This window comes from Sphingobium sp. YBL2 (assembly GCF_000943805.1).
GTDB lineage: Bacteria > Pseudomonadota > Alphaproteobacteria > Sphingomonadales > Sphingomonadaceae > Sphingobium > Sphingobium fuliginis.
This window is the reverse complement of record NZ_CP010954.1, coordinates 3,267,002-4,182,859: the sequence shown is the minus strand read 5'-3', so window position 1 is coordinate 4,182,859 and position 915,858 is coordinate 3,267,002. Positions and strand designations below refer to the sequence as shown.

At 64.5% G+C, this 915,858-nt stretch carries 826 protein-coding genes, 15 tRNA genes, 2 other RNA genes and 4 pseudogenes (2 of these 847 only partly in view); 390 read left to right on the top strand and 457 right to left on the bottom strand.

Translation table 11 applies throughout. From position 1 onward, the window contains the following. A protein-coding gene (locus TZ53_RS19225; RefSeq protein WP_044662379.1) for a potassium transporter Kup crosses the window boundary here: on the top strand, positions 1 to 1,726 show its 3' portion. 203 nt of this gene lie to the left of the window's left edge; the window shows 1,726 of its 1,929 coding nt (coding positions 204–1,929); its start codon lies beyond the left edge, outside the window; the stop codon is at positions 1,724 to 1,726. 54 nt (positions 1,727 to 1,780) lie between these two features. On the opposite strand, the gene TZ53_RS19220 is transcribed toward TZ53_RS19225, so the two are convergent. Then, positions 1,781 to 2,245, bottom strand: coding sequence for an Hsp20 family protein (locus tag TZ53_RS19220; protein WP_007685769.1), 465 nt, complete (start codon positions 2,243 to 2,245; stop codon positions 1,781 to 1,783). Between the two features lie 538 nt (positions 2,246 to 2,783). On the opposite strand from TZ53_RS19220, the gene TZ53_RS19215 reads away from it, so the two are divergent. Beyond that, a complete protein-coding gene (locus TZ53_RS19215) occupies positions 2,784 to 4,034 on the top strand; it encodes a lipoprotein-releasing ABC transporter permease subunit (RefSeq protein WP_044662378.1) in 1,251 nt (416 codons plus the stop codon). Then, positions 4,027 to 4,716, top strand: coding sequence for an ABC transporter ATP-binding protein (locus TZ53_RS19210; RefSeq protein WP_025547415.1), 690 nt, complete (start codon positions 4,027 to 4,029; stop codon positions 4,714 to 4,716). Before TZ53_RS19215 ends, TZ53_RS19210 begins: the two co-directional genes overlap by 8 nt. Here TZ53_RS19210 and TZ53_RS19205 read toward each other — a convergent pair. Further along, a complete protein-coding gene (locus TZ53_RS19205; RefSeq protein WP_044662377.1) occupies positions 4,702 to 6,510 on the bottom strand; it encodes a diguanylate cyclase in 1,809 nt (602 codons plus the stop codon). The two genes, TZ53_RS19210 and TZ53_RS19205, sit on opposite strands and share 15 nt — an antisense overlap. Positions 6,511 to 6,638: 128 nt before the next feature. Here TZ53_RS19205 and dnaE point away from each other — a divergent pair, with 128 nt between their 5' ends. Further along, positions 6,639 to 10,175, top strand: coding sequence for a DNA polymerase III subunit alpha (gene dnaE, locus TZ53_RS19200; RefSeq protein WP_044662376.1), 3,537 nt, complete (start codon positions 6,639 to 6,641; stop codon positions 10,173 to 10,175). An 85-nt stretch (positions 10,176 to 10,260) separates the two neighbouring features. On the opposite strand, the gene TZ53_RS19195 is transcribed toward dnaE, so the two are convergent. Next, a complete protein-coding gene (locus TZ53_RS19195) occupies positions 10,261 to 11,328 on the bottom strand; it encodes a PA0069 family radical SAM protein (protein ID WP_044662375.1) in 1,068 nt (355 codons plus the stop codon). Positions 11,329 to 11,411: 83 nt separating this feature from the next. On the opposite strand from TZ53_RS19195, the gene TZ53_RS19190 reads away from it, so the two are divergent. Then, a complete protein-coding gene (locus tag TZ53_RS19190) occupies positions 11,412 to 11,921 on the top strand; it encodes a YbjN domain-containing protein (RefSeq protein WP_044662374.1) in 510 nt (169 codons plus the stop codon). 22 nt (positions 11,922 to 11,943) lie between these two features. Here the strand turns inward: TZ53_RS19190 and moaB are convergent, their stop codons facing one another. The 3 genes from moaB to TZ53_RS19175 are packed head-to-tail and all read right to left on the bottom strand — an operon-like array spanning position 11,944 to position 14,983. Beyond that, on the bottom strand, positions 11,944 to 12,471 hold the full coding sequence (gene moaB, locus TZ53_RS19185) for a molybdenum cofactor biosynthesis protein B (protein WP_044662373.1): 528 nt from the start codon (positions 12,469 to 12,471) through the stop codon (positions 11,944 to 11,946). Further along, complete coding sequence (locus TZ53_RS19180; protein WP_044662372.1) at positions 12,471 to 14,270, bottom strand: lytic transglycosylase domain-containing protein; 1,800 nt, start codon at positions 14,268 to 14,270, stop codon at positions 12,471 to 12,473. Before TZ53_RS19180 ends, moaB begins: the two co-directional genes overlap by 1 nt. After that, positions 14,267 to 14,983 (bottom strand): uracil-DNA glycosylase family protein, encoded by a 717-nt coding sequence (locus tag TZ53_RS19175; protein WP_044662371.1) that lies wholly within the window; start codon positions 14,981 to 14,983, stop codon positions 14,267 to 14,269. Before TZ53_RS19175 ends, TZ53_RS19180 begins: the two co-directional genes overlap by 4 nt. Before the next feature lie 128 nt (positions 14,984 to 15,111). On the opposite strand from TZ53_RS19175, the gene TZ53_RS19170 reads away from it, so the two are divergent. From TZ53_RS19170 to TZ53_RS19140, 7 genes are read left to right on the top strand one after another with little or no spacing between them, the layout of a single operon-like run. After that, positions 15,112 to 16,764: an electron transfer flavoprotein-ubiquinone oxidoreductase gene (locus TZ53_RS19170; RefSeq protein WP_044662370.1), complete on the top strand. Its 1,653-nt coding sequence runs from the start codon at positions 15,112 to 15,114 to the stop codon at positions 16,762 to 16,764. A gap of 31 nt (positions 16,765 to 16,795) precedes the next feature. Then, positions 16,796 to 18,418 (top strand): tetratricopeptide repeat protein, encoded by a 1,623-nt coding sequence (locus tag TZ53_RS19165; protein WP_044662369.1) that lies wholly within the window; start codon positions 16,796 to 16,798, stop codon positions 18,416 to 18,418. Continuing rightward, a complete protein-coding gene (locus TZ53_RS19160; RefSeq protein ID WP_044662368.1) occupies positions 18,405 to 19,304 on the top strand; it encodes a 4-(cytidine 5'-diphospho)-2-C-methyl-D-erythritol kinase in 900 nt (299 codons plus the stop codon). The genes TZ53_RS19165 and TZ53_RS19160 overlap by 14 nt, the downstream gene beginning before the upstream one ends. Then, on the top strand, positions 19,301 to 20,017 hold the full coding sequence (locus TZ53_RS19155; RefSeq protein WP_044662367.1) for an N-formylglutamate amidohydrolase: 717 nt from the start codon (positions 19,301 to 19,303) through the stop codon (positions 20,015 to 20,017). Before TZ53_RS19160 ends, TZ53_RS19155 begins: the two co-directional genes overlap by 4 nt. Positions 20,018 to 20,036: 19 nt before the next feature. Continuing rightward, positions 20,037 to 20,396, top strand: coding sequence for a hypothetical protein (locus TZ53_RS19150; RefSeq protein ID WP_044663160.1), 360 nt, complete (start codon positions 20,037 to 20,039; stop codon positions 20,394 to 20,396). Next, positions 20,396 to 21,790 carry an NAD(P)H-hydrate dehydratase gene (locus TZ53_RS19145; RefSeq protein WP_084694385.1) on the top strand — a complete coding sequence of 465 codons (1,395 nt, stop codon included), beginning with the start codon at positions 20,396 to 20,398 and terminating at the stop codon, positions 21,788 to 21,790. Before TZ53_RS19150 ends, TZ53_RS19145 begins: the two co-directional genes overlap by 1 nt. Then, on the top strand, positions 21,787 to 22,992 hold the full coding sequence (locus TZ53_RS19140; protein ID WP_044662366.1) for a class I SAM-dependent RNA methyltransferase: 1,206 nt from the start codon (positions 21,787 to 21,789) through the stop codon (positions 22,990 to 22,992). Before TZ53_RS19145 ends, TZ53_RS19140 begins: the two co-directional genes overlap by 4 nt. A gap of 74 nt (positions 22,993 to 23,066) precedes the next feature. On the opposite strand, the gene TZ53_RS19135 is transcribed toward TZ53_RS19140, so the two are convergent. From TZ53_RS19135 to TZ53_RS19110, 6 genes are all read right to left on the bottom strand, one after another. Continuing rightward, a complete protein-coding gene (locus tag TZ53_RS19135) occupies positions 23,067 to 24,260 on the bottom strand; it encodes a type III PLP-dependent enzyme (protein WP_044662365.1) in 1,194 nt (397 codons plus the stop codon). Between the two features lie 148 nt (positions 24,261 to 24,408). Further along, positions 24,409 to 25,581 (bottom strand): carboxynorspermidine decarboxylase, encoded by a 1,173-nt coding sequence (locus tag TZ53_RS19130; protein WP_044662364.1) that lies wholly within the window; start codon positions 25,579 to 25,581, stop codon positions 24,409 to 24,411. 118 nt (positions 25,582 to 25,699) lie between these two features. Continuing rightward, positions 25,700 to 26,905, bottom strand: coding sequence for a saccharopine dehydrogenase family protein (locus TZ53_RS19125; RefSeq protein WP_025547389.1), 1,206 nt, complete (start codon positions 26,903 to 26,905; stop codon positions 25,700 to 25,702). A gap of 142 nt (positions 26,906 to 27,047) precedes the next feature. After that, positions 27,048 to 27,398 (bottom strand): GFA family protein, encoded by a 351-nt coding sequence (locus TZ53_RS19120; RefSeq protein WP_025547387.1) that lies wholly within the window; start codon positions 27,396 to 27,398, stop codon positions 27,048 to 27,050. Between the two features lie 112 nt (positions 27,399 to 27,510). After that, the gene (locus tag TZ53_RS19115) at positions 27,511 to 29,094 is read right to left on the bottom strand and encodes a cisplatin damage response ATP-dependent DNA ligase (RefSeq protein WP_025547386.1); all 1,584 of its coding nucleotides are present in this window, start codon (positions 29,092 to 29,094) and stop codon (positions 27,511 to 27,513) included. Beyond that, a complete protein-coding gene (locus tag TZ53_RS19110) occupies positions 29,094 to 30,086 on the bottom strand; it encodes a ligase-associated DNA damage response exonuclease (protein WP_044662363.1) in 993 nt (330 codons plus the stop codon). The genes TZ53_RS19115 and TZ53_RS19110 overlap by 1 nt, the downstream gene beginning before the upstream one ends. 133 nt (positions 30,087 to 30,219) lie before the next feature. Between TZ53_RS19110 and TZ53_RS19105 the strand changes: the two genes are divergently transcribed. Then, positions 30,220 to 31,437 carry a DUF3419 family protein gene (locus tag TZ53_RS19105; protein ID WP_044663158.1) on the top strand — a complete coding sequence of 406 codons (1,218 nt, stop codon included), beginning with the start codon at positions 30,220 to 30,222 and terminating at the stop codon, positions 31,435 to 31,437. After that, positions 31,437 to 32,084, top strand: a complete 648-nt coding sequence (locus TZ53_RS19100; protein WP_044662362.1) for a class I SAM-dependent methyltransferase — start codon at positions 31,437 to 31,439, stop codon at positions 32,082 to 32,084. The genes TZ53_RS19105 and TZ53_RS19100 overlap by 1 nt, the downstream gene beginning before the upstream one ends. 146 nt (positions 32,085 to 32,230) lie before the next feature. On the opposite strand, the gene hemA is transcribed toward TZ53_RS19100, so the two are convergent. Both hemA and murI read right to left on the bottom strand, forming a co-directional pair. Further along, complete coding sequence (gene hemA, locus TZ53_RS19095) at positions 32,231 to 33,451, bottom strand: 5-aminolevulinate synthase (protein WP_044662361.1); 1,221 nt, start codon at positions 33,449 to 33,451, stop codon at positions 32,231 to 32,233. A gap of 152 nt (positions 33,452 to 33,603) precedes the next feature. Further along, positions 33,604 to 34,407: a glutamate racemase gene (murI, locus tag TZ53_RS19090; protein WP_025547377.1), complete on the bottom strand. Its 804-nt coding sequence runs from the start codon at positions 34,405 to 34,407 to the stop codon at positions 33,604 to 33,606. Positions 34,408 to 34,590: 183 nt separating this feature from the next. Between murI and plsY the strand changes: the two genes are divergently transcribed. From plsY to topA, 3 genes are all read left to right on the top strand, one after another. Further along, positions 34,591 to 35,205, top strand: a complete 615-nt coding sequence (gene plsY / locus TZ53_RS19085) for a glycerol-3-phosphate 1-O-acyltransferase PlsY (RefSeq protein ID WP_037481602.1) — start codon at positions 34,591 to 34,593, stop codon at positions 35,203 to 35,205. Continuing rightward, complete coding sequence (dprA, locus tag TZ53_RS19080) at positions 35,202 to 36,284, top strand: DNA-processing protein DprA (RefSeq protein ID WP_044662360.1); 1,083 nt, start codon at positions 35,202 to 35,204, stop codon at positions 36,282 to 36,284. Before plsY ends, dprA begins: the two co-directional genes overlap by 4 nt. A 113-nt stretch (positions 36,285 to 36,397) precedes the next feature. Continuing rightward, positions 36,398 to 38,950: a type I DNA topoisomerase gene (gene topA / locus TZ53_RS19075; RefSeq protein WP_044662359.1), complete on the top strand. Its 2,553-nt coding sequence runs from the start codon at positions 36,398 to 36,400 to the stop codon at positions 38,948 to 38,950. Between the two features lie 118 nt (positions 38,951 to 39,068). Here topA and era read toward each other — a convergent pair whose 3' ends face one another. The 4 genes from era to lepB all read right to left on the bottom strand — a co-directional run bounded on the left by era (position 39,069) and on the right by lepB (position 41,876). After that, complete coding sequence (gene era, locus TZ53_RS19070) at positions 39,069 to 39,977, bottom strand: GTPase Era (protein WP_044662358.1); 909 nt, start codon at positions 39,975 to 39,977, stop codon at positions 39,069 to 39,071. A 4-nt stretch (positions 39,978 to 39,981) separates the two neighbouring features. Continuing rightward, entirely contained in the window at positions 39,982 to 40,302 is a 321-nt protein-coding gene (locus TZ53_RS19065) for a GIY-YIG nuclease family protein (RefSeq protein ID WP_044662357.1), read from the bottom strand. An 84-nt stretch (positions 40,303 to 40,386) separates the two neighbouring features. Continuing rightward, positions 40,387 to 41,100 (bottom strand): ribonuclease III, encoded by a 714-nt coding sequence (gene rnc / locus TZ53_RS19060; RefSeq protein WP_044662356.1) that lies wholly within the window; start codon positions 41,098 to 41,100, stop codon positions 40,387 to 40,389. Then, positions 41,055 to 41,876 carry a signal peptidase I gene (gene lepB / locus TZ53_RS19055; protein WP_025547367.1) on the bottom strand — a complete coding sequence of 274 codons (822 nt, stop codon included), beginning with the start codon at positions 41,874 to 41,876 and terminating at the stop codon, positions 41,055 to 41,057. Before lepB ends, rnc begins: the two co-directional genes overlap by 46 nt. Before the next feature lie 234 nt (positions 41,877 to 42,110). Between lepB and pgi the strand changes: the two genes are divergently transcribed. Further along, entirely contained in the window at positions 42,111 to 43,616 is a 1,506-nt protein-coding gene (gene pgi / locus TZ53_RS19050; protein WP_044662355.1) for a glucose-6-phosphate isomerase, read from the top strand. Between the two features lie 164 nt (positions 43,617 to 43,780). After that, positions 43,781 to 45,127 carry a glutathione-disulfide reductase gene (gene gor / locus TZ53_RS19045; RefSeq protein WP_025547364.1) on the top strand — a complete coding sequence of 449 codons (1,347 nt, stop codon included), beginning with the start codon at positions 43,781 to 43,783 and terminating at the stop codon, positions 45,125 to 45,127. A 3-nt stretch (positions 45,128 to 45,130) separates the two neighbouring features. Here the strand turns inward: gor and TZ53_RS19040 are convergent, their stop codons facing one another. Beyond that, positions 45,131 to 45,838 (bottom strand): 2OG-Fe dioxygenase family protein, encoded by a 708-nt coding sequence (locus tag TZ53_RS19040; RefSeq protein ID WP_044662354.1) that lies wholly within the window; start codon positions 45,836 to 45,838, stop codon positions 45,131 to 45,133. An 89-nt stretch (positions 45,839 to 45,927) separates the two neighbouring features. Beyond that, positions 45,928 to 46,713: an SDR family NAD(P)-dependent oxidoreductase gene (locus TZ53_RS19035; RefSeq protein WP_044662353.1), complete on the bottom strand. Its 786-nt coding sequence runs from the start codon at positions 46,711 to 46,713 to the stop codon at positions 45,928 to 45,930. A gap of 108 nt (positions 46,714 to 46,821) precedes the next feature. Here TZ53_RS19035 and TZ53_RS19030 point away from each other — a divergent pair, with 108 nt between their 5' ends. Continuing rightward, positions 46,822 to 47,718 (top strand): LysR family transcriptional regulator, encoded by an 897-nt coding sequence (locus TZ53_RS19030; protein ID WP_025547359.1) that lies wholly within the window; start codon positions 46,822 to 46,824, stop codon positions 47,716 to 47,718. Between the two features lie 37 nt (positions 47,719 to 47,755). Here the strand turns inward: TZ53_RS19030 and TZ53_RS19025 are convergent, their stop codons facing one another. Beyond that, positions 47,756 to 49,171, bottom strand: coding sequence for a helix-turn-helix domain-containing protein (locus tag TZ53_RS19025; protein WP_025547357.1), 1,416 nt, complete (start codon positions 49,169 to 49,171; stop codon positions 47,756 to 47,758). 121 nt (positions 49,172 to 49,292) lie between these two features. On the opposite strand from TZ53_RS19025, the gene TZ53_RS19020 reads away from it, so the two are divergent. The 8 genes from TZ53_RS19020 to alr all read left to right on the top strand — a co-directional run bounded on the left by TZ53_RS19020 (position 49,293) and on the right by alr (position 60,298). Continuing rightward, a complete protein-coding gene (locus tag TZ53_RS19020) occupies positions 49,293 to 50,825 on the top strand; it encodes an acyl-CoA carboxylase subunit beta (RefSeq protein WP_025547356.1) in 1,533 nt (510 codons plus the stop codon). A gap of 114 nt (positions 50,826 to 50,939) precedes the next feature. Further along, positions 50,940 to 51,380, top strand: coding sequence for a methylmalonyl-CoA epimerase (gene mce, locus TZ53_RS19015; RefSeq protein WP_025547355.1), 441 nt, complete (start codon positions 50,940 to 50,942; stop codon positions 51,378 to 51,380). Position 51,381: 1 nt separating this feature from the next. After that, a complete protein-coding gene (gene scpA / locus TZ53_RS19010; RefSeq protein WP_044662352.1) occupies positions 51,382 to 53,547 on the top strand; it encodes a methylmalonyl-CoA mutase in 2,166 nt (721 codons plus the stop codon). Then, a complete protein-coding gene (gene bioB / locus TZ53_RS19005; protein ID WP_044662351.1) occupies positions 53,547 to 54,545 on the top strand; it encodes a biotin synthase BioB in 999 nt (332 codons plus the stop codon). Before scpA ends, bioB begins: the two co-directional genes overlap by 1 nt. Before the next feature lie 230 nt (positions 54,546 to 54,775). Beyond that, positions 54,776 to 56,776 carry an acetyl-CoA carboxylase biotin carboxylase subunit gene (locus tag TZ53_RS19000; RefSeq protein ID WP_044662350.1) on the top strand — a complete coding sequence of 667 codons (2,001 nt, stop codon included), beginning with the start codon at positions 54,776 to 54,778 and terminating at the stop codon, positions 56,774 to 56,776. Positions 56,777 to 56,997: 221 nt separating this feature from the next. Then, complete coding sequence (locus TZ53_RS18995) at positions 56,998 to 57,369, top strand: tRNA-binding protein (RefSeq protein WP_044662349.1); 372 nt, start codon at positions 56,998 to 57,000, stop codon at positions 57,367 to 57,369. Between the two features lie 249 nt (positions 57,370 to 57,618). Further along, on the top strand, positions 57,619 to 59,211 hold the full coding sequence (locus TZ53_RS18990) for an MFS transporter (protein WP_044662348.1): 1,593 nt from the start codon (positions 57,619 to 57,621) through the stop codon (positions 59,209 to 59,211). Positions 59,212 to 59,251: 40 nt separating this feature from the next. Further along, positions 59,252 to 60,298 (top strand): alanine racemase, encoded by a 1,047-nt coding sequence (gene alr / locus TZ53_RS18985; protein WP_044662347.1) that lies wholly within the window; start codon positions 59,252 to 59,254, stop codon positions 60,296 to 60,298. A 59-nt stretch (positions 60,299 to 60,357) separates the two neighbouring features. Here the strand turns inward: alr and TZ53_RS18980 are convergent, their stop codons facing one another. Together TZ53_RS18980 and TZ53_RS18975 are read right to left on the bottom strand one after the other, a co-directional pair. After that, entirely contained in the window at positions 60,358 to 61,530 is a 1,173-nt protein-coding gene (locus TZ53_RS18980) for an acetyl-CoA C-acetyltransferase (protein WP_044663157.1), read from the bottom strand. A 50-nt stretch (positions 61,531 to 61,580) separates the two neighbouring features. Further along, positions 61,581 to 62,669, bottom strand: a complete 1,089-nt coding sequence (locus tag TZ53_RS18975) for an alpha/beta hydrolase (RefSeq protein WP_083198869.1) — start codon at positions 62,667 to 62,669, stop codon at positions 61,581 to 61,583. Between TZ53_RS18975 and phaR the strand changes: the two genes are divergently transcribed. Together phaR and TZ53_RS18965 are read left to right on the top strand one after the other, a co-directional pair. Further along, on the top strand, positions 62,668 to 63,255 hold the full coding sequence (phaR, locus tag TZ53_RS18970) for a polyhydroxyalkanoate synthesis repressor PhaR (RefSeq protein WP_044662346.1): 588 nt from the start codon (positions 62,668 to 62,670) through the stop codon (positions 63,253 to 63,255). The genes TZ53_RS18975 and phaR overlap by 2 nt on opposite strands. 209 nt (positions 63,256 to 63,464) lie before the next feature. After that, positions 63,465 to 64,991 carry an aminoacyl--tRNA ligase-related protein gene (locus TZ53_RS18965; protein ID WP_044663155.1) on the top strand — a complete coding sequence of 509 codons (1,527 nt, stop codon included), beginning with the start codon at positions 63,465 to 63,467 and terminating at the stop codon, positions 64,989 to 64,991. Between the two features lie 337 nt (positions 64,992 to 65,328). Here TZ53_RS18965 and hslU read toward each other — a convergent pair whose 3' ends face one another. Beyond that, on the bottom strand, positions 65,329 to 66,630 hold the full coding sequence (gene hslU / locus TZ53_RS18960; protein ID WP_044662345.1) for an ATP-dependent protease ATPase subunit HslU: 1,302 nt from the start codon (positions 66,628 to 66,630) through the stop codon (positions 65,329 to 65,331). Between the two features lie 117 nt (positions 66,631 to 66,747). Further along, positions 66,748 to 67,314, bottom strand: coding sequence for an ATP-dependent protease subunit HslV (hslV, locus tag TZ53_RS18955; protein ID WP_025550868.1), 567 nt, complete (start codon positions 67,312 to 67,314; stop codon positions 66,748 to 66,750). Between the two features lie 171 nt (positions 67,315 to 67,485). On the opposite strand from hslV, the gene TZ53_RS18950 reads away from it, so the two are divergent. Next, positions 67,486 to 67,674, top strand: a complete 189-nt coding sequence (locus TZ53_RS18950; RefSeq protein WP_025550870.1) for a hypothetical protein — start codon at positions 67,486 to 67,488, stop codon at positions 67,672 to 67,674. Between the two features lie 17 nt (positions 67,675 to 67,691). Here TZ53_RS18950 and TZ53_RS18945 read toward each other — a convergent pair whose 3' ends face one another. After that, positions 67,692 to 67,820, bottom strand: coding sequence for an entericidin A/B family lipoprotein (locus TZ53_RS18945; protein ID WP_007685859.1), 129 nt, complete (start codon positions 67,818 to 67,820; stop codon positions 67,692 to 67,694). Between the two features lie 134 nt (positions 67,821 to 67,954). Here TZ53_RS18945 and TZ53_RS18940 point away from each other — a divergent pair. The 5 genes from TZ53_RS18940 to TZ53_RS18920 all read left to right on the top strand — a co-directional run bounded on the left by TZ53_RS18940 (position 67,955) and on the right by TZ53_RS18920 (position 73,100). Beyond that, a tRNA-Val gene (locus TZ53_RS18940) sits at positions 67,955 to 68,029 on the top strand. 118 nt (positions 68,030 to 68,147) lie between these two features. Further along, complete coding sequence (locus TZ53_RS18935; RefSeq protein ID WP_044662344.1) at positions 68,148 to 70,367, top strand: S9 family peptidase; 2,220 nt, start codon at positions 68,148 to 68,150, stop codon at positions 70,365 to 70,367. 235 nt (positions 70,368 to 70,602) lie between these two features. Next, entirely contained in the window at positions 70,603 to 71,628 is a 1,026-nt protein-coding gene (locus TZ53_RS18930) for an aspartate-semialdehyde dehydrogenase (RefSeq protein WP_025550873.1), read from the top strand. A gap of 10 nt (positions 71,629 to 71,638) precedes the next feature. Beyond that, complete coding sequence (locus TZ53_RS18925; RefSeq protein ID WP_025550875.1) at positions 71,639 to 72,319, top strand: DUF2238 domain-containing protein; 681 nt, start codon at positions 71,639 to 71,641, stop codon at positions 72,317 to 72,319. A 7-nt stretch (positions 72,320 to 72,326) separates the two neighbouring features. After that, entirely contained in the window at positions 72,327 to 73,100 is a 774-nt protein-coding gene (locus TZ53_RS18920; protein ID WP_044662343.1) for an alpha/beta fold hydrolase, read from the top strand. A gap of 41 nt (positions 73,101 to 73,141) precedes the next feature. Here TZ53_RS18920 and TZ53_RS18915 read toward each other — a convergent pair whose 3' ends face one another. Further along, the gene (locus tag TZ53_RS18915) at positions 73,142 to 74,596 is read right to left on the bottom strand and encodes an AMP nucleosidase (protein ID WP_044662342.1); all 1,455 of its coding nucleotides are present in this window, start codon (positions 74,594 to 74,596) and stop codon (positions 73,142 to 73,144) included. A 73-nt stretch (positions 74,597 to 74,669) separates the two neighbouring features. Further along, positions 74,670 to 75,152, bottom strand: coding sequence for a peroxiredoxin (locus tag TZ53_RS18910; RefSeq protein WP_025550880.1), 483 nt, complete (start codon positions 75,150 to 75,152; stop codon positions 74,670 to 74,672). A gap of 146 nt (positions 75,153 to 75,298) precedes the next feature. Here TZ53_RS18910 and TZ53_RS18905 point away from each other — a divergent pair, with 146 nt between their 5' ends. The 3 genes from TZ53_RS18905 to ahcY all read left to right on the top strand — a co-directional run bounded on the left by TZ53_RS18905 (position 75,299) and on the right by ahcY (position 78,105). Beyond that, positions 75,299 to 75,859, top strand: a complete 561-nt coding sequence (locus TZ53_RS18905; RefSeq protein WP_025550882.1) for a YqgE/AlgH family protein — start codon at positions 75,299 to 75,301, stop codon at positions 75,857 to 75,859. A 163-nt stretch (positions 75,860 to 76,022) separates the two neighbouring features. Beyond that, positions 76,023 to 76,574, top strand: a complete 552-nt coding sequence (locus tag TZ53_RS18900; RefSeq protein ID WP_044662341.1) for a hypothetical protein — start codon at positions 76,023 to 76,025, stop codon at positions 76,572 to 76,574. Positions 76,575 to 76,695: 121 nt separating this feature from the next. Further along, the gene (ahcY, locus tag TZ53_RS18895) at positions 76,696 to 78,105 is read left to right on the top strand and encodes an adenosylhomocysteinase (RefSeq protein ID WP_044662340.1); all 1,410 of its coding nucleotides are present in this window, start codon (positions 76,696 to 76,698) and stop codon (positions 78,103 to 78,105) included. A 339-nt stretch (positions 78,106 to 78,444) separates the two neighbouring features. On the opposite strand, the gene alaS is transcribed toward ahcY, so the two are convergent. From alaS to TZ53_RS18875, 4 genes are all read right to left on the bottom strand, one after another. Continuing rightward, on the bottom strand, positions 78,445 to 81,099 hold the full coding sequence (gene alaS / locus TZ53_RS18890; protein WP_044662339.1) for an alanine--tRNA ligase: 2,655 nt from the start codon (positions 81,097 to 81,099) through the stop codon (positions 78,445 to 78,447). A gap of 175 nt (positions 81,100 to 81,274) precedes the next feature. Beyond that, positions 81,275 to 81,556: an acylphosphatase gene (locus TZ53_RS18885; RefSeq protein ID WP_044662338.1), complete on the bottom strand. Its 282-nt coding sequence runs from the start codon at positions 81,554 to 81,556 to the stop codon at positions 81,275 to 81,277. After that, on the bottom strand, positions 81,556 to 82,290 hold the full coding sequence (locus tag TZ53_RS18880) for an NYN domain-containing protein (protein WP_044662337.1): 735 nt from the start codon (positions 82,288 to 82,290) through the stop codon (positions 81,556 to 81,558). The genes TZ53_RS18885 and TZ53_RS18880 overlap by 1 nt, the downstream gene beginning before the upstream one ends. Beyond that, on the bottom strand, positions 82,290 to 82,940 hold the full coding sequence (locus TZ53_RS18875) for a carbonic anhydrase (protein WP_044662336.1): 651 nt from the start codon (positions 82,938 to 82,940) through the stop codon (positions 82,290 to 82,292). Before TZ53_RS18875 ends, TZ53_RS18880 begins: the two co-directional genes overlap by 1 nt. 20 nt (positions 82,941 to 82,960) lie before the next feature. On the opposite strand from TZ53_RS18875, the gene lipA reads away from it, so the two are divergent. Beyond that, positions 82,961 to 83,944, top strand: a complete 984-nt coding sequence (gene lipA, locus TZ53_RS18870) for a lipoyl synthase (protein WP_044662335.1) — start codon at positions 82,961 to 82,963, stop codon at positions 83,942 to 83,944. Between the two features lie 4 nt (positions 83,945 to 83,948). Continuing rightward, complete coding sequence (locus TZ53_RS18865; RefSeq protein ID WP_025548914.1) at positions 83,949 to 84,425, top strand: type II toxin-antitoxin system RatA family toxin; 477 nt, start codon at positions 83,949 to 83,951, stop codon at positions 84,423 to 84,425. On the opposite strand, the gene TZ53_RS18860 is transcribed toward TZ53_RS18865, so the two are convergent. Together TZ53_RS18860 and TZ53_RS18855 are read right to left on the bottom strand one after the other, a co-directional pair. Beyond that, positions 84,371 to 84,889, bottom strand: coding sequence for a CinA family protein (locus TZ53_RS18860; protein WP_025548915.1), 519 nt, complete (start codon positions 84,887 to 84,889; stop codon positions 84,371 to 84,373). The two genes, TZ53_RS18865 and TZ53_RS18860, sit on opposite strands and share 55 nt — an antisense overlap. A 5-nt stretch (positions 84,890 to 84,894) precedes the next feature. After that, entirely contained in the window at positions 84,895 to 86,076 is a 1,182-nt protein-coding gene (locus TZ53_RS18855; RefSeq protein ID WP_044662334.1) for a bifunctional 2-C-methyl-D-erythritol 4-phosphate cytidylyltransferase/2-C-methyl-D-erythritol 2,4-cyclodiphosphate synthase, read from the bottom strand. A gap of 106 nt (positions 86,077 to 86,182) precedes the next feature. Between TZ53_RS18855 and dusB the strand changes: the two genes are divergently transcribed. From dusB to hflX, 7 genes are all read left to right on the top strand, one after another. Continuing rightward, a complete protein-coding gene (dusB, locus tag TZ53_RS18850) occupies positions 86,183 to 87,202 on the top strand; it encodes a tRNA dihydrouridine synthase DusB (protein ID WP_044663154.1) in 1,020 nt (339 codons plus the stop codon). Continuing rightward, a complete protein-coding gene (locus TZ53_RS18845; RefSeq protein ID WP_025548920.1) occupies positions 87,199 to 88,308 on the top strand; it encodes a two-component system sensor histidine kinase NtrB in 1,110 nt (369 codons plus the stop codon). Before dusB ends, TZ53_RS18845 begins: the two co-directional genes overlap by 4 nt. 13 nt (positions 88,309 to 88,321) lie before the next feature. Further along, positions 88,322 to 89,767 (top strand): nitrogen regulation protein NR(I), encoded by a 1,446-nt coding sequence (ntrC, locus tag TZ53_RS18840; protein WP_044663153.1) that lies wholly within the window; start codon positions 88,322 to 88,324, stop codon positions 89,765 to 89,767. A gap of 151 nt (positions 89,768 to 89,918) precedes the next feature. Beyond that, complete coding sequence (locus tag TZ53_RS18835; protein WP_044662333.1) at positions 89,919 to 92,183, top strand: HAMP domain-containing histidine kinase; 2,265 nt, start codon at positions 89,919 to 89,921, stop codon at positions 92,181 to 92,183. Then, complete coding sequence (gene ntrX, locus TZ53_RS18830) at positions 92,173 to 93,546, top strand: nitrogen assimilation response regulator NtrX (RefSeq protein ID WP_044662332.1); 1,374 nt, start codon at positions 92,173 to 92,175, stop codon at positions 93,544 to 93,546. Before TZ53_RS18835 ends, ntrX begins: the two co-directional genes overlap by 11 nt. Before the next feature lie 155 nt (positions 93,547 to 93,701). Continuing rightward, the gene (gene hfq, locus TZ53_RS18825) at positions 93,702 to 94,184 is read left to right on the top strand and encodes an RNA chaperone Hfq (protein ID WP_025548924.1); all 483 of its coding nucleotides are present in this window, start codon (positions 93,702 to 93,704) and stop codon (positions 94,182 to 94,184) included. A 65-nt stretch (positions 94,185 to 94,249) separates the two neighbouring features. Continuing rightward, positions 94,250 to 95,581: a GTPase HflX gene (gene hflX / locus TZ53_RS18820; protein ID WP_044662331.1), complete on the top strand. Its 1,332-nt coding sequence runs from the start codon at positions 94,250 to 94,252 to the stop codon at positions 95,579 to 95,581. Positions 95,582 to 95,638: 57 nt separating this feature from the next. Here hflX and mazG read toward each other — a convergent pair whose 3' ends face one another. The 10 genes from mazG to TZ53_RS18770 form a co-directional block, all read right to left on the bottom strand. After that, a complete protein-coding gene (gene mazG / locus TZ53_RS18815; protein ID WP_044662330.1) occupies positions 95,639 to 96,427 on the bottom strand; it encodes a nucleoside triphosphate pyrophosphohydrolase in 789 nt (262 codons plus the stop codon). Positions 96,428 to 96,559: 132 nt separating this feature from the next. Continuing rightward, the gene (locus tag TZ53_RS18810; RefSeq protein ID WP_044662329.1) at positions 96,560 to 97,855 is read right to left on the bottom strand and encodes an MFS transporter; all 1,296 of its coding nucleotides are present in this window, start codon (positions 97,853 to 97,855) and stop codon (positions 96,560 to 96,562) included. Then, on the bottom strand, positions 97,852 to 98,487 hold the full coding sequence (locus TZ53_RS18805) for a retropepsin-like aspartic protease family protein (protein WP_044662328.1): 636 nt from the start codon (positions 98,485 to 98,487) through the stop codon (positions 97,852 to 97,854). Before TZ53_RS18805 ends, TZ53_RS18810 begins: the two co-directional genes overlap by 4 nt. Before the next feature lie 14 nt (positions 98,488 to 98,501). Beyond that, on the bottom strand, positions 98,502 to 99,281 hold the full coding sequence (locus TZ53_RS18800) for an MBL fold metallo-hydrolase (RefSeq protein ID WP_044662327.1): 780 nt from the start codon (positions 99,279 to 99,281) through the stop codon (positions 98,502 to 98,504). Next, on the bottom strand, positions 99,278 to 100,051 hold the full coding sequence (locus TZ53_RS18795; RefSeq protein WP_044662326.1) for a TatD family hydrolase: 774 nt from the start codon (positions 100,049 to 100,051) through the stop codon (positions 99,278 to 99,280). Before TZ53_RS18795 ends, TZ53_RS18800 begins: the two co-directional genes overlap by 4 nt. Before the next feature lie 3 nt (positions 100,052 to 100,054). Next, entirely contained in the window at positions 100,055 to 101,623 is a 1,569-nt protein-coding gene (gene metG / locus TZ53_RS18790) for a methionine--tRNA ligase (protein ID WP_044662325.1), read from the bottom strand. A 43-nt stretch (positions 101,624 to 101,666) separates the two neighbouring features. Continuing rightward, positions 101,667 to 102,629, bottom strand: a complete 963-nt coding sequence (locus TZ53_RS18785; RefSeq protein WP_044662324.1) for an AAA family ATPase — start codon at positions 102,627 to 102,629, stop codon at positions 101,667 to 101,669. Beyond that, positions 102,626 to 103,267: a dTMP kinase gene (gene tmk / locus TZ53_RS18780; RefSeq protein ID WP_044662323.1), complete on the bottom strand. Its 642-nt coding sequence runs from the start codon at positions 103,265 to 103,267 to the stop codon at positions 102,626 to 102,628. Before tmk ends, TZ53_RS18785 begins: the two co-directional genes overlap by 4 nt. Further along, positions 103,264 to 104,427 (bottom strand): D-alanyl-D-alanine carboxypeptidase family protein, encoded by a 1,164-nt coding sequence (locus TZ53_RS18775; protein ID WP_044662322.1) that lies wholly within the window; start codon positions 104,425 to 104,427, stop codon positions 103,264 to 103,266. The genes tmk and TZ53_RS18775 overlap by 4 nt, the downstream gene beginning before the upstream one ends. 80 nt (positions 104,428 to 104,507) lie before the next feature. Continuing rightward, positions 104,508 to 105,545 (bottom strand): lytic murein transglycosylase, encoded by a 1,038-nt coding sequence (locus tag TZ53_RS18770; RefSeq protein ID WP_044662321.1) that lies wholly within the window; start codon positions 105,543 to 105,545, stop codon positions 104,508 to 104,510. 241 nt (positions 105,546 to 105,786) lie between these two features. On the opposite strand from TZ53_RS18770, the gene TZ53_RS18765 reads away from it, so the two are divergent. The 3 genes from TZ53_RS18765 (at position 105,787) to TZ53_RS18755 (ending at position 106,914) form a co-directional block, all read left to right on the top strand. Next, positions 105,787 to 105,876: transfer RNA gene (locus tag TZ53_RS18765), tRNA-Ser, on the top strand. Positions 105,877 to 105,949: 73 nt separating this feature from the next. After that, entirely contained in the window at positions 105,950 to 106,150 is a 201-nt protein-coding gene (locus TZ53_RS18760) for a hypothetical protein (RefSeq protein WP_044662320.1), read from the top strand. 311 nt (positions 106,151 to 106,461) lie between these two features. Further along, complete coding sequence (locus tag TZ53_RS18755) at positions 106,462 to 106,914, top strand: DUF983 domain-containing protein (protein WP_443216140.1); 453 nt, start codon at positions 106,462 to 106,464, stop codon at positions 106,912 to 106,914. Between the two features lie 222 nt (positions 106,915 to 107,136). Here the strand turns inward: TZ53_RS18755 and secA are convergent, their stop codons facing one another. Next, a complete protein-coding gene (gene secA, locus TZ53_RS18750) occupies positions 107,137 to 109,866 on the bottom strand; it encodes a preprotein translocase subunit SecA (protein WP_044662318.1) in 2,730 nt (909 codons plus the stop codon). A gap of 238 nt (positions 109,867 to 110,104) precedes the next feature. Between secA and TZ53_RS18745 the strand changes: the two genes are divergently transcribed. From TZ53_RS18745 to TZ53_RS18730, 4 genes are read left to right on the top strand one after another with little or no spacing between them, the layout of a single operon-like run. After that, the gene (locus TZ53_RS18745; RefSeq protein ID WP_044662317.1) at positions 110,105 to 111,616 is read left to right on the top strand and encodes an ArnT family glycosyltransferase; all 1,512 of its coding nucleotides are present in this window, start codon (positions 110,105 to 110,107) and stop codon (positions 111,614 to 111,616) included. Positions 111,617 to 111,646: 30 nt separating this feature from the next. Further along, positions 111,647 to 112,873 carry a bifunctional glutamate N-acetyltransferase/amino-acid acetyltransferase ArgJ gene (gene argJ / locus TZ53_RS18740; RefSeq protein WP_044662316.1) on the top strand — a complete coding sequence of 409 codons (1,227 nt, stop codon included), beginning with the start codon at positions 111,647 to 111,649 and terminating at the stop codon, positions 112,871 to 112,873. 16 nt (positions 112,874 to 112,889) lie between these two features. Beyond that, entirely contained in the window at positions 112,890 to 113,687 is a 798-nt protein-coding gene (locus tag TZ53_RS18735; RefSeq protein WP_044662315.1) for an inositol monophosphatase family protein, read from the top strand. A 17-nt stretch (positions 113,688 to 113,704) separates the two neighbouring features. Beyond that, positions 113,705 to 114,316: a glutathione S-transferase family protein gene (locus TZ53_RS18730; protein WP_044662314.1), complete on the top strand. Its 612-nt coding sequence runs from the start codon at positions 113,705 to 113,707 to the stop codon at positions 114,314 to 114,316. Between the two features lie 45 nt (positions 114,317 to 114,361). On the opposite strand, the gene trxA is transcribed toward TZ53_RS18730, so the two are convergent. The 8 genes from trxA to ettA form a co-directional block, all read right to left on the bottom strand. Next, positions 114,362 to 114,682, bottom strand: a complete 321-nt coding sequence (trxA, locus tag TZ53_RS18725; protein ID WP_044662313.1) for a thioredoxin TrxA — start codon at positions 114,680 to 114,682, stop codon at positions 114,362 to 114,364. A gap of 29 nt (positions 114,683 to 114,711) precedes the next feature. Beyond that, the gene (gene addA / locus TZ53_RS18720; RefSeq protein ID WP_044662312.1) at positions 114,712 to 118,155 is read right to left on the bottom strand and encodes a double-strand break repair helicase AddA; all 3,444 of its coding nucleotides are present in this window, start codon (positions 118,153 to 118,155) and stop codon (positions 114,712 to 114,714) included. Next, the gene (addB, locus tag TZ53_RS18715; RefSeq protein WP_044662311.1) at positions 118,136 to 121,111 is read right to left on the bottom strand and encodes a double-strand break repair protein AddB; all 2,976 of its coding nucleotides are present in this window, start codon (positions 121,109 to 121,111) and stop codon (positions 118,136 to 118,138) included. The genes addA and addB overlap by 20 nt, the downstream gene beginning before the upstream one ends. After that, positions 121,104 to 121,814, bottom strand: coding sequence for a nucleotidyltransferase family protein (locus TZ53_RS18710; RefSeq protein ID WP_025548951.1), 711 nt, complete (start codon positions 121,812 to 121,814; stop codon positions 121,104 to 121,106). The genes addB and TZ53_RS18710 overlap by 8 nt, the downstream gene beginning before the upstream one ends. Next, positions 121,811 to 122,797 (bottom strand): aminoglycoside phosphotransferase family protein, encoded by a 987-nt coding sequence (locus TZ53_RS18705; protein ID WP_044662310.1) that lies wholly within the window; start codon positions 122,795 to 122,797, stop codon positions 121,811 to 121,813. The genes TZ53_RS18710 and TZ53_RS18705 overlap by 4 nt, the downstream gene beginning before the upstream one ends. Beyond that, complete coding sequence (gene tsaE / locus TZ53_RS18700) at positions 122,794 to 123,252, bottom strand: tRNA (adenosine(37)-N6)-threonylcarbamoyltransferase complex ATPase subunit type 1 TsaE (RefSeq protein ID WP_044662309.1); 459 nt, start codon at positions 123,250 to 123,252, stop codon at positions 122,794 to 122,796. Before tsaE ends, TZ53_RS18705 begins: the two co-directional genes overlap by 4 nt. Next, positions 123,245 to 125,590 carry a sensor histidine kinase gene (locus tag TZ53_RS18695; RefSeq protein ID WP_044662308.1) on the bottom strand — a complete coding sequence of 782 codons (2,346 nt, stop codon included), beginning with the start codon at positions 125,588 to 125,590 and terminating at the stop codon, positions 123,245 to 123,247. The genes tsaE and TZ53_RS18695 overlap by 8 nt, the downstream gene beginning before the upstream one ends. Positions 125,591 to 125,964: 374 nt before the next feature. Then, positions 125,965 to 127,650 (bottom strand): energy-dependent translational throttle protein EttA, encoded by a 1,686-nt coding sequence (gene ettA, locus TZ53_RS18690; protein ID WP_044662307.1) that lies wholly within the window; start codon positions 127,648 to 127,650, stop codon positions 125,965 to 125,967. Positions 127,651 to 127,752: 102 nt separating this feature from the next. Here ettA and TZ53_RS18685 point away from each other — a divergent pair, with 102 nt between their 5' ends. The 3 genes from TZ53_RS18685 (at position 127,753) to TZ53_RS18675 (ending at position 129,705) form a co-directional block, all read left to right on the top strand. Continuing rightward, on the top strand, positions 127,753 to 129,129 hold the full coding sequence (locus tag TZ53_RS18685; RefSeq protein WP_044662306.1) for a M28 family peptidase: 1,377 nt from the start codon (positions 127,753 to 127,755) through the stop codon (positions 129,127 to 129,129). 155 nt (positions 129,130 to 129,284) lie between these two features. Beyond that, positions 129,285 to 129,497: a hypothetical protein gene (locus TZ53_RS18680; protein WP_007689093.1), complete on the top strand. Its 213-nt coding sequence runs from the start codon at positions 129,285 to 129,287 to the stop codon at positions 129,495 to 129,497. A gap of 131 nt (positions 129,498 to 129,628) precedes the next feature. After that, positions 129,629 to 129,705 (top strand) — tRNA-Pro (locus tag TZ53_RS18675). 341 nt (positions 129,706 to 130,046) lie between these two features. Here the strand turns inward: TZ53_RS18675 and TZ53_RS18665 are convergent. From TZ53_RS18665 to TZ53_RS18635, 7 genes are all read right to left on the bottom strand, one after another. After that, positions 130,047 to 131,330, bottom strand: coding sequence for an alginate export family protein (locus tag TZ53_RS18665; RefSeq protein ID WP_044662304.1), 1,284 nt, complete (start codon positions 131,328 to 131,330; stop codon positions 130,047 to 130,049). A gap of 68 nt (positions 131,331 to 131,398) precedes the next feature. Continuing rightward, positions 131,399 to 132,202, bottom strand: a complete 804-nt coding sequence (locus tag TZ53_RS18660; RefSeq protein ID WP_044662303.1) for an ABC transporter ATP-binding protein — start codon at positions 132,200 to 132,202, stop codon at positions 131,399 to 131,401. 17 nt (positions 132,203 to 132,219) lie between these two features. Further along, positions 132,220 to 133,176 (bottom strand): nitrate ABC transporter permease, encoded by a 957-nt coding sequence (gene ntrB / locus TZ53_RS18655; RefSeq protein ID WP_053085683.1) that lies wholly within the window; start codon positions 133,174 to 133,176, stop codon positions 132,220 to 132,222. Positions 133,177 to 133,190: 14 nt separating this feature from the next. Beyond that, positions 133,191 to 134,471, bottom strand: coding sequence for a CmpA/NrtA family ABC transporter substrate-binding protein (locus TZ53_RS18650; RefSeq protein WP_044662301.1), 1,281 nt, complete (start codon positions 134,469 to 134,471; stop codon positions 133,191 to 133,193). 664 nt (positions 134,472 to 135,135) lie between these two features. Further along, positions 135,136 to 135,774: a TetR/AcrR family transcriptional regulator gene (locus tag TZ53_RS26260; RefSeq protein WP_076605698.1), complete on the bottom strand. Its 639-nt coding sequence runs from the start codon at positions 135,772 to 135,774 to the stop codon at positions 135,136 to 135,138. Between the two features lie 125 nt (positions 135,775 to 135,899). Beyond that, entirely contained in the window at positions 135,900 to 136,742 is an 843-nt protein-coding gene (locus tag TZ53_RS18640) for an NAD(P)-dependent oxidoreductase (RefSeq protein ID WP_044662299.1), read from the bottom strand. A 128-nt stretch (positions 136,743 to 136,870) separates the two neighbouring features. Further along, positions 136,871 to 139,333, bottom strand: coding sequence for a TonB-dependent receptor (locus tag TZ53_RS18635; protein ID WP_158298495.1), 2,463 nt, complete (start codon positions 139,331 to 139,333; stop codon positions 136,871 to 136,873). A 392-nt stretch (positions 139,334 to 139,725) separates the two neighbouring features. Here TZ53_RS18635 and TZ53_RS25750 point away from each other — a divergent pair, with 392 nt between their 5' ends. Next, positions 139,726 to 140,550: a helix-turn-helix domain-containing protein gene (locus TZ53_RS25750; protein ID WP_238320076.1), complete on the top strand. Its 825-nt coding sequence runs from the start codon at positions 139,726 to 139,728 to the stop codon at positions 140,548 to 140,550. 99 nt (positions 140,551 to 140,649) lie between these two features. Here the strand turns inward: TZ53_RS25750 and TZ53_RS18625 are convergent, their stop codons facing one another. Then, the gene (locus TZ53_RS18625) at positions 140,650 to 141,873 is read right to left on the bottom strand and encodes a cytochrome P450 (RefSeq protein WP_044662298.1); all 1,224 of its coding nucleotides are present in this window, start codon (positions 141,871 to 141,873) and stop codon (positions 140,650 to 140,652) included. Positions 141,874 to 141,989: 116 nt separating this feature from the next. Between TZ53_RS18625 and TZ53_RS18620 the strand changes: the two genes are divergently transcribed. Beyond that, entirely contained in the window at positions 141,990 to 142,355 is a 366-nt protein-coding gene (locus TZ53_RS18620) for a nuclear transport factor 2 family protein (RefSeq protein ID WP_044662297.1), read from the top strand. Between the two features lie 36 nt (positions 142,356 to 142,391). Here the strand turns inward: TZ53_RS18620 and TZ53_RS18615 are convergent, their stop codons facing one another. The 3 genes from TZ53_RS18615 to TZ53_RS18605 form a co-directional block, all read right to left on the bottom strand. Continuing rightward, positions 142,392 to 143,195: an SDR family NAD(P)-dependent oxidoreductase gene (locus tag TZ53_RS18615; protein WP_082718591.1), complete on the bottom strand. Its 804-nt coding sequence runs from the start codon at positions 143,193 to 143,195 to the stop codon at positions 142,392 to 142,394. Positions 143,196 to 143,268: 73 nt separating this feature from the next. Continuing rightward, on the bottom strand, positions 143,269 to 145,665 hold the full coding sequence (locus tag TZ53_RS18610; RefSeq protein ID WP_044662296.1) for a TonB-dependent receptor: 2,397 nt from the start codon (positions 145,663 to 145,665) through the stop codon (positions 143,269 to 143,271). 147 nt (positions 145,666 to 145,812) lie between these two features. Continuing rightward, complete coding sequence (locus TZ53_RS18605; protein ID WP_044662295.1) at positions 145,813 to 146,691, bottom strand: AraC family transcriptional regulator; 879 nt, start codon at positions 146,689 to 146,691, stop codon at positions 145,813 to 145,815. A gap of 234 nt (positions 146,692 to 146,925) precedes the next feature. Here TZ53_RS18605 and TZ53_RS18600 point away from each other — a divergent pair, with 234 nt between their 5' ends. After that, entirely contained in the window at positions 146,926 to 148,212 is a 1,287-nt protein-coding gene (locus tag TZ53_RS18600) for an MFS transporter (protein WP_044663149.1), read from the top strand. A 53-nt stretch (positions 148,213 to 148,265) separates the two neighbouring features. On the opposite strand, the gene TZ53_RS18595 is transcribed toward TZ53_RS18600, so the two are convergent. From TZ53_RS18595 to TZ53_RS18585, 4 genes and pseudogenes are all read right to left on the bottom strand, one after another. Then, on the bottom strand, positions 148,266 to 148,658 hold the full coding sequence (locus TZ53_RS18595) for a carboxymuconolactone decarboxylase family protein (protein ID WP_009823703.1): 393 nt from the start codon (positions 148,656 to 148,658) through the stop codon (positions 148,266 to 148,268). Further along, a complete protein-coding gene (locus TZ53_RS27860; protein ID WP_306812574.1) occupies positions 148,655 to 149,008 on the bottom strand; it encodes an NAD-binding protein in 354 nt (117 codons plus the stop codon). The genes TZ53_RS18595 and TZ53_RS27860 overlap by 4 nt, the downstream gene beginning before the upstream one ends. Before the next feature lie 27 nt (positions 149,009 to 149,035). Then, positions 149,036 to 149,515 (bottom strand): annotated as a pseudogene (locus TZ53_RS27855) (NAD(P)-binding domain-containing protein); the annotation flags it as partial. A 115-nt stretch (positions 149,516 to 149,630) separates the two neighbouring features. Further along, positions 149,631 to 150,959 carry a spinster family MFS transporter gene (locus TZ53_RS18585; RefSeq protein WP_044663148.1) on the bottom strand — a complete coding sequence of 443 codons (1,329 nt, stop codon included), beginning with the start codon at positions 150,957 to 150,959 and terminating at the stop codon, positions 149,631 to 149,633. A gap of 145 nt (positions 150,960 to 151,104) precedes the next feature. On the opposite strand from TZ53_RS18585, the gene TZ53_RS18580 reads away from it, so the two are divergent. Beyond that, a complete protein-coding gene (locus TZ53_RS18580; RefSeq protein ID WP_044662293.1) occupies positions 151,105 to 151,377 on the top strand; it encodes a PRC-barrel domain-containing protein in 273 nt (90 codons plus the stop codon). 70 nt (positions 151,378 to 151,447) lie between these two features. After that, positions 151,448 to 152,077: a TetR family transcriptional regulator gene (locus TZ53_RS18575; protein WP_044662292.1), complete on the top strand. Its 630-nt coding sequence runs from the start codon at positions 151,448 to 151,450 to the stop codon at positions 152,075 to 152,077. Between the two features lie 15 nt (positions 152,078 to 152,092). On the opposite strand, the gene TZ53_RS18570 is transcribed toward TZ53_RS18575, so the two are convergent. The 12 genes from TZ53_RS18570 to TZ53_RS18515 form a co-directional block, all read right to left on the bottom strand. Beyond that, a complete protein-coding gene (locus TZ53_RS18570) occupies positions 152,093 to 152,626 on the bottom strand; it encodes a VOC family protein (RefSeq protein WP_044662291.1) in 534 nt (177 codons plus the stop codon). Beyond that, positions 152,623 to 153,891, bottom strand: coding sequence for a hypothetical protein (locus tag TZ53_RS18565; protein WP_044662290.1), 1,269 nt, complete (start codon positions 153,889 to 153,891; stop codon positions 152,623 to 152,625). Before TZ53_RS18565 ends, TZ53_RS18570 begins: the two co-directional genes overlap by 4 nt. Next, complete coding sequence (locus TZ53_RS18560) at positions 153,888 to 154,664, bottom strand: SDR family NAD(P)-dependent oxidoreductase (RefSeq protein WP_044662289.1); 777 nt, start codon at positions 154,662 to 154,664, stop codon at positions 153,888 to 153,890. Before TZ53_RS18560 ends, TZ53_RS18565 begins: the two co-directional genes overlap by 4 nt. A gap of 24 nt (positions 154,665 to 154,688) precedes the next feature. Beyond that, on the bottom strand, positions 154,689 to 155,876 hold the full coding sequence (locus TZ53_RS18555) for a sulfotransferase family protein (protein ID WP_044662288.1): 1,188 nt from the start codon (positions 155,874 to 155,876) through the stop codon (positions 154,689 to 154,691). A gap of 124 nt (positions 155,877 to 156,000) precedes the next feature. Then, positions 156,001 to 157,131, bottom strand: coding sequence for a phosphotransferase family protein (locus TZ53_RS18550; protein WP_044662287.1), 1,131 nt, complete (start codon positions 157,129 to 157,131; stop codon positions 156,001 to 156,003). A 2-nt stretch (positions 157,132 to 157,133) separates the two neighbouring features. Further along, a complete protein-coding gene (locus TZ53_RS18545) occupies positions 157,134 to 158,216 on the bottom strand; it encodes a TIGR03857 family LLM class F420-dependent oxidoreductase (protein WP_044662286.1) in 1,083 nt (360 codons plus the stop codon). 60 nt (positions 158,217 to 158,276) lie between these two features. Next, positions 158,277 to 158,732: a nuclear transport factor 2 family protein gene (locus TZ53_RS18540; protein ID WP_044662285.1), complete on the bottom strand. Its 456-nt coding sequence runs from the start codon at positions 158,730 to 158,732 to the stop codon at positions 158,277 to 158,279. An 11-nt stretch (positions 158,733 to 158,743) separates the two neighbouring features. After that, entirely contained in the window at positions 158,744 to 160,024 is a 1,281-nt protein-coding gene (locus TZ53_RS18535) for a DUF1214 domain-containing protein (RefSeq protein WP_238320075.1), read from the bottom strand. Between the two features lie 19 nt (positions 160,025 to 160,043). Further along, positions 160,044 to 160,808 carry a tyrosine-protein phosphatase gene (locus tag TZ53_RS18530; RefSeq protein ID WP_044662284.1) on the bottom strand — a complete coding sequence of 255 codons (765 nt, stop codon included), beginning with the start codon at positions 160,806 to 160,808 and terminating at the stop codon, positions 160,044 to 160,046. Continuing rightward, on the bottom strand, positions 160,805 to 161,326 hold the full coding sequence (locus TZ53_RS18525) for a VOC family protein (RefSeq protein ID WP_044662283.1): 522 nt from the start codon (positions 161,324 to 161,326) through the stop codon (positions 160,805 to 160,807). Before TZ53_RS18525 ends, TZ53_RS18530 begins: the two co-directional genes overlap by 4 nt. 63 nt (positions 161,327 to 161,389) lie before the next feature. Further along, entirely contained in the window at positions 161,390 to 162,181 is a 792-nt protein-coding gene (locus TZ53_RS18520) for an SDR family NAD(P)-dependent oxidoreductase (protein WP_044662282.1), read from the bottom strand. Positions 162,182 to 162,302: 121 nt separating this feature from the next. Next, positions 162,303 to 163,181 (bottom strand): helix-turn-helix domain-containing protein, encoded by an 879-nt coding sequence (locus tag TZ53_RS18515; protein WP_044662281.1) that lies wholly within the window; start codon positions 163,179 to 163,181, stop codon positions 162,303 to 162,305. 124 nt (positions 163,182 to 163,305) lie between these two features. On the opposite strand from TZ53_RS18515, the gene TZ53_RS18510 reads away from it, so the two are divergent. The 3 genes from TZ53_RS18510 (at position 163,306) to TZ53_RS18500 (ending at position 165,571) form a co-directional block, all read left to right on the top strand. Beyond that, entirely contained in the window at positions 163,306 to 164,622 is a 1,317-nt protein-coding gene (locus tag TZ53_RS18510; protein WP_235600749.1) for a sulfotransferase family protein, read from the top strand. Between the two features lie 89 nt (positions 164,623 to 164,711). Further along, positions 164,712 to 165,029: a 2Fe-2S iron-sulfur cluster-binding protein gene (locus tag TZ53_RS18505; RefSeq protein WP_044662279.1), complete on the top strand. Its 318-nt coding sequence runs from the start codon at positions 164,712 to 164,714 to the stop codon at positions 165,027 to 165,029. A 38-nt stretch (positions 165,030 to 165,067) separates the two neighbouring features. Beyond that, the gene (locus tag TZ53_RS18500; protein WP_009823722.1) at positions 165,068 to 165,571 is read left to right on the top strand and encodes an ester cyclase; all 504 of its coding nucleotides are present in this window, start codon (positions 165,068 to 165,070) and stop codon (positions 165,569 to 165,571) included. Between the two features lie 32 nt (positions 165,572 to 165,603). Here the strand turns inward: TZ53_RS18500 and TZ53_RS18495 are convergent, their stop codons facing one another. Next, positions 165,604 to 166,257 (bottom strand): TetR/AcrR family transcriptional regulator, encoded by a 654-nt coding sequence (locus tag TZ53_RS18495; protein ID WP_235600748.1) that lies wholly within the window; start codon positions 166,255 to 166,257, stop codon positions 165,604 to 165,606. Between the two features lie 78 nt (positions 166,258 to 166,335). Here TZ53_RS18495 and TZ53_RS18490 point away from each other — a divergent pair, with 78 nt between their 5' ends. From TZ53_RS18490 to TZ53_RS18480, 3 genes are read left to right on the top strand one after another with little or no spacing between them, the layout of a single operon-like run. Then, positions 166,336 to 167,274 carry a Rieske (2Fe-2S) protein gene (locus tag TZ53_RS18490; protein ID WP_044662277.1) on the top strand — a complete coding sequence of 313 codons (939 nt, stop codon included), beginning with the start codon at positions 166,336 to 166,338 and terminating at the stop codon, positions 167,272 to 167,274. Between the two features lie 14 nt (positions 167,275 to 167,288). Further along, positions 167,289 to 168,362: an aromatic ring-hydroxylating dioxygenase subunit alpha gene (locus TZ53_RS18485; protein ID WP_044662276.1), complete on the top strand. Its 1,074-nt coding sequence runs from the start codon at positions 167,289 to 167,291 to the stop codon at positions 168,360 to 168,362. Between the two features lie 59 nt (positions 168,363 to 168,421). Next, entirely contained in the window at positions 168,422 to 169,498 is a 1,077-nt protein-coding gene (locus TZ53_RS18480) for an LLM class flavin-dependent oxidoreductase (RefSeq protein WP_044663146.1), read from the top strand. 94 nt (positions 169,499 to 169,592) lie between these two features. Here the strand turns inward: TZ53_RS18480 and TZ53_RS18475 are convergent, their stop codons facing one another. The 11 genes from TZ53_RS18475 to TZ53_RS18430 form a co-directional block, all read right to left on the bottom strand. Further along, the gene (locus TZ53_RS18475) at positions 169,593 to 171,248 is read right to left on the bottom strand and encodes an FAD-dependent oxidoreductase (RefSeq protein WP_044662275.1); all 1,656 of its coding nucleotides are present in this window, start codon (positions 171,246 to 171,248) and stop codon (positions 169,593 to 169,595) included. Positions 171,249 to 171,322: 74 nt separating this feature from the next. Further along, complete coding sequence (locus TZ53_RS18470; RefSeq protein ID WP_044662274.1) at positions 171,323 to 172,243, bottom strand: TIGR03619 family F420-dependent LLM class oxidoreductase; 921 nt, start codon at positions 172,241 to 172,243, stop codon at positions 171,323 to 171,325. Positions 172,244 to 172,636: 393 nt separating this feature from the next. After that, entirely contained in the window at positions 172,637 to 173,023 is a 387-nt protein-coding gene (locus TZ53_RS27605; protein WP_235600747.1) for a 2-phospho-L-lactate transferase CofD family protein, read from the bottom strand. Between the two features lie 286 nt (positions 173,024 to 173,309). After that, positions 173,310 to 173,462, bottom strand: coding sequence for a coenzyme F420-0:L-glutamate ligase (locus TZ53_RS27600; RefSeq protein ID WP_235600746.1), 153 nt, complete (start codon positions 173,460 to 173,462; stop codon positions 173,310 to 173,312). 10 nt (positions 173,463 to 173,472) lie between these two features. Continuing rightward, a complete protein-coding gene (gene npdG / locus TZ53_RS18460; protein WP_044662273.1) occupies positions 173,473 to 174,129 on the bottom strand; it encodes an NADPH-dependent F420 reductase in 657 nt (218 codons plus the stop codon). 43 nt (positions 174,130 to 174,172) lie between these two features. Beyond that, positions 174,173 to 176,512, bottom strand: coding sequence for a 5-amino-6-(D-ribitylamino)uracil--L-tyrosine 4-hydroxyphenyl transferase CofH (gene cofH / locus TZ53_RS18455; protein WP_044662272.1), 2,340 nt, complete (start codon positions 176,510 to 176,512; stop codon positions 174,173 to 174,175). After that, positions 176,509 to 177,516 carry an LLM class flavin-dependent oxidoreductase gene (locus tag TZ53_RS18450; protein ID WP_044662271.1) on the bottom strand — a complete coding sequence of 336 codons (1,008 nt, stop codon included), beginning with the start codon at positions 177,514 to 177,516 and terminating at the stop codon, positions 176,509 to 176,511. Before TZ53_RS18450 ends, cofH (TZ53_RS18455) begins: the two co-directional genes overlap by 4 nt. A gap of 100 nt (positions 177,517 to 177,616) precedes the next feature. Further along, entirely contained in the window at positions 177,617 to 179,998 is a 2,382-nt protein-coding gene (locus tag TZ53_RS18445; protein WP_044662270.1) for a TonB-dependent receptor, read from the bottom strand. A 288-nt stretch (positions 179,999 to 180,286) separates the two neighbouring features. Continuing rightward, positions 180,287 to 181,381 carry a CaiB/BaiF CoA transferase family protein gene (locus TZ53_RS18440; protein WP_044662269.1) on the bottom strand — a complete coding sequence of 365 codons (1,095 nt, stop codon included), beginning with the start codon at positions 181,379 to 181,381 and terminating at the stop codon, positions 180,287 to 180,289. After that, positions 181,381 to 182,310 carry a 3-keto-5-aminohexanoate cleavage protein gene (locus tag TZ53_RS18435; protein WP_044662268.1) on the bottom strand — a complete coding sequence of 310 codons (930 nt, stop codon included), beginning with the start codon at positions 182,308 to 182,310 and terminating at the stop codon, positions 181,381 to 181,383. The genes TZ53_RS18440 and TZ53_RS18435 overlap by 1 nt, the downstream gene beginning before the upstream one ends. Positions 182,311 to 182,393: 83 nt before the next feature. Then, entirely contained in the window at positions 182,394 to 185,075 is a 2,682-nt protein-coding gene (locus TZ53_RS18430; protein ID WP_235600745.1) for a LuxR C-terminal-related transcriptional regulator, read from the bottom strand. Between the two features lie 215 nt (positions 185,076 to 185,290). On the opposite strand from TZ53_RS18430, the gene TZ53_RS18425 reads away from it, so the two are divergent. Genes TZ53_RS18425 through TZ53_RS18415 form a run of 3 tightly spaced genes read left to right on the top strand, consistent with a single transcriptional unit; the run spans position 185,291 to position 187,615 of the window. Beyond that, positions 185,291 to 186,292: a quinone oxidoreductase family protein gene (locus TZ53_RS18425; protein WP_044662266.1), complete on the top strand. Its 1,002-nt coding sequence runs from the start codon at positions 185,291 to 185,293 to the stop codon at positions 186,290 to 186,292. Next, complete coding sequence (locus TZ53_RS18420; RefSeq protein WP_044662265.1) at positions 186,289 to 187,065, top strand: SDR family oxidoreductase; 777 nt, start codon at positions 186,289 to 186,291, stop codon at positions 187,063 to 187,065. Before TZ53_RS18425 ends, TZ53_RS18420 begins: the two co-directional genes overlap by 4 nt. A gap of 43 nt (positions 187,066 to 187,108) precedes the next feature. After that, positions 187,109 to 187,615 (top strand): nuclear transport factor 2 family protein, encoded by a 507-nt coding sequence (locus TZ53_RS18415; RefSeq protein ID WP_044662264.1) that lies wholly within the window; start codon positions 187,109 to 187,111, stop codon positions 187,613 to 187,615. A gap of 35 nt (positions 187,616 to 187,650) precedes the next feature. Here TZ53_RS18415 and TZ53_RS18410 read toward each other — a convergent pair whose 3' ends face one another. Genes TZ53_RS18410 through TZ53_RS18390 form a run of 5 tightly spaced genes read right to left on the bottom strand, consistent with a single transcriptional unit; the run spans position 187,651 to position 193,935 of the window. Next, positions 187,651 to 188,478, bottom strand: a complete 828-nt coding sequence (locus tag TZ53_RS18410) for an SDR family NAD(P)-dependent oxidoreductase (protein WP_044662263.1) — start codon at positions 188,476 to 188,478, stop codon at positions 187,651 to 187,653. Continuing rightward, entirely contained in the window at positions 188,475 to 189,353 is an 879-nt protein-coding gene (locus TZ53_RS18405; RefSeq protein ID WP_044662262.1) for a MaoC/PaaZ C-terminal domain-containing protein, read from the bottom strand. Before TZ53_RS18405 ends, TZ53_RS18410 begins: the two co-directional genes overlap by 4 nt. A 23-nt stretch (positions 189,354 to 189,376) precedes the next feature. Further along, entirely contained in the window at positions 189,377 to 190,534 is a 1,158-nt protein-coding gene (locus TZ53_RS18400) for an acyl-CoA dehydrogenase family protein (RefSeq protein ID WP_044662261.1), read from the bottom strand. After that, the gene (locus TZ53_RS18395) at positions 190,531 to 192,699 is read right to left on the bottom strand and encodes a 3-hydroxyacyl-CoA dehydrogenase NAD-binding domain-containing protein (RefSeq protein WP_044662260.1); all 2,169 of its coding nucleotides are present in this window, start codon (positions 192,697 to 192,699) and stop codon (positions 190,531 to 190,533) included. Before TZ53_RS18395 ends, TZ53_RS18400 begins: the two co-directional genes overlap by 4 nt. A 33-nt stretch (positions 192,700 to 192,732) precedes the next feature. Then, the gene (locus TZ53_RS18390) at positions 192,733 to 193,935 is read right to left on the bottom strand and encodes an acetyl-CoA C-acetyltransferase (RefSeq protein WP_044662259.1); all 1,203 of its coding nucleotides are present in this window, start codon (positions 193,933 to 193,935) and stop codon (positions 192,733 to 192,735) included. A gap of 254 nt (positions 193,936 to 194,189) precedes the next feature. Between TZ53_RS18390 and TZ53_RS18385 the strand changes: the two genes are divergently transcribed. Next, positions 194,190 to 195,758 (top strand): class I adenylate-forming enzyme family protein, encoded by a 1,569-nt coding sequence (locus TZ53_RS18385; RefSeq protein ID WP_235600744.1) that lies wholly within the window; start codon positions 194,190 to 194,192, stop codon positions 195,756 to 195,758. 41 nt (positions 195,759 to 195,799) lie between these two features. Further along, positions 195,800 to 196,582, top strand: coding sequence for an SDR family NAD(P)-dependent oxidoreductase (locus TZ53_RS18380; protein WP_044662257.1), 783 nt, complete (start codon positions 195,800 to 195,802; stop codon positions 196,580 to 196,582). A gap of 7 nt (positions 196,583 to 196,589) precedes the next feature. Here TZ53_RS18380 and TZ53_RS18375 read toward each other — a convergent pair whose 3' ends face one another. Beyond that, entirely contained in the window at positions 196,590 to 197,300 is a 711-nt protein-coding gene (locus TZ53_RS18375; RefSeq protein WP_235600743.1) for a GntR family transcriptional regulator, read from the bottom strand. A 128-nt stretch (positions 197,301 to 197,428) separates the two neighbouring features. Between TZ53_RS18375 and TZ53_RS18370 the strand changes: the two genes are divergently transcribed. From TZ53_RS18370 to TZ53_RS18320, 11 genes are all read left to right on the top strand, one after another. Beyond that, a complete protein-coding gene (locus TZ53_RS18370; RefSeq protein ID WP_044662255.1) occupies positions 197,429 to 198,280 on the top strand; it encodes a fumarylacetoacetate hydrolase family protein in 852 nt (283 codons plus the stop codon). A gap of 52 nt (positions 198,281 to 198,332) precedes the next feature. Next, the gene (locus tag TZ53_RS18365) at positions 198,333 to 199,289 is read left to right on the top strand and encodes a VOC family protein (RefSeq protein ID WP_044662254.1); all 957 of its coding nucleotides are present in this window, start codon (positions 198,333 to 198,335) and stop codon (positions 199,287 to 199,289) included. A 5-nt stretch (positions 199,290 to 199,294) separates the two neighbouring features. Then, entirely contained in the window at positions 199,295 to 200,035 is a 741-nt protein-coding gene (locus TZ53_RS18360) for an alpha/beta fold hydrolase (protein ID WP_076605697.1), read from the top strand. Continuing rightward, positions 200,032 to 200,808, top strand: a complete 777-nt coding sequence (locus TZ53_RS18355) for an SDR family oxidoreductase (protein ID WP_044662252.1) — start codon at positions 200,032 to 200,034, stop codon at positions 200,806 to 200,808. Before TZ53_RS18360 ends, TZ53_RS18355 begins: the two co-directional genes overlap by 4 nt. Before the next feature lies 1 nt (position 200,809). Next, positions 200,810 to 201,364, top strand: a complete 555-nt coding sequence (locus TZ53_RS18350; RefSeq protein WP_044662251.1) for an NADPH-dependent FMN reductase — start codon at positions 200,810 to 200,812, stop codon at positions 201,362 to 201,364. Between the two features lie 62 nt (positions 201,365 to 201,426). Next, a complete protein-coding gene (locus tag TZ53_RS18345; RefSeq protein ID WP_044662250.1) occupies positions 201,427 to 202,590 on the top strand; it encodes an acyl-CoA dehydrogenase family protein in 1,164 nt (387 codons plus the stop codon). A 9-nt stretch (positions 202,591 to 202,599) separates the two neighbouring features. Further along, positions 202,600 to 203,058, top strand: coding sequence for a hypothetical protein (locus tag TZ53_RS18340; protein ID WP_044662249.1), 459 nt, complete (start codon positions 202,600 to 202,602; stop codon positions 203,056 to 203,058). After that, positions 203,055 to 203,444 carry a MaoC family dehydratase gene (locus tag TZ53_RS18335; RefSeq protein ID WP_044662248.1) on the top strand — a complete coding sequence of 130 codons (390 nt, stop codon included), beginning with the start codon at positions 203,055 to 203,057 and terminating at the stop codon, positions 203,442 to 203,444. The genes TZ53_RS18340 and TZ53_RS18335 overlap by 4 nt, the downstream gene beginning before the upstream one ends. A gap of 20 nt (positions 203,445 to 203,464) precedes the next feature. Further along, positions 203,465 to 204,019: a VOC family protein gene (locus tag TZ53_RS18330; protein WP_235600742.1), complete on the top strand. Its 555-nt coding sequence runs from the start codon at positions 203,465 to 203,467 to the stop codon at positions 204,017 to 204,019. Between the two features lie 14 nt (positions 204,020 to 204,033). Next, complete coding sequence (locus tag TZ53_RS18325; RefSeq protein ID WP_235600741.1) at positions 204,034 to 204,873, top strand: alpha/beta fold hydrolase; 840 nt, start codon at positions 204,034 to 204,036, stop codon at positions 204,871 to 204,873. Beyond that, a complete protein-coding gene (locus TZ53_RS18320; protein WP_044662245.1) occupies positions 204,870 to 205,625 on the top strand; it encodes an SDR family NAD(P)-dependent oxidoreductase in 756 nt (251 codons plus the stop codon). The genes TZ53_RS18325 and TZ53_RS18320 overlap by 4 nt, the downstream gene beginning before the upstream one ends. A gap of 15 nt (positions 205,626 to 205,640) precedes the next feature. Here the strand turns inward: TZ53_RS18320 and TZ53_RS18315 are convergent, their stop codons facing one another. Together TZ53_RS18315 and TZ53_RS18310 are read right to left on the bottom strand one after the other, a co-directional pair. Then, positions 205,641 to 206,699: a hypothetical protein gene (locus tag TZ53_RS18315; protein WP_235600740.1), complete on the bottom strand. Its 1,059-nt coding sequence runs from the start codon at positions 206,697 to 206,699 to the stop codon at positions 205,641 to 205,643. Between the two features lie 85 nt (positions 206,700 to 206,784). Next, positions 206,785 to 207,309, bottom strand: coding sequence for an ester cyclase (locus tag TZ53_RS18310; RefSeq protein WP_017180908.1), 525 nt, complete (start codon positions 207,307 to 207,309; stop codon positions 206,785 to 206,787). A gap of 160 nt (positions 207,310 to 207,469) precedes the next feature. Here TZ53_RS18310 and TZ53_RS18305 point away from each other — a divergent pair, with 160 nt between their 5' ends. The 5 genes from TZ53_RS18305 to TZ53_RS18285 all read left to right on the top strand — a co-directional run bounded on the left by TZ53_RS18305 (position 207,470) and on the right by TZ53_RS18285 (position 212,626). Further along, positions 207,470 to 207,925, top strand: a complete 456-nt coding sequence (locus tag TZ53_RS18305) for a nuclear transport factor 2 family protein (RefSeq protein WP_044662243.1) — start codon at positions 207,470 to 207,472, stop codon at positions 207,923 to 207,925. Between the two features lie 37 nt (positions 207,926 to 207,962). Next, positions 207,963 to 210,299, top strand: a complete 2,337-nt coding sequence (locus TZ53_RS18300; RefSeq protein ID WP_044662242.1) for a membrane-bound PQQ-dependent dehydrogenase, glucose/quinate/shikimate family — start codon at positions 207,963 to 207,965, stop codon at positions 210,297 to 210,299. A gap of 141 nt (positions 210,300 to 210,440) precedes the next feature. After that, complete coding sequence (locus TZ53_RS18295) at positions 210,441 to 210,884, top strand: nuclear transport factor 2 family protein (protein WP_044662241.1); 444 nt, start codon at positions 210,441 to 210,443, stop codon at positions 210,882 to 210,884. Next, positions 210,877 to 211,878, top strand: coding sequence for an NADP-dependent oxidoreductase (locus TZ53_RS18290; RefSeq protein WP_044662240.1), 1,002 nt, complete (start codon positions 210,877 to 210,879; stop codon positions 211,876 to 211,878). The genes TZ53_RS18295 and TZ53_RS18290 overlap by 8 nt, the downstream gene beginning before the upstream one ends. Before the next feature lie 22 nt (positions 211,879 to 211,900). Beyond that, positions 211,901 to 212,626, top strand: a complete 726-nt coding sequence (locus TZ53_RS18285; RefSeq protein ID WP_044662239.1) for an SDR family oxidoreductase — start codon at positions 211,901 to 211,903, stop codon at positions 212,624 to 212,626. Positions 212,627 to 212,656: 30 nt separating this feature from the next. Here TZ53_RS18285 and TZ53_RS18280 read toward each other — a convergent pair whose 3' ends face one another. Then, positions 212,657 to 213,805, bottom strand: coding sequence for an NADH:flavin oxidoreductase (locus tag TZ53_RS18280; RefSeq protein ID WP_076605696.1), 1,149 nt, complete (start codon positions 213,803 to 213,805; stop codon positions 212,657 to 212,659). A gap of 113 nt (positions 213,806 to 213,918) precedes the next feature. After that, positions 213,919 to 214,125, bottom strand: coding sequence for a ferredoxin (locus TZ53_RS18275; RefSeq protein ID WP_044662237.1), 207 nt, complete (start codon positions 214,123 to 214,125; stop codon positions 213,919 to 213,921). A 98-nt stretch (positions 214,126 to 214,223) separates the two neighbouring features. Here TZ53_RS18275 and TZ53_RS18270 point away from each other — a divergent pair, with 98 nt between their 5' ends. From TZ53_RS18270 to TZ53_RS18230, 9 genes are all read left to right on the top strand, one after another. Beyond that, complete coding sequence (locus TZ53_RS18270) at positions 214,224 to 215,609, top strand: aromatic ring-hydroxylating dioxygenase subunit alpha (RefSeq protein ID WP_044662236.1); 1,386 nt, start codon at positions 214,224 to 214,226, stop codon at positions 215,607 to 215,609. 28 nt (positions 215,610 to 215,637) lie between these two features. After that, positions 215,638 to 216,213 carry an aromatic-ring-hydroxylating dioxygenase subunit beta gene (locus TZ53_RS18265; RefSeq protein ID WP_044662235.1) on the top strand — a complete coding sequence of 192 codons (576 nt, stop codon included), beginning with the start codon at positions 215,638 to 215,640 and terminating at the stop codon, positions 216,211 to 216,213. Between the two features lie 14 nt (positions 216,214 to 216,227). After that, the gene (locus TZ53_RS18260) at positions 216,228 to 217,397 is read left to right on the top strand and encodes an NAD(P)/FAD-dependent oxidoreductase (RefSeq protein ID WP_044662234.1); all 1,170 of its coding nucleotides are present in this window, start codon (positions 216,228 to 216,230) and stop codon (positions 217,395 to 217,397) included. Then, positions 217,394 to 218,206, top strand: coding sequence for an SDR family NAD(P)-dependent oxidoreductase (locus TZ53_RS18255; RefSeq protein ID WP_044662233.1), 813 nt, complete (start codon positions 217,394 to 217,396; stop codon positions 218,204 to 218,206). The genes TZ53_RS18260 and TZ53_RS18255 overlap by 4 nt, the downstream gene beginning before the upstream one ends. After that, a complete protein-coding gene (locus tag TZ53_RS18250; RefSeq protein WP_044662232.1) occupies positions 218,203 to 218,835 on the top strand; it encodes a TetR/AcrR family transcriptional regulator in 633 nt (210 codons plus the stop codon). The genes TZ53_RS18255 and TZ53_RS18250 overlap by 4 nt, the downstream gene beginning before the upstream one ends. A 4-nt stretch (positions 218,836 to 218,839) precedes the next feature. Beyond that, positions 218,840 to 220,066 (top strand): acyl-CoA dehydrogenase family protein, encoded by a 1,227-nt coding sequence (locus TZ53_RS18245; RefSeq protein WP_235600739.1) that lies wholly within the window; start codon positions 218,840 to 218,842, stop codon positions 220,064 to 220,066. An 88-nt stretch (positions 220,067 to 220,154) separates the two neighbouring features. After that, positions 220,155 to 221,075 carry a quinone oxidoreductase family protein gene (locus TZ53_RS18240; RefSeq protein WP_044662230.1) on the top strand — a complete coding sequence of 307 codons (921 nt, stop codon included), beginning with the start codon at positions 220,155 to 220,157 and terminating at the stop codon, positions 221,073 to 221,075. A gap of 4 nt (positions 221,076 to 221,079) precedes the next feature. Then, the gene (locus tag TZ53_RS18235; RefSeq protein ID WP_044662229.1) at positions 221,080 to 221,661 is read left to right on the top strand and encodes a gamma carbonic anhydrase family protein; all 582 of its coding nucleotides are present in this window, start codon (positions 221,080 to 221,082) and stop codon (positions 221,659 to 221,661) included. Positions 221,662 to 221,671: 10 nt separating this feature from the next. Continuing rightward, the gene (locus TZ53_RS18230; RefSeq protein ID WP_044662228.1) at positions 221,672 to 222,271 is read left to right on the top strand and encodes a malonic semialdehyde reductase; all 600 of its coding nucleotides are present in this window, start codon (positions 221,672 to 221,674) and stop codon (positions 222,269 to 222,271) included. A 43-nt stretch (positions 222,272 to 222,314) separates the two neighbouring features. Here the strand turns inward: TZ53_RS18230 and TZ53_RS18225 are convergent, their stop codons facing one another. The 3 genes from TZ53_RS18225 to TZ53_RS18215 form a co-directional block, all read right to left on the bottom strand. Further along, positions 222,315 to 223,538, bottom strand: a complete 1,224-nt coding sequence (locus tag TZ53_RS18225; protein WP_044662227.1) for a cytochrome P450 — start codon at positions 223,536 to 223,538, stop codon at positions 222,315 to 222,317. Between the two features lie 80 nt (positions 223,539 to 223,618). Beyond that, positions 223,619 to 224,782 carry an acyl-CoA dehydrogenase family protein gene (locus TZ53_RS18220; RefSeq protein WP_044662226.1) on the bottom strand — a complete coding sequence of 388 codons (1,164 nt, stop codon included), beginning with the start codon at positions 224,780 to 224,782 and terminating at the stop codon, positions 223,619 to 223,621. A 2-nt stretch (positions 224,783 to 224,784) separates the two neighbouring features. Further along, positions 224,785 to 225,504: a GntR family transcriptional regulator gene (locus TZ53_RS18215; protein WP_235600738.1), complete on the bottom strand. Its 720-nt coding sequence runs from the start codon at positions 225,502 to 225,504 to the stop codon at positions 224,785 to 224,787. A 223-nt stretch (positions 225,505 to 225,727) separates the two neighbouring features. Between TZ53_RS18215 and TZ53_RS18210 the strand changes: the two genes are divergently transcribed. Further along, entirely contained in the window at positions 225,728 to 226,057 is a 330-nt protein-coding gene (locus tag TZ53_RS18210; protein WP_238320074.1) for a hypothetical protein, read from the top strand. A gap of 54 nt (positions 226,058 to 226,111) precedes the next feature. Here TZ53_RS18210 and TZ53_RS18205 read toward each other — a convergent pair whose 3' ends face one another. Genes TZ53_RS18205 through TZ53_RS18195 form a run of 3 tightly spaced genes read right to left on the bottom strand, consistent with a single transcriptional unit; the run spans position 226,112 to position 228,460 of the window. After that, positions 226,112 to 226,819: a TetR/AcrR family transcriptional regulator gene (locus tag TZ53_RS18205; protein ID WP_044662224.1), complete on the bottom strand. Its 708-nt coding sequence runs from the start codon at positions 226,817 to 226,819 to the stop codon at positions 226,112 to 226,114. 7 nt (positions 226,820 to 226,826) lie between these two features. After that, a complete protein-coding gene (locus TZ53_RS18200; RefSeq protein WP_009823784.1) occupies positions 226,827 to 227,192 on the bottom strand; it encodes a hypothetical protein in 366 nt (121 codons plus the stop codon). Between the two features lie 17 nt (positions 227,193 to 227,209). Further along, a complete protein-coding gene (locus tag TZ53_RS18195) occupies positions 227,210 to 228,460 on the bottom strand; it encodes an acyl-CoA dehydrogenase family protein (protein WP_235600736.1) in 1,251 nt (416 codons plus the stop codon). A 223-nt stretch (positions 228,461 to 228,683) separates the two neighbouring features. On the opposite strand from TZ53_RS18195, the gene TZ53_RS18190 reads away from it, so the two are divergent. From TZ53_RS18190 to TZ53_RS18170, 5 genes are all read left to right on the top strand, one after another. Then, the gene (locus tag TZ53_RS18190) at positions 228,684 to 229,520 is read left to right on the top strand and encodes an SDR family NAD(P)-dependent oxidoreductase (protein WP_044662222.1); all 837 of its coding nucleotides are present in this window, start codon (positions 228,684 to 228,686) and stop codon (positions 229,518 to 229,520) included. 26 nt (positions 229,521 to 229,546) lie between these two features. Beyond that, on the top strand, positions 229,547 to 231,124 hold the full coding sequence (locus tag TZ53_RS18185; protein WP_044662221.1) for a phytoene desaturase family protein: 1,578 nt from the start codon (positions 229,547 to 229,549) through the stop codon (positions 231,122 to 231,124). A 3-nt stretch (positions 231,125 to 231,127) separates the two neighbouring features. Continuing rightward, positions 231,128 to 232,222 (top strand): phosphotransferase, encoded by a 1,095-nt coding sequence (locus TZ53_RS18180; protein ID WP_044662220.1) that lies wholly within the window; start codon positions 231,128 to 231,130, stop codon positions 232,220 to 232,222. Positions 232,223 to 232,237: 15 nt separating this feature from the next. After that, the gene (locus TZ53_RS18175) at positions 232,238 to 233,380 is read left to right on the top strand and encodes an epoxide hydrolase family protein (RefSeq protein ID WP_044662219.1); all 1,143 of its coding nucleotides are present in this window, start codon (positions 232,238 to 232,240) and stop codon (positions 233,378 to 233,380) included. A gap of 139 nt (positions 233,381 to 233,519) precedes the next feature. Continuing rightward, positions 233,520 to 234,668 carry a phosphotransferase gene (locus tag TZ53_RS18170; protein WP_044662218.1) on the top strand — a complete coding sequence of 383 codons (1,149 nt, stop codon included), beginning with the start codon at positions 233,520 to 233,522 and terminating at the stop codon, positions 234,666 to 234,668. Positions 234,669 to 234,735: 67 nt separating this feature from the next. Here the strand turns inward: TZ53_RS18170 and TZ53_RS18165 are convergent, their stop codons facing one another. Further along, the gene (locus TZ53_RS18165; protein WP_044662217.1) at positions 234,736 to 235,950 is read right to left on the bottom strand and encodes an aromatic ring-hydroxylating oxygenase subunit alpha; all 1,215 of its coding nucleotides are present in this window, start codon (positions 235,948 to 235,950) and stop codon (positions 234,736 to 234,738) included. Between the two features lie 139 nt (positions 235,951 to 236,089). Between TZ53_RS18165 and TZ53_RS18160 the strand changes: the two genes are divergently transcribed. Further along, positions 236,090 to 237,184 (top strand): phosphotransferase, encoded by a 1,095-nt coding sequence (locus tag TZ53_RS18160; protein ID WP_044662216.1) that lies wholly within the window; start codon positions 236,090 to 236,092, stop codon positions 237,182 to 237,184. Between the two features lie 15 nt (positions 237,185 to 237,199). Here the strand turns inward: TZ53_RS18160 and TZ53_RS18155 are convergent, their stop codons facing one another. From TZ53_RS18155 to TZ53_RS18145, 3 genes are read right to left on the bottom strand one after another with little or no spacing between them, the layout of a single operon-like run. After that, positions 237,200 to 238,027, bottom strand: coding sequence for an SDR family NAD(P)-dependent oxidoreductase (locus TZ53_RS18155; RefSeq protein WP_044662215.1), 828 nt, complete (start codon positions 238,025 to 238,027; stop codon positions 237,200 to 237,202). 58 nt (positions 238,028 to 238,085) lie between these two features. Beyond that, positions 238,086 to 238,466 (bottom strand): VOC family protein, encoded by a 381-nt coding sequence (locus TZ53_RS18150; RefSeq protein WP_044662214.1) that lies wholly within the window; start codon positions 238,464 to 238,466, stop codon positions 238,086 to 238,088. A gap of 16 nt (positions 238,467 to 238,482) precedes the next feature. After that, a complete protein-coding gene (locus tag TZ53_RS18145; protein WP_235600735.1) occupies positions 238,483 to 239,295 on the bottom strand; it encodes an SDR family NAD(P)-dependent oxidoreductase in 813 nt (270 codons plus the stop codon). A 159-nt stretch (positions 239,296 to 239,454) separates the two neighbouring features. On the opposite strand from TZ53_RS18145, the gene TZ53_RS18140 reads away from it, so the two are divergent. Continuing rightward, entirely contained in the window at positions 239,455 to 240,087 is a 633-nt protein-coding gene (locus tag TZ53_RS18140) for a glutathione S-transferase family protein (RefSeq protein ID WP_044662212.1), read from the top strand. 4 nt (positions 240,088 to 240,091) lie between these two features. Here the strand turns inward: TZ53_RS18140 and TZ53_RS18135 are convergent, their stop codons facing one another. The 4 genes from TZ53_RS18135 to TZ53_RS18120 form a co-directional block, all read right to left on the bottom strand. After that, entirely contained in the window at positions 240,092 to 240,874 is a 783-nt protein-coding gene (locus TZ53_RS18135) for a hypothetical protein (RefSeq protein WP_044662211.1), read from the bottom strand. Between the two features lie 34 nt (positions 240,875 to 240,908). Further along, positions 240,909 to 241,751: a dehydrogenase/reductase SDR family member 1 gene (locus tag TZ53_RS18130; RefSeq protein ID WP_044662210.1), complete on the bottom strand. Its 843-nt coding sequence runs from the start codon at positions 241,749 to 241,751 to the stop codon at positions 240,909 to 240,911. Between the two features lie 80 nt (positions 241,752 to 241,831). Continuing rightward, the gene (locus tag TZ53_RS18125; RefSeq protein ID WP_044662209.1) at positions 241,832 to 243,205 is read right to left on the bottom strand and encodes a phosphotransferase; all 1,374 of its coding nucleotides are present in this window, start codon (positions 243,203 to 243,205) and stop codon (positions 241,832 to 241,834) included. Continuing rightward, complete coding sequence (locus TZ53_RS18120; protein ID WP_044662208.1) at positions 243,202 to 243,594, bottom strand: nuclear transport factor 2 family protein; 393 nt, start codon at positions 243,592 to 243,594, stop codon at positions 243,202 to 243,204. The genes TZ53_RS18125 and TZ53_RS18120 overlap by 4 nt, the downstream gene beginning before the upstream one ends. 165 nt (positions 243,595 to 243,759) lie before the next feature. Here TZ53_RS18120 and TZ53_RS18115 point away from each other — a divergent pair, with 165 nt between their 5' ends. Genes TZ53_RS18115 through TZ53_RS18105 form a run of 3 tightly spaced genes read left to right on the top strand, consistent with a single transcriptional unit; the run spans position 243,760 to position 245,312 of the window. Then, positions 243,760 to 244,461: a hypothetical protein gene (locus tag TZ53_RS18115; RefSeq protein WP_044662207.1), complete on the top strand. Its 702-nt coding sequence runs from the start codon at positions 243,760 to 243,762 to the stop codon at positions 244,459 to 244,461. Then, complete coding sequence (locus TZ53_RS18110; RefSeq protein WP_044662206.1) at positions 244,461 to 245,042, top strand: cytochrome c oxidase subunit 3; 582 nt, start codon at positions 244,461 to 244,463, stop codon at positions 245,040 to 245,042. The genes TZ53_RS18115 and TZ53_RS18110 overlap by 1 nt, the downstream gene beginning before the upstream one ends. Positions 245,043 to 245,054: 12 nt before the next feature. Next, entirely contained in the window at positions 245,055 to 245,312 is a 258-nt protein-coding gene (locus TZ53_RS18105; RefSeq protein ID WP_017183047.1) for a cytochrome C oxidase subunit IV family protein, read from the top strand. Positions 245,313 to 245,317: 5 nt separating this feature from the next. Here the strand turns inward: TZ53_RS18105 and TZ53_RS18100 are convergent, their stop codons facing one another. From TZ53_RS18100 to TZ53_RS18080, 5 genes are read right to left on the bottom strand one after another with little or no spacing between them, the layout of a single operon-like run. After that, positions 245,318 to 245,758 (bottom strand): nuclear transport factor 2 family protein, encoded by a 441-nt coding sequence (locus TZ53_RS18100; protein WP_082718608.1) that lies wholly within the window; start codon positions 245,756 to 245,758, stop codon positions 245,318 to 245,320. A 40-nt stretch (positions 245,759 to 245,798) separates the two neighbouring features. Continuing rightward, positions 245,799 to 246,605 carry an SDR family NAD(P)-dependent oxidoreductase gene (locus TZ53_RS18095; RefSeq protein ID WP_044662204.1) on the bottom strand — a complete coding sequence of 269 codons (807 nt, stop codon included), beginning with the start codon at positions 246,603 to 246,605 and terminating at the stop codon, positions 245,799 to 245,801. A gap of 52 nt (positions 246,606 to 246,657) precedes the next feature. Continuing rightward, complete coding sequence (locus TZ53_RS18090; protein ID WP_044662203.1) at positions 246,658 to 247,716, bottom strand: hypothetical protein; 1,059 nt, start codon at positions 247,714 to 247,716, stop codon at positions 246,658 to 246,660. After that, positions 247,709 to 248,731, bottom strand: a complete 1,023-nt coding sequence (locus tag TZ53_RS18085; RefSeq protein ID WP_044662202.1) for an LLM class flavin-dependent oxidoreductase — start codon at positions 248,729 to 248,731, stop codon at positions 247,709 to 247,711. The genes TZ53_RS18090 and TZ53_RS18085 overlap by 8 nt, the downstream gene beginning before the upstream one ends. A gap of 12 nt (positions 248,732 to 248,743) precedes the next feature. Next, positions 248,744 to 249,118, bottom strand: coding sequence for a limonene-1,2-epoxide hydrolase family protein (locus tag TZ53_RS18080; protein WP_044662201.1), 375 nt, complete (start codon positions 249,116 to 249,118; stop codon positions 248,744 to 248,746). A gap of 219 nt (positions 249,119 to 249,337) precedes the next feature. Here TZ53_RS18080 and TZ53_RS18075 point away from each other — a divergent pair, with 219 nt between their 5' ends. The 3 genes from TZ53_RS18075 to TZ53_RS18065 are packed head-to-tail and all read left to right on the top strand — an operon-like array spanning position 249,338 to position 253,219. Continuing rightward, positions 249,338 to 250,714 carry a hypothetical protein gene (locus TZ53_RS18075; protein ID WP_044662200.1) on the top strand — a complete coding sequence of 459 codons (1,377 nt, stop codon included), beginning with the start codon at positions 249,338 to 249,340 and terminating at the stop codon, positions 250,712 to 250,714. A 16-nt stretch (positions 250,715 to 250,730) separates the two neighbouring features. Next, on the top strand, positions 250,731 to 252,143 hold the full coding sequence (locus TZ53_RS18070) for an acyl-CoA reductase (protein WP_044662199.1): 1,413 nt from the start codon (positions 250,731 to 250,733) through the stop codon (positions 252,141 to 252,143). Beyond that, the gene (locus TZ53_RS18065; RefSeq protein WP_044662198.1) at positions 252,140 to 253,219 is read left to right on the top strand and encodes an aldo/keto reductase; all 1,080 of its coding nucleotides are present in this window, start codon (positions 252,140 to 252,142) and stop codon (positions 253,217 to 253,219) included. Before TZ53_RS18070 ends, TZ53_RS18065 begins: the two co-directional genes overlap by 4 nt. Here the strand turns inward: TZ53_RS18065 and TZ53_RS18060 are convergent, their stop codons facing one another. The 9 genes from TZ53_RS18060 to TZ53_RS18020 all read right to left on the bottom strand — a co-directional run bounded on the left by TZ53_RS18060 (position 253,220) and on the right by TZ53_RS18020 (position 266,310). Further along, positions 253,220 to 254,932, bottom strand: coding sequence for an N-acyl-D-amino-acid deacylase family protein (locus TZ53_RS18060; protein ID WP_044663144.1), 1,713 nt, complete (start codon positions 254,930 to 254,932; stop codon positions 253,220 to 253,222). It abuts the gene before it with no gap. 14 nt (positions 254,933 to 254,946) lie between these two features. Beyond that, positions 254,947 to 256,404, bottom strand: coding sequence for an acyl-CoA reductase (locus TZ53_RS18055; protein WP_044662197.1), 1,458 nt, complete (start codon positions 256,402 to 256,404; stop codon positions 254,947 to 254,949). Positions 256,405 to 256,412: 8 nt separating this feature from the next. Next, positions 256,413 to 257,828 (bottom strand): hypothetical protein, encoded by a 1,416-nt coding sequence (locus TZ53_RS18050; protein WP_044662196.1) that lies wholly within the window; start codon positions 257,826 to 257,828, stop codon positions 256,413 to 256,415. A 157-nt stretch (positions 257,829 to 257,985) separates the two neighbouring features. Next, on the bottom strand, positions 257,986 to 258,873 hold the full coding sequence (locus tag TZ53_RS18045) for a helix-turn-helix domain-containing protein (protein WP_044662195.1): 888 nt from the start codon (positions 258,871 to 258,873) through the stop codon (positions 257,986 to 257,988). 84 nt (positions 258,874 to 258,957) lie between these two features. After that, complete coding sequence (locus tag TZ53_RS18040; RefSeq protein WP_235600733.1) at positions 258,958 to 260,337, bottom strand: spinster family MFS transporter; 1,380 nt, start codon at positions 260,335 to 260,337, stop codon at positions 258,958 to 258,960. Positions 260,338 to 260,618: 281 nt separating this feature from the next. Further along, positions 260,619 to 260,897, bottom strand: a complete 279-nt coding sequence (locus TZ53_RS18035; RefSeq protein WP_425281104.1) for a hypothetical protein — start codon at positions 260,895 to 260,897, stop codon at positions 260,619 to 260,621. 134 nt (positions 260,898 to 261,031) lie between these two features. After that, positions 261,032 to 263,464, bottom strand: a complete 2,433-nt coding sequence (locus tag TZ53_RS18030; RefSeq protein WP_044662193.1) for a TonB-dependent receptor — start codon at positions 263,462 to 263,464, stop codon at positions 261,032 to 261,034. Positions 263,465 to 263,760: 296 nt separating this feature from the next. Next, the gene (locus tag TZ53_RS18025) at positions 263,761 to 265,155 is read right to left on the bottom strand and encodes a phosphotransferase (protein ID WP_044662192.1); all 1,395 of its coding nucleotides are present in this window, start codon (positions 265,153 to 265,155) and stop codon (positions 263,761 to 263,763) included. A gap of 117 nt (positions 265,156 to 265,272) precedes the next feature. Continuing rightward, positions 265,273 to 266,310 (bottom strand): TonB-dependent receptor domain-containing protein, encoded by a 1,038-nt coding sequence (locus tag TZ53_RS18020; protein WP_238320174.1) that lies wholly within the window; start codon positions 266,308 to 266,310, stop codon positions 265,273 to 265,275. A gap of 104 nt (positions 266,311 to 266,414) precedes the next feature. Between TZ53_RS18020 and TZ53_RS26255 the strand changes: the two genes are divergently transcribed. Beyond that, the gene (locus TZ53_RS26255) at positions 266,415 to 267,425 is read left to right on the top strand and encodes an IS30 family transposase (RefSeq protein WP_046194488.1); all 1,011 of its coding nucleotides are present in this window, start codon (positions 266,415 to 266,417) and stop codon (positions 267,423 to 267,425) included. On the opposite strand, the gene TZ53_RS18015 is transcribed toward TZ53_RS26255, so the two are convergent. Beyond that, the gene (locus tag TZ53_RS18015) at positions 267,324 to 268,715 is read right to left on the bottom strand and encodes a TonB-dependent receptor (protein ID WP_238320073.1); all 1,392 of its coding nucleotides are present in this window, start codon (positions 268,713 to 268,715) and stop codon (positions 267,324 to 267,326) included. The genes TZ53_RS26255 and TZ53_RS18015 overlap by 102 nt on opposite strands. A 375-nt stretch (positions 268,716 to 269,090) precedes the next feature. On the opposite strand from TZ53_RS18015, the gene TZ53_RS18010 reads away from it, so the two are divergent. The 4 genes from TZ53_RS18010 to TZ53_RS18000 all read left to right on the top strand — a co-directional run bounded on the left by TZ53_RS18010 (position 269,091) and on the right by TZ53_RS18000 (position 273,178). Continuing rightward, on the top strand, positions 269,091 to 269,975 hold the full coding sequence (locus TZ53_RS18010; RefSeq protein WP_238320072.1) for an SMP-30/gluconolactonase/LRE family protein: 885 nt from the start codon (positions 269,091 to 269,093) through the stop codon (positions 269,973 to 269,975). Positions 269,976 to 270,069: 94 nt separating this feature from the next. Continuing rightward, positions 270,070 to 270,684, top strand: coding sequence for a GMC family oxidoreductase (locus TZ53_RS27595; protein ID WP_238320071.1), 615 nt, complete (start codon positions 270,070 to 270,072; stop codon positions 270,682 to 270,684). A 5-nt stretch (positions 270,685 to 270,689) separates the two neighbouring features. Next, positions 270,690 to 271,691: a GMC family oxidoreductase gene (locus TZ53_RS27975; RefSeq protein WP_410483108.1), complete on the top strand. Its 1,002-nt coding sequence runs from the start codon at positions 270,690 to 270,692 to the stop codon at positions 271,689 to 271,691. Beyond that, positions 271,688 to 273,178 carry an aldehyde dehydrogenase family protein gene (locus tag TZ53_RS18000; RefSeq protein WP_044662190.1) on the top strand — a complete coding sequence of 497 codons (1,491 nt, stop codon included), beginning with the start codon at positions 271,688 to 271,690 and terminating at the stop codon, positions 273,176 to 273,178. Before TZ53_RS27975 ends, TZ53_RS18000 begins: the two co-directional genes overlap by 4 nt. A 9-nt stretch (positions 273,179 to 273,187) precedes the next feature. Here the strand turns inward: TZ53_RS18000 and TZ53_RS17995 are convergent, their stop codons facing one another. From TZ53_RS17995 to TZ53_RS27580, 4 genes are all read right to left on the bottom strand, one after another. Further along, entirely contained in the window at positions 273,188 to 273,937 is a 750-nt protein-coding gene (locus TZ53_RS17995) for an SDR family NAD(P)-dependent oxidoreductase (protein WP_044662189.1), read from the bottom strand. Between the two features lie 112 nt (positions 273,938 to 274,049). Continuing rightward, positions 274,050 to 275,228, bottom strand: a complete 1,179-nt coding sequence (locus TZ53_RS17990) for a hypothetical protein (protein ID WP_235600732.1) — start codon at positions 275,226 to 275,228, stop codon at positions 274,050 to 274,052. Next, positions 275,215 to 276,360, bottom strand: coding sequence for a sulfotransferase family protein (locus tag TZ53_RS17985; protein ID WP_235600731.1), 1,146 nt, complete (start codon positions 276,358 to 276,360; stop codon positions 275,215 to 275,217). Before TZ53_RS17985 ends, TZ53_RS17990 begins: the two co-directional genes overlap by 14 nt. A 136-nt stretch (positions 276,361 to 276,496) precedes the next feature. Next, on the bottom strand, positions 276,497 to 277,390 hold the full coding sequence (locus tag TZ53_RS27580) for an AraC family transcriptional regulator (RefSeq protein WP_235600730.1): 894 nt from the start codon (positions 277,388 to 277,390) through the stop codon (positions 276,497 to 276,499). Positions 277,391 to 278,098: 708 nt separating this feature from the next. Between TZ53_RS27580 and TZ53_RS27210 the strand changes: the two genes are divergently transcribed. Continuing rightward, on the top strand, positions 278,099 to 278,272 hold the full coding sequence (locus tag TZ53_RS27210; RefSeq protein ID WP_171010022.1) for a hypothetical protein: 174 nt from the start codon (positions 278,099 to 278,101) through the stop codon (positions 278,270 to 278,272). Positions 278,273 to 278,402: 130 nt separating this feature from the next. Here the strand turns inward: TZ53_RS27210 and TZ53_RS17975 are convergent, their stop codons facing one another. The 5 genes from TZ53_RS17975 to TZ53_RS17955 form a co-directional block, all read right to left on the bottom strand. Continuing rightward, on the bottom strand, positions 278,403 to 278,939 hold the full coding sequence (locus TZ53_RS17975) for a lytic transglycosylase domain-containing protein (protein ID WP_373886320.1): 537 nt from the start codon (positions 278,937 to 278,939) through the stop codon (positions 278,403 to 278,405). Next, on the bottom strand, positions 278,923 to 281,868 hold the full coding sequence (gene mobF, locus TZ53_RS17970) for a MobF family relaxase (RefSeq protein WP_044662185.1): 2,946 nt from the start codon (positions 281,866 to 281,868) through the stop codon (positions 278,923 to 278,925). The genes TZ53_RS17975 and mobF overlap by 17 nt, the downstream gene beginning before the upstream one ends. Further along, positions 281,865 to 283,871, bottom strand: a complete 2,007-nt coding sequence (locus TZ53_RS17965) for a type IV secretion system DNA-binding domain-containing protein (RefSeq protein WP_044662184.1) — start codon at positions 283,869 to 283,871, stop codon at positions 281,865 to 281,867. Before TZ53_RS17965 ends, mobF begins: the two co-directional genes overlap by 4 nt. Continuing rightward, a complete protein-coding gene (locus tag TZ53_RS17960) occupies positions 283,868 to 284,170 on the bottom strand; it encodes a hypothetical protein (RefSeq protein ID WP_044662183.1) in 303 nt (100 codons plus the stop codon). Before TZ53_RS17960 ends, TZ53_RS17965 begins: the two co-directional genes overlap by 4 nt. Positions 284,171 to 284,593: 423 nt before the next feature. Beyond that, positions 284,594 to 284,824, bottom strand: coding sequence for a hypothetical protein (locus TZ53_RS17955; RefSeq protein WP_044662182.1), 231 nt, complete (start codon positions 284,822 to 284,824; stop codon positions 284,594 to 284,596). 382 nt (positions 284,825 to 285,206) lie between these two features. On the opposite strand from TZ53_RS17955, the gene TZ53_RS26890 reads away from it, so the two are divergent. Both TZ53_RS26890 and TZ53_RS17950 read left to right on the top strand, forming a co-directional pair. Beyond that, entirely contained in the window at positions 285,207 to 285,350 is a 144-nt protein-coding gene (locus TZ53_RS26890; protein ID WP_157009832.1) for a hypothetical protein, read from the top strand. 155 nt (positions 285,351 to 285,505) lie between these two features. Continuing rightward, positions 285,506 to 286,717 carry an IS256 family transposase gene (locus TZ53_RS17950; protein WP_011950834.1) on the top strand — a complete coding sequence of 404 codons (1,212 nt, stop codon included), beginning with the start codon at positions 285,506 to 285,508 and terminating at the stop codon, positions 286,715 to 286,717. Between the two features lie 401 nt (positions 286,718 to 287,118). Here TZ53_RS17950 and TZ53_RS17945 read toward each other — a convergent pair whose 3' ends face one another. The 6 genes from TZ53_RS17945 to TZ53_RS17920 all read right to left on the bottom strand — a co-directional run bounded on the left by TZ53_RS17945 (position 287,119) and on the right by TZ53_RS17920 (position 292,088). After that, a complete protein-coding gene (locus tag TZ53_RS17945; RefSeq protein WP_373886319.1) occupies positions 287,119 to 288,057 on the bottom strand; it encodes a DUF2493 domain-containing protein in 939 nt (312 codons plus the stop codon). Positions 288,058 to 288,473: 416 nt separating this feature from the next. After that, positions 288,474 to 288,689: a DUF6117 family protein gene (locus TZ53_RS17940; protein WP_037543859.1), complete on the bottom strand. Its 216-nt coding sequence runs from the start codon at positions 288,687 to 288,689 to the stop codon at positions 288,474 to 288,476. Continuing rightward, positions 288,661 to 289,713 carry a DUF2493 domain-containing protein gene (locus tag TZ53_RS17935; RefSeq protein ID WP_044662181.1) on the bottom strand — a complete coding sequence of 351 codons (1,053 nt, stop codon included), beginning with the start codon at positions 289,711 to 289,713 and terminating at the stop codon, positions 288,661 to 288,663. The genes TZ53_RS17940 and TZ53_RS17935 overlap by 29 nt, the downstream gene beginning before the upstream one ends. A gap of 95 nt (positions 289,714 to 289,808) precedes the next feature. Further along, the gene (locus TZ53_RS17930) at positions 289,809 to 290,270 is read right to left on the bottom strand and encodes a DUF736 domain-containing protein (protein ID WP_037544061.1); all 462 of its coding nucleotides are present in this window, start codon (positions 290,268 to 290,270) and stop codon (positions 289,809 to 289,811) included. Between the two features lie 321 nt (positions 290,271 to 290,591). Then, complete coding sequence (locus tag TZ53_RS17925) at positions 290,592 to 290,804, bottom strand: hypothetical protein (protein WP_044663138.1); 213 nt, start codon at positions 290,802 to 290,804, stop codon at positions 290,592 to 290,594. Between the two features lie 120 nt (positions 290,805 to 290,924). Next, a complete protein-coding gene (locus TZ53_RS17920) occupies positions 290,925 to 292,088 on the bottom strand; it encodes a winged helix-turn-helix domain-containing protein (RefSeq protein ID WP_044662180.1) in 1,164 nt (387 codons plus the stop codon). Between the two features lie 115 nt (positions 292,089 to 292,203). Between TZ53_RS17920 and TZ53_RS17915 the strand changes: the two genes are divergently transcribed. The 3 genes from TZ53_RS17915 (at position 292,204) to TZ53_RS17905 (ending at position 293,473) form a co-directional block, all read left to right on the top strand. Beyond that, positions 292,204 to 292,596 (top strand): HIRAN domain-containing protein, encoded by a 393-nt coding sequence (locus TZ53_RS17915; RefSeq protein WP_101756454.1) that lies wholly within the window; start codon positions 292,204 to 292,206, stop codon positions 292,594 to 292,596. A gap of 91 nt (positions 292,597 to 292,687) precedes the next feature. Continuing rightward, positions 292,688 to 292,963: an HU family DNA-binding protein gene (locus tag TZ53_RS17910; RefSeq protein ID WP_044662178.1), complete on the top strand. Its 276-nt coding sequence runs from the start codon at positions 292,688 to 292,690 to the stop codon at positions 292,961 to 292,963. A gap of 120 nt (positions 292,964 to 293,083) precedes the next feature. After that, entirely contained in the window at positions 293,084 to 293,473 is a 390-nt protein-coding gene (locus TZ53_RS17905; protein ID WP_235600729.1) for a DUF4186 domain-containing protein, read from the top strand. A gap of 174 nt (positions 293,474 to 293,647) precedes the next feature. Here the strand turns inward: TZ53_RS17905 and TZ53_RS17900 are convergent, their stop codons facing one another. The 15 genes and pseudogenes from TZ53_RS17900 to TZ53_RS27955 form a co-directional block, all read right to left on the bottom strand. Next, positions 293,648 to 293,959 carry a type II toxin-antitoxin system RelE/ParE family toxin gene (locus TZ53_RS17900; protein ID WP_044662177.1) on the bottom strand — a complete coding sequence of 104 codons (312 nt, stop codon included), beginning with the start codon at positions 293,957 to 293,959 and terminating at the stop codon, positions 293,648 to 293,650. Further along, positions 293,956 to 294,210: an antitoxin gene (locus TZ53_RS17895; protein WP_044662176.1), complete on the bottom strand. Its 255-nt coding sequence runs from the start codon at positions 294,208 to 294,210 to the stop codon at positions 293,956 to 293,958. Before TZ53_RS17895 ends, TZ53_RS17900 begins: the two co-directional genes overlap by 4 nt. A gap of 60 nt (positions 294,211 to 294,270) precedes the next feature. Further along, entirely contained in the window at positions 294,271 to 295,113 is an 843-nt protein-coding gene (locus TZ53_RS17890) for a hypothetical protein (RefSeq protein WP_044662175.1), read from the bottom strand. Between the two features lie 21 nt (positions 295,114 to 295,134). Further along, the gene (locus TZ53_RS17885; protein WP_235600727.1) at positions 295,135 to 295,437 is read right to left on the bottom strand and encodes a hypothetical protein; all 303 of its coding nucleotides are present in this window, start codon (positions 295,435 to 295,437) and stop codon (positions 295,135 to 295,137) included. A 62-nt stretch (positions 295,438 to 295,499) separates the two neighbouring features. Then, entirely contained in the window at positions 295,500 to 296,084 is a 585-nt protein-coding gene (locus TZ53_RS17880; protein ID WP_044662174.1) for a hypothetical protein, read from the bottom strand. 58 nt (positions 296,085 to 296,142) lie between these two features. After that, positions 296,143 to 297,333, bottom strand: a complete 1,191-nt coding sequence (locus TZ53_RS17875) for a hypothetical protein (protein WP_044662173.1) — start codon at positions 297,331 to 297,333, stop codon at positions 296,143 to 296,145. Positions 297,334 to 297,441: 108 nt separating this feature from the next. After that, the gene (locus tag TZ53_RS25745; RefSeq protein WP_052628231.1) at positions 297,442 to 298,404 is read right to left on the bottom strand and encodes a hypothetical protein; all 963 of its coding nucleotides are present in this window, start codon (positions 298,402 to 298,404) and stop codon (positions 297,442 to 297,444) included. Then, on the bottom strand, positions 298,385 to 299,101 hold the full coding sequence (locus TZ53_RS25740; protein ID WP_052628230.1) for an ATP-binding protein: 717 nt from the start codon (positions 299,099 to 299,101) through the stop codon (positions 298,385 to 298,387). Before TZ53_RS25740 ends, TZ53_RS25745 begins: the two co-directional genes overlap by 20 nt. Before the next feature lie 123 nt (positions 299,102 to 299,224). Further along, on the bottom strand, positions 299,225 to 299,689 hold the full coding sequence (locus TZ53_RS17865) for a hypothetical protein (protein ID WP_044662172.1): 465 nt from the start codon (positions 299,687 to 299,689) through the stop codon (positions 299,225 to 299,227). Between the two features lie 64 nt (positions 299,690 to 299,753). Further along, positions 299,754 to 300,068 (bottom strand): hypothetical protein, encoded by a 315-nt coding sequence (locus TZ53_RS27380; RefSeq protein WP_197565229.1) that lies wholly within the window; start codon positions 300,066 to 300,068, stop codon positions 299,754 to 299,756. Between the two features lie 73 nt (positions 300,069 to 300,141). Next, positions 300,142 to 301,812, bottom strand: a complete 1,671-nt coding sequence (locus tag TZ53_RS27970) for a strawberry notch C-terminal domain-containing protein (protein ID WP_410483112.1) — start codon at positions 301,810 to 301,812, stop codon at positions 300,142 to 300,144. A 540-nt stretch (positions 301,813 to 302,352) separates the two neighbouring features. Then, a pseudogene (locus TZ53_RS27965) lies at positions 302,353 to 303,213 on the bottom strand (strawberry notch family protein); the annotation flags it as partial. A gap of 1,399 nt (positions 303,214 to 304,612) precedes the next feature. Continuing rightward, positions 304,613 to 306,628 carry a ParB/RepB/Spo0J family partition protein gene (locus tag TZ53_RS17850; RefSeq protein WP_044662170.1) on the bottom strand — a complete coding sequence of 672 codons (2,016 nt, stop codon included), beginning with the start codon at positions 306,626 to 306,628 and terminating at the stop codon, positions 304,613 to 304,615. Between the two features lie 33 nt (positions 306,629 to 306,661). Beyond that, positions 306,662 to 307,471, bottom strand: a complete 810-nt coding sequence (locus TZ53_RS27960; RefSeq protein WP_084694384.1) for a DUF7146 domain-containing protein — start codon at positions 307,469 to 307,471, stop codon at positions 306,662 to 306,664. Positions 307,472 to 307,542: 71 nt separating this feature from the next. Continuing rightward, a complete protein-coding gene (locus TZ53_RS27955) occupies positions 307,543 to 307,704 on the bottom strand; it encodes a sigma factor-like helix-turn-helix DNA-binding protein (RefSeq protein WP_443216148.1) in 162 nt (53 codons plus the stop codon). A gap of 616 nt (positions 307,705 to 308,320) precedes the next feature. Between TZ53_RS27955 and TZ53_RS17840 the strand changes: the two genes are divergently transcribed. The 3 genes from TZ53_RS17840 to TZ53_RS17830 all read left to right on the top strand — a co-directional run bounded on the left by TZ53_RS17840 (position 308,321) and on the right by TZ53_RS17830 (position 309,756). Further along, entirely contained in the window at positions 308,321 to 308,848 is a 528-nt protein-coding gene (locus TZ53_RS17840; RefSeq protein WP_044662168.1) for a helix-turn-helix domain-containing protein, read from the top strand. 63 nt (positions 308,849 to 308,911) lie between these two features. After that, on the top strand, positions 308,912 to 309,256 hold the full coding sequence (locus TZ53_RS17835) for a hypothetical protein (protein WP_044662167.1): 345 nt from the start codon (positions 308,912 to 308,914) through the stop codon (positions 309,254 to 309,256). 89 nt (positions 309,257 to 309,345) lie between these two features. Continuing rightward, the gene (locus tag TZ53_RS17830; RefSeq protein WP_238320069.1) at positions 309,346 to 309,756 is read left to right on the top strand and encodes a hypothetical protein; all 411 of its coding nucleotides are present in this window, start codon (positions 309,346 to 309,348) and stop codon (positions 309,754 to 309,756) included. 652 nt (positions 309,757 to 310,408) lie between these two features. Here the strand turns inward: TZ53_RS17830 and TZ53_RS26885 are convergent. Further along, positions 310,409 to 310,885 carry a hypothetical protein gene (locus TZ53_RS26885; protein ID WP_137709741.1) on the bottom strand — a complete coding sequence of 159 codons (477 nt, stop codon included), beginning with the start codon at positions 310,883 to 310,885 and terminating at the stop codon, positions 310,409 to 310,411. Positions 310,886 to 311,111: 226 nt separating this feature from the next. Here TZ53_RS26885 and TZ53_RS17820 point away from each other — a divergent pair, with 226 nt between their 5' ends. Both TZ53_RS17820 and TZ53_RS17815 read left to right on the top strand, forming a co-directional pair. Continuing rightward, positions 311,112 to 311,936, top strand: a complete 825-nt coding sequence (locus tag TZ53_RS17820; protein ID WP_044662165.1) for a MucR family transcriptional regulator — start codon at positions 311,112 to 311,114, stop codon at positions 311,934 to 311,936. Positions 311,937 to 312,090: 154 nt separating this feature from the next. After that, positions 312,091 to 312,759 (top strand): alpha/beta hydrolase family protein, encoded by a 669-nt coding sequence (locus tag TZ53_RS17815; RefSeq protein ID WP_044662164.1) that lies wholly within the window; start codon positions 312,091 to 312,093, stop codon positions 312,757 to 312,759. A 35-nt stretch (positions 312,760 to 312,794) separates the two neighbouring features. Here TZ53_RS17815 and TZ53_RS26245 read toward each other — a convergent pair whose 3' ends face one another. Next, a complete protein-coding gene (locus tag TZ53_RS26245; protein WP_076605733.1) occupies positions 312,795 to 312,995 on the bottom strand; it encodes a hypothetical protein in 201 nt (66 codons plus the stop codon). Positions 312,996 to 313,219: 224 nt separating this feature from the next. On the opposite strand from TZ53_RS26245, the gene TZ53_RS17810 reads away from it, so the two are divergent. Continuing rightward, positions 313,220 to 313,930, top strand: a complete 711-nt coding sequence (locus tag TZ53_RS17810; protein WP_044662163.1) for a hypothetical protein — start codon at positions 313,220 to 313,222, stop codon at positions 313,928 to 313,930. A 127-nt stretch (positions 313,931 to 314,057) separates the two neighbouring features. Here the strand turns inward: TZ53_RS17810 and TZ53_RS17805 are convergent, their stop codons facing one another. Next, positions 314,058 to 314,318, bottom strand: coding sequence for a hypothetical protein (locus TZ53_RS17805; protein ID WP_044662162.1), 261 nt, complete (start codon positions 314,316 to 314,318; stop codon positions 314,058 to 314,060). Between the two features lie 231 nt (positions 314,319 to 314,549). Here TZ53_RS17805 and TZ53_RS17800 point away from each other — a divergent pair, with 231 nt between their 5' ends. The 9 genes from TZ53_RS17800 (at position 314,550) to TZ53_RS17755 (ending at position 324,194) form a co-directional block, all read left to right on the top strand. Beyond that, the gene (locus tag TZ53_RS17800; protein WP_044662161.1) at positions 314,550 to 314,879 is read left to right on the top strand and encodes an ArsR/SmtB family transcription factor; all 330 of its coding nucleotides are present in this window, start codon (positions 314,550 to 314,552) and stop codon (positions 314,877 to 314,879) included. 74 nt (positions 314,880 to 314,953) lie between these two features. Further along, positions 314,954 to 315,385, top strand: a complete 432-nt coding sequence (gene arsC / locus TZ53_RS17795; RefSeq protein WP_044662160.1) for an arsenate reductase (glutaredoxin) — start codon at positions 314,954 to 314,956, stop codon at positions 315,383 to 315,385. Between the two features lie 47 nt (positions 315,386 to 315,432). Further along, the gene (locus TZ53_RS17790) at positions 315,433 to 316,110 is read left to right on the top strand and encodes an aquaporin (RefSeq protein WP_044662159.1); all 678 of its coding nucleotides are present in this window, start codon (positions 315,433 to 315,435) and stop codon (positions 316,108 to 316,110) included. Beyond that, positions 316,085 to 316,822 carry an arsenical resistance protein ArsH gene (arsH, locus tag TZ53_RS17785; RefSeq protein WP_044662158.1) on the top strand — a complete coding sequence of 246 codons (738 nt, stop codon included), beginning with the start codon at positions 316,085 to 316,087 and terminating at the stop codon, positions 316,820 to 316,822. Before TZ53_RS17790 ends, arsH begins: the two co-directional genes overlap by 26 nt. Positions 316,823 to 317,087: 265 nt before the next feature. Further along, positions 317,088 to 317,450, top strand: coding sequence for a hypothetical protein (locus TZ53_RS17780; protein ID WP_044662157.1), 363 nt, complete (start codon positions 317,088 to 317,090; stop codon positions 317,448 to 317,450). Between the two features lie 486 nt (positions 317,451 to 317,936). Then, complete coding sequence (locus tag TZ53_RS17770; RefSeq protein ID WP_044662156.1) at positions 317,937 to 319,169, top strand: TolC family protein; 1,233 nt, start codon at positions 317,937 to 317,939, stop codon at positions 319,167 to 319,169. Then, positions 319,166 to 320,653, top strand: coding sequence for an efflux RND transporter periplasmic adaptor subunit (locus TZ53_RS17765; RefSeq protein WP_044662155.1), 1,488 nt, complete (start codon positions 319,166 to 319,168; stop codon positions 320,651 to 320,653). The genes TZ53_RS17770 and TZ53_RS17765 overlap by 4 nt, the downstream gene beginning before the upstream one ends. Beyond that, entirely contained in the window at positions 320,650 to 323,793 is a 3,144-nt protein-coding gene (locus TZ53_RS17760) for an efflux RND transporter permease subunit (RefSeq protein WP_044662154.1), read from the top strand. The genes TZ53_RS17765 and TZ53_RS17760 overlap by 4 nt, the downstream gene beginning before the upstream one ends. An 11-nt stretch (positions 323,794 to 323,804) precedes the next feature. Then, complete coding sequence (locus TZ53_RS17755) at positions 323,805 to 324,194, top strand: copper-binding protein (RefSeq protein WP_171010023.1); 390 nt, start codon at positions 323,805 to 323,807, stop codon at positions 324,192 to 324,194. 36 nt (positions 324,195 to 324,230) lie between these two features. On the opposite strand, the gene TZ53_RS17750 is transcribed toward TZ53_RS17755, so the two are convergent. Continuing rightward, positions 324,231 to 324,629, bottom strand: coding sequence for a MerR family transcriptional regulator (locus TZ53_RS17750; RefSeq protein ID WP_044662152.1), 399 nt, complete (start codon positions 324,627 to 324,629; stop codon positions 324,231 to 324,233). Between the two features lie 77 nt (positions 324,630 to 324,706). Here TZ53_RS17750 and TZ53_RS17745 point away from each other — a divergent pair, with 77 nt between their 5' ends. Further along, a complete protein-coding gene (locus TZ53_RS17745; RefSeq protein ID WP_044662151.1) occupies positions 324,707 to 325,366 on the top strand; it encodes a cation transporter in 660 nt (219 codons plus the stop codon). 98 nt (positions 325,367 to 325,464) lie between these two features. On the opposite strand, the gene TZ53_RS17740 is transcribed toward TZ53_RS17745, so the two are convergent. Further along, on the bottom strand, positions 325,465 to 326,094 hold the full coding sequence (locus tag TZ53_RS17740; protein WP_044662150.1) for a tyrosine-type recombinase/integrase: 630 nt from the start codon (positions 326,092 to 326,094) through the stop codon (positions 325,465 to 325,467). 309 nt (positions 326,095 to 326,403) lie between these two features. Here TZ53_RS17740 and TZ53_RS17735 point away from each other — a divergent pair, with 309 nt between their 5' ends. Further along, complete coding sequence (locus tag TZ53_RS17735) at positions 326,404 to 329,064, top strand: AAA family ATPase (RefSeq protein WP_044662149.1); 2,661 nt, start codon at positions 326,404 to 326,406, stop codon at positions 329,062 to 329,064. Here the strand turns inward: TZ53_RS17735 and TZ53_RS17730 are convergent. Together TZ53_RS17730 and TZ53_RS17725 are read right to left on the bottom strand one after the other, a co-directional pair. After that, positions 329,061 to 332,504, bottom strand: coding sequence for an ATP-binding protein (locus TZ53_RS17730; RefSeq protein ID WP_044662148.1), 3,444 nt, complete (start codon positions 332,502 to 332,504; stop codon positions 329,061 to 329,063). The two genes, TZ53_RS17735 and TZ53_RS17730, sit on opposite strands and share 4 nt — an antisense overlap. Next, on the bottom strand, positions 332,504 to 333,628 hold the full coding sequence (locus TZ53_RS17725) for a metallophosphoesterase family protein (RefSeq protein WP_272947354.1): 1,125 nt from the start codon (positions 333,626 to 333,628) through the stop codon (positions 332,504 to 332,506). Before TZ53_RS17725 ends, TZ53_RS17730 begins: the two co-directional genes overlap by 1 nt. Positions 333,629 to 333,696: 68 nt before the next feature. Here TZ53_RS17725 and TZ53_RS17720 point away from each other — a divergent pair, with 68 nt between their 5' ends. After that, positions 333,697 to 334,920 (top strand): IS256 family transposase, encoded by a 1,224-nt coding sequence (locus tag TZ53_RS17720; RefSeq protein WP_044660505.1) that lies wholly within the window; start codon positions 333,697 to 333,699, stop codon positions 334,918 to 334,920. Positions 334,921 to 334,961: 41 nt separating this feature from the next. On the opposite strand, the pseudogene TZ53_RS27950 reads toward TZ53_RS17720, so the two are convergent. The 5 genes and pseudogenes from TZ53_RS27950 to zorA form a co-directional block, all read right to left on the bottom strand. Further along, a pseudogene (locus tag TZ53_RS27950) lies at positions 334,962 to 335,087 on the bottom strand (metallophosphoesterase family protein); the annotation flags it as partial. Between the two features lie 64 nt (positions 335,088 to 335,151). After that, a complete protein-coding gene (locus TZ53_RS17710; RefSeq protein ID WP_044662146.1) occupies positions 335,152 to 338,373 on the bottom strand; it encodes a DEAD/DEAH box helicase in 3,222 nt (1,073 codons plus the stop codon). Further along, complete coding sequence (locus TZ53_RS17705; RefSeq protein ID WP_061934581.1) at positions 338,370 to 340,022, bottom strand: EH signature domain-containing protein; 1,653 nt, start codon at positions 340,020 to 340,022, stop codon at positions 338,370 to 338,372. Before TZ53_RS17705 ends, TZ53_RS17710 begins: the two co-directional genes overlap by 4 nt. 8 nt (positions 340,023 to 340,030) lie before the next feature. Then, positions 340,031 to 340,741: an OmpA/MotB family protein gene (locus tag TZ53_RS17700; RefSeq protein WP_044662144.1), complete on the bottom strand. Its 711-nt coding sequence runs from the start codon at positions 340,739 to 340,741 to the stop codon at positions 340,031 to 340,033. Positions 340,742 to 340,746: 5 nt separating this feature from the next. Further along, on the bottom strand, positions 340,747 to 342,720 hold the full coding sequence (gene zorA, locus TZ53_RS17695) for an anti-phage ZorAB system protein ZorA (RefSeq protein ID WP_044662143.1): 1,974 nt from the start codon (positions 342,718 to 342,720) through the stop codon (positions 340,747 to 340,749). Between the two features lie 603 nt (positions 342,721 to 343,323). Between zorA and TZ53_RS17690 the strand changes: the two genes are divergently transcribed. From TZ53_RS17690 to TZ53_RS17680, 3 genes are read left to right on the top strand one after another with little or no spacing between them, the layout of a single operon-like run. Beyond that, entirely contained in the window at positions 343,324 to 345,303 is a 1,980-nt protein-coding gene (locus TZ53_RS17690) for a tellurite resistance TerB family protein (RefSeq protein WP_235600724.1), read from the top strand. Then, positions 345,300 to 346,583: an ATP-binding protein gene (locus tag TZ53_RS17685; protein ID WP_044662142.1), complete on the top strand. Its 1,284-nt coding sequence runs from the start codon at positions 345,300 to 345,302 to the stop codon at positions 346,581 to 346,583. The genes TZ53_RS17690 and TZ53_RS17685 overlap by 4 nt, the downstream gene beginning before the upstream one ends. Next, the gene (locus TZ53_RS17680; protein ID WP_044662141.1) at positions 346,564 to 348,783 is read left to right on the top strand and encodes a DEAD/DEAH box helicase; all 2,220 of its coding nucleotides are present in this window, start codon (positions 346,564 to 346,566) and stop codon (positions 348,781 to 348,783) included. The genes TZ53_RS17685 and TZ53_RS17680 overlap by 20 nt, the downstream gene beginning before the upstream one ends. Here the strand turns inward: TZ53_RS17680 and TZ53_RS27795 are convergent. Continuing rightward, positions 348,773 to 348,895, bottom strand: a complete 123-nt coding sequence (locus TZ53_RS27795; RefSeq protein ID WP_262857254.1) for a hypothetical protein — start codon at positions 348,893 to 348,895, stop codon at positions 348,773 to 348,775. The genes TZ53_RS17680 and TZ53_RS27795 overlap by 11 nt on opposite strands. 431 nt (positions 348,896 to 349,326) lie before the next feature. Between TZ53_RS27795 and TZ53_RS17675 the strand changes: the two genes are divergently transcribed. The 6 genes from TZ53_RS17675 (at position 349,327) to parT (ending at position 356,670) form a co-directional block, all read left to right on the top strand. After that, positions 349,327 to 349,893, top strand: a complete 567-nt coding sequence (locus TZ53_RS17675) for an RNA polymerase sigma factor (RefSeq protein WP_044662140.1) — start codon at positions 349,327 to 349,329, stop codon at positions 349,891 to 349,893. Then, a complete protein-coding gene (locus TZ53_RS25735; protein WP_052628226.1) occupies positions 349,886 to 350,884 on the top strand; it encodes a FecR family protein in 999 nt (332 codons plus the stop codon). Before TZ53_RS17675 ends, TZ53_RS25735 begins: the two co-directional genes overlap by 8 nt. A gap of 85 nt (positions 350,885 to 350,969) precedes the next feature. Further along, entirely contained in the window at positions 350,970 to 353,540 is a 2,571-nt protein-coding gene (locus tag TZ53_RS17665; RefSeq protein ID WP_044662139.1) for a TonB-dependent receptor, read from the top strand. After that, positions 353,540 to 355,621, top strand: coding sequence for an Atxe2 family lasso peptide isopeptidase (locus tag TZ53_RS17660; protein WP_044662138.1), 2,082 nt, complete (start codon positions 353,540 to 353,542; stop codon positions 355,619 to 355,621). Before TZ53_RS17665 ends, TZ53_RS17660 begins: the two co-directional genes overlap by 1 nt. A gap of 87 nt (positions 355,622 to 355,708) precedes the next feature. Beyond that, on the top strand, positions 355,709 to 356,188 hold the full coding sequence (gene parS, locus TZ53_RS17655) for a type II toxin-antitoxin system Prs ADP-ribosylating antitoxin ParS (RefSeq protein ID WP_044662137.1): 480 nt from the start codon (positions 355,709 to 355,711) through the stop codon (positions 356,186 to 356,188). After that, entirely contained in the window at positions 356,185 to 356,670 is a 486-nt protein-coding gene (gene parT / locus TZ53_RS17650) for a type II toxin-antitoxin system Prs ADP-ribosylating toxin ParT (RefSeq protein ID WP_044662136.1), read from the top strand. Before parS ends, parT begins: the two co-directional genes overlap by 4 nt. 76 nt (positions 356,671 to 356,746) lie before the next feature. Here the strand turns inward: parT and TZ53_RS17645 are convergent, their stop codons facing one another. The 6 genes from TZ53_RS17645 to TZ53_RS17625 all read right to left on the bottom strand — a co-directional run bounded on the left by TZ53_RS17645 (position 356,747) and on the right by TZ53_RS17625 (position 361,202). Next, complete coding sequence (locus tag TZ53_RS17645) at positions 356,747 to 358,504, bottom strand: asparagine synthase-related protein (protein ID WP_044662135.1); 1,758 nt, start codon at positions 358,502 to 358,504, stop codon at positions 356,747 to 356,749. Next, positions 358,504 to 359,160, bottom strand: a complete 657-nt coding sequence (locus tag TZ53_RS17640) for a lasso peptide biosynthesis B2 protein (RefSeq protein ID WP_082718614.1) — start codon at positions 359,158 to 359,160, stop codon at positions 358,504 to 358,506. The genes TZ53_RS17645 and TZ53_RS17640 overlap by 1 nt, the downstream gene beginning before the upstream one ends. 65 nt (positions 359,161 to 359,225) lie before the next feature. Beyond that, a complete protein-coding gene (locus TZ53_RS26880; RefSeq protein WP_137709742.1) occupies positions 359,226 to 359,360 on the bottom strand; it encodes a benenodin family lasso peptide in 135 nt (44 codons plus the stop codon). A gap of 123 nt (positions 359,361 to 359,483) precedes the next feature. Next, positions 359,484 to 360,116, bottom strand: coding sequence for a GntR family transcriptional regulator (locus TZ53_RS17635; RefSeq protein WP_044662133.1), 633 nt, complete (start codon positions 360,114 to 360,116; stop codon positions 359,484 to 359,486). A 9-nt stretch (positions 360,117 to 360,125) separates the two neighbouring features. Then, a complete protein-coding gene (locus TZ53_RS17630) occupies positions 360,126 to 360,545 on the bottom strand; it encodes a helix-turn-helix domain-containing protein (RefSeq protein ID WP_044662132.1) in 420 nt (139 codons plus the stop codon). A gap of 237 nt (positions 360,546 to 360,782) precedes the next feature. Further along, entirely contained in the window at positions 360,783 to 361,202 is a 420-nt protein-coding gene (locus TZ53_RS17625; protein WP_044662131.1) for a hypothetical protein, read from the bottom strand. 588 nt (positions 361,203 to 361,790) lie between these two features. Between TZ53_RS17625 and TZ53_RS17615 the strand changes: the two genes are divergently transcribed. The 11 genes from TZ53_RS17615 (at position 361,791) to TZ53_RS17565 (ending at position 370,641) form a co-directional block, all read left to right on the top strand. After that, a complete protein-coding gene (locus tag TZ53_RS17615; RefSeq protein ID WP_044662129.1) occupies positions 361,791 to 362,573 on the top strand; it encodes a DsbC family protein in 783 nt (260 codons plus the stop codon). A gap of 227 nt (positions 362,574 to 362,800) precedes the next feature. Beyond that, positions 362,801 to 363,103 (top strand): hypothetical protein, encoded by a 303-nt coding sequence (locus TZ53_RS17610; protein WP_373886337.1) that lies wholly within the window; start codon positions 362,801 to 362,803, stop codon positions 363,101 to 363,103. Between the two features lie 126 nt (positions 363,104 to 363,229). Beyond that, positions 363,230 to 363,496 (top strand): type IV conjugative transfer system protein TraL, encoded by a 267-nt coding sequence (locus TZ53_RS17605; RefSeq protein ID WP_044662127.1) that lies wholly within the window; start codon positions 363,230 to 363,232, stop codon positions 363,494 to 363,496. An 8-nt stretch (positions 363,497 to 363,504) separates the two neighbouring features. Next, positions 363,505 to 364,140: a TraE/TraK family type IV conjugative transfer system protein gene (locus tag TZ53_RS17600; protein ID WP_044662126.1), complete on the top strand. Its 636-nt coding sequence runs from the start codon at positions 363,505 to 363,507 to the stop codon at positions 364,138 to 364,140. Continuing rightward, complete coding sequence (locus TZ53_RS17595) at positions 364,124 to 364,891, top strand: type-F conjugative transfer system secretin TraK (RefSeq protein ID WP_044662125.1); 768 nt, start codon at positions 364,124 to 364,126, stop codon at positions 364,889 to 364,891. The genes TZ53_RS17600 and TZ53_RS17595 overlap by 17 nt, the downstream gene beginning before the upstream one ends. After that, entirely contained in the window at positions 364,888 to 366,270 is a 1,383-nt protein-coding gene (locus TZ53_RS17590; RefSeq protein ID WP_373886318.1) for a TraB/VirB10 family protein, read from the top strand. The genes TZ53_RS17595 and TZ53_RS17590 overlap by 4 nt, the downstream gene beginning before the upstream one ends. Positions 366,271 to 366,302: 32 nt before the next feature. Then, the gene (locus tag TZ53_RS17585) at positions 366,303 to 366,938 is read left to right on the top strand and encodes a TraV family lipoprotein (protein ID WP_044662123.1); all 636 of its coding nucleotides are present in this window, start codon (positions 366,303 to 366,305) and stop codon (positions 366,936 to 366,938) included. Continuing rightward, positions 366,935 to 369,454, top strand: coding sequence for a TraC family protein (locus TZ53_RS17580; RefSeq protein WP_044662122.1), 2,520 nt, complete (start codon positions 366,935 to 366,937; stop codon positions 369,452 to 369,454). The genes TZ53_RS17585 and TZ53_RS17580 overlap by 4 nt, the downstream gene beginning before the upstream one ends. Then, positions 369,454 to 369,783, top strand: a complete 330-nt coding sequence (locus TZ53_RS17575) for a hypothetical protein (protein ID WP_044662121.1) — start codon at positions 369,454 to 369,456, stop codon at positions 369,781 to 369,783. Before TZ53_RS17580 ends, TZ53_RS17575 begins: the two co-directional genes overlap by 1 nt. Next, positions 369,780 to 370,016, top strand: a complete 237-nt coding sequence (locus TZ53_RS17570; RefSeq protein WP_044662120.1) for a hypothetical protein — start codon at positions 369,780 to 369,782, stop codon at positions 370,014 to 370,016. The genes TZ53_RS17575 and TZ53_RS17570 overlap by 4 nt, the downstream gene beginning before the upstream one ends. Next, positions 370,006 to 370,641, top strand: a complete 636-nt coding sequence (locus tag TZ53_RS17565) for a conjugal transfer protein TraW (protein WP_044662119.1) — start codon at positions 370,006 to 370,008, stop codon at positions 370,639 to 370,641. The genes TZ53_RS17570 and TZ53_RS17565 overlap by 11 nt, the downstream gene beginning before the upstream one ends. Before the next feature lie 29 nt (positions 370,642 to 370,670). Here TZ53_RS17565 and TZ53_RS17560 read toward each other — a convergent pair whose 3' ends face one another. Both TZ53_RS17560 and TZ53_RS17555 read right to left on the bottom strand, forming a co-directional pair. Next, positions 370,671 to 371,195 (bottom strand): GNAT family N-acetyltransferase, encoded by a 525-nt coding sequence (locus tag TZ53_RS17560; RefSeq protein WP_044662118.1) that lies wholly within the window; start codon positions 371,193 to 371,195, stop codon positions 370,671 to 370,673. Between the two features lie 27 nt (positions 371,196 to 371,222). Beyond that, complete coding sequence (locus tag TZ53_RS17555; protein ID WP_044663129.1) at positions 371,223 to 371,531, bottom strand: type II toxin-antitoxin system TacA family antitoxin; 309 nt, start codon at positions 371,529 to 371,531, stop codon at positions 371,223 to 371,225. A 96-nt stretch (positions 371,532 to 371,627) separates the two neighbouring features. Here TZ53_RS17555 and TZ53_RS17550 point away from each other — a divergent pair, with 96 nt between their 5' ends. The 7 genes from TZ53_RS17550 to TZ53_RS17520 all read left to right on the top strand — a co-directional run bounded on the left by TZ53_RS17550 (position 371,628) and on the right by TZ53_RS17520 (position 378,857). Continuing rightward, positions 371,628 to 372,635: a TraU family protein gene (locus TZ53_RS17550; RefSeq protein ID WP_044663128.1), complete on the top strand. Its 1,008-nt coding sequence runs from the start codon at positions 371,628 to 371,630 to the stop codon at positions 372,633 to 372,635. Between the two features lie 367 nt (positions 372,636 to 373,002). Next, the gene (locus tag TZ53_RS17545; RefSeq protein WP_044662117.1) at positions 373,003 to 374,934 is read left to right on the top strand and encodes a hypothetical protein; all 1,932 of its coding nucleotides are present in this window, start codon (positions 373,003 to 373,005) and stop codon (positions 374,932 to 374,934) included. 59 nt (positions 374,935 to 374,993) lie between these two features. Further along, positions 374,994 to 376,028, top strand: coding sequence for a conjugal transfer protein TraN (traN, locus tag TZ53_RS17540; protein WP_044663127.1), 1,035 nt, complete (start codon positions 374,994 to 374,996; stop codon positions 376,026 to 376,028). Then, complete coding sequence (locus tag TZ53_RS17535; protein WP_235600723.1) at positions 376,000 to 376,848, top strand: type-F conjugative transfer system pilin assembly protein TrbC; 849 nt, start codon at positions 376,000 to 376,002, stop codon at positions 376,846 to 376,848. Before traN ends, TZ53_RS17535 begins: the two co-directional genes overlap by 29 nt. Further along, positions 376,820 to 377,419: a S26 family signal peptidase gene (locus TZ53_RS17530; RefSeq protein ID WP_044662116.1), complete on the top strand. Its 600-nt coding sequence runs from the start codon at positions 376,820 to 376,822 to the stop codon at positions 377,417 to 377,419. The genes TZ53_RS17535 and TZ53_RS17530 overlap by 29 nt, the downstream gene beginning before the upstream one ends. Next, positions 377,416 to 378,264 carry a conjugal transfer protein TraF gene (locus TZ53_RS17525; protein ID WP_044662115.1) on the top strand — a complete coding sequence of 283 codons (849 nt, stop codon included), beginning with the start codon at positions 377,416 to 377,418 and terminating at the stop codon, positions 378,262 to 378,264. The genes TZ53_RS17530 and TZ53_RS17525 overlap by 4 nt, the downstream gene beginning before the upstream one ends. Next, a complete protein-coding gene (locus TZ53_RS17520; protein ID WP_044662114.1) occupies positions 378,261 to 378,857 on the top strand; it encodes a hypothetical protein in 597 nt (198 codons plus the stop codon). Before TZ53_RS17525 ends, TZ53_RS17520 begins: the two co-directional genes overlap by 4 nt. A gap of 32 nt (positions 378,858 to 378,889) precedes the next feature. Here the strand turns inward: TZ53_RS17520 and TZ53_RS17515 are convergent, their stop codons facing one another. Then, the gene (locus TZ53_RS17515; RefSeq protein WP_044662113.1) at positions 378,890 to 380,056 is read right to left on the bottom strand and encodes an ATP-binding protein; all 1,167 of its coding nucleotides are present in this window, start codon (positions 380,054 to 380,056) and stop codon (positions 378,890 to 378,892) included. A gap of 127 nt (positions 380,057 to 380,183) precedes the next feature. Between TZ53_RS17515 and TZ53_RS17510 the strand changes: the two genes are divergently transcribed. Beyond that, entirely contained in the window at positions 380,184 to 381,605 is a 1,422-nt protein-coding gene (locus TZ53_RS17510; RefSeq protein ID WP_044662112.1) for a conjugal transfer protein TraH, read from the top strand. A gap of 13 nt (positions 381,606 to 381,618) precedes the next feature. Then, positions 381,619 to 385,347, top strand: a complete 3,729-nt coding sequence (locus TZ53_RS17505) for a conjugal transfer protein TraG N-terminal domain-containing protein (protein WP_044663125.1) — start codon at positions 381,619 to 381,621, stop codon at positions 385,345 to 385,347. Here TZ53_RS17505 and TZ53_RS26240 read toward each other — a convergent pair. Then, on the bottom strand, positions 385,331 to 385,771 hold the full coding sequence (locus TZ53_RS26240; RefSeq protein ID WP_235600722.1) for a hypothetical protein: 441 nt from the start codon (positions 385,769 to 385,771) through the stop codon (positions 385,331 to 385,333). The two genes, TZ53_RS17505 and TZ53_RS26240, sit on opposite strands and share 17 nt — an antisense overlap. 106 nt (positions 385,772 to 385,877) lie before the next feature. Then, positions 385,878 to 386,054 carry a hypothetical protein gene (locus tag TZ53_RS26875; protein ID WP_157009830.1) on the bottom strand — a complete coding sequence of 59 codons (177 nt, stop codon included), beginning with the start codon at positions 386,052 to 386,054 and terminating at the stop codon, positions 385,878 to 385,880. An 11-nt stretch (positions 386,055 to 386,065) separates the two neighbouring features. Here TZ53_RS26875 and TZ53_RS17500 point away from each other — a divergent pair, with 11 nt between their 5' ends. The 4 genes from TZ53_RS17500 (at position 386,066) to TZ53_RS17485 (ending at position 388,022) form a co-directional block, all read left to right on the top strand. Further along, positions 386,066 to 386,347: a helix-turn-helix transcriptional regulator gene (locus TZ53_RS17500; protein ID WP_082718616.1), complete on the top strand. Its 282-nt coding sequence runs from the start codon at positions 386,066 to 386,068 to the stop codon at positions 386,345 to 386,347. 174 nt (positions 386,348 to 386,521) lie between these two features. Next, positions 386,522 to 386,830, top strand: coding sequence for a type II toxin-antitoxin system TacA family antitoxin (locus tag TZ53_RS17495; protein ID WP_044662111.1), 309 nt, complete (start codon positions 386,522 to 386,524; stop codon positions 386,828 to 386,830). A gap of 177 nt (positions 386,831 to 387,007) precedes the next feature. Next, complete coding sequence (locus TZ53_RS17490) at positions 387,008 to 387,313, top strand: hypothetical protein (RefSeq protein WP_235600721.1); 306 nt, start codon at positions 387,008 to 387,010, stop codon at positions 387,311 to 387,313. Between the two features lie 4 nt (positions 387,314 to 387,317). Continuing rightward, positions 387,318 to 388,022, top strand: coding sequence for a nucleotidyl transferase AbiEii/AbiGii toxin family protein (locus TZ53_RS17485; protein ID WP_044662110.1), 705 nt, complete (start codon positions 387,318 to 387,320; stop codon positions 388,020 to 388,022). A gap of 40 nt (positions 388,023 to 388,062) precedes the next feature. Here TZ53_RS17485 and TZ53_RS17480 read toward each other — a convergent pair whose 3' ends face one another. The 4 genes from TZ53_RS17480 to TZ53_RS17465 all read right to left on the bottom strand — a co-directional run bounded on the left by TZ53_RS17480 (position 388,063) and on the right by TZ53_RS17465 (position 392,485). Next, entirely contained in the window at positions 388,063 to 389,391 is a 1,329-nt protein-coding gene (locus TZ53_RS17480; protein WP_064232637.1) for a tyrosine-type recombinase/integrase, read from the bottom strand. 212 nt (positions 389,392 to 389,603) lie between these two features. Then, positions 389,604 to 389,679: transfer RNA gene (locus TZ53_RS17475), tRNA-Ile, on the bottom strand. A gap of 25 nt (positions 389,680 to 389,704) precedes the next feature. Beyond that, positions 389,705 to 390,742: a polysaccharide deacetylase family protein gene (locus tag TZ53_RS17470; RefSeq protein WP_044662109.1), complete on the bottom strand. Its 1,038-nt coding sequence runs from the start codon at positions 390,740 to 390,742 to the stop codon at positions 389,705 to 389,707. A gap of 51 nt (positions 390,743 to 390,793) precedes the next feature. Then, positions 390,794 to 392,485 carry a sensor histidine kinase gene (locus TZ53_RS17465; RefSeq protein WP_082166370.1) on the bottom strand — a complete coding sequence of 564 codons (1,692 nt, stop codon included), beginning with the start codon at positions 392,483 to 392,485 and terminating at the stop codon, positions 390,794 to 390,796. Between the two features lie 222 nt (positions 392,486 to 392,707). Between TZ53_RS17465 and TZ53_RS17460 the strand changes: the two genes are divergently transcribed. After that, positions 392,708 to 393,181 carry an Lrp/AsnC family transcriptional regulator gene (locus tag TZ53_RS17460; RefSeq protein WP_025551551.1) on the top strand — a complete coding sequence of 158 codons (474 nt, stop codon included), beginning with the start codon at positions 392,708 to 392,710 and terminating at the stop codon, positions 393,179 to 393,181. A 208-nt stretch (positions 393,182 to 393,389) separates the two neighbouring features. Here the strand turns inward: TZ53_RS17460 and TZ53_RS17455 are convergent, their stop codons facing one another. Both TZ53_RS17455 and TZ53_RS17450 read right to left on the bottom strand, forming a co-directional pair. Continuing rightward, entirely contained in the window at positions 393,390 to 394,658 is a 1,269-nt protein-coding gene (locus TZ53_RS17455; RefSeq protein ID WP_044663121.1) for a hypothetical protein, read from the bottom strand. A gap of 106 nt (positions 394,659 to 394,764) precedes the next feature. Beyond that, positions 394,765 to 396,045 carry a hypothetical protein gene (locus tag TZ53_RS17450; protein WP_025552082.1) on the bottom strand — a complete coding sequence of 427 codons (1,281 nt, stop codon included), beginning with the start codon at positions 396,043 to 396,045 and terminating at the stop codon, positions 394,765 to 394,767. Between the two features lie 274 nt (positions 396,046 to 396,319). Between TZ53_RS17450 and gyrA the strand changes: the two genes are divergently transcribed. Continuing rightward, a complete protein-coding gene (gene gyrA, locus TZ53_RS17445; RefSeq protein WP_025552080.1) occupies positions 396,320 to 399,055 on the top strand; it encodes a DNA gyrase subunit A in 2,736 nt (911 codons plus the stop codon). After that, positions 399,052 to 399,399, top strand: a complete 348-nt coding sequence (locus TZ53_RS17440; protein WP_025552078.1) for a DUF952 domain-containing protein — start codon at positions 399,052 to 399,054, stop codon at positions 399,397 to 399,399. The genes gyrA and TZ53_RS17440 overlap by 4 nt, the downstream gene beginning before the upstream one ends. Here the strand turns inward: TZ53_RS17440 and TZ53_RS25730 are convergent, their stop codons facing one another. The 3 genes from TZ53_RS25730 to TZ53_RS17425 form a co-directional block, all read right to left on the bottom strand. Then, positions 399,400 to 400,518, bottom strand: a complete 1,119-nt coding sequence (locus TZ53_RS25730) for an acyltransferase family protein (RefSeq protein ID WP_052628224.1) — start codon at positions 400,516 to 400,518, stop codon at positions 399,400 to 399,402. Positions 400,519 to 400,703: 185 nt separating this feature from the next. Next, complete coding sequence (locus TZ53_RS17430) at positions 400,704 to 401,231, bottom strand: TPM domain-containing protein (RefSeq protein WP_053085665.1); 528 nt, start codon at positions 401,229 to 401,231, stop codon at positions 400,704 to 400,706. Further along, positions 401,228 to 402,346 carry a glycosyltransferase gene (locus tag TZ53_RS17425; protein WP_044662106.1) on the bottom strand — a complete coding sequence of 373 codons (1,119 nt, stop codon included), beginning with the start codon at positions 402,344 to 402,346 and terminating at the stop codon, positions 401,228 to 401,230. The genes TZ53_RS17430 and TZ53_RS17425 overlap by 4 nt, the downstream gene beginning before the upstream one ends. A gap of 53 nt (positions 402,347 to 402,399) precedes the next feature. On the opposite strand from TZ53_RS17425, the gene TZ53_RS17420 reads away from it, so the two are divergent. The 7 genes from TZ53_RS17420 to TZ53_RS17390 all read left to right on the top strand — a co-directional run bounded on the left by TZ53_RS17420 (position 402,400) and on the right by TZ53_RS17390 (position 408,974). Then, a complete protein-coding gene (locus tag TZ53_RS17420) occupies positions 402,400 to 403,293 on the top strand; it encodes a lysophospholipid acyltransferase family protein (RefSeq protein WP_025550515.1) in 894 nt (297 codons plus the stop codon). 41 nt (positions 403,294 to 403,334) lie between these two features. Beyond that, positions 403,335 to 403,979 (top strand): phosphoribosylanthranilate isomerase, encoded by a 645-nt coding sequence (locus TZ53_RS17415; RefSeq protein WP_044662105.1) that lies wholly within the window; start codon positions 403,335 to 403,337, stop codon positions 403,977 to 403,979. Positions 403,980 to 404,069: 90 nt separating this feature from the next. Further along, positions 404,070 to 405,311, top strand: coding sequence for a tryptophan synthase subunit beta (trpB, locus tag TZ53_RS17410; RefSeq protein WP_044662104.1), 1,242 nt, complete (start codon positions 404,070 to 404,072; stop codon positions 405,309 to 405,311). Between the two features lie 129 nt (positions 405,312 to 405,440). Beyond that, a complete protein-coding gene (gene trpA, locus TZ53_RS17405; RefSeq protein WP_044662103.1) occupies positions 405,441 to 406,271 on the top strand; it encodes a tryptophan synthase subunit alpha in 831 nt (276 codons plus the stop codon). Then, complete coding sequence (gene accD / locus TZ53_RS17400; protein ID WP_044662102.1) at positions 406,268 to 407,119, top strand: acetyl-CoA carboxylase, carboxyltransferase subunit beta; 852 nt, start codon at positions 406,268 to 406,270, stop codon at positions 407,117 to 407,119. The genes trpA and accD overlap by 4 nt, the downstream gene beginning before the upstream one ends. A gap of 23 nt (positions 407,120 to 407,142) precedes the next feature. After that, positions 407,143 to 408,465, top strand: a complete 1,323-nt coding sequence (locus TZ53_RS17395; RefSeq protein ID WP_044662101.1) for a bifunctional folylpolyglutamate synthase/dihydrofolate synthase — start codon at positions 407,143 to 407,145, stop codon at positions 408,463 to 408,465. Between the two features lie 68 nt (positions 408,466 to 408,533). Then, positions 408,534 to 408,974, top strand: a complete 441-nt coding sequence (locus TZ53_RS17390) for a DUF6628 family protein (RefSeq protein WP_044662100.1) — start codon at positions 408,534 to 408,536, stop codon at positions 408,972 to 408,974. On the opposite strand, the gene TZ53_RS17385 is transcribed toward TZ53_RS17390, so the two are convergent. After that, the gene (locus TZ53_RS17385; RefSeq protein WP_044662099.1) at positions 408,959 to 410,275 is read right to left on the bottom strand and encodes an AmpG family muropeptide MFS transporter; all 1,317 of its coding nucleotides are present in this window, start codon (positions 410,273 to 410,275) and stop codon (positions 408,959 to 408,961) included. The two genes, TZ53_RS17390 and TZ53_RS17385, sit on opposite strands and share 16 nt — an antisense overlap. A 93-nt stretch (positions 410,276 to 410,368) precedes the next feature. Then, a complete protein-coding gene (locus TZ53_RS17380; RefSeq protein WP_025550502.1) occupies positions 410,369 to 410,827 on the bottom strand; it encodes a response regulator in 459 nt (152 codons plus the stop codon). A 161-nt stretch (positions 410,828 to 410,988) separates the two neighbouring features. Between TZ53_RS17380 and TZ53_RS17375 the strand changes: the two genes are divergently transcribed. After that, on the top strand, positions 410,989 to 411,900 hold the full coding sequence (locus tag TZ53_RS17375) for a pseudouridine synthase (RefSeq protein WP_044662098.1): 912 nt from the start codon (positions 410,989 to 410,991) through the stop codon (positions 411,898 to 411,900). Between the two features lie 59 nt (positions 411,901 to 411,959). After that, on the top strand, positions 411,960 to 412,508 hold the full coding sequence (gene rsmD, locus TZ53_RS17370; protein WP_044662097.1) for a 16S rRNA (guanine(966)-N(2))-methyltransferase RsmD: 549 nt from the start codon (positions 411,960 to 411,962) through the stop codon (positions 412,506 to 412,508). Positions 412,509 to 412,715: 207 nt separating this feature from the next. Here the strand turns inward: rsmD and TZ53_RS17365 are convergent, their stop codons facing one another. After that, a complete protein-coding gene (locus tag TZ53_RS17365; protein WP_044662096.1) occupies positions 412,716 to 413,189 on the bottom strand; it encodes a hypothetical protein in 474 nt (157 codons plus the stop codon). 136 nt (positions 413,190 to 413,325) lie between these two features. After that, on the bottom strand, positions 413,326 to 413,721 hold the full coding sequence (locus TZ53_RS17360; protein WP_025550496.1) for a GFA family protein: 396 nt from the start codon (positions 413,719 to 413,721) through the stop codon (positions 413,326 to 413,328). A 106-nt stretch (positions 413,722 to 413,827) separates the two neighbouring features. Here TZ53_RS17360 and TZ53_RS17355 point away from each other — a divergent pair, with 106 nt between their 5' ends. Further along, complete coding sequence (locus tag TZ53_RS17355) at positions 413,828 to 416,104, top strand: ATP-dependent helicase (RefSeq protein WP_044662095.1); 2,277 nt, start codon at positions 413,828 to 413,830, stop codon at positions 416,102 to 416,104. Between the two features lie 86 nt (positions 416,105 to 416,190). Further along, complete coding sequence (locus TZ53_RS26235; protein WP_238320067.1) at positions 416,191 to 416,742, top strand: hypothetical protein; 552 nt, start codon at positions 416,191 to 416,193, stop codon at positions 416,740 to 416,742. A 69-nt stretch (positions 416,743 to 416,811) separates the two neighbouring features. On the opposite strand, the gene TZ53_RS17350 is transcribed toward TZ53_RS26235, so the two are convergent. From TZ53_RS17350 to TZ53_RS17335, 4 genes are all read right to left on the bottom strand, one after another. Continuing rightward, the gene (locus tag TZ53_RS17350; RefSeq protein WP_044662094.1) at positions 416,812 to 417,498 is read right to left on the bottom strand and encodes a phytanoyl-CoA dioxygenase family protein; all 687 of its coding nucleotides are present in this window, start codon (positions 417,496 to 417,498) and stop codon (positions 416,812 to 416,814) included. Between the two features lie 427 nt (positions 417,499 to 417,925). Beyond that, positions 417,926 to 418,001 (bottom strand) — tRNA-Ala (locus tag TZ53_RS17345). A gap of 195 nt (positions 418,002 to 418,196) precedes the next feature. Beyond that, positions 418,197 to 418,272, bottom strand: a tRNA-Ala gene (locus tag TZ53_RS17340). Between the two features lie 88 nt (positions 418,273 to 418,360). Further along, positions 418,361 to 418,696, bottom strand: a complete 336-nt coding sequence (locus TZ53_RS17335; RefSeq protein ID WP_007688826.1) for a TIGR02300 family protein — start codon at positions 418,694 to 418,696, stop codon at positions 418,361 to 418,363. Positions 418,697 to 418,845: 149 nt separating this feature from the next. On the opposite strand from TZ53_RS17335, the gene aroA reads away from it, so the two are divergent. The 7 genes from aroA (at position 418,846) to TZ53_RS17300 (ending at position 425,412) form a co-directional block, all read left to right on the top strand. After that, positions 418,846 to 420,186, top strand: a complete 1,341-nt coding sequence (aroA, locus tag TZ53_RS17330; protein ID WP_044662093.1) for a 3-phosphoshikimate 1-carboxyvinyltransferase — start codon at positions 418,846 to 418,848, stop codon at positions 420,184 to 420,186. Further along, entirely contained in the window at positions 420,183 to 420,434 is a 252-nt protein-coding gene (locus TZ53_RS17325; protein ID WP_007688823.1) for a CBU_0592 family membrane protein, read from the top strand. Before aroA ends, TZ53_RS17325 begins: the two co-directional genes overlap by 4 nt. Then, complete coding sequence (gene cmk / locus TZ53_RS17320) at positions 420,431 to 421,066, top strand: (d)CMP kinase (protein WP_025550487.1); 636 nt, start codon at positions 420,431 to 420,433, stop codon at positions 421,064 to 421,066. The genes TZ53_RS17325 and cmk overlap by 4 nt, the downstream gene beginning before the upstream one ends. 172 nt (positions 421,067 to 421,238) lie before the next feature. Then, complete coding sequence (gene rpsA / locus TZ53_RS17315; protein WP_044662092.1) at positions 421,239 to 422,951, top strand: 30S ribosomal protein S1; 1,713 nt, start codon at positions 421,239 to 421,241, stop codon at positions 422,949 to 422,951. A 168-nt stretch (positions 422,952 to 423,119) separates the two neighbouring features. Continuing rightward, positions 423,120 to 423,410: an integration host factor subunit beta gene (locus TZ53_RS17310; RefSeq protein WP_025549821.1), complete on the top strand. Its 291-nt coding sequence runs from the start codon at positions 423,120 to 423,122 to the stop codon at positions 423,408 to 423,410. Positions 423,411 to 423,465: 55 nt separating this feature from the next. Next, positions 423,466 to 423,551 (top strand) — tRNA-Leu (locus TZ53_RS17305). 76 nt (positions 423,552 to 423,627) lie between these two features. Continuing rightward, the gene (locus tag TZ53_RS17300; protein WP_044662091.1) at positions 423,628 to 425,412 is read left to right on the top strand and encodes a cation:proton antiporter domain-containing protein; all 1,785 of its coding nucleotides are present in this window, start codon (positions 423,628 to 423,630) and stop codon (positions 425,410 to 425,412) included. Here the strand turns inward: TZ53_RS17300 and TZ53_RS17295 are convergent. Both TZ53_RS17295 and TZ53_RS17290 read right to left on the bottom strand, forming a co-directional pair. Next, entirely contained in the window at positions 425,409 to 426,347 is a 939-nt protein-coding gene (locus tag TZ53_RS17295) for a glutaminase (RefSeq protein ID WP_044663120.1), read from the bottom strand. The genes TZ53_RS17300 and TZ53_RS17295 overlap by 4 nt on opposite strands. Before the next feature lie 159 nt (positions 426,348 to 426,506). Further along, a complete protein-coding gene (locus tag TZ53_RS17290; RefSeq protein WP_044662090.1) occupies positions 426,507 to 428,603 on the bottom strand; it encodes a malate synthase G in 2,097 nt (698 codons plus the stop codon). Positions 428,604 to 428,694: 91 nt separating this feature from the next. Between TZ53_RS17290 and TZ53_RS17285 the strand changes: the two genes are divergently transcribed. The 4 genes from TZ53_RS17285 (at position 428,695) to TZ53_RS17270 (ending at position 433,980) form a co-directional block, all read left to right on the top strand. Next, on the top strand, positions 428,695 to 429,618 hold the full coding sequence (locus TZ53_RS17285) for a LysR family transcriptional regulator (RefSeq protein WP_025549823.1): 924 nt from the start codon (positions 428,695 to 428,697) through the stop codon (positions 429,616 to 429,618). A 10-nt stretch (positions 429,619 to 429,628) separates the two neighbouring features. Beyond that, positions 429,629 to 431,896: an NADP-dependent malic enzyme gene (locus TZ53_RS17280; protein ID WP_025549824.1), complete on the top strand. Its 2,268-nt coding sequence runs from the start codon at positions 429,629 to 429,631 to the stop codon at positions 431,894 to 431,896. 93 nt (positions 431,897 to 431,989) lie between these two features. Next, on the top strand, positions 431,990 to 432,667 hold the full coding sequence (locus TZ53_RS17275; RefSeq protein WP_044662089.1) for a L,D-transpeptidase family protein: 678 nt from the start codon (positions 431,990 to 431,992) through the stop codon (positions 432,665 to 432,667). 116 nt (positions 432,668 to 432,783) lie between these two features. Then, positions 432,784 to 433,980, top strand: a complete 1,197-nt coding sequence (locus TZ53_RS17270) for an MFS transporter (protein WP_025549826.1) — start codon at positions 432,784 to 432,786, stop codon at positions 433,978 to 433,980. Between the two features lie 56 nt (positions 433,981 to 434,036). Here TZ53_RS17270 and TZ53_RS17265 read toward each other — a convergent pair whose 3' ends face one another. From TZ53_RS17265 to TZ53_RS17215, 12 genes are all read right to left on the bottom strand, one after another. Continuing rightward, positions 434,037 to 434,570, bottom strand: coding sequence for a hypothetical protein (locus tag TZ53_RS17265; protein ID WP_044662088.1), 534 nt, complete (start codon positions 434,568 to 434,570; stop codon positions 434,037 to 434,039). Beyond that, complete coding sequence (hisI, locus tag TZ53_RS17260; protein WP_044662087.1) at positions 434,557 to 434,928, bottom strand: phosphoribosyl-AMP cyclohydrolase; 372 nt, start codon at positions 434,926 to 434,928, stop codon at positions 434,557 to 434,559. Before hisI ends, TZ53_RS17265 begins: the two co-directional genes overlap by 14 nt. A 158-nt stretch (positions 434,929 to 435,086) precedes the next feature. Next, a tRNA-His gene (locus tag TZ53_RS17255) sits at positions 435,087 to 435,163 on the bottom strand. 287 nt (positions 435,164 to 435,450) lie between these two features. Beyond that, positions 435,451 to 435,723 carry an HU family DNA-binding protein gene (locus tag TZ53_RS17250; protein ID WP_007688799.1) on the bottom strand — a complete coding sequence of 91 codons (273 nt, stop codon included), beginning with the start codon at positions 435,721 to 435,723 and terminating at the stop codon, positions 435,451 to 435,453. A gap of 176 nt (positions 435,724 to 435,899) precedes the next feature. Further along, positions 435,900 to 438,296, bottom strand: coding sequence for an endopeptidase La (gene lon / locus TZ53_RS17245; RefSeq protein ID WP_044662086.1), 2,397 nt, complete (start codon positions 438,294 to 438,296; stop codon positions 435,900 to 435,902). 130 nt (positions 438,297 to 438,426) lie between these two features. Further along, positions 438,427 to 438,750 (bottom strand): YbaB/EbfC family nucleoid-associated protein, encoded by a 324-nt coding sequence (locus tag TZ53_RS17240; RefSeq protein WP_025549830.1) that lies wholly within the window; start codon positions 438,748 to 438,750, stop codon positions 438,427 to 438,429. Further along, positions 438,747 to 440,357, bottom strand: a complete 1,611-nt coding sequence (locus tag TZ53_RS17235) for a DNA polymerase III subunit gamma/tau (protein ID WP_044662085.1) — start codon at positions 440,355 to 440,357, stop codon at positions 438,747 to 438,749. The genes TZ53_RS17240 and TZ53_RS17235 overlap by 4 nt, the downstream gene beginning before the upstream one ends. Positions 440,358 to 440,471: 114 nt before the next feature. After that, positions 440,472 to 440,569: signal recognition particle sRNA small type (ffs, locus tag TZ53_RS26230), an RNA gene on the bottom strand. An 89-nt stretch (positions 440,570 to 440,658) separates the two neighbouring features. After that, positions 440,659 to 441,576, bottom strand: coding sequence for an SGM family class A beta-lactamase (blaSGM, locus tag TZ53_RS17230; RefSeq protein ID WP_371873085.1), 918 nt, complete (start codon positions 441,574 to 441,576; stop codon positions 440,659 to 440,661). A 14-nt stretch (positions 441,577 to 441,590) separates the two neighbouring features. Beyond that, complete coding sequence (locus TZ53_RS17225; RefSeq protein ID WP_025549833.1) at positions 441,591 to 441,926, bottom strand: 2Fe-2S iron-sulfur cluster-binding protein; 336 nt, start codon at positions 441,924 to 441,926, stop codon at positions 441,591 to 441,593. A gap of 69 nt (positions 441,927 to 441,995) precedes the next feature. Beyond that, entirely contained in the window at positions 441,996 to 443,084 is a 1,089-nt protein-coding gene (locus TZ53_RS17220) for a cysteine desulfurase family protein (protein ID WP_229742533.1), read from the bottom strand. After that, the gene (locus tag TZ53_RS17215) at positions 443,081 to 444,127 is read right to left on the bottom strand and encodes a cysteine desulfurase family protein (protein ID WP_044662082.1); all 1,047 of its coding nucleotides are present in this window, start codon (positions 444,125 to 444,127) and stop codon (positions 443,081 to 443,083) included. The genes TZ53_RS17220 and TZ53_RS17215 overlap by 4 nt, the downstream gene beginning before the upstream one ends. Before the next feature lie 147 nt (positions 444,128 to 444,274). Between TZ53_RS17215 and TZ53_RS17210 the strand changes: the two genes are divergently transcribed. Together TZ53_RS17210 and TZ53_RS17205 are read left to right on the top strand one after the other, a co-directional pair. After that, entirely contained in the window at positions 444,275 to 444,931 is a 657-nt protein-coding gene (locus TZ53_RS17210; RefSeq protein WP_013040443.1) for an alpha/beta hydrolase, read from the top strand. Between the two features lie 160 nt (positions 444,932 to 445,091). Beyond that, complete coding sequence (locus TZ53_RS17205; protein ID WP_044662081.1) at positions 445,092 to 446,177, top strand: HPP family protein; 1,086 nt, start codon at positions 445,092 to 445,094, stop codon at positions 446,175 to 446,177. Here TZ53_RS17205 and TZ53_RS17200 read toward each other — a convergent pair. Beyond that, positions 446,174 to 446,368 carry a hypothetical protein gene (locus tag TZ53_RS17200; protein ID WP_044663119.1) on the bottom strand — a complete coding sequence of 65 codons (195 nt, stop codon included), beginning with the start codon at positions 446,366 to 446,368 and terminating at the stop codon, positions 446,174 to 446,176. The genes TZ53_RS17205 and TZ53_RS17200 overlap by 4 nt on opposite strands. A 102-nt stretch (positions 446,369 to 446,470) precedes the next feature. On the opposite strand from TZ53_RS17200, the gene rpiB reads away from it, so the two are divergent. The 4 genes from rpiB (at position 446,471) to TZ53_RS17180 (ending at position 449,845) form a co-directional block, all read left to right on the top strand. Continuing rightward, the gene (gene rpiB / locus TZ53_RS17195) at positions 446,471 to 446,908 is read left to right on the top strand and encodes a ribose 5-phosphate isomerase B (RefSeq protein ID WP_044663118.1); all 438 of its coding nucleotides are present in this window, start codon (positions 446,471 to 446,473) and stop codon (positions 446,906 to 446,908) included. A 12-nt stretch (positions 446,909 to 446,920) separates the two neighbouring features. After that, on the top strand, positions 446,921 to 448,240 hold the full coding sequence (gene glyA, locus TZ53_RS17190) for a serine hydroxymethyltransferase (RefSeq protein WP_044662080.1): 1,320 nt from the start codon (positions 446,921 to 446,923) through the stop codon (positions 448,238 to 448,240). A 6-nt stretch (positions 448,241 to 448,246) separates the two neighbouring features. Continuing rightward, positions 448,247 to 448,708 (top strand): transcriptional regulator NrdR, encoded by a 462-nt coding sequence (gene nrdR / locus TZ53_RS17185; protein ID WP_013040447.1) that lies wholly within the window; start codon positions 448,247 to 448,249, stop codon positions 448,706 to 448,708. A gap of 81 nt (positions 448,709 to 448,789) precedes the next feature. Beyond that, complete coding sequence (locus TZ53_RS17180; RefSeq protein WP_082166355.1) at positions 448,790 to 449,845, top strand: TrmH family RNA methyltransferase; 1,056 nt, start codon at positions 448,790 to 448,792, stop codon at positions 449,843 to 449,845. Positions 449,846 to 449,889: 44 nt separating this feature from the next. Here the strand turns inward: TZ53_RS17180 and TZ53_RS17175 are convergent, their stop codons facing one another. Continuing rightward, the gene (locus TZ53_RS17175) at positions 449,890 to 450,186 is read right to left on the bottom strand and encodes a chorismate mutase (protein WP_044662079.1); all 297 of its coding nucleotides are present in this window, start codon (positions 450,184 to 450,186) and stop codon (positions 449,890 to 449,892) included. A gap of 182 nt (positions 450,187 to 450,368) precedes the next feature. Between TZ53_RS17175 and rpsD the strand changes: the two genes are divergently transcribed. From rpsD to aguB, 5 genes are all read left to right on the top strand, one after another. After that, positions 450,369 to 450,983, top strand: a complete 615-nt coding sequence (gene rpsD, locus TZ53_RS17170; RefSeq protein WP_025549841.1) for a 30S ribosomal protein S4 — start codon at positions 450,369 to 450,371, stop codon at positions 450,981 to 450,983. 135 nt (positions 450,984 to 451,118) lie between these two features. Further along, positions 451,119 to 452,765 carry a M28 family peptidase gene (locus TZ53_RS17165; protein ID WP_044662078.1) on the top strand — a complete coding sequence of 549 codons (1,647 nt, stop codon included), beginning with the start codon at positions 451,119 to 451,121 and terminating at the stop codon, positions 452,763 to 452,765. An 814-nt stretch (positions 452,766 to 453,579) separates the two neighbouring features. Further along, positions 453,580 to 454,563: an agmatine deiminase family protein gene (locus TZ53_RS17155; RefSeq protein ID WP_044662076.1), complete on the top strand. Its 984-nt coding sequence runs from the start codon at positions 453,580 to 453,582 to the stop codon at positions 454,561 to 454,563. 9 nt (positions 454,564 to 454,572) lie between these two features. Next, positions 454,573 to 454,917, top strand: coding sequence for a DUF3147 family protein (locus tag TZ53_RS17150; protein ID WP_371873086.1), 345 nt, complete (start codon positions 454,573 to 454,575; stop codon positions 454,915 to 454,917). Between the two features lie 10 nt (positions 454,918 to 454,927). Next, positions 454,928 to 455,776 (top strand): N-carbamoylputrescine amidase, encoded by an 849-nt coding sequence (gene aguB / locus TZ53_RS17145; RefSeq protein ID WP_044662074.1) that lies wholly within the window; start codon positions 454,928 to 454,930, stop codon positions 455,774 to 455,776. An 84-nt stretch (positions 455,777 to 455,860) separates the two neighbouring features. Here aguB and TZ53_RS17140 read toward each other — a convergent pair whose 3' ends face one another. Further along, the gene (locus tag TZ53_RS17140; RefSeq protein ID WP_044662073.1) at positions 455,861 to 456,517 is read right to left on the bottom strand and encodes a uracil-DNA glycosylase; all 657 of its coding nucleotides are present in this window, start codon (positions 456,515 to 456,517) and stop codon (positions 455,861 to 455,863) included. Positions 456,518 to 456,540: 23 nt separating this feature from the next. Between TZ53_RS17140 and folK the strand changes: the two genes are divergently transcribed. Further along, the gene (gene folK / locus TZ53_RS17135) at positions 456,541 to 457,041 is read left to right on the top strand and encodes a 2-amino-4-hydroxy-6-hydroxymethyldihydropteridine diphosphokinase (RefSeq protein ID WP_044662072.1); all 501 of its coding nucleotides are present in this window, start codon (positions 456,541 to 456,543) and stop codon (positions 457,039 to 457,041) included. 45 nt (positions 457,042 to 457,086) lie between these two features. Next, positions 457,087 to 457,162, top strand: a tRNA-Lys gene (locus tag TZ53_RS17130). A gap of 319 nt (positions 457,163 to 457,481) precedes the next feature. On the opposite strand, the gene TZ53_RS17125 is transcribed toward TZ53_RS17130, so the two are convergent. Genes TZ53_RS17125 through TZ53_RS17110 form a run of 4 tightly spaced genes read right to left on the bottom strand, consistent with a single transcriptional unit; the run spans position 457,482 to position 462,470 of the window. Beyond that, on the bottom strand, positions 457,482 to 458,654 hold the full coding sequence (locus tag TZ53_RS17125; RefSeq protein WP_044662071.1) for an acetyl-CoA C-acetyltransferase: 1,173 nt from the start codon (positions 458,652 to 458,654) through the stop codon (positions 457,482 to 457,484). 14 nt (positions 458,655 to 458,668) lie between these two features. Next, positions 458,669 to 459,334 (bottom strand): NADPH-dependent F420 reductase, encoded by a 666-nt coding sequence (gene npdG / locus TZ53_RS17120; RefSeq protein WP_044662070.1) that lies wholly within the window; start codon positions 459,332 to 459,334, stop codon positions 458,669 to 458,671. After that, positions 459,324 to 461,720, bottom strand: a complete 2,397-nt coding sequence (cofH, locus tag TZ53_RS17115; RefSeq protein WP_443216137.1) for a 5-amino-6-(D-ribitylamino)uracil--L-tyrosine 4-hydroxyphenyl transferase CofH — start codon at positions 461,718 to 461,720, stop codon at positions 459,324 to 459,326. The genes npdG (TZ53_RS17120) and cofH (TZ53_RS17115) overlap by 11 nt, the downstream gene beginning before the upstream one ends. A gap of 30 nt (positions 461,721 to 461,750) precedes the next feature. Next, positions 461,751 to 462,470 carry a TetR/AcrR family transcriptional regulator gene (locus TZ53_RS17110; protein WP_025548123.1) on the bottom strand — a complete coding sequence of 240 codons (720 nt, stop codon included), beginning with the start codon at positions 462,468 to 462,470 and terminating at the stop codon, positions 461,751 to 461,753. A 109-nt stretch (positions 462,471 to 462,579) separates the two neighbouring features. Here TZ53_RS17110 and TZ53_RS17105 point away from each other — a divergent pair, with 109 nt between their 5' ends. The 10 genes from TZ53_RS17105 to TZ53_RS17060 all read left to right on the top strand — a co-directional run bounded on the left by TZ53_RS17105 (position 462,580) and on the right by TZ53_RS17060 (position 475,421). Continuing rightward, a complete protein-coding gene (locus tag TZ53_RS17105; protein WP_044662068.1) occupies positions 462,580 to 463,614 on the top strand; it encodes a phosphotransferase family protein in 1,035 nt (344 codons plus the stop codon). A 22-nt stretch (positions 463,615 to 463,636) separates the two neighbouring features. Beyond that, complete coding sequence (locus tag TZ53_RS17100) at positions 463,637 to 464,377, top strand: SDR family NAD(P)-dependent oxidoreductase (RefSeq protein WP_044663116.1); 741 nt, start codon at positions 463,637 to 463,639, stop codon at positions 464,375 to 464,377. 23 nt (positions 464,378 to 464,400) lie between these two features. Further along, the gene (locus TZ53_RS17095) at positions 464,401 to 465,627 is read left to right on the top strand and encodes an acyl-CoA dehydrogenase family protein (RefSeq protein ID WP_044662067.1); all 1,227 of its coding nucleotides are present in this window, start codon (positions 464,401 to 464,403) and stop codon (positions 465,625 to 465,627) included. 32 nt (positions 465,628 to 465,659) lie between these two features. Then, positions 465,660 to 466,991 carry an MFS transporter gene (locus TZ53_RS17090; protein WP_130029949.1) on the top strand — a complete coding sequence of 444 codons (1,332 nt, stop codon included), beginning with the start codon at positions 465,660 to 465,662 and terminating at the stop codon, positions 466,989 to 466,991. Then, positions 466,991 to 468,526 carry an AMP-binding protein gene (locus TZ53_RS17085; protein WP_044662065.1) on the top strand — a complete coding sequence of 512 codons (1,536 nt, stop codon included), beginning with the start codon at positions 466,991 to 466,993 and terminating at the stop codon, positions 468,524 to 468,526. The genes TZ53_RS17090 and TZ53_RS17085 overlap by 1 nt, the downstream gene beginning before the upstream one ends. A 5-nt stretch (positions 468,527 to 468,531) precedes the next feature. After that, a complete protein-coding gene (locus TZ53_RS17080) occupies positions 468,532 to 470,610 on the top strand; it encodes a PQQ-dependent dehydrogenase, methanol/ethanol family (RefSeq protein ID WP_044662064.1) in 2,079 nt (692 codons plus the stop codon). After that, complete coding sequence (locus TZ53_RS17075) at positions 470,597 to 472,672, top strand: 3-hydroxyacyl-CoA dehydrogenase NAD-binding domain-containing protein (protein WP_044662063.1); 2,076 nt, start codon at positions 470,597 to 470,599, stop codon at positions 472,670 to 472,672. Before TZ53_RS17080 ends, TZ53_RS17075 begins: the two co-directional genes overlap by 14 nt. Continuing rightward, a complete protein-coding gene (locus tag TZ53_RS17070) occupies positions 472,669 to 473,820 on the top strand; it encodes a thiolase family protein (RefSeq protein WP_229742537.1) in 1,152 nt (383 codons plus the stop codon). Before TZ53_RS17075 ends, TZ53_RS17070 begins: the two co-directional genes overlap by 4 nt. Positions 473,821 to 473,823: 3 nt before the next feature. Continuing rightward, positions 473,824 to 474,252 (top strand): Zn-ribbon domain-containing OB-fold protein, encoded by a 429-nt coding sequence (locus TZ53_RS17065; protein ID WP_044662062.1) that lies wholly within the window; start codon positions 473,824 to 473,826, stop codon positions 474,250 to 474,252. Positions 474,253 to 474,407: 155 nt separating this feature from the next. Beyond that, the gene (locus TZ53_RS17060) at positions 474,408 to 475,421 is read left to right on the top strand and encodes an SMP-30/gluconolactonase/LRE family protein (RefSeq protein WP_229742539.1); all 1,014 of its coding nucleotides are present in this window, start codon (positions 474,408 to 474,410) and stop codon (positions 475,419 to 475,421) included. 48 nt (positions 475,422 to 475,469) lie between these two features. On the opposite strand, the gene TZ53_RS17055 is transcribed toward TZ53_RS17060, so the two are convergent. The 8 genes from TZ53_RS17055 to TZ53_RS17020 form a co-directional block, all read right to left on the bottom strand. Continuing rightward, on the bottom strand, positions 475,470 to 476,450 hold the full coding sequence (locus TZ53_RS17055; RefSeq protein WP_044662061.1) for an NADPH:quinone oxidoreductase family protein: 981 nt from the start codon (positions 476,448 to 476,450) through the stop codon (positions 475,470 to 475,472). A 3-nt stretch (positions 476,451 to 476,453) separates the two neighbouring features. Then, on the bottom strand, positions 476,454 to 477,092 hold the full coding sequence (locus TZ53_RS17050) for a nuclear transport factor 2 family protein (protein ID WP_044662060.1): 639 nt from the start codon (positions 477,090 to 477,092) through the stop codon (positions 476,454 to 476,456). A 2-nt stretch (positions 477,093 to 477,094) separates the two neighbouring features. Beyond that, complete coding sequence (locus TZ53_RS17045) at positions 477,095 to 478,102, bottom strand: LLM class flavin-dependent oxidoreductase (protein WP_025548101.1); 1,008 nt, start codon at positions 478,100 to 478,102, stop codon at positions 477,095 to 477,097. Positions 478,103 to 478,127: 25 nt separating this feature from the next. Next, on the bottom strand, positions 478,128 to 480,524 hold the full coding sequence (locus TZ53_RS17040) for a CaiB/BaiF CoA-transferase family protein (RefSeq protein WP_044662059.1): 2,397 nt from the start codon (positions 480,522 to 480,524) through the stop codon (positions 478,128 to 478,130). A 152-nt stretch (positions 480,525 to 480,676) separates the two neighbouring features. Continuing rightward, a complete protein-coding gene (locus TZ53_RS17035) occupies positions 480,677 to 481,327 on the bottom strand; it encodes a flavin reductase family protein (protein ID WP_044662058.1) in 651 nt (216 codons plus the stop codon). A 15-nt stretch (positions 481,328 to 481,342) separates the two neighbouring features. Beyond that, positions 481,343 to 482,152 carry an enoyl-CoA hydratase/isomerase family protein gene (locus TZ53_RS17030; RefSeq protein ID WP_044662057.1) on the bottom strand — a complete coding sequence of 270 codons (810 nt, stop codon included), beginning with the start codon at positions 482,150 to 482,152 and terminating at the stop codon, positions 481,343 to 481,345. A gap of 96 nt (positions 482,153 to 482,248) precedes the next feature. Next, on the bottom strand, positions 482,249 to 482,980 hold the full coding sequence (locus TZ53_RS17025) for a TetR/AcrR family transcriptional regulator (protein ID WP_025548094.1): 732 nt from the start codon (positions 482,978 to 482,980) through the stop codon (positions 482,249 to 482,251). A gap of 164 nt (positions 482,981 to 483,144) precedes the next feature. Continuing rightward, positions 483,145 to 485,196, bottom strand: a complete 2,052-nt coding sequence (locus TZ53_RS17020) for a PQQ-dependent dehydrogenase, methanol/ethanol family (protein ID WP_371873084.1) — start codon at positions 485,194 to 485,196, stop codon at positions 483,145 to 483,147. Between the two features lie 169 nt (positions 485,197 to 485,365). Here TZ53_RS17020 and TZ53_RS17015 point away from each other — a divergent pair, with 169 nt between their 5' ends. Genes TZ53_RS17015 through TZ53_RS17005 form a run of 3 tightly spaced genes read left to right on the top strand, consistent with a single transcriptional unit; the run spans position 485,366 to position 487,757 of the window. After that, positions 485,366 to 486,136, top strand: a complete 771-nt coding sequence (locus tag TZ53_RS17015; RefSeq protein ID WP_044662055.1) for an enoyl-CoA hydratase/isomerase family protein — start codon at positions 485,366 to 485,368, stop codon at positions 486,134 to 486,136. Next, positions 486,133 to 486,567: a Zn-ribbon domain-containing OB-fold protein gene (locus tag TZ53_RS17010; protein ID WP_044662054.1), complete on the top strand. Its 435-nt coding sequence runs from the start codon at positions 486,133 to 486,135 to the stop codon at positions 486,565 to 486,567. The genes TZ53_RS17015 and TZ53_RS17010 overlap by 4 nt, the downstream gene beginning before the upstream one ends. A 2-nt stretch (positions 486,568 to 486,569) precedes the next feature. After that, entirely contained in the window at positions 486,570 to 487,757 is a 1,188-nt protein-coding gene (locus tag TZ53_RS17005) for a thiolase family protein (protein ID WP_044662053.1), read from the top strand. Here the strand turns inward: TZ53_RS17005 and glgX are convergent. The 6 genes from glgX to TZ53_RS16975 form a co-directional block, all read right to left on the bottom strand. Next, positions 487,737 to 489,605, bottom strand: a complete 1,869-nt coding sequence (glgX, locus tag TZ53_RS17000) for a glycogen debranching protein GlgX (protein ID WP_044662052.1) — start codon at positions 489,603 to 489,605, stop codon at positions 487,737 to 487,739. The two genes, TZ53_RS17005 and glgX, sit on opposite strands and share 21 nt — an antisense overlap. Continuing rightward, positions 489,602 to 491,050, bottom strand: a complete 1,449-nt coding sequence (gene glgA, locus TZ53_RS16995) for a glycogen synthase GlgA (RefSeq protein WP_044662051.1) — start codon at positions 491,048 to 491,050, stop codon at positions 489,602 to 489,604. The genes glgX and glgA overlap by 4 nt, the downstream gene beginning before the upstream one ends. Positions 491,051 to 491,065: 15 nt before the next feature. Further along, on the bottom strand, positions 491,066 to 492,325 hold the full coding sequence (glgC, locus tag TZ53_RS16990; RefSeq protein ID WP_025548086.1) for a glucose-1-phosphate adenylyltransferase: 1,260 nt from the start codon (positions 492,323 to 492,325) through the stop codon (positions 491,066 to 491,068). A 50-nt stretch (positions 492,326 to 492,375) separates the two neighbouring features. After that, positions 492,376 to 494,538 carry a 1,4-alpha-glucan branching protein GlgB gene (glgB, locus tag TZ53_RS16985; RefSeq protein ID WP_044662050.1) on the bottom strand — a complete coding sequence of 721 codons (2,163 nt, stop codon included), beginning with the start codon at positions 494,536 to 494,538 and terminating at the stop codon, positions 492,376 to 492,378. Between the two features lie 18 nt (positions 494,539 to 494,556). Then, positions 494,557 to 497,025 carry a glycogen/starch/alpha-glucan phosphorylase gene (locus TZ53_RS16980; protein ID WP_044662049.1) on the bottom strand — a complete coding sequence of 823 codons (2,469 nt, stop codon included), beginning with the start codon at positions 497,023 to 497,025 and terminating at the stop codon, positions 494,557 to 494,559. A gap of 88 nt (positions 497,026 to 497,113) precedes the next feature. After that, positions 497,114 to 498,319: a serine hydrolase domain-containing protein gene (locus tag TZ53_RS16975; RefSeq protein ID WP_044662048.1), complete on the bottom strand. Its 1,206-nt coding sequence runs from the start codon at positions 498,317 to 498,319 to the stop codon at positions 497,114 to 497,116. A 236-nt stretch (positions 498,320 to 498,555) separates the two neighbouring features. On the opposite strand from TZ53_RS16975, the gene TZ53_RS16970 reads away from it, so the two are divergent. The 4 genes from TZ53_RS16970 to TZ53_RS16955 all read left to right on the top strand — a co-directional run bounded on the left by TZ53_RS16970 (position 498,556) and on the right by TZ53_RS16955 (position 505,799). Next, positions 498,556 to 499,068 (top strand): RNA polymerase sigma factor, encoded by a 513-nt coding sequence (locus tag TZ53_RS16970; protein ID WP_044662047.1) that lies wholly within the window; start codon positions 498,556 to 498,558, stop codon positions 499,066 to 499,068. A 55-nt stretch (positions 499,069 to 499,123) separates the two neighbouring features. Then, the gene (locus TZ53_RS16965; protein ID WP_044663113.1) at positions 499,124 to 500,056 is read left to right on the top strand and encodes a FecR family protein; all 933 of its coding nucleotides are present in this window, start codon (positions 499,124 to 499,126) and stop codon (positions 500,054 to 500,056) included. Further along, positions 500,040 to 502,487: a TonB-dependent receptor domain-containing protein gene (locus tag TZ53_RS16960; protein WP_044662046.1), complete on the top strand. Its 2,448-nt coding sequence runs from the start codon at positions 500,040 to 500,042 to the stop codon at positions 502,485 to 502,487. Before TZ53_RS16965 ends, TZ53_RS16960 begins: the two co-directional genes overlap by 17 nt. Positions 502,488 to 502,589: 102 nt before the next feature. Then, a complete protein-coding gene (locus TZ53_RS16955; RefSeq protein ID WP_044662045.1) occupies positions 502,590 to 505,799 on the top strand; it encodes an autotransporter outer membrane beta-barrel domain-containing protein in 3,210 nt (1,069 codons plus the stop codon). Positions 505,800 to 505,947: 148 nt separating this feature from the next. Here the strand turns inward: TZ53_RS16955 and TZ53_RS16950 are convergent, their stop codons facing one another. The 6 genes from TZ53_RS16950 to gatC all read right to left on the bottom strand — a co-directional run bounded on the left by TZ53_RS16950 (position 505,948) and on the right by gatC (position 512,101). Then, positions 505,948 to 506,568, bottom strand: a complete 621-nt coding sequence (locus TZ53_RS16950; protein WP_044662044.1) for a hypothetical protein — start codon at positions 506,566 to 506,568, stop codon at positions 505,948 to 505,950. Positions 506,569 to 506,576: 8 nt separating this feature from the next. Beyond that, on the bottom strand, positions 506,577 to 507,737 hold the full coding sequence (locus TZ53_RS16945; RefSeq protein WP_044662043.1) for a M48 family metallopeptidase: 1,161 nt from the start codon (positions 507,735 to 507,737) through the stop codon (positions 506,577 to 506,579). Beyond that, positions 507,734 to 508,477, bottom strand: a complete 744-nt coding sequence (locus TZ53_RS16940; RefSeq protein WP_025548071.1) for a hypothetical protein — start codon at positions 508,475 to 508,477, stop codon at positions 507,734 to 507,736. Before TZ53_RS16940 ends, TZ53_RS16945 begins: the two co-directional genes overlap by 4 nt. Positions 508,478 to 508,608: 131 nt before the next feature. Continuing rightward, positions 508,609 to 510,105 carry an Asp-tRNA(Asn)/Glu-tRNA(Gln) amidotransferase subunit GatB gene (gene gatB, locus TZ53_RS16935; RefSeq protein ID WP_044662042.1) on the bottom strand — a complete coding sequence of 499 codons (1,497 nt, stop codon included), beginning with the start codon at positions 510,103 to 510,105 and terminating at the stop codon, positions 508,609 to 508,611. Positions 510,106 to 510,225: 120 nt separating this feature from the next. Continuing rightward, positions 510,226 to 511,710, bottom strand: coding sequence for an Asp-tRNA(Asn)/Glu-tRNA(Gln) amidotransferase subunit GatA (gatA, locus tag TZ53_RS16930; RefSeq protein ID WP_044662041.1), 1,485 nt, complete (start codon positions 511,708 to 511,710; stop codon positions 510,226 to 510,228). Positions 511,711 to 511,813: 103 nt separating this feature from the next. After that, a complete protein-coding gene (gatC, locus tag TZ53_RS16925) occupies positions 511,814 to 512,101 on the bottom strand; it encodes an Asp-tRNA(Asn)/Glu-tRNA(Gln) amidotransferase subunit GatC (protein WP_025548067.1) in 288 nt (95 codons plus the stop codon). Between the two features lie 114 nt (positions 512,102 to 512,215). Between gatC and TZ53_RS16920 the strand changes: the two genes are divergently transcribed. Together TZ53_RS16920 and ruvX are read left to right on the top strand one after the other, a co-directional pair. Continuing rightward, positions 512,216 to 513,334, top strand: coding sequence for a DUF3089 domain-containing protein (locus TZ53_RS16920; protein ID WP_025548065.1), 1,119 nt, complete (start codon positions 512,216 to 512,218; stop codon positions 513,332 to 513,334). 2 nt (positions 513,335 to 513,336) lie between these two features. After that, positions 513,337 to 513,807, top strand: a complete 471-nt coding sequence (ruvX, locus tag TZ53_RS16915; RefSeq protein ID WP_044662040.1) for a Holliday junction resolvase RuvX — start codon at positions 513,337 to 513,339, stop codon at positions 513,805 to 513,807. A gap of 7 nt (positions 513,808 to 513,814) precedes the next feature. Here the strand turns inward: ruvX and TZ53_RS16910 are convergent, their stop codons facing one another. Next, on the bottom strand, positions 513,815 to 514,216 hold the full coding sequence (locus tag TZ53_RS16910) for a MerR family transcriptional regulator (RefSeq protein WP_044662039.1): 402 nt from the start codon (positions 514,214 to 514,216) through the stop codon (positions 513,815 to 513,817). A gap of 70 nt (positions 514,217 to 514,286) precedes the next feature. Between TZ53_RS16910 and TZ53_RS16905 the strand changes: the two genes are divergently transcribed. Together TZ53_RS16905 and TZ53_RS16900 are read left to right on the top strand one after the other, a co-directional pair. Then, positions 514,287 to 515,048: a MauE/DoxX family redox-associated membrane protein gene (locus tag TZ53_RS16905; protein ID WP_044662038.1), complete on the top strand. Its 762-nt coding sequence runs from the start codon at positions 514,287 to 514,289 to the stop codon at positions 515,046 to 515,048. A 208-nt stretch (positions 515,049 to 515,256) separates the two neighbouring features. Next, positions 515,257 to 516,017, top strand: a protein-coding gene (locus TZ53_RS16900) for an IS5 family transposase (protein ID WP_099185988.1) whose coding sequence is annotated in 2 segments (ribosomal slippage) — positions 515,257 to 515,581 and positions 515,581 to 516,017 — 762 coding nt in all. Because the reading frame shifts where the segments join, the coding sequence is not laid out codon by codon here. 18 nt (positions 516,018 to 516,035) lie between these two features. Here the strand turns inward: TZ53_RS16900 and TZ53_RS16895 are convergent. From TZ53_RS16895 to serB, 3 genes are all read right to left on the bottom strand, one after another. Continuing rightward, entirely contained in the window at positions 516,036 to 517,487 is a 1,452-nt protein-coding gene (locus tag TZ53_RS16895) for a L,D-transpeptidase family protein (RefSeq protein WP_229742629.1), read from the bottom strand. 101 nt (positions 517,488 to 517,588) lie between these two features. Further along, positions 517,589 to 517,849 (bottom strand): hypothetical protein, encoded by a 261-nt coding sequence (locus tag TZ53_RS16890; RefSeq protein WP_025552117.1) that lies wholly within the window; start codon positions 517,847 to 517,849, stop codon positions 517,589 to 517,591. Between the two features lie 281 nt (positions 517,850 to 518,130). Further along, on the bottom strand, positions 518,131 to 519,009 hold the full coding sequence (gene serB / locus TZ53_RS16885; protein WP_044662036.1) for a phosphoserine phosphatase SerB: 879 nt from the start codon (positions 519,007 to 519,009) through the stop codon (positions 518,131 to 518,133). Between serB and miaA the strand changes: the two genes are divergently transcribed. The 7 genes from miaA to leuA all read left to right on the top strand — a co-directional run bounded on the left by miaA (position 519,008) and on the right by leuA (position 526,682). After that, complete coding sequence (miaA, locus tag TZ53_RS16880) at positions 519,008 to 519,952, top strand: tRNA (adenosine(37)-N6)-dimethylallyltransferase MiaA (RefSeq protein ID WP_044662035.1); 945 nt, start codon at positions 519,008 to 519,010, stop codon at positions 519,950 to 519,952. The genes serB and miaA overlap by 2 nt on opposite strands. A gap of 100 nt (positions 519,953 to 520,052) precedes the next feature. Further along, a complete protein-coding gene (locus tag TZ53_RS16875) occupies positions 520,053 to 521,801 on the top strand; it encodes an acetolactate synthase 3 large subunit (RefSeq protein ID WP_025552120.1) in 1,749 nt (582 codons plus the stop codon). Positions 521,802 to 521,811: 10 nt separating this feature from the next. Next, positions 521,812 to 522,156, top strand: a complete 345-nt coding sequence (locus TZ53_RS16870; RefSeq protein WP_025552122.1) for a hypothetical protein — start codon at positions 521,812 to 521,814, stop codon at positions 522,154 to 522,156. Continuing rightward, positions 522,156 to 522,671, top strand: a complete 516-nt coding sequence (ilvN, locus tag TZ53_RS16865) for an acetolactate synthase small subunit (RefSeq protein ID WP_044662034.1) — start codon at positions 522,156 to 522,158, stop codon at positions 522,669 to 522,671. Before TZ53_RS16870 ends, ilvN begins: the two co-directional genes overlap by 1 nt. 173 nt (positions 522,672 to 522,844) lie before the next feature. After that, complete coding sequence (gene ilvC, locus TZ53_RS16860) at positions 522,845 to 523,864, top strand: ketol-acid reductoisomerase (protein ID WP_044662033.1); 1,020 nt, start codon at positions 522,845 to 522,847, stop codon at positions 523,862 to 523,864. 138 nt (positions 523,865 to 524,002) lie between these two features. Continuing rightward, positions 524,003 to 524,626: a YceI family protein gene (locus TZ53_RS16855; RefSeq protein WP_044662032.1), complete on the top strand. Its 624-nt coding sequence runs from the start codon at positions 524,003 to 524,005 to the stop codon at positions 524,624 to 524,626. Between the two features lie 382 nt (positions 524,627 to 525,008). After that, a complete protein-coding gene (leuA, locus tag TZ53_RS16850; protein ID WP_044662031.1) occupies positions 525,009 to 526,682 on the top strand; it encodes a 2-isopropylmalate synthase in 1,674 nt (557 codons plus the stop codon). 55 nt (positions 526,683 to 526,737) lie between these two features. Here the strand turns inward: leuA and TZ53_RS16845 are convergent, their stop codons facing one another. Next, positions 526,738 to 528,063, bottom strand: a complete 1,326-nt coding sequence (locus TZ53_RS16845; RefSeq protein WP_044663112.1) for a M20/M25/M40 family metallo-hydrolase — start codon at positions 528,061 to 528,063, stop codon at positions 526,738 to 526,740. Between the two features lie 237 nt (positions 528,064 to 528,300). Here TZ53_RS16845 and TZ53_RS16840 point away from each other — a divergent pair, with 237 nt between their 5' ends. Then, positions 528,301 to 529,620 carry a dicarboxylate/amino acid:cation symporter gene (locus tag TZ53_RS16840; RefSeq protein ID WP_044662030.1) on the top strand — a complete coding sequence of 440 codons (1,320 nt, stop codon included), beginning with the start codon at positions 528,301 to 528,303 and terminating at the stop codon, positions 529,618 to 529,620. On the opposite strand, the gene TZ53_RS16835 is transcribed toward TZ53_RS16840, so the two are convergent. Next, positions 529,572 to 529,994, bottom strand: coding sequence for a VOC family protein (locus TZ53_RS16835; RefSeq protein WP_044662029.1), 423 nt, complete (start codon positions 529,992 to 529,994; stop codon positions 529,572 to 529,574). The genes TZ53_RS16840 and TZ53_RS16835 overlap by 49 nt on opposite strands. Before the next feature lie 62 nt (positions 529,995 to 530,056). Between TZ53_RS16835 and trmFO the strand changes: the two genes are divergently transcribed. Further along, on the top strand, positions 530,057 to 531,409 hold the full coding sequence (gene trmFO / locus TZ53_RS16830) for a methylenetetrahydrofolate--tRNA-(uracil(54)-C(5))-methyltransferase (FADH(2)-oxidizing) TrmFO (protein WP_170825589.1): 1,353 nt from the start codon (positions 530,057 to 530,059) through the stop codon (positions 531,407 to 531,409). A 4-nt stretch (positions 531,410 to 531,413) separates the two neighbouring features. Here the strand turns inward: trmFO and TZ53_RS16825 are convergent, their stop codons facing one another. Together TZ53_RS16825 and TZ53_RS16820 are read right to left on the bottom strand one after the other, a co-directional pair. Continuing rightward, positions 531,414 to 531,878: an EF-hand domain-containing protein gene (locus TZ53_RS16825; protein WP_025549075.1), complete on the bottom strand. Its 465-nt coding sequence runs from the start codon at positions 531,876 to 531,878 to the stop codon at positions 531,414 to 531,416. A gap of 10 nt (positions 531,879 to 531,888) precedes the next feature. Continuing rightward, the gene (locus TZ53_RS16820; protein WP_044662028.1) at positions 531,889 to 532,530 is read right to left on the bottom strand and encodes a hypothetical protein; all 642 of its coding nucleotides are present in this window, start codon (positions 532,528 to 532,530) and stop codon (positions 531,889 to 531,891) included. A 147-nt stretch (positions 532,531 to 532,677) separates the two neighbouring features. Here TZ53_RS16820 and TZ53_RS16815 point away from each other — a divergent pair, with 147 nt between their 5' ends. From TZ53_RS16815 to TZ53_RS16805, 3 genes are read left to right on the top strand one after another with little or no spacing between them, the layout of a single operon-like run. Further along, positions 532,678 to 534,717, top strand: coding sequence for a Tad domain-containing protein (locus TZ53_RS16815; protein WP_044662027.1), 2,040 nt, complete (start codon positions 532,678 to 532,680; stop codon positions 534,715 to 534,717). After that, the gene (locus TZ53_RS16810; protein ID WP_044662026.1) at positions 534,717 to 535,328 is read left to right on the top strand and encodes a TadE/TadG family type IV pilus assembly protein; all 612 of its coding nucleotides are present in this window, start codon (positions 534,717 to 534,719) and stop codon (positions 535,326 to 535,328) included. The genes TZ53_RS16815 and TZ53_RS16810 overlap by 1 nt, the downstream gene beginning before the upstream one ends. Beyond that, positions 535,325 to 536,008, top strand: a complete 684-nt coding sequence (locus tag TZ53_RS16805; RefSeq protein ID WP_025549070.1) for a TadE/TadG family type IV pilus assembly protein — start codon at positions 535,325 to 535,327, stop codon at positions 536,006 to 536,008. Before TZ53_RS16810 ends, TZ53_RS16805 begins: the two co-directional genes overlap by 4 nt. Before the next feature lie 34 nt (positions 536,009 to 536,042). Here the strand turns inward: TZ53_RS16805 and TZ53_RS16800 are convergent, their stop codons facing one another. The 4 genes from TZ53_RS16800 to eno form a co-directional block, all read right to left on the bottom strand. Continuing rightward, positions 536,043 to 537,434, bottom strand: a complete 1,392-nt coding sequence (locus TZ53_RS16800) for a pyruvate dehydrogenase complex E1 component subunit beta (RefSeq protein ID WP_044662025.1) — start codon at positions 537,432 to 537,434, stop codon at positions 536,043 to 536,045. Beyond that, on the bottom strand, positions 537,434 to 538,510 hold the full coding sequence (gene pdhA / locus TZ53_RS16795) for a pyruvate dehydrogenase (acetyl-transferring) E1 component subunit alpha (RefSeq protein ID WP_044662024.1): 1,077 nt from the start codon (positions 538,508 to 538,510) through the stop codon (positions 537,434 to 537,436). The genes TZ53_RS16800 and pdhA overlap by 1 nt, the downstream gene beginning before the upstream one ends. Positions 538,511 to 538,636: 126 nt before the next feature. Next, a complete protein-coding gene (locus TZ53_RS16790) occupies positions 538,637 to 538,948 on the bottom strand; it encodes an FtsB family cell division protein (RefSeq protein ID WP_025549066.1) in 312 nt (103 codons plus the stop codon). Positions 538,949 to 539,025: 77 nt separating this feature from the next. Then, on the bottom strand, positions 539,026 to 540,300 hold the full coding sequence (gene eno, locus TZ53_RS16785; RefSeq protein WP_044662023.1) for a phosphopyruvate hydratase: 1,275 nt from the start codon (positions 540,298 to 540,300) through the stop codon (positions 539,026 to 539,028). 223 nt (positions 540,301 to 540,523) lie between these two features. Between eno and TZ53_RS16780 the strand changes: the two genes are divergently transcribed. The 5 genes from TZ53_RS16780 to TZ53_RS16760 all read left to right on the top strand — a co-directional run bounded on the left by TZ53_RS16780 (position 540,524) and on the right by TZ53_RS16760 (position 542,784). Next, the gene (locus tag TZ53_RS16780) at positions 540,524 to 541,144 is read left to right on the top strand and encodes a hypothetical protein (RefSeq protein ID WP_044662022.1); all 621 of its coding nucleotides are present in this window, start codon (positions 540,524 to 540,526) and stop codon (positions 541,142 to 541,144) included. A gap of 98 nt (positions 541,145 to 541,242) precedes the next feature. Further along, entirely contained in the window at positions 541,243 to 541,557 is a 315-nt protein-coding gene (locus tag TZ53_RS16775) for a phage holin family protein (RefSeq protein ID WP_083198974.1), read from the top strand. Continuing rightward, a complete protein-coding gene (locus TZ53_RS16770) occupies positions 541,554 to 541,877 on the top strand; it encodes a hypothetical protein (protein WP_025549060.1) in 324 nt (107 codons plus the stop codon). The genes TZ53_RS16775 and TZ53_RS16770 overlap by 4 nt, the downstream gene beginning before the upstream one ends. Then, positions 541,870 to 542,457 carry a DUF883 family protein gene (locus tag TZ53_RS16765; protein WP_044662020.1) on the top strand — a complete coding sequence of 196 codons (588 nt, stop codon included), beginning with the start codon at positions 541,870 to 541,872 and terminating at the stop codon, positions 542,455 to 542,457. Before TZ53_RS16770 ends, TZ53_RS16765 begins: the two co-directional genes overlap by 8 nt. A gap of 105 nt (positions 542,458 to 542,562) precedes the next feature. Then, positions 542,563 to 542,784, top strand: coding sequence for a DUF4170 domain-containing protein (locus TZ53_RS16760; protein ID WP_025549059.1), 222 nt, complete (start codon positions 542,563 to 542,565; stop codon positions 542,782 to 542,784). 19 nt (positions 542,785 to 542,803) lie between these two features. Here TZ53_RS16760 and TZ53_RS16755 read toward each other — a convergent pair whose 3' ends face one another. The 6 genes from TZ53_RS16755 to carA form a co-directional block, all read right to left on the bottom strand. Beyond that, positions 542,804 to 543,442: a rhomboid family intramembrane serine protease gene (locus TZ53_RS16755; RefSeq protein WP_037482410.1), complete on the bottom strand. Its 639-nt coding sequence runs from the start codon at positions 543,440 to 543,442 to the stop codon at positions 542,804 to 542,806. A gap of 28 nt (positions 543,443 to 543,470) precedes the next feature. Beyond that, positions 543,471 to 543,947: a transcription elongation factor GreA gene (greA, locus tag TZ53_RS16750; RefSeq protein ID WP_025549056.1), complete on the bottom strand. Its 477-nt coding sequence runs from the start codon at positions 543,945 to 543,947 to the stop codon at positions 543,471 to 543,473. 81 nt (positions 543,948 to 544,028) lie between these two features. Further along, positions 544,029 to 547,364: a carbamoyl-phosphate synthase large subunit gene (gene carB, locus TZ53_RS16745; RefSeq protein WP_044662019.1), complete on the bottom strand. Its 3,336-nt coding sequence runs from the start codon at positions 547,362 to 547,364 to the stop codon at positions 544,029 to 544,031. After that, complete coding sequence (locus tag TZ53_RS27945) at positions 547,364 to 547,753, bottom strand: GIY-YIG nuclease family protein (protein WP_158500980.1); 390 nt, start codon at positions 547,751 to 547,753, stop codon at positions 547,364 to 547,366. Before TZ53_RS27945 ends, carB begins: the two co-directional genes overlap by 1 nt. Further along, positions 547,750 to 548,118, bottom strand: coding sequence for a ribonuclease E inhibitor RraB (locus tag TZ53_RS16740; RefSeq protein WP_044662018.1), 369 nt, complete (start codon positions 548,116 to 548,118; stop codon positions 547,750 to 547,752). The genes TZ53_RS27945 and TZ53_RS16740 overlap by 4 nt, the downstream gene beginning before the upstream one ends. Beyond that, entirely contained in the window at positions 548,115 to 549,278 is a 1,164-nt protein-coding gene (gene carA, locus TZ53_RS16735; protein WP_044662017.1) for a glutamine-hydrolyzing carbamoyl-phosphate synthase small subunit, read from the bottom strand. The genes TZ53_RS16740 and carA overlap by 4 nt, the downstream gene beginning before the upstream one ends. A 153-nt stretch (positions 549,279 to 549,431) precedes the next feature. Between carA and TZ53_RS16730 the strand changes: the two genes are divergently transcribed. The 8 genes from TZ53_RS16730 (at position 549,432) to TZ53_RS16695 (ending at position 557,638) form a co-directional block, all read left to right on the top strand. Continuing rightward, positions 549,432 to 549,884 carry a GatB/YqeY domain-containing protein gene (locus tag TZ53_RS16730; protein ID WP_044662016.1) on the top strand — a complete coding sequence of 151 codons (453 nt, stop codon included), beginning with the start codon at positions 549,432 to 549,434 and terminating at the stop codon, positions 549,882 to 549,884. A 69-nt stretch (positions 549,885 to 549,953) separates the two neighbouring features. Continuing rightward, the gene (locus TZ53_RS16725) at positions 549,954 to 550,313 is read left to right on the top strand and encodes a GIY-YIG nuclease family protein (protein WP_308507648.1); all 360 of its coding nucleotides are present in this window, start codon (positions 549,954 to 549,956) and stop codon (positions 550,311 to 550,313) included. After that, positions 550,310 to 552,211, top strand: a complete 1,902-nt coding sequence (gene dnaG / locus TZ53_RS16720) for a DNA primase (protein ID WP_044662015.1) — start codon at positions 550,310 to 550,312, stop codon at positions 552,209 to 552,211. The genes TZ53_RS16725 and dnaG overlap by 4 nt, the downstream gene beginning before the upstream one ends. Before the next feature lie 45 nt (positions 552,212 to 552,256). Then, complete coding sequence (gene rpoD, locus TZ53_RS16715) at positions 552,257 to 554,302, top strand: RNA polymerase sigma factor RpoD (protein WP_025549049.1); 2,046 nt, start codon at positions 552,257 to 552,259, stop codon at positions 554,300 to 554,302. A gap of 156 nt (positions 554,303 to 554,458) precedes the next feature. Further along, positions 554,459 to 555,157, top strand: a complete 699-nt coding sequence (locus tag TZ53_RS16710; protein WP_044662014.1) for a DUF6975 family protein — start codon at positions 554,459 to 554,461, stop codon at positions 555,155 to 555,157. A gap of 66 nt (positions 555,158 to 555,223) precedes the next feature. Next, positions 555,224 to 556,069: an AAA family ATPase gene (locus TZ53_RS16705; protein WP_044662013.1), complete on the top strand. Its 846-nt coding sequence runs from the start codon at positions 555,224 to 555,226 to the stop codon at positions 556,067 to 556,069. A 38-nt stretch (positions 556,070 to 556,107) separates the two neighbouring features. Then, positions 556,108 to 556,521, top strand: a complete 414-nt coding sequence (locus TZ53_RS16700; protein ID WP_025549045.1) for a GFA family protein — start codon at positions 556,108 to 556,110, stop codon at positions 556,519 to 556,521. 94 nt (positions 556,522 to 556,615) lie between these two features. Next, positions 556,616 to 557,638 (top strand): hypothetical protein, encoded by a 1,023-nt coding sequence (locus tag TZ53_RS16695; RefSeq protein ID WP_044662012.1) that lies wholly within the window; start codon positions 556,616 to 556,618, stop codon positions 557,636 to 557,638. A gap of 9 nt (positions 557,639 to 557,647) precedes the next feature. Here the strand turns inward: TZ53_RS16695 and TZ53_RS16690 are convergent, their stop codons facing one another. Further along, positions 557,648 to 559,012 carry a methyl-accepting chemotaxis protein gene (locus TZ53_RS16690; RefSeq protein WP_172668327.1) on the bottom strand — a complete coding sequence of 455 codons (1,365 nt, stop codon included), beginning with the start codon at positions 559,010 to 559,012 and terminating at the stop codon, positions 557,648 to 557,650. Between the two features lie 138 nt (positions 559,013 to 559,150). On the opposite strand from TZ53_RS16690, the gene TZ53_RS16685 reads away from it, so the two are divergent. Continuing rightward, positions 559,151 to 560,326: a vWA domain-containing protein gene (locus TZ53_RS16685; RefSeq protein WP_044662010.1), complete on the top strand. Its 1,176-nt coding sequence runs from the start codon at positions 559,151 to 559,153 to the stop codon at positions 560,324 to 560,326. A gap of 58 nt (positions 560,327 to 560,384) precedes the next feature. Here the strand turns inward: TZ53_RS16685 and TZ53_RS16680 are convergent, their stop codons facing one another. Further along, positions 560,385 to 561,473, bottom strand: coding sequence for an anhydro-N-acetylmuramic acid kinase (locus TZ53_RS16680; RefSeq protein ID WP_044662009.1), 1,089 nt, complete (start codon positions 561,471 to 561,473; stop codon positions 560,385 to 560,387). Between the two features lie 53 nt (positions 561,474 to 561,526). Between TZ53_RS16680 and tyrS the strand changes: the two genes are divergently transcribed. Together tyrS and TZ53_RS16670 are read left to right on the top strand one after the other, a co-directional pair. Next, positions 561,527 to 562,744: a tyrosine--tRNA ligase gene (tyrS, locus tag TZ53_RS16675; RefSeq protein WP_025549038.1), complete on the top strand. Its 1,218-nt coding sequence runs from the start codon at positions 561,527 to 561,529 to the stop codon at positions 562,742 to 562,744. Between the two features lie 76 nt (positions 562,745 to 562,820). Next, positions 562,821 to 563,174, top strand: coding sequence for a PilZ domain-containing protein (locus TZ53_RS16670; RefSeq protein ID WP_044662008.1), 354 nt, complete (start codon positions 562,821 to 562,823; stop codon positions 563,172 to 563,174). On the opposite strand, the gene TZ53_RS16665 is transcribed toward TZ53_RS16670, so the two are convergent. Beyond that, complete coding sequence (locus TZ53_RS16665; RefSeq protein ID WP_025549036.1) at positions 563,146 to 564,237, bottom strand: mechanosensitive ion channel family protein; 1,092 nt, start codon at positions 564,235 to 564,237, stop codon at positions 563,146 to 563,148. The two genes, TZ53_RS16670 and TZ53_RS16665, sit on opposite strands and share 29 nt — an antisense overlap. 147 nt (positions 564,238 to 564,384) lie before the next feature. After that, positions 564,385 to 566,448 carry an ATP-dependent DNA helicase RecG gene (gene recG / locus TZ53_RS16660; protein WP_044662007.1) on the bottom strand — a complete coding sequence of 688 codons (2,064 nt, stop codon included), beginning with the start codon at positions 566,446 to 566,448 and terminating at the stop codon, positions 564,385 to 564,387. A gap of 85 nt (positions 566,449 to 566,533) precedes the next feature. Between recG and TZ53_RS16655 the strand changes: the two genes are divergently transcribed. From TZ53_RS16655 to TZ53_RS16640, 4 genes are all read left to right on the top strand, one after another. Continuing rightward, the gene (locus tag TZ53_RS16655) at positions 566,534 to 566,803 is read left to right on the top strand and encodes an FAD assembly factor SdhE (RefSeq protein WP_044662006.1); all 270 of its coding nucleotides are present in this window, start codon (positions 566,534 to 566,536) and stop codon (positions 566,801 to 566,803) included. 109 nt (positions 566,804 to 566,912) lie between these two features. Continuing rightward, positions 566,913 to 570,377, top strand: a complete 3,465-nt coding sequence (gene mfd / locus TZ53_RS16650; RefSeq protein WP_044662005.1) for a transcription-repair coupling factor — start codon at positions 566,913 to 566,915, stop codon at positions 570,375 to 570,377. A gap of 108 nt (positions 570,378 to 570,485) precedes the next feature. Continuing rightward, positions 570,486 to 570,896 carry a hypothetical protein gene (locus TZ53_RS16645; RefSeq protein ID WP_044662004.1) on the top strand — a complete coding sequence of 137 codons (411 nt, stop codon included), beginning with the start codon at positions 570,486 to 570,488 and terminating at the stop codon, positions 570,894 to 570,896. Beyond that, a complete protein-coding gene (locus TZ53_RS16640) occupies positions 570,883 to 571,629 on the top strand; it encodes a TorF family putative porin (RefSeq protein WP_044662003.1) in 747 nt (248 codons plus the stop codon). Before TZ53_RS16645 ends, TZ53_RS16640 begins: the two co-directional genes overlap by 14 nt. Here TZ53_RS16640 and TZ53_RS16635 read toward each other — a convergent pair. Further along, positions 571,618 to 573,654, bottom strand: a complete 2,037-nt coding sequence (locus TZ53_RS16635; protein WP_044662002.1) for a putative bifunctional diguanylate cyclase/phosphodiesterase — start codon at positions 573,652 to 573,654, stop codon at positions 571,618 to 571,620. The genes TZ53_RS16640 and TZ53_RS16635 overlap by 12 nt on opposite strands. Before the next feature lie 94 nt (positions 573,655 to 573,748). On the opposite strand from TZ53_RS16635, the gene moaA reads away from it, so the two are divergent. The 4 genes from moaA (at position 573,749) to TZ53_RS16615 (ending at position 575,942) form a co-directional block, all read left to right on the top strand. Further along, entirely contained in the window at positions 573,749 to 574,759 is a 1,011-nt protein-coding gene (gene moaA / locus TZ53_RS16630; protein ID WP_044662001.1) for a GTP 3',8-cyclase MoaA, read from the top strand. After that, entirely contained in the window at positions 574,756 to 575,532 is a 777-nt protein-coding gene (locus TZ53_RS16625) for an NAD kinase (protein ID WP_025550952.1), read from the top strand. The genes moaA and TZ53_RS16625 overlap by 4 nt, the downstream gene beginning before the upstream one ends. A gap of 78 nt (positions 575,533 to 575,610) precedes the next feature. Next, positions 575,611 to 575,685 (top strand) — tRNA-Asn (locus tag TZ53_RS16620). A 182-nt stretch (positions 575,686 to 575,867) separates the two neighbouring features. Further along, a tRNA-Asn gene (locus tag TZ53_RS16615) sits at positions 575,868 to 575,942 on the top strand. 100 nt (positions 575,943 to 576,042) lie between these two features. Here TZ53_RS16615 and TZ53_RS16610 read toward each other — a convergent pair. Beyond that, entirely contained in the window at positions 576,043 to 578,247 is a 2,205-nt protein-coding gene (locus TZ53_RS16610; protein ID WP_082166230.1) for a PQQ-dependent dehydrogenase, methanol/ethanol family, read from the bottom strand. 151 nt (positions 578,248 to 578,398) lie between these two features. Here TZ53_RS16610 and TZ53_RS16605 point away from each other — a divergent pair. Beyond that, a pseudogene (locus TZ53_RS16605) lies at positions 578,399 to 580,185 on the top strand (IlvD/Edd family dehydratase). Between the two features lie 17 nt (positions 580,186 to 580,202). Here TZ53_RS16605 and TZ53_RS16600 read toward each other — a convergent pair. The 7 genes from TZ53_RS16600 to TZ53_RS16570 all read right to left on the bottom strand — a co-directional run bounded on the left by TZ53_RS16600 (position 580,203) and on the right by TZ53_RS16570 (position 588,376). After that, positions 580,203 to 580,577 (bottom strand): hypothetical protein, encoded by a 375-nt coding sequence (locus TZ53_RS16600; RefSeq protein WP_044662000.1) that lies wholly within the window; start codon positions 580,575 to 580,577, stop codon positions 580,203 to 580,205. Between the two features lie 89 nt (positions 580,578 to 580,666). Then, the gene (locus tag TZ53_RS16595) at positions 580,667 to 581,680 is read right to left on the bottom strand and encodes an ABC transporter substrate-binding protein (protein WP_130030007.1); all 1,014 of its coding nucleotides are present in this window, start codon (positions 581,678 to 581,680) and stop codon (positions 580,667 to 580,669) included. Further along, positions 581,677 to 582,999, bottom strand: a complete 1,323-nt coding sequence (locus tag TZ53_RS16590; RefSeq protein WP_037483682.1) for an LLM class flavin-dependent oxidoreductase — start codon at positions 582,997 to 582,999, stop codon at positions 581,677 to 581,679. The genes TZ53_RS16595 and TZ53_RS16590 overlap by 4 nt, the downstream gene beginning before the upstream one ends. A gap of 85 nt (positions 583,000 to 583,084) precedes the next feature. After that, positions 583,085 to 585,514 (bottom strand): TonB-dependent receptor, encoded by a 2,430-nt coding sequence (locus tag TZ53_RS16585; RefSeq protein ID WP_052628222.1) that lies wholly within the window; start codon positions 585,512 to 585,514, stop codon positions 583,085 to 583,087. A 268-nt stretch (positions 585,515 to 585,782) separates the two neighbouring features. After that, positions 585,783 to 587,090 carry an SPOR domain-containing protein gene (locus tag TZ53_RS16580; RefSeq protein WP_044661998.1) on the bottom strand — a complete coding sequence of 436 codons (1,308 nt, stop codon included), beginning with the start codon at positions 587,088 to 587,090 and terminating at the stop codon, positions 585,783 to 585,785. A gap of 14 nt (positions 587,091 to 587,104) precedes the next feature. Beyond that, on the bottom strand, positions 587,105 to 587,641 hold the full coding sequence (locus tag TZ53_RS16575; RefSeq protein ID WP_044661997.1) for a hypothetical protein: 537 nt from the start codon (positions 587,639 to 587,641) through the stop codon (positions 587,105 to 587,107). 15 nt (positions 587,642 to 587,656) lie between these two features. Then, complete coding sequence (locus TZ53_RS16570; protein ID WP_044661996.1) at positions 587,657 to 588,376, bottom strand: ParA family protein; 720 nt, start codon at positions 588,374 to 588,376, stop codon at positions 587,657 to 587,659. A gap of 166 nt (positions 588,377 to 588,542) precedes the next feature. On the opposite strand from TZ53_RS16570, the gene TZ53_RS16565 reads away from it, so the two are divergent. The 3 genes from TZ53_RS16565 (at position 588,543) to purU (ending at position 591,575) form a co-directional block, all read left to right on the top strand. Next, on the top strand, positions 588,543 to 589,553 hold the full coding sequence (locus TZ53_RS16565) for an SPOR domain-containing protein (protein WP_044661995.1): 1,011 nt from the start codon (positions 588,543 to 588,545) through the stop codon (positions 589,551 to 589,553). A gap of 65 nt (positions 589,554 to 589,618) precedes the next feature. Further along, positions 589,619 to 590,647 (top strand): 2-oxoadipate dioxygenase/decarboxylase family protein, encoded by a 1,029-nt coding sequence (locus TZ53_RS16560; RefSeq protein WP_044661994.1) that lies wholly within the window; start codon positions 589,619 to 589,621, stop codon positions 590,645 to 590,647. Positions 590,648 to 590,735: 88 nt separating this feature from the next. Continuing rightward, positions 590,736 to 591,575, top strand: coding sequence for a formyltetrahydrofolate deformylase (purU, locus tag TZ53_RS16555; protein WP_371873091.1), 840 nt, complete (start codon positions 590,736 to 590,738; stop codon positions 591,573 to 591,575). A gap of 38 nt (positions 591,576 to 591,613) precedes the next feature. Here purU and TZ53_RS16550 read toward each other — a convergent pair whose 3' ends face one another. Continuing rightward, positions 591,614 to 592,264 (bottom strand): MOSC domain-containing protein, encoded by a 651-nt coding sequence (locus TZ53_RS16550; protein WP_044661993.1) that lies wholly within the window; start codon positions 592,262 to 592,264, stop codon positions 591,614 to 591,616. A gap of 57 nt (positions 592,265 to 592,321) precedes the next feature. Further along, a complete protein-coding gene (locus TZ53_RS16545; RefSeq protein WP_025551239.1) occupies positions 592,322 to 592,540 on the bottom strand; it encodes a DUF2945 domain-containing protein in 219 nt (72 codons plus the stop codon). Positions 592,541 to 592,663: 123 nt separating this feature from the next. Here TZ53_RS16545 and TZ53_RS16540 point away from each other — a divergent pair, with 123 nt between their 5' ends. From TZ53_RS16540 to TZ53_RS16520, 5 genes are all read left to right on the top strand, one after another. Continuing rightward, positions 592,664 to 593,842: a glycosyltransferase family 4 protein gene (locus TZ53_RS16540; RefSeq protein WP_044661992.1), complete on the top strand. Its 1,179-nt coding sequence runs from the start codon at positions 592,664 to 592,666 to the stop codon at positions 593,840 to 593,842. Between the two features lie 28 nt (positions 593,843 to 593,870). After that, on the top strand, positions 593,871 to 595,181 hold the full coding sequence (locus tag TZ53_RS16535) for a replication-associated recombination protein A (protein WP_044661991.1): 1,311 nt from the start codon (positions 593,871 to 593,873) through the stop codon (positions 595,179 to 595,181). Continuing rightward, complete coding sequence (locus TZ53_RS16530; RefSeq protein WP_044661990.1) at positions 595,178 to 596,038, top strand: hypothetical protein; 861 nt, start codon at positions 595,178 to 595,180, stop codon at positions 596,036 to 596,038. Before TZ53_RS16535 ends, TZ53_RS16530 begins: the two co-directional genes overlap by 4 nt. 31 nt (positions 596,039 to 596,069) lie before the next feature. After that, positions 596,070 to 596,144, top strand: a tRNA-Thr gene (locus TZ53_RS16525). Positions 596,145 to 596,266: 122 nt separating this feature from the next. Beyond that, complete coding sequence (locus TZ53_RS16520) at positions 596,267 to 596,659, top strand: YkvA family protein (RefSeq protein WP_025551244.1); 393 nt, start codon at positions 596,267 to 596,269, stop codon at positions 596,657 to 596,659. A gap of 516 nt (positions 596,660 to 597,175) precedes the next feature. Here TZ53_RS16520 and TZ53_RS16515 read toward each other — a convergent pair. After that, positions 597,176 to 597,616 carry a cupin domain-containing protein gene (locus TZ53_RS16515; RefSeq protein WP_044661989.1) on the bottom strand — a complete coding sequence of 147 codons (441 nt, stop codon included), beginning with the start codon at positions 597,614 to 597,616 and terminating at the stop codon, positions 597,176 to 597,178. A 121-nt stretch (positions 597,617 to 597,737) separates the two neighbouring features. On the opposite strand from TZ53_RS16515, the gene TZ53_RS16510 reads away from it, so the two are divergent. Further along, on the top strand, positions 597,738 to 598,040 hold the full coding sequence (locus tag TZ53_RS16510; RefSeq protein ID WP_025551246.1) for a glycine zipper 2TM domain-containing protein: 303 nt from the start codon (positions 597,738 to 597,740) through the stop codon (positions 598,038 to 598,040). Between the two features lie 67 nt (positions 598,041 to 598,107). Here the strand turns inward: TZ53_RS16510 and TZ53_RS16505 are convergent, their stop codons facing one another. Together TZ53_RS16505 and TZ53_RS16500 are read right to left on the bottom strand one after the other, a co-directional pair. Continuing rightward, positions 598,108 to 598,386, bottom strand: coding sequence for a hypothetical protein (locus TZ53_RS16505; protein WP_025551248.1), 279 nt, complete (start codon positions 598,384 to 598,386; stop codon positions 598,108 to 598,110). Positions 598,387 to 598,526: 140 nt separating this feature from the next. Next, on the bottom strand, positions 598,527 to 598,934 hold the full coding sequence (locus TZ53_RS16500; protein WP_044661988.1) for an EVE domain-containing protein: 408 nt from the start codon (positions 598,932 to 598,934) through the stop codon (positions 598,527 to 598,529). A gap of 106 nt (positions 598,935 to 599,040) precedes the next feature. Between TZ53_RS16500 and TZ53_RS16495 the strand changes: the two genes are divergently transcribed. Next, complete coding sequence (locus TZ53_RS16495; protein WP_044661987.1) at positions 599,041 to 599,985, top strand: isopenicillin N synthase family dioxygenase; 945 nt, start codon at positions 599,041 to 599,043, stop codon at positions 599,983 to 599,985. A 98-nt stretch (positions 599,986 to 600,083) separates the two neighbouring features. Here the strand turns inward: TZ53_RS16495 and TZ53_RS16490 are convergent, their stop codons facing one another. Then, the gene (locus TZ53_RS16490; RefSeq protein WP_025551250.1) at positions 600,084 to 600,467 is read right to left on the bottom strand and encodes a dihydroneopterin aldolase; all 384 of its coding nucleotides are present in this window, start codon (positions 600,465 to 600,467) and stop codon (positions 600,084 to 600,086) included. A gap of 151 nt (positions 600,468 to 600,618) precedes the next feature. Between TZ53_RS16490 and TZ53_RS16485 the strand changes: the two genes are divergently transcribed. From TZ53_RS16485 to TZ53_RS16470, 4 genes are read left to right on the top strand one after another with little or no spacing between them, the layout of a single operon-like run. Further along, on the top strand, positions 600,619 to 601,113 hold the full coding sequence (locus TZ53_RS16485; protein WP_170825591.1) for a GNAT family N-acetyltransferase: 495 nt from the start codon (positions 600,619 to 600,621) through the stop codon (positions 601,111 to 601,113). A gap of 45 nt (positions 601,114 to 601,158) precedes the next feature. Next, positions 601,159 to 601,725: a DUF1285 domain-containing protein gene (locus tag TZ53_RS16480; protein WP_044661985.1), complete on the top strand. Its 567-nt coding sequence runs from the start codon at positions 601,159 to 601,161 to the stop codon at positions 601,723 to 601,725. Then, the gene (locus TZ53_RS16475) at positions 601,722 to 602,333 is read left to right on the top strand and encodes a CoA pyrophosphatase (protein ID WP_044661984.1); all 612 of its coding nucleotides are present in this window, start codon (positions 601,722 to 601,724) and stop codon (positions 602,331 to 602,333) included. The genes TZ53_RS16480 and TZ53_RS16475 overlap by 4 nt, the downstream gene beginning before the upstream one ends. After that, positions 602,314 to 603,525, top strand: coding sequence for a CCA tRNA nucleotidyltransferase (locus TZ53_RS16470; protein WP_044661983.1), 1,212 nt, complete (start codon positions 602,314 to 602,316; stop codon positions 603,523 to 603,525). The genes TZ53_RS16475 and TZ53_RS16470 overlap by 20 nt, the downstream gene beginning before the upstream one ends. On the opposite strand, the gene TZ53_RS16465 is transcribed toward TZ53_RS16470, so the two are convergent. From TZ53_RS16465 to TZ53_RS16455, 3 genes are all read right to left on the bottom strand, one after another. Then, positions 603,489 to 605,231: a putative bifunctional diguanylate cyclase/phosphodiesterase gene (locus TZ53_RS16465; RefSeq protein ID WP_371873089.1), complete on the bottom strand. Its 1,743-nt coding sequence runs from the start codon at positions 605,229 to 605,231 to the stop codon at positions 603,489 to 603,491. The two genes, TZ53_RS16470 and TZ53_RS16465, sit on opposite strands and share 37 nt — an antisense overlap. A 93-nt stretch (positions 605,232 to 605,324) precedes the next feature. Continuing rightward, a complete protein-coding gene (gene parC / locus TZ53_RS16460) occupies positions 605,325 to 607,613 on the bottom strand; it encodes a DNA topoisomerase IV subunit A (RefSeq protein WP_044663107.1) in 2,289 nt (762 codons plus the stop codon). Between the two features lie 418 nt (positions 607,614 to 608,031). Further along, complete coding sequence (locus TZ53_RS16455; protein ID WP_025551056.1) at positions 608,032 to 608,952, bottom strand: LysR substrate-binding domain-containing protein; 921 nt, start codon at positions 608,950 to 608,952, stop codon at positions 608,032 to 608,034. Between the two features lie 130 nt (positions 608,953 to 609,082). Here TZ53_RS16455 and TZ53_RS27205 point away from each other — a divergent pair, with 130 nt between their 5' ends. From TZ53_RS27205 to purC, 6 genes are all read left to right on the top strand, one after another. Beyond that, on the top strand, positions 609,083 to 609,229 hold the full coding sequence (locus TZ53_RS27205; RefSeq protein ID WP_165363363.1) for a hypothetical protein: 147 nt from the start codon (positions 609,083 to 609,085) through the stop codon (positions 609,227 to 609,229). A 70-nt stretch (positions 609,230 to 609,299) separates the two neighbouring features. After that, positions 609,300 to 610,064 carry a trehalose-phosphatase gene (otsB, locus tag TZ53_RS16450; protein ID WP_044661981.1) on the top strand — a complete coding sequence of 255 codons (765 nt, stop codon included), beginning with the start codon at positions 609,300 to 609,302 and terminating at the stop codon, positions 610,062 to 610,064. A gap of 153 nt (positions 610,065 to 610,217) precedes the next feature. Then, positions 610,218 to 611,942 carry a glycoside hydrolase family 15 protein gene (locus TZ53_RS16445; protein WP_044661980.1) on the top strand — a complete coding sequence of 575 codons (1,725 nt, stop codon included), beginning with the start codon at positions 610,218 to 610,220 and terminating at the stop codon, positions 611,940 to 611,942. 25 nt (positions 611,943 to 611,967) lie between these two features. Next, positions 611,968 to 613,371, top strand: a complete 1,404-nt coding sequence (gene otsA, locus TZ53_RS16440) for an alpha,alpha-trehalose-phosphate synthase (UDP-forming) (protein ID WP_082166324.1) — start codon at positions 611,968 to 611,970, stop codon at positions 613,369 to 613,371. 31 nt (positions 613,372 to 613,402) lie between these two features. Continuing rightward, positions 613,403 to 613,531 (top strand): hypothetical protein, encoded by a 129-nt coding sequence (locus TZ53_RS27790; RefSeq protein WP_262857224.1) that lies wholly within the window; start codon positions 613,403 to 613,405, stop codon positions 613,529 to 613,531. 143 nt (positions 613,532 to 613,674) lie between these two features. Next, positions 613,675 to 614,457 carry a phosphoribosylaminoimidazolesuccinocarboxamide synthase gene (gene purC / locus TZ53_RS16435; RefSeq protein ID WP_025551063.1) on the top strand — a complete coding sequence of 261 codons (783 nt, stop codon included), beginning with the start codon at positions 613,675 to 613,677 and terminating at the stop codon, positions 614,455 to 614,457. Between the two features lie 20 nt (positions 614,458 to 614,477). Here purC and TZ53_RS16430 read toward each other — a convergent pair whose 3' ends face one another. Then, positions 614,478 to 615,230, bottom strand: coding sequence for a sulfite exporter TauE/SafE family protein (locus TZ53_RS16430; RefSeq protein ID WP_025551065.1), 753 nt, complete (start codon positions 615,228 to 615,230; stop codon positions 614,478 to 614,480). Positions 615,231 to 615,298: 68 nt separating this feature from the next. Then, on the bottom strand, positions 615,299 to 615,448 hold the full coding sequence (locus TZ53_RS27200; RefSeq protein ID WP_165363364.1) for a hypothetical protein: 150 nt from the start codon (positions 615,446 to 615,448) through the stop codon (positions 615,299 to 615,301). Positions 615,449 to 615,647: 199 nt separating this feature from the next. Here TZ53_RS27200 and purS point away from each other — a divergent pair, with 199 nt between their 5' ends. Both purS and purQ read left to right on the top strand, forming a co-directional pair. After that, positions 615,648 to 615,878, top strand: a complete 231-nt coding sequence (gene purS / locus TZ53_RS16425; protein WP_007682101.1) for a phosphoribosylformylglycinamidine synthase subunit PurS — start codon at positions 615,648 to 615,650, stop codon at positions 615,876 to 615,878. A gap of 3 nt (positions 615,879 to 615,881) precedes the next feature. Further along, positions 615,882 to 616,556: a phosphoribosylformylglycinamidine synthase subunit PurQ gene (purQ, locus tag TZ53_RS16420; protein WP_044661978.1), complete on the top strand. Its 675-nt coding sequence runs from the start codon at positions 615,882 to 615,884 to the stop codon at positions 616,554 to 616,556. A 168-nt stretch (positions 616,557 to 616,724) separates the two neighbouring features. Here the strand turns inward: purQ and TZ53_RS16415 are convergent, their stop codons facing one another. The 4 genes from TZ53_RS16415 to wecB form a co-directional block, all read right to left on the bottom strand. Next, positions 616,725 to 618,866, bottom strand: coding sequence for a GumC family protein (locus tag TZ53_RS16415; RefSeq protein ID WP_044661977.1), 2,142 nt, complete (start codon positions 618,864 to 618,866; stop codon positions 616,725 to 616,727). Continuing rightward, a complete protein-coding gene (locus TZ53_RS16410) occupies positions 618,866 to 619,576 on the bottom strand; it encodes a polysaccharide biosynthesis/export family protein (RefSeq protein WP_044661976.1) in 711 nt (236 codons plus the stop codon). Before TZ53_RS16410 ends, TZ53_RS16415 begins: the two co-directional genes overlap by 1 nt. Before the next feature lie 121 nt (positions 619,577 to 619,697). Beyond that, on the bottom strand, positions 619,698 to 621,008 hold the full coding sequence (wecC, locus tag TZ53_RS16405) for a UDP-N-acetyl-D-mannosamine dehydrogenase (RefSeq protein WP_044661975.1): 1,311 nt from the start codon (positions 621,006 to 621,008) through the stop codon (positions 619,698 to 619,700). An 89-nt stretch (positions 621,009 to 621,097) separates the two neighbouring features. Further along, positions 621,098 to 622,240, bottom strand: coding sequence for a non-hydrolyzing UDP-N-acetylglucosamine 2-epimerase (gene wecB, locus TZ53_RS16400; RefSeq protein WP_044661974.1), 1,143 nt, complete (start codon positions 622,238 to 622,240; stop codon positions 621,098 to 621,100). Positions 622,241 to 622,413: 173 nt separating this feature from the next. Between wecB and TZ53_RS16395 the strand changes: the two genes are divergently transcribed. Together TZ53_RS16395 and TZ53_RS27785 are read left to right on the top strand one after the other, a co-directional pair. Next, positions 622,414 to 623,733 (top strand): UDP-glucose dehydrogenase family protein, encoded by a 1,320-nt coding sequence (locus TZ53_RS16395; RefSeq protein WP_044661973.1) that lies wholly within the window; start codon positions 622,414 to 622,416, stop codon positions 623,731 to 623,733. Beyond that, the gene (locus TZ53_RS27785; RefSeq protein ID WP_255308867.1) at positions 623,733 to 623,858 is read left to right on the top strand and encodes a hypothetical protein; all 126 of its coding nucleotides are present in this window, start codon (positions 623,733 to 623,735) and stop codon (positions 623,856 to 623,858) included. Before TZ53_RS16395 ends, TZ53_RS27785 begins: the two co-directional genes overlap by 1 nt. 43 nt (positions 623,859 to 623,901) lie before the next feature. Here the strand turns inward: TZ53_RS27785 and TZ53_RS16390 are convergent, their stop codons facing one another. Beyond that, entirely contained in the window at positions 623,902 to 624,750 is an 849-nt protein-coding gene (locus TZ53_RS16390) for an ABC transporter permease (protein ID WP_044661972.1), read from the bottom strand. 117 nt (positions 624,751 to 624,867) lie between these two features. Between TZ53_RS16390 and TZ53_RS16385 the strand changes: the two genes are divergently transcribed. Then, positions 624,868 to 625,548 carry a GcrA family cell cycle regulator gene (locus tag TZ53_RS16385; RefSeq protein WP_044661971.1) on the top strand — a complete coding sequence of 227 codons (681 nt, stop codon included), beginning with the start codon at positions 624,868 to 624,870 and terminating at the stop codon, positions 625,546 to 625,548. A 71-nt stretch (positions 625,549 to 625,619) separates the two neighbouring features. Here the strand turns inward: TZ53_RS16385 and TZ53_RS16380 are convergent, their stop codons facing one another. Continuing rightward, positions 625,620 to 626,045, bottom strand: coding sequence for an organic hydroperoxide resistance protein (locus tag TZ53_RS16380; protein ID WP_025546570.1), 426 nt, complete (start codon positions 626,043 to 626,045; stop codon positions 625,620 to 625,622). Positions 626,046 to 626,180: 135 nt separating this feature from the next. Between TZ53_RS16380 and TZ53_RS16375 the strand changes: the two genes are divergently transcribed. The 3 genes from TZ53_RS16375 to TZ53_RS16365 all read left to right on the top strand — a co-directional run bounded on the left by TZ53_RS16375 (position 626,181) and on the right by TZ53_RS16365 (position 629,862). After that, a complete protein-coding gene (locus TZ53_RS16375) occupies positions 626,181 to 626,618 on the top strand; it encodes a MarR family winged helix-turn-helix transcriptional regulator (protein WP_044661970.1) in 438 nt (145 codons plus the stop codon). Between the two features lie 47 nt (positions 626,619 to 626,665). Continuing rightward, the gene (gene parE / locus TZ53_RS16370) at positions 626,666 to 628,642 is read left to right on the top strand and encodes a DNA topoisomerase IV subunit B (protein ID WP_044661969.1); all 1,977 of its coding nucleotides are present in this window, start codon (positions 626,666 to 626,668) and stop codon (positions 628,640 to 628,642) included. Positions 628,643 to 628,800: 158 nt separating this feature from the next. Further along, on the top strand, positions 628,801 to 629,862 hold the full coding sequence (locus TZ53_RS16365) for a transglutaminase-like cysteine peptidase (protein ID WP_044661968.1): 1,062 nt from the start codon (positions 628,801 to 628,803) through the stop codon (positions 629,860 to 629,862). Between the two features lie 45 nt (positions 629,863 to 629,907). Here the strand turns inward: TZ53_RS16365 and TZ53_RS16360 are convergent, their stop codons facing one another. The 12 genes from TZ53_RS16360 to recO all read right to left on the bottom strand — a co-directional run bounded on the left by TZ53_RS16360 (position 629,908) and on the right by recO (position 652,215). Further along, positions 629,908 to 631,182: an HlyD family type I secretion periplasmic adaptor subunit gene (locus tag TZ53_RS16360; protein WP_044661967.1), complete on the bottom strand. Its 1,275-nt coding sequence runs from the start codon at positions 631,180 to 631,182 to the stop codon at positions 629,908 to 629,910. Next, positions 631,179 to 632,105, bottom strand: a complete 927-nt coding sequence (locus TZ53_RS16355) for a cell wall hydrolase (protein WP_238320066.1) — start codon at positions 632,103 to 632,105, stop codon at positions 631,179 to 631,181. Before TZ53_RS16355 ends, TZ53_RS16360 begins: the two co-directional genes overlap by 4 nt. Positions 632,106 to 632,182: 77 nt before the next feature. Next, positions 632,183 to 634,342, bottom strand: coding sequence for a type I secretion system permease/ATPase (locus tag TZ53_RS16350; protein WP_044661966.1), 2,160 nt, complete (start codon positions 634,340 to 634,342; stop codon positions 632,183 to 632,185). Positions 634,343 to 634,395: 53 nt separating this feature from the next. Continuing rightward, the gene (locus tag TZ53_RS16345) at positions 634,396 to 635,790 is read right to left on the bottom strand and encodes a TolC family protein (RefSeq protein ID WP_044661965.1); all 1,395 of its coding nucleotides are present in this window, start codon (positions 635,788 to 635,790) and stop codon (positions 634,396 to 634,398) included. A 12-nt stretch (positions 635,791 to 635,802) separates the two neighbouring features. Then, positions 635,803 to 636,462 (bottom strand): OmpA family protein, encoded by a 660-nt coding sequence (locus TZ53_RS16340; RefSeq protein ID WP_238320065.1) that lies wholly within the window; start codon positions 636,460 to 636,462, stop codon positions 635,803 to 635,805. An 88-nt stretch (positions 636,463 to 636,550) separates the two neighbouring features. After that, a complete protein-coding gene (locus TZ53_RS16335; protein WP_084694383.1) occupies positions 636,551 to 646,279 on the bottom strand; it encodes an Ig-like domain-containing protein in 9,729 nt (3,242 codons plus the stop codon). Between the two features lie 757 nt (positions 646,280 to 647,036). Further along, positions 647,037 to 647,741: a tetratricopeptide repeat protein gene (locus tag TZ53_RS16330; protein WP_044663104.1), complete on the bottom strand. Its 705-nt coding sequence runs from the start codon at positions 647,739 to 647,741 to the stop codon at positions 647,037 to 647,039. Positions 647,742 to 647,884: 143 nt separating this feature from the next. Further along, a complete protein-coding gene (locus TZ53_RS16325) occupies positions 647,885 to 648,676 on the bottom strand; it encodes a LysR family transcriptional regulator (protein ID WP_044661964.1) in 792 nt (263 codons plus the stop codon). Further along, positions 648,673 to 649,071: a Co2+/Mg2+ efflux protein ApaG gene (apaG, locus tag TZ53_RS16320; RefSeq protein ID WP_025546552.1), complete on the bottom strand. Its 399-nt coding sequence runs from the start codon at positions 649,069 to 649,071 to the stop codon at positions 648,673 to 648,675. The genes TZ53_RS16325 and apaG overlap by 4 nt, the downstream gene beginning before the upstream one ends. Positions 649,072 to 649,104: 33 nt before the next feature. Then, on the bottom strand, positions 649,105 to 650,313 hold the full coding sequence (metZ, locus tag TZ53_RS16315) for an O-succinylhomoserine sulfhydrylase (RefSeq protein WP_044661963.1): 1,209 nt from the start codon (positions 650,311 to 650,313) through the stop codon (positions 649,105 to 649,107). 10 nt (positions 650,314 to 650,323) lie between these two features. Further along, complete coding sequence (gene leuB, locus TZ53_RS16310) at positions 650,324 to 651,370, bottom strand: 3-isopropylmalate dehydrogenase (RefSeq protein WP_044661962.1); 1,047 nt, start codon at positions 651,368 to 651,370, stop codon at positions 650,324 to 650,326. 110 nt (positions 651,371 to 651,480) lie between these two features. Then, complete coding sequence (gene recO, locus TZ53_RS16305) at positions 651,481 to 652,215, bottom strand: DNA repair protein RecO (protein WP_044661961.1); 735 nt, start codon at positions 652,213 to 652,215, stop codon at positions 651,481 to 651,483. Between the two features lie 210 nt (positions 652,216 to 652,425). On the opposite strand from recO, the gene TZ53_RS16300 reads away from it, so the two are divergent. Together TZ53_RS16300 and TZ53_RS16295 are read left to right on the top strand one after the other, a co-directional pair. Continuing rightward, complete coding sequence (locus TZ53_RS16300) at positions 652,426 to 654,111, top strand: sensor histidine kinase (RefSeq protein WP_229742637.1); 1,686 nt, start codon at positions 652,426 to 652,428, stop codon at positions 654,109 to 654,111. After that, positions 654,108 to 654,767, top strand: a complete 660-nt coding sequence (locus TZ53_RS16295; RefSeq protein ID WP_044661959.1) for a response regulator — start codon at positions 654,108 to 654,110, stop codon at positions 654,765 to 654,767. The genes TZ53_RS16300 and TZ53_RS16295 overlap by 4 nt, the downstream gene beginning before the upstream one ends. Before the next feature lie 306 nt (positions 654,768 to 655,073). Here the strand turns inward: TZ53_RS16295 and TZ53_RS16290 are convergent, their stop codons facing one another. From TZ53_RS16290 to uvrC, 18 genes are all read right to left on the bottom strand, one after another. Then, on the bottom strand, positions 655,074 to 655,595 hold the full coding sequence (locus tag TZ53_RS16290) for an A24 family peptidase (RefSeq protein WP_229742625.1): 522 nt from the start codon (positions 655,593 to 655,595) through the stop codon (positions 655,074 to 655,076). Further along, positions 655,595 to 656,407, bottom strand: a complete 813-nt coding sequence (locus TZ53_RS16285; protein WP_025546540.1) for a tetratricopeptide repeat protein — start codon at positions 656,405 to 656,407, stop codon at positions 655,595 to 655,597. Before TZ53_RS16285 ends, TZ53_RS16290 begins: the two co-directional genes overlap by 1 nt. Next, the gene (locus TZ53_RS16280) at positions 656,404 to 657,165 is read right to left on the bottom strand and encodes a tetratricopeptide repeat protein (protein WP_229742622.1); all 762 of its coding nucleotides are present in this window, start codon (positions 657,163 to 657,165) and stop codon (positions 656,404 to 656,406) included. Before TZ53_RS16280 ends, TZ53_RS16285 begins: the two co-directional genes overlap by 4 nt. A 35-nt stretch (positions 657,166 to 657,200) precedes the next feature. After that, a complete protein-coding gene (locus TZ53_RS16275) occupies positions 657,201 to 658,169 on the bottom strand; it encodes a type II secretion system F family protein (protein ID WP_044661957.1) in 969 nt (322 codons plus the stop codon). 4 nt (positions 658,170 to 658,173) lie between these two features. Further along, positions 658,174 to 659,175 (bottom strand): type II secretion system F family protein, encoded by a 1,002-nt coding sequence (locus TZ53_RS16270; protein WP_044661956.1) that lies wholly within the window; start codon positions 659,173 to 659,175, stop codon positions 658,174 to 658,176. Next, positions 659,175 to 660,530: a CpaF family protein gene (locus TZ53_RS16265; RefSeq protein ID WP_044661955.1), complete on the bottom strand. Its 1,356-nt coding sequence runs from the start codon at positions 660,528 to 660,530 to the stop codon at positions 659,175 to 659,177. Before TZ53_RS16265 ends, TZ53_RS16270 begins: the two co-directional genes overlap by 1 nt. After that, positions 660,530 to 661,765, bottom strand: coding sequence for an AAA family ATPase (locus tag TZ53_RS16260; protein WP_044661954.1), 1,236 nt, complete (start codon positions 661,763 to 661,765; stop codon positions 660,530 to 660,532). Before TZ53_RS16260 ends, TZ53_RS16265 begins: the two co-directional genes overlap by 1 nt. Then, entirely contained in the window at positions 661,762 to 662,379 is a 618-nt protein-coding gene (locus TZ53_RS16255; RefSeq protein WP_044661953.1) for a TadE/TadG family type IV pilus assembly protein, read from the bottom strand. Before TZ53_RS16255 ends, TZ53_RS16260 begins: the two co-directional genes overlap by 4 nt. Then, positions 662,376 to 662,855 carry a TadE family protein gene (locus TZ53_RS16250; protein WP_238320064.1) on the bottom strand — a complete coding sequence of 160 codons (480 nt, stop codon included), beginning with the start codon at positions 662,853 to 662,855 and terminating at the stop codon, positions 662,376 to 662,378. Before TZ53_RS16250 ends, TZ53_RS16255 begins: the two co-directional genes overlap by 4 nt. A 57-nt stretch (positions 662,856 to 662,912) precedes the next feature. Beyond that, entirely contained in the window at positions 662,913 to 664,490 is a 1,578-nt protein-coding gene (locus TZ53_RS26220; RefSeq protein WP_044661952.1) for a pilus assembly protein TadG-related protein, read from the bottom strand. A gap of 21 nt (positions 664,491 to 664,511) precedes the next feature. Beyond that, the gene (locus TZ53_RS16240) at positions 664,512 to 664,793 is read right to left on the bottom strand and encodes a hypothetical protein (RefSeq protein WP_044661951.1); all 282 of its coding nucleotides are present in this window, start codon (positions 664,791 to 664,793) and stop codon (positions 664,512 to 664,514) included. 14 nt (positions 664,794 to 664,807) lie between these two features. Continuing rightward, complete coding sequence (locus tag TZ53_RS16235; RefSeq protein WP_044661950.1) at positions 664,808 to 666,289, bottom strand: type II and III secretion system protein family protein; 1,482 nt, start codon at positions 666,287 to 666,289, stop codon at positions 664,808 to 664,810. Positions 666,290 to 666,299: 10 nt separating this feature from the next. Beyond that, on the bottom strand, positions 666,300 to 667,208 hold the full coding sequence (gene cpaB, locus TZ53_RS16230) for a Flp pilus assembly protein CpaB (RefSeq protein WP_082166285.1): 909 nt from the start codon (positions 667,206 to 667,208) through the stop codon (positions 666,300 to 666,302). A gap of 86 nt (positions 667,209 to 667,294) precedes the next feature. Further along, positions 667,295 to 667,474 (bottom strand): Flp family type IVb pilin, encoded by a 180-nt coding sequence (locus TZ53_RS26215; RefSeq protein WP_082166286.1) that lies wholly within the window; start codon positions 667,472 to 667,474, stop codon positions 667,295 to 667,297. Positions 667,475 to 667,528: 54 nt separating this feature from the next. Next, positions 667,529 to 667,708, bottom strand: a complete 180-nt coding sequence (locus TZ53_RS16225) for a Flp family type IVb pilin (RefSeq protein WP_044661948.1) — start codon at positions 667,706 to 667,708, stop codon at positions 667,529 to 667,531. 655 nt (positions 667,709 to 668,363) lie between these two features. Continuing rightward, a complete protein-coding gene (locus TZ53_RS16220) occupies positions 668,364 to 669,149 on the bottom strand; it encodes a hypothetical protein (RefSeq protein ID WP_044661947.1) in 786 nt (261 codons plus the stop codon). 145 nt (positions 669,150 to 669,294) lie between these two features. Continuing rightward, positions 669,295 to 670,962, bottom strand: coding sequence for a sensor histidine kinase (locus TZ53_RS16215; RefSeq protein WP_229742618.1), 1,668 nt, complete (start codon positions 670,960 to 670,962; stop codon positions 669,295 to 669,297). 166 nt (positions 670,963 to 671,128) lie between these two features. Further along, positions 671,129 to 673,042, bottom strand: coding sequence for an excinuclease ABC subunit UvrC (uvrC, locus tag TZ53_RS16210; RefSeq protein WP_025546512.1), 1,914 nt, complete (start codon positions 673,040 to 673,042; stop codon positions 671,129 to 671,131). Positions 673,043 to 673,220: 178 nt separating this feature from the next. Here uvrC and TZ53_RS16205 point away from each other — a divergent pair, with 178 nt between their 5' ends. Then, the gene (locus tag TZ53_RS16205) at positions 673,221 to 674,276 is read left to right on the top strand and encodes an NAD(P)-dependent alcohol dehydrogenase (RefSeq protein WP_044661945.1); all 1,056 of its coding nucleotides are present in this window, start codon (positions 673,221 to 673,223) and stop codon (positions 674,274 to 674,276) included. 448 nt (positions 674,277 to 674,724) lie between these two features. On the opposite strand, the gene TZ53_RS16200 is transcribed toward TZ53_RS16205, so the two are convergent. The 8 genes from TZ53_RS16200 to TZ53_RS16165 all read right to left on the bottom strand — a co-directional run bounded on the left by TZ53_RS16200 (position 674,725) and on the right by TZ53_RS16165 (position 681,364). Then, positions 674,725 to 675,339, bottom strand: a complete 615-nt coding sequence (locus tag TZ53_RS16200; RefSeq protein ID WP_044661944.1) for a F0F1 ATP synthase subunit B family protein — start codon at positions 675,337 to 675,339, stop codon at positions 674,725 to 674,727. Next, entirely contained in the window at positions 675,332 to 675,826 is a 495-nt protein-coding gene (locus TZ53_RS16195; protein ID WP_044661943.1) for a F0F1 ATP synthase subunit B family protein, read from the bottom strand. Before TZ53_RS16195 ends, TZ53_RS16200 begins: the two co-directional genes overlap by 8 nt. A 90-nt stretch (positions 675,827 to 675,916) precedes the next feature. Further along, positions 675,917 to 676,144: a F0F1 ATP synthase subunit C gene (locus TZ53_RS16190; protein WP_004207392.1), complete on the bottom strand. Its 228-nt coding sequence runs from the start codon at positions 676,142 to 676,144 to the stop codon at positions 675,917 to 675,919. Positions 676,145 to 676,197: 53 nt separating this feature from the next. Then, positions 676,198 to 676,983: a F0F1 ATP synthase subunit A gene (locus TZ53_RS16185; protein ID WP_025546508.1), complete on the bottom strand. Its 786-nt coding sequence runs from the start codon at positions 676,981 to 676,983 to the stop codon at positions 676,198 to 676,200. 48 nt (positions 676,984 to 677,031) lie between these two features. Next, positions 677,032 to 677,355: an AtpZ/AtpI family protein gene (locus TZ53_RS16180; protein WP_025546506.1), complete on the bottom strand. Its 324-nt coding sequence runs from the start codon at positions 677,353 to 677,355 to the stop codon at positions 677,032 to 677,034. A gap of 192 nt (positions 677,356 to 677,547) precedes the next feature. Next, complete coding sequence (locus TZ53_RS16175) at positions 677,548 to 677,949, bottom strand: YdbL family protein (RefSeq protein WP_025546504.1); 402 nt, start codon at positions 677,947 to 677,949, stop codon at positions 677,548 to 677,550. After that, positions 677,946 to 678,134 (bottom strand): YnbE family lipoprotein, encoded by a 189-nt coding sequence (locus TZ53_RS16170; RefSeq protein WP_044661942.1) that lies wholly within the window; start codon positions 678,132 to 678,134, stop codon positions 677,946 to 677,948. Before TZ53_RS16170 ends, TZ53_RS16175 begins: the two co-directional genes overlap by 4 nt. Continuing rightward, the gene (locus TZ53_RS16165) at positions 678,131 to 681,364 is read right to left on the bottom strand and encodes an intermembrane phospholipid transport protein YdbH family protein (RefSeq protein WP_044661941.1); all 3,234 of its coding nucleotides are present in this window, start codon (positions 681,362 to 681,364) and stop codon (positions 678,131 to 678,133) included. Before TZ53_RS16165 ends, TZ53_RS16170 begins: the two co-directional genes overlap by 4 nt. Before the next feature lie 128 nt (positions 681,365 to 681,492). Between TZ53_RS16165 and radC the strand changes: the two genes are divergently transcribed. Further along, positions 681,493 to 682,188 (top strand): RadC family protein, encoded by a 696-nt coding sequence (gene radC, locus TZ53_RS16160; RefSeq protein WP_044661940.1) that lies wholly within the window; start codon positions 681,493 to 681,495, stop codon positions 682,186 to 682,188. 76 nt (positions 682,189 to 682,264) lie between these two features. Here the strand turns inward: radC and TZ53_RS16155 are convergent, their stop codons facing one another. Together TZ53_RS16155 and TZ53_RS16150 are read right to left on the bottom strand one after the other, a co-directional pair. Beyond that, positions 682,265 to 683,614 (bottom strand): DEAD/DEAH box helicase, encoded by a 1,350-nt coding sequence (locus TZ53_RS16155; RefSeq protein WP_044661939.1) that lies wholly within the window; start codon positions 683,612 to 683,614, stop codon positions 682,265 to 682,267. 110 nt (positions 683,615 to 683,724) lie between these two features. Beyond that, positions 683,725 to 684,159, bottom strand: coding sequence for a hypothetical protein (locus tag TZ53_RS16150; protein ID WP_044661938.1), 435 nt, complete (start codon positions 684,157 to 684,159; stop codon positions 683,725 to 683,727). A 78-nt stretch (positions 684,160 to 684,237) separates the two neighbouring features. Between TZ53_RS16150 and TZ53_RS16145 the strand changes: the two genes are divergently transcribed. The 6 genes from TZ53_RS16145 to TZ53_RS26205 all read left to right on the top strand — a co-directional run bounded on the left by TZ53_RS16145 (position 684,238) and on the right by TZ53_RS26205 (position 689,260). Beyond that, a complete protein-coding gene (locus TZ53_RS16145; RefSeq protein ID WP_044661937.1) occupies positions 684,238 to 685,677 on the top strand; it encodes an FAD-binding oxidoreductase in 1,440 nt (479 codons plus the stop codon). Positions 685,678 to 685,817: 140 nt separating this feature from the next. Next, a complete protein-coding gene (locus TZ53_RS16140; protein WP_025546494.1) occupies positions 685,818 to 686,615 on the top strand; it encodes a SapC family protein in 798 nt (265 codons plus the stop codon). Between the two features lie 282 nt (positions 686,616 to 686,897). Further along, positions 686,898 to 686,971: transfer RNA gene (locus TZ53_RS16135), tRNA-Glu, on the top strand. Positions 686,972 to 687,604: 633 nt separating this feature from the next. Next, complete coding sequence (locus tag TZ53_RS16130) at positions 687,605 to 688,339, top strand: hypothetical protein (protein ID WP_130030048.1); 735 nt, start codon at positions 687,605 to 687,607, stop codon at positions 688,337 to 688,339. Positions 688,340 to 688,362: 23 nt separating this feature from the next. Next, positions 688,363 to 688,806, top strand: coding sequence for a hypothetical protein (locus TZ53_RS26870; protein ID WP_130030049.1), 444 nt, complete (start codon positions 688,363 to 688,365; stop codon positions 688,804 to 688,806). Positions 688,807 to 688,813: 7 nt separating this feature from the next. Then, entirely contained in the window at positions 688,814 to 689,260 is a 447-nt protein-coding gene (locus TZ53_RS26205) for a RidA family protein (protein ID WP_044663103.1), read from the top strand. A gap of 848 nt (positions 689,261 to 690,108) precedes the next feature. Here the strand turns inward: TZ53_RS26205 and TZ53_RS16115 are convergent. The 5 genes from TZ53_RS16115 to TZ53_RS26865 all read right to left on the bottom strand — a co-directional run bounded on the left by TZ53_RS16115 (position 690,109) and on the right by TZ53_RS26865 (position 702,070). Continuing rightward, complete coding sequence (locus tag TZ53_RS16115; RefSeq protein ID WP_130030050.1) at positions 690,109 to 691,518, bottom strand: porin; 1,410 nt, start codon at positions 691,516 to 691,518, stop codon at positions 690,109 to 690,111. Between the two features lie 228 nt (positions 691,519 to 691,746). Further along, a complete protein-coding gene (locus tag TZ53_RS16110; RefSeq protein ID WP_082166337.1) occupies positions 691,747 to 692,949 on the bottom strand; it encodes an HlyD family type I secretion periplasmic adaptor subunit in 1,203 nt (400 codons plus the stop codon). Continuing rightward, complete coding sequence (locus tag TZ53_RS16105) at positions 692,946 to 695,105, bottom strand: type I secretion system permease/ATPase (RefSeq protein ID WP_044663101.1); 2,160 nt, start codon at positions 695,103 to 695,105, stop codon at positions 692,946 to 692,948. The genes TZ53_RS16110 and TZ53_RS16105 overlap by 4 nt, the downstream gene beginning before the upstream one ends. Next, the gene (locus TZ53_RS16100; RefSeq protein WP_083198983.1) at positions 695,098 to 696,420 is read right to left on the bottom strand and encodes a TolC family protein; all 1,323 of its coding nucleotides are present in this window, start codon (positions 696,418 to 696,420) and stop codon (positions 695,098 to 695,100) included. The genes TZ53_RS16105 and TZ53_RS16100 overlap by 8 nt, the downstream gene beginning before the upstream one ends. Positions 696,421 to 696,511: 91 nt before the next feature. After that, entirely contained in the window at positions 696,512 to 702,070 is a 5,559-nt protein-coding gene (locus tag TZ53_RS26865) for an Ig-like domain repeat protein (protein ID WP_052628220.1), read from the bottom strand. A 536-nt stretch (positions 702,071 to 702,606) separates the two neighbouring features. On the opposite strand from TZ53_RS26865, the gene TZ53_RS16090 reads away from it, so the two are divergent. Further along, entirely contained in the window at positions 702,607 to 703,449 is an 843-nt protein-coding gene (locus TZ53_RS16090) for a response regulator transcription factor (RefSeq protein ID WP_157009829.1), read from the top strand. Positions 703,450 to 703,679: 230 nt separating this feature from the next. Here the strand turns inward: TZ53_RS16090 and TZ53_RS16085 are convergent, their stop codons facing one another. From TZ53_RS16085 to TZ53_RS16075, 3 genes are all read right to left on the bottom strand, one after another. Further along, a complete protein-coding gene (locus tag TZ53_RS16085; protein WP_044661932.1) occupies positions 703,680 to 704,903 on the bottom strand; it encodes a dipeptidase in 1,224 nt (407 codons plus the stop codon). Beyond that, positions 704,903 to 707,272 carry a TonB-dependent receptor gene (locus tag TZ53_RS16080; RefSeq protein WP_044661931.1) on the bottom strand — a complete coding sequence of 790 codons (2,370 nt, stop codon included), beginning with the start codon at positions 707,270 to 707,272 and terminating at the stop codon, positions 704,903 to 704,905. Before TZ53_RS16080 ends, TZ53_RS16085 begins: the two co-directional genes overlap by 1 nt. 262 nt (positions 707,273 to 707,534) lie before the next feature. Then, the gene (locus TZ53_RS16075; protein WP_083198981.1) at positions 707,535 to 709,832 is read right to left on the bottom strand and encodes a copper-transporting P-type ATPase; all 2,298 of its coding nucleotides are present in this window, start codon (positions 709,830 to 709,832) and stop codon (positions 707,535 to 707,537) included. Between the two features lie 44 nt (positions 709,833 to 709,876). On the opposite strand from TZ53_RS16075, the gene TZ53_RS16070 reads away from it, so the two are divergent. Together TZ53_RS16070 and TZ53_RS16065 are read left to right on the top strand one after the other, a co-directional pair. Continuing rightward, positions 709,877 to 710,878: a zinc-dependent alcohol dehydrogenase family protein gene (locus TZ53_RS16070; RefSeq protein ID WP_349633060.1), complete on the top strand. Its 1,002-nt coding sequence runs from the start codon at positions 709,877 to 709,879 to the stop codon at positions 710,876 to 710,878. A 3-nt stretch (positions 710,879 to 710,881) separates the two neighbouring features. Further along, the gene (locus TZ53_RS16065) at positions 710,882 to 712,126 is read left to right on the top strand and encodes an MgtC/SapB family protein (protein WP_044661930.1); all 1,245 of its coding nucleotides are present in this window, start codon (positions 710,882 to 710,884) and stop codon (positions 712,124 to 712,126) included. 142 nt (positions 712,127 to 712,268) lie between these two features. Here the strand turns inward: TZ53_RS16065 and TZ53_RS16060 are convergent, their stop codons facing one another. Continuing rightward, positions 712,269 to 713,618, bottom strand: a complete 1,350-nt coding sequence (locus TZ53_RS16060) for an alginate export family protein (RefSeq protein WP_044661929.1) — start codon at positions 713,616 to 713,618, stop codon at positions 712,269 to 712,271. A 46-nt stretch (positions 713,619 to 713,664) separates the two neighbouring features. Here TZ53_RS16060 and TZ53_RS16055 point away from each other — a divergent pair, with 46 nt between their 5' ends. From TZ53_RS16055 to TZ53_RS16045, 3 genes are all read left to right on the top strand, one after another. Beyond that, complete coding sequence (locus tag TZ53_RS16055) at positions 713,665 to 714,621, top strand: chromate resistance protein ChrB domain-containing protein (protein ID WP_044661928.1); 957 nt, start codon at positions 713,665 to 713,667, stop codon at positions 714,619 to 714,621. After that, entirely contained in the window at positions 714,618 to 716,006 is a 1,389-nt protein-coding gene (chrA, locus tag TZ53_RS16050) for a chromate efflux transporter (RefSeq protein ID WP_044661927.1), read from the top strand. Before TZ53_RS16055 ends, chrA begins: the two co-directional genes overlap by 4 nt. Positions 716,007 to 716,254: 248 nt before the next feature. After that, positions 716,255 to 718,537, top strand: a complete 2,283-nt coding sequence (locus TZ53_RS16045) for a TonB-dependent receptor (RefSeq protein WP_238320063.1) — start codon at positions 716,255 to 716,257, stop codon at positions 718,535 to 718,537. Between the two features lie 126 nt (positions 718,538 to 718,663). Here TZ53_RS16045 and TZ53_RS16040 read toward each other — a convergent pair whose 3' ends face one another. The 7 genes from TZ53_RS16040 to TZ53_RS16010 are packed head-to-tail and all read right to left on the bottom strand — an operon-like array spanning position 718,664 to position 724,905. Further along, positions 718,664 to 719,821: an LLM class flavin-dependent oxidoreductase gene (locus tag TZ53_RS16040; RefSeq protein ID WP_044661925.1), complete on the bottom strand. Its 1,158-nt coding sequence runs from the start codon at positions 719,819 to 719,821 to the stop codon at positions 718,664 to 718,666. Between the two features lie 13 nt (positions 719,822 to 719,834). Beyond that, positions 719,835 to 720,791 carry an LLM class flavin-dependent oxidoreductase gene (locus tag TZ53_RS16035; protein ID WP_044661924.1) on the bottom strand — a complete coding sequence of 319 codons (957 nt, stop codon included), beginning with the start codon at positions 720,789 to 720,791 and terminating at the stop codon, positions 719,835 to 719,837. Beyond that, complete coding sequence (locus TZ53_RS16030) at positions 720,788 to 721,396, bottom strand: nitroreductase family protein (protein WP_044661923.1); 609 nt, start codon at positions 721,394 to 721,396, stop codon at positions 720,788 to 720,790. The genes TZ53_RS16035 and TZ53_RS16030 overlap by 4 nt, the downstream gene beginning before the upstream one ends. Further along, positions 721,396 to 722,250 (bottom strand): ABC transporter ATP-binding protein, encoded by an 855-nt coding sequence (locus tag TZ53_RS16025; protein ID WP_044661922.1) that lies wholly within the window; start codon positions 722,248 to 722,250, stop codon positions 721,396 to 721,398. The genes TZ53_RS16030 and TZ53_RS16025 overlap by 1 nt, the downstream gene beginning before the upstream one ends. A gap of 14 nt (positions 722,251 to 722,264) precedes the next feature. Continuing rightward, entirely contained in the window at positions 722,265 to 723,035 is a 771-nt protein-coding gene (locus TZ53_RS16020; protein ID WP_044661921.1) for an ABC transporter permease, read from the bottom strand. Further along, positions 723,032 to 723,793 carry an ABC transporter permease gene (locus TZ53_RS16015; RefSeq protein ID WP_044661920.1) on the bottom strand — a complete coding sequence of 254 codons (762 nt, stop codon included), beginning with the start codon at positions 723,791 to 723,793 and terminating at the stop codon, positions 723,032 to 723,034. Before TZ53_RS16015 ends, TZ53_RS16020 begins: the two co-directional genes overlap by 4 nt. Next, positions 723,793 to 724,905, bottom strand: coding sequence for an ABC transporter substrate-binding protein (locus TZ53_RS16010; protein ID WP_229742609.1), 1,113 nt, complete (start codon positions 724,903 to 724,905; stop codon positions 723,793 to 723,795). The genes TZ53_RS16015 and TZ53_RS16010 overlap by 1 nt, the downstream gene beginning before the upstream one ends. Positions 724,906 to 725,175: 270 nt before the next feature. Between TZ53_RS16010 and TZ53_RS16005 the strand changes: the two genes are divergently transcribed. Beyond that, a complete protein-coding gene (locus tag TZ53_RS16005) occupies positions 725,176 to 726,222 on the top strand; it encodes an ABC transporter substrate-binding protein (RefSeq protein WP_044661918.1) in 1,047 nt (348 codons plus the stop codon). 87 nt (positions 726,223 to 726,309) lie between these two features. After that, entirely contained in the window at positions 726,310 to 727,416 is a 1,107-nt protein-coding gene (locus tag TZ53_RS16000) for a sigma-54 interaction domain-containing protein (RefSeq protein WP_082166291.1), read from the top strand. Between the two features lie 164 nt (positions 727,417 to 727,580). Here TZ53_RS16000 and groL read toward each other — a convergent pair whose 3' ends face one another. Then, entirely contained in the window at positions 727,581 to 729,227 is a 1,647-nt protein-coding gene (gene groL / locus TZ53_RS15995; RefSeq protein WP_025549258.1) for a chaperonin GroEL, read from the bottom strand. Positions 729,228 to 729,327: 100 nt separating this feature from the next. Further along, positions 729,328 to 729,615, bottom strand: a complete 288-nt coding sequence (gene groES, locus TZ53_RS15990) for a co-chaperone GroES (RefSeq protein WP_025549259.1) — start codon at positions 729,613 to 729,615, stop codon at positions 729,328 to 729,330. 434 nt (positions 729,616 to 730,049) lie between these two features. Here groES and yghU point away from each other — a divergent pair, with 434 nt between their 5' ends. Then, positions 730,050 to 730,919: a glutathione-dependent disulfide-bond oxidoreductase gene (yghU, locus tag TZ53_RS15985; protein WP_025549260.1), complete on the top strand. Its 870-nt coding sequence runs from the start codon at positions 730,050 to 730,052 to the stop codon at positions 730,917 to 730,919. A gap of 267 nt (positions 730,920 to 731,186) precedes the next feature. Here yghU and ligA read toward each other — a convergent pair whose 3' ends face one another. From ligA to rimP, 15 genes are all read right to left on the bottom strand, one after another. After that, on the bottom strand, positions 731,187 to 733,322 hold the full coding sequence (gene ligA, locus TZ53_RS15980) for an NAD-dependent DNA ligase LigA (RefSeq protein ID WP_044661917.1): 2,136 nt from the start codon (positions 733,320 to 733,322) through the stop codon (positions 731,187 to 731,189). A 340-nt stretch (positions 733,323 to 733,662) separates the two neighbouring features. After that, on the bottom strand, positions 733,663 to 735,327 hold the full coding sequence (recN, locus tag TZ53_RS15975) for a DNA repair protein RecN (protein ID WP_044661916.1): 1,665 nt from the start codon (positions 735,325 to 735,327) through the stop codon (positions 733,663 to 733,665). Between the two features lie 146 nt (positions 735,328 to 735,473). Beyond that, the gene (locus TZ53_RS15970; RefSeq protein WP_044661915.1) at positions 735,474 to 736,259 is read right to left on the bottom strand and encodes an outer membrane protein assembly factor BamD; all 786 of its coding nucleotides are present in this window, start codon (positions 736,257 to 736,259) and stop codon (positions 735,474 to 735,476) included. A 59-nt stretch (positions 736,260 to 736,318) separates the two neighbouring features. Then, on the bottom strand, positions 736,319 to 737,332 hold the full coding sequence (locus TZ53_RS15965; RefSeq protein ID WP_044661914.1) for a sensor histidine kinase: 1,014 nt from the start codon (positions 737,330 to 737,332) through the stop codon (positions 736,319 to 736,321). A 144-nt stretch (positions 737,333 to 737,476) separates the two neighbouring features. Next, complete coding sequence (gene pnp / locus TZ53_RS15960; protein WP_044661913.1) at positions 737,477 to 739,804, bottom strand: polyribonucleotide nucleotidyltransferase; 2,328 nt, start codon at positions 739,802 to 739,804, stop codon at positions 737,477 to 737,479. 272 nt (positions 739,805 to 740,076) lie between these two features. After that, complete coding sequence (gene rpsO, locus TZ53_RS15955; RefSeq protein ID WP_007689051.1) at positions 740,077 to 740,346, bottom strand: 30S ribosomal protein S15; 270 nt, start codon at positions 740,344 to 740,346, stop codon at positions 740,077 to 740,079. 17 nt (positions 740,347 to 740,363) lie between these two features. Next, entirely contained in the window at positions 740,364 to 741,281 is a 918-nt protein-coding gene (gene truB, locus TZ53_RS15950; RefSeq protein ID WP_044661912.1) for a tRNA pseudouridine(55) synthase TruB, read from the bottom strand. 69 nt (positions 741,282 to 741,350) lie between these two features. After that, complete coding sequence (locus TZ53_RS15945) at positions 741,351 to 741,947, bottom strand: thymidine kinase (protein ID WP_025550403.1); 597 nt, start codon at positions 741,945 to 741,947, stop codon at positions 741,351 to 741,353. Between the two features lie 3 nt (positions 741,948 to 741,950). After that, a complete protein-coding gene (locus tag TZ53_RS15940) occupies positions 741,951 to 742,847 on the bottom strand; it encodes an alpha/beta hydrolase family protein (protein ID WP_044661911.1) in 897 nt (298 codons plus the stop codon). Between the two features lie 120 nt (positions 742,848 to 742,967). Next, complete coding sequence (gene rbfA, locus TZ53_RS15935) at positions 742,968 to 743,369, bottom strand: 30S ribosome-binding factor RbfA (protein WP_044661910.1); 402 nt, start codon at positions 743,367 to 743,369, stop codon at positions 742,968 to 742,970. Between the two features lie 123 nt (positions 743,370 to 743,492). Beyond that, positions 743,493 to 746,090, bottom strand: a complete 2,598-nt coding sequence (infB, locus tag TZ53_RS15930) for a translation initiation factor IF-2 (protein ID WP_044661909.1) — start codon at positions 746,088 to 746,090, stop codon at positions 743,493 to 743,495. A 70-nt stretch (positions 746,091 to 746,160) separates the two neighbouring features. Continuing rightward, complete coding sequence (locus tag TZ53_RS15925) at positions 746,161 to 746,817, bottom strand: DUF448 domain-containing protein (protein WP_044661908.1); 657 nt, start codon at positions 746,815 to 746,817, stop codon at positions 746,161 to 746,163. A gap of 141 nt (positions 746,818 to 746,958) precedes the next feature. Further along, the gene (locus TZ53_RS15920) at positions 746,959 to 747,195 is read right to left on the bottom strand and encodes a tautomerase family protein (protein WP_025550395.1); all 237 of its coding nucleotides are present in this window, start codon (positions 747,193 to 747,195) and stop codon (positions 746,959 to 746,961) included. Between the two features lie 6 nt (positions 747,196 to 747,201). Further along, a complete protein-coding gene (nusA, locus tag TZ53_RS15915; RefSeq protein ID WP_025550393.1) occupies positions 747,202 to 748,773 on the bottom strand; it encodes a transcription termination factor NusA in 1,572 nt (523 codons plus the stop codon). Positions 748,774 to 748,785: 12 nt separating this feature from the next. Then, positions 748,786 to 749,310, bottom strand: coding sequence for a ribosome maturation protein RimP (rimP, locus tag TZ53_RS15910; RefSeq protein ID WP_044663095.1), 525 nt, complete (start codon positions 749,308 to 749,310; stop codon positions 748,786 to 748,788). A 198-nt stretch (positions 749,311 to 749,508) separates the two neighbouring features. On the opposite strand from rimP, the gene TZ53_RS15905 reads away from it, so the two are divergent. Then, positions 749,509 to 750,645, top strand: coding sequence for a PQQ-dependent sugar dehydrogenase (locus TZ53_RS15905; RefSeq protein ID WP_044661907.1), 1,137 nt, complete (start codon positions 749,509 to 749,511; stop codon positions 750,643 to 750,645). 34 nt (positions 750,646 to 750,679) lie between these two features. Here the strand turns inward: TZ53_RS15905 and TZ53_RS15900 are convergent, their stop codons facing one another. The 3 genes from TZ53_RS15900 to tpiA all read right to left on the bottom strand — a co-directional run bounded on the left by TZ53_RS15900 (position 750,680) and on the right by tpiA (position 753,650). Then, positions 750,680 to 752,314: a CTP synthase gene (locus tag TZ53_RS15900; protein ID WP_044661906.1), complete on the bottom strand. Its 1,635-nt coding sequence runs from the start codon at positions 752,312 to 752,314 to the stop codon at positions 750,680 to 750,682. Between the two features lie 91 nt (positions 752,315 to 752,405). Further along, the gene (secG, locus tag TZ53_RS15895) at positions 752,406 to 752,786 is read right to left on the bottom strand and encodes a preprotein translocase subunit SecG (protein ID WP_044661905.1); all 381 of its coding nucleotides are present in this window, start codon (positions 752,784 to 752,786) and stop codon (positions 752,406 to 752,408) included. A 123-nt stretch (positions 752,787 to 752,909) separates the two neighbouring features. Further along, on the bottom strand, positions 752,910 to 753,650 hold the full coding sequence (tpiA, locus tag TZ53_RS15890; protein WP_044661904.1) for a triose-phosphate isomerase: 741 nt from the start codon (positions 753,648 to 753,650) through the stop codon (positions 752,910 to 752,912). Between the two features lie 194 nt (positions 753,651 to 753,844). On the opposite strand from tpiA, the gene TZ53_RS15885 reads away from it, so the two are divergent. After that, on the top strand, positions 753,845 to 755,794 hold the full coding sequence (locus tag TZ53_RS15885) for a peptidylprolyl isomerase (protein WP_044661903.1): 1,950 nt from the start codon (positions 753,845 to 753,847) through the stop codon (positions 755,792 to 755,794). Between the two features lie 25 nt (positions 755,795 to 755,819). After that, complete coding sequence (gene trpE, locus TZ53_RS15880; RefSeq protein ID WP_044661902.1) at positions 755,820 to 757,322, top strand: anthranilate synthase component I; 1,503 nt, start codon at positions 755,820 to 755,822, stop codon at positions 757,320 to 757,322. A gap of 215 nt (positions 757,323 to 757,537) precedes the next feature. On the opposite strand, the gene mltG is transcribed toward trpE, so the two are convergent. The 6 genes from mltG to fabD form a co-directional block, all read right to left on the bottom strand. Next, on the bottom strand, positions 757,538 to 758,509 hold the full coding sequence (mltG, locus tag TZ53_RS15875; RefSeq protein WP_044661901.1) for an endolytic transglycosylase MltG: 972 nt from the start codon (positions 758,507 to 758,509) through the stop codon (positions 757,538 to 757,540). Positions 758,510 to 758,519: 10 nt separating this feature from the next. Then, a complete protein-coding gene (gene fabF / locus TZ53_RS15870) occupies positions 758,520 to 759,779 on the bottom strand; it encodes a beta-ketoacyl-ACP synthase II (protein WP_025549369.1) in 1,260 nt (419 codons plus the stop codon). Positions 759,780 to 759,958: 179 nt separating this feature from the next. Beyond that, positions 759,959 to 760,192: an acyl carrier protein gene (locus TZ53_RS15865; protein WP_007689016.1), complete on the bottom strand. Its 234-nt coding sequence runs from the start codon at positions 760,190 to 760,192 to the stop codon at positions 759,959 to 759,961. A 236-nt stretch (positions 760,193 to 760,428) separates the two neighbouring features. After that, on the bottom strand, positions 760,429 to 761,169 hold the full coding sequence (gene fabG / locus TZ53_RS15860) for a 3-oxoacyl-[acyl-carrier-protein] reductase (RefSeq protein ID WP_025549370.1): 741 nt from the start codon (positions 761,167 to 761,169) through the stop codon (positions 760,429 to 760,431). Between the two features lies 1 nt (position 761,170). Next, the gene (locus TZ53_RS15855; protein ID WP_037482652.1) at positions 761,171 to 761,977 is read right to left on the bottom strand and encodes a crotonase/enoyl-CoA hydratase family protein; all 807 of its coding nucleotides are present in this window, start codon (positions 761,975 to 761,977) and stop codon (positions 761,171 to 761,173) included. An 8-nt stretch (positions 761,978 to 761,985) separates the two neighbouring features. After that, a complete protein-coding gene (gene fabD / locus TZ53_RS15850) occupies positions 761,986 to 762,921 on the bottom strand; it encodes an ACP S-malonyltransferase (protein ID WP_044663094.1) in 936 nt (311 codons plus the stop codon). A 128-nt stretch (positions 762,922 to 763,049) separates the two neighbouring features. Here fabD and TZ53_RS15845 point away from each other — a divergent pair, with 128 nt between their 5' ends. From TZ53_RS15845 to TZ53_RS15825, 6 genes are all read left to right on the top strand, one after another. Then, the gene (locus tag TZ53_RS15845; protein ID WP_052628218.1) at positions 763,050 to 764,519 is read left to right on the top strand and encodes an efflux transporter outer membrane subunit; all 1,470 of its coding nucleotides are present in this window, start codon (positions 763,050 to 763,052) and stop codon (positions 764,517 to 764,519) included. Between the two features lie 8 nt (positions 764,520 to 764,527). Further along, complete coding sequence (locus TZ53_RS15840; protein WP_044663092.1) at positions 764,528 to 766,084, top strand: efflux RND transporter periplasmic adaptor subunit; 1,557 nt, start codon at positions 764,528 to 764,530, stop codon at positions 766,082 to 766,084. 5 nt (positions 766,085 to 766,089) lie between these two features. After that, a complete protein-coding gene (locus tag TZ53_RS15835; protein WP_025549375.1) occupies positions 766,090 to 766,791 on the top strand; it encodes an ABC transporter ATP-binding protein in 702 nt (233 codons plus the stop codon). Between the two features lie 70 nt (positions 766,792 to 766,861). Beyond that, positions 766,862 to 768,067: an ABC transporter permease gene (locus tag TZ53_RS15830; protein WP_025549376.1), complete on the top strand. Its 1,206-nt coding sequence runs from the start codon at positions 766,862 to 766,864 to the stop codon at positions 768,065 to 768,067. Between the two features lie 194 nt (positions 768,068 to 768,261). After that, complete coding sequence (locus tag TZ53_RS27195; RefSeq protein ID WP_165363370.1) at positions 768,262 to 768,432, top strand: hypothetical protein; 171 nt, start codon at positions 768,262 to 768,264, stop codon at positions 768,430 to 768,432. A gap of 396 nt (positions 768,433 to 768,828) precedes the next feature. Further along, positions 768,829 to 769,188, top strand: coding sequence for an RcnB family protein (locus TZ53_RS15825; RefSeq protein ID WP_025549377.1), 360 nt, complete (start codon positions 768,829 to 768,831; stop codon positions 769,186 to 769,188). 35 nt (positions 769,189 to 769,223) lie between these two features. On the opposite strand, the gene TZ53_RS15820 is transcribed toward TZ53_RS15825, so the two are convergent. Then, positions 769,224 to 770,627 carry a GntP family permease gene (locus TZ53_RS15820; RefSeq protein ID WP_044661900.1) on the bottom strand — a complete coding sequence of 468 codons (1,404 nt, stop codon included), beginning with the start codon at positions 770,625 to 770,627 and terminating at the stop codon, positions 769,224 to 769,226. Positions 770,628 to 770,916: 289 nt separating this feature from the next. Here TZ53_RS15820 and rpsF point away from each other — a divergent pair, with 289 nt between their 5' ends. From rpsF to rplI, 3 genes are read left to right on the top strand one after another with little or no spacing between them, the layout of a single operon-like run. Continuing rightward, positions 770,917 to 771,339: a 30S ribosomal protein S6 gene (gene rpsF / locus TZ53_RS15815; RefSeq protein WP_025549379.1), complete on the top strand. Its 423-nt coding sequence runs from the start codon at positions 770,917 to 770,919 to the stop codon at positions 771,337 to 771,339. A 13-nt stretch (positions 771,340 to 771,352) separates the two neighbouring features. Next, complete coding sequence (rpsR, locus tag TZ53_RS15810; protein ID WP_004212076.1) at positions 771,353 to 771,577, top strand: 30S ribosomal protein S18; 225 nt, start codon at positions 771,353 to 771,355, stop codon at positions 771,575 to 771,577. 13 nt (positions 771,578 to 771,590) lie between these two features. Further along, positions 771,591 to 772,187 carry a 50S ribosomal protein L9 gene (gene rplI / locus TZ53_RS15805; protein WP_025549380.1) on the top strand — a complete coding sequence of 199 codons (597 nt, stop codon included), beginning with the start codon at positions 771,591 to 771,593 and terminating at the stop codon, positions 772,185 to 772,187. Between the two features lie 153 nt (positions 772,188 to 772,340). Here the strand turns inward: rplI and TZ53_RS15800 are convergent, their stop codons facing one another. Further along, positions 772,341 to 773,234 (bottom strand): DMT family transporter, encoded by an 894-nt coding sequence (locus tag TZ53_RS15800; protein WP_044663091.1) that lies wholly within the window; start codon positions 773,232 to 773,234, stop codon positions 772,341 to 772,343. A gap of 114 nt (positions 773,235 to 773,348) precedes the next feature. Here TZ53_RS15800 and TZ53_RS15795 point away from each other — a divergent pair, with 114 nt between their 5' ends. The 5 genes from TZ53_RS15795 (at position 773,349) to TZ53_RS15775 (ending at position 778,454) form a co-directional block, all read left to right on the top strand. Further along, positions 773,349 to 773,723 (top strand): c-type cytochrome, encoded by a 375-nt coding sequence (locus TZ53_RS15795; protein WP_025549382.1) that lies wholly within the window; start codon positions 773,349 to 773,351, stop codon positions 773,721 to 773,723. Positions 773,724 to 773,864: 141 nt separating this feature from the next. Further along, positions 773,865 to 775,118, top strand: a complete 1,254-nt coding sequence (locus TZ53_RS15790; RefSeq protein WP_044661899.1) for a CaiB/BaiF CoA transferase family protein — start codon at positions 773,865 to 773,867, stop codon at positions 775,116 to 775,118. Continuing rightward, a complete protein-coding gene (locus TZ53_RS15785) occupies positions 775,115 to 775,897 on the top strand; it encodes an SDR family NAD(P)-dependent oxidoreductase (RefSeq protein ID WP_044661898.1) in 783 nt (260 codons plus the stop codon). The genes TZ53_RS15790 and TZ53_RS15785 overlap by 4 nt, the downstream gene beginning before the upstream one ends. Before the next feature lie 11 nt (positions 775,898 to 775,908). Then, entirely contained in the window at positions 775,909 to 776,775 is an 867-nt protein-coding gene (locus TZ53_RS15780; RefSeq protein WP_044661897.1) for an enoyl-CoA hydratase, read from the top strand. Beyond that, positions 776,772 to 778,454 carry an acyl-CoA dehydrogenase family protein gene (locus TZ53_RS15775; protein ID WP_044661896.1) on the top strand — a complete coding sequence of 561 codons (1,683 nt, stop codon included), beginning with the start codon at positions 776,772 to 776,774 and terminating at the stop codon, positions 778,452 to 778,454. The genes TZ53_RS15780 and TZ53_RS15775 overlap by 4 nt, the downstream gene beginning before the upstream one ends. An 85-nt stretch (positions 778,455 to 778,539) precedes the next feature. Here TZ53_RS15775 and TZ53_RS27190 read toward each other — a convergent pair whose 3' ends face one another. The 5 genes from TZ53_RS27190 to TZ53_RS15755 form a co-directional block, all read right to left on the bottom strand. Next, the gene (locus tag TZ53_RS27190) at positions 778,540 to 778,695 is read right to left on the bottom strand and encodes a hypothetical protein (RefSeq protein ID WP_165363371.1); all 156 of its coding nucleotides are present in this window, start codon (positions 778,693 to 778,695) and stop codon (positions 778,540 to 778,542) included. 559 nt (positions 778,696 to 779,254) lie between these two features. Beyond that, positions 779,255 to 779,467, bottom strand: a complete 213-nt coding sequence (locus TZ53_RS15770) for a DUF2093 domain-containing protein (RefSeq protein ID WP_044661895.1) — start codon at positions 779,465 to 779,467, stop codon at positions 779,255 to 779,257. Next, positions 779,467 to 780,870, bottom strand: coding sequence for an NAD(P)H-dependent flavin oxidoreductase (locus TZ53_RS15765; protein WP_025549388.1), 1,404 nt, complete (start codon positions 780,868 to 780,870; stop codon positions 779,467 to 779,469). Before TZ53_RS15765 ends, TZ53_RS15770 begins: the two co-directional genes overlap by 1 nt. A gap of 94 nt (positions 780,871 to 780,964) precedes the next feature. Continuing rightward, positions 780,965 to 782,116 (bottom strand): glycosyltransferase family 4 protein, encoded by a 1,152-nt coding sequence (locus tag TZ53_RS15760; protein ID WP_044661894.1) that lies wholly within the window; start codon positions 782,114 to 782,116, stop codon positions 780,965 to 780,967. A gap of 15 nt (positions 782,117 to 782,131) precedes the next feature. Beyond that, a complete protein-coding gene (locus tag TZ53_RS15755; protein ID WP_025549390.1) occupies positions 782,132 to 783,001 on the bottom strand; it encodes an alpha/beta fold hydrolase in 870 nt (289 codons plus the stop codon). A gap of 40 nt (positions 783,002 to 783,041) precedes the next feature. Between TZ53_RS15755 and TZ53_RS15750 the strand changes: the two genes are divergently transcribed. From TZ53_RS15750 to TZ53_RS15715, 8 genes are all read left to right on the top strand, one after another. Then, complete coding sequence (locus TZ53_RS15750; protein WP_044661893.1) at positions 783,042 to 784,436, top strand: protein adenylyltransferase SelO; 1,395 nt, start codon at positions 783,042 to 783,044, stop codon at positions 784,434 to 784,436. A gap of 145 nt (positions 784,437 to 784,581) precedes the next feature. Next, positions 784,582 to 786,015: a succinylglutamate-semialdehyde dehydrogenase gene (gene astD / locus TZ53_RS15745; protein WP_044661892.1), complete on the top strand. Its 1,434-nt coding sequence runs from the start codon at positions 784,582 to 784,584 to the stop codon at positions 786,013 to 786,015. A 127-nt stretch (positions 786,016 to 786,142) separates the two neighbouring features. After that, positions 786,143 to 786,931, top strand: coding sequence for a uroporphyrinogen-III C-methyltransferase (cobA, locus tag TZ53_RS15740; RefSeq protein WP_044661891.1), 789 nt, complete (start codon positions 786,143 to 786,145; stop codon positions 786,929 to 786,931). Continuing rightward, complete coding sequence (locus TZ53_RS15735; RefSeq protein ID WP_044661890.1) at positions 786,928 to 787,224, top strand: DUF2849 domain-containing protein; 297 nt, start codon at positions 786,928 to 786,930, stop codon at positions 787,222 to 787,224. Before cobA ends, TZ53_RS15735 begins: the two co-directional genes overlap by 4 nt. A 3-nt stretch (positions 787,225 to 787,227) precedes the next feature. Next, positions 787,228 to 788,859, top strand: a complete 1,632-nt coding sequence (locus TZ53_RS15730; RefSeq protein WP_044661889.1) for a nitrite/sulfite reductase — start codon at positions 787,228 to 787,230, stop codon at positions 788,857 to 788,859. After that, positions 788,852 to 789,292 (top strand): DUF934 domain-containing protein, encoded by a 441-nt coding sequence (locus TZ53_RS15725; RefSeq protein WP_044661888.1) that lies wholly within the window; start codon positions 788,852 to 788,854, stop codon positions 789,290 to 789,292. The genes TZ53_RS15730 and TZ53_RS15725 overlap by 8 nt, the downstream gene beginning before the upstream one ends. Beyond that, a complete protein-coding gene (locus TZ53_RS15720; protein WP_044661887.1) occupies positions 789,285 to 790,076 on the top strand; it encodes a phosphoadenylyl-sulfate reductase in 792 nt (263 codons plus the stop codon). Before TZ53_RS15725 ends, TZ53_RS15720 begins: the two co-directional genes overlap by 8 nt. Before the next feature lie 203 nt (positions 790,077 to 790,279). Further along, positions 790,280 to 790,675 (top strand): MAPEG family protein, encoded by a 396-nt coding sequence (locus tag TZ53_RS15715; protein WP_025549398.1) that lies wholly within the window; start codon positions 790,280 to 790,282, stop codon positions 790,673 to 790,675. Between the two features lie 104 nt (positions 790,676 to 790,779). Here TZ53_RS15715 and TZ53_RS15710 read toward each other — a convergent pair whose 3' ends face one another. Next, entirely contained in the window at positions 790,780 to 792,261 is a 1,482-nt protein-coding gene (locus TZ53_RS15710; RefSeq protein ID WP_025549399.1) for a replicative DNA helicase, read from the bottom strand. Positions 792,262 to 792,383: 122 nt separating this feature from the next. Here TZ53_RS15710 and TZ53_RS15705 point away from each other — a divergent pair, with 122 nt between their 5' ends. The 6 genes from TZ53_RS15705 to TZ53_RS15680 all read left to right on the top strand — a co-directional run bounded on the left by TZ53_RS15705 (position 792,384) and on the right by TZ53_RS15680 (position 798,361). Beyond that, a complete protein-coding gene (locus TZ53_RS15705) occupies positions 792,384 to 792,866 on the top strand; it encodes a UPF0262 family protein (protein ID WP_025549400.1) in 483 nt (160 codons plus the stop codon). A 32-nt stretch (positions 792,867 to 792,898) separates the two neighbouring features. Next, positions 792,899 to 793,564 (top strand): glycoside hydrolase family 25 protein, encoded by a 666-nt coding sequence (locus tag TZ53_RS15700; protein WP_044661886.1) that lies wholly within the window; start codon positions 792,899 to 792,901, stop codon positions 793,562 to 793,564. Further along, positions 793,561 to 794,019 carry a cytidine deaminase gene (locus TZ53_RS15695; RefSeq protein ID WP_044661885.1) on the top strand — a complete coding sequence of 153 codons (459 nt, stop codon included), beginning with the start codon at positions 793,561 to 793,563 and terminating at the stop codon, positions 794,017 to 794,019. Before TZ53_RS15700 ends, TZ53_RS15695 begins: the two co-directional genes overlap by 4 nt. A gap of 6 nt (positions 794,020 to 794,025) precedes the next feature. Beyond that, the gene (dcd, locus tag TZ53_RS15690; protein ID WP_044661884.1) at positions 794,026 to 794,580 is read left to right on the top strand and encodes a dCTP deaminase; all 555 of its coding nucleotides are present in this window, start codon (positions 794,026 to 794,028) and stop codon (positions 794,578 to 794,580) included. Positions 794,581 to 794,623: 43 nt separating this feature from the next. Next, positions 794,624 to 795,388 carry a metallophosphoesterase gene (locus TZ53_RS15685; protein WP_044661883.1) on the top strand — a complete coding sequence of 255 codons (765 nt, stop codon included), beginning with the start codon at positions 794,624 to 794,626 and terminating at the stop codon, positions 795,386 to 795,388. A gap of 186 nt (positions 795,389 to 795,574) precedes the next feature. Beyond that, complete coding sequence (locus tag TZ53_RS15680; RefSeq protein WP_044661882.1) at positions 795,575 to 798,361, top strand: TonB-dependent receptor plug domain-containing protein; 2,787 nt, start codon at positions 795,575 to 795,577, stop codon at positions 798,359 to 798,361. 291 nt (positions 798,362 to 798,652) lie between these two features. On the opposite strand, the gene TZ53_RS15675 is transcribed toward TZ53_RS15680, so the two are convergent. Then, positions 798,653 to 799,348 (bottom strand): anti-sigma factor family protein, encoded by a 696-nt coding sequence (locus TZ53_RS15675; protein ID WP_044661881.1) that lies wholly within the window; start codon positions 799,346 to 799,348, stop codon positions 798,653 to 798,655. After that, on the bottom strand, positions 799,345 to 799,833 hold the full coding sequence (locus TZ53_RS15670) for an RNA polymerase sigma factor (protein WP_044663090.1): 489 nt from the start codon (positions 799,831 to 799,833) through the stop codon (positions 799,345 to 799,347). The genes TZ53_RS15675 and TZ53_RS15670 overlap by 4 nt, the downstream gene beginning before the upstream one ends. A 91-nt stretch (positions 799,834 to 799,924) precedes the next feature. Here TZ53_RS15670 and TZ53_RS15665 point away from each other — a divergent pair, with 91 nt between their 5' ends. The 3 genes from TZ53_RS15665 to TZ53_RS15655 all read left to right on the top strand — a co-directional run bounded on the left by TZ53_RS15665 (position 799,925) and on the right by TZ53_RS15655 (position 802,729). Continuing rightward, a complete protein-coding gene (locus tag TZ53_RS15665; protein ID WP_044661880.1) occupies positions 799,925 to 801,247 on the top strand; it encodes a S8 family serine peptidase in 1,323 nt (440 codons plus the stop codon). 100 nt (positions 801,248 to 801,347) lie between these two features. Beyond that, positions 801,348 to 802,031 carry a hypothetical protein gene (locus TZ53_RS15660; RefSeq protein WP_044661879.1) on the top strand — a complete coding sequence of 228 codons (684 nt, stop codon included), beginning with the start codon at positions 801,348 to 801,350 and terminating at the stop codon, positions 802,029 to 802,031. A gap of 281 nt (positions 802,032 to 802,312) precedes the next feature. Then, a complete protein-coding gene (locus TZ53_RS15655; protein WP_044661878.1) occupies positions 802,313 to 802,729 on the top strand; it encodes a hypothetical protein in 417 nt (138 codons plus the stop codon). Between the two features lie 282 nt (positions 802,730 to 803,011). On the opposite strand, the gene ctrA is transcribed toward TZ53_RS15655, so the two are convergent. Both ctrA and TZ53_RS15645 read right to left on the bottom strand, forming a co-directional pair. Continuing rightward, on the bottom strand, positions 803,012 to 803,719 hold the full coding sequence (ctrA, locus tag TZ53_RS15650; protein WP_025549663.1) for a response regulator transcription factor CtrA: 708 nt from the start codon (positions 803,717 to 803,719) through the stop codon (positions 803,012 to 803,014). A gap of 209 nt (positions 803,720 to 803,928) precedes the next feature. After that, positions 803,929 to 804,822, bottom strand: coding sequence for a LysR family transcriptional regulator (locus TZ53_RS15645; RefSeq protein WP_044661877.1), 894 nt, complete (start codon positions 804,820 to 804,822; stop codon positions 803,929 to 803,931). 107 nt (positions 804,823 to 804,929) lie between these two features. On the opposite strand from TZ53_RS15645, the gene TZ53_RS15640 reads away from it, so the two are divergent. Both TZ53_RS15640 and wrbA read left to right on the top strand, forming a co-directional pair. After that, complete coding sequence (locus tag TZ53_RS15640) at positions 804,930 to 805,649, top strand: pirin family protein (RefSeq protein WP_044661876.1); 720 nt, start codon at positions 804,930 to 804,932, stop codon at positions 805,647 to 805,649. A 125-nt stretch (positions 805,650 to 805,774) separates the two neighbouring features. Next, positions 805,775 to 806,374 (top strand): NAD(P)H:quinone oxidoreductase, encoded by a 600-nt coding sequence (gene wrbA, locus TZ53_RS15635; protein ID WP_025549661.1) that lies wholly within the window; start codon positions 805,775 to 805,777, stop codon positions 806,372 to 806,374. Positions 806,375 to 806,743: 369 nt separating this feature from the next. Here wrbA and TZ53_RS15630 read toward each other — a convergent pair whose 3' ends face one another. Next, positions 806,744 to 807,991, bottom strand: coding sequence for a threonine ammonia-lyase (locus TZ53_RS15630; RefSeq protein WP_044661875.1), 1,248 nt, complete (start codon positions 807,989 to 807,991; stop codon positions 806,744 to 806,746). A 97-nt stretch (positions 807,992 to 808,088) separates the two neighbouring features. On the opposite strand from TZ53_RS15630, the gene TZ53_RS15625 reads away from it, so the two are divergent. Together TZ53_RS15625 and TZ53_RS15620 are read left to right on the top strand one after the other, a co-directional pair. Beyond that, positions 808,089 to 808,958, top strand: coding sequence for an NAD(P)-dependent oxidoreductase (locus TZ53_RS15625; RefSeq protein WP_044661874.1), 870 nt, complete (start codon positions 808,089 to 808,091; stop codon positions 808,956 to 808,958). Positions 808,959 to 809,011: 53 nt separating this feature from the next. Further along, entirely contained in the window at positions 809,012 to 810,739 is a 1,728-nt protein-coding gene (locus TZ53_RS15620) for an amidohydrolase (protein WP_044663089.1), read from the top strand. A 63-nt stretch (positions 810,740 to 810,802) separates the two neighbouring features. Here the strand turns inward: TZ53_RS15620 and TZ53_RS15615 are convergent, their stop codons facing one another. The 19 genes from TZ53_RS15615 to TZ53_RS15525 all read right to left on the bottom strand — a co-directional run bounded on the left by TZ53_RS15615 (position 810,803) and on the right by TZ53_RS15525 (position 834,738). Next, positions 810,803 to 812,542, bottom strand: a complete 1,740-nt coding sequence (locus TZ53_RS15615; RefSeq protein WP_044661873.1) for a hypothetical protein — start codon at positions 812,540 to 812,542, stop codon at positions 810,803 to 810,805. Beyond that, positions 812,542 to 813,294: an FkbM family methyltransferase gene (locus TZ53_RS15610; RefSeq protein ID WP_044661872.1), complete on the bottom strand. Its 753-nt coding sequence runs from the start codon at positions 813,292 to 813,294 to the stop codon at positions 812,542 to 812,544. Before TZ53_RS15610 ends, TZ53_RS15615 begins: the two co-directional genes overlap by 1 nt. Beyond that, entirely contained in the window at positions 813,291 to 814,430 is a 1,140-nt protein-coding gene (locus TZ53_RS15605) for a glycosyltransferase family 4 protein (RefSeq protein WP_044661871.1), read from the bottom strand. The genes TZ53_RS15610 and TZ53_RS15605 overlap by 4 nt, the downstream gene beginning before the upstream one ends. Continuing rightward, positions 814,427 to 815,794: a pentapeptide repeat-containing protein gene (locus TZ53_RS15600; RefSeq protein ID WP_229742631.1), complete on the bottom strand. Its 1,368-nt coding sequence runs from the start codon at positions 815,792 to 815,794 to the stop codon at positions 814,427 to 814,429. Before TZ53_RS15600 ends, TZ53_RS15605 begins: the two co-directional genes overlap by 4 nt. A 2-nt stretch (positions 815,795 to 815,796) precedes the next feature. Then, positions 815,797 to 816,549 (bottom strand): class I SAM-dependent methyltransferase, encoded by a 753-nt coding sequence (locus TZ53_RS15595; RefSeq protein WP_044661870.1) that lies wholly within the window; start codon positions 816,547 to 816,549, stop codon positions 815,797 to 815,799. Positions 816,550 to 816,659: 110 nt separating this feature from the next. Then, positions 816,660 to 817,805: a glycosyltransferase family 2 protein gene (locus TZ53_RS15590; protein ID WP_044661869.1), complete on the bottom strand. Its 1,146-nt coding sequence runs from the start codon at positions 817,803 to 817,805 to the stop codon at positions 816,660 to 816,662. Positions 817,806 to 817,808: 3 nt separating this feature from the next. Continuing rightward, positions 817,809 to 819,098: a sugar transferase gene (locus TZ53_RS15585; RefSeq protein WP_371873090.1), complete on the bottom strand. Its 1,290-nt coding sequence runs from the start codon at positions 819,096 to 819,098 to the stop codon at positions 817,809 to 817,811. A 219-nt stretch (positions 819,099 to 819,317) separates the two neighbouring features. After that, positions 819,318 to 821,213, bottom strand: a complete 1,896-nt coding sequence (locus TZ53_RS15580) for an XrtA/PEP-CTERM system amidotransferase (protein ID WP_044661867.1) — start codon at positions 821,211 to 821,213, stop codon at positions 819,318 to 819,320. A 10-nt stretch (positions 821,214 to 821,223) separates the two neighbouring features. After that, on the bottom strand, positions 821,224 to 822,744 hold the full coding sequence (xrtA, locus tag TZ53_RS15575; protein ID WP_044661866.1) for an exosortase A: 1,521 nt from the start codon (positions 822,742 to 822,744) through the stop codon (positions 821,224 to 821,226). Next, complete coding sequence (locus TZ53_RS15570; protein ID WP_044661865.1) at positions 822,744 to 823,973, bottom strand: TIGR03087 family PEP-CTERM/XrtA system glycosyltransferase; 1,230 nt, start codon at positions 823,971 to 823,973, stop codon at positions 822,744 to 822,746. Before TZ53_RS15570 ends, xrtA begins: the two co-directional genes overlap by 1 nt. Then, entirely contained in the window at positions 823,970 to 825,031 is a 1,062-nt protein-coding gene (locus tag TZ53_RS15565) for a FemAB family XrtA/PEP-CTERM system-associated protein (RefSeq protein ID WP_044661864.1), read from the bottom strand. The genes TZ53_RS15570 and TZ53_RS15565 overlap by 4 nt, the downstream gene beginning before the upstream one ends. Further along, a complete protein-coding gene (locus tag TZ53_RS15560) occupies positions 825,028 to 825,873 on the bottom strand; it encodes an XrtA system polysaccharide deacetylase (protein WP_044661863.1) in 846 nt (281 codons plus the stop codon). The genes TZ53_RS15565 and TZ53_RS15560 overlap by 4 nt, the downstream gene beginning before the upstream one ends. Positions 825,874 to 825,880: 7 nt before the next feature. Further along, complete coding sequence (locus tag TZ53_RS15555; protein ID WP_044661862.1) at positions 825,881 to 827,116, bottom strand: XrtA/PEP-CTERM system-associated ATPase; 1,236 nt, start codon at positions 827,114 to 827,116, stop codon at positions 825,881 to 825,883. Positions 827,117 to 827,146: 30 nt separating this feature from the next. Continuing rightward, a complete protein-coding gene (locus TZ53_RS15550) occupies positions 827,147 to 828,733 on the bottom strand; it encodes a hypothetical protein (protein ID WP_044661861.1) in 1,587 nt (528 codons plus the stop codon). Next, positions 828,733 to 829,680, bottom strand: a complete 948-nt coding sequence (locus TZ53_RS15545; protein WP_044661860.1) for a P-loop NTPase — start codon at positions 829,678 to 829,680, stop codon at positions 828,733 to 828,735. Before TZ53_RS15545 ends, TZ53_RS15550 begins: the two co-directional genes overlap by 1 nt. 13 nt (positions 829,681 to 829,693) lie before the next feature. Further along, positions 829,694 to 831,205: an XrtA system polysaccharide chain length determinant gene (locus TZ53_RS15540; RefSeq protein WP_044661859.1), complete on the bottom strand. Its 1,512-nt coding sequence runs from the start codon at positions 831,203 to 831,205 to the stop codon at positions 829,694 to 829,696. 1 nt (position 831,206) lies between these two features. Further along, complete coding sequence (locus TZ53_RS15535; RefSeq protein WP_044661858.1) at positions 831,207 to 831,851, bottom strand: XrtA/PEP-CTERM system exopolysaccharide export protein; 645 nt, start codon at positions 831,849 to 831,851, stop codon at positions 831,207 to 831,209. A gap of 146 nt (positions 831,852 to 831,997) precedes the next feature. Continuing rightward, positions 831,998 to 833,230 (bottom strand): pyridoxal-dependent decarboxylase, exosortase A system-associated, encoded by a 1,233-nt coding sequence (locus TZ53_RS15530; RefSeq protein ID WP_044661857.1) that lies wholly within the window; start codon positions 833,228 to 833,230, stop codon positions 831,998 to 832,000. Then, a complete protein-coding gene (locus TZ53_RS15525) occupies positions 833,227 to 834,738 on the bottom strand; it encodes an acyl-CoA ligase (AMP-forming), exosortase A system-associated (protein WP_044663087.1) in 1,512 nt (503 codons plus the stop codon). Before TZ53_RS15525 ends, TZ53_RS15530 begins: the two co-directional genes overlap by 4 nt. A gap of 88 nt (positions 834,739 to 834,826) precedes the next feature. Between TZ53_RS15525 and TZ53_RS15520 the strand changes: the two genes are divergently transcribed. The 4 genes from TZ53_RS15520 (at position 834,827) to TZ53_RS15505 (ending at position 838,377) form a co-directional block, all read left to right on the top strand. Further along, positions 834,827 to 835,834, top strand: coding sequence for a GNAT family N-acetyltransferase (locus TZ53_RS15520; RefSeq protein WP_044661856.1), 1,008 nt, complete (start codon positions 834,827 to 834,829; stop codon positions 835,832 to 835,834). Between the two features lie 28 nt (positions 835,835 to 835,862). Continuing rightward, positions 835,863 to 836,153, top strand: coding sequence for an acyl carrier protein (locus TZ53_RS15515; protein ID WP_025549642.1), 291 nt, complete (start codon positions 835,863 to 835,865; stop codon positions 836,151 to 836,153). A 264-nt stretch (positions 836,154 to 836,417) separates the two neighbouring features. After that, positions 836,418 to 837,320: a prolipoprotein diacylglyceryl transferase gene (lgt, locus tag TZ53_RS15510; protein ID WP_170825636.1), complete on the top strand. Its 903-nt coding sequence runs from the start codon at positions 836,418 to 836,420 to the stop codon at positions 837,318 to 837,320. Beyond that, on the top strand, positions 837,310 to 838,377 hold the full coding sequence (locus tag TZ53_RS15505; RefSeq protein WP_044661855.1) for a class I SAM-dependent methyltransferase: 1,068 nt from the start codon (positions 837,310 to 837,312) through the stop codon (positions 838,375 to 838,377). Before lgt ends, TZ53_RS15505 begins: the two co-directional genes overlap by 11 nt. A 286-nt stretch (positions 838,378 to 838,663) precedes the next feature. On the opposite strand, the gene gmk is transcribed toward TZ53_RS15505, so the two are convergent. From gmk to TZ53_RS15485, 4 genes are all read right to left on the bottom strand, one after another. Then, positions 838,664 to 839,329 carry a guanylate kinase gene (gene gmk, locus TZ53_RS15500; protein WP_025551753.1) on the bottom strand — a complete coding sequence of 222 codons (666 nt, stop codon included), beginning with the start codon at positions 839,327 to 839,329 and terminating at the stop codon, positions 838,664 to 838,666. Positions 839,330 to 839,380: 51 nt separating this feature from the next. After that, positions 839,381 to 839,722: a hypothetical protein gene (locus TZ53_RS15495; protein ID WP_044661854.1), complete on the bottom strand. Its 342-nt coding sequence runs from the start codon at positions 839,720 to 839,722 to the stop codon at positions 839,381 to 839,383. 49 nt (positions 839,723 to 839,771) lie between these two features. Further along, positions 839,772 to 841,157: a class II fumarate hydratase gene (gene fumC / locus TZ53_RS15490; protein WP_044663085.1), complete on the bottom strand. Its 1,386-nt coding sequence runs from the start codon at positions 841,155 to 841,157 to the stop codon at positions 839,772 to 839,774. A gap of 67 nt (positions 841,158 to 841,224) precedes the next feature. Next, positions 841,225 to 841,701 carry an SspB family protein gene (locus tag TZ53_RS15485; RefSeq protein WP_044661853.1) on the bottom strand — a complete coding sequence of 159 codons (477 nt, stop codon included), beginning with the start codon at positions 841,699 to 841,701 and terminating at the stop codon, positions 841,225 to 841,227. Positions 841,702 to 841,799: 98 nt separating this feature from the next. Between TZ53_RS15485 and hisB the strand changes: the two genes are divergently transcribed. The 7 genes from hisB to TZ53_RS15450 all read left to right on the top strand — a co-directional run bounded on the left by hisB (position 841,800) and on the right by TZ53_RS15450 (position 845,916). Continuing rightward, positions 841,800 to 842,387, top strand: a complete 588-nt coding sequence (gene hisB, locus TZ53_RS15480; protein WP_025551758.1) for an imidazoleglycerol-phosphate dehydratase HisB — start codon at positions 841,800 to 841,802, stop codon at positions 842,385 to 842,387. Then, a complete protein-coding gene (gene hisH, locus TZ53_RS15475; protein ID WP_025551759.1) occupies positions 842,384 to 843,001 on the top strand; it encodes an imidazole glycerol phosphate synthase subunit HisH in 618 nt (205 codons plus the stop codon). Before hisB ends, hisH begins: the two co-directional genes overlap by 4 nt. Further along, on the top strand, positions 842,998 to 843,735 hold the full coding sequence (hisA, locus tag TZ53_RS15470) for a 1-(5-phosphoribosyl)-5-[(5-phosphoribosylamino)methylideneamino]imidazole-4-carboxamide isomerase (protein WP_044661852.1): 738 nt from the start codon (positions 842,998 to 843,000) through the stop codon (positions 843,733 to 843,735). The genes hisH and hisA overlap by 4 nt, the downstream gene beginning before the upstream one ends. After that, positions 843,732 to 844,496 (top strand): imidazole glycerol phosphate synthase subunit HisF, encoded by a 765-nt coding sequence (gene hisF / locus TZ53_RS15465; protein WP_044661851.1) that lies wholly within the window; start codon positions 843,732 to 843,734, stop codon positions 844,494 to 844,496. Before hisA ends, hisF begins: the two co-directional genes overlap by 4 nt. A 161-nt stretch (positions 844,497 to 844,657) precedes the next feature. Continuing rightward, positions 844,658 to 844,894 (top strand): PEP-CTERM sorting domain-containing protein, encoded by a 237-nt coding sequence (locus tag TZ53_RS15460; RefSeq protein WP_025551763.1) that lies wholly within the window; start codon positions 844,658 to 844,660, stop codon positions 844,892 to 844,894. 42 nt (positions 844,895 to 844,936) lie between these two features. Beyond that, on the top strand, positions 844,937 to 845,257 hold the full coding sequence (locus TZ53_RS15455; RefSeq protein ID WP_044661850.1) for a phosphoribosyl-ATP diphosphatase: 321 nt from the start codon (positions 844,937 to 844,939) through the stop codon (positions 845,255 to 845,257). A gap of 77 nt (positions 845,258 to 845,334) precedes the next feature. After that, on the top strand, positions 845,335 to 845,916 hold the full coding sequence (locus tag TZ53_RS15450) for a hypothetical protein (protein WP_044661849.1): 582 nt from the start codon (positions 845,335 to 845,337) through the stop codon (positions 845,914 to 845,916). 96 nt (positions 845,917 to 846,012) lie between these two features. Here TZ53_RS15450 and TZ53_RS15445 read toward each other — a convergent pair whose 3' ends face one another. After that, positions 846,013 to 846,918 carry a histone deacetylase family protein gene (locus TZ53_RS15445; RefSeq protein WP_044663084.1) on the bottom strand — a complete coding sequence of 302 codons (906 nt, stop codon included), beginning with the start codon at positions 846,916 to 846,918 and terminating at the stop codon, positions 846,013 to 846,015. A gap of 58 nt (positions 846,919 to 846,976) precedes the next feature. Here TZ53_RS15445 and TZ53_RS15440 point away from each other — a divergent pair, with 58 nt between their 5' ends. From TZ53_RS15440 to TZ53_RS15425, 4 genes are all read left to right on the top strand, one after another. Further along, positions 846,977 to 848,446 carry a L,D-transpeptidase family protein gene (locus TZ53_RS15440; RefSeq protein WP_037484035.1) on the top strand — a complete coding sequence of 490 codons (1,470 nt, stop codon included), beginning with the start codon at positions 846,977 to 846,979 and terminating at the stop codon, positions 848,444 to 848,446. A gap of 5 nt (positions 848,447 to 848,451) precedes the next feature. Beyond that, the gene (locus TZ53_RS15435) at positions 848,452 to 848,748 is read left to right on the top strand and encodes a hypothetical protein (RefSeq protein ID WP_044661848.1); all 297 of its coding nucleotides are present in this window, start codon (positions 848,452 to 848,454) and stop codon (positions 848,746 to 848,748) included. Between the two features lie 110 nt (positions 848,749 to 848,858). Continuing rightward, on the top strand, positions 848,859 to 849,539 hold the full coding sequence (locus TZ53_RS15430) for a murein L,D-transpeptidase catalytic domain family protein (protein WP_044663083.1): 681 nt from the start codon (positions 848,859 to 848,861) through the stop codon (positions 849,537 to 849,539). A gap of 393 nt (positions 849,540 to 849,932) precedes the next feature. After that, positions 849,933 to 850,874 carry an IS110 family transposase gene (locus TZ53_RS15425; protein WP_044663073.1) on the top strand — a complete coding sequence of 314 codons (942 nt, stop codon included), beginning with the start codon at positions 849,933 to 849,935 and terminating at the stop codon, positions 850,872 to 850,874. 27 nt (positions 850,875 to 850,901) lie between these two features. Here TZ53_RS15425 and TZ53_RS15420 read toward each other — a convergent pair whose 3' ends face one another. From TZ53_RS15420 to crcB, 7 genes are all read right to left on the bottom strand, one after another. Beyond that, positions 850,902 to 851,630 (bottom strand): hypothetical protein, encoded by a 729-nt coding sequence (locus TZ53_RS15420; protein ID WP_044661847.1) that lies wholly within the window; start codon positions 851,628 to 851,630, stop codon positions 850,902 to 850,904. A gap of 92 nt (positions 851,631 to 851,722) precedes the next feature. Next, positions 851,723 to 852,418: an ATP12 family chaperone protein gene (locus tag TZ53_RS15415; protein ID WP_025550166.1), complete on the bottom strand. Its 696-nt coding sequence runs from the start codon at positions 852,416 to 852,418 to the stop codon at positions 851,723 to 851,725. After that, on the bottom strand, positions 852,415 to 852,672 hold the full coding sequence (locus TZ53_RS15410) for a hypothetical protein (RefSeq protein WP_025550167.1): 258 nt from the start codon (positions 852,670 to 852,672) through the stop codon (positions 852,415 to 852,417). Before TZ53_RS15410 ends, TZ53_RS15415 begins: the two co-directional genes overlap by 4 nt. Next, positions 852,669 to 853,358: an HAD-IA family hydrolase gene (locus TZ53_RS15405; protein ID WP_044661846.1), complete on the bottom strand. Its 690-nt coding sequence runs from the start codon at positions 853,356 to 853,358 to the stop codon at positions 852,669 to 852,671. The genes TZ53_RS15410 and TZ53_RS15405 overlap by 4 nt, the downstream gene beginning before the upstream one ends. Further along, on the bottom strand, positions 853,355 to 853,957 hold the full coding sequence (locus tag TZ53_RS15400; protein ID WP_044661845.1) for an FMN-binding negative transcriptional regulator: 603 nt from the start codon (positions 853,955 to 853,957) through the stop codon (positions 853,355 to 853,357). Before TZ53_RS15400 ends, TZ53_RS15405 begins: the two co-directional genes overlap by 4 nt. Next, entirely contained in the window at positions 853,954 to 855,273 is a 1,320-nt protein-coding gene (locus tag TZ53_RS15395) for an RluA family pseudouridine synthase (RefSeq protein ID WP_044661844.1), read from the bottom strand. The genes TZ53_RS15400 and TZ53_RS15395 overlap by 4 nt, the downstream gene beginning before the upstream one ends. After that, positions 855,270 to 855,653: a fluoride efflux transporter CrcB gene (gene crcB / locus TZ53_RS15390; RefSeq protein ID WP_044661843.1), complete on the bottom strand. Its 384-nt coding sequence runs from the start codon at positions 855,651 to 855,653 to the stop codon at positions 855,270 to 855,272. The genes TZ53_RS15395 and crcB overlap by 4 nt, the downstream gene beginning before the upstream one ends. 167 nt (positions 855,654 to 855,820) lie before the next feature. Between crcB and TZ53_RS15385 the strand changes: the two genes are divergently transcribed. From TZ53_RS15385 to TZ53_RS15375, 3 genes are all read left to right on the top strand, one after another. Further along, a protein-coding gene (locus TZ53_RS15385) for an IS5 family transposase (protein WP_099185988.1) occupies positions 855,821 to 856,581 on the top strand; the annotation gives its coding sequence in 2 pieces (ribosomal slippage) (positions 855,821 to 856,145 and positions 856,145 to 856,581; 762 coding nt in all). A gap of 360 nt (positions 856,582 to 856,941) precedes the next feature. After that, on the top strand, positions 856,942 to 857,397 hold the full coding sequence (locus TZ53_RS15380; protein WP_044661842.1) for a carboxymuconolactone decarboxylase family protein: 456 nt from the start codon (positions 856,942 to 856,944) through the stop codon (positions 857,395 to 857,397). Beyond that, the gene (locus TZ53_RS15375) at positions 857,397 to 858,257 is read left to right on the top strand and encodes a sigma-70 family RNA polymerase sigma factor (RefSeq protein WP_025550172.1); all 861 of its coding nucleotides are present in this window, start codon (positions 857,397 to 857,399) and stop codon (positions 858,255 to 858,257) included. Before TZ53_RS15380 ends, TZ53_RS15375 begins: the two co-directional genes overlap by 1 nt. 110 nt (positions 858,258 to 858,367) lie before the next feature. Here TZ53_RS15375 and TZ53_RS15370 read toward each other — a convergent pair whose 3' ends face one another. Next, complete coding sequence (locus tag TZ53_RS15370) at positions 858,368 to 859,330, bottom strand: acyltransferase family protein (RefSeq protein WP_044661841.1); 963 nt, start codon at positions 859,328 to 859,330, stop codon at positions 858,368 to 858,370. Positions 859,331 to 859,398: 68 nt separating this feature from the next. Here TZ53_RS15370 and TZ53_RS15365 point away from each other — a divergent pair, with 68 nt between their 5' ends. The 4 genes from TZ53_RS15365 to TZ53_RS15350 all read left to right on the top strand — a co-directional run bounded on the left by TZ53_RS15365 (position 859,399) and on the right by TZ53_RS15350 (position 862,011). After that, the gene (locus tag TZ53_RS15365) at positions 859,399 to 860,076 is read left to right on the top strand and encodes an RluA family pseudouridine synthase (protein ID WP_044661840.1); all 678 of its coding nucleotides are present in this window, start codon (positions 859,399 to 859,401) and stop codon (positions 860,074 to 860,076) included. Between the two features lie 5 nt (positions 860,077 to 860,081). Then, positions 860,082 to 860,507: an alternative ribosome rescue aminoacyl-tRNA hydrolase ArfB gene (arfB, locus tag TZ53_RS15360; RefSeq protein WP_025550175.1), complete on the top strand. Its 426-nt coding sequence runs from the start codon at positions 860,082 to 860,084 to the stop codon at positions 860,505 to 860,507. A gap of 41 nt (positions 860,508 to 860,548) precedes the next feature. Then, positions 860,549 to 861,034, top strand: coding sequence for a GAF domain-containing protein (locus TZ53_RS15355; RefSeq protein WP_044663082.1), 486 nt, complete (start codon positions 860,549 to 860,551; stop codon positions 861,032 to 861,034). A 173-nt stretch (positions 861,035 to 861,207) separates the two neighbouring features. Continuing rightward, positions 861,208 to 862,011: an RcnB family protein gene (locus TZ53_RS15350; protein ID WP_044663081.1), complete on the top strand. Its 804-nt coding sequence runs from the start codon at positions 861,208 to 861,210 to the stop codon at positions 862,009 to 862,011. A 248-nt stretch (positions 862,012 to 862,259) separates the two neighbouring features. Here the strand turns inward: TZ53_RS15350 and TZ53_RS15345 are convergent, their stop codons facing one another. From TZ53_RS15345 to TZ53_RS15245, 21 genes are all read right to left on the bottom strand, one after another. Beyond that, the gene (locus TZ53_RS15345) at positions 862,260 to 864,782 is read right to left on the bottom strand and encodes a sensor domain-containing protein (protein ID WP_044663080.1); all 2,523 of its coding nucleotides are present in this window, start codon (positions 864,780 to 864,782) and stop codon (positions 862,260 to 862,262) included. Between the two features lie 180 nt (positions 864,783 to 864,962). After that, positions 864,963 to 865,781 (bottom strand): arginyltransferase, encoded by an 819-nt coding sequence (locus TZ53_RS15340; RefSeq protein WP_025550179.1) that lies wholly within the window; start codon positions 865,779 to 865,781, stop codon positions 864,963 to 864,965. 192 nt (positions 865,782 to 865,973) lie between these two features. Further along, entirely contained in the window at positions 865,974 to 866,936 is a 963-nt protein-coding gene (gene trxB / locus TZ53_RS15335) for a thioredoxin-disulfide reductase (RefSeq protein ID WP_044661839.1), read from the bottom strand. Positions 866,937 to 867,056: 120 nt separating this feature from the next. After that, entirely contained in the window at positions 867,057 to 867,794 is a 738-nt protein-coding gene (locus TZ53_RS15330; RefSeq protein WP_025550181.1) for a peptidase, read from the bottom strand. 24 nt (positions 867,795 to 867,818) lie between these two features. Then, the gene (locus TZ53_RS15325) at positions 867,819 to 868,688 is read right to left on the bottom strand and encodes a transglutaminase family protein (RefSeq protein WP_044661838.1); all 870 of its coding nucleotides are present in this window, start codon (positions 868,686 to 868,688) and stop codon (positions 867,819 to 867,821) included. A gap of 13 nt (positions 868,689 to 868,701) precedes the next feature. Continuing rightward, positions 868,702 to 869,634: an alpha-E domain-containing protein gene (locus TZ53_RS15320; protein ID WP_025550183.1), complete on the bottom strand. Its 933-nt coding sequence runs from the start codon at positions 869,632 to 869,634 to the stop codon at positions 868,702 to 868,704. A gap of 160 nt (positions 869,635 to 869,794) precedes the next feature. Then, a complete protein-coding gene (locus TZ53_RS15315) occupies positions 869,795 to 871,204 on the bottom strand; it encodes a circularly permuted type 2 ATP-grasp protein (RefSeq protein WP_044661837.1) in 1,410 nt (469 codons plus the stop codon). Positions 871,205 to 871,317: 113 nt separating this feature from the next. Then, a tRNA-Met gene (locus tag TZ53_RS15310) sits at positions 871,318 to 871,394 on the bottom strand. 107 nt (positions 871,395 to 871,501) lie between these two features. Next, positions 871,502 to 872,263 (bottom strand): prepilin peptidase, encoded by a 762-nt coding sequence (locus TZ53_RS15305; protein WP_044661836.1) that lies wholly within the window; start codon positions 872,261 to 872,263, stop codon positions 871,502 to 871,504. Then, a complete protein-coding gene (gspN, locus tag TZ53_RS15300; protein WP_044661835.1) occupies positions 872,260 to 872,982 on the bottom strand; it encodes a type II secretion system protein N in 723 nt (240 codons plus the stop codon). Before gspN ends, TZ53_RS15305 begins: the two co-directional genes overlap by 4 nt. Then, positions 872,979 to 873,464 (bottom strand): type II secretion system protein GspM, encoded by a 486-nt coding sequence (gene gspM, locus TZ53_RS15295; protein WP_044661834.1) that lies wholly within the window; start codon positions 873,462 to 873,464, stop codon positions 872,979 to 872,981. Before gspM ends, gspN begins: the two co-directional genes overlap by 4 nt. Next, complete coding sequence (gspL, locus tag TZ53_RS15290) at positions 873,461 to 874,573, bottom strand: type II secretion system protein GspL (RefSeq protein ID WP_044663079.1); 1,113 nt, start codon at positions 874,571 to 874,573, stop codon at positions 873,461 to 873,463. Before gspL ends, gspM begins: the two co-directional genes overlap by 4 nt. Further along, positions 874,570 to 875,559 (bottom strand): type II secretion system minor pseudopilin GspK, encoded by a 990-nt coding sequence (gene gspK, locus TZ53_RS15285; RefSeq protein ID WP_025550188.1) that lies wholly within the window; start codon positions 875,557 to 875,559, stop codon positions 874,570 to 874,572. Before gspK ends, gspL begins: the two co-directional genes overlap by 4 nt. Then, complete coding sequence (gspJ, locus tag TZ53_RS15280) at positions 875,552 to 876,217, bottom strand: type II secretion system minor pseudopilin GspJ (RefSeq protein WP_044663078.1); 666 nt, start codon at positions 876,215 to 876,217, stop codon at positions 875,552 to 875,554. The genes gspK and gspJ overlap by 8 nt, the downstream gene beginning before the upstream one ends. Positions 876,218 to 876,285: 68 nt before the next feature. Further along, entirely contained in the window at positions 876,286 to 876,612 is a 327-nt protein-coding gene (gene gspI, locus TZ53_RS15275; protein ID WP_025552309.1) for a type II secretion system minor pseudopilin GspI, read from the bottom strand. A 67-nt stretch (positions 876,613 to 876,679) separates the two neighbouring features. After that, entirely contained in the window at positions 876,680 to 877,249 is a 570-nt protein-coding gene (locus TZ53_RS15270) for a GspH/FimT family pseudopilin (protein WP_083199099.1), read from the bottom strand. Next, positions 877,221 to 877,799 (bottom strand): type II secretion system major pseudopilin GspG, encoded by a 579-nt coding sequence (gene gspG / locus TZ53_RS15265; protein WP_371873106.1) that lies wholly within the window; start codon positions 877,797 to 877,799, stop codon positions 877,221 to 877,223. Before gspG ends, TZ53_RS15270 begins: the two co-directional genes overlap by 29 nt. Before the next feature lie 93 nt (positions 877,800 to 877,892). Beyond that, positions 877,893 to 879,110, bottom strand: a complete 1,218-nt coding sequence (gene gspF, locus TZ53_RS15260; protein ID WP_025551095.1) for a type II secretion system inner membrane protein GspF — start codon at positions 879,108 to 879,110, stop codon at positions 877,893 to 877,895. Next, positions 879,103 to 880,647 carry a type II secretion system ATPase GspE gene (gene gspE, locus TZ53_RS15255; RefSeq protein ID WP_272481264.1) on the bottom strand — a complete coding sequence of 515 codons (1,545 nt, stop codon included), beginning with the start codon at positions 880,645 to 880,647 and terminating at the stop codon, positions 879,103 to 879,105. Before gspE ends, gspF begins: the two co-directional genes overlap by 8 nt. A gap of 111 nt (positions 880,648 to 880,758) precedes the next feature. Beyond that, positions 880,759 to 882,945: a type II secretion system secretin GspD gene (gene gspD, locus TZ53_RS15250; RefSeq protein ID WP_044661832.1), complete on the bottom strand. Its 2,187-nt coding sequence runs from the start codon at positions 882,943 to 882,945 to the stop codon at positions 880,759 to 880,761. Beyond that, on the bottom strand, positions 882,942 to 883,781 hold the full coding sequence (locus TZ53_RS15245; protein WP_044661831.1) for a type II secretion system protein N: 840 nt from the start codon (positions 883,779 to 883,781) through the stop codon (positions 882,942 to 882,944). The genes gspD and TZ53_RS15245 overlap by 4 nt, the downstream gene beginning before the upstream one ends. A gap of 171 nt (positions 883,782 to 883,952) precedes the next feature. On the opposite strand from TZ53_RS15245, the gene TZ53_RS15240 reads away from it, so the two are divergent. Then, a complete protein-coding gene (locus TZ53_RS15240) occupies positions 883,953 to 884,600 on the top strand; it encodes a prolyl hydroxylase family protein (RefSeq protein WP_371873107.1) in 648 nt (215 codons plus the stop codon). A gap of 103 nt (positions 884,601 to 884,703) precedes the next feature. Here TZ53_RS15240 and TZ53_RS15235 read toward each other — a convergent pair whose 3' ends face one another. The 5 genes from TZ53_RS15235 to ssrA all read right to left on the bottom strand — a co-directional run bounded on the left by TZ53_RS15235 (position 884,704) and on the right by ssrA (position 891,989). Continuing rightward, the gene (locus TZ53_RS15235; protein WP_044661830.1) at positions 884,704 to 886,158 is read right to left on the bottom strand and encodes a CYTH and CHAD domain-containing protein; all 1,455 of its coding nucleotides are present in this window, start codon (positions 886,156 to 886,158) and stop codon (positions 884,704 to 884,706) included. Positions 886,159 to 886,319: 161 nt separating this feature from the next. Continuing rightward, complete coding sequence (locus TZ53_RS15230; RefSeq protein WP_044661829.1) at positions 886,320 to 889,007, bottom strand: TonB-dependent receptor domain-containing protein; 2,688 nt, start codon at positions 889,005 to 889,007, stop codon at positions 886,320 to 886,322. A gap of 91 nt (positions 889,008 to 889,098) precedes the next feature. Next, positions 889,099 to 890,694 carry a hypothetical protein gene (locus TZ53_RS15225; RefSeq protein WP_044661828.1) on the bottom strand — a complete coding sequence of 532 codons (1,596 nt, stop codon included), beginning with the start codon at positions 890,692 to 890,694 and terminating at the stop codon, positions 889,099 to 889,101. A 273-nt stretch (positions 890,695 to 890,967) separates the two neighbouring features. Then, positions 890,968 to 891,351 (bottom strand): hypothetical protein, encoded by a 384-nt coding sequence (locus tag TZ53_RS15220; RefSeq protein ID WP_044661827.1) that lies wholly within the window; start codon positions 891,349 to 891,351, stop codon positions 890,968 to 890,970. A gap of 293 nt (positions 891,352 to 891,644) precedes the next feature. Further along, positions 891,645 to 891,989, bottom strand: a transfer-messenger RNA (tmRNA) gene (gene ssrA / locus TZ53_RS26195). 24 nt (positions 891,990 to 892,013) lie between these two features. Between ssrA and TZ53_RS15215 the strand changes: the two genes are divergently transcribed. From TZ53_RS15215 to TZ53_RS15190, 6 genes are all read left to right on the top strand, one after another. Then, entirely contained in the window at positions 892,014 to 892,766 is a 753-nt protein-coding gene (locus TZ53_RS15215) for an NRDE family protein (RefSeq protein WP_025551083.1), read from the top strand. 161 nt (positions 892,767 to 892,927) lie between these two features. Further along, entirely contained in the window at positions 892,928 to 893,518 is a 591-nt protein-coding gene (locus TZ53_RS15210; RefSeq protein ID WP_044661826.1) for an anthranilate synthase component II, read from the top strand. Between the two features lie 426 nt (positions 893,519 to 893,944). Beyond that, positions 893,945 to 894,937, top strand: a complete 993-nt coding sequence (gene trpD / locus TZ53_RS15205) for an anthranilate phosphoribosyltransferase (protein WP_044661825.1) — start codon at positions 893,945 to 893,947, stop codon at positions 894,935 to 894,937. Then, entirely contained in the window at positions 894,934 to 895,725 is a 792-nt protein-coding gene (gene trpC / locus TZ53_RS15200; protein ID WP_044661824.1) for an indole-3-glycerol phosphate synthase TrpC, read from the top strand. Before trpD ends, trpC begins: the two co-directional genes overlap by 4 nt. Next, entirely contained in the window at positions 895,722 to 896,207 is a 486-nt protein-coding gene (gene moaC, locus TZ53_RS15195; protein ID WP_025549266.1) for a cyclic pyranopterin monophosphate synthase MoaC, read from the top strand. Before trpC ends, moaC begins: the two co-directional genes overlap by 4 nt. Next, the gene (locus TZ53_RS15190) at positions 896,204 to 897,385 is read left to right on the top strand and encodes a molybdopterin molybdotransferase MoeA (RefSeq protein ID WP_044661823.1); all 1,182 of its coding nucleotides are present in this window, start codon (positions 896,204 to 896,206) and stop codon (positions 897,383 to 897,385) included. The genes moaC and TZ53_RS15190 overlap by 4 nt, the downstream gene beginning before the upstream one ends. 84 nt (positions 897,386 to 897,469) lie before the next feature. On the opposite strand, the gene TZ53_RS27185 is transcribed toward TZ53_RS15190, so the two are convergent. Continuing rightward, positions 897,470 to 897,628, bottom strand: coding sequence for a hypothetical protein (locus TZ53_RS27185; protein WP_165363390.1), 159 nt, complete (start codon positions 897,626 to 897,628; stop codon positions 897,470 to 897,472). Positions 897,629 to 897,781: 153 nt separating this feature from the next. Here TZ53_RS27185 and lexA point away from each other — a divergent pair, with 153 nt between their 5' ends. Continuing rightward, positions 897,782 to 898,468: a transcriptional repressor LexA gene (gene lexA, locus TZ53_RS15185; RefSeq protein ID WP_044661822.1), complete on the top strand. Its 687-nt coding sequence runs from the start codon at positions 897,782 to 897,784 to the stop codon at positions 898,466 to 898,468. Here lexA and TZ53_RS15180 read toward each other — a convergent pair. Next, complete coding sequence (locus TZ53_RS15180) at positions 898,405 to 900,603, bottom strand: ComEC/Rec2 family competence protein (RefSeq protein WP_044661821.1); 2,199 nt, start codon at positions 900,601 to 900,603, stop codon at positions 898,405 to 898,407. The genes lexA and TZ53_RS15180 overlap by 64 nt on opposite strands. 47 nt (positions 900,604 to 900,650) lie before the next feature. Here TZ53_RS15180 and gltX point away from each other — a divergent pair, with 47 nt between their 5' ends. Together gltX and TZ53_RS15170 are read left to right on the top strand one after the other, a co-directional pair. Beyond that, on the top strand, positions 900,651 to 902,105 hold the full coding sequence (gene gltX, locus TZ53_RS15175) for a glutamate--tRNA ligase (RefSeq protein ID WP_044661820.1): 1,455 nt from the start codon (positions 900,651 to 900,653) through the stop codon (positions 902,103 to 902,105). Between the two features lie 17 nt (positions 902,106 to 902,122). After that, entirely contained in the window at positions 902,123 to 903,409 is a 1,287-nt protein-coding gene (locus tag TZ53_RS15170) for a citrate synthase (protein WP_025549270.1), read from the top strand. 205 nt (positions 903,410 to 903,614) lie between these two features. Here TZ53_RS15170 and TZ53_RS15165 read toward each other — a convergent pair whose 3' ends face one another. The 4 genes from TZ53_RS15165 to TZ53_RS15150 form a co-directional block, all read right to left on the bottom strand. Continuing rightward, on the bottom strand, positions 903,615 to 904,997 hold the full coding sequence (locus TZ53_RS15165; RefSeq protein WP_044661819.1) for a sensor histidine kinase: 1,383 nt from the start codon (positions 904,995 to 904,997) through the stop codon (positions 903,615 to 903,617). Next, positions 904,997 to 906,094, bottom strand: coding sequence for a DUF2336 domain-containing protein (locus TZ53_RS15160; RefSeq protein ID WP_083199100.1), 1,098 nt, complete (start codon positions 906,092 to 906,094; stop codon positions 904,997 to 904,999). Before TZ53_RS15160 ends, TZ53_RS15165 begins: the two co-directional genes overlap by 1 nt. 46 nt (positions 906,095 to 906,140) lie before the next feature. Next, positions 906,141 to 907,307 (bottom strand): hypothetical protein, encoded by a 1,167-nt coding sequence (locus tag TZ53_RS15155; protein ID WP_044661818.1) that lies wholly within the window; start codon positions 907,305 to 907,307, stop codon positions 906,141 to 906,143. A gap of 78 nt (positions 907,308 to 907,385) precedes the next feature. Continuing rightward, entirely contained in the window at positions 907,386 to 907,688 is a 303-nt protein-coding gene (locus tag TZ53_RS15150; protein ID WP_025549274.1) for a hypothetical protein, read from the bottom strand. Between the two features lie 80 nt (positions 907,689 to 907,768). On the opposite strand from TZ53_RS15150, the gene TZ53_RS15145 reads away from it, so the two are divergent. Then, on the top strand, positions 907,769 to 910,441 hold the full coding sequence (locus tag TZ53_RS15145; protein WP_044661817.1) for a hypothetical protein: 2,673 nt from the start codon (positions 907,769 to 907,771) through the stop codon (positions 910,439 to 910,441). A gap of 90 nt (positions 910,442 to 910,531) precedes the next feature. On the opposite strand, the gene TZ53_RS15140 is transcribed toward TZ53_RS15145, so the two are convergent. The 4 genes from TZ53_RS15140 to TZ53_RS15125 all read right to left on the bottom strand — a co-directional run bounded on the left by TZ53_RS15140 (position 910,532) and on the right by TZ53_RS15125 (position 912,627). Further along, positions 910,532 to 910,804 (bottom strand): DUF4242 domain-containing protein, encoded by a 273-nt coding sequence (locus TZ53_RS15140; RefSeq protein ID WP_025549276.1) that lies wholly within the window; start codon positions 910,802 to 910,804, stop codon positions 910,532 to 910,534. Positions 910,805 to 910,987: 183 nt separating this feature from the next. Further along, positions 910,988 to 911,713 carry an extensin-like domain-containing protein gene (locus tag TZ53_RS15135; RefSeq protein WP_044661816.1) on the bottom strand — a complete coding sequence of 242 codons (726 nt, stop codon included), beginning with the start codon at positions 911,711 to 911,713 and terminating at the stop codon, positions 910,988 to 910,990. A gap of 3 nt (positions 911,714 to 911,716) precedes the next feature. Continuing rightward, positions 911,717 to 912,478, bottom strand: a complete 762-nt coding sequence (locus TZ53_RS15130) for an NUDIX domain-containing protein (protein WP_083199106.1) — start codon at positions 912,476 to 912,478, stop codon at positions 911,717 to 911,719. A 73-nt stretch (positions 912,479 to 912,551) separates the two neighbouring features. Beyond that, positions 912,552 to 912,627 (bottom strand) — tRNA-Ala (locus tag TZ53_RS15125). A gap of 230 nt (positions 912,628 to 912,857) precedes the next feature. Between TZ53_RS15125 and TZ53_RS15120 the strand changes: the two genes are divergently transcribed. Further along, entirely contained in the window at positions 912,858 to 913,805 is a 948-nt protein-coding gene (locus TZ53_RS15120) for a DUF2171 domain-containing protein (RefSeq protein ID WP_044661815.1), read from the top strand. 37 nt (positions 913,806 to 913,842) lie between these two features. Here TZ53_RS15120 and TZ53_RS15115 read toward each other — a convergent pair whose 3' ends face one another. The 3 genes in view from TZ53_RS15115 to TZ53_RS15105 are tightly spaced (each overlapping or abutting the next) and all read right to left on the bottom strand, a layout consistent with a single transcriptional unit that may run on beyond the window. Beyond that, a complete protein-coding gene (locus TZ53_RS15115; RefSeq protein ID WP_044661814.1) occupies positions 913,843 to 914,679 on the bottom strand; it encodes an HpcH/HpaI aldolase/citrate lyase family protein in 837 nt (278 codons plus the stop codon). After that, complete coding sequence (locus TZ53_RS15110) at positions 914,676 to 915,128, bottom strand: MaoC family dehydratase (protein ID WP_044661813.1); 453 nt, start codon at positions 915,126 to 915,128, stop codon at positions 914,676 to 914,678. The genes TZ53_RS15115 and TZ53_RS15110 overlap by 4 nt, the downstream gene beginning before the upstream one ends. After that, positions 915,128 to 915,858, bottom strand: partial view of an acetyl/propionyl/methylcrotonyl-CoA carboxylase subunit alpha gene (locus TZ53_RS15105; RefSeq protein WP_044661812.1) — the end only. It continues 1,168 nt past the right edge of the window; 731 of the gene's 1,899 nt are visible here — the last part of the coding sequence; its start codon lies beyond the right edge, outside the window; the stop codon is at positions 915,128 to 915,130. Before TZ53_RS15105 ends, TZ53_RS15110 begins: the two co-directional genes overlap by 1 nt.

The following is a 915,858-nucleotide window of genomic DNA, read 5'->3' as shown; positions in this document are numbered from 1 at the left end:
ATTGGGCGTCATCAGCCTGATGTTCTGGTCGATGATGCTGGTCGTGACGCTGAAATATGTCACCGTCATCATGCGTGCGGACAACAAGGGGGAGGGAGGCAGTCTCGCCCTGCTCGCCCTGATCAACGGCCAGACCAGGACGCAGCGATGGTCGCGCGGCATCGTCCTGCTCGGCGTGTTCGCGACGTCCCTTTTCTACGGCGACTCGATGATCACGCCCGCCGTGTCGGTGCTGTCGGCGGTCGAGGGACTGGCGGTCTACAACAGCAGCCTTGCGCCGCTGATCCTGCCGGCCGCGATCGTCATCCTGCTCGGCCTGTTCTGGATACAGGGACTGGGGACCAACCGGGTCGCATCGCTGTTCGGCCCGATCATGCTGTTCTATTTCCTGACCATCGCGGTTCTGGGCATCATCAGCATCGTCAAGACGCCGGGCATCCTCCACGCCTTCAATCCCTATTGGGCGGTCATGTTCTTCGTCACCGATCCGCTGCCGGCATTCCTCGCCCTGGGCGCGGTCGTGCTGGCCGTGACCGGCGCGGAAGCGCTCTACGCCGATATGGGGCATTTCGGACGCAGTCCGATCCGCGTGTCCTGGCTGACCTTCGTCCTGCCCGCCTTGATGATGAACTATATGGGGCAGGGCGCGCTGCTGTTCCGGGAGGGCGCGGCCGCCCTTCACAGCCCCTTTTATTATCTGGCGCCGCAATGGGCGCAATTGCCGCTGGTCGGGCTGGCCACGCTGGCCGCGATCATCGCCAGCCAGGCGGTGATCTCCGGCGCTTTTTCCGTCACGCAGCAGGCAATCCAGCTCGGCTTCATGCCGCGCCTGCGGATTGCGCATACCAGCGCGTCGACGGCCGGCCAGATCTACATCCCCCTCATCAACTGGGGGCTGATGGTCATGGTGATCCTGTTGGTGCTGGTGTTCCAGACCTCGTCGAACCTCACGGCCGCCTATGGCATCGCCGTCACGGGCGCGATGTTCATCGACAATGTGTTGCTGACGGTGCTGCTCTACCGGCTATGGAAATGGCGCTGGTATTATTCGGCGCCGCTGCTGTCGGTGCTGTTCCTGGTGGACGGCGCCTATCTGGCCGCCAATTTCACCAAGGTGCCCGATGGCGGCTGGTTCCCGCTGCTGATCGGCTTCGTGATCTTCACCCTGCTCACCACCTGGTCGCGCGGGCGCCGTCTGGTTCAGGACCGGCTGCGCGAAGCGGCCATGCCGATTCCCGTCTTCGTCGCGTCCGCCGCGAACAGCGCGGTTCGGGTGCCCGGTACGGCGGTTTTCATGACCTCCACGCCCGATGGCGTTCCCCATGCGCTGCTGCATAATCTCAAGCACAACAAGGTGTTGCATGAGCGCGTCATCCTCTTGACCGTCAAGATCAAGGATGTGCCGGTTGTAGAAGATGACGGGCGCTTCAAGCTGGAGGATCTGGGCCGCGGATTCTTCCGGCTGGTGCTGCAATATGGCTTCATGCAGGAACCGGACGTCCCCGCCGCGCTCAAGAATGTGACTGGCTGCGGTCAGGCGTTCAGGATGATGGACACCAGCTTCTTCCTTGCCCGGCAGACGCTGCTGCCGTCGGCCAAGCCGGGGATGCCGCTGTGGCGCGAGAAGATTTTCGCCTGGATGCTGCGCAATGCGGAAAGTGCAATGGAATTCTTCCGGCTGCCGACCAATCGCGTGGTCGAACTGGGCAGCCAGGTCGAGATCTGATCCATATAAAAGGGCGCGGCAGGACCGCCGCGCCCCATCTTCCATCCAAGCGGATCAGGCCGCGTCGCGATCGGCATTGATCTCGACGAGCTGACCGCCGTTGATCGCGATCTTCTTCGGCTTCATCGCCTCCGGAACCTCACGCACCAGTTCGATCGTCAGCAGACCATCGGCCAGGTCGGCCTTTTCGACCCGCACGAAATCGGCGAGTTCGAAGCGGCGTTCGAAGCTGCGGTTGGCGATGCCGACATGCAGGAAGCGAGAGCGGTCGCCGCCCTGCGATTCTTCCTTGCGCCCGGTGACCTGGAGCAGGTTCTGCTGGGCAGTGATGTCGATCTCGTCCGTCCGGAAGCCCGCGACGGCCAGCGTGACGCGATAGCGATCTTCGGAAATCCGTTCGATGTTGAACGGGGGATAATTGTCGCCTTGCTGCAACCGGGCGTTGTTCTCGATCAGGTCGAAGAGACGATCGAAGCCCACGGTCGAGCGGCGATAGGGGGTAAGGTCAAAACCACGCATTGTCATAATCTCCCAAAGAGCAAAATGAACATGCCGGACCCAGAACAAGGCATCCGGCGGTACCATGCCCAACCCCATATGGCGGCTGGACGGCTTTGATATGGTTCGATGGAAAAGCGTTTCAAGTGGTCTGGCGACGGGATTTTGGATGCGTGGCGGGCGCCATGCGCAGCCTTGTTCACATGCCCGGAGGCGGCCCAATGGCTGGTCGTTCAAGCCCGAAAAGAAAAGTACCCGGGCCGTGTTTCCACGACCCGGGTACTAATGGACGATTGCTCGTCTCCCCCTTGGCCTGCCTCGACCGCTTCTCAGCCCCCTAAGCTCGAAGCGGGATGCAGTATCCCTGAACCACGGCCATTTACCTGTGCTTCGTCGCCTGTGCTATGTATAGAGCAGGCCGCTGTCACGGGCTATTTCCCAGCCTTGTGATTTTCCCCGCGAGGCTGTGGCTCCGGTGCAACAATCCGGCAATGCTTGCCGTCGTTCGATAGCATGCTAGACGGGCTGCCTGTCCAATCGAGAGGCCATTCGCGCCGTCATGATTCTATCCCGATACGAACGCATGATTGCCAAGCGTTACCTGCTGCCCGGCAAGGGGGAGGGGTTCATATTCCTGGTTGCCGGCATCAGCCTGGCCGCCGTGATGCTGGGGGTGGCGGCGCTGATCATCGTGATGAGCGTGATGAACGGCTTTCGCGCCGAACTGTTCGACAAGATCGTGGGCCTTAACGGTCATGCCGTCGTCCAGGGCTATGGCGGACGCCTGCCGGACTGGAAGGCGGTGTTGAGGGAGGCGAAGGCGACGCCCGGCGTGACCAGCGCCACGCCATTGATCGAGCAGCCCCTGCTGGGCAGCTTTCAGGGGCGGGTGGAAGCGGTGCTGGTGCGCGGCATGACGGTGAACGACATCCGCAACAATGCAACGCTGAAGGCGAAGGTCGTGGCCGGCAGCCTGAGCGCGCTGACCCCCAATGGCGGCAAGGTGGCGATAGGGTCGCGGCTGGCGGAAAATCTGGGAATCCAGTTGGGCGACAGCCTTACCATCATCAATCCCGCGGGCCGTTCGACGCCCTTCGGCACGGTGCCGCGGCAGGTATCCTATCAAGTGGCCGCCATTTTCGAGGTCGGCATCTACGATTATGACAAGGCCTTCGTCGTCATGCCGGTGGAGGACGCCCAGACATTGCTGCTGTTGGGCGATGTCGTCAGCATGATCGAGGTGGAGACCGTCAACGCCGACCAGGTGGCCGCCATATTGGAACCCTTGGCCGGCAAGGTCGCGGGCCGCGCGATCGTCACCGACTGGCGGCAGATGAATGCCTCGCTGTTCGAGGCGCTGGCGGTCGAGCGCGTCGCCATGTTCGTCGTGCTGTCGATCATCGTGCTGGTGGCGGTTTTCAACATCCTCTCCTCGCTCATCATGCTGGTGCGCGCGAAGACGCGCGACATCGCCATCCTGCGGACCATGGGTGCGAGCCGGGCCGGGCTGGTGAAGATATTCATGACCGTGGGCGTGACGATCGGCGCGCTGGGCATGGCGGCGGGCATGGTGCTGGGCTTCACCTTCCTGTTCTTCCGTCAGAGCGTGGTGAACGCGATCCAGTTCATGACGGGGCAGAATCTCTGGGACCCGTCGATCCGCTTCCTCACCGAATTACCGGCCAAGCCCGATCCGGTGGAGATCGCCATCATCTGCCTGATGGCGTTGATCTTCAGCTTCCTGGCGACGCTCTATCCCGCGTTCAAGGCCGCCAATACCGATCCTGTGCAGGTGCTGCGTTATGAATGAGATATTGAAGGTCGCAGGCCTCAAGCGCAGCTTCACCCAGGGCGGCGTCACCATAGAGGTGTTGCGCGGTGTCGAGTTGTCGGTGGCGCCGGGAGAAATCGTGGCGTTGCTCGGTCCGTCGGGATCGGGGAAATCGACGCTGCTCCAGGCGGTAGGACTGTTGGAGGGCGGCTTCGACGGATCGATCCGCATCGCGGGCGAGGAAGCGGCGAAGCTCGACAATGACGGACGGACGCGGCTTCGCAGGGATGCGCTGGGCTTCGTCTATCAATTCCACCATCTGCTTCCCGACTTCAATGCGGTGGAGAATGTCATCCTGCCGCAGGTGATCCGCGATGAGGAGATGGCAACGGCCCGCGCTCGCGCCGAATCCCTGCTCGGGTCATTGGGGCTTGGCCATCGGCTGGAACATCGGCCCAGCCAGCTTTCCGGCGGCGAGCAGCAGCGCGTGGCCGTGGCGCGGGCGCTCGCCAACCGGCCTGCGCTGGTCCTTGCGGACGAGCCCACCGGCAATCTGGACGAGCGGACCGCCGACGTCGTGCTGGCCGAATTCCTGCGGCTGGTGCGCGAGGAAGGTTCCGCCGCGCTGGTGGCGACGCATAATGAAAGACTGGCGGAGAAGATGGACCGGGTTGTCCGCCTTCATGAAGGACTGCTGGAGGAAAGTTCAGGCGGAATGTGACGCCGCATCCCGGACCGTCGCGATGACGATCTGGTTCCTTCCCTGATTCTTCGCCCGAAGCAGCGCGGCGTCCGCCGTCCGGACCAGTGTTTCCGCCCTGCCATGGTCGGGGAAGACGGCAAGGCCGAAGGAGGCTGTGATCGGCCCCAGTTCTTCGCCCCGATGCTCGACTCGCAGTTCCTGCAATTTCTGCTGCACCTGAATGGCGCGGTCGATGGCCTGATCCTGCGCGAAGCCGGGCATCAACAGCACGAACTCCTCCCCGCCCAGACGGAAAGCGCAATCCTTTTCCCGCAACGCTTCGTCCAGCACGCCGCCCACGGCGCGCAGCACGGCATCGCCCGCATCATGGCCATGGGCGTCGTTGAACCGCTTGAAATGATCGATGTCGACCATCAGGCAGGCCAGCGGCGTCAGGGCGCTTTCGGCATGGGCCACCTGTTCGTTGAACACCGCATCGAAGCGGCGACGATTGGCCAGCCCGGTCAGCGGATCGGCCATGGCCATCTGCCGCAACGCATCGCGCAGCCGCAGATTGGCAAGAGCCAGGCCGATATTTTCCGCCAGCATCTCCAGATATTTCTCGGTGCGGCCGATCTGGTCGGCGGTACGATCCTCGGGCTGCTCGACATAGAGCAGGCCGATGCTCTCCCCCTGCGCCGTCAGCGGTATGCAGATGGTGCGGACCTGCGCATTTCCCGTCAGATGCTCGCAGGGAATGTCGACCAGATCGCCGGCCGGCTTGTGAATCTGCCCCCGCCGCAGCGCCCAACAGGTGGCGGGCGTAAAATCGCCGCCCGACTGCCGGGGCGACAGCCAGTCGCAGGCCTGCACCATCATGTTGCGGCGCGTGTCGTGAATGTAGAGCCGCCCGGCAAAACCCGGCGCGATCTCAGGCGCGAAACGCCGGACGACCTCGACCAGATCGCTGGTGCTGTCGCATCCCTGCAGGCGTTGCGTCATGCGGGAAAGCTGGTCGCGCGTGATCCGGTCCGCATCGCGTTCCTGCTCCAGCCTTTGCCTTTCCAGGCCGTTTTCCCGGAAAATGCGGATGGCCTGCGCCATGTCGCCAATCTCGTCCACCTGGGGAAAGTCGGGCGGCACAGCGGCGTAGTCCTGCGCGGCAAGGCGCGTCACAACATCGCTCAGCCTCACAACCGGACGCAATATGCGCTGCTTCAGGATGAAGTAGAGCACGCACAGGAACAGCAGGGCGGTAGCACCCAGCATGATTTCCGACATGATGCGCCACTGCCGGGCCGCTTCGGTCGCCTGCTGGACGGTGTTTTCCGCCCGCTGATCCAGCATATACTGGAACTTGCCGATCTGGGCGGCGACGCGATCGAGTTCCCGGCCATATTCGTCCCCGAAGACTATGGTGCGCGCGGTCTCCCGGTCTCCCTTTTCGGCGGCGTTGATGGCGGCTTCCTGCTCATCGGTCAGCGCGTCGGCCCAGTGCAACCCCTGCCGCAACGCCGCCAGTTCGCTGATGCTTGCCCCCCGGTCGCGCAGATGCAGGATACGCTGCTCGACAGAGCGGAGCGCCGCCTTCTCCCGCCGATAGGCGATGATATGCGACGGATCGCCCGTAATCACATAGGCGCGCGCCTGCTCGGTCAGCCGATAGGTGTCTTCCTCCAGCGTGGCGGTCATCTGGTCGAACACGGCCCGCTGCTCGACGGCGGCCCGCTCCTTTTCTTCCGCGCTGGAGGCCATCAGCATGACCGCCCCCGAAGCGAGGGTAAGGGCCACGGTGGCGCCATAGGCATAGTTGGTGATGGTGGATAGACGCATGATCCGCTCAGGCTAGAACTCAATAGTTGGAGATGTGTTAACCATCGGCCAGTGACGGTGCAATTTTACCCACGACTTTCTGCGTCCGGGGGCTGGCGCCGAATCGGTGGGAATGCCTAGATGAGGTCATGCCTCATGCCGGTTTCGTCCCCCTTCGCGTCTTTTCATCCTTCACCATGCTGGAGGGGGCGATCGACCCCAAGAAGATCGCGAAGCAGGCCAGGGCTCTGGGCTTTCCCGCCGCGGCCATCACCGACCGTAACGGCCTGTATGGCTCCATGGCCTTTTCCGACGCCTGCAAGGGGGAGGGGGTGCAGCCGATCATCGGCGCGATGATCGGCATTTCGCGCCCCGACCGCCCGGCCAATGCGGCGCCCGTGCACGACTGGATCGCCCTCTATGCGCAGGATGCGGTCGGCTATGACAATCTCTGTGCGCTGGTATCCATGGCGCATCTCGACCGGCCCGTCGAAGAGGTGCCGCATATCAGCCTAAACATGCTGGAGGGGCGGACCGATGGCCTGATCGCCTTGACCGCCGGAGGGGAAGGCGCGCTGGCGCGGCTCTTCGCCGAGGATCAGCCTGCTGCTGCGCTGGCCTATGCCAGTCGGCTGGAAGCGCTGTTTCCCGGAAGGCTCTATATCGAAATCTGCCGCCGTTTCGACCCCATCGAAGGGAAGGCGGAACCGGAACTGCTCGACCTTGCCTATGCCCGCGACCTGCCTCTGGTGGCGACCAACCCGACCTGCTTTGCCGAGCCGCATTTCCACGAAGCGCATGACGTGATGCTCTGCATTGCCGACAGCGCCTATGTCGAGACGCCCGACCGTCGCACCAGTTCGCCGGACGCCTGGATGAAACCGGCGGCGGAGATGAGGCGGCTGTTCGAGGATTTGCCCGAAGCGCTCGCCAATACGCTGGTGGTCGCCCAGCGCTGCGCCATTGCCGCCCCCAAGCGCAAGCCCATCCTCCCCAGCCTGGCCGGCGACATAGAGGGCGAGGCGAAGATGCTGCGCGAGCAGGCGACGGCAGGGCTGGAAGCCCGGCTGGCCAAGGCCGGCATCACCGACGAGGAAGCGCGAAAGCCCTATTTCGACCGGCTGCGGTTCGAAGCCGACATCATCATCCAGATGGGATTTCCGGGCTACTTCCTGATCGTGGCCGACTTCATCAAATGGGCGAAGGATCATGACATTCCGGTGGGGCCGGGACGTGGTTCGGGCGCTGGATCGGTCGTCGCCTGGGCGCTGACGATCACCGATCTGGACCCGCTGCAACTGGGATTGCTGTTCGAGCGCTTCCTGAACCCGGAACGCGTCTCCATGCCGGACTTCGACATCGACTTCTGTGAAACCCGGCGAGGCGAGGTGATCCGCTACGTCCAGCAGAAATATGGCACGGACCATGTCGCGCAGATCATCACCTTCGGAAAGCTGAAGGCGCGCGCCGTTCTGAAGGACACGGGCCGCGTCCTGCAGATGAGCTATGGGCAGGTCGACCGCCTGGCCAAGCTGGTGCCCAACCATCCGACCGATCCCTGGACGCTGGAACGCTCGCTGAACGGCGTGGCGGAGTTCAGGGCGGAATATGACAATGACGCGCAGGTCAGGCGACTGATCGACTATGCGATGAAGCTGGAGGGCTTTCCGCGCCACAGCTCCACCCATGCGGCGGGCGTGGTGATCGGCGACAGGCCGCTGTCGCAACTGGTGCCGCTCTATCGCGATCCGCGCTCCGACATGCCGGTGACGCAGTTCGACATGAAATATGTCGAGGGCGCGGGGCTGGTGAAGTTCGACTTCCTTGGCCTCAAGACGCTGTCCGTCTTGCAGAAGGCGGTGCAACTGCTTGCGGGCCGGGGGGTGGAGGTCGACCTCAATTCGCTCGGCTGGGACGATCCGGCGGTCTATGAACTGCTCCAGCGGGGCGATACGGTCGGCGTGTTCCAGTTGGAATCGGAGGGCATGCGCAAGACGCTGGCCGCCGTGCGTCCAACCAATTTCGGGGACATCATCGCGCTGGTGTCGCTCTACCGCCCTGGGCCGATGGATAACATCCCGATGTTCGGCCGTCGCAAGAACGGTCAGGAAGAGATTGAATATCCACATATATTGCTGAAACCGATCCTGGAAGAGACCTATGGCATCTTCGTCTATCAGGAACAGGTGATGCAGGCCGCGCAGATATTGGCGGGCTATTCGCTGGGCGATGCCGACCTTCTGCGCCGCGCCATGGGCAAGAAGATCAAGGCGGAGATGGATGCGCAACGCGCCCGCTTCGTCGAGGGGTGCGCGAACAGCGGCATCGCGGCGGGCAAGGCGAACGATCTGTTCGACTTGATCGACAAGTTCGCGGGCTATGGCTTCAACAAGTCGCACGCCGCCGCCTATGCTCTGCTTGCCTATCAGACCGCCTGGCTGAAGGCGCATTATCCGGCGGAATTCTATGCCGCGTCCATGGCCTTCGACATCCACCTGACGGACAAGCTGACCGTGTTCGTGGACGACATGCGGCGCATGGGGCTGAGCTGCCTGGCGCCGGACATCAACCGCAGCCTGGCGGATTTTTCGGTCGAGCCGGTCCAATATGAAGGCGACGACCCGCGCCTGGGCTTTGCCGTGCGCTATGCGCTGGGCGGGCTGAAAGGCGTGGGCGAGAAGGCGATGGAACAGCTTGTGGCCGAGCGGGAGGTTGGCGGCCCGTTCAAGTCGCTGGACGATTTTGCCGACCGGATCGAGCCGCGTCTGCTCAACCGGCGGCAATTGGAAAGCCTGGCGGCGGCTGGCGCCTTCGACGGCGTGCATGCCGACCGGGCCGGCGTCCATGCAGCGGCGGAAACGATCCTCAGCGTCGCCTCCAGCGCTGCGGAGGCAAGGGAAAGCGGTCAGGGCGGTCTGTTCGGAGATGTCGAAACGCCGCATGCGGATGTCCGCATCCCGCCGCACCAGACCTGGTCGACGGCGGACCGCATGGCGCAGGAAAAGGATGCCTTCGGCTTCTATTTCTCCGCGCATCCGGTGGACCGCTACCGCCATCTGGCAGAGGCGCGCGGCGCGAAAAGCTATGGCGCGATTTGCGCCGAACCGGTGGCGGAGGGCGGACGTGCCACCGGCGTGATGGCGGCCATGGTTGAGGATGTGCGCTGGCGTGAAACCAAGCGCGGTGCGCGCTATGCCGCCGCAACATTCTCCGACAGCAGCGGTCAGTTTCAGGCAAGCTGCTTCGATGAGGATGCCTGCAAGGCTATCGAGGATATGGCGCGCGAAGGCGATTGCGCGTTGCTGATGGTTGAACTGGACCGCTTGCCGGGCGAAGAAACGCCGCGGGTGACGGTCCGCGGGGTGGAACCTTTCCGCCAATTGGCCAATAGTTCCCGCATGGAACTGGTGGTCGATGTGAGCGATGCAGCCGCAATCGGGACGTTGGCGCAGCTTCTGGCGCGCGCGAAGGGAGGACGGAGCGAAGTCTTCCTGCGTGCGCCCGTGGGGGGAGGCAAGGCGGCGCGGCTGTTCCTGGGCGACGATTATCTGATCGGTGCGGACCAGGTCGACAGCATCGCGACGATTGCCGGCCTGCGCATTGGGTCGTTCGAACGGATGGAAGCCAAAGCGGACGGCTATCGCGCACGCAATCGGCGTTCGGGCTTGCGCTTGGTGGCTGGTTGAGCTTCCTCCGGTCGAGGACAGCTTGCCCTCACCGTCGCCATGTGCAGGAACCCCAGTTCCGAAGCTCGATCTGGAGCCTGAACCCCTAGAATAGGCTCATCTGGTCACCCTCCGGCCTTCGGAACAGATCGGTGCGCAGAGTCACCCGTTCTCCAGTGAAGCCCGCCCGTTTACGTGCCTTTTGAAAGCGCGTGCGGATCAGGTCGGCCCATACTCCCTGCCCGCGCATCCGGCTGCCGAAATTCGCGTCATTGTCGCGACCGCCCCTTATGTCATGGATGATTGCCATCACCTTGGCCGCGCGGTCGGGATAATGTTCTTCCAGCCAGGCGCGGAACAGCGGGGCGACTTCATGGGGCAGGCGGACGGGAATATAGCTGGCGTCCCGTGCGCCAGCCGATGCGACGCGAGCGACAATATCCTCTATCTCATGATCGGTGATAGCGGGAACTATGGGCGATATGCTGGCGACGACCGGTATGCCCGCATCCGCCAACCGCCGGATCGCCTCCACCCGGCGAAGCGGATGCGGCGCGCGCGGTTCCAGCGTTCTGGCCGTGGCGGGATTCAGCGAGGTCACCGAAATCATCACCGCGACCAGCCTTTCCCGCGCCATGCAGGTCAGCAGGTCGATGTCGCGCAATATCCGGTCGGATTTGGTCGTGATATAGACCGGATGACGGCATTCCCACAATATTTCAAGGCATTGTCTGGTGATCCTCCAGTCCCGTTCGATCGGCTGATAGGGATCGGTATTGGTGCCCATCGCGATCGGGTTGACCTGATGGGATTTCTTGGAAAGCTCCTTGCGAAGCAACGTTGCCGCGTCGGGCTTGGCAAACAGCCGGGTTTCGAAATCCAGGCCGGGCGACAGGTCGTGATAGGCATGGGTCGGACGGGCGAAGCAATAGATGCAGCCATGTTCGCAGCCCCGATAGGCGTTGATCGACTGGCTGAAGGCAATGTCGGGAGAGTTGTTGCGGCTGATGATGGTTCGAGGGCTTTCTACCGTCACCTCCGTACGCCGCCGCGGCGGGACGCCGTCAATGTCGGCCAGGGCATCCAGCCAATCGCCGTCGGACGTTCGTTCGGGCATGTTGAAACGCCGGCTTTCGCCGTTTACCGTCGCACCTCTGCCTTTCTCAACCGCCATCTCGGAATTAGAACATAAAGGGAACATATTGACAAGGCCGTATCCGCCGGTTCATCTGAAGCCCATTCGAAAAGGGGGACATCATGCGGAAGATCATCGCCGTGGCAGGTTTGTGGATGGCGGCTTTGGCAACGCCCGGCCTGGCTGCCGACGCTGGGGCCTGCGGTGCGGGCCTGATATGCGCGAGCGATCCGCAAACCGTGGTGCAGGCGCTTCAGGCCGCCGGATACAAGGCGCTGTTGGGCAAGAGCAAGCAGACCGGCAATCCGAAGATCGAAAGCGCGGCGAGCGGCTATGATTACTCGATCTTCTTCTATGAATGCGAGCAGACGCGGCATTGCGGGTCGCTGCAATTTCAGGTGAGCTTTGAGGATGACGGCGGCAATACGCCGGAGCTTGCCAATAAATGGAACAAGGACAAGAGGTTCGCGCAGATGTCCGTCTGGGACGACGGATCGCTGGCGGTCGCCTATGACGTGACGACCGTCGGCGGGCTTAACCAGAAGAATTTCGCGGATGTGATCGACTGGTGGACGGTCATGCTGGGTGAGGCCAGCAAATTCTTCAAGGAAAACCCTGCGCCGACCAAATGAGGCCGCAAATTGTGGCGATGTCTCAGCGTTCGGTCAGGCGCGGCATGAGTTCCACGAAATTGCAGGGCCGGAAACGATTGTCGAGTTGGCTGACGAGGATGCCGTCCCAGGCATCCTTCACCGCGCCCGTCGATCCAGGCAGCGCGAAGATATAGGTGCCCCGTGCGACGCAGGCGGTCGCCCGCGACTGGATGGTGGACGTGCCGATGCTTTGATAGCTGAGCCAGCGGAACAACTCTCCAAAGCCCGGAATTTCCTTGTCCTGCACCTGCGCCAAAGCCTCCGGGGTGACGTCGCGGCCCGTGACTCCCGTTCCGCCTGTCGTGATGATGCAGTCGATCTGCGGATCGTCGATCCAGCCATGCAGACGCGCGACGATGGCCGAGCGTTCGTCCCGCTCGATATGACGGTCGGCCAGGACATGGCCGGCGGCGGCAATGCGATCCGCCAGAATGTCGCCCGACCTGTCGTCGGCGGCCGTGCGGCTGTCCGACACTGTCAGCAATGCAATCCGAACCGGCAGGAAGGGCCGGCCTTCGTCGATCGGCATCAGTCGGAACCGCCGGCAATACTGGCGGCGATGCTTGCGCTGGCCATCGGCTTCCTGGGAGCCAGGCGCACCAGGCGCGTGCCCTTCGTTCCCGGAAAGGTCGGCCAAAGTCCCTGCGCCATGCCGGCCAGCGATTCCGCACTGCCCTTCGCCTGGATCTGATACATCCAATAGTTGCGCATCACGATGTTCACATAGGCGCGCGTTTCGTAATAGGGCAGGGATTCGATGAACAGCAGCGGGTCGCCATTGTCCTTCACTTCGCTGTTCCAACGCTCGACGGGCATCGGCCCGGCATTATAGGCGGCCATCACCTTGGGCAGCAGCCCGCCGGTCGCGCCCATGTCGCGCAGATTTTCGAGGTAGCGCTGGCCATATTCCATATTGGTCGACGGCACGAACAGTTGATCGGACGCGGAAAGCCCCATCAGGCTGCCCGTGCTGGGCAGCACCTGCATCAGTCCGCGCGCGCCTGCGCTGCTCACGACATCCCGGCGGAAACCGGATTCCTGGAGCGCATGGGCATAGATCAGCGCCGGGTCGACCCGCCATCCACCATCCGGCCGCCAATCGGGCGCGGGGAAGCGCGCGAAACTGCCCGGCTGCTTGCCCGCAGGACCGTTATGAGCGAGCCAGAGCTGGGTTTCCGGCAGGCTCAGCGCGCCCGCCAGCCGGATCAGCGCATCATATTGGCCGGTCCCGCCGATCTTCGCCTGATAGCGCAGGATCTGGTCCGCTCGTGCCGTTTCACCAATGGCTGACAGGGTGACGGCCGCCCGCACATTAGGGCTGTCCTTGAGCTGCTGCCATTCCGTAGCGCCGAAGCGAGGTGCGGCAGGCGCGCCGCCCAAGGGCACGGCCAGCGTTTCGCGGGCGAGCAGGCCGTAGAAGCTCTCTTCCGAGCGCGCAGCGGTCTTCAGCAGGGCTTCGACCCGCTCCGGTTCTCCGCACACCATATAGGCGCGCGCCGCCCAATAGGCGCCTGCTGCGCGCATGTCGCTATTGCCGGCCAGCGTCGCGACATTGCCGAAAGCAGGCGCAGCGGCCCGGCAGTCATTCTGGCGCCAGGCCGCAAGGCCGGTGGTCCAATAGGCCTGAACAGCCCAATCGCCGCCGCTGCGGCCTTCAAGGGCCTTCGCCGCCATGCGCCGGGCGTTGGCGTCGTCGCTTTCGATATAATAGGCCCAGGCGATGCGCTGCCGCACTTCGGTCAGGCCCTCCGGCGTCAGCCCCGCCTCACCGGTGGAAAGCAGGGCTTCGGCGCCGGCCGGATCGTCATTCTTGATGAAGGGCTGGATTTGACCGACCAGTGCCTGAGCCAGCGCATCGGTCTTCACCGCCGACACATATTCGCGGCGGGGCGCGCCACCCAGCCAGACCATCTTCTGCACCTGGGGCAGGGCGGGCAGGATCGTGGCGCCACGCTTCTGCGCCAGCCGGGAAAGCTGATCGGCCTTGTCCAGCCATGGCGCCTTGTTGATGAGGTCGAGCAGTTCGAACAGCTCGACCCTGGGGGAATTCCTTGCGAGGTAGAGTTCGGCCAGGGCGACCGGGCGGAAAGCGTCCTGTGCGTCCAGCGCGCCGATCATCGCCTTCGCATCCATCCATTTCTGGTCCCGCAAGGCGGCGTAAATGGCGCTGTACCGGCCCTTGTCGGCCTCGCTCAGCTGGAGAGGCGATGAGGGCAATTCCCTGGCAATCGCGGGAACAGTAACCGCCGTGTCGGCGTTTGCCGGCATGGCCGTCGCGGCGAAAGCCAGCGCTGCCAGGCATGATGAAAGGGTGGTTGCGCGAATCACTCAGTCATTTCCTCGATCAGACCTTGCAGCACACGCCAACATTCTGCCTTTGCTGCGGGTTGGCCAAGCAGCAAACGCGGGTGAAATGTGGCGAAGGCGGGTAAGGTGCCGCCATCATGGTTAAAATTCCGTAAACCTGTCTCCGGCGTTGGCAGAAGGGTGCGGATCGTCCGGTCGCCCAACAACAATAATCTTCGGGGGGAGGCAAGCATCACATGTGTGCGCATGCGCGCTGCGGCGGCCGCCAGGTCCGACGCCTCCACCATCGCGCCCGGCGGACGCGACAGGAAGAGCGACCCCAGATGGATGTCCTGCCGCTTGAGGCCGATCGTCCGCAACATGGCATCGAACAATTGACCCGCACGCTCGCTGAGCAGGGCTCCTGCCCCGATGTCTGCGGGATCGGGCATGTCGGTGATGACCATGAGAGGTGCGTTGACGGGCCCTGCGGGCATCAGCGCGGCGCCCGGCCAGCGCCGCTCCGGCTGGGCGGCGTCCTCCGCAAGCCAAGTCAGGAAGGAGTCGAAAGACTGGGGCTTCGCCTGGGCGGGAGCATCGTCGGACGCGGCGATCCGCTTTCGCGGCGGCTCCTGAACGGGGCGCAACCAGTTGGTCGGTTCCTCCCCGATGGCGCAATCCACGCCGGCCAGCCTCCACCACGCCATATAGGCATTGGCGGTCTCCGCCAGATTTTCCTGCAATAATCCCCGCATCGATTGTCTTGGGCCAGAGGTTGACGCCGTGGTCAAGTTTCTTCATCGCGCTCAGTGGCAAAACGTTTGGGTAGCGCGGCGACCGGATCAGGAAGGAAAACCGGCGGCGTCGACGAAATGGAGGGAATATGAGCGAACGGGATTCGATGCCCTATGACATCGTCATCGTCGGCGGGGGACCGGCGGGGCTGTCTTCGGCCATCAGGCTGAAGCAACTCGCGAACGAGGCTGGGCAGGAATTGTCGGTTTGCGTGCTGGAAAAGGGCTCGGAAATCGGCGCCCATATCCTGTCGGGCGCGGTGGTCGATCCCAAGGCGCTGGATGAGTTGTTCCCCGAATGGCGCGACATGGGCTGCCCGATGGCCGAAGTGCCGGTGACGGACAATCAGCACTGGTTCCTCAGCAAGGGCGGCAAGATGAGCATGCCGCACATCATGACGCCGGGCTGGATGCACAACAAGGGCACCTATACCGGATCGCTGGGCAATCTCTGCCGCTGGCTGGCCGAACAAGCCGAGGGGCTGGGCGTCGAAATCTTCCCCGGCTTCGCGGCGGCGGAAATCCTCTACAATGAGGACGGGTCGGTGAAGGGCGTCGCGACCGGCGACATGGGTATCGACCGGGAGGGCAATCGCAAGCCTGACTATCAACCTGGGCTGGAACTGCATGCGCGCTACACCTTCTTTGCGGAGGGCGCGCGGGGCCATCTCACCAAGATATTGAAGCGCCAGTTCGCGCTAGATGCCGACAGCGAGCCGCAGGTCTATGGCCTGGGCATGAAGGAATTGTGGGACATCGATCCCGCCAAGCACAAGCCCGGCCTCGTCATCCATACCCAGGGCTGGCCGCTGACCGACGCCTATGGCGGCGGCTTCCTCTACCACCAGGCCAATGGGCAGGTGGCGCTGGGCTTCGTCGTGGGGCTGGGCTATCGCAACCCCTATCTCTACCCGTTCGAGGAATTCCAGCGCTGGAAGCAGCATCCGGAAATCCGCAAATATCTGGAGGGCGGCCGTCGCGTCTCCTATGGCGCGCGGGCGATCAACGAGGGCGGCTGGCAGTCGATCCCCAAGCTCGCCTTCCCGGGCGGCGCGTTGATCGGTTGCTCGGCGGGCTTCGTCAACGTGCCCCGCATCAAGGGTACGCATACCGCGATGAAGTCGGGCATGCTGGCGGCGGAAGCGGCCTTCGCTGCGATCCGGGCCGAACGGTCGAGCGATGTGCTGGACGATTATGAGGCCAATCTGCGGTCGAGCTGGATCGCGACCGAACTGCAACTGGTCAAGAATGCCGAGCCGCTGCTGTCGAAGTTCGGCAACACCATCGGCACGGTGCTGGCGGGCATCGACATGTGGATGCGCACGCTGAAGATCGGCCTGCCCTTCACGATGAAGCACAAGCCCGATGCGGAGAAGCTGTGGCGCAAGGACGTGTCGAGGAAGATCGACTATCCCAAGCCCGATGGCGTGATCAGCTTCGACCGGCTGTCGTCGGTGTTCCTCAGCAACACCAATCATGAGGAGGATCAGCCGGTCCATCTCCAGCTCAAGGACCCGTCCATCCCGATTTCCTACAACCTGCCCCTTTATGACGAGCCGGCGCAACGCTATTGTCCGGCGGGCGTCTATGAAGTGGTCGGGCTGGAAGAAGGCGAACCCCGCTTCCAGATCAATGCGCAGAACTGCGTCCACTGCAAGACGTGCGACATCAAGGACCCGACCCAGAACATCAACTGGGTGGTGCCCGAGGGCGGTGGAGGACCGAACTATCCGAACATGTAGGCGCCTACCTCAACAGGCATTTGCTGCAATCATGCTGGTGCTGCCCGCCGCGGCGGGCGCATCGGTGGACCCCGGCAGCGCATTGCATGCCTATATGCGGGGGCGCCTGGCCGATGACGACGGCGCTCCCGGCCTTGCGCTGACCAGCTACCGGCAAGCGCTGGCGGGCGATCCCGCCAGTCTGGAGGTTGCACGCCGATCCTATTTCCAGGCGGTGATCAGCGGCGATATGGGGCTGGCGCTGCGCTCCGCCGCCGTACTGGAAAGCGACGGAATCCTGCCGCGCGACGGCACTCTGCTCCAGATCGCGGATGCGCTGAACCGGAAGGATTGGGCAGGTGCAAGGCTGATCGTCGACCGCATGGTGGCGGAAGGCAATTTCGCCTTTCTGGCGCCGATCATGCGCAGCTGGATATCGGTGGGGGAGGGGCGCTATGCGGCGCCCGTCATCGATCCCACGGATCGTTTCGCCTCCCTCGCGAAACGTTATCTGGACGAACATCTGGCGCTGCAGGCGCTGCGTAACGGCGACCTTCAGACTGCCCGGCCATCGATCAACCAGGCGCTTGCATTGCGGACCGCGGAGGCGGACGAACTGCGGCTGCTCTTCGCCGGACAATTGGCGGCGCGGGGCGCCAGGGCGGATGCGCTGGCGCTTCTGCCCGAAACCCACGCCAATTTCGCGCAGGCCCGCGAGGATATTGCCAGGGGCAAGGCGCTTTCGTTCCATGGCAAGGCCCTGACGGCGGGGCAGGGGTTCGCCCGGCTGCTTACCCGGCTGGCAGCCGACATATCCTCGGACGGCAGCACGGGGTCGCTGGGGATCAGGCTTGCGCGCATCGCCGCCTTTGCCGATCCTGCCGGGGCCGCGCCCCGCATCGTCGCCGCCGATTTGCTGAGCCGGGGCGGCTATGCGGCCTATGCGGTCGAGGAAGCCCGCAAGGTCCCCGGCGCCGGCTGGTACGGCGCGCTGGGGCAGGCCGAACTGGTCGAGGCATTGGCGGCGGCGGGCCAGCGGCCGGAGGCGATCACCCTTGCCCATGCGCTCGCAGCCGTCCCCAATGCGGAGCCCGAACGCCATGTCCGGCTGGGTCAGTTGCTGATGCAGGAAAAGGATTACCGGGCGGCCGCATCGGCCTTCCGCGCGGCGCAGGCAGGCTATTCGGACGATGCTGTTCCCTGGGCGCTGCTGCTGTTCGAAGGCAGCGCGTTGGAACAGGGCGCGCAATGGGACGAGGCGAGGGCGGTGCTGGAGAGGGCGGCCAGGCTGGCGCCGAACGAACCCGCCATACTCAATTATCTGGGCTATGCGCAGATCGAGCGGCGGCAGAACATGGATGCGGCGCTGGAATTGCTGAAGAAGGCGAGCGCGCTGAAGCCGCAGGATGCATCGATCACCGACTCCCTGGGCTGGGCGCAGTTCGTGACCGGCGACATCGATGCCGCCGTGCCGATATTGGAGCGGGCAGCGGCGGGCGCACCCTCAGACGCGACCATCAACGAACATCTGGGCGATGCGCTCTGGGCAGCCGGACGACGATATGAGGCGCGCTATGCCTGGCGCGCCGCGGCCGTCTTTGCTGAGGGAGAGACGGCGCAGCGACTGGCCGCCAAGACGAAAGAGGGGATGAAGCCGGAATATGCCGCACGTTGAAGCGGAGGATGTCGCCGCCCGCCCCGTGGACGCGGGCGAACTGGTCGAAACCGCCTTTGCCAAGATCAATCTGGCGCTCCATGTCCGGGGCAAGCGGGCAGACGGCTATCATGCGCTGGAGAGCCTGTTCGTCTTCGCCGAGTTGGGCGACCGGCTGACGGGCCGCATCCGCGCGGACGGAGAAATCAGGCTGGAGATGGATGGCCCGTTCGGCCCCTTGCTGGATGGCGGCCCGGACAATCTGGTGGTGAAGGCCGCCCGCGCGTTGCAGGCCCATCTGGGGGGAAGTCCCGGCGCCGATCTGAGGCTGACCAAGATATTGCCTGTCGCCTCGGGCATTGGCGGCGGTTCCGCCGATGCCGCGGCTGCGCTGCGTTTGCTGACCAGGCTCTGGAATGCGCCGATGGCTCCGCAGGCTCTGGAGCGCATCGCCCTGTCATTGGGATCGGACGTTCCCGCCTGCATCGGCAGCATCCCGCAAATGGTGCGTGGACGCGGCGAGCTATTGCAGCCCCAGGCTGTCGAAGGCCTTACCGCCATGCCGATCCTGCTCGTCAATCCCGGCGTCGCCCTGTCGACCGCGGAAGTCTTCGGACTTTGGGATCGACTAGACCGGGGTCCGCTTGCGGCAGAGGGGCTGGAACAGTTGATCAGCGAGGGGCGCAACGACCTGGAGCAGGCCGCCATGGCGGCAGCGCCGGTCGTCGCGGATGTACTGGCGGCGCTGGGAGCCTGCGCCGGATCGCGCCTTGTCCGCATGTCCGGGTCGGGCGCGACCTGCTTCGCCCTCTTCGATACGGATCGGCAGATGGCGGAGGCGGCGGCAGCCTTGCGCGCTGGTTGGAACGGATGGTGGGTCGCGGAAACGAGGATCAGGGCGGCATGAGCGAGGCTTTCACACAGATCGATGGAGGCGACCTCAACATCCTGATCATTGCCGATCATGCCTCGGCGCATGTTCCGGCGGACATTGATCTTGGGATCGATGCCGCCTTGCTGAGCGATCATATCGCCATAGACATCGGCGTGGCGGAGGTCAGCACGCTGCTGGCGCGGCAACTGGGCTGCACGGCGGTGCTCGGCGGCGTTTCGCGCCTCGTCATCGACCTCAACCGGGAAGAGGATGCACCCGGCCTGCTGCCCGTCATGAGCGATGGCCATGCCATTGCGGGAAACCGCCATGCCGACCTCGCCGACCGGATGATGCGGTTCCACCACCCCTATCATCATCATGTCGCGCGGCTGCTGGACGGCATGGCTTCGCCGTTCATCCTGTCCGTCCACAGCTTCACGCCGCGCCTCGCCAGCGATCCCGATCAGAAGCGGCCCTGGGACATCGGCGTGCTCTACAACCAGGATGACAGGGCCGCGCGGATCGCCATTCCCATGTTGGAGGCGGCGGGGCTCAAGGTGGGTGACCAACTGCCCTATTCGGGCAAGGTGCTGAACGCCACGATGAACCGTCATGCGGAGAGGAACGGCATTCCCTATCTGGGCATAGAGATGCGGCAGGATCTGGTCGGCGATGCGGAAGGGCAAAGGCGATTTGCCGCAATATTGGCTCCGGTGGTTCTCGAATGCCGCAGCCGGCTCGCATGACGGGCAGCGGGCAGGAATGATGAAATCCCGCTCGTTGATGCAAGATGCGCTTCTGTGTCTGGCGCTGGCCGGATGCAGCCCTCGCCCGGAGTCCGGCGAACTTGCGGGGAAAGGGCGGGAAATAATTTTCTGCGCAATCGGACCGGGCGCGGAGTGGAGCGAGGATTGTGCGGTCGAGCGGGATGGGAAGATGCTGACGGTGCGCCATGCGGACGGCGGCTTCCGGCGCTTCCGGATAGTCCATGACGGACGCGGAATCGCGCCGGCGGACGGGGCGGAACAGGCCGGTATTCAGGTCGCCGGCAAGGGGGCAATCGCGTTGAGCGTCGGGCAGGACCGCTATCGCCTTCCGGCCCGCTTCTCCGAAGGGAAGAAATGATGCGGATGCATGCGATCCTGACGGCGGCCGAGATGCGGCGGGCGGAGCAGGCCGTGATCGCAGCCGGCATCCCCGAATATATGCTGATGGAGCGCGCGGGGGCCGCCGCTGCGGAGATCATCTGGCGGGCAGGTGGAAAGCGTGATTTGCTGGTCCTCTGCGGTCCCGGCAATAATGGCGGCGACGGCTTCGTGATCGCGCGGCTCCTTCGGGCGCGAGGCGTGCCGGTGCGCGTCGCCGCCCTTGGCGAAAGCCGAACGGATTCTAGCATGAAGGCGCGGGAGGCATGGGGTGGCCCCGTCGAAGCTTTCCTGGACGCGGCGCCGGCGACGCAGATCGTGGACGCGCTGTTCGGGACCGGCCTCTCTCGTGGGCTGGACGGGGCGATCGCGGCGAAGCTGCGCGCCCTTACCGAACAGGCGAGCTTCAGCTATGCCGTGGACCTGCCGAGCGGCGTGCAGACGGATAGGGGCGAACTGCTTTCCGATGTGCCTGACATGGGCGTCTGCATTGCCCTAGGTGCGCTAAAGCCGGCGCATATGTTGCAACCGGCCGCAGGATGCTGGCGGCGGCTGGTTTGTGCCGACATCGGCATTGATGCGTCCGGCGCGAAGATTCACCGGCTGGCGCCGCCGCAATTGCATCCGCCGGCCCCCGAGGCGCATAAATATAGCCGGGGATTGGTTGCCGTGGTGGGCGGCGAAATGGCAGGCGCCGGACTGCTCGCCAGCCAGGCCGCGGCACGCGCGGGATCGGGCATGGTTCGGCATCTGGTGCAGGGTTCGGTGCACTTGGGGCCGGGCGCCATCGTTACGCAGCAGGCCGATAAGGCGGGGGATGTAGCGCGTTCGCTGAACGACGATCGGTTCAGGGCCATATTGGTAGGGCCGGGACTGGGACGTGGGAGCGAGGCTTCGGATCGGTGGAAAGCCGTACTTGCCGCCGGGCATCCGCTCGTTCTGGACGCCGATGCGCTGGTCTTGCTGGGAGAAGAGGGGGTGGACGCCATTCCGCAGGGCTCGGTCCTGACGCCCCATGAAGGCGAATTTGTCCGCCTGTTCGGAAATCTGCCGGGCAGCAAGGTGGAACGGGCGCTGGAGGCGGCGAAGCGGACGCGCGCGACGCTGATCTACAAGGGAAGCGACAGCATTGTCGCCTCGCCGGATGGGCGCGCTGTCCTTTCGCCGCCGGGTTCATCCTGGCTGTCGACGGCGGGGACGGGCGATGTTCTGGCGGGGCTGGTCGCTGCTCGGCTCGCTGTCACGGGGGACGGATTCCAGGCGGCATGTGAAGCGCTGTGGCTGCATGGAGAGGCGGCGAGGCGGGCGGGCGCGGCGTTCATCGCGGACGATTTGCTTGCGGAGCTGCCAGCGGCTATCGCCTCCCGCCTGTGACCGACCCTGATACCGACATCATCGTCCGCATCGCCGCGAAGGGCGATGGCGTGACCGCCCTTGGCCGCCATGTTCCGTTGACCGCGCCTGGAGACAGGATTGCGGCGGACGGCGGCATATTGCAGGGGCCGCATCATGTCGACGCGCCATGCGTTCACTTTCCGACCTGCGGCGGATGCGAGTTGCAGCATATCGACGATGCGAGCTACGCGGAGTTCGTGACGGCGCGCGTTGCAGGAGCCCTGGCAGGGCAGGGCGTGGAACCCGGCATGCTTCTGCCGCCGCATATCTCGCCGCCGAAGGTCCGTCGCCGTGCATCGCTGCGCGCGAGCAGGCAGGGGCGGAAGGTCGTCATCGGCTTTGCCGAATCGGGCAGCCATATGCTGGTCGACCTCGCGATGTGCGAGATCCTCGATCCCCGGCTGTTCGCGCTGGTGGCGCCGCTGAGGAGCCTGTGCGCGGTCATCCTGCCCGAGAAGCGCGCTGCGCATGTCCGCATGTCGCTGACCGATCAGGGCGTCGACCTTTTGCTGGAGGGCGTGCGGATCGAGGGGCTTGCCGCCGACGAGGCGCTTCTAACTTTTGCGCAGGACCATGGGCTGGCTCGCCTGACCATCGATGAAGGGGAGGGTCCGCAGACGCGGTGGGAACCGGAGCCGGTCACGGTCCGCTTCGGCGGCGTGCCGGTTGCCTTTCCGCCCTTCGCATTTCTTCAGGCGACCCCCGATGGCGAAGCCGCGCTGGCGCGGGAAGCGCAGGCCGCCATGCCGGCGGAGGGCGCCGTTGCGGATCTCTTTTGCGGGCTTGGCACATTCGCCCTGGCTTTGGGGGATGAGCGGCCCGTCTATGCGGCGGAGGCGGCGCGTGATCTTGTCCTCTCCCTCCAATCGGCGGCGAATAGGGCGCGGCGGCGCATGGTGGCGGATCATCGCGATCTGTTCAGGCGACCGCTGACGCCTGCGGAGATTGACCGGTTCGCGGGGATTGTCATCGATCCGCCGCGCGCAGGGGCGCGCGAGCAGGCGATGCAGCTCGCCGCATCGCGGGTGCCGGTGATCGCCTATATTTCGTGCAACCCTGCCAGTTTCGCGCGGGATGCCGCGCATCTGATCGCCGGCGGCTATCGGCTGGAGCGGGTTCGGCCGGTGGGGCAGTTCCGCTGGTCCACCCATGTGGAACTGGTCGGCATCTTCCGGCGCTGAAAGATTAGCCCCTCGCCGCGGGGGAGTGCGGCGAGGGGCCTTGCATCCTCTCCTCAAGGGGGAGGCCCAAGCCTCTACCCCAGCTTGATGACAGTTGCGCGACGGCGGACCGGAATCGCATCGACATAGAGGCTAGCCATCGGCTCATCCTCCACCTCCACCACGGCTTCGGATGTGAAGCCGTTGAAGCCGGTGCGCATCGCAGCGCCATAGGCGCCGAGCATCCCGATTTCGATATAGTCGCCCGCCTGCACGTCGTCCGGCAGCATGAAGGGGCCGACCATATGGTCCATGTCGTCGCAGGTGGGGCCATAGAAGGAGAAGCCGGTCAGTTCCGCCTCGCTCTCTTCCTCGCGCAGCAGGGCCACAGGGAAGCGCCAGCCGATATGCGCCGCGTCGAACAGCGCGCCATAGGCGCCGTCGTTGATATAGAGTTCCGTGCCGCGGCGGCGTTCGACGCGCACGACGACCGAACTGTATTCGGCGGAAAGGGCGCGGCCGGGCTCGCACCATAGTTCGGCCGAATAGCTGATCGGCAGGCTCTCGAAACCGCGGTGGATCGCGTCGAAATAATTTTCGAGCGCGACCGGCTCCATGCCGGGATAGATGGACGGGAAGCCGCCGCCGACATCGATGATGTCGACCGTGACAGCCGCGTCGACAATGGCGGCGCGCACGCGTTCGATGGCGTCGCTATAGGCCTGCGGGCTCATCGCCTGGCTGCCGACATGGAAGCAGATGCCCAGCGCATCGGCCGCCTGGCGGGTCGCCATCAGCAGTTCGCGGGTCTCGCCCAGTTCCGCGCCGAATTTGGACGCAAGGCTGAGTTCCGAATGTTCGGAGGAAACGCGCAGGCGCACGCACAGTTCAAGATCGGTCGCATCATTCGTGGCGCGCATGATCTTCGCCAGCTCGTCCAGCGTGTCGAGCGAGAAGGTGCGCACGCCATGGATGTGATAGGCCTCTGCAATCGCTTCCTCGGCCTTGACCGGGTGCATGAAGCAAAGCTTGCCTTCGCCCTGCAGCGTCTCCGCCACCAGGCGCACCTCCGCAATGGACGCCACGTCGAAATGCGTGATGCCGGAAGCGAAGAGGGTGCGGATCAGATCGGGAGACGGATTCGCCTTGACTGCATAGAGCGAGCGCCCCGGAAACTTCTCAGAGAAGAATCGGGCGGCCCGGGCCGCAGCCTGGGGACGGATCAGCGTTACCGGTGCTGCCGGTTTGAGGGCGGTCGCTACCCCCAGCGCGCTATGATGCTTGTGCAACTCAAGGGACCTCCAGGGTAGTCGTTGGCAAAGAAGCTGCCTTGCGGTGGAAGTCCCATGGGGCAGCGGAAGGGCGATATATGCGGCAGGGGTCCCCCTGTAAAGCGCATGCGTAAATTTTGTTGCGCGACCGGCTATGAAATGTGCGTCAGGAGAGACGGGACTTGAAATCCTGGTAGGAAAACTCGCGGATTTGCTTGAGTTCGTCGGTTTCCGAGTTCCACAGCCAGATGGCCGGCAGCGGCACGCCGTTGAATGTGTTGGTCTTTACCATCGAATAATGGGCCTGGTCGAGGAAGGCGATCCGCCGCCCCGGAGTCGCGCCGCCCGGGACTCGATAGTCCCCTATGATGTCCCCGGCGAGGCAGGATGGACCACCGAGTCGGGTGACGGGGCCGTCCGCTTCCTCATGCAGCATGGCCGGGCGGTAGGGCGCCTCGATCACGTCGGGCATGTGGCAGGTGGCGGAGATGTCGGTGATTGCCACGGGCATGCCGTTGTCGATCACGTCGAGGATTTCGCCGACCAATATGCCCGCGTCCAGCGCCATCGCCTCGCCCGGCTCGATATAGAGTTCGAGGCCGGTTTGCGCTTTTATCGCCTGGAGGAAGGCGATCAGGTCGTCGATCTGGTAATCCGCGCGCGTGACATGATGTCCGCCGCCGAAGTTCAGCCATTTGAGGCGGCCGACATGGGGCATGACGCGGGATTCGATGGCGGCCCAGGTACGCTGAAGCGGCAGGAAATCCTGTTCGCACAGATTGTGGATGTGGAGGCCGTCGACGCCCTCCAGATGTTCGGGGCGCAGCTGGTCGATGGGAAAGCCGAGGCGGCTGTGCGGTTGGGACGGGTCATATTTGGGCACCTCCCCCTCCGCATGGAGGGGGTTGAGGCGCAGGCCGATGTCGAAGTTCACACCGTTCATCCGGGCATCGTCGATGACCGGGCGCAGGCGGGCGATCTGGCCGGGGCTGTTGAAGATGACATGGTCCGAAATCCTGAGGATTTCGGCCAGATCTTCAGGCTTGTAGGCGGCGCAATAGGTGGCGACTTCGCCGCGATATTCTTCCCGGCCGAGGCGCGCTTCATATATGCCCGAGGCGCAGACGCCGTCGAGATATTCGCCGATCACGCCCCCAAGCGACCACATGGAGAAGGCCTTGAGCGCACCCAGCACCCTGATCCCCGCGCGGTCGCGGATGTCGCGCAGGACCGACAGGTTGCGGCGCACCGCGGCCTCGTCCACCACGAAGGCGGGCGAAGGGACGCGGCGCAGGTCGAAATGGGCGAAGGCGGCGGGATCGCCGGCTTTGGTTTCCATCGGTTCATCCACGCCGCCCTGAGCCTGTTGAGGTGCGGCTTACTTTGAAGAAAAGTAAGGGGCTTCGACAGGCTCAGCCCGAACGGCGTCAGGAACGAAGCTTTTTTAGAAATCCAGTTTAGAAATCCAGCGGCGCGGGCAGTTCCTTCACCTGCCAGGGCAGGCCGTGCCGGTTCAGCATGTCCATGAAGGGATCGGGATCGAACTGTTCGATGTTGAACACGCCTTCACCCCGCCATGCGCCGGTCAGCATCAGCGCCGCGCCGATCATCGCGGGGACGCCGGTGGTGTAGCTGACCGCCTGGTTGCCGGTTTCGGCATAGGCGTCCTCATGGTCGCAGACATTATAGACATAGACCGTCTTCTGGCTTCCATCCTTGAGGCCGGTGGCGATGTCGCCGATATTGGTCTTGCCCCTGGTGGTCGAACCCAGGCTGGACGGTTCGGGCAGCACGGCCTTCAGGAACTGGAGCGGGATGATTTCCTGCCCATTGTACATCACGGGATCGATGCGGGTCATGCCGACATTCTGGAGCACTTCCAGATGCTTGAGATAAGCGTCGCCAAAGGTCATCCAGAAACGGATGCGCTTGATTTCGGGGTAGAATTTGGCGAGCGATTCCAGTTCCTCATGATACATGAGGTACATGTTCTTCTGCCCCACCTGGTCGAAGTCGAAGACCTGCTTGTGTTTCAGCGCCGGGCCCTCCACCCACTTGCCGCCTTCCCAGTGGCGCGAGGGCGCGGTGACTTCGCGGATGTTGATTTCCGGGTTGAAGTTGGTGGCGAAATGCTGGCCATGGTCGCCGCCATTGCAGTCGAGTATGTCGAGCGTGTCGATCCGGTCGAGCAGATGCTTCCTGATATAGCTGGCGAAGACGCTGGTGACGCCGGGGTCGAAGCCCGAGCCCAGCAGCGCCATGATGCCGGCTTCCTTGAAGCGCTCCTGATAGGCCCACTGCCAGCTATATTCGAACTTCGCCGTGTCGCGCGGTTCGTAATTGGCGGTGTCGAGATAGTCGGTTTTGGTCGCGAGGCAGGCGTCCATGATCGCCAGGTCCTGATAGGGCAGGGCAAGGTTCACGACCAGTTTGGGCTGCACCCTTTCGATGAGGGCGACGGTTTCGGCGACATTGTCGGCGTCGACCTGCGCCACGTCGATGGTGACGCCGGTACGGGCCTTCACCGATTCGGCCACCTTCTCGCAGGAGACGATGCGGCGGCTGGCGAGTGTGATATGGCTGAAAATGTCAGAGTTCATCGCCATTTTGTGAACCGCGACAGACCCGACGCCACCCGCACCAATGACCAGAACCTTGCTCAATTCAACTGCTCCATAGCTGTGCCGCGCGATCCGCGCGAAAGCGCCCATATAGGGAGTTGGCGTTACAGCGCAAAGTCAGTCTGTCGAGAGGGAGCCCGGGCAGCCCCCCTCCCGCACGCCATGGGCTGAATATCGACCGGTCCTAGAAACTCGCCCCATCCACCTTGCTGATCCTGAGCGCGTCGAGATCGACGGAGGGAACGCAGCGCAGATTGATGGCCTGCATGGCCGAGCCATCGGGGCCCTGGCCCTGTGCGAAGGCCTGCGTGCCGCAGTCGGTGCAGAACTGGTGCGTGATCCTGTGCCTGTAGAATTGATAGTCGCTCAGCTTGTCCGCGCCGCTGTCGAGGGTGAACTGGTCCGCGGGGACGAAGGTCAGCATGAAGCCCTTGCGGCGGCAGTGGGAGCAGTTGCAGGTCATCGCCTCGCCGGGCGCATCGGCGGCTACGGTGAAGGTGACGGCGCCGCAATGGCAGCTTCCGGTGTAGGGCATTGGAATCTCCTTTTTTGGAGAGCCTAGAGGCATTGGGACTGGAAGGGAATTGGGGGAATCGGGTGATTTTCCGCCATAGGCCCGTCCTCTTCAGGTTCAGGCGAGGCGCGCGTCAGTTCACCAACCGTCTTAATCCCTCCACCGTATCCGCCTCATGCGCAGGCTTGTCCTTCCGAATGCGCGCGATCCGGGGGAAGCGCATGGCCAGCCCCGATTTATGCCGCTTGCTTTCGTGGATGCTGTCGAAGGCGACCTCCAGCACCAGCGACTTTTCCACCTCCCGCACCGGGCCGAAGCGGTTGACCGTGTTGGTCCGCACGAAGCGGTCGAGCCATTTCAGCTCCTCGTCGGTGAAGCCGCTATAGGCTTTGCCGACGGGCAGCAGTTCGCCATCCGCCGTCCAGCAGCCGAAGGTATAGTCGGAATAGAAGGAGGAGCGTTTGCCATGGCCCCGCTGCGCGTACATCATCACGCAGTCGGCGGTCAGCGGATCGCGTTTCCATTTATACCAGAGCGCGGCCTTGCGCCCCGCGACATAGGGGCTGTCGCGGCGCTTGAGCATCACGCCCTCGATCGCGGCGTCGCGGGCGCCGGCGCGTATTTCCGCCAGGCTGTCGAAATCGGGTGCTTCGATGAGGGCCGAGATGTCGAAGCGGTGCGGGTCCAGCTGGGGCACGGTGGCTTCGAGGCGGAGGCGGCGCTGTTCCCAGGGGAGCGGCCGAAGGTCCTCCTCCGCGTCGAGCAATATGTCGTAGAGGCGGACGAAGGCGGGATAATCGTCCATCATCTTCGCCGTCACCGCCTTGCGGCCGAGGCGTTGCTGGAGGGCGTTGAAGCTGGCAGCCTCTCCGCCCTGAAACTCCCCTTTCACGAGCAGTTCTCCGTCCAGCACCGCATGATGGCGGAAGGCTTCGGCTATGTCGGGGAAGCTGCCGGTGATGTCGTCTCCGGCGCGGCTGTAGAGGCGGGTCTGCGCGCCCGTGCCGACGATCTGGATGCGGATGCCGTCCCATTTCCATTCGGCGGCATAGTCGGAAAGGTCGACGCTTTCGGCCTCCAGCGGATGAGCGAGCATGAAGGGGCGGAAGAAGGGCGTGCCGGCGGGATCCGGGCGGTCCGACCTGCCCTCCGCCCAGGCGAACAGGTCGGCATAGGGTGGGGCCAGTGCGTGCCAGCATTCCTCGACATCGTCGACGTCGAGCCCGAAGGCCTGGGCGAAGCCGGTCTTGGCGAGCCGGGCGGAGATGCCGACGCGCAGGCCGCCGGTCGCGAGCTTCAGCAGGGCGAAGCGGCCGGAGGCGTCGAGATGGTCCATCATCCTGGCCAGGGTCGTCGGGGCGGCGGCGCGGCTGGTGGCGTGGAGGCGGTCGACTATGGCGGATAGGGTGAGGGAGCCGTCGTCCACCTCCGGCGGCTGGTCCTCCGCCTTGGGCCAGAGGAGGGCCACGGTTTCGGCGAGGTCGCCCACATAGTCCCGGCTCATTTCGAAAAGGACCGGATCGACGCGGGCGCGGGTCATTTCCGCTATGGTGGAAGCCTTGACCGCTTTCAGGTCGAGATTGCCGGTGAGGGCGGCGAGCGCCCAGCCCCGGTCCGGGTCGGGGGCGCTGCGCATGTAGCTGGCGATAAGGTCCAGCTTGCCGTTGCGGGAGCGGGTGTAGACGAGGCCGTCGAGAAGCCGGGAGAAGGCGCGCATCAGCCTTCATCCTCGTCTTCGCGGCCCACCAGGGCAAGGGCGCGGGCGCGCATCTGGTGGGTCATGCACCAGTGGAGCAGGGCTTCCTCCCGCCCGTGGGTGATCCAGGTTTCCGACGGGGCCACCTCGCGGATGGTGTCGGTCAGCTCGTCCCAGTCGGCATGGTCGGAAATGATGAGCGGAAGTTCGACATTGCGCTGGCGGGCGCGCTGGCGGACGCGCATCCAGCCCGACGCCATGGCGGTGATCGGGTCGGGCAGGCGGCGGCTCCAGCGGTCGTTGAGGGCGGATGGGGGCGAGACGACGATGCGGCCGCGCATGTCCCCGGCGGGGAGGCCGGTCGCCGGGCGCAGCTCTCCCAGGGCGACGCCGAATTGTTCGTAGAGCGCGCACATCCTCTCCAGCGCGCCATGGATGTGGATGGGGTCGTGATGGCCCCGGGCGCGCAGTTCGCAGATCAGGCGCTGCGCCTTGCCCAGGGCGTAGGCGCCGACCAGGACGCAGCGGTCGGGATGGGCGTGCAGGGCGGCGAGCAGGCGGTCGACCTCGCTGCCCGTGTCGGGATGGCGGAAGACCGGCAGGCCGAATGTGGCTTCGGTGACGAAGATGTCGCAGGGGACGGGTTCGAAGGCTTTGCAGGTGGGATCGGGGCGGCGCTTGTAGTCGCCGGTGACGACCACGCGCTCGCCGGCGTGGGACAGCAGGATCTGGGCGGAACCGAGGACATGGCCGGCGGGCACATAGCTGATCGTGACTCCGTTCATGCGGATTTCTTCGCCATAGGGCACCGCCGTGCCCGACGCGGTGCCGTAGCGCAGGGCCATGATCGCCAGCGTTTCCTCCGTCGCCCAGACATGGCCGTGGCCGCCGCGCGCATGATCGGCATGGCCATGGGTGACGAGCGCGCGTTCCCGCGGGACGGAGGGATCGATCCAGGCATCGGCCGGGCGGACATAGATGCCGGTGGGGTGGGGTTCGATCCAGTGAGGCATTGCTGTGGAAGAAGGTGGAATGCGCCGCTTGGTTCCGCAAGGGCCTTCATATTGCCGTAACCCGATCGTCATGGGTACGACATGCCGTTGCCCTATGCGCCGCCGGACGACCGGCAGCGAGGAGGCGCGGCACATGGCATCTACGGCTCACCAGAATGTTACCCGCGCGGTGCACCGGCATCGGCATCTGTCGAAACAGGGCCTGCTGGAACGGGCCTTCACCTTTGCGTTCCGGGGCCTTGTCTATGCGCAGATCTGGGAAGATCCGGAGGTCGACATGGAAGCGCTGGCGATCGGGCCGGACAGCCATGTCGTCACCATCGCTTCGGGCGGGTGCAATGTGCTGAGCTATCTGACGGCCGATCCGGCGAAGATCACGGCGGTCGACCTCAACACCGCGCATATCGCGCTCAACCGGCTGAAGCTGGCGGCGGCACAGGCATTGCCGGACCATCGGGCCTTCCATCGCTTCTTCGCCAGGGCGGATTGCAGGGAGAATGTGGCGGCCTATCGCACCTTCGTGGCGCCGGTGCTGGACGACGCCACGCGGCGCTATTGGGAGGGGCGGGACTTCATCGGGCGGCGGCGGATCGGCGGCTTTGCGCGGGGGATTTACAGGCATGGGCTGCTGGGGCGCTTCATCGGCGCGGCGCATCTGCTGGCGCGGTTGCATGGCGTCGATCCGCGGCGGATGCTGGATGCGAAATCGCGGGAGGAGCAGCGGGCGATCTTCGAAACGGAGCTGGCGCCGGTGTTCGACAGCGCCTTCATGCGGTGGCTGACGAGCCAGCCGGCTTCGCTCTTCGGCCTGGGCATCCCGCCCGCGCAATATGAGGCGCTGGCCGGGGACGCGCGGATGGACGGCGTGCTGAAGGCGCGGCTGGAAAAGCTGGCCTGCGGCTTCGACCTCAAGGACAATTATTTCGCGGTGCAGGCTTTCGGGCGCGGTTATGCCGGCGGCGAGGGGCCATTGCCGCCCTATTTGCAGGCCGCGAACCATGCGGCCGTGGTGGAACGCGCCGGGCGGGTGGATGTCCGGCATGTGAACTTCACCGACTTCCTGGCGTCGCAGGAGGCGGGGTCCGTCGATCGCTACATCCTGCTCGACGCGCAAGACTGGATGGACGATGCGCAGTTGAACGCGCTCTGGGCCCAGATCACGCGAACGGCGAAACGGGGTGCGCGGGTGCTGTTCCGGACGGCGGGCGAACCGAGCATCCTGCCGGGGCGGGTCGACGATACGCTGCTGTCGCGCTGGGACTATCGGGCGGAGGAATCGCGGGAATATACGGCGCGGGACCGCTCGGCCATTTATGGCGGCGTCCACCTCTATGTGCTGGGGAGCGCGTGATGACGGGCGGGCATGGCGGGCTGATGGACAGCGTCTATCGGCATCAGCGGCACATTTACGACCTGTCGCGGAAATTCTACCTGCTGGGGCGGGATGGGCTTATTGCCGATCTGGCGCCGCCGCGCGGTGGGGCGGTGCTGGAGATCGGCTGCGGCACGGGACGCAATCTGATCGCCGTGGGCAAGGCCTGGCCGGAGGCGCGGCTCTATGGCGTCGATATTTCCGAGGCGATGCTGGGGACGGCGCGCAAAGCCGTGGCGAAGGCGGGCCTGGCGGATCGCGTCGTGCTGGCGCAGGGGGATGCCTGTGCGTTCGATGCAGGGGCGCTGTTCGGGCGCGAACGGTTCGAGCGGGTGTTCATCAGCTATGCGCTGTCCATGATCCCGGACTGGGAAGCGGCTCTGGGGCAGGCGGCGGGTTGCGTCGCGCATGGCGGCAAGCTGGAGATTGTCGACTTCGGGCAGCAGGATGGTCTGCCGGGCTTGTGGAAGCGGGCGCTGTTCGGGTGGCTGGCGCGCTTTCATGTGTCGCCGCGGGCGGAATTCAGGCAGGCGATCGGCAGGGTGGCGGCGGACATGGGGGGCTTTGCGCATAGCCGGAGCCTGTATCGGGGCTATGCAGTCAGGGGTGGGTTGATCCGGCTGTGAGTTTTTGGCCGGTTCCCGGATCGGGGTTGCGAATTCCGGCCTGACCGCTGGAAATTGCCGCTGATTTGCGCCGATCCATCCCAGCCCCCCGCCTGTGGGAGGGGGAATGAGGACAGCGCCTCCAGCGGAATTCGCGCAGGCGCCGGTCAGGCCGCTTTCTTGAATTCCAGTTCGAGCCGGTCCCAGATTTCCACCAGAGCATCGACCAGTTCGCGCATCATTTCTTCGGTATGCGCCGGTCCGGGCGTGAAGCGCAGGCGTTCCGTGCCGCGCGGGACGGTGGGATAGTTGATGGGCTGCACATAGGCGCCATATTCCGCCAGCAATATGTCGCTGATCCGCTTGGCCTTCACCGGGTCGCCCACCATCAGGGGGACGATGTGCGTCACCGACGGCATCACCGGCAGGCCGGCTTCCGCCATCAGGCGCTTCAGGGTCGCGGCGGACGCCTGCTGGCCCTCCCGTTCCTCGCTCGACTGCTTGAGGTGACGGACGCTGGCCAGCACGCCGGCGACCAGCACGGGGGACAGGGAGGTGGTGAAGATGAAGCCGGGCGCATAGCTGCGGATCACGTCGACGATCATCTGGTCGGCGGCGATATAGCCGCCCATCACGCCGAACGCCTTGCCCAGCGTGCCTTCGATGATGGTCACGCGATCGGCCACCTCGTCCCGTTCGGAAATGCCGCCGCCGCGCGCGCCGTACATGCCGACTGCATGAACCTCGTCCAGATAGGTGAGGGCATTATATTCGTCGGCCAGGTCGCAGATCGCGGCGATGGGGGCGATGTCGCCGTCCATCGAATAGACGCTTTCGAAGGCGATCAGCTTGGGCGCTTCCGGGTCTTCGGCGGCCAGCAGTTCGCGCAGATGATCGACGTCATTGTGGCGGAAGACGCGCTTCTCGCAGCCCGAATTGCGGATGCCCGCGATCATCGAGGCATGGTTCAGCTCGTCGGAGAAGATGATGCAGCCGGGCAGGATCTTGGCGAGGGTCGAGAGCGTCGCTTCGTTCGAGACATAGCCCGAGGTGAAGAGCAGCGCGCCTTCCTTGCCGTGCAGGTCGGCCAGTTCGGCCTCCAGATCGACATGATAATGGGTGTTGCCGCCGATATTGCGGGTGCCGCCCGAGCCCGCGCCGACATCGTGCAGCGCCTCTTCCATCGCGGCGACGACCTTGGGATGCTGGCCCATGGCGAGATAGTCGTTGGAGCACCAGACGGTGATGGGCTTGGGCCCGTTATGACCGTGGAAGCAGCGGGCGTTGGGGAAGGCGCCCTTGTTGCGCAGGATGTCGATGAACACGCGATAGCGGCCTTCGCTATGGAGCCGGTCGATCGCCTGCGTGAAGATGTGCTTGTAGTTCACTTGAACGCCCTGTCCCTATTCCCGCATCCCCTCTTTGAGGGGCATTTATCCGCTGTTTTGGCCTATTACCAGTGATAAACGCTCGCAGCCTTAGGGAGAATTACCTATCACACTGATAGAAGGACTTGCGATTGGACCAAAGGTCCACCCCTTCAAAGTCCTTCGATCCGTTGCAAGCCATAGCCTTCCAGCGCTGGGCGGAGTGGCTCCACGCTCTCGTCCAGGCGAGTGAAGACCGCGGTTCCGGGCTGCGGTTCGGACGGCCATGGCTGCCCCTGGGTGAGATAGGCGATGCGGCGCGCAATTCCTTCACCGCCGTGCACGAATCTGAGCGGACGGGGCGAAGCGGCGGCCAGTTCGGCCTCCACCAGCGGAAAATGCGTGCAGGCGAGGACCACTATGTCCATCCGATCGCCGCCCGGCTGGTCGAACAGGCCGGCCAGCGCGTCCCGCGCAATGGCGGGATCGAGCGGTTCGCCGCGCAGTTTCGCCTCGGCAAGCTGGACGAGCGCGGCCGACCCATGGCGCAGGACCGTGCAGTCGGCGCCATGTTCGGCCGCGAGCCTGTCGACATAGGGCTGGCGCACCGTGGCGTCGGTGCCGAGCACGCCGAATACCCGGCTTTGCGAGAGCAGGGCGGCAGGCTTGATTGCCGGTACCGTGCCGACAACGGGGATGTCGAGCGCGGCGCGGACCGCCGGCAGGGCGATGGTGGAGGCGGTGTTGCAGGCGATGACGGCGAGGCGCGGGCGGTAGCGCTCCACCAGCCGCCCGAGCAGGGCGGGCACGCGGGCGGCGATCTCCGCCTCGCTCTTGGTGCCATAGGGGAAGCCCGCGCTGTCCGCGGCATAGACGACCGGCGCGTTGGGCAGGGCGCTTCGTGCCGGGCCAAGGATGGAAAGCCCGCCGACGCCGGAATCGAAGAAAAGAAGGGGGGCATGGGGTGCGACTGTCATCGGGCAGACATGTCGCGGCATGGGGCGGGCCTGTCAACTTCCCTCAAGAGCCCTCCCCTTGAGAGGAAGGGCTTGATGGCGGGAACCCCCATCCCCGATATTCCGACCCATATTTCGTCACCTTCGCCATTGCCCGGTTTGCCGGGAACGCTATGGTCGCGCCGCAACCAATTTGGCGAGATCATGACTCCTCCCTGGCTACTTCCCGCATTCGTCCTGCTGATCGGTTATCTGCTGGGTTCCATCCCGTTCGGGCTGCTGCTGACGCGCCTCACCGGGGCGGGCGACCTGCGCAAGATCGGGTCGGGGAATATCGGCGCGACCAATGTGCTGCGGACGGGGCGAAAGGGGCTGGCGGCGGCGACGCTGCTGCTCGATCTGCTGAAGGGCGCGGCGGCGGTGCTGGTCGGCGCGGCGCTGGTCGATGGTGGCGGGCCGATGGCCGGGGCCATGGCCTTTATCGGACATTGCTATCCGGTCTGGCTGCGCTTTGCCGGGGGCAAGGGCGTGGCGACCATGATGGGCGTGGTGACGGCGCTGTACTGGCCGGCGGGGATCGTCTTCGCGGCCGTGTGGCTGGGGGCGCTGTTCGGGACCAGATGGTCGTCGGTCGGCGGCATGTCCGCGGCGGTCAGCGCGCCTGTCGCCATGTGGTGCTTCGGCCGGATCGAGCTGGTCCCCGTCGCGCTGGCGCTCGCATTGATCGTGCTGTGGCGGCACCGGGAGAATATCGCGCGGCTCGCCAGGGGAACCGAACCGAAGGTGGGCGCTTCGAAAAAGGCGGCGGCCGGGGAATGAGCGAGCAGGAGCGGTTCAACCGCCTGCGCCTGATCCGTTCGCCGCGCATCGGCCCTGTCACCTTCCGCCAGTTGATGGCGCGTTTCGGCACGGCGGGCGAGGCCTTGCGCGCGGTGCCCGATCTGGCGGCGCGCGGCGGCGGCAAGGCCAGCATCGTGGACGCGAAGATCGTCGAGCAGGAGATCGCGCGCAGCCGGGCGGCTGGCGCCCGCTACCTGATCATGGGCGATGCCGATTACCCCTTTCTGCTGGAGCAGATGGAGGGCGCGCCGCCGGCCCTGATCGTGCGCGGGGACGTATCGCTGGCGGCGCGGGATTGCGTGGCGATGGTGGGGGCGCGCAACGCCTCCGCCGCGGCGTGCCGCTTCGCCCGGATGCTGGCGCAGGATCTGGGACAGCATGGGGCGGTCGTGGTGTCGGGGCTGGCGCGGGGGATCGATACGGCCGCGCATCAGGGCGCGCTGGAGAGCGGCACCATCGCCGTCATCGCCTGCGGCATCGACATCGCCTTCCCGCCCGAAAATGCGGAATTGCAGGAGCGGCTGGCCGAGGAAGGGCTGCTGGTCACGGAGCATCCGCCGGGCACGCAGCCGCTGGCCCGGCAGTTCCCGGCGCGCAACAGGATCATCGCCGGGCTGGCGCGGGGGACCGTCGTCGTGGAAGCCGCGCCCCGGTCCGGTTCGCTGATCACGGCGCGGCTGGCGGGGGAGGCGGGACGGGAGGTGATGGCGGTGCCCGGCTCTCCGCTCGATCCCCGCGCCCAGGGGTGCAACCAGTTGATCCGGGAGGGCGCGGTGCTGGTCCAGAGCGCCGCCGACGTGATCGAGGCGATCGGCGCCATCGACCCGCGCATGGTTCGGCAGCCCGGCGGCCACTTCGCGGGCGAGCCGCCGTCCGGCGACGTGGCCGAGCGGGAGCGGGCGTCGGTCGTCGCGCTGCTGGGACCGGCGCCCGTGCCGGTGGATGAACTGATAAGGCTGTCGGGCCTTGGCCCCGCCGTGGTGCAGACCGTGCTGCTGGAACTGGAACTCGCCGCCCGGCTGGAGCGGCATGCGGGTGGGAAGGTCAGCCCGTCGTGACGGGGCGTCCTGACCGTGCGGAATGCGGCCTGCATCGCTGCGGCTTGACGGGGAGCGGAAACAGCTTTCAGACTCGCGCGTGTACGTGAGAGACAATTTGAACCGGGGCATGAATGCAGCTTGTCATCGTTGAATCGCCGGCCAAGGCGAAGACCATCGAAAAATATCTGGGCGGCGATTTCCATGTGCTGGCCAGCTATGGGCATATCCGCGACCTGCCGCCCAAGGACGGGTCGGTGGACCCCGACAACGGCTTTGCCATGAGTTGGGAAAATTATGGCGACAAGGGCAAGCAGCTCAAGGCCATAGCCGACGAAGCCAAGAAGGCGACCCGGCTGATCCTGGCGACCGACCCCGATCGCGAGGGGGAGGCGATAAGCTGGCATGTGCAGGAGGTGCTGCGGGCGAAGAAGGCGCTGCCGCAGAAGGTGGACCGCGTGACCTTCAACGCGATCACCAAGCAGGCGGTGACCGAGGCGATGGCCCAGCCGCGCGCGCTGGACGAGGATCTGATCGACGCCTATCGGGCGCGGCGGGCGCTGGATTATCTGGTGGGCTTCACCCTGTCGCCGGTGCTGTGGCGCAAGCTGCCCGGCGCCAAGTCGGCGGGGCGGGTGCAGTCCGTGGCGTTGCGGCTGGTCGTGGACCGGGAGCGCGAGATCGAAAGCTTCGTGCCGCAGGAATATTGGTCGGTCGCGGCCGAGATGGAGCAGGGCGGACAGGGGTTCGTCGCGCGGCTGGTGCGCTGGCGCGGCGAGAAGATCGAGCGGCTGACCATCGGCAGGGAAGGCGACGCCATGGCCGCGAAGGCGGACGTGGAGGCCGGGCGCTTCACCGTCGAGAAGGTCGAGACCAAGCCGGTTTCGCGCAATCCTCCGCCGCCATTCACGACCTCGACGCTTCAGCAGGAGGCGGCGCGCAAGCTCGGCTTCTCCGCCAGCCATACGATGCGGATCGCGCAGCAGCTTTATGAGGATGGCGCGATCACCTATATGCGGACCGACGGCGTGCAGATGGACGGCAGCGCCATCTCCGCCGCGCGAAAGGCGATCGCGGAGCGCTATGACGGCGGCTATCTGCCCGAAAAGCCGCGCCAGTACCAGACCAAGGCCAAGAATGCGCAGGAAGCGCATGAGGCCATTCGTCCGACCGAGTTTTCGCGCGACAAGGTGGGGTCGGGCGACCATGCGCGGCTGTACGACCTGATCTTCAAGCGGGCGCTGGCGAGCCAGATGGCTTCGGCGCGGCTGGAGCGGACGACCGTCGATCTGGTCGATGCGACCGGGCAGCATGGGCTGCGCGCCACGGGACAGGTGGTGATCTTTCCGGGGTTCCTGGCGCTCTATGAGGAAGGGCGCGACGATGCGGAAGACGATGATTCGAGGCTGTTGCCGCGCTTGGGCGTGGGCGACGCTCCCGCCAAGAAGAGAGTGACGGCGGAGCAGCATTTCACCCAGCCGCCGCCGCGCTATTCGGAAGCGTCGCTGGTCAAGAAGCTGGAGGAACTGGGGATCGGGCGGCCTTCCACCTATGCCTCGACTTTGCAGGTGCTGAAGGACCGCGACTATGTGCGGATCGAGAAGAACCGCTTCTTCGCGGAGGAGAGCGGGCGGCTGGTGACGGCCTTTCTGGAGCGTTTCTTCGAGCGGTATGTGTCCTACGACTTCACGGCGGGGCTGGAGGAGGAGCTGGACGATATTTCCGGCGGGCGGGCCCAGTGGCAGGCGGTGCTGGAAGCGTTCTGGCGCGACTTCAAGCCCAAGACCGCCGAGGTGATGGAGCAGAAGCCTTCCGACATCACGGCCGAGCTGGACAAATTCCTGGAGCCGATGCTGTTCCCGCCCAAGGCGGACGGGTCCAATCCGCGTGCCTGCCCGATGTGCGGCGATGGGCAATTGTCGCTGCGCGGCGGGCGGTTCGGCGCGTTCATCGCCTGCTCCAACTATCCGGAGTGCAAATATACGCGCAAGTTCGGGCAGCCGGGCGGTGACAAGGATGGCGAGGACAAGGGACCGGAGGTGCTGGGCCAGCATCCCGAGACCGGGCAGGACATCGTCCGGAAATCCGGGCGGTTCGGGCCCTATATCGAGATGGGCGAGGGCAAGGAGGCGAAGCGCGGCTCCATTCCCAAGGATCTGCCCGATGGCGAGTTGACGCTGGACTGGGCGGTGAAGCTGCTGAGCCTGCCGCGCGAGATCGGGCTGCATCCTGAAACGGGGAAGCCCATCGTGGCGAATATTGGGCGGTTCGGGCCCTATCTGCTGCATGACGGCAAATATGGGCGGCTGTCCTCCACCGCGGAGATTTTCGAGGTGGGGATGAACAGCGCCGTGGCCAAGCTGGCCGATGCGGCGAACAAGGGCGGGCGTGGCGCTTCGTCGCGGGAGCCGCTGAAGGTGCTGGGCAAGCATCCGCGCACTGAGGCCGAGATCAAGCTGATGGCGGGGCGCTATGGTCCCTATGTGACCGACGGCACGACCAATGCGACGCTGCCCAAGACCATCGAGCAGGATGCCCTGACGCTGGAGGAGGCTGCGCAACTGATCGATGCGCGGGCTGCGGCGGCGCCTGCGAAGAAGGGGAAGAAGGCGCCGGCGAAAAAGGGTGCGGCGAAGAAGCCTGCCGCGAAGAAGGCGTCTGCCAAGAAGAAGGTGGCGGCGGAGTAATTATGCTCGTCATTCCCGCGCAGGCGGGAATCCATCTCCCATAAATTGTGCCTGGCGCAAGGTCAGGCGATGGATTCCCGCCTGCGCGGGAATGACGATGATTGATAAGCGGGTTGGCTTACTCCACCCAATCCAGGCCGATGTCGCGGTAGATGAAGCGGTCGTCTTCCCAATCTTCCTTCACCTTGACGTGGAGGTAGAGATGGACCTTGACCCCAAGCAGGCTGGCCAGTTCGGCGCGGGCCTTTGAGCCGATTTCCTTGAGGCGCTGGCCGCCCTTGCCCAGCACGATGGCGCGCTGGCTGGAGCGGCCGACGAGGATCTGCTGGTGGATTTCGACCGATCCGTCCTCGCGCTCGCTATATTTTTCCGTGTCGACGGCGGCGGCATAGGGGAGTTCGGCGTGGAGCTGGTGATAGAGCTGTTCGCGCGTGATCTCCGCCGCCAGCATGCGGTCGGTGGCGTCGGAGACCTGATCCTCCGGGAAGTGCCAGGGGCCTTCGGGCATGGCCCTGGCGAAGGCGGTCTTGAGTTCGGGAAGGCCGTCGCCGGTCGCCGCGCTGACGAAGAAGGTCTCCGCTATGTCGAGCTGTTCGTAGAGCCGCTGGGTGTGGACCAGCAGCTTTTCCTTGATGGCGATGTCGACCTTGTTGAGGATCAGCCATTTCCTCTCCGGCCGGGCGGCGAGGGCGCTGATGATCGGTTCCATCTTGGCGCCGAGGCCCGCCTTGCCGTCGACGACCAGCGCGATCAGGTCGGCCCCTTGCGCGCCGCCCCATGCGGCCTGCACCATGGCGCGGTCAAGGCGGCGCTTGGGGGCGAAGATGCCGGGGGTGTCGACCAGCACCATCTGCGCGTCACCCTCGATCGCCACGCCCATGACGCGGGTGCGGGTGGTCTGCGCCTTGGGGCTGGTGATCGCCACCTTCTGGCCTACCAGCGCGTTGACCAGCGTGGATTTGCCTGCGTTCGGGGCGCCGACTATGGCGATGACGCCGCAGCGTTGGGATTCAGGATTTAGGCTCAAAAAATCACTCCGTTCGCCCTGAGCTTGTCGAAGGGCTTTCCTTTTCTTGGTTCGAGCGCGCCAAGGTAGAGATGAGTGTCCAATCCTCGCGAATGAGAGCGAGTTTCTTGGCCCGGCTCCAGCCTTTGATTTGGCGCTCTGCTTCAAGCGCCTCCATACGGGTTCCGAACTCCTGCGACCAGACCAGTTTTATAGGGCGGCGGTTTTGGGTGTGGCCGGGGATTGCGCCTGCCTCATGTTGGGCGATGCGAGTTTCGAGATTGTCAGTGTGGCCTGTGTAGAAGCTGCGGTCGGCGCAGTGGAGCATGTAGGTCCAGAAGGGCAATGTCGTTCCAGAAGAAAGAAAAGCCCTTCGACAGGCTCAGGGCGAACGGGGTGGGGTTGTGTGCCAGTTGCGGGCGCGGGGCGGTTAAGCGGTGAGTTGGTCCAGCAATGCCTTTGCCGCCGCGGTTTCGGCTTCCTGTTTGGAGCCGCCGGTGGCACTCGCTTCGCCTGCGCCCTTGATGCTGACCGTTACCGTGAATTTCAGGGCGTGGTGGGGGCCGGAGCGGTCGGTCATCGCATATTCCGGCGGTTTGCGCTTGTTGGCCGCCGCCCATTCCTGGAGCGCGGACTTGGGGTGTTTGGGCGCGCTGGACTGGGTGTCGACGCGGTCGGCCCAGAGACGGCGGACGAGGGTGCGGGCCTCCTCCAGGCCGCCCTCCAGATAGAGCGCGCCGATCAGCGCCTCCATGACGTCGCCCAGCACATTGTCGCTGTCGGCGGCGCCGTCGTCGCGGGCCTGCTTGCCGAGCACCAGATGAGCCGGAACTCCGGCGCTGCGGGCGACTTCGGCGCAGGTCTCGCCGGAAACCAGCGCGTTGAAGCGGCGGGAAAGCTTGCCTTCGGGTTCGCCCGAAAAGCGGTCGTAGAGCCACTCCGCGATCAGCAGGCCGAGGATGCGGTCGCCCAGGAATTCCAGCCGTTCATAATTCACCGCATGGGCGCTGCCATGGGTTAGCGCCTGGTTGAAGGCGGCCGGGTCCTTCGGCGCGCGGCCGATCAGGGCGCTCAGCCAGCCTTCGGTGTCGGGTTTCGTCAAAAGCCTTCCCCGATGCGGCTCCAGCGCGCGGCGGACACCCATGTCCAGGGCAGCAGCCAGTTGGCGCTGCCGTCGGTCGAGAAGACGGAGATCATCGCCTTGCCGACCAGATTTTCCTCAGGAACAAGGCCGATGCCGCCGCCGTCGACCGCCGGGAAGCGGCTGTCGGCGCTGCGGTCGCGATTGTCGCCCATCATGAAGAGATGGCCTTCGGGCACCACCACCGTGTCGCGGTCGTCGGCCGCGCCGTCCGGCACCAGGTCGAGGACATTGTAGCTTTTGCCGCCCGGCAGCGTCTCCCGATATTGGGGGTAGCGGCACTGGCGGCCGCCGGGCACGGCCTCCTCGAACTTCGGGCGGTAGCAGGGGGATGGACTGCCTTCCTTCGCCGCCGCATCCTCCATATTGGGCGTCACGGGTATGACGAGGTCGGCCACCTTCTGCTTCGGAATGGCCTGACCGTTCAGATAGACGGTGCCCCCGCGCACGGAGATCATGTCGCCGGGCAGGCCGATGACGCGCTTGATATAGTCGTTCTTCTGGTTCGGCGGCGCCTTGAACACCACCACGTCGCCGCGCTGCGGCGTCGAGGCGAAGATGCGGCCGGGGATCAGCGGTATGCCGAAGGGCAGCGAATAGCGCGAATAGCCATAGGGCCATTTCGCCACCAGCAGATAATCCCCGATCAGCAGGCGCGGCTGCATCGATTCCGACGGGATGTTGAAGGGCGACACGATGAAGCTGCGAAGGACGAAGACGAACACCGCCAGCTTTGCGAGAAACCAGAGGAAATCCCGCGTTTCGGATTTTGCGCTCATGCTTGGTCGTCTTTTCCTTCAATTCGCCCTGAAAACAGGCCGTCGCGGCTTTTGCGGGTTAGTAAAGCCGCCGTCAAGCGGGCTAGAGACCAACGGGTTGTCACTTCATGCTGCCCCGCAGCCCGATTTTTCCCCTCGAACGGTGCAATAGCGGAACGACTTGGCTAGGATGGGCAAGAATCGACAGGTGCAGCGTCGGTATCGATCAACGGCAAAACAAGAGGATATGTCCCAATGTCCAGCCCTGCACTGGCAGCGCTCGCGGCTCTTCCCCAGGCCGATCTCAAGTCCATCTTCACCACCGATCCCGACCGGCTGAGCAAGTTCACCCTGCGTCAGGGGCCCGTGCGCTTCGACTGGTCGAAAACGCATCTGACCGACGAGCTGTTCGAGGGATTTCTGGCGCTGACCGAGGAAAAGGGCTTTGCCGCGCAGCGGGACGCCCTGTTCGCGGGCGAGGCGGTGAACAACACCGAGGGCCGCGCCGCCGAGCATCCCGCCGAGCGGGGCGAGGGCAATGCCGACAGCGTGGCGCGGGCCAAGATGTTCCATGCGCGGATGCGGGCGTTGATCGACGCCATAGAGGGCGAGGCGCTGGGGCCGATCCGGCATATCCTGCATATCGGCATTGGCGGGTCGGCGCTGGGGCCCGACCTGATCGTCGATGCATTGGGCGGCGACGGAGCGCGCTATGACGTCGCCATCGTGTCCAATGTCGACGGCACGGCGCTGGAGCGGGCGATTTCCCGCTTCGATCCGGAGGCGACTTTGATCGCCGTGGCTTCGAAGACCTTCACCACCACGGAGACCATGCTGAACGCGGCGAGCGCGATCAACTGGATGGTCGAGGCGGGGGTGGAAGACCCCTATGGCCGGGTGATCGCGCTGACCGCATCGCCCGACAAGGCGATCGAGTGGGGCGTGGATGAGACGCGGGTGCTGCCCTTCGCGGAGAGCGTAGGCGGGCGTTATTCGCTCTGGTCCTCCATCGGGTTTCCGGCGGCGCTGGCGCTGGGATGGGATGCGTTCGAGAGCCTGCTGGAAGGCGCGGCGGCGATGGACCGGCATTTCCGGCTGAGCGACCCCAGGCAGAACGCGCCGCTGATCGCCGCCTTTGTCGACCAATATTATGCGCGGGTGCTGGGATGCCAGACGCGGGCGCTGTTCGCCTATGACGAAAGGCTGCGGCTGCTGCCCTCCTATCTCCAGCAACTGGAGATGGAGAGCAACGGCAAGAGCGTGACGCGCGACGGCAAGCCCGTCGATGGACCGACGGCGGCGATCACCTGGGGCGGCGTCGGCACGGACGCGCAGCATGCCGTGTTCCAGCTGCTGCATCAGGGGACGATCCTGACGCCGGTGGAGTTCATCGCCTCCATCGAGCCGGGCCATGCGCTCGATCCGGCGCATCATCGGGCCTTGCTGGTGAACTGCTTCGCGCAGGGCGCGGCTTTGCTGCGGGGCAAGGATAATGAGGCCGATCCGGCGCGGGCCTATCCGGGGAACCGGCCTTCGACCACCATATTGCTGGACGATGTGACGCCGGAGGTTCTGGGGGCGCTGATCGCTTTCTACGAGCATCGGACCTTTGCCAATGCGGTGCTGATGGGGATCAATCCGTTCGATCAGTTCGGTGTCGAGCTGGGCAAGGAAATCGCCAGGTCCATCGAGGCGGAGGGGCCGAAGGGGTTCGATCCTTCGACCATGGCTTTGATCGATCTGGCTTTGGGCGGGGTTTGACGAATGAATCCCTCCCGTTTGTGGGAGGGGGGTGGCGTTGGGAGGCGCGCTTTGCTCGCGCCCACCCCCGGCCCCTCCCGCCTGCGGGAGGGGAGAAAGAAGATTCTGGTTTGTAACTCCGCTGGGGACGCTCCATATGCGGGCGCAATCTAGCGGAGGGATGGATGAGCAATTACGACTTCGACCTTTTCGTCATCGGGGCGGGATCCGGTGGCGTGCGGGCTTCGCGCGTGGCGGCGGCGCATGGCGCGAAGGTGGCGGTGGCCGAGGAATATCGGGTCGGCGGCACCTGCGTCATTCGCGGCTGCGTGCCCAAGAAGCTGCTCATCTATGGCGCGCATTTTGCCGAGGATCTGAAGGATGCGCGGCGCTTCGGCTGGAATGTGCCCGATTGCGGCTTCGAATGGACGACGCTGCGCGACAATGTGCTGGCCGATGTCGACCGGCTGGAGGGCCTCTACAAGAACACGCTGGACAGCCATGAGGTCGAACTGATCCCCGAGCGGGCGACGATCACCGGGCCGCATGGCGTGAAGCTGGCCAGCGGGCGCGAGGTCACGGCCAGATATATCCTGGTTTCGACCGGCGCCTGGCCCATCGTTCCCGACATCGAGGGGGCGGAGCATGGCGTGACGTCCAATGAACTGTTTCACCTGGAGGAATGCCCGAAGCGGATCGTGATTGTCGGCGGCGGCTATATCGCCAATGAATTTGCGGGCATCTTCCACCAGTTCGGCAGCCATGTGACGATCGTCAACCGGTCCAACACCCTGCTGCGCGGCTATGATGAGCAGATCCGCGACCGGCTGCTCCAGATTTCGACGATGAAGGGGATCAATTTCCGCTTCAACGCCGAGATGGAGAAGATCGAGAAGAATGAGGACGGCACGCTGTGCGTCCGGTTCAGGAGCGGCGATCCGATCGCCTGCGACCTGCTGGTCTTCGCGACCGGGCGCAAGCCGCATGTCGATGGGCTGGGGCTGGAGAATGCCGGGGTCGAACTGAGCGACAAGGGCGCGATCAAGGTCGATGAATATAGCCGCACGAGCTGCGAGAGCATCTATGCGGTGGGCGACGTCACCGACCGGATGCAGCTCACCCCGGTCGCGATCCGCGAGGGGCACGCCTTTGCGGATACGGTGTTCGGGGACAATCCGCGCACGGTCGATTATGATTGCGTGCCCTCCGCCGTGTTCAGCCATCCGCCGCTGGCGGGCGTGGGGCTGACCGAGGCGCAGGCGAAGAACAAATATGGGACGGTGAAGGTCTATACCTCCGACTTCCGGCCGATGAAGAATGTGCTGGCCGGGCGGGACGAGCGGGCGCTCTACAAGATGGTGGTGGACGCGACGACCAATCGCGTGGTCGGGCTGCACATGATCGGGCCGGATGCGCCGGAAATCCTTCAGGCGGCCGCGATTGCGGTGAAGGCCGGCCTCACCAAGCAGGAGTTCGACGACACCGTCGCCCTCCATCCCAGCATGGCCGAGGAGCTGGTGCTGTTGAAATAAGGATCAGGCGCCGGCCGCGAAGGTGAGGACGAGAGCGTCGCGCCAGGCGGGTTGCGCCGGGTCGACCGCATGGATTTCGGTGACGCCGTGCATGATGCGGTGGTCGTCGATCAGCACCGCGTCGCCGGGGCGGGCAAGGGTGAATTCGCCCAATGCGCCGCCCTCCGGCGTGCCGATGCGGGTGACGCCTTCGCGGACGTTGCGGCGTTCGACCAGCATGACGAAGACCCAGTCCACGCCGTCGCGGTGCATGCCTTCCGGCGTGGGGCGGCCCAGTTCCCCGGTGCGGGCCTCTATGCGGAACTGGTGGAGTTCGACATGCTGCCGTCCGGCCAGGGGGAAGCTGCGCGCGCAGAAGGCGAAGATCGCCTGCATCGCGCTATTGTCGATGGTGCCTTGCTCGACGGGATCGAACCAGCGCTGCACATCGCCATTCAGGGGATTATAGTCGCGGCTCTGGAAATGCGGCTGGTGCGGTTGGCGCGTGAAGACGCCCTGTTCGCAGGCGAAGGTCGCGTGGCGGCGGCGGCGATAGCGCCCTCCGTCCGCCATATAGAGGTCGGGGCCGAGATCGTCCCAGCTTCGCGCGAGCGCGTTCCAGCCGGCGGAGGGGAGCCGTTCGAACAGGTCTGCCCCGGACAGGCGGGCATAGCCGGCTTCCGCCAGTTCGTGCCGGAGGGGCGTGTCCATGAGAATGTCCGTGTCGCTCATCCGTCCTTCCTATCCGGAGAGACAGACGAGCGACAGGGCCAGTTCCCGCAAGCAGGATATGGATCGGGCGCCCATATCGGGCGCCCCTATCAGGCTATGGTGGGGACGATCCCGCCCTCCGCCCGGATCGCCGCGCCATTGGTGACGGCGGCGAGCGGGCTGGCGAGATAGGCGACCATCGACCCGATCTCGTCCGCCTCGATCAGCCGGCGGACGAGGGAGAGCGGGCGCAGCGTCCGGAAGAATTCCGCCTCGCGTTCGGCCTCCGGCGCGTCCTTGTTTTCGACCACCGACTGGATGAAGTCGACGATCCCCTCCGAACGGGTGGGGCCGGGCAACACCGAATTCACCGTCACGCCGGTGCCGCGCGTCTGTTCGGCCAGTCCGCGGGCGATGGCGAGCTGGGCGGTCTTGGTCATGCCGTAGTGGATCATCTCGCCGGGGATCACCAGCGCGCTTTCGCTGGCGATGAAGATGATGCGGCCCCAGTTCTTCGCGATCATGCGCGGGAAATAATGACGGGCGAGGCGGGCGCCGCTGACGACGTTGACCTCGAAGAAATGATGCCAGTCCTCGTCGGAGATTTCGGTGAAGGGCTTCGCTTCGTAGATGCCGAGATTGTTGACGAGGATGTCGACGTCCGGAGCGGCTTCGATGAGCGTGGCCGCGCCCTGCGCCGTCGCGGGATCGGCCAGGATCGGGCGGACCCTGCCTGACTGGGCAAGCTGCGCGGCCGCATCGTCGAGCTTGGCCTGATTGCGGCCGGTGATCACGACCTCCACACCTTCTTCGGCAAGGCGCCTGGCGATGGCAAAGCCGATCCCGGCGGTCGATCCGGTGACGAGCGCGGTCCTGCCGTTGAGTTTCAGATCCATGGGGCAACTCCTGTTCTGCGTGAGTGAACGCAGAAATAGGAGAAGGGATCATTGATGATTAGAATGATCGTCGTCACTATAGAAGTGATTTCAGATCATGAGCGATGCATGGACAACCGCTTTGGGGATATAGAGACGTTTCTGGCGGTGGCGCAGGAGGGCAGCCTTGCCTCCGCCGCCAGGGCCTTGCGGCTGACGCCGTCCGCCGTCAGCCGCAGCATCGCCCGGCTGGAGCAGCGGCTGGGCGTAACCCTGCTGCGGCGGACCACGCGGTCGCTGGCGCTGACGATGGAAGGGGCCGCCTATCGCGACCGGATGTCGGCGCTGATGGCGGAAATGACCGATGTCGAAAGCAGGCTGGGGCAGGAGGAGCAGGGACCGCGAGGGCTGTTGCGGGTGAATGCCTCCGTATCCTTCGGCATCCACTGCCTGTTGCCGATCCTGCCCCGCTTTCTGGCCCGGCATCCGGCCGTGACGGTCGATCTGGCGTTATCCGATGCGGTGGTGGACCTGGTGGAGGAGAGGGCCGACATCGCCATCCGGATCGGGCCGCTGCGCGATACGCGGCTGCGCGCCAAGAAGCTGGGGCGCAGCCGCATGGTGCTGGTCGCCAGTCCCGCCTATCTGGCTGCGCGGGGCATGCCGCTCAGGCCGGACGATCTGGACGGGCATGACTGCCTGCAGTTCAGCTTTCGTCGATCGGTGGACAGCTGGGCCTTCCGGATCGGCGGGCGGACGGTGCAGCGTCCGGTGCAGGGGCGTTTCTTCGGCAATTCGGGCGAGGTCGTGCGGCAGATGGCGATCGCGGGCGGCGGCATAGCGCGGCACGGGCGCTTTCACGTCGCCGCCGACGTGCGGGAAGGGCGGCTGGTCGAGGTGCTGGGCGATTTCAGCACGGGGGAGGGCGAGGATATTCACGCGCTCTATTCCGCGCAGGACCGGCTGGCGGCGCGGGTGCGGGCTTTTCTCGATTTTCTGGAGGAGGAGCTGGAATTGCCGGATTAGCCCAGCGGTCTGGGCGCAGCGAGGAAAGCGGTGTGCCTTAGCCGATCCAATAGGGCACGATCTGGCGATTGTCGGGATCGACGCGGATCGGGCGGTCCGCGGGCGGGAAGGCGCGTTGGTCGCAGCTCTGGCGGGGGCAGAGGCGGCAGGTGATGCCGATCGGGGTTGCCGCGCCCTCCACCTCCAGTTGCAGGCCGTCGGCATAGACGAAATTGGCGGCATGCGCGATTTCGCAGCCCAGCACGACGGCGAAGCGGCGCGGCGTGCGGCTGTAGCTGCCGGAGGGTTTAACCAGACCCTTCGCCATGGACACATAGCGGACGCCGTCGGGCGTTTCGCCCAGTTGCACGTTGATCCGGTCGGGGACCGCGACCGCTTCATGGACGTTCCATAAGGGGCAGGCGCCGCCGAAGCGGGCGAATTGCAGGCGGGTGGCGCTGTGGCGCTTGGTGATGTTGCCCGCCATGTCGACGCGGCAGAAGAAGAAGGGGATGCCGCGCAGGCCGGGCCTTTGCAGCGTCGAGAGGCGGTGGCAGGCCTGTTCGAAGCTGACGCCGAAGCGGCGCGCGAGACGGTCTATGTCATGGCGGACTTCGCGGGCGGCTTCGCGGAAGGGGGCATAGGGCATCAGCAGCGCCCCCGCCGCATAATTGGCGAGGCCGATGGCGAGCAGCCGGTCCGCGCCGGGCACGGGCAGCGCCGCCCTGTTGACCACGTCCGCGATCACGGCCTGCCCCTCCAGCATCATCAACTGGTGGGCGAGCATGAATTTGCGGCTTTCGGTGGGCAGGGCCGCGTTCACGAACAGGCGCTTTTCGCTGCTGGTATAGGAGCGGAGCGCGGAATCCGGCGTTTCCGCGATCAGCGTTTCGATGCCGTGGCGGCGGGCCAGCGCCTCCACCAGCATGCCTTCGTCCAGCGTCTGGCCGGCGGTGAAGCTGGCGGCCATGTCCTCCGCCAGGCAGTCAAGGACATGGACGTAATTGCCCGCTTCGTGGAACCAGTCGCGCGCCGCTTCCCAGGGCAGGCGGGCCTGCACCGCATGATCGTTGGCAATGGCCTCCTCGATCATGTTGATGCGTTCATTGGCGCGCATATGGGCATTGTAGAGGTCGACATAGCGCGCCGCGAATTCGGGGAAATGCAGGTGCAGCTTCTCGATCCGTTCCGGCTCCATCGGCACGCCGGGCAGTTCGGGATGGGCGAGGGCGAAGGTGAAGGCGCCCAGAAGCTGTTCCTCCTCCCGGCTGTCGAAGCTGGCCCAGTCGGTGGGAAAGGCGCTGGCGACGGCCGCCTTGACCTTGGCCGTCAGGGGGCGGTCGTCATTCTCAAGCTGGCTGAGATAGGATACCGATATGCCAAGGGCCTGGGCCATGGTCGCCTGGTCCATGCGATGGTCGAGACGGAGTTGGCGCAGGCGCGGTCCTGCGAAGATTCGATTGCCACGAGCCATGGATCGTCCATAATTTGCAAAATCGCGATTTGCAAATTGGCAAAATTGCATTTGCGAAAATGCGGAAAGATTGGGAAGGGGCGGACATAGACGTCCGCGACAAGCCGGAGAAAAGCCTGATATGTCGAAGCTCGCCATCATCGAACAGCTCGAAGCCAAGCGGGAGGCCGCGCGTCTGGGCGGCGGACAGCGCCGCATCGACGCGCAGCATGCCAAGGGCAAGCTGACCGCGCGGGAGCGGCTGGACGTGCTGCTGGACGAGGACAGCTTCGAGGAGCTGGACATGTATGTCGAGCACAACTGCATCGACTTCGGCATGGACGGGCAGCATATCCCCGGCGACGGCGTCGTCACCGGATCGGGCACCATCAACGGCCGGCTGGTCTATGTCTTCAGCCAGGACTTCACCGTCTATGGCGGCGCGGTGTCGGAACGGCACGCGATGAAGATCTGCAAGATCATGGACATGGCGCTGAAGGTGGGCGCTCCCGTGATCGGCCTCAATGACTCGGGCGGCGCGCGCATCCAGGAAGGCGTGGCTTCGCTGGCGGGCTATGCCGAGATTTTCCAGCGCAATGTGCTGGCGTCGGGCGTGGTGCCGCAGATCAGCGTGATCATGGGGCCGTGCGCGGGCGGCGCGGTCTATTCGCCGGCGATGACCGACTTCATCTTCATGGTGAAGGATTCGAGCTTCATGTTCGTGACCGGCCCGGACGTGGTGAAGACCGTCACCAACGAGGTCGTGACGCAGGAGGAACTGGGCGGGGCGGTGACGCATACCACCAAATCGGGCGTGGCCGACCTTGCGTTCGAGAACGACATCGAGGCGCTGCTGGCGGTGCGCGATTTCGTGGACTTCCTGCCGGCGTCCAACAAGGAGCCGGTGCCGGAGCGGCCGAGCGCCGATCCGTGGGACCGGATCGAGGACAGCCTGGACACTTTGGTCCCCGCCAATGCGAACCAGCCCTATGACATGCATGAGCTGATCCGCAAGGTGGTGGACGAGGGCGACTTCTTCGAGGTGCAGCCCGCCCATGCGGGCAACATCATCTGCGGCTTCGGCCGGGTCGAGGGCAAGACGGTGGGCGTCATCGCGAACCAGCCGATGGTGCTTGCCGGGGTGCTGGACATCAACTCGTCCAAGAAGGCCGGGCGCTTCGTGCGCTTCTGCGATGCGTTCGAGATTCCGATCGTGACCTTCGTCGACGTGCCCGGCTTCCTTCCCGGGACGGCGCAGGAGCATTCGGGCATCATCAAGCATGGCGCGAAGCTGCTGTTCGCCTATGCGGAGGCGACCGTGCCGAAGATCACCGTGATCACGCGCAAGGCCTATGGCGGGGCCTATGACGTCATGTCCTCCAAGCATCTGCGGGGCGACCTCAACTATGCCTGGCCCACCGCCGAAATCGCGGTGATGGGGGCCAAGGGCGCGGTGGAGATCATCTTCCGCGGCAAGACGCCCGAAGAGATCGCGGAAAAGACCAAGGAATATGAGGACCGCTTCGCCAACCCCTTCGTGGCAGCGGGCAAGGGCTTCATCGACGAGGTGATCCAGCCGCATTCGACCCGGAAGCGGATCGCCCTGGGGCTGCGCAAGCTGCGGAACAAGGCTTTGGAGAACCCCTGGAAGAAGCACGACAATATTCCGCTCTAAGGTGAATCCGTCATCCCCGCGCGGGCGGGGAACCCTCTCCGGACATCATATCCGGGGAGAGGGCGGGAGATGGATTCCCGCCGTCGCGGGAATGACGAAGTTGGGAATGACGTTATGAAACTCGGCCGTCTCAATCATATCGGCGTGGCGACGCCCTCGCTGGAAGCATCGATTGCCTATTATCGCGACGTCATGGGCGCGACCATCGCGCATGAGCCGTTCGACCTTCCGGCGCAGGGGGTGAAGGTCTGCTTCGTGGATACGCCGGGCGAGAACGGCACCGCCGGCACGCAGATCGAGCTGATCGAACCCTTGGGCGAAAACTCGCCCATTCACGGCTTCATCGCCAAGAACCCGGCGGGCGGGCAGCATCATATGTGCTATGAAGTGCCCGACATTCATGAAGCCAAGGCGTGGTTCGAGGGGCTGGGCAAGAAGGTGCTGGGCGAGCCCCGCATCGGGGCGCATGGGACGCTGATCTTCTTCGTCCATCCCAGGGACATGAATGGGGTGCTGACCGAAATCATGGAAACGCCCAAGGAAGGCGCGCATTGATATGACAGAGAAGCCGACGCTGGACCAGTGGGCCGCCGCCGCCGCCAAGGAGGTGAAGGGCAAGGACCTGAACTGGGAAACCCCGGAAGGGATCACGGTCAAGCCGCTCTACACGGCGGAGGATGTCACCCCGGATAAAGTTGGCGATCCGGGCCTGCCCGGCTTCGCGCCGTTCACGCGGGGCGTGCGCGCGTCCATGTATGCGGGGCGTCCCTGGACCATCCGGCAATATGCGGGCTTTTCGACCGCGGAGGAATCCAACGCCTTCTATCGCCGCAATCTGGCGGCGGGACAGAAGGGGCTGAGCGTCGCTTTCGACTTGGCCACCCATCGCGGCTATGACAGCGACCATCCGCGTGTCGTGGGTGACGTCGGCAAGGCGGGCGTCGCCATCGACACCATCGAGGACATGAAGATCCTGTTCGACGGCATTCCGCTCGACCAGATGTCGGTTTCCATGACCATGAACGGCGCGGTGATCCCGATCCTCGCCTTCTTCATCGTCGCGGGCGAGGAGCAGGGGGTTGAGCGCAGGCTGCTCGACGGGACCATCCAGAACGACATTCTGAAGGAGTTCATGGTCCGCAACACCTATATCTACCCGCCCGAACCCTCGATGCGGATCATCAGCGACATTTTCGGCTATACCAGCCGGGAGATGCCCAGGTTCAACAGCATCTCCATCTCCGGCTATCATATGCAGGAAGCCGGGGCGACGCAGGTGCAGGAACTGGCCTTCACCATCGCGGACGGCGCGGAATATGTGCGCTATGGCGTGGCGTCGGGCCTGGACATCGACAAGTTCGCGGGGCGGCTGAGCTTCTTCTTCGCCATCGGCATGAACTTCTTCATGGAGATCGCCAAGCTGCGCGCTGCCCGCGTGCTCTGGCATCGGGTGATGACGAAGCTCGGCGCGAAGGACGAACGCTCCAAGATGCTGCGCACCCATTGCCAGACGTCGGGCGTGTCGCTGACCGAGCAGGACCCCTATAACAATGTCATGCGCACCACCATCGAGGCGATGGCGGCGATGCTGGGCGGCACGCAGTCGCTGCACACCAACGCGCTGGACGAGGCAATCGCGCTCCCAACCGATTTTTCGGCCCGTATCGCGCGCAACACGCAGATCGTCATCCAGGAAGAGACGGGCATGTGCAATGTCGTCGATCCGCTGGGCGGCAGCTATTATATCGAGGCGCTGACCCAGCAACTGGTCGACGCCGCGCAGGAGATCATCGACCGCGTCGAGGCCGAAGGCGGCATGGCCAAGGCGGTGGCCGCCGGCTGGCCCAAGGCGATGATCGAGACCGCCGCCGCCGCCCGTCAGGCGCGGGTCGACCGGGGCGAGGACGTGATCGTCGGCGTGAACAAATATCGTCTGGCGAACGAGGACCTGCTCGAGACGCTGGAAGTCGACAACAGCAAGGTCCGTGAAGCGCAGATCGCCCGCATCAACAAGGTGAAGGCGGAGCGTGACGAGGCCGCCTGTCAGGCCGCGCTGGATGCGCTGCGCCGGGCGGCAGCGGGCGAGCAGTCGATCGAGAACAACCTTCTCGCCCATGCGGTCGAAGCGGCGCGTGCCCGCGCCACGCTGGGCGAAATCTCCTCCGCCATGGAGGACAGCTTCAACCGATACGGCACGGTGCCGACGCCGGTGAAGGGCGTCTATTCCAAGCCCTATTCGCGGGATGCCCGCTGGCAACAGGTTCTTGACGGGGTGCAGGCCGTCGAGCGGCGCCTCGGTCGCAAGCCGAAGATCCTTATCGCCAAGATGGGGCAGGACGGCCACGACCGGGGCGCCAACGTGATCGCGTCCGCGTTCGGGGACATGGGTTTCGACATCGTGTCGGGCCCGCTGTTCCAGACGCCGGAGGAAACGGTGGTGCTGGCGCTCGACAGCGGCGCGGACGTGGTCGGCGCCTCGTCGCTGGCCGCCGGGCACAAGACGCTTATTCCCGAACTCATCAGGCAGCTTCGGGAACAGGGGCGCAACGACGTCAAGGTGGTGGCGGGTGGGGTCATTCCGCCGCAGGATTACGACTTCCTCCGTGACGCAGGCGTCCAAGGGATTTATGGACCGGGCTCCAACGTCGTGGAATGCGCCGCCGATGTGCTGCGCCTCCTCGGCCACAACATGCCCCCGGCGGGGCTGGAGGAAGCCGCATAATGACTAAGACGCCTCGCACTGACTGGACCCGCGACGAAATCGCCGCGCTGTTCGACCTGCCCTTCAACGACTTGATGTTCGAGGCGCAGTCGATCCATCGTGCGAACTTCCCGCGCAATGAGGTGCAGCTTTCGACCCTGCTGTCGATCAAGACGGGCGGTTGTCCGGAGGATTGCGGCTATTGCAGCCAGTCGACCGACGCGGAAAGCGGCCTCAAGGCCACCAAGCTGATGGACGTGCAGGCGGTGCTTCAGGCGGCGGCGCAGGCGAAGGACCATGGTTCGGGCCGTTTCTGCATGGGCGCGGCGTGGCGCAATCCCAAGGAACGGGACATGCCCAAGCTCATCGAAATGGTGAAGGGCGTTCGCCAGATGGGCATGGAAACCTGCATGACGCTGGGCATGCTGTCGGCTGGTCAGGCCAAGCAGTTGGCCGATGCGGGGCTGGATTATTACAACCACAATATCGACACCTCGCCGGAAAATTACGCCAACGTCATCACCACCCGGACCTTCGCGGACCGGATCGAGACGCTGGAAAATGTCCGGGACGCGGGCATCAATGTGTGCTGCGGCGGAATCGTCGGCATGGGGGAGACGCGATCGGATCGCATCGGCTTCCTGCATGCGCTCGCCACCATGCCGCATCCCGAAAGCGTGCCGATCAATGCGCTGGTGCCGGTCGAGGGCACGGTGCTGGGCGATATGCTGAAGGACACGCCGCTCGCGAAGATCGATGAGGTGGAGTTCGTCCGCACGGTCGCCGTGGCGCGGATCGTCATGCCGCGGTCGATGGTGCGGCTTTCCGCCGGGCGCGAGAGCATGAGCGAGGCTTGTCAGGCGCTCTGCTTCATGGCGGGGGCGAACAGCATCTTCACCGGCGACAAACTGCTGACCGCGGCCAATGCCGGGGACGACAAGGATAGCGCGTTGCTCGGGAAGCTCGGGCTGACGCCGATGATGGCTCAGCCGCATGGGCATCTGGAGGCGGCTGAGTGAAATTCGGCCGAAAATGATGACGGTGATAGTCGTTGTGCTGGCCGTGATCTTCTGGGGTTTGTTCTCGTCGGGCGCCTTCATGCACGGCGATTAGCATCAACCACCACCTCCGTTCGCCCTGAGCTTGTCGAAGGGCTGCACTTCTCTTCGAAAGGGAAGGAGGGGGCTTCGACAAGCTCAGCCCGAACGGGGTGAGAGGAACTGAATAAGGACTGGGGCAAGGATAGATAATGGCAATCACCAAGATCCTGATCGCGAACCGTGGCGAAATTGCGTGCCGCGTCATCCGCACCGCGCGGAAGATGGGCATCAAGACCGTTGCGGTCTATTCCGACGCGGATGCGCGCAGCCCCCATGTGCTGATGGCGGACGAGGCCGTGCATCTGGGCCCGCCGCCTGCCGCCCAGTCCTATCTGCTGGCCGACAAGATCATCGAGGCGTGCAGGGCGACCGGCGCCGACGCGGTTCACCCCGGCTACGGCTTTCTCTCCGAGCGGGAGAGCTTCCGCAAGGCGCTGGACGAAGCGGGCATCGTCTTCGTCGGTCCTCCCGCCAACGCAATCGCCGCCATGGGCGACAAGATCGAATCGAAGAAGCTCGCCAAGGCGGCGGGCGTCAATGTGGTCCCCGGCTATGTCGGCGTGATCGAGGATACCGAACATGCCGTCCGCATCTCGAACGAGATCGGCTATCCGGTGATGATGAAGGCATCGGCCGGCGGCGGCGGCAAGGGGATGCGCCTTGCCTATTCCGAGCAGGACGTTCGCGAAGGCTTCGAGGCGACCAAGCGCGAGGGGCTGAACAGCTTCGGCGATGACCGCGTGTTCATCGAGAAGTTCATCGAAAGCCCGCGCCATATCGAAATCCAGATATTGGGCGATCAGCACGGCAACATCGTCTATCTCAATGAGCGCGAATGTTCGATCCAGCGCCGCCACCAGAAGGTGGTGGAGGAAGCGCCGTCGCCCTTCGTATCTCCCGAAATGCGCAGGAAGATGGGCGAGCAGTGCGTCGCCCTGGCGCGGGCGGTCGGCTATTTCAGCGCGGGCACGGTCGAGTTGATCGTGTCGGGCGCGGACAAGACGGGCGACGGTTTCTACTTCCTGGAGATGAACACCCGTTTGCAGGTGGAGCATCCGGTTACGGAAGAGATCACTGGCCTCGATCTGGTCGAGCAGATGATCCGCGTTGCCAATGGCGAGGAACTGGGCTTCGCCCAGGAAGATGTGAAGATCAACGGCTGGGCAATCGAGAACCGCGTCTATGCCGAGGACCCCTATCGTGGCTTCCTGCCCTCCACGGGCCGCCTGATCCGCTACAATCCGCCCGAAACCGGCGCTGATGAAACGGGGGCGCTGGTGCGTGTCGATGACGGCGTGGTCGAGGGCGGCGAGGTCAGCATGTTCTACGACCCGATGATCGCCAAGCTGATCACCTGGGCGCCGACCCGGCTGGAAGCCATAGACAAGCAGATCGCGGCGCTCGACCAGTTCGAGATCGAGGGGCCGGGGCATAATATCGATTTCGTCTCCGCGCTGATGCAGCATGAGCGCTTCCGTTCGGGCAACATCACCACCGGCTTCATCGCGGAGGAATATCCGGAGGGCTTTACCGGCGCGCCGGCTTCGGAGACGCTGCTGAAGCGTCTGTCGGCCATCGGCGCCTTTGCAGCCATGGCGCAGGCGGACCGGGCGCGCCGCATCGACGGGCAGCTTGGCAAGCGCCTCGCTCCGCCGACCGACTGGCAGGTGAAGATCGGCGATGCGGTCCATGATGTCGTGATCAATGGCGATGACGTCACGGTGGATGGCGAAGCCATCGAACTGGCGCTGGAATATACGCCCGGCGACCGGCTGATCGAGGCGGAGTTCGGTGAGGAGCAACTGGCGGTGAAGATCGCGCCGGTGCGTTCGGGCTTCGTGCTGACCGCCCATGGCGCCAGCCACAAGCTGCGCATCCTGCCCGCCCATGCGGCGGTGCATGCCAGGCATATGATCGAGAAGATTCCGCCAGACCTGTCGCGCTTCCTGATCTGCCCGATGCCGGGCCTGCTGGTGGCGCTGAATGTGAAGGAAGGCGACAAGGTCGAGATCGGCCAGCCGCTGGCCGTGATCGAGGCGATGAAGATGGAGAATATCCTGCGCGCGCAGAAGGCGGGCGTGGTGAAGAGCGTGTCCGCCGCGCAAGGGGAAAGCCTGCCGGTCGACGCGATCATTCTGGAACTGGAATAAGCGCTTGCCTGGGGCGAGGTCGGGGAACGGCCTTCCCGACCTTGCCATGGGACCGGTTCTTGAGCGGGCTGCTTTGGAATTGAATCGGATCGCCGTTCCAGATTCCTTGTTTTTCCGTGATTCTTGACCGGCGGTCGGTTCCGATCGCCTGGAAATCGCTCTCGCGTTTTCCGATTCAGCAGATGATTCCATCTGCTTGGAAAACTCTCTAGCATGCCGCCATGCATCTGTATCATGATTCCGCTTCGGCCGCCGCCGACATCATCGGTTTCGACGATTTTCTGAAGGTCGACATTCGCGTCGGCACGATCCTTTCGGCGGAGCCATATCCGGAGGCGCGCAAGCCAGCCTATAAGCTGGTGATCGATTTCGGTCAGGGCATCGGCAAGAAGAGATCGAGCGCGCAGATCACGGAACATTATGCGGTGGAGGACCTGCCGGGCCGACAGGTTGCGGCCGTCGTCAATTTTCCGCCGCGGCAGATCGGGAAGTTCCTGTCCGAGGTGCTGACGCTTGGCTTTGCCGATGAGGCCGGGGCCGTGGTGCTGTTTGCGCCGGATCGGGCGGTGCCGAATGGGGCGCGGCTGTTTTGAAGGGGCTGATCTGGATGAAGGAGGAGCGGGCCTGCGGCCCGCGCGATCCCCTGTGGATCGCAACCCCCTCACCCAGCTACGACTAAGGCAGCAAGCTGCCAAGTCTGCGCAGCCCTCTCCCTTAAGGGAGAGGGATAAAGCGGGTGTCCGCTTCCCACGCATATCGCGTCCATTCGCACGTCGCGCTTGCCGGAGTTCGGCACTTCATTAGAACGTAGGCGAACAATCAGTCAGGCAAGCGGGGGCGGAATGGGTGGAAGTGCGGTCGGCACCGACTATGTGATGGATGCGAAGCGTGACCGGCTGGTCATCACCGCTTCGGCGCTCGGCACATTGTTCGAATGGTATGACTTCTACATCTACGGCGTCCTCGCCCCGATCATCGGGCGTACATTCTTCCCGACGGACAATCCGACCGTGGAACTCCTCTATTCGCTGGCAGGCTTCGCCATCGGTTTCGGGTTCAGGCCGCTCGGCGCGGCGTTGTTCGGCTATCTGGGCGACAGGCTGGGGCGCAAATATACCTTTCTGGCGACCATCGTGCTGATGGGAGCGGCGACGGCGGGCGTCGGGCTGACCCCGTCCGCCGCGAGCATCGGCATCGCCGCGCCGGTCATCCTGATCCTGCTGCGGATCGCGCAGGGACTGGCGCTGGGCGGGGAATATGGCGGGGCGGCGATCTATGTCGCGGAACATGCGCCGCCGGGGCGGAGGGGTTTCTTCACCAGCTTCATCCAGGCGGGGGTGATCGGCGGCTTCATCCTGTCGCTGATCGTCGTGGTCGGCACGCAATGGGTCGTCGGCAAGGCGGTGTGGGACGATTGGGGCTGGCGCCTGCCCTTCATCTTCTCGCTGGCGTTGCTGGCGATTTCGCTCTGGATGCGGCTGATGCTGCGCGAAAGCCCGATCTTCGCGGCGATGAAGGCGGCGGGCGAGCAATCGCGCAACCCGCTGAAGGAGGCGTTCACCTATCCCGGCAACAGGCGGCGGATGCTGGTGGCGATGATCGGCATCGCGGCGGGCTTCACCGTCATCGCTTATACGGTGATGTTCCAGGCGCTCTATTTCCTGCAGAACGGCCTGCATGTCGCGCCGGGCATGGCGCAGTTGCTGGTAGGCGGCAGCGCCTTTGCGGGCGTGGCGGCCTTCATCTTCTTCGGCTGGCTGTCCGACCGGGTGGGGCGGAAGAAGCCCATCGTCATCGGCTATGCGCTGGTGTTGTTGCTGCTCATGCCGCTCTATCAATTCATGGGGAGCGTGGCGAACCCGGCCCTCTACCGGGCGGCGGAGCGCGCGCCGGTGATCGTCAGCGGCCCCGATTGCAGCTTCGATCCCTTCGCCAAGGTGCAGCCGACCGTCTGCGGCAAGCTGCTCGACCATTTTTCCAAGCGCGGCATCGCCTATGAAAAGCGGGAGGCGGCGACGCCTTCGGTCAGCGTCGGTTCCGTGGCGGTCGCGGATCTGAGCGCGGAAGGGCTGGATGCGGCGCTGCATGCGGCCGGATATGAATCGGCCCCCGTCACGCCGGACTGGCCGCGCGCCTTGTTGCTGTTCATGGCGCTGCTGCTGCTCTGGACGCTGTCGGGGGCGACCTATGGTCCCGTTGCGGCGCTGCTGTCGGAATATTTTCCGGCGCGGATACGCTATAGCTCGCTGTCGATCCCCTATCATATCGGGACCGGTTATTTCGGCGGATTCCTGCCGCTGGTCAGCCAATATATCGTGGCGCGGACGGGCGATCCCTATGCGGGGCTGTGGTACACCATCGCGGTGGTGGCGGTTGCGCTGCTGACCTGCATGGTCGCCCTGCCGGAGACGCGCGGGGCCGCGATGGATGCCTGATCCCTCGACGCTTGCGTCGCGGAGCGCTATCGGACAGGCGATGGCTGATTTTTCCGCACCTTTGCGCCTGCGTCTGGATGGAGGCGCTTTGCTCGCCAACTGGCGCTGGTTGAAGCGGCAGGGCGGCGCGGCGGCATGCGGGGCGGCGATCAAGGCCAATGGCTATGGGCTGGGCAGCGGGGAAGTGATGCGGCGCTTGCTGGCTGCGGGATGCCGGGACTTCTTCGTGTCCAACTGGGCCGAGGCGATGGCGCTGGAACCTTTGATCGGCGAGGGCGTGTCGCTTTCCGTGCTGCATGGCGTGCGGGAGGAGGACATGGCGGTGGCGCTCGCCTCCCGCGCAAGGCCGGTGCTGTGCACGGAAGGGCAGATTGCGCGCTGGAAGGAGGCGGGCGGCGGGCTTTGCGACGTCATGGTCGATACCGGCATGAACCGCCTGGGGCTGGATTGGCGGGGCGATGTTTCGGCGCAGGTCGCGGGGCTGGAGGTGGCGACATTGCTCAGCCATCTGGCTTCCGCCGATGAGGATGTGCCGCTGAGCCAGGTGCAGTTGGAACGGTTTTCGGCGCTGCGGGGCGCAGTCAGGGCGGCGCGTTACAGCCTGTCGAACAGCGCTGGGATTTGCCTGGGCGCTGCCTATGCCTTCGACATGACGCGGCCGGGGATCGCGCTTTACGGCGGCGTGCCGCGCACGGAAGCGGCGGGGCGGATCGGGCAGGTCGTCTTTCCGGAGGCGCAGGTGCTGCAACGCCGCCGCGTCCGGGCGGGCGACACCATCGGTTATAATGCGACCCATCGCGCAGCGGCGGACATGGAGATCGCCGTGGTGAATCTGGGCTATGCGGACGGCTATTTGCGCGGCTTTTCCGGGCGGGGGTCCATGACTGTCGGGGACAGGCATCTGCCGGTGGTGGGAAGGGTCTCAATGGATTTGACCGCCGTCGACGTGTCGGGTCTGCCCGAGGTCGCGGAGGGGGATTGGCTGGGCGTCGACTATGCGCTGGCGGAGGCGGCGGCGGTTTCCGGACTGTCGCAATATGAGTTGCTGACAGGGCTGGGCGCGCGTTTCGACCGCATCTGGCGCTGATTGCAGAAGGCCGCCGATCCGGATTGGGTCGGCGGCCTTTTCGTTGCTTTACCGCCGGCTTAGCGCTCGACGCACATGGCGACGCCCATGCCGCCGCCGATGCAGAGGGTCGCGAGGCCCTTCCTGGCGTCGCGCTTCTGCATCTCGTAGAGCAGGGTGGTGAGGACGCGGGCGCCCGAAGCGCCGATCGGATGGCCGATGGCGATCGCGCCGCCGTTCACATTGACCTTCTCCGGGTCCCAGCCCAGTTCCTGACCGACCGCCAGCGCCTGCGCGGCGAAGGCTTCATTGGCTTCGATCAGGTCCAGATCGGCCAGCGACCAGCCCGCCTTGGCCAGCGCCTGACGGCTCGCCGGAGCCGGGCCGATGCCCATGATCGAGGGATCGACGCCGCAGGTGGCGAAGCCGGCGATGCGCGCCAGCACGGTCGCGTTGCGCCTGGCGGCCTCATCGGCGCTCATCAGCACGAGGGCGGCGGCGCCGTCGTTGATGCCGCTAGCATTGGCGGCGGTGACGGTGCCGTCCTTCTTGAAGGCCGGACGCAGGCCCTGCATCGCCTCCAGCGTGGCGCCGGCGCGGATATATTCGTCGGCGTCGACGACGGTGTCGCCCTTGCGGCCCTTGATCGTCACGGGAACGATCTCATCCTTGAAGCGGCCCGATGCGCGGGCGGCTTCGGCCTTGTTCTGGCTGCCGACGGCGAATTCATCCTGCGCCTCTCGGCTGATCTGGTACTTCTCGGCCAGATTTTCCGCCGTGATGCCCATGTGATAATTGTTGAAGGCGTCGGTCAGGCCGTCATGCGTCATCGTGTCGATGAAGGAAATCGGCCCCATCTTCGCGCCGCCGCGCAGATATTGCGCATGGGGCGCCATCGACATGCTTTCCTGACCGCCCGCGACCATGATGCGGGCGTCGCCCGCGCGGATCGCCTGAGCCGCCAGAGCGACCGCGCGCAGGCCAGAGCCGCAAAGCTGGTTGAGGCCGATGGCGGTGCGCTCCACCGGAATGCCGGCGTTGACGGCGGCCTGACGGGCGGGGTTCTGGCCCTGCGCCGCGGTCAGGACCTGACCCAATATGACTTCGTCCACTTCCTCCGGCGCGACGCCGGCCTGGGCGAGAGCGGCGACGATGGCGGTGCGGCCCAGCTCATGCGCGGGGGTCGACCCGAAGGCGCCCATGAAGCTGCCGACGGCGGTACGCTTGGCAGCGGTGATGACGATGTCTGACAAAGCCTTGATCCTCAGTTCCGGGGTGATTGTTTTCGCAGGCGCACATATCATCATCCGCCATGACTGGAAAGCCATTGGGACAAAGGCTCCCACAGCATCGCCCGTCCGTTGCCGCTCACGATCATGCCGACATGGCCAAGGCTCAAGGTCGTGTTCTCGCCCATTTCCGGGGCGGCGGCGGCGGGAACGATGCGGTCAGTTGCGGAACGGATTGAAAGCGTTGGACAAGTCAGCCGGCGGGGATCGACCGTCCGTCCGTCGATATGCCATTCCCCCCGTCCGCTCGCATTTGCGGCATAGAATTGCTCGAAAAGGTCACGCCCCGCAGCATAGCTGAGCGGTGGGCCGCCATTGGCCCAATCCTCCACCGCCAGAAAGGCATGCTCTTCGTCCGAACCCGGCTCCATGCCGACAAAGGCCGCATATTTGCGAATCGTCCGGGCGGGGTCCATCGCCCAGAAGCCCGATTGCAGCACCTCCATCGGGACATAGTCCAACCGTTGGCACATGGGCCTGGAACTGCGCCAGAGCGCGCCGATCTGTTCCCGGTCTGCCGCAGGGAACCCGTCGAAGTTCCAGGGCGCGGCAATCGTCGCCAACGCCCTTGCGGGTTGCAGCGCCGCAGCGCCGATGGCCAGATTTCCGCCGAGGCAATATCCCACCAATATGGGTGGCCGGGGAAGGGCGGCCAGCATCGGCAACAGACGGTCCATCACATGCCGGTCCAGCCCCAGCGCGCCGTCGTCCGCCGCGGGCGTGCCCCAGTCGACCAGATAGGCGTCATGTCCTGCTGCACGCATGTGGCGCAGCATGGACCGGCTGCCGGACAGGTCCAGCACTTGCGGCGGGTTGATCAGCGAAGGCACGAAAACCACGGGATGACGGCCGTTTTCCGTCCCATATCGAAGCAGCCTGGCGCTGCCTTCGCGAGCCACGACGGGAACGGCGGGGGGCGGGGCGGGGCGAATAGCCTCCTGATATTTCCGCAAACCCTGGAACGCCCGTTTGCGCAGTTCGGGATCATCCTCCGTCTCGCGCCATAAAATATTGAGAAAAAGGGGCAGGGGCCGCGGCCCATGTTGCGGCGCGGCATTCCCTTGTGCTAATGCGGAAAATGCAGGTGTGGGAGAGGTATCCATGGCCAAATCTAAGACCGCGAACGAATCCGAACCGGTCGTCATCAAGAAGTACGCTAACAGGCGGCTCTATAACACAGAAACGTCGAGCTACATCACGCTGGATCTTTTGTCGCAGATGACTCGTGAGGGGCGCGAGTTCGTCGTCGTCGATGCGAAGACCGGAGAGGACATCACGCATAATGTCCTGACCCAAATCATCATGGAGGAGGAGCAGCGGGGCAAGAACATGCTGCCCGTCAACTTCCTGCGTCAGTTGATCGCCATGTACGGCGATTCCATGCAGTCCATGGTGCCGCAATATCTGGAAGCGTCGATGGACGCCTTTCGCAAGAACCAGCAGCAGTTCCAGGAAGCCATGAAGGGCGCCTTCGGCGGCGGCCCGCTGGCCGAGATCGCCAAGCGCAACATGCAGATGTTCGAGGCGGCGGCGAGCGCCTTTGGCACGGGGATGCCAGGCATGCCTGGAATGGCGGCGCCGACATCTTCGCCCACGCCGTCCGCTGCCGAAGAGGCGAAGGACGATGAGATCGCGGAACTCAAGGCCCAGCTTGCCGCGCTCAACGCGAAGATCGACAAGCTTTCCTGATTTCCGTCATCCCAGCGTAAGCTGGGATCTCAGGCGGTACGACACAGCCTGGCCTTACGAGATCCCAGCTTTCGCTGGGATGACGATATTGTCGATGTTCGCCCTTTACTTGGGCTGGTTGCTCATTGGGGCGACGGCCCTTTGGGGTCGACAGGGGCGGCGCGCTTGGCCTATGGCGCGCCATCCACTCGAATTTTAAGGTCGATCCCGTGAAGCACGCCCTTTCCGTTACCCGCGAACAGGATTTCGCCGCCTGGTATCAGGCCGTCATTTCCGAAGCCGACATGGCCGAGGAAAGCGGTGTGCGCGGGTGCATGGTCATCCGGCCATGGGGTTACGGCATCTGGGAACGGATGCAGAAATTGCTGGACGAGCGCATCAAGGCGACCGGCCATGAGAATTGCTATTTCCCGCTGTTCATTCCGCTTTCCTATTTCGAGAAGGAGGCGGAGCATGTCGACGGCTTTGCCAAGGAAATGGCGGTCGTCACGCATCACCGGCTGATCCAGAAGGACGGGAAGATGATCCCCGATCCCGAAGCGAAGCTGGAGGAGCCGTTGGTGGTTCGTCCGACGTCGGAGACGGTGATCGGCGCGGCCTTCTCTCGCTGGGTGCAGAGCTGGCGCGACCTGCCGGTGCTGATCAACCAGTGGGCGAATGTCGTGCGTTGGGAAATGCGCACGCGGATGTTCCTGCGCACGGCGGAATTTCTCTGGCAGGAGGGGCATACCGCTCACGCCAGCGTCGATGAGGCGATGGAAGAGACGCTCAAGATGCTGGAAGTCTATCGCGGCTTTGCCGAGGAATGCGTGGCGCTGCCGGTGATCGCGGGTGAGAAGCCCGAGAATGAGCGCTTTCCGGGGGCCGTCGCGACCTATTCCATCGAGGCGATGATGCAGGATGGGAAGGCGTTGCAGGCAGGCACGTCGCATTTCCTGGGGACCACCTTCTCGCAGGCGCAGAATATCAAGTTCCAGAATGCCGAGGGGCAGCAGGAACTGGCGCAGACGACCAGTTGGGGCGTGTCGACGCGGATGATCGGCGGGCTGATCATGGTGCATGGCGATGATGACGGGCTGCGCGTGCCGCCGCGGGTCGCGCCTTATCAGGTGGTCGTCGTGCCGATGCTGCGCGATACGGATGAGGATGCGGCAATCCTGGATTATTGCGGCGAGCTGGTGGCGGAGCTGAACAGGCAGGATGTGTTCCGGGAGCCGGTGCGCGCCTTGCTGGACCGGCGGCCGGCCAAGGCGGCGAACAAGCGCTGGGGCTGGGTCAAGAAGGGGGCGCCGGTCGTGATCGAAGTCGGCGGGCGCGACGTGGCCGGGGGCAATGTGTCCATAATCCGGCGTGATCGGCTTTATCGTGAGGACGGGAAGCTCGATAGCCGGATTGTGGCGAAGGCGGACTTCCTTGGCGCGGCTACGGGGATGCTGGAGGATATTCAGCAGGCTTTGTTTGCGGATGCGCAGGCGCGGCTGCTGGGGAATATCGACAGGTCGGTGACGTCGCTGGATGGGCTGAAGGCTTATTTCGGGGCTAGCAAGAAGCCGGGCTGGGCGCTGGTGCAGTGGGCCAAGCCGACTGGGGCTGCGCTCGACAAGGTGATCGAGTGGTTGAAGGGTGAGAAGCTGACGTTGCGCAATGTGCCGACGGATGCGGAAGCGGCTGATGGGCTGTGCGTGTTCACCGGCGAGAAGGCGGTGGAGCGGGTGTTGGTGGGGCGTTCTTACTGAGCCTCTAAAATTCCCTCCCGTTTACGTTCAAACAAGGCACGTAACTCGTTTGAAGGGTTGGGCTGTATCGACATTCAGTTCGATATGGGAGGTTTCCAACATAATTGACGTCATGCTGAACTTGTTTCAGCATCCATCGTGCCTCCAGGCGCCGTTCTCCTGTGGGGAGAAATGGATGCTGAAACAAGTTCAGCATGACGATTTGGAATGAGGGCTAATGCCTATCGTTCGAAATAGCTGAATGCCGATACAGCGCAGGGGAGGGCATGTCACAGCACTCTCCTCACAATCTCTTCCCCGACCCCTCCCGCAAGCGGAAGGGGAGCTATAAGGGCAATTACAGCACATATTTGCTGAGGTCGGTGTTGCGCGCCACTGCGCTCAACTGCTTCTCCACATAGGCCGCATCGACCACCAGCGTTTCGCCCTGGCGGTCTTCCGCGTCGAAGCTCACATCCTCCAGCAGCTTTTCCATAACCGTCTGGAGGCGGCGGGCGCCGATATTCTCGACCTCGCTGTTCACCTCCGCCGCGATCTTCGCGACGGCGCGGATGCCGTCGGGCGTCAGGTCGATGGTCACGCCCTCGGTCGCCAGCAGCGCGCGATATTGCGCAACAAGGCTCGCCTTGGTGTCGGAGAGGATCGACACGAAATCATCCTCGGTCAGCGCCTTCAGTTCGACGCGGATCGGCAGGCGGCCCTGCAATTCCGGCAGCAGGTCGCTGGGCTTCGCCACATGAAAAGCGCCCGATGCGATGAACAATATATGGTCCGTCTTGAGCGGGCCATATTTGGTCGAGACCGTCGTGCCCTCGATCAGCGGCAGCAGGTCGCGCTGCACGCCTTCGCGGCTGACGGAGCCGCCGCGCACGTCGCTCACCGCGATCTTGTCGATCTCGTCGAGGAAGACGATGCCGTTCTGCTCCGCGCTGGAGATGGCGACGCGGGCGACGTCGTCCTGGTCCAGCCTCTTGTCCTGCTCCTCCTCGACCAGCTTGTCCCAGGCTTCCGCGACGCGCAGCTTGCGGCGCTTCTTCTGCTGTTGACCGAAGGCCTTGGACATCATGTCGCTGAGGTTGATCATGCCGATCTGGCCGCCCATGCCGGGGATTTCCATCGGCATGGAGGGGCTGTCGGTGACTTCCACCTCAACCTCGACATCGTTCATCTGGTTGTTCTCGATCCGCTGGCGGAAGGAGAGGCGGGTCGCCTCGCTCGCTTCCTTGCCGGTGAGGGCGTCGAGCAGGCGGGCCATGGCGGCTTCGGATGCGGCTTCGCGCACGGCTTCGCGGCGGCGGTCGCGTTCCAGGCGGACGGCTTCCTCGACCAGATCGCGGACGATCTGCTCCACGTCGCGGCCGACATAGCCGACTTCGGTGAATTTGGTCGCTTCCACCTTGACGAAGGGCGCGTCGGCCAGCTTGGCGAGACGGCGGCTGATCTCCGTCTTGCCGCAGCCGGTGGGGCCGATCATCAGGATGTTCTTCGGCGTCACCTCGTCGCGCAGGTCGGCGGAGAGGCGTTGACGGCGCCAGCGGTTGCGCAGGGCGACGGCTACGGCGCGCTTGGCGTCGGCCTGGCCGATGATGTGGGCGTCGAGGGCGGAGACGATGGCTTTGGGTGTCAGATTGTCGTTCATGGGATCTCTAAAAATCCGTTCGCCCTGTTTTCATGAGCCGCCTGGCCCATTCAAATGTCAAAGGGCGTTGCTTCTGAAGAAAGGAGGGGGCTTCGACAGGCTCAGCCCGAACGGGGTTCAAGCTACAGATTCCAGCTCTTCGACCACGAGCTGGTCGTTGGTGTAGACGCAGATGTCCGCCGCCACCTTCATCGCCTTGCGGGCCAGGGTTTCGGCATCTTCCTCATATTCCACCAGCGCCCGCGCCGCGGCGAGGGCGAAATTGCCGCCCGAACCGATGGCCGCGACGCCGCCAACCGGTTCCAGCACGTCGCCATTGCCGGTCAGGATCAGCGTCACTTCCCTGTCCGCGACGATCATCATCGCTTCCAGGTTGCGAAGATATTTGTCGGTCCGCCAGTCCTTGGCGAGTTCCACGGCGGCGCGCATCAACTGGCCGTTATGGCGCTCCAGCTTGGCCTCCAGCCGTTCGAACAGGGTGAAGGCGTCCGCCGTGGCGCCGGCGAAGCCGCCGATGACCGATCCGTCGTGGAGACGGCGGACCTTGCGGGCGTTGGGCTTCATCACCGTCTGGCCCATGGAGACCTGGCCGTCGCCGGCCACGATCACCTTCCCGTTCTTGCGTACCGACATGATGGTCGTGCCATGCCAGACCGGCATGGAATGGGAGCGTTGGTCGTTCATGGCCGGCATATGGGAGCGATGGTGACGGCGCGCAAGCATCCGCTGCATAAGCGCCGGATCGTGTCATTTTCTGGACAGATTTATTTCAATTCGTTCAGGAACCAATCTGGCGCAATTGACATTGTGCAACGCAGCAACAATCATTCGGGCATGTTGCAGAGAGGCAGGATCATGACCCTCAAGGCCAGAGCGCAGGAAAAGGTCGAACGTGCGGGAATATCGAACTATTCCTTCGATCAGGACGTACTGGTGATGTGCGGCGTGCGCTATACGATCGCCGCCTGCGATTGTGGCGAGCCGGAATGCGACGGCGTCCGCCTGGAGAAGGATGCGGCCGTTGCGGGCCGCATCCTCCAGTAACCGGCGATCCCGCCGGATCAGTTGATGGCTTTTTCCCCGGCGCGGCCGACGGATTCGATGTCCCGGCCCGCACCCTTCACGGTGTTGCAGGCGGCCAAAGAGGTGAGAAGCAGCCCAGCAATGACCAGGGCGACGGTTTGACGCATGAATATGCACTCCTTCTGAAAGCGTATCGACTATAACGCGGATGAAGCGGATAAGTCCATTTTCGGAAAATAGCTTGTTCGATATGCTTGACAGGCGGCGCGGTGGATGCCAATGGCCGCCTCCTCCTTACAGGGGGCGCGTAGCTCAGCGGTAGAGCACACCCTTCACACGGGTGGGGTCACAGGTTCAATCCCTGTCGCGCCCACCATGATCCGGGCGATCATGGCGGAGAAATATTATTTCCCAACATTGATCTTTTCATCTGCTTGGCGCTAATTCTCTGCGCCATGTGATGCGGAGGTTTCGCCGCGAGGCAAGGGATGAAAATGTCGCCATATCTGAAAAGCGGCGCGGCTGTCGGCGCGCTGTTGCTTTCCGTGATGTCCGCCCAGGCGCAGGAAAAGCTGACCCTGGAGCGGGTGTTCGCCAGTCCGGACCTCTCCGGCCCGCAACCAAGGGCATTGAAGCTGTCGCCCGACGGCAAGCTGGTGACGCTGCTGAAGCCACGGACGGACGAGAAGGAACGGCTCGACCTTTGGGCGGTGGATACGTCCACGGGCGCGGAGCGGATGCTGGTCGATTCGAAGAAGACAGGCAGCGGCGCGGCGCTTTCCGAGGCGGAGAAGATGCAGCGGGAGCGGGATCGTTCCGTCGCGGGCAGCACCGGCATCGTCAGCTATGACTGGGCGCCGGACGGCAAGTCCATCCTCGTGCCGGTCGACGGCGATCTTTATCTGGCCGCGCTGGACGGGAAGGTCACGCGTCTCACCGACACGCCCGATGGCGAGTTGAACGGCGTGGTCAGCCCCAGGGGCGGCTATGTGTCCTTCGTGCGCGGCGGCAATTTCTTCGTTCAGCCGATGGGCGGCGCGGAGAAGCAGTTGACCCAGGGCGCCAGCGACACGGTGAGCTGGGGCGTGGCGGAGTTCGTCGCGCAGGAGGAAATGGACCGGCGCACCGGCTATTGGTGGTCGCCCGACGACAGGCTGATCGCGGTTGCGCGCGTGGACGAAAGCCCGGTCGGCATCGTCACGCGCACGGCCATCGGGGGCGAGGGCACCAAGGTCTATGAGCAGCGCTATCCGGCGGCCGGAACGCCCAATGCGCTGATCGAGCTGTATGTGATGAAGCCGGAGGGCGGGGAGCCCGTCAAGGTCGATCTCGGCACGGAGAAGGATGTTTATCTCGCCCGCGTCGACTGGTCCAAGGATGGCAGAACACTTTACGTCCAGCGCGAGAGCCGGGACCAGAAGACGCTCGACCTGCTGGCCGTCGATCCGGCGACCGGCAAGGCGCGGGTGATCCTGACCGAAAGGGCGAAGAGCTGGATCAACCTCAGCAACAATTTCACGCCGCTCAAGGATGGCAGCTTCCTCTGGTGGTCGGAAAAGACCGGCCATGGACATCTCTACCATGTGCGGGGCGGCCGGCGGACGCCGCTCACCAGCGGTGAATGGGAAGTGCGCGATGTGGTGAGCGTGGATGAGGGCAAGGGCCTTGTCTATTTCACCGGCAACAGGGAAACGCCGCTGGAGCAGCAGCTTTATGCCGCGCCGATCGCCAAGGCGGGGCCGCTGCGGCAGCTGACCTCGGCGGGCTGGTGGAACGACGCCGTGATGGACGGCGCGGCGAGCCGCATCGTGGTCGCGCGCAGCAATAGCGACCAGCCCAGGCAGGTCTATCTGGCCGATAGCGGGGGCAAGCAGTTGAACTGGCTGTCGGAGAATGCGGTTCGGGGCAGCCACCCCTATGCGCCCTATTGGGCCAGCCATGTGAAGACCCGGTTCGGCACGATCAAGGCGGCGGACGGCTCGACGCTCTACACCCGGATCATGACGCCGCCGCTGGAGGCAGGGAAGCGCTATCCGGTCTTCATGCTCCATTATGGCGGGCCCGGCGCCGGACGGCAGGTCACCAATTCATGGGGATCGCCCATCTACCAATATCTGGTGGACAGGGGCTGGATCGTCTTTGCCGTCGACAATCGGGGCACGCCCGATCGCGGCAAGGCGTTCGAGGACCAGATCTACCACGCCATGGGTACGGTCGAGGTGGAGGATCAGCTTGCGGGCGTGAACTGGCTCAAGACCCAGCCCTATGTCGATCCCAAGCGGATCGCGACCTATGGTTGGTCCTATGGCGGCTATATGTCGCTCAAGCTGCTGGAGAAGGCGCCGGGGGTGTTCTCTGCGGCGGTGGCGGGCGCGCCGGTCACGAAATGGGAACTATACGACACCCATTATACCGAGCGCTATCTGGGCCAGCCGCAGGAGAAGCCCAGCGCCTATCCCGGTTCCGGCGCGGTGGATGAGGCGGTGAAGATCAGGGACCCGCTGCTACTGATCCACGGCATGTCGGACGACAATGTGGTGTTCGACAATTCGACGGCGCTGGTGGCGAAGATGCAGGGCGCCGCCGTGCCGTTCGAGATGATGGTCTATCCGGGACAGACCCATCGCGTCGGCGGGCCGGGGATCAGCGTGCATCTGTGGCGGACCATCGAGGATTTCCTGGCGCGGCATGGGACGGGGCCTCAATCTCGATAATTCTGAACCCTGTCCTTCGTTCGCTCCAAGCCTGTCGAAGGGCTTTCTCTGAGAAGAAAGTGAAGGGCTTCGACAGGCTCAGCCCGAACGGAGGGAGGGCGTAAGGGAAGGGGGCAGGGCAAGGTCCGCCATGCAAGCCAAGCTTTGACGCAATAAACGGCTTGTCACTGGACAAACGGCGCAATGCCGCTATGGCGCCCACTCCGCAATTTTGCATGGAGTGGAGTGTTAAGTCATGGGCTACAAGGTCGTCGTCGTTGGTGCCACCGGTAATGTGGGCCGCGAGATGCTGACCATTCTCGCCGAGCGCGAGTTCCCTATTGACGAGATCGCGGCGGTCGCCTCGCCCCGGTCGCAGGGCACCGAAATCGATTTCGGTGACACCGGCAAGACGCTCAAATGCAAGAATATCGAGCATTTCGACTTCACCGGCTGGGACATCGCCCTGTTTGCCGCAGGCTCCGGCCCGACGGCGGAATATGCGCCCAAGGCGGCGGCGGCGGGCTGCGTCGTGATCGACAATTCGTCGCTCTACCGCATGGACCCGGACGTGCCGCTGATCGTGCCGGAAGTGAATCCGGATGCGATTGACGGATACAAGAAGAAGAACATCATCGCGAACCCCAACTGCTCGACCGCGCAGATGGTCGTGGCGCTCAAGCCCTTGCACGATGCCGCGACGATCAAGCGCGTCGTCGTCGCCACCTACCAGTCGGTTTCCGGCGCGGGCAAGGCGGGCATGGACGAGCTGTTCGAGCAGTCGCGCAACATCTTCGTCGGCGATCCGGCCGAACCGAAGAAGTTCACCAAGCAGATCGCCTTCAACGTGATCCCGCATATCGACGTCTTCCTGGACGACGGCTCGACCAAGGAAGAGTGGAAGATGGTCGCGGAAACCAAGAAGATTCTCGATCCCAAGGTGAAGGTCACGGCGACCTGCGTGCGCGTGCCGGTGTTCGTCGGGCATTCCGAGGCGATCAATCTCGAGTTCGAGAATGAGATTTCGGCGGAGCAGGCCCAGAATATCCTGCGTGAAGCGCCCGGCGTGATGCTGGTCGACAAGCGCGAGGACGGCGGTTACGTCACCCCCGTCGAGTGCGTGGGCGACTATGCCACCTTCATCAGCCGCGTGCGTGAGGATTCGACCATCGACAATGGCCTGAACCTCTGGTGCGTCAGCGACAATCTGCGCAAGGGCGCGGCTCTGAACGCGGTGCAGATCGCGGAACTGCTGGGCCGCCGTCACCTGAAGAAGGGCTGAGGCCCTTCCCATGATCTCCGGCGCTGCTGTCTGGAAAGCCGTTCCAGCCGCGCAGCGCCGGATGATCGTTCTGCTGGTCGCGGCCATTGTCGCCGCGAATGTCGATCAGCCCTATCCCGAACTGGCGCCGCTCCAGCATGGGCCGACGGCGCTGCTCATCCTTGTCTCGCCCTGGCTGTTGCGCCGATGGCCGCTGTCTAACGGATCGGTGGCGTGCGTCCTGCTGTTCCTGCTGCTGCATACGCTGGGCGGGCGGTACATCTATTCCTATGTACCTTATGACATCTGGGCGCGGGCGATCAGCGGCCATGATATTTCCGGCACTTTCGGCTTGGCGCGCAACGGCTATGACCGGCTGGTGCATTTCGCCTTCGGCGCCCTCCTGACCGCGCCCTTCGCGGAAGCGGCGCGGCGTCATGGCGTCATGCGGACGGGCTGGAGCCTTGTTTTCGCCTTTGTCTCCGTTGGGTTCGTGGGCGCTGTCTACGAGATTTTCGAATGGCTGCTGAGCGTGGTGGCCGCCGGCCAGACGGCGGACTGGTATAATGGCCAGCAGGGCGACATGTGGGACCCGCAAAAGGACATGGCGGCCGCGCAGATCGGAAGCGTCCTCGCACTTGTCTGGCTTCTCTCTACTCGACAAGGAGAGGGCAAGGCCATATCGCCGCACGCGCATTCATCCAAGGAGTAGCTCGCTCATGTCCGGCCCCACGTCCGACCTGCCCATCGAGAAGCTGGAGATCAAGGGGTTGGGCGGGCTTCCCCTTGCCGTGCATGTGGTGGGGGAGGGCCGCGATCTGGTTCTGATCCATGGCTATTTCTCCAATGCATACACCAACTGGATACGTTACGGCCATGCCGCGAAGCTGGTGGAGGCGGGATTCCGCCTCATCCTGCCCGACCTTCGGGGGCATGGCGAAAGCGGCAAGCCCCATGATGCCGCCGCTTATCCGCCCGACGCGCTGACCGAGGACGGGCTTGCGCTGGTCGAGCAGCTTGGGCTGACCGAGTATGATCTGGGCGGCTATTCGCTGGGGGCGCGGACGACGGTGCGGATGCTGGCGCGGGGCGCGACGCCGCGCAGGGTGATCCTGGCCGGCATGGGGCTGCGCGGTCTGGTCCAGACGCTCGACAATGGCGGCTATTATCGCAATGTCCTCACCAACCTCGGCACGTTCGAGCGGGGGACGTCGGAATGGATGACGGAAGCCTTTCTGAAGACCACCAAGGGCGATCCGGTCGCGATGCTGCACATCCTCAACACCTTCGTCGATACGCCCAGGGAGGTCATCGCCGGGTTCCAGCAGCCCATAGAGGTGATTTGCGGAGCCGATGACCGGGACAATGGCGTCGCGCAGGAACTGGCGGAACTGCTGCCCCACGGCCGCTATGTCGAAGTTCCGGGGAACCACATGAATGCGGTGACGCGGAAGGAGCTGGGGCAGGCGATGGTGGATTTCCTGACGGATTGAGCCATGCGCATGCTCCTGCCCATGCAGGAGCATGGCAAGCTTCAGCGGAACGGCGGCTCGTTGAAGGCGCGCAGTTTGCGGCTGTGGAGCTTCGGCCCCTCCTGCCGCAGCAGTTCGCAGGTCATAAGACCCACGCGCAGGTGCCCCGCAATGGCTTCCTCATAGAAGCGATTGGCCTGTCCCGGCAATTTCAGTTCGCCATGGATCGGCTTGTCCGAAACGCAGAGCAGCGTTCCATAGGGCACGCGGAAGCGATAGCCCTGCGCCGCGATAGTGGCCGACTCCATGTCGATGCCGACGGCGCGCGACAGGCTGAACCGCAGCGCCGAACTGGAATAGCGCAGTTCCCAGTTGCGGTCGTCGGTCGTCACGACCGTGCCCGTGCGCAGGCGGCGCTTGAAATCCTCCCGATCGTCGCCGCCCAGCACGGCCTCCGCCGCCTTCGCCAGCGCCACCTGTACTTCCGCGATGGCGGGAACCGGGATTTCGGGCGGCAGCATTTCATCCAGAACATGATCGTCGCGCAGATAGGCGTGGGCCAGCACATAGTCGCCTATCCGCTGGCTCGGGCGCAGGCCGCCGCAATGGCCGATCATCAGCCAGGCTTCCGGCCGCACGACGGCCAGATGATCGCAGATCGTCTTGGCGTTGGAGGGCCCGACCCCGATGTTGACCAGCGTGATGCCACTGCGGTCCGGAGCGATCAGGTGATAGGCGGGCATCTGATGCTTGCGCCAGGCGCTGTCCGCGATCATCTGCGCCGGGTCGGCGGTTTCCGGCGTTACATAGACCCCACCGGCCCCTGACAGCGCGGTGTAGCGACTGCCCTCCCGCTGCAATTCGGCGCAGGCCCATGCCACGAACTCGTCGACATAGCGGTGATAATTGGTGAACAGGATGTAGCGCTGCACATGCTCTGCCGGGGTGCCGGTATAATGCTTCAGGCGGGCCAGTGAAAAATCGGTGCGAAGCCCGTCGAACAGCGCGAGCGGCCTTTCGCCCTCCGCATCCTGCATGAACAGGCCGTCCGCGATCTCGTCCCCGATTTCCGCCAGTTCGGTGGCCGGGAAGTGGCGGGCCAGTTCGGTCGGCGGGGTGCCATCGAGCGCGCTCATGTCCAGCCCGTCCAGAACATAGGGGAAGGGAATGGGCTGGTCGCTGATGCCGGTTTCCACCATCACGCCATAGTCGCGGACGAGAAGGTCGACCTGTTCGGCCAGATAGTCACCGAACATGGCGGGGCGGGTGACGGTGGTCACATAGCGTCCGGGCTTGGACAGCCGGGCGAAGGAGCGGCCGGGGGGCGGCGCGTCCGACTCGCCATGATGGGTGATCCGCAATTCCGGATAGCAGAAACGCCGGTCCGTCCTGGCTTCCGGTGGCGGTACGCTGCCGTCGCGAGCGTAGGCGCGCATCGCCTCGCGAAGATTTTCGATGGAGTTCCGATAGATGTCGTCGAGTTCAGCGACGATCGCACTTCCGATGCTTCTTGTCATCGAGCCTTGGTAACGCACTTATATGACCGAAGGAAGATGCGCGCCCGGATAGCGGGCGCACATCCCCCGGAAATCAGATCTGGTCGAGCAGATATTCGGCTGACGACACCTTGAAATCACCCGGCGCTTCGACATTCAGCTCCGTAACGACGCCGTCCTTGACGATCATGGAGAAGCGCTGCCCGCGCGTGCCCATGCCGAACTTGCTGCCGTCCATGGTAAGGCCGACGGCCTGCGCGAAGTCGCCATTGCCGTCGGCCAGCATCGTCACCTTGCCGTCGGCGCTGGCGGACTTGCCCCAGGCGCCCATGACGAAGGCGTCGTTGACCGCGGTGCAGGCGATTTCATCCACGCCCTTGCCCTTCAGTTCCTCCGCCTTATCGACGAAGCCGGGCAGATGGCGCGCGGAGCAGGTGGGGGTGAAGGCCCCCGGCACGGAGAAGAGCGCGACGGTGCGGCCCGCGAAGAAATCGTCCGAAGCAACCTGCTCGGGACCGTTTTCGGTCATCTTGACGAAAGTGGTGCTGGGGATGCGTTCGCCCTTCGAAATGGTCATCGTCTGCCTCCTGGCCTTGTTGGGGTTCGCGGCACGTTGGCCCTGCCGCCCTGTCTGTCAAGGGGGAGCCATGGAATATGGCGCGCTGCCCCGCCCAAGCGACGGCCCGCCATTGGCAAAGGCGACAAGGGGCGTATAGTCGCGCCATGACCACAGCACGCTCCTATGCCGGACAGTTCCTGCTTGCCCTGCCGGGAATGGAGGACATGCGGTTCGATCATTCCGTCATCGCCATGTGCGTGCATGACGAGAATGGATCGTTGGGGATCGCGGTCAGCGATGAGATCGACGGGGTCAGCCTGCACGACCTGCTGGAGAGCTTCGACATCGAACCCGGCGACGTTCCGGATTCTCCCGTGCTGCGCGGCGGGCCGGTCGAACCCCGGCGCGGCTTCGTCCTGCATTCCCTGGACTGGAGCGGTCATGACATGGTCGCCGTGGGCGAAGGATGGGGCCTGTCCGGCTCGCTGGAGATACTGAAGGCGATTGCGGAAGGGAAGGGGCCGAGTCGCTATCTGGTCGCGCTTGGCTATGCCGGGTGGGGCGCGGGGCAACTGGATGAGGAAATGAACGGGGAAAGCTGGTTTCCGACCGACTGCACCCCTGAGCTTCTGTTCGACGTGCCGGCGGCGCGGAAATGGTCGGCCGCCTATGCCGCGGCCGGAGTCGATGCCTCCCATCTGGTCAGCGGCGCGGGATCGGCCTGACCGGCCTTTCGGAACGTCACCGTAAGCATGGCTGCATTGGGGGCTTGTTGCCTTGGCGTAACTGAACCCTTTACGGTAAAATCCGGCTAACCTTCGCCGTTGAGAGTCCGGCAACCGGATGAGCGCACCCTGATCCTCGGGCAATTGGACGGGGGTTCAACTCATGAGGATATTGATCGCAGCGGCGCTTGCCGCGACGATGCCGCTTGCGCCGGCCACGGCGGCGACCTGCTGGAAGCAGACCGCCGTGGAAGCAGCGCAAATCCGGGATTTCGAGATGATGCTGATGGTATCTGCGCTGCGGTGCCGGGCGACGGGACATGACTTCCTTGCCAGCTATAACCGCTTCATCCGGGAAAAGCGCGAGACGCTGACGCAGGTGAATGACGAGCTGCGCGAGCATTTCCGCTCGGCCGCCGGGGCGGTTGGCGCGCTGGGGGCTTATGACAATTACGTCACGGGCCTCGCCAATGTCTATGGCGCGGGCGCGGACGGGCTGGACTGCCGCGACCTCCAGTCGATCACGGACGCCGCCAACGCCCTGCCGCCCAGCCGGTCGGCCTTGTTGGAACTGGCCGATGCGGCGGCGATCAGCCCGCATCTGTCCGGCGCGCGGTGCGACATCGTCACGGCGGTGGCGGAGAAGGTGCGGAAAACGGACGGGACCTCATCCGGCGCGCCGGTGAAGGTCGCGGTGCGCGGTCCTGCCGAATAAGACATAAAGAAAACTTTATATTGAGTTGCCTTGGATGGCGGCGATTGGTAAAGCCCAGCCCATCGTCGCCGTTCGTTCAATCGGGCGGCGGCCTCAATCTTAACGATATGGAGACAGGCTCGTGGCCACCGCACCCGCCACCCAGGCGCAGGATTATGTGATCCGCGACATCGGCCTTGCCGCTTTCGGCCGCAAGGAAATCGAAATCGCGGAAACCGAAATGCCGGGCCTGATGGCCCTGCGCGCCGAATTCGGCGCCGCCAAGCCGCTGAAGGGCGCGCGCATCACCGGGTCGCTGCACATGACGATCCAGACCGCCGTGCTGATCGAGACGCTGGCGGAACTGGGCGCCGAAATCCGCTGGGCGTCGTGCAACATCTTCTCGACCCAGGATCATGCCGCCGCCGCCATCGCCGCGCGGGGCATCCCGGTGTTCGCCGTCAAGGGCGAGACGCTGGAGGAATATTGGGACTATGTCATCCGCATCTTCGACTGGGGCGATACGGTCTGCAACATGATCCTGGACGATGGCGGCGACGCCACCATGTTCGCGCTGTGGGGCGCCCGCGTCGAGGCCGGGGAAGAACTGTTCACCCCCGGCAACGAGGAAGAGGAAATCTTCGTCGCGACGCTGAAGCGCTTCCTGGCCGAGCGTCCGGGCTATCTGACCGAGACGGTCAAGGCCATCAAGGGCGTGTCGGAAGAGACCACGACCGGCGTCCACCGCCTTTATGAACTGGCGAAGAAGGGCAAGCTGCCCTTCCCGGCGATCAACGTCAACGACAGCGTCACCAAGTCGAAGTTCGACAATCTCTATGGCTGCAAGGAATCGTTGGTCGACGCCATCCGTCGCGCCACCGACGTCATGCTGGCCGGCAAGGTCGCCGTGGTCGCCGGCTTCGGTGACGTGGGCAAGGGTTCGGCCGCTTCGCTCCGCAATGGCGGTGCGCGCGTGCTGGTGACGGAGATCGATCCGATCTGCGCGTTGCAGGCGGCAATGGAGGGCTATGAAGTCGTCACCATGGAAGAGGCGGCCACCCGCGCCGACATCTTCGTCACCGCGACCGGCAATGAGGACGTCATCACCGTCGACCATATGCGCGCCATGAAGAACATGGCGATCGTGTGCAATATCGGCCATTTCGACAGCGAGATCCAGATCGCGGGCCTCAACAACATGAAGTGGACCGAGATCAAGCCGCAGGTCGACGAGGTCGAGTTCCCCGACGGCAAGAAGATCATCGTGCTGGCGAAGGGCCGGCTGGTGAACCTGGGCTGCGCCACCGGCCATCCGAGCTTTGTCATGTCATCGTCCTTCACCAACCAGGTGCTGGCGCAGATCGAGCTTTGGACCAAGTCGGATGAGTATAAGAACGACGTCTATGTGCTGCCCAAGCATCTGGACGAGAAGGTGGCGGCGCTCCACCTGGAGAAGCTGGGCGTGAAGCTGTCGAAGCTGACGCCCAAGCAGGCCGCCTATATCGGTGTGACCCAGGAAGGGCCATTCAAGCCGGATCATTACCGCTACTGAGCGGGATGGGAAGGGGAGGCATCGAGCCTCCCCTTTTTTTTGGGCTTGGGCGGTACGTGCTTTTGTGCCGGGTCAGGTTGCCGTGAGCCGGTCGTGCAGTTCCATTCCTTCTTGCAGAGAGCCAGGCACTCAGCCCTGTTGCTGTCGGGTCTGGACCGGATCACCCAATATCCGTCTCTTTGGGCTTGCCGTGGAGCGCTTCTCTTCGAGAAAGAAGCGGGGCTTCGACAGGCGCAAGCTGAACGGGTGGGAGAGCGACTCCGTCCTTCCGGGTAGAAGGAGGGCGCCGCTCACCCCGCGGTGCATGGCCTGCGGTCGAATATCGGGCCGGCCGCGCGGTTATGCAGGCCCGCTGGCGAGGGCTGCCCTGACCGCTTCGATCGCCGCCTGCGCTTTGTCGCCTTCCGGACCGCCGCCCTGGGCCATGTCGGGACGGCCTCCGCCGCCCTTGCCGCCCAAGGCTTCGACGCCTGCGCGGACCAGATCCACGGCGCTGATCGTGTTCACAAGGTCGTCGGTGACGCCGACGGCAATGCTGGCGCGGCCATCGACCACCGCCAGGACGGCGGAGACGCCGCTGCCGAGCGTTGCCTTGTTCTGATCGACCAATCCGCGCAGTTCCTTGGGATCGAGCCCCTCGATCACCTGACCGATGAAGTTGACCGAGCCCACCTTCTCCGGACCCGCCGCCTGTGCGGAACCCCCGCCGCCCAGCGCCAGCGCCTTCTTCGCTTCGGCGAGCTCGCGTTCCAGCTTGCGGCTCTGTTCGACCAGCGCGGCGATGCGGGCAGGGACTTCCTCCGGCGTCGTCTTGAGTGCGGCGGCGGACTGGCGCAGCCGGTCTTCGCGGTCGGAGAGCCAGAGGCGCGCAGCTTCGCCGGTCAGCGCTTCGATGCGGCGGACGCCAGACGAAACGGCGCTTTCCGAGATGATCTTGAAGATCGCGATGTCGCCGGTTGCGCGGACATGGGTGCCGCCGCACAATTCGACCGAATAGCTGTTCGCATCGCCCTTGCCCATGGAGAGGACGCGGACCTCGTCCCCATATTTCTCACCGAACAGGGCCATGGCGCCGGCGGCGATGGCGTCGTCCGGCGTCATCAGGCGCGTCGTCACCGCTTCATTGTGGCGGATCTGTTCGTTCACATCGGCTTCGATGGCGGCGATCTGGCTGTGGGTCAGCGCCTCGGGATGGGAGAAGTCGAAGCGCAGACGATCGGGTGCGACGAGGCTGCCCTTCTGCGTGACGTGGGCGCCGAGCTGGTTACGGAGCGCGGCATGAAGCAAATGGGTGGCGCTGTGATTGGCGCGGATGCGGTCGCGGCGGCCGACGTCGACGCTGAGGTGAACCGTGTCGCCCAGCTTGACGCTGCCCGCGCCGACCTTCGCCCGGTGCGCATGGAGGCGGCCCAGCGGCTTCGCGGTGTCCTCGACATCCGCGACCAGGCCGGACTGCGCGCTGATCGTGCCCGCATCGCCCATCTGGCCGCCGCTTTCGCCGTAGAACGGCGTCTGGTTGGTGATGATCGTGACCGTCTCGCCAGCGCTCGCGCTGTCGAAGTTCACACCGTCCTTGACGATCGCCAGCACCTCGCCCTCGCCCTCGGTCGAGCTATAGCCGATGAACTCGGTATTGCCGGCCTTTTCGGCAATGTCGAACCAGATTTCGTCCGAGGCCTTTTCGCCTGAGCCCTTCCACGCGGCGCGGGCGGCGGCCTTCTGTTCGGCCATCGCCTTGTCGAAGCCTTCGCGGTCGACGCTGAGGCCGCGCGAGCGAAGCGCGTCTTCGGTCAGGTCATAGGGGAAGCCATAGGTGTCGTAGAGCTTGAACGCGGTCTCCCCAGGCAGCGTGCCGCCTTCCGACAAGTCGCCGGTCGCTTCGTCGAGCAGCTTCAGTCCCTTTTCCAGCGTCTGGCGGAACCGGGTTTCCTCGCGCAGGAGGGTTTCCTCGATCAGCGGCTGGGCGCGGACCAGTTCCTGATAGGCGCCGCCCATTTCGGAGACGAGGCTGCCGACCAGACGGTGCATCAACGGCTCCTTGGCGCCGATGATATGGGCGTGGCGCATGGCGCGGCGCATGATGCGGCGCAGCACATAGCCGCGGCCTTCATTGGCGGGCAGCACGCCGTCCGCGATCAGGAAGCTGGTGGAGCGGAGATGATCCGCGATGACGCGGTGGCTGGCCTTATACTCGCCATCGGTGGCGGTTTTCGTCAGTGCGCCCGATTCCTCTATCAGCGCCTTGAAGGTATCGGTGTCGTAATTGTCGTGGACGCCTTGCAGGACCGCCGCGATGCGTTCCAGACCCATGCCGGTGTCGATGCTGGGCTTGGGAAGTTCGGAGACGATCTCGTTCGCTTCCTGCTCATATTGCATGAAGACGAGGTTCCAGATCTCGACGAAACGGTCGCCATCTTCCTCCGGGCTTCCGGGAGGACCGCCCCAGATATGGTCGCCATGGTCGTAGAAGATTTCCGAGCAGGGGCCGCAGGGGCCGCTGTCGCCCATGGCCCAGAAATTATCCTTGGTGGGGATGCGGATGATCCGCTCCTCCGGCAGGCCGGCGATCTTCTTCCACAGGTCGAAGGCTTCGTCGTCGGTGTGATAGACCGTCGCCGTCAGCTTTTCGGGCGAAAGGCCCCATTCCTTCGTCAGCAGGGTCCAGGCATGGGTAATCGCCTGTTCCTTGAAATAATCACCGAAGCTGAAATTGCCCAGCATTTCGAAGAAGGTATGGTGGCGCGCGGTATAGCCGACATTGTCGAGGTCGTTATGCTTGCCGCCGGCGCGGACCGACTTCTGGCTGCTCGTCGCCTTGGTGTAGGGGCGGGATTCAAGGCCGGTGAAGACATTCTTGAACGGCACCATGCCCGCATTGACGAACATCAGCGTCGGGTCGTTGTGCGGCACGAGAGGCGCGGACGGAACGATGGTGTGGCCGTTGGCCCCGAAATAGTCGAGGAAGGAGCGGCGAATGTCGTTGGTCGATGTCATGCGGGCGATTTAGTGGGAAGCGCTCCAACGCACAAGCGGGGCTTTTCGTCGTTCATGGGAATATCGGCCGATGGGGTTGCCCGCTGAGACAGGCGGGCCGGAAAAGCGGACGGGGCCGCTCGCCTCGGCCCAAGGACGCGATTTTCCTTTCCGCCCGTCCGCCCGCCCGGCGAAGTCAGGCGGTCGGCCGCTTCTGAAATGATTCATGTCCCCCGACCGCGACATCCTTGGCCTCTATCCGCGCGACCTGCGCGGCGGGCGGGCCTTGTCGCGCCAGCAGGACGAACCGCTCCACCGCATCCCGCGGTCCTTCCACCAGCGCCTCCACGCTGCCGTCCATGCGGTTGCGTACCCAGCCTGTCAGGTTGAGACCCCGGGCCGTTTCGACGGCCCAGTTGCGGTAGAACACGCCCTGCACCCGGCCGAGGATCGTCAGGTGGCGGGCGAGGATGGTCATCAGTGCACCCGCTTGATCCAGGTCTGGCCGTCGCGGCTCTCCACCTTGAAATTATTGATCGAGCGGACAAGGTCGGACAGCCGCTTGAACCCATAGTTGCGCGTGTCGAAACTGGAGCGGTTCCCGGCGAGCTGGCCCACTTCGCTGAGGCGGGCGAAGCCCTGATCGTCGCGTTTGACGGCATTATAGGCGTCGATCAACAGCTTGACGAGATCGGGCGCGACTTCGGGCGCGTCGGGGGAGGCGGGTTCCGCCGCCGACTCCTCCAGTTCGGCGGGCGCCGTTCTTGCGCTGGCGAGCGCCCCGACGTCGATGAAGCGGGTGCAGGCGCTGCGGAAGGCCTGCGGCGTCTTGTCCGTTCCGAAGCCATAGACCGGCAGGCCTTCCTGCCGGATGCGGGTGACGAGCGGCGTGAAATCGCTGTCGCTCGACATCAGGCCGAAGCCGGTGACCCGGCCCGACGCCATCAGGTCCATGGCGTCGATCGTCATCTTCATGTCGGTGGCGTTCTTGCCCCGGGTGAGGTCGAACTGCTGCTGCGTTTCGATGGCCTGCGTCACGGCCTGCCGCGCCCATCCCTTGAGCGCGGGCTTGCTCCAATTGCCATAGGCGCGCCGGATATTGACGGTGCCCAGTTCCGCCAGGACCGTCAGCACCGGGTCGAAATGGTCGGCGGAGACATTGTCGGCATCGATCAGCAGGGCGATATTGCCGCTGGGGATCGGCGCGGTCATCAGGCTTCCAGCGCCGCCGGGCTGAACTGGCCGCTCGCCTCGTCCAGCAGGTGGAGCTGGCCGTCGGCAATGGCGAAGAAGGCGCCGATCAGCCTGATCTCGCCGCTCCGTTCCTTAGTGCGGACGCAGGGGAAGGTGCGCAGATTGGCCAGGCTGACCTTGACGCCTTCCTGCTCCATGGCGCGTTCGGCGTCGCGGCCGTCATCCGCGCCAAAGCGTTGGACCACCTTTTCCCGCGCTTCGTCCAGCAGTTCGATCCAGTTGTGGATGAAGCCGCCCTCGCCGGGAGGCGCGTCTTTCAGCGAATGGCTGAGCGCCGCCTTGCAGCCGCCGCATTTGCCATGGCCCATGACGACGATCTCGCCCACCTTGAGCACCTGGACCGCGAATTCCAGCGCCGCGGAGACGCCGTGGCGGCCGGGATTGGTTTCAAAGGGGGGCACCAGCGCCGCGACATTGCGGACCACGAAGATCTCGCCGGGGCTGGTGTCGAATATCTGTGCGGGATCGACTCGGCTGTCGGAACAGGCGATGACCATGACGCGGGGGCTCTGCCCCTCGCTCAGTTCATCCCATCGCTCCCGCTGCTGGGTCCAACCGGTGTTGCGGAAGCGGCGATAGCCGGCGAGCATATCAGCGAAATCGGTCATGCGCCGGTCTGTGCCGAACAATGATGGGGCTGGCAAGAGCGCTCTCGCATCGCTATCTGGGGCGCATGACCGACATCGTCCCGATCCCCGCGCCCGCCACTCGTCCCGAGCGCGCCCGCAAGCCCGACTGGATTCGCGTGAAGGCGCCGACCAGCCCCGGCTATCACGAGACGCGCAAGCTGATGCGGACCAAGGGGCTGGCGACGGTGTGCGAGGAGGCGGCCTGCCCGAACATCGGGGAGTGCTGGACCAAGAAGCATGCGACCGTGATGATCCTGGGCGATGTCTGTACGCGGGCCTGCGCCTTCTGCAACGTCAAGACCGGCATGCCGCGCAAGGTCGATCCCAACGAGCCGCAGAATCTGGCCGATGCCTGCGCGGAAATGGGGCTGGAGCATATCGTCATCACCTCCGTCGACCGCGACGACCTGCCCGATGGCGGCGCGTCGCAGTTCGTGAAGGTGATCGAGGCGCTGCGCCGCACGACCCCGGACACGACCATCGAAATCCTGACGCCGGACTTCCGCAACAAGCATGAACGCGCCGTCGAGATGATCGTCGCGGCGCGACCGGACGTCTATAACCATAATCTGGAGACGGTGCCGCGCCTCTATCCGACCATTCGCCCGGGCGCGCGCTATTATGCGTCGCTGCGGCTGCTGGAGACGGTGAAGAAGCTCGATCCGTCGATCTTCACCAAGTCGGGCATCATGCTGGGTCTGGGGGAGGAGCGGCTGGAGGTCCATCAGGTGATGGACGACATGCGCTCCGCCGACATCGACTTCCTGACCATGGGGCAATATCTCCAGCCGACGCCCAAGCACGCCAAGGTGATGGAGTTCGTCACTCCGGCGGCGTTCAACGCCTATGCGGCGATTGCGCGGGCCAAGGGCTTCCTGCAGGTGGCGTCGAGCCCGCTGACCCGCTCGAGCTATCATGCGGGCAAGGATTTCGCGGAAATGCGCGCGGCCCGCGAGGCGCAACTGGCGAAGGCCGGCCAATAAGCCGATGCCAAAGCATAACGAAACGAGGCCGCTTCCCTATACGCCCGAACAGATGTTCGACCTGGTGGCGAATGTGGAGGCCTATCCCGAATTCCTGCCCTGGGTCAGCGCGATCCGGGTGCGGTCCGACAGCGATTCGGAAATGGTCGCGGACATGATCGTCGGGTTCAAGGGGATCAAGGAGAGCTTCACGTCCCGCGTGCACAAGCATAGGCCGGATCATGTGCGGGTCGATTATCTGGATGGGCCCTTGAAGCATCTCCACAATGAATGGAGCTTTCGCGACGACGGCAAGGGCGGCGTTCTGGTGGATTTCGAGGTCGAGTTCGAATTCAAGAGCAAGCTGTTCGAGATGCTGGCCGGCCAGGTGTTCGACAAGGCGCTGCGCAAGATGATCGGCGCGTTCGAAACCCGCGCGGCGGAGCTTTATGGCGCGGGCGAGTCGGGCAGCAGCAGTTCGAGCGCGCACAGCGCCGCCTGAAGGCGGACGCCGCCCCGGCCCGTATCCCCGAAATAATGCATGTCGGCCACGATCTTGTCGGGGCTGGCGCCGCGTTCGGCGCGGGCGAAGACGACGGTGCCGACAGGTTTCTGCTCCGATCCGCCGCCGGGGCCGGCTATGCCGGTGATGGCGACGGCGACATTGGCGTGGCTCTTGTTCAGCGCGCCCTGCGCCATGGCCCAGGCGGTGGCGATGGAAACCGCGCCGAAGGTTTCGATGACATCCTGCGATACTTTGAGAAGCTCGCTCTTCATGTCATTGGAATAGGTGACGAAACCAGCTTCGAACACTTCGGACGATCCGGCGATTTCGGTCAGTGCGGCGGAGACAAGGCCGCCGGTGCAGCTTTCCGCCACGGCGATGGTGCGGCCGGCGCGACGGTTGGCGGCGACGACGCGCTCGGCCAGTTCGACAAGCGACGCGGGAAGGATGCTATCGGGCATGGCGATCAGATTAGCGCGGGGAGGGAGAGCGTGGCAACAGCCTGTGCGGCAATACCCTCCCGCCGACCGGCGAAGCCCAGCCGTTCGGTGGTGGTCGCCTTTATGCTGACCCGGTCGGGAGGAAGGTGCAGGATTTCCGCGATCCGGGCGCGCATGGCGTCCCTGTGCGGACCGATTTTCGGCGCCTCGCAGATCAGCGTCAGGTCGACATGCTCGATAAAGCCGTCCCGTTTTGCGACGCGCTCCGCCGCATATTCCAGGAAACGGGAGGAGGCGACTCCCCGCCATTGCTGGTCGGAGGGCGGGAAATGGCTGCCGATGTCGCCCTCCGCCAGTGCGCCCAGCAGCGCATCCACCAGCGCGTGGATCGCCACGTCCGCGTCGCTGTGCCCAGCGAGGCCCCGGTCGTGCGGAACGCGGACCCCGCAGAGCCAGAGCTCCTCATCGGGGGCTAGCCGGTGGACGTCATAACCCATGCCGGTCCGGACGCTGCGGGCAGCGCCCAGCCGAGCTTCGGCGCGGAGGAAATCCTCGGCATAGGTCAATTTTTCCAGCCTTTCATCGCCAGCGACCAGTGTGACGTCATGGCCCGAATGCCGCAATATCTGGGCATCGTCGGTTGCTTCCCGATTGCCGTCCCAGCTTCTGTGCGCGGCCAGCAGGGCATCGAAGCGGAAGGCCTGCGGCGTCTGGACCCGGAACAGGCCATCGCGGTCGACGACGTCCCCGGCCTTGTCATGGTCGCTCTTGTCATGTTCGCTTCTGACCAATGTGTCTGCGACCGGTAAGGCGGGAATGGCGCCGGGCGCACCCTCCAGCGCGGCGAGCAGCCGGTCAATCACCGTCGCGGGGAGAAAGGGACGGGCAGCGTCGTGCACCAATATGCGCGCCGCGCCGCCAGCGGACGCTATATGCTCAAGACCGGCGCGGACGGACCCGCGGCGGCTGTCGGCGCCTTGAACGATGGCGGAGACGGTGCAGCTTTCCAGTGCGGCGCGTGCATCCTCCTCCTGCCCCGCGCCGACGACCAGGACAACAGAACCGATGGCGGGATGTCCGGCCAGCGCGTCGACGGCGTGGGCGAGGACCGGCTTGCCGCCGATGCGCCGGAATTGCTTGGGAATGTCGCCGCCCGCGCGGCTGCCCTGACCTGCTGCGACCAGCAAAGCGACGGTTCTGTCTGTCATGGCCGCGCCTGTATCGCAGTGCCGGGCCAACCGCCAGCCCCGCCTCGCTTGCCGATGATGCGGATTTCCGCTAAGGGCTGCCTGTTTTTTAGGCAGTGTTGGAATGATGCAGAGGCTTTCCCCGATTTCCATAGGTCCGGTGACGATTGACATGCCGGTCGTGCTGGCGCCGATGACGGGCGTGACGGACATGCCGTTCCGGACACTGGTCCGCCGCTATGGCTCCGGCCTCAACGTGACCGAGATGATCGCCACGGCGGCGATGATTCGCGAGACGCGCCAGTCGCTGCAGAAGGCGGCCTGGCATCCGCTGGAGGAGCCCGTATCGATGCAGTTGGCCGGCTGTTCGCCCACGGAAATGGCGGAGGCTGCCAAGCTGAACGCGGATCGCGGCGCGGCGATCATCGACATCAACATGGGCTGCCCGGTTAAAAAGGTCGTGAATGGCGATGCGGGCAGCGCGTTGATGCGCGACCTGCCGCTGGCCGCTTCGCTGATCGAAGCGACGGTGAAGGCCGTCGATGTGCCCGTCACGGTCAAGATGCGCATGGGTTGGGATCATGCCAGCCTGAACGCGCCCGAACTGGCCCGGATCGCGGAGGATCTGGGCGCGAAGCTGATCACCGTTCATGGCCGCACGCGCTGCCAGATGTACAAGGGGTCGGCCGACTGGGCCTTCGTGCGCAGCGTGAAGGATGCGGTGTCGCTGCCCGTCATCGTCAACGGCGACATCTGCTCCATCGACGATGCCGAGACGGCGCTGAAGCAGAGCGGCGCCGACGGCGTGATGATCGGGCGGGGCGCCTATGGGCGGCCCTGGCTGATCGGGCAGGTGATGCACTGGTTCCGCACGGGGGAACGGCTGGCCGATCCTGCGCTGGAGGAACAATATCGCGTGATTACGGAACATTATCGCGCGATGCTGGAGCATTATGACAATCATACCGGCGTCAACATGGCCCGCAAGCATATCGGCTGGTACACCAAGGGGCTGCCGGGTTCGGCCGAGTTCCGCAATGCGGTGAACCAGGAGCCGGACGGCGATGTCGTGCTGGACATGCTGGCGCGCTTCTACGAACCGCTGATCGCCGACGAGGGGCCGGTCGAGACGCGCAAGGCGGCATGACGGCGGCCATGACGACCATCCCGTCGCTTCGACCGCAACAGGATGGGCCTTCGCTTTCCGAACTGATGACGGCGTTGCCGGTCGCGACCCTGGTGGTGCGGCCGGACAACAGCATCGCCGATGCCAATGTCCGCGCCGAAACGCTGCTCAACATGGCGCGATCGGCCATTGTCGGCAGCGACATAGCGCGGACCATCCGCATGGCGGAAATGGGCGCGCGCTTCGACATCTGGCACAGCAACAAGCCGATCGCCGCCTATGACATCCGCGTGCATGCGGGGCGCACGGCGGAAATGGAGGTCGACCTGATGATCGCGCCCATCGTCGATCATGAAGGCTGGCGCGTCGTATCGATCCACACCCAGAGCCAGGCGCGCAAGATCGGCCATCGCGGTACGGCGGGCGGCGCGCGATCGGCCATCGGCGCGGCGGCGATCCTGGCGCATGAGATCAAGAATCCGCTGTCGGGCATCAGGGGCGCGGCCCAGTTGCTGGAATCGGGCAATGACGGACGGGACGCCGCGCTGACGCAACTCATCTGCAATGAGGTGGACAGAATCGCCGCGCTGATCGACCGGATGCAGGACTTCACGACGGACCGGACCCTGGAGTGCCGCAGCGGCAACATCTATCCGCTGATCGACCGGGCGGCGAATATCGCCGCCGCCGGATTCGCAAAGGATATAAGGATCGTAAAGAGTTATGATCCATCCCTGCCATTCGCCAATATCAACGAGGATGCGCTGGTGCAGGTGATGATCAACCTGCTCAAAAATGCCGCCGAGGCGCTGGAGCACAGCAGGAAGCCCCGGATAAGGGTGGAGACGGCGTTTCGCCATGGCGTTTCCGTAGTGGTCGGCAAGGGGAAGGGCAGCGCGGTGCTGCCCATCGAAATCCTGGTGGTCGACAATGGGCCGGGCGTGCCGGAGCATATATTGGATCACCTGTTCAATCCCTTCATCACCGGCAGGCGGGACGGAACGGGGCTGGGGCTGGCGCTGGTGGACAAGCTGGTGCGCGACATGAACGGGTTCGTGCAATATTCGCGCGATCATGAGGCAGGGGAATCGACCTTCCGCATCCTGCTGCCGATGGGAACGGGTTGATGGCGGCGAGATGATGGCGGTGACGGGCTCGATTTTGGTGGTGGACGACGATCCGGCGATCTGCGTGGTCGTGGGGGAAGCGCTGCGGCGGCAGGGATACAGGGTCAAGACGGCTGCATCGATCCGGGAGCGGAGCGCCCTGCTGGAAAGCTTTTCGCCGGACGTCCTGATCACCGACGTCATGCTGCCGGACGGCGACGGGCTGGATGGGGTCGCGGAGATTCTGGAACGGCGCCCGGCGCTCAGCATCATCATCCTGTCGGCGCAGAACACATTGAATACGGCGATCCGCGCCACCGAAAAAGGCGCGTTCGAATATCTGCCCAAGCCCTTCGATCTCAATGAGCTGACGCGGGCCGTGTCGGATGCGCTGGGATCGGGGAAGGGGGCGGACGAGGAAGCGGCCGATGCCGGCCTGCCGCATGACGGATTGCCGCTGGTGGGTCGTTCCCCGGCGATGCAGGAGGTGTATCGGACCATCGCCCGGGTCCTGTCGAACGACCTCAGCATATTGGTGCTGGGCGAATCCGGGACCGGCAAGGAACTGGTGGCAGAGGCGATCCATAGCCTGGGGCAGAGGCGGACCAAGCCGTTCGTGCCGATCAACATGGCCGCCATCCCCCGCGAACTGATCGAGGCGGAACTGTTCGGTTATGAAAAAGGGGCCTTCACCGGCGCCCATGCCCGCACCGCAGGCAAGTTCGAGCAGGCGCAGGGCGGCACGCTGTTCCTGGACGAGATCGGGGACATGCCGATGGAAGCGCAGACGCGGCTGCTGCGCGTCCTTCAGTCCGGAGAGGTCACGACCGTCGGCGGCTCCAAATCGGTCAAGGTGAATGTCCGCATCATCGCGGCCACCAACAAGGATCTGCCCAGGCTGATCGAGGAGAACCGCTTCCGGCAGGACCTCTATTACCGGTTGAACGTGGTCCCCATCGCGCTTCCGGCGCTGCGTGAGCGGCGGGAGGACGTGATCCTGCTCGCCCGGCATTTCCTGGACCGCGCGGCGCAGGAGGGGCTGCCGCGCAAGTCGCTGTCCGACGATGCGGCGCAATTGCTGATGGCCTATCACTGGCCCGGCAATGTGCGCGAACTGCAGAATCTGATGCAGCGGCTGGCGGTTCTGAGCCGTGAGAACATGATCACCGCCGACATGCTGCGCAACAGCCTGCCGCTGGAAGCCGTGCCCGCCGATTATGCCGCCCCCGGCGACCTGCTGGGCCAGGCGGTGCGGGAATGGGCGAAGCGGCAACTGGGCATCGGCCTGACCCAGCCGAACCGCAGCCTGCATGACGACCTGCTGGCGGTGGTGGAGCCGATCCTGTTCCAGGAGACGCTGGCCAGCGTCGACGGAAACCAGATACGCGCCGCGGGACTGTTGGGCATCAACCGCAACACGCTGCGCAAGAAGCTGACCGACTATGGGCTCGATCCCTTGCAGCTTCGGATCGGCGATTAGAATATTCGGCGGGGAAGATCGGCCAAGCCGATGCGTTCGGATCGACCGTTCCGGGCGGCGGCGACGAACCGACCGCTCTTTTCGACCGGAAGCGCCATGCCCATCAATTACTGTGTTTGATCGGGCACATTAATGTTGTAACCAAGCCACTATGGAAGGCGCAGTGACTCTGCCGGCGCGGGGCCGGGCATGGAAAAGGCATTTCCCCCTTTTCCTGCGCCGCCGCCTTGCCGCGGTGGTGGAGGCGGTGACGCTTGTCCTGTTCCTGGGCATGGCGGGCATCACCTATTTCCTGCTGACGGGACAGGGGCAATCCTACACATTGCTGACCCCGCCCATCGTGGCGTTGCTGCTGGTCGCCAATCTGGTGCCGGCGATTGCGCTGCTGGTGCTGCTGGGACGGCGGGTGGCGAAGCGGCGCGCGGCCCAGTCCGCCATAGGGAGCGACGGGCAGTTGCACGTCCGTCTGGTGGCGATATTCTCCATCGTCGCCAGCGTGCCCATGCTGCTGGTGGTGATCTTCGCCTCCCTGCTGTTCCAATATGGCGTGCAGTTCTGGTTTTCCGACAGCGCGCGGGGCATGCTGCAAAATGCGAGCGACCTGGCGCGGGGCTATTATGAGCAGAACCTGCGCGACGTGCGTGACGAAACCGTCACCATGGCGAGCGACCTGCGCGATTATCTGAGCCAGTCGAAAGTCTCCAGCCCGCGCTTTGCCGAAGGTTATATCTATCAGGTCGTCACGCGGAAGCTGAACCGTTCCGCGATCATCGAGATCGGCAAGGACGGCGTGGCGCGCACGGCGGCGACGGTCGATCCGGAAAGCCGGCCGGCGTCGGAGATGCTGACGCCCGACGTGGTGAAGCGGCTGGAAGCCGGCGAGGATGTGGTGGTCGCCGCCAAGCCCAACCAGATCGAGGCGGTGACGCTGCTCTATCCCAACGCGAAAATCTATCTCTACGCCACCCGCGATTCCGGTTCGACGGCGTTCAGCAATGTCGAGCGGGCGCAGAAGGTGTTGTCGGATTACGACATTTTCGCCGCACAGTCCCGCGCCTTGCAGTTGCGCTTCAACATATTGCTGTTCGTGGGATCGCTGCTGCTGGTGGGCGTGGCGGTCTATATCGCGCTGAAGGTCGCCGACTGGATGGTGCGGCCCGTGAACGAACTGGTCATGGCTGCCCGGCGGATCACGGCGGGCGACCTGTCGGCCCGCGTGACCAGCCCCCAGGCGCGGGATGAGATCGGCACATTGGCCGCCGCGTTCAACCGGATGACGCAGAGGCTGGAAGCGCAGACCGGCGCGCTGGTCGCGGCGAACAGCCAGCTCGATGAACGCCGCGCCTTCATCGAGGCGATCCTGTCGGGCGTGTCGGCCGGCGTGCTGTCGGTGGACCGCGACGGCATCATCCTGCTGCTCAACAGTTCGGCGGCCGCCATATTGGTGCGGGAGGGGGACGATCCGGTGGGCTGTCCGCTGACTGAAGTGTCGCCCGAACTGGCGGCGCTGATCGCTTCGGAGGAGGATGCGGGCATCGTCCAGATCCGCGCCCATGGCGACGTGCGGACGCTGGCGGTCAAGGTTTCGGAGGATGCGTCGCGCCACATCCTGACCTTCGACGACATCACGCAGCAGCTTTCCGACCAGCGGCGGGCGGCATGGTCCGACGTGGCGCGGCGGATCGCGCATGAGATCAAGAACCCGCTGACCCCGATCCAGCTTGCCGCCGAGCGGCTGCAACGCCGCTATGCCGAGGAGGTGACGAGCGACAAGGCCACCTTTACGCGCCTGACGGGCACCATCGTGCGGCAGGTGGGCGACCTGCGGCGGATCGTCGACGAATTCTCCTCCTTCGCGCGCATGCCCAAGCCGGTGTTCCGGCGCGAGCGGATCGACGACATCGCCCGCCACGCGCTGTTCCTGCACGAAGTCGCCCATCCCGATATTCGCTTCGAATATCATTCGATGGATGGCGATGCGGAAATGGTCTGCGACCGCCGGCAATTGGGTCAGGCACTCACCAACATCGTCAAGAACGCCGTCGAGGCGATCGAGCCCAAGCCCGCCGCGGAAGGCGACCATTGGCGCGGGCAGGTGTCCATGACGGTGGAGCATGACGGCGGCAACCTGCTGATCGCGGTGCAGGACAATGGCATCGGCCTGCCGCCGGAACGGGAACGCATATTGGAGCCTTATATGACCACCCGGACCAAGGGCACGGGCCTGGGCCTCGCCATCGTGAAGAAGATTGTCGAGGAGCATATGGGCGAAATCCGCTTCGACGACGCCGATGGCGGGGGGGCGCGCGTGACGTTGCGCTTCCCGGTGGCGGCGCTCGAGAAATTGGAAGAGGGGCAGGTCATCGCCTTGCCCCATGGAAAAACGACTGGAAAAGTGACAGCCAATGGCGCTTGATATTCTGATAGTCGACGATGAGGAGGACATTCGCGATCTGGTCGCGGGCGTCCTGGAGGATGAGGGCTTCACCACCCGCACCGCCGCCAACAGCGACAGCGCGATCGAGGCGCTGGACGCCCGGCGGCCTTCGCTGGTGTTGCTGGACGTGTGGTTGCAGGGATCGAAGCTGGACGGGCTGGAACTGCTGGACGAGATCAAGCGGCGGGATGCGACCATTCCGGTGCTCATGATCTCCGGCCATGGCAATATCGATACCGCCGTGGCCGCCATCCGGAAGGGAGCGGCGGACTTCATCGAAAAGCCGTTCGAGGCGGACCGGCTGCTGCATCTGGTTTCCAGGGCGACCGAGACGGAGCGGCTGCGGCGCGAAAATCAGGTGCTGCGCGCCCGTTTCGGGCAGGATGACGAACTGACCGGCACTTCGGCGGCGATCAATGCCGTCCGCGCCACGATCAAGAAGGTGGCGGGGACGGGCAGCCGGGTGCTGATTTCCGGGCCGGCGGGCGTCGGCAAGGAAGTCGCCGCGCGCATGCTGCATAGCTGGAGCGGGCGGGCGGACGCGCCCTTCATCATCGTCGCCGCCGCGCGGATGGACCCGGATCGTGTCGAGGAAGAGCTGTTCGGCGTCGAGGACCCGAGCGGGCTGGTGCGTCCCGGCTATCTGGAGCAGGCGCATGGCGGCACGCTCTATCTCGACGAAATCGCGGACATGCCGCTTACGACGCAGGCGAAGATCCTGCGCGTGCTGACGGATCAGAGCTTCACCCGCGTCGGCGGGCAGCGGCAGGTAAAGGTGGATGTCCGCGTCATTTCCTCGACCGCGCTCAACCTGGCGACGGAGATCGAGGAGCGGCGTTTCCGCGAGGACCTATTCTACCGGCTCAACGTCGTGCCCCTCATCATCCCGCCGCTGGCCGAGCGCCGGGATGACATTCCACCGCTGGTCGAACATTATCTCGCCCGTTTCGCGGCGGAGCGCCGGGTGCCGCCGCCGGAGATCGCCAGTGACGCTATGGCCGCCTTGCAGGCCAATGAATGGCCGGGCAACGTCCGTCAGCTTCGCAACGTCATCGAGCGGACGATGATCCTGGCGCCGGGCGAGCGGATCGGGCGGATCGAGTTGGACATGCTGCCGGCCGAACTGACGAGCAACGGCGGTTCGGAGGGGATGGGGCAGTCAGCGATCATGGGCGCGCCGCTCCGCGAGGCGCGGGAAAGCTTTGAGCGGGAATATCTGCGCATCCAGATCCGCCGCTTTTCGGGCAATATTTCCCGTACCGCCACCTTCATCGGCATGGAGCGTTCGGCCCTGCACCGGAAGTTGAAGCTGCTGGGAATTACGGATGGCAAGGATGGTTGAGGTAAACTGAACGATCTTCAGCCAAACAGGGCATGGACGGCCCTTCGCAATTGCGGTAGGCTTGCCTCGCTTCCGACAGGCGGGGGCGGGCAAGACACTCTGCTTAAGGGTGCGAGAGCGGGTAACGTCCCGCCAATAAAGGACTGGTGAAGACCATGGCCGACAAAGTGAACAACCTTCAAGACATCTTCCTGAACAGCCTGCGCAAGAGCAAGACGCCCGTGACCATGTTCCTGGTCAAGGGTGTGAAGCTGCAGGGCATCATCACCTGGTTCGACAATTTTTCCGTGCTGCTGCGGCGGGACGGACAGTCGCAGCTGGTGTACAAGCATGCGATTTCGACCGTCATGCCCGCGCAATCCATGGATCTGACCGAATTGCGGAAGGCCAGCGACGGCAATGGCAAGTCGAAGCTGCTCCAGGAAATCTTCCTGAGCGCGGTGCGCAAGTCCGGCAGCCCGGTGACGATGTTCCTGGTGAACGGCGTCATGTTGCAGGGCGAAATCGCCGCCTTCGACCTCTTCTGCATGCTGCTGGAGCGGGACGGCATGGTCCAGCTTGTCTACAAGCATGCGATTTCCACCGTGCAGCCGCTGCACGCGCTGGACCTCACCGGCGAGGGTGAGGGCGAGGATTGAACGCTTTTTCTTGTCCCCGCCCGGTTTCCGATGAAGCCGGCGGGGGCCGGAAGCGTTAAGCCACCATGGCTGTCTTCAACCGAGATTCCGATGACGAGGTGTCGCGCGGCGCGCGCGCCATTGTCGTGCGCGCCGATGTCCATGGTCCGGAACGTCGCGACAGCGATGCGCGGCTGGAGGAGGCGAGGGGCCTTGCCCTTGCCATCGGCATCGACGTGCGCGCGGCGCAGGCCTTCCGCGTGCGCGACCGCAAGCCCGCAACCCTGTTCGGCAGCGGTCAGGTGGACCAGATCGCGACGCTGGCGCGGGCCGAAGAGGCGGAACTGGTCATCGTCGACAATGCGCTCAGCCCCGTGCAGCAGAGCAATCTGGAAAAGGCGACCGAAACCAAGGTCATCGACCGGACCGGCCTGATCCTGGAGATATTCGGTGAGCGCGCCGCGACCAATGAGGGGCGCCTGCAGGTCGAACTGGCGCATCTGGATTACCAGGCTGGGCGGCTGGTGCGAAGCTGGACCCACCTTGAGCGGCAGCGCGGCGGCTTCGGTTTCCTGGGCGGTCCCGGCGAAACGCAGATCGAGGCTGACCGGCGGATGATCCGCGACCGGATGGCGAAGATCAGGCGGGAGCTGGATCAGGTGACGAAGACGCGCGGCCTGCACCGGGCGCGGCGGCAGCGGGCACCCTGGCCGGTGATCGCGCTGGTGGGCTATACCAATGCGGGCAAGTCCACGCTGTTCAACCGGCTGACCGGGGCTGACGTCATGGCGGAGGATTTGCTGTTCGCGACGCTCGATCCCACGATGCGGCAGATCGCCTTGCCGGGACTGGACAAGGCCATTCTTTCCGACACCGTCGGGTTCGTTTCGGACCTGCCGACGCAGTTGATCGCGGCGTTCCGCGCGACGTTGGAGGAAGTGCTGTCGGCCGATCTGATCGTCCACGTCCGCGACATAGCGCATCCCGACAGCGACGCCCAGCGCGACGACGTCATGGACGTGCTGGGCGAGCTTGGCGTCGCGGGGGAAGGGGCTCTGGAAGCGGACGAGGGCGATGAACCGCCGCCGATCATCGAAGCGTGGAACAAGCTGGACCTGCTGGACGAGGATGCGGCGACGCTGGCGCGGGAGACGGCGGCGCGGCGGAACGATGTGGTGATCCTGTCCGCCCTGACCGGCGAAGGAGTCGATGACCTCCAGCGCGCGATCAGCACCCGGTTGACCGCCGGGGCGCAGGTCCATCACTTGCATGTGCCGCTGGCGGACGGTGCGGCGATGGCATGGCTGCACGAACATGGCGAGGTGATCGGCAGCAGGGCGGAGGGCGAGGATATGCTGGTGGATGTCCGGCTGTCCGATTCCGCGCTGGCGCGGTTCCTCAAGCGCCGGGGAAATTAACCTTACTGGACGAAATGCTGGAACCGGGTTCCGGCCTGTCCAGGACCATCTCGCCTATCAGGCCTGTCGCAACTGCCGCTTCGCCTGTTGCCACAGGCCTTCCTTCTCATCGAGCGGGAGCGTGGGGAAATCCTCGCCGGCCAGTCCCTCCATGATGCGGAAACGCTTGTCGAACTTGCCATTGGCGGCGCGCAGGGCGACTTCCGGATCGACTTTCAGATGACGGGCGAGGTTGACCACCGCAAAGAGAAGGTCGCCCACTTCCTCCTCCCGTTCGGCCTGGGTAGTCGCCGCCTGCACCTCGTCCAATTCTTCTTCGATCTTGTCGATGACGCCGCCGATGTCGGGCCAGTCGAACCCCGTGCGGGCTGCGCGTTTCTGAAGCTTTTCGGCGCGGAGCAGGGCAGGCAGCGCAATGGCGACACCTGCCAGCGCGCTTGGATCGGGTTCCTTCTCGGCGCGCTCGGCGGCCTTGATGGCTTCCCATTGGGCATGGCCATCCGTGCGCCCGGTTCCTTCGCCAAAGACGTGGGGATGACGGCGGATCATTTTTTCCGTGATGCCGTCGATGACCTCCTGCAATGTGAAATGGCCGGCCTGCTCCGCCATGCGGCTATGGAAGGCGACCTGCAGCAGCAGATCGCCAAGTTCGTCCCGCAGGGCGGCCATATCGTCGCGCTCTATGGCGTCGGCGACTTCATAGGCTTCCTCGATCGTATAGGGCGCGATGCTGGCGAAGTCCTGTTCGACATCCCAGGGGCAACCGGTGTCAGGATCGCGCAGCCGTGCCATGACTTTGGCGAGCGGCATGATGTCGGCGGGACTCGCCTTGCTGTTGGATGACATGCAGGACTCTGGATCAAGTGGGTGGGATTGAAAGGATGATAGGGTACCGGATGGGCCAAGGCCAGCTTTCGGCAATGAATATCTTAGTTCGATAATAAGGATTATGTTAAATATGTGATGATCCTTGCATCCTCAATCTTCCACTATCCGGCTATGCTGCCGCGTATCGGGCATGCGGATATAGACGATCAGGGAGATGCCGATCATCACCGTCACATAGATGTAGAATGCCTGTTCTGTGCCGATCTGCTTGAACCAGAGCGCGACGAATTCCGCGGTGCCGCCGAACAAGGTGTTGGCCAGCGCATAAGGCAAAGCCACTCCCAATGCGCGGATATGGGCGGGAAACAATTCCGCCTTCACCACCGCGTTTATCGAAGTGTAGCCGGTCACGATCACCAGGCCGGCCATTACGAGCAGCCCCGCCGCCCACGGGTCCTTGGTGACGGCCAGCGTCGCGAAGATGGGATAGGTGCACAGGACGCCGAGCAGGCCGAAGCCGATCATCAGCGGCTTGCGCCCGATGCGGTCGGAAAGCGCCCCCGCGACAGGCTGAAGCAGCATGAAAAGAAAAAGCGTTATGCCATTGATTTGCGATGCTGTTTCCCGGCTGAGCCCGCTGGTGTTGACCAGGAATTTCTGCATGTAGATGGAATAGGCGTAAAAGGCGATCGTGCCGCCTGCCGTCAGCAGCATCACCGTCAGCGTCTCGCGCGGATGCCGGGTCACGAGTTCCATGAATCCGGATTTGGGGGCGCCCTCCGCCTTGGCCACGGCAAAGCTCTGGGTTTCGGCCAGGCCGCGCCGCAGCCAGAAGACGATGGTCGCCAGCGCTCCGCCGATCAGGAACGGAATGCGCCAGCCCCAGGCATCCAATTCGGCCTCGGTCAGCATGGCCTGGAGCGCCAGCAGGACGCAGATGGCGACAAGTTGCCCCGCGATCAGGGTCACATATTGGAAGCTGGAGAAAAAGCCGCGGCGGTTGCGCCCCGCCATTTCGGACAGATAGGTCGCGCTGGCGCCATATTCGCCGCCGATCGACAGTCCCTGCATCAGGCGCGCAAGCACCAACAACAAGGGCGCGGCGACGCCGACGCTATCATAGGAGGGCGTGACGGCGATCAGCAAGGAGCCGGCGCACATCAGGGCCACGGACAGCGTCAGGCCGCTTTTCCGGCCATGGCGATCGGCATAGACGCCCATCAGCCAGGCGCCGATGGGTCGCATCAGAAAGCCCACGGCGAAAATGCCCGCGGCACTCAGCAATTGCGCCGTGCGGTCCTCGCTCGGGAAGAAATGCTGGGCGAAATAGAGGGTGAAGGCGGAATAGGCGTACCAGTCATACCATTCGACCAGATTGCCGGTGGAGCCGCCGATAATGGCCTTCAGGCGCTGACGCTGATCGGGTGCCGCGGTCGATGACGTCATGGGGTCAGCACCATCTCTCCATTTTGCACGGACCAGCTTTTCAGGCGCGACAGCATGTTCATGCCGATCACATTGACCTCTCCGAAAGCCGGGGAAACGACGATGTCGAGATCGCTGGCCCGGATCGGGCCGACCACCAGCGTGGCGATGGTCGAGCGCTTGGCGTCGATCTTGCCGTTGGCGGTCATCATGCTGACGCCGGGCGCGTTCAGGTCGAAGTTCAGGCCGGAACTGCGGGCCGCCTCCACCGACAGGGCGGTGACGCTGGCGCCGCTGTCGATCAGAAAGCGCGTCGGGTTCCCGTTGACCATTCCCTCCACCCAATAATGGCCGTCGGGCGCGACCGGGATTCGCAAGGCCTGCCCCTCCACATGCGCGGACGGCAAGGCAGCCGGCGCGGCATTGGTCGACAATGAAGGGGATTCGTCCCCTGCCCCATATATGCGGCTGGAAAACAGACCGAACTTATCGCCAGCCTTGAACAGCCCGAGGAGGACGGCGAAGATGACGATCCAGAGCATGGCCATGCGCATGAGCCCGCCCATCGGGGCGCGCCGGGCAATCAAGGCCGATCCGACCAGGACAAGCGCCAGCACATACCAGAGACTGGACATTGCCTGATCGCCATCCATCCCTGCCCCGCCCCCTATGTCGCGCCCAGTTCGGCCACCAGTCCGTCATAGCCCGGTTCGACGCCTTCGGGGAGTGTCCGGCGGAGCGTCGCATAATCCATGCTCTGGTCCATATGGATCAATATGGCACGGCGGGGCCTTACGGCCTGCACGGCATCCAGGGTAAGCGCCAGATGCGCGTGGGTCGGATGCGGCTTTTCCCGCAGGGCATCGACAACCCAGATGTCCAGCCCATCGTACAGCGCCAGCATGTCGACCGTTATGTCGTGGAAATCAGTCGCATAGCCAATGGAATGACCATCATGTGTGAAGCGGAAGCCGGTGGAGAATATCTCGCCATGGGGCTGATCCGTGCAGGCGATGCCGATGTCCCCGATGCGCAGGCCATCCGGCAGCGCATGGGGTTCGATCGTCGGATGATAACCGTGACGCCCTTCGAAGGCATAGCCGAAGCGTTCCCGGAGCAGGCGGAGCGTCTGGGGGCGCGCATAGCCGGGCACGGGCGTGCCGCGATGATGGTAAAGCTGACGGACATCGTCCAGGCCGTGGCTGTGGTCGGCATGGTCATGCGTCCACAATATGGCGTCGATCTGCACGACATCGGCCGCCAGCAACTGGGCGCGCATATCCGGTGATGTGTCGATCAGCAGCCGGGTCGTGGGGCTTTCGATCAGGATCGATGCCCGGGTGCGGCGGTTCTTCGGCTCCTGCGGGTCGCATGCGCCCCAGTCATTGCCGATCCGGGGAACGCCCGAAGAGGTGCCGCTGCCCAGGATGGTGAGCTTGAGGCTCATGCCGCCTTGCTGAACAGCTTGCGGAAATTGGCTGAGGTCGCCTCGGCCAGCTGCTCGACACTCTCGCCCCGCAAATTCGCCAGGAAACGGGCAGTGTCCGCCACGAACGCCGGTTCGCAGGGCTTGCCGCGATGGGGAACCGGCGCGAGGAACGGGGAGTCGGTCTCGATCAGCAGGCTTTCGAGCGGCAGGCGGGCGGCCGTTTCCTGCAAATCCCTGGCGTTCCTGAAGGTCACGATACCTGAAATGCTGATAAGGAAACCCAGTTCCATCGCCGCATCGGCAAAGGCGCCGCTGGCGGTGAAACAGTGGATGACCCCGCCATAGGCGCCCTTCCCCATTTCATCGCGCATGATCGCGAGCGTGTCCTCCTCCGCATCGCGGGTGTGGACGATCAGCGGCAGGCCGGTTTCGCGGGAAGCGGCGATGTGGGCGCGGAAGCTGCGTTGCTGCCGCTCGCGGTCGCTATGGTCGTAATAATAATCGAGGCCGGTCTCGCCTATGCCGACGATGCGCGGGTGGGAAGCGCGTTCGACGAGCTTCGCCGTATCGACATGCGGATGCTCGTCCGCCTCATGGGGATGAATGCCGACGGTCGCCCAGACATCGGGTTCGCGCAACGCGGTGTCCAGCACATCGTCCCACTCGCTTTCGCGCGTGGCGATGTTGAGCATCAGGCCGATGCCGGCGCCACGCGCCCGTTCGAGCACATTCTGCTGATCCTCGATCAACCCTTTGTAATTCAAGTGGCAATGGCTGTCGATGAACATGGCCTATGCCTCTTCGACGGGCAGTTCGAGCCGCGGGAAAAGCGGCTTCGGCGGCGTGAGCGTAAAGCTTTGTTCCACGAGCGCCTGATACCACTGAGAGCGGAGACCCTGATAGTTGCGGATATTCGGCGGGATACCCAACTGATCAAGTAGCGCGTTCGCACTCGTCGGGATAACTGGCAAAATGGCTACAGCAAGTTCTCCTATAGCTACATAGAGGACAGCTAGAACTGCTTCCATGCGTGCAGGATCAGTCTTGCGCAACGACCAAGGCGCTTGCGCATCTATGTAGGCGTTGCAAGCAAAGACCGCGCGCATCCAAGATTGAATACCGTCCGAAGGAGCAAGACTTGCAAATTCGCTCTCCAGCGAAACGATCTCCCTGCGAACGGTTGAAAGCAGTTCGATATCTTCGCGCGTTTCAGAACTACCGCCCCAAGGCAGACGGCCTTCGAGATTTTTCGCGATGAAGCTCAGTGTCCGCTGGGCGAGATTGCCGAAACTATTGGCGAGGTCGCTGTTCGAACGGGCGACGATCGCCTCCGCGCTGTAGCTGCCGTCATTGCCGAAGGTGACTTCCGACAGCAGGAAATAGCGAAGCTGGTCCACGCCGAAGCGCTCCGCCAGTTCCATCGGATCGGCCACATTGCCGAGCGACTTCGACATCTTCTCCCCCCGGTTGAGGAGGAAGCCGTGGCCGAACACCTGCTTGGGCAAAGGCAGCCTCGCGCTCATCAGGAAGGCCGGCCAGTAAACGGTATGAAAACGCACGATATCCTTGCCGATGATATGCGTGATGTCGCCCCCTTCGGACCAGTAACGGGCCATGCGTTCGGCATCGTCGGGATAGCCGCAGCCGGTGATGTAATTGGTGAGCGCGTCCACCCACACATACATGACATGGCCGTCGCTGCCCGGCACCTTCACGCCCCAGTCGAAGCTGGTGCGTGACACGCTGAGGTCGGACAGTCCCCCCTCGACGAAGCGCATGATCTCATTGCGGCGGCTGTCGGGCTGGATGAAGTCAGGCTGGCTGGCGTAGAGGTCCAGCAGCTTCTGCTGATAGGCGGACAGGCGGAAGAACCAGCTTTCCTCCACCGTCCATTCCACCGGCGTGCCCTGGGGCGAGAGCTTCTGCCCGCCCTCCCCTTCGGTCAGTTCCTTTTCGTCGTAAAAGGCTTCGTCGCGCACCGAATACCAGCCTTCATACCGGCCGAGATAGAGGTCGCCATTGGCCTCCATCGCCTGCCATATGGCCTGGCTGGCGCGATGGTGATCCGGCTCGCTGGTGCGGATGAAACGATCATAGCTGATATTCAGACCGTCGTTCATCGCCTTGAAATATCCGGACATTTCATCAGCAAGCGCGCGTGGCTCCATGTTCCGGCCGCGGGCGGTCTGGGCCATTTTAAGGCCATGTTCGTCCGTGCCGGTCTGGAAGAAGACGTCGCGGCCCATCATCCGCTGGAAACGGGCGATCGCATCGGTGGCGATCACTTCATAGGCGTGGCCGATATGCGGGCGGCCATTGGGGTAGCTGATGGCGGTCGTGATGGTATAGGGCTTGGACATGGGCCCTCCCTAGCGGGTGTTAGCCCTTGCGCAAAGCCGCTTTTCAGCGGGCAAGGGCCGCAACATGCCCCGCCAGTTCGAAAACCACCGCCCCCGGTTCGAGCGACAGGATGATGGCTCCGCCTGCAAGCTGACGGGCGGCTTCCCAATGGTCCAGCGCCTTGCCGAGATCGTCCCCCTGCCGCTGGCGCGCCGCCGCCGCGATGAAGGCCGGGGCACGCTCCAGAAAGGCCTCATAACGGGGCCGTGCGCTCTTTGATGAAAGCATCTTGGCCAGGATCAGCCGATGGCGATTGCCGGGGTCGCCGTCGGCGGCGATCGCCGCCAGCGAATGCTCGATGTCCGCTATGTTGAGGCCGGCATAGCGCAATGCCTTGCCCGGAGACCCCTCGCCTGCGCGGACCAGCGCCGTCAGTTCGTCCGAAGACAGGCCTGCGTCCGCCTTGTGCAGGATGCTCCGCATGGCATCCTCGCCCAAGCTGTCGAAGCGCAGGGTGCGGCAGCGGGAGCGGATGGTCGGCAGCAGGCGGCCGGGCGCATGGCTGACCAGCAGGAACAGCATGTCGGCTGGCGGCTCTTCCAGATTCTTGAGCAGCGCATTGGCCGCGCCGCGCTCCAGATCGTCGGCGCTATCGATGACGACGATCCGCCGCGAGGACATGGAGGGAGCCGACTGGATCAGGCGCTGCAGGCCCCGGACCTGATCGACCGTGATGTTGCGCGCTGTGCCGCTTTCCCTTTCCAGGCAGAAAAGCTCCGCATAGTCGGGGTGGGCGTCGGCCTCGAACAGACGGCGGATCGGGTGGTCGTGCGGCACGTCCAGCCCGTCGGCCGCGATGGCCGGGCCCGCTGCCTCCGCCAGCAGGCGCAGCGCCATGGCGCGGGCGAAGCTTGCCTTGCCGATGCCGCGTGGGCCGGCCAATATCCAGCCATGGTGCAGGCGGCCGCTTCGCGCCGCGCCGATCAGAGTGCGGGCCTGCCCGTCATGGCCGAGCAGCGGCGTCATGGCAGCAGGTCCTGCAAGGCATGCAGCAGCCTTGCCGTCACGGCTTCGGCTTCGCCAGAGGCATCGACGGTCAGGAAGCGCGCCGGTTCCTGCTGCGCGAACCGATGGAAGGCCGTCGAGACGGCCCGGTGAAAGTCCCTGTCACGCCCACCGATCCTGTCCGCAGCATCCCCATCGCGGGATTGGGCGCGAGCGCTCGCCTCCTCCTCCGCCAGGGTGAGGAAGAGCGTCCGGTCGGGCAGGAAACCGTCGCTGCCGATCCGGTGAAGCGCCAATATGTCCGCGTCGGTCAGCGAACCCATGCCCTGATAGGCCCGGCTGCTGTCCAGGAAGCGGTCGGAAAGCACCCATGCGCCGCGCTCCAGCGCCGGGCGGATCGTCTTTTCGACATGATCGGCACGGGCCGCGGCGAACAGCAGCGCTTCGGCGCGAGGGCTCCAGCGGTCAGCGCCGCCGGTCAGCAGGAGGGCGCGAATGGCCTCCGCCCCTTCGCTGCCGCCGGGTTCGCGGGTTTCCACCACTTCCAGGCCGCGCGCGCGCAGGACCGCGGCAAGCGCGCTCAACTGGGTCGACTTGCCCGCGCCCTCCCCGCCTTCCAGAGAGATGAAGCGCCCCCCTGTCGTCCGGGCGTCTGTCACCCGAAGAACGACTTCAGCCCGTTCCACAGGCGGCCGAAAATGCCGGCTTCGGAGACATCCTCGCCGGCGACCAGCGGCAGGATCTGCGGCGGGGTATCGGGGGTGGAAACGATCAGTTGCGCGATCCTCTGCCCCTTGGCGATGGGCGCCTTGATCGGGCCGGTATAGGCGACCTTGACCGAGATGTTGGACGATGCGGCGCGAGGCAGGGTCACGGCCATGTCCTGCGGCGCCACCAGCGGCACGCTGGTCGCGCTGCCCAGCTGCACTTCGGCGGTCTCGACGGTCTGACCCTTCCTGAACAGCGGCTGCGCCTTCCATGCGCGGAAGCCCCAATCCATGAAGCGCACGGATTCAGCAATCCGCTGATTGAAGCTGGTCAGGCCCGCGACGACCATGACCAGACGACGCCCCTCCTGCTCGGCCGATCCGGTGAAGCCGAAACCCGCTTCCTGGGTATGCCCGGTCTTGAGCCCGTCGGCCCCGGCCACCTTGCCCAATATGGGATTGCGGTTGCCCTGCTCGATGTCCGCGCCGCCCATCGTCTTGCCCCAGGTGAAGCTGCGCGTGGCGTAAAATTTCTTGTAGAGGTTGGGCGTTTCCTCGATCGTCGCTTCGGCCAGCGTCGCCAGGTCGGCGGCGGTGACATAGGTGACGCCTTCGTCCGGCCAGCCATTGCTGGTGCCGAAATTGCTGTTCTTGAGGCCCAGACGCTTCGCCTCCTGATTCATCAGCGCGACGAAGGCCTGCTCGGTCCCGGCGATGCCCTCCGCCAGCACGACGCAGGCATCATTGCCGGAAAGGGTGACGATGCCGTGCAGCAGATTTTCCACCGACACCTGCTCGCCCGGCGACAGGAACATGGTCGAACCGGCCTGCGGGCCATGCCATTGCTGCCAGGTTTCCGGGCGGACGGTGAATTTCTGGTCGAGCTTCAGGTCGCCCTTCTGGATCAGGCGGAAGGCGACATGGGCCGTCATCATCTTCGCCATGGAGGCAGGCGGCATCCGCGTGTCGCCACCCTTGTTATAGAGCACCGCGCCTGACGACAGGTCCTTCATATAGGCGATCGGCGCTTCGCTGCTATAGGGGGGCGCGGCGGCGGTCAGCGGCGTGGAGAGCAACCCGACGAACAGGAGGGCGGCGATGGACTTCTTCATGCAGGATTGCCTTCGGACTGGTGGATTCTTCGAGTGCCTAGCGCATTCATTAGCCATGGCAGGACCAATAGCAAAGCGCTCTATTGCTTCACCGCGTCGGCGAGCAGGCCGACCGACAATGCGTAGAAATTCGAACAATTATAGTCGAGGATCGCCCGGTAGTTGCTGGTGAGCAGATAAGCCGTCTTGCCCGGCCCATCGGGTTCCAGCAGCGTCGCCATCACCCGGTCGGCGGGCCAGCCGCCCCCGCTGGGCACGATCCCCATGCGCCGCCATTCGGCCATGCTGAGCCAGCGGCTGTGGCGGTTGAACACGCGCGGGCAGCGGGCGGGGCTGGTGCGGGCGGCAAGGCCGGAGCGGTCGAGGCCGGCGGGCACGGACACCGCAATGCCCCACGGCTGGCCGCGCCGCCATCCGGCATGGACGAAATAATTGGCGATGGAGGCGAGCGCATCGGCTTCGCTGTTCCAGATGTCGACCCGTCCGTCGCCGTCGCCGTCCTTGCCCAACCGCAAATAGACGCTGGGCAGGAACTGGGGATAACCGGTCGCGCCCGCCCAACTGCCCACCAGGCGGCTGCGCGGCACGCCATTGTCCAGCATCTTGAGCGTCGCCAGCAGTTCCGGTTCGAACAATGTCCGGCGGCGCCCCTCATAGGAAAGGGTCGCGAGTGAGCGGATCAGGTCGAAATCGCCGGTATAGGCGCCGTAATTTGTCTCATGGCCGTAAATGGCGACCATGACCTCCTCCGGCACGCCGGTCTCCGCCTCGATCCGGGCGAGCCGGGCGCGGTTGGCGAGATAGGCGGTGCGGCCCCGGCCGATGCGCGCCGCGTCGACATGCTGGCGGCGATATGGCTCGAAATTGGGAATGGGGGCGTAGGCGCCGCCGCCAGGCTGGTTCTGGTCGAGCTGAACCACGCGGGGATTGGGGGTCAGGCCCGGGAAAACGCTGTCCAGCGTCGTATCCCGGATGCCCATGGTCCGCGCCTTCGGGCGGAGCGATTCCAGATAGGCGCGAAAGGCGACATCCTCCTGCGCGTTGACGCTGTCCGCCGTCAGACCGCCCGCCATGACGGCGGCGAGCCCCAGCAACAGCGACATGATCGACGAACGCATTGAAGAATCTCCTTAAGCCCTTTTGTTGCACAGGGATGGCGTGGCGTGAATCCCCTTAATGGCGCACGGCGCCATTCGGGCGATGAAACCGCCTTCCCGCCATTTTTACGCTTGGCAAGGCCGCCGGGTTCGCTAGAGCGGGTTTCGATCTGACTGAATCGGATCGTTGCGCTGTTTTCCGCGATTTCCCGACCAGCGACCGGTTCGATCGGCTGGAAATCGCTCCCGGAAGCGTGGCGACGGACAGGTGGCCGAGTGGTTTAAGGCAGCGGTCTTGAAAACCGCCGTGGGTTCACGCTCACCGTGGGTTCGAATCCCACCCTGTCCGCCATCCAATTTGATCCCCGTTAAAGCGCGGCGGTTTTCTTCATGCTAGAAGCGGTCGACAATCATCGGAGGTGACGATGTCTGCCGATAGCGATGCGCGCTACATGTTCCGGCGCGCAAGAGAAGAAGCCGCGAAAGCCGATGCTGCCGAAAGGCGCCGCGCTTCGTCGCAGGAGGTTGCGGTCCATCGCGAACTTGCGCTGCGCTACAAGGTCAGGGCGCTTGCCATGTCCTGTCCCGATCAGGTCCTTCATGATGCGATGGAGCGGGAGCCCTGATCGGCTTCATGCTCATTATCCGTGGTCTATCGGCCATCAGGCTGCGGGAACTTTTGTCGTCGCAATGAATTGCAAATAAAAAAGCGCTCCCGGGCAAGGGAAAGCCGGGAGCGCGATTTGTTTGCTGTCGGGCATCCAAATCCTCCCCGGATTAGCAGGTGCAGATGTTCTTGGCAATCTACCCAAAGGTAGAGTGTCGCTTTCCGTAGCGTCAATTCGGTGAGCGGGGGCAGGCTGCCCTGGGGCAAAAAGCCCAATTGAAAATCCGCAGGATATGACGACATTTCTGCGACAGGCAGAATGGCATGACGATGAGCGACACGGACAGGATATCAACGATGCAACCGGCGGCGGAAATGGAAGGTCGCTGGAAGCGGCTTTCTCCAATGGAGACCGGCCCCTTCGGCCGTTGTCCCCGATGCGGCGAGGGACATATCTTCCGCGGCTTCCTTACGGTGCGCGATCATTGCGAGATTTGCGGGCTGAATTATGATTTTGCCGATCCGGCGGACGGGCCGGCCGTATTCGTGCAGCTATTCGCCTGCGTTCCGGGCGTGGTCTTCATCATCATGCTGGAGATTTTGGCGCGGCCGGGCCTTTGGGTGCATCTGGCCGTCGGCGTCCCGGTGCTGATCCTGACGACAGTGCTTCCGTTGCGACCGATCAAGGGTTGGCTGATCGCCGCGCAATATGTGAACAAGGCGCAGGAAGCGGGTACAGCCCAATTATGGGCGAAACTGCATGGGGACGGGGCCGGCGATTAGGCTGTATCGGCATTCAGCCATATCGCGCGATTGCCCCAGCGTTATTCCCTTCGTCCTGCTGAAGCCGGTTCAGCATGCCCATTGTTGAAACGACGGGCTTGTTCCGGAGCGCGCTGCGTCAAATCGGGCGCCGGTCGCGCCGCTCCGGGCTTCCTGTTGTCGCATTCTTCCAAGCAGAAAGCCGCCATTTGCCGCCCGCCATGGGCTGAATGCCCACACAGCCTAGCTGAGCGCGCCGTGGCAATGCTTGTATTTCTGGCCCGAGCCGCAGGGGCATGGCGCATTGCGGCTGATGTCCAGATTGGCGAACTCCCCGCCCTGTCCGCCTACCGGCGGACGCGGCAGGGTGGTCGTGATTCCGCTGATCTGCCCGCCGTCGATGTCGCCGCTATTATCCTCGCCCGAAAAGGGGTCGATATGGGTGGTGATGAAGTCGGGCAGCACCGGCAGGTCGAATTCCGGCAGCGGCTCCTCCATGCGGAACTGGACGCGCGCGATGGAGCCGGTCACATCCTCGCGGATATTGCCCAGCATGCGTTCGAACAGGGCAAAGGCTTCCTGCTTATATTCGTTGATCGGAGTCTTTTGCGCATAAGCGCGCAGATGGACGACCTGGCGGAGCGCGTCGAGGGTCGACAGATGCTCCTTCCAGTGATGGTCGAGGCTCTGGAGCAGGATCGACTTCTCGATCATGTGCCAGTTTTCTGGATCGAGTTCCTTGACCTTGTCGGCCACTGCCTCGTCGGCCAGGGCCCTCAGCCGTTCCTCGATCATTTCCGGATCGACATGGTCCTCAGCCAGCCAGCCGTCGAAATCGGGTTCCAGGTTCAGCACTTCGGCCGTGCGGGCCTTCAGCCGCTCCATGTCCCACTGTTCGGGGTAGGTGCCCGGCGGGCAGGACGCGCCGACCAGATCGTTGACCGTCTCATGCCGCATGTCGGTGACGACATCGTCCACCGTCTCCGCGTCCATGATGTCGCTGCGCTGCTCGTAAATGACCTTGCGCTGGTCGTTCATGACGTCGTCATATTCGACGACCTGCTTGCGGATGTCGTAGTTGCGCGCCTCGACCTTCTTCTGCGCGGTCTCGATCGCCTTGCTGAGCCATTTCGAGGGCGGCAGCGCCTCCCCATCCTCCAGGTTGGAGCGGATCATCTTCGCGAACATCGTGTCTGGGCCGAAGATGCGCATCAGGTCGTCGTCGAGGCTCAGATAAAAGCGCGACAGGCCGGGGTCGCCCTGACGGCCTGAGCGGCCGCGAAGCTGATTGTCGATGCGGCGGCTTTCATGGCGTTCCGTACCCAGCACGAACAGGCCGCCGGCGGCGAGCACTTCCTGCTTCTCCGCCTCGATCTCAGCGTCGATGCGGGCGATGGCGGCTTCGCGTTCCGGGCCTTCCGGCATGTCCCGCAGCTCGTCCTCGACGCGGAATTCCAGGTTGCCGCCCAGCTTGATGTCGGTGCCGCGCCCCGCCATGTTGGTGGCGATGGTGACGGCGCCCTTGCGGCCCGCCTGCGCCACGATATGCGCTTCGCTCTCATGGAAGCGGGCATTGAGGACGGCGTGCTTCACCCCCTCCTGCGTCAGGAATTCGGACAGCATTTCCGACTTTTCGATCGACACGGTGCCGACGAGGACCGGCTGGCCCTGCTCCGCATGGACCTTGATGGTCTTGGCGATGCCGCGGAACTTGTCCTCCAGATTCTTGTAGAAGCTGTCTTCCTCATCGACACGCTGCACCGGCCGGTTGGTCGGGATGGTGACGACGTTCATCTTGTAGATTTCGTAGAATTCGGTCGCTTCGGTCGCGGCCGTGCCCGTCATGCCGCCCAGCTTGGGGTACATGCGGAAATAATTCTGGAAGGTGATGGAGGCGAGCGTCTGGTTCTCCGGCTCGATATTCACGCCTTCCTTGGCTTCCACCGCCTGGTGCAGGCCGTCCGACCAGCGGCGGCCGTCCATCATGCGGCCGGTGAATTCATCGATGATGATGACCTTGCCGTCCTTGACGATGTAATCGATGTCGCGGCGGAACATGACGTTCGCGCGCAGCGCCTGGTTGACGTGATGGACGACGGCGGTGTTCTCGAAATCATAGAGGTTGGCGCCTTGCAGCAGCCCGGCCTCCTCCAGCATGCGCTCGATCTTCTCGGTGCCGTCCTCCGTCAGGGTGACGGTGCGCTGCTTCTCGTCCTTCTCATAGTCGCTGTCGTCCAGCCGCTTCACGATGGCGTCGACGGCGACATAGAGTTCCGACTTGTCGTCGGTGGGGCCGGAGATGATCAGCGGCGTGCGCGCTTCGTCGATCAGGATCGAGTCCACCTCGTCGACGATGGCGAAGTTGAACGGCCGCTGCACCATCGATGCGCGGTCATATTTCATGTTGTCGCGCAGATAGTCGAAGCCGAGTTCGTTGTTCGTCGCATAGGTGATGTCGGCGTTATAGGCCTCGCGCCGCTGGTCTTCCGACAGGTTCGGCACGATGACGCCCGTGGTAAGGCCCAGGAAGCGATAGACCTGCCCCATCCATTCGCAGTCGCGGCTGGCCAGATAGTCGTTCACCGTGACGACGTGGACGCCCTTGCCCTCCAGCGCGTTCAGATAGGTGGCGAGCGTCGCGACCAGCGTCTTGCCCTCACCCGTGCGCATTTCCGCGATCTCGCCGCGATGAAGCACGATGCCGCCCACCATCTGCACGTCATAATGGCGCTGGCCCAGCGTCCGCCTGGCGGCCTCGCGCACCGTGGCGAAAGCTTCGGGCAGCAGGTCGTCCAGCGTCTCGCCCTGCGCCAGCCGTTCCCGGAACCGCAGGGTCTGCGCCGTCAGTTCCTCGTCCGTCATGGCCGAGATGGTGGGTTCGAAAGAGGCGATCTGTTCGACGGTCTTGCCCAGCGACTTCACGTAGCGGTCGTTGGAGGAGCCGAAAATAGACTTGGCGAGTGCGCCGAACATGCAAGTTCCTGACAAAAGGGGACGCGCACGCCTTTGGGGCGATGCACGCGGACATGCGCGGCGATTTAGGGCGCGCACGGGCGTTAGTCAATCAGAGCGGGTATGTCGCGAGGGCGTAATAATGAGCGATCAAGCGGATTTTTCCGTGCCGGACATGGGCGGAAGCAGGATATGGGCGGATCGCGGCGTCCAGTGACGGCGCCGGTGCCGAAGCCTGAGGAATGAGAGCGATTTGACGATGATCCCTAGCCCTGCCCGCGTGGAACCGCGCGGCGCGACCTTGCCTGTGGCGGCGACGGCCGCGGCTTTACTGTGGTTCGGGATCACGGCGCTTGCGACGCCGTTCGATCATGACGAGAGCCAATATATAGCAGGCGCATGGTTCAGCTCGCACCTGCTGATCTATCGCGACTTCCTGTACCTGCAACCGCCGCTTCATGCCTGGCTGTTCGCGCCCCTGGCCCTCGGTTTCCCGGGCAGGATGCTGGTCGCCATGCGGCTTGCCACGGCAGCCTGCGCCCTGATCACGCTGCTGCTGCTCCATTTCGCGCAACGGCGCGCGGGCATATCGCGCGCCAGCGCGGCCCTTGCGACTGCCTTCATCGCCGCGACCGCCGCCTTTCAATTCACCGCGAGCGTGACCCGCAACGACATGCTGCCCACCATGCTGGCCACATTGGCGATGCTTCTTTCGGTGATTGCGCTGCAAGCCGGTGGGCGACGCCATTGGTTCGGAGCGGGGCTGTTCTTCGGGCTGGCCGTCGCCGCCAAGCTCAATTTCATCCCATTGGGGGCGGCGATCGGCGGCTTTGCATTGCTGGCCCGTCCGCGCCATGCCGCCTGGCTGGCCCTTGGCGCGCTGGCGGGGCTTGCGCTCATGCTCGTCGCCTGCGCCCTTGCGCCGGCCGCCTTTTTCTATGGAGTCGTCACCTTTGCGGCAAGCGGCCCCTTTGCCTGGTATGCAGCCAATGGCGCGGGCGACGAACTGTCATGGGGCGAGAAGTTCGGGGATCTCGCCAAATATCTTTGGCGGGGGCCGGCGCTGCTCAGCCTGGCAGCCATCATCGCCCATGGATGGGCAAGTCGCGGCCGGGCCGGTCCGCCCGAAAGGCGCCTTGCCTGTTGGATGATCGGCGGCGGACTGATCGGGGCCGCGCTGCCGACGCCGTCCCAGCTTCAATATGTGATGCCGTTGCTGCCGCCGCTGGGCCTGGCGCTCGGCTTCATGCTGGACGACGCACGGGCCTGGCCCCGTCGCGCCCGTCCGGTCCTGATCGCATCGCTCTGCCTGTCCGCCGTGCCGGGGCTGCTGCCGGCGACCCGCCATGTCATCGCCATGGCGGGTCATGGATCGCCGATATTGGCGGCGAGCGACCATGCGCGCTGGGCCGGCGCGCAGGTGCGCAGGCTGACCGGCGACGACGAGATCGTCACCCTTTCGCCCCAGCAACTGGTCGACAGCGGGCTCAACATCGACCGGCGGTTCGCGCCGGGCCCCTTCGTGTACCGGACGGGATGGACGATGGAGGGCGCGGAAGCCCGGCGCATCCATGCCATGATACCGGCGACCCTGGCCGATCTGGACCGCGATCCGCCCGAGGCGATCCTGGTCGGATATGAAATGGGGACTCGCAAACTGCCGCTGCGGCCCGACGACAGCCTGATCGCCTATGCGAAGCGGCGCGCCTACCGGATGCTGGCCATGCCGGACGGCGTCGGAAAGCTCTATATCCGCCCATCTCGCCGTTGACGGGCGGGCATATTGCGCTAAGCGACGGGCATGACTGAACGCTCCCCCCTCGCCCCCGCCGCTTTCCCCGACCTTCCGCCCGTTGCAGGCGTCACGGCTCGCGTATCGCGCGCGCGATACAAGAATTGGGATCGCTGCGACCTCACCTATGTGGAACTGAGCGAAGGCACGGCGGTCGCGGGCGTCACGACGCAGAGCAAATGCCCTTCCCCGGAAGTCGAATGGTGCCGGGACGCCATTCCGCTCGGTTCCGCACGGGCTCTGGTGGTGAATGCCGGCAATGCCAATGCCTTCACCGGGCACCGGGGCCGCGCGGCGGTGGAGGCGATTGCCGCCAAGGTCGCGAACCATCTGGACTGCCAGCCGTCGGACGTCTTCATCTCCTCCACAGGGGTGATCGGCGTTCCGCTGCCGGTGGACAAGGCAGAGGCGGGGCTGGAAGCCGCCTTTGCCGCCGCGCCCTGCGGCTGGGAGGATGCGGCGACCACCATCGGCACGACCGACACCTATGCCAAGGGCGCCCGCGCCTCCGCCATGATCGGCGGCACGCGGGTCGAGCTTGTCGGGATCATCAAGGGGTCCGGCATGATCGCGCCGGACATGGCGACGATGCTGGGCTATATCTTCACCGACGCGGCCATCGATCCCAAGCTGTTGCAGCAGATGCTGTCCGCCGCCAACCGGACGAGCTTTTCCTGCATCACCGTCGACAGCGACACCTCCACCAGCGATACGGTGCTGGCCTTCGCCACCGGCAAGGCGGGCAATGCGCCGCTCGCCTCCATGGAGGATGCCGGGGCGGACGCCTTCGCGGCGGCCTTGGACGATCTCTGCCGCCAGCTTGCGCATCTGGTGGTGCGCGACGGGGAAGGCGCGACGAAATTCGTCGAGATCGCCGTCGAGGGCGCGGAAAGCGACGCCAGCGCGCATCGCATCGCCCTTTCCATCGCCAACTCGCCGCTGGTGAAGACCGCCATTGCGGGCGAGGACGCCAATTGGGGCCGCGTGGTCATGGCGATCGGCAAGGCGGGAGAGCCTGCGGATCGCGACAGGCTTTCCATCCGTTTCGGCGCGACCCAGGTGGCGTCGGGCGGTCTGGCGGTCGAGGGCTATGACGAGGCGCCGGTGGCCGCGCATCTCAAGGGGCAGGACATAGCGATCGGCGTCGATCTGGGGCTGGGCGACGGCCGGGCGACGGTTTGGACCTGCGACCTGACCCATGGCTATATTTCGATCAACGCGGATTATCGCAGTTGAGAAAAGGACGGCCCTGATGCCGACGGAATTGCATGAACCGGTCGTAGCGCTGATGCGCCAGGTGGGGCGGGACGTTGTCATGCCGCGCTACCGCAACCTCGCCAGTCATGAGATCAGCGAGAAGGCGGCCGACGATTTCGTCACCATCGCGGACAGGGAAAGCGAAATCCGGCTGGCGGAAGGATTGGCGGCGATCCTGCCGGAAGCCGGCATCATCGGGGAGGAAGCCTGCGCCGCCGACCCCGCCATATTGGACCGTGCCGGCGAAGGGCTGAACTGGATCATCGACCCGATCGACGGGACCGGGAATTTCGCCGCCGGAAGGCCGCCCTTCGGCATCATGGTCGCGCTGGCGGACGCAGGAACGATCCTGGCCGGGTGGATATTGGACCCACTGACCGGACGCCTGTGCCACGCCATATTGGGCGCCGGCAGCCATATCGACGGGGAGCAGGTCTATGCGCGGGAGAGCGGCGAACCGCTGCCGATCGCGGCGCTTGCCGTCTATTTCATGACGGAGGAGGAGCGCGCCGACGTCAGACGCCGGTCGGAGGCCATTTTCCGGCTGGTGGATATTCCCCGCTGCGCCGCCGAGCAATATCCGCGCCTGGTGCTGGGACAGAATGACCTGTCGGTCTTTGCCCGCACCCTGCCCTGGGATCATGCGGCGGGAACGCTGTTCGTGAACGAAGCGGGCGGCCTGTGCCAGCGGCTGGACGGATCGCCTTATGTCGTGGGCGATTTGCGGCGCGGGCTGCTGGGGGCTTCATCCCCGCGCCTCTGGGATCTGGCGGCGGACCGGTTGTTCCGCTGAAGAAGGGAAGGATGGGCATGCTGACGATCTGGGGACGCCTGAACTCGCATAATGTGAAGAAGGTCGCCTGGTTCGCCGGTGAAATCGGCCTGCCCTATGTCCGGCACGATGTCGGCGGCCAGTTCGGGATGAGCGACGCCTATGTCGCGATGAACCCCAACCGGCTGGTCCCGACGATCCAGGACGGCGACATGGTGCTGTGGGAATCCAATGCGATCCTGCGCTATCTGGCGGCACGCCATGCCCCGGAAGGCATGTGGCCCACCGATCCGGCGATACGGGCCCAGGGCGACAAATGGATGGACTGGCAGTTCAGCTTTGCCGATGCGCAGCGAGGCGCCTTCCTGAACCTCGTCCGCAGGAAAGTGGAAGATCGCGACATGGAGGCAGTGGCTGAGTCGGCGCGGCAATCGGGAGAGGCGATGCTGATCCTCGACCGCGCCCTGGCTGGGCAGCGCTGGCTGTCGGGCGAAAGCTTCGGCGTCGCGGACGTGCCGATGGGCGTCTATGCGCACAGCTTCTTCACGCTGGACATGGAACGGCCGGACGTGCCCCATGTGCGGGACTGGTATGACAGGCTGCGCGAAAGACCCGCCTATGCCGGGACGGTCATGATCCCGCTGACTTGAGGCAAAATGCCCCTGCCTTTGCAGGGGCACCTTGCGGGAAGGCTATCAAAGAACGCTTTCGATCCAGCCCTTGAGCGCGCTCTTGGGCGCGGCGCCGACCTTGGTGGCGGCGGCTTCACCATTTTTGAAGAGGATCATCGTCGGAATGCCGCGCACGCCATAGCGGCCGGGCGCATCGGGATTCTCATCGATATTGATCTTCGCGATGGTGACCTTGTCAGCCAGCTCGTCCGAAATCTCTTCCAGCGCGGGGCCGATCATCTTGCACGGACCGCACCATTCCGCCCAGAAATCGACGAGCACGGGCTTGTCCGCGTTGATGACGTCCTGCTGGAAGCTGAGGTCGGTGACTGCCTTGGTAGCCATTTTGGGTATCTCCTTCGGTTGCCGGATATTTAGGATGGCGACGCATCCGCCTCAACGGTCGGAAGCGGCAAATTCTCCTGCGCGGGCGGAAAGCCGGGCTTGTGCCGCTCCAACAGTTCCGGCGGCAGGGTGATCAGCCTCGGCGCGGATGTGTAGAGCAGGCCGGCCTCTATCCTGCGGCCCGGAAAGATCACCTGGAGCGCGGCTGCATAGGCGGCCATCTGCCGCACATGGGCCAATGGCACCTCCTCCACCACCAGCGGCGATATGCGGCCGGTCTTGAAATCAACCAGTTGCACCACATCGTCACCGATGCGCAGCCGGTCGACCGTGCCGGCGATCACCGCCTCGCCCACCACGGCGGCGATGGGCGCTTCGGCCAGCGCATCGGGGCCGAACAGCGGGGCAAATCGCGGGTCTTCGATCACTCGCAATGCCTGTTCCATGACGTCATGCCGCCGCGCCGGATCGCCAAGGCCCTGTTGCGCCAGCCAGTTGTCGGCGCGGGAGCGGCGGGCATCCGGCGGCACATCGGCCAGCCTTTCGAACAGCCGGTGCAGCCAGCGCCCGCGTTCGGCCGCGTCCCGCATCGCGGGGGTCGGCGGCGGATAGGGCACATCGTCCTCCACCGCAGCGGAGGGCGCCAGAGGACGCGGAGGGCGCGCCTCGGCAGGGGCGCGGCGGCGGAGCCAATCCGGTTCGTCATGCGCCGTCCGGTTTTCCGCAACAGCCGTCTCCAGGGGTCTGGCGGGCAGGATTTCGCTTCCGCGCCAGCTCCGCCGCGCGCCCCAGAGCGGATCGGCCTCCCATTCCGCGTCCAGCGAAATGAGCGCCGCTTCAACGGCGGCATACCAGCTTTCGGGCTTGACCTCGCCCCTGGCGCGGGGACCGAGCGAGCCGGCGACGACCAGCCTTTCCTCCGCCCGGGTGAGGGCGACATAGAGCAGGCGCCAATGTTCGGCGCGCTCGACGGCGCTGGCCTCCTCGGCCACCTGGCCGATTGCCCCCTGCCTCTCCCCCTTGCGCGGCGCGATGATCGGCAAGCCGTTCCACTCCAGCGAATCGGCGCGATTGCCTGCGTCCGGATCGAGGCATGCGTCGGCCAGGATGACGATGGGCGCCTGCAGTCCCTTCGCCCCGTGCACCGTCAGCAGGCGGAGCGAGTCGCCCTGCGCGGCGGCATCGCGCACGATCTCCACCTCGCCCCTGTCGAACCAGTCGATGAAGCGCTGGAGCGAGGGATGATCGTCATTCTCGAAGGCGAGCGCGGCGTTCAGCAATTCCTCTATCGGATCGGCCGCTTCCGACCCCAGACGCTCGATCAGGCGGCGGCGGCCATCCATCGGGCCGGACAATATCGCCTCCAGATAACGATAGGGGGTGGTGAAGTCCGCCTGCGCCAGCAACTGCCGCAAGGGGTGCAGCAGTGCGTCGTCCAACGTCGCTGTCAGATGCTGCCACAACCCCAAGCGGCGGCCGATGAGGCGGGTCATCAGTTCATCCTGCGTCCAGCCGATCAGCGGCGACACCAGCAGCGCTGCCAGGTTCAGGTCATCCTCCGGCTGCACGGCGAAACGCAGTGCCGCGAGCAGGTCGCGCACGGCGAGCGGCGCGTTCAGGCGCAGGCGGTCGATGCCCGCCACAGCCACCTTCTCCTCATAGAGGCGCGCGACGATCAGCCGCGCCAGTTCGGACCGGCGGCGGACCAGGATCATGATGTCGCCCGCCGTCACGGGGCGGCCCCGGCTCTCCAGCATCAGCCCGTCATCGATCCACTGCCTGATCTGGCGCGCGATGCTCTGGGCCAGCACCCGCTCCTGATCGGCGGCCCAATCCTCCTCCCCCTCCGCATCGTCGGACAGGCCGGCGATGACGGGTTTCCAGAGCAGCACTTCTCCCGGAAAGCGGTTGGCGCTGATGTGCCGGACTTCGCCCGGCTCCAGGCCGAAGCGTTCGGCACGCAGGGTCGCTATGGTGCGGTCGACCACATCCAGCACGGCCGGCGTCGAGCGGAAGCTGTGCTGAAGCGAGAGGTCGTGGAATATATGGCTTGCGTCCTCCGCATGGCGTTGGAAGACGATCTGCGCGGCGCGGAAGGCTTCGGGGCTCGTCCCCTGAAATCCGAAGATCGCCTGCTTGAAGTCGCCCACCGTGAAGATGGTGCGCACCCTGTCGCCCTTGGCGCCCTCGCCCGCGAAGAACTCCGCCGCCAGCGCGCCGACGATCTGCCATTGGCTGACATTGGTATCCTGCGCCTCGTCCACCAATATATGGTCGATTTGCTGGTCGAGCTTGTAGCGAATCCAGTCGGCAATGCCCGGCTGGGACAGAAGTTGCGCCGTATTGGCGATCAGGTCGTCGAAATCCACGGCTCCTGCAAGGCGCTTGGCTTCCGCATAGGCCCGCGCATAGACGCGGCCGGCATGCAAAGCCCTGGCGAGCAGGGCGGCATAGGCTGCGCGGGTCCGAAGGCCCAGCAGCCCGGAACAGCATTCGTGCATCCGCGCAATCGCATCGCCATAGCCGTCCACCGAAGGCGCCCAGCCCCGGGCGGTCGAGATCGGCTCGCCGTCCGCCTTTGCCCAGACCGCGTGGAGATCGGCCAGCGCAGCGGCCCGCCCCGCTGGATCGAGAGCCCGCCAGCGCGCGATCCTGTCGCAGCGTTCCAGCGCCCGTCCAGTGCCCCAGTCCGCATTGGCCTGCGCGATCCAGATGAGCGTGCGCATATCGAACAGCTCGTCCGCGCATCGTTCGGCAATATGCGCGTCGATGTCGCCTTCTGGCAGGTCCAGTTCCCGCAGCAGCCAGGGCGCGATGTCCTCCGGCAAGGCGTCCAGCGCGTCCAGCCGGGCCGCGCAGCGCAGCAGGAAATTCTCGGCCCCGCCCTCCCCCAGGCGCAGGCTCAGCGCCTGCAACGCCTCCATCAGGGCCTCGTCCCCCTGCTCCTGCGCGACCACCACCATGTCGGCCAGCGTCTGCCGCGCCAGCGTCGCCTGCTCGCGCTGGTCGAGCGGACGGAAACCGGGGGGCAGGCCGGCCTCCAAAGGGAAGGCCGTCAGCAACTGCTGGCAGAAGCCGTGGATCGTCTGGATGCGCAGCCCGCCGCCGGTTGATTCCAGCACCTCGGCAAAAAGGCGGCGGGCGCGGTCGCGGGCTTCCGGTCCGGACTCCTCGCCCAGCGCATCCAGATCGTGGAAAAGGTCGGCCTCGTCCATCAGCACCCAGGCGGCGAGTCGATCGTGCACGCGATCCGCCATTTCCGCCGCACCCGCCTTGGTGAAGGTGAGGCAGAGGATATTTTCCGGCTGCACCCCCTGAAGCAGCAGGCGGAAGACGCGGGCGGTCAGCACATGGGTCTTGCCCGTGCCCGCCGATGCGGACAGCCACACATGCGCATCGGGCGCGGCGGCCTGCGCCTGCGCGCCCGCCAGCGGTTGCAGAGCGTTGTGCTTTCTAGCCATCGTCCCGGCCATACCATTCCTCCAGCCGCATGAGCTGGTCATAATCGCCATAATTGGCGACTTCCGGGTTCACCTGCGCATCGAAGGGCGCCGATCCGTTGAGCCAGGCGGCGGCGATTTCCTCGAACTGCGCATGAACCTGGGAGGTGAAGTCGGCGGTGACGATCTTATCCCGCTTGCCCAGCGGGTCGACGGGGCTTTCGCGATAGCCGAATGCGTCGCCCTTCTTCGCGAGCGACCAATATTCGAAACTGCCCGCCACGGGTGCGGAATCGGTGCCGGGGAAGCCGCCATGCTCCGCGATCAGGCCCAGCAGGCCGAGTTGCAGCGCATAGCCCGCCTTCACCTGCCGCGCGCTGGGCGGCTTGCCGGTCTTGTAGTCGACTATGCCCAGCCTCCCGTCCGGCAGCAGGTCGATGCGGTCGGCCTTCCCGGTCAGCGTCACCCCGGCAATCTCCGCCCGGCCTTCCGTTTCCACCGAAAGGATCTTCCGCCCGGCGGCAAGATCGCTCGCCACCTCCGCCGCGATCCATCGTATCGCTTCGATAAGGCGCGGTTGCCAGAGCGCCTTGAGCAAGGGATGGACGTCCGGCCGGTCGAACATCGCCCGCGCACGCGCTTCCAGATCGGCCAGATCGCCGTCGCCCTCCTCCGCCCATCGCTGGAGGATCTCATGCACGGCCGTGCCGCGCCAGGCGGGTCCGGCATCGGCGTCCACCGGCTCGAGCCGCGCCAGTCGCAGGATGCGCTTGGCATAGAAGGCGTAGGGATCGGCCTTCAGCCGGTCGACGTCAGTGACCGGAATGACCTTCGGACGCACTGACGAAGGCGGCGCCGGCGCGGGGCGTCGGGCGGGCCTGTGCTCCTCCGCATGGTCGATCGCCTGCGCCAGAGCGGCATAGCGGTCGGCGCTCTTCCATTGCGGCCCCGCCATAGCCTTCAGCCGCAGCCAGAAGCGGGAGGCGACCGCCGGACCGCCAGCCCCGCGCCGGGCGCGCGTGATCAGCACCTGCGGCGCGCCAAGGGCGCTGGCGAAATCATGGGCGGCAAGGCCGATGCGGCTTTCCAGGCCGGGCAGCCCGATCTCCCGCCGAATGCGCGGGGCGAGCCATGGATCGGGCGCGGGCAGGCCCGGCCATGTGCCCTCGTTGAGGCCGCCCAATATCATGAGGTCGGTCTGCACCAGCCGGGCTTCGATCAGGCCGAGAATGCTGATCCGGGGGTGGCCGCCCTGCGGCGGGCGAACCGAAAGGCCGCCCAGAAGATGGTCGAACAGGGCAGGCAGCGCGCGTATGTCGGCCTGACGCGGCCCTTCGCTCGCCGCCTCCTCCATCTCCGCGAAAAGGTCTGCGGCGGCATGACCCTGATGCCCGGCCCAGACCGCATCATGGGAGAGACGGCCGGCATGTTCCCGGATGGCCGCCAACTGCCCGGCAAGGTCCGGCGCAGCCATGAAGGCCTGCTCCAGCGGTTCCAGCAGCGCGCGGGCTTCGCCCCACCACTGCCGCGTGCGGGCGCGCAAGGCGCTTTGCCGGTCTTCGCCCTCCCGTTCGGCCAGCAACAGGTCGATCCCATGGATGCCCGCCCGCGGCCTTGGTCCGCGCAGCAACAGGTCGAGCCCGCGCACGCCCTCCAGCCAGGCAAGCCGCCCTTCCCCCCGCATGACGAGCGGATGCTTGAGCAGGGTCAGCAGCGCGACGGGGGCAAAGCGCTCCGCCAGCGCCTCGGCCATGGCGATCAGCAGCGTTCCGGGCGGCAGGCGCGACAGCGGCTGACCCGCCGAATCGTCCGCCTCCATGCCCCAGCGGCGCAGGTGCGCGGACACGCGGGTCGCCAATTGCCGGTCAGGCGTCACCAGCGCGGCGGTGCGGCCCGGCGTCTCGACCGCTTCGCGCAGGGCGATGGCGATCGCCTGCGCCTCTTCGCCCGGCGTCGCGACTTCCAGCGCCTCCACCCCGGCGAGCGAACGGTCTGCGGTCCTGAGGTCGCGCCAGCGGCTCGTCAGGCGCGGCGGCAGCATGGCGTTGGAGATGTTGCGCCCCCGGACGGCGCGGGCGTCATGCTCGCTGCCCCAGCGCCAGAGCGCCACATCGTCGCGCGTGACGCTCATCCGGTCGAGCAGGCGTTTCAGGGCATATTGGGGATGGGTCTCATGCCCCGCAGGTGCGCGGCCGGTCAGAGGGTCGGCATCGAAGGGGCCGATGGCATCCCAGGCATCGCCGTCCATCTCCTGATCCAGACCGGCAAAGACCACCGCCCCCTGCGGCAGCATCGCGATCCGCCGGAGCAGCATGGCCACTGCCGGCGCCGTGGTGGACATGCCCGCCGCGATGACGAAACCCTCCGGCGGCGCCTTGGTCCAGCGCGCCGTCATGCGGTCCAGCAGGCGATTGCGGCGGTCCGCGAGGTCGATGCACCCCAGCCGCGCCAGCTCCTGCGGCCATTGCGCCAGCAACAGGCCGAACAGCCTTAGCGAGGTCTGCCAATGCTGCGACAGATCGTCCGACAGGCTGAGTTCCGCCAGCGCGCGCATGGGAACGCGCTCCACCTGCATCTGGTCGAGGACCGCGCCCAGCGCCTGGGCGAGCTTCAACGCCTGGCCCGCATCGACGGGGTGCGCCGATGCCTGTTGCACCATGCGCGCCAGGATCATCTGGCGGCGCATCGGCGCGATGGCGGGCGCTATGGGGTCATCCTCCCCCAACGGATCGAGCGCGCCGCCCACCTGTTCGCCCAGATCGGGATCGCCCAGCGCGACGAGGCGCGGCAACAGCAGGCCACCGCCCGACTTGCGGACGAAGGCATCGCTGACCGACCGGATGGCGCGGTTGTTGGGCAGCAGGATCATGCCCTGCGCCAGCCGCATCGGATCATCGCCATGCCGGGCGAGGATGCCCGTTACCAGCGCGTCGGAAAAGGCGCGGTGCGCGGGTATGTTGAACAGCGCCGGGCGGGTGCGTTCACCCATGGGCCAACATCGACTCCACGACCGGAATGGCCTGCGGCGTGCCGACATCGAACCAAAGCCCCTGATGCGAGACGCCGTAGAGACGACCCGTTTCTATCGCCCGGTTCCAGAAGACATTGGTGGAAAAGACATCCGACGGCGGATCGACCAGCAGCGCGGGCGACATGATCTGGACGCCGGTGAAGACGAACGGCGCGACATGGGCGGTCTTGCGCCGTGTCAGCCGTCCGTTCGCGTCCATGTGAAAATCGCCCGGCCCCCGGTGGCAATGGGCGCGTGCGAGCGGCACCAGCAGCAGCAGCGCGTCCATCCGGTCCGGGTTCCAGATCCTGCGCATCATCCCCAGCGTTTCCTGCGGGCCATCGATCCACAGATTGTCGCTATTGGCGCAGAAGAAGGGCGCGTCGCCCAACTGCTCCCTGGCGTGGATCAGCCCGCCGCCCGTTTCCAGCAGCTTCCTGCGTTCGTCCGAAATCGCGATCTGCATGCCTTCATTATGCGCGGCCAGATGCGCCTCGACCGTATCCGCCAGATAGTGGACATTGACGACCACCTTCCGGATGCCGCCAGCCGCCAGCCGGTCCAGCGCATGGTCCATCAGCGGCTTGCCGGCCACCTTGACCAGCGGCTTGGGGCGGGTGGCCGTCAACGGCCGCATGCGCTTGCCCAGTCCAGCCGCCATCAGCATCGCGGTGTCGATCATGCCGGGGCGTAATCCTCTAGCGCGTGGTGCCGCTTCCCGGCAGGGATATTGGCCGCGAACCATGCCGCCACGGGCCCCAGCGCCGGGTGGGCGAGGTCGCGTTCCAGCAAGTCCCACATGCGGGGCAGATAGGAGAGGTAACGCGGCTTTCCGTCGCGCTTCCACAGGCGGGTGAAGATGCCGATGATCTTCGCGTTGCGCTGCGCGCCCAGCACGGCATAGGCGGCGTCGAAGTCAGCCGGGGGATGGGCGATGGCGCGATAATGGTCGAGCATCGCCGCCTCCAGCGCGGGCGGCACGTCCCGGCGCGCATCCTGCAGCAGCGAGACGAGGTCATAGGCCGGATGCCCCGCCAGCGCATCCTGGAAGTCGAGCAGGCCCAGGCCATGCGACGCCGCCCGGTCGATCAGCATGATATTTTCCGCATGATAATCGCGCAGCACCGTGACGACCGGGCTGGACGACCGCTCGACCATCGGCAGCACGGCGTCCCATGCCGCGACATAGCCCGCCTCATCCACCGGCAGGCCAATGGCGGGACAATACCATTCGGTCAGCAATCCCGCTTCCCGCTGATAGACGGCGCGGTCATAGGGCGGCACGTCGGCCGCCGGCAGGCGATGCAGCGCCGCCAGCAGGTCCACGGCGCGGCGATAGACATCCCGTTCGGCTTCGGGCTGCTCCTCGACATGCTCCTTGACGCGCAGATCGCCGAAATCCTCGATCAGGACCAGCCCTTCCTCCAGGTCGCGCGCCAATATCCGGGGCGCGGCAAAGCCATTCTCCGTCAGATGCTCAGCAATGGCGATAAAGGGCCTCGGGTCCTCATGCGGCGGGGGCGCGTCCATCAGCACGGCGCGGCGAGGCCCGTCGATCACCCGGAAATAACGCCGGAAGGATGCATCGCCGGCGAGCGGCACGATGGCGGCCTGCCCCCACCCCGCCTGCGCGAGAAAGGCGGGAGCGGCGGCGGGCGGGATCATATCTGTGACCATCGCTCCGTCCAAGCGTCCGGCACGTCCGCTGTCAAGCGCCGAGCGCCGTCGGGTTCCATCGCGATGTGGAAGCGCAGGGCATCGGGCCATGCGCCCTCGCCCATCCGGTCGGGCCATTCGACGATCAGCAGGCTGTCCGTCAGATAGTCGTCGAGCGCCAGTTCCCCAGCCTCTTCAGGCCCGTCGAGCCGGTAGAGATCGACATGGGCGACGGGCAGCTTCACATCGGGAATGTCATAGGGCTGGACGATGGCGAAGCTGGGGCTTGGCGCTTCCTCCTCAAGCCCCAGTCCTTCCAATATCCCACGGGCAAGCGTCGTCTTGCCCGCGCCCAGCCCGCCTTCCAGCGCAATGACGTCGCCGATGCGGGCCAGCGCGGCCAGCCGATGCCCGAATGCCAGCATGTCGGCCTCCCCGGCCAGCACGATCTCATCCTCAGCCACGGGGCAGCTCGATCACGACCATGGTCCCCTGCCCCGGCTCCGACACCAGTTCCAGCGTCCCGCCATGCGCCTGCGCCAATTGTCTGGCGAGTGGCAGGCCGATGCCTGCCTTGCTGCCGTTGCGCGCCTGCTCGGTCCGGGAAGACGCGTCGAAGATCGTCGCCTGTCGCCTGGCGCTGATGCCCGGGCCATTGTCCGATACGACGAGGCGGGCGAAGTCGCTCGTCCCATCGCCGTGCAGCAGCACCCGGCCGCCCCGGTTGCAATAGCGCACGGCATTTTCCAGCAGATGATCCAGCGCCTGACCGATCCGCCGCTTGTCGCCCTGCACCGTGCCAAGGCTCGATTGGAGCGACATGGCAAGGTCGATCCCCTTGCCCGTCGCGTCCGCCTTGATCCGCGCCACGGCGTCCCGCGCTTCCGCCGCCAGATCGACATCTGCCTTTTCGATGGGCAGCATCCCCGCCTCGCCCTGCGTCAGGTCCAGCACATTGTCGATCAGCATGGAAAGGCGGTTGGTGCTTTGCAGGATGCCGTCGACATATTCCCGGGCGGAAGTGCTCAGTTCGCCCGCATAGCCCGCGCTCATCATCTCCGCGAAACCGGCGATGGTGGTGAGCGGCGTGCGCAGTTCGTAGCTCATATTGGTGACGAAGGCGGTCTTCACCTTGTCGGCCTGCTCCAGCGCGTCGTTGCGGTCGCGCAGCACCTGTTCCACGCGGCGGCTGTCAGTGACGTCGAGCATGGTGAACAGCGCATTGCCGTCGGGCAGCGGGATCGCCGCGAATTCGAAGATGCGTCCGTCCGCAAAGCCGACATGGCCGACGCGCTGCTTGCGCTCCACCGTGGCGGCGCGCACCAGTTCGCGGACGAGGTTCGCCTGCTGCGGCTTGGCGAGGCGCGACTGGACGGCGCGCATCAGTTCGTCGATCCGGGGATGCCTGGCCAGCAAATCCTCCGGCACGTCCCAGATCGACCGGAAACGGCTGTTCCAAAGGTGCAGGCGTCCGTCCGAGGAAAAGACGCCGATCGATTCGAACAGATTGTCGAAGGTCGCGGTACGGACGCGGAGCAGGGTGTCGCGGGCGCTGGACAACTGGACCTGCTCCGTCCGGTCCTCGAAGATCAGCAGCAACCCGCCGTCGGGCAGCGGCTGCGCATAGACGCGCAAATGGGTGCCGTCGGCCAGCAGCCAATTTTCCTCCCGCGGGTCGGGCGAGAGGAACCAGTCGCGCCGTTCCGCGCGCCACGCCGGAAAATCCCTGTTCTCGGGCAATCTGCGTGCTTCACGCATCTGGTCCAGAACCCGCTCGAACGGCGGATTGTCGGCCAGCCGCTCCTGATCCAGCCCGAACAGGCTCATGAAGGGCTGGTTCCAGAAGCGCAGCGCCCGGTCCGACCCGAAACGCGCCACGCCGGCGGACAGGCGATCCAGCAGGTCGCGCTGCGCCGCCTCCAGCCGCCGATGTTCGACGCGCGCCTGTTCCAGCTCATTCTGGTCCATGGCGAAACCGGCGACGCCTGCCCCGCCGAGGGGAACATCGACCACGCGCATGGTCCGCCTCTCGCCGTCGATGGTCGCGGGAACCATGCGCTCCACCGGCGCGCCGTCGGCAAGGGTCTGCGCGGCGGCCGCCTGCGGCGTCAATCCGCCGACCGTCTCGACCAGTTCGGTGCCGTTGGCGATGACCTCTCGAGCGTTCTCTCCGTCCACAGCACGGACATAGGCCGTGTTGACCAGGCTGAGCCGCATGTCCGCCGTGCGGTGCCACATGGGAAAGGGCGCCGCTTCCACCAGGCCTGCCAGCGCTTCCAGCGCTTCCCGAAGCTGTTCCACCCTGCCCTTCAGGGTCTGGATTTCCGACTGGCTGTCGGTCGCGTCGAATATCCAGAGGACAACGCCGCCGCTTTCGGCCAGCACCGGCCCTGCGGGCGCGCCGCGAACCAGCAGCAGGCGAGACGAATCGACGCCCCGCACCGGCAGCGCGAAGCTGCGCCCCGCGCGCTGGGCCGCCTCGATCTCCCGAGCCAGCGCGGCGGCATCATCGGGTTCCAGGCCGCCGTCGGGCGCGGTCAGTTCGGACACGAAAGTCGGCACCCGATCCTTGCCCAGCCATTTGGCGAGGCGGTCTGCCGCCTCCAGCCGCCCGTCGGGATGAATGACGATGGGCGCGGCCGGCGCGGAGGCGAGCAGGACCGACAGCCGGTCGAGCTTTCCCTGCGCCTGCATGCCTTCGCGGCGCCGGCGCTGGCCGCTCGACAGCGCCCAGACCGCCGCACCGAGCCAGAGGGCCAGGACGACGCCCAGTATCACGGCAGCAAGAGGGGTCAACGCCATTAAACCTGCTTCGCCCTCATCGCCGAATGTCTGCCCCCGTCCTTGGTTCTGAGGGGACTAACCCAAGTCAGATGCAGGGTGAAGCACCGAGATGGAAAGAATCATGCTTTGCGGTGAAATCATTGTCGGGGAACATCGCGGAAGGGATCGCGGCGGTGTCGGAAGATCGCCCACATGGGTGAGCAGGCGCCAACAAGGCGCTTTACACCAAAAAAAAGGCCGATCCCGAAGGACCGGCCTGAAAGTTTTAGGAGAGGATGCCTGAAAGGCCCCTCCTATGTGCAGTGCAGCACGTCATTTTGCAAGTGCGAAAAACATGCCCATCGTTGCAATGATTGCAATCCCTTGGGCATTTTCGCGCTGCATCGCCGGGCTCAGCGCGTCAGCTTCTTGTAGGCAAGCCGCGTCGGACGATCCGCCGCATCGCCCAGACGGCGCCGCTTGTCCTCCTCATACATTTCGAAATTGCCCTCGAACCATTCGACATGACTGTCGCCTTCGAACGCCAGAATGTGAGTCGCCAGACGGTCGAGGAAGAAGCGGTCGTGGCTGATGACCACCGCGCATCCCGCGAAATTCTCGATCGCCTCTTCCAGCGCCGCCAACGTTTCGACGTCGAGGTCGTTGGTCGGTTCGTCGAGCAGCAGCACGTTGCCGCCCTTCTTCAGCATCTTGGCGATGTGCACGCGGTTGCGCTCACCGCCGGACAGCTTGCCGACATTTTTCTGCTGGTCCTGCCCCTTGAAGTTGAAGGCGCCCACATAGGCGCGCGTCGACATGTCGTGGCCGTTGACCTTCACATAATCGTGGCCGTCGGAAACCTCTTCCCACACATTCTTCGACGGGTCGAGATGGTCGCGGCTCTGGTCGACATAGCCGAGGCGGACCGTCGAACCGATGTCGATCTCACCCGAATCAGGCTGCTCCTGCCCGGTGATGATCTTGAAAAGGGTCGACTTGCCCGCGCCGTTCGGCCCGATCACGCCGACGATGCCGCCCGGCGGCAGCATGAATGAGAGATTCTCGAACAGCAGCTTGTCGCCATAGGCCTTTGAGATATTCTTCGCCTCGATCACCTTGCCGCCCAGACGCTCGGGCACCTGGATGACGATCTGCGCCTTGCCGGGGGTACGGTTCTCCTGGCTGGCGACCAGTTCCTCGAACTTCTTGATGCGCGCCTTGGACTTGGTCTGGCGGCCCTTCGTGCCGGCCCTGATCCATTCCAGCTCGTCGTTGATCGCCTTCTGACGCCCGGTCGCCTCGCGGTCTTCCTGCTCCAGACGCTTGGACTTCTTCTCCAGATAGGTGGAGTAGTTGCCCTCGTAGGGGAAATATTTCCCGCGATCGAGTTCGAGAATCCAGCCCACCACATTGTCGAGGAAGTAGCGGTCGTGGGTGATCATCAGCACCGCGCCCGCATATTCCTTCAGGTGGTTTTCCAGCCATTCGACGCTCTCGGCATCCAGATGGTTGGTCGGTTCGTCTAGCAGCAGGATGTCCGGCTTCTGGATCAGCAGGCGGGTGAGCGCGATGCGGCGCTTCTCACCGCCCGACAGGCTGTCGACCGGCCAGTCCGAAGGCGGGCAGCGCAGCGCTTCCATCGCGATCTCAAGCTGGTTGTCGAGCGTCCAGCCGTCCACGGCGTCAATCTGCTCCTGCAACGTGCCCATTTCCTCCATCAGCGCGTCGAAATCGACGTCCTCCGGCGGATCGGCCATGATCATGCTGATCTCGTTGAAGCGGTCCAGCTTGTCCGCGATCTCCCGCGCGCCGTCCTTGACGTTTTCCAAGACCGTCTTGTTCGGGTCGAGCTGAGGCTCCTGCGGCAGGTAGCCGACCGAGATATTCTCGCCCGGCCATGCCTCGCCGCTGAAATCCGTGTCGATGCCGGCCATGATCTTCATCAGGGTCGACTTGCCCGCGCCGTTGGGGCCGACGATGCCGATCTTCGCGCCGCGATAGAATTGCAGGTTGATCTGGTTGAGCACCGGCTTGGCGGCGCCGGGAAAGCTCTTGGTCATGCTCTTCATGACGAAGGCGTATTGGGAGGAGGCGGACATGGCTTGAAGCAGCTCCGAAAGGACAATCGTTGGAAATTGGCGCCGGGTTAGCGGAGGCGGAACGCGTTGGCAAATGGGGGATGTCCCGCTAAGCCTTGATCCATGCAGAAAATCCGATCGGGCACGCTTGCCGCCCTTTTCCTCGGCAGCATATCCACCCCTGTCCTTCCTCTTGCCGCGGCGCCGGCCGGGCTGGAGGCGATTCGCGCGTCGGCCCTGACGGACGAGGTCGCGATGGACTTCACCGAAGGCCTGACCACCGAGGTCGGACCCCGCCCCGCCGGCACCCCACAGGAAGCACGGGCCCGCGATTGGGCCGTGGCGAAGCTCAAGGGCCTTGGCTTCTCCAACGTCCGGGCCGAACCCTACACCATGCCCGTATGGCTGCGTGGCCATGACGAGGCCCGCGTGATCGCCCCCTTCCCGCAGACCCTGGTTCTCGCCGCCCTCGGCAACAGCGCCTCCACCCCAGACAAAGGGATCGAGGGAGAGGTCGTCTATTTCCCCACGCTGGCCGATCTGGAGGCCGCGCCCGAAGGCAGCCTGAAGGGCAGGATCGCCTTTGTCAGCCATGCCATGCACGCGACGCAGGACGGCAGTTCCTATGGCTATTTCGGCGCGACCCGCCGCCAGGGTCCCAGCATCGCCTCTAAAAAGGGCGCCATAGCCATCCTGATCCGCTCGATCGGCACCGACAATCATCGCCAGCCCCATACAGGCGTTCAGATGTGGGCGGATGGCGTGAAACCCATTCCCGCCGCCGCGCTCAGCGTGCCCGATGCCGAACAGCTTGTCCGGATTGTCTCCCGCGGGCAGCCGGTGCGGCTTCACCTCACGCTCAGTTCGAAGATGCTGAAGGACCAGCCCTCGGGCAATGTCCTGGCCGAAATCCCCGGCAGCGATCCCAAGGCGGGCGTGGTCGTCGCCGCATGCCATCTCGATAGCTGGGATCAGGGCACGGGGGCGATAGACGATGGCGCAGGCTGCGGCATCGTGGCCGCTGCGGCGCTTCAGGCGGCCAAGGCCGGGCCGCTCCGCCGCACCATCCGCGTGCTGATGGCCGGTGCGGAGGAAGTGGGCGGCAATGGCGGCCGCGCCTATTACGACGCCCATGGCAAGGAAGCACATGCCATGGCGATGGAATCGGACTTCGGGGCAGATCGCGTCTGGCGGGCGGATTTCAAGCTGCCGCAAGGCCATGATGCGCTTGCCCGCCGGGTCGTGGCCGGGCTGGCGCCGCTCGGCATCGGGGCCAGCCGATTGCCCGCGGGCGGAGGTTCCGACATCGAACCGCTGGTGAAGGCCGGCGTTCCGGTGATCGATCTCCAGCAGGACGGCACCCGGTATTTCGACATTCATCACACGCCGGACGACACGCTGGACAAGATCGATCCCACGCAGCTTCGCCAGAATGTCGCCGCCTGGGCAGTTGCACTTTTCGAAATCGCAAATGCGCCGGAATCGCTAGGCGTTAACTGAACTTTTATTGTAGACAACACCCTGTCGCGTGATTCTGTCGCTTCACCGACGCAGAAAAGCATTGATTTGTGCAGCGCACACGTTAATGCGGGTCGCTCGCGTAAGTCACGATTTTGGTGTGACGACGCGGCAAAATGCTATGGGAGCCGTACACAATGAAGAAGATCGCTGTTGTTTTCGCTTCGGCCGGCCTGATGGCCCTCGCCGCTTGCGGTGAGAAGCCGGCCAACGAGACCGCGAACGCTTCGAACGCTGTTGTTGAGAACGTTGTCGAAAACGCCACCAACGCTGCCGACAACGCCGCGAACGCTGCCGACAACGCCGCCAACGCTGCGAACGTCGCCGGCAACGCCGCGAACGCCGAATAATCTTCGCTCCAGCGAGATTTTCGAAAGGGCGGATCGTCTTGGTACGATCCGCCCTTTTTCTATGCGGGCGGGATTGGGGCCAAAAGCGCGATTGACGTGCGGCCTGCTTCGCCGCTAAGGCCCGCGAGCGCCGGGGAGTAGCGCAGTCTGGTAGCGCGCCTGCTTTGGGAGCAGGATGTCGCAGGTTCGAATCCTGTCTCCCCGACCATTACCCTGGATACCGGGCTCTTCCGGCAGGCTGAGCGACGGCCTGTTCAGCGGAACAGCAGCCACAGGATAATGATGATGGGAATGGGCACGCCCAGCAACCACAGCAAAATGCCCTTGCCCATCCTGTCGATCCTCCATCGCCTGCTATTGCTTTCGCAGGCTCAACGAGCAGGGAAGCCAGGAGGTTCCGCCGATGCCGCGCCCTTGCCCATGCGGCCCGGAGCAGCCCGGCAGCGGGCGGTGGCAACAGGCGTTGGCAACAGGTGAAGGCCACCGCCGCCGGTCCCTTGATCCGGCAGCGATGGCCCGCCACGGCGGCCCTGGAGCCGCAGGCAAATGTCAGAGCGCGTAGTCGATCTGCGCCCAGAACTTCCTGGTATCGGCATCGCCGGTGTAGCTGGCGATCCCCTTGCGATCATAATCCGCATATTTGACGAGCGCGCTCAGATGCTTGTTCAGCTTCAGCGTCACCTGCGCATCATATTCGTCGCCATAATGGATCGACAGCCGGTCGCTGCTGAACCGGTGGTAGATGAAGGAAGCGACCAGCGGTCCGGCCTTGCCCACCTTAGGCACGGTATAGGCGACGCCGGCATAATAATCCTGAATGCCGGTGCCGGGCGTGGTCAGGAACTTGTCGGCCCAGCCGTTGAACTTGTGCAGCGTGGCAAAGGGCGTCTGGAAGGCGAAACCGCCCGCGATGCCGGTCGCGCCCGCATCCGACCCCAGCAATTCATAGCCCGCCGTCAACTTGAAGGCGGCAATGTCCAGCCCCAGTTCCGCCGTGACGAAATCCGCCGAATAATCGACAGGATTGGTCGCATGGTCGCTCTGCCGCGCATAGCTGGCGAGGTAGCTGAGCTTCACCTTCTTCGCCAGCGGCTGCGCACCGGTGAAGCGCAGGCCATAGGTCTGGCTGCTGTTGCGCCTCAGCGCGGCCACCGCCTCATCCTCGTCCACCAGATAGGCGAAGCCGGTCAGAGTCCCGAGCTTGGTCTTGTAGGAGATGTTGGCGAAGACATCGTCGCCCTTGATGTCCGTCGGCCGGTTGGCCGAACCGAACTTGCCGCCGTCCATGCCCCAGATCGTCCGCGCCGCTATCGCGTAGCTGAGGTCGACCTTCAGGTTCTTGATCCCCATATATTCGATGCGCACGGCATCGAAGGTCTGCTCATTCTGCCGCCAGGCGACGGAGCCGACGAAGCGCTGGTCGTCCAGGTTGATCCGCTGACGGCCCATGGTCACGACCAGCGGCTTTGTGCGGTACTGGATCTGCACCCGGTTGGCCTCGACTGTCTCCGGATCGGCTACGATGGGATAGAGCGTCTTTCCGTTGACGCCGCTATTATAGTCCTCATCGATCGCCAGCGTGCCTTCGGCTTCGGCCAGGAAGGCCCAGGGACCCTTCGAAACCTCCCCGCCCGCGCGCAGCCGCATCGTCACGGAATGGGCATCGCGGCTGGTGCTGAGCGGCGCCGGGCCCGCCTGATCGACCGTTTCGTACCGCAGGCGGGCCTCCACGATCGGCTTGAAAACGACATCCTGCGCCAGCGCCGGCCCCGCGATCGCGGACAGTCCCATTATTGGGGCCGACGCCGAAAACAGGAAAGAAACCTTCTTCATAAATCCCCCTTCATTTGCTCCCGATGGCCTTTCCGGGCCTGTTCAGGGCGTCCTCTCCAAACCGGATTTCAGGCGGCAAGCGTCGCCGGATTGCGGTAGCGCTCGTGCAGGAAGTGGATGACGGCGGAACGCGCTTCGGCATATTGGGCCGTGTCGACAGCCTCCAGCCGGTTCCGGGGACGGGCCAGCGCCACGGCAAGGTCCTCCCCGATCCGCGCCGCCGGGCCGTTGGTCATCATGACGACCCGGTCAGCCAGCAGCACCGCTTCGTCGACATCATGGGTGATCATCAGCACGGTGTTGTTCAGCCGCGCCTGCAAATCCATGACCACGTCCTGAAGCGCCGCCCGTGTCAGCGCGTCGAGCGCGCCGAAAGGTTCGTCCATCAGCAGGACGCGTGGGTTCATGGCGATGGCGCGGGCGATGCCGACGCGCTGCTTCATGCCGCCCGACAGTTCGCCGGGCCGCCTGCCCGCGGCATGGGCCATCTGGACCAGTTCCAGATTGTGCATGACCCAATCCCTGCGTTCGACCCTGTTCCTGCCGCCCGCCGTCTTGTCGACGGCCAGACGCACATTCTCCTCGACCGTCAGCCAGGGCAGCAGGCTATGGTCCTGAAAGACGACCGCCCGATCCGGCCCCGGCGCGTCGACCAGTTCGCCGTCGAGGAAGATCGCTCCCCGCGTCGGCTCGACCAGCCCGGCGACCGCATTGAGCAGCGTCGACTTGCCGCAGCCGGAATGGCCGATCAGCGCCACGAACTGGCCCTTTTCAACCTCCAGATCGATCCCGTCGAGCGCGCAGAAGCGCCCTGCCCTGGTCGGAAATTCGACGGTGACGCCCTCAAGCGCGAGATAGCTGCGCTGTTTCATGAAAATGCCCTCCCCTGTCAGCCTGCGCGGCCGATGATGCGGCCTGCAAAGGCGACGATGCGGTCCAGCGCGAAGCCCACCATGCCGATCCAGATCAGCGCGACGATGGTGTCGGTCAGCAGCGAACTGTTGTAGCTGTCCCAGATGAAGAAGCCGACGCCGGTGCCGCCCTGCACCATCTCGGCCGCGACGATGGCCAGCCAGCTCATGCCGACGCCGATGCGAAGACCGGTGAACATGTGCGGCACGGTGGCGGGCAGCATGATGCGCACGAAATATTCGATCGGATTGAGCGCCAGCACCTTGGCGACGTTGCGATAGGCGGCCGGAATGGTCTGCACCCCTGCCGCCGTGTTCAATATGATCGGCCAGATCGCGGTGATGAAGATCAGGAAGATGGCGGAGGGCTGCGCCTGCTGGAAGATGGCGAGGCTGATCGGCAGCCATGCCAGCGGCGGCACGGTGCGCAGCACCTGGAACAGCGGGTCGAGCGCGCGGAAGGCGAAGACGCTCTGCCCGATCAGGATGCCCAGCGCCACGCCGATGACCGCCGCGATGCTGTAGCCGATCAGCACGCGGCTGAGGCTGGTCAGCACATGGCCGGCAATGCCGACGTCGCCGCCGTCCTGGATGCTGAAATGGGTAAGGCCGATCTCCACGCCCTTGAACGGATGCATGATGACGTCATGGCTTTCCTGCCAGACGGCGAGCGGACTGGGGAACGTCGCGCTCGGCGATCCGCAGAGCAACTGCCAGAAGGCCAGCAGCCCCGCGATCATCACCATGGTCGGCAGCATGCTGGCCGCCCCGGATCGCGCTGCGCGGATCAGCGGATGCTCGGGCGCTGCCACCGGCTCGAAACTGCGGCGGGCGATGGCTTGCTCGGGATAGGGCAGGATGACACCCAATTCGGTGCTGGACCCGCCGGTCGAAGCCGACGGCCCACTCATCCTGCCGGGCGATGGCGATGCCATGCTGATCTCCTTCATCATACGCGCTTGATCGCCAGGCTGGCGAGATAGGCCTTGGGGTTGGCGGGATCGAAGGTCTTGCCGTCGAAGAATTTCTCGACGCCGCGGCTGTCGCTGGCCGGGCCCTTGCCGCCCAGCATCGCGGCGGCCTTGCGCCAGATGTCGGACCGGTTGACCTTCGCGATCACGCCCTTGCTATCCAACGTCATGGGCAGCTTGCCCCAGCGCTGGTTCTCCGTGAGGAACCAGAGATCGTGGCTCTTGTAGGGGAAGGAGGCGTAACCCGCGAAAAACTTCATCCTGAACGCCGCGTTCGGGAATTTCCGTCCGTCGCCCATGGTGAAATTGCCCTGCAGGCGGTCGGCAATGTCGGTGATCGGGCACTTCAGATAGTCGCGCCCCGCAATCGTCCCGGCCAGTCGCGCGATATTCCCGGGATTGTCCGCCCATCGCTGCGCCTCGATGATCGCCGCCGTGATCGCCAGCGCCGCCCTGGGATATTTCGTCACCCAGTCGGACCGCATGGCGAAGCTCTTTCCGGGGTGGTTCATCCACATCTGGCCGGTCGAAACGGCGGTGTAGCCCAGTTGCTGCGCGACGAGCTGGTCGTTCCACGGCTCGCCCACGCAGAAGGCGTCCATCGTGTCGGCCTTCATGTTCGCCACCATCTGCGGCGGCGGCACGGTGATCAGTTCGACATCCTTGTCCGGATCGATCCCGCCGGCCGCCAGCCAATAGCGCAGCCACATGTCATGCGTGCCGCCGGGGAAAGTCATCGCCATGGAGATCTTCTTGCCGGCCGCCTTGCGCTGGGCGATCACGCCTTTCATCTTTCCGGCGTTGAGGTCCGCCCTGGCCCCCAGATATTCCTTGGATACGGAGATCGCCTGGCCGTTGACATTAAGGCGGGCGAGGATGCTCATCGGCGTCGCCTTGCCGATCGCGCCCAGCGTCAGCAGATAGGGCATGGGCGTCAGGATATGCGCCCCGTCGATGCCGCCGCCCGCGCTTCCCAGCACCAGATTGTCGCGGGTCGCGCCCCAGCTCGCCTGCTTCGCCACCTGCACGTCGGGCATGCCATATTTGGCGAAGAAGCCCAGTTCCCTGGCGATGATCAGCGGCGCCGCATCGGTCAGCGCGATGAAGCCCAGCTTGGCGCCCGTGACTTCCGGTCCTGCCCCGGCTGCGAACGCCCCCGATGGAAATGCCTGCTGCACCGCAGCGAGCAGCGCCGCCGTTCCGCTCCTCTTCAGCAGCCCGCGCCGGCTGACGCCATGCTGATTATCCCCCTCTGCCATTCCCTGATGTCCTTTCCTTGTTGCCCGTGACCGCCGGAAGCAGCGCGCAACCAGCCATCGCCGGAAGCGATCCAGCGCACGAAAATCGATGCCGAAAGCCGCCCGGCAGCATCCATGCCGCCAGCGAAAACCCAATAAAAAAGCCGCCGGAACGAAGGTCATCGGACCTTGTCCAGGCGGCGTCATTGCCATGTCGGTCTTTTCATCAACCGAAGCTGAACCCTGACCGTCATCGGCAGGCCCAACCTATGTGCCGAAGCGCCCCTGCTTCGACGGGAGGGAAGCTGTCACCGATTCATCCGAGTCGCAAGCGAAATTTTTGCGTTGCACAAATTATAACCGCCCTGCGCTTTTCCAGATCGGGCGGCAGGCGTCATGAACCCTGCACGCTTGCGCAAGATATGTCTGGCCAAGCAGATCGACGGTGTGAAGAAATTGGTGGGCCCGGCATCTCCTTAAAATAACAAATAACCATTTAAAACTATTACATATTATTCATCTCCTTGCCGACGGTACCCCAATGGATACCCCTATCACCACGTGACTGGCTTTAATGCTTTTTTTCATTATGCTTCACTCTTCTCCATTCAGTAAGTACAGCATGGCCAACAAATGGACCTTATACAGGAGTGAAGTAATTGAGCATGAGGGTGATGAAGGCCGATTAGTTACGAGCAAAGGCACGGAGGAAAATATCCCGTACCTCATTCACATCGGAATCAATAACTTCAGCGCGATAGATTTCGGTTGCCCCAGACAGCAAGAAATCCTCGACTTTTGATATGCAAAGACCTCTCAATGCCTGGGCTAATCTTAGCGGGTTGCCTTCGCGTAATGAACCACAGCTCATGGCTTTGGCGAAATAATGGGCGAGTATCTTGTTGGTAACTGACTGTACTCGGGCATGATAAATTTGACCAATCTCCGGAAATCGGGCTCCCTCGCCTACGACCAATCGGTATAAGGATAAGGCATCTGCCGACGTTACCGTTTTCAGGAAATTAAAGCAAAAGCGTTCGACCGCCGTGGCGACATCCTCAGAGGGATCAAGTATCAAGCAAAGCCGTTTGTGATACTCGGAGGTTGCTTGGTCCAGGACGGCGGTAAACAGCTCTTCTTTCGAAGGAAAATAACGCCACAAGGTGCTCTTTGAGCCACCGAGCGTTGCAGCTATTCCTGACATGGTAGTCCGGGCATAGCCATCCTGCAGAAAGGATCGGCGAGCCACGGCAATGATGAACTGCCGTCGATCGGACTGACGCTCTTCCCTTCGAGAAGGCACCCCCTTAATCTTGGACGGCATAACCACAACTACAAGTTCGCCCTGGGATCAGAAAGGATAGGTCGCGGGTAGTGGGATAATCAATACAAAATCGCGCCCGTAAAGCTTTGTCCTCGAAACCTTATTTTCTGCGAATTTTTGACAATCTAGCTCTCACAGATTGCGAGCAGCGTTTTCTTGATCAGTGTCTTGGTATGGCTGGTGATTGGCGACGGGGCATCGGCACCAGCCGCCAGCTCTTCGGCCAGCGCAAGGTCCTTTTCGCCGATGCCGGCCTGGCTGGCGAAAAAGGCGCGACGGGCGGCGTCTCCCGGATTATTGCGAAAATCGATGAAACCCGCCATGGGCGGGGTGAGATTGCCGTTGCGCTTCATCACGGTCAGCAGCTTGTCCATCGGCACGCCGGACGCCTCCGCCACATTGGCGACTTCGACACCTAGCATGATACCACACCAAGATACGAGATTGTTGCAGATCTTGAGGGCCATCGCCGATCCGAGCGGGCCGATATGCATCGTGTTCGTCGAAAAGGCGTCCAGTACAATCTGGACGCGCGCGGCGACGGCTTCATCGCCACCCGTCATGCAAAAGACGAACGGGCCGTTCTTGGTCATTTCAGTGCGCGTAACTGGCGCATCGATGACATCGACACCCACGGTGGCAGCTCGTTCGGCTATCTGCTGTGCAGTTTTGGGCTTGATCGTGCTGTGGATGAGCAGGCTCGCCCCCCGCTTCATTACAGGCAGCAGCGCATCAACACATTCCAGCACCTGCGTGTCGTCCCGGACACAAATCCCGACGGCGTCGGCGTCCTCGCCTACCTCCGCTATGGAGGCGGCGAGCTTCGCGCGGCCCTCGAATTTCGCCAGCGCATCGGGAAACACATCGTAAACAGTCAGGTCGAGCGGCAATTTGGCCAACTCCCGCGCCTGATCGCCGCCCATGCTGCCGAGGCCGATGAACCCAATTTTCCTGATACTATCTGTCATGAAATATCCCTCAGGCTTCGTCCAAGTTCGCGAATGAGCTAATCACTCCGAACGTCTTTCGTAAATCCCCGACGGGGTCCGCCTGACCGCCAAACTATTGCGGGAGCGCCAAGGCCGACAGGTCACGCCTAGCTTTTCGGCCCGAAACGAAAGGTGGCGCCGATGCCCCATGTGAAGGGATCGCCAATATAGTCGATCGCCGTGCCCAGTGTCGGCAACTGATCGGCGAATGCGCGGGTCACATATTTCTTGCCGCCGATGTTGCGGCCGAATACCGACAACTCAAGATTGGGATCTTCGATCTGCAGGGCGATACGCCCATTAAAGAGCCCGTATCCCGAAATGGTGTTGATCCGGTTGGCGATGGCGACCGCATCACGATAAGCCTGCGGACGACGCGGATCGGCGGTGAACAGACCGAAATTCTGTCGACCGATATAGGCGTAGTTCGCGTGGATCGAGAGTTCCCCGACCGAAGTGACGAGTTTCTGGGTCACCGAGATGCCGAACTGCTTTTTGGGCATCTGCGGCAGAGCCTCGCCGCTGCGGACGACCGAACAGCGGACTGAACCCACAGCGGTGCCAGCGGCGCAATCGGACACATTGGCGCCGGCGACGGGAACGAACTGCTGCTGCTCAACGAAGGTACCGGCGACATATTTGCCGTCGAGCAAGGCAAGATTGCCGGAGACCAGCATTCCTCCCCAAGGAACAGCGCTTATTTCGAGTTCGCCGCCATAGACACGCGCGTCACCCGAGTTGCGGAGGAATTGCGTGGTTGTACAAGCGAGCGCACCCGGTGGAGTGATGCAGTCGGAAGCATTGCGCTGCACCTCAGACTGCCAGGAATGGAAAGCCGCGGCATTGATACGCAAACGGTTATCCGATGTACTGAACTTGACGCCGAGTTCAACGTCCCTGACCTTCTCCGGCTTGAACGGCGGCGTCGCGGCCGAACCATTACGCATGTTGAAGCCGCCGGCCTTCGATGCGGCGCTCGTTTTCACATAAGCAAACAGGCCGTCGGTGATCTCCACATCGATGCCTGCCGTCCAGGCGGGATAATCATATTTGACCGAACGCGGTAGGCTGCAAGGCGCAATGAAATCCGGATTTGAGAGCAGTTCAGGCGCGCAGCTATTAGCGGCCAGATTCGTTCTGTTCAGCAGAACAACCTCTCGCTTATCCCATGTCCAACGGACGCCTCCTGTAAGACGGATCGTGTCGGTCAGACGGTAATAGCCCTGGCCGAACAGGCCGACCGAGATATTCTTCACTGTGCCGTAATTCAGGCTGAAACCGAAATTGGGTGCCGGGGCTGCGGGGGTAAAGGAGCCGAACGTCTGCGCCACCGACGATTCACGGCCGCTTTCTGTCGAATAATAGCCGCCGAGAATATAACTGAACCGATCGCCAAGCTCTCCGGACAACTGAAGTTCCTGGGAATATTGATCGGACTTGTAGGCACTTTCGGCCGCCAGAATCTGAGCAGGCGTACCATCGAGTTCGTTCAGACCTATTGCGTTGCTGTAGCGATAGGCAGAGATGGATTTCACCGTAACAGAACCGATTTCGCCATCTATCGTGAGATTGCCGCCATAAGCTTCCAGCCTGTTATAGGCACTCCGGCTGCCTGCGGTCAGAAACCCATAATTGGACCCGACCGGCGGATTGGTGCTGAATGGAACGCCATAGGCATTATACCAATGGGCGTTGTTGTGCAGATATGCCGCAAGAGGGGTTGCGGCGTTGATCGCGCCGATTGCCGCGCTGGCGCCCGGATTGACCCCAGCGAGGCCGACGAACTGACCATGATCCTTGATGATATTGTAGTCGCCGCTGAGCGTCGCGGACCAGCTGCTGCCGGCGGGCGCCCAACGCAATTTAGCACGGGCATAATGGCTGTTACGGTCCTTCAATTCGCTGTTCGAGGTCACATTGCGGGCGTAGCCGTCGTGATCCACGAAATCATAGACGAAGCGCGCCGCCAATTCATCGCCCACCAATGGTACGTTGAGCACCGCGTCGATATTGCGATAATCATAGTTGCCGCCTTGAATGCGGAACTGTCCTTCGAAATCGCCCGTAGGATTGACCGTGACGATGTTGAGCGCGCCGCCGGTGGTGTTGCGACCGAACAACGTGCCCTGGGGGCCGCGCAGGACCTCGACCCGCTGGAGGTCGATGAGATCGGCCGAACCCTGCGAAGGACGCGGAATATAGACCCCGTCAACATAGGTCGCGACCGAAGGGTCGTTGGCGACGCCCGGGTTCAATGCCGGCATGCCGCGAATGGAGATATAGACGAAACCCGAACCGCCCGGGGCGCCGGTCGCGATCGACAGGCTGGGCGCGGTGCGCTGCAGACCAGCCACATCGCCGACCTGCGCCTGTTTAATCATTTCAGTCGAAAGAGCGGTGACGGCGACCGGCGTCGTCTGGATATTTTCCTCGGTCCGCCGGGCGGTGACCACGATGTCCTCTATTCCCACAGAACCGGTCTGATCCGCCGCCACCGCCGGCGCAGCGGCCGTGACAAAAACCGACAAGCTCGCCAAGGCGCTTGTCCGAAACCATTTCTCTGAAGCCATATTATCCCCTCCCAGAGCCATTGCATACGGGCAGGACGTTTTTCTATCTCTACCCATCCCCATCGACCGCTAGCATTGGCAAGGAGCCCGGAAAACCGGCTTCCGCGCCATGTCCTGTCTGCGATCAAACCAATGTCCGCTTCGCGATGCTTTGGAATTTTTCGACCGTCGGGTCATGAACATGATGACGGTTTCGCGATGGGATGTCCGGTTTGCGCAATATGATGAGCATCGACCTGTTTTGGATGAGGCCCCATAACATCGCTTATAAAAAGGGTCGACAGTAGGCTTTGAAAAGGGGGAGCGGACAATGGCGATGGCGAGCGAACGATCCAAGATTCAGCCGACTGGCACCATTCTCCCATGCCAACCGCTAACAACCGCCTATTTCCATGTCGAGGACAGCATCATTGCCAACGGCATTCGGGCCGACATCCGACATTTTGCCTGGGATCGCAGTTGTGACGCAATATTCGAGCCGAACAGTCACTATCTCGACTATTCGCTTGGCCCGCGCGCGCGGCTCACGCCTGTTCCCCGACGGGCGTCGTCATGCGCCGCCCTTTGGCGAAGTGTCCTATCTGCCCAAGGGGAGCCAATTTGCGGCGCGCTGCGAACCCAGCGAATATCGCATTTTCTGTTTGACGTTTGAAAGCCACGCAGCAGATCAACTCTTCGAGAATGACACGCTACCTTCCTCATTGCCCCCCTGTTTCGATGTGAAGGCACCGTGGATACTGAACGGTATGTCTCGGCTTGCACACGAGGTGCGCCATCCCGGCTTCGCTCCCGCCATCATGGTCGAGACCATTGCGTTGTCACTGGTCATCGACCTCTGTCGACACCTTCAAATTCCACACAAATCCGATGTTGAAACCGATCAACGCATGGCGGACTGGCACCTGCGCCGTCTTCAGGAACGGATCGAGGCGGAACTGGCGGGACCATTGTCGATCGTCGACCTTGCGACAGAATGCGGTGTCAGCTCACGGCATCTGGCGCGGATCTTCAAGAACACGGTCGGAAAGACGCTCGGCAGCTACATTGCCGATGCGCGGATTGCGCGGGCCAAACGGGAATTGGCGCAGGATGGCGCTCTCATCAAGGTCATCGCGGGCAATTGCGGCTTCCAAAGCGTTGCAGCCTTCAGTGCCGCCTTCCGGAAGGCGACAGGCCTCAGCCCGCGGGCATTCCGGAAGGATATATTATACAGCTAGACAGCACCAGAGCAGGGGCCGACGCTATCGACCCCGCTCCAGATTCCCGTTTCAGGCACTCACTCCCCATATCGGTGAGCGTGAGAGCGTTGGGAATATTCAGCCCCATTGCAGGTGGAGGTCCGGCACATGCAGGATATTGCCTACATAATATGGCACCCGGAAACCGTCCTTGATCCGGAATTCCGGTATGGCCTTGACGAATTCCTCGACCGCGATCTGCAGTTCCAGCCGTGCCAGGTGCATCCCCAGGCATTTGTGGATGCCACTGCCCAGCGACATGTGCGGCGCCTTGCGATCGAAGCGGATCGCCTGGGGATCTTCATAGAAAGCCGGGTCGCGTCCCACCACGGGGGAACTAAACGCCACATAATCGCCGGGCATTATTTTCTGCCCATGAATCTCGATGACCTTGGTTGCGATACGGAAGGCCGTAACCGGCGCGAAGGCGCGCAGGAATTCTTCGACTGCCAGGACGATCAGCGATGGATCAGCGCGCAGCTCGTTCTGTTTGTCCGGGTGCGACGCCAGATAGTTGAAGATGTTGCCGAGCAGGGACGTAACCGTGTCGAGGCCACCAATGTACAGATTGAAGCAATGGCCGAACACCTCGTCATCATTCCACAAACGGCCATCGACCTCGAAGGTCAGCACCTTGCTGATATAGTCGTCGCGCGGCTGCTGGCGGCGTGCCTCAATCTCTTCCAGCAGATAATCCTTCACGCAGCGTACGGCGTTACCGCGCACTTGCCAGTCGTTGGAATGGAGCATTTCCTTTTCCCATTTAAGGAATTGCGTCATTCTTTCCTGCGGAAGGCCCAGCAGATCGAGGACGATGAAGATCGGGAATTTTTCCGAAAACTCATCGATGAAATCGCATTGGCCGCGATCCTTGAAGGCATCGATCAAGGCCTGCGCTCGCTCGCGCACCTGTTCCTTCATCGCGAACATCTTCTGGGGTGCGAAATGACTGTTCAGCGCCTTGCGATAGCCGGTGTGGATTGGCGGGTCGGCCTCGGTCGGAATGACTAGCCAGTTCTCGCCGATATTCTGCGCCCATTTGCCCATGCCATTCTTGGTGAAATTGTCGGCATCGCGCAGCATCGCCTGTACATCCTCGGCATTTTTGAGCAGCCAGCCAGGTTGATCGCCCGGGAAGATGTTGGTGACATAGGTGATCGGCGGCAGCTCCGCATGCATCGCGGGGATCAGCACTTCCTGCGGGTTGTCATAGATCACCGTCCGCGAAAAGAGCGGCAGCGCCATCGCCAGTTCGGGCGGCACGTGATCCGGCAGGGATTGTTGTGCGACTTGGGTCATCATAGTCTCCGAAGCAAAAAGAGATAAATTCCACCCCTGCCAAAGACAGGTGCGATCGTGGCCGTCCGTCTGAGACTGACGAGCATGCGGACGATCCGCAATGACAGGAGACGATGCACATGAGTGAGGCAGACGTGCTGGATCTGGAACAGGCGATCCGGGACAATTACCGGCTGTGGAATGAAGGGAAGCGCGACGAACTCGATCGCCTTTTCCGGGCGTTGGGGCCAGAGGGGTTTACGATCGAATATGTCGGATCGCCCCCCGTGGACGGCGACGCCGCGATGGCCGACATGTGGGCGGAGTATGGCGGAAAATGCACGACAGAACCGCTGGAAGTGATCGTCAACGGATCCGAGGGCGCCGCCTATGTCGCCAACCGCCTGCAAACCAAGGAGGGCATCGTGACGCTGCCAAGCCTCGAAACCTACAAGGTCGCCGACGGCCGGCTGACGATCCGCTATTTTCATCGAACCGCCCATTAACCTTCCATGTTCCGACGTGCAGGCGCTGGACACGGCTCAGTCCTTCGCCTGCATGAAGGCCAGCAGGTCGGCATAATGGGGTTGGTGGACGAGGCCGCCGCCCGAAATCGAGATATTTTCGCCCGTGATGTAGCGCGCTTCGTCAGAAGCCAGGAAGGCGACCAACGCCGCGATATCATCCGGCGTTCCGAATTCCGGCGTCAGTATATGCCGCTGGATGATTTCCTTGAGCCCCGGCACGGTCTTTTCGAGGGCTTCGGTCAGCACGACACCCGGCGCGATGCTGTTGCAGCGGATATTCTGCCGCCCATGCTGGGTCGCCACATATTTGGTGAGTCCGATGATCGCTGCCTTCGACGAACCATAGGCGATCCGCGCCAGATCTCCCGCACTGCCCGAATTGGAGGCAGTGTTGATGATCGAACCGCCGCCGCCCGCGACCATATGCGGGATGGCATATTTGCATCCGAGCAGATAGCCGGTGAGATTGACGTCGAGAATTTCGCGCCAGATGCCGATCGGGATATCGACGGCTGTGGTATCCTGCGGGCTTTTGTCCGGATCGGTCATTGCCGCGTTGTTGTGCAATATGTCCAGCCTGCCGAAATGGTCTACGGTGCGATCGACCATCGCCTTTACCGATTGCGGATCGGCAGCATCGAACTGTACCGGCAGTGCCTTGTCGCCCAGCGGTTCCGCCGCGCGAACGGCGGCAGCTTCGAACAGGTCGGCGATCACGACGCGCGCGCCCTCCGCGACCAGACGTCGGGCGACCGCGGTACCGATACCGCCGCCGCCGCCCGTGACGATCCCTACCCTGTCTACCAACCTCGTCATCATGCGCCCGTCCCCGGTGATGGCTGGCGAGAGAGAGCTGCATGGATTGCAGATTGTCCCGCCAGCCGCTTATCGATCAAAATTTAAACGTTGTTTCAACGCCATAGGTAGCCGGCTGGCCAACATAGGCGGCTGTGATTCCCAATGTCCGATAGAGATCGGGGAAGCGGCGCAGCAGATATTTCTTGTTCGTGATGTTACGGCCATAGACCGCCACTTCGACATTGGGATTTTCAAGCTGGAACGCGATACGCCCGTTGAAAATGCCATAGCCAGGTACGAAGCCGAGGCGGTTTTCCGTCTCGTAGGCCGCCTTTGTCGCCGCCGACGCCTGATCCGCCGCCCGGACCGCATCGAAATGCTGACCCCCGACATAGGAATAGGCGCCAGTGACGGCGAGCGTGCCGCCGCCGACAGGAATCTTCTGCGTGGCGCTGACGTTAAGCTGCTTCTTGGGCAATTGCAGCAGCGGCAAGCCGCTCAGATCGACGACGCAGCCGTTGGCGACCCCGGCGCTGTTGGTGCAGCCGCTGCCGGCCACCACCTGGATTTCGCTGAAGCTGCCCTTCGCATATTTGCCATCCTGCAGCGAGCCGTTGACGCTGAGCGTCATGCCTTCCCAGGGCACGGCGGTGATTTCATTTTCTATGCCCCAGATACGGACCTTGCCGTTGTTCTGGATATATTGGGTAACACCGATACCGGTCACGAAGCTGTTGACGATCGCCTGATTGTCATCCTTCCAGGTATGGAAGACCGCCGAGTTGAAGCGCAAGCGTCGGTCGAAGAGATCGACCTTCAGACCGGCCTCCACATCCTTCACCTTTTCAGGAGAGAAGGCAGGCAGGCCGCCTGCACGCAGGTTCCAGCCGCCAGCCTTGGCCGCGCCGCGGGTCGCGGCATAAAGGAAGAGATTGTCGCTCGCCTGCCAGTCAAGACCCAGGTTCCAGGCCGGATAGTTGAACTTGGCATTCTGCTCCTGATTGCAGGTGGTGGCTGTCACGGGGCTCGTTGGCGTGACGGTGCAGTTGATGCCGGTCGGCGTGCCCGCCACGGCGACGTTATAGGGCAGACCATATACCTGTGCATTGTGCAGCACGCTGTTGCGGGTGTCCCAAGTATAACGGAAGCCGCCGACCGCACGCAGCTTTGGGGTCAGTTCATAGTAGGCCTGCGCGAACAAACCGAAGGTCTTGTTGGTGACGTCGGCGTTGGAATCGCGGATGAGTCCGCCAAAAATCTGCGAGCGACTGAATTCATAGCCGCTTTCCTTGCCGGCATAAGCGCCCGTGATGAAGCTGAGGCTGTCGGTGATATTCCCGGAAAGCTGGAATTCCTGAGAAATATAATAGGATCCAGACCCTGCAAAGGTCGCCAGCAACGGGACGGCCGTACCGTCCGTATCATTCTGGCCATAGTTCATCGAATGGCGATAGCCCGTGATCGACTTGAAGTTCAGCCCGCCCAGTTCGACGTTGAGCGTACCGGAAAACCCATATACTTCCAGCGTATTGAATGGCTTCACACCGTAGAGAGCCTGCGCTTCCGGAGTCAGCGCACCGATCGTGGCCGGGGTCGATGTCCCGGTCGCGGTGTTGCCCCACCAATGATCCTTGGTCAGCAGACCGGCCGTGAGGCCCGGCTGAAAGGCGGCGGGGACGATCGCCGGATTGAAGGCCCAGAGCGCGATCTGCTGACCATGGTTGGACTGGCGGTTCCAGTCGCCCGAAAGCGTCAGGTCCCAGCCATTGCCTTCATATTTAAGCTTGCCGCGTAAGAATTTGCTGTTGTTGTCGGAAAAGTCGCGGTGGGTGGCGAGATTGTCGCCATAGCCGTCCCGCTCGTTGATCGCGCCGCTCAGGCGGATCGCGAGCCCCTCTGCGAGCGGCACATTGATATTGGCCTGCGCACCTAGCGTACTGTAATTGCCAAACTCCGCCTTGAAGGTGCCGCTGAGCTGGTCGTTTGGATCGTTGGTGACGATGTTGATCGCGCCGCCGGTCGTATTGCGGCCGAAGAGCGTACCCTGCGGCCCGCGCAGAACCTCCAGCCGCTGCACGTCCTGAATGTCGGTCATGCCCGTCGAGGGCCGTGGGATGTAGATCCCGTCAATATAAGTGGCGACCGCCGGATCGTTGGCGAGAATGGGCTGGAGATTGCCCTGACCGCGGATGGCGACGAAGACGATGCCGTCGCCGCCCGCGGAACCGCGGCCGATGACCAAGCCCGGCGCGGTGCGCTGAAGATCGACGACATTTTCCACCTTGGCCGTCGTCAAAGCTTCGGGGGTGAGCGCCGTGACAGCGATCGGTGTCGTCTGAAGACTTTCTTCAGTGCGGCGCGCAGTGACGACGATATCCTGAATACCTTCGCTCGCACCCGATTGCGGCTGCTGCGCATAAGCGGGCTGCGCCATGGCGGCGACGAGCGCACCCATGCCGATCGCACCCTGAGTGACGGCCTTCTTGCTCATATCTTCCTCCCCATCATTGTATCTTGCCTCGATTTGCACATATGAGCCCGTCTAGCTTGGAGCCGATCTGCTCCATAGTGGCCGGTCCACGGTTGACTGTGCGGCGATAGAATTTGGCCGCTCATCGACATTTTCCTGCTTGCCCGATCAGTGGACCTGCGCTGATGTTGACCGGAAAGCCTTGGGCGTTTGACCCGTCGCGGATCGGAAAGCGGCGGAAAAGGCCGACGTGCTGTTGAAGCCGCATCGCCAGCTGATTTCCTTGATGCGGGCGCCATCGCTGCGCAGCAGTTCCTTTGCCAGGGCGATCCGGCTGCGCGCGACAAATTCACCCAGGCTGACGCCGGTCCCTTCCTTGAAAACGCGGGCGACATGACGCACGCTCATGTTGCAGTCGCGCGCGATATCGGCGACGCCAAGAGGCGCGGAGAGATTTTCCAACACATAGTCGATAATGTTTTGGACCTGGCGTGGGCTACGCGAATGCTGGCTGCCCCGTTCGCGCGAACCCATGTGCCGGGCCAGTTCGACCGCAAGCCCCATGAGCATCGATTCGACGAGCGTCTGGCTGGCAAATCCGGGCGTCCGCAATTCCGCAGCCAGTCCCGCAAAGAGTCGGCGCATGGAGATATTTTGAATGTCTGCGCACGGCTCTACCTTGTTCAGCGGCTGCTCCCCGTCGAACAATTCCTCCAGAAATTCTTCCCCAAGCGCCACGCAGACGAGATGCCGCTCCTGAAGCGCCGGCTCGCCGAAATATTGGCGGTGCGGCGGCATGTAGAGGATGTCCCCCGACGCGGCGCGCCGGTCCGGGCGGCCCATGCTGACCATGCTGCGCCGCGGCTGACCGTCGAGCGAATAATCCAGATAATGTTTCTCTGGACTAAAGACGCCGCTGCTAGGCTGGACCCAATCGAAATGCCGCACATCCACATGCGCGTCGCGAACTCTCGCCGCCGCTTCGATGTAGAAATTCTGGACGCCAGCTCTACCCTGACCGGTCCAATCGCTCTCCGGACGAAACATCTCTACCTCTGCCAGGTTCTATTCTCTCGATGCCCCGAATAGGCGCACCAATGCGCTTTTACTTCTATCTTCGGATAGGTGGTCAAGGCTCCATGCGCGGGCACATCCCTGCCTGTGCTCGATCGAGGCGCGGCATGGGAACAGGGGCGACAGGTTTCGCCATGCACCCGGTTCGATATTCAAAAACAGGAGGCGCTCAATGTCCATCGCACCGCTCTTGCAGCCGGGGACGTCATGAGAGCGCTGTCGGACAAACCAGCGGCCATCGGCCATTATCCCTGGTATGTGCTAGGTATATTGACGCTGGCGCAGACCTGCCATGGCATTGATCGCGCCATCATCGGGCTGGTGCTGGCGCCGGTCGGGCATGAATTTGCACTCTCGGATGGGCAATTGGGAATATTGGCCGGATTTGCCTATGGCATATTCTTTGCCCTTGCAGCCCTCCCCTTCGGCATAGCCGTAGATAGCTGGAACCGACGCAACCTGATGGCGGCCGCGTTGACGCTGTGGAGCGGTGCGACCGCCCTGTGTAGCCTGGCGACAGGGTTCTGGACATTGCTCATAGGCCGCGCCGCCGTAGGGACCGCCGAAGCGGGCGGATCACCGACCGGCATGTCGCTGCTGAGCGATTATTTCGGCGAAGACCGGCGCGCGACCGCCATCGGTATCTGGTATCTGAGTTCGGGAATCGGCCTCGCCATCGCGTTCATCGTAGGCGGCGCGATCGTGCAGAGCGCCGGATGGCGCTGGGCGTTCGTGGCCGCCGGCGTGCCGGGACTGGTGCTGGCGCCGCTGCTGCTGCTCACGGTAAGGGAACCCGTGCGCGGCGCACATGACGGGCCGGCCCCGCAGCAGGAAGAAACGCTGAGACTGGGGCAACGCATCCGCCTGCTCGCCGCGCAGCCCGGACTGCTGTATTGCATCTTCGCCATCGTCCTGATCGCGGCGGGCATTTACGGCATGAGCACATGGCTCACCACTTTCCTGATCCGGGTCCACGGCATGCCCATTGCGAAGGCGGGCATCCTCATCGCCATCGCCTATGGCGGCCTCGGTTCGCTGGGCGGATTCCTCGCGGGCTGGGTGATCGACCTCGTCAATCGGCGGCGGGGTGGCTTTGATCCGGCAAGGACATCCCTGTTCGGCGCGGTGATACCCTTGCTGACGGCTGTGACCGGGGTCGGTACGGTCCTGTTCCACGACGTCGATCTGATGCTGGCGCTGCTGATGGCTTGCGGCTTCCTCAGTGCGTCCTATAATGGCCCAATTTACGCCGTCATCGTGACAATCGCCGGACCGCGCCTGCGGGGCCTTGCGGTATCGCTGGTGCAGCTGGGCGCGAACCTGATCGGCGTAGGCGCGGGCACTTATCTGATCGGTGCGGTCAGCGACTTTGTCGGAGGCACGGCCGGTGTCGCTTGGGGGATCGGCACTGCAATGCTGTTCACATTCGCTGGGGGCATATTGCTGCTGCTGGCCTCGCGCGCGATCCGGCGTCGGGGTAGCGGCGAAGCATAAGAAAAGGGCGGCCCGGTCTTTCGACCAGACCGCCCTTCATTATGCGCACCCTGTCATTTCGCGGCGTTGCGTTCCTTGCGTCGGGCCTTGGCTGCTTCGATCCCCCGAAACACGGTAGTCGTATTGCCCGCCCCGGCATAGAACAGCACGAACAGCGGCAGGAAATCCAGCTCCTCATCAGTGAATTCCTCATTGATGAGGGCGCCGTTCATCTGGATTTCGACCAGATCTGCGCGGCCCAGCATAGCCGTGGCGCCCAGCACCAGCAGGCGCTTCTCCCGCATCGAGAAGATGTCGCTCGCCCACAGATTGGCGAACTGATTACCGACGATTTCTTGGTTGAAGGATGATTCCCGATACGGGAGGGTCATTTCCGACGATCCCGGTCCGTAGACCTTGTCGAAGACTTCCAGCCCCTTCTGCCACTGCGCTTCGTCGATGCTCATGCCTTTTCTCCCATTACATTTTCCAAGCCCACGACCGTCTGATCGGTTCGGCGCGTCAATTCGACCAAGGGCAGCGCGATGCCGTAGCTGCGCGCCAGATCGATGGCGGCGTCCAGATCCTTGACCATCAGGCTGCGGGTATATTCGCGCACCGCCGCTTCCTGCTCGCTGGACGACGGATCGTCGCGCACCGCCAGCATCAACGGGCCGCCCACGCTGTCCGAACTGGCGTCGATCACATGCGCAAGCTGGCGGACATCCACCCCGGCATTGCGGCACAATACCGACGCTTCATAGCCGGCGCGCAGGCAGCCGAAGACGATGACGTTGCGGGCGATCTTCGCGGCCATGCCCGCGCCTGGGCCACCCATATGCGCCACCAGCTTGGCAAAGCCGTCCAGAACCGGACGCACCTTTGCGATTGTTTCATCCGTACCGCCGACGAGGCAAACGAGGCCATGCTCGCGGGATTTGGGGCCACCCGTCACGCCGCAATCGACCAGTTCCACGCCCGCCGCGTCGGTCAGGACGCGAATGGCGTCCAGATCCTCGATCGAGACGGTCGCGACCAGCACCACGATCATGCCCGGCCGCGCGCGCGCAAGCACGCCGTCGGGGCCTGACAGCACATCGATCGTCTGTTTTGCGTTGACGACGGCGATGATGACGACGTCGGACTGCGCGGCCAGCTCCGCCGGGCTAGCGACGACGGGCGGCACGCCCTCCAGCGCGTCAGCAGCATCGGCGCGAATGTCATAGACCGCAGCCAATTGCTGTGTCCGCGCGAGGCATATGGCGACGCCCGCGCCGATCTGCCCCAGGCCGATAACCCCTGCTCTTCCCATCCTCATCTTCCTTTCTGCCGCTTGCTCGCGGTCCTGTCATAGCCAGGCCGCAAGGATGGCATGGCCGGGGCCGCGGCGTCATCCCATCCGGCGCTTCGTGGCCGAACGTCGACAGCTTTCCCGTCCTTCACGATGCATTTGCCTCCAGCGGCAGATTTTTCGCAGCCAGGCTATAATGGATAACCGCGATCAGGAGCACAGATGCCGACAATTGCATACTCAGTTGCAGGCCGCTTGCCGATGCCGAGAGACAAGCGGCTGGCAGCGATGCCTTGCCCGAGACGAGGCAGTCTGCGGCATAATTGCCCTTATAGAGAAAGACAGCGAGGCGATCGCTGAGATAGCCCAGCACAACCGATCCCAACCCCAGCCCGGCGACGGTCTGGCCGAAGGAGTGAAGCGCGGCGGCGGACGCCCGCATACGGGGTTCAACCAGTGACTGCGTGATGGTCATGATCGCGGGCGTGAACGCATAGAGCAAGGTCGTCGCGACGAAGAGAAAGGCGACCAGCCACCACCAGTCGGATTGATGGATCGCCAGCAGATAGAATGGCAGAGCCAGCCCCACCGCGATCGCGGGCGCCCAGCCGCCCCAGCGTATATCCCGCCGGATCAGCCGGCCGATCAGATAACCGCCGCTGACTTGTCCCACCATCGTCGCGAGACTGAACGACAGCGCGAACACCAGACCCGCCTGCGCCAGCGGGAGATCGAAGCGGCGAACCAACAAGGGAATGAGGAACAGGTTGGTGCCGAACCCCACCAGCCCGACGAAGCCGCTGCCAAAGGTCAGGTGCAGGAAGGAAGGCGAACGGGCGAGCCGCCGAAGCACCATGGCGAAGGGGGGCGTATCCGCACTCTGCCCGGCATCCTTCCGTTCAGGTTCGGGAATGGTCGCAAGCAGTAGCAGCGCCAGCAACAGGCCGGGCGCGCCAACCGCCACGAGCGCAAGCCGCCAACCAAATGCCTGCGCCACCGCGCCGCCCGCAATCGCAGCGATGGCGCCGCCCAGGGGCACCCCCATCGCAATCAGCGAAAAGACCACCGCCCGGCGCCCGGCATCGAACCGATCGGAAATCATCGAAACGAGCGCCGGTGTGAAGCCGGCTTCGCCGACGCCGACGCCCATGCGGCAGAGCAGGAGCTGGACATAGCTTGCCGCCGCACCGGACAACGCCGTCATCAGCGACCAGAGCATCGTCACCATGGCAATGATCCGCACCCGGCTGTAGCGTTCGGCGAGTCGCGCCAGCGGGATACCCAGCACGGCATAGAAGATCGAGAAGGCGAGCCCACCGAGCATACCGAGTTGGAGATCGCTCAGGCGCAGGTCGTGACGAATCGCCTCGCCAACTACGGCGATGATCGTGCGATCGATGAAATTGAACATGTAGATCGCGCCCAGCAGCAGCAGGAACCATTTGTCGTGGAGCCGAAACCCGCCTGCGCCCTTCATTGCCTCTCCCCCCACCATCCGGCAGCTTTCATTTTCCATATGGGACAGATAGAACAGATTCTTTTCGATGTGTATCGATTTTCCCTTGAAACCATCTTGGGACTGCGCCAACAGATCGTCATCTTCGACAAAGGAATCTCAGCATATGAAGACGATCATCATCGCGCTCGCCGCTCTGGGCCTGACCGCACCTGCTTTTGCCCAGGCGCCTGCGGTGGATCGCAACGAGACGATCTACTCCGCAGACGGCACCAAGATCGGCAAGGTCGATCGCGTGCTGACGGCTGCCGACGGCGCCGTATCTGCCATTCGCGTTATCTATCGCGGCAAGTTCATCGCCATCCCCGCCGCCACGCTGAGCGCGGGTGAGAAGGGCGTGACGACCAGCCTGTCGAATGCCGAACTGAAGAAGCTGTAATCTCTTGCTCCACGGTCTTGCGGCACCGTGGGGCATGGACCAGTGCCGTTCCTGCGCTTAAAGCAGACGCATGAGGGCAGACCAGCAACCGCTTGCACGGATTTCGCGGCGCGGCCGACCGCCGCAATGCGAAGGGCCTGCGCTTGACCGCGCGAGGCTGGTCGCAACGTTGCTGGACATGGCCCGGTCGGGCGGGATCGACGCGCTCAATATCCGCCCGGTCGCACAGCGTCTGGGCGTGTCGCCACGCCTGCTCTACCACCATGTCCGCGACAAAGAGGCGATGCTCGCCCTGCTGACCGACGAGATATTGCGCGGCCGGATGCCCGATTTGTCGGCGCCCGACTGGGAAAGCCGCCTGCGCAGCATCGCCCGCGCGGTCCATATGGCCTACAGGGATTTTCCCGGGTCCGCCGCCTTTATCCTGTCGCGCAGCGCCAATCGGCTGGAGTTGCCCAATGCCTTGGCGATCCGGCGCGCCATCTTCACCGCGTTGGAAGAGGCCGGGCTGTCGCGCCGACAAAGCGAAGAGGTGCTCGTGATCTTCTCGGTCATCGTGCTGGGCAATGTCGTCGTGGCGGAAAGCCTGGACGACAATGACGACCGGCTGGCGATGCAGCGCAATGTCGTGGAAGCCGCCCTCACCCGCGCGACCGACATGCTGCTGACCGCGATCCGTGCCATCGCGGAAGCGGCCTGAGCTCCAGCCTCGGATTCAGCCGAGCTCGGCGATGGACCGGATGGGGCGGTCGATCCCGTCCCATGTGCAATGGGCGGCGTGCATCCGGTGGAGCGACGCCTCCATCGCGGGCGAAATCTCCATGAGTTCGACATAGCCGCCATTGCCTGCGCGGGTATCGAACAGCGCGAAACGTTCGCCCGACGGCATCTGGCCGCTGAAGGCCATGGCATAGCCTTCGCTGGACAGCCGCTCCACGCCGTCATCATAGGGGATGCGCAGCATGACATGATGATAGCCCTCGCCATGACGGTCGAGCATTTCGGTGAAGACCGAAGGCCCGTCATTGGTCTGCTGGAGCAGTTCGATCAGCAGTCCGCCGGAAAAGCCGAACGCGACCTTCAGCGCCACCTGCGTCGGCGCGCCGCGATAGATCTGGCCCGGCAGCACGGGCACGTCGAAGACGAAAAACGGCCCCGCGCCCATGACCCGTGTCCAGTGATCCAAGGCGCGCTCCATGTCGCGGACCACCTGACACAATTCCAGTATAGAGCCCTTGGGCTGCATCATGCATCTCCCCAGGTCGCGGCGTGGGTCCGCAGGTCATGCTGACGCGCGCGGTCGCGCAACTGCTGCCCCCGCGCGGCTAGATCGACGCGGGGAACCCTCGCGTCCACCTCGCGGTCGATGGCCGCCAGATCGACGACGCGCACGTCGCGGATGAAGCAGGCAGGATCGGCGCCGTCGGGTACGCCCTGCCAGCGCAGCAGCACCCAGCCTTCTTCGAGGCCTGCCGTATCGATCCAGTTGGCGATGCCCGGATCGACGCCCGCCACCACATAGCTGATCATGCCATCGGCCGCTGGCGTGACCTGAGCGCTGTTGAGGCTGACCAGGCGCAGCATCGGATCGGGGGAGATGGTCCACGGATCGGCAATCTGGATGCCGGTATAATAGCTGCCCGCCGGATCGATCGTCACCAGCAACCCCTGCCCTTCTCCAAGGGCGAAACGCCCGCCAGCCAGATAGCCCCAGCCCCCGTCGCGGCCATTGGGTCCGATGAGCCGGTTGGGTTCGGGATGACCGAGAAAATCATTCTTGAACCCCGACCAGAAGGCGACCCAGGCTGGCAGGTCGGCGACGACGGTCCGGGCGATCTCCTCCTCGTCGCGCGGGCGGTGGCCGGATGGCGGATCGACGCGACGGACGCTGACCTGTGCCGGCACCTGCCGCCAGTCGCGCTGACTGTCGCGGATATAGACCTGAATCCGCGCGCCCGGCTCGGTCCGTAAATGGGTCGCGCCGCCCTCCTGCGGGCCGACCGTCACAGTCACCTGCCCGTCGGCATCGCAGAACGGCAGAAGTTGCTGAAGCGTCAGCGCTCCCAGATTGCGGCCAAGTCCCGCATGATGCGCCGGCTCCACCTCGGCAACGATGCTGAACTGCGGTGGATCGGCGGAAAAGCGGATGTCGACAGCATAGTGCCCATCGCCATCGATCGGAATTTCGCGGTTGAAATTGTCGGGATTGTCTATCGCCACCGCCGCGCCCGGATAGATGTGGCCGAACCAGCGCCGCGGGGCGTTGCTGATATTCCAGACGACCCTGGGATCGGCGGGATCGCCATTGGCTTCGCGCATGGCCAGTCCCAGCACCCACTGATCCAGCGCCCGATCCAGCCCCAGCCGTCCATCGAGCGTGCCCGCGAGCGAGTCGGCGAGCAGCATGAGGCGCGCTTCTTCGCGTGCGGCACGGATGTCGGCCCGTTCGAGGAGGCGCAGCGCCAGCTTTTCCGCCGCTGCCTGATCGTCGGTCCAGAGAGGGTTGACGGTCATGAAATCGTCCCCACCCGGCCGCCTTCGGTGAAGATGGTGCTGCCGGTCGTATAGCTGGAGCCGTCTCCCGCCAGCAATACCGCCGCGCCGACCGCTTCGTCCGCTGCACCGAAGCGCTTGATCGCGTTGCGCTCGGCAAGACCCAGCCCCTTGTGGATGGCGGCCTCCTGCCCGTCCGGGCTCATCGATCCGACGCACAGGCAGTTGATCCTGGTGTGTGGCGCCTGCGTCTTGGCCAGCTCGCGCACCAGGAAAAGCAGCGCCGCCTTCGACACGCCATAGGCGACGGCGGGCGGAATCGGCGTGAAGCCGCCGCAGCTCTGGACCGAAATGATGCTGCCCTTGCCATGCGCCTTCATATCGGCCTCTGTCAGTTCGGTCAGACGCCAGGTCGCCATGACGTTGACGTCCATCGCCGTCTTCCAGACGTCGTCCGTGTTCGCCCAGAGCCCGCCGTCTGCGGCATAGACCACGCCCGCCGCCGCATTGTTGAACACGATATGGATGGGACCGAAGGCGGCGCGCGCGCCCGCCACCAGCCGTTCAAGATCGGCCTTCTCGCCCGCGTCGGCGGCGATGGCGATCGCCCGGCCGCCGTCGGCCGCGTTAATCTCTGCCGCGATACGGTCGAGCCGATCCTGCGAGCGGGCGGAGAGGACCACATTGGCGCCCAATTCAGCATAGGCCTTGGCGATATGTTCGCCCACGCCCGGCCCTACCCCGGTCAGGATGGCGGTGCGCCCATCGAGGCGGAAACGGTCGAGAACACTCATGCTGGATACTCCAGAAGATCGGGGTCAGGCGCGGTCGAACAGATGGCCGTAGCGCGTATAATAGCCGGCGAGCCGCTCGTGCACCTCGTCCGGATCGATGCCGAACTGGCCGGGGCTGTGCCTGTGCTTGCCGAGGCGGCTGGCGGCGGGGTTATCGGCCAGAAAAGCGGCGATGCGCGCGCGATGCGTCTCGGTGAAGGGCAGGCCGAAGCGGTCGTAGATGCGTCCGATTGTCGCCATCGGATCGGCGACGATATCCCGATGGGCGAGGTCGATAATGCGGCCCTCGATCGCGGAATCGCTTGCGCGCGCTTGCGTCGCCCGCGCCATCGCCGCGCACCAGGTGTCGACCACCGACCGGCCGATCGCCTGAAGATCATTGGCGCCGCCCACAGCCGCCAGGAAGCCGGCGATCATGCTCGATAGCGACGAGAGGGTCAGCACCGGATCGCGATGCGTCCACACCAGCATCGCGCCCGGATAGGCCTCCACCAGACCCGGCAGGTCCATGAGATGCTGCGGCGATTTCAGCGTCCAGCGGCCCCTGGGGCCTTTCCACTGGAAATGCTGGAGCATCCGCTTGTGGGTGCGATATTGCCCTTCCGGCACAATGTCCTGCAGCCATCGGGCGAAGGCAGGAACCCCCAGTTCGGCCGGGAAATTTGTGCTGGCGAAATGCAGCATCATGCCATGATTGCACTCGCCCGGCTGGGTGCAGTCCATCCGCTGGATGTCAGCCAGTTGCGGCGCATGTTTCAACCAGTTTTCATAGACGGCCTGCACCTGCGCGATGCGCGGATCGCTGTCGAAACTGGATATTTCCGGGGCCGGCCAGGGGATATACCATTCCCATTCGCGCGGCGCCCGGGCCGCCGGATCGAGGCAAAGCAGATCGTAGGTAATCGTTGTTCCGGTGCGCGGCAGGCCGCAGACGATCAGCGGGTCGCCCACATCCTGCGCGACGATGTCCGGATGCAGCCGTTCGTCTTCGGCGAAGCGCAGCCGGGTCGCGAGCAGGCCGACGATTTTGTGATGCGCGGTCTCGCGCAACTGGGCGGGCGGGTCCATCGCCTCGACTGCATCGACCAGACGGCGAAAGCCGGTCATGAAGGACATATCCGGCCCGAAGTCCGACAGTCCGGTCACGGCGCGCGCTTCCGCGATCAGTGCATCGGCGGAAAGCGGCGCGCGCTCTGCGACAGCGCTTTTCATGAATGCCCTTCGACCGGCCGCTGCCGCATGACTCACCTCTCCATTTTATTATTCCACACTGTATATTTATTGATTGAGGCATCGGTCAAGCGGGCAATTCGCTTTTACACGCAGCGGCCCGGTTTTAGGCCGTCTTGTCTTCCACCGGCGTCAGATTCTTCATGAAGGCTACGAAATCCGGTCCGAGTTCGGGGATAGGCAGCCCCAGCTTTTCAGCCAGATACAGGGTCATGAAATTGTCGTTGAGCGATTTGTTGGTCCCGGGGATATTGCCGATGCCGACCTGCCGGTCGAAGGCGCCCACGGCGACCAGCGCCATACGGAGCGCCGCAACGATGTCATAATAATCGAGATGCCCGGCCTTCTGGCCGCTTGCCGCTTCCCAGATGGCGATCGTCTCGTCCTTGGTCGGCAGGCCTTCCAGCCGGGTGATGCCGAAGCGACGGCCGAACAGATCGTCGAAATAGAGCCACCAGGCGAGGTCAAGCTCGGCAGGTCCCAGCGCCGCGAGTTCCCAGTCGATCAGCGCGTTGACCTGACCATCGGCGGAAAACATCACGTTCGATGGTGTGGGATCGCCCCACAGCACATTCACCCCCGCATCGGCCGGCATGTTGGCGCGCACATAGGCCATGGCTGCATCCACGATGGGCATGGCGCGGCCCCGGCCGGCCGCCTTGTGCCACGCTTCGAGGGCACCGACATATTGATCAAGCCCTGGCTGCCCATTTTCAGGCTGGGCGAGAAATTCAAAGCCATCGCGCCAGTCGATCTTCGCCAGGCTGGCAAAGGCGTTGATGGCGTTCGTGAAGCTTTGCCGTCGCTGCGCGGGGCTCATCTCGACCAGCCAGCCCTCCAGATTATAGTTGGGCTTCTGCTTGGCGCATTCCCCATCGACCTTACCCATCACGAGGAAAGGCAGGCCGAGAATATCCGGATCGAGATGCATGCCGATCCAGGGCGGCACGGGCAGGTCGCCGCGCGCATCGAGCGCCGCCATCATCTTGCCCTGCAGCGCCAGGCTGCTGCCGAACACCACTTCCAGATCCATCGGCTGACGGCGGACCACGAGCGTCTGGCTCTGGGGACCAGCTGGATCGACATAGTCGACGTCGACGAAGAAGATGTCGGCCGAAAAGCCAGCGCCCAGCGTCACATCGAGCGGGCGAACGCGGATGTCGCGCCATTCGGGCTTTTCGCCCGCCAGCCAGTCCTGCAGCTGGACGGTGATTCGATCGGGGGTCAGCAATTCCATGATTACAGCCCCTTCGCTGCCAGGGCGCGCTTCAGTTCGATGGTGAGCGGCCCCATATCCTTGGGCGACGAACCATGGAGCAGAATTTCATCGGCGCCGGCGTCCAGATAGGCCATTAACTGGTCGGCGCACTGGGCTGCGGTCCCCACCGCGGCGCCTTCATCCAGCCATTGCTGCGGAATGAGGCGGCTCACATCGACCAGTTCCTGCCGTGTATAGGCCTGATCCGCCGGCTTGCCGTTGAGGCCGGCGATTTTGGGATGGGCGCGGATATCCTCCAGCACCTTCTTGTCCCATCCATTGATGTCGACGATCAGGTCGCCAAAGCCGGGCAGTTCGAAATAAGTGATGGCGCGGCCGCCGACGACGGCCTCCTCCTCCTCCTTGGGCAGGTCCGGGGCGACGATGATATTGTGATAGATGCGCACGGACATGGGATCACGGCCGGCCTTTTCGGCCGCGTCGCGGACAATCTTCGCGCTGTTCTTCACCCCCTGCGCCGACACGAAGGGATGCAGCAGCACGCCGTCGCAATGTTCGCCGGCAAATTCCAGGCTCTTGGGACCGATCGCGGTAAAGATGATCGGCGGCGGCGTGCCGCCATGACGATCGGTGAGGCTGATGGCGGGGAATTTGCCCAGCACGCCCTCATAATTGATCTTCTCGCCCGCCCAGAGACGCCGACAGATCGAGATCAGATCGGCCAGCCGTTCCATGGTGATCGGCGGCGAACCGAGCATTTTCATATAGGCCGGCACGGCCCGCGCGAACATCAGGCGGAACCGATCCCCGCTCATCGCCTGCATCATGTCGGCAACGCTGGCGGTGACGAGCGGATGGCGCATCGTCGCATACATGGTGCCGGTGATGCGAATCTTCGACGTGGCCTCGGCCACCGCGCCCGCCAGCACCGCCGGCTCCTTGAGCGCATAGCGTTCGGAAATCCACACGCAACCAAGGCCGATGCGCTCCGCTTCCTTCGCTTCGTCGATGCCGCGACGCGGATCGTTCACGCGGCCGGGCAGGATATAGGTGCCGAACTTATCGAAAAGTGCCCGTGCGCCCGGTTCCACCGCTTCCGTCATTCCCTTGTCCTCTCAAATATATGCCACTGCATTGCCGTTGGGAGGAGCATTGGCAACCTGTCAAACGGCAGGTCCGGGATGCACCTCGACATAGAGGCGGGTGAGCTTGAGCGCCGCGATTTTCCACTGTCCGTCCCGACGCACATAGCGTTCGGTATAATGGCCGAAACCGGTGATCGACTGGCCGCCGGGGATAGGGCATTTGCCCGGCGCCCAGACCACCCGGTCCTGCATCGCCGTGATCATGTCCGCCTCATCGCCGCGCAGGTCGATCTCCGACGAGTGGATCTGATGCGCCGACCGCGCATCGATGACCGCAGAGCGCACCTGCTCCAATATGGCGGCATGTCCGCTCATCGGCGGGTTGCCGGTATCCTCCTCGACATCCAGCACCGCATCGGGCGTGAACAGGGAGAGAAAGCCGTCCCAGTCCTTCGTGTCGAGAAAGCGGCAATAGCGCGCCTTCACGTTGCGGATCGCCTCATAGTCGAGCAGCCTGGCCAGATCGTCGCTCATTTAATCCTCCATCACCAGATGATACGCGTGTGCGCGCGGAGCGTACGTTCGCGGATCGCTTGCGCGCGCGCATCCGGTGTCACCAGCACGGTGTCAGCGGGTAGATGGCTGCGCACGTCGGCCAGCTTGACCTTCTTCGTCGTCGGCGTGGGCCGCTCGTCGGTGTTGAACCAGCGCCCCTGCACCGCGCCGCTGGCATAGCCCGACGTGTCGAGCCAGTTGTGGACGCCCGGGTCGCGCGCGGAAATGACGGCGCGGAAATAGCCGTCGCCGTCGAGCACGGCCTGCGCCGCGTTGAGACTGGACTGGTTATGATACCAGTCGGTCGTCTCATAAAGTTCGTTGGTCAGGATCAGCGACCAGTAGTCGACTTCCTTCGGGATCTGCACCTCGGTAATCAGCGCCTCGTCATCAGCCAGCTCGTAGGCGCCCTCATAATAGGACTGCCGGGCAAGACCGGTCATCTGCGAGAAGTCGACGACTTTCAGCATATTGATCAGCCCTTCGTCGCGCAACTTCTGCACCTTGTCGGGAAAGGCCAGAGCGCAGACGGTCGCCGTGGCCGGAATCTCGGCGAAACGGTGCGCCAGTTGCGCCAGCGTGGGGCGCCCCTTGGCGGCGCGATCGGCGTCCAAACGCACGATGCCGAAGCGCGGCTCGCGCTCGACGCCCCAGTCGCAGGCGACGATCCGCACCATCAGCTTCTCGGTCGCGGGTTTCAGTTCCCACCAGTCGCCCTCATAGCCGGTAGGCCGGGTCGGCGAGAGGATGACATCGAAGGTTCCGTCGGCACCGATATGCAGGTCGTTGAAATCATTTGCATCCTGCGCGGGATGATGCTGCCCGGTGCGCAGCGTGTCCGGGCCGAGCTGCGCCAGGATCATCATCCGCGTCGTGCCGCGATCCCCCCGGATGCGATAGGTCCCGCCCTTTTCGATCAACGCCGCCTTGTAGATGGTGTCCGCATTGGGCTGAAAGATATTCTGGCAGATATTGAGTTCGGGCACGAAGATCGGGTGACTGCGATCATGCATGATCGCGTCATTGGTCGTGCGCAGCACGCCCGACAGCAACAGCCGCATCGATTCCTGCATGACGCGGGGATCGCTGCGCAGCCTTTCCGGGATACGATCGCGCATCAACTGGCCCAGTGGACGAAGCTGGTCGAGCAGATCTTCCCATTCGAAAATGCCGTTGTCGCTCATCTCATTCTCCACCATAGTCTTCCGGTTGACGACGGAGGCACCGGCGATCCCGCCCGGCAGCAGAAGCCCGGCGAGGACGGTCGGCACGCCCGCGCAGATTTCCCGCCTAGTCTGTGGCAAGCAATTGCCTCAGCGCAGTACGCCGCTCCGCGTCGACGCCTGCCGCCTCGAAATACCCTTCAATCCCGCCCCATCGCGTCGCGACCATATCGAGCGCGCTCAGAAGGAAATCATCCTGTACGCCGATCAGGATGGCCACCATGTCGTCGGGCGGCACGAAGCCGAAGGTCTTTTGCAGATCGCGCTTGAGATGACCCGACACGCGCAGATTCTGGCCGAATATATCGGATTTGCGATAATCCTCCATGATCACGGGACGCGGCACGGCGAGCAGGTCGAGGAACAGGGCGACGACGACGCCGGTTCGATCCTTGCCGGCGGTACAATGGACCAGCATCGGCGTGTCCTGCGCCAGCAGCGCATCGACCATCCGCGACAGATGCGGCAGAAAGGCCTGCGGCATGAGACCGTAATTATGCGACATAACCTCGATGGCGCGCGCGGCGGTCGGCTCGCGACCGAGCGACAGCCACATGTCCTCCCCCTGCGCGCGCAGGTCGGTGTTCATGTCGAGGTCGAGAATCCGGCAGTCCGGGCCGCACCAGCCATGCGGCGCCGCGTCCCTTTCGATCGTCGATCGGAGGTCCGCCACCGAGCGGAAGCCCAGCTCCGACAGCTCCGCATGATGATCCTCGAAGAAACTCGCCGGCCCTTCGGAGCGGAACAGGATGCCGGACCGGACCTGCCCTCCACCCGCGGTCGGCAGGCCGCCTATGTCGCGGAAATTGAGGCGGGACAGGGCGATGGTCATGCAGTCAGTCCTTCAACGGGCGGATAGGTAGGGATGACGGCACGCATCTGCGCCAGAAGGTCGGGCGCCATCCAGACATGCTCGACATAATGGCCCAGCGTCGCGCGCTCGTCGGTGTAGATATAGCGCAGCGCGTCGCCCAGCGCGCCTTCGAACACGACCGGGTGCCGCATGAGGTCGAGCGAAGCGACATGGGCGTCCCAATGGGCAAGCGGTCCGTCGATCCGGGTCGCGACATGATGAAAGCGAATGGCCAGATCGTCGCCCTCGGGCAGAAAATCGCTGAACAAGGGGGCCGTGTCGCCCACCGGCTCGATCAGTTCGACCTCGACGCCGCCGACCACCGCCAGCGCGATCTTGAGCACCGGCTTGCCGGTCGGATCTTCGCCGGGCTGGATGTTCGATAATTCGAAGAAGCCGGGCGTGCCATAAGCGTCCTTGAGCGCGGCCATCGCCGCGTCGAGATCGTTGGTGACATAGGCGACCTGGCAATGCTGGCTGTTGGGCCGGGCGAACATGCATATCTCCTGCTAATATCGACAGTCAGGCCGTAAAAGCCCGGCGCGGCACCTGCCGTTTGGTCAGTTGGCGGACATCTTGCCGCCGTCCACGACCAGCGTGTCGCCGGTGTGGTAGGCCGCCATATCGCTCGCGAGATAGACGACCGCGCCTTCCAGATCGGACGGCTTGCCCGCCCGCCCGAGCGGGGCCTTCGCTGCGACCACGTCTGCGATCATCCTGCCGACCTCCGGATCGGCAAATGTCATTTCGGTTTCGATGAAACCCGGCGCGATGACGTTGCAGCGCACGCCGATCGGACCGAGTTCGGCCGCCAGCGCCTTGCCAAGGGCGTTGAGCGCGCCCTTGGCGATGCCGTAATGCGCCATGGTCGGCACGCCCTGGAAGATCGAGCCGCTGCCGCAGATGATCAGCGAACCGCCCGGGTCGCCGGCTTCCGCGCGCGCCTTCATGTGCCGCGCACCCTCCCGCAGGGTGAAGACGGCGCCATCGAGATTGACGTCGATCAGCTTGCGATAGGTGGCGACGTCCATGTCGGTGAACGGCACCCGGCTGGCGACGCCGGCATTGGCGACCACCGTGTCGACCCGGCCCATGGCATCGAGCGCGCGGGCGAAGCCGGCGACGATCGCGGGCTCGCTGGACACATCGACGACATCGGCGAAGACCCGCACCCCATGCGCGCGCAATGCGGCCGCCGCCTCTTCATTCTTGTCGGCGCGCCGTCCCCAGAGGACGACGTCGCTGCCGGCACGGGCAAGACCGCGGGCAAAGCCGAAACCCAGCCCCGAATTGGCGCCCGTGATCAGCGCCACCTTGCCGCTCAGATCGAACAGATTTTCCGGCACGTCCATTCTCCCGATGGCCGCTCGAACGGCGGCGGCGCTTTGGCGCAACATTGCTGGCGACCGGGCCGATGAACAAGCGGCCCCAGTTTCGCGATCGTGCCAATGCCATCGCGAAACGGCCCTGGCTTCAATGCATCACGCCCTCTCGGAATTGCCGCGGCGTCAGTCCGGTCGCCTTGCGGAAGGCCGCCGAAAAGGCGGCCGCGCTGTCGAAGCCGCAATCCCAGGCGATGACCTTGATCGCCGGACCGGCCTGACGCAGCAACTGCTTCGCCCGGCCGATCTTGCGGTCGGCGACGTAGCGGGTGAGCGTCTGTCCCGTGGCGATCTTGAACTGGCGGAAGAAATGGCGGGTGGAAAGGCCGCATTCGGCCGCCAGTTCGGCGACGGACGGGGGTTTCCCCGGCTGTTCGACGCGATCCTCGATGCGTTGAAGCTGGGTTCGGGACATGCCGCCTCCTCCCGTTCCGCCATCGCGCGCCGAACCACGCAGATAGCGCTGCAATTCGATCGCAGCCTGAAGCCATATCGCCTGCGTTAGCATCTCGCTGCAAAAGCCGGGTTGCGCAATCTCGCCGGCGATACGCCGCAGCGCCTCGCGCACAGTCGGACTGCGCACGTCGAGCGAAGCCTGCAATGCGTCGCTCGACAGGTCCGGCCCGTCATGATCGAAGCCCATCCCGTCGAAGCCGCAGCATATGGATGTCTGCTCACCCTCGCCCCACTCGGTATGCAGTTCGCTTCGCGCCGGAACGAACAGCACGTCGCCCAGGGCGCTGGCCCTGCCCTGTTCCATCCCGCCATAACCGCCGCAAGGACGACCCGGGCGAGGGGATAGCGCAAGATCGAGAAAGCTGCGCGGCGACGAAAAGACCCCGCCCTGCTGGCCGCGGAAGCGATAATGATGCAATTCCATCACCACGCCGGGCAGCGCGATCCGACCCCGGACCGTGCATTCCATGGCCGGCGTGACGGGCAGATCATAGACGTGGGAAACAGCGTGCATCCAACCTCTCCGAACAGTTTCGCCTGCCGCGACGCCATCGCTGCCTAGCATGGCGCTTTTGCGGAGTATTTGGCGCGGCGGCGATGGCTGCGCACCTTGCGGAAGAAAGGGTCCGCGCTTTTAGATGGCGCATCGAAAAGAGGAGAGCGACATGGGCAGTGCCGGGCAGGAAGAGGCCGCGCGCCGGAACATCATCGACATTACCGACCTGCATCACCCCGTGCTGACCGATGTCCAGAAGCAGGTGATCGCCGGGGCCGAGGCGGCGGCGGACCAGATCGTCCTGAAGCCGGAGGTCATCCTGGCCGCAGCGCAGGCGCAGACCGGGCTGTCGGATTTCGGCGCGGAGGATTTTCGCGAACGGCTGGCCGTCTGGTGCCAGGCGGTGGACGAGGATGCCAACGCCTCTGCGGTCACGCGCGCCAATCTGTTCCAGATGATGATCCGCTTTGCCGCGACGCGCCTGCGAATCGAGGACATAGTGAAGCGCCACCCGGAGATATTGGACATTCAGATCGACCGGCCGATCATCGTCGCGGGCCTTCCCCGATCGGGCACGACGCATCTGCTCGGCCTGCTGTCGGCAGACCGCCGCTTCCGCTCGTTGCCCTGGTGGGAAGCGATCGCGCCGGTTCCCGCCCCGGACGAAACCCCGACGGAAGAGGATAGCAATCCGCGCTGGACCAAGGCCGAACAGGGCTGGCGGATGATGGAATCCATCCTGCCCTATATGGCGATCATGCACGAATTTTCGCCCGATCATATCAGCGAGGATATCGAGCTTCAGGCGGTCGATTTCTCCTCCTATCTGATCGAGTGGCTGGCGCGTGTGCCGCGCTGGCGGGACTATTATCTGAGCCACGACCAGTCGGGCACCTATGCCTATCTGAAGAAGGGCCTCCAGGTCCTGACCTTCCTGAACGGACCGAACCGCTGGGTCATCAAATGCCCCCAGCATATGGAGCAGTTGCCCGCCCTCTATAAGACCTTTCCCGACGCCACCTTCGTCCTGACCCATCGCGATCCGGTCGGGTCGATCCGGTCCCAGCTCACCATGTACAGCTATGCGGCGCGCATGTTCCGCAAGACGATCGATATTCAGGAGCCGCTCGGCTACTGGCCCGACCGCTATGAAAAGCTGCTCCGCGCCTGCGTGCGGGATCGCGACATCCTGCCCCCCGACCAGACGATCGACGTCTATTTTCATGACTGGATCAAAAATCCCGATCCGATTCTGAAAGAGATTTATCGCATTGCCGGCATCCCGCTGACCGATGAGGCTCTGGCCGACCTGCACGACTATCTGGCCGAACATGGCGAGCAGGCCAAGGGCAAGATCGTTTACGATTTGGAGCGCGATTTCCGTGTGACCGGCGAGGAGTTGCGCCGCCCTTTCGCTTTCTATTTCGATCGGTTCCCGGTGCAGGTCGAGGTGAAATAGCCCATCTCACAACCTGCCTTTCGACAGGATGGAAATCCGCGCACCCTGATTAGCAGGGGCATTACTTTCGATTCCACCAGAGGAATGCCATGCCCGAATTGAATGTCATTACCCGTGACGGCGCACAGCAGACGATCAATGCATCCGCCGATACCTCGGTAATGGAAGCCATAAGAGATTCCGGTTTCGATGAGTTGCTGGCGCTGTGTGGCGGCTGCTGTTCCTGCGCGACATGCCATGTCTATGTCGACCCGGCCTTCGCTCAATCCCTGCCCCCGGTATCGGACGACGAAAGCGATCTGCTGGATGGATCGCCGCACCGCAACGACTATTCACGCCTGTCCTGTCAGGTCATGATGACGGAAGCCCTGTCGGGCCTTACGATCACCATCGCTCCTGAAGACTGAGCACAACACCAATCCTGAATGTATGAGAGAGGACTATCGTGGCCTGGAAAGAAGATATTCGTGAACAGCTGGACGTGTCGGATTCGACCGTACTGACCGACAAGCAGAAGCAGATGGTCAAGCATTGGACCGACCTGCAGGAAACCCTGAACGCCGGCGATTTTGACGGCATGGATCGGTTTTTCCATCCCGATTTCCGGTACGGCAACCCCAACCGGCCGGATCTGGGCACCTATGAAGAGTGGAAGACCTCGCCGGTCGCGCTCTACAAGACCTTCTTCCCCGCCGCCTACAAGACCATCGACGCGGTGGGCAAGGGCGACGACGAGATCTGGATCTACGCCACCCACTACTGCAAGCATGTCGGCGGTCCCTATATGGGCGTGCAGCCGACCGGCAACGAGTTTCAGGTTAACTGGTTCTCGATCGTCAAGTTCAAGGACGACAAGATCGTCAGCATCTTCAGCATTTCCGACGTGCTGACCATGCTGAAAGACATCGGCGTGGTGGAAGTCCCCCAGCCGGTCGATCCCTACAAGTAAACGGATGTGCTACTGTTCTTCTTCCGCTCCGGTCAGGCGACCGGCGGAAGGAGGGCAGCGAGCAGGAAGGCGGCCAGCCTGTCCGCATGTTCGGCGGCATGGACATCATCCACTTCCCGCCCAGCCCCCAGCCGTTCCTGCATCGGCACGGCGCAGAAATAATAGCCGACCCCCTGCACCAGCAGCGCCATCAATGCGGCCGTCGACAAGCCATGAACCGGCCGCTGGAGCCGCACCGCGTCGAGCAGGCCGTCGAGCCGTTTCTGGAACGGCAGCACGAAATGTTCGACGATATGATCCAGCCGCCAGGTCGAACGGCAACCTTCCACATTGGTCAGCGACACGATATCGCCATTGTTCGTCGCCCAGAGGCAGAAACGCTGGATCAGATGGCGCAGCCGAACTTCCGGATCGGCCGGTTCGTCAAAGGCGGCTTCGACGAAGGGCGAGGCCTGCGCCATCCGCCAGTCGACCGCGCGTACCCACAAATCTTCCTTCCGGCCAAAACGGACATTCAGGAGATTGTGACTGACCCCCAGCCGCTTCGACAGATCACGCAGCGTCGTACCCTCATAGCCGCGTTCCGCGAAGGTCGCGAAGGCCAGACCCAGTAACTTGTCCTCGTCCACGGCTTGGGCGGCATTGAGCGCGGGGCGACCGCGTGTGCGCTGGGGGCGATCGAGCATCAGCAAATCCATAGCGAAAAGACGTTGACATATAAATTGTCATCCGTCAATTTAATGGAAAGGAGAGTGGATAGCGCTATGAGTCTCGATTCTGATCTTTGGTGGGCTGTCGCACGGTCCGAGGAAGTGACCTCTCAAAAGCCCCTGTCCGTCGACATCGGCGATCAGCCAGTCGTGCTGTGGCGCGACAATCAGGGTATCGCCCGCGCGCTGGAGGATCGCTGCCCGCATCGTCGCGCGCCTCTGTCGCTCGGCTGCATCCGGGACAATGGCCAGATCCAGTGCGGCTATCATGGCTGGAGCTATGACGGCGAGACGGGGCGCCTCAAAGAAATCCCGAACATGAAGGATCAGCAGAAATTCCCGCCGATCTACAAGGCCAATGCCTTTGCGGTGACCGAACAGGCCGGCTTCGTGCGGGTCTGCCTCAATCCCAAGGCGCAGGCACCGCTCAGCGCCGACCCGAAATATACCTATGTCGGCACTGTCAACGTCAGTTGCAGCCATCAGGAATATCTGAACGCTCTCTATGATGACCCCAGCCTGATCCTGTCGATCCGCGGCGTCCGCTTCAGCCCCTATCTGATGTCGGAATTGCACGAGGAAAACGGCCTGCTGGTGATGGAGCGCAACTGCCAATGGCATCCGCTGCACTGGCCGTCCCATTTCGTGGCCGAATTCCCGCTCACCCTGCTGACGCGCACCCATCCGCTGACCGGCGAAACGCAACTGACACTGCGCGACGACCAATTCAACGATCTGCTCCACGCCGTCCTATCGCCCGTGCCCTCGGCGCGGGGGGTGACAGCCGTCCGCTGGCGGGCCGAACTGGGCGTGCGCCGTCCAGGCGTGCGCGGCGCCGTGCTGCGCGGTATCAATCCGCTGTCGGTGCTCGCGTCGGTCGACGGATCGAAATTGCGCGCCACCAAGCCCACCGTCTCGCTGCACGGCGAGGATTTGCGCAAGGTGATGCTGGAAACCACGCCCGCGCCCCACGATCAGACCGTAGCGGCCTGAAGGAGGATTTGAAGATGCTCGAAACCGCCGATCGTCCCGTCTCGCACGACGATATTTCCGCCGCGCCATCGGGTGGCAGCCCGATCGCGCTGAATGCCATCAACCGCTGGGTGCCGCATAATCTGGTGATGCGCGACAGCTGGTTTCCGGTAGCGCATGATTATTCCGTGACCGGCAAGCCCGTCCGTCGCGCCGTCTATTCACACCCCATCTTCCTGTGGCGCGACAATGGCGTCGCCGTGGCGAGCGAGTTCCATCCCAATGAGCGAATCGCCCGCGACAAGAGCGAGTTCACCAACGCCCAGGGCCGCTATCCGGTTATGGAACATTATGGCGTCGTCTGGGTATGGTTCGGCAATCCGCTGGCCGCCGATCCCCGCCATTTGCCCAGCCTGCCCTTCCTCCCGCCCAAGGGGGGGCTGCCGCGCCACATGACCGCGACCGTCCGTTTCGAAAGCTCAGCGCCGATCAGCCTGGAAAATCTGATCGACCTGACCCATGCCGACTTCCTGCACGCCGATGTCGTCGGCGACGAACGGTCGGACAGCGAGACAGTGGAAACCTTCTACGACAGCGAGACCGTCACGATGGTCCGCACCTGCGTCAACAAGTCGGTCGCGCCGGTGATGAAGTTTTTCAGCGGCATCAAGCAGCCGACCCAGAATGTGCGGCAGGTGATCCGCATCTATCTGCGTTCGCACTGCGCCATCGCCTATGGCCGGTTCAGCCCCGGCGACGATGTGCCGCTGTTCCACCCCTGCACGCCTGAAACGCGGGACCGCACGCGGATGGAAATGGTCATGAACACGTCCAACGCGGGACTGATGTTCCGTCATGTCATGCCCAAGGCAGGCTACAAGGTGTCGCGGCAGGACAGCTACATGACGTCCCCGCAAAGCCCGCGCTACATGCGCCATACCGACCGCAAGGACCTGCACAGCAAGTTCGACCAGGCTGGGCAGCGCTATCGCATGGCGATGATGGAGCTTGCGGACCGGCAGGCGAATGGCGATTTCGCCTATCGTGACAATGTCAGCGCCGATTGCAGCGACATCATTGGCCTGCGCAAGGAACTGTTCCAGTTCTGATCTGATCTCTCCCCATGGGCGGACGGCAGCGTCCGCTCTTTTTTCTTTTCGGAGACGCCATGTCCACGCTCGTCAATGCCGTCGGCGGCGAACGCCGCTGGTGGGCCGTCATGCCTACCCTGCCAGCCCCCGCCATGGCGGGTATCGGCCAGCAGATGGAACAGGCGGGTTTCGAGGGCTGCTTTTCGCTGCAGATTTACGGGCCGCCCTTCGTGCCGATGGCCGCCACCGCCGCACTGACAAACAGCCTGAAGGTCGGCACGGGCGTCGCCATCGCGGGAACGCGCAGTCCGGTGGAGACCGCCTATGCGGCGATGGACGTCGATCGCATTTCCAATGGCCGTTTCGTGCTGGGGCTGGGCTCCAGCATCAAGAGCTGCGTCACGGGCATGTATGGGGAGCCGGAACGCAAGCTGCTGTCGCACCTGCGCGAAAGCGTCAAGGTCATCCGCTACGTCATCGCCAACGCGCATAAGGGGCTCGATCCGGTCGCAGGGGAATATTTCTCCGCCGATTTCGAGGAAATGATGCTGACCGCCCCGCCGGTGCGGGAGGAAATCCCGATCTGGATCGCAGCGCTGCAGGACAAGATGACCGCGCTGGCGCTGGAGGTCGGCGACGGCCTGATGGTCCATGCCCTCTGGTCGGCAGCCTATACCAAGAGCCGCCTGCCTTTCATCACCGACACGCTGGCCCAATATGGCCGCAAGCGCGGGGATATCGAAATCAACGCCTGGCCGTGGATCGCGGTCAATGACGACAAGCAGAGGGCGATCGACGACAGCCGCGCCACCGTTGCGGCCTATTCGGGCTACAAGGAATATGAGCCCTTCTTCGAGGCGATCGGCTTCGGCGATCAGGCCCGCGCCTGCCAGCTCAGCCTGGGCGAGCATGGCGATATCGGCAAGGTCATCGGCAATGTTTCCGACGATATGGTCGAAGCCTTCGTGACCTGCGGGCCGGTGGACGAAGTGCTCGAAAAGATCGAGCCGTTCTGGGATGTTGTGGATTCGCTTTGCCCGATGACGCCCTATCGGGACCTGACCATGGAGCAGTTGACCGACTATAATGCGGGCCTGTTCAAGCTGGTGGCGACCGCCCGGACGCGGGCGGGCATGGTTGCCGAACCGGCGTAGCAGCCCACAGCCATCTCAGAAATTGAAACGGCAGAAGCCGGGATCAGGGATAACCCGATCCCGGCTTCTGCCGTTTCGCCTCATTCAAAAAGGGTCAGGCCGGCACCAGTGACTCGGCCATGGCTTTGCCCGCGATGAATCCGGTCACCATGGCCGGGCCGACATTGCAGCCGTGGGCCGGCGACTTGCCGCGCCAAATGGAATTGGCGTCGAGTCCTGCGGCGAACAATCCCTCCACCGGCGCGCCATCGGTGCCGATCACGCGGCACTGCGCGTCGATCTTGAGGCCCACGGTCGTCGACCCGTCGCCCGGATGGATTTTGATGGCATAGAAGGGCGCGGTTTCCACCCGGCCCAGGCACGGGTTGGGCTTGTGCTTGGGATCGCCGATCTCGATGTCGATCTGCGTGTCGCCCTTGCCGAAATCCGGATCCTTGCCGGTCTCGGCATAGCGGTTCATCTTCGCTACCGTCGCCAACAGGCCATCGGCATCGACCCCGATCTTGCCGGCCAGTTCGCGCAGGCTGGGCGCTTCCGTGACATAGCCCGCCGCGATCAGCTTTTTCAGGCCGCCACCGCCGGGATAGACCATGCCCATGCCATATTTCTTGATGAAGGCGGCGTCGCCGATGATGTGGGCGGGCACGGTGCCGCTCTTGTGCATGGCCTCCACGAAATGGACCGAAGCCTCGTTCCCGAACCGCTCGCCCTTGGCATCGACCGCGATGCAGCCGGGCTTCGACATGTCGATCAGATGGGCGTAGCGCGCGACATAGCCGTCTGGCCGCGTCATCTTCGACACGACGGCCCAGACGGCATTGACCAGATTGTCGCCGTCCAGCGAAGCCCCGGCCTCCAGCCCCATATTCATCCCGTCGCCGGTATTTTCATAGGGGAGGATCGAGACATGCTCCTCGGCATATGGAATATACGCCTTGCGCAACTGCTCGCTGGCCGAAAAACCGCCGGACGCCAGAAGAACACCCACCCTTGCGTCAATTTCCTCACCATTGACGCGCACGCCGGTCACCCGGCCGGCCTTCACCAGCAGCCGGTCGACGGCCGCATCCTTGCGGAGCGTGACGCCGGCATCGATCGCCGACCGGATCAGCCGCGCCGCCAGCGCATTGCCCATGGTCAGCCGCGTGCCGCGCGGATAGCGACGAACCTTATCCAGGCCGAATTTCGCGGCCAGCTTGCCGAAATGGAACAGCGACTTGGGTGAGGGCATTTCGGCCAGATAGGGGAGATCGAACAGATCGATCATGAAGCCGCCCGGCGCGTTGAACTCTTCGCGCGCTGGACGAAGATCGGCGAAATGATCGCCCAGCTTCTTGCCGTCATATTCCTGCGGCGAAAGCAGGCGGCCATGATCGGCCGCGCCGGGGACTTCCGGATACCAGTCGCTGCTGGGCGGCGAGAGCAGGAAATGCACCTGGCTGTTCTGGTCCAGCCATTCCACCATCTCCGGACCGGCATCGAGATAAGCGTCGATCAGCGCGGGATCGGCCGTCGGTCCGATGACGTCCAGCACATATTGGCGCGCCACGGCGCGACTGTCTTGGACACCGGCCGCCCTGGCCTGCGGGCTGTCGGGGATCCAGATGCCGCCGCCCGAAACCGATGTCGTACCGCCGAAATGTTCGGCCTTTTCCAGCACGAGAACCGACAGCCCGGCAGACGCGGCCCTGATCGCCGCCGTCATCCCGGCCGCGCCCGATCCGACCACCACAACATCATATTGGACCATCACGTCCTCCCGATCCTTCTTTCGATATCCTGGGGGAAAAAGCGCAGCCGTCCGCGACTTTCCCCCGGCAGGTTTCAGATTTTGGGCATGATTTCCTCGGCCACCCACTGGAGCCGATCGAGATATTCGGTCAGCCCGGATATCCCCGGCGGCAGCGGAACGATGGTTTCATTGACCCCCAACTCCTTCAGCCAGCCCACCTGATCGATGACCTTTTGCGCATCCCGCGTTCCGGGCGCGCGCGGGTCGTCCATGATCTCATGATGGGCGCCGACATTGAGCATTTCCAGCGCAAAGAACAGGTCGATCGGCCGCCCGTCATATTCCGGCTGCGAACGGATGAAATCGAGGCATTCGGGGAATTTTTCCGGTGGAGTGCGGAAGGGCGACCAGCCATCGCCGAATTTCGCAACCCGCCTGAGCACCGGTTCGGCGTCGCCCCCAAGCCAGATCGGCAAGCGCGGCTGCTGCACCGGCTTGGGCGCGAAACCGACATTCCTGAACTGAACGAATTCGCCTTCGAATTCGGGCTTTTCCGACGTCCACAATTCGATGATCGCGGCGATATACTCATCGGCCATGCGTCCGCGCTGGTGGAAATCGACATTCAGCATGTCGAACTCTTCCTTCAGCCAGCCGACCCCGAACAGGGCCGTGGCCCGTCCGCCGCTCAGCCAGTCGAGGGTCGACCAGGCCTTGGCCTGGACGATCGGACTCTGCAGCGGCAGGATCGACACCGAAGAACTTAATTTCATCGTCTTGGTGCGGCCGGCCAGAAAGGAGAGGGCAACCGTGCCATGGACATAATGGTCGCCCGACAGGCCAATATGCTCCTGCGGAATGATGAAATGTTCACCCAACATGCACTTGTTGAAGCCCAGTCGATCGGCCGTCGCCATCGCCTGTCCGATGTCGTCCCCGGTCAGGCTATATTCCCAAGCTTGCGTCATAGCCGCGACATGCATGCTGTTGGGCACGCCCACGTTCAGTTTCATCGACCGATCCTCCCTGATTTCCAGATTGGCTGGCAGAATGGCCGGGATCGTTTCGACCACACCTTCCCTTGGGAAGGATAGCGCAGGTCAAGATTTCAGTCTTGCCCTGCCCAAAACATATTATGAAGCGCGCGCCCTCCAACTCTGGATTAAGGCCTCTGCCGCTGTCGGGCAACCAATGCGACGGCCATTCGGATACTTCCGTCGGCGCAAGAAGATATAAGGAATTGATCGCATTCACATCGGACAGACAGGTCATGCCTCGCGCGGCCATCGCCGACGCCACCGCCATGCGAATCTTGTCACCCTGGGTCGTCATCAGGGTCGTGCAACGCCCAACGACGATGTCCGGGGGCTCGCAACGGTCTCCGCCATCGATCAAGATGGCGGTTATCAGCCCGCATAATGCCGTGCGATGCTATCATTATCGACCGCCATGCTCAATTCCTGCATCAGCTTGGCGGTTGGGCCCTTGACCGCCGTGCCGCCAACGAGCGGAGACACGGCGATGAGGGGTGCCTTCGTCTGTTTGATCGCCGAGCCTATGCCGGGCACCGCGAGCAACGGATCGATACTGAGAAATGGGTTGGATGGAGCGAACAATATCGCGTCGGCCGACTCGATAGCATCAAAGACGCCGGGGGCTGGAACGGCGTGCGTCGCGCCCTCGAACATGATGTGCCGCACGGCCGGCGCGCAACGCTGTTCGACGAAATAGCGTTGAAACTCCAGCCGTCCCTGGGCCGTATCCAATATCGTGGCTACCGCCTGGTCGCTCATGGGCAGTATCCGAGTGGCGATGCCCCATTGGTCGGCAAATCGCGCCGTGATCTGCGACAGACATCGCCCTCCGCGTCACGGCATGGGTCCGCGCCACATGGAGCGCCAAGTCGCCGTCGCCGAGCTGAAACCAGTCCTCCCCGCCTAATTCGCGAAGGGCCGCCATGAAGCTCCAGCTTTCGCCTTATCCAGCACCAGTTGCGCCAACCGCGCATCCTTGCGCGTGATATTGGCCAGGCGCCGCGCCTCTTCACGGGCTCTACGTCAGCCAGGGACATAAACCGCCCTATGCCTTGGACACGATCTTTTGCGTCACGACCAGGAGGTCGCCGGCGCGGGGTTCGACACGGCACCGGTCCAACGCCACATGCAGGATGTCCGCCAGATCATCGCCCGGTTTGACCTTCCCAATTCCGGTCAACGGTACGATTTCGATCATCGAATACACCTCAAGCCTCGGGCGGGATCAAATCTCCTGTGATACGGATGCCCGCGCCGTCAACCTTATAGGTCTTGTTCATGAAAATGAGGATCGACGTGAGTGCTTCAGCGGCCGCCGAGTTTACAAGCGCGCCGCCGTGGAGTCCCCTCAATCCCATGGCATCGGCCAGCGCCACGATGCGACTCCGGGCATCCTTGTCGTCGCCGAAGACCAGCACGTCGCAGCCGACATCGATGTCTTTGGCCAGCTTGTGCGCGGCGACATTGTGGAACGCGGACACGAGTGTCACGCCCTCTCCCAGCACCGCCTGCGCCTTTTGGGCGGCGGAGCCTTCATCGGGCAACTGGACCCGCATCACCTTGGGCGGAACGAGGGGAACGGTCGTATCCACGACCAACTTGCCAACGACATGCGGTGCGATGTCGCGAAGCGTCGCCTCCTGCGCGCCAAAGGGCACCGTCACGATGATGATGTCCGCATTCGCGACGACATCCACATTGGCGCCAGCCCGCAGGCCATGCCCCAATTCCGCGGCGGCCTTTTCCGCGCTTTCGGCGTTGCGCGATCCGATCGTCACGGGATAGCCGGCACGCGCCAGCCGCCAGGCGATCGCAGCGCCCAGATTACCGGTGCCGCCGACGACGGCAATGGCGGGAAGAGTCATATATTGTCCTTCAATGGAACTGGCGAACGATGTGGCAGATCGTTCACGATGGTTCAGCCAAGACGGCGCGACGAGGTCGCACCGGCTCGTAAAGCGTGGTGCGTTGGCGCACAGGTCGCCCGACAGATGCCGCCAGGGCCTGCATTTCCCTGGGGCCGAATTCCTGCCCGTTGACGCCGCCGGCAGCCCTGGTGATCGATTCATCCATCAGCGTACCGCCCATGTCATTGGCGCCCGCCTTCAGAATCGCCGCGGCTCCCTCCGGCCCCATCTTCACCCAGGACACCTGGATATTGGGGATCACCGGATGCAGCACGATGCGCGCCACGGCGTGCATCAGCACCGCTTCGCGATAGCTCGGCCCCGATCGCGCCAGCCCTTTGCGCCATATCGGCGATTCCATATGGACGAAGGGCAGCGGCACGAATTCGGTGAAGCCGCCCGTCTCCTCCTGCAATCCGCGAATGCGCAGCAGATGGCGCGCCCAATGCTTATATTCCTCGACATGGCCGAACATGATCGTGGCCGTGCTGCGCAGGCCCACCCCATGGGCCACGCGCATCACCTCGATCCATTCGTCCGCTGTCACCTTGTCCGGGCAGATGATATCGCGAACTTCGGGGTCCAGTATCTCCGCCGCCGTACCGGGCAGCGTGGACAGCCCCGCTTCCTTAAGCCGCGCCAGATAATCCTCCAGCGGCAGGCCGAGCGTGCGGGCGCCATGCGTCACTTCGAGCGGCGAAAAGGCATGGATATGGATATCCGGCGCGGCCTCGCGCACCGTCTTGAGGACATTGAGATAGGTATGCCCGTCATAATCGGGATGAATCCCGCCCTGCAGGCAGACTTCGGTCGCACCGCGATCCCAGGCTTCGGCCGCACGGCGTCCGACCTCTTCCATATCGAGCCTGTAGGCCGGACCGCGCATGGCCTTGGTGCTGCCCTTGGAAAAGGCGCAGAAGCCGCATTTATAGAGGCAGATATTGGTATAGTTGATGTTGCGGTTGACCGCATAGGTCAGCGTGTCGCCCACGGCCTGCCGCCGCAACCGGTCGGCCCGGTCGACGATGGCGGCGAAATCATCCTGTTCGGCATCGAACAGGGTCACAATGTCCGATTCGCTCAGCCGTTCACCCTCCTCCGCAGCGTCAAGGATGGACAGGATCGATCGGGAGGCGAGAACCGGCTCCATCACCATGATGTCGGGCGCGGGATCGCCATGTCCCGCGGACCATTCGTCCACCTTGGGCAAGCCCCGCCCGTCGATGGCGCGCAGGATCTGGGTGGCGATGGCTGGCGCAGCCCAATTCCGCGCGGCAAGGGCATGACGCGGGCCGATGGCGAGCCGCTGCATCAATATGTGGCCTGCGGCTTTGGTAGCGTCCTCCAATATCTCCAGATGCGGCCAGGGCGCCTCCGGGTTCACATGATCGGGCGTCACGGGGGACACCCCGCCCCAGTCATTGACGCCGGCCCGGATCAGCGGCGTCAGATCGACGCGATCGTGGAGATTGGGCGGCGCCTGGATCGTCATCTCAGGCCCCAGGATGATCCGCGCGGCGGCGATGGCCCAGAGATGATCGTCGAGCGACGGTTCGGCATGATCCGCCATGCGCGTTCCCGGCTTTGCCCGGAAATTCTGGATGATGACTTCCTGAATATGCCCGTAGCGGCGATGCAGATCGCGAATGGCGACCAGCGCCTCCACCTGATCGTCGCGGGTTTCGCCGATACCGATCAGCAGGCCGGTCGTGAACGGCACGCGCGCGCGTCCCGCATCTTCGATGGCAGCCAATCGCAGGGCCGGTTGCTTGTCGGGCGAGCCGAAATGCGGGGCGCCGCGCACGCACAAACGATTCGAGCTGCTTTCCAGCATGATTCCCATGGAGGCGGCATGAGGCCGTAACTGCGCATAGTCCTCGCTGTTCATCAGACCGGGATTGAGATGCGGCAGCAAGCCCGTCTCGCGGAACACCAGTTCCGCCATTTCGGCCAGATAGGACAGGGTCGAGTCATGCCCAAGCCCCGCGAGCGCTTCGCGCGCAGCGGCATAGCGGGCCTCCGGCCGATCGCCGAGCGTGAAGAGGGCTTCCCGGCAACCGGCGCCCGCGCCCGCGCGGGCGATGGCCAGAACCTCGTCTCTGCCAAGATAGGCATCACCCGCGCGGGCCGGCGTGGTGGCGAAGGTGCAATAGTGGCACACGTCGCGGCACAATTTGGTGAGGGGAATGAAAACCTTGCGGGAATAGGTCACGCGATGGCCATGCGCCGCCACCGTCATCGCCTCCGCCGTCGCCATCATGTCGTCAAGCGACCGGGATCGCAGCACCGTCGCTATGCCCGCCGCTTCGTCTTCGCTGAGATGCAGTAGATCCAGTGTCACATCATACTCCGCGCTTGGGCAAGCCCGCGAATGGTTTCTAGCGGCGCGGCGTGCCCGGGCAAGGCCGCGATGAAGGTCGAGACGCCCATCGCCTCCATGCGCCGCAACATGTCCACCGCCGCATCGACCGGTCCCGCCAGCGTATCGAAGTCCGCCAGAAACTCGGTCAAACCCAATTCCTCCATCAGGGCCACATTCCTGCCGCCCACGACCACATGCTCGGTCGGATCATAGCGCGCGTGCAAGGCGTCGATCTTGCCGCGAAACTGCGTCGGGACACGCGCCAGGGTTTCGGGCGTGCGGAAGGCCATGCCGTTGACGACGATGAACGCCTTGAGATCGTCTATGGCCTCGGCCCGGGTGGGGCGGATCGAGGCGAAGGAAACGACCCAGATATCGATCGACAGGGGATCGCGGCCCGCCGCCTGCGCCGCGGCCCGGACGGTGTCGATCCGGTCCTTCAGCGCGTCGAGATGGCGTTCGCCCGCGAACAATATGACGCCGTCGGCCTGTTCGCCCGCCAGCGCCAGCGCCTTGGGACCGAAAGCGGAATAATAGATCGGAATCGGGCGGGCGAAACGAAGCGGCGTGATCTGCGCGCCGTTCATCTGCGTCGGCCGTCCGGCGAACAGGTCCCGCAACACAGCCAGTTCCGTGCGGATCTCTCGCTGCGTCGCGGGCGACCGGCCGATCGCCATGACCGTGCTACCGCCAGTCGCCAGGCCTAGCGCCACGCGCCCGCCAGAGAGATCGTCGATAGTGCTGAGGGCGGAGGCCGTCACCAGCGGATGCCGCATGAAAGGCGAGGTAACCAGCGGCGCCAAAGTCGCCTTCGGCGCGTCAAGCGCAGCGAGCGTCAGCGACACATAGAGTTCGTGCCAACCCGCCGGCGAATCGCCCACGCTGATCAGCTCAAAACCGAGATCGGCGGCAAGACGGACCTCTTCGCGAAATCCGTCCAGCCGGTCCCCCCACATGCTGCATATGCCCAGCTTCATGGTCATCCTCTCCGGAACTTCCTACGCCCTGCCGTCTCGCTGCAAACCTGTCCTTGTAGAGGGGGGAGGCGGCCAGGTCGCTCACCCCTCCCCTCTCACGGGCGCGTCAGAACGTATATTTGGCCGTGATGCCCCACGTCCGCGGATCGCCGGCATAGACCGAACTGGTTGGGAAGGACGGCAGAAGAACGCTGGAAGCCGAGAAATATTTCTCGTTGAAGAGGTTCTTCACATAAATGCCCAGATCAAGGCCCGTGCCGCCTATTCCACGCCAGTCCAGACGCGCGTTGGCGAGTTGGTAACCCGGCAGCTTTTCGCCATTCTGACCGCCAAAATCGTCGGTCATGAACAGGTCGGCGTTGACCACCACATCGCCGTCAGCCGGGCGAATCGGCAGGGTCCAGCTCACGCTGGCCGTGCCGGAGAAACTGGGCGAATATTTGTTGATCTGGCCCTCGCCCAGCACGATGGTCGAAGGCAGTCCTGCGGGAACGGTCAGGCTTTCCACCTTCACATTGGTATAGGCGGCATTGAAACCGACGGTGAGGCTGCGCACGGGGCTGATGGACGCCTCCAGTTCGACGCCCCAGATCCGCAGATCGGCGACATTGGCGGCCAGGGAGCCGTTGGTCGGCGAATCCGGCGCGCCGTTCGGGACAGTCGTCTGCGTATTCAGGAACTGAAGCGCATTCTTATATTTGCTGTAATAGGCGGCCAGATTCAGGCGCCCACGTGCGGACCCGACATGATAGTCATATTTGGAGCCGATCTCCACGTCGGTGATTGTTTCCTCCCCCGTCTTCTGGAAGGGACGAAGGTCTGCGCAGACGCCTCCGGTCGCCACGCAGGCCGGATTCGTGCCGCCCGTGGTAAAGGGCGTTTCGAACAGCGGCGTGTTCACATTGACGCCCCGATAGCCCCGCCGCGACACGATATAGAGTAGCCAGTCCGGGGTCGCCTTATAGTCGAGGCCGATGGTCCAGCTCGGCTCCTCGCCCTTGTTGGATACGGTGCCGACGCCGTCGGCCAGACCCAGGGCGGCCGTGCTGAGGCAGGTGGATTCGTCGACATAGGTCGTGCCGATGGTGCCGCCGCAGGCCGACACCTTGTCCCAGCTGTAGCGCGCGCCGAGATTGAGCTTCAGCTTGTCGGTGAATTCATACCCGATCTGACCATAGACCGCCCAGTTCTTGTTGCGGACGTGGGCTGTCACCGCAGGCGCCGGGACTCCGCCCACCGAAAATGCCGTGAACTGCGATCCACTGGGGCCGTCGGGCTTATCATTATTATAGAAGGCGCCGACGATGAAGTTGAACGAGCCAAAATCGCCCAGCAACTGGGTTTCATTCGTCAGATATTGCCGATCCAGCACGGAAGACGCCGTGAACAGGGTAAACGGCACGGCCGAGGGCGCGGGAGATGGCAGACCCGTGGGAATTTGCAGTTGCGGCAGCCCGCCGGTGTTGATCAACTGATAGCTGTAATTCTTCCGGTAGCCGAAAATGTTGCGTAGCGTCAGATCGCCGAAGCTGAAGGAGGTATCATTGGTGATCGACGTGGTCTTGCGATAGGCCGCGCCGCCGTTGATGCCGCCGTCGAACGACCCGCGGCGATTGGCTTTCTGTGCCTGCAAAGCCGCCTGCACCTGTGGTTCGACGACGCCCAGACCCAGCACCGCAAAGGGGAAATTCTCGCGCAGCAAATAGAGACCGCCAGCGAGTTCGTCGCCTTTGAAATATTCATAGATGGTGGTGCTCTTGAGGCCCTCGAACGGCTCGACCAGCAGCGAGAGACGGTAGGCGTCCTGATGGATATTGTCGAATCCCGGACCGCCGTCGAAGGCGATCGTTCGGGGGTCCTGACGACGGATCTGGCCTGCAGCGCGGAAAGCGACCTTGTCCTCGATGATCGGGATATTCACCGCGCCTTCCAGTTCGCGATAATCGAAGCGTCCATAGGTGCCCTCAACATAGCCTTCGAAGGCGTAGCTCGGCTTCTGGCTGCCGATCACGACCGCGCCGCCCAAAGTGTTGCGGCCGAACAGCGTGCCCTGCGGCCCCTTGAGCACCTGAATGCTGCCAATGTCATAGGTCGGGACGTTCGAGCCGACCGACGGCAAAGGGGTGTCGTTGAGATAGATGACGACGCCGGGCGTCACCTCGCCCAGGGGCAACTGGCCGATGCCGCGCAGGGTCAGCGCGACATTGTCCTTGCCCCCTTCGGACGAGAAGGTGAAGCCGGGCGCGATCGTCTTGACGTCGCTTACCGTCTGGACGGTGCTGCGTTCCAGCGCCTCTGATGAAAAAGCGGAAATGGAAACCGAAACGTCCTGCAGTCGTTCTTCCCGGCGGCGAGCCGTGACAACTATGTCACCGGCATTCGCACCATCCGCCTGCGGCGCGGCCGAAGCGACGGACTGCGCCCATGAGGGAAATGCCACCGCTGCGGCGCTCGCAACCAATGCCAACTTCAGTGCGGTCAATCGCATAAAAATCCTCCCATTTAACCAATTTTTCGGTGCGACCTGCGCGTAACGCAGGCCTGATCGCGTGTGGCAAAATCGACATTGGTCGCGATTTACCACCTATCGCTGGACAGGATTTATATGGATCAGACATAATTGGTCTCGATGTGGCATTTGCGCCGCAGCGGCGCGACAAGCCGCCGCGCACCGGTCTTGCCGTTCGACACGGCAAGCGACCCGGCGAACGCCCCGCCCTGATCCAAGCAAGTTTCCTACGGAGGTGAATGCCGCTGTCCTGGCGCGATCCGCGCCTTAAGACCAAGCCGCGATCAGGTCCGCGGCGGGCGCGACGGACGGCTCGCCAATGACACCCGCGTCGAGGGACAAGCGGGGCGCCGGCGATGGCTGGACCACTCCATGACGCCGTACGAAAGTCCCCCGCGCTTCATTATGCGCGTGCCGGGGCGCTTCCTCCATTGACAGAACCGGCGTCACGCAAGCGTCGCTCGCAGCAAACAGAGCGGCCCACTCATCCCGGCTCCTGGTCAGAAATGCCGCGGCAAATTCAACCTGCATCGCGGACCAGCCTTCACGGTCGTTCTGGTCATAACATTTGTCGGAGAGACCCAATCCGTCCACCATCTGGGCAAAGAATTTCGGTTCCAGACATCCCACCGCGACATGCCGTCCGTCCGCGCATTCATAACAGCGGTAGAAGGGTGCCGCACCGTCCAGCAGATTGGAGCCGGGCGCATCTTCCCACAAACCCTTGGGCTGCCATGCGTAGAACAGGCTCATCAACGACGCGACGCCGTCCGTGATACAGGCGTCGACGACCTGCCCCCGGCCCGTCCGTTGCGCCGCCAGCAATGCGCTCAACAGACCGAAGATCAGGAACATGGCGCCACCGCCATAATCGCCCACCAAATTGAGCGGCACTGGCGGCGTACCCTGTCGCTCTCCCATCGCGTGGAGCGCGCCGGTGATCGACAGATAATTGATGTCATGGCCCGCCCGCAGCGCAAGCGGCCCGGACTGGCCCCAGCCTGTCATTCGTCCGAACACGAACCGCGGATTGCGCGCCAGGCAGACATCGGGACCGACGCCGAGGCGTTCCATGACGCCGGGCCTGTATCCCTCGATCAGCCCGTCCGCCCGCTCGATCAATGCGAGCAACTGTTCGCGATCCGCGTTCTGCTTGAGATCCAGATAGGTCACGACCCGGCTGCGGTGCAGGATGTCCCCACCGACATCATCCCAATCTCCCGCCGCGGCCGATGGCGGCCGGGCGATGCGGACGATCTCGGCGCCCATATCGGCCAACAGCATCGCCGCGAGCGGTACGGGGCCGATCGCGTCGATCTCCAGCAGGCGAATACCGGCCAGCGGCCCGCTTTTTTCCGTCATCAGATATTCGTCCGGTCCGCGCCCTTGAGGTCCAGCATGGCGCGCGCCTCATCGGGCGTGGCGATTTCAAGACCCATGCCTTCAACGATCTGCCGCGCAGTCTTCACCTGCTCCGCATTGGTCTCGGCGAGCCTACCCGGGCCGCCCCACAGCGAATCCTCCAGACCGATACGGACATTACCACCCATGGATGCCGCCATCGCGACAATGCTCATCTGGCGCGCGCCGGCCCCCAGCACGGACCATTCATATTGATCGCCGAACAGCCGGTCGGCCGTCCGCTTCATATGCATGATATCGTCGGGGTGGCTGCCGATGCCGCCCAATATGCCGAAGCAGGTCTGGATGAACAACGGCGCCTTGACGAGGCCGCGATCGAGAAAATATTTCAGATTATAGAGATGGCTGGTGTCATAGCATTCGAATTCGAAGCGCGTGCCCAGCGGCGACAAGGTGGTCAGTAGATGTTCGATGTCGGCATAGGTGTTCTTGAACACCAGGTCGCGCGATGCTTCGAGCGCGGCGGGTTCCCAGTCATGCTTGAACGACTTGTAGCGATCCAGCATCGGGAACAGACCAAAGCCCATAGTCCCCATATTGAGGCTGGCCACTTCCGGCGCGAAAGTCTGGGCGGGACGAATCCGTTCCTGCACCGTCATGGAGGGGTGCCCGCCCGTAGTCAGGTTCAATACGGCGTCGGTACGCTGCCTGATGACCTTAAGGAAAGGTTCGAACAGGTCGGGATTCTGGTCCGGGCGCCCATCGACGGGATTGCGCGCATGGAGATGGATGATAGCGGCGCCCGCCTCCGCCGCGCCGACCGCCGATGCCGCAATCTCCTCCGCCGTCACGGGCAGATAGGGCGACATCGAGGGCGTGTGGATTGCGCCTGTAATCGCGCAGCTGATGATGACCTTGCGTTTTGCCATGATATTTCCTTTCGCGCAGATTGCGCCGGTCGCAGGTTGCGCGAACGGCGCAATCTATCCTTCGATAGGAAGCGGCGCGCGCTTCAGGGCAAGATGCCGAGCTGCCGCGCCCGCAGAACCGCCTGCGGCCGACGGCGCACGCCCAGCTTGTCGTAGATTTGCTGCATATACCATTTGACGGTGCCTTCGGTCAGGCCGAGACGGTCGCCGATTTCCCGGTTGCGCAGGCCTCCGCTCACCATCGTTAAAATGTCGACTTCCCGGTTGGCGAGGCGCCCGGTCAGGCCGAAATCATCCTCCTCTTCTTCATCCGCTTCGATCTGCGGTCCCCGCCGCAGCATCGACACAAGGCGGACGGCGAAGCGATCAGCGGGCGTTTCCAGTTCCGGCCCCTGCGAATAGGCTTCGATGATGAGAGACGCGATGACTTCCCCCTCATCGACGAAGACCCGCACCCAGCCGGCCGGTTCGGCCATCTCTACGGCAGCGCGAACGGCCCTGCGCGCCTCGGACCGGTTGCCCTGAAGCACCGCGATTTCCGCCAGCAGCAATTCGAAGATCACGGCGGACCGGACCGCTCCCGCGCGTTTGACGAATTCCAGCCACCGATAGGCGACCTTGCGCGCTCGGCCCAGCCGATGGCGCTGCATCTCGATCCTGAGCCAGGCGATCGCGATATTCTCATTGCGCCGCGTCGGGTGCAGGGTGGGAATGGGTTCGCCGTCCAGTTGCGGATCGCCCGCCAGGAAATGCTGCTCCGCCTCGTCGATCTGCCCCGCCTTGATCAAAAGCCGCACCTCTTCGGCCACGATGAAGGAGCGCAGACGATCAAGCCCGCATTCGATCGCCACGAGATGGGCATCGTTAAGCGTCGAAAGCGCGCTGGGCAGATCGCCCCTTGCCGCCCGCAGGCGCGCGCTGACCAAATAGCCGGACGCCATCTGATCGGAAAATCCCCATTGCCGCACGACTGGCAGATACTGGTCCGCCAGTTCCGCCGCCTGTTCAAGGTCGCCTGCATCATAAAGAAGTTCGGCCAACGGCAACGCGGGCAGCGCGGCCAGACCGGAACCTGCGCCATGGATTTCAACAGCTAACGCGAAGGCCTCTTCCAGAAAGCGTCGCGCCAAGGGAATCTTGCCCTGCGCCATCATGGTCGGCGCGACCGAGGCCTTCAGGGCGATGGATGCGAAGGCCGAGCCGGGACGCGACAGAGCGCGGCTGGTTTCCGCCTCCAGCTTGAGCATGTCCTGAAAATGATAAAGTTCGCGCCGCGCCGACATGAGCTGCGCCAGCAAGGTGCAGCTGAGATAGGCATGGCTGTCGGCCAGTTCGGCGAGCAGCGGCTCCGAATCGGCCTCGACCCTGACCATGTCGTCTCGCGCCGCCGCAAGCATGACGAAGCGATGGCGGATCAGCAGGTCCAGTTGCTCAATTTCGTGCGCGGGCAGGGACTGGGCCTCGCGCTTCGCTTCATAGGCCTGCCGCGCAGCGGAAATCAGCCTGTCAGCCGATGAAAAGGCCAGTTGGCGGATGCGTCTCCAGGCCAGAGCCAGGAGCAGATTAGGCCGTTCGGCCAGGATCGGCCAGGGCAGTTCCGCGCCGAGTTCGTCGATGCGGTAGAGATAGCCCGAATAGGTCAGCCCCTCGGCCAAGCGATCCAACTGGTCGGCGAGAAACGCCTTGTCCCCGCTCAGCCGCGCATGTTCGATCGCCAGGGCAAGCTGGCCGGCTTCGGCAAAATATTCGCTCGCCCGTCGATGCATGACGGCAGCGCGGTCCGGTGCCCGATCGATCAGCCGGCCCAACACCATTTCGCGGAACAGCCGGTGATAGGCATAGCGGCTATGTTCCTGATCAATCGCGTTCAGAAACAAGCCTTCACGAAAGACATGGTCCAGCATCGCGCGCGCATTTTCGTCGCCGGTTACCGCGGCGCAGGCGGAAGGCGTCAATTCATCGAGGATCGAAGTGTCGACGAGGAAGCGGCGGACGTCGTCCGGTTGCAAACTTAACACTTCATCATGAAAATACTCGGCAAATTCGGGGCGCAGGCCAGTCAGCCGGAGCTTGACCGCGCTGTCGCTGGTGCGGCGATAGAGATCGCAGGCAATAACGATACCGGAAACCCAGCCTTGGGTATCGCCCACAATGTCCTGAAGGTCTCGCGAATCCACCGGCGTCCCGATTGACCGCGTGACCAGTTCCGTCGCTTCCGCCAAGGTGAAGGACAGATCGGCGACGCCCACTTCGACCAGAAATCCGAGCGCACGCATACGCGCCAGCGACAGGCCGACCGTCCCGCGTGCGGCGATGATGATCGTCAATGCGTCGCGCGCGCTCGATGATAGTTGCGCCAGGAATTCCAGAATCGGTTTCGCCAGAAGTTGCGCGTCGTCAACGATGATAACCGGCCTTACACTGCCCATCGTCGCAAGCACGGATAGCCAGCTTGCGTCAGACGCGTTACTGTCCAGTGCATCCCAGGGCATACCGGCCGCAATACCTGCGGCCTTGAGCGCCTGGAGGAATGACCGCTTGCTTTCAATGCCGGCCCTTGCCGCGAGCCACAAAACGGGGCGCCCCTGCGCCCTGAGTTCATCCGCCCAGAACAGCATTGCGGTCGTTTTTCCGCTCCCAGCCGGCGCAGACACCACGGTCATGCGCGACTGCGCCACTCTTTCCGTCAGCGCCACCAATGCAGCACGCCGGATCGGCATATGAGTCGAACGCGGCGGCAAGATAGCTGTGGGCACAACGGTCATGCTCTTCTCTCCTAGCGCGGGTGGCGCGATTCGTTTGTTATGCGAAATATATTCTGCGCGATGAATCTATAACGCAATCCCTTTTTCCTATCGGCAGATAGGTTCCCAATGAGATGGAAAAATGTCCAGCTTTCCACCCAGGAAGCCAAGGTCGTTATGCAGCCAGCGTTGCCATACAGACCGCGGCGCGAGCAGGATTTTAGGAAAGGTTGACCATGAAGGCCCTTTATCTCGAACGGATCGACGGCCCTGAATCCGTCGTGGTGGCGGAAGTCGACACGCCAGTGCCCGGTCCGGGAGAGGTGCGTGTCGCGCTGCGGGCCGCATCCATAAACCATCGCGAACTGTTCATCACCCACGGGCAATATCCCGGCATGACCGTGCCGATCACGCTGGGCTGCGATGGTGCGGGCGTCGTCGACATGATCGGCGAGGGCGTGACCGGCGTCCGCGAGGGCGATGAGGTCGTGCTGTATCCTGCACGCAACTGGGGGCCGAACCGCCACGCGCCGGCCGCCGATTTCGGCCTGCTCGGCATGCCCTTCGCCGGCACGATCGCCGAATATATCTGCGTGCCGGTCGACAATCTGGCGCCCAAGCCGGCCTTCATGAGTTTCGAGGAAGCCGGGGCCATGCCGCTGACGGCGCTGACCTCCTGGCGCGCGCTTATGTTCAAGGGACGGCTGGAAGCGGGAGAAACGCTGCTCATCAGCGGCATAGGCGGCGGCGTGGCCACGTTCGGCCTGGCCTTTGCCGTGGCCAAGGGCGCCAATGTCTATGTCACCGGCGAAAACCAGGGCGTGATCGATCGTGCCGTGGCAATGGGGGCCAAGGGCGGCCTGCTCTACACCGACCCCGACTGGCGCAAGCAGGTCGGCAAACTCACCGGCGGCATCGACGTGGTGCTGGACGGGGCGCCCTCGCCCAGCTTCGCCAATTATGTTCGCGCCGTCAATCCGGGCGCGCGGATCGTCATCTACGGGTCTACCGCCGGCAACGAGATCAAGTTCAACGCCACCGACATCTTCCTCAAGAGCGCCAGCATCGTCGGCAGCCAGGTCGGCGATGCGCAGGACTTCAAGGAAATGCTCGCCTTTGCCGAGCAACATGCAATCAAGCCGGTCATCGAGGCGACCTATCCGCTTGCCCGGGCCAAAGAGGCGCTTCTGCATCTGCGCGACCAGCACAAGTTCGGCAAAGTCGTGGTGACGATGTGAGCGATCTGTTCAGCCTGGCCGGCAAGAAGGCGCTGGTCACCGGCGGCGCGCAAGGTCTGGGCCGCATGATCGCCGAAGGTCTGCTGCGGGCTGGCGCTACAGTCGCGATCACATCCCGCAAGGCCGACATCTGCGAAGAGGCCGCCCGGGAGATGGCCACGCTGGGGTCGTGCATCCCCCTCCCCGCCGACCTGTCGACGCCCGAGGCGGCGGTCGACCTCGTCGCCCGTTATCGCGAAGCGGTCGGCGAATGCCATATATTGGTCAACAATGCGGGTAAGACCTGGGGCGGGCCGATCGACAGCTTCCCCGACAAGGCCTGGCCGGGCGTGATGGCCGTGAATGTCCAGACGCCGTTCACCATGGTCCGGGAACTGCTGCCCGAACTCGGCGCGTCCGGAACGCCCGGCGATCCGGCGCGAGTGATCAACATCGGTTCGGTCGCAGGCATGAAGACAGAGCGGCTCAGCGCGTACAGCTATGCCGCGAGCAAGGCCGCGGTCCATATGATGACACGCGATCTGGCCGGCGATTTGGCGGCGCGTAACATCACCGTCAATGCGGTCATTCCCGGCTTCTTCCCAACCAAGATGACGGCGCATATGCGGGATGAGGATCAGGTCGATCCTGCCCTGCTGGCACATATTCCGCTCCAACGTCTGGGTTCGTCGGACGATATTGCAGGCATCGTCATTTTCCTGTGTTCGCGCGCGGGCGCTTATGTCACCGGCGCACAGATCCCGGTTGACGGCGGGGTCGTTGGCTGCGGCTGAGATAAGCCCCTACCCTCGCGGCCGGTAAAGAAAGGTATTCGCCATGATGATCGACCTCGCCATGCTGGCGGACCGCCTCGCGATCGAGGAATGCCTCTATCGTTACGCCCATCTGGTAGATTCGATGCAGTTTCACCGCATTGCGGAGGAAGTGTTCACGGAAGATGGATCGATCGACTTTGGCGGCGCGCGTTCCGTGGGGCGGGAGGCCATCCATGCCCAGTGCATGGGTTATCAGGGCGCTCTAATGGGCTGTTCGCACAACATCACCAATGTGGTGATAGAGGTGAACGGCGACGAAGCCCGCGCAGCCAGCCGCGTCATGGCCTGGCAGTGGTTCGATATCCCCGGTGCCGATCCGCTGCGCCCGACGGACCTTCTGGCCGTGGGCGGCTATGAGGACAGGCTGCGGCGCACGGCCGAGGGATGGCGGATATATGAACGGCGGGGGATCAATTTCGGCACTGGCATCGGCGCCGGATCCGTACCCGATCCCATGCGTCCTATCTTTCAGGCCATGCAGGGCCGCACGCCTGGCTGGCCCGCCTGATCGAGGGCGGGCGCCAAGGCCCGCCCATCATATCGTCAGAGTTTCCAGCCCCCGCCCGCGACGATCACCTCGCCGGTGATATAATCGGCTTCGGGCAGGCAGAGCAGGTAGACGGCGCCGGCGGCTTCTTCCGGCGTGCCGGCACGGCCCAGCGGAATGCCCTTTTCCATGGCTTCCAATATTTCGTCGCTAACGCCGGCCTTGATGTCCCGGCCCTTGACGCTGATGGTCGAGCTGCCCGCCTCGCCCGCGGTCATGCGCGTCATGATGGCCCCGAAAGCCACGGCATTGACGGTGACATTATATCGCCCCCATTCCTTCATCACCGTCTTGGTGAGACCGACGATCCCCGCCTTGCCCGCCGCATAGCCCGACTGACCGGCATTGCCGCCGAGACCCGCCACGGACGATATATTGATGACTGTCCGGCGTGTGGCCCGACCATGTTCGGCGGTCTCCTTCTTCGCCGCGGCGGCGATCACCGGTTGCGCGGCGCGCAAAATGCGGAAAGGGGCATTGAGATGAACGTCGAGCATGGCCATCCACTGCTCGTCGCTCGTCTTTTGAAGCACCGAATCCCAAGCATAGCCCGCATTGTTCACGATGATGTCGATCGTGCCGAAATGCGCGACCGCCGCTCCCACGAATTTGTCGCCGAAATCGGCATCCGTCACGTCGCCCACGCACACCACGGCATGGACGCCAAGGCTTTCGATTTCACTCGCCGTCGCCTTTGCCACATCCTCGTCCAGGTCGTTCACCACGACATGGGCGCCGGCGCTTGCCAGTTTCAGCGCGATAGCCTTCCCGATGCCCCGTCCGGAGCCGGACACCAGTGCGACCTTGCCATCCAATATATTCACTTCAATATGTCCCGTTCTTTCTTGAAACCACCGACGCGGGCCTCGCCGCCATCGATGACGATGCTATTCCTGTCAGGCACGCTAGCCCGAAACGATACGGTGTCGCCCCTGCGCCAGATTTCCGCCCGAACTGTTTCGCCCGGCCAGACCGGCGCGGTAAAACGTAGCCGCATGTCGGTCAACAAAACGGGATCGCCACCGCAGCACAGATGGATCAACGCGCGACCGACCAGACCCATGGTGGCGAGGCCATGCAGTATCGGCCGATCGAAACCCGCCGCCTGCGCCGTGCCCTGATCGATATGCAGGGGGTTGCGATCGCCGGTCAGACGATAGAGCATCGCCTGATTGGAGGCCGTCGGAAGGTCAAGGCAGGCGTCCGCGGGCGCATCCGGCATGACGACCGGCGCCGGCCCGTCAAGATCACGCGGCCCACCAAAACCGCCCGCTCCTCGCAAGACCCACACTTCCTCCATCTCAGCGATCGGCCGGTCCGTCGGCGTGGTGATCACGCGTTTTGCCCGCACGAGGGCAGGCTTGCCTACCCCCTTGTCGGCGAGACCGACAATCTCGATCCGGCCGTTGACCAGTTGGCCCAGTTCGAGCGGCCGGAACAGTTTCAGCGTCTGCTCGCCATGCAGGATGCGCGGCCAGTCCCAGCCCAGTTCCGGCGCCATCGGCCAGAAGCCGGGTGTTCCCAGAACCAGCGCCATGGTCGGCAACACGGCCTGATCGCGTTCGAAGACCAGATGCCGTTCATCGATCGCGCCCAGCCCGGCGCCGACACCCAGCGCGTAGAGAATAGCGGATCGCGGATCGCAGGCATCCTGTGCTTCCGGCACCCGGAAGCCGCGCAATCGTTCGACGTCAAGCATTCGACTCATCCCCGGTTTTGCGGTCAGGACAGCTTGCGCTCGTCCAGGCCCAGTCCGCGACCGATGATTTCGCGCATGATTTCCGACGTTCCGGCGAAGATGCGGCTGATGCGGGCGTCAGTATACATGCGGCTGATGCGATATTCTTCCATATAGCCCGCGCCGCCATGAAGCTGGACGCATTCGTCCATCACCCTGCCTTCCAGCTCGCTGGTCAGAAGCTTGGCCGCCGACGCGTCCTCGGCGGTCAGCTCGCCCGCGTTGAGCAGCATCACGCACTGGTCGACATAGGTCTGAAGCGCGTCAAGTTCGGCCCGCATCGAAGCCATCTTGAACCGCGTATTCTGGAACGCGCCGATCGGCTTTCCGAAGGCCCGGCGTTCCTTCACATAGTCGAGCGTGATGTCGAAGGCGGTCTGCGCCGTCGCCATGAAGCCGATGGCCGCGACCAGCCGCTCCTGCGCCAGGAAGCGTGCGAGATATTTGAAGCCCTGGGCAGGGTCCCCCAGCACATTCTCTTTGGGCACCTTGACGTCGTTGAAGAAGAGCTCGGCCGTGTCCTGCGCCTTGAGCCCCATCTTCGCCAGCTTGCGCCCGCGTTCGAACCCTTCCATGCCGCGTTCGATGACCATAAGGCCCAGGCCGTGGCGGCTATTGGGGTCGGTCCGCGCCGCAACAACCACCAGATCGCCCAGAATGCCATTGGAAATATAGGTCTTGGCGCCGTTCAGCAGCCAATGGTCGCCCTTGTCCACCGCGCTGGTGCGCATGCCTGCCAGGTCGCTGCCGGTCGAGGGTTCGGTCATCGCAACGGCCAGGATCTTTTCGCCGCTGACGATGCCGGGCATCCACCGATCCTTCTGCTCGTCGGTTCCCAGCTTGGCGATATAGGGCGCGACCAGATCATTATGCAGATTGATGTAGAAGCCTATGTCACCGTGGCGCATATTCTCTTCGATGATGATCTGCTCGAAGCGGAAATCGTCGATCCCCGCCCCGCCATATTTCTCGTCCGCCCAGGTGCAGAGCAGGCCCTGTTCGCCCGCCTTAAGAAACAGTTCACGGTCGACCATGCCCTGTTCGCGAAAGCGTTGGGAATGGGCACCGACTTCCGTCGTCATGAATTTGACGACGGAATCGCGGAACTGCTCATGTTCCGGCTCGAAGATCAGGCGCTTCATGCCGGCATGGGCTCCTTGACCGTGGTTTCGCTCGCAGGCGTGTAGAAATCCTCACCCTTTGCCGCCTTGTCGCGCAGCCATGCGGACGGCAGGAAGCGCGGGCCATAAAGCTGCGCGAGCCGATCGGATTCCTCAACGAACTTCTTAATGCCGATCGTGTCAATGTAGCTGATCGTCCCGCCGGTCCATGCCGGGAAACCCCAGCCGTAGATCGCGCCCAGGTCGGCGTCCTGCGGGGTTTCCAGCACATTTTCCTCCAAACAACGGGCGGTTTCCATCGCCTGCGCGTAGAGATAGCGCTTCTTCAGTTCTTCGACATCCCAGCCCTGCTTGACCGGGAAATGATCGGTCAGGCCCTTCCACAGATGCTTCTTGCCGCCTTCGGGATAGTCGTAGAAGGCGCCGCCCGCCTTGCGGCTGGATCGGCCGATCTCGTCCTTCATCCGACGCATGACGGCAGTGCCGGCAGGCGGCGTATATTTGTCGCCTTCCTCCGCGATCGCCTGGTCGACGATCTTGAGCGGCAGGTCGAGCGTCAGCTCGTCCAGCAGCGCCAGCGGCCCGACCGGCATGCCGACAGCCTTGGCGGCGTTTTCGATCACCGCCGGGGGAACGCCCTCCGCCAGCATCGCCGCGCCTTCGTGGATCAGCATCTGGAACACGCGGCTGGTGTAGAAGCCACGGCTGTCGTTGACGACGATCGGCGTCTTGCGCAGCTGCGCGATGAAGTCGAGGCTCTTGGCCAGCGTTGCCTTGCTGGTCTGCTTGCCCATGATCACCTCGACCAGGCCCATACGGTCGACCGGCGAGAAGAAGTGCAGGCCGATGAACTGATCCGGGCTCCGCGATGCCTGCGCGAGCTGCGAGATCGGCAGGGTCGAGGTGTTGGACGCGAAAATGGCTTGTGCCGGCAGCACCGCTTCGGCCTTCTTCGTGGTTTCGGCCTTGATCGCCGTATCCTCGAACACCGCTTCGACCACCATGTCGCAGCCATCGAGCAGCGCGAAGTCGTCGGTCGGGGTGATGCGGGCGAGGACGGCGTCCGCCTTGTCCTGCGTCAGCTTGCCCTTTTCGACCAGCTTGCCCAGCACCTTGGCCGAATAGTCCTTGCCCTTCTGCGCGGTCGCTGTGTCGCGGTCGATCAGCACGACGTCGATATTTGCATTGGCGGAGACGAACGCGATGCCCGCGCCCATCATGCCCGCGCCCAGCACGCCCACTTTCTTCGCTTCGAACTTCGGGAAGCCTTCGGGACGACGCGCGCCTTTTTCGGCCGCCTGCTTCGAAATGAAGGTGGTACGGATGATGTTGCGCGCAACCGGATCGGTCAGCAGCCTGGCGAAATATTTACCCTCGACCGCGAGCGCCTTGTCGAAGGGCAACTGCAAGCCGTGGAACACCGAGTTCAGGATCGCGGCCGGCGCGGGTTGATTATAACCCACCTTGGCGAGACCGCCCGTATACATCATGTAGGCGGCCGAATCCTCAGGAACGGTCAGGCCCTTCTTCTGCGGCGGCGTCCAACCCTTGACGTCCCAGGGCTTGACCGGATCAGGCCCGGTCGCAAGCCACGCCTTCGCCGCGTCGATCAGCTTGTCCGCCGGGACGACCTCGTCCACGATCTTGAGCTTGAGCGCTTCCTGCGGCCCCACCGAGCGGCCCGACAGCAGCAGGTCGAGCGCGATCTTCATGCCCGCGATAATGCCCAACCGCACCGTGCCGCCCGATCCGGGCAGCAGACCGACATTGACTTCGGGCAAACCCACCTGCGCCTTGGCATCATCCACCAGGATGCGCCGGTGGCAGGCCAGCGCCAGCTCGAAACCGCCGCCCAGCGCCAGGCCGTTGATCGCCGCCACCCAAGGCTTGCCCGATTGTTCGATGGCGCGGTGCATGTCGGTGGCGCGCTTCGAAAAGGCATAGGCTTCCTGCGGCGTCAGCGTGCCGAACCCATTCACGAGCTGCTTGAGGTCCGCACCGGCCATGAACGTCTTCTTGGCGGACGTCAGGATGACGCCCTTGATGCTTTCGTCCGCGGCAATCTGCTTCGCCGCCGCTTCCATGTCAGCGATGAAAGCATCGTTGACGACGTTCATCGAGCCTTCGGCATCGAGGGTCAGGATCGCAAAGCCGTCCTCGGCCTTTTCCAGTCGCATAGTCTTCATGGGATGTCCCGCTCTATAGTTCGGTATGCGCGTTCAAACGCGCTCGATGATGGCAGCCGTGCCCAGGCCGTTGGCCGCGCACAAGGTGATGAGGCCGGTTTCCGCGTTGCGCCGCTCCAGTTCGTCCAGCACGGTGCCCAGGATCATCGCGCCGGTCGCGCCAAGCGGATGACCCATCGCGATCGCCCCGCCATTGACGTTGATCTTGTCGTCGGGAACGTTCAGCTCCCGCTGGAAGCGCATCACCACGCTGGCGAAGGCTTCGTTCAGTTCCCAGAGATCAATGTCCTTCTCGGTCATGCCGGCCGCCTTGAGCGCCTTGCGCGACACCGCCGCCGGCGCCGTCAGCATGATCGTCGGCTCAGACCCGATATTGGCATAGGACCGGATACGACCGCGCGGCTTGAGGCCGGCCTTTTCCCCAAATTCCTTCGACCCGACAAGAACCAGGCCGGCGCCGTCGACGATACCGGAGCTATTGCCGCCATGATGGACATAGTTCAGCTCTTCGATTTCTGGATATTTGGCCTTCGCGACCGCTTCGAACCCGGCCTTGCCGAACCCTTCGAAGGCGGGCTTGAGCTTGGCGAGGCTTTCCAGCGTGGTGTCGGGTCGCATATGCTCATCATGATCTAGCACCACGTCGCCCAGCACATCCTTGATCGGCACGATCGCCTTTTTGAAATAGCCGTTTTCCCAGGCATGGGCGGCCTTGCGCTGGCTCTCGACGGCGAAATTGTCGACATCCTCGCGCGTGTAGCCGTCCAGCGTCGCGATGAGGTCGGCGCCGATGCCCTGCGGCGCGTAATAATTGCTGAAGGCGACCGACGGATCGGACGTCCAGGCGCCCGAGTCATAACCCATTACCGTGCGGCTCATCGACTCGACGCCACCGCCGATGCCGGCCTGGATCATGCCCGAATGGACCTGCGCCGCGATCAGGCTGACAGCGTCCAGCCCGGTGGCGCAGAAGCGATGGATCTGCTGGCCCGCGACCGTCTGGGCATAGCCGGCCTGCAACACCGCCGCGCGCGCCAGCACGCCGCCCTGTTCACCGACGGGCTGGGCCATGCCGATGATCACATCGTCGAGCAGTCCAGTGTCGAGATCATTGCGGCTCTGGAGCGCCTTCAAAAGCTGCGTCGCCATTTCGACAGAGGTGATCTCGTGCAGCGCGCCATCGGGGCGGCCCTTCCCGCGCGGCGTCCGGACATGATCGTAGACATAGGCTTCCATCGTGAATTCCCGACCAGTGATACAAAATCTCTGCCCTTGCTCTTGGACCCGGAAGGCAAGGCTGCACCTATCCAACGAAAGGCGCAGACAGAGGCGATGGCTGCAATCTGATCATCATCGATAGCTGACCGGCATTTTAGGAGCGGACATCCGTGGTCACACCAGGCGAAGATTGCGCCCCATTCCGTATTTCTGCAACCACTCTGGGCGATCTGCTTCTCAAAGGGTGGGACAAGGCATCCGACAAGGAAGCATTGGTATTCCCGGGAGAACGCAAGACATATGACGATGTCGTACAGAGCGTCCTGAAGCGCGCGCGCGGCCTGAAGGCGCTGGGCATCCGGCGCGGCGACCATGTCGGCATCCTGTTGCCGTCCAGCATCGAATTTGTCGAAACCCTGTTCGCCAATGCGATGTGCGGGGCCGTGTCAGTGCTGATGAACGCGCGGTACAAGGCGCCCGAAATGGCCTACGTCGCGCAAAATGCCGATCTGACAGCGATCATCACCAATGATATGGTCAGTGAGCATATCGATTTCGGTCGACGGCTGGAGGAGGCTTTCCCCGACCTGCCCGATGCCGCCGACTCCTCCTCACTCACGCTTGCGGGCGCGCCTCTGCTCAAGCGGATCGTGATGCTGGGCGGCCGTTCTGTCCCCGGTTTCGTCGATCAGGCGACCTTCGACGCGGCGGTGCAGCAGGTGGAGGAAGCGGAGATTCACGCATCCCGTCTGACCGTCAGGGTCCGCGACACCGCGATGATCCTCTATACGTCAGGGACGTCGGCCAATCCCAAAGGGTGCCTGCTCAGCCACGAGGCCGTCACCCGGGAGGCATCGAATCTCGCCCGCTATCGCTGGTCGTTCCAGCCCGACGAGCGCGCTTGGTCGCCGCTGCCTTTATTCCATATCGCCGCGATGCTCTGCATGCTGGGCGCGATCGACGTGGGCGGCACCTTCATCGGCCAGCCGCATTTCGATGCCGGAGAGAGTCTGCGGCAGATCGAGGATGAACGGGTAACGATGATGTTCCTGCCCTTCGTCACTTTCCATCAGGCCATGATCACCCATCCCGACTGGGCCAAGACCGACATGTCGTCGGTGCGCCTGCAAAATAGCTGCTTCGCCTTCATGCCGGATCGCGTAGGCCAGGCCTATCGGGAGAAGGCCCCGAACATGCTCCAGGTGGGCACCATGGGCATGACCGAGGCGACCGGCATCGTCACGACCGGCGGCTATGCGATGGACCCGGAAATGGGCTTCAAGAAGCTCGGCTTCCCCCTGGCCGGCATAGAGATGAAGATCGTCGACCCCGAAACCGGTGCGGAAAAGGGCGTGGACGAACGCGGCGAAATTCTCATTCGCGGCTACAATCTGTTCGACGGCTATTACAAGGATCCTGAGAAGACGGCGCAGGCGCTGGATGCCGACGGCTGGTATCATAGCGCCGACATCGGCTCGATCGACGAACAGGGCCATGTCATGTTCCATGGCCGGTTCAAGGACATGCTGAAGGTGGGAGGAGAGAACGTCGCCGCGGCCGAGGTCGAGGCCGTATTGGCGACCCATCCGGCGGTCCGCCTGGCGCAGGTGGTCGGGCTTCCGGACGAGCGGCTGGCGGAAATCCCCGCCGCCTACATCGAACGCGAAGGCGATGTGGAGGTCGAGGCGGAGGAACTCATCGCCTATACCAGGCAGCGCCTCGCTTCCTTCAAGGTTCCGCGCCATATCCGTTTCATCGACGAATGGCCGATGTCAGCATCGAAAATCCAGAAGTTCAAGCTGCGCGGCGCGTTGATGGACGAACTGGGCCTGAAGGACTGAAACACGGCGCATCGACGCCATGAAAGTGTAGGGAGAGTGACATGCGGGTGATCATCACGGGTGCCGCAAGCGGCATCGGCAGGGCCTGCGCCGAACTTCTGGCGGCCGGGTCGATGATTCCGGGCGAACATCAAATGCTGCTCGCGGATCGCGATGCCGCCAATCTGCAGGTGGTGGCCGATGCGGTCGGCCCCGCCGCCGCGGCCTGCGTGGTCGATCTGGCCGAACCCGATTGCGGCGACCGGATTGTCGCGGCGGCGCTCGCCCACATGCACGGCATCGACGCCGTCATCAGTAATGCCGGCATCATCATGGGCGGCGCGCTGGTCGAACTGCCGATCAGCGATTTCGATCGCATCTTCGCCATCAACACCCGCTCGTCCTGGCTGCTGGGCAAGGCGGCCCATCCTCACCTCAGGGAGAGCAAGGGCGCCTTCGTCGCGACCGCGTCCATGTCGGCCACCCAGCCTACGCCCGGGCTTGGCTTTTATTCCTCCAGCAAGGCCGCCTTGCTGATGATGATACGCCAGCTCAGTATCGAATGGGGTCCGGACGGTATCCGATGCAATACGGTGTCGCCCGGCCCCACCTACACGCCGATGACCGCTGCAGGATATAAGGACCAGTCGCGACGCGACCAGCGGGAAGCCAATATTCCCCTGCGCAAACTCGGCGTGGCCGAGGATGTCGCACAGGCGATCCTGTTTCTGATCAGCCCTCATGCCGGCCACATCAGCGGTGTCGACCTGCTGGTCGATGGCGGCATGAGCAACATGCTGATGCCCGCCAGCGGCGGTGGCACCGGTCAGAACCGGCAGAGCTGACATGAGATCAAAAGGTCCGATCCGCGCCAGCCGCCCATTCGGCGTCGGTTCCGCCCCCCGCATTTTGCGGGTCGATCAGCAGCCGCGCCGTCGCCATCAAATGGTCCGTCAGCAGCGCCTCGGCGCGGTCGGCATCCCGTGCCAACGCGGCGTCGACGATCTGCGCATGTTCGTGAACCAGATTCCGGTCGCCATGGGCCAAGGGCACGGTGAGATAGCGATAGCGTTCCGACTGGGCATAGAGCCAGTCGCGCATCTTGAGCAGCCATGGACTGTCGCACGCTGCGACCAGGGCGTGGTGGAAGGCCGCATGGGCGTCCGCATAATCCTCGTTCAGACGGGCCGCCTCCCGCGGGTCGCGGGTCGGAGTCTTGCTCAACCTATGGGCTGCGCTAACGATCGAGGCTTCCCAGTCCAGGCCTCCCTTCTCGATGGCGCGCCGGAGGCATTGCCCTTCAATATCGCTGCGGACCCTGACCAGATCGGTCAGATCGCCGATCGATATCGGCGTCACCCGAAATCCCCGCGCGTCGTCCTGCGTCACAAAGCCCTCGGACGTGAGCCGCGACAGGGCTTCGCGCACCGCCCCGAGACTGAAGCCCTGCGTTTCCGTGATATCCTTGATGTTGATTTTGGCGCCGGGCACCAGCCGACAGGTCAGGAGATCGTCGCGCAATTGCCGGTAGGCGCGTTCGGTCAGGCTCAGCTTCTTGGTCATCGGAACAACTATATCAGCTCCGCCACCCATGGCAATTCAACAAGATGTATTTTATAGCTTGAAATATATTTCATTCAATTCCATGCCGTCGGTTCAGCGGGTTGGACAGATTCTCAGGAGGTTTGCATATGCGGTTGGCCAAGGTAACGAAGAACGGCGCAGTCGGTCTGGCAGTAGACACGGGCGCGGGCGTCAAGGCGCTGTTCGGCGATGCTGCCCTCTATGATCTGGATGCGCTGATCGCCAGCGGCGGCAGCGCCCTGACGGATGCCGGCGCGAAAGTCAGCGCAGAGGGCGAGGAAGTGCAGGTTGAAGACCTCACTTTCCTCCCGCCCCTCGTCAAGGCGCCCAAGATCCTCTGCCTGGGTCTCAACTACAAGGATCACGCGGCTGAAGGCGGATTCACCGTGCCCGAATTCCCGACGATATTCGGCCGTTTCAATTCGAGCCTCATCGGCCATGGCGCACCGATCATCAAACCGACCTGTTCCGATCAACTCGATTATGAGGCGGAAATGGTCGCGGTCGTCGGCAAGGGCGGCAAGAATATCAGCGAGGACGACGCGCTGTCGCATATCGTCGCCTATTCGGTGTTCAACGACGGTTCGATCCGCGACTATCAGCTCAAGACGCCGCAGTGGACGGTCGGCAAGAATTTCGACGATACTGGCGCCTTCGGCCCCTGGCTGGTAACGGCCGACGAACTGCCTGCGGGCGGTGCCGGCCTCAAGATCGAAACCCGCCTCAACGGCCAGGTGGTGCAGAGCGCGAACACCTCCGACATGGTGTTCGATGTCGTCGACACGGTCGCCCTCCTCTCCACCTGCTTCACGCTGGAAGCGGGCGACGTCCTGGTCATGGGAACCCCGTCGGGCATCGGCCTTGCCCGCAAGCCTCCGCTGTTCATGAAGGATGGCGATGTGTGCGAAGTGGAAATCGAGAAGATCGGCCTGTTGGTGAACCCCATCAAGGCAGCATGATCGAAAGGCCGGGCGCCGTTCTGTCGGCGCCCGGCCAGCCAAGGAGGGAAGGATGAACCAGAACAGCCCGTCGGGACGCCGCGCCAATAGTTTGGGCGTCCATTCCATCGATCATTTCGCGGTCGAAGTGCCCGATCTGGAAGCCGCGCGGACATTCTACACGCTCTTCGGGCTCGACGTCCGCGAGCGGGATGACACGCTGGAATTATATGCGGTCGGCAATCCGCATCGCTGGGCCGTGCTGAGCCAGGGCGGCGACGCCAAGCGGCTGCGCTATCTGAGCTTCGGCATCTATCCGGACGAAGCGGATGCCTTTGCCGCCCATCTCGACGGCTGCGGCGTCACCCGGATCGAAGCCCCCGAAGGCGCGGAAGCCGACGGCATCTGGTTCGCAGGCTTCGATGGCCTGCCGATCAACGTCCGTGTCGCAGACAAGGCGACGCCATCGGAAAAGAGCCATTTCACCTTCGTCAGCGCGGCGCCGGGCCAATCCGGCGCGATCCCTAACAGCAAAGCGCCCAAGGTTCATCCGCGCCGCCTTTCGCATTTCGCGATCTTCACGACCGACGTGAATGCCGCGATCGACTTCTATGAAAAGACGCTCGGCCTGCGCCTGTCCGACAAGAGCGAACCGGCCGTCGCCTTCCTGCACGGCGCCCATGGCAGCGATCATCATCTGCTTGCCCTCGTCCTTTCCGATCGACGGGGCATGCATCACAATAGCTGGGATGTCGGATCGGTAATGGAAGTGGGTCTGGGCGGCGCGACCATGGCCCGGGCGGGCTATGGCCCCAACTGGGGCGTGGGCCAGCATGTGCTGGGCGCCAATTATTTCTATTATGTGCGTGATCCCTGGGGCAGTTTCAGCGAATATTCGGCCGATATCGACTTCATTCCGCATGATGTCGACTGGCCGGCCGCCAACCATGCACCGGAGGACAGCATGTTCCTGTGGGGACCCGATCCGTTCCCCGAATTCATCCAGAACACAGAACCGGCGGAGGCCTGATCGTCATGACCACATTCCTACTTCTCCATGGCGGCGGCATGGGCGGCTGGACCTGGAAATATGTCCGCGAAATTCTGGAGGCCGGGGGCCACAAGGTCTACACTCCGACCTTCACAGGCTTTGGCGAGCGCGAACATCTGATCGGCCGCGACGTGGGCAATGCGACTCATGTGCGCGACATCGTGAATGTCTTCAAATATGAGGATCTGCGCGACGTTGTGCTGGTCGCGCACAGCTATGCGGGCACGGTCGCGCCTGGCGTGATCGCAGAGGTGGGCGACCGCATCGCATCCATCATCTATCTCGACGCCATCGTGCCCCGGTCGGGGGAACGGATCGCGTCCCTCATGGGCTATGTCCACGAAGACCAACTCGCTGCGCTGGATGCGATGCTCGAAGCGGGCGAAGGCCCGGTGGGGTCGGGCGTGCATGAAATGCAGCGCGCGGCGGCCAAGGAGCACCCCCATCTCATGGACCCGGCGCGGGAGAAATGGCTGCTCGACAATTTGTCGGACCAGCCGATGAAGGCGACCGCCTGCGTCATCCCCGTGGGCGCCGAAGTGATCGACCGGCCCGTCGACTATATCGCGGCGGCCGTCACGGTGATGACGGCGATGCACGACCGGGCGCGCGAACTGGGCTGGACCATCCATGACCATCCGGGCGATCACGCCCTGCTGGTGGGCGATCCGGAGGGAACGACCGACCTTATTCTGAAGATTTCCGGCGCGGGAACTCCGGCATGAATGCGGCTGAGCTGTTCTCGGTACAGGACCGCGTCGCCGTCGTCACCGGCGGGTCGACCGGCATCGGCCGCCATATCGCGACCGGTCTGACCGCGGCGGGCGCCACCGTCTATATCTGTGCCCGCACGCAGGCCAAGGTGACGGCGGCCGCGGCGGAGATTTCCGCCACGACCGGCGGTCGCTGCACCGGCCTGGTCGCCGATCTGTCGACGCTCGCGGGGATCGAAACTCTGGTCGCGGCGGTGTCCACCCGGGAACAGGCCGTGCATGTCCTAGTGAACAATGCCGGAACCATGGCCGACGCGCCCATCGACGATTATGGCGAGGACGAATGGGATCCGGTCATCGACCTGAACCTGAAGGCCCCTTTCTTCACGCTTCGGAAATTTCTGCCCCTGCTCCGCGCGGGCGGCACGGCGGAGCGCCCCGCGTCGATCATCAACATCGGTTCGGTCGGCGCGCTCAAGGTCGGGCCCAAGGAAAATTATGCCTATCAAGCCTCGAAAAGCGCCATCCACTGGATGGCGAAAGGCCTCGCCAAGCGGCTGGGCCGCGACAACATCACCGTCAACGTCATAGCGCCCGGTTTCTTCGAATCCGAGATGACCGTCATCACCTCCGACGAGATGCGCACGATGGTGGAATCGATGGTGCCCCGCGGCCGCGTCGGTACGCCGGAGGATCTGGCAGGCGCAGCCATCTATCTCGCCTCGCGCGCGGGCGCCTATGTCACCGGATCGGTCATCCCTGTCGAGGGAGGATTGTCGATCTGATATGACCCAACTTCATTTCGTCGCCATTGGCGGCACAATGCGCGCCTATTCCTCCACCGAGCGGGCGCTTCGCAAGGCGCTTGCCATTGCAGAGGAACGCGGCGCACGCACGACGCTGCTTGCCGGGGCGGATATCGACTTCCCGTCTTACGCGCCCGACAATCCGGATCGTCCGGATGCGGCACGACGCTATGTCGACATCCTGCGGTCGGCGGATGCCGTGATCATCGGATCACCTGGTTATCATGGCGCGATCTCCGGCTTTGTGAAGAATGCGCTCGATTATGTCGAGGATATGAGCCGCGACGAGCGTTGCTATTTCGACGGTCTTCCCGTGGGCTGCGTGGCGACGGCGGCCGGCTGGCAGGCCGCGGTCGCCACGCTCCAGCAACTGCGGGTGATTACCCACGCGCTGCGGGGCTGGCCGACACCGCTGGGCATCGCCATCAACACCATAGGCGGCGAAGGCGATCCGATCGACAACGCGCCTATCCCCGACCAGTTGGGGATGATGGTGGACCAATTGTTCAGTTTCTGCCGACGGCCTGCCCTATAGTTGGATAGGTTCGCAATGCATCTGCCGGGCGCTTAGTCGCAGTGCCACTAACGGGAATGACGATGGATTTTTCACTCACCGAGGAACAGCGGGCGTTCAGGGACATTGTCCGCCGCTGGGTCGATGCGGAAGCGCCCAAGGACTGGATGCGCGCGCTGGAAGCCGACGAAGAAAATTATCCCTATGCGCTGTGGGACAAGATCGCTGAGCAGGGATTTTTCGGGATAGGCATTCCCGAGGAATATGACGGGCTGGGCGGCGACGTCATGATTCAGATGATCTTCGCCCGTGAATTCGCGCGAACGGCCGGCGGCCTGCTGTGGGTCTGGGGCCTCACCTCCTTCGGCGGCGCGAAGACGATCGGTGCGGTCGGCACGGAGGAGCAGAAGAATCGCTGGCTGCGCCCCATGGCGCAGGGCAAGCTGCGCGTCTCGCTGTCGATGACCGAACCCGACGGGGGCACCGACGTCCTGGGCGCGATGAAGACCCATGCCGAAAAGGTCGACGGCGGCTGGAAGCTGAACGGCGCCAAGATGTGGACCACCGGGGCAAAGGCCGCCGACAGGCTGCTCGTACTCGCTCGAACTGATAAGAACGCGGAAAAGAAGCATCATGGCCTCACCATGTTCTTCGTCGACGCCAAATCGCCCGGCATCACCGCTTCCCTCCTGCCCAAGCTCGGCATGCGCGCCATGGGATCGTGCGAGGTTCATTATGAGGACGTCTTCGTTCCCGACGAGGACGTACTGGGTGAGCCTGGACAGGCCTGGTATGCGATGTTGCCCACACTCAATAATGAGCGGATCATGGTCGGCGCGCAATGTCTGGGCGCGATCGACGGGGTGCTGGAAGACGCGCTGGAATATATGCTGCAGCGCAAGGCGTTCGGCGGCATTATCGGCCGCTTCCAGATTTTGCAGCATTATGTCGCAGACATCGCGACATGGCAGAAGCTGACCGAGCTGTTGCTTTACAACGTCGCCTGGATGCAGAGCAACGGCATGCCGTGCGGTACCGAGGCCAATATGCTCAAGATGGTCGCCACGGAGAATGCCGTGAAGGCCGCGGACCTTGGCATCCAGATATTGGGCGGCATGGGCTATTCGGCGGAAACCGACATGCAGCGTTACTGGCGCGACCATCGGATCCTGCGGATGACGCCGATCAGCAACGAAATGGTGCGCAACACGATTGCCGAGAGCCTCGGCCTGCCGCGTTCTTTCTAAGGACCGACCATGAGCGATCTTGACGATCTTCCCCCTGCCCCCGACGCCGCCGGCACATCGCTCGATGGCGACAAGGTCTTCACCATCACGGCGGAAGAGAATGCCGCCCTGTGCCGGTCGACCGGCGTCGAACCAGCCACTGACGGTAGCGCTCATCCCATCTATTATTATATCGCCACCCAGGTCGCGATGGGCAAGACGGTGGCGGGCGTCTGCGAAGCGTGTGAATTCGATGTCGAGGATGGCCCGATGATGGGCAGCAGCGGCGTACGGTTCGATGCGCCGCTGAAGGTGGGCGAAAGCTACAAGGTAACGGGGGAGATACTCAGCCTGGTCCGCAAGCGCAGTCGTAAGCTGGGCGTCATGGACGTGCTGACCTATCGCCTCCGCCTGCACCTGCTCGATGGAACGCGGGTGCTGGAAACCGATAATGTGTGGGTATTGCCCCGCAAGGAGTTCGCCGCATGAGCCATGCCGTCGGAGACACGCTGCCGCCCTTCACGATCGAGAGCGTTAGCCCGCAAGCCATGAAGCAGTGGGCGGGGTTCCTCGCCGATCCCAATCCCATCCATCTCGATGTCGAGGTGGTGAAGGCCAAGGGGTTGGGCGACCGGGTCATCAACCAGGGCCCAATCAACGTCGCCTATATGATGAACATGCTGATGCGCGCCTTCCCGGGCGGACGGATCAAAGCGATGGATTCGCGCTTTCTGGACAATGTCTATGGCGGCGACCGGGCGGTGGTGACGGGCAGGATCGCTGCGATCGAAGGCAATGCCGTGACCTGCGAATTCTCGCTGGATGTCGATGGCCGCGGCACGGTCAATTCCGGCACGGCGACGGTGGAAATCTAAAAGATCAGAGGAGAATAGCAATGCCTAGCGGACCTTTTGCCCATGTGTGCATGGTCGTGCGCGATCTGGACAAGGCGATCGAGGATTGGACCAAAATCCTGCGCGTGCTAGATCCTGCGTCGCTGGAAGAACGCCTCGTCAAATATGACGAATTTTCCAGCGGCGACGACGCCGGCATGAAGTGGGCGACCTTCGTCAACAATGGCGGCACGGAAATCCAGTTCATTCAGCCGGCCCCGGGCACCCCCATGGGCGATCGCCTCGAAAAGGTGGGCGAGCATGTCCATCACCTCTGCTACGCGACCGACGATGTGCCGGGCGCGATGGAAAAGCTGAAGGCGGAGGGGCTGCACCTGCCCGGCGGCGGTCAGACCTTCAACGATCCGGACATGACATGGCAGAAATGGAGCTGGGTTGGCCATAAGAGCACCCATGGCTGCCTGATCGAGGTCGCCTCGCCCTATGAGAGCCGCAACGACGGCAAGTGGCACCATGCACCCGGCAAATTCGCCTATAAGGGCCCCGGTGAGCATCCGTCATTCGCGGAAATCGTCCCGCCGGTCGCCGCCGAGTAATGCAGGCGCCCGGTATGACTGTTCCCACGCGGATAAGCGTGCCGGGTGACGGGCTGGAGATGGTTGCGGACGCCTATGGCGACCCTGCCGCGCCGCCCGTCTGCTTCTTCCATGGCGGCGGCCAGAGCCGCCGTTCCTGGGCCGGGTCTGCCAGGCGGGTGGCGCGGGCCGGCTATTACGGCCTGACCTTCGATCTGCGCGGCCATGGCGACAGCGGATGGGCCGCCGACGGCGACTATCTGCTGGAAGCCTATGGTCGCGATGTCGAGTCCATCATCCAGGCCTTCGACAGGCCGATCGCGCTGGTGGGGGCCTCGCGCGGAGGCCAATCCGCGCTGGTCGGTGGGTCGCGCCATGCCGATCTGGTGCGCCTTATCATGCTCGCCGACGTCGCGCCCTATATGGTGGATGACGGCGTTGATGACATTCGTGGCTTTTTCCGCGCCAGCGACTCCGGTTTCGCATCGCTGGAGGAAGCGGCCGACGCCCTTCACACCCATCTGGGCCAGCCCCGCCTGCCTGACGTTTCCGGTCTCGCCAAATCGATGCGCAAAGCGGATGGGCGGCTGTTCTGGCACTGGGATCCCCGCACGACGGCGCCGGAATTTCTGCATCCCCCGTCGGAAGGGGAAGCGCTCATCGCCGCAGCGCGCCGCGCGCAATCGCCTCTCGTGCTTGTGAAAGCAGAGCTGAGCGAGATCGTCTCGGACGAAAGCGTCCGGCAATTTCGGGCGCTCGCCCCGCAACTTGAGGTTGAGATCGCCCACGGCGTCGGCCATATGTTCACCGGCGACCGCAATGACGCCTTTGCCGATCGCCTGCTCCACCACCTCGCACTTCATCTGCCGCTATGACGAAGGGCGCGGCTTTCGTCGTCGGCGGGACAGGCGGCCTTGGCAGCACGATCTGCCGACGCCTTTCGACCGAATGGGATCAACTCGCCATCGGCTATCGGTCCAGCCGGGAAAAGGCGTCGGCGGTTGCGGCGTCCCTGCCAAACAGCTCATGCGAGACGCTGTCCGTTGCCTGCGATCTTTCCGATCGCGCCTCGATAGAGACCGGCATCCGCGAGACGGTCGAGCAATTCGGCGCCATCGGCACGATGGTCTTCGCCAGCGGGGTCGACATCGCCCAGCCCTTCGTCAGCCAGATCAGCGAGGAGCAATGGCGTGAAGTCATAGAGATCGAACTGGTCGGCTTCACCCGTATCGTGTCCGCCACCCTGCCATATTTCCGCGCTCAGGGCTTCGGCAATTTCGTCACCGTCGTTTCGGTCGCGAATTACTGCTTCCCCCCCGGCGACGCCCTCTCCTCCGTGCCCAAGGCGGGAATGGAAGCGCTGGGCCGCGCCATCGCCAAGGAGGAAGGCCGTTACGGCATCAGGGCGAACATGGTCGCTCCGGGAATCATCGACGCCGGGCTTGGCGCAGAGTTCCTCACATCGCTCTATTCGCCGGAAATCTGGGAAACGCAGCGCAAACGCATTGCCCTGCAACGCTTCGGCAGCGGCGAGGATATTGCCGAGGCCGTAGCCTTCCTGGCTTCGGCCAAGGCGCAATATATGACTGGCCAGACCCTGATCGTCGATGGCGGCTTCAGTCTCTGAAGCCAACGGCCGCGCTCAACCCAGCCGCCGCTGCGCCGCGACGCCATCGCCCCAATTGTGAATGCGCTCCCAGAAGCGGACGCGGGTCGGCGCGAAATTATGCATGTGCGCCATCCGGGGACAAATGAAGAGCTGGATGTCTTCCGCGCTTTTATAGGCCCGGGGCTCGCCCAATGGATCCGGGACAACGTCGCGCTCGCCCACCGCGATCAGCACGGGGACGCGTACGACCGCTGCTTCGAGCGCCACCGCGCCCGGCGCGACCATATATACGCCGCAAGGCGGCGTGGTCGCCGAACGCCATTCGGGCAGCGGATCGACCAGTCCTGCGGACGCCATCATGTCGAGCGTGACGATATCCGCAGGCTCGTCATCATGGTGGAAGGACCATTGGAAAGGATGCTCGCCTGCCCTTGCCGCCGCCTGGAGCGCTTCGGCGTCGCCCAGCTTCACGCCCGGAGCTTGAGCCAGCGCCGCCGCGTTCAGGACATGCGGGGCATCGAGCGATGAACGGCGCGAAATCCAGGGCCACGCGGCGGGCGGCTGGCGCGGCCGGGTCGGCACGACAGTATGGACGCCGCTATAGCCCAGCACGCCGATGCCGTGGAATGTCTGGTGATTGCCCTGCGCGACGACCGTGAAGCATCCGCCCATCGACTGGCCTATGCCAAGGCATGTGGCGTCGACGATCGGGTCCAGTCCATCGACGAGCGTGCCCGCTTCCAGCCGGGCCATGACCTGGCGCACCATCGCGTCGTTGGCCGCCGCCACATTATCGAGATTGAGGGCATTGCCTTCCGGGATGGTGGACTCGCCAAATCCCAGATGATCGCAGGCGACAAAAATCCATCCGCGCTTGCAATGGAAACCCGCTTCCCCGCCGCCCGACCCATCCGGCATGTCGAAGCTGTAATAGCGCCGGCAATAGCCCCCGCCGGGAAAAGCGAAGCAGACGGTCGTGGGATTGGCCAATGCCGTCATATCCGGAAGATGAACCGTGATCGCCACATGGGCGGCAATGCCGAGGGCCGCCGCCTCGCTGACATCGATCTTCAGTTCGACTGAGCGCTTCATGCCCTTGCTCATCCTTCCATTCCAAACACCGACGCCCTCCTTCGCCGGACCGGCGCGCCCTCGCCGCGCCGGTCCGGCCTGTCGGTCACTTATAGGGGTCGACGGGCTGGGGAACGTCGATGACTTCCAGATCCTTCAGCATCGTCAGCACGTCGGAGATCGAATAGATATGATCGATCTTGTCGCCCCGGAAGCGCAGCCACGAGAACCACAGGACGTTGAGGTCGTTGCCGGTGGGTTGAACGCCCATATAGGGACCGCCGGTATGTTTGCCATGATGATGGCACAGTACGCAGATCTCGTCCTCGCCGCGGCCCCAGGCCTTCAGCGTGCGATAGATGCTGGGCGGGAAGGTCTTGTAGAGGCCCTGCGGCGAGGTCTTCCACACATGATAGGTGCCAAGGTCGGGCCGGTTCGGGTTGTCGTAGGTCATCGTGTCGGTATTGAAGAATGCGTCCATTCCGTCCCAATCGCCGCGATTGATGACTTCATGCAGGTCCATCCAGTGATTGACCATGAACGCCTGCCGCTCGGTCAGCCCGGCTGTGATGTCTGCCCGCTTCTCCTTGGACAGGACGAAATCGGCTTCCGTGAACGGGGCGAGGCCCATAATAGTCTCCTTGATCAAAAACGGTCCGCGGGATCGGTCCCGAGGGCTGTGGTTTCTTCCCCATAGCCACCGCGCTCGGCACCTACCTAATGGAAGGCGGCGAACCTCCTCCTCTGTGCCAGCGGAGATTCTATAGAATGAGTGAGACGGAGGAGAGGCCATGACACTGACCCTGCAGGAGATGTCGGACCGGTTCGAAATTCAGGACCTGATCGTAGGCTATTGCTACGCAGTGGATACGCGCGACTGGGACGCGCTGGACCGCTATTTTACCGACGATGCGGTGATCGACTATTCCGAAATGGTGGGCGTGGTCGGAAGCCTTGCGGAAATCAAGGCATTTCTCTCTGCAAGCCTGACGCCGATCCTGGCCTTTCAACATGCCGTGTCCACCACCCAATATCAGATCACGGGCGACCGGGCGAAGACCAAAACCGCCTGCTACAATCCGATGACGGTCAGCAATGGCGAAATGACCGATACTTTGGTCTTCGGTCTCTGGTATCATCATGAATTCGTCCGCACCGCGCAGGGCTGGAAGATCAGCCGCCTCTATGAACAGAAGTGCTACCGGATCAATGTGCCGGACTGGCTCGCGGCCCAATTGCCCGCCTGATTGCTTTCCAAGCCTTTTGGGATTTCGAGGGGAGCCGATGCGCCGCTTTCTGAACATGCTGTTCGTTCTGGTTCTGCTCCTCGCGGGCCTGTCGCTGCTCTGGCTTGGCGGGCAGCTCGCGCTGCTCGGCGGGTCGATCTGGTATTGCGTGTCCGGCCTCGTCATGACGGTCACCGCGTTTCTCGGCTGGCGTCGTTCGCCGCTCTCGATCACCCTCTTTTGGACCTTTCTCGTCGCCAATCTGGGCTGGTCGCTCTGGGAAGTTGGACTGGACGGCTGGGCGCTGGCGCCTCGGTTGGCCATGCCCGTCGCCATGGGCTTCTACATGCTCACCCCCTTTTATCGGCAGCATGTCGGGCTTGGCCGTCCCCTGCCCGCCGCCCGCGCGCTGTGGCCGGCTCTTCTCCTGCTCGTCATAGGCGGCATCGGCAGCGCTTTCTGGGCGGATCGTTCGCCGTCAGCGCCCAGCACGCTCTGGGGCGCCGCACCTGCACGAGCAGCCGATGGCGACTGGGTCGCCTATGGCAACGACCGGGGCGGGTCGCGCTACTCGCCACTTGCGCAGATCACGCCCGCGAATGTCGGCAATCTGGAAAGGGCGTGGACCTACCACACCGGCAAGCTGACAGACGGCAAGCAAGGCACCGCCTTTCAGGCCAATCCGCTCAAAGTGGGCAATCGCCTTTTCCTGTGCGCGGGCAATAATGATGTGATCGCGCTCGACCCCGAAACGGGCCGACAATTATGGCGGCACCAGCCCAAGACCGATCTGGCCGGCGTCTATGGCCTCGTCTGCCGCGGCGTCACTTATTATCGCATCCCGCAAGCCCAGGGCGACTGCGCCGAACGCATCTACACCGCGACACTCGACGCGCGGCTGATCGCACTCGATGCCGCCACCGGCAGGCTATGCCCCGGCTTCGGGCAGGGCGGACAGGTCGATCTGAAAACGGGACTGGGCACGATCGACAAGGGCTATTATTTCGTCACCTCGCCCCCCGCCCTCGTGCGCGGCCGCCTCGTCCTGGGCGGCTGGGTGATGGATGGTCAGAAAATCCGGGAGCCTTCGGGCGTGATCCGGGCGTTCGATGCCGTCACGGGCGATTTTTCCTGGGCCTTCGACATCGGCCGCCCCGACGATCACGGCCCGCCGCCGCCCGGCGGCGTCTTCACGCCGGGCACACCCAATAGCTGGGCGCCGATGAGTTCAGACGACAGGCTGGGCCTCGTCTATGTGCCCACGGGGAACGCTACGCCCGACTATTTCGGGGGACATCGCACCGCCAATGACGATCGCTATTCCAGCGCCGTGCTGGCGCTCGACGCGGAAAGCGGGGCGGTGCGCTGGTCCTTCCAGACGACCCATCATGACCTGTGGGACTATGACGTGCCCGCCCAGCCCACGCTGGTCGACCTCCCGGGCGGCGTGCGCGGCCTGCTCCAGCCGACCAAGCGTGGGGAGATTTTCTTCCTCGACCGGGCGACTGGCAAGCCCATTCTGCCGGTGGAGGAACGCCCCGTCCCGCAGGGCGCCGTTCCCGGCGAACGCCTTTCGAAAACCCAGCCCTATTCGGTCGGCATGCCCAGTTTCGGCGGTCCGCGTCCGACGGAAAAGGGCATGTGGGGCCTGACACCGATCGACCAGGCGATGTGCCGCATCCGCTTCCGCCAGGCCCGCTTCGACGGGGACATGACCCCGCTGTCCACCGAGCATCCAACCCTCACCTGGCCCGGCTATCTGGGCGGCATCGACTGGGGCGGCGTATCGGTCGATCCCGGGCGCGGCCTGATGATCGTCAACAACAATCAGGTCGGCAACTATAACCGCCTGATCCCCCGCGCCGTTGCGGACCGGCAGGGCATCAGGCCGATGACCGCCGCCCATATGAGCGATGTCGGTGGCCCCGTCGCCCAGATGGGCGTGGCCTATGCCGCCCATATCGCGCCCTTCCTCTCCCCCCTCGCCATTCCGTGCCAGCAGCCCCCCTATGGCCGAATCAACGCGGTAGACCTGAAGACCGGCAAGCTGGTGTGGAGCCGACTGTTCGGCACCTCGCGCGACAGCGGCCCGCTGGCCCTGCCGACCTTCGTGCCGATTCCCATGGGTGTGCCCAATATCGGCGGATCGGTGGCGACCGCGAGCGGCCTCACCTTCATCGGTGCGACGCAGGAGCATATGTTCCGCGCCTATGAAACCACGACCGGCCGGTTGCTGTGGAAGGCGCGCTTGCCGGCGGGTGGCAACGCCTCCCCCACCACCTATTGGTCGAATGCCAGCGGACGCCAGTTCGTGGTGATCGCCTCGGGCGGACACGGCGCCATGCTGTCAGGTGCGAGCGATGCGTTGATCGCCTATGCCCTGCCCAAGCAATAGCGGGGAGCGAGAAACGGGCGCCTCAGCACTAGCCAAGTAAACGCGACGAGTCGCGGGAAGATGCCGCCCGATCCTATCCTTTGGCGGGCAAGATTGGCCTAAGGGGCTTTATGTTTCTTCGGGAAACAAGGGGAGGAAAACATGTCTGCACATGGCGGTCTGGTGAGACGCTTGCCCGTCGGCGCCGACGATGAACGCGAGATCAAACATGTGCTGCTGCGTTACGCCACCAGCATCGACACGCGGGACTGGCCGCTTTTCCGGACCTGCTTCGCCCAGGATTGCGAGACCGATTACGGCAGCTTCGGACATTGGCGCGGGCCGCGTGAAATCGCCGAATATATGGCCGATGCGCACCGCCACATGGGGCCGACGCTGCACCGCATCACCAATATCGTGATAGAGAAGCGCGACGACCAGGTGCACGCGCGCAGCTATGTCGACGCAATCCTGCCGGAGGCGGCCCAAGGCGGCGTCACCCATCGCGCGGCCGGCTATTATGACGATTGCCTGGTCCGCACATCGGACGGCTGGAAGATTTCCCGTCGAAAGTTCACCATGGTCAAGGCAGGGCTGGATGACTGATCTCAACCGTCAGGTCCTGTTGACGTCGCGTCCGGCGGGAATCGCGCAGGCGGAAAATTTCGCGATCGGGCATGCGCCGATCCAACAGCCCGCGCCGGGCCAGATACTGGTGCGCAATCATTATCTCTCGATCGAACCCGCCATGCGCGGCTGGATCGCCGATGCGGGCAATTATGCCGTGCCCGTCGCCATCGGCTCGGTCATGCGCAGCCTGGCGTCGGGCGAGGTGGTGGCCTCTGCACATCCCGACTATGCTGTCGGCGAGTATGTGTCCGGCTGGTTCGGCTGGCAGGATTACGCCTGTGTCCCAGCCGATGAGGTCGTGCAGCGCACCACCGCGGCCGAGATGCGGGCGTCGCTAGGCATTCTGGGCATCAACGGCATGACGGCCTATCTCGCGCTCACACTGGTCGGCCAGCCCCGCGCAGGCGAGACCATCGCGGTATCCACGGCGGCCGGTGCCGTCGGTTCGGCCGTCGGCCAGATCGCCCACATCCTTGGTTGCCGCACGATCGGCATCGCGGGCGGGCCGACCAAGGTGCGGCGCTGCGTGGAGGAATATGGCTATGACCGCGCCATCGATTATCGGGCCGGGAACATAAGCGCGGCGATCGCCGAACATGCCCCGGAGGGAATCGACATTTATTTCGACAATGTCGCAGGGGCGATCAGCGACTCGGTTCTGCCGCATCTGGCCCAACGCGGGCGCGTCATAGTGTGCGGAACGGCATCGATCGACCGCTGGGATCCATGGCCTATGGGGCCGCGCGTCGAACGGCATCTGCTGGTCAAGCGCGCCCGCATGGAGGGCTTCGTCATCTTCGACCATCTCGATCGCTATGCCGAAGCGACGGCACAATTGCGGACATGGATCGCGCAGGGCCACCTCACCTGGCGCGAGGACATACTGGAGGGGATCGAGGCCTGCCCCGACGCGCTCGCCGGTCTTTATCGCGGCGAAAATGACGGCAAGCGGCTCATCCGTCTCGTCTGATCTGGGAAGAGGACATAACGTCATGGAGTCTCTGGAAGGGCAAATCGCCATCGTTACCGGCGCATCGTCGGGCATCGGCGCTGCCAGCGCCCGTGCGCTTGCTGAAGCGGGCGCAACCCTGGTGCTGGTCGCCCGCCGCGCCGACCGCCTCACCGCACTGGCCGATGAACTGGGCCGTGGCAGCACGGCCTACGCAGCAGATATGGCGGATCCTGACGCGCCGCAAAGGCTGCATGATTTCGTCTTGGGTCACTTCAGCCGGGCCGACATATTGGTCAACAATGCCGGTATGCTGCATGCTGCGCCGATCGACGCATTCGACCTCGACCAACTCCGCCCTATGATCGCGATCAACTATGAGGCAGTGGTGCGCGCCAGCACCCTTTTCGCGCGGACAATGAAGGCGGCCGGAAGAGGGCAGATCATCAACATATCCAGCATCGGCGCGAACATCACCGCCCCCGGCGTGGGCGTCTATGGCGGCCTCAAGCGCGCGCTGGAGGCCTTTACCGACTGTCTTCGCGTCGAGCTTGCCGGATCGGGCGTCAAGGTAGGGATCGTTGCGCCGGGCACGACCAGCACCGAGATTTTCGAGGATATGAAGGCCAGGGGGCAACCGTCCTGGGACAGCTTCATCCCGCCGATGCAACCCCGCGACATTGCGGAAGCCGTCGCCGTCATCGCGCAACAGTCCGAACGCACCAATATCGCGCGCATCCAGGTCTATGCCGCAGCGGACAGTCATTGACGCCCCGGCCTGTGCCGGAGCGTCCTGTCATCAGTCAAGCGTGGCGTAGGCGTCCAGCCGGAACGGATTGACCGCGCCGCCATCGCGCATCTTCGCCACCCATTGCGCGTCCATCAGGAGGGCGCGGCCGACCGCGATCAGGTCGAATTCGCCCCGCGCCATCCTGTCGGCCACCAGCGCCAGATTGTCGGTCATGACGGTCGGCTGCGCGAAGGAGGATTGCAGATCCTTGCTGAGGCCCACGCCGCCGACCGCTATGGTCGGCTTGCCAGTCAGCTTCCTGATCCAGCCCGCCAGCCCCATGTCGGAACCTTCGAAGGCCGGCGCCGTGAAAATGCGGGTGCTGGCGTCGAATATATCCACCCCCGCCTCAACGAGCGGAGCGAGCATCGCTTCCAGTTCCGCCGGCGTCTCCGCATTGCGCGCGTCATAATCCTGCAGCTTCCACTGGGAGAAGCGGAAGATGACCGGAAAGTCGGGGGCGGTCACGGCCCGGATCGCCCGCATCAGTTCGACCGCGAAGCGCGCGCGCTCAGCGATCCCGCCGCCCCAGCGGTCGTCCCGCACATTGGTATGGCGCCACAGGAAACTGTCGATCAGATAGCCATGCGCGCCATGCAGGGCCACGCCATCAAAGCCCACCGCCTTCGCATTGGCCGCGCTGCGGGCGAAGGCGGCAATCAGGTCGCCGATCTCGCTGTCGGTCAGCGGGGCGGTGGGCGTGCGCACCTGTTCCAGATAGTCGGGAGAGACCATCGCCTTGTCGGTCGGCCCCCAAATGCCCGAGGGTCGCGCCGAGGGCGCATCGGGATGATAGCCCGTGCCCGGCACGCGTATGACGCCCTGATGCCACAGCTGAGGGATGATGAGGCCGCCCGCCGCATGCACGCCGTCCACGATGGTGCGCCAGCGCGCGAGCGCTTCGTCGCCATGCAGGACGGGCGAAGCGCCACCCCCCATGGTTTCACGTCCCACGGCGGCGGGATGGTCCACGCCCACCCCTTCGGTAATGATCAGGCCCACATCGGCTTCGGCCCGTCGTCGATAATAGCCCGCCACACCGTCCGAGGGGATGCCGCCCGGCGAGAAATTGCGCGTCATCGGCGCCATCACGAACCGGTTGCGCAGGTGCAGCGAGCCCATTGTGAACGGTGTGTATAAAATCTCGGCCTGCCCCATCAAAGCGATCCTCTCCTCTGCCTGTCAAAAGACCGTGCATCAGGGGACGGGCGCCGAAAACCTATCCTGTGACAGGACATCCGCACCCAGGACCCGCGCATGCTCGGGTCGACTCAGGCGGCTCCGACGGCAAGGGCGGACTGCGGACAGGCCTCGGCGCCTTCCCGGGCCTGCTCCTCCAGTCCTTCGGGAACGATTTCGTCGTCGACATACACGATGCCATTGGCGTCAAGCTTGTACACTTGGGGGCAAATTTCGGCGCACACGCCATAACCGCAGCATGCCGCCTTATCGATCACCACTTTCAGTTTCTGGCTCATCCAGCCTCTCCTTCTTCTTGGCTCACATTACACCTTGAACAGATTTAGTTCAATATGTATAACACGACTCAATCAAGGAAATTCTCCAGGAGAGCAAGATGCTGCACAATGCCGGGCTGACGCTGAGCGACGGAACGACGCTTGACGATCTCATCAACCGCGACATGAACGAGGTGTCGCTGCGCGTGATGAATGACAAGGAGCTGTATGAGCTGGAGATGGAGCGGGTGTTCGCCCGCACCTGGCTGCTCCTTGGCCATGAATCGGAAATTCCCAAGGCCGGCGACTATGTCATGCGCGACATGGCCGAAGACAATGTGATCGTCTCGCGCGACCGCAGCGGCGAAATCCACGTCATGCTGAACGTCTGCCCCCATCGCGGCATGAAGGTCTGCACGGCCGAAGCGGGCAATGCCCACGCTCATCGCTGCATCTACCATGGCTGGGCCTTCCGCTCGGACGGCAGCTTCATCGGCGCCCCAATCGAAAAGGAGCAGATGCACGGCAACAAGCGCTCCAAGGATGAACTGGGACTCAAAAAGGCCCGGGTCCATCTCTATGGCGGCCTGATCTTCGCCACCTGGAACAAGGATCTGTCGTTCGAGGATTATCTGGGCGATGCCAAATTCTACCTCGATCAGCTTTTCTGCCGGACAGACAATGGTCTTGAGATGCTTGGCCCGCCGCAGCGTTTCGTGCTGCCGTGCAACTGGAAGATTCCCGGCGAACAGTCCGGATCGGACGGCTTCCATACCCTGACCCTGCATCGTTCGCTGATGGAAGGCGGCATCATGGGCGGCACGGCCGAGTCGATCTACGACACCGCGCCGGGCATGTATGGCGTCGACCTTTCGGTGCCGCAGGGTCACACGCTGCGTTGCCTGGAGGCGGCGCAGACCTTCAAGATGTTCGCCGACGTCAGCTTCGAAGGAAAAACGACGGAGGAACGGCTCCATCTGCTGCCGCCACCGGGCATCACCAAGGAATTGATCCCGCAGCTGTTCAAGAATCTGTCGGAGGACCAGGTCAAGCAGTTGGCCAACATCCCGCCCCAGGTCGGCGGCATGTTCCCGAACATTCTGATAGCCTTCATCTTCGCCCCCCGCACGGATGGCGGCGCGTCGGGCGCTCTGTCGTTGCACACCTATGTGCCCAAGGGGCCGGACAAGGTGGAGTTCGTGAACTTCATCTTCGCGGAAAAGGATGCGCCGGAAGATGTGAAGCGCGACATGCTCCAGAACGCCATCTGGTCGACCGGCACGTCGGGCACGATCGAGCAGGACGACGCCGACACCTGGCCGCAGATCATGCGCAACTCGCGTGGTCATATGAGCAAGACCGTCACGCTCAAATATCAGGCGCTGCACGGCCATGAGCGTCCCGAAGGATGGGTCGGCGGGGGCGATCTCTATCCCGGCTTCACCAAGGACGACACGCAATGGGCCTGGTGGATGGCCTATTACAATCTGATGGCCGAAGCCTGAGCCGTCGCGACGAGAGAGGACAGATATCATGGTGAACTACGCGACCGCCGCCATCGACAAGACCAGCGTGCTGCGCGGTCTTGTCTCCACCAAGCGGGTGCCGCTCGGGTCGGAAGTCTATAACCGCCTGCTCGAAACCCTCTATGACGAAGCCGCCGCGCTCGACGAACGCCGGTTCGACGACTGGGTGGCCTATCTGGAACAGGATCTGAGCTACACCGCTCCCCTTCGCCTCACCCGCAACGGCCCGAACAAGGACCGCGACGTGGTGCGCACGATGAAGCATTTCGACGAGAATTACGGTTCGATCCTGATGCGGACCGGTCGCCTGGCGAAGAGCGCCTGGGCCGAAGATCCACCATCCCGCACGCGCCGCTTCGTCACCAATGTCCGCATCGCCGAGAGCGAAACGGCTGGCGAATACGAGGTGGTGAGCTACCTCTATGTCGAGCGCAGCCGCCTGGACAATCCGGAGAACGAGACGATCAGCGCCGAACGCCGCGACATCTGGCGGCTGGTTGACGGCGCGTACAAGCTGGCCAGCCGTGAAATCATCGTCGACCAGTCGACGCTGGGCATGTCCAACTTCGCCATCTTCCTCTGACCGGAGCGGCTTAGGTGACGGGAACCCCGCATATCGTGGTCGTCGGCAGCGGCCTTGCCGGCTATGGCGTTCTGCGTGAGCTTCGCAAGCTTGCGCCGGACGCCCGGCTGACGCTGGTCACGCAGGATGACGGGCATTTCTACTCCAAGCCCGCTTTGTCGACCGCACTCGCCAAGGGCAAGGTGGCCGATACGCTGATCACCACGCCGGCGGAAAAGATGGTCGCGCAGTTGAAGCTCGACCTTCGGGCCGGCCGTATCGTCGAAGCGATCGACCGGCAGGACAAGGCCGTTCTGACGACCGGCGGGCCGATCTTCTACGATCGGCTGGTGCTGGCGTTGGGCGCCGATCCGGTTCGCCCGCCGATCGATGGGGACGCCGCGCACCGCGCGCTCGCGGTCAACAATCTCGACAATTATCGCGAGTTCCGGGAAAAATTGCCGGACGGCGCCCGCGTGCTGGTCATGGGCGGAGGCCTTGTCGGCACCGAATTCGCCAACGATCTGTCGGCCAGCGGATATCGGCCGGTGGTCGTCGACATGCTTGGCCACCCCCTCGCCCAACTCGTGCCGCCGGGCGTCGGCCAGATGATCCGGGACGCGCTGGCCGAAAAGGGCGTGGAATGGCATCTGGGCCGCAAGGTGTTGGCCATCCACAAGGGCGACAGCGGCATCCGGGCCGAACTGGACGACGGCCTGGTGATCGAGGCGGCGGCTGTTCTGTCCGCCGTCGGGTTGCGCCCGCATATCGCGCTTGCGCAGGAGGCCGGGCTGGAGGTCGCGCGCGGCATCAAGGTCGATCAGACCGGCCGCACCAGCGATCCCGCCATTTATGCCATCGGCGATTGCGCCGAATATCCGCAGGGATTGGCGGCCTATGTCACCCCGATCATGGCGGCGGCCCGCGCCATCGCGCCCGGTGCGTTGGGCACGCCGACGGACATCCGCTTCCCGCCGCTGTCGGTCCAGGTCAAGACGACCGCCTATCCTGTCGTCCTGCTGCCCGCGCCTGTCGGCGTGGACGGGCAATGGCAGGAAGTCGCCAATGACGAGCGCGGGCTGAAATATCATTATCACGACGCGGACGGAGCGATCCGCGGCTATGTTTTCACGAAAGACTATTGCCAGGACCGCATGGACATGGACCGTGCCCTGAGCGAGCAGATGACAGGAGTGGCAGCGTGACGGGACTGGTGAAGGACAAGGTCGCGATCGTCACCGGCGGCGCGAAGGGGCTGGGTTACGGGATTTCCCGCTGCCTTGCACAGGCGGGCGCGCATCTCCTGATCACCGGCCGGGATGGCGCCGCCGCTGAAACGGTCGCCGCGGACATCACGCAAAGCTTCGGCGTCCGCGCCGTCGGCATGTCCGCCGACATGGGCGTCAAGACCGAAGTAGAGGCGATGATCGAGCGCGCCGTCAGCGAATTTGGCGGGCTGGACATATTGGTCAACAACGCGTCGCAGCTTTCGCCCAACGTCCTCCTCGAACAGAAGACGGATGAGATGCTCCAGCGGACGCTGGAGATCGGCACCTGGGGCAGCTGGTGGGCCATGCGCGCCGCCTTCCCGCATATGAAGGCGCGCGGTGGAGGTTCAATCATCAACTTCTATTCGATCGACGCTCAGACCGGCGCCTGGCTCCACGCCGACTATAATATGAACAAGGGTGCGATCCTGGGGCTTACCCGGACCGCCGCGGTCGAATGGGGACGCTTCAACATCCGCACCAACGCCATCGCGCCGACCGGTATGGGGCAGGTGTTTGCAGACCTCGCGGAAAACGTCCCCGGCTTCCTTGAGATGGCGACAGCCAGCAACCCGCTCAAACGCGCGGGCGATCCCGAAAAGGACATCGGCCCGGTCGTCCTGTTCCTAGCGTCCGAGATGTCGCGCTTCGTCAATGGCGAGCTGATCAATGTGGATGGCGGTCAGCATCTACCAGGCTATGTCAGCGTTCCGCACAACCTCGCCGAGATGGAAGCCCAGACATGAAATTGATGCCGCACACCGACTGGAGTGAAATCGTCGCGACGGATCAGTCCGGCAGCGTCCAGAAGATCATGGACGGCACGTTGCGCGCGATCAACTCCATCGGCGCGCGGCGCCTGTCGATGAGCGACATCAGCGAAAGCAGCGGCGTTTCGCGCGGCACGCTCTACCGTTATTTCGCGTCCAAGGAAGAAGTGCTGGCGGCCTTCAGCGAATATGTTTGCAGCAGCTTCGAAAAAGGCATTGTCGAATCGGGCGAAGGCATTGCCGAACCAATCGAACGCTTCCGCGCGGTGATGCGCTTTTACAGCCGCTTCACGATCGAGCGTTCGCCCGAAGGCATTTTCGAGGTCGAACCGGCCTTCCATCTCAATTTCCTGCGCAATCATTTCGGCCGGCACAAGGCCGCCGTCCAGCGTGCGCTAGAGCCCGTCTTCGACCATTTCGAAAGCCTGATCGGCCAACGGATCAACCGGGACGCCTTCTGCGACACCATGGTCCGCCTGCAACTGAGCACGCTCATCATTCCCGCCACCCCGGATTGGCTGGCCATCTGGAACAGCGCCCCCGATCGATTGTGCGACTGGGCATTGCAGATCGCCGCACACCATAGCGAACATAAGAAAGGATGAACTGATGGCTACTGCCCCCAAGGTGGATAATGAAATCCAGTGCGGCTTCGCCGAAAAGGCCGTCGCCGACGCGATGGTGGAAAAGGCGCGCAGCTTTCGCGCCTTCCTGCAGGCCGAAGCGCCCGAGGGCGAAAAGCGGCGCAGCCCTACGCCCGCCGTCGACAAGATGCTGAAGGAAGAGGGATTCCTGCGCATGCTGCTGCCGCAACGGCTGGGCGGCATGGGCCTTTCCCCTACGGATTTCTGCCGGGTGCAGATGGAGGTCGCCAAGGGCGATCCCGCGATCAGCTGGGTGATCCAGATCATCAACGGCACAAGCTGGATCACCAGCCTTGCGCCCGATGGCGTGCAGGAGGCTGTGTTCGGCGACGGTCCCCAGGCGGTCTGTGGCGCCTACAACCCGCCCGGCAAGGCCCGCAAGGTCGACGGCGGCTGGATCATCAATGGCACATGGCCCTATATGTCAGGGTCGCGGCAGTCGAACTGGGCGCAGCAGGGCGTCGTGCTTGAGGGCTATGACGGCCCGGTCGTCCCTGGCATCAGCATGTGCTATCTGCCAATGGACAGCATGACCATCCAGGACACCTGGTTCGTTTCCGGCATGCAGGGCACCGGGTCCGACACGGCGGTCGCCAAGGATGTCTTCATTCCCGAAGCCCAGATGGTGCTGATGGATGAACGCGCCGGCCAGATCGACCGGACCAAGCGCCATTTCGGCGCGCCCTCCGATCTGCTGCCCGCCGTCCCGGTCGTCCGCACCACGGGCATCGCGCAACTGATCGGCGCGGTCGAAGCCATGTTGGAGATCGTCACCGCAGAGTCGCCCAAGAAGCCGGTGCTGACGACGATAATCGGCCCCCGCACCAAGTCAGGCGCCTATATGCGCGATCTGGGCGAAGCGGCGGCGATGATCGATACCGCCAAGCTGATCCTGTTCGACCTGACCGCCAAACTGGATCGCGTCGGTCTGGGCGAAGAATTCACCCTTGCGGAAAAGGCGAAGCAGCGCGCAGGCGGCGCGCAGATGATCGAACTGGTTCATGGCGCCAGCGAGTCGCTGATGTTCCAGGCCGGTTCTTCGGGCTTCGCACTGGATAAGCCGATCAACCGCTACTGGCGGGACATTTCGATGGCGCTGCGGCACATCCAGAATATCCCGACCATCGGCTATGAGATCTATGGCCGGAATCTGACCGGCGCCGATCCGATCTCGCCGCCCGGCGCCTATTGAGGTCGAAAGAAGGGTCGCCCCTTTCCCAGCGGGCGACCCTCTCTTTTCCGCCGCCCGGCCGCATTCATCACGACAATAGGGGAATGCCATGCGGGCCGCCCTGATCGACAGCGATGGCGGCTTCGCGCTGGCCGATCATCCCGAACCGACCGCGCAGCCCGGCTATCGCGTCATCGACGTTGCCGCCGCCGGAATTGGGCCCACCGACCTCATGCGCGCGAAGGGCTTTTTCGGTCCCGTCGACGCGCCCTATGTGCCTGGCGGCGAGGGTATCGGGCATCTGGATGATGGAAGCCGCGTCTACTTCGGCCATAGCAGGCCGCCCTTCGGCGCGATCGCGGAACGCACGCTGGTGGCCGAGGAGGAAATCTGGCCTGCTCCGGACGGCCTTTCCGACGACCAGCTGATCGCCCTCGCCATCTCCGGCACCGGCGCGCTGATCCCTCTGGAAGAGGCGCGGATCGCGAAGGGCGAGTCCGTCCTCATTCTCGGCGCGACCGGCCCGGTCGGGCAGATCGGCGCGCAGGTCGCCCGGCTGCTGGGCGCGGGCCGCGTCGTGGCGGCGGCGCGCAGCCGCGAACGGCTGGAGGCCATGCAGGCCGCCGGTCATGCCGATGCGATCGCCCTGTTGGGCGAGGGCGATGACGAGGCGGCGCTGAAAGCGGTCTCGGAACGCGGCTATGACGTCGTGCTCGACATCATCTATGGTCCACCCGCGCAAGCGGCGATGCGCGCCACGCGGCCCGGCGCGCGCATGATGAGCATCGGCGTGCAAGCCGGACCGACGGTCACGCTGTCCCTGCGCGATCTCGTCTTCCGCAGCCATATCGGCGTCGGCACCGGGCAACGCCCCGCCAGCGAGCGCCGCGCCGCCTATGACCGGCTGATCGCCATGGCGATGACGCGGGGCCTGACGGTCGACACAACACGCTATGCCTTTGCCGATGCCGCCGACGCCTGGGCGGCGCAGGCCGGCAGTCCCCATGGCAAGATCGTCATCACCCGCTGATCCCATGGACGCACCTGCCTTTATCGACCCTACCGTCCGCATTTTCGGCGATGTGCGGCTGAGCGACGATTGCAGCCTCTGGCCCTATGCCGTCGTCCGGTCCGAACGGGCGCATGTCTCGATCGGGCGCTGCGCCAGCATACAGGATCATGCGATGGTCCATATCGGCTGGGACGATCCCACGATCATCGGCGATTATTGCACCATCGGCCATCGCGCGGTGGTCCATGGCTGCACCATAGAGCCTGCCTGCCTGATCGGTATCGGCGCGACCATCATGGAGCGCTGCGTCATAGGGCGCGGCTCGATCGTCGCCGGACACAGTTTCCTGCCGCCCGACAGCGTGATTCCACCCCATTCGCTTGTTATCGGCACGCCCGGCCGTGTCGTCCGCCGCATCGACAAGCTGCGCGCGAACATCGTCGACGCGCTGCTCTATCGGGACAATGGACGCGCTTATGCCACAGGCGCCCATCGCATCTGGGAGCATGCCGACATGGCGAAGCTGGGTGACGAAGCCGATGCTATTCTTGCACGCGAAGCTGCAGGCTGGGATGACAGCGGCATAGGCGAGGCCACAGGATAAGAGAGCGACCATGCCGGACACGACCGATATTGCTAGAGACGCCATGCTGGACCTGCTGTTCCGCGACGCTCGCACCCATAATCAATGGAGCGCCCGGCCGCTTTCGGACGAGACCGTCCGACGCCTGTACGATCTCGCCAAATGGGGGCCTACGACGGCAAACAGCAATCCGGGCCGCTTCGTCTTCGTCCGCTCGGAGGCCGCGAAGGCGCGCCTCAAACCCCATCTGAGCGCGGGCAATGTGGACAAGGTGATGCAGGCGCCCTGCACCGTGATCATCGCGGGCGACACGCGGTTCTACGAATTTTACGGCAAGCTTTTCCCAACGCGCGACATGCGCAGCACGTTCGAGGGCAAGAACGCGCTGATCACGGACACTCTGGCGCGTTCTTCGACACTGCAAGGCGCCTATCTGATCATGGCGGCGCGGGTGCTGGGCCTGGATTGCGGCCCCATGTCGGGCTTCGATCAGGCCGGCACCGATGCGGAATTTTTCCCGGACGGCCGGTGGAAGAGCAATTTCCTGTGCAATATCGGCTATGGTGACCCGGCCGGGCTCTTTCCCCGCAACCCTCGGCTCGATTTCGAAGAGGCCTGTCTCGACCTCTGATGCCGAGGGAGGCGGCCGCCACAAAGCGATCGCCTCCCGCCGTTCAGCTTGCGGGCGTCCATACCAGCGGCAGCGCGACCGGCTGGATCATCCCCAGATGGCATTCCACCTGATGGCCGGGCGCGATGCGGAAGTCGGGAATGCGGGCGAGAAACTCCTCCATCGCGATCCGCAGCTCGCGCCGCGCCAGATGCATGCCGACGCAGGTATGGATGCCGAAGCCGAAACCGACATGCCGTGGCCGCCGGTCGAGCCGAACCTCGGCAGGCGCGTCGAACTCGGCCGGATCACGGCCGGCGAGCGTGGTCGACATCGCCACCTTGTCGCCGGGCATGAAGCGGATGCCGGCCACTTCGGTTTCCTTCTTGCAGGTTCTGAAGGTGGTCACCGCGCCATAAGCCCGCATCAGCTCATCTATGGCGTGCGGGATTTCCGACGGATTCGCGCGCAGAAAGGCCTGATCCTGCGGATGGCTGCCCAAATGCCGGAAATGCAGGCCCATATTGGTCGAAACCGTGTCCAGACCGCCGATGAACAGGTTGAACATGAAGCCCAACAGTTCGTCGTCGGTCAGCGCCCGGCCATTGATCTGTCCCTTTACGCCGAAACTGATGAGGTCATCGCGTGGATTGGCCCGCCTGTCCTCGATCTCTCCGCCCAGATAGGCAAGCACGCTACGCGTCGCCTCCGCGATCTTGGACAGATCATGATTGTGGAGCAGGTTCATTTCCCACTCCATGAACTCGCTCATCCGATCGTGCGGCAGGCCCATCAGTTCCATGAACACCTTGATGGGGAATTCAAAGGCAAAATCGCCCATGAACTCGCACTGGCCGCGCGGGGCGAAGGCGTCGATATATTCCACCGCATAGAGCCGGATCTTGTCTTCCAGCGCCGCCATCGCCTTGGGTGTGAAGGCCGGGTTGACCATCTGGCGAAAAGGCCCGTGGGCAGGCGGATCGAGTTCCGCTGGCGAGTTGATCCAGTTCCCCCCCACCAGCTTGGAGAAAGGCGAAAAGTCGGTCGAGGAGAAATGATCGGTGTCGAGATATATCTCGCGCAGATGCGCCATGCGGCGCGGCACCCAGGCGGGCGTGCCCCCCGGATAGGCGTGGGTGGCGTAGATGATGTCAGGCCCCTCATGCACCTGCATCGCCAGATCGTCGAACGGATCCTCTGTCGTCGTCATGCCGAAGATGAAGGGGAAATCCCGGCTCACCAGTTCGGGCGGCACATGATCGGGGATCGGTTGCTCGGGAAACATCATCGCACTGGCTCTCCTTGTCGTCTTTGCCGGAAATTTCGGGCGGACATTGGGCCGCCGCCCAGGCGCCAGGCACCTGTCCTTCAGAAGGATCGCGGCAGCCCCAGGCTTTCCGCGATGCCGTTGCGCACCATTTCGTTGGTGATGGGACCGATGCGCCACAGGCGGCTGTCACGCCAGTAACGCTGCATGTCGGTTTCCGCCGAATAGCCCATGCCCCCCAATATCTGGATGCCCATGTCCGCCGCGGCATTGGCGTTTTCGGACGCCATGAGCTTGAGCATATTGGCCTCGACGCCGACATTCTCGCCCCGGCTCTGCTTGTGCGCGCAATAATGCAGCATCAGTTCGGTCGTCTTCTGCATGGTCGCCATGTCGGCGACATAATGTTGCAGGCTCTGGAAGCGGCCGATGATCCCGCCAAAGGCCCTGCGTTGTTTCATATAGTCCAGCGCGTCTTCCAGCACGCCATCGATGACGCCCAGGCAGAAGGCGCCGACCATGATGCGCTCGTTGTTGAGCGTGGGCAGCAGCATGTACCAGGCCTTGTCGGGTTCACCCAGAACATGCTCGTCCGCGACGAGCGCATTCTCGAAATGAACGGAACAGCTGCCCATCGACCGCATACCCAGCTTGGCCAGTGGCGTGATCGTCACGCCCGGCGTCTTCGTCGGCACCCAGAAGAGGGTCAGGCCCTGATGCTTCTTCTCGACGCCCCTGTCGCTTCGCGCGATCACCAGCAGATAATTGGCGACATGGGCAGAGGAGGACCAGATCTTCTCGCCATTGAGCCTCCACCCGCCATCGACCCGGTCGGCCGTGGTGGCCATCGCGCCGAGCAGGTCCGTGCCGCCGCCCGGCTCGGTGAAGGCGATCGCAGCCTTCAGCTGGCCCGTCGCGATCAGCGGGAGATATTTCGCTTTTTGTTCGGCCGACCCGTAAAGCCCGATGGATTTGGACCCTGCAAAGCTGGTGATGCCCCATATCCATGCCAGGCCGCCCAGCGACCGGGCCAGTTCCCGCGCCAGCAGCATCTGCATGACGACGTCGCCGCCCTGCCCGTCATAATCCTCCGCTATGCCGACGCCGTGGAAACCCGCTTCGGTGAACTTGTCCCACAGCGCGAAGGGATAATGATGCTCGTCCTTTTCCAGCGCGCGCGCCCAGTCCTTGGGCACTTCGCTGTTCACCCAGCGGCGCACCATGTCGCGGAAAGAGCGATATTCTTCGGGCAGTTCGAAATCCATTGTCAGTCCTTTTGGTGTTGGTCCAGACCGCCGCCCGCCATGGCCTCGGCATCGCACAGGGCGATCAGGCGCGCCGCCATCCGGTCGAGGCAGGCCAGCACGCCGTCCTGATCGCCCGCCAGAAAGGCCTGCAGTATCGCCTCATGCTCGCGGAGGCCGCTTTCGCGGAGGGTCGTGATGCCATGCAGAAAAATGAAGCGAGCGATCAGCCCGCGCCGGTCCAGCGTCGACCGCAACAATTCACGGCTCTCCGAGGCCTTGATGAAGATCGTGTGGAAATCGAGCCCGGCCATGATCGCGGCCATATATTCGCCGCTCGGCAATGCCGCGCTATAGCGCGCGATCGCTCGTTTCAGCGTCCGGATCTCCGCAGCGCCGATGCGGGGCATGCCCCAGGCATAACCCAGCCGCCACAGTTCGGCCTGCACGCGGATCAGGTCACGGGTCACGTCAGGGTCGATCGGCGTCGCCCGCTTCAACCGGTGGGTTTCGACTTCGACCAGCCCTTCGGACGCCAGTGTGCCCAGCGCTTCCCTGACCGGCGTCGCGCTGACATTCAGGTCCTGCGCCAGCGCCGTTTCCCGCAGCAGCGCGCCGGGCGGAATGACACCCGCCACGATCCTCGATCGCAACACCGCCGCCACGGCCTGGCGCCGCGTCGCCGGGGATTGCAAAATCTCGGGCGAGTCAAGCCGTTCAAGGGCGGATGTCCAATAGACCATGGATGTATCCTGCGATTCCATATTCTATAGAATGCAGCACCGTGAAACGGTCCGTTCCTCTCCAAGGATAGGGTGTCGGGACAGCGAACCGCTATAGGGCCGCTGCATGAAATGCCCGAAATGCAAAACGCCGCAGAACGGTTATGGCGGGTGGTGCCGCGCTTGCGGCCATGCTGGCGGCAATGTTCGCCGGGCGCTGCTGTGGACGTTGATACCCACATTGATGATCGCGGTCCTGTTGCTCGCCCGGATCGGCTATGCCGAAGTCACGCGGCAGGGCAGCAGCCGCAACAGCTACAGTAACGCCATCGAAACCCAGAATGCGAGCGGCCGCAGCGCTGCCTTTGCCAAGCTCATGCATGATGCAGGGCAGACATGCTCGCGCACGTCCAAATCCCTGTTCAGGGGAGATATCGGCACTAACGCGGCCTGGGCGCTGCGCTGCGAGGATAGCGGCGACTGGCTGGTTCTGATCGCGTCCAACGGCGCGACGCGCATCGCGAGCTGTGGTCCGCTGAACAAGGCCGGGACGCCCTGCTGGACCCAGCTCTAGCGCCTCGGCCTTTTCTGGAGTCGACGCTCTCCGATTGCAGTCCGGGTAGGCCGGTCAGCCGAACCCCTCCCCGCTCCGCCACCAGCCAAGGCCGCGCGCGGCCTGCATCATCATATCCCATGCCTGCGCGCTGGCCGTTGCGATGGCGGCGGGGTCTGCTCCCAGACCGGCGAACGTGCGCTCGATCATCTCGTCGACATAGGCGCGTGGCTCGACCGACCGGAGCATCAGGCGCCGCCGCGCCTCGATCGTCATGCCGACGATCAGATCCACTGCCACCTCGATCGACCGGAACTGCATCTGCCCGCCATCCAGCGCGGCCTTCAGCGCATCGCGCACCAGCAGGTCGAACATGCTCGCCCGCGCGAAATAATCGACATAGTCGACGCGGCAGGTAAAGCCGCCCCAGCGCGGATCATGCCAGGCCCGCGCCATCGCCATCGCCGCGCCGCCGACCGCCCGGACCAGCGGGTCCGCCACATCGTCGAACAGCCTGCGAAAATCGGCGATCAGGTCCGCGGTCATCCGCTCGCCCAATTCATTCACCGCAGCGTCGAGGGACTCGAAATATTTGTAGAAGCTGCCGCGCGATACGCCCGCCGCGCAAATCACGTCATCGATCACCAGACTGCCGCTGCCCTGCCCCGGCTGATACAGGTCGAGCACGGCGTCCAGCAGCCGCTCGCGCATCCGGGCGCGCCTGATCGCAGCCGCCGCCGTGCGCGGATCGACATCAGCGGGAGCAGGCGCGGCGTCGGACATCGCCTCCCTATTGCATCGGGTGGAAATAGCGCGCAAGCAGGCTGCCATCCTCGCCGAATATATAATGTTCGATGCTGTGCACGCAGACAGGATGCCCGTCATATTCACCTTCGTTGCGGACATAGATGACGGCTTCGTTGCCGCTCACCTTCACATCCTCGACGAACAGTTTCCATCCGACATATTGCGCGCACAGGGCCTCCAGCTTGTCCCAGCCCTCCTGCACCGGGCCGGTGGCCGGGTCCTGCACCTTGAATCCGCCCGGCGCGATTGCGCGGAAGGCCGCCATGAAATCGTCGATACGGCCCTCGCTGAACATCTCGGCCTGGGTCTTCAGGAATGTCGCGATTTCCTGTGCGGTCGGTTGTGTCATGATATGTCCTTCTCCTGTCATTTCGGTTCCCCCCAGACCGGGGCCGGCGTGATGTCGGGCAGCAGGGCGATATTGGATCGCAGGCCGGTAATCGCCCGGCCATATAGCTCGATGGAAAGCTGTCCGTTCAACGCATTGTGACGGGTGCCGACGCTCAGGTCGCGCCAGATCCGCTGCAAGGGGCTGGAAAGGGCGAAGGCGCCCGGCCCGGCGATATCCATCAACCGGTTGCCCGCCGCGCGCAACAATTCCATCGCATAGCCGCAATCGGCCTGTATCTGAGCCTTGTCGAAGCCGGTGAGCACGCGGCATTGCGCGGTTTCGTCCAACATCCCGGCGGCACGGCGCACATGCAACCAGGCCGAATCGATCTCCATCGCCGCGCGGCCGGTCATGCCGACCAGAGCCTCCGAACCGCTCTGCCCGGCATAGGTCCAGCCCACTATCTGTCGCCTGGGCATCGCCTGCACCACGCCTTCGAGCAATGCCGTCGCCGCGCCCAGCATCGGCGCGAGCACGCCCAGCGGAAATAGCGGCTCCATCGGCCATCGGTCGCGCGGTTCCAACCCCTCCATCGCCAGGATCGCCTCGGCCGGCGGCGTACGCGACGACCAGAGGATCAGGTCGTCCGGCACGAACAGATCCCGCGCGACGATCATGTTGCTGCCGGAACCGGCCATGCCCGCGACATGCCAATTGTCCTCGATCGAACAAGCAGGGTCGCGCAGATCCAGAAATGCCAGAGCCGGTTCAACACCCCCATCCGTTTCGATCATGACGCCGTTCAGCGCCCAATCGGCGTGCAGGCACCCCGATCCATAACCCCAGCGCCCCGACACGCGATAGCCGCCCGACACCGCAACCGCTTTGCCCGAAGGCGCGGAGGCACTGCAAAACAGTTCCTCGCCGGTCTGGAACAGCCGCTCCGTCATGGCCGGCGGCAGCGCGAACGCCGTTCCGGTAATTCCTGACAGCAGACCATAGGCCCAGGCAGTGCCGACGCAGCCCTTGGCCAGTTCGGCAACTGTCTCGATATGGGTGGTCAGCCTGTGGCCTGGCCCACCGGCGCGTTCGGGCGCCGTGATATGGAACAGGCCGGATGCGCGCAACGCCCCCATCACCGCCGGAACGATCCGCCGCTCGCGTTCGCACGCGGCGGCATGGTTCTCCAGCAAGGGCCGCAGCGACGCGGCGATGCCTACTGGGTCGGCCACGAAGGCCACGGGCCGCTTGTGCGCCGGACGTTCTTCTACCGTTTCAGATCGCATCCGAATCATCGCTCCTCGCCGTTTCCGAATATAATGACGTTATTGTCATTATACGGCAAGCACGTCCGGGCGGTCCTATCCGTCCCACCGTCCTGCGAACCGTTGAATTTTCGTTTCGACGCGCCCTGCCTCCCGATAGGCTGTAGGCGGACGCTCCTCTTCTAGGGTCCGCGCAATCGCCGACAGCGCCGATAAGGCCGGCTCCAAGAGAGGACTTGCACCGATGCGTAAAATCGACCTTCCGCCCTTCGATCGCGCAGCTTTCGCCGACAAATATGGTCCCTGGGCCATCATCGCTGGCGCCTCCGAAGGCACCGGCGCCTGCTATGCGGAACAACTGGCCGCCATGGGCATCCATCTGGTGCTGGTCTCCCGGCGGCAGGAAGCGCTCGATGCACTGGGTCAGCGGTTGGCAACCGAACATGGCATCGAATATCGTGCCATCACCGCCGACCTCACCGAACAGAGCGCGGGAAGCCGACTGGTAGAGGCGACCGCCGATCTGGACATCGGCCTCTATATTTCCAATGCCGGCGCGGACGGCGCGGGCAACAGTTTCTTCGGCGAACCGGTCGATCGTTCGCTTCGGCTGCTCACCATGAACGCGGCCAATGTGCTGGAAGCGGTGCATGGCTTTGGCAATCGCTTCCTGAAGCGCGGCAAGGGTGGGGTCGTCGTCATGTCGTCCGGCGCGGGCCTTGGCGGGCAGCCCTGGCTGGTCATGTATTCCGCGACCAAGGCGTTCGAACTCAACTTCGTCGAATCGCTCTGGGCCGAGCTGGAAGGACAGAATGTCGATATCGTCGGTATCGCGGCCCCCATCATGGATACCCCGACCCTGCGCCGCGCGACCGAGGGGCTGGGAATGGATTATTCCATGGCCTATGATCCGGCCGATGTCTGCGCGCTCGCCCTTGCCAGCCTGGGCAAGGAACCGTTGGTGATCGTTCCCGATGGTCCGGACGAGGAGAAAATCCCGCAGATCCAGGCCGACCGCAAGACCCGCCTCGTAGCGCTGGCCGAATGGGGCAAGGCCTATACCGCCGCGGCGAACGGCTGACCGGGCACAAAAAAGGGGAAGAGGTAATGACGGATCAGGTCGACGTCGTCGTCATCGGCGCAGGACATAATGGCATGGCCGCCGCCGGATATCTGGCAAAGGCCGGCAAGAAGGTCGTCGTGGTCGAGCGTCTGGCCAAGGTCGGCGGCATGACCAGTTCGGGCTATATGATCCCCGAAGCCCCCGACCATCTGGTGACGCCCTGCGCTGTCGAACTGCTGTTCGCCCGTAAATCCGGCATTATCGAGGATTTCGACCTGCCCAAATATGGCCTGCGCACGGTCGATCCCGATCCGACCTACGCCTATCTCCATCCCGACGGCAGCTCGATCGCGCTCTTCTACGACTATCACCGCACGGCGGAGGATATTGCCCGCATCAACCGCAATGACGGCAAGGCCTATCTGGAGTTCATGAAGACGCTGAACGTCATGATGGACATCGGCTTTCCGCTGATGATGGCGGAGCCGGGGCGGCCGGACGTGAAGAACCTGTCGAAGATGATCGGCAGCGCGGTCCGCAATGTCCGCCTGAAGGACGAGCTGATCGCCATGTCGAAGGCGACGGCGGACCAGATCGCCTGCGAACGGTTCGAGCATCCGGCGACGATCGCCCTGCTGCTGGGCATCGCGGCGGGGGCCGGCCCGGTCGATGACGACGGCAATGCCGCCGCCTATATGATCTTCGCCGTCACCCACAAATATGGCACCGGCAAGCCGATCGGCAGCCTGCAATCCTTCGCCGACGCGCTCGCGCGCAGCATCGAGGCGTCGGGCGCGACGATCGAGCTCAATGCGCCGGTCGCCGAGATCATCGTCGATGATGGTGCGGCAAAGGGCGTACGGCTGGAGGACGGCCGCGTCATCCGCGCGAAGATGGTCATCGCGACCTGCGACCCCCGCACGGCCATGCGCCTCACGACGCCCGGCGGCGTTCCGCGGACGCTGACCCAGCGGATCGAACATGCCCCGGCGAACCGCTCGAACGCGGCGCCCTTCCTTGCCAATATCGCCATGTCGGGGCCGCTCCGCCTGAAGAAGCATCAGGATTTGCGGCATGACGACGCCGATCTCGACAAGGCGGTCGGTCTGATCGGCACGCCGGAGGAAGTGCGCGAGTCCTTCGCCATGGCGCGACGCGGCGACATCCCCGATCGGCACGCCATGTCGCTGAGCCCATTGTCCAATTCCGACCCGACGCAGGCGCCTCCCGGCGGCTCGCTCGCCTATGTCTATCTGCCGGGCGTCGCCGTGGACGCGCGGGAGGGCTGGTCGCCCGCGCTCAAGGACCGGACCATGACATCTGTCATCAGTCATCTGGGTGAATTTTACGACGGCCTGGACACGGAAGTCGGCCGCTTCGTCGAAACCGCTCGGGAGCGCGAGAAGCGGCTCAATGTCACCAATGGCTGCGTGACCCATATCGATTTCGGCGCGCTGCGTTCGGGCGTCCATCGCCCGGCCACCGGTTTCGGCGGCCCCAAGCCGCCCTTCCCTGGCTTCCTGATCGGCGGCGCCGGCGCGCATCCGGGCGGGGGCGTGTCCGGCATTGCCGGGCGGATCGCCGCCAACCGCGCGCTGCGCGAACTCAAGAAGATCAAATAAGCGATGTCGAGCAAACCTAATCCTGTCGCAATCCCCGCCCATCTGGACGATGTGACGGCGCAATGGCTGACGCAGATCATGCAACCGCGCTATCCCGGCATCGTGGTCGAGGCGATGGAGGAGGTGTTCCTCCGCAACAGCCATACCACCAAATATCAGGTGAAGCTGACCCTCAACGATGTCGGCAAGGCGGCCGGCATCCCCGACAATGTCTGCCTCAAGGCCAATTGGGCGCAATTCGACAGCCAGGGCATCTGCCGCCTCGAAGCGCGTTTCTATGAGGATTTCCGCCGCCACGTCGCATTCCCCGCCCCGCGCTCCTATTTCGAGGCATGGGATCCGCGCCCCGACAGCGGTCAGGGACTGGTCGTGATGGAGGATCTATCCATCGAGGGCGGTCATTTCGGGATCAGCACCGACCATATGGGCGTGGAGGAAGCGGCGCGCGGCGTCGCCAGCCTGGCGCGCATTCATGGCGCCTTCTGGGACAGTCCGGTCCTTCACGCGGCCGACTGGCTGCCCGTCTCCATGGCGACGCCGGTGGACACGCAGCAGCTGACCATGATGTACGGCTTTGCCGAGCAGAACCATGCCAAGCCGGACTATCAGGCATTCCTGCCGGGCTGGATCAAGGGCGATCTCTCGCGCCTGCATGGCGTCTACAACGCCCTGATCGATTTCGCGCAGAACAAGGAACGGGGTCCATGGTGTCTGGTCCATGGCGACAGCCATCAGGGCAACAGCTATGTCCGCCCCGATGGCGAACGCGTCTGGCTCGACTGGCAGCTCGTCCGCAAGGGACGGCCGATCCGGGACTTCACCTATTTCGTTCTGGGCGCCCTCACGATCGAGGAACGGCGCTCCCATGACCGGGAACTGCTGCGCCACTATCGGAACTGCCTGGTCGAAACGGGGGCGCTGGGCGTGCCGGATGACGACACGCTGTGGGAATATTATCGCCGCTGGCCGCCCTATGCGATGCAGGCGTGGATCGCGAACATGGACGAGTGGGGCCAGAAGGGCATGCACATCGTCGAGCGCATCTTCGTGGCGGGCGAGGATTTGGGCACGGTCGCCGCGCTCGGCGTGCAATTTTGACGTAAGGATGATCGGATGACCGACGCCGTCACGGCCTTCCGCGCCGATGTTCCGCAGGCGGCACTGGACGATCTGCGCCTCAGGTTGCGCCGTACGCGCTGGCCCGAGGCGGAGACGGTCAGCGACTGGAGTCAGGGCGTCCCGCTGGCGGCGCTGCGCGATCTGTGCGCCTATTGGGCGGACGGCTATGACTGGCGGCGGTGCGAAGGGGCGCTCAATGCCCTGCCCCAGTTCACCACCGCGATCGATGGTCTGTCGATCCATTTCATCCATGTTCGCAGTCCCCGGCCCGACGCGCTGCCGCTGATCCTGACCCATGGCTGGCCGGGATCGGTGCTGGAGTTTCTGAAGGTGCTCGGACCGCTAACCGATCCCGCCGCCCATGGCGCGCCGGACGCGCCAGCCTTCCATGTCGTCATCCCCTCGCTGCCAGGCTACGGCTTTTCGGACAAGCCGACGGCCGCAGGCTGGGGCGTCGAGAGGATCGCGCAAAGCTGGATCCAGCTCATGCGCCGCCTCGGTTATGACCGCTTCGCCGCGCAGGGCGGCGACTGGGGGGCGGCGGTCACGACCGCCATCGCCATGGCCGCGCCGCCCGAATGTATCGGCGTCCATTTCAACATGCCGCTGGTATTCCCGGAGGAAAGCGACTTTGCCGACCTGACCCCGGCCGAGGCCAGAACGGTCGAGCGGATGCAATATTATCAGGAGCATGATTCCGGCTACGCCAAGCTACAGGGCACCCGACCGCAGACGATCGGCTATGGGCTGGCGGACTCGCCCGTAGCGCAAGCCGCCTGGATCTACGAGAAGTTCCAGGCGTGGACCGACAATCAGGGCGTGCCGGAGAATGCGCTGACACGGGACGAAATGCTGGACGTGATCAGCCTCTACTGGCTCACCAATAGCGGCGCGTCATCCGCGCGGCTCTATTGGGAAAGCGCCAATGCGTTTCAGGCGCGTCAATTGGACCTGCCGGTCGGCGTCAGCATCTTCGCGCAGGAGATTTTCCGTCCATCACGGCGCTGGGCCGAACGCAGCTACCCGCGCCTCATGCACTGGAATGAGCTGGATGCCGGCGGCCATTTCGCGGCCTTCGAGCGGCCAGCGCTGTTCGTCGCGGAATTGCGGGCCTGCTTCGGCGCGATGCAAGGGTAGCGCCTGCCGCAATCCCCCTACCGCCCGGCAGGCTCGATTCGTCCTCCGTCGATCAAAATTGCCTCCGCATCAGGATCGTGCCGGATGACTGCACCGATGCAGAGCGGCGGCGCAGTCCAAAAAAGAGAGAGGATAATGCATGAGCGAGCCTGCCGTCGCCCCCCTTGCCGTCATCGATCGGCATCTTGTCCCCCGCCCCTATCCCGCCCGCACCGCGCCCCTGCCCCACGGTCGCTTCACGCCCGACGCCGCATGGCTGGGATCGTTGCTGGCCAACAAATATCCGGGCGTCGTCGCGCAATCGATGGAGGTCGTGCAGCTGTTCGACAGCCACACGACCAAATTGCGCATCGTGGTGGACTGGAACGAGGCCGGGCGGGCCGCCGGCTTGCCGCGCAATCTGTGCATCAAATCCAACTGGTCGGGCATGTTCGACGATGTCGACATCCATGCGCTCGAAGCGCGCTTCTATCATTTCCTGACGGACAAACTCACAGCCAATACGGCCACATGCTATTATGCCGACTGGGACGATGACGGCTCGGCGCGCGGCGTCATCGTGCTGGAAGACCTTATCGACCGGGGCGGCACGTTCGGCCACTCGACCCAGCATGCCGGTGTCGACGGGGTCGCGACCGCGCTGGCGGATTTGGCAAAGCTGCATGCGGGCCTGTGGGAAAGCCCGTTGATCACGCCCGAAGCGGCACCCTGGCTGCCGACATCCATGGCGGTGCCGGTCGATTATGACCAGGTCCGCATCATGTGGCACTGGATCGAAGAAAATTTGAAAGACCCCAATTTCCGCGCCATCGCACCCAGACATTATCTGGACGACGCGCGCAGGGTCGAGCGCGCCTATGACCGGCTGGTCGCCTTCGAGCGCGCCTTCGACGCGCCCTATTGCATCATCCTGGGCGACTGCCATCAGGGCAACACTTACATCCTGCCCAATGGCGAGCGCATGTGGGTCGACTGGCAACTGGGCCGGCGCGGGCGGCCATGGCGCGACCTTACCTATTTCACCATCGGATCGCTGACGATCGAGGAGCGTCGCCAAAATCATCGCGACCTGATCGCCCATTACCGCGACTGCCTGATCCGGGAAGGCGCGACCAATGTCATCGACCTCGACACCATCTGGAAGGAACAGGTGCCGCGCTGGGTGATGTACGGCATCCAGGCTTGGGTGGCGAACATGGACTATTGGGGCCAGAACGGCCTGCCGATGAACGAGCGGTTCTTCGCTGCGGGCGAAGATCTGGGCAGCTGGAAATTGTTGGGCGAATGACGATCATGCCCCTGCCGCGCTCGAACCGCGGCAGGGGCATCGATTTAACGGCGGCGTTTAGGCGCGGTCAGGCGCTGCGCGGCGCTATGAAGGACGCAATGCGCGGCTGAACGCGCAAGTCCGCCGGCACATGGTCCGGCCCGATGCGCCGATCGATTTCCTCCTCGAACCAGTAAAGCGCGCGCTCCTGATAGCCGGCCCAGATCGAAGGGATCGTCCCGTTGCGCAGCGATTGCTGGATATTTTCGAACAGGCACAGATCCTCGGACAGGATATGTTCGGTCGCCGCGCGCATCCCCTGCCAGTAGAGCTTGTCCTCTTCGCTGTCGGTCGACCATCCCATCTGGCGCACTTCCATGACAGACCGGTCGGACCCCATCGGCCAGAAGCATTGCAGGTTGAATCCCACCGGATCGAGCGAGAAAAATGTGTTGGGAAAGGTCGGCAGCGCAACCGTATTTTCCAGAAATACCGGCGCGATGTCGTCCGGTTTGACCGGCGGGGTCTTGAACAGCGACTCCCCGCCCTTCTTCCGCGTTCCGAACCGCATATGACCGCCTTCATAAAGCGCGATCACGAAACTGCGCGAATCCAGATGCGGCGCCAGCGTCGTGGGATGGACCGTGTTGACATGATAGATCTCAAGGAAATTATGATAGGCGATTTTCCAGTTGCACGCCATTTCGACGAAGAAATGATCCTTCACCACCATGCGCTCCAGCGGATATCCTTCCGTCAGCGCCACGAATTCCCCCAGGAAATTCTGCAACGGCTCAGCGTCGTCATCGAAATTGATGAAGATGAAGCCGCGATAGGTATCGCACTTCACTTCGATCAGACCGTTTTCCGCCTTGTCGAGACAAGCGAAATCATGCTGGCTGGGAACCGATTTGAGGGTGCCTTCAAGGTCGTAGCCCCAGGCGTGATAGGGGCAGATGAAGCGCATGGCGCGCCCCTGTGGCTCAAGCAGAAGCGGGGAACCGCGGTGCCGGCAGGCATTGTGAAAGGCCCGGATTCGACCGTCCTTGCCGTGGGAGAGAATGACCGAGCGGTCCAGATGCTGGAACAGGCGGTAGGAACCGGGCGCGGGGAGGTCGGACGCAATGCCGGCCAGCAGCCAGGTGCGATTCCAAAGCCTGTCCTTTTCCAGCGCTTCGAAACGCGGGTCGGTGTAGCGGCCGGCTGGAATCGGAGGAAGGGCCGGAAAATCGCTGGGATGCTCGGATCGCTTCAACTGCTCCTCCATTGTCCGGTTGAGCAATTCCAACGCAGCTTCACGCATAGCTCTCTCCTGTAAAAGCCCGCAGGCTCCGTTTCAATCAGACTGGCCACATCACGGTTCAAGGAACCTGCAATTGGATAGGGTCATCACTGTCATAGTCCAGGCAAGCTGATAGCCCTCTGTTCCGATGAGTATGCTTATGGCCTTGAAACATCCCACATCCACGGACGGAATCACCGTCGATTATATCAACCAGCTACTGGCCACGGCGGGCACGGGCGCAACCGTCACCGACATGCGCATCATCGACGCCAAAACCTATGGCGAGCAGATGGTGTCGACGGCGGGGCGCGTGGCGATCGAGGTCGATTATAGCGATGACACGGCCCCTGACCTGCCCAACCGCCTGGTGCTCAAGCTGACCCGGGCGGTCGATGAGATCATGGCCCCCTTCTACGCCAATGAAGTGGCCTTCTACCGGGGCATTCGGCCGGAACTCGCGATCGAAGCGCCGCGCTGTTTCGGTGGCGACTTCAATGCCTCCACCACGCATTTCGGGCTGTTGCTCGAAGATCTGGCCGTGCGCGGCGCGACCTTCCCCAATACGACCATGCGGACCGGCCCGGACGATGTGCGGGCCTTGCTGGATCAGCTGGCCCGGCTGCACGCGCGCTTCTGGGAATCGCCCCGCTTCGGCGCGGATCTTGCCTGGGTCGAAACCCATGTCGAAGGCGCGGTTGCAACGATGATGAACGAACTCGCGCCCGCCTATATTGCGCATGAGGTCGAGACCGAAAATTTCAAACGGGAAATGGTGCAGCGGCTCCGCACCACGCCGGACAAACTGCTTGCGGGGGTGCAAGCGGTTCAGCGACATCAGTCAACCCTGCCCCAGACGCTCTTGCATGGCGACACGCATCTCGGCAACAGCTACCGCCTGCCCGACGGAACGGCAGGCCTGCTCGACTGGCAGCTCATGGTGCGCGGCTACGCGATGCACGACATCAACTATATCGTGACCACCGGCCTTTCCATTGCGGACCGGCGGGCGCATGAGCGCGATCTTCTGGGCTATTATCTGGATCGCCTGGGGCAGGAAGGCGTCGCACGCCCTCCTGCCTTCGACGATGCCTGGGCCGAATATCGGCGAACCCTGATATGGGGCGTCTATATCGGCTGGCTGACGACCCCTGTCGTCAATTATGGCTGGGAGATCAACGTCATGAACCATCTGCGGCTGACCACCGCCTATGAGGATCTCGAAACCGCAAAACTTGTCGACGCGCTGTTTTGACGGCGCGCTGACGGACTACAACTGATTGCTCCCCGATGCGGCGAACAGCCGCTGGAAATCGACCATCGTGGGCTGGTGGGCGGTAAAGCCGCCGTCCACCGGGATCATCGCGCCGTTGATGAAGCGAGACTCGTCCGACGCCAGGAAGGCGACGACATGGGCGATGTCGCGCGGGCTGCCCAACTCCGGGTTGAGATGATGGTCGAGCAGCACATCCTTGACCGCTTGCGGCGTCGTTTCGACGGCCGTCTCGCTGAGGACGAAGCCGATGGCGATCACATTGGAGCGGATGCCCTGCTTGCCATATTGGGTCGCGAGGAAGCGGCTGAGGTTGATGAGCGCCGCCTTGGACGCGCCATAGGCCGTCAGCGTCATTTCCCCCAGCAGGCCGAAACCGGACGCGGAATGGATGAGCGACCCGCCGCCCCCGACGATCATAACCGGCAGCGCATGTTTGCACAGCAGCATCGGCCCTCGCGCATTGACGGCAAAGGCCTTGTCCCAAGCGCCGGTGTCGAGATGGACGACATCGCGATCGAGCCCGCGCTGCTCGGTCGTCTGATAGGCGGCATTATTGTGGAGGATGTCGATCCGCCCGTGCCGGCCGGCGATCCGCGCAACCGCAGCGGAAACGCTGTCCTCGTCGGTCAGGTCGAACGTCTCCGCTTCGGCACGGAGATTCTTGCCGCGCAGCGAATCCGCCGCCGCCTCCACCCGATCCGCCAATATGTCGGAAAGGATCACGGTCGCCCCCCTCTCGGCCAGCACGGTCGCCACCTCCAGGCCGATGCCCTGCGCCGCGCCCGTCACGATCGCTACGCGACCATCCAATGATCCCACCATTTCGCTTCCTTCTATCCACGTGACAAACGCTGAGCGCCAACCAGCGATACCTAACCGCCTAGGGCGGATCGAAACAATAGGCGCAGATCTTGTTGCCGTCGGGGTCCAGCAGATAGGCGCCATAGGCGTGGGGCACGGCGCCGCGGGGCCCCGGCGGCCCGGCATCCTCGCCGCCCGCAGCCAGACCAGCGCGATGAAAATCATCGACCGCGCGGCGATCCGGCGCCTTCAATCCCAAGGTCGCACCATTGCCGCATGTCGCCGGGCCCTGAAGCGGGCGCAGGATCAGCAATTCGGGCACCCGTCGTCCATAGCCGACGCCCTGATCCAGAAACGGACCGAGATTGACGATCCCCAGCGGCGCAAGCACCGCATCGTAGAAACGGGCGGATCTTTCCAGGTCGTTGCTGCCAAGGCAGACATGCGTGAAGATGCCCATCGCGCCCTCTATCCGCTCACTGTGCCCGGCTCATGCCTTCCAGCATATCGGCGACATAGGGCGTGTGATGAACGATCCCGCCATCCACGCCGATCACCTGCCCGGTTATGAAGGCCGCGCCATCCGACGCCAGAAACAGCACCGCACCGGCAATATCCTCCGGCACGCTCTCGCGCGGGAGCAGGACATGCCGCTGGATCATGGCGATCTGATCAGGGGTCATCATCTCCCGGGCCAGCGGGGAGAGCACGAGGCCCGGCGCGACCGCGTTGACCCGGATGTTGAACCGGCCGAACTGCACCGCCGCATTGCGGGTCAGCGCGTTCACGGCCGCCTTGGACGCGGAATAGGACGGATTGTTGATGTCGCCAGTCAGCGCCACCCCGGTCGAGGTGTTGATGATTGAGCCGCCGCCGCCCGCAATCATGTGCGGCGCGACCGCCTTGATCATCAGCATCGTGCCCCGCGCATTGACATGAAAGGCGCGATCCCAGGTCGCGGCGTCGAGATCGAGAAGCGAGCCATCGGCGGCCATCTGCTCCAGCCGCGTGTCGGCCGCATTGTTGTGGAGGATGTCGATGCGCTGATGCTGCCGCATCACATCTGCGACCAGCGCCGTGATGCTGTCCTCCTGCGCGAGGTCGAGCGCCATCCCCTGCGCCCGCCCGCCCGACGCCTGAATAGACCGGGCGACGGCTTCTGCCCGTTCAGCCGCAATATCCGCCAGGATTACCGTCGCACCGGCCTTTGCCAGGGCCCGTGCGCAGGCCTCCCCGATATTGGCCCCCGATCCGGTGACGATAGCGACCCGTCCCGATAAATCCGTCATGGGCATCTTCTCTCCTGTCCGTCATGGGCGCCGCACCATCGGGCTTCCGCCGCAGCGGGACGCTGCCACGGCAGGCGCCCGGCGATACCTAGACAAAGATAGGTTTGGCGGAATTGATAAGCCGCGCATCTATGACGCTCCTCAAGCGGAGAGCCCTTCATGAGCGTCACCATCTTTCAACTCGACCGGTCCCGCTCTGAACGGGCGGTCTGGCTGATGGAGGAAGTGGAGTGTCCCTACGACATTCGCTTCTTTGCGCGGCTGGAAACGCTCGCGGCGGAGCCGGCCTACAAGGCTTTGCATCCGCTGGGTTCTTCGCCAGTGATCGAGGCCGACGGACAACGCATCGCCGAAAGCGGGGCGGTCATGGACTATCTCGCCACGACGCAGGGGAACGGTGCGCTCCGCGCCAATCCCGGCGACCCGGACTATGCTGACTATCTTTTCTGGTTCCATTTCGCCGAATCCTCCCTGATGCCCGCGCTGGTGACGGAGATCATGGCCGAACGGGCAGGCATCGCGCAGGATCATCCCTCCCGCGTCGCAGGTCGGGCTCATTCAGCGCGCCTGCTGAAACTTGTCGACGACCGGCTGACGCATGCCCCCTATATGGCGGGCGACCGGTTCACGGCGGCCGACATCATGATGACCTTTCCCTTCACCACCACGCGATTGTTCATGTCCGTCGACGTGGAAGGACATAAGAACATCGCCGCCTATGTCGGGCGGATGACGGCGCGTCCGGCCTATTGCCGGATGCGCGACATTGTCGACCATCCCCCGATCGCCTGACGGATCAGCGCATAGCCAGCTTTTCCGCGCCGCCCGTGCGTACCCGATCTCCCATATGCGCGCGGGCGCGCTCCTCCTCCGCCAGGCCGACGGCGGTCGGATGCTGAACATCGTCCTTGGTGAGGCGGGGTGTCGCGCGATCCCATTGAGTGATGCGTATCCCATCAGGCTGGAGCAGGCCGCTGGTCGCCAGCAGGGTGTCGGCGCCTCGCCACGCTTCCAGGGCCGCCGCCGGATCGTTGATCCTGTAGATCGCGACATAGCGATGGTCGGGCGTCATCGGGATCATCTGGCCAAAGGTGCGAAAGGTCAGGAAAGCAGCCGATTTGACGCCGGGTCGAACGGCCGCTTCACGAAAATAGCTTTCCGCATAGAATCGTCTGAAATGGTCGCCGCCGTCCGCAGGCGGGTTCAGTTCCTCCAGGATGACGCCGCCGGAATGCCCGACGTCCGGATCATTGTCCTGAAAGAGCAGCGGATAATAATGAAAGTCATAGAGCAGGCTGTCATCGATGGCGTCCGATACCTGCATCCGCGACGTCAGCGCATTGTCCAGATGCTCGCGACTGAAGCGCACCGGATCGAATACGTCGTAGAGGGCGAGATATTGCCAGTCGAAGCCTTCGGGCGGACAGGGTTGCTCCCCGGCAAGCCGGAAACGCTGCGCGGTGACCGATCCCCGGAAACGCAGCGCATCGCGAATATGGATGTTGCTGTACCAATCCTCCATATCGGCCTCCCGGCCCGGAACGGCTTTGGTCAGCACGATCAGCACGGCATCGATCATCGCTTTTGCCTTCCCTCTCCTGATTTCTGTTCTCTCAGCCCTGCCGGACGGGCGGCGCGAAAGGCGTCGGCGCCCCCATCGTCGCCCGATAGGACAGGGGCTGCTTCCCGTCCGTATCCCTGATGCCGTACCGCTCCCCCAGTTCCGCGCCGATCAGCGCCTGGCCCGAAAGGGCGGCAAGGTCCGGGTCCTGCGCCAAGCGATCGAGGACAAGGCCTGAAAATTCCGGCGTTTCCCAGTGGGGCATGGCGGCGCGCAGGTCTTCGGGGATCATGTCGGACGGCATGGCCTTCACGGCGTCGGTCAGGATGAAGCCCGGCCAGAGAGACACGACGGATACACCGTGCGGCGCAAGATCGACAGCCATGTCGGCGGTCATCTTGTCCGTCCCCGCCTTGGCCGCGCCATAAGCCGGCCCGTGGAAATAGGATACCGCGCCATAGAAGGAAATGCTGGCGATCAGACCCCTGCCCGCCGTCACCATCAACGGCGCCGCATGATAGGCCGCGACATAGCTGGAGCGCAGGCCGATGGTGATCATGTCCGCCAACCTGAGCGGCTTTTCCCAGAAGCCGCCCGGCGCGACTAGGTCGAGCCCGTAAACGGCGGCGGCATTGTTGACGAGCAGGTCCAGCCTGCCATCCGTCCGCTCGGCCAGTTGCGCGAACGCTCTTTCGACCGCATCATCATCCCGGTGATCGCATAACAGCGGGATGCCCTTGCCGCCCGACTGTTCGATTTCTTCCACGACCGCGGCAAGCTGCGCCTGATCGCGTCCCGTGATCGCCACCACATGACCGCGTGAAGCCAGGCCCCGCGCCATGCCGCGCCCCAGCCCGCGCGTCGCGCCTGTCACCAGTACTATCTTTTCGCTCATATCCTGCTCCTATCCTTAATATTGACATCGCCACGAGGGACAGGGCCTGACCTGTCCAACGGCAGAGGGGCGACTGCCCTTCAGTCGAAGCGCGTCGCCGGTAGGACGACATGGCGGGCGGCCTCGCCCAGCGCGGTCGGTCCGAACAGTTGCAGCCGCCGACCCTCGATGGTCGCGAGCAGAGCGATGAGCGCGGCGTCCTCCTCCGGTCCCGCTTCGAGGATATACGCTTCCAGCGCCTCGGCGGCGTCGGCCCAGCGGTCGAAGCGGCGGCCGAGCAGGGCGGACACATCGGCGAGGTTGCGCGCCACCATGTCCGCCCCATGATCATCGGCGCGCCGTACCCATTCTATCAGTTCGGCGACCTGCGCCTTGTGCGTTTCCGCCGCCTCTCCCGTCACCGGCAACGCCCCGAGCGTATCGACCAGTTTGGCCAGAAGCGGCGCATTGTCGCCCGTGCGCTGTTCCAGCGGCGACAGTTCGGGCAGCGCATCGCCGGTCAGGTGCGACAGCGCCAGCAAGATGGAGCGGCGCAGCGCGAGATCGAACATGAGATAGACCGAATGCGGATCGCCGGGGCATGGCTTGCCGACCGTCCCTGTGAACTGCATCGTGCCGAGCAGTGAGAATTGCAGGACATGGAAAACCACCGCGTCATGATCGACCGGTTCGCCCGTCGCTTCCTCATAATAGCGCACCAGCTCCGGTAGCGGCGCACCCAGCGGCTCATAGCTGTTGCGCATCCCCATGGTGGCGATGTCGACCAGTGGATCGCCGATCATCGAAAATTCGAAATCATAGAGCTTGGTCATCGCCCCCTGATCGACCAGATATTGGCCCGAATCGAACTGGATGAAGCTGGCGCGATCGCGGTGCCGCGGTACATTGCGGCGCAGCCAGCCGATGACGAATTCCAGCAACGGCTCGGGCCGGCTCTTCGTCCGCCGATAATGCGGCATATAGGCGTCGAGGCCGACCAGCGCGATCGCCTCGGCGCCCTCGGGCCGGTGCACGCCGACGGCCATGAAGGGTTCGACCGGCAACCGATGCATCGCGGCGACTGCCTCCATATAGACGCGGCCGATGGCGCTTTTCGTCGCGGCATTGAGCGCCGAGAAATCGCGCGTCCCTTCGATCGCCTCCATCACGATGCAGGGCGGATCGGAGAGATAGCCGTAAATCTCCGGCACCGGCAGCCCCTGGCCGTGCAGCACGGCGATAACGTCCGCCTCGCGCTTGAGGTCGGGGAAGATCGATACGTCGCCGCCCCGGTCGCCGCGCAGGTGCAGGCGGCGGACCGTCCCTTCCCTTTCTATATCGACGAACCAGGACGGGCGCCAGCGGACGAGGCGTTCAAGCCCGACGACCTTGCCGCCGGTCAGTTGCTCGACAAAGGCGGTGATTCGGCCGACCCCGGCATCGTCATAATTGTTGAGCGGCGCGGCATTCGTCACTGCGCGCCCTCCCCCGCCGAAAAGGCTTCGGCCACGGCGCGGGTGTCCATATATTCCTTGCCGGATACGATCTGCCCGTCCCGGATGATCAGCAGATTATGATAGTCGTTGCGATAGACCCGGTCCGGAAAGACCATCTCGCCCCGGACTTCCACAGCCACCCGATCCCCTTCGGCGGTGATCGCGATCACCTCGGCCGTGCGCTTCTGCGCGCTCAGCAGTCCGCCCTTCACGCTGGCGATGAAGTCGGCCCGGCTCATGTCGCCATGACCCAATATCCACCACTGGCAATCGGGATGCTGAAGCGCTTCGATCGTCTCGACATCGCCCTCTTCCACGGCCCGCATATAGCGGCGGGCCACTGCCTTGTTCGCCTCGATATCGCTCATCACCCTCTCCGATGCTTCTATGCCGCCGAATTCGCCGACGGTCGTGGCGGACTATTGCCCTTGTGCAGGCGCAACCGCCGTCAGGAACCCTATCCATGGGCGGGTGGCCCTCGCGCGATCGCTCCACAATCTTCGCTCGTACAAGAAAGTGGAGGGGGAGAGCGCATGACGACCAAGAGCATGATGATGAAGCTATGCACCTATATGGGCGCAATAGCCGGGACGATGATGTTCGTTGGCATATGGCCGGTCGCGCACATGTTCCCGCCGCTCGACCCGTCCATGCCCGCAGCAGAGGTCGCAGCCTATTATCGCAGCCACCAGACCGGCATATTGGCGGGCGCCATCCTGATCGCCTCTTCTTCCGTGCTGTTTTTCCCCTTCCTCGCCGCGATCGCCACCTTCATGAAGAAGATCGAAGGGCCGATTGCGCCCTTGACCTGGGCTTTCGTGATGGTCGTGGCCTTCGGCTTCGTCACCCTATTCTTCGCCGGGTTGATCTTCACGGCGGCCGCCTATCGGCTCGACCGGCCGGACGCCGTCGTCAGCACGCTGAGCGATATCGCCTTTCTGCTGTTCGTCATGCCGGCCGTACCTGCCTTCGTACAGAATCTGCTGACCGGCTTCGTCATTCTGGGCGATCGCCGCGCGCAACCCATCCTGCCGCGCTGGCTGGGCTATATGAACCTCTGGACCGGCGTGCTGCTGCTGCCCGGACTGGCGATCGGCCTGTTCAAGACCGGACCTTTCGCCTGGAACGGCGCCCTGGCTTTCTGGCTGCCCGCCGTCGTATTCGGCATCTGGTTCAACCTGATGATTGTCGCCATGCTCGGCGCGATCAAGCGCGACGCGCTGGGTGGCGAATAATGGCGGCGTCGCAAGCGGTTGCCTCGTCTCCGCGCGGCCATGTGCCGGGCGAGGAAGGCGTATGGGTGTTCATCGGCGGCGACCTCATCGTCTTTGCCGTCTTCTTCGTCACCTATGCGCTCGCCCGGCAGCAGGAACTGCCGCTGTTCGAAAGCGCGCAGGCGCTGCTCGACCGGCGCCTTGGCCTGCTCAACACGCTGCTGCTGCTGACCAGCAGCCTGTTCGTCGCGCAGGCCGTCGCGGCGGTCCGCCGGGGCGACGACAGGGCGCGCCGGTTGCTGCTGGGGGCGATCCTTCTCGGCAGCGGCTTCGTCATCGTCAAGGCGTTCGAATATTCGGCCAAGATCGCGCAGGGCTTCACGCTCAACAGCAACAGTTTTTCGATCTATTATTATATGTTTACCGGCATCCATCTGGTGCATGTGCTGATCGGGCTGGGCGTGCTGTGCTTCACCTTGTCGCGCTTCGACCGGGCCGGCCAGATGCAGGGGGGCGTCGCCCTGATCGAGGGGAGCGGCGCCTTCTGGCATCTGGTGGACCTGCTCTGGATCATCCTCTTCGCCCTCCTCTACCTGCTCTAGGAAAGCTGTTTCATGGCCATGATCTGGCGTAGCCGCATCACATGGGTCTGGGCGATGCTGATCGCCGCAACCTTTCTGTCATTCGAAACGATGGCATTGGGCAATGCCTTTCTGCTTCGCTCCGTGATCCTCGTCATCGCCTTCACGAAAGTTCTGCTCGTCGGCCGCGAGTTCATGGAGTTGCGGCACGCGCCGCGCTGGCTGCTCTGGGGATTCCAGAGCTGGGCGATCCTGACCTGCCTGGTCCTTATCGCCCTGTTCCGCACCTGACGCGATCAGACCGGCACTTCCGTCCCGCCTGCCGCGGCCTCGTCAATGCCCATCTTGCGCGTGAGGTCAGCCATATCGAGATATTCGCGCCAACGCGAAATCAGCCCGGCGTCGTCAAACTCATAGATGGCGACCATTTGGTGCGGACAGGGCCGTCCCATGATGATGGCGGTATCCGACCGCTCCTGCATCACCATCCGGTCGTTGGAGAGGATGTTCACTTCATTGCACTTGTTGTTCGTGGCGAAGGCCATTTGCCGCTCGATCTCAGCGCGCAATGCCGTCTTGCCCTTCACGACAGGACCGCCGGGAACCCAGAGCTGCCATTCGGCGTCCTCCGCCATCATCGACAGGATCTTTTCGACATCGGGCCTGCTGGCATCGCGGCCGTCGCCCCAGGCATCGCAAAATTCCCGCACCTTCCGTTCCAGTTCCACGCTCATCATCCTCTCCTTTTTCTGATTTCATCCTGCCTGATTTTGCCGTTCATCCCGGGGACAAGGCCCGCGTGACGCTGATGAACGGCACGGTGCAGCTCTGACCGCCATCGACCGGATACAACATGCCGTTGACATAGCGGGATTCGTCGGACGCGAGGAACAGCGCCATGGCGGCAATATCCTCGGGTTCGCCGATGAAGGGCGTGTTGAGCACCTCCAGAAACAGCCGGTCCATCTCGGGCGTGGACCATTGCAGCTTGGCCGGCGTCTGCGTCGGACCGGGTAGGATCGCATTGCTGCGGATGCCCCGTTTGCCATAGGTGGCGGCGATCGCCTGCACGAACCAGTTGAGCGCAGCTTTGGACGATCCATAGCTATAGGCTGTGATATCCCCGCCCATGGAACTGCCCGATGAGGTGGAGATGATCGACCCTGCGCCGCGCTCCAGCATGTGCGGAATGGCGAGCTTGCTCGCCAGAACGGCGCCCAATACATTCACTCTCAGATTGGCGAGGAAGATGTCGGGATCGAAGGCCAGGAAATCCATGTCGCGCATGGCGTGGTCCTGATTGACGTATAGCGCATTGTTGAACAGCACGTCGATGCGGCCGAAATCCGCGACGGTCTGGCCGATCATATGTTCCAGATCGGCCTGCTCGCCAACATCGACGGTCATCGCGCGCGCCGACCCGCCGGCGTCGACGACGGCCTGCGCGGTCATCTCGGCAGCTTCGGCGCGAATATCCGCTACGATCACCGTCGCGCCTTCCCGCGCGAACATCAGCGCGCTGGCGCGTCCGATGCCGCTCCCGCTGCCGGTGATGATGCAAATCTTGTTGGCAAGGCGGGTCATTCTGCTTCCTCTCGCTTTTTAATTCATAACCGGCGGCGGCTGCACGTTGGTATCAGCGCAGATCATACTTCCTGATGGACAGGATCAGTAGGTAGGCACGGCTGCGCTGGGGATCGGCCTCGACACGGGCCGCGACCCGCTGCACCAGACTGGCCATCAGTGCGTCCCGATCACGGGACGCATCGACCCGCGCCAGGAAGTTGGGGCCGTTGGCCGCACCCATCATGGCTGCCCACAGCCGCCCCAGTTCGGCCGCATCGCCGGATCGCTGATAAGCATCCCAATAGGGATCAGGGGACGGGATCGCGGCGAGATGCTCCAGTTCCAGTTCGGGCACCAAGCCGGCATCGAAAGGCGCTTGTATCTGATCGGGCGAACGCCCCGCGGAGGGCGCCGTCATCCTTAGCGTCTCATCGGCGCTGAGCAGTCCTTCACCCTCCATGTCGACGATCGATTGCCAGAAATTTCCGGCCATCCATTCGAAGCCGTGGCTGTCGGGCCCCCTGCCCATGAACTGACAGATCAGGCGTCCTCCCGGCCGCAATTCGACAGCGCGCGCCTTCAGGAAGGCCAGCCAATCCTCCGCCAGCACCGCCTCGACGGCAGCACGCGCCTGCGCGGACCGACTGAAAATCGCCCAGCCATGATCCGCGACGTCGACCGGATTGCGGCTCATCCAGTGCAGCGCGTTGGAGGACCAGCCCAGATCGACGCTGCCGGGCGGCAATATCGCATCGAAATAGGATCGGCCGATCGCGGATGGAAAGACGCCCTGTCGGCCGTTCAGATAGCTGGCCGGATCCCGGTCCAACAGGCCGAACAGCGAGGTGAAATCGTTCGATGGCAGATCCGTATGCACGACCTGCACAGGCCTCCGCGCGTCGTGCGCGCGAACCAGATCGATAGCTGTCGCCATCGGCGCCATCGAATTGCGTCCTTGCGACGCGCCATAATCGACAATGGTGACGGGACCGACAGAACCGTCCGCAATGGCCCGCGCCGCCGCCTCCAGCAGGGCAAGCGCGGATTGCAGATTGGCCTGTTGCAGACCCGAATGGCGGTTGTAGAGCCCGTCCCCCGCCATGGCCGCGACAGCGGCGGGATCAGCCATAAAATGCCTCCGCGATGCGCTGCGTGTAGATCGCGCTTTTTTCGGGCGACAGGCCATAATGGGGGATCACCGGCGTAATCGCGTCGGCCAGGGCGGCGCGCCGCGCGACCCGGCTGCGCACCTCATCAACCGTTCCAACCACGGCGATGCTTTCCACCATTTCGTCGGAGCAGGCCGCCGCCATACCCGCCATGTCGCCCTGCGCGAAGGCGGCCTGGATCGCCGATGCCTCGCGGCCGAAACCGATTTCCTCGAAATAGCGCAGATATTGGGGTGACTGGCTGTAATAGGCCACGGTCCCTCGGCAATCCTCAATCGCCTCGCGCCTGTCGTCGGAAATCGCCGTGAATATCGAAATATTGAGCGAGAAGCCCTTGCGCGCCCGCCCGGCCCGATCCAGCCCGGCCTTGATCTGGGCTGCCACTTCCCGCTCGATCCAGGCATCGTTCCACAGCGGGTGCCCGAGCAGCCCGTCGGCAATTTCCGCCGCCTGCGCGCAGGCCTTCTGAAACACCGCCGGCAGGACGATGGGAATGTCGCTGCGCACCGGCTTGTGCAGCAGGCGGAAGTGCGAAAGGTCGAGACGATGATAGTCGCCCGCCAGTTCGGTGAGTTCGCCCGTATGCCCGCGTGCGACGATGGCGCGGATCATGCCCACGATCTCGCGCATATGGGCGAGCGGCTTGCCATAGGCGCTGCCGAACGATCCCTCGATCTGGCTCTGCGCGCTGGATCCCAGCCCCAGCACCACCCGGCCGTTGCTAATGAGGTCCAGGTCGATGGCGCTGCAAGCGGTTTCCAGCGGACTGCGCACGAACGCCAGCGCGATGCCGGTCCCCAGCTTGATGCGCTGCGTGGCCGGCGCGACGGCGGCCAGCGTCGTAAAGGGCGCGCCGAAAATCTGGGGCGCCCACACCCCTTCCACGCCCGCCGCTTCGTAGCTCTGCGCCAGCGCCGACAGATCGGCGCCCGGCATCGGGACGATCTGCGCCCAGACAGCCTTGCGATCGGTCATCCCCATCCCCCTCTAAAAGCCGCTTGTGTCGAAATAGTCGCGCCAGGCGACGATATGGGGGCCGTCCATTTCCAGCGCGCCCATCAGCCGCAGCGAAAGCATTTCCTGCCCGTCCGGTCCGTAGAAAATATCGCTGCGCTCGGTCAGGACCACATTGCCGGCGGCCGCCGCATGATGGACGACGACCGCGCAGCGTTCGAAAGGAATCCGGCCCAGAAAGCCCTCGACGAACTGCCGCGCCTGATCGATCCCGACAGTCGTCGCCACGCCGACATTTTCCCAACGGGTATCCGCCGTAAACCGGCGCTCCATGGCGGACAGCATGTCGTCGCGCGAGCCGCTGCTTTCCCGAAAAAACGCCAATGCTTCGTCCAGTGGACCGGGCATGTCACCCCCTGCTCCTGTGTTGCGCCGGCATCATGGCGCGGGGCGGCCGCCTTCTACCCTGCCGAAAGATAGCCATTGGATTTTGATGGAGGGATCGGCACGCCATCGGGCGGAAAGGTCATGCTGAGAATAGTATGTCCTCCCCATAACAGCGAATCGAGCGGCCAAATATCGGGCGTTGCCTATACTCCGCGGCAAAGCTGAGAGGAGTTTTCATTGATGAGCGCCGTCGACGAACTGATCACCCTTGCCCGATCACCGGATCCGTTCCGGAATGCCCCGGACAATCTGGCCGAACTGCAACTGGAAGCGGCGCGGGAGCGCTTTGCGGAGCGCCGCCAGCAGATCAGGGTGCTCGACAAGCGGGCGAAGGAAGCCGGTATCGACAGCATCGACAGCCTGGCCGATCTCGTCCCGCTCCTGTTCGCCCACACCAATTATAAGAGCTATCCTGAAGCGTTCGTCGACAATGGCCAGTGGAAGCATATGAACATATGGCTCGGTACGCTGAGCAGCCATGCCACCGACAATATCGACGTTGCGGATGTGCGCGACATCGACGAATGGCTGGATCGCGCCAGGGCGGCGGGCCACCATGTCTTCGCGTCGAGCGGGACGTTGGGCAAATCCTCTTTCCTCAACCAGTCGACGCAGGACCGCGACCTGTCACTCGCCGCTTGTCTGGCAGCGGCCGACCTGTCGACACCGGCCTATGTCCCCGATCATGGCCGCTCGGTCTTCACCATGATGCCGCCGCGCGGCACCCACAAGATGATCGACTTCTGCAACGTCCATTTCCCGCGCTGGGCAGCGCCCGGCGAATTTCATCGCCTGAGCGACTATCCGATGCGCGCCTTCGACGCCATGCGTCCCGCGCAGCTGCGCCGCCTGCTGGCGGCCGGCAAGGTCGGTCCCGGTGAGATCGCCGCCTACGAGGCGGAGGTCGAGGCCCGCCAGCAGGCGCGGGCGGGCGAGTTCGACGCATGGATGGACCTGCTTGTCAGCCGCCGGGATCGCCCGCTCTATATCGGCGTCATGTATGGCGTCGCCTGGCAGATCGTGCAGGCCCTGCGCGCGCGCGGGATCAAGGATGGCGATTTCCATCCCGACACGCTGATGAGCTTTGGCGGAGGCACCAAGGGGGCAGCGGTCCCAGCCGACTATAAGGAACAGATTATGGGCTTTTTCGGCGTCACGCCGGACCGCATCACCAGTTCCTATGCCATGGTCGAAATGAGCGGCTTCTGCGCCAAGATCCAGCCGACCGAATCCTATGCGGTGCCGCCATGGATCATCCCCCTCATCCTCGACAAGCCTGGCGAAACGCTGCTGGGCACGACCAAGGATACGGGCCGGGTGGAAGGCCGCATGGCATTCTTCGACATATTGGCGGACGGCCGGTGGGGCGGCATCATCTCCGGCGACAAGGTGCAGGTGGAATTCGGCTCCGGCCTGGAAGGCGTGAAGACGCCGGTCGTCCATGCCATCGCACGCTACGCCGATCTGGAGGAGGGCGAGGACAAGCTCAGCTGCGCCGGATCGATCGATTCCTACGTGCGCGGATCGATCACCGCGCCCCAGCCGGTCGCGGCCTGAACGACAGGAGGCAGACATGCTGCATGAAATTATCGCTGATAATGATCGGCTGCTCGTTCCCCATGTGATAAAGGGCGTGGTTCAACTCGACGCCGCCGTGGAGCATCGTTCGCGGGCCAGCGGCTCGACGGTCATGACCCCGTCGATCGATCTGGACTCGCTGATCTGGCCACGCAGCCAGCCCGGTCCTGCCTTCGACACGCCGCTTGCGGAGATCGTGGATTTCCTCGTCGAGGTCGGCAAGGCGCTCGATTTTGACCGGAATATCCATCTTCAGGAGGCCGCGGCCTATAATCTGCGCTGTAACAGCCTGGGGGCGCGCATCCTTGAGAATTGCTACCGCGACATCGCCTGGTTCTTCACCCGCGACGCGGTCGAGGCGGAGGCCGAACAGTCGCTGGGATCGCTTGACCTGCTGGATGGATGGGCGCGACGCGACATTCAGGGCACGGCCTTCGACATCCGCGCCTTCCCGCCGCGCATGGTGCATGTTCTCGCCGGCAACGCCCCGATCGTGCCGCCGGTCACGATCGTCCGAGGGGCGATCAGCAAGGGCGTCCACCTGCTGAAAATGCCGTCCAACGACATGTTTACGGCGACCGCCCTGCTGCGGACGATGGCGGATGTCGGCCCCAACCATCCGGTGACGCGGTCCTTTTCCGCCGCTTACTGGCGCGGCGGCGATGCCAGCATCGAAAATCACATCCTGCGCTCGCAATATTTCGACAAGCTCGCCGTCTGGGGCGGCGAGGCGGCGGTGCGCCATGCCATGCAATATGCCGCGCCGGGCTTCGAGATCATGTCCTTCGATCCAAAGGTGTCCATCTCGCTGATCGGTCGCGAAGCCTTTGAGGGCGTCCCCCTCGAGACCATCGGCGAGAGAAGCGCGGCCGACATCATCGCCTTCAACCAGGATGCGTGCAGCTGCGCACGCTTCCAGTTCATCGAGGGATCGGACGATCAGGTCGACCGCTATTGCGAAGCGCTGGTGGAGGCGATGGGCCGGGACATCCGCTACGGCGCGGGGCCCGACGGCCCGCTGCCACCCGCCATGCTGATTGAGGAACTGGACATGCTGGGCAATCTGGAACCCATCTACCGCCTGTTCGGACGTCCCGACGGCCGGGGCATGGTCATCCGCTCCAGCGAACCGGTGTCGTTCAATCCGGGCGGCAAGCTCGTCAATGTCGTCACCGTCGATCGGCTTGCGGACGCGATCCAGTATGTCACCGTCGCGACCCAGTCGGTCGGCGTCTATCCCCCCTCCCGCATTGCCGAGGTGCGCGATGGGCTTTCTTCGGCGGGCGCCCAGCGCATCGTCGGTCTCGGCAACATCAACACCGGAAAATTCGGCGGCCTGCCGCACGATGGGGGATGGCCAGTGCACAAGATGATGCACTGGGTCGTCACCGAAGCAGCGAAAGATTGAACCAGATCATGACACAGACGACTATTCAGGCGCTGTCGCTCGACAGCTATCGCCTGCTCGGCCGCTCGGGCCTACGCGTTTCTCCGCTGGCGCTGGGAACCATGACCTTTGGCGAGGAATGGGGCGCGGGCGAGCAGGAATCCCGCCGGATCTTCGACAGCTATGTCGATCAGGGCGGCAACTTCATCGACACGGCTGGCTATTATGCCGATGGCGCGTCGGAGATATTGACGGGCAAGTTCGCGGAGGCGAAGCGCGAACGGCTGGTTCTTTCCACCAAATATTCGCTGACCCGCTCAGTCGGCGATCCCAATGCCGCTGGCAACAGCCGCCGCAACATGGTGCAGACGGTGGAAACGAGCCTCAAGCGACTGAAGACGGACCGGATCGACCTGTTCTTCCTCCATGTCTGGGACGATATGACGCCTGCGGACGAGATTTTGCGCGCGTTCGACGACTTGGTGAGGCAGGGCAAAATCCTCTATCTTGGCCTGTCGGACACCCCTGCCTGGCAAATGGCCCGGTTGCAGACCATGGCAGAATTGCGTGGCTGGAGCCAGTTGGTGGCTTTGCAATCCGAATATAATCTGGTGGAGCGCACGGCCGAGCGTGACCTTATCCCCGCCGCCAAGGCGCTGGGTATCGGCGTCATGCCCTGGTCGCCGCTGGCGAGCGGCATGTTGTCGGGCAAATATGCGACGGGCGGCAGCGCGCATGCGGGCGAAACGGGCGGCCGTGGCTTCCTGCTCGAAGCAGGGGGCCGCGTCGATGCGCGCGTGGTGGCCATCGCGGATGCGGTGAAGGCCGTCGCCGACGAGATGGGCGTCACTTCGGCGCAAGTGGCGATCGCCTGGACCCTGGCCAATCCGGCGGTCATATCGCCGCTGCTGGGCGCACGGACGATGCGGCAATATACAGATAATGTCGCCGCGCTTGGCGTCACGCTGGAGCCAGCGCAACTGGAACGGCTGGATGCGGTGAGCCGCACGCCGCTCGGCTTTCCGCATGATTTCCTTGCCTCACCCTTCATTCGCCATGGACTGACGGGCGGCACGAATATCCGGCCGCGCGCCTGATCAGGCGGCGCGGATCAGCCTTCCGGGACGCGCGCCGGTGTCGGCGCCGTCCCTCCGGGTTATCACGCCGCTGACCATCGTGGCGCGATAGCCGGTGGCGAGCTGCGCCAGGCGACGCCCGCCGCCGGGCAGGTCATGCACGACATGGGGGGCATGCAGGCGCAGCGCACCATGATCGATCAGGTTGATGTCGGCCTTCAGCCCCGGTTTCAGCCGCCCCCGGTCCCGCAGCCCCAGAAAATCAGCATTGTCCGCGCTCAGAGCCTTGACCGCCGCCGGGATCGTTAGTTGCTCGCCAGCCCGATCGCGGGTCCAGTAGGCCAGCATCGTCGTCGGATAGCTGGCATCGCAGATGATGCCATAATGCGCGCCACCGTCGCCCAGTCCCACGATGCTGTAGGGATCGCGCATCATGGCCAGGGCAGGGTTTAGCGACTTTTCCGCATAGTTGGAAAAGGGCATCAGGATCAGCGCCTGCCCATCCTGCTCCAGCATCAGATCATAGACTAGTTCGACCGGGCTGACGCCCCGCTGTCCGGCCAGCGCGGCGATGCTCTGGTCTGGTGACGGTTCATAATCGGGCTCGGCTCCGAGCCGATAGATATTGTCCCAGGTCCGCAACAAGCGATGCAGCGGCGTCGGCGTCTCGTCCGGCTCCTCCGCGATCAGTCGCTCGCGAAAGGCGGGATCGCGCATGATGGCGACCTTTTCCGCCAACGGCCGGTCCGCGATCGCGCGATAGCTCGCACAATGGCTGAACGCGTTGGCCGATGTCGACAGGCCGCACATTGCGCCCATCGGCCGGGGGAACACCTGCGCCAGCACTGGCGCCGCACCGCTGCGATTATGTTCGGCGAGCGCATCCATGGTGCGCCGCCAACCCTGCGGATCGGTCGACCATTGGGCGAGCGAATAGGTCAGCGGGCGCCCCGACGCGCTGGTCATGCGCTTCATGAGGTCGAGATCGCTGGCCCAGTCGGCGGTATCGAGATTGGGGATCATCTGCAGCACGCCGCGCCCCGCATCACCCACCGATCGGGCGATCGCCACCAGTTCGTCGCTGTCCGCTTGAAAGGACGGGATGAACGCGCCGTCACCGCGCCGGTGTACCAGCGAACGGGATGTGGCGAAACCAAGCGCGCCGGCCGCCATTCCCTCCGCCACCAGTTGCGCCATCCGCGCGACATCCGCTGCGGTCGCCGGCTCACGGTCCAGTCCGCGCTGGCCCATCGCATAGACCCGCAGGGGCGAATGGGGAATATAGGCGCCGACATCGGCGTCCCATGCGCGCGCTTCCAGTGATTTCAGATAGTCTGGGAAGCTCTCCCAGTTCCAGGGCAGGCCCTTGGCCATCACTGCTTCGGGAATGTCCTCCACCCCCTCCATGACATTGACCAGCGCCTCGCGATCCTCCGGCCGGCACGGCGCGAAGCCGACACCGCAATTGCCGATAACGACGGTGGTGACACCATGGTCGGTGGACGGCACCAGACTGTCCGACCATGTGACCTGTCCGTCATAATGGGTATGAACATCGACGAAGCCGGGCGTGACGAGGAGGTCGCGGGCGTCGATCTCCTCTCGCCCCTGCCCGACGTCAGCGCCGATCTTCGCGATACCTCCATCAACGATGGCGATGTCCGCCTCGAACGGATCGCCGCCCTGCCCGTCGACGATCGTACCGCCCCGGATCACCAGATCAGCTTCTATCATGTCCATGGCTCTCCTCAGCCTGCCAGCGCAGCCAGCATCTCGCCCGATGCCTGTTCTTCCGTGACCCACTTCACCATGCGGCGGACCGGCTCGATCGCGTCCTGCCTTTCCATATTATGCTGCATCGTCGCAGCCCCGCCCAGCGATACGATCCGCTGCGCGCCCTGAAAGGCGAGGCGGTCGCGCAGCTCGTCCTTGAGACTTTCGGGAAAGATGCCGATCGTCTGGGTATAGGCGTTGACCGCGCTGACGGCCGTTTCCCGGCTGTCGATGGGCACGATATTGCCCACCCGGCAGGCGAGCGTGCGCGAAAAATCGACCGGATATTCTTCCTGGCTCACGATCACCGCGCCTTCGTTGGTGCGGCCGCCGAAGATGCGATAATCCTCGTCGTTGAGGCGGATGCCGTCGATCTCGGCCTTGAGCGCACCGTCAAACGCCTTGTGCGGCGTGCTCAGATGATCGGGCAGGCGCTGGAGAGCGTCGAAGGTCATCTGCCCCAGCCGATTGGCACGCTCCAGCCCGGCTTCGTCCGTGCCGCATTCGACATAGATGACGCGTGCGGACACGCAGCCTTCCTGATTTTGCGCGCCGATATCGAGCGCCAGACGGCGCGCCACCTGCTCCAGCGTCTCCTCGTCGGCGAAGGCTTCGCGACCGATGATCGTCCCCGACAGCTTGGGGTCCTGGGTGATGAGGTCGATGCCCGGTTGCAGATAGCGCGTGATATGCTTGACCGAATCGAACCCGCCCCAGGCAACGATCTTCTCGACGCCGCGCGGATCGTAGATTGCCGACTCCACCTGATCGTCGCCGCCTTTCCAATAGGCGACGGAGACATGTTTCGACAGCGGATGGTCGGGGTCCATCTCGACCATGGTGCGCACCAGCGCGGCGGCCGTCAGCGGATCGTTGGACGGCAGCTTGATGATCGCGTCGGACCGGGTCAGCGCATTGCGGATCACCGTCAGGATTGACACGATCGGCGCATTGCCGGCAATGACGTGCACGGTCCGCGCACCGAAGGCGCGCGTGCGGGCGGTCAGACCCGGAAATCTGCCAGCCCCCTGATCCACCCAGCCTTCCAGATAGTCGACGCCGCAGGAGCGTTCCATCATCCGCCGCATTTCGGTCCGATCGAAAGCCGCGCCGATATGTTGGAAATGGACACGCAATATGCTCTCCGACAGACCGGAGGTCAGGCAGGACAGGCGAAACGCCTCCTGCAAATGCCGGTTCTGACCGAAATCGAGCCGCTGTCCCAAAGCAACGAGGAAATCGAGTATCTCCTCGAAGCTCAGTGCATAGAGATCGGCCATGGCTGAAGGCGTGCGCAACGGCAATCGCGCGACATGCTTGGCGATGTCGGGCGCCGAAAAGCTGACACCGCCCCGGCGGCCGCCATAGTCGATGTCGGCATCGTCGATAATCTGGCCCCGGATGATCAGGGGCACGCGGAATGGATCAGTCATGGCTCTACTCACATCGACAGTTCGGCAAGAAATTCGAGAGCGCGGTCGTGCGCTTCGGGAGCACCAGCGCAGACGATGCGGTCATCGCCGCCTTCCTTCTCGCTGTAGCGGCGTACCGGCGGAATGACGTGTGGCCCGGTGCGGCCGCAGGCGCAGGGCTTTTCCCAGCCCGCCAGCGTGATCTCATCCCCCGTCACCAGCCCGGCCCAATAGGTGTTTGGCATCAGGTCGAACGAGGCGAAGCGGCCGGTCAGGCCGTCCTTGCGCGGCAAGGGCTTGCCGGTCGCTGGGTCGAGCAGGAACGGGATCTGGATCGGCGGGATGTGATAATGGCCATGCTCGCACATCATCGACAGACCCATCTGTTCGGATGTGGCGTACATTTCATAGATGGTATCGAAACCCAGAAATTCGATCACGCGCTCGCGCCAGTCGTCGGGCAGTTCCTTGCCCTTCTTGCCGCCGCCGGTCAGCAACACGCTGCCCTTGCCGAAGACGTTCTTGAGACCGCGTTTCAGCCCCTCCTCCGCCCAGTCGTAGAGGATGGCCCACATCGCCGTCACATAGACGTCGCGTCCACCGAAGCGCCGCTGCGCCTCGCTGAAGAAATGCTTGAGGTCGTCGGGCCGGCGGCGCTCCAGTTCCAGCAGCGCCTCCCGCCGTTCCAGCAGGACCGGCGGAATGTCGATCATGCCGGCCTCGCCCCGCGCCTCCGCCGCGCGCAGGCGGCCGCCCAGCGAGGCGATGTCTGCACTGAACCGGGCGTCGGGATAGAGGAACAGGGTATTTTCCTCACCCTTGGCATAGAGATCGACCTGGATGCCGTTGCCGCGCTGCATCGCGGCAGCGCCGTAGCGATAGCCCGGAATGATGATCGGCATCCCGTCCTTCACGATGTCCGGACCCCGGTCCGGCCACCAGTCGCGGATGATGACCCCCGAATGGACGATGGTTTCACGCCACTGTTTCTTGGTGCGAGGGACGAAGCTCAGCTTGCCGGTGGTGCCGGACGTATGCTGTACGGTCAAGTCGGTTTGCGCGTCGAGCAGGTCGATCCAGTCGTCGATCGTCTCGATACCGCTGGCATCGACGTGGGAAATGTCGCTGGTCGTCAGGCCCGCGAGCCATTTGGTCAGCTTGTCGAAACGGCTCCGTTCCAGATAGCTGATCGGATAGGATTTGTAGACGGTGTGCGGAAACAGAAGCGGCGCCAGATCGTCGATCGTTTCGATCGCGTCGATGCCCTGCTCACGCGCTAGCTTGTCCAGCACTGACAGGCCGGGCCGCAATTCGGCAAAGCGCTTGCGAGCGCCGTCCAGATGCAGCCGGTCGATCTCCTCGCGACTGAGCGTGAAGGCTTGCGCATAGGGCGCATCGTGAAAACTGGTGGGATCGGCGATCAGTCGATCGAGATAGCTGCTCATAAGAAAATCCGTCCTTCTTGATGGGACGGATTGTGGCGGGGGCGAGGCGTTCGCCGCAATGCCGATGCCTACAGCCGGAACGCCCAAACATCGTCAGGCGGACATGAAGCGCGATGCTTCACATCATATCGGATCGGCGATCCAACGCAGAACTGGTTCAGCGCAATGCGCCACGCTCTTCGCGAAATTCGCGGGGGGTCATGCCGGTCGCCTTCCGGAACGCCGCCGAGAAAGCGGCAGCGCTTTGGAAGCCGCATTTGCCGGCGATCACCTTGATCATCGCCTCGTCACGGATAAGCAGGTCTTGCGCACGCGCGATCCGGCGGCTGGCGATATAGTCGGTCAAAGTGATGCCAGTGGTGGCCCGGAAAGTCCGGATCAAGTGACGCGGGCTGGTGCGGATTTCGGCGGCCAGATCGGCCACCGAAAGCATTTCGGCCAGATCGGCCTCTATTTTATCCTTGATGCGACGCAAGCGCCAGCCGGGCATCTGTCCATGTGCGCTGCGGTCATCATATTGGGCTTGGCGAAAATGCCGGCACAGTTCGACGACGAGCATCAACGCCATGCTTTCGAGCAATATATCCTGTCCAAAGCCTGGATTGCGCAATTCCTCCACCAAACGGGCAAGCCCCTGACGCACCCGACCGATCTGAACATCCTGACATGCAGCCAGATCGGCGACGCTGTCATCCTCGAACAGTTGCATCGCCCGGTCGTTTTCAAATGTCAGACACAGCAGGCTGTGTTCGCCCGGTTCGCTCAGGGTCGCAAATGCACCACCCTTGGGCAGGAAGACGACATCGCCTGGCGGATCTGCCAGTTGGCGTTCGTTGTTGAAGAAACGAGCAGTGGGGCAGCGCGGGCCGATGGAAAAATCCAGATAGTAGGAATCAGGTTGAAAAACCGATCGGCTGCTCTGGGTCCAGCCGAAGTGACGGATATCAGCGAAAATGCCGTTCGTATGGAACCGCCGTTCGACATGGAAATGCGACGCAGTGTGCGGGGCACAGAGCGGCAGACCAAGGTCGGCTTCATGTCGCATCCTCAACCTCCTCGCCATCGATCGAATCTTGGCTCGATCCTAAAGCGCAGGACCATTATTTCCCTGTAGATCGCGAATGGCAAGTCAGTGCCGATCATGATCATGCACATCGGCGACCACCCATCGGCTTGCCAATGCAAACAGGCCGGCGGCCAGGATGAAGAAGCAGGATCCCAGGCTGAGCGACAGGCGCAGCCCCTGTGCGCTTGCCGCCTCGCAGGCCGCGACGGCCTGCTTGGCGCATTCGGCCAGGCTGAGGCCTGCCGACACCCGCGCACTTTCCCCCAATATATCGCTAGCAAGACCGATCAGCGGCGGGCCCAATCCATAGCCCAATATGGAACTGGTAGCGATAATCACGGCGGAGGCCATGGCGCGCATATGCGGCGGCGCCACATCCTGTCCGTGCGCATACATGGCGGGCATGTAGAAATGCTGCCCCATGGATCCGAGCACCATCAACGCCACCGCAAGACCAACCGTCGGAATTTGAAAAGCGGCGGCATATAGCGCGCCGCACCAGAGCAAGCCGAAGGAGGGCAGCCATGCCTTGATTCGCGGGTAGCGACGCGCACCCAGGTCCATCATCGGGCCGCCCAACAGCGTGAAGACGATGCCGACGCCACCGATCACAAGCCCCATCAGCGCTGACGCATTGGCCAGGGACAGGCCGTGCCCGCGCATGAGAAAAGATACCATATATTGTTGATTGGCATAGCTGCCGATCCCGGCCACGCCCCCCGCGACGGCCACCAGAGCAAAGCTGCGCCGGGCCAGCAACTGGCGGACGGTGGCGATGAAAGACGCGGCATGATGCGATCGGGGCTGGCTGCGCGGCGGTTCCGGCACGGTGGCGCGGAACAGCAGAGCCATGACGATGCCGGCCATTCCGCAAATGAGGAAAGCCGTGCGCCAACCATAAGCGGCGATCAAAGCGCCCCCGCCCACCGCTGCGACGATGGCGCCGAAGGGGCCGGCGACCGCGAAGATGGCGATGGCGGTCGTTCGACGTTGCGCGGGGAATGCGTCGGAGATGAGCGAATGCGAGGCCGGCGTGCATCCCGCCTCGCCAATGCTGACGGCGGCTCGCCCGACGAGCATCTGGACGAAATTGGCTGCAATTCCGCAAAAGGCCGTCATGGCGCTCCACAATGTCAGCGAAATGGCGATGATCCCCACCCGGCGACCGCGGTCCGCCGCGCGCGCGATCGGGAAACTGAAGACCGTGTAGAGTATGGCGAATGCGGGTCCACCAATCAGGCCGAGCTGAAAATCGCTGAGATGGAGATCGACCTTGATCATTTCCTGGGCGACCGAGAAGAGCAGTCGATCTATATAATTGAGGCAATTGAGCAGAAACAGCGCGACAATTGTCCACGATAGCAACGATCGCCCGTCGGCGGAAAGCGATGCGTCGTCCGGTATCGGTTGCGGACCTGCATCCACTATTGACGGATTGTGCATCACTCATCCTATTTCATTTTTATCGACTGTGACGAAGGCTATGCCAACAGCGCATCCCATGCCCCCGCCACAACTATCGCCGGGACGACAGATGTCGCGCAGGAGACATATTCCTTCCCCTATGCCTCCCCCGTCTATTCCCCGAATATTGCACAACAAACACAGGCAAAGCGGGCGATTGACGATGATCGCAGCCCCCAGCCCGCTATTTCAGTCTGCGGGCCGCCGTTTGGTAAAATCGCGTAACGCAGCACCCCATCATGACCCTGTCGAGCAGTGTCTTACAGGCAGCGACGCCGTTTCCCGCCATATCGCTTCCCGCAATATTCGCCCAGGTCGCGCATATCCTTCGCTGCTGCCGCAGCCTGCTGTTGATCGCAGGGAAATTCCTTTTCGCGCGCCTCGACGCGCTCGCACAATTCCTCGATATCGCATCGTGAAAGAATGTTCTTTTCACGCAAATAGCAGACCAGGCTCTGCAATATGATCATAGCCTTGTCGCCGCTCTCTACCGATTGACTGATATCCATTTTTCGACCCTGGACCTTGAAATACGGCATAACTGCCCGTCTCTCGACTAGGCAGTTATGCAGCAAATCAGCGACGCAACCCCTGACGAAAGATAGGATCGTTCAAACAGGCCGGGTCAGGCCCATGGGTGAAGTGGACGACGCCACCTCACCCATCCCCTGTGTCAGAAGCGATAGGAAACCGTTGCGCCCCATGTGCGCGGCGCTGCGGTAAAGCCGATCGCGGTGCCGAAGGTGCCATAACCGTTGAATATGGCGTTATAATATTTTGCCTGCGTCAGGTTGCGCCCCCAAAGGGTGAACTCCATTCCGCCGTCGAGCTTGAAATTCAGGCTTCCGTTCAGCACGCCATAGGCCTTGAGCCGACTGAAGCTGTTCTGCGTATCGATGAAGCTGATAGCCGCCGCACGCTCCGCCGCATCGTTCACACCATCGTTGAGCGCCGGTGTCGTCAAATCCGCAGTGGCATAGTCCTGATAAACGGCAGAAGTGTAGGCATAGTCGGCATGCAGCGCAATTTCGCCGCCTTTGACCGGGAAACGCTGCGTCGCGCCGATGTTCCAGGTCCAGCGCGGCGCGCGCGGAACGACCTCACCGCTACGATCTACCGGACCGCCCAGGCCCGCCGCAGTGAATGATCCCGCAGCATATTTCGCCTTAAGCCAGGACAAGGCGCCGCTCAATTCCATGCCCTGCCACGGAATGAGCGTACCTTCAAATTCAAGGCCATAGGCCTTCACATCGCCTGCATTCTGAACGAACTGGGTCAGATTAGCGCCAACCAGGGCATTGACGACATTCTGGGCGCCGTTGCGCCAAATGTAGAATCCAGCAAAATTAGTTCGCAGATGCCGATCGAAAAAGTCGCCCTTGAAGCCGATCTCGGCATCCTTCACCTTTTCCGGCGCAAAGGAACTCGCATCGGGCGGGGTCGGACGCGAATTGAGACCGCCGGCCAGTGCCGCGCCACCCGTCTTTGCATAGATGAGCTTGCCGTCTCCCAGTTCGTAGTCGATGCTGGCAAGCCAGGCGGGATAATCAAATTTGGCCGTCACAGGATCCGTGCAATCCGGACCGGGGGCGACCAGATTTGCATTAGCACCCACGGCGCATAGCCCCGTAGCGGGCAACGTGATCAGTCGGCCGTTGGAGACGAACGAACCGGAAAAGCCCGGAATCCCTCCGATATAGCCCATGCGGTTGATCGAACGCTTGTCCCAGGTATAGCGGAATCCGCCGGTCACGCGCAGCCGTTCGGTCAGGCTGTAGTTGACTTGGACGAACAAGGCCTTCGATTCCGACTTGTATGTGGCCAGGTTGGTATTGGCCGGGGCCAGGTTGAAACCGAAGTCGGTATCCTGGAAGACGAGCGACTGGGACTGCTCATCGCCCGTTTCCTTGAAATAGAAACCGCCGAAAATGAACTCCAGTTTCCCCAGGTTACCGGAGAATTGCAGTTCCTCGCTACGCTGATTTTGCGAATAGTCGCTCGCATAAGATGCGATCTTGGCGGGCGTGCCGTCAAGATCGGTACCATCCCCGGTATCCGCCTCGCGATAGGCCGTTATCGATTTGATCTTAACGTCGCCCAGATCATATTCGATGGTCGCACGGACACCCCACGTCTTGTTATAATTATATGGCGTATCGATGTTGGCATTGCCCGTGTTTGGATCATTATATGTTCTGTAGAATTGGCTCTTGCTCTGGAGGAAGCTGGCAATGTCGAATTGACGGGAATATAGTGCCAGCGCCGGTCCGGTCGGGTTGATACCGCGTAGAGCGACATTATTGTACGTATCCTTGATATTGGCATAGTCGGCCGACAGGGATACGGTCATCGGGATCGCAGACGGCTCCCAGTTCAGCGTGGCACGACCCGCGATGTCGTGATCGATACGGGCCGCATCGACCCCTCTTATCGGGTTGTCGCCAAAACCCTTACCCCTCTCGCCATAGCGGCCAGCCAGGCGCAAGGACAATTCATCGCCCGAAATCGGCAAGGTCAGCGCGGATTCGATGGACCAGCTTTCATAGTTACCGATACGTCCGGTGACATAGCCGCCGAAATTTCCGTCCGGCTGCACAGTTGTCATGTTGAGGGCGCCACCCGTCGTGTTGCGTCCGAACAAGGTTCCCTGGGTTCCGCGCAAGACCTCGACCGAAGCCAGATCGAGAAGCCCGAGATTCCCGGCGATAGGTCGCCCATAATAGACGCCATCGACATAGATGCCGACCGCAGGATCGGAAAATGAGTTAGGGCTATTCTGCGCATTGCCACGGATGGCGAGATATATGAGCGATGCGTTGCCGGTGCCACCGGATTGCACCGACAAACCCGGCGCCGCCCGGCCCACATCCGCCACTTCGACAATCTGCCGTTCAAGCAGCGCAGTCGGATCGAGCGCCGTGACGGCAACGGGAACCGTCTGAAGATTTTCCGACGTGCGGCGAGCCGTCACGATGATGTCGCGCACACCGCTATTGTCATCACCGCTCGCACTTTGCTCGACCGCTTCTGCCGCGTGGCTTACGCCTGCACCACCGACACCCAATACCGTGCCGGCCATCAGGATTGCGCGGAATATTTTAACCATTTCATCCCCTCCACTATTAATATTATTAAATAACGGAATTTAATTACCATATTTATTATTATTTTTATGCATTTATACTAATGGTACTAAGAGAAGAAATATTATATACTTATATTATATCAACGATCTAAGGCCGCGAATATGATCTTGAAAACTAGATCAGTGCGATATTGGGCAGTATATTAAGTACTTTCCTGTTTCGCCGTCGGCGGTTATTCCATCCTCCGAATTTTATCGCTTCATACGCTTAAGACACATACCGTGGGATAGGTATCCTGACCCAGAGGCCCACGCACTTACCCCCGTAGCAAGGGCTCCATGGGCACCAGAACAAGATGATCGGCAGGCGCATCGGGACCTGCGATCACCAGGCATTGTCGCAGCATCCGCCGGTGAAAGAAGCGCGTCAGGGCGGCATGGTCGGCAGGCGTGCTCTTTTCGATGAAGCGCATCAATGCGGCCTCACCCGCGGCGGCATCGGCATAGGCCGTACCCAGCAGCGCCTCGATGTCTTTGCCATCCTCTTCCCGCAGCCAATCGCGATAGCGCAGCTGGTTCCGCAGATAGTGAGGGATCGAGGCAAGGATATTACGTTGCCAGCCCTGTAGCGATCCGCTTTCCGGCAGACGTTCGATCTCCGCCTGCAATTTATGAAGTGCCAGATCATTCTGGTCGACGGCGGCGGGCGGCGGAAGCGCAATGTCGTCGAGCGCCACGCCCAATATCTCGGCCAACGCCTCCATACATCGCCGTCCGATCATCGACACCTGTACCGCTGCCTCGACCCAATCGCCGCCGCGCCCCTTTTCGTGCATCCCGAACAGGGGGCCGTAAATGGCTTCAGCGAGGAAGGACACGGTGTGATAGGCGATCGCGTCAAAATCGAGCGGTACGCCGATCGCCGTTTCATAGTGACGGAACAGAGCGGCGACGTCGCCCATATTCTCGATCGGGTGGCGCCCCCGGAAGCACGCGAGGTCGCGCATGGGATCGCCTAGATGACCGATTTCCACATCCAATATGCCGGTAACCTGGGCACCGTCCGAAAGGAACTGGCCGCAATCGCCCGTGACGAAGGAGATGGATTCCCGATGTCGGGGATAGTTTCGGCGCAGCCATCGCGCGCAAAATTCCAGCAGCGGATCAGTGATGCCCTGCTCGACCGTCATGGCATGAAAGCGTTCGAAATTATGCAGGGCGATCTCGCGCGCACCCTGCGGCAAATGGGCTCCCCCTTCAATGAAAGCCTGACTTGGCAGGCTGTGGATGTCAGCCAATATCTCCATATAGCGTAGCGATGCGGCCCACCGATCCTCGGTCATCACCGACGCGCTTTCGATCGCCTGCTGAACCAGGCCGGGATCCCGGCCGCCTTCTATCCATTCCATCACGATGGTGTTGGGTTGGTCGCACATGCCCAATATGGCGGGGATGGGAATGCCATTTTCATACAGTGCGCGCTGCATGCGCATTTCATACACAAGCGGATAGGGATGGGTCGGCCAGGTGCGGTCGCCCTTGAGCAGAAAGTCGCGCTTCACACCATTTTGCTGCGCGCTGGCGCGCCAGACCGGGCGCCAGCGCCGCTGTTTTTCGAGCACGACTTCAGAACAACCCAGGACATCCTCAAGCCATCGGTTGAGCTGTTCGCGGCTTTCGGCCTGATCCTGATCGGCTTCGGTCTGCGCCATCGACGGTCCTCTCCATAGTCTTTTTCTGTCCATTATGGCCGGTGCGTCATCCGCCTTTATGGGCCGGGCGGCCGTTGCGGAAAGATCGGGCTAACGCACCGTTTTTAATGCCTGCCCTCAATCACCAAACCGATAGCGAACCTCCACGCCATAGGTCCTCGGCGCGCCGTAAAATCCACTGAATATCCCGAGCGCCGCCGATCCGACATTGCTCGACGCCAGATATTTCTTATCGAACAGATTACGCACGAAAAAACTGATGTCGGCATTGCTGCCGCCAACGCCGTTCAGGTCCAGCCGTCCGTTGACCAGGTCATAGGCAGGCAGGACCTGGTCGGAAGAGCGTACCTTGCTGGAATGATAATAGTCCAGGCTGAACACGGTTTCCGCCAGGGATGGCGGCACTGGCAACGTCCAGCGCACGCCAGCCGTGACCGTCGTCTTTGCAACCAGATTGAACGGCACCTTGAGCGCTGCAAGATAGGATTGGAGATTCGCAGGCACCGTCAGCGACCGCGACTTGAGGTCCAGGAAGGTCGCACCGGCGTCGAGGGACAAGGTCGATGTCGGCTGGATGCGGGTCGAAAGGTCGATGCCCGCTACCCGGGTCTTGCCGGCGTTGACCAGCAGCGTCCCGCCGCTTGGATCGTTGCTGGCGTCGCAATCGCCGTCCGGTGATTTTGGCGGATTGGTCCCGCCCGGCGTGATCGTGCTGCAACTCGCCTGGGTGTTGAGGCCCGAAATCGGCACCTGCACATTATTATACCAGCCGACAAAGGGTGATGCGTTGAACTGCAGCTTGACGTCGCCCACGGTGAAGTCGGACCGGATACCGACCTCCACATCCGTCACCTTTTCCGGGGCGAAGGACTGGAAGGGCGCCAGCCGCCCGGCCAGCGTCGGGCTGTTAATGCCACCAGCGCGATAGCCCCGGCGCGTGATCGCATAGAGGAAGATCGCATCCGACGCCTTCCAGTCGACGCCCAGTTGCCAGGTCAGCGCCTTGGACGAGGTCTTGTTGACGCTCGAATTGCGGATCGTTGCCGCGCCGTCCGCGCATTCTTCGGGTGAAACGACAGGCTGATTGCTCAGGCCGCCGCCAACGCAGGCCTCGATCTTGTCCCAGGTGTGACGTACGCCCAGATTGACGTGCAGGCCGTCGGCGATTTCATAATTGACATTGCCGAACAGCGCCCGGCTCTTTTCGCTGGGCGCGCTCTAACCTGAAGTGCAACACCCGAATTTGATAGGGTGTACCGATGGGAAATCACTACAGCCAGTTGAGTATGGACGAACGCAACGAGATTCAACGGAGCCGGAATATGGGATTGAGTTGTCGGGCAATTGCCCGACAACTCAATCGGCCGCCGTCGGCGGTAACGCGTGAGGTTGAGCGAAACACGGTTGGCAAGAGCTATGACGCGGTGCGCGCAGCGCGTGCGACGCTGGCACGCCGGCGGCGTGGGACGGTCAAGCTCAAGGCCGGCTCGTTGCTGCTGAGTCGGGTGCGTGGCTTGATGGCGATGGGGTGGTCGCCGGAACAAGTTGCGGGCAGACTGCGACGGATGAACCCGGATGATCTTGCCAGCCACGTTTCGCACGAGACGATCTATTGCGCCATCTACGCCTTGCCGCGAGGTGAGTTGCGCAGCGAGCTGATTGCTCAGCTGCGCTTTGCCCACAAGGCCAGGATGCCGCGCACGCGGGGACAGGACCGCCGCGGCCAGCTGCAGAACATGACCTCGATCCACCTGCGTCCCATTGAAGTGGCGGCTCGCCTGATCCCGGGCCATTGGGAGGGCGATCTGATTAAGGGTGCCGGAAATCGCAGCGCGGTCGGCACCTTGGTTGAGCGCAAGAGCCGTTATCTGATGATGACCAAACTGCGCGACTGCACCGCTGAAGCCACCTTGGAAGCCTTCACGCGCAAGTTCCGTCATGTCCCGCCGTGCGTGAGAAAGACGCTGACCTACGACCAGGGCAAAGAGATGGCGCGCCACGAGATGCTGGCCAAGCAACTGAAGATCGACGTCTATTTCGCCGATCCGCACAGCCCCTGGCAACGGCCGACCAATGAGAATACCAACGGTCTGATCCGTGAGTACCTGCCCAAAGGTCTGGATTTGGCGCCGATCTCGCAAGGTTACCTCAATGCAATTGCACGACAATTAAACGACCGCCCTCGCAAATGTCTCGGCTTTGAAACGCCTGCCGAGGTCTTCGGTCGCGAAATCATGAACTTGCAACCCAGTGTTGCACTTCAGACTTGAAACCGCCCTGTAAAAACTATAGTTGAAGCGAGCATCGGTAATACCGGGTAGGGTGAAGACCGGAATATAGGTGCCCGACGGCCCGAGCGGCTTGCTGTCCAGGTAGAAAGCCCCGACCAGCCAGTCGAGACGATTGCCGAGTGCCGATCCCTTCAATTGCACTTCGTCGCTGATCTGCCGGACGTCGGATGTCTGGCGCCCACCCACGATCGTCACCGGAAGCCCGGCAGGGATCGCGCCGCTTCCATCAGCGATCAAGGTGGGCAGTCCATCGACACTGGAATAATAATCGATCTTGGTGCGCCGATAACCGAAGATATTGATGAAGGTGATGTCATCGGACAGATCGAACTCCGTCCGGTTGGTAATACCGAAACGCTCGACCTTTTCGAACGCATCGACGTCCGAATTGATCACGCGCGGCCCGCGCGCGCGCTGCAATGCCAACTGCGCCAGAGCCGCCGCCGCCGTGCCCGTCGCCGTCAGTCCATTGGGACCGGGCAGCACATCGGTCAGCACCGATGCGCCGCCGACCGCGTCATTGTGATAATAATCGACAATAAGCGTGTTGCGGAACGCGGCGCTCGGCTCGAACAGGATCGAACCGCGGATCGCGCGCGAATTAAGATCGTCCGGGTCGCCGCCGATGCCGATATTCTTCGTCCAGCCGTCGCGCTTCTGGATCTGACCGGCGATGCGGATGGCCAACGTGTCGGACGTCAGCGGTATATTGACTGCGGCTTCCAGCAACCGGGCGTCGTAATTGCCGTAGGACGCCTTGGCATATCCTCCCAGCTTATAGTCCGGCGCCGCCGGATAATAGAGGATCGCGCCACCGGTCGTGTTGCGGCCGAACAACGTCCCTTGCGGTCCCTTGAGTACTTGAACGGACGAAAGATCATAGGTCGGAATGCTGGACCCGACCGTAGGAGACGGCACTTCCGCGAAATAGCTGATGACGCCGGGCGCGCTGTTGCCGGCCAGCGCCTTGGACTGACCCCGGATGGAGAAATTGGTGTTTTCGCGCCCGCCTGAACCCGCCAGGAACACGCCCGGCGTCTTGACCAGCAAATCCTGCGTATCACGGATATTGGCCTGCCGCAGCGAGTCCGCGCCGAAAGCCACGACCGAAACCGGCGTCTCCTGAATATTCTCAGCGGTGCGGCGCGCCGTCACCACGATGTCGCTGGTAGCACCCTCCTGCGGCGCGGCGTTCGACGACTGCGCCAATGCCATTTGCGATGTCGTCAGCAGCAACCCTATCGGCAGCATGAAACCGGTTATCTTCATTTTTCTTCTCCCTGGCGGTCAAAGGATGACCATTGTCTTTGAAAGCCGGTCTGTCGCCGGCCTGTCCTGTTCATGAGATCAACGATGGATAGCTGACGCCCTGCCCCGCGCGCCAATGCTCGACGATCGCGCTTTTCTGGCAGTTGAATATGCCGATCTGTCTGGACAATATGCCGCCATCCCCTCCGCATTTCCCCGATGGATCGGGTGTGCGGCGGATTAGACGCCAATCCGCGCTTTCAATTACCTGTCGAAAGGTGGGTCCGATGTCCGATCACGCCAATATCCACCAGATATGAGGATAAGGACGGTCCGCAGATACCGTCGGTCATATGGGGAGAGGACGAGATGACCTGCTTTGCAAACGGGCTGTTGATGCCTGAGGGACCGATTGCGCGGCCGGATGGCGGCCTGCTGCTGGTGGAGGTGCTCGGCGGTCGCCTGTCCCGCCTTGGCCCGGACGGTGCGCGCACCACCCTCGCCGATCTGGGCGGCGGTCCCAATGGCGCGGCGATCGGTCCCGACGGGCGGATTTATGTCTGCAACAATGGCGGTTTCGAAAAGATGATCCTGCCGAACGGCGACCTCCTGCCGGCCGAGACGCCTCTCGACACGCCGCCCGGCACAATTCAGGTCGTCGATCCCGCCAGCGGCGCTTTCGAAACCTTATATGCATCGACCGAAGCGACCCCCTTCTGGGGACCGAACGACCTCATCTTTGACGAAACGGGCGGATTTTGGTTCACCGATTTCGGCAGGGATCGCGGCGCGGCGCGAATGCGGGGTGGGCTTTATTATGCCAAGACCGACGGGTCGGAAATTCGGCGCGCCGCCGGACCATTGGACGGGGCGAATGGCGTCGGCCTATCGCCAGATGGACGCACCCTCTACGTCGCCCTCACCTATGAAGCGCATCTGCTGCGCTATCGATTGTCAGCGCCCGGTATGATCGACACGACGGCGTCGCTGACCCCGGACGGGCACAGCATCGTCGGTCGGGCCGGGCCTGGTCAATTTCTCGACAGCCTGGCCGTCGATAGCGCCGGACGTATCTGTTGCGCCTCGCCCGGCCAAGGCGCCATATTGATCTTTCCACCCGAGGGCGGAACGCCTCAGCAGATCGAAACGGGCGATTTCCTCACGACCAATATCTGCTTTGGCGGCAAGGACGGGCGGGTGGCCTTCGTCACGCTGGGCAGTTCCGGCAAGGTCATATGTATCGACTGGGACGTCCCCGGCCTGCCCCTCGCATTCGGCTGAGCTCTCATCGTCAACAGCGCCGCCCTGCCCGCCGACAGGTCAAGCAAGGCAGCCATTGTTGTTCTCTCGCGCCATGCCCCGGAAAAGAGCGACCATGTCAGCTGATTGTTATGACTATATCATCGTCGGGGCGGGGTCTTCCGGCTGCGTGCTGGCCAATCGACTGTCGGCAGACCCGACCGTCAAGGTACTGCTGGTGGAGGCGGGACCGGACGACAGCAGTCCGTTGATCGCCATGCCGCGCGGTATCGGCAAACTGCTGGCGCCGGGCAATCCCCATGTGTGGGATTACGCCGTATCGCCCGGCGGCAACGCACCCCAGGAAATATGGCTGAAGGGCCGCGCGGTTGGCGGGTCCAGTTCGGTCAACGGCATGGTCTATGTGCGGGGCGCTCCGGCCGATTATGATGGCTGGGAAGCGGCAGGCTGCACAGGCTGGGGCTGGCAGAATATAGGCCGATATTTCGTCTCTCTGGAGGACCATGCGCTGGGCGCCAAGGCGTGGCGCGGTGCCGGCGGCCCCCTCAAGGTCAGCGTCCACCCTTCCGGCGACCCGCTGTGCGAAGCCTTCCTGACAGCCGCCGAGCAGGCCGGCACGCAACGGGTGGACGACATGAACGACATGCCGGCCGTGACCCAGGGCGGCATGGGTATCAGCCGACATCCACCTATCGCGGCAAGCGCTTCTCCGCCTCCCGCGCCTTTCTGAAGCCCGTGCGCGGCCGCCCGAATCTGGATGTTTTGCCGCAGACTGACGCCCTGCGTATCCTGTTCGACGGACAGCGAGCGGGCGGTATCCTGCTGCGCAACAAGGATGGCGTGCAGGAGGTCGCCGCCCGGCGGGAGATCATTCTTTCCGCAGGCGCGGTGCAGAGCCCCAAGCTGCTGCAATTGTCGGGCATCGGTCCCCGCGCCTTGCTCGAATCGCTTGGCATCCCGATCGTCGTTGATGCGCCGGGTGTCGGCGGCAACCTTCGCGAACATCGCTATTTGGGCTTTACCTACAGGGTCCGGGGGAACAGCCTAAACCAGAAACTGTCCGGTGTCGGCCTTATCCTGTCGGCTTTGCGCTATGCCTTCGGGTCGAAAGGGCCGCTGACCCATGCAGCGCATGAAGTGGGCGGCTTCGTCAAGACCGATGCCACGCTCGACCGGCCCGACGCGCAGGTCGGCATGGGCCTCTACTCCTTCCACACGGACGACAAGGGCGCGGTGGCGCTCGACCCCTATCCCGGCATGACCGTCGTCGCTTATTATATGCGGCCCGACAGCCAGGGCCATGTCAGGATAAGTTCGGCCGACCCGGATGTCCCGCCGGTCATCGACGCCAATCATCTGGCGACCGATGCCGACAGGAGCCATTTCGTCGCCCTGTTTCGCTGGCTCCGTCGCCTGGCGCAACAGCCCGCGCTCAAGGACTGGATCGTCGAGGAAACGGGCAAGACCGTCGGCATAGAAGCGGACGAGGACATTCTTGCCAACGCCATGGCCCTTGGCGGCACATCCTTTCACATTTGCGGGACATGCCGCATGGGCGCGGATGAAACTTCCGTCGTCGACCCCCAGCTTCGCGTGCGCGGCGTCACCGGCCTGCGCGTCGTCGATACCTCCATCATGCCGACGATCGTATCGGGCAACACCAATGCGCCGGCCATGGCCATCGCGCTCAACGCCGCGGACATGATCCTGCGGCCCAGACAGGAAACCATGCCATGACCGTGCCGTTCACGACGTTCGACAAGCTTTATATCGATGGCGCCTGGGTCGATGGCGGGAGCGAACGCGACGCCATCATCAATCCCGCCACCGAAGCGGTGATCGGCCACGCGCCGGTGGGTAACGCCGCCGCCGTGGACGCTGCGATCACAGCCGCGCGCGATGCGTTCGACACGGGCATCTGGCCACGCATGGCCATGTCCGAACGCGCGACCTGTCTGCGCCGGATGCATGCCGCACTGGATGCGCGCAGGCAGCAGATCGCGGCGCTGATCATCGCGGAAGTCGGCTGTTCACAGGGCATCACCCAAGGCATGCAGGTCGCCAATCCGCTCGACCATCTGCTGGCCGCAGTCGAACATTCGACACGCGACGACAGCGTTCGCCTGCCCATCGACATCACCCCGGATCCCTTCAATCCCGACGGGCCGAAGAAAATAGGCGGGACGACCGTGGTGCGCGAACCGGTGGGCGTCGTCGCGGCCATCACCGGCTATAATTTCCCCTTTCTCATCAATCTGGCGAAGATCGTTCCCGCGCTGCTGGCCGGCAATACGATGGTGCTGAAGCCGTCGCCCTTCACACCTTTTTCCGCGCTGCTGTTCGGGGAGATCGCCGAAGAGATCGGCCTGCCCAAAGGCGTGCTGAACCTCGTTACCGGCGGACCGGAGGTTGGCACGACCCTGACCTGCGATCCGCGCGTCGACCTCGTCACCTTCACCGGATCCGAAGGCGTAGGCGCCGCTATCATGGCGCAGGCCACCCCCACATTGAAGCGCGTGCATCTGGAACTCGGTGGAAAGTCCGCGCTGATCGTCCGCCAGGATGCCGACGTCGCCCGCGCCGCGGGCATGGCCGTTGCCGTGCTCTCGGTCAATGCGGGCCAAGGCTGCGCCCTGCTCACGCGCCTTGTCGTCCATAACAGCATCAGGAAAGCGTTCGTCGAAACCGCCTGCGCCATCGCCAGCCAGTTCAAAATCGGCGATCCTGCCGATCCCACCGTGGCGATGGGGCCGCTGATCCGCGAATCCCAGCGGGAAAAGGTCGAAAGACTGATCGCCATCGGCCGCGACGAGGGCGCGCGGATCGTGCATGGCGGCGGGCGTCCGGCCGGTCTCGACAAGGGCTTTTTCACCGACATCACGATCTTCGACGATGTCGACAACAAGATGACGATCGCCCAGGAAGAGGTGTTCGGTCCGGTCGGCTGCGTCATCGGCTTCGATACCGACGAAGAGGCGATCCGCATCGCCAACGACAGCCGCTATGGCCTGAATGGTGGCATCGAAACCGCAGACGCTGCCAAAGGCTATGAGATGGCGATGCAGATCCGTGCGGGCAGCGTCATGCTCAATGGCGGCACCGGGCGCATGACCTATGCGCCCATCGGCGGCTACAAACGCTCGGGCGTGGGCCGGGAATATGGTCCCGACTGGCTGCACGAATATCAAAACCAGAAGTCGGTCTTCTATCCCATCGGCGGATAGAGAAGCTGCCTAACCGGCGGTAATGCCGCCGTCGACCGCCCAGCAGGCGCCATGCACATGACGCGCCCGATCGGAAGCCAGGAACAGAAGCGGCTCGGCCACATCCTCGGGCAGACAGGGCGGCCGCATGCCGGTGTAGCGCGCGAGGAGCCGGGGATCGGCGAAATCGGGGAAGGACATGCCCTGTGTCATTTCCGTCCGCATCGGGCCGGGCGAGAGGATGTTGATCCGCACGGGACTGTCCATCATCTCCATCGCGAGCGACAACGTCAAACCGACCAGTCCGAATTTGGAGGCGGTATATGGCGCCAGATAGGCCTGCCCCATGAAACCGGCGGTGGAGGCCACGCAGATGATATTCCCGCTGCTCTCGATCAGGTGCGGCATGGCCGCCTGCATGAGAAAGAAGGGGCCGGACAGGTTGGAGGCAATGGTCCGGTGCCATTCCTCCTCCTTGATGTCCGCCAATCGGTGAAACATGACATCGGCGGCGATATTGCACAGCACGTCCAGCCGGCCGAATGCCGTCATCGCCCCTTCGATAACCTCCCTACAGCCACGCGGCTCGCCAAGATCGCAAGCCAGCTCGACACACCGGCCACCCGCGTCGCGGATCAACCGCCCGGTCTCTTCCAGCTTGGCTCGGCTGCGCCCGACAAGGCACAGTGCCGCGCCTTCCCGCGCGAAGGCGAGGCTCGCCGCGCGGCCCAGGCCCGACCCGGCGCCGGTGACCAGTACGACCTTGCCTGCAAAGTCCATCCGCATATCCTCTTCCAAAACGGGCCGTCGGCGGGGTTAGAATGCCACGCTGATGCCTGCCATAAGGGTGATTACGGCGTGGCCAACCTTTCCCCGGATGGGGTTGATCCCCTCACCAGCGCCGTCGCCATTGCGCGCCGCGCCGACGGTTACGGATCATCTCATCCCGCTGCTCCGGCGTGACCAGCAGCGTGTCGGCGGGAAGATGCGAACGGAGTTCCGCAGCCGGCACGATCCTGAGCGTCGGCTCCGGCCCGGAACTCGCGCCGGTCCAGCGCAGCATCAGCGATCCTTCGTTGCGTCCGGCCGGATCAAGCCAGTTGGGCACGCCCGGATCGTCCAGTGCGATGACGGCGCGGAAGCGGCCGTCGCCGTCCAGACGCGCCTGCGCCGCGTTGAGGCTGCTCTGATGGTTCATCCAGTCGATCGTGTTCCACAGCGGATCGTTGAGCTGGACGTTCCAGTAACGCACCTGATCGGGCACCGCCGTGTCGATGATCATCGCCTCCCCCGGCTTCAGCCGGAAGATGCCCTGATAATAATGCTGCCCGGCCACGCCGCCGCGACCGGCCCAGTCATCATATTCCAGCCTGTTGACGAAGCCCTGCGCCCGCTGCCGCTGGCCATAACCCAAGGCAAATGCGGCATAGCGTTCGACGAACGCTGACAGGCGATCGAGCCGATGGACGATCTCGGCTGCGGGCACCAGACCGCCGCCCACGCGCCGGTCGACCCGCTCGATCGCGATGCGTAGATCGCGCCCCACGCCCCAGTCATAATAGGCATGGCGCAGGCCGATCGTGAGCGCGCGCGGGTCTAGCGGAAACCAGTCACCCGCATGATCCTCCGGCCGCTCCCCGCCCAACAGGATGTCGAACGCGCCGTCCGGTCCCAATGTGCAGGCATCCAGATCGATCACGCCCACCGAAGGCCCGAGATCCTCCATCGGTCCCAGACCGCCCGCGACCAGATCAAGGAACACGAAAACCCCGTCCCCCCGCGTGCCCGACAGCCTGTAGATGCCGCTGCCGTCGATCCGCGCCGCGCCATAGATGAAATCGGGATTGACCCCGACGGTGTTGAGGACGCTGCTGACCGACGGCACGAAATCGGGATGATCGGGGTCGGCGAAGGCCGTCTGATAACCGGTGGCGAGGATAGCGAACAACAGGCGGTGCGCCTCGGCCCGGGCCTGTGGATCATCGGGATCGGCCAGCCTGTCCAGCATGCCTTCCGCCCCCGCCATCCGCTCCAGCCAGGCGCGCCACTGGGACGTTTCAGAGATAGGCATGGTAGGTCTCGATATATTCGGCGAACCTGTCGCTCACCTGTTCGGCTGTCAGGCCATAATCGGCCAGCGTGTAGCTGCGCGACCCATGCTTGCCCGCCGGATTCTCCCGCAGCCAGTCCAGAATGCCCTTTTCCGACTCCGGCGTGAAATCCCAGCCGAAATGATCATAGGCGGCCCGGATCGTCGAGACCGGGTCCGCGACCAGATCCTTGTAACGCATATCGTAAATCGGCAGGTCCGGATGCGCCTTGCGATAATCCATGCAGCACTTCACCCCATCCCACCAGAGTTGCAGGAACTCGGCGCCCAGCGCATGCAGATCGAGCTGGTCGTAGGACGGCCCACGAATGACGCTGATCAGTTGGGAGATGGAGGCGATGACGGTGGTCGGGTCGCGATGGGGCTGAATGAAGATCGCATCGGGATAGACGCTACGCAGCGCGGGGAGCTTATACATATGCTCCTGAATCTTGAGCACCCAATGCCTGCCGGGATGCCGCCAACCCAGATGCTGAAGCCACATCTTGTGGACCTCGTAGCGAAAGGTCGCGTCGATGCCCTTGAACCAGTCGTAGAAGCGCGGGAGATGCTGGAACATGCACGGATTGCTGCTCTGAAAGGAGGTCGTCATGAACGATCCGCATTCCTGCGGGATTTTGGCGCCGAGCGGATGGGCTTTGAGCAATTCGTCGGCATCACCGCCCAGTTGCGCGCGCAAATGTTCGTCGAACCGGGAGATGCGCGGGTCCGTGTCGGCGGTTGCCGCTTCGGGAGGGGGCGATGGTTCGGCCACTTCCCACATCAGCGGCGTGCGGATCTGCGGGTCGCCTTCCATCAGGGCGTGCAGGAAACTGGTGCCGCACCGGGGGAGGCCGAGGATGAAAAGCGGCTGCCTGATTTCGACATCGGCAATGTCAGGATAGCGGGCTCGGTCGTCGGCGATAGCCTTCAGCCGGGACAAGTCATCGGCAATGATATGCAGCGCACGCGCATGGCCATTGGCGTTAAGTGCCCGGTCTTCCGCCATCGAGGCAAGCAGTTGTTCCAGCCCCGGCCGCACATTATCGCGTAAATAATGGGGCAGCGGATACTGCGCCAACAGTGCGTCCGCGTCCGGAAATCCAAATGTCATTGCCATCCTCTCTCAAACCGGTCTGACGACCATTTTGGGCAGGATGACTGGTCCGGATACCGATGAAAAGCCCAGGTGCCATCGATGTCGCCTATCGGAAACAGATGTCGAAAATTGCGGCTACATCAGTGGGCGTTCAGTGGATCAAAAGCCGGTCACGGAACTGCCGCGGCGAACACCCTTCTATCTGGCGGAACGCCACACTGAAGCTTGCCGTATTGGCAAAACCACAGCGATAGGCGATCTCCTTGACCAGAAGCGATCGGTCCATCAGCAGGTCCTTCGCCAGAGCGAGCATATGACGGCGACAAAAGGCTGCGGGACTTTCGCCCGTCGCGGTGCGGAACAGGCGTTCGTAATGGCGGACGCTGATGCCACGTTCCGCCGCCAACTGCCCGATCTCGACCCTGCCGGGCTGCTCCCGGATATGTGCAACAAGGCCAGCCAGATAGCGCTGGTCGAACGTCCGGCGACTGTTGAACTCCGGTTGGGTTTCTGGACCGAATTGCTGCACCATTTCAGCTGCGAGGCCGACACTGATCGAATCCAGAATGAGTTGCGAACACAGCCCCGGCGCCACCAGTTCCTGCTGGGCCCTTAGAAGCAGTGCCCTGACATGGGGATTGCGCATGTCTATGGTGTCGCGCAATTGTTGATTGGAAAGTTCCATGGGCAATCCAGTGATCGCGGGAATATCTATTCTGCAAAATAGCGATCTTTGCTCGCGTTCCTGCCAATGCATTTGGAACGGACACGCGGCCGGATAAAAGCGTACCTCGCCCTGCTCGCAAAAGTCGCGAGCAGATGCGAGATATCTGCCCATAGACGGGAAGCGGGTCAATTCGAAATAGCTGCAGGGCGGCGTGAAGACGATCTCGTTTCGTTCTCGCCAGAAAAACCGCCGGACTTCAAAGCGCGCACCAACTGTAGCCCTCGCCGCTTCGAGAGACGTTTCGAATTCCTGCGGGAATATGAAGTCCAGGCTTGTACCCTCAGGATGACGGTCAGAATCATAAGGTCTTGTAAGCATATCAGCTGTTGCTCCCCCTCACTTTCTCCCAGCCGATCGCGAGAATAATATATCGATCATATCGAGAGAAGCTAATTTATTAGTGTCCGATTCAGAAGTTCTTCAACTCGAGCAATATCTTGCGGTTCGGCGCGTGATCATCGGATTGAAGCGATGAAGGGCCAGCGGTGGGTGAGGTGACGGACCTTTCCCAGTCGTTTAACCAAACCGGCGTCAAGAATAATTTTGGTTGCGTTTTTGCGATCTACGAGTGCGACATCGTAGGGTTGGTGCGTCAGTGATCGATTAGCTGCTTCATGACTATTGGCTCACTGAAACGAAATCGACATCTGCGTCATGCTGGTCACGGCAAGAGGACTGAGCGAAAGCTAAGTCAACAATTCTTGGCGCAAGCCTTGAAATGTTAGTTTCCAGGGATAGTCGGCTGCCTAACGCGCAAAAAAACTGAGTGAATACCGAGTGAATAGCAAAAAGGGGCCCAGTGAAACGAGACCTCCTGCTCATGGATATCCAGCGGCACACACTGAGTCAAAAGCTCGGCCGCTGCCAGCGGCCGATCCATACGAAAAGGTGTGCAGATCGGTGAAATGACTGTGCCTGTACGACCCACGCCTTTCCAAAAGCGCCAAAGCACCCCAGCAGCCCCCTCAGAACTAGCAAGCTTTGCTCCATTGCACAGCCGTCGCTCCACCGTCATAGGTTTCGCGGATGGACGAAAAAATGAACGCTACGATCTTAAGAGTTATCGAGCGCACGCCGCAATGGCTGCGTCACGATCTGGGATCCAGGGATGCAGCCGCTCGCGGTCGCGCCGAGGAAACATTGGCGGCGATGATCAGCGACGCGCTTGCCAACGGAACCGCCGCGAATCAGGAGGAATAAGCGGGACACCTCCTTGTCTCATGGGGGCCGCGGACCGTTGAGATTACCGCGCCTGCCTCTCCGCCAACGCACGGTTTCACATTGCGACATTCAGCCTCCGTTCCCAAGGAGGCTCTCCCCAGGAGGCAAATCAGGGAACTGGCCGCGCCAGCGTGACGGCCCGCCTCCCGAACACATTGGTCCCAAACCGCCTTTGCAGATGAACCGCAACCAACGCTGCATACCTGCGTTGGCGAATGCCGTTTGGGCTGTGATAGATGCCCACCGCCTTCCAATAATTGCCGCTCATCTTGAGTGCGTCGAGAAAGATCCAGCGCGCCACCTCGGCGTTGAAACAGGGATCGAATCGCAGCCAGCGCCGGACTTCCCCCTCGCGTCGAGCTATGAGCGCGGCGATCCTCGGCACCCACCAACTGTTGATCTGGAGAGGCCCCAGGTCATGGCTTCCATCCCTGTTCAGAATTTCCGAGCCGATCCAACCGGCTTCCTGATCGCGCAATCCCCAGAGCGTCTTTTCAAGCCATAGCTGCCCACGCGCCGCTTGTCGGATGCAGCGCGCGACCTCGGGTTCTGGTGGCCGTGCCGCTGACGCCGCTTCGCACCATGACAACAGCATCAGGAGAAGCGGGATCAAACAGGCGCAGCGCCGATCAGCGATCCAGGCCACGGCCACCCTCCTGTCCCCGATCGCCTGCTCGCTGCTCGACCGCGTGGACGGCGTCGGCTCTTTCGCTCTCACGGCCTTTCAAAAAGGATTGCAGATGGCGGTCTAACGCCTCGAACGCCTTTTGCGCTCGATCGGCAAGGCGATCGGCCACACCCCTTTCCCTGAAGCCTTGGGCGCGAAGCTGCCGTTCAAGCTGGCGGTCAGCCCGCAAACGCCTTTCCTGTTCCTGGTCTTCCTTGAGCTGCTGGAGATGGCGCATATGACGAGCGGCTAGGCGATCACGATGGTCCCGTTCCAGGCGCCCGAGCCCTTCGAGGCTCGACGTCTTCTCTCCCGATCGCTGTTCAAGCTTCTCGACCAGTTTCTCGGGATTCTCGGTCCAGAGCTTCACGCCGTATTGGGCGCGGGTAATGGCCGTGTAAAAATTCTGCGCATTCACAAGCGGCGATCCGATCGGCGCAAGGACATAGACCCGGTCATAGGTCTTGGACTGTGCCGAATAGACGGTTTCGCTGTAGCCATGATCCCATGTCTTGTGCTTCGACAGATCGACCGTCTGCACCCGCTTGCCGCGATCCCAGCGGATCGTTGCCAAACTCCCCTCGATTTTCTCGACTGTCCCGCGCTCCGCATTTTTGAGCATGAGCTCTCTCGATGCGAGGCGCCACTGGATGCGGTCGCCTTCGCTCAGGTCCCTTTGCTCGTCCACGAACACATTGACCTGCGAGGATTTGGCCATGCGGGGATCCCAGAGATGGGTGCGTCCCCGCTCGTCCACCAGCCGGACGCGTTGCCGCCCCTGCGTGTCCCGCACCACCCCGACAACGCGATATTCGGCATCCCGCTCGAGGCCCGCCCCTGCCTGATCGCGGCTGAAGGTCACCACCTGGCCGCCCGAATAGAAGCGCGCCAGCCGCTTCTCCTGGTCGCTATGCCCGCCCGGCGTCAGGACCGAAAAACGGGTCTCCTCGGCCGCGACGACGCCTTCGCGCTGGAGAACCTCCCGGATCTTGCTGTTGACGATGAGGCGGGACGCATTGTCGAGAACGAGAATGTTGGTCGCGGCGCGGCTCCTGGGGCTGAGACGTGTCCACTCCGCGACCACGCCCTTGGCGAGGTCGGCGGCATCCTCGCCGCTCACCACCTTGTCGAGCCGACCGATCGAGGCGGCATAATTTTCTGCCCGAGCATGCGCGACAGCTTCCCGCATCGCCTCTGTTTGCTGCCTCCGCGACTCGGTAAGCTCGGCAGTCTGCATCCCTAATTTCTGCATGAGCCAGAAGGCCTTTCCCTGTTCGATCGCGCCCGTCTGCTTATTGTCACCCAGGAGAATGAGGCGCGCGCTGGTGGCCCGGCTGATCTCCAGCACTCGCAAGGCCTGGCGGTTTCCGAGCTGCCCTGCTTCATCGAGTACGAGCACATGGTTGCCGCTGATCCCATATCCACCGCCCGCCAGAAGGCTCGCCACGGTGCGGGACTCAACCTGCGCCTTCTCGCCCAATTCCGCCGCCGCGGAGGATGTCGGCGCCAGGGCGATGAAGGTGGTGCCCGGCAGCGCGGCGTCCTTCAGGGAGCGGATGAGCGTCGACTTGCCCGCTCCCGCGACGCCGTGAAGGCCCGTGACCCGGTCCCTCGATGTCGCCATGTCCACCAGCGCACGTTCCTGCTCCGGGGAAAGCCCCGCCTGTTCCAGCACGGGAAGCAGACGATCGGCGCTCGCCACAGGCCGACCATCCCCAACGGCAAGGGCAAGATGCATGGCAAGCGACTGCTCCAGACGCACCGTCCGGCGGCTCGTCCGGCCCCGCGTCAATATCTCGTCCCCTGTCTGTCCGCGGGTCGCGAGGAGCTTGCGCCTTTCCTCATGGGCCTCGATCAGAGGTCGGAGATCCTGAAACCGAACCTCCCCGACATGGGACGCCAGCCCAGTGGTAAAAAGTCGGCCAAGCGCGTTGACCGCCTCCTTTCCCTCAGACTGCTTGATCCCGAACAAGGCGGCACGCGCGGCATCGACCCGGTCGACCGGGACAGCATGTTCGCCCACTTGTTCGGCGCCTTGCCGCACGGCTTCGAGCGGCTTCTCATGGGGGCCCAGACGTCCACGCCATTGGATCAGCAGTTCGTCGATCCCGATCTTCACCTTCGCGCCGCGAGTGGCATAGAAAGACTGGCGGCGTGCCGCTTGCCCGGAAAGGCCATGCTGCTGGGCATGTTCGTTGATCTGTTGGGATCGCTGCGACATCTCCTCAATGAGGGTCTTGGGGACGCCCCTGATTTCGAAAAGACCCCGGCGCGGATCGAAGTCGATCTCATAGCCAAGCTCCCGCAGACCATGGGCGAGTTCATTGCGGTAGATCTGCCCGTTGGTCATCTGCACGGCATACATGGCCCGGGTCTCGAGGCTTGCCATCGGATCGCCCTCTTGCCCGTTCGTCATGTTGAGGACAACGACATGGGTGTGGAGATGGGGATCGAGTTCGCGGCTCGCATGCTCTGTAAACCGCGCCCAGAGCAGCCGGCCGGTCGTCTCATGGACGATCTTGCCCTCCTCCCGTTTCCTCAGCTGGGCATGCTCCTCAAGATAGGCGAGCGTCACATCGACCGCGCGTTCATGGAGCTGGACGATCCGCTCGTCGCCCATGGCCAGCGCCATCACCGAAACGGATTTGGGCGCGCTGATCGCGAAATCCCAGCCGGGATGATGCTCGATCCCCTCGGCCCGATGGCGGCCAAGCTGCTGGCCCGCGACCTTGCCGGCCAGCAGGGACCGAAAGGTTTCAGGATCGACATCGCCCGAAAGGTCGAGTTCGCCCGCCAGGTTGCCGCCCCAGGAGGAATGCTCGGCCTCGCCCTTCGTATAATAGTCCCCGATGGCATAATAGCGGGCGATATTGCCCGGCGAGCCCTTGAGGCGGCGCGGATGCATCATGCCGGCCTCGCATCGTTGCGGTCACCCGATGCGCGGCCATGCTGCCGGAGGCGAAAGCCGCTCGCCCGTCCCAGCAGCTTGGGAAGTCCACTGTCCACGTTTCCAGCGTCACCCTCCACAGGATCGGAAGATGGACCTTGCGGGCCGACCTCGTCCTGCGCGGGCGAGCCACTATCGTCCACTTCAAGAGGGAGTTCGGGCGCTTCCATTTTCTTCGGTCGGCGTCGCTTGGATGGCGATTCAGAAGGCTTGGACGCGGCCTCCCCTTCAGTTTCCGGGTCCAATCGAACGGGCGGCGCAAGCCGCTCGACGAACGCAGCCTGCGGACTGGGCAGAGCGTTGTAGCGATCGGTGAACCGCACCACGGGGAGGTTCCGTCCGAACCGTAGGTAGCCCGCAAGATTGGGAAGATTGGTGACCTCGGTATGCATCACCAGCGGACGGGTCACCTGCATTCGGGAGAGATTGACCCCATCCCGCATGTCGTTGACGCCATAGGACATGCCCTCATTGGCTTCGACCTGCTCGACCTGTCCGAGATTTTCCGAGACATGCTTGGCCGTGGGGGTGTCATTGGCCCTGAGCGCCACCCATGTCGAGCAATAGCCGGTGATCGCAGCGGCATCCTGAATGCCATAGGTTGCCTCGAGTTGCGGGTAGGACTGGAACCCCAAAATTCCACAGCCGCCATATTTGCGCGCGCGGGCGAGGAAGTCGCTCAAAGACGGCAGTTTCTGAAGGGTCGGGAGTTCGTCGATGACGCAATAGAGACGCCGCTTGCGGTCGGGCGGCAGGCTCATGATGGCGCTGATCGCAATGTCGAGCCAGACGGTAACAAGGGGCCGAAGGGAGGGAAGCTGGTCCGCCTTCACGGTGATGAAGAGCCAGCTGTCATCCTCCTCATTGGCGACCCAGTCCCGGATCGAAAAGCCGTCAGCGGTATCATCGAGATAGGAGAAGCTGCGCATGACTGAGGCCAGTTCAGCCCGAATCCCGGCCGACGTCCGGTCGCCTTCCATCGAAATGAAGGCGGCGGCGTCCGTCCCCTCGGCAAAGCTCGCCAGTGTCTTCAAGGGGCTGCGCAACACCGTTTCGAGCAACGCCGACACGAGCGTCCTTTCATACCGGGCAAGCTTGCGCAGGACCGCGACCAGCGTTCCACGCGCGGCTTTCGCCCAGAAGGGATCGCCGCCCTTTTCGGGGATCGTCGATTCCGCGATCTGGTCATAATGATAGTCGCGCGGGACATCGACCCAGGGCGACCAGCAGTCGGCGCGCTCGTCCAGCGGATTGAGCAGAATGTCGTGACCCGGCCGGTAGAATTTCTCGACAAAGGTGCCGGCCGTATCATAGACGATCGCCCGCTTGCCCTGCTTGCGCATGCCATCCAGCATCTTGACGATGATGTTGGTCTTGCCGGTTCCGGGGGCACCGCAGATCAGGATATGTTCGGGCTCGAAGGCATCGGGAACGGGCACGCCGCCGATCGCAAAGCTTCCCTTCCGGCTCCGCCATAACAGCCTCTGTAACTGCCGGGCCGTGCCGAAACGGGCGCCACGGAGGAACTGGTTAGAACCGAGGCCCTTCCCCGTCCGGGTGAAATAGAACCAGGCCCAGGCGAGCATCAGCAGGGCGAAGGCGCCCGCCAGAGCGGCGCCGTAAACCAGATGATGCTCCATCGCCTGCAGGGTCTTCTTGGCGATGCGGGAGCCAAGCAAAGCATCGGACGTCGTCCAATATTGCCGACCCGACGGCGTCCGAAACAGGACCGGCGCACCGCCGGGTACGTCGCTTTTGAGCGTCGCCTCGACGATCTTGACCGCCACAAACCGCTGATAGTCGGTGGACTTCTCCAGCACATACCAGATGGTTCCGCCGACCCAGATGGCGATGCCCGCCAGCAAGGTCTGGAAGAAAACCTGCGTCGTCATGCGGACATTGTGGACGATGGCCTGCCCGCCCCTCGTCCATGAACCGAGCGTGTCGTTCCGGAAGATGCTCATGATTGCATCTCCTCGGGATCGAGAAGGCCCCGTTCCAGGAGCAGGGCGCGGGCATCTTCCATCCCCTTCTCGAGGATATCGGGCCGACGCGCGCCGACGGATGCGGCGAGGATCGCGAAGACCTGGATGAGGGTCGCCTGCACCTCGTCGAAGCGGCCATGATAGCCCGCCGCGTCCATGCCTTCATAGCGGTTGAGGATGTCCCGGACATAGTCGGGGATGGTCGAGCCGGCCGCCTGAGCGCCGAAGACAAGGCGCCCGAAGAGCGCGTCCTTGAACCTTATGGTAATCCTGGGCAAGCGCCAAACTCCTGTTCGTCGCCTGGCCAATCGTGATGAAGCACGGCCCTTATATTCGAATTTCAGCCTGTTCTCAATTGATTACATGTAAGCAGGGCGGCAGCCACACGGTGCCATGGAAGATCAAGCACTTAGCCGAGCGCCCACGCCAAACGGCAGCCAAAGCGCGCCGGGCGGCGTCAATCAGTGCCATCAGGCGACGACGCGTATTCGCCCGGAAAACCGCGCAAATGCTGGCGATTCGCGCCCGCAGCACCCGTGCGTACGGTGCATTACAAAACGGCCTAGTGCCGTGCGTCCTGCCTTCGCTGCGGCTTGCCGCTGCGCCAGCCTCGACCGGGTACGGGCGTGGCTTCCCCGCAAGGGGATTTTCTACCCGGCCGCAAAAGCCGCGACCAGGAAAAAAAAGGGGGGCAAGCCCCCTCAGAACGGTGTCCAGCTCTCGCGTTCGACCAAGGTCTCGAGGCGGTTCTCGAGTTCCCACAGTTCCGTATGTATCTCGAAGCTATACTCCCATCGGTCCCATTCCCGTTCCTGCAGCGTCATCGCGCTCCAGTCGATCATCTCGGCATACATGTCGCGTCTGGCGAGGATCATTTCGAGATGCGAGCAGCGGCGCTCCATTTCCTGGATGGTCATATCGACGATGTTCATCTTGCGGCTCCTTCTTGCAATGAAGGCGCGCGCGGGTGGGCGAAGCAGAGAGGGTCAAGGATCGCGCAGCGACCGCGCAGCGGGCGACGGGGGTGCCGATTTTGTCGACGCCCAAGCGCAGCGCCGGGATCGGCAAAATTGGGGGAACCGTCGATCCTTGAGGCTCTCTGCTTCGTCCGCCATGCTGGGACTCATAAGAGAGAGTTTCCATATCGCGGCAGCAGCCTTCGGGCGCCCTCGATGGGCGCCAGGAGGCTTCCTATGACCGTGCCCCCAAGCGCTGCGCTACGAGATAGAAGCGATCATGGCCCTTGCCTTCCCAGCGTCTTTCGTCGATCATCCTGCCTGGCGGGCAGACCTTCCGAATAGTGAAGGATGACGCATGCCCAAAATGAATGAGCGTGAACGCCTTGCCGATCTCGAAGCAAGGGAACGCAAACTCGCGCAAGAAGTTCTGGATGCCCGCCGCGCTCTGCGCGGCAGATATGCCTCGATGATCGAAGATGTCCCCGTCGAGCAGCGTTAGCGTCCGCGCTCGTGGTGTAATTTCTGGTGTAGATTGAGATGATCGCATGGGGTGGGGCATGCCCCACCCCATGCGATTTCGATCTCGGTGGCCACCGGGCTCATCGGTAAGGTGGAGTTACCACACTTCACACGCCCACCGAGGAGTTGATCCCGATGACCGACGACAGACTACCGCTTGCCGAGCTGATGGCGAAGACTGGAGATGGAGATTTCCTGCGCACGATCGCCGAGAGCGTATTACAGATCATCATGGAGGCCGACGTCGATGGCCTGGTCGGCGCTAGCCGACACGAGCGCTCCGGCGACCGGACGACCTGGCGGAACGGCTACCGCGACCGCAGCCTCGATACCCGGCTCGGCACGCTCAACCTGAGGATTCCCAAGCTACGGACCGGCGCCTACTTCCCTGGCTTCCTGGAACCCAGGAAGACCGTCGAGAAGGCGCTGGTCGCGGTGATCCAGGAGGCGTGGATCGCCGGCGTCAGCACCCGGCGTGTCGACGAGCTGGTGCAGGCCATGGGCATGACCGGCATCTCCAAATCCTCGGTGTCCAAGCTGTGCAAGGATATCGACGAACGTGTCCATGCCTTCCTTAAGCGGCCGCTCACCGGCGACTGGCCCTACCTCTGGCTCGATGCTACCTACCTCAAGGTGCGCGAGGGCGGGCGGATCGTCAGTGTCGCCGCGATAATAGCCGTTGCCGTCAACACCGAGGGCAAGCGCGAAATCGTTGGCCTTCACATTGGACCCTCCGAAGCCGAGCCATTCTGGTCGAGCTTCCTCAAGGACCTCGCACGCCGCGGACTGACCGGCGTGAAGCTGGTCATCTCCGATGCCCACGAGGGCCTCAAGGCAGCGATCACTCGCGTGCTCAGCGCCACCTGGCAGCGGTGCCGCGTCCACTTCATGCGCAATGCCCTGGCCTACGTGCCCAAGGGCCAGAACACCGTCGTCGCCGCTGCCATCCGCCAGGTCTTCCTCCAGCCCGACCATGCCGCCGCGACACAGGTCTGGCGCCAGGTCGCCGACCAGTTGCGTACCCGCTGGCCAAAGCTCGGCGCCTGCATGGACGATGCCGAGCACGACGTGCTGGCCTACATGACCTTCCCCGAGCAGCACCGCGTCAAATTACATTCCACCAATCCACTGGAACGCCTGAACAAGGAAGTGAAGCGCCGCGCCGATGTCGTCGGCATCTTCCCGAACGAGGATAGCATCATCCGCCTCGTCGGCGCCGTCCTGCTGGAGCAGAATGACGAATACCAGCTCCAGCACCGCTACATGCAGATCGAGGGCATGGCCGCCCTTGCTACACCAATGATCGAGGAGGCACAGCCGCTACAGATTACACCCAAGGCCGCCTGAAAATGCAGCCCGCTGGCCACACCCAATTCTACACCACATTGACGGACGCGACCCGAGCAGCTGAGCGAGCGCGCCTTTCGCGATATTTTAGGTCACGCGATTCGCATCGGCGGCGACCGTGCGATGGAAGCCTTGCGCGCGATCGATGCGACCGAACCCGGCAATAAACCCACCGTAAAACCAACCCAAAGGGTTGTCCCGGCAGCGAGCACGGCGGAGCCGCGCGCAGCTGGCCAGGGTCAGCCTGGCTGACCCTGCATCGTTGCGCGACGGGCGCGGACGGAGGTCGCTTGCGGCCTTCGTCCGGGTCCCTGAGCGCGACGACCTTTCCCCCACTCGACAAAAAAAGAGGCGGCGGAGTCGCGCGCTCCACCGCCTCTTTTTCCTTTGCGCGACCTCTCCTATCGGGTTGCGCGATTTTGGTGCTGATCTGCGAGGGCGAAGAAATGCGCCGGAACCCCGAGCCTGCGCACCTCGCGTGCAAGATGGCTCTGCAGCCCCGACCCCTGGCACACTACCGCCTCTACCGGACGGAGCCGGAGCAGCTGTTCGTTCCGCGCGAACCCCGCCCGATTTCCGAGTTTCCGGTCGAGGCTGAAGGGGATGAGATGACACGCGTTACGCGCCGCCCAAGCCGCCGCGATCGCGTCGCACCCCTTATCCTGCCCTGTTGTCGCGAGAACCATCGTTGGCACCCGCTCCTTGATGCTATCGAGCGCCGCATATAGAAGCCGGTGATCCTCCCAGACCTGTCCGCCGGAGAAGATCACGACCGGCCCCTTGGGCGCGCGCGCATCAATGTGCCGCTTGCGTCGCGCCGCCAGGAAGTCGGTCGCCGCCAGCACCGATGCCGTCCGCTTGGAGGAGACCAGCGAAGCGCGCGGGGCTGACCAGGGCCGTCCGGTCTCGGCATGATAGGTCGCGGCGGCATAATCCCGCATGCACGCCAGCGCGTCCTGGGTCTCGTCGAGTGACTGGCAGAGCATCTGTGCCTCTTCCAGCTCGACGCTGCCAATCTCGCTCCCGTCATTCTGTTCGATGAGCCGACGGACGACCATCGCCGCCTTGTCCGCTTCCCCCTCGATCTGGCCAGCGACCTTGTGAAAGCTGTGCACGATCCCCCACGCGATCCGGTCCGCCATGGCTTCCAGCCGGGTATCGCGCAGGACGTCGAACAGGGTCGTGACCAGCAACTCGGTGGCGCGGGCGACCAGTTCGGCGTCGGGCATCGGCGCGCTCGTCACATCGTCCCCGGGCGTGATGCGGTAACCGTCGGTCGTTTCGATAAAGGTGTCGGCGAAGCGATCCAGCGCAGCGTCGCGGTCGGTCATGTCAGTCATCGGAACCTCCTTCATTCGCTCTTCAAGAGGTTTCCTCTTCGACACGGGCTCGCCTCGGCGGGGTCAAGGATCGTGGCGCAGCCACGACCGCGAAGCGGCGATGGGGGTCACGATTTTTTCTTGCGCGCGAGAAGGTGGCACGGGCGTACCGACGCCCGCCCGCGAGAAAAAATGGTGGGGCCCCGTCGTCCTTGAGGCCGCCGGGGTTTCCCGTGTAAACTCATCCCGCTTGTTGAGAGAAGAAGAGAGGCAGCCTCCATGGGGGCTCGATGCCCCCATGGAGGCTGGGTCCAGGCGCAGCATTCGCCCAACAGACCCGTAGCGGGCGGGATGCCCTCTCCCATTGGATAAAAAAAGGGACCGACAGTTGGGGTGCTGCCGATCCCCTGGAGGATATTCGTTTCGACCCGGCCGCGTCAGATCGGCGGGACATAGGCGTCATAAGGATCGCCTTCGGCCAGATGACCGAAGGGGGTCATCACATACTCGGGACCATCCCGGCCGACGGCACAGATAACGAAACGCGGTTCACCCGTTTGCGCATCCTGACATTCCATGAGGGCGAGATTGCCGTCCCCCGCCGCGCGCAGGAGGGTCTGGAAATTAGTGCGCAGATAGTCGGGAATAGCCATGTGCCGCCTCCCCTCGATTGCTCGCCTGACCGCGTTGCCGCGCCAGCACGGGGGTGTCGACAGCTTGGTCCGCGCGGTGGAAGGCGTGGATCGGAACATCAGCCTCCCGCAGCAACTGGTAGAGGTTCGCCTGCACGCCCGATCCTTCGCAAAGCAGCGCCTCGACGGGATTCAGTTCGAGAATTTTCCGGTTCCGTTTGAAAGCCGTTTTCCGCCCCGAGCCATACAGGCCGTAGACCACGACCGGGACGCCTATTTCCGTTCGCGCTGCCCAGGCTGCCGCGATCTGGTCGACACCCCGCCTTTGCCCGGTGGTGATGAGGGTCATGTGCGGGATGCGCGCCTTGATGAGGTCGAGCCGGTCCCAGATGAGTTTCCAGTCGTGCCAGTCGGCAGGGCCGGTCACGACGACGATCGGTCCCTGCGGCATATGCTTCTCGCGCGTGGCGAGGGTCCGTGCACGCAGGAAATCGAGCGCCGCGATCTGGCTCGCGCTTGATGCGGTCGACGCCCTGGTGCCGCGCGCGGGCGACCATGGCCATCCCGACAGGGCACGATACATTTCGGCGGCATAGTCGCGCATGCACTCGATCGCATGGCGCTGTTCCGCGACGGACTGGCAGAGAAGTTGCTTTTCCTCCAGAGAGGTCGTGTACACCTCGCTGACGTCCGGCTGACGGGCCAGGTCACCCACCTCCTCGGCAAGCCGGTCCTCCTGCCGTTCGAGCTTCCCGGCGACGAAGTGGAAGCTGTTGACGATGCCCCAGGCAATTTCCGGGGCAAGCGTCTCGAGCCGGGTATCGCAGAACAGGTCGAAGATGGCGGCGACAATCCCGCCGCATTCGGCCTGCACGGCGATGGGTTCGGGCATCTCATATTCGGCCGGTTCTTCACCCGGCGAGACAATCGAGAGACCAAGCGGGTCGCCAAAGGCTGCCTGGAATTCAGGGGTCGCGGTCATCTGGGCATAGAGGGTCGGCAGATCGGCAAAGCGATCGATGCTGCTGCGCGGGGCACTGGCCATGGCGCTGTCCTTTCACGGTTGAGAGACGGAAACTGGACGCAAAAAAGGCCGGGAAAGCGGATGCTCTCCCGGCCCATATTGGCTTCGCTGGATTCTCAGTAGGGAACCTCGTCGTCGAGATCATTCCTACCCATGAGCGAGCCATCGGCGCCGGCGGTGCTGTCGCCAAAGCCGCCGGACATCCCGCCGCCACTCATTTCGCGACGCGGGCTGCGCTGGCTGCCACCGAAGTCATCGCGGTTCTCCCGCCGGCGCCAGGCGACCCGATAGCCTTCCTGATCCGAACCGAACAGGGCGATCGGCAGCGGTTCGGGGAGGCTCGGATCGTCCAGCGAACCCTGGAGGAAGCTCTCCCCGCTCACATTGGCGGTCGCTTCCCAAAGGGCGCCGATCTGGACCCAGCGCCCGCCCACATTGCGCGCGACGACTTCGAAGACGGGCGCACGCTCATTGGTGCTCTGGACGGGACGCAATCCCAACTTCGGCAAGTCCAGCAGACGGGTCGCGATATGTCCTTCCAGGCGGCCGTTCACGGGCTTGATTTCACCGATATTCATGACTTCAACTCCTTGGATAATGCCGCTCTCGACCATTCGAAAGCGACACCCTCCAAAATCCTCCTCCCCTCTGGTCCCTGCCTGCGCCCCAAGCCCTGCCCTCGCATGAGGGCACGACCTCACCGACGCCGCTCCCTCCCTCACCCCGCGCCTGTACGTGAGGGACGCGCGCCAGGGGCAAACATTTATGAAAGATCTGGAGCAGAAGGCGCGACGCCATGTGGCGCAAAGGCCAACGATTACCGGCGCCGCGTTTTTCAAAGCGCAAGCCAGTCATGGACCGAGCCAGGCGACATCAGCCCGGCAGAGGATATGCGTCCGTCAGTCCGGTCTACCGGTAAGGGCAATATGCGCAGAGCGCATATAGTGATGGAGTTCGACGCCGCCGGGCATCAGGTCGTCCGCCAGAGCCTTCATGTCGGAAAGATCCGACTCGGCCTTGAACGGTCCGTCCTCCTGGCTCTCGATCGTGAGAATACCGATGCACAGGGCCTTCTTGACCAGGTGCAGGTCGCGTCCTTGAAATTCGGCCATCGAGCGCTCCTCTGCCTCAACCGCACCCCACCTCATAAGGCTTTTCACGCCAACTTTCGACGATTTTCAGGCAGCCGCGAACCATCAGTGTGGAGCCGAAAACACGCCTGAAATGCGGGGTCAGATTTCCGGCAAGACGGGCTCCAGTTTGAGCCACTGCGCGAGAAACCGAAGTTCCGCGGCCAGTTCCTCATGCGTCTCTGCCGGGGCACCCAGTTCGAGATGGACGGACTGCACGAGCAGCCTTCCCGTCTTCCTGTCCGCCTTGAGATCGGTCCGCGCCACGATCCGGTCACCGAGCAGAAAAGCGAGATCATAATAGCCATGGGACCGCTTGTGCGCGGGGGTGTAGATGCCGATCCGATAATGGAAATCGAACAGTTTCTCAGTTCGGGATCGCTCCCAGATCAGGGGATCGAAGGGCGAGAGGAGCGCCCGCGCAGCTATCCGGCGTGGTGCCTGGGCATCGCGATGCAGGAACACCGCCTGCGAGATACCGTCCACCAACACAGGAATGAGCGTTCCTTCGTCCTTCAGATCCTGGATGGCATCGCGGGCCTCATCGGGCTTCAGCCGGAAATAGTCCCGCAGGTCGCCGGCGGTGGCGATACCGAGCGCGCGGGCGGATCGCTCGATGAGCGCCCGCTGGGCGTCGCGAGGCTCCGGTGTCGGGATGCCTAGGATGTCTGGCGGAATGACCCGCTCGGTCAGATCATAGACGCGCTCGAAGCTGCCGCGGCGGGTCGCCGTGGTGATGTGTCCGGCCCAGAAGAGCCATTCGAGCATCTGCTTGGCTTCGCCCCATTCCCACCATCCCGATCGATTGCGCGAACCCTCAAAGTCGGAAGCTGCCAGTGGACCGTCGCTCCAGAACCGGGCGAGCAGCGCTTCGGCTTCAATCCGACGTTCGCCGGCAAACAGGCGCAGGCCCTTCCATCCCGTCTCCCCCCGATCGGCGCGCGTCATCCGCCAGCGAAGCAAGGGGTGATAGTCCATCGGGAGAAGCGAAGCTTCATGCGCCCAATATTCAAACAGCCGACGGTCGCGGGCTTTCCCCCAGGCGGCCTGGTCAAGCCAGCCTGGATCATAACCGCCCAGGCGCGAATAGGCCGGCATATAGTGGGCCCGCGCCAAAACATTGACGCTGTCGATCTGGTGGAGCCCAAGGCGTTCGGTCGTCCGCCGCAAATGCGCCTTACCGACGTTCGTGGGCCGGGATCGGCCGAAACCCTGGGCGGCAAGGGCAATGCGCCGGGCCTCGCGAAGCGAAATGCTGTTCGTCATGTTGTCCGTTGCTAAACCAACGATGGAGACAATGACATCAGCGATCGGCAAGGTTGGACAGTGCTTGGCGGGAGGAGATCATCGACCTATCGAAGCTCGCATGAGTCGTCCCGACATGAGCCTCGCCGTCGTCGGCGCCATCCATGAGAATAAGGACCGCAGCAACCGGCTGTTCGAGATCAGGCTCTGTGTGCCGGGCGAAGCTGTCGATCTCGTACCCGAGCCAAAGAACCCGTTCGATCCGTCAGCCATCGCGGTCTGGAGCATGCGCGGCGTTCAGATTGGCTATCTGTCGGCCGAGCGCTGCGGCTGGATTGGGTCGCGCATGGCCCAGGGCGAGGAGATTCGCGCTATCTTCCAGGAAGCGACCAAAGGCGGCGCCATCATCCGCATCAGCTTCTCAGGGATTGATCCGGTCCTGCCCCCTGCGCGCCCGCGCGAACCAGAGCCGTGTCCCCATGATGATGAGACCGGCTTCTACCCAGACTATATCCCGCCTGACGATTAGCGCGCTGGCTGCAGGAATAACCATGAAAATGGTTGTTCCAGCGCTTTTTCCGCCGCTATTGCGGGCGCCTCACTTCTGAGAGGGATATCCAATGAACAATAGCGATCTGGCTGAAGCACTGGCCGCCGAGCATGACGTCACCAAGGCCGATGCCCGCAAGCTGGTCGACGCGGTCTTCGCGAATATCGCCGGCGCAGCAGCGAAGGGCGAAGAGATTTCACTGAACGGTTTCGGCAAGTTCAAAGTCAAGGATCAGCCCGCCCGCGAAGGCCGCAATCCCTCGACCGGCGCAACGATCCAGATTGCGGCGTCGAAGAAGCTTGCCTTCACGCCCGCCAAGGCGGTCAAGGATCAGTTGAACGGCTGATCGATCCGGCGCTCCGCGCGTGAAGCGCGGGGCGCCTCCTCGACGAGAGCGCCTTCGCCACCGCCAACGGCACCATGTCCAGTGCCAGCAAGAAATAGCAGCCCACTGCAGCGAGGAGCGATGCAAGATCGTGGCGGCGCCCTATATGCCATCGGCATGGACGACCTCACTCCGCTCTTCGCTCGCCTTGGCCGATCGGCATTCCGATCGCGTTTCCGGTTGAACGCGAAGGAACAGGCCTATCTAGCCGAGCGGGGCCTCGATACGATCCTCACCCATGCGGAAGAGTTCATCGCCCAGCGGCTGGCTCCCGAGCTACCGCTCAATGACGGCAAACAGACACCGATGCGCGGGCATCCGGTATTCGTCGCCCAGCATGCAACGGCGACCTGCTGCCGAACCTGCCTCTCCAAATGGCATGGTATCGCTGCCGACCAGAGGCTTAGTGCCCAGGACCAGCGCTATATCGTGGCGGTTATCAGGCACTGGCTGAGCGATCGCTATCAGTGACAGAAAAATGGCCCGATCATCGCTGGGATGATCGGGCCAGAAAGAAGCCTCGGTGGCCAGAGCCACGAGCCTTCGGGTCGCAGACATACGATAGGCTCAGGCGCAATCGCTGTCATACCCTGTTGGGGTGATCGCATTGGCAGACCGTCGCGGGAACTCCGCCTCGCAAGCCGCCTAAACCAGCCTGTTTTCCAGCTGCACCATCAAATCCATGCGCTCATGGAAAATGGCGACGATGAGCGCCGGCTCATCTCCCCGGGGCAAGCAGAAGACATAATGATGTTCGCAATGGGACATGCGAAGACCCGGATGGAGATCGCTCATATCCCTGGACGCGCCCTGGCCCGTTGCAAGACGCACGATACCGCGTTCCAGCTTGGTCATATAGGAGCGCACCTGTCCGTCGCCCCATTGCTTTTTTGTGTAACGGACGATCGCGCGCAAATCGTCCGCCGCGGCCGCGGTCAGGACATAGGGAGCGGTCAAGCGTGGCTGGCCTTGCCGAGTTCCTCGTCAACAATCGAACCGAAATCCTTGTCGGATATGCCGCCCGCCAGCCCTTGCGCGATTCGCTCGCCCAGGAGCGCCTTGAGCGCTTGCCAGGGTTCTTCATCACCTGCATCGACAGGGAAGAGGCGCTCGATCGCATATTGCTTGATCGTTTTGCCCTGCAACGCCGCCAGCGCCTTCAGGCTCTGATGCTGCTGCTCGGTAATATCTATCGTCAGGCGACTCATGGGGACCTCGCAATTTTCACCACAAACCCAGATTAGCACAAATGTGGGTTTGTGGTTACCTCACTCTCCGAGATTGGTCAGGCGCACCATATAATGCGGCGAGGGTCCCTGGCCGGGACCGAGGTACGACCGGCAAGCATCGACGATCCGTTCCCAGATGGGCGCGGGCATGTCCGAGTCGCTCCCTTCCCCGCTGAGGCTCGGATCGACCATGACGATCACATCCGACCATTCATCCGGCTCGCCGCCGCGATACCATGTGAATTTGGGCTGGGAGTTGCCGAGCCAGTCCTTGAACGCCGGGTCGCGGAAATATTCCGGCGCATTGATAAGCAGGCTCCGGCCGACCAGCGGCCGATCCGCTGGATCGGCCGCAGGCAGAGCTGCCGGCAAACCTGTCCTGCCGATCGGGCGCTCCAGCGCCACCTTTAAGGCCTCGCCGGTGGACTGGATATCGATCCTGTCGACAAAGATGACGCAGCGGCCGCCGCCGAATTCACCCGGCCGCGCCTGCGAGCAGGTGACCGCCCATTCAAAGCAGATCGGCGCCTTCGCGAGCGAGACCGGGCAGCATCGCCGGACAAGCTCGGCGATGGGCCAGGGCTGGAAATCGACCGTTCCCGATATCATGGGGGTCGAGACGGTCGGCTCCTCGAAACTATTTCCTCCGGTGAGCTCAGCCCCCAGGATCGGAAATTTCGGATCGTCGAATATGCCGAGGAGGCCGCTCCATGGGTCACTGCTCTGCGTCGACGGGAAGGCTTCGAGAAATTCCTTGCTCGGCGCGGGCGGCTCCAGTTCACAGTTCAGATCTTCGGCCGCGTTGAAAGCCTCCTCCAGCAACGCCATTTCGGCGTTGGTGCAGCAGAAGGTGAAGCAGGCGGAAAAATAGGTCTCAGCCATGGCATCTGCCTTTCTTGAGGGTCAGAAATGGGAAGGAGCGGCCGCAGCGCCGATCAAATAGCGCAGCTTCGCCCATGCGGCCTCCTCGCCTGCCCGGACGCCCCGGTTGAGGCCGCGGGCATAGAGGCGGAAGGCGATGGCGGCCATTTCAGGCGACGCCTCGGCCGGGATGAATTCGAGAAAATTCTCCGCGTCATCCCGAAGCTCCAGCATGCCGGTGTGTCCAGCGATGCGCGTGAGGGCCACGCGAGCGGAGGAATTGAGCTGCACGAGCCGCGCATTGAAGCGTTCGACGAGCGGATCGTCGGGAATGGTGATGGTCATGGGATCGCTCCTCATGAAAGTGGGAACGGGCATTGTCCAAGATGGCCAGTCGACCGGCGACATTATCGCGGAGCGCTGTGGTCGGAGGACAGCCATGCGACGGCTGCATCCTCGACCGAATGGGTCAGGAACAGCCCGAAGCAAAATTGCTGGAAGGTCCCATCGCTTCGCAATTCGGGCGTATCGAGTTTGGCGGCGAGGTCGATTTCGAACTGCTCGGGCGGCGTGACCTGTTCGGCTGGAACCCAGGTCGCGAGGTCGTCGCTCTCGGCGCCACAGAGATCGCAGGTGGTGCAATCAAAGATGCTCGTCACCTCCCATTGCTGGCTTTCGATTTCCCAGCGGACCGCGGCGTCCCGAACGATCGAATCCGATCCGCAGTGGGCGCAGACCGGCTTCAGCCGGCCCGCGCGCGGCGCCGGGTCGGGATCGTCCGGGTCGGGCGCGATATATTCGACGGTGAAGCTGAGCTCGGGAATCCGCACATCATGATAGGTGCTGGCCTGCGCGGCGGCATGGACCACAGCCGAGACATCGGCGCCGTCGGGCACTTCGACGTCGATGGTCTCGGTGGCATAGCATTCACCGGCGCTGAAATATTGGATGCGCACCGCAAAAAGGCGCGCGGAAACGGGCGTGGTCGCCATGATCATTCTCCGGAAAAAAATGTGAAAGGGTCCGGCACGGACGTCCGGCCAGACGAGGTCAGCAGGCGCGTTCCATCAGCTTGCGCGCCTTGGATTCGAGGTCGAGGCGGCCATCCTGATGCGGACGGCTGCGGGCGACCGCCGTGATGCCCTGCACAAAATCATAGACGGAAGCCGGAGGATGCCCCTCTTCGGCAAGGACGGTCGCGATGATCTTCCCGGTTTCGGCCTTCGAGAAACCCTCCTTGCGCAGGAAGGTCTCACGGTCCTCATCCTTGCGGGCGACGATCTTCGTGCGAGCGGCCGCGATGCCGTCGATGAAGGAGCGGGGCGAACTCTGGGCGAAATGTTCGAGCGCCGGGGCTGCTTCATGCGCGAAGCGATTGGCCGCGAATTTGGAGTGGCGGATGTTGATTTCCTGGAAATTTTCCACGCCCCAGAGGTTTCGATTCTGACACACGGCGCGAAGATAGAAAGTCGCTATTCCCAATGACTTGGAGCCAACTTCCGAGTTCCAGGTGTAAAATCCGCGAAAGTAGAGATCGGACTCTCCATTGGGCAATCGACCCGCTTCGATGGGGTGGAGATCGTCGACGAGAAAGAGGAAGACGTCACGATCCGATGCGTAGAGGGTCGTCGTGTCATGGGTGATGTCGACCATGGGGTTATAGGTCATCGCGCTCCAATCGAGGACGCCGGGTACCTTCCAGCGCGTGTCGCCCGTGCCGTTGCCCGCGATCTTCATCACCGCCGCGACGAGTTCGTGATCCCAGATCCGACCATAGTCGGGGCCGGTTACCGCGCGCAGTTCGCTGCGGCCATCGCTGGTCTGGAGCAGCTTCACATGTTCGCCCGAATGCGAGATCAGGCCATGCTGCAAATTGATGCCGGCGAGCGCGGCCGGGAGTTGGCGGAGATAGGCTGCCGGCGCGCCGACGAGGCTGCAAAGTTGGCCAAAGGACCAGTTGGTTGGCGCGATGGGCGCGTCATCGCCCGGCATCATCAGCGACAGGCGCTCGGGTTCATCGCTGCGCGCTTCGACCCGGACATTGCGGCTTTCCACGATGCGGGTGGTGGCGCGGTCGGCTCGGGTCCGAACGCTGTGGTACAGATCGCCGAGCGAGAGATAGCGCTCGTCCTGCGGGCGGCTGAACCATTCGGATGAGACGCGGGAGACATTCGTTCCGCGCGAGATATCCACCCGATACGGGCGCACACCCGCACGATCGGTTGCGGTGATGGCAGTCATGGGAACCTCCAGGGCTGGGGGGATGGGCAACACGCGCCGAGCTTCTGCCCTCGCCTATCGCCACTCCTCCCTTCCCCCTTCCCTCCTGACCGCCGTACGAAGCGCGGATCAGCGTTCGTTCGTTTCCACGGCGGGAATGTCGCTGATTTCGATCCTGGTCGGGTCAGCGCCCAGATATATGGTGATCATCCTGCCCTGCGGCACCAGCCACCGCAGATGTTTGGAGACAACCGTGCCGCAGCGGGTGATCAGCGCTTCATCCGCGTCGAGGAGCTGCTCGATGGCCAGTTGCCGCGCGTCGAGCAGAAATTGATCGTGTTGGGTGTCCCAGCTGTCGGCGTCGCCATCCCGATGGGCCTCGAAGCAGATGGCTTCCAGCAGGTCGGTCAGGACATCGACATCGATCGTGCAAGCCCGCATCAGAAAAATCGCGGCGTCCTCGATCTCGAAGTCGAGGCAGCTGTCATAGGAGATGAACAGATCGGCGGCCAAGCGGACGGTCTTTTTCGCGTCATCAGCGGTCGTGATATGCAACAGCGCCGTAATGCTATCCGCGCGTCCAGATTTGAGATCAGGCCGATCATCGGTCTCGTCGAACAGATGCTCCTTGCCATCCTGAACGATCAGGAATTCGCAATCTTCGATTTTTGGCAGGGCGTCATACCAGGCATAGCCTGCGAACCCCGGTTCCGGTTCAACGAGCGGCGTGGAAAATTCGGGGTTGGCTTCAAGCGCGCGCGACAGACACTGGGCAAAGTTGGGACTATGGCAGGGCGTGACGAGCGCGCCCTTCGCGTCAATCAGTCGGGCGGTCCCGGACCGCGTACATTCGCCGGTCATCGGAGACCATTGCCGAAGCCGAGGCCGGGCTTCGGGCAATAGGACGCCGCGCTCCTTCGCCTGCAACCAGTCCTTATGCGAAAGGCAATGGCCGTCGCGTTTCGAGATGGCCTTGAAGATCGCCGTCATGGCGGCGGAGCGCAATGCCTCCAGCCCTGCATTCTCGATGATTTCCTTGCGGGCCGGGAGCACCAGCTGGAGCTGCGGGGCATCAATGATGTCGATCCCCACCGACCATTGGTCCTCGCGCTGACATTCGATCAGGCTGGGCAGCCGGCAGGGGACAGTGACCCCATGGAAGTTGATCCGAGGGACTTGGTCGGAAGCTGTCCTTCCGCGGAACACGCCGATGCGGCACCCAAGGGCAGTTTCGATATGCTCGGCCTCCGCCAGCCAGTCCGTCCGATCGATGGCCTGGCCGGTAATGGCGGGCGGCAGCGGCGACCGAATAGGACAAGGCCTTTTCCCAGGCGGGGCATAGCTCGACGCGTATCTCGGTCCCCGAAGCGATGGCACTGGTGCCCACGGCAATCGGCGCGCTGGCTTCCCAGTCATCGGGGCCGATCACCATCGTCCAGCCGGTGGCATGGCGCGGCGACCAGGATCGGATCTCGACATATCGGCCCGCCAGGCTGAACATGCCCATGCCGGCGGGGTCTTCCCGGCGGGCGACATCGTCGTCCCAGCCGGACTGGCCCAGCGTGATCAAATGGGCCGGATCATCGATTCCGGTGCCGTCATCGGCAACGCACAGGAGCGTCCGGCCGCCCTCCGTCATGGTGCTGATGGAAATCTGCGTGGCCGCTCCGCGTCGTCCGTTCTGGAACAGCTCGTTCAGAACATCGAGTAGCGTCCCATTGAATAGCCTGGTGATCCTGGTGATCGCACCCTGCGAAACGGAAGTGGAAACGGTGGTTGAAAGGGTCATGATGGGTCTCCCAAAGAGCACAGCGATCCATGGCTGCGCTCATCCCCTTCCCCCTCCTCTTCCTGTCACCCGATCACGGTCCCGGCAGGAGCGGTCCGGCGGGCGGCCGTGATATCCATTCCATCACCCCTTCTCGGCGGGAGGCGTGGGATCGATGGTCAGCGGCGGCACGATTCGGTTGGCAAAGACATAATGCGCTTCGATCGCGTCGAGCGATCCCAGCCGCTGAATCTCCTCCATTGAGAAGAGGATCTCGTTATCGTCCGTCGCGAGGAAATGTCTCGGTTCGCTCGTGCCGTCGTAAACGACCCGCTCCGGTCCAAAACTGCTTCGGCAGCTGCCAGACCAGCGGGCGAATGGCAGACCATGAACCCGGCAGAATGTTTCGAGCGCATCGAACATGCCCCAGGCGATTTCATGCCCGCAAAGGAAGAGCACCTCGCCCCCGACGATGTCCTCATCGAGAAACGGGCCGCTGTCCCAGTCGCGGCCCGCTCCGTCGTGCCTGATCGCGGCGAACAATTCGCCGATGAGAAAGGATGGAAGGACGCCACCGATCGATATCGTGACGCTGGCTCGGTCAGCCATGGCAAAGCTCCTGTTGCAAAGGAATGGAAGAGGCCCCGACTGACGCGAGATCACTGCACGATCATCAGGCGGCGGCTGCCCCGATCAGGAACCGTAGCTTCGCCCAGGCAGCGTCTGCGCCAGCTTGGACGCCGGAGGTCACACCCCGGCCGTAGAGGCAATAGGCCAGGGCCACCATCTCGGACGAAACCGCGAGAGGCAGCTCGGTGATGAAACGCCCCTCGTCGGCGATCAGGGCCAGGATTTGCGGGCATCCCCCCTCGCTCGCGACCTTGGCGTCTTCAAGAGCAAAGAGGGCGACATGCGCCGTGCATCCCCGTTCGGCGAGGTCGCGGTTGAACTGGGCGATGGTCGTTTCATCGTTCAGGGGGTCGGTCATGAGGCATCTTTCAAAAAGGCGCCGATGATCCTTTTCACCGGCACCTTCCCTCTCCCCCTCCCTCCCGCTTGGGTCAGGCAGCCCTCGACCCCGACGCGATCAGCACATTCCATTCGGTGCCCGTTCGCACGAGCTGGTCGACGATGGTCGATGCCCGATCCGCGGGGATGAACATCCGCGTCTTGTACTGGATGACCTCGGTGAAGCAGCCGATCGATTTCAGCCAGTCTCGCCGGGCTGGCGGAAAATCGCGCAGTTCCAGGCGGCGGCTGCCGTTAACATGCACCCAGATCAGGCGAGTCGCATCCATTCCGGGCACAGAGACTCCCTCGCTATTGCGCGCGCCGGCGATCATCTCGGCAGGCGAAAGGGTGATCGCCATGTCGACGCCGAAGGACTTGGTGACCTTCTCGACACCGCTCGGCGAGATGATGCGGCCGAGGATCGAGTTGCCCTGGGCGTCCGAGACTCGCCAGACCCGCAGATCATCGTCGGGCAGCCGGTTCCAGACGGGGAGCAGCAGCCCGGTCGCCATATTGATGGTTTCGATGTCGATCCTGGCGCGCGCCTCTTCGACCTCGGCATTCCAGAGCGCTTCAAATTCCTGACCGTCGATTGGCGCCCAATGGCTTTCCTTGAGGGCAACATCCCGGATGCGTTCACGACTTGTTGGTCGGATCAGCTCCCACATGGGAATCGCATTGCCCTCCCCATCCATGATACTCCAGCTCGGCCGCTGCAGCGCGACGCGGCCCGAGCGTCCGTTGCGGAGCCAGGAGACAGGCGCATTGCCATGCTCACGCATGAGCTGGGCAAAGCCGGTGGCGCGCCGCCGATAATGAAGCTCCAGACGGCTAAGCCGCGTCTCCGCCCCGGTCACCGGATCGCGGCACAGCAGTTGCTCATCGAGGAGGACGGTCCGCTCGGTCTGGATCGTCTCCACGCCCACATCGAGCGTACCGGCGTCCCGCGCGGCATCGATCCGCGCCTGGATGAGCGCCATATATTCCTCGAAGATCGCGTTCTGCGTTTCGATGCGCAGCGCGAGCAGCCTGTTCAGCCAGCGCTGGATCGGGGGAAGATCATCGACCAGTCCGCCGCTGTCCTTGTCGATCAGCTTGAGGCCCGTCATGTCGACGAAACCCTTGAAGGAGGTGCTGGTGAGCTTGCCCCGGTAGAGCAGATGATACCATTGGTTGAGCGCATCGCGCGCGTAATCGCTCTCGAGATTGTCGGAGGGATCGAACAGATTTTGTCCGCCGGTCTGCCGCTGCCCACGGGTCAGCGCGCCGAGGCTGTCGAGGCGGCGTGCGATCGTGCTGATGAACCGCCGCTCCCCTCGACAATCGGTGGTGACCGGCCGGAAGACGGGGGCGCTCATCTGGTTCGTGCGGTTTGACCGGCCCAGACCCTGGATGGCGTTGGATGCCCGCCAGCCCGGTTCGAGCAGGAAATGAATGCGGCGGCGGTCCGCCGATTTGGAGTTGCGGTCAGCATGGTAGCTACGACCCGTGCCGCCGGCGTCTGAGAAGACAAGGATCGGCTTGGCGCCCGACATGAACGATTCGGCCTCGACCAGATTGCTCCGGCCGCCCCGGCGCTCGACGCGCTGCCGCCCGGTCGCATCATGGACCAGCCGCCGGGAGCGCCCGGTCACCTCGGCTATCCTGTCCGTCCCGAAATGACGGATGAGTTCGTCCAGCGCCAGGCCGATGGGCGGGAGCGAGCAAAGCTGCTCGATCATCTCGTCGCGAAGCGCCAGGGCCTGCTGACAAAAGACGGGATTGCCATGCTCGTCGATCATCAGTTCGGAGCGTTCGACATCGTCGCTCCCCTTGACGATCTTCATCATGCGAACGGGGAACGCGGTCTTGAGGTAGTCAACCATCGCCGCCGATGGAGATAGCTCAATATCGAGATGCGCCCGCTCGTCCGCCGACAGGCTCGCGAGACGCCGGTCGAGCATCGCCTCGGCCGTTGTCACCAGTTGCACGATCGCATGGTGCCCGGCTTCCACCTCCTGGGTAATCGCCGCTATCAGGCTCGGCACCTTCATGGCGATCAGGAGCTGCGCGAAGAAACGCTGTTTTGCGCTCTCGAACCGAGACAGGGCGGCGCCCTTGGCCCGGGCGTTCAGCGCCTTGTTCTCCATACGATCGACGATGTTGGTGAGGGCCAATACCTCGTCGAGATGGGCGTGGATCACCTGCCAACCGTCCGCGTAAGCGTTGTAGACCTCGATCTGCCCGGGGGTCAGGGGATGTTCGAGCGGATCATATTCGACGCCGCTGAAGGTGAGCGCGCGCGCCGTGTAAAGGCCCAGAGCCTTCAAATCGCGCGCGACGATCTCCATCGCGGCGATCCCGCCCTTCTCGATGCCGCCCATGAAGGCGGCGCGATCGTCAAACGAGGTGCCCGGTCCCCATAGGCCGAGGCGAATAGCGTAGCAGAGATTGGCCGGGTCAGTCGCGCCAGTCGCCGAGACATAGAGGATGCGGGCGCGCGGGCGAAGATTCTGGAGTCGGACCCCGGCAAGCCCCTGCTCCGAGCCTTTCTGGGTGCCGAACTGGGTTTCCGTGCCCGCGGCATTGGCCATCTCATGGGCTTCATCGAAGCAGATGACCCCTTCGAAATCTGCCTCCAGCCAGGCGAGCAACTGGTGCAGGCGTGACGCCTCATCATACCGCTGCGAGCGCAGCGTCGCATAGGTGAGGAAGATGATGCCGCTTTCCATGGCGATCGGGGCACCGAAGGCAAAGGCATCAAGCGGCTGGATATCGATGGGTAGGCCGCCCAGCGCAGCCCAGTCGCGCCGGGCATCCTCGATCAGGGCGGCGCTCTTCGAGATCCAGACCGCCTTGCGCCGCCCGCGCGACCATTGGTCGAGAATGCAGCCGGCAACCTGTTGCCCTTTGCCGACGCCGGTGCCATCGCCGATGAAATAGCCCATGCGATACGCGACGCCATGGGCATCGGGCGTCAGCAACGTACCCGAGCCATTTGGGGCATGAAGGCCCGGAAGGTCGCGTTCGAACGCTTGGCCCGCATAGATGATCGTTTCGAGCTGAGCGTCCGAGAGGGCCGTTACCGCGCAGCGCGGCAGCATCGGGACATAGGTCGGACGCGGCGGGATGATCGACGACATCGCAATGGATTCAACAAGCTGATCGGGATGCGGCTTTGCCTGCGGGATGTCCATCCGCGACAGACGCCAGGGCACGTAGATGCCGATCTGCTCGCCAGCGGGCAGCGGCGTTTCCCGGACGCTGTAGGAGAGTGGTTCGACCATCCCGTCGACGGCAACGACGGGTCGGGGCTTCGGCCGTGGCATCGGCGGGCGCGTGCCCGATGCGAAGAGCGGGCGGACGGTCGGCCGAGCGGCAGGAGCAATGACCCGCGGCCTCGCCTGCTCAGGGGACGGTTCGGGCGGCCCATCATCAAACAGCCGGGGCGGAAGCGCGAGGATATGCGGGAGCAGATCGTCGAGGCTGTTCACGGTCAGCCGGTCGGGCGAGCCGGTCCAGCCCTTGTCGTATATGATCAGGCGAACCGAGATGCTGGTGCCATGTTTCGCGAAGGGGCGCCCCTGAACCGTGATCTCGACGCGGGGCCGCACAAGGGCCGCGACCGCCTCGTATCCACTACGCGCGCTGCCGTCATGGGCGAAGGCCGGCGACATGATGGCGACGCAGCGGCCGCCGGGCGCCAGGCGTGCCAGGGCCGATCGGAGATGGCGTGCCCCGGCATGGCGATCCCTGCCCCGACCTTCGCTGCGCGCGAATGGGGGATTGATGAGGACGACGCTCGGCTGTTCATCCACCGCGAGCAGGTCATCGATGAATTCTGCATCATGGCTGGCGACCTTGCGGTTCAGCGCCTGGGCGAGCACCCCCGCCCGGACCGGATCGCGTTCGTTGAGCAGGAGCGACGCCCCGGCAATCTTTGCGAACACCGCAAGCAGCCCGGTGCCAGCCGATGGCTCCAGCACCATATCGGCTGGCGTGATGGCGGCTGCGAGGTTCGCCAGAAAGGCCAGCGGGACGGGCGTCGAGAATTGCTGCATGTCGATTTGCGGCTCGGACCTGTAGGTCTGGGTCGGCAGGCGACCGAGCAAATCGTTCAAGATCGAAAAGGCCTTGGAAGGCGGGTTCGCCAGTTCGATGCCGCCGTCTAGCAAAGCCAAAACCTGCGCGGTCTCGAGGGCGTCATAGGCCTCGCGGAGCGACCACGCACCGCAGGCGTCACTTGCCCCGAAATGCACTTCCATGAGACGGGAGAGACGCTGGCGGCTGATGGGCTGTCCTGACGAAATCAGATCCACAAGTGCCTTGGCAACGGCGGCCAGCGTCCAGACCTTCTGGTCAAGCGGATTGGAACCGGCCTCGAGGGCCGCGAGAAGGGAACGGGTCATAGGGAAACTCCAGCAAAGGGCGCCGCGATCAGCGCCGACGCACACCCTTCCCCATCTTCCTCCTCGAGGACGGAGAAATGGCGTGCGGCAAGGGGCCGGAACCGCGCGAAGGCAGCCCCGGCCCGGTCGGAGGTCAGGCGGCTTCGGAGAGCCCGCCGGTTTCGTCCGTTGCGCCCTGGTCAGTGATGCCGCTGGCCGAAGGATCGTCATCGCCGTCGATGGCCCGTGCCGGTTCACCATCATGGTGGAACCGCATCGCCTCTGGCACCCAGGCGAGCGCCCTCTCCTTCACGGCGGCTTCGACGATGATCTGCCCGCCGAACAGCTTTTCCGCCGAGAGCGAGAGGTCATGCTTCTTCGACGCGCCATAGCGGCTGCGAAGCTCGACGCCGCCAACCTCCTGGAAATGGTCGAGGATCGTGTTCTTGCTTACCCGGTCGAAATAGCGGCGCGCGGTCGGACGCCACCAGTCCTCTACCTTGATGCCGAGCTTGCGGCCGAGATGATCGAGCATCGCGCTACCCGCGCCGCCGGCCGGCACCGCGTGGAGGGTTCGTGCGATCGCCCAACCGAGCCAGGATGCGCGGGCGTCCTCATCCAGGGCACAGAAAGCTTCGTAGCGATCGGTGATATCGGGCGAGTCTGCCCAACTTCGATCGAGGCCCGCTTTCAGCTCTTCCCATTGTTCCGCTGCTGGCGTGTCGCTCTCGAACCCGGGCACGCGCGAACAGGGCGCCGTCGCGCGCAAATCGCTAGGCAGGTCATGGCGGTAGCCGAGTGTGGCATCGACCATGAAAAAGGTGCCGAGGTCGAGCGCGAAATGTGGATCGCTGGCGACATGGACGCGGAGCAGTTCGGTCTTCATGATCGCCATCTCGTCAGCGAGGCGCTGGCTGATCGGCGATCGCGAACTGGCTTCCTCGACCGGCTCTTCATCCTGCTCCACATCTTCCGAAAGATCACCCTCGCTTTCGTCCGCTTCAGGTTCGGGTTCCGGGATGGCGTAATATTGCTCATAAAGGCGCGGTTTACCGTCCTGGCCGATCACCAGATAGGCAAGCGAGGTTGCCTTCTGATCCTCCGTAAGAACGGGCGGCCGCTCATTGAGCGCGTCATATTCCGCTTCGAGCGTCTGGATGACCTGCTGCTCCTCATCGGAATAGCCGTCTTCATCGGCATTCTCGGCGATCGCCTCGAGTTCCTGCTCGATGGCGCGCTGGCGAACTTCCTCTTCCTGGGTCAGTGGGACGGGCTCTCCCTCGATCTCGTCGAGCCGCATGACGTCCAGATAGGGCACGCGTGGGTGGCAGACGACCCGCAGTTCGCCAAAGCCCTCGCGGGCCTGGATCTCATCGGCCGCTGCCCGCATCCTCTCATCGGCGAGGCGTTCGAGGAGTTCGCTGTCGATCCAGTTCTCATTCGCAGCATCCGAGAAGAGATCGCTGTCGATACGGCCACCTGCCGCGATATAGGCGTCCCGCCCGACCAGCAGGGCCTTGGGATCACTGCCTCGATAGAAGCCGGAAATGAGGCGGCGGCGAATCTCGCCGCAGTTGTTCGCACCCCAGCCATCGCCCAGTTCCTCGAACACGGTGGCCTGCCGACCCGTGTCGCTGATGCTGGCATAGGCCTTGGCGACGTCGAGCGTGATCTCGCCATCGGCCAGCGCCTCGAAGATGACATCGGCAAGCCCAGCGAGCCGGAGCCTGCCGAGTACGAATCGCTCGGTGACGCCAAAGCGCTTGGCGACGTCGGCGGGCGTTTTCTTCTCGATTTCGATGATGGCCTGGAAAGCGCGGCATTCTTCGGCGGGCGTCATATTCAGCCGCCCGACATTCTCAATAAGGCTGATCTCGACCGCGTCATTCTTGTCGGCCAGCACCAGAACGGGCACTGTATATTCCGCGTCGAACTTGCCCTCTGCGATGAGCGCCTGGACCTGCTTGAGGCGACGGCCGCCGGCCGTGATCAGATATTCACCCTTCTTGCGCGGGACCGGCAGGCCAACCAGATTCTGGATGACGCCTTTGGCGAGGATAAGGGCCTTTAGTTCTTCATCGGCAACGGGATCGCTCCGCTTGCGTACGTTGGTCGGTGCAACCGTCAGCTTGGTGGCGGGAACGAAGATGATCTGTGGCTTCTGTGTCATGGACATTCTCCGGTGCGCGCCGCGCCCTGACCATCAAGCCGCAAGCCGCGCCCTCCACCGCTCCACCTCCCCTCCTGCCAACAGCAGTTGGTTCCAGTCATTGAAGGAGCGCGGCGGCCACAGGGTCACCAGGTCGCGATTGTCGGTCGCATAGGCCTCCCGAGCGCGCGCGACCGCACGCTCTCCCGCTGGATCGTTATCGGCGAGAAGAACGAGACGGGTGATGGTTGGCGGAATGATAATGCGGGCGAATCGCTCTGCGCCGAGGGTTGCCCACACCGGAATATCCAGCAGCATCGCGGCCGAAAGCGCATTCTCGACGCCTTCTGCGAGCCCGAGAGTGGCCATTGGCGCGGCGAGTTCCACCGCTCCGCGGCCCAACGTGCCCAGGCTCCGCTTGTTCTTGGACAAGGGAGCCGGCTGCCCGGTCAGCTGAATGAAGTTTCGCTGAATGCCAAGTAGCTTGCGGTCATGCGTGATCGCAGCGAGCATCGCGGGCAGAAACCGCACGTTTCTTCCGGCTCCAAGCGGTGTGGCGGGGTGATAGCGAAGTGCCGGGGACCAGGTCATGATATGGCGGGACGCAAGATAACGCTGTGCGGGTGTGCCTGCGAGAGGTTGAGCCTCGCGCCAGAGCTTCAACGCCAGCTCCCGTCGACAGGGTGATGGATCGACATAGGGCAGGCCGCTCGCCTGACGAGGGACTTGAAACCGCTCGGAACGCAGCGCCTGTAGAATCTCGCCGAAAGTGCAACCTGCGAAGCATTTGAAGAGGAGCGTCGAGGTTCCTCGCCTCACCGACAGGCTTGGCGTTTTGTCCGCATGAGCCGGACATCGGCACATGCCGCCGCCATTGACCCATCGCCCCCCGAGCCGACGCACAATGGCCTCACCTGCATGATCAAGGTCGGCACTCACCGCCCGATCCGATCGCTGCAGATCGCAATCTGCGCAATCGCGCTTCGCAGATGCTGCCTCACCTGCCTGCGGCTGATCGTAAAGCGACGAGAAATCTCCTCAGCAGGCATGTGATGCCGAACGCGCAAGACCAATATGCAGCGTGTCAGTGGTGGCATGCTGGAAAGCGCTGCTAGCGGGAACGATGTTGGCGGGCGCGATCCTGAAGCCAGTGGCTCAGGAACCGATTCGGCCAGAGCGCTACACCGACCGCTTTGCCCGACACCTGCTCTGCCGTTATCAACGGCCAGGAGAACAGGGAATGAGGGGCTCATATTCTCGTCAGTCGAGCGCAGATACTCCCGCATCCGCTCGAGGACGGCAAAAGCCCTTTGCTCGCGTCTGGCCTGAATGACCGCAATCGCAATACGGAAGGGATTGGAAACCCAGAGATTCATGGCGGCTTGTTCCCATGGTGCGAGGTCTCTTGCCTCTGGTGACACCATGCCCCTCCCCCCTCCCCTTCAGCCTGCGCGCCAGCGGCTTGCTGGCAGCCCGAACTGCACCCCGAGCGCGAATAGCTGCGAAGCGGCGGGCTGTGACCAAAATGCAACCACTATGGCCGGACCGGTCCCGGGCGATTGATTTTACATTACGCATTGATGACACTCGTTGCCTATCGCAACGGACTGGCCGTCCGGCTTTTGCACCCGGCGGCCGCCATGGCAGAAGGTCGCATCTCTCGTGCCAGAACAGCCCATTCCTCCAGAACTGGAGGCCTATCGCGCCAAAGTCATGCTGCTCACTGACCGCCAGCGCCAGTGCATGAATCTGGTGGCCGACAATCTCAATTCCAAAAAGATCGGCAAGGAGCTGAGAATATCGCCTTGGACGGTCGACAAGCACATCGAAAAGGCCCGCGCGCAGTTGGGCGACATGGATCGGTTTGACGCAGCAAGGATTGTCCGCGCCTTTGAGGACGCATCGACGGTGTCCGCCCTACCCCCCCAGAATTTAGGTACCCAACCAATGGGTCTGTCGCCGTCGCCGCAAATGGCCCCCTCTGTCCCGGTCGAAGACGATGCGGATACGCACTTGATGCCGGACCGGACAATCGCTTCATCCCAGGGTGATAACATCCTGATGAATGCGATCCACGCTCTGCTTGAACATGTGCCGCTCCGCTCCAACCGGAGGCAGAGCAATGACCTGAACATCTATTACATCTTGATCGCTGTCGCGATGGTTGGGTCTGGCGCTCTATTCACGGCTGGCCAAGCCGCCTCGTTCCTCTCAGCCCTCGACAGCATGGCTCGCCGCTAGGCGAATTTCCCCAGCACCAATTCCCACGACGCGCAGCCGGATGGATTGCGCGAAGGAGACCTTATGCCCAAACAACGTCATATCATTGCGCACTCGGTTGCGCAGCGCCTCTTCGCGGCCGAAGAAGCCCTGGACATCGCCGCTGCCAGGATAGCCGAACTCAATGCCGCACTTCCTCTGGCGCGGCTTGAATGCAGGCTTGCCGCTTCCATCGGACAGGACGCATTTCGATCCTCGGCGGCAGCGGTAGTTCTTGTGGCCAGGACGCGGGAGGAGATCGTGGCAACCCATGCCAGGCTGAAGCAGGCGAGCGATGACATCGGGCTTGGCGAACGAGCCTATGGTGATGTGTTCAAGGTCGCGGCGGACGGTCCGCCTGCCACCGATCGGCACCTGCGGGCAGCATGATTAAATCGCGGTAAATCATTGACTATCCGTAATATTGCCCGCTTCAATAGGTGATGACCAGGCAAATGATCTTCGTGTGCCTTCTGATCATGAGCTCGCTCTATGCCTTTGCAAGGGGTGGTCGACCCGAACAGATCGCGGCGGCCACCCTGGTTCTCGGTGTTCTTGCGAGCATTGCCTTTGTCCAGCCCAGCGCTGCCCGGTTTCGCTTTGTCGAGGCTGGCATATTGGGCGTCGACCTGGCGATGCTGGGCGTGTTCCTCGCGCTCTCGTTCCGCAGCACGAGGTTCTGGCCGATCTGGATCGCGGGAATCCTGGGATCCGAAGTGGTTGTTCATCTAACCCGCGCCATCGTCCCGGACATCGTGCCGGAAGCGTATATGGAGGCCGCCGGTTTCTGGAGCTGGGTTGCGCAGACGATGCTGATCGCCGCCACCTGGCGCCATCGCGGCCGGTTACGCCGCAACGGGTCGGATGATCCCTGGCGAACGGATTGTTGATCCGGGGGCGCCGGAACTCAAGAACCCGTAAGGCGGCGCGCGATCGAAGGCCAAACTGAACGGTCGATCCCGAACCAGCTTTGTCCAGGGCGCTACCGGTCGGGTCCAATATCGCGATACGGGACTGACAAGGTCCAGTTGGGCACCAACGTACGGCGCCCGACAACGGAAGGTCATTTTCGAATTCGGGATGCGCGGGTAGCCGAACACCCTGGAAGCGGCCCGATTGAAGCGGTTCGCCGCTGCCCCCGTGACGAGAACTCAAGCCGAAACGAAACCTCTGTCGTTCAAATGAAGGGAGTCCATCGATGCACGAAATGCCGCACATGCGCGTGGATATTTGCCGGAAACTGATCGCATCCCGCAAGGTTGTGGGGGAATGTCTCGGCTACGGCCTTTGCCCAAATCCGATATGGGACATGGCGCTGCAACTTTTCCTGGCGACACAAGAAGGACGCCCGTCATATCTCTGGTCGCTTTGCATGTTTGCCAATGTTCCGCTTTCCACAGCACTGCGGAAGGTCGACCTGATGGAAGCGCAGGGGGTCGTAGCAAGGGTGGCAGCTCCACGCGATAAAAGAGGGATCGAGGTGAGGCTTACCTCCAATGGGCTGGAGACGATCGAAAAGGCGCTGGACCGGCTTATCCCCATCTACGCGACGGCTCCTGAGGCTACCCTGTTCGCTGCAGCGTTAGTGCCCTTTCCAGTGTCCGCCGCCCGCAGCGCCTGAGCTTCCTCGATTGCTCGCAGCTTTCGCCATGCGGACATGATGTTGCGTGCGGTGTCAGCCTCAACCTGACAAAGGATTACAGCGAGTGTCCGGGGGCCATTTTGAAGCAGCCGAACCATCGCGTCGCGCTCGCCGGGGGTCAGTTGATCGATGCCGGAAATCACGACCAGCCGGGGTTTGTCCTGCGTGAAGAGCTCATGTTGGTCAGGGGTCACGACTTGCTGTAGGTGCAGGCGAATATAATGAACCCCGAGCGCATCGGCAGCTTGTCGGAAGTCGTCACCATGATCCTTCCCTGGCGATACGAGAAAAATGAGTGGTCGTGGCTTTTCCGTCTGGGTTTCCCAGATTCTGGCCAAGCGCGATCTGAGATCAGAACGCGCATTGATGTCGGACATGGGGCTCCTTTGGATGGAATAGGCCGGGCCCATGCAGTCCTGTTCGTGATGCGTCAAGCCGCTGCAATTGAGTGATCAGCTGGACCTCGCGGTTTGCGTTATATCCAAGTTGCTAATTGATAAATGAAGGTAGATAGACCTTTCGAATGAGCGCTCAGGCAATATTTACATTTGACCGTGTAGCACGCAAAAAGCTTCAATTATTGAGTAAGCATGGGATCGCATAATGGCCGACGACAATCAGACTGAAATCACCGCACTTACCGTCCAGCTTTTGAGCGCCTATGTGTCTCGCAATACGGTGCCGAGCGAAGGCCTTGCAGAACTGATCAAGACGACGCGCGCAGCGCTCGTCGAAACGCCGACCGCGCAAGCCGATCTGGCAGTCGAGCCGACGTTCACGCCCGCGGTCACGATCCGCAAAAGTCTCTCTTCTCCTGATCACATTCTGAGCCTGATCGACGGTAGACCCTACAAGACGCTGAAGCGCCACCTGGCGACCAATGGTCTCACGCCCGAGCAGTATCGTGAACGCTACAAACTGCCCAAAGATTACCCACTTGTAGCTGCCAGCTATTCCGAGGCGCGGCGTGCCGTTGCCCAAAAGCTGGGCCTTGGCAAAAAGCCCACCGTTTCCGCGGCTGCTCCAAAGACGGATGCAGCGAAGGCAGCGCCGTCAAATGTCGCACCGACCGTGGATAGCGCAGCGCCCAAGGCGGCGAGCACGACCAAGTCGGCTCCCTCGAAGAAGTCCGCCTCGGCGGCAAAGGCGGAACCGGCTGTGATAGCAAAGAGCGCGCCGAAGGCGGCCGGCGCCAAGGCACCTAAGGCGAAGGCTGACGAGCGGAAACGCCTTTCCATTGCAGGTCCCAAGGATAAGGCTGCAGCTCCCGCCGCCAAGCCTGCACCCGCTGCCGGCGACGCCAAGCCGACGGAAAAGAAGGCGCCAACCAAGGCCAAGTCCGCGACGAAACCCAAATCATTGAAAGCAGCCCTTTCTGCCGCCGGCGCGCATCTGGGCTCAGGCAACAAGTCCGAAACGCCTGCCTGAGTTTCGTGAATGGGGGCGCAATGGCGTCCCCTTTTCCATTCGCCAACGGGTGCAGCCGGAAATGCCGCCGCCGTCATTAGCGCCGGATCCAATGGTTCTCATGCTTAGCGTCCTCGCGGGCAGAAGTTCTCCCGATACCGAAAGGCCATGTCAGATGGGGCCGAAGCCCGTCCGCATCGAGGTTGGAATGGAAGCAGTGTCGGGGCTGATGCTTCGTCCCCCGACTGCAAAGGCGCTTTTTCTCTTTGCCCATGGGGCCGGCGCGGGGATGAACCATCAGGCGATGGCATCGAATGCCGAGGGGCTCGCTGCCCGAGGAATTGCAACGCTGCGCTATCAATTTCTTTACATGGAGAAAGGGTCGAAGCGGCCCGATGGCCCCAAGCTCGCGCATGCTGTCGTCTGCGCGGCCGCAGCGCGAGCGGTCGAACTGGCGCCAGAACTCCCCCTCTTCGCCGGCGGCCGATCCTTTGGCGGGCGCATGACGTCGCAAGCCCAGGCCGAGGAGCCCCTGCCAGCGGTCAAAGGCCTGGCCTTCCTCGGCTTTCCGCTACATCCGGCAGGGAAACCGGGGATCGAACGGGCCGATCACCTCACCTGCATCAAAATACCCATGCTGTTCATTTCCGGCTCGCGCGATGCGCTCGCGGAAATGGATCTGCTACAGCCCGTCATTTCCGACCTCGGCGACCGCGCCAGGCTACATATGGTCGATCAAGCCGACCACAGCTTCAAGGTGGCTAGGAAAAGTGGGAGAAGTTCGGCCGATTCCGAAGCCGAAGCTCTTGATGCGCTGGATGACTGGGTTTCGTCGCTTTTGTAACTGCAAAGGCAAAGGGTCAATGCGCGATAGAACCCTCAGGTTTTGGGGGTAACCCAGACTTCGACAGGGGCAACAAACTTGCCTGGCGCAGGTTTACCGACATTTACGCGATCGGCGGTGACCCGCTCTCCGTTCTCCAGATGAAAAGTAGCCCAAGGCTTTGGCATCCGACCAAAAGTCATCTTTTGTATGGGTTGGCCGGTGGTCGAATTCATGATGGTGGCAACGATGCTCATCGCGTCCGCGTAGAGCGTGATTGCGCTGGATGTCTACACGCATCTGCGTTTTTTCCACAGCTTTCGACCCAGGCACGATCCATTTTCGTCACTCAACGCTCACGATCGCTTCCCTAAAAGTTCACATTCCGCTTGTTCCCGCTCGGCCATCATTTGGCCAGCCTGAGCGCCGCAGAACATCGACGGTTGCCTGCTAGCCTGACAGGTTGCAATCTGCGCACCTCATGATCGAATTCTTTGCCCCTCAGCACGACGACCCGGCACTGCCGAACGCGCACATGCTGCGCGCCGCTCGCCTGATGCTCAAATATATGCTGGACGTCGGCCCCATTGGCCTGACACCGAATAGAGCTTTGAAGCGGACGTTCGTCACATGGGCGGCGGAAGCGTTTGAATGGCCTTACTACACCGCCGAAGACTTATACGCTGTCAACAAGGTCCTCAACGAACCCGACTTCCCGCCCTTGATGCTGCTGCACGACCTGTTGATTAGCGCCAAGCTGGCACGTCACCGGAAGGGCTTCCTGCATATCACGGCAGCCGGGAAGGATTTGCTCGGGCATCCTGGCAATCTTTGGATTGCGCTCGCCCACCATCTGCTGTTCGTCCTCGATCACTCCCGATACACCCTCTATGGCGACCAACTGGATGAGGACTGGCTACTTTTCCTAGGCGTCCTGAACGTTGAGGCTCATGTGGGCGTGACCGATGACCAGTTCGTGAAGGCGGTGTTCGATGCTGATAGCGACAACCATCGGGTCCACGCCGTGGCGTATAGCCATATCCTGCGCCCGCTCTGTTGGTTGGGCCTGCTGGATGAAACACGTTACGGCGAGCCTTACCCGATCCATAAGTTGTTCACGAAAACGAGGCTGTGGTCGACGGTCATCCGCGCCGATACAGACCAATTCCTAATTCCTACCAGCCGCCACTAGCGATGCACGGAGCAAGCGAGATCATGGCAGCTCGCGAACCGTATTGGTTGCACAGCCAAAATTTCCGATCCTCACGTCCTGAGCGTCGACCCGTCGCACGCTGACCACTACGGGCCTGATGGGCGCTCTAGGACGGATCGGTCGGCAGAGAGCTCAATATGGCGGCGATCTTTCCTTCGGCAGTGGTAGCTTCAGCGATGAGCAGGTGCAATGCCTTGGCGGTGTCTTCCAGAAGTCCGTCACCAAGAGGCCGCTCGCCATTGATAAATCGGCGGATGGCGCGCTCGTCTATGCCAAGGCGCCGTGAGAAGGCAGTGGTTCCGCCAAACAGTTGAACGCAATAAGCGAAGTGTTCGCGTCGCTCGTCGATTGAATTTTTCTCGGCCATTATTTACCTTTTTTGTTCGCCGTCGGTAGTCAGCCATTACCTTCCGAATGAAGTAAAATCGGCCCATCCCGGTCGTTCAGCGCAAATATTCACGTTTCAGTTTCCGGAACGGCAGCTATTTCGCGGCGATCAAGTCTCAGGGGTAGCGAGCAGCAGCCCGTGGAGGCAGCCGTGTTATCGGAAATTTCCGATGGATATTGACAGGCCGGTTTCATCGGTTATTTCCGATGCATGAACACTGATAATGCCCTCGTGATTCTGATGGCCCTGGCCCATCCCACCCGGCTCGCCGCCTTCCGCTTGCTGGTTCGACATGAACCCGACGGCTTGTCGACCGGGCAATTGGTCGACGCAAGCGGCCTCACTCAGAGTACCTTTTCCACCCATCTCGCCATCTTGGTGAAGGCGGGACTGGTGACGGCCGAAAAGCGCGGCCGCCAGCAAATCCAGCGTGTGAACATCGATGCTCTACGCGGCCTTATGATCTTTCTCGCCAAAGACTGCTGCGAGGGGCGCGCGGAACTGTGTGAACCATTGCTGGCAGAGCTCGCCTGCTGCTGAACGAAGTCTTATGACCTCGATACATCAGGGAATACGCAAAGTGACGGCGTCACAACGCCGACAGGAGTATCCATATGATCCACGACATCATCATCTATCACAATCCCGCCTGCGGCACATCACGCAACACTCTGGCAATGATCCGCAATGCGGGAATCGAACCGCATGTCATCGAATACCTCAAGACCCCGCCTGCCCGCGCCCTGCTGGTCGAGATGATGGAACGCGCCGGCATGACCCCGCGCGAACTGCTGCGCGAAAAGGGCACGCCTTACGCAGAACTGGGCCTCGAGGACGAAACGCTATCTGACGATCAACTGGTCGATGCCATGATGGCGCATCCCGACCTGATCAACCGGCCTTTGGTTATCTCATCTCTGGGCGTGAAGCTGTGCCGCCCGTCCGAAGAAGTGCTCGACCTTCTGCCGGCGCCCCAGCGCGGTCCTTTTGCGAAGGAAGATGGGGAATTGGTGATCGACGCGGATGGCAACCGCGTGACCGCGTGACCGCGAGCCGACCAGTGACGACAAACAAACATCCCCTGCGAAGGACGATGCTGGCCGAGGCTATCGGCAGCCTGTTCCTGTTCGCGACGGTGATCGGCTCCGGCATTATGGCCGAGAGACTTGCCGGAGGGAACGTCGCCATCGCGCTTCTGGGCAATACGCTGGCGACCGGCGCAATCCTGTTTGTCCTGATCACGGTGCTAGGGGCCATTTCAGGCGCGCATTTCAATCCAGTCGTCACGCTTGTCGCCCGGCTGCGGCGTGAGATCGACACCCGTGCCGCATTGGCGCATGTTTTTGCACAGCTAGCAGGCGGTATTCTCGGCGTCTTGATCGCTCATTTCATGTTCGACCAGCCCATATGGCAGATATCCGGAAAACTCCGGGCCGGCCCGGGACAATGGGCGGGCGAGGCGGTCGCCACCTTTGGCCTCATCTTCACGATATTGGGAACGGTGCGTATGCGCCCGCAGTGGGTTCCGGCAACCGTCGCCCTCTACATTACTGCTGCCTATTGGTTCACCTCCTCGACCAGCTTCGCCAACCCGGCCATCACCATCGCCCGGTCGCTCAGCAACAGCTTTGCGGGCATTGCCCCCTCCAGCGTGCCTGCCTTCATTGTCGCCCAACTGGTCGGCGCACTGGCGGCGAACGCCATGAGCCAGGTGCTATTCTCCCCGTCTTCGCATGAGGCCCGCAATGACCCGGCTCCGCAAACTGTCTGACGTCGATCACCTTCCCGCGCTGCAAAAGGAATATCTGCTGCGTTCCCCGGCACTCGGCCTGGGCGAACTAATCCCGGCGCCCCGCATCCTCCTGCTCTATGGGTCTCTGCGAGAGCGCTCCTTTTCGCGCTTCGCTGTGGAAGAGGCTGCGCGTCTGCTTCAGCTTTTCGGGGCGGAAACGCGGATATTCGATCCCTCCGATCTTCCATTGCCCGACCAGGTGAAGGGCGACGATCATCCGGCGGTTCATGAACTGCGCGAACTGTCCATATGGTCCGAAGGCCAGGTATGGTGCAGCCCGGAGCGGCACGGCGCCATCACTGGCATCATGAAGGCGCAGATCGATCATCTGCCGCTGGAAGTGAAGGGCATGCGGCCCACCCAGGGGCGGACGCTGGCGGTCATGCAGGTGTCCGGCGGTTCACAATCCTTCAATGCGGTCAATACGCTGCGCCTGCTCGGCCGCTGGATGCGGATGTTCACCATCCCCAATCAGTCGTCGGTCGCCATGGCTTATAAGGAGTTCGATGAAGCGGGCCGGATGAAGCCGTCCAGCTATTACGACCGGATTGTCGACGTGATGGAGGAATTGGTACGGCTCACGGTTCTCATGCGCCCCCACGCCGATCAGCTTGTGAGCCGCTATTCCGAACGAAAGGCCGCAGGCATCAAAGAGGCGGAACATCCGTCCATCAAGGCGGTCAGGGGCTGAGATGATGACGGGGGGAACCACAAAGGCCCCCAATTTGGATGGCCATTGGTTCACCGGCTGCTGCTGGTGCCGGTGGCTAGGTTGCCGCGCGCCCGAGCAACAGCGATAAGAATGGGGCTGATCGCCCGTTGAATGCTTCGCCGTTCATTGGGGCCAAGCGGATGACCGGCGGGGAACCACTTCGCCGCCGCCAAGCCGCCCATTTCTGCACGGCACATGTTTGATGATTGTCGCACCGGGTTTGCTGCTGTAGATCGGTACTGTCGTGAAACGTCTGCTCACCGCCCTGCTCCTATTCGGAGCCTTGCTCGGCCTTTTTGGGGCAGAGCTGGCCTATGCGCATGCCATTCCGGCCACAATGGCCGCGCCCGAAGCGATGACGATGGACGCCGACTGCATGGCGATGATGGCCACGCAGCAACCTGCGCCCGCCGAGAAACCGTGTAAGGGCCTCACGCTGGAGTGCATCGCGGCGATGGGATGCGTTGTGCCGCTGATCGCAGAAGACCAGGGCAGCGCGGTTGCGACCCCTCTGCTTTATGACGCGCCCGATTTCTGGTCCACGACCCCCGTGCTGGCCGGCCAAAATCTCGCGCCCGATCCTGAGCCACCCACGATCCTTGGCTGATTGAACGATCGCTCCCTTCGCCCGCCCATCGGCAGGTCGAAGCAGCGATCCCCTGCAATTTTCAGTCGATGGATATTCGTGATGACTTTCAAGATGACAGCTACTGCCCTTGCGGCAGCCCTCAGCCTTGCCGCGCCCGCCTGGGCCGGTGAACGCCACCCAGCACCCCAAGGCCATTGGGAATGGCGAGCCGCGCCGCAATATGGGCCGCGCACAACCGTGCCTTCACAAAAGCGCGTCTGGATTCCCGATCAGGCGCAGATGGCACATTGCGATTGCGACATGATGGCGATGAACACAGCCGACTGCATGAAGTCCATGCATGAGGGCCGTTCGGATCCCTCGGCCGGCTGAAGCAAGCTTCCCGGCCGATAAGCAGAACCATGGCCAGGCGCGTTGCGCCGACGCAACCCTATCCGTTGCGTCGGCGCACGTCGCTGAGCGGTACGGTTCTCAGGCCGGGTGGCTCCCGATCGGGAGACCCCCATGTATCGATTTCTGTTTGCTTTTCCCTTGCTGGCGCTCAGCGCGGCAGCGGCTCATGCCGAGCCTCTGAGCTTCGAAGATGCCCTCGCTCGCGCACAAGGGCAGGCGCCATCCATTCGCGCGCGCCTGCTCGAGGCCGAGGCCCGCAGATCGGCGGCAACGGCCGCCGGGCAGCTGCCCGATCCAAAGCTGGGCGTCGGGCTCGACAATTTCCCCGTCTCCGGTCCGCCCGCAGGCACCTTCGCGGGAGACAGCATGACGATGGGGCGCGTCGGCATCAGCCAGGACGTGCCCAACCTCGCCAAGCGCCATGCCCGTACCGGCCGTGCCGAGGCCGATGTCGCGGCAGCGCAGGCGAGCAATCTCTCCGAGGCACGACGGGTCAGGGTGGCAACCGCGCTCGCCTGGATCAGCCTCGCCTATGCCGAGCGCCGACTTGCGGCGGTCGACGGGGTCAAGGCCGACTTGCAACCAATGGTAGGGGCAACACGCTCAGGGGTCGCCTCGGGCACGGTGCGTCTGGCGCAGGCGCTGGACATCCAACAGGCCCTGGCGGCGCTCGAAGACAAGAGAAGCGAGGTCGCCGCCGATCTGGGACGGGCGAGAGCGACGCTGACGCGCTGGACCGGTGACAGCAGTGTTGAGCTCGCGGGCGATATACCCCAATTCACGGTCGATCCCGCCGCGCTGCGCGCTGCGATCGACCGCCATCCCGATCTCGCCGTTTCCATCACCCGCACACGCCAGGCGGAAGCGGACATCACCGTCGCCCGCGCGGAAAAGCGCCCCGACTGGGGGTTCGATGTTGCCTATCAGCGTCGCGCCGACCGCTATGGCGATATGGTGTCGGCAGGTGTGTCCGTCAGCCTGCCGCTCTTTGCCAGGAAACGCCAGGATCCGATGATCGCCGCCAGCGTCGCGACCGCTGGCGCGGCGATGGCCGAGCAGGAGGACATGCGGCGCAGCCTTACCGCCGACCTCGAAAGCGGGCTTGCCGATCATGTCATGCACCATGAGCAGTGGATGCGCGCGCGAGACACATTGCTGCCACTCGCGCAGCGAAAGACCGATCTCGAGACGGCCAGCTATGGCGCTGGGCGCGCGGGCCTCGTCGATGTGATCCAGTCCCGGTCGATGCTGGCCGATACCAAGTTGCAGACGCTGGATCGCGAGGCGGAAGTGGCGCGCGACGCGGCGCGCCTGGTGCTGACCTATGGGGATGACGACAAATGAGCGACAGGATTTCAGCACGAATGCGGCTCGGTCTTGCCGCCACGGTTATAGCGGTCGTCGCGGGAGGGGCCGGCTATGGCATCGCCACCCTCGGACACGGCGAAGGGGCCGCTCCCAAGGGAGCCGATTCCGGCCGCAAGGTCCTCTACTGGTACGATCCGATGGTGCCGAGCCAGCATTTCGACAAGCCCGGCAAGTCGCCGTTCATGGATATGCAGCTCGTCCCCAAATATGCCGGCGAGGGACCGGCGGAAGCAGGCATCGCCATCGATCCCGCACGGACCCAGAATCTGGGGCTGCGGGTGGTCGCGGCGCAAACCGGCACGATGGGTTCGGCGCTGACCGCGACCGGCAGCATCGATTTCAACCAGCGTGACGTGGCCGTGGTCCAGAGCCGTGCGGCAGGCTTTGTCCAACGCGTCTATGCTCGCGCGCCAGGTGACGTCATCGGCGCAGGTGCGCTACTCGCCGATCTGCTCGTTCCCGAATGGGCCGGCGCCCAGGCCGAATATCTTGCGGTCAGGCGGACGGGTGATGCCAGCCTGACCCGCGCCGCGCGCCAGCGCCTGGCGCTGCTGGGCATGCCAGCGGGCACAATTGCGGCCGTCGAGCGCAGCGGCAGGCCGCATAATGTCGTCACCATCTCCTCGCCAATTGGGGGCACCATCAAGAACCTCGGCGTCCGCCAGGGCATGACCGTCTCCGCCGGCGAGACGCTCGCTGAAGTGAATGGGCTAGGGACGGTCTGGCTCAATGCGGCCGTGCCCGAGGCGATCGCCGGGCAATTGCGCCCGGGCCAGAGCGCGACCGCGACGCTCGCCGCCTATCCGGGTGAGCACTTCGCCGGTAGGGTCGCCGCGATCCTGCCCGCCGTCCAGGCCGACAGCCGAACGCTGACCGTGCGGATCGAGCTTCCTAATCGCGGGGGGCGCTTGAAGCCTGGCATGTTTGCCACTGTCGATTTGGGCGGTAGTGCGCGGTCGGCGCTGCTCGTGCCCTCAGAGGCGGTGATCCAGACCGGCAAGCGGACGCTGGTCATGCTCGCACTTAACAAGGGCCGCTATCAGCCTGCCGAGGTCCAGACGGGCCAGACGAGCGGCGGCCAGACCGAGATCCTCGCGGGCCTCGCTCAAGGAGAAAAAGTCGTCGCCTCGGGCCAGTTCCTGATCGATTCCGAAGCGAGCCTGTCGGGCGTTCAGGCGCGGCCGATCGCGACATCCTCTGCCTCACCTCCTCGAGCGGCGGCGGCAAAAGCCGGCGCTTATGCAACGGTCGGCCGGATCGACAAGATCGAGGCGGCCAGCATCACCTTCAGCCATCAGCCGGTGCCGGCGCTGCAATGGCCGGCGATGACCATGACCTTCCGGCTGGCGACTCCGACCCTAGCCCGTGGTTACGAGGTCGGCGATCGGGTCCGGTTCAGCTTCGACCAGTTGCCATCCGGCCCGACAGTCAGGACCATGGCGCGCGAGGCTGGCCAGTGATCGGGCGGCTGATCCACTGGTCGGTCCAGAACCGCTTCTTCGTCGTTCTCGGCGCGCTTGCGCTGGTGCTCGCTGGGCTCTGGGCGGTTCGTTCGACACCGATCGATGCCTTGCCCGATCTGTCCGACACGCAGGTCATTATCCGCACCTCGCTCCCCGGCCAGGCGCCGCAGATCGTCGAGAACCAGGTCACCTATCCGCTCGCCACCACCATGCTGTCGGTGCCCGGCGCGAAGACAGTGCGCGCCTACAGCTTCTTCGGCGACAGCTTCGTCTACGTGATCTTTGAGGACGGCACCGATCTCTATTGGGCGCGCAGCCGCGTGCTCGAATATCTCAATCAGGTCCAGGGCCGGCTTCCCGATCAGGCGAAAAGCGCCATCGGTCCCGACGCGACAGGGGTTGGCTGGGTCTATGAATATGCGCTGGTCGACCGCACCGGCGGACACGATCTCGCTCAGCTTCGCGGGCTTCAGGACTGGTTCCTCCGCTATGAGCTCAAAAGCCTGCCTGGCGTCGCCGAGGTCGCCAGTATTGGCGGCATGGTCAAGCAGTATCAGGTTGTCCTCGACCCGGTGAAGCTCGCCGCCTTCGGCATCACGCATCAACAGGCGGTGTCGGCCATCAGCCAAGCCAATCAGGAGGCTGGCGGCTCGGTGCTGGAGATGGGCGAGGCCGAATATATGGTCCGCGCATCGGGCTATCTAAAGACGCTCGATGATTTCCGCGCGATCCCGCTGCGGACCGCGGCCGGCGGCGTTCCGGTGACACTGGGCGATGTCGCCACCGTCCAGATTGGCCCCGAAATGCGGCGCGGCATTGCCGAACTCGACGGGGACGGCGAGGTGGCGGGCGGCGTCGTCATCCTGCGCCAGGGCGCGGACGCGCGCAGCACGATCGAGGCGGTCGAGACCAAGCTGGAGGAGCTGAAGAAGAGCCTGCCGCCCGGCGTTGCTGTGGTGCCGACCTATGACCGCTCACAGCTCATCGATCAGGCGGTGGAGAACCTCACCCACAAGCTGATCGAGGAGTTCGTCGTCGTTGCTATCGTCTGCGCCCTGTTCCTCTGGCACGTCCGCTCGGCGCTGGTCGCAATCGTCACTCTGCCGCTGGGCGTGCTCGCCGCCTTCATCGTCATGCACGCGCAGGGGGTGAATGCGAATATCATGTCACTGGGCGGTATCGCGATCGCCATCGGTGCGATGGTCGATGCCGCGATCGTCATGATCGAGAACGCGCACAAGAAGACCGAGCATTGGGAACGCGAGCATCCCGGCGAACATCTTCATGGGGCGCAGCACTGGATCGTCGTGACCGAGGCGGCGATGGAGGTCGGCCCGGCGCTGTTCTTCAGCCTCCTCATCATCACCCTCTCCTTCGTTCCGGTGTTCACGCTCCAGGCGCAGGAAGGCCGCCTGTTCGCGCCGCTCGCTTTCACCAAGACCTATACGATGGCGGCCGCTGCGATCCTGTCGGTGACGCTAGTGCCGGTACTGATGGGCTGGCTGATCCGGGGCAGGATCCCTTCCGAACAGGCCAATCCGATCAACCGGGCGCTCACCAGCGCCTATCGCCCCGCGATCGACTGGGTGCTCGAACAGCCGAAGACCACGCTCGTCATCGCCGCGCTGGTCTTCGCGACCACCGCCTGGCCGCTCTCGCGCCTCGGCGGCGAGTTCCTGCCGGCGATGAACGAGGGCGACCTGCTCTACATGCCTTCGGCCCTGCCGGGCCTCTCGGCCGCCAAGGCGTCGGAACTGCTCCAACAGACCGACCGGATGATCAAGACCGTGCCCGAGGTGCAGAGCGTGTTCGGCAAGGCCGGGCGCGCCGAGACCGCCACCGATCCGGCGCCGCTTGAGATGTTCGAGACGACGATCCGCTTCAAGCCCCGCGATCAGTGGCGACCCGGCATGACACCCGACAAGCTGGTCGATGACTTGGACCGGGCAGTGAAGGTGCCGGGCCTCGCCAATATCTGGGTGCCGCCGATCCGCAACCGGTTCGACATGCTGGCGACCGGCATCAAGAGCCCGATCGGGGTCAAGGTTTCTGGCAGCGCTCTTGCCGAGCTCGACCGCATCGCACGTGCGGTTGAGGGCGTGGCCAAGACCGTGCCCGGCGTCAGCTCGGCGCTGGCCGAACGCCTGACCGGCGGGCGCTATGTCGATGTCGACATCGATCGCGCTACGGCTGCCCGCTACGGACTGAACATCGCCGACGTGCACGCGATCGTCTCGGGGGCAGTCGGTGGCGAAAATGTCGGGCAGACCGTCGAGGGGCTGGCCCGCTATCCGATCAATGTGCGCTATCCGCGCGAAATCCGCGACAGCATCGACGCCCAGCGGGCGCTGCCGGTGCTGACACCGTCGGGCCAGCAGATCACGCTCGGCACGGTCGCGCGCATCGCCGTTGCGGACGGCCCGCCGATGCTCAAGACCGAGAATGGCCGCCCCTCGACCTGGGTCTATGTCGATGTGCGCGGGCGCGATCTTGCTTCGGTGGTCGGCGACCTACGCCACGCCGTGGCGAGCAAGGTTAGGCTCTCGCCCGGCGTCAGCATCGCCTATTCGGGGCAGTTCGAATATCTCCAGCGCGCGGTCGACCGGTTGAAGATCGTCATCCCAGCGACGCTGGTCATCATCTTCGTGCTGTTGTTCCTCATCTTCGGGCGCTTCGACGAAGCGCTGCTGATCATGGGCACGCTACCCTTCGCGCTCACCGGCGGATTCTGGATCCTCTACCTGCTCGGCTACCACCAGTCGGTGGCGACCGGGGTCGGGTTCATCGCGCTTGCCGGCGTCGCCGCCGAGTTCGGCGTCGTGATGCTGATCTACCTGAAAGACGCGCTCGAACAACGAGGAGCCGATCCGCCACCCGATGTCGTCGCTAAGGCCGTGCGCGAGGGCGCGCTACTGCGCGTCCGGCCCAAGGCGATGACGGTGGCGGTGATCATCGCCGGCCTGCTCCCGATCCTGGTTGGGTCGGGCGCGGGCTCGGAAGTGATGAGCCGGATCGCCGCGCCCATGGTCGGCGGCATGCTGACCGCGCCGCTCCTGTCGATGTTCGTTATTCCTGCCGCCTATCTGCTCATGCGGCGGCGACAAGTCTCGTCCACCCCACACACCGTTTTACCCTGAAGGAGAAAACCATGAAGCATGCAAGACTGACCATAGCCCTCGGCCTCGTCGCCCTCACCGCCGCGTGTGGTAAGAAGGCGGAGACGCCCGTCACCGCCGAGACCAATAGCGCAGCACCCGCCGCGGCCACGAACACGATGGATGGCGACATGGGCAACATGGCGATGGCGCCTGGCGCCAAGATGGCGAAGGGAACAGGCAAGGTAACGGCTCTCGACAAGGCCGCGGGCACGATCACGCTCGATCATGGCCCCATCGCAGAGGCAAACTGGCCGGCCATGACAATGGCCTTCAAGGCCGCGCCCGCGCTCATCGACAGCGTGAAGGTTGGAGACGAGGTCAGTTTCGACCTGAAGCTGGAAGGCCGCGGCGGCGAAGTCACCGCGATCAGCAAGAAATGAGTGTCCCGGGCACGGGCCTCTTGAGCCCGTGCCCGCTCAAACCTCGGCGGGCGCGAGGGCGCCGATGATCCGGCAGTCCGCGATCGTACCCTGGTCGCACTGCTCGATCAGGTTCGAGAGCTCCCGCTTCAGCGCCAGCAGGTCAGCGATCTTCTCTTCGACCGCCTTGAGCTGCGCGCGCGCAATCTCGTCGACCGCGCAGCATGACCGGCTGCGATCATCGGCGAGATCGAGCAACGTGCGGACCTGGTCCAGCGAAAAACCAAGATCGCGCGCGCGACGCACAAAGCTCAGCCGGTCGACATCGTCCTGGCCATAGGCGCGATAGTTGCCCGCCGTGCGCTCGGGCGGCGCCAGAAGTCCGATCTTTTCATAGAAGCGGATGGTCTCGATCTTCGTGCCTGTCGCCTTGGCCAGCTTGCCTCGCGTGATCATCTGCCTGCCTCTTGACCCTGTACTTGCTACAGGGTGCATATAGGATATCGACTCGCAGAAAAGAAAGCTCCGCCCTCATGGCCTGTTCCAGCTGCGCGGCCGATAAAGCCGACCATATCAACAGCCCTGCGTGGCGCCGCGCCTTGTGGATCGCGCTGGCGGTGAACTTGCTGATGTTCGCGGTCGAGCTGACCGCCGGCCTTCTCGGCGGCTCGAAGGCCCTGCAGGCGGACGCGCTCGATTTTATGGGCGATGCCGCCAATTATGCGATCAGCCTCGGTGTTGCAGGCTTGGCGCTTGCCTGGCGCGCGCGCGCCGCGATGGTGAAGGGCGTCACGATCTTCAGCTTCGGCCTCTATGTGCTGCTGAGCGCGCTCTGGGCGCTCTCGCGCGGCACGCATCCGCAAGCCGAGGTAATGGGCATTGTCGGCTTTGCAGCGCTCGTCGCCAACGGCGGGGTGGCTCTCATGCTCTATCGCTCCCGGACCGGCGATGCGAACATGCGCTCGGTCTGGATCTGCTCACGTAATGATGCCATCGGAAACCTCGCAGTCCTTTTCGCGGCACTGGGGGTTTTCGGCACCGGCTCCGGCCTCCCAGACATTATCGTCGCGGTCATCATGGCCGGGCTCAGCTTGTGGGGCGGCGAGGAGATAATTCGGCAGGCGGTCGGCGAATGGCGGTCTCTCAACGGAGAAGTTCGGCAACATTTTCGTTTCAGCGGAGACCGCGACTGACCGCTTTCCGTCGGCTTTCCTATTGCCACCAATGACGGTTGCGACTTGCAGATGTGATTTGGGTGCTGGCTCCCCGCAGTGTGAGGAGCCAGCCGATTTCAGATTTCTGTCCCTTCTGCCAAAGTCAGAGCGTCCTCCACATCAACGCCGAGATATCTGACCGTACTTTCGATTTTCGTATGGCCAAGCAGGATCTGCACCGCGCGAAGGTTTCCGGTCGCCTTGTAGATGATTGATGCCTTCGTTCTCCGTAGGGAGTGCGTGCCGTAATCCTCGCTTGGCAGGCCGATCCCTGTGACCCATTCATCCACAAGGCGGGCATATTGCCTGGTGCTCATGTGGGCCGAATGATCGGTGCGGCTCGGGGAGGCATAATCCTCCAGGGAACCGCCGCGCAGTTCCAGCCATCGGAGCAGGCTGGCGCGAGCGTCGTCCAACTCGAACTGGACAGGCCGCCCCGTCTTTTGCTGAACAACGATCGCCCGCGTTCGAATCTTCCGATCACACACGATGTCGCCAATCTTGATCTTTACCAGATCACAACCGCGCAGTTTGCTGTCGATGGCGAGGTCGAACAGCGCCCGGTCGCGGATCCGTCCATGCTGATCAAGGAAGAACCGGATTGCCCAAATCTGGCGGGGCTTCAATGCGCGCTTCGCGCCGACTTTGCGTCCCGAATTCCACGACACTCGTTCGCGTGCAGCGGGATCAAATTCTGATAATCCCATGACACTTCTCCAGTGGCCATCATGGCCACGGCAGAAACGTTCAGACAAGCTGGAGGCAGCAGATCGCGAGCCGTTCTGTCAGGGGCAAAAGTTAGCTTATTTCGATAAACTCATCTAGCCTCCCTATAAATCGCCTCTGTCCTCGACCCAAAGCGGCCGTTCCAGAGGACGCGGAGCGCTTCCGCGAGCTGCCGCTCAATAGACGGGCCGCGCTTAGCTGGACGCGAGAGCGCTTTCCGGCGCAACGGGCGAAACCCCGCTTGCGTCCGTCACGAGAGTTAATCATTCTGGACCGACGGGGGATGGGAAATGGTCAAGAATCTATTGGATTGGGCTGCCGAGCAGCCTAACTGGGTGAAGGACAGCCTGCGGCGGATCGCCGTCGCACCGGATCACTCCCTGGAGCCGGAGGACGCCGACTGCATCCTCGACAACGTGCGTGCCGCGGCCGGCGCCGGCTCTTCACCCCACCCCATAACCGCGATTGACGCTTCGCATCTTGGTGGCGGCTCAGGCGATGCGCGGCGAACCGTGCTCGCGCAGCTCGGTCCCGTGCAGAACATTGACCGCCTCGCCGGTAGCCAGAAGCTGCGCATGGCCGGTGTGGGCATCACGTTGGTTTACGGCGAAAACGGGAGCGGGAAGAGCGGATACACCCGCATCGCCAAGCGACTTTGCCGAAGCCTGACCTCGGACCAGCTGCGGGGGAACGTGTTCGACGCCGGCGGCGGGCCGATGCGGGTGCAGGTGCGCTACCAAGTCGGCGACGACGCGGTGACCGAGATCGATTGGGATCCCGCAACGCCACCTCCCTCGCAGCTCCGTCAGATATCGGTGTTCGACAGCCACAACGCCCGGCTCTACGTCGATAGCGGTAACCGGATCGCCTACCTGCCGCGCGAGCTCGCGATCCTCGAGCACCACGGCGAGTTGTGTCAACGGATGGCCACGAGGTTCTCGGCGGACGAGAAGGCCCTCGCGCCGCGGCTGCGGGTCGCGCTGCCGGCCGGATACACCCCAGGTTGCACGGTCGCGCTGACCCTTGCCAAACTGGATCCCAAGGCGCCCTCGCTGCCTTCCGAGGACGAAATCCGCAGGCTGTCCGACCTGAGCGAGACGGAGCTCGCAGAACTCGCCCGGCTCGAAGCCGAGCTCGCCGCCGATCCGGTGGCGCTTGCGGCTACCCGCCGCCGCGCCATCACCGTGTTGAAGCGCGTGGGCGAGGTGCTGGCCACCCTCCGAGACGGACTCTCGGACAGGGTCGGTGAGACGATCGCGTCGGCTCGGCGCGAGCTGGCCCAGGCGGTGGAGGCGGAGAGGATCGCGGCCGCCGCCAGTTTCGCAGGCGAGCCCGTCGCGGAGGTCGGCGGCGAGGCCTGGCGGATCCTGTTCGAGGCGGCGCGCCGTTTCGTCGCCGCCGGAGTGGAACCCCCGCCCGCGCGTCTGCCTGAGGCAACCGGCGACCTGTGCGTCCTTTGCCTCGAGCCGCTCACCCCGACGGGCTCCGCCCGGCTGGCCCGGTTCAACGACTTCGTCAGTGGCGAGGCCACGAAGCGCGCCGACGGTGCGCGCGACGCCCTCAAGGCGCTCCTGACGCAGGTCGAGCAGGTGAAGGTGCCGGAAGCATCCTTGGTCGAGGAGACCTTGGCCGGATACGGACAGCTCGATGAGACCCGGGCCATGACCGTTGCCGACATCCTCAAGGCGCTGGCCGGGTTCGAGGCGAGGCGCGCCGCACTGCTGGACGACACAGCGACGTCTGCACCGACGCCGGACGTAAGCGCGCTCGCCGAGACGGTCGCGGCGGAACTCAAGCGCCTCGAGGGCGAGGCCGCTTCGCTTCAGCGAAGCGCCTCGCATACCGAGGCGCTGGACGCCAAGCGGACGCGGCTTGCCGAACTCAAGGACCGGGCGAAGCTCGCCAATGACCTGGAGACGGTCTTGCAGCGCCTGCGGGACGTCACGGAGCAACGGTCGCTGACGGGGTGCCAGGCCCAGGTGGCGACACGTTCGATCTCGACGCAGATCACCGCCCTGCGCAAGCAGCTCGTCACCGAGGAGCTTGAACGGAGGATCGCAGAGGAGATCGGCGCGCTCGACCTCACCCATCTTCCTTTCAAGGTCAGCGACTCCAGCTCAGGCGGCAAGAGCCTGTTCTCGGTCGGCCTGCACGGCGCTGGCGCTGTGAAGAACAACCAGGTGCTCTCGGAGGGCGAGCAGCGGGCGCTCGCGCTCGCATGCTTCCTCGCCGAGATCGGAGGCGACGACGCGCGCTACGGAATCATCGTCGACGACCCCGTCTCCTCGCTTGACCACCTGCGCATCCGCAAGGTCGCGCACCGTCTTGTCGCCGAGGCGAAGAAGGGACGGCAGGTGATCATCTTCACGCACAACCTTGTATTCTTCAACGAAGTTGTGTCGGAGGCCGCCAGGGCAGGAGACGCCGCGCCGCTGATCAAGTCACTCGTCGCCAAGACGCAATTTGAGGGCTTCGGCGTGATCCGCGAGAATTGCGAGCCCTGGGTCGCCGACCTCAACGCGCGGATCGAGACGCTGCGGACGCGCGCGAAGGAGCTTAAGGGCGTAACCGACTTTGACACGGACCAATATCGGCGGCAGACGAAGGACTTCTACTCGGACCTGCGCGAATCCTGGGAACGGGCGGTCGAGGAGGTCGTCTTCGCGAAGACGGTCGTAAGGTTCGTGCCGGATGTCATGACAGGCAGGCTCAAGGAGGTGACCGTCACTGACGATGACTATCGGACAATCTTCTTTGCAATGAAGCGAGCCTCGGAACGCTCAGGCCACGACATGTCGGCCGGCCGGGACATCCCGCAGCCGTCCCCTAACGAGATGGAAGCCGACCTGAAGGTGCTCGACGACTTCAGGATAGAGCTCGGCAAGCGGCGGAAGGCGACGTCCGTGGCGCGTTCCGCCCTCGAGAATCCGGTCGGCGCGACGCTCCTCTAGGCGAGCCTGATTTCCGAACATCGCTCCTTGCCAAGCACCTCCTTGGCGATTGCCGCCAAGTGCTCGTGGTGCGTGAAGAACAGGACCTGCGTTGATCGCGACAAGTCCGCTAGCACGCGAAATCCGGCGCGAGAGCGATCGTCGTCGAAGTTGACGAAGAGGTCGTCGGCGAGGAAGGGGAGCCGCACGCCGGCATCCACAGACTGTTCAAGCGCCGCGATGCGCAGCGCCAGGAACAGCTGATCAGTCGTTCCTTCGCTCATCTGTCCCACTTCCACGACCGTCTTGCGATCTTCGCAAAGGCCGATCAGTCTGGGTGTCGAGTCCTGCATGTCGGCATCCAAGCCTTTGTAGCGGCCCAGCGTTAGCGTCTCGAAGATCGTGCTCGCACGGGCGAGCAGCGGGTCCTGGTGCCTCTTGCGATACTTTTCGATCGCCCACCGCAGCATGACGGCCTGGGTGCGCTTCATCAGATAGGCCTCCGCCTGCACCGCCATCTCGGCACGCGCCGCCTCGGCGTCCGCCTGCGCGTCTGCGGCTGAGTGGCCGTCGACGTCGAGGTCCTCGAACCTACGGCGCGTGTCGCCGTAGGTTCTGGCTGCATTGGAGATCGTGTCGTCGAGCGCGTCGACCTCGCTGCTGGCCTGCTCCCTGCGCGACGCGATCTCGTCGGGCGTGGTCTTGGCGAGTGCTTCGATCAGCTGTTCAAGCCCGTATCCGTCACCCTTGGCGACGATCTCCGTCTCCAGTTCACGAACCTTGGCGCGCAAAGCGCGCACCTGCGATGATGCGTCGAGGCGATCCGGGAGGAGGTCGGTGTCCTCGATCGCGAGTTGTTTCACGACTTCCCCGAGGCCGCTTCTGGCCGCTTGTGACTTTGCGTCGGCCTCGCCCTCCTCGGCCGATCGACGCGACACCTCGCCCTTGAGCTCCCAGGCCTGAGCCTCGGAAGCGCGGGCCTTCGCAAGACGACTTTTTAGGACGTCGAGCGGGTCGCTGCCCCCTGGGGCGCAGTCGAGCTTGGCCGCGAGCTCCGCCACGGCGGACTTGAAGCCGTTCGCGTCGCGCTCGATCCCGGCGACACGGATTCGAAGGGTGGCCAGTTCCTCGGAGGCGCTGCGAAGCTCGTCGATGATCTCGAAGCGCAGGTCGGCGCCTTCAACCGGCAGATCGACCCCGGCGCGCTCCGACACGGCCTTCCAGGCCTCTCGGCCTCTCTGCTCCTCCCCCTTGCGGGAGGTCATCGACTTGGTCAGGGCGTCTGCCTCGTTGACGAGCCTCGCGATCTCCTGTTCGAGTTCCCTCCTCGCGAGCGCCTGTTCCTCGCGTGTCGTCCGCGCGGCTTCCGCTGCTGTTAGGATCGGCAAGATTATCGAATTCGTCGGAGCTTCGATGTCCAGAGCCCGACACAGAGCCGCCAACGCGTCCCGCCGGCGGGATTGAGCACGTGCAAGTTCGCCTTCGGCGCCGGCTACGGCTTCGAATACCTCGATCGCTTCGGTGCGAGCCGCTTGCCACGCTGCCATCGCGAGCGGCGCGAGAAGCGGAAGTCCTACGCGCGCGAGACGGTCGTCCCACCCGCGTCTGAAGTCGCTCAGAGCTGCCTCAGCAAGTGTCACGGCGCGGCCGGCTTGTTCTGACTCTAAGGAGAGCCGATCGCGCAGGTCGACCATCTCCGCAAGGCGGCCGGATGCCTCGGCCGACGAGTAGCGCCTATCGGCGAGCGTGTCCGCTTTCTCGACGAGATCGCCGTATGCGGCTGCACGCCGTTGACCGTCCTCAATGACAGTTCCGGCCGTCAGTCCCTCTCGGATGAAATCCCAATCCGCGTCCCGGACCTGCCTGGCAGCTGCGAGCGCCTCCATCGTCACCGCTCCATCCGAGGCGCTTCCGCGCTCGATCTGATGCGATAGGGTCTCGGCCTCGTTCCGAAGCCGTGTGGCAGCGGTGGACGCCTTCTTAAGCTCGGCCTCCAGTTCCGCGAGGCGATCCCGCGCCTGCTGCAGTTCTGCTTCCGACAGAGACGGTAGCCCGAACAGCTCGCCGGCCGAACCGCTCCAAGGCTTCAGTTGGGCGAGCAGAGCATCCCGTCGGGCAGCGGTCCGGTTCAAGGTTTCGGCTGCCGCGTCGCAGCGCTCGTCAAAATCGGCGCCAAGCTGCCGGGCCGCATCGACCGCGGAGACGAGCGTGGTCAGTGCCGCGTCCGCGGGTAGCTCGGTGAGCCTTTGCTCCAGGCGCGCGAGCCTGGAGCGGACGTCCCCAAGATCCGATTCCGCTTGGTCGGCAGCTGCGCGCGCGGATACGATGCCATTGAGAACCTGCCGGAGCTCGGTCACCTGAGTGCGTGTTGGCACGACCGCAATCGCGGATCCGAATTCCTTGTGAAGGTTGCTCACCTGAAGTTCGAGCTGCTCACGCCTCGCGGCAAGTCTCGGCAGATCTTCGGCGGCCTTGGTCTCGGCTCCGCGCCGTTCGAGGAGCCGTTCGATCTGTTCCGAGGCGTCGATGACCGCGTCGTCGAGATCGACGACGCCTATTCGCTCTTCGGCCTCCGACAGGAGCCGCTTCGCCGTTGTGCGGTCGCGTTCCGCCCGTTCGAGTGCGTCAAGGCACTCCCGTGCTTGAGCCTCGATCTGCTCGCCGACGACGACAACGTCCGCGAGTTCACCAAGCTCCAGCAGCGTCCGGGCGCGGGCTTCGACCAGACTGGCGACGCCTCGGAGGCGATCGAGAGAGCGCAGCTCCTGCTTCAGTGCCAGCCGCTCACCCTCGAGCTTCTTCAGTGCCGCGTTAGCCTCTTCTGAGACTGCGCGCGCATCCGACCACGCCTTCGGCTTAAGGCTCGCGTCTCGAACCGTGCGGAGGCTGGCTTCTAGGTTGCGCTCGGCGGCGGTGTAGGTGCGGCTGGCCTTGGCGCGCTTGCCCCAGATGGCGTCAGCATCGTCCTCGAGCGTGGCCAGCACCGAGGCGACAGCCGTCAGGTTTGATCCCGCGGCGAAGAGCGCCTGCCCGGCGTCGTCCTTCGCCTTCACCATCGCTTCGCCGCCTTCGCGCAGTGCGCTCTGATCAAGGCTGAAAGACCGGCCGAAGGTCTCTCTCGTCTGACCGCGCAGCATGCCGAGGAGTGGCGCCTCGTCCATCGGCTTGTCGTCGGCGTCGACCAGCGTCCCGCTGCCGCCCTTCCGTCTGCGGACGGCGGTCTGTCGGTCATCCTCCTCCAACAGGGCGCCAATTCGAAGCAGCGGGTAGTCGAAGCGGAAGTTGTAGGGCGACCGCATGGGAATGCCGAACAGAAGATCCGTCACCGCGGCCATCGACGTGCTCTTGCCGGCCTCGTTTGCGCCGTAGATGAGATGGAGGTCGGAGGCGCCCGATCGAAACTCGAGCACGCGATCCTCGAAGTGGCCATACTTCTCCAGACTGAGCTTGGCGAACCGCATCAGGCGTCTCCCACCAGGCGAGCCCGCAGTGCGGTCGCGCTCGCTTCGAGGATGCGGTCCCAGCTGCCGGCTTCGGCAAGCGCACGCAGTTCGTCCTCGTCGGGTGCTCCGAGAGAAGACCTGGCCGACACGAGGAACGGTTCGAGTTCAGTCCTCAGCTCCGCCATGAGTTCGAGATCCGAATGCGCCTCATCGATGATCTCGGCGAAGTCGAGACCAGCTTCCGGCTCTTGGGCGGCATGCGGCGGGGTCACCTCGCTGACCACCTTCTCGATCCAGAGATCGGGCGAGATGGATGTCGCGATCGCGCGAACCTCATCGCGGAGTTCTGCCCCGCGGTCCTTCAGCGTACCCGCGATCTCCGAAGTTCCGTGAAGCGCCACACGGACGATCAGCGGTCGGCCTGCGCCTTCGGTTGGCAAGGCGGACCCCAGAGCGGAACGGATCAGGTCGGTAACGGAGTTCATCCGGGCTTCTGTGCAGTCCACCTCGATCTTGCTCCAGCGAAGCACGTCCAGCTCAACGGGTACAACGGAAGCCACCTGCCTGTCGGCCACCTCCACGAGCACCGCGCCCTTCGGACCAGTCTCGCGTATGTTCCGCCCCTGAAGGTTGCCGGGGTAGACGACGTGCGGTTCGGTGGAGACGATCTGCTGGGCGTGGACGTGTCCCAGGGCCCAATAGTCGTAGCCCTTCGCTCTCAGGTCGGGAACGTCGCAGGGGGCGTAGGGCGCGTGCCCAAGAGCTCCGGAAAGAGCGGTGTGGAGCACGCCGACGTTGAAGGCGTGCGGGACGGCATCGGGGTATTTCGGCACGAGGTTGTCCGTGACCGCAGGCGTGGCGAAACTCTGGCCATGCACCGCCACGCCGAAATCTTCCAGCAGGTGGGTCTGAGGCTGGCGGCTGCTGAAAAGCCGCACGTTGGCGGGCCACGGTATCTGGCGGGTCATCACCGAGGCCGCGTCGTGATTGCCTGCGAGCAGAAAGACCGGGATGCCTTCTCGGTCCAGTCGGCCCATGGCGTGGGCGAAGTAGAGCCCCGTCCCCATGTGCTTCCAGTCGCCGTCGTATAGGTCTCCGGCGATCACCAGAAAGTCGACATGCTCCCGGAGCGCCAGGTCGATCAGGTTGTCGAGGGACTGTCAGGAATTTCGTGTGTGGCGAGGCATAATGGGTAACAAGGAGACCCAATATGTCACGACGCAAAGAACCCTCGATACCGAACGACATTCTCGATCAGCTGCTTGCCGGCACTGACGCGGCGGCAGCGCTCAGCCAGGGCGGCCTGCTTGATTCCCTGAAGAAGGCTTTTGCCGAACGTGCGCTCAATGCGGAGATGGATCACCATCTTGGCCAGGAGGAGCAAGGGAACAACAGCCGGAACGGCTATGGCCGCAAGACAGTGACGACCGACGGAGGACGGATCGAGATCGAGGTGCCACGCGATCGGGCTGGCAGCTTCGATCCGCAGTTGATTGCCAAATACCAGCGACGCTTCCCCGGCTTCGACGACAAAATCATTTCGATGTACGCGCGCGGCATGAGCACCCGGGAGATCACCGGGCATCTGCGCGAACTGTATGGCATCGAGGCCTCGCCCGACCTGATCAGCACGATCACGGACGCGGTGTTGGAGGAGGTCACAGCCTGGCAGCAACGCCCGCTGGACCCAGCCTATCCGCTGGTTTTCTTCGATGCGATCCGGGTCAAGATCCGCGACGAAGGCATGGTCCGCAACAAGGCGATCCATATTGCCCTGGGCGTCATGGCCGACGGCACCAAGGTGGTCCTGGGGTTATGGCTGGAGCAGAATGAAGGCGCCAAGTTCTGGCTGCGCGTCATGAACGAACTGCGCAACCGCGGTGTCGAGGATATCATGCTGGCCGTCGTCGATGGCCTGAAGGGTTTTCCCGACGCCATCACCGCCGTCTTCCCCGAAGCGATGGTTCAAACATGCATCGTCCATCTGCTGCGGAACTCGATGGATTTCGTGGCATGGAAAGACCGTAAGGCGCTTGGGGCAGCTCTGAAGGCCATCTACCGCGCCGTCGATGCCGTAGCCGCCGAGGAAGCGCTGACGGCCTTCGAAGCGGGCTTCTGGGGGCAACGCTATCCGGCTATCGGCCAGAGCTGGCGCAGGGCGTGGCCCGAAGTCATCCCATTTTTCGCGTTTCCTGAAGAAGTCAGGCGGATCGTCTACACGACAAACTCGATAGAGGCCCTCAATTCAAAGCTCCGCCGCGCCGTTCGTGCGCGAGGTCATTTCCCCAACGATGAGGCCGCCACCAAGCTGCTCTATCTGATCTTGAACCGATCGGAAAAAGAGTGGAAAATGCCGCCGCGCGAGTGGAACATGGCGAAGGCTCAATTTGCCGTTCTCTTCGGCGAACGCTTCATCAGGGCCATGACGGCCTGATGGTCAACCGCCTCGCCGCACACGAAATTCCTGACAGTCCCGTTGTCGAAGGCCGCACGGGTTGCGCCGCGGACGTCTTCAAGCGGAATGCCCTCGTAGCGCGCGAGGCCGTGAAGCGGACTGTCCAAATGCACGTCCGCCGCGTGCAGAAATCGGAAGCTGCCCATTTACCCCCCAAGTCCTTCATTTCTCTGACGAACGTACGCCACGATCCCCAATGCTTGGCTCACATTATTCAACTGGGCGTAGCTCGTCGACGTCGAAGTCGCCGAGGCCGATCTCACCGCTGCCGTTGAGCATGTCGCTCGCCAACGAGCGTTTCCGTTCGAGAAGCTCGTCCAGCTTCACGTCGAACGTCTTGAAGTCTCCTGCAGACACGGAGGGATAGTAAACGAACACATCCTTCGTCTGGCCGATGCGGTATGCCCGGTCGGTCGCCTGATCCTCTTTCGCTGGATTCCAGGTCCTTGTGAAGTGGATGACATGGTTCGCCGCCTGCATGTTGACGCCGAATCCAACAGCTACGGGCGACAGCACAATTACACCGAATCCCGGCTGTTCCTGGAAGGATCGTATCATCTTTTGCCGGCTATCGATGGCGCTCGCCAATGCGGTCGTGTCGCCATTGATGATCTTGACGGGAACGCCGAACTCCTCCTGCACGTAATGCTTGATCAGGCGCTGGATCGCCTTGAACTCGCAGAAGACGATCGCCTTCTCTCCTCGATCACGGATCGCCTTGAGAACCTCGATCAGCCAGTCGAGCTTCGGAGACCGTGCCCGATAGCTATCCACTGGATCATAGGCGCTGCCAGCGCTCTCATCCGGGTCCGAACACAGCAGCCTGAGCTTGTGGAGGAGTGCCAGATGGCTTCCCGGCGCCGCCCCGGCCCGCCTGAAGGCGTCGATCGCGCCGACGTAAAGGCCGCGCTGGAACGGGCTCATATCAAGACTGCGGCTGGACTCGTCCACGACCTTCGCCTTCAGGTCGGTAGCGACTTCTGCCTTCATGCGTCGGAGCAGCTGGGGCGTGATGACACCCCGCAGCTCCTCGACCTTCGCTCTGTCGTCGTCGCTCTTTGCCTCAATCGGGCGACGGTATGTCGCACCGAACTCGTTGAGCGCACCGAGCAGACCAGGCTGCACGAAGTCAAACAGACACCAAAGATCGACCAGGCTGTTCTCGACCGGGGTCCCCGTGCAGGCAATACGGAACTGCGCCTGCTGCTTCTTGGCGGCCCGGGTCATCGCGGCGTTCGGGTTCTTGATCTTCTGCGCTTCGTCGCAGACCATCACAGACCACTTCTCGCGCGCGAACGAGAACTCAAGATCGCGGAGCGTCTCATAGGTCGTGAGGACGAGGTCTGCATCGCCGCGCCAGTCCGGGCGAAGAAACCGCACCAGCCCTTCCCTGCGGAGCTGCTCATCGACCGAGGCCCGATCGACGCGCAGACCAGTGAGGCCTTCGCCATAAGCCGTCAGGATCTTCAGCGTCCCGGGCTCGAGGAACTTCTCCGACTCCTCCTTCCAGTTCTCCAGAAGTGAGAGCGGGGCAACAACCAACGCCGGCGGGGTTTCGGGATTCTCCTCCCGCGCCCGCGCTACGAGGCTGAGTATCTGAAGCGTCTTCCCAAGACCCATGTCGTCGGCCAGCAGAGCGCCCCGGCACTTGTCGGGCGCCAGCGCTAGAAGATGCTGCATCCAGGCAAGTCCTTCGAGCTGGTGGTGCTTCAGCGCGACGCCAGGACGGAGATTGGAGGGAAGCCTGGCAGGAGCCGGCTTCTCCGCGAGCGCCGCAAGCCGCTCCTCCCTGTAGTCCACCTGTCCTATGTTGCTCTTGAGGATCAGTGTGGGCTTCTTCCCGCGACGCGCAGGAGTTTCGGGCTTGAACGTTCCCTTCGCGGCTTGATCCCTGACCTGTCCGAAGGTGGATACGATCGCCTCGGCCTCACGGACCGGGATGGGCGTCGGGCACCCTGTCAGAGGGACTGACGTTGCTCCGGTCGCTTTCGCGGTCTCCAGCCCCTCACGCAGCTCGGCCGACAACTCGTCTGTTAGCGGCAGGATACAGGGTTGGTCGGTTTCCGGATCCGTCCATCCGATCATCGGGACGAGATTTTCAGGGAACCAGCCCTCCCCGTCGTCGCGCTTGGCGATGTGGGGGGAATAGAAGGACTTCTCCTGGCCGATGCCCTCCACGCGTTCCGAGTAGCCTGAGAGGTCGTAGACCTGACCGTGCGTGATGACGCCGTCCTCACTATGGCCAAGCGCCCGACGAAGTGCTTCGCAGTGCAGCCGGCTGTCGCCATCTAGTTCGAACTCATATTCGTCCCAGGCGAACAGCTGAAGGCCGCGATCAAGATTGCGCTCGACGCCGGCGACGAACTCGATGACGTCGGCCTCCTCGAGCATGACCTCACGTGTCTCGATGGCCTCGCCTGCCCCACTGGTGATGAGCAGGCCGAGGGCACCTTCACCATGAGTTTCCGGCGTCACGGCGGCAAACCGTTCGAACACGATGCCCGCCTGCTGCTTCGCTTCCTCGAACTGCTCTTCGTCGACGACCGCAGCCGCGTCCGGTCCCAGCGCTGCGATCGGATTGAGGAGAAAAGCCTCGGCACGCTCGCCGGCGACACGACGACCAGGCATGCGCTTGACCTCGCGCAGCACTGTGCTCACCTCGGGCGAGATCATCACCTGAATGATTCCGTCCGGCGTCGGCAGATCGTATCGGTCACGCACCTGACCCGACCTGTCGAACGCTTCAAGCCAGTCGGCTGGCGCGCCCTCAAACCATGGCTCGACCTCAACCAGCCCCAATCCTTCCGAACGACGCAGTGCCATCTGCAATCGCTCCGGCGTGAGCACCACCGTCCGGTAGAGGAAGTCATCAAGCGAGGCGCCAGCCGCAACCGCCAACTGACGGATCTCTCCCCAGGCGCGACGCTGGTCGGCTTCGTTGCGCTCTTCCTCTGGACGACGTGCAAATCTCCGGACGCGTTCCAGCAAGCTCCAAACGCGCGGAGAAACAAGCTGGAGGCCGGCGTCCGCTTCGAGCGCGCCGCCCCTAAGCCTCGCCCCGGATACGGGGCCGCGGTCAGCGTTGAACCAACCGTCGATCGCGACCGAGAAGTCGCGATCCGTCAGCGAATTTCGGCTCACGATCTTCGGAACCGCCATTGTGGACGGTGGGAGTTGGAGTATTTCAAGCTCCGCCGCTGCCTCCTCGTCCTCAAGGAGAACGAATAGCTGCGTCCACTGCAAAAGGTGGCCACCGTCGACCCGCTCCGCGAGCCCCTCGTCGGCCAGCTGGTCGAGAAGCGCCGCCGCGGCCTTTGACCGGGGGGTCGGCTCGCTGCCGGCAGGCAGGAGAATGCCTCCCTCCTCGACGACTAGCGATGGCGTGGTCGCTTGACGGACTTCCGGCTTGGCCTTCTTCCTACCCCAGATCATGAGCGAAGATACCAGGCGCCGCGGCGCTCCGCCCAGGCGAAGTTCCTACGGGTGAGTTCGTTCGCCGCTGGACCGGAACGCGGTGCGTAAGCCCAGAGCGAACCTCCCTTATCACGCGAATCCGCGGTCTTGATCCCATGCTTGGCGAGAAACGCGAAGAGCTCAGCATCTTTGCCAACGCTTGAACCGGTCGATGATGACCTTGCACTAGGCGGCGGTGATGCGGACGGACGTGCGCCGTAAGACGGCGTCGTATGACTGACCTGGGGGCCCCCTCTTGCGGTTGAGAGGGAAGCGATGAGACGGTCGGCCCTACGCTCCCATCGCTCTCCCGCACCGTTATTGTGGACGATGCGGGCGACATGGCTCGGGTGTTTCAAAGCCGTCTTGTTGCCGGCAACCTGCATTTTCGTAAGGTCGAACGGTAGCTTCGCGGCGTCGAACGCGAACATGGCGTTGCCCTCCTCCCCGAACTCCACATAGACGTGGCCCGCGATGCGCATAATGAAGGCGTTGTTGCTCGAGACGCCTCCGCTCGTCAGACTCATCATACGTCCCTTCATCATCTGGCGAAGGGCCTTGAAGCTCGGTCGCGGATCCCGATACGCGGCGTCGCCGAGCGCGAAGTGCATGTCGCTGATCTGATCGACATGGCGCTTCCAGAACTTGATGCGACGCTGGTCGTTTATTCCGTCGGCAGAAAGCAGGTTGAAGAAGTCCTCGATCAGACGGAGCTTGTGCCAGGACGACACCATCCTTCGCGTGTCCGGACGGACCAGCGTCCAGAGCGTGTCGTTCCGCTCTAGCCACGGATTGCCCCACCGGGTGACGGAGGTCTCACACAGCGCCGGATCGACCTCGATCGACGCGCATTCCGCGTAGCGGTCGAGCACGCGGGACAGGCCCTCGTCGGCGAGCACGTCGTGCTCCTCGATCAGTCCGATGACGCGTGGGAGAACATCACGGAATCTACGGTCGTCGAACCTCACCGCAGCCTCGATCTGCGCCTCGAATATCCGCTGTCCGATCCAAGACGTGTCGCCGGCTGAAAGATCGCGGCGAAGGATCTCGAGAGGATCCCCCTCACCAGTCAGGATCTCGGCGCCGTAGCGGGTGCACGGGTCTTCCGTCAGAAGGTTCGCATGGTCGTCTATCGCTGCGAGCCAGTCAGGCGCCTGCCCGGAGCGCTCCAGCTGCGGAAGGTTGTCGTTCAGATATTCCCGCAGGACACGCCAGTTCCGATCGCCTGCCCCACGCGCACTGCCGGGGTCGTAGTTCACATAGCCGTCCAGAAGCCCGCGCCAGCATCGCCTGTATGGACGGGGCATCGATCGGAATGAGTCTATCTCGCTCAGGAGCGGATCGAACCGCTCACCGTCCTCGATCAGGGCGGGTTGACCCACCGACCGGAGGCGGGTGCCCCAGCTCACCAGGCGTGCAGACCGAACATCATGGAGCTTCCCCGTCTCGCGAAATCTGACGAGCTCCGTCTGGATACGGTCGTTCGACGCGCCAGCGCCCGCCCCTGCTCCGCTGAGCATCGCCTGAAGCGACTGAACATGCCCCTTCAAAGCACGGAGGTCCGGTTCTGGCATGTCCCTGAAAGCCGCAGCGCCGACATCGGTCAGCCGCTGCTGCAGCCTCGCCATCCTAGGGCTCAGAGGGCGCATGTGCCGAACTCGCCTTCGAACGCGTCCACCGGAGTAGCTGCGGGCTCATCAACCCCGAAGAACTCCAAACGAAGCTCGATGCGTCGACTTGCGTCCAGTGACGCCTTCGCGGAGTTTGATGAATAGCCGCCGACGAGGAATAGCCGCCGTATCTCCTCTAGCTCACGACGATCCATGGGCCGCTCGCCTGCCTGCGGCCGGGCCATAAGGGCGCAAAGGACCCGCTGGCTGCGCTGAAGGCTGAGGTTCAGGTTGTAGAGATAGCTACCTCTCCGGTCGGTGAAGCCCTCGACGACGATCCTCTTCAGCCAACGCTGCCCACCCTTGTCCCGGGCGATCGCGAGGACCTCGGGGACGAAGGACCGCAGGAGCTGTTCCTGCTCAAGGCTGAGTGCGTTGCTTGCCGAGTCAAAGCGGGCCCGGTCACCAAAGTCGATGACGGCCCTGTTCCTATCGACGCGGATGCCCTGCTTCTTCGCAGCCCTGTCGATGCGGTCGAGGAGCTTGACGATCTCCGCCTGCCTTTCGGCCTCGAGCTGCTCGCGCTCCGAGATCGTGCGGGTGACCGCGAGGAGCGCCACGCTCATCACCAGCAGGAACAGCACCATCAGGGCGGTCATGAGATCGGCGAACGAGATCCAGAAGGGCTTCTCGCCCTCCTCGCGACCTCGATGCCCCATAGTAACGCGCTGGAACATTCAGATCACGCCGCCTGCCGACCGGTGGACGGGAGGGAGGCCTCCAGCTCCTGGATCGCCTCCTTGAGCATGCCGGTGGCGCGCGAGAGCTGGGTGTGGAACTCGCGGTTCGCCTCGACCACGACGCCGCGCATACCTTCCGAGAACTTCTCGTGCGACTGGCCGATGACATCGGCGACCTCGTCGAGGAAGCCGTCCGCTTCCGACTGCGCCGCGACCAGCTTCTGCGTGGCGCCTTCTATCCGACCGAGGACATCCGCCGTGAGGCTCGCCTCTCGGGACGCATTCTCCACCGTACCGCGGAGATCCTGGACCATCGTGGCGACGGCGTCCCGCGCCGAGCGGTAGTCCGAAATGACGGAATCTAGACCCCTCGCAGCTCCGGCGACGCTGCCCGCTGCCTCCGAAAGACCCGTCGTAACGTTGGCGATCCGGTCGAAGCCCCCGACAACCTCTCGACCCGAGTTCTCCAGCTTGTTGGCGGCCGCAAGGAGTGTGTCGGCCCCGCCGTTGAGCCGCACGAATGCATCTCGGGTCGCGGTTTGGACGCCAGCCGTCATCTCCCGGATAGCCTCGACGAGGCCATCGACGTTCGAGGAGATCGCGCCTACGGATTCACGCATCTGTCCGACATGGCCAGCCGCAGCCTCGGCCCGCTTGCCGTCCTCCTCCGCCTGAAGCCTGGAGCGTTCGGCAGCCTGCCTCTCGATCGCCGAGATTGCCTGCGCCATGCCTTCGCCGAGGGCGGTCAGCATGCCCTGGACGCGGGTTTGGGTAGCCTCCTGCATCTCGCCAGTCGATGATCGGATCTCGTCGATCACGGTGCGGAGCTCCTCCGACATCGCGGCCTGCTTCGCCTCCACCGCCTGCACGACCTCGAGCAGCTTGGTGGACATCGCATCGGAGGCGCGCGTCCCGGCCGCCTCCACGTTGTCGGTGAGGTCCTGCAGCTTCGAAACCGCGGTCTGCATGGCGTCGATCGTGCGCTGCTGCATGTCACCGATGCCCGACAGCTGGGTGCCGAACATGTTCTCGAGGCGATCGCTGAAGCTGGCGAGCACGTCCGTGAGGAGCTTCGTCACCGCGGACGACTGATCCTGGCTGACTTGGCCGACCGCGCCGGCGATCTGGTCGAGCGGCCCCTTGAGCGCATCGGTCAGGGCACCCGCGATGGTCGTCCCGAGTTCGTTGGAGCGCTGGACGGTCGCGTTGATCTGCCGGTCCGAGAGTTCGGTAAGGATTTCCCTCAGGTCGGCGACGAGCGCGTCCTTCAGGATCTTGGTCTGACTGGCCGAGTCCTCCGAGGAGGTCACCAGCCGAGCCAGATACTCCTCGCCGGCGCCGGCCTCGTAGGTCGCGTCGATCTCGTGGGCGAGCTGGGTGACCTTCCGATAGAGGCTGTTCAGACGAAACTTCTCGAGGCCGGTGGTGAACATCGCGAGGATGATCGCGAAGGCCGAGACGATGAAGGCCTCGCTGACGCCATGCAGCAGGGCGGTCAGGCTGTTCCGGACCACGCCGGAGTCGTCCGAGATCTGGAAGGAGCTCAAGCCGGTCAGAAGGCCGGTGAAGGTCCCGATGATGCCGATGCCGGTGAAAATGCCGGGGAGATGCTTGAAGAACTCGGCGTGGACGCGATTGTCCACCACGGCGTGGGGAGAGAGGAACATCTCCGCGGGGACCGTCGAGCGAATGGCGCGCTCGACCATCTCGCCCGTCTGGACGTCCAAGTCCTTCTGGACATGGAGCGTTTCTCGATACTCGTTGAAGATCGCCGCGATCGCGCGGTCAGGTTCAAAGCACTTGGAGAGGTCGTTCAGGCCCTTTGCCCGCGCCGCCTCCACGTTCGCGATGATCTGCTTGAGGTTCGCATCGAGCCGATTCGCAGGGATGAAGAAATACCGGAAGAATGCGATCGCCAGAGCAACGAGAACCACAAACACAAGCACCGGTATCACCGGAATTCCGAACAACGTCATTTCACTCATTCCCCCAACCGCCGAGGACCTCCCGTGATTCCCACGCACGGGCGGCTCGACGCGTCATGCTGCTATATCTGCATCTATTATTCTACGGCTAACATCGACTGATTCACATCAGTCTGCCACTTTTTGGGAAGCGTAAGCCTCTGGCAATCCGCATGACTTTGCGACAGTATCGCTGGGTTGGGGGAAAGAGTGATGGCCCAGTCAGAAGGTTGGCTCTCTAGAGTCGCGCGCCGATTCGGCGAAATAATGTCTGGCGCCCCTGCGCCAGACATAGATCCGCAGGTTGCCCCCCAGCGCCCCGCGCTGGGAGCATCCCCCACATCGTCCACTTCTCAATCGTCAAATTTCGATGCTGTCCCCCAAGGCATAAGCCTCAGCACAAACGGCCGATACCTCTTCGGCGGATACTCGTTCTCGACCCTCGAGCAGGCGTCGGGCTATGCGAGACGGATGACCAAGCCGGCAGCGCCGGCTGTTCCTCCATCTCGGCCTCAGCAGCCAGCAGCCTCGACACCGAAGGGACAACGCGCTCCCTCTTGCTGGGTCAAAGAGGCGACTTCGGTCCTGGTGGGCACGCGGAACGTAACCGTCGACATGGTCTACTATGGCACTCCTGCCCGGCATGACCCCGCCCATGACAAGACCCGGATCGACCCCACTCTTCCGATCGATCCCCGAGGCGATCGCTCGGGCGACACACTCACATACTGGCAGAGCTACGACCGACTAGACCCTCGGGCGCGCTGGACCTACCTCGACTGGCTGGAGGGAGGTCGGAAAGATCCCGCCATCCCGATCGGCTACGTATTCGTATTCTTCTACGGCCTCGAGCAGTGCCTGCTGGTAGATGACGCCAAGGAAGAGGCACCTGCAATCTTCGCGGAACTCCGTCGGCTCCTCTCCATTCACGGAGAGAACTACTCCTTCGCCGCCTATGCCTCGAAGCTGCTGGCGCTCTCGTGCCTCTACGGCGAGAGCAGCGACGAGCCAGTGAGGCAAGCGCCGCCCCACAATTACGAAATGGAGCTGCCGCTCAATGTGCGCGTGCGGCTCGGCAACCGCATCGGGCGAAACGAGCCGTTCGATGCAGATGACTGTCTGCTGTGGGTGCTTTCGCTGCCTGATGTCTATCTCCGCACCCCAGGGCAACGGTGTTTTGAGGAGTTGCTCGACCTCTGGCGCGTGCGCTTCGCCGTCCGCAACCCTGAGGGCCTGCGCGTTCGACGTCCCAAGACCAAGATCCGCTCCCAGTATCAGGCTGCCAGCAACACGTTCTTCCGCTCGATTGAGTTGGATCTTCCTGACATTTCTGGGACGCAGGCTCCGCTCACTGGCCTGCGCACGATCCTCGACGGCTGCATGGAGGATCTATCGACCTACAGTCGGCTCCTCGGTCGCGATCCGGAGGCTCGCGGAAAGCTCCGCGGCGACCTTCTGCTACCTCTCGAATTGCGCCGGGGACGGGCGTCCTTCGCCGAATGCCGAAGCGCTCTTGACCTTTCGACGGTTGACGGTCTCGCGGCAGTCCTCGATGTGGCTCGCGCGCTCGGCCTGGAACTGGAAGCCGGCTCCGAGAAGCTCCCGGCGGCAAGCGTCCGACAGATCGGCGTCGCCCTCGATGCGCTCGACCTCGGGTTCGAGCCCGATCGTCGCTATGGGCCAGCTGCCGCTCTGAGGATGGACGGGCGCATTGCCCTGTTCCCGGCAAGTCTCGGTGGGGCGGTCGATCCCGACCGAGGAGCATATGCCGCTGCCCGCGGAATGGTCGAGGTCGCCATGCTGGCCGCAGTGTCCGACGGAACAGTCGCCTCATCGGAGATGGACGCCATCGAGCGCCGGCTTCGCTCGACACCCGAACTCAAGGACGAGGAGATCACCCGGCTCCTCGCTTGCGGAAGCGCGCTTGCGGCGGATCCACCAAAGGTCCGCGCAGCGCTGAAGAAGCTAACGGACGTCGCGCCGGAGAGCCGGGCGGCGCTTGCAGCCTCAGCGGTCGAGGCGGTGCTGGCGGATGGTCGTGTGCTGCCGGACGAGGTGAGATTTCTCGAGGCGCTCCACGCCGCCCTCGGACTTCCCGCGAGCGCGCTCTATTCGGCGCTGCATCGTAGCGGCGAGGATGTCGGACCGGTGGAAGTGGTATCAGCCATCGACGAGCGCACGGTGCCACTGCCGGATGAGCCGAAGCGATCTGGCGTGTCCATCGACGCCGCGCGGCTTGAGAGGATCAGGGGCGAGACGACCCAGGTGTCCGCCATGCTCGCATCCATCTTCGTCGAGGACGAGCCTGAACCCGCCCCCGCCCCGCCGCCCAAGTCGAGCGTCACCGCATCGGCCTTTGCAGGCCTCGACGTTCCTCATTCCGACCTTCTCGTCCGTCTGCTGACCGGACCTATGTCAAGGATCGCATTCGACGCGCTCGCGACCGAGCTGCGCCTGATGCCGGACGGAGCCATCGAGACGCTCAACGAATGGGGCTTCGACACCCTGGGCGAGCCCATAGTCGAGGACGACGACGACGTTCGCGTGTCCTCCGAAGTCATTGACCAAATTGAACCGATGGGAGTTACCGCTTGAGCACAATCCGACGCAAGGACCGGGATCTTATCATTCAGGCCCTATCGGCTGGCGTCGTTCCGCGGGTGGGTCTCCAGCATATCCAGGTCGGGCGCTCGCAGGAGGTCGGTGCGCTGGTGCGCGACATCGACCGCGTCGCGGACGCCGGATCGGCCGTCCGCTTCGTCATCGGAGAATATGGAGCGGGCAAGACCTTCTTCCTGAACCTGGTTCGCCTCATCGCGCTCGAACGGAAATGCGTGACGATCCATGCAGACCTGGCTCCGGATCGCAGGCTGCACGCGACCGGAGGCCAAGCTCGCGGCCTCTATGCTGAAGCCGTCCGGAACATGGCCACACGCACCAAGCCAGAGGGGGGCGCGCTTCCCAGCATCGTCGAACGCTTCGTCACGGAATGCGTCCGCGAGGCCGAGGACGGCGGTTCGCCCGTCGAGCGCGTCATCGACCGCCGCCTTACACCCCTGCTTGAAATGCTGGGCGGACACGACTTCTCCACCGTGCTCAAGACCTACTGGCGCGCTCATGAGGATGGCGATGACAGCCTCAAGGCGGCGGCCTTGCGCTGGCTCAGGGCGGAGTATCCGACCAAGACGGAGGCGCGGCAGGCCCTTCCGGTCCGCAGCATCATCGACGACGCCGACGTATACGACACGTTCAAACTGCTCTCCGCGTTCGTCCGCATTGCGGGCTATGCCGGCCTCCTCGTGGTCTTTGACGAGATGGTCAACCTCTACAAGCTGCAGAGCTCACAGGCGCGCAACCAGAACTACGAACAGCTTCTCAGGATGCTCAACGACGTGCTTCAGGGTAACGTCGAGGGGCTCGGCTTCGTGTTCGGCGGAACGCCGGAATTTCTTCTCGACAGCCGACGCGGCCTCTACAGCTACAAGGCGCTCCAGTCGCGGCTGGAAGAGAACAGCTTCGCAACTGAGGGGCGGATCGACCTCAGTGGACCCGTGATACGGCTCCAAAGCCTCTCGCCCGAGGATCTCCTCGTGCTTCTCGGGAACATCAGGTCGGTCTTCGCGCTCGGCGACGCGTCGGCCTTCCTTGTGCCCGACGAGGCGAAGACCGCCTTCATGGAGCATTGTAACAAGCGGATCGGAGAAGCCTACTTCCGCACCCCCCGCAACACGATCAAGGCCTTCGTCCAGTTCCTTTCCGTTCTGGAGCAGAACCCCGACACGCAGTGGCATGAACTGATCGGGGCTGTATCGCCGGACAAGGAAGAGCCCGACGAACCAGAGGCGGACGACGAGCTTGTCGACCTCCGCATCTGATATCCCTTCCTATGACCGGCTTCATCCTGAAATCCGCCGCTGGGTGCGCGACGAGGGATGGACCGGCCTGCGTGAGATACAGGACACCGCGATCCGTTCGATCCTGGGGTCGGACAGCGACGTGATCATCATGGCGGGCACGGCGTCGGGCAAGACCGAGGCCGCGTTCCTGCCATTGCTCACCGAAGCGGCAGACATGACGGGGGCCGGCCTTCGCATCCTCTACATCAGTCCCCTCAAGGCACTCGTCAACGACCAGTTCAGGCGCTTGGAACCGCTATGCGAACGTCTTGGCCTTCCGATCACCCGCTGGCACGGGGACGCGCCGCAAGGCCCCAAGACGCGGCTACTCAAGACGCCAGCCGGTGTTGCCCTGATCACGCCTGAGTCCATCGAGGCGCTGCTTCTGCGTCGCCCCGCAGACGCCGCCAAGCTGTTTCGAGGCGTGCATGGGATCGTCGTCGACGAGCTCCATGCCTTCCTCCAGGGACCGCGGGGGCTCCACCTTGCGTCCCTTCTCCGTCGCGTCGATAGGATAACGGCCGGGCGTCCGCGACGGGTTGGACTTTCCGCTACGCTGGGCGACGCCGACGCCGCCTGCCGTTGGATGAACGCAGTGAACCCACAAAGCGTCGACGTGCTTCGCGCGCCGCCGAGCGGACCAGGGGTCAGGTTGCAGATCCGTGGCTATGAGGAACCGCCCGAGGGAGCAGGCATAGACGAGATCGCTGAGAATGGTGCGAGCGATGCGCTCAGTCAGATCGCAGACCATATCTTCTCGAACCTGCGGGGATCGAACAACCTCGCGTTCGCTGCATCGCGCCGCACGGTCGAAGCTCTTGCCGACCGTCTGCGCGAACGGTCGGAGCGCGACAGCGTGCCGGAGGAGTTCTTCCCCCATCACGGCAGCCTGTCGAAGGAGCTGCGAGAAACGCTGGAGACGCGCTTGAAGGCCGGCGACCAGCCAACCACTGCCGTAGCAACGACGACGCTCGAACTCGGCATCGATCTTGGCAGCGTCCAGTCAGTCGCACAGGTCGGGGCGCCCAGATCGCTGTCAGGTCTGAAGCAACGTCTTGGCCGAAGCGGTCGCCGCGGGACCCCGGCAGTGCTTCGGATTTATGTCCGCGAAGATCATCTCGATCCGGATTCCGATCCTCTGGACAAGCTACGTCTCGAAACGGTGAGAGCTGTCGCCTGCGTCCGGCTGCTGCAGGCGAACTGGGTAGAACCCTCAACCGAGGACTCCTCGCTAGCCACCGTGGCGCTGCATCAGACCCTATCGCTCATCGCATCGCAGGGCGGAGTCCGAGCGCCTGCGGCGCACAAGCTCCTGTTCGGGCAGGACAGCTACCTTGCCTTCGCGCCGACAGACTACGCCGATCTCCTGCGCGGGGCCGGCCCCCAGGGCTCTGACCTTCTTGAGCAATCGCCAGACGGCATCCTCATGCTTGGTAAGGCCGGGGAGGAATTGGTCCAAGCGCGTGACTTCTATGCCGTCTTCAAGACCGACGAGGAGTGGCGGCTGGTTTCGAGCGGTCGGACACTTGGAACCGTCCCACTCACCAACGTTCTCGGCATTGGATCACTCGTCGGCTTCGCGGGCCGGAGGTGGCGAGTGGAGACTGTCGACGATCGCGCCAAGGTGCTCGACGTCATTCCGCACCGTTCCGGCAAACTGCCTCGTTTCGACCGGCCTGCGAACGAGCAGCTGCATGATCGGGTCACTGCGACGATGCTGGAGGTGCTGTCCGACCACGAAGTTCCGGCATATCTAGACGCGGGCGGAAAGCAGTTCCTCCTGCAGGGGAGGAACGCCTTCCGCGAACTCGGCCTTGACCGGCGCGCTCTCATCCCAGCCGCGCGCGACACCCACGTCATCACCTGGCGTGGCACGGCGGTAAACTCCGTTCTGTCGATCGTCCTCATGAGCGCCGGACTCGAGGTGGCGGTCCACGACATCGGCGTTACTGCAGTCGATGTGACGCCCGAGCAGCTCGCGACTGTTGTACATCAGGCAAGCGACTGTCCGCCGATGGAGGATCTGTCCAACTTCGTCGCGGGCCTACGAACGGCGAAGCTCGACGACTTCGTCGATGAAGCGCTCCTCCGGCGGATGTGGGCGTCACGACACGAAAGGTATCGTGACGACGTATCCCATGTTCTGGAAAGTCTCAGATCAACCACAACTACGCTTTGACGCCGAATACTGAGCCTGCTTTTCGGAAGGAACCGATGGACGTCACCAGAATGCCGAAAAGACGTCCGGCGCGCGCATAATCGCCGGCAGCTGTCATGACCGCTTCCACCATGAATGTCCGCATTCCTCGGATCATTACCCGGAACCGGACAGTCGCGAATGTCCCCAGGGCCGCGGAAAAGCCGTCCGACGGATACCCATCTCATAGGTAAATTTTTGTCCGGCGAAGGCGACGCGGCGCACTGCGAACCGCCCCCCTCATCGCCCGAGGTGTCATCCTCGCTGAGAAGCAAAAACGTCACAAACCCATTATTTAGGTTGCAGAACTTCGTCGTTCCGGCAAGGTAGCCATTGCTTCCGTAGAAAGAGCGGAAGTGGGGCATAGTAACCCCAGCCATAAGAACTCGGCACCAGACTTCTGGGCCGGGTGGCGTGCGCGCATGTCCAGCCGGCTTGCCGGTAAAGGCGCACGCGCCTGATCTTATGGCCAGGTTACTAACATCCGGCTTTGGCCGTCGCCCCGAGTGGACATAGGTGCGACGAATGGGCCAGGGCGAAAGTGAAGGTCGCCGGATCGACCTTCAGATTGTGAGCAATGATACCGGCGAGCGGTTCAGCTTCTCCGATTTCTATCGACGGGAGAAGCCTCGCCTATTGCGTTTCTTCACCCGCAAGCTCGGCAACCCCGCCGATGCCGACGAATTCAGCCAGGAAACGCTGACCCGCTTCGTGTGCGCCGCCCCGCATCCCTCACTCGGAAGCCCCCGTGCCTATCTGACACGGATTGCGACCAACCTGCTACGCGACCATGCGGAACGCGGCTCCACACGCCTCTCAAGGCAACTGACCCTGCTCGAGGACGGCGTAAATGCGATCTCCAGCCTAGACCCTCATCGTGACGTTCAATCGCGCCAGGAATTGGCTCGCTGGACGGCGATCCTCCAGCAACTGGCCCCCCGCACACTCGAAATTTTCCTTCTCAATCGGGTGGAAGGCTGTAGCTACCGGCAGATCGCATCGGATCTCGGAGAGCCACTTTGGGTCGTACAGAAGCATATGCTCAAGGCCATTCGGCTCATCGACCGTCAGCGGGAGGCGGACAATGACTGAGGACCACAGCGCGACTACGGCGCAGGATCGCCGGGCCGCTCAAAAATGGGTGTTGCAGATGCTCGATGAACCGGAGCGTCACGCGCAGTCGCTCGCCGATTGGATCGAGGAAAAGCCGGCTCGGCGGCAGCTCTATCTTGACCTGATGAACGATGTGCAGGCCGCCGGCCATGCCGGCGGGGTGCTCGATTTGCCCCCTCCCCGGCTTCCGGTGCAAAAGCCCTTGGGGATCAAATCAGTCCCGATCCTGGCGGCTGCGTCTATCCTGGGCCTGCTCATAGCCGCGAGCATCCTGTTCCAGACCATCCGCACTCAATCACCGCAGATGGCGGGCGGAGTGACCCCAGCCCCCTTTGTTACGAAAGTGGGGGAAGTGCGGACCGTCAAGCTCGCCGATGGAAGCCAAGTCGTCCTTGATACCGACACCGCGATCGCCGTTACGATGACGGCGGACCGCCGTGACCTCGTGCTGAAGCGCGGTCGCGCCCGGTTCATCGTTGCCCATGATGCCGAGCGTCCGTTCTTCGTCAGGGCCGGCGGCATGGAGGTGCGTGCGACCGGAACTGTCTTCGATGTGCTATTCCGAAACAATGTGGCGGTGCATCTGATCGAAGGCGGCGTAGAGGTGGAGTTGACCTCTCAGCACACACAGCCTGCCAGAAAAATTCGGCTCCGGCCCGGCCAGATTTTGGCCTTCAGCCATGGACATGAGCCGCAAACCCTTGTCATTCCTGCACGCAGGTCTGACGAGCAATGGGTGAACGGCGTGAAGAGTTTCGACAATGTGCCGATCAGGGAAGTCATCGCCGAAGCAAACAGCTACAGCGATACCAGGATCGAGTTGATGCCCGCGAGCCTGGGCGACCGGGAGATATTCGCGGACATCCACATTCGCGACATTGAGCGCGTGGCGGAAGCGATCAGCGGGTTTCTGGACCTCGACATCGATCGCACCGAAAAGGGCAGATTGATCCTCAGCCCCAGAAAATAATTCAAGCGCCCAGCTTCAAACCTGTCTCGCCCCGTCTTCTGGTTTTGAGCCTCGCAAAGAGGCGGACCAATCAAGGGGGCAGAAAATGGGTATGGGAAAGTTTGCGCTTCTGGGCAGCGCCGCGATCTGCGTCAGCATGGTTGCGCCGCAGGCTGCGGCGCAGGAAGCGAAGAAAAGCTATGATTTGCCGGCCCAGGAACTCGGCGCGGGTTTGCGCGCCATCGCCAGGGCAAATGACTATCAGCTCGTGGCTGATCCCAAGTCGCTCCAGGGACGCCGCTCGCCCGCGCTGACCGGCGAATTCACGGTCGAGGAAGCCGTCACCGCCCTGCTTGCACAATCCGGCCTCAATGCGGACATCAGGGGGCGAACCATTTACCTCCGGGGGCGAGCAACGCCGTCGCGCGAGGAGGTAGAAGGCGCGGCGGACAACCAGCTCTTCGTTACTGGCTCACGCATTCGCGGCGCAAAGCCCATGTCTCCGGTCATCGCTGCTTCCCGAGAGAAGATCGGGGAACTCGGCTATACGGACCTTGGCTCCTTTGTCCGCAGCATTCCGCAGAATTTCAGCGGCGGGCAGAACCCGGGTGTCATCTCCAGCGTGCAGACCGGTTCGGAAAACACCACATCCTCCTCCACCCTCAACCTGCGGGGCCTCGGCGCCGATGCCACGCTCACACTATTGAACGGCCATCGTGTCGCATATGATGCAGTAAGCCAGGGGATTGACATTTCCGCGATCCCCCTGGCAGCCATCGAGCGAGTGGAGATCGTCGCGGACGGTTCATCGGCTCTTTATGGGTCCGACGCGGTGGGCGGCGTCGCCAACATCCTGCTCCGCCGGGACTATGACGGCTTGCTGACGACTGCTCGGTTCGGCGCCGCCACTGACGGCGGCGACGTCCAGCAGCAATATAGCGCCGTGACCGGCCGCCGCTGGGACAGTGGCGGATTCATGATCGCGGGCGACTTCAACAAAGCGACGGACATCACGGCATCGCAGCGCTCCTATATGCGGTCACGCCAGGCCAGCAACACCCTGCTCCCCTCGCAACGGCAAGTCAGCGCGGTCCTGGCCGGTCACCAGTCGCTGGCCGACATTATCGAGTTTGAGATCGACGCTCATTACAACCGGCACAAGTCTGTGGCCGCCCTTCCCTTCACAAACACGGGCGATGTGAAGCAAAGCGGCATTATCAGCCGCCCCGATATCGAGAGCTATTCCATCAGCCCTTCGGTCAAGTTTCGGCTACCCGCGGGTTGGGAAGTCACGGCTCGCGCCACCCGCGCCATCAGCGACAGCAAGATCATCGCGGAAATCTATTCGGGAGGCACCGCCTCGGCCGTGAACCATGTCCGGTACAAGAATGATCTATGGTCGGCCGAATTCAGCGGCGAAGGCCCGCTTTTCGCTCTGCCGGGAGGCGATGCGCGGCTCGCGGTCGGCGCGGGCCTTCGCTCCAACGGCCTCGACGCATCGATCAGGCGCGTCACCGCAACGGCAACCACGTCCCTCCTCAACTATCATGATGGCCAGACGGCAACCTTCGCCTATGGCGAGCTTTTCCTGCCATTGGTCGCCGATCGCAACGCGGTTCCCCTGATCCGATCGCTCCAGTTCTCGGGTGCCGTTCGCTATGAGCGCTATGACGATATTGGTGGGCTTGCGACCCCCAAGATCGGCATCAGCTACCAGCCGATCAGCGACCTGATGCTCAAGGGCGCCTGGGGAAAATCGTTCAAGGCGCCGACGCTGAGCCAACAGAACACGGTCCGGCAGGGTGTGCTCCTGTTCCCGGCCTATTATCTCCCCTCCCCGCCAACCAGCCGGAATGTCCTCCAGATCAGCGGCGGCAGCAAGGATCTCGAACCCGAAAAGGCGACGACCCTGACCCTGACGGCGGAGGCAAAGCCTCAAAGCATCCCCGGCCTGCGGCTTGAAGCCAGCTACTTCGATGTCCGTTACAAAAACCGCGTGGTTCGCCCGATCGCCGACAGCTCCCAGGCCTTCAAAGCTGATTATGCCGACCTCATCCTCCTCAACCCAACCCTGGAACAGGTTCTGGCGGCGACGGCCAATCTCCCTTTGGGCGTCCAGAACCAGACAGGCGGCGCTTACGACCCTGCCAATCTGGCGGCTATCATCTTCAACCAGCTTCAGAACGCCGCCAGGCAGCATATCCGAGGCGTCGATGCCTCCGCCTCCTATGAATTTTCGGCAGGAGAAAATCAGTTCCACCTCGAAGCGAGCGGCAGCTATCTCAAGAGCGATCAGAAATTGAGCGCGAGTCAGCCGACGATCGTGAAGGCCGGCAGGATCTTCAACCCGCCGCGCTGGCGCGGTCGCGCCGGCGGCGGCTGGAAGCGTGGGCCGATCGGGACAAACCTCGCTTATAATTATATCGGCGGTACGGACGACACGCGAACCACGACGACCTACAAGGTCTCGGGCTTCCACTCGATCGACGCCACGATCAGCTGGGGACCCGAGGGGAGCGGCTTGTTGGGCGGATGGTCCTTCCTGCTTTCCGGGCAAAATATCCTCAATGAGAAGCCCTCGGCCATCCGCGCGACGGCAACCAACCCGACCTATGACGCCACCAACTATTCCAGCATCGGGCGCCTCCTGAGCTTCACCGTCTCAAAGGCTTGGTAATGCTCATTTCCCTTGTTCTGAGCATATCCGGGGCAGGTGCGGCCGCAGTCCCGGCCGCACCTGCATCACAAGATTGCGCCCGCATCCTGCAGCCCGACGCACAAGCCGGCAGCCCTCGTCCCATCGCGGATCGCGACCTCATCGAGACGTTGGATCTTGGACCCAATGCCGCGATGGAAGCCGGTTCCTTCTTCACGCTGTCACCGGACAATCGAAGGGTCGCGGTCGGTGTCCGACGCGCAAGCGTGGCAGGGGACAGTTATTGTACCGGCATCACCCTTGTGGATCGCGACGGAAACTCGACGTTGATCGATTCCGGGCCGGGCGTCGCCTTCTTTCGCTTCGAAGATTTCTACGGAACAAATGGCTTCCCATCGGGCATCACCCAACTGATCACGCCGAGATGGTCAGGCGACGGAAAGCGTCTCGCCTATCTCAAATTCATCGACGGGCGGCTGCAGCTCCGCCTGTGGGATGAGAAGCTGAAAGCCCGGACCATCGGCGCCGATCCGCAGGATATCGTCGATTTCCGCTTCAGTCGCGATGGAAGCATGATCATCTACAAGGTCCGCGACGGTTCCGCGCAGGCAACGGCTCTGCGCCGGGAATCCCGTTCGGGGCTGCGCTATGATGATCGCTATTTTCCGTTCGCCTCGGCCTGGCCCTTTCCAGGAGGCCGCCCCGCCTATGTCTACAAGGCGGTACGCATCAGTGACGGTGACATCCGCGCGGCCAGTGATGAAGAGAAAGCGTTGCTGACGGCACCGATCGCGGAATCGCAAGCCGCAAAGGGCGTTCACGCGACAACGGTGCGGGATGACAAAGGGTTCGATCATATCGCCGCTGGTCCGGCAGGGAAGGAAAGCCGCTGCGAAAGCAGCGCCTGTACCGAGGTGGAAGGTGCGCCCTGGTTCTCTTCCAAAGGCGCCGTGCGCTACGTCCGGCGCGAGGGTTGGGCGAAGAATGAGATGGCGATTTATGAATGGAAGGTCGGTTCGGCCGAACCCCACAGGCTCTATGCGACATCAGATCTGCTCATCGACTGCAAGCCGATCGACGATGATGTCCTATGTGGGCGGGAAGGCTCGACCCACCCACGCTATCTCAGTCGTATCGACCTGCGCACCGGGAAATCCGTCCCTCTGTTTGACCCGAACCCGGCCTTTGGGACGCTGAAGCTTGGCAAGGTCGAACGATTGCTCTGGAAGAACGATCAGGGCATCGAATGCTTCGGAGATCTCGTCTATCCGCCCGACTATCAACCCGGACGCCGCTACCCGCTCATCGTCGTGCAATATGAGAGCCGCGGGTTCCTTCGAGGCGGTACGGGCGATGAATATCCCGTCCAGCTCTTCGCCCGCGCCGGATATCTGGTTCTAAACGTCCAGCGGCCGCGCTCCCCGCTTTACGGGCTGGGCCTCCCATCGATAGAGCGACAGCGGCGGCAGAATGACGGCTTCATGGAGCGGCGAAGCATATTGTCCGCCATCGAAACGAAGGTCAGGCAGCTCATTGACGCCGGGGTCGCCGACCCGGAACAGATCGGCATCACCGGGCTCAGCGATGGATCGACGACCGTCCAATATGCGGCGCTGCATAGCAGTCTGTTCAAGGCCGCGGTGGTGAGCGGCTGCTGCTGGGAGCCCTCTCAAACCTGGGTGTTGGGGCCTTCCCTCCAGCGTCACTATGAAAGCCTCGGTTGGCCTGCCTCCCCTGAGGACAAGCCGCAAATGTGGGGAGACATTTCGCTCGCCCGCAACGCCTCGCGGGTCGCCTTTCCGATCCTCATGCAGGCCGCCGACGGCGAATATCTCGTGGCCTTGGAAACAGTCAGGGCTCTGCGGGCCGCGAAACACCCGATCGATCTCTACGTCTTCCCCGATGAGGTCCACATCAAGCGTCACCCCGCTCATCGGGCGGGCATCTACAAGCGGAACCTGCGATGGTTCGATTTCTGGCTGAGGGGTAAGCGTCCCGACCCTTCGGATGACGATGCGCCCGAAGTCGATCGCTGGGCCGAGATGCGGCGGGCGGCACAGGATCAAGCCGCCGTCGGCGAAAACCGGCCGGTCGGCAGCTGATGGGCGACCGATGGCATGGCTGCCTCCACCGCCTTCCTTGCGAATGACGCTCAAAGGAGCTATATAAATGCTCAAAGGAGCATTGCCATGTCCGAACTCGAAACTGGCGCGCGCAAGGCGCAGGGGAAAGGCACGCCCCCCTTTGCCTATAAGGCGCTGTACCGTGCCTCGCCGGTCGATCGAATCGGCGTCATCAAGAAGGGCGTGGCGGCCAGCGACCTGAAGCGCTTCATCGCCGCCTTGCATGTGGACCAGAAGGTCATGTTCGACGCGCTCAATCTCAAGACGGCCACGGTGAACAAGAAGGCGGCGAACAACCAGCCGCTCTCGACGGAAGACAGTGAACGGGTTCTGGGCCTTGCAAAACTGGTCGGCCAGCTCGAAGACATGGTCGAGGAATCGGGCGAGACGGATGGGTTCGATGCGCCCGAATGGCTCTCGTCCTGGCTGCGTCAGCCTCTCCCGGCGCTGGGAGGCGTCAATCCGATCGATCTTCTCGACACGATGGAGGGACAGGCCGTCGTGTCCCGCGCCCTTGCGCAAATCCAGAGCGGCGCCTTTGCGTGACGACAAGCTTTTGGAGAATCGCAACCGACGCCAGGACCTATGAAGCGGACGACCTGTCAGGCGCCGGCGCCAAGATCACCGGGGGCCGGTGGAATGAGGTCGGCGTCGCCATCGTCTATGCGGCGAGCAGCCGGGCACTCGCCTGCCTGGAGACGGTCGTTCATCTGAACTCGGGTGGGTTGCCGCTCAATCGCTACCTCGTCGAAATCGAGGTGCCGGACGAGGTGCTGGCATCAGCGGAGGTCGCGACACCCGGCAATCTCCCGGTCGGCTGGGATGCCGAACCGGCGGGACGGGTCAGCATCTCATTCGGATCGCAATGGGCGCAGAGCCAAAGGACAGCGCTGCTGCTCGTCCCTTCCGTCATTGTGCCAGAGGAGACTAATCTCCTCATCAATCCCGCGCACCCCGATGCCAAGGGGATCAAGGCCCGGAAGGTGCGCAAATGGCTCTATGATCCAAGGATGATCCGCAAGGCGTGATCTTCTCTGGCAGCGTTACCGATCAGTCCGCTTGCGCACTTGACACTCGATGCCCGGACTCCTCGTCATTGGCGGTTCAACCGCCAGCCCCGTTCCAGCGCGCGATCCAGGCCTCCATATCGAGCAGGGTCAGCAGCCGGACATAACTCAATCCCATGGCCGGTCCCCGCGCCAGCGCTGCGTCGATCGCAGCGCCGTTCAGAAGTTTCCGACGCATGAGTTCGCCGTCCAGCAGCCGCTCATGCACTTCATGGTGGTTGCGCTCGATCACCTCCATCGCAAAGCCACTCGGACTTCCCTTACGCCGCCGGTCCCGAACCAGCGGCGGGAGGCGATCATGATAGGCCCTTCGCGCGATGGCACGATCCCGCCCGCCCTCAAGCATTTTCCAGGTCGGAATGGCCAATGCCGCTTCGACCACCGGTTGCGACATGAGGGGGTTGACCATCGGCATCCCATGTTCGCGCAGATAGCCTTCAAGATGGTTCTGGACCCGCAGGAGGAAGGCGATTTGCCCGGATTTACCGGGACGCGAGCGCAGTTGCTCATCGAGCCAAGGGTGCCGCAACGGCTTGGCTTGCAAATCCGCCATCACATCATCGGCGATGGCCTCGCCATTGCGGACCCATTTGTAGGGCCGACGCATATGGGGGATTGCGCGCAGCACTTCCCAGGCCGCTGTCGAAAACGACGTCTCGGTCACCTTCGCGATATTGCGCAGCGTGGCGAAAGCCTCGCCACCGATGCCCCGCGCATGGATGCAATCGAAAAATGGGCGGACCGAACTGCTGTTGTAGAAGATATTGTCGCCGCCATTTCCGGTATGGACGGCATCCGCCCCGCAACCGCGCGCCAGGCGCATGACGAGGGCATGATAGGCCACCTCATGGATCTGCCCGATGGGCTTGGGAAAATGTCTCGCGACCGAACGGGAGAGGTCGATATCGCCATGATCGTAGAAGCCTTCGAGCAATGGCGCACCGACCGACGCGGCCATGGCGCGCGCATAATCCCGCTCGTCGCCGTTGCGATTTTCGGTGACGAGGGTGACGCACTGGAACGGCGTCCCGGCCCTCGACAGGCCAGCCGTGACGATCGAGGAGTCAAGCCCGCCCGAAAGGGTCGAAAGGATCGCGCTGGAGGTCGAGGCCCAGGAAGCGATGCAATGATCAATGGTCCTGCGGAGGCGTTCAGCCGCCGCCTCGCTGTCCCATTGTTCGGCTTCCCTGACATGATCCCAGGGTGACCAGAAGCGCGTCACTTCCTGCTCTCCAGGCTTCAACAGGACGGAGGTGCCGGGCAGCAATTCGTGGAGGCCTTCGATCGCCGTCGCGCTATTCGGCAAGTCCTTCGCGATCAAATATCGCGGGATCTGATCCCAGGCGATGGCGCGCTTCAAAAGGCCGGCTTCGACCAGAAGATCGACATCCGACGACGCGGCCCAGCCCGTCGGCATCTGGAGAAAATAGCTAGGCATCGCACCGCCGGGATCTCGCGCGAGTTCCATCATTCCCTCGCCTTCCGCAGAGAGGATGTAGCCGCCCCAATATCGGTCGCGCAGTGTCGGCAGGACGGCGCCGGTGCGCATCTCCTCCTGCCACTGCTTGTCCTCCATGGTGATCGGGAAGGCCGGGCCATGGCGCGGGAACAGCGTTCCAATCACCCCGCCCGAACCGTCAGGCAGCAGCAAAACAAGGTCGGGCGCGCTTGTCCAGATGATGGCCTGCCCAATGCGCGTGCAATATCGAAGACCCGTGCGCTCCTGAACGAACGCCTGCCTGCGCGGCAGAGCCTCTTCATTCCAGTCGATCAGGATCAGGTAGCGCCCCAGCATCAGATCGCCAGGATCGGCTCGAAGGGCCGGATATTCTCCAGCCGATCGTTGAGGACCATGTCATCGGCCTGCACCCAGCAATGGGCGGAAAAGGGCGATGCGCTGACGCCAATGACCAGCTTTGCGCTGAGGCCCGCGGCGAGCAGGACCTCGAGAAAGGCGATCGAGCGGGGCAGGCACTGGCCCCTTTGCGGCAGCAACCAGTTACTGGCGGCAAACGCTGAAGCCCAGCCTGTCCATTCCAGGTCCGCGCGACCGGCATGGTCGATCTCGACGCAACGCGCGCGCCGCTCGATCTGCGCGATGATGACGCCGAACTCCCGGACGCGAAGGCGAATGATCGCGCTGATCTGCGCTCGGATGAAAGCGAGCCGCTGCCCCATCGATCCCGTCGCGGGATCAAGCGGCACTTCGCGCGACGCGCAGGGAATGGAAACCGGCTGCGGCGGCCAGTCGATTTCCTCGTCTTCAACGAGAATGGCAGAAGCGACCAGATGGCCGAGGTCGGACCCCGGCGCCTCGCCCATGACAAGCCGCCGGAACGCCAGATCCCATTGCGGCTGCAGGCCAAAATAGCGGTCGGCCGCGACATCGAGGAAGATCGCGCGCTGCCCTGTCACGCAGAAGGACAGGCCATTTCTCAACCTGTATCCCATTTCGGCTCTCCGACGCTTGCGGCCATCATGAAAAAGACGCGCGCCCTCCGGCGCGCGCCCCTTGGTCAGTCGTCGGCGATACCGAGCTGGCGGACCTGGCCGCCGATATTGTCGGAATCGTCGAGCGCTGCGCCCTTCGTTTCGACCGATGCGACGCCGAGATCGACGACGCTGTCTTCATGCTCGTTGATGTTGTTCATCTTCATCTCCATCAGTTCACCGCAGTCTTGCGGCAGGACTGATGCTATTGAAGGAAAGCCATATATCCGATCTTATAAGGTGCCATTTTGACAGCTTATAAGCTTGCAAATGGATGGAGAATTTCAGTCCGCAATTGACGCCAGAAGCACAGCGCTCACGATTTGGTCTACACGCGCCAGGCGACGTTTATGATAGTGGGAGATTGCATTTCGGATCGCGCGTCTGTTTCCTTCGCAGACGATGGTCCATAATTCCCGCAATTCCTGAGCCTGCCTGTTCACCACGCTTTCGCACAGCCTCAATGTGTGAAGACGTTCGCCAACGATGCTGACCGCATCAAGATGTTCGTCATTGGGCGAACAGGCGCATATCTGCGTGAAAAGATCGGCGCTGGCAGCGGCAATGCGTACGGGATCGGCTATCTCATCGTCAAGAAAGGCTGGCGGCTGTTCGATTCGTTCGAATTTCACCATGACCTTGAGCGCCGCTTCGACAATGTCTCGGTGCCAACTGTAGAGATTATAGGCTCGCTGCCGGGTCAGGGGCGGCATGGCGAAGCCGCCTCCGCCCTGCATCGCGACCAGTCGCTCACCGACGAGACGATGGAGCGCGTCGCGAACCGGCGCGATGCTGGTCCCGAAGCGCTCCGCGAGGGCCAGCACCACAAGCGGCGCTGCCGGTGGCTGGTCACCGCGCAGAATCAGCAGCTTGAGTTCGCGATAGACGCGATCGGCGATGACGGTTTCCGGCGCCATGCGGACTGCCTATGCCGATGAGCCGGTGCCGGTCGGACCGCGCCCGCCGTCGGCCGGCTTGAGGAAAGTCCGCAGGTTCAGACCGGAGATGAATTCGATACAGAGCTGTTCGAGGTCGCGCATGTCATCGAGAAAGAAATGGCGGGGAAAGTGCATGTGATGCTCCAGAAACATCATGGGGATGAGGAGATGCGCCGCCGACAGTCCGAGGGCATGGGCGCAGGCGATATGGTCATCGAAACGGGACTTCGGGTTGCCCGATTCGATTTCCCTGAGCCACCGCACACCGATCCCGACATCGGCGGCAAGTTGCTCTTGCGTAATGCGATGGCGCCTGCGCCGTTCTTCAATGCGGCGACCTGAGATCGACTTGACCTCGGCCAGTATCGACGCCCCTTCTTCAAAGGCGCCGCTTTGAGATGAGGTCATCAGGTCCTCCCTGATCGCGTCTCAAAGCATCCATGCACATTCCGATGACCCAAGATTTGGGTGAAATATGCCGTCGGTCAAATTTTATCGGTACCATTTTGACAGTTGGCGAGCCGCTTGGGTCCGCAGACAGACGGTCAAATTACCCGAATTGAAGAAGAGATGCCGCGTCGCCACCCTAACTCATGGTGGAGGCCCGCCCTACAAAAGCGGCCTGACGCGCTGTTCGACGCCCGGTCAGCCTTGCCGAAAAGTGTCGGGAAGCCGTCGAAAGGCCCGCGCCAGAGCCCGATCCTCGCTCGCCGCCATGATCGCAATGGCGGCGACATGGAGTTTCGCGACCGTCGGGCGCGCATCGATATGGTCCGAGGCGGCGACGCGTTCGAGAATGGCGCCGGCAAAGGGCTTCAGCTGCGCCGATGCCCCGACATAATGTTCTTCATTCCCCACCAACTTCTTGAGCGAGGGCATGGTAAGTTCCGCGACGAGCTCGTCCGTATCCACGGACCCCATCAGCAGAAGCGCGACCGATAGCGTCGCGCCATAGGGAATGAAGCTCCTGGCGATCCGCGCCAATCGATAGTGGCACGCGAGGAACAGGTCGGTGCCCTCGCTCGACAGGTACAATCTGTAGGTCCTCGATCGGTTGCCGACCATGGCTCAACCCCTTTTGTGATTCGCGCGACCACCCCCATGCTACTGACGGGCATCCGCGAATTTGAAGGCGTTTCCTGATCAAAAAATCGGCACTGAAATGCCGAAATCGGCATTGAGATGCCGATTCCGGTACTTCAGTGCCGGTTTCGGCATCTCAGTGCCCTGCCCATTGCGGATGCCCGCAAGGTTGGCGCACCACCGGCTCATCCCGACATGGGGCGACGAGGCACAGATCCGATTTCCAGTTTGAGCGTCCACCGCCAACCCATGGAGACCCACACGAGGCGCAATGCTTCGTCATGCATTGGAGACGATGATGATGTCGGCCAATCAACCGGCGATCGTGGCTGGACTGTTCCTGTCCGGCCTGATCGCGAACCCATGCGGAGCGGCGCACCCAAGCGCCGGAACTGCGGCAGCGCTCCCGTTGGGGCATCTCGACATAGCGCAGGCGAACGGAGATTTCTTCATTCGCGCAGACGCCACTTCCCCAGTCGAACCGCGTCGTTCGTTGCAGCTGGGCTCCAGGGTCAGGATTGATGCGGACCTGCTGAACTCCCCCGCTTTGCCCCTGAAGGAGATAGCCCGATGAAGAGGCCTTCCCGCAATCTTTCCGCAGTCCTCACCTGCGCCACCTTCCTCCTTCCCGGTGCTGCGATGGCACAGCCGCAACCGGGCGAACCGGCGGACCTTGCCGCGGCAGCCCGCGCCGCCGAACAGAGCCTTCATCAGAGCTTTGCCAATCTTCAGTTCGAGGATTTCGGGCCGGCGCCGGTCAAGGGCCCGCTGTTCCAGGCGAGCGCCGGCGGCCGCATCCTCTATTATGCGCCGCAGAGCGACCATCTGCTGTTCGCCACCATTTACGACAAGAACGGCGTCAATCTGACCGCCCTCGCCCAGGATGCGAGCGCGCAAAAAAAGTTGGGCGCGCTCGAGCCTTCCCAGGCGCTCACCATCGGACCGCCGGGCGCGCCGACCGTCATCGAGTTCACTGATCCCGACTGCCCCTATTGCCGCGCGCTCGATCGCTTCTGGGCGGCGAAGGCCGCCGAAGGAAAGCCGGTACGTCGGCAAATCTATTTCGTGAGCGGCATCCACCCGCAAGCCGCGTCCAAGGCCGAGCATATCCTCTGCTCGAAGGATCAGGCTGGCGCCTTCCGCGCCACTTATGCCGGAGAGGCGCCAAAACCGCTCGCCACCTGCAAGGAGGGCGCGGCACGCGTCGCCGCCAATGCGCAGGCCGTCAAAGCCATGGGCATATCGGGGACGCCGACCCTCATCCTTGATGGCCGCGCCATCTCCGGCTTCCAGCAGGCCGAGATCGAGGCCTGGCTCGATGAGAAGCGGGCGCCAAAAAAGCCACCCAGCTGATTTCCCCCAAATTTGGCGGGCTCACGGCGACGGACGAACAAGCGCCCGTTCCCTGAGCAACAGATGCCGGCGACAGGGCCCCGTTTCCAAGGAGCCACCCATCCCTTCGCTGGCCGTCAACGATTCTCATGTCGGTGCCGGCAGGCATTTTCATGGGGAGGCTCCTTATTGCCTGGAGAAAAGCCATGCTCAAACTTGCCTCACTGCCTGCCCAATCCCGGAACCGGATGCGCAGCCTCTCGTTTGCGTTGGCCGATGCCGTGGGAACCCTGCTTATCGCGATGACCCTGGCATCGGCCGCCCACGCCTTCCAGGCGCCGGCCGCCGGCGACCTTGGCTACGATATCTACGACATCGTGGTGAACCAGGGGGTGAAAGGGCCGCTCGGCTTCGTGGGCGGGGTGGCCGCCTTTCTGTTCGGGGTCAGCCGTCTCTTTTCCAACATCATGATCGGCATCCCGACGATCGTCGCCGCCGTCTGCCTGATCCGGGCGGATTCCATCCTCCAGACCTTCGGCATGATGGTCTGAGAGCCGCCTGAAACAGGGACTGGCGTGGATCTCATGTTCCGGGTCCACGCCGGATACGGGGAGCGGATGGTCGCTCCTTGTAACAATCACGCCTGGTCGAGGCGTGATGAAGCAAGGGAGAAGGACGTGGACGAGAGACTTCCCCAATTTCTGCACAAGCCGGTCCAGATACTCTGGTTCGACGCGCAGGAGTTCATCGTCGTGGTGTCCACCATCTTCGTCGCCGTCATCGTCGGCGGATATGTGGGCTGGTCGCTCCTCGGCGTCCTTCTCCTCTTCATTCCCTGGAAGCGGACCAAGCCGCGCGGCTTCATGCCCCATCTCGCCTGGCGCTGGGGGCTGCTCAAGCTCCCCCGCTACCCCGGCCCGACCCAGACCCGCTTTTGCGAGTGAGGTATCCCATGTTCGGCAGATCATCCGCCCGAGAGCCCAGCGACCCCTTGCTGGATAAGCCCTCCAGCTTCGGCATCCATCGCTATCTCCAGGGCTCATCCAACCTCTTCGAGGAGAACCGCCTCCTCAAATTCTCGATCGCGGGCCTGTTCGGCATCACCGCGGTCCTGGGGATCGCCCTCTATACGACGAGCCAGAACCAGCGCACGATCGTGGTCCCCTTCGGCGCCGGCGGCGATCTCTATGTGACGGGTGGCAAGCCCTCGCCCGCCTATCTACGCACCATGACGCGCAATATCGTGGCGCTTTCGGGCACCTATTCCGCGCTGTCGGCCGACCGGCAATTTCAGGAACTGCTCAGTATCGTCCACCCCACCGCCTATAATGGCATCCGCGACAGCCTGAACGCGATCCTCGACGAGCTCGCCAACAATCCGACGCTCTCGATCGCGACCTATATCCGGCCCGACCAGCCTGTCACCTGGACCGACCGCCAGATCCTGGTGCCGGTCGAAAAGGTGCGCGTCATCGGCGGCGTCATCCGCAAGTTCCGGGGCAATCTGCGCATCCGTTACACAATCGATGCCGGCCGATTCTGGCTCCTGTCTCTAGCCGAGGAAAATTTCGATGCCGAACTTCGGTAAGCGCCTTTGCGCGCCCGCGGCGCTCATCACCGCCTGTCTTCCTGTCCCGACATTCGCGCAAACCATCATGGCTCTGCCCGACCAGACCAGCAGCATCCGCCTCTCCAACCGGGACATCAATCATCTCGTCTGCCAGGGCGGCGAGATTGAGGACGTCAAATTCTCCGCCGAAAAAGCGATCGCGGTCGAGAAGGCCGGGGCCGACGCCTGGGTCAAATTCCTCGTCAAGGAAAGCGATGATGCGGGCCAGGTGACCCGCAGCTATGTGACGGCCCCTTCGGAATTCTTCGTGACCTGCAACGGCGCGAGCTATCCGCTCTATGCCGAGCCCTCGGACATTCCTGCCCAGACCGTGACGCTTGCGCCCGGCGCCAGCCAGCGCGCCCGCGCCAATGGCGAATTGCTGGGGCCGCTGGTCGAGGAAGAGCGCGCCGTCTCCATCACCCTCTCGATGCTCCAGGACCAAGTGCCGGCCAGCTTCACCGAGGTTGCCGTTTCGCCAAGGCTGCTTGCGCTCAGCGCCGCGCCCGCGATCCGCATTACCGAGCGCCGCCGCATCGCAATCGAGGGCACGGGGCTTTCGGCTTCGGAATATTGGATCGAGGCGAGCGCCGATACCGAGATTGACGAGCGGCTGTTCCTTGGCACTGCGATGGGCGCACGCATCTTCAGCGTCACCCTCGATCGCCTGTCTCTCCGCGCCGGCGAGAGCGCACGGCTCATCCTGCTGCGCCGGGGAGAAGCGCTGTGAGTGGCGCCGACGACAAAACCCCCGGCAACACAGGTGCCGGTAGCGGTGATCCCGCTTCGCCTGCGCCCCCCCAGCGGAGACATGCCGGGATGCAGGGCTATTCCCGCCCGCCCAAGAAGGAAGGCCTTGGTGACAACGCAAAGGACGGCGGCGCGCAGAATGGAGGTCGCGGCCCCGCGCTCCTCGACCTGAAAGCCCGCTGGGCGAGTCTGAGCGCCAAGCAGCAGCTGCGCGCCCGGCAGGCCGGCGTCGGCGTGGTGATCGCGATGTTCGGCTACGGCCTCTACACGGCCTCGACGGGATCGAAGGACGAAGCGCCGACAGCACCAGCCGCCTCCCGTCTCGACATGGGCGCGGGCCTTCGCGGTGACAGCCTCGAGACCAAGGTGCGGGGCGATCTCAAGAAAATCCTCGATGGCCAGGCGCTGCTGGGCGACCGGGTCACCGCGATCGAGGAGGGCAAGATCGCCCCGGGCGCGCGCTCCTCGACGGACGCGGCGGAAGGCGACCTGCCGAGCGCCATGCCCGGCGACATCCCGGCCTTCCCGCCAAGCCCCAGCGCGCATGAGCTGGAAAGCGCCGACGGCAGCCTGCCACCGCCACCCGTGCCGTCTGCCCGTCCCGCGCCGCCCGCCCCGCCGGTCGAGCGCCAGGTCGGCTCGATCGGAACGGCAACCGCCGCGCTCACCGCCGACGCGGGCGACAAGGGGGCAACAAGCGTTAAAAAAAAGACCCGGACGATCTATTTGCCGCCTGGTTTCATGAAGGCGCGGCTGCTGACCGGGATCGACGCGCTGGCGAGCCGGGACGCGACCTCGAACCCGGAACCGCTGATCGCCCGTGTCCAGGCGCCCGCCGTGCTGCCCAATGATGTCAAGGCGAACCTTTCTGGCTGCTTCGTCATCGGCAATGCGACCGGCAGCCTCGCCAAGGAGCGGGTCGAGGTCCAGCTCGTCTCCCTCTCCTGCGTCGATTTCGACGAACGCTCGGTGGTCGATCAGCCGATCAAGGGCTTCTTCGTCGACACCGACGGGAAGAAGGGGCTGTCGGGCCGGGTCGTCACCCGCGCCGGGGCCGCGCTCGCCCGCAGCTTCATTGCCGGCACGATCTCAGGCATGAGCCAGAGCGTCGAAAACACCTTTGGCGATACCTCGGTCTCCGCGCTCGGCACCGTCCGGTCGCTCGACGCCAGCGATGCGGCCAAGTCCGGCATCGCCGGCGGCCTTTCCAAGTCCTCCGACAAGCTCACCGACTTCTATCTCGATCTCGCGCGCCAGGCCGGTCCCATCGTCGAGGTGGGCGCCGCCAAGGATGTGGTCGTGGTGATCCAGGAAGGCGTCGCCCTCGAGATCAAACCGACAGCGGGGAGCAAATTCTGATGCGCCCGCGCCTCACACAAGGAGACACGCCCATGCCGCTACTCTCTTTCTCGTCAGCTTCACCCCTGCGCCGCGCCGGCGCCCCGCTGCTGATCCTTGCATCCCTGCCGGCCTGCACCGCCATCGGATCGGTCATGTCGCCCTACCCGGAAAAATTCAGCTGCAAGAATAGCGACCATGGCCAGTGCATCCACCCCGAGCGCGCCTATGAGGATGCGGTCGCCGGCGCGGTGTCGCGGTCCGATCCCAATGTCACGAACGACAAGAAGATCCTGAAAGGCAGCGCTGCTGCCGCGTCCCACGGATCGACGGGACGCGCCCGGGGCAAGGCCGCCACGCCCTATCTTGGCTATCGCGACAGCGTCTATCGCGAGCTTCAGGGCCTGGTCGAGGCGCCGGTGACGCCGATGCTGCGCCCCGGCCGCACGATCCGCACGCTCATCCTCCCCTATGCCGACCGGGAGCGGCCCGACCGTCTCTATATGCCGCGCTATGTCTATTCGATCCTCGACAAGCCCCAATGGGTGGTCGGCGATTATCTGGTGACCCCCGTCAATCCCGCGGCCCGCGTACCCGTTCTCGAACAGGTGAAAGCCAAGCCCGCGCCCATGGAGACGAGCGACCTTCCCGCGTCGCCACAGGAACAGCCACAGGAGTCGGGCCGATGAGGGCGCCCGGCACCCGCCATGGCGGCGGCATGACCTTCGAGCGGCTGCGCCAGAGCGTCTCGCGCGATGCCTATTCCGACTTTCTGCCGATGGTCGCCTGGGTCGAGGAAGAAGAGGCATTTCTCTGCATCGACGATGGCTGGGGCCAGGCCTGGGAACTCATCCCGTCGGCCTATCTTTTCGCCCATGTCCATCAGGCGCTGCTCGGCCTCCTCAATATCCACTTCGCGCCGGGCACCGTCGTCCAGCTTCACTGTTTTGCCGATCCGCTGATCGACGACGCGCTCGACGCCTTCCTGGATCTCAAATCCCGGCCCGATCCGTTGATCCAGGCCTCGGCGCGCCGGACCCGCGATTATCTCCGCGAAGGGACGCAGGGGCTTGATGCCCTCCACGGCATTCCGCTGCACAATTTCCGCCTGCTCCTCTCGATCAAGACGAGGAAGCCGCTCGGGGCCGACCTGCGCCGTCAAATCGAAGAGCAGCTCTCCAAGCTCGGCATCGCCCGCCTCGCGCCCGAAGCGCTGGTCACCTTCTATCGCCGCATCTTCAACGGCGTGTTCTCGGCGGCTCCGGGTGTTTTCGCCCGCGGCAGCGAGGATATGCCCGCGCGCCCGGTGCGCAAACAACTGATCGATGCCGGCCCCGATCTCGTCTTCGATGGCCCCGAACTGTTCCTCGGCGACCAGGTCGCGCGCTGCCTGACACCCAAGTCGCCGGCCCGGCGCGTCACCGCCGAGCGCTGCAACCGCCTCCTGGGCGGAATGCGTGGCGCATCCGAGGACAGTGACCAGATAGGCGGCCCCTTCCTCTACACACTCAACATCCTCTTCGATCATTCGAGCTTCGAGATCCACAAGCGCGCGCAGATCCTCTCCGCGCAAAAGGCCGCCGGCAGTTTCGCGGTCGAGGTGGGCAAGCAGATCGAGGAAATTGGCTGGGTACTCGACGAGGCGGGCAACAGCCGCTTCGTCTCGGTGATCCCGGTCATCTGGGTCTTCGGTCGGGACAGCGCGCAGGCCCGCGAGATGGCGGCGCGCGCCAAGCGCCTCTGGGAAAGCGAACCGCTCCCCTGGATGATGCAGGAGGAGAGCTATCTCAATCCCGTGCTGCTGCCGATGGCCCTGCCCTTCGGCTTCTATCCCGACCGGCGCACGGTCAAGATGCTGGAGCGCGATCTGCCCATGCCCGCCAAGGCGGCGACGCTGCTGGCTCCGGTGCAGACCGACTTTCGCGGCGGGGGCCGCCCCGCCCTCCTCTATGCCGGGCGCAAGGGCCAGCTTATCACGCTCGATCTCTTCGACCCGCGCATCAACAATTATAATTTCATCGTCTCGGCCGAGAGCGGCGCAGGGAAGAGCTTCCTGCTCAATAACCTCTGCCAGCAATATTATGCGCAAGGCGCGCTCATCCGCATCATCGATATCGGCGGAAGCTACGCCAAGCTCTGCACCCTTTGCTCCGGGCGATATATCGACATTGGCGAGGAGCATCTCGTCCTCAATCCCTTCGACATGGGATTCGCGCTCGACGGCGACGATCGCCAGTCGGCCATCTCCATGGCGGTCGCGATCGTCGCGGAAATGGCCAATGCCGCAACTCGCAAGGGCGTCAGCACGTCGGAATGGAACCTGCTCAAGTCCGCGGTCCAGTGGACGATCGACAGCGGACGGGCCGAGGCTGGCATCGATGCGGTCCGTGACTGGCTGGGCGCCTATCCCGCTTATGCAACAAGCGATCTCGACAAAGTCGATCACCTCATCCCTACCGCCCGCGAACTCGCCTTCAACCTGCGCGATTTTGCCAGTTCGGGCGCCTATGGCCATTATTTCAACGGCCCCTCGACCTTCGACATTTCCGCCGACGAGTTCGTCGTGCTTGAGCTTGAGCGCCTCAAGGCCATGCCCGATCTCTTCAACGTGATCGTGATGGTGGTGGTGAACGCGGTCACCCAGGAGCTTTATCTTTCCGCACGCGACCGGCCCCGCTTTGTCCTGTGCGATGAAGCTGCCCAGTTCATGACCCGCACCGACGGGCAGGATCTTTCCCGCCTCGCCGAGGTCTTCGGTCAGGGCTACAGGCGCGCGCGCAAATATCAGGGGAGTTTTGGCGTCGTCCTCCAGTCGATGAACGACCTGCTGCTGTTCGGCGGCACGGGACAGGTGATCCTCGAAAATGCCGCCACCCGCTTCCTCCTCCAGGGGTCGACCTATGACCGGGCCGTCGAGAACAAGATCCTCGATTATTCGGGCTTCGTCCTCGATCTCCTGAAATCGGTCCGCAACAACAAGCCCAATTACTCCGAAGTCTTCATCGACTCGCCGCTGGGTCTGGGCATCGCCCGGCTCGTGGTCGATCCCTTCTCCTATTGGATCAACACCAGCGCGCCGCAGGAGGTGGCGGCGTTCGAGGCGCGGCTGCGTAGCGGAAGATCGCCGCTCGAAGCGATTTGCGACCTGGCAGGCGTCGAAGCGACCGAGATCCTTGGGTCTACCCTCAACGGGGAGGCGCTGTGATGAGCAAGCCCTCCACCGACAGGAGCCATCCCCGGTTCGAGTTTGAACCCGATCCGGCGCTCGAAGCTTTCATCGAGCGGCGCGCCGCCGCCAAGGCCGAAGCGCAGGCGCTCTACTGGCGCTTCCGCCTGATCACGATCGAGACGATGATGCTGGGGCTGCTCGTCGGCGCCGCGGGTCTCGCGCTCCATCAGCCGCCCCTCCTCGTCTTTCGCGCCGCCGTCATGGTCGCCGCCGGCTGCTTTGCGAGCGGCATCCTTCTCATTGGCCTCACCGGCGCGATCGACAAGGGGATCATGCGCTTGCGTGCCTGGTGGCGGGCAAGATGAGAGGCATCCTTGACCCCGCACCTGCGCCCGGACCGATCCGCCTGCTGGTGGGAACGCAGCTCATGCTGCTCGTCCAGACGATGCTGGTGTTCGACGCGGCGGACGGCCTTCCGGCCAGCCTCAAGGCCTATCTGCTCGCGTGCGGCGTCCTTGGCGCCACCGCCCTCATCTGCGCCATCCGCGGCGAGAACGGACAAGGCGAACCCTGGTGGAGGCGGCGCCATGGACATTGAGCCGCGCTATCCCCATCGCGCCCGCCATGCGCTGATCGGCGCGCTGATGCTCGCCCTTGCCTGCCATGAGCCGGCGATGGCCGCGACCTCCACGATCGGCCGAACCTGGCCGATCGCCGAGCCCGACGCCATGGCGGAGATCGAGGCCCGCGCTGCCAGGGCGCCTAGCCTTGCTTCCCGGCTCGGCCCACGCTCGAACTGGTCGGCGCTCCAGGCGGCGCCATTGAGGCAGGCCAGGGTCGACCGCGTCCGCAGCCTCGTCCCTTTCTATACTGTGGAGGAGGATATCCGCCTGCCCGATGGCCGATTGCTTTACCCCAAGGGCTTCACCTTCAACCCGCTCGACTATGTGTCGTTGCCCCAGCGCCTCGTCATCGTCCATCCCCGTGATCTCGGCTGGGCGCTGAAGCAGGCGCGCTTTACCGATTTCATCCTGCTTACCGCGGGCGATGCGCTCGACCTGTCCGAGCGCAGCGGGCGGCCGCTCTTCATTTTGGAGGAACGGGTCAAGGAACGGCTCGGCCTTACTGTCGCGCCGGTGATCGTCGCCCAGCAGGGCAAAAAGCTCGTGCTTTCCGAATATGCTCTCAACAGCCGCCTCGCGCCTGAAGGAGCGGCGAGATGACCCCCATGAACGAAGCGCTCAGCGATAGGCTACGGGATGTCCAACAAGGCGTGAATTCTCGCGACAGGAAGGTGAAGCCGCAGCGGAATGTCGGGCAAGGGCTGGAACCCGTACCGCATGTAGAGTTGCTTGCGCTTCTCGACCTTCGCCGGGTCACCACAGTCAAGAATATCAAGCAGCACGACCGCGATGCCGACGTCCCTGGAGGCACGGCCAATTCTTTTGAGTGCATCGGCGAGGAGAAGGCTTCCAAGGCCCTTTCCCTGATGCCGGGCGTCGATAGCGATCATCGATATGAAAGCTGCCGGTATCTGACCATGGCCCGGCCTGCTGCGCGTGAAGGATGCGGGCAGATGCCCATAATCGACGCTGTGTGCATTGAGGGTGTAGAAGCCGATCAGTTCCCCGTCCGGCGACAACAGCACAAAGGCCCGGACATTATCCGCCCGGGCCAGTTTGCCAGCCGTCTTGCGCAGATAATTGTCGACCTGTTCGATGCCGGACGCAAAAATAGCGCGATCATGCCGCGCAGGATCGAGCGGCTCGATCACCATTCCCTTTTCAATCACGAAAGTGCGCTCTTACCGGCTTTCGATCATCTGGTCGTGACGCGCGAAGGCATCCCGCAAAGCCTCCGAGGGCGGGACAGGATTTTCAAGCGCGTTGAGGATCGCATCATAATCCTTTCGGCTCACGATCGTCCGCTCATGGGTCTGGATGGTTTCCAGCGCCGCCTTATAGGCCGCGTTCATCACGAAGGCGGAGTCATCCACGCCGCACCAGGCGGCGGCCTGCTGGATCGCCTGCTTGATATGAGGCTTGGTCCGAAAATTCATGCGGACCGTGCTGCGTTCGTTGACCGCAGCCGCCACGTCCTCAAACGCTTGCATCGCCAAAACCTCGTCATTCCTGTCTATCGCAATATGTACGCCTTTAAGGCGCACATTTCAAGTTTGATCAAAGGACTTTCTCGACGCCGGGCGAGGCTGATCCTCTTCACGCGCATCGCTCCGCTCGCACTGGCGCTGGCCGCCGGCGGCACCTCCGCGCCCGCCCACGCCTCCAAATGCGAAGCCGGCACCATCTTCAATCCGATCACCAAGGTACGGTGGAACTGTATCTTCCCGATCACCATCGGCGGCGTGCGGGTGGGCAGTTTCGACAAGCTCGACAAGGAGCTAGATGCCCAGTCCGCGTCCAAGCCGCTTTGCGCCTGCCGCAAGGGCGCGACCTTCTGGTTCGGCGTGAAGGTGAGCTTCTGGTCGCCCAACCGGATGATCGACGTCGTGACCGAGCCGGGATGCATGATGGCGATCGGCGCCGATCTCCTCCCCACCGGCGGCAGGCTTCAGGGCAGCCAGTCCTCGATCGCCGACGGCACCAACAGCCAGAAGATGTTCGCGCAGATGCACTATTACATCTCGCCGGTCTGGAAGATGCTCGACATGTTCACCGACCTCCCCTGTATCGAGGATGACGGGTTCGACGTCGCCATGATCACCGAAGTGCTGCCGACCTGGCAATCGGGAACGCTGGGCGCGATCATCCAGCCCGAAGGCATTCTCTTCGGCAATCCCGCCGCGGGTCTTGCCTGCATGGCCGACAGCGCCGCGGCCGCCGCGGGAAAGGTCATCGACCCGCTCTCCTGGTGCATGGGGAGCTGGGGCGCCACCTATCCGGTCGCGGGCGACATCCATTTTGGCGACAGCGTCGAGGCCTGGGCGGGTCTTGCTGCCAGAGGCACGTTCATGATGGGGCGCCTGGGTGCGCTCACCATCAGTTCTGCCGACGGCTGCTCCTTCAAGGCCCAGCCGATCTGGACCAAGAGCCGCTACAAGCTCCAGATCATGGAACCGGTCAAGGGCGGCAAGTGCGTCAATATCGGACGTCCCGGCGCGCTCTGGTCCTCGGCCAAACATGCGCCAGGTAAGGACAATGCCCAGTTCATGTCCTTTGAAAAGGTGATCTGCTGCGCGGGGGTGTCCACCCCATGAGCCAGACCCTTCCCCCCTGTCCCACAGCGGCCCGCCTTCCTGCCCGGTCTGCCCGCCAAGGCCATGTTGGCCCGGTCGGCCGCTACGTGGGCGGAGCGGCACCGTCGCCATCCGGCGCCGCTCCATCATCCGATTCTTCCCGTGCGGCTTTGGAAACGCACGGGGAGAAGGTCAGCACGGCCAGATGTACCCCCGGCGAGCGAGGATACCCCCCTCTGCCTGAATCCTCGCCCGCTTTGGCCGTGCTGACCATCAACGACGGAAAGGCCGCCTTCCAATGCCTGTCGGCACCACCCGACATGGTCGGGCTTTGCCCCCTTTTCCGGCTCCGCGCCGTGAATCGCTCTCGCCCACGTGAGGAAGAAGCATGAGGTGGCCCTTCTCCCCCTCGCTCGCGATACTGGCAGCGCTGAGCGTCCAATCGGCCTTCGCGCAGGACATGGACGCGAGAGCGCGGGCAGCGGCGGCGGCCTCGCGGGCCAAATCCGGCGACAGCGATGCGATCAGCAACAATTATCTGACGCCAGGTCTCGCCAATCAACCTGTCAGCACGGTCGACAATAGCCGCAGTTTCACACCCAATCTCGCCTGTCAGCAGAGCGCCACCATGCTTGAAATGCTGGTTCAGCCCGGCACCACCGGCGACATCACCCATCTCTCCATTTCCCGCGACAAGGATCTCGACGGCGCGTTCGACCAGGTCCTGACCCTCCCGGTCCCAGTGTCGGGAATCTGCGCCAACGGCGTCATCTCCTGTTCGCCCGGAAGCTGGAACCAGTGCCAGAGTTTCAAATGGGATGTCGGCGGTAGCGGCGACCTCAAGCTCAGCCAGGTCGACATGCCCGATCTGTCGGGTTGCTATTGCATCAATGCAAGCTGCGGCGCGAACCTGGTCGCAGGCAATCTCCCCTCGGTCCTGAAGGATCTGGGTGGCGGGGTCATCGGGGCGCTGACGACCGCCGATCCCCGGATCGCGGTGGCGCAGGCCAGTATCGACGGCCCGGCCATCCGCTATGTCGGCGCGCAGACGACCGCCTGCACCTCTTCGCCTGCGGTGTCCGCGACGAGCTATCGCGCCAATCCAACCGCGATCAGCGGCGACGCCTATGCCGCCTCGCAGGCAAATTCGGTCTTCACCGCACTGGCGGCCTCGCCGGCGGGGAACGGCAAGGCGGAGGAAACGCGGTCCTGCACGATCGAGCGCGAGATCAACGTCAAGGCCTGGGATTTCACCGACATCGTCTCGGCCAGTGGCTCGATCACCTCGACCAGCAGTTGCGGCACGGGATGCCTCCGCTTCCAGATCCGGGGTGCGGGGAGCTGCGGCAGCAATCCGCCCGTCTATACCGTCACCTTTAGTCCGTTGCTGCCCAGCCGGATCGTCTCGGCGCGGATCATCGAGATGGGCGCGGACGACTGGGTTCAGGGCCGGATCAATGGTCAGGTCGTGGGCTCGGCGGGCAAGCGCCTCTGGACGGGCGATGGCCTGCCGTCTGGCGACTGCCGGATCAGCGATGATCCCTGGTATAATCGCACGCCCATCGATTTTACCGACAGGCTCAAGTCCGGCGCGACGTCCGTCAGCGCGCGGGTGCGCGGCGGGGGTGGCGGCAATTGGGGCTACGTCACCGTCGAGATCCAGGTCGACACGAGCTGCGAGGTGAGCGAGCGGCTGGTGGATCTCTGCGCGGGCTATGCCAGCGATCCCGCCTGCCGCCTGACCCAGGAAGATATCGACGGCGTGCAAACGGTCCGCAATGGCGTCGTCACGGGCCTTAAACCCCTGCCCCTCACCCGGTTATTCGGCACCGGCAGCTGCACCTTTCAATATGGCCGCGACTTCTTCCTGCGCACGCGCCGCTATGCCTGCGTCGTCGACACAACGGGAACAGCGCAGCCCGATCTCAGCCGGGCAACCTATATCATCGACCATTCGACCGAGACGATGCTCGCCGACCAGACCCGGAGCAGCGATGGCGCCCTCGTCCAGTCGACCCGCGCGTTCGCGCTCCCCGACCGTCCGGCGGTCGCGGCCTGCGAGTCCATCTGCAAGACCCGCGCGGCCAGCGCCAATAGCGGCGTCGCCCCGGCGGGGCTCGTGGCGGAAAAGCAGAATCTGCCCGTTGGCTGGGACAGCCTTTATCATGTCTGTTCGGCCGACAATGTCTGCCCGCTGGGCGACGGCGAAGAGATCGTCTCACCCTGCGGCTGCCTCGATGATTTTCCCGAGGCGGTGGTGATGATGCAGACGGTCCGGCTAGCAGGCTCGGACCTTGCCTGCACGGCGGTGGCGCGATGACCCGCCGGCTCGCCTTCAGCCTGGCGCTCGCTTGCGCGCTGGCGCCGTTTGGCACTGCCATGAGCCCGCCTGCCCAGGCAGCACAGATTTGCGCCGCCGACCTCAATGGCAATGGCGATGCCGCCGATGAGGGAGAGATGGCGCAGTGCCTCACGACTGCGGACGGTGGATCGCTTTGCCCCATCGGCAAGGTCGACTGCGTGGCCGACGTGCAGGGCGGCTATGCCTGTCCGCTGGGGGCAAGCTATGCCTGCAAGACTCCGACGGCAGGGGGCGTGCCGGCCTGCTCGCCCAACAGCTGCATCGATACCGCTGCCACGCCGATCGAGAATGAAGCGGTCGTCGATGATCCGGGCGCGCCGGGTGACGGCCCGGTCGATGCCGACGGCAATTGCCTTGGCACCATCGAGATATTTGGCGGACGGGCGCTGCGCTGCCGGCCGCCTGGCGCCAGCGTCACCTTCCAGAATTGCTGCAAGGACAAGGGCAAGATCGTGAAAGACGGGATGGGCGGCTCGCTGAGCTCCATCACGACCAAGATCGCGATCGCCAAGGGCGTCTTTACCGGCATGAAAGCGGCCTATACCGCGTTCAAGGCGGGCGCGACCGCGAGCGAGGCGGCCTCGGCCGGCGCCCATGCGATCATCGTCGGCATCGATCCCACCTCGATCGCGATCAGCCTTGCCATCAATTACATGATTGAGGTGCTGCTCCAGAGCTGCGACCAACAGGATATGGAGACCGGCATGCTGCGCGGTTCGGGCATGTGCCATGAGGTCGGCACCTATTGCTCGTCCAGTATCTTGGGAATCTGCATCCAGAAGGCGCGGGGCCATTGCTGCTTCAACACCAAGTTGGGTCGCATCATCCAGGAGCAGGGCCGGCCGCAACTCGCCGCCTTCAACAGTCTTGGCTGGGGCACGCCCGAGCATCCCTATTGCCGCGGCTTTTCCGCCGAAGAGTTCCAGGCGCTCGATTTCAGCCGGATGGATCTCAGCGAATATTATTCGGACATCGAGGCCCGCGCCCAATCCGACATCCAGATCGACATGAAGGAGAAGATCGATGCGACGCTCAGCATCATCCATCCCTGACCTTTTGCTGCGCGCCGGCGCCATGGTCGCGCTCTGCGCCGCCGCCCCCGCGCTGGCGCAAGGCGGGCAGACCGTGGGAGAGCCCCAGCCGGCCGAACCAGACAAGCCCGCCCCAGGCAAGCCCGCTATATCTGGCCCGACCGGCATTCCCGAACCATCGCAGGCGATGCGCCGCCGGGCGTTCGAGGCGATGCGACAGAAGGGGCGCTTTCCCGACATCGAAGCGCGGGCGCGCAAGGATCGAGAGGACGCCGCGCAGCGCATGGCGGCCGAGCATGACGCCCTGCAAAGGCGCCTTTACGAGGCCCTGGGGCTGGCTGCGCCGATCGATTCTGCGAAGCCAAAGGACGTGCGCGGAGCGGCTTCAGCAAAGAGCTGGGTGCCGATGCTGTTCGCCTCCTCCTCCATGCCGCTCCAGACCCTGCGCAATTACGCCGCACAGCTTGAGTCCGTGGGCGGGGTTATCGCCTTTCGTGGCGTTCCCGGGGGCATGAGCAAAATCGGCCCTTTGGCGAAACTGACGGCGCAGATTCTGCGCGTCGATCCTGGCTGCGGAGGTCCGGCCTGCACGATGCGCAACGTCCAGCTCATCGTCGACCCGATCCTCTTCCGCCAGCATGGCGTCAATCAGGTCCCTGCCTTCGCCATGGTGCCGGGCGATCCCACCCTTCCCTATTGCGAGCGCGACGACGAGGTCGGCCCAAGCGCCAGCCATATCGTCTATGGCGACGCCGCGCTGTCGGGGCTTCTCGAAGAATATGCCCGCCTTGGCGGCAAACAGGAGGTCCGCGATGCTGCGTCTCGCCTGTCTCGCCGCTAGACGGCTCTGGCCCGCCCTCGAGGCCCTGCCCGCGCAGGCGGCCCGCGCGCTCGGCGGTGCGGTCGGTGACCAGCCTGCCGACAACAGGCGATTGGCCCTGAACCTCGCCGTCATCCTGCCCGTCGCGACCCTCACCTGGCTTGGATTGCCGGGCATCACCCTGGTCATGAGCCCGTCGATCGATGCCTGGGCCGTACGGCGCGCGCCGGGTCTGATCCAAAAGGGCGATCTCGTCGAGTTCATGCTCTTCCACCCCATCGCCGGCCCGAAGCCGGTGAGCGTCACGAAGCGGGCGCTCTGCCTTCCGGGCGAGCGCCTCCGCGAAATCGAGCGGCTCTCGGTCGATGGCCGCGAGGGCACCCGCAGCTGGTATTATTGCGACCGCACCTTCCTTGGCGCGAGCCGGCCCTTCGGCCGTGACGGTCGGCCCCTTCCCCATCTGCGCTGGGGTGATCGACCGATCCCGCAGGGCTTTGTCTATGTCGGCTCCGATCATGCCGGGGGCTTTGACAGCCGCTATTTCGGGCCGGTCCGGCTCGACCGCCTCACCCGCATGGAGCGCATCCTGTGAGGCGCGCGCTTGCCCTGCTGGCAGTGGCTGGCCTGCTGCTCCCGGCGGCAGCCCAAGGAGAGGACACGATCCGCCAAGGTTACTGGTGGTATCGCGCCAAGCCCGATCCCACCGAGACGCCGCACGATGATGTGCCACCAGCCCCGGTCATCCCGCCCATGGCCGAACTCGCGCGATGGAGCCCGCCCAGGATCGCCAAGCTGATCGCAGACCAGCGTGATTATGCGGCGACCGTTCTTACCGTCGAAGCCGTATCCGATTTCTGGCGGCTGGAGGATTTTGCGCGGCGCAAGGCCCGCGCCTTTGCGGGCGTCACACAGCTGGCGATGCTCACCCATCCCGAACTCAGCGCCAAGTCGGCCAATCCGATGATCGGCGATGCGCGCGACGCGCTGGGCGCGCAGAAGGATGCGGTGCGCCGCGCCTATCTGCGCTCTCGCGGCCCAGAATTCGCGCTCGTCATGTTCTCGCGCACCTCCTGCGGCTATTGCCGGGTGCAATGGCCGATCCTCCAGCGCTTTCAGGAGGAAACGGGCTGGCAGATCATCCGCGAGGACCTTGACCGGCGGCCCGAGCTTAGCGCCCGCTTCGGCGTCGAGGTGACGCCCACCACCATGGTCATTCGCCGCAACTCCGCGCAGCGCATGGTTATCGCCAATGGCGTCGAGACATTCCCGACGCTCATCCAGACCGCCTATCAGGCGGTGAAATTGCTATCAGGCGACATCAGGCCCGAACAATTCCTGACGGGCGCGGGCGAAGAGAATGGATTTTTCGACGCGCTCGCCAATGGTCCGGTTGCGGCCGCCGATCCGATGGCAAACCCAGGCGGTGTCCGCCCATGAGAGCCCTCCACCTTCGAGCATCGATCGCGCTGCTGGGCGCGCTGCCGCTCCCGGTTCAGGCGCAGGCGGAACGACGCGCGCCTGACCGAACCCAGGCGGCCCGCGCCGCGATCCATCCGGTGTCCACCGCCAGCGAAATGCAGAGCTGGCTCGCCCGCGTTCCTCGAACGGTCGATTATCCGCCGGATTTCGAGGCGGCTTTGAAGGGCCAGGGACCCGCGTTCGTCATTGAGATGAGCACGGCGCCCGGTTGCCTCCCCTGTGGCGATCTCTGGACCAAGCTCCTCGCCCTCAAGACACGTTATGGCCTGGCGGTCCGCCCGATCGGCAGGGAGGAGGCGATGCTCCGCTCGGGACGGCTTGGCCTCCCCTGGATCGGCCATCCCGTTGCCTGGCTCCGCCCCGCCTCCGACGAGGCGCGCATCCTGCCGATCGCGATCGGGACGGATCATCCAGCCAATCTCGCCCGCAACATCTATCTCGGACTCAAGATGCAGACCGGCGTGCGGGCCGCGGTCGGCGTGCGCGCCATGGCGAAGTTCACCGGCATTGTCGCAGCCGGTACCGCCTCAAAAGAGCGGAATCGGAACTGATCATGCAGGGAGCCTCAATCATCGACATTCCGTCAATGCAGAGACAGGAGCCATCGGCCCGCCTCGGCTATCGCGCAAACCTCGATATTCTCGGCGAGCTTGTAGGTCTCTTCTCCAGGATAGATGACGATCCGGCGCACCGGATCGAGATCAGCGCAGGCGTGGTGGAAGCCCCGCTCGACCTTGGGCGAAAGACTGCGCTTGATCTCGAACGCCCACAGACCGTGGCCGGGGATGGTGAGAAGAAGATCGATCTCGGCGCCAGCCGATGTTCTGTAGAAATTTGCCTGCGTGCCCTCAGGCGCTGCCGAGATCAGCGTTTCGATCGCAAACCCCTCCCAGCTCGCACCAGCGACGGGATGTCCCAGCACATCTTCGCGGGAGCCCAGACCCAGCAATGTGTGAACGATGCCGCTATCGCGCACATAGACTCGCGGGGATTTGACGAGCCGCTTGCCGCTATTGCTGTGCCAGGGTTCCAAACGGCGGACGAGAAGCAGGTCGACCAGAAGATCGAGATAGGAGGCGATGGTCTTGGAATCGACGCCAAGACTGCGCCCCAGTTCCGAGGCATTCAACAGGCCCGATTGATGGTGGGCGAGCATCGTCCAGAAACGCCTCAGCGTTTCGGCAGGAATACGCGGACCCAGCATGGGAATGTCACGTTCGAGATAGGTTCGGATGAAGTCCTGCCTCCAACGCCGGCTCGCGGCATCGCTGGTGGCGAGATAGCTGTCGGGAAAGCCGCCGCGAATCCAAAGCCGATCAACATCACCGTCGCCCACCTCCAGGGCGTCGAGCGGACGCATTTCCAGATAGGCGATGCGCCCGGCAAGACTTTCGCCCGATTGAGCCAGCAAGTCGATCGAAGCCGAGCCCAGCAGCAAAAATCGGCCCGTCCGCAATCCCTTCCGACGACCCCGATCGATCAGGCCCCGCAAAAGCTGGAACAGGTCCGGCAGCCGATGAACCTCATCGAGTATGACCAGCTTGTCTTCATGGTTTTCGAGATAGAGTTCGGGATCCGTAAGCTTTGCTCGATCCCGATCCGATTCAAGATCGAGGTAGATGGATGGCCGCTCATCGGCCATCTCATGCGCGAGTGTCGTCTTGCCGACCTGGCGTGGCCCGAGCAAGGCGACTGCGGGGCTTTCATCCAGTCGGGCGACAAGTTCGCTTTTGATACGGCGTTCAATCATCCTTGCATATTTGGATCGATATTACGAATTTGCAAGGTTAATTGTCTAGAGATTTTGCAAGCAATACCAAAGGGCGCGCATATGGCGGGTGGGCCCTTTCCTTACTCCTCAAGACAAGGAAGCCGCCATGCCCCATCTCAAATATAGCGCGACCCTAGCTGTTCTGGCTCTGCTTGCAACCTGCGGAACAGCTATGCCCGCGCACGCCCAGAGCTGGGCCGAACATTGGTTCGACAATGTGACCTATACCAGCCCCGGCAGCTTCGAGGACCAGACTCGCGGCTATGTAACGGCGGGCGGCATGTCGGGCCGGATCGATGTCCATAGCGATTATCTCATGTCGCTCACCATGCCCAAGGTGAAGGCGGGCTGCGGCGGCATCGACATGTTTCTGGGCGGTATGTCCTTCCTTGACCCGGACTATCTCGTCCAGAAGCTCGAGAGCATCCTCCAGGCCGCGCCCGCCGTCGCTTTCCAATATCTGCTCGAAACCCTCGACGAGAAGATGGGGAACATCATTTCAAAGATGGAGGCGGCCACCAATTTCCTCAACTCCATCCAGGTGAATGACTGCCGCCTTGCTAACCGGATGGTCCAGATCGCCAAGGGCGATGATAACATGTCGGGGATCATTGAGGAGATGACCGGCTACAAGTCGGTGAAGGAAGGTTACGCCAAAAGCTATCAGCAAAGCCGAGAGAAAATCCAGGCAAACGGGAATAGCCCCACCGAGGATCTGAAGGACGCGCTCGCCAATTGCCCGGCCGAGGTCACCGACATCTTCCGCACCGGCTCGCTGCTGGCTCATGCGGCGGCCCGCGTCGGCGCCGCCGATTGGGCGGGCGTCATGCGCGCCCGGGTGGGCGACGTCTATATGCGCTGGGACGCCAACGACAAGGTGCCGCTCTTCTCGGCCATCCCCGCCTGCGCTGGGCAGGATACCGAGTCGTCCGATGATTTCCTGAGCGGCCGGGTCATGCGCCGCGCGCTCAACATGCCCGCCACCGCCGCCGATTGCACGCAGGACGGGACCAAGGGCGCGCTGGCGCTCACCCGTGAGCGCATGACCTCGATCGCCGAGAAGATCAGGACGCGCGCAGCGCTGACGGCCGAGGAGCGTCAGTTCGTCGCCAATGTGCGGACCCTGCCGGTCTACCGGATGCTTGAATGGGGCGTGCGACAGGATGTGGTCGACTCGGTGATTGGCGATACCGACGAGCTGGTCGCCCTGACGCTCGCCTATCAGATGTTGAACGACCTCACCCGCAGCATCGATTTTGCCATCTCCAATGCCGAGCGCGGGACCAGCGCGGCGGGCGCCGCCGATAGAACCAGCGCCAATATCTGCCAGACCCGCATCCTCACCAAGGGCATCGAACAGCTGCGCGACCTGCGCGAAGAGGTGCTGCGCCAGCGCGCGCAGATGCGGCAATCCTATATGGCGGCGCTCTCCCAGGCGAACCTCTCGACGGGCTATGCCGGCCTCATCCGCCAGCGCGATCGGGACGCGCGCGACGCCGCCGGCACCGCCGCCAGCCGCAACCGCTGAAGGATCGGACACCATGCGCCTCATCTCCCGCTTGCCCGCGCTGCTGTGCGGTCTCGCCAGCCTGTTCATCGCCTCCCCTGCCCTCGCTCTGGAGACGAGCTTTCACACCTATGACGGCTTTGCCGAGACGGTGGATGCGTTCCGGCTCGTCTCGATGATCTTCGCCGATCCGCGTTACGAAACGCTGGTGCTGATCGTCGCGGTCGTCGGGATGGCGCTCGGCGCCGTGCTCGCCATGATCCGCGGCACCGGCATGGGCCTTGTCGCCTTCGGTCTTCAGATGCTGGTCGGCATCGGCCTGTTCGTCGGCCTTGTCGCAACGACCGGCACCGTCCATGTCTATGATCGGGTCAGGAACGCATATCAGCCGGTCGGCGACGTCCCCAATCTCATCGTTCTGGTGGCGGGCGTCACCAACATGATGGAGCGGGCGCTGGCCGAAACGATCGACGACAATACACTCGACCCGCATGCCAAGCTCGAATTCGGTGCGGGCGGCCATGCCTTCGACCTGTTCCTCAATGCCGTCAGTCCGCGAGGGCCGATGACCGATGCCTTTCTCGACGCGACGATCAAGGATTATGTCCGCCAATGCTATCCGGTCGCCCGCGTCTCGCCGGCCTATGGGATCGACGACGACCAGCTCTTTCGCACCAGCACCGACCTTCCTGCGTCCTTCGCCGCCATGGCGGGGCCTTCGACCTTCAGCACCATCTTCACAGCCTCGGACAAGGGCGGCACGACGGTCAGCTGCAACGAGGCCTGGACCCATATCGCGGATCGGCTCTCCGACCCGGCGATCTTCGAGGATTATTCCTCCCAGGTCTGCCAGCGCACCGGCTATGACATCGCCAAGGCCGACCAGCTCGCGCGCTGCCGCAGCAATCTCTCCGAAATGAGCGACATGATGCTGGGAACGCCGCTCACCGCCCAGGCCTTCTTCACCAACATCCTGCTTGGAAACAGCGTGGGCGATGTTCTCTTCGAAGACAGCCCGGCGACAGCCGCCCGCGTCATGGCCAATCGCGCGGTGGTGGCGGGAGGCCTTGCCACCATGTCGACCGCCAATGAATGGATGCCGACGATCCGGGCGACAGTGTTCGGGATCATGCTGTTCATGATGCCGATTGCGCTGCTGTTCATCCTCACGCCGATCAACCTGCGGGTCGCGAGCTTCGCGCTGGGGCTCTTCGTCTTCGTGGCGCTGTGGGGCGTGATCGACGCCGGCATCTATCAGTTGACCCTTGGCCGCGCGATGGCGGTGCTGGCCGAGATGCGCTCCAATCATGTGGCCGCCACGACCTGGATGCTTGCCCCCTCCTCGGCGATGAAGGCGCTCGCCATCTTCGGCAGTTTCCGCACAGCAGCGGCGGGCCTAGCTGGAGCGTTCGTGTTCACGGTGTTCCGCTTCTCGGGCAACGTCTTCTCATCCTTCACCGGCGGTTCGCTTGGCGTCCAGGCCCAGGGATCGGCCGCGGCTGCCGGGGTCTCGACCTCCGAAGGCTTTGCTACGGCCCTTGAAGCGCAGGCCTCGGCCATGGGCACGGGCTCACGCCGGTCGGCCGCTTCCGGCTTCGGTGACTTCGGGGAGCGCTCAACCTTCGGCACCAACCGGAGTTTCGGTGCAGCAGGCGCTGTTGGTGCGGCCCATGGCGGCGGGGCGCCCGGCAGCGCGGCCATGGCCCTCGGAAGCACGGACGCCGCACGAGAACTGGGCGGCCTTGCGCCTGCACTCCACGGCCGAGACCTCAATGATCCGGCGACGGCGAGCGCTGTGCGCGCGGCGGCGGCAACCGGCGCGATCCACAACTTTGCCGAAAAGGACGCACTGCGAAGCCTTGGCACCAGCTATTTCGGGTCGGGCGAAGCGGGCGAGAAGGCATTCGGGGCCTTCACCCAAGGCTTGGTCCAATGGCGGGCGTTCGGCGACACTCGCGCTTATGGCATGATGATGCAGGCGGCGACGCGGCATTTTGAGCGCGGGGGTTATTCACCGCAGGACGCGGCGCTGAAGGCGAGCGGGGTCATCGCCGAGGCGAGCGCCGATCCGACCTTCGCCAAGCTCATCGCCAACAGCTACGCGCAGGAGGAAATGCTGCGCAACGATCTGACCTCCGCCCAGGTGCAGGTCGGCACCATGGAGGGACGCCGGGATTACGCCGGTGACCGGGTGTCTCAGGTGGAACGAGGCAATGTTGCGACCGAGCAGGCCTATCGCACCGGCGGGAACCAGGGCCACCGCAACGCCGCCACCATGCTCGGCCTCCCCGTTGATGAGATGAGCCGCCGCATCGCCTTCATCAATGCCCTCTCCGGTGAAGCGCGCTCCTCCGCCATCACGCAACTCTCCCGCGCCACTGGCCGGAATGAGGCCCAGGTAACCAAGGCTCTCGAAACCTATCGGGCGGCGACCGATCTTGGGACGGCGGACGGGGCGACAGCCGAAGCGGCGCGCGAAGGAACCAGCGTCTATGGCCGGACCCGCGAAGCTGCCGGTTACGACTTCGCCGAGCGGTCGGGGAAACTCGACGCGCAGAAGGAGGTCGGACACGATGGAACACGCAGCGCCGCCCGGATCGGTGAGCAACGCCGACAGTCGGATAATTTTGGTTTTGCGCAAGGCGCCGAGGCCGCCAGCATGTCCACGCGCGAGGCAGCTCGTCTCGACAGCTTCATTCGGACGCTGGCGGATGCGAGTGGCAACCAGCTCGACATGTCGGAAGGCGGTGCCGACCGCATCGCTGATCGGGCGCGAAACGCGCGGATGACCAGTATCGTAGAGCGCGAGCGTCTGTCCCGCATGCAGGGGCTGCTGCGGGCCAACGGCATCGAGATGAGCAAGCGCCAGATCGCCATGGACCAGAATGGCGATTTCAGGATGAACCTCACCCCGGCGACGGCCGCCCAGATGTGGCAGGCTGGCCTCCTTAACGAGAGCCAGCTCGGTGCGGTCGCCAATGGCGGCCATGCCCGCTTCAGCCTCGCTCATAATGACCTGCTCGTCTCTAGTAGCGCAGGGTTCGAGAAATCGGCGCGCAATGACACCAGCACGCGGTTCGAGGCCGGCAAGCAGGCCGGTCCCGACACGATCGAGCATTTCATGGGCGGCGGTGCCGAAGGTCGCGCCGCCATGGCCAACTGGCTCAAGGGCGGATTCGAAATGGACCGAAAGGGCAATTGGCGTCTCAAGCCGCAGATCGCTGACACGCTCCAACGGGATGTGCAGGCGATCATGGCTCAGACCGGTTGGGAACGGTCGATTACGAGAGCAGCGCAAGACCAGTCTGCCTTTAGCACTTCTGTCCAAGCGGAGATCAGTGGTGGATCAACGAGTCGTGGAAGCAAAGGCAGCCGCGCAGGAGCGGCGGCTGGGTTTGGTCAGTTTGCCGGGTCACTCGGTGCGTCCTCGCAGGAAAGCGGAACAACCAGCGAAGCGGCCAATGCCCAGCTCAACATAGTCAATTTCGAAGTACGCCAGGCAATCGCAAACTCTGAGCGTGCGGCGTCCAAATCGCTCAATCCGGCATCTTCATTCGCCAACCACCTTTCGGCTGAAATTCTTGGACGCGATGGACTGCGAAATCGATATCTCGAAGATGCCGATAGTGGCCGAGGTACAGTCGATGTAAATGCTCCGGTGACATCCTGGGAGCAGTCATCCCTGCTAAGCGGGGGGCGCTTCTCCACAGATCTTGCCAATGGACCATTTGATGGCGATCCTCATTTCAAGAAACGCGATTGATATTGCTGGGATTGAGCGGGTTTAAAGGATTGCCAATCCAGAATGCGCCAGATCGCGGATCTAGAGGATCAAACTGCCACGGCATCCCCGATGGGCCGTATTTCCTGCGATCCCTAAAATAGTCCTCATCAAACTCACCGTCTGTCGCAGCTGGCAATGATCCCAACCAGCGTCGAATGAATCCGAAAGAGAGAACTAGCGCCACAATGGGCGGAAAGAAGAAGATATTCAGATATCCACCGGCAGCCGAATGATAAACTTCTGTCAAAGCATCCAGCTTGAGGGCAGCAAGCATGCCCAGCCAATAGACTGGCACGCCACTCCACCAGAGCTTCGCGTACCAGGGTCGCGAAAGCCAATCCCTGAGACGAAGTTCGTCGGGGTTCCGATCCGCGTCATTGGGTTCAATGGTTGCAGCCATCATCAATTCCTCTTCGCCGAACCTACCATCTTGGAGCCGCGCGGAAAATAGCTAACCCTCCGAAATCAGGAAGTTTCGTCCTCCTGTCACCTGGTTTACCAAGATCCGATCACTCCAGCCCCCTGCTACCCATCGCGCCCTCCCCCTTCCCTTCGTCGATGCCCCCATTTCGGGTCCAGTTTTCGCTCTCACAAAATGCCGTCGCCACCAGATAAATCGAGCAAATCCATTGATTTTCCTGCGATTCGGCGGCATCATTTTGTTTGGCCGGGCAGACCTCATTCATGAGGTTGATTGATGCCTAAAAATGTTTCGGCGCCGCCGGATGCGGCAAAGCAGTTCGTCATACCTGCTGCGAAGGATCGTCGTACCGACTCCTTGTGGCGCATTGCCATGGTTGCTCAGCGGACGGGTCTCTCCCGCGCGACCATCTACAGGCTTGAGGCTGCGGGCCACTTCCCCAACCGACAGCAGATCAGCCCACGATGCGTTGGATGGTACGGAAGCGACATTGAGGATTTCATCGCAAATCCAAAGGCCTTCATTCAGACGGTGAAAAGGCGATCCGCGCGGCGATAAGGTCAGGCGGGGGCCCAACAATCTACCGTCTTAAGCCAGACGAACCAGTGCGGCACCCCGACGGTTTTCGCCAGCGGCCCCTTCTGAGCACCGCGCATCGACCGCCACCAAAAATATATTGGCATCGTCATTAGAAGAAAGGCATGCCGGGAATCTAAGGGAAGGCTCGCAAAAATGGCGCGGACGGTACAACCGAATTCGAACCGGCGCTCATCAGCGCCCAAGGATGATGTCATCCAGATTAGGGCATCGGCAAGCATGAAGGCCGTCCTCACCCGTGCAGCCGCTTTGCGCGGCCAGAAACTCTCCGAGTTCATGCTCGATTGCGCGCGCCGTGAAGCCGAGGATGCCATTCTCGACCAACGCACCTTCTTGCTCGACGCTGAGCAGCATGAGCGGTTCCTGGCAATGCTCGATTCTCCGCCCGCACCTTCAGAGCCGTTGCAGGAGCTATTTCGGCGCAAACCGGCTTGGGAATGCTGAAGTCCGGTCGACTGCAGACCGATGCCGAATTGGGCGAACTGATTATGCTGCTACCTATCGAAGCCGCCATGTCGCTCCTGAATGACGGAATGGTCGATCAGGCCAATTTTTCGCATAGATGTTTGAAAGTTAATGGTAATTTCTGCCATTCTTGTTTTGATAACATAAGATCGATATATGGTAGTGATCGATCCGACGGAGATCGTTCGAGGTAGTTCGATGAGTAGCGTAACGGTACAGGTTCTGACGACAGTGAACGCTCCCTACGGGGCGGACCTTTCTGCGCATCAACTGGCCGAGCTTCTCACCGATCTGGAAAGTGCGGTCACCTTCAACGCTATGGCCTTTTCTTTCTTCTCCGAGGTTCCTGCTGACATTCAACAGGATTTTCTCAAGGAGATGGGCGTGAGTGCCGCAGCGGCCAGCAAGGTAGCATGCCAGTTTTCGGAGCTTTCCGGCTACGCGTTGCCTCTGGCGGCTTAAACGGGTGCCGAACAACCAAGCGAGCCAGTGGCCAATCCTGTTCGATCTGGCGGGCAACATCTTCGATCATTTTCAGTCGACCAACGGCTTCATTCCAGATTGGACCTTCGGCGGCGGCACGGCACTCATGCTGCAAATCGATCATCGCGAAAGCCATGACATCGATCTGTTTTTGGATGATCCGCAAATCATACCCTATCTCAATCCTGAAACACAGGGAATTTCTCTCAACAGACGGCCTGATAGCTACGTCGCGGACGGAAATGGGGTTTTGAAGCTTGCCTATAAGGATATAGGCGAGATCGATTTTATTTGCTGCGAAAGCATAACCGATGACCCTACTCAGAGAGCTGTCATCAGGAATCGCGATGTTAATCTTGAAACTCCTGCCGAGATCATCGCGAAGAAGGTGTATTACCGTGGATGGAATTTCCAGCCGCGTGACATGTTTGATCTCGCAGCCGTGGGCGATCAGCACGGTATCGATTACGTCGTCTCGGCACTGCGACAATGTGGCCTGGGCCACTGCGAAAAGGCGCTGGAAATCATCAAGAACGCCAAGCCAGAATTCGTTCGGTCGATCATTGGCCAATTGATGTTCAGGCCAGGGACGGCCTATCTCGTTGATACGGCGCAGGCTATGAGCCGCGAATATCTCACCGAAACGATTTCAAGTCTGCGTGCCGCTAGCGCGGCACGCAATCCCTGAACCCAGCGCCCTTCGATCTCGCAAGATCAAACTGGCTGGCCTAACGCCTGGCCGGCCTGAACTGGATGACGTTCGGACCCGTCGGCGCGCTTTCCCAGCGTGAAAGCAGCCTGCCCTTGGCCATCCGAACATTCACCAGAGCGAACGGGCTTTCGAGCCCGTCCCCGATCAGATCAGCCCAGGCCTGCAGCATCTCCCGCCGCGGCTTGAAGTAGCGCGCGCGGTTATAGGCCCATTCCGACGCCGATATGCCTTTGGGCACATGCGACAGAACAAGATCGATGATCATGCGATCGCCGTCACGCTCGAGTTCCGCAGCCCGCTCGTTCATCACCGTAGAGAATGCCGAACGCCAGCCGTGCGGCACCATCTTCCCCTTATAGGCACCATCCCCGATCCGCTTGTACAAGGTGCTGACAGCCGCGTCGCTCATCGGCAAACGCCAGGACCGGCTACTCGGGAAGACGAGGCTGAACTTTCCGGTGAGTACCCGTATGGCGCGCAGCGTTTCGACAGCCTGCCAGGAAAGCGGGACGTCGTGGCCGAAAGCGGCATTGCTCTTGTCCTCGACGGCCAGCTTCATCCGCCCGGCGGGTATCCGCCAGATCGCCCCCGGCGCAGGCTTGTCGGGATCTTCCCAGTCGATGCCCTCAAACTCGTCCCACAACGCGGTTCGAAGGACGCCAACGCGGACGGCGGTCAGAGCGAGCAGCCGGGAGGCCAGCTTGCTCAACGGGCCACCGGTAGAGAGATCGACGCGTCTCTGAAATTCGATAAGCTGGGACACGCGCGTGAGCGCTGGTTGCTTGATCCCCGGAGGCGAGCGTTTCAGCGCATCCGCGACGATCTCGACGCTGACGATCGTTTCAGTGGTCACCAGCCCTTCGCCGCGAGCGCGCTTGAGAACACCCAGGATGTAGCCGCGGACCCGCTTCGCAGTCTCGATCGCGCCTCTCCGTTCGATCTTGCGAAGGGCGATGAGGACCATTTCGCTGGTGACCTGACTGACCGGGAGCTTCCCGAACTCAGGATAGATGTCCTTCTCGATCCTCGATCGAACCCTGAAGGCGTTGGCGGCAGACCACCAAGGCTCGTTTTCCGTAAGCCATTCTTCGGCTTTGGTACGAAAACTGGCGTCCGCCTGAACTACGGCCTGCGCCTTCCGTCGGACAAACTCCACCGCAGGGTCGATGCCCTGCCGGAGCAGTTCGCGCGCCTCTTTTTGCCTTTCCCGCGCTTCGGCAAGCCCGACCTCGGGGAACAGCCCGAAAGTGACAAGCTTCTCGCGCTCGGCAAAATGATATCTGAACCGCCACGACTTCGCGCCGGCCTTTGTGACATAGAGATAGAGACCGGCAGAATCGGTCATCTTGTAATTCCGCCCGGTGGCGGCGGCGTTTTTCGCTTCAGCGTATGTAAGAGTCATCGATACCCCAAAAATTGGTTTCGATACCCCCACCGATACCCCACGATTCGTGAGATACCCCGAGACATCCTGAGACATTATGGATGAACAACGGCTCACAAACCCCTGATTTATAGGGATTTATGATATCACATAATGCTCATGAAATCGAGTGTTGGTGGGCCCGGCAGGACTCGAACCCGCAACCTAGCCGTTATGAGCGGCCAGCTCTAACCATTGAGCTACAGGCCCCACCTTGTTGCCCGGATAGGCAGCATCAGGCCGCTTGGCAAGCCTGTCCTCGCGGCTGGACTGCGTTAAGGAACGCATCCAGCGTCGCGGGGCGAACATTTCGCCTGTCCAGATGATCAAGCACTGCGTCCCACCAGCCATAGAAGGCGGTCCTGTCCGCCTCGTCGCGAACATAGGGCGTATGCCCGGGCTCCAGCGTCGGGGAGTGGAAGCTGAAATTCAGCACCGGCACGCCCTCCCCCAACAGGGCGTCGATTGCGGCGATCGCCTCCTGCGCGTCGATCCCTTCGGGCGTCAGCGGTATGCGGCTCAACATCCCGGTGCGCGCCAATGCGCCAGCCATCGGTCCCATGAGTTGCGCCACGCGGTACAGACGCTCGCCACCGCCGCGCAGCAGACCGGCAAAGGCCGTGGACAGCGGCAGCTCCACCAGGCGCCGTCCGGGTCCCGCCCAATAGGGATATTGCGGCAAGCCCCGGAAGTCCGGACCATATTGCCCGCCATAATCGAAGCGGCTGCGGACCGAACTGTCCAGCCGGAAGCCCGCCTCCTCCAGCAGGCGGGCGCTATTGGGCCCGACACCGTAGCGGCCGGCCCGGTAAGCGATGGGGCGAGCGCCGAAACGTTCCGCAATCCGCTGGCATAGCGCTTCCAGCTTCGCCCGCTCCACCGCCTCCGGCAGAAAGCCGACATAGCTGTTGGCGGCCGTCACCTCCTCGACATGCGGCGGATTGACCCAGGGATGCAGATGCGCGCCGATGTCGGCCGCGCCATCGGCCAGCCAGCGTCCCATCAGTTCCGCCGCTGCGTCGCTGTCGACCACGGGATAGTCGGTCACATAGACGGGTTTCACCCCGGCCGCCGAGAAATAGGCCTGGCCACGCGCCATTCCGTCGAGCGCCGTCACGCCATGCCCCGTCCGGCGGAAGGGGGCGTTCCAGTCGAACTCCTCCTCCGTATCCACGAACAGCATGAAGCGCGTGCCGAAGTCCGGATCGAGCGTGACCCTGTCCTCCGCCGCCGGCGCGCGGAGCAGGTTGCCGTCATGGAAAAGCGTCGTCATCCCGCCACCGCTACCCGGATTTGGTTGCGATAGGGTTTCCCTCGGCGCAGGTCAGGCGCTGCCGACGGCATCCTCCGTCTCCGCCATGGCCGGCACGGCGAGCAGGAAACGGCCGGGTTCGACGTCCAGCGCCCCGCCGCACCCCGTCGCCAGGCTGCGGATCAGGCGCAGGGAAAAGCCAAGGCCCAGCAGCGGGCCGTCCGCCCAATTGCCGTCCGGCATATAGCCTGGATCGAGCAGCCGGTCCTCTTCCATCCCCGCCAGCGTCGATGGCCGGTCGATGGCCAGTATGACGCGCCCTTCCGCCCCGTCCGGCTGATACCAGCAGGCGCCGGTCAGCGCTTCCCCGGCCGGTGCAACGGATATGAGCGTACGCAGCAGATGCTGGATCATGCGCTCGCCCTGCACCGGATCGATCTGCACCATCGGCAGGCCCCGCGCCATGGCGATGTCGATCTGCGCGCTGTCCCCCTGCTCGCGGAAGCGCGCCGAAACCTGCGTCACCAGCAGCGCGGGGTCGATGGCGCGCGGCGCCTCGTTCCCGCCCTCGCCCCGCGACACGCGCGCTGCAAGGTCCAGATCGTCGAAGGCCGTCAGCAGATGCCGCGCATCCACGGCGATCTTGCCCGCCATATCGCGATATTCGGGACCTGCAGGACCGAACAGTTCCTGTTCGATGATCTCGGCAAAGCCCAATATCGCATTCAGCGGCGTGCGGAGTTCATGCACCAGTTGCCGGATCGAATCGGCGGACAGGCCGGCGATGGACACAGGCTCGGCGCGGGGTTCGGCGGCGACTTCGTGGAGATAGGGCCGCCGGGCCTGCCCGCGATAGCCCTGGAAGCGGCCGGAGCGCGGATCGAAAAAGGGTGTGGCCGACAGCCGCCACTCGCCCGCCATCGTGCCGCCGACGATCGTATAGCGGCCGTTCTGAAAACCGCTGCGCCGCATGAAGGCGCCCGCGACATGGCCATCCGGGCCGCTGCCGCCTTCCAGCGCCGTCTCGTTGAGCGCGAGGCCGATCAGCGCCGCCCGCGGTCCCTGGTCGATCCAGACGATCGTTCCGGACGCATCCGTTTCGAAGGCGAAGGCGCGGGGTCCGGTGATGGCGGGGCGCTGCGGCGCTTCGTCCGCGTCGCCTGCTCGCCGGGCGCTGGTGAAGCGTGCGATCCGGTCAACCAGATTGCGGATCTGGCTGCGATCCTCCTCCGCCTCCTCGACCGGCTCGGCCTGCGGCCGGTCGATTTTCGGATCGGCGGGAACGATCATCGCCTCGGTCAGCAGCATGTCTTCCTGCTCGACCGCGACATCGCTGGTCAGCACCAGGTCGGTCGCACCGAACGCCTCCAGCCCCTGCAGCGTCGCCGGGCCAAGGTCGCGCCGCGACCGCAGCACGCCACGCGCCGTCGGCGTCAGGCGCGGCAACATCTCGACCCAGGCCGCGTCGGAAAGGCGCGCACGGGACATGGCGGCGGCGACAATCGCCGGGCGGTCATTGGCGAAGAATTCGACCAGCGTGGGCGACCGCAACCGACCGCCCAACTCCACGACCGTCGCGATCCGCTGCGTTTCCGACAGTTTCGGCAGCAGTCCGGTCAACCGTTCCAGCAGCGCCGCCCGCTCCGCATCGGACATGATCGATCGGTCGTGCCGGTCGTTTTGCGCCAGCAGATCCACGCATTGCCGCCAAAGCGTGACGGCCCCGATGCCGCTGCGTCCTTCCGCGGCGAGAACCGTCTGCATGAGATCGTTGAAGCGCACCCGAATTCCCCAAATTCCAGCCCCGGCGCAGCGCTGAAAAACTTTCCGCCGGAGAGATCGTTACACAGGAATAATGCTTCGCGCCGCAAAGGGGAAGGGCCGCGGACGGGTTCTTATGCGAACGTCGCATAGTGGGACAATTGCATTGTCCTGAAATATTATTATGGTAACGCCTTATTAACTGGCAAGGAAATAAGCGGAATAATGGCCGGCCCCAATATTGACGACATCGACCTCCAGATCCTTGGCGAATTGCAGGGTGACGGCAGGATGACCAATGTGGAGCTGGCCCGCAAGGTGGGCCTGACGGCTCCCCCGTGCCTGCGCCGCGTCCGCGCCCTTGAGGAAAGCGGGGCCATCAGTTCCTACCATGCCGTGGTCAACCCATCGATGCTGGGCTACACCATCACGGTCTTCGCGATGGTCAGCCTGAAGAGTCAGGCCGAAGCCGACCTGAAGGCATTTGAGGACCACATCGCCACCCTGCCCGAGGTGCGCGAATGCTATATGCTGAACGGCGAAATCGACTTCATCCTGAAGGTGGTGGCGAAGGACCTGCAAAGCTTCCAGCAATTCCTGACGTCGAAACTGACGCCCGCCCCGAATGTGGTCAGCGTGAAGACCTCGCTCACCATAAGGACATCCAAGAACCTGCCGGGCGTGCCGCTGCCCGTTTGAAGGGTAACGATCAGGGGTGGATTACGGACATTCCCCCTCCCGCAGGCGGGAGGGGGCTAGGGGGTGGGCTGGCGCGGCATCTGCGCTGTTTTGCAACGGCTAAGTCAGAAGCTCGCTACGCTCGCGCCCACCCCTAACCCCTCCCGTTTACGGGAGGGGAATGTCTTGGATTGGCCAATTCCGGCCAATAAGCAGCCCGGCTTCTCCCTCAGCTCGCAGGCGCCACCGTCGGCATGGAGGCCGTCTTCCTGCTCTGCTGATCCACCCAGACGGACCAGAAGCCAGCGACATTCGCCCAGTTGCCCGTCGTCACCTGTCCCAGTGCGGCCTTCGCCCCGGCCAGATCGCCCGACCGCGCCAGCGCCACGCCAAGCCGTGCATTGGCCCTGCCGGCATCGACGCCTCCCTTGCTCAGGGCAAGGCGATATTGCTCGACCGCCTGCGGGAACTGGCCGAGCGAGAAATAGGTGTCGCCCACGGCCATGGCTGCCGACCCGTCCTTTGCCGCCGAAGCCTTCTTCGCCGCGGCGGGCAGGCCCGCGATTTCCTTCGCAGCCTTGGGCGTTGCGCTCTTCAGCAATTGCGCCGTCGCCGCCTGTGTCGGCGTCAGCTTGCCAGCCGAGCGACCGGCCTCGATGATCGCCTTGGTCTCCGCGCTATAGCCCGTCTTGTCGGCCAGTTGCGCATAGGCCTGGTAGTCGCGCTCGCTCGCCATGGCGCCATTGGCCGCCTGCAGGCGATAGAGGTCGAGCTGCACCTGCGCATCCATGCCGGGCGCCGTCAGGTAATTGGCGAGAGCGGACCGCCATTCCCCTGCCGAATCATAATGGGCAAGGCGCTCCCGATACAACGCCCCCAACTCCGTCCAGTCCCCTGCCTGATAGGCCATGGAGATCGCCCGGTCGTACCAGGCGGCCGGTATCGGCTGCCCGGCCGTCCGCTGCCGCGCCAGCGCCTCCTGCACGAAGCCTCGCGCATCCTTGGGCTTGTTGCGCCGGATGGCGATGTCCGCGCGCAGCATGGTGGCGTCGATCGGATCGTAACCGAGCGTCCGGGCGTAATCGAGCTGCGCCGTCGCATCGTCGTAATTGCCGACGATATAGGACAGATAGCCCGCGATATAGCGCAGGCGCGGCATATCGCCCTTGGGCACCGAGGAGGTCTTGAACATGTCGTTCAATGCCACCCGCTGCGCCTGCCGGTCGACCTTCAGCACCGCCAGCTGGAACCGCAGGCCAGCCGCCACATAGGCCTCGAAATCGCTGACCGGCATCAGGCCCGAAATCTGGGCCTGCGCGGTCGAGACATCCCCGGCCTTGATCGCGCTGTCCGCCGCCTGCGTCGCGGCGCGGAAACTGTCCGACATCTGGATCGCGGGGCCGACGGCCGGCTTCTTCGCAACGGCGGGCGCGGCCGCCATCAGGGCGGCGCCGGCCAGCAGCCCGCAGGTCAGATTCGAATGTCTCATCATGGCCATGTCAGCCATCCCCCTTGTCGCCTGGCTCCAGCCAGACCGTCATCATGTTCGAAGATGAAAAAGGCGCACCGCCCGGACCGGGCAGCGCGCCTCCATCAGGCAAAGATCAGGCCTTGGTGGCCAGATAGGCCAGCCACAGATCGGCGATCTGCTTGCGCGAACCGGCCTGCACCGACTGGAAAGCCGCCTTGGCCGAAGCATTGTCGCCGCCCAGCGCCTTGGCGATGCCCATGCGGGTGTTGATCTCGTCCGCGTCGACGCCGCCCTTCTGCTTGGCGAGTTCGAACATCGCCGCCGCCTTGGCATAGTCGCCATAGCCCAGATAGGCGTCGGCCGTGGCCGCCGCGATCTTGCCATTAGCCGCCTTGCGCGCATCGGCCTCGGCCGTGCCCAGCGAGCCCTTGTCGCCCGCGATCTTGGACACGGCAGGCTGGTACAGGTCACCGCCCTGGCTGGCGTTCAGCACGCCCTTGCCGCGGCCCGCGTCGATCGCGGACTTCACTTCGCCATAGATGCCGGTCTTCGACGCCATTTCGGCATATTCCAGATAATCCTGCGCCACGACCAGGCCGCCGGAGGTCGCCATCAGGCGCAGCACGTCCAGATTCTCGCGGTTTGAGATATTGGGATTGGCCTGCTGGAACAGACGGATCAGCGTGCGCAGATTTTCGCCGCTGGGCGCAGCCTGATAGGCCATCTTGGCCCATTCGGTGACTTCAGGCAGCTTCGCCGTCGCCGCGCGGCTGACGCCGATCTGGTACCATTGCGCCGGCACCTGGCCGCCCGAGGCCCTGGTGGCGTCCGCCGCGGCCTTGAGCGCGGCCAGACCCTGCTGGTTCAGGCCACGCTGCGGCTCGACCGAAGCGTTGGCGGTGCCGGCCTTGCCGAAATAGGCCTGCGCCAGCGTCACATTCACCGCTTCGGGCTTGTAACCGGCCTGCGCCGCGGCCTGGGCGCGGGTGATGGCAAGATCGTAATTCTTCGCCTGCAGCGCCTGGTCGGCGGCGACGGCGTTGAACTGGCCGGCCTGTTCCGGCGGGGTGAGGCCGCTGTCCAGCATCTGGGTCAGCGCCTCGCTCTGCATCGCCGCATCCTTGCCGGCGATGGAGGTGTTCAGCTTGATGGCGCCGATCTGATATTTGTCGTCGTTCGACTTGGCCTTGCTGTCGGCGTCGGCCAGCGCGGCCTTGGCCGCTGCGAAATCCTGCTTCTCGGCGGCTTGCTGCGCGGTCTGCAGCGCCTTGACCACGTCGGGCGAGACGTTCAGCTTGGGCGCGCCGCCCTTCTTTTCTTCCTTCTTGGCCGCGAATGCCGGAACCGAAACGGCGCCGCCAGCCAGCGCGAGAGTCAGCGCGAGCGCCACGGGGGTAACAAAACGCATGTTCATCTTCTCCTCTGCGCCCGGGGGACAGGCGGCCTTTGTTTACGCCGATTAGGGGTCGGCGCGTGAATAACGTTTGAACGACCTATATGCACCAGTTAACCGCCTGTCAGCCCCAAGGAACGGATCGCGCGAAACAATCTGGCGCGCCGATCGCGCGGCTCATGGTCCATACCGCTCATTCCCGTCGCGTGCGCGCGTGCGCGCGAGGGGTGACAATATTGTTTCGCTCCGCTAGTGCAGCAGCAACGAACCATATCCATCCAAAAAGAGAATCGCATTGACCGACGAGACTGCCCTCGCCGACCCTTCGGACATCAGCCCCATCTCCATCGTGGAGGAGATGAAGGCGAGCTATCTCGACTATGCCATGTCGGTGATCGTCGCCCGCGCCCTGCCGGACGTGCGCGACGGCCTGAAGCCGGTGCATCGCCGCATTCTCTTTTCCGCCCATGAATCGGGCTTCACCTACAACAAGCCCTATCGCAAGTCGGCCCGCATCGTCGGCGACGTGATCGGTAAATATCACCCCCATGGCGACACGGCGATCTACGACGCATTGGCGCGCATGACCCAGGACTGGTCGATGCGCGTGCCGCTGATCGACGGGCAGGGAAACTTCGGCTCCATGGACCCCGACCCGCCGGCGGCCATGCGCTATACCGAAGCGCGGCTCGCCAAGGTGACGAACGCCCTGCTGGACGATCTCGACAAGGACACCGTCGATTTCCAGCCGAACTACGACGCTTCGGAAAGCGAGCCGCAGGTCCTGCCCGCGCGCTTCCCCAACCTGCTGGTCAACGGCGCGGGCGGCATCGCGGTCGGCATGGCGACCAACATCCCGCCGCATAACCTTGGCGAAGTGATCCGCGCCTGCCTGGCCTATATCGACAACACCGGCATCACCGTGGACGAACTGATCCAGATCGTCCCCGGCCCCGACTTCCCGACCGCGCCGCTCATCCTCGGCCAGTCCGGCGCCCGCAGCGCCTATCATACCGGCCGCGGCTCGATCATGATGCGCGCCCGGCACGAAATCGAGGAAGGGCGCGGCGACCGCCGTTCCATCGTCCTTACCGCCATTCCCTATCAGGTCGGCAAGAACGGCCTGGTCGAAAAGATCGCCGAAGCCGCCAAGGACAAGCGGATCGAGGGGATCAGCGACATTCGCGACGAATCGAGCCGCGAAGGCGTGCGGATCGTCATGGACCTGAAGCGCGACGCCACGCCCGAAGTCGTGCTGAACCAGCTCTGGCGCAACACCCCCGCCCAGTCGAGCTTTCCGGCCAACATGCTCGCCATTCGCGGCGGCCGCCCGGAACTGCTCAACATCCGCGACATCATAGAGGCGTTTGTCCGCTTCCGCGAAGAGGTCATCACCCGCCGCACCAAATATGAACTCAACAAGGCCCGTGACCGCGCGCATATCTTGCTGGGCCTCGTCATCGCGGTCACGAACCTCGACGAAGTCGTCCGCATCATCCGGGGCTCGGCCAGCCCTGCCGAAGCCCGCGAAACCCTGCTCGCTCGCGACTGGCCGGTGGCGGAGATCGCGCCCTATCTGCGGCTGGTCGAAGCGATCGAAACGGAAGTCAGCGGCGACAGCTACCGCCTGTCGGACACGCAGGTCCGCGCGATCCTTGACCTGCGCCTGCATCGCCTGACCGCGCTCGGCCGGGATGAGATCGGCAATGAACTGGCGGAACTCGCCGCCGCCATTGCCGAATATCTCGCCATTCTCGGCGACCGCGTGAAGCTCTACGCCGTGATGCGCGAGGAGTTCGAGGCGATCGAGCGCGACTTCGCCACCCCGCGCCTGTCGGAGATCACCGCCGCCGCCGACGGCATAGACGACGAAGACCTGATCGAGCGGGAGGAAATGGTCGTCACCGTCACCGTGCAGGGCTATATCAAGCGCACCCCGCTGGAGAGTTTCCGCGCCCAGGCGCGCGGCGGCAAGGGCCGTTCCGGCATGGCGACCAAGGATGAGGACGCGATCACCGAATTGTTCGTGACCTCCACCCATACGCCGGTCCTGTTCTTCTCGACGGCGGGCAAGGTCTATCGCCTCAAGGTCTGGCGCCTGCCCGAAGGCGGCCCGGCGACGCGCGGGCGGCCGATGGTGAACCTGCTGCCGCTCGGCCCCGGCGAGACGATCCAGACCGTGCTGCCGCTGCCCGAGGATGAGGAGAGCTGGAAGGATCTGCACGTCATGTTCGCCACCGCGAACGGTACGGTGCGCCGCAACAGCATGGACGCCTTCGCCAACATCCCGTCGAATGGCAAGATCGCGATGCGCTTCGACGATGAAAGCAGCGACCGCCTGATCGGCGTGGCGCTGCTCACCGAAGAGGATGACGTGCTGCTCGCCACCCGCCAGGGCAAGGCGATCCGTTTCCAGGCGACGGACGTGCGCGAATTCCAGAGCCGCACCTCCACCGGCGTGCGCGGCATGACGCTGAAGAAGGACGATGAGGTCATCTCGCTCTCCATCCTTCATCGCGCCGGCATCAAGGATCAGGAAGAACGCGACGACTATCTCCGCTTCGCCCCCTGGAAGGCGGAGAAGGAAGGCTCGCCGCAGATGAGCGCGGAACGCTTTGCCGAACTGGCGGCCAAGGAACAGTTCATCCTCACCGTCTGCGCGAACGGCTATGGCAAGCTGTCCTCGGCCTATGACTATCGCCGCACCGGACGCGGTGGGCAGGGCATCACCAATATCGACAATATCGGCCGCAACGGCCCTGTCGTCGCCAGCTTCCCGGCGCGGCACGGCGACCATCTGATGCTCGTCACCGACCAGGCCAAGCTGATCCGCATGGGCCTTGAATCCCTCCGCGTCATCGGTCGCAGCTCGGCGGGCGTGCGCCTCTTCAACGTGTCCGACGACGAGCATGTCGTCAGCGCGGCGAAGATCGAGGAAAGCGACGAGGAGACGGAGGTGAGCACCCCCGCCGGCCTGGAAGTCAGCCCGGACGTCAGCCCCGAAGCCGATCCGGACCTGGCCGAAGAGTGACAGACCTCTTCGCCTACAAGATCCTGACCGGCGATCAGTATGACCAGTTGAAGGCGGACGGCGTGTTCAAGGGCGCGCCGGTCGATCTTGCGGATGGCTATATCCACATGTCGACCCGCGAACAGGCCGCCGAAACCGCCGCCAGGCATTTTGCGGGGCAGGACCATCTGGTGATGCTGATGGTCGACCTGGCGCCTTTCGGGGACGCGCTGAAATGGGAAGAGTCGCGCGGCGGCGCCCTCTTCCCGCACCTCTATGGCGACCTGCCGCTCAGCGCTGTTGCAGGCAAGGTGGTCCTGCGCCTGGACGAGCAGGGCAGGCATCTCTTTCCGGCGGGTTTCTGATCACCGGCCTCTGGCGCGGCGCGCCCGCGCGGCAGGCCGCGGCGCCGTCATGACCCCCTGCGCCCTGACAGCCATGGCAGGATGATGCGATAGTCCGTCGATCCTGCGCACCCATGCCGGTGGCGGGACCGGCCGGCGCAGTCCCAGCAGGCCCAGCCGAATGATTGGCGAGCTTCTTTCGAGCAGCAGATAGAACAGGACCGGGACCGCCAGCGCCACCACGATGCGCACGGAGGCGGGCCACCATGGCTGCGTCTCGATCAGCACCATCCTGTGCATGAAGAGGATCACGAGGGACGCCCGTCCCAGCAGGGCGAATTTGCGGCCGATGCCAAGCGGCGTCAGCGGCCCCGATGCCAGCCACCGGCTCAGCCACACGATCATGTGCGACCATCCGATCGCCCCTGCGACGCTGGTCAGGGCCGAGCCATAATGGCCGAACTTCATGTCCATCGGCAGGATGAAGGGCGTCAGCAACAGCGTCACGATGGCGATCAGCAGGTGCACCGGACCTTCGAACACCGGCTCGCCTCCCAGCAGGAAGGTCGATGCCCAAAGGCTGCCGATGCCGAGGAAGAATATCGCCATGGGCAGCACCGCCATATTCCACGCCAGCGAATAGCCGCCCAGCGGATAGGCGATGACCAGCATCAGCAGGAGCAGCGGGATCAACCGCACCCCGCACCCCTCCCCCATGCGCCGGGCCATGGCGTTGAAGGCGACCTGCGCCCCGAAAAGGACGGTGATGAACCAGGCCGTTCCGAACCAGCCGGTAAGCTGCCGCCCGCCGAACAGCATGCGCCGGGCCAGCAGCAGGTCGGAATGGAAGATCGCGGACCAGCTTTTCCCATCCAGCATCATGCCGGCGTCCTGCATGCCCGTCAGCAATGTGAGGAAGCAGCCATAAGGCAGCAACAGGGAAAAGACGCGCTTGTAGATCAACTGCGCGGACGGTTCGGAATGATAGGCTATGCCCGACAGGATGAAGAACAGCGGCATGTGGAACAGGTAGATCCAGTCATGCAGCCGCCCCGTGACCGCATGGCCCACCACGACAGTGACGATGCCAATTCCCTTGGCACAGTCCAGCCACTCCCAACGTTGTGTCGCGCATTGCATCGATGACGCCTTTCGCTCGCTCATCGTGCGCCCGATTTTTCTTTGCTGGATAGGCGTTTCCGGCGTCGAAAGCCATTAAGGGCGATCGCCTAGAGCCAATTCGCAAGCGACGGAATAGCCACTGGCCAGGAAAGAGAGGAGAAATACGGGAACAGAGCGGCTGTCCCTGGCGGAATGGAGGGCGCTCAATCCAGCCGCTCGATCAACGCGTCGACACCGGCGTTCACGCCGCCGTAAAGATCGCCCTTTCGGAAATGGGGGATCATCTTTTTGTCGATGACGCCCTGGCAATAGGCGTCCGTCAACACGCTTTCCAGCCCGAAGCCCACGGCTATGCGGACCAGTTGCTCGTTCGGGGCGACCAGCAGGACCACGCCATCGTCATGGCCCTTGCGCCCGATGCCCCACTGATTCGCCAGATCGGTGGTGAACGATCCGATCTCCGCCCCGTCAAGGGACGCCACGGTGGCGACAACCATCTGGTGCCTGGTCGATCGCTCCAGCTTTTCGAGCTTCCGGGACAGCGCTTCCTCCTGCCCGACACTGAAAATACCGGCTGCATCGGTCACCCGCCCAGCCAGCGCCACGGCCGGTTCGGCCCGCCCGGCTGTTTCCTGAGACGCCGTTTCCTGAGGCGCCGTTTGCGCTTTCAGGCCGGGGATCGCCAGCGCAGCGGCGCAGAGCAGCAGAAGGCGGACCGGCATCGCCCTCATCCCACCTTCTCCATCCGCGCGACCTTTCCATTCCTCATCCAATAATCATAGCCGCCCCATCTGATCCGGTTGGAGCAGGCCGCCGCCAACTGAATTCCCCAATGCGCCCAGCACACGGCAAATGGCGCCAGCACGTCCCAACGGAGCGACCGCCGCGCCGTCCGCGCCTCGCCGGGTTCCAGCACGCCCGCGACGATCCGCCGCCGCGCCAGCGCCCGGCCGAGAGCCGCTGCATAACCCACCGCCACGGCGCTCCAGCCGCCCCATCCCACCGCCCAGACCCAGCCCAGCGCCTGCACGCCCGCCACGGCGCAGGCGATCCGCCACATGCCCGGACTGTTGGTCAGGACATGGCGATACTGCCGCACGGCAAAAGCCAGCGCCCCTTGCCGCGCCAGCGGACTGGCGACCAGCAGATCGCGCACCGGCCGCAACCGCAGCTTCGCCCGCCATCCGGCCAGCCCGATCGCCATGTCGTCGGACAGCCGCCCCGCCAGCGCGGCATCCAGTTCCAGCCGCTCCGCCGTCTCCCGCGTCAGCGCCATGGCCCCGCCCCAGGGCATGGTCGCGCTCGCGGCTCTGGGCAGAGTCGCCAGTTGCATTTCAACCGCGCCCACCAGCGCAGCCGCCACGCCCGCTTCCGGCAACAACAGCCGGTATCCCGTGACGATGTCGGCCTTTCCCCGCACCAGGGGAAAGAGCAGCCGGCCCACCAGCCGCGGCGGCGGCATGATGTCCGCATCCACGAAAACCAGATAGCGATCAGCCTCCCGCAGGGAGCGCAGGGCCGCGCGCAGCTTGTGAACCTTCTGCCCCTCGTCCCCGGCGACGCCGGCACGAACGAGCTGCACCCAATCCCCCTCGCGCGCAGCCATCGCCTCCGCCGCCGCGCATGCGCCGGAGGTGGCGACCACCAGCCGGAACCGGGCCGTCTGCGCCTTAAGCCGCGCGATGAGACCGGGGCTCCCATCCCAATCGTCCCGCACCGACAGCAGCATGGCGACGCCCTCCGGCGCCTCCTCCTGCCGGTCCGTCGGCAGATGCCGCCAATAGTTGAGCACGCCGATCACGCTCAGCCCCTGCAGGATCACCCAAAGCCCCAAGGCCCAACTCATCGCAAATCCAAGCCCTTTACCGCCCCGACCGCTGCTGTATGACGGCAGGCGCGATGCTCTCCAACCCCTTTCTCTTCACCCTCCTCCGTATCCTTCCGGCATCCCTCGCCTCCTGGCTGGGAGGCTGGCTGTCGGCCAATGTCGCGCGCAGGTCCATGAAATTGCGGGATGAACGAGCCCGCAGGAACCTTGCCGTCCTGCGCCCCGAACTGGACCAGGCAACCCAGGAGAGGATGCTCACCCGCCGCTGGTTCAATCTGGGCCGCACCATGGCCGAACTCGCCAATGTCGACCGGCTGGTGAACGACCGGCACGTGACCATTGCTGACGAGGCAGCCTATCGAGAAGCGCTGGCTTCGCCACGGCCGATGATTTTCCTGACGACCCATATCGGCAATTGGGACCTGCTCGCCGCTCATCTCAAGGCGTCGACCGACCGCCCCGGCCTGGGCGTCTACGATCCGCCGGACAATGCGGCGCAGGCCGCGATGCTGAAGCGGGCGCGGGAAAGCTATATGGGGGAAGCGATCACAGGCAGCAGCGGCGCGGCCCGCGCCATCCTGCGGCACCTTTCTGAAAAGGAGCGCCCGATGCTCTATATCCTCGTGGACGAAAGGCGCGACCGGCAGGTCTGGTTTCCCCGTTTCGGCCGCGACCTCGAACCGTCGGGCAATCTTTCCATCGCCCTGCGTCTCGCTCGGCGCAGCAATGCCCGCTTCCTGCCCTTCACCCTCGCCCGGACGAAGGGCGCGCACTTCCATCTCGACTGGCACCCGCCGCTCGACCCCAAGGCCATGGAGGAGGCGGAACTGCTCGACGCCATCGACGCCTATCTGGGCAAGGCATGCATCGACCATGCGGACCAATGGCTGGCGTTGCACGATATGGACCTCGCGGCTGCTTCCCCCGCCCTTGTGGCTTCCCGGAGCGAACAGGTGGCGGGATGAAAGCGGTTCTCACGCCCTGCCGCACCCGCTAAAGCGCCCCCATGTCCCGACTCGCCATCAAGATCTGCGGTCTTTCGACGCCTGACACGGTCGGCGCCGCCATGCGCGCGGGCGCCACCCATCTGGGATTCGTACATTTCCCCAAAAGCCCCCGTCATGTAGAAGCGGACCGATTGCGCGCCCTGGCAGCGCCCGTCCCGTCCCATGTCGGGCGCGTCGCCGTGCTGGTCGATCCAACCGACGAGACACTGGCCGATCTCAGCGCCACGGGCGCCCTCACCGCCCTTCAGCTACATGGGAAGGAAATTCCCGAACGCGTGGCGGCCATTCGTCAGCGCTTCGGCATTCCCGTCTGGAAAGCCATTCCGGTGAAGACCCGCGCCGACATCGACGCCGCGGGCGCCTATGCGGGCGCTGCCGATTTCATCCTGTTCGACGCCAAGACGCCTGAAGGCGCGGCTCTCCCCGGCGGAATGGGCCTGCGCTTCGACTGGACGCTGCTGCGCGGCGCTTCCCTGTCGTTGCCCTGGGGTCTTTCCGGCGGCCTTGGCATCGACAATGTGGCCGAAGCCGTCCGCATCACGGGCGCGCCGCTGGTCGATGTTTCGTCCGGCGTCGAAAGCGCGCCCGGCATCAAGAGTGTGGACAAGATCATGGCCTTCTGCAATGCGGCGTCGGCATGTTGACGCAGAGCATCCTTTTAGAACGCATCGGCCTTCGATGGCGTTGATCACTTGCCCAGGTGATCCAACCCCATGACTGAAGAGATAGAAGCGATGACCGACAGCATTACCCTGCCCAACAGCCTGCGTTCACAGCCCGACGCCTCCGGCCATTTCGGTTCCTTTGGCGGCCGTTATGTGGCCGAAACCCTCATGCCGCTCATTCTGGAGCTGGAGAAGGTCTACAGGGACGCCAGGCAGGACCCGGCGTTCGACGCCGAATTCACCGAATTGCTGCGCAGCTATGTCGGCCGCCCGAACCCGCTTTACTATGCCGGGCGCCTGACCGAAGCGCTGCGCGCCGAAGCCGCACCGGGCAAGGGCGCGAAAATCTATCTGAAGCGCGAGGAACTGAACCACACCGGCGCGCACAAGATCAACAATTGCATCGGCCAGGCGCTGCTCGCCCGGCGCATGGGCAAGAAGAAGGTCATTGCCGAAACCGGCGCGGGCCAGCACGGTGTCGCCACGGCGACCGTCGCCGCCCTGTTCGGCATGGAATGCAAGATCTTCATGGGCGCGAAGGATGTGGAGCGGCAGAAGCCCAACGTCTTCCGCATGAAGCTGCTGGGCGCGGAGGTTATCCCCGTGGTTTCGGGATCGCAGACGCTGAAGGACGCGATGAACGATGCGCTGCGCCATTGGGTGTCGAACGTGCACGACACTTTCTACATCATCGGCACGGCGGCCGGGCCGCACCCCTATCCGGAGCTGGTGCGCGACTTCCAGTCCGTCATCGGCCGGGAAGCGCGCGAGCAGATACTGGAACTGGAAGGCCGACTGCCCGACATGCTGATCGCGCCGGTCGGCGGCGGTTCCAACGCCATCGGCCTGTTCCATCCCTTCCTCGACGATGCGGAGGTCAGGATGATCGGCGTCGAAGCGGCGGGCGAAGGCCTGGCCGGCAAGCATGCGGCGAGCCTGGCCGGCGGCAAGTCGGGCATATTGCACGGCAACCGCACCTATCTGCTCCAGGACGAAGACGGGCAGATCACCGAAGCGCACAGCATCTCCGCCGGTCTCGACTATCCCGGCATTGGGCCTGAACATAGCTGGCTGCATGAAATCGGCCGTGTCGAATATATGCCCATCACAGACGACGAAGCGCTCGCCAGCTTCCAGAAGCTCTCCGCGCTGGAAGGCATCATCCCCGCGCTCGAATCCGCCCATGCGATCGCCATCGCGGAAAAGGTCGCGCCTACGCTCGACGCCGACCGGATCATCGTCGTCAACCTGTCCGGCCGCGGCGACAAGGACATCTTCACCGTGGCGAGCGCCCTGGGGGTGGAGATATGACCTCGCCCGCCATATGTCTTGCTCCTGCGAAGGCAGCAACCCCGTTCAACCGTCACCTGTTCACGCGACCCGTGGACCGGGCTGCCGCCTTCGCGGGAGCGCGTTGCGTGTCGGGTTTGGGAATTCGATATGACCGTTGACCGCCTCTCCGCCCGCTTTGCCGCCTGCAAATCGCAGGGCCGCGCCGCGCTCGTCACCTTCGTGACGGCGGGCGACCCCAGCGTGGCCGACACCCCCGCGATCCTCGATGCACTGGTCGAGGGCGGCGCCGACATCATCGAACTCGGCATGCCCTTCACCGATCCGATGGCGGACGGCCCCGCCATCGAACTGGCGAACCTGCGCAGCCTCGGCTCCGGAACGAAGACGAAGGATATTTTCGCCCTCGCCAGCGCCTTCCGCGCCAGGCACCCTGAAACCCCGCTGGTCCTGATGGGCTATGCCAATCCGATGCTCGTGCGCGGCCCGCAATGGTTCGCCGACCAGTGCAGCGCCGCAGGCGTCGACGGCGTGGTCTGCGTCGACGTGCCGCCGGAGGAAGACGCCGAAATCGGTCCCGCCCTGCGCGCCGCCGGCATCCACCTGATCCGCCTCGCCACGCCGACGACCGACGCGGCCCGCCTGCCGGCCGTGCTGAACGGCGCCAGCGGCTTCCTCTATCATGTCGCCGTCGCAGGCATCACCGGCAAGCAGCAGGCCGCCCAGGCTGCCGTCGAACAGGCGGTGGCCCGGCTGAAGACCGCCACCGACCTTCCCATCGCGGTGGGATTCGGCGTGCGTTCCGCCGAACAGGCTGCCGCCATTGGCCGCGTGGCCGACGGCGTGGTGGTGGGGTCCGCCATCGTCGACATCATCGGCTCGCACGGCGACGCCGCCGCCCCCTTCGTCAAGGAGTTCGTCGCTGCCCTTCGCGGCGCGCTGAACGCCAACAGCCCTCATTTCCGGGAGACCGCCGCATGAGCTGGATCAACCGCGTCCGCAACGCCCTGCCCTTCATGGCGAAGAAGGAAACCACCGCCGAAACGCTGTGGCACAAATGCCCCTCCTGCGCCGAGATGATCTTCATCAAGGAGTGGGAGGACAATCTTTCCGTCTGCCCGCGCTGCGACCATCATGGCCGCATCGGACCTGCGGAGCGGTTCGAACAGATACTCGATGCCGGTTTCATCCTGCTGCCGACCCCGCAGGTGCAGGAAGACCCGCTGAAATTCCGTGATTCCAAGCGCTATCCGGACCGCATCAGGGCCGCACGCGCCGCGACGGGCGACCAGGACGCGCTGATCAACGCGCGGGGCGCCATCGATGACGTGCCGCTTGTCATGGGCGTGCAGAATTTCGCCTATATGGGCGGTTCCATGGGCATGGGCGTCGGCGCCGCCTTCATCCAGGGCGTCAACGAAGCCATTGCCCATAAATGCCCCTATGTGATCTTCACCGCAGCGGGCGGCGCGCGCATGCAGGAGGGCATACTTTCCCTCATGCAGATGCCGCGCTCCACCGTGGCCATCCAGAAGCTTCACGCGGCGGGCCTGCCCTATATCGTGGTGCTGACCGATCCGACGACCGGCGGCGTCACGGCCAGCTACGCCATGCTGGGCGACATCCAGATCGCGGAGCCCAATGCGCTCATCGGATTTGCGGGCCAGCGCGTCATCGAAAGCACGATCCGCGAAAAGCTGCCCGACGGCTTCCAACGCGCGGAATATCTGCTGGAGCACGGCATGCTGGACATGGTCGTCCATCGCAGCGAACTGCGCGACACGCTGGCCCGGGTGATCGGCTACCTCGCCCCTCGCGCCGCGGCCTGAGGTTATCGGGGAGACCAGCGCCGATGGCCGACCACGCCGTCTCCGACGATCCCGCCGTCCAGGCCCAGCTCGACCGCCTCGCAACGCTGTCGCCGGGCGCCGACATATTGGGTTTGGACCGCATCGCCCGCCTGCTTGACCGCATCGGCAACCCCCATCGCGCCCTGCCCCCCGTCTTCCACGTTGCGGGCACCAATGGCAAGGGCTCGACCTGCGCCTTCCTGCGCGCCGCGCTGGAGGCGGACGGGAAGACGGTCCATGTCTTCACCTCTCCTCATCTGGTCCGCTTCAACGAGCGCATCCGCATCAGCGGCAAGCTGATCTCCGACGAGGCGCTGGCTCATTACCTCTCGCGCGTGCTCGACGTTGCGGAAGGGATCGGCGCCAGCTTCTTCGAAGTCACCACAGCCGCCGCTTTCCTTGCCTTTTCCGAACATCCAGCCGACGCCTGCATCGTGGAAGTGGGCCTTGGCGGCCGCCTTGACGCCACCAACATCATCGAAAAACCCGTGATCTGCGGTATCGCGCAGCTTGGTCTCGACCATCAAAGCTTCCTCGGCACCACGCTCAGGGAAATCGCCGCCGAAAAGGCCGGCATCGCCAAGCCCGGGGCGCCGCTGGTGACGCAGCGCTATGCCGACGCGCTTTTCCCCGTGATGCTGGAGGCCGCCGCCCGCAACCGGACCCATTGGTTCGCCATGGGCGAGAGCTGGGATGCGGCGGCCTACCGGGACCGCCTCCACTATCGCGACGATCAGGGGCGGCTCGACACGCCCTTGCCGCGCCTGCCCGGCGCACACCAGATCCATAATGCCGCCCTCGCCTTCGCCATGCTGCGGCACCAGAATGTCGTGCCCGTCAGCGAAGCCGCGTTGAAGGCCGCTCCGCTCTGGGCGCATTGGCCGGCCCGCCTGCAAAGGCTGGACCATGGTCCCTTGCTCGCGCCTCTTCCCAAAGGGACCGAGGCCTGGCTGGACGGCGGCCACAATGCCGGCGCGGGCGAGGCGATCAGCGCCTTTTTCAGCAGCGAGCGGCTTGAGGGGCATAAGCTCGAACTGATGATCGGCATGCTGTCGAACAAGGAACTGGACGCCTATCTCCATCCCTTTGCCGGCCGGATCGCGCATATCCACGCCCTGCCGGTGCCAGGTCACGATCATCATCCGCCCGAACGCTTCGCCGCCGTCGCCGATCGGTGGGGCATTGCCTGCACCGCGCATGCGGGCCCCGAAGACGCCATTGCCGCCGTCGCCGCTCAGCCGGGCCGTGAACCCAAGCTGCTGATTTCCGGCTCGCTCTATTTGGCCGGGGAAATTTTGCGACTTAACGGTCAATATCCCGACTGAATTTACTTGCGATTGACTCGCAATAGCGTACTCTTGCCTTCCGACGACAAGGCAGAAGGTACGAACGTATGGCCCATGGAGAGTCCCCCTCCCTCGATCAGCCCCGTCCGCTTCCCGGCGGCTACGGCACCCGCCTGTTCCTCTATGTGATGCGCCGCATGGCGACGGCGGGGGTCAACGATGCCCATGCCGCCAATGCGATGCTGGGCGCCTTCGGCCGCAGCTATCGCCGCCCGCTCGTGCTGATGCGGGCGATGATGCTGGAACTGGCGCGGACATCCAGCCGCAGGATATTGATCGCACCCTGCTGTTGTTCGCGCATGACGAGCGACGAGGCGCTGATGATTCAGGCGATCGGCAGCGCGCTGCGCAGGCCCCGCTCGGCTTATGACGATGTCGCCGCGCTACTGGGCAATGACCATGCCTTGGGCGCGCTCACCTGCCTGCAAGCGGTCGCCCAGGCGCATCGCGACCTCGGTCGGCCACTTGACCTTTACGCCGGGGGCTGAGGGGCTGCCGCGCTCCCGACACTGGCGTCGATCAATCCTGCGCGCATCATCAGCCAGAACAGGACGATGCCCGGCACCGCCAGCGCCGTGGTCAGCAGGTAGAAATCGACATAGCCGAACCGTTCGATCATCGCGCCCGCCGTCGTTCCCGTCAGGAACCGTCCGACGATGCTCGCAGCCGCCGAAATCAGCGCATATTGCGCGGCGGTGAAGCGCAGGTCGCAGAGCGCGGAGAAATAGGCGACCACCGTCACCCCGCCGATGCCGCTCGCGAAATTTTCGAAGCCGATCGCGCCGGCCATGCCCCAGTTGCTCTTGCCCAGCGCCGCCAGCAGCGCGAAGCTGAAGTTGGAGACGCCCATCAGCAACAGGCTGACCAGCACCGACCGCTTCATTCCCATGCGCGCATACAGCACGCCGCCGACGAAAATTCCGATCAGATAGGCCCAGAAGCCGATCCCGACGTCGTAGATGGCGATTTCGTCATTGGTGTAGCCCATGTCGTCGAACAGCAGGCGGAAGGTGAGGTTGGCCAGCGTATCCCCGATCTTGTGCAGCAGGATGAACAGCAGCACCAGCCAGGCGCCGCGCCGGCGGAAGAATTCCACCAGCGGCCCCGCGATCGAGTCCCAGACTTCGCCCAGACCCCGCCGCGCCGTGGGTTCGCGGTGCCGCTCCGGCTCGCCCAGCACCAGCCCGGTCAGCATCGCGGGAAGCGCGAATATGGCGCAGGCCAGATAGGCGCCATGCCAGCCGATCCGGGCCGCCAGCACCAGCGCCAGCGCACCCGCCGCGACCGATCCGATGCGCCAGCCATATTGCGACATGCCCGACCCGACGCCCAATTGCTCCGGCCGCAATGTCTCGATCCGGTAGGCGTCGATCACGATGTCGAAAGTGGCGCCCGCGACGCCGACCAGGATCGCCGCATAGGCCGTCTGCAAAAGGCCGGTGGTGGGATCGACCAGCGCCAGATTGGCGACCGCCGCCATCACGAACACCCCCGCGACCAGCAGCCAGCTCACCCGCTGCCCCAGCCGGCCGATGACCGGCAACCGAACGCCGTCGACGACCCAGGCCCACAGCCATTTGAGATTATAGACCAGGAAGGCAAGGGTGAAGGCCGTCACGGCCTTCTTGTCGATGCCGTCCTGCGCCAGCCGGGTGGTCAGCGTGGCACCGATCATCGCATAGGGAAAGCCCGACGATATGCCGAGAAAAAATGCCCCCAAAGGCGCCTTCTGCACATAGGGCTTCACCGCATCCAGCCAGTTGGCCGAGCCCTTCGCGATGTCGGTCATAAATTGGTGCGCCCCCCGGGAATGATTATCCGGCCACCATATGGGCAAATGCGGTGGAGGCAAGCCGTCCGGCAATCTTATATCGGGCCCGGATCAGGCGGCGTCCTCGAACAGGTGAAGACCGTCGGGAAAACGGGGCAATGCCTTTCCCCGAAGCAGGGCATCCACGACATCGATCGCCGCCAGCAGATCGCGCGGCGCATAGGGCTTGGCCAGGCATCCCAGGGCCATTTCCCGCGCGTCGACAGGGCAGGCCCCCGTCACGAACAATACCGCCACGCCTCTGCCCGCCGCAAAGCGCGCAAGATCGATGCCGGTCTTCTCCCCATGCAGGGTCACGTCCGCGATCACCAGATCGACGCTTTCCTCCTGCATGATGGTGACTGCATGGGCATATTCGTCGACGGTAGCGGCCACGCGATAGCCGGCCATTTCCAGCACATGCTCATTGTCGAAGGCGACCAGCGGCTCATCCTCGACCACCAGCACGCTGCGTATGGCCTTGCGCCGCCCCCGCGCTTCGGCTTCCCCTTTTACCAGCCCGAAAAACATTTGCCGATCCGCCCCATTTGCGCCATTCACCCGACCAACGTGCAAGGCCCCGAAGGGGTTTCCCGTCGTCCCGGCGCATGGGCGCAAGGACAGCACCATTCGTCAATTTCCCGGCCTTCCGGATATGGGAAGGCCACCCTGTTTTGAAAAGGAACTCTTCCGTGGAACCGCCGAAAAAATCTGGGCCGCCCCGTCGGCCGGGCTCCGGTGGTCCCAGGCGTCCGACGGGCGCCAAACCGGCGCCGGCATCACGCCCGGCCCGCCCGCCCGTCAAGAAGGCTAGGACGGCGCCCGCAAAGCCCGCCAATCCCCATCCTGCCCGCGCTGCCGCCGCCGCCAGCGGCAAGAACGAACCGCAACGCATCGCCAAATTGCTCGCCCGCGCAGGCGTCGCCTCCCGGCGGGAGATCGAGCGGATGATCGAGGAGGGACGGATCACGCTCGACGGCGAAGCGGTTTCGACCCCCGCCACCCTCCTCACTTCGCTGCACGGCGTCGCGGTCGACGGGAATCCGGTCGCCGCACCGGCACCTGCGCGCCTGTTCCTCTTCCACAAACCGGCGGGTTTCCTGACGACCGAACGCGACCCCCGCGGCCGTCCGACCATTTATGACAAGCTGCCCGCCGACCTGCCGCGCGTCATGCCGATCGGCCGGCTCGACATGACGACCGAAGGCCTGCTGCTGCTCACCACCGATGGGGAGTTCAAGCGGCAGATGGAGCTGCCCTCCACCGGCGTCCCGCGCACCTACCGCGCCCGCGCCTTCGGTGAAGTCAGTCAGAACCAGCTGGAGGACCTGTTCGACGGGCTGGAGATAGACGGCATACGCTATGGCCGGATCGAGGCCAATCTGGAACGCCGCACCGGCCGCAACCAGTGGATCGAAATGACGCTGACCGAAGGCAAGAACCGCGAAGTCCGCCGCGTGCTCGAACATCTGGGGCTTCAGGTGAACCGGTTGATCCGCACCAGCTACGGCCCCTTCCATCTGGGCGAGCTGGCATCCGGCGCGGTCGAGGAAGTGCGGCAGCACGATCTGGTCGTCTTCCGCAAGAGCCTTGGGAAACCCTGACCCCCTCCGTTCGCCCTGAGCCTGTCGAGGGGCCCTTCTTTTCTGGAACGAGCCAGCCCATGAGAATAATTGCAGGCCAATGGCGGGGTCGCCCCCTTACCGCCCCCAAGGGCGACGCAACACGCCCTACGGCGGACCGCACCCGGGAAACCCTGTTTTCCATGCTGCTGAGCCGGATCGGCTCCTTCGAGGGGCTGAGCGTCGGCGATTTCTTCGCGGGCTCGGGCGCTCTGGGGTTCGAAGCGCTCTCGCGCGGCGCGGCAAGCTGCATCTTCGTGGAACAGGACCGCGCGGCGCTGGACGCGATCCGGGCCAATGGCGACAAGCTGGGCATCCGCCCCGACATCCGCCAGAGCAGCGTCCTGTCGCTGGGTCCGGCAAGCGAGCCGCTCGACCTCATCTTCATGGATCCGCCCTATCAGAGCGGCGCTGGCATGGTGGCGCTGGACAAGCTGAGCCGCCTGGGCTGGACCGGCCCCGCAAGCTGGATCAGCATCGAAACCGACCGGCGCGAGGATGTGGCCGTAAAGGGCTTTACCGTGGAGACGACCCGTGACGTTGGAAAGGCCCGACTGACGCTGCTGCGCGCAACGGAGCGCGCCGAATAGTGCGGCGGGGATTGGGCAAAGTGATGGCGCGACGGACATGACCATGGGCCATCTCCGCGGCTGCGCATTGCACCCAGGCTGCGACCGGAATATCGGGACCAGCCCCGGCGACCTTGCTGACGGTGCTCGACCGGCACAGCCTGACCGGCGGCGCGACCGGACCGGGCATGGCGACCATGATCGCCGCCATGCCCGGCCTGGCAAGCATCAACGCCGCTTGCGCATGGACTTGGGCGCTTCGCTCCGGTTGATGCAGCTATCCTGCACGGTCCTGCTGCACAGCGGATAATCCTTCTGCTCGGTCGGCGGCGGCGTCATATTGCCACCCACGGTCGCGGGATTGGCTGAGGTTCCGACAGGAGCGGAGGGATCACGCGGAACGCCGGCAGGAGCCGGTTGCATGCCCGTGTCCGGCGGCACGGCTCCGGTCGGCTGCCCCGCATTGGGATCGGCGGCTGGGGGCGGTGTCGCGGGCGTCGCCGGAGTGGCCGGGCTGGCTGGCGTCGCTCCCGGTTCGGCGGGGGTCGCCGGCGTCGCAGGCGTCGCGCCCTGGTCGGGCGGAGGCGGCGTATCGGCGGCGGGCGGCTGCGCCGAAGCCGGCATGTCCTGCGCGATCGCAATGCCGGTAACGCCGGTGCCGAAGGCCAATATGGCCGCACCTGCCAACAGGATCGATTTCATCGGGATCATCCTTTCCTTTGTTCTCGCCCCGTTCTGCCGTTTGGGCTGAACAAAGAACCGGATGCGCGATGCCTGCGTTCCGGCCCGGGCGACGAGCCGTTGCGGATGCGCCGCCAGACGATCCTGCCCGTCGGCCTCAGGCCTCGGGGTAGCGCTGGAACTTGGGCAGTTGATGCGCGCCCTCCATCCATGGCGCAGCCTCGGCAAATTGGACGTGGATGGCTGGCGGCAGGTTCGACTGGTCGTCCAGCGTTCCGGTCTGGATGTCGATCATGCCGGGGAAAACGGCGGCATTGCGGTAGAAAAGGCCCGTACCGCAGGTTCCGCAAAATTCCCGCGTCACATTGTCGGAGGACCGGTATGCCACCGGCCGACCCGTCACCGTCACCTGTTCTTCAGGGAACAGGGCCCAGCCCACCATCGGCGCGCCCGCGCTTTTCCGGCAATCCGAACAATGGCACAGCGCGCTATAGGCCGGCTCGCCCTGCGCTTCGTAATGGATCGCCCCGCATTGGCACCGCCCCGAGAACATGGCCTTTACTCCTTGCATGATTCGCCTTTTGTTCTCATAGAAGGAGCAACGGTGCAAGGGCCGCCCGCCCTTGCCGCTTCCCGCCCGGCATCCTAGTTGATAGCGCATGACTCTGCCCGCTCCCTCCCCCGACGATCCCCCCTATCTCCAGGGGCTGAACGAACCCCAGCGGGAGGCCGTGCTCACGACCGAGGGGCCGGTGCTGGTGCTTGCAGGCGCCGGCACGGGCAAGACGGCAGCGCTCACCGCTCGCCTCGCCCATCTGATCGCCACCCGTCGGGCCTATCCTTCGGAAATCCTCGCAGTCACCTTCACCAACAAGGCGGCGCGCGAAATGCGGGAACGCGTCGGTCGGATGATCGGCCCCGCCGTCGAAGGCATGCCCTGGCTGGGCACCTTCCACGCCATCGCCGCGAAGATGCTGCGCCGCCATGCCGAACTGGTGGGGCTGCAATCCAATTTCACCATCCTCGACACGGACGATCAGCTTCGCCTGATGAAGCAGCTCATCCAGGCGGAGGGAATCGACGAGAAGCGCTGGCCCGCACGCCAGCTCGCCGGCCTCATCGACCAGTGGAAGAACAAGGGGCTGACGCCGGAGGAAATCGGCGCCGGCGAGAGCGAGGGCTATGCCAACGGAAAGGGGCAGAAGCTCTACGCCGCCTATCAGGCGCGTCTTCGGGACGTGAATGCCTGCGATTTCGGGGACTTGCTGCTGCATGTTCTGACGATTCTGAAACGCCATCGGGACGTGCTGGAAAGCTATCAGCAGCGCTTCCGCTATATCATGGTGGACGAATATCAGGACACCAACAGCAGCCAGTATCTGTGGCTGCGCCTGCTCGCCCAGCAGCGCAAGAACATCTGCTGTGTGGGAGACGACGACCAGTCTATCTATTCATGGCGGGGGGCGGAAGTCGCCAATATCCTGCGGTTCGAAAAGGATTTTCCCGGCGCGAAGATCGTCCGGCTGGAACAGAATTATCGCTCGACACCCCATATATTGGGCGCTGCGTCAGGAGTGATCGCGGAAAATGGCAATCGCCTGGGCAAGACGCTCTGGACCGACATCGACGTGGGCGAGAAGGTCCGCATCATCGGCGTCTGGGACGGGCCGGAGGAAGCGCGGCGCGTGGGCGACGAGATCGAATCGATCGAACGCAGCGGCCAATCGCTGGAGGGGGTCGCCATCCTCGTCCGGGCCCAGCACCAGACGCGCGAGTTCGAAGACCGCTTCATCCAGATCGGCCTGCCCTATCGCATCGTGGGCGGCTTCCGCTTCTATGAACGCGCCGAGATCCGGGACGCGCTCGCCTATCTTCGCCTGGTCAATCAGCCCGCCGATGACCTGGCGTTCGAACGGATCGTCAACGTCCCCAAGCGCGGCCTGGGCGACAAGGCCGTGGAAAAGCTGCATCGGCTTGCCCGGGCGGAGGGCGTTCCGCTTGCCCTCGCCGCCGCGCGAATCCTCGACACGGACGAGATGACGCCGCAGGCCCGCCGCAGCCTTGGCGCCTTCATCGGCGATCTCGCCCGCTGGCGGGACCGCGCGGTGCAACTTCCCCATGCCGAACTGGCCCGACAGATATTGGACGAAAGCGGCTACACCGCCATGCTCCAGGCCGAACGCACCGCCGAAAGCGCGGGAAGGCTGGAGAACCTCAACGAACTGACCCGCGCCATGGAGGAATATGAGACGCTGGGCGCATTCCTGGAGCATGTAAGCCTCGTCATGGACAATGAGGCGCAACAGGACGAGCGCAAGGTCACGATCATGACCATCCACGCCGCCAAGGGGCTGGAGTTCGACACGGTCTTCCTCGCGGGGTGGGAAGAAGGCATCTTCCCCTCCCAGCGCGCGCTCGACGAAGGCGGCCTCAACAGCCTGGAGGAGGAACGCCGCCTCGCCTATGTCGCGATCACGCGGGCGAGGAAGTCCTGCGTCATCCTGCACGCCGCCAACCGCCGCATCTATGGCCAGTGGACCAGCTCCATCCCTTCGCGCTTCGTCGGGGAATTGCCTCCCGAACATGTGGAGGAGGAAAGCAGCATGTCCGGCGGCGCCTCGCTCTGGCGCGCCAACTGGTCGGAGCGGGCCGATCCCTTCGCCAATGTCCAGCGCGGCACCGGTCGCGGCCCCGGGTGGCAGCGCGCCCAACAGAGCGGACAGTTCACCCGCGAACCCGCAAGGATCGTGGAGGCGCGCGCATCAGCGGTCTCGCTCGGCAACAAGGGGCGGGATGACATGAGCGTCGGCCTGCGCGTCTTCCACCAGAAATTCGGCTACGGCACGGTGGCGGAGATCGAAGGCAACAAGCTGGAGATCGATTTCGAAACGGCGGGTCGGAAGCGGGTGATGGACAGCTTCGTCCAGCCTGCCTAGCCGTCAATCGAGCCTTTTCTCAAGACCGCCGTCCAATACGTAGATACCGGATGAAATAGCGGTGGCAGGTACCGTTTTGTATGGGAATGATAAAGATGGGTGGATTCAGGGACCTTCCGCTATCGGATGGTAAAGCGTTATACCGGACATCCGGATTTACCAAAGAGGCCGGCGCGAGAACAATAATCGCAGCAATGATGGGATTGTTGGCATCAGTCACTGGTTCAGCGAACGCCAGCAGCATTGTGGGGCCAGGACGGTTTTGCGGCTATTCACCGATTATCGACCTGCGAGATGGTGAGAAGGTCACGACTTTGGAAGGCGGGATACACGGAGGCAGCTTCCGCTGGGAAGGTGCTTTCGGGACCCTCGAAGTGCATGGAGTAGGATGGGCCAGTCGTCCGAAGGGTCGGATTGTTAAGGCCCACTCTTCCAACAGTCCTGCACGATTTGCACAAAAGCGAGCGGAAGGCCTTTACCAAATAGCAATCTGGAATGGCGAACACGGCGCTGCCTATTTCACATCGCCAAAATCGTTCACCCGTCCTCAATTGGATGCAATTGATCGGGTAGAACTATTTGAGGAAGGTCAGTCGCCATCCAACTGCAAATTGCGTACCATCTTCTCTTGGGAGTAGCCAAAGTCGGGCAGGTTTTGGTCGCGGTTTCATCCGATACGAACGACCGGCAATGGTCGCTTGCCGCTATTACACGCCCAGCCACTCCAGCCCGCCCGCAAGCTCATCTGCCGAATAATCGATCTGCAAGACTCGACGGTGGCCCATGACGCTCGCCGCCTCCGAGGCGTGTAGGATGGGAGTTGAATACACCCACACGTCGCCAGTCTTGGCGAGGCAGGTGTAAATGCCGGATTGAGCAACAACATCATCATATTGTTCGACCGGTACGCGCCCACCGACATGAGAGCCTGGAGCAATCAACAGCGGCGAATTTTGAGCGGGCACGTCGTCCAGATGAACCCGAAGGGTCAACATCCGGGCCAGCAGTTCAAACGGCGGCGCGACATGCTGCATTCCGCCTTTGATCGTCCATGGCCCATAACCCTCGACATCGATCCGCCGCTTCACGCAGATTGTGCGGTCCTGATGCCATCCCAACGACCAGTCCGTTGCAGCGGTTTTGTCAAACAGGATTGCACGAACGGGGCGGCATCGCGATCCAAGAAATTCTGCTGCAACGGAGCCTATTGCGCCATTTGCAGCCAGAAAAGGCCGGAGGCCTTGGATGCCGTGGATACGAACGCCTGCCTGCTCATGAGGAAGTTCACGCAACGCCGCACATATGTCTGGAAGCAGCGGCAATACAGCAGCGGGAATGTGCTGTGCCCCGTCTTTGGCGAGAGTAAGGTTCTCGAGGTGCGCCGCTTGCTTCATCGCACCATGTAAAGCACTGACCTACGCCGCAGCAATGTCTGGTTTCGGATCGCTTGCACGGAGGTGCGAGCAGCAAGAAACGGTCGATTCCAGACGCTTCTTTCACCGGTCAGATTCTGCACTTAAACTAGCAACTGAGGATCAGCCATAGTAACCCAACGGCAACAACATACGCAAAAAGCATCCTATTTTCCCCACAGGCGGCCATTCCACCTGTCCTATCCCGCCCCGGCCAGCCTACCAGGCTCCGTCTTTGAAACGTCTGATATATTGGGTTCCTACGCATATGCGTGCGCGGGCGCACGCGCGCATACACTATGAACTTCGGCGGAAAGCGGCAGAAATCAGCCGCAAAACATCAGCCTACAATCCTGATCGGATCGAGAAGCTGGCCCATGGCGAGCTACTTCAGATGATAGGGGAAAGTTGGTGGAGCCTAGCGGGATCGAACCGCTGACCTCCTGCATGCCATGCAGGCGCTCTCCCAGCTGAGCTAAGGCCCCATCGTTGCGCGGCATCATACCGCATCCCAATGGATCAGGCCATGTCCGGCATAAAGCCGTCGGCCAAATATAGAACACTCCTTGCGTGGCTTTGGAGTGTTAATCGAGGTCACTTGCAACCTCGCCACACTCCTCGCTTGCGCTCGGGAGTTTTTCGGGAAAATGTCCCCCGGACATTTTCTTTTCCCGAAAAACTGGTGGAGCCTAGCGGGATCGAACCGCTGACCTCCTGCATGCCATGCAGGCGCTCTCCCAGCTGAGCTAAGGCCCCGTTTTCCAGTGTCGGCGCCGTTGGGGCGGCGCCTCGGAGGCCGCTGCCATTAGGTGGCGGCGAACTCCTTGGCAAGCACAAAATTCAATTAATTGTCGTCGTCGCCATCGTCCCCGCCGGCGTCGACGCCCAGATCGTCGTCGCCGCCCAGATCGACGTCATTGTCCGGCGAATCGCCGTCATCATCCACGTCCAGATCCAGGTCCAGATCGTCGTCCGCCGTCTCGATCTCGCCATCGGCGGTTTCGATGACCTTCTTGGGCGCTTCCTCATAGGGCAGCGGCTGCTTCGACTTCAGCACCGGTTCCGGTTCCCAGGCCGTGCCGCAGTTGATGCAGGTGACCGGGTCATCCTTGCCCAGGTCGTAGAAGCGCGTGGCGCATTTCGGGCAGGTACGCTTCGTGCCCCATTCAGCCTTGACCATGTCCGGCCTTGTCCTTCTCTTGCGAGTGCTCAAAACAGAAATTACGCGGCACGACAGGGTCGCCCGCGAAGAGACGGCGCCTTGCCATAGCGAAACCGCGCTGTCAAAAGCCGGGCGCATTTTTTCAAGTTTTGCAGACGGATTGACCCGTGACCGCTTCTTCCGACCAGCCCATGTCCATGACCTTCACCGCCGCCCCGGCCCTTTCCGGCTCGATCGCCGTGCCGGGCGACAAGAGCATTTCGCACCGCTCGCTGATGCTCTCCGCGCTGGCCGTGGGCGAGAGTCGGGTCGAAGGGCTGCTGGAGGGTGAGGACGTCCTCGCCACCGCCGCCGCCATGCGGGCGATGGGCGCGGACATCCGCAGGGATGCGGACGGCATCTGGCACATCCATGGGGTGGGCGTCGGCGGCCTGCTCCAGCCGGAAAGCGCGCTCGACATGGGCAATAGCGGCACCTCCACCCGCCTGCTGATGGGACTGGTCGCAAGCCACGCCATCACCGCCACCTTCGTGGGCGACGCCTCCCTCAGCAAGCGCCCCATGGCCCGCGTCACCGATCCGCTGTCGCGCATGGGCGCCAGCTTCACCACCAGTCCCGGAGACCGCCTGCCCCTTACCATGCGCGGCGCCTGCCCGGCCGTGCCGCTGGACTATCGCCTTCCCGTGGCATCGGCGCAGGTCAAGTCGGCCATCCTGCTCGCCGGCCTCAACACTCCCGGCATCACCCGCGTGGTCGAACCGATCCCCACCCGCGACCACAGCGAACGCATGCTCAAGGGCTTCGGCGCGGACCTCAACGTGGAGGTCGAAGCCGACGGCACCCGCATCATCACGCTCAAGGGCGAAGCCGAACTCCACCCGCAATCGATCATCGTTCCCGGCGACCCCTCCTCCGCCGCTTTCCCGATGGTTGCAGCCCTGCTGGTTCCGGGATCGAACGTGACCATCGCCAATGTCGGCCTCAACGCGACGCGCGCCGGGCTGGTCGATCTGCTGCGCGAGATGGGCGGCGACATCCTCATCGAAAACCCGCGCGAAGTCGGCGGCGAGCCGGTGGGCGATCTCGTCATCACGGCCTCGACGCTGAGGGGCGTCGAGCCCGATCCGGCCCGCGCCCCGTCGATGATCGACGAATATCCCGTCGCCTTCATCGCCGCCGCCTTGGCGCAAGGGCGCAGCATCTTCCGCGGCCTGGAAGAATTGCGCGTCAAGGAATCGGACCGCATCGCCACCATGGCGGCAGGCTTGCGCGCCATCGGCGTGCAGGTCGAGGAACTGGAGGACGGCATCGTCATAGAGGGCAGCGGTGGCGCGCCCCTCCCCGGCGGCGGCCCCGTCGCGACGAAGCTGGACCACCGCATCGCCATGAGCTTCGCGGTCGCAGGCCTCGTGTCCAGCAATGGCGTCACCATCGACGACATGCGCCCCGTCGCGACCAGCTTCCCGGGTTTCACCGCTTTGCTGCAATCGCTCGGCGCACTTGCATGACGTTCGACCTTGCCAATATCCTGGGACTGATCGGCAGCGGCCTGATGGTCATTGCCTATGCCTATAGCAACATGGCGAAGGTGCTGAGCTTCACCCTCTTCAACCTGCTTAACCTGGTCGGCGCGGTGCTGCTGATCTACTCGCTGACGGTTCATTTCAACGTCGCGTCGATGGCGCTGGAAGTCATATGGGCCTTCATCGCCCTGATCGGCCTCGCCAAGGCGCTGCGGAAAGGCAAAGCATCATGATCATCGCCGTCGACGGCCCCGCCGCATCGGGCAAGGGCACCATCGCCAGGGCGCTGGGCCGGCATTACGGCCTGCCCGTGCTCGATACCGGCCTGCTCTATCGCGCCGTGGGCCTTGCCGTGCTCAAGGCCAGCGGCGACCCGGACCATGAAGCCGATGCGCTCGCCGCCTGCGACTTCGACGACGCCATGCTGAAAGATCCCGCGCTGCGCAGCGAAGCCGTCGGCTCGCTCGCCTCCCGCGTATCGATCCACCAAAGCGTCCGGCAGGCCCTCGTCAGGCGCCAGCGCGACTTCGCCACCCAACCCGGCGGCGCGATCCTGGACGGGCGCGACATCGCCACCGTTATCGCCCCCGATGCCGACGCCAAGATCTTCGTCACCGCCAGCGTCCATGTCCGCGCCCAGCGCCGCTATCAGGACGCGCTCGACCATGGCGGCCATCCCGACATGGACAGCCTGATCGCGGACATCCAGGCCCGCGACACCCGCGACATGAGCCGCGATCATGCGCCGTTGCGCATGGCCGATGGAGCGGACTTGCTCGACACCAGCAATTTGACTATAGACGCCGCCGTCCAGCAGGCCATTGCACTGGTGGACGCCCAGTTGGAACGTCGGCAACAGGCCTGACGCGATGCCGGGTGCCGGGGATTCCCAGGCGCCCTTTTCGCTTGTCCACAGGGCGTCGACTCGACATGGCCGAACGGATGTTCGCATGGGTATCCGGCCCTGCGGGCGCTTTGGCCTGAAAGACCACCGGACACAACCGGTAGGCCAGCAATGACGAGTGAAGGACTTACCTATGGCCTCTACGGCATTCCCCTCGCGCGACGATTTCGCCGCGCTTCTCAATGATTCTCTCGGTGGCGAGGATGGCGGCTTCGAAGGCCGCGTCGTCAAGGGCACCGTTACCGGCATCGAAAACGACATGGCGCTGATCGACGTCGGCCTGAAGTCGGAAGGCCGCGTGCCGCTGCGCGAATTCGCCGCGCCGGGCCAGAAGGCCGACCTGAAGGTCGGTGACGAAGTCGAAGTCTATGTCGACCGCGTCGAAAACGCCCATGGCGAAGCCATGCTGTCGCGCGACCGCGCCCGCCGCGAAGCCGCCTGGGACAAGCTGGAAGCCGAGTTCACCGAGAACGCCCGCGTCGAAGGCGTCATCTTCGGCCGCGTCAAGGGCGGCTTCACCGTCGACCTGGACGGCGCCGTTGCGTTCCTGCCCGGCAGCCAGGTCGATATTCGTCCGGTTCGCGACGTCACCCCGCTGATGGACATCCCGCAGCCCTTCCAGATCCTGAAGATGGATCGCCGCCGCGGCAACATCGTCGTGTCGCGCCGCGCCATCCTGGAAGAAACCCGCGCCGAACAGCGCTCGGGCCTCATCCAGACGCTGGCCGAAGGCCAGATCATCGAGGGCGTCGTCAAGAACATCACCGACTATGGTGCGTTCGTTGACCTGGGCGGCATCGACGGCCTGCTGCACGTCACCGACCTCAGCTACAAGCGCATCAACCACCCGAACGAGATGATCAACATCGGCGACACCGTCCGCGTCCAGATCATCCGCATCAACCGCGACACCCAGCGCATCAGCCTTGGCATGAAGCAGCTGGAAAGCGATCCGTGGGAAGGCGCCGCCGCCAAATATCCGGTCGGTGCGAAGCTGTCGGGCCGCGTCACGAACATCACCGAATATGGTGCGTTCGTCGAGCTGGAGCCGGGCATCGAAGGTCTGGTCCACGTTTCGGAAATGTCCTGGACGAAAAAGAACGTCCACCCCGGCAAGATCGTTTCGACCAGCCAGGAAGTCGACGTCATCGTCCTGGAAGTCGATCCGGAAAAGCGCCGCATCTCGCTCGGCCTCAAGCAGGCCCAGAACAACCCCTGGGACAGCTTCGCCGAACGTCACCCGATCGGTTCGACCGTCGAGGGCGAAGTCAAGAATGCCACCGAGTTCGGCCTGTTCATCGGCCTGGACGGCGACGTGGACGGCATGGTCCACATGTCGGACATCGCATGGGGCATTTCGGGCGAGGACGCGCTGGCCCTGCACCGCAAGGGCGAGACGGTTCAGGCCGTCGTTCTCGACATCGACGTCGAGAAGGAGCGCATCAGCCTTGGCATGAAGCAGCTTGAGCGTGGCGGCCCGGCCGCTGGCGGCACCACCGCCGCTGCCGCTGGCCTCAACAAGAACCAGACGGTCACCGTCACGGTTCTGGAAGTCCGCGACGGCGGCCTGGAAGTCCAGGCCGGCGAAGATGGCGCCACCGGCTTCATCAAGCGCAGCGACCTTGGCCGCGACCGCGACGAACAGCGTCCGGAACGCTTCCAGATCGGCCAGAAGTTCGACGCCATGGTCACCGGTTTCGACCGCGCCAAGAAGCCGACCTTCTCTGTCAAGGCCCTTCAGATCGCTGAAGAGAAGCAGGCTGTGGCGCAATATGGTTCGTCCGACAGCGGCGCCTCGCTGGGCGACATCCTGGGCGAAGCACTCAAGGCCAAGAGCGAGGGCTAAGCCCTCCTTCGGTATCTAACTTAAGTAATATGGCCCGCCGGAACTTAACTCCGGCGGGCTTTTTCTATTCCCAAAATGAGAATGACATACCGATATTGGCTGATTGTCACAGCCATGAGGATTCATTATAAATAAACAGGGAACCAGAAGGGGGAGTCTGGAGGACCAATGATACGCTCGGAACTGATTCAGAAATTGGCTGAGGAAAATCCAAACCTCAACCTCCAGGAAGTGGAAAGGATCGTCGATCTTTTCTTCAAGGAAATAGTCGACCGCCTCTCCAGCGGCGGGCGAGTGGAACTTCGGGGCTTCGGCGCCTTTACGACACGGGCGCGCGACGCGCGTACCGGCCGCAATCCGCGCACCGGTGAACAGGTGCCGGTGGACGCCAAGCGGGTTCCCTATTTCAAACCCGGAAAGGAAATGCGGGAACGGCTGAATGGCAAAGCTGCCCACTGATCCAACCACATCCTTGACCTGTGCGTCGTTAGCCTTCAGGGGGTAACGGCCTCAAGCGGACGTGGCGAAATCGGTAGACGCAGCGGACTTAAAATCCGCCTCCCCCTGGGAATGCGGGTTCAAGTCCCGCCGTCCGCACCACAGCCTTTCACGGCATCTTTTCCGGTTTCCAGTGCTTATCGCTGGATATCCGCTGCATTTGTGGCGATGATCGGTCATGGCCGGCGCGATCAACCCACAGAGCTTCAGCGATTCCCTCGTCATCCTGGGGGCCGCGGGGCTCGTCATCCCCGGCTTCGCGCGGCTGCGGATCAGCCCGGTCATCGGCTTCATCCTCGTCGGGCTGGCGGTGGGGCCGTCGGGATTGGGCGCTTTGGTGGGCCAATATCCCTGGCTCTATCATGTCACCATTTCCAACAGGGCGGCGATAGAGCCTTTTGCCGAACTGGGCGTCATCCTGCTGCTTTTTTCCATCGGACTCGAACTCAGTTTTCGTCGTCTCTGGACCATGCGGACACAAGTATTCGGCGTCGGCGCGGCAGAATTGATCGGCGGCGGTACGCTGATTGCACTTGGCCTTTACTTGCTGGGCCAGCCACCGGCAGGCGCTTTCGGCCTGGGCCTCGCGCTGGCGCTGTCGTCCACGGCCGTGGTGCTGCCGATGGTGGGCACGCAAAGCGCCGTCGGCCGCGCGGCCTTTTCCATGCTGCTTTTCGAGGATCTGGCCCTCGTCCCCATCATCTTCATGCTGGGCGCGCTTGCTCCCTCGGTCGCTGCCAGTCCGGACGGCCCGTGGGGCGAACTGGCCGACACGCTGATCAAGAGCGGGATCACCATCGCCATCATGCTGGTCCTTGGCCGCCTCTGCCTGCCGCATATCTTCAGCCAGGCCGCCCGCACCAAGAGCCCGGAGGTGTTCCTGGCCGCCAGCCTGCTGGTCGTCATCATATCCAGCATGGCGACCTCGATCGCCGGCCTGTCTCCGATCGTCGGCGCGCTCCTTGCCGGGCTGCTGATCGCGGAAACCGATTATCATGGCGAGGTCGAGGTCATGACCGCGCCGTTCAAGGGACTGGCGCTAGGGGTCTTCCTCATCACCGTCGGCATGGGCCTTGACGTGCGCGTCATCCTGGCTAACTGGCCTACGCTCATTTTGGCGATGGTGGGCGTGGTCCTTGCCAAGACCATCGTCACCGCGGCCCTGCTCTACCTGTCGGGCGCGAGGAAGGGCGTGGCGCTGGAAGTCGGCGTGCTGATGTCCAGCCCTTCGGAAACCACATTGATCGTATTGTCCGCTGCCGCTGCGGCCCAGTTGATCCTTCCTTCCACCGCAGCCTTCTGGCAGATCGTGACCGCTATCGGCCTTACCATCACGCCGCTGCTCGCACGGCTGGGACATGACATTGCGCGGCGGCTGGAAATGGCGCTGGGCGAAGAGGCGCCGGAAATCAACGAAGACCATGCCGAGGCGGCCGCCGTCGTAATCGGCTTCGGGCGCGTGGGGCGCATGATCTGCGACCTGCTCAACCTGCACAAGCAGCGTTTCATCGTCGTGGAATCCGACCCGGACGTCGTTGCGGAAGCTCGGCGCGGAGGGTATCCCATATTGTTCGGCGACGTGTCCCGCACCGAAATGCTCGACAAGCTTCGTCTCGGCCATGCACGGGCCCTGATCCTGACGATGGACGATCCTGTCCTGTCGGTTCGGGTGACGAAGCGTGTGCGGGGATGGGTGCCCGATCTGCCGATTATCGCGCGCGCACGGGACACCGATCATGCGGCCCAGCTCTATCGCGCCGGGGCCAGCGATGCGGTTCCGGAGACGCTCGAAAGTTCGCTCCAACTGGCGGAGACCGCGCTGGTCGACCTGGGCGTGGCGATGGGACCGGTGATCGCCTCCATCCACCAGACGCGGGAGGATTTGCGCATGGGCATCAAGGATGCCGCGCAGCTCGAAACCGCGCCCAAGCTGCGGCGGCTGCGGGCCGATGAGGTGCCTTAGGACGGACCTTGCGGTGGGCTGAAAACCGACCAGCCGGTGCGATGGGCCAGTTCTTCAAGCGCCAGCGTGCCAAGCTGGCTATTGCCATTTTCGTTCAGGCCAGGCGACCAGACGGCAATGGACGCGCGACCCGGCACGATCGCCAATATGCCGCCGCCTACCCCCGACTTGCCCGGAATGCCGACGCGGAAGGCGAAATCGCCCGAAGCGTCATAATGGCCGCAGGTCAACATCAAGGCGTTGATCCGCTTGGCCCGGCTGGACGAGACGACCCGTCCGCCCTCGGGATGCCGGCCATCGAGCATCAAATAGCGGCCCGCAAGTGCGAGTTGACGGCAACTCATCTCGATCGCGCATTGGTGAAAATAGGTGCCAAGCACCAGATCGACCGGATGATGGATATTGCCGAAGGCGCGCATGTAATTGGCCAGCGCCATATTGCGAAAGCCGGTCGCCGTTTCCGACGCCGCGACGGTTTCATTGATGGCGATGCCGTCGTCGCCCGCCAGATAGCGGACGAAGCGCAGCATTTCTCCAATCGCGACGCGGGGTTGATGACCGCCCAGATTGACGTCCGCGACGACGACGGCGCCCGCGTTGATGAAGGGATTTCGCGGTATGCCCTGTTCCTGCTCCAGCTGAACGATGGAATTGAAGGCGTTGCCGGACGGTTCCCGCCCTACCCGCTGCCAAAGCTGATCGCCTATCTTGCCGAGCGCGAGCGTCAGGGCGAACACCTTGGAGATGGACTGGATCGAAAAGCCGGTGGCGCAGTCCCCTCCCTCGATCAACCGGCCATCGGCGGTCGCGACAGCGATGCCGAACTGGCCGGGATCGACCTTGGCCAGTTCCGGAATATAGCTGGCGACCGTGCCGCGATCTTCCCGGCTCGCAGCATGAGCGACGATGTCAGCAATGATCGCGGGCAAGTCCATGAGCAGATCGGCGTCCCACCAGGCAGGGTTGGATGAAAATGACTTGATAGAACGCCGCCGGCTCCTGCCCAACATAGCTGGGCAGGAAATTCTGAAAAGGGCTATGTGCTGCTGGCAGGACAGGCGGCACGATGAGCCATCCGCCTCAATCCCACAGCCTCAAGCCGTCGCCTTGGCCAGTGCCCGATATTTGTGGAGCAGCGGTTCGGTATAGCCGTTGGGCTGCGCCACGCCCTCGAAGACCAGGGCGCGGGCCGCCTGCCAGGCAAGGCTGTCCGGGTTGCCGCTCATCGGCCGGTAGAGCGGGTCGCCCGCATTCTGGGCATCGACCTTGGCGGCCATGCGGGTGAAGGCGGCGTCGACCTGCTCCTTCGTGCAGACGCCGTGAAGCAGCCAGTTCGCCATATGCTGCGAGGAGATGCGCAGCGTGGCGCGGTCTTCCATCAGGCCGATGTCATGAATGTCGGGAACCTTGGAGCAGCCGACGCCCTGATCGATCCAGCGGACGACATAGCCAAGGATGCCTTGCGCGTTATTGTCCAGTTCCTGGGCGATTTCCTCTTCCGACCAGTTGCGGCCCGGCTGCGCGACCGGAATGGCCAGCAGCTTGTCGAGGGGTGCGATGGCTTCGGCCTTGCGTTCCGCCTGGCGGGCGAAGACGTCGATGCGGTGATAATGAGTCGCGTGCAGCGTCGCCGCCGTGGGGGACGGAACCCAGGCCGTGTTGGCGCCGCTCCTGGGATGGCCGACCTTCTGGTCCAGCATGTCGGCCATGCGATCCGGCGCGGCCCACATGCCCTTGCCGATCTGGGCGCGGCCCGACAGGCCGCAGGCGAGGCCGATCTGGACGTTGCGGTCCTCGTAAGCCGTGATCCAGTCGCTGGTCTTCATCTCGCCCTTGCGGATCATCGGGCCGGCGCGCATCGATGTGTGCATCTCGTCCCCGGTGCGGTCCAGGAAGCCGGTGTTGATGAAGACGATGCGGTTCCTCACCGCCTCGATGCAGGCGGCCAGATTGGCGGAGGTGCGGCGCTCCTCATCCATGACGCCGACCTTCAGGGTGTGGCGGTTGAGGCCCAGAAGGTCTTCGATGGCGTCGAACAGGCGGTTGGTGAAGCCGACTTCTTCGGGGCCGTGCATCTTCGGCTTGACGATATAGACGCTGCCGGTGCGGCTGTTGCCGCCTTCACGCTTCAGATCATGCAGGGCGATCAGCGTGGTGACGATGCCGTCGAGAATGCCTTCGGGCGCTTCCTGCCCGTTGGCGAGCAGGACGGCGGGCGTGGTCATCAGATGGCCGACATTGCGGACGAACAGCAGGCTGCGGCCCGGCAGGGTGAAGGTGCTGCCGTCGGGCGCGGTATAGCCGCGGTCGGGGTTGAGGGCGCGGGTCATCATGGCGCCGTTCTTCTCGAACGTGTCGGTGAGGTCGCCCTGCATCAGGCCGAGCCAATTGGAATAGGCGGCGACCTTGTCCTCCGCGTCGACGGCGGCGACGGAGTCCTCGAGATCGCAGATGGTGGTGAGCGCGGATTCGAGGATGACGTCGGCTATGCCCGCCGGATCGTCCTTGCCGATGGGGTGCGCGCGATCGAAGACGACTTCGATGTGCAGGCCATTATGGCGGAAGAGTCGGCCCTTCTCGCTCCGTCCGAGATATTGGCCGTGATCGGCAAGCTGGATGTCGTCGCTGGCGAGCTTGGCCCAGGAGCCGTTGGCGAGCGGTATCGCTTCGTCCAGGAAGGCCTTCGCCCAGGCGATGACCTGCGCGCCGCGCTGCGCGTCATAGCCCTTGCCGGCCGCCGCGCCGGGAATCGCGTCGGTGCCGTAGAGCGCGTCGTAGAGGCTGCCCCAGCGCGCATTGGCGGCGTTCAGCAGGAAACGGGCGTTGAGGATGGGAACGACCAGCTGCGGTCCGGCGAGGCGCCCTATTTCCTCATCGACATTTTCGCTGCCGATCTGAAACGGCGCAGGTTCGGGGACGAGATAGCCGATGTCGCGCAGGAATGCCTGATAGGCGGCAGCGTCAACAGGCTGGCCCGCCCTTTCCCGATGCCAGCCGTCGATCTGCGCCTGAATCGCGTCGCGCTTGGCCAGCAGCGCCGCATTTTCCGGCGCGAATTGCGCGAAGATCCCGGCGGCGCCACGCCAGAAAGCACCGGCATCGATGCCCGTGCCGGGAAGCGCGCGCTCCTCGATGAAGGTGGCGAGTTGCTGCGCGACCTTGAGGCCCGCGCGATCGGTCATGCTGGTCATGGATGGTCTCCTTTGAACGGGACCATAGACGGGGTGCATTATGCGCGGTAGATGATATTATTCGAATTCAGATTTTCCTCTGGTGAAACAAATGATGGACCCGGATTATGATCTTTTCGCGACGATCGTCGACGAAGGCGGCATGGCGGCGGCGGGACGAAGATTGCATGTCTCGCCCGCCATGGTGTCGAAGCGGCTGGTCCGGCTGGAGGATCGGCTGGGCACCCGGCTGATCCACCGGACGACGCGGCGGCTGGCGCTGACTCCGGCCGGCGAACGGCTGCATGAAGACCTGCGCGCGATCATGGCCGCGCTGGACGCGGCGGAGCGGCGCGTCTCCGGCGCTTCGGCGGAGGCGACAGGGACGCTACGGGTATCCGCGCCGACATCCTTCGGGCGCATGCACGTCGCACCCTATCTGGGCCGGTTTCTGGAGGCGCACCCCAAGGTCCGGATGCAGATAGATTTGTCGGACGACTATGCCGACCTGCTGGCGACCCGCGCGGACCTGGCCATCCGCATCACGGCCGATCCAGGCCAGGGCCTTGCCGCTCATCGGCTGGCGACCAACCGGCGCGTGCTATGCGCTGCCCCCGATTATCTGACGCGCTTCGGCATGCCGCAGACCGCCGCCGATCTTCGCAAGCACCGCCTGCTGGCGGCGGAGGGACAATTGCCCTGGCGCCTGCTCGGACCCAGGGGCCCGGTCCTGATCGAGGGCGACAGCCATGTCCGCACCAATAGCAGCGAAATGGTCCGGGAACTGGCGCTTTCCGGGGTGGGCGTCGCCCTGCGCTCGCTCTGGGACGTGAGCGACGCCCTGGAGCGGGGCGATATTCGGCAGATCATGCCGGATCATGAGGGATCGGCGGATGTCGGCCTCTATGCCGTTCATCTGCCACAGAATAATCCGCCACTCGCCATCACCGCCTTCATTGATTTTCTTGTCGGACTATATGCCCCCAGCCCGCCATGGGAGCGGTCGGGCATTGCCCGCGCGGAAAAGCGGCTTTAAGGGCCATTTCATGGACGAAAACACCCGGCGCGCCGCCCTAGACTATCACCGCTATCCGCAACCCGGAAAGCTGAGGATCGAACCGACCAAGCGCATGGTCAACCAGCGCGACCTGGCGCTGGCCTATTCGCCCGGCGTCGCCGCGCCCTGCGTCGACATTGCCGCAGATCCCGAAAAGGCGATGGACTATACCGCGCGGGGCAATCTGGTCGCGGTGATCTCCAACGGAACGGCAGTGCTGGGCCTGGGCTCCATCGGTGCGCTGGCCTCCAAGCCGGTGATGGAGGGCAAGGCCGTCCTCTTCAAGAAATTCGCAGACATCGACGTATTCGACATCGAAGTCGACACCACCGATCCCGAGAAATTCGTAGACGCCGTCGCCCTGCTGGAACCGACCTTCGGCGGCATCAATCTGGAGGACATCAAGGCGCCGGAATGCTTCGCCATAGAGGCGGAGTTGAAGAAGCGGATGAACATTCCGGTCTTCCACGACGACCAGCATGGCACCGCCATCGTGGTAGCGGCGGCGGTGCGCAATGCACTGGTGTTGCAGGGCAAGACGCTGGCGGATGCCAAGCTCGTCACCTCCGGCGCGGGCGCGGCGGCGCTGGCCTGCGTCGACCTGCTGGTGTCGATGGGCCTCCGACAAGAAAATGTCACGCTGACCGACAAGGACGGCGTCATCCATTCGGAGCGCGAGGGCATGTTGCCGAACATGGCCCGCTATGCCCGCACCACCAATGCGCGGACCCTGCCCGACGTGCTGCCGGGGGCGAACCTGTTCCTGGGCCTTTCCGCGCCCGGCGTGCTGAAGCCCGAATGGCTGCCGCTGATGGCCCCCAATCCGCTGATCTTCGCGCTCGCCAATCCGGAGCCGGAAATCCGCCCCGAAGTGGCGCGGGAGGCGCGGCCCGACGCGATCATCGCCACTGGGCGGTCGGACTATCCCAATCAGGTCAACAACGTCCTGTGCTTCCCCTATATCTTCCGGGGCGCGCTGGATGCGCGGGCGACCGAGATCAACGAGGCGATGAAGGTCGCCGCCGCCGACGCCATCGCCAATCTCGCCCGCATGCCGGCCCATGACAGCGTCGCCCAGGCCTATGGCGGGCGCAAGCTGGTGTTCGGGCCGGACTATATCATCCCCACCCCCTTCGACCCGCGCCTGATCGCGGAGATCGCCTGCGCCGTGGCCAAGGCGGCCATGGACAGCGGCGTCGCCAAGCGGCAGCTCGACCTGGAAGCCTATAAGCGACAGCTCACGCAGCAGAATACGCGGTCGGCCCAGTTGATGCTGCCGGTGTTCGAGGCAGCGCGGGGAACGCAGCGGCGCATCGCCTATGGCGAGGGCGAGGATGAGCGCGTGCTGCGCGCCATTCAGGATGCGCTGGACGAAGGCATCGTCCGCCCGATCATCGTGGCGCGCCGGCGCATATTGAACCAGAAACTGCCCGACCTCGGCCTCAGCTTCGCGCTGGATCGCGATGTCGAGGTGGTCGATCCCGAAACGGACCATCTGCTGATGGGCGAACTGGTCGAGGCGTATCGCGCCGTCGCCGCGCGGCGCGGCGTTTCCTCGGCAGAGGTCGTGCGCCATGTCTACCGCCGGCCCAGCGTCACCGCGGCCATGCTGCTGCGCACCGGACGGGTCGATGCGGCGCTGGTGGGCGGCAACAGCGAATATTGGGGCGAGGTCGAGCATGTGCTGCGCATCATCGACCGCACCCCGGGCAACAGCCGGGTCTATGCGCTTTCCGGCCTTATCCTGGACGCGGGCGCGCTGTTCATCACCGACACCCATATGGTGCCCGATCCCACGCCCGACCAGATTGCGGAAATGGCGCTGCTCGGCGCGACTGAACTCAAGCATTTCGGGCTGACGCCGCGCGTGGCGCTGCTGTCGCATTCCAATTTCGGCGCGTCCCATTCCCCCAGCGCCCGCAAGATGCGGGAGGCGCTCAAGCTGGTGAAGAAGGCCGCGCCGGAACTGATGGTCGATGGCGAGATGCATGCCGATGCAGCGCTCAGCCAGGGATTGCGCGAGCGGCTGATCCCGGATTCGCGGTTCGAGGGGCCGGCCAACCTGCTGGTCATGCCCAATCTCGACGCGGCGAACATCACGCTGACGGCGTTGTCGGCTTCCTCCAGTTCGCCCACGGTCGGGCCGATGCTGGTCGGTCTGGCGCAGCCGATCCATGTGCTGACGCCCGGCGTGACGGCGCGCGGCATCCTGAACCTTACCGCCATAGCCGCGGCGGAGGTGGAACGGGAAGGCTGAAGCCTTAACCTTTTTCTGCAATGGCTTGGGCTGCTACTGGTCGTCATCCCCGCCTCCGCGCGGATGACGACGATCTGGGGTAACGGACGGTTCATGGCGGGACGGGTTTCGACGCGGGTGAAGCTGGCGATCGGCGGCGGTGCGGCGGCGGTGATGCTGTTGCTGGGCCTGTCGTTCGGCCGCGGGCGCGATCTCCCTCCGCAGGACAGGACAAGCGCTCAAAGGAGTGAAGCGCCGGAGCCGGCCAGGTCATCCCCACCGGTCGAGCGCACCCGCGCCCAGCCCCTCGCGGTCGATCCGCACGCCCTGATGGTCAGGCGGGTGCTCCCCATCGAAGGCCCCTTCCGCCATGGCGATTATGTCTGGGACGAAAGCGGCGCGCCGGCGACCGGACGGGTCATCATCACCGTTGACCTCAAGGCGCAGACATTGTCGGTATTCCGCGCCGGTTATGAGATCGGATCGGCGGTCATCCTCTATGGCGCGGACGACAAGCCCAGTCCGCTTGGCGCGTTCCCGATCACGGAAAAGGACGCCGATCATTATTCGCGGACTTACAACAACGCGCCCATGCCCTACACGCTGCGCCTGACCAGCGACGGCGTGGCGATCCACGGCAGCGACGTCCAGTGGGGCAATGCCACCCATGGCTGCATCGGCGTGCCAAAGCCGTTCGCGAGAAAGCTGTTCGGCGTGGCCAAGGTGGGCGACCTGGTCGTCATCACCAATGGCAGGATGCTGGACACCAGCCAGGCCCGACAGGCCATGTGAGTTGCGCAACTTATTGGCGTAATTGCAATAAAGTCATGTGATCATAACTTGATTTCAATCCGCAACTCTATCATGTGCGGACGGCATTCCTATCGCATCGCAACATGGAGCAACCGATGGCGCAGGCCAGCCGCGCGGTTCACCCCGCTCTCGTCATTCTCGCGCTCTCCATGGGCGCCTTCGCCATCGGCACGACCGAATTCGCGGCGATGAGCCTGCTGCCCTTTTTCGCGGGCGATCTGCGTATCAGCGAACCCATGGCGGGCCATGCCATCAGCGCCTATGCGTTGGGCGTGGTGGTGGGCGCACCGCTGATCGCCGTGCTGGGCGCGCGGCTGCCCCGGCGGAAGCTGCTGATCGGGCTGATGGCATGGTTCGCGATAGGCAATGCGCTCAGCGCCCTGTCGCCCGACTATACGACCATGCTGTTGTTCCGCTTCCTGAGCGGTCTGCCCCATGGCGCCTATTTCGGCGTCGCGGCGCTGGTGGCGGCGTCCCTGGTGCCGAATGACCGGCGCGCGCTGGCGGTGGCGCAGGTGATGACGGGCCTGACGGTCGCCACCGTCGTCGGCGTGCCGGTGGCGAACTGGACGGGGCAGGCGCTGGGGTGGCGCTGGGGCTTTGGCATCGTGGCGTTGCTGGCGGTGATCACGGTGACGCTGGTGGCGATCTATGCGCCGCGCGACGCCGGCGATCCGGAAGCCAGCCCGATGCGCGAACTGGGCGCGTTGCGCGAACCGCAGGTGCTGCTGACGCTGCTGACCGGCGCTATTGGCTTCGGCGGCCTGTTCGCGGTTTACACCTATGTCGCCTCGACGATGATTTCCGTGACCCATGTGTCCGAGGAGTTGGTGCCGGTGGTGCTGGCGATCTTCGGCATAGGCCTGACGATCGGCAATCTGGTTGCGGCATCGGCGGCGGATCGGGCGCCGAATCGGACCGCTATCGGCGTGCTGCTGTGGAGCGCGGCGTCGCTGGCGTTGTTCCCGCTGATGGCTGGCAATATCTGGAGCCTGTCGCTGGTGATCTTCCTGATCGGCTGCGGCGGGGGCCTGGGTAGCGTGTTGCAGACCCGGCTGATGGACGTGGCGGGCGATGCGCAGACGCTGGCGGCGGCGGCGCATAACGGCGCCTTCAATGTCGCCAATGCGCTGGGACCATGGCTTGGCGGGCTCGCGATCTCGGCCGGCTACGGCCTGACATCGACCGGGTGGATCGGCGCGGGATTAGCCTTGGGGGGCTTGGCGGTCTTCCTGCTGGCCTTGAACCTGCGCCAAAGGTCATTGCGCTTGGCGGCGGTAGCCTGCGAGTAAGTCCTTCAACATCCCGCGTTCCGCCGTTCGCCGGAGCATGACAGGGTCCGAAGCGTCTAGTCCGACTCGCATAGCAGCCCGCCACCACTGTCGCGGGCCTGGAAAGCCGATGCGGCGTCGCTCGCCACGCGGGGGAAGCTGACGCCTTCGAGGGAGCCCCTTCCCTTGCAGACACTCGCGCAGTTCATGTCGACAACGCCCGGCAGCGATAGTTGATCGCCGTCATATTGGGCCACCACAATGCAATGATCGCTATGGGAGAAGCTGAGGATCAGCTTGTCGCCCGCTGGCCGCGCGGAGCCCCTGCCTGCACAGCTCTGATCCTCCCCGAAGGTCGCCTCCAGGCCGAAGCGATAGTCGCCATTTTTGGCCGGGACTACGCAAAGCGCATCGCGACCGGCTTCATGATTGCGCTGGTAGAGGCCGATGGCAGGCACCTTGGCCGCATCAGCGATCACGCCGGTTTCGATCGCTGCACGTTCGAGGCCGGAACTGGTCTGTATGCCGGTTTCGCGCGGCCCCTGTGCGGGCGCAGCCTCACGCTGGCACGCCGCGAGCAACAGCAATGCGGCAAGGCTAGTCGGCCGCATCGACAGCTGTCAGGCCTTCCGGGCCGATGCGGCGGAAGAAGCAGGAGCGCGCGCCGGTGTGACAGGTGGGACCTGCGGGTAGGGCCTTCACCCAGACAGCGTCCTGGTCGCAATCGATGCGAAGATCGCGCACCTGCAACATATGGCCGGACGTCTCGCCCTTCTTCCAAAGTGACTGGCGGCTGCGCGACCAGAAATGCGCAAGGCCGGTATCGCGGGTAAGCTGAAGCGCCTCCGCATTCATATGCGCGACCATCAGCAGTTCCCCGCTGTCCACATCGGTCACGACGGCCGTGATCAGGCCGTCCTTGTCATATTTGGGATTGAGGGTCAGTCCCCGGTCACGTGCTTCGTCCATGAAGGCGGCTATAGAGGGCGGTGGCCCTCGTGCGAAGCCCTGAATGATGAAGAGCCGTCGCGGGAAAGAAGGAGAGCAGTTTCGACTGGCTGAGCGTGAACCAGGGACGAAGGCGACCGGGCGCCCCTCACGCAAATTCATCCAGCGAAGAAGGAAAATGGGGCGATCGACGGGATCCGAACCCGCGACCTCCGGTACCACAAACCGGCGCTCTAACCAACTGAGCTACGATCGCCACAGGGGCTGTGCCCCTTGAGAGAAGGGCCACATATGCGGCCCTTCCCGCGCCGTCAAGCGGCCTGATGCGGAAAAAGCCGCAATGCCGAAATAAAAAGAAAAGGGGTGAGAAGCGTGATGCTCCCACCCCTTTTCATGCCCGGGAAGATCAGCGCGCATGAGAGCCCCGCTCCCTGCTGCCGCGCTCAAATCCGGCAGTCTCTCTCCGATAAAAATTCCGCCAACCGCGATGCCGGCTCGAAAACGGACCGAGGCGCTCCGCCGGGGAGCGCCCCTTGAAAATCCTTAGTTGACCGAGTCCTTCAGGCCCTTGCCGGCCTTGAACTTGGGCTGAGCCGAAGCCTTGATCGTCATCGTCTCGCCCGTGCGCGGGTTGCGGCCGGTCGAGGCCTTGCGCTGCGAAACGGAGAAAGTGCCGAAACCGACCAGACGAACTTCATCCCCCTTCTTCAGGGCTCCGGTGATGGCGTCGAAAACACCCTCGACGGCCTTGCTGGCGTCGCTCTTGGAAAGGCCGCTGCTTTCAGCGACTGCGCTGATAAGATCCTGCTTGTTCATGCCTTGGGAACCCCCTTCTAGCTGTTTGGATAGTTTAGGAATCGCGGCGTAGGCGGCGCAATAAGGCCCAGCTTTCGGGCCTTGTCAAAGGGAAAGCGGCGTCGGCGGCCGGTCAAGCAAGATTTTATGGTAAAAGCTTGCTGAATAGCCGTGCGACGCCGCTTTCCTTAGTCAGCTCAGTGACGAATGGACGCTTCCCCGTCCCGCCCCTGCGCCGGGTTCGGCTGGGCGGCAAGGTCATCCTCCTCGGTCCACGCGATCGCTTCCGGCTTGCTCATCAGTGCGCGGGCCAGCACCTCATCGACATGGGACACGGGAACGATCTCCAGCCCTTCCTTGATATTGGCCGGAATCTCCGCCAGATCCTTCTCGTTTTCCGCGGGGATCAACACCGTCTTGATGCCGCCCCGCAACGCTGCGAGCAGCTTTTCCTTGAGGCCGCCGATAGGAAGGACGCGGCCCCGCAGCGTGACTTCACCGGTCATCGCCACATCCTTGTGCACCGGAATGCCGGTCAGGGTCGACACGATGGTCGTCACCATGCCTATGCCTGCCGAGGGGCCATCCTTGGGCACCGCGCCTTCGGGAAGGTGGATGTGGATATCCTTGCGGGTAAAAATGCTGGGCTTGATCCCATAGCCGGGCGAGCGCGCCTTCACATAGGAGAAGGCGGCCTGGACCGACTCGTTCATGACCTCGCCCAGCTTGCCGGTGGTCTTGATCGCGCCCTTGCCGGGCACGGTCACCGCTTCGATGGTCAGCAGTTCGCCGCCCACCTCGGTCCACGCCAAGCCCGTCACCGCGCCGATCTGATGCTCTTCCTCACCCACGCCGTGGCGGAATTTACGCACGCCGGCATAGTCGGCCAGATTGTCCGGCGTGATCGTCACCTTGTCATAGGCGCCTTCGAGGATCTTGCGCAGCGCCTTGCGGGCGAGGCGCGCCACTTCGCGCTCCAGCGTGCGGACGCCGGCTTCGCGGGTGTAGTAGCGGATCAGATCGCGAACCGCCTCCTCCGTGACGTCGAGTTCGCCTTCCTTGAGGCCGTGGGCGTCGATCTGCTTGGGCAGCAGATGCCGCTGGGCGATCTCGACCTTTTCATCCTCCGTATAGCCTTCGAGCCGGATGATCTCCATGCGGTCGAGCAAAGGTTGCGGCAGATTCAGGGAGTTGGCGGTGGTCACGAACATGACGTCTGAAAGGTCGACGTCGATCTCCAGATAATGATCCTGGAACTTGCTGTTCTGTTCGGGGTCCAGCACCTCCAGCAGCGCGGAGGCTGGGTCGCCGCGAAAATCCTGTCCCAGCTTGTCGATTTCGTCCAGCAGGAAGAGCGGGTTCATCGTCCCGGCCTTCTTGAGGTTGGTCACGATCTTGCCCGGCAACGAACCGATATAGGTGCGGCGGTGCCCACGGATTTCCGCTTCGTCGCGCACGCCGCCCAGCGACTGGCGCACGAACTCCCGCCCGGTCGCCTTGGCGATCGAACGGCCGAGCGAGGTCTTGCCGACGCCCGGAGGGCCGACGAGGCACAGGATGGGGCCCTTCAGCTTGTTGGTGCGCGCCTGCACCGCGAGATATTCGATGATCCGGTCCTTGACCTTCTCCAGCGCGAAATGATCCTCATCGAGGATCGCCTGCGCCTTTTTGAGGTCGGTCTTGACCTTGCCCTTCTTGCCCCAGGGCAGGCCCAGCAGCACGTCGAGATAGTTGCGCACCACCGTGGCTTCGGCGGACATGGGCTGCATGCCCTTGAGCTTCTTCAGCTCCGCCGTCGCCTTGGCGCGGGCTTCCTTGCTCAGCTTGGCCTTCGCGATCTTCTCGGTGAGTTCAGCGAGTTCGTCGCCTTCTTCGCCATCGCCATTGCCCAGTTCGCGCTGGATCGCCTTCAACTGCTCATTGAGATAATATTCGCGCTGGGTCTTCTCCATCTGCCGCTTCACGCGGCCGCGAATCTTCTTCTCCACCTGGAGCACGCCCAATTCGCCCTCCATGAAGGCGAAGACCATTTCGAGGCGCTTGACCGGGTCGGCTTCGACCAGCAGCGACTGCTTGTCGGCGACCTTGACGTTGATGTTGGCGGCGACGGCATCGGCCAGACGCCCCGCATCCTCGATCTCGCGCAACTGCACGGGGGTTTCCGCCGGCAGCTTCTTGTTGAGCTTGGCGTAATTTTCGAACTGCTCCGCCACCGAACGCATCAGCGCGGCGGCCTCCGGCCCTTCGGCGTCGATTTCCTCGACCGCCGTCACATCCGCGACCATATGGCCGTCGGCCTGTCCGATGCCGTCCAGCCGGGCGCGCTGCTTGCCCTCCACCAGCACGCGAACGGTGCCGTCGGGCAGCTTCAGCAATTGCAGCACCACGGCGATGACGCCGGTGTCGTAGAGCGAATCCTGGCCCGGATCATCCTCCGCCGGGTCGAGCTGCGACACGAGGAAGATTTCCTTGTCGCCTTCCATCGCCGATTCGAGCGCGGCCACGCTCTTGTCGCGGCCCACGAACAGCGGCACGATCATCTGCGGGAAGACGACGATGTCGCGCAGAGGAAGCAGGGGATATTGCGTAGTCATTCACTCTCCGGGGTGACATTCCACCCAGTCATGCGGTTCATCGCCTTTATGGGGATGGTCGCCGCATGGTTCAATCATGCGTTATGGGATCGCAATGATGAATAAAGGCTGATCCCCGGCACGCTCACGATCAGAAAGGCAGCTTGAAGCCGGGCGGCAGCGGCAGGCCGGCGGTCATCTTGCCCATTTCGGCGCTGGACACTTCATCCGCCTTCTTGCGCGCATCGTTGAACGCGGCGGTGATAAGGTCCTCCAGCATCTGCTTTTCCGACACGGCGAGCAGGCTGTCGTCGATGGCGACACCCAATATGCGCCCCTTGGCCGAGGCGCGGACCTTGACCAGTCCGCCGCCTGCGCTGCCCTCCACCTCCAGCTTGTCGAGATTTTCCTGGGCGCGTTGCAGTTCCTCCTGCACGCGGCTCGCCATGCCCAATATTTCGTTCAGATCCTTCATCGCTCTGCACTCCATTGTTCGAGCTCGTCGCCAAGCTCGGCATCGGGGAAAGCAGCCAACGCCGCCTTGACCACCGGGGTTTCCATGATTTCCGCACGGGCATCCGCCGCCTTGCGCATTTCCTGTTCCAGCAGGGTCGGCGCGGCAGGACCGTCGACGGCGCTGACGCGCCAGGCCGTGCCGGTCACCTCGCGCAGCGCCGGGTTCAGGCGGGCAAGGAAATCGGACGACAGGGAAGACGTCGGGGCATAGTCCAGCTCCGGCGCGGCATAGCGGACAAGGCCGATGCAATCATGCATTTCCTGCGCAAGTTGCCCCTTCCCGCGCTGCCAGAAGGCTTCGATCAGCTCTTCGAAGCTGGCCGGAAGTTTCGCGGCAGGTGATCCGGAGGGTATGGCGGCGGGCGCCTGCCCCGGAGCGGCGGCCGCAGGCGCGCCTTCGCGCAGCAGGCGGGCGATCTCGCCGGGGTCGGGCATGGTCGCGGCGTGCATCACGCGCAGCAGCGCCATTTCGCAGCTTTCGATCGGCAATGCCGCGCTGGCAACCTCTTCATGGCCCTTCAGCAGCAATTGCCATAGCCGGTGCAGCGGCGCGAAGCCGAGTTGCAAGGCCCAATCCGCCAGAGCCTCGCGCTCCTCCGCCGACTGGCCGGGATTGGCGATGTCGCGGCCCGCCTTCACTAGCGCCACCGCATGGACCAGTTCCAGCAGGCCACGCATCAGCGAGAGCGGCTCCACGCCAAGCGCATATTGATCGCGCACCGCGCCAAGCAGCGCGCCGGTGTCGCCTTCGAGCAGCAGGCCCAGCAGGCGGCGTGTGGCGCCCCTGTCGGAGAGGCCCAGCATGTCGCGAACCTGCATGGCGGTGACGAGCGGGGCGCCTTCGCCCATTTCCGCATGCGCTATGGCCTGGTCCAAGATGGACAGGCCGTCGCGCGCCGAACCCTCGGCCGCCTGGGCGATCAGCGCCAGCGCATCGGGTTCGGCCGCGACCGATTCCGCCTCCACAACATGGGCGAAATGGGCGGCGAGCAGTTCGGCGGGGATGCGGCGCAGGTCGAAGCGCTGGCAGCGCGACAGCACCGTCACCGGCACCTTGTTCACTTCCGTCGTGGCGAAGAGGAATTTCACATGCGCCGGCGGCTCCTCCAGCGTCTTCAGAAGCGCGTTGAAGGCGTTCTTGGACAGCATGTGAACTTCGTCGATGATATAGATCTTGTAGCGGGCCGAAACGGCGGCGTAGCGCACCGCCTCTATGATTTCCCGCACATCGTCGACGCCGGTATGGCTGGCGGCGTCCATTTCGACCACGTCGATATGGCGTCCCTCGGCAATGGCCATGCAGGGTTCGCAGACGCCGCAGGGATCGATGGTGGGACCGCCCTGCCCGTCCGGGCCGATGCAGTTCAGCGCCTTGGCGATGAGGCGCGCGGTGGAGGTTTTCCCCACGCCGCGCACGCCGGTCATCAGGAAGGCATGGGCCAGGCGTCCCCGGCGGATCGCATTGCCCAGCGTCTGGACCATCGCGTCCTGCCCGATCAGTTCCCGGAAATTGCGCGGGCGATATTTGCGCGCGAGCACGCGATAGGGCTGGGGGGAATCGGACATGCGAATCTTCTAGCCGTTCGTACGGGGCTTGGCGACCCGAAGGGCAGCCTTCATCGTTCCAACATCGAAAGAAGAAGTGGACGCCGTCAGGCCCGGTCCGAACGGATGCTGTTTGGAGGTGGGAGCCGGAACGACCCGCAGCGAAATCACTGTGGCTGCTTCCGTCAGGACCTGACCAGGTTCGCGACGACTACGTCCGCCCGACTCCCGGCGCGGCATATGGCGAAAGGTGGCGGTTATGGCAAGGGGCCAAGGAAAGGGATCGCCAGAAGAGCGCCGTATTCCTTGCAAGGTCGCGGCGTTATTCCAGCCCCGTCTTCTGCGCCTTCCCGACGAAATCCAGCGCCGCGCGGGCGGTTTCGGCTATGGCGGCTTCGGCGGCCCTGGCGTCGATGGTCGGGCGGTCGAGATAGATGGCGAGGATATATTCCTCGCCTGACGGGGCCTTTACAAGCGCCACGTCATTATAGGCGGTGCCGCAGCTTCCGGTCTTGCTGCCCGATGTCCAGCCCTTGGGCAGGCCCGCCTTGATCCGGTTGGCGCCGGTTGTGCTGGCATTGAGCCAGCCGCGCAGCTTTTCGGCGCTTTCCGGCGCGAGGTCGCGGAAGATCAGGCGGCCCATCAGTCCGGCCATGGCGGCGGGGCTGGTGGTGTCGCGCTCGTCGCCCTCGACATTCTCGTTGAGCGAGGGCTCATTGCGGTCGAGCCGCGTCACCATGTCGCCATGGGCGCGGATGAAGCGGGTCAGGCCCTCCGGCCCGCCGACCATCGGCAGCAGCAGGTTGGCGGCGCTGTTGTCGCTGACCTCCACGGCTGCCGCCGCCAGTTCCTCCATCGACATGCGGCCGCGCTTCACATTCTTCCTGACGACCGGGGCATAGTCCAGGAGATCGGACTTGGTGAAGCTGATCTGCCCCTCCAACCCGAACTTGCCGCCTTCCGCGCCGGTCAGCACGGCGGCGGCGAGCGGGGCCTTGAAGGTCGAACACATGGCGAAGCGCTCGTCCCGGTTGAAGCCCAGCATTAAAGCGCCCTTGCTGTCGACCAGCGCGACGCCCAGCCGGCCGCCGGTCGCGCTCTCTATCTCCTTGGGATTGCGCACGGATGCCAAAGCGGATTCGCTCACCATGTAGCGGGGCGCTGGCGGCAGGAGCGAAGGTCGCGGCGCCTCCTGCTGCGCGAAAGCCGGCGCGGCGAGCAGCAGGGCCGCAAGGATCAGGCGCTTCGACAAGCCTACATCCCCTGCATATTATAGGATTCGCCCGGAATGCGGACCGTCAGGCTGTCCAGCTTTTCGTCCAGCACGATCTGGCAGGACAGGCGGCTGGTTCGGGTCGCGGCGGCGGCAAGGTCCAGCATGTCCTCCTCATCCTCGCTCGCCCGCTTCAGCTTCGGGAAGTCGGCGGCATCGACGATGACATGGCAGGTGGAGCAGGCCATCTGCCCCTCGCAGGTTCCCTCGAGCGGCTGGCCCGCTGCCTGCGCGACCTCCAGCAACACGGCGCCCGTCGGCGCTTCGACCTCCTGCTTATGCTCTCCATCGGCGCTGATGAAGACGACCCTGGTCATGATATGCGTTCCCCGCTCTCTGTTGCCGCATGATGCGAAAAACGGTTTTCCGCTCTTTCGCACGACGCTTCATGGCGCCCATATTTGGGCTGCCCTGTTCATTGCCTCCGCCGCATCCCCCAATTCGGCCAGTGTCGTGTACCGGCCGAAGCCGATCCGCACCGATCCGCGCGCGTCCGCGTCTGAAAGGCCGAGTGCGCGCAGCACATGGCTAGGCCGCCCGGACCCACTTGCGCAAGCGCTGCCGAGCGAAAAAGCGACATCGCGGCATTCCGACAACAACCGCGCGCCGTCGACTCCTGCCCTTCGGAGGTTCAGATTGCCATGATAGCGCAAATCCTCGCTGCCGTTGACCGTCCATTGGGAGAAGAGGCCATGGGCGGCGCTCCAGAGCGCTTCCACATGCAGGCGGTCGCTTTCCGCCCGTTCGCGCATCAGCCGGGCGGCGGCCCCGAAACCCGCGCACAGGGCCGGCGAAAGGGTGCCCGAACGCAGGCCGCCCTCCTGGCCGCCGCCGTGGATGATCGGCGTGAGAGTCACGTCCTCGCGCAGCCAGAGCGCCCCGATGCCTTTCGGCCCATGGATCTTGTGGGCGCTGATCGCGATCATGTCGCAGCGGGGCGCGATGGGCACGCGGCCATAGCCCTGCACGGCGTCGCAGAGGAACAGCGCGCCTGCGCTGTGCGCAAGATCGGCCAGCTCCGCAACAGGCTGGATGACGCCGATCTCGTTATTGACCAGCATGGCCGCGACGAGCGCCGTGCCGGGACGGATCGCCCTGGCGGCTTCCTCAAGGTCGACGATCCCGTCGGGACCGACCGGCAGGATCGTGACGTCCCGGCCCGCCCGGCGCAGTGCGTCGACCGTGTCGAGGACGGCGGCATGTTCGGTGGCGATGGTGACGATGCCGCCCGGCGGAGCGCCCTGGATCGCCATGTTGAGCGCCTCGGTCGCGCCGGAGGTGAAGATCAGGCGGCCGCCATCGGGCAGCAGCTTCAGGATTTCCGCGCGGGCAAGATCGACCTGCGCGGTGGCGGCGCGGCCCAGCCTGTGGGCGCTGTGCGGATTGGCGAACTGGTCGCGGAGCAGGGAGACCATCGCATCGAAGGCTTCGGGCGCAAGAGGCGTCGTCGCCTGATAATCGAGATAGATCGTCACCGGGCCCGCCCCGCCATCCGGGTCCAGGCTGCGGCGAAGCGATCCAGATCCTTCTCGCTCGTATCCGGGCCGAAGCTGACCCGGACGACTTCGCCCGCCCGCGCATCGTCCCAGCCCATGGCATGGAGGACATGGCTGGTCTTGAGCGAACCCGAAGAACAGGCGCTGCCGGCCGAAACGGAAATGCCGGCGAGGTCGAACTGGATAAGCTGGGCGCGGGCGGAAAGGCCGGGCATGCGATAGCTGGCGATGGTCGGGATGCGCGGGGCATTGCGGGCGACGATCTCTCCGCCGGCCGCTTCGATGGCGGCGTCGAGCCGCGCGCGAAGGATCGCGGCTTTGGAAAGCCAGTCCGTGCGCGCGTCGAGCGCCGCCGCCATGGCGAGGATGGCGGGCAGGTTTTCGGTGCCGGGGCGATAGCCCTGCTCCTGGCCGCCGCTCGGGCGGATCAGCGCAAGATCCTTGATCAGAAGCGCGCCCGTGCCCGGAGGACCGCCGAATTTATGCGCGCTGATCGCGATCATGTCGGCATCCGGGAGGGGGAGTTTGCCTGCACTCTGGGCGCAGTCCGCGAAAAGGACGGCGCCCTTGCGGTCTATCGCGTCGAGAGGCTGGATGACCCCGGTTTCGTTGTTGACATGCTGGATGGCAAGGATGGTCTCATGCCCCTCCTCCTCGCAACGGCGGGAAGGACCAGGGAGAAGGCCATTTGCGTCCACCTGAAGCCGCTCGGCCTGGGGCGTGACGCGCAGGACCGAATCATGTTCGACGGGAGAGGTCAGGATGCGGTCAAAGCTGGCGCGGCCCAGCGCGATGGCGATGGCTTCGCTCGCGCCGGAGGTGAAGATGATCTGCCCGCCCCATCCCAGCGCCGCGCCGATGCGCCGCCGGGCATCCTCCAGCAGGGCGCGGGCGGCGCGGCCGTCGCCATGGGGGCTGGACGGGTTGGACCAGTTCTCCATCGCCTCGACCATCGCTGCCCTTGCCTGGGGCAGGATCGGCGTGGTGGCGGCGTGATCCAGATAGAGACGGTCGGAAGCCACGGATTTGGGAAGACTCATTGATTGCGGAAATGGTGGCGACTTCTATATAGGCGGTCTGTCGCGCAGCGCCAGCACTGGCTGCTGCGCCCTCTCCATTCGCGGCTCGCCCGGTTTCGGGTTGGGCCGCCCAGAACCATAACAGGTGCCATGCCCGACGTTATTTTCCCCGGACCCGAAGGTCGCCTCGAAGGCCGCTTCAGCCCGCCGCCCCGCCCCCGCGCACCCGTCGCGATGATCCTGCATCCGCACCCGCAGGGCGGCGGCACGATGAACGACCGCATCACCCAGGCGCTCTACAAGACCTTCGTGCGGCGCGGCTTCGCCACCTTGCGCTTCAACTTCCGGGGCGTCGGGCGCAGCCAGGGCACGTTCGACAACGGCATTGGCGAACTGTCGGATGCCGCCGCCGCGCTCGACTGGGTGCAGAGCTTCCATCCGGAGGCGCAGACGACCTGGATCGCCGGCTTCTCCTTCGGTGCGTGGATCGGCATGCAGCTTTTGATGCGCCGTCCGGAAATCCGGGGCTTCATCTCGGTAGCGCCGCCGGCTAACATGTATGACTTCTCCTTCCTGGCGCCCTGCCCCTCCTCCGGCATCATCGTGCAGGGGACGGCGGACGAGGTCGTGACGGCAAGCGCCGTGCAGAAGCTGGTGGACAAGCTGCGCACGCAGAAGGGCATCACCATCCACCATGACGAAATCCGTGGCGCGAACCATTTTTTCGAGCATGAACTGGACCAGCTCATGAAGTCGGTCGACAATTATCTCGACATGCGCCTGTCGCCGGATTCTCCGATCCGATAAGGCGATTGCCGCTGTTCGAGGTGGAGGGGCTGCTGCGGCGGCCCCTTTTCTTTTGGCCCATCGTACATGGTCTCCCGCAAGGGAATGGAAGCTGCGGTTGAGGCGGCTGAGGAATTTTGCGCTTGGCCCGTCGACATGCGGGCTTTAGCGGCAGCGCCCCATGACCGATCCGAAGAACGACGTCCGCCTGATCTGGAGCCGCTATTACAGCGCCTTCGTCCCCGCTCCCGCCGGTCCCGGCTTCCTGGACCGGCTGAAGGCGGCGAGCGGCGCCATTGGCGGCATCGCCGTTACCGGGCTGCTCTGCGGACTGATGCTGGGAAACGGGATCGCCCATCCACTGCTGGTCGCACCCATGGGCGCATCGGCGGTGTTGCTTTTTGCCGTGCCCGCCAGTCCACTGGCCCAGCCCTGGCCGGTATTGGGCGGCAATATCATATCGGCACTGGTCGGAGTCATGGTGGTCCGGCTGATCCCCGATCCCACCATCGCCGCCGCGCTGGCGGTAGGCTGCGCGATCGGCGCCATGTCGCTGCTGCGCTGCCTCCACCCGCCCGGAGGCGCCGTCGCCCTCTCCGCCGTATTGGGCGCGACGCATGGCGCGCCGAGCTATATGTTCGCGATCGTGCCTGTCGGCGTGAACACGGCGCTGCTCGTGACCGTCGCAATCCTCTTCCACCGGCTGGCCGGGCACAGCTATCCCCATGTCGCAGCCAAGGCGGCGACCACCCATGGCACCAGCGACCCCGCGCCGATCCTGCGCACGCCGTCCGAACAGGACGTGGAGGAAGCGCTGAACGCCTATGGCGACAGGCTGGACGTGAATGCGGCCGACTTGCAGGCGGTGCTGCACGATGCGGAAATGCGGGCGGCCGAGCGGGCGCATGGCAGGCTGACGTGCGGCGAGATCATGTCGCGCGATGTCGTCACCGTGCGGGCGGGCCAGCCGGTGGTCGCGGCGCGGCAATTGCTGCACGAGCGGCGGCTGCTGTCGCTTCCCGTGCTGGACGATGCCGGCCGGGTTCAGGGCGTGGTGGGCCCGCTGGATCTGGTGAGAGAGGGCGGGCGGGTGCAGGACATCGCATCCGAGCCCTATATCGTGCATGCGGACACGCCGGTGGCGGCTCTGCTGCGGCCATTGACCAGCGGTGCCCGACGCGAGGCGATCGTGGTCGATGACGATCGGCGGCTATGCGGACTGGTTACACAGACCGACCTGCTGACGGCGATGGCCTTTCGCGCCTAGCGGGCGTTTTCCAGCACCGGCAGGTCCGGCCCGGGAATCGCGGAGATGGCGACATTGCCGAACATCACCAGTCCGGCGAGGATCATCAGCATGCCCCGTTTGCGGTCGCCCTTCTTCACGATGGCGTAGGCGCCGCCGCCGGTCAGCGCCATGCCTGCGAGCATCAATATGGATAAAATCGTGCCAGCCATGAAGCAGGCCATAGGTCGGCCGGTGGACTGTGGCAATATCGCGGCGCTGCCCCTATGAGGCGCGGGAACGAATCACCTTTTGCGTGAGTGGACAACCTTATCGTGAAAATCGCCATCGCTTCCGACCATGCCGCCATCGATCTGAAGGCGGAACTTGCCGACTGGCTGCGCGGCGAAGGGCATGAGGTCGACGATCTGGGTCCAGCGACTGCCGACCGCGTGGATTATCCCGATTTCGGTTACAAGCTGGCGAAGGCGGTGGCGTCCGGCGCCGCCGAACGCGGCATTGCGCTCTGCGGATCGGGCATCGGCATTTCCATCGCCGTGAACCGCAACCCCGCCTGCCGCTGCGCTCTGGTGTCGGAGCCGTTGTCGGCCGCGCTCAGCCGCGAGCATAATGATACCAATGTCCTCGCCATGGGCGCGCGCCTGACCGGCGTCGACATGGCCAAGGCCTGCGTCTCCGCCTTCCTTTCCACCGATTTCGGCGGTGGCCGCCATGCCGGCCGCGTTGAAAAGCTCTCCCATCCCGCGCTTTAAGGAGCCTGCCCTATGAGCACCGCTACCCTCACCCAGCCCGACCTGTCGGACATCCGCTCCGAAGGCTATTTCACGCGCAGCCTGGCCGATGCCGATCCGGCGGTGTTCGCGGGCGTCACCAGGGAATTGAAGCGCGAGCAGAACCAGATCGAGCTGATCGCTTCGGAAAATATCGTATCCAAGGCGGTGCTGGAGGCGCAGGGTTCGGTCTTCACCAACAAATATGCCGAAGGCTATCCCGGCAAGCGCTATTATCAGGGCTGCGCCCCGTCGGACGAGGTCGAGCAGCTGGCCATCGACCGCGCGAAGGAAATCTTCAACTGCGGCTTCGTCAATGTGCAGCCCCATTCGGGCGCGCAGGCGAACGGCGCGGTGATGCTGGCGCTGACCAAGCCGGGCGACACCATCATGGGCCTGTCGCTCGACGCCGGCGGTCACCTGACACATGGCGCGAAGCCCGCGCTGTCGGGCAAATGGTATAATGCCGTGCAATATGGCGTGCGCGAGGATACGCACCTCATCGATTATGACGCGCTGGAGGCGCAGGCGATCGAAGCAAAGCCCACGCTGATCATCGCGGGCGGTTCGGCCTATCCCCGCCACCTCGACTTCGCCCGCTTCCGCGCGATCGCGGACAAGGTCGGCGCGCTGCTGATGGTGGACATGGCGCATTTTGCCGGGCTGGTGGCTGGCGGGGCGCATCCGACGCCCTTTGGCCATGCCCATGTCGTGACCACCACCACGCACAAGACCCTGCGCGGTCCGCGTGGCGGCATGATCCTGACCGATGACGAGGCCATTGCGAAGAAGATCAATTCGGCGGTGTTCCCCGGCCTTCAGGGCGGGCCGCTGATGCATGTGATCGCGGCGAAGGCGGTTGCCTTCGGCGAGGCGCTGCGTCCTGAATTCAGGACTTATGCGCAGGCGATCGTCACCAATGCAAAGGCGCTGGCTTCGAAGCTGGAGCAGCGCGGCCTCGCGGTGGTTTCCGGCGGCACCGACACGCATCTCGCCCTGATCGACCTGCGCCCCTACGGCATTTCGGGCAAGGATGCGGACGAGGCGCTGGAACGCAGCTTCATCACCTGCAACAAGAATGGCGTGCCGGGCGATCCGCTGCCGCCGACCAAGACCAGCGGTATTCGGGTTGGTTCCCCTGCGGGAACGACGCGCGGGTTCGGCGTTGCGGAGTTCGAGGCCATTGGCGACATGATCGCGGATGTTCTGGAGGGGCTGCGCGATCATGGCGAGCATGGCGACGCAGCCGTGGAAGCCAATGTGCGCGACCGCGTCTCCGCCCTCTGCGCCCGTTTCCCGATCTACGAAGGGTAAGCGCCCTTGCGTTGCCCCTTCTGCGCCCATGACGACAGCCAGGTGAAGGACAGCCGCCCGACGGAGGATGGCGCAGCCATCCGCCGCCGGCGTCAGTGCGAAGCCTGCGGCGCGCGCTTCACCACCTTCGAACGGATACAGCTCCGCGACATCTGGGTGGTGAAGAGCGAGGGGCGCAAGGAAGCCTTCGACCGGGACAAGCTGGCGCGCTCCATCGGCATCGCCTGCCGGAAGCGGCCGATCGATCCCAGTCGGCTGGAGAAGCTGATCTCCGGCATCCAGCGGCAGTTGGAGACGTCAGGCGACGGCGAAGTTCCAGCGCGGGCGATTGGGGAAATGGTGATGGAAGGGCTGAAACGCCTCGACAGCGTTGCCTATATCCGCTTCGCCAGCGTGTACAAGGACTTCACCGATGCTCGGGATTTCGAGGATTTCGCCTCCACGGTGAAGGAGGTCGGGAGTGATTGAGGGCTCTCATGCCTCCCTCAACCTCCGTTCGTCCTGAGTAGCCATTGAGCCTGTCGAAATGGCGTATCGAAGGACCTTGCCATGACATTCCACGCCTATATGCTGCGTTGTTCGGACGGCAGCTATTATCTGGGGCACGCGGATAATCTGGAAAGCCGCATCGCTCAGCATCAAGCTGGCGAAATTGCAGGATATACGCAAAACCGACGGCCAGTGTCTCTGGTCTGGCAACAGGATTTCGGAACTCGCGAAGAAGCACTGTCCGCTGAGCAGCAGGTCAAAGGCTGGTCGCGGAAGAAAAAGGAAGCGCTGATCGCTGGCGACTGGGACATGATCAGTCTGCTCGCGCGCAAGTCCTTCGATACGGGGCTTCGACAAGCTCAGCCCCTACCCAGGACGAACGGTAACATGGAAAAAATTACGCCCCTCACCCCCGTTATCGTCCTCGTCCGCCCGCAATTGGGCGAGAATATCGGCAAGGCGGCGCGGGCGATGCTGAATTTCGGGTTGGTCGAGATGCGGCTTGTCAGCCCGCGCGACGGCTGGCCCAATCCGGATGCGGGGCCGTCAGCGGCCGGCGCCGATGTGGTGCTGGACAAGGCGGAGGTGTTCGAGACGCTGGCCGACGCCGTGGCCGATTGCGCGCATGTCTATGCGACGACCGTGCGCAAGCGCGGCGTGACCAAGCCGGTGGTGACGCCCGAAGAGGCGGCGCGGGAGGTCCACGCTGCTGCCGGGCGCTCCGCCTATGTGTTCGGGCCTGAGCGGTCGGGACTGGAGACAGAGGATGTGGCGCTGGCGCGGAAAATCCTGACGGTGCCGATCAATCCGGAATTCGGATCGCTCAATCTGGCGCAGGCGGTGATCCTGTGCGCCTATGAATGGTCGAAGCAGGCCTCCCTGGAGCAGCCGACGGTGGTCGATCTGGGCGAACCGGCGCCGCAGTCGGAACTGGAAGGAATGATCGCGCAGTTCGAGAATCTGCTGGAAGGCGCAGGCTATTTCTTCCCGCCGGACCGAGCGCCCGCAACCAAGCGGACCTTGCGGAACCTGCTGACCAAGCCGGGCTGGAACCATCTGGAGGTGCGGACTTTGCGCGGAGTGTTGTCCGCATTGGGCAATCCACGGTCGCGCTGAAGGCTGGGCGCAGCCCGTTCCTGCCAAGGCAGGCGCAGGTCACATCAAGCGTTTCGTCGATCGAACTCAGTCATCTCATACGCGATCGAGGCTTCGACCAACTGATCCCACAGCTTCGCGATCGCTTCCCCGGGCAGGCCCAGCCGTTCCGCTTCGGCGCGTGCATTTGCAATGACTTCCGCCTTGCGCGTTTCGTCACGGACCGCGCCACGCTCCGGCTTGATGCGGGCGGCGGCGCGCATATGGGCGAAACGCTGGGCGAGGATGGCGACAAGCTGGCGGTCGAGTTCGTCCACGCCTGCGCGGACTTCGGCCATGGTCGTGTAGCTTTCGGGGTTCATGGCCCGCTCACCTAAGCCGGGAACACCGGCCTGTCGAGGGTTGACATGCCCCGCGCCCTTCGTCATAGGCGCCGCTTCGCGATTGGCTCCGCATCCCGGTGAAGCGGTGGCCCTGCCCCTGAAATATGGATCGCAGGCGATACCGGGGACAACGTTATAAGCAATTGTCTTAGGAATATATCATGTCGAAGCGTTCAAGCGCCAAGTACAAACTCGACCGCCGCATGGGCGAGAACATCTGGGGCCGCCCGAAGAGCCCGGTCAACAAGCGTGAATATGGCCCCGGCCAGCATGGCCAGCGCCGCAAGGGCAAGATGTCTGACTATGGCATTCAGCTCCGCGCCAAGCAGAAGCTGAAGGGCTATTATGGCGACGTCACCGAAAAGCAGTTCAAGAAGGCCTATATCGAAGCCGCCCGTCTGAAGGGCGACACCGGCCAGAACCTGATCGGCCTGCTGGAGCGCCGCCTTGACGCCGTCGTCTATCGCGCCAAGTTCGCTCCGACCATCTGGTCGGCCCGTCAGCTCGTGTCGCATGGCCACATCTATGTGAACGGCGTGAAGTGCAACATCGCGTCGCGTCTGGTGAAGCCGGGCGATGAGATCACGCTGGGCAAGAAGGCGCAGGAAATGGCGCTCGTCCTGGAGGCTCAGGGCCTGCCCGAGCGCGACATTCCCGACTATGTCGTCGCGGACGGCGCTGCCAAGGTCACCTATGTCCGCGTGCCGACGCTGGACGAAGTGCCCTATCCGGTGAAGATGGAACCCAATCTGGTCGTCGAATTCTATTCGCGCTGATCCGGTTTCGCTTCCGGCGAGACATTCAGGAAGGCGGTCCTTCGGGGCCGCCTTTTTTGTTTGTCCGCTCGGCTTGTTTGACGCCCGGCCAACTGGCATCAACGGAGCATTCGCAGTCTTTTCAAAGGCCTTGCCATGCGCGTGCTTTTCCTGACCTCTCTCATCGCCCTCGCCAGCGGCGGCGCGGCGATCGCCGCTTCGACCGACGGCGGTCCTTCGATCGATACGATGAAGGAGGTCGTGAAGGAGATTTCCTCGGACGCCTATGAAGGACGCGCGCCCGGGACGGCGGGGGAGGAGAAGACCCTTGCCTATCTGGTGCAGCGTTTCGAGGCGCTGGGGCTGAAGCCCGGCAACAAGGGAAGCTGGTTCCAGGACGTGCCACTGGTCGAGATCGACGCGAAGAATGTGTCGCCGCTCCGCTTCACCGGCGGCAAGACGGCGGTTTCGGCCAGTTACGGCCCTGAGATGGTGATCGCCACCTACCGCACCGGCCAGCCGCATATCGAGGTGAAGGACAGTCCGGTCGTCTTTGTCGGCTATGGCATCCACGCGCCGGAGAAAAAGTGGAACGACTATGCCGGCGTCGATGTGAAGGGCAAGACGGTCCTCATCCTGGTGAACGATCCGGATTACCAGACGCCCACGCTCCGTGGCCCGTTCAATGGGCGGGCAATGACCTATTATGGCCGCTGGACCTACAAGTTCGAGGAAGCGGCGCGGCAGGGCGCGGCGGCGGCGATCATCGTGCACGACACGGTGCCGGCCGCCTATGGCTGGAACGTCGTGCAGTCGAGCTGGACCGGCGCGCAACATGTCGCGGACAGCGCCAATGGTAATGCGGACCAGTCGGCGGCCATCGGCTGGATGCAGAAGGACAAGGCCGCGGCGCTGGTGGCAAGTGCGGGCCTCAATCTCGACGCGCTGACGGCGGCGGCGAAGAAGCGCGGGTTCAAGGCGGTCCCGCTGAAGGGCGTGAAGGCCAGCGTCTCCTTCGACAACGCCATTCGCAAGCATAGTTCGAAAAATGTCGTCGCCCTCCTTCCCGGCAGGACGCGGCCTGACGAATATGTGCTCTATGCCGCGCATTGGGACCATCTGGGCCATTGCGAGGCGGCCCCAGACGGCGACGACATCTGCAACGGCGCGATCGACAATGCCACGGGAACGGCGGCGCTGGTCGCGCTGGCGGAGGCGAATGTGAAAGCTGGGGCGACGGATCGCAGCCAGGTCTTTCTCGCGGTGACGGCGGAGGAATCGGGCCTGCTGGGATCGGCCTATTATGGCAACCATCCCGTCTTTCCGCTCAGCCGGACCGTGGGCGGCGTCAACATGGACGCACTCAGCATGGCGGGCCCTGCGAAGAATGTCGTGGTGATCGGCAAGGGCAAGTCGCAGCTTGACGCCTATCTCGACCGCGCGCTGGCGGCGCAGAAGCGGGTCGCCAGCCTGGAGCCGACGCCGGAGAAAGGCTTTTACTACCGCTCAGACCATTTCAGCTTCGCCAAGCATGGCGTGCCGATGCTCTATTTCGAAGGGGGGCAGAATCTGGTGAAGGGCGGGCCCGCCGCGGGGGCAAAGGCGGCCAAGGACTATGAAGAGCATCGCTATCACGGCCCCAAGGATGAATATGATCCCAAATGGGACTGGAGTGGAGTGAAGGTGGACCTGAAGCTCTATTATGATGTGGGGCGGGCGCTGGCGAACACGACCGACTGGCCGAATTGGATGCCGGGCGACGAGTTCCGGGCGATCCGCGACAGGAGCCGGGCGATGAAATGACGGGTTTCCGCCATTTCGGGCAAAATCCTGCGCCGAAGTTCACACCATATGCGCGCGCGTGCCTGCGCGCGCGTAGGCGTCGCGAAGCGATTGGCAGGACGTTTCAAAGAGCGGTGCGGAGATAGGCCGGGCGGCGCGGAATAGGACAGACCCGAATTGCCTTCATCAAGAAATAGGATGCTTTTGGAATCAATTGTTGCCGATTGGACACGCACCGCGTGAGGTGTCCCGTTCGATCGTCTTGGGGTGGAGGCGACCAAACTCGCCGCTCAAACGGCTTGCCCTATAGCTCAAAAGCCAACACAGTTTACCGATGATAAAAGTTTCGAGCCTGATAGACCGGTTCCCAACGGTGTCGTTGATGTGCGGTCTTCTATTATTCGCGGGGGGCGGCGTCACCGCTTACTATTCCATCTTGGCAGTAGGGGTGAGCGATGGTCCCGGCCTGATCACTGCACGCTTGATGCTCGCGGGCTGCATGATTTTTCTAGCCGGTGTATTATTTCTAGTTTGGCGCTCGACTTTGACTTTAATCCACCGCCTATAGTGCTTCGGTTGAAATTGGCCAATTCAGAACCTTCCCCTCCCGTAAACGGGAGGGGTTAGGGGTGGGCGCGAGCGTAGCGAGCTTCCAGCTTAGCCGTTGCAAAACAGCGCAGATGTCGCGCCAGCCCACCCCCTAGCCCCCTCCCGCCTGCGGGAGGGGGAATCTCCACAATCCACCCAAATCGGTCCACCGTCATAATGCCTCTGGAATGCGCAACCCGATCCTGTAGAGGGCGCTGAGGACACCACTCGATCAGGAGCCAAGCCCATGACTTTCCGTATGCCCGCCGAATGGGCGCCGCACGAATGGACATGGATCGGCTTTCCGACCGCTGCCGAGGAGTGGCCCGGCGCGTTCGAAGATGCGCGGCGGCAGATCGCGCAGTTCGCGAGCGCGCTGCATGCCGGCGGCAAGGGCGAGGAAGTGCGGCTGGTCTGCGCCAGCGAGGGCGATGCGGACGTCGCCCGGGCGCTGGTTGCGCCGGGAGTCACCATCCTCGTGCAGAAGCTGGGCGATGTCTGGCTGCGCGATACGGCGCCGCTCGCGGTGATGCGGGGCAGGGAAAGGGCGCTGGTGGATTTCGGCTTCAACGGCTGGGGCGGCAAATATCGGATGCCGGGCGACGAGGACATAGGTGCGCGGCTGGCGGCGACGACGGGACTGCCGACATCGACCCAGAACTGGGTGTTCGAAGGGGGAGCGGTCGACACCGACGGCACCGGCCTGTTCGTGACGACGGAGCAATGCCTGCTCAATCCCAATCGCAACCCCGAACTGGACCGGGGGAAGATCGAAACATTGCTGGCGGGATCGCTGGGGCTTTCCGACATGTTGTGGCTGGGCGATGGCCTGCTCAACGATCATACGGACGGGCATGTCGACAATCTGGCCCGCTTCGTGGCGCCGGGCGTTCTGGCGCTGCCGGAGGCGAGCACGGACGATGATCCCAATGCGGCCGTCTATGCCGACGCACGGGAGCGGGCCAGGGCGTTCGGGGTCGAGGTCGCGTCCATCCCCTCCCCCGGCCACGTGGTCGTGGATGGAGAGGTCATTCCGGCGAGCTACATGAATTTCGCCATCGGGAATGCCGCTGTCATCGTGCCCGTCTATGGCCAGCCCAATGATCAGGCGGCTCTGGATGCGCTCAAGCCATTCTTCCCCGGCCGGGAGATCGTCGGGCTGCGCAGCGACGCGATCCTGTCTGGCGGCGGCAGCTTCCATTGTTGCAGCCAGCAGATGCCGTCCGCCTGAATGAGCGCGATGCTGGCGTTCCGGGCGCTGATCTCCGGGATCATCATTGCCATCGTGTCGGTGGTGTCGCGGCGGTATCCGGGGCTGGGCGCGCTGATCGCGTCATTGCCGCTGATTTCGGTGCTGGGAATGATCTGGCTGTGGAACGACAGGCCGGATGCGGAGAACATGGCGCGCCACGCGGAGGCGACATTCTATTATGTCATCCCCTCCCTGCCCATGTTCCTGCTGATCCCCATATTGTTGCGCCGTGGGGTTTCCTTCGCGCCGGCGCTGATCGCGGGTTGCGCGGTCACGATCCTGCTCTATCTCCTCACCGTCGCCATTGCCGCCCGCATGGGCATTCGTCTTTAGGGTGTTATCGATGACCAAAGTTACCGTCGCCGCGCTCCAGCTCGCCTTTTCCGACGATCGGGCGGACAATATCGAAATGGTCGCCGGCCATGTGGTGAAGGCGGCGGCGCGCGGCGCGAAGATCGTCCTGCCGCCCGAGCTGTTCGAGGGCCCCTATTTCTGCAAGGTCGAGGAGGAGGAGCTCTTCGCCAACGCCCTGCCCCTGGACGAGCATCCCGCCGTGCAGGAAATGCGCAAGGTGGCGAAGGCCGAGGGCGTCTATATCCCGACCAGCTTCTTCGAGCGCGACGGCCATCATCATTACAACTCGCTCGCCATGATCGACGATGAGGGCGAGATCATGGGCGTCTATCGCAAGAGCCACATTCCCGATGGGCCGGGATATGAGGAGAAATATTATTTCCGCCCCGGCAATAGCGGGTTCAAGGTGTGGAAGACGAAATATGGCACCATCGGCGTCGGCATATGCTGGGACCAATGGTATCCGGAAACGGCGCGGGTGATGGCGCTGATGGGCGCGGAGATGCTCTTCTATCCGACCGCCATCGGGTCCGAGCCCTATGACGCGGACCTCGACACCAGCCGCATGTGGCGCCGGGCGATGATCGGCCATGCCGTCAGCAACTGCATGCCCGTGATCGCCGCCAACCGCATCGGCGAGGAGGACGGCCAGAAATTCTACGGCCACAGCTTCATCACCGATGAGTGGGGCGATTTCGCCGCGGAGGCCGACGGCAAGGACAATGGCGCGCTGGTGGCGACGCTGGATTTGGATCAGGCGAGGATGCACCGGGCGGGCATGGGCTTCTTCCGCGACCGGCGGCCGGAGCTTTATGCACGGATCGCGCAGGACATCTAGAGCGCGCGACCTGCGATTTGGCGCAGCGCGCTTCAGGCTGGTGTTCAGTCCGAAAGCTGCAGACGCGACCAGCCTGTGAGCCGGCTAAAGCGTCGCCAGTTCCACCGCCCTCTCGAACACCGCTTCGAACATCCCGGCGGTGAGCCGGCCGGTGTTCTGATTGTAGCGCGAGCAGTGATAGCTATCGATGACCATCTGGCCGCTGGGCATGCGATGCTCCGCCAGATGGGCGAAGCGCGCCTTGGGAAGCTTGCCGCCCAGCACCTTCACCGCCGACTGATGCGCGATCTGGCCCAGCGCGACGAAGACCTGCGCATGGGGCAAGGCTGCGACTGCAGGTTTCAGGAAGGCGCGGCAATTGTGGATCTCCTCCGGCAGCGGCTTGTTCTGCGGCGGCAGGCATTTGACCGCGTTGAGGATGATGACGTTGCGCAGCATGAGCCCGTCGTCGGGCCGCGCCTCATAGACGCCCTGGGTCAGGCCGAATTTGGCGAGCGTGGCGAACAGCAGATCGCCCGCATAATCCCCGGTGAAGGGCCGGCCCGTGCGGTTCGCGCCCGTCTTGCCCGGCGCAAGGCCGACGATCGCGATTCGGCCCAGCTGATCACCGAAAACCGGAACCGGCGCATTCCACCAGCCGGGATGTTCCGCGCGATTCTGCTTACGAAAAGCGGCCAGACGCGGGCAGAGCGGACAATCATGCGGCGCTTCGCTGTGCGGGATAGGACTTTGCAGCGTCATGGCGACGGGATAGGCGCTGTCCGATGGTCAAGACAAGCACCCGTCATGTTTACGCCCTTGCCCTGGGATCGAACCGGCCGCTGTCGGCGCGGATGACCCCGGCATGCCTGTTGAGCGGCGCGGTTCGCATGATCGCGGAACTGGGCCCGGTTCTCAGCGTCGCTCCCGTCATGCAGACCCGGCCTATCGGGCCGTCGCGGCGCATCTTCGTCAATAGCGCGGTGCTGATGGAGAGTTCCCTGCCGCCCGAAGAGATGCTTTCCGGCTTGCAGGCGATAGAGCGCGCTCTGGGCCGCCAGCGGTTCAGGCGCTGGGGGCCGAGGCGGCTGGACATCGACATCATCCTGTGGTCCGGGGGTCGCTGGAACAGCCGCTCGCTGCGCATTCCGCACCCGGCTTTTCGCGAGCGGGACTTCGTACTGACGCCGCTGCTTGCCATTGCGCCGGGCTGGCGCGACCCCGTGTCCCGACTTTCGATCCGCCATTTGCGTTTCCGCCTGCGAAAAGCGGTTTCTGGAGGTTGACCAGCCGCATCGCCGCCTCTAGTGCGTGCGGACCTCAGGACATGAGGGCCCTTAGCTCAGTCGGTAGAGCAACTGACTTTTAATCAGTAGGTCGCTGGTTCGAATCCAGCAGGGCTCACCACCACCTTAGTGGGGATCGCCGCTTCAATCCGGCCTCACTCGACCGCCTTGATCACGAGCGCGGCGAAGCACCATATTTCGATTGAAACCAACAGGCCGAACAAAATGCCGAACATGGCATCAGGCTTCAGAGCGTCGTCCATCTGCCCTCTCCATTTCTTTCTGGAAGATGAACGGCTTAACCGTGCGTCTGGTTCCCGGAGCGTTTCGACGCACAGCCTCGGTTCACCGCATTGGCGATTATCGCCATGCGGGGCCTTTCTCTCGCGGTTCAGCATTTTGGGTGCGGGAGGGCGCCCGCACTCCGTCGTTCCGTCTCGTCAGAGCCTTTCCACTATGGTCACATTGGCCATGCCGCCTGCTTCGCACATGGTTTGCAGCCCATAGCGGGCGCGCCGGTCGTGGAGAGCGCTGACCAGCGTCGCCATCAGCTTGGCGCCCGATCCGCCCAGCGGATGGCCAAGCGCGATCGCGCCGCCATGGACATTGAGCCGGGCGGGATTGGCGTCCAGCACTTGCGTCCAGGCGAGCGGCACCGGGGCGAAGGCTTCGTTGACCTCATAAAGATCGATGTCGGAAAGCTTCATCCCCGCCCGGGCAAGCGCCTTTTCGGTCGCGGGAATAGGCGCTTCCAGCATGATGACGGGATCGTGGCCGAGCACCGTCATCTGGTGCACGCGGGCCAGCGGGGTCAGGCCGTGCGCCTTCAGGCCCGCTTCGTTGACCACGAGCAGCGCGGCGGCGCCGTCGCAGATCTGGCTGGCGCTGGCGGCGGAGATTACGCCGCCTTCGGCCAGCAGCTTGACGCTGGCGATCCTGTCCAGGCTGGCGTCGAAGCGTATGCCTTCGTCGACCTTGTGGACGACCGTTTCGCCTTCCGGGGTGACGACTTCGAGGGGAATGATCTCTGCATCGAACTTGCCCGCCTGCGTCGCGGCGGCGGCGCGGCGATGGCTTTCGAGCGAATAGGCGTCCAGCACATCGCGGGTCAGGCCATATTTCTTCGCCAGCATCTCCGCGCCGCCGAACTGGCTGAAGGGCTGGTTCGGGTAGCGCGCCTCGATGCCGGGGCTGCGATAGGAGCCGAAGCCGTGCTTGGCGGGCAGCGTCCAGGGCAGGCCCATGGGCACGCGGGTCATGCTTTCGACGCCGGCGGCGATCACCACATCCTGCACGCCGGACATCACCGTCGCGGCGGCGAAGTGCAGCGCCTGTTGCGAGGAACCGCATTGGCGGTCGACATGGGTGCCGGGGACGGATTCGGGCAGGCCTGACGCAAGGACAGCGTTGCGGGCTATATTCGCGCCCTGCTCGCCGCCGGGGCAGGCGCAGCCCATGATGACATCTTCTACGGCGGAGGGATCGATGCCGGATCGTTCGACAAGGCCTGCAAGGACTTTGCCCGCGAGATCGGCGGGGTGGACGGCGGCGAGGCGGCCGCCCCGCTTGCCGCCGGCGCTGCGGGCGACGGCGGCGATATAGGCTTCTGCCATCAATCTTCTCCTGTTTAGACGCCGGTGATGCGGATGCCGGAGCCGGGGACTTTATATTTGCGGTTGAGGGCGATCAGGACGGAGGTCAGCCCCTCCGCCACGACCGAATTGCACAGCGGGCCTGCATTCCAGGCGCGCAGGCCGATTTCCTGCGCCAGCGCGACCACCGTGTCGGCGGCTTCGCTGTCGTCGGCGCAGACCAGGACGTCGCATTCGATTTCCTCGTCCAGCCTGGTCAGGTGATGGGCGCTGATATTCTGGAAGGCGGAGACGACGCGGACCCCCTCGCCCAGCATTTTCTGCACGGCTTCGACGGCGGAGCCGCCTTCGGGCAGTTGCACGCGGCTGACTTTGGGCGGGACCAGAGGTACGGTCACGTCGATCAATATCTTGCCCGCCAGCGCCGGTTCGACGTCCTTCACCGTCGATTGCTGCGCAGCATAGGGAACCGCGAGGACGACGATGTCGGCCTGCGCGGCGGCGTCCGGGTTGGCGGCGCCGGTGATGGCGCCCTCGCCCAGAACTTCGTTCATCTGGGCGGCGGCTTCCTGCGCGCGTTCGGCGGTGCGGCTGCCGATGATCACTTTATGGCCCTTATGCGCCCAGCGGAGGGCGAGGCCGCCGCCTTCCTTGCCGGTGCCGCCGAGGACGGCGATGCTCGCCAGAGCTTCATTCTGCATAGGCTAAACTCTCCTGTTCTTTTTGACGCCTGCGCGGAGGCGTGAGGATCATGGGCGTGAGTTCCGCGGCATCCATGCCGCGGTCGTGAATAGGCTGCGCGACCGCGCCATAGGCGGTGCTGCGCTGGCGCGGGGTGCGGCCGAGCGAGCGGATCAGCGCCTCCATTGCGGCGGGGGGCATTTCCTGGCCATGCTGCGTTCCTGCTGCGCGGGAGATGCTCTCGTTCATCAGCGTGCCGCCAAGGTCATTCGCGCCGGAAGTGAGACAGGCCTTCACCCCCTCCTCGCCCAGCTTGACCCAGCTTGTCTGGATCGAGCGGATATGCGGGTGCAGCGCGAGGCGGGCGACGGCGTGCATCAGCCGGACTTCGCGGAAGGTCGGGCCGTGGCGCGCCTCGCCACGCAGGCCCATGGGCGCTTCCATATGGACGAAGGGCAGCGGCACGAATTCGGTGAAGCCGCCGGTGCGGCGTTGCAGGTCGCGGATGCGGATCAGATGGCGCGCCCAGTGGCGGGGCGTGTCGACATGGCCGAACATGATGGTGGCGGTGGTGCGAAAACCGACTTTGTGCGCGGTTTCGATGACGTCCAGCCATTGATCGGTGTCGAGCTTGTCGGGGCAGATGATGGCGCGGACCTCATCGTCCAATATCTCCGCCGCCGTGCCGGGGAGCGTGTCGAGACCCGCCTCCTTCAAGCGGGTGAGGAATTGTTCGACCGTCAGGCCCAATGTCGCCGCGCCTTGCGATACCTCCAGCGGCGAGAAGGCGTGGATGTGCATCTCCGGCACGGCGGCGCGGACGGCTTTGGCGAGGCCCAGATAGGTCTCGCCGGTATAATGGGGGTGGATGCCGCCTTGCAGGCAGACTTCCGTGCCGCCGCGATCCCATGCCTCCCGGGTGCGGCGGAGGACTTCCTCAAGATCGAGATCATAGGGCTTGCCGCGCAGTTGCTCCGCCTTGTCGCCCTTGGAGAAGGCGCAGAAGCTGCATTTATAAAGGCAGATATTGGTATAGTTGATGTTGCGGTTCACGACATAGGTGATGGCGTCGCCCATCACCTGTTCGCGCAAGGCATCGGCGCTGTCGCAAATATGTTCAAGGTCGGTTTCGCGGGCGGAGAAGAGGGTCGCGATCTCCTCTTCATCCAGCAGGGCGCCCGCCATGGCGCGGTCGACGATGGCGGCGATCCTGGGATCGACCGGCAGGGTCGAGGGACGCGTGATGCGGGGCTCCAGCGCTATGCCGGGGGACCATCTGTCCTCGCGAGCGAAGCCCTCCGCATCGGCATGGGCGAGGATGTGGCGCACCATCGCCTTGTCCTGCCAGCGCGCATTGTCCTGCGCATAGGCGGGATAGACCGGCAGGCGGGCGACGAGCATCCGCCCCTCCCCTTCGGTCGCCATGCGTAGGCGTTCGACTTCCGGCCAGGGCGCTTCGGGGTTCACATGGTCGGGCGTGACCGGCGAGACCCCGCCCCAATCGTTGATCCCCGCCGACAGCAGGCGCGGGAAATCGGCGGCCGACAGGTTCGGCGGCGCCTGGATGTTCATCTGCGGCCCCAGGATCAGGCGGGCGGCGGCGATGGTCCAGAGCAGTTCGTCCATGTCCGGTTCGGGCGCATGGGCCATCACCGTGCGTTCCTTGGCGCGGAAATTCTGGACGATGACTTCCTGGATATGGCCGTAGCGCTGGTGCAGGTCGCGGATCGCTTCCAGCGCTTCGATCCGCTCCGCGCGGGTTTCACCGATGCCGATCAATATGCCGGTGGTGAAGGGAATGTGCAGTTCGCCCGCCAAGCGGATCGTCTCCAGCCGCGCCGCCGGTTCCTTGTCGGGCGAGCGATAATGCGCGCCGCCTTTCCGGCAGAGGCGGTCGGAAACGGACTCCAGCATCAGGCCTTGCGACACGGATACGCGGCGGAGCGCAGCCATTTCCTCGCGGGTCATCACCCCGGCATTGATATGCGGGAGCAGGCCGGTTTCATCCCGCACCAGCGCGGCCATTTCGATGAGATAGGAAATGGTGCTCGCATGCCCCAGCCGCACCAGTTCCTCCCCCGCCGGGGCGAAGCGCAACTCCGGCTTGTCGCCCAGCGTGAACAGCGCCTCGGTGCAGCCCGCCGCCCTGCCCGCGCGGGCGACGGCCAGCACTTGCTCGCGGGTCATATAGACGTTCTCGCCGGGCCGGGGCGGCTGGGAGAAGGTGCAATAATGGCAAAGATTGCGGCAAAGCTGGGTCAGCGGAATGAAAACCTTGCGCGACCAGCTCTGCACCCGGCCATGGCCCTCATCGCGCAGCGCGGAGGCGGCGGCGAGCAGGTCGGCCAAGGGCATGTCCAGCAATGCCGCCGCCTGTCCGCTCATCCCGTCCCTGCCTGTCATCATCCTCTCCATCATCTTGTCCTTGCGCCCTTCTCAGCCGACCGGCCCCGGCGGCTCCGGGATCGCGGCCCCTGCTCCACCGATCCGTGCCAGCATGTCCTTCGGAAGGTCGGCCGGCGCGTCCAGCAGGGCGACCAGCGACTGCATGAAATGTTCGAGGCTGGATTCGCTGCCCCACATGGGATGCGCGCGGCTGCGGTCGGCCAGGGCGCGCTGCCGCGCGGAAAGCACGGCGCTGATATAGGCGCCCATGAAGACGAAGCGCTGGTTCTGAAGCGCGGGCGGCAGATGGGGCATCAGTCGGCGCAGATGGTCGAGACAGCGGCCATAGGCGCGGTTCCACGCCGGATCGATCGCGTCCAGCATCATGTCCCTGTGCGTCATGGCGAAGATCACGATGAACTGGACATAATGATCGTCCGACAGGCCCAGCACCGGCTCTATCAGGATGTTCACCACCTGCCGGATGGTGCGGGGGCCGCCCTGCTCCTCCAGCAAGTCCAGCGCGGCATTGCGTTCGCGATCCAGCGCCACCGCGCCGTCCATGACGATGGCGCGGACCAAGGCTTCCTTCGACCCGAAATAATAGCCGACCGCGCCGTGATTCTTCTGCCCCGCCGCCGCTGCGATCTCCCGCACGGTGACGCCGTCGACGCCCCGTTCCGCGAACAGGCGCAACGCGACTTTCTTGATCTGCCCGGCAGCGGCGCTGCGAGCGGCATCATCGGCCCTGGCGAGTTGAAGTCTGACCATGTGTGCATTTTTCTCATTGCCAAGAGCGTTCGTCAAGTGCATTATCCAATTGATCTAATCGACGGTCGAACAGTCGAGAAAAGCGAGGGATGCCCTAGTGAAATCGTCCGTGGAATCAGCATCGGGACCTACGGTCGACATCGAGTCGCTGACGGCGTGGATGACGGACCGGGGACTTGGCTCCGGCCCGCTGACGGACGTGACGCCGCTCGCGGGAGGGACGCAGAATATCCTGCTGCGCTTCAGCCGCGACGGGCGCGACTATGTGTTCCGCCGCCCCCCTGCGCATCCCCGCCCGAACAGCAATGAGACGATGCGGCGGGAGGCGCGGCTGCTGCGCGCTTTGGCCGGGACGAACGTGCCGCATCCGGGGCTGATCGCGGATTGCGGCGATGAGAGCGTGATGGGCGTCGCCTTTTACCTGATGGAGCCGGTGGACGGTTTCAATCCGGTCGGGCAATTGCCGGAACCGCATGCCGGTTCGCCCGCGATGCGCCATGCCATGGGGCTGGCGCTGGTGGACGGCATCGCGGCGCTGGGCGCGCAGGATCATCAGGCGCTGGGATTGAGCGATTTCGGAAAGCCGGAGAATTTCCTCGGGCGGCAGGTGGATCGCTGGCGGTCGCAACTTGCGGGCTATGGCGAGTTTGACGGGTGGACGGGGCCGCAAGCGCTGCCTTCGGTCGGCGCGGTCGGGGACTGGCTGGAGCGGCATAGGCCGGACCGGTTCACGCCCGGCATCATGCATGGCGACTATCATCTGGCCAATGTGATGTATCGCAAGGATGGGCCGGAACTGGCGGCGATCATCGACTGGGAACTGGCGACCATTGGCGATCCGCTGCTGGACCTGGGTTGGGTGCTGGCCACTTGGCCGGACGGGAAGTCGGAAAGCACCGTATCGGTCAGGCCGTGGGACGGTTTTCCGAGCGCCGGGGAACTGGTGACGCGCTATGCCGAAGGGTCGGCGCGCGATCTGTCTGCGGTCGACTGGTATCATGTGCTGGCCTGCTACAAGCTCGGCATATTGCTGGAGGGCACCCATGCCCGCGCCTGCGCCGGGAAGGCGCCGCGCGAGACCGGCGACAGGCTGCATAGCCGCGCCATCCATCTGTTCGAACGCGCTGAGGCGCTGATCCGCTGACATGCATGAGAGGGAATTTCCTTTGACCAACGAACTCGACTTCACCGGGAAGACGGTGCTGGTGGTCGGCGGATCGAGCGGCATCGGCAACGGCATGGCGCAGGCCTTCCGCCAGCGGGGCGCGCAGGTCCATGTCTGGGGCACGCGGGCGAGCGCGGCGGACTATGCGGGCGAGGAAGGGTCGGACCTTGAAGGCGTCGGCTATACGCAGGTCGACGTCAGCGATGCGGCGGCGATTGCGGCGACGCCGGTGCCTTTCGACAGGCTGGACGTGCTGATCCATTCGCAGGGCACGGTCCTCTACCGGCGGCAGGAATTCCAGGCCGAGGGCTGGAACAAGGTGATGGCGGTCAATCTCGACTCCATCCTGCATATTTCCAACCTCTGCCGGGAGGCGCTGGCCGCCGCCAAAGGGACGATCATCGTCGTCAGCTCCATCGGCGCGTTCAAGGCGACGTTCGGCAATCCGGCCTATGCGGCGTCGAAGGCGGGCGCGGTCAATCTGGCGCGGGCGCTGGCGATTGCCTGGGCGGGCGACGGCATCCGCGTCAACGGCATCGCGCCCAGCCTGGTCGACACCAAGATGACCAAGGTGACGATGGACAATGACGAGCGGCGGGAGCGCGCCCTGGCCCGGATACCCATGGGCCGCTTTGGATCGGTGGAGGAAATGGCGGGAGTGGCGCTTTTCCTCGCCTCCCCCCTTGCCGGTTACATTTGCGGGCAGACGCTGGTCGTGGACGGCGGCCTCACCCTTAGCTGAATTTATCCGAGAAGGATCGAGCGATGGATTTCGAATATTCCGACAAGGTGAAGGCGCTGCGGGAGCGGCTCATCGATTTCATGGACGCCCATGTCTATCCGATCGAGAAGGAGCGCGACCATTTCCACCATGACCCCGCGAACCTGTGGAAGCGCTGGCCGGGGACGGAGGAGATCAAGGCGAAGGCGAAGGAAGCGGGCCTGTGGAACCTGTTCCTGCCGCATGAATATGGCGAATGGAGTCCCGGCCTCACCAATCTGGAATATGCGCCGCTGGCCGAGATCATGGGCCGGGTGATCGGGTCTTCGGAATATTTCAACTGCTCCGCGCCGGACACGGGCAATATGGAGGTGTTGGCGCGCTATGGCACGCCGGAGCAGCAGGAGAAGTGGCTGAAGCCGCTGCTGGATGGCACGATCCGCTCCTCCTATGTGATGACGGAGCCGGAGGTGGCTTCTTCGGACGCCACCAATGTCGCCACCACCGTCATCGCGGACGGCGACGATTATGTCATCAATGGCCGCAAATGGTGGATTTCGGGGGCGCTCGATCCCCATACGAAGATATTCATCCTGCTGGGCAAGACGCCCAATGACGGGCCGCGCCACAGGCAGCATTCGCAGATTCTGATTCCCGCCGGCACGCCCGGCATCGAGATCGTCCGTCCGCTCGACGTCATGAATGCGGTTCATTCGCCCGGCGGCCATGCGGAGATGGTCTTCAAGGATGTGCGCGTGCCCAAGGCCAATCTGATCCTGGGCGAAGGGCGCGGGTTCGAGATCGCGCAGGGTCGCCTGGGGCCGGGGCGCATCCATCACTGCATGCGCCTGATCGGGCAGGCGCAGCGGGCGCTGGAATATATGGCGCGACGGGTGGAGAACCGCGTCGCCTTCGGGCGGAAGCTGGCCGATCAGGGCAGCATCCGGCAGGACATCGCCCTCTCCTTCTGCGAGATCGAGCAGGCGCGGTTGCTGACGCTGAAGGCCGCCGATGCGATGGACCGCTATGGCAACAAGGTCGCCAAGGACCTGATCGCCGCCATCAAGATCGTCGCGCCGCGCATGACCCAGACGGTGGCGGATCGCGCGATGCAGGTGTTCGGCGGCATCGGCATGTCGAGCGATTTCCCGCCCGCCGCCGCCTTCATGAATGCACGCTACCTGCGCTTCGCGGACGGTCCGGACGAGGTGCATATGGCGCAGCTTGGCAAGCTCAAGATCGCTGAACTGAACGAACTGCCGGTGCGCTGAAGATTTTGAGCGGAAAGGCGAGGATCATGCTGATGAGCGCCCGGAACCAGAATGACAGCCGGACCAATCCGGGCCTTGGCAGCGCCTGGTGGATGGTGGCGGTTCTGTTCGGGCTCTATGTGCTGAGCTGGGTCGACCGGCTGATCGTGTCGATGCTGGTGACGCCGATCAAGGCGCATCTGCTGCTGTCCGATGTGCAGATCAGCATGATCACCTCGACCTCCTTCGCGATCTTCTATGCGATTTTCGGCCTACCCTTGGGTTGGGCTTCGGATCGGTTTTCCCGGCGCTGGATCATCTTCGGCGGCGTGGTGATATGGGGGGTCGCGACCACGGCCTGCGGCTTTGCGCAAAGCTATGAGGCGCTGCTGATCGGGCGCATCTTCGTCGGGATCGGGGAGGCGGCATTGCTGCCCGCCGCCTATTCGCTGATTGCCGACGCCTTTCCTTCGCACCTGCTGACGCGGGCGACGTCGACCTTCCAGACGGCGGGCAAGGTGGGATCGGCCACGGCCTTTGCGCTGGGCGGCGTCGCCATCGCCTTTGCGACGGCGCATAGCGGCATCCATATTCCCTTCCATGGCCCTGCCCAGCCCTGGCAGTTGGTCATGATGATGGTCGGCGTGCCGGGCATATTGCTCGCCCTGCTGCTGTTCACCTTCCCCGATCCGGGCCGCCGCCGTACGCCCGGTACCGCCGCGAACGGGGAGCAGAAGGGACTGATCAAAGCCTTCGTCACGCAGAACTGGAAGCTGCTGGCGCTGATGCTGGTGGGCACGTCCGCCCTCGCCATGTGCGGCTATTCCATGACCAACTGGGTTCCCGCCTATATCGAGCGGCATTTCGGGTGGAAGCCGGTGCAATATGGCTTTGCGCTGAGCCTGATGAACATCGTGTCCGCCGTGTCGCTGGTGGTGAACGGGTGGATCGTGGACAAGCTGTTCGCGCGGGGCATGAAGGACGCGCATCTGCGCTTCTACGGCTGGCTGATCCTGGGTTTCCTGCCGGTGATCGCCTACATGTTCTTCGCGACGAACCCCTATGTCTTCCTCGCCTGCTATTGCGTGGCGCAGTTCATCACCGTGCCTTTCATGGTCTATGTTTCCTCGGTCATGGGGCTGATCGCGCCAGCGACGATCCGGTCGCGGATGCTGGCGTCCTTCCTGTTCGTCTTCACCATATTGGGCCAAGGCGCGGGGCCCGCCATCGTCGCAGCGCTGACCCAATATGTGTTCCATGACGAGGGCGCGCTGGGCCGGTCGCTGGCGGTCGTGGTCACGGTCAGTTCCATCCTTGCCCTCATCTCCTTCCGCATGGCGCTGAGATACCTCGCGCCGGCCATTGCTTCCCGAAAGGACGTCTGATGTCTTTGACCATCGGCGGGGTCGATCCCGCGCGCCGCGACCAGCTTGCTCTTGCCGACGAGCGGGTGACCTATGACTGGCACCAGTTGGACGAACGGCTCAACCGGGCGGCCAATGCGCTGAACGGGCTGGACCTCACCGAACGGCGCGTGGCGGTGTTCGCGCCCAATAGCGCGGAGACGGTGATCGCCTATGTCGCCTGCCTGGAAGCGGGCATTTCGAGCGTGCCGGTGAGCTTTCACCTGACGCCTTCGGAGGCGGCCTATATTTTGAAGGACAGCGGCGCGGTGGCGCTGCTCGTCGGGCCGGAGACGATGGAGGCGGGACTTGCCGCCGCGGGGGAAGCGGGCGTCGGGACCGTGATCGGCTGGCGCTGCCCGGATCGGGAAGGCGTCATCCATTGGGAGGAGTGGCTGGCGGCGGCTTCGGCGCAAGAGCCGGACCATGATGTGCCGCCGCTGCCGCATCTCCACTATACTTCCGGCACGACCGGACGGCCCAAGGCGACCGAGACGCCGCCGCAATATTTCCCTCGCGTCGCGACCGTGAAGGCCCTGGCCGAAGCGATCCGGCCGAAGATCACGCCCTCGCCGGGCATTGCCGTGGGGCCGCTTTATCATACCGGGCCGCTGGGCATGGCGCGCAATGTCTTCGGCGGGATGAGCCTTATCACCGTCGAGCATTTCGATGCGGAAAGGACGCTGGCGCTGATCGAGAAATATAAGGTCAAAGGCTCCGTGATGGTGCCGACCCATTTCCAGCGGATGCTGGCATTGCCGGAAGAGGTGCGGGCGAAATATGACGTGTCGAGCATCCAGCGGCTTGCCCATACCGGGGCGGCCTGTCCACGTGCGGTGAAGCAGGCGATGATCGACTGGTTCGGGCCGGTGCTGGTGGAGGCCTATGGCGGGACCGAGGCAGGGTCGACCACCTTCATCACCTCGCAGGAATGGCTGGAGCGGCCGGGCTCCGTCGGCAGGGCGCTCGCGCCGTTCGAGACGGTTATTTATGGCGAGGATGGGCGGATACTCGGTCCCAATGAGGTCGGTCAGGTCTATTTCCGCGACACGAGCGGTTACGGCATCGTCTATCGCGGCGATCCGGAGAAGACCGCCGCTGCGCATATCGCGCCGGGCGTCTTCACGCTGGGTGAGATGGGCTATGTCGATGAGGAGGGCTATCTCTTCATCACCGACCGGGTGTCCGACATGATCGTGAGCGGTGGGGTGAATATTTACCCCGCTGAATCCGAGCATGTGCTGCTGCGCCATCCCAAGGTCGCGGACGTCGCCGTGGTGGCCGCGCCCAATGCCGAAATGGGCGAGGAAGCGCGGGCGCTGGTCATTCCCAAGGACGCGGGCGATCCGCCTACGGCTGAGGAACTCAACGCCTTCTGCCGGGCGAATCTGGCCGGGTATAAATGCCCGCGCGGCTATGAGATGGTCGACGACATCGGCCGCACCATCATGGGCAAGGTCAACAAGAAGGCGCTGCGCCAGCGCTTCTGGCCTTCTGATCGCACCATCGGAGGGTGAGTTTCATGCGTTGTGTTCTGCCCCTGCTGCTGTTGCTCGCCGCCTGCGCGCCTTCGGGTGAGGCGAGGCGTGATGGGAGCGATTGGCCGGGCTATGGTGGGATCGATGAGAACCACTATAGTCCGCTTACCGAGATCAACGACGGCAATGTCGGCAAGCTGAAGCTCGCCTGGTATCATGACATCAGCGGCGGCGGGTCGAGCCTTTCCGCGCCCATCGCGGTGAACGGCATCCTCTATTACGCCTCGGGCTATAGCGTCATCCATGCGCTGGATGCCTCGACCGGGCGGGAACTGTGGACCTACGACCCGCAAAGCTGGAAGGTCGCCGGGCAGAAGATGCGCGCCGCCTGGGGCATTCGCGGCATCGCCTATGATAATGGCATGGTCTTCACCGGGACCATCGACGGGCGGCTGATCGCGATCAACGCCCGATCCGGCCATCCCGTCTGGACCGCGCAGACCATCGGCAAGGATGACGAGCGCTACGTCACCGGCGCGCCCTGGGTGTTCAAGGGGAAGGTCATCATCGGCCATGGCGGCGCGGACTTCGCGCCGATCCGGGGCTATGTGACCGCCTATGACCAGAAGACGGGGAAGCAGCTCTGGCGCTTCCATACCGTGCCGGGCGATCCCAAGCTGGGGTTCGAGAACAAGGCGATGGCGATGGCTGCCCGGACGTGGACCGGCCAGTGGTGGAAATATGGCGGTGGCGGGACGGCATGGAACGCCATGGCCTACGACCCCAAATATAACCGCATCTATATCGGGGTCGGCAATGGTTCTCCGTGGAATCAGAAGATCCGCTCGCCGGGTGGCGGGGATAATCTCTTCCTCTGCTCCATCGTCGCGCTGGACGCGGATACCGGCGAATATGTCTGGCACTATCAGACCAATCCCGGCGAGACATGGGACTTCAACAGCGCGATGGACATCGAGCTGGCCCGGCTCAAGATCGGCGGGAAAGAGCGCGACGTGCTAATGCACGCGCCGAAAAACGGCTTCTTCTATGTGATCGACCGGGAGACGGGGAAGCTGATCTCCGCCCGCAATATCGTGCCGGTCAATTGGGCCAGCGGCATCGACGTCAAGAGCGGGCGGCCCGTCGAGAATCCGGCGGCGCGCTATCCGGGCGGCAAGGCGGCGATCGTCTACCCCTCCCCCTTCGGCGCGCATAATATCGAGGCGATGTCGTTCAATCCGGGGACGGGGCTGGTCTACATCCCGACCATGGATCAGGGGCGGGTCTATATCGATCCGGCCGAGCCGTTGCAGGGCTGGAAGCATCTGGACGGCCAGCGGATCAGCGTCGGCACGGGCGCGCCGCCTGCGGGCGTGGCGCCGGACCGGCCCGCGACCAGCTTCCTGCTGGCCTGGAATCCGGTGACGCAGAGCGAGGCATGGCGCGTGCCCATGCCCGGCATCAGAGGCGGCGGCGGCACGGCGACCACGGCGGGCAATCTGCTGTTCCAGGGCAATGCGGCTGGCAGGTTCATGGCCTATGCGGCGAACAGCGGCAGGCCGCTCTGGTCCTTCGACGCGCAGACGGCGGTGATGGCGCAGCCGATCACCTACAGAGCGCGTGGGCGGCAATATGTGACGGTGATCGCCGGTTCCCGCTTCCCCAGCGCCACCGGCATGGGGCGGGAATGGAATTATCGCACGCAGCAATGGCGCGTCCTCACCTTCTCGCTCGATGGCAAGGCCAGCCTGCCGCCCGTCCAGCCCGTGGAAACGCCGGTGATCGACATGCCGGATTTCGCCGTCGATCCTGCCAAGGCCGCCATCGGCGCGGGCGTGTTCGGTCAGCGTTGTTCCATCTGCCACGGCGCCAATGCCGTGTCGGGCGGCGCAGCCCCTGACCTGCTGCAATCGGGCGTGCCGGTCGACAAGGCCAGTTTCGAGCAGGTGCTGCACAAGGGCATTTTGCGCGAGCGGGGCATGCCGCGCTTCGAAGAACTGACCGACGCAGAGATCGAAGGTCTTCAACATTATTTCCGCCAACGCGCTCGTGAAGTGCTGGCTGCGCAAGCCGCAGGCAAGCCGGGCGCCCAGACACATAGAGGCTTGAATGAAGGTCAATGACGTCGTCACCTATGAGGTGGACGGTCCCATCGCGGTCATCACGGTCAATTCGCCGCCGGTGAACGCGCTCTCCAACGCCGTGCGGCAGGGCGTCGCGGGCGCGGTGCAGACAGCCATCGGGGATAACGGCGTGGGCGCCATGGTGCTGATCTGCGAGGGGCGCACCTTCTTCGCCGGGGCGGACATCACCGAATTCGGCAAGCCGCAGGTCGAACCCTCGCTGCGCAACCTGCAACTGATCGTGGAGAATGCGACCAAACCGGTGATCGCCGCGATCCATGGCACGGCGCTGGGCGGCGGGCTGGAGCTGGCGCTGGTGGCGCATTATCGCATCGCCGTGCCTTCGGCCAAATGCGGGTTGCCGGAGGTCAATCTGGGCCTGCTGCCCGGTGCTGGCGGCACGCAGCGTCTGCCGCGCATTGTCGGGGTGGAAAAGGCGCTCGACCTCATCACGTCCGGCGCGCCGGTCGGCGCGAGGGCCGCGAAGGAGATGGGGCTGGTCGATGAACTGGCGGCGGAAGGCAATCTGCGCGCTGACGCCATCGGCTTCGCCCAGCGCCTTCTGGACGAGGGGCGCCCGCTGCTCAAGGTCCGGGACCGTAGCGAGAAACTGGACGAAGCGCGCGGCAAGCCGGAAATCTTCGCGGACTTCCGCAAGGCCAATGCGAAGAAATTCCGGGGCTTCAAGGCGCCGGAGCATATCATCCGCTGCATCGAGGCCGCGCTGGAGAAGCCCTTTGACGAAGGCATGGCCTATGAGCGCGAACTGTTCAATGAGCTTCAGGCCGACAGCCAGTCCGCCGCCCAGCGCCATGTCTTTTTCGCGGAGCGGCAGGCGGCCAAGATCGTGGGGCTTGCCGCCGACACGCCGACCCTGCCCATCGCCAAGGTGGGGGTGATCGGCGCGGGCACCATGGGCGGCGGCATTGCGATGAACTTCGCCAATGTCGGCATCCCCGTGACCATCGTCGAGGCGAAGCAGGAAACGCTCGACCGCGGCCTCAAGATCATTCGCGGCAATTATGAAACCACCGCGAAGAAGGGCAGGATGAAGCCCGAGGATGTCGAAACCCGCATGGGCCTGCTGACCGGATCGGTGGCGATGGAGGATTTGGCCGACTGCGACCTGATCATCGAGGCGGTGTTCGAAAATCTCGACGTGAAGCGGGAGGTTTTCGGCAAGCTCGACAGGATCGCCAGGCCCGGCGCGATCCTGGCTACCAACACCAGCTATCTCGACATTGACGACATCGCCGCCGCTACGTCCCGGCCGGAAAGCGTGGTCGGGCTGCACTTCTTCTCGCCCGCCAATGTGATGAAGCTGCTGGAGGTGGTGCGCACCAAGGACACCAGGCCCGAGATCATCGTGACCGCGATGAAGCTCGCCAAGACCATCGGCAAGATCGGCGTGCTGGTGGGCAATGGCTTCGGCTTTGTCGGGAACCGCATCCTTGCGGCGCGGAATGCACAGGCGGACCGACTGGTGCTGGAGGGCGCGACACCCTGGGCGGTGGACAAGGTGCTGTATGACTTCGGCTTTGCCATGGGGCATTTCCAGATGCGCGATCTGGTGGGGCTGGATGTCGGCTGGAACCGCGAGGCGACCAGTTCCGCCAATGTGCGGGAAATCCTCAACGAGATGGGCCGCCATGGGCAGAAGACGAAGGGCGGCTATTATGATTATGACGAGAACCGCAGGCAAACGCCCTCCACCGTCGCCATGCAGGTCATCGAGGACTTCGCCGCAAAACAGGGCATTGCCCGGCGCGCGGTGAGCGACGAGGAAATCCACGACCGCATCCTGTTCGCCATGGTGAATGAGGGGGCGCGGATTCTGGACGAAGGCATCGCATCGCGGGCGTCGGACATCGATATTGTCTGGATCACGGGTTATGGCTGGCCGAAATATCGTGGCGGGCCGATGTTCTGGGCTGATTTGCAGGGTCTGCCGGTCGTTCTCGAAAAACTGAAGGCGCTGGAGGCCGCGCATGGCGAGGCGTTCAGCTCCTCCCCGTTGATCGAGCGGCTGGTGGCTGAGGGCAAGGGGTTCAAGGACGCATGATCAGAGGAGACCGCATCGCCATCACCGGAGTCGGTGAAACCCCCTTCCTGCGCAAGGGCGAGGAGGGCGTCATGAAGATGATGACCCGCGCCAGTCTGGCGGCGATTGCCGATGCGGGCCTGACGCCCAAGGACATAGACGGCTATATCTCCAACAAATATGCGGGGCATGGGTCGGACGAGGTCGCCTTTGCCATCGGCGCAGGGGAGAAGCGTTTCTGCGCCACCACCGACAGCGTGGGCGGCACGGCGACGTCGGGGCAGGCGCTGCAACTGGCGCAGATGGCGATCGAGGCGGGTCTGGCCCGGCATGTGCTGGTGCCCTATGCGATCCAGTCGACCAAGCCGGGCGGCGTCTATGGCTTCCATGCGCGCGAACCGCAAAAGGCGGGGATCGAAATGCCGGTCGGCTTCTTCGGCCAGCCCACCTATTTCGCGACCATGGCTAACCGCTATGCCCATGAATATGGCATGACGGAGGAGGAGCAGGCATCCATCCCCATGACCTATCGCGCCTGGGCGGTGCTGACGCCGGGCGCGCAGCGGCGCGATCCGATGGACCTCGAAGCCTATCGCCAGTCGCCCATGATCTCGACGCCTTTGCGGGCGGCGGATTGCTGCCTCACCACCGATGGCGGCGGCGCCTATGTGGTGAGCGCCATTGAGGAAGCGCGGGATATGCCGCATCCGGTTGTGAGCGTGCAGGGGCTGGGGCTGGGCTTCAACAACTGGCCGCAGGGGGTGCTGTTCACCCAGACGCCCTGCACCTACGACTTTCCCGGCGAGGTTTCCGCGAAGCTCGCCTATGCCATGGCGGGCTGCGATCCCAAGGATCTGGACCTCGCGCAGATTTATGACGGCTTCACCATCTCCGCGCTGGTGCAGACGGAGATGCTGGGCCTGTGCGAGCGGGGCGAAGGGCCGCGCTTCTATGCGGCGGGACATGGGATGCCGGGCGGGCGGATGCCGATCAACACCAGCGGCGGGCACATGTCGGGCGGCTATGTGCCGGGCATGAACCTGCTGATCGAGGCCGTTCGGCAGTTGCGCGGGCAAGAGGGCGAACGGCAGGTGCCGGACGCGAAGCTCTGCGCCGTCGCAGGGCTTGGCGGCAACAATCATTCCACCACCATATTGGCGCGGAGCTGATCCATGGGCATTCCTATTTATCCCCCCAAGATCGAAGATCCGCTGTTCCAGGGCTATTATGACGGGCTGGAAGCGGGCGAACTGCGCATCACCGCCGACGCCGGGACGGGGGAATGGATATGGTATCCGCCCGAGGTCATTCCCGGAAAGCCCGACGCCGTGCTGGAATGGCGGCCGGTTTCGCCGGAGGGCAGCGCTTACACCTTCACCACCGTGATCCGCAGCCTGCTGCCCGGGGATCATAAGGCGGAGGTGCCCTTCACCGTCGTTCTGTTCGAGCCGGACGATGCGCCGGGCGTGCGGGTGCCGGGGCTGCTGGTTGGCGCTGAAGGCGTGGAACCGCGCTGCGGGATGCGGTTGAGGTTCCAGCCCGTGCAGGCGGGGGATCACAAGATCGCCGGCTTTGCGCCTGTGGGGGTGATGAAGGAATGACGAAACGATTCTCCGACCTCTCCCCCGTTCGCCCTGAGCTTGTCGAAGGGCTTCACTTCTCTTCACGAAAGAAAGGGGCTTCGACAGGCTCAGCCCGAACGGGGAGAGGTGGTGATAAATTATCCAAACTCTCTCTGACACGGCGGGAAATTCTATTGGGCGGGGCAAGCATCACTCTCGCCAGTTGCGCGCCATCCGCTGGGATAGGACGCGCCACACCGCCAAAGCCCTTCACCCTCACCGATTTCACCCTCGTCCGAGATGGCCTCGATGCTCCCGAAGGCATAGCGAGCAGCCCCGATGGCCGCCTGTTCATCTCCAATGGCGGTGGCGCCATCGGCGTGCTGGAGCGGGATGGCGCATTGCGGCAGATCGGTCAGGCTCTCGCGCCCAATGGCGTGGCGGTCGACCGGGAGGGCCGCGTCATCGTCGCCAATATGGGCCTGCTCAACAAGGGGCCGGGGCCATTGCAGCGGATCGATGTCGCGACGGGAACGGTCGAGACGCTGGTGTCGGAACTGGAGGGGCGGCAGTTGGTCGCCTCCAACGGTCCGGCGACGGCGCGCAATGGCGACATTTACTGCACGCACAGCAGTTGGGGGCCTATCGGCAATATCGGCACGACCACGCCCGCCGGCTTCATCTACAGGGTCGCGCCCGATGGCAAGGCCGCCATCGTCGCGCGCGCTCTGCGGGGGGTGAACGGTCTCTGCCTCGATCGTGAGGAGCGCTTTGTTTATGCATCGCTGACCGCTGAAGGGCGCATAAGGCGCTGGCGGCGGCAGGCGGACGGATCGCTCATCGATCCGCAGGATTATGGGCCGCAATTGGGTGTCGTGATCGCGGACCATCAGGCGAAGGACATTCGCGCTATGGCGGCGGCTGAGCGCGCGGATCTGGGTTATTGCGACGGCATCGCTTTCGATGCGGCGGGCAATCTTTGGGTGACGCTGCCCTTCGCCAATCGGATCGTTGCGATCACGCCGGATGGGCGGAAGGTGGATATTGTCCATGATCCCGAAGGCAGAATGCTCTCCAGCCCGACCAATCTTTGCTGGGGCGGAGCGGATTTGCGCGACCTTTACGTCGTCTCGCGGGCAAGCGGCGTGGTGGTGAAGGCGCGGACGGATATTGCGGGCCTGCCGTTGGCGAACTGGCCTGCGGCTTAAAGCGACATACTTCCGCAAAGGCAGGAGCACGTCGCTCTGTCGGGAAGCTTAGCTCGCCAGCTCGATCACGATCTTGCCCTGCACCTTCCGGTCCATCATCCAGCGGATCGCCTCACAGCTTTCCTCGAAGGAGAAGCGCTTGCTGACTTCGGGGCGCAGGCCGCCCTCCTCATACCAGCGATAGAGCTGCGCCATATTTTCCGCATGGATGTCCGGTTCGACGCGACTGTGCACTCCCCAGGTCACGCCGATGATGGCCGCCGTCTTCACCAGCGGCAGGTTGAGCGGGATTGCCGGGATCGTCCCCGCCGCGAAGCCCACGACCAGATAGCGCCCGTCCCAGCCCATGGTGCGAAAGGCGGGTTCCGCCAGCGCGCCGCCGACCGGATCGAAGATCACATCGACGCCGCGTTCGCCCGTCAGGGCCTTCACCGCCTGCTTGAGATCGTCCTGCGCATAGTTAACCGTCTCGTCAGCGCCATGGGCGCGGGCAAGGGCGAGCTTCTCCTCCGTCGAGGCGGCGGCGATCACATGCGCGCCCATCCGCTTGCCGACCTCGACCGCCGCGAGGCCGACGCCGCCCGCAGCGCCCAGCACCAGCAGCGTCTCGCCCGGCTGCAACCGGCCGCGCTGGCGCAAGCCGTGGAGCGCCGTCGCATAGACCATGGTGAAGCCCGCCGCCACGTCGAACCCCATCCCCTCCGGGATCATGGCGGTACGGAAAGCAGGCGCTATCGCAAATTCAGCGAAGGCGCCTTCGAAGGGGATGGTCGCCACCCTGTCCCCGATGCGAAAGCCGGTGACGCCCTCCCCCAATGCATCGATGATGCCCGCCGCCTCGCTGCCCGGAATGAAGGGCAAAGGGGGCTGCCTCTGGTACAGGTTCTGGATCATCAGCGCGTCGGGGAAATTGACGCTGGCGGCCTTCACCCGGAAGCGGATTTCGCCCGCCTTCGGTTCCGGAACGGGCACATCCGCGAAATGCAGTTCTTCCGGCGGCCCATGATGTTCGCACAGCAGCGCCCGCATCGGTCAGTTCCCCAGGAACTGTTGGCGCATCTTGTAATAATCGTCGCTCGGATATTTCTCGCTATGCTGCCCCGCCGGCCATTGCGCATAGGGGATTTCCGACGGGAAAGCGGGCGAGGTGTAATCCGACAGGCCGCGGCGGCGGATGATCTTCCACACACCGTTGCGCCGTTCCAGATCGTCGAGATAGCGGCCCTGGAAGAAGACATCCTCCTCGCCCATGCCATCCTTCCGGTCGCGGCGATGCTGCGCGAAATAATAGCATTCGGAGAAGGCCTTATCCCCCTTCACCTCGACCGAGACGTTCGAGATATGGTGGCAGGCATATTTGAGCCCCGAGATGATCTTGAAGGCGAAACCCACGAAATCGGAGGATTTGCCTTCGAACTTCCCATGTTTATGCGTCGATTCCGGCCAGAAGAGCGAGCGCAGCAAGGCCTCGTCCGCCCGGTCGTTGGATCGGGCATAGGCATGGAGCAATTCAGTGATCGCATGCCTGGATTCGATCACATCCAGACGCTCGGCCATGCTCATCGGCTTGCCTTTCCCTTTTGCGGGTGCGGCCGAAGCCTGACCCACCGCGGCCAGTCCGAAAGGAACGGCCAGCATGGCGGCCAGCGTGCCGCGACGGTTCTGCTCCATGCTCATTCTCCCGGAATTTCCAGCAGGCCCGGCTCCGCCTTGAGCCGGGGCAGCACTTCCTTCTCGAACAGGCGCAGGCTGCGCCAGGAGACTTCGGGGTCCAGCCCGCCCAGCAGCGCGTGGAACGTGACCGCCGTGCCGCGTCCCAGATCCTTGAGATAAGCGAAACATTCGTCCGGCGTCAGCAGCTTGATATTGGGCATGGCCTTCAGCCCTTCGATCGTTTCGGCCGCGCTGTAGCGGGTCTGGCCGGTGCCGCGTTCCTGCGCCCACTGCGCATAGGTGTTGGTCGCATAGGCGACATGCGGCGCCACCAGCGGCCAGTCGCGGTCCGGATCGTCCGAGACGTAGAGGAAGCTGGCGGCGGGCTTGCGCAGCTCCTCCGGCGGTCCGAAGCCGGCCTTTGCCCGCTCCTCCTTGTAGAGCGTGAAGAGGTCCGGATGGCCGGGGAAATATTGATAGCCGCCCTTGGCCGCACGGATGGCGGACTTGTCGGTCGAGCCGCCCATGTAGATTTTCGGGCCGCCCGGCGTGGCGGGCGCGGGCGTCACGCGGACGGTGCGGCCGCGAAATTCGAAGGGCTCGCCGGTCCAGGCGTTCTTCAGCGTCGCCATCGCCTCATTCATGATGGCGAGCCGCTTGCCGATGTCGCGGTCGAACATCTCGAATTCATGCGGGCGATAGCCCATGCCCGCCGTGAGCCAGATGCGGCCCGGCGCGATATTGTCGAGCACGGCGAGGTCTTCGGCCAGGCGCAGCGGATCGTGCATCGTCACCACCAGGGCGGAAAGATGCGCGACGATATTCTGTGTAGCGCCAAGGATCGAAGCGGCCTGGATCATGGAGGACGGGCAATAGCCGCCCTCCGCGCCATGATGTTCGGCCAGGAAGACCTGGGTGAAGCCAAGCCCGTCGGCCCATTGCGCCTGCTCGATCGCGGTGCGGTACAGCAGCGGATGCGGCGCGCCGAAATCCGGGCGGTTCATGTCGTAGCGAAGGTTGAGTTGCACCTTGGCGATTCCTCTCTTTATCGTGTCAGGCGGCGGAGACGCGGGACTGGATGCGGCCCTTCACATCCGCAGCCTGCATCGCCCTGCCGCTGTCGATCAGCGCGTCGATCTCGGCATCCGAATAGCCGATCTCGCCCAATATCTGCCGCGTATGTTCGCCGAGGCGCGGGGCGGAGCCTTTGGCAAGGCCCGGCGTGCGGCTGAAATGCATGAAGCTGCCGAACTGGCGGACATGGCCATACATGGAGTCGAAATTCTCGATCACGCGGTTGCTGGCCGTCGCCCACTCCTGCCAGAGTGCCTCCCGGACCCAGCTCGTTTCGCGGGCGATCTCGCTCGGCGCGCCGGCCGCTTCCAGCAGGGCGTGGGCGTCTGCGCTGCTCTTGTCCGCGAAAAAGGGCTTCAGCGCGTCCAGCAGCGCCGCGTCGTTGGCGGACCGGTCGCGGGGCGTGGCGAAGCGGGGATCGGCAAGCCATTGCTCCTGCCCCACGGCCTTGGCGAGCGCGGCGAAACGTTCGTCCGAACGGCAGGAGATGCAGAGCCAGCCGTCAGCGGTCCGGTAAATCCGGTCGAGCGCGTTGAAGCCCGCCTGTTCCTTGTCCAGCCGGAAGCCGTAGACGACCTTCCTGTCGGCATCGAGGAAATGTTCGGACGTGGTCCACAGGCTGGAATGAAGCTGCGGGATTTCCATATAATCGCCCCGGCCGGTGACGGCGCGATGTTCAAGGCCCATCAAAATGCCCGCCGCGCCGAGGAAACCGTTATTATAATCCTCATTGCCGAACACGGCGCGGGTCGGCGGATTGCCTTCGCCGCCGCCCTCATAGAGCAGGCCGGTCCAGCCCGACACCAGCGGCGCAAAGCTCTTGAGCAGCGACTTCGGCCCCCGGGAGCCGTAGCCGGGCAGATAGACGTAGAGCAGGCGCGGGTTGAGCTTCGACAGCGCCTCATAGCCGATGCCGAGCTTGTCCGCCTTGCCGGGGCGAAGGTTGTGCGTGACGACATCGGCCGTCGCCACCAGCTTCAATGCCGCTTCGAGCGCTTCGGGATGTTTGAGGTTGAGCACGATGTCGCGCTTGCCGCGTTGGGCGGCGTCGAAACAGTCGGGCAGCGGGCGCATCTGGTCGCCGCCGGGGGTCTCCACCTTGATGACGTCGGCGCCAAGGTCGGACAGCAGACGACCGCCATAGCCGACCGCGAAGAAGGAGGAGAAGTCGACCACCTTGATGCCTTCCAGCGGCCGGTCGAGCGGCTTGCCGTCGGCGGCGAGCGCGGTGCGGCGGCGGGCGATCAGGTCCGTCAGCGCTTCATTGTCCGCGCCCACTTCCGGCGCGGGACGGGGCGCGGCGGCGGGGGCATTGGCCATGCGCACGGCGGGCGCAGCCTGGTAGATGGTGCCGAAATCCTTGTCCGGCATCGATATGCGCTGGCCGACAAACTCCACCTGTTCGTCCAGCAGCACTTCGGCGGGCTCCAGCACCGGCAGCGCCGCCACGTCCGCCGCCTGGAACATGGTGATCCATTCGGCGCGCGGCCGGGTCTTGAAGGCGTCGAAAATCTCGACGCGGGCGATATGATATTCCTCGTCGGTCAGCGGCACCGACATTTCCGGCGCGGTCACGGTCTGGATACGGTCGCCAAAGCCCAGCACGTCCATCGCCGCCTTGAAGCCGCCCTGCCCGCCGGTATGCATCTGGAGATAAAGGCCGTCCGCACATTCGAACATGCCCGTCACCAGCCGGGTCTTGCCGAAACGGTCCACCGCGCCGGAATCGCCCGCCTTGATGTAGCTGATCCCCTCTTCCTGCCACCAGTTGTTCATCGGTGACTGGGCCAGCATGGCGTCGAGCAGGGATGCCTCCACCTGCTGCCCCTTGCCGATATGGCGGCGGGCGCGGATGGCCGACAGCGCGCCGATCACGCCGAGGAAGGCCTGCCCATAATGCAGCGCCGGATGGCCGAGATAGACCGGGCCGGGGCGGAAGCTGCTGGAGCGGTCGATCATCGTCCCGAGCAGCGCGGCAGCGAGGGATTCGCCATGGGGCCGATCGGCAAAGGGCGTGTCCGAACCATAAGCGGTGAGCGCGCAGACCACCAGTTCGGGGAAATCGCGTCCCAGGCTTTCACTGTCGAGGCCGAGGGCGGCCGCATCCTTCTCTTCCAGCGCGTGGATGAAGATGTCCGCGCCTTGCAGCAGGCCGCGCAACGCCTGGAGGCCGCCGGCTTCCCGCACATCCAGTTCGACGCTGCGCTTCGACCGGTCCCAGGCCTTGCGGCTGAGGTCGTGGGCGAAGAAGGCGCCGCCTTTCGGCTCCACCTTCAAAACGTCGGCGCCATGGTCCGCCAGCAGCATGGCGGCAATGGCGACAGGCATTTGGTCCGCCAGTTCAATGACGGTCAGATGATCCAGGGGACCGGGCATCTCATCACTCCTATGGCGGGCGCGGCCCGCTGCCTTTTTTTGCGGAATTATCTTATGGCTTCACATCGTCCGACGGATCGAAAAATGATCTTTGATGCAGAAAACACCAGTTCGGCCCCAAGCGCAAGTAATTTTGCACCATGGGTTCAAATTCATTCCGCCGCCCTGTCCTTCGCCATGCGCGACGGGTCGTAGCGGGGCCGGTCCATCTGGAAACTGTCGCCATTGCGGACATACCAGCCGCTGCCATGGGTCCGGCCGATCAGCTTCATCGCGGGCGTGTCGAAATAGACCCGTTCCCGGTCGGTGATGAACTCGTCGCGGATATGGGCCATCAGGATTTCGCCGATGACCACCGTCTGCATCGCGCCGATGTCCATCGCGGCGACCTTGCGGCATTCGAAGCTGACCGGGCTGGTGGCGATGCGCGGCGACGCGACCAGCTCCGACGGCGCGGTCTGGATGCCGGCATAGTCGATCTCGCTGACGTCGGCGGGCGCGTCGACGCTGCAGAGGTTCATCCTTTCGGCGTCCGCCTCGCAGACGAGGTTCACGACGAACTCGCCCGTCGCGATGATGTTGGACGCGGTGTTCTTCAGCCCCCGGGACACCGGTTCCTTCAGCAGCCCCAGCGCAACCAGCGGCGGCTCGGTGCCTACGCAGTTGAAGAAGCTGTAGGGTGCGGCATTCACGATGCCTTCGGCGGATTGGCTGGTGATCCAGGCGATCGGGCGCGGCGTGATGGTCGAATTGACGATCTTGTACCGCGTGACCATCGGAAGGGCGCGCATGTCGAACTGCATGGGTCGGACCCTCCGTTATTCCGCGGCCCTGGCGGCGGCTTTCGCGGCGGCGCGCGCCTTGAAGCGTTCGCGGGCGCGGGGCACTTCCTCGCCCGCCTGGCAGATGTGGCAATAGGCCAGTTCCAGCGCGTGGGCCGTCGCCAGATCGCCGCTTTCCGCCTGCTGGAGCAGCCGCTTGGTCAGTTCGACGGCATGGCGATTGCCGTCACCGATCGTCCGGCCGAGCGCCAGAGCCTCCTCCACCGCGCTGCCCGGCTTCACCACGCGGCTGACGAGGCCGAGCGACAGCGCCTCCGCCGCATCCAGCGTCCGCCCCGAAAAGACGATCTCCGCCGCCCGGGCCCGGCCCAGTTGCCTGGTCAGGAACCAGGCCGCGCCGCCATCGGGAACGAGGCCGAATTCCAGGAAGGGCGCGCCGAAACGGGCATTGTCCGCCGCGAAGATCATGTCGCAGGCCATGGCGAGGCTCCACGACACGCCGAACGCGCCGCCCTCCACCGCCGCGACCGTTGGAATGGGCAGCGCTCGCAAGCGGCCGATGATCCGCTGTCCCATTTCCAGCCGCGCCGCCAGCGCCAGCGCGCCTTCCCCCCTTGCGGGCGGCAGCTTCACGTCGCCGCCATTGCTGAAATAATCCTCCGCCCCGCTGATGATGAGCAAACGCGCGGGCGTCGCATTCTCAAGCGCGTCGAGCGCGGCGGAAAACTGCTCCCACATGGCGAAGGACACGGTGTTCTTCGCGCGGGGCCGGTTGAGGACGATATGCGCGATCCCCTGATCCTCAGACAAGAGCAGCAATTCGGGGGTTTCGCTCACCGCGTTCATCTCTCTCGCTCTCCATTCCCGCCCTTTCGCCAGGGGCAGGAACTGACTAGCCGACAGCGCGCGACTCTTCAAGTAAATTTGCATCCATGTGCAAATTCATGCCGCCACCTTGGGACGCTGGGGCATCGGCAGGGCGTCCATGCCGCGGTCGGATATGTCCTTGATCAGCGCCTCCACATCCTTGCGGGCCGCGCCCTTCAGCGCGCCCAGCAAGGATGTCAGATAGCTTCCGACCAGCCGCACGATGATCTGGTCGTCGGGAATCCGCCCCTGCGCCCAGTCGTTGATCGTCGCATATTCGAATCGCACCAGATCCTCGACCAGCTTGTCGACCTCGACCCAGGGCTGGAGCTGCTTCTTCGCCTCCAGCACCTCGATCCACTGGCGGTTATGGTGGACCGCGGGCGAATGCATCGCCGCCCAGATGTCATGGTCGACATCGGAACTGAAATAGAGCGCCATGATCGCCTTGATATAATTGCGGATCTTCCGGTTCCGCTGCACGACGGAGATCATGCGCTCCAGATTGTGCTGCATCGTGCCGGGTTCGCTGGAATAGGCGATGCGGCTCACATATTCGTCGAAATATTCCTGAATCGCCGACGCGATCATCCGTTCGCGAGTCTGGAAGGCGTTGTAGAGGGTTCGCTTGGCAACGCCGGCGCGCTGGCCGATCTCATTCATGCTGAGCGCGGCAATGCCCTGTTCAGCGATAACCTTCCGGGTTTCCTCCAAAATCCGGCGGCGGCGCTCGATAATCGCCGGACTGGAATAGGTCTGCGGCCGCTCTCCGCCTTCCTTCAATTCTTCGTTCGCTTTACTCGCCAAGATCGCTCGCCTTCATTGCCCAACACTCATCCCAAGTGCCGGGATCATAGCGGGATTGGATGATGGTGCAAATTCATCGTCTTCATGACGCATGAACCCCGCCCCGCCCGAAGGCGAAGCGGGGCTGCCATGCGCCCGTAAAGCGGGTGGGGCCTGCATCCGCGTCACTTGCCCTTGGGCGCGGTTTCGCGCGCGCGCTGACGGATATAGTGCCGTAGCCCCTCCAGTTCCGCGTCGCTCAACTGCGCGAAGGACCCCATGCCCCGCGACATCAGGGCACCGTCATGCACCACCGACCTGAAGGTTTCAGCGTCCAGCGGCACGCCCGACTTGCGCAGGTCCGGCGCCGCGCCGCCCGCGACCATGCCCGAGCCATGGCAGATGATGCAGCTGCTGTTGTAGATGCCCGCCCCCACTTTCGCCTTGTCGGCGTCCACCACGAAGGCTGGATCGTCCTGGATCGGTTCGTCCACGGGATCGACCCTGGGCAGCTTCCGGGCCCCGCCGATGGTGAAGGTCAGCAATCGCCGCTGCTGCTGGCGATAATCCCAATTGGGCGAATTGGCGAAGCTGCTGCGGAAGCCGGTGATGACGCTGACATATTGCCGGCCGCCGACCGAATAGCTGATCGGCGCGGAAAGTATGCCGTTCTGCGCCGGCCAGGACCAGAGCTTGCGCCCCGTCGTCGCGGAAAAGGCGTTGAACATGCCGTCATTGGTGCCCTGGAACACCAGATTGCCCGCCGTCGCCAGCGTGCCGCCGTTGAACACGCCCGGCTGGGGCACGGACCAGGCGATCCTGTTGTTGGCGACGTCATAGGCGACCAGCTTGCTCGTCGCGGCGGGCGGGACGAGGTTGGCGGGCGGAGCCCCCAGGCCGGTATTCACCATCATGCCGGGCTTGTACGTCCAGCCCTTCACATTGGCCGGATCGACGAAGACCCGGCCGCCCTCCATCACCGGGATATAGCTGTAGCCCGTCTTCGGGCTGAACGACATGGCCTGTATGCCGTGCGCGCCATTGGGGAAGGGGTACATCATGAACGGCTTGCCGTCGGGATATTGCGCCTCCGGGTTGATCTCCGGCCGCCCCGTCACGGGATCGATGCGCTTGGCCCAATTCTGCCTGGCGAACTCGCCCGCCTGGATGAACTTGCCGGTTTCGCGGTCGATGGCATAGAAGAAGCCGTTCTTCGGCGCGTGCAGCAGCACGGACCGCATCCGGCCGCCGATCATGACATCGGCCAGTTCGATGTCCATGGCGTCGTTCCAGTCATGGCTGTTTTCAGGATTGACCTGATAGTGCCAGACATATTCGCCGGTCTTCACGTCCAGCGCGACGATGGAGGAGAGGTAGAGATTGTCGCCGCCGCCGGGGCTGCGGATCTTGATGTTCCACGGAAAGCCGTTGCCGGTGCCGATATAGATGCGGTCATATTTTGCGTCATAGGCCATGGCGTGCCAGACGGAGCCGCCCCCGCCCCATTTCCACCATTCGCCACTCCAGGTCTTGGCGGCTGCCTCCATCGCCTTGTTCTCGAAACCCTTGGCCGGATCGCCGGGCACGACATACCAGCGCCAGGCTTTCTTGCCGGTCTTGATGTCATAGGCGGTGACATAGCCACGCGTCGGACTGTAGTCCGCGCCCCCGAAGCCGATCACCACCTTGTCGCCGGCGACCCATGGCGGGCCGGTGATATAGCCGCCCTCCGCCTCGTCCAGCGTCTTGACCGACCAGCGCGGCTTGCCCGTCCCGGCGTCTATCGCGATCAGGCGGCCTTCGCGGGTGGCGGTGAAGACGGTGCCGTCCTTATAGGCGATGCCCCGCGTGCCCCATCCCGCGCGCATCCGCCATTTGGCTTCCGGTTGACTGGCGACGTCGGGATCATATTGCCATAGCAGCTTGCCGGTTCGCGCATCGACCGCGTGAACGACGCTGAGTCCTACCGCGAAATAGATGACGCCATTGACGGCCAGAGGCTGGGTATAGCTGTCGAAACTGTCGACATCATAGGACCAGGCAAGGCCGAGCTTTCCGACATTCTGCTCCCGGATCTGCGCGAGCGGGCTGTAATGCTGTTCCTTGTCGTCGCCGCCGAAGCTGGACCAGTTGGCCCCGGCCGGAGACGCGCTCTCCGCCGAGCGGGAAACCACCCCCGTGGAGAGCGCGAGCAGCGCGGCGCCCGCCGCCATGACCGTAAAACCTGCCTTCCTCATCGATCTCCCATCCTCCGTCGGGGCGCCCAAATGCCGCCTTTTATTGCACCATCGTGCAATATTGTGCCGTTGTCAACGCGACTCAGCGATTGACAGGACGGAATTTCCCCATTTAATATTGCACCAAAGATCATATTTAGGAGAAGGACGTGCGCCGCAGCGCCCCGTCATGACCGTCCGGATCGCAAGCCAGGGCCGCGTCGGCATCGTGACGCTCGATCAGCCCGGACGGGCGAACGCCTTCACCATGGCCATGCGGGAGGAAATCTGGCGCGCCTTCGACGATCTGGCGGAGGATGAGGATGTCCGCGCCGTCATCCTGACGGGCGCGAACGGGCAATATTGCTCCGGCGCGGATACCGGCGACATGGGCCATCAGGGCACGGCCGCCTTCCTGCGCCGGATGCGCTGGCTGCACCGGATGGTGAAGGCGGTCGCCGGCATCCGCAAGCCGGTGATCGCGGCGGTGGACGGCGCCTGCGTAGGCGCCGGCTGGAGCCTGGCGCTGGCCTGCGACATCGTCATCGCCACGCCGCAAGCGCGCTTCTGCCAGAGCTTTGCGCGGATCGGATATGTGCCGGACGCAGGCGCCGTGTGGCAGCTCAGCCGGTTGGTCGGGCCGATGCGCGCCAAGGAAATCGTCTATTCCGCCCGCATGGTCGACGCGCAGGAGGCTTTGCGGCTGGGGCTGGTGCTGGAACTGGTGGAAAGCGAAGCGCTGATGGCGCGTGCGCTGGAACTGGGGGCATCCCTGGCCGAGGGGCCTACGCTGGCGATCGGCATGGCGAAGCGGCAGTTCGAGGCCGCGCCGGGCCTGTCGCTGGATCAATATCTGGAACTGGAATTCGCCATGCAGCCGCTGATGGCGACGACGCAGGACCATTGGGAAGGCTTGGCGGCTGCGCGGGAGAAACGGCCGCCGCATTTCGGGGGCTCATGAAACCGATGCCGCAAGCCGCCTGCCCGCAACGGCCGCTTCCCCTTCCCGATCCGCTTTCGGAACCCTTCTGGGCTGCGGCGCGGCGGCACGAGCTGCATATGCAGAAATGCGACGCCTGCGGCTGGATGGCCTATCCGCCGGAGGTCGCCTGCCGGAACTGCGGCGGCGCCGGTTTGGGCTTCACGCCGCTATCGGGACGCGCGACGCTGCATAGCTGGACCGTGCTGCACGACCCGCCCTCGCCCGGCTTTCGCGACCGGCTGCCCGTCATCCTGGCGGTGGTCGAACTGGAGGAGCAGGCGCGCCTGTTGATGAGCGGCAACCTTGTGGACATCGCCGCCGATGCGCTGCGCATCGGCCTCCCCCTCGAAGCGCGGTTCGAGGATGTGACCAAGGACTGCACGCTGGTGCAGTTCGGCCCGGCGCGCTGACCATGTGGGACCATCGGGACGAGGTGGCCGTCGCCGGGCTGGGCTATAGCAGGCTGGAACGCCGGTCGGACCGGAGCCTGGCCGCGCTGACGCTGGAGGCGTGCGACGCCGCGCTGGCCGATGCCGGATTGCGGCGCGGCGATCTGGACGGCATCGCCACATCCCCCGCCATGCCGCGCTATGGCGGGCGCAAGGGCGTGGACGAAGGGATCGACGTCGTGACGCCCTGGTATCTGGCGGGATTGCTGGGGGTCGCTCCGGCCATCCGGTGGATCGGCTCCACCAACGGCATGGTGACGCAGAGCGTCATCGACGGCGCGCTCGCCATATCAGGCGGGCTTTGCGACCATGTGCTGGTCTATCGCGCGCTGCATGTGCCCGACGGGCGCTATGTGAATTTCGAATCGGCCCATGCGGTGGGAGGCGACCAGTATCTGGCGCCCTATGGCTTCAGCATGCCGCCGGCCTGGGCCGCCGTGGCGCTGCGCCGCTATTTTGCGCTTCATGGTTATGACCGGGCGGATTTCGCGCCTTATATCGCCCGGAACCGCGCCAATGCGCAACGCAACCCCAATGCCTATTGGCGAGGCAAGACGATCACGATGGAGGATTATCTCGCCGCCCGGATGATCGCCGATCCCATATCCATCCTCGATTGCGACATTCCGGTCGATGGCTGCTGCGCGATGATCCTGACCTCCACCCAACGGGCGCGGCATTTGCGCCGGCCGCCTGCCTTGCTCACCGGCTTCGCGGCCTCCGCCCATCAGGGCGCGGGAGGCACGCCGATGAACCTTGAGGATATGTGGGACGGCGCGAAGGATGTGGCGCGCCGGCTGTGGGAGGCGACCGGCCTGTCCCCGGCGGATGTGGACAATGCGCAGCTTTATGACGGTTTCAGCGTGCTGGTGCTGACCTGGCTGGAGGGCATGGGCTTCTGCCGCGACGGCGAAGGACTGGCCTTCCTGCGCGAGGGGCATGGCGATCCGGACGGGCGCCTGCCGATCAATACGGGCGGCGGAGCGCTGGGCGAAGGGCGGCTGCACGGCATGACCCAGCTTGCCGAGGCGGTCGCGCAGGTCACGGACCGTGCGGGCGAGCGGCAGGTGCCGGGGGCCTCGCGGGCGTTGGCGACGATCTCCAACGGCCTCGCCAAATCGACCGCCTTCCTATTCAGCCGGGATGGGTAGGACCGTTCGGGCGGGAATGTGCACCCCGCCGAAGTCATGCGGCCAGTCGCCGCCATTGATGAAGACGGTGAAGCCCGATCGCCGGAAGCGCATGGCCAGGCAGCGGCGATCCGGATCTTCCCATTGCGCGACGGTCATCGGCTGTCCCCGCTCGTCGAGCCACTCGACATCCGTTTCCGAGAGCCAGCCCGCGTCGCTGAAGTCCGGCGTCGACGCCCGCATGTCGGCAAGCGCGAACGCATGCGCCTCTATGTCCCGGTCGCGGCCCTGCCAGTCGACCCAGCCGATTGCATTATCCTGCGCATAGGCGTTGTTGTTGCCCTGCTGCGTCCGGCCGAACTCGTCGCCTGCGGTGAGCATGATCGCGCCGCGCGAACAGAATAGCGTGCCGAGCAGCGCCTTGATGTCGCGCCGCCGCGCTGCCCGAATGGCCTGATCGGCGGTCGCGCCCTCGATGCCGTTGTTCCAGCTGAAATTTTCGCCATGGCCGTCGCGGTTCTGCTCGCCATTGGCTTCGTTGTGGCGATGGTCATAGGCGGTCACATCCGCCAGCGTGAAGCCGTCATGGGCGGCCAGAAAATTGACGGTGCGCGTTGCCGGATCGGCATGGAAAATGTCGGACGATCCCGCGATGCGGGTCGCGAGCGCGCCGGTCATACCGCGATCCCCGCGCCAGAAGCGGCGCATATCGTCGCGATAGCGGTCGTTCCATTCCAGCCAGCGCGCCCCGAAACGGCCGAGCTGATAACCGCCGGGGCCGATGTCCCACGGTTCCGCGATCAGGATGCGGTCGGACAGCAGCGGATCGTCGCGCATGGCCCTCAGCAATGGCGCCTCGCTGTCGAAACCCGTCGGCAGGCGCCCCAGCGCGGGAGCGAGGTCGAAGCGGAAGCCGTCGACTCCCGCTAAGCCGACGAAATGGCGCAGCGACGCCAGGATCAGCCGCTGCGCGACGGGATGGTTGCAGTCGATGCTGTTGCCCGTGCCCGTATCGTTGATCAGGCGGCCATCGGGTTCATGCCGGAAATAGCTGCGCGCATCCAGGCCGCGGAGCGACAGGGTCGGGCCCTCGCGGTCGCTTTCCCCGTCATGATTATAGACCATGTCGAGGATCACGCCGATCCCGGCCGCATGCAGCGCATCCACCGCGCCACGCAGTTCCGCCATGCCGCCCGGCGCCAGCCGGGGATCGAGCGCGAAATAGCTGACCGGATTATAACCCCAGGCATTGCGCAGTCCCAGCGGCGCCAGATGCCGTTCGTCGATCCAGGCGTTGATCGGCATCAGTTCGATGGCGGAGACGTGCAGGCGGCGCAGATGTTCGATCACGGCGGGGTGCCCAAGGGCCGCGATGGTGCCGCGCTGCGCCTCCGGAATGTCGGGATGCAGCATGGTGAAGCCGCGGACCTGCACCTCATAGATCAGCCCGCCGGACCGGAAGATCGGCGGTTCCGGGGGCACCAAGGGAAACGGCGCGGACACCACCCCCTTGGGCATCAAGCCTGCCGTGTCGCTGCCTTTGCCGCGCGGTGCGGCCAGCATCGGATCATAGGCGAACGGCCGGTCGATGGCAGGCGCATAGGGATCGAGCAGCAGCTTGTCCGGATCGAACCACAGCCCCGCATCCGGATCAAAGGGACCGTCGGCGCGCAGGCCATAGCGGGCGCCCTCCCCCACGCCGGGCGCATTGACGGACCAGATGTCCTCGCCCTCCCTTGCCATGGTCAGGCGCGTTTCGCGATCCCGGGCATCGAACAGGCACAGCCAGAGCCGGTCCGCGTCGGGCGCATGGACCCGGAAACGGGTTCCGCGGCCGTGCATGCCCGGACCCAGCGGCTGCGGGCTCATGCGGTGGTCCGGACCAGTGCGCGGAACAGTTCCGCATAGCGCGCCGCGCTGTGGGTCCAGGAGAAATCGGCGCGCATGCCGGCGCGCTGCATCGCCTGCCATGTCGGCCGATGCGCATGAAGCCGGATGGTGCGCGCAATCGCTCCATGCAGCGCCAGCGGATCGGACGGCGGGAAGACGATGCCGGTCGCCACGCCCGCGCCGACGGCAGCCTCATTGGCGTCGATCACCGTGTCCGCCAGCCCGCCGACCCGCGCCACCACCGGCACGCAGCCATAGCGAAGGCCGTAAAGCTGGGTCAGGCCGCAAGGTTCGAAGCGGGAAGGGATCAATATGGCGTCGGCCCCCGCCTGCATCAGGTGCGACAGCGGCTCGTCATAGCCGATCCGAGCGCCCACCCGCCCGCGATGCCGGTCCGCCGCCGCCAGGAACGCGCCCTCCAGCGGATGGTCGCCCGACCCCAGAAGGGCAAGCTTGCCGCCCAGCCCCACCAGATGGTCGATGGCGTCCATCACCATGTCCATGCCCTTCTGCCAGGTGAGGCGGCTGACGATGATGAAGATCGGCGCGTCGTCGCGGTCGAGGCCGAACTGCGTTTCGAGGACGCGGCGGCTGGCGCCGCGCCCGCCCAGCGCCCGCGCGCTGAAGGGTTTGGCGATCAGGGGATCGGCGGCGGGGTCCCATATGGCGGTATCGACGCCGTTCAATATGCCGTGCAGCCTGTCGGACCGGCCGTTGATCAGGCCGTCCAGCCCCATGCCATGCATCGGGGAGCGGATTTCGTCGGCATAGGTGGGGCTGACGGTGGTGATGGCATCGGCCGAGACAAGCCCTGCCTTCAGATAGCCCGTGCCGCCATAATATTCGACCCCGTCCACGCCCCAGGCTTCGGGCGGCAGGCCGAGCTGGGGAAAGACATCCGCGCCGAAACGTCCCTGGAAGGCAAGGTTGTGGATCGTCACCACCCTGGGCACGGCGTGAGCCGGCCCGAAGCGCATATAGGCGGCGGTCATCGCCGCCTGCCAGTCATGCGCATGGACCAGGTCGGGCCGCCAGCCCTTCACCCCTTCGGCCGCCATGTCCGCCCCGGCACGCGACAGGGCGGCGAAGCGTTTCCAGTTATCGGGCCATTCGCCGCCGCCCGCATCGCCATAGGGGCCGCCTTCCCGCGCGAAGAAGTCCGGGGCATCCAGCACCAGCAGGTCGAGGTCGCCCAGCTTCGCCGCCAGCACCGCCGCCGGCGCGCCGAACAGCGCGTCATAACGGCGCAGCAGCTTCGCCTTGCCCAGGCGCGAAAGAACCGCCGGATAGCCCGGCACCAGCGTCCTGACCCCAATGCCATGCCCCGCCAGCGCGCCCGGCAAGGCACCCGCCACATCGGCCAGCCCCCCGGTCTTCACCAGCGGATAGATTTCGGACGTGACCGAAAGCACCCGCATCGCCATTCCCCCGCCCAAGTTTCAGTCCGCCAGCCGCTCGATCATATATTGGGTGATCAGCGTCACGCCGCTTTCGGTCCGTCGGAAACGCTGCGCGTCATGCTCCGGATGTTCTCCGACGATCAGGCCGGGCGGGATGATCACGCCTGAATCCAGCACGCATTTGTGCAGCCGCGCACCGCGCCCGATCACGCAGTCGGGCATGATGACGCTTTCCGTCACGGACGAGAAGCTGTGCGTGCGCACCCCGGTGAACAACAGGCTGCGGTGGAGCGACGATCCCGACACGATGCACCCGCCCGCGATCAGGGAGGATGTGGCGGAACCGCGCCGTCCCTCCTCATTGTGCACGAATTTCGCCGGCGGGGTGACTTCGGAATAGGTCCAGAGCGGCCAGCTCCGGTCGTAGAGGTCGAGCGAGGGCACCACGTCGGTCAGGTCGATATTGGCCTGCCAATAGGCGTCGATGGTGCCGACGTCGCGCCAATAGGGCACAGGTTCGCTCTCTGCGCGGACGCAACTGCTGGAGAAGCGGTGAGCGACGGCTTTGCCATGCTTGACGATGTGCGGGATGATGTCGCCCCCGAAATCGCGCTTGCTGTCCGGATCGTCCGCATCGCGCCGCAGTTCCTCGATCAAAAGGGCGGTGCGGAAGACATAGATGCCCATGGACGCCAGCGCCATGCCCGGGCTGCCGGGAATGTGCGGCGGGTTCTTCGGCTTCTCGACAAAGGCGGTGATCACGTCCTGCTCGTCCACATGCATGACGCCGAAGCCGCTGGCTTCCTTCACCGGCACCTCCATGCAGCCGACGGTGACGTCCGCGCCGCTGTCGACATGCTGCTGGAGCATCAGCTCATAGTCCATCTTGTACACATGGTCGCCCGCCAGGATGACCATATATTCCGGCGCATAGCTTTCGATGATGTCGATATTCTGGAACACCGCATCGGCCGTGCCCTCATACCATTGGCTTTCCGACACGCGCTGGCTGGCGGGCAGGATGTCGAAGCTCTCGTTACGCTCCGTCCGGAAGAAGTTCCAGCCGCGCTGCAGATGCCGGATCAGCGAATGCGCCTTATATTGCGTCGCGACGCCGATGCGCCTGATGCCGCTGTTGAGCGCGTTGGAAAGGGCGAAGTCGATGATCCGCGCCTTGCCCCCGAAATGCACCGCGGGCTTGGCGCGCCGGTCGGTCAACTCGGCCAGGCGACTGCCCCTGCCGCCGGCCAGAACATAGGCCATGGCGTCACGGGCGATCGGCTGGTGTCTTGGCTGCATCGCCCTCTTCTCCTTCATGCTCGCGAGCGCTCGGTTTCCGCCCGTCGGTTTCAATAGTCCAGTTCCAGCATCAACGTTCCAAGCGGCGGAATGGTGACATTGGCCCATCCTTCCTCATCCGCGACGACAATTCCCATATTTCCCGCGCCGCTGCCGCCATAATCCGCCGCATCGCTGTTGATGATCTCGCGCCAGCGGCCGCCGGAGGGCAGGCGCATCCTGTAGCCGTGGCGCAAGGTCGGCGTGAAATGGCTGATGACGACGATGGGCGATACGCCGGGCGCGCGACGGACCCAGGCGAAGACCGAATCCGCCGCCGCGTCGACCAGCACCCATTCGAAACCCTCCGGCTCGCAATCGCGGGCATGCAGCGCCGGGCGAGAACGATAGAGGCGGTTGAGGTCGCTCACCAGCAACTGCACGCCCCGATGCGGCGCGTGATCGAGCAGGTGCCTGTCGAGCGCCCGCGCCTCGCTCCATTCGGCCCGCTGCGCGAATTCCTGCCCCATGAACAGCAGCTTCTTGCCCGGATAGCCCCACATCATGGCGTAATAGGCGCGCAGGGTCGCGAATTTCTGCCAGTCGTCGCCCGGCATCTTGTGCAGCAGGGACGCCTTGCCATGCACCACCTCGTCATGGCTGAGCGCCAGCACGAAATTCTCCGTAAAGGCGTAGAGCAGGCCGAAGGTGATGTCGTCATGATGATGGGCGCGGTGCACCGGATCGCGCGCCAGATAACGCAGCGTGTCGTGCATGAAGCCCATATTCCATTTGAAACCGAAGCCCAGGCCCCCTTCATGGACGGGGTGGGACACTTTCGGCCAGCTCGTCGACTCCTCGGCAATGGTCATGACGCCGGCATGGGTGCCGTAGAGCGCCTTGTTCATCTGCCGCAGGAAATCGACCGCCTCCACATTTTCCCGCCCGCCCTGGCTGTTGGGAATCCACTCCCCTTCCTTGCGGCTGTAATCGAGGTAGAGCATCGAGGCGACGGCATCGACGCGAAGCCCGTCGACATGGTAGCGCTCCGCCCAGAAGAGGGCGTTGTTGACCAGATATTGCGCCACCTCCCGCCGGCCGAAATTGTAGATCGCCGTGTTCCAGTCGGGATGGAAGCCCTTGCGCGGATCGGCATGTTCATAAAGGGCGGTGCCGTCGAAATGGGCCAGCCCGTGGGCGTCGGTCGGGAAATGGGCGGGCACCCAGTCGAGGATCACGCCCACTCCCGCCCGGTGCGCGCCGTCGACGAAGCGGGCAAAGCCTTCCGGATCGCCAAAGCGCGCGGTCGGCGCGTAAAGGCCCGTGGTCTGATAGCCCCAGCTAGGATCATAGGGAAATTCGCTGATCGGCAGGAATTCGATATGGGTGAAGCCCATGCCGACCACATAGGGGATCAGCCGGTGGGCAAGGTCATCCCAACTCAGGAAATTTCCATCATCGTCGCGCTGCCATGAACCGGCGTGCACCTCATAGACGGAAATGGGTTCGCGGCGCGGATCGGCCCTTTGCCAATAGTCGCGGTGGCGCTCATCGCCCCAGTCATGGTCGGGCACCGCCGCCACGATGGAGGCCGTGGCGGGCCGCAGTTCGGAGCGGAAGGCGAAGGGATCGGCCTTCAGCGGCAGGACCGTCCCGTCAGGCCCGACAATCTCATATTTATAGGCGCTGCCCACCCCCACTTCGGGCAGGAAGATTTCCCATATTCCCGCATCCTGCCGCCGCCGCATCGGCGCCCGGCGTCCGTCCCAGCGGTTGAAGTCGCCCACCACCGACACCCGCTGCGCATTGGGCGCCCAGACCGCGAAATGCGTGCCCCCCACCCCTTCATGGGTGATGAGGTGCGCGCCCATCTTGTCGAACAGCCGGGCATGAGACCCTTCGGCAAAATAATAATCGTCCATCGGCCCCAGCACCGGGCCGAAGCTGTAGGGATCGATCAGCGTATATTCGCCGCCATCGGCATAGGTCGCCCGATAGCGCAGGGGCTGGCGCTTGCGCAGGGCAACCTTGCCGAAGAACAGCCCTGCCGGATGGACCCGGTCCAGCGCGCCTGCGGCCTTGCCGTCCAGCCTATAGGCATCGACCCTCACCGCATCGGGCAGGAAGACGCAGGCGGTGAAGCCCTTTTCCGCCGGATGGACGCCAAGCGTCGCGAACGGATCGTCCTCCCGCCCCTCCAGCAGGCGGGCGATCTGTTCCGGGGTCAAGCCCACGCTAGTTCCGGCCTCGCGTCAAACCGGCACCTTCCAGATGTCCGTCGCATATTCCCTGATCGTGCGGTCGGACGAAAACCAGCCCATGCGCGCGACATTGTGGATCGCCTTGCGCGCCCACAGCGTCTGGTCCTGCCATATCCCGTCAACCCTGCGCTGCGCGGCCGAATAGCTGTCGAAATCGGCCGCGACCATGAACCAGTCATGATCGTAGATGCCCTGCACCAGATCCCTGTACCGTCCCGGATCGTCGGGGGAAAAGACGCCGCTCGCGATCGCATCCAGCGCCTGGCCCAGCTCGCGGCTCTGGCCGATCACCTCGCGCGGGTCGTAGCCATGGGCGCGCCGTTCGTTCACCTGGGCGGCGGTGAGGCCGAAGATCACGATATTCTCCTCCCCCACATGGTCGCGCATCTCCACATTGGCGCCGTCGAGCGTGCCGATGGTGAGCGCGCCGTTGACCGCGAACTTCATGTTGCCGGTGCCCGACGCTTCCATGCCAGCGGTCGAAATCTGTTCGGACAGGTCGGCGGCCGGGATCATCATTTCCGCCAGCGACACATTGTAATTGGGCACGAACTGCACCTTCAGCAGGCCCTGCACCGCCGGGTCGTGATTGACCGCCCGCGCCACGTCGCCCGCCAGCTTGATGATCAGCTTGGCATTGTGATAGCTGGGCGCCGCCTTGCCGCCGAACAGCTTGACGCGGGGCACCCAATCCTTTTCCGGATGCGACCTTATCTGGTCGTAGAGCGACACCGCCTCGATGATGTTGAGCAACTGCCGCTTATATTCGTGGATGCGCTTGATCTGGATGTCGAACAGGGCCGAAGGATCGATCCGGGCGTTGACCCGCTGGCGCAGCAGATCGGCCAGAGCGACCTTGTTGGCGCGTTTGACGGCCAGGAATTTTTGCTGGAACGCACTGTCGTCGGCGAAACGATCCAGTTCCCGCAGCGCTTCGGGATCGTCCATGAAGCGGTCCCCGATCGCTTCCCTGATCAACTCGAACAGCCCGTGATTGCACTGCATCAGCCAGCGGCGGAAGGTGACGCCATTGGTCTTGTTGTTGATCCGCGCCGGGTAGAGCCGGTGGAAGTCGGCGAACACCGTTTCCTTCATCAATTCGGTGTGCAGCGCCGACACGCCGTTGACGCTGTGCGATCCGGCAAAGGCCAGATTGCCCATGCGCACCCGCCGCTCTCCCCCCTCGTCGATCAGGGAGATGGTGCCGATGGCCCGGTCGTCGAACTGGCCGGATCGCCGCGCCTCCCCCAACAGGCGGCTGTTCACCGCATAGACGATCTGCATATGCCGGGGCAGCAGCCGTTCGAACAGCGGCACGGGCCAGCTTTCCAGCGCTTCGGGCAGCAGCGTGTGATTGGTGTAGCTGAACGTCCGGCGGGTGATGTCCCACGCCTCGTCAAAATCGACGCCGTGATTGTCGAGGAGTATCCGCATCAACTCCGCCACGGCGACGGCCGGATGGGTGTCGTTGAGCTGGATCGCCGCCTTTTCCGGCAGGGTGCGGATGTCGCCGAAATATTGGATATGCCGCCGGACGACGTCCTGCAGCGACGCGGAGGAGAAGAAATATTCCTGCCGCAGCCGCAATTCCTGCCCCGCGGGCGAACTGTCGGCGGGGTAAAGGACGCGCGTGAGCGCCTCCGCCCGATTGCTCTCCGTCAGCGCGCCCAGATGGTCGCCCGCATTGAAGCGGTCGAGCAGGATCGGGTCGATCGGCTGCGCTTCCCACAGGCGCAGCGTATTGACGCGCTTCCCGCGCCAACCCGCAATGGGGGTGTCATAAGGCGTGGCGATGACGCGCTCGGCCGGCCGCCAGCGCATCTGGTGCGGGCTGGCGTCCTCATTTTCCGACGGGTCGACCCGGCCGCCAAAGCCGATCTCGTAGCTCGCCTCGCGCCGTTCGAATTCCCAGGGATTGCCGTGGGTCAGCCAGGTTTCAGGCAATTCCACCTGCCAGCCGTCCGAAATCTCCTGCCGGAACATGCCGTTCACATAGCGTATGCCATAGCCATAGGCGGGCACGTCCACCGTCGCCATGCTCTCCATGAAGCAGGCCGCCAGCCGCCCCAGGCCGCCATTGCCCAGCGCGGCATCCGGCTCCAGCGCGGCGATGATGTCGATGTCGACGCCCAGCGAACTCAATGCCGCCTGCATGTCGTCCAGCATCTCCATGTTGGACGCCGCGTCGCGCATCAACCGCCCGATCAGGAACTCCAGGCTCAGATAATAGACCCGCCGTCCCTGCTCCTCATAGGTTTTCTCCGTCGAGGCGATCCATGCATCGATCACCCGGTCGCGAATGGCGAGGATCACCGCATGCAGCCAGTCGTGCGGCTTCGCGGCGGTGGCGTTCTTGCCGATCCGGTAGGTCAGCCGCTCTACGATCTCATGGGCAAGGACCTCCGGATCGACCTGCCGGGGAGCGGGCTTCGGGAGGGTGGGTTGGCCTTTCAGGTTCATAAACGTGCCCCTTTTCGCCTTCGAGTCCGGGCGCGATGATGGCACGCCGTCCCGAGGCTCGCCAACAGCAAATTTTGCAGCGCAGCAATTAATCGGCGCGGCTCTCGATGATGGCATGGCGAACACCCTGCCTCAACTCGCGACGGACCGGATGGATGCTTGAGGGAAAATGCTGGGTCATGAAAATGCCGATCAGCCGCTCCACCGGATCGATGAAGAAGAATGTCGAGAACACGCCGCCCCAATAATATTCCTGCGTCCTGAGATCGGTCGCGAAGCCGAGGCCGAAGCCCACGCCCGCATAATCCGCCTCGCTGAACATGGAGGAGGACAGGCTGGCGAGATCGCCCCCGCCCGGCAGATGATTGGCATGCATCGCCGCGACCGTTTCCGGCTTCAGCAGCCGCACGCCGTCCAGTTCGCCGCCGCGCAGCAACATGCGGGCGAAGCGATGATAATCCGCCGTGCAGGAGATGAGGCCCCCGCCCCCCGAACGCAGCTTGAGCGGCCGGCGCCACCCGCTGCGTTCGCCCCGGTCGTAGAGCGACAGCGTGCCGTCCTGCGCCCATTGCCAGGCGTCCGTCATCCGCCCGGCGCGATCCTCCGGCAATTCGAAGAATGTGTCCGGCATGCCCAGCGGATCGAAGATGCGCTCGCGGAAAAATCGCTCCAGGTCGAGGCCGCTCAGCCGCTCCACCACGACGCCCAGCACATCGGTGGACACCGAATAATTCCACCGCTCACCCGGCGAGAATTCCAGCGGCAGCGCGGCCAGCGCGGCGATGAATTCGTCGGAACTGCGTTTCTGCTGGAACTCGTCGAGGCCGAGTTCACGGTAACGCGCGTCGATGGCCGTCTGCCGCTGCAAACCATAAGTGAGGCCCGATGTGTGCCGCAGCAGGTCGATCATCAGCATCGGGCGGCGCATCCGATCCGCCCCATCGGCCCCGACGGCGAGATCGGCGAATTCCGGCAATATCTTCGTCACCGGATCGTCCAGCGCCACCAGCCCCTGCTCCACCAGCATCATGAAGGCGACCGAGGTCACCGGCTTGGTCATGGAGGCGATGCGGTAAAGGGCGTTATCCCCAAGCGGCTCGCCGGTCGCGCGTGCGGCACCGCTGCGGACCGAGACGATGGGTCGTTCGTCACGCGAAAGGAGCCATTGCATATGGGGCAGCTTGCCCGGGACGACATAGCGTTCATGAACGAAGGCGGCCTGCGCCTGCAATTTCCCGGCATCCATGCCGGATGCCCGCGCCGCCTCCACATCCACCTGCCCGATAAGCTGCATCGATCCTCCTGCCGGCCTGCCCGCTGCCCCTAGAGCAATTTCACCATGAGGGAAAATGCTCTTGTCTTTCGATGCCGCATTTTCCGAGCCGCCGACCTCAAACGGTCAATCCGGAAATGCTCCCGATCAGGCATGGCCGGAGGTAAATGGCAATATCCCATGGGCCGCTTGCCCGTTGCAACGCCTTCATCGGCCCATTATGGCAACCGCCTGATCCCACTGGACGCAAGCTCTTCATGGCTACCGGCCTATCCGCCATCTTCCTGAACAACCGGCCCGCCCTGCTGCGGTTCCTGCGCGCGCGCGGCGCGGGCGACGAGTCCGAGGATCTGTTGCAGGACATGTGGATGAAGCTGGAGGAGAAGGATCTGGGGCCGATTGCCGATCCCCTGCCCTATCTCTACCGCATGGCGAACAACCTGATGCTGGACCGCTATCGTTCCGCCACCCGCCGCGAACGGCGCGAGCAGGATTGGGCGGAGGGTGCGGGCGGCGTGATGGCCGACCCGTCGGAGGACATCGCCGTGGACGAACGGCTGATCCTGAACGAACGGCTGGAGGAGGCGCGCGCCGTGCTGCAATCCCTGGGGCCGCGCGTCGAGCTGGTGTTCCGGCGCTTCCGCCTGGAGGGCGTCGGGCAAAGGCTGATCGCGGAGGAACTGGGCGTCAGCCTCACCACCGTGGAGAAGGATCTGCAAAAGGCCTATCGCGCCATGATCGCCCTCAAGCAGAAAATGGATACGGAATGAGGAAGGCGGCGGCGTCTGGCTCAGATGAGGGGCTGACATGAACAGGGCTGAAGCCATGATGAACGAGGAGGCGCTCGGATGGGTCATCCGCACGCGCGATCCCGAATTTGCCGATTGGGAAGCCTTCACCGCATGGCTGGAGGCCGATCCCGTGCATGCGCCCGCCTATGATGCATTGATGGCGGCGGATGCCGATCTGGCAGAGATCGTTCCAACGGAGCCCGTGACCATGGCCGCTCCGGCCAATGATGCGGGCGAGCGCGGCTGGCGCTGGTCCCGATCGCTGATCGGCGGCGGGGCGGTGGCGGCGGCGCTGGTGGCGGCCATATCGGTCGGTATGTGGAACCGCAGCGACATCTACACCGTCACGACCAGGCCCGGCGAAACCCGCACCGTCGCGCTGGACGAGGGCACCCGCGTCGAACTGAACGGCGGCACGACCATGCGCTTCGACCGGCATGACGCGCGCTTCGCGGCGCTCGACAGCGGCGAGGCCGCCTTCACCGTCCGGCATGACGCCGCCAATCCCTTCCGCGTCACCGTGGGCGACGCGCTGTTCGAGGATGCGGGCACCGTCTTCAACATCGTCCGCGCCGGCAATGCGACCCGCATCGGCGTGTCGGAGGGCGAGGTCATCTACAATCCGAAGGCGGAAGCCATCGCCCTGCCCGCCGGCCGCGCGCTGATGGAGGATGAGAACGGCCTGCGCGTCATGGACGTCGCCACCGACGCCGTCGCAAGCTGGCGTCAGGGCCGCCTCACCTATGCGAACGCCCCGGTGACGCAGATCAGCGCCGACATCGCCCGCTCACTGGGCGTCCGGCTCACCGCCACCCCCGGCGCGGGGACGATGCGCTTCACCGGAACGATCCGCCTGCACCGCGACCCGGCGCGCTTCTTTGGCCAGGCAGCGCCGCTGATGGGCCTCAGCGCCGTCAGGCAGGGCGACGGCTGGCTGTTGAGGGAGGGGGATGGCCCGCCACGCTGACGTCCTGTTCGTCACCGCCCTCGCCATGATGGCCGCTTCGCCTGGGCAAGCGGCGGAAAGACAGCAGATCAGCATCGCCCCCGGACGGCTGGGCGAGGCGGTGATAGCGCTCGGCCGCCAGACCGGGGCCAGCATCGGCATGTCGGACCAGTCGCTGGCGGGCGTGGCCACTCCCGCCGTGGAGGGACGCCTGTCGGTGGAAGCCGCGCTCAAGCGGCTGGTCAAGGGCAGCGGCGCCAGCATCCGGCGTATCGACGCGACCACCTGGCGGATCGTCCGGACGCCGGCGGTGGTGCGCGAGCAGCCCCGCGCCCGCATCGCCCAACCCGCTCCGCAAGCCGCGCCCGAACCGGCCGAGATCATCGTCACCGCATCCAAGCGCGACACCCCGCTTCCCCGCTATGCCGGGATGGTCGATGTGGTGGGCGACGACGCCTTCACCGCCGGGGAGGCGGCCGGCGGCACCGCCAGCCTGATCTTCCGCGTGGCGAGCCTCAGCTCCACCCATGCGGGCACGGGCCGCAACAAGCTGTTCATCCGCGCCATCGCGGACTCCGGCGTTGCCGGACCGACCCAGGCGACGACGGGACAATATCTGGGCGACATGCGCCTCAACTACGCCGCGCCGGACCCGGACCTCCGGCTCTACGACATGCAGGGCGTGGAGGTGCTGGAAGGGCCGCAAGGCACGCTATATGGCGCGGGATCGCTGGGCGGCATCGTGCGCATGATCCCCAATGCGCCCAACCTGGTGCGCGCCGGCGGGCAGGTCTCCGCCGGGCTCAGCGCGACGCAGCATGGCGATCCGGGCGGCGACCTGGCCGCGACGATCAACCTGCCGGTCGTGACGGAGAAGATCGCGCTGCGCATCGTCGGCTATGGCGTGCAGGACGGCGGCTATATCGACGATGTCCTGCGCGACAGGCATGACGTCAACCGCATCCGCACCTATGGCGGCCGCGCCGCGCTCCGTTTCGCGCCGGACGAGAACTGGACCATCGACCTCACCGGGGTCTTCCAGCGGATCGAGGGCGACGATGCGCAATATGCCGCGAAGGCGATAGGCGACCTCAAGCGCGCTTCCGCCGTCGCCCAGCCCTATTCGTCCGACTATGCGCTCGCCAATCTGCGGGTGGAGCGGCAATGGGACGATCTGCGCTTCGTCTCCTCCACCGGCTTCGTGCGCAACATATTGACGGAAAGCTATGATGCGACGCCTTATGAGATGGCCGGGGCGGACGCGCCCGCCGCCCTGTTCCGGCAAAGGAACAAGGTCGACATCTTCTCGACCGAAAACCGCATCGTCCGCGACCTGGACAATGGCCTGGGCTGGATATTGGGCGCATCCTATCTGGAAAGCACGTCGGATATTCAGCGTTCGCTGACCTCCTATGGAACGGCCCTGATGCAGCCGCAGGTCATTCCCGGCGTGCCGATGTACGGGCGGGGCATGGCCGCGACCTCGACCGGCGTGCACAACCGCATCCGCGAGGCGACGCTCTTCGGCGAAGCGTCGTTCGAACCCATGCGCGGCCTGATCGCCACGGTGGGCGGCCGACTGACCAACAGCCGCCTGACCGGCGAGGTGCTGGACCCCATCGCCCTCTTGTCCCTTGCCGCCATCGCACGCGCGGAGGCGCAGGCGAACCGGAGCGAGACGATCTTCCTCCCCTCCTTCTCCCTGCTGACCGACGCCTTGCCCGGGACGACCGTCTATGCCCGGTTCCAGCAGGGTTTCCGTCCCGGCGGGCTGGCTGTCGACGACCAGCATATCCAGCGGTTCCGCAACGACCGCGCCTCCACGGTGGAACTGGGCTTCCGCAGGGGCATTCCGGGCATCGATCCGGTCGCGGTCACGGGCAATGTCGCCTATACCAGATGGCGGGACATCCAGGCCGACGTCACCGACCGGATCGGCATTCCCACCACCGCCAATATCGGGGACGGGCGCATCTATACGGTGGAGGGGCGCGTCGCCGTCCGCCCCGCGTCGCGGCTGACGCTGGACGGCAGCATCATCTACAATGACAGCCGCCTCAGCCGCCCGGCGCAATTCCTGCGCTTGCTCTCCTATGAGGGGCAGTCCTTGAGCCTGCCCAATGTCGCCAATTGGGGCGGCCGCGTCGGCTTCGACTATCGCGCGCCGATGGGAGGGGACATGCGGCTCCAACTCAGCGGATCGGCCCGCTATGTCGGCAAGTCGCGCCTGGGCGTGGGGCCGATATTGGGCCGGGAACAGGGCGACTATGTGGACACGGCGCTCAGCGCGGCGCTGACCCATGGGACGGTGCAATGGTCGCTCTCCCTCACCAACCTGCTCGACAGCAGCGGCAACCGCTTCTCGCTGGGCACGCCCTTCGACCTTAGCGGGGATTATGTGACGCCGCTGCGTCCGCGCACTGTCCGGCTTGGCCTGGATTTCGCCTTCTGATCCTGCATCGCATTATTTTTAACTGACGGGACAGGCGTTCCCGCGCCGTCTTCGCCGCATGCGCGCTCATCGGAAAGAGGCGCGGCACGCAGAGGAGACATCATGCGCAATCTACTGGCCTGCACGGCCATCGCTCCCGTTCTGGCCGCCCTGACGGTGGCCGATGCGGCGGCGGAAACCACCATCGGTTCTTCCACCACCACCGCCGTCCGCACCTCCACCGTCGCCAATGGCGCCGCGGATGACGTCACGGTCAGTTCCGCTGGATCGATCACGCTGACCGGCGGCACCGCCATCACCCAGGACAGCAACAACAAGGTCAGCAATGCCGGCACGCTCAAGATTTCCGGCGCGGACGGCGCGACCGGCATTCGCGCGGCGGCGGGCACCAGCGGCAACATCACCCATAGCGGCACGATCACGCTGGACGAGGACTATACCCCCACCGACGACGACAAGGACGGCGACCTGGACGGCCCCTTCGCCAAGGGTTCGAACCGCAATGGCATCTGGGTCCAGCCGGGCGCGGCGCATATGGGCAATATCGACAGCAGCGGCACCATCACCATCGAAGGCAATCAGTCCGCCGGCATCCGCATCGACGCGTCGCTGACCGGCAATCTGTCGACCAGCGGCTCCACCAGCGTAGTGGGCGACAATGGCTATGGCGTGCTGGCCAATGCGGTCACCGGCAATGTCACCATCCGCGGAACGACAGCCGTCACGGGCGCCAACAGCACCGGCCTTGCCCTGCAAGGGGACGTGACCGGAGCGGTCAAGATCCAGGGCACGATCACCAGCACCGGTTATCGTTATACTTCGCGTCCGAGCGACGCTTCCAAGCTGGATGCGGACGATCTGCTCCAGGGCGGATCGGCCGTGACGATCGCCGGCAATGTCACGGGCGGCGTCATCTTCGACATTCCACCGACGCTGGACAGCACCAAGCCGGATGTCGACAATGACGGGCTGACCGACGCCAGCGAAGGGTCCGCCGCGATCATCACCTATGGCTCCGCCGCTGCCGTGCGGATCGGTTCGGCCACGGCGGCCACGACCATCGGTCCGGTGGCTGCGGACAGTTCGGGCTATGGCCTGATCGTCAAGGGATCGATTGCCGGATATGGCGTCTATGACGGCGTCAGCGCCAGCGGCCTCGCCATTGGCGGGCTGGGCGGCAATGTCACCCTGACCAAGGGCCTGCTGGTGTCGGGATCGGTCGGCGCCACATCCTATGACAGTAATGCGACGGCCATTCGTTTGGGCAGCGGCGCCACGGCCGACACCCTCCAGATCGGCGGGGCGGTGAGCGCGACCGGCTCCAGCATCGCCGGCACGTCGGCACGCGCGCTGGTGATCGACGCAGGCGCGACGGGCCGCGCCATCGTGAACAGCGGCGCCATTTCCGCCACGGCGCTCAGCAGCAAGGATGGCGCTGCCATCGCCATCCTCGATTCTTCCGGCACGGTGTCGTCCCTGTCCAACACCGGCACCATCTCTGCGACTGGAGGCAAGAGCGGATCGAACGTCGCCATCGATATGACCGCCAATGGCAACGGCGTCGCCCTGACCCAGTCGCTTGCCTCCGCCACGGCAAGCGCGCCGAAGATCACGGGCGACGTGCGGCTGGGATCGGGCAATGACGTCGTGACGATCTCCGCCGGCAGCATTGCGGGCAATGTCGACCTGGGCGGCGGCAGCAACCGCCTGGCGCTGTCCGGCTCCTCCACCCTGACGGGTAATGTGGCGCTGGGCGGGAACGGTTCCAGCCTTGGCCTGGCGGAAAGCGCGCAGATCAATGGCGGCGTGGATTTCGGCGGCGGCGCCTCGACGCTGACCCTTTCCGGCACCGCCACTCTCAACGGCGCGATCAGCAATGCCGGCAATACCGCCGTCGTGATGAATGGCGGCACCCTCAACGCCGGCAACAAGGGCACGGTCGCGCTCGCCTCGCTGTCAGTGGGCGGGTCCTCCGTCATCGGCGTGACGGTCGACACGGCCAATGGCACCAACACGCTCTACAATGTCGCGGGGGCCGCAAGCTTCGCCAGCGGATCGCAGGTCAAGGCGACCCTGACCAGCGTGGCCGGTTCGGAGGGCGATTATGTCATCGTCCGCGCCGGATCGTTGAGCGGCACGCCCGCCCTCTCCAGCACGACGCTGATCCCCTATATGTTCAAGGGCGCCATCGCCAGCAACGCCGCGACGGGGGAAGTGACGCTGTCGATCGCGGCCAAGACCGTATCCGAACTCGGCCTTACCGGGTCGCAGGCGCGAGCCTATGACGCGATCTTCAACGCGCTGGACAAGGACAGCGCCGTTGCGGGCAGCTATCTTGCCATCACCGACGGCGACACGCTGAAGGCCAATCTGCAACAGATGCTGCCCGACCATGCCGGCGGCACGTTCGAGGCGGTGACCGCCGGTTCGCGCGCGACCGCCCGCATCCTTGGCGATCCGGGCGGCATCTACCGCACGGCTGACGGGCGTCTGGGCTTCTGGCTGCAACAGGTGGCGTTCGGCAGTTCCAAGAGCGTGGGCGACACCGCATCCTACGACATCAACGGCTGGGGGGCGAGCTTCGGCGCCGAATATCTGACTGGGATCGGCGCCCTGGGCGCATCCTTCGCCTATATCCATGGCAGCGACTCTTCGGGCAGCACCGACAATGCGGTGGATTCCGACCAGTTCGAACTGGCGGCGCACTGGCGGGGCGATTTCGGCCCGCTCCAGACCTATGCCCGCTTGTCGGCGGCCCATGTGGATTTCCGGGGCAGCCGCCATTTCGAATCCGGCGATGTCGTGCGCACGGCGGATGGCGACTGGTCGGGCAAGCTTTACTCCGCAACGGCGGGTGGCTCCTATGAGATGCGCTTCAACCGCTTCACCCTGCGTCCGGCGGCAAGCATCGATTATTACCGCCTGAAGGAAGACGGCTATGGCGAGACGGGCGGCGGCGCTGCCTTTGACCTGATCGTCGACGGCCGCACCAGCGACGAATTGACCGCCAGCGGCAATGTCACCGTCGGTTACGATTTCGGCAGCCTCAATCGGGAGGATGGCTGGATGCGGTTCGAGCTGGAGGGTGGACGGCGCCAGATCATCGGCGGATCACTGGGCGACACCACCGCCCATTTCGCCGGTGGCGAGGACTTCACCCTGGTCTCGGACAAGCGCACCAGCGGGTGGACCGGCCGCGCCCGGCTGATCGGCGGCACCGAAACTTTCCGCGTCGGCGGCGAATTCGGGGCGGAGGAACAACAAAATCATGTCGCCCTCTCCCTCCGGGCGACGGTTAACTTCATCCTGTGACGTCCTAGCAGTGAATTGGCGGGCCACACCCCACAGACCCTCCCGGCCCGCCGATCCGCCATGACATGAGCCGGTTCCCAACGGTGTCATGGCTGTAAAGGAAGGGGCGCTGCCTTCCCCCGGCAGCGCCCCTTTTCGCTATCCCCCGTCAGCGCCGCGCAAGAGCGGGAGGGGTTTCGAGGCGGGCCGAGGACCATATCTGTCGAAAGGCTGGAACGTCCCGATCGAAATAGAGAATGGCCGGCGCATCGAACGTCACCAGGTACAGCCTGCCCTTGACGATGGCGCCCACCGCTTCGCCGCTGCGCGACACATCCTCCATCTGCTTTCGGAAACTGTAGGAAAAGCGCACGCCCTTTTCGCCCAGAAATGTCGCAGGCTCGATGGCGGTCATCGAAAAGAGCGTCGTCCCAAGCGCGATGCGATAACTATTTTCCAGCAGCGCAGGAATATCGGTCAGCAACATGGTCGAGGAAAAGCGCGGCAGCGGCCTGGTCTTCCTGCTCACCTCCCGAAACAAGGTCCGCCCGGTTTCGATACTGTAGAAATTGACGCCGTTCAGATCGTCACCGTCCAGCGTCCATGTCTCCGAATTGCGGCCCGGACGGGCGGACAGGCGGTTCCACTCCCGGTCCGGCGTGACGGTCAGGGTCGATTTGGCCACGGCAACGGACGTCCCCGCCGGCATCAGGGCATTGCCGGCCATCAGCGGCTGCGCCGCCAGAACCGTGCAGATCACGGCCAGAAAAGATGAAATTCGTTTCGCCATGAGAAATCCTATTCGCCGGTCATCGTCTGGAGCATGGGAATATCGGCCGCCTGGGGACGCAGCCGGATGTAATTCTTGAGCGCATCCGCGCCTTCGGTCCGCTGACGGTTGCGCATCAGGCACAGACCCAATCCGCGCCAGCCCTCCGCCAGGCCGGGGTCCGCCGCGAGCGCCGATCGGTAGAAATCGGCCGCCGCCGCCAGATCGCGCGGATTGCCGCGCTGGCGGTACAGTTCGGCCCGCGCGAACAGCAGGGGCGCGGTCCAATGCTCCCCCGCCAGCGACGACAACAGATATTCCGTACCGCCGAAATCGTTGAGCTTCATCTGGTCGGACAGAAAATCCGGCAGCCATTTGGCAAGCGCCGCCGAATAGCTTTCCGCGCCCTCCGGCTTGGCCGCGACATCGGCGGACAGCGCCGCGAGATAGGTCGCGCGATCGAGATTGGTCGGATGGGTGGAGAAGAAGGCGACACGATCATAGCGTTGGCTGCGCTGTTTGCGCCCCAGCGCGGTCGCATCCGCCTCATCCATGAGCCGCTGCCAGACATGCGCCGCCGCCTGCGCCGAATAAGGGGACTGGATCGCATATTTGAGCGAGAGCAGGTCGGCCTGTTTTTCCTGATCGCGGTTGAACTGGAAGAATGAGCCGACCGCCGCCTGCTGCACGGTCGCGCCATATTGACCCAGAAAGGCCGCCCAGGCGGCGATGTCGGTCGCTGAACGTTGCCTCCGGAAGCCTGAAAGGCTGTGTCGCAGCTCGAAATGAGCGAACTCATGGCCAAGTACCGCCGCCAGTTCCGCCTCGCTTCGAACCCGCAGCAGGAGCCCGCTCCAGACCTGCATCGTGCCGTTGGGGGCCATATTGGCGTTGAAGGATGCGACCCGGACCAGATAGATGCGCACGCCCCGACATCGGTCCTGACCCACAGCCCGGCACAGGACGCCAGCCACATAGGCCTGCAGGGCCGGATCGTCGATGAGGAATTTGGAGTCGCGCAGTTCCCGCTCATCCTCATCGGCCAGCATCCACAGGCCACGCTCGTCCGTCCCTTGCGGCTGATAGGCCTGGCCGTAGGGCGGGAGATCGGCGGGCCCGCGGGCCGCCGCCGCCGCCACCGGCAGAGTCAAGGCCAGCAGCGCCATTGCCCTCAGCAACGCGCCCGTCATTGGGCGGCAGCGGCAAGGCTGGGGGTGCTGCCGGGGAAATCCTCCAGCAACTGCGTTACGCGGCGGCGGGCGCCCTCCATGGTCCGGACATCGCCGCCCATCTGCAGGTCCGCATTGAGCCAGAGCAGGTCCCCGCTCGCAAGGTCCACCAGACCTGCAAAGCCCTTATGCTGGCCGGAGGTGATGCCGACGCCGCCCATGGCCGCGAACAGCTGGAAAATCTTCCGTCCGGTCGATCCGAACTGGTCCTCCGTAAAGATGAACAGCCCATAGCGCGCGCCCGAGCGGGCGGCGAGCGCGGATACGCCGGGCCCCAGCGTCCAGTCGAACGCCGCGCCTTCGCGCTTCTTCGTTGGCAATCGATTGCCGGGGAAGAACTGAAATTCGATCACCGATTGCGCGACGATGCCGAAGAGCGACTGATATTCGGCCAAGCTTTCGGCCTGCTGTCCCACAGGATCGGCCGAACCGACAATCTCATTGCCCAGACGCTGCTGCGCTTCCGCCAGGGCCAGATCCAGATTGTCCCGCGCCTGTTGCGTCCAGTCGGCATTGGGTTCGAACATGCCCGCGGTCGACTGGCTCCCAACGGTCACCCTGGGCCTGAACAACAGGATTTTGGTCGAATTCGGATCGAGCAGGAAGCCCTGCCGTACGGCGGACTTTTCCTGCGCCATGACGGCCGGCGACAGGCAGCCGAGCAAAAGGCACAAAATGGCGTGGCCGAACGCAAATCGCATGAATGTTCCCCCTGCACACAGCCAAGTCCCCCGACTCATGGCGGCTGTTGCTCAAGGGCTTAGCAAAGAGAACATCTTAGGTACAGATCGAACGATGTCTGCTGGAACAGACATCGTTCATAATGGACCAATCAGGCCAGCGCCTTCCTGATCAACTCATTCACCACCTGCGGATTGGCCTTGCCCTGCATGGCCTTCATCGTCTGACCGACGAAGAAGCCGAACAGCGCCTCCTTGCCCGCCTTATACTGTTCGACCTTGTCCGCATTGTCGGCCAGCACCTTGGCGACCGCGGCCTCGATGGCGCCGGTGTCGCTGGTCTGCTTCAGCCCCTTTTCCTCAACGATCCTGGGCGCGCTGTCGCCGGTTTCGAGCATGATCTCGAACACCTGCTTGGCGATGGTGCCGCTGATCGTGCCGTCGGCAATGAGGGCCAGCAGTTCCGCGCCCTCTTCGGGGCTGACGGGGCTTTCCTCCAGCGTCTTGCCCAGGCGGTTGAGCGCGCCGTAAAGCTCCGACAGCAGCCAGTTGGCGGACGCCTTTGCGACTTCGCCCTCGCTCTTCTTCTGGATGCGCGCGCCTTCGGCCAGCAGCGCCTCGAACCAGCGCGCCGTGTCGGCGTCGGCAGTCAGCGTCGCGGCATTATAGGCGGAAAGGCCAAGCGCCTGCTCATAGCGCTGGCGCTTGGCGTCAGGCAATTCAGGCAGCGACTGGCGGCATTCCTCCAGGAAGGCGTCGTCCAGTTCCAGCGGCAGCAGGTCGGGATCGGGGAAATAGCGATAGTCATGCGCGTCTTCCTTCGACCGCATGGAGCGCGTTTCATTCTTGTCCGGGTCGTAGAGCCGGGTTTCCTGCACCACCTTGCCGCCGGCCTCCAGCACGTCCACCTGACGGCTGGCCTCATGTTCCACCACGGCCATGACGAAGCGGACGGAATTGACATTCTTCGTTTCGGTGCGAGTGCCGAACGGCTCGCCCGGCTTGCGGACCGAGACGTTGACGTCCGCGCGCATCGAGCCCTGATCCATATTGCCGTCGCAGGACCCCACATAGCGCAGGATCGTCCGCAGCTTCGACAGATAGGCGCCAGCCTCCGCAGGCGAGCGCATGTCCGGCTTCGACACGATTTCCATCAGCGCCACGCCCGAACGGTTCAGGTCGACATAGGACCGCGTCGGATGCTGGTCGTGCATCAGCTTGCCTGCGTCCTGCTCGACATGGATGCGCTCGATGCCGATCGTCTTGACCTGCGCATCGGGGTTCTTCTCGTCCAGGCTGATCTCGATCGCGCCCTCGCCCACCAGCGGATGGTAGAGCTGGCTGATCTGGTAGCCCTGCGGCAGGTCCGCGTAGAAATAGTTCTTCCGGTCGAAACGCGACCATTTGTTGATCTGCGCCTTGATCGCCATGCCGGTGCGCACCGCCTGGCGGATGCACTCGCGGTTGGGCACGGGCAGCATGCCGGGCATGGCCGCGTCGACCAGGCTCACCTGCGTGTTCGGCTCCGCGCCGAAAGCGGTGGCCGCGCCGGAAAAGAGCTTCGCCTGGCTCGTCACCTGCGCATGGACTTCCAGGCCGATCACGACCTCCCACTCGCCGGTTGCGCCCTGGATGCGATATTCACTCATGTTTCTTTTTCCGTTCGGGCTGAGCCTGTCGAAGCCCAGTCCTTTCTTGAAGAGAAGTGAGGCCCTTCGACATTGCAAGGAGACAAGCGGCTCCTTTCAACAGGGCGAACGGTGTTTGCTTTACCACCATTTCTCCGGCCGCGCCGCAAAGCCCGCGCGTTCCTCGATCGCGAGGCCCGCGTTCAGCACGGTCTGCTCGTCCAGCGCCTTGCCGATGATCTGGAGACCCAGCGGCAGACCTTGCGCGTCCAGCCCGCCCGGCACCGCTATCGCCGGCAGTCCCGCCAGCGAAGCCGGCACGGTGAAGACGTCGTTCAGATACATGGCCAGCGGATCGGCCTGCTTCTCGCCCAGCGCGAAGGAGGCGCTCGGCGCGGTCGGCGTCAGCAGCAGGTCGCATTTCTCGAAGGCCTGGTCGAAATCGCGGGCGATCAGCGCCCGAACCTTCTGCGCCTGCGTATAATAGGCGTCGTAGAAGCCCGCCGACAGCACATAGGTGCCGATCATGATGCGGCGCTTGACCTCCGGCCCGAAACCGGCGGCGCGGGTCGCGGCATACATATCCTGGAGGCCCGCCCCATCGGGCAGGTCGCGCTGGCCGTAACGCACGCCGTCATAGCGGGCGAGGTTCGATGACGCCTCCGCCGGCGCGATGATATAATAGGTCGGCAGCGCGTACTTCGTATGCGGCAGCGACACTTCGACAACCTCGGCGCCCGCATCCTTCAGCCATTCGATGCCGCGGTCCCACAGCGCCGCAATTTCGGCGTTCAGGCCATCGGGGCGATACTCCCTGGGAATGCCGACCTTCTTGCCCCGAAGGTCGCTCGACAGGCTGGCTTCCCACTGCGGCACGGCCAGATCGAGCGACGTCGAATCCTTGGGATCGAAGCCCGCCATGCTTTCCAGCAGGATCGCATTGTCGCGCACCGTCCGCGCCATCGGCCCGGCCTGATCCAGCGAAGAAGCGAAGGCGACGATGCCCCAGCGGGAGCAGCGGCCATAGGTCGGCTTGATGCCGGAAATGCCGGTGAAGGCAGCAGGCTGGCGGATCGAGCCGCCCGTATCGGTGCCGGTCGCCGCCGGGCAGAGCCGCGCCGAAATCGCCGCCGAAGAACCGCCCGAGGAACCGCCGGGCGCCAGCGCGGCATTGTCGCCGCCGCCCCGCCGCCAGGGCGAGATCACATTGCCGTAATAGCTGGTCTCGTTCGAAGAGCCCATGGCGAACTGGTCGAGGTTGAGCTTGCCCAGCATGCCCGCGCCCGCGTCCCACAGCTTCTTCGAAACCGTGGATTCATAGGTGGGCTTGAAGCCTTCGAGCATGTGGCTCGCGGCGGTCGTCTGCACGCCTTCGGTGCAGAACAGATCCTTCATGCCGATCGGCACGCCCGAAAGCGGCTTCAACGCCTCGCCCGCAGCCCTCGCCCTGTCGGCGGCGTCGGCGGCTTCCAGCGCCTTTTCCGGCGTTTCCACGATGAAGGCGTTCAGCGCCTTGGCGGCGGCGACATTGGCATTGAACGCCGCCGCCACTTCGCGCGCCGAAAAGTCGCCCGCGCGGAAGCCGTCGCGGATTTCCGCGACCGTCAGATCAGTAAGGTTGGTCATACCCAAATTTCCGTTCGCCCTGAGCCTGTCGAAGGGCCGCACTTCTCTTCAAGAAAGGACTGGGCTTCGACAAGCTCAGCCCGAACGGGTGAAAGATTCCCACTCATTCGATAACTTTGGGAACCGCGAAGAAGCCATGTTCGGCCTGCGGCGCATTGGCCAGCACCTTGTCGCGAACATTGCCGTCGGTGACGACATCGTCGCGCAGGCGCAGATGATTGGGGATGACAGCGGTCATCGGCTCCACGCCGGTCACGTCCACCTCGCCCAATTGCTCCACCCAGCCCAGGATGTTGTTGAGTTCGGGCACCATCGCCTCCGCTTCGGCGTCGGTCACCGAAATGCGCGAAAGGCTGGCGATCTTTTTCACGGTCTGAAGGTCTATCGACATGGCCCCGCCGCTACCACCCGGCCACGCCCGCTTCAAGTCCCGATCCTCCGAGACCTTGCGCACGCTCGCGGCTTACGCCAGACAGAAACAGTCCATCACTAGGGAGAGCAATCCTTGGCCCGCAAGTTCCTCTATGTCGTAACCGGCCTGATCGTGCTGGTGATCGCGGCATTGCTGGCCTATCGCATCTGGGGGATGCAGATGATCCGCGCGGTCATGGTCCCTCGGGAAGCCTTCGCGCAAATCGAACCGCTCCCCGCCAACGCCTATGACGATCCGAAGATGTGGATCGCCCGGCCCGACATCGTGAAGGACAACCCCGCCCTGTGGACTCCCGAAGGCGTGAAGGACGCGCCGTCGGCGGAAAAGGCGACGGTCTTCTTCATTCACCCGACCTCCTACATCACCACGCTGGGCGACGCGCATTGGAACATGCGGCTGGATGACCAGGAATCCCTCGCCACCGCGCGGCGCTTCGTGCAGAATCAGGCGAGCGCCTTCAACGCGGCGGGTTCCGTCTGGGCGCCTCGCTACCGCCAGGCCAATTACGGGGCGTTCCTGACCGACAAGCCGGCTGGCGAGCAATCCCTCGCCGCAGCCTATCGCGATGTTGCGCAAGCCTTTGCCGCATTCCTGAAAGCCAATCCCGAAGGTCCGCTGATCCTCGCGGCCCATAGCCAGGGGTCGCTCCATCTGCTCAAACTGTTGCGGGAGCAGGTCGCCGGCAAGCCGGTCGCCGACCGCATCGCCGCCGTCTATGCCGTGGGCTGGCCGATTTCGGTAGAGGCCGACCTGCCCGCGCTTGGACTTCCCGCCTGCGCGCGGCGGCAGCAGTCGCATTGCATCGTGAGCTGGCAAAGCTATGCCGAACCGGCCGATCCGTCAGCGGTGATCGAAAATTTCGAACGCAAGCCGAGCTTCACCGGCAGGCCGCACAAGGGCACGCACATGCTCTGCACCAATCCCATCACCGGCGCCTTCAACGGGGCCGCGCCCGCCAGCGCCAATCGCGGCACGCTGGACGCGCGGGATGCCGACAAGCCGACCCGGCTGGTTCCCGGCATCGTCCCCGCCCGCTGCGACACCAGCGGCGTGCTGATGATCGGCGAGCCGGTGGACATGGGGCCCTTCACCTTGCCGGGCAATAATTATCACGTCTATGACTATGCGCTGTTCTGGGCCGATGTGCGCGAGGATGCGAAACAGCGGCTGGCCGCCTTTCTGAAGAAATAGACATGTCCATTCTTACCGCCGACCGCGCGGTTTTCCGCGAAGCCCTGCCCCATGGCGGCCGCCTGATCGGGCTGGACGTGGGCACCAAGACGATCGGCCTTGCGCTGTGCGATGCGGGATGGTCGATCGCCAGCCCGGCCCATACCGTCAGCCGCGGCAAGTTCACCAAGGACAAGGTCGCGCTGGCGGCGTTCATGGAACAGCAATTGGTGAAGGGCGTGGTGATCGGCCTGCCGCTCAACCTGGACGGCAGCGAATCCCCGCGCAGCCAGGCAAGCCGCGCCTTCGCCCGGAACATCGCCGACCTCGGCCTGCCGATCCTGCTGTGGGACGAGCGCTGGTCGACGCAGGCGGTGACGCGGACGCTGCTGGAGGCGGATGCCAGCCGCGCGCGGCGAGGTGAACTGGTGGACAAGCTCGCCGCGAGTTACATCCTGCAGGGCGCGATCGACGGGCTGATGGCCGGCTTCTGAGGTCCCCCTACTCCTCAAAGGCGGAGATGATCGGGCAAGGGCCTTCCTGCGAGGCATGGCATGCGCTGGCAAGTCGCCGCAGGCTGTCCCGTGCAGTCTCCAGCTCCGCGATCTTCAGGTCCAGCGCCGCCAGCCGCTCCGCCGCCAGTTCACGCGCCCGCGCGCGGTCCTGTCCCGCATCCAGCCGCAGCAACTCCCCGATCTGGTCCAGCGTGAATCCGGCCGCCTGCGCCGAACGGATGAACCTCAGACGCCGTGCATCCTCCTCGCCATAGCGCCGCACGCCGCCCGCAAGACCGGCGCCTTCCGGCCGGTCGGGCGTATCCAGCAGGCCGCGCCGCTGATAGAAGCGTATGGTCTCGACGCCGACGCCGCCCGCGCGCGCCAGACCGGAAATCGTCATCGTCATGCTTGACTCCGGACCGTGGTACGGACCCCATATGGGGTGCGAAGCGAACCTCTCAAGAGAAAGCGATGCGATGACCACAGTGGCCGCCTCCACCCCAGTTCCCGGCAAAGCCGTCCTTTACCGCATGGTGATGCCTGGCCACATCTGCCCCTTCGGACTCAAGGCCAGATGGCTGCTGAAGCGCAAGGGTTATGAGGTCGAGGATCACTGGCTTACCAGCCGCGACGAAACCGACGCCTTCAAGGCCGCGCACAATGTCGGAACGACGCCGCAGATCTTCATCGACGGGCAAAGGATCGGCGGCCATGACGATCTTCGCCGCCTTTTCGGCCTGACGGTCGCCGATCCGCAGGCGAAAAGCTACAGGCCGGTCCTTGCCGTCTTCGCGGTCGCGGCCCTGCTTGCCTTGGCGACCAACTGGCTGACGGAGATGCCGCTCATCGGCATCATGACGGCGGAGCGCTTCATCGCGATCTCCATGATGCTGCTCGCCATGCTGAAATTGCAGGATGTGGACCGCTTTGCGACCATGTTCCTGAACTACGACCTGCTCGCCCGCCGTCTTGTCCCCTATGGATATGTCTATCCCTTCCTTGAACTCGGTGCAGGCGTGCTGATGCTGGCGGGTGCGCTCGAATGGCTGTCGATCCCCGTGGCGCTCTTCATCGGCGGGATCGGTGCGGTTTCGGTTTTCAAGGCCGTCTATCTCGAAAAGCGCGAACTCAAATGCGCCTGCGTCGGCGGCAGCGGCAACGTGCCGCTCGGTTTCGTCTCCCTGACGGAGAATGTCATGATGGTCGCCATGGCGCTGTGGATGCTGGCCGCGCATTGACCGAATCGGCTGGAGCGCGCCGCGTCAGGTCGGACGCCGGTCGCGCGCTCCAGATTTCTGATGCCGCATCCTTTCAGGCAGAAACCGGTTCCCACCCTTCGACAGATGCAGGACAGGCTTTTCCGCACGATGCTCTAGGCAGTAGTGACATTTTAGGGATTCACGACGGTTTGGATTTGTGATTCAAGGCTGGCTTTTGGAGGCTGGCGTGGAAGGCGAAGTGCTGCGGGATGATCAGTGGGAGCGGCTGCGGGAGTTCGTTCCGGGCGGGCGCAAGGGCAAGCGCGGTCCTCGCAGTGACGGACGGTTGTTTCTTGACGCCTTGCTCTGGCTGGCGCGTTCAGGGGGACGCTGGCGCGATCTACCGGAGAAGTTCGGTCCCTATCAGACCGCCAAGCGGCGTTATTATCGCTGGGTCGAGCAAGGCGTGATCGACCGGATCTTCGAGGCTGTGTCGGATGATCCCGACATCGAATGGCTGGCGATCGATGCGACGGTGATCCGCGCCCAGGCCCAGGCGGCTGGGGCACGGGTAAAAAGGGGGGCGCTCAAGCCCAGGCTCTCGGACGATCGAGAGGCGGGTTCGGCACCAAGATCCATGCCGTAGTCGATGCCTTGGGCTTGCCGATCCGCTTCATCCTCGGCCCCGGACAGCAAAACGACATGGCGCCCGCCTGCGATCTGATCCGCGGCATCCCGGCTGGCAAGGTTCTGGCTGATCGGGCCTATGACGCCGACAGTTTGCACGATCTCATCTACGAGCAAGGCGGCGAGCCGGTCATCCCACCTCGCCGCCATCGCAAATATCAGCACCACTATGATCGCATCGCCTACAAACAGCGTTGGGGCATCGAGGGCTTCTTCGCCAAGCTCAAGCAGTGGCGCCGTATCGCAACACGCTATGACAAACTCGCCGCAAACTTCCTCGGCTTCGTCAAACTCGCCAGCATCATGCTATGGCTCAAATGATTAAATCGTCACTACGGCCTAGATGCCGTCGCGTCCATAGACGTCGGGCATGAACTGCACCCCGCCCGCGGTGGGCACGGCGGTCAGATAGGTCAGATAGACCGGCACGGGCTGGGGCAGAGGCACATGCTGTTCCGGCTTGTCGCTGTCGGGCTTCAGCGGCTTGCCGAAGAACCAGCGGCCCAGCCTTTGCGCATCCTCCAGCCGCACGCAGCCATTGCTGAACTGCCGCGCCGGCTTTGCCAGAAGGTCGCGCGATGGCGTGTCGTGCAGGTAGATGCCAAGATCGTTGGGAAACATGAACTTGACCTTCCCCATGGCATTGTCGCCGCCGGGAAGCTGGCGCACGCGCAATTCGGTGCGCCCGTCGGCCACCGCGCGCCAGTCGATCGCGGCCGGCTCCAGCTTTTGCGCATTGGCGCTCCAGTCGGAAAGCGCTTCATAGCGCAGCTTCGTCAGCGAGGCGCCGTTCAGCATTCGCGGCGCGAGTTTCCGCTCGACCAGATCGGACGGCACGTTCCAATAGGGATTGAGCGTCGCATAGCGCACCATGCCCGCCATCATCGGCGTCTGGCTTTCCTTCGCGCCGACGACCACCTTCATCGTGCCGTCCTGCACGCCCTTGCTGAAATACCAGAGGCGGGCGGAGGCCGCATCGACCACCACATGCCGCACCTGCGGACCGGGCAGCAGCCGCGTTCGTTCCAGATTGAGCGCGATCAGCCGGTCATAATAATCATCGCCCCGGTTCAGCGCGGCGATGGTCGCAGCGCCCGCGACACCGTCCGGCTTCAGGCCATGATCGCCCTGATACGCCTTCACCCTTGCGACAAGCGCCTTGTCATAGGCGGTTCCGCCCTCCAACCCCAGGCGGCGGCGAAGCGCCACGGCGCCAGCCTTCATGCCGGGGCGCAGCTTCCCATCGGTCGGCACCGACACTTGCGGCAGTCCGCCCCAACGCCTTGCGAAAGTCGCCCGGGCGTCGCGCAGCTTCACGTAAAAGGGGCTCATCCAGCCGGACGAACGCACATAGTCGACAAAGGACGGCGCGACTGCGGCGGCGCGCAGAATCTCCTTCGGTTCCTCATCCTTCGGCTCCACCTCCGGATCGAGATAGCGCACCTTCACCTTGCGCGAGGGTTTGCGCATGTCGCTCACCAGCGCGGCGAAGGCCTTGGACAAGGCGATGTCCGCCCGCGCCAGCAGCCGGGGATCGCCGTTCGCATCGGCCTCCTTCATCAGGGACTTGAGTTCGCGCGGTTCATAATCCCTGGGTTTCAACCCATCCGCATCGGCCCCCTCGATCAATGCGATCAGGGCATCGGCTTGCGGCCCGACCCTGCCCTTTTCGATCCAGAGCGGCCAATAGCCGCGCGGGGCGTAGAAATCCCTCAGCTTGCCGCCCACGGACGAGCGGATTTCCGCCGCCACGCTGGTGCGCTGGGAGTCCGCAACCGCGCCGGGCTGCACAATGGCGTGTCCGGGCCAGGCCGTCAGCAGAAGCGCGGGAAGCAGGGCGGCACGGAGGAAAGGGGCGCGGCAAAGGCGCCGCGCCCGGACAACTGCGTTTATCAGCCGCGTTCTCCGCGACGGGAGGGCGGCGGAGGCGGCGGGGGCGGCGGACAGGGCGGTCCCTGAATCTCATGATACATGCCGTCGGGCGAATAATAGCCATCGACGATGCCGTCGCCATTGCGGTCTGCCGCGACAGTGCCGCTGATCGCGCCCGGGCCGACCGGCGGCGCGGGGGCGATGGGTTCGTCCCTCGTCGACGCGCATGCGCTCAATGCGAGCGCCGTGCCGCCGAGAAGTGCCAATAGCCTGATTTTCATACCCTCTCCCTTGGCGCTGCGAGGACCGTGCGCCGGTTAGAATGTGGACGCTGCGGGTTGCAGCGCGAGTGTAACGACCGGCGGTCGGATTCGATTCCATTACCGCTGCGCAATGACGACGAGCCGTGCCCAGGCAACGGTTAACCGAGCCGGGCTGCGATGCTCCCGCCGTCCCGAGCCCGCCATGCTCCTGCGCAGGCAGGAACCCGGCTCAGGCGGCAGGACGGGCTCGAACCACTCGCCTCACCGGTTCCCCTCAACAAGAGCAGGTCGCGCCGGGATCAAATCCCGACCCACTCCGCCGAAGCAATACCCTGCGCATAGAGCAGCACGGACAGATCGCCATGCACGATCTCCGCCGCCGCCGCTTCGCGCGTCTTGGGCTTGGCGTGATAGGCGACCCCCAGCCCGGCCCCCTGGATCATCGGAATGTCGTTCGCCCCATCGCCCACGGCCAGGGTCAGCGCGCGGTCGATCCCGCCCTCTATCGCCGCCTCCAGTTCCGCCCGCTTGCGCGCCGCATCGACGATCGGCACCGTCACCGTACCCAGCAAGGCCCCGTCCGCGATCTCCAGCACATTGGCGACGGCGGCATCGAAGCCGATCTCCTCCGCCACCGGTCCGGTGAAGCGCGTGAAGCCGCCCGACACGAGCAGCGTCCTCGCTCCCCTCGCCTTCATCGTGCGCACCAGGGCACGGGCGCCGGGCATGATCTTCACCCGCTCGGCCCTGCACTGGTCGATGGCCGCGTCCGCCAGCCCCTTGAGCAAGGCCACCCGTTCGTGCAGCGCGCCGGCGAAGTCGAGTTCGCCCCGCATCGCCCGCTCGGTGATTTCCGCGATCTGGGCCTTGATCCCGGCATAGTCGGCCAGTTCATCGATGCATTCGACCGTGATCATGGTGGAGTCCATGTCGGCGATCAGCAGCTTCTTCTCCCGCCCCCCGACCGGTTGGACGATCACATCCACGCGGTCGCCAATGCCGGTCAGCGCGGCGCGCGCGGCAATCCGATCAAGCCCAAAGAAAATATCCGCCGCCTTGCCCTCGTCCAGCCACTTGCTATCCACCGGCGTGCAACCCGCCGTGGCGAGCCGGCCGGCAGCCTCGGCAATATTGTCCTGACTCAAGGCGCCACTTGCCACTAAGGTCGCAACGAACATGGAAACTCCTGACACTTCACAGGGCGAATCCCGCCCGCGCGTGGCGCTTATTGCCGGGCCCACCGCCAGCGGCAAGAGCGCGCTTGCGGTTCGCCTGGCCCGCGCGGCGAACGGCATCGTCATCAACGCCGATGCGAGCCAGGTCTATGCCGACCTCCATATCCTCTCGGCCCGCCCCAGCGAGGAGGAAATGGCCGGTATCCCGCACCGCCTGTTCGGTCATATCGACGGCGCGGAAGCCTGCACCGCCGCCCGCTGGGCCGCCGAAGCCCGCGATGAAATCGGCAAGGCGCATGAGGCCGGACGGCTCCCCATATTGGTCGGCGGCACCGGGCTCTACCTGCGCACCCTGCTGGACGGCATCGCCCCGGTCCCGGACATCGACCCCGCCGTCCGCGCTGCCGTCCGCGCCATGCCAGTGGCGGAGGCCCATGCCGCGCTGGCGAGGGAAGACCCCGCCGCCGCCGCCCGCCTCGCCCCCGCCGACACCAGCCGCGTCGCCCGCGCTCTGGAGGTGGTCCGCTCGACCGGCCAGCCCCTGTCCGAATGGCAGCGGCGCAAAAGCGGGGGCATAGGCCCGCACATCGCCCTTTCGCCCATGATCCTGCTGCCTCCGCGCGACTGGCTGATCGCGCGCTGCGACCTGCGCTTCGGGCAGATGGTGGACGGCGGCGCCGTAGCGGAAGTCGAGGCGCTGCTCGCCCGCGACCTCTCCCCCGACCTGCCGGTGATGCGCGCCATCGGCGTACCGGAAATCGCCGCCTGGATGGCAGGGGAAATCGACCGGGAGACCATGATGGAACGCGGCCGGATCGCCACTCGCCAATATGCGAAACGGCAATATACCTGGTTTTCGCGCCAGCCTCCGCCGGAATGGCCCCGAGAGGCGCGACAGATTAATATGGAAATTGTCGATGAATTGGCAATAAAATTACAACAATAACTATTGACTTGCCATTTTATGTCCAATAGACGCAGCCGCCTTGCCATCCTTCCGCTTCTGGAGCAGAGGGCGCAGCAATTATCGAATGGAAGGAGCCATCGTGGCCGAAAAGAGCGGCGCGGACATATTGGTTGAGTGCCTGATCGACCTGGGGGTCGAGGTCGTGTTCGGCTATCCGGGCGGCGCGGTGCTGCCCATTTATGACGCACTCTTCAATCATCCGAAGATCCGCCATGTGCTCGTTCGCCACGAACAGGGCGCGACCCATATGGCGGAAGGCTATGCCCGTTCCACCGGCAAGCCCGGCGTCGTGCTCGTCACGTCCGGCCCCGGCGCGACCAATGCCGTCACCGGCATCACCGACGCGCTGATGGATTCGATCCCGATGGTCGTCATCACCGGACAGGTTCCGACGCAGCTCATCGGCACGGACGCTTTCCAGGAAGCGGACACGGTCGGCATCACACGCCACTGCACCAAGCACAACTATCTGGTGAAGTCGCCCGGCAAGCTGGCGAGCGTCGTCCATGAGGCGTTCCACATCGCCACTACCGGCCGCCCCGGCCCGGTCGTCATCGACATTCCGAAGAATGTCCAGATCGCCACCGCGCCCTACAGGAAGCCGGAAAGCTTCGAACATGCCAGCTACCGCCCGCAGACCGAGGCGGACCCGGCCGCCATCGCCAGCGCGGTCGAGATGCTGGCGGCTGCGGAGCGTCCGATCTTCTACACCGGCGGCGGGGTCATCAACTCCGGTCCCGAAGCCTCGACCCTGCTGCGGGAGATCGCGGCGCTGACCGGCGCGCCCGTCACCTCGACGCTGATGGGTCTGGGCGCCTTTCCCGCTTCGTCCGGCCAGTGGCTTGGAATGCTGGGCATGCACGGCACCTATGAAGCCAATTGGGCGATGAACAAGGCGGACCTGATCGTCTGCGTCGGCGCCCGTTTCGACGACCGCGTGACGGGCCGTCTGGACGCCTTCGCCCCGCATGCGAAGAAGATCCACATCGACATCGACCGCAGCTCGATCAACAAGACGGTCGAGGTCGACCTGCCGATCATCGCGGACGTCGGCAACGCCCTGGCGGACATGATCGCACTCTGGAAGGATCGCGGGCACAAGGCGGCGGACCTTGGCGAATGGTGGGCGCGGATAGACGGCTGGCGCGCGCGCAACAGCCTCGCCTATCCGGAAAGCCGCGAAGAGATCATGCCGCAGGAGGCGATCGCCCAGCTCTACAAGGCTTCGCGATCGGCCAGTGACGTCATCATCACGACCGAGGTCGGCCAGCACCAGATGTGGGCCGCCCAGCATTTCGGCTTCGACGCGCCCAATAAATGGCTGACCTCCGGCGGCCTCGGCACCATGGGCTACGGTTTCCCGGCCGCCATCGGCGCGCAACTGGGCAATCCGGACAGTCTGGTGGTCTGCGTCGCGGGCGACGCATCGATCCAGATGAACATCCAGGAAATGGGGACGGCCAGCCAGTATCGCCTGCCGGTCAAGATCTTCATCCTCAACAATGAATATATGGGCATGGTCCGCCAATGGCAGGAACTGACCTATGAAAGCCGCTATTCCAACAGCTATTCCGACAGCCTGCCCGATTTCGTGAAGCTGGCGGAGGCCTATGGCTGGACCGGCATCCGCATCGAGGGGCCGCAGGAACTGGAGGCGGGCATCCGCCAGATGATCGACACGCCCGGTCCGGTGATCGTGGACTGCCGCGTGGCGAAGCTTTCCAACTGCTTCCCGATGATCCCGTCGGGCGCGGCGCATACCGACATGCTGCTCGACCCCAGCCAGGTGGAAGGCGTCATGTCGGACGAGGCGAAGGCGCTGGTGTGAGGATGGCGGCGTGACGCAACATCTGAAGCTCCGCATCCATGTGAGCGAACCTTTCGATTTCGAACGGTTGGCCGGCAGGTCCGAACTGACCGGCTGGACGGTGGACCATGCCGATCCGGAGAATGGGGATTGGGAAGTCCATCTGGACGCGGGCTTCGATTTTCACGAACGCCACATCGGCCGCCTGTTGGTCAGCCCGCGCTATGTGGGCGAGCATCTGGCGCGGATGTTCGATGCGATCGCGGGCTTCCCGGTGCGGATCGCCCATCGCGACGACGGCGCATGGCACTACGCCTTCACGGGCATGATTTCAGAGCGCCATGAGCGCGAAGAACCGGACAACGGAAGCATCTGATGCATATTCAGGAAGAGATTAGCGAGCGGCATGTCCTGTCGCTGACGGTTTCGAACGAGGCGGGCATATTGGCGCGCATCGCGGGCCTGTTCACCGCGCGCGGCTATAATATCGACAGCCTGACCGTGGCCGACATCACCCCCGATCATGCGATCAGCCGCATCACCATCGTCACCAGCGGCCCGCCCAAGGTGATCGACCAGATCATCGCCCAGCTCGAACGACTGGTGCCGGTGCACAAGGTGACCGACCTTACCGACAACGGCCCCTTCGTCGAACGCGAACTGGCGCTGGTCAAGGTCGCGGGCGTGGGAGAGGACCGGATCGAGGCGCTTCGCCTGGCCGACGTCTTCCGCGCGAAGGTGGTCGACACGACGATCGAGAGCTTCATCTTCGAGATCACGGGCACCACCGACAAGATCGACAATTTCGTCGGCCTCATGCGGCAGATCGGCCTGGTGGAGGTCGGCCGCACCGGCGTCGTCGGCCTGATCCGCGGCAAGGAGCCGAACTGAAGAAATCACCCCTCTCCCGCCGGGAGAGGGAGGTCGAAAAGAGTCATGTGCCTCTTTTCGACGCCGCAAAGCGATGGGAGGGTGAGGGCGGTCCCCTCGCCGCGCAGGTGGTCCCCCTCACCGCAAATCTCGGCTCCGCAAGGCGCCACCCGAACGGAAAGAAGGAACGTCAAATGAAGGTTTATTACGATCGCGACGCTGACATCGGCCTGATCAAGGGCAAGAAGGTCGCCATTCTGGGCTATGGCAGCCAGGGCCACGCCCATGCGCAGAATCTGCGCGATTCCGGCGTTGCCGAAATCGCCATCGCGCTGCGCCCCGGTTCGCCCAGCGCCAAGAAGGCCGAAGGCGCGGGTTTCAAGGTGCTGCCCAACGCCGAAGCGGCCGCCTGGGCCGACGTGCTCATGATCCTGGCGCCCGACGAGCATCAGGCCGCCGTCTATGCCGCCGACATCCACGCCAATCTGCGCCCCGGCGCGGCACTGGCCTTCGCGCACGGCCTCAACGTGCATTTCGGGCTGATCGAGCCGCGCAAGGACGTCGACGTCATCATGATCGCGCCCAAGGGCCCGGGCCACACCGTCCGCGGCGAATATCTGCGCGGCGGCGGCGTGCCTTGCCTGATCGCCGTTCATCAGGACGCGACCGGCAATGCCCATGACATCGCCCTCTCCTACGCTTCGGGCGTCGGCGGCGGCCGCTCCGGCATCATCGAAACCAACTTCCGCGAGGAATGCGAAACCGATCTGTTCGGTGAGCAGGCCGTGCTGTGCGGCGGCACCACCGCGCTGGTCCAGGCCGGTTTCGAAACGCTGGTCGAGGCGGGCTATTCCCCGGAAATGGCCTATTTCGAATGCCTCCACGAACTGAAGCTGATCGTCGACCTGATGTATGAAGGCGGCATCGCCACCATGCGCTATTCGATCTCGAACACCGCCGAATATGGCGACATCAAGACCGGCCCGCGCATCATCACCGAAGAGACGAAGAAGGAAATGAAGCGCGTCCTGGCCGACATCCAGTCGGGCCGCTTCGTCAAGGATTTCGTGCTCGACAACCGCGCCGGCCAGCCGGAACTCAAGGCAAGCCGCATCGCTTCGCAGCGTCACCCGATCGAGGAAACCGGCGCGAAGCTGCGCGCCATGATGCCCTGGATCGGCGCCAACAAGCTGGTCGACAAGGACAAGAACTGAGCGCCTGCCCGCCATCCGGCAACGGGGTGGTAGGTAGCCGATCCGGTAACCCTTTGTTTCCGGTTACGGCTCTGGAACAATCAAGGGACGTCGCTTATCGTAGCGGCGTCCCTTGATCGCTTTCGGAGATTATCCTTCATGCGCAAATATCTGATCCCTGCCGCCGCCCTTGTCGCCCTTGCTGGCGGCAGCGCCGTCATCGCCCAGCAGATGCCGCCCGCCCCCGGCGCGAAGGACGCCACGCGCGTGACCGGCGGCACCTATACGATCGATCCCGGCCACACCCAGATCCTCTTCGCCTACGACCATATGGGCTTCACCAACAATCTGGGCGTCATTTCCGAATCGACCGGCACGCTGACGCTCGATCCGAAAAACCCCTCGGCCGCCAAGGTTTCGGTCGAGGTTCCGGTGACGAACCTCAAGACCGGCATCGCCAAGCTCGACGAACATCTGATGAAGCCGGAATTCTTCGACTCCGCCAAATTCCCCAAGGCGACCTTCGTGTCGACGGGCGTGAAAGCGCAGGGCAACGAGGCGGAAATCACCGGCAACCTGACCATCAAGGGCATTACCAAGCCGGTGACGCTCGACACCGAATTCTACGGCGCGGGCAAGGCGCCGGCGATGATGGGCGGCAAGGAAAATGCCGGCTTCGTCGCCACGACCACGATCAAGCGCAGCGATTTCGGCATGGGCTATGGCGTGCCGATGGTCGGTGACGCCGTGGAACTGAAGATCGTCGTCGCTTTCCAGAAATAAGCCACGGGCACGAACGACAATCCCCCTCCCGCCCGCGGGAGGGGGTTGGGAAGGGCGCGAGCGAAGCGAGCTTCTTCGCTAACCGGTCGGCGCGCCGGTGACGCCGCGCCCCTCCCCACTCCTTCCGCAATCGGGAGGAGCGAGGGCCTGTGTCCTCCCCCTTGCGCTTGCCGGTCGATTCGGGCTATGGCGCTCCCATCATGCAGCGCGCGCTTCTTCCCCTGCTACGACTTACACGCCCTTAGGCGTGGTTTTTGTGCTGCTCTTCGCTTGAATGACGCGGCAATCCGCCTAAGGGCATAATCAAGCAGATAGTCGTACCACCGGGCAGGCCGCAATCCTTTGGACAGGCTCGCCCGTATGCAGAGAAGCCATTTTCGTCATGATGCTGACCGATCCCTCGCTGAAATACCGCCCCTTCCCTCAGGTCGACCTGCCGAACCGCCAGTGGCCGTCGAACGTCATCACCGCCCCGCCGCGCTGGCTGTCGACCGACATGCGCGACGGCAACCAGTCGCTGATCGACCCGATGAATGCGGAAAAGAAGCGCCGCTTCTTCGACCTGCTGGTGAAGGTCGGCGTCAAGGAGATCGAGGTCGGGTTCCCAAGTGCTGGCGCGACCGAGTTCGACTTCATCTCCGGCCTGGTGCGCGACGGCGCGATCCCCGACGATGTGTTCCCTCAGGTGCTCACGCAAGCGCGCGAAGACCTGATCGCCACCACCTTCGAATCCCTGCGCGGCGCGAAGAAGGCCATCGTCCACGTCTATAACGCCGTATCCCCCGCCTGGCGCAACATCGTGTTCCAGATGGACCAGCCGCAGATCAGGGACATCGCGATCACCGCCGCGAGGCTGCTGCGCGACAATGCGGCGAAGCAGCCCGACACCGACTGGCATTTCGAATATTCGCCGGAAACCTTTTCCACTGCCGAGCTGGATTTCAGCCTGGAATGCTGCGAAGCGGTGATGGAAATCCTCCAGCCCACGCCGGAGCGTCCGCTGATCCTGAACCTGCCCGCCACGGTAGAGGCGGCGACGCCCAATATCTATGCCGACCAGATCGAATGGATCTGCCGCAACATCAGCAAGCGCGACAGCGTCGTCATCTCGCTGCACACCCATAATGATCGCGGCACCGGCGTGGCGGCGGCGGAACTGGGCCTGATGGCGGGCGCGGATCGCGTCGAAGGCTGCCTGTTCGGCAATGGCGAGCGCACCGGCAATTGCGATCTGGTGACCGTGGCGCTCAACATGTACACGCAGGGCATCAACCCCGGCCTGGATTTCAGCGACATCGATGAAGTCATCCAGACCGTCGAATATTGCAACCAGTTGCCCGTCCACCCGCGCCATCCCTATGCCGGCGAACTGGTGTTCACCGCCTTTTCCGGCAGCCATCAGGACGCCATCAAGAAGGGCTTCGCCGCGCAGGAAGCGCGCAACGACCAGATCTGGGACGTGCCCTATCTGCCGATCGACCCCAAGGATCTGGGCCGCGATTACGAAGCGGTGATCCGGGTGAACAGCCAGTCCGGCAAGGGCGGCGTCGCCTGGGTGCTGCAACAGGACAAGGGGCTGAAGCTGCCCAAGCGCATGCAGGCCGATTTTTCGAAGGTCGTGCAGGCGCTGGCCGACGAAAGCAGCCGCGAACTGAACGCCGCCGACATCTGGACCGCCTTCGAAACCCATTATCGCCTGACGGGCGAACAGCCCTACAGCCTGATCGACTATCATGAGAGCGGCGCGGCGGGCGACCGCATCTTCACCGGCAAGATCACGCACAAGGGTGGCGAACGGAGCATTTCCGGACGCGGCAACGGCCTGATCTCCTCGGTTCTCGCGGCGCTGCGCGATGAACTGGGGGTCGATCTGGAGGTCGCCGACTATAGCGAGCATGCGATCGGCGCGGGTACGGATGTCGCGGCGGCCGCCTATGTCGAATGCCGCACACCCGATGGCCGGACCATCTTCGGGATCGGCACGGATACGGATGTCGCCACGGCCTCGGTTCAGGCGGTGCTGTCTGCGGCCAACAGCGTCGCCACGCAGCGCTGAAACGACCGACCTGCAATGGGCTCCTGCAAAGGCGGGAGCCCATGGGGAAGGCGATCTACCCCGCCAGGGCCTTCACCATCCGCTCCCACTGGTCGAGCGCTTGCGGTATCCCCGCCACCGGCACGCGTTCGTTCAGCCCATGGGCAAAGCCGTCCTCGCCGCGCTGGAACAGGCTGGAAACGCCATAGCTCGGGACCCCCAGCGCCCGGAAATAGAGGCTGTCCGTCGCCCCCGCCGACATGGAAGGTATGACGGGAATATCCGGATAGCGAGCCGAAACCGCTGCCTTGACCGCTTTCACCACATCCTCGCGGAGCGGTGACGCATCGCTCGCCTGCGGGTCGTCCAGCGTGGTGATCCTGGCGTCCGGATCGTCAATGGCCTGCGCCAGTTCCGCCTTCACGGCATCCACCGCAATGCCGGGAAAGATGCGGCAGTTGACGTCGACCTTCGCGCTTTGCGGCAGCGCGTTGAGCGCGTGGCCCGCCTGCGCCATGGTGGCGACGCAGGTCGTCCGCACCTGCCCCACAAATTCGGGATAGTCCGACAGCAGGTCAGCCGCCTTCCGGTCCCCCGTCTCGGCATAGCGCCGCATCGCCTCACCCACGGCCCCGCCGATCCGCTCCGCCGAAAGGGCCAGCGATGCCCTGGTCAGTTCATTGCGCATCGGCGCGAAGCGATAGGCCGCGATGCGGTCGATCGCCCGCGCCAGCCGATAGATCGGGTTGCCAGGCGTCGGCGCGCTGCTGTGGCCGCCCGCATCGGTGAAGGCGATCTCGAAATCCGCATAGCTTTTCTCGCCAGCCTGCAATTGATAGAGCACCGCCCGTCCGCCCTCGTCCAGCAGCCCGCCGCCGCCATCTCCGTTCAGCAGCAGTTCGGCGTCCTTATATTTCTCCGCCAGCGCCCTGCTCGTCCGCATATGGGTTTCCTCGTCGCCCGACAGCAGCAGGGTGACGGTCCGCCGCGGTCGCCAGCCTTCCTTCTTCAGGCCCATCAACGTCGCCACCATCATGGCGACATCATATTTATTGTCCTCCGCGCCCCGCCCGAAAATATAGCCATCCTCCTCGACCGGCAGGAATGGATCGCGCGCCCAGTCCGCCGGATTGGCGGCCACCACATCCATATGGCCGATCAGGAGCAGCGGCCTGAGCTGCGGATCGCTGCCGCGAATGGTCGCGGCCAGGCTCGCCGTCTCACCCATCGGCGTGATCTCCACATCCCCCGCCGCAAATCCCGCCTGCTGCAGCAGCGAGGCATAATAGGCGGCGAGGCGGGGCACCTGCCCCTCTCCCTCCACCGTGCGGAACGCAATGGATCTGACGAGAATGTCCTTGGCCAATGCCGGGTCGCCGGCGGCCTGCGCGGGGTGCGGCAGGAACAGCACCGGAGCGGTCAGGACCGCAAGAACCGCCCGCCATTTCCTCAAATCGCATCTCCTGCTGGACCAAGGACCATTCTGTGGCATAGTGGATTGCGACAGCCAATCCGTTTGCTGTCCCAGTCGCGGAAAGAGGGCGTCCTTATCCGCGTTCACCCCCATAAAGAATTGCTTGCGCGCATTTGACGGCATCGCTCACCATATCGCGCGCCGGTCGCCCGAAGGAATGCACCCATGGCCATCAACTATCGCAGTTTCGGATTTCAGGTTCTGGTCGGCATGGCGGTCGGCCTGTTGCTCGGTCTGGCGGCGCGAGCCATGGGGACCGCGCCGGGCGGCGACCTCAACTGGCTGGCGACCGCGCTCAAGACGACGGGGTCGATCTTCGTTTCCCTGCTGAAGGCCGTGGTGCCGCCGCTGGTGTTCGCGGCCATCGTCGCCTCCATCGCCAATCTGCGCGCGCTCGACAATGCGGCGCGACTGGCGGGGCAGACCCTGCTCTGGTTCGCGATCACGGCGCTGATCGCGGTCGTCATCGGCCTTGCCATCGGCCTGGTCGTCCAGCCGGGCTCTGGCCTGCACGGGCAGGCGCTGGCGATCGGCAAGACGGACTCCGTCGGTGGCTGGCTCGATTTCCTGAAGGGGCTGGTTCCCGGCAACAGCTTCGCCCTGTCCGCCAGCACCAAGCTGAACGATGGCGGCGCGACCACCACGCTTTCCTTCAACATCCTGCAATTGCTGGTGATCTCCATCGCCGTCGGCCTCGCCACCTTGAAGGTCGGAGAGAAGGCAGAGCCTTTCCTGGCCTTCGTCCGCTCCCTACTGGCGGTGGTCCGCGCCATCCTGGGCTGGATCATCCGGCTGACGCCCATCGGTTCCGCCGCCCTGATCGGCAGCGCCATCGCCACCTATGGCTGGAGCGCGCTCGCCCAGCTCGGCGGGTTTGCCGGAGCCGTCTATCTGGGCCTCGCGCTGGTGCTGCTGGTCGTCTATCCGCTGCTGCTGGCGGCAAACGGGCTCAGGCCGCTGCCCTTCTTCGCCAAGGCGTGGCCGGCGATCCAGCTCGGTTTCGTTTCGCGATCCTCGGTCGGCACGCTGCCCGTCACCGAAGCCGTGACGGAGCGCATGGGCGTGGAAAGGGGCTATGCCGCCTTCGCCATTCCGCTGGCGTCGACCACCAAGATGGACGGCTGCGCCTCCATCTATCCGGCGCTGGCGGCGATCTTCGTCGCCGGCTTCTACGGCATTCCCCTTCATGCGGCGGATTATGCGCTGATCGTCTTCGTTTCCGTCGTCGGATCGGCGGCGACGGCGGGCCTGACCGGCGCGATCGTGATGCTGACGCTGACGCTTTCCACGCTCGGACTGCCGCTGGAGGGCGCCGGGCTGCTGCTCGCCATCGATCCGATCCTCGACATGGGCCGCACCGCCGTCAATGTCGCGGGGCAGGTGCTGGTCGCCACCATCGTCGCCAAGCGGGAGGGGATTTTGGACGAGAGCGCCTATTATGGCGCGTCCCCGTCCACCGAAGCGCTCGGCTCCTCCATCGCATAGCATACCGCCTCCACATTGATGCCGTCGGGGTCGAGGATGAAGGCGGCGTAATAGCTCGCGCCATAGCGGGGCCGCAGGCCGGGCGCGCCATTATCCTTGCCCCCGGCGCGCAGCCCCGCCGCGTGAAAGGCGTGGACCATCGCCCGGTTCTCGACCCGGAAGGCGACATGCGTCCCCTCACCCACCGCTTCATTGTCACCGAACCAGAAGAAGGCGTCCTCATCCCGGCCATAGCCATGGGCATCCCCGCCGCTGCCATTTTCCGCCGCAGCGACCGTCCGCAACCGCCTGAGGCCGATCGCGCCCAGCAGTTCATCGTAGAAATCGCGCGATCGTCCGGCGTCACTGACCGCAAAGCCGATATGGTCGATCATTTTGCGCTCTCCTTTTTCTCGCTTTTGACCTAAACGCCCCACCACAACGCATGAATTGAAGAATGGGCAAAGTGGCGAAGCATCAGGTTCACATCATCGGCGGCGGTATGGCAGGCACGGAAGCGGCATGGCAATTGGCGCAGGCCGGCGTGAAGGTCCGCCTGTCGGAAATGCGCGGGAGCGGCGACATGACGCCCGCGCATCAGACCGATGGCCTTGCCGAACTGGTCTGCTCCAACAGCTTCCGCTCCGACGATGCGGACAAGAATGCCGTGGGGCTGCTGCATCAGGAGATGCGGCGGCTGGGCTCCCTCATCATGGCGCAGGCGGAACCGGCCAAGGTTCCCGCCGGGTCAGCGCTCGCGGTCGACCGCCACATCTTTTCCGAAGGCGTCACCCGGGCACTGGCCGGGCATCCCAATGTGGAGATCGTGCGCGAACGCATCGACGCCCTGCCGACAGAGGGCATGACCATCGTCGCCACCGGCCCGCTGACCGCCCCCGCTCTGGCCGCCAGCATCGGGCAAGCGGCGGGCATCGACCATCTCGCCTTTTTCGACGCCATCGCGCCGGTCGTGCATTTCGACAGCATCGACATGGACAAATGCTGGATGGCCAATCGCTGGGACAAGATCGGCCCCGGCGGCGGCGAGGGGAAGGACTATATCAACTGCCCCATGAACAGGGAGCAGTATCAGGCCTTCGTCCAGGGCCTGCTTGACGGCGAGAAGAGCGACTTCAAGGAATGGGAAAAGGACACCCCCTATTTCGAGGGCTGCATGCCCATCGAAGTCATGGCGTCGCGTGGCCCGGAAACATTGCGCCACGGACCGATGAAGCCGATGGGACTGGACGATCCGCGCACCGGCCGCTGGCCCTATGCGGTGGTGCAACTGCGGCAGGACAATGCGTCGGGCACGCTGTGGAACATGGTCGGCTTCCAGACCAAGCTGAAGCATGGCGCGCAGGTCGAACTGTTCCGCACCATCCCCGGTCTGGAAAAGGCGGAATTCGCCCGGCTGGGCGGGCTTCACCGCAACACCTTCATCCAGAGCCCCAAGCTGCTGGACGGCACCTTGCGCCTGAAAAGCGCCCCGCATATCCGCTTTGCCGGACAGGTCACGGGCTGCGAGGGCTATGTCGAGAGCGCGGCCATAGGCCTGCTCGCCGGGCGCTTTGCCGCAGCGGAGATATTGGGCCGGCCGCTCGCGCCGCTGCCGCCGGAAACCGCGCTCGGCGCGCTGCTGGGCCATGTGACCGGCAATGTCGAGACGGCGGATTACCAGCCGATGAACGTCAATTTCGGCCTCTTCCCCCCGCTCGACGACGTGAAGAAGAAGCAGCGCAAGGAAGCCATGACATCCCGCGCCCGCGCCGCGCTGGGCGCCTGGCTGGGCGAACTTCAGCCAGCCTGACGTTTCAGCATCTGCATTTGGCGGCGGCCGCGCGTTTCGGCGCGGTCGTCGCGAATTCCGCTGGGGTCAGCCTGCCGTCGCCATTGCCGTCCGCCTTGGCAAAGCGATCCGACGTCGTCACCGCCCACTCCTCGAAGGAGAGGAGATTGTCATTGTCGCGGTCGAGCGCCTTGAACGCCTTGACGCGGCTGCCCATCATCTCGACCCGCGTGATGAAGCCGTCGCGATTGCGGTCGTAGCGGCCAAAGCGCTTCTGCTCGCGGCTTTGCGGCGACGCTTCGCCAGGCATGGGCGGCGCATCGCCCGAAGCGTCCGGATCGCCTTCCGGCAAGGCGTCGACGGCAGGCGGCGGGGGCGATCCGATCAGGGGCTGGGGCACGGGTTCATTGTTCGCCCGCCCCTGCCACCAGAACAGCCCGCCCGCCGCCAGCAGCAATGCGGCCATCGCGCCCCCCAGAACTCGTTCCACACTATCCCCCTTATCGCCCCAACAATGCGATGCGCACCAATCGCCAATATAGCGCAGCGGTCAATCCCGCCGGCGCACATCGGCCTTCCTCTATGTCGCGGCGCGCGAGCTGATAGGCGATCCGCAACGGGCGCCATTGCTTTGGCCAAGCCAGCCTGCCGCCGGTTATATATCCTCGCGCCAGCTCTATTGCCCTGCCCGCGACTTCCCGGTCCGCACCATGTCCGGACAAATCCCACAACGCCCAGGCCGCCCCCGCGCGGTCGAGCCAGGATGGAATATCCTCCCGCCCCGCCAGCGCCCGAAACAGGCCACCGCCTCGTCCCTCCGCATAGCCGGAAAGATCGACCTCCCCGATCAGCGCCTCCCAGCCGTCAAGCCATTGCGACAGGCCGCACGGCGGCAGCGCGTCCAGCTTCCGCATCGCATCGATCAACGGCTCGCCGCGCCCCTTTACGCCGCTTTCATCGGTCAGGGCGTCGTTCCACCAGGCCATTCGCATCTGCCCGATGATCGGCTCGCTCGTCGTCGCCACGAGCCGCGAGAATCGGGCATCGAGCGCCCAGATCAACCGATGACGCGGCGCATCAGGGCCAGCATAGGCGCTGAGCAGCGACGGCAATGGGGCGAGATCCTCGCTCACAATATCCATCCGCCTATATCGATGGAAATGGATTTGGCCGAAATTATCAGCTTTTTAACCCCAACCGGCATAGTGATCCTGGCAACTGCCCCTGGATGGGCATGGGGCTGCCCTGCCTGAATTGGGGGTGCGGGGCAAGTAAAGGCAGAGCGGATTATGAGCGACCGGATCAAGCGCGCGCTGTTCATTCTGATGCGGCTTTATCACAATCAGGCGGGGAATACCCTGGCCATGGTAGCGGCTGCTGTCCTTCCGCTTATGGGATTGATTGGCGGCGGTGTCGACATGAGCCGCATCTATCTGACGAAGTCGAGGCTGCAGCAAGCCTGCGACGCCGGCGCACTTGCCGGCCGCAAAACCATGGGCGGCGGAGCATGGGCCGCCAACAATAACCAGGCGCTGAATGCCGCAAACGGGATGTTCGACGCCAATTTCCGGCCAGGCTCCTATGGCAGCGGAACGGTGATGCGATCGTTCAGCGAGTCCGCGGGAAAGGTTACCGGCACGGCGTCTGTGCCGCTGCCGATGGCGATCATGCGGATTTTCGGCATTAATTCCAAAACAATCGAGGTCGCTTGCGACGCTGAAATGCGCCTGCCGAATACCGATGTGATGTTCGTGTTGGACACCACAGGTTCAATGGGGAGTGCGATTTCTGGAGATACTGAAACGAAGATCGTGGGGCTGCGACGTGCTGTCAGATGCTTCTTCGAAATCGTGGCTAGGCTGGATAGCGTCGCAACATGTGATGGCGGCGCTCCCTCTGGCGGCACCAGTTCGGAGACACAGATCCGTTTCGGCTTCGTCCCTTATGCGACCAACGTGAATGTCGGCAGGCTACTTCCGTCCGAATGGTTCAGAGATTTTTCGTCTTATCAGTCACGTGAACGGGTCGTCGTATATGGTCGGCCTGTATCCTACGTCGACAGTAGTAAAACAGACTGGCCGTTGATCGGCTGGACCCAGAAGACCGCGACCACCGCTAGCGATGCGCTCTGCAAATCAACTTATGTCGATCCAACGGAATCCTCGGGCGCCACCGGCGCGCTCAGCAACGGCATCAACGAGAGTAATGGCGGCGTGCAGGGACATGGCAACTGGCAGGCCACGCAGGCGTGGCAGGACACTCAGCGCCAGTTTGTCAGTTGGACGTCCAACAACAAGAGATGTACCTACCAGATAAGATCGCGATCCTACACGCGCACCTATACCTATCAGTGGTCCGACACCGCCGCTTCAGACACAGTCGCGTTCAATGCCTGGCATTACGGCTTAGTATCTTTCGATTTGCGCGGACTGAAAAGTGGTAATGGATGGACCGCCGCCGGAACAGTCACCTTGCCCATCGGCGGCGGGACGACCAATCAAACGAATTCATCCTATTATAACGACAGGACAATTACGTGGAACGGTTGCATCGAAGAACGGCAAACGGTGCGCGCGACAAGCTATACTCCCCTTCCCGAGGGCGCATTCGACTTAGACGTGAATGCGCCACCCACGACGGCCCCAGAAACGCAATGGGCGCCTGCTCTGGGTCAAACTATATACCGCCGCGGCACGACCTATTCTGACAACACCAGAAGCACCAACGACATCACCACATTCAGCGCTTTTTCTCCCAATAACAGCACTGAATGCCCGGTGGCAGCCACGAAACTGCGTCAGTGGGCCTCTGCATCGGATTTCGATGCCTATGTCGACACTTTGACGCCGAGCGGCAGCACCTATCACGATATTGGCCTGATCTGGGGCGCGCGCCTAATTTCTCCCACAGGCCTGTTCGCATCGGAAAATGCAACGACAGCGCGTGGCGGAGAAATTCAACGGCACGTCATTTTCATGACCGATGGTCAAGCCGATACCGATGTAGATAATTATCAGGCCTACGGCATGGCTTGGTATGATCGCCGTCAGACAGATCCAAATACGGTCCCGACGGATGGCACCTCCACCAGCGCGACATTGACAGAGCAGGTTTACGCCCGGACGGCGGCAACATGCGCTGCAATCAAAAACATGCCCAACACAACGCTGTGGGTGGTATGGTTCGGCACGAAGAATACCACCATAGAAAATATATTGACGAATTGCGCCAGTAAGGATCGCTTCTTCTCAGCCCAAAGTTCGGCCGCCCTGCAACAGACTTTCCGCAATATCGCCAATCAGATTTCCCAACTCAGGCTGACAAGCTGATGTCAGTGGCAGCGCTTATCCGTCGATCCAGCGACCAGCGGGGTACCGCCATCACGGAATTCGGGCTGATCGCGCCCGTGTTCCTGCTGCTGATGCTTGGCGCGCTGGACCTGGCGCATACGCTGTACATGCAGGGCGTGCTTCAGGGCGTGGTGCAGAAGGCGGCGCGGGATTCAACGCTGGAAAGCGGTCAGGAAGAGGCGACGCAGTTGGCCATCAACCAGAAGATCGAAGATCAGGTGAAGCGGCTGGCGGCCAATGCCGAAGTGAGAATCAGCCGTCGCAACTTCTATTCCTATACGAAGGCGGCCCAGGCAGTCGCAGAGCCTTATAATGACAATAACGGCAACGGCAAATGCGATGATGGCGAACCGTTTCAGGACAATAATGCCAATGGCGTTCGGGATGCGGACGGGGGCAGCGAAGGTCAGGGCGGCACCCAGGCAGCCGTGGTCATGATCGTGGACGTCCAATATCCCCGCTTCTTCCCTCTGGACAAGATGATCGGCCTACCCGGCAAGGTCCATCTCTCGGCAAAGACCGTGCTGACCAACCAGCCCTATGGCCAGAAACCCGGCGAACCTGTTTCCGTCGTGAGGAATTGCCCATGAGGAGGAACAGCAATATTTTTGCACGCTGTTCGAACTGGATTTGTGGTCTAAGCCGCGCGCAGAACGGCATCGCGGTGGTCGAATTCGCCCTATGTCTGCCATTCGTCCTGGTGGCTACTCTTACGGCTGCCGAGCTGGCCAACTATACAGTCACCAAAATGCGCGTCAGCCAGTTGGCATTGCGGCTTGCCGATGACGGGTCGCGTATTGGGACAGGCGACCTGTTATCAACCAAACAGATAACGGAAGCACAAATAAATGATCTGATGACGGGTGCCGACCTTCAGGGTTCCGCCCTGGGCCTGTTTTCCAACGGCAAGGTCGTCCTCACCAGCCTTGAACCAGTGGCCAATCCCAACACAACCGATCGCTACCGCATCCGTTGGCAGCGATGCCGAGGCGGCCTGACCTACTCTTCCGGCTTCGGCAAGCAGGGTGACACCAACCTGACAGGCATTTCGGTCAATGGCCAAACCCTCAAGGCTCCAGAGGGGGGCGCTGTCATCCTTGCCGAGGTGGCGTATAGATATCAGCCGCTGATCGGATCGCGCTGGCTCAACTTGTCGAGCATGGTTGAGACCGCAGGGATGTATGTCCGGGACAATCGCGAATATGCAGGACCAACAGGCGGCGTAGGCATCTACAACCCGGAAAATGTGACGGCATCGACCTGTAGTTGATGGGGAGCCGCACGTGCCGCTCCCCATCCGCAGTTCACCGATAACAAACCTTCTTCGCCGCAGCGACAACCCGCGCCGCATCGATAAGCGCCGCCTTTTCCAGATTCGCCGCATAGGGCAGCGGCACATCCTCATTGGTCACGCGCAGCACAGGGGCGTCGAGGTCGTCGAAACCCTGTTCCATCACCACCGCCGCGATCTCAGACGCGATCGAGCAGACCGGCCAGCCCTCTTCCACCACCACCAGGCGATTGGTCTTCTTCAGACTCTCCAGCACAGTCGCGGTATCGAGCGGGCGTAGCGTGCGCAGGTCGATGACCTCCGCATCGATGCCTTCGCCGGCCAAAGCCTCCGCCGCTTCCAGCGCCACGCCAACGCCGATGGAGTAGCTGACCAGCGTCACATCCTTGCCTTCGCGGACGATGCGCGCCTTGCCGATGGGGAGGACATAATCGTCCACCTTGGGCACGTCGAAGCTGCGGCCATAGACCAGTTCGTTCTCAAGGAACACGACCGGATCGTCCGAACGGATCGCCGCCTTGAGCAGGCCCTTGGCGTCGGCCGAGTCATAGGGCGCGATGACGATGAGCCCGGGAACCGACGCATACCAGGGACCGTAATTCTGGCTATGCTGCGCGGCGACGCGGCTGGCCGCGCCATTGGGACCGCGGAACACGATCGGACAGCGCATCTGGCCGCCGGACATGTAATTGGTCTTGGCGGCCGAATTGATGATATGGTCGATCGCCTGCATCGCGAAGTTGAAGGTCATGAACTCGACGATCGGCTTCAATCCGCCCATCGCCGCGCCCGCGCCGATGCCGGCAAAGCCATATTCGGTGATCGGCGTATCGATGACGCGCCTGTCGCCGAATTCCTCCAGCAGGCCCTGTGTGACCTTATAGGCGCCCTGATATTCGGCCACCTCTTCACCCATGACGAAGACGCGCTCGTCCCGCCGCATTTCCTCGGCCATGGCGTCGCGCAGCGCTTCGCGAACGGTGGTCTTGATATATTCGGTACCCTCGGGCAGCGCCGGGTCCTTGACGGTCGCCTTCGCCTCGGTCGCAAGCTTCGACGTGCCGCTTTCGGCCTTCCTGGGTGCCGGAGCGGCTTCGGGCGCGGCGGGAGGCGCACTTTCGGCGGCCTTCGGGGCCTGTGCGGTCTCGCCACCCTCGCCTGCCCCATCTGCCGCCATCGTTGCGATGACGGTGCCGACCTTCACGCCTTCAGTCCCCTCGGCCACCATGATCTGGCCGATCTTGCCTTCATCGACGGCTTCGAATTCCATCGTCGCCTTGTCGGTCTCGATCTCGGCCAATATGTCGCCCGAGCGGACCTCGTCCCCTTCCTTCACCAGCCACTTCGCCAACGTGCCTTCCTCCATCGTCGGGGAAAGCGCCGGCATCTTGATTTCGATACCCATTAATATTGCTCCACCAGCACGTCGGTATAAAGGTCGTGCAGTTCCGGTTCGGGAGAGGTTTCAGCGAAATCCGCCGCGTCGCTGACGATCTTGCGGATGTCCTGGTCGATCTTCTTGAGTTCGTCCTCCAAGACGCCCAGGTCGGCCAGATATTTCTTGACGCCTTCGATCGGGTCGGACTTTTCGCGCATCGACTGCACTTCCTCGCGCGACCGGTATTTGGCCGGATCGGACATGGAATGGCCGCGATAGCGATAGGTCTTCATTTCCAGCAGGATCGGACCGTTGCCCGCCTGCACCCATTTCAGCGCCTCTTCCGTCGCGCCGCGCACCGCCAGCACGTCCATGCCGTTCACCTGGATGCCGGGAATGCGGAAGCTTTCGCCGCGCCGGTAAAGCTGGTCTTCCGCGGAGGAGCGGTTGACGCTGGTGCCCATGGCATATTGGTTGTTCTCGATCACGAAGATGATCGGCAGCTTCCACAGCTCGGCCATGTTGAAGCTTTCGTAGACCTGGCCCTGATTGGCGGCGCCGTCTCCGAAATAGGCGACGCAGACGCCGCCGTCATTATTATACTTGTGCGCGAAGCCGAGACCGGCGCCAAGCGACACCTGGGCGCCGACGATGCCGTGGCCGCCGTAGAATTTATGCTCGACGCTGAACATGTGCATCGAACCGCCCTTGCCGCGCGAAATGCCCGCTTCGCGGCCGGTCAGTTCAGCCATGATGACGTTGGGATCGATGCCATAGGCCAGCATGTGGCCATGGTCGCGATAGCCGGTGATGACGCTGTCCTTGCCGGGCTGGAGCGCCGACTGGATGCCGACGGCGACCGCTTCCTGCCCGATATAGAGGTGGCAGAAGCCGCCGATCAGGCCCAGGCCGTAAAGCTGGCCGGCCTTTTCCTCGAAACGGCGGATCAGGACCATCTGCCGGTAGAATTCCAGCAGCTCTTCCTTGGTGGCCTTATAATCTTTGGGAGTGTCGGGGCGAGGCCGGTTATGGTCCGCGCCGGCGGCGGGTGCAGCCGCCTTTGCCTTTGCGCGTGAAGGACGCGGCGTCGTTGGTTTCGCCAAGGCTCTTATCCTTTTGCGTGGGTGAGGATGGAAGGAAGGCCGGTATAGCGGCAGTCCGCCCCCAAATGCAACGCGGCATGGGGCACAGGAACGCGGCAAAAGCGATCGGCCAGCCATCGGGAAAGGTCAGTTCAGCGGGACGATCACTTCATCATGATGGACGACGCCCAGCTCCCGCCGGATCAGTTCATCGGAAAGATCGGGATCGACGCGCCGGGGATCGAGCAGGTCCACCCGGTTCTTCAACTCCTGCCGGCTGGCCTGAACCTGCTTCAGTTCAGACTGGGCATGATGGAGCTGCCGCTTGTAATCGCCCCATGCCAGAACCCCGTTGGAGCCCAGCACCACATAGCCTGCGAAGAAGAGAAGAAGAAGCACCGCAATCGCCGGACCGAAGGCCGAAAAAAGCAACATGCGGAGTTTCGCGATATGCGCCATGGACCAGTTGAATCACAGGGACGGGCCGGCCGCAAGCAAAATTTACTGCGCTTGCGACCGGATGTCGAAAATTTGATTTAGCGGAAAATCGAACGCCCGGCGTAAAGCGCGACGTCGCCCAGTTCTTCTTCGATCCGGATGAGCTGGTTATACTTGGCGAGCCGGTCCGAACGGGCGAGCGAACCGGTCTTGATCTGGCCGCAATTGGTGGCGACGGCCAGATCGGCGATCGTCGCGTCCTCGGTCTCGCCGGAACGGTGCGACATGACGGCGGTGTAGCGCGCCCGATGGGCCATGTCGACGGCCGCCAGCGTTTCGGTGAGCGAACCGATCTGGTTCACCTTGACCAACAGCGAATTGGCGAGGCCCTTGCCGATGCCCATTTCCAGACGCCTGGGATTGGTCACGAAAAGGTCGTCGCCCACCAGCTGGACCTTGCCCCCGATCTTGTCGGTCAGCGCCTTCCAGCCCTCGAAATCATCCTCGCTCATGCCGTCCTCGATCGACTTGATCGGATAGTCGGCGCAAAGGGCCGCGAGATAATCGGCCATTTCGACCGGGCTGAGCGACAGGCCTTCGCCCGAAATCTCATACTTGCCGTTCCTGAAGAATTCGGTCGCCGCGCAGTCCAGCGCCAGCACGACGTCATCGCCCGGCTTGTAGCCCGCTTTCTCCACCGACAGCATGATGAAGTCGAGCGCATCGCGGGTAGAGGCGATGTTGGGCGCGAAACCGCCTTCATCGCCAACGGAGGTGGCCAGTCCCTTCTCGTGCAGGCCCTTCTTCAGCGTATGGAAGATTTCCGAACCGATCCGCACGGCGTCGGCAATGCTCTCCGCGCCGACCGGCATGATCATGAATTCCTGGAAGTCGATCGGATTGTCGGCATGTTCGCCGCCGTTGATGATGTTCATCATCGGCACCGGCAGCACATGCGCATTGACGCCGCCGACATAGCGATAGAGCGGCAGGCCGCGCGCATCGGCGGCCGCCTTCGCCACCGCCAGGCTGACCCCCAGGATCGCGTTGGCGCCCAGGTTCGACTTGTTCTCCGTCCCGTCGAGCGCGATCATCGCAGCATCGACCTCCGCCTGATCCTCGGCATCCAGGCCGATGATCTGCTCGGCAATCTGGTCATTGACGGCGGCGACGGCGGCGAGCACGCCCTTGCCCAGATATTTGGCGGCGTCCCCATCCCGCTTTTCCACCGCTTCATAGGCGCCGGTCGAAGCGCCCGAAGGCACGGCGGCGCGGCCGAAGCTGCCATCCTCCAGCATCACGTCGACTTCGACGGTCGGATTGCCGCGGCTGTCCAGAATCTGGCGGGCATGAATATCGAGAATGGCTGTCATGGTCGCTCCTTGGAGTGGCTCTGGGGACTGGCTCTGGTCGCTTTTCGCGCCCCGCTTAGCCACCGCCTCCCCGCTTGGCAATGCAGGGGCTTGCAAGGACTCGAAAAATGCCGATGCTCAAAATAGTAACGGCAACGGAACTGTGGGCGGTGGCGAAGCATTAGAGGCAGAGCCGCCCGCCCGCACAGCGATTCCACCGTATTTCAAAGGGAGACTTAGGACGATGGCCGACACCCCGGAAACCCCGCCCGCCAAGCGCGCCAGAAAGGCCAGCCCCGCCAAGGCGCCCAAGGCCAAGCCGGCCAAGGCCGCCCTGTCCGGCACGCTGGTGAAGGCCGCGCCCGTCAAGACCGCCACCACGCGCAAGGCTGCCGCGCCCAAGACGCCGGGCAACGGCGCCGCCGCCCATGGCTGGACCGCGCAGATCGCGCCGATCAAGGCGCAAGCGGAAAAGGCTGCGAAGGCCGCCGCCGACAAGCTGAACGCCGTGGATTGGAAAGCGCATATCGACCCGCTCAAGGACCAGGCGTCCAAGACCGCAAAATCCGCCGCGGGCGTCGCCAAGGACAAGACCGGATCGGCCATGCAGAGCCTGGCGAAGCTGATTTCCGACACGGCGGGCACCGTCGATGCGAAGCTTGGCCCGCAATATGGCGACTATGCGCGCCAGGCGGCCGAATCGGTGGCCGGCGCCGCGAAGACGCTGGACAGCAAGGATGTCGACCAGTTGATGACCGAAGCGCGGGATTTCGTGCGCAAGAGCCCGGCCGTGGCCATCGGCGCCGCGGCGGTGGTCGGCTTCGTGCTGATGCGTCTTGCCAAGGGGTCGGACGAAGACGCCTGATCGCGTCCTTGCCCATTGACGGACGACAGGGCCCCGGCGCCGGGGCGGAGGATATTTTGACTCAAGAGCCCCTGCAGACCGAGGCACAGGAAGAGTCCGTGCGGGACGTCTTCACACGCCTGTACAGCGACGGGCGGGCCTATGCGGAAGCGGAAGTCGAACGGCAGAAGCTGCGCGCCGGCATCGTCGGCGCGGGGGTCCGCGATGCGCTGATCTTCGCGACGGCGGGCATCATGCTTGTCTTCGCGGCGATCGTCGCCGGGTTGGTGGGCATCATATTGGCGTTGTCGCCGCTTGTCGGGCCCGGCTGGGCGACAGGCGCGGTATTCGGCGGCGCGCTGGTCATCGCGCTGCTGCTGCTGCTGGTCGCGAAGGGCCGCATCGACCGGATGAAGAAGGCGGTGAAGCCATGAAGCGCGAAGAAGCCTATCGCGATGCGGTGGCGCGGGCGGATGCGCGCAAGGCCGCGCTCATCTCCAGCGCCCTCGCCGCCAGGGCGCGCCTCACCCCCGCCCGGCTCAAGCAGGACGCGAAGGACAAGGCAACGGAAACGCTGATGGACGGCGCCGCCTATGCGGCTGCCAAGGTCCAGCAACGGCCGGCGGCCACGGCCGCGGCGACGGGCGCGCTCGCGCTCTATTTGCTGCGCCGCCCGCTCGGGGCACTTTTCCGGCAGATATACGTTCGGATAAGCAACCGCACAGAAGAGATTTCGGAGACTGACGATGGCTGACATCCGCACGCAACTCACCCGCGCCCGTGAAGCCGCGAACGACATTGCCGGGACCGCGTCCGGCAAGTTCCGCGATACGGCGGATCGCGCGAGGGAAAGCGCCGGCGACCTGATCCAGACGAGCCGTGAAAAGGCGGGCGATGCCTATGCGGACGCGCGCGACCGGTCGCAACGGATCGCGGCCCGCGCCAATGAAATCGTTCAGGAACACCCCATCGCCGCCGTCGCGGGCGCCGTCGCGGCCGGAGCCGTCATCGCATGGATGTTCCCCAAGAGCCGCGCGGCCATGAAGGCCCTTCCCGGCCTTGCCAGCAGTGCGGGCGCCAAGGTGCTGGAAGCGGCGCTCGCCGCCAGGGCCGTGGCGGCGGAAAATGCGGAAAGCCTGCGGTCGAACGCTGGCGAGGCGCTGCACAATGCGGCCGAGGGTACGAGGGAAGCGGCGGCATCGGCACGCGACAGCGTGGCGTCCGCCGACCTCGGTGCGGAGGCGTCCCGCCTTGCCGACGATGTGGCTGCGCTGGTCGCCGCGAAGGTCGACGCACTGAGCGAAGCGGTGAAGGCCCGATTGCCAAAAACGTAATCGCGCTGCCGCCAAAAGCATGCTGATCCGGCCGCCTGCCCCCTTGGACGGGTGCGGGCGGCCTGCTACGCTATGGGTTCACCGAGCAGGAGAACATAAGATACCATGAGCAAGCTGCACCTTGTAATGGGCGGTCGCGTCAAAAATCCTCAAACGCTGGAATTCGAAGATCTGAGTTCGATCGAGCTGGTCGGCGTCTATCCCGATTACAGCAGTGCAGAAAATGCCTGGCGCGGCGCTGCTCAGCGGACGGTCGACGATGCGGAGATGCGCTATGTGATCGTGCACCTGCACCGGCTGCTGGAACCCGATCTGCCCAGCGGCTGAAGAGCAGGAAAGCCGGGCGTCAGGAAAGGGGCTGGGGACGCTTGCGGAAACGCCAGCGCAGCAAAGGGCGCGTCAGCACCAGCCCCACCAGAAAGCCGCCGATATGCGCGGCAACAGCAATCTGCCCCAGGTCGCCCAGTCCCTGCGCCGTGGCGAAACCGATCATGAGCTGAAGCACAATCCAGCTTGCCGCCAGCCAGAGCAGACGAACCAGATTGGCCGACACCGGTCCAACCCGCCGGACCTTCTGCTGGCTGTAGAGCAGCGCATAGGTCGCGATGACCGCCGATATGGCCCCGCTGGCGCCGACCATGGGATTGGTGGAATGCGGATCGATCGCCCATTGCAGCGCCGTCGCGCCATAGGCTCCGGCAATGTAGAGCAGCAGCGTCGCGCCCTTGTCCAGCACATGCTCCACCTGTCGCCCGCAGAAGACGAACATGAACAGGTTGAAGCCGACATGCAGCCAGTTGGCATGGACCAGCGTGCAACTGATCGGCGTCAGCCACACCGGAACGGCCGCCATGCCGGCCAGCAGGGCGCCATCCTCCACCCGTGCGGGGATGAAGCCGGCCATGATCGCGGCATTATCGACCTGCCCCGTCAGGTAAAGCAGCAGGAAGGCGACGAAGGTGATCGCCGCAATCCCGTTCGTCATGCGACCGGCAGGCAGTTTCACGGATGGATCAGATGAAATCGATCTTGTCGACCAGGTAGAATTTATCGCCCGATGGCACCGACACCTCGACCTCCTCGCCGATCTGGCGCCCGATCAGCGCGCGGCCCAGGGGGCTGTTATAGCTGATCATGCCAAGCTTGGCGTCAGCCTCGGCCTGGCCCACGATCTGGTACTTGACCGGCTTGTCGTCCTCATCAAGCAGGGTGACGGTCGCGCCGAACACGACCTTGTCGCCCGAAAGCGTCCTGGGATCGATGATCTGGGCACGGGACAGCTTGTCTTCCAGATCGGCAATGGTGGCTTCAACCTGGCCCTGACGCTCCTTGGCGGCGTGATATTCGGCATTTTCCGACAGATCGCCGTGCGCGCGGGCTTCTTCGATGGCGTCCACGATCAACGGCCGCTCGGCCTTCAACTCGCGGAGCTGCTCGTTGAGCTTGTCATAGCCCATCTGCAGCATCGGCATCTTCTCGACGGTCGCCATTCTTGCAAATCCTTCGTCAAAACTTCCCTTTGGCGGCCCCGACCTTGGGGCCACCCGCAGCGTGCTTCCTTGTGCAGGGGATCAGGCTTGCGACACAGGATAATAGGACTGGAGCGAACGCACTTCAAGGGCATGCCCCCGAAGAGCCTCGATCGCATTCGCCGCCGCGACGCTGGCCGCCGCCGTGGTGAAGCTGGCGACCTTGGCGCGCAGCGCGCTGGTGCGGATCGCCTTGCTGTCCTTGAGCGACTGCCAGCCCTCCGTCGTGTTGAAGATTAGGTCGACGTCCCCGTCGGTGATCCTGTCGACGATATGCGGACGCCCTTCGGCCACCTTGTTGACCGGCTGGACGGCGATGCCCTGCTCCTCCAGATAGCGGGCCGTGCCGCCCGTGGCGATGATGGCGAAGCCCAGCGCCGCCATCTTCTGCACGGCGGGCAGGATCACCGGCTTGTCGCTGTCCTTGACCGACACGAACACCGTGCCGCCCTTGGGCAGGATGGTCCCCGCGCCCAGCTGCGCCTTGGCGAAGGCCGTGGCGAAATCGCTGTCGATGCCCATGACTTCGCCGGTGCTCTTCATTTCCGGCGAGAGCACCGGATCGACGCCGGGGAAGCGGGCGAAGGGGAAGACGGCTTCCTTGACCGCGATATGGTCGATGGCGTTCCGGTCGATCTTCGGCAGGTCCTTGAGCTTCTCGCCCGCCATGACGCGGCTGGCGATCTTGGCGATCGGCGTGCCGATGGCCTTGGCGACGAAGGGCACGGTCCGGCTGGCGCGGGGATTGACCTCGATCAGATAGACGACGCCGTCCTTGACCGCGAACTGGATGTTCATCAGGCCGCGGACCGACAGCGCGCGGGCGAGGACATCGGCCTGACGCTCGATCTCCGCGATGATGTCGTCCGACAGGCTGTAGGGCGGCAGCGAGCAGGCGGAGTCGCCGGAATGGACGCCCGCCTCCTCGATATGCTGGAGCACGCCGGCGACCACCACATCGTCGCCGTCGCAGAGCGCGTCCACATCCACCTCGACCGCGTCGCGCAGATACTGGTCGATCAGCACCGGGGAGTCGCCCGACACCTGAACGGCGGTGGCGATATATTCCTCCAGCTGGGCCTGACCATCGACGATCTCCATGGCGCGGCCGCCAAGGACATAGGAGGGGCGCATCAGCACCGGATAGCCGATGCGGTTGGCGACGGCGATCGCCTCCTCGCGGCTGCGCGCGATGCCGTTGGCGGGCTGCTTCAGTTTCAGCCTGTCGATCAGCGCGGCGAACCGCTCGCGGTCCTCCGCCAGGTCGATGGCGTCGGGCGACGTGCCCAGGATCGGCACGCCCGCATTTTCCAGCGCCTGCGCCAGCTTGAGCGGCGTCTGCCCGCCGAACTGGACGATCACGCCGGCCAGCGTTCCGTTCGACATCTCGACGCTCAGGATTTCCAGCACGTCCTCCGCCGTCAGCGGCTCGAAATAGAGACGGTCCGACGTGTCATAGTCTGTCGACACCGTTTCCGGGTTGCAGTTGACCATGATCGTCTCATAACCCGCCTCCGCCAGCGCGAAGCAGGCATGGACGCAGCAATAGTCGAACTCGATGCCCTGCCCGATGCGGTTGGGACCGCCGCCCAGGATCACGACCTTCTTCCTGTCGCTGGGCTGCGCCTCATTCTCCGCATCGCCAAAGATCGGCGCTTCGTAGGTCGAGTACATATAGGGCGTCTTCGCCTCGAACTCGGCGGCGCAGGTGTCGATGCGCTTGAACACGGGGCGCACGCCCAGCCTGTGGCGCAGCGCGCGGACCTCATCCTCGGTGACGCCGCCGGTCATGGCCTTGACCGCTTCGTGGATCAGGCCGGAACCCCGCGCGATGCCCCGTTCCATGCCGCGCAGATTGGCCGATTTGAGCGCAAGATAGGCAAGGCGCTTGTCGGAAAAGCCCATCGACTTCAGCCGGCGCATGCCGTCCGCATCCTGCGGCAGGCCGTTGTTCAGAATTTCCGCTTCGGCGTCGATGATCTCCTTGATCCGCTCCAGGAACCAGGGGTCGAACTTCGCGATATTGTGGATTTCAGCGACGGTGAGGCCCTCGCGCAGGGCCTGCGCGGCGACCAGCAGGCGATCCGGCGTCGGCTGGGCCAGCGCGGCGATGATGTCGTCCTTGGGCGCGCCGACGAGATGGTCGACCTCATTGAAGCCGCAAAGCCCGGTTTCCAGGCCCCGCAGCGCCTTCTGCATCGATTCATGGATGTTGCGGCCGATCGCCATCACCTCGCCCACCGACTTCATCGCGGTGCCGAGCAGCGGTTCGGACCCCTTGAACTTCTCGAAGGCGAAGCGCGGAATCTTGGTCACGACATAGTCGATGGTCGGCTCGAACGACGCCGGGGTGGCGCCGGTGATGTCGTTCTCGATCTCATCCAGCGTGTAGCCGACGGCGAGCTTCGCCGCGACCTTCGCGATGGGGAAGCCCGTCGCCTTAGAAGCCAGCGCGGACGAGCGGGAAACGCGCGGGTTCATTTCGATGACGATCAGGCGGCCATCCTTCGGATTGACTGCGAACTGCACGTTCGAACCGCCTGTTTCCACGCCGATTTCACGCAGCACCGCGATGCTCGCGTTGCGCATGATCTGATATTCCTTGTCGGTCAGCGTCAGCGCGGGCGCGACGGTGATGGAATCGCCGGTATGGACCCCCATCGGATCGACATTCTCGATCGAGCAGATGATGATGGCATTGTCGTTCCGGTCCCGGACGACCTCCATCTCATATTCCTTCCAGCCGAGCAGCGATTCCTCGATCAGCACCTCGGTGGTGGGCGAAGCGTCGAGGCCTGCGGCCACGATCTGCTTGAACTCGTCCTTGTTATAGGCAACGCCGCCGCCAGTGCCGCCGAGCGTGAAGCTGGGACGGATAATCGAAGGAAGCCCGGTGAATTCAAGGGCTTCCAGCGCTTCTTCCATAGTATGTGCGATGCGCGAGCGGGCGGATTCCAGCCCGATCTTGTCCATCGCGTCGCGGAATTTCAGGCGGTCCTCCGCCTTGTCGATGGCTGCCGCATCCGCGCCGATCATCTTGACGCCGAACTTCTCTAGCGTGCCGTCGTTGAAGAGAGCGAGCGCCGTGTTGAGCGCCGTCTGCCCGCCCATGGTCGGCAACACCGCGTCGGGGCGTTCCTTCTCGATAATCTTCGCCACGATTTCGGGCGTGATCGGCTCGACATAGGTCGCGTCGGCGAATTCCGGATCGGTCATGATGGTAGCCGGGTTGGAATTCACCAGGATGATGCGATAGCCCTCTTCCTTGAGCGCCTTCACCGCCTGCGTGCCCGAATAGTCGAACTCGCAAGCCTGGCCGATGATGATCGGACCAGCGCCGATGATGAGGATGGAGGAGATGTCGGTGCGTTTGGGCATTAGCTATCAGACCATTCTTTTATTAGCTGAGCACGCAATGAAAGCGCGGCATCTGGGCTTACATCGAACACTTCTTTGGATACCCCACAGTCCAGCCGTTTTTTGTCGGCCAGAAGCTTATGCAAACTTGATTCAATGCACTTCCCTCGTTCCAAAAAATCACCCACTTCGATCTGGGGGCGATCCAAGCCAAGGGCGTCGCAAGTAAAAATGAAGGGATAGTGCCTAGAATCGCGTTTGACGTAACTACCGAGTTTCCTATGCGAAACTTCGGGAGCGGGATGCGATCTAGAGAATCCTACTTTAGTATAGAAACCTCTGTCGCGCGCCTGCGGATGCCAGATGACATAAACATATCCAGCGCAATTCGTGTGGCGATCGCAGTTCAATGCACGCCCCCTGTCCGGGCTTCGCAACCCCAGCCATCATATTCGACGCCGCAGAGGATTTCGATCTGAAGGCACTTCTTCGTCAGGGCGCGGATCGACTGTTCATCGACGGGCTGCTCGCATTCGAGGAAGAGGAACAGGTCGCCATCCTCATCCTCTTCGCGGTCCAGTTCCACGAAGCCGAATTGGCTCGCAATGGTCAGGACGCGTTCGAAATCCTTCTCGCCGCCCTTGAAGCTGACGTCCACGGGCCGCGCGATGCGCGCCACGTCGCCATTCCGCGCGAGATTGGCGAGGACGGCCTTGTCCGCCTCCCACTCTGCTGCGAGGCGGGCTTCGTCAACCGGGGGCAAGTTGAGGCTCACTTAAGCTCCTCAACGAACCGCTGGAACAGATAGAAGCTGTCCTGCGGGCCGGGCGAAGCTTCTGGGTGGTACTGGACCGAAAAGGCCTTCTTATCCGTTAGTTCGATGCCGCAATTGCTGCCGTCGAAGAGCGACACATGGGTCGGCTTCACATTGGCGGGCAGCGTATCGGCGTCGACCGCGAAGCCGTGGTTCATCGAGGTGATCTCGACCAGACCGTCGGACAGACGCTTGACCGGATGGTTGGCGCCGCGATGGCCCTGATGCATCTTGACGGTCTTCGCGCCCGCCGCCAGCGCCAGCATCTGGTGGCCAAGGCAGATGCCGAAGACCGGCTTGTCCGCGTCCAGCAGCTTCCGGATCACCGGCACGGCATATTCGCCGGTCGCGGCGGGGTCGCCCGGGCCGTTGGAAAGGAACACGCCGTCGGGATTATGCTCCATCACCTGCTCATAGCTGGCGGTGGCGGGCAGCACGGTGACGCGGGCGCCGGCCTTCACCAGATTGCGGAAGATATTGTTCTTCGCACCATAATCGATCGCGACGACATGGGGCCGCTCTTCACCCGCTTCATCCAGGCCGTAGCCGAAACCCAGCTTCCACACGCCGTCCTTCCAGAGGCGGCTTTCCTTGGCGGAGACTTCGATGGCAAGGTCCATGCCCTCCAGGCCCGGCCAGGCCGCAGCCCTGGCGGCCAGCGCCTCGATGTCGAACCGCCCCTCCGGATCGTGCGCGATCACGACATTGGGCGCGCCCTTGACCCGGATCAGCCTGGTCAGCGCGCGGGTGTCGACGCCGGCAAGGCCAATGCGGCCATTTTCCTTCATCCACTGGTCGAAGGGCTCGACATTGCGGAAGTTGCTGGGTTCCGTCACGTCCTGCCGCACGACGCAGCCCAGCGCGTGGGGCAGGTCCGCCTCCACATCGTCCAGGTTCGTGCCGACATTGCCGATATGCGGGAAGGTGAAGGTGACGATCTGGCCCGCATAGCTGGGGTCGGTCATCACTTCCTGATAGCCGGTCATCGCCGTGTTGAAGCAGAGTTCGCCCACCGCATCGCCGACAGCGCCGAAGCCGCGCCCGAAGACGGCGGAGCCATCGGCGAAAACCAACACCCCTGTCGCTCCTTTGGGCACAATGAGGGTTTTGGCGTCAGCCATGGTCGTATCGTCCTTTATGCTTTTGCGGGAACCCGTCTGAAGCGGGTTAAACGGCCGGTCACCTATGCGCGAGAGGCCGCGGGGTCAACTCCTGTTAAAAATCTCTTTTGGCGTTATATCTGGACCTTTCCGGAAGAGACAGGATTCATTCGCATGATTCGCGACGAGATCAAAAGCGCCCAAATCGCCGCCATGAAGGCGGGAGAGAAGGATCGGCTGGCCGCCGTGCGCCTGATCCTGGCGAAGCTGAAGGATCGCGACATAGAACTGCGCACCGCGTCCAGCGTGCCGGATGACGACACGGTCGTGGTCGAGGTGCTCCAGAAGATGGCGAAGCAGCGCCGCGAATCCATCGACATGTTCAGGAGCGGCGGCCGCGACGAACTGGCCGCGAAGGAACAGGCCGAACTGGACGTGATCGACAGCTTCCTGCCGCAACAGCTTAGCGAGGACGAGACGAAGGCCGCCATAGAGGCGATCAAGGCGGAAGTGGGCGCGGCGAGCGTCAAGGACATGGGCAAGGTCATGGCCGTGCTGAAGGAACGGCACGGATCGGTGATCGACATGAGCAAGGCCAGCGGGCTGGTGAAGGTGGCGCTTTCCTGAGGCAATATCTTCGCAATCTTCCTGCATCCGGCGCGCCCTCGACATTGATGGACGTTCCGGCATAATCGCATGATGGCGTTCTGGACCTATATGCTGCGATGCTCGGATGGGCGCTATCATACGGGTCGCACCGATGACCTCCACCATAGGATTGGACGGCAGCGGGCGGGACAGGGCAGCCAATTCCCACGCAGGCGCTTGCCGCTCACGCTGGTCTGGAGCGAAGCCTTTTCTTCCCGAATTGAAGCCTTGGAAGCGGAACGGATCGTCGGCGGCTGGTCGCGTGCCAAGAAGGAGGCAATGATCGCGGGCAATTGGTCCTTGGTTTCCCTGCTCGCCCGGCCGCCGCGTGAGCGTTTCCCGACTTCGCTCGAAACGAACGGAGTTCTGGCCGATGCGTTCAAGCGTGCGGATTTGAGCTGGGCATGAGCCTGTCCCCCGCCTTCCTCGACGAATTGCGCGCGCGCACCTCCCTTTCCACCCTGATCGGGCGGACGGTGAAGGTGCAGAAGGCAGGCCGCGAATATAAGGCCTGCTGCCCCTTCCATAATGAGAAGACGCCCAGCTTCACGATAAACGACGAAAAGGGCTTCTATCACTGCTTCGGCTGCGGCGCGCATGGCGACGCAATCCGGTGGATGACCGATCATCGTGGCCTTCCCTTCATGGAAGCGGTGAAGGAACTGGCGCAGGCGGCGGGCATGGACGTCCCCGCGCCCGATCCGCGCGCGGCGAAACGGGCGGAACAGGCCAGGGGCCTGCATGACGTCATGGCCGCCGCGCAGGGCTTTTTCGAGGAGCAGCTTGGCGGAATTGAGGGCGCGGAGGCGAGAGCCTATCTCCAGCAGCGCGGCATCGCCGCGGGAACGGCCAGGACCTTCGGCTTCGGCTTCTCGCCTGACGGGCGGGGGCGGCTCAAGACGGCGCTCAAGGAATTTGGCGAACCGCTGCTGATCGAGGCGGGATTGCTCATCGACCCGGATGGCGCCGAGCCGGATGGCGGAAATGCCAGAAAGCGCGACAGCTATGATCGCTTCCGGGGCCGGCTGATGTTGCCGATCCGGGACATAAGAGGCCGGGTGATCGCTTTTGGCGGGCGCATATTGGGCGCGGGCGAGCCCAAATATCTGAACTCCCCCGACACGCCGCTCTTCGACAAGGGGCGGACGCTCTACAATATCGACCGGGCCTCCCCCGCCAGCCGGCAGACGGGCCGGATCATCGTCGTGGAGGGCTATATGGACGTGATCGCCCTCGCCCAGGCCGGCTTTGAAGAATCGGTGGCGCCACTGGGCACGGCGCTTACGGAACATCAGATCGAGCGCCTGTGGAAGATGGCCGATGTGCCGATCCTCTGTTTCGACGGCGATTCGGCGGGGCAGAAGGCCGCGATCCGGGCAGCGACCCGGGCCCTGCCCCTGCTCCGACCGGGTATGAGCCTGGCCTTTGCGACTCTGCCGGCCGGGCAGGACCCGGACGACCTCATCCGCGCGGAGGGGCCTGCGGCGATGGAAGCGGTGCTGGGCGCCGCCGAACCGCTGGTCGAGCGCCTTTGGAAATATGAACAGGCTGCCGCGCCGCTGGATACGCCGGAGCAGCGCGCCGCGCTCAAGCAGCGCCTGTCCGCGATCACCGACGCCATCGCCCATCCCGACGTGCGGGCGCATTATGTCCACGCCTTTCGGGAACGCTATGACGCGCTGTTCTTCGCGCGGGCGGCCTTCCAGCCCCGTCATCAGCGCGGCGGGGGCAGCGCCCGCTCCGGCTGGCAGCGCGACCGGCGCGGCAATTGGAAGCCCCCACTGCCCCCCGCGGGAAGCGAGGCAAGGGCGATCGGCGCAAGCGGCATGGAGCAGCGGCTTTTGCGCGCCGTCCTCGCCAGCCTGCTTCGGCATCCCGATCAGATTGCGCTGCATCGCGAGATGCTTATCGGGCTTCGCATCGCCGACACCGTGCTGGCGGAACTGCTGAACGCGATGATCGCGGCCTCGTTCAGCAAAGAAACAGTTGAAACCGGTGGCCTCCTTACCATATTGGGGCAAGGTGAAGTGTATAATATGGCGAAGGGAATGCTTCGGGCCGACACGTTCACATTCACCCCCCATGGAAGCAAGGCCGACTCGGATCGCGTGCGGCGCGATCTGGACGAGGCCATTCGGGTGATGGCGCAGGGACCGGAGCTGGAGGCGGCGTTGGCTGAAGCCACCCGGCGGGCGAGAGACGACCTCAACGAGGACAGCTTTGCCGAACAGCAAAGGGTCCGCAAGTTGAAGCTGGATCATGATCGCCGCCTGGCGGAACTGGCGCAGTCCGAAGATATTATATGATATGGATCGTCCCTTTCACGGGGGCGGCGGAATTAAGGCGAATAAATGGCGAGCAAGGCGAACAGCAAGGGTGCGGGCGAGGATACGGATACCGGCGATGCACCGCTGCTGGATCTGAACGAGGCGTCGGTCAAGAAGCTGATCGCCCGCGCCAAGAAGCGCGGCTACATCACCTATGACGAGCTGAACGACGCGCTGCCGCAGGACCAGATGTCCTCCGAGCAGATCGAGGACATCATGTCCGCGCTCAACGAAATGGGCGTGAACATCGTCGAGAATGAGGAAGCCAGCGAGGACGGCGAGGATCAGCGCGACGACGGCGACGATGACAGCGCCGACGACAGCGCCGACGACGACGGCTCGCCGCGTCCCGTTACCGAGAAGAAGAAGGAAACGGTCGACCGCACCGACGACCCCGTGCGCATGTACCTGCGCGAGATGGGGGCCGTGGAACTGCTCAGCCGCGAGGGCGAGATCGCCATCGCCAAGCGGATCGAGGCGGGCCGCGACACGATGATCCTGGGGCTGTGCGAAAGCCCGACCACCTTCAACGCGATCATCGAATGGTCGACCGCGCTCAACAATGGCGAGATGCAGCTGCGCGAGATCCTGGATCTCGACGCGATGCTGTCCAAGGATCCCGCTCCGGAAAATCTGGAGGAAGGCGCCGAGGACGACGATGGCGAGATCAGCGAGAAGACCGCCGGACCCAGCTTCAAGGAAGAGGAGGAACCGGAAGAGGAATCAGCCGATTCCGACGAGGATGAGGACGGCCTGACGGAGCGGCGCGCCCGCCGGATGGAGGAGGAGGAAGAGGAGGACAACACTCTCTCCCTCGCCCAGATGGAAGAGACGCTGAAGCCGATGGCGCTGGAGAAATTCGCGACCATCACGGAGATTTTCCGCACCTTCTCCAAGGCGCAGGAATCGCGCATGGCCGCCATGGCCAATGGCGAGACGCTGAGCCAGAAGGCGGAGGACGACTATCAGGAACTGCGCGAGCAGCTCACCGCCGAGGTCGAAAGCGTCCAGTTCCACCAGCAGAAGATCGAATATCTGGTCGACCAGCTTTATGCCTATAACCGGCGCCTGACCGCGCTGGGCGGGCAGATGCTGCGACTGGCCGAACGGCACAAGGTGAGCCGCAAGGATTTCCTCGACCGCTATGTCAATCATGAGCTGGACGATGGCTGGCTCGACAAGGTGTCCGGTCTGGACAAGAAATGGGCCGCCTTCGCCGCAGCCGAGGGGCGCGCGGTCGAGCGCATCCGCCTTGAGGTGAGCGAGATCGCGCAGGCGACCGGCATGTCGCTGTCCGAATTCCGCCGCATCGTCAACATGGTGCAGAAGGGCGAGCGCGAGGCGCGCATCGCGAAGAAGGAAATGGTCGAGGCGAACCTGCGCCTCGTCATCTCCATCGCTAAAAAATATACGAACCGCGGCCTGCAATTCCTTGATCTTATTCAGGAAGGCAATATCGGCCTGATGAAGGCGGTCGACAAGTTCGAATATCGGCGCGGCTACAAGTTCAGCACCTACGCGACCTGGTGGATCAGGCAGGCGATCACCCGTTCGATCGCGGATCAGGCGCGGACCATCCGCATCCCGGTCCACATGATCGAGACGATCAACAAGCTGGTCCGCACCAGCCGCCAGTTCCTGCACGAACAGGGCCGCGAACCGACTCCGGAGGAGATGGCCGAGCGGCTGTCCATGCCGCTGGAGAAGGTGCGCAAGGTGATGAAGATCGCCAAGGAGCCGATCTCCCTCGAAACGCCGATCGGCGACGAGGAGGATTCGCATCTGGGCGATTTCATCGAGGACAAGAATGCGATCATCCCGGTGGACGCCGCGATCCAGGCGAACCTCAAGGAAACCGTCACCCGCGTGCTTGCCTCGCTGACCCCGCGCGAGGAGCGCGTGCTGCGCATGCGCTTCGGCATCGGCATGAACACCGACCATACGCTGGAGGAGGTCGGCCAGCAGTTCAGTGTGACCCGCGAACGAATCCGCCAGATCGAGGCGAAGGCGCTGCGCAAGCTCAAGCACCCCAGCCGCAGCCGCAAGATGCGCAGCTTCCTCGACCAATAGCGGCGCCTCGGCAGACCGAGGCGGCAACGCGGCGGAATGATCCAAAAGGGCGGCTTCGGGCCGCCCTTTTTTACTGGCGTAAACTCCTCTTTTACCTCGACTCTCTAGGGTCGCCTGCACGAGGCCGCGCCAGCAGCAGGGCTTTAGGGGAAGACGATGAGCGAAGCAGCACCGCGCTATCAATTTGGCGATATATCGCAGATCCTGGACGCCGTGGTCGCCGCCGACGGCACGGCCGGGCATGGCTATGCCAGTGGCGCGCGGGCCAGCTTCGGCCCCAATGCCACGCTGTCGCTGCCCGATCTGGCCGATGCCGCCTATTATCTTTGCCTTCTGCATGGCCGCCACCCCGGCGTGATCGACCATGCCGCCACGCGGTCGGCGGACAATGCGGCGCGCGCCTGGCTGATCCAGGCGGCCGACGCCTTCGCGCGGGAACGGGCCTATCTGACCCAGGTGACGGTCGCGGTCGGCCCCGCCCCCAGCACGGCGGGGCAGAGCGATTGCGAAACCGTCGTCAGCCAGCAGCGCCACGCCCTCGACATGCTGGCCCAGTCGGACCGGCGCGGCTGCGCCATGGGGGCGGCCATCGCGCTGGTGCTCGACTGGCGTGCCGTGCGGCATGTGCTGGACATCGCCGCGATTCGCGTCGGGCTGGAACCCCATGTCTGCGACCTTCCGGACCGCGCGGCGACGCTGGAGGTCGCCAGGGAAATCGGCGGCGACGATGCCATCGACCGCGCCATCCTGTTCGGAACGCGCCAGTTGCTGAACCAGCATCGCGGGCTGTGGGACGTCCTTCAGGCCCGCGCGAAGATCCGCGCCGGCAAGGACCAGGCCGCAAACCGCGCATAAAGGCTTTGCGCTCCTCCCCTGCTTTGCCATAGTTGGCCCGACACAGGCAGGATGAGAAGCAGGAACATGCGGTTTGAAGGCACGCGGGATTATGTCGCCACCGATGATCTGAAGGTCGCCGTCAACGCCGCGGTGCTGCTTCGCCGTCCGCTGCTGGTGAAGGGGGAGCCGGGCACCGGCAAGACCGTGCTGGCGCAGGAAATCGCCAAGGCGCTGGACGCTCCGCTGATCGAATGGAACGTCAAGTCGACGACCAAGGCGCATCAGGGACTTTATGAATATGACGCCGTCGCCCGCCTGCGCGACGGCCAGCTGGGCGATCCGCGCGTTCACGACATCGGCAATTACATCCGCAAGGGCAAGCTGTGGGAGGCATTCACCTCCCCCACCCTGCCGGTCCTGCTGATCGATGAGATCGACAAGGCCGACATAGAATTCCCCAACGACCTGTTGCAGGAACTCGATCGCATGGCCTTCCATGTCTATGAAACGGGGGAGACCGTGGCGGCGAAGGAACGGCCCGTGGTCGTCATCACCTCCAATAACGAGAAGGAACTGCCCGACGCCTTCCTGCGCCGCTGCTTCTTCCACTATATCAAATTTCCCGACCGGGAGACGATGCAGGCCATCATCGACGTGCATTTCCCCGGCATCCAGAAGATATTGGTCAACCGCGCTCTCGAAATATTCTACGAAATCCGGGAGGTGCCCGGCCTCAAGAAGAAGCCGTCCACCAGCGAACTGCTCGACTGGCTGAAGCTGATCCTGGCGGAGGACATGCCGCTCGACATATTGCAGGACCGCGATCCCACCAAGGCGATCCCGCCGCTGCACGGCGCGCTGCTCAAGAATGAGCAGGACATCATGATGTTCGAACGGCTCGCCTTCATGGCCCGGCGGCAGGGGCGATAGGGACCACTCCACCCCCGCTCAACGAAAGGCCGCGAACCATGACTCATCAAGCCGGATGCCTGTGCGGACAGGTGCGGATCAGCATCGATGCGGAACCCCTGGCGGCGCGCATGTGCTGGTGCCGGCTCTGCCAATATCTGGGCGGCGGATCGGGCACGGTGAATGTCTGCTTCCCTTCCGACAAGCTGACGGTCACCGGCGACCTGCGCTGGCACCACAGCGTAGCCGACAGCGGCAATGCGATGCGGCGCGGCTTCTGCCCCGAATGCGGCACGCCGCTGTTCAGCCTGGCCGAATCGCGTCCGCACCTGACATTCGTCCGCGCCGGAGCGCTTGACGATCCCGATCTTCTGGCCCCTCAGGCCGTCATCTGGACCGACGCGGCGCCCGCCTGGGCGCATCTGGACCCTGATCTGCCCCATTATCCGGCACAAATGCCCCCTGTAAGCTAAAAGGCCGCTTGCGCAGCCGGTGCATTTCGGCTCAACTTTCCTCCTGACATTCAAAGCCGCGAAAAGACGGCCATGAATTTAGGGAAGGATGCCAATGCCCAAGCGTGCGTTGTCCCTTTTATCGGCGGTGCTGGCCTTGTCAGCGCCTGCGTTCGCGCGCGCGGCCGAGGAACGGGAAGCCTGGACACCGACCGCCACCGCCCTGCGCGCCGACGCCGCGGGGATCGGCATGCCGCAAAGCGTGGCCGGCCTGTCGCTCGCCAAGAGCGGGGAGGTTTCCAACGGCGGCAAGGGCATCGACAATTACGCGCAATATCTGTCCGAAGACGGCGCGGTCCAGGCGACGCTCTATGTCTATCTGCCCAGCTATGCCGACGCCTCGCTCGCCGCCTATATGACGGACAAGGCCGTGACGGAGCGTTTCGGAGCAAGGACGCGCCGCACCGCTTATTCCAGCGTCGCGGTGGGCGGACATGCCAATGGCGCCATCCGCGCCGTCTATGACGATGCCGCCGACGGCGCGCTCACCACGGCTGCGGCTTTCCTGCACGCCGGGCGATGGCTGGTGAAGCTCCGCGTCACCGGGCCGACGGAACGACGGAAGGAAGTGCTGGCCGGGCTGGACGGCATGCTGGCGGGTCTTCAGTTCGATGATGCATCCTCGATCCATGCGACCAGGCCCGCTCGACTGGCCGCCTGCCCCGCCAATGAAGGCGGCGACGCCCGCCTCACTGCGCAAACTACGTCCGCGCCCGCCGATATTTCCCTGCCGCGCGAAGGGCAGGAACCGCTCTGCATAAGGGGCAAGGTCGACACCGCCGAGGGCAGCTACGACATTCTCCAGCAGGCCGGCGCCGCAGATGGCGCGATCATCGTGCCGGTGGACGACGCAGGCACCATGGTCGCGTTCGATCCCGCGAAGGACGGCTATCGGCTCTCCATCCATTCCGTGGGTCAGACTGACCTCTACGGCGTCTATGACAAGGTGCCGAGCGCCCGCCAGATCGCCCAGATCCTGGACGGAAAGGACCCTCAGACGGCCCAGGCCGGCGCGACCGCCGACTATGCCGCCAATGGCGAGGTGACGGTACGGACGGCTGGCGTGAAGCTGCGCTGAGAGGGGCGATCAGATCAGATAGCCGACCTCATAAAGCCCCCAGCGCCGTCCGCTGAACATCAGCGGCACGAACACGCTGCGCAACGCCCGATAACGCCCCTCGCCCAGATCCTGGCGGTAGGTGAACAGGAAGAAATCCCCATCGCCGTCCAGCGCGCGGCGGGTCTGGCTGTCCATGAATATCTGCCGGTTGCGGGCATGTTCCATGTTCCAGCGCGTCTGGCCGGGCCGCTGCGGCTGGCTGCGCGCGCTGATATGCGTCGGCAGATAGCCGTTCATGTCGATCAGGCAGCAGCCGACGATGGCGCTGTCCTGCGCGGTCCGCCGGTCGAGCAAGGGCTGCACGCAGCGGTCGGCAAAGGCGGTGAAGCCATTTTCATATTGCATCGGGTCGGAACCGGGCAGCGGCCGGTAGGCGGTATCGAACAGGCTGCCCATGTCCAGTTCCCCCTCCGCCAGCGCCCGCTCGATCAGCGCCTGAATCTCCTCCGCGCCTTCTTCGGCCAGGGCGATATAGCGGCTGTTGCGCGTGACATGGCCGCTATGCGCCGCCCGGTTGAGCATGGCGTTCGCCATCCCCTCCAGCCCTTCCAGGTGGCCGCGCGCGGTTTCGACGCGGGTCGCGCTTTCCGTCGCCGACTGGCTGAAGCGGGCAAGTCCCTGACGCAGGGCCGCGACGTCGCCATCGGCCTCGTCCGTGCAGGTGACGATCGTTTCAGACCGGTCCCCGAACTGCGTCACCAGCGAAGCGATCTCGGCCATGCTGACCCGCAGCGTATCGATATGCGAACCGACTTCGCGGCCGCGCAGGATATTGGCCTCCACCCCGCCAATCAGTTGCCGGGCATCGCGGTCCAGCTGGCCCAGCTTGTCGCCCACGGACGCGGCGGACTCGCCGGCCTGCCCGGCCAGCCGCCGGATCTCGTCCGCCACCACGGCAAAGCCCTGCGTCGCCTCGCCGCCGCGGGCCGCCTCGATCGCGGCGTTCACGCCCAGAAGGCGGGTCTGGCGGGCGATCGCGCCCAGTTGCCCCGAAATATCGCCGACCGTCTCGATGACGTCCAGGAACTGACGCAGATGCCCTTCCAGTCCGGTCACATTCTCGATCAGTTCCGTGATCTGGCCCAGGGAACGTCCGATCGCCTCATGCCCCTGCGCGATGATCTGCCCCGCCCGACGCGCCGTAAGGCTGAGTTCCTGCGCCGCGAGCACGCTTTCATTCTGGCTGACCGCCAGCGCCTCCATCGTCGACTGCAATTCCCCCAGATGCGCCGAATCCGCCTGGATGCGGCGGGTCAGTTCCCCCAGGAAACCCGCCGTTTCGCTGCATTGCAATGCGATGTCGCCCGATCTTTCCCCCAGGTCGGTCAACAAATCCCCGTTTTCCAATGATCGCCGCCCTATTCCGCCCGATATGGATACTGCCTTGTTAACGATGCATTGCAACACTTAACATTCCGACAACGCCCCGCGCTTGCATGATCGGGCAAGCTGGCGGACAAGGGGGCCGTCATGATGCTCAACTTTCTCGACGCGCTGCGCGCTGCCGGCATTCCCGCCGGCATAAAGGAACATCTGCTGCTGCTGGAGGCGCTGGACCGGGACGTCATCGGGCAGCGGCCGGAGGATTTCTATTATCTCGCCCGCGCCACCTATGTGAAGGATGAGGGGCTGATCGACCGTTTCGACCAGGTGTTCGCCCGCGTCTTCAAGGGCGTGCTGGGCAGCGAAGGGGTCGAAGCGGACATTCCCGAGGAATGGCTGCGGCTGGTGGCGGAGAAATTCCTCAGTCCGCAGGAGATGGAGAAGATCAGGTCGCTGGGAAGCTGGGACGAGATCATGGAGACGCTGAAGAAGCGGCTGGACGAGCAGAAGGGGCGTCATCAGGGCGGCAATAAATGGATCGGCACCGGCGGCACCTCGCCCTTCGGCCATGGCGGCTATAATCCGGAGGGGGTGCGGATCGGCGGCGAGAGCCGGCACAAGCGCGCCATCAAGGTGTGGGAAAAGCGCGAATTCGCCAATCTGGACAATCAGAAGGAACTGGGCACCCGCAACATCAAGGTCGCGCTGCGGCGGCTGCGGCGCTTCGCGCGGGAGGGGGCGGCGGACGAGCTCGACCTGGACGAAACGATCCGGGGAACCGCGCGGCAGGGCTGGCTCGACATCCGCATGCGGCCGGAGCGGCACAATGCGGTGAAGCTGCTCCTGTTCCTGGACGTGGGCGGATCGATGGACCCGTTCATCACGCTTTGCGAGGAGCTGTTCTCGGCAGCGACGAGCGAATTCAAGAATATGGAATTCTTCTACTTCCACAACTGCCTCTACGAAGGGGTGTGGAAGGACAACCGCCGCCGCTTTTCGGAGCGGACGCCGACCTGGGACATCCTCCACAAATATGGGCATGACTATAAGGTGATCTTCGTCGGGGACGCGGCGATGAGCCCCTATGAGATCAGCCATCCCGGCGGTTCGGTCGAACATATGAACGAGGAACCGGGCGCAACCTGGCTGAGCCGCGTGCTGCACACCTATCCGGCCGCCGTGTGGCTGAACCCCGCGCAGGAAGCGCATTGGGGCTATAGCCAGTCGACCAGGATGATCCGCGAAATCATGAATGGCCGCATGTATCCCCTGACGATCGAGGGGATTGACGACGCCATGCGGGAACTGACGCGCAAGCGGTGAACCCGGGCCGATTCAGCGATATTCCTCCCTCCGCAGGCGGGAGGGGGTCAGGGAAATATCATGCCGGTTCGAAGAGCACGCCCCCCGTCATCGGCCGCGGCGCGCCGGTCGTGCCGGGGAAACTGATCGGCAGGCCCTTCATATGGCGGACAGCCATATAGGCGAAACCCTGCGCCTCCAGGGCGTCCCCGTCCCATCCGAGGTCGTCCACCGGCCGGACCTCCGCGCCGGTATAATCGCCCAGCATGCGCATCAGCGTTGCATTGTGGCGCCCGCCACCCGCGACATAGATGCGCTTGGGCCGCTCCGCGAGATGCCCTAGCCCGCGCGAGACCGCCGCGGCGGAAAAGGCCGTCAGCGTCGCGGCGCCATCCGCCAACGGCAGCCCGCGCACGGCATCGATGGTGAAGGCCTCGCGGTCTATGCTCTTGGGCGGAGGGACGGCGAACCAGGGATCGGCCAGCATGTGCGCCAGCCGATCTTCATCCACCCGGCCGCCGGCCGCCGTCGCGCCGTTTTCATCAAAGCTCCGGTCGCCATGGCTCTGCATCCAATTATCGATGAGGCCGCTCGCCATGCCGGTATCGAAGGCGACGATTTCCCCGTCGGCGGCGATGGCGGTGATGTTGGCGACCCCGCCCAGGTTCAGCACCGCAACGGGTTTCGCCAGATCATGGGCCAGGGCGCGGTGATAGACGGGGAGCAGCGGAGCGCCCTGTCCGCCCGCCGCGACATCGGCGCTGCGCAGGTCCGCGACGACGGGAATGCCGAAGGCCCCCGCCAGGGCGGCGCCGTCCCCGATCTGCCAGGTCCAGCGCCATTCGGGGCGATGCGCCACGGTATGGCCGTGGAAGCCGATGACGGCGACGTCCTGCGTGACATGGCCGCTGCGGGCCAGCAGGTCCGACACCGCCTCGACATGAAGCTCGGTCAGTTCTTCCTCGACCGCGTGGATGAGCGGTTCGAACCCCGGCCTGTCCATCGCCATGGCGCGCCCGCAGGCTTCGGCCAGGCGAAGGCGGAAGCCCTCGCCATAGGGCATGGCATGGAAAGCGATGCCCTTGCTGGCGCCCTCGCCATCGGTCTCAATCAGCGCGGCGTCTATGCCGTCGCGGGATGTGCCCGACATCAGGCCTATTGCGAGCATCGAATGATCCTGCCTCTTTTACGTTATTCCTCTCAATGCTACAGGGCCGCGCCATGAGCAACTACCAGTCCGATCTGCTCCGCCTGCTCGAAGCGCGCGGCTATATCCACCAGTTGACCGATGCGGAGGGTCTGGACGCCCTGGCCGCCAGGCAGGTCGTGCCGGGCTATATCGGCTTCGATCCCACGGCGCCCTCGCTGCATGTGGGCCATCTGGTGTCGATCATGATGCTGCGGCAGTTGCAGAAGGCCGGGCACAAGCCCATCGTCCTGATGGGCGGCGGCACCGGCAAGATCGGCGATCCCAGCTTCAAGGACGAAGCGCGCAAGCTGCTGACCACCGACGCCATCGCGCAGAATGTCGGCAGCATCAAGCGCGTGTTCGAACGGTTCCTGACATTCGGCGACGGACCGACCGACGCGATCATGGTCGACAATGCGGATTGGCTGGACCGACTGGAATATATCCCTTTCCTGCGCGACATCGGCCAGCATTTCTCGGTCAACCGGATGCTGAGCTTCGATTCGGTGAAGCTGCGGCTGGACCGGGAACAGTCGCTGAGCTTCCTGGAATTCAACTATATGATCCTCCAGGCCTATGACTTTCTGGAACTGTCGCGCCGTTCGGCCTGCCGGTTGCAGATGGGCGGATCGGACCAGTGGGGCAATATCGTCAACGGCGTCGAACTGGCGCGACGGGTGGACGGCACGCAGGTGTTCGGGCTGACGACACCGCTGCTCACCAATGCCGACGGCACCAAGATGGGCAAGACCGTGGGCGGCGCGGTGTGGCTCAACGAGGACCAGCTTTCCAGCTATGATTACTGGCAGTTCTGGCGCAACACGGCCGATGCCGACGTCGCCAGCCGGCTGCGGCTGTTCACCGACCTGCCGATGGACGAGGTGGAGCGGCTGGCCGCCCTGCAGGGCGCGGAGATCAACGAGGCGAAGAAGGTCCTGGCGAACGAGGCGACGGCGCTCTGCCGCGGCGCCGATGCCGCCGCCGCCGCCGCGGAGACGGCCCGCCGGACTTTCGAGGAGGGCGCCTCCGATGCCAATCTGCCGACCGTCAGCCTTGGCGCGGACGGGCTGAACATCGTGCAGGGCACCGCCGCGCTGGGCTTTGCCGCCTCCAACAAGGAAGTGCGGCGGAAGCTGGCGGAAGGCGCCATCCGCGTCAATGGAGAGGTGGTGAACGACCCCGCCCTGCCCCTGAAGGCGGGGGACAAGGTCAGCTTCGGCGCGAAGAAGCACGGGCTGGTAACCGCCTGAAATCGAAAGAGCGTGCAGCGCGCCTTAACCATGGAAGGTAAGGAATAGGCCACCTTCCTTATCTTATCCTGCGGGCATGCCTTCGGTGTTCGCAAGCCTGTCCCATCTGAACCAGTCGCGGGACCCCGCCGCCAACCAGCGACGCGTGCAGCGGGATCTGGTCGATATGGTCAGCCATATCACCGCGCAGGGGCGAACCCATGGCGCGCGGATCATCAACATCTCCGCCCTGGGATTGATGTGCCGGACGGATGCGCCGTTGGCCATGGGCGAACGGGTGACGATATGGCTGCCGGTGGTGAAGGACCATGCCGGGGACGTGCGCTGGTCGGAAGATGGGCGGATCGGCGTCGAGTTCCTGAAGCGGATCGAACCGCATGTCTATGACGCGATGCTGTCCCTCATTCCGCCACGGCAGACGGCCTGGTAAACGCCTTCCCAAGATCATCCCCCGCCTCCAGCCGCTGGCGCGAACGGACCAGCGCCTGCGGCATTTGCGTGCGCAGGAAATTCATCATCGCCTCCCGCACCTCGCAGCGCAGGTCGAAGGCTATGCCGGCGTTGCGGGCGCTCAGCAGGCCGCGCAGCTCCAGCGCATCGGCGCGCTGGTCGGTGACCTGCAATATCGCGACCCGCCCATCCCAGCGGCTGTTGGCCTTGACCGCCTCGATGAATTTCGCCCGGATCGCCTCTATGTCGGCGGCAGGATCGACGTAAAGGAATACGGTGCCGAGCAGGTCGGAGGTTTTCGTCGTCCAGTTCTGGAACGGCTTTTCCAGGAAATAGGACACCGGCACGATCATCCGCCGGTCGTCCCAGATGCGGATGACGACATAGGTCAGCTTGATGTCCTCGATCCGGCCCCACTCGCCCTCGACGATCACGACATCGTCCAGCCGGATCGGTTCTGAAAAGGCCATCTGGATGCCGGCGATCAGGTTCTTGAGCGCGGGCTGCGCCGCCGCGCCGACCGCCAGCCCGGCCAGCCCCGCCGACGCCATCAGCGTAACCCCGACGCTCCGCACGCCGGGAATGGCGATCAGCATCAGCGAGACGATCAGGAAGCCGACGATGAACTGCGTCACGCGGTAGAGGATGCGGATGCGGGTATGCTGCCGCCGCGCCTTCAGATTATCCTCCACGCTGATGTCGCTGCGGCGCTCCAGGATGATGCGCCCCGCCCGCATCAGGGAAAAGATCAGCCAGCCCATCAGCAGGATGAACAGCATTTTCGACCCGATGGACCAGATCGCCTCCACATTCGGGCTGAAGGTCAGCGGCTGGATGCCCGCGGCCAGCGTCATGAGAACGATCAGCCAGCGGCTGGGGTGATAGAGGGCGGGAAGGATCACCGGCTCTATCCGCATCCGCCGCACGATGCGGGTCGCCAGCCAATAGACCAGCCAATGGAGCAGGAAGGCGACGGCGACCGACAGGCCGATCGAGATCGCTGCCATCGACGTGACATGGTGCAGGCTGATGTCGGATTGCATGGTCCTGCAACGACAGGGCCGCGGGATGGTTTCGCAGGTGCGGCAGGCCGTTGCTTCCACGATGCGTGCCGACCCTGCGAGGGAAACGCCGCCCGGTCGCACGACCGCCGGCACCGGGTTCCCGCCTCGCCAGAACAGGCAGCGATCCTACCCGCTGCGCAGCAGACCCACCGCCGCGTCGCGCTCGAAAAGATAGAGGCAGGTTCTGGCCGCCTGCCCTCGCGCCTCGCTCAGTCCCCCATCGCGGTCGATCAGCAGATGCGCGTCGTCGCGCGCGGGATCGAGCAGGGCGGAGAGATGCTCCGGCGTGGCCAGCTTCAACTGCTGCTCGCCCGACTGGCGCGTGCCCAATATCTCACCCGCGCCCCGCAGGCGCAGGTCTTCCTCGGCTATGCGGAAACCGTCATTGGTTTCCCGCATCAGGGCCAGCCGCGCCCTGGCGGTCTCGCTCAGCGCATTGCCGCGCAGCAGGATGCAGACCGACTGGTTCTGCCCCCGCCCCACCCGGCCACGCAACTGGTGAAGCTGCGCCAGGCCGAAGCGGTCGGCCCCTTCGATGATGATGAGGTTGCTGTTGGGAACGTCGACGCCGACCTCGATCACGGTGGTCGCCACCAATATCTTCGCCCGGGCGGAGGCGAAGGCTTCCATCGCGGCGTCCTTCTCCGGCCCCTTCATCCTGCCGTGCACGATGGCGACGCGCTCGCCGAAGCGCATCCGCAGCGTCTCCGCCCGCGCCTCGGCGGCGGCAAGGTCGCTATTCTCGCTTTCCTCGACCAGCGGGCAGACCCAATAGGCCTGCCCCCCGCCCTCCACATGGCGGGCCAGCGCCTCCACCACTTCGTCCAGACGCCCGGAGGACATGACGACGGTCTGGATCGGCTGCCGACCCGGCGGCATCTCGTCCAGGCGGGACACGTCCATCTCGCCATAATAAGTGAGCGTCAGCGTGCGCGGGATCGGCGTGGCGGTCATCACCAGCAGGTGCGGCGCACGCTCCGCCTTGGCCGCCAGCATCATGCGCTGCGCGACGCCGAAGCGATGCTGCTCGTCGATCACCGCCAGGGCGAGGTTCTTGTATCGCACCGCATCCTGGAAGATGGCGTGGGTGCCGACCAATATGTCGATGCTCCCGTCCGCCAGTCCCATGAGGGTGGATTCGCGCGCCTTGCCCTTTTCGCGCCCGGTCAGGATGGCGATATTCACCGGCAGGCCCGACGCCATCCGGCGCAGCGTTTCATAATGCTGGCGGGCAAGGATTTCGGTCGGCGCCAGCAGCGCGCCCTGCGCCCCCGCCTCGACCGTGTTGAGCAGCGCCATCAGCGCGACCAGCGTCTTGCCCGACCCCACATCGCCCTGCAACAGGCGCAGCATGGGCACGGGCTGGGCCATGTCGCCCTCTATTTCCATGAAGGCGCGGCTCTGCGCGCCGGTCGGCGCAAAGGGCAGCTTGAGCATGGCGCGCAACCGGCCGTCTCCGGCAACGGGCACGCCCCGGCGCCTGCGGGACGACTGGCGCACCAGCATCAGCGCAAGCTGCCCGGCGAATATCTCGTCATAGGCGAGCCGCTCGCGGGCCAGCGCGTCCGTGGGATCGGCATGGATGCGATGCAGGGCCTCCCGCCATCCGGGCCAGCCCTTGCGGGCGAGCAGGCTGGGTTCGATCCATTCGGGCAGTTCGGGGGCGCGGGCCAGCGCCTGCGCCACCAGGTCGCGCAGGCGATTGTTGGTCAACCCTTCGGACAGGCCATAGACCGGCTCGCGCGCGGGAATGGTGACGGCTTCCTCCGGCGGAAGGACATGGTCGGGATGCACGATCTGCAGATTGTCGCCATGGGCCTCCAGCTTGCCGGAGACGAACTTCGCTTCGCCCAGCGGCAGCAGCTTGCGCGGCCAGGCGCTGTTGCGGCCGAAATAGACCAGCGCGACGCTGTTCCCGTGCCGGTCCTGCGCGATCACGCGGAACGGCGCGCGGGCGCTGCCGGACGCGCGATAATCGGTGGGCGTCAGCGTGATGCCGATGACCCGGCCTGAATCGCCCAGGATCAGCTCGTCCACCATGCGGCGGTCGATGAAGCTGACCGGAAGATGGAAGGCAACGTCGACGGCGCGCGCCAGGCCCAGCCGCTCCAGCGGTTTTGCCAATGTTGGGCCGACGCCTTTCAGCGCTTCGATTTCGGTGAAGAGTGGGTTGAGGATATCGGGTCGCATGGCTATCTGCATGCGTCTAGCCCAGCCGGGACGATGCGCAAACATCCGATCGGTAATTTCGCCATGCTCGCGCAAGGAACAAATTGTGAACGAAGACCCCCGCATCCGCCGCCTGCAATTCCGGGCCTGGCATCGCGGCATCAAGGAAGCGGACCTGGCGGTGGGGGGATTTTTCGATCGCTACCATGCCGAATGGGGCGAAGAGGAACTGGATTGGTTCGAACGCTTTATCGAGGAACAGGATGCCGACATCATGGCCTGGGCCCTCGGCACGCTGCCGCTGCCGGAACAATGGCGCGGGCCGATGTGGGACAGGTTCGTGAAGATGGATTTCGTGGAGATCGGGAAGAAATAGACGCCCTACGCCGTCATCCCCGCGAAGGCGGGGATTCATCTCCTGACGGAGCATCCACACGCCGGGCCGGGAAACGCATCCCGCCTTCGCGGGAATGACAAAGCAAGAAATGACCGATCTCCAGAAAATCCTCAAAGCCTCCGCCCCGATGACCCTTTCCGGCGTGCCGGCCGGTTTCCAGCCCTGGCTGCTGGCGGACATCGCGCGCGCCGCCCCGTCCCGCACCCTGTTCGTCGCCCCCGACGAGCAGCTGATGCGCGCCGTGGCGGATACGGCGCATTATTTCGCGCCGGAGATCGAGATCGTCGAAATCCCGGCCTGGGACTGCCTGCCCTATGATCGGGCCAGCCCTTCGCTGCGCACCGCCGCGGCGCGGCTGGCGGGCCTCTACGCCCTGCAAGGGAGGCCGCAGGGACCGCAACTCGTCCTCACCACGCTCAACGCCCTCACCCAGCGCACGCTGACGCCGTTCCGCGTGCGGCAACTGGTGGCGAAACTCGCGCCCAAGGAACGGATCGCCATCTCGCGGCTGGCCGACATGCTGCAGGCCAATGGCTATGTGCGCACCGACACCGTGCATGACCGGGGCGAGTTCGCCATACGCGGCGGCATTGTCGACCTGTTCCCCGGCGGCGAGGAACAGCCGCTCAGGCTCGATTTCTTCGGGGACGAGATAGAGACGGTGCGTCGCTTCGATCCCGCCGACCAGCGGACGAGCGGGAGCGTCGAGGGCTTCACCCTGCTCCCCGCGTCGGAGGCCTTGCTGGACGAGGAGACGATCAAGCGCTTCCGCGGCCGCTATCGCGAAATTTTCGGCGCCACGGCCACCGGCGACCCGCTCTATCAGGCGGTGAGCGACGGGCGCCGCCTGCAGGGCATGGAACATTGGCTGCCGCTGTTCGAGGAACGGCTGGTGCCCCTGACCGACCATCTGGGCGACGACAGCCTGATCCTGCTGGACCATGGCGTCGCGGGCGCGGCGGAGGCGCGGTTCGAGGCGATCAGGGACTATCATGCGAACCGCGCCGCGGCGAAATCCTCCGATCCCGGCGCCTATCGGCCGCTGGAGCCCAGGGCCCTCTATCTGGAGGCGGAGGAATGGGCCGCTTTGGCGCGGGACTGGCCGATGCACGCCACCACCCCCTTCCATGAACCGGAAACCGCCTCCGTCCTCGACTTCGCCGTGGATGGCCCACGCGACTTCGCGCCGGAGCGGGCGCAGAACGCCAATGTCTATGAGGCGGTGAGCAAACATATCGCTGCGCTCCAGCGGGCGAAGAAGAAGGTGGTCATCGCCAGCTATTCGGGCGGCGCGCGGGAACGGCTGTCCGGATTGCTGGCCGACCATGGGCTGAAGCGGATCGCGGCGGCGGACAGCTGGCAGGAGGCGCTGGGCATCGCGGCCGGGGGCAGCACGGTGCTGACCGTCCTGCCGCTCGACCATGGCTTCACCGCGCCCGACGTGGCGGTGCTGACCGAACAGGACATGCTGGGCGACCGGCTCGTGCGGCGGGCCAAGCGCAAGAAGAGCGCGGACGCTTTCCTGGCCGAACTGGCGACGCTCTCGCCGGGCGATCTGGTCGTGCACATGGACCATGGCATCGGCCGCTATGAAGGGCTGACCCAGATTCCCGTCGCCAAGGCGGCGCATGATTGCGTCGCGCTGGAATATGCGGGCGGCGACAAGCTCTATGTGCCGGTCGAGAATCTGGAGGTTCTCTCCCGCTACGGCTCCGAAAGCGAGGGCGTCAGCCTGGACAGGCTGGGCGGGGAGGCCTGGCAGCGGCGCAAGGCGCGGATGAAGGAACGCATCCGGGAGATTGCGGGCGAACTGCTCAAGACCGCGGCGGAGCGTGCCCTGCGGCCCGCGACCGTGGCGGAACCCGACAGCGCGGGCTATCCCGCCTTCGTCGACCGCTTCCCCTATCAGGAAACCGACGATCAGGACCGGGCGATCGGCGACGTGATCGAGGATCTGGGCGCTGGCAGGCCGATGGACCGGCTGGTCTGCGGCGATGTCGGCTTCGGCAAGACGGAGGTCGCGCTGCGCGCCGCCTTCGTCGCGGCGATGGCGGGGATGCAGGTGGTGGTGATCTGCCCGACCACCCTGCTCGCCCGGCAGCATCACATGAATTTCGAGGAGCGTTTCCGGGGTTTCCCGGTGAAGATCGGCCGCCTGTCCCGGCTGGTGCCGGACAAGGAGGCGAAGGCGGTGAAGGCCGGCCTTGCCGACGGGACCGTCGACATCGTGGTGGGCACCCATGCGCTGCTGGCCAAGGGGCTGGAGTTCAAGCGGCTGGGCCTTGTCATCGTGGACGAGGAACAGCGGTTCGGCGTGACCCACAAGGAACGGCTGAAGTCGCTCAAGACCGACGTCCACGTGCTGACGCTGACGGCGACGCCCATCCCGCGCACCTTGCAGATGGCGATGTCGGGCCTGCGCGAACTGTCGGTCATCCAGACGCCGCCGGTGGATCGCCTGGCGGTGCGGACCTACATCATGCCGTGGGACGGGGTCGTGATCCGCGAGGCGCTGCTGCGCGAACATTATCGGGGCGGCCAGAGCTTCTTCGTCGTGCCGCGCATTTCCGACCTGACGGAGATCGAGGAATTTCTCCGCACCGAAGTGCCCGAAGTGCGGCCGGTGGTCGCCCATGGCCAGATGAGCGCGACGGAGGTGGAGGAACGCATGTCGGCCTTCTACGACAAGCGCTACGACGTGCTGCTCTCGACCACCATCGTCGAAAGCGGGCTCGACATTCCGTCCGCCAACACGCTCATCATCCATCGGGCGGACCGCTTCGGCCTGGCGCAGCTCTACCAGCTTCGCGGGCGGGTCGGGCGGGCGAAGGCGCGCGCCTATGCCTATTTCACCACGCCCGCCAACCGGGTGATCACCGAAACGGCGGAAAAGCGGCTGAAGGTGCTGTCCGACCTGGATACGCTGGGCGCGGGGTTCCAGCTTGCCAGCCACGACCTCGACATACGCGGCGCGGGCAATCTGGTGGGCGACGAGCAGTCCGGCCATATCAAGGAGGTCGGGTTCGAACTCTACCAGTCGATGCTGGAGGACGCGATACTGGAGGCGAAGGCCGGCGGCGCGGGGCTGGAGAAGGCGCGCGAGAGCTTCTCGCCGCAGATCACCGTGGACGCGCCGATCCTCATTCCGGAGGATTATGTGCCCGACCTCGACCTGCGCATGGGGCTCTATCGACGCCTCAACGAAGTCGAGGACCGGCAGGGGCTGGAGGCGTTCGCCGCCGAACTCATCGACCGGTTCGGCAAGCTGCCCGCGCCGACGCAGAACCTGTTCAAGATCATCGAGATCAAGCAGAATTGCGTCGCCGCCAATATCGCGAAAATCGATGTCGGACCGAAGGGCGCGCTGGTCAGCTTCTTCGAGGACCGCTTCCCCCGGCCCGAGGGGCTGGTCGCCTATATCCAGCGGCTGAACGGCGTGGCGCGGCTGCGGCCCGACAGCAAGGTGGTGGTGAACCGGGCCTGGGCCGATCCGGCGGCGCGGCTCAACGGCGCGCTGCAGCTTTCCAAGGGGCTGGCGAAGGCGGCGGCCTGAACGCCAGCACCCCTTTGTCATCCCTCGGACAACAGCCAGCAACAGTCGCAACCTAAATCCCGCTCTGGCGACCGGACAGCAAAGTCCGGCGCCAAGCAGGAGAATGACATGAGTTTGACTCTTATTGCCCTGGCCGCGGCAGCGGCCACGCACAGCGTGCAGATCGACCATGGCGGAAAGCCTGTCGAGGCGACCTACAGCGCCCGCGCCGAGTTCCGCACCAGAACCATCGGCGCCCGGACCCCGAACCGAGCCGACATGCAACGGTGCCAGTGGACCGCCACCATATTGGTCGACCGGGCGCTCAGCCATGGACCGGCGCTCAGCCGCACGGTTTCCAGCGACAGACAGTTTTCCGGCAGCGAGCATGGCGCCTGCACGCCCGGCCGCCAGTCGGGCGAACGCAATCTGGCCCGTTATGAAGGCGCAATCCGCGAACATCTGATCGCGGTTGCACAGGTGGACCACGCGCCGCTACTGGCCGAGCTTGATGCCGTCCGCAATCTTGCCTCCAACTGAAAACGGGGCGGCGCTGGCCTGCGCCATTCTGGCCAGCGCCTTCCTGGCTGGCGTCGGCGCTGGCCCCGCCTTCGCGCAATATGCCGACGGCGTGTCGGCCACGGTCGAGGTCGCAAGCGACGAGCGGCGCCGGGGCCTGAGCTGGAGCGAGGGCGACCCGGTGCTGCGTGGTACGCTGTCCGTGCCCGTGGCTGACGGGCTGAGCCTCGACGGCGCCGCCGCCTCGCTATGGGGCAGCGCCCGGCATGGCGGAGCCGATGCCGTCGTCGACCTGGGGGCGGCCTATGCACGGCAGATCGGCGGATGGCGGCTTTCCGCCGAAGGCCGCTATCACCTTTTCCCCGGAAGTTCCGGACAGGGCTATGGCGAAATCGGCGCTGGCGCGGCTTTCCTGATCGGGCCGGCCAGCATCGACGTCAACGGCAGCTATGCCCCCAGGCAGCCGTCCATCGGCGGGGACAATCTCTATCTGTCCGCGTCGGCGGCGATGGGGTTGCCGGGCACGCCCCTCACCGTCTCCGCGCGGATCGGCCGGTCTTCGGGCGATGCGCGCAACACGGCCCGCGCCGCGCGACTGCGCCCGGACGGCGCCTATTGGGACCATGGGATCGGCGTCGATTATATGAAGGGCCGCTGGTTCGCCGGCCTGCGCTATGCCGACAGCGGCATCGCAGGCCCCGGAGGCCGCCATGCGGGGGCAAGCCTGATCGGACGGGTGGGGTTAGGCCTTTAGCGCCAGCGCCACCAGATCGGCGGAGGAAACGCCCGCCGAACGCAGGAAACCCTGATAATAGTCGCAACCTTCACGGGTGAGGAGATCGAGCTGCTGCTCGGTCTCCACCCCTTCGGCAATGACGCGCAGGCCCAGCGACTTCGCCATGTGGATGACGCCCCGCACGATGATCCTGTCGCGGGCGGTCCCCGCAATGTCCTGCGCCAGCCCGCTGTCGATCTTCAGATAATCGAGCGGCAGGCTCTTGAGATAGGCAAGGCTGGAATAGCCGGTGCCGAAATCGTCCACCGCCACCGCCAGCCCTTCGGCCCGCAGCGCCGTCAGCAAGGCGGTGGCATTGTCCACATCCTCGATCAGGCCGCTCTCGGTGATCTCCACCGTCAGGCGCGACCGGGGAAAGCCGCTCATGTCCACCAGGTTCAGGAACTGCGGCATGAAGCCGGGCTGGGCGATGTCCTCCGCCGTGACGTTGATCGACAGGCGCAGGTGCGACAGCGCGCGCGGCCAGGCGGCGGCCTGCCGCAGCGCTTCGGCCTGAATATGCGCCGAAAGCGGCAGCATGTAGTCGGAACGCTCCGCCGTGGCGAACAGCATCCCCGCCCCCAGAGCGCCATATTGCGGGTGGTTCCAGCGCGCCAGCGCCTCGACCCCGATCATATGCTCGCCCCCGACCGGATATTGCGGCTGGAACAATATGCCGATCTCCCCGCGATGCAAGGCGAGGCGCAGGTCGGTTTCCAACTGGTCGGCATCCACCTGTCGGCTGCGCTTTTCCGAAGAAAAGATGCGGATGCCCTCCCCTCCCCCGACCCTGGCGTCGGCCAGAGCGGTGCCGGCGCGGCGGATCAGCCGGGTTGCGTCGTCGTCCGGACGCGACTGGGCAATGCCGCAACGCGCCGTCAGGCGGATCAGATGGTCGCCCGCGCTGAACGGACGGCCGATGGCGCCGATCAGTTGCCGGGCCAGGAAGGTCGCCTTCTCCGCCGTCGCCGCTTCGCCCGTCAGGCCGATCAGGAATTCCGTCCCGGCGATGCGCGCGACCATCGCGCCGACCGCCATGTCGACGGTCATGCGCTCTATGCGGCGGGCGATCCGGCCCAGCAGCGCGTCGCCCACCACCTGGCCATAGGCGGCGTTCATCCGGTCGAACTGGCTGATCGACAGCAGCAGCACCGTCGTCGCCAGCCCCTGCCGCCGTTCCAGCCAGTCGAGCGCCGCCTGACGCGAGCGCAGCCCGGTCAGGTCGTCGCGGCCGGTCGCATCATGGCCATGCGCGTCGGACAGCCATTCCACATCCGCCGCCACCACCCCGTCGATCAGCCGCAGATGATGGACCAGCCGGTCGCCCGGACGGCCCGGCGCGGCATGGGCGAAGGCCTCCGGACGCCCGGAACGCATCATGCCGCGGAGGGCGGCGATCACCGAGCGGCGCTCCGATCGCGGCAGGCGGCGGATGAAGGCGGCCGGATCGACGCTCTGCCGCTCAAGGCCAAGATGGCGCGCAAGATTGTCGCTGAGGCGGATGCGGTCCCCGTCCCTTTCCCAGTACAGCGCATCCCCGCGCCGGATGCGCTGGGCGCGCCGGCTGTGCGTCGTCCCGCCAACGAGCCGGTCGACCAGCCGCTGCGCCGAAGCCAGCGTCGCGCGCAGCTCGACCGGCGTGAAGGGCACGGCAAGGAAATGCGTCGCCCCCGCCTCCAGCAATCCGGGCACGGCGGCCATGTCGAGAGCGTCGACCAGCGCGATGAGCGCACCCCCACCCGCATCCACCGCGGGCGCCAGCGACGTGATCAGGCCGGCCTCGCCATCGCGCGCGCCGCGCATGTCGACCAGGGCGATCTGGGCATCGCTGTGCAGGAAGCGCTGCGCCGCATCGGTCGCGCGACGGGCGGCGATGGCGCGCCAGCCGGCCGTCCGCACCTGCTGCGACAGTCCGTCGCGGTCCCCCGGCGACAGAATGAAGAGGCTGCGCTGTCCGTCCAGTGCGGTCTCGCCGCTCACATGATGCTCCTCGGGACGGTTCATCGCCCCTTCCTAGACCCCATCGGTTAGCGTCCTGTTTACGCTGCCGCAACCGGTGACGCTTGCACGGGGCAGGTCCATCGCCTAGCTAGCATATATGGAGATGGCCGATCTTGGGCGCACGGTCCTGACCGATGCACTCGGCCGCCGGATCAGCTATTTGCGGATTTCGGTGACGGACCGGTGCGACCTGCGCTGCCGCTATTGCATGGCGGAGCGGATGACCTTCCTTCCCAGGGATCAGGTCCTGACGCTGGAGGAGATCGCGCTGCTGGCCGATCTCTTCATCGCCCGGGGCGTGCGCAGGATCAGGCTGACCGGCGGCGAACCGCTGGTGCGGCGCGACATCGTCGACCTCGTCCGGCGCATCGGCCGGCATGTGGGCGCGGGCCTCGACGAACTGACGCTCACCACCAACGGCACGCGGCTCGCGCATCATGCGCAGGCGCTTGCGGATGCGGGCGTCCGGCGCATCAATGTCAGCCTGGACAGCCTTGACCCTGAACGTTTCGCCCATGTCACGCGGAACGGCGACATCCGGCCGGTGTTCGAAGGGCTGGAGGCAGCGCGGGCCGCCGGCCTGTCGGTCAAGATCAACATGGTCGCGCTCAAGGGCATCAATGAGGACGAGATCCTGCCGATGCTGCACTGGTGCGATGCGCGGGGGTTCGACCTGACGCTGATCGAGACCATGCCGCTGGGCGAAACCGGGGAAGACCGGACGGATCATTATCTGCCGCTGACGCAGGTGGCCGATTCGATCCGCCGGCATCACGCGCTGACGCCGGTCCCGCATCGCACCGGCGGCCCCGCGCGCTATCATGCGGTCGAGGGGTTGAAGGCGCGGCTGGGACTGATCACGCCGCTCACCCATAATTTCTGCGCCGACTGCAACCGCATGCGCATGACCTGCGAAGGCAAGATCTTCATGTGCCTGGGCCATGAGGATCATGTCGACCTGAAGGCCGCCTTCCGCCAGGGCGGCCTGCCCGCGGTGGAGCCGCTGATCGACCGCGCCCTGCGGCTGAAGCCGGCGGCGCATGATTTCCGCATCGGCGCCGATGCCGCGCCGGCGGTGCGGCGGCATATGAGCGTGACCGGCGGATGACCGACGACGTCCGGCGCGCTCTGGTCGCGTCCCCCAGTCCGGCGGCCAAGGCGGCGGAGGAAAGGCTGCGCGCCGCCTATGATTTCGTGCCCGTGGAGCAGGCGGACATGATCATCGCACTGGGCGGCGACGGCTTCATGCTCCAGACGCTGCACTCCATGCTGGAGGGGCGGCGAATCCTGCCGGTGTTCGGCATGAACCTGGGCACGGTCGGCTTCCTGATGAACGAATGGCGGCTCGAACGGCTGGAACAGCGGATAGAGGCGGCCAAGCCGTTCAAGGTCAATCCGCTGCGCATGGTCGTCGACACCGTGGATGGGGAGCGTTTCTCCATCCCCGCCATCAACGAAGTCTCGCTGCTGCGCGAAACGCGTCAGACCGCCAAGCTGGAGGTGAAGGTCAACGACCGCACCGTCCTGCCCGAACTGGTGTGCGATGGCGTGCTGGTGGCGACGCCGGCCGGATCGACGGCCTATAATCTCTCGGCGCATGGACCGATCCTGCCGCTCGGATCGGCGCTGGTGGCGCTGACGCCGATCAGCCCCTTCCGCCCCCGGCGCTGGCGCGGTGCGATCCTGCCGGAAAATACGGCGATCCAGTTCACGGTGCTCGATCCCGTGAAGCGCCCGGTCAGCGCCGTTGCCGACCAGCGCGAAGTGCGCGACGTCGCGCAGGTCGAGGTGAAGATCGATCGCGCGACCCCGCTGACCTTGCTGTTCGACCCCGAACATACGCTGGACGACCGGATCGCGGCCGAACAGTTCATCGCGTGAAAATTCCGTCATTTGGCGCTTGCCATTGCCGGAAATCCGCTGCTATAGGCGCGGCCTGCCCAGCGGAAGCCGGGTTGCTCCCCGATAGCTCAGCGGTAGAGCATTCGACTGTTAATCGAATGGCCGTAGGTTCGAATCCTACTCGGGGAGCCACTTTCCATCCTGCGGCGGCACCGGAAAACCTCCCTTATTCAGGCAGATTGACACGCCTTGGCTCATGCCCCGCGCGCGTCGGGCCATTCAGGCATTTTTTTCGGACTGGCGGCGGTTCCGGCCCTTGCCATTTCGCCAAAGCCGCTGCATATGCGCGGCCTGCCCGGCGCAAGCCGGGCCGCTCCCCGATAGCTCAGCGGTAGAGCATTCGACTGTTAATCGAATGGCCGTAGGTTCGAATCCTACTCGGGGAGCCAGTCTTTCACACCGGATCGGCTTCGCGAAACCAGAGGAACATTCCGCTCCATTCGGGCGTAAAAGCATGTCCCCCGGCCGTTTCCGCCCATCATCATGCCATCAGAATGCGGTTGCCTTGACCGGCGCGTCGTTCGCCTTGCGCTTGCCGAGCGACACGCGCGCTCCTGCCCGGATATAGCTCCACAGCGCGCGCTTGTCCGCATCGGAGAGGGTTTCGAAGCGGGGCATGCCCCGCTCCATGAGCGGCCCTTCCGACAGAAGCTGCGAGAAGGCCTGGTAATCCAGCGCCACGCCCGATTCCCGAAGGTCCGGCCCGGGAACGCCGGTATTGTTGAGGCCCGCGCCATGGCAGGCGTGACACATGTTCGCTCCATAGAGCTTGGCGCCGCGCTTGACCGCGGCTTCATCCAGAACCAGCTTCGGATCGTCCACCGCGCGAACCTGAAAATCCGCGGGCGCCGTCTTCGGGAGCCGTGCCTTGCCCCCCAGGGCGAAGGTCAGCAGACGCCGGGGCTGCGCATTATATTTCCAGCCGCGATCCGCATACCGGCCCAGCATCGCCACGCCGCCGCCATAGCCGACCAGCAGCGAGAGATACTGCCTGCCGCCCACTTCATAGGTGATCGGCGGCGCGATGATCCCCAGCCCCGCGTTGAAACGCCACAGTTGCTTGCCGGTGCGGGCATCATATCCGTGCAATATCCCGTCGGCATCGCCCTGGAAGACGAGGTTGCCCCGCGTGGTCATCGTGCCGCCGTTCCACAGGCTGTCATACTGGACCTTCCACCGGGCCTTCTGCGCCACGGGGTCCCAGGCGATGAGTTCGCCCTTGCCGTCGCGCTGGTCGTTCGGATCGGCATGGATCGAAAAATGCGTGCCAGCGCCCGAAACGCCGAATATCGGCTCGCCGCCGTTCGCCTTCACCCTCTCCAGAAAGGCCTTGTCTTCCTCATAGACGGCGCCAAGCTGCATATAGGGTATATAAACCAGCCCCGTATCCGGATTATAGGCCATGGACTGCCAATTATGCGCGCCCTGCGGGCCCGGCCAGATGGTTATCGGCCCCTTTTCATACCGGACATTGGGCACCTCCACAGGCCGGCCGGATTTCACGTCGATCCGATCGGCCCAGTTGACCTTGCCGATCTTCTCGGCCGAAATCAGCTTCCCGCTGTCGCGGTCGATCACATAGAAGAAGCCGTTGGTCGGCGCCTGCATCAACACGCGCCGCGGTTTCCCGTCGATGTCGAGCCGCGCTAGCGTCATCTGGGCTGCCGCCTTGTAATCCCATGCTTCCTGCGGATTGACCTGATAATGCCAGATATAGCGGCCCGTATCGGCATCCAGCGCGACGATGGAGGCGAGGAAGAGATTGTCGCCGCCGCCGGGCGTGCGCAGGCGCGGATTATAGGGGCCCGAATTGCCTGCGCCGATATAGATGCGGTTCATCTCCGCGTCATAGGTGATGCCGTCCCAGACGGTGCCGCCCCCGCCCCATTTCCACCATTGCCCGGTCCAGCTTTTCGCGGCCATCGCCAGCGCCGGCTGCTCGAACGGCTTCGCCGGATCGCCCGGCACGGTGTAGAAACGCCACAATTGCCTGCCGCTGTTCGCGTCATAGGCCGTGACATAGCCTCGGGCGGCCCAGTCCCCGCCGCCATTGCCGATGATCACCTTGCCATTGAACACGCGGGGAGCGCCCGTGATGAACTGAAAGGAATCCTCCGCCACCGTCTGCCGCGACCAGATGGGGCGGCCGGTTCGGCTGTCCAGAGCCACCAGCCGGCCGTCGCGTGTGCCGACATAGACCTTGCCCTGCCAATAGGCGGCGCCTCGGTTGACCGAGAAGATATAGTGCATGGTCTGCGGGCGCAGCGCCCATTCCCGTGAGTCCCAGCGCCAGAGCCGCTTTCCGGTCCGCGCATCGACCGCATAGACCGATGCGTCCTGACCGGTGAAATAGAGCGTGCCGCCGACCGCCAGCGGCGTCGCCTCCAGCTGATGCTCCCCCTCCAGATCGAGCGACCAGGCAAGGCCCAGCGACGCGACATTGCCGTCGTTGATCTCCTCCAGCCGGCTGAAGCGCATCTCGTCCTGCGTCCCGCCATAATGCGCCCAGTCCGCTGAACTGCCGCCGACGGAAGGCTCTGCCGGACCGCGGCAGGCGGCAAGGCCGATCGTCATCGCAGCCACGAGGGAAGGGGCGAGAAGACGCCTGCACAGCCCGGCGGCAATGCCGGTCATGGCAGGCCTGCCGCCTTCCGGGCTCCGCTGGCCTCGATCGACATGATTGGGTCCGCTCATGATCTTCCCCCCTCCCACCGGCCGGGTTTTCCCGCCCCGCATCCGCCGGACTCGGCGGCAGTTGTCACCGACGCGATCATATGCCACATTATCCACCATACAATATTAAATCGACTTTTTTACTGGAAGTCACTTTTCAGGGAGGCGGCAGATGAGCGGCGGCGGAAAGTCCGGGGAGGAACGCAGGCTGCGGTCCCGGCAATGGTTCGACAATGCCGAGGATCCGGTGCTCGCCTCGCTGTACACGGACCGCTATCTGAACTTCGGACTGACACCGGAAGAGCTCCAGAGCGGGCGGCCCATCATCGGCATCGCCCAGACCGGCAGCGACCTTTCGCCCTGCAACAGAAGCCATCTCGAACTCGCGCAGCGGGTGAAGGACGGCATTCGCGAATCAGGCGGCATTCCGCTGGAGTTTCCGGTCCATCCCATTCAGGAGACCGGCCGCCGCCCGACCGCGGCGATCGACCGCAACCTCGCCTATCTGGGACTGGTCGAAACGCTGCACGGCTATCCGCTGGACGGCGTCGTGCTGACCACGGGCTGCGACAAGACGACCCCCGCCTGCATCATGGCGGCGGCGACCGCCAACATCCCCGCCATGGTGCTCACCAACGGGCCGATGCTCAATGGCTGGTACAGGGGCGAGCGGGCGGGCGCGGTGAGCATCGCCTGGAAATTGCGCGCCGAACATGCCGCCGGCCGGATCAGCGAGGGCGAGATGAGGAAGGCGATCATGGATGGCGCCACCTCAGCCGGCTATTGCAACACGATGGGCACCGCGTCGACGATGAATGCCCTGGCCGAAGTGCTCGGCCTCTCCCTGCCGGGCAGCGGCACCATTCCGGCCGCCTATCGGGAACGCGGCGCCACCGCCTATCGCACCGGGCGCAGGATCGTGGAACTGGTGCGGCAGAATATCCGCCCTTCCGACATATTGATGCCGTGGTCGTGAACACCGCGCTCGGGGGATCGAGCAACGCGCCGGTGCACATCATAGCCATAGCCCGCCATGTCGGCGTCGATTTCGGCATTGCGGACTGGGAACGGGGCCATGACGTTCCCCTGCTCGTCAACATGCAGCCCGCCGGCGCCTATCTGGCGGAGGATTTCCACCGGGCGGGCGGCGTTCCGGCGGTCGTCGCGGAACTGATGCGGATGGGCCGCATCCATGAAGGCACGCTGACGGTCAACGGCAGCACGCTGGGCGAGAATTGCCGGAACGCCGTGGCAACCGACAGCGATGTGATCCGCACCGCCGAAACGGCCCTGCGCCGAAATGCCGGCTTCATCGTGCTGCGCGGCAATCTCTTTGCATCGGCGATCATGAAATTGTCGGTCATCACATCTGAATTCCGGGACCGCTATCTGACCGATCCCGACGATCCGGACGCGTTCGAAGGCACGGCCATCCTGTTCGAAGGCCCGGAGGATTTCCGGAAAAGGATCGACGATCCGGCAAGCGGGATAGACGAAAGCAGCATATTGGTGATGCGGGGCGCGGGACCGGTCGGCTATCCCGGCGCTCCGGAGGTCGTGAACATGCGCCCGCCGGCCGCCCTGGTGAAGCGGGGAATAAGCGTCCTGCCCTGCATCGGCGACGGCCGGCAATCGGGCACCTCCGCCTCCCCGTCGATCCTCAACGCCTCGCCGGAGGCGGCGAGCGGCGGCAATCTGGCTCTGGTCAGGTCCGGCGACCGGATTCGCATCGATCTGCGCCGCCGCAGGGCGGACCTGCTGGTCGAACAGGCCGAACTGACCCGGCGGCGGGACGCGCTGGAGGCGGCAGGCGGCTTCCCCATGCCCAGGGCGCAGACGCCGTGGCAGGAAATCCAGCGGGAACTGGTCGATCAGCTTTCCGACGGCATGGTGATCGGGCGCGCCACCCGCTACCGCAATGTCTCGGCGCTCAGCGATCTGCCACGACATCCGGTGTAGCGCATCGCCCGGCGGCGCTACTCCGGCCCTTCCTCCCCGGCGAACCAGTCCATTGCCTCCTTTTCGGTGGCGACCGGCCTGATCAGGCGGTTTTCTCCGATCCTCTTGACCTGCATCGCATGCAGCGCGCTGTGCGAAACCACCGCCGTCTTGCGGATGATCCTGAAGGCTTCGGATTCGACCAGATCGTTGATCGCCTCCACGGTGCCCTGGGGCATGATGTCCTGCTGCCCGACCGTGATGAGGAGGTTGTAGTGCCCCCTCCCCTGCCTGGCGCGCAGCCCGTCAGACAATTCCGTGGTGTAGCGCTGGCCGGTTTCCGCATCCAGAAATTCGAAGAAGGAAACGGAAACCAGCTTGCGCTGATCGTCGAAACCGATCCTGTACTTCATCCTCCACCTCATGACCGATCGTGATTTCGAGGGGGGAACCTAAGCGCAAAGCGATGGCCGCACCACCAGGGATTTTTCAGGGAGGCGGATCACCCTCCGCTGCGCCGGCCTCCCGATCCGTCAACCGCATGGTCGAAGCTGGAATCCAGGCCCGCCGCCCCGTCGCGGTGCGGCGGCGGCAGCTCCGCGGCGAAGATCCGCGCCGTTTCGTGCAGGGCGTCGGCCACCCGGCCGTCCACCGGGGCAGGCGTCCAGTGCCAGCGTTCGGCGCTGTAGGCGGCGATGTCGCGCGGAACGCCGGTTTCCCGCGAAGAGATTTCCGACCATTCGCGCGGATGCCCGTTCGCCCAGAGCTGCGCCCGCGCATAGCGGCGCAGGAAATCCTCCAGCAACGCATGTTTCGCCCGCACCGAAGCGTCGCTGCTCACCTGCACCAGATAGTTGGATGTGCCGTTCCAGGCATAGGTCAGCACCCGCGCATGGTGGCTGCGGACAGCGGTTGCCAGATAGGGAAGCCATATCGCAAGCGCGTCGACCTTGCCCGTGGCGAAGGCGGTCATGGCATCGTTCGGGCTCAGGAAGCTGATCGACACGTCGCTGGTCTTCAGATGGGCCTGTTCCAGCGCCTGGAGCAGCGTGATGTGCCCGACCGACCCCCTGGTCGTGGCGATCGACCTGCCGCGAAGGTCGCGCATGTCCCGCGCCGCCGATTTTTCCGGAACGATGACGGCGACCGCCTTCTGCTCCGGTCCTCCGTCCATGGCCTGGATCGCACGCAATTGCGGGTTGCCGTTATAGGCGAAGAGGAAGGAGGCCACGCCGGCGATCCCCACATCCACCGCATTCGCTGAAATCGCCTCGATCTGCGTCTGGGCGCTCGGGAACTGCGCCCATTCTATCCGGTAGGGCACGTCCTTCAACTCTCCGGCCGCAAGCATCATGCCCCGCGTGCCGCCCCTGTGCGTGCCGACGCGCAGGACTTGACCATCGCCGTCGGCCGGACGATCGCACCCGCCAAGCGGAACGAGCAGGACAGCGACCGCCGCGCCGGCCAGCGTCCGCCAAAGCGCCTTCATCCGGTGGATCGCCCCACTCATTCTCATGCCGCCGCGCCCGAATAGCGGTTCTGCGGTATCGGCAGGTCCAGATTCTCGCGGAAGGTCGCGCCCTCATAGCTGGTCCGCAGCAATCCGCGCCGCTGCAGCACCGGCACGACCTGCTCGACAAAGGCCTTCAGCTGGCCCGGCAGCCCCTCCGTCAGCATGAAGCCGTCGATCGCGCCGTCGTCCAGCCAGCTCTGCATCTGGTCCGCAATCTCTTCGGGCGTGCCGTCCAGGCTGTCGATCGGCCTGCCGAAGCGCAGCGCGGTCTGCCGCAGCGTCAGCCCTTCCTCGACCGCCGCGCTGACGATGCGCGTGACCGCCCCCTGGCTGCTGTTGAGCCATTCCTCCGTCACCGCGGGAAAGGGCGCGTCCAGATCATGCCTGGAAAAATCATAGTCGTTGAACGACTGGCCGAGCGACGACAGGGCATTCTCGATCGAATTATAACGATTGCGCTCCTCCACCAGGCGGTCGAGTTCCTCCCGGGTGGAGGCGACCTGCGCGGAAATCGCCCCGAAGACATAGAGCTTGTCGGGATCGCGCCCGGCCTCCGCGGCGCGGCGGCGCAGATCGCTGCGGAAGGCGATCGACTGTTCCTTGCTGCGCGGCACGCTGAAGATCGCATCGGCATAGCTGGCGGCGAAGTTCCGGCCCTCCTCCGACGTGCCGGCCTGGAAGGTCACGGGATAGCCCTGCGGCGTCCTGTCGAGGTTGAGCGGGCCACGAACGCGGAAGAACTCCCCGGCATGATCCAGGGTGTGGAGCTTGCCGGGTTCGAGGAAGACGCCCGCCTCCTTGTCCCCCACCAGCGCGCCGGGTTCGAAACTGTCCCACAGTCCCCGCACCACGTCGACATATTCCGCGGCCAGGCGATAGCGCTCGTCATGGGCGAAATGCCTGTCCTTGCCGAAATTGGCGGCGGTCCCGGCAAGCCAGGACGTGACCACGTTCCAGCCCGCCCGGCCCCGGCTGATCTTGTCGAGCGATGCCAGTTGGCGGGCCAGGTTGAAGGGTTCGGAATAGGATACCGTGAAAGTGCCGACCAGGCCGATATGGCTGGTGACGGTCGCCAGCGCCGAAAGGATCGTCGCCGGTTCGAACCGGCTCAGATAATGGGGCATGGACCTTTCGTCGATCTGAAGGCTGTCGGCCACGAAGACGAAGTCGAACAGGCCCTTTTCGGCCAGTTGCGCCTGCTCGACATAAAGGTCGATATTGGTGCTGCCATCGATGATGGCTTCGGGATGGCGCCAGCTTTGCCATCCCCGGCCCACGCCATGGAGGACAAGGCCCAGCTTCAACCGGTTGGCAATCGTCATCTGCTGTCTCCTGTCTGGGCAAAGCCGCTTCTGGCGGGGATCGTTGGAAGGGTTCGGGCGGCCCGGCGGGCGGCGGCGGCGCGGTTCACAGCTTCATCCTGAGCGTGGCGCCGTAGAAGCGCGGATCGCCAAGCGTCCCGTTGTAGGAATAGGTCGTGACCTGATCGACCGACGCATTGACGAAATATTGTTTGTCGAAGAGGTTGCGGCCCCACAGCCGCAATTCCCAGCGATTGTCGGCGCTCCGGATTCCGGCATAGGCGCTCGCCAGCCCATAGCCCGGCACGCGGGCGAAGGGATCGGTATTGAGCGATCCGTAGAAACCGGTCCGGTGATTATAGTCGCCGCCCAGGAACAGCGTCGCCTCCGTGCCCAATATCGGCCGTGGGGCGAAGGCATATTCGGCGGCGATGGTATAGACGAATTTCGACACGCCCGCGATCTGGCGCCCGGAAATGTCGCAGATCCCGCCATTGGCCGCCGTGACCCAGAGATAGGGGCATTGGGCGTTGGTGTAGGACCGGTATTTGGCGTCGTTATAGGTGGCGGCGCCCGTCAGCGACAGGCCGTTCCATCTCGCCCGGACATCCATTTCGACGCCCTGGGTCCTGACCTTGCCGGCATTGGTGATGAAATAGCGGGCGATGGGCCCGCTGCCCGTCTGCACGATCACCCCCTGATTGGCCTGATAGCCCTTGTCGTCGGACCGGAAGGCGGCAAGGTTGAAGGTGACGGCGTTGTGGAACAGGTCGGTCTTCAGGCCGATTTCGAAGGAATCCACGATCTCCGGATCGAAAGTCACCGGAGCCGGCCCGTTGGCGAGCTGCACCGGCGTCACCAGGTTGATCCCCGCCGATTTGAAGCCGCGCGAATAACCGGCATAAAGGTTGATGCCGGGGGCCAGCCGATAAAGCGCGTTGACCGTCCCGGACACGCGCCCGCCCTCGGTCGCCGCATCGTATCGCGCCGTGGGAGCGAAGCCGTTCCGGCGGGACGCGATGGCGGTCAGCTGCTCGGGGGACAGGGAGGAGAAGACCGGGTCGGTCAGCGGCACGCCGCCCACGGCCACGGATTCGAAACGGCCCGAGCGCTTCTCATAGGTGTAGCGGATGCCCCCGGTAAGGTCGAGGCGCTCATCCACATGCCATGTCGCATTGGCGAAGGCGGAATAGCTTTTGGTGTGGAAGAGCTGCAGGCCGGTCTGGCTGAAATTGTTCAGCGCTTCCGAAGGGAAGGCGGCGCCCAGCAGATATTTGGCGGCATCCCTGCCATAGGTGTTGAACGGCACCTCGCGGGTGCGCTGCCAGAAATAATAAAGCCCCGCCGTATAGTCGACCGCGCCCCCGCCGGGGGAGGCGATGCGCAGTTCCTGGCTCCATTGCCGCTGGGCGGTGGGCAGATTGGTCTGGATGTTGATCGCCGCGCCGGTGCCGTCGCTGTCGATGGAGGGATTCCAGTCCCAGAACCGCCATGCGGTGATCGAGGTGAGGCTGTGATCCCCCGGCAGCTTCTTCACCAGGGTAAGCGAAGCGCCGCCGGTCTGCATGTTGATCGTGAACGGCGTATCCACATCGATGCGCCGCGCAAAGGCGTCTATGGGCGGCGGGACATAACCGGCGTCGCGCGCCCGGTCGTAATAGCCCCTTGCGGTCGCGACGCTGCCATCCGCGCGCAGCTTCGGCAGGACGCCGCGCCGGGGCATGGCCGAATAGGAATTCTGGTCGTTATAATCGGCGTTCAGCCGGGCGGTGAAGCTCTCGTCCCCATTGCGATAGGCCAGCTCCCCGCGAACGGCCTGGTTATGGTGATCCTGCCAGTCGTCCCTGTAGACGCTGTTATAGACGGTGCCGTTGCGGTCCGCCTTCATGCCCGCGACCCGGACCGCGAAGCCGCTGTCCCCCAATGGCCCGGACGCCGCCAGCTTGATCTGGCCATAGTCGTAATTGCCATAGGAAACCTCCCCCAGCAATTCGGGCTCATAGGATGCGCGCTGGCTGGTGATCTCGATCGCGCCGGCCACCGTGTTCTTGCCGAACAGCGTGCCCTGTGGACCGCGCAGGACATTGACATTGGCCACGTCGAAAGTGTCGAAGACGACCACCGACGGACGCGCATGATAGACGCCGTCCACATAGATGCCGACGCCGGGCTCGGTGCCGCTGTTGGCCGCGCCGCCCGTCGTTCCCAGCCCACGGATCTGGATCGTGATGTTGCGCGGATTGAACCCCAATATCTGAAGGCTCGGCACCTGCCTCTGCATCTGGCGGATGCTGGAATTGCCGGACGCGGCAAGGTCCCGCTCCGTCAGGGCGGTGACGGCGATCGGCACTTCCTGAAGCTTTTCGGCGCGATGGCGCGCGGTGACCGTGATCACCTCCACGCCGGTGTCTCCCGGCCCGGCCTGCGCCGGGGACGGCGCATCGGGCTCCGCGGCCCCGGCGACCCCGCCCGCGCAGAAGGCCATGGCGCTCGCGCCGGCCGCCAGGACCCGCCCGATTTTCGAACTCAACCGCATATATCCCCCAGGCGGCGCTGTCGCGCGCCGCTCCATTCGGCACGACGTCCGGTCGGCCTTCGGGGCGTTGCATTATGAATATAATCTAAGGGAGGCGATTTAGTTCTTCGAATACACCCATTCGAAATGCTGATAGGTGGAGGAGGAGGGCAGATGTCCCGCCCCCGCCTTCTTCCCCATTTCACCGCCCCGCAGGCAGCAGCGAAAAAGGAAGCGGGCGGCTCCCATGGGGGAGCCGCCCGCAAGACGCCTGTAATGCAAGATTTTTTCAGCGGCCGGCAAATTGGCGCCCGCGCGTCGCCAGCGCCCAGCGCTGCGGCGTCGCGTCCGCCACATTCTCCCGCACGAAGCATTGACCGCGCCGCGCCTGTATGGCCCGGCACAGCGCGACCGCCTCCGCCCGCTCGTCGAAGCCGCCGACCGCCAGACGGGCCAGGGTGGCGCCGTTCACCGCGATCTGGCTGGTGACGACCGGCAAATTCGCCAGCATGCTGTTGCGGCGAGCCATGGAGAACCATTTTTCCTTGGCGATGGCCGCATTGTCATAGGCGCCGAGCTGGACCACCCAGTGGCCGCCGCCCTTCCCACTCGCGCGGAAAGCCGCCGGCTGAAGGCGCGGAGCCTGCTGCATGCGCGCAGCCGCCGCGACACGCGCCGGCGCGGCCTGGCGCGGGGCGGCGACGCGGACGGGGGCCGCAATGGCCTGGATCATCGGCGCCGGCGCTTCCGCCATGGCTGGCAGCGGCGCGGGTGCGGGATCGGCGGCGGCAAGCGCGACAGGACCGGCCTCCACGGCCTGCTCGACCGGGGCGGCTTCCGCCATCCGGGCCGGCGACGCCGGCGGCGCCAGGGCAAGAGCCACAGGCTGACCGGCATCGGCGCCGTCGATCGTCACGCCCATCAGCGCAGCGACCCGCTGCTGCGAAAGGCCGGGCGCGGCGTTCTGCGCCCATTGGGTGATGCGCTGGTTGGCGGCAAGCGGATCGAGGTCGAATCCCGCCATCATCCGCGCATCCTTCCACCGGCCCGCCAGCGCATAGGCATAGGCCAGGTTCTGGCGGGTGCGCGCATTGGCCGACGGATCATGGATCATCTCGGACAGGATGCGCACGCCCTCCGGCGCATCGCCCGCCATCGCCATCGCCAGACCATAGTCGGCCGCCGGAACGATGTCGGCATGGCTGGCGAGCAGGTCGCGCGCCGCGCGATCCTTGCCCAGTCCGACCTGCACCAGCGCAAGGGTGATGATCGTCCGGGCGTCGCGATTGCCCAGCGTCATCGCATCGGTCAGCGCCGTTTCCGCCGATGCGAAGCGACCGCCGGCGACATAGGCGCGGCCCAGCAACTGGCGATAGCCCGCATCCTGCGGCGCCGCCTGCACGGCCGCCTCCGCCAGTTCGACCGCGCGGGCCCCGTCGCGATCCGCCAGCGCCTTCTCGACGCCGGCCGCCAGACGGTCCGGCTTCTGCGGCGCGACGGCGGCGGTGGTGCGGAACGCCGCACCGGTGCATCCCACCATGGTCGTGCCGATCAGCATCGACGCGACCGCTGCTTTGGCGAAGGCCTTGCGCTTCATGGCTTTCCCAACCCTCAATTGTCGCCGCGGGCGCGCGGCAGTTGCTGGGCCAGCCGGTCGACTTCCGGCAGGCTGCCAAGATAGGCGTCCAGCGCCTCGGTCACCATCTGCTGCGCGGAGCGGCCGACGATGGCGCTGGCAAGGCGCAGCTTCAGATGGCGGTCGGCATCCAGCCGCAGGGTGAAGGCGGCCTTGCGCCCCTTCGCCACGGCGGAGGCGCGGGCCTTCTTCCCGGCCTTCCCGACCTTTGCCGGCACGGCCGTTTCGGCGATGCGCTCGGCCAGTTCCTCGCGTTCGGTGACGACGGCGGGCACCGGCGCCACGGCGGGAACCGCGGTCATGGGGGTCAGCCCGGCGACGGAGCGGGCCTCGGACGGCGCCGGTTCCGGCTGCGTCACGTCAAATCCCATGTCGTTCCAGCCCAGATCTTCCTGCAGCGCCGTGGCTCCGGCGGTCAGGCCGAAGACGGGACGGCGCATGGCGGGCGATGCGGCGCCCTTGCGCGCCAGCAGGCCGGACGTCAGCGAAGCGAGAGGTTTCGGTTCGACCATGATGCTCCCCTTCCCTTATTGCGTGACCCGGCGGCCGAAGCCGCCGCTTGCCGGACGAACCGTGCCGGCCGTGCCGACGGCATTGTGCGGCACGGAAAAGACGGTGCGGCGGAAATTCTTCTCCAGCCGGTCGGACACATAGGTCCAGAGCTGCGTGACCTCCCCAGCGGATCGGCCATTGGGGTCGACCTCCATCACCGTGCGGCCGTCGATCATCGAGGCCGCGAAATCCGTGCGGTGGTGCAGCGTGACCGGTGCGACCGTGCCGTGCTGCGACAGGGCGACCGCCGCTTCGGATGTGATGCGCGCCTTGGGCGTGGCGGCGTTGACGACGAAGATCAACGGCTTGCCCGCGCGCTCGCACAGGTCCACCGTGGCGCCCACGGCGCGCAGGTCGTGCGGGCTGGGACGGGTCGGAACGACGATCAGCTCGGCCACGGAAATGACGCTCTGGATCGCCATGGTGATGGCGGGCGGCGTGTCGATGACGGCCAGCTTGAAGCCCTGCTGGCGAAGTATCTCAAGATCGGCGGCCAGACGGGCGACCGTGGTCTGGGCGAAGGCGGGATATTCGGCCTCGCGCTCGTTCCACCAGTCGGCCAGCGATCCCTGCGGGTCGATGTCGATCAGCACGACCGGACCGGCGCCCGCCATCTGCGCCTGGACGGCCAGATGCCCCGACAGGGTCGTCTTGCCAGATCCCCCCTTTTGCGATGCCAATGCCAATATGCGCACGCAATTTCCCCCAGAAAATCCAATGGAAGGAAGCAGTGCCACAGGCCCGCCTAAGAATTGGTTAATCCGCGCGGAAGCCTGACGCCCGTTAAAAAGGCGATGTTCTTAATGCTAAGTCGCTATTAACCTTGTGACGGCATAGGATCGGGCAGGAACCCTTGGGAGCATGAGCATGAAGCGTATCTGGGGCGTGCTGGCCGCTGGAGCAATGTTGGGCCTGACGCAGGCCGCATCGGCCGATGTGAAGGCCGGGGTCGATGCCTGGCAACAGGGCGATTATGCCAGGGCGGTGGCGGTGTGGCAGCCGCTGGCGCAGTCCGGCGATCCCGATGCGCAGTTCAACATGGGACAGGCCTATAAGCTGGGCCGCGGCGTGAAGGCCGATCCCGCCCTCGCCATCGACTGGTATCGCAAGGCCGCGAAGCAGGGCCATGCCCGGGCCGAGGACAATCTGGGCCTCCTGATGTTCCAGCAGGGCGACCGCGCCGGCGCCTTTCCCTATCTGCAACGCGCCGCCGAACGGGGTGAGCCGCGTGCGCAATATATCGTCGGCACGGCCCTGTTCAACGGAGACCTGACCGCCAAGAACTGGGTGCGCGCCTATGCGCTGATGACGCGAGCGTCGCAGTCCGGACTGGCGCAGGCGACGGCCAGCCTCCGCCAGATGGACAAATATATTCCGCAGGATCAGCGCAACGACGCCATCGCCATGGCCCGCTCGATCGGCCGGCAGGAGGAAGATCCTCGCCTGCCCGCCCCCGTGGTGCGGGAGGCTCCGGCCCCGGTGCGGACGGCGCAGTTGCCGCCCTCCACCCCCAGGCCCAGGGCGCCTGAACCCACGGCCAAACCCGCGCCCGCAAGGACAGCCGCCGCTAAACCCCCGGAGGCCGGACCCGCCGCCCCGAAGCCCGCCCTCCCCAAGCCGGCCCTCCCCAAGCCGGCCGCCGGCGGCTGGCGCGTGCAGATCGGCGCCTTCAGCGCGGAGGCGCGGGCCCGGACGCTCTGGACCCAGCTCAGCGCCAAGGTCGGCGGCCTGTCCGGCTACCAGCCCTATATATCGACTAGCGGCGGCGTGACCCGGCTTCAGGCCGGTCCCCTGGCGAGCGGCGCGGACGCGACCCGGCTGTGCGGCGCGATCAGGGCGGCCGGCGCGGAGTGCATGCCGAAGAAGATGTAAATCTTGCCAAAGCTTGGAATTTTATTTCAACCATGCGATAATGGGACCTCAGCACGGAGCGTCCCATGTCGATCGAAAATCAATCGGTGATCCATGCGCTGGTGGAGGGGCTTCTTGGCCCGGAAGCAGCCGGCGCAGCGCTGGCGGCGCTCGATCTGGACCGCCGCCTGACGGAACAGGGCGGCCCCCATGTCTCCCGCGCCGCCTTCGCCATGGCGATGAACGTGGCGCTGTTCCACGACCTCCTGCAGCGGGTGCCGAGCGGAGCGGCCTATGTCGCGGACCGGCTGGCGCATGGGGGCAAGGTGCTGTTCGACCATGGCGCGCTGCGCACCATGAGGCTGGCCGAAGGCCCGACCGGACGCTTGCCCCCCGGGGAGGAGGCCTTCACCCGCATATTGCTGCCGCTGGGCTATGAGATGGCGGCGGTCTATCCGCTCGACCGGCTGCGGATGACGGGCCGGGCCTATCGCCATGCCGACCTGCCCGAAGCGATTCCCCAATTCTTCCTGTCGGAACTGCATGCCGACCGCTTCGACCCGGAATTCGCCGAAACGGCGGCGCGGGTGTTCGGCACATCCCGCGATCCGCTGACGGGGGAGGCGCAGGCCGTGCTCGGGAAATTCGCGGACGGCCAGCCCGTCACGCTGGCGGAGGCGGCCGCCGCCCTGCCGGTGATCGTCGCCGCCTTCGACCGGCAGCATCAGCCGCCGAGCGTCGAGGATTATGAACTGCTGCTCTCCCGATCCCATGAGGCGGGCTGGATCGCGACGGAAGGAAACGCCTTCAACCACGCCACCGACCGGGTGGCGGACATCGCCGCGCTGGCGGAACGGCTGAAGGCGGAGGACTGGCCGATCAAGGATCGGCTGGAAATCTCCCGCACCGGGCGGGTGCGGCAAACCGCCCTGCGCGCCGACACGGTGGAACGGCTCTTCGCCGGCAACGAACTGCGCCGGGTTCCGGGCTCCTTCTACGAATTCATCAGCCGGGACATCGATCCCGCAACCGGCAGGCTGGACCTGGCCTTCGACACCGGCAATGCGACCGGCATCTTCGCGATGACCAGCACCCAGGGCGAAGGACGCGCATAACGGGTTGATCGGCGCGCGGGCTTGAGGCAACGGGTTCCCGATTTTTGCGGGGAGATGCGCGTTGACTGATCCGGTTGTCCCATCCTGGGTGCTGACCCTGGCCTGCGCCGACCGCGTCGGCATCGTCGCCGCCGTCAGCCAGTTCCTGGCGGAACGCGGCGGCTTCATCACCGACAGCCAGCAATATGCCGACCGGGAAGCAGGCCGCTTCTTCATGCGCGTCGCGTTCGAGGCGACGGACGGCCGCATGGGCGACACCGGCAGGCTGCGCGGCGAATTCGGCGATGTCGGCGCCCGCTTCGCCATGGACTGGCGGTTGACCGCCGCCGATGAAAAGCCGCGCATGCTGATCGCGGTGTCCAAGGGGTCGCACTGCCTGGCGGACCTGCTGCACCGCTGGCAGACGGGCACGCTGGCGGTCGACATCATGGGCGTGGTGTCCAACCATCCCGACATGCGCCGGATCACCGAATGGCACGGCATTCCCTATCATGAGCTGCCGCCCAATGGCGACAAGGCCGCGCAGGAGGAAGCGCTGCTCGGCCTGTTCGAACGGACACGCTCGGAATATCTGATCCTCGCCCGCTACATGCAGGTGCTCTCGGAGGAACTGGTGGAGAAACTCGCCGGCCGCTGCGTCAACATCCACCACAGCTTCCTTCCCGGATTCAAGGGCGCGCGCCCCTATCACCGCGCGCATGAGCGGGGCGTGAAGCTGATCGGCGCCACGGCGCATTTCGTGACCGCCGATCTCGACGAAGGGCCGATCATCGAACAGGCGGTGGAGCGCGTGGACCATCGCGCCACGGCGGAGGACATGATCCGCATCGGACGCGACATCGAAGCGCAGGTGCTCGCCCGCGCCGTCACATGGCTGGCCGACCGCCGGGTCCTGCAAAATGGCGGCAAAACGGTGGTTTTCCGCTAATCGGGCGCTAATCGGGGCGACCGCGACCCCGCCGGCCTTCAGGCCAGCTTGCGCGCCCTGTCCCGCCACGCCTCGGCCAGCACCGGCATGTCCGCCAGCGCCCTCACGGCGTCCGGCTCGCCCTTGTGCCCTCCCCCGATCAGCAGCCGGAACAGCCGCGCGACCGGCCACTCGGGCCATGGCCGCTCCAGCAATTCCATCTGCGTGCCGGCCTCCGCCTCCCCCTCCCGCAAGACCCGAAAATAGATGCCGCATCGCGCCGTCTTCACGATGGTCGCCATCACGTCGCGCGCGCCGAAACGATGGTCGAGCTTCCAGCAGGGCTGCCGTCCATGGCTCACCTCGACCACCGCGCTGCCCAGCGCAAAGCGGTCGCCAAGGCAGATCTCCTCCTCGGTCATCCCGCGCGACGCGATATTCTCGCCGAAGGCGCCCGGCCCCTCCAGCAAGGGATGACCGGGCTTGCGCTCGCGCCACCAGCCATAATGGTCCTGGGGATAGAGGTGGATGGCCTTGTCCCACCCGCCATGATGCACCTTGTCGGCCACCCCGTCGCCTTCAAGGCCCAGCCAGCCGATCCGCACCGCGCCCGTCACCGGCCTCTTCGCGATCGCGCTATAGTCGCCGTCGCGAAAGGGCACGGGCATCCCGGTCAGCAGCGCGTCGACGGTCATGGAACAAAGGGTCATGCCCTCCCTTGCCATGGAAGCCATGGCCGGGAAAAGGCCGCTCGACAGGAAAAGGACTCAGGCGGGCGACAGCTCCGAACCCAGCTTCAGCACTTCGCACCCGCTGTCGGTGGTCACCAGATAGGCGGGATTGCGGCGGGAACCGTTCCGCCTGATGACGGCGCCCTCGATCCGGCGCTCGACCTGCTGCTCGAACCGCTCGGCCACTCTCCCGCGGCCGACGCCCTGCCCCCAATTCCACTTGACCCTCGCTCCTTTGCGAAAGCTTCCGGTCATCAAGCATTCTCTCCTTCGGGGAACAACCGCGCCGGCCGGCCATCATTGCTGCCGCAAGGCAAAAATCCCGAATGCCGTCCTGGTTCCCTTGGGTTTTGCGCCTGCCTGCGTTAAGGGCGGCGGATGGATGTCACGGGGCTTCGCGTCGCGCTCTTCAGCGGCAATTACAATTATGTGCGCGATGGCGCGAACCAGGCGCTCAACCGCTTCGTCGCCTATCTGCTGCGGCAGGGCGCGGCGGTGCGCGTCTATTCGCCCACCACGGACAGCCCGGCCTTCGATCCGGCGGGCGATCTGGTCAGCGCGCCGTCGGTGCCCGTGCCCGGCCGCCGCGAATATCGGATTCCCTACCGCATGTCGGGCGCCGTCCGCCGCGACCTGAAGGCCTTCCGCCCGAACCTCGTCCATGTGTCCAGCCCCGATCCGCTCGGCCATCGCGCCGTGGCCTGGGCGCGCCGCCACGGGCTGCCGGCGGTCGCCTCCGTCCACACGCGCTTCGAAACCTATCCGCGCTATTACGGCCTCGCCTTTCTGGAGCCGGTGATCGAATCGCTGCTCCGCCGCTTCTACCGCCGCTGCGACGCCATCGTCGCCCCGTCCGAATCGATGGCGCAGCTCCTGCGCGAACAGCGGATGAGCTATGATGTCGGCATCTGGACCCGCGGCATAGACCGGGACATCTTCCATCCCGGCCGCCGCGACATGGCGTGGCGCCGGTCGCTCGGCATCGCGGACGACGAACCGGTGATCGGCTTCATCGGCCGCCTGGTGATGGAAAAGGGCCTCGACGTCTTTTCCGACACGATCGATCATCTGGCGGCGAAGAATGTGCGGCACAAGGTGCTGATCGTCGGCGAGGGGCCGGCCCGGGAATGGTTCGCGAACCGCCTGCCCAACGCCGTCTTCACCGGATTCCAGAAGGGCGCGGACCTCGGCCGCGCCGTCGCGGGCATGGACATGCTGTTCAACCCCAGCGTCACGGAAACCTTCGGCAACGTCACGCTGGAGGCGATGGCCTGCGGCCTGCCCACCGTCGCCGCCCGCGCCACCGGCAGCGAGAGCCTTGTCACCGACGGCGTCACCGGCCGCCTGATCCGCCCCGGCGCGATCACCGCCTTTGCCGACGCGCTGACCGTCTATTGCACCGATCCCGCCACGCGCTCCGCCGCCGGCGCGGCCGCCATGGCGCAGGCGGAACATTATGGCTGGGATCAGGTGAACCAGGCGCTGGTCGACACCTATATCCGCATCATCCGCCAGCGCGAACATGGCGCGCTGGTCCGGTCGAGCCCTGTTCCCTGAACGCAAAAGCCTTCCTATATCACAGGCGATGGCCGATCTTTTCGCCCCCGACGATCTCCCCCCTGTCCCAGCCGAAGCGCCGCTGGCCGACAAGCTGCGCCCCCGCGCGCTGGCGGACGTCGTCGGGCAGGATCATCTGACCGGACCGGATGGCGCGATCGGCCGCATGGTCGCCGCCGGCCGGCTCTCCTCGATCATCCTCTGGGGCCCGCCGGGCACGGGCAAGACCACCATCTCCCGCCTGCTGGCGGATGCCGTCGGCATGCGTTTCGAACCGATCTCCGCCGTCTTCTCCGGCGTGGCCGACCTCAAGAAGGTCTTTGCCGCCGCAAGGGACCATGCCCGGCGGGGCGAGAAGACACTGCTCTTCGTGGACGAGATCCACCGCTTCAACCGCGCGCAGCAGGACAGCTTCCTCCCCTTCGTGGAGGATGGCACCGTCACCCTGGTCGGCGCGACCACCGAAAATCCCAGCTTCGAACTCAACGCCGCGCTCCTCTCCCGCGCGCAGGTGCTGATCCTGCGCCGCCTCGACGCAACCGCCCTCGAACAGTTGCTGGAACGCGCCGAATCGCTGATGGAACGCCCCCTGCCGCTCGATGCAGCCGCCCGCGAAGCCCTGCTCGCCAGCGCAGACGGCGACGGACGCTTCCTGCTGAACCAAGTGGAGACCCTCTATTCCATCGACGTCCCGCAGCCGCTCGATCCGGCGGGCCTTTCCGCCCTGCTCCACCGCCGCGTCGCGGTTTATGACAAGGACCGGGAGGGTCATTACAACCTCATCTCCGCGCTCCACAAAAGCCTGCGCGGTTCCGACCCGCAAGCCGCGCTCTACTATCTCGCCCGCATGCTGACCGCAGGCGAGGAGCCGCTCTACGTGCTGCGCCGCCTCGTCCGCTTCGCCGTGGAGGACATCGGCCTTGCCGACCCGCAGGCGGTCGTCCAGTGCCTCGCCGCCAAGGACAGCTACGACTTTCTCGGCTCCCCCGAAGGCGAACTCGCCATCGTCCAGGCCTGCCTCTATTGCGCCACCGCGCCCAAGTCCAACGCCGCCTACAGCGCCATGAAATCCGCCTGGAGGTCCGCCCGCGAGACCGGCTCGCTCATGCCGCCGCAGAACATCCTGAACGCCCCGACCAAGCTCATGAAGACCATCGGCTATGGCAAGGGCTATCAGTACGACCACGACGCGCAGGACGGCTTTTCCGGCGACAATTACTGGCCCGAGGAAATGCAGCCCCAAAGCTTCTACGCCCCCACCGAACGCGGCTTCGAAGCCCGCATTGCCGAACGCATGGCCTATTGGGACCGCCTGAGGGCCGAACGCCGCCCGAAATGACCCCCCGCTTCGCCCGCTATGCGGTCATCGACTGGTCCGGCGCAAAGGGATCGCGCCACAAGGGCATAGCCGTCGCCCTGTGCGAAGCCGGCGATGCGGCGCCCCGGCTCCAGCATCCGGACGGCGGCGGCCTCTGGTCGCGCCGCGCCGTCGCGGACTGGCTTGTCCGGACCGCGGCCGAAGCCCCGACCCTGTTCGGCTTCGATTTCAGCTTCGCCCCGCCCTATGTCGCGCGCCGAAGCTACCTCCCCGGCGACGACGTGCCCGCCACCGGCCCGGCCTTCTGGGCCTATGTCGACGGCATTTGCGCGGACGAGGATCTGGGCGCCGCCAGCCTGCTCGAACGCACCCACCGGCGGCATTTCTATTTCGGCAAGGCCGACGGCATCAAGGCGGACTATATGCACAACCGCGCCTGCGAGGCGCATTACAACGCGCAAGGCGGCGGCAAGCCCTCCACCGTCTATGACGCCATCGGCGCGGCGCAGGTCGCCAAGGCCAGTTTTTCAGGGATGCGCCTGCTCCACCACGTCCATCCGCACGTCCCCGTCTGGCCCTTCGACCCGCCGCCCAGGATCGGCTCGCTGATCGTGGAAATCTACACCAGCATCGCCGCGCGCGCCGCCGGACGCCCCAAGGGCCGGGCCAAGATGCGCGACCTCCCCGCGCTGAACGACGCGCTATTCGCCGTCGGATCACAACCGCATATGGGCCTTCCCCCCGACGACCATGGCGCCGACGCGATCCTGACCGCCGCCTGGCTCCGCCGCGCGGCCCCCCGCCCCAGCCTGTGGAACCCGGCGCCGCTCGACGAAAAAATCGCCGCAACAGAGGGCTGGACGTTCGGCATCATCTGATAGTAAGGCGCTCCCCGTCCGAAACGGATGGGCCGGCTTAGCACAGCGGTAGTGCAGCGGTTTTGTAAACCGAAGGTCGGGGGTTCGATCCCCTCAGCCGGCACCATGACTTCCAGAACCGTTCATGCCGGGGTGAGGCTGGACGAAGCCGAAGTCCCCTGTCGAAACATTCCGCGCAGCCCGAACCGACAGGTTCTGATTCCACCCCACTTGCCCTATACTCGCCCGATGGCATATCGACGCCTGAAAAACTGGGCCCGCGCGCTGAAGGTCGACATCATGGCCCTGTGGCTCGCCGCCCGCGACAGCCGCACACCCCCGGCCGCAAAGCTCGTCGCCGCCGCCGTCGCCGCCTTCGCGCTCAGCCCGGTCGACCTGATCCCGGACTTCATCCCGATCCTGGGCTATCTGGACGATCTCATCATCCTGCCGCTCGGCATCGCCCTGGCGATCCGCCTCATTCCCGCGCCGCTGATGGCGCAGTTCCGCACCGAAGCGCAACGCCTGTCGGACCGTCCCAAAAGCCGCACGGCAATGGCGGTCATCCTCCTGATCTGGCTGGCATCGGGTCTGGCGCTGTCACTGTACGCCGCCCACTGGATCGCCCATCGCGCCCGCTGATCATGTTTCAGAGCGCGACCTGCGCAATCTGACGCAGCGCGCCCTGGCCCCAAAAACAAAATGGGGGCCGGCATTTCTGCCGGTCCCCACTTCCGTCGCGTCTCTCGATCCGCTTCTCTTTCAAGATGCGATCATCGGACTCGGCGTGCGATAGGTCCGCCTCAAAGGCTTTGCTATCGTGTCGGCTCCGTTTGCCCGGCCGGTCGGCCGTTCTCCCGCAGCCTGTCCTCTTTATTCGATGCCCGACGTTCACTTTCGCGCGTGCACGGCACCGTCTATTGAGAACCATCGGATTTCCGCATTTTCCTTCCGGTCCATGCTTCTTTCCCGACGCTCGAAAATTCCTTCAAGTCGCTGATTTCTCATCGACTTTGGCATCCAGATCGCTCTGTCTCCCGGTCTTTCCGATAAGAGGATGCTCTCACCAAAAGCGAGTCGCTCAAAGCGGAATCTTGCACCCTGAAGACCGCCTCCCGCTAAAGCTGTGGATAAGTGTGGATAATTTTTCCGCATGGTTCAGCCGCCCGGCGACCAGCCTCGCGGCGCCAGCGTGAAGCCGGAAAATTCAAAGCCCGGCACGACCACGCAACTGACCAGCGTCCATCCGCCCATCGGCCGCGCCGCCTGCCAATGATGGGCCGGGACCAGCCCTTGCGGCTGCTGCCCCGCCAGCACGTCCCCGCCCAGCAGCATGTCCCGTGCAGCCCCTCCTTCGTCCGCGATCGACAGGGTGAGCGGCGCCCCGGCATGCCAGAACCAGTGCTCGACGGCGTCGACCCGGTGCCAGTGCGAAGCCTGATGCGCCTCCAGCAGGAAATAGATCGCGGTCCCGCCTGCCCGTTCGCCCGCTCCGGCCGCCGCCCGCCAGCTTTCCCGAAACCATCCCCCCTCCGGATGGGGCGCAAGGTCGAGGAGCCGGATCAAAGCCCCCGCTGCCGCTTCATCGTAACCGTCCATCGCCCTGCCTCAAAATTTATGCCCGGAAAAACAACATGATGCGTCGTTGTCGCAGGTTCATGCAACCTCCATCAATATGCGCGGGTTGAACGATCAAAGCACGTCTTTTGGAGGAGAAAAAATGCGTAAAGCCCTTATGGCCATGGCAGCCGTCTCGCTGGCCATTCCCGCTTCGATGGCGATCCCGACGGACGGCGCCAACGCCCGCCGCCATTATCAATATCGCGAATGGCGCGGGCGCGACGGCCGCATGTACTGCCGCAAGTCCAACGGCACCACCGGCCTGATCGTCGGCGGCGTGGGCGGCGCTCTGGTCGGCCGCGCCATCGACACCCGCGGCGACCGCGCGACCGGCACGATCCTGGGCGCCGCCGGCGGCGCGCTGCTCGGCAAGGAAATCGACAGCAAGCGCCGCTGCCGCTGACAGGCGCGAAAAAGGGCGGCTTCCGATGGGAAGCCGCCCTTTTTCATGTCTTCAAGACATTCAAGGCTTATTCGGCAGCCGCGCCGCGCGCCTCATCGACCTTGAAGGCCACCGACTGACCGCCGGAAACGCCCGACACGCGGCCATTCTTGACCGACAGGTTGAAGGCGACGGCGTCGGGATAGCGACGGCCCGAAATCACCTTGCCGGTCTTGGTGTCCTTGACGTCATACACATAGGTGTAGCCCTCGTGCGTGAACTTCTGCTTGGCAGCGTCTTCGGCATGGGCGGGAGCGTTGGCGGCGCCGGCGGCGAACAGGGCGGAAAGGACAAACTTGGACAGCATTCGCATGGGTAAACTCCTTGTGAATGCCGATCAAACACCTCTGGAATATTCTTTTCTGTTGATGCCGATTTATGGTGCGCCGCGCTAAAACGACAATCGCAAACAAAGGCGAAACGATTGCATTTCCCGCAACCGCTAACTCAACCCGTTGATAAATCAAGAATATGTTTGAATTCCGCCGCCGTCAGCGGGGACACGGAAAGGCGCGATTGGCGTATCATCACCATATTGGCCAGCTTCGGATCGGCCTTCATCGTCTTCAGCGTGACGGGCTTGGCGAACTTTTCCTTCGGCGCCACATGCACGGCCACCCACTTGCCCGTCCCGTCCGTGCTGTCGGGCGCGGCTTCCTCGACGATCTCCATGATGCCGACCGCCTCGACCCCGATATTGCTGTGGTAGAAGATCGAAAGATCGCCCTTGCGCATCGCCTTCATATGGCCTTGCGCGGCATGATTTCGCACCCCGTCCCACTCCGCCTTCCCCTTTGCGGCCAGATCGTCGTAGGAAAAGGCGTCGGGTTCCGATTTCATCAGCCAATAGTTCATGGCTTATCCTTGCATCAGCCGCGAAGGACGATCAAGGATGCGCGCATGGCCCGGCGGCGCCAGGACGGCGCGCCTGGGCGGGTCCAGTTGAATTTCGGAGAATCACGTGTCGCAATCCCTGCTGGGACAAGTGCCTGTCCTGTCCTTGGGCAATATGGAAAGGGCCGACTTCGCCGCCGCCTTCGGCGGCTCCTTCCAGCGCTTCGGCTTCGCCATGGTGAAGGACCATGGCATGGACCCGGCGCTGATCGACACGGGCTGGGCGCTCGCCCGCCGCTTCTTCGCCCTGCCGGAGGAGGCAAAGCGCCGCTACGACGCCCGATATAATGGCGGCCAGCGCGGCTACACCGCCTTCGGCGTGGAAATCGCCAAGGGCGCGAGCGAGAACGACCTCAAGGAATTCTGGCATGTCGGTCGCGACCTGCCCGAAGGCGATCCGCTGGCGCAAAGCATGCCGCCCAATGTCTGGCCGGACGAGCTGCCGGAATTCCATGAGACGTTCACGCGCCTCTATGCCGAATTCGACCGCGTCGGCGCCGAACTGCTGTCCGCCATCGCCCTATATCTGGGGCTGGAGGAACGCTGGTTCGACAAGCCCATCGAAAACGGCAATTCGATCCTGCGCCTGCTCCATTATCCGCCCGTCTCGCCGGAAGCGCCGGGCATCCGCGCCGGCGCGCATGAGGACATCAACCTCATCACCCTGCTGCTGGGCGCCGAGGAAGGCGGGCTGGAACTCAGGGACCGGGACGGCAACTGGCTGCCCGTGGTTCCGCCGCCGGGCGCGCTCGCCATCAATGTGGGCGACATGCTCCAGCGGCTGACCAACCATCGCCTGCCCTCGACCAGCCACCGCGTCGTCAACCCGCCGCCGGAACGGCGCGGCCATTCGCGCTATTCCATGCCCTTCTTCCTGCACCTGCGGCCGGACTTCCTGATCGACGCCCTGCCCCAATGCGTCGATGCGGCGCATCCCCGCCGCGACCCGCCCATAACCGCGCACGACTATCTGACCGAACGGCTGCGGGAAATCGGCCTGATCAAGGGGTAGCGACGGGAATGACGGGCGCGCCCGGGCCAGACGCCCCGTCCGCGCGGCGGCCCGCCATGTCCTGACCGGCGATCGGTTCCGATCGCCCGGAAACCGCCCTATCTCCGCCCGCGCCCCATGGTGATCCCGATCTCCTCGCCCTTCTCGCTGAGGGCGAGCTTCACGATCTTCACCTCGACATGGGTCACCTTGTCGTCCTGGAGGAAGATCGTCTCGATGATATGATCGGCCACCGCCTCGATCAGCGTGAAATGCTGTCCTTCCGGCAGGGCCGCGGTCGCGGCATGTTTCAGGTCCATGTAATTTTTGGACCGGGACAGCGGCGTGTCGGGATCGTAATGGTCCGCGATCTTCAGCCGCGCCCTGATCGATATGCGCAGCGGTTGCGGCAGGTGCGTCTCCTCCGAATAGATGCCGGTCAGGACATCCACGTCCAGATTATTCACCTCCAACGTCAGGAAATCGTCAAATCCGCTGTTCATAGCTCGCCACATTCAGGCCGTCCCTGCCGCGGGCCGGCCCCAGTTTAGACTTTTATTTTGCGAGCCACGCGCTAAAGCCCGCCGCTCTCGGCGCGTCCATGCGCCATTGAGGACGGATCGGCAAGACGTGTCTGTGATAGTGCCCCTCAACATGATGTCGCGGAACGCGATCGAGCAACTGCTTGACGCGGCCTTCGGCCCTGACCGGCACGGTCGCACCGCCTATCTGATTCGCGACGGCATGCCCTGGCTGCCTGAACTCTCCTTCGGCATGCGGGATGGGGAGGGCAGACTCATCGGCTCCCTGCAAAGCTGGCCCGTCGCGCTCGCCCATGAAGACGGCAGCCGGACGCCGCTCATCATGGTCGGCCCCGTCGCGGTGGACCCCGCGGTGCAGGGCGCCGGCCACGGCCGCGCCCTGATGGACGCCGTCGTCGCGGCCGCCCGCGCGCGGCGAAGCGATCCGCTGATGATGATCGGCGATCCGGAATATTATGGCCGATTCTGGGGCTTTTCGGCCGAAGGCACCGGCGGCTGGGACTGCCCCGGCCCGTTCGAGCCGCGCCGCCTGCTGGCGCTGTCGGTCGACGGAAGGCCGATAGGCGGCACGGGCATGCTGGGTCCGCGCGCCACCGTCCGCGCCTGAAATTTCCCTTTTGCCTTCGCGCCCAAGCGCCCCTATCTCGGCCCCATGCCGATGGAGCCGCCCCCCGATCTTTCCAGCCTGTCCCTCAGCGATGTCGCGCGCCTGCTGGCGGAAAAGCGCCTTCCGCCCGTGGAGAAGTGGAACCCCGACCATTGCGGCGACAGCGACATGCGCATCGCCCGCGACGGCACCTGGTTCCATCAGGGCTCGCCCATCGGCCGCGAAGCCATGGTCCGCCTCTTCTCCACCATCCTGCGCCGCGAACCCGACGGCAGCCACGTCCTGGTCACGCCCGTGGAGAAACTCTCGATCGAGGTGGAGGATGCCCCCTTCATCGCCGTCGAGCTCAAGAGCGAAGGCGAAGGCCGGGCGCGCAACCTCGCCTTCCGGCTCAACACGGGCGACCTGGTCGCCGCCGGCCCGGACAATGCCCTTGTCCTGCGCGAAACGCCGGACGGACCGCATCCCTATCTCCATGTCCGCGGCGGGCTGGAGGCGCTGATCGCCCGCAGCGTCTATTATGAACTGATGAACCTGGCGCTGGACGAAGGCGCCCAACCCATCGGCCTCTGGAGCAACGGCGCCTTCTTCGCGCTGGACGGATCGGCATGACCCTGGCGGAACGGCTGCGGACCGCCCTCAGGCAGGGGCATGAGCGGGAGGTCGGCCTGATACCCTCCGACACCCGCGACCCCCGGATCGACGGCGACATCCTGCTCTCGCCCGCGGCCGTGCTGGTCGCGATCACCGACCGTCCCGAACCCGGACTGATCCTGACCCAGCGCTCCGCCGGACTGCGCCAGCATGCCGGACAGGTCGCCTTCCCCGGCGGACGGGTCGACGACGACGACCCTGACGAAATCGCCGGCGCCCTGCGGGAAGCGCAGGAGGAGATCGGCCTCCCTCCCGGCCTGGTCGACATCATCGGCACGTCGGACCGCTATCACACCTTCACCGGCTTCGACATCGTCCCCGTGCTCGGCGTGATCCCGCCCGACCTTCCCCTTTCCCCCCGGGAAGCGGAGGTGGCGGAGCTGTTCGAACTTCCCCTCTCCTTCGCCCTCAATCCCGCCAACCGGATCAGGAAATCGATAGATTATCAGGGTGTTGAAAGGCATTATTACGAAATATTCTGGGAAGGACGCCGCATCTGGGGCATCACCGCCGCGATCCTCGCCAATCTGTCGCGCAGGCTAGGCCATGACCAGCCTGCTGCCTGACGCCGACTGGCGCCATCGCCCCGGCCTGGACGCGCTGCTGAGGGCGCTCGGCGCGGAACAGGGCCTCGCCCGCTTCGTCGGCGGCGCCGTTCGCGACGGCCTTCTGGGCCTGCCGGTCAACGACCTGGACATCGCCACCGTGCTGGAGCCGCAGTCCGTCATCGACCGCCTCAGGACCGCCGGGATAAAGGCCGTCCCCACCGGCATCGACCATGGCACGATCACGGCGGTGATCAACGGCTGGCCGGTGGAGATCACGACCCTCCGCCGCGACGTCAGCACGGACGGCCGCCGCGCCACCATCGCCTATACCGACGACTGGCGCGAAGACGCCGCCCGGCGCGATTTCACGATCAACGCGCTCTATGCCGACCCCCTCACCCACGCCATCACGGACTTCTTCGGCGGCGTCGCCGATCTCCGCGCGCATCGCGTCCGCTTCATCGGAGAGGCAAGCGCCCGCATCGCGGAGGATCATCTCCGCATCCTGCGCTATTTCCGTTTCCTCGCGCGCTTCGGCCATGACGAACCGGATGTGGAGGCCTATGCCGCCTGCCGCGACGCCGCCAACAGCCTGATGGCCCTTTCGCGCGAACGCATTGCGGACGAACTGCTCAAACTGCTCGCCCTGCCCGGGCCGCTCGCCTCGCTCCGGCTCATGGTCGACGGCGGCATATTGCTGCCCGTCCTGCCGGAGGTCGACCATGACGGACTGGCCCGCCTGTCCATGCTGGTCGAGCGGGAGGCCGCCTCCGGCATCGCCCCTGCGGCCCTGCGCCGCCTGGCGGCCCTGCTTCCACCGGACCCGCGCGCCGCCGATCAGGTGGGCGCCCGGCTCAAATTGTCCAACAAGGCCCGCAAGCGCCTGACCGCCGCGCTGGAAGGCGCCGCCACCGGCGCGCCCCCCCGCGCCCTCGCCTTCCGGATCGGCGTGGAAGGGGCCATCGACCGTATCCTGATCGATCCCTCGGCTCCGCTCGACGGCCTGAAGATGCTCGCGGACTGGGTCCCGCCGCGCCTGCCGCTGGGCGGCGGCGCGCTGATCGCGCGGGGCCTTCAGCCCGGCCCGGACGTGGCGAAGGCGCTGGCCGAGGTTCAGGACATCTGGGTGGCGGAGGATTTTCCCGACGCAGCCCGCGTCTCGGAAATCGCGGATCAGACCGTTTCGAAATTCCAACGCGCCCGCCAATAGTCATAGGCGTCGCCCTCCGCCATCGGCCGCGCGAAATAATAGCCCTGCCCCTGCCAGCACCCCAGATTCTGCAACGCATGGGCCAGTTGCTGCGTCTCGATCCCCTCGGCCGTGACATGCAGCCCCAGCGATTCGGCCAGCGACAGAATGGTGCGCACCATGATCTCCTTGTCCCGGTCCTCCAGCATGGATGTCACGAAACTGCGGTCGATCTTCAATATGTCGATGGGCAGGCTGTGCAGGCTCGCCAGGTTGGAATAGCCGGTGCCGAAATCGTCCATGGCGATCGGCATGTGCAGGTCCTTGAGCGCGAACAGCAGCTTCCGCGCCTTTTCGGGGTCCGCCACGATGGCGCTTTCGGTCAGTTCCGCCGTCAGCCGCTTGCCCGAAATGCCCGCATAGCGCAGCGCTTCCTCGAACATGGATGCGACATCGTCCCGCGCCATCTGGATCGGGGAAAGGTTCACATTGACGCCCACCGGCAGCGCCTGCCCGAATTTCGCATCCCACCGGCTGAGCGCCTGCGCCGCCTCATAGGCCGCCCAGCGGCCCAGCGGCGTGATCAGCCCGCTTTCCTCCGCCACGGCGATGAACTCGGCGGGCGACACATGGCCCAGTTCTTCATCCTCCCACCGCGCCAGCGCCTCGAAGCCGGTGATTTCACCCGTCTGCAGGTGGATCAGCGGCTGGAAGGCCAGGGTCAGCCCCCCCTGGGCCAGCGCATCGCGCAGCCGGCTCTCGACGGAAAATCGCCGCTGCGCCTCCTTCAGCACGCCGTTGCGGTAGATTTCCACCTTGCCGCTGCGCTTGGCGATCTTCACCGCGGCCTGCGCCTTGCGCACCACATCCTCGGGGTCTTCGGTCAAGCTGGTCGACAGGGCGCAGCCGATCGCGCAATCGACCCGGATTTGCAGATCGCTCAGCCTGATCGGATAGCTGAGCGAGTCCCGGATGCGCTGAACGATATGAAGGGCGTCCGATAAACCATTGTTAATCCTGGCGAAAATCGCAAAGTCGTTGCCGCCGATGCGCGCCAGCACATCGCCCTGCCGCAGGCTGGACTTCAACCGCTTGGCAACCGTGATCAGCAACTCGTCGCCGGCCATCGGGCCCAGGGATTCATTGACCCGGCTGAACCGGCTCAGATCGATGGCGAGGATGCCGAACTGCGCATTGTCCGGCCAGGGCGTGTTGGTCAGCCGGTCCTCGATCTCCTCGCCAAATCCCGTGCGGTTGGGAAGCGCGGTCAGGCCGTCGGACAATAATTCGCGCCGCAGGTTCTTCTCGATGGTCCGGTCGCTCGTCCGGTCGAGGGCGGTGAACAGGAACAGATTGGGTTCGCCATCCGGTTCGGGCAGCCGCCCGACGGTGCAGTAGAAATATTCGGGCCCCAACATGCCGTCGCGGCGCAGTTCGAAACCTTCCGAATCGCGCCCGGACAGGACGCTCTGCACGATCCGCCTGCGCCATTCGGCCGCATGGGGCCGTTCGGCTTCGCCCGGGTTGCTGCAGGTGAAGCAGTTTCCGAACGGCGCATTGGTCGCCACCATGGACAACCTATTGTCTTCGAAGGAGAATGCAGCCGCCGGATAAGGCAGCGCAGCCAGCCAGTCCGCTATCGCCACGCGATGGGAAAGATGCGCGTCATCCTGCCCCAGAAGGAGCTGGATGTCCGGCATTTCGGTCGGCCGATCACGCATCGACATGGCTTCCATAGGCCCGGCGATAGGCCCAAAGGGTAAATTTTCGGGAAACGACATTCCCGATTCCAGCGCGATAGTAACGAAAAAATCAGCTTCTCAGAACCGGTTATCGCGCGGGAAGCCCGTGGGCGGCATGCGCCCGGCCGCGCCCCTGGCGACGCGCCATGGCGTCATGTCGGCTTCCGTGCGCACCCGCCCCGTTCCTCCACCCATGGCCCAGCTCAGCCCGTCGGACAGGCGGAAGGCGATGGCATCGGACAGCCCGCCGTCGCGATAGCGCTGCATCTGCACGCCCTGACCGCGCGCCATGCGCGGCATTTCAGTGAGCGAGAAGACCAGCAGCTTGCGGTTTTCGCCCATCACGGCGACGCTGTCCGCCTCCGGCGCGATGGGATGCACGACGCTCAGCTTCGCGCCGGTCCGCACATTGACGACCTGCTTGCCCTTGCGCGTTTCGGCGATCACATCCGCCACCGCCGCCACGAAGCCGCGCCCGTCCGAGGATGCAAGCAGCAGTTCGCCACCCGCCCGCGCAGGCAGCAGGGCGACGATATTGCCGGTGCCGTCCATGTCGACCAGCGACCGGACCGGATCGCCAAAGCCGCGCCCGCCGGGCAGCTTGTCCGCGCCCAGCGTGAAGACGCGCCCGGTCTCCGTCGCCAGCAGCAGCTTGTCGGTGGTCTGCGCGTGGAAGGCGATCATCGGACCGTCGCCTTCCTTGAATTTCAGCGTGTCCGCCGAAGCAAGGTCGCGATGCCCGCTCATCGCCCTGATCCAGCCGCGCTCGGACAGGATCACGGTGATCGGCTCTTTCTCGATCATCGCCTCCAGCGGGATTTCCCGCGCCGGCGCCGCCTCCTCGACCAGCGTGCGCCGCCGGCCGAAATCGCTCTCGGGCGAATAGCGCTTGCGAAGGTCCGCCAGGTCCTTCTTCAGCCGCGTCCGCTGCCGCGCCGGGCTTTCCACCAGCTTTGTCAGCTCGTCGCGTTCCTTCAGCAGTTCCGAATGCTCGCGCCGCAGCTCCATCTCCTCCAGCTTGCGCAGGGACCGCAGCCGCATGTTCAGGATCGCCTCGGCCTGCCGGTCGTTCAGGCCGAACTCGGCCATCATCACCTCTTTCGGCTCATCCTCGGTCCGGATGATCTCGATCACCCGGTCAAGGTTCAGATAGGCGATGATATAGCCGTCCAGCAGCTCCAGCCGCGCCGCGATCTTGTCCAGCCGGTGCTGGGCGCGCTTCACCAGCACGTCGATCTGGTGCTTCAGCCATTCGACGAGGACCGTCTTCAGCCCCAGCACCCTTGGCGTGCGCGTCGCGTCCAGCACGTTCAGGTTCAGCGGGAAGCGGTTTTCCAGATCGGTCAGCCGGAACAGGCTGTCCATCAGCACGTCCGGGTCGACGGTGCGGGCGCGGGGTTCGATGACGATGCGGATCTCGGTGTCGCTCTCGTCGCGCACATCGGCCAGGATCGGCAGCTTCCTGTCGTTGATCAGCGCCGCGATCTGCTCGATCAGCTTGGACTTCTGCACCTGGAAGGGGATTTGCGTCACCACCGCGACCCATGTGCCCCGCCCGCCATCCTCCTTGTGCCAGCGGGCGCGGGTTCGAAACGATCCCCGCCCCGTCGCATAAGCCTCTGAAATGATGGAAGCGCTGTCCACCAGCACGCCGCCGGTCGGAAAGTCCGGACCGCGCACGATCCGCATCAGCTCGGCATGCTCGGCGTCCGGATTGTCGATCAGCAGGCTGGCCGCATCGATCAGTTCGGCGACATTATGCGGCGGGATGCTGGTCGCCATGCCGACCGCGATGCCGGTGGCGCCGTTGGCCAGCAGATTGGGGAACAGGCCGGGAAACACCTCCGGCTCCTGATCCTCGCCATTGTAGGTCGGGCGGAATTCGACGGTGCCTTCGTCCAGCCCGGCCATCAGGTCGGCGGCGGCCTGCGTCAGCCGCGCCTCGGTATAGCGCATCGCCGCCGCATTATCGCCGTCGATATTGCCGAAATTGCCCTGCCCGTCGACCAGCGGCGTGCGCAGCGAGAAATCCTGCGCCAGACGCACCATGGCGTCATAGACCGACGCATCGCCATGGGGGTGATATTTGCCGATGACGTCGCCGACGACGCGAGCGCATTTCTTGTACGGCGTGGTGTTGCGCGCCGGATTGGCGACCAGCACGTCGGGCGAAGCCCCGCCCGGCTCCATCCTCAGCAGCCGCATCGCCCAGAGCAGCCGCCGGTGCACCGGCTTCAGCCCGTCGCGCAAATCCGGCAACGACCGCGCCGTGATGGTGGAGAGCGCATAGACGAGGTAGCGCTGGGACAGCGCATCGTCGAACGGGTGATCCTTGATAGCGTCGAACGGGTCGCGAAATTCGGTCATCGCAACGGGGAATAGCAGCGCCGCGACAAAACGGAAACGGGGTTTAATCCCCTCCTGCTCCTGCGAAGGCACTCGAATGAGACAAGTGGCTCATGAGAACCCAGTTCAGCTGTCGCCCCTTTCACGCCAGGCAGCATGAACAAATGCAAGACCCCCCGGACTGAGTGATCCGGGTAGAAAGCGGACATTCCCCCTCCCGCAGGCGGGAGGGGGTTAGGGGGTGGGCTGGCGCGGCATCTGCGCTGTTTTGCAACGGCTAAGTCAGAAGCTCGCTACGCTCGGGCCCACCCCTAACCCCTCCCGTTTACGGGAGGGGAAGGTCTTGAATCGGCCATTTCCCGACATTCCGAATTCACCCACGCGACCTAGGGCAGAACTGGTTTCCCGCCTCCGCAGGAACACGCGACATCAACTCCTATCACCGCGGCAAAAACCGCGCCTCCGGGTCCGCCGCGATCTCCCGCGCGAACTCCGCGCCGATCCAGTCGCGAAAGGCCTTCACCTTGGCGGTGTTGCGGGCATGGGGCGGATAGACCACCCAATAGCTCGCCCGTTCCCGGACATAGGATGGCAGGGCCTCCACCAGCAACCCGGCCTCCACCTCGGTCTTCCACAGGAAGGGATTGACGATGGCCACGCCCTGCCCCGCCATGGCGGCGCGCCCCTCCATCACCTGGGAATCGAGCGCGATCGCGGGCGGCAGCCCCTTGCCGTCCGCTTCCACCCCCATGGCGGCGAACCATTCATGCCACCACATGTCGTCCGGCGACAGGCGCGGCATGGCGTGCAGCGCCCGCGCATCGGCGATCGGCCCGTTCGCCGCCAGCCATGACGGGCTGCACAGCGGCGCCAGCCGGTTGTGGGTCAGCAGCTTCGCCTCCAGCCCTGGCCAATCGCCCCGCCCGCCCCGCACCGCCACGTCCACGCCGTCGCGGGCGAAGTCCACCACCCGGTCGGTCGCGTCGATCCGCACGGCCAGCCCCGGCTGGCGCATCTGGAACGTGCCGATGCGCTGGGCCAGCCACAGATGCGCGAAACTGTTGGTGCAACTGATCGTCAGGATCGTCGAATGGTCCTGCGTCAGCGCGGCGAACCCTTCCCGCATCTGGTCGAAGGCGCGGGACAGGATCGTGGCGATCTCCCGCCCCTTGTCGGTCAGCGCCACTTTCCGCCCCGCCCTCTGGAACAGGCTGATGCCCAGCCGCTCCTCCAGCAATTTCACCTGATAACTGACGGCCGCCTGGGTCATCCCCAGCTCCTGCGCCGCAACCGTGAAATTCTCCAGCCGCGCGGCGGCCTCGAACACGCGGACGGCGGATAGGGGCGGCAGCTGGCTCATTCGCCATGGATAAGCCAGCCTTATGATTCGCGTCCATCCTTTTGTTGGCCGCCCCACCGGAAAAGAGCGATAGGAATTCCCACGAAACGAAATCCATTCTCCGGATCATTCATGGAAAAGGAGCCTTGCCATGCACTTGTCCAAGGACGCCCGGCTATCCCCCAACGGCCACGAAGCCGCCCGGAATCGCCCCGGCCTGATCGCCGCCATCATGCAGGCCTTCTGCGCGCTCCACCGCATCGCCTGGTCTGCCCCCTGGATCGAGGAACGGCGATGAAGCCCCTCGAAAATCGCGAACATGGTGCGACGGGGGTTGCACAATCCGCGCCACACGCCAACTTGCGCGCGTGTCCGATTCCCGCCTTTCCCCTGTTCCCGATCTTCCCCCTCCGCCGCCCCGGCTGCTGACAGGGGCAGCGCTGTTCCTCGACTTCGACGGAACGCTGGCCCCGATAGCCGACACGCCCGACGGCGTGGAGGTCGATGACGATCTGCTCGCCCTCCTCGGCCGTCTGCGCGACCGGCTGGATGGGCGGCTTGCCATCGTCAGCGGCCGATCCGTCGCGACGCTGCGCGATTTCGGCTTCGGGCAGTTCCTGCTCGCCGGCACCCATGGGCTGGAACTGGCGGAACCCGGCCGCCCCGTAGAAGCGCCTGCCCGCCTCCCCGCGGTCAATGAGGCGGAAGCCGCCTTCCAGACCTTCGCGGCCGGAAAGGCCGGCGTCCTCGTCGAACGCAAGACGATCAGCGTCGGCCTTCATTTCCGCGGCGCCCCGCAATGGGGCCGGGAAGCAGGCGATCTGGCCGCCAGCCTGGCGGATCGGCTCGACCTCGCGCTCCAGCCGGGCAAGATGCTCTACGAACTGCGTCCCGGCGGCGCCGACAAGGGCAGCGCCGTCCGCACACTGATGCGCCGCGCACCCATGGCCGGCGGCACGCCGCTGTTCATCGGGGACGACGTCACCGATGAGGAGGGCTTTGCCGTCGCACGCGATCTGGGCGGCTCCGGCATTCTCGTCGGCGTGCCCAGGGCGACGCTCGCCGCATTCTCTTTGGAACAGGTTGCCGCCGTCAGGCATTATCTTGCCCAGGGGGTCGCTGGCACCGACTGATCCGATGGTCCGGCGCCCCTGTCGTGCACGAACAAGGGGGACGGACCGATAGAAACGCAGAAAAACGACCTTCCGGGCGGGGATGAGCGCACGCTCGACCTGTGGCCCATCGGCAATTGCCAGGCATCGGCGCTGATCGACCGGGCCGGGCGGATGATATGGGCCTGCGTCCCCCGCGTCGACGGTGATCCGGTATTCTCGGCACTGCTGGACGATGCCGCCTGGGACCAACCGGATTCGCGGGGCTTCTGGGCCATAGAGCTGGAGAACTGCGCCCGGATCGAGCAGCATTATATCCGCAACACGCCTGTGCTGGTGACGCGCCAGACCGACGCGCAGGGCAATGCGATAGAGCTTTACGATTTCTGCCCGCGCCACAAGCATCAGGGGCGGATGTACCGCCCCGTCGCGTTCGCCCGCGTCGTTCGGCCCGTATCGGGCAGCCCGCGCATCCGCGTCAGGCTGCGCCCCACCACCTCCTGGCATTCGGAAAAGGTGCCGATCAGCTATGGCTCCAACCATATCCGGCTGGTGCTGTCCTACATGGCGATGCGCATGTCCACCAATGCGCCCATCGGCCTGATTTCCCAGGAAAGCTGGTTCCGGCTGGAACATGACATGCATTTCTTCCTGGGGCCGGATGAGAGCTTTTCGGACGCCCTCCGCCCCGCGGTGGAACGGATGCTGGACGACACGATCCACGAATGGCAGATCTGGGTGCGAAGCCTGGCCATTCCGGCCGAGTGGCAGGAGGCGGTGATCCGCTCCGCCATCACGCTCAAGCTCTGCCAGCATGAGGAGACCGGCGCCATCGTCGCCGCGCTGACCACCAGCATCCCCGAACATGCCGACAGCGGCCGCAACTGGGACTATCGCTACTGCTGGATCAGGGACGCCTATTATACGGTGGAGGCGCTGAACCGGCTGGGCGCGCTGGACGTTCTGGAAAGCTATCTCGTCTATCTCCGCAACATCGTCGACGGCGCGCGGGGCGGCCATATCCAGCCGCTCTACGACGTGCGCGGCAACGCCACGCTGGAGGAGCGGGAGGCGCAGAACCTGCCCGGCTATCGCGGCATGGGGCCGGTGCGCGTCGGCAATGCCGCCTATTCCCAGGTACAGCACGACGCCTATGGGCAGATCGTCCTCTCCTCCGTGCAGGGCTTCATCGACCAGCGCCTGCTGCGCATGGCGGGGCTGTCGGACTTCGAAGCGCTGGAGGCCGTGGGCGAGCGCGCCTGGCAGGTCTATGACAAGCCCGATGCCGGCCTGTGGGAACTGCGCACCCGCGCCCATGTCCACAGCTACAGCGCGGTGATGTGCTGGGCGGCGTGCGACCGCCTCGCCCATGCGGCAGCCGCCCTTGGGCTGCCGGACCGCGAAGTCCATTGGCGCGAGCGGGCGGAAATCATGAAGGCCCGCATCCTCCAGTCGGCCTGGCGGACGGACAGCAACGCCATCTCCGCCAATTTCGAGGACGATGCGAGGGACGCCTCCCTGCTCCAGCTGATCGACCTGCGCTTCCTGACGGCGGACAATCCCATGTTCATCGGAACGCTGAAGGCGCTGGAAAAGGACCTGCGCCGGGGCAACGACATGCTGCGCTACAGCGCGCCGGACGATTTCGGGGAGCCCGTCACCGCCTTCAACGTCTGCACCTTCTGGCTGATAGAGGCCCTGCATCGGACCGGCCGCAGCGAGGAGGCGCGCGCCCTGTTCGAGGAGATGCTGTCCCGCCGCACCGCCGCCGGCCTGCTTTCCGAAGACATCGATCCCGTCACCGGGGAATTGTGGGGGAACTATCCCCAAACCTACTCATTGGTCGGCATCATCAATTGCGCCGTGCTCTTGAGCAAACCGTGGAGCGTGATGCGATGAAGCGCTTGGCATGGAGGCGCTTGGCATGAGCCGCCTGATAGTCATTTCGAACCGGGTCAGCCGCCCGACCAAGAACGGCAACCAGGGCGGTCTGGCAGTCGCGCTTTCCCAGGCGCTGCGCGAAAGCCGCGGCATCTGGGTCGGCTGGTCCGGCGAGATCACGGAGAATTTCACCGGGCAGATCGGCTTTTCGGAGGATGAAGGGGTCAAGACGGCAACCATCGACCTGGAGGAGCAGGATGTCGACGAATATTATAATGGCTATGCCAACAAGACCCTCTGGCCGCTGTTCCACTTCCGGATAGACCTGGCCGAATATGCGCGCGATTTCGAAGGCGGGTATAACCGCGTCAACCAACGCTTCGCGGACACGACCAGCCCGCTGATCGAACCGGAAGACATCATCTGGGTCCAGGATTACCACATGATCCCGCTCGGCCGGATGCTGCGCGACCGGGGCCATGACAATCGCATGGGCTTCTTCCTGCACATCCCATGGCCGCCGACCCGGCTGCTTGTGTCGCTGCCCCACCACAGCAAGCTGGTGCAGGCGCTTTTCGCCTATGATGTCGTGGGGTTCCATACCGAGGAATGGCTGGAATCCTTCCGCCATTATGTCGAACGCGAAATGGGCGGTTCGGTGGACGGCGATTTCGTGACGCTGGGCAAGCGGACGATTCAGGCGATCGCCTGCCCCATCGGCATCAACGCGCAGGAATATGCCAGCGCCGCCGTCAGCGATGCGGCCAAGGACATGTATGAAAAGGTCCGCCGGTCGCTGCAGGATCGCGCGATGATCGTGGGCGTCGACCGTCTGGACTATAGCAAGGGACTGGAAGAACGGTTCAACGGCTACGCCCGCTTCCTGAAGGATCATAGCGAACAGCATCGCAACGTCGTCCTGACGCAGATCGCCCCGCCTTCCCGCGGCGAGGTGGAGAGCTACCAGCAGATCCGCGCAACCCTGGATGCGCTCGCCGGCCGCATCAACGGGGAATATAGCGATGTGGACTGGACCCCGATCCGCTACGTCAATCAGGGCTATCCGCGCGACAAGCTGGCCGGCATCTACCGCGCGGCCAAGATCGGGCTCGTCACGCCGCTGCGCGACGGCATGAACCTGGTCGCCAAGGAATATGTCGCCGCGCAGAATCCGGACGATCCCGGCGTCCTCATCCTGTCGCGCTTCGCCGGCGCCGCCCAGCAACTCAAGGACGCGCTGCTGATCAATCCCTACAGTCCGGAAGAGATGTCCGACGCCATCACCCGCGCGCTCTCCATGCCGCTGGACGAGCGCAAGCGGCGATGGCGCGCCATGATGGACAGTGTCGAAAAGCAGGACATAAGCTGGTGGCGGCAGCGCTTCACGGAGCGGCTGATGGCGGTCCAACGCAATGGCGAGGTGAAACAGGAGGCGCAACCGGCTTAACTTTCCCGCCAGCGCCGCTACAGTCGGGCCGATGGATGATGAGGAAGAAGCGGGGGGCGCCCTGGCCGCCATTCGCGCCAGATCGGGCGTCATATTGGGCGTGGTCGGCCTTCTGGCCTGGCTGGCGCTGATCTGGTTCATGTTCGGCGACGTGCTGTAGCGGGCTCCCTCGCCCGAACTCGCCCATTTGCACCCCCGCCCCTTTTGGTCTAAGGGCCAGCCCAAGCAGCCCCGGCACCCGCTGATCCTTCCCGATTCGCGTTTGCCGGGGCACATTCTTTATTGGGAAGACAGGAACCGCATATGGCCCGTCGCCGCCAGATCTACGAAGGCAAGGCAAAGATCCTTTATGAAGGCCCCGAGCCGGGTACGATCATCCAATATTTCAAGGATGACGCGACCGCCTTCAATGCCCAGAAGAAGGGCACGATTTCGGGCAAGGGCGTGCTCAACAACCGGATTTCCGAGCATATCTTCACTCTGCTCGGCCAGATCGGCGTTCCTACCCACTTCATCCGCCGCCTCAACATGCGCGAACAACTCGTCCGTCAGGTGGAAATCGTGCCGATCGAGGTGGTCGTGCGCAACGTCGCCGCGGGTTCGCTCAGCAAGAAGCTGGGGATCGAGGAGGGAACGCAGCTTCCCCGCACGCTCATCGAATATTGCTACAAGGACGACGCGCTGGGCGACCCGCTGGTGTCCGAAGAGCATATCGCCTGCTTCGGATGGGCCAGCCAGGACGAAATGCACGACATTGCCGACATGGCGATCCGCATCAACGACTTCATGTGCGGCCTGTTCGCGGGCATCGGCATTCGCCTGATCGACTTCAAGCTGGAATTCGGTCGCCTGTGGGACGGCGACTATAGCCGCATCATCCTGGCGGACGAGATCAGCCCCGACGGTTGCCGCCTCTGGGACATGGCGACCGGCGAGAAGCTGGACAAGGACCGTTTCCGCCGCGACCTGGGCGGTGAAGTCGAGGCCTATCAGGAAGTCGCCCGGCGCCTGGGCCTGATGCCGGAGGGCGTGGATACCACCGTCCTCGACCTCGACACCCATCGCAAGAAGCGCGGCAAGGACTGATGGGAACCCGGACGCGCGGCTCAGGCGAGCAGCGCGTCCGCCATCAGCTTGATCCCCAGCAACACCATCAGCACATAGATCAGCGTGTAGAAACGGGCGGGATCGAAGCGCCGCACCAACGCCACACCCGCCATGGTCGACACGACGGCAAGCGGGATCAGCATCGCCGTCGCCAGCAGGTTCGCCCTGGTGAACTGCCCCAGGGCGGCATAGGCCGGCACCTTCATCCAGTTCGTCACCGCAAAGGCGATTGCGGTCGTCCCCACCAGAACGTCGCGCGACAGGCGCTTGGGCAGAACCCACATCTGGAAGGGCGGCGCCCCGGCATGCGCGATCTGGCTGGTGAAGCCGCTCGCCACGCCGAGCAGCACGCCCACCCATGAGGGCGAGGTCGACGGCAACACGATCGCGCCGCCCCGCTCGATCCAGAGCCGATGCAGGCCGAACAATGTCGAAATCAGGCCCAGCACGCCCATCACCGCGATTTCGGACACGCGGGCCGCGAAAAAATAGCCCAGCCCTACGCCGGCCGCCATGCCGGGCAGCATGACCTTAAGGACATGCCGGTCCCAGCTATGCCGGAACGACCAGACGCCGACCACATCCTGCAGGATCAGAATGGGCAGCATGATCGCCGCTCCCCGCACGGGATCGACGCCCAGGGCGAGGATCGGCATGGCCAGCGCGCCAACCCCGGCAAATCCGCCTTTGGCAAGGCCCGACAGGATAACCGCGCTTATGGCGCAGGCATAATAGAGATAATCCGGATTCATGGCGCTCCGCCTAAAGCAAGGCGGCTCGTTGGGGGAGCATCTTTTTTGCGGCGTTTGGCGCCTGCGCGTCAACTATGCGCGCGATAGCCGATCAGGACGCCGAAGGTGAAGGTCGCCAGAAGCGCCAGCTGAACCCGGCCATGGGGATCGTCATAGCCCATGACCTGCTGACCGAAGGCGAAAAGCCCCACGAACATCGCCAAAGCAAGACCGGCCATGCGAAAATCCTTCCCTCTGCGGGATGGATAACGCCATGGCCGCTAACAAAAGCATAATGCCTTGCTTGCCGGGCGCTCCGGGACTAGAGGGCTGGACGATTCAAACGATCGCCAGCCCTCCGGTTTTCACGGCTTGCGCATTCTGCAGGCAGAATGCCCCGGGGGTGCGCGAAAGCCTGTTTTACGGAGTTCCACACTCATGAAAGCCCGCATCTTCGTCACCCTCAAGGGCGGTGTCCTCGACCCGCAGGGCAAGGCGATCCATCACGCGCTGGAAGGCCTTGGCTTCGGCGGCGTCAATGATGTGCGCGCGGGCAAGCTGATCGAACTGGACCTGGCCGACGGCACCAGCGACGAGGACATCGACGCTATGTGCCGCAAGCTGCTGGCGAACACGGTGATCGAAAACTACCGCATCGAAAAGGCCTGAGCCATGAAGAGCGCTGTCATCGTCTTTCCCGGCAGCAATTGCGACCGCGACCTCGCCGTGGCGTTCGAGACGGCGACCGGTACAAGGCCTGCCATGATCTGGCACCGCGACACGGAACTGCCCGACGATCTCGACCTGATCGGCGTGCCGGGCGGCTTTTCCTATGGCGACTATCTGCGTTCCGGCGCGATGGCGGCACGTTCGCCGGTGATGCAGGCAGTGGCGAAGGCGGCGGATCGCGGGGCCTATGTGCTGGGCATCTGCAACGGTTTCCAGGTGCTGACGGAGAGCGGGCTGTTGCCCGGTGCGCTGCTGCGCAATGCGGGCGGCCATTTCGTCTGCCGCGACGTGGCGCTGACGGTCGAGAATGCGCAGAGCGCCTTCACCAGCCGCTATGAAGCTGGCGAGGCGATCAGCTTTCCGGTGGCGCATCATGACGGCAATTATTTTGCCGATGCGCAAACGCTGGACCGGCTGGAAGGCGAAGGCCGCGTGGCGCTGCGCTATGCGGAGAGCGTCAACGGATCGGCGCGGAACATCGCGGCTATCCTGAACGAGGCCGGCAATGTGCTGGGCATGATGCCGCACCCGGAGCGGGTGATAGAGCCGGCCCATGGTGCGACCGATGGCCGACGGCTGTTCGAAGGACTGGTGGAAGGGCTGCTTGCCCGGGCCTGAAGCCAAGGGATATGGCCCGGCTTGCTGAACCGGCTTTCGGCATGCATTGACGGCGTTGCCAGCCAGAGCGTTCAATCCATGAACAGCTTTGTGCCGTAACACTCCACGCGCTGCCATTGCATAGCGGGCTAAGCAAATCTCCGCCGAAGTCGCGCCGCGCTACTTGGCTCACCCGCCGCGATGATAGTCATATTCGAAGGCGCGGCCTTCCTGCTTGGTGAGGATCGCGCCAATGATCGCGCCGCCCGCCCGGCGCAAGCGATCGACGGCGACGCGCAGGCCGCCATGATGATTGCGGCCCCATTCTACCACCAGCAACGTCACCTGCGCCTTGCTCGCCAGCAGGCAGGCATCCGACAGGCCGAGAATGGGCGGCGCATCGATCAGCACCGTGTCATAGCGTTCCCGAACGGTCGCCAGCAGGGAATCCATCGCAGGCGTGACCAGCAATTCCGCCGGATTGGGCGGGATCGCCCCGCAGGGCAACAAGGCCACGCCCGGTACGCCGCTATCCACGATGACGTCGTCCATCCTGGCCTGGCCCGTCATCAACTCGCTGATCCCACGAGCGGGCGATATGCCGAACAGGCTGTGCTGCTTGGGCCGCCGCATATCAGCGTCTATCACCAGCACCCGCTTGTCGAGTTTTGCCAGCGCCCTGGCCAGGGCATGGAGGGTGGAGGACTTCCCCTCTCCTTCCTGCGCGCTGGTGACGAGTATGGAACGCGGCAGACCGGCCGCAGAACCCAGAAGCAGCGAAGAAGCCATCGGCGCGAAAATCTCCGCCCCCGGCTTCTCCCCCGCCGGAACCGCGCCGAGCAGCGGCAGGTTCACCCGCTCCGCCAGCGTGTCGGCGGAAGTCACGGCGTCGTCGAAGATATGCCGCCCCGCCACCGCCATCAGCCCGAGGATCAGCCCACCCAGCGAAGCGAACAGCATGGTGACGCCGATATTGGGGGAAGAAGGCCGCGAAGGCACCGCCGCCCGGTCCAGCGGCTGGATGCGGCCGGCCTGGAAGCCTGCCTGCGATGCCATGTCGCGATAACGCTGGAGCAGGCTGTCGTGCAGCAGGCGATAGGTGTCGACCTGCCGCTCCAATATGCTCATCTGCACGCCGCGCCCGCGTTCGGCCCGGGCCTGCCGCTCGACCTTGGCGATTTCGGACTGGATCTGCTTCTCGCCATGCACGGCGACATCGAACTGTTCCTTGAGCGAGGCGCGGATCGTGTTGGCCATGCCCTCCGCCTGATCGTCCAGCGCGGCCAGCCGGGCGCGGGCCTCACGCATTTCGGGGTGGGCATCCTTGCGGAACTGGCGTTCCTGCACGACCTGCGCCCGCGCCAGCGCCCTTTCCGTCATGATCTGCTGCATCGCGCCGTTGTTCAGCACTTCCGGCAGCGTCTCGACACTCGACATGCGGGCGCTTTCCCAGCGCTTCTGCGCGGCGATGCGGTCGGCGGTCGCCTGCGCACGGAAGGCGTTGAGTTGCGCCAGCCGTGTCGCGATCGTGCCCTCGGGAGACGGATCGCCGTCATCCTCCTTCGATCCGGCCTCCTTCGATCCGGCCTCCCTCGATCCCGGCAGCGCCATGGCGCCCGCATTGGCGGCATAGACCGCCAGGTCGCGCTCCGCCCGTTCCAGATCCTTCCGCGCTCCGTCCAGTTCGCCGAGCAGGAATCGCCGCGCCTGAACACCGGATTCGAAGCCTCGCTTCAGATCGGCGCGGATCAGGCTGTCGGCATAGCTGTTGGCGACGCGCGCCGACAGCACCGGATCGGCGCTGGTGAAGCTGATGCGGATGACCCGCGACTTGCCGGGCAGTTCGACATGCAGATTGTCGCGCAGCAGGCCCACAACGGTCTCGGTCTCGACCTGACGCTGGCTGAGCGCGCCCGTCCCCTGCTCCGGCCGGCGCACGTTCATGCCGTCGAAGAAGGTGCGGCTGCCGATCAAGGCCAGTTCGCGAGCCACATCTTCCGCCAGGGCGCGGCTGCGCAGCACTTCCAGTTCGGTCTGCATCAACGCTTCATTGTCGGACGGCGTCGCCTGTCGCTGCGCAGCGGCCGCCCCAGCGGCGCCGGCGGGGACATCCTCCACCTCGACGGAGGCGGTGGCGCGATAATCGGGCGTCGACAGCAGGATGAAGACCACGCCTGCCAGCACGCAAAGCGCCATGGTGACGAACAGGATGATGCGATGCCGCCGCACCGCCGTCCACGCCCCGCTCGCCGCCGCGGCGAAGCGCGCTGCACGTCCCTCCATGGAAGTGGACGCGCCGCTATCGTCGATCAGCAGACCTGGCCGCGCCATCAGAGTCCTCCATCCAGCACGACGAATCCGGCGCCGACCGCAGGCAGCGCCAGCAGCGTTCCGCCCAATATCGCCTTGGCGCGCGAGAGGCCGACGATGACGGTGTCGCCCGGCAGGATTTCAGGATCGGGCGCCTCGCCCCTGCGGATCGCCCCCATGTCGAACATCGCCGCCTTGCGCTCGCCGTCCGATTGCCGGACCACGACGATCTGGCCCAGGCTGGCAAGGCGCGTCGGCCCCTTGGCCATCGCGACCGCCTGCAACAGCCCCAGTCGGCCCTCCACCGGGAAAAGGCCCGGTTCGCGAACCTCCCCATCCACAGTGATGCGGCGACCCACCGCCTTCTTGACGAATACCGTCACTTGCGGGGAAACCAGATAGCGCTCGCCCAGCCGCCCGGCGATGACGTCCGACGCTTCGCTGGCGGACAGGCCGGCGACGGAAACATCGCCCACCAGCGGCATGCGAACCATGCCCGCAGCAGTCACCTGCGCGTCCTCCAGCGAAAGGCCCGGTTCATGATAGACCTGGATGCGCAGGACATCGTCGGGGGATATGCGATAGTCCATCCCCACGGCAGGAGCCGTCGGAATGGCGGCATAAGCGGCTTCCCCCTTCGGCGCGTCCTCCACGGTCGAGCAGGCACCGAGCCAGATGCAGGCCATGATCATGACCAGCGCTTGGCTCCTGCTGTCGGTCGGCCGCTTCATGCCGCTTAAATCCCCCGCAATTCAGTGGGCACGCACAAGGCCTGCCATTGCGGGCGGGGTTAACGGCGCGACAGGAACATGGCAACCATCGGCTGGACGAAGGAGGGCGCGGAGCTCCCGATCAGATGGCGATCCGGGCCTGATCCGGGACAACCTGACCCGCGGTCGGCCGCCGTGGCTGATCCGGCCAGACGCCGCGCGTGTCGTAAACCGCCTTGTCGGCGCGTTCGTCCACCGGAACCGATTTGAACATATCATGATCGACAAGAATGACGAAAACGCCGCATTGTTCCAGAGCCGTATCGAGATCGACGAGTTCAGCGCCCGTTCCGGCGAACTCCATCGGCAGATCATGGGCATAGGGTTCGACCAGCTTGATGCGGCGGCCGTAGCGTTTGGCGAGACGCGCCGCGACCTTCACGGCCGGGCTTTCGCGGAAATCGTCGATATTGGGTTTGAAGGCGAGGCCAAGGCAGGCGATGTCCTCGCCGGCAAACTCGTCGATCAGGTCGGACGCTTTCGCGACCACATGGTCGGTCTTGCCGTCATTGACTTCGCGGGCGGTGCGGATGAGGCGGCTGTTTTCCGGGTCGCCATGGACGATGAACCAGGGGTCGACCGCGATGCAGTGGCCGCCGACGCCGGGGCCGGGCTGGAGGATGTTGACACGGGGATGGCGGTTGGCGAGGCGAATGACCTCCCACACGTCGATGTCCATGCGTTCCGCGATGACGGACAGTTCGTTGGCGAAGGCGATGTTGACGTCGCGGAAGCTGTTTTCGACCAGCTTCACCATTTCGGCGGCGCGGGCGCTGGTGGTGATGCAGGCGCCGCGCACGAACTGGCGGTAGAAGCCCAGCGCCTTGCGGGCGCAGCGAGGCGTGATGCCGCCGATGCAGCGGTCATTGTCGATCAGTTCGACGAGGATGCGGCCGGGCAGGACGCGTTCGGGGCAATAGGCGATGGCGATGTCGCCCGCCACGCCGGGTTCGGGCATCTTCAGGTCGGGGCGGAGCTGGGCGAAAAGATCGCGCATGGCTTCGGTGGTGCCGACCGGCGAGGTGGATTCGAGAATGACGGTATCGCCGGCCTTCAGGACCTCAGCGACAGTGCGGGCGGCCTTGAGGACGTGGCTGATGTCCGGCGCGCGGTCTTCGGCCACGGGAGTCGGCACCGCGATGATGAAGACATCGCTCGGCTCGACTTCCAGACTGGCGCGGAGATTGCCGCGGGAGACCACGCCCTGGACGAGGCCGTCGAGATCGACTTCCTCGATATGCACGCGACCGGAGTTGACCGTCTCCACGACATGGGCGCTGACGTCAACGCCGACGACCTGCGCGCCGCCGCGCGCGATCAGGGCGGCGGTCGGCAGGCCGATATAGCCGAGGCCGATGACGGATACCTTCTGCTGGAGCTTATCGAGGGGCATGGGGGTCCTGTGGAAGCTTTTGAATTCGGTCCGTTTGTGGCGGGAAATGCTGAAGATTTCGGTAACGGACCGTCAGTTCCCAATCGAGTTTAGGCCGCCTCTTCCATATTCTCAGCCTGCGCGCTCGCGGCTATGATGTCTGCGATGCGCTCCGACGCGTGACCGTCTCCGAAGGGGTTGTGGGCGCGGGACATGGCGGCGTAGGCGGCTTCGTCATCCAGCAGGGCAAAGACCGAGCGGACGATCTTTATTCGATCGGTGCCGACCAGTTTCGCGGCGCCCGCCGTCACCCCTTCGGGGCGCTCCGTGGTCTCGCGCATCACCAGCACGGGCTTGCCGAGCGAAGGCGCCTCCTCCTGCACGCCGCCGCTGTCGGTCAGGACGAGATGGCACAGGTCCAGCAGGCGAACGAAATGGGGGTAATCCAGCGGCTCAATCATCGCGACATTGGGAAGGCTGCCCAGCACGGTATCCATGACAGGGCGCACATGGGGATTGGGGTGGACGGGGAAGATCACGGCCACGTCGGGACGCGCGGCGATTTCGGCGATCGATCGGGCAATCGCCTCCATCCCGCCGCCGAAATTCTCACGCCGGTGGCTGGTGACGGCGACGATCCGCTTTCCGGCGAAGCGCTGGGCCAGGCTGTCGAGTCCCGACGCGAGATGGGGTTCGGCCAGCACGCGCTTGCGGGTGGCCAGCAGCGCGTCGATCACCGTGTTGCCGGTTACATATATGGTCGCGGCATCGCGATTTTCCGCCAGCAGCGCGTCGGCGGCTGCCTGGGTCGGCGCGAAATTCATGTCCGCGATGCAGGCGACGACGCGCCGGTTCACCTCCTCCGGCCAGGGGTGGTGGATGTCGCCGCTGCGCAGGCCCGCCTCGACATGGGCGACGGGAATCTTGCGGTAATAGGCGGCAAGGCTGGCGACCATGGTGGTAAGGGTATCGCCATGCACGACCACGCGATCGGGCTTCTCCGCGTCGAAGGCCTTGCCCAGTTCCACGATCAACTTCGCCGTCAGGCCGTCCAGCGTCTGGTTTGGCGTCATCACGTCCAGGTCGATGTCGGGCGCTATTCCGGCGATCTCCAGCACCTGGTCCAGCAGGCCGCGATGCTGCGCGGTCACGATCACGCGGGTTTCAACATCCTCCCGCGCGCGGAGCGCGTGAATCACTGGAAACAGCTTGATCGCCTCGGGGCGCGTCCCGAACACCAGCGCAACCTTCATTTGCCGTCCTTTGCCATTTTCCCGCCTTTGCAAGCCGTCTTTCGGGTAAGTGCCTGGCAGAAAATCGTAACCATCCCCTGAACATGGGTACCCCCCACGCCCGCTTTCGCACGGGCGAGAAGCTGTGCTAGAGGCCAGCCAGACCACTTCCCAATCGGGGGCTCAGTTATTTTATGAAGATCACGATGATCGGCACGGGCTATGTCGGGCTGGTATCAGGCGCCTGCTTTGCCGATTTCGGCCATGACGTGGTGTGCGTGGACAAGGATGCAGGCAAGATCGCCGCAATCGAATCCGGACGCATGCCGATTTTCGAGCCGGGGCTCGACCATCTGGTAGGCAGCAATGCAGCGGCCGGAAGGCTGAGCTTCACCACCGATCTGGCGAAGGGGGTGAAGGGCGCGGATGCGATCTTCATCGCCGTGGGCACGCCCTCGCGGCGCGGCGACGGGCATGCGGACCTGAGCTATGTCTATGCGGCAGCCAAGGAAATCGCAGAGTCGCTGGATGGGCCGACCGTCATCGTCACCAAGTCCACCGTTCCGGTCGGCACTGGGGACGAGGTCGAGCGGATCGTCCGGGAAGCGCGCCCCGATCTGGACATCCAGGTCGTGTCCAATCCGGAATTCCTGCGCGAAGGTGCGGCCATCGGGGATTTCAAGCGCCCGGACCGGGTCGTGGTCGGCACCACCGGCAGCCAGCGGGCCATTGATGTGATGGCGCAGGTCTACCGGCCGCTGAATCTCAACCAGGCGCCGGTGATGTTCACCGGGCGGCGGACGGCCGAGTTGATCAAATATGCCGCCAACGCCTTCCTGGCGACCAAGATCACCTTCATCAACGAGATGGCGGACCTGTGCGAAGCGGTCGGCGCGGAGGTGCAGGATGTGTCGCGGGGGATCGGCCTCGATAACCGCATCGGGTCGAAATTCCTGCATGCTGGCCCAGGCTATGGCGGCTCCTGCTTCCCCAAAGATACGCTGGCGCTGGTGAAGACGGGGCAGGATTACGACACGCCGATCCGTATCGTCGAGACCGTCGTGCAGGTGAACGACCTGCGCAAGCGGGCCATGGGGCGCAAGATCGTGAAGGCGCTGGGCGGCGAGGCGCGGGGCAAGACCGTGGCGCTGCTGGGCCTGACCTTCAAGCCCAATACCGACGACATGCGCGATGCGCCGAGCCTGGCCATCGTGCAGGCGCTGGAGGATGCGGGGGCGAAGATAGTCGCCTATGATCCCGAGGGCATGGAGGTCGCCGCGCCACTAATGCCCAGCGTGACCATGGCGAAGGACGCTTATGAAGCGGCGACCGAGGCGGACGCGCTGGTATTGGTGACGGAGTGGGATGCGTTTCGGGCGCTGGACCTCAAGCGGCTGGCGGCTTCGATGAACGGACCGGTGCTGGTCGACCTGCGCAACATCTACCCGCGCCGGGAAGCCGAGGCGGCTGGCTTTGCGCTGACGCGGGTCGGAGGCAAGGGCGTTTCTGCCTGATGCTGCTGAAGCCAGAGCGAGGGCGCGATGAACGCGGCCTTCCCCGGCTGCATCATTGGGTGGTGGCGGTTCTTGCCTTGCTTGTCCTGACGCTGGTGGTGCCGGTGATTGCCGGGTTGATGTGATGGAATATGCGCTCCTGCCTGGCAGGAGCACATGCCGCTATTTTCAGGCCTTCAGTTTCCACCCGCGCCTGAGCAGCGCGTAGCACAGCATTCCAAGCGCGATATTCAGCCCCAGCAGCACCAGGCTGCCCACCACGACATCGCCGTCCGCCGCCGCGACGAAGCCGTAACGGAAGCCGGAAATGGCGTAGAAGAAGGGGTTGGCGTGGCTGATCGCGCGGAAGACGGGCGCGAGGCGGTCGATGGAATAGAAAGTCCCCGACAGCAGCGTCATCGGCCCGATCACGAAATTGGTGATGGCGGCGGCATGGTCGAACTTTTCCGCCCAGATGGAGGTCAGCACGCCGATGAAGGCGGTCAACCCCGCGCCCATCAGCCCGAACCAGAGGATCGCCCAGGGATGCGCCGGGGTCACATGCACCCCCGGCCACAGCGCCATGGCTCCCCATAGCGCCAGGCCGACGCAGAAGGCGCGCGTCACCGCCGCGCCCACCAGCGCCAGCAGCAATTCGCTGACGGACAGCGGCGGCATCAGATAATCGATCAGCGTCCCCTGCATCTTGCCCGCCAGCAGGGAGAAGCTGCTGTTCGCGAACGCATTGTTCATCATGCCCATGATCATCAGGCCCGGCGCGATGAAGTCCGCGAAGGGCACGCCCAGCACCTGGCGGTTGGCTCCGCCCAGCGCCAGGGTGAAGATGACCAGGAACATCAGCGTCGTAACGGCGGGTGCCCAGATCGTCTGGAGCTGCACCTTCATGAAGCGTCGCACTTCCTTGCGGTACAGCGCGCGGGCTCCGGCCCAGTTGACGTTGCGGATAACCAGCTCGCCCGGCTCATGGAAAGGCGGCTGATGCGACAGGGAAGCAGCAATTTTGGACTGGTCGTTCATGGTCGGATCGACTATCGGCTGAGGGGTTGTGCCGCAAGGGCGTTGTGCACGGGAAATTGAACCCGGGCCGGCGCGCCCCATATAGGGCGCGAATTTGAAATTTTGAGGAGTCATTCATTGTCCTGGACCGACGAGCGTATCGACCAGCTCAAGGCAATGTGGGAACGTGGCCTGACCGCCAGCCAGATCGCGGACGAACTGGGCGGGGTCAGCCGTAACGCCGTGATCGGCAAGGCGCACCGCCTGGGCCTGCAATCGCGCCCATCCCCGGTGAAAGCCAACGAAGTGCCGAAAAAGGCCGCCCCGCCGCTGCGCAAGTCCGCAACGGAGGCCGAAGCGCCAAAGCCGGCCGCGCCGGCGCAGCATGCCGCGCCACCGCCCGCCCGCCCTGCGGCGCCGGCCGCGCCTACCCCGGCGCCCGCTGCCGCCGCGCCGGCGGCCGAAGCGCCTGCCGCGCCGCAGCCGCGCATCATCTCCGTGGGCCCCGGCGGCTTCCTGCGTCAGGGTCCGGGCGACCAGCAGGCGCCGATCCCCCCAGCCCCGCCGCGCCGCCTGGTCCCCGCAAAGCCCAGCCCGGAAATCGCCGGCAAGACCACGCTGCTCGACCTGACGGAGCGCATCTGCAAATGGCCGATGGGCCATCCGGGCGAGCCGGACTTCCATTTCTGCGGCGAAGCGGTGAACCCCGGCTTCCCCTATTGCGTCGAACATTGCGGACGCGCCTATCAGGCGCAGTTGCCGCGCGGCACTCGCCGTCCGCCGCCGCCCCTGCCCTTCGGTGGTCCGCGAGTTCGCTGATCGCCAGAGCAGACCGGGATGAAAAAGGGCCGCTCCATTTGGAAGCGGCCCTTTTCATTGGCTGTGGCGCGTCAGGCGATGGTCAGCCCGACATCGACATTGTTGCGCGTGGCGTTGGAATAGGGGCAAATCTGGTGCGCCGCGGCGACCAGCCTTTCCGCGTCGGCCCGCTCCACGCCAGGCAGGCTGATCTCCAGATCGGCGGTGATGCCGAACCCGCCCGCCGCGCGCGGACCTATGCCGACGGTCGCGGTGACGGCTACATCCTGCGGCACGCGGATCTTCAACTGACCACCTGCAACCTTGAGAGCGCCGATGAAGCAGGCCGAATAGCCCGCGGCGAAAAGCTGCTCGGGATTGCTGCCATCGCCGCCGGGACCGCCCAGTTCCTTCGGGGTCGACAGCTTTACAGCGAAGCGGCCGTCTTCCGAACGGGCTTCCCCATCGCGGCCTCCAGTGGCGGTGGCACGGGTACGATATTTCACATCGACGGACATGGGCTTGCTCCTTCATATTTCACGATAATCATTATCGCGATAATTTTTAGATAGATATGGCGCGGCCCTTTGTCCAGCATTTTATTTATCACGATATATATTTTCGTGCTATGGAACCTGCAAAGGAGACCGCCCATGCCCGCCGCCCTGCCGCTCGACGATCAACTCTGCTTCTCGCTCTATGCCGCCAGCATGGCGATCGGCCGCGCCTACAAGCCAATGCTCGACCGACTGGGCATCACCTACCCGCAATATCTGGTGCTGCATGCCCTATGGGAACAGGACGGCCGCACTATCGGCCAGATCGCGGAGCGTCTGTCGCTCGAATCCAGCACGGTGACGCCGCTGGTCAAGCGGCTGGAAGCGGCAGGCTTCCTCACCCGCGCCCGCAGCACGGCCGACGAACGGCGCGTCGACGTGCGCCTGACGGAGCGCGGCGCGGCGATGCGGGAGGAATGCGGCTGCCTGGGCGAAACCCTGCTCGAACGGTCCGGCATGGACGGGATGCAACTGGCCGACCTCAATGAGCGGGTGAAGCAGTTGTGGGCCGCGTTGCGCGATCCGCTGCCCTGAACAACGCGCGCTTGCGCCTGCCATCCGCCGGCTTATAGCTTGTGCCCATGTCCGAAGACCTGTTCGCCGCCAATCCCTCCGCCACCCCGCAATATGACGCCTCCGCCATTGAAGTGCTGGAGGGGCTGGAGCCGGTGCGCCGCCGCCCCGGCATGTATATCGGCGGCACGGACGAGCGCGCGCTGCACCATCTTGCCAGCGAAGTGCTGGACAACAGCATGGACGAGGCGGTCGCGGGCCATGCGACGCGGATCGAGGTGCTGCTGGAGCCAGGCAACAGGCTGACCATCACCGACAACGGCCGGGGCATCCCGGTCGACCCGCATCCCAAATTTCCCGGCAAGTCGGCGCTGGAGGTGATCCTGACCACGCTCCATTCGGGCGGCAAGTTCACCGACAAGGCTTATGCGACGTCGGGCGGTCTGCACGGCGTTGGCATCAGCGTGGTCAATGCGCTGTCGGTCGTCACGGTGATCGAAGTGGCGCGCAACAAGGAACTATTCCGCCAGAGCTTTGCCCAGGGCCTGCCCACCAGTGGGCTGGAGAAGGTCGGCGCGGCGCCCAATCGGCGCGGCACATCGGTCAGCTTCATTCCCGACACGGAGATTTTCGGGGAGCAGAAGTTCAAGCCTTCCCGTCTTTATCGCCTTGCACGGTCCAAGGCCTATCTTTTCGCGGGCGTGGAAATCCGCTGGAAATGCGCGCCGGAACTCATCACCGACGATACGCCGGCCGAGGCGGTGTTCCAGTTCCCCGGCGGACTGGCCGATCATCTGAAGGAACAGGTGGGCGACCGTGAATGCGCGACCAGCGCCTTCTTTTCGGGGAGTCAGGATTTTCCGGACTCGGCCGGGCGCGTGGAATGGGCGGTTGCTTGGCCGCTCTGGTCCGATGGTAGCTACTCCTGGTATTGCAACACCATTCCGACGCCCGATGGCGGCACGCATGAGACCGGCCTGCGCGCCGCGTTGGTGAAGGGCATCCGCGCCTTCGGAGAACTGGTGGGGCAGAAGAAGGCGAAGGACATCACCGCCGACGACATCGTGACTTCTTCGGAAATCATGCTGTCGGTCTTCATCCGCGATCCGCAGTTCCAGAGCCAGACCAAGGACCGGCTCACCAGCCCGGAGGCGGCGCGGCTGGTCGAAAATGCGGTGCGCGACCATTTCGACCATTATCTTTCCGACCATATGGAGCGCGGCAAGGCGCTGCTCGCCTATGTGCTCGACCGGATGGACGAGCGCCTGAAACGCAAGCAGGAGAAGGAGGTCAAGCGCAAGACCGCCACCAGCGCGCGCAAGTTGCGGCTGCCGGGCAAGCTGACCGACTGTTCGAACGACGATCCGGAGGGAGCGGAAATCTTCCTGGTCGAGGGCGATTCGGCCGGCGGCTCCGCCAAGCAGGCGCGTGACCGCAAGACGCAGGCGATCCTGCCCTTGCGCGGCAAGATATTGAACGTCGCCTCCGCCAATACCGCCAAGATCCTCGCCAATCAGGAGATTGCCGACATGATCCTGGCGCTGGGCTGCGGCACGCGCAAGGACTGCAATCCCGACAATCTGCGCTACGAACGCATCGTCATCATGACCGACGCCGACGTCGACGGCGCGCATATCGCGACGCTGCTGATGACCTTCTTCTTCCAGGAGATGCCGGAACTGGTGCGGCGGGGCCATCTCTATCTGGCGCAGCCGCCGCTCTACCGCCTGACAGCGGGAGGCAAGAGCCTCTATGCCAAGGACGACGCCCATCGGGAGCAAATCCTGGCCAAGGAGTTCAAGGGAAAGAAGGTCGACGTCAGCCGCTTCAAGGGCTTGGGCGAGATGAACCCGGCGCAGCTTCGCGAAACGACGATGGACCCCAAGACCCGCAGCCTGATCCGCGTTACCCTGCCCGACGACATAGAGGACCGGCAGCAGGTCCGTGAACTGGTCGACCGGCTGATGGGCACCAATCCGGCTCATCGCTTTGCCTTCATCCAGGAGAATGCGGCAACGGTCGATGAGGAGACAATCGACGCCTGAGAAGCGATTTTCTTCTTGATTGCGGCAAAGCGGCAGAGCGGATTTTTGCGATAGCCCGAAAACTGCCGGGCAAAAATCTGCCGGCAATTTTTTGCCTACCGCCGCGTTAACCAGCGCGGGGCACCGGATGTTCAATTTTCGGCGGGATACGGGCAAGCATGTCAGGCTTCGTCCCGCCCATTCCCTCATCGGCTCTGCGTCGCTTCGCGCTTCGCGCCAGCGCCACCCTGCTGCTGGCGGCGAGCGGCCATGCTCTGGCGCAGGCGCCGCTGGGGGCTATTCCGGACATCTTCACGCAGAGCCGGTCGGCCTATACGCCCGCCGAACGCGTCGCCGCCAATCTTCTCGCGGGCGGCATGAGCCGTCTGGCAGCAATCAGTGCGCAGCAAGGCGGCACGGCCAGTCCAGCGCCTTGGGTGGGGCAACCGCCTTTCCCGGAAGCGATGATCATCAACGATCGGCGCATCAACGACTTCAGCGGCAAATTGCCCGGTTGGCGGTTGCAGGGGGTCCAGCTTTCCGTACTGAGCTATCGCCAGCCGGTGCTGGTGCCCGGCTTCATGCAGGGATTTTTGCCAGACCCGACGGCTGCCGCAACGCCACGGGCCAGCGCGTTCGTCATGCCGGCCCGCCCGGTTCCGGCGCTTTCGGGCCAGATCATGCCGCGCAATGGGCAACCGGATGTTTTCGGATCGGTCGCCATGCCGATTTCCCGGACGCTGCTCGACAGCAAATGGGCTTCCGTTTCGGCGGTGCTGCCCGGCAAGGGGGTCTGGAGCGGTGTCCTGAACGCGGCTCGCGGATCGACGGCGCAGCAGCAGGTCGAGATGATCAATGGCTGGGTCAATCGCCGGCTGCATTTCGTCGATGACCGGCAGGGCGGCGACAACTGGGCTTCGGCGGCGCGGACGCTGCAGAGCGGCGCTGGCGATTGCGAGGATTATGCCATCGCCAAGATGAAGCTGCTGGAGGCGGCGGGTTTCGACCGCCGCGCCATGTTCCTGGTCATCGCCCGCGACCTGGTGCGGCAGGCGGACCATGCCGTGCTGGCGGTGCGGATCAGGGACGAGTTGATGATCCTGGACAACATGACCGACCGGGTGCTGCCTTCGTCCAGCGTCAGCGATTATCGGCCGATCATGAGCTTCAATGCCTTTGGGCGCTGGACTCATGGCTATCGGGTGACGCCGCCGCAGCCGGTGCAGTTTGCGGCGCGGTGATCGCGCGCCCTTGGTGCATCGTCCTTCGCATTGTTGAGGACAGGCTTACCGCTCCCGCAGCGCTTCCGACCGCGCCTTCATGATCGGCTTCAACAGATAGGCCAGCACCGACTTGCGGCCGGTCAGGATTTCCACATCGCAAACCATGCCCGGCGTGATCGGCAGCTTGTGCGCGCCTGAACCGAGCCAGGCGCGGTCCGTCTCCACGACCACGGTGAAATAGGCTTCTCGCGTCGCTTCGTCATAGACGCTGTCGGCGGAGACCTGCTGCACCGTGCCCGTCAGCCCGCCATAGATCGAGAAGTCATAGGCCGTCACCTTCACCACGGCCCGGTCGCCGGTCTTGATGAAGGCGATGTCGTTGGGCTTCACCCGCGCCTCGACCAGCAGCTTTTCGCCCACCGGGACGATCTGCATGATCTTCTGACCGGGACTGACGAAACCGCCAATGGTCGTCACCTGCACGTCATTGACCACACCATCGACGGGCGAGCGGATCTCCGCCCGCTGCGCCCGTCCCTTTGCGCCCCGAAGGGACTCGCTGTTGACGGCGATCTTCGCCTCCAACTGGCTACGCTCGTTGAGCGCGTCCTGACGGAACTGGTAATTGGCTTCCGAAAGCTGCGCCTGCGCCTCGCGGATCGCGGCGGACGCACGCGAAGCCTGCTGCTGCGCGGCATTGAGCCGCCCCTGCGCGTCCACCAGTTCGCGGCGGGCGTCGAGCAATTCGGTCTGTGGGATGATCGATTTCGCCGCGAGCGGTTCCAGCATCGCCACCCGCTGGCGCGCAAGCTGGACGCTGCCGCCCAGGCTGTCGATGGTCGCCTGCGCCTCGCCCAGTTCGCGGCGGCGCTGGTCGACCTGGGCCGCAAGCGCGTCCTGCTTGCTGCGAAGCGCCGACTGGCGGACGGCGGCGAGCGCCTGTTCCTGCTGGCATTCCGGCCCGCCGGTCGTGCAAGCCGCGCCTTCACCCGTGCCTTCCCGCTCCAGACGCCCGGCGCGCGCGGTCAGCGAGCGCGTCTCCGCCTGAAGCTGCCCCAGTTCCGAAGCCAGCATCGCATCGTCGAGCCGCACCAGAAGCTGGCCCTTGCTGACCTTCTGGCCGGAGCGGACCAGTATTTCCTCGATCGTGGTGGGTTCGGCGGACTGGATGACCTGCGCCTTGCTGGACGGGATCACCCTGCCCTGTCCATGCGTCACCTCGTCCACCGGCGCCAGGCTGGCCCACATCAGGAAGACCAGCATGCCGCCGCCGCTGTAGAGAATGACCTGCTTGTTGCCCGGTTGTCCCCGCAGCCAGCCTATCCAGCGCGAAATCATGGTTGCACCCCTTGGAGATGATGGTCGTCCGCCGCCAGAGTGACTGGCGAGGCTTTTTGCTGGCGGGCGAGCATCTCGCTAAGCGCGCCGCCGCCTGTGGAAGGATCGGGGATGGAGAGTTTCCAGCCCTTGGTCGGGTCCATCCGGCCGCCGACATCATTGGCCGCCCGCCGTTCCGGCAGGGCCGCGACGGGCGGATAATCGATAGCCGGTTCGGCCGCTATGGCGAAGCGCGACGGGTCGAAGGCGGGAATATGCTCGCCGCCCGCATAGCGGCCGGTGAACGCCCCCGGCAGGCCCCAGCCGCCCGGCCAGCGATAGAAGATATGCGCGCCGATCTGCGCCAGCTTCGCCAGATGCGGCGCCCAGCGGGGGAAGACATAATCGGCGTGATAATGGGTCGCGGTGCCCACTTCCTTCTCGACCCGGCCGGTCAGCGCATCGGCGGCGATCCGCTTCGCCCGGTTCCAGAGGTCGGGCAGCGGACGGCGCGCCAGCGAACCGTCGCAGACGAAGCTGAACTGGCAGACCGAGGCGTCGAAGCGCTGGTAGACGACGCCGCACACCGTCTTGGCGAAGGCGGGGTGGCGGACGCGGTTCAGCACCACCTGCGCGACGGCGCGCTGGCCGCTTTCGGGCTCCCGGGCGGCTTCATAATAGACGGCCTGGGTCAGGCATTGGAGGGCGCGGTCATGGTCCTCGCCCGCCGTGGCGAGGGCACGGAAGGGCTTGGCGGCGCTGATCGTGCCGGAGAAGCCGAGACGCTGGTTTTCCTCGCGGGCCTTGTCGCCGTCTTCCGCCGGGACGGTTTGCCCGGTCATCTGAACCAATGCCAGATATTGGCGGGGGATGGCAGGAGCGGCTTCCACGATCTTGGCTTGCATCGTGGGCTGGGGCTGGTCGTGGTGCCACAGCACCGCCACGGCGAAGGCTGCCGTCGTAGCAAGTCCCGCACCAAGGATAAAAGCGCTCCGTGTTGAATAGGCAGGCCGTACCGCGCTCATTGCCCTGCCCCCCGCTGGAGCTGGCCGATGATCTCGTCACGCGGGCCGTCCGCCAGCACGACGCCCTGATCGATGACGATCAGCCGGTCTACGATCCGCAGCAGCGCATGGCGGTGGGTCGACACGATCAGCGTCTGGTCTGGCTCCAGCGCCCTTTCCAGATGGTCGATGAACAGATTCTCGGTCTGGTTGTCCATCGCGCCGGTCGGCTCGTCGAGGAAGAGGAGCTTGGCCGGTTCCACCAAGGCGCGCGCCATGACCAGAAAACTGCGCTGTCCGCCCGAAAGGCGGCTGCCGCGCTCCCCGATATGCAGGTCGAACCCAGCCGCATCGCGTCCGAAGAAACGCGCCGCGCCCGAACGTTCCAGCGCCTCCAGCAGCTTTTCGTCGTTGGCTTCGCGAGCGCCCAGCAGCAGATTCTCGCGCACCGATCCGCTGAACAGCTCGGCATCCTGCCCGACATAGCGGAAGGCGGAGCGCAGCTCATGCGGATGATATTGGCGGCTGTCCACCTCATCAATGGTCAGCAGGCCGCCGGTGGGCGGATAAAGGCCGCAGATCACCCGGCCCAGCGTCGACTTGCCCGACGCCACGCGACCGATCAGGCCGATGCGCTCGCCCGGTTCGATGCGCAGGTCGATGCCGCGCAGGCTGGGCTGGCTGGCGCCGGGATAGCCGAACTCCAGCCCTTGCGCGACAATGGCGCCCTTGCGGATCTTCGGAATGATGCCGCGCGCGCCGTCCAGCCGCTCATCCGGCTGGTCGATCAGCGTTTGCAGGCTGTCCAGCGTCGTCATGGCCTGACGCCCGCGCACGATCACGAAGGCAAGCTGTCCCACCGGAGCGAGCGATCGCCCGGCCAGCATGACGATGGCGATGATCGCGCCCATCGAAATGTTGCCCGCCGCGAACATGTAGAAGCCGCCGATGACCAACGCGATGCTCGTCACCTGCTGGCAGAGGGCGGCCAGCGTGACGCTCTTGGAGGAAAGCCGCCGCAGCTTTTCCTGCGTGGCCGCGCTCATCCGGGCGTAGCGGCGCCAGCGTTCCAGCATCCGTCCTTCGGCGCGGCAGGCCTTCAGCGTCTCTATGCCGCCGATCGCTTCGACCAGCGCCGCGCTTTGCAGGCTGGAGTCCGCCTGGGCATCGCGTGACAGGCGGGCCATCGATCGTTGCAGGACCCAGCCTGCGCTCGCCATGATCCCCATCATGACGACCGGTACGATGGCCAGCCAGCCCCCCAGAAGGGCGATGATGCCGACGAAGAAGAAGAGGAAGGCGATGTCCACCACCAGGACCACGGTGGTCGAGGTGAAGAATTCGCGCACGGATTCAAATTCGGACACGCGCCGCGCCAGCGCCCCGGTGCTGCCCGAACGGCTTGCCAGCGGCGTGTTCAGCACCTTTTCGAACAGGCGTTGCGAAAGGCGCTCATCGATCTCCCGCCCCGCCTCGTCCACCAGTCTCGCGCGGGCAATGCGCAGCGCGAAATCGAGGCTGAAGGCCAGCATGACGCCGACGCCCAGCACCCAGAGGCTGGAAGCCGCCTTGTTCGGGATGATCCGGTCGTAGACGTTCATCGTGAACAGCGGCAGCGCGAAGGCGAGCAGGTTGATGATCGCCGCGGCCAGCATCACATAGCCGAAGCCGCTACGGGCGCGCCAGACTTCGCGCCAGAACCAGTGCTGGCGGGCGCGTTCGTCCCAGGGGCGTTCCTCGGCGCGTTCGCGGCCATGATCGGCCATGACCACCAGCGCCTCGCCGGTGAAATAGCCTTCCAGATCGCTGAGCGGCGCCCAGACGGCTTCGTCCGCATGCGGAAGCTGGACCAGCGCGTCACCGGCCTTGATGTCCAGCAGCAGCAGGAAACGCCCGCCACGCAGCGGCAGAATGGCGGGCAGGTTGCCCGGCCGCCATTTGTCCAGCCGGCCCCGGACATGATCGCTCAAAAGACCGATCTGATCGAGCGCGGATTCCGCCTGATGAAAGGGCAAGCGCCCGGATTCATCGACGGCCAACCCCGCGCGGAGGCTTACGATACCCGGCGACCGGTCGAAATGCCGCGCCGCATGGGCGATGCTCTCCACCAGCTCGTCGCTAGGCGTGCCTTGATGGTCCAGCCATTCGGCCAGACTGAGTGTGCTTCGTTCCAACATTGTTTACCCCGCGCCATCCCGGCTTGCGCCGGGATGACCCCCAATAATGAAACTCAGCCCGGATAGCGCCGCCGCTGCAACTCAGCGGGCGGCAGATCGGGGACATTATAGGTCTTCCGCGCATCGGCCTTGGCGTCCGAAGGCGCGGCGAGGCCCAGCGTATCCAGCAGCGTGTTGGTGGCCGCCAGAATCTGATATTGCGCGAAAATCTCCGAGAAGCGGGCCGTTTCCGTCCGCACCTGCGTATTGAAGCGGGTGTTCTGGCTGTCCAGAACGTCCAGCAGCGAACGCCGGCCGACATTGAACTGCTCGCGATAGGAGACGAGCAGCCCGTCGGAGACCGTGCCCTGACGCGACAGGTCAGTCACGCGCTTCTTTTCCGTGTCCCAACGGTTCCAGGCGGTGCGGACATCCTCCTCCGCCTCGCGCAGCCGCTGGCTCAGGCGGAAGCGCGCCTCGCTCGCCCGGCGGGTCATCTCCTGGACCTTGGCACGGTTGATGCCGCCGTTGAAGAGCTGCCAGCGCAGGACGACGCGGCCCTGAATGTCATTGGTATTGCCCTTGAAGCCGTCGACATCCTGACCGACGCGGCCGGTTCCTTCCACGGAGACCGTCGGCCCCAGTTCCGACTTGGCCTCATCCACCACGGCATGCGCCGCCTGGATGTCGGCTTCCGCCTCGCGGACCAGCGGATTGTGGGTGCGCGCGGCGGCGATCGCTTCGTCCAGCGTCGGCGGCACGGCGCTCGTCACCGGATCGGGCATGGTGACCTGATCGATGGAAAGGCCGGTCAGCGTGCGGAACTGGATAGCCGCATTGGTCATGTCCTGCTCCGCCTCGCTCTTGCGGACGAGAGCAGCTTGCAGCCTTTCCTCCGCCTGCTGCTGATCGGCGATGCTGATCGACCCCTTGGTCACGCCTTCGCCCAAATCGCCCAGCAGCTTGCGGTGGAAGGCGATATTGTCCTCCGCCGCCGCCACGACCCGCTGCTGGAGCATATAGTCGAGATATTGGCGGGTGACGTTCAGCGCCACGAACTGCGAACGCTCCCCAACGCGCAGCGCCGCGCCGTCGGTGCGGGCGGCCTGCCGGCGCTTTTCCGCGCTGCGATAGCCGGAGTCCCAGACGGTTTCCTCGGCCCGTACGCTGGCTTCCAGCGGCCAGAGCGTCTGGTTATCGAGGTTGAGAGCGCGCCGGGTGGCGTTTTCCAGACGGCGGACGCCCGCCGATCCCTCAACGCTGACGCGGGGCAGATAAAGCCCCTGCGCCTGTTCGCGCTCGAATTCGATGGCTTCCTTGTTCTGGATCGCCTGGTTGATTTCCGGATGGCTGTCGATCGCCGCGGCGATCGCGCTCTTGAGATCGGTGGTCTGGGCCCAGCCCGTCGAAACCATGGCCGCCGCACAAAGGGCGATCAGGCTGCCGCATGTCTTGCGCATGATAGTCATGCCTTCCTCCCCTTAATTCGCGCTGGCGGTGATTTCGACCCGACGGTTCATCGGTTCGCGCACACCATCGGCGGTTTCGATCTTGAGCTGGGTCTCGCCCAGGCCATTGACGGTCATGGCGTCCGTCGCGATGCCTCCCTGGCTCAGCAGGCTGGCGACATTCTGCGCGCGGCGCAGCGACAGGCCGTCATTATAGCGGGTCGTGCCCGACGTGTCGGTGTAGCCGGTGACGCCGAAGCGCTTCCAGCCGCACTGCGCCGCCGTCTGCGTCAGCGTGGAGATGGTGCTCACGCCCTCAGGAAGCGGCGTGTCCATGTTCCAATCGAAGAAGATGGACACCGCCGGTGCCGTACAGTCCAGCGCGGGTGGGGCTGAAGCTGCCGACACCGGCGGCGGTGGCGGCGCCGAGAGGCGTGCCACAAAGTCGTCGCACTTGTTGATGCTCTCCGCATCCTTCGTGCCGGATTTGATGAAACCGATGGCGATGCCGCACTGGTTCTTCGCCTCGACCGCGTAGGTCCAGCGGCTGTCCTGGGCCGCGCGCACGCTGGCGTCGCCCACGGCCTTGACCGCCGTGTCGTAACGGCTGGTGAGCGCATCCCTCAGTTCGGACTTGCCCAGTTGCAGCAAGGGCGAAGCAGGCGCCGCCCAGGCCGCAGTCGTCGTCAGCATGGCGGTTACCAGCCCGACAGCCGCCGCCCTTCCAACTGCATTTCGCATATTCACTCTCCCCAAAATTCCCCGCGAGAAAATCGAATTGTCAGCCATGGGCGACCGCCATCGCTTCATGCGCGACCATCGCCGCTTCGAAGATGGCGGTGGTCGCGGCCATGTGCCCTGCGTCCGCCACTTCGACGGCAGCCGGGTTCAGCAAGGCCGGCGCCGCCGGATGCTCGCCACCCGGCAGGGCAGCCAGCAGTGCGTCGATATGCGGCGCGTCATGGGTGCCCAGCGCTTCCTTCACGACTTCGGCCGCATTGGCCGCCGAAACCCCTGGCTGCGCCGCCTGCTGCGCCGCCAGAACCGCCGCCGCGTTGCCGTCGAAGGCAGGCGGCAGGTCGATCGACTGGGCCAGCAGGCCCTGATGGCCGCTGAGGTCGGGCTGCGGAGCCTGGGCCGTATCGGCTGCCGCCGCATGCGCTTCGCCGCCGCCGGACAGGGTGGCATGCTCCGGCGCAGCCTCCTCGCTGGCATGGCCGGTGGACATAGTGGGCTGCTCATGCGTCGCCTGATCGTCCGTCGTGGCGAGCGAAGTCGGCTGGCTCTCCTGCGAAGGCGCAGGTTCGGTCGTGGTCGTGGCAGCCGGTGCGGTCTCCGTAACGGGCGGAGCGGTTTCCGCCGGAGCGGGTGCAGGCTGCTGCTCGGCCACATGCTCGGCCGCACCCGCCGCCGCGACCAGGCTGGCGGCTACCAGCGCCTGGTTGAAGCCACCGGCCGTGCTATCCGTCTTGCTCGTGTCGCTTGCCTTGGCGCCGGTCGCGAACATGACGTCCCCGACCGTCCCCTTGGTGCCGTCGGTGCGGACGAAGCTCGCTTCACCCAGCACGGTGACGTCGCCATTGGCGGCGGTATAGTTCTTGCCATCCGCGGTCAGATTGATCGCGGCGATGCCTATAGCGGTGAGCGACTTGAACTCGCCCGCGTCGACCACACCGTTGCCGTTCGCATCCTGCCAGACGCCGAAATCAGCGAAGGCCGCGTCCTTGGCATCGAATACGCCGTCGCCGTTGCTGTCATAGGCAAGGCGCAGGCCCTCCAGATCGCTCGCGGCGCCGGGCGCATCGTCGGCAAAGACGATGTCGTAACCGCCGCCCGTCGCATGGGCGAGCAGCCCGTCGTCGGAGGAAACCCAGGCGGTCGCAACCGCGCCATGGCCATAGTCGTGGGTGACGCCCGCCGACAGACCGACAAATTCCAGCCCGTCGCCATCCAGGTCGATGGCGACCGGGGGAACGGCAACCGGGTTCAGCGTGACGCTGACCGAACTGTTGACGCTGTCACCGTCTGCATCCGAGGCGACGATGGCATGGTTGATGTTGATTGGCGTGCCGCTGTTCAGCGTCTCAACCGAGAAGACGCCGAGGTCGAACGGATTGTTGACGTGCGGCGATTCCACCAGCACCGCATCGAAGCCCTTGGTGCCGACAATCTCATATTTGTCGTTCACCTGCAGGCCGGTGATGGTGACGCTGCCCGAAGCGAAGGTCACGCCGATGCTGCCCTGCGTCCCCGAGCCGGTGAAGCTGTAGACATTGCCGGTGCTCACATCCGTGACGATTACCTTGGCGATCGGGACGAAGCTTTCGCCCGCTTCCGGCGTCACGGAAGAGAAGCCCAGATCCTGGTCGTTGTCGGCATCGATGGCCGTGACCTTGATCGACACGGTGCTGTTGGGATTGCCGCCGACCTGAGCGATATTCTGCTCGAAGCTGATCACGCTCTGGTGATCGGCATAGGAGAAGCCGGTGGTGGTGGCGGGATTGCCAACCAGCGTCTTGATAAGATCGATGCGCACCGCCTCGTCGGGATTGACCGACTGGTTGTCGACGCCGATGGAGTCGCTGTCGGTGTTGACCGATCCCCGGGCGCCCGAAGCGCTGCGGCCGGAAAACAGCACGTCGATGGCATCGGTGGTATCGACGCCCAGGCCGCGATAGTCGGTGTTGCCCGCCTTCGCCGCGCTGAAGCTGCTGATCGAAATCTCGCTGCCGTTGGTGATCGTGCCGTGAAGGTCGAACACATATTTGTCCGTCCCCGGCTGGAGCGTGATGGTGTAGCCGATGTCTCCGTCCGCCGTCTTCGCCGTCAGCACATTCGTGCCGTTGCCGAAGATGAACAGGTCTTCGCCGGCCAGCCGCAGCGTGGCGCCGCTGGTATCCTTGGCGAGCGCGCCATCGGTGATGGTGAACAGCGCATTGCCTACGCCATCGGCGCCCGCCACGCTGGCGAAGTTGAGGTTGAAGGCCGTGGCGGGACTGTCATTGTTCGCCACCGATCCAGCCGCCGGCGTGAAGGAGCTGGGCATATCGTCGTTGAACGAGATGTTGAGCTGCCCGATGGCCGAGGAGGTCGGGTTGGTCGTCGCGTTATAGTCGCTGTCCGTCACGAGGAAATTGAGGCTTACCGAGGCGTCATTCTCATTCCCGCCGGCCGCGTGCAGCACATTGTCGAGCAGCGTCGCCGTATAGGCGCCCGTCGTCGGATTGACGACGACCTTGAACAGATCGGTGCCGACCCGACCGCCGACCGTCGTGATGGTCGCGGTCAGCGTGTTGGTCGTGCCGTTCCAGCTATAGGATACGGTGTCCGTACCAACCGTGCCGGTCGTGCCGTTCAGATTGGCGAAGCTCACGCTGCCACCGCCGTCGGCGCCGAAGGTGAAGGGCAAGGTGCCGCTGAAGCTGGCCTCGCTGGACCCAGCCGCGCCGGTGTCGCCCACATTGGCGTCGACGTCGCCGGTCGTGCTGGCCGCGTTGCCGCCGGTCAGGCCGTCATCGTCCAGCTTGGCGGCGGTGTTGTCCGCCGTCGGCTTGTTCGCGTCGCCCTGGAAGGTGAACTTCAGCGTCGCGCTGGCCGTGTCATTGTCGGCGTCGCGCATCACATAGGTGAAGCTGTCGAACGATCCCGAAGGCACCGACGCCTTGGGCGTGTAGGTATAGCTGCCGTCGGAGAATAGCTGCAACGTGCCATAGGCGCCGACGATCGTCTGGCTGCCGCCCAGGGCGATGGCGTTGCCGCCGACCGATACGACGGCGCCGGGCGTGTCCGCGCCGACATGGTCGTTGGTGAGGACATTGCCGGTGGAGGCAGCCGCCTTTTCGATGGTCGTCACATTGTCGTCGACGGCGATCGGGCTGTCATCCTCGATCGTGACGGCGATGCTGGTGGCGACCGTGGCGGTGCCGTCGCTGACGTTCACGGGGACCAGGAAGTTCTTCACATCCTCGGCGTTGATGCCGCTGTGATCGACCGACTGCAGCAGCGTCACCGTATAGGCGCCGCCGTTGGTGATGGTGATCGTGATCACCGGCACCGCGCCGACCGAACCGGTCAGCGTCTGCGTGCCGACGCCGCTCCAGGTGACGGGCAGGCCGTCGGCGGTCAGCACCGCGCCCGGATTGCCCAGCGTCATGCTGATGCTGTCGCCGTCCACGTCGCTCGCGGTGATCGTGCCGGTGGCGACCGTCGCATTGGTGGTGTCGTTCGGCAGGCCGGGCGCGGTGTCGGCATTGGCGCCGGTCAGCCCCTCTTCCGAAACGACCGCGATGCCGCTGCCGACCTGCGGCGCGTCATTGGTGCCCAGGATGGTGATGGTCAGGGTCGCGGTGGTGCTGTCGCCGTCGCCATCCGTGATGGTGTAGGTGAAGCTGTCGGTCAGCGTCTGGCCGTCGTCCAGATGCTGGACCGCCGCCAGACCGTTGTTCAGCGTATAGGTATAGCCGCCCGAAGCGTTGAGGACGAGCGTGCCATAGTTGCCCGTCGCGTTGCCGCCGACCGTACCGCCAGTGACCGCCGTCACCGCGCCGCCCGCCGCCGGACCGTCCGCGCCCAGCGAGTCCCCGCCCGCCGGATTGCCGTCGCTGCCCGCGCCGGTCAGCACATTGCCGCTGGCGGTCAGCGTGACGTCTTCCTTGACGATGTCGGTGTCGTTGGCCGCGACCGGCGTGTCGTCGTCGACATTGATGGTCAGCGTGCCGGTGGCCGTGTCATTGTCGGCGTCGGTGACGCGATAGCCGATGTCGAAGCTGACGTTATTCTCATCGCCGCCCGCCGGATGGACGATGGCGGCGTTCTGGACCACCGAATAGGTGCCCGCGACCGGATCGGTCAGCGTCACCGTTAGGACGGTCGTGCCATTCTGCTTCACCAGCAGCACGGTGCCGTTGCTTTCATAGGTGAAGCCAGCGGGGGCCCCGGTGCCGAGCAGGGTGATGCCGCCCGGACCGTCGGCGCGATAGTCATGGCCGAGCGTGCCTGTGGCGTTGAGGCTGTTCGCGTCGTCGCCCGTGCCGTTCGGATTGCCGCCCGACAGCGCGTCGTCGTCCAGTTGCACCACCGGATTGGCGCTGACAACCGGCAGGTCGTCGGACACGCTGACCGAAACGGTGCCGGTGGCGGTGTCGCCGTCGGTGTCCTGCGCGATCACCTGCACCGAGCCGAGCGCGACCAGATCGTCCACATTGACGCCCGGATGGGTGTCGTAATTGTCGTTCAGCGTGGCGGTCACGGTCGCGACATTGCCGGTGACCGACAGGTCCAGCGTGACGACCACGCCGCGCTCGTCCGAACCGGTGATCTGCGTGTCGGATACCCGCAGCCAGGTCAGGTCGCCAGTCAGGCCGCCGGTGCCGCCGAAGACGATCGAGGTGATGGCGTCCGAACCGGGCGTGAAGGTGATGGTGCCGCTGGCCGAGTCCGGATTGCCGGCGCTGGTGCCGCCCGCCAGATTCTGATCGTCCAGCGCCAGGGTGATCGGGCCGCTTGCGGTGGGGATTGCGCCGTCCGTGACGGTGATCGGCTGCACGGCGGTCGACTGGTCTCCGTCGCCGTCGGTGATGACATAGGAGAAGCCCGCACTGACCCCGCTCGCATTGTTGAGGTTGGTCGACGGGTTGAAGGTCCACGCCCCCGCCGCCGTGAAGGTGTAGGCGCCGAAGGCCGTGCTGACGTTGGTCGTGCCCACGGCGTTGATCGCCGTCGTGACGCCGCCGATCGTGACCGAGGTCAGGGTGGCGCCGTCAGCGCCCAGCGTATCGTTGGTCAGGACATTGCCGCCGATGTCGGCGCCGTCCTCCGCCACGGTGCGGGCGGTGTCATCGGCCGCCGTCGGAACATCGTCCACCACGTCGATGGTGATGGTGCCGTTGGCTATATTGCCGGAGCCGTCGACCGCCTGATAAGTGAAGACCTCTGCACCCCCAAAGGTCTGCGGCCCGTCATTGGCGGTCGGCCCGTCGACCGGCGAGGTCAGCGTGTAGGTGTAGCTGCCGTCGCTGTTGAGCAGGATCTGGCCATGGCTGCCGGTCGCGGAGCTGGTCAGCGTGTAGCTGACCGCGCCCACGACGTTGAGCTGGCCGGTCGCGGTTTCGGTGGGCTCGCCCGGCGTGCTGCCGGTGACGCTGCCCGCCGCGATGTCGTCGCCGGTGATGCCGGTGTCCAGCGCCGCCTCGAAGACCGTCTTCGTCTGGTTGTCCGCCGCCAGCGCGACATTGGCGACGTTGATGGTCAGCGTCGTCGTCGCCAGATCACCGTCCCCGTCGCGGATGGTGTAGACGAACACATCCTGCTTGTCGGCGGAGATGGCGTTGGGAGTCGCGTCATAGCGGTAGCTGCCGTCCGCGAAGAGCGTCAGCGTGCCGTAATCGCCCGCCACCGCCGTGCCGACCTGGCCGCTGACCGGGCTGGACGGATCACCGCCCTTGGCGACACCGACCACGCCCGGCGCATAGCCGTCCGCGCCCGGCTGGTCATTGTTGAGCACGCCGTCGGCCGCCGCCACGATCAGCGAGTCGCCCTCGCTCACCGAACCGCTGTCGGCCGTGGCGACCGGCGCGTCGTCCAGCACGGTCACGTTGATCGTGTCGGCCGGCGAGACATCGCCGTCGCTGTCGGTCACGCGCACCGCGAAGGCGTCGCCCGCCTTGGGGTCGGCCGCGCCGCTGATGCCGTCGCCGTCGCTGGTGACATTGTCCGGATGGGCCGGATCGTTGACCGCCAGCGTGTAGCTGTAGCTGTAATGCCCTGCTCCGTCGGAGGTTACGGTCAGCGCGCCCGCCGCGCCCGCGACCACCACCGGCGTTCCCGCCGTCGCCGAGGTCACGTCGACCCACGCGCCGTTCTTGTCCTGCACCTCGACCTTGGTCAGCGTGTCGCCGCCGGTCGTGATGGTCATGGCGCCCGTCGCGGTCTCGCTGTTCCCGGCCTCCTGCGTGCCGCCGGGCAGACCGGCTTCGGACACGGTCATGTCGGTCACGCTGACGGTCGGCGTCGAATCCTGGAGCAGGTTGATCGTCACCGTAGCGGTCGACTTGTCGCCGTCGCCGTCGGTGATGGTGTAGGTGAAGCTGTCGCTACCTTCCGCGCCCGCATTGGGGGTGTAGAGGAAGACGCCATTGCCCTGATAGACGACCGTGCCCTTGGCCGCGCCGGTCTCGAGCGCCACGCCGCTGGCGAGGTTGACGCCGTCGGCCCCCGCCACGTCATTGGCGAAGACGTCGATCGTGACCGCCGTATTTTCGGTGAGCTGGCCCGCGACGTCGTTCACCGCCGTCGGCATATCGTCGACCACGCGGATGTCCAGGCTGGCGCCGTCGGTCGACCCGTCGGTGTCGGTGACGACGACCGCGAAGCTGTCCGTCAGGCTGCCGTCATTGGCGCCCGTGTGCAGCAGCGTATTGTCGGTGAGGACATAGCTGTAGCTGACGGTTCCGCCGATCACGTCGCCGTCCGCGCCAACGGTCGGCGTGAAGCCGGTGATGCTGAGCGTGCCATAAGCGTTGGACAGGGTGACGCCGCTGATGAAGCCGTTCGCGCCGAAGATCGGCTGGCCGCCAACGGTGATGGTCGCCACGCCGTCCAGCGCGGACAGGGTGAAGCTGCCCGTCTGGGTCAACGCCGCCGCATCTTCCGAGCTGCCGCCCGGCAGGTCGTTTTCGAAGACGGTTTCTTCCGCGCCCTCGCCGTCCAGGCCGCTGATGGTCACGCCATCGTCGCTGCCCTGGATGGTGATGGTGATGGTCGCGCTGCTGTGATCGCCGTCGCCGTCGGTCAGCGTGTAGGTGAAGGTCTCCGTCAGGGTCTGGTTCTTGTCCAGGCCCTGGACCACGCCATTTTCATTGTTCAGCGTATAGGCATAGCTGCCGTCCGACTGGATCACGAGCGATCCGTACAGCCCGGCCAGCGGCGCGCCGACGGTTCCGGCGGTCTCGCCAAAGACGATGGCGCTGACATGCGCGCCGTCGGCGCCCTGCACATCGGCATTGCCGTCGGTCGCGTTGGCGTCCGCGCCGCCCGAACCGGCAATGACGTTGCCGTCGGCCACCAGCGGGCCGTCTTCGCGCACCGAGTCCGCATCGTTGGCGGCGGTCGGCACATCATCGATGATGGTGATGGTCAGCGTGTCGGTCGCCTGGTCGCCGTCCACATCGGTGACGGTGACGACGAAGCTGTCGGTCACATTGTCGCCAGCCGTGTTGGTGGTCAGCGTATAGCTATAGTCGATGCTGCCTTCGCTGAGGCCGGTGATCGTCAAAATGCCCTTGTCGGTGACGATTTCCTGCCCGATCTGGGTGATCGGAATATTGTTGATGGTGACGCTCGCAGGACCGTCCGGCGCGGTATAGGTGATCGTGCCGTCCGTCGTGTCGACGCCGCTGCCCGCATTGGAACCCATCGGATTCGTCAGGCCGGATTCGTCGACGATCGTGCCGTCGCCCACCTTGGGGATCGAAATGATCATGACGTCGCTGTTGGCGATGTCGATCCGCAGCGTCGCGGTGGAGGTGTCGCCGTCGCCGTCGCGCAGCGTGTAGCTGAAGCTGTCGCTCACCCCGCCCGGCGTGCCAGCCGCGCGAACATAGCTGTAGCTGCCGTCCGCGTTCAGCGTCAGCGTGCCGTAAGTGCCCTCGAACGTGCCGGTGGTCGTCACGACGGCGCCGTCCGCGCCCTTGACGTCGGCGCCCGCCGCGCCGGAGACGGTGCCCGCCCCGGTGATGACATTGCCGGTTTCCGGGCCATAGGTGCCGGCGGCGACGCCATCGACATCATTGTGGGCGGTCGGCACGTCGTCGACGATCTGCACGTCGACCGTCGCATTGGCGGTCGACCCGTTGCGGTCGGTCGCGACGACGGCGAAGCTCTGCAGGATGCTGTCCGCGCCCGCCGCGCCATGGCCCAGACTGTTGTCGGTCAATACGAAGCTGTAGGTGAAGGTTCCGGCCGTCGGCACGCCGCCCTGCGTGGCGGTCGCGGTGAAGCCGGTGATGGTCAGCGTGCCCACCGGCGTCGTCACCACCTGCCCGGCGACGAAGGCGCCATTGGCCAGCACCGACACGCCGCCGACCGTGACGCCCGACAGGCCGTCAGCGCCGCTGACGCCGAAAGAGCCGGTCTTGGCAAGGCCCGCCGCGTCGGGCGAGCTGCCGTCCGCCAGGTCGTTTTCCAGCAGGACGACTTCCGCGCCCTCTATCCCCGGCGCGCCATTGAGGCCAGTGATGGTGATGCCATCGTCCGCGCCGTTGATGGTGATGGTCAGCGTCGCCGTGGAGGTGTCGCCATCGGCATCGGTGATCGTGTAGCTGAAGCTGTCGGTCAGCGTCTGGCCGGGGACCAGGAACTGCACCGCCGCATTGCCGTTGGCCAGCGTATAGCTATAAGCGCCCGACGCATTCAGCGTCAGCGTGCCATATGTGCCCTGGAAGGTGCCCGTGGTCGACACGACCGCCCCATCCGCGCCCTGGATGTCGGCAACGCCATCGGTGGCGTTCGCGTCGCTGCCGCCGCTGCCGGTCAGGACATTGCCGTCCGCAACCAGCGGGCCGTCTTCGGTCACGCTGTCGGCATCGTTGACGGCAGTCGGCGCATCGTCCGCGATCGAGATGGTGAGCGTGGCGCTCGCCTGGTCGCCGTCGCTGTCGGTTACGACTACGGTGAAGACTTCGGCGGGCGGCGTGCCGACCACATTGTCGGTCAGCACATAGCTGTAGCCGATCGAACCGTCCGCGATGGAGGTGATCGTCAGCACGCCGAGCGGCGTCGTGACCGTCTGCCCGACCGTCGTGATCGCGACGCCGTTGATGGTGACGCCCGCCAGGCCGTCGCTGGCGGTGATCGCGATGGTGCCCGTGGTGCGCTCGCCATCCCCTGCCGCGGCCGAACCGGCCGGCTCGTTGCCGCGCGCGGGAAGCCCAGCCTCGCTCACACCCGCGGTCGCGGCAGTCGCGCCAGCGGGTTGATCGGGGGTGATGATGGTGACTTCCGGCTCCTCATTGGGCGCGATGGGCAGGATCTCGCGCTCCTCGGGCTGGGTAAACAGCAATTCCGTCGGCGGCAGCAGGTCTCCCAGGCCATGCGGATCGCCCACATCGCCGTCGGGGCCGGTGAAATTGCCGCCGGAGCTGCGCGGCGGACCGGCTGCGGGCTGCGGCTCCTCCCCGATCAGCAAGGCCGCCAGGTTGACTGAGGGAATTTCGACATCGCCCACGACCAGGCGCGGCATGACCACCGCGCCGTCCAGGATCACCAGATCGGTGCCGTCCGGCAGGTGGACGATCAGATTGCGTCCGGAAACCTCGATCCCATTGATGTCGGTGCCGGCCGGCAGGACGACGGTGCCGTCGGGATTGGGTTCGACCGTGCGGACAACCTCCGCCCGATGCATCTTGCCGGGATGGACCGCCTTGCCCCTTGCGGCCAGAGCAGCCGCTTCCGGATGAAGGGCCTGCTGATGGTCAGCGGCGTCTTTGCTATCCCAATCGCGCTCGAAATCCATTGTCCATCCCACCTGTCGCCATGGGGGCATGGAAGGAGCGCGCAAGAGGCCTGGCCCAGAATGCACAGTGCATACGGAGCTGACATCTTTTCCCGACATTGCGGCAATCAGCGGATCAGCTATTGCCCCTAGTCAACGTTCTCCCGCCGGCAGGACCCTTTTGCTAAGTCGACCGCCGCCCCGGATTAACCTTCTGCATCTGTATTTTTACTGACCCGATGGCCGATCTTATTCTCCGCCTGCAAAATGAGTCACGAAGATTCCAGTTTTGTTAACCATTTAAACGCGATACGGCGGAAAAAATAACTTATGCTCTATTACGAACGATATAGGCGGAATTTCATACTTATATCCTTCAGTCTATGCTGAACTTGGATTTGGTTAACAAACAAGGCTTACGACATATGCGACTCGGGCGAGTCGATCCTGCTCCATTCGTTCAATGGCTGCCCCGATAGGGCTTCCCGACTGCCCCAATCGGATTGGAAGTTGCAAGGAAGGAATGAAAACGGGCGACCGGCTTGTGCAGCCGGCCGCCCGTCCAAAATGCGACCCATAGACTTATCGTGCGGAGCCGTGCGTTCCTTTCCGCGGCTTCGTCCAGTCGGCCTGTGACTGGCGATAAGCTATGGAAAATCAACCCCCCTCCGACAGGAATCAGGAATAGCGGCTATGGCGGTTTTAACAATTAACCCGATGACTTATATCCAAGGATAATTTCTCAAGACACGATGAAGAAAGACAAGGACATCCGTCCTCAAGGACCGGATTCTCTTGTTGCCTCCAACCCGTCGGACGGAGCTTTTTCCACATCATTTTCATGCATGGCTGCCGGAGACATTGAGGTTACTGGTCCGTCCGCGTTCATCGCACCGTTCGCGACGACCCCGGACGGTTGCGTGGGCGCGGCGGCGGCGATAAGCGGCGCGGGTCTGGGCATGGCGGCCAGTATCTGTTCCATCCGCCGGCTGCGCGCACTGCCCGATCCGGTCGTCCGCCGAAAGCTGGCCATCGCATAATCGGCCAATGGCTCCGCCGCATCGTAGCGTTTGCGCGCGATGTAGAAATCGACGAGATTTTCCACGGCAAGCTGGGTATTGGGGTCGTCCTCTCCCCGCGTTCGCAAATAGCTGTCGAACACGCGCCGGTAGAGGCCTTCCGCCTCGCGATAGCGACCGGTCGACTCCAGTTGCAGCGCGAGATCGTTGGCGGAGATAAGCGTGCGCGGATCGTCCGCGCCGAACAACTCATCGGCGAGCGCCAGCCCCCTGCGCGCGGGATCGACGCCGTCGGCCGGATTGCCGGACGCATAGGCCGCCTGGGATGCGGCCACCAGCTTGCGCCACTCCTTTTCGCGCGCCTCGGTAACATCGGGGACATAGGGGGCCTGCGCATGCAACGGCGGCGCGAGGCAGAGCAGCAAAGCGCCCCGCAATATCCAGCCCCTGTTGCCGCCGGTCATGGCCATCCTCCCCGCGCTAAGCCTTCCCTATACCAGGCTATGCGCGACAGGATTAAGAAAGTGCAAGCGCGACGTGCAGCCCGCTCGTCTGAGGCGCGAGAAGAAATCTACGCCGGAGCAAGTTCGACATGACGGATGAGCACTTACCCCGTCAGCGCCTCGACCAAAGCCTTGACCTTCTTCTGCCGCCATTGCGGCAAGGGCGCGATCAGCCAGTAGGCGAGCGGGGACGGCGCAGCGTCGCCCACCTGCCGGATGCGCCCTGCGTCAATATCCGCCTGTGCCAGCAGGAACGGCACGCAGGCATGGCCGAAGCCATGGGCCGCTGCCTCTATCGCCAGCCCCGCATCGGCCACGCGGATCGTCGCCGGCGCGTCCCCCTTCGGGCAGCCGGGCCATTCGATGCGATGGTCAGGGCCGCCTTCCGTCGCTTCCACTGTGACGAAGGCCGCTTCGCCCAGCTTGATGCCTTCATTCTCGCCCGGCCCCTCGGCCAGTCGCAAGGCGAGGTCGAGATTGGCTTCGGTGAAGTCCAGCGTCTCGTCCGCCGCGACCAATGCGAATTTGAGGTCGGGCTGGCTTGCGGCATAGCCCGCAAGGCGCGGCTGGAGCCATTTGGCGGTGATGTCGCGCGGCGCGGCGATGGTGAGGGAACTGCTGGACTGGCCAGCCTGCATGGCGCGCACCGCTTCCTCAAACTCCAGGAAACCGGCGCGAAGGGCCGCAAGGCCTGCCTCGGTTTCGGGAGTGAGTTCCAGCCCCTTGGGCGTGCGGCGGAACAGGACGACCCCCAGCAGGTCCTCCAGCGCCCGGATCTGTTGGCCCACGGCCGCAGGCGTCACCGCCAGCTCGTCCGCCGCGCGGGTGAAGGACAGATGCCGCGCCGCCGCATCCAGCACGCGCAGGCCGTTGAGCGGCAAATGGGTACGCTTCATTCAGCCACCGCCGGCGCGATCAGCGCGAAATGCGGGATCGCGATGTCGAACGTCTCGCCGCTCGCGCCGATCATATGATAATGCCCCTTCATCGATCCCGTCGGCGTGTTGAGCGGGCAACCCGACACATAGTCGTAGCTCTTGCCCGGCTGCACCACTGGCTGTTCCCCCACGACGCCGTCTCCATCGACCCGATGCTGCGTGCCCCGTCCATCGGTTATGATCCAGTGACGGGTCAGCAGTTGCACCGGCTGGTCCCCGTCATTCTCTATGCGGATATGATAGGCCCAGAACCAGCGGCCCCGGTCCGGCTCCGACTGTTCGGGCAGGAAGGTGACGGCGACGTGCACGTTGATGTCGCGCGTCGTCGCATGGAAGGGGAAAAGTGCGTTCACGGCTTAAGAAATGCGCCTTTCACCCCTCTTCCGTCAACGCCCTATCGACTTCAGGGCGCGATCCAGATCCTCGATCACATCGTCCGGGTCTTCCAGCCCGACGTTGAGGCGCAGCATATCCTCGGTAATGCCCACCTCCAGCCGCGCCGCTTCCGCCATGCCATAATGGGTGGTGGAGGCCGGATGCGTCATCAGCGAGCGCGAGTCACCGATATTGTTGCTGATGTCGACCAGTTCGAGGCCGTTGAGCAGGCCGTGCGCCTCCGCCCGGCCGCCGCCGACATAGAGCGAGAAGATGGGACCGGCCATCGCCATCTGCTTCATGGCCAGGGCATGCTGCGGATGGCTTTCGAGGCCCGGATAGAGCACCTTCGCCACCCGGCCTTCGAGGAATTCAGCAACCTTCAGCGCATTCTCGCTCTGGCGGCGGATGCGCAGATCCAGCGTCTCCAGACCCTTCAGCACGACCCAGGCGTTGAACGCGGCCAGCGTCGGCCCGGTGTTGCGGTGGAAGGGCAGCAGCGTGTTGAGGATGAAATCCTCCGTGCCGCAGATCGCGCCCGCGAGGACGCGGCCCTGCCCGTCCATCATCTTGGTCGCGCTATAGGCCACCACGTCCGCGCCGAACTCCATCGGCCGCTGGAGCGCGGGCGTGGCGAAGGCATTGTCGACGACGCTGGTGATGCCGTGCGCCTTCGCGATGCCGCAGATCGCGGCAAGGTCCGCCACGTCCATGGTCGGATTGGCCGGGGTCTCGAAGAAGAAGACCTTGGTGTTGGGCCGCACCGCCGCTTCCCACGCCGCATTGTCGGTCGCGTCGACAGTGGTCGTCTCGATCCCGAATTTCGGCAGCAGCGTATCGGTCAGCCAGCGGCAGGAGCCGAACAGCGCCTTGCCCGCGACGACATGGTCGCCCGCCGACAACTGGCACAGCAGCGCCGCCGTCATCGCCGCCATGCCGGTCGCGGTGGCGCGGCAGGCTTCGGCGCCTTCCAGCAGGGCGATGCGCTGTTCCAGCATCTCCACCGTCGGGTTCTGGAGGCGCGAATAGGTCATGCCCTCCTGTTCCCCGGCGAAGCGCGCCGCGGCGTCCTCCGCCCGGTCGTAGCTGTAACCGCTGGTCAGGAACAGCGCCTCGGACGTCTCGCCATATTCGGTACGGGCGCTGCCGCCACGCACCGCCAGAGTGGCCGGACGCCAGTTCCGGGTGATTTCGGGATTCTGCCCGCTCTTGCGCTTCATTTTCTTACCCTCAGATCAAAGCCGCGAGCACGGCATCGCCCATTTCGACCGTGCTCATCGTGCCGCCCAGATCGAAGCTGCGGGCGCCATCGGCCAGCGCCTTGGCCACGGCGGCCTCGATGCGGTCGGCCTGTTCCGGCAGGTTCAGCGAGTAGCGCAGCATCATGCCCGCCGACAGGACCGTTGCCAGCGGATTGGCCTTGCCCTGCCCGGCGATGTCGGGCGCGGAACCGTGGATCGGCTCGTACAGGCCCTGGTTGCTGTCGTTGAGCGTGGCCGAAGCCAGCATGCCGATCGAACCCACGCACATGCTCGCCTGATCGGACAGGATGTCCCCAAACATGTTGCCGGTGACGATGACGTCGAACTGACCGGGATTGCGCACCAGCTGCATCGCGGCATTGTCGACATACATGTGGCTGAGCGCCACGTCGGGATAGTCCGCCGACACCTCTATCACCACGTCGCGCCAGAGCTGGCTCGTCTCCAGCACATTGGCCTTGTCCACCGAGCAGAGCTTGCCCCGGCGGGCGCGCGCCGCCTGGAAGCCCTGATGCGCGATCTTGCGCACCTGTTCCTCATTATAGGACATGATGTCATAGCCTTCGCGCAGGCCCTCGGGCGTCTTGCGCATGCCCTTTTCACCGAAATAGACGTCGCCATTGGTCTCGCGCACGATCAGCAGGTCGATGGCGCTCGCCACCTCCTGCTTGAGCGCGGAGGCGTCGGCCAGTTCGGGGAAGACCTTGGCCGGGCGCAGGTTGGAGAAGAGGCCCAGTTCCTTGCGCAGGCCGAGGATCGCCTGTTCCGGGCGCAGATGGCGCTCCAGCGAGTCGCAATCGGGATCGCCCACCGCGCCGAACAGGATCGCGTCGGCGCGCTTGGCCAGTTCCAGCGTCTCGGGCGGCAGCGGATGGCCCACCGCCTTGTAAGCCGCGCCGCCGACCAGCCCTTCCTCATAGGTGATGCCGGGGATCGCCAGCGCGTCCAGCACGCGCTTCGCCTGCGCGACGATCTCGGGACCGATACCGTCTCCGGGGAACAGGGCGATCAACATGGGCAACTCCTTCAAACGCGTGGCTGCCCCTTATGAAGCCGCCGCCGCCAGCGCAAGCATTTAGGCGAGGGGAGAAGGAGGCGCGGCGCAGGAACACCGACCGCCAAAATTCAGGCAACCGCTCTTTTAAGCCTGTCCACCAGGCGCTCCCGCGCCGCGAGGACGTCGACGCGCCAGTCGGTAAGGACGGACCGTTCGAGAAAGAAGCCCGTCAGCCGCAGCCCGTCCAATAAGGCGGGCCAGTCCCCTGCCCCGCCCTCCAGCAGGAAAGCGGGCAAGGGCAACAGCCGGTCCTCATAGCCGACGGCCCCCGCCCGGCTGACCGCCGCCGCGCTGCGAGGGCTGACATAGGCCAGATCCTCATTCCCGCCGGTCGCCGCGCAACGGCTAAGGTCCAGCCCAAAGCCCAATTCCGCCAGCAACAGCAATTCATAGCGGATGAGCGCCACCGCCCAGCCCCGCGCAGCCGGCGCCGCCTCCACGGCGCCCAGCACGCCGTCCAGCGCCTGATGGAGCGCGGGATAGGGCGTCCCTTCCGGCAGAGCCACGGCGGTGAGCGCGCAGACCCAATCGATCGCGGCCGCGGGCAACGGCTCCGCCAGAAGCGGGGCGCGGCTGTGCTCCAGTTCGACCGTCAGCCCGGCCAGTTGCTCCTCCGTCCGGGCGCGGAATTCGGCCTTGACGGTATTGCCCGGCAACAGGACGGGGCGCAACTGGCGCGAACGCCCCCCCCGCACATAGCCGGCCAGCAGGCCATGGCCGGGCGTCAGAAGACGCGCGATCGCCCCATGTTCGCCATGGGGCCGCAACGCGCAGACCAGGGCCGGGGTGATCAGCGTCGCCATGCCCCCTCCATATCGGCCAACGGCCCGGGGCGCCATCCATGACCTTTCGCAGCCCAACTGTCCCGAAATCGCGCAAAATCGCCGTACAGGGCCCTTCTGCCTTTTGATATATGTTGCTTTTCGATCAGGTCATGCGCACAATTATCGGCGGGGACTTGTCGGGGGACAAATTTCGCCATGTATCATATGCCCTTGGCGTCATCTTCCGTGATGGACCGCCTGGTGCTTTGGCTGGGACGTTCACCGACGCTGGGTTTCGCCATATCCCGCGTCGCCTTTTCCGCTGCGGCGACGTGGCAGATCGAAGCAATGTTCAGCAACGAGCCGGATTTTGCCCGCACGGCATTGCTGTTGAAGGCAGCCGTGTGGACGTGGACGGCGATCAGCATCGCGCAGAATTCGCTCACGCCGCCTTTGGGCCTGCTGCTGCGGCCCATCTTCCTGATATTCGACTTGATCGCCTTCCTCACGGTCATCGTGCTGTGCGAACCCTTGCAGATCGCGGCGCTGGGCTGCCTGTTCTTCGTCGCCTGGTCCGCATCCGACCGGTTCGGACGCGGCGCGGTCCTCATCCTGGGGATTTGCCTGATCTTCGCCTTCATCGCGCGGGGATATTATGAAAGCTGGGCCTCGGCCCGCCATGTGCCGGCGGTGGACCGCGCGATCGACAGCCTGACCATCGTCATCGGCTGCGTCATCGCTGCCTCCATGTTGAGCATGAACATATTGGAGCGGCGGCTGATAAGCTGGTCGGAACGGCTACAGGGCGTCGGCCTTTCCTTCCAGAAGTCGCTGGCGCAATTTCTGGTGGAGCAGGTCTCCCAATTGATGAACTCCCGCTATTGCGCGTTCGTGTGGGAGATGATGGACGATACCGCCGTCCATTGCGAACTGTACGATGTCGACGGCGTGCGTCACCTCGCCCTGCCGCAGAAGCAGATCGACGGCCTGTCCAACGTGACGCCGCGGGAGGCGCCCTTCCTCTATTCCACCCAGTCGCCGCGGATGCTGCTGCGCAGCCGCCTCGGCATATTGCGGAACGAGCGCGCGCCGGACCTGATCGACAGCATATCGGACGTGTTCGGCCCCGGGCAGGGCGCTAGCATCCATATCCAGGCGGGGGAACTGCGCGGCCGGCTGTTCATCGGGACCAGCCATGGCTGGTCGCCCGCCGTTCTGCTGCGCTGCCTGCGCATACAGGAGGGGATAGACCTTTTCCTCGAACGCCATTTCTTCTTCCTCGCCTGGCGCCAGCGGACCTTTGCCGAGGCGCGTCAGGCGCTGAGCCGCGATCTGCACGACAGCGTGCTGCAGACATTGGCGGCGCTGCGCGTCAGACTCGCGACGACGATCCACGGCCTGTCGGATGCCGCCGTTCCGGACCAGTTGGCGGAACTCAGGTCGATGGAGGAACTGGTGACGGCGGAACAGGCGCATCTGCGCCGGCTGCTCAGCCAGCAAAGTCCGGTGTCGGCCGAAACCGATGTGGACCTTGGCCGCGAAGTCGAACGCTGCTGCCGCTTCATCGCCCTGCAATGGGCGATCGATTGCCGCCTGAACCTGGCCGAACGCTCCATGACCGTGTCGGCCGAAACGGCGGCGGAGGTCGAATATCTGATCCGCGAAGCCGCGGCCAATGCGGTCAAGCACGCCCATGCGCGCCACATCACCGTGTCGATCGCGCAGGTCGACGACGAGATATTGATCGCGCTGAAGGACAATCCCGGACCGCAGGCGGTCGCCCGCGAAAACTATACCGGCGACTTCGAACTCCAGTCGCAATCAATCATGAAGCGGCTGGGCAAGATCGGCGGAACGGCATATTTTCATAATCTGAGCATGAATTCACTGATCTCGATCAGATTACCCTCCTCCTTACCAAGGTCTCCGATATGATGACCCAGATTGCGATAGTCGACGATCATCCGATCTTCCTGGACGGCATGGCGCAGTTCCTGAACTCCCACGGCCATGACATATTGTTCTGCGCCCGCTCGGTCGAAGAAGCGCTGGAGCGGATGCAGGCCGGCGAACCGGACCTGCTGATCCTGGACGTCAGCATGAAGAGTGGCGGCGGCCTTGCGATCCTGTCCGCCATCCGCAACAGCGGCAGCACCGTGCCGGTCATCTTCATGACCGTGCATATCCGCCCTGAACAGACGCTGGAAGCGATCAAGCTGGGCGTCGACGGAGTGGTGCTGAAGGACAGCGATCCCAACGACCTGCTAAGCTGCATCCAGCAGGTCATGAGCGGCAACAAGAGCATCGCCCCCTTCGTCATGGAACAGGCGCTGGTGCACAGCATTTCCGCGCCCGCCAGCGAAGCCAATGTGCTTGCGGTGCTGACGGAGCGGGAACTGGAGATCGCCGGCCTGATCCGCGCCGGCCTGCGCAACCGCGAAATAGCGAGCCGGTGCGGCCTCACCGAAGGCACGGTGAAGGTGCACCTGCACAGCATCTTCCAGAAGCTCAACATCAAGTCGCGCTCGGAACTGATCATCATGATGATGTCGATGGACAGTGAAATGCCCGCCGTAGGGATGGAGCATTGAGCGGCTGTTTGGCGGCGAGATAGCAGAAAGCGGATCGTCTGCTTTCCCTTGCGGCGTCGCGTGCTCCCGCACTGGCTGGAATTCAATCCCGCCGCCAGCATGTCATCGCACCGGTTGAACTGAGATTGCACGAGCCACTCGATCAATTCGGGTGCCTGCGCAGGCGCATAATGGCGCCAACCGGCCGAAAGGCGAGCCGGAAACGCCATCATGCCCTGTATCCGGATCACCCGACACCCCTCGGCCTGGGCTTGCCGAATGGCTCAACCCGGACCCGATGCGCGATCCGATTCAACCCACGATGCGCTAACTCAGCCCGTGCACGAAATCCGGCAGACGCGCCACGCCGCTGGGATTGGGTCCGGCCATATAAAGCGCCATGATCGTGCCCAGCGCAATCGCCACGCCATAGGGAATCGGCCCTTTCTTGCCGAACAGCGCAATGGACGAACCTTCCCGCACGCTCTGCGGCACCAGCCGCCGGCCGGCCATCAGCACCAGCGCCAGCACACCGCCCCCGACGGTGACATAGACGATCCAGGGAATCACCCCCGCCCAGTCGAACCACAGCGCACAGGCCGTCATCAGCTTGACGTCCCCACCGCCCATCGCGCGTATGGCGAACAGACCGCATCCCACCGCGAACATGCCCAGGAAAACGGTGCCGTTCCGCCAGATGTCATTTTCCCACCCCGCCACAGCGACCCAGACCGCATAAAGCCCGACAACCAGCAGGGGGAAGATATTGGATATGCGCAGCCGGGCCATATCCTCCACCGCCGCCGCGATGAGGACGAGCGAAACGGCAAGCAGCACCAGATCCTTCATCACTTCTCCGTGGTCTTCAAGGTGTCGAGCGCAGCCGCGGCTTCGGGCACGAAACTGTCGGCTTCGGTCACGGCACGGCTGAGATAGGCCTGCGCCTTCGGCAGATCGCCCATCCGCATCGCCACCTGCCCGGCATTATTGAGCCGGCGCGCCCACTCATCGGCGGTGTCGGCAGGCCGGCGGCTGATGTCCTGTCCCGCCATCACATAGGCCGTATCGCCATTCGCGATCACCCGCGCATCGTCCGGTGCGCTTTCGCGCGCCTTGTCGAAGATCACCGCCGCCTTCTCCGCCTTGCCCTGCTTGAGCAGCGACAGTCCGTAATTGTTGAGGACCTGGGAAGGCTTGTCGGTGAGTTGGAACGCCCGCTCATAAGCCGCATTGCTCAACGCCCAGGACTGCGCCTGGTCATAGGCCACGCCCAGCGCATTCCATGAGCGCCAGCGACCGTCGCAATCGGCCACAGCCAGGCGCAACGGCTCGAGCGCCTCCTGCGACCGGCCGAGGCGCAGCAGGGCGATCCCCCTCCCCTCATCGACGCGGCAGTTGTTGAGGCCACTTCGTTCCAGCGCGGTGAAACGCGCCAGCGCCTCCTCATCCCGCCGCTTTTCGAGCGCCATGCGCGCATCCGCAATCTCTATCGCTTGCAGGTCGCCCGATTGCGCACCAGCCCGCCATTGGCTCAACATCGCATCCGCCTGGATGATCCGCCCGCCATCTATCGCCTCGTCCACCAGCCGGGCATAGTCCAGCGGCGGCGGCACCGCCCCGGCGGATGGCGCCGCAACCGCCAGCAGCAGCGCCCCGATCATCCCCGAGCGCCTTTCCGGTCGGGCCGCACCATGCTCTTCCACAAGCGCTCGAACAGACCGTCATAAGCGGGCTTTGCTTCTTCGCGTGCAGCCAGATTGGGCAAAGCCGCCGCATCCGGCCTGCCTACGGCGATGATGGGGGCCGTCAGTTCGGGCCGGGCCTGCGTTTCGGCCACGGTGACGATCCGGGTCGTCAGCTGCGGGTTGGTGCGTGCCGCCGGTGCCGCTGCCTCCATCGTCCGCAACCGCACCTCGCCCAAGGAAAGGCGTTCCAACTCGACGCCCGCGACCGGCGCCGGGCGCGCGGCCGGCGCAGCCGAAGCCAGTTGAGCCAGCGTCGGACGAGCAACGACAGCCGTACCCGCCTGCGCCGCGCCGGCCTGGGCGAGCAGCGCATCGGCCTCGCCTTTCAGGCCTTGCGCCGACAGGCTCCGCGCGAAGTTGCGCGCGATGCGGGCATCTTCCGGCGCCCGCGACAGGGCCAGTTCGAAATATTCCCGCGCCAGATCATGCCGCCCCATGGCCGCGTAGCTGATCGCCACCCCGTTCAGGCCGTGCGCATCGGTCGGATCGTTGCGCACTGCGCGGCGGAAGGCATCCAGCGCCAGCGCATATTCCCCCCGCGAAAACAGCAGGTCTCCCCGCGCCAGCGCATCCTGCGCCGGTCCGGCAGGCTGCTGATTGACGGGCCTTATCGAAAGGACGCCCTTTTGCGGCCCGCTGCACGCTGTCGTCGCCATGATGAGAGCGACTGCCATTATCCCTTTGTTCATGGTCCCCCCTCCCCCTTATCCTAACGAGTCATGACCGGCAGGATGTCGCGCACCACCCGCACCACTGCCGGCAGCATCAACACGCCGATCATCACCGGCAGCATACAGGCGACCAGCGGCACCGACAGCAGGACCGGCAGGCGATGCGCCTTCTCCTCGGCGCGCATACGCCGCTTTTCACGCATCTCCGCTGCATAGACGCGCAAGGTCTGCCCCACGCTGGAACCCAGTTGATCGGACTGGATCAGCAGCGTCGCGAAGGAGCGAATTTCGTCCACGTCGACATCATCCGCCATGCGCCGCAAAGCATCCTGCCGGCTGCGCCCCGCGCGCAGTTCCAGAACCACCTTGCCCAGCGCCGCCGATACCAGCGGATGGGACAGGGCCAGTTCGCGGCCCACCCGATCCATCGCCGCCTCCAGGCCCAGGCCCGCCTCGACGCAGACCAGCATCAGGTCCAGCGCATCGGGAAAGCCGTGGACGATTTCTTCCTGCCTGCGCGCTGCCTTGGCCGAAATCCACAGATTAGGCAGATAAAGCCCCAGGACCGCCAACAGCGATGCCATGACATAGAGCTTGAGCGCAGTTGGCGGCTCGGCCTTGCTCAGCGACATAAGAACGAAGATCGCCGGCAGGGAAAAGGTCAGTATGAGCCGGAAAAAGGTGAAGAGCTTCGGCGCCTCCGGCGACACATAGCCGGCAGCGATCAATCTCCGCCGCAAACTGTCATTATTGGTGTCGACCAGCGGGATGCCCATTTTCTCGATCCGGTCGACCAACTTCTTCCATTCGCCATCGTTCCGTTCGCCGCGCAGCGTCTGGCTGCCATGGGCGGCATTGGCCGCGTCCCCGACAAGATCAAGACGGCTGCGCACCCGCGCGTTGCGCAGGATGACCTCCGACAGGCCGAAGACCACCGCAACGATTGCGATGAACAGCAAGCCCAACAGGAAAGGCCGTAACTGGATGAACAGTGCCGAACTCAACATCGCATCACACCTTCAGGTCGACCATGCGGCGTATCGTAACGAAGCCGATGATGTAGAGGACGATCAAACCCGTAAAGCCGACGATGAACATACGCTCCTGCGCGACATCGAGATAAAAGGCAGGATTGACCAGGAACAGGCCGACAAAGGCCAGGATCGGTAGTGCGGTCAACATCACCGCCGTCATGCGCCCTTCGGAACTGAGCGCCCGGACCTTCATGAACAGGCTCGCCCGCTCGCGGATCACGGTCGACAGATTTTCCAGGATCTCCGCAAGATTGCCCCCCGTCTCGCTCTGCACCGACAGGGAGATGACGAACATATGCATCTCGTTCATATCCCAGCGCTCCGCCATGCGCTGCAACGCATCGCGCAGGTCGGCGCCATAGGTGACTTCATCGACGACGATGCCGAATTCGCTGCCGATCGGATCGCGCATCTCCTTGGTCAGCAGGTCCAGCGCAGCGGCAATCGGATGGCCGGCGCGCAGGCCACGGACGAAGGTGTCCAGCGCGACCGGAAACTGCTCCTCCATCTTCTTGCGCCGCCGTTGGGCAAGCCGCGTCAGCACCATCATCGGCAGCGCGATGCCCAGCGCGCCCGCAAAGGCCAACGCCATCACGAACATCCCCGCCGTCAGGGCGTAACCCGCCGCCATGCCGCCCACCATCACCAGCAGGAACAGCACGCACGCCGCGATCAGCATCAGCATCAGCACCGTGCGCGCCGGAAAGGTCAGCCCGGCGCCATGCAGCACCCGCATCACCCCCAGCCCCGCCCGTCCGAACAGGGACGAGCGGTCGAAGCTCACCGCCTCGTCGCTTCGCCGCAGCTTGGAGAGTACCGTGCTGCGCTCGAAACCGGCCGCGATCATCTTCAACCGCCGGTTCACCACGCGATCGGTCGTCGCACGCGCGCGCAGCCAGCCTGCAATGCCCTCGATCGTCAGGATCACCGCCGCGAAAAGCAGGACGAGGACGAAGACGCGGATGTAAAGCGGGTTCATCAGTGGATCACCGCATCGGGGCGGAACAATTCGGCCGGCAGGGCTATGCCCCGGTCGGCCAGTTCGCCCATGAATTTGGGACGGATGCCCGTCGCCTCGAAATGGCCGCGCACCATGTTGTTCTCGTCGCGGCCCGTCATCTTGAAGCGGAAGATTTCCTGCATGGTGATGACTTCCCCTTCCATGCCGGTGATCTCCGACAGGCTGAGCAGACGGCGGCGGCCATCGGCCAGCCGTCCCACCTGCACGATCACATTCAGCGCCGAAGCGATCTGCGCGCGGGCGGAACGCGGCGAGATGTCGATGCCGCTCATGCCGATCATCTGCTCGACCCGGGACAGCGCATCGCGCGGCGTGTTGGCGTGCACGGTCGTCATCGATCCGTCATGGCCGGTGTTCATGGCCTGAAGCATGTCGAAGGCTTCACCGGCGCGGACCTCGCCCACGATGATGCGGTCGGGCCGCATGCGCAGCGCATTCTTCACCAGGTCGCGCTGCGTGACTTCTCCCTTGCCCTCGATATTGGCGGGACGGGTTTCCAGCCGCGCGACATGGCGCTGCTGCAATTGCAGTTCGGCCGAATCCTCGATGGTGACGATGCGTTCATGTTCATCGATGGCGGCTGACATGGCGTTGAGCAGGGTCGTCTTGCCCGAACCGGTGCCGCCGGAAATCAACACGTTGCGCCGCGCCTCCACCACGGCGGACAGGACCTGCGCCATCGGCGCGGGCACGCTGCCCAGTTCGGTGAGGCGCGCCATGCTGATCGGCACCTTGGCGAACTTGCGGATGGAAAGCAGCGATCCATCGATGGCCAGCGGCGGAACCACGGCATTGACGCGGGAGCCATCCGCAAGGCGAGCGTCGACAAAGGGGGAGGATTCGTCGATCCGCCGGCCCACCGCCGCCACGATTTTCTGGATGATGCGCAGAAGATGCTTCTCATCCTTGAACCGGGTCGCGGTTTCGACCAGCCGGCCGTTGCGCTCCACGAAGACGACCTTGTGCCCGTTCACCAATATGTCGGTGATGCTATGGTCCTTGAGCAGCGGCTCAAGCGGTCCCAGTCCCAGCAGCTCATCCAATATATCCGACACCAGCCGGCGACGCTCTTCCAGATTGAGCGCATGCTTCTGCAGCGCGAGCTGCTCATGGACGATCTCGCCCACTTCGGCTTCCACCTGCGCCCGCGACATGGTTTCCAGCGCGGAAAGATTGATGATGTCGATCAGCTTCTGGTGCAGCGCCACCTTGAGTTCGGTATGCCGGTCCTCCTCCAGATGGGCGGCCTCGGTCTCGACCGGTCCCACCTCGTCCCTAGGGTCGCCGCGTTCGCCTTTTCGGATCTGCCACATCAGCCTTTCTCCGCCTGACCTTCGGCCTCAGCAGCCTGGATGCAGCAATCGACGATGTCCTGCATATCCTTGCAGATGCGGCTGCGCGCCTTCAGCTCCTGGATCAATACGCCCTGGTCCAGCGCCGAGCTGACCAGTGGGAAATCGTTGGCGATGCTGAGCTTCACCGGATGATCCAGCGCCGCTGCCGCATCCTCCAGACCGATGGCGCGGAAGAATTTCTTCTCCACGCGGTTGGCGACGACATGGATGCGCGCGGGATCGATGTCCTGATCGCGGAGCAGCGAAATCTGACGGCGCGCCTGCCGCAGGCTGGCGATGGTGAGTTCGCACACAAGAAACACGACCTGCGAACGCGCCACCAGCGACATCGACCAGTTGGTCCAGTTGCCCGGCAGGTCCAGATAGACCGTATCGAAACTGCGCTGCGCCAGTTCGACGATGCGGAAGACCTGATCGGCGTTTACTGCCTCGATCGGCATGATGTCCGCCGGCGCGGTCACGACCCTGAGGCCGGTCGAAGTTTCCACGGTGACGGTCCGCAACAGCTCATTGTCGACGCGGCTGCCCGCGTTGAGAAGGTCCGCCAGTGTCAGGGGCGAGGAAATCCCCAGGAAGGTGCCGGCATTGCCGAACTGTATGTCGAAGTCGAACAGGCAGACCTCACCGCTGCCCTGCTTTGTCGAGCGTGCGTGAAGACTGGCCGCCTGCGTCGCTATGGTCGTCGCGCCGACGCCGCCAACGCTCTTGATGATGGACACAAGCTGGCCGGTCTTCACGTCGTCCTGACGGCTGGCTGCAATGCGGCTGCGCAGATCGTCCAGTATCGCCGCCAGATCATGGGCGCGCAGCGGCAGTTCGATGACGTCGTTGATCCCGCTGCGCAACAGGGCGCGCACAACGGCGATCTGCGCGCCACGCACGGCCGCCACCAGCATCAGCTTCGGATGAGCCGCGCGAAGGCCGGCGAGCCGCACCATGGAGGCTTCATTGTCTGGCTGAACCTCGATGATGATCGCCTTGGCATCGGCCACCAGTTGCGCCGGCACAGCCTCCCCCGCGCCCAGCATGGACAGGGTGAGCGATTGGCCGGTCAGGCGATCGCCCAATATATCGGACGCCTGCACCTCCTGCTCCGACATGATGAGGTGAAGGCCTTCATCCCCGATATTGAGGGTCCAGCTCTCGACGGGTTCCGTTGCGTTCGTCACGATGCCCACGATCTTGTCCCTCAATTTGATGCCGAGCCCTGGCCGTCTTCCATGGTGAGAGCGGCGCTGAAACTGGGTAATGGAATCGATGCCCTGAAAAGGATGAGCGCTATAGGCCGAAAGGCCATGTTTTTTATTCGTACCGTGACCAGCGGCGCTATATCTGGGCCATTTGGATCACCGGAATAACCGATACCGGAATTATCATATTGAACCTCGACATTGGCTGCACCTAATTCCGGCAGGAATGCCTTCATCCGATTGACAATATTGGTGAAAGCCGCCGAGTTATAGGGTGTTATCAGGGAGTTGCATGCGCTGCCGCTGCATGAACCGCAGGCAGTGGAATTGCATGTCATCGATGAAAAATAGGATGTGCCTATCGATGATCCCTGTGCGATGCTGCTACTCCCGGTCGCGAAGCTGTATGTCGCGATGCCGGTCGCCACCGGATCGGTGGCGACGGCGTAACGGACGCCCATTTGGGTAGCCTTTTCCGCACGGTTCCAGGTCCACATCAACCGCCCGACATCAATGATGCCCAGCAGGAAGATAAGCAGCAGCGGCAAAACTAACGCAAACTCGGCTGCGGAGGAGGCCCGGCTGTCTCTGATCAGGGCGGTGAAGGATTTGCTCATAACCCCATCACCGGCGATTGAGAACTGGCGTTCAGATACAAGGTGCTACTGTCGAATCCCAGCTTATTGAATAACGATTGATATTGAAGCCGGTGAGCATTGTCGGTTGACGTCGCCACCTTCACGACGGGAATGAAATTCATCCCTTCGTAAATACCCGAAGCGCTGACACTTGCCGGATCGACGCAATCATAGGTGACTCTGATCGACTGCGGATCGGTCCATCCGGTGAGACGCGCATTGCCGCCGGTCAGTTGCCCGGTTCGAACCAGATTGCGCGTGTCCGCCTCGACGGTGCCGCCCGGAACATTATCGGTCGACGCCGTGGTGCAACTGAAATTCGAGAAACTCAGCCGGCCGGCATAGCGGGCGCCATCCCTCACCGCCTTGACCACGACATGCTCGCTCAGAAAATAATTGCCGAGTTCGAAAGCGCCGAACATCAGCGCGATGAGCAAGGGCGTCACGAGCGCCATTTCGGCGGCGGACGAACCCGACTGCTCCCTGAAAAGGCGCACAAACATCGCTCCGCCTCACTCTATCAGGCGCGGAGTATCGCGCCGCGTGATCTGCGGGGTGCCGCCACCTTCGCCGGTGCCCGATGAGCCGATGACTTCCACATAAACGTCATTTCTGCTCGTGTAGGAAGCGGAACAGCCAGTCTGGTTGCTCGGAGTGCCCCCACATTTGGTGCGATCCATGCTAGGTTCCACCATGAAGACGTCGATGTAACCCGCCACCGGAATCGTCTTCTTGCCATTCAGTTGCTTGTTCTTATCGGCAAGTTTGCAATTGACCACGGCAGCGGTCAGGCGTCGCCTGTCTATGTTGTTCGTATTGGGCGCCACGCCCGGATAATTGCACTGTCCCGCCTGAGGCGTGCTGTAAGTGGAAAGATTGGGATTACCCGCCGTCGCCCTTGGTGCCAGGCGGGCCGCTGGATCCTCCGCTTCCCAAAGATAGGTTTGATAGCGGGTGACATTGGGCCCCAGACCAGCGGTGTTTTGCCAGTCAACGCTCGGATGATTGGATCGGAAATAGGCGGCCCTGTCCCACACGCCGTTGCCGATGCGCGAGGTATAATTGCTCGCGCCGATGGAATGCATCAGGTCGCGCGGGAAGCCCATGATTTCCGGCGTAATGGTAGGACTCAGCGCAGCGGCGGTCGTTGGCCGGTAACGTTTGCTCTCATAGTTGGTATTGTCAGCCGGATTTTCCTCCCAGGAACAGGTTGCACCGCGAACCACGTCCTTGCGCACATTAGTTGAAGGTGAGCAGGGAGGATTGGAACATGCGGAACTATTGCCGGGCGGAAAGTCGAACCGCATATTGAGCGAATCCCGCACGGCGTTGAGCAGGTTGCCCGTTTCCATCGTCACATTTTCGGTCGGCGCACAATTGCTATACAAGGCATTAGAAGCAAGAGCCTCTGCTACGCTGCTTGCGCCCCTACCTGCCTGATCGACGAAGCCGAAATTACCGGGCCCCCATTGCGTGCCTCCTTCCGCCATCACGATGCCTGTGCCGGATGGAATTGAAACCGCGTAATGGGAATTGGTGTTGCCATCAGGCTCGTCAGGATTGCAGATGAAGAATGGAACGGCTCCACAGATGGCGGAACCCACACCCGCATAAGCTGTCCCCGAAACGGGGCCGGAGGAAATTGCGGATACTATCGGCGTCAAGGCATAAAAGGCGGATCGCGTGCCAACGGTGACTTCAACGAAATTGGCTGTTGCGTCGTTCGTTGCGGCCTTGGATTTGTCCTTGGTCTCGTAGAAACGGATTGCCCCTGTAGCATCGCAGGCGGGCTCATCCGCAATCGTGATGCGCGGCGTTGAGCCATCATTTGCGAAACGGCTGCTATTGGCAATCAGGTTCCTTGCCGCATTTGCAGCTCTGCTGCACGCGCCAGTCGCACCGTCAAGTTGACTTGCCGCTGCCAGAGCCGCCTGATCCGCCGCACTCTGCAACTCGCTGTCCATTCCGGCGAGCCGTGCATAATCGAAAGCAATCCCGCCTGCGGCGATCAGCGCGAAAAGCGACAGCGCAACCGTCGGAGCGACCGCACCGCCTGTTGACTGCAGCAAGCTTTTCCGAGCGCGAGACATGGGATCTCTCATCCTCCTCGTTCAGTTGGCTCCACCGCCGGAACCGCCGCCACCGCCTCCAGTACCGCTGGTGGTACGGATCGACTGGGGCTTCTTCACCTTGTCGGTGCGATAGCGTTCCACCGCCGCGGCCGAGCGCTGGCCATCACCACCCTCGACCAACGTACCTTCATAATGCGGGTCGGGATCGATCACCTGCATCGCATAATTGCTGCGAACCGCGCCGCCGAAGGTCGGGTCGTTCGCCGTGCAGCCTGCCAGCAGGGGCAGAAGCAGAGCCGGGGCAAGATAAAGTGCACGCATCGTCAACCTCCTGCTCACAGCTCATATCCGCTGGGCGCCTTGCCTGTCGCGGGCGCTTCCTTGGCAGGCGCAGGCGCGTTCTTGGGCGCTTCGGGCGGCATCGCATTGGGATCGAGCGGATTGATCCCCACCGCCTTGTCCGTCCGCCCCATCAGGAACAGGTCGAGTTCGTGCGGGGGCGCGACCCGGTCGGTCGGCAGGCGCACATCCTCTGCCCGCATCGGCTTCACAAGGCGCGGCGTCACGATGATGACGAGTTCGCTCTCGCTCTTCTGGAAACCGCTGGAACGAAACAGTGCGCCGATGATCGGGATGGAACCCAGGATCGGAAACTGCCGCACCGTGTCCTGGAAATCCTTGCGCAGCAGCCCTGCCAGGGCGAAGGACTGCCCGTCGCGCAATTCCAGCGTGGTGCTGGCGCGCCGCGTCTGCAGGCCCGGGATGGTGAGACCGTTGATCGTCACCGAAGCGGACGGATCGATGGAACTGACCTCCGGTTCCACCACCAGATTGATGATGCCATCCTCCAGCACTGTCGGCGTGAAACCCAGGCTGACACCGAAGGGCTTGAATTCGATGGTGATGGAATTGCCGCCGTTATTGCCGCTGCCGCCGCTATTGCCGCCCTGCGATACCGGTATCGGGAACTCGCCGCCCGCCAGGAAAGACGCCGTTTCGCCCGACAGCGCGACCAGTGTCGGCTCGGCCAGCGTGGTCACGACGCCCTTGCGCTCCAGCGCGTCCAGTGCAGTGGTGAGGTTGAGGCTGCCCACTGAATAATTCGCCGCCCCGATGCCGAAGCTGTCCAGAATCTTGCTCAGATCCACAATCGGCCGACCATTGGTGTCGGACAGGATGGCGGAAGACTGCGCCGCATTGCCGATGCCGCCCACCACCTTGCCGCTATCGGACAGGAAAGCGGTGTTGATCCCGAACTGCTTCGCCGCGCTGCGGGTCATTTCGGAAAAGCGCACCTCCAGCATCACCTGCTGAGCGGCGCCTACCGACATCATGTTGACGACCTTGTCACCGGCATAGGTCTTAGCGATCTGCACTGCGCGATCGACCGCCGCCGCGCTCGACACGGTGCCGGTCAGTACCACAGCGTCATTGGAAATGCGGGCGCCGATAGGCTGACCGGGCAACAGTTCCGACAATTGCCGCTTCAACGTCACGACATCGGGGCCTACGGCCACGTCGACCACCGCGATCATCATGTTGCGGCTGTCGTAGAGCGTCAGGCTGGTGGTGCCCATCTTCTTGCCCAGCACATAGACCGAACGGTTGGTCATGGGCAGGACGTCAGCGATTTCCGCATTGCCGACCAACGCCTTGGAAAAAGGCCGGTCGACGGTCAGCACCTGGCTCTTGTTGAGGGGCACGTCGAGTTGGCCGGCATGGTTGGCGTTATTGACGTTGAGCGAGGCGACCTGCGCCTGGGCCTGCATGGGCAGCAGCGACGCACCGGCGCCCAGCGCCAGGGACAATGCCAGCATCGGCAAGGACTTAGCGGGAACCATAGCGCTTCACCTCATAGCTGGTGCCGGTCGTGCCGCGCACGATCTCGACCGATGCGGTCGACGGCAGAGCGTTCGTGTTCTTCGGAATCGCGCGGCGTGCGGGACGGAACGCGGAGGCCGGACGCGGCGGCAGATAGGCAAGGTCGGCAACGCGGGCGCGCGGGCCGGCAAAACCGCCCACATAGGCGCCGTCGCGCAAATCCTCTATGCCCACGGTCTGCACGGCGGGATTGGGCTTGTCGGTGATATTGCGCAGGACCAGCGTGAGTTGCCCGACCTGCTGCGCCAGAACCAGCTTCTGCGCGTCGACCTGGTTGACCTCCAGCGTCGCGGTCTTGCCGACGGCCGGGTCCTTGGACGTGTCATTGGCGTTCTGGTCAATGGCGATCACGCGCGTGCCTTGAAGCAGGACGTCGGTGATCTGCTGGCTGCCGCCGCCTGCCGGGTCCTGAAGGGTGCGGGTGACGAAGACATCGACGGTGTCGCCGGGAAGCACGAAACCGCCCGCAGCGGCTACATCGCTCACGCGTACGGCGACGGCCCTCATTTCTGGGGCCAGGACTGCCGACATCGTCGCCCGCCCGCCTTCACCGGAGAGCTTGGAGGCCAGTATCGGTTCGCCGGGCTCGATTTGCCGGAGGACGACGCGGCCTTTGCCGAGGGAGGTCAATTGGATGGGATCGCGGAAAGCGCCGGGCGGTACGGAATTGGCGGGCCAGTCGACCACGCGGATCTTTTCGGCGGTTACTGCGGCACCAAATGGCAGTGGTACAGCAGCAACAACGACTTTCGCCATACCACCGTCCACCTGTTGCACCTTTTCGGCGCTGGCCAGATAGGTATTGGCGACAAAAACGGCTGCAAGACCCAGCACTATCGCTAAGCCAAGGACCATGAGAGACCTACGCTGCCCCACGACAACTCCCCCCGGAATTGATCATCAAGAGCCGGTCGATACGTATCGACCGGCTCATTTATTTGTTAACAAACACCATTGGTCGTATTAATACAGTTCTTGGCTGTATTCATGGCGCCACTAATTGCGCCGCCCAACTGGAAAGCAGCCAATGCAATGCCAGTACCCACGATCGCCAGGATCAAGGCATATTCGGCAGCCGACGCACCACTTTGGTCAGCCCAAAATTTTTTAATGAAAGTCATATTAACCCCCAGTCATTGAATTACTGAAACTAAAATAGCACTGCATCAACCGGTTCAGCACACGCCGTTGGCAGTAGAAATACAATTCTTGGCCCTGTTCATGGCGCCGCTAATCGCACCGCCCAATTGGAACGCCGCCAGCGCGATACCCGTCCCCACGATCGCCAGGATCAAAGCATATTCGGCCGCCGACGCACCACTTTGGTCGGCCCACAGGCTCTTCAAAAAGGTCATATCTTTTACCCCTACTCGCTGGGAGCAATTCCCAGTTGCTCTTGCTCAGCTCCACGGTAGGGGCCTGTCCACCTCGCGACCCCGGCGCCGGTATGCTCCGATCACCAGGTAGTTGGCAGTTCCCGTAGAACTTGCTTTCAAATTGGACCAAAGCTGATGCAAGTCAACATGGTAAAAAATATGTATATTTTTCAAAATCTTAAAGCAATTTTTTGTTAACCTTTTCCGTCAACCAGATTCATTACTTTAAGTAAACAATGGTATTTTTCTAATATATCTTTGGATATATGCTTTTAGAAAATTAGAGATTTTCTTTTATATTATTAGGATTTTTATTTTTCTCTATTTCAAAATATCATAGTCAAACTGAAATTCAAGGAATATTATCCGAATTTCATTTCGAATAAAATAACAGTTATCAGGACCTCAAGCCTGTCTTATTTGAGAGGAATAGTTGGCCGTCCGCCGCTGAATTACCCGGGCGACTAATACCTTCGTTCTAGGCTATTCGGGGCAGACAGGATCGATAACTTGACCAGAGCAGCCGCCGCCACTCGCACCGATCATCGCGAATCAGCCGCGACTCGTCGCACAAAGGCCCGGAAATAAAGCGGTTTGCACCTGTCCCATTCAGGAACAAATGTTGCCGCTTTCCTTACTTCGCACTTACCCGATGACGGAAGGTGAGGTTCACCCGATCCGACAACAACAGATAGGGCAGCCAGATCGCGGCGCTGATCAGGACCTTCTTCACATTGCCTGTCAGCATGTCCAGCAAAGCGGCGTCGACGCCATGCGGCACATTGTCGATCCCCGCCACCAGATGGGCGATGCCCAACTGCGCCAGCAGGTCGACACCCCAGACCATTACCAGAAAGCGAGGGAAGAGCGGCACGAGGCGCAGGGCCATGGCAAAGGCGAACATGTAAAGGCTGGACAATATCACCACATCCGCCAGCATCACGCCGTAGAGACCGACGAACCAGGGCGGCGAATAGCTGCCCAACGCGGGAATGGAGCTGAGAAATTCCAGCGTGCGCACCGGCACGTTCACCGCAATTCCCACCAGCAGAGACGCCATCACGCCATAGAGGCCGAACTGCGACATCTCCCGCGCTCTCAGGCAGTCGACCTTGCGCCAGCGGCCCACCTGCGCCAGTCGAAAGGCGGGCTGGGCATGGATGCGTCCCGCCGGAAACAGCTTCAATCCCAGCAGCAGCGACCCAACAGGCGCGCCAACCACCAGCATATAGGGCAGCAGGCCCGCCCCGCTTCCCCAGGGCGTTCCGCTGTAGGGCGTCGCCGGAAAGGCCAGCCGCAGGCCGCAGGCGAAGGCGGCAGCCATGATCCAGATGACGACGATGCGCTCCAGATTGACCTGCATCGACAGCACGACGGCCACGCTCTTGCGGTAGAGACGGTCCCTGACCATTCGCACCATGGAACCGGACTCCTTCGAACGCCGAACCTTGCCGCGACTATCCGCGATGTTGGTAAACGCCCGGTAAATGCGCAATCGCGGGAAAGGTTCTGCGCGGCCGTCCAGATATGGTGAGCCATTGGAAAAGATAAAGCCCGGCGGCCCGTTACTTGCGCGGAACGGTGATGCGGATCGTCGTCCGCCCGCCGATATTCTGCAGGAACACCTCCCCGCCCAACATCTGTATCCGCCGCATCAGGGACCGCGAAGGCACCGCCCCGCTCGATCCCAGCCGCGCCATATTGGGCACGCCATCGTCGCTCACCTGAAGGGCGATGCGGTTGCCGTCCGGCTCCAGCGCGAAGTTCACCATGGTCGCCCGCGCATGGCGTACCGCATTGGCGACGATCTCCCGCACGGCGAAGCTCAGTTCCCGGCCGATCATCGCGCTGGTCGCGCAATTGCCGTCCTCCACCTTCAACTCGCAGCCTATGCCCCACTGCTCGCCCAGGGAGCGCACCACCATCGCCAGCGTCTCCGGCAAATAGGCGAAATCCTCCTCATCCACGTCCGGATTGATGATCCAGCGGATCGTGGCGATCTGGTCCTTCGCGATGCGGTCGACATTCTCGATCACGGCGAGCGGCTCGACCTGCCGCCCGGCCAGCAGCGGCGCGATCTGGAAACGGATGCTGGCCAGCGCCTGCAGAACGCTGTCGTGCAATTCCCGCTGCAGCCGCTCCCGCTCCCGCGCACCGGCGATCACATGCGCGAGGTCCAGGCTGTTGCGGACAGTCAGTTCCTCACATGCGCTTTCGAAGACCCGCTGCGCGATGGCGGCCCGATCCTCATGGCAGGGATCATCCAGGCAGGCCGCGCCCACCGCCTCGAACGTACCGATGGTCACCCTTATCGTCAGGAGCGTTTCTGCGTCCAGCAGCGCCGTCCATGCCTGACCGCCCGGCGACAACGGTCCCAGCACGGCTATTCCATCCGCCGACAGCGAGATCGACGCATGTCTCGACCGGTCATGCCAACCGGTCTCGGCCGTCAGCAAATTGCCGAAACCCACCGCAGGCATTTCGCGCGCCGCGCTGCTGGCGAAGCGCAGGGGCTCATGGCTGGCAAGGCGGAACAGCACGGCAACCCCATGTCCGCGGGTCGCAAGCCGCAGGGCATGGAGCAGGAACGGGCCATGATCGCTCCCGGCGGGCGGTAGCTCCCCTTCCAGCAACCGCCTGTCCCGCTCGAATTGCAACAGCGTTTCCCGGCGCGGTCCGAGCAGCACGCCGGTCACCAGTATCGCCACAGCCAGATAGCAGGCACGCAGCACGACCCGCTCCGCTTCCGGCTCCGACGGCAGGGAAGCGATCTCGTCAAGCCATGTGACGCCGACCGCAGCCGTGCCCGCCGCCAGGGCAACGAGCAGATGGAACCGCCGCCGCACGATCAGCGCCACTTCCACCGCCACGAAGAAGCTGCCGGAAAAATAAGGGCTGTTGGACGGGTTGGTGACGATCAGCAGGGCCAGGAACAGCAATGTGTCCAGATAGATGACCGGTCGTCTGATCCGCATGTCCGTCACCCAGGAGCGGGACGAGAGCAGCACCGCCGAAAACGCCAGCAGCAGCATGAGCAGGATCAGCACATGCTCCGCGCTTTCCGCCCAGTGGCGCGCGCTGGAGAAGCCGAAGCTGACGACGGCATAGATGACGGCCAGCAACAGTCGGGTGAAATCCAGCGTCTGCCACGGACGCAATGCCGACAGCGCCCGCATGTCCCACCAGCTCAAGCGCATCGCGATTTCGCCCGGCCCATTCATCGCGTGACGCATATCCCCCATCCGGCCCGATGCATCATGTCTGTCGAGCCGCTTCTTATGGAAAGGAAATCATGCCCCGGTCAAATGGCGATGGTCAAATGGCGATCCATTCGTCGCAGAGATAATCTGACTTTCCAGGCAATATGGCGGCGGCAATCCGGACCGCCCCTGCCGTCGCTCAGCCGTGGAAATAATCATAGACCTGCTGCGCCACCGCCTTGGAAACGCCCGGCGCCTTCAGCAGGTCCTCCAACGCCGCGCTCTTCACGGCCTTGGCGGTTCCGAAATGCATCAGCAGCGCCTTCTTGCGCGAAGGTCCGATGCCCGGCACTTCGTCGAGCGAACTGACGGTAATCGCCTTGCTGCGCTTCTGCCGGTGCGCGCCGATGGCGAAGCGGTGCGCCTCGTCCCGCAGCCGCTGAAGGTAAAAGAGCACGGGATGGTTGAGCGGGAAAGTGATCTCCCGCCCGTCCGGCATGTGGAATACTTCCCGCCCCTCGCGGCCATGATGCGGCCCCTTGGCGATGCCGATCATGCAGACATCCTCTATGCCCATATCCTCCAATATCGTCCGGGCGGCGGACAATTGTCCCTTGCCGCCGTCGATCAGCACCAGGTCCGGCCATTCGCCGCTGTCGCGATCCGGGTCTTCGCGCGCCGCGCGGCCGAAGCGCCGCTCGAACATCTCCCGCATCATCGCGAAATCGTCGTTCGAGGTTTCCGGGTTCTTCATGTTGAACTTGCGGTAGGCGTTCTTGCGGAAGCCCTCCGGACCCGCGACGACCATCGCCCCCAGGGCATGAGCGCCCTGGATGTGACTGTTGTCGTAGATTTCGATCCGGTCGGGCACCCCGTCCAGCCCGAACGTCTCGACCATCTCCTCCAGCACCTTCGCCTGCGTCGTGGTTTCCGCCAGCCGCCGATCGAGCGCCTCCACCGCGTTGCGCTGCGCCTGTTTGATGAGGCGGGTGCGGTCGCCCCGCTGTGGCACTTCGATCCGCACCCTGGACCCGATGCGCTCGGTCAGCGCCTGCGCCATCAGCTCGCATTCGGCGGGCGCCCGGTCGGCAAGGATCAGCTTGGGCGGCGGTACTTCCTCGTAAAATTGCGCCATGAAGCTGGCCAGCACCTCGTCCTCCGCCACTTCGGCGGTATGGACGGGGAAGAAGCTGCGATGGCCCCAATTCTGCCCACCGCGGATGAAGAAGGCCTGGATGCACATCGCCCCGCCCTTGGTCGCCAGGGCGAAGATGTCGGCGTCGCCCAGCCCCTCGGCGTTGATCGCCTGGCTGCCCTGGATGAAGGTCAGCGCCTTCAGCCGGTCGCGCAGCACCGCCGCCTGCTCGAAGTCCATGGCGTCGGAAGCCGCCTGCATCGCCTCGCCCAGCTTCTTCTGCACGGCGGTCGATTTGCCGCCGAGGAAATCCTGCGCGTCCTTGACCAGCTCACCATAGGCGGCATCGTCGATCCGGCCCACGCAAGGGGCGGAACAGCGGCGGATCTGATACAGGAGGCAGGGCCTCGAACGATTGGCAAAGAAGCTGTCGGTGCAGCTTCTCAGCAGGAACAGCTTCTGGAGCGCATTGATGGTTCGCGTCACCGATCCGGCGCTGGCAAAGGGGCCATAATAGCGCCCCTTATATTTGCGCGCGCCGCGATGCTTCTGGACGCGGGGAAAGTCATGATCCTCGCGCAGCAGGATGAAGGGGAAGCTTTTATCGTCCCGCAGCAGGACATTATAGGGTGGCCGGAAACGCTTGATGAGCTGCGCCTCCAGCAGCAGGGCCTCCGCCTCGCTGTTGGTGGTGACGATCGTCATCGAGCGGGTCTGGGCGACCATGCGCTGGAGCCGCTTGGGCAGGCGGTCGACCTGGGTATAGTTGGTGACCCGGTTGCGCAGCGCGCGCGCCTTGCCGACATAAAGCACATCGCCGCGCGCATCCTGCATGCGATAGACGCCCGGGCGGGTCGGCAGGGTTTTGAGCGTCGTGCGGATCGCCTCCACGCCGGCCTCTATGTCGGGCTGGCTGCCGGTGACGGTGAAGGTGGCCTTGTCTTCATGAAAGCGATCGGGGGATTGGGGACGCGACATGAGGGAGAAATAGCGGGATGGTTCCGGATCGCAATGGCATGGGACTAAATTTCGGCCCGTCCTCGTTGATCCTTGGCTGACCCTTCCTATCTTTCTGCGGCTGCCGGAACTGGTAGCGCTATCCTCCATAATGCGGTCCCTTCAGGGAGGCCGCTCCTCCTTGAAGGAAGAGCAGATCATGATCGTGAAAGCCTATGGCGCCCATGCCGCCGATAAGCCCTTGGAACCCATCGACATCGAACGCCGCCCGGCCGGCGAACATGACGTGCAGATCGCCATCGCCTATTGCGGCGTCTGCCATTCCGATCTTCACCAGGTCCGCTCCGAATGGAGCGGCACGCTTTACCCCTGCGTTCCCGGCCATGAGATCGTCGGCCACGTCACCGCCGTCGGCAACGGCGTCACCCGGTTCAAGGTCGGCGACACGGTCGGCGTCGGCTGCATGGTCGATAGCTGCCAGCATTGTTCGGCCTGCGACGAAGGGCTGGAGCAATATTGCGAGAACGGCTTTGTCGGCACCTATAACGGTCCGACGCCGGATGCGCCCGGTCATACGTTCGGCGGCTATTCGCAAAGCATCACCGTCAGCGAGAAGTTCGTCCTGAAGATCAACCATCCGGCGGATCAACTGGCGGCTGTGGCGCCGCTGCTCTGTGCAGGCATCACCACCTATTCGCCGCTGCGCCACTGGAATGTCGGACCCGGCAAGAAGGTCGGTATCGTCGGGATCGGCGGGCTCGGCCATATGGGGGTGAAGCTCGCCCATGCCATGGGCGCCCATGTCGTCGCCTTCACGACTTCGGAAAGCAAGCGGCAGGATGCGCTGGACCTTGGCGCCGATGAAGTCATCATCTCGCGCGATCCGGACCAGATGGCCGCCCATGGTGGAAGTTTCGACTTCATCCTGAACACGGTGGCCGCCAGCCATGATCTCGACGCCTTCACCACCTTGCTGAAGCGCGACGGCACGATGTGCCTGGTGGGCGTACCGGAACATCCGCACCCTTCGCCCAGCGTCGGCGTGCTGATCTTCGGGCGCAAGTCGATTGCCGGTTCACTGATCGGCGGCATTGCCGAAACGCAGGAGATGCTCGATTTCTGCGCTGAAAAGGGCATCACGGCGGACATCGAGATGATCGCGATGCAGGACATAGAAACCGCCTATGACCGGATGCAGAAGAGCGACGTCAAATATCGCTTCGTCATCGATAGCGCGTCGCTGGCGGCAGCCTGATCGGCATATCAGTGGCCGGCCTCGTCGCCGGCCATTGATCGACCCCGCGCCTGCCTTCCCCGAATGCAGATATGCGTTCCTGCGAAGGCGGAAACTCCGTTCCGCCCTCGTCTGCTAAGGATGGTCTGCCCGAAAACTCCAACGCAGAGCCGATTCCGATCCTGTCGTATCCGCTCGGCTTCCCCACCCTTTATTCGCCGCCTTTGACGAGCCAGCAGGTGATTCCACAGGCTTGAACGGCGCTCCAGAGCGCGCTGCGATAAATCGGGCGCTGGTCGCGCGCTCCAGGTTTCTGTAGTCCCATCCTTTTAAGCAGGAACCGGTCGCCATCCTTCGACAGGCTAGGACTGGCTTTTCTGCACGATGCTCTGAAACCGCTTCACCGCTCAAAGAAAAAGGCCAGCGCAAAATCGCACTGGCCTTTCTATTCAACCCTAGGCAGTGTCTGTCAGACGCTCGGGCCAAGCCCCCTGATCGCGTCATCGACCAAAAGCTTATCGGCCTGCGCATCATGGCCCTGAGCGATCAGCGCCGCCGCGGCGCCGGTCGCGGCGTTCACCGCCTTGGACCGGATGCCCGCGATCGCCGCACGCTCAGCCGCGCCGATCTTGTCCTCCGCCATCTTCTGACGACGCGCGACCAGCGCGACGGCATTGGCCCTGGCGTCCTCCAGCAGCGTTGCCGCTTCATGCTCGGCGGACTTGCGCATCGCCTCCGCCTCGCCGGCGGCAGCCGCCAGCTTGGCTTCATATTCGGCCTTGAGCGCTTCGGCTTCGGCGCGAAGCTTGGAGGCTTCCTCCAACTGCGCCTTGATCTGCGCGATCCGGCCATCCAGCGCGCCGCCGATCAGACCGGGCACCTTCTTGATCAACAGGATCAGGATGAACACCGCCATCGCCAGACTGACCCAGGCCGTGGCATCCATGCCGACGGCCTTCGGGTCGGTGTGCGGGGCCACGCCTTCGTGAGCGACGGTGCCGACCGGCTCCATCCCCTCCGAATGGATCGCCTCATTCAGGTGCGGGGCTTCCGTCTCGCTATGCTGTGCTGCTGCCTCAGCCATGGGCCAGTGCCGCCTTTACTGCGTTGCGGGCTGCATCTTCCGACGCGTTCACGCCGGAAATGCGAGCCACCATGTCGCGCGCTGCATCAGCGGCAACGGTTTCAATCTCTGCCATGGCTGCGTCGGTGGCAGCCTTGATACGGGCTTCGGCCGCATTGATCCGGCCTGCAATGTCCGCATCGGCGGCGGCCAGCTTGGCTTCCGAAGCCTTGGCTGCCTCCACCTTCGCCTTGGCCAGGCTTGCCTGGACGGCAGCACGGCTTTCGGCGTCGCGGGCGCGATAGTCGGCCTCCGCCTCATCGGCGCGGGCGAAAGCCGCCTTGGCGGCATCCAGATCGCCGGTGATCTTCGCGTCGCGCGCATCGGCCGTCGCCTGAACCTTTGGCACCATGCCGAGGCCGATGACGAAGAAAACGAAACCGAATGTCAGCAGCAGCCAGAAGATCTGCGATGAATAGGTTTCGGCAATTTGCGCGATTTGAGGCATTTTTTTCGGGTCCGTCCGATCAGGGCGCGGTCAATCAGAGGACGGGCATGGCGGCCGACCGGCCACCCCTGCCCGCCCCAAAGCGGCTGTTCAGGCCACGAACACCAGGATCATGGCGATAACGAACGCCAGCAGACCCAGAAGTTCCGCGGCGGCGAAGCCGATGAACAGGCGGCCCTGCTGGCCGTCGGCAGCGCCGGGGTTGCGCAGCGCGCCTTCGAGGAACGAGCTGAAGACGTTGCCCACACCGAGGGCGGCGATGCCCGCACCGATGGCGGCCAGGCCAGCACCGAGCAGCTTTGCGGCTTCTGCGTCCATGTTATAAACTCCTTTTCTAAACTCTATTCGAACGTTGAGGTAATGGCGGAAAATCAGTGCAGGTTCTCGGCATCGTTGATGTAGACCGAGGTCAGCAGCGCGAACACATAGGCCTGGATCACCGCCACCAGCACTTCCAGGGCGCTGATGCCGATCATCAGGATGAAGCTGGCGGCGCCGACGGTCAGGCCAAGCGCAGGGCTGGCATTGGCGCTGTTGATGACGAAACCTGCGAGCACCTTCAAAAGCACGTGCCCGGCGGTCATCGCGACGAACAGTCGCAGGCCAAGGCTGAACGGACGCACCATGAAGGAAACGAGTTCGATGAAGAAGAGCGGCACCACCATCAGCGCCGGGGTGCCGTGCGGCACGAACAGCGAGAAGAAGTGCAGGCCATGCTTGTAGAAGCCCACAGCCAGCACGATCGAGAAGCTCATGATCGCGAGCACGCCGGTCGCGGTGAAATGGCTGGTGAAGGTGAAGGGATGCAGGCCGACCAGACCCAGCGGCAGCAGGCCCAGCAGGTTCGCCAGCAGGATGAACATGAACAGCGAGAAGACGTAAGGAATGTACTTCTTGCCGCCCTCGCCCACATTGGCGATCAGCAGGCTCTTGATGAAGCCGGTCATATATTCGACCGCCATCTGCCAGCGGCCGGGAACCAGTTCGCGCTTCATGCCGCCGACGACGAAGATCCAAAGCACCACGGCGGCCGCCACCATATAGAGCGCGCTGTTGGTGAAAGCGATGTTGAAGCCGCCGATCGACAGATGATCCGTACCGAACAGCGGTTCGATCGCAAACTGGTGCATCGGATCGATTTTGCCGGATTCTGCCACGCTGGACCCCTGTAACGTCTTTGCCTTCGGACTAAGATAAAAGCGTCCCTATCGGTCGGGACGCTTCGTCGTCGTCAATCTGATGATGTTCCTGAACGCCGCCACGATCCCGAGACCGAGGAATGCCAACAGGAGCCATGGGGATGTCCGCAGAAAGTAGTCCAGAGTCCCACCAACCACGGCACCGCCAGCAAGACCGCCGATCAGCTCCGCGAGAACCCTGTTGCCGAGACGCGACCCATCGTCCGCCTGCTGCACCTGTGTCCCCTGTCTGACCTTTTCGGCATGTTCGGCCTGCGCGATCCGCTCCTCCAAAGAAGCGATGCGCGCATCTTCCCCCGCCGGGTCCTGCCCCGGTGCATCCGCCGCCATCCAGCCATCCTTTCCGTCAAGGCTTTAAAAGCCAACGTCAGGCGGCATGGCGCTTGCGGCTGCACCCGTCAAGGCGCGGCCCGTTTAGAAAGGGCTTTCAGGAGTGTCAACCGTCGTTGGGCCAGAGAATTTCCTGTCCGAACGAAGCTGGGTCCAAAGTCCACTAGCCCGGCAAGTCCGGCCTGAGGTAAATCACCCCGCCGTGGCGCAATAGCCCGGCAGCGCGATGGGGCCCGCGCCCTTGGTCTGCCACGCGCCCGCGCCGATCCGATAGACCTGCCCGGGCTTCACCCTGCTGCTGAGCGTCTGGCATCCGGTCGCCGCCGCCACATCCTGCACGGTCACGCCGCGCTTGCCGGCAAGGTCGGTATAGGCGGCCCTGCGCTTGATGTTGATCGATTCGACTTCCTGCCGCACCGCGTCGCTCACCGAACCGGCAATGCCGAGATAGCCGTCGGCCTGCTCGCCCACCGCCCCCGCGCTCATGGCGGCGGCGACCGCGCCCGACTGCGCCCGCGCCGGAGAAGTCATGGCCAGGCCGGTCGCCAGCACGACCGCGGCAGAGGCGGCAATCATCAAAAATTTGCGTGTCATTGCGGGAACAACTCCGGGTTATTCTGGATCAAATCTTGCGCATCGCGCTGCAGGCGAACAACGACCTCCTGCTGCACCTTCACGTTGAGGTTGATCTCTATCGGCTTGTCGGGCGCCTTCACCTGGATGCAGCCCCCCAAGGCCAGACCGGCGAAGCCCGCCACGATGATCGTTCGCTTCTTCATTTCTGCTCCCCATTTCGCATAGTTTCGCTTTCGGCAGGCTGAACTGCAACCCCCTCCTGGCCGATCGTGGCCCGCATCTTCTCCTGCATCTGGTCGCCTATGCTGTTTTGTATGAGCGTTGACGGATCGATGAAGGACTGCGCGGTTCCCAGAAGGCCCCGGAAGGGAGCGGCGATCCGCACGTTGAAGATGAAGGGCAGGCCCGTGAAATTCCGCGCCAGACCCGCCGGCGCCCCACCGATCTGCCCGCGATTGACGCCGTTGAAGACGACGTTCGTCACCATCTCTCCATCCAGCGCGCCGTCCATCAATATGGTGAGGCATTTATACTGGAGATTCTTGAGCGCATCGAAGGCCAGCCGCCCCATCGCGCCCAACTGCTCGTTCGACACCGGCCCCACATAGGAAAGGGTCCCCGACTGGCGCGTCGGATCGCAGGGGATGGTGGGCAGCACGCCTTCGGGCATCATCAGCGGCGGCATGCCTTGCTGCCGCGCGGTCAGCACGCCCCCCGCCACGCGCCCGCCCTGCGCGTTGAAGATCAGAGGCATGATGCCGTCGAACGTACCCGTGGCGGAAATATTCTTGAGGTCCATCGCCTGGATGAAGGCGCCCGCATCCAGACCGATGACGCGGAAGGTCAAATAACGGTCCACATCTGCGCTGAAATCCATCGTCGTCGGCAGCAGGACCAGCTCCCCGCCGGAAAAGGGCCAGCCGCCCCCTTCGATCCGCACCTTCTGCCCCGCCTCCAGCCGATAGCGCACAAGGCCGTCGCGAACCTCTACACCCGGATTGACCGACCTGATTCGCACTTCCTGCCCCGGCGCGCTGACGAGACCGAGCAGATCGGTGAAACGCAGTTCGCCGGACAACCCCTCCACCGGGCCGAAAGCCGCCGCCAGGCTGGCATTGTCGGTCCCGAACAGGCCATCGCTGGTCACATGCGTCCCGTTCCAGCGGATATGCCCTTCCCCGCTGACCTGCGCCGTCACATTGGCCACCACGCCAAGGGCGAGGCGGGTCACATCCTCCGGCTGGAGACCAGGACCAAAGGACAGTGCCGGAACCGCCAGATCCGCCTTGCCTCGCCCACTGCTCAGATCATGCGCGATGACTGCCCGGGCTACCAGCGCATCATTGCGCGGCGTCCGCAACGATCCCGTCGCTGCAATCTTCGAATCCTTCAACGTCAGCGCGAAGTCGGGAACATTCAGCGGTTCGAACCGGCCCGGCGCCTGCGCATCGCGCACCGTCATCCCGGCCGCCAGCTTCAGCGCGCCCCCGGCGAAGCTCCAGTCGCCCGCGCCATTTTCGACGATCAGCGGCACGGACCCGATCCGGCCGCCTGCCCCCGTCAACCGGCCGCCCAAGCCCTGGGCCGTGGCGTTGCCGGTCAGCGTCGCCGCGCTCAACCGAACAGGCGAATCCTGCGGACCGATCGCCAGATCGGCATTGGCAAGTGCAAAACCCTGCTGTCCCAGAGCGAAACGAGCGCTATCAGCGGAAAGGCGCATTGGGCTGTCGCCGCTTTTGCCCGCCAATGCGAGTTTGCGGATTTCAGCGCCGCCACTCACACCGCCCGGCCCGACGGCAAGCAGCGCCTGCCCGACGGGGCACAACGTCTGCCGGGTCCGCCCCAGCGAAAAATTGCCATAGCGCGCCTCGATCAGCGAGATGGGCACGCAATGCGGGTTGATCGCCAATAGACCCTTGGCGTTCATTTGCCCTTCAACGGGCGCCACCAGCCCGCGCAGCCTTCCACCGGGAAGCGGCCCGTCGAGCCGCACCTGCGTCGAGAAGCGCGTATCGCCCTTCGGCCCCGCAACGAATCGCACCGGCTCCAGGCTTAACCTGGCATCGCCCGCCGCATAGGGCTCAAGGAACAATTGTCCGCCAAAGCCGCCGCCCGGCCTCCGCCCCAAACGCAGCGCCGCCCTCGGCAATCCGCCGCCCTCCGTCGTGATCGCTCCGTCGAGCGCCCAGTCGATCGCCTGCCCGGCCCTGCCAGGCCAGCCGATGGTCACGCGACCTTCCCCGGCTATGGCGATCCGCGCACCGCTGCGCGCCGAAAAGCGGGTGTCGGTCAAGGCTAGGCTGCCCGCCTTCCCTTGCTGAGCGAAGGCCAGGGTGGTTTGCAGGACATTGTCCGCGCCGGCGCGGCGCGTGGCATCGGCCAGGCGCGCGACCAGCGGCCCAACGGGCGTCCCGACCGTAGATTCGCGCGCAGCCGCCAGGGGATCGCGGCCGGCGAACCGCAACTGCCGAACGGACAGCCGCCCCTCAAGACCCATATCGCCCTTGCCGACATGCCAGGCGCCCTGAAAGTCGGCGGGTCCGGCCAATGCGGCGCCGGCCGACAGAGCCGTCGCCCCGATTCGCGCTCGCCCGGCGGTTTTGGCAGCCGTTCCGTCGAAATCGATCCGGCCTGAGGGGCGCGCCAGAACCATGCCGCCGGACTTGAGCGCTTCCCCCGTCAGGTCGACGCGGCCGGTCCAGCGATCCAACGCCTTGCCGAGCCAGACATCCACATCCGCAGCCGGTTTCGCCACGGCGATGCCGGCATCGCGACAGGCCAGCGCTGCGCCGCGCAACGGGCCGGAGAGATGTGGGCGTCCGTCCTGCATGGCAACATCCAGCATCGCCCGCAGGTCGGCCAGCCCGCATCCCTCGACGCCTCCATTCGGCATCGCCGCCGCCAGCCTGCCCCGGAAGCCCGATCGCAGATTCCCCTTCCCCTCTATCTGCATGCCGATCGGGCCGGCATCGGTATCCAGCCGCAGTCGCGCATCGCTGAGCGCCAGCAGAATGTCCGGCAGGCTGAAGGGCGCCGTGGATTTCGGGTCCCGGAATTTGTCGACCTCTCCCAGCTTCAGCACGCCATTGTGCAACGACCCCCGCATCCTGACGCCACCTGCCCGCACCGCCGCCACTTGCGGGGTCAGCCCTGTGAAAGCGATGTCGACCTCCACCCAGCGCGCCGTCAAATCGGGACGAGCGGGATCGCCCAGCACGATATTCTCGATCCGCTGGGTGCGAAGGCCTATGTCCGTCAGATCATAGCTGCCCTGCACGCCACGCCGGTTGAGTTCGCGGCTGATGAAATTTTCTGCGATGGGCGCGCGCTGCGTCCACAGCGCGGCAAGGATCAGCGCCAGCGACCCCGTGCCCACTCCAAGCCAGCGGAGCCAGCCGCGGCGAATCTCCTTTTCGCCGTCTTCATCTTCCATGCTTCTGGTCAAACCCGCGTGCTCAAGTCCGTAACGCCTGCATAACGTCCGATCACTCCTAAATATCCTTGCCCGATAAATCCGCAATGAATAGCGTCCCCCTTCGCATGCGGGGGACAGGTAAGACTTTGCCGGATCAGGATTTGAAGGCTGCGCACGACGGCGTCGGGCATCGCGCCCGGCTGCGCCGAAAACTGGCGGAGAGCGGCGGCGAAGCGTTGCATGATCATGAACTGATCGAATATCTGCTGGCACTGGCCATACCCCGTCGCGACACGAAACCACTGGCAAAGGCGCTGCTGCGCGAATTCGATGGCATCGGTGGGCTGATGGCGGCTGACTGGCAGGCGATTGCCCGCGTTCCCGGCATGGGCGACACCAGCATCGCCGCGATCAAGATCGTTCAGGCGACGATGCTGCGGATGCTACGCAACGGAGTGGCGGAAAAGCCGGTGCTGGCAAGCTGGCAGGCGCTGCTCGACTATCTGCGCGCCGACATGGCCTTTCTGACGGTGGAGCGGGTGCGGGTGTTGCACCTCAACAGCCGGAACATGCTGATCCGCGACGAGCATATGGGCGACGGTTCGATCGACCAGGCGGCGATTTATACCCGGGAGGTTATTCGACGGGCGATCGACCTTGGCTCGGCAGCGTTGATCCTTGTCCACAATCATCCCAGCGGATCGCCGGAACCCAGCCGTCAGGATATAGAAATCACCCGGCAGATCGCGGAAGCGGGCAAGCGGCTCAACATCGCGGTGCATGACCATATCATCATAGGGACACAGGGGCACAGCAGCCTGCGTGCGAAAGGGCTGATCTAGGGACCGTGCGTCGAAGCGGCCGGGAGGGATGTCTTAGGAGGGCCGAAAACAGGCCACGCCTGGCCTGCAACGGCAACTAAGCGCCAAACCCCACCGAAAGAAACTCCGGAACCGGTCCGTTCCAGCCTTCGTCCGGACCATCGTCCACCGGTTCTGGCCGCCGCGGTCGGGCGCCATTGCCCTCCGGCCGCGCAGCACGCGGTTCTTCACGGCGGCGGTCGTCGCGGCGCTTGTCGGACTTGCGGTCGTCTTTCCGATCCCGGCCCGAACGGCGCGGTTCCTCCTTCGCCTTTTCGGCGGGAGCAGCAGCGACCGGTGCGTCGATGGTCTCGATCTTCTGCTTGATCAGCTTCTGGATATTGTCGATCGCCTCGGCATCGTCCGACGTCACGAAGGTATAGGCTACGCCCTTCGCCCCTGCGCGGCCCGTGCGGCCGATGCGATGGACATAATCGTCGGGATGCCAAGGCGCGTCGAAATTGAACACATGGCTCACGCCCTTGATGTCCAGCCCGCGCGCCGCAACGTCGGACGCCACCAATATGTTCACCGTCCCCGCCCGGAACCGCTCCAGTTCCGCGATGCGCGCCGACTGGTCGATGTCGCCGTGAATCTCGCCCGATTTGAAGCCATGGCGCTGAAGGCTCTTGTTGAGTTCACGCACCGTGGTCTTGCGGTTGCAGAAGATCACCGCGCTCTGCACGTCCTCGGCATCCAGCATCGCGCGCAGGGCCTCCCGCTTCTTGCGCGAATCGACCTTCACCAGACGCTGGGTGATGTTGGTCGAGGCCGTGGCGGGCCGCGCCACCTCGATCGACTTGGGATTGCTGAGGAACCGGTCGGCCAGCTTCTTGATCACCGGCGGCATGGTCGCGGAGAACAGCAGCGTCTGCCGCTGGGCGGGCAGCTTTGTGCAAATCTCCTCGATGTCCGGGATGAAGCCCATGTCGAGCATCCGGTCGGCTTCGTCGATCACCAGCATGCTGCAGCCGTTGAGCAGTATCTTGCCCCGCTGGAACAGGTCCATCAGCCGCCCCGGCGTCGCGATCAGCACGTCGACGCCTTTTTCCAGGGCTTTGAGCTGATCGCCCATCTGCACGCCGCCGATCAGCAGCGCCATGTTGAGCTTGTGATACTTCCCGTATTTCTCGAAATTCTCGGCCACCTGGGCAGCGAGTTCACGCGTCGGCTCCAGGATCAGCGATCGCGGCATCAGCGCGCGGGCGCGGCCATGGGCGAGGATGTCGATCATCGGCAGCACGAAGCTGGCGGTCTTGCCCGTTCCCGTCTGCGCGATGCCGATGATGTCCTTCATCATCAGCACGGGCGGGATCGCCTGTGCCTGAATCGGCGTGGGCGTGTCATATCCGGCCTCGGTAACGGCCTTCAATAATTCGTCGGAAAGGCCGAGATCGGCAAAAGTCATTCAGATGTCCGGGACAGGAGGCTCTCCACCGCACGAAAACGCGCAGGGAAATCGGGCGCGCCTTGCGGAAATATCGGCCTCTTGTCAAGAAAATCGCGAAGATGATGCGGTCAATCGTCCGGTTCGGCCTGCTCCAGCCGGCGGAAACCCTCGATCGCGCAACTGGCCCCGCTCCGCGCCTGCAATTCGTCGCGCCCGGAACAGAGCGAGCCGTCCTCATCGGGCTCGACATAGAATCCGGAATAGAAACCCATGCTGTTGCACCCGCGCTCCAGCCTTGCGCGATAGCGGTGATTATCAGCCAGCAGCAGATCTATGGCATTGTCCATCACTATGCTTGCCGACCGAATCGATCGCAGCGCGATGCAGCGCGGCCCCTTCTTCTCCTTCCAGTCATTCCGCGCCTCCGGCGTGGGACGCGCGGGCGCACGCCCCTTCCTTGCCATCGGCACGCGGATGATGACACGCTGCTCGATCGTCAGTTGCGCCCATTGCACGGGCTCGGCGGCTGACGCGGACAACAGCAGCAGGACGGAATGAAACAAGTCGAACCCCTTTTGGGACGCGGACGCTATGGGCCAAAGGTTGAACCGTCGATGAATTCCAAGGCATAGGACAGTCCCATGATAGGACAAGATGTTATCGCCCGATTCACGGCCCTGCTGGGGGAAAAGCGCGTCGTGACCGATGCGGACGACATCGCCCCGTGGGTCAGCGACTGGCGCGGACGCTATCACGGCGCTGCCGCCGCCATTCTTCAGCCGGAATCGACCGGCCAGGTCGCCGCCGCGGTCCGCCTTGCCGCCGATCTTGGCGTGCCGCTGGTGCCGCAGGGTGGCAACACTTCCATGGTGGGCGGCGCCACGCCCCCGGCGGACGGTTCTGCGCTGATCCTGTCGCTCCGCCGGATGAACCATATCCGCAACCTGTCTCCGCACGACAATCTTGCCGTCTGCGAAGCGGGGGTCATCCTCTCCAACCTCCACGATGCCGCCGCCGCCGTTGGCCGCCGCTTTCCACTGAGCCTTGGGGCCAAGGGTTCGGCCACCATCGGCGGGCTCATCTCCACCAATGCCGGCGGAACCCAGGTGCTGCGCCACGGCACGATGCGGGCGCTGGTCGAGGGGATTGAGGCTGTCCTGCCGGACGGCGGCATCTTCCATGGCCTGGATGCCCTCAAGAAGGACAATCGCGGCTATGACATCAAGCAATTGCTGATCGGCGCCGAAGGGACTTTGGGAATCGTCACCGCCGCCGCGCTGCGCCTGGTGCCCGCCATTGCGGCTCGCGCCGTCGGCTGGATCGGCGTCTCCTCACCTGCCGATGCGCTGGCCCTGCTCCGGCTTTGCGAAGCCCATCTGGGCGACAGTGTCGAAGGGTTCGAAGTGATCGCGGACGACGGCCTGGGCCATGTCCTGTCGCATGTTCCCGGCACCCGCTGCCCGATTGCAACGCGCACGCCCTGGCATGTGCTGGTAGAGGTCGACCATGGCGACCCACGCGATCCGACGCCCGCCGACCGGCTGGAGAGCGCGCTGGCCGATGCGTTGGAACAGGGCCTCGCCGTCGACGCCGCCATCGCCGCCAATGAAACGCAGGCGGAAGCCTTCTGGCGCATCCGCGAATCGCTCTCCGAATCCGAACGGGCGCAGGGACCGGCGCTGCAATATGACATCAGCGTGCCGGTTGCGCGGATGCCCGCCTTCATGATCGAAGCCGCGGCAGCGGCGGAAAGGGCCTTTCCCGGCACCACCGCCTCCTCCTTCGGTCATCTGGGGGACGGCAACGTCCATTTCCATGTCCGCGCGCCCAGGGGCACGACCGACGGTCCGGCATGGATCGCGGCGGAGGGTCAGGCGATCAACAGCTTCGTCCATGATGCGGTGGTCGCGGCGGGCGGCTCCATCTCCGCCGAACATGGCATCGGCCAGATGAAGCGCGCCGAACTCGGCCGCCTCTCCAGCCCCGCGCGCCTCCACGCCCTGCGCGCGGTCAAGGCCGCATTCGATCCGCAGGGCATCATGAATCCGGACAAGCTGATCCCCCGTCCGGAGGAAGGCTGAAGCCAGCCCCGGCGGCAGCACTGGGCATCGACAAAGCGATTGCCTCCCGCGTCCAAGGGCTTTATCCCCCTCGGCCCAGTATCAGGCTAGCGGCGCAAGGGAAAATGCGCCGCTTTTTGTTGGAAATGGACTAGCACATCATGGCAAGCGCGCCCGCGAACGGCCTTCCCGTCTTCTACAACGATCTCATTCCGCTGAGCAGCGTCGATCACGCCGCCTGGCGGAGCCGCACCGTCGATTCGGCGCCGTTCCTGACGACCCAGCACGCCATTCCGCTGACCGTGGACGAATTCGTCGCCGCCCAGCGCTTCGTGCCGATCATCTTCTCCGCCGGGGACGAGCCCGTTCCTCTGGCGCTGATGGGCCTCAACGAAGGCGTCAACACCTTCCTCGACGATGATGGCAAGCTGCGTGGCCCGGCCTATGTCCCCGCCTATGTCCGCCGCTATCCCTGGATGCTGGCGAAGTTGCGCCCCGACAGCGACGAACTCTCACTCTGCTTCGATCCGACCAGCGACGCGCTCGGTACGTTCGAGGAGGGCCAGCCGCTGTTCGAAGACGGCAAGCCCAGCGAACTGACGCAGGGCGTGCTCAAATTCTGCGAGGATTTCGAACAGGCAGCGGCGCGTACCGGCCAGTTCATGAAGGATCTGAAGGATCTCGACCTGCTGATGGACGGCGAAGTCGCCATCCAGGTGCCCGGCAATGACCAACCCTTCGTCTATCGCGGCTTCCGCATGGTGAACGAGGAAAAGCTGCGCGACATGCGCGGCGACCAGCTTCGCAAGATCAGCCAGAACGGCATGCTGCCGCTCATTTACGCGCATCTCTTCTCGCTGCAGCTCATGCGGGAACTGTTCGAGGCGCAGGTTTCGCAGGGCAAGGGCCCGATCGCCGTCCCGGCAGCGCCCCAGACAGCGGATGCCCAACCAAATTAAGCATTCATGACAGATATTTAAGGAAAAAGGTTGCGCGGTGCCACTTGAAACTCCGCGCGGCTTTCTCTATTTACTGAACATACGGCGCACCTGCCCCCCTTTCGGGTGTGTCGTATGGGCGCCTCCCCCTTTGGAGGCGTCTCCTCCCTGAACCTTGGCCACCCCATGCGAATCGCATGGGGTGGTTTTTTATTGGCTGAAGGAAATGGCGCGGGTTTCCCTTGACGACGCCGACGCGCCCTCCTAAAGGCGGCTCCCTACTCGCCGCCCAGCGCGGCCTGTGGCCCCTTCGTCTAGCGGTCAGGACGCGGCCCTCTCACGGCTGAAACACGGGTTCGATTCCCGTAGGGTCACCAATCTCCTGAAAAGCACAAAGCCCGTGCTGGCTGCTTTACTCCCGCTAATACAGCAAAGCGAAGAAGCGCTGTCATGTCCTGCCGTGGAAGCACCAGAAGCCGGCACTTACCATTGGCATCGATAGCTTCCCAAGCTCCGCTGAGCCTTTGAGGAGGAAGCTCTCATCCAGCAAGCTCTCAGATCAAAGATCCTTCGAAGTTTGCGGCTTTTCGATGTTGGACAACAGCAGACGGTCCCAACGGCAATTTGGCGTGCATTGGGCGGAAGTCAGCAGATAAGACCTACGCGCGCGCTGTAATATGGGACCAGCGATCCAGCTTTTTATCGATTGCCATCAAAATTTTGCAATCGTTTGTTATAGTAAGAATGCGGATGATGCCTGAGGCACTCGAGGGCCAATCAGTCCGGCAATGAGTGGGATCCAAAGCGGAACATCCCCTGCTTGATCGCCGGAAACCTCATTGCAGGCGCCTGCACCGGATCAAAAATCGGCTTTCGTTGACAACGCAATGGCGATATGCAATCGTTTGTAGTGAACATATTCCAACCCGTCAGGACACCGATCGCTCATACTGCAATCCAATAGCTTCCGAGCTTTCACCTCCCATCCTTTCACCCCCTAAGGAGTTGTAATGCAACCGAACAATGAGAATCACGCCGTAGGAGAGGACTCAGCGCTGCACACTCGGCACAACATCGCCTTGTATCACCGCGACCATATGCGGTTCAACGCGACGCTGCTGCTCGAGATCGCGGCCGACATCAGCCGTGAGGCGAACAGGCTGAAGGTCTTCGGGGACTATTGGCAGCGGGAGCCGGAGCCGCTGGCAACTGCTCCCTTCGACACCTCCCACCCGCGCAGCACCGCATGCGGTTGTGGCGATCTGAGCCCTCTGAGCGCCGTCGCCGGCGCGGGCATCCTCTTCATGGAAGGGCTGGGCGAGCCGGAAGAGATCCGGGTGCTGAAGGAAAAGCTGAGGTACCGGGGCGAGCAATTCGTCGATAAGGGGCAGTGGCTCGTAGACATCATGGCAGTGATCTGGAAGCAGGATCTGGAACTGCTGGATCCCGCCACCGTCGCTGCATGGCCCTGGATTTCCGTGATCTCCAACACCTGGCGCGGCGCGAAGCAGAGATTGACGGCAGGCAAGCTGCTCCTGACGGCACGCGACTATCTGGAGAAGGTCGACTTCGCGCCGGCTGCGCTCCGCAAGAATCGTGCGGCTTCAGGAAAGCTGCTCCTGTCTGCGGCATGGGCGATGGACGCGGCCGCCACTCTCTTCTGCGAGAACACTTCCAGCCTCACCTATGACGATCCGGAGATGATCAGATATCTGACCTTCTTCGAGAACGCCACGTCCCGCTGATCCCCGCATTTACGGAGTACCCAATGTCAACGACAATCGACCTGAGGATGTATTCAAGGCAGCTTCTACAGGCTACGCAGCAGCTCGACACCCTGATCGAGCAGGTGGCGGCCACTGACCTGACCACCGATGAGATCAATGCGGTCGCAACCCATTCGCGGGCGCTTGTGGACGCGTTGAGCGCCACGCGTTCGGGCTTGCAGTCTGCCGGCAAGGACGGACTGGAAGCCGGTCTGGATCCCGCCAATGTCCGGCGTGCGATGGCCGCTTCGATCGCTGAACTTCCGCTGGAACCTGCGCTCTACGCGCTGGAAGCGGTAACGCCGCTTGTCGAGAAGGCCAAGGCGCAGCAATCCAGCCATGGGGTACTTTCGGTGCCGCTGTGCCTGGCATATCGCCACTGCATCGAAGCGCTCCGGCCGTTGGCCGCGGCAGTCGACCCGCAAGATCTTGTTGGAGCTCGTTGAGGAAATCATGACCGACCGTAATTTCAACAAGACGAACGTCAATCATAACAAGGGCTGGGCACGCGACTTGTTCAGCGACGTTTCCATCGTCGAGGCCCCGGCAGGCGCGAAGTACCTGTTCCTGTCAGGTGTGTCGGCCGAGGATCCGGAAGCCACCGATCTTCATTCGGTGACTATCCTGGGCGATGGCGATTTCCGCAAGCAGACCCAGATCGCATTTCGGAAGATCAAGACCGTGCTGGCGGCACATGGCGCCACCTTGGCCGATGTCGTGCGGATGACGGCGTATGTCACCGACCGCGCGAACATTTGGACCTATTTCGAGGTTCAGGGCGAAGAACTGGACGGTGCTCCCCGCCCGCCACATACCTTCCTTGAAATCTCCTCCTTGGCAGTCCCTGAGATGCTGGTGGAGATCGAAGTGACGGCGATGATCGGCCTTAATCCGAGTTGATTGCCGCTTGACAGAGCGGTGGCCGTATTTGGTCTTATATTCGCGAAATCCCCGGCCGTTTATAGCAAAGCGGCCGGGCTTCGTGAGAATGATGGGCGCCGATAGCCGTAAGCGATCTGTCCGCCATCCAGGCCGATGGAACGGATTTCAGGTTGTAAGTCGGCGAGCTTGGATTCGGCTTGGGTACCACCCTTTCCTGAGTTCTGCGCCGCTGACGATGCCGAAAGCCCGAGAGCGGTGCCAATCAGGCTTTTCCTCGCAGATACTCTCCATCAGGCGTGACCAGCTTTATGTGGCGACGCCCGACCCCGCATCTTCCCATCGCAAAAATCCGGTGAAGGGATGGAGAATATGGGGAGGCGACTTCCTCTCAGCATCCCTCAACTCCGCCCTGCGTTGCGGACGCCCCATGGGGCAGCTTTTTCAACGCTGCGCGTGCGCGGCTCAGGCGGTCAGTCTTGAACCGTCAACGCTGAACCACCATTGCAGAACGGGAGCGCCCCGTCGCAACGCGGCACCTCTCTTCCAGATCGACAGTTCATCCTTTCGCCGCTATTTTGAGGGGTTATGGGCATTCTTCACGGACGCCGCCATTCCTGTCGAGAAAGCAATCGCCCCGCAGTCGACCATTTCGGGCCAGTCAGCCGCTGGTGCCACATAGCTGAAAATCGGACATGGGATGGACTTCCCCTCCTACGGTTCGGGCGTGGACTTGCTCAACCGGAACAGGGCGCTGGCGTCGCTTTAATGGTGAGATGGTCAGATAGAGCGCTGCAAGATACGGCATCCGTCGCCCACCTGCCTCCAATCGCGAAGGAAGAGCGTTTAAGAGCACCCTCCCCCATGCCTCAGTAATTCCATTGCACCTGTGTACGGATAAGATTGCCTTCCGCACGACCTGTACGGCGTTCGTCGGCTTCGGCGCGCTTCATTCGGGCGAAGGCAAGGGTGAATTCCAGCGCTTTCCACGGCTGCCATTCGACGCCCAGTTCCAATTCGTCGGTTTCCAGACGCGGCGCATTCGTGCCCGCCTTCCACCCGCCGCGATAATATTGCCAGCGGCCATAGGGCATCAGCGTACCGATCGAGTCCGTGGGCATGCGGTACATCATCTGGACATAACCGCCGTTCAGCTTCCTGGTCAGGATGGATTGGCTGGCGCGATCATATTCCGGCCCCTTGCCCCAATTCCATTCTGCCTGGATACCGAAGGGCTGCGGGTAGAGCATGGCGTGGATGCCGAGGCGATCGTCATCATAGGCCACGGAACTGACCGAGCCGCTGCGCAGTTCGGGCTGCACGTCATTCATCATTGCAGAGCCGCCGATTTCGAACACCTGCCCGGCCAAAGCTTCGCCCAGGCCATCCAGTTCGAAAGGCCAGGTAGCGAAGGCGACCTTCATCAGACCCCGATTCTGTTCCGTCCTGTTGGTGCCCTGCCCGTTAAAGGCGCCTATGCCGAATGCGCCGTAATTGCCGAACAGCTTCTGGCCGTCATGCGACAGCCGATCCCAGATCTTCTGCACCGAAGGTGGGGTATAATAGCCGACAATGCCAAGGTCTCGTTCGCTGGGTACCGCGCTGTTAATTGCATCGCTGCGATCGAGCGTCAGACGGTTGGACGAGGATTGCATATTTTCCCAGCCAAAAGGCACCTTCGACTGGCCGAAACGCAGCCGGAAACTCTTCCCCTTGTCAAGGAAGACGTCGGCATAGGCGTCCCGCAATTGAGCGAAGCCCTCCCGCCGCTCGCTCCCCGCCTGGTTGTTCACCGCGGTGGCGAAATCGGATTGAAGATAGAGCGACACGCGATCGGAAATGTCGCCCTGGAGCACCAGCCGCGCACGACGCAGCGAAAAGCTGCCCCGGTCCGAGATCGAACTGTCATGGACCGATCGAAGGCGGGAAACGCCGGCAGGCGCGCTATCGTCGCCCGACAGGAAGGCATTGTAGCGCATCTGGGTATAGCCCCGAAATGAGAGCCGTTCGTACCACGCCTTCGACCTGGCTTCCGGGGCCGATGCGGGCGCGGCGGCCGGCGGCTGCACGGGTGCACTGGCCAGGGCGGCAGATGGCGTAGCGGCAGAGACAGGAACGGCCGCAGCGGGCTCCGCGGCGGCGGGCGCGGACCTGCTGGCGGCGAGCGCGGATGTCAGCGCCTGCACCTGCGCCTTCAGTTCATCGATCTGGCGTTGCAGTTCCGCATTGCTCTGGGCGTGCGCCACCTCCGGCATCAGCGCCAGCAGGCTTACCATCATAACCCTGCTTTTGAACATCTTCACCGGCACCGACTGACTCCCCCTGTGTCCACTGGGTGCGGCGGCTATGGCATTTCAGCGACAATGGGATGACAGTAATATTTCATTTTGATGACAGGTGGCCGCACCATTGCCGCGCAGGTCCAGGCAGGCCCCGCTTCTCGATAGCAGGGCCAGATGACGGGAAAGTGCATGTGCCGTCGTTTTTTGGAGGACCTTTTTCCGACCCTATCTCTCGCGCATGGCTTCCTTGGCCTTGTTGATCGGCTTCATCAGATAATCGAGCACGGTCTTGCGGCCGGTGCGGATTTCGACCGTCGCGACCATGCCGGGCATGATGGCGTGGTCCTTGCCGTCTTTGGTCCGCAGGCTGGAATGCCGGGTGCGGACATAGACGCGGTAGAAGACCTGATCGCGATTGACCTCATCCTGCAGGGTGTCGGGGGAGATGCGGTCGACCGTGCCGTCCAGCGTGCCGTAGATGGACGGATCATAGGCGGTGATCTTGACCGTCGCGGGCAACCCCGGACGAATGAAGGCGATGTCGCGCGGGCTGATGCGCGCTTCGATGAGCAGCTTGTCCTCCAGCGGCACGATCTCCATCAGCGAACCGCCGGGCTGGAGCACGCCGCCAATGGTCGTCACCTCCAGATTCTTGACGATCCCCCGCACTGGAGAGGTCAAGATGGTGCGGTTCAACTGATCGCGCCGGCCGCTCATCACCTGATCGACCACTTCCAGTTCGGCCTTCGTCTTCGCATAATCGTCATTGGCCTCGATGATGAACTGGTTGCGCAGGGAATCGAGCTTGGCCTGCAGTTCATTTTCCTGCCGCTGGAGCTGGATGACCTCGACCTTGTTGGCCGCGCCCAGTTCGACCAGTGGCGTGGTCATCTGAAGCTGGCGGCGGACGAGCGCGAGCGATTCCCGCAGGCTGGCCGTGGCGACCTGAAGATTCTGGCGCCGGGAACGGAGCAGTTCCATCTCCCGCTCGACCAGTCCCGGAGTCTGGCGGACCTCCGCGCTGAACCGGGGCTCTCCGCCAGTGATCTCCGCCTCCAGCCGGGCTGCCGCGGCCTCCAGCGAGCGCGCCTTGGCGACGGACTCGCCCAGGGTGGAACTGAACCGCGCGCGGTCGAGCGTCGCCAGCTTCTGGCGCGGCTGGACGATGTCCCCTTCATGGACGAAGATGCCGTCGACGATGCCGCCTTCCAGGCTCTGGATGACCTGGGAACGCGACGGAGGCGTCACCTTGCCGGGACCGACCGCGACTTCGTCCAGCGTGCCGAACCACGCCCAGACCAGAAAGGCCGTCACGCCCAGGGAAATGATGGGAATGACCCTCAGCTTCTCCGCGAAGGCCAGCCAGTCGCTCTCCTTTCCGGCCGCATCGCGCAGCAGGGGAGACGCCGTCTTCGTTTGCGTCGTCATGCCTGTGCCCCTCCCGTGACGCGGGCGCCGGTCCTGGGCCCGGCCAGCGTGGCGATCACCTTGTCCCTGGGACCGTCCATGACCACCGCACCGCGCTCTATCACGATGATGCGATCGACCAGTCCGAGCAGTCCGGACCGGTTGGTCGTGACGATCAGCGTGCGGTCCCCCAGCCATTGGCTGAGTTCGCGCACCAGATGCCGCTCGCTATTCTCGTCCAGCGGCGCGGATGGCTCGTCCAGCAGCAGGATATTGCCCTTGCGCAGCAAGGTGCGGGCAAGCAGCAGCGTCTGGCGCTGGCCGCCCGAAAGGCCTGCGCCGCCCTCCTGCAACAGAAGGTCGAGACCCTGAGACTGGTTCTGGACGAGCGGCAGGCCACCCGTGACGGCCAGCGCCGCCACCATATCCTCGTCGCTGGCATGGGGAGCGCCGACCAGCAGGTTCTCGCGTATGGTGCCCAGGAACAGTTGCGCGCCCTGCCCCAGATAGCCCGTCTCCCTGCGAATGTCGGCCGGGTTGATCAGCGCCATGCTCGTGCCGTCGAGCAACAGCTTGCCGGAGGTCGGCCGCGCCAGCCCCGAAAGCTGGCGAAGCAATGTCGACTTGCCCGCGCCGATCTTGCCCAGCAGGGCGATCCGTTCCCCCTGCCGGATCGAGAGCCGGTCGATCCTCAATACCGCCGGCGATTCCGCGTCATAGGCATAGAGGAGATTTTCGATCTCATAATTGCCGCGCAACAGGGTGCGGCGGAGGAGCCCCGCTTCGGGATCGTGATCCACTGGCTTTTCCATGATGTCGTTGAGCGCGCCGATAGCGACCTTCGCGCTCTGCCAGCGGGTGAAGACCTGCCCCAGCGGCACGAACAGCACCAGCGCGCGGCTGGTGAGGATGGAACAGGCGATGAGCGCGCCCATGGTCATGTCGCCGTCCATCACCCGATAGGCCCCGGCGACGACCACCGCTGTATAGGCAAGCTGCTGCAGGGTCTGGGACCAGTTGGAAAACAGGGCGGCGAAGAAGCGCTGCTCCGCCCCGACGCGGGCGCCGGTCACGGTGAACCGTTCCCATAGGGACTGGAAGCGCGGCTCGGCCTGCGCGGTTTTGATCTCGTCGATGCGCTCTATGGATTCCACGAGCATGGCGTTGCGCAGCGCGGCTTCCCGCATGCCCTCCTTCGCCAGCCGCCCAAGGGGAATTTGCAGGAGAAGCCCCGGCAAGACGATGAGGATGAGCGCCGCCACCAGCACGAAGGTCAGCGGCCCCGCCAGCATGGTGAACAGCGCCAGGAAGAGAATGATGAAGGGCAGGTCGACCAGCGCGGACACGGTGGTGGAGGTCAGCAGTTCCCGGATCTGCTCTATGTCGCGCAACTGGGCGATGAAGGCGCCGGTCGACTTGGGCCGCGCATCGTTGCGGATGTCGAGCGCGCGGGCGAATATCCTGGAGGAGATCGCAAGGTCGGCCCGCCGTCCGATCCGGTCCACCACCACCACCCGGGAGGTGCGCAGCAGCAGTTCGAGCAGCAGCGCCATCAGCGTCCCCAGCGCCAGCACCCAAAGCGTGGGGATCGACCGGGCGGGAATGACGCGGTCCCATACCTGCATGGCGAAGAGCGACGTGCCGAAGGTCAGCAGATTGCCGAAAAGCGAGGCAAGCACGATCTCCCCATAGCCGCGCCGGTCGCTGAACACCGTGTCCCAGAACCAGGACCGCCTGCTTTTGCGGAGGAAGGCGTCGATACGGGCATCACGCGCCCTGGTCGAAAGCGCCTCCACCAAACCGGCGCGGCCCGTCGCCTTCTCCGCAAATTCGGCGCGCGGGATTTCGAGCATGGTCTGGCCCGACAGTCCGGGGACCGAAAACAGGACGCTGTCGGCGCCGCGCCGGTGGAGGAGGGCAACCACCCCTTCGCGCATTTCGAACAGGGCCGGCAGCATCATGTCCGGCACCTCGTCGGGCCGGACATCGATCAGGTCGAGCTGGATTCCGGACAGCCGGGCCGCCTGCCGCAATTCGTCGCGCGGGTCGCCCTCATGGCCGGACCATGCCAGCCGGCCGGTCAGTTCCGCCTCCGTCAACGCTATCCCTTTCAGGCCGGCAAGCGAGACGATGGCCGCGATCCAATTGCGTCCTGCGCCGATTTCCCGATCAGCCATCGCCATCGTCCTGTGTCATGCTGGAGGGCAGGCCAAGCGATTGCCGAAGCTGGCCGAAGACATTCTCATATTGGACCCGCGCACCCAATATGTCGTATTCCGCCGCGATCCTGGCGCTCGCCGCGCGGTAGATTTCCAGTTCGGCATTCAGCAGTTCAGTGAGGCTGCGCTTGCCGAGCTTATATTCCTCCAGGAAGATCGCGCTGGCATCGACGGCCTGCTGTTCCTGGCGGCGATAGGCCCGGATGCGCAGATAACCGCCCCTGATCTGCTCCCGCGCGGCAAGAGCCCGGCCGCGGATGTCGAGGATCGTCGACTCTTTCGTCGCCTGCGCGGCGCGGCGGTCTTCCTCGGCCGCCTTCACGGCATAACGGTTGGACCGGCGAACCAGGTCGCCGGTCACCGTCACCATGGCGGAAAAGGCGTCGTCCCTGTTGTTGTAGGTATAATTGTTACGGCTGTAGCCAAGCTGGATGCCAAGGCGCGGGAAGCGCTCGGCCCGCGCCTGCCCTACCCGCGCCGATGCCGCCTGTTCGGCCTGTTCGGCGGCGGCCACGGCAGGCAATGTGGCGAAATCAGGCTCCCCGTCATGGGGCGCGAACCGTTCGATCGCCTGCGCCGGATCGTCATAGACCTCCGGCATGACGCCGATGAGATTGGCCAGCGTCACCTTGGCCGCCGTCAGCGACGATCCGGCCTGGATCTGATCGCCGCGGGCGCTTTCCACACGCACATCGGCCAGCAACAGGTCGGAACGATCGGAAAGCCCGGCATCCACCCGCAACTGGATCAGCATCTGGAGATGCTCCAGCGACTGGACATGCTTTGCGGTTTCGAGTTGCAGCAGCTCGAACCGCTTCACGTCGAGATAGGCTAGCGCGCCTGTCTCCGCCAACTGGTCGGCCGCCGATTCCAGTTCGAACCGGCGCTGCTTCTCGGTCGAGCGGGCATAGCCGATCTCTCCCTTCGTCCGGCCGAAGTCCCAGGCAAGCTGGTTGAGCGTCAGGCTGGGGCCCGCCATATTGTCATTGAGGCCGGAGCCGCTTTTGCCCGACAGCATATTGGGGCCCAGGTTCGCCTGATAGGAAAGCTGCGGCGTCCACAGGCTGCGCGCCGCCCCCAGATCGGCCCGCCCCCGGGCCAATGTGGCGCGGGCGCGGGCGAGATCGGGATGGCGGGCAAGCGTCAGCCCGACCGCGTCGGCAAGGCCGATCCTGCTGCCATGGGCTGGAGGGGGATCGGCGACGGGATCGGGGGGCGCGGCGGAACCGGCACCGGCATGGAGCGCTTCCGCCAGGGCAAAGCCAAGGAGCATGAGAATCTTCCCGGCCAAGGGCGGGAAAATCCCTTTCCGCTTCCGCATCAGCGGCCCCTCTCCCGCCCCTGCCCTCTGGCAGGTGACGGCATCAAACCACCACCAGCACGGGATCTTCGATGAGCACGGTCGTGGTTCCCAGACTATATTGCTCATAGGCGTGATTATCGACCAGCGCCTGGCCGACATGGACCGCACCGGTCATGGTCACGCTGTCGTTATTCTCGCCCGTGATGATGAGTTGCCGGTTCGCATCCGTCGCCTGGATGATGCCGGCCTCCGTCAAGGTGAGGCTGTGTCCGGTGTCGCCCGCGCCCAGGTCGATCCGTTCCATATTGCGGATATTGGTCGCCGCATCGAGGTTCAGCGACACGCTGCTGTCGCCGCGGACGAGCAGCGCATCAGCGCCCGCCCCGCCGTCGATCAGCGTATCGGCCGCGTCGAACAGCAATATGTCGTTCCCGGTGCCGCCGTCCAATGTGTCGGCGCCGGCCCCACCTCGCAATATGTCGTTGCCGCCGCCGCCCTGGAGAATATCGGCGCCGCCATAGCCGTAGAGATGCTCATTGGCAGCGGTGCCGGTCAATATGTTGACGCCGGCCGTGCCCTCCAAAATGGTCGGATCGCTGCTGCCGCCAAGCAGGGTGTTGAGCAGATTGGCGTCGAGCAGACTGGCCGCATTGTCCGTCCGCGACGCGCCGGCCGTATCGGTCGCCGTGATGCTGATGCCTGACAGCAGGTTCACGTTGAGACCAAGCGGTGAATTGAAATGCACCGCCCTCAGCAATTCGTTGATGGCCATATTGTCGATCGGCCCGCCATCCAGCGCCGTTATCGTCATCGTCGAGGAGATGGTGGAGACGGGCGTCCCCAGCACGGTCACGAACTGGTTGTTGACGTTGACCGCAAGGCCGAGTTCGGTCGCCAGATCCTGCGACACGGTGAAGACCTGCGTGCCGACGGTCAGCAGGGGCGTAAAGTCCAGCACGACGCTTTGCAGGCTGTTCTCCGGATCGATCGCCACGAAGGCCTGGCTGCCGATGTCGAGCAGGCCCAGGGCTTCCGCACTGACAAGCCCCAGCAGGCTGCTGTCCGATGCCAGGACGATGGGCGCGTCGTTGACGTTCGTGATGGTGATCGGCTGGGCGGCCGTGGAGCCCACATTACCGACCGCATCCACGACGCGCACGTCCACCACATGGCCGCCGGCGCCGAGCGTGCCGGGACCGTAGGACCAGCTGGTGCCGCTGGTCGCCGCCTGCGTCCAGGTGGCGCCGCCATCCAGGCTGACCTCGACCCGCTCCCCGCCGGCCAGCGGTGCGCTCAGCGTGCCCGTGATGGTCGGGGACGTATCGTCGGTGGCCCAGTCGCCCACCACCTGCGTGTCGTCGCGCAGGGCCGTGATCGCGACCGTGGCGGTCGGGGCGACGGTATCGATGGCTATGGCATAGGGCGCCGACGCCAGGCCCGCATTGCCCACGGCATCCGTCACGACGGCGGTGAAGCTGTGCGGTCCATTGCCCAAGGGCGCAGTCGGCGTGAAATTCCAGTTGCCCGATCCATCCGCCGTTGCGGTGCCCAGCAGCGTGCCGCCATCATAGACGGAAACGTTGGCGTTCGCCTCCGCGCCTGTTCCCGAAATGGTCGGCGTCGTGTCGTCCGTCGCCCCTCCCAGAGCCACCGCCCCCAGCACCGAGCCTACATTGTCGCTGACGCCGGTAATCGTCGGCGCGGCCGGGACGGTGAGGTCTATCGTCAGCGCGTAAGGCGCCGAGGCAATGCTGGCATTGCCTGCTGCGTCGACGCCAACGGCGGTGAAGCTGTGCGGCCCCTCGCCCAGCGGAGCGGTGGGCGTGAAATTCCAGTTGCCCGAAACGTCTGCCGTCGCCGTGCCCAGCAGGGTGCTGCCGTCATAGACCGAAACGGTCCCGTTCGCTTCCGCACCGGTTCCGGAAAGGGTCGGCGTCGTGTCGTCGGTCGACCCACCGGAAATCACGCCGCCTAGGATCGAACCGGCATTGTCGCTGGCCCCGGTGATCGTCGGCACGGGGGGCAAGGTCAGGTCTATCGTGACCGCATAGGCCGCCGAAGCGAGGCTGACATTGCCCGCCGCATCGGTCGCCGTGGCGGTGAAGCTGTGCAAGCCCTCGCCCAGCGGCGTAGTCGGCGTGAAGCTCCAATTGCCCGAAGCATCCGCCGTCGCCGTACCCAGCAGCATATTGCCGTCGTAGATCGAGATGCTTGCGTTCGCCTCCGCGCCGGTTCCGGAGAGAGTGGGCGTGGTGTCGTCAGTCGTTCCGCCCGAGATCACGCCGCCAAAGACCGAACCCGCATTGTCGGTCATGCCGGTGATCGTCGGAATGGAGGCGACGGTATCGACGGTCAAGGCATAGGCCGCTGAAGCCGCGCTCTCATTCCCCGCCGCATCCGTGGCCGTGACGGTGAAGCTGTGCGAACCCGCACCCAGCGGCGTGGTCGGCGTGAAGCTCCAATTGCCCAAAGCGGCCGCCATCGCCGTGCCGAGCAGGGTGCTGCCGTCATAGACCGAAATAATGGCATTCGCCTCGACCCCGATTCCCGACAGGGTAGGCGTCGCATCGTCCGTGATCCCGCCATTGGCGACAGGGCCTAGGATCGACCCCGCATCGTCGGCCACCGCCGCTATCGACGGCACCGCAGGCGGCGTGGTGTCGAGGCCGGTATTGACGGTCACTGCACCGGCAAGCGAGCTATTGCCCGCGGCATCGGTCGCAATCGCGTTGACGACCGTTCCATTCGCCAGCGGGGAAGCCAGGGTGATGCTCCAATCGCCCGAGGCGTCCGCGGTCGTGGTCTCATCGAACACGCCATCGCCATCGGTGTCGAGGTCGATGATCGCGCCGGCTTCCGCGATACCCGATAGCGTGGTTCCGTCGGAGGGGGCCAGAATCGGCGCGGCCGGAGCGCTGGTGTCGACGGTCAGCACATAGGCGGCAGACGCCGCGCTGACATTGCCTGCCGCGTCGGTCGCCGTGACGGTGAAGCTGTGCGCCCCCTCGCCCAGCGGCGCGGTGGGCGCGAAGCTCCAGTTGCCCGAACCGTCCGCGCTCGTCGTACCCAGCAAGGTGCTGCCGTCGTAGACGGAGACAATGGCATTCGCCTCCACGCCCGTTCCCGAGAGGGTCGGAACCGTGTCATCCGTGCTGCCGCCATTGGCGATGGGGCCCAGGATCGCGCCGACATCATCGGCTACGCCGCCAATTCCGGGAATGGCTGGAGGAGTCGTATCCAGACCTGTATCGACGGTCACCGTATCGGGGGGTGAGCTGTTGCCTGCCCCATCGGTAGCGATGGCGGTCACCACCGTTCCATTTGCGAGCGGCGATGCCAGCGTAATGCTCCAATCGCCCGATGCGTCCACCGTCGTCGTCTCGTCGGATATGCCGTCACCGTCGGTATCCAGAGCGATGGTCGCTCCAGCCTCCGCAGTGCCCGATATTGTCGTGCCGTCGGTCGGGGCAAGCACAGGCGTTGCCGGAGCACTGGTATCGACGGTCAGGACATAGGCGGCCGATGCCGCGCTGACATTGCCCGCCGCGTCGGTTGCCGTGACGGTCAGGCTATGCGTTCCCTCACCCAGCGGCGCGGTGGGAGTGAAGTTCCAGTTGCCCGAACCGTCCACCGCGGCCGTGCCCAGCAGCGTGCCGCCGTCGTAAACGGAGACGATGGCATTCGCTTCGACGCCGGTTCCGGACAGCGTTGGCGTCGCATCGTCAGTGATCCCGCCATTGGCGACAGCGCCAAGGATCGCGCCGACATCGTCGGCTACGGCGCCGATGGTCGGAATGGCGGGGGGAGTAGTGTCGAGTCCGGTATCGACGGTCACCGTATCGGGCGTGGAGCTGTTGCCCGCCGCATCCGTGGCGATGGCGCTGATCACCGTACCGTTCGCCAGCGGCGAAGCCAAGGTGATGCTCCAGTCACCCGATGCATCCGCGACCGTCGTCGCATCGGACAGGCCGTCGCCATCCGTGTCGAGATCGATGGTCGCCCCGGCCTCCGCCGAGCCCGAAACCGTCGTCCCGTCGGTAGGCGCGAGCAGCGGCGCAGCCGGGGCGCTGGTGTCGACGGTCAGGACATAGGCGGCGGACGCCGCGCTGACATTGCCCGTCCCATCCGTCGCCGTGACGGTGAAGCTGTGCGTCCCTTCCAACAGTGGCGCGGTGGGCGTGAAGTTCCAGTTGCCGGAGGTGTCCGCAACGACTGTCCCAAGCAACGCGCCGCCGTCATAGACAGAGACGATGGCGCTCGCCTCTACCCCGCTTCCCGAAAGCGTCGGCGTCGTATCATCCGTGCTGCCCCCATTGGCGACAGGGCCAGTCGTCGTGCCGGCATCGTCGACTACAGTGCCCACCACGGGGATCGCAGGCGCAGTGGCGTCGACCACGACCGTCGCAGGGGACGATGTGTTGCCGGATGGATCGGTCGCAACGACCTCCACCGTCGTGCCGTCGGCAATGGGTGTCGCCGGCACATGGCTCCAATTGCCTTGGTCATCGACAGGAACCGTCGTGTCGATAGTGCCGTCGCCATCGCTATCGATGCCGACAGTCGCGCCGGGCTCCGCCGTTCCGGTCAATTCGGTCCCGTTGCTCGGATCGACGAGCGGAGCGGCGGGGGGCACGGCGTCAATGTCGATGCTGGCAGGCGCGGAGCTGTTTCCCACCGCATCGGTCGCAACGGCCGTTACCGTCGTCCCATCTGGAATCGGCGTCGAAGGCGTATAGTTCCAGTTACCAGACGCATCGGCCGTGGTCGTCGCATCGACGTCGCCGTCGCCATCCAGATCCAGCCCGATCGTGGCCCCTGCCTCAGCCGTACCGCCGAGCGCCGTGCCGTTGCTGGGATTGATCACCGGCGCCGGCGGAGCGGCCGCGTCCACCGTCACGCTGGTCGATGGCGACGCATTGCCCGCAGCATCCACTGCCGTTACCCGCACCGTCACGCCATCGCCGATGGGCGTGGCCGGCGTATAGCTCCACCGGCCGGCATTGTCAGCGGTGGCCGTCGCATCGACCGAGCCGTCGCCATTGACGTCGATGCGCACCGTCGAACCCGCTTCCGCAGAGCCCGACAAGCTACGGCCATTTGTCGGCGCCACGGTCGGCGCTGCCGGGGGCGTGCTATCCACAGCCGTCCCGCCATCCGGCCCACCCCCACCACCACCGCCGCCGCCAGCAGCAGCCGCGACGCCGATGCCGGCTGCCACCGCCCCCAATCCCGCCAGCAGGCCGCCGCTCAGACCCCCCGCAGCGCCTGCGGGGGCGAAGGAATAACTCAGGGCTTCGGTGGTCGTGTCGGTGGGCAGATAACAGGCTTCGCTGCCCAGATCGGTCAGCCACTGCTGCCCATTGCCTGGTTCGAGGAAAATAAGGTCGGCAATGTCTCCCGGCGGACAATTGAAATAACCCTCCAGCCGGACCGCCGTACCGTCGGCAAAATGCAGGATCAGATCATCCCCTTCACGCAGCATCGCCGTCACCTCGCTGCGCGCAGCCGTCACCTTGATCGCTGAGCCGCCCTGGGCCTGGATCACGGCATTTTGTTGCTGAACGACGTGGGTTTGGGTCGCACCCGTCTGACGAACGGTGATGTCGATGCGCTTGTCCATGGACTACCTCCCTTGCAGAGAAGGTCGAATTCCAAAGATAATATAAAGTTCCACCACAGTTGAGTAAAAACTTTTATGTTACTTAATATTACTTATTGTTATTTTTTATTTACAAAATTGACCATATGTTTATTTTTCAGCATTATATTCAAGATATTACCTTATACATATTCATTTTTTATTTATATAAATCCGATATTGAAATATTATAACAATTTTTCCAATTTATTTACTATAGTTTTCGTGAGATGGTCAGGTAATCAAGATTTTCTCTTACATTTACGGCGAGTTCGGAATGTAGCCGTCTGCAATGTTGCGCTTGAAAACCCGCACACCCGCCATCGCGAGTACCAAACAAAAATGTGGCGGAGCCAGGATCGCACATCTCGCAACAGCTCTGCCAAGGCGGAATGGGGGGCGGTTTTTCCCGTAGGCGAAAGACAAAACTTGCTGTAAAACAATGCAAAATCACAAATCGGACAGACATGCCGGTTTTCCCGTCATGATGCCCAAAAGGAGTTTGGAGGGAGTTTCGCGTGAACAAGCGCTTCGACCATCGCGCGTTCACTCTAGCCAGGGATGAGGCATGCAGCACTCCATCCAGAGAAACGCTCATGAGCGTGGCCAGCTTCACCCAGGATGCGACTTTGGCCGAACTGCTCGGCGAGGAATTGGAAGCGCATTCGATCGCGCTGTCGCATCACATGACCCGCGACCGCATCTTGCCGCAGATGGCGGCGGCCTCCGTGGACGTGGCGATCGTCGACGATCATGACGGCTGGAGCCGGACGCTCTCGCTCATACAATCTCTCCGCGCCGCGACGCCGGTGGGCATCATCCTTCTTTCCGAGCGGACGGCCAGGGACGATCGTCTTCTCACCCTGTCACTGGGAGCCGATCACGTCCTGGCCAAACCGCTCGACATGGCCGAACTGCTGGCCATCCTCCGCAACATGTCGCGTTTTGCGGCAGCCGGACGGCATTCGCCCCGTGTGGATGAGGAAAATGACAGTTGGACTCTCGACCATGTGCACTGGCGCCTCATCGCGCCCAGTGACGAAGGCATAAACCTGTCGACGTCCGAATTCGCCGTGCTCAGCCGGCTGATGCACAATCCCGGCATCGAGCAGCCCCGCGAACAGCTCGCGCAACATCTTCATGCCCGCAGAAGCGCCGGAAACATGCGGGCGCTGGACGTCCTGATCTCCAAGCTGCGCGCCAAGGTCGAGCGCGAAACCGGACGGTCCCTGCCGCTGCGTTCCGCCCGCGGCATCGGATATGTCTTCGTCGGCGCCGTGACGGCATCCAGGGCAGCCCAGCTTCAGGCCCCTGCCGACAAAACAGCGAACGGCTATGTCCTCCGGACCGACGACAGGTGATCGCAATCTTGCGATCCATCTCTGCGCCGGCATGATCGACACACGACAGGGACGGCCGTCAGAGCCGCCCCTGTTGCGGCAATGCCCTAGAGCCAATCGACATTCAGCCCTGACGGCCTGCAAATGAGGCTTTTCCGTGCTTCCGGTGCTCACCTACTTGGAGTAGGCTGCGCTTCGAGTCACGAAAAACCACCATTTTCGGCTCGTCATCTTCTGAATGTCCATTGGCTCTAGGGCGCCTTGGCTGCTTCGGCCGCGGCGAGCACCCTCAGGACATTGCCGGACCAGATCTTCTGGACGTCCGCCTCGCTATAGCCCGCCTTGAGCAGGGCGGCGGTGATCCGGGGCAGGTCGACCACATCCTCCAGCCCGACGACGCCGCCGCCGCCATCCCAGTCCAGCCCGATGCCGACATGGTCCGGCCCCACCACCTTCAACGCATGGAGCATGTGCGCCATGAAATCGTCGAAGGTCGCCCGGTCCGTCTCCGGATAGAGCCGGTCGATCTCCTGCCGCTTCGCCAGCAGTTCGGCGCGCTTTTCGGGCGACAGCTTGGCATCCTCGCGCAACTGGCCGAACAGCGCCTTCAGCGCTTCCTGCCGCTGCGGGTTGGGCTTGGATGCGCGCAGATAGGCGCCATAGGCGTTCATCTGGATCACCCCGCCCTTTGCGGCCAGCGCCTTCAGATGTTCATCGTCGATGTTGCGCGGATGGTCGTAAATCGCCTTGCACCCGGAATGGGTCAGCAGCACCGGCGAGGTGGAAAGCGCCAGCAGATCATCCAGTACCTGATCGCTGCTGTGCGACGCATCCGGGACGATGCCGAGGCGGTTCATCTCCTTCAGCAGTTCCTTGCCCAGTGGGCTGAGGCCGCCATAGCGCGGCTTCTTCGACGGATCGGTCGAACTGTCCGCGAACTGGTTATGCGCGAAATGAGCGAAGCCCGACACGCGAACGCCCATGTCGTAGAAGGTCTTGAGCAGCGACACGTCCTCGCCCAGCGGGTAGGCGTTTTCGATGGACATGAAGACGACCCGCTTGCCGGACGCCGCAATGGGCGCGGCATCCTTGGCCTCCAGCGCCAGCGTGAAATTCGCCGGGTCCGCCGCGACCATCTCGCGGATCGAGACCCCGCGCAGCAGCGCGAAGTCGCGCGATTTGCGGAACCCTTCCTCCGTCAACGGCCCCTGCGGCGTGTAGATCGCCCAGAAACCGCCGTCGAGGCCGCCCTTCTTCATGCGCGGCAGGTCGACCTGGGTATAGTCGCTATGAACCCCATGCTCCTCCTCGATCGACCAGCCCGGCAGGTCGAGCGAGGCAGGCGTATCGAGATGACTGTCGAGCGTCAGCATTTTCTGGTGAAGCTGATAGACCTTCTTCGGCACCTCCTGCGCCTGCACTGCAATGGGGAGCAGCGCCACCAGCGCCGCCCCCGCCATCATCCTTTTCCGCATCAAATCTCGCCCGAAATGGTGAACTGGAAAGTGCGTGGGGACAATGGCCGGAAGAAACCGTCGCCCGTCACGGAAGAGGAGATAAAGGACAATCTGTCTTTATCGAAGATATTATCGACGTTGAGCCGTGCCTTGATGCTCTTGAGCGGGCCGAAGCTCCAGCCGTCGCCGATGTCGACATAGGCGTTGAATACGGTGAAGCCCGGTATGCTAGATCCGGCCGCATTGGTAAATGTCGACCAGCGACGAGAGGTATATTTGCCGGATATGTTGGCGACCAACCAGCTTGCCGGCTCAACCGTCACGCCGCCGCTGACGATCCATTTTGCGCTGTCGGGGATATATTTATCAGCGATCAGGATCGGCGTGGCAGCCGGAATGTCATCCTTGAACTTGGCATTGTTGTAGGTGACGTTGAGATTCCCATAGGCAAGACCATCAAGGAAAGCGGGCTTGTAGGTGCCACTGAACTCCAGGCCATATGCACGAACGCGGCCAACATTCTGGAAGAAGGTTTCTGTGGCCGCACCGCCGCTGCCCGGCAGGATCGTGGTGATCGATTGGATGCGGTTCTTGAACTTCGTGTAGAAGCCCGCAAGCGAGGCGTAAAGCTGGCCCTGATTAGTGCGGATGCCGAATTCCATGTTGGTCGAACGTTCCGGAGCGGGCTGCGGGACCAGGGCCCCAAGCGGGCGGATGACGGAATAAATATCGTCCATTCCCTTGGGCAGGGCCATGTTTTCCGCGTAGGATGCGAAGAGCTGCGTGCGCCCATCCAGCTTATAGAGCACACCGGCCATCGGCAGGAACATGTCCTTGTAATGGGCATTGTTGTAGCTGACGCCATAGCCTGGGACGAAACGCCCACCGACGGTGCGATAATAATCGTCGAAATCGCGATAGCCACGGTAGCTATAGTCAAGCATCAGCCCCTTGAAGCCCAAGTCGAGCACCAGCGCCTCATCTGCCAGCTTGAGCGTATCCTTCAGGAAGACCTGTAGCGTATCGCGCTGCGACCGATAGTCACGGCGCAGATAGACCAGTTCGTTCAGCAGAGGCGCACCGTCGGGAGCGCCGTTGACCGTATTATAACGGGCTTGGGTGCGATGATATTTATCGGTCTCTGCCCAGACGCCGGCCTCGATCGTGTTGACCCCCATTTCCCAATGCAGCTTGGACGTGATGCCGTAGCGGTCGCCGCCGACGCCTGAACGGCCGAACTCGACGCCCCGCGGAGCTACCACAGGCAGGCCGACGGCGACCTGACCATTATAGCGGCTAAGCGAATTGGCATAGGTGTCGGGCGACACGCCATAGCCACCCTTGTCTTCCCAATAGAGCGTCGATTCCGCCCAGACGCCTTCTGCAATACCGGCATGGAAAGTAGCGCCATAAAGCTTGTCCTTACGCACATTGATGGCAAGGTTGTAAACTTGGGCATAGTTGGAGTTGGAGTAATAGACACCCGGCACCGTCGGCGCAAAGCCGGGGGTCGTATTGGGCACATTTTCGATATAGGCGAAGTCACGACCGCAGGCGCCGACCACGCTCTTCACAGTGCAATTATATTGGCCCCGCGAAATGGTAGGCGAGTCATAGTCGAAGAAGTCGTTCGACACGAATTTGAACCGCGCCCAGCTATCGCCGCCGAGGTCGGCATGGACCTGCGCCTCCCAATGTTCGCGGTCGACCGATCCGGGGCCGCGCCACAGGTCGCTGTCCAGCTTCGTGCGGCTGACATAGGCCTTGAACGGTCCCACCCGCCCAGTGCTCGCGCGGATGAAGGTGCGCTTCATGTCGAAGTCGCCGAAGCTTTGGGAAACGAACAGGCCCATCTCGTCCTGCGGCGCGATGCTGTTATATTGGACGACAGGGCCCAATGTCGAATAGCTGGGCAAGCCGACGTCGCCTGCGCCGATGGCGGCTTCCACAACGCCCAGATTCTCATTGTCGACATAGCGGAAAACCGGGCTTCCGCCGAAGGCGTCGCTGCGTCCCGTGGGAATGCCGTCCACCACGAAACCGATCTGATCGAGGTTGAAGGCACGGGTCTGGACGCTGTTGCCGAACTCGTAGAGGCCGAGAGCGCCGTCCGTCTGCACGTTGAAGCCGGGCAGTTGCTCAAGCATCTTCAGGCCCGAAATACCGGAGGGCGCCGACAGCAAGGCCTCACGCGTGACCGCCACCACATTGCTCACCTTATCCTCACCGATCGCTTCCGATGACTGGGAAATGCGGCGGCCGGTAACGGTGATTGTGCCGGCATCGTCATCCGCATCGGGCTCCTGCGCCCAGGCATGGGGTGAGACAAGACCGACGCAACAGGAAAGCAGCAATGCGGCACGACGGACGGACAAGAACTTTTGCATAAATGGCTCCCTTTCGGCCCTTTTCGGGCAGTTATGGGCCGATCAGGCATGCACCGCGCACGGGGCGCAGTGCGACATCTCTCCACATGACGGACAGGCCGGACGCATCGCTGCGCCCAGCCGATTTCTCAGTTTTCTTGTGAAACGAAATGATGGTGAAAATCCGCCACGGACAAATGAGTAATTCTCATTCCGCAACGAATTTTCATGCGCCGCTGCCCGTCGCATCCCGCCTTGCGCGGGAAAATGCGTTCAGCCCCTTCTAAAGCCTCACCCCGTTCAGGCGCAGCGCATTGCCGACGACGCTGACCGACGACAGAGCCATAGCCGCAGCCGCGATCACAGGGGACAGCAGGATGCCGAACAGAGGATAGAGCAGACCTGCGGCAATCGGCACGCCAGCGGCGTTGTAGATGAAGGCGAAGAACAGGTTCTGACGGATGTTCGACATGGTCGCCTGACTGAGCGCCCGTGCGCGGACTATGCCGGTAAGGTCGCCCTGAAGCAGCGTCACTCCGGCGCTTTCGATCGCGACATCGGTACCCGACCCCATGGCGATCCCGACATCGGCGGCCGCCAGTGCCGGAGCATCGTTCACGCCGTCCCCCGCCATCGCGACGACATGGCCCTCGCTCCGGAGCCGGGCGACCACGGCGCTTTTCTGGTCCGGCAGAACCTCTGCCTCGACCTGATCGATCCCCAGCCGCCGGGCGACCGCCTGCGCCGTGGTGCGATTGTCGCCGGTCAGCATCACGACGGCGACGCCCTTCCCCCGCAGCGCAGCCAGCGCCTCCGCCGTCGTCCGCTTCACCGCATCGGCAATCGCGAAGATGCCCGCGACGGTCCCGTCGACGCCGATGAAAATGGCGGTCGCGCCGTCATGGCGCAGGGCATCGGCCTGCCCGGCCAATGCTTCCGCCGGAACGCCATATTCTTCGAGGAAGCGGGCATTGCCGAGCAATATCCGCTTGCCCTCGACCATGCCGACCGCTCCCTTGCCCGTGGGGGAATCGAACTGTTCCACCTGCGGCGGCGCCAATCCCCGCGCCTCCGCGGCAATGACGATCGCCTGCGCCAGGGGGTGCTCGGACGCCCGCTCCACCCCGGCGGCGAGCCGAAGCAGCGCATCCTCTTCAAAGCCTGGAGCCGCGACGATGCCGGTGAGCGACGGCTTGCCCTCCGTAAGTGTGCCGGTCTTGTCGACGACCAGCATGTCGACCTTTTCCATCCGTTCCAACGCTTCGGCATTCTTGATCAGCACGCCCAGCCCCGCGCCGCGACCGATGCCCACCATGATCGACATGGGCGTGGCGAGTCCAAGGGCGCAGGGGCAGGCGATGATCAGCACGGCCACCGCGACGATCAGGCCATGGGCGAAGCGCGGTTCCGGCCCCCAGATCGCCCAGGCGACAAAGGCGACCGCAGCGATCAACAGCACGGCAGGGACGAACCATCCTGCCACTTGGTCCGCCAGGCGCTGGATCGGCGCGCGGGATCGCTGTGCATCCGCGACCATCCGCACGATGCGGGCGAGCATGGTGTCCCGACCGACCTTCTCCGCCCGGACGACAAGCTGGCCGCTGCGGTTGAGCGTGCCGCCGATCACATGGTCACCGGCAGTCTTGGTGACGGGCATGGATTCGCCGGTCACCATGGATTCATCGATGGCGGAACTGCCTTCCTCGACCAGGGCGTCGACCGGCACCTTCTCACCAGGGCGGATGCGCAGCCGGTCGCCGGGCATGACCCGATCCACCGCCATCTCCTCGTCGCTGCCGTCCTCGCGCAGACGCCTGGCTGTCTTCGGCGCCAGGTCGAGCAGCGCCCTGATCGCACCGGAAGTACGCTCCCGCGCCCGCAATTCCAGGCATTGGCCAAGCAGCACCAGCACGGTGATCACCGCTGCCGCTTCGAAATAGACCGGAACGGTCCCCTTTTCCCGGAAGGCTTCGGGAAACAGGCCCGGCGCCAGCGCCCCCACCATGCTATAGGCCCATGCCACGCCAGTGCCCATCGCGATCAGCGTGAACATGTTGAGCTTGCGCGTCCGCAGCGACCGCCATCCCTTTTCGAAAAAGGGCCGGCCGCCCCACAGCACCACCGGCGTGGCAAGCAGGAGCTGCAACCAGATGGAAAGGCGGTCGGAAACCAGGTGATGGAGCGGCGGAAAGAGGTGCCCGCCCATTTCAAGCACGAACACCGGAATGGCCAGCAGCAGGCTGATGCGGAAACGGCGGGTCATGTCGGTCAGTTCGGCGCCGTCGCCTGCCTGGGCAACGGGAACCTCAGGCTCCAGCGCCATGCCGCAGAGCGGGCAGGCTCCGGGATGGTCCCGCCGCACTTCCGGATGCATGGGACAGGTCCAGACGATGGCCGGCGCGTCCGTTTGCGGCACGATGTTCTTCCGATCCGGTTCGACAGCAGACATCAGATCCCGTTCCCTCGACCTTGCGCGACGATGCCGCGGCCCACGACTGTAGACGCCATGGCTGGATCGGCAGAAATCTCGACGGGCGGCGTCTGCGCGTCCATCAGGATAACTACGGACTCCTTCGGTCATGATATGATCTATGGGTGACGAAGAAGGCGCAAGGGAGGCTTTCCATGCAACAGATGGTCGCGATGCAGATCGATGCCCCAGGCCGACCGCTGCGTAAAATCACCCGCGCCGTGCCCGAACCGGATATTGGGGAACTGCTGGTCGAAGTTACCGCCTGCGGCGTGTGCCGGACCGACCTGCATGTGCTGGACGGTGAGATCCCGGCCCATTATCCGATCATAGCGGGACATGAGATCGTCGGCCGCGTCGCCGACGTCGGGCCGCAGGTGGACGGCTTCGCCCCTGGCCAGCGGGTGGGCATTCCCTGGCTGGGGCATACATGCGGCCAATGCGCCTATTGCCGGACGGACCGGGAAAATCTCTGCGACGCGCCCCTGTTCACCGGGGCGACCCGGGACGGCGGCTATGCCACCCATGCGATCGCGGATGCCCGCTACTGCTTCGTCCTGCCGGACCGCTTTTCCGATGTGGAGGCCGCCCCACTGCTCTGCGCCGGCCTGATCGGCTGGCGCGCGTTGCGGCTTGCGGGCGATGCGCCGACCATCGGGCTCTATGGCTTCGGCGCGGCGGCGCATATCCTGGCGCAGGTCGCGCAGGCGCAAGGACGCACCGTCCACGCCTTCACCCGGGATGGCGATGAGGAAGGACAGGCTTTCGCGCGGTCGCTTGGCTGCGCCTGGGCAGGCGGCTCGTCGCAGGTTCCGCCGGCGCCCCTTGACGCCGCCCTGATCTTCGCACCCGTGGGCGATCTGGTGCCCCTCGCACTGCGGGCCGTTCGCAAGGGCGGCAGGGTCGTGTGCGCGGGCATCCATATGAGCGACATCCCCGCCTTCCCCTATGCGGATCTATGGGAAGAGAGGATGCTGCTCTCCGTCGCCAATCTGACGCGGGAGGACGGCATCTCCTTCTTCGAAATGGCAGGCCGGACCGACCTGCGCATCGTGACGGAAAGCTTTCCGCTGGACGATGCGGGCGAAGCGCTCCACCGCCTGCGGACCGGCAGGGTGAAAGGCGCGGCGGTGATCGTTCCACCCCGGATCGCCTGACGCATGCCCGACATCGGCCAGCCCTATCTGGCGATGATCGCCTCCATCGCCATCGGATTGCTGGTGGGGCTTGAGCGCGGCTGGACCCAGCGGGAACTCGGCAAAGGCCGCCGGGTGGCGGGATTTCGCACCTTCGGCCTGATCGGCCTGCTGGGCGGGATGGGAGGATTGGCGCCCGACATCCTCGCGGCCACGCTGGGCATGGGAGTCGCGGCCATATTGACCGTCGGCTATTCGCGCAGCGCCGATCAGGAGCATCTGTCTGCCACCACAACGCTCGCCGGGCTGCTGACCTTCGGCGCAAGTTTCTGCGCCACGCGGATCGCGCCTGCGCTGGGTCTGGCCATCGGCGCGGCGACCTTCGCGATATTGAGCGCAAGGCAATCGATGCACGCCATGCTGCGGGGCATGGACGAGAGCGAGATAGAAAGCGTCTCGCGCTTCCTGCTGGTCGCGCTCATCATCCTGCCGCTGCTGCCCGATGCCGCCTATGGCCCCTATGACGCCTGGAACCCCCGGAACATCTGGATGGTCGTCGTGTTCGTGATGGGCCTGTCCTTCGCGGGCTATGCGGTGTCGCGCCGCTTCGGCCAAGACCGGGGCATATTGCTGGTGGCGCTGACGGGAGCGATCGTCTCCTCCACGGCGGTGACCGCCAACTATGCCCGCCGGCTGCGCGATGAGCCGGGCGCGCGGTCCTTGTTGTCGGCCGGCATAGCGGTGGCGTCCATCGTCATGTTCGTGCGCGTCCAACTGGTGGCACTCGTCCTCATTCCGCGCGCGCTGCCCACGCTGGCCCTGACCATGGCGCCCGCAACGCTTGTCGCCGTGGCTTTCGCGCTGGTGGCCTGGCGTCGGCATGGCGGGACGGGAAACGGCATGGGGCTTTCCAACCCGCTCGGCTTCGGGCCGGCGCTCATGCTGGCGGCGCTGGTGGCGGGATTGTCGCTCGCAGCCCGGTGGGCGCTGGTGCATTTCGGACAGCAGGGCATGGCGGTCGTGCTGACGCTGACCGGCATATCGGACGTCGACGCGGCGGTCATGACCATGGCCGGGCTGCCACCCGACCTGCTCGACGATCATGTCGCAGGGCTGATCCTGGGAAGTGCCGTCCTTGCCAACACCCTTGCCAAGGCAATGATGACCATGGTCATTGGCTGGGGCCATGGCGGCGTCAGGGCGGCCCTGCCACTCTTCGCCGCGCTGGTGGCGGCCGCCGTCAGCCTGACCGGGCGGGCAATCCTTTAAAAGATGCAACCAGTCCGCGGGAATGGAGGCGAGGCATGCTTCAGCACATGCCGCCAAAGGCCGGAGCCTGGAGCATCGTGCGCAAAAGTGGGAACCGGTTTTGCGCTTGAAACGATGCGAAAACAAAAGCTTGGAGCGCGCTCTAAAAACTCGCGGTCAGGTTGAAGGAGGTATAGCGCGTCCACTTCCCTGCCGTCGCATTGGGCGCGTCCCGCAGGAACCGCCCCTTGGCCAGCAGCAGCCCGTCGAATTCGAACCGCAGCCGCGACGGAACGATCCAGTAGCGGACCCGCCCTTCCACCTGATGGCCCGCGAAGCTGCCCGACCGACCGCTGGCGTCCCGCACCCCCGTGGAGGAAAAGGCATCCGTCCGCGACGCCAGCCACAAGGCGCGATAGGTCACGAACCAGTCCCACCGCTTGTCGGGTGTCGCCTCCAGCCTGATGCCGGGCGTCACGATATTGGTCCGCGCCAGGGCATTGTACAGTCCCGCCGGGGCAAGGTCCGCCCGGCGCATGCCGAACAGCGTGTCGAAGCGGCCCTGGCGCTCTCCCCGCCCGTCTCCGCTCGCCCGGTCGAATTCCAGCGACAGGCGGGGCTTCCAGGGTCCGCTGAAGCTGTAACCGGCATCGACGTGCAGGAAGCTGGCGGCGACGGACTGGCGTGCCGCGCCGGGCGCGAGAGACGCGCTGACGCTGCCCGTCTGGTAAAAGGCCTCGACCTCATAGTCGAACCGTCCCGTTTCCGGTTCGCTGATGATGCGTCCACCGAATGTGTCGAGCGACCTGTCCCGCGTCGGCCGCCCCGGTTCGTCCCGTTCGCCCAGGTGGAAATAGGTGAGTTCCGCCATGGCCGGGCCGATCGCTTTGGCCTTGCTGACGATGCCGCCCCACAGCACCAGATCGAAGCCCTCATGATCGAACCTCACCCGCTTGTTGCGGACACCCTCCGCATCGTCCGGCCGCCGCTGCTGCGGCAGGGTATAGATGAAGACCGCCTTCACCCCGCGCGGCGCGGTCAGGTCGGCCCGCAGGCCGGTATAGCCATTGGTGGTGTTGCGATAATCGTCCGCAGCGACGAGCCGGCGGGAACCCAGGTTCAACATGAATCGCCCGGCCATCAGGCCAAGCTTGCTGCCCTTGCCCAGCGGTTCATCGATGTCCCCCGCGACATAGGCCTGAACGAGCTCCATCGCATTGATTTCATTGGTGGAGATCGGCGTGCCCGCGTCGGCGCCATAGGCCCTGCTGTCGAACAGCTCCGCCCCGGCCCTGAACGCGCCCGAACGGTATTCGGCCATGAGCTGTGTGCGGATGTTGAACAGGCTGTCCTTGCGGTCGAACCCTGCGCGCGCCTGCCCCTCAATCTCCTCAACCCGCAGGCGCACGCTGCCGTTTAAGGCAAGACCGTCATCCTGCGCATGAGCAGGCCGCGCTCCGACGAAGGCGATTGCCGCCGCGCTTGCCATCGCCAAGGGAGAAGTCCGGATCATTGATATTCCTGTTTCTTCGAATCATCTTCATTGATACATATGCATCATGACCATGACCGACGCCACCCCATGGCTCGCATTGCTGCATCAACTTCCCGCCAAGCCCCCTTATCTGCGGGTGAAGATCTGGCGCCGCCTGCAAGCCATCGGCGCGGTGCCGCTTAAAAATGCGGTCCATGTGCTTCCTTGTTCGGGGGAAAGCGCCGCCGCCTTCAACAGCCTTATGGCGGAGATCGTCGACAATGGCGGCGAAGCGACGCTGATCGAAGCGCGATTGCTGGCCGGCCTGTCCGACGGCGACGTCCGCGCCCTGTTCGATGCAGCGCGGCGCACGGATTATGAGGAGATCGCCCAGGCCGCCCGCCGCCTGCTGGAAACAGGGCCCGCCAGCGGACCGGACATCGCCCGCTTGCAGAAGCGGCTGGAGGATGTCGGGCGGCTCGACTTCTTCGGCGCGCCGGGGCGGCAGCAGGCCGAAGCTGCACTCGCGGAACTGGATCGGCAACGCTACCAACATCCGGACGTCAGCCGCACCGATCCGGCCGCCGCAACCGAAGCGACCGATCTTACCAACCGAATCTGGGTGACGCGCAGCGGCGTCCATGTCGATCGCATCGCCTGCGCATGGCTGATCCGCCGCTTCATCGACCCGGAGGCTCGCTTCAAATTCGTCGACAGCCGCCGTTACGATCCGGCGGAGGGTGAATTGCGCTTCGACATGGCCGACGCCGAATTCACCCATGAAGGCGACCGGTGCAGCTTCGAAACCTTGCTGCTGCGAGCAGGCCTTCTGGACGACCCGGCCCTGGTCGCAATCGGTGAGATCATCCATGACCTCGACATCGCGGACGGCAGATTCGCACGCCTGGAAACCCCGGGCCTGGGCGCCATATTGTCCGGCGTCTGCGCCTCGACCGACGACGACCTCCAGCGCATCGCCATGGCGAGCGATGCGCTCAACCAGTTCCATGCCTTTTTCAGCAACAGAAGGACGGATCGATGACGGCAAGCGCATCCTCCACCCCCGCGGTCCCATCTTACGACGGGCATCACGGCATTTCCTTGGGCGAAGCGACGCGCCTGTGGGCGCGGATCGCGGCGCTCAGCTTCGGCGGACCGGCCGGACAGATCGCCGTGATGCACCGGCTATTGGTCGAGGAAAAGCGCTGGATCGGGGAAGAGCGATTCCTCCATGCGCTCAACTATTGCATGTTGCTGCCGGGGCCGGAGGCGCAGCAGCTCGCCATCTATATCGGCTGGCTCCTGCACAAGACGAAGGGCGGGATGATCGCGGGCATATTGTTCGTGCTGCCGGGTTTTCTCGCCATATTGGGCCTTAGTTACATCTATGTGTTGCTGGGCCATGTGCCGATCATCGAAGGGCTGTTCTTCGGCCTGAAGGCGGCGGTGCTGGCCATCGTGATGCAGGCGGTGGTCCGGGTCGGATCGCGGGCATTGAAGAATGATGCGATGCGCGGGATCGCCGCCGCGGCGTTCGTGGCGATCTTCTTCCTGGGCGCGCCGTTCCCGCTGATCGTGCTGGCGGCGGGCCTCATCGGCTTCATCGGAGGACGCAGCGGTCTGGCGGTGTTTCAGGGTGGGGGCGGTCATGGCCCGGCGGGCGGCCATGTCATCCATGATCGCGACACGGCGCTGGGCGAGCAGTTGCCCGACCACGCCCGCCCCCATCTCGGCTGGTCGCTGCGTATCTCGGCGCTGTTTCTGCTGCTGTGGCTGGGGCCGGTGCTGGCCCTGTTCCTGACGCTGGGGCCGGATAATATATTCACCCATATCGCCAGTTTCTTCAGCCAGATGGCGGTCGTCACCTTCGGCGGCGCCTATGCCGTGCTCGCCTATGTCGCGCAGGAGGCGGTCGGCACCTTCGGCTGGCTCCAACCCGGCGAAATGCTGGACGGGCTGGGCATGGCGGAAACGACGCCGGGGCCGCTGATCATGGTGACGCAGTTCGTGGGTTTCCTGGCAGCGTTTCGCGACTCCGGCATGCTGCACCCGCTGGTTGCCGCGACGCTGGGCGCGATCCTCACCACCTGGGTGACGTTCATTCCCTGCTTCCTGTGGATCTTCGCCGGCGCGCCCTTCATCGAACGTCTGCGCGGCAACCCGGCGCTGTCGGCGGCGCTGACGGCGATCACGGCGGCCGTGGTGGGCGTAATCCTGAACCTCGCCATCTGGTTCGCCATTCATACGCTCTTCCGGCAGGTCCAGCGGATCGGCGGGATCGACCTGCCCGTGCTGTCCAGCGTCAATATTCCCGCCGTGCTGCTGTCGGCGGGCGCGGTGATTGCGGTGTTCCGGTTCAAGATCGGCGTGCTGCCCGTCCTGGGCGCCTGCGCGGGCATCGGGGCCGCCTATATCCTTCTCGTCTGAGCACCGGCCATGCTGCTGCGGAGATAGCAGCATGGCCTGTTCCGCTGCGCGATTTCAACCATCCATTGAACGAGTAAGAAATAATCTTATTTAAATTCATTGCCTTATGAAAGTGGCATAGGCTTTGCTTCGGTTCCCCCGTCCGATCCGCGCAATGCGGACATGTTTCAACCAATGGGGGAATCTCCTTGTCCACAATCAGTCTTTCACCACGGTTCCGCCATGCCCTTGGCGCAAGTGCCCTGGCCTTGCTTGCAGCGGCATATGTAACCGGCGCCCATGCCGAAGAAACGCCCGCCGTCCCGGCCGAAGTGGCGGATGCGGACGCCGGAGCAGGCATCGTCGTCACCGCCCAGCGCCGCGAGGAACGGTTGCAGGACGTCCCGGTGGCCGTCACCGCCTTCGACAAGGATCTGTTCAGCGTCGGCGGCCTCGGCCGGTCGGCCAATGAGGTGCTGAACTATGTTCCCAACGCCTCCGCCGGCACGCAGCAGCATGGCCGCCCGCGCTGGTGGATTCGCGGCGTCGGCGCCGGCCAGCAGCAGCTCGATCTCGCCAATCCGGTCGGCTTCTATCTGGACGACGTCTATATCAGCAACAGCAGCGCCACCGGCCTGCCGCTGTTCGACCTGGAGCGGGTGGAAGTGCTGCGCGGCCCGCAGGGCACGCTCTGGGGCAAGAACACCACCGGAGGCGCGGTCAACATCATCTCCAAGCGTCCCTCGCTGAACGGCCAGGACGACAATTATGTGAAGCTGGAATATGGCAGCTTCGACAACAAGATCGCGGAAGGCGGCATCGGCACGACTTTGGTCGACGACAAGCTGGCGGCGCGCGTGTCCTTCCGCTTCGACGATCGCGGCGGGCGGTTCGACAATCTCTATACCGGCAACAAGTCGAACGAGATCAAGGACAATGTGATCCGCGGCCAGTTGCTGGCCAAGCCGACCGACAATCTGCAGGCGCTGCTCAGCGTCCATTATCGCGACTACGACACCAACGGCACCTATTGGACGACGGCCAGCTACCTTCCCAGCGGCGTGGTCCGCAACGGCTATGCGCCGTCGACCGACATCAACGACATCAGCACCAACGCGCCCGAATATAGCCGCAACAAGCAGTTTGGCGGGTCGCTGCATGTCGACTGGGATCTGGGCAACGCGGCGCTGACCTGGATCGCCGGCTATGAACGGTTCACCACGCGCGGCGCGGGCGACACCGACTATACGCCGCTGGAAATCTCGCGCAGCTATACGCAGGCGCGTTCCAGCCAGTGGACGCAGGAATTGCGGCTGGCGTCTTCCGGCGAGGACCGGCTGAGCTGGATCGTCGGCGCCTTCTATTTCAACGAGAAGATCCGGTCGAACGCCTTCTCCGCCACGCTGCCGCAGGGCGCGGTGCCCGCTCAGGCGATCACGCCCACGGGCCCTGCCCTCGCCTTCAGCAACACGGCCTATCGGCACAAGGCCGAGAGCGGCGCGGTGTTCGGCAGCACGACCTTCCGCTTCACCGACGCGCTCAAGCTGACGTTGGGCGGGCGCTGGACGCGGGAGACGAAGACGCTGGACTTCGACCGCCGGGCATCCCCAGCCGCGACGACGCCGGGCGCGGTCTTCACCTGGAGCAACTATGCGCAGTGGTGGAACAGCTATACCGGCAGCATCGGCGGCGCGGGCACCTTCAGCAATGATCTCAAGCGCACATGGGACGCCTTCACCTATGATGTGACACCCTCCTGGAACATCGACCGCGACAATCTGGTCTACGCGAAATTTTCGCATGGGGTGAAGTCGGGCGGCTTCAATACCGCCGCGACCCTGCCCGTGGCATTGACGGCAGTGCGGCCGGAGAAGCTGGACGCCTATGAGATCGGTTACAAGTCGAGCTGGTTCGACGGGCTGCTGACCTTCAACGCCACCGCCTTCCATTATGACTATAAGGATGTGCAGGTGAATGTCGTCGGCCCCAATCCGGGCGCGGTCGGCGGCGCGACAGTCTCCTACCTCCAGAATGCGGCGAAGGCGAAGGTCGATGGCGCGGAGTTCGAACTGGCGCTGGCGCCGGTCGAGGGGCTGAAGTTCAACGCGGCGCTGGGCCTGCTCGACACCAAATATACGCGCTTCATCGTTCAGAACAGCACGACCAGCCTGGCGGGTGCGCGCTTCGTCCGTTCGCCCAAGGTGACGCTGAATGTCGGCGGCTCCTATCGCTTCCCGCTGGCGGAGCTGGGCACGCTGGAGTTGGCGGCGGATGCCCGTTACCAGTCGCGGCAATATTATTATGTGACGCCGCAGGACACGGTGAACCGCTATTATCTAGCGCAGAAGCCCTATACGCTGACCAATATCCGCGCCACCTACACGACGCCGGACGAGAAGCTGAGCGTGACGGGCTTCGTCAACAATCTGTTCGACGTCCGCTATCTGAACCACTCGCTGCCCGCCGCCAATGCGGCGCAGGGCGTGACCGGCGATACGGTTGCCTGGGCCGATCCGCGCACGGCGGGCGTGGCGGCGCTGTTCCGCTTCTGATGAGGGGGAGGCCGGGTGGTCCCCGGCCTTTCGTCAAAAGAAAAGGGCGCCGGGAGGATTTCCCGGCGCCCTTTTTGCTTCCCGAACTCTTGCGAAGGCAGGAGCACGGTGTCTCTATTCCATCGGCTATTCCGCAGCAGCCAGTAACGCCGGAGCCTGACGGCCTAGCAACGGCAGCACCTCTTCGCCCACGCGATAGGCTTCTTCCAGATGCGGCGTGCCAGCCAGGATGAAGGCGTCGGTTCCCCGCGCGATCAGCTCGTCCAGACGGGCCGCGCATTGCTCGTAGCTGCCGACGATCCCCAGCGCAGGACCGCCCCGCAGCAGGTTGAAGCCGCCCCAGAGATTGGGCGCGACGATCAGCTCGTCATAGCGCCGCGCATCGGTCGGGCGGAGCGCGGCCTGACGGGCGGCGCCCACGGAGTCCGTCGCCTGCCCGCGCCAGCGCTGGCGAGTTTCCTCGCTCACATTGTCGAAGCCCCTGGCGATGTCGGCCCAGGCTTCCTCCTCTGTCGCGCGGGCGACCAGATCGACGCGCACCGCGCATTTCTGCTCTCCGCCCAGTGTCGCCGTGCGTTCCTTGACGCGGGCGAACTTGTCGCCAAGCTGGTCGAACGGCTCCAGCCAGGAGAGATAATAATCCGCATGGCGCGCCGCCGTCTGGAGCGCCGCGTCGGACGATCCGGAGAACCAGATCTCCGGAAATTCCTCGCCCTGAAGGACCGGCGCGAGCCCGCCGTCGCGCAACTGGTAGAAACGCCCGTCATAGGAGAAGTCCGAAGACTTCCAGACGCCCTTGAAAATATCGAGAAATTCGCTGGTGCGGCCATAGCGGTCGTCATGGGCGAAGCTGTCGCCCCACCAGAGCTGGGCCGGGCCGCCGCCGCCGGTGATGATGTTGAACAGCAGCCGCCCGCCGGTCGCGCGTTGCAGGCTGGCGGCCATGCGCGCCGTGTGGACCGGATTGCCGAAGCCGGGCTGGAAGGCGATCATGAAGCGAAAGCTCTTCGTCTCCCGCGCCAGCAGCGAGGAGATGACCCACGGGTCGTCGGTATTGGGGAAGGACGGGATCAGCCCGCCCTGAAAGCCGACGCTTTCCGCCGCCTGCGCGATGGCGGCCAGATGGTCGATATAGGTGAACGGGTCGGCATCTCCCTCGCGGTCCAGGCCGGGGGCGATATTGCCGGGCCTGAGGGGCGACCAGTCGCCGCGCTCATAGCCGCTGGTCTGGATGCTGTTGTGGCAGCCATGGGTCGGCAGGCGCCAGTAAAAGTCGATGGACATGGGGACGGTCTCCTCAGGCGGCCTGTTGCGCGACGCCGGTGAGGGCGCGCAGGCGAGGCAGAAGATGCTGGCCAATGCGATAGGCTTCCTCCAGCGAGGGAACTGCCTCCAGCACCAGTTGCGTGATCCCGGATGCTGCAAAGCCCGCAAGCCGCTCTGCCGCTTCGTCATAGCTCGCGATCAGCGTGCCCGGAGCGAGCGGCAGGCGTTGCGCGTCGCGCTCTGCACTTTCCCTGTCCTCGCGCACCAGCAGCGGCTGGATCAGCCCGGCCTCGACAGGGCATCCCTTCGCCAGCGCGTTCAGCCGGGCAATATCATTGGCCAGCGCCTCTGCGGTGGCGGGCTGGAACAGATGAACGTCGGCATGACGGGCGGAAAGCGCCAGCGCCGCCTCCCCCTCGCCTTGCAAGTAGATGCGCGGAAAGGGCACCCGGTTGAGCGGCGCGTCGAAGCCGCCATTCTTGACCTCGAAATGCGCGCCCTTGTAGCTGAACGGGCGCTGCTCGTGCACGCCGCGCGCCACGGTCAGAAATTCCTCCAGCCTTTGCGAAAGGTCGCCATCCTTAACGGAATCCGCTTCGGCCAGACGATCGGTCGCTTCGGCATCGTGCGCGATCGCCCACGCGAGGCGGCCATGCGTTGCGCGCTGGAAGGTCGTCGCCTGCTTGGCGGCATAGACCGCCGATCCGACCGAAGCGGGAAATTCGGGCACGACATTCAGACGCGGCGCGGCGCGGGCGACGATGGCGGCGATGATGCGGCTTTCGTCGGCGGCGATGCGGTGACGCACGAACAGCCCGTCAAAGGCCGTCTGCGCGGCGGCCTGCGCGACCTGGACATAATAGTCGAAGCGGTTCTGCGTGCTCGTCCGGCGGTCCCGCGCCAACGCAGGCAGGGGCCGCCATGCGCCCGGCTCGGAACGTTGCGGATCGGCGGCGGGATCGAGCCGCCAGTGGATGTTCAGCGTCATGCGACGTCCCTTTCCTTGACAAAGGCCGGCTGTTCGAGCGTTCCGGCAAAGACGGTTTCATCGAGCGGGCGGCGGCCATTGGGGGCTTCGGCGCCATGGAATTCGGCGTCCAGCCCTGCCAGATCGCCCTTGCGGCCGAGCGCGATGACGGCTTCGATGGCAAAATCCTGCGGGATGTTCAGCCCTTGCCGCGCCGCTTCCCGGTCGAAGCCGCCAATGCCATGGGTATGCCATCCCAGCAGCAGCGCCTGATGCGCGAAATTGGCCCAGGCCGCGCCCGCGTCGAAACTGTGCGAGCCATTGGCGACCCTTTCGCCCCGTCGTTCCAGTTCCCGCGCCGACAGGATCAGCACCAGCGCCGACGCCTTCGCCGCCCAGAGGCGGTTGCGCGGCATCAGGAAGGCGAGATAGGCCTCCCACCATTGGTCGCCCGGTCGCGCGACGAGGAACCGCCAGGGCTGCGCGTTCATCGCGGAGGGCGCCCAGCGAGCCGCTTCGAAGGCGCTGCGCAGCACGGCATCCGGCACCGCTTCTCCGGTGAAGCTGCGCGGCGACCAGCGGTCTGTGAACAGGGAATCGACAGGATGATCGGCGGCGCGGCTCATCAGCGCGCCTCCCGGCTGGGCAGATGGACGAGATTGTCGGCGCTTTCGGCGGCGTCCGCGCCTGAAGTGAGTTCGGCCAATATCTCGTCCTTCAACCGATGCAGCAGCGGGGCGCGACGGTCGCGGGGATGGGGCAGGTCAACCTCCACGATGCGGCGGATGCGGCCGGGATTGGGCGACATCACGATCACCCGGTCGCCCAGATAGAGCGCCTCCTCCACATCATGCGTCACCATCACCATGGTCGACCGCTGCGCCATCCAGATGCGCTGCAATTCATTCTGCACATGGACGCGGGTCAGCGCGTCGAGCGCGCCCAGAGGCTCGTCGAGCAGCAGCAGCTTGGGCTCCGTCACCAGGGCGCGGGCAATGGCGGCGCGCTGCGCCATGCCGCCGGAAAGCTGGTGGGGATAGGCTTTTTCGAAACCCTTCAGGTTCACCAGCGCGATATGATCCGCCACGATCTGCGCCCGGCGCGATTTCGGCGTATCCGTGTTGAGCAGGGCCAGTTCGACATTCTGCTCCAGCGTCATCCAGGGGAAGAGCCGGTGGTCCTGGAACACGATGCCGCGATCCAGGCTGGTCGTGGCGATGCGGTCGCCGTCCAGCCGCAGCTCGCCGCTATAATCGGTGTCGAGGCCCGCGATCAGACGCAGCAGCGTCGACTTGCCGCAGCCCGACGCGCCGACGATGCTGACGAACTCGCCGGGGCGGACGTTCAGATTGATGCCGTCCAATATCTTGCGCGGCTTGCCGCCGATGTCGAAGCTCTTGTCGAGACCGCTGACGGTCAGCGCGCCCCGGCTGGCGGCCGCTTGGGCAAGGTCTTCGCGAGCATGGGGGTGGGGGTTCATGCCGTTTCTCCGGATCATGATTGAGCGGGTTGCCAGCGCAGCAGGGACTGGCGCAGGCGGCGGAACAACTGGTTGATGAGGAAGCCGAGCGCGGCGGTGACGCCGATCACCACCAGCATGATGTCCAGCCGCTGCTGGACCTGCGCGGTCTGCATGGCGACGCCCAGCCCTGACCCCGCGCCCGTCAGCAATTCGGTGCCGATGGTGGAGATCCAGGCGAAGGCCAACGCCTGGGTGATGCCGGTCAGCACCAGCGGCATGGCGGCAGGCAGCAGGATGAAGCGGATGCGCTGGAGCGTGGTGAAGCGGTAGATGCCGCCGACCTCCAGATAGCGGCGCTCGACCTGCGCGACCCCCGCATGGCTGTTGAGCATGGACGGGAAGAAGGCGGACATGCTGACGACGATCAGCTCCGTCCCCTCCCCCACGCCGAACCAGAGGCCGATCAGGGGCAGCCAACCGATCATCGGCACCTGCCGCAGCGCGTGAAGCAGCGGCCCCAGCAGCCGGTCGACCGGCTTCCATATGCCCATGGCGATGCCCGCCGCCACGCCCAGCGGCGCGCCGATGGCAAGGCCGGTAAAGGCGCGTTGCAGCGTGGCCAGCGTGTCGCGCAGCAGATCGCCGTTGCGCAGCAGTTCAGCCAGCGCGGAGGCGACGGCAACGGGCGGCGCGAAAGTCACCGAATGGGCGCTCGCCTGCCACTGCCACAGGAAGATGAGGAGCAGCGGCGCGACGAGGCCGATGACGAGCCGGACAGGCCAGCGGGCAAGTTGATCCTTCATGCCGTCCTCCAGCGGGTGGCGCGGCTTTCGACCCAGCGGGCGCCGCGATCGAGCAGGAAGCCGATGAGACCGCTGACGACCACGCCCGCCAGCACGACGTCGATCTGGAACAATTGCCGCCCCATCTCCATCATCTGGCCGATGCCGCTGTCCGCCGCGAGCAGCTCTGCCGCCACCAGCACGACCCAGGCGCGGGTCAGCGAAATGCGCAGGCCGGTGAGCACGGCGGGCACAGTGGCGGGCAGCAGGATGCGGCGGATCAACTGGAGCAGGCTCAGGCGATAGACTTTCGCGACGTCGAACCAGTTGCGCGGCACGCCCCTGATGCCGTCGAAGGTGGCGAGCGCCATCGGGAAGAAGGCGGCGATGGCGACGACCGCGATCTTGAAGGGCTCATCGATCCCCAGGAACATGACCATCAGCGGCACGAAGGCGATGACGGGCACCTGCCAGAGCGTCAGGAAAAGCGGCGACAGGACGGCTTCGACCAGCCGCGACAGTGCCAGCGCCGCGCCGAAGACCATGCCCGCGCCCGCGCCGATGGCGAAGCCGACCAGCAGCCGATAGAGGCTGTCCCCGACATGTCGCTGCAACTCGCCGGATGCGGCCATGTCGGCCAGCGCCTGGGCGACGACGCTGGGCGGCACCAGCACTTGCGGCGGGAACAGGCCGCTGAGGCAGGCGACCTGCCAGAGCGCCAGCAGCGCGACCGGCGCGGCCCAAGCCGCGGCGACGGCCTTGCCTTGGGGAAAAGCCATCAGCCCTGCCCCCCGCCATCATGCGCCCAGAACTGCTCCAGCTTCAAATCCTTGAGCGCCTTGTCGACGAAACGTTCATCGATCAGCGCATCGGCATCCACCTTCTTGCGGATCAGGCCGCGTTCCAGCGCATAATCCACGACCGAACGGTAATGCGCCAGCACCGCCGGATTGAAGACCGGCGAGAAACGCTCCCGCCAGGGGATGCCGCTATTGGCATAATCCTTCGCCACAATGCCTTCCGGCAGGGCGCCGCGCGCGGCCTTGCGGATGACTTCGGCCTTGTTCGCTTCGTCGGAGGACCATGCGGCGGCGCGGACGAAGGCGTCCACCACCAATTGGGTCAGCTCCGGATGCGCGTCGACAAAGTCCGCACGGCCGAACAGTTCGGCGCGCATCTTCCAGTCGGCGGGCGCATCCCTGGTCGACCAGATCACATGACCTATGCCCTTCTGCTCGACCAGCAGCCCGTCGGACAGCAGCACGGCGGCGTCGACGCTGCCGGATTCCAGCGCGGCGGGCGTGGCCGAGGGGTTGATGTTGACGATCTTGAAGTCATCCAGCTTCAGGCCGCTGCTGTCGACCAGCTTGGAAAAGGGCAGTTCCCAGGGCCGTCCGCGATGGAGCGCGATCCGCTTGCCCTTGAGGTCGGCCAGGCTTTTCGCCGCCAGCCCCTTGCGCGCGACGATATAGACGTCCTGCCCCTGCCCCACCGGCGCCACGATCTTCAGCGGCACGCCGCCCGCGACGGCGATGGCGGCGGGAAAATCGCCATAGGAGGCGAAGTCGATCCGCTTGCCGGAAAAGCCTTCATTGATGAGCGGCCCGCCCACGGCGGTAGAGACCGGGGTGAAGACCAGCTCGATCCCCTTCTTCGCCAGTTGCTCCTTCAGCCAGCCCTGCTGGATGACGACGCCGTTCAGGCCGTTGAACACCTGCTTGCCCTGATACGGATAGGCGATGGACGCGATGGTCAGGGTCTTGACCACCTCGCCGTCTCCGCCGCCGGACCCGCCGCAGCCTGCAAGCAGGGCAGAGCCCAGCAGCGCCATGGCGGCGGTCAACCATTGACGAAGGCGGGAAAGAAAAGACGCGCTATTCTGATTGGCCACTATGCAGGCTCCGTTGAAGGCTCTGCCCCCATCCGATGCACGTCATGTGCCAACCGGATAATCCGGCGGTCCCGTGCGGGCCGGCCAAGGCAGCAGCGATTGCGCGCTGGTGATTTTGCCGCAGCGGCGACCGCGCGATTGCGCGAAATGAAGCGGCGATGAGCCCCGGAACCGTTCCGCATCCGCATCGCGGCTTTTGGCACGAGCCTTGCGACGGATATATTCCTATGTCGGTGTCGGGAAGGCCGGCCTACAGGTGGAGAAACAGGAATGGCAAATAAGGTCGCGCCTCTGGACAGCGTCTGGGTGACGCGCTGCCCGGTACCGGCAGCGTCCGGCGTGGCCTGCGCCAAAGGCTGGATGGCCGAGGCGTTCGCACAGGACGGCATCAGCGTCAGACGGGTTCAGGAACTCGGCCTCAATCTGGTCGCGAGCGATCCGGAAAACCAGGCGCGCCATCTGTTTCGCGAGGGGGGCAATATACAGGCGCTGGCGGCGCGGGCGTTGGGTGCGCCGACGCGAGTGATAGGACTGACCTGGATCGACGAGCGGCAGGCGATCATGGTCAGGCCCGATGTCGGCGTCATGGACCCTGCCGATCTCGAAGGGCTCCGATTCGCCCTGCCCGGCTATGGCCGTACCCATGGCGAGAGCATCGCCCGCGGCATGGCGCTGCACGGTATCAAGAGCGCTCTCGCTTTGGGCGGCCTTGCGCTGGAAGACGTGCAGTTGATCGAAATCCCCGCCCCGCCCGTCGAACAGGCCAGCGTGGAAGGGATGCGCCGCCTCTGGCTGGGCCTGGAGTGGCTGGCGGCGGGCCGGGTGGACGCCGTCTATGTGAAAGGCGCGGCCGGCGCCGAAGCCGCGCAGCGCCTGGGGCTGGAGATAGGCATCGATCTCGACGCCTATCCCAGCCGCCTCGCCCGGGTGAACAACGGGACGCCGCGCCCCATCGTCGTCCACCAACATATGATCGATCATCATCCGGCGCTGGTCGAACGCTTCCTGGAACAGAGCTTGCGTGCCGCCGATTGGGCGGCTGCCCATCCATCCGACCTCAACGCCATCCTTGCCCAGGAAACCTTGTCCGGCATGGAGGGCGTAGAGGCGGCCTATCGCAACAATTTCCATCGCGCCCTGCATCCCGACCTGTCGGATGAACGCGTGGAGATGTTGAAGATTCAGGCGCATTTCCTGTGGCTGCATGGATTTCTGGAAGCGCCTGTGGACGTCGATGGCTGGATCTGCGCGGAACCCTTGCGCAGCGTCATGAAGCGGCGCGCGGAACTGGCCACCCCTCTCCGGCCGTCTCACTGAAAGCTCAGCTAGGCTCCAAACTTTATTTTCTACTAATTCAGAAGACAATTACCTGCTATCCTGATGTCTGCCAGGGATGGAGACGCTATGAGGAACAGTTCGCACAGCCGCGCGGCAGACCGGGCCGAAGTGGGTCTGGTATCGGCCAAGAACGACGATGGCCGTCCGCTGCTGGCTTATGATTGCGCTCGGCATCATGCCGTGGGACCTCGCGCCCGGGCGCTGATCTTCAACGATCCACGATCCCGCGCCCTGCTGCCGCTGATCGAACGGGTCGCCCCAAGCGACGCCAATGTCCTCATCATGGGGGAGACTGGCACCGGCAAGGAGCTGGTCGCGCGCTATGTGCACAGCCTCAGCGACCGGGCGCATACGCCTTTCGTCGCGGTCAATTGCGGCGCCTTTTCCGAATCGCTGATCGAAGGCGAATTGTTCGGTTATGAAAAGGGCGCGTTCACAGGCGCCAATGTCGCGCGGGCGGGATGGTTCGAGGCGGCCAATGGCGGGACGTTGTTCCTGGACGAACTGGGCGACCTTTCCCTGCCCTTGCAGGTGAAGCTCTTGCGGGTATTGCAGGAACGGGAAGTCGTTCGGCTGGGCTCGCGCAAGGCCGTGCCGCTCAATGTCCGCGTCATCGCAGCGACCAATGTCGAATTGCAGCAGGCGGTCAACGAGGGTCGTTTCCGTTCAGATCTTTTCTATCGCCTGCAGGTCGTATCCATACCCCTTCTGCCACTGCGGGAGCGCAGAGCCGATATTCTTCCCCTTGCGCGCCATTTCCTTGAAATCTATGGTGCAAAGGCAGGCGTCAACCGGCTGGAACTGAGCGCGGCGGCCGAGGAGGCGTTGTTCCGTCATGGTTGGCCCGGCAATATTCGCGAGTTGGAAAATGCGATCCATCGTGCCGCTCTGATCTGCGAGGGCGGGCGCATCCAGCCCGCCGACCTCGGTCTTGGCAACCTCAGCGAATTGACCGATCCGACCGCCGACCCCGCGGCGCTGGAAGAGGCGGCAAGGCCCTTCGTCGCTCGGCTGCTGAATGGCGGGCACGATCATCTGCTCGACCGGCTGGTCGCCTTCACGATAACGGAGGCCTTTCATCAATGCCATGGAAATCAGATCAAGACCGCCGAAGCATTGGGCATCACTCGCAATGTGGTGCGCACATATTTGAAGAATCTGAATTTGATCTAAGGCAAGCGCCAGGCAAATGGGGCCGGACGCCCCCGCTTAAGCGAGGAACCTGACGATCGAAGACAGGAAAAGGCCGGTGGATCGCTCCATCGGCCTTTTCCGTTTTTTCCGGATTTGGACTCCCAACATCGCGGGCGAGCCAAGAGCCCGCCCGCAACGCGGTCTTAGAAGTCCATGCCGCCCATGCCGCCCATGCCGCCGCCGGGCATGCCCATCGGCGCCTTGTCGTCGGAGGGCAGTTCGGCAATGGTCGCCTCGGTCGTGATCAGCAGGCCGGCCACCGAAGCGGCGTCCTGCAGCGCGGCGCGGACGACCTTGGTCGGGTCGATCACGCCAGCGGCGACGAGGTTCTCATAAGTGTCGGTCGCGGCGTTGAAGCCCTTGGTCTCGTCATTTTCGCGCAGCAGGTTGCCGGCGACGACGGCGCCGTCGACGCCCGCATTGCTGGCGATCTGGCGCAGCGGCGCTTCGATGGCCTTGCGGATGATGTCGATGCCGCGGGTCTGGTCGTCATTGGCGCCCTTGAGGTCCTTGAGGGCCTTGGTCGCGTACAGCAGGGCCGTGCCGCCGCCGGGGACGATGCCTTCTTCAACGGCTGCGCGGGTCGCGTGCAGCGCGTCGTCGACGCGGTCCTTGCGCTCCTTCACCTCGACTTCGGTCGCGCCGCCGACCTTGATGACGGCCACGCCGCCAGCCAGCTTCGCCAGACGCTCCTGCAGCTTTTCGCGGTCATAGTCGGACGTGGTGGTCTCGATCTGAGCGCGGATCTGCTCGGTGCGGCCCTTGATCGCTTCGCCGTCGCCGGCGCCATCGACGATGGTGGTGTTGTCCTTGTCGATGGTGACGCGCTTGGCGGTGCCGAGCATGCCGAGGGTCACGTTCTCAAGCTTGATGCCGAGGTCTTCGGAGATGACTTCGCCCTTGGTCAGGACGGCGATGTCTTCCAGCATGGCCTTGCGGCGGTCGCCGAAGCCCGGAGCCTTGACCGCAGCGACCTTCAGGCCGCCGCGCAGCTTGTTGACGACCAAGGTCGCCAGCGCTTCGCCTTCGATGTCTTCCGCGATGATGAGGAGCGGACGGCCCGACTGAACCACGGCTTCGAGGATCGGCAGGATCGACTGCAGGTTCGACAGCTTCTTCTCGTGGATCAGGATGTAGGGGTCAGCCAGTTCGACCTGCATCTTTTCCGGGTTGGTGATGAAGTAGGGCGAGAGGTAGCCGCGGTCGAACTGCATGCCTTCGACGACGTCCAGTTCGAAATCGAGGCCCTTGGCTTCCTCGACGGTGATCACGCCTTCCTTGCCGACGCGGTCCATGGCTTCGGCGATCTTTTCGCCGACTTCACGGTCGCCATTGGCGGAGATGATGCCGACCTGGGCGACTTCGTTCGAACCGGCAACCGGCTTCGAGCGGGCCTTGATGTCCTCGACCACCTTGGCGACGGCGAGGTCGATGCCGCGCTTCAGGTCCATCGGGTTCATGCCGGCGGCCACCGACTTCATGCCTTCGCGAACGATCGCCTGGGCGAGGACGGTCGCGGTGGTGGTGCCGTCACCGGCGATGTCGTTGGTCTTCGAAGCGACTTCGCGCACCATCTGGGCGCCCATATTCTCGAACTTGTCCTTCAGTTCGATTTCCTTGGCGACCGAAACACCGTCCTTGGTGATGCGGGGCGCGCCGAAGCTCTTGTCGATGACGACGTTGCGGCCCTTGGGGCCCAGGGTCACCTTGACCGCGTCGGCCAGGATGTCGACGCCGCGCAGGATGCGCTCACGAGCGTCACGCGAAAACTTTACGTCCTTCGCTGCCATGATCTTCTACCTCTCTTTGAGAATTGCAAATCTTGCGAAGTTCACACCGTTACAGGCACGAAAATCCGCCAAAAATAGAATGACCGTCAGCTTCGCCGCTTTACGCGACGACGCCGAGAATGTCCGATTCCTTCATGATCAGCAGGTCTTCACCGTCGACCTTGACCTCGGTGCCCGACCACTTGCCGAACAGGATGCGGTCGCCGGCCTTGACGTCCAGCGGAGTGACCTTGCCGTCTTCCGACTTGCTGCCGGTGCCGACGGCGACGATTTCGCCTTCCTGCGGCTTTTCCTTGGCGGTGTCGGGGATGATGATGCCGCCGGCAGTCTTCTCTTCCGCCTCTACGCGGCGAACGAGAACGCGGTCATGCAACGGACGAAATGCCATGTTGATTGCCTTTCCCTCTTTACGACGTTGAATGGGAGGGGGGTGGAATCGCCACGCGACTCCGGCTCCTTCTCCCCGATGAACCCGTATCTGTTAGCACTCCCTGTCGGGGAGTGCCAGCGCCGTTTCATATGGACGGGAAGGCCGGACGATCAAGAGCCCCGTGCAAATTTTTTTCGTCCCGCCGCCCGCGACCGCAGCGCGAAAGACATGATGACGCGGGCGGCTATAGGCCTTTCCTGCCGGCAGAGACAGCCGGGGCAGCGACGAAATGCCTTCCACGTGCAAAAAATGCGACCAATGCAGCCGGGGCCGCCGCGCCGCCTTTTTTGATCATGCGGGGTTTGCACCGGACAGGGTCGATCCTTACCTAGCCCGGAGCGGCGGGCCCCTGCCCGCCCCATCCCGTTCCCGCCTTCGAAGGAGACGCCTGCATGACCGACACAGCCTATATTCCGCCGCGCGTCTGGACCTGGGACAAGGAAAGCGGCGGCGCCTTCGCCAATATCAACCGGCCGGTCGCCGGGCCGACCCATGAGAAGGAATTGCCGGTCGGCAAGCACCCGCTCCAGCTCTATTCGCTCGCCACGCCCAATGGGCAGAAGGTGACGATCATGCTGGAGGAGCTGTTGGCGGCGGGCAAGGACGCCGAATATGACGCCTGGCTGATCCGGATCAACGAGGGCGACCAGTTCGGCAGCGGCTTCGTATCGGTCAATCCCAACAGCAAGATCCCGGCGCTGATGGACCATGGCGTCTCTCCGCCCCGGCGGGTGTTCGAATCCGGATCGATCCTGATCTATCTGGCCGAGAAATTCGGCGCTTTCCTGCCGACCGATCCGGCCAGGCGGACCGAGACGCTCAACTGGCTGTTCTGGCAGATGGGCAGCGCGCCGCTGCTGGGCGGAGGTTTCGGCCATTTCTTCGCCTATGCGCCGGAGAAGTTCGAATATGCGATCAACCGCTATACGATGGAGGCGAAGCGGCAGTTGGACGTGCTGGACCGGCAACTGGCGGAGCATGAATATATTGCCGGGGATGAGTATACGATCGCGGACATGGCGATCTGGCCCTGGTATGGCGGGGTCGCGCTGGGCCGGGCCTATGATGCGGCGGAGTTCCTCGATGTGCAGAGCTATGGGAATGTGCTGCGCTGGGCGAAGCAGATCGACGCGCGGCCTGCGGTGAAGCGCGGGCGGATGGTCAACAAGGCGAACGGGCCGCTGGAGGAGCAGCTTCGGGAGCGGCATGAGGCCAGCGACTTCGATACGCGGACGCAGGACAAGCTGGAGGGGGCGGGTTGAGGATGGGAACCGGTCTTCCGATTGGGACGATGCGGTGACAGAAGCCCGGAGCGCGCGACGTGCTCCCGATCAACGCAGCGCGCTCTGAAGGTTTACGGTCATTGGGCCCCTCCCCTTTCAGGTTCGAACCGCGCCTCGTTTGAAGGATCAGGTGCGGGAGCGTCCAGCAGGCGAAGTTGCGCGTGGGGCACGCCCCCACCCCTCGGTCCCCTCCCCTGAAGGGGAGGGGAACCGGTCAATGCCCTGTTGGCCGGTCGTCCGCCCGACCTATCCGGCGGCCTTGACGATTTCGGCCCATGCGGCTTCGTCGATCACATCGATACCCAGCGCCGCGGCCTGTTTGAGCTTCGAGCCCGCGCCGGGACCGGCTACCACCAGGTCGGTCCTGGCGCTGACCGAACCGGCGGCCTTGGCGCCCAGTCGTTCGGCCTGCGCCTTGGCCTCGTCGCGGCTCATGGTTTCGAGCTTGCCGGTGAACACCACCGTCTTGCCCGTGACCGCGCTGGCGGTGGTTTCGACCAGATAGTCGGGCGGGGAGACCTCCCGCAGCAGGTCGTTCCAGACGTCCACATTATGCGGCTCGTGGAAGAAATCGGCCAGGGCGTGGCCGACCGCCGATCCCACATTCTCGACCCCGATATATTCGGCTATCGCCTTGTCGAGGCGGTTGCGGAAGCGGGATTCCTCCTCCCCCTCCGCAGGGGCGGCGGCGTCGCGCAGCGCGATGATGCCGGCAGCGAGCGCACTGATTCCCTCCAGCGTCATATAGCGCCTGAGCAGGTCGCGGGCGGTCACCGCGCCGATATGACGGATGCCCAGGCCGAAAAGCAGGCGGGCGGCATCCGGCTGGCGCTTGGCCTCTATGGCGGCGAGGAGATTGTCGACGGACTTTTCCTTCCACCCCTCCCGGCCGAGCAGGTCGGCGCGGTGCGATTTCAGGCGGAAGATGTCGGCCGGCTCCGCGATCCAGCCCAGGTCGAGAAATTCCTGGATGCTCTTTTCGCCCAGCCCTTCGATGTCGAGCGCGGCGCGGCTGACGAAATGACGCAGCCGTTCGAAACGCTGGGCGGGGCAGATGAGGCCGCCGGTGCAGCGAATGTCGACCTCCCCCTCCTCGCGCACGGCTTCCGAATGGCAGACGGGGCAATGATCGGGGAAAGCGAAGGGGGTGCGCGGTTCGTCGCGGGTGAGATTGTCGACCACCTGCGGGATGACGTCGCCGGCGCGCTGCACGACGATGCGATCGCCGGGGCGGACGCCCAGCCGCTCGATCTCATCGGCATTGTGGAGGGTGACGTTGGAGACGACGACGCCGCCGACGGTGACGGGCGTCAGGCGGCCGACCGGGGTCAGCTTGCCGGTGCGGCCGACCTGGATGTCGATGGACTCCAGCGTGGTCTGGGCGCGTTCGGCGGGGAATTTATGGGCGATGGCCCAGCGCGGAGCCTTGGCGACGAAGCCGAGGCGTTGCTGCCAGTCGAGCCGGTCGACCTTGTAGACGACGCCATCGATGTCGAAGGGCAGGTCGGCGCGGGCGGCTTCGATGGCGCGGTAGTGGGCGATGAGGGCTTCGAGCGTGTCGACGCAGGTGAGGCGGTCGGAGACGGGCAGCCCCCAGCCTGCTATCGCCTGCATGACGCCGAGCTGGGTTTCGGCGGGGACGGCGCTGACCTCCCCCCAGCCATGGGCGAGGAAGCGCAGGGGGCGGCTGGCGGTGACGGCGGCGTCCTTCTGGCGCAGCGAACCGGCGGCGGCGTTGCGGGGGTTGGCGAACTGGCGGGCCTTTTCCGGGTCGTCGGCTTCGGCGGCGAGGCGCGCGTTGAGGGCGACGAAATCGGCCTTGGCCATATAGACTTCGCCCCGCACCTCGAACAGGTCGGGGACGGCTTGCCCGGTCAGGCGCTGCGGGATGTCGGGGATGGTGCGGACATTGGCGGTGACGTCTTCCCCGGTCGTGCCGTCGCCGCGCGTGGCGGCGAGGACCAGTTCGCCCTTTTCATAGTGGAGCGAGCAGGACAGGCCGTCGATCTTGGGTTCGGCGGTGAGGGCGACGGGGGCGTCTTCGGGGAGCGCGAGGAAACGGCGGACGCGGGCGATGAATTCGGCGATGTCCTCGTCCGCAAAGCCGTTGTCGAGGCTCATCATGCGGACGGCGTGCTGGACCTTCCTGAGCGCGGAGGTGGGCGCGGCGCCGACCTGGGCGTTGGGGGAATCGCTGCGGATGAGGTGCGGGAAGGCGGCCTCCAGCGCGTTATTCTCGCGGACCAGCGCGTCATAGTCCGCGTCCGCGATCTCCGGCTCGTCCTGATCGTGATAGAGCCGGTTATGGCGCGCAATTTCGCGTGCGAGGCGCATCAGGCGGTTGGCGGCTTCGGCTTCGGTCATTTGCGTGGGGTCGGTCATGCGCCTCTCTTTAGCGCCAGCATCGCGATGCGGGTAGCGGCTATGGGCGGCTCGACAGCCGTCAACTCTCTATCGTCATTCCTGCGCCGGCCGCGATCCATCTCCCCACCGCTGTAGTTGAGGCGAGGTCAGGAGATGGGTTCCCGCCTTCGCGGGAATGACGGAGTTGGGTGGGTAGTGGACATTCCCCCTCCCGCAGGCGGGAGGGGGTTAGGGGGCGGGCTGGCGCGGCATCTGCGCTGTTTTGCAACGGCTAAGTCAGAAGCTCGCTACGCTCGCGCCCACCCCTAACCCCTCCCGCCTGCGGGAGGGGAATGTTTTGGATTGGTCGAAAGCCGGCTTATAGCTTTTCCAACAAGCGTTCGGCCTGGGCCCTTGCCTCCGCCGTGATTTCGGCGCCGGAGAGCATGCGGGCGATTTCTTCGCGGCGTTCGCCGTCGCTCAGTGCGTGCACGCCGGTGCGGGTGACGGTGCCGTCGCTCGACTTCGCGATCAGCATATGGCCTGCACCGCGCGCCGCGACCTGCGGGCTATGGGTGACGACCAATATCTGGTTGGTTTGCGACAGGCGGGACAGGCGTTCCCCGATGGCCGAGGCGACGGCGCCCCCTACCCCGCGGTCGATCTCGTCGAAGATCAGCGTGTCCGCGCCGCCCTGCTCCGCCAGCGCGACCTTGAGCGCGAGGATGAAGCGGGACAGTTCGCCGCCGCTGGCGATCTTGACCAGCGGCGCGAAGGGCGCGCCGGGGTTGGTGGAGATTTCGAATTCCACCCGGTCCATGCCGTGGGCGCCCCATTGCCCCTCCTCCTGCGGCGCGACCACGGTGCGGAAGCGGGCGGCGTCCAGCTTGAGCGGGGCGAGTTCGGCGGCGACGGCGGCGTCGAGCTTTCCGGCGGCCATCTGGCGTTCGGCGGAGAGGGCCTGGGCGGCGGTGCGATAGGCGGCGGCCCTGCCCTTCACCTCGGCTTCGAGGGCGGCGAGATGGTCTTCCCCGCCCTCTATGGCGGCCAGTTTCGCGGCCATCTCGTCGCGCAGGGCGGCGAGATCGTCGGGCTGGACCTGATGTTTGCGGGCAAGGCCGCGCAGGTCGAACAGGCGGGTCTCTATGGCGTCGAGACGGGCGGGGTCGAAGCTGAGCGCTTCGGCGGCTTCGTTGAGGCGGTCTTCGGCTTCGCTGGCTTCGATGACGGCGCGGTCGAGGGCGGCGAGGACTTCGGCCAGCGGTTCATATTCGCTGACGATGCGGTCGAGGCGGCGGGCGGCCTGCCGCAACTGGGCGAGCCCGCCGTCGGAGCCGGTGAAGCATTCTGTGACGGCGGAAAGGTCGTCGGAGAGGCGCGCGCCCTTCTGCATGGTGGCGCGCTCTTCGGCCAGCGTGGCTTCCTCGCCGGGCTCGGGGGCGAAGCGGGTGAGTTCCTCCACCGCATGGGTCAGGTAATCGCGGTCGCGGGCGGCGCTTTCGACGCTGGCGCGGCTTTCCGCGAGGCGGTCGGCGGCGGCGCGCCAGGCGTGATAGGCGTGGGCGACCGCGCCCGTGTCGCAGCGGCCATAGGCGTCGAGCAGGGCGCGGTGGCCGCGTGGATTGAGCAGGCCGCGATCGTCATGCTGGCCGTGGATTTCGACCAGAGCGCTGCCAAGATCGCGCAGCAGCGCCGCCGAGCAGGCCTGGTCGTTGACGAAGGCGCGGCTGCCGCCGTCGGCCTTGACCGTGCGGCGGACGATGAGCGGTTCGCCCGGTTCGATGTCGATGCCGTTTTCGGCCAGCAGGTTCGTCGCGCGGTGATCGGTGCGGGGCGCCTCGAACGTGGCGGTGACGCTGGCCTGCGCCTCTCCCGTCCGGACGAGGCCGCTGTCGGCGCGGGCGCCCAGCGCGAGGCCCAGCGAATCGAGCAGGATCGACTTGCCCGCGCCGGTCTCGCCGGTCAGCACGCCCAGGCCCGACCCGAAATCCAGGTCCAGCGCCTCTATCAGCACGACGTTGCGGATGGACAGGGCAGTCAGCAAAGGCGAGCGACTCCCCCCTCCCGCAGGCGGGAGGGGCCGGGGGTGGGTGCACCGCGCCAGCGGCGCTTCTTTCAACGCTGGGGCGGAACGCTCGCTTCGCTCGCGGCCCATCCCTAATCCCTCCCGCTTGCGGGAGGGGGACCAGATCATGCTTTATTGGGGTGTTCGCGCATCAGCTTGTAGCTGCGCTCATACCATTTGGAACCCGGATAATTCTTGCCCAGAACGGCGGCGGCCTTCTGCGCTTCGGCGGGGATGCCGAGCGAGAGATAGCTTTCCACCAGACGCTCCAGCGCCTCCGGAGTGTGGGTGGTCGTCTGATATTTGTCGATCACCGTGCGGAAGCGCAGCGTGGCGGCAAGCCATTGGCCACGGCGCTGGTAGAAGCGGCCGATCTCCATCTCCTTGCCGGCGAGGTGATCGTTGACGAGGTCGATCTTCAGCCGGGCGTCGGCGGCATAGCGGGTGTCGGGATAGCGGCGGATCAGCTCGCCCAGCGCATCCAGCGCCTGTTGCGTGATCTTCTGGTCGCGGGTGACGTCGGCAATCTGTTCATAATAGCAGAGCGCGATCAGATAATAAGCGTAGGGCGCGTCCTTGTTGCCGGTGTGGATCGACAGGAAGCGTTGGGCCGCGCCGATCGATTCCGGATAATCCTGATTCATGTAATAGCTGAACGCGGACATGAGCTGCGCCCGGCGCGCCCAGGGCGAATAGGGATGCTGGCGCTCCACCTCGTCGAACAGGGCGGCGGCGAGCTTGTACTGGCCGCGGTCCAGGCGGTATTTGCCCGCATTGTAGAGCGTCGACACGTCGCGGGCGACATATTGGGTGTCGGCCTTGTTCTTCGACGTCGCGCAGCCCGAGAGCAGGGCGGCAAGCAGAAGCGGTGCGGTAGCCGCGCCGATGCGCGTCATGGTTTTCGTCAGCATGGCCGGGTCATAGCGGAGCGAATGCGCCTCGCCAAGCGGCAGAATGTGCGTGCCGGTCGCTATGCGCGAACAGGCAGGTCGAGCCGTGCGGTCGCGCCGCCCGTCGCCGACGGCATGAGCGAGAAGCGGCCGTTCAACTGGCCGGCAAGGGCATTGGAAATCCGGAGGCCCAGGCTCTGGCTGAAACCGGGATCGAAATCGGGCGGCAATCCCTTTCCGTCGTCCGTGACGTTGAGGCTGATCGTACCGTCGCTGACGTCCAGGCCGACATGGATGCTGCCGCCGCGATGCGGCAGGCCATGTTCGATGGCGTTGTTGACCGCTTCGGTCACGATCAGCGCGATCGACACGGCGATGTCGGGCTCCAGCGTCAGGGCGTCGGGCGCGTCGACGGTCAGGGCGATGTCGTCGCGGCCGCTGGCCTCCAGCACGTCGGCGGTCAATGTCGTCAGGAAGGCGCGGATATTCTGCCCCTCCCCCGAGGGGTTGTAGAGAGCGCGGCTGATGCGGCCGACCAGCGCCAGCCGGGCGGAGGCATCGTCCAGCGCGCGGCGGGCCAGGTCATGATCGACATGGCGCCGGTGGAGCGAAAGCATGGCGGCGACGACCTGAAGATTGTTGGAGACGCGGTGCTGGAGTTCGTGGAACAGCAATTCGCGGTTTTCCGCCAGCACGCGGCTGCGTTCGCGCTCGATCGCCAGGTTGAAATTCGCCTTCTGCATCAGATGGATCAGCGCGATGTCCACGATCACCACCGCGCTGTAGAAGCCGAGCGCCAGCAGCACGCCCGGATGCAGTGCGAAGCCCATGCGCGGCGGGATGAAGAAATACCAGGACAACAGCCCGCAAAGCACGCCCGCATAGATGCCCGGCCGCACCCCGAAGAGGAAGGAGGACAGAATGACGGCGGGGAAGAAGGATACGAAGGGGTAGCCGATGGGCATGGCGCTTTCCGCCATGGTGCGAATGGCCAAGGCGGTGAGGCAGAAGACGGTGGCCAGCAAATAGGCCTGCCAGGGCCGTCGCAGGACAAGCGGCAGACGCTCCACGAATCTTTCGTTCCTGCGCTGCATAGATCCCCCTGCGCCCTGGTCGTTACCGTAACATAACTTCCACGCCCGCCAATTGATGGAGATCAGGAAACATTCAAATCCTGTCAAAAAAGGGCGCCCGGCAAGCCGGACGCCCGTTCTTTTTCCCGAGTCCGACGAACCGGATCAGTCCTGGGTCAGGAAGTCGGGCAGACCGGCGTTGGAGCCGTCGTCATCGCCGCCCCTGCCTTCGCCGCGCGGACCGCGGTCGCGGCGCGGGCCGCGATCGCCGCCGCGGCCGCCACGGTCGCCCCGGTCACCGCCACGATCACGGCGATTGCGGTCGCCACGGCCGCCTTCACGGTCGCCGCCCCGATCCCCCCTGGGTTCGCGGGGCGGACGGGTGTCTTCCAGTTCCTCTCCGGTTTCCTGATCGACGACGCGCATGGACAGGCGAACCTTGCCGCGCGGGTCGATTTCGAGAACCTTGACCTTCACTTCCTGCCCTTCCGACACGACGTCGGTCGGCTTTTCGACGCGCTCATTCTTCATTTCGGAGACGTGGACGAGGCCGTCCTTGCCGCCCATGAAGTTCACGAACGCGCCGAAGTCGACGATGTTGACGACCTTGCCGGTGTAGATCTTGCCGACTTCCGCTTCCTCGACAATGCCGAGAATCCACTTCTTGGCGGCTTCGATCTGGGCGATGTCGGACGAGCTGATCTTGATGATGCCCTCGTCGTCGATGTCGACCTTGGCGCCGGTTTCCGCGACGATCTCGCGGATGACCTTGCCGCCGGTGCCGATGACGTCGCGGATCTTCGCCTTGTCGATCTGGATCGTTTCGATGCGCGGGGCATGGGCCGACAGTTCGGTGCGGGTCGAGGACAGGGCCTTGCTCATTTCACCCAGGATATGGGCGCGGCCTTCCTTCGCCTGACGCAGCGCGACCTCGAAGATTTCCTGCGTGATGCCGGCGACCTTGATGTCCATCTGCATGGTGGTGATGCCCGCTTCCGTGCCCGCCACCTTGAAGTCCATGTCGCCAAGGTGATCCTCGTCGCCCAGAATGTCGCTGAGGACAGCGAATTTGGAGCCTTCCAGGATCAGGCCCATGGCGATGCCCGACACCGGACGCTTCAGCGGAACGCCCGCGTCCATCATGGACAGCGAACCGCCGCAGACCGTCGCCATCGAGGACGAGCCGTTGGACTCGGTGATGTCGCTCAGCACGCGGATGGTGTAGGGGAATTCTTCCTTGCTCGGCAGCACCGGGTGCAGGGCCCGCCATGCCAGCTTGCCATGGCCGACTTCGCGACGGCCCGGCGCGCCGAAGCGGCCGACTTCACCGACCGAATAGGGCGGGAAGTTATAGTGCAGCATGAAGCTTTCATAATGAACGCCGGTCAGGCCGTCGATCATCTGCTCCGCGTCCTTGGTGCCCAGCGTCGTGGTGCAGATGGACTGCGTTTCGCCACGGGTGAACAGCGCCGAACCATGGGTGCGCGGCAGGAAGCCCACCATCGCCTCGATCGGGCGGATCTGCGTGGTGGTGCGGCCGTCGATGCGCTTGCCGTCCTTCAGGATGGCGCCGCGGACGATTTCGGCTTCCAGCTTCTTGGTCAGCTTGATGCCGGCCATGACGGTCTGGGCGTCGAGGCCTTCCTCCGTGAAATAAGCCTTCGCCTTGGCGCGGGCTTCATTGAGCGCGTTGGAGCGGGCCGACTTGTCGGTCAGCTTGTAGGCGGCCGTGATGTCCTTGCCGATCAGCTTCTTGAGCTTCTTCTTGAGGTCATCCAGGTCTTCGCCCTTGGCGACGTCCCACGGGTCCTTCGCGGCCTTTTCGGCGAGGTCGATGATGGCGTTGACGACCTTCTTCGACGCTTCATGCGCGAAGAGGACGGCGCCGAGCATGACGTCTTCCGACAGTTCCTTGGCTTCCGATTCGACCATCATCACCGCATTGCCGGTGGCGGCGACGACCAGGTCGAGTTCGCCGGTCTTCACTTCGTCCAGCGACGGGTTCAGCTGATATTCGCCATCCTTGTAGCCGACGCGGGCGGCGCCGATCGGGCCCAGGAAGGGAACGCCCGACAGGGTCAGCGCAGCCGAAGCGGCGATCATCGCCACAATGTCGGGCTCGCTTTCGCCGTCGAAGCTCAGAACCTGAGCGATGACGTTGATTTCATTGTAGAAACCTTCGGGGAAGAGCGGGCGGACCGGACGGTCGATCAGGCGGGAAACCAGCGTTTCCTTTTCCGTGGCGCCGCGTTCACGCTTGAAGAAGCCGCCCGGAATGCGACCGGCGGCCGAATATTTTTCCTGATAATGGACGGTCAGCGGGAAGAAGTCCTGTCCTTCCTTCACCGACTTGGCGGCGGTCACGGCGCACAGCACCACGGTTTCGCCATAGGTCGCCAGCACGGCGGCGTCTGCCTGACGCGCAATGCGGCCGGTTTCGAGCGTGAGGGTCTTGCCGCCCAGCTCGATTGATACCTTCTTTACATCGAACATAGATTTTTCCTTCGCCCGCGCGGCCCTATTGCCGGGCGGGGCCTGTTTCGGACCGGATGGTCCATGGATGGAGAGCCTATCTCTCCTCCGTTCGGGCGGAGCTTGTCGAAGCCCAATCCTTCCCTTCAAAAGAAGGAGTGCCCTTCGACAAGCTCAGGGCGAACGGTGTGGGGGATGTCCCCCGGATCATGACGCCATGCCGGATTGCCCAGCGCCATGTTGTCAGAATCGGAAACGGCCCCGACATGGGGGCCGTTCCTTCTTTAGCAGACTTACTTGCGCAGGCCCAGCTTGGCGATGAGGTCGGTGTACCGGGCCCCATCCTTCTTCTTGAGGTAATCCAGCAGCGAACGGCGCTTGTTGACCAGCATCAGCAGGCCGCGACGGCTGTGGTTATCCTTGTGATGACCCTTGAAATGCTCGGTCAGGTTGGCGATACGCTCCGAGAGGATCGCAACCTGGACTTCCGGCGAACCGGTGTCGCCCTCGGCGCGGGCATGTTCCTTGATCAGCGCTTCCTTGCGCTCTGCAGTGATCGACATCGGCTTCCTTTCTGAGATTAGAGATTAAAGCCGCGCACCACCCGGACCTCCGGGCCACTGGCTTCGACCAGCGCGACGGGCGTTTCGCCCTCCATCGCCAGCATCAGGCCGGTATGCGGTTTCCCCACGAGCACCTTCCCCTGTCGGAGAGCGAGCGCATCGTCGGGAGAGACTGCGAGAGCCGGGATGTCGTCCAGCCCCGCCGTCAACGGCAGCATGAGCTGCGCGATGTCGCCGCCCCTAGCAGCTTCGTCCAATTTGTCCAGCGAAATCGCGGATTGCAGGGTGAAGGGGCCGGCCTTGATGCGGCGCAGCATGGTGACATGACCGACAGTGCCGAGCGCGCGCGCGATGTCGCGGGCGAGGGAACGGATATAGGTGCCCTTCGAAACATGGGCGCGCAGGGTGATTTCGCCGATCTCCGCGCCGCCCTCCCCTTCTCCAGGCTTCGCTGGCCCCTGGGGCGGGGATATGGCGAGGTTGTGGATGGTGATGGCGCGGGTCTTCATCTCGACCTCCTCCCCCTTGCGGGCAAGGTCGTAGGCGCGCCGGCCGTCGATCAGGATCGCGCTGTAGGCAGGCGGCGCCTGCTCGATCGGGCCGGTGAAGCGGGGCAGGACCGCCTGCACCTCCGCCAGCGTGGGGCGATGCAGGCTGGTGGCGATTTCCCGGCCCTCAAGGTCCAGCGTGTCGGTCTGGAGGCCGAAACCTATAGTGAAATCGTAGATCTTGTCGCTGTCCAGCATCCGTCCGGCGAGCTTGGTCGCTTCCCCCACCGCTATCGGCAGCACGCCCGTCGCCAGCGGGTCGAGCGTGCCGCCATGGCCCACCTTCCACTTGCCCGCGCCACTCTGGCGCAGGGCGCGCTTCACCGCGCTCACCGCCTGGGTGGAGCCTAGTCCCAAGGGTTTGTCGAGGATGATCCAGCCGTGCATGGCGGCGCGCTCTAGCCCTCCTGTCGCCTGTTGTCAGCCCTTTCCGGGCCGTCGCGGCATGTGCGGCGGTCAGCAGCCGGAGCGGCGTTCCACGAAATGGCGGCGGCAAAGCGCGACATAGCGGTCATTGCCGCCGATTTCCGTCTGCTCGCCCTCGCGGATGGGGCGCCCCTCAGCATCGACGCGCAGGTTCATGGTCGCCTTCCGCCCGCATTCGCAGATCGTCTTGATCTCCGTCAGCGTGTCGGCCAGGCCGAGCAGCGCGGCGCTGCCCTCGAACAACTTGCCCTGGAAGTCGGTGCGGATGCCGTAGCACAGCACCGGAATGTTCAGCCGGTCGCAGACGGCGGCGACCTGCCAGACCTGTTCCTCGTTCAGAAATTGCGCCTCGTCGATCAGCACGCAGGAGAGCGGCGTCCGTGCCTGTCGGGCGGCGATGGCGGCGAAGAGATCGGTGGCGGGGTCGAACAGATGGGCCTGCGCGTCCAGCCCGATGCGGGAGACGATGCGTCCCTTTCCGTGGCGCCCCTTCCCGTAGCGGTCATCCACCGCGGCAGTCCACAACATGGTTTCCATGCCGCGTTCGCGATAGTTGAAGCTGGATTGGAGCAGGGTCGTCGATTTGCCTGCGTTCATCGAGCTGTAGTAGAAATAGAGCTTGGCCATCGGTCAGCGCGCCATGGGGGCGATCTGCTTGAGGAAGCGGACGAGCGCGTCGGCCAGGGCGATGCGCCTGTCGGAAAAGCTGTGGTCGGTCGGCCAGACCGCCAGGCGCGTGTCGGGATTGGCCGATTGCGCGTCTGCCGTCACCTTGCGCGCCATGGCGCCGATGCCGCGTTCCGCGCCGATGATGGTGAGCGGGCGGCGGCCATAGCCCACCAGCTTGCGGCCAAGGTCGAATTTCTCGCTGTTGGTGCGGATTTCGGCGGTGAGGCTGTCATAGGTGGCGCCTTGCAGGGGTGGCAGGTCGCTGGCGACTTCGGCCCTCCAGGCGGCCTCGCCCTGGGGGGTGGAGAGGGTCGTGACGGTTTCGGCCGGGTCCCAGGGGTCGATCAGGAACAGGCCGGCGACATGGGGTTCGGCGGCGGCGACATCGGCAGCCATGAAACCGCCCATGCTGTGGCCCGCGACGACGATGGCGCTGGTGTCGATGCGATATTTGGCGACGGTCGCGGATTGCTGGAGATATTGCAGGGCGTTCCAGGCGTCTTCCGAGGCGTGGGTGAAGGAGAAGCTGCCGGGGCTGCCCCAGGAGCCGCGATAGTGGAGCGTGAGGACATGCCACCCGGCGCGGCGGGCGGCCTGGGCCAGGTCGAGATTTTGCTCATTGCCGGGGAAGCCGTGGAGGAGGAGCAGCGTCGGGTGAAGACCCGGACCGGCGGCGGTGTAAAGGACGGCGTTGAGCAGGCCGTCCTCCGAGGGGATGGTGAAGGCGCTCATGCCGGCGGGGTAGGCAGCGTCGGGCGCGGGGTCGCTGACGACGGCGGGGTGGACCGGCGCTTCCCTGGCTGCGGCGGGTATGGCCAGGGCCAAAAGCGCGATCGCGACTATGCCGGTTCTTTTCATCTGCCTGCCCCTTGCCTTGCCTGCGGGAGAGACGCTGTTAGCCGGGCTGCGCCGTCGCGTCGATGGGGGAAGATGCCTGGCCGAGTACAGCGTGCTCCTGCGAAGGCCGGAGCATATTGCCTATTCGCCTTCGCCTTCGGGCTGCTCCAGATCGCGGGCGACCTTGGGATCGCGGAGCAGCCTGTCGATATGGGTGCCCTCATCGAAACTCTCGTCCGCGAGGAATTTGAGCTTCGCCGCATATTTGAGGCGGATACGGGTCGCGACCTCCCGCTGGAGATAGGCGGTGTTGGTGCGCAGCGCCTTCAGCACGGCTTCCTCATCCTGGCCGAGCAGCGACTTGATGAAGACGGTCGCATGGCGCAGGTCGGGAGACATGCGGACTTCGGTGACGCTCACCACATGGCTGGCGAGGACGTCGTCATGCACGTCGCCGCGCTGGAGAATGTCGGACAGGACATGGCGCACCTGTTCGCCCACGCGGAGGAGGCGGACAGAGGAGCCTTCATTGGGAGCGGGCATTATATCCTCCCCTCCCGCAAGCGGGAGGGGCCGGGGGTGGGCTCTCCCCATCGGCCATTGCAGTTCAGGAGAGGGCGAGCCCACCCCCTAGCCCCCTCCCGCCTGCGGGAGGGGGGACATGGATCACAGCGTGCGGGCGCGTTCCTCGACCTCGAACAGTTCCAGCGTGTCGCCGGGCTTGATGTCGTTGGTGTCCTGGAGCACCGCGCCGCATTCCATGCCTGCGCGGACTTCGGAGACGTCGTCCTTGAAGCGGCGGAGAGAGGCGATATGGGTGCGCGACACGATGACATCGTCGCGGGTGAGGCGCGCGGCCAGACCCTTGCGGATGATGCCGTCGAGGACGAGCAGACCGGCCGCCTTGTCCTTCTTGCCCGCCGGGAAGACCTGAAGCACCTCGGCCCGGCCGACGATGGTTTCGATGCGTTCCGGCGCGAGCTGGCCGGCCATTTCGCCGCGAACTTCCTCCAGCAGGTCGTAGATCACGTCATAATAGCGCAGCGAGATCTTCTCGCGCTCCGCCAACTGGCGCGCCTTGGCATTGGGGCGGACATTGAAGCCGATCAGCGGCGCGCGGCTGGCGGCGGCCAGCGTGACGTCGCTTTCGGTGATCGCGCCGACGCCCGAATGCAGGATGCGGACCTTGATCTCGTCGGTCGAAATGCGGTTCAGCGACGAGACGATCGCTTCCACCGAACCCTGCACGTCGCCCTTCACCACCACCGGATATTCGATGACCTTGGTGTTGAGCGCCGAGAACATATGTTCGAAGCTGGTGGGCGCGGCGGTGGTGCGCTTCTTGGTCGCCTGTTCCTGACGATAGGCGGCGACTTCGCGGGCGCGGGCCTCGTTCTCGACGACGGTGAGCTGGTCGCCCGCCATCGGCACGCCGGACAGGCCCAGCACCTCGACCGGGGTCGAGGGGCCGGCGGTCTTCACCTGCTGGCCCTTGTCGTTGATCATCGCGCGGACCTTGCCGCTTTCCGAACCGATGACGAAGGTGTCGCCGATCTTCAGCGTGCCCTTGCGCACCAGCACAGTGGCGACCGCGCCACGGCCCTTGTCGAGCTGCGCCTCGATCACATTGCCTTCGGCGGCGCGATCGGGATTGGCGGTGAGTTCGAGCAGTTCGGCCTGAAGCATGATCTTGTCGAGCAGTTCGTCGAGGCCCGTCTTCTTGAGCGCGGAGACTTCGACATCCTGGGTTTCGCCGCCCATGTCCTCGACGATAACCTCATGCTCCAGCAGGCGCTCTCGCACGCGCTGGGGATTGGCTTCGGGCTTGTCGACCTTGTTGATCGCGACGATCATCGGCACGCCGGCGGCCTTGGTATGGTTGATGGCCTCGATGGTCTGCGGCATCAGGCCGTCGTCCGCCGCCACCACCAGGATGACGATGTCGGTGACATTGGCGCCGCGCGCGCGCATTTCCGAGAAGGCCTCGTGACCCGGCGTGTCAAGGAAGGTGACGAGGTCGCCGCCCTTGGTCCTGATCTGATAGGCGCCGATATGCTGGGTGATGCCGCCGCTTTCGCCCGATACGACATTGGTGCCGCGCAGCGCGTCGAGCAGCGAGGTCTTGCCGTGATCGACATGGCCCATGATGGTCACGACCGGCGGACGGGCCTTGAGCGTTTCGGGCGCGTCGACCTCGCCTTCCATGCCGATCTCGACGTCGGCGTCGGACACGCGCTGGATGCGGTGGCCGAATTCCTCGACCAGCAGTTCGGCCGTATCCTGGTCGATCGCCTGGTTGAGCGTGACGGCGGTGCCCATCTTGAACAGGGCCTTCACCAGGTCCGCGCCCTTTTCGGCCATGCGGTTGGCAAGTTCCTGAACGGTGATGCTTTCGGGCACCACCACGTCGCGCGACTGCTTTTCCCGCTGCTGGGCGCCGCCCGAATAATGGGCGCGCCGTTCCTTCTCGCGGGCGCGCTTGAGCGCGGCGAGGCTGCGGGCGCGGGCGCTGTCGTCATCCGACAAGGCGCGGGTGACGGTAAGCTTGCCGGCCTGGCGGCGATTGTCGTCGCCGCGCTTGGCGCGGTCGGGCTTGGCCGGTTCCGGGCGCTTGACCGGCGCAACCGGCGTGAAGCGGCGCGGCGGCGGCACGGTGGCGGAGGTGGCGGGCTTCGGCTCGGCGGCTGCGGGCGCTGCTTCGGCCGGGGCATCGGCGGCGGCCGGCGCAGGCTCCTCGACGGGCGCCCTGGCGGTTTCCTCCGCCGGCCCGGCCTCGACTTCGGTCCGGCGCGCGGCTTCGGCCTCGGCAGCCTCGGCAGCCAGGCGGTTTTCCTCGGCGCGGCGCTTTTCCTCCTCGCTGGCGGCGAGGCGCTGGGCGTCTTCGCGGCGGCGCGCTTCCTCCAGCGCGGTCATGCGGGCTTCCTCCGCCTCGCGCAGCAGCTTCGCCTGCAATTCCTGACGCGACATCAGGCTCTGCGGCGGGGCCGGACGCGCGGGAGCCGGCTGCGGCGCGCGGGCCTGCGGCTGCTGGGGCGCGGGGGCCTGCGGAGCGGCGGCCACGGGCGTGGGATCGGCCTGCGGTTCAGGCGCAGCGTGTCCGGCTTCACCCGGCTTGCCCAGGATGCGGCGCCGCTTCACCTCGACCACGACCGTATTCTTGCGGCCATGGCTGAACTGCTGCTGCACCTGACCGGACTCGACCGTGCGCTTGATCCCCAGCGGCTTGCGGCCCAGAACCGGCTTGTCTTCCTTGCTGTCACTCATACGACTGAACTATACCCTTCACATCAACCCGACCGGCAAGGCCCGTCGGCGCCTTCATTCCAATGCTACCTCAGGCGCCCAGTGCCCCTGCGGAGTCCTGCTCCCCATGCACCGGCGCTCCGTTAGCGCAACCCAGATAGCTTTCCAAGCGGCCTATGGCGCCGCGCAGACGTGACGCCGCACGCGAGTCGGTCACCGCGATATGGACGACATTGTCCCGCCCCATTGCCATAGATAGGGCGTGTCGGTCCACAGGCAAGACGATGCCCGCCAAATCCGTGCCTTCGGCGTCCTGCCCGACGCGGAAGGCCTGGTCGAGCTTGCGGTTGCCGTCGGCCGCCGCGTCGGCGGCGTGGAGCAGCAGCTTCACCTGACCCTTGCGGCAGGCGACGTCGATCTTTTCCGAGCCGGTGAGGACCATCGACGCCCTCGCCTCCAGCCCCAGACGGTCGAGCAGGGCCTTGCGCAAGCCCTCCTCGATCAGGGCGGGCAGCGCGTCGGGGATTTGCAGGTCGCCGGTCTTGAAGGCGCGGGCGAGCGCGCCCTTGAGCTTGCCCTTTGCCAGCGCCTGTTCGAGTTCGGCGCGTGGCACACCGATCCACGCGCCCCGGCCGGGCGCCTTGGCGCGGATGTCGGGCAGGATTTCGCCATTCGGGCCGCAGGCGAGCCGGACCAGCATGTCCGGGTCGGCGCGGTCGCCCGACAATATGCATTTGCGTTCGGTCATGGGCGCGCCTCCCAATAATGGGCCGCATTCCTGCGCAGGCAGGAATCCAGTTCCACGCTGTCGGGAGCATGCCAGGGCAGAACTGGGCTCCTGCTTTCGCAGGAGCACATCCCTGACGCGGCGATGTTGGGACTCAGCCTCTCATTGGGAAGTGACCGCAGCATGGGCGTCCTCCCCTATGGGCTTGGGCGCGTCGCGGTCGGCGATGAGCTGGCCGCCTGCGCCGTAATTTTCCGTCGGGATTTCGGAAATCACCACCTGCACGGCAGCGGGCGACTTGCCCAGCCGCTCGACGAGCGACCGGGTGACGTCGGCGACGATGGCCGCCTTCTGCTCGCGGGTGGCGTTTCCGGCCAGACGGATGTCGACGAAGGGCATCTGTTCTTACGCTTCCTCGCCTTCGAACCAGTGGGCGCGGGCGGCCATGATGATCTCATTGCCCTGCTCTTCGCTGAGGCCGTATTCGGCGAGAATCCCGCCCTTGTCCTCTTCCTTGTTCTCGCGGCGGCGACGCTGGTCGACGCGCTTCCGGGCGACCAGTTCGTCGGTGGCGAGGTCGGCCAGATCGTCCAGCGTCTTGATGCCCGCCTTGCCCAAAGTCACCAGCATGGCTTCGGTGAGGTGCGGCATGTCGGCCAGCGCGTCCTCGACGCCCAGCGCCTGACGCTCTTCACGCGCGGCGGCTTCGCGGCGATCCAGCGCTTCCTGGGCGCGGCTTTGCAGTTCCTGCGCCAGTTCCTCGTCGAAGCCCTCGATCGCGGCCAGTTCGTCGATGCCGACATAGGCCACTTCCTCCAGCTCGCCGAAGCCTTCGGCCACCAGAAGCTGCGAGAGGGTTTCGTCCACGTCCAGTTCGTTCTGGAACATTTCGGAGCGGGCGACGAATTCCTTCTGGCGCTTCTCCGACGCGTCCGCTTCGGTCATGATGTCGATGGCCTTGCCGGTCAACTGGCTGGCGAGACGGACATTCTGGCCGCGGCGGCCGATGGCGAGCGAAAGCTGATCGTCGGGAACGACGACTTCGATCCGCTCTTCCTCCTCATCGATGACGACGCGGGCGACCTGTGCGGGCTGGAGCGCGTTGACGACGAAGGTCGCGGTATCTTCCGACCAGGGGATGATGTCGATCTTCTCGCCCTGCATTTCCTGCACGACAGCCTGCACGCGGCTGCCCTTCATGCCGACGCAGGCGCCGACCGGGTCGATGCTCGAATCGCGGCTGATGACGCCGATCTTGGCGCGGGAACCCGGATCGCGGGCGGCGGCCTTGATCTCGATCACGCCATCGTAGATTTCGGGCACTTCCTGCGCGAACAGCTTCTTCATGAATTCGGGGTGCGCGCGGCTGAGGAAAATCTGCGGCCCGCGATTTTCGCGGCGCACGTTCAGGATGACCGAACGGATGCGGTCGCCGACGCGGACGACTTCGCGGGGAATCTGCTGGTCGCGGCGGATGACGCCCTCGGCGCGGCCCAGGTTCACCACGACATGGCCGAATTCGACCGACTTCACGACGCCGGTGATGATTTCGCCCACGCGGTCCTTGAATTCCTCATGCTGGCGCTCGCGCTCGGCATCGCGGACCTTCTGGAAGATCACCTGCTTGGCCGACTGGGCGTCAATGCGGCCGAGGTCGATGGGCGGCAGCGGATCGACGATGAAGTCGCCGATCACGGCGTCCTTCTTGAGCTTGGCCGCCTGCTTCAGGTCCACCTGTTTGAAATAGTCGTCGACCTGCTCGACCACCTCGACGACTCTCCAGAGGCGAAGGTCGCCGGTGTCCGGGTCCAGCTTGGCGCGGATGTCGTTTTCGGCGCCGTAGCGGGCGCGGGCGGCGCGCTGGATCGCGTCTTCCATCGCCTCGATGACGATCGCCTTGTCGATCATCTTTTCGCTGGCGACGCTGTTCGCGATGGCGAGCAGTTCGGCCTTGTTGGCGGAAATGGCGTTGGCCATGGACGTAAACCCTTATTCCTCGGTTTCGAACTCGTCCGCCCCATCGGAGGAGAGCGGCATACTAGCAGCAATCAGCGCGTCGGTCAGTATCAGCTTGGCATCCCCGACCAGCGCGAAAGGGATGACGACATCGCCGGCCTTGGCATCCTGGAACAGGATGTCGTCGCCCTCAATGCCCTTGAGCACGCCCCGGAAGCTCTTGCGCCCGGCCACGGCCTCCGTAGCCTGGATCTTCGCCTCATGCCCGGCCCATTCCAGGAAATCGGCGAGGCGGGTCAGCGGACGGTCGATGCCCGGAGAGCTGACCTCGAGGCGATAGGCTTCCTCTATCGGGTCAGCTTCATCCAGCACGTCCGAGAGGCGGCGCGAGATGGTGGCGCAATCCTCTATGACAAGCTGCTTCGTTTCAGGGCGCTCGGCCATGATCTGGAGCGTATGCTCGTCACCCGAGCCGAACAGCCTGATGCGCACGAGGTCGAAGCCCAGGGCCTTCACCTCCGGTTCGATCAGGGCCGTCAGTTCGGCGATGTCCGCCATGGGATCTCCCAAAAAAACAAAATTGCGGCTTCCCGTCGCCGCAGGCGATCCGCCCGCGACCCCGACATGTTTGACGATGTAAGGAAGCAGGGGCGATATAGGCGGGATGCCGCAAAGCTGCAACTCATTTGTCGCGAGGCATTTGATGCGCATTCTGGTAGCGTCATCAATTCCCCGATTCAGCCGAGAGGAGACGATATGCGCCATCTTGCCCTCACCGCCCTGCCGCTGGCCCTGATCGCCTGTTCGGCGGACGATGCCGTGGGGCAGAACAGCGCCGCGTCGGCGGCGAAGCCGTTCAGGACTTCCGTGATCGCTGATTTCGATGCGCCCTGGGCCATGACCTTCCTGCCCGATGGCCGGATGCTGGTGACGGAGAAGGCGGGCGAGATGATCCTGTTCGATCCGAAGAACGGGACGAAAATCCCGGTCGCGGGCATTCCGCCGGTCGACAGCGCGGGTCAGGGCGCGCTGATGGACGTGGTGCCGGCACCGGACTTTGCACGGAGCGGGACGGTCTATTTCAGTTTCTCAGAGGCGGGTCAGGGCGGCAAGGGCGTGGCGCTGGCCACGGGGGTTTTCAATCAGGCGAGCGACGGGACGACGAAGCTGGACGGCGTGAAGGTGATCTTCCGCGCCAGCCCATATGTGGATGGCAATGGCCATTATTCGGGACGAATCGCCTTCTCGCCGGACGGGAAACATCTGTTCTTCACCAATGGCGAGCGGCAGAAATTCGATCCGGCGCAGGACCCGAAGTCGACTTTGGGGAAAGTGTTGCGGCTTAATCTGGACGGCACGCCGGCCGCGGGCAATCCGCTGGCGGCGAAGGGGTTCCATCCGGCGGTCTGGTCCTATGGGCATCGCAATCTGCTGGGGATCGCCTTCGACAAGGACGGGCGGCTGTGGGAGCAGGAAATGGGCCCCAAGGGCGGGGATGAGGTGAACCTGATCAGGCCGGGATTGAATTATGGCTATCCCCTCGCCTCCAACGGCAGCCATTATGACGGGCGGGACATTCCCGATCACAAGGCGGGCGACGGGTTTGAGGCGCCTAAAGTCTGGTGGAATCCGGTGATCTCCCCGGCCGGGCTTGTCTATTATTCGGGCGACCTGTTTCCGCAATGGAAGGATTCGCTGTTCATCGGCGGGCTGTCGAGCGAGGCGCTGGTGCGGGTGAAGCTGGAGGGGGAGAAGGCCTCCAAGGCCGACCAGTGGGACATGGGCGCGCGAATCCGGGAGGTGGAGCAAGGGCCGGACGGGGCGCTCTGGCTGCTGGAGGATGGCGGGCAAGGGTCGCAGGGGCGGTTGCTGAAGCTGACGCCTGCTGTCTGAACAAAAAAACGGGGCCTTTGCGGCCCCGTTCCTCTTACACCAGCCGGCTCTGCTTCACCGCCGCTTCGATGAAGCTGGCGAAGAGCGGGTGCGGGTCGAAGGGTTTGGACTTGAGTTCCGGATGGAACTGCACGCCGACGAACCAGGGGTGGTCGGGACGTTCGACGATTTCCGGCAGCGTGCCGTCCGGCGACATGCCCGAGAAGATCAGGCCGCCCTTTTCCAGCGGCTCGCGATAGCCGGCATTGACCTCATAGCGGTGGCGGTGGCGTTCGCTGATGTCGGTGGCGTTGTAGATGCCCGCGACGACGCTGTTGCCGGTGAGCTTCGCCGGATAGGCGCCCAGCCGCATGGTGCCGCCAAGGTCGGTTTCGGCGGTGCGCTTCTGCAGGCCTTCCTTGCTCATCCATTCGGTGATGAGGCCGACCACCGGCTCGCTGGTTTCGCCGAATTCGGTGGTGGAGGCGTTGGCGATGCCCGCCGTGTTCCGCGCGCCCTCTATGCAGGCCATCTGCATGCCGAGGCAGATGCCGAAAAAGGGCACATTGCGTTCGCGGGCGAATTTGACCGAGGCGATCTTGCCTTCCGACCCGCGCACGCCGAAGCCGCCTGGAACGAGGATGCCGTGCATCGGTTCAAGGCGGGCGGCGATGTCCGCGCCCTCTTCCTCGAACAGTTCGGCGTCCAGCCATTTGATGTTGACCTTCACCCGGTTGGCGAAGCCGCCATGGGTCAGCGCTTCATAGAGCGACTTATAGGCATCGGGCAGGCCGACATATTTGCCGACCACGCCGATGGTGACTTCGCCTTCCGGATTCTGCTGGCGGTCCATGATGTCGTGCCAGCGGTCGAGCGTGGGCGCGGGCGCGTTTTCGATGCCGAAGGCGCGCAGCACTTCGTCGTCCAGCCCCTCCGCATGATATTGCGTCGGGACGGCATAGATGCTGCTGGCGTCGAGGGCGGGGATGACCGCTTCGGGGCGGACGTTGCAGAACAGGGCGATCTTGCGCCGCTCGCTTTCCGGCAGCGGATGTTCGCAGCGGCAGAGCAATATGTCGGGCTGGATGCCCAGCGAGGTCAGTTCGCGCACGCTGTGCTGGGTCGGCTTGGTCTTCAGCTCGCCCGCCGCCGCGATATAGGGGACCAGCGTCACATGGACGAAGATGGAGCGGTTGCGCCCCAGATCGTTATGGAGCTGGCGGATCGCCTCCATGAAGGGGAGCGATTCGATGTCGCCCACCGTGCCGCCGATCTCGCACAGCACGAAATCGAGGTCGTCGGATTCGGCGAGGGCGAAGGCCTTGATCTCGTCCGTGACGTGCGGGATCACCTGCACCGTCGCGCCCAGATAGTCGCCGCGCCGTTCCCGCTGGATGATGGTCTGATAGACCCGGCCCTGCGTCACATTGTCCGACTGCCGCGCCGAAACGCCGGTGAAGCGCTCATAATGACCGAGGTCGAGGTCGGTTTCCGCCCCGTCGTCGGTCACATAGACCTCGCCATGCTGATACGGGCTCATCGTGCCCGGATCGACGTTGAGATAGGGATCGAATTTCCGGATACGCACACGGAAACCTCGCGCCTGCAGCAGTGCTGCGAGCGAAGCGGCCATCAGGCCCTTGCCAAGCGAGGAGACCACGCCGCCGGTGATGAAAATATACCGCGCCATGGGAGGAGAGGCTTAGCCTTTTACAAACGAGTTGGGCAAGCGCGCGAATCATCGCGCGTGCGAAAAAAGCGAAATGGGGAGGTCAGGCCGCCTAGTTGGCGAGCGGGACCGCGCCGTTGGCGGCGTCGCCGCCCGCCGCGCCCGCAGCGCCGGCCAGCGGATCGTTGCCGGTCGCCGGGGCCGGAGCGGATGCGGGAGCCTGGGGGGGCGCCTGCTTCACCAGCGAGGTGTCGATGTCGCTCGGCCGGTGCTGGACCGAGGCGATCACCGCAAGCACGACCGACAGCGTCACGAAGATGCCGGCGAGGACCGTGGTCGACCGGGTCAGGAAATCCGCCGCGCCGCGCGCCGACATGAACCCCGCCGGGCTGCCGCCGACGCCCAGGCCGCCGCCTTCCGACTTCTGCATCAGGATGACGGTGACCAGCAGGGCAGCGACGATGGCCTGCACGACGAGGATGAAGGTGAACATGAGACGAATATCTGTCCGGTAAAGGGTGGGTTGCCGCGCACATAGCGATGATGGGGCGCGGGGGCAACCGCCCCCGTCCTCTCTCCCTCCTCCCGCAAGCGGGAGGGGCTTGTTTATTGGCGATCAGGCCGCTGCCGCGATCACCGGGGCGAATTTCGCCGCCGCGAGGCTCGCGCCGCCGATCAGGCCGCCGTCGACATCGGCCAGCGCCAGTAGCTCCGCCGCATTGTCGCCGTTCATCGATCCGCCGTAGAGGATTCGCATCCCCTCAGCCTCGACCCCGATCCGGCTCGCCAGCGCGGCGCGCAGGGCGGCGTGCATCGCGGCGACCGCTTCCATGGTGGGGATCCGGCCCGTGCCGATGGCCCAGATCGGCTCATAGGCGATGGCCAGCCAGTCCGCCGCCGCCCCGTCCGGCAGGGACGCCAGCAACTGGGCCGCCACCACCGCTTCCGCATTGCCGGCATCGCGCACGTCGAGGCTTTCGCCCACGCAGAGGATGACCTTCAGCCCCGCCGCCCGCGCCGCCAGCGCCTTCGCTGCGACGTCCGCGTCGGTTTCGCCCTGGTCCTGCCGCCGCTCGCTATGGCCGACGATGGTCCAGCTCGCCCCGGCTTCCGCCAGCATGGCCGCGGACAGACAGCCGGTATGCGCGCCGCTTTCCTTCATATGGCAGTCCTGCGCGCCGATGAAGGCCGCGCCCTTCACGCCGTCCGCCGGCGAAATCAGCGTCGCGGGCAGGCACAGCCCGACTTCCACCGCCGGATAGTCGCGCGCGAGGCCGCCGATCGCCTCCACCTCGCCCAGCTGGGCGCGCAGGCCGTTCATCTTCCAGTTGCCGACAACCAGCTTTCGCCTGCTCATCGATCTTTCCCCTTATGGTTATTGCTGCACGGTCCCCTGCGGCACGGCTCTCCAATCCGCGCCGCCGGGTTGGCCGAGCCGATGAACGGCGTGCGGCCATTTGTCCAGCCTTGGCACCCCAGCGCCCCTTGCCCGCGCGACGATCCGCCCTTAAAGCGGGCCGCCATCAAAGCCGCTTTTACGGACTTTCCTCCATGCTTTCAGTCTTTCGCCGTTTCATCCGCTCCAAATTCGGCGCCTTTGCGGCCCTGATCTTCCTGGGGATCATCGCGGCCGCCTTCATCATGGGGGACATTACGAGCGGCAAGTTCGGATCGTCCCTTGGCGGCGGCGAGACCGCCGCCAAGGCGGGCGGGTCGCGCCTCACCATGACCGAATTGCAGGACCGGGTGCAGCGCGTGTTCGAAAATGCGCGCAGGTCCAATCCGGGATTGCAGATCGGCGACTTCCTGGCGCAGGGCGGCGCGGCGCAGGTCTATGACCAGCTTGTCGCGTCGATGACGCTGAAGGAATATGCGAGCGACCAGAAGGTGCACATCTCCAAGCGGCTGGTCGATGCCCAGATCGCGCAGATCCCCGCCTTCCAGGATGCGGCCGGCAATTTCAGCCAGGAGAATTTCCGGCAGTTGCTGCTGCGCGAGCGGATCACCGAACAGGCGCTGCGCGACGACATCAGCCGCGAGATACTGGAGCGGCAGATGCTGGCCCCGCTGGGGCTGGGCGTGAAGCTGACCGACTCCATGGTGCTGCCCTATGCCTCGCTGCTGCTGGAGGCGCGCCAGGGCACCATCGCCCTCGTTCCCGCGACCGCGTTCAAGGACATTGCCGACCCGACCGACGCGCAACTCGGCGATTTCTACAGGAAGAATGCCGCGCGCTATACGATTCCGGAACAGCGCCGCATCCGCTACGCCGTGATCGACGCCGAACGCTTCGCGCAGGCCGCGCAGCCGACCGATGCGGAGATCGCCGGCTATTATAATCAGAACAAGGCCGCCTACGCCGCGAAGGAGAGCCGCAGCTTCGAGCAGCTGATCCTGCCGACCGAGGCGGGCGCCAAGGCGATCGCGGATCAGGTGAAGGGCGGCAAGTCGCTCGCCGGCGCAGCGCAATCGGCCGGCCTCTCCGTCTCCGAACTGAAGGACCAGAGCCGGGAGGCGCTGGCCTCCGCCGCGTCCGCCGCCGTCGCCAATGCCGGTTTTGCCGCGAAACAGGGCGAGTTGGTGGGGCCGCTGCGTGGATCGCTGGGCTGGGTGCTGCTGCGGGTCACGACGGTCAGCACGACCCCGGCCCGCGCGCTGGCGGCGGTGCGGGACGAGATCGTCACCACGCTGCGCGCGCAGAAGGAGAAGCGGCTGCTCAATGACTTCACCGGCAAGATCGAGGATCAGATCGCCAATGGCGGCAGCTTCGAGGAAGTGGTGAAGGACAATGGCCTGAAGCTGGAAACGACGCCGTTCCTCGTCTCCTCCGGCAAGCAGGTGGAGGATGTGGCCTATCAGGTGCCGGCGGATGTGAAGCCGCTGCTCGCCCCTGTCTTCGGCATGAGCCAGGACGACGATGCGCAACTGGTCCCGATCGTTGCCGACAAGCGCTATGCCCTGACCGCGCCCGGCGACATACAGGCCGCCGCGCCGCCGCCGCTCGCCAAGGTGAAACCGCTGGTCGCGATGCAGTACAAGCTGGCCCAGGGCAATGAGAAGGCCAAGGCATTGGCCGAGCAGATCCGCGCCAAGGTCGCCAAGGGCATGAAGCTGGACGAGGCGGTCGCCGCCGCCGGCGTCGCCCTGCCCAAGCCGCAGGTGGTGGGCGGCCGCCGCGCCGACATCATGCGCGACGGCCAGCGTCCGCCCGCCGAAGTGGCGATGCTGTTCACCATGGCGACCAACAGCGTGAAGACGCTGCCCGCCGGGCAGGATCGCGGCTATTTCGTGGTGCAGTTGAACGGCATCAAGCGCGGCGATGCAGGCAGCGACAAGGCGCTGGTGAATCAGGTCCGCGACCAGCTCAGCGAAGTGGTCGGCCAGGAATATGGCCAGCAGTTCGAGCGCGCGGTCGAGAAGGAGCTGGGCGTCAGGCGGAACGCCAATGCGGTGGCCGGCGTGCAGCGCGCGCTCGCCAACGCCAATAGTGGCGGTCAGTAAGGTGGTTGCGGGGAGACCGGCGGGGATGGACGGCATCGAGAGCGCGCGCAAGGCATTGGCGGCGGGGCAATCCGCGCTGGTGTGGCGGCGCCAGATCGCCGACACGGACACGCCGATTTCCGCCGCGCTGAAATTGTTCGAGCCCGATCGCGGCGATTTCCTGCTGGAATCGGTCGAGGGCGGCGCGGTGCGAGGCCGCCACAGCCTGATCGGGCTCGCCCCCGACCTCGTCTTCCGGGCGCAGGGCCATGCGGCGGAGATCAACCGGCAATGGGCGACCGACCGGGAGGCCTTCGTGCCGGAAGGCGCCGACGCGCTGGACGCGTTGCGGGCGCTGGTGGCGGAATGCCGGGCTGAGCTTGATCCGGCGCTGCCCGCTGCGCTGGCCTGCCTGGTCGGCTATTTCGGCTATGAGACGGTCGGGCTGGTCGAGAAGCTGCCGCGTCCGCCCGAAAATGCGATTGCGCTGCCGGACATGCTGTTCGTGCGGCCGACGGTGATATTGGTGTTCGACCGGCTGGCCGATGCACTGTTCCTGGTCGCGCCGGTGTGGAAGGGAAGCTTTGCCGATGCCGACCGCGCCGTCGAGCAGGCGCTGGAACGGATCGACGCCGTTGCCGCCCGGCTGGCGGCTCCCCTCCCCGCGCAGGCCGCTCCCGCCGGGATTGCCGAAGTCGCCGTGACGCCGGTGCTGGAGCCGGGCCGCTATGCCGCGATGGTCGAAAAGGCGAAGGACTATATCGTTGCGGGCGACATTTTTCAGGTGGTGCTGGCGCAGCGCTTCACCAGCCCGTTCACGCTGCCGCCGATTGCGCTTTACAGGGCATTGCGGCGGATCAACCCTTCGCCCTTCCTTTATTATCTCGACCTGCCCGGCTTTGCGCTGATCGGGTCGAGTCCGGAAATCCTGGTCCGGGCGCGGGATGGCGAGGTCACGATCAGGCCCATCGCCGGCACCCGGCCCCGCGGCAGGAATGCCGTCGAAGATGCCGCCAACCGCGAAAGCCTGCTGGCCGACCCCAAGGAGCGGGCGGAGCATCTGATGCTTCTGGACCTGGGGCGTAACGATGTGGGGCGGGTCGCGGCGGCCGGCACCGTCACCGTGACGGACAGCTACAGCGTCGAATTCTACAGCCATGTGATGCATATCGTGTCGAACGTGGTGGGACAGCTGGCGCCGGACCGGGACGCGCTGGACGCCTTGTTCGCGGGCTTTCCCGCGGGGACCGTGTCGGGAGCGCCCAAGGTGCGCGCCTGCGAGATCATCGCGGAACTGGAGCCGGAAACGCGCGGGGCCTATGCCGGGGGCGTCGGCTATTTCGGGCCGGACGGCAATATGGATAGCTGCATCGTGCTACGCACCGCCGTGCTCAAGGACGGCGTGATGCATGTGCAGGCGGGCGCGGGCATCGTCGCGGATTCGACGGCGGAATATGAGCAGCGGGAGTGCGAGGCGAAGAGCGGCGCGTTGCTCGCCGCTGCGCGGGAAGCGGTGGCGCTGGCGCGCGAGTCAGGGTTTGGGCAGTAGGGTTGTTGCGGTGATTGGCGGCGGTCTATGGCCATCCCAGGACATTCCCCTCCCGTAAACGGAAGGGGTTAGCGGTGGGCGCGAGCGGAGCGAGCTTCTGACTTGGCCGTTGCAAAACAACGCGGATGTTGCGCCAGCCCACCCCCTAACCCCCTCCGGCTTGCGGGAGGGGGAACATCCGCTCCCCACCCAAGCGCGCCATCGGTCAGCTCACTTCAAAGCTCACCCCTGGCGCGCCGGATTTCGAACCATTTGCGCACATTGTCATTATGCTCTTGCAGCGTGTCCGCGAAGATATGGCCGCCCTTCCCGTCCGCGACGAAGTAGAGCGCCTTCGTCTCCGCCGGGTGCAGCACCGCGAGGATCGACAGGCGTCCCGGATTGGCGATCGGCCCCTTGGGCAGACCGGTCATCGCATAGGTGTTATAGTCGTTGACCGCGGCGATTTCGGACTTTCTGATCCGCCGGCCCAAGGGCTTGCCCCGGGTGATCGGATAGATGATCGTCGGATCGGCCTGGAGCATCATGCGCGCCTTCAGGCGATTGCCGTAAACCCCGGCGACGGTCGGCCGCTCGGCAGGCACGGCCGTTTCCTTTTCGACGATGCTGGCGAGGATGACGGCTTCCCTGGGCGTTTTTGCGACCGTGTTGGGCGCCCGTTCCGCCCACATCTTCGCCAGCGCCTTGCTCATCGCACCCTGCATGCGCTTCAGCACCGCCGCCCGGCTCTCGCCCTTGTCGAAGGCATAGCTGTCGGGCAGAACGCTGCCTTCCTCCGGCACCGGAATCTCGCCCGTCAGTTCCTCATTCGCCATCAGCCGTTCATGGACCAGGATGGAGGGCATGCCCTCCGGTATGGTGACCAGCCGGGTCAGCGTCCTGCCGCCCTGGAGGATGCGGAAAATATCGGAATTGCTGGCGCCCTTGGGAATCAGGAATTCGCCCGCCTTGATCGACTTGCCGCGGCCGAAGACCTTGGCCCGCGTCAGGAAGGCGTCGGCGGAGCGCACCGCCCCCTTCTGCTTCAGGAGAATGGCGGTGTCCGCGATGGTCGAGCCTTCGGGCACGACGATGGCGATGTCCTTCGTCGCCGGGCCTGCCTCGGTCCAGCCATAGACGAAGCGGAAAGCGACGAACGCCGCGACGGCCAGGCCGATCAGCACTATGCCCAAGCCAAGCCGTCGCATCGCCGATGTCTCAGACCGCCTTCATGATGAGCGAGGCGTTGGTGCCGCCGAAGCCGAACGAATTGTTCAGCACCGCGCGCACCTTGCGTTCCTTGGCGACATGCGGGACGAGGTCGACGCCCTTGCAGCTTTCGCTCGGCTCGTCGAGGTTCAGCGTCGGCGGCACGATCTGGTCGCGCAGCGCCAGGATGCAGAAGATGCTCTCCACCGCGCCCGCGCCGCCCAGCAGATGGCCGATGGCCGACTTGGTCGAGCTCATCGACATGGTGCCCAGATGTTCCCCGAACAGCCGCTTCACCGCGCCCAGTTCCAGCTCGTCGCCCAAAGGCGTCGAAGTGCCGTGCGCGTTCACATAGTCGATGTCGCCAAGGCCAAGGCCGGATTTCCTGAGCGCCATTTCCATGGAACGATAGGCACCATTGCCCTCCGGATGGGGGGCGGTGACGTGATAGGCGTCGCCCGACAGGCCATAGCCGACGACTTCGGCGTAGATTTTCGCGCCGCGCGCCTTGGCCCGCTCATATTCCTCCAGCACGACCACGCCCGCGCCTTCGCCCATGACGAAGCCGTCGCGGTTGACGTCATAGGGCCGCGAGGCCTTTTCCGGCGTGTCGTTGAAGGCGGTGGAAAGCGCGCGGGCCTGGGCGAAGCCGGCGATGCCGATCGGGCAGATCGCGCTTTCCGCGCCGCCCGCCAGCATCACGTCGGCATCGTCCAGCGCGATCATGCGGGCAGCGTCGCCGATCGAATGCGCACCGGTCGAGCAGGCTGTCACGACGGCGTGATTGGGGCCCATGAGACCGTATTTGATCGACACCTGGCCGGAGATCAGGTTGATGAGGCGGCCATGGACGAAGTGCGGGCTGACCCGGCCCGGCCCCCGGTTCGCCAGCACCAGCGATTCGCTTTCGATGCCCGGCAGGCCGCCAATGCCCGAACCGATCGAGCAGCCGGCGCGCAGACGATCCTCCTCGCTCATATTGTCGAGACCGGCGTCGCGCAGCGCCTGGCTGGCGGCGGAAATGCCATAGACGATGAACGGGTCGACCTGCCGCTGGATCTTGTGATCCACGTCCAGCCCGGCATCATAGCCATATTCATGATCCGCCGGCTTCACTTCGCAGGCGATGCGGCACTTATATTCGCTGGCGTCGAAGCGCGTGATCGTCGCCGCGCCGGACTTCGACGCGATGATGTTCTTCCAGGTCGTTTCCACATCCCCGCCGAGCGGGCTGACCATGCCAAGGCCGGTGACGACAACACGACGCATATGCTTGCTCCGAAAAATAGTCTTTGGCTCAACGCCGCCCATCTAGCCATTGGAAAGGCGATTGTGAACGGGACCAGATACGAAAAGGCTCCCCAAGACCCGGTTTTGCCGGACAGGAGGAGCCATTCCCTTTTGTAAACGCAGCGGCCACCCGATGCCGGGCAGGCCGCCGAACGCTCTTACTGCTTGCTGTCGATATAATCGATGGCATCCTTGACGGTGGCGATCTTCTCGGCCGCATCGTCGGGGATTTCGACGCCGAATTCTTCCTCGAACGCCATCACCAGCTCAACGATGTCCAGGCTGTCAGCGCCCAGATCGTCGATGAAGCTCGCATCCTCGGTCACCTTTTCGGCTTCGACGCCCAGATGCTCGACGACGATTTTCTTTACGCGATCCGCGGTCTCACTCATGAGTGGTCCTTCTTACTGGGTATCGTTGATGGTTCTGAATATTTGTTAAGGCATGCCCTAGAGGCAAGCCCAACGAGAGGCAAGAGGCAAGAAACAATCGGATGGCATCGCCCCACCTGCATTCGACTCCTCAGCCCCGATGGCACAAGGTTGCCCTTTTGCAAATGCCCAAAATTTTCGGCCGCGATGGAATAAAGCCGCAGCGTGGGACTTTGGGACCGACCGATCCCTCCCCCTCAGATCATCGCCATGCCGCCATTGACATGCAGCGTCTGGCCGGTGACGTAACCCGCCTCCTTGCTGGCGAGATAGACCACGGCCGCGCCGATGTCCTCCCCCGCGCCCAGATCGCCCGCCGGAATCCTGGCGAGGATCGCGCCTTTCTGCGCATCGTTCAGCGCGTCGGTCATGGCCGAACGGATGAAGCCCGGCGCGACGCAGTTCACGGTGATGCCCCGGCTCGCCAGTTCCTGACCCAGCGACTTGGACATGCCGATGATGCCGGCCTTGGACGCGGCATAATTGGCCTGTCCCGGATTGCCGGTGACGCCCACGACCGAGGTGATGGAGACGATGCGGCCGAAACGCGCCTTCATCATCGGCTTGGCGGCGGCGCGGGCCAGGCGGAAGGCGGCCTCCAGATTGACGGCGATCACGTCCGACCATTCCTCGTCCTTCATGCGCAGGATCAGGTTGTCGCGGGTGATGCCGGCATTGTTGACGAGGATGTCGAGCTTGCCGCCCAGCGCTTCCACCGCTTGGCCCACCAGCGCGTCGACCGCCGCCGGGTCGCCGAGGTTGCAGACGAGCGTCTTGTGGTCCCCGCCCAGTTCCGCGGCGAAGGCCTTCAGCTTCTCCTCATTGCTGCCCGAAAGGGCGAGCGTGGCGCCCTGCGCGGCGAGGGCCTTCGCAATGGCGGAGCCGATGCCCCCCGAAGCGCCCGTCACCAGCGCGGTCATGCCTGTCAGATCGAACATTCTAATCTCCCTTGAAGTTCGGCGTCCGGCGCTCGAAAAAGGCGTCGATCGCCTCATCATGATCCGCCGTCGCATGGGCCAGCGCCTGCATCGCGCCCGCCATTTCCATGATCTGGTTCAATTCCGCCGTCTGCGCCGCGCGCAGCAGCCGCTTGGTCATCCGCGTGGCATGCGGCGGATTGGCGGCGATCCTGTCGGCCACCCTGCGCGCCGCCGCCAGCAGGTCGGCATCCGGCACCACCTCGCTCACCAGCCCGATCCGCAGCGCCTCTTCCGCGTCGATGGTCTCACCGGTCAGCGCCAGTTCGGTCGCCTTGGAGAAGCCGACGATGCGCGGCAGCAGCCACGCGCCGCCATCGCCGGAAACGATGCCCAGCTTGACGAAGGATTCCGCGAATTTTGCGGATTGCGCCGCGATCCTGACATCGCACATCAGCGTCAGGTCGCAGCCCGCGCCGATGGCCGGGCCGTTGACCGCCGCGATCACCGGCAGTTCGAGCGCCTGGAACAGCAGCGGCAGCCGCTGGATTCCCGCCCGGTAGTTGCGCCGCGTCTGCGCCGGCAGTCCCGCGCGCAGGCCGCCCGCATCGGGGCGCATCGCATTGAGGTCGCCCCCCGATGAAAAGGCGCTGCCCGCCCCGGTCAGGATCGCCACCCGCACCGACAGGTCGCGATCCGCCTGCTCGAACACCGCGCACAGGGCGTCGACCATCGCCGGATCGGAGATCGGGTTGCGCCGGTCCGGCATGTCGAGCGTGACCGTCAGGACGGCTCCGTCACGGCTGGTCAGGACGGGAGCGCTGCTCATGCCGCCGCTCACAGCGCGCCCAGCGCGGCCTCGATATCGTCCATCGTCACGACGCTGCGCACGGTGGCGTCGGGAGCGATGCGCTTCACCATCGGACCCAGCACCTTGCCGCCCAGTTCGACGAATTCGGTGACGCCCGCGTCCCACATGGCGGCGACGGATTCGCGCCAGCGCACGCGGCCCGTCACCTGCTCGACCAGCCGCAGCCTGATCTCGTCCGGATCGGCGATCGCGCTTGCCAGCACATTGGCATAGACCGGCAGCAGCGGCGTGTTGATCGCCGCCTTGCCCAGGGCATCCTCCATCGCCTCCGCCGCGGGCTGCATCAGCGGGCAGTGGAAGGGCGCGGAAACCGGCAGCAGGACGCCGCGCTTGATGCCATGGTCCTTCACCAGCGCGACGGCGCGCTCGATCGCGCCGCGATGGCCGGAAATCACCACCTGCGTCGGATCATTGTCATTGGCGACGGTGCAGATCTCACCCTCGGCAGCCGCCTCCGCCAATGCCTGCGCCTTCTCTATGTCCGCGCCCAGCAGGGCCGCCATCGCGCCCTCGCCCACCGGCACGGCCGCCTGCATTGCGCGCCCGCGCAGCTTCAGCAGCTTCGCCGTGGTGCCAATGTCGAACGCCTCCGCCGCGCACAGCGCGCTATATTCGCCAAGGCTGTGCCCGGCGACGTAATCGCCTTTCTCCGCCAGCGAAAAGCCGCCTTCCTTCTGCATCACGCGCAGGGTCGCCAGCGCATTGGCCATGATCGCGGGCTGGGCGTTTTCCGTCAGCGTCAGGTCGCTTTCCGGCCCCTCCACCATGATGCGGAACAAATGCTGCGACAGGGCGTCATCGACCTCCTGAAACAGCTCCCTCGCGGCCGGGCTCGCATCGGCCAGCGCCTTGCCCATGCCGACCGACTGGCTGCCCTGCCCTGGAAAAAGAAATGCCCTCATCATCCACCTTCTGACATGCGCGCCCCTGCAAAAGCGCAATTTTTCAAAGTCGTTACACTTTGAGACACAAATGCCGTTGAGGCGCCCGGCCCATTTCGGCAGTTCTCGTTGGAGGACCGCCTTTAACGATGACGGAGTATAAGGAAAAGGTGCGATATCGCTTTGGATGGATCACGGGAACCGCGCTGGTCCTGTCGGGCTGCGCAGCCGGTCCCGATTATCGCGCCCCTGCCCCCGCAGCGCTCGGCGTGCCGGCGGCCTATAGCCAGGGCGGCGGCGCTCCGCTCGACGAAGCGGAGCTTGGCGCCTGGTGGACGCGGCTCGACGATCCGGCGCTGAGCGGCCTGATCGACCGGGCGATCGCCCATAATCTGGACATCGTTCAGGCGCAGGCGCGTCTGCGCCAGGCGCGGGAGTCGCTGCGGCAGGCAAGGGCCGCCTTCCTGCCGCAGGTGAACGGATCGGCCAGCGGCGGGCGCAACTACAGCAGCCGGGATGCGGGCGGGCGGCTGGACCCCAGCGGCAATCCGATCGGCGGCGGCGGCTCCAACTGGTCGAGCAGCTATTCCGTCGGCGCCAATGCAAGCTGGCAGGTCGACCTGTTCGGTGAACTGTCCCGTTCGGCGGAGGCCGCGCGGGCCGATCTTGCCGCATCCGGCTATGACCTGGCCAATGTGCGGGCGACGATCGTCTCCGAACTCGTCACCAACTATGTGCAGGCGCGTCTGGCGCAGGAGCAGTTGCGCGTCGCGCGGGAGACGCAGGCGATCCAGCAGGACAATTACAACATCGCCAACTGGCGGCTTCAGGCGGGCCTCGTCTCCTCGATCGACGCGGAGCAGGCGCGGGCGCAACTGGCGCAGACCAACGCCACCGTCCCGCAGCTTGAGGCGAGCCTTCGGGGCAGCCTCAACCGTATCGCCGTGCTGACGGGGCAGGCGCCCGGCGAAGCGACCCGGAGCCTTGAAACGCCGGCGCCGATTCCCGCCGCGCCCGCGCAGATCGCCACCGGCATTCCCGCCGACACGCTGCGCCAGCGGCCGGACGTGCGCTCGGCCGAACGGGCGCTGGCCGCCGCGACGGCGCGCATCGGCGTGGCGCAGGCGCAGCTTTATCCTTCCCTTGGCATCAGCGGCAATATCGGCACCACGTCCAACAGTTTCAAAGACCTGTTCAGCCTGGTCACCGGCGGCGTATTCGCCAATGTGGCGCAGGTCATCTTCGACGGCGGACGCCTCGCCTCGCAGGTCCGTTCGCAACGGGCGGCCACCGACGCCGCCTTCGCCGCCTACAAGCAGGCGGTGCTGTCCGCGCTGGAGGATGTGGAGAATGCCATGGCGTCGCTGTCGAGCGCACGCGCCCGCAAGGCGGAGTTCGCGACCGCCTATGAAGCGTCGAACAATGCCGCGATACTGGCGCGCAGCCAGTACCAGGCGGGTCTGATCGATTTCCAGACGCTTTCCCAGAGCGAGAATTCGCTTTTGAACGCGCGCAACAGCCTTGCCGGCGCGCAATCCGACGAGGTCCTTGGCCTGGCCCAGCTTTACAATGCGCTGGGCGGCGGCTGGCAGAATATGGAAGGCCGTCCCCCCTCATGAGCAAAAAGATGAGCAATGATGTGACCAGCGATCAGGACATCAACGACTTTCTTGGCGCGCGGCCGGAAAAGCCGTGGCGCAAATGGGTGGTCCGGGGCGCGGTGGGCGTCGCCCTGCTGATCCTCATCCTGCTGCTTGCGCGCTGCTTTTCGGGCGACGACAAGCCCAATTATGCGACGCGGGAAGTGCGCAAGGGCGACCTTACCGTCTCCGTATCCGCCACCGGCAATCTGAAGCCCATCAATCAGGTCGATGTCGGTTCCGAACAGTCGGGCAAGATCACGGCGGTCTATGTCGATGTGAACGACCGGGTGACCAGGGGGCAGAAGCTGGCCGAACTCGACACCCGGCGGCTGGTGGATACGATCAACCAGAACCGCGCGCAGCTTTCCTCCTCGCAGGCCAGCGTGGCGCAGGCGGAAGCGCAGGCGGCGCTGGCCAGGGCGACGCTCGACCGCCAGCTCAACGTGTTCAAGCTTTCCGGCGGGCGCGTTCCCGCCAGGACGGAACTGGACGCCGCCCGGGCCGACTATTGTTCCGCCCTCGCCAACCTCCGCTCCGCACAGGCGCAGGTTCGCGTTTCCCAGGCGCAGCTTTCCACGGCGCAGACCAATCTTTCCATCGCCCAGATCGTCTCGCCCGTGACCGGCGTCGTCCTGTCCCGCGACATAGAGCCGGGCCAGACCGTCGCCGCCTCGCTCAACGCGCCGGTGCTCTTCACCATTGCGGAAGACCTGACCCAGATGGAGGTGGAGGTTTCCGTCGACGAGGCGGATGTGGGACAGGTGAAGGAGGGCCAGAGCGCCAATTTCTCCGTCGACGCCTTCCCCGGCCGCACCTTTCCGGCGCGGGTGACGCGGGTCAATGTGGGCTCCAACAGCGCCAGCAGCAGCAGTTCCTCCTCATCGTCGGGGGGCAGCGCGGCCAGCAGCACGACGGGCACCGTCGTCGCCTATACGGCGGTGCTGTCGGTGGACAACAAGGACGAGATATTGCGCCCCGGCATGACCGCGACCGCCGACATCGTGACGCAGGAACTGCATGACGTGCTGCTGGTCCCCAACAGCGCGCTTCGCTTCAAGCCCAGCGCGGGCAACCAGGGCGGCGGCATCACCAGCCAGATCGTCCCCGGCCCGCGCAGGTTCCGGCGCGGCGGCGCGAGCCGGCAGGTCAGTTTCGGCATTGGCAGCAGCCAGACCGTCTATGTCGTGGGCGAGGACGGCAATCCCAAGGCCGTGCAGGTGACCGTCGGCGCCAGCGACGGCGCGCGCACGGTCATCACGGGCGGCGACCTGAAACCGGGCATGCGCGTCATCACCGGGCAGCTTGCGGCGGGCCAGCAGGCGCCGGCGGAGGATCAGGCCGATGGCGGTTCGCAGGGCGGCGGGCCGCGCGACCGCAACCGCCGGACGGAAGGCGGCCGGTCCACCGACGGCAGCCCGGCCACTGTCGGCAAGCTCGGCAATTCGGGCGACGGGAAGGCCGAAACCGCGCCGGTCGCGCCATCGGCGCCGAAGGGCCAGGGCGGCGAGCCGCGCGGCACCGGCCGGCAGAGCGGAACCTGACGCGCATGGCCGCCGATCCGATCATCTCCCTTCGCGGCGTCACCAAGGTCTATGGCTCCGGCCCGACAGCCTTTCAGGCGCTGAAGGGCATCGACCTCGACATTGCGCAAGGCGATTTCGTGGCGGTCATGGGGCCTTCGGGCTCCGGCAAGTCGACGACGATGAACATATTGGGCTGCCTCGACGTGCCCTCCGGCGGGGAGTTCCTGTTCAAGGGCCGCCATGTCGAAACGCTCGACCGCGACCAGCGCGCCCTGCTGCGCCGCCGCTATCTGGGCTTCGTGTTCCAGGGGTTCAACCTGCTGTCCCGCACCACGGCGCTGGAAAATGTCGAACTGCCCCTGCTGTATCGCGGCGAGGACAAGAAGACCCGATATGAGGCGGGCATGGCGGCGCTCGACAAGGTAGGCCTGAAGGACTGGTGGGACCATACGCCCGCCGAACTGTCCGGCGGGCAGCAGCAGCGCGTCGCCATCGCCCGCGCCATCGTGACCCAGCCCGACGTGCTGCTGGCGGACGAGCCGACCGGCAACCTCGATTCCGAAAGATCGGTGGAGATCATGGAACTGCTGACCGACCTCAACCGCAATGGCGGCATCACTGTGCTGATGGTGACGCATGAGCCGGACATGGCGGCCTTCGCGCGGACCATCGTGCATTTCAAGGATGGGTTGGTGGAGCGGGTCGAGCAGGGAGTGACGGCGTGATGGCGATATTTTCCCCCGTCATTACCACCTCCGCGGGGATGACGGAAATGAACGAAGGCGCGCGCTGAAGATGCTGGGCACCACCGTCATCCTCGCCTTTCGCGCGATCAACCGGCACAAGCTGCGCAGCTTCCTCACCACGCTGGGCATCATCATCGGCGTGGCGGCGGTCGTCACCATGGTCACGCTGGGCAATGGCGCGACCGCCGCCGTGCGCGAACAGATCAGCTCGCTGGGCGCCAATGTGCTGCAACTTCGTCCCGGCCAGGGGTTCGGCCGGGGCGGTGGCGGACCGCGCCCGCCCGACTTCAAGCCCGCCGACCTGACCGCCATCGAGAACCAGCTTACCGGCGTCCGCGCGGTCGCGCCGATGGTGCAGTCGAGCGGCACGGCCATCTATGAAGGCAGCAACTGGTCCACCACTGTCTATGGCACTACCGCCGCCTATTTCGAGGTGCAAAGCTGGAAGGCCGACACCGGCCGCCTTTTCATGCCGGAGGAGGAGGAAGCGGGAAAACCCGTCTGCATCATCGGCAATACGGTGCGCACCAACCTGTTCCAGAGCAATGACCCCATCGGCAAGCGCATACGCATCAAGGGCGTATCCTGCCAGGTGATCGGCGCGCTCGCGACACGGGGCCAAGGCGGCTTCGGGGATCAGGACGATGTGGTGGTCATGCCGATCAAGTTCGTCCAGCGCCGCTTCACCGGCGACCGCGACATCAGCCAGATCATGGTCGCGGTAGACGACGCCTATGACACCAGCACGGTCCAGACCAGCCTGGAGGAGCTGATGCGCGAACGCCGCAAGGTGAAGCCGGGCGCGGAAGATAATTTCAACGTCTTCGACACCAAGCAGATCAGCGACACGCTGACCGGCACCACCACCATATTGACGCAGATCGTGGCGGCGGTGGCGGCGATTTCCCTGCTGGTGGGGGGCATCGGCATCATGAACATCATGCTGGTGTCGGTGACGGAGCGCACCCGCGAGATCGGCATCCGCCTCGCCATCGGCGCGGTCGCTCGCGAAGTGCTGATGCAGTTTCTGGTCGAGGCCATCGTGCTGTCCTGCCTGGGCGGGCTGATCGGCCTGTTCCTGGCGCTGATCGCCTCGGTCGCGATCGCTCCGCTGATGCAGGTGCCCTTCATCTTCGATGTGAAGGTGAATCTGATCGCCTTCCTCTTCTCGGCCGCGATCGGTGTCGTCTTCGGCTATTTTCCGGCCCGCCGCGCCGCCGCGCTCAACCCGATAGACGCCCTGCGCCACGAATAGGCCATGGCTTGTTCATGGCGCAGGCAGGGCGCCGGTTCCGGGTCTGGGACCGGGCTCCCGCCTTCGCGGGAAACATTCAATTCCCCCTGCCCGTTACATTTTCTCACAATTTTTCCGGCTGCCGGCACAGTCCTGCGACAAGCGCCGCCTATCGCTCCCCCATGACGCCCGCAGGGCATTGCGAAAGGGAGATCATGATCAAGACCGCCATTCTGGGCCTGTCGGCCTGCGCCCTGCTGTTCGGCCTGGGCGTCGGCCCCTGGGGCGGCGTCCCCGGTCTCCGGCCCGCACCCGTGCTGGAGGGCAAGGACCGTCCGATCCTGCTCCAGCGCATGGTCGTGACGGCAACGCCGCTTTCCGACTGACCTCATCCGCGCCTTCTACCCACCATCGTGCGCCAAAGGGGGCGCCGGCTGGCGACAAAGCAGATGTGGCGACAGAAACCTGGAGCGTCCGGCCTGCGTCCGATCCACCTGATGCAGCGCGCTCCGGAACGAAGCCCCGAAGCCCCTTCGGGGCTTTTTCCATGCCAGGGCTCAGGCGGAAAATGGAAATACGCCCTTCTTCGAAAAACTGAACGGACATTCATGCAAATCACTGGAAAAACAGGAATTATGAACCGATATTCAGACTAATTCCGCACCTGTTACAATTTCCGACATTCTTTACTGACCGATGGCACAAGCCTGCGACAAATGCGTCCTATTTCTGCTTCAACGCCGGACAGCCGGCGGCAAGATCGAAGAAGAAGGAGCAAGTCCATGTTCAGGAAGTTTCTCGCGGCGCTGACCGCCACCACCATGATCGCAAGCCCCATGGTCGTCAGCCAGGCCCAGGCCGCGCCGCAGCGGGAAGTGCATCAGGTGGTGAAGCATGGCCCCCATGGCCGCACCGTCACCAAGACCACGGTGATCCGCAAGGACAATCATCGCCGCTGGGCCAAGGGCCAGCGTTTCGACCGCCGCCATGCGAGCAACTATCGCGTGATCGACAATTATCGCGGCTATCGCCTGCGCACCCCGCCGCGCGGCTATCATTGGGTTCGTTCGGGCAATGACGCGCTGTTGGTCGCCATCGCCAGCGGCATCATCGCATCGGTCGTCACCGGCGCGATCCGCTAAGGCCGATACGCCCCGGAGCCGCGCTCCGGGGCGTCCTATACCAGCCCCGTCAGATAATAGACCGCGATCACCACGAAGACGGTGAAGGTCTTGATCAGCGTCAGGGCGAAAATATCCTTATAGGCCTGCCGGTGCGTCAGGCCCGTCACCGCCAGCAAGGTGATGATCGCGCCATTGTGCGGCAGGCTGTCCATCCCTCCGCTCGCCATGGAGGCCACCCGGTGCAGCACCTCGCGCGGGATGCCCGCCGCATCGCCCGCCGCCGCGAACTGTTCCGCCATGGCGGCAAGCGCGATCGACAGCCCACCCGAAGCCGAGCCGGTGATCCCGGCAAGCGACGTCACGGTAATCGCCTCGTTGACCAGTGGATCGGGCACGGCCTTCAGCGCTTCCTTCACCGCCAGAAAACCCGGCAGCGCGGCGATCACCGCGCCGAAGCCATATTCGACCGCCGTATTCATCCCCGCCAGCAGCGCGCCGCCCACGGCCGCCTTCGACCCATCGGCAAAGCGCCGCGCCACTTGCGGGAAGGCGAAGAGCAGGATCGTCCCTATGCCCAGCAGCAGGGCGCCCTCCACCGCCCAGAGCGCGGCGACCTGAGCCACCTTCACCACGACGGGATCGGTCAGGCCGGCCAGCGACACGGCCACCTCCTCCCCCGCCACAAGGCGCGGGATCAGCATGGTCAGCGCCAGATTGCCCAATCCCACCACCAGCAGCGGCAGCAGGGCGATCAGCGGATGCACGGTCCGATCGCCCCGGTCCGCGGCTTCCGGCTCGTTCACCAGCGTCTCCGGCGCGCCATAGCCCTCCCCCGCCGCCTGCATCGCCCGCCTGCGCCAGCCCAGATAGGTGAGGCCCAGCCCCATGATGCAGACCGATCCTGCCAGCCCCAGCGCCGGGGCCGCCCAGGCGGTCGTGCCGAAGAAGCTGGTCGGGATGATGTTCTGGATCTGCGGCGTTCCCGGCATCGCATCCATGGTGAAGGTGATGGCGCCAAGACCGATGGTCGCGGGTATCAGCCGCTTGGGAATGTCGCCCTGCCGGAACATCTCCGCGGCGAAGGGATAGACGGCGAACACCGCCACGAACACCGAAACGCCGCCATAGGTCAGCAGCGCCGACACCAGCATGATCGCGGGGATCGCCTGGCCTGCCCCCACCAGCCCGATCACGGCGGTGACGATCGCGCGCGAGAAGCCGGAAACCTCTATCAGCTTGCCGAACAGCGCGCCGAGCAGGAACACCGGGAAATAAAGCTTCAGGAAGCTTCCCACCCTTTCCATGAAGACGCCGGAAAAGACCGCTGGCACGGCGGCGGGATCGGTCAGGAACACGGCCAGCATCGCCAGCAGCGGCGCCATCACGATGACGCTCATCCCCCGATAGGCCGCGACCATCAGCAATATCAGCGACAGGGCCGCTATTCCGACCGCCATAAGATGCCCCCCTCCGTTCGGGCTGAACCTGCCGAAGCCCCGCCCGTCAATCCTTGCAACCGAGATTAAAGAAGAAAAGGGCTTCGACAAGCTCATCCCGAACGGTAAAATTGCGTGCCCCTGCTGCGCCGATCCGCCCTTGCCTTTCCCGCGCATTTCCGTCATAGGCGCCGCTTCGCACGACCCGGGGTGACTCGCGGTCGCGCGAATCAATGCTTGAGACGACAGCCGGAGGGGCGTTCCACATGGGGTGGGCGTCAGCGATCGGCCAACAGATGAGGCAATACCCATGGCTCTTTACGAGCATGTGTTCCTTGCGCGCCAGGATCTGGCACAGGCGCAGGTGGACGCTCTGGCGGAAACCGCCACCAAGATCGTCGAGGATATGCAGGGCAAGGTGACCAAGGTCGAGACCTGGGGCCTGCGCTCGCTGGCCTACAAGATCGCCAAGAACCGCAAGGCGCATTATGTGATGCTGAACATCGACGCCCCGGCCGGCGTCGTCGCGGAGCTGGAGCGCCAGACCCAGATCAACGAAGACATCATCCGCTACATGACCATCAAGGTCGATGAGCTGGAGACCGGTCCGTCGGTCATGATGCGCAAGCAGGAACGCGCCGAACGCGGTCCGCGCGGCGATCGTGGCGACCGCAATGATCGTGGGGGCGATCGCGGCCCGCGCCGCGAGCGCGAAGAAGCCGCCGGCGAATAAGGAGATCTGAACCATGGCACGCCCGTTTTTCCGCCGCCGCAAGAGCTGCCCCTTCGCCGCCAAGGATGCGCCGAAGATCGATTACAAGGACGTCCGTCTGCTGCAGGGCTTCGTGTCCGAACGCGGCAAGATCGTCCCCAGCCGCATCACCGCGGTGTCCGCCAAGAAGCAGCGCGAGCTGGCCCAGGCCATCAAGCGCGCCCGTCACCTGGGCCTGCTGCCCTATATCGTGAAGTAAGGGAGAAAGACCCATGGAAATCATTCTCCTTGAACGCATCGAGAAGCTGGGCGCCATCGGCGACGTCGTCACCGTGAAGGACGGTTACGCGCGTAACTACCTGCTGCCCAACAAGAAGGCGCTGCGTTCGAACGCCGCCAACAAGAAGGTCTTCGAAGCGAACCGCGCGAAGATCGAGGCCGACAACGCCGCTCGCCGCTCGGACGCCGAAAAGGCTGCCGAAGGCGTGAACGGCAAGCAGATCGTCCTGATCCGCCAGTCGTCGAACGCCGGCCACCTCTATGGTTCGGTCGCCGTCCGTGACGTCGTCGAAGCGCTGCACGCCGATGGCGTCACCAACGTCACCAAGGCGATGGTGGTTCTGGAGCGCCCGATCAAGACGCTCGGCGTGTTCGACGTCAAGGTCGCGCTGCATCCGGAAGTGGCCGTCACCGTCACGGTGAACGTCGCCCGCTCGCCGGAAGAAGCCGAACTTCAGTCGCAGGGCGTCGATGTGATGGCCGACCTGTTCGAAAAGGACGAAAGCGGCTTCACCGAAGATTACGATCCGAATGCGGAACCCGGCGAAATCGCCGTGGAAGCCGAAGAAGCTCCGGCCGAAGAAGCCTGAGTTTTCCTTTCCGGACGATAACAGGAAAGCCGCCCCTCACCGGGCGGCTTTTTGTTGTTGCCGGGCATATGCCTCGAATGGATGAGAGACTTTCCGGGTGGATTGGGAGGTCCGTGGAAACATCGCTTTCCAACCCGATCCGCGACGTGAAGCTCAGCCCCTCGCCTTGCGGTCCGGCGACAGGGCGATGATCGTCACGCCAGCCAGCGCCAGCGTCCCGCCGCCGATCATCACGGCGGTGATGGGGGTTCCGAAATAAAGCGAGGCGAACACCGTCGACATCACCGGCGCCGCCAGCATCAACGGCATGATCGTCGAGATCGGATAGCGCTGGAGCAGCCAGGCCAGCGTTCCCTGCCCGATGATCGTCGACCCAAGGCAGCTGAAGGCGAACCAGGCCGCCGGCACCCATCCGACATGCGCCAGGCCGGCGATGGCCGACCGTTCGAACATCAGCGCGAAGGGAGCGAGGGTCAGGGCGCCCATCAGGCCATTCCAGGCCTGGCCGTTCATCACGCTGACGCCCGCCAGCCTGCGCTGCACCAGCGTGGCGCCGCCCCAGGTCATCGCCGCGCTCGCCATCACCAGCACGGCAGGCACTTCGGTCAGGATGTGCGGATCGAAAACCAGCGCCGCGACTCCGGCAAAGGCCAGCATGACCCCGGCGACCTTGCGCGCGTTGAGCTTCTCCCCCAGCAGCAGCGCGCCCAGCAGCAGGGAGAAAGGCACGCTGAGCTGCCCCGCAATGGCCAGGGCGCCGACATTGGTGGCCATGAACAGCGCGATGTTCAGCAGCAGCAGGAACAGGCCGCCGTTCAGGAACCCGTAGAGCGCCAGCCAGCCCGTCCGCCCGGGCAGCGACCGGATCGCGGGCGCGCACAGCAGGAACACCACCCCCATGCGCAGCGCCACCGACAGCAGCGGCGCGGTGGCGTCCACCACCACCTTCATCGCGATCACGTTGAGCGCGAACATCAGGTTCACCAGCAGGGCCAGGACCATTCCCAGCGGCCCGAAGCGCCGCATGGCCTCTCCACCACCCTCCATCGCATGTCCTTCTTCCGGCCCGATCTTCAATTCCTGTTCAGACTCAGGCTGCTATTTGTTATTTATGCACACTGGTATAGATTCCAGCCAGTGATGAAGGGAAGAGGATAACTGATGATTTCGAAATTCGTCGCGCTTGCCGCTGCCACGCTGATTGCGAGCCCCGCACTCGCCCAGGCGGGCGACGCCGCCAAGGGCAAGGCGGTTTTCGCCCGCTGCATGGCGTGCCATACGGTCGATCCGGGGGTCAACCGGCTGGGCCCTTCGCTGGCCGGCGTGGTGGGCCGGACGTCCGGCACGGTTCCGGGTTTCGCCTATTCGGCGGCGATGAAGAACGCCAAGATCCGTTGGGACGCAAAGTCGCTCGACGCCTTCCTGGCCAAGCCGACGGCGAAGGTGCCGGGCAGCAAGATGATCTTCGCGGGCCTGCCCAACCCCGCGGATCGCGCCAATCTGATCGCCTATCTCGCCACGGCGGGCAAGAAATGATCTGAAAACTATCCTATAGTGCAAAAATCATTGCGCTAGCCGCCCTGTCCCGCTATCTGTTGAGTCAAGCGATGCAGCAGAACTTCAGGGACAGGAGCGGATGCGATTTTCCGACGACAGGATGATGACGGGAGCGCAGGCATGAACGCCCGCGCTCTCGAAGGGGTGAAGGTGCTGGACCTTTCGCGGGTCCTCGCCGGCCCCTGGTCGACGCAGATCCTGGCCGATTTCGGCGCGGATGTGATCAAGATCGAGCTGCCCGGCCATGGCGACGACACGCGCGCCTGGGGGCCGCCCTATCTGACCGGCGCGGATGGCGAGCCGGAGATCGGCACCAGCGCTTATTATCTGTCCTGCAACCGCAACAAGCGTTCCGCCGCGATCAACCTTGCGACGCCGCAGGGCGCGGAACTCATCCGCAAGCTCGCCGCGCAGGCCGACATAGTGGTCGAGAATTTCAAGGTCGGCGGCCTGAAGAAATACGGCCTCGATTATGAGAGCCTTCGTGGCGTGAACCCTCGCCTCGTCTATTGCTCCATCACCGGCTTCGGCCAGACCGGCCCCTATGCCGATCGCGGCGGCTACGATTTCGTGGCGCAGGGCATGGGCGGCTTCATGAGCATCACGGGGGAAGAGGATGGCGGCCCGCTGCGCGCCGGCGTCGCCATGGCGGACCTGTCGACCGGCATGTTCGCCACCGTCTCCATCCTGATGGCGTTGCGCCATGCCGAACGGACCGGCGAGGGGCAGCAGATCGACGTGTCGCTGCTCGACACCCAGATCGCGATGCTCGCCAATCAGGGCATGAACTGGCTCGTCGGCAATGTGGTGCCGGGGCGTCTGGGCAACCGCCATCCGACCGTCGTGCCCTACAAGACGTTCGAGGTGGCGGACGGGGTGATGATCATCGCCATCGGCAACGACCGGCAGTTCCGCGCCTTCTGCACCGAAATGGGCCATTCGGAACTCGGCACCGATCCGCGCTTCGCCACCAGCGCCCAGCGGCTGATCAACCGCGAGGAAATCGAGGCGAAGGTGCAGGAGATCGTCCGCCCCTTCCCCCGCGACGCGCTGATGGCGCGCTTCGTCGCGGCGGGCGTGCCCGCCGGACCGGTCAATACGATCAGGGACGTGTTCGAAGACCCTTTCATCGAGGCGCGGCAGACCGTCCACCGCTTTCGTCGGGAAGAGGATGGGGTGGAGATACCGACCGTCGCCTATCCGGGCAAGCTGTCCGCCACGCCCGCCGACTACCGATATTGCCCGCCCCGCGTGGGCGAACATAGCCGTGAGATATTGGGCCAGTGGCTCGGCCTCGACGATGCGGCGCTCGATGCGCTGGCCGCCGAAGGCGCGATCGCCCAGCGCGCTGCCCAGGAGGAAACAGAAGCATGAAACTCGACAACAGCGTTGCCGCCATCGTGACGGGCGGCGCATCCGGGCTGGGCGAAGCGACCGCCCGCGCGCTCGCCGCCAGGGGGGTGAAGGTCGCCCTGTTCGACTTCAACGAGGAGACGGGGAACAGGGTCGCGGCCGAAATCGGCGGCACCTTCTGCAAGGTCGACGTCACCGACGAAGCATCGGTCGATGCGGGATTCGAACAGGCCCGCGCCGCCCATGGGCAGGAACGGATCATCGTCAATTGCGCGGGCACCGGCAATGTCGTCAAGACCGCCTCGCGCGACCGCGAAACCGGCGCGATCAAGGCCTTCCCCACCGACCAGTTCGAACGGATCGTCCAGATCAACCTGATCGGCACCTTCCGCTGCTGCGCCAAGTCGGCGGCGGGGATGCTGACGCTGGAGCCGCTGGAGGACAATGCGCGGGGCGTGATCATCAACACATCCAGCGCGGCGGCGGTGGACGGCCAGATCGGCCAGGCGGCCTATAGCGCGTCGAAGGGCGGCATCGTCAGCCTGACGCTCCCCATGGCCCGCGACCTGATGGGCGAGGGCATCCGCGTCAACGCGATCCTGCCCGGCATTTTCGACACGCCGCTGATGGCGCGGGCGAGCGACAAGGTGCGCGACGCGCTGTCGGCCACGGTCCCCTTCCCCAAGCGCTTCGGCAAGCCGGAAGAGTTCGCCGCCATGGCGCTGGCGATGATCGAGAATGACTATTGGAACGGCGAATATGTGCGGCTGGACGGCGGCCTGCGCATGCCGCCGCGCTGAGGAGAGCGACCATGTCCGAGGAAGTGCAGCCTGAATATGTGACCTACAGGGTCGAGGACGGCATCGCATGGGTGATGCTGAACCGCCCGCAATATAGCAATGCGCAGAATTACCGGCTGCTTGGGCAGCTCGACGACGCGTTCAAGCACGCGGTCGAGGATGACGAAGTGAAGGTCATCGTGCTGGGCGGCGAAGGCAAGCATTTTTCCGCCGGCCACGACATCGGCACGCCGGAGAAGGACAGCCACATGCCCCGGTTCCGCACGACCCTATGGTGGGATCACCTCAACAAGGGCGGCGCGGAGCGGCAATATGTACTGGAGCAGGACGGCTATCTCGGCCTCTGCCGCCGCTGGCAGGAAATTCCCAAGCCGATGATCGCCATGGTGCAGGGCGCCTGCATCGCGGGCGGGCTGATGCTGGCGTGGGTCTGCGACCTGATCGTCGCGTCGGAGGACGCCTTCTTCCAGGACCCGGTGCAGCGCATGGCCCAGCCGGGCGTCGAATATTTCGCCCATGCCTTCGAACTGCCGCCGCGCGTCGCCCGCGAACTGCTGCTGCTCGGCCGCCGCATGCCGGCCCAGCGCGCCTATCAGTTCGGCATGGTGAACGAGATTTTCCCGCGCGAGACGCTGCGTGAGGAAGTCGCGAAGATCGCCGCCGAAATCGCCCAGCATGACCGCTTCGGAATGGCGCTTACCAAGCAGGCGTTCAACTTCGTGGAAGACCTGCGCGGCAAGCGGCAGGCGATGGACGGCGTGTTCCACATGCACCATCTGGCCCATGCGCATAACCAGCTGATGACCGGCAATCTCGTCGGCGGGCTGGACGCCAAGGCGATGGCGACGGCCAACAAGAAACAGGCTGGCGAAGGATGAGCGCGGCGGTGGAACTGGAAAAGACGGTGCTGGTCCTTCCCGACCTCCCCGCGCTGCTTTCGGGCGCGGCGGATGCCGCACAGGCCTTCGTCGCCGCCGTCCAACCGCAGGTGAAGGCGCGCATCGCCAACGACAAGGGACAGGTCGACCGCGTGCTGGCCGATGTGGAGCAGCATGTCGTCCACGGCTTCGGCTGGTTCGCCTCCTATGCGGAGATGATGCGGGAGGTCGCCAACTGGGCCGCCCATCTCGACGCCCAGGGCGCGTTCGGGGAGGTCGAGGCGCTGCTCGCCCAACTCCTCTTCGCGGAATATGGCGCGCAGATGCTGGGCGGCATTTCCATGAACCAGGGCGAGGTGATCCGCGCCACCGACCTGACCGACGACCTGTCGACGCTCGACGCGCCTGCTTTCCGCACCCTTGTCCGTGAGGGCGGCGGGCAGGCGGTGAAATCGGCCATCGCCCGCCACCTCATTGCCCGGCGGGGTCATGCCACGCTGGAAAATTGCGGGCTGGACGAAATGTTCGACATGGTGCGCGAGCAGTTCTTCGCCTTTTCGAACGAGAAGGTCGCGCCCTTCGCCCATGACTGGCATCTGAAGGACGAGTTGATCCCCCTGCCCCTGGTCGAGGAACTGGGCGCAATGGGCGTGTTCGGCATGACCATTCCGGAAGCGTTCGGCGGGCTGGGCATGGGCAAGACCGCCATGTGCGTCGTGTCGGAGGAACTGTCGCGCGGATGGATCGGCGTGGGGTCGCTCGCCACCCGATCCGAAATCGCGGCGGAACTGATCCTGACCGGCGGCACCGACGGGCAGAAGGCCCATTGGCTGCCGCAGATCGCCAATGCATCGATCCTGCCGACCGCCGTCTTCACGGAGCCCGACACCGGCTCCGACCTGGGTTCGCTGCGCACTCGCGCGGCGCTGGCCGATGGCGAATATCGGGTGAACGGCAACAAGACCTGGATCACCCACGCCGCCCGCGCGGACGTGATGACGCTGCTGGTCCGCACCGATCCCGGCACGAAGAATTACAGCGGCCTTTCCATGCTGATCGCGCCCAAGCAGCGCGGCACGGTGGCCGATCCCTTCCCCACGCCGGGCATGAGCGGCGGCGAGATCGAGGTGATCGGCTATCGCGGCATGAAGGAATATGAGATCGGCTTCGACGATTTCCGCGTGCCCGCCCAGAACCTGCTGGGGGGCATTGAGGGGCAGGGCTTCAAGCAGCTCATGGCGACATTCGAATCCGCGCGAATCCAGACGGCCGCCCGCGCCATCGGCGTGGCGCAGGCCGCGCTCGACATCGGCCTTTCCTATGCGCTCGACCGCAAGCAGTTCGGCCGCCCGATCTTCGACTTCCCCCGTGTCGCCAACAAGCTGGCGATGATGGCGGCGGAGATCATGGGCGCGCGCCAGCTCACCTATTTCGCCGCGCGCCGCAAGGATGAGGGGAAGCGCTGCGACCTGGAGGCCGGCATGGCCAAGCTGATCGGCGCCCGCGTCGCCTGGGCGGCGGCGGACAATGCGTTGCAGATCCATGGCGGCAACGGCTTTGCGACCGAATATCAGGTGAGCCGCCTGCTCGCGGATGCGCGCATCCTGAACATCTTCGAGGGCGCGGGGGAAATCCAGGCGCAGGTGATCGCACGGCGGCTGCTGGACGGCGGGAATTGAGAAGGCGGCTCATGGCGAAAGGCGGCGGGGGCCTAGGCTCCCCAGAACCACGGTCCCGGCGCCCCCCATTCGCAAGCGCCTGGGTTTAAAGCCCCAGGCGACTCCAGAACTCGTCGGGTTTGACCGGCGTCGCGGTTTCGGGCGCGCGTTCGGGACGCGTCCAGGAGGAATGGGGGATGTGGATTTGCGGGCTGGAGCCGAAACGGCGTTGCCGGCGGGCACGAGTGGCATTCTGGGTCATCGTCTTCTCCTGTCGAGGAGGAACACGAAACCTTGCGTCGTCGCTTCAGTACCGTGCGCTTTAGCCGTTGGTGACGCGGAGCAAGCTGACATCCTTCAAAAGCCGCGGAGCGTTGCGCTCGGCAATATATCTACTCAATTTGTAGAGAGATGGAAGAAAGCTTTGCTTAAGACGGCGAGACCACAGGTTTCACGATATGGGGGACGCGGAACCGTCCTGCGGGTGGAAGCGAGCCGTCCGGAACGAGGTGGGACGCCCGTCAGAACGCCACATTATAAAGGAACCAGCCCACGATCAGCAGGCTCGTCACAACACAGAGGCGATCACCAAAAATGTCGATCCGCGACATCGCTTACATCCTTCCTCGGTCGAGCGATCTGCGTCGCTTCGTTCATGAAGGATAAACCATCAGCGGGGACAAAGGAATAGGATAAGTGCGGCAGGCGGAGACATAAAAGCGCCGGATGGAAAAAGCAGAGGCTTGAACCGCCGCCGTGCAAAAAGGCCCGGGCGTGGCCGGTCCCGATAAAATTCCAGCAATTCGCCTGAATTCAGACCTTTACCGAAAATCCGCGCCGCGATGGTTCAGGAAGGAACGGGTCGCCTCCTCCGGTCCCTTATAGGCCTCCTGAAACTCCGCGCTCCAATATTTGAGGTCTTCCAGATCGATGCGCGCGCCGGAAACCGCGCAAAGGACGAACTGTCCCGGACGCACGACCTCAAAATGCGGCGTGTCGTAGTGCAGCACCGCCAATCCCTGAATGTCCGCCATCAGTCGCCGGTCAGGATGCGGTCGACAAGTTGCTTCACGGTCGGCACGAACCCGTTCGAATAGAAGGGGTCCTGCTTGAACTTGTAGGCGCCATGGCCCGCGAAGAGCAGATTCTTGTCGAGGTCGCCGCCATGAACGGCCTCCTGCAGCGATTTCTGGATGCAGAAGCTGCGCGGATCGGCCAGGCGGCCGGTCGAATTGGTCTCGCTGTCCATCCAGCTTGAAAAGGCGCACTGGCTGAGGCAGCCCATGCAATCGGTCTGGTCCTTGCGGATTTCGGCCTTTTCCTCCTCCGTCACGAAGACGAGCGTATTGTCCGGCGTCTTGAGCGCGGAGGTGAAGCCCTGCCCCACCCATTCGCGGGCGCGCAGAAGGTCGCCGCGCGTCACCCAGAAATTCTTGCCCTTCACGCCGGCGTCGAGTTGATGCGTATGGTCGCCGGCCTGTTCGGTGCTGAACGGGATCTGCCGTTCCGATCGGGCTTCCAGGGAGCGCAGGAAGGGATTGCGGACGGCCGAACTGTAGAAGCCGGTCGGCGAGAAGCGGTGGAGCAGCACGTCACCCGGCTCCAGCTGCATCAGCCGTTCCTTCCACGCCTGCGGGATCGGGCTTTCCTGCGTCAGCAGCGGACGGGTGCCGAACTGGAACATGATCGCGCCCAGTTCCGGATTGTCGATCCAGTCGTTCCAGTCCTTGAGCGCCCAGACGCCGCCTGCCATGACGATGGGGACATCGTCGGAAATGCCCCCCTCCCGCATGGTGGCGCGCAGGTCGCGGACGCGGGGATAGGGGTCCTGCGGCACCTTGGGATCTTCGGCGTTGGACAGGCCGTTATGGCCGCCCGCCAGCCACGGGTCCTCATAGACCACCGCCGCCAGCCATTCCGATGCCTTGGAATAGGCGCGCTTCCACAGGGCGCGGAAGGCACGGCCGGAACTGACGATGGGCAGATAGTTGACGCCGTAGGAGGCGGCGATCTCCGACAGCTTGTAGGGCATGCCCGCGCCGCAGGTCACGCCCGCGACCATTCCCTTCGTCTTTTCTAGGACACCGTGGAGGACGCGCTGCGCACCGCCCATTTCCCAGAGCACGTTGATGTTGATCGCGCCCTTGCCACCGGCGATTTCGAAGGCCCGCTTCACCTGTTCGACCGCGCCGTCTATCGCATAGGCGATCAGTTCTTCATGGCGGTCGCGGCGGGTGCGACCATGATAGATCTGGGGAATGACGTTGCCGAAGCTGTCATAGCTGTCCGCATTGACCGCCGACACCGTGCCGATGCCGCCGGCCGCCGCCCAGGCGCCGGAACTGGCATGGTTGGAAACGGCTACCCCCTTGCCGCCTTCGACCAATGGCCAGACTTCCCGGCCGCCGTAAACGATGGGCTTCAACCCCTTGAACAACGCAATCTCCCGCGCAAAAATCCCGTGGCCCCCGACCACCTGAACGCCGCCCTATAGCAGCTTTACGGTCGGATGACGAATATTTGGGCGCGCCCTACCGCAAAATATGGGGGCTGGATAGTGCCTGACCGTAAAGGCCGGCATAGGCGTCCACCATGGCGGCTTCGGTGAAATCGCGGCAGGCGCGTTGGCGGTTCGCCTCGCCAAGCCTTTGCCGCAGACCGGGATCGCCGGCCAGCGCGCCCAGCGCCGAGGACAGGGCTGCTTCGTCCGGGACGACGAACGGCCGGTTTTCGGGCGCGACCATGGCAGCGACGTCCCCCACATCGGTCGATGCGACGGGCAGGCCCGCCGCCATCGCCTCCACCAGCGAGATCGGGAACTGCTCGCTGTCCGAAGACAAAGCGAAGATGTCGAACAGGCCCATGAAGCGCCACGGTTCCGGCAGGAATCCGGCCATGCAGATGTCGGCCAGTCCGTGATCCCTGGCTTCCGCCGCTATGGCGTCGCGTTCCGGCCCCTCCCCCACCACCACAAGTTGCAGCCGGTCGCGATGCGGCGCGACGGCCCGGACGAGGCGGCGGATGTTCTTGACCGGGCGCAGGCCCGCCACCGTCCCCACCAGCAGCTTGCCGGCCGAGCGGTCGAGGGCTGGAATGGCATCCGGCACAGGCGGCAGGGCATAGCGCGCCGTGTCTATGCCGTTGCGGATCAGGTGGACCTTTCGCGGCGGCTGACGCCACACCTCGCGGGCGATGCCGTCGAGCCGGACGGACGGGACGACCAGCGCATGGGCGCGCTGAAGCGCCAGGCGGCGATAGAGGTTGCGCTGCGGCTTGAGGCCGCCCGCCTCATCCGCGTTGAAGCCGTCCTCATGATGGATCAGCGGCGGACCGCCATGGATGCGCCGCGCCATCACCGCATCCATCGCGCCCCAATTATAGCTGAGGATGAGGTCGTAGTCCGACAGGAAGGCCGCAATCGCCCGGAAACGCCTGAGGCCCGGCCTGCCGGCGAGTGGAGGAGGCTGGGGGAAATCGACCGGCGTGGCGGGGTCGATGGCGTCCCGCGCGCTCATCAATTGGGGCGCGGCGCTGACGATGCTGTGACGGGCGCGGTCGCCCCAAAGGTTCATCAGGCGCACGGCCCGCGCCTCCTTCCCGCCAAGCGAGAAGCTGCCGTGGACATGCAGCAGCCGGGGCGGCCCGTCGATCTGCCGAGGCCGGCCCGCGGCGAAACGCTCCATGCCGCTCAAGCCGCTTCAGCCATTCAGGACCCGCGCCAGCAGCCGGTCGATGGCGGCGACGGATTCAGGCTCGTCGAGAACGGGGGCGTGACCGACATTGGAGATGACCGCGCACTCCGCGCCGGGACCGATGTCCTCCACCATGCGGGCGGCGGTGGCCGCGGAGAGCAGGTCGGAGCGCTCGCCGCGCAGCACCAGCGTCGGAATTCCGCGAAAGGCCTGCATGACCGGCCACATGTCCACGCTCGCCTCGCTGCCCGCGACCCGCAGCGGCTCCGCTATGCGCATGTCATAGTCGAGCACGACGCGCCCCGCGCTGTTGAGGCGGTAGAGGCGCTTGGCCATGGCCAGCCATTGGTCGAGGCCATAGCCGGGATAGACGTCGCCGTTGGATTCCTCCAGCGCGCGGGCGGCGTGCACCCAGCTTGGATGCGACTGGCCGATGCCGACATAGGTGCGGATGCGCGCCAGGCCCGCCTCCTCCAGCGTCGGTCCGACATCGTTGAGCAGCGCCCCGGCCAGCCATTCGCGATGGGTCGCCGCGATCAGCATGGTGATGATGCCGCCCAGCGACGTGCCGATGGCGACGAAGCGGGTGATGGCCAGATCCGCCAGCAGGCGGCTGATGTCCTGCAGATAGGTGAGCGGGACATAGGTCATCGGGTCCTTCGCCTGCGCACTTTCGGCGCGGCCGCGCAAGTCGGGACAGATGAGGCGCCATGGCCCGGCGAGGCGCGCCGCCAGCGGTTCGAAATCGCGGGCGTTGCGGGTCAGGCCCGGCAGGCAGAGCAAGGGAGGGCGGCCATCTTCGCCGCCAGCATAATCGCGATAATGGAGCCTCAGCCCATCGGGGGACCACCAGTATCCGTCGCTATAGCTGCTCAAGCTGCTTGATCCTTCCACCCTGCATCCCCCATATCGCCGCATGCGCCCTGCCCTGCAACCCGCCAAATTCAGCCCCGCGAACGAAATCGCCGCGCTGCAGCCCGATTTTGCCGATCCCGTCGCGGCGGCCGACTTTCCCCGGACCATCCTGCGTTTCCGCAATGACCGCTGGGCGAAAGCCGTGGGCCTGGGCGACCTGAGCGATGAGGAATGGCTGGCGCATTTCGGCCGGTTCCAGCCGCTGGAGGGATCGCTGCCCCAGCCACTGGCGCTGCGCTACCATGGGCATCAGTTCCGCGTGTACAATCCCGACATCGGGGACGGCCGCGGTTTCCTGTTCGCGCAGCTTCGGGACGGGGCCGGCCGGTTGCTCGACCTGGGCACCAAGGGTTCCGGCCGGACGCCCCATAGCCGTTTCGGGGACGGCAGGCTGACGCTGAAGGGCGGCGTGCGGGAGATATTGGCGACGGAGATGCTCGAGGCGCTGGGCGTCAACACCTCCAGGACCTTTTCCATCATCGAGACGGGCGAGGCGCTGGAGCGCAACGACGAACCCTCCCCCACCCGCGCGGCGGTGATGGTGCGGCTCAGCCACTCGCATATCCGCATCGGGTCTTTCCAGCGGGCGGCCTATTTCGACGACAAGGCGCTGCTGGAGCGGCTCGTCGACTATGCGCTGACGAAGCTCTACGGCGAGGCGCCGGGCGACAATCCTCCCGCGCAACTGCTGGGCCGGGTCGTGGAGCGAACGGCCGATCTGGCCGCGAGCTATATGGTGGCGGGCTTCGTCCATGGCGTGCTCAACAGCGACAACATCAATGTGACGGGCGAGAGCTTCGACTATGGGCCCTGGCGGTTCACGCCGCTTTGGGAAGAGGGGTTCACCGCCGCCTATTTCGACCATGCCGGGCTCTATGCCTTCGGACGGCAGGCGGAAGCGATCCACTGGGACGTGGCGCAGCTTGCCGTGTCGCTGCGTCCCCTGGTGGAGGCCGAACCGCTGATCGAGCAGCTGGAGCGCTTTCCGGCGCTCTATGCCGAGGCGATGGCGCGGCGCTTCTGCTGGCGGTTGGGGGTGGCGCCGACGGACGACGCCTCCACCATGATCGAAGCGGCGGTGCGCGGCATGATCGCGACGCAAAGGCCGATCGATCGCTTCTTCCAGGACTGGCGCGGCGGCGATCCCCGCGACGGCGCGCCTTATGCCGGGGAGGAATGGGCGGGATTTCGCGAGGCCATTTCCGGGTTCGAGGCGAGCGGGCCCCAGGATCATGCCTATTGGGCCGATCCGGCGCCCTGCTCCATGCATATCGATGAGGTGGAGGCGATCTGGAGCGGGATTGCCGAGCGGGACGATTGGACGCCGCTGCATGCGAAGGTGGCGGCGATCCGGCGCATGGGCGACGCATTGGGCGGCGCCCCTGATGTGCCCTGAATTCTCCTCCGCTGGCGGGGCGGACGGGCTTTCCGTTACGTCGGCTTGCCGTTCCGCTCGCCACGCCCGCTTCCCCCTCCCCGAGGGAGGAGGGAGCCGTTTGCCGCCCCTTCCCTAACGCCCCATTATCCTCCATATCGGTGCCATGTCCGCCACGCTGACTTCGTTCGAACCCGCCACTGGTGCTCTTTTGTGGCAGGGGACTGCCAGCGACGTGGAGGCGGAGGTCGCCCGCGCCTGTGCCGCCTGGCCGAAATGGGCCGCCCAGCCTGTCGCCTACCGCATCGAAACGCTGCGCCGCTTCGTCAATGTCGTGCGCGCCAATGAGGAAGCGCTGGCCGACCTGATCGCCCGCGAAACCGGCAAGCCCCTGTGGGATGCGCGGACCGAAGTGACCGCGGTGATGAACAAGGTCGACATTTCCGTCGCCGCCTTTTCCGAACGCACCGGACAGAGACGGCTTGAAGCGGCGATGGGCGCGCGTCAGTCCGTGCGGCACAAGCCGCATGGCGTCATGGCGGTGCTGGGGCCGTATAATTTCCCGGCGCATCTGCCCAATGGACATATCGTTCCCGCGCTGCTGGCCGGCAACGCCGTCGTCTTCAAGCCGTCGGAAAAGACGCCGGCCGTGGGCGAGATGCTGGTGCGTTTCTACCATGAGGCGGGCGTGCCGGAGGATGCCGTCCGGCTGGTGCTGGGCGGACCCGACGAGGGCAAGGCGCTGGCCGCCCATCCCGATGTGGGGGGCATTCTCTTCACCGGGTCGGCGCAGACGGGCATCGCGATCAACCGGCAGTTCGCGGCCAATCCCGGCAAGATACTGGCGCTGGAAATGGGCGGGAACAACCCGATCGTCGCCTGGGATACGGCCGACATCGCCAGCGCCGCGACGCTGATCGTCCAGTCGGCCTTCCTGTCGAGCGGGCAGCGCTGCACGGCCGCGAGCCGGCTGATCGTCAGGGAGGAGCTGGCCGACACGCTGGTCGGAGAGGTCAAGAGGCTGGCGGACCGGCTGATCGTCGACCATCCCCATGCGGACCCTGCGCCTTTCATGGGGCCGGTGATCGACAATCAGGCGGCGGATCATCTGACGGAGAGCTTCCTCTATCTGATGAGCAACGGTGGCAAGCCCATCAAGCACATGGTCCGCACGACCAAGGGGCTGCCCTTCGTGACGCCGGCGATCATCGACGTGACCGCCATGGCGGAGCGGCCCGACGTCGAGCTGTTCGGCCCCCTGTTGCAGGTTGTCCGGGTGCCGGATTTCGCATCCGCGATCCGGGAGGCGAACAATACGCGCTATGGCCTTTCCGCCGCGCTGATCGGGGGATCGCCGGAACAATATAACCAGTTCTGGGCCAATATCCGGGCGGGCATCGTCAACTGGAACCGGCCGACCAATGGGGCATCCTCCTCCGCGCCCTTCGGCGGGGTGGGCATTTCCGGCAATCATCGGCCCAGCGCCTATTATGCGGCCGATTATTGCGCCTATCCGGTCGTGTCTGTGGAGATCGAGCAGCCGCGCGCATCCATCGGCATTGGCCTGAAGGACGTCGATACCAGCCTGATGGGCGATTGAGCGGCCGGGTGGTCTGGCAGCAGAGCGACGGGGCGACAGGATCAAATCGATCCTCCCCAAATTTTCCTTCGCCCTGGCCAACGCATTCTGAATTGAAACCGCGGGCTGTTTTCGCCATCTGCCCAACATGGCTGAAACTCCCATTGCCACTGTCACCCTTGTCGGCGCCGGTCCGGGCGACCCGGAACTCCTGACGCTGCGCGCCGCGCGGCTGATCGGCGAGGCCGAGGTGATCGTGCATGACGGGCTGGTTTCCGGCGAGATCCTGGCGCTCGCCTCCCCACAGGCCGAACTGATCTCTGTCGCCAAGCAGCGCAGCCGTCATTCGGTGCCGCAGGACGGGATCAATGCCCTGCTGGTCGAACTGGCGCTCGCCGGGCGCAGGGTCGTGCGGCTGAAGGGCGGCGATCCCTTCATCTTCGGCCGTGGCGGCGAAGAAATGGAAGCCTGCCGCGCCGCCGGGGTGCCGGTGGAGGTCGTGCCGGGGATCAGCGCCGCCATCGGCTGCGCCGCGCAGGCGCAACTGCCCCTCACCCATCGCGATGCGGCAAGCGCGGTCAGCTTCGTGGCCGGGCAATGCAAGGGGCTGACCGATCAGGACTGGTCCGGGCTGGCGGGCGCGGGACGCACGCTCGTCATCTATATGGGCGTGGCGACGGCGACGGACATTGCCGACAAGCTGATGGCCGACGGCGTGTCGCCGGCCATTCCCGTGGCCGTGCTGGAAAACGGCACGCGCGCCGATATGCGGACGCTGCGCACCCTGCTTGCCGATCTGGGCGAGATGGTCGCGCGGGAGAAGGTGAAAAGCCCTGCCCTGATTGTGGTCGGGGAGGTTGCGGCCTATGCGCTGGCGCAGGATGTGCTGGCCGGCTGGGCCGCGCAGGAGACATTTGGGGCGGAGACTGACAAGTGAAGATTTTGACCGGCAATGACCTCGGCACCGGGGACGTGATCTGGTGGGCGGGCGACGGCTGGTCGCGGCAGGTCGGCGATTCCGTCGACGTGGGCGACAAGGGCGAGGATCTGGCCCGGGCGGAGGAAGCCGCACTGCGGGTCGTGGGCGCCTATGTGATCGATGCGACCGTGACCGCAGAAGGCGTGCGCCCCGCGCATATCAAGGACCGCATCCGCGCCCTGGGGCCGACGGTGCGCCCCGACCTGACGCTGAAACCGAATGACGCCGATGCCGGCAACTGGGTGATCTGAACCATGTATCGTTACGACAGCTACGACCAGTCCATCGTCGACGCCCGCGTCGAGGAGTTTCGCGACCAGACCCAGCGCCGCCTGGCCGGACAACTGACGGAGGACCAGTTCAAGCCGCTGCGGCTGATGAACGGCCTCTATCTCCAGTTGCACGCCTATATGCTGCGCGTCGCCATTCCCTATGGTACGCTGAGCGGCCGGCAGATGCGCAAGCTGGGCGAGATCGCGGCGAAATACGACAGGGGCTATGGTCACTTCACCACACGCCAGAACCTGCAATATAACTGGATCAAGCTGGCCGATGCGCCGGATATCCTTGCCGAACTGGCGACGGTCGAGATGCATGCCATCCAGACCAGCGGCAATTGCATCCGCAATATCTCGTCCGACCAATATGCCGGGGTTTCGGCGGACGAAGTGGCCGACCCGCGTCCCTGGGCGGAACTGTTGCGCCAATGGTCCACCTTCCATCCCGAATTCACCTATCTGCCGCGCAAGTTCAAGATCGCGGTGATCGCGAGCGAGGATGACCGTTCCGCCATGCGCCTGCACGACATCGGCCTGAAGCTGGTGTCGCGCGACGGCCGGACAGGCGCGGAAGTCTATGCCGGCGGCGGCATGGGTCGCACGCCCATGGTTGCGCCGCTTATCAGGGACTTCGTGCCCGAAGATGAGATCGTCTCTTATCTGGAGGCGTGCCTGCGCGTCTATAATCGCTATGGCCGGCGCGACAACAAGTACAAGGCGCGGATCAAGATCCTGGTCCATGAACTGGGCGTCGAGGAATATAAGCGGCAGGTCGAGGAGGAGTTCGCCCATATGCGGACGCTGGGCCTCAACCCGCCGACCGAGGAACTGGACCGCATCCGCGCCTATTTCGCCGGCCCCGCCTATGAAACGGGCCTGGAGGACAGCATCGACCGCAGCGATCCGGCCTTCGCCCTTTGGGTGGACCGTCAGGTCGCGGCGCACAAGCAGCCGGGCTATGCCATCGTCAACATCAGCCTGAAGCCGCGCGGCGGCATTCCGGGCGATGCCTCGGCGGAGCAGATCGCGCTGGTTGCGGAGCTGGCCGAACAATATTCGCTCGACGAGCTGCGCGTCACCCATGCGCAGAACCTGGTCCTGCCGCATGTGAAGATGGCGGACCTCCACGCCATCTGGCAGAAGCTGGACGAGGCTGGCCTTGCCGAGGCCAATCTGGACCTGATCACCGACATCATCGCCTGTCCGGGCCTGGATTATTGCAGCCTCGCCAATGCCCGCTCCATCCCGCTGGCGCAGAAGCTGTCGGAACGGTTCGCCGCGGCGGACCGGCAGAAGGAACTGGGCGAGCTGAAGGTCAAGATTTCCGGCTGCATCAATGCCTGCGGCCATCACCATGCCGGCCATATCGGCGTGCTGGGCGTGGACCGGAAGGGCGTGGAGAATTTCCAGCTTTCGCTCGGCGGGTCGGGCGCGGAGGATGCGAGCGTCGGACAGATCACCGGCCCCGGCTTTTCGGAGGACGGCGTGGTCGACGCGATCGAGAAGGTCACCAACCTCTATCTCGAACAGCGGGAGGAAGGCGAACGCTTCCTCGACACCTATCGCCGTCTTGGCATGAAGCCCTTCAAGGAGGCGATCTATGGTTGAGTTCCTGTCCTTCCGCGAAGGCGAAACCGGCCAGGAACCGGCGGTCACGGTCGAATCCTTCACCGGTCAGTCCAATTCGACCGCCGTCCGGATCGAAGCGGGCGAGGATGCCCGCGAGTTGCTGCCCCATCTGGACAGGCTGTCGCTGGTGGAGGTGAACTTCCCGGCTTTCGGCGACGGACGCGGCTATTCGGCGGCGCGGATATTGCGCGAGGCCGGCTATCAGGGCGAACTGCGCGCCGTGGGCGATGTGCTGGTGGACCAGATCGTCGCGATGCGCCGCTGCGGCTTCGACAGCTTCCGGCCCGACAAGGCGCTGGACGATGCCGCCGTGGAGCGCGCGCTCCATCGTTATGACGACGTCTATCAGAAGACGATCGACGGCCGCCGCCCCATCTGGGCGAAACGGCACCCGGAGACTGTAAATGGCTGAACCTGCCCGCCAGCTCGACGTAATCGACGCCCGCCCCGCCTTTACCCAGGCGGATGCGGATGCGCTCAACGCGCGCTTCGAGGGCGTCGACACGCTGTCGATGCTCAAGACCGTCTTTGCCGAGGGGCTGGCGGGCAATGTCGCCGTCGTCTCCTCCTTCGGCACGGAAAGCGCGGTGCTGCTGTCGCTGGTGGCCAAGGCGGACAGGACCGTGCCGGTGATCTTCGTCGACACGCTCAAGATGTTCCGCGAAACGCTGGATTATCGCGAAACGCTGATCAGCACGCTGGGCTTTACCGACAGCCGCGCCGTCACGCCCCATGCCGAAGTGCTGGCGGCGAAGGACGAGACCGGCCTGCGCTGGTCCTACGATCCCGACGGCTGCTGCGAAATCCGCAAGGTCGAGCCGATGAACCGCGCCAAGGATGGACTGGATGCGTGGATTTCCGGGCGCAAGGCGTTCCAGTCGGTGACGCGGCAGAACCTGCCCCGTTTCGAGGTCGAGGACGGCCGGCTGAAGATCAACCCGCTGGGCGACTGGACGAAGGACGATCTGGAGGCCTGGTTCGAGGCGGAGAAGCTGCCGCGCCATCCGCTGGAGGCGCAGGGCTATCTGTCCATCGGTTGCGAACCGTGCACGTCCAAGGTGCTGCCGGGGGAAGATCCCCGCGCCGGGCGCTGGCGCGGGTGGGACAAGGTCGAGTGCGGCATTCACTCGCCGGTGACGCCGATCCCCTCCCCCGCGGCCGATCCGGACGATCCGGCCAACCAGCCGGTGTTCTGACCGAAAAGGCGGTTGCGTCGAGAATATCCCGACTCGTGGGAATATTGCGCTCTTCCGATCCTCCCGTTGCGAAGAGAGCGCCTATGGCCCCGATGATGGGCGCCGGCAGTCAATCCGCCGCCTGCGGCAATCGAGACTTATGGCGCGGACCATGCGGGCGCGATATGGTCGGCGGTCATGACAGACTGAGCGGAGGACGAGATATGGCCGTCGAGCTGAAGATATTGGCGTGGAGTTGCGTGCTGCTGCTGGTCCACATCTTCGCGGCGGCGCATATCAAGACGCGGCAATATGGCACCAAATGGAACATGGGCGCGCGGGATGAGGAATTGCCGCCGCTCGATCCCGTCGGCGGGCGGCTGGTGCGGGCGCAGGCGAATTTCCTCGAAACCTATCCGATCGCGATCATCGTGCTTCTGGGCGTGGTGATCGCGGGGAAAACCAGCGGAACGACAGCCCTTGGCGGGTGGCTCTGGCTGGGCGCGCGGGCGGTTTACCTGCCGCTGTACGGCATGGGCATTCCCATGGTGCGGACCATTGCCTATCTCGTCAGCCTGGTGGGGCTGGCGCTGGTGTTCCAGGCTTTTGTTTCGGGCTAGGATGTGTGGGGATGCAGCCAATGGCAGGCTGCGAATGGCGGTTTTCCGAACTTCCGGCGGTCACATATTTTTAGCACGCCGCGGCTTGTGAAAGCCCTCTGGCTCTATTCGTAATCCTCCAGATAGCTGCCCTCCGCCAGGTCGGAGAAGCGGGTAATCTTCGCGTCGAACTTCATGCGGATGCGCCCGGTCGAACCATGGCGCTGCTTGGCCACGATCACCTCGGCCAGGCCGTAGATGCGCTCCATTTCCTGCGCCCATTCCAGATGTTCGGGGCTTTCCTTGTTCCCCGGCTCCTTCGCGGCGACATAATAATCCTCGCGGAAGACGAACCAGACCATGTCCGCGTCCTGTTCGATGGAGCCCGATTCACGAAGGTCCGATAGCTGGGGCCGCTTGTCCTCGCGCTGTTCGACGGCGCGGCTGAGCTGGGACAAGGCCAGAACCGGGCAGTTAAGTTCCTTCGCCAAGGTCTTCAGACCACGGGAAATTTCCGAAATCTCGTTGACGCGATTGTCGCCCTTTCCGGTGCCCTGGAGCAGTTGGAGATAGTCGACCACGACGAAGCCTATGTCATGCCGCCGCTTCAGCCGGCGGGCGCGGGTGCGCAGCGCGGCGATGGTCAGGCCCGGCGTGTCGTCGATGAACAGCGGCAGTTCCTGCAATTCCCGCGCCGCACGGGAGAGGTTCTGGAAATCGGCGCGGCTGATCTTGCCCATGCGCAGCGCTTCGCCGCTGATGCCCGACTGTTCGGCCAGAACGCGGGTGGCGAGCTGGTCGGCGGACATTTCCAGGCTGAAGAAAGCGGTCTTCGCGCCCATATTCTTTTCCGGCGGAATGCCGTCGGCATTGTCGCGCAGCCAGCGCGAGGCGGCATTATAGGCGATGTTGGTCGCCAGCGACGTCTTGCCCATGCCCGGACGACCCGCGAGGATCATGAGGTCCGAATTGTGCATGCCGCCGATCTTTTCGTTCAGGCTGTTGATGCCGGTGGTGATGCCCGAAACATGCCCGCCGCTGTTGAGCGCGCGCTCCGCGATCTGGACCGCCATGGTGGTGGCCGTGGCGAAGCTCTTGACCGACCCGGTCTCCCCCTCCCCCTCCGACACCTTGTAAAGCGCGACCTCGGCCTGCTCGATCTGTTCGCGGGGGTTTACGTCCTCGCTGGTATCCAGAGCGTTTTCAACGAGTTCGCGGCCGACATGGACAAGCTGTCGCAGCAAGGCAAGGTCGTAGATCTGCGTGGCGAAGTCGCGGGCGCCCAGCAGCGCCGCGCCATTGCCCGTCAGTTGCGCCAGATAGCCGACGCCGCCCAGTTCCTTGAGCGCCGGGTCCTGCTCCAGCATCGGTTTCAGCGTCACCGGGTTGGCGACCATGTCGCGCTCGACCAGCTTCATCACGGATTCGTAGATGCGGCCGTGCAGGGGCTCGAAGAAATGCTCCGGCTTGAGCTTGAGCTGCACATCCTCGGCAATGCGGTTGTCGATCATCAGCGCGCCCAGCAGGGCGGCCTCCGCCTCCACATTGCGGGGGAGTTCGGTGATGCCGGCTTCTGCGGCGGGGGTGATTTGCACGAGTTCGACCATTGTCCCCTCATCGCGCCGAGCAACCGCCCTTGCAAGGCGGAACGTTGAAAGCATTCGGAAAAGCTGTGGACAAGAGTCCCCCTTGCTTTTCGGCGCGTGTCGCCGCACTGACCATAGCGTCCATGGCCGATCCGCGCATCATCGATATCACGCTCGACGAGCGGACGATCCTCTGGCGCAATGCCGATGTGGAGCAGGAACGGCGCATCGCCATCTTCGACCTGCTGGAGGACAATTATTTCGAGCCGCAGCGCAGCCATGAGGACGGCTATGCCGGCCCCTACAAGGTGCACCTGCGTGTCGAGGAAGGCCGGCTGGTCATAGAGATACGTCGGGAAAATGGCGATCCGCTGGAGGCGATCATCCTGAGCCTGGGCCGGTTCCGCCGCCCGATCCGGGACTATTTCGCGATCTGCGACAGCTATTACCAGGCGATCAGCAACGCATCGCCACAGCAGATCGAAACGGTGGACATGGCACGCCGGGGCATCCACAATGCCGCCGCCGAGACGCTGATCGAGCGGCTGGACGGCAAGATCAAGGTCGATTTCGATACGGCCCGTCGCCTGTTCACGCTGATCTGCGTCCTGCACATCAAGGGGTAAGGGGCATCCGTATCATCAGTGCCGGCCATTTCATGGCCCGTTTTTGCTTGTTTCTTGCCGTCCTGGGCCTGATGGCCCTGGGCGGATGGCTCTATGCGCGCGAATGGGCGCCGGATCGGGGGGCGTTTCCGACCCAGGGCGTGTCAGTATCCTCGGACAATGGCTCCATCGACTGGGGCACGCTGGCGGCACAGGGGGCGGATTTCGCCTATATCCGCGCCTCGCGCGGCGGGCGCTTGCGCGATCCGGCCTTCGAGGCGAACTGGGCAGGCGCGCGGGCGGCGGGGCTGCGCTATGGCGCGGCGCTGGATTTCAGCCTGTGCGCCAGGGCTTCGGAACAGGCGACAGGCTTCATGACCATGGTTCCGCGGGACAATGCCGCGCTGCCGCCGGTGATCAGGCTGGCGTTCGAGCCGGGCTGCCGGGCGCGGCCGGGGCAGGACGCGGTGCTGTCGGAACTGAATACGCTGATCAACCTGATCGAGAGTCATGCGGGCACGCCGGTCCTGCTCAACGTCAGCGACGATTTCGATGCGCAATACGCCATTGCATCGGGGATCAACCGGACCTTATGGCTGGACCGCAATTTCGTCGCGCCCGATCGCGAGAAGCGCAAATGGGTGATGTGGACAGCCAATGATATGCGGCATATCGACGGCATCGACGGACCGGTGCGATGGGATGTGATGGCGCGATGAATGCGACGGAAAAGCTGATCGGAGCGGCGCGGACGGCGATGCGCCATGCGCACGCGCCCTACAGCCGCTTCGCCGTGGGCGCGGCGGTGCGGCTGACCGACGGGCAGATCGTGACCGGCTGCAATTTCGAGAATGCGAGCTACGGCCTGTCGCTCTGCGCCGAAACGGTGGCGCTGGCGGCGGCCAACGCGCAGGGCCGCCTTGCCGATGTGGAGGCGATCGCGGTCGTGGGCGGCGCCATGGGGCCGGACGGCTCCGTATCGGGAGACGCCATCGTCACCCCCTGCGGCCGGTGCCGCCAGATCATGAACGAAGCCGAGCAGATGGCCGGGCGCACGCTTGCCATTTACTGCGCGGCGCCGGAAGGAGACGCGCTGGCCGAACATCGCGTCGCCGAACTCCTGCCCCATGCCTTCGGCCCCGCCGATTTGGGCATCACCCCCAGAAAGAGCTGAACAGCCATGTCGATATTGTCGGATAAGTGGATTCGCGAACAGGCCCGGACCAGCGGCATGATCGAGCCGTTCGTGGAAAGCCAGCGGCGCGACGGCTGCATCAGCTATGGCCTCTCCTCCTACGGCTATGACGCGCGGGTGGCGGACGAATTCAAGATCTTCACCAATGTCGACAGCGCCGTGGTCGACCCCAAGGATTTCGCCGCCAACAGCTTCGTCGACCGCAAGACCGACGTCTGCATCATCCCGCCCAACAGCTTCGCGCTGGCGCGGACGGTCGAATATTTCCGCGTGCCCCGCGACGTGCTCGTGATCTGCCTTGGCAAGTCCACCTATGCGCGTTGCGGCATCATCGTGAACGTGACGCCGCTGGAGCCGGGCTGGGAAGGGCATGTGACGCTGGAATTTTCCAACACCACGCCGCTGCCCGCCAAGATCTACGCCAATGAGGGCGCGTGCCAGTTCCTGTTCCTTAAGGGCAACGAGCCGTGCGAGACCAGCTATGCCGACCGCGCGGGCAAATATATGGGGCAGCAGGGCGTCACATTGCCGCGCCTGTAACGCTGTGCGACAGTGGCGGCATGATGTGTGAGGCAAGCCCGCCATGCTGATGCCGTTCCGCAGGCGGAAGGCGCGGGACGATGCGTCCCTCCCCAGCGTGGGTGGTGACAGGCGCGTCTATGCCATAGGCGACATTCACGGCCGCGACGACCTTTTCGCCCAATTGCTGGACCGGATCGCTCTGGACGAGGCGGAGCGCGATCCCCTGCCCCGGCTGCTGGTCCTGCTGGGCGATCTGGTCGACCGGGGCCCGCAGTCGCGGCAGGTGGTGGAAAGGGCGATGGGCCTGGCGCGCTCGACCGGCGACATCCGCTTCCTCAAGGGCAATCATGAGGAGATGTTCATCGCAGCCGCCCGCGGAAAGGCGCAGGCGGCGCGCCTCTTCCGCCGATATGGCGGGGTGGAGACGCTGGCCAGCTACGGCCTGGGGGCGGAGGACAGCGCGCTTATGAGCGACGAGGCGATGGCGCGGTGGATGCTGGCCCATGTCCCCCGCGATCATGTCGATTTCCTGGACGACTTTGCCGATATGCTGCCGCTTGGCGACTATCTCTTCGTCCATGCGGGGGTGCGGCCTCGCGTTGCGCTTGATGCCCAGATTCCTGCCGATCTGCGGTGGATCAGGGGCGATTTCCTGAACCATGGGCGACATTTCGGCAAGATGATCGTGCATGGCCACAACATCAGCGAGGATGTGGATGTGCAGCCCAACAGGATCGGCATCGACACCGGCGCTTTCTGCAGCGGCCGATTGACCGCGATCGGGTTGGAAAAGGACCAGCGCTGGTTTCTGCGGACCAGCGCCTGATCCGGGCTGAGCGCCATTTGTAATATTATAATAAGATAATCTCATTTCCCGCTGATTTCCCGATCCTTTATCGGTCGCATCCGATCGTTCCTGTCCGCCGCTCCGTAATGGATGGCGGGTCGGGACCTTTTCTTCGTTGGAAGATGTCGGAACGGCAAAAAGCCGTCTGCAACAGGGGAACAATCGATGCGCATTCGCCATGCACTGGCGGGGTTCGCCCTCGCCACATGCCTTGTTTTGCCCACGGAGCTGATGGCATCCTCGAAAATGGACGCCACCCTGTCGCAGCGGCACAAGTTCGACATCGCCCCGCAGCCGCTGAGCAGCGCCCTGCGCCAGCTTTCGACCCAGTCGGGCGTGCGCATCCTCTTCCCCTATGACGAGGTCGCATCGATCCGCAGCCGGCGCGTGCAGGGCTGGCTGTCGACCGAAGACGCGCTGGAACGGCTGCTGGCCGGAACCGCGCTCAAGCATAGCGAGGCGGGCGTCGGCGTCATCGCCCTCGCCGTGCCGGCCAACCGCACCGTCGCCCATCGCAGTCCGCTGGCGGTCCAGCTTGCGCAGGTCGGCGTGGCGGGGGCGTCGGCGGCCCCGGTCGCCATGGCGCCCGCCGATGGGGACGATGCCTTGGCCCCGATCATCGTCACGGGAACCCGCCAGACCACGCGCACCGTCGCGGAAAGCCTGGCGCCCATCGACGTGCTGAGCGCCAGGGACCTGGAGGCGAGCGGCAAGCAATCGGTGCGCGACCTGCTGGGCACGCTGGTGCCGTCGATCAACGTGTCGAACAGCGGCGCGGGCGCCAGCTTCGCCGTCAAGACGCTGTCGCTGCGCGGCCTTGCGGGCGACCAGTTGCTGGTGCTGGTGAACGGCAAGCGGCGCCACAATACGGCGACCCTGTTCATCAACGGCACGACCCAGAACGGCCAGTCGCCGCCCGACCTGGACCTTATCCCTTCCTCCGCCATCGAGCGGATCGAGGTGCTGCGCGACGGGGCGTCGGCGCAATATGGGTCCGACGCGATCGCAGGCGTGGTCAACATCCTGCTGAAGAACGATGCCAGCGGAAGCGCGTCCTTCCTGGGCGGCGCCACGGCGGACGGCGGCGGCGAACAGGGCCGGTTCCAGATCAGCAAGGGCTTCGGCGTCGGGGACGGTGGCCATGTCCATTTCACGCTGGACGCCTTCCTTCAGGGCCGCACCTATCGCAGCGCGCCCAATCCGGGCCAGTTCTACGCGCGGGTGGGCCAGCTCTATTCATCGGCCACGGGTGCGCTCGACCCGCGTGAGGCGACCGTCGATCGCGACGTGAACCGGGGCGGCCAGCCGCAGGTGTCGGGCATCAACTTCGCCTATGACCTGTCGCTGCCGGTGAGCGATCAGGTCGAACTTTACCTGTTCGGCACGGCGTCGCGCCGGCATAGCGACGCCTGGCTGACCTATCGCTTCCCCGACGCGCCGAACAACATCCCCGAACTGTTCCCCAATGGCTACAGCCCGCATCTCCACATCTATGACGAGGACTTCCAGACTGCGGCGGGGCTGCGCGGCGACCTGTCCGACACATTCCATTACGATCTGTCCAGCAGCTTTTCCCGCAACTGGGTGAAATATCGGGAAAGCTCGGTCATCAACGCCTCGCTCGGTCCGGCCAGCCCGACCGACATGTATATCGGCGCCGTCACGTCGAAGGAGTGGACCACCAATCTCGACCTTCAGAAGACGGTCGATCTGGGGCTGGCCGAACCGTTGCTGGTGGCGCTGGGCGCGGAATATCGCTGGAACGGCTATGCCATCGGTGCGGGCGACCCCGTTTCCTATATCGACGGCGAATACCGGTCGACCACCGGCCCCAATGCCGGTGTGCTGCGGACATCCGGGTCGCAGGGGGTGACGGGTTTCCCCCTCTCCTCCGCCGGGAAATGGAGCCGCGACAATTGGAGCGCCTATCTGAACCTGGAACAGCAGGTCGTGGAGGGGTTCGAGGTCGCGCTGGCCGGGCGGCATGAGGATTATTCCGACTTCGGCACCACCGACACCGGCAAGGCGTCGGTGCGGATCGAGCCGGTGCGCGGCCTGGCGCTGCGCGGCACGGCCAGCACCGGCTTCCGCGCGCCGACCCTGCAACAGCAGCATTATTCCTCCGCCAGCACGATCAATGTCGGCGGCGTGTTGCTGCCCGTATCCGCACTGCCGGTCGATTCCGCCGCGGCCGTCGCGCTTGGCGCCACGGCCCTGAAGCCGGAAAAGTCCAGAAACCTTTCGGCCGGCATCGTCCTCACGCCGACACCGCGCCTCAACATCACGGTCGACGCCTATCAGATCAAGATCAGGGACCGCATCCTGCTGTCCGAAACCCTGCAGGGCCCGCTCGTGCGCAGCGTGCTGGCGGCGGCGGGCATCACATCCTCGGCGGGCGGCTTCTACTTCTCCAACGCCGCCGACACCCGGACGCGGGGGCTGGACGTGGTCAGCACCTGGCGGGCGGGCCTGGGCGACTGGGGCAATGCGCTGTTCAGCCTGTCGGCCAATTTCAACAAGACCGTCTTCACCCATGTCGATGCCGTGCCGCCGGTACTGGCCAATTCCCAGCTGGTGCTGATCGGCCGGTCGAAACAGGGCGACTTCACCAAGGGCACGCCGCGCGACAAGTTCATCGCCAACATCCTCTGGACCAAGGGGCCTGCCAGCCTGAACCTGCGCGCCACGCGCTACGGCAAGGTGACGATGGTCCATCCGACCACGCCTTCCCTGGATGCGGAAATCGATCCCAAGGTCATCTTCGACCTGGAACTGGGGATGGAACTGCGCAAGGGCATCAAACTGACGGCCGGGGCGAACAATCTGTTCAACAGCTATCCCGACAAGCTGCCCACTTTGCTACAGGGCAACGGCTTTTCCCTTTACAACCAATATTCGCCCTATGGGACCAGCGGCGGATTTTATTATGGGCGGTTGAATTTCGAGTTTTGAGCGAAGCGGCCATGGGGATGCGTTAGCCTGTTCCTGCTGTGCCATTGGGGCCGGCTTTGGCCCTTTTAAGACCTTCCTCCTCCCTTGAGGAAGAAGGACAGGAAGCTTTGGGGGCGAAGGGGGCTGGGTTGATTGGGAAGGGGAAAGCGGGCCTGCTGCCCGCGCGATCCCCTGGATCGCGCCCCCCTCACCCAGCTACGACTAGGCAGCAAGCTGCCAAGTCTGCGCAGCCCTCTCCCTTAAGGGAGAGGGATAAAGCGAGTGTCCGATACCACCCTTCCTTCAGCTATCCTATTGCCAACGCCTGTCCTTCGCCGCCTTCTCCTGCGCGGCATCGAGGGGGGAGCCGTCCATCAAGGCATCGACAGTCGCCATAAGACGCGCATCGCCCGAGGATGCCTGCCGATAGGCCCCTTCCCGTCCCGCGCCCGGCACGAGCTGCTGCACCTGCCAGCCTTGCCCCTCGCGGCAGGCGACGCCCGACAGGGCCTGCCCTTCGAAGCTGCGGCACCATCCGCCGCCCTTGCGCCGGAAGCTGAGGCCGATGCGGATCGGCGCTTCCTCCTGCGCGGAAGCGAGCTGGGTTTCGAGCGCCGACGCCAACTCGCCCTGTGCGACCATCGTGCCCCGCTCTATTGAAATCGGACCGTCGCTCCCGCCGGAAAAATGCCCGACGCCAAGCCCCAGCAGCAGGCTCGCGGCGATGGCGCCGCCCATGGCCCAGACGCGCCGACGCGCCTGGACCGGACGGGCGAACGGGACGACCTTCGCATCCTCCTGCAACAAGGTCCGCATCGCGGCCGGCACAGGCTCGGCTTCGATGGGCGCATAATGGCCGGCCAACCGCTCCCGCAGGCGAACATGCATGTCGAGCCGCGCGGCCAGCGCCGGGTCTTCCGCCACGGCACGTTCGACGCGCCGCCGGTTCACCTCGTCCAATTCGCCGTCGACAAAGGCGATCAGCATGGCTTCGTCCATGTCCGTCATGCCGCTTCCCCCAGCAGTTCGATCAAAGCGCCGCGCCCGCGCACCAGCCGCGAGGTCAGCGTGCCCATTGGAATGTCCAGCACCTCCGCCGCCTCCCGGTAGGACAGCCCCTCCACCAGCACGAGCGCGATAGCCTCCCGCTGCTCGTCGGGCAGGCTTTGCATCGCGCGGTCGACATCGGACAGCATGACATGCGCCTCCACATCGCGGTCGCCCGCATGGCCGACATGCTCGCCCGCCTCCTCCGGCGCGAAGGTGCGGGCGGCGCGCTGCCGGGAGCGGCCCTCGTCGATCCACAGATTGCGCATGATCCGATACATCCAGCTATCCAGTCTCGTCCCCGGCTGCCATTGATCGCGTGCCCGGAGCGCCTTTTCCAACGCCGCCTGGCAGAGATCGTCCGCATCGGCGCGATCCCGCGACAGGCTGGCGGCAAAGCGCCGCAGCCGGGGCAGGATCGCCAACAGATCGCTTTCGAACGACATCCGGTCTCCATTCAGCTTCCTGAAGGATGAAACGGCTGCCGCCGCACGTTTCATCCCTGAGCATGGATCTTGTATCGGAAATTTTTTCGCAATGAATCATTTTGAGAGCGAAAGGACCGGAAGGCAGTCTGATGGTGGAAGTGCCGGCGGTGGAGAGGTCGAGATGAAATTCGCGCGTCGATGGATCGTTGCCGGCTTGCTTCTGACCGCACCGGGCGCGCAGGCCCAGTTGCTGCCTTCGCCGGGCAGCACCCTGGGTCAGGTGAGCGGCCAGGCAGGCGGCATCGTGCCGCATGTGATGGATCGGGTGGAAGGAACGCTGGATCAGGCCGGGCTTGAGCGGCTGTCGCCTGCCCGGCTGGCCGACCGGCTGTTGGCGGCGCGGGCGGCGCGGATCGACGATCTGGTGCGGCGGCATGCCGATTCGGTGGAACTGGACGACCGGCGCGAACCGGCGCGGCGCGGCGTCATATTGCTGACCGGGGCGCGGCCGGAAAGCGTCGCCGCGCTGCGTTCCGCCGGCTATGGCGTGGAAGATGCCGCCATAGAGGGGCTGGACCTTGCCGTGACCCGCCTGACCGTGCCGCAGGGCCGCAGCCTGTCGCGTGCGTTGAAGCAGGTCCGGTCCCTCGCCCCGGAAGCGCAGGCCAGTGCCGACAATCTCTATTTCCCCAGCGGCGCTTCCATGGGTCTTGCCGCCGCCGCGCTTGCGGAAACCGCGTCGGTTGGGGGCAAGGCGGCGGGGCTGATCGACGGCGGGGTGGCCCGGCACCCCAGCCTGACCGGCCCGATCGAACAGCGGGGTTTCGCCCGAGGGGCTCCCCGCGCCAGCGCGCACGGGACGGCGGTCGCCTCCCTCATCAGCGGCACGGGCAGCATAAGGGGCGCAGCGCCCGGCGCGCCCTTGCTGGTGGCCGATGTCTATGGCGACGACCCGGCGGGCGGCAGCGCCTTCGCAATGGCGCGGGCGCTTGGCTGGATGGCGGCGCGCGGGGCCGATGTCGTGACGGTGAGCCTGGTGGGCCCGGACAATCCCCTGCTGGCCGGCGCCATCCGTCTGGCGCGGGAACGTGGCGTGTCCGTGGTTGCGGCGGTCGGCAATGACGGGCCGGCCGCGCCGCCGGCCTATCCGGCCTCCTATGCGGGAGTGATCGCCGTCACCGGCATTGACGGGCGGGGCCGCGTCCTGCCCGAGGCGGGGCGGGCCCGTCATGTGGATTTCGCCGCGCCGGGGGCGGACATGAATGCGGCCCGGGCCGATGGCGGCAAGGGTAAGGTCCGCGGTACATCCTTCGCTGCGCCGCTGGTGGCGGGACGGCTGTTCGCCAAGGGCAGCGTGGCGGCCCTGCGGGCGGAGGCGAAGCGGGGCTCCGGCCTTAGCATCATCTGCGGCACTTGCAGAAATAATGATTGATTTTCAATGATTTGAAAGTTTTTTCCGACATTTTGGGATTAAATCCGATCGCCGTCGCGTTGTCCTGTCATCGGATCGACAACGAACAAGGAGACGATCGATGAAAGTCAAGTTCCTGATTGCAACCGCCGCTCTTGCCGCCCTGACGGCCGCGCCCGCCTCTGCCCAGTTGCTGGGCGGCGGTGGCGGCGGCATGCTGGGCGGCGGCCTGGGCGGCGCGCTGGGTGGCGCGGGCGGATCGTTGGGCGGCACGCTCGGCGGATCGGGCGGCGTCGGCCTCGACCGCAGCATCGACCTGGAGAATGGCCGCGTCGGCGCCAGCGGTTCGGGCCATGGCAGCGGCAGCGGTTCCGCCTCCGGATCGGTCAGCCGCCATGGCAAGAGCCGCAGCGGCAGCGCTTCGGGCTCCGCCAGCGGATCGGCAGGCGGCAGCCTGACGGCCGACACGCTGGGGACAGGCGATGTGCGCAATGCCGTGGGCGGCCTGCGCGACCAGGCCGGCAACACGGCCGGCGCGGCGCGGGACCGGGCCGCTGGAACCGTCGCCGAAACCAAGGACCGCGCCAGCGCCACCGCAGGAGCAGCGCGGGACCGCGCCGCCAACGCCGTGAGCCGGACACGTTCGGCAGCAGGCAATGCCGCCGGCAGCGCCGCGGGCGCGGCCAACGGTGCGGCGAACGGCGCGAGCGGCCTGGGGTCCGTCGATGCTTCCGGACAGCTTTCGGGCGGCGGACAGGCTTCGGGTTCGGCCAGCTCGGCCGCTTCGGATCAGGCGGCCAACTGACCTCGCCCGGAGGCGACATATCCCCGACCGGCTTTCAGCCGCATTGCCGCCTCACCGCCTGATCGAAGGCCGGCGACCCTTATCGGGCCGCCGGCCTTCCCTCTTTCTGAAGGAAACGCTAAAAGCCTTTGATATAAATGGTTTAAGATGATGGCACTTTTCATGGCGCGCCTGAATGTCTACACCGTCATTTCATATGGGTCCGGCCGGCAGTGTCGAATGGAGCCAAGGGTCGCCATAGGTGCGTCGCGGCACCAGATATTGAAGAGATACGGGACTGAATGTCCGTTTCGGATTCCGATTTCGCCTCCAAGCGGCTGCATGACCGCCAGCGTCGGCTGCTGAAGGCGCGCATGCGTCATCCGGATTATGGCGAGATCGACATCCTCGTTCGCGACGTGTCGGAAATGGGCCTTGGCGGGCGGTGCGAGCTCGACCTTGCCGTGGGGGAAAGCGTCGTCATCCTCCTGCCCGACTGCCGACCGGCGCAGGGAAAGATCGCATGGCGGAAGGGACAGAGCTTCGGCGTGCATCTGGAGGCGCAGATCAATCCGGAGGTGGTGAAAAGTCGCATCCCCGCCGATCGCCCGGCTGAGGGGTATCAGGTGCCCGAGGCGTTCCGGCCATCGGCGGAGACGAAGCGGCCCGGATTCCGGACGCGGTTACAGGGGCCGGACACCAATAATAAATGGCGGTGATTTCGCTCTGCCTGAGCAGGCGATCCACATTCGGCCGTTTGGATGGCGCGACGCTCATTTGCTGCGTCCGATTTAACGCAGCGCGCTCAAGAGCGGATTCCGATCCGATTGCATCGGCTCGACTGCTCTAAGTTTTTGTTTTGTCGCGTTTTCCGAGTCAGCAGATGATTCCATCTGCCTGGGAAACGCTCCAGGAGCCCGTCCCGTAGAGGCGAAAAAAGGAAAAAGGCCGCCGATCCTGTCAGGATCGCCAGCCTTTTCTTCCTGTCGCAATGGCTCGGATCAGGCGACTTTGGTCGCGAATTCCTCCGCCTCGTCCGGATCGCGCAGCACATAGCCGCGGCCCCAGACGGTTTCGATGTAATTCTCCCCGCCGCAGGCCAGCGCCAGCTTCTTGCGCAGCTTGCAGATGAAGACATCGATGATCTTGAGTTCGGGCTCGTCCATGCCGCCATAAAGGTGGTTCAGGAACATTTCCTTGGTCAGCGTCGTGCCCTTGCGGAGCGAAAGCAGCTCCAGCATCGCATATTCCTTGCCGGTCAGGTGGACGCGGTTGCCGTCCACCTCCACGGTCTTGGCGTCCAGGTTGACCGCCAGCTTTCCAGTGCGGATGACCGACTGCGAATGGCCCTTGGACCGGCGCACGACCGCATGGATGCGGGCGATCAGTTCCTCGCGGTGGAACGGCTTGGTCACATAATCGTCGGCGCCGAAGCCGAAGGAGCGGACCTTGCTGTCCATTTCCGCCACGCCGGACAGGATCAGCACCGGCGTCTGCACCTTCGCCGCGCGGAGCTTCTTGAGCACGTCATAGCCATGCATGTCCGGCAGGTTCAGGTCCAGGCAGATGATGTCGTAGTCGTAGAGCTTGCCGAGGTCGAGACCCTCTTCGCCAAGGTCGGTCGTATAGACGTTGAACCCCTCCGTCGTGAGCATCAGCTCGATCGCCTTCGCGGTTGTCGGTTCGTCTTCGATTAGCAGCACGCGCATGTGAAGCCCCTTTGCGTAGCAGTCCCGTTCACCCCCAGAGAACGACGGCCGCTCCAATTCATTAACCAAAAAACTTCTGAAGGACAAAGGTTAATTTTTCGCTAACCGGCAGGAATCCGCGAGTCGTGGGATTTTGAATCTGTTTTCAACATTTTGCAGCCGAAATGATTCAGATGGAGTCAAGATGGATTCACCTGTGGAACGAGTCCTCAACAGCCATGATGGCGGGTAAGGAAATCGAGCACGGCGTCCACCCGGGCCGGCCGCAGACGCGATGGCGGCGTGACCAGGTGGATGCCGAATGGCGGCGGCCGCCAGTCGACCAGAATCTCCTCCAGTTCGCCCGATGCAAGCGCGTCCCCGACAATGAAATCGGGCAGCCGGGCAATGCCGACGCCGGTGCGCAGCGCGGGCAGCATCGCCTCTCCGCTGTTGACCGTCAGCCGGGCGCGCACCTGCACCACGACATTCTGCTGGCCGGGGCCGGAAAAGCGCCAGACGTCGGGCGTCGGGGTATTGGAATAGCAGAGGCAATCATGGCTGCCGAGGTCGGACGGATGGGTGGGGCGTCCCCTTTCCGCCAGATAGGCGGGCGATGCCACGACATGCAGCTTGACGTCGGCCAGGCGCCGGGCGCGGAGCGAGCTGTCCGGCATGTCGGCAATGCGGATGGTCGCATCCAGGCCCATTTCCACCAGATCGATGCGCGCATCGGACAGGTGGAGGTCGATGTCCACCTGCGGGTTCTGCTTCGTGAATTCGGCGACCAGCGGCGCGACGCGAAGCAGGCCGAAGGTCATCGGCGCGCCCAGCCGGACCGTGCCGGAAAGTTCGGCCGTTTCGTCCCTCGCCGCTTCCTCCGCCGCCTGCCCTTCCGACAGGATGCGCGCCGCATGCTCGGCCAGCCGCTTGCCGCTCTCGGTAAGGGCCAGACGGCGGCTGGTGCGGCTGAACAGGCTGGTATCCAGATGCTGCTCCAGCCGCGTCACCGCCTTGGAGACGGTGGCCTTGGAAACGCTCAGCGCCTTGGCCGCGTCGGTGAAGCTGCGATGCTCGACCACGGCGGCGAACATCGCCCATGCCTCGAAATCGGGAAGACGCATAAGGAAACAATCCGTTTCAATGCTGCTTATTCAAGAAACGATCCTGATCGCTAGATTGGCGGAAAGCAAGCCGGAACCTTCCGGCAACGCAATCGAAAGGCCTGAATATGAGCACGACAGTCGGGAGCCGCATCGAACGCCGCCCCTTCGCGTCCCTCGGTCATGCCGACCATGGCTGGCTGAACGCGCGGCACCATTTTTCCTTTGCGGACTATCATGATCCCGCCCGCATGAACTGGGGCGCGATCCGGGTTTGGAACGATGATGAAATCGGCCCCCGCTCCGGCTTTCCGCCGCATCCGCATGCGGACATGGAGATCATCACCTATGTCCGCAAGGGCGCGATCACCCATCAGGACAGCCTGGGGAACAGGGGCCGGACCGAGGCCGGCGACGTTCAGGTGATGAGCGCGGGCACCGGCATCCGCCATGCCGAATATAATCTGGAAGAAGAGACGACGACGCTCTTTCAGATCTGGGTCACGCCCCGCTGTCGCGGCGGCCAGCCGAGCTGGGGCGCCAAGCCCTTTCCGAAGGGCGACCGGTCCGGCAAGCTGGTGGTCCTGGCAAGCGGCCATGCGGAGGATGTGGAAGCGCTGCGCATCCGCGCCGACGCCCGTCTGCTGGGCGGCACCGTCAGGGCGGGCGAAAGCGTGACCTACGACAGTGCCGAAGGACGTCATCTCTATCTGGTTCCGGCGACCGGGCGGGTCGAGATCGACGGCCAGATCTTCGAGGCGCGCGACGGCGCTGCGATCATCGGCGGCGCGCCCATCACCATCAAGGCGATCGAGGACGCCGAAATCGTCCTGGTGGACAGCGAATAAGGTCCGTCCCCTTCCCCCGGACGGGCCGAAAGGCCGCCCGCGCTTCTCCCCCCTCCCTCTGCGCGGGCGGCCGATTTTTTCGAAACCTTTTTACGATCAACGCATTAGACGAAATGGAGATACTCATGGCAAAGGTTCTGGTTCTCTACTACTCCTCCTACGGCCACATCGAGACGATGGCGAAGGCCGTGGCGGAAGGCGCGGCGGCTGCCGGCGCGCAGGTCGACATCAAGCGCGTGCCGGAGACGGCGCCGCTGGAAGTGGCGCAAGCCGCTCATTTCAAGCTCGATCAGGAAGCGCCGGTCGCCACTGTCGCGGAGCTGGCGGATTATGATGCGATCATCATCGGCACCGGCACCCGTTTCGGCCGCATGTCGAGCCAGATGGCGGCCTTCCTCGACCAGGCAGGCGGCCTCTGGGCGCGCGGCGCGCTGAACGGCAAGGTAGGCGGCGCTTTCACCTCGACGGCCAGCCAGCATGGCGGGCAGGAGACCACCCTGTTCTCGATCATCACCAACCTGTTGCATTTCGGTCTGGTGATCGTCGGCCTGGACTATGGCTTTGCCGGACAGATGGGCGTCGACAAGGTCCGCGGCGGATCACCCTATGGCGCCACCACGCTGGCGGATAGCGACGGCAGCCGCCAGCCCGGCGAGGAAGAACTGGCGGGCGCACGCTATCAGGGCCGGCGCGTTGCGGAAACGGCACTGAAACTGCACGGATAACGCATCGCTGCGCCGTCTGTACGGTGCAGTCGTTGAGAGCCTTGGGTCGCAAGGCATCAACGCAAATGGGGGGCCGGCGCATGGGACTGCGCGCCGGCTCCCTTTATTTTCGGGTTTTGCGGGAAGTGGCCAGTGCAAGACCTTCCTTCTCCCTTGAGAAGGACGGGAAGCCCTGGCGACGAAGGAGTTCAGGCTGATCTAGACGAGGGGGAGCGGGCCTGCGGTCCGTGCGATCCGTTGGATCGCAACCCCTCACCCAGCTACGACTAAGCAGCAAGCTGCCAAGTCTGCGCAGCCATCTCCCTCAAGGGAGAGGGATAAAGTGGGTGTCCGCTTCCCACCCTTCTGCTCGCCCAGTCTTCAATCAGGCTAGGCGACCTCGATCGGCGCGACCTCATAGCCCACTGCCCGCAGGGCGGCGATCAGGCGTTCCAGATGGGCGCCGTCCCGCGTCTCGCATTCCACGTCGAGGCTGAGGCCCTTGGCAGGCAGATTGGTGAAGATCCGCTGGTGCGACAGTTCGAGGATGTTGACCGCTTCCTGGTCGAAGATCCGCGCCACATGGAACAGCGCGCCCGGCCGGTCCTGCAGGATGATGCGCAGCCGCGCCAGCCGGCCCGAGCGCGCCAGGTCGCGCAGCAGCACATTGGCCAGCAGCCGCGTATCGATATTGCCGCCGGTCAGGATCAGCCCGACGCTGCGCCCGGCGAACAGTTCCTTGTGCGTCAGCAGCGCCGCGAGGCCGGCGGCGCCCGCACCCTCCACCACCGTCTTCTCAATCTGGAGCAGCAGGCTCACCGCTTCCTCCAGATGGCGCTCGCTGACCAGCAGCACATCGTCCGCCAGCCGCTCGACGAAGCGGCGGGTGAGTTCGCCCGGTTCCCTGACGGCAATGCCCTCCGCCAGCGTATCGCCGTCACAGGGCAGGTTGGCGCCCTTGATATAGTCGTACATCGACGGATAAAGCTCCGCCTGCACACCATAGACCTTGATGTCGGGCTTCATCGCCTTGGCTGCCGTCGCCACCCCCGAAAACAGGCCGCCGCCGCCGATGGGCACGATCAGCGTGTCGATCTCCGGCGCGTCCTCCAGCATTTCCAGCGCGACCGTGCCCTGCCCCGCCATGATGTCGGGTTCGTCGAACGGATGGACGAAGGTCAGGCCCTGCTCGACCTCCAGCAGCCGCGCATGGGCATAGGCGTCGTCGAACTTCTCGCCGAACTGGACGACGGTGGCGCCATGACCCTGTGTCTGCGTGACCTTCACCGTGGGCGTGGTGTTGGGCATGACGATGGTGACCGGCACGCCCAGCCGCTTGCCGTGATAGGCCAGGCCCTGCGCGTGATTGCCCGCGGAAGCCCCGATCACGCCCTTCCGCTTCGCCTCCTCATCCAGCTGGAGCAGGCGATTGAGCGCGCCGCGTTCCTTGTAGGCGGCGGTGAACTGGAGATTTTCGAACTTCAGATACACTTTGCAGCCGAACATGGCCGACAGCGTCTGGCTGACCAGCGTCGGCGTATGCACGACGGAGCCGGAAATTCGCACCCGCGCCGCGAGGATGTCGTCGACGGAAATGGGCAGCGGCACGGCGCTCTCTATCTTGCTCAGCGTGTTCATGGCGCGCCACCTAGCTTAAAATTGCTTCGGAAGGAACTGGCACTGACCGAAAACTCTGCCTATGGCTTGCGGGCGCGCATCCAACTGATCGAGGCATATGGCTAAAATCGCGTTTATCGGCCTGGGCGTCATGGGCGGCCCGATTGCGGGGCATCTGGCGAAGGCGGGGCATGAGCTGACCGTCTACAACCGTTCCATCGGCAAGGCGAAGCGCTGGGCGGAGGCCTATGGCGGCGCGGTCGCGATCAACCCGGCCAAGGCTGCGGAGGATGCGGAGATCGTCATCAGTTGCGTCGGCACCGACGACGATCTGAGCCAGATCACCCTGGGCCGCGACGGCGCCTTTCGCTCGATGAAGCCGGGCGGCCTGTTCATCGACCATACGACGGTGTCGGCGCGGATCGCGCGGCAATTGTTCGTGGAGGGCGAGAGCCGGGGGCTGCATTGCGTCGACGCGCCGGTGACCGGCGGTCAGGCCGGGGCGGAAAAGGGCAGCCTTGCAGTCATGTGCGGGGGCAGCGAGCCCGCGATCGCAGCCGCCCGGATCGTGATGCAGGCCTATGCGCCGCGCATCGTCCATGTCGGGAAGGCAGGCGCGGGGCAGACCGCCAAGATGGTGAACCAGATCTGCATCGCGGGCGTTGTGCAGGGCCTGGCCGAAGCGCTGCGGTTCGCGCAGGCGGCTGAACTGGACCTCGACACATTGTTCGAGGCGATTTCCGGCGGCGCGGCGCAAAGCTGGCAGATGGACAAGCATTGGAAGACGATGGCGGCGGACAGTTTCGATTTCGGCTTTGCGGTGGATTGGATGCGCAAGGATCTGGGGCTGGCGCTGGAGGAAGCGCGGGCCAATGGCGCCACCCTGCCGGTGACGGCGCTGATCGATCAATTCTATGCCGATGTGCAGGCCATGGGGGGCCACCGGCAGGACACCAGCGCGCTCGTTCGGCGGATCACGCGGGCATGAACAAGGCCGGCATGACCAGCAGCGCCGTCCGCCCCGGGCTTGACCCAAGGACAATGCGCCGCGGCGGCAAGCTCCGCGCGAACGGACGCAGGATTGCCGTCGCCCTTGCCCTGACGCTGCCCGTCCCTGCGCTGGCTTCGGGCATCATCGACAATGTGAACGGCATCGCGCTGGATGCCAATGGCCGCGTGGTGCGTTTCCGGGCGCTCACCATCGACGATGAGGGCAAGGTGGATAAGCTGCTGCCCGACCGCTATCGGGAGCCGGAGCAGCCGCGCCCCCGGAAGCGGAAGAAGAACGAGCCGGAGCAGGCACAGCCCAGCCGCCCCGACTTCAAGCTGGACGCGGGCGGCAAGACGCTGATCCCCGGGCTGATCGACGCCCATGGGCATGTGATGGGCTATGGCCTGTCGCTGATCACGCTGGACCTTTCGGAAACCAAATCGCTGGCGGAGGCGCAGGCGAAGATCAGGGCCTATGCCGCCGCCAATACGGGCCGGAAATGGATCATCGGCAAGGGCTGGAATCAGGAGCTTTGGGGCCTGGGCCGTTTTCCGACGGCGGCCGAGCTGGATGCTGCGGTCAGCGACGTTCCGGTCTGGCTGGAACGGGTCGACGGCCATGCGGGCTGGGCCAATTCGCTGGCGATCAAGGCGGCGGCCGTCACCGCGGCGACCAAGGCGCCACCCGGCGGCCGGATCGAAATGGCGGCGGGAAAGCCTGCGGGCGTGTTCGTCGACAAGGCGATGGATCTGATCACGCGCGTCGTGCCCCCGCCGGCGCCCAAGGATCGCGACATCGCGCTGGAGAAGGCGCAGCAGGCGCTGCTGCGGCAAGGCATTACCGGCATTGCCGACATGGGCACCAGCATCGACGACTGGCAGGCCTTTCGCCGTTCGGCGGACCGCGGCGCGCTGCGGGTGCGGATCATGTCCTATGCCTATGGCCTTGAGAATATGGTGCTGATCGCCGGGCCTGAGCCGACGCCCTGGCTCTATGACGATCATCTGCGCATGGGCGGGGTCAAGCTGATCCTGGATGGCGCGCTTGGATCGCGGGGGGCCTGGCTGAAGGCGGACTATGCCGATGCGCCGGGGCAGCGCGGTCTGGCGATGATCCCGTCCACCCAGCTTCGCAACATCATGAGCCGGGCGGCGATGGACAATTTCCAGATCGCGGTCCACGCCATCGGCGACGCGGCGAACAGCGAAGTGCTGGATGCGGTGCAGGAACTCAGCGAAACCTACAAGGGCGACCGGCGCTGGCGCATCGAGCATGCGCAGATCGTCGATCCGGCGGAACTGCCGCGCTTCGGGCAATATGGCATCGTCGCGTCGATGCAACCGGTGCATCAGACCTCCGACTGGCGCATGGCCACGGCGCGGCTGGGCGAGGCGCGGCTGAAGGGCGCCTATGCGTGGAAGGCGATGCTGGACAATCGCGTGCCGCTGGCCTTCGGGTCGGATGTACCGGTGGAAAGCCCCAATCCCTTTCCCGGCATCGCCGCCGCCATGACGCGGGAAGATGCATCGGGGCAGCCGGCAGGCGGATGGATGCCGGAACAGCGGGTAAGCTTCGAGGCGGCGCTGGACGGTTTCACCAGGACGGCAGCCTATGCGGGCTTCGCGGAAAAGCGCTTCGGCAGTCTGGTGCCGGGGCAGCGGGCGGATTTCCTGCTGATCGACCGGGATATTTCCACGTCAAGTCCGGTCGAGATTCGCGGGACGCAAGTGCTGGAGACGTGGATCGGCGGCAAGCGGGTCTATGTGAAGGGGCAGTAGCGGCGGCCAACATGGCGTCATCCCGTTCACTGCCGGCCGTTCAATGCTGGGACGACGACAGGATCAAAGCACAGCCCCCGCCGCGTTGAACGCTTCTTCCTCCGTTTCCGGCAGCGGCGGCTGGACCGGCTTGTCGCAGCCCTCTTCCTTCATATGCGCCCGCAGCGCGTCCATGCGCCCCAGATTCCATCGCGCCAGCGGTACGCCAAGGGGCCGGAACTCCGCGCGGTCGAACAGTTCCACCACATAATTCCTGCAGAGATTGTCCACCTGCTCGAGCGTCAGCATGCCGAGGTTCATCACCATCGGCTTGCCCGGCACGCCGTTGCGTCCCCGCACCAGGTCCGTCACGTAAAGCCCGCCGCGCGGGTCGACCAGCACGACATCGGCCCTGGAAGCGTCGATCATCCTGTGGCTTGCGGCATAGGGCGCGACGAAGCCGTGCGTCCGCCACACGAGAAAGGCGCTGCTGAGCAATGTTATGGCCGCGCCCAGGAACATGGGGCGCATGGCGCCGGTCCGGAAACGCGCCCAGCCAAGACCCGCCAGCAGGCAGAAAGGCCCGATGAAGCCATGGGCGTAGCGATAGCCCCAGCCATAGCCCTGCGCCAGGGCGAGGGCGCATCCGGCGAAGCAGCCCAGCGCCAGCGGCAGCGCGATCTCCTGCCCCCGGATCGCCTTGCGCCAGCGCATCGCGAAGACGCCCAGCGTCGCCAGCGGCACCATCAATATATTGTTCCAGGCGGCAAAGCGGCTGAGATTCACCAGCGGCTGCCAGCGGTCGCCCAACCGCTCGAACAGGCTGCCCACCTTGTCCGCCACGCCTGCGGAAGGACGCACGTCGGTCGGCTGCCCCAGCACATGCGTCAGGAAGGCCGGCCATAGCTTCGCCCAGACTATGACGATGGCAGCCAGCACGAGGATGTGGAAGATCGCGACCTTCCACCGTTTCCCAAGCAGCATCCAGAGAATGAAGGGCGCGATGAAGATCGGCGGGAAATGCCACTGGTGCAGCCCCGCCGCCGCCAGCGCGACCACCCCGGCGCTCAGATGCCCGATCAGCCCGCCGCGCAGCACCAGCGCCAGCCAGATCATGTTGAGCGCGAAATGCCCGGTCATGGCGTAGGGCGTCATCGCCGTGACCCAGAGCTGTGCCGAAGACAGGCCCAGCAGCATCGTCACCCAGACCGCGTCGGGCCTGTCGGGGAAAAGGTGCAGCGCCACCCGCCACAGCGCGAACAGCCCCGCCATCAGCAGCACCGGCCCGGCCAGATTCGGGTCGCCCAATTGCCAGAACAGCGCCTGGATCGCGCTGTTCACCGGCAGATAGGCCGCGGTCCAATAATCCGCCGCGCCGAAGGGAGAGAAAAATTCGGGCATGATCGCCCGGCGATAGGCCTCCCACTCCATCGGGATCGGGCGGGCCAGGAAACCCTCCCGCATATAGGCGGCGGCGAAGCGGGCGACCTCCTCGTCGCGGGAGATGGAATAGTCCTGGAACAGCCAGTAATGGCCCGCCCAGGCGATCAGGCCGAACAGCAGCACCAGCGGCACCATTATGCGCGCGCGCGGCGCAGGCAGGCGCCAGCCCAGACCCTCCGCAAAGGGGGCGGCCAGCGTCAGCAGCAGCAATGCGCCCAGAAGCGCCGGAAAATCCTGATCGAGGAACAGGATGACCGCCAGGCTGATGCCCTGCCTGTAGGTCACATGCCAGAGGAAGGTCGCGCCCAGCCAGAGCGTCAGCCCGATCGCGCCCGCAAGGAGCAGACGGGTGGCACTGATGGGGCGCAACCGATTGAACATCAGCCTTCCTGCGGCAGCAGCGCCCGATTGACGAAAATGCCGTCCATCTCGACCAGCAGGGGGAAATGCCCCTTGTTGTTGGCGAAGAAGGCGGAGGGGACGAAGCCATGCTCCGCCAGCCAGTCGATCATCGCGCGATAGCCGGTCCCGCCTTCATAGATCGGCCGGACACCGAGTTCGGTCTGCACGCCCGCCATGTCGTGGAGCGCATCGCCTGCGCCTTCGCAGACGGACAGGTCATGCCCCTGCGTATCCATCTTGAGAAAGGGTCGGGTGAAGCCATAGGCGCGCTTCAGTTCGGGCAGCAGGCTTTCCAACCGGCGGCATTGCATGTCGACCGAGCGCGTCACCCTGTTGCGTTCGGCGAAGATCGCGTCCTGTTCCCCGGACGGCGTCTTCAGCGAACTGAACTGGTCGGCCGCCATGATGTTGAAGCTCGCCATGCCGTCGAAATCCGACAGGGCCATGTTGAACACATGCCATTGACGGTCGGACGAGGCATTCCGTTCCAGTTCGGAGAAGATGTCCGGATTGGGTTCGAAGGACAATATCGTGCCGTCAAAGCCCGCATCCTTGCGCAGCATCGTCGCATATTGGCCCCGGTTGGCGCCGACATCGAACACGCAATCGACCGCGAAGGCGCTCAGGAAACGGCGCAGCGCCTGGATTTCCGGATATTGATGCACCCGTCCCGCCAGCGCCAGCCGCACCGCCAGCGCCCGGTTGCGCAGTTCCCGGACATGGCGGCTCATTTCCCGGTCACGCTGCGGTAGATGGCGATGGTGGCCAGCGCCATGTCCTTCCAATTGCCCATTGAATCTCCATAGGTGCGCGCACGCGCTCCCAAAGCCTGCCTGATGGCCGCGCTTTCTACGAGGGGCAAGAGGGCTTGCGCAAGCGCGGGTGCATTTCCCGCCGGGGTCCTGACGGCGACTTCCTCCGGCAGGCCGGCGAACATGCCGGCGTCCGACGTGACCATCGCCTTGCCATGGTGCAGGGCCGACAGGAAAGCGCCGCTGCTGTCGATATGCCGATAGGGGAAGACCAATATGTCCGCCTTCGCCATATGGGCGTCGAGCCGTTGTTCGGTGAGAAAAGCGAGATCGGCGATCAGCCGCTCGCCAAAGCCGGCGGCATGGACGCTGTCGAGCAGCGGGGCGATGTCCATGAACGGCTTGCCCGCCAGCACCAGTTCGAAACGATGCCCGGCGCTCCAGAGCGACAGGCACGCCTGGAGCAGCAGGTCGACGCCCTTATAGGGGCGGATCGTGCCGAAGAAGAGCAGGCGCGGCAGGACAGCGTCGGGCACCTGCGCCAGATCCTCCGTCCCGGCCGTCGCAAGTCGCATCGGCGGATGCGGCGTCACATGGATGCGTTTCGGATCGATGCCCTGCCGCTCCAGCGCGGTCCGCGTCGTCCCGCCATGGACGATCAGCGCGTCGAACATGTCGAGCAGGCCGCGATAGCCCCTGCCCTGCACCCCGGCGTCGGCATGATAGGCATCGGCATTGTGCACGGTATGGACCAGCGCGGTCCTGCCCTTCAACCGCCGCAACATGATCCGGTCGGCGGGCGCAAGCGGCAGCCATTGCATGTGCGCCACATCGGCCCTGGCCAGTGGGGTAAGGTCGCCCAGCGCGCAGCTGAGCCCATATTCCGCGGCCTTGAGCAGGCGGAAGGCCCGACCTTCGCCGATGCGCTGGCGCAGGGTCTCGCTCCGGCGGAAGAAGCGCGGCTCATAGCGATAGCCCTGCGGCACGATGGCATCCGTCTCCCGCATCGGTCGACCGAGCAGGGTGACCTCCACGCCCTCTGCCGCCATCGCCGCGCAGAGGCTGTCGTCATAGCGGCCGGTGAAGAGCGACGGATCGCACATCGCGACCTTCATGCGCGCTTCCCCATCAACTGGCGCAGGGAAAGGCCGTGGATGAATGCGGCGGCGAACAGGGTCAGCGTGTAGAGGATCAGGAACAGCAGGTCGAACCGCTCCGGCGCGAATATCCGGGCCAGCGGCACGCTGAGCAGCGAACCGGCGAGGAAGGGCAAGGACCGGCCGAGCAGCAGCGTGAACCGTCCCAGCGCGCCCTGCACATAGACGGACACGCAGATCAGGGCGAGCGCGAGCAGCGCCCCGCCGATCAGCAGCAGGTCGATCCGGTCGATCGCCGCGCGGCCGTCGAACAGCTTTGCGAACAGCCATTCGCCCAGCAGCAGCAAGGCCGCCGAAGCGGCGACCGCGAAGAAAAGCGCTGCGCCAAGCGCCCGCACCATCAACTGACGCAGCCTTACCCCGTCGCCTGCATGAAAAGCGCGGGTGATCCGGGGCAAGGCCGCCTCCACGGTCGCCCTGACGAGCATGGAAAGCGAGCGGGACATCTTGAAGAAAAAGTCGAAGATCAACATCGGCCGCGCGTCATGGGTCGCGGCGGCGATGGTGAAATAAGGCGCGTTATAGGCGAGGATTTCGGAAATGGTGAAGGCAGCCGATGCGCCGATGTCCCGCAGATAATGGCGCCTGACATGGCCGCCACCGACCCTGAAGGACAGCCAGTGCCGCGCCTCCATGCCGAGGCGCCGATGCACCAGGGCGATGGCATAGCCGATCACCGCTGCACTCACGCAAAGTTGCAGGGCGACGGAGACGCGCGGGTCCAGCCCTTGCAGGATGAACAGCAGCAGCGCGATGGTCATCACCCGGCGCAGGCAATCCAGCGCTTCCCAGAGGAAATTGCCGTCCACCGCCGCAAGCGCCCTTTTGGCGAGCAGCGCGGGCAGGTTGAGACAGGCGGAGAGGAAGAAGAGCAGGAACAGCAGCGGCATGCCCGTGCGCAATCCGCCCGCCGCCAGTGAAACCGACAGGATCGCCAGGCCGCCGACGATCAGCAGGCCAAGGAACAGGAACAGGACGCCCATTTCCTCCAGCCGGAATCCGCCCGCCCCGTCCTGGCCCGGCCCCAAATTCGCCGGCCCCAAATTCCCCGACCCCAAATTCCCCGACCCCAAATTCCCCAACCAATGCCGCCGCAGCCGCGCATAGACGATACTCGTCAGGCCGAACTCGGCGGAGATGGTGAAATTGCCGAACGCCACCAGCAGCAGGAAGGACTGGAACTCGCGCAGCGGCAGGGCGCGCACGAACACATAGGTGACGGCAAAGCCCCAGATCAGGGTCAGCCCGACATTGGCGAGCTTGATCAGGGCAAGGATGCGCGCCGACCCCTCCATCCGGGCAAGCGCGCTGCCGGGCGGCATGCTCACCGGGCGCCGGTCGCGAGCGGCTTGCGCGCGCGGAACAGCCTGTCGTCCAGCGCAAAATAATGCCGGGTATCGGCGTCGATGGCGCTGGCGTCGATCTCCTCCAGATCGAAGCCGGCGGCCCGGATGCGGTCGGCAAAATCCGGGCCATATTGGCGCACATGGTCCCATTGGCCGAAACGCCGTTCACGTTCGCGCGGAGGCATGTCGAAGCTGCCATCCTCAGTCGGCCTGTCCCATAATGGGACGATCAGCCAGGCTTCGCCGCCGGGCTTCAGCGCGCGATGGATGTTGCGCAGCACGGCATGATCGTCCGGCACATGCTCCATCACATGGCTGGCATAGAAAAGGTCGTAGCGGTCGCTGGCGTCGAGCGCCATCAGGTCGACGCGCCGCATGTTCGGCACATGGTAGCGGCCGGGATCGAGATCGGCGGGGGTATAGTCGGCGACAGTGGAGAAGCGGCGCACCAGGCTGCCTTCATTGGGCGCCATGTGCAGCACCGCGCCCTGTTCCGGCACGGTCAGCACATGGCCCACGATCAGATGGTTCATCAACCGTTCGCGCGGGGAAGCGCCGCAGTTCGGACAGCCCCATTCGGCATTGTCGCCATAGCGGAAAAACCCCACCACCGCCTGCCCACAGGCCGGGCAGGCCCGGTTCGCCCGCGCGCCCATGGCCTTGCGCACGGCCAGCATTGTCCGGGTCAGATGCTTGCCGGCGGCTTTCGCCACCCGCTGGAAAGTGATCACGCCTTGGCTCCAAAAAGCAGTTGGCACCGGCCTATACAATATGCCGCCGCTTTGGCGAGCGATTCCGTTGTGCGTGGCCCATCAGGCCCGACATCCCGCAAAGGCGGGAATCAGCGCGACTTGGCGGGGTTCCAGATAGTCACGGTTCGCCCCGTCATCGCCTTGGCCACGCCCTGCAAGGTCGCGAAATAGGCGAGCACGATGTCCACCGCCGCCGCGAAGGGTCCGCCCCTGGACCGCAGCCCGCGCCACAGGATGAATACCCCAGTCAGCCCGCCAACCATGTAGAGCATCGGGGAAATCCGCATCGCCAGCGTCCCCGCCGCGACGATCCCCGTCAGTATGAAGAGACCGCCGAACCATCGTACGATCTTGCGCGAGGCATATTTGAACCTGTCGACCCCGCGCATCCGTCGCAATTGCGGCCGCAAATGGCTGTGCGTATGCCAGGCGCGGGCGGCGATGCGCACCTTGCGCCGATATTCGTCGCCACGCGCCGCCACCAGCCGCTCCCGGGCGATCACGTCCTTCGCCTTCACCAGCCGCTTGCCGGCGAAGACCACCGCCATCGACACCGTCAGATCGTCCAGCACGCTGTCGGGAAAGTCGGGATAGAGCGCCCGCCGGATGGAGAAGATCGACCCGTCGGCCCCCAGCACATTGCCGGTGCGCGATTCCTCGTCCTTCAACCGTTCCTCGATCCGCCAGTAGAGCGACCCGACCGAGGCTGTGGCGCTTTCCCCATCGCCCATATAATGCAGGGACCCCAGCACGCCCCCGATGTCCGGATCGGCATAGCGCGCCAGCAGATTGTCGATGGCGTCGGGGTCCAGCATCACATTGGCGTCGGTGAAGATCAGCACATCGCCCTGCGCCCGCGCCGCCAGCAGCTTCATGCCATGCGCCTTGCCGCTGCGCCCCGGCCCGCGCAGCAGCGTCACCAGATCGCCCCGCGCTTCGATCAGCGCCGCCGTCTCGTCCGACGAGCCGTCGTCGAAGGCCAGTATTTCCAGCGCCGGATGGCGCGCCTTCAACATCGCCAGATTGGCCAGTTTTTCCGGCATCGCCGCTGCCTCATTATAAGCGCAGAAGAGCAGCGATGCGGATGGCGGCGGCCCAGCGGCCGGCTGCTCCGCCTTTGTCGGCAGCAGGCGCAGGATCAGGGGGTAGAAGAGAAACGGCCAAGCCACCGCCACCAGCGAGAGCAGCAGCGCCAGGGCCGCGATCAGGTCGATGCTGTCCGTCAACAGGCCCATCCCTCAATAGGCCTTGTGGTGCACCAGCACGCCGATGGTCGCGACGATGATGCGCAGGTCGCGCCAGATCGACCATTTGGTGACATATTCCAGGTCCGACTGGAGCCGGTCGATCAGGTCCTGATGATGGTCGGTCGATCCGCGATGGCCGCGCACCTGCGCCAGTCCGGTCATGCCCGGCTTGATGCAATGCCGCTCCCAATAGCGCTCGTCCACCTCCCAATAGAGGCGGTCGCCGGCCTTCGCGGCGGCCGCATGGGGGCGCGGGCCGACGATGCTCATGTCGCCGCGCAGCACGTTGAACAGTTGCGGCAGCTCATCGATGCTGGTCTGGCGCAGGAAACGGCCCACAGCCGTCACCCGATCGTCATCGCGCGCCGTCAGCTTGTCGGCCGTCCGGTCGCTCGCCTCCGTCCGCATGGAGCGGAATTTATAGATGTTGAACGGCCGGGCGTCGCGGCCGATGCGCGGCTGGCGGAAGATGATCGGGCCGGGACTGGTCAGCTTCACCGCCAGCGCCGCCGCGATCAGCACCGGGGAAAGCGCGATGGTGGCCGCCGTCGCGACGACGATGTCGAAGAACCGCTTGATCAGGCGGTCGCGGAACTGGAACGGCCCGCCCGCGACGATGATCGTCGGCTGACCGTCGAACTCGTCCACCCGCGCCGGGGCGAAGCGCAGCAGTTCCGGCACGACGATCTCGCCCCGCGCCGACAGGGACTTGAGCGCCACCGACCAGTCGTCCATCCGCTCCATCGGGCAGGCGACGATCACCCGTTCCGCCATGCCCACGGCGGCGGCGAGCCGCGCCGCCATGTCCGCGTCATGCCCCTTGGGCTGCAGGCCGGCTGCCCCAGCCTCGATCACATGCATGTGCGGGCCGGTGTCGATGGTCACGCCGTCCATGATGACCACGGTCAGATGCGGCACCTCGCCCAGCAGATGCGCGCCGAGCCGCCCGATGGCGAGTCGGACGGCCGCCACGCCAACTGCCGAAATGCCCAGGCCGACGATGAAGGTCAGACGCGAAAGCTGTTCCGCGATCTTCCCCAGATAGACGATCAGCAGCATCAGCATCGCCGCCTGCGCCAGCGCCATCAACCCCCGGAAAATGCCGCGCCGCAGATCCTCCAGCATATGGATGCCATAGGCGCCGCCCTGCACGCCGAGCAGCACGTAAAGCGGCGCGATCATCGCGAACATGACGATGCCGTGCGGCTTGCCCGGTTCGCCCAGCCATGCGCCCAGCACCAGATAATTGGCGAGCAGAAAGGACAGGAAAAGCCCCGCCATGTCCCCCAGCAGACACAGCAGGTACAGGCGCACCCGCAATATTTCCTTGGAGACTGTCACTTATGGACCCTGATCAGCTTGGCGTGTCCGCTCCGTTGGCACTGGTCGGAGCAGCTTTCAAGAGTTTGAATGGAGATCAACGGCTTCCTGCGAAGGCAGGAACCCGGCTCTGACCTTGCGATCGGGCTCCTGCCTTCGCAGGGGCGTGCATCGTCCGGATCAAAGCGCAAACAACCTTCCCAAAGCCTTGTCGAGCATCAGCAACTGCCACAGCAGCCGCCCATGATCGGCCAGCCCGGCCTTATGATCCGCCGCGATCTTGCCGAGCATCTTCGCGTCGAACCAGCCGGTCTTCGCCAATGCCGATCCTCCGGCGATCGCCGTAGCCTCGCCCGCCAGCGGTCCACGGAACCAGGCGCTGATCGGGGTCACGAAGCCCATTTTCGGGCGGTAGAGTATGTCCTGCGGCAGGAAAGGCTCCATCGCCTTCTTCATCAGATATTTGCCGCTGTTCCCGCGAATCCGTTGCGCCACGGGGAGCCGCGCGGCGAACTCGACCAGCCGGTGGTCGAGCAGGGGCTCCCGCGCCTCCAGGCTGACCGCCATGCTCATCCGGTCGGTCTTGGTCAGGATGTCGCCCGGCAGCCATATGCGAATGTCGGCATATTGCGCCCGGTCCAGCGGATCGCGCGCGGGCGCTTCCGCCATGGTCCTGATATAGCGATCTTCCGCCCGATAGGCGCCGAGCCGGGTCTTCATGTCCTGGCTGAACATCCGCTGCCGCAGCGCATGGGGCGTCACGCCGACCGATGCGGCATAGGCTTCCCCGCCCTCCCCCGCCAGTTCGAGCAGGGTCGATTTCGCGCGCAGGGGGCGGGGCGCCCAGTCGGCCTTGGGATACCAGCGGCCCAAAGTCCCGAACAGCGGTTGCCGCACCGAAGCCGGGATCAGCGAGCGCAGCCTTTCGCCCTGCATCTGGAACCGATGCCGCCGATAGCCGGCAAAGGCCTCGTCCGCGCCGTCTCCGGAGAGCGCCACCGTCACCTGCTCCCGCGCCAGTTCGCACACCCGGTAGGTCGGCAGCGCGGAAGCATCGGCAAAGGGTTCGTCGAAATGGAGCGCCAGCGTGTCGATTAGTCCATAATCATCGGGCGATACGATGCGGGTGCGATGGTCGGTGGCGAAGCGCCGCGCCACCCTGTCGGCATAGGCGGTCTCGTCCAGTTCCCTGACGTCGAAACCGATGGTGCAGGTCTTGACCGCCTGTTTCGACGCCTCCGCCATCAGCGCGACGACGCTGCTGCTGTCCACTCCGCCCGACAGGAAGGCGCCCAGCGGCACGTCCGCCACCATCCGGGATCGGACCGCCTGTCGCATCAGCGCGACGAGTTCCTCCTCCAGCGCCTCCGGCTTCGCCCTGCTGCGGTCGGCGAAGCTGACGTCCCAATAGCGCTGCGGCTGCGGCAGGGGCCGCCCGCGCACGATGCGCAGCGTCTCGCCCGCGCCCAGCTTGCGCACGCCTGCGACCAGGCAGGCGTCGTCGGGCACATAGCCGTAAGCGAGATAATCCTCGACCGCCGACAGGTCCGGCGCACGCCGCAATAGGGGATGGGCGAGCAGGCTCTTCAGTTCCGAACCGAAGATCAGGCTGCCGTCGGACAGCAGCGCATAATGGAGCGGCTTCACCCCCAGCCGGTCGCGCACCAGCCAGAGCGCCTGCGCCCGCGCGTCGAACAGGGCAAAGGCGAACATGCCGTTGAACTTCTCTACGCAGGCCTCGCCCCATTGGCGATAGCCGTGCAGGATGACCTCCGTATCGCTATGCGTGCGGAAGACGTGGCCCTTGGCCTCCAGTTCCGTGCGGACTTCCCGAAAATTATAGATTTCGCCGTTGAAGACGACGGCCAGGCTGTCATCCTCCGTCAGCATGGGCTGCGCGCCGCTGCCCAGATCGATGATCGAGAGGCGCAGATGGCCCAGCCCGACGCCGGGCGCGGTCCAGATGCCGCTGTCGTCCGGCCCGCGCCACGGCATGGCGTCCAGCATCAGCCCGACCCGCGCCGGATCGACCGGCTTGGCCGTTTCAAGGTGGAAAATGCCCGCAATTCCGCACATTCGAAGGGTCTTAGCGGGTTCGGAGGCTGCGGTCAGCCAAATCCTTCACATCGCCCAGATCATGGAGGAAGGCGGCGATGGCGGCGTCCGAAGGGCGGCCTGCCCGTTCCTCTGCCGAAACCATGATGGCGGCGGCGCGCTGGTCAGTGCCCAGCAGGCGCGCCTTCATCGTCTCCAGCTTGACGAGATGGGCGCTGCCGGTGGGCTGGCCCTTGCCGACGGCATAGAAGCTGACGACATGGCGCACGAGGCGGCCCGGGCCAGTGATCTGCTCGCCGCGCGCATTTTTGGGCGCGGCGGCGAGCTGCGACCAGGTCCATCCGCTGTCGGTGCCCGCCGCGCCCTGACCGAAGCCGACCAGTTCGCGCCCCTCATCCTGCCGGTCGAAGGTCGCAATGGCGAGGTCGACCACCTGTCCCTCCGCATTGCGGTATCTCGCCATGGCCAGATAATCGGCGCCGTCGAAGCGCGGCCGCCAGAGCGGGAGCGGCGGTTCGTCGCTTCGGACCCAGCCCTTCACCTCCGGCATGGCGGGTGCGCCGGGCAGAGGCTGGCCCACCGCCGCGCTCGCCGCCAGCCACAGGGGCGCGGCCACGATCATCGCCAGCGCGCCGCCCGCGACGGCGCCCGGCGAAGCATGGCCTTCATGGCGCAGATGTTCGGGATCGAACCAGGGATCGCCGGGCTGCCGGTCGAAAAAGGGCCAGGCCATCGCCATCACCACGATCATGATGACGGCGAAGAACAGCCAGCCATAGACCACATGATCGAAGCCCGCCGCCGCATCGATGGTGGTCACTTCCGCGACGAAGATGGTGGCGAAGGCGCGCACGCCGTTCGCCAATATCGATAGCGAAAGCGCGCCGATCATGAAGGCCACCCGCCGCTTCCAGCTGGTGAAGCAGACATTGCAGACGAGCAGGCCATAGGCCGTCATGGCGATCACGAACTTCGCGCCGGAACAGGCCTCCGCCACCTCGAAATAGCCATTGGGCGTGGTGATGAAGATGCCCTGCATCTGCGCGGGAATGCCGGTCAGGCCGAGCAGGATCATGCTGATATGCGCCGTCACCAGTTGCAGGGGCGCGACGATCTCCTCCCCGAAGGGCACCATGAAGAAGGCGTAGAACAGCGGAAAGAGCAGCGCCCGCGCCACGGCCGGTCCCAGCAGCGCGATGACCGAACCCTGCAACATCAGGATCAGCGCGCCATGCCGCAGCACGGCCACGCCCGCCGCCCCGCCCAGCATCCAGGCGAAAGCGCCCAGCCCCAGCCAGACAAGCCCCGGCGCCCAGGCGGATGGTTCCAGCCGGCGCAGGCCGGGCAAACGCTGCTGCACCAGCCAGGCGACAAGAAACGGCACGAACAGACAATGGCCATAGGTCGAGGCGTTCCACCAGATCGCCATCATGCCCAGCAGGTCGCGGTGGAACAGCGCCAGGATCGTGCCGGCGATGATGGCGAACGCCGTCAGATGGCCGCGCCAGCCGGACAGCTTCACCTCCGGCCGCATGGGAAGCGCGCCTTCCATCACGCGGCCCTCATGTCGGCGGCGCCCGACGATTCGAACAGCATGTCCGGCAGCTTCGCCAGCGTCGCGGACCAGCGGTAGCGCTCCTCCATCCGGGATCGCGCCGCATGGCCAAGGCGCGCGGCGCGGGTTGGATCGGCGAGCAGCGCAAGAAGCGTCTCCGCCTCCTGCCCCGGGTCGGCGGCGATCAACAGGTGCTCGCCATCGCGGGCGTCGATCCCTTCGCCGGCCTGGGGGGAGGCGACGACGGGCCGCGCCATGGCCATCGCCTCCAGCACCTTGTTCTGGATACCCCGCGCGATCCGCAGCGGCGCCACCACCACGTCCGCCGCCGCCAGCCAGCCGCGGACATCGGGCACGGCGCCGGTCACGATCACGCCGGGCAACGCCGCCAGCGCCTGCACCGATTTCGTGGGATTGCGGCCGACAATGGCGAAAAGCGCCTGCGGACAGCGGGCACGGATCGCGGGCAGGGTTTCGCGGGCAAAGCTCTCCACCGCCTCGACATTGGGGCGATAGTCCATTTGGCCGGTGAAGACGAGCAGCCGCCCGTCCGGCCGATCCACGGCGGGGAAATCCCCCGAGGGATCGAAAAAGTCCAGCGCGACGCCATTGTCGATGCCAACGATTCTATCGGGGCCCAGCCCGCTTTCGCGCCGGAACAGCGCGGCCTCCGCCTCGCTCACAAAGGCGCAGAGGTCGGCCCGTTCAGCCACCTTCCGCTCGAAGTCCAGCAGCATGCGCCCTTCGCGCCGGTTGATCCAGGCCATGGGGCCGGAGCCCTGCGCGCCATAAGCGGCATATTTGGCCGAATCGAAATCCACGAAATCCATGACGAAGCGCACCCCGTCCGGCAGCATGGGCACGAAATGCGCCATCTGCGCCGAATAGGTGACGACCGCCGCGATGGGCCGTTCCGCCAGCGTCTTCGCGACCCAGCGATGCAGATCGGGATGATCGAACAGCGACACCAGCAGGGGCTGCCCCTTCGCCAGCCCTTTGAGGCCCGCCATGATGCGCGAGCGGTCGCGCATCAGCACGCACTGGCTGGCTGTCAGCTTCGCCATGTCGGGGGCAAAGCCCATGTCCCGCGCGTCGTCGGCAAAGCAGCCGACATGGACGGGCGCGACCTCCGCCATCCGCTCCAGCAGATGATAGGACCGGATCTTGTCGCCCCGATCCGGCGGAAAGGGGATGCGATGGCAGAGGAAGAGGATGTCCCCCCTCACCCCAGCCCCCGCGCGATGAGCGGTCCGATGAGGTTGGCAACCGGCAGGGGCAGCTTCTTCCAGAGGTCGATCCGCCGCTGATAGTGCGGGCTGTTGGGATCGATGTCCCGCCGCTCGCCCGTGGCCGACCAGCTATGATAGGAAAGGGGCACGGGGTCGAAGCCGAAGCTCTTCTTCCACGCCGCCTGTCCGCTGCCCGTCTTGGAACGGCCGAAGTCGAAGACGCGCATGCCCCGCGCCCGGCCATGACCCATCAGCCGGAAATACATGAGTTCGTTCGACCGCAGCCGCCGCGCATCCGCAATGCCGCCGCCCCAGAAGGGCATGACCCGCCCCTGATGATAGAGGGTCAGCACCGCCGAAACCGGCCGTTTCCCCTCATAGACCGCCAATATGTCCGCATCCTCGCCAAAGGCCGCCAGCACTTCGCGGAACAGCCGTGCCGGGAAGACCGGCGTGCCGAGATTGCGTACGCTTTCCGAATAGACGCGGTAATGCGCCTGTCGATGCCGCGCCTCCCGCCCGATCTCGACGCGCAGCGCGTCATTGGCCAGCGCCTTGCGCAGCTCCGCCCGGTGCTTGCGCGGCACGGCGAGCAGTTCCGCCTCATCATCCGCCGCAATAGGGCGCGCAAAGCCCAGATGGCTGCCCTCATGCAGCGCCCAGCCCCTGCCCGGCGCCGGACCGCCACGGATTTCGACCGAGGCGATGCCGCCGTCCCGCGCCATGCCCTCGCAGGCTGCGGCCAGAGCAGGCACCGCCGCCGGATCGCTGGCGAGAATCCCGCCGTCGACGGCGAAGCCCGACGACACCAGAGCCTGCCCGAACAGGGCGCTTTTCACATGATGCAGCGGCAACAGCCCGGTCATCTCCCCCGAAGGCGCCACGGCGGCCAGCATGTGCGCCCGATTGCCGGTCCCTCGCTCCACGCCCGTCAACCAGGCCGGCCGGTGGAAGGGCGTCCCCGCCGGATGCGCCATCACGAATTTATCCGCCGCGCTCCGCTGCGCCGGATCGTCGAGGTCCAGCGTGGTGACGAGCATTTCCCCCGCCATCATGCCGCCCGCTCCGCTTCCTGCGCCGCCAGCGCGTCCACGCGGGTCCATGAAAAGTCCCGCGTCAGACGACGCAGCTTGGCCGCCATGACCGACAGATTGCTGTAATGCCGAACCCGTGAGCGCAACGGCGCGCCCTCGACGCGCGGCTGGCCGGGGTCGATCTCCCACGGATGGAAATAGATGATCGCCGGCCGCCCATCCCGCTGGTTCACCTGCCGGATCGCCCAGCGCGAAAAACCATAGGGCAGCAGCCGGAAGAAGCCGCCGCCGCCTGCCGCCAGCGTCCGCCCTGCGAACCTCGCGGTGGTCACGGGCAGTTCGACCAGCGGCGATCCCTTGACCGGCCGCCAGGCGAAGCGCGGCGTTTCGGGCCATCCGTAATGATCGTGCCGGATCGGCGCGACGCTGCTGGAATAGGCATAGCCTTCCTCCGCCAGCACTTCATGCGCCCAGGGGTTGCGCCGGTCGATGGAAAAGCTGGGCGCGCGATAGCCCGTCACCGCCTGGCCGGTCGCATCCTCCAGGATCGCCCGCGACCGGCGCAGGTCGGCGCGGAACTGCGCCCCGTCGAAGGTGAAGACCCGCTTATGGTCATAGCCATGGCTGGCGACCTCATGCCCCGCCGCGACGATGCGCCGCATCAGCGCCGGATAGCGCTCCGCCACCCAGCCAAGCGTGAAGAAGGTCGCGCTGACCCCCGCCTCCTCGAACAGCGCCAGCACCGCATCGGTGTTGCGCTCGACGCGATGGGTCAGGCGCGCCCAATCCTCGCGCCGGATCGTGCGCTCGAAAGCGCCGACCTGGAACCAGTCCTCGACATCGACGGATAGGGCGTTCAGCATGGGTCCGTCAGGCGGCGGCGCTTTGCTGCGTTTCGCCCAGCCTTTCCTCGCGCTCGACCCATTCGACCAGCAGCGTCAGCACCCGGCGCAGCGCCGTGTCCTGCTCCGTCACGCGGAACTCCAGCGTGGAAAGCCGTTCCTCGACAAGGGCGAAGCAGTCCTTCAGCGCTTCGGGATCGACGCTCGGCGCGCTGCGGGCAAAGTCGTTCTCGGCCCGAAGCGTGTCGATCTCCGCCCGCAGGGAAGCGATCTCGTCGAGCAGGTCCGCGGCCGGCCCCGGGCTGGCGGCCCGCAGCGCCTCCACCTCGGCGCGCAAGGACGCAACCTCGTCGGAAACCCCGGGGTCGGCCGCGAACGGCACGGCAGCAGGCATGTCCGCCAGTTCCCCGGCATCGTCCAGCACGCTGCGCGCCATCGGTTCCGGCGTTACGTCCGCGTCCGCGCCCATGTCGTTCACCACCGCATAGACCACTTCGGCATCGATCACCGAAAGCTGGTCGAGCGCGCCCAGCAGCAGCACGCGGCTGACCAGCACGTTGATCCGGCGCGGCACGCCGCCGGTCGCGGCATAGATGGCGGCGAAAGCCTCCGGCGTGAATTGCGGATCGCCCTGCCATCCGGCCAGCGACAGGCGGTGCAGTATATAGGGTTCGACCTCCCGCCGCATCATCGGTTCCAGATGATGGGTGGCGATCACCCGCTGGCGAAGCTGCTCCAGTTCCGGCGATTTCAGCAGGTCGCGAAATTCCGGCTGGCCCAGCAGGAATATCTGCAACAGCGACTGCCCGCCCAACTGGAAGTTGGACAGCATCCGCAATTCCTCGATCGCGGAAATAGGCAGGTTCTGCGCCTCGTCCACGATCAGCAGCGACCGCTTGCCCGCTCGCGCCTGCGCATGGAGCCAGCCCTCGATCTGCTTCAGTATCTGCGCCTTGGGCATGCCGTCGACGCCCAGGCCGAAGCTCTGCGCGGCAAGGCGCAGCATGTCGTCGCCCTCCACCTGGGTCGAGACGATCTTCACGGCCGTCAGGCGCGACGGGTCGATGGTGTTCATGAGGTGCCCGACCAGCGTCGTCTTGCCCGCGCCGATGTCGCCGGTGATGACGATGAAGCCTTCTCCCTGCGCAAGGCCATAGCCCAGATAGGACAGCGCCTTGCGATGGGTCGCGCTCTCGAAATAGAAATGCGGGTCCGGCGTCAGCTGGAACGGGCGTCCCTGCAATCCGTAGAACTGGTCGTACATGACTATCTCTCCACCCGACGGGGCATTGGCTTAAAATGTGTAGCGAAGGCCAAGCTGGCCCATGGCGTTGATGACGGCGTCCAGATTGTCCGCCTTGGCACTGTCGACGCCGACCGAGGCGGACGCCTGCAGATTGCGCGTGACGAGCCGGTAATAGCTGGCGAAGGCGCCCAGGTTCAGCACGTCCAGCCGGTTGCCGCTGGCGTCGAAATAATTGGCATAGACGGCCGTATCGATGCTCGACTGGCTGTCGACGCGATAGGTGAGCGAGGCGTTGCCGTACCAGTTCTGGTCCCGCGTGCCGCGCACCAGCACCGTCTCACCCGAAGGCGTCACGAACTTGCGTTGCGAATAGCCAAGGCCGACACCCATGCCCCAGGGCCCGCGCTCCGCCGCGAACTGGGCCGCCACGCCGCGATAGCGGAAATTCGCCCCCGTGACCCCGGCCAGCGCATCGTTGAAGCACTGCCCGCCCCCGCTGGTGGAGAAGGCGCAGCCGGTGAAGTCGCCGGTGAAGGGATTGCGCACGATATTGAGGTCGCTGCCCGAAAGCGCCGCCACATCGGAAGTGATGACGCGCCCGAAGCTGTCGATGCCGTCGAACACGACCAGGGCGAACGACTTGTCCCGGCCCTGCCAGATGAAGCTGCCCGAATAGGTCATGCCGCCATAGCGTTCGCCCACCCGCGCGGTCAGCGAGGTGCGGTGGCTCGGCCGCCAAAGCACGCCGACATCCCAGATGATGTCGTCGAAATCATAGATGAGCTGGCGAGGCGAGCTGTCGTCGGTGACGTAGCGGCCGCTGGAGGAGATTACCGGCACGCCATTGCCGTCGAGCAAGGGCGAACGCTGACTGATCTCGATCTTCTCATAACCGATGCCGCCGATCAGGGCGAGCGTGGGGGATACCGGCAGGGTGGCGTCGAGCCGCGCCCATTTGTCCTCGAACCGCTGGTCGAGCTGGCTTGCATCCTCCCGGCTGTAGCCTGCGCTGGCGACGAGGCCCAGCGGCATCCACACCCCCGGCCCGACGCCGACGGAACCCATCAGGTCATGGGTGGTCGATTCCGCGAAGCCATTGCCCAGAGGCACACCGGGGAAATCGACATTCACGTCATCCTCGACCCGCGCATAGCCGAGCCGGTAGGAGGCGCTGATGTCCAGATCGCCCAGCCGCGTGACATAGGACGGGCCGACATAGCCTGCATAGACCTGGCTGCTATAGCCGTCATTGCGCACCGACGCGCCCGAGAACCCGTCCGTGCGGACCCGCGTCGCCAAGCCGCCTGCATTCAGCGACAGCCCGCGCGCGAGGCCATATTGGCCGCTGACGATCCCGCTGATGATGTCCTGATCGCTGAGGTCATCGCCCCAGCCGAAGCTATGTGCATATTGCAGGTCCGCAGCGGCTTCCAGCCGCCGCGTCTGCACGCTGGCGGTCACGCCCGCGGTGACGTTGGTATAGGTCAGAACGTCGCCGCCGCCCTGGATCGGCGCGACCACGACCTGGTCGATGCCGAGATAGGGCGTGACGTCGACCTTGCGCTGCTCGTCCCGCGCAAGGGCGGGCGAGGCCAGGGCGATCCCCGCGAGAAGAAGGGCTAGGCGAGAGATCATCAGCCCGCATGCTCCCCATCATGGCCCTGCGCATAATAGCTGCCGAAACGCCGTCCGCCGCTGGCGAAGTTCACACCGTTCAGGAGCAGCTTCACCTTGGACGCGCCCTTGAGCAGTCCGGCCGCATCGCGCAGCGCGCCTTCCGTCGTCCTGTCCGCCCGCACCACCAGCAGCGCGACGGCGGCGTGGCCGGCCAGCACAGCCGCAGGAGAAGCGGCCAGCAGGGGCGGCGAATCGAACAGGACGATGCGGTCGGGCCGTCCCTCGGTCAGGCGGCCCAGCAGCATTTCTGTCCGCGCGGAGGCCAGATATTCGGTGTCGTTGTTGCTCCGCTGTCCGGCCGGGAGCACGGAGAGAGAGGGAATGTCGGTGCGCAGCACGCAATCCTCGATGGCAATCGCCGGATCGGCCAGCGCGTCCATCAGGCCCGGCCCTTCGGTCAGCCCCAGCGCCTGCGGGATGCCGGGCTTGCCGAAATCGGCGTCGACCAGCAGGATTTCGCGATCCTTCTCCGCCGCCAGGCTGAGCGCCAGGTTGATCGCGCAGAAGCTCTTGCCCTCCCCGCTATGGGCGGAGCAGACCAGCACCCGGTTGCCCCGCGCATTGCCCGCCAGTTCGGCCAGCAGGTCGCGCTTGAGCAGCCGGAACTCCTCGCTCATCGCGGTGACGGGGCCGTCGGGCAGCAGATAGCCCGCCTCGACCAGCGCGATGCGGTCGATCGGCTGTACCGGCCCGGTCCAGTCCGGCGCGCGATAGCCGGGGACCGGCGTTTCGGGGACCGGCGTTTCGACGGCGGCGGGCGCGGGTTGCGCGGCCTCCACCACGGGTTCGCCCGCCGGAACTTCGACCGCGGGCGCCGCGCGCCCGCGCAGGGCCGCGCTGAAATCGTAGATTTCGGTCGCCCGCTCGATCAGCGATCCGCCGGAAAGGGACTTGTGCCTGTTCATATCCGGTCCCTCCTCAAGCCAGCCCGCGCTGGACGAATTCGATGACGATCAGCAGCAGGCACAGCGCCGCGAGGCCGCCGCTGGCGCCTGCAAACCACTTCATCCGCTGCCTCTCCATCGCCTGCTGCGCCGCGCTGACGGTCTGGCTGATCGATCCGATCACGGAGACGCCCAGCGCCTTTTCCAGCCGCGCCGCATTGGGAAAGCCGCCCTTGAGCTGCGCCACGGCAAAGGCCGTGCCGATGCCCGCGCCCAGCCCCAGGATCAGCACGCCCAGCAGCAGCAGCGGCCGGTTTGGCGCGGCCGGAGCGGTCGGCAGGCTGGGCGGATTGATGACGCGGAACTGGACCGATCCGGTTTCCGACTTCACATCGCCGCGCAGACGGATTTCCTCGCGGTCCGCCAGCATCTTGTCATATTGGGTCTTGAGCACCTGATAGTCGCGGTCGAGCCGTTCCTGCTCGGCGGCGAGGCCGGGTTCATCCGTCTGGCGCGAAGCCATGGCGTTCAGGTCCGCCTGCAACTGCGCCTTGCGGGCGGAAAGCCCCTGCACCGTGGCGGCGCGTTCCGCCTGCATCGACCTGATCGAAAGATAGGCGGGATTGGGCGTGCTGCCCGCGCTGCCGCCGCCCTGCCCGCGCAGCAGGTCCACCTGCCGCTGCGCCGCGATCACGTCGGGATGGCTGCTGGTGAAGCCCCGCGCCCGCATCGACGCAAGGTCCGCCTGCGCCTGGGCCAGCGCCGAAGGCCCGTCCGAAGCGCCGACGCCCGGCAAGGTCTGCGGCGTGCCCGCCAACTGGCCGTTCATCGCCGCCAGCGCGCTTTGCGCCTGCACGAGTTGCGAATCGATGCTGTTGATCTCCGACCGGGCGGCGTCCATGCGCTGGCCGATCGATCCGGCGCCCGGCAGCATGCCCGCATAGCGCTGCTCGAACTCGACGCGGCGCTGTTCGGCGGCGGCAAGCTGCTTGCCCCGCGCCGCCAGTTGCTGGTCGAGGAAGGCAAGGCTCTGCCGCGTCTCCACCTTGTCGGAGGACAGGTTGGTTTCCTGGAAGATGTCGACCAGCTTCTGCACGATCTGTTGCGAAATGCGCGCATTGGCACCGTCCGACAGGCCGGAATCGGCCCATGTGGCGCTGATGTCGATCATGCTGGGGTCAAGCTGCGCCATCACGGTGATGGTCTCGCGCAATCCGGTGATCTTCGCCGCCAGGTCGCGCGGCCCGTCGACCGTCCGGTTGAGATCGGTCTCCTTCACCACCCGTTCCAGATTGGCCGTGCTGGCCAGGGTCTGGCGCACCCTGTCGAGGTCCTGTTGCGCCTGGACCTGGGTGATGCCCACCTTGTCCTCCAGCAGTGACTGGGTGTTCACATAGACCCGCGCCTTGGATTCATAGCTGTTGGGGATGAGCGCCACGCCCAGCCAGCCAGCCAGGCACACGCCCCAGGCCACGCCCAGCGCCAGCCAGCGGCGGAGCCAGAGGCCATGCAGGATGACCAGCAGTTCGTCGACGAGAGCCGCCATGTCAGAACATGCTTTCGGGAATGATGATGACGTCGCCGGGCGCCAGCATGACATTCGCCTTGCTGTCGCCGCGCTTCAGCAGGTCGCCGAGGCGGACCTGATATTCCTGCTGCTTGCCGGTTTCCTTGTTGAAGCGGACCAGCTTCGCCCTGTTGCCCGCCGCATATTCGGAAAGGCCGCCGACCGAGATCATCGCGTCGAGCAGCGTCATATTGGCGCGATAAGGGATGGAGGCGGGCTTTTCGGTCGCGCCGACGATCCGCACCTGCTGGCTGAAGGTGCCGGAGAAATTGTTGACGATCACCGACACCAGCGGATTTTCGATATATTTGCCCAGCGCCACCTTCAGGTCGTCGGCCAGTTGCCGGGGCGTCTTGCCGACCGCCGGCATGTCGGAAATGAGCGGCGTGGTGATGCGCCCGTCGGGCCGCACCTGCACCTTCGCGCCGAGATCGGGATTGCGCCAGACGAAGATGGTGAGGTCGTCGAGCGGCCCGATCACATATTCCTCGCCCGGCCCCTCCTGCGTCGAAACGAAGGACGCCGGCGGCAGATTGGGCGCGCCCCCGCCCGAAGCGCAGCCCGAAAGAGCCAGAGCCGGCAGGGACATGCCGATCAACGCACGGGAAAGTGACAGGAAACGCATAGATTCACCCCTTTTCGCGGCCGCGCCGACAGCCGCCAAAGGGAGGCGCCGGCAACCGTCAAGCACTCAGCTTCGACGGCCTTCTTGCCCCGAAAGGGTAAAAATAGCGTTAGGAGTTAAGTTATTGGCAAATCAGTTGATTAAAATCAGCCGATCAGCAGTTCCCGAGGCGCCGGATGACCGAGAAAAGCCGCCGGGCTGGCCGAGGCGCCATAGGCCCCCGCCAGGAAGATCGCGATCAGGTCGCCCTCCTCCACCGGCGGCAGCGCGACCTTGTCCCCAAGCCTGTCGATGGGCGTGCAGAGGCAACCCACGACCGTTACGGCCTCCGCCGCGGGCGCTTCCCCGAAGCGATTGGCGACGGCGATGGGATAGTTGCGGCGCACCACCGTGCCGAAATTGCCGCTCGCCGCGAGCTGGTGATGCAGCCCGCCATCGACGACGACGAAGGTTTCGCCCTGGCTCTTCTTCACATCGACGATGCGGGTGAGGTAAACGCCTGCCTCCCCCACCAGCCAGCGGCCCAGTTCCATGGCGAAGGCGCTGTCCTGCAATATGTCCGCCCGCCCGTCGATCAGCCGGCCCAGCGCGTCCCCGATGGGCCGGATGTCCAGCCGTTCGTCGCCGGGAAAATAGGGAATGCCGAAGCCGCCGCCCAGATTGACCAGCGGGGGCACCGCGCCGATGCTGTCGGACAGGCGGGTGGCGAGATCGATGGTCGCCGCCTGCGTCTCGATCAGCGCCAGCGCCCCCAGCGCCTGGCTGCCGGCGAAGATATGCCAGCCGCGCCATTGGGCCCCCGCATCGATCACCCAGCGCGCCAGCGCCGCCGCGCGCTCCGCGTCCACGCCGAAGGGCTTGGCGCCGCCGCCCATGCGCATGCCGGACCCCTTCAGGTCGAAATCCGGGTTCACCCGCACCGCCAGCTTCGGCGTCCTGCCCCGCTGCTCCGCAAGGGCGATGGCCCGTCGCGCCTCCCCCTCCGACTCAAGGTTGATCGTCGCGCCGCTGTCTATGGCGACGATCAGTTCATCGTCGCGCTTTCCCGGCCCGGCGAAGCTGATATGGGCAGCGTCCATCCCCGCCTCCAGCGCCCGGGCCAGTTCCCCGCCCGACGCCACGTCGAAGCCGTCCACCAGCTTCGCCATGCGCTCCAGCAGGGGCGCATGGGGATTGGCCTTCACCGCATAATGGAGCGACAGCGTCGCGGGCATGGCGTCGCGGAAGGCCCGCGCCTGCCCCTCGATCATGCCCATGTCATAGACGAACAGCGGCGTGTCCCCGGCCTCCTCCACCAGGCTGGCCGCGCCGCAGCCGCCGATCAGCAACATGCCCTCCTCGCCCGCGAAGAAGGGCGGGATTGGTCCCATCGGCTTCATGCCGCAAATTCCTTCGCCAGCGCCACGCGGTCGATCTTGCCATTGGGATTGCGGGGAAATTCGGAAAGCATGACGATCTCGCGCGGTTGCATGAAATTGGGAAGCTCCTGCCGAAGCCGTGCCTCCACCTGCGCCTTTAGCTCCGGCGAAGCGCCGCGCAACAGCAACAGCACCGCCTGCCCCAGACGATCGTCCCGGACGCCCAGCGCAACCGCTTCGGCAACGCCCTCCACCGCGACGGCCGCTTCCTCGACCTCCGTGGGGCTGATGCGGTTGCCGGCGGACTTGATCATGGCGTCATCGCGTCCGACAAAATAAAGCAGTCCCTGCGCATCCCGGCGCACGGTATCGCCCGACCATACCGCCATGCCGCCATAGTGGGAGCCGACGGGCGCCGGTTTGAACCGTTCCGCCGTGCGCGCCGGATCGCGCCAATAGCCCTGCGCCACCAGCGGCCCGCAATGCACCAGTTCACCCGGCTCATCGTCGCCCGCAATCGAACCGTCCGGGCGAACGACCAGTATCTCCGCATGGGGAATGGCCGATCCCATGCTGTCGGGGCGGCTTTCCACCAGCGCGGGCGGCAAATAGGTCGAGCGGAACGCCTCGGTCAGTCCATACATGGGGTAGAGGTCCGCGCGCGGAAACAGCGCCCGCAACTTCGCCACCAGGGGCCGCGTCAGCGCGCCGCCGCTATTGGTGAGCCGCCTGAGCTTCGCCGCCACATCGGCGGGCCAGTCCAGTTCGGTCAACTGCACCCAGAGCGGCGGCACCCCCGCCAAGGTGGTGATGTCCCACCGATCCACCGCCTTCACCACGTCGCGCGGCGTCAGATAATCGAGCGGACAGGCGCATCCGCCGGCGAACCAGGTGGAAAACAGCTGATTCTGTCCATAATCGAAGCTGAAGGGAAGCACGCAAAGCGTCCGGTCCTCCGCCGTCAGCTTCAGATATTCCGCCACCGATACAGCGCCCAGCCAGAGATTGGCGTGGCTCAGCATCACGCCCTTGGGCCGCCCGGTCGATCCGCTGGTGTAGAGGATTGCGGCCAGTTCGTCGGGCGTGGCATGGGACGGGGCCAGCGCCTCCCCGCCGCTCATCGCGCAGGCTGCATCATCCTCCCGGTGCAGGTCGCATCGCCCCGGCACGTCGCCCGGCGTCAGGGTCGCCAGACGGCTGGCCGTCCCGATCAGCAGCGACGCGCCGCTGTCCGCCAATATGTGCGCGACCTGGGCATGTTTGAGCAGCGGATTGACCGGCACATGGACCAGCCCGGCGCGGGGGGCGGCGAGCGGCATCAGGGCCGCGACCGGGCCCTTTGCGACCCAGCTTGCGACTCGCGCGCCCTTGTCCAGCCCGAATCGGGCAAGCCATGCCGCCAGCCGCCCCAATGTCGCTTCCAGCTCCGCATAGCTTTGCGTGCCCGAGCGCCCGTCCAGCGCGGGCCGTTCCGCGTCGCCGCGCAGCAGCAGATGGTCGATCGGCCGCACCTGCGCGCCGTCGATCATGGGGTCCGCCATGGGCGCGGGGTAATCGCTTAACTCCATCTCCAGACTTTTTTCCTAAAGGCGATGCTGTCGACGGGGAGATAATGGTTTGCTGGTCGCAAGGGAATATCGCAGCGTCGCCCAAGCGCGTCAGGTGCTGGGTTCAGCGCTCGACCGCGCCGGCACGCCGTCGCTGTTCGACCGCATCGACTGGTTCGAATCGCTCCATGCGCATTGCTTTTCCACGACGGACGTCCGCATCTTCCAGGCGTTGGAGGGGGAGTGTCAGGCATGGCTTTTCCTGCTTTCGTCCGGAGCGGGACGGCTGGGCGCGCTCGCCAACTGGTACAGCTTCGATTGGGGGCCGGTCTTCCTTGGCCCTTTGGACGAGACCGTCCGTCGTCGCCTGATCGAAGTCATCGCCCAGTCTCTGTTGACGGACAGCGCCCAGATCGACCTCTATCCGGTAGCTGCCGCGTCGGACATGCTGCTCGACGCCTTTCGCCGTGCAGGCTGGTTCAGCGTCCGGCGGCCGATGGGGGGGCGGCATATGCTGCACCTGAATGGGCGGACTTTCGAGCAATATTGGGCGCAACGGCCCGGCCGCCTGCGTACGCTGATCGCGCGCAAGAACCGCGCGAGCCGCTTCACCCTCAGCATCGCAGACCGGCTGACCGAGGCGCTGTGGCGCGACTATGCCGCCGTGCAGGAACGAAGCTGGAAGAAGCCGGAGGCCGATCTCGGCTTTCTCCATGCGCTGGCCCAGCGGGAAAGCGCCGCCGGGACGCTCCGGCTGGGCTTCGCGCGGCTGGAGGAGCAGCCGGTGGCGACCCAGCTATGGACGGTGGAGAACGGCACCGCCCTCATTCACAAGCTGGCCCATGACCAGGCGTTCGACGGCGCCTCCCCCGGCAGCCTGCTCAGCCATGCGATGTTCGCGCACGCCATCGATCGCGATCATGTCGCGACGATCGATTATGGAACGGGCGACAATGGCTACAAGACCGACTGGATGGAGGAACGGGAAACGCTCTACCGGCTGGATTTCTTCAACCCCCGACGCGCTTCGGTCTGGCTGCCCGCCGCGCGTGCGGCCATTTCGGCGCTTGTAGGTTAGCTGCGGAACGACTAGGTAGGCGCCCATCATGCGGGCGGACAATGCACAACCGGTCGACCGGGCAATGGATATTGAAACGATGATGCGCGCCTTGCTGCGCGATGTGCTGGCCCTGTCGCAGGACCGGGTAGACGCCTTCGATGCGGATACGCCGCTGTTCGGCGCGCTGCCGGAACTGGACTCCATGGCCGTTGCGGGCCTGCTCACCGAGATGGAGGACCGCTTCGGCATCCTGATCGAGGACGAGGATATAGACGGCGATACGTTCGAGACGTTCGGCTCGCTCGTCGCCTTTGCGCGGGCGAAGATCGGGGGCTGAATTTCGGTTTGCGGCGTGTGGAATCAGGTTTCCCCGCGCTGGCGGATTTTGAAGGGGTGAGGACGGTCGGATGGCGGGGATGCCCGATCCGTCGTTGGGGAAGGCAGGATTGCAAGGTCGGTCCTGACGCATGCCAAGCCCCTGTCTGGTCGAGTGGCGCCAAGGCCGCCGCAACTCGCCACCACCATGGCCGGGAACGTCGTTCGGACTCCATGAACCGGCCCGGTCAACTTCCTCCCTTTCCTCCGTCCCCCACCTTGCTCTATGGCGGGGGCCGAATTTCCCAAGGGGAACGCCAACTTGATCCTTGACCTTGCCGCCGCCGCTTCGGGGGCCATCCGCTTCGACCAGCTCGGCCTCAGCCCTGTCGCGCTCGACCTCGGCTTCTTCACGCTGAAATGGTACAGCCTCGCCTATCTGGCGGGCATATTGATCGGCTACTGGTATCTGCTGAAGCTGATCGCCCAGCCCGGTTCGCCCATGGCGCGCCGGCATGCCGACGACATGATCTTCTATGCGACGCTGGGCATCATCATCGGCGGGCGGCTGGCCTATGTCTTCTTCTACCAGCCCGAAATCCTCCGCCATCCGCTGGACATCTTCAAGCTGTGGAACGGCGGCATGTCCTTCCATGGCGGGGCCATCGGCGTGTCGCTCGGCATCCTCTACATGGCGCGCAAGGAGAAGCTCTCCTGGCTGCGCATCCATGATTTCGTGGCCTGCTGCGTGCCCTTCGGCCTGTTCTTCGGCCGCCTCGCCAATTTCGTGAACGGGGAGCTGTGGGGCAAGGAAACCGATGTGCCCTGGGCGATCGTCTTCCCGACCGGCGGCGCCTTCCCCCGCCATCCGAGCCAGCTTTACGAGGCTTTCCTGGAAGGCATAGTGCTGTTCCTGATCCTCGCCTTCGCCTTCTGGAAGACCCGCGCCCGCTACAAGCCCGGCATGCTGGTGGGCATCTTCCTGCTTGGCTACGGCATCTTCCGCTTCGGCGTCGAATATTTCCGCGAGGCCGACGCGCAGCTCATGGAATTCGCCGCGCGCACCGGCCTGCACATGGGCCAGTGGCTGTGCGTGCCGATGATCCTGGGCGGCCTGTACCTGATCTTCACCGCCAGGAGCCGCCGCGTGCGCGTGGAACCGGTCGCGGGCAGCGCGAGTGTCAGCTGAACCCAGCCTGTCGGAACGCCTGGCGCGCCAGATCGCGTCGGGCGGGCCGATCTCCATCGCCCATTATATGGCGGAGGCGAACCAGCATTATTACGGCACTCGCGACCCGCTGGGCGCCGCCGGCGACTTCACCACCGCGCCGGAGATCAGCCAGATGTTCGGGGAACTGGTCGGACTATGCCTGGCGGACGTCTGGATGCGGTCGGGCAGCCGGCCGGAGATCGGCTATGTCGAACTCGGCCCCGGCCGCGGCACGCTCGCTTCCGATGCCCTCCGGGCCATGGCCGGCCTGTCGCTCGTCCCACGGGTGCATTTCGTGGAGACCAGCCCGAGCCTGCGGGAGCGGCAAAGGACGATCATCCCCAACATCTTCCATCACGACACTGTCTCCACCCTGCCCGAACAGGGGCCGCTGCTGGTCGTCGCCAACGAATTTTTCGACGCGCTGCCCGTGCGCCAGATCGTGCGCAGCGGAAAGGAATGGCGCGAACGGGTGGTGATCTGCCCCGATCCGGGCCAGCCCGATCGTTTCGCGCCCATGGCTGGCTATCGCCGCGTCGAGTCGGGCATCCCCGCCCTCGCCGCCGAAGCGCCGGAAGGCGCGATATTGGAAACGCCGCTGGCCGGGGCCGCGGTCGCGCTGGAACTCGCGCACAGGATCGCCCGGCAGGGCGGCGCCGCGATCATCGTCGACTATGGCTATGAGGGGCCGGCCTTGGGGGACACGTTGCAGGCGGTGCGAGCGCACCGCTTCGCCGACCCCTTTCTGGAGCCGGGCGAAAGCGACCTCACCACCCATGTCGACTTCACCATGATCGGCAATATGGCGCGGCAGGCGGGGCTTCGGGTGATGGGGCCGGTCGGTCAGGGCGCTTTCCTGCGCCGGCTGGGCATCGACGCCCGCGCCGATCAGCTCGCCCGCACGACGCCGGCCCGCGCCGAGGAGGTGGAGGCAGCCCGCCTGCGCCTGACCGCCGGGGATGCCATGGGGACGCTGTTCAAGGCGATGGCCTGGGTGCATCCGGATTGGGCGGAACCGGCGGGGTTTGAGGGCTAGAGCGTTTTCCAAGCAGATGGAATCATCTGCTGACTCGGAAAACGCGACAAACAAAAACTTAGAGCAGTCGAGCCGATGCAATCGGATCGGAATCTGCTCTGGAGCGCGTTGCGTTAAATCGGACGCAGGCCGCGCGCTCCAAGCTTTTGTCGTCGCATCGTTTTAAACGCAAAACCGGTTCCCACTTTTGCGCATGATGCTCTGGCGATCATCCCCGGGCATGACCCGGCAGGATTGAAACCTGCCATGTTCCTGCCTTCGCAGGCGCATGGTACGTCCAAATCCCTCAATCTTCCTGATGATAGCGGCTGAGCCTGCGGATGAAGCCGATCAGACCCGTCTGGCGGCTGCGCTTCATGCGTTCGGCGTGCAGGATCGTCTGGACGCGCCGGAAGCAATCTTCCGCATCGACATTGCACAGGACATAATCATAGCCGTCCCAGTGCGCGATCTCTCCCGCCGCGCGGGCCATGCGGCCTTCGATAACCTCATTGCTGTCCGTCGCCCGACCGCGCAGGCGACGCTCCAGCTCCTCCATCGACGGCGGCAGGATGAACACCCGCACCACGTCACCGCCCGCAATCTGGTGGAGTTGCTGCGCGCCCTGCCAATCGATGTCGAACAGAACGTCGCGGCCGGACTTCAGCATCGCCTCCACCGGAGCGCGGGGCGTGCCGTAGCGCTGCCCGAAGACATGCGCCCATTCCAGGAATTCGTGATCGGCGGTCATCCGCCGGAATTCCTCCAGATCGACGAAATGATAATCCTTGCCGTCGACCTCCCCCGGCCGCATCGGCCGCGTGGTCGCGGAAACCGACATGGCAAGATCCGGCTCCGCAGCCAGCAGCTTGCGCGCGATGGTGGATTTACCGGCGCCAGAGGGCGAGGAAAGAACGAACAGGACGCCGCGGCGCTTGAAATCGGGCGTCTCTATGGAGATGCTGTCGGCCATGGCCGCTCTTGGCGTCATGGACGGGATTTGGCAAGGGGGACTGTCGCGCCGTCAACCCTTGCGGGCCTTGCGCGCTTCCTCGATCAGGATCGGCGGCGGACTGCCGTCCGGCAGGGCCTTGACCTTGCGCTTGCGATCCGCCTCACGCTTCGCCTCATAGACCTTTCCGGCCATATAGGCGCCCGTCACGAACAGCGTGCCCATGGGATGACGCATGATGAGCCGCTTGGCCCCCATGCCAGCCAGCAGGCCGATCACGCCCTTCTTGCCGGTATCGGCGGCCACCCGCGCCGCGACGACGGTCGCACCGACGCGGGCCGCCTTTCGGAGCAGCCCGTCCTTGCGGGGCGGGCGGACGGCGATCAGCGGCTGGGCGGGCGATTTTTTCCTCATGGGACATCAATGTACCGCAGCGCGACCGGTTCCACCATGCCGATGTGGATCAGACCATATTTTCGGGCCGGACAAGCCGGTCGAAGCTTTCCCCATCGACCAACCCCAATTGCAGGCCCGCCTCCTTCAGCGTCAGCCCTTCGGCATGGGCGTGTTTCGCGATCCTGGCGGCATTGTCATAGCCGATTTCGGGCGCGAGCGCGGTGACCAGCATCAGCGACCGGTCGACCAGCTCGGCAATCCGCCTCTCATTCGCCTCCAGCCCGTCGACGCAGCGTTCTGCGAAACTGTCCATGCCGACGCTGAGCAGATGGATAGACCGCAGCACCGCCGCGCCGATCATCGGCTTGAAGACATTGAGTTCCAGATGCCCCTGAAGGCCGCCGACCGTCGCCGCCTGATGATTGCCGATGACCTGCGCGGCGACCATGGTCAGCATCTCGCACTGGGTGGGATTGACCTTCCCGGGCATGATCGAACTGCCCGGTTCATTGGCCGGCAGGTCGAGTTCGCCAAGGCCCGAGCGCGGGCCGCTGCCCAGCAGGCGGATGTCGTTGGCGATCTTGGTCAGCGCCACTGCCAGCGTCGCCAGGGTGGAGGACAGGTGCACCAGCGGATCGTTGGAGGCGAGCGCCTCGAACTTGTTGTCGGCGGTCCGGAACGGCAGGCCGGTCAGCGCCGCGATTTCCTTCGCCACCGCCACGTCGAAGCCCGCGGGCGCGTTGAGGCCGGTGCCGACCGCCGTGCCGCCCTGCGCCAGCGCCATCATGCCGTGCATGACCGCCGGCTCGATCCGCTTGCGGCTGCGGTAGAGTTGATGGGCGTAGCCGGAAAATTCCTGGCCCAGCGTCAGCGGCGTCGCGTCCTGCAGATGGGTGCGGCCGATCTTCACGATGCCCTCCCACGCCTTCGCCCTGGCGTCGAGGGCGGCGTGGAGCCGGTCGAGCGCCGGGAACAGGGCCGCCGTGGCGGCCCGCGCCGCCGCAATGTGCAGGGCGGTCGGGAAGCTGTCATTGGACGACTGGCCCATATTCACATGGTCGTTGGGGTGGACCGGGCTCTTGCCGCCGCGCTTGCCGGTCAGTGCCTCATTGGCGATGCCCGCGATCACCTCATTGACGTTCATGTTGGATTGGGTGCCGCTGCCGGTCTGCCAGATGACGAGCGGGAACTGGTCGTCATGGTTGCCCGCGACGACCTGCGCCGCCGCCGCCTCGATTGCATCCGCCAGGTCCGAATCGAGTCCGTGTCCTCGATTGACCCGCGCCGCCGCCTGTTTCACGATGGCCAGCGCGTGGACGATGCCGATCGGCATGCGTTCTCCGGGGCCGAAGGGGAAATTCTCGATGCTCCGCTGGGTCTGCGCGCCCCAATAGGCGCTGGCGGGCACTTCGATGGCGCCGATGCTGTCGGTTTCGGTGCGGCTGTCGTTCAAGTCGGGCACTCCCATGATGTCGCCGGAGTGCCGTCAATCTGGGGAGCCCCCGCCCCTGTTTCCAGCCTTATTTCTTCTTGCCGAAGTCCACGGTCACGACATTGGAGCCGTCCTCCGTCGTCACCTGCGGCGCGTCATTTTCCGCCTCTTCATGCGGTTCGGGCGCAATGTCGGCCTGCGCCTGGAACTGGAGCGCGAAATTCACCGCCGGATCGACGAAGGCCGTGATCGCGGCGAAGGGAATATGCAGATGCGCCGCCACCTGGTTGAAGGTCAGGCTGACCCCGAAGGCGTCGTCGCTGACCTTCAGGTCCCAGAATTTGTTCTGGAGGACGATGGTCATTTCGTCGGGGAAGCGTTCGACCAGATGGCGCGGAATATCGACTCCGGCCGCCTGCGTCTTGAACGTGATGTAGAAATGATGCGCGCCGGGAAGGCCGCCCGTCCGTTCGATTTCCCCCAGCACGCGGCCGACGACGGCGCGCAGGGCCTCCTGCACGATTTCGTCATAGGGAATCAGGCTGTCGGGCAGGTCGTCGCTCATGCGCCAATGTCCTAACGGCGCGGCGGCGCGGGTCAAGTGCGCGCTATAGGTGCAACGCCACATTGCAACGGCCGTCCACTTCGTTATAGGGCGCTGCCATGCGCACGGCCGACATTCACCGCAACACTGCGGAAACGCAGATCGACGTGACCGTCAACCTGGACGGCACCGGCATCTACACCGTTTCGACGGGCATCGGTTTCCTGGATCACATGATCGAGCAATTGTCGCGTCACTCGCTGATCGACATGGACGTGAAGACCGTCGGCGACCTGCATGTGGACCAGCATCACACGACCGAGGACACGGCCATCGCCATTGGCGAGGCGGTGGCGAAGGCGCTGGGCGACAAGCGCGGCATTTCCCGCTACGGCAGCGTCTATTCCCCGATGGACGAGACGCTGACCCGCGTGTCGCTGGACATTTCGGGACGCCCCTGGCTGGTGTTCAAGGTGGACTTCACCGTGCAGCGCATCGGGGAATGGGACAGCGAGATGGTGGAGCATTTCTTCCACAGCTTCGCCCAGGCCGCCGGGATCACGCTGCACATCGAAAATCTCTACGGCAGCAACAACCATCATATCGTCGAAAGCTGCTTCAAGGGCCTTGCCCGCGCGTTGCGGCAGGCGGTGGAGATCGACCCGCGCAAGGCCGACGCCATTCCTTCGACCAAGGGAATGCTGTGACCGCGCTTGCCCTGATCGACTATGGCGCGGGCAACCTTCATTCGGTGCACAACGCCCTGCGCAAGGCGGGAGCGGACGATGCCGTCATCACCGCCGATCCGGATGTCGTGGCGGGGGCGGACCGCATCGTCCTGCCGGGCGTCGGCGCCTTCCGCGCCTGCCGCGATGCGCTGGTCGCGATTCCCGGCATGGTGGAGGCGATGAACGAGGCCGTCCGCCAGCGCGGCGTCCCCTTTCTGGGCGTGTGCGTGGGCATGCAGTTGCTGGCCGATGCGGGGGAAGAGTTCGGCCGGCACGAGGGGCTGGGCTGGATAGGCGGCACCGTCCGGCTGATCGAGCCGCGCGATCCGGCGATCAAGGTGCCGCACATGGGCTGGAACGACGTGGCCCTGCGCGGCACGCCTCCGCTGCTGGAAGCGGGCGAGGCCTATTTCCTGCACAGCTATCATTTCGAAGCCGCCGACCCGGCGCATGTCGCCGCCGTCACCGATCATGGCGGGCCGCTGGTCGCGGCGGTGGCGCGCGACACCATCATCGGCTGTCAGTTTCACCCGGAAAAGAGCCAGAGCTACGGCCTTTCCTTCCTCTCCCGTTTTCTGGATTGGCGTCCATGAGCCTGATCGTTTTCCCCGCCATCGACCTCAAGGGCGGCCAGGTCGTGCGCCTGGCCGAAGGCGACATGAACCGCGCCACCGTCTATGGCGACAATCCCGCCGCCCAGGCGATATTGTTCGCGGAAGCGGGCGCGCAGCATCTGCATGTGGTCGATCTGGACGGCAGCTTCGCGGGCCATGCGGTCAATGCCGAAGCGGTCGAGGCCATCGTGGCGGCCTTTCCCGGCCATGTGCAGCTGGGCGGGGGCATCCGCAACCGGGAGGCGGTGGAGCGCTGGTTCGACCTGGGCGTGTCGCGCATCGTCATCGGCACGGCGGCCCTGAAGGACCCGGGCTTCGTCAAGGCGGCGGCACGGGACTTCCCCGGCGGGATCGTAGTGGCGGTGGACGCGCGGGACGGCTTCGTCGCGACGGACGGCTGGGCAGAGAAGTCCGACATGCCGGTGGTCGACCTTGCCCGCCGGTTCGAGGATGCGGGCGTCGCCAGCCTGCTGTTCACCGATGTCGGCCGCGACGGCCTGCTCAAGGGCTGCAACATCGATGCGACCGTCGATCTGGCCCGCGCCACGGACATTCCGGTGATCGCCAGCGGCGGCGTCGCGGGGATCGCGGACATCCGGGTGCTGAGCCTGCATGCCGACGAGGGCATTGAAGGCGTGATCACGGGCCGCGCGCTCTATGACGGGCGGCTGGACCTGAAGGCGGCGCTGGCGGTGGCGCAGGCGGCCGCATGACCGTCCGCACCCGCGTCATCCCCTGCCTGGACGTCGCCAATGGCCGCGTGGTCAAGGGCGTGAACTTCATCGATCTGCGCGACGCGGGCGATCCGGTCGAGCAGGCGAAGATTTACGACGCAGCGGGCGCGGATGAACTCTGCTTCCTGGACATCACCGCCACGCATGAGGCGCGCGGCACGATCATAGACGTGGTCCGGCGCACGGCGGAGGTCTGCTTCATGCCGGTGACGGTGGGCGGGGGCGTGCGCAGTCCGGAGGATGCCCGCGCCCTGCTGCTCGCGGGTGCGGACAAGGTCGCGGTGAACAGCGCGGCCGTCACCCGGCCCGAGGTGGTGGCGGACATCGCCGACCGCTTCGGCAGCCAGTGCGTCGTCGGCTCGGTCGATGCGCGGCGGGTGGGCGATGGCCGCTGGGAAATCTTCACCCATGGCGGCCGCAAACCGACCGGCATCGATGCGCTGGAGCATGCGGTGCGGCTTGCCCAACTGGGCGCGGGCGAACTGCTGGTCACGTCCATGGACGGCGACGGGACCAAGGCGGGCTATGACCTTGCCCTTACCCGCGCCATTGCCGATGCGGTTTCGGTTCCGGTCATCGCCAGCGGCGGCGTCGGGACGCTCGATCATCTGGTCGAAGGCGTGGTGGAGGGGCATGCCAGCGCGGTGCTCGCGGCGTCCATATTTCATTTCGGTCAACATAGCATTGCTGAAGCGCATCAGGCGCTGGCGGCCGCCGGCATTGCGGTCCGGACCGCCTGACCGACCCGATTCCGCCGAAAAACGTCGGTTGCCTTTACATTAACCCAGATCGGCAGGTCCATGTTAACCATGATGGCCCCGTTCCGCCTCCATTTAGTGGAACTGGCACGGTGCCTGCACCTCTTCCCGCACCTGACTCAATCAACAGCGGGGTGAAGATGATGAATGTGAACAAGCTGTTTCTGGCCGCTGGCGTGGCCGCTCTGATGGGCGCGGCGGCTCCGGCGGAAGCGACCTGGTGCTGGGGCAAGAAGTGCGGCGGCTCCAGCAGCTCGGGCGGTTCCTCGTCCGGCGGCACGCCGACGCCGGTGCCCGAACCGGAACAGATGGCGCTGTTCGGCCTTGGCGCCGCGGTGCTGGGCGCGCGGGTTTTCGTCGCCCGCCGCAAGCGCAAGTAAGTTTTCGTTTGACGGTTTGCGCGCGTGGCGCTTGATGGCGCCATGCGCGCGACCCTTTTTAATCTTGAACGGACCATCCGCCAGCGGCGGCAGGCCGATCCCGATCAGTCCTATGTGGCCAAGCTGACCGCCAGGGGGCGCGGCAAGATCGCCCAGAAGCTGGGCGAAGAGGCCGTGGAGATGGTGATCGCCGCCATGGCGGCGGACCGCGAAGGCGCGATCGGCGAAAGCGCAGACCTGCTGTTCCATCTGCTGGTGCTGCTGGCCGACCTCGACATCGCGCTGGACGAAGTTCTGGACGAACTCGACCGGCGCGAGGGCGTGTCGGGGATTGCGGAAAAGGCGTCGCGCAAGGGCGATTGAGCGCCCTTCCCGGAAAGATATTGCCGTTCCGGCGTTTGTCCGTCAGCCTCTCGATCGTTGAGAGGACAGGAGGGCATATGTTCAAGACCCTGTTGGGCGGCCTGATCGGCGGCGTCGCCATGTATCTCGTCGGCTTCCTCTTCTGGGGGACGCCGCTGAGCGCGCTCGCCTTTCATCGCGCGGAGTCCGCCGCCGGCAGCAATTTGCAGGCGGCCCTGGCGCAGGCGCTGACGCCGTCGGGCACCGGCGTCTATGTGATTCCCGACCCGGCGACCGCGCACGGCACCATCCTCTATGGCAAGGGGCCGGTCGCCACGGTCTTCTACAACAATAGCGGATTTCCGGTGACCGATGCCGGGGCGCTGATCGGCGGCCTGATCCTGGCGCTGGTCGTCGGCATCGTCATTGCGCTGATGCTGCGGATCGTGAGCGGCGATCTGGCTGGACGGGCGAGAGCGACGGTCCTATTCGCGCTGGCGGCCGTGCTGTGGCTGCATATCGGGCAAGCGGTGTTCAACCATGCGCCCTGGGGCTATATCCTTTATCTGGCCTTCAGCGATTTCGCGGCGCTGGTCGCGGCAGGACTGGTCGCGGCTAAAATCATGGAGAGCAGGCAGGCCGCCGGTTCCGACGCCACGGGGGAGGCAACGCTGCATTAAGCGCGGAAGGGGGCTTGCCGACTTTCCGCTTTCCTTGCTGAACAGACAAATGGCTCGTGAGAGCCTTCGCCAGGAACACGGCGCGCTCAGCGGCAGCTATCGGCCATCACCCGCCTCTTCCGCCAGGTGGATCATGCAATCGGCGTGGCGCCGGGCGATGGCCATTCGGTCTTCGCCATAGCCGCCGCCCATGGTGCTGGCGAGCGGGATGCCCCGGCGGCGCGCGGCGCGCATCACGGCGCGGTCGCGGCGGTCCAGCCCGGCATCGCTCAGCGCCAGACGGCCGAGGCGATCGTCTTCATGCGGGTCGACCCCGGCCTGGTAGAGGATCAGATCAGGCCGGAAATCGTCGAGCACGGGCGGGAGGGCCCTCATCAGCGCCTCCATATAAGCCTCGTCGCCCGTGCCGTCGGGCAGGCCGATGTCGAGCGTCGAGCGGGCCTTGCGCACGGGGAAGTTGCGGTCCGCATGGATGGACAGGGTGAATATGTCCCCTCGCCCGCCGGTCAGCACGGCCGTGCCGTCGCCCTGATGCACGTCGAGGTCGAGGATCAATATCCGGTGCGCATCCCCCTCCGCGATCAGCCGGTTGGCAGCGATGGCAAGGTCGTTGAACACGCAATATCCCGCGCCGCTGCCGGGCAGTGCATGATGGCTGCCGCCCGCCGCATTGGCCGCATAGCCGTGGCGCATGGCGAGCCGCGCCGCCAGCCATGTGCCGCCGGGCGACAGCATCGAACGGCGCGCCACCCGCTCCGTCACCGGAAAACCGATCCGTCTTTCCTTTTCGTGTGGCACGGTCTGCGTCGCGACCTGCTCGACATAATCGGGGTCGTGGACCGCCTCTATCCAGACGCGCGGCATGGGGGCGGGTTCATGCACGGTAAAGGGTGCGGCCGCCATGGTCAGCGCCTCCATCACCAGCCCATATTTGTCGAAGCGAAAGGAACTGCCCGCTGTTGCCGGAGAGACATAGGCCGGATGGTGAACGACGTGCAGCATCATCTTTTCCGCTATCTTCGAGTTTGAACGATGCGGGCTTTGCGCTATCTGGTCCAGCATGAACCGTCCTGAAATGATCCGTTTTTCCGTAATTTCCCTGCTGGGCGCCGTCGCGGTGCCGGCGGTGGCGCAACCGCCGGCCGTCGCACCGACCATGCCCGCCCCGTCGGCGCAGCCCCCCGCCCCGCAGGTCATCCTGCCTCCGGCCATGGTGACGCCACCGCCCGTGCCGCTGCCGCAACCCTCGGCAGCGCAGGAAAAATGGCTGAACGAGTGGCTGAAGGGCGGCGCGGTCCAAGGGTTGATGGCGCGCGCCAGAGCGACCGGAGAACTGAAGGGAGAGGCGCTTCTGTCCGCCGTGCTGGACCGGGCGAAGGCGCTCAGCACCGGGCGCGTGGATACCGCCGACTTCCTGGAGATCTGGGCGTTGCGCCCGGCGCGGTTCGATCCCCGGCCCGGCCTTGCCAAGGCGATCAGCGAGGACAGGCTGCCGCAATGGGCGCTCAGCCTGACGCCGCCCTATGCCGGCTATGACGGGCTGCGCAAGGGGCTCGCCAATTACGAACGCATTCGCGATGCGGGCGGCTGGCCCACCCTCACCGCGCAATCCTCCCCCGATGCCGTGCGGGCGCGCATCGCCATAGAGGACAAGAGCGTCACGCCCGGCGAAAAGCTGGTCGATGTGCTGCAACGGGCGCAGCGGCGCTATGGCCTCAACCCCACCGGCCTGCTGGACGCCCGGACGCTCAGGGAGCTGAACGTGCCGGTGGACGATCGCATCGCCGCGATCATGGCGAATATGGAACGCTGGCGCTGGATGCCGCGCGAATTGCCGGTCAACCGGGTGCAGGTGAATATCGCCGCCGCCGTGCTGACGGTGTTCGAGGGCGACCAGCCGGTGACGTCGATGCGCGCGGTGACGGGCTCGCCGGACAATGCGACACCGATGCTGTCGTCCAGCATCCATTCGATCGTGGTCAACCCGCCGTGGAACGTCCCCTCCTCCATCGCGAAGCGCGAATTGTGGCCAAAGGGGCGCGCGACACTGATCCGGCAGGGGTACAAGATCGTCGGCACGCCGGAAACCGGAGAGCGGATCGTGCAGCCCGCCGGCCCGAACAGCGCGCTCGGCCGGTTGAAGTTCGACTTCAACAATCCCTTCGCCGTCTACCTGCACGACACGCCGTCGCGGGCAAAGTTTTCAAGCTATGACCGGCTGGCCAGCCATGGCTGCATCCGCCTGGAAAAGCCCGTCCCGCTGGCGGAGCTGATGGTGGCGGGCAATCCCGACCTTGCCGGCAAGATCCAGTCGCTGATCGACGCGGGCAAGACCCAGCGGGTGTCGCTGCCCAAGGAAGTGGCGGTGTACCTGCTTTACTGGACCGCCTTCGCCAGCAATAACGGGACGATGAGCTTCCGTTCCGACCCCTATGGCTGGGACAAGCTGCTGGCGGCGAAGATCGAGGCGTCCAGCCGCCGGGTCGACCCGACCGCCGCGCCCGCCACCTCCATCGCATCCAAGGACTGATCTTCATGCGCAAATTCGCCCTTATCGCCCTTGCCGGGACGCTTGCCCTCGCCGCCTGCGGCAAGAAGGAGGAAGAGGCGCCCGCGACCAACAATCTGGTCGAGCCGCCGGTCGAAAATGCGATCGAGGAGGAACCGGTGGCCCCCGCTCCCGAGCCGGGCAACAATGCGGCCGCGCCGGAACCTGCACCGCCGCCGAGCATTTCCGAACAGCAGCAGATCGAGGACGACGCCGCCGCGACAGGCATGACGGCGCGCCTTGGCCAGGACGGCGCAGACGAAAGCGCGAACGCCACCGAATAGGGGCCCGCGCCATCGGCCGGAGTCTTCCCGCCCCGGAAAGGAGGCGGGACGGCGGCGGCGATCCTGCGCCGCCCTTGGACTGGCGCTGCTCCTTTGCTATATTGCGATTCATGGATCGTCGTAGTTTTACCAAGCTCGCTTTGAGCGGGCTGGCATTTTCGTTTCTTGCCGACAGTGCCGGGCGGGCCGCTCCGCTGGGCGAAACGCAGCCACAGCCGGCAGTTCCTCCCGCACCGCGTCCGGCTTCGCCGGGGCCGCTCGCGACCCAGCCCTATGCGAAACTGCTGGAGCGGGCAAAGGCCGCGCTGGACCAGCATGGGCATATGTTCACCCTGCGGGACCGGGTGGCGCTGGCCGATTTCAATGCGCCGTCGCGCGAATTGCGCTTCCATGTGGTCGACCTGATCGGCGGGCAGGCAAGTTCCTATCTGGTTGCCCATGGCCGCGGTTCCGACCCCGAGCATTCGGGATGGCTCCACAGCTTTTCCAATGAGCCCAATTCACTGGCGAGCAGTTCGGGCGCCTTCAAGACCGGCGAAATCTATGAGGGCCAGCATGGCCGGGCGATGCGCCTGGCCGGGCTCGATCCGCAGAACAACAATGCGGAGATGCGCGCCATCGTCGTGCATGGCGCGGACTATGTCAGCGAGAACCATATCGCGACCTGGGGCAAGATCGGCCGCAGCGAGGGCTGTTTCGCGCTTGCCCGCCATATGCTGCCGCAATTCATCGGCCTGATGGGGCCGGGGCGGCTGCTCTATGCCGACAAGATCATGGGCCTGACGGCTTAGGCGCAGAGCGTTACCCAGTCCCGTTCGCACAGGGTCGGGCAGGTTGAACATGGCCTGCTCCCTCGCTGGGGCAGGTTCACCGTTGGACAAATAGGGCGTCGTGCGCAAAAGTGGGTTTTGCGTTTAAAACGATGCGACAGCAAAAGCTTGGAGCGCGCGGCCTGCGTCCGATTTAACGCAGCGCGCTTGTCTTATGACATTGCGGTCCGTTTGGGTCATGCTGGATTGCCCGGGCCGGGGTGGCCACCCCGGCCCGGGCGGAAGGGGACGGATCGTGAAAGCGCCGGTCGTTGTGGGACCGGGTTAGAGTAGGATCGCCCCTTTCTTTTCCATCAGACCCGAACGGATACCGGGGTTTTGGACCCGGATGACAAGCATGGGACAGCGGAAAAGATGAGCGACAATCTACCACAGACGATCGGCATCGACATCTCCAAAGCGAGCCTCGACTGCCATGTCCACCCTGCCGGCGCCGAGCGCCAGTTCGCCAACACCGCCAAGGGCCACAAGTCGCTGATCGCCTGGCTGCGACAATGGCCGGTCGAGCGGATCGCCTATGAGGCAACCGCAACCTACCATCGGGCGCTGGAGGCGGCTCTGACCGACTGGCCCTGCGTGAAGCTCAACCCGGAGCGCGCCCGGCGCTTCGCCCAGGCGACTGGCACTCTGGCCAAGACCGATCGCATCGATGCCATGTTGCTGGCCCGTATGGCGGCCACCTTGCAGCCGCCGGTCAGACCCGCTCGAAGCGCACAGCAGGCGCAGATGGCGGAGCTCATCAATGCCCGAGACGGTCTCGTGCGCGATCGCACCGCGCTCAAGAATCGCGAGAAGAACCTCACCATCGCCTTCCTCAAGCGCCAGTGCCGGCAGCGGCTAGAGCAGATCGATCGGCATATCGAGGCGCTCGATACCGAGATCGCCAACCTGATCGCCGCCGATGCCGCGCTCGCCCGCCGGCATGAGATCCTCACCAGCATCGCCGGCGTCGGAACGCTGACCGCCAACCAGCTCATCGCCACCATGCCCGAACTCGGCAGCCTCGAGAACAAGCAGGCCGCATCCCTCGCCGGTCTCGCCCCCGTCGCTCGACAGTCCGGACAATGGAAAGGCAAGAGCTTCATCCGTGGCGGACGCGCCAACGTGCGGCAGGCTCTCTATATGCCGGCCCTCGTCGCCGCCCGGTACAATCCCGATCTCAAGGCAAAATATCAGCAGCTCGTTACTGCCGGGAAGCCCGCCAAGATCGCCATCACCGCCGTCATGCGAAAGCTCGTCGTCACCGCGAATGCCCTGCTCAAAGCCGATCGATGCTGGACGCAATCTCCGGCTTGATCATCACGGATACTCTAAATAGCGGCGTCAGCCGGCCTTGGCGCCCGTCATCGCCTCGATAGACGGTCTGTTCATCGCATCGATGGTGCCGTCGCTCAGCATCGCCTTGCCCATTTTCAACGCTTCGGCGGACAGGGCCGGGTCGTTGCCGGTCTGGCTGGCTCCGATCAGTGCGGATAGCAGGATGTTCCGGGACACCGCGTCCCCGGCCTTTTCCGCGACGGACCTGCGCGCGAGGGTCAGCGCCTCCTGATAGAGGGGATCGGCCCCGGTCCTGTCATTGCCGGCCAGCTTCTGATTGCCCATCTGGATCAAGATGCCGGCGAAGATATTGCGGCTGGCGGCATCGGCGGGCTTTGCCTCCACCAGCTTGCGCCAATGGGGCGCGGATTCGGTATAGAGCGCGATCACCCTGTCCATCCTGCCCAGCGCGCCCTGCGCCGCCGCATCGGCGTAAAGCGCGTTGGCGAGGAAATTCACATTTTCGATCCTGGCGGGGTCGAACTCCACGGCCGTGCGGATAGCGGGCAGTGCGGCTTCATATTTCGCGGCGGCGCCGGCATTGTCGCCGGCCCGCTGCGCGGTCTGTCCCGCGGTGAAATCAGTGACCGCCCGGTTGAAGGCCGCGATCTGTTCCGAACTCATCCGACCGGCGGCGGGAGCCGCCTGCCCCGCCTGCTGGGCAAGCGCCGGGGCCGCCAGCGCCAGCGGCGCGGACAGGGCGATCAGGACAAAAAGAGAAAAACGGGGCGGCAAAATGGAGCACTCCTCGGTCTTGCGAAAAAGGCGGGCTTCGGGGCCGCCCGCCTGTCGATATTGAACGAAGACGCTGCGTCATTCCCACCCGGTCAGGCGCGGGCCATCTCGCAAAAGGCTCGGGCCATGGCAAATTCGTTCCTGCGCTGCGCCGACCGGGCGGCGGCTTCCTTGTCCTCGCCCCATTGTTCGACTTCCCAGGCTTCGTCGATTTCGGACGCCGTCCAGATCAGGTCGGCGTCATGCCCCCCCTCCACCACCGCCAGACCGCAGACGAGCGAGCCGGACAGCGTCACCAGCGTCGATAGCCCCGCCAGGGTGAAAGGGTCGAGAACCGCCACGGCAGCCGCCAGCCGCTCCAGCGTTTCGGTCGGCTGGGCCACCGGAACGATGCCCTGCGTCACCCGGAACGCGACGTCGTAGCGGGTCGTCGCCCATTCCAGCAGCGGGTCCCAGGCCGCGGCCTCTCGAGCGATCAGTTCGGCCGGCCCCTCCGCACGATAACAGAGCAGATCGCTTTCGGCATAGCGGGCGATGCCTGCGGCAAAACTCCCGCTATTGGGTGCGATCTGGTCGATGGCGCCGTTGGCGAGCCCGGTGAACGGCATGGATCGGGGGTCGACCGTGTCGCCCTGCGCGCGCCATTCTTCGGCGATCGCCTCTGCAAGCCCCTGGGTGGGCAGCGCCAGCGGCGCGCGGGCGGGCGTGCGGACCGGGCGGCCGTCGAGGCGGATTTCGAAACCGGATTCAACCGCGACGACGGCGGCATCCTGGTAGAAGCGTTTCATGATTGCGGCGGTTTCCTGAACAGCGCGAGCAGCAGGCGCGGGACGATGACGAACTGGAACAGGCCGACGATGACGAAGATCGCGCCCATCGCCTTCGCCTTGTTCCCCTGCACCCAATGGAAGCGCTGCATCAGCACCAGGAAGCCGAACATCACCAGCAGCGCGCCCGACAGGCGGAACAGGCCGAGCGCGAAGAAACGCTGGCGGGCGACCTTTTCCGGGTCGGTGGGAGGAACGGGCGGCATGTCGGTCATCGGGAGCGGCTGTCGGACGAAGGGACATGGGGGGCGTGGATATGGCCGCGCAGCTCCGCGCTGTCCATGGCGACGCTGTGTGCGCCGGCGTCCATCAGATCCTGCGGCGTGTGATAGCCCCAGCCCACGCCCAGCGCCCGCGTGCCGGCAGACAGCGCCATGTCGATGTCGAAGCTGGTGTCGCCGATCATCACCGTGCTTTCCGGTGTCGCTCCTGCTTCGGCCATGGCCGTCAGCAGCATGGAGGGATGCGGCTTCGACGGATGGCGGTCGGCGGTCTGCAACGTCACGAAATGGGCGTGGATGCCATGATGGGTGAGGCAAAGTTGCAGGCCGCGGTCCGATTTGCCGGTGGCGACGCCCAGCAGCCAGCCATCGGCATCCAGTTCGCGGATCAGTTCGGCAATGCCGGGATAAAGCGGTTCCGACACCGCATTTTCGCGGCGAAGCTGCTGGAAGGCCAGCTTATAGCTTTCCGACAGATGATCGTGATAATCGGCCTCCGCATCCGGCAGGAGCCGCGCCATGGCGAGCGGGAGCGACAGGCCGACGACCGACAGGATCGTCGCGCGGTCCGGCGCCGCCAGCTTCTCGCCCTCGAACGCGCGGACCATGGCCGTGCAGATGCTGTGCTGGCTGTCGACCAGCGTGCCGTCGCAATCGAATACGGCAAGGCGATTGCTCATGGCAGCGTCGCCCGCATGAGGGCGGACATGGCGGCATCGCCTCTGGCCAAGAGAGCGTCCGCCACGGCGATGCGCGCGAATTCCGGCTTGTCCTGTCCCAGCTTCATCGTGCCTTCCATCGCATGCACGGCCATCTCAAAGCCGATCAGGCCCGTCATCACACGCTCGAACAGCCCCTCGCTCATCTTCTCGTGGGTCCAGACCGGTTTCGGCAGGAGGCGGCTTTCCTGATCGTTCGACAGCGCGTCGAGATGGGCGACGGTCTGCCCATGGTCCAGCCTGCGCATGACGCCGCGCAATTCCGCCGACTGATAGTTCCAGGTCGGCACCTTGTCGGGCATGCCGTACCAGTCGGGGCTGATATAATGATGGGCGCCGGTCACGACGATCAGCGCTTCCTGACCGTCCAGGTGGCGGACGATGGGATTGGCGCGGTGGAGGTGAAGGCCGACATGCCCCTCGTCCCTCCAGACGAGCGGCAGATGGACGACATGCTGGCGGTCCGGTGCGGCCACGCAGAGCAGGCCGAAGCCCACCTCCGCGACGAATGCGCGGATCGCGGCTTCGTCCCGCCAGCGATAGGGCGCGCCGGGCGTCATTTCCTGCGCGGCCCTCCACCTGAACCGCGGGCGCGCCGTTCGCCCTTGCGGCCCTTGCGGATCTGCTTGGCATGGGCGCGGGCGGCCTTCTTCTCATCCTCCCGCGTAGGCGCGCGGGCGACCTCCTCGTCCAGCGGCAGGTCGCCGGCGGAGAGGTCGAAGCCCAGCGAGGCAAGGCTGGCGGCGAAATGCTCGGGCAGTTCGGCCCGCACGTCGACCCGGCCGCCATCGGGATGATCGACCCGGATGCGGCGGGCGTGAAGATGCATCTTGCGGCTGATCGTGCCGCTCAGAAAGGCGTCCTTGCCGCCATATTTGCCGTCCCCGACGATGGGATGGCCGATCGCCGCCATATGGACGCGCAACTGGTGGGTCCGGCCGGTATAGGGTTGCAGTTCGACCCAGGCGGCGCGATTGCCCGCGCGTTCGATCACGCGATAGCGCGAGCGGGAAGGAAGCCCTTCCTCCTCATCGACATGCATTTTCTCGCCGCCGGTGCCGGGCTGCTTGGCGATGGGCAGTTCGATCATGCCATCCTCGATGGAGGGCACGCCCATCACGATGGCCCAATAGACCTTGCGCGCCGTGCGGCTGGAGAAGGCCTTGGCGAAGAAGGCGGCCGACCGCGCGGTGCGCGCGACGAGCAGCGCGCCGGACGTGTCCTTGTCCAGCCGGTGGACGAGCTTGGGCCGCTGGTCGAGGTCGAACTCCAGCGCATCGAGCAGGCCGTCGACATGATCGTCCGTCTTGGTGCCGCCCTGCGTGGCGAGGCCGGGCGGTTTGTTGATGACGATGGCCTGCGCGTCGCGATGGATGACGAGCCCCTGGGCGAAGGCCGCCTGATCGTCCGTCAGTTGCGGACGGACGCGTTTGGGCTTCGCGGTTTCGGGAGCCTTGGGCTCGGCGGGGGGCACGCGGATGGTCTGGCCCTCCGCGATGCGGTCGCCCGGCGCGGCGCGGGCGCCATCCACGCGCAACTGGCCGGTGCGTGCCCAGCGCGAGACGGTGTTGAAGCCGATGTCGGGCAGATGCCGCTGGAACCAGCGGTCGAGCCGGATGCCGTCGTCATCCGCCGCCACGCGGAATTGCCGCACGTCGAGCGACACGCCCTTCGCCGGAGAGGAGGAGGCGGACCGGGCAGCAGTCTTTGCCGCAGGCGTTTTGGCGGCGGGCGTTTTGACAGGAGGCCGGGCAGCGGGCTTAGGCGCATCCGGCTTGCGGGCGCGAGCCGCCTTGGCCGCGCCGCGCGCCCGCCCCTGGGGCGCTGCGCCGGGCTTGCGGGGGCCGGTGGGTTTGCCGGGAGGACGGCCCTTCATGCGACGCTCCTCATGACGGCCAGACCGCCGGCCAGCGCGCCCACGGCGCCGATGACGGAAAGGACCGCATAGCCCAGCGCCATGCCCGGCTGCCCCCGCTCCATCATCAGCACGGTTTCCAGGCTGAAGGAGGAGAAGGTCGTGAAGCCGCCCAGCAGACCGACGGCAAGCAGCAGCCGGATCGGTTCGCCCCCCGTCATATTGAAGCGGGCCAGCCATCCGGCGAACAGGCCCATGGCGAAACCGCCGATGATATTCGCGCCGAATGTTCCCCAGGGCCACAGGGCGCCAGGGAATATCTGGGCAGCGAGACGCCCGAGCAGGTAGCGCAAGGCCGATCCGACGGCGCCTCCTGCCATGACGAGAAGAATATTGGTCATGCCGCCCGCCCTAGAGCATTTTTGCAAGGCTTGGGAAGCGGTCATTGGCCGGGGGGATGAAGGTCGCGCTGATGCAGTGGACGGCCGCGGGGGCTAGGCAGTAGTGACATTTTAGGGATTCACGACGGTTTGGATTTGTGATTCAAGGCTGGCTTTTGGAGGCTGGCGTGGAAGGCGAAGTGCTGCGGGATGATCAGTGGGAGCGGCTGCGGGAGTTCGTTCCGGGCGGGCGCAAGGGCAAGCGCGGTCCTCGCAGTGACGGACGGTTGTTTCTTGACGCCTTGCTCTGGCTGGCGCGTTCAGGGGGACGCTGGCGCGATCTACCGGAGAAGTTCGGTCCCTATCAGACCGCCAAGCGGCGTTATTATCGCTGGGTCGAGCAAGGCGTGATCGACCGGATCTTCGAGGCTGTGTCGGATGATCCCGACATCGAATGGCTGGCGATCGATGCGACGGTGATCCGCGCCCAGGCCCAGGCGGCTGGGGCACGGGTAAAAAGGGGGGCGCTCAAGCCCAGGCTCTCGGACGATCGAGAGGCGGGTTCGGCACCAAGATCCATGCCGTAGTCGATGCCTTGGGCTTGCCGATCCGCTTCATCCTCGGCCCCGGACAGCAAAACGACATGGCGCCCGCCTGCGATCTGATCCGCGGCATCCCGGCTGGCAAGGTGCTGGCTGATCGTGCCTATGACGCCGACAGTTTGCACGATCTCATCTACGAGCAAGGCGGCGAGCCGGTCATCCCACCTCGCCGCCATCGCAAATATCAGCACCACTATGATCGCATCGCCTACAAACAGCGTTGGGGCATCGAGGGCTTCTTCGCCAAGCTCAAGCAGTGGCGCCGTATCGCAACACGCTATGACAAACTCGCCGCAAACTTCCTCGGCTTCGTCAAACTCGCCAGCATCATGCTATGGCTCAAATGATTAAATCGTCACTACGGCCTAGAGCCAATCGACATTCAGATGATGACGAGCCGAAAATGATGGTTTTCCGTGACCCGGAGCGCAGCCTACTCAAAGTGGGTGAGCACCGGAAGCACGGAAAAGTGTCATTTGCAGGCCGTCAGGGCTGAATGTCGATTGGCTCTAGGGGGCGGTTAGGGGACATCAAGCCCCTTCCCTCCAGGTCCAGACAAGGCAAGTGGCTGGTTTGAAGGGGTGGAGTGGAGCAGTGCCGCTGTTCCCCCCTTCCAATCGCCGATATGGCATTTTTTTCGCGACCCATGTCACGCCAGCCGATCCTGTCTCGTCATGTCGGCATAACTCAGGAAGAAAGGTGCTGACATGACTGCCAAGCTCGACCCCTTTGCCGCCGCGCCCCAGCTTATGAAAAGCTGGTTCGCCACCTCCGCCGCCATCAATGCCAGCCTTGAGCCGAGCCTTATCGAGCTGGTGAAGATCCGCGCGTCGCAGATCAACCAGTGCGCCAACTGCATCAACATGCACACGGTCGAGGCCCGCGCGCAGGGCGAAAGCGAACAGCGCATCTACCTGCTTTCCGCCTGGCGGGAGGCGCCCTGCTATACGACGCGCGAGCGGGCCGCGCTGGAATGGACGGAGGCCTTGACGCGCCTTTCCGAAGGGCACAGCCATGAAGCGGCCCACAAGGCGCTGGCAGCCGAGTTTTCGGAGGAAGAGCAGGTGAAGCTGACCCTGATGATCAACGTCATCAACGGCTGGAACCGCATCGCGGTGGGCTTCGGCCTCTGGTACGACACGCCGGCCAGGGCGGCCGCGTGATGGCGCAGGGGGCGCATGGGGGCGCGGCGGAGAGCTTCGATCCGCTGCGTCCCAGGCTCATCCGCGTCGCCTATCGCATGCTGGGTTCCGTCGCGGACGCCGAGGATGTGGTGCAGGAAGCCTTTATCCGATGGATGGGCGCCGACCGCGACGCGGTGCGCGAGCCGGAAGCGTTCCTGCGCCGCACCGTGACGCGGCTGTGCCTCGACCAGCTCAAGTCGGCGCGGCGCAACCGCGAAACCTATATCGGCCCCTGGCTGCCCGATCCGGTGGTGGACGACGCCGGGGAAGAAGAGGATGTGACGCTGCCGCTGATGCTGGCGCTGGAACGGCTGTCGCCGCTGGAGCGGGCGGCTTTCCTGCTGCATGACGTCTTCGGCGTCGGCTTCGAGGAAATCGCCGCCACGGTCGAACGCGATCCGGCGGCCTGCCGTCAACTGGCGGCGCGGGCGCGGGCCCATGTGCGGGAGGCGAGACCCCGCTACCGGGTGGAAAGACAGCACGGGCTGGAGATTGCCGGCGCCTTCTTCGCCGCCTCGCGGAGCGGCGACATGGCGGCGCTGGGCGCGATGCTGGCACGGGATGTCAGCCTGCACAGCGATGGCGGCGGCAAGCGCCCTGCCGCGATCGTTCCCGTGCTGGGCTTCGGCCCGGTCATGCAGATGCACAAGGCGCTGGCCGTGCTGTTCGGCAAATATGGGTCGACGCTGGTGCGCGTGGGATTGATCAACGGCCTTCCGGGCTTCGTCACCCGGGAGGCGGACGGCGAACTCCAGACCACGGCGCTCGACATCGAGGATGGGCGCGTCACCGGCATCTATGTGATGCGCAATCCCGACAAGCTGCGGCATCTGCATTGACGGGGCCGGAAAGCCTGCGCTGGGCCTGTCGAAGGTCGGGAACCGGTCTTCCGATCAAACGATGCCCCAACAAAAGCCTGGAGCGCGCGTCCCGTGTAACGCAGCGCGCTCTATAGGAAAATCCTTTGCGCGCCGGGGACGGCCCGGATCAGATAATAAGCGGCGAGCGGTATCAGAAGCGCCTGCACCAGCAGCCACGGCTTGGCCATATAGGGCGAAAGATAGTGAATGACCGCCACGTGGAGATACATGACGACCAGCGACGCGCGCCCGATGGCGGCGATCCATCCGCCAAAGGGCGCGATCCGCACCGAAAGGCGGAAAAGCAGGAAGCTGGTGGCCATGGCCGAGGCGATGGACAATAAGGGCCAGCCATAGTCGGCGGCCTTCATGTTGAGCGTCGGCAGCAGCGCCGTCAGCCCCGCCAGCGACAGCGGGACCAGCGGCGCCAGCATCCAGCTTCGCCAGTCCACGCGCTGCCATGCCGCCCCCACCCAGAGCAGGACCAGGGCCATGGGTACGGTAAGCAGCCCCAGCGGCGACAGGCTGGTGCATTGTCCCGCGCCATAGGCGATCAGCAGCACCGGCAGCATCAGCAACGCCCAGCGCCGGTCGAGCGGGTCGGGCCAGCGGGCCAGCACCATGTTGAACAGGATGCGCGCCATCATCAGGCAGGGCACGAACCAGAATATGGTGAACGGCCCACGCAACCAGGAGCCGCCGAGCGCTATCGGTGCCAGATCCCCCGGCCAGTCATGGAAGATCGGCCTGCCGCCCTTCATCGTTTCGACGACCTGATCCGTCAGGATCAGCAGGATCAGGAAAGCCGCATAGGGCCGCATCTGGGACGCAAGCTGGCGGCGGGTGAAGCGTCGTGCCGGCTGCGGACGGGACAGGAGGCCCGACAGCAGGAAGAACAGCGGCATGTGGAAACTGTACATCGCGTCGCGCAGTCCCCCGCGCGTCCACACATGGCCGGCGACCACGGCGACGATCCCGATGCCGCGTGCGACATCGATCCATTCCAGCCGCCCTCCACCCGGCGGATGCGCCTCATGCCCCCTGTTCTCCATGCCCTCCACGCCCTATAGGAAGCGGCACGCGCGTCAATCGCTGCCCTGCATTTACGGAAAAACGCCTCTTGTCCCTGCTTCATGACCGAGTTCTGTTCATCGATGGCGAGGCCATCATCCTCGACAAGCCGGCGGGCCTGCCCGTCGACGCGCCGCGTGACGGGTCGCTTTCGCTGGAAAACCACCTGTCCTCGCTGACCTTCGGCTTCCAGCGCTGGCCGCTGCCGGTGCACCGGCTGGACCGAGACACCAGCGGCTGCCTGCTGCTCGCCCGCAATCCCAAGGCGCACAAGCGCTTCGCCGCGGCCTTTGAGGCCGGAACGGTCGCGAAACGCTATGTCGCGGTGGTGGACGGCGTTCCGGCGGAGGACAGCGGCACCATCGGCCTGTCGCTCAAGAAGATCAGCACGCCCGCCCAGGGGTGGCGGATGATCCCGGCGAAGGCGGGGAAGGCCGCGTTCACCGACTGGCGCAAGATCGCGGAGAAGGACGGACGCTCGCTGATCGTCTTCACCCCCCGCACCGGACGCACCCATCAGATCCGGACCCATGCGCTGCATGGCCTGGGCTTCGGCATTGCGGGCGATCCGGTCTATGGATCGGGCGAAGGGCCGATGCTGCTGCACAGCCGCTTCCTCAGCATCCCGCGCGGGGAGAAGCCGCCGGCGGAAGCGACCGCCCCCCTGCCCGCGACCTTCGCGGCAGCGGGCTTCGGGCAGGAACTGCTCGAACAGGCCGGGCTTTAGCGCCCTTGCCACGCATCCCCGTCACCCGGTCGATCTCCATCGACAGCGACGAGCTGTCGGAAAGCTTCGTCCGCTCGACCGGGGCTGGCGGCCAGCATGTGAACACCACGGACAGCGCGGTGCAGTTGCGCTTCGACGTGGCGAACAGCCCGTCGCTGCCCGAGGCGGTCAAGCACCGGCTGGCGGCGATCGCCGGACGGCGGATGACGGCGGAGGGCGTGCTGATCCTCCGTTCCGAAGGCTCGCGATCGCAGCTCTTGAACCGGCAGGAGGTGCTGGCCCGCCTGGTGGAATTGATCCGGGACGCCACGGTCGTGCCGAAGGCGCGCAAGGCGACCAAGCCGGGCAAGGCCGCCAAGGCGCGGCGCGTCGACGCGAAGAAGGCGCGCAGTTCGGTCAAGGCGGGACGTGGCAAGGTAAGGCTGGATTAACCGGTCTGGCCTGCACCCGCGCCACATCCTATATGCCGGCCATGTTCGATTTTTCTCCCCCGGCCGGTGCCGACAAAGCCACGCTCCATGACGACCTGCTCTCCGCCGCCGATGCGCTGACGGCGGGCGAGCCCGATGCCATCGCCAACATGGCCAATGTCTCCGCGCTGATCTGGCAGTTCCTGCCCGACCTCAATTGGGCGGGCTTTTACCGGATGGTCGGCGGCGAACTGGTCCTTGGCCCCTTTCAGGGCAAGGCCGCCTGCATCCGCATCCCGCTGGGCAAGGGCGTCTGCGGCGCCGCGGCGGCCAGCGGCCAGACGCAACTGGTGGAGGACGTCCACGCCTTTCCCGGCCATATCGCCTGCGACGCCGCCAGCGCTTCGGAGATCGTCGTGCCGGTGATCGTCGAAGGCCGGGTCGTCGCCGTGCTGGACCTCGACAGTCCGATCCCGGCGCGCTTCGACAGTGCGGACCGGACCGGGCTGGAGGCGCTGGTCGGGCGGATCGCGTCGCGTCTGGTTTAGGTCGTAAACCCATGAACGGCACGTTCAGGGAACCAAAATAGCGAACATATCGGGCCGCAATGCGCGCCGGTGCCTCTTTTCGGGACAGGCATGGAAATGCCGGCGCTTGGATGGCGGCGGCCGATCATGCTAAACAAGTCGTTAACATATCAGCCGAAAACGGGGATTTGAGCATGCATATCCGGAGCTTCATCCTGGCCGGCGCCGGTCTGGCGATCGGGTTGACGGCGCCGGTTTCCGCAAATGGGCCGGTCGGGGGTGGAGGAATGGCCGCCCGGCCGGCGGTGCATGCGGGAACCACGGTGCACCGCTGGGGTCCGCGCCATCAGGGCCGTTGGCATGCGGGCTGGTACGCGCCGGGCGGCTGGGCGGTCTATCGCAGGCCCGTGGTCGGCTATGTCCTGCCACGCTATTGGGTCAACCCCGTCTATCATATCCGCAACTATGGCGCTTACGGGCTGCCGGCGCCCGTCAGCGGCTATGGCTGGTCGCGCTATTATGACGATGCGGTGATGACCGACCGGGATGGCCGCGTGCGCGATTATCGCAACGGCGTCGCGTGGGAGGAAGCAGGCGACACGCCACCGCCGCCGGGCATCGGCTATGATGACGAAGTCACCGCGCGGGATGACCCGCCGCCACCGCCGCTGGGCTATGAAGGGCGCTGGAGCGGCACATGGCGGGACAAGGACGGCAAGACCTTCAGCGGCGATTATGAAGGCCGTTTCGAGGGGCAGGTCCGGGGTGGACCCGGCGTCGATTTCGACCCGCCGCCCTATGCCGCCGGGCAGAACCGGACGGAGCGGCGCGCCGGTCCGGGAGAACCCGTCATCACGACGACGCAAGCGCCGGGCTTCATATCGGGCGGCTATTATTATCCCGGCTCCACCACCACGACGGTCGTGGTCCAGCCCGCCGTCACCACCACCCGGACCTATGTGACGGAAGTTCCGGTCCGCAGGCGCAGGGTGCGGTAGCATCGACAGAGCTGTTCCGGTGCGCGCGGGAAGGATTGGAACGGAAAAAACCGGCTTTCGCTCCGATGAATCAGATCGCCGCTCCAGCTTCCTTATCTTCCGCGATTTCTTGACCAGCGACGGTTACGATCGCTTGGAAATCGCTCTGGAGCAGATTCCGATCCGATCGCATCGGCTCGACTGCTCTAAGTTTTTGTTTTATCGCGTTTTCCGGGTCAGCAGACTATTCCATCTGCCTGGAAATCGCTCTAGGCGGCGCGGGATCGTACCGCCGCCCAAGGCCGGGGGCGCCCCATCAGATAACCCTGGCCGATGGTGCAGCCGCGAGCGATCAGCATCTCGACCTGTCCCACCGTTTCGACGCCTTCGGCCACCACCTCCATGCCCAGGCTGCTGCCCAGCTTGACGATGGCGTCGACAATGACGGCGTCGCCCGCATCCTGTTCGATATTGCTGATGAAACTGCGGTCGATCTTCAGCACGTCGACCGGATATTGCTTCAAATGGCTGAGCGATGCGTAGCCGGTGCCGAAATCGTCCAGCGCGATCCGTACGCCCGCCGACGACAGGCGGTGCAACGCCCGCTCCACCTGTTCGGCGCCCCGGCCCAGGAAAACGGTCTCCGTCACCTCGATCTCGAACTGCTGCGGCGGGATGGTGCAGCGCGCGAGATGGGCGAGGACATAGTCGGCAAAATCATGCTGCATGAAATCGGCGGCGGAGGCGTTGATGGCGACCCGGCCCGGATCATGGCCGGCGCGCAGCCATCGATCGACGTCGCGGACGACCTTCGCCAGCATCTTTTCGGTAAGTTCGACGGCCAGTTCCGCATTGTCGAAAGCCGCCGCGATCGTGTCGGGCGCGTGGACGCCGGTGCGGGGATGCTGCCAGCGCAGCAGCGCCTCATAGCCCAATATCCGTCCGGTCCTCATGTCCGCCTTGGGCTGGTAATAGGGGACGACCAGATCGTCCACGATCGCCTGCCGCGCCATGTGGATCATCGAACTGCGCTGTTGCGCGTCGGCGCGCAATTGCGACTGGAACAGCGTCAGCCGGCCCCGTCCGGTGGACTTGGACGCATAAAGCGCCAGGTCCGCCGCCTTCAGCAATTCCGCCGCATCCTCGCCATGTTCGCCAAACACCGCGCCGCCCATGCTGATCCCATAATCGAGCGACCGCCCATTATGGACATAGGGCGCGCGCACACCGCCCAGCAATTCGGCGCTCCAGGCCGAAAGCGCCGCGCTGCTGGCGAGCGAAGGCGCGATCATGCCGAACTCGTCGCCGCCCAATCGCCCGATCATGGCATCGGCCGGCGCGCAGGAGGCGAAACGCTGCGCAAAACCGCAGAGCAGCGCATCGCCCGCATCATGGCCCAGCGTGTCGTTGGTCCGCTTCAGGTCGTCGATGTCGACCAGGATCAGGCCGAAACTGTCCCCCGTCCGGCGCGCCTGCTCGGTCATTTCCTCCAATGTCGTCTGCCACAGCGCGCGATTGGGCATATGCGTCATGGGATCGTGCGTGGCGGCCCAGCGTATCCGTTCCTCGCTGTTCCTTTCTTCCGTCACATCCTGGAAGGTCACGATGACGCGCAGTGGCTTGCCGGAATCGGAGAAGCTGCTCCAGCCGACGCTCTTGATCCAGCGCAGGGCGCCGGTGTCGGCCCTGTGCACCCTCAGCGTGGCTTCGAAATGCGGCGGCATGCGCCCGTTCGCGACGGCGTCCAGCATTCCGGCGAGACGCGACCGATCATCCGGGTGCACCAGCCGCAATGCCAGTTCGCTCGTCGCCGGTTCGGTATCAGACAGGCCCAGCATCGTCCGGAATTCCCGCGACCATGTCCGTGTGCCGGCGACCGCGTCGAAATCCCATATGCCCAGCCGCGCCGACTGCACCGCCAGGCGGAAGCGTTCCTCGCTGTCGGCCAGTTCGCGCTGCGCCAGTTTCTGCGCGTGAACATCCTCCAGCGTTCCGTACCAGCGCACGATCCGGCCCTTCGCGTCGCGGCGCGCCGAGGCACGCGACCGCATCCAGCGATAGCCGCCGTCGGAGAGGCGCAGCCGGTAGTCGACGTCGACAGGATCGCCTGAATGGAGCTTTTCCGTCCAGATGGCCAGCGTGCGATCGACATCGTCGGGATGCAGCGAATCGATCCACCCCCTGCCCCGCGCACGCGCCGGGGCCATGCCGGTCAGTTCCTGCCAGCGGGGTCCCACCTCCTCGATTTCGCCGCTGACCGATGCCGTCCAGGGGACCTGCGGACTGAGTTCGACCGACCAGCGATAATGCTGCCGGCTTTCCGTCAGGGCATCGGCCAGTGCGCGGCGGTCGCAGTCGTACCTCTCATCGATGTCCTCGATCGTTCCGTACCAGAGCGGCGCCTCGTCGGGCTCCACGACCAGCGACATGCGCACGATCCCCGACCTCGTTTCACCGGCAAGGGTGTGCATGCGGACGGGAACGGGATCGGGACGGGCGGAGCGTTTGGCGGCGTCGGCCAGCGCTTTCCAGTCATGCCTGTCCAGCATCGACCGCCAGCCATTTCCGATGATGTCGCAGGAAAAATGACGGGCAAAAAGGTCCGACATGATCTCCCGCGACAATATGCGGCCGCGATAATCAGCGATCCAGCGAATCAGTGGCGGCGAAACGCGCTGGAAGACCGGAGAGAATAATAGTTCGTTGCGATAGTGAAACGCATCCCATTCCAGCCCGTCCCGAGCCAGTTCGGAGGCAAATTCCCCAAATCTGCGATCAGCAAAACGGTCCATCTGCCGGTCCTGATCCAACGCCATTTCTGCAATCCATGGGAAAGCAGTAACGGAAAAAGTTAAATAAGATTTCCAATGCCGTAGTACGTAATCAATCCATAATGGCGTTAAGCCGTTCCATGCCGATCGCGCGAAAGCGCCATCGGTCGTCCTTCGTACGGGCTGGATTTTTCGCCGGCTTTATTTGCGGAAGATCGCCGCCAGTTCGCGCGGCAGCGCCGGCTCGTCGCGGCTTTCCGCCTGCTGCACGGCCTGCGCCTGCTCCTGCGGGTCGAAGCGGGTCCAGCCGTTGCGGCTCAGTCGTTCAAGCGGCCGGTAGCGTATCTTGTACTGCATCCGCTGCGATCCCTCGACCCAATAGCCGAGATAGACATAGGGCAACCCCGCCTTCGCCGCGCGCAGGATATGGTCCATGATGATGAAATTGCCCAACCCCTTGCGATGCTCCAGCTCCGTATCGAAGAAGCTGTAGATCATCGACAGGCCATCGCCCTGCCGGTCGGTAAGGCAGGCGCCGATCAGCCTGCCGGGACGGCCATCTTCGCCTGGTTCGCGATATTCGACGACATGGCTTTCCACCGGGGTCTGTTCGACCATGTCGGCAAAGTCCATCTCATCCATTTCGGTCATGCCGCCGCCGGGATGCCGGGCGCGCAGATAGCGCTGGAGCAGTTCGAACTGTTCCTCCGTCGACCAGGGCTTGCAGGCGGTGATGACCAGGTCTTCGTTCCGGCGCAGCAATTTGCGCTGGGTGGCGTTCGGCTCGAACTCCCCCGCGACGACGCGCACGGACACGCAGGCGGAGCAATCCGCGCAACTGGGGCGATAGGCGACATTCTGGCTGCGGCGGAAGCCGATGCGACCGAGCGCATCGTTCAGTTCCGACGCATTGTCCCCGCTCAGTTCAGTGAACACCTTCCGCTCGCTTTTGCCGGGCAGATAGGGACAGGGACTGGGGTTGGTGACGAAAAAGCGCGGAAAGCGGAACGGTGCACTCACAACCGCATCTCCCCCACAGCGCTGCCCGACCCCTGATTCATGAGTCGACTATGCCGTTCGCGGGCCGCTGTGAAAAGTTTATTTACCACGAAAATTGGTTAAGCGGCAGAGAAGAGGCAGGGACGTTATGAGATAGGCCGGGGATGGCCAGTTGCGGACATTGACGCTACGCAATCCGACCGCTTGACCATTTCATTCGGCGGCGACAGCCTCGAAATCGGCTTCGGCCAGGAACTTCTCCACATCCAGAGCGGCCATGCAGCCCATGCCGGCGGCGGTAACGGCCTGACGATAGACCTTGTCGCTGACGTCGCCCGCCGTGAAAACGCCAGGGATGGCGGTCCGGGTCGTGCCCTTTTCCACCAGCAGATAGCCCTCGTCCATCGGCAGCTTGTCGACGAACAGCTCCGTAGCGGGCTGGTGGCCGATGGCGACGAACGCGCCGTCCGTCTCTATATGCGATTTGTGGCCGGTCACCGTGTCGATCAGGTCGACGCCGACCAGCCCCTCGGGATCGCCGCCGCCCACGAAGCGATCGACCGCCTGGTTCCACAGCACCTTGATGTGCGGATGGGCGAACAGGCGCTGCTGGAGGATCTTCTCCGCCCGGAGCGAGTCGCGGCGGTGGATCAGGGTGACGTCATGGCTGTGGTTGGTGAGGTACAGCGCCTCCTCCACCGCGGTATTGCCGCCGCCGATCACCACCACCTTCTTGCCGCGATAGAAGAAGCCGTCGCAGGTCGCGCAGGCCGAGACGCCCTTGCCCTGCAAAAGCTGTTCGCCCTCCGCACCCAGCCATTTGGCCTGGGCGCCGGTCGCGATCACCAGGCTGTCGGCATAATAGAGCGTGCCGCTGTCGCCCTTCAGGCGGAAGGGCCGTTCCGACAGGTCGACGTCGATGATCTGGTCGTACATCATCTGCGCGCCGACATGCTCCGCCTGCGCCTGCATCTGTTCCATCAGCCAGGGCCCCTGGATCACGTCGCGGAAACCCGGATAATTTTCGACGTCGGTCGTGATCGTCAACTGGCCGCCCGGCTGCATGCCCTGCACCACGATCGGCGCCAGGCCCGCGCGCGCGCCATAAATGGCGGCGGACAGGCCGGCCGGGCCGGAACCGAGGATCAGCATGCGGGTCGAATGGGTGGCGGTCATGAAAGTCTTTCCGGCTGCGATTCGTCTGTCGGGATGAGATAGGCGAAGCAGGCGGACGCGCAAGCGATGGATTTGCTTGAAGGGTGAGAAGCTGAGCCTTGGACCGCCGCCTTCGTCCCGTCAATCGAGGACGTTGGGCAAATCCTCGAACCCCTTGCGCAGCGCGGCGGACCAGCTGTGCGAGAGAAGCTGGAACTCCTCATTGTCCGCCTCGATCCGGGTGCGCACGCGGAAGTCGAAGGCATCCCGTTCTATCACGGTCAGGTCCAGCGGCATCCCCACCGACAGGTTGGACCGCAGCGTCGAATCCATCGACACCAACACTGCCTTGGTCGCATCTTCCAGACTGGTTTCGCGCTTGATGATGCGATCCAGGATCGGCTTGCCATATTTATGCTCGCCGATCTGGAAGAAGGGCGTGTCCTCCGTCGCCTCGATGAAATTGCCGGCCGAATAGATGAGGTAAAGCCGCGGCTTGCCGCCCCTGCGTTGCCCGGCGATCAGGATGGAGGCGTCCGCCGCCGCGCCCTGCATCTCTATGGTGCTGCGATAGCGGCCCTGCATGGTGCACATCGCCTCCCCCACGATCTGCGCGACGCGGTGCATGGTGGGGCAGTTGAGGATCGTCTCCACATCCGGATCGAGCGCCGAATCCTTGATCGCGCGGCCCAGCATCGCCTTCACCCCCTGGGTGATAGACAGATTGCCGGAGCACATCAGGGTGATCGCCCGCTCGCCCGGCACGCTGTAGGTGAAGCTTTTCCGGAAGCGCGCGATATTGTCCATCCCCGCATTGGTGCGGGTGTCGGACAGCATGACCAGCCCCTGGTCGACGCGCACCGCCACACAATAAGTCATGGCCCCAAGGGCTCCTATCGTCGTTCAACCCTGCGTGGTGGTCTGCGCGCCCTGTTGTTGCTGCCGCTGGAGCTGCCGCTCCTCCACCCCATCCTCCGCCTGCGCGATCCGGACGTCCGCGTCAATCCAGATATCGCCCGCCACGGTCACGGAGCCGCGTATCGGCGCGGCCTCATCCGCATCCAGCCCGCAGGCGAGGCGCAGATAGCGCTCCGTCACGCAGACCCGGTTGGAGGGGTCGAATCCCACCCAGCCCAGTTCGGGCACCAGCGCCTCCGCCCAGCCATGAGTCTCATGCAGCACGTCGCCCTCATCGGCCAGCAGATAGCCGGACACATAGCGCGCGGGGATGCCCATGGACCGCGCGCCGGCGATGAACACCTGCGCATGGTCCTGACAGACCCCGGCGCCCAGCGCGAAAGCCTCCGCCGCCGTGGTGTTCGTGGTCGTCACGCCTGCGCGATAGGCCACGGCATCGCTGACGGCGGCCGACAGCGCATGCAGCCGGGCCAGCGGCCCGTCTCCGTCGGGGAGGGACAGCGCCATCGCCCGGATTTCCGGCGATGCCCCGGTCAGCCGCGTTTCCCGCAGGAAATAGCGCGGATTCACCGGGCAGCCGAGCCAGCCCACCACGCCATGACCTTCGCATGTTTCGACCAGTCCTTCCGCGACGATGACGGCATTGTCCAACCGGTCGTGCCGGACCCAGATCGCCTCCATCTCGCCATAGCTGTTGCGGCGAAAGCCGGTCAGCGGATCGCCATTGACGCTGACCTGCCAGTCCAGCACCTTCTGCGTCGGCGTGTCGACGGGCATCAGCTTCAGCCGCATCGCCACCCGCCCGGCCGCAGCCTCATAGCGATAGATGGTCTGGTGGCGGACGAGCAGTTTCATGCGCGTCCTCCCATCAGCCGAAATGATAGGCCTGGGCGATCTCGACGCCCAGGCGGTTGGTGCTCATCAGGCCGTTCTGCACCGTTTCATGCAGCCCCGCCCGGAAGATTTCGCCGCTGTCCAGCTTCTCCAGATCGGTCACCATCTGCCGCACGGTGTCATGGCAGGCCGAACGCGCATCATGCCATCCGGCCAGACGGTTCAGCCGATAGGCAAGCTGGTCGTAGCAATAGGCGACGCTGCGCGGGAACAGGCGGTTCAGCATCAGGAAATCGGTGATCTGCCAGGGCGTGTAGGTGCCGCCATAGACATGGTGGAACGCCCGCGCGCCAGACAGCGCATACAGCACCGACGTCCATTGATAATGGTCGCGATTGCCGCCGACCACTTCCGTTTCCGGCAGCAGCACATAATATTTGACGTCCAGCAGGCGCAGCGTCATCTGCGCCCGCTCCAGCGCGGAGCCGGTGCGCAGGAAATCATGCCCCTCATTGCGGAGTTGCCCCGAATGGGCCGCGCCGCGGAAGGTCATCACCCGCGTCTTCACCCAGTCGATCAGCGCGGGAAGCTGCTGCCGCGCCTCCGCCACGTCATAGCTGTCGAGCTTGCGCCAGCCTTCGTTCAGCGCCTCCCACATGTCCTGCGTCAACATGGTGCGGGCCGATTTGGCGTTGGCGCGGGCTTTCAGCAGGCAGGACCGGATGGAGGAGGGATTGTCGAGGTCCAGCATCAGGAAGGCGATGGCGTCGCTTTCCGTCACCTGCGCGCCTTCGGGGAAATGGTTGAGCGCGCCTGTCGCCCGCACCACCGATCGCCACTCGTCGCGATGATGCGCGCCGGGCAGGATCGCCATGCGCTGGCCCATGGTCAGCAGGCGGGCGGTAGCCTCTGCGCGCTCCATGTAGCGGGCCATCCAGAAGAGATTTTCGGCGGTCCGGCTCAGCATGAAGGCATACTCTTTGCATTCGTCATTCCCGCGAAGGCGGGAATCCATCTCCTGACCTCACCCCTAGTGGCACGCTTGGGAAATGGATTGGCTTCGCCGTACTGGCGTTTCCCGCCTTCGCGGGAATGACGAAGAAGGGTGATGAAGGTTCTAAACATCATCAATCCTGCAATACCCAGGTGTCCTTCACCCCGCCCCCCTGGCTGGAGTTCACCACCAGCGATCCTTCGGTCAGCGCCACCCGCGTCAGCCCGCCGGGCACCAGCCTGATCTGCTTGCCCACCAGGCAATAGGGGCGGAAATCCGCATGGCGCCCCACCACCGCCGCCGGTCCCAGCGTGGGCACGGTCGACAGGTCCAGCGTCGGCTGGGCGATGAACTCGCCCGGATTGGCGCGGATGCGGTCGGCATAAGCCGCGATCTCGTCCTTGGTCGATTTCGGCCCGATCAGCATGCCGTAGCCGCCCGATCCATGGACTTCCTTCGCCACCAGTTCGTGCAGATTTTCCAGCACATAGGCGCATTCGTCCGGCTTCCCGCACTGCCAGGTCTGGATATTGTCCAGGATCGGCTGCTCGCCCAGATAGAAGCGGATCATTTCCGGCACATAGATGTACACGGCCTTGTCGTCCGCGATCCCCGATCCCGGTGCGGACGCCAGCGTCACACCGCCATTGCGATAGACGTTGAAGATGCCGGGCACGCCCAGCAGGCTGTCCGGCCGAAAGACCAGCGGGTCGATATATTCATCGTCGATGCGCCGGTAGATGACGTCGACCGCCTTCGGCCCCAGCGTGGTCTTCATCCACACCCGGTCATCGTCGACGAACAGGTCCGCCGGCTCCACCAGTTCCACGCCCATCAGGTCGGCAAGGAAGCTGTGCTCATAATAGGCGCTGTTGAGCGAACCGGGCGTCAGCACCACCACCACCGGATCGCCCTTGCAGGCGGGCGGCGCGACTTCCTTCAGGCTTTGCAGCAATTCCGCGGGATAATCGTCGACCGGCGCGACCACGCCCTGCGCGAACAGTTCCGGGAACATGCGGGTCATGATCTCACGATTTTCCAGCATGTAGGACACGCCGGAGGGGGTGCGGCAATTATCCTCCAGCACCTCGAACCGGGTTGGCCCGGTGCGGACGATGTCGATGCCGACGATATGGCTGTACACCTTCCCCGGCGGGGTGAAGTCGGCCATTTCCGCCAGATAGGCGCTGTTCTGATAGATGATGTCCGCGGGCATGACCCCCGCTTTCACAATTTCTCCCCGATGATAGACGTCGTGGAGGAAGGCGTTGAGCGCCCGCGCCCGTTGCCGGATGCCCTTGTCCAGAACGCGCCATTCCTGGGCCATGAAGATGCGGGGCAGCAGGTCGAAGGGGATCAGTCGTTCCGGATCGCCCCCCTCCCCATAGACGGCGAAGGTGATGCCGATGCGCCGGAAGATCGCCTCCGCCTCATCCATTCGACGATTGAGCCCGGCAATGCCGGTCCGATCCACCCAATTCTGCACTTCCGCGTAGCAGGGGCGTATCGAACCATCCGGCTCAAACATTTCGTGGAAGGGCAAAGTATCGATCCTCCCTCAGCCGGCCATCGGCTGGTTGTGCATTGCAACATTAGTGCAACAGGAAAGGACGAATGCAAGCGGAAAATCCGCCTGGGCCTGACTGTCTGTAAAGGTGGTAGCGGAGGAGGGACTTGAACCCCCGACACGCGGATTATGATTCCGCTGCTCTAACCAGCTGAGCTACTCCGCCCCATGGGCCGTCCGCCGGGCCATGCCCTGCGGTGAGGCGGCGCTATAAGCAGAGCGGGCTTATGGGTCAACGGGGTTTCACAGCATCGTGAAATTTCTCTGGCCGGGTCATCCGCCTGCACTGGCAAGGACGGTTGCAAGCCACCATCCCGGCACCGCGGCCAGGGCGAGGAAAGTCCCCAGCGGCACACGCGTCGTGCCGTCCACCCTCCCGCCCGTCGCCATGGCCGCGAGGACCGCCAGCAGTCCCACGCTCGCCGCCAGCAGCAGGATGAAGGGCAAGGCCTGCCAGCCGAACCAGGCGCCGAGCGCACCCAGCAGCTTGGCATCGCCCAGACCCAGCCCGTCGCGCCTCCGGAAGCGCCGATAGCCGAGCGCGACCAGCAGCAGCGTCAGATAGCCGGCCAGCGCGCCGATCGCCCGATCCGCCAGCGTAGCGTCGGTCGTCCAGGGACCAAGGGTGAAGCCCAGGAACGCCAATGGCAGGGTCAGCGCGTCGGGCAGCCAGAAATGCCGCCGGTCGAGCACCGCCAGCGTCAGGAGCAGCCAGCCCAGCAGAGCCCATCCCGCCCCGCCCGGATCGGGCGAAAAACCCAGGGCGAGCGCGCCGATGATCGCGCATCCCGCCTCCACCCGCCCATGCAGCGGATCGATGGGCGCGCCGCAGGTCCGGCACCGCCCTCGCTGCGCCAGCGCGCTTGCCATCGGCACGAGATCGAAGACGCTGAGAATCCGCCCGCAGCCGTCACAGGCCGACCGGCCGCGCAGCACGCTGCGCCCCTGCGGCCAGCGCAGGACGATCGTGGCGAGGAAACTCCCGGCTATGGCTCCGGCTGTCGCGCCCAGCAGGGCGGGGAAGACCTCAATCACAGCGTCCCTTCGATCTTCAGCACCCGCGCGCGCCCGGCATCGGCAAAGCCTGCCTTGGCCAACGCCTCGCCCAGCGTCGCGTCTGCGGTTTCCACCCGCATTTCCGCCTGATAGCGGCCCGATCGCCAGATGCGCAGATTGACCTTTTCCAGCCCCGACTGGCTGACCAGCGGCAACAGCAGCGCTTCGCCGTCACAACTGGCCACGCCCGAAAGGCCCTGCGACAGGTTCAGTCCGGGAAACTGCCCCGCCATCTGCGCACGGACCCGTCCCTCGGCATGGCCGCAGCGGTCGCCGGAGAACCAGGCCGACACATCGTCCATGACGAAGCTGCCTACCGGCAGCGGCGCGAAGGTCCGGCCCAGCGGCACCGCGCCCGTCACATCGTCGATCCCCATGCGTCCGAAACCGACCGTCAGCGCGCCGCTCAGATCGTCCGCTGCGCCATTGCGGCGCCAGACGTCGAACCGCGCCCGTCCGACCAGCAGCGACACGGGCGACAGGCCCGCATGGACCGATCCCAGCGACACCGTGCCCAGCATCACCCGGTCGATCCCGCCGCTCCACACCGTGCCGCGCACCTCCCGCGCCGCCACGCCCAGCCGCTCCAGACCCGCCATGCCGAGCGCGACGCGCATCGGCAGGAAAATGAGGAATCCCAATGCGAACACAGCGATGAGCGCGATGCGCACCCGCCGCGAAAGGCTGAGCCCCATCATTGCCCGCCCCGCACCAGCACGGCCTGCACCGCGACGCTGCCTGCGGTCGCAGCCGGCCGCGCGCTTATCGTTTCGATCCGGACGCCCTCTGCCTCCAGGACGGAGAGCCATGACAACAACGCGACCGGCCGCACCGAGGCAATGGCCATGTCGACCCGGTCGGCGCCCTGCGCCTGCGCGCGTTCCAGCGTCAGCCCCGCCTCGCCAGCGCTCTGGCCGATGAACTGGTCCAACGGCACGCCCGCGTCGACTGTCGCCGCCGTGCGCGGCAGCGACTTCAGCAGCTTCACCTTGGCGCGGATGGCGGCATTGCGATCGGTCGCCTCCCGCAACCTGTCGCGGGCCGAACGCTGTGCAGCGTCGAGCGGCCGCACCACGCCCAGCCACAGGATCACCACCGCCAGCAGCGCGAACATCACGCCCAGCATCCACTGTTCGCGGGGACTCCGTTCGCCCCATAATGCCTGCAACCGTCCCATCATGACCGCACCGTTATGTCCGCGAGCATCCGCCCGCCGGGGTCCTGCGAAGGCGTCGCCGTGATGGCGAAGCCCGCCGCCTGCAAGGCCAGCAGCACGCTGTTGATGTCATCCCCCTTCGCCGCCGCCAGCGTGGCGCGGATCATCCCGTCCGGATCGCGCGACAAAGCCGTCAGCGACACGCCGGGCACATCCTGCATCGCGCTCAACAGGCCCGAAACCGGCGCGGTGAAGGCATAGCCGCCCGCCCCGCGCGCAGCGAGTTGACGGTCCATTTCCGCCTCCGCCTGGAGGACGTCGTTCGCCCCCGGCACCACCTGCCGCGCCAGGGCCAGGCTTTCCGCGTCCAGCGCGTTCGCCGCGAAATGCTGCTTGGCAAGGCCGACCAGCGCGATGGACAGGCTGACCAGCAGGATCAGCCCGCTCCAGACCGCGATGCGCGCCATCGTCCGTTTATCGAAGGACCGCCGCACCCGCTTGGCGAAGTCGCCCTGCCGCAAGTCGAGCGGCGGCCGGTCCAGCGCGGCAATCGCCCGCGCTTCGATCTGGTCCGCGGGAACGTCGCGCACTGCGGCATCGCCGATCAGTTCCGGCAGGGCCAGGTCGCCCGCCAGCGCCAGGTCGCTCCCGCGCAGCACCGCTTCGCCGCCGACCAGAGCACGCTCGAACCCCTCCTGCGGTTCGGGCAGCAGCAGCGGGGCAGGCACGATGATGTCCGGATCAAGCCCATGATGCTGCGCCCAGAGCAGCCAGTGCTGCATGTCGGCCCTCGCAGTCACGGCGACGCAATGCGGCCGCGCCGGATCGTCATTGTCGTCGGCTGCGGCGAAAAGCTGGTCCGCGGGCACGATCCCGCCCGCCATGGCCGCAAGCCGCGCCGCCGCCCTTCCCTGCCGGGCAGGCAGATCGGGATAGGCGCCCCGGTGCAGCGTCACCAGCGCCGCCGGAGGCACCAGCATCACCGTCATATCCCCGGGCAGCGCCGTGAGGCCGCAAGCCGCGAGCCAGTTCGTCCCAGCCCCTTTCTGCACCACGGCGCCGTTCGCCACCCGCATCCACAGCGGCTCCGCGCCCGGCCGTTCCGGCAGGGCGACGATCAATCCCTCGCTCACGCGCCGGTCCCCCAATTGCGGCGTATCAGCTTGGCCGGACTTTGCCGCGCATCGATCAGCGCCCGTTCGACCACCTGCGTTCCCCCGACATCCACCGACACTTCCACTCCGAAAAATCCCGTCGTCAACCTGACCTGCTGTGCCGCCTCTTCCAGCGGGCTGAGCCCCGCCAGCGACGGGGCGCGCCAGAATTCCACCGTGCTGCCGTAGCCATCCACCGGCCGCTGCGCCAGCAATTGCCGCGCCTGCGCGACGCTCAGCTGCCCCTGCATCAGCATGGCGAAAAGCGGCGCCTGATCGGGCAGCAGCGTATTGATGTTGATGGGCGACAGATCGGCGGTCGGCAGGGCGCATACCCATGGCCGCACCAGCCCGTAAATGGCCGGCGTCACCCCGTTGACCGCCCGCAATTCGCTGGGATCGACCATGAAACGGTTGGCCGTGCGATAGGGCCGCGGCGCCCGCGCATAGGTCTCGTCCTCCGCGCCGCCGGGCTGCGGCACGCCGTCCGTGTCGATCCAGTCCGCCAGCGACGCCGCCGCCACCTGCGCCTGCCGCGCGTCGACGCCCAGCGCCTGCAACAGCGCCTGGAACTGCGATACGCCTACCGGGCGCACCTTCAGATCAGCCTCGGTCTCGCCCGCGACCACGCTGTTGAGGTTGAAGCAATTGCCCCCGTCCGTCACCCGCGCCGTGGCGACCCCGCCCGGCACGGATATGGCCTGCGGCGTGCCCATCCAGTTGCCGGCCAGCGTCGTCTTGCCCGGATTGGCCGCAACCAGATCGCCTATGCGCATCCGGGCGATCTCCGTGCCGGCATCGGCAAAGGCGCGCGCCTGATCGACCGCGCCGCCATTGCCGGTCATCCGCGTGGCCAGCGCCAGCCGCTCCAGCGCGGTGGAAGCGACCACCGCCATCACCGCCACCAGCAGCAGCACGGTCAACAGCGCCGCGCCGCGCTCTCCCGGCTTGCGTGGGTCAACCATTGGCTGGCACCCCTTCCTGCTTTTCCGCCGGACCCGGCCCCACCAGGAAACGCAGCGTCACCGGCGGCTCGCCGGTTCGCGTCACCGTCATCTCCACGGCACGGGGCATCAGGTCGGGCTGGGTCGGCACCCATTCGTCGCGCCAGTCGCCGCTGGAGTCGCGGAAGCGCAACGCGACGTCGCCGACCCCGGTGAGCAGCGCGGCCGGCTCGTCGCCCGCCGCGCCGTCGACCTGCGCATAGGTGCGCCGTTCCAGCCGCCCCTGCCGCACCCAATATTCGACCTTCTGGAGCGACGGCCGCGGCAGATCGCCCAGATTGTCCCAGCCGCCGCGCACGAACTGGAGGATGGGCTGGCTCTCCCCCTCGCGATGCGACCAGAAGGCGGGCGCCAGCGTGCCTGCCTCCGTGCGGCTGATGCGCGGCACCGCCTGCCCCAGATCGGCCGCCAGCGCCCCGCTCGCCCGCTGCACCGCCGCCATGTCGTCCAGCCGCAGCTTGATCTGCGCCTCTGCCGATACGCTATTGCCCAGCAGCAGCACCCCCGCCGCCGCCAGCATGGCGAAGATCATCAGGGCGACGAGCAGTTCGATCAGCGTGAAGCCGTGTTCGGCGGAATGTCTCAGAGACTCGAAGCCGTGTTCGGCGGAACGTCTCAGAGACCCGAAGCCGTGTTCGGCGGAATGCCTCACGGACCCTATGCCGTGTCCGATGGAACCTGCCTGCCTCATTGCACCACCCGCACGAAGCTCAGCACCACGGGGGAGGAGCCCGCCTGGCCGTCGACGGCAAGATCGACTTGCAGCAGGCGCTTGTCATCGGTCGCCTTGACCTGCCGCGTCCAGTGCCAGCGCCGCCCGCCATTGTCGACATCGCCTTCTTCACTGCCGAGCGAAGGCGGCGCGGGATCGGTCTGCACCTCCACCATCAGGTTGCGCGCGACGATCTGACCCATCGCCTTGCTGTCGAGGTCGGCGGCGGTGTGCAGAGTCACCCCTTGCAGGCGGACGAGCGCCAGGGCGGCCAGGCTGAAGACCGCGAGCGCGACGAGCATTTCGAGCAGGGTGAAGCCTTGCTCCTCCCCACGCGCCTTGCGGCAGCGTGACCGTATGCGGCGCGTCCTACCCACCGACAACGACCTTTCCAGCCATATCGACCGAAATCGAGACCCGCTCTCCCTCGCGGGCAAGGATCACCGTCATGGGATCGGTCGGAAGTCCCGTGCCGTCGAAGCCGATCTGCTGCCGTCCGTCCTTCCCGACCAGCGCCCGCGTCCCGGCCTTCCAGTTGGCGGTGGCGAAGGGCTTGTCCTCCAGCCCCACCCATTGCCCGCCATCGCGGCGTTGAAAGCCATAGCCCGAGGCCGATACCCATACACCCATGGGCCGCGCGGTAACGACCGCTTCGTCGCGCGCCGCGGCAAGGCGAGCGGCGAAGCGATCGGCATCCTCGATCACCCGGCCGCGAGGGTCGGGGATCGCCAACACCACTGCGGCCGAAATGAAGCTGATGATCGTCAGCACGACCATCAGCTCGATCAACGTGAAGCCGTGTTCGGCGGAACGTCTAAAAGACCTGAAGCCGTGTTCGGCGGAACGCCTCAAAGACTCGAAGCCGTGTTCGGCGGAACGCCTCAAAGATCCGGAGCCGTGCCGCCGGCGATCAAAGCTCGCTGGAATAGATGTCGGCATTTTCATTGTCGCCACCCGGCTGCCCGTCCGCTCCCAGCGAACTGATGTCGAACGCGCCCTTCCGCCCCGGCACCGCATAGCGGTATGGCCGGCCCCAGGGATCGTTCGGCAGCTTCTTGATATACCCCCCGCGCCGGTAACGCTGCGGCTGGGCGAGCGCGGCCGGCGGGTTGATCAGCGCCTGCAACCCATCGGTCGCGGACGGATAGGCCAGATTGTCGAGCCGATATTGTTCCAGCGCCTGTTCGATGGTGGCGATGTCGGCCTTCGCCTTCTCCACCCGCGCGGTATCCGTCGCCGGGATGACGTTGATCGCCACGATGGTGGCAAGCAGGCCGATGATGACGATCACGACCATCAGTTCGACCAGCGTGAAGCCGTGTTCGGCGGAACGCCTCACGGGCGTGAAGCCGTGTTCGGCGGAACGTCTCAAAGACCTGAAGCCGTGTTCGGCGGAGCGGCTCGGAGACCCGAAGCCGTTCTCTCCTTCCCCTCTCCTGACGTCATTCCCGCAAAGGCGGGAAACGCCAGTTCGGCGCAGCCAATCCATCTCCCACAAGAAACGCCAGGGGGAACGTTCAGGCGATGGATTCCCGCCTTCACGGGAATGACGGAAAGAAAGGATCTTGCGCATAAACACTCCTCAGGCCCCGGTAAGGCTCTGCAATTGCAGGATGGGCAGCAGGATGGACAGGATGATGACGGCGACGATGCCGCCCATGGCGATGATGATGACCGGCTCCAGCATGGCGAGCGCGGCAGAGGTGAAGCTGTCGAATTCCCGCTCCAGATAGTCCGCCGCCCTCTCCAGCATGGTGTCCAGCCGCCCCGCGCTCTCCCCGCTGGCCGCCAGATAGACGAGCAAAGGCGGAAACACGCCCGCCCGCCGCAGCGCCGCCGACAGGCTGCCGCCGCCGCGAATGGCCTCCACGATCTCCTCCGAAGCCTGCCGCAGCACCCGGTTGTGCACCGTCTGGGCGGTAAGCGACAAGCCCTCCATCAGCGGCAGGCGGCTCGCCACCATGGTCGACAGGGTGCGCGCCATCCGCGCCGCATGCAGGTCGCGGATCAGCCGCCCCAGCAATGGCAGGCGCAGCAGCATCGCATCGAAGCGATAGCGGAAGCTTTCGACCTTCAGCGCCCGCCAGAAGCCGAAGCCAGCCACCCCCAGCAGGATCGCCAGAAGCCACCAATAGCCCGCCAGAAAGGCGGAAATACCCATCACCATGCGGGTGAGCAGCGGCAGTTGCTGGCCCACCGTATCGAACTGCTCCACCACCTTGGGCACGACGAAGATCATCAGCGCCGCGACCACGCACACCGCAAAGGCGGCAAGCACGGAAGGATAGGCGATGGCGGTCAGCACTTTCGACCGGATCACCGCCTGCCGCTCCATGAGGTCGGACAGGCGCTCCATGATCGTGGGCAGGCTGCCGGAACTCTCGCCCGCTGAAATCATCGCGCGGTAGAGCGGCGGAAAGCTCCTCGGCTCGGCGCCCAGGGCGTCGGCCAGCCGCCGCCCCTCCAGCACGCCCGAATGCACCTTGCCGACAATCGCCTGCACATGCGCCTGCTCGCTCTGCCGCCCGATGGTGCGGAGCGATTCCTCCAGCGGACTGACCTGGATCAGCGTCGACAACTGCCGGGTGAACAGCGTCAGTTCCTTGGCCGAAAGGCGCGGCGCGCCGAACGACAACCCTGCCCGCCTGCGCGCCTTTTCCACCGCGCCCGGCTCGATCCGCACGATGAACAGCTTGCGCGAGTCCAGCTTCGCCCGCGCATCCTCGACCGTTTCAGCCTTGATCGCGCCCTTGCGCTCACGCCCGGCGGGGTCGATGGCGATATAGTCGAACTCAGCCATCGGTGATGGTTTCCACCTCGCCCGCGTCGCGCCGCGACACGCGGATCGCTTCTTCCGCCGTCGTCTGGCCGTCGCGCACCAGCGCACGCGCCGCCGAACCCAGATTGGGCGCGTTCAGGAAAGCATGGCGCGCGATCAGCGATTCATCGCCGCCGTCATTGATCAGCCGCCGGATCGTATCGTCCACCCGGATCGCCTCGAACACGCCGATGCGGCCCTTGTAGCCGGTGCCGTTGCATGACTCGCATCCCCGCGCCCGATAGATGATCGTGCCCGGATCGAAGCCCAGCAGGGCGCTGGCCGACTTGTCCGCCTGCACCGGCTCCCGGCAATGCTGGCAGAGCCGCCGCACCAGCCGCTGCGCGATCACGGCGCGCAGGGTGGAGGCGAGCAGGAACGGTTCCACCCGCATGTCGCGCATCCGCGTGATCGCACCCACCGCGTCATTGGTGTGGACGGTGGACAGCACCAGATGCCCCGTCAGGGACGCCTGCACGGCGATTTCGGCAGTCTCCCGGTCACGGATTTCGCCCACCATCACCACATCGGGGTCCTGACGCAGGATGGCGCGCAGGCCGGCCGCGAAGGTCAGGCCCACCTTCGCATTCACCTGCGTCTGGCCGACGCCCTCGATCGCATATTCGACAGGGTCCTCGACCGTCAGGATGTTGCGCGTGCCGTCGTTGAGCTGCCTGAGGCCCGCATAGAGCGTCGTCGTCTTGCCCGACCCTGTCGGCCCGGTGACGAGGATGATGCCATTGGGTTCCTGCAACCCCTCCCGGAAAATCCGGTCCGCCGCCCCGGCCATGCCCAGCAGGTCGAGGTTCATGCCCGCATTCTCCTTGTCGAGAATGCGCAGCACCACCCGCTCTCCCGCCCGGCTCGGCAGGGTGGAAACGCGCACGTCGAGCAGTTTCCCGCCCAGCGTCAGCCCGATCCGCCCGTCCTGCGGCACGCGCCGCTCGGCTATGTCGAGGCGGGCCATCACCTTGATGCGGCTGACGACGACCGGCGCGACATGGGGCGGCATGCGCAGCGTCTCCCGCAGCACGCCGTCGACGCGCATCCGCACGATCAGCCCGGTCTCATAGGGTTCGATATGGATGTCCGACACGCCCTGCCGCGCCGCTTCGGCAATGATGCCGTTGATGAGGCGGATGGCGGGTGCGTCATCGGCGCTGTCGAGCAGATCGTCGGCGGTCGGAATGTCGGCGGCGAGGATGTCCAGCTCGTCCGCCCCGACATCGAGCGATCCCGCCATGGCGGCGGCGCTGCCCTCCATCGCATAATGATCCGACAGATGCCGGTCGAACTGCGCGGCATCGACGAAACGCACGTCGAAGCTGCGCGCCAGATGCCGCCGCACCTCCAGCAGGACGCGCGGATCGCTGCCTTCGCGAACGGCGATGGTCAGCCGCTCTCCATCCGGCGGCAGCATGACCACGCCGTGCTTTCGCGCGAAGACATAGGGTATGTCGACGGCGCGCGGCGCGATATGCGGGGGGATATCGCCAGAAGCAGAAGCGGCTTCCTGCACCCTAACCTCCGTTCGGACTGAGCTTGTCGAAGCCCAGTCCTTTCCTGAAAGGAAGAAAAGCGAAGGGCTTCGACAAGCTCAGCCCGAACGGAGAGGAAGCCCGCTTCCCGATCATTTCGGTTGCTCGCTTTCCGGGATGTCCACGGGCCGCACCACCCCGCTCGACTGGCGGGCGGTCGGTTCGATGATCTCGGCGGGCGGCTGCACCACGGCGTCGCCCGGCTGCGGCGCGGCGGAGGGAGGCATCGCGCCCATATAGTCGCGCACCAGCTCGTCTATGCCCGGCTCCTGTTCCGGGTTGCGCTGCAACTGCATGCCGCGGATATAGCCGTAGCGCTGCTGCGTCAGCTTCTGCGCATCTTCCTTCGAACGCAATATGGTGGGGCGGATGAAGACCATGAGGTTGGTCTTGGTCCGGCTCTTGCTGCGCGACTTGAACAGTTCGCCGATGCCGGGAATGTCGGACAGCAGCGGAATACGCTCTATCGTCTTGCGCTCATTGTCGTCCAGCAGGCCGCCCAGCGCCAATATCTCGCCATCGTCGACCGTCACGGTCGTCTCGATCTCACGCTTGTTGATGATGAGGTCGCTGTTGTTGTTCGACACCGGCCCGGCGACGCTGGACACCTCCTGCTTCAGGAACAGCTTGATCGCGCCGCCAGTGTTGATCTGGGGCTTCACCTCCAGCTTGATGCCGACATCCTGCCGCTGGACGGTGCGGAACTGGTTGTCGAAATTCTGGCTCAGCGCCTCGCCCGTGGTCACCGGCACCTGCTGGCCGACCAGTATCGACGCCTTCTGATTGTCCAGCGTCATCACAGAAGGCGTGGACAGGATGTTGCTGTCGGTATCGGATTTGACAGCATTGATGATCGCTCCGAAAATCCCGTTCCGCCCGAGCGACGTCGCCACCCCGCCGAAGCCGCCGGTCGCGTTCATCAGGCTGTCGACCGCCGCCTGTTGCAGCGTATTGGCAAGGTCGCCATTTTCCCGCGTCCTCGTCTCCGTTCGGGTGCCGTCCGGCGCCACGACGGTCGTCGTCGTCTCGCCCAGCCGATCGGCGGCGATCGCGCCTGCCAACGTCAAGATATTGGGTGAAGCATTGGAATAATTGGTCGCGGCAAAACCCGTCTTGGTGCTGCCGATCAGGAATTGCACGCCCAGCTTCTTGGCGGCGGCGTCGCTGATCTCGACGATGATCGCCTCCACCAGCACCTGTTCGCGCCTTGTGTCGATCTGGCGGATCGTCTCGCCCAGCATCCGCTGCACGTCGCTGTTGGCCGCGACGATGATCGCATTGGCGCCCTCATAGCGGGTCACGATGGCGGGCCCGCGCGACGAAATCCCGTTGCCGCCCGAGCTGCCCGGCCCCGCCACCGCGGTTGAAGCGGCGGCTGGCGCCGCGGAGGGCGCGGTTCCCGCCGCGGGGGTGGAGGCGGTCACGGGCGAAGCGGTCGCCTGCCCCACCAGTTGCTGCAACACCGGCAGCAGCTTTTCGGCATCGGCATGTTCCAGCCAGTAGACGCGGATCTCGGTCCCGCTCGCGGCCTGCCGGTCGAGGTCGCGCGCCATCTGCGCCAGCCGCGCCACCGTCCCGGCATCGCCACGGATCGCGACGGCATTGCTGCTGTCGATGGGCACGATGGTTGCGGGCTTCGCCGCCCCTTCCCCGCCCGTCGTCACCAGCGCCTGCAGGGACGTCGCGATCTCCCGCGCCCCGGCATTTTTCAGCACGACCGTGGTGGTCGAGGCCGTATCCCGGTCGATCCGCGCGATCACCTGCCGGATGCGCCCGATATTGTCGGCATAGTCCGCCACGACCACGCTGTTCCCGGCCCGGTTCGCCGTCACGGAGCCATCCTTGCTGACCAGCGGCCGCAGCGTTTCCAGCGCGCTCGCCGCGTCGATGGAGCGCAGGCGGAACACCTCCGTCACGAACTGGTTGCGATTGGCCGCGCGGCCCACGGCGCTGGGCTGGCCCGCCGCGCCGTCCGCCGGCTGGATGCGATAGGCGCCGCCCGGCGCCGGCACCGCCACCAGCCCGTTCGCCCGCAGCGTCGACAGGAAAATCTCGAAATATTCGGATCGCGACAGCGGCCGGTCGGTCACCACGGACACCTTTCCGGCCACGCGGTTGTCGATGATGAAGGTCCGCCCGGTCACCCGCGCCGCATCCTGGATGAAGGCGCGGATGTCGGCGTCGCGCACGTTCAGCGTCTGCTGCGCCATGACCGGCGATGCGATGGGAGCCGCCAGCGCGAGGGCCATGGCGGCGGAAAGAAGCAGTTTTCTGGTCATTGGCCTTGCAGTGTCAGGTTGACGGAGGACATGGCCGCGCCGCGCTCCACCGTCAGGGAAATGCGCGCGCCGGGCATGATCCTGCCCTGCAGCGCCTGAAGATCGCTCACCGATCCGATGGGCTGGCCGTCGACCTGGGTGACGATGTCGCCGGGCTGGAAGCCGGCCTGCTGGAAGCCGGGCCCCCTGGCCGTCAGGATGAGGCCGGTCACGCGCCCATTCTGCATCCGGGGGGTGTAGCCGACGTCGCGTTTCAGCATGTCGGCGGTCGGATTGTCCGTTCCCGCCACTGGCGAAGGCGGCGAAGGCGGCGAACCTGCGGGCGTTCCACCATCCGGCATGGCCGTCGGCGCGGGCTGCGACTGGTCGAGAAACACCTGCTCCTCCGCCCCGCCGCGGTCGATGGTGATATGGTCGAAGGCGACCGCCTTCAACACCACGCCGGGCATGATCTCCTCACCCACGGCAAAGCTGTTCTGCACCCCATCCGGCCCCGCCACGATCGCGGAGCCCAGTCCGGACCCTTCGTTCAGGCGGATGCCGTAAACGGTCAGCGCCAGGGAGGTCACGACGCCGCCGCCCGCCTGTTGCGGGCCGCCGCGATAAAAGGGATCGAAGCTGGAAAACAGCGCCTGCCGTTCCGCGATGGAAAGGAAGCGGGCCTGCCTCCCTTCCCAGGGGCCGAAACTGCCGACGGGCGTCAGCACCGTCCAGACGAGCGCCGCGCATTGCAGCGCCAGCAGGCCCAGCAACAGCTTCTCGACCGCCGACAACCAGTCGATCGGCCGCAACCGTCCGCCCATGTTCCGGATATTCTCGCTGAAAGCCACACGCATGCGCGTCGTTCATCCCCCTTGATATCGGCGCCTGCTAGAAAATTGGTTTTACTACCGGATGACACTATTGTGACGCTTTGATGACAATCGCAACGGCCGAAGCGACAGCGCTTGCATTTCGCGCGGCCAGCGATAGCAAAAGGCCGGATTTCCGCTTCCTGGACCCTGCCGATGGCCGATAGCCTCCCTCCCGCCGCGCCCGATGCCGATCCTGCCTGGATCGCATCCCACCCCCGCATCCAGCGCGTGCCCAGCCGCGACCTGGTTCTGTTCATCCAGCGCCATTTCCTGTCGGCGAAGGAATGTGCCGGCCTAATAGAACGGATCGACGCCCACCGCCGCCCCTCCACCATCGCGGACGCGAATGGCGACGGATATTTCCGCACCAGCGAGACATGCGACCTGGACGCTTCCGACCCGCTTGTGGCGAGGATCGACGCGAAGCTCGCCGCCTTCGCCGGCATCGATCCCGCCCATGGCGAACCCATTCAGGGGCAGCGCTATTCCGTCGGTCAGGAATTCAAGGCGCATACCGACTATTTCGAACCCAAGGGCCCTGATTTCGAACGCTTCTGTGCGGTTTCCGGGAACCGCACATGGACGCTGATGGTCTATCTGAACGAACCGGCGGCGGGCGGCGCGACCCGCTTCGTCAAGATCGGCAAGACGGTACAGCCCGAAACCGGCAAGCTGCTGGCGTGGAACAACCGGCTGGGTCCGGGGGCCTATAATCCCGCCAGCATCCACCACGGCATGAAGGTACGCAGCGGCGTCAAGCATGTCATCACCAAATGGTATCGCGAACGGCCGTGGGGGTGATCGGGGGTGGGTCGCGAATGACCATTGGCAGCCCATCAAGCGCGACATGCTTCATGGAGGGGCGCTCAGACCATCCGCTCTCCATCCATCGCCGCAAATACCCTCACCGCCAGAAGCGAGGGGCCTCCAGCAAATCCTCATGGGCGCGGGCCGCGGCGCCCAATAATTTCCGTTTCCGCTTCCGCTTCGGACGCAGCCTGGCTTCCTCTCCCCCCAGCCCATAATGCGCCAGCAACCCCGGCGCGGCGACCAGATCATTCAATGCGCCCAGTTCCGACTGCACCTGTTCCAGCGCGGCGATGAATTTGCCCCGCCGCCGCCGCGCCTTCCTGCCCTCGAACAGCCCGGCGAAGAATTCGGAGGCGTAGCGCAGTTTCTTGGCATCCTTGCGCACCTCATGGCGCGCTTCGTCGCTCAATCCGGCAAGCCCCCTGCCCTCCTTCGCGATCCGCCTGCGCAGCCGCCGCAAGCGCCGCGCGGCAAAGTCCGCCGCCGGCTCGTCCCGCATCGCCAGCGCCTTGCCCCCGCCAAGCCCCGCGCCCAGGGTCAGCCATTCGACAAGATCGATCAGCAGCATCCGAACCCGGGCCGAGCGCAGCCATTCCTGCACGCGGCCATGCACCTCGCCCCGAACCGCATCCCATCGCTCGCGCAGTTCCTCCGTCTCGACCCGTTCGGCCAGCACATCCAGATTGCGCGCCTCGCCCAGCATAGCCGCCAGCCATTTGAGCTCGCCCTGGAAGCGCTCCACATCCGCAGGAGCCAGCATGGGCCTGAACAGCGAAAGGGCCGAGCGTAACCGGCGGATCGCCACCCGTGCCTGGTGCAGCGCCCCTGGATCATAATGATCCAGCAGCAGCGCCTCGTTCAGCCGATAGTGCCGCAGGCAGCTTCCCGCGATCCGCGACAATGCCTCCTCCGCCCGCATCGACGGGTCGAGCGCCACCGGTTCCGCCTTGACGAAGGCGGCAAGCCGGTCGCGCAGCCGGTATCCTCGCTCCGCCTTCGTCAGCACGCCGGGACGGACCGGCATTTCGGCGTCGATCCGCCGCGCGAGGAGGAACAGGGCGCCCGGTGAGCCGGATTTCAGTTCCAGTTCGACTTCGCAGATCGCGGCCTGCCGGTCCCCGGCGCTCACCTGCCCCCGGTCCAGCACCAGTTCGATCAGGGCATCATCCTGCCGCACGATCCATCTGCGCCGCTCGACTTCGGCATGGAAGACAGGCTGGATGCCATGCACCCCCTGCCCCAGCAGCTCGGCTATCGGCGTCCGGGCATCCAGCACTGGCGCATCGTCCGCGACCGGCATTTCCCATTCCGCCCGCGCGAACAGCCCCGCGCCGCCCTCTCCATCGGCCTTGACCGTCTGCACCCGCTGGCCGTTCGCCCGGCGAATACGCAGGCTGATCCCCCGGCCCGCCAGATCCCGCTGCGCCGTGTCGAAATAGATGGAGCGCAATGTCGCCACGTCGCTGTCCGCCGGGAACCAATCCAGTCGCCCGAAAGCATCCGCCGCATCGGGCGCCAGTTCCAGCTTCAGTTCGACTTCCCGATTCATGCGCCGCCTCCGCGCACTTGTTTGGCCATGGCAAGGCTGATGGAGCGCAGCCTTTATCATGAACCCGCCATCCGGGCCAATCCTGCCACAGGCATGACGGCCGATCCATTGGATGCGGATCGGCCGTTCCTTTCCTCCAGCAGGGTCCGGAGGAAGGCCCTTCAGAAGGCGACGGTCAGCGATGCGGCTATGGTCGTGCCGATCTTGTACCGGTTGTAGAATATCTTGGTGCCGTCCAGTTCCTGAAACTCCTGGAATTTCCGGCCGGTAAGGTTACGCGCCTCGAATTTGAACTCGCTGTTGATCCCACCCGGCAGCTTCACCGCCTGGCGTGCCACGAAGTCGAGAGTCAGGCCCGGCTTTTCCTTGATGTCCGGCTGAAGGTTCGGACCGCGGCTGGTCACGCGCGGGCTGGCATAGGTGAGGAGCAGGGTCTGCTGCGAGAGCCTGTCGGTATCCTCCAATCCGATCTGGAAGTTCACCAGATGGTCCGACTGGCCGGTCAGCGGCACGCCGTTCTGAAAATAGTCCGAAGCCAGCGGCAGCGGCCCCGTCGTATAGCTGTAGGGGATGGTGGTATCGTCCGCCCCCACCTTCAGTTCCGACTGGGTATAGGTGTAGTTGCCGATCAGCACCACGCGCCTGCTCTGAAAGAAGGGCGAGTTGGAGAGGCCCTCGAGCGGAAGATATTTCTGCGCCTCGACCTCGAAACCATAGAGCTTGGCTTCCGGCGCATTGGCGAAGCTGGTCGTCACCGAATAGGTATCGGTGATGGTGGTGAAGGTCTCGATCGGATTCTCGATCTTCTTGTAGAAGGCCGCTGCCGTCAGCCGCTCGTCTCGACCCATATACCATTCGGTGCGAAGGTCGGCATTCCACAGTTCGCTGTCCTGAAGGAAAGGGTTGCCGCGATAGAAGCGATTGGATTCCGGGTCGAGAAAGGGCTGCGCGATCAACTCGCGGAATTGCGGGCGCGCCACCGTCTTCGATCCGCTCAGGCGGAACTGCAGGCCCTTGGCCGCTTCCAGGGTGATGGTGGCGGCGGGCAGCCAATATTCCTTGCGGATCTGGTTGAACGGCGTGATGCCGGTCGAATAGACGTCGACGCCTGTCACCGACTGCCGCCCCTTTTCGAAGCGAACGCCCGCGTCGAACGAAAGGCCGGGGAACAGTTCCGCCTTTACCTGCGCATAGCCGGCATGGGTTCTGAGCGCGGCGTCATAGACCGGGTAATTGCCGGAGAATTCGAGCAGGCTGATGTCGTAAAGCTGGATCGCCGCATCCGACAGCAGATAGTCGGGCCGCATCTGCTGCGCACCCAGCGGCAGGTTGGTCGCATCGAAATGCAGTTCATAGCGGGAGGAGCTGCGCTTTGTATCGGTGAAGGCATAGCCGATGGTTGTCGTCAGGGCCGGCGAGAATTTATAGCTCAGGTCCCAGCCCGCCGACCACAGATCCTCGTTGAGGTCGCTGAAGGTGATGGAGGCGTCGCCGCGCTGGCGGTTCAGCGCGTTGATGAAGCGGTCGCCCACCGGATCGGTTCCCAGGTCGCGATTGGTTCGGACATAGACGAACTCACGCTCATAGGGCGCTTCACGCTGTGAATTGGCATAGCCGCCGCGGATGTCCAGGCTCAATGCATCGCTGAACTTGAACTCACCCACCAATTGGGTGTCGATCAACTGGCGCTCGTACCAACCGGTCTGCTGTGTCATATAGTCTGCGCCCTGGATCAGCCCGTCATTCTGACCGATCGCCAGCGCGCTGCGCTTCAGCGTGTCGCGGATGTAGAGATTGGTCCAGCGCAGCTTCTGATCGCCCAGTTCCAGACCGAAGCCCAGCAGGCCGTTGACCGTCACCTCATTTTCGGTGCTGACCTGCCGGTTGTTGCGCCCGGCGCCGCGCGCCACGTCCAGAGCCGCCTGCTGCAACGTGTCGCGGGTGCGCCATTTATTGCTGTAGGACGCCGTGGCGATGATGCCCAGGCGACCGTCACCGCCGACATCCAAGGAGGTGCCGCCATTCAGCGAGGCGGAAAAGTTGAACGGCAGGCTGTTCGTCCGCTGAAGGAGCGAGGTATCGGCATTCTGGAACTGCATGGCGATGGCGCGCAGGTCGGCGCGGGGAATGTTGGAGAAGGCCGTGCCGCCGCCGATTGCCTGCTTCAGCGCCGGGGGAACATCGCGCGTGCCGTCGTCGAAACCGGTCCAGTCGGACTTGCTGCCATAATGAGTGTAGCCCAACTGGCCCGACGTCTCGGTATTCGCGGAACTGCCGAGAGTGATTTCCAGATAGCTTTCTACCGGAATCGCCTTGGTGGTGAGGTTGATCACACCGCCGCCGAACTCCCCGGGAAAATTGGCCGAATAGCTTTTTTGAACCAAGGTCGATGCGATCACGCTGGTGGGGAAAATGTCGAGCGGGACGACGCGCTTCAGCGGCTCGGGGCTGGGCAGCGGCGAACCGTTGAGCAGCGCCAGCGAATAGCGGTCGCCAAGGCCGCGCACATAGACATAGCCGCCGGACACGACCGACAGGCCGGTCACGCGCTGCAACGATCCGGCGATGTCGCCCTCACCCGTGCGCTTGATGTCGGCGGCGGACAGCACGTTCACCACCTGCGGCGCGGCCTGCGAGACGTTGCTGGTCCTGCGGCCGGTGACGATGATGTCGGAACCGGGAATGGAAACGTCGACATTGCCCGACTGGGCGTCCGCCTCTTCCGATGCGGTCGGCGTGCCGGAAGTCGCTGGCCGGCTGGCTCGCGGAGCATTTTGCGCCATCGCCGCCGGAGCGGACAGAGCGGTTGAAATCAGAAGCAGGCGCGCCAGGCTGAGCGGCTTCGACATGGCTTATGTCCCCCTTGGGAAAAGTCTTTGCAAAGAAGGCGGGGAAGCGCCTGATGCCGCTCCCCCGCCCCTGTTGAGGTCAGGTCACCGATCAGGTCGTTGGGATCGCGGTGCAGTTCTTGGAGCTGCTGCCGAAGTTCGCTGTCACCGAGTTGCAGGTCCAGCCGGCATACCAGCTATCGTTGCTGTCCTTGACCGCGCCGACATAGTTGGTGGTGGTGAAGGCGCTGTCGATGGTCTTGGGGTCCGTCGCGGTCAGCGCCGTTTCGGTCGCGCCATTGATGAACAGGCTGCTCAGCGAGGGAGTATAGGTGATGGTGCTGCTCGGACCCGCCTCGAAGATCGACTGTACGACCGCGGCGGTCACGCCGTTATTGCCCTTGTAGGGGGTGGCGGGCAGGCACTGCATCGCGACGGAGATGTAACGCGGCTTGCCGGCGTCCTGCAGGGCGGTATCGGCGTCACGCACCGTCGACGCACCGTCGATGCGGAGGCAGGTCTGGGTCGGGCTGACGACCAGGCCATTCACCAGCGTCAGGTCGGCGCCGCCGCGCAGCAGCATGGCCGAACCGTTGCTGCCTGTGGTCGAGCGGTTGATCGCGGTGAAGTTGGCCACCTTCAGATACTGGCGGGGCAGCGCATCCTCGGAGAAGCTGGTGCCCGTCGTCGAACCGTTAGAGTCGGTTTCGAGGAAGCTGTCACCGATATTATTTCCTTCGCGCTGGATGCTCAGCAGAAACTGCACCGTGCCGCGATAGCCGACGTCGGTGTCCAGATTGTCGTCCTCGTTCCCGGTCAGAACCAGGTAGCGTGGGTGGACGCTGCCGCCGAATATCTCGATGCCGTCGTCGGAGCTGTTGTGGACTTGGATATGGTCAAGCTGCGTGCCGGTGCCGACGCCGGAGGGGGTCAAGCCCTGAAGCTCGCTGGAACCCGACAGGACGAAGCCCGAATAGCGGATCTGGACATAGCTCATCCGGCCCGAATTGTCGGCGTCGTTGGCGCCGCCATAAAGCGCGCCGCTCGCACCCTCGGTGTCGCGTTCGCAGGCCGTCGTGCCGGGCGCAGCATTCGGCGCCACCGAGCAATCCGTGATCTTCGCACGACCGAGCAGCACGACGCCGCCCCACTGGCCGGATGACTGGTCGTTTGCCGTGCCCAGCACATTTTCACGGCTGGTGAACACGATCGGCTGCGCCGCCGTGCCCACGGCGTTGATCTTGTTGCCGCGGTTGACCGCCAGGAAGGTGTTACCCGTTCCGGCAAAGATTACCACGCCCGGATCGATCGTCAGCGTCACCACGGTGTTCGTGCTCGCGGCGCCCTGGTCGGTACCGACATCGACGCGGCCGGGCATGGAGTAAATCACCCCCGCCACCTTCGTAATGGCTGTCGAGCTGTTGAAGCGCGCCGGGAAAGCGCAGTTCCGCCATGTGTTGCTGCCGTCGGTGATCGTACCGAGGTCGGTCAACTGATCGGAACCCGAAATGGCCGGGCAGCTCGAAGCCGGCGTCACGGCCGTGGGCGTGGGGGTCGGAGTCGGCGTAGGCGTCGGGCTGGGCGTCGGGGTCGGCAGCACGATGGTGCCTTCGCCGGGCGAAGCGACATCATCGGCGCCGCACGCGCTGAGCGCCGCGCAGGCGCAGCCTGCCATCAGGATGGTTTGAAGTCGATTGAACTTGGCCATGTCGTCTCCGCTTCCGGCTTTGCCGGCATGTGATGGAATGCGGAGCGTCAAGGGGAACTCGAATCGGACAACGCCCCCTGTCGCCCTCCGGGGCGGCAGCTAGGCGCGTCAGATGACAGGCTCATTTTGATTCTGTGACGAAATGGCGTCAACTAAATGACAGTTTGAAGAAAATTCTTTCATTCCGATGACAGCAGACGCAGCAGGGGCGCCGTCCGGTAACGAACGACGCCCCCTCTCCCTGCACCCAGGGCTTACGCCAGACGCCTAGTTTCAGCGCATGGCATATTGCGCGTTCAGCCGGCCGAGCGCACGGCGCGCGATCTCTCGCGAGGATGCCTCATTGCCGTCTGCCGTAACCAACGGAGTGTCCGGGGCGAAACGGGCTGCCTTGTAAGCCTCATGAGCCGCCTCCATTCGGCCCATTCCGGCATAGGCATTGCCCAAATTGATGAGACGGGCCGGATCATTCGCCGCATCGGGACGGACAACGTTCAACCGACGGGCTGCCCGGCCATAATCCCCCGCGACCAGCGCACCGGCGGCGAGACGACCGTCAGGCACGCCAACGACGACGACCTCCTCTGGAGCTGCGAAGGCCGTGGCGGGCGCCATCGCCGCCAGCCCAAAAGCCAGTATCGCAGGCACCTTCTTCATCCCATTTCTCCTGAAAAAACCTTCTATAATAGCTGTAAGTATTTCACTTTGATGACATGGGAGCAAGGGCTGGAGCATCCACAAAAAAGGATTTTTATCGCCCTATATTCAACATCTTATATCTTTTTCTTTTAACTGTCATAAAAGTGTAATCGAATGAAGTCGTTCCGGACTTCACCGATTCGCGAGCAGCCGCGCAGGGGGCCAGCGATCCCGCGATCAGCCGACTGGAAAAAGTGGAATTGTGAGGGAAGGTCCGGAGGGTTCTGTTGCCCGGCCCCTCCGGCGGCCGCTGAATTCCCTTCTGTTGCCCGGTGGGTTCAACCGCGTTCTTTTTGAGTAATGTCCGGCCGTGAGGCCATCAATTACGCAGCAAGAGCAAGAGCCTCGTTATCGTTGGCACTTGTGAGTTTTGAACCTTTTTACGGCGTACTCAGGCCGGGTGAAGGCATCGCTTTTCAACACACGTCGATCCTAGTTCGGCCCCGTCACGCGCCCCGGAACGACGGGGAATGTGGTGGAGCCGCCGGGTACCGCCCCCGGGTCCGCTGCGCCTATTGCACGATACGATTTATCACCATAGCCGGGCGAACCCGGCACCGGCCTATATGGAGAGGCGCGGACCGTTTATCAAGCCGCTCCCGATCTGGAGGAAAACACGCATGTGCATCATGGCAATGGCTTGGGACGCGCATCCCCGCTGGCGACTGATCCTCATCGGCAATCGCGACGAACTGCACGCGCGCCCCGCAGCGCCGCTCGCCCGCTGGGAACAGCCGGACCATCTGATCGCAGGCCGGGACCTGCTTTCCGGCGGAACCTGGCTGGGCGTTTCCGAACAGGGGCGCGCCGCGATCGTCACCAACCTGCGCGGCTATGGCGGGCCCGATCCCGATCGCGCGTCCCGCGGCGCGTTGGTGACAGACCTTCTGAGCGGCGACGAGACGGCTCCGCTGGGAGATTTCAATCCGTTCAATCTCATCCTGATCGACCGGGACCGAGCGCTGTTCCTGACCAACCGCCCTCACCTCCTGCGCACGGAACTCACGCCTGGCCTCTATGGCCTTTCCAACGGCACGCTCGATGCGCCTTGGCCGAAGACGCTCGCCCTCAAATCCGCCTTGCTCGACTGGCTGGTCGCCGGAGCCGACGATCCTCTGACGCTGTTCGGCGCCCTCCGCGCGGAAAGCCTGCCCCACGCCGGCATTGCCCCCGATGCGCCCTCCGACATTCCGGCGGAGGCGATGATCTCGCCCATCTTCATCCGCAATCCCGTCTATGGCACGCGATGCAGCACGATCGTCGCCGTCGACGCGCGGGGACAAGGCGTCATTTCGGAGCGCCGCTTCGACCCTGACGGCGTGCAGACCGGCGAAACCCGCTTGGCTTTCAAATGGGACGAGAGGGGCGAATGAAGGGAAATCCATTTGCCACCGCCAGTCGATGCTTGCCCCCTGCCTTCGCGGAAGCACATGCGCTTGGGGTCGACACTCCCTGTCCGGCTTCCCACCCAAATCGCCGCTGCCGCGGAAATGCGGCCCTTCCCCAAGCTTCGATCCCGCGCTAAAGCCGCTGCATGATCCTCGTCATCGACAATTATGACAGCTTCACCTGGAACCTCGTCCATTATCTCATGGAATTGGGAGCGCAGGTGGAGGTTGTCCGCAACGACGCCATTTCCGCCGGCCAGGCCCTCTCCACCGGCGCGCAGGCATTTCTGCTGTCGCCCGGTCCGTGCACGCCCAATGAAGCAGGCGTCAGCCTCGATCTCGTGGCCGCCTGCGCCGATGCGGGTGCGCCGCTGCTGGGCGTGTGCCTGGGCCATCAGTCGATCGGCCAGCATTTCGGCGGCAAGGTGGTGCGCGGCGGCCTGATGCACGGCAAGACCTCCCCCGTCACCCATGACGGCACGGGCCTGTTTCAGGGGCTGCCTTCGCCCTTCACGGCCACCCGCTACCATTCGCTGATCGTCGAGGAGATTCCCGAAACGCTGATCGTCAACGCCACCAGCGAGGACGGCTCGGTCATGGGTTTCCGGCATCGCGACCTGCCGATCCATTCGGTCCAGTTCCACCCGGAAAGCATCGCCACCGAACATGGTCATGACATACTGGCGAACTTCATGCGGATCGCCGGCATTCCGGTTCGCGAACGCGCGGCGGCCTGAAGCGGCTTCACCTTAGACCAAGTTCGGAATTTGGGGGAAATGGCCAATTCAGGACCTTCCTTCTCCCTTGAGGGAGAAGGATAGGAAGCCTTGGCGATGAAGGAGCCTGGGCTGATTTGGATGAGGGGAGCGGGCCTGTGACCCGCGCTATCCCCTGGATCGCGACCCCCTCACCCAGCTACGACTAGGCAGCAAGCTGCCAAGTCTGCGCAGCCCTCTCCCTCAAGGGAGAGGGATAAGGGGGTGTCCGATTACCCCCCAAATCAGCCAGTCCGGCAAATCACGCGAAGGCGGGACCGCGGCGGCAAACCCGCAAATCTCGCCGCCTGCGAACGCATCGCCTAGCGCACCATATTGCGCTGGCATAACGACTTTCGCGCTTCCCCATCTCGACTCCGGCGCCTTCCCATGATTAAGGCAGCGTCGATGACCCGCCTGCCCGATCCCGCCACCCCACTCGACGCGCAACAGGCCGCAAAGGCTTTCGACCTGCTGTTCGACGCCAACCTGCCGGAAGAGGAGATCGCCGGCTTTCTCGTCGCCATGGCCCGGCGTGGCGAGACGGCAACGGAAATCGCCGCCGCCGCCCGCGCCATGCGCCACCGCATGATCCCAGTCACGGCGCCGGTGGGCACGATCGATGTCTGCGGCACGGGCGGCGATGGCCATCATACCCTCAACGTTTCGACCGCCGTGTCGCTGGTGGTCGCGGCGGCGGGCGTGCCCGTGGCCAAGCATGGCAACCGCGCCGCTTCCTCCAAGGCCGGCGCAGCCGATACGCTGGAAGCGCTCGGCCTGGACCTGGACCGCGCCGCCACGACAGCCGAAGCGACGCTGGCCGATCTTGGCATCTGTTTCCTTTTTGCGCAGAATTATCATCCCGCGCTCAAACGGCTTGGCCCCATCCGCAGGGCGATCGGGGAACGCACCATCTTCAACCTGATGGGGCCGCTCGCCAATCCGGCCGGGGTGCGCCGTCAACTGGTCGGCATAGCGCGTCCGGACTATGTCCCCGTCTATGCGGAGGCGCTTGCGGAACTGGGCGTCGATCATGCGATGATCGTTTCCGGCGACGAAGGGCTGGACGAACTGTCGCTGGCTGGCGGCAATGCTCTGGCGGAGGTGAAAGGCAGCAGGCTGGTTGCGATGCGCCGCCTGACCGCTGCCGAACTCGGCCTGTCCACCCATCCGGTCGAGGCGATCAGGGGGGGCGACCCCGCCTATAACGCCGCCGCCCTGCGCGCCCTGTTGCAAGGCGAAGCGGGGCCTTATCGTGACGCGGTGCTGCTGAACGCCGCCGCCGCCCTTGTCGTGGCCGACGCCGTGTCCGATTTCCGCGAAGGCGTGGAGGAAGCCGCCGAAACCATCGACCGCGGCCTTGCCAACGCGCTGCTCAATTGCTGGATAGCCTATAAATGACGAACAAGCTGATCGAAATCTGCGATGTAAAGCGGGAGGAAGTCGCCCGGCGCAAGGCCGCCACGCCCATCTCCTCGCTTCACGCCCGCGCCGCCGACCAGACGCCTCCACGCGGCTTCCGCAAGGCGCTGGACGGTGCCGCCGGCTCCGGATTCGGCCTGATCGCGGAGATCAAGAAGGCCAGCCCGTCCAAGGGCCTGATCCGCCCCGATTTCGATCCGCCCGCCCATGCCCGCGCCTATGCGGCGGGTGGCGCGGCCTGCCTGTCGGTGCTGACCGACGAACCCTATTTCCAGGGGCATGACGATTATCTGGTCGCGGCCCGATCGGCCTGCGCCCTGCCGGTGCTGCGCAAGGATTTCATGGTCGATCCCTGGCAGGTGCTGGAAAGCCGGTCGCTCGGCGCCGACGCGATCCTGATCATCGTCGCCGCGCTGGACGACAATCAGATGGCGGAGATAGAGGACGCCGCCCTTGGCCTGGGCATGGATGCGCTGGTTGAAGTGCATGATGCGCAGGAACTGGAGCGCGCGATGAAGCTCCGCTCGCGCCTGATCGGCGTCAATAATCGCGACCTGCGCGACTTCACGGTCGATTTCGCCCGCACCTACGAACTGGTCGGACAGGCTCCGGAAGGATGCACCTTCGTTGCGGAAAGCGGCATCGGCAGCCATGACGACCTGATCGCCATGTCGGACCATGGCGTGCGCTGCTTTCTGGTGGGGGAAACCCTGATGAGGCAGGCGGATGTCGAAACCGCCACGCGCGGGCTGCTGACGGGGCGATGAGCAAGCTCACCCATCTGGACGAGGAAGGGTCGGCCCATATGGTCGATGTTTCCGCCAAGGCGACGACCGCGCGCAAGGCTGTCGCGAGCGGCCGCATCAGCATGAGTCCCGATGCAGCAGCAGCGATCGAGCAGGGATTGGTGAAGAAGGGCGACGTGCTGGCCGTGGCCCGCGTGGCGGGCATCATGGCGGCCAAGCGAACCGCCGACCTCATCCCGCTCTGCCACCCGATTCCGCTCAGTTCGGTCAGCATCGACCTCGATCTCGACGGCAGCGGCGTGACCGTGACGGCGACCGCGAAGACCGCCGGTCAGACCGGCGTCGAGATGGAGGCGCTGACCGCCGCGTCGGTCGCGTTGCTGACGGTCTATGACATGGCCAAGGCGCTGGACAAGGGCATGATCATCAGCGACGTGCGCCTGCTGGCCAAGAGCGGCGGCAAGTCCGGCGACTGGACGGCTGGGGACGGGCCGGCATCATGAGCCTGCTTCCGGTCGCGGAGGCGCAGAGCCGCCTGATGGCGCTGGCAAGGCCGCTGCCGACGGAGCATATGCCCATTCCCGCCTGCGCCGGACGATGGCTGAAGGAAGATGTCGTTGCGCTGCGTGATCAGCCCTGGGCCGATCTTTCCGCCATGGACGGCTATGCCGTGCGCGCCGCCGAATGGCCCGGGCCATGGCAGGTCGCCGGCGAAAGCGCGGCGGGCGGCCCGCCGCCTCCGCCCCTCGAACCCGGCCAGGCCTGCCGCATCTTCACCGGCGCGCCCTTGCCGCAGGGCGCCGACAGCATCCTGATTCAGGAAAACGCCGCGCGCGAGGGGGACATGCTGCGCGGACTGGAGGAGGCGCTGACGAAGGGCCGCCATGTGCGTCCGGCCGGTTCCGACTTCCGCAAGGACGGCCTTTTGCTGAAGGCCGGCAGCGCATTGGGGGCGGCGCAGATCGCGCTCGCCGTGCTGGGCGGGCATGGGACGCTGCCCGTATCGCGCCGGGCGCGGGTCGCCCTGCTCTCGACAGGCAACGAACTCGTGCCCCCCGGTGCGCCGACGCAGCCCGGCCAGCTTCCCTCCTCCAACGCGCCCATGCTGGCCGCCCTGCTCGCCGGCCTTTCCTGCGATGTCATCGATCTGGGGATCGTGCCGGACGATCTCCCCGGCCTGGTCGAGGCCTTTGCCCGCGCCAGCCAGGCGGACATCATCGTTTCGACCGGCGGCGCATCGGTGGGCGATCACGACATCGTCCGCCCGGCTTTCGTCCAGGCCGGGGGTTCGCTCGATTTCTGGAAGATCCGCATGCGTCCGGGCAAGCCGTTGATGGCGGGGACATTGGGTTCCGCCGTCTTCCTGGGCCTGCCGGGCAATCCGGTATCGGCCTTCGTGACGGCAACGCTGTTCCTGTTGCCGCTGGTCCGCAATATGATGGGCGCGGCATCGCCCCTGCCCCGCACCGCGCCGGCGACGCTCGCCGCGCCGCTGCCCGCCACGGGGGAACGCGACGATTACCTCCGCGCGTTCCGCACGGAAGCGGGCATCGTTTCCGTGACATCGCAGGACAGCGCCGCCACCGCGGCCATGGCGATGGCCGACTGCCTCATCCTGCGCCCCGCCGGCTCTGCTCCGGCTGCCGCCGGCGATCACGTCACGGTTCTTCCCCTCGCATAAGGAAAGGGGCCGCCGCGCGACCCCTTCCAGTGCAGTCCTGACGGATGGCGGCGATGTCAGCCCTGCTGGACCGCCGCCGTTCCTTCAGCGCTGCTGCTTGCCGGGCGACTTGTCCTGACGGCGTTCATCGCCCATCTGGCCCTGCCGGTCTTCCTGCTGCTGCTGGCGTCCACCCTGGCTGGAGCGGTCGCCGCCCTGCTGGTCGCGACGTTGACCGCCGCCCTGGTTGTTCTGGTTGGCCATCTTTCTCTCCTATTCACCTTCTTCGTGGAAGGCAGGCGTTAAACGGCCTGCGGCCTTCCGCGTTCCAGCAAAAGCGCCCAACGGTTAGGCGCTTGACTTACCCCGTTCCGTTTCCTATGCGTTCTCCATCCGTTCCAAGGAGGGCAAGGCGAGATGTTGACACCCAAGCAACAGGAATTGCTGAGCTTCATTCAGACCCGGCTGGAGGAGGGAGGCGTATCCCCCTCTTTCGAGGAGATGAAGGAAGCGCTGGACCTGCGGTCCAAATCCGGCATCCACCGCCTGATCAATGCGTTGGAGGAACGCGGTTTCATCCGCCGCCTGCCCAATCGCGCCCGCGCACTGGAAGTGCTCAAGCTGCCCGATGCCATGCATCGCGCTCCCAAGGTCGTCGTGCCTGCCAAGCCGCCGCTGACGCCCGGTCCGGTGGCCAGCAGGCCCCCGGTCGCCGCCAACGACATATTGGAGATTCCGCTGCACGGCCGGATCGCGGCGGGCGTGCCGATCGAGGCGCTGGAGGGGCAGAACATGCTTTCCGTTCCTGCCGCGCTGCTGGGCACCGGGGATCATTATGCGCTGGAAGTGGCGGGGGATTCAATGGTCGAAGCGGGCATTCTGGACGGCGATTTCGCGCTTATCCAGCGCACCGACGTCGCGCGCGAGGGGCAGATCGTGGTCGCCCTGATCGACGAAAATGAAGCGACGCTGAAATATTTCCGGCGTGAGGGTCCGAAGGTCAGGCTCGATCCCGCCAACAGCGCCTATGAACCGCAGATCTACGACCCTCGGCAGGTCCGCATCCAGGGCAAGCTGGCCGGGTTGCTGCGCCGATATAACTGATGCTTCCTGTATTCGCGCGGCCGGCGGGAAGACCGCGCGACCCAGGGGTGCTCGTCATGCCACGCCTTCGCGCTGCGCATGGTGCCATGGTCCAGATCGATGGTCAGGCCACCCGTCCTGGCGAGGAAGTGTCGATCCACCTTCAGCCAGCGTGGGCGACAGGCGCCCGGCAGGCGGCGGTCGCTGACGACGATGTCTGAATAGGCGCAATCCCGCGCCAGTATCGCATTATCGATCCTCACGCTGCTTCGCGTCAGCAACAGGTTCCAGTTCCGGCCCCCTCCCTTCAGGCGAACGGCGCATAGATCGGGAGAACAGCGGGCCTGGGGCAGCGCCGTCAATGCCTGCAAGATACCGTCATAACCCGCGCTTTCCGCCATGACGTCGCGCGCATAGCCGCCGGCTCGCGCCCGCAGCATCGCCATGCCGCCATCGGCAGTGCGCACCGCGACATGCCGGCCGTCCCCGCTTATCAATATGGCGGGCATCGGGCTGGTCAGGACCATCATGACGCCGGTGGTCACGGGCATCAGACCCGCCCAGCGCCACCGGCTTCGCCATAGCAGGCACCACAGCATGCCCAGCAGCATCAGGCCGAACACTACGCCCGACTGGGCGGGCGCCAGTACCACCGCCCAAGGGCTGGACGCCACGCCATGGGCAATCAGCAACAGCAGGTCGATCGATCGCGCGGCAAGCCACCAGAAGGGCGCACCCCACCCGCCTAGGTCCAGCAGCAAGGCCGTCGCCTCCAGCGGCATGACCACCAGGGTCGTAAGCGGTATGGCCACCAGATTGGCGATCGATCCCAACATGCCCGCCTTGTGGAAATGGAACAGCGCTATCGGCGCCAGCACCAGCTCCACGACCAGGCCGGTCGCCAGCATGCCCGCAAGATTGCGCCCGATCCGGCGCCCCACCCCTTCGCCACGCGGCGCGAGAAAGGCGCGGAAGGCCGAATGCTCGCCCAGCGACACCAAGGCTATCACGGCCGCGAAGCTCATCTGGAAACTCGGCCCCACCAGTGCTTCTGGCCAGAGGATCAGCACCACCAGCGCCCCTGCCGCCACGAGCCTGAGCGTGATCGCGTCCCGCCCCATCGCCAGTCCGCCCAGCACAAGCAGGGCAGCGACGCAGGATCGCACGGTCGGCACCTCTGCGCCGGTCAGAAGCGTATAGCCGATGCCCGCCAGAGCGCCGCCGCCCGCGGCCAGCAGCATCAGCGGCCAGTCGAGAGCCGCCCGGCGGCTGAGCGCCATCAGCCGCATCAACAGGAAGATCACCGCAGCGATCAGGGCCGTGACATGCAGACCGCTGATCGACAGCAGATGCGCAAGGCCGCTCCGACGCATCGCCTCCGCATCTGCCTGCGCGATTGCGCCCTGATCACCCGTGGCCAGGGCAGCGGCGATGCCGGCGCCCTGTCCCGGAACGCGCTCCAGGATATGCTCGAACAGACGCGCCCTCAACCGGGGGCCGGCCGTGGCCGGCCGCAGGACCGTGAGCGGCGGCAGCACACGCCCGGTCGCGCCGACGCCCTCGAAATAGGCGCGGCGCGCAAAATCATAGCCGCCCGGCAGGCTGGGCGGCGCAGGCGGCATCAGCCTTGTGCGGAAGGCTATGATGGCTCCCTCCCCGACCCCCGGCGGCATCGACGCATCGTCAAGATTGACGCGCACCAGGGGCGGCAGGGCAGGCACGCCGACAGGCCGGACCAGCACGCGACTCATGTGCTGCGCGGGCAGCCTTTCGACCGACCGGACCTCCCCCTTCAGCGAGATGAAGGCGGGGCGGTCGAGGGGCGGCGATCCGACGATCGTCGCTTTCCCCCAGACCAGCAGGCACCCCGCACAGGCAAGAATGCCACCGACGACGATCGCCTGACGCACCCGGCCACCGGGCGGCAAAAGCAGCGCGGCGCAGGCGACCGCAAGCGTCACGCAGCAAAAGGCCAGCCATTCCAGCCGATTAGGCAGAAGGAACCAGGCCGCGATTCCCGCAGCCAGGGCGACCGGAACCCATAGCGGCAACCGTTCGCGCTCCTCCTCCAGCCACAGCTCCACGCCGCGCCAAATCCGCGCTGCTTTCCCCCGGGCCGAACTGACAACGGAGGTTTGTCGTGGCTCGAAAGCCATGCTAGGGGGCGTCGCGATCATGGATGGGTCGGGTGGTATCCGGGCGAATGGCAGGGAATGAAACGGTGAGTGCTACAGGTTCGAACAAGCAGGTAGTAACCCGTTTTGCGCCGTCGCCTACCGGTTTTCTTCACATCGGCGGCGCGCGCACCGCACTATTCAACTGGCTGTTCGCGCGTCATCACGGCGGCAAGTTCCTGCTGCGGATCGAGGACACCGACCGGGCCCGCTCCACCGAGGAAGCGGTCGCCGCCATCTTCGACGGGCTGGAATGGCTGGGGCTGGGCGGCGACGAACCGGCGGTCTTCCAGTTCGAGCGCACGCCACGCCATGCCGAAGTGGCGAACCAGATGCTCGCCTCCGGCCATGCCTATCGCTGCTATGCGACACCCGAGGAACTGGCGGAACTGCGCGAGCGGCAGCGCGCCGCCAAGCAGCCGATGCGCTATGACGGGCGGTGGCGGGACCGCGATCCTTCCGAGGCCCCGGAAGGCGCGCCCTTCGTCATCCGCCTGAAAGCGCCGCGCGAAGGCGAGACGGCGATCGAGGACGCCGTGCAGGGCCGCGTCGTCGTCCAGAATGCGGAGCTGGACGACATGATCCTGCTGCGTTCGGACGGCACGCCCACCTATATGCTGGCGGTGGTGGTCGACGACCATGACATGGGCGTCACCCATGTCATTCGCGGCGACGACCATCTCAACAATGCGTTCCGCCAGCTAGGCATCATAAAGGCGATGAATTGGGAAGAGCCCATCTACGCCCATATCCCGCTGATCCATGGGGCCGACGGCGCGAAGCTGTCCAAGCGGCACGGCGCGCTTGGCGTCGATGCCTATCGCGACGAGTTGGGCATGCTGCCCGAAGCGGTGTTCAACTATCTGCTGCGACTCGGCTGGGGCCATGGCGACGAGGAGATCATTTCCCGCGAGCGTGCGGTGGAACTCTTTGATATTTCAGGTGTCGGCCGCTCGCCCTCTCGCTTCGACATCAAGAAGCTGGAGAATCTGAACGGCCATTATCTGCGCGAGGCGGATGACGCACGCCTTGCCGCGCTGGTCGCGCCAAGGGTTGCGGCAAGGTTGAACATCGATCTGCCGGAGGATGGCGAGAAACGGCTTGCCGAGGCCATGCCGTCGCTCAAGCCGCGCGCCAGGACGCTTAACGAAATTGCGGAGGGCGCCGAATTCTTGTTCAAAAATTGCCCGCTCGATTTTGACGAGAAGGCGCTTGCTCTGCTAGACGATTCCGCACGCGCGCTGCTGGGACAGACAGCCGACGCTCTTGCACCCGTCCAGTCCTGGACGGTCGAAGCGATCGAAGAAGCCATTCGCCGCGTGGCAGAGGATGCCGGCCTCGGGCTTGGAAAGGTCGCGCAGCCCTTGCGCGCGGCGCTGACCGGTCGCACGGTTTCGCCGGGAATTTTCGACGTCCTTTTCCTTCTGGGGAAGACGGAGAGCTTGGAACGATTGGCCGCTGTGAGGCACGCATCGGCCAATTGAAGTATCAGGAGAATACCATGTCGGATAACAATGCCACTTTGAGCGTCGACGGCAACGCGAAAGACTATGCCATTCTGAACGGCACGGTCGGACCGCAGGTCATCGACGTTCGCAAGCTCTACGCCAACACCGGCATGTTTACCTACGACCCCGGCTTCACCTCGACCGCGAGCTGCGATTCGGGCCTGACCTATATCGACGGCGACGCCGGTGTGCTGCTGCATCGCGGCTATCCGATCGACCAGCTTGCCGAACAGTCGAGCTTCATGGAAGTGTCCTACCTCCTCCTCAACGGCGAACTGCCCTCGAAGAAGGAACTGGAGGATTTCACGCGCACCATCACGCGCCACACCATGGTGCATGAGCAGCTCACCACCTTCTACCGCGGTTTCCGCCGCGATGCCCACCCGATGGCGATCATGTGCGGCGTGGTCGGCGCGCTCTCGGCCTTCTATCACGACTCCACCGACATCAACGATCCGGAACAGCGCAAGATCGCCAGCCACCGCCTGATCGCCAAGATGCCGACGATCGCGGCGATGGCGTATAAATATTCGGTGGGCCAGCCCTTCGTCTATCCGCGCAACGACCTCAGCTACACCGCCAACTTCCTGAACATGACCTTCTCGGTCCCGGCGGAGGAATATGTCATCGATCCGGTCGTCGTCGACGCGATGGACAAGATCTTCACGCTGCACGCCGACCATGAACAGAACGCGTCCACATCGACCGTGCGTCTGGCCGGCTCGTCCGGCGCCAACCCCTTCGCGTGCATCGCGGCGGGCATCGCCTGCCTCTGGGGTCCGGCGCATGGCGGCGCCAACGAAGCCGCGCTCAACATGCTGCGCGAAATCGGCACCGTCGACCGCATTCCGGAATATATCGCCCGCGCCAAGAACAAGGACGATCCGTTCCGCCTGATGGGCTTCGGCCATCGCGTCTACAAAAATTACGATCCGCGCGCGACCGTGATGCAGAAGACCGCGAAGGACGTCCTGGCGAAGCTGGGCGTCGACGATCCGATCTTCGACGTGGCGAAGGAACTGGAGCAGATCGCGCTTCACGATCCTTATTTCATCGAAAAGAAGCTCTATCCGAATGTCGACTTCTATTCGGGCGTGATCCTCTCGGCCATCGGTTTCCCGACCGAGATGTTCACCGTGCTCTTCGCCCTTGCCCGCACCGTCGGCTGGGTCGCGCAGTGGAACGAAATGATCTCCGACCCTGCGCAGAAGATCGGCCGTCCGCGCCAGCTCTACACCGGCCCGGCGCAGCGCGATTATGTCCCCGTCGACAAGCGCTAGTCTGCACTGGCAATGAGGCAGGGAAGCGGCGTCCGTTTGGACGCCGCTTTTATTTTGGCGGGAGTTGGCCGGTTGCTGACAGGGAGCGCCCCATGATCCCGCACAGGCGGGAACCCGGTCCCCGCTTCAAGGGATCATTGCCCCGTCTGATCCGTGCTCCTCCTTGGCAGGAGTACGGTTTACCCAGACCGAATATCGATGTCCGCTATACGCCCAAAGCCGGAAGCAGCAGCGTGAACCGCGCCCCGCCTTCGGGCGCGTCGTCGATACGGATGTCGCCGCCCATGGCGCGAGCCAGACGCCGCGAAATGTAGAGGCCAAGGCCGCTGCCGCCCGCGTCGCTGCGGCCCAGTCGCTCGAACTTGTCGAAGATGCGCTCCCTGCTGTCGGCGGCTATGCCATCGCCCTGGTCCAGCACCGCGATCCAGGCCTCGCCGTCCGACCGCCCTGTCTCTATCCGAACGGCAGACCCTTCGGGCGCATAGCGCACGGCGTTGCCGACAAGGTTCATCAGGATCTGCAAGGCGCGGCGAAATTCACCGATGGCCGGTTCCGCGACCGTCAGCGCAGGGGCGAGGATGCTGATCCCCCGATCCTGCGCCTTTACGAGGAACAGCCCGGCGGCCCGGCGCCCGACATCGGCCAGGTCGATCTCTTCCGCGGTCACGCTGAAATCCGGCCGGTCGATCGCCTGCAGGTCCGCCAGATCGTCGATCAGCGCCATCAGATGACGCCCCGCCGCCGAAATGTCGCTGGCATAGCCCAGATAGTCCGGCCGCAACGGCCCCTCCAATTGCGCGCCGATCGAATCCGCATTGGCGATGATCCGCCCCAAAGGCCGTCGCAAAGAACGGTCCAGCCTCTTCCCGAACTCGGCGGGATAGAATGGCAGCGGTTCCGGCGTGGCGAGCGGCGCCGTCACCGCGCGGTCGACGGGCAAAGCCTTGCCGCGATAACCCACCAACTGGCCCGCGAGATCGAACATTGGAAAGCCAGACAGCATGAAGCGCTGCGCCGGATCGCTCGTCAATCCCGCCACCTGATCGCGAAAGGCGCGCCGCTGCGCGAAGCCGCGCAGGATCGCCAGGTCGCCTTCGGCATCCGGGCGCAATTCGAAATAGCTCGTGAAGCGGCTGCCCGGCAAAGGCGAGGCGGATGGCAACGCGCCCTCGCCGCCCAACCCCTCATGCACCATCTGGAAGCGCAACTGGGTATCGATCTGCCACGTCCAACCGTCGGACAGGGCAGCGATGTCGGTCTCTCGCCGCGCCAGATCCAGCGGCGCCGCGACCGCCTGCCGCTCATGCCAGTCGATGATGGAAAGCTGCACCCGTTCGGCCTCGGGCTTGGCGCGCACCCACATGTCGATGTCACCACGCTCCGCCGCGGCCACGACCGGGCGGGACAGGGCAATGCCCAGATGCGCCGCCAGCCGCGCCATCGCCGCCAATTGCGGGACCGCCAGCGCGCTGCCGAGATCGCCGCCCGCCTCCTGCTGAAGGGCCAGCACGGGTGCATCCGCACTCAGCAGCCGGCCATCCGCAGCAACCGTCGCCCGGATGATGGCGGGATGCGCGGGCATGTTCATCAACCGGCGATCCGCCGCAGATGATCCAGCTTGGCCCGCAGCGCCGCAGGCGCGCGCAGGGCGCCCACCGTCGCGTCGGCCTGCGTTACGCTCAATTCCTGATAGCGCATGGCTTCCCCGACGATGGTCGCATCGGACAAGGAAGGCCGCACCGGCCGCAATGCCAGCAACAATTGCCGGTAGTCGCTGTCCGATCCCCCGAGCGCCCGGCATAGAGCGGCAACCTGCCCCACCGGACCCATGACCAGTATGTCCGCGACCTGCGCGCTCTCCATCCGCAACCGGCGCCCGGCGAGCGCGGCGAACAGCAGGAAATGCCTGTGCTGCAACGCGGCGGCCATCAGTTCGGGCGCATCGGCGCGCTCGCCCAATTGACGGACCAGCCTGTCCGCCGCCGCGATGGGCCCTTGCGCCTCGTCATGCCGGATCAGTTGGCGTTGCGCCGCGGCTTCGACCAGCGGCACCACCGCTTCCGCTTCGATCAGGCCGCTCCGCTGGATGATCGCTGCCAGGCAGGCGGCCGCCGTCCACAGCAGTTCCGCAAAGAAGCCCGCCGGCAGATCGGGCTGCATCGGCTGATCCTCCGCCGCGGTCATCAGCCAGCGCCCTTCCGCCAGCATCAGCGCGGCAAGCGCTTCGCCCAAGGCGGGATCGTCGGCGGGAAAGAGCGACTCCGCCTCCGATTCGCTGCCCGAACCGCCATCGGGCCCGCCGAACTGGCGCAGCATCAGGCTGATCCCGCCCCGCATCTGCATATGGGCGAGCAGCGCCGGCCCCAACAGGGTCGGCTGCGCGCGCAGCGTCGGCCAGCAAACGGGTTGCGGCCATTGCGCCAACGCCGCCGCGATTTCCGGCCTATCCTCCAGCGCCAGACGCAATCCGATCTCCATTGCGGTCAGGCATCCGCCAAGATGCCGCCGGGTCTCCGCCACCAGAGCGTCGTGCCGCTCCCGCCCGTCGTCCGGAAAGAAAAACGCCAGATCAATGGCATGGCCGACAGGCACGGCGGACATGCCCGCCATGACTTGCGCCATCGGCCAGCAGTCCGCCCGGGTCGGTCCGATCAGGGACGAAAAGGCGCTCATGCCAGCCAGCATAATGGCACGTCGTTAAAATGCACTAAACCGTAACGAGCAAAATCGCTCAATTCCGGCGGAGCAGGATCATCGTTCCAAGCGACCCGATGGCGCACAGCGTCGTCAGGTCGAACATCGGCCCCAGCGCCCCGGCCAGCGACGCCAGCAACAGGGGAATGAGCGCGCTGGCGGGCGTGAAGATCATCCACGGCCGCAACGGCCCGGTTTTCTGCCAGCGATCCGCCATCTGGATGATCGCCAGCATCAGCGCCAGATAGGCCGCCGTCGTTCCTCCGCCCGCGAGCGCGATCCCGCCAAGCGCGAAGGCCGGCGCGATAAAGGCCATCCAGCCCATGGGCAACGGCCGCAGCGCCATCTCGTCCAGCCGATCCGCGGTTTCCGCCAGCAACAGCGACAGCAGCAGCAGGCAGAAGCCCGTCCCTGTCCACAGCAGTTCGATCGGCACCAGCGCAATCGCACCCAGCGCCATGGCGGCGATCCGCACCTGCAGCGCCGGAACCTGCATGCGCATCAGCGCCGGGCTGATCAACCGGGCGGCCGGGCCCAGCAGATATTGTTCGGCCGCGCCCCTGACGCGCCGAAGCCGCGGCCCGCCGGAAAGCACCGCCTGAGCGGCCAGGTCCGCCTGCTCCTGCGTCTCCACCAGCGCGACGCGCCCTTCCATCAGGTCGTCCTGCGGCACGGTGATCCGGCGCGCGCCGGCCTGAACAGCGCCCCGCACGAGGGTCAACGCCAGATCCCAGTCCCCGATCATGTCGAGCGTGTTGAACAGCAGGTCCGGACTGACCCGGACCAGGCCGGCCCAGCGCTGTCCGGCATCGATCCGTTCGAACGGCGCGCTGGCCCGGCTGTCGTCCGCCACCAGCAGCGCATCGCCCTGCTGAGCGGCCATCGCCTCGAAATAACCCTGTCCGATGATCGCCCCGTCCGCAACGAGCAGCGTGTCCGCGTCGCGGGGCGCATCGCGCACCATCGACACCATGTCGCGCACCAGCGCGACGGCGATGCCGTCCGCCGACAGCCGGTCGACGGCCTGCGACAGGGCGGGCGTGATGACGCTGACCAGGATCATCACCCGGTCGGCGCCCGCGCGCACCGCCTGCCGCGCCTGATACTCGACCAGCGTCTGCCCGGCGAAATGCAGGCTGGCGCGCAGCGACCCGGCCGAATCGCCACCGGCCCGGCTCGCGCTGAGAATAGCCGCAAAAGTCATGCGTGTTGAAACCGACCCGATCGTTGTTCAGCCCACCTTGTTACAAGGCGGAGGCAATCACGCAAGCAGCCTCACGCCTCAACGCTGCGCAAGATCGTCAAGCGCGGCACGCAAGCGCCGCAATATGCGTGGGTCGCCCGGCGCCGCGTCGGCCGCTTCATCGGCCATCGCCATCAGGCCGGTGAGGCCGAAACTGGCCGCCAGCCCCTTCAGCCGCCAGGCGGCAAGCTGCCAGTTCGCATCGCATCGCGACCGCCCCAGCAGATCGACCTGCCGCTCCGCGCTTTCCATGAAGGCGACGCGCAGATCCTCGATCAACGGTCTGTCGTCACCGACAGCGGCGGCAAGAGCGGCATTCAGGGCGCCTGGATCATAGGACATGGGGTCAACGCTATCTGGCTTGCGTTAAGTTTTGGTAACAGGGCATTTTCGTGCGCGCAAAAGCTGCTAGGATAGGACGCATGAATGGGGGCAGCACAATCGTCGAATTCTGGCGGGACAAGGACGCAGCGACCGATGATACGGCGCAGGCAGACGACGCCTTGCTTTTGAAACAGGCCGTTCTTGACCTGGAGGATGAGGGCGTGCCTGCGGAAAGCGGCGAGCATGGGATGCGCGCCGCGACATGGGCATTCCCCGCCGCCGGCCTTGGCTGGATCGGCTTTGCCGGTTGGGCGACGCTGTCCTCCGGACAATGGCGCGCCGGGCCTGCGGCGTGGCCGGGGCTGGTCGCGACCATCCTGGTCCCGCTCATCCTGCTCGGCGTCTGTTATCTGCTGCTGCTGCGGAACAGCCGCAGCGAAGCCCGCCGCTATCTCGACACCGCCCGCGCGCTCAGGACCGAGGCGGAACTGCTGGAACTGCGCGTCGCCCGAATCGCCGGCCAGTTGGAAACCGCACGCCAGAGCATGCAGGATCAGGCGGAACTGCTCGACAGCTATGGCGCCGCCGCCAGCAGCAATATGGAGGCGTCGGCCGAGCTGATCGCAAGCCGCGCCAACAGCACCGCCGAACGCGCCGAGTCCGCCGAACGCGCCGGGCTGGCGCTCGTCCAGCGGATGGAAGCGCTGGTCGCCTCCATCCCGGAGCTAGAGGATCGCGCGACGCGCATGTCCGCGCAGATCATCGACAATGGCCACGCCCTGTCGGAACGCATCGACATGTTGGAGGCTCGGCTGCATGCATTGGGCGAGTTGTCGGACGATGCCCGCAGCCGCACGCTTTCGGCAACCAAGAGCCTTTCGAGCCAGCTTATCGAGCTTCAGGAAACCACGCGTTCGGCCACGCAGGAAGTGACCGGCATGGCCGATGTCGCTTCGGGCCGGATCGAGGCGACGACCCTGAGCGCGCGCAAGGCGATGGAGGAGAGCTGGCTCGACATCGAGCAGAAGTCGATCGTGCTGACCGGCCTTACCGATCGCACCAAGTCGGAAATAGCGGAGACCACCCAGTCGGTCATCGCCCTGCTGACGCAGGAATTGAACCGCGTCGAGATCGACGTGCTGCACCGTCTGGAAACCACCCATGGGCGCGCGCAGGAAACCATGGCGGCGGTCGACGCCAATCTGACCGCGCAGGCCGCGTCGCTGAAGGCGCTGATCGAGGGTGCGCAGGCCGGCATTGCTGCCACCAGCCAATCCGCCCTCTCCACCCTGGCGCGCGACACCGAAACCGTGGAGGCCGAACTGCGCCGGCGGGTGGAAGCGGCTATTGCGCAAACCCATGAAGGCATCAGGCTGACCGACGACGGCATCGCCCGCCATGGCGCGGCGCTGGAGGCGCTCATCGCCCGGTCGCGCGACAGCATCGCCGCCATCGGGGATGAGACCGTCACCAGTATAGCGGATCATGTGGGCGAGATCGAAAACCGCCTGCACCAGATCAACGATCTGGTCGAAGGCCAGCGCACGCTTGTATCGGGCCTGCAAAGCAGCCTGGACGATGCGGTCGATTCCGCGCAGTCGCGCTTTGCGGCGATGGAACAGTCCGCGCTCGCCCGCAATGAGCGGTTGACCGAAGCGTTGTCGCGCCTGACCGCCGAAACGCAGCGCATCGATGCCGCCCTGGGGGCTGGCGGCCTGACCGCCGAAAAGCTGATCGGCAGTGCGGAGACGCTGATGGTCGCGCTTGATTCCAGCGTGCGCGAACTCGACGAAACCTTTCCTGCCGCGCTCCAGCGCTTCAACGGCCGGATCGAGACCAGCCGCACCCTGCTCGACAGCGCCGCGCCGGAGATCGAACGGCTGGAGGCCATTTCGGAGGCGTTGCTCGGGCGCACGCAGGAGGCCGAGGAATTGCTGCGCGGCCAGGGACGCCGCCTGACCGAATGGCTGGAAAGCACGCAAAGCGGCGTGGATGCCAATCGCGAACTGGTGGAGAAGCTGCGCAGCGCGCTCGACAACGCGCATCAGGACGCGACGCGCATCACCGAAGGCGCGGGACCGCTGCTCGTCACCGCCCTCCTCCGCGTCAAGGATACCGCCGATCAGGCGGCCGAACGCGCCCGCCAGGCGCTCAGCCGCGCCATCCCCGAAGCGGCGGAGGCGCTTGCCGACGCCAGCGAGCAGGCGATGCAGCGCGCCATCGACGAAAAGGTCACGGCCCAGATCGAAATGGTCGCCAGGGTGGCGGAGGAAGCGGTGAAGGCCGCGCATCAGGCATCCGACCGCCTGACCCGCCAGCTCCTGACCATCGCGGACACCAGCGCCAGCGTGGAAGCGCGGATTGAGGAAGCGGAGCGCGCCGCCGAGGACCGCGACCGCGACCATTTCGCCCGACGGTCGGCGCTGATCATCGAATCGCTCAACAGCACGGCGATCGACGTATCGAAGATACTGTCCAACGATGTCACGGACTCGGCCTGGTCAGCCTATCTGAAGGGCGATCGCGGCGTCTTCACCCGCCGCGCGGTCAAGCTGCTGGACGCGGGCGAATCCCGCGAAATCGCCCTGCATTACGACAATGATCCTGAATTTCAGGAGCATGTGAACCGCTACATCCACGATTTCGAATCGATGCTGCGGATCATCCTGTCGGCCCGCGACGGCAATGCGCTGGGCGTTGCGATCCTTTCATCGGACATGGGCAAGCTCTATGTCGCGCTGGCGCAGGCGATCGAAAGACTGCGGCAATAGGTCGTCGAAGCCTGGCGATAATTCTGCCATCGCCCGCTGCCGTCAAAAAGCATGCGCGCCTCGCAGCGGACCCCGTCGCCCCGGACAAATTCAGTCCGCTGTCGTCGGATCGATCGTCGCGCGTATCTGGGCGATGCTGTTGGCCGGGAATCCCGCCATGTCCGCATGCCGGCGGATCAATTCCTCGCTGGGCGCACGATAGACGCAATAGATCTTGTCGTCGGTGACATAGCTGTGAACCCATTGAATATCCGGGCCCAGCTGACGCAGCACATTGCAGGAGCCCTGCGACGCGCCCTTGAGCTGCTCGCCCGATAATTGGCCGACGCCGGGCATGTCCCGTTCGATCACGAATTGCGGCATGATGTCCTCCCCTGTCTGACAGGCGCATGGATCATAGACCCTTCATGCTCCCTGTTCGAGGGCGATATTGGGCTAGAGCGCGCTGCGTTAAATCGTGCGCAGGCCACGCGCTCTAAGCTTTTGTTGTCGCATCGTTTTAAACGCAAAACCGGTTCCCACTTTTGCGCACGATGCTCTAGGCCCTCATCGGCAGGCCCGCCCGCCCCAGGCGCCGCGTTCCGCCTGATCGAGATGCAGATGATCGCGATGTGCGGCATTATAGTCGGGCGAAAGGACGGTCGAAAACAACCCGCACGCGCCGTCACGAACCTCATGCAGAAAATCCGCGTCCTTTCCCCCTCCCTTCCAGTCCGCCGCAACGCCGATCCGGTGTCCGTCCGTCAGGGTGAAACCGGCCACATCAATGGCGTCGGCCGTGGCATGCTCGCTGAAATCCCCTGCGCTGCGTCCATAGAGACGGCGGCAGCTATAAGCGCCGAAATGCGTGACCTTCCGAACCGCGCGGCCGAAGTGACGCTGGGCGGCGGGCTGGACCACCTGCCATTCCCAGAGCTTGAGCGCCGCCGCAACCGGACAGGATGGCGCGACCGCCGCCGGTTCCCATGCTATGGCGTCCTTGACCGGAGTCAGCCGCACGGCGTCGGCATAGGCGCACTGGCCCTCGCCCCCCGGCTTCATGCGGGAATAGGCAACGCCCGCCCGATCCAGCAGGGCGCGGCACTCGGCAGCACGGCCGGTCAGCGAGGCAAGCTTGCGGCCGGTGAAGAGACCGATCGGCTGGGATAGATCAAGTCGAGTCCAGGGGATATTTTGGGGCCGGCGGCTGACATAGGCATAGCCGATCAGGCAAAGGCTCAGAACCGCCGCGACATGGACAAGGCGGCGCAGGAAGAGGTGGATTCGGCGCATGCCTCAAGCACGCCGGACCGTCCCCATTGGTTCCGACGTCACCGGATAACCGAGATGATCGGGAATACAGAGATGCGGTTCCCCATTTCTCTCCTCGAACCAGGGCGTCACCTTCTCAACCGGGATCGACAGGGCATGCGCCGCCAGATCATCGAAGCGGCCGAATTGGGCGAGCCGCTCCAGATTGCGCCGCGTCGGAAAGATGATCTGCCCCTCGCCCCGGTCGCATCGGGCCAGCGTTTCCGCTGCGCTGCTCCAGAACAGTTGCACATTTTCGGTGGCATCGACGCTCGCGGCCTGTCCTTCCGGCGCCTCAGCGATGTAGAAGCGGGTATCGAACACCCGCTGCGCCTGCTCCAGGCGCGCAGGGTGCCAGCGGGCAAAGGGCAGCAGCCGATCCAGCGCGATTTCCAGCCCATGATCGCTGAGGATGTCGCCAAGCCCGGCCCCTGCCCCCAGCGCCTGCCGCATGGCCGCGATCCGATCGGCCGCCAGGGGGGATGTGAAGGCAATGGCGAGACCGCTTTCCTCCAGCGTCTCCCGAATGGCGGCGATCCGCGCCGCCGCCTCGTCCAGAGGCAGGCCACCAGCGATCTTCGCTGCAAGAGCATGATCGCCCGCATCCACCGCGCCACCGGGAAAGACCAGCGCGCCCGCGGCGAAGGCCATGCTGGACGCCCGTTCCATCATCAGGATTTCCGCGGCGGCATCCGGGCGGTCGCGCAGGATGACCACCGTCGCAGCGGCGCGGCCTTCGCAAAGCATATCTGTCATGAAACCGCCATAGGCATCGAAATCCCCGGCGGTAAAGTCCCTTCCGGTCAATCCCGGAAGGGATTGGTGGAGCCGAGGGGGATCGAACCCCTGACCTCGTCATTGCGAACGACGCGCTCTCCCAGCTGAGCTACGGCCCCGTAAAGGAGCGCTGCCTATAAGCGAGCGATTGCGCCCATGCAACGGTCTTTTTGCGCAAAATGCGACGGCCGCGAACAGGCCCGGAACCGCGCAGCGCAGCCGCTCTGTCGGGGCCAAGGCGGAACATTACTCCTGCGTAACGCCCGGAACGATGCGGCCGCATGCTCATTGGTGCGGTGACGACGCTTCCGAAAGGACGTCGTGCAAAAAGCAGACAAGGAGACGGACAATGGGTTACCAAGGCGGACGTCGCTATGGTGACGGCGATCGTAACTGGACGGACTGGGACCGCGATTCCGACCGTTACCGTGCGCGGCGCGACTGGCGGGACGACCGCAGCTATCGATATGGCACGCGCGGCCAGTTCGGCGGATCGGGATCGGGATATGGCGGATCGGGCAACCGGCGCCCGCCCGAAGATTATGATCCGGAAGAACGGGGCTTCTTCGACCGCGCGGGCGACGAGATCCGGAGCTGGTTCGGTGACGAAGAGGCGGAGCGTCGCCGCGAATATGACGATTATTACAACCGGCCCTATGGCGATCCGCGGGACCAGAGCAGCCGGATCGGCTATGCCTCTGCCTCCAATTCGGCGCGTTACCTGCCCAATCGCGGCTATGCGCCCTTTGCCGGCGAACGCAGCGGCTTCGGCAGCGAGGATCATGGCTATCGGGTGCGCGCCTATGGCCCCAACCATGATTATGGCGAGCATCACGACGCCAATTATTATGCCTGGCGTCAGCAACGGATCGACGAGCTGGACCGCGACTATGCCGAATATCAGCGGGAGAATCGCGAACGCTTCAACAATGAGTTCGGCAGTTGGCGGAACCGCCGCGGCGAGCAGCGCCAGGCGGTCCAGCAGGTCCGCGAGCATATGGAAGTCGTCGGCAGCGACGGCGAGCATGTCGGCACGGTCGACAAGCTGCGCGGCGACCGCATCATCCTGACCAAGAGCGATCAGGAATCCGGCGGCGTGCATCATTCGATCCCGTCATCCTGGATCAGGTCGGTGGACGCGCAGAAGGTGACGCTGGAAAAGACGGCGGAACAGGCGCAGACCGCATGGCGCACCGAACGGGAGCAGCAGGCCCTGTTCGGATCGCAGGACGACGATGCGAGCGACAGGTTCAGCGGCGCAAGCGGCTCGACCTTCGAAAAGGGCCGTTACCGGTAAAAAATGGGAGGGCCCGGCCGCGGGCCGGGCCCCTTCTTCATTCGGCGGCGGCCAGTACCCGCTGCGCCTGGACCAGATGCGGACGGTCGATCATCTTGCCGTCCAGTTTCAGCACCCCTGCACCCGGATTCGCGGCGAAGGCGTCGATCACTGCCCTCGCCCGGGCGATTTCGGTCTCGCTGGGGGTAAAGCCATCATTGATGGCGGCGACCTGTACCGGATGGATCGCCATCATGCCGGTGAAGCCATCGCGACGCGCCCTTCCTATATAGGCGTTGAGATCGTCCATCGCCTCGATCCGGGGGAAGACCGTGTCGATGGCTGGCACGCCTGCTGCATGGGCGGCGAACAGCGTGAGGCTGCGCGCCAGTTCGAAGGGCGCGGTGTAGCGGCCATCCTCCTCGCGGGAGGTCGAGGCGCCGACCGAGGCGGGCAGATCCTCCGCCCCCCAGGTCAGGCCAGCGAGCTTTTCGCGAACCTGCCGGAACGTGCCCAGTTCGAAGATGGCGGCGGGCGTTTCGGTCGCGATGGGCAAGATCGGCGGCACATTCGCGCCGTCCGCCAGGGCGATCAGCGCCTGAATGCTGGGGGCGCCTTCCGCCTTGGGCAGCATGATCCCGTCCGGCGAGGCAGGCAGCACCGCGGCCAGATCGGCGCGGGTGTGGTCGCCGTCCAGCGGGTTCACCCGGACGAAGGCCACGCAGTCGCGGGGCGAGGCCAGCCATTCCGCAATCGCCTCCCGCCCAAGGGCCTTGCGTTCCGGGGCGACCGAATCCTCCAGGTCCAGAATGATGGCGTCGGCGCCGCTGGCCGCCGCCTTGGCGAAGCGTTCGGGGCGGTCGGCGGGAACGAAAAGCAGCGAACGGAGCTTCATGCGGGCCTCTTCTTCAGCAGCGCCATGCGCAGGCATTGGCAGACGATTTCGTCCCGCTGGTTATAGAGCCGATGGGTGAATGTCACGATCCCCGCTTCGGGGCGGGAACGGCTTTCCTTGAGGTCCGTCACTTCGCTGTCCGCCCGCATCGTGTCGCCGATAAAGACCGGCTTGGGCATGACCAATTTGTCATAGCCCAGATTGGCGACCAGCGTGCCCAGCGTCGTGTCGCCCACCGACAGGCCCACCATCAGCGCGAAGGTGAAAGTGCCGTTGACGAGGATCTGGCCGAACTCCGAGGCTTTCGCGGCCTCAGCGTCCAGATGCAGCGGCTGGGGGTTGTGGGTCATGGTCGAGAAGAGGAGATTGTCGGTTTCCGTCACCGTGCGGCGGATGTCATGGGTCATCCGGTCGCCAATCCGCCATTCGTCATAATAGCGGCCCGCCATCAGCCTTCCTCCCGCTCAACCAGCACCAGCAGCGCGCCTTCGCTGACCTGGCCGCCTTCGGACGCGTCCAGTTCCGCCACTACGCCGTCGAAGGGCGCCGTCAGGCTATGCTCCATCTTCATCGCCTCCAGTGTGACCAGCTTCTGGCCCTTGGCGACCTTGTCGCCCTGCGCCACGGCGACGGCGATGATGCGGCCCGGCATGGGGGAGAGGATCGCGCCGTCGGATACGGCGCCGCCGCCTGCCTTGACGGGCGGGGTCTGGCTGAAGAACCAGCTTTGCCCGGCTTCGGTGACGATGATCGTGCCGTCGCGCTCCATGTCGGAGCAGAGACCCGTGCGCAGATCGTCAGATTGCGCTTCCACTACGACATGGCGGCTGTCCACGAACAGGTCGACCTTGGTCTTCGACTGTCCGTTGAGGCGGAAGCCGAACAAGCCGTCGCGAAAGGACCGATCGTCCCAATCGCTCCGGGCGAGCCAGTCCCTGCGGAATCGCTCGCCCGCCGCCGCAAGGACTCGGTCCGAGGGGCCATCGATCCTTGTCAGCGCCTCTCCCTGCCGCTCGATCAGGCCGGTGTCGAGGCGACCCTCGGCAAAATCGGCCATGGAAAGGCAAGCGTGCAAAAACGGCTTGTTGGTGTGCAGCGGCCCGACAAAACTGCTGTCGAGCCAGCGGATCAGGCCGCCCCGCGCTTCCTCCCGATCCTCGCCATGGCAGATGACCTTGG

Bases quoted from the DNA above. Each gene is read 5' to 3' on its own strand.
- TZ53_RS19220 (WP_007685769.1), bottom strand. From the start codon at position 2,245: ATGCGTGGTTTTGACCTTACCCCCTATCGCCGCTCGACCGTGGGCTTC.
- TZ53_RS19215 (WP_044662378.1), top strand. From the start codon at position 2,784: ATGATTCTATCCCGATACGAACGCATGATTGCCAAGCGTTACCTGCTG.
- TZ53_RS19210 (WP_025547415.1), top strand. From the start codon at position 4,027: ATGAATGAGATATTGAAGGTCGCAGGCCTCAAGCGCAGCTTCACCCAG.
- TZ53_RS19205 (WP_044662377.1), bottom strand. From the start codon at position 6,510: ATGCGTCTATCCACCATCACCAACTATGCCTATGGCGCCACCGTGGCC.
- dnaE (WP_044662376.1), top strand. From the start codon at position 6,639: ATGCCTCATGCCGGTTTCGTCCCCCTTCGCGTCTTTTCATCCTTCACC.
- TZ53_RS19195 (WP_044662375.1), bottom strand. From the start codon at position 11,328: ATGGCGGTTGAGAAAGGCAGAGGTGCGACGGTAAACGGCGAAAGCCGG.
- TZ53_RS19190 (WP_044662374.1), top strand. From the start codon at position 11,412: ATGCGGAAGATCATCGCCGTGGCAGGTTTGTGGATGGCGGCTTTGGCA.
- moaB (WP_044662373.1), bottom strand. From the start codon at position 12,471: ATGCCGATCGACGAAGGCCGGCCCTTCCTGCCGGTTCGGATTGCATTG.
- TZ53_RS19175 (WP_044662371.1), bottom strand. From the start codon at position 14,983: ATGCGGGGATTATTGCAGGAAAATCTGGCGGAGACCGCCAATGCCTAT.
- TZ53_RS19170 (WP_044662370.1), top strand. From the start codon at position 15,112: ATGAGCGAACGGGATTCGATGCCCTATGACATCGTCATCGTCGGCGGG.
- TZ53_RS19165 (WP_044662369.1), top strand. From the start codon at position 16,796: ATGCTGGTGCTGCCCGCCGCGGCGGGCGCATCGGTGGACCCCGGCAGC.
- TZ53_RS19160 (WP_044662368.1), top strand. From the start codon at position 18,405: ATGCCGCACGTTGAAGCGGAGGATGTCGCCGCCCGCCCCGTGGACGCG.
- TZ53_RS19155 (WP_044662367.1), top strand. From the start codon at position 19,301: ATGAGCGAGGCTTTCACACAGATCGATGGAGGCGACCTCAACATCCTG.
- TZ53_RS19150 (WP_044663160.1), top strand. From the start codon at position 20,037: ATGAAATCCCGCTCGTTGATGCAAGATGCGCTTCTGTGTCTGGCGCTG.
- TZ53_RS19145 (WP_084694385.1), top strand. From the start codon at position 20,396: ATGCGGATGCATGCGATCCTGACGGCGGCCGAGATGCGGCGGGCGGAG.
- TZ53_RS19130 (WP_044662364.1), bottom strand. From the start codon at position 25,581: ATGGAAACCAAAGCCGGCGATCCCGCCGCCTTCGCCCATTTCGACCTG.
- TZ53_RS19120 (WP_025547387.1), bottom strand. From the start codon at position 27,398: ATGCCCTACACCGGAAGCTGCCATTGCGGCGCCGTCACCTTCACCGTA.
- TZ53_RS19115 (WP_025547386.1), bottom strand. From the start codon at position 29,094: ATGCGCGCCTTCTCCCGGCTTCTCGACGGCCTCGTCTACACCCGCTCC.
- TZ53_RS19110 (WP_044662363.1), bottom strand. From the start codon at position 30,086: ATGCCTCACTGGATCGAACCCCACCCCACCGGCATCTATGTCCGCCCG.
- TZ53_RS19105 (WP_044663158.1), top strand. From the start codon at position 30,220: ATGGCATCTACGGCTCACCAGAATGTTACCCGCGCGGTGCACCGGCAT.
- TZ53_RS19100 (WP_044662362.1), top strand. From the start codon at position 31,437: ATGACGGGCGGGCATGGCGGGCTGATGGACAGCGTCTATCGGCATCAG.
- murI (WP_025547377.1), bottom strand. From the start codon at position 34,407: ATGACAGTCGCACCCCATGCCCCCCTTCTTTTCTTCGATTCCGGCGTC.
- plsY (WP_037481602.1), top strand. From the start codon at position 34,591: ATGACTCCTCCCTGGCTACTTCCCGCATTCGTCCTGCTGATCGGTTAT.
- dprA (WP_044662360.1), top strand. From the start codon at position 35,202: ATGAGCGAGCAGGAGCGGTTCAACCGCCTGCGCCTGATCCGTTCGCCG.
- topA (WP_044662359.1), top strand. From the start codon at position 36,398: ATGCAGCTTGTCATCGTTGAATCGCCGGCCAAGGCGAAGACCATCGAA.
- rnc (WP_044662356.1), bottom strand. From the start codon at position 41,100: ATGGGTGTCCGCCGCGCGCTGGAGCCGCATCGGGGAAGGCTTTTGACG.
- lepB (WP_025547367.1), bottom strand. From the start codon at position 41,876: ATGAGCGCAAAATCCGAAACGCGGGATTTCCTCTGGTTTCTCGCAAAG.
- pgi (WP_044662355.1), top strand. From the start codon at position 42,111: ATGTCCAGCCCTGCACTGGCAGCGCTCGCGGCTCTTCCCCAGGCCGAT.
- gor (WP_025547364.1), top strand. From the start codon at position 43,781: ATGAGCAATTACGACTTCGACCTTTTCGTCATCGGGGCGGGATCCGGT.
- TZ53_RS19040 (WP_044662354.1), bottom strand. From the start codon at position 45,838: ATGAGCGACACGGACATTCTCATGGACACGCCCCTCCGGCACGAACTG.
- TZ53_RS19035 (WP_044662353.1), bottom strand. From the start codon at position 46,713: ATGGATCTGAAACTCAACGGCAGGACCGCGCTCGTCACCGGATCGACC.
- TZ53_RS19030 (WP_025547359.1), top strand. From the start codon at position 46,822: ATGGACAACCGCTTTGGGGATATAGAGACGTTTCTGGCGGTGGCGCAG.
- TZ53_RS19025 (WP_025547357.1), bottom strand. From the start codon at position 49,171: ATGGCTCGTGGCAATCGAATCTTCGCAGGACCGCGCCTGCGCCAACTC.
- TZ53_RS19020 (WP_025547356.1), top strand. From the start codon at position 49,293: ATGTCGAAGCTCGCCATCATCGAACAGCTCGAAGCCAAGCGGGAGGCC.
- mce (WP_025547355.1), top strand. From the start codon at position 50,940: ATGAAACTCGGCCGTCTCAATCATATCGGCGTGGCGACGCCCTCGCTG.
- scpA (WP_044662352.1), top strand. From the start codon at position 51,382: ATGACAGAGAAGCCGACGCTGGACCAGTGGGCCGCCGCCGCCGCCAAG.
- bioB (WP_044662351.1), top strand. From the start codon at position 53,547: ATGACTAAGACGCCTCGCACTGACTGGACCCGCGACGAAATCGCCGCG.
- TZ53_RS19000 (WP_044662350.1), top strand. From the start codon at position 54,776: ATGGCAATCACCAAGATCCTGATCGCGAACCGTGGCGAAATTGCGTGC.
- TZ53_RS18995 (WP_044662349.1), top strand. From the start codon at position 56,998: ATGCATCTGTATCATGATTCCGCTTCGGCCGCCGCCGACATCATCGGT.
- TZ53_RS18990 (WP_044662348.1), top strand. From the start codon at position 57,619: ATGGGTGGAAGTGCGGTCGGCACCGACTATGTGATGGATGCGAAGCGT.
- alr (WP_044662347.1), top strand. From the start codon at position 59,252: ATGGCTGATTTTTCCGCACCTTTGCGCCTGCGTCTGGATGGAGGCGCT.
- phaR (WP_044662346.1), top strand. From the start codon at position 62,668: ATGGCCAAATCTAAGACCGCGAACGAATCCGAACCGGTCGTCATCAAG.
- TZ53_RS18975 (WP_083198869.1), bottom strand. From the start codon at position 62,669: ATGGATACCTCTCCCACACCTGCATTTTCCGCATTAGCACAAGGGAAT.
- hslU (WP_044662345.1), bottom strand. From the start codon at position 66,630: ATGAACGACAATCTGACACCCAAAGCCATCGTCTCCGCCCTCGACGCC.
- hslV (WP_025550868.1), bottom strand. From the start codon at position 67,314: ATGAACGACCAACGCTCCCATTCCATGCCGGTCTGGCATGGCACGACC.
- TZ53_RS18950 (WP_025550870.1), top strand. From the start codon at position 67,486: ATGACCCTCAAGGCCAGAGCGCAGGAAAAGGTCGAACGTGCGGGAATA.
- TZ53_RS18945 (WP_007685859.1), bottom strand. From the start codon at position 67,820: ATGCGTCAAACCGTCGCCCTGGTCATTGCTGGGCTGCTTCTCACCTCT.
- TZ53_RS18935 (WP_044662344.1), top strand. From the start codon at position 68,148: ATGTCGCCATATCTGAAAAGCGGCGCGGCTGTCGGCGCGCTGTTGCTT.
- TZ53_RS18930 (WP_025550873.1), top strand. From the start codon at position 70,603: ATGGGCTACAAGGTCGTCGTCGTTGGTGCCACCGGTAATGTGGGCCGC.
- TZ53_RS18925 (WP_025550875.1), top strand. From the start codon at position 71,639: ATGATCTCCGGCGCTGCTGTCTGGAAAGCCGTTCCAGCCGCGCAGCGC.
- TZ53_RS18920 (WP_044662343.1), top strand. From the start codon at position 72,327: ATGTCCGGCCCCACGTCCGACCTGCCCATCGAGAAGCTGGAGATCAAG.
- TZ53_RS18915 (WP_044662342.1), bottom strand. From the start codon at position 74,596: ATGACAAGAAGCATCGGAAGTGCGATCGTCGCTGAACTCGACGACATC.
- TZ53_RS18910 (WP_025550880.1), bottom strand. From the start codon at position 75,152: ATGACCATTTCGAAGGGCGAACGCATCCCCAGCACCACTTTCGTCAAG.
- TZ53_RS18905 (WP_025550882.1), top strand. From the start codon at position 75,299: ATGACCACAGCACGCTCCTATGCCGGACAGTTCCTGCTTGCCCTGCCG.
- TZ53_RS18900 (WP_044662341.1), top strand. From the start codon at position 76,023: ATGAGGATATTGATCGCAGCGGCGCTTGCCGCGACGATGCCGCTTGCG.
- alaS (WP_044662339.1), bottom strand. From the start codon at position 81,099: ATGACATCGACCAACGACATTCGCCGCTCCTTCCTCGACTATTTCGGG.
- TZ53_RS18885 (WP_044662338.1), bottom strand. From the start codon at position 81,556: ATGACCATCCTCGCCCGCCACCTGACGATCCTCGGCCGGGTGCAGGGC.
- TZ53_RS18880 (WP_044662337.1), bottom strand. From the start codon at position 82,290: ATGACCGCGCCGATCCCCAGCGGCAATATCGCCCTGCTGATCGATGCC.
- TZ53_RS18875 (WP_044662336.1), bottom strand. From the start codon at position 82,940: ATGACCGATTTCGCTGATATGCTCGCCGGCTATCGCCGCTTCCGCAAC.
- lipA (WP_044662335.1), top strand. From the start codon at position 82,961: ATGATGGGGCTGGCAAGAGCGCTCTCGCATCGCTATCTGGGGCGCATG.
- TZ53_RS18865 (WP_025548914.1), top strand. From the start codon at position 83,949: ATGCCAAAGCATAACGAAACGAGGCCGCTTCCCTATACGCCCGAACAG.
- TZ53_RS18860 (WP_025548915.1), bottom strand. From the start codon at position 84,889: ATGCCCGATAGCATCCTTCCCGCGTCGCTTGTCGAACTGGCCGAGCGC.
- TZ53_RS18855 (WP_044662334.1), bottom strand. From the start codon at position 86,076: ATGACAGACAGAACCGTCGCTTTGCTGGTCGCAGCAGGTCAGGGCAGC.
- dusB (WP_044663154.1), top strand. From the start codon at position 86,183: ATGCAGAGGCTTTCCCCGATTTCCATAGGTCCGGTGACGATTGACATG.
- TZ53_RS18845 (WP_025548920.1), top strand. From the start codon at position 87,199: ATGACGGCGGCCATGACGACCATCCCGTCGCTTCGACCGCAACAGGAT.
- ntrC (WP_044663153.1), top strand. From the start codon at position 88,322: ATGGCGGTGACGGGCTCGATTTTGGTGGTGGACGACGATCCGGCGATC.
- TZ53_RS18835 (WP_044662333.1), top strand. From the start codon at position 89,919: ATGGAAGGCGCAGTGACTCTGCCGGCGCGGGGCCGGGCATGGAAAAGG.
- ntrX (WP_044662332.1), top strand. From the start codon at position 92,173: ATGGCGCTTGATATTCTGATAGTCGACGATGAGGAGGACATTCGCGAT.
- hfq (WP_025548924.1), top strand. From the start codon at position 93,702: ATGGCCGACAAAGTGAACAACCTTCAAGACATCTTCCTGAACAGCCTG.
- hflX (WP_044662331.1), top strand. From the start codon at position 94,250: ATGGCTGTCTTCAACCGAGATTCCGATGACGAGGTGTCGCGCGGCGCG.
- mazG (WP_044662330.1), bottom strand. From the start codon at position 96,427: ATGTCATCCAACAGCAAGGCGAGTCCCGCCGACATCATGCCGCTCGCC.
- TZ53_RS18810 (WP_044662329.1), bottom strand. From the start codon at position 97,855: ATGACGTCATCGACCGCGGCACCCGATCAGCGTCAGCGCCTGAAGGCC.
- TZ53_RS18805 (WP_044662328.1), bottom strand. From the start codon at position 98,487: ATGGATGGCGATCAGGCAATGTCCAGTCTCTGGTATGTGCTGGCGCTT.
- TZ53_RS18800 (WP_044662327.1), bottom strand. From the start codon at position 99,281: ATGAGCCTCAAGCTCACCATCCTGGGCAGCGGCACCTCTTCGGGCGTT.
- TZ53_RS18795 (WP_044662326.1), bottom strand. From the start codon at position 100,051: ATGTTCATCGACAGCCATTGCCACTTGAATTACAAAGGGTTGATCGAG.
- metG (WP_044662325.1), bottom strand. From the start codon at position 101,623: ATGTCCAAGCCCTATACCATCACGACCGCCATCAGCTACCCCAATGGC.
- TZ53_RS18785 (WP_044662324.1), bottom strand. From the start codon at position 102,629: ATGACGCCGCTGCTCGGCCATGACGGGCAGGCCCGCACTCTGATCGGC.
- TZ53_RS18775 (WP_044662322.1), bottom strand. From the start codon at position 104,427: ATGAAGAAGTCCATCGCCGCCCTCCTGTTCGTCGGGTTGCTCTCCACG.
- TZ53_RS18770 (WP_044662321.1), bottom strand. From the start codon at position 105,545: ATGCGTTCGTCGATCATGTCGCTGTTGCTGGGGCTCGCCGCCGTCATG.
- TZ53_RS18760 (WP_044662320.1), top strand. From the start codon at position 105,950: ATGTCTGCCGATAGCGATGCGCGCTACATGTTCCGGCGCGCAAGAGAA.
- TZ53_RS18755 (WP_443216140.1), top strand. From the start codon at position 106,462: ATGAGCGACACGGACAGGATATCAACGATGCAACCGGCGGCGGAAATG.
- secA (WP_044662318.1), bottom strand. From the start codon at position 109,866: ATGTTCGGCGCACTCGCCAAGTCTATTTTCGGCTCCTCCAACGACCGC.
- TZ53_RS18745 (WP_044662317.1), top strand. From the start codon at position 110,105: ATGATCCCTAGCCCTGCCCGCGTGGAACCGCGCGGCGCGACCTTGCCT.
- argJ (WP_044662316.1), top strand. From the start codon at position 111,647: ATGACTGAACGCTCCCCCCTCGCCCCCGCCGCTTTCCCCGACCTTCCG.
- TZ53_RS18735 (WP_044662315.1), top strand. From the start codon at position 112,890: ATGCCGACGGAATTGCATGAACCGGTCGTAGCGCTGATGCGCCAGGTG.
- TZ53_RS18730 (WP_044662314.1), top strand. From the start codon at position 113,705: ATGCTGACGATCTGGGGACGCCTGAACTCGCATAATGTGAAGAAGGTC.
- trxA (WP_044662313.1), bottom strand. From the start codon at position 114,682: ATGGCTACCAAGGCAGTCACCGACCTCAGCTTCCAGCAGGACGTCATC.
- addA (WP_044662312.1), bottom strand. From the start codon at position 118,155: ATGGCCGGGACGATGGCTAGAAAGCACAACGCTCTGCAACCGCTGGCG.
- addB (WP_044662311.1), bottom strand. From the start codon at position 121,111: ATGGGTGAACGCACCCGCCCGGCGCTGTTCAACATACCCGCGCACCGC.
- TZ53_RS18710 (WP_025548951.1), bottom strand. From the start codon at position 121,814: ATGATCGACACCGCGATGCTGATGGCGGCTGGACTGGGCAAGCGCATG.
- TZ53_RS18705 (WP_044662310.1), bottom strand. From the start codon at position 122,797: ATGATCCCGCCCGCCGCCGCTCCCGCCTTTCTCGCGCAGGCGGGGTGG.
- TZ53_RS18695 (WP_044662308.1), bottom strand. From the start codon at position 125,590: ATGGCGTTGACCCCTCTTGCTGCCGTGATACTGGGCGTCGTCCTGGCC.
- ettA (WP_044662307.1), bottom strand. From the start codon at position 127,650: ATGTCCGCCTCCTCCCAATACGCCTTCGTCATGAAGAGCATGACCAAG.
- TZ53_RS18685 (WP_044662306.1), top strand. From the start codon at position 127,753: ATGCAGAAAATCCGATCGGGCACGCTTGCCGCCCTTTTCCTCGGCAGC.
- TZ53_RS18680 (WP_007689093.1), top strand. From the start codon at position 129,285: ATGAAGAAGATCGCTGTTGTTTTCGCTTCGGCCGGCCTGATGGCCCTC.
- TZ53_RS18665 (WP_044662304.1), bottom strand. From the start codon at position 131,330: ATGAAGAAGGTTTCTTTCCTGTTTTCGGCGTCGGCCCCAATAATGGGA.
- TZ53_RS18660 (WP_044662303.1), bottom strand. From the start codon at position 132,202: ATGAAACAGCGCAGCTATCTCGCGCTTGAGGGCGTCACCGTCGAATTT.
- ntrB (WP_053085683.1), bottom strand. From the start codon at position 133,176: ATGGCATCGCCATCGCCCGGCAGGATGAGTGGGCCGTCGGCTTCGACC.
- TZ53_RS18650 (WP_044662301.1), bottom strand. From the start codon at position 134,471: ATGGCAGAGGGGGATAATCAGCATGGCGTCAGCCGGCGCGGGCTGCTG.
- TZ53_RS26260 (WP_076605698.1), bottom strand. From the start codon at position 135,774: ATGCCGTCCAAGATTAAGGGGGTGCCTTCTCGAAGGGAAGAGCGTCAG.
- TZ53_RS18640 (WP_044662299.1), bottom strand. From the start codon at position 136,742: ATGACAGATAGTATCAGGAAAATTGGGTTCATCGGCCTCGGCAGCATG.
- TZ53_RS18635 (WP_158298495.1), bottom strand. From the start codon at position 139,333: ATGGCTTCAGAGAAATGGTTTCGGACAAGCGCCTTGGCGAGCTTGTCG.
- TZ53_RS25750 (WP_238320076.1), top strand. From the start codon at position 139,726: ATGTCGAGGACAGCATCATTGCCAACGGCATTCGGGCCGACATCCGAC.
- TZ53_RS18625 (WP_044662298.1), bottom strand. From the start codon at position 141,873: ATGATGACCCAAGTCGCACAACAATCCCTGCCGGATCACGTGCCGCCC.
- TZ53_RS18620 (WP_044662297.1), top strand. From the start codon at position 141,990: ATGAGTGAGGCAGACGTGCTGGATCTGGAACAGGCGATCCGGGACAAT.
- TZ53_RS18615 (WP_082718591.1), bottom strand. From the start codon at position 143,195: ATGATGACGAGGTTGGTAGACAGGGTAGGGATCGTCACGGGCGGCGGC.
- TZ53_RS18610 (WP_044662296.1), bottom strand. From the start codon at position 145,665: ATGAGCAAGAAGGCCGTCACTCAGGGTGCGATCGGCATGGGTGCGCTC.
- TZ53_RS18605 (WP_044662295.1), bottom strand. From the start codon at position 146,691: ATGTTTCGTCCGGAGAGCGATTGGACCGGTCAGGGTAGAGCTGGCGTC.
- TZ53_RS18600 (WP_044663149.1), top strand. From the start codon at position 146,926: ATGAGAGCGCTGTCGGACAAACCAGCGGCCATCGGCCATTATCCCTGG.
- TZ53_RS18595 (WP_009823703.1), bottom strand. From the start codon at position 148,658: ATGAGCATCGACGAAGCGCAGTGGCAGAAGGGGCTGGAAGTCTTCGAC.
- TZ53_RS27860 (WP_306812574.1), bottom strand. From the start codon at position 149,008: ATGGCCGCGAAGATCGCCCGCAACGTCATCGTCTTCGGCTGCCTGCGC.
- TZ53_RS18585 (WP_044663148.1), bottom strand. From the start codon at position 150,959: ATGAAGGGCGCAGGCGGGTTTCGGCTCCACGACAAATGGTTCCTGCTG.
- TZ53_RS18580 (WP_044662293.1), top strand. From the start codon at position 151,105: ATGAAGACGATCATCATCGCGCTCGCCGCTCTGGGCCTGACCGCACCT.
- TZ53_RS18575 (WP_044662292.1), top strand. From the start codon at position 151,448: ATGAGGGCAGACCAGCAACCGCTTGCACGGATTTCGCGGCGCGGCCGA.
- TZ53_RS18570 (WP_044662291.1), bottom strand. From the start codon at position 152,626: ATGATGCAGCCCAAGGGCTCTATACTGGAATTGTGTCAGGTGGTCCGC.
- TZ53_RS18565 (WP_044662290.1), bottom strand. From the start codon at position 153,891: ATGACCGTCAACCCTCTCTGGACCGACGATCAGGCAGCGGCGGAAAAG.
- TZ53_RS18560 (WP_044662289.1), bottom strand. From the start codon at position 154,664: ATGAGTGTTCTCGACCGTTTCCGCCTCGATGGGCGCACCGCCATCCTG.
- TZ53_RS18555 (WP_044662288.1), bottom strand. From the start codon at position 155,876: ATGAAAAGCGCTGTCGCAGAGCGCGCGCCGCTTTCCGCCGATGCACTG.
- TZ53_RS18550 (WP_044662287.1), bottom strand. From the start codon at position 157,131: ATGGAATTGCTGACCCCCGATCGAATCACCGTCCAGCTGCAGGACTGG.
- TZ53_RS18545 (WP_044662286.1), bottom strand. From the start codon at position 158,216: ATGACGGAAGCGGTGGAACCGGGCGCACGGGCACTTTTCGATAAGTTC.
- TZ53_RS18540 (WP_044662285.1), bottom strand. From the start codon at position 158,732: ATGAGCGACGATCTGGCCAGGCTGCTCGACTATGAGGCGATCCGCAAC.
- TZ53_RS18530 (WP_044662284.1), bottom strand. From the start codon at position 160,808: ATGACCATCGCCCTGTCCCGCCTCAATTTCCGCGACATAGGCGGCCTG.
- TZ53_RS18525 (WP_044662283.1), bottom strand. From the start codon at position 161,326: ATGTTCGCCCGGCCCAACAGCCAGCATTGCCAGGTCGCCTATGTCACC.
- TZ53_RS18520 (WP_044662282.1), bottom strand. From the start codon at position 162,181: ATGGACGTGCCGGAAAATCTGTTCGATCTGAGCGGCAAGGTGGCGCTG.
- TZ53_RS18515 (WP_044662281.1), bottom strand. From the start codon at position 163,181: ATGCACGCTGTTTCCCACGTCTATGATCTGCCCGTCACGCCGGCCATG.
- TZ53_RS18510 (WP_235600749.1), top strand. From the start codon at position 163,306: ATGGCGCATCGAAAAGAGGAGAGCGACATGGGCAGTGCCGGGCAGGAA.
- TZ53_RS18505 (WP_044662279.1), top strand. From the start codon at position 164,712: ATGCCCGAATTGAATGTCATTACCCGTGACGGCGCACAGCAGACGATC.
- TZ53_RS18495 (WP_235600748.1), bottom strand. From the start codon at position 166,257: ATGCTCGATCGCCCCCAGCGCACACGCGGTCGCCCCGCGCTCAATGCC.
- TZ53_RS18490 (WP_044662277.1), top strand. From the start codon at position 166,336: ATGAGTCTCGATTCTGATCTTTGGTGGGCTGTCGCACGGTCCGAGGAA.
- TZ53_RS18485 (WP_044662276.1), top strand. From the start codon at position 167,289: ATGCTCGAAACCGCCGATCGTCCCGTCTCGCACGACGATATTTCCGCC.
- TZ53_RS18480 (WP_044663146.1), top strand. From the start codon at position 168,422: ATGTCCACGCTCGTCAATGCCGTCGGCGGCGAACGCCGCTGGTGGGCC.
- TZ53_RS18475 (WP_044662275.1), bottom strand. From the start codon at position 171,248: ATGGTCCAATATGATGTTGTGGTGGTCGGATCGGGCGCGGCCGGGATG.
- TZ53_RS18470 (WP_044662274.1), bottom strand. From the start codon at position 172,243: ATGAAACTGAACGTGGGCGTGCCCAACAGCATGCATGTCGCGGCTATG.
- TZ53_RS27605 (WP_235600747.1), bottom strand. From the start codon at position 173,023: ATGAGCGACCAGGCGGTAGCCACGATATTGGATACGGCCCAGGGACGG.
- TZ53_RS27600 (WP_235600746.1), bottom strand. From the start codon at position 173,462: ATGATCGAAATCGTACCGTTGACCGGAATTGGGAAGGTCAAACCGGGC.
- npdG (WP_044662273.1), bottom strand. From the start codon at position 174,129: ATGACTCTTCCCGCCATTGCCGTCGTCGGCGGCACCGGTAATCTGGGC.
- TZ53_RS18450 (WP_044662271.1), bottom strand. From the start codon at position 177,516: ATGACCATGAAGCTGGGCATATGCAGCATGTGGGGGGACCGGCTGGAC.
- TZ53_RS18445 (WP_044662270.1), bottom strand. From the start codon at position 179,998: ATGCGATTGACCGCACTGAAGTTGGCATTGGTTGCGAGCGCCGCAGCG.
- TZ53_RS18440 (WP_044662269.1), bottom strand. From the start codon at position 181,381: ATGACGGAAAAAAGCGGGCCGCTGGCCGGTATTCGCCTGCTGGAGATC.
- TZ53_RS18435 (WP_044662268.1), bottom strand. From the start codon at position 182,310: ATGGCAAAACGCAAGGTCATCATCAGCTGCGCGATTACAGGCGCAATC.
- TZ53_RS18430 (WP_235600745.1), bottom strand. From the start codon at position 185,075: ATGACCGTTGTGCCCACAGCTATCTTGCCGCCGCGTTCGACTCATATG.
- TZ53_RS18425 (WP_044662266.1), top strand. From the start codon at position 185,291: ATGAAGGCCCTTTATCTCGAACGGATCGACGGCCCTGAATCCGTCGTG.
- TZ53_RS18415 (WP_044662264.1), top strand. From the start codon at position 187,109: ATGATGATCGACCTCGCCATGCTGGCGGACCGCCTCGCGATCGAGGAA.
- TZ53_RS18405 (WP_044662262.1), bottom strand. From the start codon at position 189,353: ATGCTTGACGTCGAACGATTGCGCGGCTTCCGGGTGCCGGAAGCACAG.
- TZ53_RS18400 (WP_044662261.1), bottom strand. From the start codon at position 190,534: ATGAAGCGCCTGATCTTCGAGCCGGAACATGAGCAGTTCCGCGATTCC.
- TZ53_RS18395 (WP_044662260.1), bottom strand. From the start codon at position 192,699: ATGAAGACTATGCGACTGGAAAAGGCCGAGGACGGCTTTGCGATCCTG.
- TZ53_RS18390 (WP_044662259.1), bottom strand. From the start codon at position 193,935: ATGGAAGCCTATGTCTACGATCATGTCCGGACGCCGCGCGGGAAGGGC.
- TZ53_RS18380 (WP_044662257.1), top strand. From the start codon at position 195,800: ATGCGGGTGATCATCACGGGTGCCGCAAGCGGCATCGGCAGGGCCTGC.
- TZ53_RS18375 (WP_235600743.1), bottom strand. From the start codon at position 197,300: ATGACCAAGAAGCTGAGCCTGACCGAACGCGCCTACCGGCAATTGCGC.
- TZ53_RS18370 (WP_044662255.1), top strand. From the start codon at position 197,429: ATGCGGTTGGCCAAGGTAACGAAGAACGGCGCAGTCGGTCTGGCAGTA.
- TZ53_RS18365 (WP_044662254.1), top strand. From the start codon at position 198,333: ATGAACCAGAACAGCCCGTCGGGACGCCGCGCCAATAGTTTGGGCGTC.
- TZ53_RS18360 (WP_076605697.1), top strand. From the start codon at position 199,295: ATGACCACATTCCTACTTCTCCATGGCGGCGGCATGGGCGGCTGGACC.
- TZ53_RS18355 (WP_044662252.1), top strand. From the start codon at position 200,032: ATGAATGCGGCTGAGCTGTTCTCGGTACAGGACCGCGTCGCCGTCGTC.
- TZ53_RS18350 (WP_044662251.1), top strand. From the start codon at position 200,810: ATGACCCAACTTCATTTCGTCGCCATTGGCGGCACAATGCGCGCCTAT.
- TZ53_RS18345 (WP_044662250.1), top strand. From the start codon at position 201,427: ATGGATTTTTCACTCACCGAGGAACAGCGGGCGTTCAGGGACATTGTC.
- TZ53_RS18340 (WP_044662249.1), top strand. From the start codon at position 202,600: ATGAGCGATCTTGACGATCTTCCCCCTGCCCCCGACGCCGCCGGCACA.
- TZ53_RS18335 (WP_044662248.1), top strand. From the start codon at position 203,055: ATGAGCCATGCCGTCGGAGACACGCTGCCGCCCTTCACGATCGAGAGC.
- TZ53_RS18330 (WP_235600742.1), top strand. From the start codon at position 203,465: ATGCCTAGCGGACCTTTTGCCCATGTGTGCATGGTCGTGCGCGATCTG.
- TZ53_RS18325 (WP_235600741.1), top strand. From the start codon at position 204,034: ATGACTGTTCCCACGCGGATAAGCGTGCCGGGTGACGGGCTGGAGATG.
- TZ53_RS18320 (WP_044662245.1), top strand. From the start codon at position 204,870: ATGACGAAGGGCGCGGCTTTCGTCGTCGGCGGGACAGGCGGCCTTGGC.
- TZ53_RS18315 (WP_235600740.1), bottom strand. From the start codon at position 206,699: ATGAAGCGCTCAGTCGAACTGAAGATCGATGTCAGCGAGGCGGCGGCC.
- TZ53_RS18310 (WP_017180908.1), bottom strand. From the start codon at position 207,309: ATGGGCCTCGCCCCGTTCACGGAAGCCGATTTCGTCCTGTCCAAGGAG.
- TZ53_RS18305 (WP_044662243.1), top strand. From the start codon at position 207,470: ATGACACTGACCCTGCAGGAGATGTCGGACCGGTTCGAAATTCAGGAC.
- TZ53_RS18300 (WP_044662242.1), top strand. From the start codon at position 207,963: ATGCGCCGCTTTCTGAACATGCTGTTCGTTCTGGTTCTGCTCCTCGCG.
- TZ53_RS18295 (WP_044662241.1), top strand. From the start codon at position 210,441: ATGTCTGCACATGGCGGTCTGGTGAGACGCTTGCCCGTCGGCGCCGAC.
- TZ53_RS18290 (WP_044662240.1), top strand. From the start codon at position 210,877: ATGACTGATCTCAACCGTCAGGTCCTGTTGACGTCGCGTCCGGCGGGA.
- TZ53_RS18285 (WP_044662239.1), top strand. From the start codon at position 211,901: ATGGAGTCTCTGGAAGGGCAAATCGCCATCGTTACCGGCGCATCGTCG.
- TZ53_RS18280 (WP_076605696.1), bottom strand. From the start codon at position 213,805: ATGGGGCAGGCCGAGATTTTATACACACCGTTCACAATGGGCTCGCTG.
- TZ53_RS18275 (WP_044662237.1), bottom strand. From the start codon at position 214,125: ATGAGCCAGAAACTGAAAGTGGTGATCGATAAGGCGGCATGCTGCGGT.
- TZ53_RS18270 (WP_044662236.1), top strand. From the start codon at position 214,224: ATGCTGCACAATGCCGGGCTGACGCTGAGCGACGGAACGACGCTTGAC.
- TZ53_RS18265 (WP_044662235.1), top strand. From the start codon at position 215,638: ATGGTGAACTACGCGACCGCCGCCATCGACAAGACCAGCGTGCTGCGC.
- TZ53_RS18250 (WP_044662232.1), top strand. From the start codon at position 218,203: ATGAAATTGATGCCGCACACCGACTGGAGTGAAATCGTCGCGACGGAT.
- TZ53_RS18245 (WP_235600739.1), top strand. From the start codon at position 218,840: ATGGCTACTGCCCCCAAGGTGGATAATGAAATCCAGTGCGGCTTCGCC.
- TZ53_RS18240 (WP_044662230.1), top strand. From the start codon at position 220,155: ATGCGGGCCGCCCTGATCGACAGCGATGGCGGCTTCGCGCTGGCCGAT.
- TZ53_RS18235 (WP_044662229.1), top strand. From the start codon at position 221,080: ATGGACGCACCTGCCTTTATCGACCCTACCGTCCGCATTTTCGGCGAT.
- TZ53_RS18230 (WP_044662228.1), top strand. From the start codon at position 221,672: ATGCCGGACACGACCGATATTGCTAGAGACGCCATGCTGGACCTGCTG.
- TZ53_RS18225 (WP_044662227.1), bottom strand. From the start codon at position 223,538: ATGATGTTTCCCGAGCAACCGATCCCCGATCATGTGCCGCCCGAACTG.
- TZ53_RS18220 (WP_044662226.1), bottom strand. From the start codon at position 224,782: ATGGATTTCGAACTGCCCGAAGAATATCGCTCTTTCCGCGACATGGTG.
- TZ53_RS18215 (WP_235600738.1), bottom strand. From the start codon at position 225,504: ATGGTCTATTGGACATCCGCCCTTGAACGGCTTGACTCGCCCGAGATT.
- TZ53_RS18210 (WP_238320074.1), top strand. From the start codon at position 225,728: ATGATCGCGGTCCTGTTGCTCGCCCGGATCGGCTATGCCGAAGTCACG.
- TZ53_RS18205 (WP_044662224.1), bottom strand. From the start codon at position 226,819: ATGTCCGACGCCGCGCCTGCTCCCGCTGATGTCGATCCGCGCACGGCG.
- TZ53_RS18200 (WP_009823784.1), bottom strand. From the start codon at position 227,192: ATGACACAACCGACCGCACAGGAAATCGCGACATTCCTGAAGACCCAG.
- TZ53_RS18195 (WP_235600736.1), bottom strand. From the start codon at position 228,460: ATGCGATCTGAAACGGTAGAAGAACGTCCGGCGCACAAGCGGCCCGTG.
- TZ53_RS18190 (WP_044662222.1), top strand. From the start codon at position 228,684: ATGCGTAAAATCGACCTTCCGCCCTTCGATCGCGCAGCTTTCGCCGAC.
- TZ53_RS18185 (WP_044662221.1), top strand. From the start codon at position 229,547: ATGACGGATCAGGTCGACGTCGTCGTCATCGGCGCAGGACATAATGGC.
- TZ53_RS18180 (WP_044662220.1), top strand. From the start codon at position 231,128: ATGTCGAGCAAACCTAATCCTGTCGCAATCCCCGCCCATCTGGACGAT.
- TZ53_RS18175 (WP_044662219.1), top strand. From the start codon at position 232,238: ATGACCGACGCCGTCACGGCCTTCCGCGCCGATGTTCCGCAGGCGGCA.
- TZ53_RS18170 (WP_044662218.1), top strand. From the start codon at position 233,520: ATGAGCGAGCCTGCCGTCGCCCCCCTTGCCGTCATCGATCGGCATCTT.
- TZ53_RS18165 (WP_044662217.1), bottom strand. From the start codon at position 235,950: ATGCGTGAAGCTGCGTTGGAATTGCTCAACCGGACAATGGAGGAGCAG.
- TZ53_RS18160 (WP_044662216.1), top strand. From the start codon at position 236,090: ATGGCCTTGAAACATCCCACATCCACGGACGGAATCACCGTCGATTAT.
- TZ53_RS18155 (WP_044662215.1), bottom strand. From the start codon at position 238,027: ATGGTGGGATCATTGGATGGTCGCGTAGCGATCGTGACGGGCGCGGCG.
- TZ53_RS18150 (WP_044662214.1), bottom strand. From the start codon at position 238,466: ATGGGCATCTTCACGCATGTCTGCCTTGGCAGCAACGACCTGGAAAGA.
- TZ53_RS18145 (WP_235600735.1), bottom strand. From the start codon at position 239,295: ATGACGGATTTATCGGGACGGGTCGCTATCGTCACCGGATCGGGGGCC.
- TZ53_RS18140 (WP_044662212.1), top strand. From the start codon at position 239,455: ATGAGCGTCACCATCTTTCAACTCGACCGGTCCCGCTCTGAACGGGCG.
- TZ53_RS18135 (WP_044662211.1), bottom strand. From the start codon at position 240,874: ATGATCGATGCCGTGCTGATCGTGCTGACCAAAGCCGTTCCGGGCCGG.
- TZ53_RS18130 (WP_044662210.1), bottom strand. From the start codon at position 241,751: ATGAGCGAAAAGATAGTACTGGTGACAGGCGCGACGCGCGGGCTGGGG.
- TZ53_RS18120 (WP_044662208.1), bottom strand. From the start codon at position 243,594: ATGAGCGATATCGAGGCGAACAAGGCAGTGGCCCGCCGCTATATGCGG.
- TZ53_RS18115 (WP_044662207.1), top strand. From the start codon at position 243,760: ATGACGACCAAGAGCATGATGATGAAGCTATGCACCTATATGGGCGCA.
- TZ53_RS18110 (WP_044662206.1), top strand. From the start codon at position 244,461: ATGGCGGCGTCGCAAGCGGTTGCCTCGTCTCCGCGCGGCCATGTGCCG.
- TZ53_RS18105 (WP_017183047.1), top strand. From the start codon at position 245,055: ATGGCCATGATCTGGCGTAGCCGCATCACATGGGTCTGGGCGATGCTG.
- TZ53_RS18100 (WP_082718608.1), bottom strand. From the start codon at position 245,758: ATGATGAGCGTGGAACTGGAACGGAAGGTGCGGGAATTTTGCGATGCC.
- TZ53_RS18095 (WP_044662204.1), bottom strand. From the start codon at position 246,605: ATGACCCGCCTTGCCAACAAGATTTGCATCATCACCGGCAGCGGGAGC.
- TZ53_RS18090 (WP_044662203.1), bottom strand. From the start codon at position 247,716: ATGGCTGATCCCGCCGCTGTCGCGGCCATGGCGGGGGACGGGCTCTAC.
- TZ53_RS18085 (WP_044662202.1), bottom strand. From the start codon at position 248,731: ATGACCGATCGCAAGGCTGTCTGGGCGCAGATCGTCCCGATGCCGGGC.
- TZ53_RS18080 (WP_044662201.1), bottom strand. From the start codon at position 249,118: ATGCCCGGTCCACTGGACGAAGCATTGGCGTTTTTTCGGGAAAGCAGC.
- TZ53_RS18075 (WP_044662200.1), top strand. From the start codon at position 249,338: ATGAGCGCCGTCGACGAACTGATCACCCTTGCCCGATCACCGGATCCG.
- TZ53_RS18070 (WP_044662199.1), top strand. From the start codon at position 250,731: ATGCTGCATGAAATTATCGCTGATAATGATCGGCTGCTCGTTCCCCAT.
- TZ53_RS18060 (WP_044663144.1), bottom strand. From the start codon at position 254,932: ATGATAGAAGCTGATCTGGTGATCCGGGGCGGTACGATCGTCGACGGG.
- TZ53_RS18055 (WP_044662197.1), bottom strand. From the start codon at position 256,404: ATGACTGATCCATTCCGCGTGCCCCTGATCATCCGGGGCCAGATTATC.
- TZ53_RS18050 (WP_044662196.1), bottom strand. From the start codon at position 257,828: ATGAGCAGCTATCTCGATCGACTGATCGCCGATCCCACCAGTTTTCAC.
- TZ53_RS18045 (WP_044662195.1), bottom strand. From the start codon at position 258,873: ATGCGACATGAAGCCGACCTTGGTCTGCCGCTCTGTGCCCCGCACACT.
- TZ53_RS18040 (WP_235600733.1), bottom strand. From the start codon at position 260,337: ATGCACAATCCGTCAATAGTGGATGCAGGTCCGCAACCGATACCGGAC.
- TZ53_RS18035 (WP_425281104.1), bottom strand. From the start codon at position 260,897: ATGCCGTATTTCAAGGTCCAGGGTCGAAAAATGGATATCAGTCAATCG.
- TZ53_RS18030 (WP_044662193.1), bottom strand. From the start codon at position 263,464: ATGGTTAAAATATTCCGCGCAATCCTGATGGCCGGCACGGTATTGGGT.
- TZ53_RS18025 (WP_044662192.1), bottom strand. From the start codon at position 265,155: ATGGCGCAGACCGAAGCCGATCAGGATCAGGCCGAAAGCCGCGAACAG.
- TZ53_RS26255 (WP_046194488.1), top strand. From the start codon at position 266,415: ATGGGAAATCACTACAGCCAGTTGAGTATGGACGAACGCAACGAGATT.
- TZ53_RS18015 (WP_238320073.1), bottom strand. From the start codon at position 268,715: ATGAAGATAACCGGTTTCATGCTGCCGATAGGGTTGCTGCTGACGACA.
- TZ53_RS18010 (WP_238320072.1), top strand. From the start codon at position 269,091: ATGCCTGAGGGACCGATTGCGCGGCCGGATGGCGGCCTGCTGCTGGTG.
- TZ53_RS27595 (WP_238320071.1), top strand. From the start codon at position 270,070: ATGTCAGCTGATTGTTATGACTATATCATCGTCGGGGCGGGGTCTTCC.
- TZ53_RS18000 (WP_044662190.1), top strand. From the start codon at position 271,688: ATGACCGTGCCGTTCACGACGTTCGACAAGCTTTATATCGATGGCGCC.
- TZ53_RS17995 (WP_044662189.1), bottom strand. From the start codon at position 273,937: ATGGACTTTGCAGGCAAGGTCGTACTGGTCACCGGCGCCGGGTCGGGC.
- TZ53_RS17990 (WP_235600732.1), bottom strand. From the start codon at position 275,228: ATGCCTATCTCTGAAACGTCCCAGTGGCGCGCCTGGCTGGAGCGGATG.
- TZ53_RS17985 (WP_235600731.1), bottom strand. From the start codon at position 276,360: ATGACATTTGGATTTCCGGACGCGGACGCACTGTTGGCGCAGTATCCG.
- TZ53_RS27580 (WP_235600730.1), bottom strand. From the start codon at position 277,390: ATGCTTACAAGACCTTATGATTCTGACCGTCATCCTGAGGGTACAAGC.
- TZ53_RS27210 (WP_171010022.1), top strand. From the start codon at position 278,099: ATGGACGAAAAAATGAACGCTACGATCTTAAGAGTTATCGAGCGCACG.
- mobF (WP_044662185.1), bottom strand. From the start codon at position 281,868: ATGATGCATCCGCGCCGCCTCAAGGGCTCGCCGGGCAATATCGCCCGC.
- TZ53_RS17965 (WP_044662184.1), bottom strand. From the start codon at position 283,871: ATGAGCATCTTCCGGAACGACACGCTCGGTTCATGGACGAGGGGCGGG.
- TZ53_RS17955 (WP_044662182.1), bottom strand. From the start codon at position 284,824: ATGAACATCGTCGATATGACCATCCAGGAAATGGAGCGCCGCTGCTCG.
- TZ53_RS26890 (WP_157009832.1), top strand. From the start codon at position 285,207: ATGCCCAAAATGAATGAGCGTGAACGCCTTGCCGATCTCGAAGCAAGG.
- TZ53_RS17950 (WP_011950834.1), top strand. From the start codon at position 285,506: ATGACCGACGACAGACTACCGCTTGCCGAGCTGATGGCGAAGACTGGA.
- TZ53_RS17945 (WP_373886319.1), bottom strand. From the start codon at position 288,057: ATGACTGACATGACCGACCGCGACGCTGCGCTGGATCGCTTCGCCGAC.
- TZ53_RS17940 (WP_037543859.1), bottom strand. From the start codon at position 288,689: ATGGCTATTCCCGACTATCTGCGCACTAATTTCCAGACCCTCCTGCGC.
- TZ53_RS17935 (WP_044662181.1), bottom strand. From the start codon at position 289,713: ATGGCCAGTGCCCCGCGCAGCAGCATCGATCGCTTTGCCGATCTGCCG.
- TZ53_RS17930 (WP_037544061.1), bottom strand. From the start codon at position 290,270: ATGAATATCGGTGAAATCAAGCCCGTGAACGGCCGCCTGGAAGGACAT.
- TZ53_RS17925 (WP_044663138.1), bottom strand. From the start codon at position 290,804: ATGGCCGAATTTCAAGGACGCGACCTGCACCTGGTCAAGAAGGCCCTG.
- TZ53_RS17920 (WP_044662180.1), bottom strand. From the start codon at position 292,088: ATGACGAACAGCATTTCGCTTCGCGAGGCCCGGCGCATTGCCCTTGCC.
- TZ53_RS17915 (WP_101756454.1), top strand. From the start codon at position 292,204: ATGAGCCTCGCCGTCGTCGGCGCCATCCATGAGAATAAGGACCGCAGC.
- TZ53_RS17910 (WP_044662178.1), top strand. From the start codon at position 292,688: ATGAACAATAGCGATCTGGCTGAAGCACTGGCCGCCGAGCATGACGTC.
- TZ53_RS17905 (WP_235600729.1), top strand. From the start codon at position 293,084: ATGCAAGATCGTGGCGGCGCCCTATATGCCATCGGCATGGACGACCTC.
- TZ53_RS17895 (WP_044662176.1), bottom strand. From the start codon at position 294,210: ATGAGTCGCCTGACGATAGATATTACCGAGCAGCAGCATCAGAGCCTG.
- TZ53_RS17890 (WP_044662175.1), bottom strand. From the start codon at position 295,113: ATGGCTGAGACCTATTTTTCCGCCTGCTTCACCTTCTGCTGCACCAAC.
- TZ53_RS17885 (WP_235600727.1), bottom strand. From the start codon at position 295,437: ATGACCATCACCATTCCCGACGATCCGCTCGTCGAACGCTTCAATGCG.
- TZ53_RS17880 (WP_044662174.1), bottom strand. From the start codon at position 296,084: ATGGCGACCACGCCCGTTTCCGCGCGCCTTTTTGCGGTGCGCATCCAA.
- TZ53_RS17875 (WP_044662173.1), bottom strand. From the start codon at position 297,333: ATGACTGCCATCACCGCAACCGATCGTGCGGGTGTGCGCCCGTATCGG.
- TZ53_RS25740 (WP_052628230.1), bottom strand. From the start codon at position 299,101: ATGACCCTTTCAACCACCGTTTCCACTTCCGTTTCGCAGGGTGCGATC.
- TZ53_RS17865 (WP_044662172.1), bottom strand. From the start codon at position 299,689: ATGGCTGACCGAGCCAGCGTCACGATATCGATCGGTGGCGTCCTTCCA.
- TZ53_RS27380 (WP_197565229.1), bottom strand. From the start codon at position 300,068: ATGACCGACCCCCTGAACGATGAAACGACCATCGCCCAGTTCAACCGC.
- TZ53_RS27970 (WP_410483112.1), bottom strand. From the start codon at position 301,812: ATGATCGAGCAGCTTTGCTCGCTCCCGCCCATCGGCCTGGCGCTGGAC.
- TZ53_RS17850 (WP_044662170.1), bottom strand. From the start codon at position 306,628: ATGACACAGAAGCCACAGATCATCTTCGTTCCCGCCACCAAGCTGACG.
- TZ53_RS27960 (WP_084694384.1), bottom strand. From the start codon at position 307,471: ATGTGCCGATGTCCGGCTCATGCGGACAAAACGCCAAGCCTGTCGGTG.
- TZ53_RS27955 (WP_443216148.1), bottom strand. From the start codon at position 307,704: ATGCCACCACTGACACGCTGCATATTGGTCTTGCGCGTTCGGCATCAC.
- TZ53_RS17840 (WP_044662168.1), top strand. From the start codon at position 308,321: ATGCTGCTCACTGACCGCCAGCGCCAGTGCATGAATCTGGTGGCCGAC.
- TZ53_RS17835 (WP_044662167.1), top strand. From the start codon at position 308,912: ATGCCCAAACAACGTCATATCATTGCGCACTCGGTTGCGCAGCGCCTC.
- TZ53_RS17830 (WP_238320069.1), top strand. From the start codon at position 309,346: ATGAGCTCGCTCTATGCCTTTGCAAGGGGTGGTCGACCCGAACAGATC.
- TZ53_RS26885 (WP_137709741.1), bottom strand. From the start codon at position 310,885: ATGTCCGACATCAATGCGCGTTCTGATCTCAGATCGCGCTTGGCCAGA.
- TZ53_RS17820 (WP_044662165.1), top strand. From the start codon at position 311,112: ATGGCCGACGACAATCAGACTGAAATCACCGCACTTACCGTCCAGCTT.
- TZ53_RS17815 (WP_044662164.1), top strand. From the start codon at position 312,091: ATGGGGCCGAAGCCCGTCCGCATCGAGGTTGGAATGGAAGCAGTGTCG.
- TZ53_RS26245 (WP_076605733.1), bottom strand. From the start codon at position 312,995: ATGAGCATCGTTGCCACCATCATGAATTCGACCACCGGCCAACCCATA.
- TZ53_RS17810 (WP_044662163.1), top strand. From the start codon at position 313,220: ATGATCGAATTCTTTGCCCCTCAGCACGACGACCCGGCACTGCCGAAC.
- TZ53_RS17805 (WP_044662162.1), bottom strand. From the start codon at position 314,318: ATGGCCGAGAAAAATTCAATCGACGAGCGACGCGAACACTTCGCTTAT.
- TZ53_RS17800 (WP_044662161.1), top strand. From the start codon at position 314,550: ATGAACACTGATAATGCCCTCGTGATTCTGATGGCCCTGGCCCATCCC.
- arsC (WP_044662160.1), top strand. From the start codon at position 314,954: ATGATCCACGACATCATCATCTATCACAATCCCGCCTGCGGCACATCA.
- TZ53_RS17790 (WP_044662159.1), top strand. From the start codon at position 315,433: ATGCTGGCCGAGGCTATCGGCAGCCTGTTCCTGTTCGCGACGGTGATC.
- arsH (WP_044662158.1), top strand. From the start codon at position 316,085: ATGACCCGGCTCCGCAAACTGTCTGACGTCGATCACCTTCCCGCGCTG.
- TZ53_RS17770 (WP_044662156.1), top strand. From the start codon at position 317,937: ATGTATCGATTTCTGTTTGCTTTTCCCTTGCTGGCGCTCAGCGCGGCA.
- TZ53_RS17765 (WP_044662155.1), top strand. From the start codon at position 319,166: ATGAGCGACAGGATTTCAGCACGAATGCGGCTCGGTCTTGCCGCCACG.
- TZ53_RS17755 (WP_171010023.1), top strand. From the start codon at position 323,805: ATGAAGCATGCAAGACTGACCATAGCCCTCGGCCTCGTCGCCCTCACC.
- TZ53_RS17750 (WP_044662152.1), bottom strand. From the start codon at position 324,629: ATGATCACGCGAGGCAAGCTGGCCAAGGCGACAGGCACGAAGATCGAG.
- TZ53_RS17745 (WP_044662151.1), top strand. From the start codon at position 324,707: ATGGCCTGTTCCAGCTGCGCGGCCGATAAAGCCGACCATATCAACAGC.
- TZ53_RS17740 (WP_044662150.1), bottom strand. From the start codon at position 326,094: ATGGGATTATCAGAATTTGATCCCGCTGCACGCGAACGAGTGTCGTGG.
- TZ53_RS17735 (WP_044662149.1), top strand. From the start codon at position 326,404: ATGGTCAAGAATCTATTGGATTGGGCTGCCGAGCAGCCTAACTGGGTG.
- TZ53_RS17730 (WP_044662148.1), bottom strand. From the start codon at position 332,504: ATGCGGTTCGCCAAGCTCAGTCTGGAGAAGTATGGCCACTTCGAGGAT.
- TZ53_RS17720 (WP_044660505.1), top strand. From the start codon at position 333,697: ATGTCACGACGCAAAGAACCCTCGATACCGAACGACATTCTCGATCAG.
- TZ53_RS17710 (WP_044662146.1), bottom strand. From the start codon at position 338,373: ATGATCTGGGGTAGGAAGAAGGCCAAGCCGGAAGTCCGTCAAGCGACC.
- TZ53_RS17705 (WP_061934581.1), bottom strand. From the start codon at position 340,022: ATGGCGAGGCTGCAGCAGCGGCTGACCGATGTCGGCGCTGCGGCTTTC.
- TZ53_RS17700 (WP_044662144.1), bottom strand. From the start codon at position 340,741: ATGTTCCAGCGCGTTACTATGGGGCATCGAGGTCGCGAGGAGGGCGAG.
- zorA (WP_044662143.1), bottom strand. From the start codon at position 342,720: ATGACGTTGTTCGGAATTCCGGTGATACCGGTGCTTGTGTTTGTGGTT.
- TZ53_RS17690 (WP_235600724.1), top strand. From the start codon at position 343,324: ATGGTCTACTATGGCACTCCTGCCCGGCATGACCCCGCCCATGACAAG.
- TZ53_RS27795 (WP_262857254.1), bottom strand. From the start codon at position 348,895: ATGGTGGAAGCGGTCATGACAGCTGCCGGCGATTATGCGCGCGCCGGA.
- TZ53_RS17675 (WP_044662140.1), top strand. From the start codon at position 349,327: ATGGGCCAGGGCGAAAGTGAAGGTCGCCGGATCGACCTTCAGATTGTG.
- TZ53_RS25735 (WP_052628226.1), top strand. From the start codon at position 349,886: ATGACTGAGGACCACAGCGCGACTACGGCGCAGGATCGCCGGGCCGCT.
- TZ53_RS17665 (WP_044662139.1), top strand. From the start codon at position 350,970: ATGGGTATGGGAAAGTTTGCGCTTCTGGGCAGCGCCGCGATCTGCGTC.
- TZ53_RS17660 (WP_044662138.1), top strand. From the start codon at position 353,540: ATGCTCATTTCCCTTGTTCTGAGCATATCCGGGGCAGGTGCGGCCGCA.
- parS (WP_044662137.1), top strand. From the start codon at position 355,709: ATGTCCGAACTCGAAACTGGCGCGCGCAAGGCGCAGGGGAAAGGCACG.
- TZ53_RS17645 (WP_044662135.1), bottom strand. From the start codon at position 358,504: ATGCTGGGGCGCTACCTGATCCTGATCGACTGGAATGAAGAGGCTCTG.
- TZ53_RS17640 (WP_082718614.1), bottom strand. From the start codon at position 359,160: ATGGGATACAGGTTGAGAAATGGCCTGTCCTTCTGCGTGACAGGGCAG.
- TZ53_RS26880 (WP_137709742.1), bottom strand. From the start codon at position 359,360: ATGAACAACATCAACGAGCATGAAGACAGCGTCGTCGATCTCGGCGTC.
- TZ53_RS17635 (WP_044662133.1), bottom strand. From the start codon at position 360,116: ATGGCGCCGGAAACCGTCATCGCCGATCGCGTCTATCGCGAACTCAAG.
- TZ53_RS17630 (WP_044662132.1), bottom strand. From the start codon at position 360,545: ATGACCTCATCTCAAAGCGGCGCCTTTGAAGAAGGGGCGTCGATACTG.
- TZ53_RS17625 (WP_044662131.1), bottom strand. From the start codon at position 361,202: ATGGTCGGCAACCGATCGAGGACCTACAGATTGTACCTGTCGAGCGAG.
- TZ53_RS17615 (WP_044662129.1), top strand. From the start codon at position 361,791: ATGAAGAGGCCTTCCCGCAATCTTTCCGCAGTCCTCACCTGCGCCACC.
- TZ53_RS17610 (WP_373886337.1), top strand. From the start codon at position 362,801: ATGCGCAGCCTCTCGTTTGCGTTGGCCGATGCCGTGGGAACCCTGCTT.
- TZ53_RS17600 (WP_044662126.1), top strand. From the start codon at position 363,505: ATGTTCGGCAGATCATCCGCCCGAGAGCCCAGCGACCCCTTGCTGGAT.
- TZ53_RS17595 (WP_044662125.1), top strand. From the start codon at position 364,124: ATGCCGAACTTCGGTAAGCGCCTTTGCGCGCCCGCGGCGCTCATCACC.
- TZ53_RS17585 (WP_044662123.1), top strand. From the start codon at position 366,303: ATGCCGCTACTCTCTTTCTCGTCAGCTTCACCCCTGCGCCGCGCCGGC.
- TZ53_RS17580 (WP_044662122.1), top strand. From the start codon at position 366,935: ATGAGGGCGCCCGGCACCCGCCATGGCGGCGGCATGACCTTCGAGCGG.
- TZ53_RS17575 (WP_044662121.1), top strand. From the start codon at position 369,454: ATGAGCAAGCCCTCCACCGACAGGAGCCATCCCCGGTTCGAGTTTGAA.
- TZ53_RS17570 (WP_044662120.1), top strand. From the start codon at position 369,780: ATGAGAGGCATCCTTGACCCCGCACCTGCGCCCGGACCGATCCGCCTG.
- TZ53_RS17565 (WP_044662119.1), top strand. From the start codon at position 370,006: ATGGACATTGAGCCGCGCTATCCCCATCGCGCCCGCCATGCGCTGATC.
- TZ53_RS17560 (WP_044662118.1), bottom strand. From the start codon at position 371,195: ATGGTGATCGAGCCGCTCGATCCTGCGCGGCATGATCGCGCTATTTTT.
- TZ53_RS17555 (WP_044663129.1), bottom strand. From the start codon at position 371,531: ATGCAAGCGTTTGAGGACGTGGCGGCTGCGGTCAACGAACGCAGCACG.
- TZ53_RS17545 (WP_044662117.1), top strand. From the start codon at position 373,003: ATGAGGTGGCCCTTCTCCCCCTCGCTCGCGATACTGGCAGCGCTGAGC.
- traN (WP_044663127.1), top strand. From the start codon at position 374,994: ATGAGCCCGCCTGCCCAGGCAGCACAGATTTGCGCCGCCGACCTCAAT.
- TZ53_RS17535 (WP_235600723.1), top strand. From the start codon at position 376,000: ATGCGACGCTCAGCATCATCCATCCCTGACCTTTTGCTGCGCGCCGGC.
- TZ53_RS17530 (WP_044662116.1), top strand. From the start codon at position 376,820: ATGCTGCGTCTCGCCTGTCTCGCCGCTAGACGGCTCTGGCCCGCCCTC.
- TZ53_RS17520 (WP_044662114.1), top strand. From the start codon at position 378,261: ATGAGAGCCCTCCACCTTCGAGCATCGATCGCGCTGCTGGGCGCGCTG.
- TZ53_RS17515 (WP_044662113.1), bottom strand. From the start codon at position 380,056: ATGATTGAACGCCGTATCAAAAGCGAACTTGTCGCCCGACTGGATGAA.
- TZ53_RS17510 (WP_044662112.1), top strand. From the start codon at position 380,184: ATGCCCCATCTCAAATATAGCGCGACCCTAGCTGTTCTGGCTCTGCTT.
- TZ53_RS17505 (WP_044663125.1), top strand. From the start codon at position 381,619: ATGCGCCTCATCTCCCGCTTGCCCGCGCTGCTGTGCGGTCTCGCCAGC.
- TZ53_RS26240 (WP_235600722.1), bottom strand. From the start codon at position 385,771: ATGATGGCTGCAACCATTGAACCCAATGACGCGGATCGGAACCCCGAC.
- TZ53_RS26875 (WP_157009830.1), bottom strand. From the start codon at position 386,054: ATGAATGAGGTCTGCCCGGCCAAACAAAATGATGCCGCCGAATCGCAG.
- TZ53_RS17500 (WP_082718616.1), top strand. From the start codon at position 386,066: ATGCCTAAAAATGTTTCGGCGCCGCCGGATGCGGCAAAGCAGTTCGTC.
- TZ53_RS17495 (WP_044662111.1), top strand. From the start codon at position 386,522: ATGGCGCGGACGGTACAACCGAATTCGAACCGGCGCTCATCAGCGCCC.
- TZ53_RS17490 (WP_235600721.1), top strand. From the start codon at position 387,008: ATGGTAGTGATCGATCCGACGGAGATCGTTCGAGGTAGTTCGATGAGT.
- TZ53_RS17480 (WP_064232637.1), bottom strand. From the start codon at position 389,391: ATGACCGATTCTGCCGGTCTCTATCTCTATGTCACAAAGGCCGGCGCG.
- TZ53_RS17470 (WP_044662109.1), bottom strand. From the start codon at position 390,742: ATGACGACGCTTTTCCATGACGGCAACCTGCTCCGCGCGCCGGCGGCG.
- TZ53_RS17465 (WP_082166370.1), bottom strand. From the start codon at position 392,485: ATGCAGACGGTTCTCGCCGCGGAAGGACGCAGCGGCATCGGGGCCGTC.
- TZ53_RS17460 (WP_025551551.1), top strand. From the start codon at position 392,708: ATGGCCGGCCCCAATATTGACGACATCGACCTCCAGATCCTTGGCGAA.
- TZ53_RS17455 (WP_044663121.1), bottom strand. From the start codon at position 394,658: ATGGCCATGATGAGACATTCGAATCTGACCTGCGGGCTGCTGGCCGGC.
- TZ53_RS17450 (WP_025552082.1), bottom strand. From the start codon at position 396,045: ATGAACATGCGTTTTGTTACCCCCGTGGCGCTCGCGCTGACTCTCGCG.
- TZ53_RS25730 (WP_052628224.1), bottom strand. From the start codon at position 400,518: ATGCAATGCGCGACACAACGTTGGGAGTGGCTGGACTGTGCCAAGGGA.
- TZ53_RS17430 (WP_053085665.1), bottom strand. From the start codon at position 401,231: ATGAGGGCGATGCCGGTCCGCCTTCTGCTGCTCTGCGCCGCTGCGCTG.
- TZ53_RS17425 (WP_044662106.1), bottom strand. From the start codon at position 402,346: ATGAGTTGGGCCTTGGGGCTTTGGGTGATCCTGCAGGGGCTGAGCGTG.
- TZ53_RS17420 (WP_025550515.1), top strand. From the start codon at position 402,400: ATGCTCTCCAACCCCTTTCTCTTCACCCTCCTCCGTATCCTTCCGGCA.
- TZ53_RS17415 (WP_044662105.1), top strand. From the start codon at position 403,335: ATGTCCCGACTCGCCATCAAGATCTGCGGTCTTTCGACGCCTGACACG.
- trpB (WP_044662104.1), top strand. From the start codon at position 404,070: ATGACCGACAGCATTACCCTGCCCAACAGCCTGCGTTCACAGCCCGAC.
- trpA (WP_044662103.1), top strand. From the start codon at position 405,441: ATGACCGTTGACCGCCTCTCCGCCCGCTTTGCCGCCTGCAAATCGCAG.
- accD (WP_044662102.1), top strand. From the start codon at position 406,268: ATGAGCTGGATCAACCGCGTCCGCAACGCCCTGCCCTTCATGGCGAAG.
- TZ53_RS17395 (WP_044662101.1), top strand. From the start codon at position 407,143: ATGGCCGACCACGCCGTCTCCGACGATCCCGCCGTCCAGGCCCAGCTC.
- TZ53_RS17390 (WP_044662100.1), top strand. From the start codon at position 408,534: ATGGCCCATGGAGAGTCCCCCTCCCTCGATCAGCCCCGTCCGCTTCCC.
- TZ53_RS17385 (WP_044662099.1), bottom strand. From the start codon at position 410,275: ATGACCGACATCGCGAAGGGCTCGGCCAACTGGCTGGATGCGGTGAAG.
- TZ53_RS17380 (WP_025550502.1), bottom strand. From the start codon at position 410,827: ATGTTTTTCGGGCTGGTAAAAGGGGAAGCCGAAGCGCGGGGGCGGCGC.
- rsmD (WP_044662097.1), top strand. From the start codon at position 411,960: ATGAGAATAATTGCAGGCCAATGGCGGGGTCGCCCCCTTACCGCCCCC.
- TZ53_RS17365 (WP_044662096.1), bottom strand. From the start codon at position 413,189: ATGAAATCGATCCTGTTGGCAGGTGCGGCCATATTGGCCTTCGGCACC.
- TZ53_RS17360 (WP_025550496.1), bottom strand. From the start codon at position 413,721: ATGTTCTCGGGGCGGTGCCAATGCGGGGCGATCCATTACGAAGCGCAG.
- TZ53_RS17355 (WP_044662095.1), top strand. From the start codon at position 413,828: ATGACTCTGCCCGCTCCCTCCCCCGACGATCCCCCCTATCTCCAGGGG.
- TZ53_RS26235 (WP_238320067.1), top strand. From the start codon at position 416,191: ATGATAAAGATGGGTGGATTCAGGGACCTTCCGCTATCGGATGGTAAA.
- TZ53_RS17350 (WP_044662094.1), bottom strand. From the start codon at position 417,498: ATGAAGCAAGCGGCGCACCTCGAGAACCTTACTCTCGCCAAAGACGGG.
- TZ53_RS17335 (WP_007688826.1), bottom strand. From the start codon at position 418,696: ATGGTCAAGGCTGAATGGGGCACGAAGCGTACCTGCCCGAAATGCGCC.
- TZ53_RS17325 (WP_007688823.1), top strand. From the start codon at position 420,183: ATGACGTTCGACCTTGCCAATATCCTGGGACTGATCGGCAGCGGCCTG.
- cmk (WP_025550487.1), top strand. From the start codon at position 420,431: ATGATCATCGCCGTCGACGGCCCCGCCGCATCGGGCAAGGGCACCATC.
- rpsA (WP_044662092.1), top strand. From the start codon at position 421,239: ATGGCCTCTACGGCATTCCCCTCGCGCGACGATTTCGCCGCGCTTCTC.
- TZ53_RS17310 (WP_025549821.1), top strand. From the start codon at position 423,120: ATGATACGCTCGGAACTGATTCAGAAATTGGCTGAGGAAAATCCAAAC.
- TZ53_RS17300 (WP_044662091.1), top strand. From the start codon at position 423,628: ATGGCCGGCGCGATCAACCCACAGAGCTTCAGCGATTCCCTCGTCATC.
- TZ53_RS17295 (WP_044663120.1), bottom strand. From the start codon at position 426,347: ATGGACTTGCCCGCGATCATTGCTGACATCGTCGCTCATGCTGCGAGC.
- TZ53_RS17290 (WP_044662090.1), bottom strand. From the start codon at position 428,603: ATGACCAGCATGACCGATCGCGCGGGCCTCAAGGTCGCGCAGCAACTC.
- TZ53_RS17285 (WP_025549823.1), top strand. From the start codon at position 428,695: ATGATGGACCCGGATTATGATCTTTTCGCGACGATCGTCGACGAAGGC.
- TZ53_RS17280 (WP_025549824.1), top strand. From the start codon at position 429,629: ATGGACGAAAACACCCGGCGCGCCGCCCTAGACTATCACCGCTATCCG.
- TZ53_RS17275 (WP_044662089.1), top strand. From the start codon at position 431,990: ATGGCGGGACGGGTTTCGACGCGGGTGAAGCTGGCGATCGGCGGCGGT.
- TZ53_RS17270 (WP_025549826.1), top strand. From the start codon at position 432,784: ATGGCGCAGGCCAGCCGCGCGGTTCACCCCGCTCTCGTCATTCTCGCG.
- TZ53_RS17265 (WP_044662088.1), bottom strand. From the start codon at position 434,570: ATGCGGCCGACTAGCCTTGCCGCATTGCTGTTGCTCGCGGCGTGCCAG.
- hisI (WP_044662087.1), bottom strand. From the start codon at position 434,928: ATGGACGAAGCACGTGACCGGGGACTGACCCTCAATCCCAAATATGAC.
- TZ53_RS17250 (WP_007688799.1), bottom strand. From the start codon at position 435,723: ATGAACAAGCAGGATCTTATCAGCGCAGTCGCTGAAAGCAGCGGCCTT.
- lon (WP_044662086.1), bottom strand. From the start codon at position 438,296: ATGACTACGCAATATCCCCTGCTTCCTCTGCGCGACATCGTCGTCTTC.
- TZ53_RS17240 (WP_025549830.1), bottom strand. From the start codon at position 438,750: ATGAAGGATCTGAACGAAATATTGGGCATGGCGAGCCGCGTGCAGGAG.
- TZ53_RS17235 (WP_044662085.1), bottom strand. From the start codon at position 440,357: ATGTCCGATTCCCCCCAGCCCTATCGCGTGCTCGCGCGCAAATATCGC.
- TZ53_RS17225 (WP_025549833.1), bottom strand. From the start codon at position 441,926: ATGACCAGGGTCGTCTTCATCAGCGCCGATGGAGAGCATAAGCAGGAG.
- TZ53_RS17210 (WP_013040443.1), top strand. From the start codon at position 444,275: ATGCCCGACGTTATTTTCCCCGGACCCGAAGGTCGCCTCGAAGGCCGC.
- TZ53_RS17205 (WP_044662081.1), top strand. From the start codon at position 445,092: ATGACCGATCCGAAGAACGACGTCCGCCTGATCTGGAGCCGCTATTAC.
- TZ53_RS17200 (WP_044663119.1), bottom strand. From the start codon at position 446,368: ATGGCTGGCACGATTTTATCCATATTGATGCTCGCAGGCATGGCGCTG.
- glyA (WP_044662080.1), top strand. From the start codon at position 446,921: ATGAGCACCGCTACCCTCACCCAGCCCGACCTGTCGGACATCCGCTCC.
- TZ53_RS17180 (WP_082166355.1), top strand. From the start codon at position 448,790: ATGACATTCCACGCCTATATGCTGCGTTGTTCGGACGGCAGCTATTAT.
- TZ53_RS17175 (WP_044662079.1), bottom strand. From the start codon at position 450,186: ATGAACCCCGAAAGCTACACGACCATGGCCGAAGTCCGCGCAGGCGTG.
- rpsD (WP_025549841.1), top strand. From the start codon at position 450,369: ATGTCGAAGCGTTCAAGCGCCAAGTACAAACTCGACCGCCGCATGGGC.
- TZ53_RS17165 (WP_044662078.1), top strand. From the start codon at position 451,119: ATGCGCGTGCTTTTCCTGACCTCTCTCATCGCCCTCGCCAGCGGCGGC.
- TZ53_RS17155 (WP_044662076.1), top strand. From the start codon at position 453,580: ATGACTTTCCGTATGCCCGCCGAATGGGCGCCGCACGAATGGACATGG.
- TZ53_RS17150 (WP_371873086.1), top strand. From the start codon at position 454,573: ATGCTGGCGTTCCGGGCGCTGATCTCCGGGATCATCATTGCCATCGTG.
- aguB (WP_044662074.1), top strand. From the start codon at position 454,928: ATGACCAAAGTTACCGTCGCCGCGCTCCAGCTCGCCTTTTCCGACGAT.
- TZ53_RS17140 (WP_044662073.1), bottom strand. From the start codon at position 456,517: ATGACGCTGCAAAGTCCTATCCCGCACAGCGAAGCGCCGCATGATTGT.
- folK (WP_044662072.1), top strand. From the start codon at position 456,541: ATGGTCAAGACAAGCACCCGTCATGTTTACGCCCTTGCCCTGGGATCG.
- TZ53_RS17125 (WP_044662071.1), bottom strand. From the start codon at position 458,654: ATGGCAGAAGCCTATATCGCCGCCGTCGCCCGCAGCGCCGGCGGCAAG.
- npdG (WP_044662070.1), bottom strand. From the start codon at position 459,334: ATGCAGAATGAAGCTCTGGCGAGCATCGCCGTCCTCGGCGGCACCGGC.
- cofH (WP_443216137.1), bottom strand. From the start codon at position 461,720: ATGATGACAGGCAGGGACGGGATGAGCGGACAGGCGGCGGCATTGCTG.
- TZ53_RS17110 (WP_025548123.1), bottom strand. From the start codon at position 462,470: ATGGTCAGACTTCAACTCGCCAGGGCCGATGATGCCGCTCGCAGCGCC.
- TZ53_RS17095 (WP_044662067.1), top strand. From the start codon at position 464,401: ATGGATTTCGAATATTCCGACAAGGTGAAGGCGCTGCGGGAGCGGCTC.
- TZ53_RS17090 (WP_130029949.1), top strand. From the start codon at position 465,660: ATGAGCGCCCGGAACCAGAATGACAGCCGGACCAATCCGGGCCTTGGC.
- TZ53_RS17085 (WP_044662065.1), top strand. From the start codon at position 466,991: ATGTCTTTGACCATCGGCGGGGTCGATCCCGCGCGCCGCGACCAGCTT.
- TZ53_RS17080 (WP_044662064.1), top strand. From the start codon at position 468,532: ATGCGTTGTGTTCTGCCCCTGCTGCTGTTGCTCGCCGCCTGCGCGCCT.
- TZ53_RS17075 (WP_044662063.1), top strand. From the start codon at position 470,597: ATGAAGGTCAATGACGTCGTCACCTATGAGGTGGACGGTCCCATCGCG.
- TZ53_RS17070 (WP_229742537.1), top strand. From the start codon at position 472,669: ATGATCAGAGGAGACCGCATCGCCATCACCGGAGTCGGTGAAACCCCC.
- TZ53_RS17065 (WP_044662062.1), top strand. From the start codon at position 473,824: ATGGGCATTCCTATTTATCCCCCCAAGATCGAAGATCCGCTGTTCCAG.
- TZ53_RS17055 (WP_044662061.1), bottom strand. From the start codon at position 476,450: ATGCGGGCGCTGCTGTGCGAACATCATGGGCCGCCGGAAGAACTGCAT.
- TZ53_RS17050 (WP_044662060.1), bottom strand. From the start codon at position 477,092: ATGGAGCAGAACCGTCGCGGCACGCTGGCCGCCATGCTGGCCGTTCCT.
- TZ53_RS17040 (WP_044662059.1), bottom strand. From the start codon at position 480,524: ATGCCCGGTCCCCTGGATCATCTGACCGTCATTGAACTGGCGGACCAA.
- TZ53_RS17035 (WP_044662058.1), bottom strand. From the start codon at position 481,327: ATGCAGTTCGACATGCGCGCCCTTCCGATGGTCACGCGGTACAAGATC.
- TZ53_RS17030 (WP_044662057.1), bottom strand. From the start codon at position 482,152: ATGAACGCGGTGAGCGAAACCCCCGAATTGCTGCTCTTGTCTGAGGAT.
- TZ53_RS17020 (WP_371873084.1), bottom strand. From the start codon at position 485,196: ATGAGGAAGGCAGGTTTTACGGTCATGGCGGCGGGCGCCGCGCTGCTC.
- TZ53_RS17015 (WP_044662055.1), top strand. From the start codon at position 485,366: ATGACCGTCCGGATCGCAAGCCAGGGCCGCGTCGGCATCGTGACGCTC.
- TZ53_RS17010 (WP_044662054.1), top strand. From the start codon at position 486,133: ATGAAACCGATGCCGCAAGCCGCCTGCCCGCAACGGCCGCTTCCCCTT.
- TZ53_RS17005 (WP_044662053.1), top strand. From the start codon at position 486,570: ATGTGGGACCATCGGGACGAGGTGGCCGTCGCCGGGCTGGGCTATAGC.
- glgX (WP_044662052.1), bottom strand. From the start codon at position 489,605: ATGAGCCCGCAGCCGCTGGGTCCGGGCATGCACGGCCGCGGAACCCGT.
- glgA (WP_044662051.1), bottom strand. From the start codon at position 491,050: ATGGCGATGCGGGTGCTTTCGGTCACGTCCGAAATCTATCCGCTGGTG.
- glgC (WP_025548086.1), bottom strand. From the start codon at position 492,325: ATGCAGCCAAGACACCAGCCGATCGCCCGTGACGCCATGGCCTATGTT.
- TZ53_RS16980 (WP_044662049.1), bottom strand. From the start codon at position 497,025: ATGAACCTGAAAGGCCAACCCACCCTCCCGAAGCCCGCTCCCCGGCAG.
- TZ53_RS16975 (WP_044662048.1), bottom strand. From the start codon at position 498,319: ATGCAGCTTATCGGGCAGGTGGATGTGGAGGCGGCGCGGGCATCCGGC.
- TZ53_RS16970 (WP_044662047.1), top strand. From the start codon at position 498,556: ATGGCTACCGGCCTATCCGCCATCTTCCTGAACAACCGGCCCGCCCTG.
- TZ53_RS16965 (WP_044663113.1), top strand. From the start codon at position 499,124: ATGATGAACGAGGAGGCGCTCGGATGGGTCATCCGCACGCGCGATCCC.
- TZ53_RS16960 (WP_044662046.1), top strand. From the start codon at position 500,040: ATGGCCCGCCACGCTGACGTCCTGTTCGTCACCGCCCTCGCCATGATG.
- TZ53_RS16955 (WP_044662045.1), top strand. From the start codon at position 502,590: ATGCGCAATCTACTGGCCTGCACGGCCATCGCTCCCGTTCTGGCCGCC.
- TZ53_RS16950 (WP_044662044.1), bottom strand. From the start codon at position 506,568: ATGGCGAAACGAATTTCATCTTTTCTGGCCGTGATCTGCACGGTTCTG.
- TZ53_RS16945 (WP_044662043.1), bottom strand. From the start codon at position 507,737: ATGACGGGCGCGTTGCTGAGGGCAATGGCGCTGCTGGCCTTGACTCTG.
- TZ53_RS16940 (WP_025548071.1), bottom strand. From the start codon at position 508,477: ATGCGATTTGCGTTCGGCCACGCCATTTTGTGCCTTTTGCTCGGCTGC.
- gatB (WP_044662042.1), bottom strand. From the start codon at position 510,105: ATGAGTGAATATCGCATCCAGGGCGCAACCGGCGAGTGGGAGGTCGTG.
- gatA (WP_044662041.1), bottom strand. From the start codon at position 511,710: ATGACCAACCTTACTGATCTGACGGTCGCGGAAATCCGCGACGGCTTC.
- gatC (WP_025548067.1), bottom strand. From the start codon at position 512,101: ATGTCGATAGACCTTCAGACCGTGAAAAAGATCGCCAGCCTTTCGCGC.
- ruvX (WP_044662040.1), top strand. From the start codon at position 513,337: ATGTCCATTCTTACCGCCGACCGCGCGGTTTTCCGCGAAGCCCTGCCC.
- TZ53_RS16910 (WP_044662039.1), bottom strand. From the start codon at position 514,216: ATGACGATGACGATTTCCGGTCTGGCGCGCGCGGGCGGCGTCGGCGTC.
- TZ53_RS16905 (WP_044662038.1), top strand. From the start codon at position 514,287: ATGACCACAGTGGCCGCCTCCACCCCAGTTCCCGGCAAAGCCGTCCTT.
- TZ53_RS16890 (WP_025552117.1), bottom strand. From the start codon at position 517,849: ATGAAAATCAGGCTATTGGCACTTCTCGGCGGCACGGCGCTCGCATTG.
- miaA (WP_044662035.1), top strand. From the start codon at position 519,008: ATGGAAACTCCTGACACTTCACAGGGCGAATCCCGCCCGCGCGTGGCG.
- serB (WP_044662036.1), bottom strand. From the start codon at position 519,009: ATGTTCGTTGCGACCTTAGTGGCAAGTGGCGCCTTGAGTCAGGACAAT.
- ilvN (WP_044662034.1), top strand. From the start codon at position 522,156: ATGCATATTCAGGAAGAGATTAGCGAGCGGCATGTCCTGTCGCTGACG.
- ilvC (WP_044662033.1), top strand. From the start codon at position 522,845: ATGAAGGTTTATTACGATCGCGACGCTGACATCGGCCTGATCAAGGGC.
- TZ53_RS16855 (WP_044662032.1), top strand. From the start codon at position 524,003: ATGCGCAAATATCTGATCCCTGCCGCCGCCCTTGTCGCCCTTGCTGGC.
- leuA (WP_044662031.1), top strand. From the start codon at position 525,009: ATGATGCTGACCGATCCCTCGCTGAAATACCGCCCCTTCCCTCAGGTC.
- TZ53_RS16840 (WP_044662030.1), top strand. From the start codon at position 528,301: ATGGCCATCAACTATCGCAGTTTCGGATTTCAGGTTCTGGTCGGCATG.
- TZ53_RS16835 (WP_044662029.1), bottom strand. From the start codon at position 529,994: ATGATCGACCATATCGGCTTTGCGGTCAGTGACGCCGGACGATCGCGC.
- trmFO (WP_170825589.1), top strand. From the start codon at position 530,057: ATGGGCAAAGTGGCGAAGCATCAGGTTCACATCATCGGCGGCGGTATG.
- TZ53_RS16820 (WP_044662028.1), bottom strand. From the start codon at position 532,530: ATGGATATTGTGAGCGAGGATCTCGCCCCATTGCCGTCGCTGCTCAGC.
- TZ53_RS16815 (WP_044662027.1), top strand. From the start codon at position 532,678: ATGAGCGACCGGATCAAGCGCGCGCTGTTCATTCTGATGCGGCTTTAT.
- TZ53_RS16810 (WP_044662026.1), top strand. From the start codon at position 534,717: ATGTCAGTGGCAGCGCTTATCCGTCGATCCAGCGACCAGCGGGGTACC.
- TZ53_RS16805 (WP_025549070.1), top strand. From the start codon at position 535,325: ATGAGGAGGAACAGCAATATTTTTGCACGCTGTTCGAACTGGATTTGT.
- TZ53_RS16800 (WP_044662025.1), bottom strand. From the start codon at position 537,434: ATGGGTATCGAAATCAAGATGCCGGCGCTTTCCCCGACGATGGAGGAA.
- TZ53_RS16790 (WP_025549066.1), bottom strand. From the start codon at position 538,948: ATGGCGCATATCGCGAAACTCCGCATGTTGCTTTTTTCGGCCTTCGGT.
- eno (WP_044662023.1), bottom strand. From the start codon at position 540,300: ATGACAGCCATTCTCGATATTCATGCCCGCCAGATTCTGGACAGCCGC.
- TZ53_RS16780 (WP_044662022.1), top strand. From the start codon at position 540,524: ATGGCCGACACCCCGGAAACCCCGCCCGCCAAGCGCGCCAGAAAGGCC.
- TZ53_RS16770 (WP_025549060.1), top strand. From the start codon at position 541,554: ATGAAGCGCGAAGAAGCCTATCGCGATGCGGTGGCGCGGGCGGATGCG.
- TZ53_RS16765 (WP_044662020.1), top strand. From the start codon at position 541,870: ATGGCTGACATCCGCACGCAACTCACCCGCGCCCGTGAAGCCGCGAAC.
- TZ53_RS16760 (WP_025549059.1), top strand. From the start codon at position 542,563: ATGAGCAAGCTGCACCTTGTAATGGGCGGTCGCGTCAAAAATCCTCAA.
- TZ53_RS16755 (WP_037482410.1), bottom strand. From the start codon at position 543,442: ATGACGAACGGGATTGCGGCGATCACCTTCGTCGCCTTCCTGCTGCTT.
- greA (WP_025549056.1), bottom strand. From the start codon at position 543,947: ATGGCGACCGTCGAGAAGATGCCGATGCTGCAGATGGGCTATGACAAG.
- carB (WP_044662019.1), bottom strand. From the start codon at position 547,364: ATGCCCAAACGCACCGACATCTCCTCCATCCTCATCATCGGCGCTGGT.
- carA (WP_044662017.1), bottom strand. From the start codon at position 549,278: ATGGCTGACGCCAAAACCCTCATTGTGCCCAAAGGAGCGACAGGGGTG.
- TZ53_RS16730 (WP_044662016.1), top strand. From the start codon at position 549,432: ATGATTCGCGACGAGATCAAAAGCGCCCAAATCGCCGCCATGAAGGCG.
- TZ53_RS16725 (WP_308507648.1), top strand. From the start codon at position 549,954: ATGATGGCGTTCTGGACCTATATGCTGCGATGCTCGGATGGGCGCTAT.
- dnaG (WP_044662015.1), top strand. From the start codon at position 550,310: ATGAGCCTGTCCCCCGCCTTCCTCGACGAATTGCGCGCGCGCACCTCC.
- rpoD (WP_025549049.1), top strand. From the start codon at position 552,257: ATGGCGAGCAAGGCGAACAGCAAGGGTGCGGGCGAGGATACGGATACC.
- TZ53_RS16710 (WP_044662014.1), top strand. From the start codon at position 554,459: ATGAGCGAAGCAGCACCGCGCTATCAATTTGGCGATATATCGCAGATC.
- TZ53_RS16705 (WP_044662013.1), top strand. From the start codon at position 555,224: ATGCGGTTTGAAGGCACGCGGGATTATGTCGCCACCGATGATCTGAAG.
- TZ53_RS16700 (WP_025549045.1), top strand. From the start codon at position 556,108: ATGACTCATCAAGCCGGATGCCTGTGCGGACAGGTGCGGATCAGCATC.
- TZ53_RS16695 (WP_044662012.1), top strand. From the start codon at position 556,616: ATGCCCAAGCGTGCGTTGTCCCTTTTATCGGCGGTGCTGGCCTTGTCA.
- TZ53_RS16685 (WP_044662010.1), top strand. From the start codon at position 559,151: ATGATGCTCAACTTTCTCGACGCGCTGCGCGCTGCCGGCATTCCCGCC.
- TZ53_RS16680 (WP_044662009.1), bottom strand. From the start codon at position 561,473: ATGCTCGCAATAGGCCTGATGTCGGGCACATCCCGCGACGGCATAGAC.
- tyrS (WP_025549038.1), top strand. From the start codon at position 561,527: ATGAGCAACTACCAGTCCGATCTGCTCCGCCTGCTCGAAGCGCGCGGC.
- TZ53_RS16670 (WP_044662008.1), top strand. From the start codon at position 562,821: ATGCCTTCGGTGTTCGCAAGCCTGTCCCATCTGAACCAGTCGCGGGAC.
- TZ53_RS16665 (WP_025549036.1), bottom strand. From the start codon at position 564,237: ATGCAATCCGACATCAGCCTGCACCATGTCACGTCGATGGCAGCGATC.
- recG (WP_044662007.1), bottom strand. From the start codon at position 566,448: ATGCGACCCGATATCCTCAACCCACTCTTCACCGAAATCGAAGCGCTG.
- mfd (WP_044662005.1), top strand. From the start codon at position 566,913: ATGACCGATCTCCAGAAAATCCTCAAAGCCTCCGCCCCGATGACCCTT.
- TZ53_RS16645 (WP_044662004.1), top strand. From the start codon at position 570,486: ATGAGTTTGACTCTTATTGCCCTGGCCGCGGCAGCGGCCACGCACAGC.
- TZ53_RS16635 (WP_044662002.1), bottom strand. From the start codon at position 573,654: ATGAACCGTCCCGAGGAGCATCATGTGAGCGGCGAGACCGCACTGGAC.
- moaA (WP_044662001.1), top strand. From the start codon at position 573,749: ATGGAGATGGCCGATCTTGGGCGCACGGTCCTGACCGATGCACTCGGC.
- TZ53_RS16625 (WP_025550952.1), top strand. From the start codon at position 574,756: ATGACCGACGACGTCCGGCGCGCTCTGGTCGCGTCCCCCAGTCCGGCG.
- TZ53_RS16610 (WP_082166230.1), bottom strand. From the start codon at position 578,247: ATGAGCGGACCCAATCATGTCGATCGAGGCCAGCGGAGCCCGGAAGGC.
- TZ53_RS16600 (WP_044662000.1), bottom strand. From the start codon at position 580,577: ATGAAGTACAGGATCGGTTTCGACGATCAGCGCAAGCTGGTTTCCGTT.
- TZ53_RS16595 (WP_130030007.1), bottom strand. From the start codon at position 581,680: ATGAGAATGAGTGGGGCGATCCACCGGATGAAGGCGCTTTGGCGGACG.
- TZ53_RS16590 (WP_037483682.1), bottom strand. From the start codon at position 582,999: ATGACGATTGCCAACCGGTTGAAGCTGGGCCTTGTCCTCCATGGCGTG.
- TZ53_RS16585 (WP_052628222.1), bottom strand. From the start codon at position 585,514: ATGCGGTTGAGTTCGAAAATCGGGCGGGTCCTGGCGGCCGGCGCGAGC.
- TZ53_RS16580 (WP_044661998.1), bottom strand. From the start codon at position 587,090: ATGAAGCGCAAGGCCTTCGCCAAAGCAGCGGTCGCGTCGATGCTGATC.
- TZ53_RS16575 (WP_044661997.1), bottom strand. From the start codon at position 587,641: ATGGTCGAACCGAAACCTCTCGCTTCGCTGACGTCCGGCCTGCTGGCG.
- TZ53_RS16565 (WP_044661995.1), top strand. From the start codon at position 588,543: ATGAGCATGAAGCGTATCTGGGGCGTGCTGGCCGCTGGAGCAATGTTG.
- TZ53_RS16560 (WP_044661994.1), top strand. From the start codon at position 589,619: ATGTCGATCGAAAATCAATCGGTGATCCATGCGCTGGTGGAGGGGCTT.
- TZ53_RS16550 (WP_044661993.1), bottom strand. From the start codon at position 592,264: ATGACCCTTTGTTCCATGACCGTCGACGCGCTGCTGACCGGGATGCCC.
- TZ53_RS16545 (WP_025551239.1), bottom strand. From the start codon at position 592,540: ATGACCGGAAGCTTTCGCAAAGGAGCGAGGGTCAAGTGGAATTGGGGG.
- TZ53_RS16540 (WP_044661992.1), top strand. From the start codon at position 592,664: ATGGATGTCACGGGGCTTCGCGTCGCGCTCTTCAGCGGCAATTACAAT.
- TZ53_RS16535 (WP_044661991.1), top strand. From the start codon at position 593,871: ATGGCCGATCTTTTCGCCCCCGACGATCTCCCCCCTGTCCCAGCCGAA.
- TZ53_RS16530 (WP_044661990.1), top strand. From the start codon at position 595,178: ATGACCCCCCGCTTCGCCCGCTATGCGGTCATCGACTGGTCCGGCGCA.
- TZ53_RS16520 (WP_025551244.1), top strand. From the start codon at position 596,267: ATGGCATATCGACGCCTGAAAAACTGGGCCCGCGCGCTGAAGGTCGAC.
- TZ53_RS16515 (WP_044661989.1), bottom strand. From the start codon at position 597,616: ATGGACGGTTACGATGAAGCGGCAGCGGGGGCTTTGATCCGGCTCCTC.
- TZ53_RS16510 (WP_025551246.1), top strand. From the start codon at position 597,738: ATGCGTAAAGCCCTTATGGCCATGGCAGCCGTCTCGCTGGCCATTCCC.
- TZ53_RS16505 (WP_025551248.1), bottom strand. From the start codon at position 598,386: ATGCTGTCCAAGTTTGTCCTTTCCGCCCTGTTCGCCGCCGGCGCCGCC.
- TZ53_RS16500 (WP_044661988.1), bottom strand. From the start codon at position 598,934: ATGAACTATTGGCTGATGAAATCGGAACCCGACGCCTTTTCCTACGAC.
- TZ53_RS16490 (WP_025551250.1), bottom strand. From the start codon at position 600,467: ATGAACAGCGGATTTGACGATTTCCTGACGTTGGAGGTGAATAATCTG.
- TZ53_RS16485 (WP_170825591.1), top strand. From the start codon at position 600,619: ATGATGTCGCGGAACGCGATCGAGCAACTGCTTGACGCGGCCTTCGGC.
- TZ53_RS16480 (WP_044661985.1), top strand. From the start codon at position 601,159: ATGCCGATGGAGCCGCCCCCCGATCTTTCCAGCCTGTCCCTCAGCGAT.
- TZ53_RS16475 (WP_044661984.1), top strand. From the start codon at position 601,722: ATGACCCTGGCGGAACGGCTGCGGACCGCCCTCAGGCAGGGGCATGAG.
- TZ53_RS16470 (WP_044661983.1), top strand. From the start codon at position 602,314: ATGACCAGCCTGCTGCCTGACGCCGACTGGCGCCATCGCCCCGGCCTG.
- TZ53_RS16465 (WP_371873089.1), bottom strand. From the start codon at position 605,231: ATGTCGATGCGTGATCGGCCGACCGAAATGCCGGACATCCAGCTCCTT.
- parC (WP_044663107.1), bottom strand. From the start codon at position 607,613: ATGACCGAATTTCGCGACCCGTTCGACGCTATCAAGGATCACCCGTTC.
- TZ53_RS16455 (WP_025551056.1), bottom strand. From the start codon at position 608,952: ATGAGCCAGCTGCCGCCCCTATCCGCCGTCCGCGTGTTCGAGGCCGCC.
- TZ53_RS27205 (WP_165363363.1), top strand. From the start codon at position 609,083: ATGCACTTGTCCAAGGACGCCCGGCTATCCCCCAACGGCCACGAAGCC.
- TZ53_RS16445 (WP_044661980.1), top strand. From the start codon at position 610,218: ATGATATGGGCCTGCGTCCCCCGCGTCGACGGTGATCCGGTATTCTCG.
- otsA (WP_082166324.1), top strand. From the start codon at position 611,968: ATGAGCCGCCTGATAGTCATTTCGAACCGGGTCAGCCGCCCGACCAAG.
- TZ53_RS27790 (WP_262857224.1), top strand. From the start codon at position 613,403: ATGGATGATGAGGAAGAAGCGGGGGGCGCCCTGGCCGCCATTCGCGCC.
- purC (WP_025551063.1), top strand. From the start codon at position 613,675: ATGGCCCGTCGCCGCCAGATCTACGAAGGCAAGGCAAAGATCCTTTAT.
- TZ53_RS16430 (WP_025551065.1), bottom strand. From the start codon at position 615,230: ATGAATCCGGATTATCTCTATTATGCCTGCGCCATAAGCGCGGTTATC.
- TZ53_RS27200 (WP_165363364.1), bottom strand. From the start codon at position 615,448: ATGGCCGGTCTTGCTTTGGCGATGTTCGTGGGGCTTTTCGCCTTCGGT.
- purS (WP_007682101.1), top strand. From the start codon at position 615,648: ATGAAAGCCCGCATCTTCGTCACCCTCAAGGGCGGTGTCCTCGACCCG.
- purQ (WP_044661978.1), top strand. From the start codon at position 615,882: ATGAAGAGCGCTGTCATCGTCTTTCCCGGCAGCAATTGCGACCGCGAC.
- TZ53_RS16415 (WP_044661977.1), bottom strand. From the start codon at position 618,866: ATGGCGCGGCCAGGTCTGCTGATCGACGATAGCGGCGCGTCCACTTCC.
- TZ53_RS16410 (WP_044661976.1), bottom strand. From the start codon at position 619,576: ATGAAGCGGCCGACCGACAGCAGGAGCCAAGCGCTGGTCATGATCATG.
- wecC (WP_044661975.1), bottom strand. From the start codon at position 621,008: ATGCCCCTCGATAAGCTCCAGCAGAAGGTATCCGTCATCGGCCTCGGC.
- wecB (WP_044661974.1), bottom strand. From the start codon at position 622,240: ATGAAGGTTGCGCTGGTGTTCGGGACGCGCCCCGAGGCGATCAAGCTG.
- TZ53_RS16395 (WP_044661973.1), top strand. From the start codon at position 622,414: ATGAAGATCACGATGATCGGCACGGGCTATGTCGGGCTGGTATCAGGC.
- TZ53_RS27785 (WP_255308867.1), top strand. From the start codon at position 623,733: ATGCTGCTGAAGCCAGAGCGAGGGCGCGATGAACGCGGCCTTCCCCGG.
- TZ53_RS16390 (WP_044661972.1), bottom strand. From the start codon at position 624,750: ATGAACGACCAGTCCAAAATTGCTGCTTCCCTGTCGCATCAGCCGCCT.
- TZ53_RS16380 (WP_025546570.1), bottom strand. From the start codon at position 626,045: ATGTCCGTCGATGTGAAATATCGTACCCGTGCCACCGCCACTGGAGGC.
- TZ53_RS16375 (WP_044661970.1), top strand. From the start codon at position 626,181: ATGCCCGCCGCCCTGCCGCTCGACGATCAACTCTGCTTCTCGCTCTAT.
- parE (WP_044661969.1), top strand. From the start codon at position 626,666: ATGTCCGAAGACCTGTTCGCCGCCAATCCCTCCGCCACCCCGCAATAT.
- TZ53_RS16365 (WP_044661968.1), top strand. From the start codon at position 628,801: ATGTCAGGCTTCGTCCCGCCCATTCCCTCATCGGCTCTGCGTCGCTTC.
- TZ53_RS16360 (WP_044661967.1), bottom strand. From the start codon at position 631,182: ATGATTTCGCGCTGGATAGGCTGGCTGCGGGGACAACCGGGCAACAAG.
- TZ53_RS16350 (WP_044661966.1), bottom strand. From the start codon at position 634,342: ATGTTGGAACGAAGCACACTCAGTCTGGCCGAATGGCTGGACCATCAA.
- TZ53_RS16345 (WP_044661965.1), bottom strand. From the start codon at position 635,790: ATGACTATCATGCGCAAGACATGCGGCAGCCTGATCGCCCTTTGTGCG.
- TZ53_RS16340 (WP_238320065.1), bottom strand. From the start codon at position 636,462: ATGCTGACGACGACTGCGGCCTGGGCGGCGCCTGCTTCGCCCTTGCTG.
- TZ53_RS16335 (WP_084694383.1), bottom strand. From the start codon at position 646,279: ATGGATTTCGAGCGCGATTGGGATAGCAAAGACGCCGCTGACCATCAG.
- TZ53_RS16330 (WP_044663104.1), bottom strand. From the start codon at position 647,741: ATGACCGGCGGCAACAGGGGCTGGATATTGCGGGGCGCTTTGCTGCTC.
- TZ53_RS16325 (WP_044661964.1), bottom strand. From the start codon at position 648,676: ATGAAGCGTACCCATTTGCCGCTCAACGGCCTGCGCGTGCTGGATGCG.
- metZ (WP_044661963.1), bottom strand. From the start codon at position 650,313: ATGAAGCGCAAGAGCGGGCAGAATCCCGAAATCACCCGGAACTGGCGT.
- leuB (WP_044661962.1), bottom strand. From the start codon at position 651,370: ATGTTGATCGCCCTGTTCCCCGGAGACGGTATCGGTCCCGAGATCGTC.
- recO (WP_044661961.1), bottom strand. From the start codon at position 652,215: ATGGCGACGCTGATCACCCCGGCCCTGGTCTGCGCGTTGCGGCCCCAT.
- TZ53_RS16300 (WP_229742637.1), top strand. From the start codon at position 652,426: ATGGACCGCCTGGTGCTTTGGCTGGGACGTTCACCGACGCTGGGTTTC.
- TZ53_RS16295 (WP_044661959.1), top strand. From the start codon at position 654,108: ATGATGACCCAGATTGCGATAGTCGACGATCATCCGATCTTCCTGGAC.
- TZ53_RS16290 (WP_229742625.1), bottom strand. From the start codon at position 655,595: ATGAAGGATCTGGTGCTGCTTGCCGTTTCGCTCGTCCTCATCGCGGCG.
- TZ53_RS16285 (WP_025546540.1), bottom strand. From the start codon at position 656,407: ATGATCGGGGCGCTGCTGCTGGCGGTTGCGGCGCCATCCGCCGGGGCG.
- TZ53_RS16280 (WP_229742622.1), bottom strand. From the start codon at position 657,165: ATGGCAGTCGCTCTCATCATGGCGACGACAGCGTGCAGCGGGCCGCAA.
- TZ53_RS16275 (WP_044661957.1), bottom strand. From the start codon at position 658,169: ATGTTGAGTTCGGCACTGTTCATCCAGTTACGGCCTTTCCTGTTGGGC.
- TZ53_RS16270 (WP_044661956.1), bottom strand. From the start codon at position 659,175: ATGAACCCGCTTTACATCCGCGTCTTCGTCCTCGTCCTGCTTTTCGCG.
- TZ53_RS16265 (WP_044661955.1), bottom strand. From the start codon at position 660,530: ATGTGGCAGATCCGAAAAGGCGAACGCGGCGACCCTAGGGACGAGGTG.
- TZ53_RS16255 (WP_044661953.1), bottom strand. From the start codon at position 662,379: ATGAGCAAATCCTTCACCGCCCTGATCAGAGACAGCCGGGCCTCCTCC.
- TZ53_RS16250 (WP_238320064.1), bottom strand. From the start codon at position 662,855: ATGGCGCTCGTGACGCCCTTGCTCATCGCGCTGATGTTCGGCGCTTTC.
- TZ53_RS26220 (WP_044661952.1), bottom strand. From the start codon at position 664,490: ATGTCTCGCGCTCGGAAAAGCTTGCTGCAGTCAACAGGCGGTGCGGTC.
- TZ53_RS16240 (WP_044661951.1), bottom strand. From the start codon at position 664,793: ATGCGTGCACTTTATCTTGCCCCGGCTCTGCTTCTGCCCCTGCTGGCA.
- TZ53_RS16235 (WP_044661950.1), bottom strand. From the start codon at position 666,289: ATGCTGGCATTGTCCCTGGCGCTGGGCGCCGGTGCGTCGCTGCTGCCC.
- cpaB (WP_082166285.1), bottom strand. From the start codon at position 667,208: ATGGTCCTTGGCTTAGCGATAGTGCTGGGTCTTGCAGCCGTTTTTGTC.
- TZ53_RS26215 (WP_082166286.1), bottom strand. From the start codon at position 667,474: ATGACTTTCATTAAAAAATTTTGGGCTGACCAAAGTGGTGCGTCGGCT.
- TZ53_RS16225 (WP_044661948.1), bottom strand. From the start codon at position 667,708: ATGACCTTTTTGAAGAGCCTGTGGGCCGACCAAAGTGGTGCGTCGGCG.
- TZ53_RS16220 (WP_044661947.1), bottom strand. From the start codon at position 669,149: ATGGTGCGAATGGTCAGGGACCGTCTCTACCGCAAGAGCGTGGCCGTC.
- TZ53_RS16215 (WP_229742618.1), bottom strand. From the start codon at position 670,962: ATGCGTCACGCGATGAATGGGCCGGGCGAAATCGCGATGCGCTTGAGC.
- uvrC (WP_025546512.1), bottom strand. From the start codon at position 673,042: ATGTCGCGTCCCCAATCCCCCGATCGCTTTCATGAAGACAAGGCCACC.
- TZ53_RS16205 (WP_044661945.1), top strand. From the start codon at position 673,221: ATGATCGTGAAAGCCTATGGCGCCCATGCCGCCGATAAGCCCTTGGAA.
- TZ53_RS16200 (WP_044661944.1), bottom strand. From the start codon at position 675,339: ATGGCTGAGGCAGCAGCACAGCATAGCGAGACGGAAGCCCCGCACCTG.
- TZ53_RS16195 (WP_044661943.1), bottom strand. From the start codon at position 675,826: ATGCCTCAAATCGCGCAAATTGCCGAAACCTATTCATCGCAGATCTTC.
- TZ53_RS16190 (WP_004207392.1), bottom strand. From the start codon at position 676,144: ATGGACGCAGAAGCCGCAAAGCTGCTCGGTGCTGGCCTGGCCGCCATC.
- TZ53_RS16180 (WP_025546506.1), bottom strand. From the start codon at position 677,355: ATGGCGGCGGATGCACCGGGGCAGGACCCGGCGGGGGAAGATGCGCGC.
- TZ53_RS16175 (WP_025546504.1), bottom strand. From the start codon at position 677,949: ATGACACGCAAATTTTTGATGATTGCCGCCTCTGCCGCGGTCGTGCTG.
- TZ53_RS16170 (WP_044661942.1), bottom strand. From the start codon at position 678,134: ATGAAGAAGCGAACGATCATCGTGGCGGGCTTCGCCGGTCTGGCCTTG.
- TZ53_RS16165 (WP_044661941.1), bottom strand. From the start codon at position 681,364: ATGGAAGATGAAGACGGCGAAAAGGAGATTCGCCGCGGCTGGCTCCGC.
- TZ53_RS16155 (WP_044661939.1), bottom strand. From the start codon at position 683,614: ATGACTTTTGCCGATCTCGGCCTTTCCGACGAATTATTGAAGGCCGTT.
- TZ53_RS16145 (WP_044661937.1), top strand. From the start codon at position 684,238: ATGATAGGACAAGATGTTATCGCCCGATTCACGGCCCTGCTGGGGGAA.
- TZ53_RS16140 (WP_025546494.1), top strand. From the start codon at position 685,818: ATGGCAAGCGCGCCCGCGAACGGCCTTCCCGTCTTCTACAACGATCTC.
- TZ53_RS16130 (WP_130030048.1), top strand. From the start codon at position 687,605: ATGCAACCGAACAATGAGAATCACGCCGTAGGAGAGGACTCAGCGCTG.
- TZ53_RS26870 (WP_130030049.1), top strand. From the start codon at position 688,363: ATGTCAACGACAATCGACCTGAGGATGTATTCAAGGCAGCTTCTACAG.
- TZ53_RS26205 (WP_044663103.1), top strand. From the start codon at position 688,814: ATGACCGACCGTAATTTCAACAAGACGAACGTCAATCATAACAAGGGC.
- TZ53_RS16115 (WP_130030050.1), bottom strand. From the start codon at position 691,518: ATGATGGTAAGCCTGCTGGCGCTGATGCCGGAGGTGGCGCACGCCCAG.
- TZ53_RS16110 (WP_082166337.1), bottom strand. From the start codon at position 692,949: ATGACGACGCAAACGAAGACGGCGTCTCCCCTGCTGCGCGATGCGGCC.
- TZ53_RS16105 (WP_044663101.1), bottom strand. From the start codon at position 695,105: ATGGCTGATCGGGAAATCGGCGCAGGACGCAATTGGATCGCGGCCATC.
- TZ53_RS16100 (WP_083198983.1), bottom strand. From the start codon at position 696,420: ATGCTCCTTGGCTTTGCCCTGGCGGAAGCGCTCCATGCCGGTGCCGGT.
- TZ53_RS26865 (WP_052628220.1), bottom strand. From the start codon at position 702,070: ATGGACAAGCGCATCGACATCACCGTTCGTCAGACGGGTGCGACCCAA.
- TZ53_RS16085 (WP_044661932.1), bottom strand. From the start codon at position 704,903: ATGCGGAAAAGGATGATGGCGGGGGCGGCGCTGGTGGCGCTGCTCCCC.
- TZ53_RS16080 (WP_044661931.1), bottom strand. From the start codon at position 707,272: ATGCAAAAGTTCTTGTCCGTCCGTCGTGCCGCATTGCTGCTTTCCTGT.
- TZ53_RS16075 (WP_083198981.1), bottom strand. From the start codon at position 709,832: ATGACCGAAGGAGTCCGTAGTTATCCTGATGGACGCGCAGACGCCGCC.
- TZ53_RS16070 (WP_349633060.1), top strand. From the start codon at position 709,877: ATGCAACAGATGGTCGCGATGCAGATCGATGCCCCAGGCCGACCGCTG.
- TZ53_RS16065 (WP_044661930.1), top strand. From the start codon at position 710,882: ATGCCCGACATCGGCCAGCCCTATCTGGCGATGATCGCCTCCATCGCC.
- TZ53_RS16060 (WP_044661929.1), bottom strand. From the start codon at position 713,618: ATGATCCGGACTTCTCCCTTGGCGATGGCAAGCGCGGCGGCAATCGCC.
- TZ53_RS16055 (WP_044661928.1), top strand. From the start codon at position 713,665: ATGACCATGACCGACGCCACCCCATGGCTCGCATTGCTGCATCAACTT.
- chrA (WP_044661927.1), top strand. From the start codon at position 714,618: ATGACGGCAAGCGCATCCTCCACCCCCGCGGTCCCATCTTACGACGGG.
- TZ53_RS16040 (WP_044661925.1), bottom strand. From the start codon at position 719,821: ATGTCCATCGACTTTTACTGGCGCCTGCCGACCCATGGCTGCCACAAC.
- TZ53_RS16035 (WP_044661924.1), bottom strand. From the start codon at position 720,791: ATGACGCTGAACATCCACTGGCGGCTCGATCCCGCCGCCGATCCGCAA.
- TZ53_RS16030 (WP_044661923.1), bottom strand. From the start codon at position 721,396: ATGAGCCGCGCCGCCGATCATCCTGTCGATTCCCTGTTCACAGACCGC.
- TZ53_RS16025 (WP_044661922.1), bottom strand. From the start codon at position 722,250: ATGAACCCCCACCCCCATGCTCGCGAAGACCTTGCCCAAGCGGCCGCC.
- TZ53_RS16020 (WP_044661921.1), bottom strand. From the start codon at position 723,035: ATGAAGGATCAACTTGCCCGCTGGCCTGTCCGGCTCGTCATCGGCCTC.
- TZ53_RS16015 (WP_044661920.1), bottom strand. From the start codon at position 723,793: ATGGCTTTTCCCCAAGGCAAGGCCGTCGCCGCGGCTTGGGCCGCGCCG.
- TZ53_RS16005 (WP_044661918.1), top strand. From the start codon at position 725,176: ATGGCAAATAAGGTCGCGCCTCTGGACAGCGTCTGGGTGACGCGCTGC.
- TZ53_RS16000 (WP_082166291.1), top strand. From the start codon at position 726,310: ATGAGGAACAGTTCGCACAGCCGCGCGGCAGACCGGGCCGAAGTGGGT.
- groL (WP_025549258.1), bottom strand. From the start codon at position 729,227: ATGGCAGCGAAGGACGTAAAGTTTTCGCGTGACGCTCGTGAGCGCATC.
- groES (WP_025549259.1), bottom strand. From the start codon at position 729,615: ATGGCATTTCGTCCGTTGCATGACCGCGTTCTCGTTCGCCGCGTAGAG.
- yghU (WP_025549260.1), top strand. From the start codon at position 730,050: ATGACCGACACAGCCTATATTCCGCCGCGCGTCTGGACCTGGGACAAG.
- ligA (WP_044661917.1), bottom strand. From the start codon at position 733,322: ATGACCGACCCCACGCAAATGACCGAAGCCGAAGCCGCCAACCGCCTG.
- TZ53_RS15970 (WP_044661915.1), bottom strand. From the start codon at position 736,259: ATGCTGACGAAAACCATGACGCGCATCGGCGCGGCTACCGCACCGCTT.
- TZ53_RS15965 (WP_044661914.1), bottom strand. From the start codon at position 737,332: ATGCAGCGCAGGAACGAAAGATTCGTGGAGCGTCTGCCGCTTGTCCTG.
- pnp (WP_044661913.1), bottom strand. From the start codon at position 739,804: ATGTTCGATGTAAAGAAGGTATCAATCGAGCTGGGCGGCAAGACCCTC.
- rpsO (WP_007689051.1), bottom strand. From the start codon at position 740,346: ATGTCGATCACTGCAGAGCGCAAGGAAGCGCTGATCAAGGAACATGCC.
- truB (WP_044661912.1), bottom strand. From the start codon at position 741,281: ATGCACGGCTGGATCATCCTCGACAAACCCTTGGGACTAGGCTCCACC.
- TZ53_RS15945 (WP_025550403.1), bottom strand. From the start codon at position 741,947: ATGGCCAAGCTCTATTTCTACTACAGCTCGATGAACGCAGGCAAATCG.
- TZ53_RS15940 (WP_044661911.1), bottom strand. From the start codon at position 742,847: ATGAAAAGAACCGGCATAGTCGCGATCGCGCTTTTGGCCCTGGCCATA.
- rbfA (WP_044661910.1), bottom strand. From the start codon at position 743,369: ATGCCCGCTCCCAATGAAGGCTCCTCTGTCCGCCTCCTCCGCGTGGGC.
- infB (WP_044661909.1), bottom strand. From the start codon at position 746,090: ATGAGTGACAGCAAGGAAGACAAGCCGGTTCTGGGCCGCAAGCCGCTG.
- TZ53_RS15925 (WP_044661908.1), bottom strand. From the start codon at position 746,817: ATGACCGAACGCAAATGCATATTGTCGGGCGACCGCGCCGACCCGGAC.
- TZ53_RS15920 (WP_025550395.1), bottom strand. From the start codon at position 747,195: ATGCCCTTCGTCGACATCCGTCTGGCCGGAAACGCCACCCGCGAGCAG.
- nusA (WP_025550393.1), bottom strand. From the start codon at position 748,773: ATGGCCAACGCCATTTCCGCCAACAAGGCCGAACTGCTCGCCATCGCG.
- rimP (WP_044663095.1), bottom strand. From the start codon at position 749,310: ATGGCGGACATCGCCGAACTGACGGCCCTGATCGAACCGGAGGTGAAG.
- TZ53_RS15905 (WP_044661907.1), top strand. From the start codon at position 749,509: ATGCGCCATCTTGCCCTCACCGCCCTGCCGCTGGCCCTGATCGCCTGT.
- TZ53_RS15900 (WP_044661906.1), bottom strand. From the start codon at position 752,314: ATGGCGCGGTATATTTTCATCACCGGCGGCGTGGTCTCCTCGCTTGGC.
- secG (WP_044661905.1), bottom strand. From the start codon at position 752,786: ATGTTCACCTTCATCCTCGTCGTGCAGGCCATCGTCGCTGCCCTGCTG.
- tpiA (WP_044661904.1), bottom strand. From the start codon at position 753,650: ATGAGCAGGCGAAAGCTGGTTGTCGGCAACTGGAAGATGAACGGCCTG.
- TZ53_RS15885 (WP_044661903.1), top strand. From the start codon at position 753,845: ATGCTTTCAGTCTTTCGCCGTTTCATCCGCTCCAAATTCGGCGCCTTT.
- trpE (WP_044661902.1), top strand. From the start codon at position 755,820: ATGGACGGCATCGAGAGCGCGCGCAAGGCATTGGCGGCGGGGCAATCC.
- mltG (WP_044661901.1), bottom strand. From the start codon at position 758,509: ATGCGACGGCTTGGCTTGGGCATAGTGCTGATCGGCCTGGCCGTCGCG.
- fabF (WP_025549369.1), bottom strand. From the start codon at position 759,779: ATGCGTCGTGTTGTCGTCACCGGCCTTGGCATGGTCAGCCCGCTCGGC.
- TZ53_RS15865 (WP_007689016.1), bottom strand. From the start codon at position 760,192: ATGAGTGAGACCGCGGATCGCGTAAAGAAAATCGTCGTCGAGCATCTG.
- fabG (WP_025549370.1), bottom strand. From the start codon at position 761,169: ATGTTCGATCTGACAGGCATGACCGCGCTGGTGACGGGCGCTTCGGGG.
- TZ53_RS15855 (WP_037482652.1), bottom strand. From the start codon at position 761,977: ATGAGCAGCGCTCCCGTCCTGACCAGCCGTGACGGAGCCGTCCTGACG.
- fabD (WP_044663094.1), bottom strand. From the start codon at position 762,921: ATGAGGGCATTTCTTTTTCCAGGGCAGGGCAGCCAGTCGGTCGGCATG.
- TZ53_RS15845 (WP_052628218.1), top strand. From the start codon at position 763,050: ATGACGGAGTATAAGGAAAAGGTGCGATATCGCTTTGGATGGATCACG.
- TZ53_RS15840 (WP_044663092.1), top strand. From the start codon at position 764,528: ATGAGCAATGATGTGACCAGCGATCAGGACATCAACGACTTTCTTGGC.
- TZ53_RS15835 (WP_025549375.1), top strand. From the start codon at position 766,090: ATGGCCGCCGATCCGATCATCTCCCTTCGCGGCGTCACCAAGGTCTAT.
- TZ53_RS15830 (WP_025549376.1), top strand. From the start codon at position 766,862: ATGCTGGGCACCACCGTCATCCTCGCCTTTCGCGCGATCAACCGGCAC.
- TZ53_RS27195 (WP_165363370.1), top strand. From the start codon at position 768,262: ATGATCAAGACCGCCATTCTGGGCCTGTCGGCCTGCGCCCTGCTGTTC.
- TZ53_RS15825 (WP_025549377.1), top strand. From the start codon at position 768,829: ATGTTCAGGAAGTTTCTCGCGGCGCTGACCGCCACCACCATGATCGCA.
- TZ53_RS15820 (WP_044661900.1), bottom strand. From the start codon at position 770,627: ATGGCGGTCGGAATAGCGGCCCTGTCGCTGATATTGCTGATGGTCGCG.
- rpsF (WP_025549379.1), top strand. From the start codon at position 770,917: ATGGCTCTTTACGAGCATGTGTTCCTTGCGCGCCAGGATCTGGCACAG.
- rpsR (WP_004212076.1), top strand. From the start codon at position 771,353: ATGGCACGCCCGTTTTTCCGCCGCCGCAAGAGCTGCCCCTTCGCCGCC.
- rplI (WP_025549380.1), top strand. From the start codon at position 771,591: ATGGAAATCATTCTCCTTGAACGCATCGAGAAGCTGGGCGCCATCGGC.
- TZ53_RS15800 (WP_044663091.1), bottom strand. From the start codon at position 773,234: ATGGAGGGTGGTGGAGAGGCCATGCGGCGCTTCGGGCCGCTGGGAATG.
- TZ53_RS15795 (WP_025549382.1), top strand. From the start codon at position 773,349: ATGATTTCGAAATTCGTCGCGCTTGCCGCTGCCACGCTGATTGCGAGC.
- TZ53_RS15790 (WP_044661899.1), top strand. From the start codon at position 773,865: ATGAACGCCCGCGCTCTCGAAGGGGTGAAGGTGCTGGACCTTTCGCGG.
- TZ53_RS15785 (WP_044661898.1), top strand. From the start codon at position 775,115: ATGAAACTCGACAACAGCGTTGCCGCCATCGTGACGGGCGGCGCATCC.
- TZ53_RS15780 (WP_044661897.1), top strand. From the start codon at position 775,909: ATGTCCGAGGAAGTGCAGCCTGAATATGTGACCTACAGGGTCGAGGAC.
- TZ53_RS15775 (WP_044661896.1), top strand. From the start codon at position 776,772: ATGAGCGCGGCGGTGGAACTGGAAAAGACGGTGCTGGTCCTTCCCGAC.
- TZ53_RS27190 (WP_165363371.1), bottom strand. From the start codon at position 778,695: ATGACCCAGAATGCCACTCGTGCCCGCCGGCAACGCCGTTTCGGCTCC.
- TZ53_RS15770 (WP_044661895.1), bottom strand. From the start codon at position 779,467: ATGGCGGACATTCAGGGATTGGCGGTGCTGCACTACGACACGCCGCAT.
- TZ53_RS15760 (WP_044661894.1), bottom strand. From the start codon at position 782,116: ATGGAGCGTTTCGCCGCGGGCCGGCCTCGGCAGATCGACGGGCCGCCC.
- TZ53_RS15750 (WP_044661893.1), top strand. From the start codon at position 783,042: ATGCGCCCTGCCCTGCAACCCGCCAAATTCAGCCCCGCGAACGAAATC.
- astD (WP_044661892.1), top strand. From the start codon at position 784,582: ATGTCCGCCACGCTGACTTCGTTCGAACCCGCCACTGGTGCTCTTTTG.
- cobA (WP_044661891.1), top strand. From the start codon at position 786,143: ATGGCTGAAACTCCCATTGCCACTGTCACCCTTGTCGGCGCCGGTCCG.
- TZ53_RS15730 (WP_044661889.1), top strand. From the start codon at position 787,228: ATGTATCGTTACGACAGCTACGACCAGTCCATCGTCGACGCCCGCGTC.
- TZ53_RS15725 (WP_044661888.1), top strand. From the start codon at position 788,852: ATGGTTGAGTTCCTGTCCTTCCGCGAAGGCGAAACCGGCCAGGAACCG.
- TZ53_RS15720 (WP_044661887.1), top strand. From the start codon at position 789,285: ATGGCTGAACCTGCCCGCCAGCTCGACGTAATCGACGCCCGCCCCGCC.
- TZ53_RS15715 (WP_025549398.1), top strand. From the start codon at position 790,280: ATGGCCGTCGAGCTGAAGATATTGGCGTGGAGTTGCGTGCTGCTGCTG.
- TZ53_RS15710 (WP_025549399.1), bottom strand. From the start codon at position 792,261: ATGGTCGAACTCGTGCAAATCACCCCCGCCGCAGAAGCCGGCATCACC.
- TZ53_RS15705 (WP_025549400.1), top strand. From the start codon at position 792,384: ATGGCCGATCCGCGCATCATCGATATCACGCTCGACGAGCGGACGATC.
- TZ53_RS15700 (WP_044661886.1), top strand. From the start codon at position 792,899: ATGGCCCGTTTTTGCTTGTTTCTTGCCGTCCTGGGCCTGATGGCCCTG.
- TZ53_RS15695 (WP_044661885.1), top strand. From the start codon at position 793,561: ATGAATGCGACGGAAAAGCTGATCGGAGCGGCGCGGACGGCGATGCGC.
- dcd (WP_044661884.1), top strand. From the start codon at position 794,026: ATGTCGATATTGTCGGATAAGTGGATTCGCGAACAGGCCCGGACCAGC.
- TZ53_RS15685 (WP_044661883.1), top strand. From the start codon at position 794,624: ATGCTGATGCCGTTCCGCAGGCGGAAGGCGCGGGACGATGCGTCCCTC.
- TZ53_RS15680 (WP_044661882.1), top strand. From the start codon at position 795,575: ATGCGCATTCGCCATGCACTGGCGGGGTTCGCCCTCGCCACATGCCTT.
- TZ53_RS15675 (WP_044661881.1), bottom strand. From the start codon at position 799,348: ATGACGGACATGGACGAAGCCATGCTGATCGCCTTTGTCGACGGCGAA.
- TZ53_RS15670 (WP_044663090.1), bottom strand. From the start codon at position 799,833: ATGTCGTTCGAAAGCGATCTGTTGGCGATCCTGCCCCGGCTGCGGCGC.
- TZ53_RS15665 (WP_044661880.1), top strand. From the start codon at position 799,925: ATGAATCATTTTGAGAGCGAAAGGACCGGAAGGCAGTCTGATGGTGGA.
- TZ53_RS15660 (WP_044661879.1), top strand. From the start codon at position 801,348: ATGAAAGTCAAGTTCCTGATTGCAACCGCCGCTCTTGCCGCCCTGACG.
- TZ53_RS15655 (WP_044661878.1), top strand. From the start codon at position 802,313: ATGTCCGTTTCGGATTCCGATTTCGCCTCCAAGCGGCTGCATGACCGC.
- ctrA (WP_025549663.1), bottom strand. From the start codon at position 803,719: ATGCGCGTGCTGCTAATCGAAGACGAACCGACAACCGCGAAGGCGATC.
- TZ53_RS15645 (WP_044661877.1), bottom strand. From the start codon at position 804,822: ATGCGTCTTCCCGATTTCGAGGCATGGGCGATGTTCGCCGCCGTGGTC.
- TZ53_RS15640 (WP_044661876.1), top strand. From the start codon at position 804,930: ATGAGCACGACAGTCGGGAGCCGCATCGAACGCCGCCCCTTCGCGTCC.
- wrbA (WP_025549661.1), top strand. From the start codon at position 805,775: ATGGCAAAGGTTCTGGTTCTCTACTACTCCTCCTACGGCCACATCGAG.
- TZ53_RS15630 (WP_044661875.1), bottom strand. From the start codon at position 807,991: ATGAACACGCTGAGCAAGATAGAGAGCGCCGTGCCGCTGCCCATTTCC.
- TZ53_RS15625 (WP_044661874.1), top strand. From the start codon at position 808,089: ATGGCTAAAATCGCGTTTATCGGCCTGGGCGTCATGGGCGGCCCGATT.
- TZ53_RS15620 (WP_044663089.1), top strand. From the start codon at position 809,012: ATGCGCCGCGGCGGCAAGCTCCGCGCGAACGGACGCAGGATTGCCGTC.
- TZ53_RS15615 (WP_044661873.1), bottom strand. From the start codon at position 812,542: ATGTTCAATCGGTTGCGCCCCATCAGTGCCACCCGTCTGCTCCTTGCG.
- TZ53_RS15610 (WP_044661872.1), bottom strand. From the start codon at position 813,294: ATGAGCCGCCATGTCCGGGAACTGCGCAACCGGGCGCTGGCGGTGCGG.
- TZ53_RS15605 (WP_044661871.1), bottom strand. From the start codon at position 814,430: ATGAAGGTCGCGATGTGCGATCCGTCGCTCTTCACCGGCCGCTATGAC.
- TZ53_RS15600 (WP_229742631.1), bottom strand. From the start codon at position 815,794: ATGCCGCCCGGCAGCGCGCTTGCCCGGATGGAGGGGTCGGCGCGCATC.
- TZ53_RS15590 (WP_044661869.1), bottom strand. From the start codon at position 817,805: ATGGGCCTGTTGACGGACAGCATCGACCTGATCGCGGCCCTGGCGCTG.
- TZ53_RS15585 (WP_371873090.1), bottom strand. From the start codon at position 819,098: ATGGCGGGGCTTTTCCTGTCCTTTCTGCTCGCCAATTATCTGGTGCTG.
- TZ53_RS15580 (WP_044661867.1), bottom strand. From the start codon at position 821,213: ATGTGCGGAATTGCGGGCATTTTCCACCTTGAAACGGCCAAGCCGGTC.
- xrtA (WP_044661866.1), bottom strand. From the start codon at position 822,744: ATGGAAGGCGCGCTTCCCATGCGGCCGGAGGTGAAGCTGTCCGGCTGG.
- TZ53_RS15565 (WP_044661864.1), bottom strand. From the start codon at position 825,031: ATGATGGCGGGGGAAATGCTCGTCACCACGCTGGACCTCGACGATCCG.
- TZ53_RS15560 (WP_044661863.1), bottom strand. From the start codon at position 825,873: ATGCTGAACGCCCTATCCGTCGATGTCGAGGACTGGTTCCAGGTCGGC.
- TZ53_RS15555 (WP_044661862.1), bottom strand. From the start codon at position 827,116: ATGTACGACCAGTTCTACGGATTGCAGGGACGCCCGTTCCAGCTGACG.
- TZ53_RS15550 (WP_044661861.1), bottom strand. From the start codon at position 828,733: ATGATCTCTCGCCTAGCCCTTCTTCTCGCGGGGATCGCCCTGGCCTCG.
- TZ53_RS15545 (WP_044661860.1), bottom strand. From the start codon at position 829,680: ATGAACAGGCACAAGTCCCTTTCCGGCGGATCGCTGATCGAGCGGGCG.
- TZ53_RS15540 (WP_044661859.1), bottom strand. From the start codon at position 831,205: ATGGCGGCTCTCGTCGACGAACTGCTGGTCATCCTGCATGGCCTCTGG.
- TZ53_RS15535 (WP_044661858.1), bottom strand. From the start codon at position 831,851: ATGCGTTTCCTGTCACTTTCCCGTGCGTTGATCGGCATGTCCCTGCCG.
- TZ53_RS15530 (WP_044661857.1), bottom strand. From the start codon at position 833,230: ATGAAGCCGATGGGACCAATCCCGCCCTTCTTCGCGGGCGAGGAGGGC.
- TZ53_RS15525 (WP_044663087.1), bottom strand. From the start codon at position 834,738: ATGATCGACGGCGCGCAGGTGCGGCCGATCGACCATCTGCTGCTGCGC.
- TZ53_RS15515 (WP_025549642.1), top strand. From the start codon at position 835,863: ATGCGGGCGGACAATGCACAACCGGTCGACCGGGCAATGGATATTGAA.
- lgt (WP_170825636.1), top strand. From the start codon at position 836,418: ATGGCGGGGGCCGAATTTCCCAAGGGGAACGCCAACTTGATCCTTGAC.
- gmk (WP_025551753.1), bottom strand. From the start codon at position 839,329: ATGGCCGACAGCATCTCCATAGAGACGCCCGATTTCAAGCGCCGCGGC.
- TZ53_RS15495 (WP_044661854.1), bottom strand. From the start codon at position 839,722: ATGAGGAAAAAATCGCCCGCCCAGCCGCTGATCGCCGTCCGCCCGCCC.
- TZ53_RS15485 (WP_044661853.1), bottom strand. From the start codon at position 841,701: ATGAGCGACGACCTGCCCGACAGCCTGATTCCCTATGACGAAATCGTG.
- hisB (WP_025551758.1), top strand. From the start codon at position 841,800: ATGCGCACGGCCGACATTCACCGCAACACTGCGGAAACGCAGATCGAC.
- hisA (WP_044661852.1), top strand. From the start codon at position 842,998: ATGAGCCTGATCGTTTTCCCCGCCATCGACCTCAAGGGCGGCCAGGTC.
- hisF (WP_044661851.1), top strand. From the start codon at position 843,732: ATGACCGTCCGCACCCGCGTCATCCCCTGCCTGGACGTCGCCAATGGC.
- TZ53_RS15460 (WP_025551763.1), top strand. From the start codon at position 844,658: ATGAATGTGAACAAGCTGTTTCTGGCCGCTGGCGTGGCCGCTCTGATG.
- TZ53_RS15455 (WP_044661850.1), top strand. From the start codon at position 844,937: ATGCGCGCGACCCTTTTTAATCTTGAACGGACCATCCGCCAGCGGCGG.
- TZ53_RS15450 (WP_044661849.1), top strand. From the start codon at position 845,335: ATGTTCAAGACCCTGTTGGGCGGCCTGATCGGCGGCGTCGCCATGTAT.
- TZ53_RS15445 (WP_044663084.1), bottom strand. From the start codon at position 846,918: ATGCTGCACGTCGTTCACCATCCGGCCTATGTCTCTCCGGCAACAGCG.
- TZ53_RS15440 (WP_037484035.1), top strand. From the start codon at position 846,977: ATGAACCGTCCTGAAATGATCCGTTTTTCCGTAATTTCCCTGCTGGGC.
- TZ53_RS15435 (WP_044661848.1), top strand. From the start codon at position 848,452: ATGCGCAAATTCGCCCTTATCGCCCTTGCCGGGACGCTTGCCCTCGCC.
- TZ53_RS15430 (WP_044663083.1), top strand. From the start codon at position 848,859: ATGGATCGTCGTAGTTTTACCAAGCTCGCTTTGAGCGGGCTGGCATTT.
- TZ53_RS15425 (WP_044663073.1), top strand. From the start codon at position 849,933: ATGAGCGACAATCTACCACAGACGATCGGCATCGACATCTCCAAAGCG.
- TZ53_RS15415 (WP_025550166.1), bottom strand. From the start codon at position 852,418: ATGAAACGCTTCTACCAGGATGCCGCCGTCGTCGCGGTTGAATCCGGT.
- TZ53_RS15410 (WP_025550167.1), bottom strand. From the start codon at position 852,672: ATGACCGACATGCCGCCCGTTCCTCCCACCGACCCGGAAAAGGTCGCC.
- TZ53_RS15405 (WP_044661846.1), bottom strand. From the start codon at position 853,358: ATGAGCAATCGCCTTGCCGTATTCGATTGCGACGGCACGCTGGTCGAC.
- TZ53_RS15400 (WP_044661845.1), bottom strand. From the start codon at position 853,957: ATGACGCCCGGCGCGCCCTATCGCTGGCGGGACGAAGCCGCGATCCGC.
- TZ53_RS15395 (WP_044661844.1), bottom strand. From the start codon at position 855,273: ATGAAGGGCCGTCCTCCCGGCAAACCCACCGGCCCCCGCAAGCCCGGC.
- crcB (WP_044661843.1), bottom strand. From the start codon at position 855,653: ATGACCAATATTCTTCTCGTCATGGCAGGAGGCGCCGTCGGATCGGCC.
- TZ53_RS15380 (WP_044661842.1), top strand. From the start codon at position 856,942: ATGACTGCCAAGCTCGACCCCTTTGCCGCCGCGCCCCAGCTTATGAAA.
- TZ53_RS15375 (WP_025550172.1), top strand. From the start codon at position 857,397: ATGGCGCAGGGGGCGCATGGGGGCGCGGCGGAGAGCTTCGATCCGCTG.
- TZ53_RS15370 (WP_044661841.1), bottom strand. From the start codon at position 859,330: ATGGAGAACAGGGGGCATGAGGCGCATCCGCCGGGTGGAGGGCGGCTG.
- TZ53_RS15355 (WP_044663082.1), top strand. From the start codon at position 860,549: ATGTTCGATTTTTCTCCCCCGGCCGGTGCCGACAAAGCCACGCTCCAT.
- TZ53_RS15350 (WP_044663081.1), top strand. From the start codon at position 861,208: ATGCATATCCGGAGCTTCATCCTGGCCGGCGCCGGTCTGGCGATCGGG.
- TZ53_RS15345 (WP_044663080.1), bottom strand. From the start codon at position 864,782: ATGGACCGTTTTGCTGATCGCAGATTTGGGGAATTTGCCTCCGAACTG.
- trxB (WP_044661839.1), bottom strand. From the start codon at position 866,936: ATGACCGCCACCCATTCGACCCGCATGCTGATCCTCGGTTCCGGCCCG.
- TZ53_RS15330 (WP_025550181.1), bottom strand. From the start codon at position 867,794: ATGACTTATTGTGTGGCGGTGCGCGTCGACCAGGGGCTGGTCATGCTG.
- TZ53_RS15325 (WP_044661838.1), bottom strand. From the start codon at position 868,688: ATGAAACTGCTCGTCCGCCACCAGACCATCTATCGCTATGAGGCTGCG.
- TZ53_RS15320 (WP_025550183.1), bottom strand. From the start codon at position 869,634: ATGCTGAGCCGGACCGCCGAAAATCTCTTCTGGATGGCCCGCTACATG.
- gspN (WP_044661835.1), bottom strand. From the start codon at position 872,982: ATGATGGGGCTCAGCCTTTCGCGGCGGGTGCGCATCGCGCTCATCGCT.
- gspM (WP_044661834.1), bottom strand. From the start codon at position 873,464: ATGATGGGACGGTTGCAGGCATTATGGGGCGAACGGAGTCCCCGCGAA.
- gspK (WP_025550188.1), bottom strand. From the start codon at position 875,559: ATGGTTGACCCACGCAAGCCGGGAGAGCGCGGCGCGGCGCTGTTGACC.
- gspI (WP_025552309.1), bottom strand. From the start codon at position 876,612: ATGCTCGTCGCGCTCGCGGTCTTCAGCCTGGCCGCCCTGGCGCTCGTC.
- TZ53_RS15270 (WP_083199099.1), bottom strand. From the start codon at position 877,249: ATGCCGACATCTATTCCAGCGAGCTTTGATCGCCGGCGGCACGGCTCC.
- gspG (WP_371873106.1), bottom strand. From the start codon at position 877,799: ATGGATTGGCTGCGCCGAACTGGCGTTTCCCGCCTTTGCGGGAATGAC.
- gspF (WP_025551095.1), bottom strand. From the start codon at position 879,110: ATGGCTGAGTTCGACTATATCGCCATCGACCCCGCCGGGCGTGAGCGC.
- gspD (WP_044661832.1), bottom strand. From the start codon at position 882,945: ATGACCAGAAAACTGCTTCTTTCCGCCGCCATGGCCCTCGCGCTGGCG.
- TZ53_RS15245 (WP_044661831.1), bottom strand. From the start codon at position 883,781: ATGCGTGTGGCTTTCAGCGAGAATATCCGGAACATGGGCGGACGGTTG.
- TZ53_RS15240 (WP_371873107.1), top strand. From the start codon at position 883,953: ATGGCCGATAGCCTCCCTCCCGCCGCGCCCGATGCCGATCCTGCCTGG.
- TZ53_RS15235 (WP_044661830.1), bottom strand. From the start codon at position 886,158: ATGAATCGGGAAGTCGAACTGAAGCTGGAACTGGCGCCCGATGCGGCG.
- TZ53_RS15230 (WP_044661829.1), bottom strand. From the start codon at position 889,007: ATGTCGAAGCCGCTCAGCCTGGCGCGCCTGCTTCTGATTTCAACCGCT.
- TZ53_RS15225 (WP_044661828.1), bottom strand. From the start codon at position 890,694: ATGGCCAAGTTCAATCGACTTCAAACCATCCTGATGGCAGGCTGCGCC.
- TZ53_RS15220 (WP_044661827.1), bottom strand. From the start codon at position 891,351: ATGAAGAAGGTGCCTGCGATACTGGCTTTTGGGCTGGCGGCGATGGCG.
- TZ53_RS15215 (WP_025551083.1), top strand. From the start codon at position 892,014: ATGTGCATCATGGCAATGGCTTGGGACGCGCATCCCCGCTGGCGACTG.
- TZ53_RS15210 (WP_044661826.1), top strand. From the start codon at position 892,928: ATGATCCTCGTCATCGACAATTATGACAGCTTCACCTGGAACCTCGTC.
- trpD (WP_044661825.1), top strand. From the start codon at position 893,945: ATGACCCGCCTGCCCGATCCCGCCACCCCACTCGACGCGCAACAGGCC.
- trpC (WP_044661824.1), top strand. From the start codon at position 894,934: ATGACGAACAAGCTGATCGAAATCTGCGATGTAAAGCGGGAGGAAGTC.
- moaC (WP_025549266.1), top strand. From the start codon at position 895,722: ATGAGCAAGCTCACCCATCTGGACGAGGAAGGGTCGGCCCATATGGTC.
- TZ53_RS15190 (WP_044661823.1), top strand. From the start codon at position 896,204: ATGAGCCTGCTTCCGGTCGCGGAGGCGCAGAGCCGCCTGATGGCGCTG.
- TZ53_RS27185 (WP_165363390.1), bottom strand. From the start codon at position 897,628: ATGGCCAACCAGAACAACCAGGGCGGCGGTCAACGTCGCGACCAGCAG.
- lexA (WP_044661822.1), top strand. From the start codon at position 897,782: ATGTTGACACCCAAGCAACAGGAATTGCTGAGCTTCATTCAGACCCGG.
- TZ53_RS15180 (WP_044661821.1), bottom strand. From the start codon at position 900,603: ATGGCTTTCGAGCCACGACAAACCTCCGTTGTCAGTTCGGCCCGGGGG.
- gltX (WP_044661820.1), top strand. From the start codon at position 900,651: ATGGCAGGGAATGAAACGGTGAGTGCTACAGGTTCGAACAAGCAGGTA.
- TZ53_RS15170 (WP_025549270.1), top strand. From the start codon at position 902,123: ATGTCGGATAACAATGCCACTTTGAGCGTCGACGGCAACGCGAAAGAC.
- TZ53_RS15165 (WP_044661819.1), bottom strand. From the start codon at position 904,997: ATGAACATGCCCGCGCATCCCGCCATCATCCGGGCGACGGTTGCTGCG.
- TZ53_RS15160 (WP_083199100.1), bottom strand. From the start codon at position 906,094: ATGCTGGCTGGCATGAGCGCCTTTTCGTCCCTGATCGGACCGACCCGG.
- TZ53_RS15155 (WP_044661818.1), bottom strand. From the start codon at position 907,307: ATGACTTTTGCGGCTATTCTCAGCGCGAGCCGGGCCGGTGGCGATTCG.
- TZ53_RS15150 (WP_025549274.1), bottom strand. From the start codon at position 907,688: ATGTCCTATGATCCAGGCGCCCTGAATGCCGCTCTTGCCGCCGCTGTC.
- TZ53_RS15145 (WP_044661817.1), top strand. From the start codon at position 907,769: ATGAATGGGGGCAGCACAATCGTCGAATTCTGGCGGGACAAGGACGCA.
- TZ53_RS15140 (WP_025549276.1), bottom strand. From the start codon at position 910,804: ATGCCGCAATTCGTGATCGAACGGGACATGCCCGGCGTCGGCCAATTA.
- TZ53_RS15135 (WP_044661816.1), bottom strand. From the start codon at position 911,713: ATGCGCCGAATCCACCTCTTCCTGCGCCGCCTTGTCCATGTCGCGGCG.
- TZ53_RS15130 (WP_083199106.1), bottom strand. From the start codon at position 912,478: ATGCTTTGCGAAGGCCGCGCCGCTGCGACGGTGGTCATCCTGCGCGAC.
- TZ53_RS15120 (WP_044661815.1), top strand. From the start codon at position 912,858: ATGGGTTACCAAGGCGGACGTCGCTATGGTGACGGCGATCGTAACTGG.
- TZ53_RS15115 (WP_044661814.1), bottom strand. From the start codon at position 914,679: ATGAAGCTCCGTTCGCTGCTTTTCGTTCCCGCCGACCGCCCCGAACGC.
- TZ53_RS15110 (WP_044661813.1), bottom strand. From the start codon at position 915,128: ATGGCGGGCCGCTATTATGACGAATGGCGGATTGGCGACCGGATGACC.